The sequence below is a fragment of the Pseudomonas sp. D5(2026) genome, from assembly GCF_057766845.1.
Genome location: NZ_CM173421.1, coordinates 4,836,403 through 5,627,944 on the forward strand (window position 1 = coordinate 4,836,403; position 791,542 = coordinate 5,627,944).

Annotated in this window: 689 protein-coding genes, 2 tRNA genes, 2 other RNA genes, 15 pseudogenes and 2 riboswitches (1 of these 710 cut by a window edge); of the genes and pseudogenes, 305 read left to right on the plus strand and 403 right to left on the minus strand. The window is 61.8% G+C overall.

Annotated features, from left to right (window positions below; genetic code table 11):
• A protein-coding gene (recN, locus tag AC3B5Q_RS22375) for a DNA repair protein RecN (protein WP_021784336.1) crosses the window boundary here: on the plus strand, positions 1 to 166 show its 3' portion. Its footprint begins 1,508 nt before the window's first position; only the last 166 of its 1,674 coding nucleotides appear in the window; the start codon falls outside the window, past its left edge; the stop codon is at positions 164 to 166.
• A 189-nt stretch (positions 167 to 355) separates the two neighbouring features.
• Here the strand turns inward: recN and fur are convergent, their stop codons facing one another.
• Positions 356 to 760 (minus strand): ferric iron uptake transcriptional regulator, encoded by a 405-nt coding sequence (fur, locus tag AC3B5Q_RS22380; protein ID WP_003249922.1) that lies wholly within the window; start codon positions 758 to 760, stop codon positions 356 to 358.
• Between the two features lie 97 nt (positions 761 to 857).
• Between fur and AC3B5Q_RS22385 the strand changes: the two genes are divergently transcribed.
• A complete protein-coding gene (locus AC3B5Q_RS22385; RefSeq protein WP_028697610.1) occupies positions 858 to 1,394 on the plus strand; it encodes an outer membrane protein assembly factor BamE in 537 nt (178 codons plus the stop codon).
• 61 nt (positions 1,395 to 1,455) lie between these two features.
• Here AC3B5Q_RS22385 and AC3B5Q_RS22390 read toward each other — a convergent pair whose 3' ends face one another.
• A complete protein-coding gene (locus AC3B5Q_RS22390) occupies positions 1,456 to 1,890 on the minus strand; it encodes a type II toxin-antitoxin system RatA family toxin (RefSeq protein ID WP_003249916.1) in 435 nt (144 codons plus the stop codon).
• A 163-nt stretch (positions 1,891 to 2,053) separates the two neighbouring features.
• Between AC3B5Q_RS22390 and smpB the strand changes: the two genes are divergently transcribed.
• Positions 2,054 to 2,536 carry an SsrA-binding protein SmpB gene (gene smpB / locus AC3B5Q_RS22395; RefSeq protein WP_014592415.1) on the plus strand — a complete coding sequence of 161 codons (483 nt, stop codon included), beginning with the start codon at positions 2,054 to 2,056 and terminating at the stop codon, positions 2,534 to 2,536.
• Positions 2,537 to 2,811: 275 nt separating this feature from the next.
• Here the strand turns inward: smpB and AC3B5Q_RS22400 are convergent, their stop codons facing one another.
• Complete coding sequence (locus tag AC3B5Q_RS22400) at positions 2,812 to 3,579, minus strand: FCD domain-containing protein (protein ID WP_021784338.1); 768 nt, start codon at positions 3,577 to 3,579, stop codon at positions 2,812 to 2,814.
• A gap of 257 nt (positions 3,580 to 3,836) precedes the next feature.
• Between AC3B5Q_RS22400 and AC3B5Q_RS22405 the strand changes: the two genes are divergently transcribed.
• The 12 genes and pseudogenes from AC3B5Q_RS22405 to AC3B5Q_RS22460 all read left to right on the plus strand — a co-directional run.
• Entirely contained in the window at positions 3,837 to 5,507 is a 1,671-nt protein-coding gene (locus AC3B5Q_RS22405) for a lactate permease LctP family transporter (protein ID WP_053870479.1), read from the plus strand.
• Between the two features lie 62 nt (positions 5,508 to 5,569).
• Complete coding sequence (lldD, locus tag AC3B5Q_RS22410; RefSeq protein WP_021784340.1) at positions 5,570 to 6,715, plus strand: FMN-dependent L-lactate dehydrogenase LldD; 1,146 nt, start codon at positions 5,570 to 5,572, stop codon at positions 6,713 to 6,715.
• Positions 6,716 to 6,790: 75 nt separating this feature from the next.
• Entirely contained in the window at positions 6,791 to 9,601 is a 2,811-nt protein-coding gene (locus AC3B5Q_RS22415) for an FAD-binding and (Fe-S)-binding domain-containing protein (RefSeq protein WP_274102054.1), read from the plus strand.
• Positions 9,602 to 10,057: 456 nt separating this feature from the next.
• Positions 10,058 to 10,348 (plus strand): PA2433 domain-containing protein, encoded by a 291-nt coding sequence (locus AC3B5Q_RS22420; protein ID WP_028697615.1) that lies wholly within the window; start codon positions 10,058 to 10,060, stop codon positions 10,346 to 10,348.
• A gap of 99 nt (positions 10,349 to 10,447) precedes the next feature.
• Positions 10,448 to 10,839, plus strand: a transfer-messenger RNA (tmRNA) gene (gene ssrA, locus AC3B5Q_RS22425).
• A 187-nt stretch (positions 10,840 to 11,026) separates the two neighbouring features.
• On the plus strand, positions 11,027 to 12,283 hold the full coding sequence (locus tag AC3B5Q_RS22430) for an integrase domain-containing protein (protein ID WP_488392741.1): 1,257 nt from the start codon (positions 11,027 to 11,029) through the stop codon (positions 12,281 to 12,283).
• 948 nt (positions 12,284 to 13,231) lie between these two features.
• The gene (locus tag AC3B5Q_RS22435) at positions 13,232 to 14,212 is read left to right on the plus strand and encodes an integrase domain-containing protein (protein WP_488392742.1); all 981 of its coding nucleotides are present in this window, start codon (positions 13,232 to 13,234) and stop codon (positions 14,210 to 14,212) included.
• A complete protein-coding gene (locus AC3B5Q_RS22440; protein ID WP_488392743.1) occupies positions 14,209 to 14,484 on the plus strand; it encodes a hypothetical protein in 276 nt (91 codons plus the stop codon). Before AC3B5Q_RS22435 ends, AC3B5Q_RS22440 begins: the two co-directional genes overlap by 4 nt.
• Positions 14,485 to 14,738: 254 nt before the next feature.
• Entirely contained in the window at positions 14,739 to 17,138 is a 2,400-nt protein-coding gene (locus tag AC3B5Q_RS22445) for a type I restriction-modification system subunit M (RefSeq protein ID WP_488392744.1), read from the plus strand.
• A complete protein-coding gene (locus AC3B5Q_RS22450) occupies positions 17,131 to 18,459 on the plus strand; it encodes a restriction endonuclease subunit S (RefSeq protein ID WP_488392745.1) in 1,329 nt (442 codons plus the stop codon). The genes AC3B5Q_RS22445 and AC3B5Q_RS22450 overlap by 8 nt, the downstream gene beginning before the upstream one ends.
• A 231-nt stretch (positions 18,460 to 18,690) precedes the next feature.
• Complete coding sequence (locus AC3B5Q_RS22455) at positions 18,691 to 21,708, plus strand: type I restriction endonuclease subunit R (RefSeq protein ID WP_207877262.1); 3,018 nt, start codon at positions 18,691 to 18,693, stop codon at positions 21,706 to 21,708.
• Positions 21,709 to 21,946: 238 nt separating this feature from the next.
• Positions 21,947 to 22,066 (plus strand): annotated as a pseudogene (locus tag AC3B5Q_RS22460) (DUF3077 domain-containing protein); the annotation flags it as partial.
• A 316-nt stretch (positions 22,067 to 22,382) separates the two neighbouring features.
• On the opposite strand, the gene AC3B5Q_RS22465 reads toward AC3B5Q_RS22460, so the two are convergent.
• Positions 22,383 to 22,868: a hypothetical protein gene (locus tag AC3B5Q_RS22465; RefSeq protein ID WP_207877259.1), complete on the minus strand. Its 486-nt coding sequence runs from the start codon at positions 22,866 to 22,868 to the stop codon at positions 22,383 to 22,385.
• Between the two features lie 557 nt (positions 22,869 to 23,425).
• Here AC3B5Q_RS22465 and AC3B5Q_RS22470 point away from each other — a divergent pair.
• Positions 23,426 to 24,361, plus strand: coding sequence for a restriction endonuclease (locus tag AC3B5Q_RS22470; protein ID WP_488392746.1), 936 nt, complete (start codon positions 23,426 to 23,428; stop codon positions 24,359 to 24,361).
• A gap of 154 nt (positions 24,362 to 24,515) precedes the next feature.
• On the opposite strand, the gene AC3B5Q_RS22475 is transcribed toward AC3B5Q_RS22470, so the two are convergent.
• The 11 genes from AC3B5Q_RS22475 to AC3B5Q_RS22525 all read right to left on the minus strand — a co-directional run bounded on the left by AC3B5Q_RS22475 (position 24,516) and on the right by AC3B5Q_RS22525 (position 35,153).
• Positions 24,516 to 25,427: a restriction endonuclease gene (locus AC3B5Q_RS22475; protein WP_103443751.1), complete on the minus strand. Its 912-nt coding sequence runs from the start codon at positions 25,425 to 25,427 to the stop codon at positions 24,516 to 24,518.
• A 279-nt stretch (positions 25,428 to 25,706) separates the two neighbouring features.
• Positions 25,707 to 26,450 (minus strand): hypothetical protein, encoded by a 744-nt coding sequence (locus AC3B5Q_RS22480; RefSeq protein ID WP_488392747.1) that lies wholly within the window; start codon positions 26,448 to 26,450, stop codon positions 25,707 to 25,709.
• A 484-nt stretch (positions 26,451 to 26,934) separates the two neighbouring features.
• Complete coding sequence (locus AC3B5Q_RS22485) at positions 26,935 to 27,402, minus strand: hypothetical protein (protein ID WP_084851549.1); 468 nt, start codon at positions 27,400 to 27,402, stop codon at positions 26,935 to 26,937.
• 403 nt (positions 27,403 to 27,805) lie between these two features.
• Entirely contained in the window at positions 27,806 to 28,189 is a 384-nt protein-coding gene (locus AC3B5Q_RS22490; protein ID WP_143514764.1) for a PM1101 family membrane protein, read from the minus strand.
• Positions 28,186 to 28,398, minus strand: a complete 213-nt coding sequence (locus AC3B5Q_RS22495) for a hypothetical protein (RefSeq protein ID WP_103469501.1) — start codon at positions 28,396 to 28,398, stop codon at positions 28,186 to 28,188. The genes AC3B5Q_RS22490 and AC3B5Q_RS22495 overlap by 4 nt, the downstream gene beginning before the upstream one ends.
• A 233-nt stretch (positions 28,399 to 28,631) precedes the next feature.
• Complete coding sequence (locus tag AC3B5Q_RS22500; protein WP_319298606.1) at positions 28,632 to 30,296, minus strand: LeoA/HP0731 family dynamin-like GTPase; 1,665 nt, start codon at positions 30,294 to 30,296, stop codon at positions 28,632 to 28,634.
• Between the two features lie 40 nt (positions 30,297 to 30,336).
• Positions 30,337 to 32,076: a hypothetical protein gene (locus tag AC3B5Q_RS22505; RefSeq protein WP_084851536.1), complete on the minus strand. Its 1,740-nt coding sequence runs from the start codon at positions 32,074 to 32,076 to the stop codon at positions 30,337 to 30,339.
• Between the two features lies 1 nt (position 32,077).
• Positions 32,078 to 32,929: a hypothetical protein gene (locus tag AC3B5Q_RS22510; RefSeq protein ID WP_253249193.1), complete on the minus strand. Its 852-nt coding sequence runs from the start codon at positions 32,927 to 32,929 to the stop codon at positions 32,078 to 32,080.
• Between the two features lie 492 nt (positions 32,930 to 33,421).
• Positions 33,422 to 33,547: a hypothetical protein gene (locus tag AC3B5Q_RS22515; protein ID WP_257205338.1), complete on the minus strand. Its 126-nt coding sequence runs from the start codon at positions 33,545 to 33,547 to the stop codon at positions 33,422 to 33,424.
• Positions 33,548 to 33,834: 287 nt separating this feature from the next.
• A complete protein-coding gene (locus AC3B5Q_RS22520; protein WP_488392748.1) occupies positions 33,835 to 34,884 on the minus strand; it encodes an ADP-ribosylglycohydrolase family protein in 1,050 nt (349 codons plus the stop codon).
• An 8-nt stretch (positions 34,885 to 34,892) separates the two neighbouring features.
• Entirely contained in the window at positions 34,893 to 35,153 is a 261-nt protein-coding gene (locus tag AC3B5Q_RS22525; RefSeq protein ID WP_028697630.1) for a hypothetical protein, read from the minus strand.
• A gap of 119 nt (positions 35,154 to 35,272) precedes the next feature.
• Between AC3B5Q_RS22525 and AC3B5Q_RS22530 the strand changes: the two genes are divergently transcribed.
• Positions 35,273 to 36,148, plus strand: a complete 876-nt coding sequence (locus AC3B5Q_RS22530; RefSeq protein WP_028697631.1) for a BrxR family helix-turn-helix transcriptional regulator — start codon at positions 35,273 to 35,275, stop codon at positions 36,146 to 36,148.
• Between the two features lie 59 nt (positions 36,149 to 36,207).
• Here AC3B5Q_RS22530 and AC3B5Q_RS22535 read toward each other — a convergent pair whose 3' ends face one another.
• The 3 genes from AC3B5Q_RS22535 to AC3B5Q_RS22545 are packed head-to-tail and all read right to left on the minus strand — an operon-like array spanning position 36,208 to position 41,962.
• The gene (locus AC3B5Q_RS22535) at positions 36,208 to 36,867 is read right to left on the minus strand and encodes an ankyrin repeat domain-containing protein (RefSeq protein ID WP_274102070.1); all 660 of its coding nucleotides are present in this window, start codon (positions 36,865 to 36,867) and stop codon (positions 36,208 to 36,210) included.
• Positions 36,868 to 36,887: 20 nt separating this feature from the next.
• Positions 36,888 to 40,289, minus strand: coding sequence for a TM0106 family RecB-like putative nuclease (locus AC3B5Q_RS22540; RefSeq protein WP_488392749.1), 3,402 nt, complete (start codon positions 40,287 to 40,289; stop codon positions 36,888 to 36,890).
• Between the two features lie 23 nt (positions 40,290 to 40,312).
• Entirely contained in the window at positions 40,313 to 41,962 is a 1,650-nt protein-coding gene (locus AC3B5Q_RS22545) for a hypothetical protein (RefSeq protein WP_488392750.1), read from the minus strand.
• A 45-nt stretch (positions 41,963 to 42,007) separates the two neighbouring features.
• Between AC3B5Q_RS22545 and AC3B5Q_RS22550 the strand changes: the two genes are divergently transcribed.
• Positions 42,008 to 42,655, plus strand: coding sequence for a HEPN domain-containing protein (locus AC3B5Q_RS22550; protein ID WP_021784357.1), 648 nt, complete (start codon positions 42,008 to 42,010; stop codon positions 42,653 to 42,655).
• A gap of 237 nt (positions 42,656 to 42,892) precedes the next feature.
• Here the strand turns inward: AC3B5Q_RS22550 and AC3B5Q_RS22555 are convergent, their stop codons facing one another.
• The 4 genes from AC3B5Q_RS22555 to AC3B5Q_RS22570 all read right to left on the minus strand — a co-directional run bounded on the left by AC3B5Q_RS22555 (position 42,893) and on the right by AC3B5Q_RS22570 (position 50,132).
• The gene (locus AC3B5Q_RS22555; protein WP_274102072.1) at positions 42,893 to 45,286 is read right to left on the minus strand and encodes a TonB-dependent siderophore receptor; all 2,394 of its coding nucleotides are present in this window, start codon (positions 45,284 to 45,286) and stop codon (positions 42,893 to 42,895) included.
• Between the two features lie 216 nt (positions 45,287 to 45,502).
• Positions 45,503 to 46,894, minus strand: a complete 1,392-nt coding sequence (locus AC3B5Q_RS22560; RefSeq protein ID WP_103469505.1) for an amino acid permease — start codon at positions 46,892 to 46,894, stop codon at positions 45,503 to 45,505.
• Positions 46,895 to 47,413: 519 nt separating this feature from the next.
• Positions 47,414 to 48,760, minus strand: coding sequence for a glucarate dehydratase (gene gudD, locus AC3B5Q_RS22565; protein WP_488392751.1), 1,347 nt, complete (start codon positions 48,758 to 48,760; stop codon positions 47,414 to 47,416).
• 19 nt (positions 48,761 to 48,779) lie between these two features.
• The gene (locus AC3B5Q_RS22570) at positions 48,780 to 50,132 is read right to left on the minus strand and encodes an MFS transporter (protein ID WP_275966517.1); all 1,353 of its coding nucleotides are present in this window, start codon (positions 50,130 to 50,132) and stop codon (positions 48,780 to 48,782) included.
• A 259-nt stretch (positions 50,133 to 50,391) separates the two neighbouring features.
• Here AC3B5Q_RS22570 and AC3B5Q_RS22575 point away from each other — a divergent pair, with 259 nt between their 5' ends.
• The gene (locus AC3B5Q_RS22575) at positions 50,392 to 51,093 is read left to right on the plus strand and encodes a FadR/GntR family transcriptional regulator (protein WP_053870473.1); all 702 of its coding nucleotides are present in this window, start codon (positions 50,392 to 50,394) and stop codon (positions 51,091 to 51,093) included.
• Positions 51,094 to 51,182: 89 nt separating this feature from the next.
• On the opposite strand, the gene AC3B5Q_RS22580 is transcribed toward AC3B5Q_RS22575, so the two are convergent.
• The 4 genes from AC3B5Q_RS22580 to AC3B5Q_RS22595 form a co-directional block, all read right to left on the minus strand.
• On the minus strand, positions 51,183 to 52,193 hold the full coding sequence (locus tag AC3B5Q_RS22580; RefSeq protein WP_028697637.1) for a zinc-dependent alcohol dehydrogenase family protein: 1,011 nt from the start codon (positions 52,191 to 52,193) through the stop codon (positions 51,183 to 51,185).
• A 164-nt stretch (positions 52,194 to 52,357) separates the two neighbouring features.
• Positions 52,358 to 52,948 carry an HAD family hydrolase gene (locus AC3B5Q_RS22585; RefSeq protein ID WP_021784364.1) on the minus strand — a complete coding sequence of 197 codons (591 nt, stop codon included), beginning with the start codon at positions 52,946 to 52,948 and terminating at the stop codon, positions 52,358 to 52,360.
• Entirely contained in the window at positions 52,945 to 53,814 is an 870-nt protein-coding gene (gene tesB, locus AC3B5Q_RS22590) for an acyl-CoA thioesterase II (protein ID WP_003249851.1), read from the minus strand. The genes AC3B5Q_RS22585 and tesB overlap by 4 nt, the downstream gene beginning before the upstream one ends.
• A gap of 149 nt (positions 53,815 to 53,963) precedes the next feature.
• The gene (locus tag AC3B5Q_RS22595) at positions 53,964 to 54,533 is read right to left on the minus strand and encodes a GNAT family N-acetyltransferase (protein WP_021784365.1); all 570 of its coding nucleotides are present in this window, start codon (positions 54,531 to 54,533) and stop codon (positions 53,964 to 53,966) included.
• A gap of 179 nt (positions 54,534 to 54,712) precedes the next feature.
• On the opposite strand from AC3B5Q_RS22595, the gene pmrG reads away from it, so the two are divergent.
• The 3 genes from pmrG (at position 54,713) to AC3B5Q_RS22610 (ending at position 57,797) form a co-directional block, all read left to right on the plus strand.
• Positions 54,713 to 55,399, plus strand: coding sequence for a lipopolysaccharide core heptose(II)-phosphate phosphatase PmrG (gene pmrG, locus AC3B5Q_RS22600; RefSeq protein WP_021784366.1), 687 nt, complete (start codon positions 54,713 to 54,715; stop codon positions 55,397 to 55,399).
• 93 nt (positions 55,400 to 55,492) lie between these two features.
• Positions 55,493 to 56,407 carry a histone deacetylase family protein gene (locus tag AC3B5Q_RS22605; protein ID WP_021784367.1) on the plus strand — a complete coding sequence of 305 codons (915 nt, stop codon included), beginning with the start codon at positions 55,493 to 55,495 and terminating at the stop codon, positions 56,405 to 56,407.
• A gap of 148 nt (positions 56,408 to 56,555) precedes the next feature.
• Positions 56,556 to 57,797 (plus strand): TIGR03862 family flavoprotein, encoded by a 1,242-nt coding sequence (locus tag AC3B5Q_RS22610; protein WP_319298598.1) that lies wholly within the window; start codon positions 56,556 to 56,558, stop codon positions 57,795 to 57,797.
• Positions 57,798 to 57,830: 33 nt separating this feature from the next.
• Here AC3B5Q_RS22610 and rhlE1 read toward each other — a convergent pair whose 3' ends face one another.
• From rhlE1 to AC3B5Q_RS22635, 5 genes are all read right to left on the minus strand, one after another.
• Complete coding sequence (rhlE1, locus tag AC3B5Q_RS22615) at positions 57,831 to 59,162, minus strand: RNA helicase RhlE1 (protein WP_014592486.1); 1,332 nt, start codon at positions 59,160 to 59,162, stop codon at positions 57,831 to 57,833.
• Between the two features lie 55 nt (positions 59,163 to 59,217).
• A complete protein-coding gene (gene yedA, locus AC3B5Q_RS22620) occupies positions 59,218 to 60,138 on the minus strand; it encodes a drug/metabolite exporter YedA (RefSeq protein WP_084851508.1) in 921 nt (306 codons plus the stop codon).
• 136 nt (positions 60,139 to 60,274) lie between these two features.
• A complete protein-coding gene (locus AC3B5Q_RS22625; protein ID WP_084851506.1) occupies positions 60,275 to 60,886 on the minus strand; it encodes a 3'-5' exonuclease in 612 nt (203 codons plus the stop codon).
• Between the two features lie 10 nt (positions 60,887 to 60,896).
• On the minus strand, positions 60,897 to 61,376 hold the full coding sequence (locus AC3B5Q_RS22630) for a LabA-like NYN domain-containing protein (protein ID WP_004576858.1): 480 nt from the start codon (positions 61,374 to 61,376) through the stop codon (positions 60,897 to 60,899).
• 160 nt (positions 61,377 to 61,536) lie between these two features.
• Entirely contained in the window at positions 61,537 to 62,295 is a 759-nt protein-coding gene (locus AC3B5Q_RS22635) for a DUF2076 domain-containing protein (protein ID WP_274118851.1), read from the minus strand.
• Between the two features lie 167 nt (positions 62,296 to 62,462).
• On the opposite strand from AC3B5Q_RS22635, the gene AC3B5Q_RS22640 reads away from it, so the two are divergent.
• Positions 62,463 to 63,119, plus strand: coding sequence for a YciC family protein (locus AC3B5Q_RS22640; protein WP_021784372.1), 657 nt, complete (start codon positions 62,463 to 62,465; stop codon positions 63,117 to 63,119).
• A gap of 86 nt (positions 63,120 to 63,205) precedes the next feature.
• Positions 63,206 to 63,724: a hypothetical protein gene (locus AC3B5Q_RS22645; RefSeq protein WP_021784373.1), complete on the plus strand. Its 519-nt coding sequence runs from the start codon at positions 63,206 to 63,208 to the stop codon at positions 63,722 to 63,724.
• Positions 63,725 to 63,793: 69 nt separating this feature from the next.
• On the opposite strand, the gene hrpB is transcribed toward AC3B5Q_RS22645, so the two are convergent.
• On the minus strand, positions 63,794 to 66,322 hold the full coding sequence (gene hrpB, locus AC3B5Q_RS22650; protein WP_103443729.1) for an ATP-dependent helicase HrpB: 2,529 nt from the start codon (positions 66,320 to 66,322) through the stop codon (positions 63,794 to 63,796).
• A 115-nt stretch (positions 66,323 to 66,437) separates the two neighbouring features.
• Here hrpB and pmcY point away from each other — a divergent pair, with 115 nt between their 5' ends.
• Both pmcY and AC3B5Q_RS22660 read left to right on the plus strand, forming a co-directional pair.
• Positions 66,438 to 66,857: a periplasmic Zn2+ metallochaperone PmcY gene (gene pmcY / locus AC3B5Q_RS22655; RefSeq protein ID WP_014592516.1), complete on the plus strand. Its 420-nt coding sequence runs from the start codon at positions 66,438 to 66,440 to the stop codon at positions 66,855 to 66,857.
• Positions 66,858 to 66,879: 22 nt separating this feature from the next.
• A complete protein-coding gene (locus AC3B5Q_RS22660; RefSeq protein WP_021784376.1) occupies positions 66,880 to 67,752 on the plus strand; it encodes a cation diffusion facilitator family transporter in 873 nt (290 codons plus the stop codon).
• Between the two features lie 146 nt (positions 67,753 to 67,898).
• On the opposite strand, the gene AC3B5Q_RS22665 is transcribed toward AC3B5Q_RS22660, so the two are convergent.
• Positions 67,899 to 68,699: a DUF6515 family protein gene (locus AC3B5Q_RS22665; RefSeq protein ID WP_021784377.1), complete on the minus strand. Its 801-nt coding sequence runs from the start codon at positions 68,697 to 68,699 to the stop codon at positions 67,899 to 67,901.
• A 394-nt stretch (positions 68,700 to 69,093) separates the two neighbouring features.
• Here AC3B5Q_RS22665 and AC3B5Q_RS22670 point away from each other — a divergent pair, with 394 nt between their 5' ends.
• Complete coding sequence (locus AC3B5Q_RS22670; protein WP_003249795.1) at positions 69,094 to 69,570, plus strand: Lrp/AsnC family transcriptional regulator; 477 nt, start codon at positions 69,094 to 69,096, stop codon at positions 69,568 to 69,570.
• Between the two features lie 54 nt (positions 69,571 to 69,624).
• The gene (locus AC3B5Q_RS22675; RefSeq protein WP_003249787.1) at positions 69,625 to 69,828 is read left to right on the plus strand and encodes a DUF2788 domain-containing protein; all 204 of its coding nucleotides are present in this window, start codon (positions 69,625 to 69,627) and stop codon (positions 69,826 to 69,828) included.
• Between the two features lie 113 nt (positions 69,829 to 69,941).
• Here AC3B5Q_RS22675 and AC3B5Q_RS22680 read toward each other — a convergent pair whose 3' ends face one another.
• From AC3B5Q_RS22680 to AC3B5Q_RS22690, 3 genes are all read right to left on the minus strand, one after another.
• Positions 69,942 to 70,574, minus strand: a complete 633-nt coding sequence (locus tag AC3B5Q_RS22680; RefSeq protein ID WP_014592519.1) for a pseudouridine synthase — start codon at positions 70,572 to 70,574, stop codon at positions 69,942 to 69,944.
• A gap of 6 nt (positions 70,575 to 70,580) precedes the next feature.
• Complete coding sequence (gene amn, locus AC3B5Q_RS22685) at positions 70,581 to 72,044, minus strand: AMP nucleosidase (RefSeq protein WP_021784379.1); 1,464 nt, start codon at positions 72,042 to 72,044, stop codon at positions 70,581 to 70,583.
• 105 nt (positions 72,045 to 72,149) lie between these two features.
• Entirely contained in the window at positions 72,150 to 73,802 is a 1,653-nt protein-coding gene (locus AC3B5Q_RS22690) for an acyl-CoA dehydrogenase family protein (protein ID WP_053870440.1), read from the minus strand.
• Positions 73,803 to 73,877: 75 nt separating this feature from the next.
• On the opposite strand from AC3B5Q_RS22690, the gene AC3B5Q_RS22695 reads away from it, so the two are divergent.
• Positions 73,878 to 74,003, plus strand: a complete 126-nt coding sequence (locus tag AC3B5Q_RS22695) for a diguanylate phosphodiesterase (RefSeq protein WP_193790902.1) — start codon at positions 73,878 to 73,880, stop codon at positions 74,001 to 74,003.
• Between the two features lie 8 nt (positions 74,004 to 74,011).
• Here AC3B5Q_RS22695 and AC3B5Q_RS22700 read toward each other — a convergent pair whose 3' ends face one another.
• Positions 74,012 to 76,000 (minus strand): sensor histidine kinase, encoded by a 1,989-nt coding sequence (locus tag AC3B5Q_RS22700; protein WP_021784381.1) that lies wholly within the window; start codon positions 75,998 to 76,000, stop codon positions 74,012 to 74,014.
• Between the two features lie 265 nt (positions 76,001 to 76,265).
• On the opposite strand from AC3B5Q_RS22700, the gene AC3B5Q_RS22705 reads away from it, so the two are divergent.
• The 4 genes from AC3B5Q_RS22705 to AC3B5Q_RS22720 all read left to right on the plus strand — a co-directional run bounded on the left by AC3B5Q_RS22705 (position 76,266) and on the right by AC3B5Q_RS22720 (position 79,746).
• Positions 76,266 to 77,063: a hydroxymethylpyrimidine/phosphomethylpyrimidine kinase gene (locus AC3B5Q_RS22705; RefSeq protein ID WP_010955404.1), complete on the plus strand. Its 798-nt coding sequence runs from the start codon at positions 76,266 to 76,268 to the stop codon at positions 77,061 to 77,063.
• A gap of 13 nt (positions 77,064 to 77,076) precedes the next feature.
• Positions 77,077 to 77,700, plus strand: coding sequence for a thiamine phosphate synthase (gene thiE / locus AC3B5Q_RS22710; RefSeq protein WP_014592524.1), 624 nt, complete (start codon positions 77,077 to 77,079; stop codon positions 77,698 to 77,700).
• Between the two features lie 16 nt (positions 77,701 to 77,716).
• Entirely contained in the window at positions 77,717 to 79,000 is a 1,284-nt protein-coding gene (gene hemL / locus AC3B5Q_RS22715) for a glutamate-1-semialdehyde 2,1-aminomutase (RefSeq protein WP_012053798.1), read from the plus strand.
• Between the two features lie 200 nt (positions 79,001 to 79,200).
• Positions 79,201 to 79,746: a tetratricopeptide repeat protein gene (locus AC3B5Q_RS22720; RefSeq protein WP_028697849.1), complete on the plus strand. Its 546-nt coding sequence runs from the start codon at positions 79,201 to 79,203 to the stop codon at positions 79,744 to 79,746.
• A 3-nt stretch (positions 79,747 to 79,749) separates the two neighbouring features.
• Here AC3B5Q_RS22720 and AC3B5Q_RS22725 read toward each other — a convergent pair whose 3' ends face one another.
• Entirely contained in the window at positions 79,750 to 80,076 is a 327-nt protein-coding gene (locus tag AC3B5Q_RS22725; RefSeq protein WP_003249769.1) for a DUF1820 family protein, read from the minus strand.
• 232 nt (positions 80,077 to 80,308) lie between these two features.
• On the opposite strand from AC3B5Q_RS22725, the gene AC3B5Q_RS22730 reads away from it, so the two are divergent.
• The 4 genes from AC3B5Q_RS22730 to lnt are packed head-to-tail and all read left to right on the plus strand — an operon-like array spanning position 80,309 to position 84,164.
• A complete protein-coding gene (locus tag AC3B5Q_RS22730) occupies positions 80,309 to 81,307 on the plus strand; it encodes a PhoH family protein (protein ID WP_014592526.1) in 999 nt (332 codons plus the stop codon).
• Positions 81,300 to 81,773, plus strand: coding sequence for an rRNA maturation RNase YbeY (gene ybeY / locus AC3B5Q_RS22735; RefSeq protein WP_021784384.1), 474 nt, complete (start codon positions 81,300 to 81,302; stop codon positions 81,771 to 81,773). Before AC3B5Q_RS22730 ends, ybeY begins: the two co-directional genes overlap by 8 nt.
• A 25-nt stretch (positions 81,774 to 81,798) precedes the next feature.
• Positions 81,799 to 82,638 carry a CorC family transporter gene (locus AC3B5Q_RS22740; protein WP_003249762.1) on the plus strand — a complete coding sequence of 280 codons (840 nt, stop codon included), beginning with the start codon at positions 81,799 to 81,801 and terminating at the stop codon, positions 82,636 to 82,638.
• A gap of 8 nt (positions 82,639 to 82,646) precedes the next feature.
• Positions 82,647 to 84,164, plus strand: coding sequence for an apolipoprotein N-acyltransferase (lnt, locus tag AC3B5Q_RS22745; protein ID WP_021784385.1), 1,518 nt, complete (start codon positions 82,647 to 82,649; stop codon positions 84,162 to 84,164).
• A 146-nt stretch (positions 84,165 to 84,310) separates the two neighbouring features.
• On the opposite strand, the gene AC3B5Q_RS22750 is transcribed toward lnt, so the two are convergent.
• Positions 84,311 to 85,072, minus strand: coding sequence for a YdcF family protein (locus tag AC3B5Q_RS22750; RefSeq protein ID WP_028697851.1), 762 nt, complete (start codon positions 85,070 to 85,072; stop codon positions 84,311 to 84,313).
• A 134-nt stretch (positions 85,073 to 85,206) separates the two neighbouring features.
• Positions 85,207 to 85,521, minus strand: coding sequence for a hypothetical protein (locus tag AC3B5Q_RS22755; RefSeq protein WP_021784387.1), 315 nt, complete (start codon positions 85,519 to 85,521; stop codon positions 85,207 to 85,209).
• A gap of 226 nt (positions 85,522 to 85,747) precedes the next feature.
• On the opposite strand from AC3B5Q_RS22755, the gene leuS reads away from it, so the two are divergent.
• The 5 genes from leuS to AC3B5Q_RS22780 all read left to right on the plus strand — a co-directional run bounded on the left by leuS (position 85,748) and on the right by AC3B5Q_RS22780 (position 91,756).
• The gene (gene leuS, locus AC3B5Q_RS22760; protein ID WP_084850681.1) at positions 85,748 to 88,354 is read left to right on the plus strand and encodes a leucine--tRNA ligase; all 2,607 of its coding nucleotides are present in this window, start codon (positions 85,748 to 85,750) and stop codon (positions 88,352 to 88,354) included.
• Between the two features lie 61 nt (positions 88,355 to 88,415).
• On the plus strand, positions 88,416 to 89,021 hold the full coding sequence (locus AC3B5Q_RS22765; RefSeq protein WP_028697853.1) for an LPS-assembly lipoprotein LptE: 606 nt from the start codon (positions 88,416 to 88,418) through the stop codon (positions 89,019 to 89,021).
• 39 nt (positions 89,022 to 89,060) lie between these two features.
• Positions 89,061 to 90,098 (plus strand): DNA polymerase III subunit delta, encoded by a 1,038-nt coding sequence (gene holA / locus AC3B5Q_RS22770; protein WP_021784390.1) that lies wholly within the window; start codon positions 89,061 to 89,063, stop codon positions 90,096 to 90,098.
• Positions 90,099 to 90,214: 116 nt separating this feature from the next.
• Entirely contained in the window at positions 90,215 to 90,379 is a 165-nt protein-coding gene (gene arfA / locus AC3B5Q_RS22775; RefSeq protein ID WP_003257578.1) for an alternative ribosome rescue factor ArfA, read from the plus strand.
• A gap of 60 nt (positions 90,380 to 90,439) precedes the next feature.
• On the plus strand, positions 90,440 to 91,756 hold the full coding sequence (locus AC3B5Q_RS22780; protein WP_021784391.1) for a lytic murein transglycosylase: 1,317 nt from the start codon (positions 90,440 to 90,442) through the stop codon (positions 91,754 to 91,756).
• A gap of 33 nt (positions 91,757 to 91,789) precedes the next feature.
• On the opposite strand, the gene AC3B5Q_RS22785 is transcribed toward AC3B5Q_RS22780, so the two are convergent.
• From AC3B5Q_RS22785 to AC3B5Q_RS22850, 14 genes are all read right to left on the minus strand, one after another.
• Positions 91,790 to 92,728 carry a S66 peptidase family protein gene (locus AC3B5Q_RS22785; protein WP_488392752.1) on the minus strand — a complete coding sequence of 313 codons (939 nt, stop codon included), beginning with the start codon at positions 92,726 to 92,728 and terminating at the stop codon, positions 91,790 to 91,792.
• 96 nt (positions 92,729 to 92,824) lie between these two features.
• Positions 92,825 to 93,841, minus strand: coding sequence for a lipoyl synthase (lipA, locus tag AC3B5Q_RS22790; RefSeq protein WP_003249742.1), 1,017 nt, complete (start codon positions 93,839 to 93,841; stop codon positions 92,825 to 92,827).
• 2 nt (positions 93,842 to 93,843) lie between these two features.
• Positions 93,844 to 94,491, minus strand: coding sequence for a lipoyl(octanoyl) transferase LipB (gene lipB, locus AC3B5Q_RS22795; RefSeq protein WP_028697854.1), 648 nt, complete (start codon positions 94,489 to 94,491; stop codon positions 93,844 to 93,846).
• A complete protein-coding gene (locus AC3B5Q_RS22800) occupies positions 94,491 to 94,766 on the minus strand; it encodes a DUF493 domain-containing protein (protein WP_003249736.1) in 276 nt (91 codons plus the stop codon). Before AC3B5Q_RS22800 ends, lipB begins: the two co-directional genes overlap by 1 nt.
• 73 nt (positions 94,767 to 94,839) lie before the next feature.
• Positions 94,840 to 96,000 (minus strand): D-alanyl-D-alanine carboxypeptidase family protein, encoded by a 1,161-nt coding sequence (locus tag AC3B5Q_RS22805; RefSeq protein ID WP_021784394.1) that lies wholly within the window; start codon positions 95,998 to 96,000, stop codon positions 94,840 to 94,842.
• A gap of 220 nt (positions 96,001 to 96,220) precedes the next feature.
• Positions 96,221 to 97,222, minus strand: coding sequence for a septal ring lytic transglycosylase RlpA family protein (locus AC3B5Q_RS22810; RefSeq protein WP_021784395.1), 1,002 nt, complete (start codon positions 97,220 to 97,222; stop codon positions 96,221 to 96,223).
• Positions 97,222 to 98,232, minus strand: a complete 1,011-nt coding sequence (gene mltB / locus AC3B5Q_RS22815) for a lytic murein transglycosylase B (RefSeq protein ID WP_021784396.1) — start codon at positions 98,230 to 98,232, stop codon at positions 97,222 to 97,224. The genes AC3B5Q_RS22810 and mltB overlap by 1 nt, the downstream gene beginning before the upstream one ends.
• A gap of 17 nt (positions 98,233 to 98,249) precedes the next feature.
• Complete coding sequence (gene rodA / locus AC3B5Q_RS22820; RefSeq protein ID WP_003249727.1) at positions 98,250 to 99,353, minus strand: rod shape-determining protein RodA; 1,104 nt, start codon at positions 99,351 to 99,353, stop codon at positions 98,250 to 98,252.
• 38 nt (positions 99,354 to 99,391) lie between these two features.
• Positions 99,392 to 101,281, minus strand: coding sequence for a penicillin-binding protein 2 (gene mrdA / locus AC3B5Q_RS22825; RefSeq protein WP_021784397.1), 1,890 nt, complete (start codon positions 101,279 to 101,281; stop codon positions 99,392 to 99,394).
• Between the two features lie 16 nt (positions 101,282 to 101,297).
• A complete protein-coding gene (gene rlmH / locus AC3B5Q_RS22830; RefSeq protein WP_003249722.1) occupies positions 101,298 to 101,765 on the minus strand; it encodes a 23S rRNA (pseudouridine(1915)-N(3))-methyltransferase RlmH in 468 nt (155 codons plus the stop codon).
• Positions 101,766 to 101,775: 10 nt separating this feature from the next.
• The gene (rsfS, locus tag AC3B5Q_RS22835) at positions 101,776 to 102,195 is read right to left on the minus strand and encodes a ribosome silencing factor (RefSeq protein WP_003249719.1); all 420 of its coding nucleotides are present in this window, start codon (positions 102,193 to 102,195) and stop codon (positions 101,776 to 101,778) included.
• A gap of 43 nt (positions 102,196 to 102,238) precedes the next feature.
• On the minus strand, positions 102,239 to 102,931 hold the full coding sequence (nadD, locus tag AC3B5Q_RS22840) for a nicotinate-nucleotide adenylyltransferase (RefSeq protein WP_021784398.1): 693 nt from the start codon (positions 102,929 to 102,931) through the stop codon (positions 102,239 to 102,241).
• The gene (locus tag AC3B5Q_RS22845; RefSeq protein WP_021784399.1) at positions 102,900 to 104,171 is read right to left on the minus strand and encodes a glutamate-5-semialdehyde dehydrogenase; all 1,272 of its coding nucleotides are present in this window, start codon (positions 104,169 to 104,171) and stop codon (positions 102,900 to 102,902) included. The genes nadD and AC3B5Q_RS22845 overlap by 32 nt, the downstream gene beginning before the upstream one ends.
• 268 nt (positions 104,172 to 104,439) lie before the next feature.
• Positions 104,440 to 104,613: a hypothetical protein gene (locus AC3B5Q_RS22850; RefSeq protein ID WP_181005131.1), complete on the minus strand. Its 174-nt coding sequence runs from the start codon at positions 104,611 to 104,613 to the stop codon at positions 104,440 to 104,442.
• Between the two features lie 38 nt (positions 104,614 to 104,651).
• Here AC3B5Q_RS22850 and AC3B5Q_RS22855 point away from each other — a divergent pair, with 38 nt between their 5' ends.
• Together AC3B5Q_RS22855 and AC3B5Q_RS22860 are read left to right on the plus strand one after the other, a co-directional pair.
• Complete coding sequence (locus tag AC3B5Q_RS22855) at positions 104,652 to 105,320, plus strand: DNA-3-methyladenine glycosylase (protein ID WP_028697856.1); 669 nt, start codon at positions 104,652 to 104,654, stop codon at positions 105,318 to 105,320.
• Between the two features lie 2 nt (positions 105,321 to 105,322).
• The gene (locus tag AC3B5Q_RS22860) at positions 105,323 to 106,639 is read left to right on the plus strand and encodes a bifunctional DedA family/phosphatase PAP2 family protein (RefSeq protein ID WP_053870441.1); all 1,317 of its coding nucleotides are present in this window, start codon (positions 105,323 to 105,325) and stop codon (positions 106,637 to 106,639) included.
• Between the two features lie 30 nt (positions 106,640 to 106,669).
• On the opposite strand, the gene AC3B5Q_RS22865 is transcribed toward AC3B5Q_RS22860, so the two are convergent.
• From AC3B5Q_RS22865 to AC3B5Q_RS22875, 3 genes are read right to left on the minus strand one after another with little or no spacing between them, the layout of a single operon-like run.
• Positions 106,670 to 107,260: an LON peptidase substrate-binding domain-containing protein gene (locus AC3B5Q_RS22865; protein WP_021784403.1), complete on the minus strand. Its 591-nt coding sequence runs from the start codon at positions 107,258 to 107,260 to the stop codon at positions 106,670 to 106,672.
• 9 nt (positions 107,261 to 107,269) lie between these two features.
• Positions 107,270 to 107,986: an LrgB family protein gene (locus AC3B5Q_RS22870; protein WP_004576852.1), complete on the minus strand. Its 717-nt coding sequence runs from the start codon at positions 107,984 to 107,986 to the stop codon at positions 107,270 to 107,272.
• Complete coding sequence (locus AC3B5Q_RS22875) at positions 107,983 to 108,345, minus strand: CidA/LrgA family protein (RefSeq protein ID WP_021784404.1); 363 nt, start codon at positions 108,343 to 108,345, stop codon at positions 107,983 to 107,985. The genes AC3B5Q_RS22870 and AC3B5Q_RS22875 overlap by 4 nt, the downstream gene beginning before the upstream one ends.
• A 143-nt stretch (positions 108,346 to 108,488) precedes the next feature.
• On the opposite strand from AC3B5Q_RS22875, the gene AC3B5Q_RS22880 reads away from it, so the two are divergent.
• The 9 genes from AC3B5Q_RS22880 (at position 108,489) to tspR (ending at position 119,574) form a co-directional block, all read left to right on the plus strand.
• Positions 108,489 to 108,944: a MaoC family dehydratase gene (locus AC3B5Q_RS22880; protein WP_021784405.1), complete on the plus strand. Its 456-nt coding sequence runs from the start codon at positions 108,489 to 108,491 to the stop codon at positions 108,942 to 108,944.
• 116 nt (positions 108,945 to 109,060) lie between these two features.
• Positions 109,061 to 109,939, plus strand: coding sequence for a 50S ribosomal protein L11 methyltransferase (gene prmA, locus AC3B5Q_RS22885; protein WP_021784406.1), 879 nt, complete (start codon positions 109,061 to 109,063; stop codon positions 109,937 to 109,939).
• Between the two features lie 42 nt (positions 109,940 to 109,981).
• Positions 109,982 to 111,325 carry a DUF3426 domain-containing protein gene (locus AC3B5Q_RS22890; RefSeq protein ID WP_103469643.1) on the plus strand — a complete coding sequence of 448 codons (1,344 nt, stop codon included), beginning with the start codon at positions 109,982 to 109,984 and terminating at the stop codon, positions 111,323 to 111,325.
• A gap of 207 nt (positions 111,326 to 111,532) precedes the next feature.
• Positions 111,533 to 112,546 (plus strand): tRNA dihydrouridine synthase DusB, encoded by a 1,014-nt coding sequence (gene dusB / locus AC3B5Q_RS22895; protein ID WP_021784408.1) that lies wholly within the window; start codon positions 111,533 to 111,535, stop codon positions 112,544 to 112,546.
• Entirely contained in the window at positions 112,543 to 112,863 is a 321-nt protein-coding gene (gene fis, locus AC3B5Q_RS22900) for a DNA-binding transcriptional regulator Fis (RefSeq protein ID WP_012274390.1), read from the plus strand. The genes dusB and fis overlap by 4 nt, the downstream gene beginning before the upstream one ends.
• A gap of 81 nt (positions 112,864 to 112,944) precedes the next feature.
• Positions 112,945 to 114,552 (plus strand): bifunctional phosphoribosylaminoimidazolecarboxamide formyltransferase/IMP cyclohydrolase, encoded by a 1,608-nt coding sequence (purH, locus tag AC3B5Q_RS22905; RefSeq protein WP_003249687.1) that lies wholly within the window; start codon positions 112,945 to 112,947, stop codon positions 114,550 to 114,552.
• A 146-nt stretch (positions 114,553 to 114,698) separates the two neighbouring features.
• Positions 114,699 to 115,994: a phosphoribosylamine--glycine ligase gene (gene purD, locus AC3B5Q_RS22910; RefSeq protein WP_021784409.1), complete on the plus strand. Its 1,296-nt coding sequence runs from the start codon at positions 114,699 to 114,701 to the stop codon at positions 115,992 to 115,994.
• Between the two features lie 135 nt (positions 115,995 to 116,129).
• Entirely contained in the window at positions 116,130 to 118,901 is a 2,772-nt protein-coding gene (locus AC3B5Q_RS22915) for a hybrid sensor histidine kinase/response regulator (RefSeq protein WP_021784410.1), read from the plus strand.
• 76 nt (positions 118,902 to 118,977) lie between these two features.
• On the plus strand, positions 118,978 to 119,574 hold the full coding sequence (gene tspR, locus AC3B5Q_RS22920) for a type III secretion system genes modulator TspR (protein ID WP_014592545.1): 597 nt from the start codon (positions 118,978 to 118,980) through the stop codon (positions 119,572 to 119,574).
• Between the two features lie 18 nt (positions 119,575 to 119,592).
• Here the strand turns inward: tspR and AC3B5Q_RS22925 are convergent, their stop codons facing one another.
• Genes AC3B5Q_RS22925 through cobG form a run of 7 tightly spaced genes read right to left on the minus strand, consistent with a single transcriptional unit; the run spans position 119,593 to position 126,150 of the window.
• A complete protein-coding gene (locus AC3B5Q_RS22925; protein ID WP_021784411.1) occupies positions 119,593 to 120,249 on the minus strand; it encodes a hypothetical protein in 657 nt (218 codons plus the stop codon).
• On the minus strand, positions 120,242 to 120,931 hold the full coding sequence (locus tag AC3B5Q_RS22930) for a hypothetical protein (RefSeq protein WP_028697863.1): 690 nt from the start codon (positions 120,929 to 120,931) through the stop codon (positions 120,242 to 120,244). The genes AC3B5Q_RS22925 and AC3B5Q_RS22930 overlap by 8 nt, the downstream gene beginning before the upstream one ends.
• A gap of 51 nt (positions 120,932 to 120,982) precedes the next feature.
• Positions 120,983 to 121,738 carry a hypothetical protein gene (locus AC3B5Q_RS22935; protein WP_488392753.1) on the minus strand — a complete coding sequence of 252 codons (756 nt, stop codon included), beginning with the start codon at positions 121,736 to 121,738 and terminating at the stop codon, positions 120,983 to 120,985.
• A gap of 45 nt (positions 121,739 to 121,783) precedes the next feature.
• Positions 121,784 to 123,481, minus strand: coding sequence for a precorrin-3B C(17)-methyltransferase (gene cobJ, locus AC3B5Q_RS22940; protein WP_084850672.1), 1,698 nt, complete (start codon positions 123,479 to 123,481; stop codon positions 121,784 to 121,786).
• Positions 123,469 to 124,200 (minus strand): precorrin-2 C(20)-methyltransferase, encoded by a 732-nt coding sequence (locus AC3B5Q_RS22945; protein ID WP_028697866.1) that lies wholly within the window; start codon positions 124,198 to 124,200, stop codon positions 123,469 to 123,471. The genes cobJ and AC3B5Q_RS22945 overlap by 13 nt, the downstream gene beginning before the upstream one ends.
• Entirely contained in the window at positions 124,200 to 124,826 is a 627-nt protein-coding gene (locus AC3B5Q_RS22950) for a precorrin-8X methylmutase (protein WP_003257545.1), read from the minus strand. Before AC3B5Q_RS22950 ends, AC3B5Q_RS22945 begins: the two co-directional genes overlap by 1 nt.
• A complete protein-coding gene (gene cobG / locus AC3B5Q_RS22955) occupies positions 124,819 to 126,150 on the minus strand; it encodes a precorrin-3B synthase (RefSeq protein WP_028697867.1) in 1,332 nt (443 codons plus the stop codon). Before cobG ends, AC3B5Q_RS22950 begins: the two co-directional genes overlap by 8 nt.
• A gap of 242 nt (positions 126,151 to 126,392) precedes the next feature.
• On the opposite strand from cobG, the gene cbiE reads away from it, so the two are divergent.
• The 17 genes from cbiE to AC3B5Q_RS23040 all read left to right on the plus strand — a co-directional run bounded on the left by cbiE (position 126,393) and on the right by AC3B5Q_RS23040 (position 143,932).
• The gene (gene cbiE, locus AC3B5Q_RS22960) at positions 126,393 to 127,604 is read left to right on the plus strand and encodes a precorrin-6y C5,15-methyltransferase (decarboxylating) subunit CbiE (RefSeq protein WP_275966523.1); all 1,212 of its coding nucleotides are present in this window, start codon (positions 126,393 to 126,395) and stop codon (positions 127,602 to 127,604) included.
• A complete protein-coding gene (locus tag AC3B5Q_RS22965) occupies positions 127,597 to 128,691 on the plus strand; it encodes a cobalt-precorrin-5B (C(1))-methyltransferase (protein WP_021784418.1) in 1,095 nt (364 codons plus the stop codon). Before cbiE ends, AC3B5Q_RS22965 begins: the two co-directional genes overlap by 8 nt.
• Positions 128,688 to 129,407, plus strand: a complete 720-nt coding sequence (locus AC3B5Q_RS22970) for a cobalt-precorrin-6A reductase (RefSeq protein WP_028697869.1) — start codon at positions 128,688 to 128,690, stop codon at positions 129,405 to 129,407. Before AC3B5Q_RS22965 ends, AC3B5Q_RS22970 begins: the two co-directional genes overlap by 4 nt.
• Before the next feature lie 128 nt (positions 129,408 to 129,535).
• Positions 129,536 to 129,973, plus strand: a complete 438-nt coding sequence (locus tag AC3B5Q_RS22975) for an NfeD family protein (RefSeq protein ID WP_021784420.1) — start codon at positions 129,536 to 129,538, stop codon at positions 129,971 to 129,973.
• Positions 129,974 to 129,999: 26 nt separating this feature from the next.
• Positions 130,000 to 130,854 (plus strand): SPFH domain-containing protein, encoded by an 855-nt coding sequence (locus tag AC3B5Q_RS22980; RefSeq protein WP_021784421.1) that lies wholly within the window; start codon positions 130,000 to 130,002, stop codon positions 130,852 to 130,854.
• 121 nt (positions 130,855 to 130,975) lie between these two features.
• On the plus strand, positions 130,976 to 131,365 hold the full coding sequence (locus AC3B5Q_RS22985) for a DUF2946 domain-containing protein (RefSeq protein WP_021784422.1): 390 nt from the start codon (positions 130,976 to 130,978) through the stop codon (positions 131,363 to 131,365).
• Positions 131,366 to 131,412: 47 nt separating this feature from the next.
• A complete protein-coding gene (locus tag AC3B5Q_RS22990; protein ID WP_028697870.1) occupies positions 131,413 to 131,898 on the plus strand; it encodes a copper chaperone PCu(A)C in 486 nt (161 codons plus the stop codon).
• Between the two features lie 22 nt (positions 131,899 to 131,920).
• The gene (locus AC3B5Q_RS22995) at positions 131,921 to 132,352 is read left to right on the plus strand and encodes a DUF2946 domain-containing protein (protein WP_101196734.1); all 432 of its coding nucleotides are present in this window, start codon (positions 131,921 to 131,923) and stop codon (positions 132,350 to 132,352) included.
• Positions 132,353 to 132,418: 66 nt separating this feature from the next.
• A complete protein-coding gene (locus AC3B5Q_RS23000; protein WP_488392754.1) occupies positions 132,419 to 134,485 on the plus strand; it encodes a TonB-dependent copper receptor in 2,067 nt (688 codons plus the stop codon).
• A 55-nt stretch (positions 134,486 to 134,540) separates the two neighbouring features.
• Positions 134,541 to 135,908, plus strand: coding sequence for a PepSY-associated TM helix domain-containing protein (locus AC3B5Q_RS23005; protein ID WP_021784426.1), 1,368 nt, complete (start codon positions 134,541 to 134,543; stop codon positions 135,906 to 135,908).
• Positions 135,909 to 136,129: 221 nt separating this feature from the next.
• Positions 136,130 to 137,536, plus strand: coding sequence for a D-serine/D-alanine/glycine transporter (gene cycA, locus AC3B5Q_RS23010; RefSeq protein ID WP_021784427.1), 1,407 nt, complete (start codon positions 136,130 to 136,132; stop codon positions 137,534 to 137,536).
• Positions 137,537 to 137,723: 187 nt separating this feature from the next.
• Entirely contained in the window at positions 137,724 to 138,989 is a 1,266-nt protein-coding gene (gene urtA, locus AC3B5Q_RS23015) for an urea ABC transporter substrate-binding protein (protein WP_275966526.1), read from the plus strand.
• A gap of 138 nt (positions 138,990 to 139,127) precedes the next feature.
• Positions 139,128 to 140,615: an urea ABC transporter permease subunit UrtB gene (urtB, locus tag AC3B5Q_RS23020; protein WP_028697872.1), complete on the plus strand. Its 1,488-nt coding sequence runs from the start codon at positions 139,128 to 139,130 to the stop codon at positions 140,613 to 140,615.
• Positions 140,615 to 141,694: an urea ABC transporter permease subunit UrtC gene (gene urtC, locus AC3B5Q_RS23025; RefSeq protein WP_021784429.1), complete on the plus strand. Its 1,080-nt coding sequence runs from the start codon at positions 140,615 to 140,617 to the stop codon at positions 141,692 to 141,694. The genes urtB and urtC overlap by 1 nt, the downstream gene beginning before the upstream one ends.
• A complete protein-coding gene (gene urtD / locus AC3B5Q_RS23030) occupies positions 141,691 to 142,548 on the plus strand; it encodes an urea ABC transporter ATP-binding protein UrtD (RefSeq protein ID WP_021784430.1) in 858 nt (285 codons plus the stop codon). The genes urtC and urtD overlap by 4 nt, the downstream gene beginning before the upstream one ends.
• Positions 142,549 to 142,686: 138 nt before the next feature.
• Entirely contained in the window at positions 142,687 to 143,385 is a 699-nt protein-coding gene (gene urtE, locus AC3B5Q_RS23035; RefSeq protein ID WP_003249634.1) for an urea ABC transporter ATP-binding subunit UrtE, read from the plus strand.
• A 31-nt stretch (positions 143,386 to 143,416) separates the two neighbouring features.
• Complete coding sequence (locus AC3B5Q_RS23040; protein WP_028697873.1) at positions 143,417 to 143,932, plus strand: GNAT family N-acetyltransferase; 516 nt, start codon at positions 143,417 to 143,419, stop codon at positions 143,930 to 143,932.
• A 58-nt stretch (positions 143,933 to 143,990) separates the two neighbouring features.
• Here AC3B5Q_RS23040 and AC3B5Q_RS23045 read toward each other — a convergent pair whose 3' ends face one another.
• Together AC3B5Q_RS23045 and cbpA are read right to left on the minus strand one after the other, a co-directional pair.
• Positions 143,991 to 144,296, minus strand: a complete 306-nt coding sequence (locus AC3B5Q_RS23045) for a chaperone modulator CbpM (protein WP_021784432.1) — start codon at positions 144,294 to 144,296, stop codon at positions 143,991 to 143,993.
• 2 nt (positions 144,297 to 144,298) lie between these two features.
• Entirely contained in the window at positions 144,299 to 145,258 is a 960-nt protein-coding gene (gene cbpA / locus AC3B5Q_RS23050; protein WP_019437188.1) for a curved DNA-binding protein, read from the minus strand.
• A 164-nt stretch (positions 145,259 to 145,422) separates the two neighbouring features.
• Between cbpA and AC3B5Q_RS23055 the strand changes: the two genes are divergently transcribed.
• A complete protein-coding gene (locus AC3B5Q_RS23055) occupies positions 145,423 to 146,694 on the plus strand; it encodes an Hsp70 family protein (RefSeq protein WP_021784433.1) in 1,272 nt (423 codons plus the stop codon).
• A 52-nt stretch (positions 146,695 to 146,746) separates the two neighbouring features.
• Here the strand turns inward: AC3B5Q_RS23055 and AC3B5Q_RS23060 are convergent, their stop codons facing one another.
• From AC3B5Q_RS23060 to AC3B5Q_RS23070, 3 genes are all read right to left on the minus strand, one after another.
• Positions 146,747 to 147,754, minus strand: a complete 1,008-nt coding sequence (locus AC3B5Q_RS23060) for an AI-2E family transporter (protein ID WP_021784434.1) — start codon at positions 147,752 to 147,754, stop codon at positions 146,747 to 146,749.
• A 69-nt stretch (positions 147,755 to 147,823) separates the two neighbouring features.
• Positions 147,824 to 148,111 (minus strand): PsiF family protein, encoded by a 288-nt coding sequence (locus tag AC3B5Q_RS23065; RefSeq protein WP_101196730.1) that lies wholly within the window; start codon positions 148,109 to 148,111, stop codon positions 147,824 to 147,826.
• Positions 148,112 to 148,945: 834 nt separating this feature from the next.
• Positions 148,946 to 149,836: an esterase/lipase family protein gene (locus AC3B5Q_RS23070; RefSeq protein ID WP_021784435.1), complete on the minus strand. Its 891-nt coding sequence runs from the start codon at positions 149,834 to 149,836 to the stop codon at positions 148,946 to 148,948.
• A 124-nt stretch (positions 149,837 to 149,960) separates the two neighbouring features.
• Between AC3B5Q_RS23070 and osmE the strand changes: the two genes are divergently transcribed.
• Positions 149,961 to 150,302, plus strand: a complete 342-nt coding sequence (gene osmE / locus AC3B5Q_RS23075) for an osmotically-inducible lipoprotein OsmE (RefSeq protein ID WP_021784436.1) — start codon at positions 149,961 to 149,963, stop codon at positions 150,300 to 150,302.
• A gap of 42 nt (positions 150,303 to 150,344) precedes the next feature.
• A complete protein-coding gene (locus AC3B5Q_RS23080) occupies positions 150,345 to 150,875 on the plus strand; it encodes a ferritin-like domain-containing protein (RefSeq protein WP_020192925.1) in 531 nt (176 codons plus the stop codon).
• Between the two features lie 37 nt (positions 150,876 to 150,912).
• On the opposite strand, the gene AC3B5Q_RS23085 is transcribed toward AC3B5Q_RS23080, so the two are convergent.
• Positions 150,913 to 152,979, minus strand: a complete 2,067-nt coding sequence (locus AC3B5Q_RS23085) for an AsmA family protein (protein ID WP_021784437.1) — start codon at positions 152,977 to 152,979, stop codon at positions 150,913 to 150,915.
• Between the two features lie 340 nt (positions 152,980 to 153,319).
• Here AC3B5Q_RS23085 and AC3B5Q_RS23090 point away from each other — a divergent pair, with 340 nt between their 5' ends.
• The 4 genes from AC3B5Q_RS23090 (at position 153,320) to AC3B5Q_RS23105 (ending at position 156,126) form a co-directional block, all read left to right on the plus strand.
• Complete coding sequence (locus AC3B5Q_RS23090) at positions 153,320 to 153,862, plus strand: phage infection protein (RefSeq protein WP_103463101.1); 543 nt, start codon at positions 153,320 to 153,322, stop codon at positions 153,860 to 153,862.
• Between the two features lie 122 nt (positions 153,863 to 153,984).
• Positions 153,985 to 154,620, plus strand: coding sequence for a TetR family transcriptional regulator (locus AC3B5Q_RS23095; protein WP_021784439.1), 636 nt, complete (start codon positions 153,985 to 153,987; stop codon positions 154,618 to 154,620).
• Positions 154,621 to 154,671: 51 nt separating this feature from the next.
• Positions 154,672 to 155,772, plus strand: a complete 1,101-nt coding sequence (locus AC3B5Q_RS23100) for an AGE family epimerase/isomerase (protein ID WP_028697880.1) — start codon at positions 154,672 to 154,674, stop codon at positions 155,770 to 155,772.
• A 105-nt stretch (positions 155,773 to 155,877) separates the two neighbouring features.
• Positions 155,878 to 156,126: a hypothetical protein gene (locus tag AC3B5Q_RS23105; protein ID WP_021784441.1), complete on the plus strand. Its 249-nt coding sequence runs from the start codon at positions 155,878 to 155,880 to the stop codon at positions 156,124 to 156,126.
• Between the two features lie 49 nt (positions 156,127 to 156,175).
• On the opposite strand, the gene AC3B5Q_RS23110 is transcribed toward AC3B5Q_RS23105, so the two are convergent.
• The 6 genes from AC3B5Q_RS23110 to AC3B5Q_RS23135 all read right to left on the minus strand — a co-directional run bounded on the left by AC3B5Q_RS23110 (position 156,176) and on the right by AC3B5Q_RS23135 (position 162,626).
• Positions 156,176 to 156,940 (minus strand): SDR family oxidoreductase, encoded by a 765-nt coding sequence (locus AC3B5Q_RS23110; RefSeq protein WP_275966529.1) that lies wholly within the window; start codon positions 156,938 to 156,940, stop codon positions 156,176 to 156,178.
• 591 nt (positions 156,941 to 157,531) lie between these two features.
• Positions 157,532 to 158,248, minus strand: coding sequence for an ABC transporter ATP-binding protein (locus AC3B5Q_RS23115; protein WP_021784443.1), 717 nt, complete (start codon positions 158,246 to 158,248; stop codon positions 157,532 to 157,534).
• Positions 158,245 to 159,120, minus strand: coding sequence for an ATP-binding cassette domain-containing protein (locus tag AC3B5Q_RS23120; RefSeq protein ID WP_021784444.1), 876 nt, complete (start codon positions 159,118 to 159,120; stop codon positions 158,245 to 158,247). The genes AC3B5Q_RS23115 and AC3B5Q_RS23120 overlap by 4 nt, the downstream gene beginning before the upstream one ends.
• On the minus strand, positions 159,117 to 160,418 hold the full coding sequence (gene livM / locus AC3B5Q_RS23125) for a high-affinity branched-chain amino acid ABC transporter permease LivM (RefSeq protein WP_021784445.1): 1,302 nt from the start codon (positions 160,416 to 160,418) through the stop codon (positions 159,117 to 159,119). Before livM ends, AC3B5Q_RS23120 begins: the two co-directional genes overlap by 4 nt.
• Before the next feature lie 2 nt (positions 160,419 to 160,420).
• Positions 160,421 to 161,335 (minus strand): ABC transporter permease subunit, encoded by a 915-nt coding sequence (locus AC3B5Q_RS23130; RefSeq protein WP_014592581.1) that lies wholly within the window; start codon positions 161,333 to 161,335, stop codon positions 160,421 to 160,423.
• A 154-nt stretch (positions 161,336 to 161,489) separates the two neighbouring features.
• Positions 161,490 to 162,626, minus strand: coding sequence for a branched-chain amino acid ABC transporter substrate-binding protein (locus tag AC3B5Q_RS23135; RefSeq protein WP_021784446.1), 1,137 nt, complete (start codon positions 162,624 to 162,626; stop codon positions 161,490 to 161,492).
• 512 nt (positions 162,627 to 163,138) lie between these two features.
• On the opposite strand from AC3B5Q_RS23135, the gene pncB reads away from it, so the two are divergent.
• Positions 163,139 to 164,344, plus strand: a complete 1,206-nt coding sequence (pncB, locus tag AC3B5Q_RS23140) for a nicotinate phosphoribosyltransferase (RefSeq protein ID WP_021784447.1) — start codon at positions 163,139 to 163,141, stop codon at positions 164,342 to 164,344.
• Between the two features lie 3 nt (positions 164,345 to 164,347).
• Entirely contained in the window at positions 164,348 to 165,175 is an 828-nt protein-coding gene (gene nadE / locus AC3B5Q_RS23145; protein WP_021784448.1) for an NAD(+) synthase, read from the plus strand.
• 103 nt (positions 165,176 to 165,278) lie between these two features.
• Here the strand turns inward: nadE and azu are convergent, their stop codons facing one another.
• The gene (gene azu, locus AC3B5Q_RS23150) at positions 165,279 to 165,725 is read right to left on the minus strand and encodes an azurin (RefSeq protein ID WP_028697883.1); all 447 of its coding nucleotides are present in this window, start codon (positions 165,723 to 165,725) and stop codon (positions 165,279 to 165,281) included.
• Between the two features lie 348 nt (positions 165,726 to 166,073).
• Between azu and AC3B5Q_RS23155 the strand changes: the two genes are divergently transcribed.
• Positions 166,074 to 166,661, plus strand: a complete 588-nt coding sequence (locus tag AC3B5Q_RS23155; RefSeq protein WP_028697884.1) for a cytokinin riboside 5'-monophosphate phosphoribohydrolase — start codon at positions 166,074 to 166,076, stop codon at positions 166,659 to 166,661.
• A gap of 131 nt (positions 166,662 to 166,792) precedes the next feature.
• Here AC3B5Q_RS23155 and AC3B5Q_RS23160 read toward each other — a convergent pair whose 3' ends face one another.
• Positions 166,793 to 168,121, minus strand: a complete 1,329-nt coding sequence (locus tag AC3B5Q_RS23160) for an IS110-like element ISPpu9 family transposase (RefSeq protein WP_084851606.1) — start codon at positions 168,119 to 168,121, stop codon at positions 166,793 to 166,795.
• Between the two features lie 358 nt (positions 168,122 to 168,479).
• Positions 168,480 to 170,780 carry a YgiQ family radical SAM protein gene (locus tag AC3B5Q_RS23165; RefSeq protein WP_488392755.1) on the minus strand — a complete coding sequence of 767 codons (2,301 nt, stop codon included), beginning with the start codon at positions 170,778 to 170,780 and terminating at the stop codon, positions 168,480 to 168,482.
• Positions 170,781 to 170,972: 192 nt separating this feature from the next.
• Here AC3B5Q_RS23165 and AC3B5Q_RS23170 point away from each other — a divergent pair, with 192 nt between their 5' ends.
• Entirely contained in the window at positions 170,973 to 171,920 is a 948-nt protein-coding gene (locus AC3B5Q_RS23170) for an RHS repeat-associated core domain-containing protein (protein WP_275966530.1), read from the plus strand.
• Between the two features lie 37 nt (positions 171,921 to 171,957).
• Here the strand turns inward: AC3B5Q_RS23170 and dnaB are convergent, their stop codons facing one another.
• The 7 genes from dnaB to rnr form a co-directional block, all read right to left on the minus strand.
• Positions 171,958 to 173,355: a replicative DNA helicase gene (dnaB, locus tag AC3B5Q_RS23175; protein ID WP_021783887.1), complete on the minus strand. Its 1,398-nt coding sequence runs from the start codon at positions 173,353 to 173,355 to the stop codon at positions 171,958 to 171,960.
• Positions 173,356 to 173,468: 113 nt separating this feature from the next.
• Complete coding sequence (gene rplI, locus AC3B5Q_RS23180) at positions 173,469 to 173,915, minus strand: 50S ribosomal protein L9 (protein WP_003249568.1); 447 nt, start codon at positions 173,913 to 173,915, stop codon at positions 173,469 to 173,471.
• A 20-nt stretch (positions 173,916 to 173,935) separates the two neighbouring features.
• The gene (locus AC3B5Q_RS23185) at positions 173,936 to 174,799 is read right to left on the minus strand and encodes a hypothetical protein (RefSeq protein ID WP_021783886.1); all 864 of its coding nucleotides are present in this window, start codon (positions 174,797 to 174,799) and stop codon (positions 173,936 to 173,938) included.
• 33 nt (positions 174,800 to 174,832) lie between these two features.
• Positions 174,833 to 175,063: a 30S ribosomal protein S18 gene (gene rpsR / locus AC3B5Q_RS23190; RefSeq protein WP_003249563.1), complete on the minus strand. Its 231-nt coding sequence runs from the start codon at positions 175,061 to 175,063 to the stop codon at positions 174,833 to 174,835.
• A gap of 28 nt (positions 175,064 to 175,091) precedes the next feature.
• The gene (gene rpsF / locus AC3B5Q_RS23195) at positions 175,092 to 175,517 is read right to left on the minus strand and encodes a 30S ribosomal protein S6 (protein ID WP_021783885.1); all 426 of its coding nucleotides are present in this window, start codon (positions 175,515 to 175,517) and stop codon (positions 175,092 to 175,094) included.
• Positions 175,518 to 175,822: 305 nt separating this feature from the next.
• Entirely contained in the window at positions 175,823 to 176,569 is a 747-nt protein-coding gene (gene rlmB / locus AC3B5Q_RS23200) for a 23S rRNA (guanosine(2251)-2'-O)-methyltransferase RlmB (protein WP_101196348.1), read from the minus strand.
• Positions 176,566 to 179,139: a ribonuclease R gene (rnr, locus tag AC3B5Q_RS23205; RefSeq protein WP_021783884.1), complete on the minus strand. Its 2,574-nt coding sequence runs from the start codon at positions 179,137 to 179,139 to the stop codon at positions 176,566 to 176,568. Before rnr ends, rlmB begins: the two co-directional genes overlap by 4 nt.
• A 272-nt stretch (positions 179,140 to 179,411) precedes the next feature.
• Between rnr and AC3B5Q_RS23210 the strand changes: the two genes are divergently transcribed.
• From AC3B5Q_RS23210 to AC3B5Q_RS23225, 4 genes are all read left to right on the plus strand, one after another.
• Positions 179,412 to 179,498: transfer RNA gene (locus AC3B5Q_RS23210), tRNA-Leu, on the plus strand.
• A gap of 88 nt (positions 179,499 to 179,586) precedes the next feature.
• A tRNA-Leu gene (locus AC3B5Q_RS23215) sits at positions 179,587 to 179,673 on the plus strand.
• Positions 179,674 to 179,911: 238 nt separating this feature from the next.
• Positions 179,912 to 180,925: an extracellular solute-binding protein gene (locus tag AC3B5Q_RS23220; RefSeq protein ID WP_101196349.1), complete on the plus strand. Its 1,014-nt coding sequence runs from the start codon at positions 179,912 to 179,914 to the stop codon at positions 180,923 to 180,925.
• Positions 180,925 to 182,490, plus strand: a complete 1,566-nt coding sequence (locus AC3B5Q_RS23225; protein ID WP_003249548.1) for an ABC transporter permease — start codon at positions 180,925 to 180,927, stop codon at positions 182,488 to 182,490. Before AC3B5Q_RS23220 ends, AC3B5Q_RS23225 begins: the two co-directional genes overlap by 1 nt.
• 63 nt (positions 182,491 to 182,553) lie before the next feature.
• Here the strand turns inward: AC3B5Q_RS23225 and AC3B5Q_RS23230 are convergent, their stop codons facing one another.
• Positions 182,554 to 182,928, minus strand: a complete 375-nt coding sequence (locus AC3B5Q_RS23230) for a hypothetical protein (RefSeq protein ID WP_135192562.1) — start codon at positions 182,926 to 182,928, stop codon at positions 182,554 to 182,556.
• A 19-nt stretch (positions 182,929 to 182,947) separates the two neighbouring features.
• On the opposite strand from AC3B5Q_RS23230, the pseudogene AC3B5Q_RS23235 reads away from it, so the two are divergent.
• A pseudogene (locus tag AC3B5Q_RS23235) lies at positions 182,948 to 183,102 on the plus strand (IS110 family transposase); the annotation flags it as partial.
• Between the two features lie 41 nt (positions 183,103 to 183,143).
• Here AC3B5Q_RS23235 and AC3B5Q_RS23240 read toward each other — a convergent pair.
• The 14 genes and pseudogenes from AC3B5Q_RS23240 to AC3B5Q_RS23305 form a co-directional block, all read right to left on the minus strand.
• Positions 183,144 to 183,518, minus strand: coding sequence for a hypothetical protein (locus tag AC3B5Q_RS23240; protein WP_028698112.1), 375 nt, complete (start codon positions 183,516 to 183,518; stop codon positions 183,144 to 183,146).
• A gap of 133 nt (positions 183,519 to 183,651) precedes the next feature.
• Positions 183,652 to 183,915: pseudogene (locus AC3B5Q_RS23245) on the minus strand (type VI secretion system tube protein Hcp); the annotation flags it as partial.
• Positions 183,916 to 184,601: 686 nt separating this feature from the next.
• On the minus strand, positions 184,602 to 186,536 hold the full coding sequence (locus tag AC3B5Q_RS23250) for a methyl-accepting chemotaxis protein (protein WP_021783880.1): 1,935 nt from the start codon (positions 186,534 to 186,536) through the stop codon (positions 184,602 to 184,604).
• A 339-nt stretch (positions 186,537 to 186,875) separates the two neighbouring features.
• Positions 186,876 to 188,168, minus strand: coding sequence for an adenylosuccinate synthase (locus AC3B5Q_RS23255; protein ID WP_021783879.1), 1,293 nt, complete (start codon positions 188,166 to 188,168; stop codon positions 186,876 to 186,878).
• 56 nt (positions 188,169 to 188,224) lie between these two features.
• Positions 188,225 to 189,412 (minus strand): ATP phosphoribosyltransferase regulatory subunit, encoded by a 1,188-nt coding sequence (locus AC3B5Q_RS23260; protein WP_021783878.1) that lies wholly within the window; start codon positions 189,410 to 189,412, stop codon positions 188,225 to 188,227.
• A gap of 301 nt (positions 189,413 to 189,713) precedes the next feature.
• Positions 189,714 to 190,583: a protease modulator HflC gene (gene hflC / locus AC3B5Q_RS23265; protein WP_014592592.1), complete on the minus strand. Its 870-nt coding sequence runs from the start codon at positions 190,581 to 190,583 to the stop codon at positions 189,714 to 189,716.
• On the minus strand, positions 190,583 to 191,764 hold the full coding sequence (gene hflK, locus AC3B5Q_RS23270; RefSeq protein ID WP_021783877.1) for an FtsH protease activity modulator HflK: 1,182 nt from the start codon (positions 191,762 to 191,764) through the stop codon (positions 190,583 to 190,585). The genes hflC and hflK overlap by 1 nt, the downstream gene beginning before the upstream one ends.
• A gap of 96 nt (positions 191,765 to 191,860) precedes the next feature.
• On the minus strand, positions 191,861 to 193,162 hold the full coding sequence (hflX, locus tag AC3B5Q_RS23275; RefSeq protein WP_012274456.1) for a ribosome rescue GTPase HflX: 1,302 nt from the start codon (positions 193,160 to 193,162) through the stop codon (positions 191,861 to 191,863).
• A gap of 12 nt (positions 193,163 to 193,174) precedes the next feature.
• A complete protein-coding gene (gene hfq, locus AC3B5Q_RS23280; protein WP_003258160.1) occupies positions 193,175 to 193,435 on the minus strand; it encodes an RNA chaperone Hfq in 261 nt (86 codons plus the stop codon).
• A gap of 94 nt (positions 193,436 to 193,529) precedes the next feature.
• Entirely contained in the window at positions 193,530 to 194,501 is a 972-nt protein-coding gene (gene miaA, locus AC3B5Q_RS23285) for a tRNA (adenosine(37)-N6)-dimethylallyltransferase MiaA (RefSeq protein WP_021783876.1), read from the minus strand.
• Between the two features lies 1 nt (position 194,502).
• A complete protein-coding gene (gene mutL, locus AC3B5Q_RS23290) occupies positions 194,503 to 196,401 on the minus strand; it encodes a DNA mismatch repair endonuclease MutL (RefSeq protein WP_021783875.1) in 1,899 nt (632 codons plus the stop codon).
• The gene (locus AC3B5Q_RS23295; RefSeq protein WP_021783874.1) at positions 196,401 to 197,831 is read right to left on the minus strand and encodes an N-acetylmuramoyl-L-alanine amidase; all 1,431 of its coding nucleotides are present in this window, start codon (positions 197,829 to 197,831) and stop codon (positions 196,401 to 196,403) included. The genes mutL and AC3B5Q_RS23295 overlap by 1 nt, the downstream gene beginning before the upstream one ends.
• Positions 197,832 to 197,842: 11 nt before the next feature.
• Complete coding sequence (tsaE, locus tag AC3B5Q_RS23300) at positions 197,843 to 198,316, minus strand: tRNA (adenosine(37)-N6)-threonylcarbamoyltransferase complex ATPase subunit type 1 TsaE (RefSeq protein ID WP_003249523.1); 474 nt, start codon at positions 198,314 to 198,316, stop codon at positions 197,843 to 197,845.
• Positions 198,304 to 199,164, minus strand: coding sequence for an NAD(P)H-hydrate dehydratase (locus tag AC3B5Q_RS23305; protein WP_028698113.1), 861 nt, complete (start codon positions 199,162 to 199,164; stop codon positions 198,304 to 198,306). Before AC3B5Q_RS23305 ends, tsaE begins: the two co-directional genes overlap by 13 nt.
• Before the next feature lie 65 nt (positions 199,165 to 199,229).
• Between AC3B5Q_RS23305 and queG the strand changes: the two genes are divergently transcribed.
• Entirely contained in the window at positions 199,230 to 200,294 is a 1,065-nt protein-coding gene (queG, locus tag AC3B5Q_RS23310) for a tRNA epoxyqueuosine(34) reductase QueG (RefSeq protein WP_084851633.1), read from the plus strand.
• A 140-nt stretch (positions 200,295 to 200,434) separates the two neighbouring features.
• Here the strand turns inward: queG and AC3B5Q_RS23315 are convergent, their stop codons facing one another.
• Together AC3B5Q_RS23315 and orn are read right to left on the minus strand one after the other, a co-directional pair.
• Positions 200,435 to 201,046 carry a trimeric intracellular cation channel family protein gene (locus AC3B5Q_RS23315; protein ID WP_021783871.1) on the minus strand — a complete coding sequence of 204 codons (612 nt, stop codon included), beginning with the start codon at positions 201,044 to 201,046 and terminating at the stop codon, positions 200,435 to 200,437.
• Positions 201,047 to 201,137: 91 nt separating this feature from the next.
• Positions 201,138 to 201,680, minus strand: coding sequence for an oligoribonuclease (gene orn, locus AC3B5Q_RS23320; protein WP_021783870.1), 543 nt, complete (start codon positions 201,678 to 201,680; stop codon positions 201,138 to 201,140).
• Between the two features lie 151 nt (positions 201,681 to 201,831).
• On the opposite strand from orn, the gene rsgA reads away from it, so the two are divergent.
• The gene (gene rsgA / locus AC3B5Q_RS23325) at positions 201,832 to 202,851 is read left to right on the plus strand and encodes a small ribosomal subunit biogenesis GTPase RsgA (RefSeq protein WP_031322455.1); all 1,020 of its coding nucleotides are present in this window, start codon (positions 201,832 to 201,834) and stop codon (positions 202,849 to 202,851) included.
• Between the two features lie 314 nt (positions 202,852 to 203,165).
• On the opposite strand, the gene motB is transcribed toward rsgA, so the two are convergent.
• Both motB and motA read right to left on the minus strand, forming a co-directional pair.
• Positions 203,166 to 204,194: a flagellar motor protein MotB gene (motB, locus tag AC3B5Q_RS23330; protein WP_021783869.1), complete on the minus strand. Its 1,029-nt coding sequence runs from the start codon at positions 204,192 to 204,194 to the stop codon at positions 203,166 to 203,168.
• Positions 204,195 to 204,197: 3 nt separating this feature from the next.
• The gene (gene motA, locus AC3B5Q_RS23335) at positions 204,198 to 205,049 is read right to left on the minus strand and encodes a flagellar motor stator protein MotA (protein ID WP_003249507.1); all 852 of its coding nucleotides are present in this window, start codon (positions 205,047 to 205,049) and stop codon (positions 204,198 to 204,200) included.
• Positions 205,050 to 205,179: 130 nt separating this feature from the next.
• Here motA and AC3B5Q_RS23340 point away from each other — a divergent pair, with 130 nt between their 5' ends.
• The 3 genes from AC3B5Q_RS23340 to asd are packed head-to-tail and all read left to right on the plus strand — an operon-like array spanning position 205,180 to position 208,442.
• Positions 205,180 to 206,715, plus strand: a complete 1,536-nt coding sequence (locus AC3B5Q_RS23340; protein ID WP_021783868.1) for an HDOD domain-containing protein — start codon at positions 205,180 to 205,182, stop codon at positions 206,713 to 206,715.
• Between the two features lie 44 nt (positions 206,716 to 206,759).
• Positions 206,760 to 207,569 carry a rhodanese-like domain-containing protein gene (locus AC3B5Q_RS23345; protein WP_021783867.1) on the plus strand — a complete coding sequence of 270 codons (810 nt, stop codon included), beginning with the start codon at positions 206,760 to 206,762 and terminating at the stop codon, positions 207,567 to 207,569.
• A 9-nt stretch (positions 207,570 to 207,578) separates the two neighbouring features.
• Positions 207,579 to 208,442 (plus strand): archaetidylserine decarboxylase, encoded by an 864-nt coding sequence (gene asd / locus AC3B5Q_RS23350; RefSeq protein ID WP_021783866.1) that lies wholly within the window; start codon positions 207,579 to 207,581, stop codon positions 208,440 to 208,442.
• Positions 208,443 to 208,743: 301 nt separating this feature from the next.
• On the opposite strand, the gene serB is transcribed toward asd, so the two are convergent.
• Positions 208,744 to 209,958: a phosphoserine phosphatase SerB gene (gene serB, locus AC3B5Q_RS23355; protein ID WP_021783865.1), complete on the minus strand. Its 1,215-nt coding sequence runs from the start codon at positions 209,956 to 209,958 to the stop codon at positions 208,744 to 208,746.
• A 134-nt stretch (positions 209,959 to 210,092) separates the two neighbouring features.
• Between serB and AC3B5Q_RS23360 the strand changes: the two genes are divergently transcribed.
• Positions 210,093 to 211,547, plus strand: coding sequence for a hypothetical protein (locus AC3B5Q_RS23360; RefSeq protein ID WP_021783864.1), 1,455 nt, complete (start codon positions 210,093 to 210,095; stop codon positions 211,545 to 211,547).
• Between the two features lie 253 nt (positions 211,548 to 211,800).
• Here AC3B5Q_RS23360 and AC3B5Q_RS23365 read toward each other — a convergent pair whose 3' ends face one another.
• The 9 genes from AC3B5Q_RS23365 to AC3B5Q_RS23405 all read right to left on the minus strand — a co-directional run bounded on the left by AC3B5Q_RS23365 (position 211,801) and on the right by AC3B5Q_RS23405 (position 221,080).
• Positions 211,801 to 212,511 (minus strand): PqiC family protein, encoded by a 711-nt coding sequence (locus tag AC3B5Q_RS23365; RefSeq protein ID WP_233689513.1) that lies wholly within the window; start codon positions 212,509 to 212,511, stop codon positions 211,801 to 211,803.
• Between the two features lie 172 nt (positions 212,512 to 212,683).
• The gene (parC, locus tag AC3B5Q_RS23370; protein ID WP_488392756.1) at positions 212,684 to 214,942 is read right to left on the minus strand and encodes a DNA topoisomerase IV subunit A; all 2,259 of its coding nucleotides are present in this window, start codon (positions 214,940 to 214,942) and stop codon (positions 212,684 to 212,686) included.
• A gap of 13 nt (positions 214,943 to 214,955) precedes the next feature.
• A complete protein-coding gene (locus tag AC3B5Q_RS23375) occupies positions 214,956 to 215,474 on the minus strand; it encodes a retropepsin-like aspartic protease family protein (RefSeq protein WP_021783862.1) in 519 nt (172 codons plus the stop codon).
• On the minus strand, positions 215,471 to 216,457 hold the full coding sequence (locus AC3B5Q_RS23380; RefSeq protein ID WP_101196352.1) for an esterase-like activity of phytase family protein: 987 nt from the start codon (positions 216,455 to 216,457) through the stop codon (positions 215,471 to 215,473). Before AC3B5Q_RS23380 ends, AC3B5Q_RS23375 begins: the two co-directional genes overlap by 4 nt.
• Positions 216,454 to 218,358: a DNA topoisomerase IV subunit B gene (parE, locus tag AC3B5Q_RS23385; RefSeq protein ID WP_003249486.1), complete on the minus strand. Its 1,905-nt coding sequence runs from the start codon at positions 218,356 to 218,358 to the stop codon at positions 216,454 to 216,456. The genes AC3B5Q_RS23380 and parE overlap by 4 nt, the downstream gene beginning before the upstream one ends.
• A 35-nt stretch (positions 218,359 to 218,393) precedes the next feature.
• Positions 218,394 to 219,002: a YqiA/YcfP family alpha/beta fold hydrolase gene (locus AC3B5Q_RS23390; protein WP_021783860.1), complete on the minus strand. Its 609-nt coding sequence runs from the start codon at positions 219,000 to 219,002 to the stop codon at positions 218,394 to 218,396.
• Positions 219,003 to 219,133: 131 nt separating this feature from the next.
• On the minus strand, positions 219,134 to 219,934 hold the full coding sequence (gene cpdA / locus AC3B5Q_RS23395) for a 3',5'-cyclic-AMP phosphodiesterase (RefSeq protein WP_031322453.1): 801 nt from the start codon (positions 219,932 to 219,934) through the stop codon (positions 219,134 to 219,136).
• A gap of 85 nt (positions 219,935 to 220,019) precedes the next feature.
• Positions 220,020 to 220,472 carry a DUF1249 domain-containing protein gene (locus AC3B5Q_RS23400; protein ID WP_003249480.1) on the minus strand — a complete coding sequence of 151 codons (453 nt, stop codon included), beginning with the start codon at positions 220,470 to 220,472 and terminating at the stop codon, positions 220,020 to 220,022.
• A complete protein-coding gene (locus AC3B5Q_RS23405) occupies positions 220,463 to 221,080 on the minus strand; it encodes an NUDIX domain-containing protein (protein WP_021783858.1) in 618 nt (205 codons plus the stop codon). Before AC3B5Q_RS23405 ends, AC3B5Q_RS23400 begins: the two co-directional genes overlap by 10 nt.
• Positions 221,081 to 221,265: 185 nt before the next feature.
• On the opposite strand from AC3B5Q_RS23405, the gene AC3B5Q_RS23410 reads away from it, so the two are divergent.
• On the plus strand, positions 221,266 to 222,012 hold the full coding sequence (locus AC3B5Q_RS23410; protein ID WP_003249476.1) for an RsiV family protein: 747 nt from the start codon (positions 221,266 to 221,268) through the stop codon (positions 222,010 to 222,012).
• Here the strand turns inward: AC3B5Q_RS23410 and cytX are convergent.
• Positions 221,981 to 223,264: a putative hydroxymethylpyrimidine transporter CytX gene (cytX, locus tag AC3B5Q_RS23415; protein WP_021783857.1), complete on the minus strand. Its 1,284-nt coding sequence runs from the start codon at positions 223,262 to 223,264 to the stop codon at positions 221,981 to 221,983. The genes AC3B5Q_RS23410 and cytX overlap by 32 nt on opposite strands.
• A 144-nt stretch (positions 223,265 to 223,408) precedes the next feature.
• Positions 223,409 to 225,289, minus strand: coding sequence for a phosphomethylpyrimidine synthase ThiC (gene thiC, locus AC3B5Q_RS23420; protein ID WP_021783856.1), 1,881 nt, complete (start codon positions 225,287 to 225,289; stop codon positions 223,409 to 223,411).
• A 154-nt stretch (positions 225,290 to 225,443) separates the two neighbouring features.
• Positions 225,444 to 225,550, minus strand: a riboswitch (TPP riboswitch).
• 160 nt (positions 225,551 to 225,710) lie between these two features.
• On the opposite strand from thiC, the gene AC3B5Q_RS23425 reads away from it, so the two are divergent.
• Positions 225,711 to 227,144 (plus strand): TolC family outer membrane protein, encoded by a 1,434-nt coding sequence (locus AC3B5Q_RS23425; RefSeq protein ID WP_021783855.1) that lies wholly within the window; start codon positions 225,711 to 225,713, stop codon positions 227,142 to 227,144.
• Positions 227,145 to 227,274: 130 nt separating this feature from the next.
• Here AC3B5Q_RS23425 and AC3B5Q_RS23430 read toward each other — a convergent pair whose 3' ends face one another.
• The 7 genes from AC3B5Q_RS23430 to AC3B5Q_RS23460 all read right to left on the minus strand — a co-directional run bounded on the left by AC3B5Q_RS23430 (position 227,275) and on the right by AC3B5Q_RS23460 (position 240,708).
• Positions 227,275 to 232,629, minus strand: a complete 5,355-nt coding sequence (locus AC3B5Q_RS23430) for an SPM autocatalytic domain-containing protein (RefSeq protein ID WP_521759108.1) — start codon at positions 232,627 to 232,629, stop codon at positions 227,275 to 227,277.
• 77 nt (positions 232,630 to 232,706) lie between these two features.
• Complete coding sequence (locus AC3B5Q_RS23435) at positions 232,707 to 233,360, minus strand: hypothetical protein (RefSeq protein WP_146048236.1); 654 nt, start codon at positions 233,358 to 233,360, stop codon at positions 232,707 to 232,709.
• Between the two features lie 326 nt (positions 233,361 to 233,686).
• Positions 233,687 to 234,493 (minus strand): hypothetical protein, encoded by an 807-nt coding sequence (locus AC3B5Q_RS23440; RefSeq protein ID WP_392525998.1) that lies wholly within the window; start codon positions 234,491 to 234,493, stop codon positions 233,687 to 233,689.
• A 243-nt stretch (positions 234,494 to 234,736) separates the two neighbouring features.
• Entirely contained in the window at positions 234,737 to 236,155 is a 1,419-nt protein-coding gene (locus tag AC3B5Q_RS23445; protein ID WP_488392757.1) for an HlyD family type I secretion periplasmic adaptor subunit, read from the minus strand.
• On the minus strand, positions 236,152 to 238,296 hold the full coding sequence (locus tag AC3B5Q_RS23450; RefSeq protein ID WP_488392758.1) for a type I secretion system permease/ATPase: 2,145 nt from the start codon (positions 238,294 to 238,296) through the stop codon (positions 236,152 to 236,154). Before AC3B5Q_RS23450 ends, AC3B5Q_RS23445 begins: the two co-directional genes overlap by 4 nt.
• Positions 238,297 to 238,534: 238 nt before the next feature.
• Positions 238,535 to 239,806 (minus strand): lipid IV(A) 3-deoxy-D-manno-octulosonic acid transferase, encoded by a 1,272-nt coding sequence (waaA, locus tag AC3B5Q_RS23455; protein ID WP_021783850.1) that lies wholly within the window; start codon positions 239,804 to 239,806, stop codon positions 238,535 to 238,537.
• Between the two features lie 11 nt (positions 239,807 to 239,817).
• Positions 239,818 to 240,708, minus strand: coding sequence for a LysR family transcriptional regulator (locus AC3B5Q_RS23460; protein WP_021783849.1), 891 nt, complete (start codon positions 240,706 to 240,708; stop codon positions 239,818 to 239,820).
• Between the two features lie 86 nt (positions 240,709 to 240,794).
• Between AC3B5Q_RS23460 and AC3B5Q_RS23465 the strand changes: the two genes are divergently transcribed.
• The 4 genes from AC3B5Q_RS23465 to AC3B5Q_RS23480 all read left to right on the plus strand — a co-directional run bounded on the left by AC3B5Q_RS23465 (position 240,795) and on the right by AC3B5Q_RS23480 (position 244,888).
• Entirely contained in the window at positions 240,795 to 241,127 is a 333-nt protein-coding gene (locus AC3B5Q_RS23465; RefSeq protein WP_004577390.1) for a DMT family transporter, read from the plus strand.
• 749 nt (positions 241,128 to 241,876) lie between these two features.
• Positions 241,877 to 243,052, plus strand: a complete 1,176-nt coding sequence (locus AC3B5Q_RS23470) for an NAD(P)/FAD-dependent oxidoreductase (protein ID WP_021783831.1) — start codon at positions 241,877 to 241,879, stop codon at positions 243,050 to 243,052.
• The gene (locus AC3B5Q_RS23475) at positions 243,049 to 243,861 is read left to right on the plus strand and encodes an aldo/keto reductase (RefSeq protein WP_021783832.1); all 813 of its coding nucleotides are present in this window, start codon (positions 243,049 to 243,051) and stop codon (positions 243,859 to 243,861) included. Before AC3B5Q_RS23470 ends, AC3B5Q_RS23475 begins: the two co-directional genes overlap by 4 nt.
• A gap of 58 nt (positions 243,862 to 243,919) precedes the next feature.
• Entirely contained in the window at positions 243,920 to 244,888 is a 969-nt protein-coding gene (locus AC3B5Q_RS23480; protein ID WP_021783833.1) for a hypothetical protein, read from the plus strand.
• An 81-nt stretch (positions 244,889 to 244,969) separates the two neighbouring features.
• Here AC3B5Q_RS23480 and hldE read toward each other — a convergent pair whose 3' ends face one another.
• The 3 genes from hldE to AC3B5Q_RS23495 form a co-directional block, all read right to left on the minus strand.
• Entirely contained in the window at positions 244,970 to 246,391 is a 1,422-nt protein-coding gene (gene hldE / locus AC3B5Q_RS23485; RefSeq protein WP_021783834.1) for a bifunctional D-glycero-beta-D-manno-heptose-7-phosphate kinase/D-glycero-beta-D-manno-heptose 1-phosphate adenylyltransferase HldE, read from the minus strand.
• A gap of 130 nt (positions 246,392 to 246,521) precedes the next feature.
• Complete coding sequence (msbA, locus tag AC3B5Q_RS23490; RefSeq protein WP_084850259.1) at positions 246,522 to 248,330, minus strand: lipid A export permease/ATP-binding protein MsbA; 1,809 nt, start codon at positions 248,328 to 248,330, stop codon at positions 246,522 to 246,524.
• A 15-nt stretch (positions 248,331 to 248,345) separates the two neighbouring features.
• Positions 248,346 to 249,521 carry an O-antigen ligase family protein gene (locus AC3B5Q_RS23495; protein ID WP_488392759.1) on the minus strand — a complete coding sequence of 392 codons (1,176 nt, stop codon included), beginning with the start codon at positions 249,519 to 249,521 and terminating at the stop codon, positions 248,346 to 248,348.
• 100 nt (positions 249,522 to 249,621) lie between these two features.
• Between AC3B5Q_RS23495 and AC3B5Q_RS23500 the strand changes: the two genes are divergently transcribed.
• Positions 249,622 to 250,227, plus strand: a complete 606-nt coding sequence (locus AC3B5Q_RS23500; RefSeq protein WP_021783837.1) for a hypothetical protein — start codon at positions 249,622 to 249,624, stop codon at positions 250,225 to 250,227.
• Between the two features lie 3 nt (positions 250,228 to 250,230).
• Here the strand turns inward: AC3B5Q_RS23500 and AC3B5Q_RS23505 are convergent, their stop codons facing one another.
• The 9 genes from AC3B5Q_RS23505 to putP form a co-directional block, all read right to left on the minus strand.
• Positions 250,231 to 251,322, minus strand: a complete 1,092-nt coding sequence (locus tag AC3B5Q_RS23505; protein ID WP_103469622.1) for a glycosyltransferase — start codon at positions 251,320 to 251,322, stop codon at positions 250,231 to 250,233.
• A gap of 37 nt (positions 251,323 to 251,359) precedes the next feature.
• Positions 251,360 to 252,133 carry a glycosyltransferase family 2 protein gene (locus AC3B5Q_RS23510; protein WP_021783839.1) on the minus strand — a complete coding sequence of 258 codons (774 nt, stop codon included), beginning with the start codon at positions 252,131 to 252,133 and terminating at the stop codon, positions 251,360 to 251,362.
• 65 nt (positions 252,134 to 252,198) lie between these two features.
• The gene (locus AC3B5Q_RS23515) at positions 252,199 to 253,155 is read right to left on the minus strand and encodes a glycosyltransferase family protein (protein ID WP_021783840.1); all 957 of its coding nucleotides are present in this window, start codon (positions 253,153 to 253,155) and stop codon (positions 252,199 to 252,201) included.
• Between the two features lie 48 nt (positions 253,156 to 253,203).
• The gene (locus AC3B5Q_RS23520; protein WP_028697039.1) at positions 253,204 to 254,607 is read right to left on the minus strand and encodes a PIG-L deacetylase family protein; all 1,404 of its coding nucleotides are present in this window, start codon (positions 254,605 to 254,607) and stop codon (positions 253,204 to 253,206) included.
• Positions 254,604 to 255,500, minus strand: coding sequence for an antimicrobial resistance protein Mig-14 (locus tag AC3B5Q_RS23525; protein ID WP_021783842.1), 897 nt, complete (start codon positions 255,498 to 255,500; stop codon positions 254,604 to 254,606). The genes AC3B5Q_RS23520 and AC3B5Q_RS23525 overlap by 4 nt, the downstream gene beginning before the upstream one ends.
• A complete protein-coding gene (locus tag AC3B5Q_RS23530; protein ID WP_330508600.1) occupies positions 255,500 to 256,630 on the minus strand; it encodes a glycosyltransferase in 1,131 nt (376 codons plus the stop codon). The genes AC3B5Q_RS23525 and AC3B5Q_RS23530 overlap by 1 nt, the downstream gene beginning before the upstream one ends.
• Positions 256,614 to 258,371: a carbamoyltransferase family protein gene (locus tag AC3B5Q_RS23535; RefSeq protein ID WP_003249431.1), complete on the minus strand. Its 1,758-nt coding sequence runs from the start codon at positions 258,369 to 258,371 to the stop codon at positions 256,614 to 256,616. The genes AC3B5Q_RS23530 and AC3B5Q_RS23535 overlap by 17 nt, the downstream gene beginning before the upstream one ends.
• A gap of 187 nt (positions 258,372 to 258,558) precedes the next feature.
• Complete coding sequence (locus tag AC3B5Q_RS23540) at positions 258,559 to 259,395, minus strand: 23S rRNA (adenine(2030)-N(6))-methyltransferase RlmJ (protein ID WP_003249430.1); 837 nt, start codon at positions 259,393 to 259,395, stop codon at positions 258,559 to 258,561.
• Between the two features lie 106 nt (positions 259,396 to 259,501).
• On the minus strand, positions 259,502 to 260,980 hold the full coding sequence (gene putP, locus AC3B5Q_RS23545; RefSeq protein WP_028697041.1) for a sodium/proline symporter PutP: 1,479 nt from the start codon (positions 260,978 to 260,980) through the stop codon (positions 259,502 to 259,504).
• A gap of 27 nt (positions 260,981 to 261,007) precedes the next feature.
• Between putP and AC3B5Q_RS23550 the strand changes: the two genes are divergently transcribed.
• The 9 genes from AC3B5Q_RS23550 to yccS all read left to right on the plus strand — a co-directional run bounded on the left by AC3B5Q_RS23550 (position 261,008) and on the right by yccS (position 277,852).
• Positions 261,008 to 261,304, plus strand: a complete 297-nt coding sequence (locus tag AC3B5Q_RS23550; RefSeq protein ID WP_152546615.1) for a hypothetical protein — start codon at positions 261,008 to 261,010, stop codon at positions 261,302 to 261,304.
• Positions 261,305 to 261,335: 31 nt separating this feature from the next.
• Entirely contained in the window at positions 261,336 to 265,289 is a 3,954-nt protein-coding gene (gene putA / locus AC3B5Q_RS23555) for a trifunctional transcriptional regulator/proline dehydrogenase/L-glutamate gamma-semialdehyde dehydrogenase (RefSeq protein ID WP_021783845.1), read from the plus strand.
• Between the two features lie 1,283 nt (positions 265,290 to 266,572).
• Positions 266,573 to 268,375, plus strand: a complete 1,803-nt coding sequence (locus tag AC3B5Q_RS23560; RefSeq protein ID WP_028697113.1) for an acyl-CoA dehydrogenase — start codon at positions 266,573 to 266,575, stop codon at positions 268,373 to 268,375.
• 31 nt (positions 268,376 to 268,406) lie between these two features.
• Entirely contained in the window at positions 268,407 to 269,849 is a 1,443-nt protein-coding gene (locus AC3B5Q_RS23565; RefSeq protein ID WP_135192901.1) for a TldD/PmbA family protein, read from the plus strand.
• A complete protein-coding gene (locus tag AC3B5Q_RS23570; protein ID WP_103469616.1) occupies positions 269,849 to 271,168 on the plus strand; it encodes a TldD/PmbA family protein in 1,320 nt (439 codons plus the stop codon). The genes AC3B5Q_RS23565 and AC3B5Q_RS23570 overlap by 1 nt, the downstream gene beginning before the upstream one ends.
• Before the next feature lie 107 nt (positions 271,169 to 271,275).
• Positions 271,276 to 272,703, plus strand: coding sequence for a multidrug transporter subunit MdtD (mdtD, locus tag AC3B5Q_RS23575; RefSeq protein WP_021783790.1), 1,428 nt, complete (start codon positions 271,276 to 271,278; stop codon positions 272,701 to 272,703).
• A gap of 112 nt (positions 272,704 to 272,815) precedes the next feature.
• Entirely contained in the window at positions 272,816 to 274,153 is a 1,338-nt protein-coding gene (gene dbpA, locus AC3B5Q_RS23580) for an ATP-dependent RNA helicase DbpA (protein WP_235776642.1), read from the plus strand.
• A gap of 122 nt (positions 274,154 to 274,275) precedes the next feature.
• Entirely contained in the window at positions 274,276 to 275,457 is a 1,182-nt protein-coding gene (locus tag AC3B5Q_RS23585) for a BaiN/RdsA family NAD(P)/FAD-dependent oxidoreductase (RefSeq protein ID WP_021783788.1), read from the plus strand.
• Between the two features lie 211 nt (positions 275,458 to 275,668).
• Positions 275,669 to 277,852: a YccS family putative transporter gene (yccS, locus tag AC3B5Q_RS23590; protein ID WP_053870503.1), complete on the plus strand. Its 2,184-nt coding sequence runs from the start codon at positions 275,669 to 275,671 to the stop codon at positions 277,850 to 277,852.
• A 30-nt stretch (positions 277,853 to 277,882) separates the two neighbouring features.
• Here yccS and AC3B5Q_RS23595 read toward each other — a convergent pair whose 3' ends face one another.
• Complete coding sequence (locus AC3B5Q_RS23595; RefSeq protein ID WP_028698230.1) at positions 277,883 to 278,620, minus strand: substrate-binding periplasmic protein; 738 nt, start codon at positions 278,618 to 278,620, stop codon at positions 277,883 to 277,885.
• Between the two features lie 154 nt (positions 278,621 to 278,774).
• Here AC3B5Q_RS23595 and AC3B5Q_RS23600 point away from each other — a divergent pair, with 154 nt between their 5' ends.
• On the plus strand, positions 278,775 to 279,227 hold the full coding sequence (locus tag AC3B5Q_RS23600) for a GNAT family N-acetyltransferase (RefSeq protein ID WP_392525669.1): 453 nt from the start codon (positions 278,775 to 278,777) through the stop codon (positions 279,225 to 279,227).
• Between the two features lie 33 nt (positions 279,228 to 279,260).
• On the opposite strand, the gene AC3B5Q_RS23605 is transcribed toward AC3B5Q_RS23600, so the two are convergent.
• The 9 genes from AC3B5Q_RS23605 to tkt all read right to left on the minus strand — a co-directional run bounded on the left by AC3B5Q_RS23605 (position 279,261) and on the right by tkt (position 288,658).
• The gene (locus tag AC3B5Q_RS23605) at positions 279,261 to 279,557 is read right to left on the minus strand and encodes a winged helix-turn-helix domain-containing protein (RefSeq protein WP_016395304.1); all 297 of its coding nucleotides are present in this window, start codon (positions 279,555 to 279,557) and stop codon (positions 279,261 to 279,263) included.
• 12 nt (positions 279,558 to 279,569) lie between these two features.
• Positions 279,570 to 280,070: a M48 metallopeptidase family protein gene (locus AC3B5Q_RS23610; RefSeq protein WP_003249394.1), complete on the minus strand. Its 501-nt coding sequence runs from the start codon at positions 280,068 to 280,070 to the stop codon at positions 279,570 to 279,572.
• 39 nt (positions 280,071 to 280,109) lie between these two features.
• Positions 280,110 to 282,236, minus strand: a complete 2,127-nt coding sequence (locus AC3B5Q_RS23615; protein ID WP_021783784.1) for a putative bifunctional diguanylate cyclase/phosphodiesterase — start codon at positions 282,234 to 282,236, stop codon at positions 280,110 to 280,112.
• A gap of 211 nt (positions 282,237 to 282,447) precedes the next feature.
• On the minus strand, positions 282,448 to 283,512 hold the full coding sequence (gene fba, locus AC3B5Q_RS23620; protein ID WP_021783783.1) for a class II fructose-bisphosphate aldolase: 1,065 nt from the start codon (positions 283,510 to 283,512) through the stop codon (positions 282,448 to 282,450).
• Positions 283,513 to 283,612: 100 nt separating this feature from the next.
• Positions 283,613 to 283,942: an MliC family protein gene (locus AC3B5Q_RS23625; RefSeq protein WP_021783782.1), complete on the minus strand. Its 330-nt coding sequence runs from the start codon at positions 283,940 to 283,942 to the stop codon at positions 283,613 to 283,615.
• A 78-nt stretch (positions 283,943 to 284,020) separates the two neighbouring features.
• Entirely contained in the window at positions 284,021 to 284,272 is a 252-nt protein-coding gene (locus AC3B5Q_RS23630) for a hypothetical protein (protein WP_021783781.1), read from the minus strand.
• Positions 284,272 to 285,435 carry a phosphoglycerate kinase gene (locus AC3B5Q_RS23635; protein WP_488392760.1) on the minus strand — a complete coding sequence of 388 codons (1,164 nt, stop codon included), beginning with the start codon at positions 285,433 to 285,435 and terminating at the stop codon, positions 284,272 to 284,274. The genes AC3B5Q_RS23630 and AC3B5Q_RS23635 overlap by 1 nt, the downstream gene beginning before the upstream one ends.
• Positions 285,436 to 285,447: 12 nt before the next feature.
• On the minus strand, positions 285,448 to 286,509 hold the full coding sequence (gene epd, locus AC3B5Q_RS23640; RefSeq protein ID WP_021783779.1) for an erythrose-4-phosphate dehydrogenase: 1,062 nt from the start codon (positions 286,507 to 286,509) through the stop codon (positions 285,448 to 285,450).
• A gap of 151 nt (positions 286,510 to 286,660) precedes the next feature.
• Complete coding sequence (gene tkt, locus AC3B5Q_RS23645) at positions 286,661 to 288,658, minus strand: transketolase (RefSeq protein ID WP_488392761.1); 1,998 nt, start codon at positions 288,656 to 288,658, stop codon at positions 286,661 to 286,663.
• A 251-nt stretch (positions 288,659 to 288,909) separates the two neighbouring features.
• Here tkt and AC3B5Q_RS23650 point away from each other — a divergent pair, with 251 nt between their 5' ends.
• The 4 genes from AC3B5Q_RS23650 to AC3B5Q_RS23665 all read left to right on the plus strand — a co-directional run bounded on the left by AC3B5Q_RS23650 (position 288,910) and on the right by AC3B5Q_RS23665 (position 293,575).
• The gene (locus tag AC3B5Q_RS23650; protein WP_101196358.1) at positions 288,910 to 289,902 is read left to right on the plus strand and encodes an ArsR/SmtB family transcription factor; all 993 of its coding nucleotides are present in this window, start codon (positions 288,910 to 288,912) and stop codon (positions 289,900 to 289,902) included.
• Positions 289,903 to 289,920: 18 nt separating this feature from the next.
• Positions 289,921 to 291,111, plus strand: a complete 1,191-nt coding sequence (metK, locus tag AC3B5Q_RS23655; RefSeq protein WP_003249375.1) for a methionine adenosyltransferase — start codon at positions 289,921 to 289,923, stop codon at positions 291,109 to 291,111.
• Positions 291,112 to 291,349: 238 nt separating this feature from the next.
• On the plus strand, positions 291,350 to 293,050 hold the full coding sequence (gene ligB, locus AC3B5Q_RS23660; RefSeq protein ID WP_488392762.1) for an NAD-dependent DNA ligase LigB: 1,701 nt from the start codon (positions 291,350 to 291,352) through the stop codon (positions 293,048 to 293,050).
• 132 nt (positions 293,051 to 293,182) lie between these two features.
• A complete protein-coding gene (locus AC3B5Q_RS23665) occupies positions 293,183 to 293,575 on the plus strand; it encodes a DUF1090 domain-containing protein (RefSeq protein ID WP_084850245.1) in 393 nt (130 codons plus the stop codon).
• 125 nt (positions 293,576 to 293,700) lie between these two features.
• Here the strand turns inward: AC3B5Q_RS23665 and AC3B5Q_RS23670 are convergent, their stop codons facing one another.
• Positions 293,701 to 294,159: a c-type cytochrome gene (locus tag AC3B5Q_RS23670; RefSeq protein WP_021783774.1), complete on the minus strand. Its 459-nt coding sequence runs from the start codon at positions 294,157 to 294,159 to the stop codon at positions 293,701 to 293,703.
• Positions 294,160 to 294,278: 119 nt separating this feature from the next.
• Here AC3B5Q_RS23670 and mltA point away from each other — a divergent pair, with 119 nt between their 5' ends.
• Positions 294,279 to 295,430: a murein transglycosylase A gene (gene mltA / locus AC3B5Q_RS23675; protein WP_101196361.1), complete on the plus strand. Its 1,152-nt coding sequence runs from the start codon at positions 294,279 to 294,281 to the stop codon at positions 295,428 to 295,430.
• 111 nt (positions 295,431 to 295,541) lie between these two features.
• On the opposite strand, the gene AC3B5Q_RS23680 is transcribed toward mltA, so the two are convergent.
• Positions 295,542 to 295,928 (minus strand): MAPEG family protein, encoded by a 387-nt coding sequence (locus tag AC3B5Q_RS23680; RefSeq protein WP_101196362.1) that lies wholly within the window; start codon positions 295,926 to 295,928, stop codon positions 295,542 to 295,544.
• A 28-nt stretch (positions 295,929 to 295,956) separates the two neighbouring features.
• Positions 295,957 to 296,790 (minus strand): EamA family transporter, encoded by an 834-nt coding sequence (locus AC3B5Q_RS23685; RefSeq protein ID WP_021783771.1) that lies wholly within the window; start codon positions 296,788 to 296,790, stop codon positions 295,957 to 295,959.
• A 282-nt stretch (positions 296,791 to 297,072) separates the two neighbouring features.
• On the opposite strand from AC3B5Q_RS23685, the gene AC3B5Q_RS23690 reads away from it, so the two are divergent.
• Positions 297,073 to 298,308, plus strand: a complete 1,236-nt coding sequence (locus tag AC3B5Q_RS23690) for a cation:proton antiporter (protein ID WP_021783770.1) — start codon at positions 297,073 to 297,075, stop codon at positions 298,306 to 298,308.
• A 111-nt stretch (positions 298,309 to 298,419) separates the two neighbouring features.
• Here the strand turns inward: AC3B5Q_RS23690 and AC3B5Q_RS23695 are convergent, their stop codons facing one another.
• Complete coding sequence (locus AC3B5Q_RS23695) at positions 298,420 to 298,821, minus strand: acyl-CoA thioesterase (protein WP_021783769.1); 402 nt, start codon at positions 298,819 to 298,821, stop codon at positions 298,420 to 298,422.
• Between the two features lie 178 nt (positions 298,822 to 298,999).
• Positions 299,000 to 299,096, plus strand: a riboswitch (S-adenosyl-L-homocysteine riboswitch).
• Positions 299,097 to 299,116: 20 nt separating this feature from the next.
• Here AC3B5Q_RS23695 and ahcY point away from each other — a divergent pair.
• From ahcY to rhlE2, 5 genes are all read left to right on the plus strand, one after another.
• Positions 299,117 to 300,526, plus strand: coding sequence for an adenosylhomocysteinase (gene ahcY / locus AC3B5Q_RS23700; RefSeq protein ID WP_021783768.1), 1,410 nt, complete (start codon positions 299,117 to 299,119; stop codon positions 300,524 to 300,526).
• A gap of 165 nt (positions 300,527 to 300,691) precedes the next feature.
• Positions 300,692 to 301,537, plus strand: a complete 846-nt coding sequence (gene metF / locus AC3B5Q_RS23705; RefSeq protein ID WP_021783767.1) for a methylenetetrahydrofolate reductase [NAD(P)H] — start codon at positions 300,692 to 300,694, stop codon at positions 301,535 to 301,537.
• Positions 301,538 to 301,630: 93 nt separating this feature from the next.
• On the plus strand, positions 301,631 to 302,707 hold the full coding sequence (locus tag AC3B5Q_RS23710) for a hypothetical protein (protein WP_274103390.1): 1,077 nt from the start codon (positions 301,631 to 301,633) through the stop codon (positions 302,705 to 302,707).
• Positions 302,708 to 302,876: 169 nt separating this feature from the next.
• Positions 302,877 to 303,665 carry a substrate-binding periplasmic protein gene (locus AC3B5Q_RS23715; protein ID WP_021783765.1) on the plus strand — a complete coding sequence of 263 codons (789 nt, stop codon included), beginning with the start codon at positions 302,877 to 302,879 and terminating at the stop codon, positions 303,663 to 303,665.
• Positions 303,666 to 303,883: 218 nt separating this feature from the next.
• Positions 303,884 to 305,776, plus strand: a complete 1,893-nt coding sequence (gene rhlE2 / locus AC3B5Q_RS23720; protein WP_101196365.1) for an RNA helicase RhlE2 — start codon at positions 303,884 to 303,886, stop codon at positions 305,774 to 305,776.
• A gap of 140 nt (positions 305,777 to 305,916) precedes the next feature.
• On the opposite strand, the gene AC3B5Q_RS23725 is transcribed toward rhlE2, so the two are convergent.
• The 3 genes and pseudogenes from AC3B5Q_RS23725 to AC3B5Q_RS23735 all read right to left on the minus strand — a co-directional run.
• Positions 305,917 to 306,495, minus strand: coding sequence for a YceI family protein (locus AC3B5Q_RS23725; protein ID WP_003249350.1), 579 nt, complete (start codon positions 306,493 to 306,495; stop codon positions 305,917 to 305,919).
• A 32-nt stretch (positions 306,496 to 306,527) separates the two neighbouring features.
• Positions 306,528 to 307,079 (minus strand): cytochrome b, encoded by a 552-nt coding sequence (locus tag AC3B5Q_RS23730; protein WP_274103393.1) that lies wholly within the window; start codon positions 307,077 to 307,079, stop codon positions 306,528 to 306,530.
• 208 nt (positions 307,080 to 307,287) lie between these two features.
• Positions 307,288 to 308,919 (minus strand): annotated as a pseudogene (locus tag AC3B5Q_RS23735) (flavin monoamine oxidase family protein); the annotation flags it as partial.
• 209 nt (positions 308,920 to 309,128) lie between these two features.
• On the opposite strand from AC3B5Q_RS23735, the gene AC3B5Q_RS23740 reads away from it, so the two are divergent.
• From AC3B5Q_RS23740 to AC3B5Q_RS23750, 3 genes are all read left to right on the plus strand, one after another.
• On the plus strand, positions 309,129 to 309,620 hold the full coding sequence (locus AC3B5Q_RS23740; RefSeq protein ID WP_021783761.1) for a hypothetical protein: 492 nt from the start codon (positions 309,129 to 309,131) through the stop codon (positions 309,618 to 309,620).
• Positions 309,621 to 309,699: 79 nt separating this feature from the next.
• Positions 309,700 to 311,106, plus strand: coding sequence for an adenosylmethionine--8-amino-7-oxononanoate transaminase (locus AC3B5Q_RS23745; protein WP_101196366.1), 1,407 nt, complete (start codon positions 309,700 to 309,702; stop codon positions 311,104 to 311,106).
• A gap of 133 nt (positions 311,107 to 311,239) precedes the next feature.
• On the plus strand, positions 311,240 to 311,959 hold the full coding sequence (locus AC3B5Q_RS23750) for a 16S rRNA (uracil(1498)-N(3))-methyltransferase (protein WP_274103395.1): 720 nt from the start codon (positions 311,240 to 311,242) through the stop codon (positions 311,957 to 311,959).
• Positions 311,960 to 312,102: 143 nt separating this feature from the next.
• Here AC3B5Q_RS23750 and trhA read toward each other — a convergent pair whose 3' ends face one another.
• The 7 genes from trhA to AC3B5Q_RS23785 all read right to left on the minus strand — a co-directional run bounded on the left by trhA (position 312,103) and on the right by AC3B5Q_RS23785 (position 321,715).
• Positions 312,103 to 312,720: a PAQR family membrane homeostasis protein TrhA gene (trhA, locus tag AC3B5Q_RS23755; RefSeq protein WP_021783759.1), complete on the minus strand. Its 618-nt coding sequence runs from the start codon at positions 312,718 to 312,720 to the stop codon at positions 312,103 to 312,105.
• Between the two features lie 138 nt (positions 312,721 to 312,858).
• The gene (locus AC3B5Q_RS23760; protein WP_021783758.1) at positions 312,859 to 313,332 is read right to left on the minus strand and encodes a chemotaxis protein CheW; all 474 of its coding nucleotides are present in this window, start codon (positions 313,330 to 313,332) and stop codon (positions 312,859 to 312,861) included.
• The gene (locus tag AC3B5Q_RS23765; RefSeq protein ID WP_275967161.1) at positions 313,325 to 318,265 is read right to left on the minus strand and encodes a hybrid sensor histidine kinase/response regulator; all 4,941 of its coding nucleotides are present in this window, start codon (positions 318,263 to 318,265) and stop codon (positions 313,325 to 313,327) included. The genes AC3B5Q_RS23760 and AC3B5Q_RS23765 overlap by 8 nt, the downstream gene beginning before the upstream one ends.
• A gap of 12 nt (positions 318,266 to 318,277) precedes the next feature.
• Positions 318,278 to 320,302: a methyl-accepting chemotaxis protein gene (locus AC3B5Q_RS23770; protein ID WP_223271165.1), complete on the minus strand. Its 2,025-nt coding sequence runs from the start codon at positions 320,300 to 320,302 to the stop codon at positions 318,278 to 318,280.
• A 47-nt stretch (positions 320,303 to 320,349) separates the two neighbouring features.
• The gene (locus AC3B5Q_RS23775) at positions 320,350 to 320,904 is read right to left on the minus strand and encodes a chemotaxis protein CheW (protein WP_488392763.1); all 555 of its coding nucleotides are present in this window, start codon (positions 320,902 to 320,904) and stop codon (positions 320,350 to 320,352) included.
• Positions 320,901 to 321,266 (minus strand): twitching motility response regulator PilH, encoded by a 366-nt coding sequence (pilH, locus tag AC3B5Q_RS23780; protein WP_014592657.1) that lies wholly within the window; start codon positions 321,264 to 321,266, stop codon positions 320,901 to 320,903. Before pilH ends, AC3B5Q_RS23775 begins: the two co-directional genes overlap by 4 nt.
• Before the next feature lie 47 nt (positions 321,267 to 321,313).
• A complete protein-coding gene (locus AC3B5Q_RS23785; protein WP_021783754.1) occupies positions 321,314 to 321,715 on the minus strand; it encodes a response regulator in 402 nt (133 codons plus the stop codon).
• A 238-nt stretch (positions 321,716 to 321,953) separates the two neighbouring features.
• Between AC3B5Q_RS23785 and gshB the strand changes: the two genes are divergently transcribed.
• The 14 genes from gshB (at position 321,954) to AC3B5Q_RS23855 (ending at position 336,716) form a co-directional block, all read left to right on the plus strand.
• Positions 321,954 to 322,907, plus strand: coding sequence for a glutathione synthase (gene gshB / locus AC3B5Q_RS23790; protein WP_021783753.1), 954 nt, complete (start codon positions 321,954 to 321,956; stop codon positions 322,905 to 322,907).
• Between the two features lie 91 nt (positions 322,908 to 322,998).
• Positions 322,999 to 323,904 (plus strand): energy transducer TonB, encoded by a 906-nt coding sequence (locus AC3B5Q_RS23795; protein ID WP_021783752.1) that lies wholly within the window; start codon positions 322,999 to 323,001, stop codon positions 323,902 to 323,904.
• Between the two features lie 1,038 nt (positions 323,905 to 324,942).
• The gene (locus AC3B5Q_RS23800; RefSeq protein ID WP_021783751.1) at positions 324,943 to 325,512 is read left to right on the plus strand and encodes a YqgE/AlgH family protein; all 570 of its coding nucleotides are present in this window, start codon (positions 324,943 to 324,945) and stop codon (positions 325,510 to 325,512) included.
• Positions 325,512 to 325,937, plus strand: coding sequence for a Holliday junction resolvase RuvX (gene ruvX, locus AC3B5Q_RS23805; RefSeq protein ID WP_003249316.1), 426 nt, complete (start codon positions 325,512 to 325,514; stop codon positions 325,935 to 325,937). Before AC3B5Q_RS23800 ends, ruvX begins: the two co-directional genes overlap by 1 nt.
• Before the next feature lie 49 nt (positions 325,938 to 325,986).
• Complete coding sequence (gene pyrR, locus AC3B5Q_RS23810) at positions 325,987 to 326,505, plus strand: bifunctional pyr operon transcriptional regulator/uracil phosphoribosyltransferase PyrR (protein ID WP_021783750.1); 519 nt, start codon at positions 325,987 to 325,989, stop codon at positions 326,503 to 326,505.
• A 12-nt stretch (positions 326,506 to 326,517) separates the two neighbouring features.
• Complete coding sequence (locus AC3B5Q_RS23815) at positions 326,518 to 327,522, plus strand: aspartate carbamoyltransferase catalytic subunit (protein WP_021783749.1); 1,005 nt, start codon at positions 326,518 to 326,520, stop codon at positions 327,520 to 327,522.
• A complete protein-coding gene (locus AC3B5Q_RS23820; protein ID WP_021783748.1) occupies positions 327,519 to 328,790 on the plus strand; it encodes a dihydroorotase in 1,272 nt (423 codons plus the stop codon). Before AC3B5Q_RS23815 ends, AC3B5Q_RS23820 begins: the two co-directional genes overlap by 4 nt.
• Before the next feature lie 211 nt (positions 328,791 to 329,001).
• Positions 329,002 to 329,532: an ATP-dependent protease subunit HslV gene (gene hslV / locus AC3B5Q_RS23825; RefSeq protein WP_003249309.1), complete on the plus strand. Its 531-nt coding sequence runs from the start codon at positions 329,002 to 329,004 to the stop codon at positions 329,530 to 329,532.
• Between the two features lie 76 nt (positions 329,533 to 329,608).
• On the plus strand, positions 329,609 to 330,952 hold the full coding sequence (gene hslU / locus AC3B5Q_RS23830) for an ATP-dependent protease ATPase subunit HslU (RefSeq protein ID WP_003249308.1): 1,344 nt from the start codon (positions 329,609 to 329,611) through the stop codon (positions 330,950 to 330,952).
• A gap of 166 nt (positions 330,953 to 331,118) precedes the next feature.
• On the plus strand, positions 331,119 to 331,496 hold the full coding sequence (locus AC3B5Q_RS23835; protein WP_003249306.1) for a gamma-butyrobetaine hydroxylase family protein: 378 nt from the start codon (positions 331,119 to 331,121) through the stop codon (positions 331,494 to 331,496).
• Positions 331,497 to 331,764: 268 nt separating this feature from the next.
• Complete coding sequence (gene phaC / locus AC3B5Q_RS23840; protein ID WP_084850236.1) at positions 331,765 to 333,444, plus strand: class II poly(R)-hydroxyalkanoic acid synthase; 1,680 nt, start codon at positions 331,765 to 331,767, stop codon at positions 333,442 to 333,444.
• Positions 333,445 to 333,506: 62 nt separating this feature from the next.
• Positions 333,507 to 334,358 carry a poly(3-hydroxyalkanoate) depolymerase gene (gene phaZ / locus AC3B5Q_RS23845; protein WP_021783746.1) on the plus strand — a complete coding sequence of 284 codons (852 nt, stop codon included), beginning with the start codon at positions 333,507 to 333,509 and terminating at the stop codon, positions 334,356 to 334,358.
• Positions 334,359 to 334,406: 48 nt separating this feature from the next.
• Complete coding sequence (gene phaC / locus AC3B5Q_RS23850) at positions 334,407 to 336,089, plus strand: class II poly(R)-hydroxyalkanoic acid synthase (RefSeq protein WP_031322405.1); 1,683 nt, start codon at positions 334,407 to 334,409, stop codon at positions 336,087 to 336,089.
• A 12-nt stretch (positions 336,090 to 336,101) separates the two neighbouring features.
• Positions 336,102 to 336,716, plus strand: coding sequence for a TetR/AcrR family transcriptional regulator (locus AC3B5Q_RS23855; RefSeq protein WP_021783744.1), 615 nt, complete (start codon positions 336,102 to 336,104; stop codon positions 336,714 to 336,716).
• Positions 336,717 to 336,874: 158 nt separating this feature from the next.
• Here AC3B5Q_RS23855 and AC3B5Q_RS23860 read toward each other — a convergent pair.
• From AC3B5Q_RS23860 to AC3B5Q_RS23870, 3 genes and pseudogenes are all read right to left on the minus strand, one after another.
• A pseudogene (locus tag AC3B5Q_RS23860) lies at positions 336,875 to 337,199 on the minus strand (hypothetical protein); the annotation flags it as partial.
• 33 nt (positions 337,200 to 337,232) lie between these two features.
• A pseudogene (locus AC3B5Q_RS23865) lies at positions 337,233 to 337,703 on the minus strand (phasin family protein); the annotation flags it as partial.
• Complete coding sequence (locus AC3B5Q_RS23870; RefSeq protein WP_014592667.1) at positions 337,630 to 338,049, minus strand: phasin family protein; 420 nt, start codon at positions 338,047 to 338,049, stop codon at positions 337,630 to 337,632. The gene AC3B5Q_RS23870 and the pseudogene AC3B5Q_RS23865, both read right to left, overlap by 74 nt.
• Positions 338,050 to 338,228: 179 nt before the next feature.
• Between AC3B5Q_RS23870 and AC3B5Q_RS23875 the strand changes: the two genes are divergently transcribed.
• Positions 338,229 to 342,989 carry a hypothetical protein gene (locus AC3B5Q_RS23875; RefSeq protein WP_330508618.1) on the plus strand — a complete coding sequence of 1,587 codons (4,761 nt, stop codon included), beginning with the start codon at positions 338,229 to 338,231 and terminating at the stop codon, positions 342,987 to 342,989.
• Between the two features lie 18 nt (positions 342,990 to 343,007).
• Here AC3B5Q_RS23875 and AC3B5Q_RS23880 read toward each other — a convergent pair whose 3' ends face one another.
• The gene (locus AC3B5Q_RS23880) at positions 343,008 to 343,283 is read right to left on the minus strand and encodes a polyhydroxyalkanoic acid system family protein (protein WP_003249289.1); all 276 of its coding nucleotides are present in this window, start codon (positions 343,281 to 343,283) and stop codon (positions 343,008 to 343,010) included.
• Positions 343,284 to 343,407: 124 nt separating this feature from the next.
• Between AC3B5Q_RS23880 and ubiE the strand changes: the two genes are divergently transcribed.
• The 13 genes and pseudogenes from ubiE to AC3B5Q_RS23945 all read left to right on the plus strand — a co-directional run bounded on the left by ubiE (position 343,408) and on the right by AC3B5Q_RS23945 (position 353,610).
• Complete coding sequence (ubiE, locus tag AC3B5Q_RS23885) at positions 343,408 to 344,178, plus strand: bifunctional demethylmenaquinone methyltransferase/2-methoxy-6-polyprenyl-1,4-benzoquinol methylase UbiE (RefSeq protein WP_009682367.1); 771 nt, start codon at positions 343,408 to 343,410, stop codon at positions 344,176 to 344,178.
• Complete coding sequence (locus AC3B5Q_RS23890; protein WP_021783741.1) at positions 344,178 to 344,801, plus strand: ubiquinone biosynthesis accessory factor UbiJ; 624 nt, start codon at positions 344,178 to 344,180, stop codon at positions 344,799 to 344,801. Before ubiE ends, AC3B5Q_RS23890 begins: the two co-directional genes overlap by 1 nt.
• A complete protein-coding gene (gene ubiB / locus AC3B5Q_RS23895) occupies positions 344,798 to 346,420 on the plus strand; it encodes a ubiquinone biosynthesis regulatory protein kinase UbiB (RefSeq protein ID WP_103443686.1) in 1,623 nt (540 codons plus the stop codon). Before AC3B5Q_RS23890 ends, ubiB begins: the two co-directional genes overlap by 4 nt.
• Positions 346,421 to 346,492: 72 nt before the next feature.
• Entirely contained in the window at positions 346,493 to 346,885 is a 393-nt protein-coding gene (hisI, locus tag AC3B5Q_RS23900) for a phosphoribosyl-AMP cyclohydrolase (RefSeq protein ID WP_021783739.1), read from the plus strand.
• Position 346,886: 1 nt separating this feature from the next.
• Positions 346,887 to 347,222 carry a phosphoribosyl-ATP diphosphatase gene (locus tag AC3B5Q_RS23905; protein ID WP_003249283.1) on the plus strand — a complete coding sequence of 112 codons (336 nt, stop codon included), beginning with the start codon at positions 346,887 to 346,889 and terminating at the stop codon, positions 347,220 to 347,222.
• 81 nt (positions 347,223 to 347,303) lie between these two features.
• The gene (locus AC3B5Q_RS23910) at positions 347,304 to 347,576 is read left to right on the plus strand and encodes a twin-arginine translocase TatA/TatE family subunit (protein ID WP_016489564.1); all 273 of its coding nucleotides are present in this window, start codon (positions 347,304 to 347,306) and stop codon (positions 347,574 to 347,576) included.
• Positions 347,577 to 347,579: 3 nt separating this feature from the next.
• Positions 347,580 to 347,957 carry a Sec-independent protein translocase protein TatB gene (gene tatB / locus AC3B5Q_RS23915; RefSeq protein ID WP_020192064.1) on the plus strand — a complete coding sequence of 126 codons (378 nt, stop codon included), beginning with the start codon at positions 347,580 to 347,582 and terminating at the stop codon, positions 347,955 to 347,957.
• A complete protein-coding gene (tatC, locus tag AC3B5Q_RS23920; RefSeq protein WP_084850230.1) occupies positions 347,954 to 348,742 on the plus strand; it encodes a twin-arginine translocase subunit TatC in 789 nt (262 codons plus the stop codon). Before tatB ends, tatC begins: the two co-directional genes overlap by 4 nt.
• Positions 348,739 to 349,446: a 16S rRNA (uracil(1498)-N(3))-methyltransferase gene (locus tag AC3B5Q_RS23925; RefSeq protein ID WP_021783737.1), complete on the plus strand. Its 708-nt coding sequence runs from the start codon at positions 348,739 to 348,741 to the stop codon at positions 349,444 to 349,446. Before tatC ends, AC3B5Q_RS23925 begins: the two co-directional genes overlap by 4 nt.
• Before the next feature lie 218 nt (positions 349,447 to 349,664).
• Positions 349,665 to 350,609, plus strand: a pseudogene (locus tag AC3B5Q_RS23930) (methyl-accepting chemotaxis protein); the annotation flags it as partial.
• Positions 350,610 to 350,750: 141 nt separating this feature from the next.
• Positions 350,751 to 351,464 (plus strand): methyl-accepting chemotaxis protein, encoded by a 714-nt coding sequence (locus AC3B5Q_RS23935; protein ID WP_373604727.1) that lies wholly within the window; start codon positions 350,751 to 350,753, stop codon positions 351,462 to 351,464.
• A gap of 202 nt (positions 351,465 to 351,666) precedes the next feature.
• Positions 351,667 to 352,707 (plus strand): annotated as a pseudogene (locus AC3B5Q_RS23940) (methyl-accepting chemotaxis protein); the annotation flags it as partial.
• A 198-nt stretch (positions 352,708 to 352,905) separates the two neighbouring features.
• The gene (locus tag AC3B5Q_RS23945; protein WP_373604728.1) at positions 352,906 to 353,610 is read left to right on the plus strand and encodes a methyl-accepting chemotaxis protein; all 705 of its coding nucleotides are present in this window, start codon (positions 352,906 to 352,908) and stop codon (positions 353,608 to 353,610) included.
• Between the two features lie 109 nt (positions 353,611 to 353,719).
• Here AC3B5Q_RS23945 and AC3B5Q_RS23950 read toward each other — a convergent pair whose 3' ends face one another.
• The 14 genes from AC3B5Q_RS23950 to hutC all read right to left on the minus strand — a co-directional run bounded on the left by AC3B5Q_RS23950 (position 353,720) and on the right by hutC (position 371,309).
• On the minus strand, positions 353,720 to 354,454 hold the full coding sequence (locus AC3B5Q_RS23950; RefSeq protein ID WP_003249271.1) for an amino acid ABC transporter ATP-binding protein: 735 nt from the start codon (positions 354,452 to 354,454) through the stop codon (positions 353,720 to 353,722).
• Positions 354,447 to 355,409 (minus strand): amino acid ABC transporter permease, encoded by a 963-nt coding sequence (locus AC3B5Q_RS23955; protein WP_021783734.1) that lies wholly within the window; start codon positions 355,407 to 355,409, stop codon positions 354,447 to 354,449. Before AC3B5Q_RS23955 ends, AC3B5Q_RS23950 begins: the two co-directional genes overlap by 8 nt.
• 79 nt (positions 355,410 to 355,488) lie before the next feature.
• A complete protein-coding gene (locus AC3B5Q_RS23960; protein WP_033730273.1) occupies positions 355,489 to 356,286 on the minus strand; it encodes a transporter substrate-binding domain-containing protein in 798 nt (265 codons plus the stop codon).
• Between the two features lie 296 nt (positions 356,287 to 356,582).
• Positions 356,583 to 359,156: a glucans biosynthesis glucosyltransferase MdoH gene (gene mdoH, locus AC3B5Q_RS23965; protein WP_021783732.1), complete on the minus strand. Its 2,574-nt coding sequence runs from the start codon at positions 359,154 to 359,156 to the stop codon at positions 356,583 to 356,585.
• Positions 359,149 to 360,888: a glucan biosynthesis protein G gene (locus tag AC3B5Q_RS23970; protein ID WP_206539453.1), complete on the minus strand. Its 1,740-nt coding sequence runs from the start codon at positions 360,886 to 360,888 to the stop codon at positions 359,149 to 359,151. Before AC3B5Q_RS23970 ends, mdoH begins: the two co-directional genes overlap by 8 nt.
• Positions 360,889 to 361,151: 263 nt before the next feature.
• Positions 361,152 to 361,589, minus strand: a complete 438-nt coding sequence (gene dtd / locus AC3B5Q_RS23975) for a D-aminoacyl-tRNA deacylase (protein ID WP_021783730.1) — start codon at positions 361,587 to 361,589, stop codon at positions 361,152 to 361,154.
• Positions 361,586 to 362,557 (minus strand): prolyl aminopeptidase, encoded by a 972-nt coding sequence (gene pip, locus AC3B5Q_RS23980; RefSeq protein ID WP_021783729.1) that lies wholly within the window; start codon positions 362,555 to 362,557, stop codon positions 361,586 to 361,588. Before pip ends, dtd begins: the two co-directional genes overlap by 4 nt.
• 168 nt (positions 362,558 to 362,725) lie before the next feature.
• Positions 362,726 to 363,529: an N-formylglutamate deformylase gene (hutG, locus tag AC3B5Q_RS23985; RefSeq protein WP_028697520.1), complete on the minus strand. Its 804-nt coding sequence runs from the start codon at positions 363,527 to 363,529 to the stop codon at positions 362,726 to 362,728.
• Between the two features lie 10 nt (positions 363,530 to 363,539).
• A complete protein-coding gene (gene hutI / locus AC3B5Q_RS23990; protein WP_053870496.1) occupies positions 363,540 to 364,745 on the minus strand; it encodes an imidazolonepropionase in 1,206 nt (401 codons plus the stop codon).
• Between the two features lie 15 nt (positions 364,746 to 364,760).
• Positions 364,761 to 366,164, minus strand: a complete 1,404-nt coding sequence (gene hutT, locus AC3B5Q_RS23995) for an L-histidine transporter HutT (RefSeq protein ID WP_028697521.1) — start codon at positions 366,162 to 366,164, stop codon at positions 364,761 to 364,763.
• 157 nt (positions 366,165 to 366,321) lie between these two features.
• Positions 366,322 to 367,854 carry a histidine ammonia-lyase gene (gene hutH / locus AC3B5Q_RS24000; RefSeq protein ID WP_010955589.1) on the minus strand — a complete coding sequence of 511 codons (1,533 nt, stop codon included), beginning with the start codon at positions 367,852 to 367,854 and terminating at the stop codon, positions 366,322 to 366,324.
• Between the two features lie 107 nt (positions 367,855 to 367,961).
• Positions 367,962 to 369,635, minus strand: coding sequence for a urocanate hydratase (gene hutU / locus AC3B5Q_RS24005; RefSeq protein WP_021783725.1), 1,674 nt, complete (start codon positions 369,633 to 369,635; stop codon positions 367,962 to 367,964).
• Between the two features lie 394 nt (positions 369,636 to 370,029).
• The gene (locus AC3B5Q_RS24010; RefSeq protein ID WP_021783724.1) at positions 370,030 to 370,602 is read right to left on the minus strand and encodes a HutD/Ves family protein; all 573 of its coding nucleotides are present in this window, start codon (positions 370,600 to 370,602) and stop codon (positions 370,030 to 370,032) included.
• Positions 370,599 to 371,309, minus strand: coding sequence for a histidine utilization transcriptional repressor HutC (gene hutC, locus AC3B5Q_RS24015; RefSeq protein ID WP_172402783.1), 711 nt, complete (start codon positions 371,307 to 371,309; stop codon positions 370,599 to 370,601). Before hutC ends, AC3B5Q_RS24010 begins: the two co-directional genes overlap by 4 nt.
• A gap of 144 nt (positions 371,310 to 371,453) precedes the next feature.
• Between hutC and AC3B5Q_RS24020 the strand changes: the two genes are divergently transcribed.
• A complete protein-coding gene (locus AC3B5Q_RS24020; protein WP_392472353.1) occupies positions 371,454 to 372,818 on the plus strand; it encodes a formimidoylglutamate deiminase in 1,365 nt (454 codons plus the stop codon).
• 156 nt (positions 372,819 to 372,974) lie between these two features.
• On the opposite strand, the gene AC3B5Q_RS24025 is transcribed toward AC3B5Q_RS24020, so the two are convergent.
• From AC3B5Q_RS24025 to AC3B5Q_RS24045, 5 genes are all read right to left on the minus strand, one after another.
• The gene (locus tag AC3B5Q_RS24025; protein WP_021783721.1) at positions 372,975 to 373,547 is read right to left on the minus strand and encodes a lipocalin family protein; all 573 of its coding nucleotides are present in this window, start codon (positions 373,545 to 373,547) and stop codon (positions 372,975 to 372,977) included.
• Positions 373,544 to 373,798 (minus strand): outer membrane protein assembly factor BamE domain-containing protein, encoded by a 255-nt coding sequence (gene bamE / locus AC3B5Q_RS24030; RefSeq protein WP_009681214.1) that lies wholly within the window; start codon positions 373,796 to 373,798, stop codon positions 373,544 to 373,546. The genes AC3B5Q_RS24025 and bamE overlap by 4 nt, the downstream gene beginning before the upstream one ends.
• A gap of 227 nt (positions 373,799 to 374,025) precedes the next feature.
• The gene (locus AC3B5Q_RS24035; protein ID WP_021783720.1) at positions 374,026 to 374,622 is read right to left on the minus strand and encodes a DUF924 family protein; all 597 of its coding nucleotides are present in this window, start codon (positions 374,620 to 374,622) and stop codon (positions 374,026 to 374,028) included.
• Positions 374,623 to 374,625: 3 nt separating this feature from the next.
• Positions 374,626 to 375,636 carry a class 1 fructose-bisphosphatase gene (locus AC3B5Q_RS24040; protein ID WP_003249230.1) on the minus strand — a complete coding sequence of 337 codons (1,011 nt, stop codon included), beginning with the start codon at positions 375,634 to 375,636 and terminating at the stop codon, positions 374,626 to 374,628.
• 236 nt (positions 375,637 to 375,872) lie between these two features.
• On the minus strand, positions 375,873 to 378,323 hold the full coding sequence (locus AC3B5Q_RS24045; protein WP_021783719.1) for a glycogen/starch/alpha-glucan phosphorylase: 2,451 nt from the start codon (positions 378,321 to 378,323) through the stop codon (positions 375,873 to 375,875).
• 184 nt (positions 378,324 to 378,507) lie between these two features.
• Here AC3B5Q_RS24045 and AC3B5Q_RS24050 point away from each other — a divergent pair, with 184 nt between their 5' ends.
• On the plus strand, positions 378,508 to 378,912 hold the full coding sequence (locus AC3B5Q_RS24050) for a YkgJ family cysteine cluster protein (RefSeq protein ID WP_049870388.1): 405 nt from the start codon (positions 378,508 to 378,510) through the stop codon (positions 378,910 to 378,912).
• Positions 378,913 to 379,032: 120 nt separating this feature from the next.
• Here AC3B5Q_RS24050 and typA read toward each other — a convergent pair whose 3' ends face one another.
• Together typA and thiI are read right to left on the minus strand one after the other, a co-directional pair.
• On the minus strand, positions 379,033 to 380,853 hold the full coding sequence (gene typA, locus AC3B5Q_RS24055; protein ID WP_021783717.1) for a translational GTPase TypA: 1,821 nt from the start codon (positions 380,851 to 380,853) through the stop codon (positions 379,033 to 379,035).
• A 128-nt stretch (positions 380,854 to 380,981) separates the two neighbouring features.
• Positions 380,982 to 382,436 carry a tRNA uracil 4-sulfurtransferase ThiI gene (gene thiI / locus AC3B5Q_RS24060; RefSeq protein WP_003249221.1) on the minus strand — a complete coding sequence of 485 codons (1,455 nt, stop codon included), beginning with the start codon at positions 382,434 to 382,436 and terminating at the stop codon, positions 380,982 to 380,984.
• Between the two features lie 616 nt (positions 382,437 to 383,052).
• Between thiI and glnA the strand changes: the two genes are divergently transcribed.
• The 3 genes from glnA to ntrC all read left to right on the plus strand — a co-directional run bounded on the left by glnA (position 383,053) and on the right by ntrC (position 387,342).
• A complete protein-coding gene (glnA, locus tag AC3B5Q_RS24065; protein ID WP_021783715.1) occupies positions 383,053 to 384,459 on the plus strand; it encodes a type I glutamate--ammonia ligase in 1,407 nt (468 codons plus the stop codon).
• Positions 384,460 to 384,823: 364 nt separating this feature from the next.
• Entirely contained in the window at positions 384,824 to 385,909 is a 1,086-nt protein-coding gene (gene glnL, locus AC3B5Q_RS24070; protein ID WP_003249215.1) for a nitrogen regulation protein NR(II), read from the plus strand.
• A complete protein-coding gene (gene ntrC / locus AC3B5Q_RS24075) occupies positions 385,906 to 387,342 on the plus strand; it encodes a nitrogen regulation protein NR(I) (RefSeq protein ID WP_021783714.1) in 1,437 nt (478 codons plus the stop codon). Before glnL ends, ntrC begins: the two co-directional genes overlap by 4 nt.
• A 358-nt stretch (positions 387,343 to 387,700) precedes the next feature.
• Here the strand turns inward: ntrC and AC3B5Q_RS24080 are convergent, their stop codons facing one another.
• Positions 387,701 to 388,138: a hypothetical protein gene (locus AC3B5Q_RS24080; RefSeq protein WP_021783713.1), complete on the minus strand. Its 438-nt coding sequence runs from the start codon at positions 388,136 to 388,138 to the stop codon at positions 387,701 to 387,703.
• Between AC3B5Q_RS24080 and trmL the strand changes: the two genes are divergently transcribed.
• A complete protein-coding gene (gene trmL, locus AC3B5Q_RS24085; protein WP_021783712.1) occupies positions 388,137 to 388,598 on the plus strand; it encodes a tRNA (uridine(34)/cytosine(34)/5-carboxymethylaminomethyluridine(34)-2'-O)-methyltransferase TrmL in 462 nt (153 codons plus the stop codon). The two genes, AC3B5Q_RS24080 and trmL, sit on opposite strands and share 2 nt — an antisense overlap.
• Before the next feature lie 155 nt (positions 388,599 to 388,753).
• Here trmL and secB read toward each other — a convergent pair whose 3' ends face one another.
• The 3 genes from secB to AC3B5Q_RS24100 are packed head-to-tail and all read right to left on the minus strand — an operon-like array spanning position 388,754 to position 389,948.
• Positions 388,754 to 389,239, minus strand: coding sequence for a protein-export chaperone SecB (gene secB / locus AC3B5Q_RS24090; protein WP_003249206.1), 486 nt, complete (start codon positions 389,237 to 389,239; stop codon positions 388,754 to 388,756).
• Positions 389,240 to 389,278: 39 nt separating this feature from the next.
• Positions 389,279 to 389,533 carry a glutaredoxin 3 gene (grxC, locus tag AC3B5Q_RS24095; protein ID WP_003249204.1) on the minus strand — a complete coding sequence of 85 codons (255 nt, stop codon included), beginning with the start codon at positions 389,531 to 389,533 and terminating at the stop codon, positions 389,279 to 389,281.
• Between the two features lies 1 nt (position 389,534).
• A complete protein-coding gene (locus AC3B5Q_RS24100; protein ID WP_010955605.1) occupies positions 389,535 to 389,948 on the minus strand; it encodes a rhodanese-like domain-containing protein in 414 nt (137 codons plus the stop codon).
• Positions 389,949 to 390,155: 207 nt separating this feature from the next.
• Here AC3B5Q_RS24100 and gpmI point away from each other — a divergent pair, with 207 nt between their 5' ends.
• The 4 genes from gpmI (at position 390,156) to AC3B5Q_RS24120 (ending at position 395,310) form a co-directional block, all read left to right on the plus strand.
• Positions 390,156 to 391,691 (plus strand): 2,3-bisphosphoglycerate-independent phosphoglycerate mutase, encoded by a 1,536-nt coding sequence (gene gpmI, locus AC3B5Q_RS24105; RefSeq protein ID WP_084850222.1) that lies wholly within the window; start codon positions 390,156 to 390,158, stop codon positions 391,689 to 391,691.
• Between the two features lie 140 nt (positions 391,692 to 391,831).
• Complete coding sequence (locus tag AC3B5Q_RS24110; protein WP_021783710.1) at positions 391,832 to 393,139, plus strand: murein hydrolase activator EnvC family protein; 1,308 nt, start codon at positions 391,832 to 391,834, stop codon at positions 393,137 to 393,139.
• 78 nt (positions 393,140 to 393,217) lie between these two features.
• Positions 393,218 to 394,534, plus strand: a complete 1,317-nt coding sequence (locus AC3B5Q_RS24115) for a S41 family peptidase (RefSeq protein ID WP_021783709.1) — start codon at positions 393,218 to 393,220, stop codon at positions 394,532 to 394,534.
• Positions 394,535 to 394,542: 8 nt separating this feature from the next.
• Complete coding sequence (locus AC3B5Q_RS24120; RefSeq protein ID WP_330508626.1) at positions 394,543 to 395,310, plus strand: divergent polysaccharide deacetylase family protein; 768 nt, start codon at positions 394,543 to 394,545, stop codon at positions 395,308 to 395,310.
• 43 nt (positions 395,311 to 395,353) lie between these two features.
• On the opposite strand, the gene AC3B5Q_RS24125 is transcribed toward AC3B5Q_RS24120, so the two are convergent.
• Together AC3B5Q_RS24125 and AC3B5Q_RS24130 are read right to left on the minus strand one after the other, a co-directional pair.
• A complete protein-coding gene (locus AC3B5Q_RS24125) occupies positions 395,354 to 400,039 on the minus strand; it encodes a dermonecrotic toxin domain-containing protein (protein ID WP_488392764.1) in 4,686 nt (1,561 codons plus the stop codon).
• A 117-nt stretch (positions 400,040 to 400,156) separates the two neighbouring features.
• Complete coding sequence (locus tag AC3B5Q_RS24130; RefSeq protein WP_232786958.1) at positions 400,157 to 402,103, minus strand: BCCT family transporter; 1,947 nt, start codon at positions 402,101 to 402,103, stop codon at positions 400,157 to 400,159.
• Positions 402,104 to 402,635: 532 nt separating this feature from the next.
• On the opposite strand from AC3B5Q_RS24130, the gene betI reads away from it, so the two are divergent.
• The 6 genes from betI to selO all read left to right on the plus strand — a co-directional run bounded on the left by betI (position 402,636) and on the right by selO (position 413,724).
• Positions 402,636 to 403,292, plus strand: coding sequence for a transcriptional regulator BetI (gene betI / locus AC3B5Q_RS24135; protein ID WP_084850219.1), 657 nt, complete (start codon positions 402,636 to 402,638; stop codon positions 403,290 to 403,292).
• A 39-nt stretch (positions 403,293 to 403,331) separates the two neighbouring features.
• Positions 403,332 to 404,804 (plus strand): betaine-aldehyde dehydrogenase, encoded by a 1,473-nt coding sequence (betB, locus tag AC3B5Q_RS24140; RefSeq protein ID WP_021783704.1) that lies wholly within the window; start codon positions 403,332 to 403,334, stop codon positions 404,802 to 404,804.
• A gap of 77 nt (positions 404,805 to 404,881) precedes the next feature.
• On the plus strand, positions 404,882 to 406,579 hold the full coding sequence (gene betA / locus AC3B5Q_RS24145) for a choline dehydrogenase (protein ID WP_488392765.1): 1,698 nt from the start codon (positions 404,882 to 404,884) through the stop codon (positions 406,577 to 406,579).
• A gap of 415 nt (positions 406,580 to 406,994) precedes the next feature.
• A complete protein-coding gene (locus tag AC3B5Q_RS24150; RefSeq protein WP_021783701.1) occupies positions 406,995 to 408,737 on the plus strand; it encodes a potassium/proton antiporter in 1,743 nt (580 codons plus the stop codon).
• A 35-nt stretch (positions 408,738 to 408,772) separates the two neighbouring features.
• Positions 408,773 to 412,081 carry a mechanosensitive channel MscK gene (mscK, locus tag AC3B5Q_RS24155; protein WP_021783700.1) on the plus strand — a complete coding sequence of 1,103 codons (3,309 nt, stop codon included), beginning with the start codon at positions 408,773 to 408,775 and terminating at the stop codon, positions 412,079 to 412,081.
• 182 nt (positions 412,082 to 412,263) lie between these two features.
• A complete protein-coding gene (gene selO, locus AC3B5Q_RS24160) occupies positions 412,264 to 413,724 on the plus strand; it encodes a protein adenylyltransferase SelO (RefSeq protein WP_021783699.1) in 1,461 nt (486 codons plus the stop codon).
• Between the two features lie 352 nt (positions 413,725 to 414,076).
• On the opposite strand, the gene AC3B5Q_RS24165 is transcribed toward selO, so the two are convergent.
• Both AC3B5Q_RS24165 and AC3B5Q_RS24170 read right to left on the minus strand, forming a co-directional pair.
• Positions 414,077 to 414,850 (minus strand): ParA family protein, encoded by a 774-nt coding sequence (locus AC3B5Q_RS24165; protein ID WP_021783698.1) that lies wholly within the window; start codon positions 414,848 to 414,850, stop codon positions 414,077 to 414,079.
• Positions 414,851 to 414,926: 76 nt separating this feature from the next.
• Positions 414,927 to 415,826, minus strand: a complete 900-nt coding sequence (locus tag AC3B5Q_RS24170) for a LysR family transcriptional regulator (protein WP_021783697.1) — start codon at positions 415,824 to 415,826, stop codon at positions 414,927 to 414,929.
• Between the two features lie 165 nt (positions 415,827 to 415,991).
• Here AC3B5Q_RS24170 and AC3B5Q_RS24175 point away from each other — a divergent pair, with 165 nt between their 5' ends.
• Entirely contained in the window at positions 415,992 to 417,179 is a 1,188-nt protein-coding gene (locus AC3B5Q_RS24175) for an MFS transporter (protein WP_223271109.1), read from the plus strand.
• Between the two features lie 20 nt (positions 417,180 to 417,199).
• Here the strand turns inward: AC3B5Q_RS24175 and AC3B5Q_RS24180 are convergent, their stop codons facing one another.
• The 24 genes from AC3B5Q_RS24180 to pilM all read right to left on the minus strand — a co-directional run bounded on the left by AC3B5Q_RS24180 (position 417,200) and on the right by pilM (position 443,648).
• On the minus strand, positions 417,200 to 417,670 hold the full coding sequence (locus AC3B5Q_RS24180) for a type II secretion system protein M (protein ID WP_021783695.1): 471 nt from the start codon (positions 417,668 to 417,670) through the stop codon (positions 417,200 to 417,202).
• Positions 417,667 to 418,779: a type II secretion system protein GspL gene (gspL, locus tag AC3B5Q_RS24185; protein ID WP_021783694.1), complete on the minus strand. Its 1,113-nt coding sequence runs from the start codon at positions 418,777 to 418,779 to the stop codon at positions 417,667 to 417,669. Before gspL ends, AC3B5Q_RS24180 begins: the two co-directional genes overlap by 4 nt.
• Complete coding sequence (locus AC3B5Q_RS24190) at positions 418,772 to 419,629, minus strand: type II secretion system minor pseudopilin (protein WP_021783693.1); 858 nt, start codon at positions 419,627 to 419,629, stop codon at positions 418,772 to 418,774. Before AC3B5Q_RS24190 ends, gspL begins: the two co-directional genes overlap by 8 nt.
• On the minus strand, positions 419,626 to 420,219 hold the full coding sequence (gene gspJ / locus AC3B5Q_RS24195; RefSeq protein WP_021783692.1) for a type II secretion system minor pseudopilin GspJ: 594 nt from the start codon (positions 420,217 to 420,219) through the stop codon (positions 419,626 to 419,628). The genes AC3B5Q_RS24190 and gspJ overlap by 4 nt, the downstream gene beginning before the upstream one ends.
• A complete protein-coding gene (gene gspI, locus AC3B5Q_RS24200; RefSeq protein WP_021783691.1) occupies positions 420,206 to 420,589 on the minus strand; it encodes a type II secretion system minor pseudopilin GspI in 384 nt (127 codons plus the stop codon). The genes gspJ and gspI overlap by 14 nt, the downstream gene beginning before the upstream one ends.
• Entirely contained in the window at positions 420,567 to 421,031 is a 465-nt protein-coding gene (gspH, locus tag AC3B5Q_RS24205) for a type II secretion system minor pseudopilin GspH (protein ID WP_021783690.1), read from the minus strand. Before gspH ends, gspI begins: the two co-directional genes overlap by 23 nt.
• Positions 421,028 to 421,474: a type II secretion system major pseudopilin GspG gene (gene gspG, locus AC3B5Q_RS24210; RefSeq protein WP_021783689.1), complete on the minus strand. Its 447-nt coding sequence runs from the start codon at positions 421,472 to 421,474 to the stop codon at positions 421,028 to 421,030. The genes gspH and gspG overlap by 4 nt, the downstream gene beginning before the upstream one ends.
• Position 421,475: 1 nt before the next feature.
• Positions 421,476 to 422,681, minus strand: a complete 1,206-nt coding sequence (gspF, locus tag AC3B5Q_RS24215) for a type II secretion system inner membrane protein GspF (RefSeq protein WP_103443681.1) — start codon at positions 422,679 to 422,681, stop codon at positions 421,476 to 421,478.
• Between the two features lie 2 nt (positions 422,682 to 422,683).
• Complete coding sequence (gspE, locus tag AC3B5Q_RS24220; protein ID WP_392525390.1) at positions 422,684 to 424,147, minus strand: type II secretion system ATPase GspE; 1,464 nt, start codon at positions 424,145 to 424,147, stop codon at positions 422,684 to 422,686.
• Positions 424,144 to 425,982: a type II secretion system secretin GspD gene (gspD, locus tag AC3B5Q_RS24225; RefSeq protein ID WP_021783686.1), complete on the minus strand. Its 1,839-nt coding sequence runs from the start codon at positions 425,980 to 425,982 to the stop codon at positions 424,144 to 424,146. Before gspD ends, gspE begins: the two co-directional genes overlap by 4 nt.
• The gene (locus AC3B5Q_RS24230) at positions 425,979 to 426,431 is read right to left on the minus strand and encodes a hypothetical protein (protein ID WP_274118722.1); all 453 of its coding nucleotides are present in this window, start codon (positions 426,429 to 426,431) and stop codon (positions 425,979 to 425,981) included. Before AC3B5Q_RS24230 ends, gspD begins: the two co-directional genes overlap by 4 nt.
• Positions 426,432 to 426,477: 46 nt before the next feature.
• The gene (locus AC3B5Q_RS24235) at positions 426,478 to 426,990 is read right to left on the minus strand and encodes a cytochrome b/b6 domain-containing protein (RefSeq protein WP_021783684.1); all 513 of its coding nucleotides are present in this window, start codon (positions 426,988 to 426,990) and stop codon (positions 426,478 to 426,480) included.
• A 56-nt stretch (positions 426,991 to 427,046) separates the two neighbouring features.
• A complete protein-coding gene (gene gbpA, locus AC3B5Q_RS24240) occupies positions 427,047 to 428,516 on the minus strand; it encodes an N-acetylglucosamine-binding protein GbpA (protein ID WP_103443679.1) in 1,470 nt (489 codons plus the stop codon).
• A gap of 106 nt (positions 428,517 to 428,622) precedes the next feature.
• The gene (locus AC3B5Q_RS24245) at positions 428,623 to 428,982 is read right to left on the minus strand and encodes a YgiW/YdeI family stress tolerance OB fold protein (RefSeq protein ID WP_021783682.1); all 360 of its coding nucleotides are present in this window, start codon (positions 428,980 to 428,982) and stop codon (positions 428,623 to 428,625) included.
• 116 nt (positions 428,983 to 429,098) lie between these two features.
• A complete protein-coding gene (gene hemE / locus AC3B5Q_RS24250; protein ID WP_021783681.1) occupies positions 429,099 to 430,163 on the minus strand; it encodes a uroporphyrinogen decarboxylase in 1,065 nt (354 codons plus the stop codon).
• A 194-nt stretch (positions 430,164 to 430,357) separates the two neighbouring features.
• Entirely contained in the window at positions 430,358 to 431,776 is a 1,419-nt protein-coding gene (locus AC3B5Q_RS24255) for a glutamate synthase small subunit GltD family protein (protein WP_003249156.1), read from the minus strand.
• Between the two features lie 123 nt (positions 431,777 to 431,899).
• Positions 431,900 to 436,345 (minus strand): glutamate synthase large subunit, encoded by a 4,446-nt coding sequence (gene gltB, locus AC3B5Q_RS24260; RefSeq protein ID WP_021783680.1) that lies wholly within the window; start codon positions 436,343 to 436,345, stop codon positions 431,900 to 431,902.
• A 373-nt stretch (positions 436,346 to 436,718) separates the two neighbouring features.
• Positions 436,719 to 438,302: an SPOR domain-containing protein gene (locus AC3B5Q_RS24265; protein ID WP_021783679.1), complete on the minus strand. Its 1,584-nt coding sequence runs from the start codon at positions 438,300 to 438,302 to the stop codon at positions 436,719 to 436,721.
• 15 nt (positions 438,303 to 438,317) lie between these two features.
• A complete protein-coding gene (gene aroB / locus AC3B5Q_RS24270; RefSeq protein WP_003249149.1) occupies positions 438,318 to 439,415 on the minus strand; it encodes a 3-dehydroquinate synthase in 1,098 nt (365 codons plus the stop codon).
• 96 nt (positions 439,416 to 439,511) lie between these two features.
• Positions 439,512 to 440,030, minus strand: a complete 519-nt coding sequence (gene aroK, locus AC3B5Q_RS24275; protein WP_010955625.1) for a shikimate kinase AroK — start codon at positions 440,028 to 440,030, stop codon at positions 439,512 to 439,514.
• Between the two features lie 4 nt (positions 440,031 to 440,034).
• Positions 440,035 to 441,297 carry a type IV pilus secretin PilQ gene (locus AC3B5Q_RS24280; protein ID WP_135192480.1) on the minus strand — a complete coding sequence of 421 codons (1,263 nt, stop codon included), beginning with the start codon at positions 441,295 to 441,297 and terminating at the stop codon, positions 440,035 to 440,037.
• On the minus strand, positions 441,221 to 442,222 hold the full coding sequence (locus AC3B5Q_RS24285; RefSeq protein ID WP_275966802.1) for a pilus assembly protein PilP: 1,002 nt from the start codon (positions 442,220 to 442,222) through the stop codon (positions 441,221 to 441,223). Before AC3B5Q_RS24285 ends, AC3B5Q_RS24280 begins: the two co-directional genes overlap by 77 nt.
• A gap of 11 nt (positions 442,223 to 442,233) precedes the next feature.
• Positions 442,234 to 442,770, minus strand: coding sequence for a PilN domain-containing protein (locus AC3B5Q_RS24290; RefSeq protein WP_488392766.1), 537 nt, complete (start codon positions 442,768 to 442,770; stop codon positions 442,234 to 442,236).
• The gene (pilM, locus tag AC3B5Q_RS24295; RefSeq protein ID WP_101196374.1) at positions 442,767 to 443,648 is read right to left on the minus strand and encodes a type IV pilus biogenesis protein PilM; all 882 of its coding nucleotides are present in this window, start codon (positions 443,646 to 443,648) and stop codon (positions 442,767 to 442,769) included. Before pilM ends, AC3B5Q_RS24290 begins: the two co-directional genes overlap by 4 nt.
• A 206-nt stretch (positions 443,649 to 443,854) precedes the next feature.
• Between pilM and AC3B5Q_RS24300 the strand changes: the two genes are divergently transcribed.
• A complete protein-coding gene (locus tag AC3B5Q_RS24300) occupies positions 443,855 to 446,305 on the plus strand; it encodes a penicillin-binding protein 1A (protein WP_373939455.1) in 2,451 nt (816 codons plus the stop codon).
• 182 nt (positions 446,306 to 446,487) lie between these two features.
• On the opposite strand, the gene AC3B5Q_RS24305 is transcribed toward AC3B5Q_RS24300, so the two are convergent.
• The 3 genes from AC3B5Q_RS24305 to rpmE form a co-directional block, all read right to left on the minus strand.
• Complete coding sequence (locus tag AC3B5Q_RS24305) at positions 446,488 to 447,756, minus strand: malic enzyme-like NAD(P)-binding protein (protein WP_003249133.1); 1,269 nt, start codon at positions 447,754 to 447,756, stop codon at positions 446,488 to 446,490.
• A gap of 178 nt (positions 447,757 to 447,934) precedes the next feature.
• The gene (locus tag AC3B5Q_RS24310; RefSeq protein WP_028697533.1) at positions 447,935 to 448,756 is read right to left on the minus strand and encodes a thermonuclease family protein; all 822 of its coding nucleotides are present in this window, start codon (positions 448,754 to 448,756) and stop codon (positions 447,935 to 447,937) included.
• A gap of 2 nt (positions 448,757 to 448,758) precedes the next feature.
• The gene (rpmE, locus tag AC3B5Q_RS24315; RefSeq protein WP_003249127.1) at positions 448,759 to 448,974 is read right to left on the minus strand and encodes a 50S ribosomal protein L31; all 216 of its coding nucleotides are present in this window, start codon (positions 448,972 to 448,974) and stop codon (positions 448,759 to 448,761) included.
• Positions 448,975 to 449,141: 167 nt separating this feature from the next.
• Here rpmE and AC3B5Q_RS24320 point away from each other — a divergent pair, with 167 nt between their 5' ends.
• The 3 genes from AC3B5Q_RS24320 to AC3B5Q_RS24330 all read left to right on the plus strand — a co-directional run bounded on the left by AC3B5Q_RS24320 (position 449,142) and on the right by AC3B5Q_RS24330 (position 453,985).
• Positions 449,142 to 451,361 (plus strand): primosomal protein N', encoded by a 2,220-nt coding sequence (locus tag AC3B5Q_RS24320; RefSeq protein WP_053870425.1) that lies wholly within the window; start codon positions 449,142 to 449,144, stop codon positions 451,359 to 451,361.
• Positions 451,362 to 451,548: 187 nt separating this feature from the next.
• Positions 451,549 to 453,285 (plus strand): arginine--tRNA ligase, encoded by a 1,737-nt coding sequence (argS, locus tag AC3B5Q_RS24325; protein WP_021783671.1) that lies wholly within the window; start codon positions 451,549 to 451,551, stop codon positions 453,283 to 453,285.
• Position 453,286: 1 nt separating this feature from the next.
• Positions 453,287 to 453,985 (plus strand): SPOR domain-containing protein, encoded by a 699-nt coding sequence (locus AC3B5Q_RS24330; protein WP_053870424.1) that lies wholly within the window; start codon positions 453,287 to 453,289, stop codon positions 453,983 to 453,985.
• Between the two features lie 90 nt (positions 453,986 to 454,075).
• Here the strand turns inward: AC3B5Q_RS24330 and AC3B5Q_RS24335 are convergent, their stop codons facing one another.
• A complete protein-coding gene (locus tag AC3B5Q_RS24335) occupies positions 454,076 to 454,495 on the minus strand; it encodes an NINE protein (protein WP_028697535.1) in 420 nt (139 codons plus the stop codon).
• Positions 454,496 to 454,661: 166 nt separating this feature from the next.
• On the opposite strand from AC3B5Q_RS24335, the gene AC3B5Q_RS24340 reads away from it, so the two are divergent.
• Positions 454,662 to 455,288, plus strand: a complete 627-nt coding sequence (locus AC3B5Q_RS24340) for a C40 family peptidase (protein WP_028697536.1) — start codon at positions 454,662 to 454,664, stop codon at positions 455,286 to 455,288.
• A gap of 126 nt (positions 455,289 to 455,414) precedes the next feature.
• Here AC3B5Q_RS24340 and AC3B5Q_RS24345 read toward each other — a convergent pair whose 3' ends face one another.
• Positions 455,415 to 456,413, minus strand: coding sequence for a type IV pilus twitching motility protein PilT (locus AC3B5Q_RS24345; protein WP_028697537.1), 999 nt, complete (start codon positions 456,411 to 456,413; stop codon positions 455,415 to 455,417).
• Between the two features lie 65 nt (positions 456,414 to 456,478).
• On the opposite strand from AC3B5Q_RS24345, the gene AC3B5Q_RS24350 reads away from it, so the two are divergent.
• From AC3B5Q_RS24350 to AC3B5Q_RS24390, 9 genes are all read left to right on the plus strand, one after another.
• Positions 456,479 to 457,165: a YggS family pyridoxal phosphate-dependent enzyme gene (locus AC3B5Q_RS24350; RefSeq protein WP_021783666.1), complete on the plus strand. Its 687-nt coding sequence runs from the start codon at positions 456,479 to 456,481 to the stop codon at positions 457,163 to 457,165.
• 38 nt (positions 457,166 to 457,203) lie between these two features.
• The gene (proC, locus tag AC3B5Q_RS24355) at positions 457,204 to 458,022 is read left to right on the plus strand and encodes a pyrroline-5-carboxylate reductase (RefSeq protein WP_004575483.1); all 819 of its coding nucleotides are present in this window, start codon (positions 457,204 to 457,206) and stop codon (positions 458,020 to 458,022) included.
• A 10-nt stretch (positions 458,023 to 458,032) separates the two neighbouring features.
• The gene (locus AC3B5Q_RS24360) at positions 458,033 to 458,623 is read left to right on the plus strand and encodes a YggT family protein (RefSeq protein WP_012053960.1); all 591 of its coding nucleotides are present in this window, start codon (positions 458,033 to 458,035) and stop codon (positions 458,621 to 458,623) included.
• Between the two features lie 99 nt (positions 458,624 to 458,722).
• The gene (gene metX / locus AC3B5Q_RS24365; protein WP_021783665.1) at positions 458,723 to 459,862 is read left to right on the plus strand and encodes a homoserine O-succinyltransferase MetX; all 1,140 of its coding nucleotides are present in this window, start codon (positions 458,723 to 458,725) and stop codon (positions 459,860 to 459,862) included.
• Between the two features lie 7 nt (positions 459,863 to 459,869).
• The gene (gene metW, locus AC3B5Q_RS24370; protein WP_021783664.1) at positions 459,870 to 460,490 is read left to right on the plus strand and encodes a methionine biosynthesis protein MetW; all 621 of its coding nucleotides are present in this window, start codon (positions 459,870 to 459,872) and stop codon (positions 460,488 to 460,490) included.
• Positions 460,491 to 460,512: 22 nt separating this feature from the next.
• Positions 460,513 to 460,947 carry a DUF4426 domain-containing protein gene (locus AC3B5Q_RS24375; RefSeq protein WP_021783663.1) on the plus strand — a complete coding sequence of 145 codons (435 nt, stop codon included), beginning with the start codon at positions 460,513 to 460,515 and terminating at the stop codon, positions 460,945 to 460,947.
• A complete protein-coding gene (rdgB, locus tag AC3B5Q_RS24380; RefSeq protein ID WP_101196377.1) occupies positions 460,944 to 461,540 on the plus strand; it encodes an RdgB/HAM1 family non-canonical purine NTP pyrophosphatase in 597 nt (198 codons plus the stop codon). Before AC3B5Q_RS24375 ends, rdgB begins: the two co-directional genes overlap by 4 nt.
• Positions 461,537 to 462,712, plus strand: coding sequence for a radical SAM family heme chaperone HemW (gene hemW, locus AC3B5Q_RS24385; protein ID WP_101196378.1), 1,176 nt, complete (start codon positions 461,537 to 461,539; stop codon positions 462,710 to 462,712). Before rdgB ends, hemW begins: the two co-directional genes overlap by 4 nt.
• Positions 462,713 to 462,721: 9 nt before the next feature.
• On the plus strand, positions 462,722 to 463,048 hold the full coding sequence (locus tag AC3B5Q_RS24390; protein ID WP_021783660.1) for a DUF3392 family protein: 327 nt from the start codon (positions 462,722 to 462,724) through the stop codon (positions 463,046 to 463,048).
• A gap of 207 nt (positions 463,049 to 463,255) precedes the next feature.
• Here AC3B5Q_RS24390 and trmB read toward each other — a convergent pair whose 3' ends face one another.
• The 4 genes from trmB to AC3B5Q_RS24410 form a co-directional block, all read right to left on the minus strand.
• Positions 463,256 to 463,978: a tRNA (guanosine(46)-N7)-methyltransferase TrmB gene (trmB, locus tag AC3B5Q_RS24395; RefSeq protein ID WP_019097204.1), complete on the minus strand. Its 723-nt coding sequence runs from the start codon at positions 463,976 to 463,978 to the stop codon at positions 463,256 to 463,258.
• A gap of 9 nt (positions 463,979 to 463,987) precedes the next feature.
• Positions 463,988 to 464,800: a thiazole synthase gene (locus tag AC3B5Q_RS24400; RefSeq protein WP_003249091.1), complete on the minus strand. Its 813-nt coding sequence runs from the start codon at positions 464,798 to 464,800 to the stop codon at positions 463,988 to 463,990.
• 54 nt (positions 464,801 to 464,854) lie between these two features.
• Entirely contained in the window at positions 464,855 to 465,055 is a 201-nt protein-coding gene (thiS, locus tag AC3B5Q_RS24405) for a sulfur carrier protein ThiS (protein WP_003249090.1), read from the minus strand.
• Positions 465,056 to 465,157: 102 nt separating this feature from the next.
• Complete coding sequence (locus AC3B5Q_RS24410; protein ID WP_021783659.1) at positions 465,158 to 465,529, minus strand: DUF423 domain-containing protein; 372 nt, start codon at positions 465,527 to 465,529, stop codon at positions 465,158 to 465,160.
• 29 nt (positions 465,530 to 465,558) lie between these two features.
• On the opposite strand from AC3B5Q_RS24410, the pseudogene mtgA reads away from it, so the two are divergent.
• Positions 465,559 to 466,307, plus strand: a pseudogene (gene mtgA / locus AC3B5Q_RS24415) (monofunctional biosynthetic peptidoglycan transglycosylase).
• A gap of 303 nt (positions 466,308 to 466,610) precedes the next feature.
• On the opposite strand, the gene rpoH reads toward mtgA, so the two are convergent.
• The 4 genes from rpoH to ftsY form a co-directional block, all read right to left on the minus strand.
• On the minus strand, positions 466,611 to 467,465 hold the full coding sequence (gene rpoH / locus AC3B5Q_RS24420; protein WP_003249083.1) for an RNA polymerase sigma factor RpoH: 855 nt from the start codon (positions 467,463 to 467,465) through the stop codon (positions 466,611 to 466,613).
• A 111-nt stretch (positions 467,466 to 467,576) separates the two neighbouring features.
• Positions 467,577 to 468,602 carry a permease-like cell division protein FtsX gene (ftsX, locus tag AC3B5Q_RS24425; protein WP_021783657.1) on the minus strand — a complete coding sequence of 342 codons (1,026 nt, stop codon included), beginning with the start codon at positions 468,600 to 468,602 and terminating at the stop codon, positions 467,577 to 467,579.
• The gene (gene ftsE / locus AC3B5Q_RS24430) at positions 468,599 to 469,270 is read right to left on the minus strand and encodes a cell division ATP-binding protein FtsE (RefSeq protein ID WP_003249079.1); all 672 of its coding nucleotides are present in this window, start codon (positions 469,268 to 469,270) and stop codon (positions 468,599 to 468,601) included. The genes ftsX and ftsE overlap by 4 nt, the downstream gene beginning before the upstream one ends.
• A gap of 2 nt (positions 469,271 to 469,272) precedes the next feature.
• Complete coding sequence (ftsY, locus tag AC3B5Q_RS24435) at positions 469,273 to 470,766, minus strand: signal recognition particle-docking protein FtsY (protein WP_021783656.1); 1,494 nt, start codon at positions 470,764 to 470,766, stop codon at positions 469,273 to 469,275.
• A gap of 231 nt (positions 470,767 to 470,997) precedes the next feature.
• Here ftsY and AC3B5Q_RS24440 point away from each other — a divergent pair, with 231 nt between their 5' ends.
• The 6 genes from AC3B5Q_RS24440 (at position 470,998) to AC3B5Q_RS24465 (ending at position 478,246) form a co-directional block, all read left to right on the plus strand.
• Positions 470,998 to 472,353, plus strand: coding sequence for a M16 family metallopeptidase (locus AC3B5Q_RS24440; RefSeq protein WP_135192994.1), 1,356 nt, complete (start codon positions 470,998 to 471,000; stop codon positions 472,351 to 472,353).
• Entirely contained in the window at positions 472,346 to 473,836 is a 1,491-nt protein-coding gene (locus tag AC3B5Q_RS24445) for a M16 family metallopeptidase (protein ID WP_488392767.1), read from the plus strand. The genes AC3B5Q_RS24440 and AC3B5Q_RS24445 overlap by 8 nt, the downstream gene beginning before the upstream one ends.
• Positions 473,836 to 474,438: a 16S rRNA (guanine(966)-N(2))-methyltransferase RsmD gene (gene rsmD, locus AC3B5Q_RS24450; RefSeq protein WP_021783653.1), complete on the plus strand. Its 603-nt coding sequence runs from the start codon at positions 473,836 to 473,838 to the stop codon at positions 474,436 to 474,438. The genes AC3B5Q_RS24445 and rsmD overlap by 1 nt, the downstream gene beginning before the upstream one ends.
• A 90-nt stretch (positions 474,439 to 474,528) precedes the next feature.
• Positions 474,529 to 475,830, plus strand: a complete 1,302-nt coding sequence (locus AC3B5Q_RS24455; protein ID WP_275966676.1) for a M16 family metallopeptidase — start codon at positions 474,529 to 474,531, stop codon at positions 475,828 to 475,830.
• Complete coding sequence (locus AC3B5Q_RS24460) at positions 475,823 to 477,193, plus strand: M16 family metallopeptidase (protein WP_330508638.1); 1,371 nt, start codon at positions 475,823 to 475,825, stop codon at positions 477,191 to 477,193. The genes AC3B5Q_RS24455 and AC3B5Q_RS24460 overlap by 8 nt, the downstream gene beginning before the upstream one ends.
• 60 nt (positions 477,194 to 477,253) lie before the next feature.
• Positions 477,254 to 478,246, plus strand: coding sequence for a hydrolase (locus tag AC3B5Q_RS24465; RefSeq protein WP_021783650.1), 993 nt, complete (start codon positions 477,254 to 477,256; stop codon positions 478,244 to 478,246).
• A gap of 102 nt (positions 478,247 to 478,348) precedes the next feature.
• Here the strand turns inward: AC3B5Q_RS24465 and AC3B5Q_RS24470 are convergent, their stop codons facing one another.
• Together AC3B5Q_RS24470 and AC3B5Q_RS24475 are read right to left on the minus strand one after the other, a co-directional pair.
• On the minus strand, positions 478,349 to 479,203 hold the full coding sequence (locus tag AC3B5Q_RS24470) for a sulfurtransferase (protein ID WP_021783649.1): 855 nt from the start codon (positions 479,201 to 479,203) through the stop codon (positions 478,349 to 478,351).
• A 35-nt stretch (positions 479,204 to 479,238) separates the two neighbouring features.
• On the minus strand, positions 479,239 to 479,904 hold the full coding sequence (locus tag AC3B5Q_RS24475; protein WP_103443672.1) for a TetR/AcrR family transcriptional regulator: 666 nt from the start codon (positions 479,902 to 479,904) through the stop codon (positions 479,239 to 479,241).
• Positions 479,905 to 480,055: 151 nt separating this feature from the next.
• On the opposite strand from AC3B5Q_RS24475, the gene AC3B5Q_RS24480 reads away from it, so the two are divergent.
• The 5 genes from AC3B5Q_RS24480 to AC3B5Q_RS24500 all read left to right on the plus strand — a co-directional run bounded on the left by AC3B5Q_RS24480 (position 480,056) and on the right by AC3B5Q_RS24500 (position 484,552).
• Entirely contained in the window at positions 480,056 to 481,486 is a 1,431-nt protein-coding gene (locus AC3B5Q_RS24480; RefSeq protein WP_021783647.1) for a coniferyl aldehyde dehydrogenase, read from the plus strand.
• A 10-nt stretch (positions 481,487 to 481,496) separates the two neighbouring features.
• The gene (locus AC3B5Q_RS24485; protein WP_084850198.1) at positions 481,497 to 481,982 is read left to right on the plus strand and encodes a twin-arginine translocation pathway signal protein; all 486 of its coding nucleotides are present in this window, start codon (positions 481,497 to 481,499) and stop codon (positions 481,980 to 481,982) included.
• Positions 481,983 to 482,002: 20 nt separating this feature from the next.
• The gene (locus AC3B5Q_RS24490; RefSeq protein ID WP_101196381.1) at positions 482,003 to 483,601 is read left to right on the plus strand and encodes a GMC family oxidoreductase; all 1,599 of its coding nucleotides are present in this window, start codon (positions 482,003 to 482,005) and stop codon (positions 483,599 to 483,601) included.
• A gap of 112 nt (positions 483,602 to 483,713) precedes the next feature.
• A complete protein-coding gene (gene coaD, locus AC3B5Q_RS24495; protein ID WP_010955660.1) occupies positions 483,714 to 484,199 on the plus strand; it encodes a pantetheine-phosphate adenylyltransferase in 486 nt (161 codons plus the stop codon).
• Positions 484,200 to 484,300: 101 nt separating this feature from the next.
• A complete protein-coding gene (locus AC3B5Q_RS24500; protein WP_003249063.1) occupies positions 484,301 to 484,552 on the plus strand; it encodes a YfhL family 4Fe-4S dicluster ferredoxin in 252 nt (83 codons plus the stop codon).
• 161 nt (positions 484,553 to 484,713) lie between these two features.
• Here AC3B5Q_RS24500 and mutM read toward each other — a convergent pair whose 3' ends face one another.
• Together mutM and AC3B5Q_RS24510 are read right to left on the minus strand one after the other, a co-directional pair.
• Entirely contained in the window at positions 484,714 to 485,526 is an 813-nt protein-coding gene (gene mutM, locus AC3B5Q_RS24505; RefSeq protein ID WP_004575471.1) for a bifunctional DNA-formamidopyrimidine glycosylase/DNA-(apurinic or apyrimidinic site) lyase, read from the minus strand.
• A gap of 3 nt (positions 485,527 to 485,529) precedes the next feature.
• Entirely contained in the window at positions 485,530 to 486,348 is an 819-nt protein-coding gene (locus tag AC3B5Q_RS24510; RefSeq protein ID WP_172402782.1) for an HDOD domain-containing protein, read from the minus strand.
• Positions 486,349 to 486,523: 175 nt separating this feature from the next.
• Between AC3B5Q_RS24510 and AC3B5Q_RS24515 the strand changes: the two genes are divergently transcribed.
• Both AC3B5Q_RS24515 and ilvD read left to right on the plus strand, forming a co-directional pair.
• Positions 486,524 to 487,720 (plus strand): class I SAM-dependent rRNA methyltransferase, encoded by a 1,197-nt coding sequence (locus tag AC3B5Q_RS24515; protein ID WP_004575470.1) that lies wholly within the window; start codon positions 486,524 to 486,526, stop codon positions 487,718 to 487,720.
• Positions 487,721 to 487,990: 270 nt separating this feature from the next.
• Positions 487,991 to 489,832, plus strand: coding sequence for a dihydroxy-acid dehydratase (gene ilvD, locus AC3B5Q_RS24520; RefSeq protein WP_003249056.1), 1,842 nt, complete (start codon positions 487,991 to 487,993; stop codon positions 489,830 to 489,832).
• A 65-nt stretch (positions 489,833 to 489,897) separates the two neighbouring features.
• Here the strand turns inward: ilvD and darG are convergent, their stop codons facing one another.
• From darG to pchP, 4 genes are all read right to left on the minus strand, one after another.
• Complete coding sequence (gene darG, locus AC3B5Q_RS24525; RefSeq protein ID WP_275966674.1) at positions 489,898 to 490,986, minus strand: type II toxin-antitoxin system antitoxin DNA ADP-ribosyl glycohydrolase DarG; 1,089 nt, start codon at positions 490,984 to 490,986, stop codon at positions 489,898 to 489,900.
• On the minus strand, positions 490,986 to 491,627 hold the full coding sequence (gene darT, locus AC3B5Q_RS24530; protein WP_019752695.1) for a type II toxin-antitoxin system toxin DNA ADP-ribosyl transferase DarT: 642 nt from the start codon (positions 491,625 to 491,627) through the stop codon (positions 490,986 to 490,988). Before darT ends, darG begins: the two co-directional genes overlap by 1 nt.
• Complete coding sequence (locus AC3B5Q_RS24535; RefSeq protein ID WP_488392768.1) at positions 491,624 to 492,202, minus strand: DarT ssDNA thymidine ADP-ribosyltransferase family protein; 579 nt, start codon at positions 492,200 to 492,202, stop codon at positions 491,624 to 491,626. The genes darT and AC3B5Q_RS24535 overlap by 4 nt, the downstream gene beginning before the upstream one ends.
• A 97-nt stretch (positions 492,203 to 492,299) precedes the next feature.
• Positions 492,300 to 493,355, minus strand: coding sequence for a phosphorylcholine phosphatase PcpP (gene pchP / locus AC3B5Q_RS24540; RefSeq protein WP_021783642.1), 1,056 nt, complete (start codon positions 493,353 to 493,355; stop codon positions 492,300 to 492,302).
• Positions 493,356 to 493,599: 244 nt separating this feature from the next.
• On the opposite strand from pchP, the gene AC3B5Q_RS24545 reads away from it, so the two are divergent.
• Positions 493,600 to 494,991, plus strand: coding sequence for an L-cystine transporter (locus AC3B5Q_RS24545; protein WP_021783641.1), 1,392 nt, complete (start codon positions 493,600 to 493,602; stop codon positions 494,989 to 494,991).
• A gap of 123 nt (positions 494,992 to 495,114) precedes the next feature.
• On the opposite strand, the gene AC3B5Q_RS24550 is transcribed toward AC3B5Q_RS24545, so the two are convergent.
• Positions 495,115 to 495,630: a dihydrofolate reductase gene (locus tag AC3B5Q_RS24550; protein WP_021783640.1), complete on the minus strand. Its 516-nt coding sequence runs from the start codon at positions 495,628 to 495,630 to the stop codon at positions 495,115 to 495,117.
• A gap of 54 nt (positions 495,631 to 495,684) precedes the next feature.
• Here AC3B5Q_RS24550 and AC3B5Q_RS24555 point away from each other — a divergent pair, with 54 nt between their 5' ends.
• Both AC3B5Q_RS24555 and AC3B5Q_RS24560 read left to right on the plus strand, forming a co-directional pair.
• Positions 495,685 to 497,076, plus strand: a complete 1,392-nt coding sequence (locus AC3B5Q_RS24555; RefSeq protein WP_081004704.1) for a DUF2868 domain-containing protein — start codon at positions 495,685 to 495,687, stop codon at positions 497,074 to 497,076.
• Positions 497,069 to 498,433, plus strand: coding sequence for a GTPase/DUF3482 domain-containing protein (locus AC3B5Q_RS24560; RefSeq protein WP_021783638.1), 1,365 nt, complete (start codon positions 497,069 to 497,071; stop codon positions 498,431 to 498,433). Before AC3B5Q_RS24555 ends, AC3B5Q_RS24560 begins: the two co-directional genes overlap by 8 nt.
• Positions 498,434 to 498,747: 314 nt before the next feature.
• Here AC3B5Q_RS24560 and AC3B5Q_RS24565 read toward each other — a convergent pair whose 3' ends face one another.
• From AC3B5Q_RS24565 to AC3B5Q_RS24585, 5 genes are all read right to left on the minus strand, one after another.
• Complete coding sequence (locus AC3B5Q_RS24565) at positions 498,748 to 499,773, minus strand: putative 2-aminoethylphosphonate ABC transporter substrate-binding protein (protein WP_021783637.1); 1,026 nt, start codon at positions 499,771 to 499,773, stop codon at positions 498,748 to 498,750.
• An 18-nt stretch (positions 499,774 to 499,791) separates the two neighbouring features.
• Entirely contained in the window at positions 499,792 to 501,516 is a 1,725-nt protein-coding gene (locus tag AC3B5Q_RS24570) for a putative 2-aminoethylphosphonate ABC transporter permease subunit (protein ID WP_103443668.1), read from the minus strand.
• Position 501,517: 1 nt separating this feature from the next.
• The gene (locus AC3B5Q_RS24575; protein ID WP_275966671.1) at positions 501,518 to 502,576 is read right to left on the minus strand and encodes a putative 2-aminoethylphosphonate ABC transporter ATP-binding protein; all 1,059 of its coding nucleotides are present in this window, start codon (positions 502,574 to 502,576) and stop codon (positions 501,518 to 501,520) included.
• A gap of 119 nt (positions 502,577 to 502,695) precedes the next feature.
• Positions 502,696 to 503,565: a LysR family transcriptional regulator gene (locus AC3B5Q_RS24580; RefSeq protein ID WP_488392769.1), complete on the minus strand. Its 870-nt coding sequence runs from the start codon at positions 503,563 to 503,565 to the stop codon at positions 502,696 to 502,698.
• Between the two features lie 9 nt (positions 503,566 to 503,574).
• Complete coding sequence (locus AC3B5Q_RS24585) at positions 503,575 to 505,833, minus strand: heavy metal translocating P-type ATPase (protein WP_103443667.1); 2,259 nt, start codon at positions 505,831 to 505,833, stop codon at positions 503,575 to 503,577.
• An 83-nt stretch (positions 505,834 to 505,916) separates the two neighbouring features.
• Here AC3B5Q_RS24585 and cadR point away from each other — a divergent pair, with 83 nt between their 5' ends.
• Entirely contained in the window at positions 505,917 to 506,360 is a 444-nt protein-coding gene (cadR, locus tag AC3B5Q_RS24590) for a cadmium resistance transcriptional regulator CadR (RefSeq protein ID WP_021783632.1), read from the plus strand.
• Positions 506,361 to 506,477: 117 nt separating this feature from the next.
• Here cadR and AC3B5Q_RS24595 read toward each other — a convergent pair whose 3' ends face one another.
• The 3 genes from AC3B5Q_RS24595 to AC3B5Q_RS24605 are packed head-to-tail and all read right to left on the minus strand — an operon-like array spanning position 506,478 to position 509,106.
• Positions 506,478 to 507,449 carry a thymidylate synthase gene (locus tag AC3B5Q_RS24595; protein WP_028697543.1) on the minus strand — a complete coding sequence of 324 codons (972 nt, stop codon included), beginning with the start codon at positions 507,447 to 507,449 and terminating at the stop codon, positions 506,478 to 506,480.
• 51 nt (positions 507,450 to 507,500) lie between these two features.
• Positions 507,501 to 508,307 carry a prolipoprotein diacylglyceryl transferase gene (gene lgt / locus AC3B5Q_RS24600; protein ID WP_010955678.1) on the minus strand — a complete coding sequence of 269 codons (807 nt, stop codon included), beginning with the start codon at positions 508,305 to 508,307 and terminating at the stop codon, positions 507,501 to 507,503.
• A gap of 16 nt (positions 508,308 to 508,323) precedes the next feature.
• The gene (locus tag AC3B5Q_RS24605) at positions 508,324 to 509,106 is read right to left on the minus strand and encodes a sulfite exporter TauE/SafE family protein (RefSeq protein ID WP_021783581.1); all 783 of its coding nucleotides are present in this window, start codon (positions 509,104 to 509,106) and stop codon (positions 508,324 to 508,326) included.
• A 132-nt stretch (positions 509,107 to 509,238) separates the two neighbouring features.
• Here AC3B5Q_RS24605 and AC3B5Q_RS24610 point away from each other — a divergent pair, with 132 nt between their 5' ends.
• Positions 509,239 to 509,985 (plus strand): NRDE family protein, encoded by a 747-nt coding sequence (locus tag AC3B5Q_RS24610; protein WP_021783580.1) that lies wholly within the window; start codon positions 509,239 to 509,241, stop codon positions 509,983 to 509,985.
• Positions 509,986 to 510,126: 141 nt separating this feature from the next.
• On the opposite strand, the gene ptsP is transcribed toward AC3B5Q_RS24610, so the two are convergent.
• Together ptsP and AC3B5Q_RS24620 are read right to left on the minus strand one after the other, a co-directional pair.
• Complete coding sequence (ptsP, locus tag AC3B5Q_RS24615; RefSeq protein ID WP_021783579.1) at positions 510,127 to 512,406, minus strand: phosphoenolpyruvate--protein phosphotransferase; 2,280 nt, start codon at positions 512,404 to 512,406, stop codon at positions 510,127 to 510,129.
• Positions 512,407 to 512,428: 22 nt separating this feature from the next.
• Positions 512,429 to 512,908: an RNA pyrophosphohydrolase gene (locus tag AC3B5Q_RS24620; protein WP_003249017.1), complete on the minus strand. Its 480-nt coding sequence runs from the start codon at positions 512,906 to 512,908 to the stop codon at positions 512,429 to 512,431.
• Between the two features lie 141 nt (positions 512,909 to 513,049).
• On the opposite strand from AC3B5Q_RS24620, the gene AC3B5Q_RS24625 reads away from it, so the two are divergent.
• A complete protein-coding gene (locus AC3B5Q_RS24625) occupies positions 513,050 to 513,706 on the plus strand; it encodes a histidinol-phosphatase (RefSeq protein WP_488392770.1) in 657 nt (218 codons plus the stop codon).
• Positions 513,707 to 513,835: 129 nt separating this feature from the next.
• Here the strand turns inward: AC3B5Q_RS24625 and AC3B5Q_RS24630 are convergent, their stop codons facing one another.
• On the minus strand, positions 513,836 to 514,261 hold the full coding sequence (locus tag AC3B5Q_RS24630; RefSeq protein ID WP_021783577.1) for a DUF2269 domain-containing protein: 426 nt from the start codon (positions 514,259 to 514,261) through the stop codon (positions 513,836 to 513,838).
• Between the two features lie 147 nt (positions 514,262 to 514,408).
• A complete protein-coding gene (ilvA, locus tag AC3B5Q_RS24635) occupies positions 514,409 to 515,923 on the minus strand; it encodes a threonine ammonia-lyase, biosynthetic (RefSeq protein ID WP_003249006.1) in 1,515 nt (504 codons plus the stop codon).
• Positions 515,924 to 516,056: 133 nt separating this feature from the next.
• Between ilvA and rpiA the strand changes: the two genes are divergently transcribed.
• Positions 516,057 to 516,731 (plus strand): ribose-5-phosphate isomerase RpiA, encoded by a 675-nt coding sequence (gene rpiA, locus AC3B5Q_RS24640; RefSeq protein WP_003249004.1) that lies wholly within the window; start codon positions 516,057 to 516,059, stop codon positions 516,729 to 516,731.
• A 103-nt stretch (positions 516,732 to 516,834) separates the two neighbouring features.
• Here the strand turns inward: rpiA and AC3B5Q_RS24645 are convergent, their stop codons facing one another.
• The 4 genes from AC3B5Q_RS24645 to AC3B5Q_RS24660 all read right to left on the minus strand — a co-directional run bounded on the left by AC3B5Q_RS24645 (position 516,835) and on the right by AC3B5Q_RS24660 (position 521,040).
• Complete coding sequence (locus AC3B5Q_RS24645; RefSeq protein WP_021783576.1) at positions 516,835 to 517,737, minus strand: SdiA-regulated domain-containing protein; 903 nt, start codon at positions 517,735 to 517,737, stop codon at positions 516,835 to 516,837.
• 90 nt (positions 517,738 to 517,827) lie between these two features.
• Positions 517,828 to 518,748: an SdiA-regulated domain-containing protein gene (locus tag AC3B5Q_RS24650; RefSeq protein WP_021783575.1), complete on the minus strand. Its 921-nt coding sequence runs from the start codon at positions 518,746 to 518,748 to the stop codon at positions 517,828 to 517,830.
• Positions 518,749 to 518,950: 202 nt separating this feature from the next.
• Positions 518,951 to 519,616, minus strand: a complete 666-nt coding sequence (locus AC3B5Q_RS24655; protein WP_012054022.1) for a fumarylacetoacetate hydrolase family protein — start codon at positions 519,614 to 519,616, stop codon at positions 518,951 to 518,953.
• A 26-nt stretch (positions 519,617 to 519,642) separates the two neighbouring features.
• A complete protein-coding gene (locus AC3B5Q_RS24660; RefSeq protein ID WP_021783574.1) occupies positions 519,643 to 521,040 on the minus strand; it encodes a D-2-hydroxyglutarate dehydrogenase in 1,398 nt (465 codons plus the stop codon).
• A gap of 171 nt (positions 521,041 to 521,211) precedes the next feature.
• Between AC3B5Q_RS24660 and serA the strand changes: the two genes are divergently transcribed.
• Entirely contained in the window at positions 521,212 to 522,441 is a 1,230-nt protein-coding gene (serA, locus tag AC3B5Q_RS24665) for a phosphoglycerate dehydrogenase (protein WP_014592761.1), read from the plus strand.
• A gap of 46 nt (positions 522,442 to 522,487) precedes the next feature.
• On the opposite strand, the gene AC3B5Q_RS24670 is transcribed toward serA, so the two are convergent.
• Positions 522,488 to 522,964 carry a DUF4399 domain-containing protein gene (locus AC3B5Q_RS24670; RefSeq protein ID WP_014592762.1) on the minus strand — a complete coding sequence of 159 codons (477 nt, stop codon included), beginning with the start codon at positions 522,962 to 522,964 and terminating at the stop codon, positions 522,488 to 522,490.
• Positions 522,965 to 523,187: 223 nt separating this feature from the next.
• Between AC3B5Q_RS24670 and AC3B5Q_RS24675 the strand changes: the two genes are divergently transcribed.
• Positions 523,188 to 523,676, plus strand: coding sequence for a transporter substrate-binding domain-containing protein (locus AC3B5Q_RS24675; protein ID WP_021783573.1), 489 nt, complete (start codon positions 523,188 to 523,190; stop codon positions 523,674 to 523,676).
• A 104-nt stretch (positions 523,677 to 523,780) separates the two neighbouring features.
• Here the strand turns inward: AC3B5Q_RS24675 and AC3B5Q_RS24680 are convergent, their stop codons facing one another.
• Positions 523,781 to 524,284, minus strand: coding sequence for a 2-thiouracil desulfurase family protein (locus AC3B5Q_RS24680; RefSeq protein ID WP_021783572.1), 504 nt, complete (start codon positions 524,282 to 524,284; stop codon positions 523,781 to 523,783).
• Positions 524,271 to 524,903, minus strand: coding sequence for a 2OG-Fe(II) oxygenase (locus AC3B5Q_RS24685; RefSeq protein ID WP_028697547.1), 633 nt, complete (start codon positions 524,901 to 524,903; stop codon positions 524,271 to 524,273). Before AC3B5Q_RS24685 ends, AC3B5Q_RS24680 begins: the two co-directional genes overlap by 14 nt.
• Positions 524,904 to 525,016: 113 nt before the next feature.
• Between AC3B5Q_RS24685 and AC3B5Q_RS24690 the strand changes: the two genes are divergently transcribed.
• Positions 525,017 to 525,769, plus strand: coding sequence for a DUF2059 domain-containing protein (locus tag AC3B5Q_RS24690; RefSeq protein WP_021783570.1), 753 nt, complete (start codon positions 525,017 to 525,019; stop codon positions 525,767 to 525,769).
• Here the strand turns inward: AC3B5Q_RS24690 and bipL are convergent, their stop codons facing one another.
• Positions 525,770 to 526,696 carry a phospholipase BipL gene (gene bipL, locus AC3B5Q_RS24695; protein ID WP_021783569.1) on the minus strand — a complete coding sequence of 309 codons (927 nt, stop codon included), beginning with the start codon at positions 526,694 to 526,696 and terminating at the stop codon, positions 525,770 to 525,772. It abuts the gene before it with no gap.
• 142 nt (positions 526,697 to 526,838) lie between these two features.
• Here bipL and AC3B5Q_RS24700 point away from each other — a divergent pair, with 142 nt between their 5' ends.
• Complete coding sequence (locus AC3B5Q_RS24700; protein WP_103469591.1) at positions 526,839 to 527,408, plus strand: DUF6436 domain-containing protein; 570 nt, start codon at positions 526,839 to 526,841, stop codon at positions 527,406 to 527,408.
• Here the strand turns inward: AC3B5Q_RS24700 and AC3B5Q_RS24705 are convergent.
• The gene (locus AC3B5Q_RS24705) at positions 527,387 to 527,953 is read right to left on the minus strand and encodes a sugar O-acetyltransferase (RefSeq protein WP_084850185.1); all 567 of its coding nucleotides are present in this window, start codon (positions 527,951 to 527,953) and stop codon (positions 527,387 to 527,389) included. The two genes, AC3B5Q_RS24700 and AC3B5Q_RS24705, sit on opposite strands and share 22 nt — an antisense overlap.
• 86 nt (positions 527,954 to 528,039) lie before the next feature.
• On the opposite strand from AC3B5Q_RS24705, the gene AC3B5Q_RS24710 reads away from it, so the two are divergent.
• Positions 528,040 to 530,403 carry a penicillin acylase family protein gene (locus AC3B5Q_RS24710; RefSeq protein ID WP_103469590.1) on the plus strand — a complete coding sequence of 788 codons (2,364 nt, stop codon included), beginning with the start codon at positions 528,040 to 528,042 and terminating at the stop codon, positions 530,401 to 530,403.
• A 209-nt stretch (positions 530,404 to 530,612) separates the two neighbouring features.
• Here AC3B5Q_RS24710 and AC3B5Q_RS24715 read toward each other — a convergent pair whose 3' ends face one another.
• The 11 genes from AC3B5Q_RS24715 to AC3B5Q_RS24765 all read right to left on the minus strand — a co-directional run bounded on the left by AC3B5Q_RS24715 (position 530,613) and on the right by AC3B5Q_RS24765 (position 542,721).
• Positions 530,613 to 531,398 carry a MetQ/NlpA family ABC transporter substrate-binding protein gene (locus AC3B5Q_RS24715; RefSeq protein WP_021783565.1) on the minus strand — a complete coding sequence of 262 codons (786 nt, stop codon included), beginning with the start codon at positions 531,396 to 531,398 and terminating at the stop codon, positions 530,613 to 530,615.
• 175 nt (positions 531,399 to 531,573) lie between these two features.
• On the minus strand, positions 531,574 to 532,404 hold the full coding sequence (locus AC3B5Q_RS24720; protein WP_021783564.1) for a sigma 54-interacting transcriptional regulator: 831 nt from the start codon (positions 532,402 to 532,404) through the stop codon (positions 531,574 to 531,576).
• A 64-nt stretch (positions 532,405 to 532,468) separates the two neighbouring features.
• Positions 532,469 to 533,050: an alpha/beta hydrolase gene (locus tag AC3B5Q_RS24725; RefSeq protein ID WP_275966661.1), complete on the minus strand. Its 582-nt coding sequence runs from the start codon at positions 533,048 to 533,050 to the stop codon at positions 532,469 to 532,471.
• 209 nt (positions 533,051 to 533,259) lie between these two features.
• A complete protein-coding gene (locus AC3B5Q_RS24730; RefSeq protein WP_021783562.1) occupies positions 533,260 to 534,249 on the minus strand; it encodes a sulfate/molybdate ABC transporter ATP-binding protein in 990 nt (329 codons plus the stop codon).
• Between the two features lie 3 nt (positions 534,250 to 534,252).
• Positions 534,253 to 535,125: a sulfate ABC transporter permease subunit CysW gene (gene cysW / locus AC3B5Q_RS24735; protein ID WP_028697552.1), complete on the minus strand. Its 873-nt coding sequence runs from the start codon at positions 535,123 to 535,125 to the stop codon at positions 534,253 to 534,255.
• Between the two features lie 11 nt (positions 535,126 to 535,136).
• On the minus strand, positions 535,137 to 535,955 hold the full coding sequence (gene cysT, locus AC3B5Q_RS24740; protein WP_009683704.1) for a sulfate ABC transporter permease subunit CysT: 819 nt from the start codon (positions 535,953 to 535,955) through the stop codon (positions 535,137 to 535,139).
• 72 nt (positions 535,956 to 536,027) lie between these two features.
• On the minus strand, positions 536,028 to 537,035 hold the full coding sequence (locus AC3B5Q_RS24745) for a sulfate ABC transporter substrate-binding protein (protein ID WP_028697553.1): 1,008 nt from the start codon (positions 537,033 to 537,035) through the stop codon (positions 536,028 to 536,030).
• Positions 537,036 to 537,085: 50 nt separating this feature from the next.
• Positions 537,086 to 537,268 (minus strand): sulfur starvation response protein OscA, encoded by a 183-nt coding sequence (gene oscA / locus AC3B5Q_RS24750; RefSeq protein ID WP_021783559.1) that lies wholly within the window; start codon positions 537,266 to 537,268, stop codon positions 537,086 to 537,088.
• A gap of 238 nt (positions 537,269 to 537,506) precedes the next feature.
• On the minus strand, positions 537,507 to 540,572 hold the full coding sequence (locus AC3B5Q_RS24755; protein ID WP_053870421.1) for an efflux RND transporter permease subunit: 3,066 nt from the start codon (positions 540,570 to 540,572) through the stop codon (positions 537,507 to 537,509).
• Entirely contained in the window at positions 540,569 to 541,636 is a 1,068-nt protein-coding gene (locus tag AC3B5Q_RS24760) for an efflux RND transporter periplasmic adaptor subunit (RefSeq protein WP_021783557.1), read from the minus strand. Before AC3B5Q_RS24760 ends, AC3B5Q_RS24755 begins: the two co-directional genes overlap by 4 nt.
• Positions 541,633 to 542,721, minus strand: a complete 1,089-nt coding sequence (locus AC3B5Q_RS24765; protein ID WP_021783556.1) for an efflux RND transporter periplasmic adaptor subunit — start codon at positions 542,719 to 542,721, stop codon at positions 541,633 to 541,635. The genes AC3B5Q_RS24760 and AC3B5Q_RS24765 overlap by 4 nt, the downstream gene beginning before the upstream one ends.
• Before the next feature lie 313 nt (positions 542,722 to 543,034).
• Between AC3B5Q_RS24765 and AC3B5Q_RS24770 the strand changes: the two genes are divergently transcribed.
• Complete coding sequence (locus AC3B5Q_RS24770; protein WP_021783555.1) at positions 543,035 to 543,490, plus strand: REP-associated tyrosine transposase; 456 nt, start codon at positions 543,035 to 543,037, stop codon at positions 543,488 to 543,490.
• Positions 543,491 to 543,599: 109 nt separating this feature from the next.
• Here AC3B5Q_RS24770 and AC3B5Q_RS24775 read toward each other — a convergent pair whose 3' ends face one another.
• From AC3B5Q_RS24775 to AC3B5Q_RS24805, 7 genes are all read right to left on the minus strand, one after another.
• Positions 543,600 to 544,493, minus strand: coding sequence for an ABC transporter permease subunit (locus AC3B5Q_RS24775; protein WP_021783554.1), 894 nt, complete (start codon positions 544,491 to 544,493; stop codon positions 543,600 to 543,602).
• Complete coding sequence (locus AC3B5Q_RS24780) at positions 544,490 to 545,410, minus strand: ABC transporter permease subunit (RefSeq protein WP_021783553.1); 921 nt, start codon at positions 545,408 to 545,410, stop codon at positions 544,490 to 544,492. The genes AC3B5Q_RS24775 and AC3B5Q_RS24780 overlap by 4 nt, the downstream gene beginning before the upstream one ends.
• The gene (gene potA / locus AC3B5Q_RS24785; RefSeq protein ID WP_021783552.1) at positions 545,407 to 546,549 is read right to left on the minus strand and encodes a polyamine ABC transporter ATP-binding protein; all 1,143 of its coding nucleotides are present in this window, start codon (positions 546,547 to 546,549) and stop codon (positions 545,407 to 545,409) included. The genes AC3B5Q_RS24780 and potA overlap by 4 nt, the downstream gene beginning before the upstream one ends.
• A gap of 72 nt (positions 546,550 to 546,621) precedes the next feature.
• Entirely contained in the window at positions 546,622 to 547,716 is a 1,095-nt protein-coding gene (locus AC3B5Q_RS24790) for a polyamine ABC transporter substrate-binding protein (protein WP_021783551.1), read from the minus strand.
• A 156-nt stretch (positions 547,717 to 547,872) separates the two neighbouring features.
• On the minus strand, positions 547,873 to 548,970 hold the full coding sequence (locus tag AC3B5Q_RS24795) for a polyamine ABC transporter substrate-binding protein (RefSeq protein WP_021783550.1): 1,098 nt from the start codon (positions 548,968 to 548,970) through the stop codon (positions 547,873 to 547,875).
• Between the two features lie 168 nt (positions 548,971 to 549,138).
• A complete protein-coding gene (locus AC3B5Q_RS24800; RefSeq protein WP_021783549.1) occupies positions 549,139 to 550,500 on the minus strand; it encodes an aspartate aminotransferase family protein in 1,362 nt (453 codons plus the stop codon).
• 48 nt (positions 550,501 to 550,548) lie between these two features.
• Complete coding sequence (locus AC3B5Q_RS24805) at positions 550,549 to 551,907, minus strand: glutamine synthetase family protein (RefSeq protein ID WP_003253727.1); 1,359 nt, start codon at positions 551,905 to 551,907, stop codon at positions 550,549 to 550,551.
• Positions 551,908 to 552,481: 574 nt separating this feature from the next.
• On the opposite strand from AC3B5Q_RS24805, the gene AC3B5Q_RS24810 reads away from it, so the two are divergent.
• Entirely contained in the window at positions 552,482 to 553,858 is a 1,377-nt protein-coding gene (locus AC3B5Q_RS24810; RefSeq protein ID WP_021783548.1) for a glutamine synthetase family protein, read from the plus strand.
• A gap of 91 nt (positions 553,859 to 553,949) precedes the next feature.
• Here AC3B5Q_RS24810 and argA read toward each other — a convergent pair whose 3' ends face one another.
• Together argA and argE are read right to left on the minus strand one after the other, a co-directional pair.
• Positions 553,950 to 555,248 (minus strand): amino-acid N-acetyltransferase, encoded by a 1,299-nt coding sequence (gene argA / locus AC3B5Q_RS24815; RefSeq protein ID WP_003253723.1) that lies wholly within the window; start codon positions 555,246 to 555,248, stop codon positions 553,950 to 553,952.
• Positions 555,249 to 555,372: 124 nt separating this feature from the next.
• Positions 555,373 to 556,515 carry an acetylornithine deacetylase gene (argE, locus tag AC3B5Q_RS24820; RefSeq protein ID WP_021783547.1) on the minus strand — a complete coding sequence of 381 codons (1,143 nt, stop codon included), beginning with the start codon at positions 556,513 to 556,515 and terminating at the stop codon, positions 555,373 to 555,375.
• A 227-nt stretch (positions 556,516 to 556,742) separates the two neighbouring features.
• On the opposite strand from argE, the gene AC3B5Q_RS24825 reads away from it, so the two are divergent.
• The gene (locus AC3B5Q_RS24825) at positions 556,743 to 558,110 is read left to right on the plus strand and encodes a CYTH domain-containing protein (RefSeq protein WP_021783546.1); all 1,368 of its coding nucleotides are present in this window, start codon (positions 556,743 to 556,745) and stop codon (positions 558,108 to 558,110) included.
• A 95-nt stretch (positions 558,111 to 558,205) separates the two neighbouring features.
• Here the strand turns inward: AC3B5Q_RS24825 and AC3B5Q_RS24830 are convergent, their stop codons facing one another.
• Positions 558,206 to 558,676 carry an Lrp/AsnC family transcriptional regulator gene (locus AC3B5Q_RS24830; protein WP_003253717.1) on the minus strand — a complete coding sequence of 157 codons (471 nt, stop codon included), beginning with the start codon at positions 558,674 to 558,676 and terminating at the stop codon, positions 558,206 to 558,208.
• A gap of 126 nt (positions 558,677 to 558,802) precedes the next feature.
• Here AC3B5Q_RS24830 and AC3B5Q_RS24835 point away from each other — a divergent pair, with 126 nt between their 5' ends.
• The 3 genes from AC3B5Q_RS24835 (at position 558,803) to AC3B5Q_RS24845 (ending at position 561,368) form a co-directional block, all read left to right on the plus strand.
• A complete protein-coding gene (locus AC3B5Q_RS24835) occupies positions 558,803 to 559,108 on the plus strand; it encodes an ACT-like domain-containing protein (RefSeq protein ID WP_021783545.1) in 306 nt (101 codons plus the stop codon).
• A gap of 183 nt (positions 559,109 to 559,291) precedes the next feature.
• Positions 559,292 to 560,965, plus strand: a complete 1,674-nt coding sequence (locus AC3B5Q_RS24840) for a GspE/PulE family protein (RefSeq protein ID WP_101196389.1) — start codon at positions 559,292 to 559,294, stop codon at positions 560,963 to 560,965.
• An 88-nt stretch (positions 560,966 to 561,053) separates the two neighbouring features.
• Positions 561,054 to 561,368 carry a DUF2388 domain-containing protein gene (locus AC3B5Q_RS24845; protein ID WP_028698223.1) on the plus strand — a complete coding sequence of 105 codons (315 nt, stop codon included), beginning with the start codon at positions 561,054 to 561,056 and terminating at the stop codon, positions 561,366 to 561,368.
• Between the two features lie 65 nt (positions 561,369 to 561,433).
• Here AC3B5Q_RS24845 and gcvP read toward each other — a convergent pair whose 3' ends face one another.
• The 10 genes from gcvP to AC3B5Q_RS24895 all read right to left on the minus strand — a co-directional run bounded on the left by gcvP (position 561,434) and on the right by AC3B5Q_RS24895 (position 573,862).
• Positions 561,434 to 564,307, minus strand: coding sequence for an aminomethyl-transferring glycine dehydrogenase (gene gcvP, locus AC3B5Q_RS24850; protein WP_101196390.1), 2,874 nt, complete (start codon positions 564,305 to 564,307; stop codon positions 561,434 to 561,436).
• A gap of 196 nt (positions 564,308 to 564,503) precedes the next feature.
• Positions 564,504 to 564,887, minus strand: coding sequence for a glycine cleavage system protein GcvH (gcvH, locus tag AC3B5Q_RS24855; protein ID WP_003253706.1), 384 nt, complete (start codon positions 564,885 to 564,887; stop codon positions 564,504 to 564,506).
• Positions 564,888 to 564,938: 51 nt separating this feature from the next.
• Entirely contained in the window at positions 564,939 to 566,021 is a 1,083-nt protein-coding gene (gcvT, locus tag AC3B5Q_RS24860) for a glycine cleavage system aminomethyltransferase GcvT (protein WP_101196391.1), read from the minus strand.
• A 127-nt stretch (positions 566,022 to 566,148) separates the two neighbouring features.
• Positions 566,149 to 567,771: an ABC transporter permease gene (locus AC3B5Q_RS24865; protein ID WP_021783540.1), complete on the minus strand. Its 1,623-nt coding sequence runs from the start codon at positions 567,769 to 567,771 to the stop codon at positions 566,149 to 566,151.
• Positions 567,772 to 567,931: 160 nt separating this feature from the next.
• Positions 567,932 to 568,933, minus strand: coding sequence for an extracellular solute-binding protein (locus tag AC3B5Q_RS24870; RefSeq protein WP_012054051.1), 1,002 nt, complete (start codon positions 568,931 to 568,933; stop codon positions 567,932 to 567,934).
• Between the two features lie 116 nt (positions 568,934 to 569,049).
• The gene (locus AC3B5Q_RS24875; RefSeq protein ID WP_181005134.1) at positions 569,050 to 570,267 is read right to left on the minus strand and encodes a 2-octaprenyl-3-methyl-6-methoxy-1,4-benzoquinol hydroxylase; all 1,218 of its coding nucleotides are present in this window, start codon (positions 570,265 to 570,267) and stop codon (positions 569,050 to 569,052) included.
• A 9-nt stretch (positions 570,268 to 570,276) separates the two neighbouring features.
• Positions 570,277 to 570,759 carry a DUF4442 domain-containing protein gene (locus AC3B5Q_RS24880; RefSeq protein WP_021783537.1) on the minus strand — a complete coding sequence of 161 codons (483 nt, stop codon included), beginning with the start codon at positions 570,757 to 570,759 and terminating at the stop codon, positions 570,277 to 570,279.
• Positions 570,756 to 571,955, minus strand: coding sequence for a 2-octaprenyl-6-methoxyphenyl hydroxylase (ubiH, locus tag AC3B5Q_RS24885; protein WP_330508654.1), 1,200 nt, complete (start codon positions 571,953 to 571,955; stop codon positions 570,756 to 570,758). Before ubiH ends, AC3B5Q_RS24880 begins: the two co-directional genes overlap by 4 nt.
• Positions 571,952 to 573,286, minus strand: coding sequence for a Xaa-Pro aminopeptidase (pepP, locus tag AC3B5Q_RS24890; RefSeq protein WP_003253692.1), 1,335 nt, complete (start codon positions 573,284 to 573,286; stop codon positions 571,952 to 571,954). The genes ubiH and pepP overlap by 4 nt, the downstream gene beginning before the upstream one ends.
• Positions 573,287 to 573,307: 21 nt before the next feature.
• Positions 573,308 to 573,862, minus strand: a complete 555-nt coding sequence (locus tag AC3B5Q_RS24895; protein ID WP_021783534.1) for a YecA/YgfB family protein — start codon at positions 573,860 to 573,862, stop codon at positions 573,308 to 573,310.
• Positions 573,863 to 574,043: 181 nt separating this feature from the next.
• Between AC3B5Q_RS24895 and AC3B5Q_RS24900 the strand changes: the two genes are divergently transcribed.
• The 4 genes from AC3B5Q_RS24900 to AC3B5Q_RS24915 all read left to right on the plus strand — a co-directional run bounded on the left by AC3B5Q_RS24900 (position 574,044) and on the right by AC3B5Q_RS24915 (position 575,473).
• Positions 574,044 to 574,226: a TIGR02449 family protein gene (locus AC3B5Q_RS24900; RefSeq protein WP_031322377.1), complete on the plus strand. Its 183-nt coding sequence runs from the start codon at positions 574,044 to 574,046 to the stop codon at positions 574,224 to 574,226.
• On the plus strand, positions 574,223 to 574,543 hold the full coding sequence (locus AC3B5Q_RS24905) for a cell division protein ZapA (protein ID WP_003253687.1): 321 nt from the start codon (positions 574,223 to 574,225) through the stop codon (positions 574,541 to 574,543). Before AC3B5Q_RS24900 ends, AC3B5Q_RS24905 begins: the two co-directional genes overlap by 4 nt.
• A gap of 17 nt (positions 574,544 to 574,560) precedes the next feature.
• Positions 574,561 to 574,740: non-coding RNA, 6S RNA (gene ssrS, locus AC3B5Q_RS24910), on the plus strand.
• A 124-nt stretch (positions 574,741 to 574,864) separates the two neighbouring features.
• Positions 574,865 to 575,473: a 5-formyltetrahydrofolate cyclo-ligase gene (locus AC3B5Q_RS24915; RefSeq protein ID WP_021783532.1), complete on the plus strand. Its 609-nt coding sequence runs from the start codon at positions 574,865 to 574,867 to the stop codon at positions 575,471 to 575,473.
• Between the two features lie 19 nt (positions 575,474 to 575,492).
• Here the strand turns inward: AC3B5Q_RS24915 and AC3B5Q_RS24920 are convergent, their stop codons facing one another.
• Positions 575,493 to 575,645 carry a hypothetical protein gene (locus AC3B5Q_RS24920; protein ID WP_021783531.1) on the minus strand — a complete coding sequence of 51 codons (153 nt, stop codon included), beginning with the start codon at positions 575,643 to 575,645 and terminating at the stop codon, positions 575,493 to 575,495.
• Positions 575,646 to 575,823: 178 nt separating this feature from the next.
• On the opposite strand from AC3B5Q_RS24920, the gene AC3B5Q_RS24925 reads away from it, so the two are divergent.
• From AC3B5Q_RS24925 to AC3B5Q_RS24940, 4 genes are all read left to right on the plus strand, one after another.
• Positions 575,824 to 576,273: an EVE domain-containing protein gene (locus AC3B5Q_RS24925; protein WP_103469582.1), complete on the plus strand. Its 450-nt coding sequence runs from the start codon at positions 575,824 to 575,826 to the stop codon at positions 576,271 to 576,273.
• Positions 576,274 to 576,368: 95 nt separating this feature from the next.
• Positions 576,369 to 577,328, plus strand: coding sequence for an HlyD family secretion protein (locus tag AC3B5Q_RS24930; RefSeq protein WP_488392771.1), 960 nt, complete (start codon positions 576,369 to 576,371; stop codon positions 577,326 to 577,328).
• The gene (rbbA, locus tag AC3B5Q_RS24935; RefSeq protein WP_021783529.1) at positions 577,325 to 580,045 is read left to right on the plus strand and encodes a ribosome-associated ATPase/putative transporter RbbA; all 2,721 of its coding nucleotides are present in this window, start codon (positions 577,325 to 577,327) and stop codon (positions 580,043 to 580,045) included. The genes AC3B5Q_RS24930 and rbbA overlap by 4 nt, the downstream gene beginning before the upstream one ends.
• Before the next feature lies 1 nt (position 580,046).
• Positions 580,047 to 581,159: an ABC transporter permease gene (locus tag AC3B5Q_RS24940; protein ID WP_401100643.1), complete on the plus strand. Its 1,113-nt coding sequence runs from the start codon at positions 580,047 to 580,049 to the stop codon at positions 581,157 to 581,159.
• Between the two features lie 180 nt (positions 581,160 to 581,339).
• Here the strand turns inward: AC3B5Q_RS24940 and AC3B5Q_RS24945 are convergent, their stop codons facing one another.
• Both AC3B5Q_RS24945 and AC3B5Q_RS24950 read right to left on the minus strand, forming a co-directional pair.
• Positions 581,340 to 581,774: a type II toxin-antitoxin system PemK/MazF family toxin gene (locus tag AC3B5Q_RS24945; RefSeq protein WP_060489058.1), complete on the minus strand. Its 435-nt coding sequence runs from the start codon at positions 581,772 to 581,774 to the stop codon at positions 581,340 to 581,342.
• Between the two features lie 163 nt (positions 581,775 to 581,937).
• Positions 581,938 to 582,342, minus strand: a complete 405-nt coding sequence (locus AC3B5Q_RS24950) for a flagellar basal body-associated protein FliL (protein WP_021783527.1) — start codon at positions 582,340 to 582,342, stop codon at positions 581,938 to 581,940.
• A 157-nt stretch (positions 582,343 to 582,499) separates the two neighbouring features.
• On the opposite strand from AC3B5Q_RS24950, the gene AC3B5Q_RS24955 reads away from it, so the two are divergent.
• On the plus strand, positions 582,500 to 583,477 hold the full coding sequence (locus tag AC3B5Q_RS24955) for an NADPH:quinone oxidoreductase family protein (protein ID WP_392525599.1): 978 nt from the start codon (positions 582,500 to 582,502) through the stop codon (positions 583,475 to 583,477).
• 140 nt (positions 583,478 to 583,617) lie between these two features.
• Here AC3B5Q_RS24955 and AC3B5Q_RS24960 read toward each other — a convergent pair whose 3' ends face one another.
• The 5 genes from AC3B5Q_RS24960 to trxA form a co-directional block, all read right to left on the minus strand.
• Positions 583,618 to 584,268, minus strand: a complete 651-nt coding sequence (locus tag AC3B5Q_RS24960) for a gamma-glutamylcyclotransferase (RefSeq protein ID WP_021783525.1) — start codon at positions 584,266 to 584,268, stop codon at positions 583,618 to 583,620.
• Positions 584,269 to 584,514: 246 nt separating this feature from the next.
• Positions 584,515 to 585,483 (minus strand): CDP-6-deoxy-delta-3,4-glucoseen reductase, encoded by a 969-nt coding sequence (locus tag AC3B5Q_RS24965; protein ID WP_021783524.1) that lies wholly within the window; start codon positions 585,481 to 585,483, stop codon positions 584,515 to 584,517.
• On the minus strand, positions 585,483 to 586,949 hold the full coding sequence (gene ubiD / locus AC3B5Q_RS24970) for a 4-hydroxy-3-polyprenylbenzoate decarboxylase (RefSeq protein ID WP_020192776.1): 1,467 nt from the start codon (positions 586,947 to 586,949) through the stop codon (positions 585,483 to 585,485). The genes AC3B5Q_RS24965 and ubiD overlap by 1 nt, the downstream gene beginning before the upstream one ends.
• Before the next feature lie 203 nt (positions 586,950 to 587,152).
• Positions 587,153 to 588,412, minus strand: a complete 1,260-nt coding sequence (rho, locus tag AC3B5Q_RS24975) for a transcription termination factor Rho (RefSeq protein WP_003253661.1) — start codon at positions 588,410 to 588,412, stop codon at positions 587,153 to 587,155.
• 227 nt (positions 588,413 to 588,639) lie between these two features.
• Positions 588,640 to 588,969: a thioredoxin TrxA gene (gene trxA, locus AC3B5Q_RS24980; protein WP_021783523.1), complete on the minus strand. Its 330-nt coding sequence runs from the start codon at positions 588,967 to 588,969 to the stop codon at positions 588,640 to 588,642.
• Positions 588,970 to 589,222: 253 nt separating this feature from the next.
• Here trxA and ppx point away from each other — a divergent pair, with 253 nt between their 5' ends.
• Positions 589,223 to 590,725 (plus strand): exopolyphosphatase, encoded by a 1,503-nt coding sequence (gene ppx / locus AC3B5Q_RS24985; protein ID WP_021783522.1) that lies wholly within the window; start codon positions 589,223 to 589,225, stop codon positions 590,723 to 590,725.
• On the opposite strand, the gene ppk1 is transcribed toward ppx, so the two are convergent.
• Positions 590,712 to 592,955: a polyphosphate kinase 1 gene (ppk1, locus tag AC3B5Q_RS24990; RefSeq protein WP_101196400.1), complete on the minus strand. Its 2,244-nt coding sequence runs from the start codon at positions 592,953 to 592,955 to the stop codon at positions 590,712 to 590,714. The genes ppx and ppk1 overlap by 14 nt on opposite strands.
• 213 nt (positions 592,956 to 593,168) lie before the next feature.
• Here ppk1 and AC3B5Q_RS24995 point away from each other — a divergent pair, with 213 nt between their 5' ends.
• Positions 593,169 to 593,813 carry a DedA family protein gene (locus AC3B5Q_RS24995; RefSeq protein WP_162149597.1) on the plus strand — a complete coding sequence of 215 codons (645 nt, stop codon included), beginning with the start codon at positions 593,169 to 593,171 and terminating at the stop codon, positions 593,811 to 593,813.
• 501 nt (positions 593,814 to 594,314) lie between these two features.
• On the opposite strand, the pseudogene AC3B5Q_RS25000 reads toward AC3B5Q_RS24995, so the two are convergent.
• A pseudogene (locus tag AC3B5Q_RS25000) lies at positions 594,315 to 594,941 on the minus strand (sterol desaturase family protein); the annotation flags it as partial.
• A gap of 112 nt (positions 594,942 to 595,053) precedes the next feature.
• Between AC3B5Q_RS25000 and elbB the strand changes: the two are divergent.
• On the plus strand, positions 595,054 to 595,713 hold the full coding sequence (elbB, locus tag AC3B5Q_RS25005; protein ID WP_021783518.1) for an isoprenoid biosynthesis glyoxalase ElbB: 660 nt from the start codon (positions 595,054 to 595,056) through the stop codon (positions 595,711 to 595,713).
• 201 nt (positions 595,714 to 595,914) lie between these two features.
• Here the strand turns inward: elbB and AC3B5Q_RS25010 are convergent, their stop codons facing one another.
• Positions 595,915 to 596,367: a YaiI/YqxD family protein gene (locus AC3B5Q_RS25010; RefSeq protein WP_003253654.1), complete on the minus strand. Its 453-nt coding sequence runs from the start codon at positions 596,365 to 596,367 to the stop codon at positions 595,915 to 595,917.
• Between the two features lie 166 nt (positions 596,368 to 596,533).
• Here AC3B5Q_RS25010 and AC3B5Q_RS25015 point away from each other — a divergent pair, with 166 nt between their 5' ends.
• On the plus strand, positions 596,534 to 599,389 hold the full coding sequence (locus AC3B5Q_RS25015) for a class I adenylate cyclase (RefSeq protein ID WP_274147824.1): 2,856 nt from the start codon (positions 596,534 to 596,536) through the stop codon (positions 599,387 to 599,389).
• A 62-nt stretch (positions 599,390 to 599,451) separates the two neighbouring features.
• On the opposite strand, the gene rnk is transcribed toward AC3B5Q_RS25015, so the two are convergent.
• The 3 genes from rnk to cyaY form a co-directional block, all read right to left on the minus strand.
• A complete protein-coding gene (gene rnk / locus AC3B5Q_RS25020) occupies positions 599,452 to 599,862 on the minus strand; it encodes a nucleoside diphosphate kinase regulator (protein WP_016712630.1) in 411 nt (136 codons plus the stop codon).
• Between the two features lie 146 nt (positions 599,863 to 600,008).
• Entirely contained in the window at positions 600,009 to 600,233 is a 225-nt protein-coding gene (locus tag AC3B5Q_RS25025) for a DUF1289 domain-containing protein (RefSeq protein ID WP_392520714.1), read from the minus strand.
• A gap of 1 nt (position 600,234) precedes the next feature.
• Positions 600,235 to 600,567, minus strand: a complete 333-nt coding sequence (gene cyaY, locus AC3B5Q_RS25030) for an iron donor protein CyaY (protein WP_004575827.1) — start codon at positions 600,565 to 600,567, stop codon at positions 600,235 to 600,237.
• 239 nt (positions 600,568 to 600,806) lie between these two features.
• Between cyaY and lptM the strand changes: the two genes are divergently transcribed.
• The 6 genes from lptM to AC3B5Q_RS25060 are packed head-to-tail and all read left to right on the plus strand — an operon-like array spanning position 600,807 to position 605,426.
• On the plus strand, positions 600,807 to 601,019 hold the full coding sequence (lptM, locus tag AC3B5Q_RS25035; protein WP_021783515.1) for an LPS translocon maturation chaperone LptM: 213 nt from the start codon (positions 600,807 to 600,809) through the stop codon (positions 601,017 to 601,019).
• A 9-nt stretch (positions 601,020 to 601,028) separates the two neighbouring features.
• Positions 601,029 to 602,276 (plus strand): diaminopimelate decarboxylase, encoded by a 1,248-nt coding sequence (gene lysA / locus AC3B5Q_RS25040; RefSeq protein ID WP_010955746.1) that lies wholly within the window; start codon positions 601,029 to 601,031, stop codon positions 602,274 to 602,276.
• Positions 602,277 to 602,280: 4 nt separating this feature from the next.
• Positions 602,281 to 603,111 carry a diaminopimelate epimerase gene (gene dapF, locus AC3B5Q_RS25045; protein WP_021783513.1) on the plus strand — a complete coding sequence of 277 codons (831 nt, stop codon included), beginning with the start codon at positions 602,281 to 602,283 and terminating at the stop codon, positions 603,109 to 603,111.
• A gap of 13 nt (positions 603,112 to 603,124) precedes the next feature.
• Complete coding sequence (locus tag AC3B5Q_RS25050) at positions 603,125 to 603,835, plus strand: DUF484 family protein (RefSeq protein WP_021783512.1); 711 nt, start codon at positions 603,125 to 603,127, stop codon at positions 603,833 to 603,835.
• Positions 603,835 to 604,734 (plus strand): tyrosine recombinase XerC, encoded by a 900-nt coding sequence (gene xerC / locus AC3B5Q_RS25055; protein ID WP_021783511.1) that lies wholly within the window; start codon positions 603,835 to 603,837, stop codon positions 604,732 to 604,734. Before AC3B5Q_RS25050 ends, xerC begins: the two co-directional genes overlap by 1 nt.
• Positions 604,731 to 605,426, plus strand: a complete 696-nt coding sequence (locus AC3B5Q_RS25060) for an HAD family hydrolase (protein ID WP_021783510.1) — start codon at positions 604,731 to 604,733, stop codon at positions 605,424 to 605,426. The genes xerC and AC3B5Q_RS25060 overlap by 4 nt, the downstream gene beginning before the upstream one ends.
• A 180-nt stretch (positions 605,427 to 605,606) precedes the next feature.
• Here AC3B5Q_RS25060 and sutA read toward each other — a convergent pair whose 3' ends face one another.
• The 3 genes from sutA to glnK all read right to left on the minus strand — a co-directional run bounded on the left by sutA (position 605,607) and on the right by glnK (position 608,082).
• Positions 605,607 to 605,936 carry a dormancy-specific transcriptional regulator SutA gene (sutA, locus tag AC3B5Q_RS25065; protein WP_021783509.1) on the minus strand — a complete coding sequence of 110 codons (330 nt, stop codon included), beginning with the start codon at positions 605,934 to 605,936 and terminating at the stop codon, positions 605,607 to 605,609.
• 429 nt (positions 605,937 to 606,365) lie between these two features.
• Positions 606,366 to 607,697: an ammonium transporter gene (locus AC3B5Q_RS25070; protein WP_330508659.1), complete on the minus strand. Its 1,332-nt coding sequence runs from the start codon at positions 607,695 to 607,697 to the stop codon at positions 606,366 to 606,368.
• A gap of 46 nt (positions 607,698 to 607,743) precedes the next feature.
• Complete coding sequence (gene glnK, locus AC3B5Q_RS25075) at positions 607,744 to 608,082, minus strand: P-II family nitrogen regulator (RefSeq protein ID WP_002555808.1); 339 nt, start codon at positions 608,080 to 608,082, stop codon at positions 607,744 to 607,746.
• A 533-nt stretch (positions 608,083 to 608,615) separates the two neighbouring features.
• On the opposite strand from glnK, the gene AC3B5Q_RS25080 reads away from it, so the two are divergent.
• Together AC3B5Q_RS25080 and AC3B5Q_RS25085 are read left to right on the plus strand one after the other, a co-directional pair.
• Positions 608,616 to 608,882 (plus strand): accessory factor UbiK family protein, encoded by a 267-nt coding sequence (locus AC3B5Q_RS25080; RefSeq protein ID WP_103443659.1) that lies wholly within the window; start codon positions 608,616 to 608,618, stop codon positions 608,880 to 608,882.
• Positions 608,883 to 609,236, plus strand: coding sequence for a gamma-glutamylcyclotransferase family protein (locus AC3B5Q_RS25085; protein ID WP_021783507.1), 354 nt, complete (start codon positions 608,883 to 608,885; stop codon positions 609,234 to 609,236). It abuts the gene before it with no gap.
• On the opposite strand, the gene AC3B5Q_RS25090 is transcribed toward AC3B5Q_RS25085, so the two are convergent.
• On the minus strand, positions 609,190 to 611,265 hold the full coding sequence (locus AC3B5Q_RS25090; protein ID WP_392520713.1) for a DUF4034 domain-containing protein: 2,076 nt from the start codon (positions 611,263 to 611,265) through the stop codon (positions 609,190 to 609,192). The two genes, AC3B5Q_RS25085 and AC3B5Q_RS25090, sit on opposite strands and share 47 nt — an antisense overlap.
• 256 nt (positions 611,266 to 611,521) lie before the next feature.
• Between AC3B5Q_RS25090 and AC3B5Q_RS25095 the strand changes: the two are divergent.
• The 4 genes and pseudogenes from AC3B5Q_RS25095 to AC3B5Q_RS25110 form a co-directional block, all read left to right on the plus strand.
• Positions 611,522 to 611,821, plus strand: a pseudogene (locus AC3B5Q_RS25095) (magnesium chelatase domain-containing protein); the annotation flags it as partial.
• Positions 611,822 to 612,406: 585 nt separating this feature from the next.
• Complete coding sequence (locus tag AC3B5Q_RS25100) at positions 612,407 to 612,895, plus strand: Hcp family type VI secretion system effector (RefSeq protein ID WP_028698276.1); 489 nt, start codon at positions 612,407 to 612,409, stop codon at positions 612,893 to 612,895.
• A 9-nt stretch (positions 612,896 to 612,904) separates the two neighbouring features.
• Positions 612,905 to 613,882, plus strand: a complete 978-nt coding sequence (locus AC3B5Q_RS25105) for a hypothetical protein (protein WP_021784856.1) — start codon at positions 612,905 to 612,907, stop codon at positions 613,880 to 613,882.
• Between the two features lie 1,113 nt (positions 613,883 to 614,995).
• Complete coding sequence (locus AC3B5Q_RS25110) at positions 614,996 to 616,486, plus strand: YifB family Mg chelatase-like AAA ATPase (protein WP_392504529.1); 1,491 nt, start codon at positions 614,996 to 614,998, stop codon at positions 616,484 to 616,486.
• A gap of 32 nt (positions 616,487 to 616,518) precedes the next feature.
• Here the strand turns inward: AC3B5Q_RS25110 and AC3B5Q_RS25115 are convergent, their stop codons facing one another.
• The 3 genes from AC3B5Q_RS25115 to AC3B5Q_RS25125 all read right to left on the minus strand — a co-directional run bounded on the left by AC3B5Q_RS25115 (position 616,519) and on the right by AC3B5Q_RS25125 (position 618,422).
• Positions 616,519 to 616,947 carry a DoxX family protein gene (locus tag AC3B5Q_RS25115; protein WP_021784859.1) on the minus strand — a complete coding sequence of 143 codons (429 nt, stop codon included), beginning with the start codon at positions 616,945 to 616,947 and terminating at the stop codon, positions 616,519 to 616,521.
• A gap of 117 nt (positions 616,948 to 617,064) precedes the next feature.
• Positions 617,065 to 617,433: a response regulator transcription factor gene (locus tag AC3B5Q_RS25120; RefSeq protein WP_031322660.1), complete on the minus strand. Its 369-nt coding sequence runs from the start codon at positions 617,431 to 617,433 to the stop codon at positions 617,065 to 617,067.
• A complete protein-coding gene (locus AC3B5Q_RS25125) occupies positions 617,430 to 618,422 on the minus strand; it encodes a response regulator (RefSeq protein ID WP_488392772.1) in 993 nt (330 codons plus the stop codon). Before AC3B5Q_RS25125 ends, AC3B5Q_RS25120 begins: the two co-directional genes overlap by 4 nt.
• A 238-nt stretch (positions 618,423 to 618,660) precedes the next feature.
• Between AC3B5Q_RS25125 and AC3B5Q_RS25130 the strand changes: the two genes are divergently transcribed.
• Positions 618,661 to 623,709, plus strand: coding sequence for a trifunctional serine/threonine-protein kinase/ATP-binding protein/sensor histidine kinase (locus AC3B5Q_RS25130; RefSeq protein WP_488392773.1), 5,049 nt, complete (start codon positions 618,661 to 618,663; stop codon positions 623,707 to 623,709).
• A 96-nt stretch (positions 623,710 to 623,805) separates the two neighbouring features.
• Here AC3B5Q_RS25130 and ycaC (AC3B5Q_RS25135) read toward each other — a convergent pair whose 3' ends face one another.
• Positions 623,806 to 624,432: an isochorismate family cysteine hydrolase YcaC gene (ycaC, locus tag AC3B5Q_RS25135; RefSeq protein ID WP_003253573.1), complete on the minus strand. Its 627-nt coding sequence runs from the start codon at positions 624,430 to 624,432 to the stop codon at positions 623,806 to 623,808.
• A gap of 72 nt (positions 624,433 to 624,504) precedes the next feature.
• Positions 624,505 to 624,867 (minus strand): helix-turn-helix domain-containing protein, encoded by a 363-nt coding sequence (locus AC3B5Q_RS25140; protein ID WP_012054076.1) that lies wholly within the window; start codon positions 624,865 to 624,867, stop codon positions 624,505 to 624,507.
• A gap of 180 nt (positions 624,868 to 625,047) precedes the next feature.
• Here AC3B5Q_RS25140 and AC3B5Q_RS25145 point away from each other — a divergent pair, with 180 nt between their 5' ends.
• The 3 genes from AC3B5Q_RS25145 to AC3B5Q_RS25155 all read left to right on the plus strand — a co-directional run bounded on the left by AC3B5Q_RS25145 (position 625,048) and on the right by AC3B5Q_RS25155 (position 629,886).
• A complete protein-coding gene (locus tag AC3B5Q_RS25145) occupies positions 625,048 to 626,022 on the plus strand; it encodes a GlxA family transcriptional regulator (RefSeq protein WP_021784863.1) in 975 nt (324 codons plus the stop codon).
• A gap of 154 nt (positions 626,023 to 626,176) precedes the next feature.
• Positions 626,177 to 627,964: a monovalent cation:proton antiporter-2 (CPA2) family protein gene (locus AC3B5Q_RS25150; RefSeq protein ID WP_488392774.1), complete on the plus strand. Its 1,788-nt coding sequence runs from the start codon at positions 626,177 to 626,179 to the stop codon at positions 627,962 to 627,964.
• A 1,628-nt stretch (positions 627,965 to 629,592) separates the two neighbouring features.
• Entirely contained in the window at positions 629,593 to 629,886 is a 294-nt protein-coding gene (locus AC3B5Q_RS25155) for a DUF3077 domain-containing protein (RefSeq protein WP_021785214.1), read from the plus strand.
• A gap of 114 nt (positions 629,887 to 630,000) precedes the next feature.
• On the opposite strand, the gene ycaC (AC3B5Q_RS25160) is transcribed toward AC3B5Q_RS25155, so the two are convergent.
• Complete coding sequence (gene ycaC, locus AC3B5Q_RS25160) at positions 630,001 to 630,630, minus strand: isochorismate family cysteine hydrolase YcaC (RefSeq protein ID WP_021785215.1); 630 nt, start codon at positions 630,628 to 630,630, stop codon at positions 630,001 to 630,003.
• Positions 630,631 to 630,908: 278 nt separating this feature from the next.
• On the opposite strand from ycaC (AC3B5Q_RS25160), the gene AC3B5Q_RS25165 reads away from it, so the two are divergent.
• The 3 genes from AC3B5Q_RS25165 (at position 630,909) to AC3B5Q_RS25175 (ending at position 634,890) form a co-directional block, all read left to right on the plus strand.
• Positions 630,909 to 631,820, plus strand: a complete 912-nt coding sequence (locus AC3B5Q_RS25165; protein ID WP_010955764.1) for a LysR substrate-binding domain-containing protein — start codon at positions 630,909 to 630,911, stop codon at positions 631,818 to 631,820.
• A gap of 207 nt (positions 631,821 to 632,027) precedes the next feature.
• On the plus strand, positions 632,028 to 633,290 hold the full coding sequence (locus AC3B5Q_RS25170; protein WP_275966546.1) for an OprD family porin: 1,263 nt from the start codon (positions 632,028 to 632,030) through the stop codon (positions 633,288 to 633,290).
• A gap of 1 nt (position 633,291) precedes the next feature.
• Positions 633,292 to 634,890 (plus strand): MFS transporter, encoded by a 1,599-nt coding sequence (locus AC3B5Q_RS25175; protein ID WP_031322763.1) that lies wholly within the window; start codon positions 633,292 to 633,294, stop codon positions 634,888 to 634,890.
• 73 nt (positions 634,891 to 634,963) lie between these two features.
• Here the strand turns inward: AC3B5Q_RS25175 and AC3B5Q_RS25180 are convergent, their stop codons facing one another.
• From AC3B5Q_RS25180 to ycaC (AC3B5Q_RS25195), 4 genes are all read right to left on the minus strand, one after another.
• Entirely contained in the window at positions 634,964 to 636,946 is a 1,983-nt protein-coding gene (locus AC3B5Q_RS25180) for an amidohydrolase (RefSeq protein ID WP_021785219.1), read from the minus strand.
• Positions 636,947 to 637,144: 198 nt separating this feature from the next.
• Entirely contained in the window at positions 637,145 to 637,963 is an 819-nt protein-coding gene (locus AC3B5Q_RS25185) for an alpha/beta fold hydrolase (RefSeq protein WP_275966547.1), read from the minus strand.
• A gap of 40 nt (positions 637,964 to 638,003) precedes the next feature.
• Positions 638,004 to 638,312 (minus strand): putative antibiotic biosynthesis monooxygenase, encoded by a 309-nt coding sequence (locus tag AC3B5Q_RS25190; protein ID WP_003253554.1) that lies wholly within the window; start codon positions 638,310 to 638,312, stop codon positions 638,004 to 638,006.
• A gap of 117 nt (positions 638,313 to 638,429) precedes the next feature.
• Positions 638,430 to 639,059 carry an isochorismate family cysteine hydrolase YcaC gene (gene ycaC, locus AC3B5Q_RS25195; protein WP_021785220.1) on the minus strand — a complete coding sequence of 210 codons (630 nt, stop codon included), beginning with the start codon at positions 639,057 to 639,059 and terminating at the stop codon, positions 638,430 to 638,432.
• A gap of 230 nt (positions 639,060 to 639,289) precedes the next feature.
• Between ycaC (AC3B5Q_RS25195) and AC3B5Q_RS25200 the strand changes: the two genes are divergently transcribed.
• The 3 genes from AC3B5Q_RS25200 (at position 639,290) to AC3B5Q_RS25210 (ending at position 643,938) form a co-directional block, all read left to right on the plus strand.
• Positions 639,290 to 640,644, plus strand: a protein-coding gene (locus AC3B5Q_RS25200; RefSeq protein ID WP_488392707.1) for an IS3 family transposase whose coding sequence is annotated in 2 segments (ribosomal slippage) — positions 639,290 to 639,763 and positions 639,766 to 640,644 — 1,353 coding nt in all. Because the reading frame shifts where the segments join, the coding sequence is not laid out codon by codon here.
• A gap of 398 nt (positions 640,645 to 641,042) precedes the next feature.
• Entirely contained in the window at positions 641,043 to 642,371 is a 1,329-nt protein-coding gene (locus AC3B5Q_RS25205) for an IS110-like element ISPpu9 family transposase (protein WP_084851606.1), read from the plus strand.
• A 139-nt stretch (positions 642,372 to 642,510) separates the two neighbouring features.
• Positions 642,511 to 643,938, plus strand: coding sequence for a mechanosensitive ion channel family protein (locus AC3B5Q_RS25210; RefSeq protein WP_021785221.1), 1,428 nt, complete (start codon positions 642,511 to 642,513; stop codon positions 643,936 to 643,938).
• 108 nt (positions 643,939 to 644,046) lie between these two features.
• On the opposite strand, the gene amaA is transcribed toward AC3B5Q_RS25210, so the two are convergent.
• Positions 644,047 to 645,333 (minus strand): L-pipecolate oxidase, encoded by a 1,287-nt coding sequence (amaA, locus tag AC3B5Q_RS25215; RefSeq protein WP_021785222.1) that lies wholly within the window; start codon positions 645,331 to 645,333, stop codon positions 644,047 to 644,049.
• A gap of 156 nt (positions 645,334 to 645,489) precedes the next feature.
• Positions 645,490 to 646,980 (minus strand): L-piperidine-6-carboxylate dehydrogenase, encoded by a 1,491-nt coding sequence (amaB, locus tag AC3B5Q_RS25220; RefSeq protein ID WP_101196331.1) that lies wholly within the window; start codon positions 646,978 to 646,980, stop codon positions 645,490 to 645,492.
• A 135-nt stretch (positions 646,981 to 647,115) separates the two neighbouring features.
• Here amaB and AC3B5Q_RS25225 point away from each other — a divergent pair, with 135 nt between their 5' ends.
• Positions 647,116 to 648,006 (plus strand): LysR family transcriptional regulator, encoded by an 891-nt coding sequence (locus AC3B5Q_RS25225; protein ID WP_101196330.1) that lies wholly within the window; start codon positions 647,116 to 647,118, stop codon positions 648,004 to 648,006.
• Positions 648,007 to 648,108: 102 nt separating this feature from the next.
• The gene (gene hglS, locus AC3B5Q_RS25230) at positions 648,109 to 649,503 is read left to right on the plus strand and encodes a 2-oxoadipate dioxygenase/decarboxylase HglS (RefSeq protein ID WP_021785224.1); all 1,395 of its coding nucleotides are present in this window, start codon (positions 648,109 to 648,111) and stop codon (positions 649,501 to 649,503) included.
• Between the two features lie 258 nt (positions 649,504 to 649,761).
• Here the strand turns inward: hglS and AC3B5Q_RS25235 are convergent, their stop codons facing one another.
• A complete protein-coding gene (locus AC3B5Q_RS25235) occupies positions 649,762 to 650,688 on the minus strand; it encodes a LysR substrate-binding domain-containing protein (protein ID WP_103443643.1) in 927 nt (308 codons plus the stop codon).
• Between the two features lie 155 nt (positions 650,689 to 650,843).
• On the opposite strand from AC3B5Q_RS25235, the gene AC3B5Q_RS25240 reads away from it, so the two are divergent.
• On the plus strand, positions 650,844 to 652,232 hold the full coding sequence (locus AC3B5Q_RS25240; protein WP_488392775.1) for a NorM family multidrug efflux MATE transporter: 1,389 nt from the start codon (positions 650,844 to 650,846) through the stop codon (positions 652,230 to 652,232).
• Positions 652,233 to 652,329: 97 nt separating this feature from the next.
• Here the strand turns inward: AC3B5Q_RS25240 and AC3B5Q_RS25245 are convergent, their stop codons facing one another.
• Complete coding sequence (locus tag AC3B5Q_RS25245) at positions 652,330 to 653,997, minus strand: putative bifunctional diguanylate cyclase/phosphodiesterase (RefSeq protein ID WP_021785227.1); 1,668 nt, start codon at positions 653,995 to 653,997, stop codon at positions 652,330 to 652,332.
• Positions 653,998 to 654,292: 295 nt separating this feature from the next.
• On the opposite strand from AC3B5Q_RS25245, the gene rep reads away from it, so the two are divergent.
• Together rep and AC3B5Q_RS25255 are read left to right on the plus strand one after the other, a co-directional pair.
• Positions 654,293 to 656,302: a DNA helicase Rep gene (gene rep, locus AC3B5Q_RS25250; RefSeq protein WP_021785228.1), complete on the plus strand. Its 2,010-nt coding sequence runs from the start codon at positions 654,293 to 654,295 to the stop codon at positions 656,300 to 656,302.
• Positions 656,303 to 656,413: 111 nt separating this feature from the next.
• Positions 656,414 to 656,986, plus strand: coding sequence for a xanthine phosphoribosyltransferase (locus AC3B5Q_RS25255; RefSeq protein WP_003253535.1), 573 nt, complete (start codon positions 656,414 to 656,416; stop codon positions 656,984 to 656,986).
• A 109-nt stretch (positions 656,987 to 657,095) separates the two neighbouring features.
• Here the strand turns inward: AC3B5Q_RS25255 and AC3B5Q_RS25260 are convergent, their stop codons facing one another.
• The 5 genes from AC3B5Q_RS25260 to dadA form a co-directional block, all read right to left on the minus strand.
• Positions 657,096 to 658,955 (minus strand): acetyl-CoA hydrolase/transferase C-terminal domain-containing protein, encoded by a 1,860-nt coding sequence (locus AC3B5Q_RS25260; RefSeq protein ID WP_103469573.1) that lies wholly within the window; start codon positions 658,953 to 658,955, stop codon positions 657,096 to 657,098.
• A gap of 222 nt (positions 658,956 to 659,177) precedes the next feature.
• The gene (locus tag AC3B5Q_RS25265) at positions 659,178 to 659,582 is read right to left on the minus strand and encodes a c-type cytochrome (protein WP_103469650.1); all 405 of its coding nucleotides are present in this window, start codon (positions 659,580 to 659,582) and stop codon (positions 659,178 to 659,180) included.
• A 154-nt stretch (positions 659,583 to 659,736) separates the two neighbouring features.
• Positions 659,737 to 660,285, minus strand: a complete 549-nt coding sequence (gene relB / locus AC3B5Q_RS25270; RefSeq protein WP_021785230.1) for a type II toxin-antitoxin system RelB family anti-toxin — start codon at positions 660,283 to 660,285, stop codon at positions 659,737 to 659,739.
• 107 nt (positions 660,286 to 660,392) lie between these two features.
• A complete protein-coding gene (alr, locus tag AC3B5Q_RS25275) occupies positions 660,393 to 661,466 on the minus strand; it encodes an alanine racemase (protein WP_488392776.1) in 1,074 nt (357 codons plus the stop codon).
• A gap of 143 nt (positions 661,467 to 661,609) precedes the next feature.
• The gene (gene dadA / locus AC3B5Q_RS25280) at positions 661,610 to 662,914 is read right to left on the minus strand and encodes a D-amino acid dehydrogenase (protein ID WP_010955780.1); all 1,305 of its coding nucleotides are present in this window, start codon (positions 662,912 to 662,914) and stop codon (positions 661,610 to 661,612) included.
• Positions 662,915 to 663,070: 156 nt separating this feature from the next.
• Here dadA and AC3B5Q_RS25285 point away from each other — a divergent pair, with 156 nt between their 5' ends.
• Complete coding sequence (locus tag AC3B5Q_RS25285) at positions 663,071 to 663,559, plus strand: Lrp/AsnC ligand binding domain-containing protein (RefSeq protein WP_003253520.1); 489 nt, start codon at positions 663,071 to 663,073, stop codon at positions 663,557 to 663,559.
• Positions 663,560 to 663,561: 2 nt separating this feature from the next.
• Here the strand turns inward: AC3B5Q_RS25285 and AC3B5Q_RS25290 are convergent, their stop codons facing one another.
• Positions 663,562 to 663,915 carry a YkgJ family cysteine cluster protein gene (locus AC3B5Q_RS25290; protein WP_488392777.1) on the minus strand — a complete coding sequence of 118 codons (354 nt, stop codon included), beginning with the start codon at positions 663,913 to 663,915 and terminating at the stop codon, positions 663,562 to 663,564.
• A 144-nt stretch (positions 663,916 to 664,059) separates the two neighbouring features.
• On the opposite strand from AC3B5Q_RS25290, the gene AC3B5Q_RS25295 reads away from it, so the two are divergent.
• A complete protein-coding gene (locus AC3B5Q_RS25295; RefSeq protein WP_414816185.1) occupies positions 664,060 to 665,352 on the plus strand; it encodes an NAD(P)/FAD-dependent oxidoreductase in 1,293 nt (430 codons plus the stop codon).
• A gap of 200 nt (positions 665,353 to 665,552) precedes the next feature.
• Here AC3B5Q_RS25295 and AC3B5Q_RS25300 read toward each other — a convergent pair whose 3' ends face one another.
• Positions 665,553 to 665,783 carry a DUF1127 domain-containing protein gene (locus tag AC3B5Q_RS25300; RefSeq protein WP_176682871.1) on the minus strand — a complete coding sequence of 77 codons (231 nt, stop codon included), beginning with the start codon at positions 665,781 to 665,783 and terminating at the stop codon, positions 665,553 to 665,555.
• A 178-nt stretch (positions 665,784 to 665,961) separates the two neighbouring features.
• On the opposite strand from AC3B5Q_RS25300, the gene AC3B5Q_RS25305 reads away from it, so the two are divergent.
• Positions 665,962 to 667,392, plus strand: a complete 1,431-nt coding sequence (locus tag AC3B5Q_RS25305) for an aminotransferase-like domain-containing protein (protein ID WP_162149606.1) — start codon at positions 665,962 to 665,964, stop codon at positions 667,390 to 667,392.
• 61 nt (positions 667,393 to 667,453) lie between these two features.
• Positions 667,454 to 669,007, plus strand: a complete 1,554-nt coding sequence (locus tag AC3B5Q_RS25310) for a phospholipase D family protein (protein WP_021785235.1) — start codon at positions 667,454 to 667,456, stop codon at positions 669,005 to 669,007.
• A 37-nt stretch (positions 669,008 to 669,044) separates the two neighbouring features.
• On the opposite strand, the gene AC3B5Q_RS25315 is transcribed toward AC3B5Q_RS25310, so the two are convergent.
• Together AC3B5Q_RS25315 and AC3B5Q_RS25320 are read right to left on the minus strand one after the other, a co-directional pair.
• Positions 669,045 to 670,184: an MFS transporter gene (locus AC3B5Q_RS25315; RefSeq protein ID WP_021785236.1), complete on the minus strand. Its 1,140-nt coding sequence runs from the start codon at positions 670,182 to 670,184 to the stop codon at positions 669,045 to 669,047.
• A 110-nt stretch (positions 670,185 to 670,294) separates the two neighbouring features.
• The gene (locus AC3B5Q_RS25320) at positions 670,295 to 671,788 is read right to left on the minus strand and encodes an aldehyde dehydrogenase (protein ID WP_021785237.1); all 1,494 of its coding nucleotides are present in this window, start codon (positions 671,786 to 671,788) and stop codon (positions 670,295 to 670,297) included.
• A 196-nt stretch (positions 671,789 to 671,984) separates the two neighbouring features.
• Here AC3B5Q_RS25320 and AC3B5Q_RS25325 point away from each other — a divergent pair, with 196 nt between their 5' ends.
• Both AC3B5Q_RS25325 and AC3B5Q_RS25330 read left to right on the plus strand, forming a co-directional pair.
• Complete coding sequence (locus tag AC3B5Q_RS25325) at positions 671,985 to 672,344, plus strand: cupin domain-containing protein (RefSeq protein WP_021785238.1); 360 nt, start codon at positions 671,985 to 671,987, stop codon at positions 672,342 to 672,344.
• A gap of 95 nt (positions 672,345 to 672,439) precedes the next feature.
• Positions 672,440 to 672,643, plus strand: a complete 204-nt coding sequence (locus tag AC3B5Q_RS25330; protein WP_021785239.1) for a hypothetical protein — start codon at positions 672,440 to 672,442, stop codon at positions 672,641 to 672,643.
• Between the two features lie 65 nt (positions 672,644 to 672,708).
• Here the strand turns inward: AC3B5Q_RS25330 and rpmG are convergent, their stop codons facing one another.
• Positions 672,709 to 672,864: a 50S ribosomal protein L33 gene (gene rpmG / locus AC3B5Q_RS25335; protein WP_003253507.1), complete on the minus strand. Its 156-nt coding sequence runs from the start codon at positions 672,862 to 672,864 to the stop codon at positions 672,709 to 672,711.
• Between the two features lie 11 nt (positions 672,865 to 672,875).
• Positions 672,876 to 673,112 carry a 50S ribosomal protein L28 gene (rpmB, locus tag AC3B5Q_RS25340; RefSeq protein ID WP_003253504.1) on the minus strand — a complete coding sequence of 79 codons (237 nt, stop codon included), beginning with the start codon at positions 673,110 to 673,112 and terminating at the stop codon, positions 672,876 to 672,878.
• Positions 673,113 to 673,473: 361 nt separating this feature from the next.
• On the opposite strand from rpmB, the gene AC3B5Q_RS25345 reads away from it, so the two are divergent.
• Positions 673,474 to 675,063 carry an ABC transporter substrate-binding protein gene (locus AC3B5Q_RS25345; RefSeq protein ID WP_367251086.1) on the plus strand — a complete coding sequence of 530 codons (1,590 nt, stop codon included), beginning with the start codon at positions 673,474 to 673,476 and terminating at the stop codon, positions 675,061 to 675,063.
• A gap of 318 nt (positions 675,064 to 675,381) precedes the next feature.
• Here the strand turns inward: AC3B5Q_RS25345 and radC are convergent, their stop codons facing one another.
• The gene (gene radC, locus AC3B5Q_RS25350) at positions 675,382 to 676,062 is read right to left on the minus strand and encodes a RadC family protein (protein WP_021785241.1); all 681 of its coding nucleotides are present in this window, start codon (positions 676,060 to 676,062) and stop codon (positions 675,382 to 675,384) included.
• A gap of 127 nt (positions 676,063 to 676,189) precedes the next feature.
• On the opposite strand from radC, the gene coaBC reads away from it, so the two are divergent.
• The 4 genes and pseudogenes from coaBC (at position 676,190) to argB (ending at position 680,310) form a co-directional block, all read left to right on the plus strand.
• Positions 676,190 to 677,401 carry a bifunctional phosphopantothenoylcysteine decarboxylase/phosphopantothenate--cysteine ligase CoaBC gene (coaBC, locus tag AC3B5Q_RS25355; RefSeq protein ID WP_003253409.1) on the plus strand — a complete coding sequence of 404 codons (1,212 nt, stop codon included), beginning with the start codon at positions 676,190 to 676,192 and terminating at the stop codon, positions 677,399 to 677,401.
• Between the two features lie 5 nt (positions 677,402 to 677,406).
• Positions 677,407 to 677,862 (plus strand): dUTP diphosphatase, encoded by a 456-nt coding sequence (gene dut / locus AC3B5Q_RS25360; protein ID WP_021785242.1) that lies wholly within the window; start codon positions 677,407 to 677,409, stop codon positions 677,860 to 677,862.
• 144 nt (positions 677,863 to 678,006) lie between these two features.
• Positions 678,007 to 679,374, plus strand: a pseudogene (locus AC3B5Q_RS25365) (phosphomannomutase/phosphoglucomutase); the annotation flags it as partial.
• A 30-nt stretch (positions 679,375 to 679,404) separates the two neighbouring features.
• Complete coding sequence (gene argB / locus AC3B5Q_RS25370) at positions 679,405 to 680,310, plus strand: acetylglutamate kinase (protein ID WP_004575216.1); 906 nt, start codon at positions 679,405 to 679,407, stop codon at positions 680,308 to 680,310.
• Between the two features lie 117 nt (positions 680,311 to 680,427).
• Here argB and pyrE read toward each other — a convergent pair whose 3' ends face one another.
• Positions 680,428 to 681,069: an orotate phosphoribosyltransferase gene (gene pyrE, locus AC3B5Q_RS25375; protein WP_021785244.1), complete on the minus strand. Its 642-nt coding sequence runs from the start codon at positions 681,067 to 681,069 to the stop codon at positions 680,428 to 680,430.
• Positions 681,070 to 681,149: 80 nt separating this feature from the next.
• Between pyrE and crc the strand changes: the two genes are divergently transcribed.
• A complete protein-coding gene (gene crc, locus AC3B5Q_RS25380) occupies positions 681,150 to 681,929 on the plus strand; it encodes a catabolite repression control protein Crc (protein WP_003253401.1) in 780 nt (259 codons plus the stop codon).
• Between the two features lie 33 nt (positions 681,930 to 681,962).
• Here the strand turns inward: crc and AC3B5Q_RS25385 are convergent, their stop codons facing one another.
• Together AC3B5Q_RS25385 and rph are read right to left on the minus strand one after the other, a co-directional pair.
• Positions 681,963 to 682,331 (minus strand): DUF4870 domain-containing protein, encoded by a 369-nt coding sequence (locus AC3B5Q_RS25385; RefSeq protein ID WP_021785245.1) that lies wholly within the window; start codon positions 682,329 to 682,331, stop codon positions 681,963 to 681,965.
• Positions 682,332 to 682,354: 23 nt separating this feature from the next.
• Complete coding sequence (rph, locus tag AC3B5Q_RS25390) at positions 682,355 to 683,077, minus strand: ribonuclease PH (RefSeq protein ID WP_021785246.1); 723 nt, start codon at positions 683,075 to 683,077, stop codon at positions 682,355 to 682,357.
• Positions 683,078 to 683,305: 228 nt separating this feature from the next.
• Between rph and AC3B5Q_RS25395 the strand changes: the two genes are divergently transcribed.
• Both AC3B5Q_RS25395 and gmk read left to right on the plus strand, forming a co-directional pair.
• A complete protein-coding gene (locus AC3B5Q_RS25395; protein WP_021785247.1) occupies positions 683,306 to 684,169 on the plus strand; it encodes a YicC/YloC family endoribonuclease in 864 nt (287 codons plus the stop codon).
• Positions 684,170 to 684,182: 13 nt separating this feature from the next.
• The gene (gene gmk / locus AC3B5Q_RS25400; protein ID WP_021785248.1) at positions 684,183 to 684,803 is read left to right on the plus strand and encodes a guanylate kinase; all 621 of its coding nucleotides are present in this window, start codon (positions 684,183 to 684,185) and stop codon (positions 684,801 to 684,803) included.
• 132 nt (positions 684,804 to 684,935) lie between these two features.
• Here gmk and AC3B5Q_RS25405 read toward each other — a convergent pair whose 3' ends face one another.
• The 3 genes from AC3B5Q_RS25405 to AC3B5Q_RS25415 all read right to left on the minus strand — a co-directional run bounded on the left by AC3B5Q_RS25405 (position 684,936) and on the right by AC3B5Q_RS25415 (position 688,751).
• Positions 684,936 to 686,477 (minus strand): APC family permease, encoded by a 1,542-nt coding sequence (locus tag AC3B5Q_RS25405; protein ID WP_021785249.1) that lies wholly within the window; start codon positions 686,475 to 686,477, stop codon positions 684,936 to 684,938.
• Between the two features lie 119 nt (positions 686,478 to 686,596).
• The gene (locus tag AC3B5Q_RS25410) at positions 686,597 to 687,364 is read right to left on the minus strand and encodes a gamma-glutamyl-gamma-aminobutyrate hydrolase family protein (protein WP_488392778.1); all 768 of its coding nucleotides are present in this window, start codon (positions 687,362 to 687,364) and stop codon (positions 686,597 to 686,599) included.
• Positions 687,365 to 687,368: 4 nt separating this feature from the next.
• Positions 687,369 to 688,751: a glutamine synthetase family protein gene (locus tag AC3B5Q_RS25415; protein WP_021785251.1), complete on the minus strand. Its 1,383-nt coding sequence runs from the start codon at positions 688,749 to 688,751 to the stop codon at positions 687,369 to 687,371.
• Positions 688,752 to 688,956: 205 nt separating this feature from the next.
• On the opposite strand from AC3B5Q_RS25415, the gene AC3B5Q_RS25420 reads away from it, so the two are divergent.
• From AC3B5Q_RS25420 to AC3B5Q_RS25440, 5 genes are all read left to right on the plus strand, one after another.
• Entirely contained in the window at positions 688,957 to 689,829 is an 873-nt protein-coding gene (locus AC3B5Q_RS25420) for a LysR family transcriptional regulator (RefSeq protein ID WP_021785252.1), read from the plus strand.
• Between the two features lie 240 nt (positions 689,830 to 690,069).
• The gene (gene rpoZ / locus AC3B5Q_RS25425) at positions 690,070 to 690,333 is read left to right on the plus strand and encodes a DNA-directed RNA polymerase subunit omega (RefSeq protein WP_003253383.1); all 264 of its coding nucleotides are present in this window, start codon (positions 690,070 to 690,072) and stop codon (positions 690,331 to 690,333) included.
• 59 nt (positions 690,334 to 690,392) lie between these two features.
• Positions 690,393 to 692,501 (plus strand): bifunctional GTP diphosphokinase/guanosine-3',5'-bis pyrophosphate 3'-pyrophosphohydrolase, encoded by a 2,109-nt coding sequence (gene spoT, locus AC3B5Q_RS25430; RefSeq protein ID WP_021785253.1) that lies wholly within the window; start codon positions 690,393 to 690,395, stop codon positions 692,499 to 692,501.
• 23 nt (positions 692,502 to 692,524) lie between these two features.
• The gene (ridA, locus tag AC3B5Q_RS25435) at positions 692,525 to 692,905 is read left to right on the plus strand and encodes a deaminase RidA (protein WP_003253379.1); all 381 of its coding nucleotides are present in this window, start codon (positions 692,525 to 692,527) and stop codon (positions 692,903 to 692,905) included.
• 57 nt (positions 692,906 to 692,962) lie between these two features.
• A complete protein-coding gene (locus tag AC3B5Q_RS25440; RefSeq protein ID WP_021785254.1) occupies positions 692,963 to 693,694 on the plus strand; it encodes a hypothetical protein in 732 nt (243 codons plus the stop codon).
• 168 nt (positions 693,695 to 693,862) lie between these two features.
• Here AC3B5Q_RS25440 and AC3B5Q_RS25445 read toward each other — a convergent pair whose 3' ends face one another.
• Positions 693,863 to 694,720 (minus strand): SDR family oxidoreductase, encoded by an 858-nt coding sequence (locus AC3B5Q_RS25445; protein WP_021785255.1) that lies wholly within the window; start codon positions 694,718 to 694,720, stop codon positions 693,863 to 693,865.
• Between the two features lie 191 nt (positions 694,721 to 694,911).
• Between AC3B5Q_RS25445 and exbB the strand changes: the two genes are divergently transcribed.
• The 6 genes from exbB (at position 694,912) to AC3B5Q_RS25475 (ending at position 701,631) form a co-directional block, all read left to right on the plus strand.
• Positions 694,912 to 695,886, plus strand: coding sequence for a tonB-system energizer ExbB (gene exbB, locus AC3B5Q_RS25450; protein WP_021785256.1), 975 nt, complete (start codon positions 694,912 to 694,914; stop codon positions 695,884 to 695,886).
• A gap of 3 nt (positions 695,887 to 695,889) precedes the next feature.
• A complete protein-coding gene (gene exbD / locus AC3B5Q_RS25455; RefSeq protein ID WP_003253367.1) occupies positions 695,890 to 696,318 on the plus strand; it encodes a TonB system transport protein ExbD in 429 nt (142 codons plus the stop codon).
• Complete coding sequence (locus AC3B5Q_RS25460; RefSeq protein ID WP_392520408.1) at positions 696,315 to 697,046, plus strand: energy transducer TonB; 732 nt, start codon at positions 696,315 to 696,317, stop codon at positions 697,044 to 697,046. Before exbD ends, AC3B5Q_RS25460 begins: the two co-directional genes overlap by 4 nt.
• A 94-nt stretch (positions 697,047 to 697,140) precedes the next feature.
• Positions 697,141 to 698,067, plus strand: a complete 927-nt coding sequence (locus AC3B5Q_RS25465; protein ID WP_012274839.1) for a hydrogen peroxide-inducible genes activator — start codon at positions 697,141 to 697,143, stop codon at positions 698,065 to 698,067.
• 3 nt (positions 698,068 to 698,070) lie between these two features.
• Positions 698,071 to 700,149, plus strand: a complete 2,079-nt coding sequence (gene recG, locus AC3B5Q_RS25470; RefSeq protein WP_028697464.1) for an ATP-dependent DNA helicase RecG — start codon at positions 698,071 to 698,073, stop codon at positions 700,147 to 700,149.
• 78 nt (positions 700,150 to 700,227) lie between these two features.
• The gene (locus AC3B5Q_RS25475; RefSeq protein WP_021785259.1) at positions 700,228 to 701,631 is read left to right on the plus strand and encodes an aminoacyl-tRNA deacylase and HDOD domain-containing protein; all 1,404 of its coding nucleotides are present in this window, start codon (positions 700,228 to 700,230) and stop codon (positions 701,629 to 701,631) included.
• Positions 701,632 to 701,795: 164 nt separating this feature from the next.
• Here the strand turns inward: AC3B5Q_RS25475 and AC3B5Q_RS25480 are convergent, their stop codons facing one another.
• From AC3B5Q_RS25480 to AC3B5Q_RS25495, 4 genes are all read right to left on the minus strand, one after another.
• Entirely contained in the window at positions 701,796 to 702,170 is a 375-nt protein-coding gene (locus tag AC3B5Q_RS25480) for an SCP2 sterol-binding domain-containing protein (RefSeq protein WP_021785260.1), read from the minus strand.
• A gap of 147 nt (positions 702,171 to 702,317) precedes the next feature.
• Positions 702,318 to 702,614 carry an HU family DNA-binding protein gene (locus tag AC3B5Q_RS25485; RefSeq protein WP_021785261.1) on the minus strand — a complete coding sequence of 99 codons (297 nt, stop codon included), beginning with the start codon at positions 702,612 to 702,614 and terminating at the stop codon, positions 702,318 to 702,320.
• A gap of 187 nt (positions 702,615 to 702,801) precedes the next feature.
• The gene (locus AC3B5Q_RS25490) at positions 702,802 to 703,950 is read right to left on the minus strand and encodes an NAD(P)/FAD-dependent oxidoreductase (RefSeq protein ID WP_021785262.1); all 1,149 of its coding nucleotides are present in this window, start codon (positions 703,948 to 703,950) and stop codon (positions 702,802 to 702,804) included.
• A 16-nt stretch (positions 703,951 to 703,966) separates the two neighbouring features.
• Positions 703,967 to 704,134 carry a rubredoxin gene (locus tag AC3B5Q_RS25495; protein WP_003253349.1) on the minus strand — a complete coding sequence of 56 codons (168 nt, stop codon included), beginning with the start codon at positions 704,132 to 704,134 and terminating at the stop codon, positions 703,967 to 703,969.
• A 223-nt stretch (positions 704,135 to 704,357) separates the two neighbouring features.
• On the opposite strand from AC3B5Q_RS25495, the gene AC3B5Q_RS25500 reads away from it, so the two are divergent.
• Together AC3B5Q_RS25500 and ubiA are read left to right on the plus strand one after the other, a co-directional pair.
• The gene (locus tag AC3B5Q_RS25500; RefSeq protein WP_021785263.1) at positions 704,358 to 704,915 is read left to right on the plus strand and encodes a chorismate--pyruvate lyase family protein; all 558 of its coding nucleotides are present in this window, start codon (positions 704,358 to 704,360) and stop codon (positions 704,913 to 704,915) included.
• Positions 704,915 to 705,805, plus strand: a complete 891-nt coding sequence (gene ubiA / locus AC3B5Q_RS25505; RefSeq protein ID WP_004575206.1) for a 4-hydroxybenzoate octaprenyltransferase — start codon at positions 704,915 to 704,917, stop codon at positions 705,803 to 705,805. Before AC3B5Q_RS25500 ends, ubiA begins: the two co-directional genes overlap by 1 nt.
• A gap of 120 nt (positions 705,806 to 705,925) precedes the next feature.
• On the opposite strand, the gene AC3B5Q_RS25510 is transcribed toward ubiA, so the two are convergent.
• Positions 705,926 to 706,297, minus strand: coding sequence for a COG4315 family predicted lipoprotein (locus tag AC3B5Q_RS25510; RefSeq protein ID WP_003253343.1), 372 nt, complete (start codon positions 706,295 to 706,297; stop codon positions 705,926 to 705,928).
• Positions 706,298 to 706,470: 173 nt separating this feature from the next.
• Between AC3B5Q_RS25510 and phoB the strand changes: the two genes are divergently transcribed.
• The 3 genes from phoB (at position 706,471) to AC3B5Q_RS25525 (ending at position 710,030) form a co-directional block, all read left to right on the plus strand.
• Positions 706,471 to 707,160 (plus strand): phosphate regulon transcriptional regulator PhoB, encoded by a 690-nt coding sequence (gene phoB / locus AC3B5Q_RS25515; protein ID WP_003253341.1) that lies wholly within the window; start codon positions 706,471 to 706,473, stop codon positions 707,158 to 707,160.
• Positions 707,161 to 707,208: 48 nt separating this feature from the next.
• Positions 707,209 to 708,516 carry a phosphate regulon sensor histidine kinase PhoR gene (phoR, locus tag AC3B5Q_RS25520; RefSeq protein ID WP_021785265.1) on the plus strand — a complete coding sequence of 436 codons (1,308 nt, stop codon included), beginning with the start codon at positions 707,209 to 707,211 and terminating at the stop codon, positions 708,514 to 708,516.
• 173 nt (positions 708,517 to 708,689) lie between these two features.
• Entirely contained in the window at positions 708,690 to 710,030 is a 1,341-nt protein-coding gene (locus AC3B5Q_RS25525) for a hemolysin family protein (protein ID WP_021785266.1), read from the plus strand.
• 12 nt (positions 710,031 to 710,042) lie between these two features.
• On the opposite strand, the gene AC3B5Q_RS25530 is transcribed toward AC3B5Q_RS25525, so the two are convergent.
• The 8 genes from AC3B5Q_RS25530 to AC3B5Q_RS25565 form a co-directional block, all read right to left on the minus strand.
• Entirely contained in the window at positions 710,043 to 710,939 is an 897-nt protein-coding gene (locus AC3B5Q_RS25530; protein ID WP_021785267.1) for a M23 family metallopeptidase, read from the minus strand.
• 146 nt (positions 710,940 to 711,085) lie between these two features.
• Positions 711,086 to 711,976: a response regulator gene (locus tag AC3B5Q_RS25535; protein ID WP_488392779.1), complete on the minus strand. Its 891-nt coding sequence runs from the start codon at positions 711,974 to 711,976 to the stop codon at positions 711,086 to 711,088.
• A 162-nt stretch (positions 711,977 to 712,138) separates the two neighbouring features.
• On the minus strand, positions 712,139 to 712,909 hold the full coding sequence (gene phoU, locus AC3B5Q_RS25540) for a phosphate signaling complex protein PhoU (RefSeq protein ID WP_021785269.1): 771 nt from the start codon (positions 712,907 to 712,909) through the stop codon (positions 712,139 to 712,141).
• 101 nt (positions 712,910 to 713,010) lie between these two features.
• Positions 713,011 to 713,844, minus strand: a complete 834-nt coding sequence (pstB, locus tag AC3B5Q_RS25545) for a phosphate ABC transporter ATP-binding protein PstB (RefSeq protein WP_021785270.1) — start codon at positions 713,842 to 713,844, stop codon at positions 713,011 to 713,013.
• Between the two features lie 72 nt (positions 713,845 to 713,916).
• Complete coding sequence (gene pstA, locus AC3B5Q_RS25550) at positions 713,917 to 715,533, minus strand: phosphate ABC transporter permease PstA (RefSeq protein WP_172402835.1); 1,617 nt, start codon at positions 715,531 to 715,533, stop codon at positions 713,917 to 713,919.
• 71 nt (positions 715,534 to 715,604) lie between these two features.
• Complete coding sequence (locus AC3B5Q_RS25555; protein WP_021785272.1) at positions 715,605 to 717,893, minus strand: ABC transporter permease subunit; 2,289 nt, start codon at positions 717,891 to 717,893, stop codon at positions 715,605 to 715,607.
• Between the two features lie 138 nt (positions 717,894 to 718,031).
• On the minus strand, positions 718,032 to 719,030 hold the full coding sequence (locus AC3B5Q_RS25560) for a phosphate ABC transporter substrate-binding protein PstS (protein WP_021785273.1): 999 nt from the start codon (positions 719,028 to 719,030) through the stop codon (positions 718,032 to 718,034).
• A 235-nt stretch (positions 719,031 to 719,265) separates the two neighbouring features.
• Positions 719,266 to 720,555: an MFS transporter gene (locus AC3B5Q_RS25565; protein ID WP_103469564.1), complete on the minus strand. Its 1,290-nt coding sequence runs from the start codon at positions 720,553 to 720,555 to the stop codon at positions 719,266 to 719,268.
• A 361-nt stretch (positions 720,556 to 720,916) separates the two neighbouring features.
• Here AC3B5Q_RS25565 and AC3B5Q_RS25570 point away from each other — a divergent pair, with 361 nt between their 5' ends.
• On the plus strand, positions 720,917 to 721,315 hold the full coding sequence (locus AC3B5Q_RS25570; RefSeq protein ID WP_003253317.1) for an acyl-CoA thioesterase: 399 nt from the start codon (positions 720,917 to 720,919) through the stop codon (positions 721,313 to 721,315).
• 71 nt (positions 721,316 to 721,386) lie between these two features.
• Positions 721,387 to 722,283: a D-hexose-6-phosphate mutarotase gene (locus tag AC3B5Q_RS25575; RefSeq protein ID WP_021785275.1), complete on the plus strand. Its 897-nt coding sequence runs from the start codon at positions 721,387 to 721,389 to the stop codon at positions 722,281 to 722,283.
• 123 nt (positions 722,284 to 722,406) lie between these two features.
• On the opposite strand, the gene AC3B5Q_RS25580 is transcribed toward AC3B5Q_RS25575, so the two are convergent.
• From AC3B5Q_RS25580 to purE, 4 genes are all read right to left on the minus strand, one after another.
• Positions 722,407 to 722,940, minus strand: coding sequence for a DUF3299 domain-containing protein (locus AC3B5Q_RS25580; protein WP_003253310.1), 534 nt, complete (start codon positions 722,938 to 722,940; stop codon positions 722,407 to 722,409).
• A 48-nt stretch (positions 722,941 to 722,988) separates the two neighbouring features.
• Positions 722,989 to 723,234 carry a GlsB/YeaQ/YmgE family stress response membrane protein gene (locus AC3B5Q_RS25585; protein ID WP_010955824.1) on the minus strand — a complete coding sequence of 82 codons (246 nt, stop codon included), beginning with the start codon at positions 723,232 to 723,234 and terminating at the stop codon, positions 722,989 to 722,991.
• Between the two features lie 108 nt (positions 723,235 to 723,342).
• The gene (locus tag AC3B5Q_RS25590) at positions 723,343 to 724,425 is read right to left on the minus strand and encodes a 5-(carboxyamino)imidazole ribonucleotide synthase (protein ID WP_021785277.1); all 1,083 of its coding nucleotides are present in this window, start codon (positions 724,423 to 724,425) and stop codon (positions 723,343 to 723,345) included.
• Between the two features lie 10 nt (positions 724,426 to 724,435).
• Positions 724,436 to 724,927: a 5-(carboxyamino)imidazole ribonucleotide mutase gene (purE, locus tag AC3B5Q_RS25595; RefSeq protein ID WP_003253304.1), complete on the minus strand. Its 492-nt coding sequence runs from the start codon at positions 724,925 to 724,927 to the stop codon at positions 724,436 to 724,438.
• Between the two features lie 268 nt (positions 724,928 to 725,195).
• Here purE and AC3B5Q_RS25600 point away from each other — a divergent pair, with 268 nt between their 5' ends.
• Positions 725,196 to 725,822, plus strand: coding sequence for a zinc-dependent metalloprotease family protein (locus tag AC3B5Q_RS25600; protein WP_021785278.1), 627 nt, complete (start codon positions 725,196 to 725,198; stop codon positions 725,820 to 725,822).
• Here the strand turns inward: AC3B5Q_RS25600 and AC3B5Q_RS25605 are convergent.
• Positions 725,814 to 726,731, minus strand: a complete 918-nt coding sequence (locus AC3B5Q_RS25605; RefSeq protein WP_162149607.1) for a LysR substrate-binding domain-containing protein — start codon at positions 726,729 to 726,731, stop codon at positions 725,814 to 725,816. The genes AC3B5Q_RS25600 and AC3B5Q_RS25605 overlap by 9 nt on opposite strands.
• Positions 726,732 to 726,913: 182 nt before the next feature.
• On the opposite strand from AC3B5Q_RS25605, the gene aspA reads away from it, so the two are divergent.
• From aspA to AC3B5Q_RS25625, 4 genes are all read left to right on the plus strand, one after another.
• The gene (aspA, locus tag AC3B5Q_RS25610) at positions 726,914 to 728,338 is read left to right on the plus strand and encodes an aspartate ammonia-lyase (RefSeq protein WP_028697462.1); all 1,425 of its coding nucleotides are present in this window, start codon (positions 726,914 to 726,916) and stop codon (positions 728,336 to 728,338) included.
• A 231-nt stretch (positions 728,339 to 728,569) separates the two neighbouring features.
• Positions 728,570 to 729,562, plus strand: a complete 993-nt coding sequence (locus tag AC3B5Q_RS25615) for an AraC family transcriptional regulator (protein WP_021785281.1) — start codon at positions 728,570 to 728,572, stop codon at positions 729,560 to 729,562.
• A 297-nt stretch (positions 729,563 to 729,859) separates the two neighbouring features.
• The gene (locus AC3B5Q_RS25620; protein ID WP_103469563.1) at positions 729,860 to 730,903 is read left to right on the plus strand and encodes a histone deacetylase family protein; all 1,044 of its coding nucleotides are present in this window, start codon (positions 729,860 to 729,862) and stop codon (positions 730,901 to 730,903) included.
• Positions 730,903 to 732,006, plus strand: a complete 1,104-nt coding sequence (locus AC3B5Q_RS25625; RefSeq protein ID WP_275966559.1) for an extracellular solute-binding protein — start codon at positions 730,903 to 730,905, stop codon at positions 732,004 to 732,006. Before AC3B5Q_RS25620 ends, AC3B5Q_RS25625 begins: the two co-directional genes overlap by 1 nt.
• Before the next feature lie 31 nt (positions 732,007 to 732,037).
• Here the strand turns inward: AC3B5Q_RS25625 and pdxR are convergent, their stop codons facing one another.
• Positions 732,038 to 733,567, minus strand: a complete 1,530-nt coding sequence (gene pdxR, locus AC3B5Q_RS25630) for a MocR-like pyridoxine biosynthesis transcription factor PdxR (protein ID WP_021785284.1) — start codon at positions 733,565 to 733,567, stop codon at positions 732,038 to 732,040.
• A gap of 89 nt (positions 733,568 to 733,656) precedes the next feature.
• Here pdxR and AC3B5Q_RS25635 point away from each other — a divergent pair, with 89 nt between their 5' ends.
• From AC3B5Q_RS25635 to AC3B5Q_RS25645, 3 genes are read left to right on the plus strand one after another with little or no spacing between them, the layout of a single operon-like run.
• Positions 733,657 to 734,286 carry an FMN-binding negative transcriptional regulator gene (locus tag AC3B5Q_RS25635; RefSeq protein WP_021785285.1) on the plus strand — a complete coding sequence of 210 codons (630 nt, stop codon included), beginning with the start codon at positions 733,657 to 733,659 and terminating at the stop codon, positions 734,284 to 734,286.
• Positions 734,287 to 734,298: 12 nt separating this feature from the next.
• A complete protein-coding gene (locus AC3B5Q_RS25640; RefSeq protein WP_021785286.1) occupies positions 734,299 to 734,745 on the plus strand; it encodes a GNAT family N-acetyltransferase in 447 nt (148 codons plus the stop codon).
• Positions 734,746 to 734,752: 7 nt separating this feature from the next.
• Positions 734,753 to 735,424, plus strand: coding sequence for a GNAT family N-acetyltransferase (locus tag AC3B5Q_RS25645; protein WP_103469561.1), 672 nt, complete (start codon positions 734,753 to 734,755; stop codon positions 735,422 to 735,424).
• A 160-nt stretch (positions 735,425 to 735,584) separates the two neighbouring features.
• On the opposite strand, the gene oadA is transcribed toward AC3B5Q_RS25645, so the two are convergent.
• Positions 735,585 to 737,393 carry a sodium-extruding oxaloacetate decarboxylase subunit alpha gene (gene oadA / locus AC3B5Q_RS25650; protein WP_021785288.1) on the minus strand — a complete coding sequence of 603 codons (1,809 nt, stop codon included), beginning with the start codon at positions 737,391 to 737,393 and terminating at the stop codon, positions 735,585 to 735,587.
• 11 nt (positions 737,394 to 737,404) lie between these two features.
• Positions 737,405 to 738,820 (minus strand): acetyl-CoA carboxylase biotin carboxylase subunit, encoded by a 1,416-nt coding sequence (locus tag AC3B5Q_RS25655; protein ID WP_003253279.1) that lies wholly within the window; start codon positions 738,818 to 738,820, stop codon positions 737,405 to 737,407.
• 189 nt (positions 738,821 to 739,009) lie between these two features.
• Here AC3B5Q_RS25655 and AC3B5Q_RS25660 point away from each other — a divergent pair, with 189 nt between their 5' ends.
• Entirely contained in the window at positions 739,010 to 739,972 is a 963-nt protein-coding gene (locus tag AC3B5Q_RS25660; RefSeq protein WP_021785289.1) for a LysR family transcriptional regulator, read from the plus strand.
• Here the strand turns inward: AC3B5Q_RS25660 and AC3B5Q_RS25665 are convergent.
• Positions 739,914 to 740,132 carry a PA3496 family putative envelope integrity protein gene (locus AC3B5Q_RS25665; protein WP_061405728.1) on the minus strand — a complete coding sequence of 73 codons (219 nt, stop codon included), beginning with the start codon at positions 740,130 to 740,132 and terminating at the stop codon, positions 739,914 to 739,916. The two genes, AC3B5Q_RS25660 and AC3B5Q_RS25665, sit on opposite strands and share 59 nt — an antisense overlap.
• 195 nt (positions 740,133 to 740,327) lie before the next feature.
• On the minus strand, positions 740,328 to 741,194 hold the full coding sequence (gene hexR, locus AC3B5Q_RS25670; protein WP_003253273.1) for a transcriptional regulator HexR: 867 nt from the start codon (positions 741,192 to 741,194) through the stop codon (positions 740,328 to 740,330).
• Between the two features lie 103 nt (positions 741,195 to 741,297).
• On the opposite strand from hexR, the gene zwf reads away from it, so the two are divergent.
• The 4 genes from zwf to AC3B5Q_RS25690 all read left to right on the plus strand — a co-directional run bounded on the left by zwf (position 741,298) and on the right by AC3B5Q_RS25690 (position 746,648).
• On the plus strand, positions 741,298 to 742,740 hold the full coding sequence (gene zwf / locus AC3B5Q_RS25675; protein ID WP_021785290.1) for a glucose-6-phosphate dehydrogenase: 1,443 nt from the start codon (positions 741,298 to 741,300) through the stop codon (positions 742,738 to 742,740).
• A gap of 214 nt (positions 742,741 to 742,954) precedes the next feature.
• Entirely contained in the window at positions 742,955 to 745,141 is a 2,187-nt protein-coding gene (gene uvrD / locus AC3B5Q_RS25680) for a DNA helicase II (RefSeq protein ID WP_021785291.1), read from the plus strand.
• 131 nt (positions 745,142 to 745,272) lie between these two features.
• A complete protein-coding gene (locus AC3B5Q_RS25685; RefSeq protein ID WP_021785292.1) occupies positions 745,273 to 746,127 on the plus strand; it encodes a Tim44 domain-containing protein in 855 nt (284 codons plus the stop codon).
• Between the two features lie 113 nt (positions 746,128 to 746,240).
• Positions 746,241 to 746,648, plus strand: a complete 408-nt coding sequence (locus tag AC3B5Q_RS25690) for an SMI1/KNR4 family protein (RefSeq protein WP_003253266.1) — start codon at positions 746,241 to 746,243, stop codon at positions 746,646 to 746,648.
• A gap of 154 nt (positions 746,649 to 746,802) precedes the next feature.
• On the opposite strand, the gene AC3B5Q_RS25695 is transcribed toward AC3B5Q_RS25690, so the two are convergent.
• Positions 746,803 to 748,563: a cation:proton antiporter gene (locus AC3B5Q_RS25695; protein WP_021785293.1), complete on the minus strand. Its 1,761-nt coding sequence runs from the start codon at positions 748,561 to 748,563 to the stop codon at positions 746,803 to 746,805.
• A 339-nt stretch (positions 748,564 to 748,902) separates the two neighbouring features.
• On the opposite strand from AC3B5Q_RS25695, the gene AC3B5Q_RS25700 reads away from it, so the two are divergent.
• Complete coding sequence (locus AC3B5Q_RS25700; protein WP_021785294.1) at positions 748,903 to 749,388, plus strand: acyl-CoA thioesterase; 486 nt, start codon at positions 748,903 to 748,905, stop codon at positions 749,386 to 749,388.
• Here the strand turns inward: AC3B5Q_RS25700 and pdxY are convergent.
• Entirely contained in the window at positions 749,385 to 750,257 is an 873-nt protein-coding gene (gene pdxY, locus AC3B5Q_RS25705; protein ID WP_003253261.1) for a pyridoxal kinase PdxY, read from the minus strand. The two genes, AC3B5Q_RS25700 and pdxY, sit on opposite strands and share 4 nt — an antisense overlap.
• Positions 750,258 to 750,377: 120 nt before the next feature.
• Here pdxY and AC3B5Q_RS25710 point away from each other — a divergent pair, with 120 nt between their 5' ends.
• Positions 750,378 to 750,770 (plus strand): DUF3301 domain-containing protein, encoded by a 393-nt coding sequence (locus AC3B5Q_RS25710; RefSeq protein WP_003253259.1) that lies wholly within the window; start codon positions 750,378 to 750,380, stop codon positions 750,768 to 750,770.
• Here AC3B5Q_RS25710 and AC3B5Q_RS25715 read toward each other — a convergent pair whose 3' ends face one another.
• From AC3B5Q_RS25715 to zigA, 3 genes are read right to left on the minus strand one after another with little or no spacing between them, the layout of a single operon-like run.
• Positions 750,771 to 751,742: a CobW family GTP-binding protein gene (locus tag AC3B5Q_RS25715; RefSeq protein ID WP_392520301.1), complete on the minus strand. Its 972-nt coding sequence runs from the start codon at positions 751,740 to 751,742 to the stop codon at positions 750,771 to 750,773. It lies immediately after the preceding gene.
• Between the two features lie 40 nt (positions 751,743 to 751,782).
• On the minus strand, positions 751,783 to 752,409 hold the full coding sequence (locus AC3B5Q_RS25720; RefSeq protein WP_275966565.1) for a DUF1826 domain-containing protein: 627 nt from the start codon (positions 752,407 to 752,409) through the stop codon (positions 751,783 to 751,785).
• On the minus strand, positions 752,406 to 753,614 hold the full coding sequence (gene zigA / locus AC3B5Q_RS25725; RefSeq protein WP_028697460.1) for a zinc metallochaperone GTPase ZigA: 1,209 nt from the start codon (positions 753,612 to 753,614) through the stop codon (positions 752,406 to 752,408). Before zigA ends, AC3B5Q_RS25720 begins: the two co-directional genes overlap by 4 nt.
• A 114-nt stretch (positions 753,615 to 753,728) precedes the next feature.
• Here zigA and AC3B5Q_RS25730 point away from each other — a divergent pair, with 114 nt between their 5' ends.
• Positions 753,729 to 754,109, plus strand: coding sequence for a hypothetical protein (locus AC3B5Q_RS25730; RefSeq protein WP_021785298.1), 381 nt, complete (start codon positions 753,729 to 753,731; stop codon positions 754,107 to 754,109).
• 271 nt (positions 754,110 to 754,380) lie between these two features.
• Here the strand turns inward: AC3B5Q_RS25730 and AC3B5Q_RS25735 are convergent, their stop codons facing one another.
• Positions 754,381 to 754,908 carry a DUF3617 domain-containing protein gene (locus tag AC3B5Q_RS25735; RefSeq protein ID WP_021785299.1) on the minus strand — a complete coding sequence of 176 codons (528 nt, stop codon included), beginning with the start codon at positions 754,906 to 754,908 and terminating at the stop codon, positions 754,381 to 754,383.
• Positions 754,909 to 755,040: 132 nt separating this feature from the next.
• On the opposite strand from AC3B5Q_RS25735, the gene cls reads away from it, so the two are divergent.
• Positions 755,041 to 756,480, plus strand: coding sequence for a cardiolipin synthase (cls, locus tag AC3B5Q_RS25740; RefSeq protein WP_275966566.1), 1,440 nt, complete (start codon positions 755,041 to 755,043; stop codon positions 756,478 to 756,480).
• Positions 756,481 to 756,563: 83 nt separating this feature from the next.
• Here the strand turns inward: cls and cfaB are convergent, their stop codons facing one another.
• Positions 756,564 to 757,748 carry a C17 cyclopropane fatty acid synthase CfaB gene (gene cfaB / locus AC3B5Q_RS25745; protein WP_021785301.1) on the minus strand — a complete coding sequence of 395 codons (1,185 nt, stop codon included), beginning with the start codon at positions 757,746 to 757,748 and terminating at the stop codon, positions 756,564 to 756,566.
• A 208-nt stretch (positions 757,749 to 757,956) separates the two neighbouring features.
• Between cfaB and lpdA the strand changes: the two genes are divergently transcribed.
• The gene (gene lpdA / locus AC3B5Q_RS25750) at positions 757,957 to 759,357 is read left to right on the plus strand and encodes a dihydrolipoyl dehydrogenase (RefSeq protein WP_274102390.1); all 1,401 of its coding nucleotides are present in this window, start codon (positions 757,957 to 757,959) and stop codon (positions 759,355 to 759,357) included.
• 111 nt (positions 759,358 to 759,468) lie between these two features.
• Here lpdA and AC3B5Q_RS25755 read toward each other — a convergent pair.
• The 9 genes and pseudogenes from AC3B5Q_RS25755 to AC3B5Q_RS25795 all read right to left on the minus strand — a co-directional run.
• Positions 759,469 to 759,669, minus strand: a pseudogene (locus AC3B5Q_RS25755) (transketolase family protein); the annotation flags it as partial.
• Positions 759,654 to 759,887: pseudogene (locus tag AC3B5Q_RS25760) on the minus strand (GABA permease); the annotation flags it as partial. The pseudogenes AC3B5Q_RS25755 and AC3B5Q_RS25760, both read right to left, overlap by 16 nt.
• Before the next feature lie 147 nt (positions 759,888 to 760,034).
• On the minus strand, positions 760,035 to 761,192 hold the full coding sequence (locus AC3B5Q_RS25765) for an MFS transporter (RefSeq protein WP_014861159.1): 1,158 nt from the start codon (positions 761,190 to 761,192) through the stop codon (positions 760,035 to 760,037).
• Positions 761,193 to 761,222: 30 nt separating this feature from the next.
• Complete coding sequence (locus AC3B5Q_RS25770; RefSeq protein ID WP_003253236.1) at positions 761,223 to 761,594, minus strand: EutQ-related cupin domain-containing protein; 372 nt, start codon at positions 761,592 to 761,594, stop codon at positions 761,223 to 761,225.
• Entirely contained in the window at positions 761,591 to 762,919 is a 1,329-nt protein-coding gene (locus AC3B5Q_RS25775) for an NAD(P)/FAD-dependent oxidoreductase (RefSeq protein ID WP_003253234.1), read from the minus strand. Before AC3B5Q_RS25775 ends, AC3B5Q_RS25770 begins: the two co-directional genes overlap by 4 nt.
• A 9-nt stretch (positions 762,920 to 762,928) precedes the next feature.
• Complete coding sequence (locus AC3B5Q_RS25780; protein WP_230849516.1) at positions 762,929 to 764,164, minus strand: NAD(P)/FAD-dependent oxidoreductase; 1,236 nt, start codon at positions 764,162 to 764,164, stop codon at positions 762,929 to 762,931.
• Positions 764,153 to 764,314, minus strand: a pseudogene (locus AC3B5Q_RS25785) (rubredoxin); the annotation flags it as partial. The pseudogene AC3B5Q_RS25785 and the gene AC3B5Q_RS25780, both read right to left, overlap by 12 nt.
• Positions 764,315 to 764,326: 12 nt before the next feature.
• Positions 764,327 to 765,772: an aldehyde dehydrogenase family protein gene (locus AC3B5Q_RS25790; RefSeq protein WP_031322770.1), complete on the minus strand. Its 1,446-nt coding sequence runs from the start codon at positions 765,770 to 765,772 to the stop codon at positions 764,327 to 764,329.
• A gap of 10 nt (positions 765,773 to 765,782) precedes the next feature.
• Complete coding sequence (locus AC3B5Q_RS25795) at positions 765,783 to 766,973, minus strand: aromatic ring-hydroxylating oxygenase subunit alpha (protein WP_003253228.1); 1,191 nt, start codon at positions 766,971 to 766,973, stop codon at positions 765,783 to 765,785.
• Positions 766,974 to 767,371: 398 nt separating this feature from the next.
• On the opposite strand from AC3B5Q_RS25795, the gene AC3B5Q_RS25800 reads away from it, so the two are divergent.
• Positions 767,372 to 769,075 (plus strand): BCCT family transporter, encoded by a 1,704-nt coding sequence (locus AC3B5Q_RS25800; RefSeq protein WP_003253226.1) that lies wholly within the window; start codon positions 767,372 to 767,374, stop codon positions 769,073 to 769,075.
• Between the two features lie 66 nt (positions 769,076 to 769,141).
• Here AC3B5Q_RS25800 and AC3B5Q_RS25805 read toward each other — a convergent pair whose 3' ends face one another.
• From AC3B5Q_RS25805 to rpmH, 22 genes are all read right to left on the minus strand, one after another.
• Positions 769,142 to 770,050 carry a LysR substrate-binding domain-containing protein gene (locus AC3B5Q_RS25805; RefSeq protein WP_010955855.1) on the minus strand — a complete coding sequence of 303 codons (909 nt, stop codon included), beginning with the start codon at positions 770,048 to 770,050 and terminating at the stop codon, positions 769,142 to 769,144.
• A 543-nt stretch (positions 770,051 to 770,593) separates the two neighbouring features.
• Positions 770,594 to 772,429, minus strand: a complete 1,836-nt coding sequence (gene glmS, locus AC3B5Q_RS25810; protein WP_103443620.1) for a glutamine--fructose-6-phosphate transaminase (isomerizing) — start codon at positions 772,427 to 772,429, stop codon at positions 770,594 to 770,596.
• 3 nt (positions 772,430 to 772,432) lie between these two features.
• Positions 772,433 to 773,209 carry a DeoR/GlpR family DNA-binding transcription regulator gene (locus AC3B5Q_RS25815; protein WP_003253204.1) on the minus strand — a complete coding sequence of 259 codons (777 nt, stop codon included), beginning with the start codon at positions 773,207 to 773,209 and terminating at the stop codon, positions 772,433 to 772,435.
• 189 nt (positions 773,210 to 773,398) lie between these two features.
• Entirely contained in the window at positions 773,399 to 774,766 is a 1,368-nt protein-coding gene (glmU, locus tag AC3B5Q_RS25820; RefSeq protein WP_103469539.1) for a bifunctional UDP-N-acetylglucosamine diphosphorylase/glucosamine-1-phosphate N-acetyltransferase GlmU, read from the minus strand.
• A gap of 118 nt (positions 774,767 to 774,884) precedes the next feature.
• A complete protein-coding gene (locus AC3B5Q_RS25825; protein ID WP_021785309.1) occupies positions 774,885 to 775,304 on the minus strand; it encodes a F0F1 ATP synthase subunit epsilon in 420 nt (139 codons plus the stop codon).
• A gap of 43 nt (positions 775,305 to 775,347) precedes the next feature.
• The gene (gene atpD / locus AC3B5Q_RS25830) at positions 775,348 to 776,724 is read right to left on the minus strand and encodes a F0F1 ATP synthase subunit beta (protein WP_003253197.1); all 1,377 of its coding nucleotides are present in this window, start codon (positions 776,722 to 776,724) and stop codon (positions 775,348 to 775,350) included.
• Positions 776,725 to 776,751: 27 nt separating this feature from the next.
• Positions 776,752 to 777,612 carry a F0F1 ATP synthase subunit gamma gene (gene atpG, locus AC3B5Q_RS25835; protein ID WP_003253195.1) on the minus strand — a complete coding sequence of 287 codons (861 nt, stop codon included), beginning with the start codon at positions 777,610 to 777,612 and terminating at the stop codon, positions 776,752 to 776,754.
• Positions 777,613 to 777,660: 48 nt separating this feature from the next.
• Positions 777,661 to 779,205, minus strand: a complete 1,545-nt coding sequence (atpA, locus tag AC3B5Q_RS25840) for a F0F1 ATP synthase subunit alpha (RefSeq protein WP_021785310.1) — start codon at positions 779,203 to 779,205, stop codon at positions 777,661 to 777,663.
• 21 nt (positions 779,206 to 779,226) lie between these two features.
• Positions 779,227 to 779,763 carry a F0F1 ATP synthase subunit delta gene (locus AC3B5Q_RS25845; RefSeq protein WP_003253191.1) on the minus strand — a complete coding sequence of 179 codons (537 nt, stop codon included), beginning with the start codon at positions 779,761 to 779,763 and terminating at the stop codon, positions 779,227 to 779,229.
• 12 nt (positions 779,764 to 779,775) lie between these two features.
• Positions 779,776 to 780,246 (minus strand): F0F1 ATP synthase subunit B, encoded by a 471-nt coding sequence (locus AC3B5Q_RS25850; protein WP_010955888.1) that lies wholly within the window; start codon positions 780,244 to 780,246, stop codon positions 779,776 to 779,778.
• A 56-nt stretch (positions 780,247 to 780,302) separates the two neighbouring features.
• The gene (atpE, locus tag AC3B5Q_RS25855) at positions 780,303 to 780,560 is read right to left on the minus strand and encodes a F0F1 ATP synthase subunit C (protein ID WP_003097235.1); all 258 of its coding nucleotides are present in this window, start codon (positions 780,558 to 780,560) and stop codon (positions 780,303 to 780,305) included.
• 144 nt (positions 780,561 to 780,704) lie between these two features.
• Positions 780,705 to 781,574, minus strand: a complete 870-nt coding sequence (atpB, locus tag AC3B5Q_RS25860; protein WP_003253188.1) for a F0F1 ATP synthase subunit A — start codon at positions 781,572 to 781,574, stop codon at positions 780,705 to 780,707.
• 16 nt (positions 781,575 to 781,590) lie between these two features.
• On the minus strand, positions 781,591 to 781,998 hold the full coding sequence (locus AC3B5Q_RS25865; RefSeq protein WP_008092225.1) for a F0F1 ATP synthase subunit I: 408 nt from the start codon (positions 781,996 to 781,998) through the stop codon (positions 781,591 to 781,593).
• 149 nt (positions 781,999 to 782,147) lie between these two features.
• The gene (locus AC3B5Q_RS25870) at positions 782,148 to 783,020 is read right to left on the minus strand and encodes a ParB/RepB/Spo0J family partition protein (RefSeq protein ID WP_003253185.1); all 873 of its coding nucleotides are present in this window, start codon (positions 783,018 to 783,020) and stop codon (positions 782,148 to 782,150) included.
• A gap of 9 nt (positions 783,021 to 783,029) precedes the next feature.
• Positions 783,030 to 783,821: a ParA family protein gene (locus AC3B5Q_RS25875; protein WP_003253182.1), complete on the minus strand. Its 792-nt coding sequence runs from the start codon at positions 783,819 to 783,821 to the stop codon at positions 783,030 to 783,032.
• An 18-nt stretch (positions 783,822 to 783,839) separates the two neighbouring features.
• Positions 783,840 to 784,490, minus strand: a complete 651-nt coding sequence (rsmG, locus tag AC3B5Q_RS25880; protein WP_021785311.1) for a 16S rRNA (guanine(527)-N(7))-methyltransferase RsmG — start codon at positions 784,488 to 784,490, stop codon at positions 783,840 to 783,842.
• Positions 784,487 to 786,379: a tRNA uridine-5-carboxymethylaminomethyl(34) synthesis enzyme MnmG gene (gene mnmG / locus AC3B5Q_RS25885; RefSeq protein ID WP_274119163.1), complete on the minus strand. Its 1,893-nt coding sequence runs from the start codon at positions 786,377 to 786,379 to the stop codon at positions 784,487 to 784,489. The genes rsmG and mnmG overlap by 4 nt, the downstream gene beginning before the upstream one ends.
• A gap of 634 nt (positions 786,380 to 787,013) precedes the next feature.
• Entirely contained in the window at positions 787,014 to 788,384 is a 1,371-nt protein-coding gene (gene mnmE, locus AC3B5Q_RS25890) for a tRNA uridine-5-carboxymethylaminomethyl(34) synthesis GTPase MnmE (protein WP_021785313.1), read from the minus strand.
• Positions 788,385 to 788,471: 87 nt separating this feature from the next.
• Complete coding sequence (gene yidC / locus AC3B5Q_RS25895) at positions 788,472 to 790,154, minus strand: membrane protein insertase YidC (protein ID WP_021785314.1); 1,683 nt, start codon at positions 790,152 to 790,154, stop codon at positions 788,472 to 788,474.
• 2 nt (positions 790,155 to 790,156) lie between these two features.
• Positions 790,157 to 790,402 carry a membrane protein insertion efficiency factor YidD gene (gene yidD / locus AC3B5Q_RS25900; RefSeq protein ID WP_003253169.1) on the minus strand — a complete coding sequence of 82 codons (246 nt, stop codon included), beginning with the start codon at positions 790,400 to 790,402 and terminating at the stop codon, positions 790,157 to 790,159.
• A complete protein-coding gene (gene rnpA, locus AC3B5Q_RS25905) occupies positions 790,395 to 790,799 on the minus strand; it encodes a ribonuclease P protein component (RefSeq protein WP_003253166.1) in 405 nt (134 codons plus the stop codon). The genes yidD and rnpA overlap by 8 nt, the downstream gene beginning before the upstream one ends.
• 13 nt (positions 790,800 to 790,812) lie before the next feature.
• On the minus strand, positions 790,813 to 790,947 hold the full coding sequence (gene rpmH / locus AC3B5Q_RS25910) for a 50S ribosomal protein L34 (protein WP_003253163.1): 135 nt from the start codon (positions 790,945 to 790,947) through the stop codon (positions 790,813 to 790,815).
• Positions 790,948 to 791,542 lie beyond the last annotated feature (595 nt).

A 791,542-nucleotide genomic window follows, 5' to 3' on the forward strand; every position in this document is an offset into this window, starting at 1 on the left:
TTTGTTCGTGCACAAGGTGCGCAACAGCGACACCACCCACACCGCCGTGGCTAGCCTTGGCAAGCGTGAGCGCGTGGAAGAAGTGGCGCGGATGCTCGGCGGCATCGACCTGACCAAGGAGTCCCTGGCCCATGCACGCAAGATGGTGGTGAGCGGCAAGGCCTGACCCCTTCTTTTCCAGGACGATTCGCGGGCACGCCCGCTCCCACAGGGTGATCACAGGATCTGAAACCTGAGGTGTACCTGTGGGAGCGGGCGCGCCCGCGAAGAGGCCGGCACGGACAACAAATCTTTTAGCCCCAGAAAGCACAAAGGCGACCCGAAGGTCGCCTTTGCTATCCATAACGAAAAATCGTTACTTCTTCTTACGCACGTACAGGACCAGATTGTGGTCCACCAGCTCGAAGCCATGCTCGGCCACGATTTCGCGCTGGCGCTTCTCGATCTCGGCATCCATGAATTCGATGACTTCACTGGTATCCACGTTCACCATGTGGTCGTGGTGACCGCCATCGGCCAGTTCGAACACTGCATGACCGCCGTCGAAGTTGTGGCGAACCACCAGACCCGCCGCCTCGAACTGGGTCAGCACGCGATAGACGGTGGCCAGGCCTACGTCCTCGCCAGCCTCCATCAGCGCCTTGTAGACATCCTCTGCACTCATGTGACGCTGCTCGGTAGAGTCGAGCATCTGAAGGATCTTGACTCGAGGCAGGGTCACCTTGAGACCGGCTTTGCGCAATTCGCTATTTTCAACCATGGTCAGCTTTCTCGCCGATGCTGCTTCGCAGCTTCTCTTAATACGGGTATGATCGGGGTTTACGTTGTCCAGCCAAGATAGTGGAAGTCGCCCACCGATGCAAAACACCAAGCTCTTGCTAACCAGCCTCACCCTAGTGGGACTGCTCGCACTCGCCGGTTGCTCGTTTCCCGGGGTTTACAAAATCGACATCCAGCAGGGCAATGTCGTCACGCAAGACATGATAGACCAATTACGCCCGGGAATGACCCGCCGGCAAGTAAGGTTTATCATGGGCAACCCGCTGATTCAGGACACTTTCAACACCAATCGCTGGGATTACCTGTACAGCCTGCAGCCTGGTGGCGGTAAGCGCCAGCAAGAACGCATGAGTGTATTTTTCAACGAAAGCGATCAACTGGTCAGCCTGTCTGGCGACTTCATGCCAGGCGTCAGCCGCGATCAGGAAATCCTCGGTGGCAGCAGCGACACCACCGTCAGCCCGGCCACCGAGCCAGGCCAGACCGAACAACCGGCAGCGCAGCCTGAAGAAAAACCGGCCAAGCCAGGTTCGACCGAAGAGGCAATCCAGCGCGAGATCGACACCATCGAGACCACCCCGGTCCCGACCCCCGCACCGCTGGAAACCCGCTAAGCGGGAAGAGCAGATGCAAAAAAGCCCGGACCTGGTCCGGGCTTTTTTTGCGCCTTATCCGTCAGGCATTCAGTTGCTTGGCACGCTGGCAGAACGCATCGACCAGCGTATTCGCCGCCTGATTGAATAGCGGGCCCAACGTGGCGCGCACAATCGGCCCGGCGTAATCGAAGGACAGGTCCAGGCTGATCTTGCAGGCCTTTTCACCCAGTGGCTTGAACACCCAAACACCATGCAGCTGGGTGAATGGCCCTTCTTCGAGGTTCATCTCGATGGACTGCCCCGGCACCAGCACGTTACGCGTAACGAAGTGCTGACTCATGCCACCCTTGGCCACTTCGAGCTTGGCACGCATGTGTGTATCGCTGGTTTCGATCACCGTCGAGGCCGAGCACCACGGCAAAAACTCAGGGTAGCTGGCCACATCGTTGACCAGATCGTAAAGCGCCTGGGCGGGGTATGGCAGCAGGGCGGAGCGTTGAATATGGGTAGTCATCCAGGCGTCACTTCCAAGGCTGGGTGGCGACGCTTCGCAGCGTGCCGAAAACAGGTTCTGTGCGTATGACAGGGTTTGTATTGTCCGGTATTCATTCCAGTGGCTCAAGCACACCGAAATCCCATAGCGGACGACGCGCGGACTTGCCTATAATGCCGCCCCTATGGCTAAGCAAAAAAAACATCCGACCGGGACCATCGCGCAAAACAAGAAAGCGCGACACGATTACTTCATCGAACACAAGTTCGAGGCCGGGCTGGTCCTGTCCGGCTGGGAAGTAAAAAGCCTGCGAGCCGGCAAGGCGCACCTGACTGACAGCTACGTGCTGCTCAAGGACGGTGAAGCCTGGCTGTTCGGCAGCCACATCACCCCGCTGACCACGGCCAGCACCCACGTCATCGCCGACCCTACACGCACCCGCAAGCTGCTGCTGAACAAGCGCGAGCTAGAGCGCGTGGAAGCGGCCGTGGCGCAAAAAGGCTACACCTGTGTGGCTTTGGCGCTGTACTGGAGCAAGCACCTGATCAAGTGCGAAATCGCACTGGGCAAGGGCAAGAAGGAATTCGACAAGCGCGACACCATGCGCGAACGCGATTCCAACCGCGAGCTGCAGCGGGCTGTGCGGAACAAGGGCAAGGAAGACTAATTGGTCTCTAGCCTGTTCCGGCCTCTTCGCGGGTAAACCCGCTCCCACAGGAAGAGCACCAGATTCAAGCCCGGCGCCTATCCTGTGGGAGCTGCCTCTTCGCGGGCACGCCCGCTCCCACAGGAAGGGCACCGGATTCAAGCCCGGCGCCATCCTGTGGAAGCGGCCTCTTCGCGGGCACGCCCGCTCCCAAAGGAAGGGCACCAGATTCAAGCCCGGCGCCTATCCTGTGGGCGGGCTTGCCCGCGAAGAGGCAGGTACTGCCCATAAAAGTCTCAGCGCCCGCTGCGCCGCTCCGCCCGCGCCACCCGCTGGGCTTCCTCGTGCGCTTCTTCCAGCACCTCCTGCACATACAAAATGTGCCGGCTGGACACCTCCCGCGCATCCTCCGCCCTGCCCTCGACAATCGCCAGGTACAGTTCCCGGTGCTGACTGATCAGCATGTCACGGGTTTCGGTGCGCTGCTGGTACATGCCGCCGATGTTGGTCACCACGTTGCGCTTGAGCAGGTCGAACAACCCCCGGATGGTGTGCAGCAACACCGCGTTATGGCTGGCCTCGGCGATCGCCAGGTGGAAGCGCGCATCAGCCGCGCCCTCCTCCGCACGGGTTACCTCGTCGAACCTGGCATAGCAGTCCTGCAGCGTATCGAAGGCCGCCTTCAAGCGCGCCCGGTCCGGCTCGGTGGCACGCTGGGCAGCGTAGTAGGCACAGGACGCCTCCAGGGTATGGCGAAACTCGAGCAGGTCACGCTGCGCTTCGGCACTGTGCTCGAGCAACTGCAGCAACGGGTCGCTGAAGGTGGACCCCAACGACTCCGCCACAAAATTGCCCCCGCCCTGACGGCTGACCAGCAGCCCCTTGGCCACCAGCTTCTGGATCGCCTCACGCAGTGACGGGCGGGACACACCAAACTGCTCGGCCAGGACGCGCTCGGCCGGCAGCCGCTGCCCCGAGGTCAGCGTGCCTTCCAGAATCATCCCTTCCAGCCGATCGACAATGTCGTCGGACAGGCGCCGCTGGCGTACCTGATCAAAAACCATCACATGCTCTCCACAAACCCCCGGGCAAATGTCAGGGGGTGTCTATTCTCGCCGATCCAGGCCACGCAAACACCCATCAAGCCGCGATTTTCCCAGCACATCAGATGCCCGCTCATCGGTACGCGACCAAAGTTTTGCACAGGACAAATTGACACACCCACGACAGCGCTTTTAACCTAGCGTCCAGACATTGTAAATTGGTCTTACCAATTATCCAATGCCAGTGCCTGACCAACAACAATTAGGGGCCACCCCATATGCAAACCTGGCAACAACTCTATACCCCGCTTGGTAGTCTCGGCCTGTCCGCACTGGCGGCGGTCATCCCTATCGTGTTCTTCTTCCTGGCCCTCGCCGTGTTCCGCCTCAAGGGCCACGTAGCGGGCAGCATCACCCTCGCGCTGTCGATCCTGGTGGCGATCTTCGCCTTCCAGATGCCTGTCGACATGGCCCTCGCCGCCGCGGGTTACGGCTTCCTCTACGGCCTCTGGCCAATTGCCTGGATCATCGTTGCCGCGGTGTTCCTGTACAAACTCACGGTCAAGAGCGGCCAGTTCGAAGTGATCCGCAGCTCGGTGCTGTCGATTACCGACGACCAGCGCCTGCAAGTGCTGTTGATCGGCTTCTGCTTCGGCGCCTTCCTCGAAGGTGCGGCGGGCTTTGGCGCACCGGTGGCCATCACTGCCGCACTGCTGGTGGGCCTGGGCTTCAACCCGCTGTACGCTGCCGGCCTGTGCCTGATCGCCAACACCGCGCCAGTGGCCTTCGGCGCCCTGGGCATCCCGATCATCGTGGCCGGCCAGGTTACCGGTATCGACGCCTTCCACATCGGCGCCATGACCGGCCGCCAGCTGCCGTTGCTGTCGCTGTTCGTGCCGTTCTGGCTGGTGTTCATGATGGACGGCCTGCGTGGTGTGAAGGAAACCTGGCCTGCCGCCCTGGTCGCCGGCCTGAGCTTTGCCGTCACCCAGTACTTCACCTCGAACTTCATCGGCCCGGAACTGCCAGACATCACCTCGGCACTGGCCAGCCTGATCTGCCTCACCCTGTTCCTGAAAGTCTGGCAGCCCAAGCGCGCGTTCAGCGAGGCCAAAGGCAGTGTCGGCGCAGCCGTTGTGCAGCCAAGCGGCAGCCAGCCTAGCCCGTACAGCTTTGGCGAGATCTTCAAGGCCTGGTCACCGTTCCTGATCCTCACCGTGCTGGTCACCATCTGGACCCTGAAGCCGTTCAAGGCGGCTTTCGCTCCGGGCGGCGCGATGTACAACTTCGTGTTCAACTTCGCCATCCCGCACCTCGACCAACTGGTGATCAAGACCGCACCGATCGTTGCCGCGCCAACCGCCATGCCAGCGGTGTTCAAGCTCGACCCGATCTCCGCCACCGGCACCGCGATCTTCCTCTCGGCGCTGATCTCGATGGCGGTGCTGAAGATCAATTTCAAAACTGGTCTTACCACTTTCAAAGAAACCTTCTGGGAACTGCGCTGGCCAATTCTGTCGATCGGCATGGTGTTGGCTTTTGCCTTCGTCACCAACTACTCGGGCATGTCCTCGACCATGGCCCTGGTGTTGGCCGGTACCGGCGCCGCGTTCCCGTTCTTCTCGCCGTTCCTCGGCTGGCTGGGCGTGTTCCTGACCGGCTCGGACACCTCGTCCAACGCCCTGTTCAGCTCGCTGCAGGCCACCACCGCGCACCAGATCGGGGTCAACGACACCCTGCTGGTGGCAGCCAACACCAGCGGCGGCGTAACCGGCAAGATGATCTCGCCGCAATCGATCGCCGTGGCCTGCGCCGCTACCGGCCTGGTCGGCAAGGAATCCGACCTGTTCCGCTTCACCGTCAAGCACAGCCTGTTCTTCGCCACCATCGTCGGCCTGATCACCCTGATCCAGGCTTACTGGCTGACCGGCATGCTGGTTCATCACTAAAGTGAAAGGGGCCGGGCGCCATAGCGCGCCCGGCACTCCCACAAGCAACGCTGCGAGAATCCATGATCATTTCTGCCTCTACCGACTATCGCGCCGCGGCCCAACGCAAGCTGCCCCCCTTCCTGTTCCACTACGCTGACGGCGGCGCCTACGCCGAGCACACCCTGCGCCACAACGTGTCGGACCTGGCCGGCATCGCCCTGCGCCAGCGCGTGCTGAACAACATGTCCGAGCTCAGCCTGGAAACCAAGCTGTTCGACGAAACCCTGAGCATGCCGGTGGCCCTGGCCCCGGTCGGCCTCACCGGCATGTACGCCCGCCGTGGCGAAGTGCAGGCGGCGCGCGCGGCAGCCGCCCATGGCATCCCGTTCACCATGTCTACCGTGTCGGTGTGCCCGATCGAAGAAGTGGCGCCCGCCATCGACCGGCCAATGTGGTTCCAGCTGTATGTGCTCAAGGACCGCGGCTTCATGCGCAATGCCCTGGAGCGCGCCAAGGCCGCTGGCGTCAAGACCCTGGTGTTCACCGTCGACATGCCCGTGCCCGGTGCCCGCTACCGCGACGCCCACTCTGGCATGAGCGGCAAGAACGGCCCGCTGCGCCGCGTGCTGCAAGCCATGACCCACCCCGAGTGGGCATGGGATGTGGGCGTGATGGGCCGCCCGCATGACCTGGGCAACATCTCCAAATACCGTGGCAACCCCACCGGCCTTGCCGACTACATCGGCTGGCTGGGCAACAACTTCGACCCGTCCATTTCCTGGAAAGACCTGGAGTGGATCCGTGAGTTCTGGGACGGCCCGATGATCATCAAGGGCATTCTCGATGCCGATGACGCCCGCGATGCGGTCAAGTTCGGTGCCGACGGTATCGTGGTGTCCAACCACGGCGGCCGCCAGCTCGACGGCGTGCTGTCCAGCGCCCGCGCCCTGCCGGCAATTGCCGACGCGGTCAAAGGCGACCTGAAGATTCTGGCCGACTCGGGCATTCGCAGTGGCCTGGACGTGGTGCGCATGATCGCCCTGGGTGCCGACACCGTCCTGATCGGCCGCGCCTTCCTCTATGCCCTTGCCGTGCATGGCCAGGCCGGCGTGAAAAACCTGCTTGAGCTGTTCGAAAAGGAAATGCGCGTGGCCATGGTGCTGACCGGTGCCAAGTCGATCAGCGAGATCACCCGCGACTCGCTGGTACGCGAACTGGGCGCCTGAACGCCTGCAAGAACCACCGCCTGAATGACCCGGGGCATGTAGCGCACAGACGCCACAGCCCCGCGAGGAGACTGCATGAGCCTGCCCGCCGCGTTCCTGCGTGATGCCGAGCGCCTGATCCCCGCCGAACGCCGCTTCGACGACCCCACCTCCACCCTGGCCTTCGGCACCGACGCCAGCTTCTACCGCTTGATCCCCAAGCTGGTGGTGCGCGTCGAGTCCGAGGACGAAGTGGTTGGCCTGATCAAACTGGCCCAGCGCGAGCGCGTGCCGGTCACCTTCCGCGCTGCCGGTACCAGCCTGTCTGGCCAGGCCATCAGCGACTCGGTGCTGATCGTGCTCGGCGATAACTGGAACGGCCGCGAAATCCGTCGCCAGGGCGAGCAGATTCGCCTGCAACCCGGCGTGATCGGCGCCCAGGCCAACGCCTGGCTGGCCCCCTTCGGGCGCAAGATTGGCCCAGACCCGGCCTCGATCAACGCCTGCAAGATCGGCGGCATCGTCGCCAACAACGCCAGTGGCATGTGCTGCGGCACCGCGCAGAACACCTACCACACCCTGGCGGGCCTGCGCCTGGTGCTGGCTGACGGCACCCGCCTGGACAGCGAAGACCCGGCCAGCGTCGCCGCCTTCGAAAGCAGCCACGCCGAACTGCTGGAAGCTCTGGCCCGCCTGGGCCGCGAAACCCGCGCCAACACCGCGCTGGCCGAACGCATCCGGCACAAATACAGGCTGAAGAACACCACGGGCCTGTCACTGAACGCACTGGTGGACTACGACCAGCCGCTCGACATTTTGCAGCACCTGCTGGTCGGCTCCGAAGGCACCCTGGGCTTCATCAGCGCCGTCACGTACGACACCGTGCCCGACCACCCGCACAAGGCAAGCGCCCTGCTGGTGTTCCCCAGCGTCGAAAGCTGCTGCCGCGCGGTACCCGTGCTCAAGCAGCAGCCGGTTTCTGCCGTGGAACTGCTCGACCGCCGCAGCCTGCGCTCGGTGCAGAACATGCCCGGCATGCCGCTGTGGGTAAAAGGCCTGTCGGACAATGCCTGTGCCCTGCTGATCGAATCCCGCGCCGCCAGCCAAAGCCTGCTGCACGAGCAACTGCAGCAGATCATGGCCTCGATCGCCGACTTCCCCCTGGAACAGCAGGTGGACTTCAGCGAAGACCCGGCCGTGTACAACCAGCTGTGGAAAATCCGCAAGGACACCTTCCCCGCCGTCGGTGCCGTGCGCCAGACCGGCACCACGGTCATCATCGAAGACGTGACCTTCCCCGTCGAGCAACTGGCCGAAGGCGTCAACCGCCTGATCCAGCTGTTCGACAAGCACCACTATGACGAAGCGATCATTTTCGGCCACGCGCTGGAAGGCAACCTGCATTTCGTCTTTACCCAGGGGTTCAACAGCGCCGAAGAAGTCGCCCGTTACCAGGCGTTCATGGACGACGTGGCGCAGCTGGTGGCGGTGGAGTTTGGCGGCTCGCTCAAGGCCGAGCACGGCACCGGGCGCAACATGGCGCCCTTCGTGGAGCTGGAATGGGGGCACGACGCCTACCAGCTGATGTGGAAGCTCAAGCGCCTGCTCGACCCCAACGGCATCCTCAACCCCGACGTGGTGTTGAGCGACGACCCGGATATCCACCTGAAAAACCTCAAGCCGCTGCCTGCTGCCGACGAAATCGTCGACAAGTGCATCGAGTGCGGCTTCTGCGAACCGGTGTGCCCGTCCAAGGGCCTGACCCTCAGCCCACGCCAGCGCATCGTCATGTGGCGTGACATCCAGGCCAAGCAACGCGCCGGCATCGATACCCGCGCACTGATGCAAAGCTACCAGTACCAGGGCATCGACACCTGCGCCGCTACCGGCCTATGCGCCCAGCGCTGCCCGGTCGGCATCAACACCGGCGAGCTGGTGAAGAAACTGCGCAGCCAGGCCGCCGAGCACGCTAAAACCGCCGACTGGCTGGCCGAGCATTTCCACACTGCCCTAAGCGGTGCGCGCCTGACCCTGACCGCCGCCAATACCGCACGCAAGCTGCTTGGCGCCCCGCGCCTGGGCCGCCTGAGCGCCTCGCTGAGCAAAGCCAGCAAAGGCCGCCTGCCCCAATGGACCCCGGCCATGCCGCAACCGCTGCGCCCACTGGCCTTCGGCGCCACCAGCAACGACGCCCGCCCCCGCGTGGTGTACCTGGCTGCCTGCGTCTCCCGGGTAATGGGCCCGGCCTATGCCGACCGCGAGCAAAGCTCGCTGCTGGACAAAACCCGCGCCCTACTGGAAAAGGCCGGTTACCAAGTGGTGTTCCCCGACAACGCCGACAGCCTGTGCTGCGGCCAGCCGTTCGCCTCCAAGGGCTACCCCGAGCAGGCCGAACACAAGCGCCAGGAGCTGATCACCGCCCTGCTGCACGCCAGCCGCGGCGGCCTCGACCCGATCTATTGCGATACCAGCCCCTGCACCCTGCGCCTGGTGCAGGACCTGGGCGACACCCGGCTGGACCTGTACGACCCGGTGCGCTTCATCCGCACTCACTTGCTCGACCGGCTGGAGTTCACCCCCCAGGACGAACCGGTAGCCGTGCACGTAACCTGCAGCACCCAGCACCTGGGCGAAAGCCAGGCCTTGATCGACCTGGCGCGGCGCTGCAGCAAACAGGTGGTGATTCCGGAAGGCATTCATTGCTGCGGGTTTGCCGGTGACAAAGGCTTTACCACCCCCGAGCTGAACGCCCACTCGCTGCGCAGCCTGAAGGACGCCGTGCAGTATTGCAGCGAAGGTATTTCCACCAGCCGCACCTGCGAGATTGGCCTGTCGAGCCACAGTGGTATCGACTATCACGGTTTGGTTTACCTGGTAGACCGCGTCACCCGGCCGCGCAGTATTTAGGGCGGGGGGGGTTCGCCGTGGGGGTCGTTCGCCGTGGGGGGTGTGGCGCCTGGGAGATCGAGCGCCGCCCGCGCGGCGCATCGCGAGCTGCGCTCGCTCCTACGTTTGTTTCGGGCCAGTTATGCCTGTGACAGGCGCGCGCGACCGCCTTGTTTGTACGACGCGATATCGCGCCATGCCTGTGACAGCCGCGCGCGACCGCCTTGTTTGTACGACGCGATATCGCGTCATGCGCCAAGGGGATCGCGCGCAATTCCCCCAGGAATAATTGGCCCGAAACAAACGTAGGAGCGAGCGCAGCTCGCGATGCGCCGCGCGGGCGGCGCTCGATCTCCCAGGCCCCGAACATCCCACGCCGAGCACCTGCCCCCCCCCACACATCCCGATTGAACCCCCGCCAATCCCCCACAGTCCACCTTACAGGCCCACCTTCCAGAGGCCCCAGAGGAGACACCCATGAAAGGTACCGCACTTTCGGCCCTGTTCGCGGCCGCCACCCTGCTGGCTTCGCCGGTGTTCGCCGCCGAAGACCTCTGCACCACCAACCTGCAAAAAATCGACAACAGCATGGCCACCGCCGGCGCCACCTCCGAGGGCCTGGACAAGGCCATCACCGAGCACGTCGACAAAGCCAAGGCCGCCCAGGCCTCGGGCGACACCAAGGAGTGCATCGCCATTACCAGCAAAGTGCTGGAGCGCCTGGAAAAAACCGAGAAAGGCAGCAGTAGCGGCAACGGCGGCGCATAAGCCCCAAAGCGGGCGACTGGACCGGCTGTCGACGTCGCCCGCGCAATGGCGTATACTCCGTCCTACGCGCCGTAAGGTGCGTTAGCCAAGAGCTAGTGCGGGGCCGATTAGGATTCGACGCCGGTAGCGAAACTCTAGGTGCATGCCGAGTTGGTAACAGAACTCGTAAATCCACTGTTGCAACTTCTATAGTTGCCAATGACGAAACCTACGGCGAGGAATCCTACGCTCTCGCAGCGTAAGTGACCTTTGCTTCTGGTAGCTTCGGCTCCAGCAATCACTAGGGGATGCCTGTAAACCCGAAATGATTGTCATACAGAACAGGATCGTCGCGTAGCACGTTGTGGGCGAAGTGACTAAAACTTACACAACTCATCCAAAGCACCCTGCCCGTCGGGCGGCTGCGGATTAAATCAGTAGACACGGCTAAGCATGTAGTACCGACAGCGGAGTACTGGCGGACGGGGGTTCAAATCCCCCCGGCTCCACCAAATGATCAATCAAAGACGTCCACGGACGTCTTTTTTTGTCCCTGCGATCCAGTAAATACGCGGCTTCCAGCGCTTTTGCGGTCTTTTGAGTGTTTTGCAGTTCCAGCCATTCGGGTATTCCAGGCGGTATTCCAGCCCGTCCGGTGCTAATCTTTGGAATACCGAATCAGTGCTTGAGGACAATCTCATGCCTGCTCAAAACCTCCGCCTCTCCGATCGACAGCTCAAGGGAGTCAAACCCGCTTCCAAGGATTACGTCCTCACGGACGGTGACGGTTTGCAGCTCCGCGTACGCAGCAACGGCTCGTTGCTGTGGAATTTCAACTACCGCGAACCGGTGACCAAGAAGCGCATCAACATTGGCTTCGGGACCTATCCCGAACTGTCACTGGCGAATGCACGAAAGATGGCAGTCGATGCGCGCGAGCTACTTGCACAGGGCATCGATCCGAAGGTGCAGCGCAACACGCTGAATGAAGCCAAGCGCGCAGAAACGGAACACACCTTCGAGAACGTGGCCACCGCTTGGTTCGAGCTCAAGAAAGACTCGGTCACCCCAGCCTACGCCGAGGACATCTGGCGGTCGCTCACGCTGCACGTGTTCCCCGATTTGAAGACGACACCACTCACCAAAATCACCGCGCCGATGGTGATCGGACTGCTTCGCCCAATCGAAGCGAAAGGCAGCCTGGAGACGGTCAAGCGTCTTAGCCAGCGGCTAAACGAGATCATGACCTACGGCGTAAACTCCGGCCTGATCTTCGCCAACCCGCTCACCGGCATTCGGGCAGTATTCAAGAAGCCCAAGAAAGAAAACATGGCTGCGCTTCCGCCCGAAGAACTCCCCGAGCTCATGCTGGAGATCGCGAACGCTAGCATCAAACGCACTACCCGCTGCCTGATCGAATGGCAGTTGCACACGATGACTCGCCCCGCCGAGGCGGCGACCACACGCTGGGTAGACATAGACTTTGAAAGGCGTGTCTGGACTATTCCACCGGAGCGGGTGAAGAAGCGCCGCCCACACAGCATCCCGTTGAGTGATCACGCTGTCGCACTGTTGGAGTCGTTGAAGACACACAGCGGACATCGCGAATACGTCTTCCCGGCCGATAGAAATCCACGCACCCATGCCAATAGCCAGACGGCCAACATGGCGTTGAAACGTATGGGGTTCCAGGATCGCTTGGTCAGCCACGGCATGCGCTCGATGGCCAGCACCATCTTGAATGAACATGGCTGGGATCCTGAGCTCATCGAGGTAGCCCTAGCGCATGTCGACAAGGATGAGGTGCGCAGCGCCTACAACCGAGCCGACTACATCGAGCGCCGGCGCCCGATGATGGCCTGGTGGAGTGAGTACATCCAGAAAGCCGCCACCGGCAGCCTGCTCGCCTCTGCGTACGGCCAAGTCAGAGACAAGAACGTGGTGCCGATACGCTAGCGGTATGCAGGCGCAACAACGGCGCCAACTGAGCGTTCAAGATTCAGGGCAAGCAGCCTCGCTTATCCGCTTCTCAGCGCGGGTCCATCCAAACAGGGCTGCAAAGCCGCCCTGTTTGGATGGACCTTACTTAGAAGAGCTAAAAGCAACCACGTTGTCCGGGGGTTGCCACGGAATTCCATCGGTGGACAATCGATCCTCAAATCCCAAGTGGCCCTGAATTTCGAACCTTGACCGGGTTTATCCACAGGCGTAGAACTGATCGTGCAAGCGCTGTCGATGACAGCACCCCAGGTGACCCGACCCTTCAAGGTCACGCCGCTCTCGCGGTGGTTCTCCCCCCAAATGGCGATTCGCGTCCGGCAGCTCGCCCGGTCACCTCCCCGGTGATGGATGCCTACTTCAGATCATGGCCCTAGTGCGCCAGACAACACCTCCTACTTCGCTGCCCTGCAGCAACCTATCCGCTTGGCCGAATCTTGCGCCAACCTGCGCCCGTCTCTTTCTCCTGGAAAGAGACGGGCGCTTCTAGCACTGCTGCAGCCCTCGTCGCACTTGGCTTTGCGGCCACTCCACTCGTGACAATCGGCGTGACAAACGCCGATGTCACCAGCAAAAGCGCTGTAGATGATGGTGCCGCAGACCAGGGAATGGACTGCACCTGACTGACAGTCAGGCATGCCCCGGTCATCGCACCGCTGCGTTCACCCGGCTCAGGATCTCGCGGCACTGGTCTCGTCAGCCAATGCAGCCTCCACCCGCCCACCGGTAACGGTGCTCAGGAGGCCAGATCATGAGATGCCCTTGCTCCCGGTTGTAAGGAGCCGCCAGTCCCGCGTAGTGGACATTCCCCACAGGTCGCAGGGGCCTTGATCCCTGATAACACTCAGCATTCTTGGCGGGATGACGTGGAGCGAGGATCGGAGAACGGTAGATGAGGTGACTGACATGGCATTGGTAGGTAGGCGGGATGGACGCAATTTCGGCTACGGCAGGCAATTAAGCTACGCAGGGCCGCAGGCGCTGAAAGACATGTTCGGCGGTGGCCACTACGGTACGGTCAAGACGCACTGTGATCGATGGCAGGCATTCGTCAAATGGTGCCGTTCCGAACAGGGGCCTGGTATCAATGATGCGCGGCAGATTGATCGAAAGGTGTTGACCGACTACGCGGCGTATCTGCGCGCCATGGTTAGGTGCGGTGATCTCGCCGTCAGCACCGCACAAAACCGGCTATCCAGCGTTAACAGGACCATGGCGGCGCTTCGCGGTGATCAGTACGTGAAGTTGCCAAGTCCGAGCAAGGCGTTGGGTATGCAGCGCACCGGGGTTCGCCAGTCTGTGCCGCTGGGCCAGGACCGCGAACAGGTGAAGCAGATCGTCGATGCGCTTTGCAGCCAAAATCTGCTCCGGGCCGCCGCGATCGTTCTGTTGGCGCGAGCCACCGGCATGCGCTTGCGTGAAGCCATCTTGGCTGACCTGCCACGGCTAAGTCGGGAGGCTGAAGCCTTCGACAAGATCAATATCCAAGACGGCACCAAAGGCGGCCGCGCCGGCGCCTCAGCGCCACGTTGGATCGCAGTGAACGACCATGTTCGATGTGCATTTGAGTTTGCACTACGGGTGTCGCCTGCCGGTAGTCGCAACCTGATTGCGCCACACGAAAGCTACTTTGACGTTCTGCAGAACGTCGTTCGCCCGGCACGGGACACCCTGCATGCACAGAACCTCAAATGCTTCCATGAGCTACGAACGGCGTACGCATGTGAGCGCTACGAGCAGATCACCCAACACCCCGCACCAATCAGCGGCGGCCAATGTTGCCAGGTAGATAGGCACCTAGATCGTGAGGCCAGAAGGCAAATCAGCTACGAGCTGGGGCATGGTCGGATCGATGTGGTCGCGGCCTATATTGGAGGACGGTCATGAGCAAGCCATTCGATATGGAGTTGTTCTTGGCTGGCGTGCTGACCGGGTCCCACACGACGCGACAACGCCATGTGCGACAGGCAATAATCATCCAGGCTGAAATTGCAAAGCGCTGGCAGCGAAAAACGCCTTGGGCTTGGCAGAAAAAGCACGTTGCTTGGTTTCTCGATCATCATCTAGCCGAGCGCAGTAAGGCGACGCAATACTACTACTTGCTGACAGTGCTGCTGCTCACTCGTCGACTAGAAAAATCATGGATTTTTCCCCGTTAGTGCGATTCAACGTGAGTTGGGCGAATGCTCTCTCACGATAGTTGATCACCGAACCGCTTCTCCATGCTATCCAACAACTGGTCACGAGCATCCTCTCCCCCCTAACCTAGCAGGCTGGTTCCCCATCCGCTTGCATCTCCACCGCCAAAAGCCCCTCTGCATTGGTTAAGATGCGCTCCTTAGCTTACACATGGGTGCGGAACAACCGCCCTAGCAGCGCTGCCATTCAGCGCTTTGATTTGGAGTATCTGCAGTTGAACCACGCGGTCCACAACAAACTGGTTTCATTTATCTGGTCGATTGCCGACGACTGCCTGCGCGACGTGTATGTACGCGGAAAATACCGTGACGTCATCCTGCCTATGGTGGTGCTGCGCCGGCTCGATGCCCTGCTGGAGGCGAGCAAGGTCAAGGTAATGGAAGAGCTGGCCTTTCAGCAAAATGAAATGAGCCAGACCGAATTGGACGACAGCGCCCTGCGTGCCGCTTCCGGTTATGTGTTCTACAACACCAGCAAGTGGACGCTAAGCCAACTGCAGAAGACCGCCACCAACAACCAGCAGATCCTCCTGAGCAACGTTGAGGAATACCTCGACGGCTTTAGCGACAACGTCAAAGACATCATCCGGCGCTTCAATCTCAAGTCACAGATGCGCCACATGGCCAGCAAAGATGTGCTGCTTGACGTACTGGAAAAATTCACCTCGCCCACCATCAACCTCACCCCGCACGACAGCGAAGACCCTCAAGGCAACCGCCTGCCAGCCCTGAGCAACTTGGGCATGGGCTATGTGTTCGAGGAGCTGATCCGCAAGTTCAATGAAGAGAACAACGAGGAAGCCGGCGAGCACTTCACCCCGCGCGAAGTGATCGAGCTGATGACCCACCTGGTCTTCGACCCGATCAAGGACCGCCTGCCCACCGTGATGACCATCTACGACCCGGCCTGCGGCAGTGGAGGCATGCTCACCGAGTCGCAGAATTTTATCGAAGAAAAATACCCGGACTCGGCCATCCAGCGCGACATTCACCTTTATGGCAAGGAGATCAACGACGAGACCTATGCCATTTGCAAGTCGGACATGATGATCAAGGGCAACAACCCTGCTCACATCCGCCCTGGCTCCACCCTTTCGGTGGACGAATTTGCCGGTAGCCGCTTCGACTTTATGCTGTCCAACCCGCCCTACGGTAAAAGTTGGGCCAGCGAACAGAAGTTTATCAAAGACGGCGGCGACGTGATCGACCCGCGCTTCAAGGTTAGCCTCGCAGACTATTGGGGAAAGACCGAGTTGCAGGACGCCACCCCGCGCTCCAGCGACGGCCAGTTGCTGTTTCTGATGGAAATGGTCAACAAAATGAAAGTTCCCGGCGACAGCGGCCTCGGCTCGCGAATCGCCTCGGTGCATAACGGCTCCAGCCTGTTTACCGGCGACGCCGGTGGTGGCGAGAGCAATATCCGCCGACATCTGATTGAAAACGATCTGCTTGATGCAATCATCCAGTTGCCCAACAATCTGTTCTACAACACCGGCATCACCACCTATATCTGGCTGCTCTCCAGCAACAAGCCGGCGCAGCGCCGAGGCAAGGTGCAACTGATCGATGCCAGCCTGCTTTACCGCAAACTGCGCAAAAACCTCGGCAACAAAAACTGTGAACTTGCCCCCGAGCATATCGAGCGGATCACCCAAACCTACCTCGACCTGGCCAGCTTCGACCGCCCGGCCGGTGGCGACGGCATTGCCGCGCAGGTGTTTGATAACCGCGACTTCGGCTACCACAAGGTCAGCATCGAACGCCCAGACCGGCGCAAGGCGCAGTTCAGCGCCGAGCGCATAGAAACCCTACGTTTCGATAAGGCTCTGCGCGAACCCATGCAGTGGATTTACCAAGAGTGGGGCGAGGCGGTGTATCAGGACGCTACCTTGACCACCCATGAAAAAGCCATCCTTGCCTGGTGTGAAGAACAAGGCCTGGAGCTCAACGCCAAGCAGCGCAAAAAGCTGCTGAGCCTGGAAACATGGGCCAAGCAGTCCCTGCTGGTCACCGTGGCCAACTACCTGATGCAAGCCATCGGCAGCGAGGAATATGACGACTTCAACCTGTTCGCCAAACAGGTGGACAAGGCGCTTAAACAACTGAGCAAAGAGGCCAGCATCAAGCTCGGTGCCAGTGAGCGCAATCAGGTGCTCAATGCAGTGAGCTGGTACGACGAAAACGCCGCCAAGGTCATCCGCAAGGTGGAGAAATTTGACCGCTCCGAGTTGGCCGCGCTGCTAGAGCGGCTGGACTGCCGCGAGGCCGACCTACCGGACTTCGGCTACTACCCCAGCGACAGGGCCGGCGAATTTATAACCTACGAATCCAATAGTGACCTGCGCGACAGCGAAAGCATCCCCCTGGCCGATTCCATCCACCGCTTCTTCAAGGCCGAAGTGGTGCCCCATGTCGCCGAGGCCTGGATCAATCTGGAGTCGGTGAAGATCGGCTACGAGATCAGCTTCAACAAATACTTCTACAAGCACCAAACTCTGCCCAGCATGCACGAAGTGGCTCGGAAGATAGTGGCGCTGGAGCAGCAGGCGGAAGGGTTGATTGCGGAAATTTTGGGCGTGCCTCTTGACGAGGTTTCTGGAGTCAAAAATGTCTAAATCTCTCAGATCTCTCCCGACCTATGAGAACTATCGCGACTCCGGCGTAGAGTGCTATGGAAGTGTTCCTGCACACTGGAAAACCCTGGCAAACAAGTACATTTTTGATCTTAAAAAAAATCTTGTTGGCAAGAATTCCAGTCGTTATACGCTTCTGTCGCTCACTCTAGGTGGAATTATCAAACGCGACATGGACAATCCAGAAGGAAAGTTTCCTGCAGAGTTTAATACCTACCAAGAGGTCACTCCTGGCGACTTTGTTTTCTGCTTGTTCGATGTCGAGGAAACGCCTAGAACCATTGGCCTTTCCTCGTTGCATGGAATGATAACGGGCGCCTACACGGTGTTCCGGCCACGCAAAAAATTTGACGAAGAATATCTTCAATACCTTTACCTAAGTCTTGACTCAGGAAAGCGACTGAGATTTCTGTACAAAGGCTTGAGAAACACCATCCCGAAGGAAGTATTTCTGGCTTTTAAATCACTCAATCCGCCAATTCAAGAGCAGAAGCTTATTTCTCGATTTTTATCTGTCAAAACTGCACAAATTGATCAGGCGATTCAGACCAAGGAGCGTCAGATCGAACTACTCAAAGAGCGCAAGCAGATACTGATCCAGCATACCGTAACCCGCGGTCTTAATCCGCGTGCCCCCATGCGGAACTCCGATATCGAATGGATTGGCGAAATTCCGTCGCATTGGTCGATAAAGCGAGCCAAGTATATTTTCCGAGAAGTCGATGAGCGATCCCCCGATGGGCAGCAAGAACTTCTCTCAGTTTCTCATCTGACTGGGGTAACGCCTCGCTCAGAAAAGAATGTGACAATGTTTATGTCTGAGGATTATACCGGATCAAAGACCTGCCAAAAAGATGATCTTATATTCAACATCATGTGGGCGTGGATGGGCGCGCTTGGCGTTTCTGATCGGGCTGGCATTGTTAGTTCGGCCTATGGGGTTTACAGGCAACTGAATCACGGCACATTAAATCCGCAGTACCTTGAGATGCTTCTGAAAACCACGACTTATATTGCGCACTACAATAAAGTCTCAACGGGACTACACTCTTCACGCCTGCGCTTTTACAGCCATATGTTTATGTCTATGGAAATTGGTTTCCCAAGCCGTGAGGAACAGGACGCAATAGTGGCGCACCTTGGTCTTGAGTCGGAGAAGCTGAACAAAGCTCTCGATTTACTTGAACAACAAATCACCAAACTCAAAGAATACAAAGTCACCCTGATCAATAGCGCCGTGACCGGCAAGATCAAGGTGCCGGGCGTGTCGGAGCCGGAAACTCAAGATATGGAAGTGGCCTGATGGATGCCCAGCAGCAACTGCTTAGACGAGTATGCCGAACTGTTAGAAATGCAGCAGGCTGTCGCCCAGCTTTGTTAATGGTTTTGCTGTCGAGTGGATCCATGGGTTAGTGGTAAGTCAGGTGGGGTAGCGACGAATGTCTGCCCCCGTTGGCTGGGTAGTTATAGACATTTGCACCCTACGCCGGGCTAGCCTGGCAGAGATAGAAAGAACAGGCATAAGGAAGCCGGCATGGTAAGCAAGACCAACGAACAGGCGCTGGAAGCTGGCATCGAGAAATACCTCACAGGTACTTGCCTAGAAGAGCAGGCGCTGGTCCGTGACAGCGCGGCGCCAGTGCCGGCGGGCCACAACCACGGGTATCGACTGGGCCGAGCTCAGGATTTCAATGCCCACTATGCCGTGGATAGCCATTGCTTGTGGCAGTTTTTTGAGGCCAGCCAAGGCGATGATTTGGATCGTCTCAAGCAGCGCTACGACGACTGGGATCTACGCATCCTCGAACGCTTCGACCGGCTGGCGAAGAAGTACGGTGTGCTTCACCTGCTAAAGCGCGGGCTGGCCATCGACGACGTGCACCTTAACCTGATGTACCCCGCGCCGCTTGCCAGCAGTTCGGAGCGAGTCAAACAGCAGTTTGCGGCGAATATCTTTAGCAGCACCCGCCAAGTGCGTTACTCCATGAGTAATCCACTGGAAGAAATCGACCTGGTGCTGTTTATCAATGGCTTGCCCTTCGCCACGCTGGAGCTGAAGAACCCCTGGACGGGCCAGAACGCCCGTTATCACGGGCAAAAGCAGTACAAGCAGAACCGCGACACGGACCAGCCGTTGCTGCAATTCGGCCGCTGCCTAGTGCACATGACGGTAGACACCGACGAGGTCTACATGACCACCAAGTTGGCCGGTGTCGCGACCTTCTTCCTGCCATTCAACAAGGGCCATAACCACGGGGCTGGCAACCCACCCAACCCCGCCGGGCACAAAAGCTCCTACCTGTGGCAGGAGATTTTCAGCCGCGAAAGTGTGGCCAACATCATCCAACACTTCGTGCGCCTGGACGGCAGCAGCAAGATGCCACTGGCCAAGCGTACGCTGTTTTTCCCGCGCTACCACCAACTGGATGTGGTGCGCCGCCTAGTGGCGCATGCCAGCCAGCATGGCGTGGGTCAGCGCTACCTGATCCAGCACTCGGCCGGCTCAGGCAAATCGAACTCCATCACCTGGGCGGCCTATCAGTTGATAGAAACCTATCCGGCGTCACAGGAGGTGGTCGGCGCGCGCGCTCTAGATGTGCCGCTGTTCGACTCGGTGATTGTGGTTACCGACCGCCGCCTGCTGGACAAGCAATTGCGCGAGAACCTACGCGAGTTCTCCGAGGTGAAAAACATCATCGCTCCAGCGCTGAAGTCCTCCGACCTCCAGCAGGCGTTGGAGCAGGGCAAAAAAATTATCATTACCACCATCCAGAAATTCCCGGTGATCGTGGATGGTATCGACGACATGGCCGGCAAGCGCTTTGCCGTGATCATCGACGAGGCACACAGCTCGCAGGACGGTAGCAGCCATGGCACGATGAACAAGGTGATGGGCGGCGACGAGCAAGACGACACTCAGGAGAAGATTCTCAACGCCATCAAGAACAGCAAGATGCGCGGTAATGCCTCGTACTTCGCCTTCACCGCTACACCGAAGAACAGCACGTTGGAGAAGTTCGGCGAGCGGCAGGCCGATGGCCGCTTTGCGCCCTTCCACCTGTACTCGATGAAACAAGCCATTGAAGAGGGCTTTATACTCGACGTGCTGGCCAACTACACCACATACCGCAGCTATTACGAAATTCAGAAGTCCATTGAGGACAATCCGTTGTTTGACACGCTGAAAGCGCAGAAGAAGCTACGCGCCTATGTCGAACGCGACCAGCAGACCATCGACGTTAAGGCCGAGGTGATGCTGGAGCATTTTATTGAGCAGGTGGTCACGCCGAAAAAGCTCAAAGGCCAGGCCAAGGGCATGGTGATCACTCAGAACATCGAAGCCGCCATCCGTTATCACAAGGCCATCAGCCGCTTGCTGGCGGCGCGCGGCAACCCGTTCAAGGCGCTAATTGCCTTCTCCGGCGAAAAATTGGTTGATGGTATCGAATACACCGAAGCCGGCATCAACGGCTTCGCCGAAGCGGACACTCGTGACAAGTTCGAAACCGACGAGTATCGCTTGCTAGTGGTGGCCAACAAGTACCTGACCGGCTTCGATCAGCCTAAGCTGTGTGCCATGTACGTGGATAAGAAGCTGCAGTACGTGCTCGCGGTGCAAGCGCTCTCGCGCCTCAATCGTGCCGCTCCAAAGTGGGGCAAGAAGACTGAAGACCTGTTCGTTCTGGATTTCTTCAACCAGGTGGAAGACATCAAAGCCTCCTTCGACCCGTTCTACACGGCCACCAGCCTGTCCGGCGCAACGGATATCAATGTGCTGCACGAACTCAAGGACCAGCTGGACGAGGTCGGCGTATACGAGTGGCCGGAGGTGGAGGCATTCGCCACGCAGTATTTCGACAACGTCGATGCTGAAAAGCTGGCGGTGCTGATTGATATCGCCGCTGAGCGTTTCGACGTGGAACTAGAGCTAGAGGATGAGGCCAAGGTCGATTTCAAGATCAAGGCCAAGCAGTTCGTGAAGATCTACGGCCAGATGGCCTCGATCATGCCGTACGAGATTGTGGCCTGGGAAAAGCTGTTCTGGTTCCTTAAGTTCCTGATTCCGAAACTAAAAGTTCAGGACAAAGACGCCGACGAAATCGACGCTCTGCTCAACTCGGTTGACCTGGCGTCCTATGGGCTGGAACGGGTTAAGTTGAACCACAGCATTGGGCTGGATGACGCAGAAACCGAGCTGGACCCAGCAAACCCCAACCCGCGTGGGGTGCATGGCGGTGAACAGGAAAAAGACCCGCTGGACCAAATCATCCAGAGTTTCAACGAGCGTTGGTTCCAGGGCTGGGGGGTTACCACGGAAGAAAAGCGCGTAAAGTTTCTGAGCATTCTAAAAGGCATTCAGGAGCATCCCGACTTTGAGCCCAAGTACCAAAATAGCCAAGACGAAGACCATCGTGCACTGGCGTTTGAGAAGATTTTCGAGGAAGTCATGCTAATACGCCGCCGCCAGGACCTAGAGCTCTACCGCCTGGTAGCAAGTGATGCGGCGCTCAAGTCTTCGCTACAGCAGAGCATGAGGGGCATGCTGGACTGAGACATGTGCAAGCTCGGTGCGATTAAACATGTCCGGTCGATACGGCTAATACTGAGTCACAGGCTTGGGACATTCATCGTGCGCAACGGTACTCCGATACAGGCTCACGGTGATCGACTCTTTGCAAAGTCAACAGAGGCTGGGCCTTCGCAGCGTTTCGACAAGTACATAACCTGTGTGAGCTTTGAACCTGCGGGTGGAGACATCCGTAGGGGACAACGACTCACAGCGGCTATGCAGAGACCTGACCAGCGACCGCTTTATGAAAGACAAAACCAATCTGACCAGGGCTGCGCACTACCTCTGCGCCTTGGGCAAAGCGCTGCTGGATGATGCCGAACTTGGCATTGTGCGCTGAAGGTTTCACCGATCCGCTTCCTGGCCGCTATCACACGTCCTAGGTGGCGCTCATATGATCGAAGTTCGGAAAGTGCTCCTTCAATCGCTATATTGTTGAGCGCCACTTCGATGCTCCAGCCCCACTTGCATACAAAGGCAACACACGCTAGCGCTGGCAAATAAACTTTTTTGTGGCCAGCTCAGAGAAATTCCCAAAGGAATTCGAACACCGGTTCGTCAAACTGATCCTCTGTTTCGCGTCGTAGGCGCTCCATCGACGCCCCCTTCGATAAGTCCTTCCGCCGATGGACTAACCGATTCATTAACTCATAAAGTTATGAGCACTTTACCGGACCACCGGACTTCAAAAACTCTATGAACTCGGAGGAGTAGGTATTGCAGTTTACCCCACGTTCCTGCAAGAAATCCTTTTGCATCCCCAGCATCCAGTCAATGGTAGACTCCCACTTATCATTGCCTTGAGTCAAGTTATACAGCGACTCTGTAATACCAAGAAGAGAATTTTCGCGCCAAAAATCAACACCTGCCGAACCTGCAGTCGACTTACTTTCCATTTCCTCTTTCATTTCATTGAACTTAATAAATAGCTCTACAGCCTTTGCCTCCCTCTCACTATCCAAATTTTCTTGCGCCAGCTTTTGACCCTCGTTAAATTGCCACACACTAAAAGAGAGCGCCAACGCTGCCACAACGGCAGTTGCAACAGACGAAACTATGTTAGCGACTTCCAAAGCTTTCCCCACGAAACCAACTCCTAACCACGTTGAACTGAAATCATATTTTTCCTCTTCATCAAGCAATTAGCCAAAATTACAGCTCTAGGCAACAGAGAGGAAAAATCACGGCGATGCGGTTGACTTACTCTTCTTTCTCACTGCAAGAGGTTCGTCAGCGATCACGCAACATGATTCCAAAAAGCCACCTCCAAGGCAAAGCTTTTGCTCAAGTTACCTGCAGGGCAGGCTTAGGCTTGAAGAGCATGTGATAGCGGCTTCCAATGGTGTTGCCCAAGAAGGGACCAAGAACAGTCGCGACCTGCAAGGCGGAACATCCGGGCTTAAATACAACCGCCTCTCGAAATGGCCTCCTGCGATGGCCAAAACCGCCTCACCTTGGTTAAGCTATCTCCGCTTAGGCACCCGCAGTGCGGGATATGCGCATAGAGTGGACCAGCTGACTCAAAGTATCTTGGCCAAAGCCTTCCGCAGTGAATTGCCCCTCCCCAAGACCCGAACGACGAACCCGCCAGCGCATTACTGGAACCGCAGCAAAACCCAGCGCACTGCCGCGCCCAAGGCAAAGCACAGGCGTCGAACTGCTAGGCCGAGCTAAGCTTTTTATCAGGAAGAAGCAAACCATGCCTGTCCCAACCTACGACCAGTTCATCGAGCCCATCCTGCGTTTTCTCGCTGCCCACCCGGAAGGCGCCATCGCGGGCGAGGCCCATGAAGCAGCTGCCTTGACACTTGGTCTGAGCGAGGCACAGCGGCAGGAGACCATCGCCAGCGGCCAAGCTACTTACAAGAACCGCTCCGGCTGGGCGCATGATCGGCTCAAACGCGCCGGCTATTCCAGCAGCGCAAAGCGTGGCTACTGGCAGCTAACTGACATCGGCCGCGCATTCGCCCAAGCCAACCCTGCCCCGTTGAGCCCAGAGCAGATCGAGCATCTAGCAGTGAACTTCATGAGCGTAAAGCTGAAGACAGCGCCGGATGCCGCCTCGCTGGATGAAGGAAATGACGCTCCAGCGCCTATTACCAAGACTGACCTCGCAACTAGCAGCCCGCAGGAGCGCCTGAATCAAGCCATCCTAGAACTGCGCACCAGCGTCGCGGGCGATCTGCTGGACAGTCTGTTGCAAGCGAGCCCGACGCGCTTCGAGCACATCGTACTCGACGTCCTGCACAGCTTGGGCTACGGAGCGAACCGTCAGGCACTGCAGCAGGTCGGAGGTAGTGGTGACGGCGGAATCGACGGCGTGATCTCGCTCGACGCGCTGGGTCTGGAGAAAGTCTACGTGCAGGCCAAGCGCTGGCAGAACACAGTAGGCCGCCCCGATTTGCAGGCGTTCTATGGCGCCCTGGCAGGACAGAAAGCCAAACGCGGCGTATTCATAACTACCTCTGGCTTCACCGCCCAAGCAGTTGAGTTCGCGCTATCGGTCGAAGGGCTTGTACTGGTCGACGGTAAACGCTTGGTCAATCTGATGTTGGATCACGAGGTCGGAGTCAGCTCGCAGCTTTACAAGGTGCCAAGGCTCGACAGCGACTACTTTGATGAGTCGCTTGGCTGAGCTCAAAAATTACTGTCCATCGGAATCCAGGCCACGCAGCGTTCCAACTGGTATTCCAGGCAAGTTGAAAAAAATTATTCACTAGCCAAAACAGATAGATACCGACTTGTTTCAGATTACCCCGGCGGACTGAACCAGCCACCAGGGTCGTGAGTCACTCTCCAGCAAAGTAATCGCTGTCGAGCTGCTTCACCTCGTACACCTGCTTAACGCTCACGCCCAGGTTGTTCTCGACCATCAACCGCGCGAGCTCGACACCGTCGATCAGTACCACTTTGATATCCAGGCCTAGTGCCGCCTCGCGAGCGCCTGCGGAAAACTCCGACGTAGTGATGAATACGCCCTTGCGTGCCCGCTGCCGAGTCAGCGCGCCGATGAACTTGTCGATTTCGGGACGATGCACCGTATTGGTCCAGCGCTTGGCTTGCAGGTAGATCACATCCAGGCCGAGCTTGTCCTCCTTGATGATGCCGTCGATTCCGTCATCGTTGGTGGACTGGGTTGCCTTGCCCGCCTCCTTGCGCGAGCCGCCATAGCCCATGGCCAACATCAGATCTACCACCAGTTGCTCGAAAAACCCTGGCGTGGCCGCCCTGACCTGCGCCAACAGCTCATCGGCCAGTGACTGCACCAGTGCCTGATGAGCCTCGGCCAATTGCTCATCCGGTGTGGTCTCGGCAGCCTCGACATCAAGCACTCCAAGCACATCAACGGTCTGCGGTTTAGCGGTATGGAAGTCGGCAAACTCCGGAAACTGCTTCAGCCAGGCAACGGTAATGCGCTCCGGACCGTTGGCCAGTGCTTCCCGACCACGGGCAGTGATCTGCACCAAGCCCTTGCTCGGAATAGTCAGCAGACCGGCCTTGTTCAGGTAGGTCCTGGCCCAGCCCACTCGGTTGTTGATCACCGTTTGTTGCCCCGACGGCAGCCGCTCTTTGCGCTCTTCCTCGGTTAACTGGAATACCTCAGCGATGCTTTCGCGCAACACGCTGAGCGGAATTGCTACACCGTCTCGAACCGCCTCCAGCACCGGACGCATGACGCTTTGAAAATCCGGAATCGACATCCTGGTTCCTTCTCCATAATCGCAATTCAGCCCGCTGAAAAAATCATCAGAGCCCGCGCATTGCCTGCTCATCAACGCCGCTCACCCCTGTAGTAAGGCAAGGTGGTATCCGCCTGTTCTACATATGCTGCTAGGTCACTGACGAGTTGCGTCAGCTTATCTGGCCCCCAGACGAAACCACGCTGATAGCTGTCCAATGCCAGCGGCCAATCGCTTGGGCGAAAGACAAAGTACTGCCCCATACAAGCGAACTCGGCTTGGCGTGTAGAAATTCCGTGGTCAATTTCCGTCCCAACGCTTACGCAGCGTCCTGATCAGCGCGTTTCCTCGCAAGGCGCGGCCGTCTGGCCCACAGAGTGCGACAGAACCTTCCGGTAATCCGAAGACGTCTTCGATCCTTGCCCGGATGGTGCTCACTTTTGCATCGGAGCGCGCGGCCCGATAGCGAGCCGCCTTCCGGTTTCCAATAACGACCGTTGAGTCTTCTTCCTGGTCATCCGAAGCCTCCAGGTCCTCGGTATCCCAGGTCTCTTCCGCTTCATCCTCCTCAATCAGCTCGCCATCGTCGTCGGCCTCTTCAGCCTCATCGACCTCAGCGGTCAGGGCAGCAAGCGTCTGGGCATGGGAGTACCATGTGCTGGCATCCTCTTGTTCCCACACTAAGCCATCCTGGACATGGAAGGTGCGCAGGGCTGCGGAAGACGGAACGTAATCACTGAATCGCGACTTCACGGCCGGCAAACGTTCAAAGCCAGCCCCCAAGGCACGCAGCACTTTTTCTGGACCTGCAACCAGCAAAAATTCAGACCAGCACGGCTCGCGGAAGTTGACGCTGACAGTACCGTACATATAGAGAGTCGCCCGCAGTGATGCGTCCTGCTCAGCCAATTGGGTGAGTACCTGCATCACCGTGCGGTAGATGCTGAAACCTGCGTCCTCGATGGACTGCGAATCGACCTCGACGGTGGGTAGGGGCGATTTACTGTTGACGAACGCGAGCTCCGTCACCGATTTCTTGATCATTGCCTTCATTCCTTGAGCGGGACCTTGGGTTGGCGTCACGAGCTGATTTGCCACGATTGCAAACGCTGGGATGAACGCGTGGTGCTGCGAAAGCCATCCCAGACCGAAGCCGCGTGCTTGACAGACCATAATGCCACTATTGAATGGTGAGACTCTACAGTCCTCCGTCGAACCTGGCTTCATGCTTAGTGTCGCCACGCTGAACACAAGCACCAACCTGGATCAACTGCGTGACTACATCAGTCTGCTAGGCAATTTGGTGCCAGTCCTTGTTCGACTCCTGCTGGGACGCCCCGACAACTTTTGTGGGGGGAGCGCTAATCGGTTGCTGTTCAACTGGATGGCTACGACCGGAGCAGAGGTCGTCCTACAAACGACACAACTGGCTGTAGAGGAACGAAGAACCTCAATCCGACAGCAGCCATTAAACCCATCTCAAAGTGTATGAAGTGCGACACTCACGCACCGCACTTCTCTCCCACGTTCAGTCAATAGCAGCCTTCTTCACCACAAACTCACCACCCCATACAAACTTATAAAAAACAAACACCGAAGCTGCATATACAGCACACATAACAGGCGCCTTGAACAGCGCAGTCGGCAGCAAGATGACAAATGCAATCAATATCAGTGCCACGTATAAATTCATCAACGGTGAAAAGTCGCTTCTCATCTTTACTTTGTACACCGCCAATGCAATCCCGGACAGATAAACCGCGAGACAGAATAAGCCAAGACGCGCTGTCGTCAGAAGCGCAAAATGCCCAGTCCCACTGTCATCTTTCAAAGCTGAATACCCAAACAAAAACATGATTGAAGCATAAATCACAAAAGCTCCAAGACCGCCATAGAGGAAATAGGTCTTAAAAAAACCATATTCCCCCCTGCACAGCTTACTGTTGAAAAACGCTTTTGAAAAAAATGCTGCAAGTATAACGACAAGGTACGCCACGGCTGTACTCCTTTACGAATGGTGGCCAAACAATACCACGACCACCGCCTTCGTGGCTTTAGGAAATCATCACAGGCTGCAAGGCCTCATTCCCGGCTACTGACAGGCGGCCAAGGAGGACAGGGATCTAACCGCCTGATTGGGCTGCGCCAACCTGCTCGGCAAGCTGGTTCTGGTTCTGGTTATTGCTCTGCTGACACTGGGTAACTCAGACATATTGTGGGGTGATGCCTGTTATCACGTAATCATTTAGCTCAGTGACCACGCTTGGACCAGGGGTCGCCCTACAGTGAGCGACTGAACTGATCATCGGCAGGCCAAGGATACTTGTCGCAGTATTGCCCCTTCGTTTTTATAAGCACTCCGTGAGCGGCAGCAAAACTCATGAAAGCATCCCAGCCAATTAGCAGCGCTTTAGCGTGACCTTATCTCCCGAGTTATTTGCTATCTTATAATTACCTCTTAGCTTCTTCAGTACGCTAAGACTTCTCACAGAAACCGCCATGGATACAGCGGCAGTAGTTGCCGCAGCCCCTAGAATGCTAAGGGCTGCGCTGGATCCGGCAACAGCCGCTACACCAGCAACTGGTGTAGCGGCACCACCCGTACCAAGCGTAGCAATTACCCCATAAAAGACGATGCCGATAGAGCCAATGGCAACAGCCCATGCAACAGTTCCTGTCGCCTTGATTCGAACAGTTTTTTTGGCAAGATCGCCTTCAATTACGATGGTATCTTCATTGCGACTTACCGCGTCAGCCAGTTCTTTTTCTGTAGTAACACTCATTCCCCACCCTTAGATTTTTTATTACCAGCAATAATCAAGACCACAATGAGAAAGAGAATAATCACGGGCGGAAAAGCCACGCACAAAGCAATACCGCCAATTAATAACGCACCGCCGATTACCAAGCCAATCATTTCCCCCAAAAGCGGAAGCAATAGCTTGAAAACAATCACAGCTACAACAATTGCGGCTATCACGACAATAATCATGTCCGACCTCATGTATAAGCACCGTATTGTGCCAACACCATAAATCCAGCAGTTCCGCAATTTTATCGGCCGCCTCCTGGCATTCTTTAGCGCCAAGACTTCCCTGCGTGCGCACCAACCGACCGTAATAAGTTATTACTCTGCTTGGTTTGATTAATCGCTCGCATACTCTAATACACGCACGGTCCCTGAAACTCGTTAACAAAGGGCGTGTGGCGCCCCTTGCCGTTTGTTCAGACCGTAGCCTGAAGCCGCGCTGGCGACGATGTCAGGGCATTCAACTTGGCTTTCACGGCCTGGAGCTTGGCTTGATTGGTGCTGATAAACGTCGAGCGCTCCTCCACAGTTTCAACGATCTTCTCAAACGCCTTGAGCTGTGGTGCAAAGAAATCCAGTAGCTTTTCGTCGTTGCCGATGATGTCGTAAATATCCTTGAAGGCACTTTTGATCACCTCGGCAATCGAGTCCTTGGCGCTCTTCAATTCCTGTTCCAACTCATGCGCTTTGTAGGCGCTGAGAAGGTCCGAGGTAAGAGTGATGGCTGCGCCTGCAGGGCCTGCCCATTTAGAAATGGCTCCGGCGATTTTAGTCGCCTGCCAGGGCTTGAATTTGATCGCGACACCGGTTACCGCGCTGAGTGCATCGCGGGCCGCGAAGACCGCGCCCTTAATGATGTCTGGACTCAGGTTCGCAATGCCTTTGGCCGCCCCCCCCATCGACTTCAATGCACTATCGCCCATGGCATTGAGAAAACTTTCGCTGGAGTTGAGCTGGCGGCCAATATCCTGAGAGATGCGGCTGGTCACTTTGGACGACTGATCGAATGAACGGTCGATCGCGCCCTTGATCTTCAGGTTCAGCTTGAAGCCTACGCCTTCCTCGGTGTAACCGAGTTCGTCCTCGAGGAATTCACGAATGTTTTCCAGGCCAAGAGGACGGAGCTTGCCCAGTAAGCCTTTTTCAAGGTTCTGAAGTTCCTCGAAGAGTTCGCCAGCCAGTCGTTTGACTTCACGGCGGCCCGTGGCGATGTCCTGACTGATGCGTGCCGATTCCTCGGCATTCTGTTCGGCAAAGGCCTTGAGCTGCCCCAACTGCTCTTCGGCGCGCAGCACATGCTGGCCGACAACATCCCGCACCACATCCAAGCCGGTCTTGGCGATCAGCACCGCCGGCACATTGTGCCGCAGTACTTCTGTGGTCATTGCTTTGAGGTCGTTGATGCGCGAGCGGCTTTCATAGTGCTCCGGCTTGCCAAACCAGAACGGTAGGCCACGCCCATTAGGGTTGGATGCCAGGCAGACAATGTTCAGCCTGGCCATTTCGTCCGAGCTAAGATTGGCCGCACGCTGCAGTTTGCCTTTGAGGTTGTCCTTCTTGATCGTGGCCTGGGCATCGAACAGCACTTGTTCAGTGAGGTCGGTCACTTCGTCCATCTTGTTGATCACGAAAATGGTCGAGGACAGCTTGTTCAAGTCCCGCAGTACCCACTTGACGATGTCGTTGTGGCTTTCCTTGAGCGGGTTGGTGGCGTCCACCACATACAGAATCAGGTGCGCCTCAGAGATGTAGCGCTTGGTCAGGTCTTCGTACATCACCTGCTCACCGTCGACACTCTTTTCCTTGTCGCCGAACAGGCCGGGGGTGTCGACGATTTCGCACTTTTCCGGGAGCCCCTCTGGGGAATAGATGGCCAAGCGGTCGGAGGACTCGTCCATGTCTATGTTCATGTCGGCCATAACCTTGCCCAACCAAGCGGCAATCACGCTGGTCTTGCCGTCGGAAAAAGCACCGAGCAAGGCGATACGCAGGACATCGGATTCGACTGCCTGTACCGCCGAGTCTATTTTCTGCAGCTCGCTCCCGACGTCCGCGCCCATCTCGCCCAACTCGTCGAGCACTGCACGCAGTTGCTCCAACCCCTTGAGCGCGGTCTGCTTCTCAACGTTGAACTGCTTGAATTGTTCCATAAGGCATGCTCTCCAGTTGTTCTTTGGTACGGGTCATTAGCGCTATCTGCTGTTCAATGATCTTCAGAGGGCGCTTAAGCGATTCGTCAAGTTGCTGCACACGAGACAACACGGTCTCATCAATTTGCTTGCGCACGGGGGCGAACAGCGTTTTGCGTTCTTCTTTCAAGGCTTTATGTGCTTCAAAACAGGCTTCATCGATCTTCTCCTGCACTTGCCCCTGCGCCTTGCGAATACGTTTTTCCTTGCCGGTGAAGACGCTCAGCAAACTGACCAGGATGCCCACCAGAGCGCCGGCGGCAGCGCCTATCAGGTTGCCTATCACTGGAAACGCTGTCCCGATACCTGCCCCTGCTAATGCGTAGGAGCCTATGTTGAAGGCCATCCAGCCATAGTCACCCAGCTCGAAGCCAAGGTCCAAGTCAGGTGTCTTGTAATTGATGTTTAGGGCTTCGGTATCATAGAGAAGCTGCTCGAACTCCACCCGTGCAACGTCCTCCAACAGGCGCTGAATGGCCTGCTGTAGGTCTTGGCCCAAGTCGTTGAGGTACAGTTCGAACTGCTCCTGCAGTTTTTCCTTGAGCGAATTCTGCCGAGTTTTAAAGGCACGATTGATCTGGCTGGAAATAGCGTCGTTGTCGCCAAAATGGCGTTCGACGATATAGTCGGCGTCTTCCTTCAAGCTATTGAACAGGTTGTCCCAAAGGTTTCGCCTCCCGTTCATGACCAGCCGTTCAAACCGCTCCAGGGAACCCTTGATCGCTTCGCGGCACTTCTCGAACTCCGGCTTGGATCTGGCGACAAACGCTTCATGGGCGCCGTGCAACGATTGCAAGGTCGAGATGTTCTCAACCAGCAGTTCGTACACCTTGGTCTTGTTGCTCTCGACCATGTCTTCGCGGAACGTCGCAAGTTTGGAATGAAGCACTTTGGCGACTGACTTTATCTGGCTGAATTCGTACATCGCTTTCGACGAGGCGAAGTGCTTCTGATAATTGCGCTGCTGAATGACCAAGTCTCGGCCACGGGCGGGGTCGATTGTCGTACGCCCAGTTTGCGCGTCGCTCGCCAGCGACGAAAACGCCAGCAGGCCCTGCACGCAATGGCCGGGCTGCAAGACCTTGCTGCCCAATACCGAACGCAGCACTTCCTCGGTCTGTTGCAAGGCAACGGTGGCACCGCCGTGCGCTGTCAGCGACTCGCGATCTTCCTCGAACTCGTAGGCATCGGCATTGCCACGCACGTTGACCAAGGGGCAAACCTGAGTACCTAGCCGCAGATAGGAACGAATTTTCTCTGCGGTCGCCTTCTCAGGCTTTTTATTGGTGCCGTTCACATAAAGGACAAGATGAGCCTTGGCCACCGCTTCGCGAACCATGTGCGCGTACTTGCTTTCGTCACCCTCGATACCGGGCACGTCGATCAGCTGAAAGCGTTTGCCCTTGTAGTTCAGGGGGTAGAGCGTATTGCCCTTAGTGAAATCGGCTTCACCAGTGCCTATGATCAGCCCGTCTACCCGACGTGCTTGAGCCTTCTTACGCTCGTGCGCCAACAGTTTGTCGTGCAGTGCCGTGAGTTGCTGATTGAGCAGGGCATCCAGTGCCGGGGAGCGTGCCTCGATGTGTTGGAGGACAGGTGCGTCATCCGGGGCAACAGGCAGGGGGGTTGAGGTTGCCTCATCGAACAGTTCATCGAGTTCATGTCGGGACATTTCAGGCTCCTGCCAACGTCAGCACCGCCGCCACAACTGAGGCGCCGATCAGAACCCCACCAATGCCGAACATGGCCAGGCGGACCTTGAAGCGCGATATCGCATGCGCTTGCGTAATTTCCAGACGCTGTGAGGTTTCCTGCTGTTCCAGTGCCAGGCGAGCGTTGGACTCCTGTTCGGCTAGATCGCGCTTGGCCCTCGCGTCAGCCTCCGCTATCTGCTGACGATGCGCTGCTTCCTGTTGTTGCACCACAATGCGTGCCTCAGCCTCTTGCTGGGCAAGCCGGGTTCTTGCATCGGCTTCGGCTTGGGCAATCGTGTTTCGTTCCTGGGCTTCGCTCTGAACGATTTGCGTCAGCCGGGCTGTGCTTTGGCTGATACTGGCCACTTCACCGGTGTACTCGCTGTACAAGGCGTGCAAGCCTTCGCGGACGTGTTCGAGTTGAGCGGTAAGGGCCTGCGAGAACTGCTCAAGATCGTTGGCATGCTGTTGCAGCAGTGCCTGGCGGGATTCTTCCTTGAACAGGATGCGCAGTGATTCGATGATCGTGCTCTTGCCGGCGTTGGTTTCGCCGAAAAACGCCAAGGTAAATGTGTCCCACTCGGCATGGGTTTTCAACTGCTGAAGTTCGCTGTCAAACCGGCCCCGAATGTCGCGCAGCTTGTCAGTGATATTACCGATTTCGCGCTTACCATCCTTGTGCTCGACATTAAGCGCGAGAATGTCAGCCATGGCGCTGCCAATGCTATCTGAGACATCGGTATAGAGGCGGTTGAGATCTTCAGGGGAGTTCATTGCGCGTCCTTGTAATGAAGTTAGGCCAGGCAGCTTTTTATTGGGCAATAAACGCAACGAGCTGGAAGTCCTGACCGTGCATGAGTGGGATGCTCCAAAGCAGAGCCGAATGGGCTGGTTCTGAAAGCCTCCACCACAGCTCTGCGCTATGGTAAACGCTCGCCGCGCAATGGCATATAGCCACGACACCTGTAGGCCCCATCGATAACGAACCCTCCGGGCGGGAGAATTCCACCAACTGAGCGAAGGCGCCTCAAAAGCGTCTGCGCGCCAGCAACTCCGCCACTGCCCCCTTAAACCACCCCGCAGGACGTATCTCCAGCGCCTTGCTGCCACACCTAGCCCTTGATCCACAGCTTGCGTTTGTCGGCGCTAACGACATAACCCGCAGTGGAACGTGCCGATCAGCTCCAATTGCGGCCAGTACTCACCGAAGAAGGCCCTCGTCATCGCGATAGACTCGTAATCAGGTCGCACCCAGTCGGTGTGCTGCGGTGCCGTCATCCCGACACCCTCGAACGAGTCGTCAATGCCACTACTCGACATGCGTCAAATCGAACTGCCACCTGCCTCCCGCGCCGCTTTCTCACGTTTCATCTCGCTATATTCCCGGTATAACTCATACCCCTTGGTAACAATCACGATAAATCCGACTACGGCAAAGATATTCTTCATGGCTGAATGCTCCTGTTTAATGGTTTTTTCCGCCCACACCCTAAAACCGCCGCGCTCCCAGCAGTTTCGCCACCGCGCGGGCCAACCGCCCCGCAGCACGCACCTTCAACTTCATACCCCCACACTTCGGGCAGTGGTCGACCCATTCACCCGGCGCCAGCGCATCACTGCGAGGCGCCACTGTTTTCGTCCAACCACAATCTTCACATTCAAAAGTGAAGGGCCTAGGTTTGATCGGCATTTTCAAACTCCTTGTTCACTGCACAAACTCATTGTCACCACTACGTTCAACTCCGGGGATAAGCCAGTTCAATCTGCTCATCAAACTCCCCGCCAACCCCGCAATACTCCCGCGGCACGCGCTCGATATCTTCCGCCATCTGAGCCATCACCCGGCGCAATTCCAGGCGCATGAGCCAGCGAGCAGGAATAGCGGCAGCACCATATTGCGCACCAAGCAATTGCCCGGCGACCAGGCCCGTTCTGCTGTCGCCACTGTGATTCACCGCCATGGCCACCCCCTCCTCGAACGACCGTGCCGTCAGCGCACACCACAATCCAATTGCCAGCACCTGCTCAGCGGCCCAACCAGAAGCGAAATCGTCGATGCGCTGGGGTGTAGGTGTGTACCCCTCGTTATAAAAGAACTGCACGCGCTCGATGAGACTGCGCGTTTCTTCCATACCAGGTACGTGCCCATACCTGGCCAGACTCTGAGTCACAGCGTGCTCCAGGCCATCTTGACGATCGACAACCCGCTGGAGAATGTCAGCGAACAGCCCTGCCGCCAGATAACCCGTCGGATGCCCGTGCGTCAGACGCCCGGACTGCGCCGCGTAGTCAAACGCATTGGCAAAGAATGCACAGGGTGCGACCCGCACTAGGGCTCCACAGCCCTTGCTGTTGTTTTCAGCAAGCGCACCTAACCGCCCACTGACCTTCAGTGCGTTCAAGTTCGTTGTGTCGGGGCCTCGACGCGACCATAGCTGCGACTGCTCGATCAACCAACCATCGGTGGCGACTTGTATCGCCGGGGGATAGTCCTGAGTCGTCAGCCAGCGCAGCAGCGCGTGGTGAATAACACTGGGTACATGGCATGCCTGCCCTGAACTCCCAATCACATAGGCCCGTAGCAAGCCCTCAACGGTAAACAGCGTCATCTGCGTAGCGCTGCTGATCGCACCGGTAATGTCATGAGCTGGGATAAAGTCCGTTATCCCTTTCAGCCCGAACCTGGCTTCGATGGCAGGCCACCCAAGCGTAGCAACCGGGGCGCCAAGTGCATCGCCTACAGCGCCGCCCAGCAGGCAGCCTCTGATCCGTTCAAGTCTGTTCATGCCGTTCCTTATCGCTCTTGTGCTGCAATAAGGTTCTGCAACAGCACCAGCTTGCGCTGCAGCTGGGCGATGTGCTCCTGGTCAGCACGCCGTGCCGACCGCAGCTCACGGTTCTCCATCTCCCAGATCCGCGCCCAACGCGCGTTGTGGCGGCATGCCAGCGCTATCTGCCAGAGCTCGCGCAACTTCATGTACTGCAACAGGAGCACCGCCAGGATCACCCCGATCAACACCAACGCCCCTGTCGAAACCACTTCAGACATAGTCATGTCCACTTCCTTTCCTGGCTTCAAATTATTTCGAAGACAGAGACAAGATATGTAGTGATTTACGACAGGTCTAGAATGTAGACTTATACAGGTAAAGTAATCGCGCACATGGAGCGGGTATGAAACGCAAGCAATCCATCGAGCAGGTCCGCTGGGACCTGGCACTTCGCTATCGTTTGATCGAGACCGTTGCCTGGTGGGAAGGCCGGCTGACCACGGGCCACCTGATACAGAGCTTTGGTATCAGTCGCCAGCAGGCCTCCAAGGACATCAATACCTACATCACCGAGCATGCGCCCAAAAACTTGACATATGACAAGCAGCTCAAGGGCTATGTACCGAGCAAGCACTTCAAGCCGTTGTTCATCGACGACAGTGCCAGCGCTTATCTGCACCTGCTTTATCAGAACAATGAACGTGCACCACACATCGACGGGCTGGCATTGGCCTATGCGCACACCCGGGTATTGGAAGTCCCGGATCGCCCGATCCGGCCGGAAGTCCTGCGCCCCTTGCTCAAGGCCTGTCGCGAAGGCCTGCGGCTGGAAACTGAGTACGTGTCGTTTAACACTCCGAACGTAGAGGTGCGCCTGATTGCTCCGCACACGCTGGTCTACACCGGCATGCGCTGGCACGTGAGGGCGTATTGCGAGAAGAACGGCCAGTATCGGGATTTCGTGCTCAGCCGCCTGCGAGGCCAGCCGGATTTGCTCGACCAATCGCCGAACACACGCGAAGAGGATGAAGACTGGAATGTCGAGGTACCGGTCATATTCGAACCTGATGGGCGATTGAACGCGGCGCAGAAGGCGATCATCGAGACCGACTTCGGCATGACGCAGGGGCAACTGGTGGTGCCTAGCCGAAGGGCACTGGTGAAGTATGTGCTGCAGCGTTACCAAATCGACCACCGCAACCTCGCGGTTCTCCCTGAGGCGCAGCAACTGGTAGTGAGCAATCTCAAGGAACTGAAGCCCTGGCTGTTGAATGACTAATCTTTGAAACTCGCGACGAGGGGCTTGGAGCCCCGCGTCGCTGGTCGGTAAATTCTCACTCAGTTGCGCCAGTGGCCGCTCATCGTGGCGAGCATCTGCTGCCAGGTACGTGCCGCCTGCAGATAGTTGTCGATTTCTCCGATAAGAAGCCGCGCCGCAATATCGTGATGCCCCGCCAGAATGGCCACGTTTCGGGCCGTATGCCCTTCGTTGTTCTTCGCATTCAGATCGAGGCAGTACTTGCTGAAGTGCTTGGCAAAGTAGTTCGCCGCCTTGCTATGCCCGTTCGCGGCTAGCCAATGCAGTGGCGTATTACCCGCCGCGTCACGGTCGTTCAGACTACGGCCTTGCTGATAACGCCTGGCAAGCGTTTTTATGATGCCTTGCCTGCCCGGCAAACGGGCAAAGTTGTCCGGGCTCAGGAAGCTGCCAAGGCCTTTCCAGTCCAGCAGCTCCTTGTCCCCTTCTGCACCCAGCGCCTCCAACCGCTCAATCCAGGCAGTTCGGCCAAGCTGGTAGGCGATGTCCAGTGGCGTGCTCTCGGCGCCGTCGCGGTCATTCATCGCCGCAGCCGCAAGGGACCGCAGGTGCGCCAGATCATCGAGCAACACGGCGACATGCCAGCCTCCAATTTCAAGCGCGGGCAGATCGTCGACGCTGAAACGCGAGATTTTCAATGTCTCATCTAGCACGGCAAGCAAGGCAGGTGGATAGCTCATGCCCCAACTCCTCACGACCCTTATTCACACGCAGAGGGCAGGCCTTGCTGTTGTCCGTACCGCGTTGCCATGCACAAGCCATTGACCAGGCTCATGTCCTTTGGTGTCTGGCAGCGAATCGCCGTAAGCCCTGGACTGGCAACGATGCAAGCCAACGACTTGGCGCGGCTGACAGCAACATTCAAACGGTTTTTCGAGTAAAGGAACCCAATGTCTCTGGGCAGGTAGTCTTCATTCGATGTGGTCATCGAGACAATTACAATTTCAGCCTCCTGTCCTTGAAACTTGTCCACAGTACCAACGCGAGCTCCCGCAGGCAGCATTTGTTTCAACAGCTGTACCTGCAAGTTATAAGGCGCCACCACCAAGATATTTTCGAGGGAAATCGCGTGTTTCTCGGCGTTCTTATCCTCGTACCACTGGCGCAGAAAGTACATGTACAACGCCTTGATGTACGCAGCCTCTTCATCGGAGCTCTGGCCGTTGCCGTCATGCTCTACTGGGCAGAACATCAGCCCGCTTGCCGGTATTTCTGGCCGCTGCCCATCAAGGTGCAATACTTGCCGCTCGGTACCCGGCGCGGACGAAAGTTGCCCTTCGTATACAGCATCGGAAATGAACGAACAAACCTGTGGATGCATCCGCCAGGTCTGCGCCAGGAACACACCTCGGTCGGGTCCAATGGCAGGTGTGCCGTCCAGCAGGTAGTCGAGGGCGGAGTCACCGGAGCGGCCCGGATGCACACCTTGCACAGGCTGCGACAACTGCATCTGGTCACCCATCAGCACGATGTTACGTGCCGCCATGCCCATGGTGACCAGGTTCGCCACACTCACCTGGCCTGCTTCATCAATGAATAGATAATCCAACTGTTCGGTGAAGCTCGCATCGGCAAACAACCAGGCAGTGCCGGCAGTCAGGTCGATAGCCGGGCCCCAGTTGTCGAGGAACTCCGTTTTGTCCTCGATAGAGCGGATGCAACGGCCATTGAATTCCGTGCCCTCGCCTTCCGATGATTTTTTCAGTCCCTTGAAGGTAACGCCCTCCACCTGTGCACGCGCCTCGACTGCTGCCAAAACGTTATTGATGGCATAGTGCGAATTGGAGGTTACCCCGATGCGCTTGCCGGCTTTGAGCAAGTCAACAATCACGTGTGAGCCGGTGTAGGTCTTCCCGGCCCCTGGCGGCCCCTGAATGAATAGCACACTGTTCTCGAGGTTACGTACCACCTGCTTGATGCCATCGGTCGTTGCCAAGTGCGGATCAAGCAAAGGCGCACCCGGCTCGATACCTTTCACCCGTGGTGCGCGTCGATGAAGAAAGTCCATCACCGCCTGAAATCGTTGCTCACCGGACAATACGCTGTCGGCATAGCGAAACAACGCCTCGCGCAGCATGCCTGACGGGATCGGCCTGCCGGGGATCATGTCAAAGGCTTCCGGTGGCGCCTTTTTCGCGGTGGCCTTGAATGTCGCGAGGCATGCGTCATTATCCAGGCTGACCAGGTGCACACTGGCCAACGATTCAGGGATGACACCTTTTGAGCCGGAGCGCATCTTGCTTTCCTGAGGCTCGAAACTGTATTCGAACAGGAACGAATTCTTGATCGGTACCGGCGGTGTTTTTGTGCGCTGCAAACCGGCGAGGCTCTCGATATCGTCCAGCAACTCCTCGGTAGTCATGTCCTGGCGGCTGAACAACTGCCACCACACCGGCTTTTCCGCCCTGCGGTAGAAGTCGAGTAGCTGGAAGGTCAATACCCGGACCTGATCCTCGTCGCTCAGGACGCAATCGTCGGACGGCAAGCCCGCAAGCAATCGGTCACGGTATTTTGCCAGCCGAACCTCGATCTCCTTTTGCTCCGCTACGGCTTTCTCGCCTTCGGCTTGCAACACGACAGGAACCCCTGCGCGCAATGGACTAATGCTCGCAAGCCAGTTGCGTAACAGGTACGTAGAGAGCACATCGTCTTCGTTGTAGCGCTCGATCTGCTCAAGCAATGCTGGGTCACCAGTCTCTTTCCAGCGCTCATAGAACACGATGCTCGCACCGGCATTGGTAACGTCGCCGTCACGCTTTGCCATGTAGAAGTGTTCGATGTTCTTGATCGAGTAGCTGGGTTCCGACACGCGGATCGCTTCGCGCACCACCTTGTAAAGATCGATCAGTTTGCCATTGCGCAGCAGCCAATCCACTTGCGCCTCGCGAGTGCCGTGCTGGCTCATCAGGCGCTTGATGGCCGTTTCTTCATAGCTGGCATAGTGGTAGACATGCGCATTCGGGTAACGCTCAAGGTGCGCGATGATCCAGTCGATGAACTGCTCGAATGCAATCTTTTCTTCGTCCCGGCTGTGCGCCCAAAAAGCTTTGAAAGTTTGCTCACCGCCTTCGTCTATATACAGGCCGAAGAGGTACTCCAGGCCGCCCTCCTCCAGAGGATTACCTTCCATATCGAAGAACAGATCACCTTCGACCGCAGGAGGCATGCGGCCAAAGCCACGCCGTTGCCCCATGACCGGCAACAGCTCGTACAGAGGGGTATCGCTGGAGCGCCCCTGAAACTGCAGGCGCGCCTGGTGACGTAGCTTGTTCAGCGACTCCACTTGCAGCTTATGGATACGCAAGTCATCGCCACTGGCTGCCAACTGTTCCAGGGTGGTCACACCGCCAACCTGCAACTTCTTGATTTGCGAGCGGCTGATACCGGCGACTGCCGAAAGATGATCATCCTGCAGGCGTTGTTCAGTACAGCGATCACGCCACCCACAAAAACCACAATGCCCACACGGATCCGGGTAGGTGAGCCATGGCCCCTCAGTGTTCACGAACGCACTGAATCGCTGCAGCACCTGCTCTAGGTAATCCGCGTAGTCAGCAACCCGATAGGCCTGCTCGGTACGCGTAGCATCACCCAGCACGATGTACATGAACTGAGGCTGTACGCCCTGAATCGCAATCAGCATCCGCGAATAAAGCGCAACCTGCACCAGAAACTTGGCCTTTGCACTCTTGGCCAACTTGGTGTCGATCACTTCATAGCTGTGGCCCCCCAACGCCGACGGCCGTGGTACTTTGCGCAGGAAGTCGGCATGCCCGATAAAGGCGCCTTCCTGAAGCGACGCCTGGAATATGATGTCCGCGCCGGCGCGCATGGCCTCAATGGTCAGTTCCACCCGCCGAGAGAAGCTCGGATTGCCCTCAGCGACGTCGACTACCTGGGCATGGCTGCTTTTGAGCTGTTCAAGAAATGCCGCTTCGTGGGCCAGCCCCTTGTCCTGGATCAAGCGGTTCTGCTCACTTGCCGGGGCTTTCTCCATCGGCGCGACCAGGTGCTTCAGGTCCAGCGCCGTCAAATGCTGGCATTCCAGGAAGCCACAGATGTCCGAGGCGGAATACAGCCGAGTCCCGTTTCGAGTTTGCATAGTTGTATTGCCTCCAGCGTGACTCAGGCGTCGAGCGAGCAACCTTGGTAGAACTGCTCGAACAGGGGCGTCGGCAGATGCTGCGCATTGAGCAGGCCGAAGTGCTTACCTACATTGCGCCCTACGGCCATGATTGTTCTTGCGGAGTTCTCGGTGCCGGCATAGCCAGCGCTGACGACGTAGTCGACACGTTCCTTGTCGCTCTCCGCGCGGGCATAGGCATTGCCGGTGATCAATACATCAACCAGGCAGACACTGACGCGCTCGTCCCCCACCGTGAACGGCTCGAGCGTTTCGCCAGACAAGGCTGCCCGCAGTCCGTCCTCACCACCGGCAACAATGCGCTCAAGGGCAGCAAGCGGGCGGCCGAACAAGTCAAACTCGTCAATAGAAAACGGGAAGCAGTAGCTCTGTGCAGTCGCGCGTGAGAGCGTTTTTCCGTTGCGCGGCTCAGCCACCAGCCAGTCAACGAACGCATCTTTATCGTCGGGCGCACCGCTGTGACGGAAGGCCAGGTAGTCACTGAGCACCTGGCCAAAAGGATGACCCGTGGGCACCCAGCCGCTATTGCCAGACTCGCGCAGCGATATATCGCCGTGCTCGCCAACTGCTTGGGCCTCAGGTACTGGCGTCAGGCCAAAGCAGCGAAGGTCATAGCCAAGCATGAAAAGGCTCGCCTCGAATGCATGGCATCGCGCGGGCATTGCCCCTTGGTCGGCAAACCAGCCTGTGCGCCCGAGCAAAGCGCGGACAATCCAACCCAAACGGACCTGCCAGCGCGCCCACTCGGCGTACTCGATCGCCGAGAACTGCGGTGCTGCCAGACAGTTGGCAAACGCTCCTGGGTTGCGGATCTGGTCGCCACGCGCGCCGCCGGACGGGAACCTCAGCAGAGGTTTGCCACGCCCAGCCCACTGCTGGCGAAAGAGCGCATAGAACATGGCAATCGCGGCGCCCACACGGCTGTCATAGATGGGAGAACCGGACAAGTCGAGCAAGGCGTGAATCTTGGTCAGGCCCGAATCGAAACGCTCGACACTGCCAAGGTCATCCAGATCATTGTCGGCATCGAGCGCCATGAGCCCAGCCATCTTCTTCAGGTAGCTCGACAACTCGCCGCTGGTAGCCAGCCGATGCAAGAATGGAATGGCACCCCGCACACCGCCCCAGCGCAGAATCTGCAAACAGGCCTGAAGCGCTTGCTGATCATCACCGGCGCTGACTCCAGCCGACAACCACTCACGCAATTGCCCAAGCGAGCCCTGGGTCTGCCTCCAGGTTTCAGAGTCGACCGCGCTCTGGCGGCTGTCGCGCCAGCTTGCTTTCCAGCGGTAATGCTCAAGGACCTGCTCAATCCCCTGTACATCGACCGTCAAACCACCGGGTACGAACTTGCTGGACTTGAATCGCAGTTTGAAGGTGAGCACCGGCAGGTTGGCTGCCAGCCATTCAATGAACGCCTCGACTTCGGGTTGTGCCAAGAACTCACCACGCTTCATGCCAGCCGCCTTGCGGGTAATGTCGAATGGCCATACCCTAAGCAAAATGACGGGCCGCGTCCACGTTGTCTGTTCATACAGGTAAACAATTGGAGCAGGTTCCAGTGCCTCGACCAGACAGCTTCCAGCGCCAACGGTGAGTCGCTCATTAAACTGTAAAGTTTTCAGACACACATCATCTCTTTACGGACCGTGCGCCCCCTCAAGGATCATCACCTCATGGACCATCAAGCACTCAAGACCCGACACCGCCAGGAACGTGAGGGCCATCACCCCAACCTGACCTTGCGTGTTCATCGAGCACTGAGCTGGCTGAACCGCGCCGAACAGACGGATGATATTGATGGGCGCTTTATCTTTCTGTGGATCGCCTTCAACTCGGCATACGCGACGGACATTGATGAAGAGTTCCGCCTGTCCGAACAAGCCACATTCAAGGCATTCCTCGAAAAACTCTGTGCCTTGGACAAAAGCAACCTGATCGAAAATCTGGTGTGGTCGGAGTTCTCTGGCAGTATTCGCGTCTTGCTTAACAACCCTTATGTGTTTCAGAGTTTCTGGGATTATCAGAACGGCAAGATCAGTGAGCCACTCTGGACCGAACGCTTTGCCAAAGGTCGTAAAACCGCGCAGCAAGCTCTGGCCAACCGCAACACCGCGGCCGTGCTAGGGGTGTTGTTCAACCGGATCTACACCCTACGCAACCAGATCATGCATGGCGGTGCCACTTGGAACAGCAGCGTCAATCGAGATCAACTGCGCGACTGCGCCAGCCTGCTCGGAAAGCTGGTTCCGGTCATCATTCTGCTGATGCTGGATAACCCGGATACATTGTGGGGTGATGCATGTTATCCCGTGGTCGTTTAGCTCAGTGACCGTGCTTGGACTAGGGTCGCCCGGGACGAACCTTGGGAGCTGGCCTTCCCGCAAAAAACGCGACGCGGTGTTTGGCACCGGCTGTGCCGGTGTTCGCGGGCACGCCCGCTCCCACAATGATCACGCAAACTTTCAGACTTTGAGCAAGGCAGTTGCCCCCTCAGGTTGGCAAACCAGTGGGGCTAACTTACTCGCGAACACCGCCGAAGACCGTGCCCCTCACCCGCCTTACCAGCTATAACTCACCTTCGCCGTCACCTCCCGCCCCGGGTTGTAGTAATTCGCCGTCCCCGACCCAACCACATGCTGCTCATCGAACAGGTTGCTCACATTCAGCGCCAAGTCGGTCCCTTTGGCGATCTTGTAGTTCAGCGCCGCATCGAACAACGTGGTCCCATCGCTCTTCTTGGTATTGGCAGCATCCATGTAGTACGCCCCCACATACCGCGCGCCCAGGCCGACGCTCACGTCAGTGCCCGGTATGTCGTAGTAGCTCCACAGCGATGCAGTGTGTTTGGGCGCAGTGGTGAACTCATTGCCCTTCAAGGAAGAGCCGTCATACAGCGATCCGCGCAGCACCTCGGACTCCATGTAGGAGTAAGCACCAATCACGCTGATGTCCTGCGTGACTTGTGCCTTGGCTTCCAGGTCAAGGCCACGCACGCGTGACTCGCCCACCGTCTGCTGCTCGATGATGCCGCTTGGCAACACCACGGCAATGGTGACGTTCTCCTGGGTCAGGTCGTAAACAGCGGCGGAGAAGAGTGCGTCCATGCCCATGGGCGAATACTTGATGCCCACTTCGTATTGCTTGCCGGTCTGCGGGGTAACGCCCACTTGCGGGGGCGAGACGGACTCCACCATGCTCACGTAGGTCGACACTTCATCGTTGACGATATAGGTCAGTGCCGCGCGGTAGGAGGTTTCGGAGAAGTTGTCCTTTTCCGTTTGCTCGCCACCGATGTATTCCTTGCTCGACAGGTCCATCGAGTCGTTACGCACGCCTGCGGTCGCGATGACGCGGTCAAAGAACGACAGGTTCTGCTGCAGGAAAACCGCCTTGGTGGTGGCGTCATTCTTTTTGCGGGTATAGGGCGTGATGCCGCCAGGCACGCCGGTGAATACCGGGTTGGCGATGTCGATGGAGGGCGCCAGGCCGTAGACCGAGCTCTGTTTGGTCGTCGAGTCGAGGTACTCGACGCCCACCAGCGTGCTGCTGTCGATGTGCTCGAACTGGGCATCGTACTGCAGCATCAGGTTGCCATTGAGCTGATCGGCATCGCTGTCGGTGCCGAAAACGTAACGCGGAATGGTGGTGCCAACACGCGAGGCGCTGTCGCTCAGGTAGACGTAGCCAAAGTCATCGGTCAGCTCGCTGTAGCGCAGGTTGCTGCGCAGGGTGAAGCCGTTGTCGAAGTCGTGGGTGATGTTGCCGCTGAGGCTAGTGCGCTCGACATCATGGAAGTTGTAGCCGGGCTCGCCATAGAAGTCGCTGCGGTCGTACTCCTTGTCCAGCGGGTAGCCACCGCTGTTCGGCGAGCTGTTGGTCTTCAGGTAATCCAGCACCACCGTGGCCGAGGTGAAATCGGTTGGCGCCCAGGTCAGGCCGCCCATCACGAAGCGGTTATCGTCCTGAGAGTGGTCGTACTCGCGGTCGCTGTTCTGCATCTTGGCCGTGAAGCGGCCGGCCAAGGTTTGTTCGTCGTTCAGCGCATCGCCTACATCGATCCCGGTTTCGGCATGGTCATAAGAGCCGTAGGTCACGTAGCCTTGGCCAAACTTCTCGAAGCGCGGTTGCTTGGTCACGAAGTTGACCGAGCCACCCGGGTCTGCCGGGCCGAACAGGGTGGAGTTGGCACCCCGCAGAATTTCGATACGCTCGTAGGCGTAAGGGTCTTCGCGCACACCGCGCATCGAGCTGAGGGTCAGGCCGTCTCGATAGGTGGTGGCCTGGAAACCGCGGATCAGGAAGTAGTCGTTGCGGTCGTCCGAACCGTAATAGTCGCTGACCACGCCGGGGGTGTACTGCAGCGCCTCTTCGGTGGTGCTGACGCTGCGCTGCTGCATTTCCTTGTTGGTCACCACAGACACGGACGCGGGCGTGTTGAGGATGCTGGTCGCCACCTTGCCCCCTACCCACAGCTCCTTGGCAACCACCGAGTTGGCGTCATCGTCGGCGCTGGCCTTGACCTTGGCATTGATGATGACAGGTGCCAGGCGGTAGTCCTCGGTCGCGCCCAGTTCCAGCGGGCCGGCAGGTTTAGGCTGCGGTATTACCAGGTAGGCATTCGGGCCCTGCGGCTCAATCTGCAACTCGGTTCCGCGCAGCAGCGACGACAGTGCCGACCGCGTATCCAGCGCGCCCTGCACCCCGTTGGTATTGCGGTTGGCCACGTTCTGCGCATCGAACGAAAGGCTGATGCCCGCCTCGCGCGCAAAGCGGTCCAGTGCCGGCGCCAGCGGGCCCGCGGGAATGCTCCATTGCTTGAGCGGGCTGTTGTGATCAGCGCTCAAAGGCTGTGCAAGCGACGGCAGTGCGTAGGTGCTGACTGCCAGGCCCAACAGTGCAGCATGCAGGGCACGACTCAAGGGGTGGCGCTGTGGAACCGGGGTAAAACTCATTCTCTCGCTCCGTGTCGGGGGTCGGCGGGCTGGCCTGTAATCCGGCCTTCTCTACATGCCGAACGAGAATGAGAAAACACCTCATTTATTTTCAATGAAACGCGCTGCCGGGCGGGTACCTGCCGGCACCTGTTAACCCAAAAGCACGCTCAAACCTAAAAAAACAAAGGGCATCCATCCTCGGGTGCCCTTTGCCTTACAGCCAGGTGAACTGAATCACCCCATCGATCGCGCGCCTACCGGTTGCGCATGGCCCCTCGCCGTCACGATCCCCAGGAAGGAAATCACGATCGCCAGGCCCAATGTCGAGCTCACTTCCGCCCGATGCTCAGGCGTGTACATCATGACCGCCAGCGCCCCGGCAATGAAAATGATCACCGCCCAGGTCAGGTACGGGAACAGCCACATGCGGAACTTCAGTTCGGTGTTCTCGCGCTCCAGACGGCGGCGCATGCGCAGCTGGGAGATGGCGATAACCATGTACACCAACAGGGCGATGGCGCCAGAGCTGGCCAGCAGGAACTCGAACACGCCCTTCGGTGCGAAGTAGTTGAGGACCGCGATGGCCGCACCGATCAAGGTGCTGCCGAACACCGCAGCACGCGGTACACCGACCTTGGAGGTCTTGTTGAGGAAGGCCGGGGCGTCACCGCGCTTGGCCAGCGAGAACATCATCCGCGAAGCGATGTAGATCGACGAGTTCATGCAGCTGGTAACAGCTACCAGTACCACCAGGTCGACCATGAATGCCGCGTTGGGGATGTTCATGATTTCCAGCGCACGCTGGTACGAACCCACCACCGCCAGCTGCGGGTCGTTCCACGGCACCACCGAAATGATCACGAAGATCGACAGGATGTAGAAGGTGCTGATACGCCAGATCACCGAGCGAGTGGCCTTGGCGATGTTGCGCGACGGGTCGCTGGACTCGGACGCGGCGATGGTCACCGCCTCGGTGCCGATGAAGCTGAACATCACGGTGATGAACGCACCCACCACTGCCGACCAGCCTTTCGGCGCAAAGCCGCCGTACTCGGCAACCAAGGTACTCAGGCCGCTGACCTCGCGGTTGGGCAGCCAGCCCATCAGCGCGGCAAAGCCCAGGCCGATGAAGCCCAGAATGGCGGTGACTTTGAGGATGGCGAACCAGAACTCGAACTCGCCGTACTTGGCCACGCTGAACAGGTTGGTACCTGCCAGCAGCAACACCGAAGCCAGGGCGAAGATCCAGCTGTCCACCTGCGGGAACCAGGCGTTCAGCACATGCCCGGCGGCCAATGCTTCGATAGGAATGACCAGTACCCAGAACCACCAGTACAACCAGCCGATGGTATAGCCGGCCCAGCGGCCAATGGCCTGGTCAGCGTAGGTGGAAAACGATCCGGTGTCGGGGTGTGCCACGGCCATTTCGCCGAGCATGCGCATGACCAGTACCACCAAGGTTCCGGCCACGAAATAGGAAATTATGGTTGCTGGCCCGGCTGCCGCGATGGCATGGCCAGAACCTACGAAAAGTCCGGCGCCGATGATGCCGGCGATGGACAGCATCGTTACGTGACGTGGCTTGAAACCTTGTGCAAGGTTGCCATCAGATCCCACGGTGTTCATTGATGTTGTTCTCTTTTTGCTGACACAAGGAAGGACGGGCAGGCGTAGGCGAAAAATATCTCCTTTGAAATCAATAAGTCGACACGTTACTCGCGCTCTTTTGTTGATATTTGGAGCGCTTCACAGAGCAACGTGTCAGTGCAGGGCGGGCTTCATTTAATCCCCGCATGGCTGTAGGGAATTACACGAGAACGCCCCGGAACTGTTCGATCACGACAGGGCATTTCCATCAACGCCAAATGTCGCGAATGGCATATCCGAACGCGCCACAGGCCCAAATGGAGCTTTTGTTTTTCATTTGAATGTGTGTTGTCTGTGCCGGCCCTTTCGCGGGTGAACCCGCTCCTACGATGGTGCGTGGCGACGGTACCGATTGATGAATGCGGTGGGGCGGTGAATGACTGGGGGTATTGGCCGGCAGGTCGGGCCTATTCGCGGGTGAACCCGCTTCTACAAGGGTGCGTAGCGACACCACCGGTTGATGTAGGAGCGGGCTTGCCCGCGAAGAGGCCAGCAGCCTCAACGCACCAGGCAGGGTCGTTTGTTATCGAAGCGCCATCCCGGTATCAGGTACTGCATCGCCACGCCGTCATCCCGTGCCCCCAGCCCCATGTTGCGGTAGCACTCATGGGCCTTGGCCAGCTGGTCTTCATCCAGTTCCACGCCCAAGCCCGGGCGCGCCGGCACCCGCACATGCCCGTCGACAATGCGCAGCGGCTCACGGGTCAGGCGCTGGCCATCCTGCCAGATCCAGTGGGTGTCGATCGCCGTGATTTCACCCGGCGCCGCAGCCGCTACCTGGGTGAACATCGCCAGCGAAATGTCGAAGTGGTTATTGGAGTGAGAACCCCAGGTCAGCCCCCAGTCGTTGCACATCTGCGCCACCCTTACCGAACCCTGCAAGGTCCAGAAGTGCGGATCGGCCAGCGGAATGTCCACCGACTGCAACTGAATGGCATGGCCCATCTGTCGCCAGTCGGTGGCAATCATGTTGGTCGCGGTAGGCAGGCCGGTGGCGCGGCGGAATTCGGCCATCACCTCGCGGCCCGAGTAACCATTCTCGGCGCCGCACGGGTCTTCGGCGTACGCCAGGACATCGTGCTTGTCGCGGCACAGGGCAATGGCCTCCTTTAGCGACCACGCGCCATTGGGGTCGAGCGTGATGCGCGCTTCGGGGAAGCGTTCGGCCAGCGCTGTCACGGCCTCCATCTCTTGTTCACCGCGCAGCACGCCGCCCTTGAGCTTGAAGTCGCTGAAGCCATAGCGCGCCTTGGCGGCCTCGGCCAGCCGCACCACTGCTTCCGGGGTCAGGGCCTTTTCGTGGCGCAGGCGGAACCAGTCGTCATCGCTGTCGGCTTCGTTGCGATAAGCCAGGTCGGTCTGCTGGCGGTCGCCGATGTAGAACAGGTAGCCGAGCATCTTCACCGCATCCCGTTGCTGCCCCTCGCCCAGCAGTGCCGCCATCGGCACGTTCAGGTGCTGGCCGAGCAGGTCGAGCAATGCCGATTCGATGGCCGTTACCGCATGCACGGTGATGCGCAGGTCGAAGGTCTGCAGGCCGCGGCCTGCCGAGTCGCGGTTGGCAAAGGTCTGGCGCATGGCATTGAGCACGCGCTGGTAATGGCCGATCGGCTGGCCGACCACCAGGCTGCGGGCGTCCTCCAGGGTCTGGCGAATGTTCTCGCCGCCGGGCACTTCGCCCAGGCCGGTATTGCCGGCGCTGTCGCGCAGCACCACTACGTTGCGGGTGAAGTACGGGCCATGGGCGCCACTGAGGTTGAGCAGCATGCTGTCGTGGCCGGCCACGGGGACCACGCGCAGGTCGGTGACCACCGGGGTGCTGGTGTGAAGGGTCTGCATATTCATCAGGGTTGTCTCGCAGTCATCAGTGGGTCTGGCCCAGGGCCGAAGGGGCCTTGAGGTCATCGGAAGGGACGCCCTTGGGGCGAATGCGTACGAAGAAGATGGCAATCGCCGCCAGCACCGAGGTCACCGCCAGGCCGTACAGCCCGCCCTGGATCGAGCCAGTCTGCTGCTCCAGCAAGCCGAAGGTGGTGGGGGCAACGAAGCCGCCGAGGTTGCCGACCGAGTTGATCAGGGCAATCACCGCCGCAGCGATGCGGGCGTCCAGGTAGCCCTGGGGGATTGGCCAGAATAGTGACGACGCTGACTTGAAGCCGATCGCGGCGAAGCACACGGCGACGAAGGCAAACACCGGCCCACCCGTAGTGGACATGAACATGCCCGTGGCAGCGACCAGCAGTGCGCCCGCCACCCAGGCCTGCTGGAACTTCCAGCGAGCGGAACCGGCGGCGAAGGCGTACATGGCCAGGATCGAGATCAGCCAAGGGATCGAGTTGAAGAAGCCGACCTGCATGTCACTGAGGTCACCCATACGCTTGATGATGCTAGGCAGCCAGAAGGTCGCGGCATAGATGGTCAGCTGGATACAGAAGTAGATCAGGCAGAACAGCACGATCTGGCGGTCCTTGAGCAGGCTCCAGGCCGACGGCCTGACCACACCGATGGCCTCACGTGCTTGCTGCTCACGGTCGATGGTGGCAACCAGCGCGTCCTGCTCGGCCTTGCTCAGCCACTTGGCGTCCTGCGGCCTGGAGTCGAGCCAGAAGAACACGAAGAAGCACAGTGCTACCGAGGCCATGCCTTCGATGAACAGCATCCACTGCCAGCCATGCAGGCCCAGGCCCTGGATTTGCATCAACGCCCCGGCCAGCGGCCCGGAAATCAGCGAAGCCAGCGCCGAGCCACTGAGGAAGATGGCAATCGCCTTGCCGCGCTCTGCCGCCGGCAGCCAGCGGGTGAAGTAGTAGATCACGCCAGGAAAGAAGCCTGCTTCGGCCACCCCGAGCAGAAACCGCAACACGTAGAACTGGGTTTCGTTCTGCACGAAGGCCATGGCCGTGGCCACCAGCCCCCAGGTGAACATGATACGGGTCAGCCACAGCCGGGCACCGACCTTTTGCAGCAGCATGTTCGAAGGGACTTCGAACAGCGCGTAACCGATGAAGAACAGCCCGGCACCAAAGCCAAAGGCCGCAGCGCTGATGCCCAGGTCGCTTTCCAGGTGCGGGCGGACGAAGCCGATGTTGACGCGGTCGAGGTAGTTGACGATGAACATGATGACGAACAGCGGCAGGACGTGGCGCTTGACCTTGGCCACGGCACTGGCCAACGCGTCGCCTTCATGCCGGGCAGACGGAGCGAGGGTGTCGTTCACTTGCGGATCTCCCACTAATTGTTTTTGTGCGGGTCGGGTTGTCTGACATGGCAGTGGGGAGGAGCTTATGCGCAGCGAGGTTGTACGACAAGATCATTAACGTCGGCAAAATAGCAAAATACAAGCTGTCATAATGCCAATCTGATCCTAACGTGCAAAAACAGCTCAACTACATGCTGATTAGGATGCGCGAAAAATCGGCAAAAAATATTTCTATCGATTAACTTGTCGTACAAGCCAATCAAGAACCGGATCACACATGGAACCCGAACACGCGCGCAAACGCGGCCACAGCCGTGCCCACGACCTGGTTTCCAGCCTGACCCAGCAGATTTTGCTGGGCACCTTCAAACCAGGCGACAAACTGCCTTCGGAAAACACCCTGGTGCGCGAGCACGGTGTCAGCCGCACAGTGGTCCGCGAAGCCTTGTCGAAGCTGCAAGCCTCGGGGTTGGTGGAGCCGCGCCACGGGATCGGTACGTTCGTGATGGAGCGCCAGGCCCAGGCCGGCCTGCGCGTTGCGGCGGAGAGCGCGGCGAATGTGCGCGATCTGCTGGAGCTGCGTATTGGCCTTGAGGGCCAGGCTGCCGCGCTGGCCGCACTGCGTCGTGATGAGGGGCAACTGGCGCGCATGCGCCAGGCGCTGGATGACTATCAGGACCTGGCCGCTGCCGGCGACAGCTGCATCGAAGCCGACCGGCGCTTTCACCTGCTGATTGCCGAGGCCACCGGCAATCTGTACTTCACCGAGATGCTGCAGCAACTGGGTAACGGCCTGATCCCGCGCAACCGCATGGCCCAGGCCGAGCGCGCGGGGGCCAAGCTGGCGCGGCAAGCGTACCTGGCCAACCTGGAGCATGAGGCGATCCTCAATGCCATCCGCCGACAAGACCCGGATGCCGCGCGGGCGGCGGTGTGCCTGCACCTGTCCAACAGCCGCGACCGGCTACTGCCGGACTGACTGTCAGGCAGTGTAAGGCACTCGGGCTTGATGCTACGAATAGAGTGGCGTGCAGGGTGGCCGTCACATCCAGCTACCCTGCCCTCACTTCACCAGGTCAGGCAGATCTTGCCGAAGTGCCGGTTGCTCTCCTGGTAACGGAACGCCTCGACGATCTGTTCCAGCTCGAAATGCTTGTCCACCACCGGCCGCAGGCCGTTGGCATCGATCGCCCGCACCATCGCCTGCTGCTGCGCTCGGCTGCCGACCAGCACCCCTTGCAGCCGAATCTGCCGCACCAGCGCCTGCACCAGCGGCAACTGCCCGGCCACCCCGGTAAGGATGCCGATCAGCGAAACATGCCCGCCAATGCGCGCAGCAATCATCGACTGCTCCAGCGTCGCCGGGCCGCCCACTTCAATCACATGATCGACACCGCGGTTGCCAGTCAGCTCGCGCACCTTCTCACCCCAGGCCGGGGTGCTCTTGTAGTTGATCAGGTGGTCGGCACCCAGGGCCTTCAGGCGCTCCAGCTTGGCATCGCTGGACGAGGTGGCGATCACGGTCGCGCCGGCCAGCTTGGCGAACTGCAGGGCGAAAATCGATACACCGCCGGTACCCTGCACCAGCACCGTGTCGCCCGGTTTGAGGTGATCATCGCTCATCAGCGCGCGCCAGGCGGTAAGGCCGGCGGTGGTCAGGGTGGCAGCCTCGGCATGGCTGAAACCCTGAGGTGCCAGGGTGAAGGCGGTGGCGCGGGCAGTCACCTGCTCACGGGCGTAGCCATCGATGCCGTCGCCGGGCACCCCGGCAAAGCCCTCGACATTGGCCTGGCCATCGAGCCAGTCGGGGAAGAAGGTGCTGACCACATTGTCGCCGACCTGGAACTCAGTGACGCCAGCCCCCACTGCAACCACCTCGCCGGCGCCATCGGCCATGGGGATGCGTCGCTCGCTCGGGCCCCACATGCCGCTGACCACGGCGAAATCGTGGTAGTTGAGGGAACTGGCGTGCAGGCGCACGGTAATCTCGCCGGCCTGGGGGGCCTGGGCCTCGCAGGTGCCGACCTCGACCTTGTCGTAGCCGCCGCCGGGTTGTACGTAGATGGCCTTGCTGCTCATGGGTGGGTCTCCGTATCAGAGCAAAGAATGGGGTTCAGCATAGACAGATCCGGCCCTTTCGCGGGCACGCCCGCTCCCACAGGGGCACCACAGGCCCCGAGACGGGCGCAATACCTGTAGGAGCGGGCATGCCCGCGAAGAGGCCCGCATTGCCAAAACAAGCGTCAGCCCAGCATCACCTTCAACGCCCGGCAATCCGCCGCATGCCAATCCACCAGCTCTGGCCAGGGGTTGTCCGGCAGGTTCACCAGCACCGTGCGTGCCCCCGCAGCCCGCCCACAGTCCAGGTCAAAGCGGTAATCCCCCACCATCACCAGTTCGCTCGGTGTCACGCCCCAGGCGCTGGCAATCTTCAGCAGCCCATCCGGGCTCGGCTTGGGCGCAGCCTCGTCACGCCCGAGAATGTGCTCCACCGGGAAGCAGTCCGCCAGGCCGATGGCCTCCAGCGTTACATGCGCAAGCTCACGTGCATTGCGGGTCAGAATACCCAGCCGGCACCCGCGCTCGGCCAACTCGCGCACCAGTTCCACCGCCCCGGTGGCCGCCGTGGAAGCCGTTGCCAGGTCCCTTTCGTGTTCCAGCAACCAGGCATGCTTGGCCGCCGCTTCTGCCGCCGGCAAGGCCGCCAGGTGGGTGAGGATGTCGTGTTCGGCCGGGATGTCCAGCGCCACCCGAATGGCGGCGAAGTCGTGCACGGCCACGGTCAGGGTGCCGTCCATGTCGAACACCCAGTTGCGCACCTCGCCCAGGCTCATGCCCAGTCCTTGCGATGGCGAATCAGGCCTTCCTGGCTCGACGATGCCACCAGCTGCCCGGCCTGGTTGAAAATGCTGCCGCGGCAGAAACCACGGGAATTGCCGGCCCAGGGACTATCGGTGGCGTACAGCAGCCACTCGTCGGCGCGCAGGTTGCCGTGAAACCACAGCGAATGGTCGAGGCTGGCGATCTGCATGTCGCGCTGCCACACCGATTTGCCATGGGGCAGCAACGCCGTGGTCAGCAGGCCGAAGTCCGAGGCGTAGGCCAGCATGTACTTGTGCAGGGCAGGCACGTCAGGCAGGTTGCCGTCGGCGCGGAACCAGGCGTATTTCACCGGGTCGCCCGGTTTGGGGTTGAACGGGTCGCGCTCGGTGACCGGGCGGATCTCGATCGGCTTGGCGCACAGCACCTTGTCGCGGATGCGCTCGGGCAGCTGGTCGGCCATGGCACGGGCCAGTTCGACCTCGGTAGGCAGGTTTTCCGGGCCGACCACGTCAGGCATCTGCGCCTGGTGCTCGAAGCCTTCCTCGTCGTACTGGAACGACGCGCTGCAGGTGAAGATGGTCTGGCCCTTCTGGATCGCCGTCACCCGCCGTGTACTGAAGCTGCCGCCATCGCGCACGCGGTCTACCGAGTACACCACTGGAAGGCTGGCATCGCCCGGGCGCAGGAAGTAGCCGTGCAACGAATGCACATGGCGCGCGTCCTCGACTGTCTGACTGGCAGCCGACAACGACTGGCCCAGCACCTGCCCACCGTAAAGCTGGCGGAAGCCCAGGTCCTGGCTACGTCCACGGAACAGGTTCTCCTCGATGGATTCGAGGCTCAACAGGTCGACCAGGTCGTCCAACACATGACTCATCGGGGGATCTCCGTAGGAGCGAGCCTAGCTCGCGATGCGCCGCCCGAGCGGCGCTCGATTTCACAGGCGCTGAACGTGTTACGGGCAAGCGCCTTCCAAGTAGGCAAATGATACAGCGTTTGTCATTCGCGCCGGGCATGGCCGTGCATTCAGGCGCGCAGGGTGCGCTCCCAGTGCGCGCGGTCAATGCGGTACAGCACATGCGGGCGCAGTGGGTGGCCAGTGGGCAGGCGGGGGTGCTCGAAACTGCCGTGTGGGTCCTGCTGCATGCCGATGGCTTGCATCACCTTTTGCGACGGCAGGTTGCATTCGCTAGTGAATGACACGACCTCCTCCAGGCGCAACTGGGCAAAAGCACAACGCAGGCAGGTCCACGCCGCTTCGCTGGCAAAGCCAAGGCCCCAGTGGCGACGGGCCAGGCGCCAGCCAATCTCTACGGCGGGGGTGAAATCGGCGTCAAAGCCCACGTGCAGCAAGCCAGTCATGCCGATGAACGCGCCGCTGTCCTTGCGCTCCAGGGCCCACAAACCAAAACCGTATTCATTGAAGTGCCCACGCACCCGGCCGATCAACGCAGCGGCCTCAAGACGCGTCAACGGCGCCGGAAAGTAACGCATTACCTGCGGGTCGGCGCACAGCGCGGCGAACTCGCGCAGGTCGTCGTCATGCCATTGGCGCAGCACCAGCCGTGCGCTTTCCAGTTCAAGAATAGGGGTCATCGGGCCTGCTCCGGTTTTGCCGTGTTGCAGTTTACAGCGTAGGCGCGGGCGCGGGTTTCACCCAGCCGGTAGTAGCCGAATGCAATTTTCACACGCCCTTCACCGGCCCCCGACAGGCCACTTGGCAGGATTCCGCCATCCCTGCCGTGCCAAGCACGGCTATGCCAACGGAGCCACACATGCAATCGAGCAATACCCTGGGGCACTCTGCCATTCACGCCCGGCGCAAGCGACGCCTGACCCGCAAAGCCCTCGGAGCCGCCCTGGGCCTGTGCATGGTCGTGGCGGCGTTGACCACCTGGCTGGCGACGAGGACGCATATCGTGGACCTTGGCAACGAGCAACAACTGAGTGACAGCGGCCTGCTGCAGGACTGGGCCGAAGGTGCGGTGATCGTGATGATCCGCCACGCTGAACGCTGCGATAGCGCCCCCGGCCCTTGCCTGGACGACCCTACGGGTATCACCCTGAGCGGTAGCCAGGCCGCTGCCCGCGTTGGCCAGGGGCTGCACCGGCTGGGCCTGAACAACGCCGACTTGCTCACCAGCCCGAAACTGCGCACCCGGCAAACCGCGCACTTCATCCTCGGCCAGGCGGTGGCCAGCGAAGACTGGCTGGAAAGCTGCGACAGCCAGTTCGCCAACGAAGCGCTTGCACACAAACGCGCGGGCCACAACCTGGTGCTGGTGACTCACAACGGCTGCATCGACCACTTTGCCCGCCAGCAGCACGTTGCCGGCGGCGAACGTCAAAGCAACTATGCCAGCGCCCTTTTCGTATCGGTGGATAGCAATGGCAAGGCCCGCATCCTGGGGCGCCTGAACGAACCGGACTGGCAACGGGTACTGGCCAGCGCCGCAAAGTGATGCGGGCCACAGCAATCCCGTGCAGGCGATTGAGCAGCAAAGCTGGCCCGGCCATGGCAAGATCAGGACCTGGCCCTGATTACGACCTCAACCATGCCGTTGCCGCTGATCTACCACGAAGATTACAGCCCGGAGTTCCCCGCTGAACACCGCTTCCCGATGGACAAGTTCCGACTGCTGCACGACCACCTGGTCGGCAGCGGGCTGACCACCGACCAGGCCCTGCTGCGCCCGGACATCTGCCCCAACGACATCCTCGCCCTGGCCCATGACCGCAGCTACATCGAGCGCTACATGAACGGCGAGCTGTCGCGCGAGGACCAGCGCCGCCTCGGCCTGCCCTGGAGCGAGGCCCTGGCCCGGCGTACCGTGCGCGCCGTCGGCGGCTCACTGCTGACTGCCGAGATGGCGTTGCAGCATGGCATCGCCTGCCACCTCGCCGGTGGCACCCATCACGCCCATTACGACCACCCCGCCGGCTTCTGCATTTTCAACGACCTGGCGGTCATCAGCCGCTACCTGCTGGAAGCAGGCAGGGTACACCGGGTGCTGATCTTCGACTGCGACGTGCACCAGGGTGACGGCACCGCGCGCATCCTGCATGACACGCCCGAGGCCATCACCGTGTCGCTGCACTGCGAACAGAACTTCCCCGCCCGCAAGGCACAAAGCGACTGGGACATCCCTCTGCCCCGAGGCATGGGCGACGCGGCCTACCTGAAAGTGGTGGACGACGCCCTCAACTACCTGCTGCCGCTTTATCAACCCGACCTGGTGTTGTATGACGCCGGTGTCGATGTGCACAAGGACGACGCCCTGGGCTACCTGCAGCTGACTGACGCAGGCGTTGCCGCCCGTGACGAAGCCGTGCTGCGCCATTGCCTGGGCCGCGATATCCCGGTGGTGGGCGTGATCGGCGGTGGCTACAGCAAGGACCGCACAGCCCTGGCCAAACGCCACGGCATCCTTCACCACAGCGCCGCACGTGTCATGGGTTGTTCACAATGACTGTGGAACCGCTTGTGGATAACCTGCGTGAAAGGCGCTGCAGCCCTTTAATGGCAAGGCCTGCGTGACGCTGGCTATTTTTTGACCAGTGCTTCCAAGGGCAGCGCTGCGGTAGAATGCGCCTCTTTTCCACAGCCTGCTGCCCACCATGCCCGATCTGACCCCCGCATCCCCTCCCCCCGCTGTCGTCATCGGTGGCGGCCCCGCCGGCCTGATGGCCGCCGAAGCACTGGCCAAGGCAGGCCTGGCGGTCGAGGTGTTCGATGCCATGCCTTCAGTGGGCCGCAAGTTCCTGCTGGCGGGCGTCGGCGGCATGAACATCACCCATTCCGAGCCTTACCCGGCGTTCGTGGCCCGTTATGCCGAACGCCAGGGCGAAATCGAGGCCCTGCTACGCGACTTCGATGCGGACGCGTTGCGCCAGTGGATTCATGGTTTGGGCATCGAAACCTTCGTCGGCACCTCGGGCCGGGTGTTCCCCACCGACATGAAAGCCGCACCGTTGCTGCGTGCCTGGCTCAAGCGCCTGCGCGACAACGGGGTAGTTATCCACACCCGCCATCGCTGGCTGGGCTGGAACACCGATGGCAGCTTGCGAATTGCTTATCCACAGGGCGAACGGCAGGTGAACGCCTCGGTCGTGGTGCTGGCGCTGGGTGGCGCCAGCTGGGCGCGCCTGGGTTCTGACGGCAGCTGGCAACCGCTGCTGGCAGAGCGGGCTGTGGATATCTCGCCTTTGCAGCCGAGCAACTGCGGTTTTGAAGTAGAGGGCTGGAGCGCGCTGCTCAAGGACAAGTTCGCGGGCGCACCGCTGAAGAACATCGCCCTCAGCGTCCCGGGCAGCGCACCGCGCAAGGGCGAGTTCATCCTCACCGCTCAAGGTGTGGAAGGCAGCCTGGTGTATGCCTGGTCGGCACCGGTACGCGAGGCCATCCACCGTGAAGGCCGCGGGGTGTTGTTGCTGGATCTGCTGCCGGACAAGCCTGTGGACAAGATTGCCCAGGCACTGGCCAAACCACGCGGTTCACGCTCCATGGCCAAGCACCTGCACAGCCAGCTGGGGATTGATGGGGTCAAGGCAGCACTGCTGCGCGAGCTGACGGATCCGGCGACCTTTACCGATGTTGATGCCTTGGCTCGAGCCATCAAGGCATTGCCCATCACCCTGGTACGCACGCGGCCGCTGGATGAAGCGATCAGCAGTGCCGGCGGGGTCCGCTTCGAGGGGCTGGATGAGGGGTTGATGGTCAAGGCCGTGCCGGGGGTATTCTGTGCCGGCGAGATGCTGGACTGGGAGGCGCCGACCGGGGGTTATCTGCTCACGGCGTGCTTTGCCAGCGGCTTGCGCGCCGGGCGGGCAGCGGCGAACTGGCTGATGCGGTCAGCCTGATGGATTGCGGGGCCGCAAAGCGGCCCCAAAACCTCAAGGCTTACGCTTGCGCGGCCCACCATTGAAGCTCGGCACCTTGCGCACAGCCTTCACCGCTGGCTCCGCACTGCCAGCTTCACTGCTGTCCATCCAGCGCCCCAGCCCGCGCTTGGCGCTGTTTTCTTTCGGCTTCTTGGGCTTCTTCGGTTTCTTGATAACCTGCCCGCTGGCATCGGTCATCGGCACCCGGTGCTCGGGGATGAAATCCGGCTCTTCATGACGCGGCAGGGTCTGCCGGGTCAGCACCTCGATAGCCGCCAGCAGTTGCACTTCATCCGCACACACCAGCGAAATCGCCTCGCCCTTGTTGCCCGCCCGCCCGGTACGCCCGATGCGGTGCACGTAGTCTTCGGCAACGATCGGCAGGTCGAGGTTGACGACCAGCGGCAAGTCATCGATATCCAGGCCACGGGCCGCCACATCGGTCGCCACCAGCACTTGCACCTCACGGGCCTTGAAGCTGTCCAGCGCACGCTGCCGGGTCGCCTGTGGGCGATCACCGTGGATGCCGTCGGCATTTACGCCTTCGGCCAGCAAGCGCTCCACCAGTTGATCGACGCCATTGCGGGTCTTGGCAAACACCAGCACCTGCTTCCAGCGCTGCTTGCGCAGCAGGTGGCAGAACAGGTCGGCCTTGCGCTTCTTGTCCACAGGCACCAGCCACTGCTTGACGCTGGCGGCCGTGGCATTACGCGGGCTCACCTCGATACTGAGCGGGTCATTCAGCGCAAGCCCCGCCAGCATGCGAATCTGATCAGAGAAAGTGGCGGAAAACAGCAGCGTCTGGCGCTTGCGCGGCAGTGCCGCATACACCGACTGCAGTTCTTCGGCAAAGCCCAGGTCAAGCATGCGGTCGGCTTCATCCAGCACCAGGGTCTGAACCTGGTTGAACTTCACGGCGTTCTGCCGGAACAGGTCGAGCAAGCGGCCAGGGGTAGCCACCAGCAGGTCGACACCCCGGCGCAGGCGCATCATCTGTGGGTTGATACTGACCCCGCCATACACCGCGTAAGTACTCAGCGGCAGGTTCTCCGCGTATTCGCGCACGTTGTTGTGCACCTGCTCGGCCAGCTCGCGAGTGGGTACCAGCACCAAGGCGCGGATCGAATTGCTGGCCACCTTCTCGCCCTCCAGCGCCAGGCGCTGCAGCACAGGCAGGGCGAAGCCTGCGGTTTTGCCAGTACCGGTCTGGGCTGCGGCCATCAGGTCGCGGCCGGCCAGCACGGCGGGGATGGCTTTGGCCTGCACCGGGGTCGGGGTGGTGTAGTCCAGTTGCTGCAGCGTGCGCAGCAGCGGTTCGATCAGGCCGAGTTTGGCGAAATTCATGGCAATACCGTCAGGGGGTTCAGCGAAGGCGGCAAGTTTACCGCATCGCCCCTGCCTACTTGCAGATTTCACCTTTCAACGGTGGCACAGGTACAGGCGCCTTGCGCCACTGTGGCAGGCCGATCAGCACCACCGCGCCGATGATCACGGCCATTGCCACGCACTCTTCAGCGCCAATCTGCTCACCGGCAAAGACGATACCCAGCAGCACCGCCACCGCCGGGTTGACGTAGGCGTAGCTGGTGGCCGCTGCCGGGCGCACGTGCTTGAGCAGGTACATGTAGGCACTGAACGCCAGGATCGAACCGAAGAACACCAGGTAGGCCAGCGCACCCCAGCCCGCGGCGGTCGGCAGCTGGGTCATGCGTTCGCCCGACAGCACACTGCCCAGCAACAGCACCGCACCACCGACCAGCATTTCCGCTGCGCTGGCCATCGGCCCCTGGGGCAGCGGCAAGGTCTTGCTCCACACCGAGCCGAATGCCCAGGACGCCGCCGCGAAGATGATCAGCGCCGCACCTATCGGGCTTGCCTGCAGGTTGGAGCCCAGGTTCAGCAGGCCGATGCCCACCAGCCCAAGGGCTATCCCCGCCCATTCCAGCTTCGAATTACGGTGCCCGAACAACAGGCCGAACAGCAAGGTGAACAGTGGCACCGTCGCCACCGCCAAAGCCGCCACGCCCGAAGCCACACCGGCATGCTCGGCCACGGTCACCCCGCCGTTGCCACAGCTGAGCAGCAAGAAACCGATCGCCCCTGCCGCCCGCCATTGCGGCCAGGTAGGCGCCGGCACGCCGCGCCAACGCAGAAAACCGTACAGCAGGCCCCCGGCAATCAGGAAGCGCACCCCGGCCATGAGCATCGGAGGCCAGCTCTCGACGCCGATGCGAATGAACAGGTAAGTGGAACCCCAGACCAGATAAAGGGCCAGGAAGGCGCCAATCAGCAACAGCGGGAAACGACGGGAGGCAGGCATGGGGAAAACTCGAAATCCGTTTACGGGTGGCTCAGTTTAACGGCCTGCCTGGGTGAAGGGACGTTACAGAACGGGTGCAAATGAGCGGCACAATTCGGGTGCGTGCGGCGTAGGCGACACCCCAGACGATCACCTGCTAGCCCTGACGATACTTGGCCAGCGCTTCGCGCACCTTCGCAGCTGGGGTTTTCTGCAGCCGGCAAAGCAGATCGTGCGAGAGCTGCTGAACCCCGTGGTCCTGGTGCAACACACCCGCCAGATGCTGCAGCAGGTTGGCGGCCATTTCGGCATCGGCCATGGCCCGGTGCGCGGTGCCCGTGGCAGGCAACCCAGCCCAGCGTGTCAAAGTGCCCAGCTTGTGGTTTGGCGCTGCGGGCAGCAGGCGCCGTGACAGCAACAAGGAACACGCGAAGGGCTGACTGCGGCTGCGGCCAATACGGCCCAGCTCATAGTCCCAGAACTTCTGGTCGAAAGCAGCGTTGTGCGCCAACAATGGGGTGCTCCCAACGAACTCGGCCACCTCGTTCATCACTTTGTCCACCGGCGGCGCACTACGCAGCATGGCGGTGGTGATGCCGGTCAGCCCTGCGACGAAGGCCGGCACCGGCACGCCAGCGTTCATCAGGCTCTGGTAGCGCTCGACAATGCGCCCCCCCTCAAGCATTACCACCGCCACCTCGGTGGCACGGCAGCCGGTAGCGGGGGAAATGCCGGTGGTTTCAAAGTCGATGACAGCGATACGTTCCATGAAAAAGACCTTAGTGTTTAAGCAACAGCGCGCCTTCGATGGGCACGTAGCGGGTGGCAGCACGGATCAGTGACAACGCCGTCAGCCCCGGCACGCCATACACCACCGCTTCGGTGCCATGGCGCTGGATTACCCGTTCCAGCAGCAGGTCGAAGTCACCATCACCGGAGGCCAGCACCACTTGGTCGACCCGGCTGGCCGCGTCGATCACATCCAGGGTAATGCCCACATCCCAGTCGCCTTTGGCCGAGCCATCGCTGCGCTGGATAAACGGTTTGAGGCGCACATCGAAACCGAGGTTGCGCAAGATCTGCTGGAATTGCTGCTGTTTGCTGTCGCCACGGTCGATGGCATAGGCCACGGCCTCGACGATCTGGCCTTCGCGGCTGACGTCGGCCCACAGGGCGGTGTAGTTGAAATGGCAGCCGTGAGCCTGGCGCACGGTGTAGTAGAGGTTCTGCACATCGGCGAACAACGCGATCTTTTTCACCTGGGAACCTTATTTATGGCCTGGAGTGCTGGGGGGCCGTTCCGCAGCCCTTCGCGGGCACGCCCGCTCCCACAGGTATCACGCGTATATCTGTGGGAGCGGGCGTGCCCGCGAAGGGGCGCAAAGCGCCCCCGGAAATGCCAGCAGTATGCCAGACCTGTCAGACGTAAGAATCGTCGTCCGAGAAGAACCCGCCATCATCGCTGCCATAATCACTGTCGGCGTAACTGCCCTGGTCGTTACCCCAGCCACCGTTATCAGCCACTTGCTGCTGCCCGCCCTGATCGTTCCAGCCGCCACTGTCGCTGGCTGGCACCGGCTCTTCCTTGATGACCTCGACCACTTCTTCCGGTTGCGAGTTGTGGTTGAACAGGCTGCTGATACCCTGCGCCAGCAACACACCACCGGCCACGCCGGCAGCGGTCTGCATGGCCCCACCAAGGAAACTGCTGGCCCCGCTGCGCGCAGGCGCGGCGCCATAGCCAGGCTGCGGCGCCTGAGGCTGGGCGAAACCAGGTGCCGACGGCTCGCGCCAGCCACCACCGGACGCTACCGGGGGCGCCGAAGGGCGCTGTGGCTGCACCGCCGGCGCTGCGTTGCGCCCACCCGAACCAAAGATGCTGGACAAGAAACCACCCCCGCCATTGCTCGGCGCACTGCTGGCAGCCTGTGCCGCCTGAGCCTGGGCACGGGCCTGTTGCAGCTCGGCTTGCAGCTGCTTGTTCTGTTCGTCGAGGCGTTTGATCGCGGCCTCCTGCACCAGAATCGCCTGGGCCATGTAGTAAGGCGCTGCCGGTTGCTGACGCACATGCTGCTCGATGCACGCCTGGGCTTGTGCGTCACGCGGCTGGCTCGGGTCTTCGGCTTGCTTGAGGCGGCCGAACAGGCCGTCGATAAGGGTTTGTTCTTCAGTGTTCATGGGGCGACCTCGTGGGGTAGCGGGACAACGGACAGCGTCAAAGATGGGGCGTACAGGCGCGGGATTCAATCACTGTTGCGGTGAAACTTTTTTCAGCAAGTGACAGCCCCAGGCCTGCTTTGGGCTAAAGTTAGGCCCCTGTTTTTACTGCCATGCGATGTTGACTGATGAATCCGCTGAGCGTTCTGCGCGACTCCCTGTACTTCTTCCGCCGTCACCTGCCAAACATCCTCCAGCTGTGCCTGCCGCTGGTGGTGGTGGAAGCCCTGCTCACCCAATTGCTGTACCGGCAGATGGGCGACCAGGCATCACCGGCCTACGGCATGCTGGTCAGCCTGTTGTTCTACCCGCTGTACAGCGCAGCTTTGATCCTGTACCTGGACACACGCAGCAACGGCCAGGAAATCGCCAAGCGCGACCTGTTCGCCCGCGCCCTGCAGCTGTGGCCGCAACTGGCCCTGCTGATCCTGATCAGCTCGCTATTGATCATGGCCGGCCTTGCGCTGTTCATCTTCCCGGGGGTGTGGATCATGATCAACCTGGTGTTCGCCGAGTACCTGCTGGTACTGCGCGGCCGGCCGGTGGTGCAGGCGATGCGCGAAAGCGCAAGCATGACCACCGGGCACTTCATGCGCATCATGATCTGCGTTGTAAGCGTGCTGGCGCCGATCTGGCTGATCGACGGGCTGCTGCTGATGGCCTTCCCCGAGCCATCACCTGGGATGGAACTGGCCATGGACAGCCTCAGCGGCTTCCTGCAACTGTTCAGCACGGTGGTGCTGTATCGCCTGTTCATGTTGCTGGAAGGTGAAGCCGGCACCTGAGGCCAGCGGGGAATGTTTTCGATCTGATGGGCTGCCCAGCCCTGGCGCCAGAGTGCACTTCCTCAACGCCATTCAAGGAGTGCACCATGAACGAAGACATTCAGGCCGGTTACGCCCGCTCATTTCGCGGCCAGCTGTACATGCGCGCCCGCCACCGGGACATCCCGCTGCGACTCAGCCGCAGTACAGACAAGTTCGGCTGGGGCATTACCCCCGAGGATGACTGGTTACAGGCGGGGGGAAGGCAGGACTCGCCGGTGATGGACTTTCATTACCACTCGCGGACCAACGATCGCCTGCACTACCGCATCAGCATGCCTGGGCGCCCGGAAACCAAGAAGCTAGGAGTCAGCCGTAATGGCTATCTGGGCTTTTACTGGCATGCAAACGTTAGCGAATACTGGAAAATCGAGCCGCTGGCGCTGACAGATGAAGGCCTTGTCTGCCATCTGCGCGACCAGCGGGGCTACAGGGTCGGCGCCCTCACGGATACGCCGCACAGGAGTGGGGAGTGGGTAGCCTTGCTCAACGTCGAGGAAGGCGAAGTGATCACTTTCCTATTGAGACAAGCAGATCAAGCTTCACTGGCGGGTGCAATACGATGAATGGCACGACCACTAACACGTCGTGCCCAGCACATGATTTTTTCGGCCTGCCGCACTCGGTGTTGTGCATCAGCTCCCTCTCGGCTTGGCCCGCGCCGTAGCCTCGGCCACCAGAGGGTCGTCCGGCCAGTAGTGCTTCGGATAACGCCCTTTCAGGTCTTTCTTCACCTCGGCATAGGTCGTGCGCCAGAAGTTGGCCAGGTCCTGGGTCACCTGCACCGGCCGACGTGCCGGTGACAGCAGGTGAAGCTTGACCTGCTGCCGGCCATTGGCGATGCGCGGGGTGTCGGCAAGGCCGAACAGTTCTTGCAGACGCACGGCGAGAATCGGCGGGGTTTCGCTGTAATCCAGGCGGATGTTCGAGCCGGATGGCACGGCCAGATGCGCCGGAGCCTGTTCTTCCAGGCGTTGCGGCAGCGGCCAGGGCAACAGGTTGCGCAGCATCGACGGCAAGTCCAGCGCAGCAAAGTGGCTGAGGCGCGATACTTTGCTCAGGTAAGGCTGTAACCAGTCTTCCAGGCTGGCCAGCAGGGCCTCGTCCCTAAGGTCAGGCCATTCACTGTGGCCATCCTTCTCCAGGTCGAGCTGCCGCAGCAGCGCCACACGTGCCTGCCACTGCCGCAGCTCTGGCGTCCAGGTCAGCAGGTTCAAACCTTTGCGCCGGACCAGGCCAAGCAGCGCCCGGGCCCTGGCTTCGTCATCCAGCCTGGGCAGCGGTTCGCGGCTGAGGACCAGTTCGCCCACCTTGACCTGACGTTCGGCGCGCAGCACCTGCTCACGCTCGTCCCAATCCAGGATATCGACTCGCTCAACCTGCTCGGCCAGCACGCCCTCGAGCAACGCGGGATCGAATTCGGCTGCCAGATAGATCCGCTCCTCACGCTGCCCCTGGCGGCTACCCAGGTCAGCGATTACCAGCCATGGGCACTTCATCAAGGCATCGACTTCGGCAAACAGCGCCGCACGGCCGTTGGCGAGCCGATACTCCGCCCCGCCCGCCCGGCGCTGCTGGGCGACCCGGTCAGGGTAGGCCAGCGCCAGCAGGGCGCCCAGCCAACGAGGGTGGTCCGGGTCGGCGACCGGCGCACCGACCTTGCCACGCAACAGGCCACGGTATTGGCGGGCCAGCTGGCGAGCACGCTGCACCCCACCCTGGCCACCACGCACAGCCTTGCTCTCACCGCTGACCAGCGCAAGCCGGCTGTGCAAGTCGGCACCACCGCCACGCTGAATGTCCCGCTCCCCCAGCAGTGCAGCCACATCGCATGCCATCTGTGCCAGGCCCAGGTCCTGGCCACGCAGCAACAAATGCGCGATGCGTGGGTGAGCCGGCAGTTCGGCCATGGCCTGGCCATGTTCGCTGAGGTTGTCGCGGCTGCCCGGCCTGAAGGCACTGAGTCGCGCCAACAGGTCCTGTGCCTGGGCGAACGCTGCAGCAGGCGGCTGGTCCAGCCAGCGCAACTGCTCGGGGGTTACACCCCAGCGCGCCAGTTGCAGGGCCAGCCCGGCCAGATCGGCCTGCAGGATCTCGGCACTGCCATGGGCGGCCAGTTGGTCATGCTGGGCCTCGGACCAAAGGCGGTAGCACACGCCAGGCTCCAGACGGCCGGCACGCCCGGCGCGCTGGGTGGCACTGGCGCGGGAAATGCGCTGAGTATCCAGACGGGTCATGCCGCTGCCGGGGTCAAAGCGCGGCACCCGGGCAAGGCCGGCATCGATCACCACGCGTACGCCATCGATGGTCAGGCTGGTCTCGGCGATGTTGGTGGCCAGCACCACCTTGCGCAGGCCCTTGGCCGGCGGGTCGATAGCGGCGCGCTGGGCATTGAGGTCGAGCTCGCCATGCAACGGGCACAGCAGAATCTCGGGGCGTGCCCCCAGGGCGTCCTGAAGGCTTTGGTGAACCCGGCGGATCTCGGCTTGCCCAGGCAGGAACACCAGCACGCTGCCGGCCTGGTCGGCCAGCGCATGCAGCACGCTGTCCACCACCCGTGGCTCGATGAACTCGCCTGGCTGGAACGGCCGCCCCCAGCGGATATCCACCGGATGCATGCGCCCTTCACTGCTGACCACCGGGGCGTCGTCCAACAGCCGCGACAGGCGCTCACCTTCCAGCGTCGCCGACATCAGCAGAATCTTCAGGGGCGGGTCGTCACGTAGCAGCTCGCGGCCGTTAAGGCTCAGCGCCAGCGCCAGGTCGGCATCCAGGCTGCGCTCGTGAAATTCGTCGAAAATCAGCAGGCCCACACCTTCCAGCGCCGGGTCCGCTTGCAGGCGGCGTGTGAGGATGCCTTCGGTCACCACTTCGATACGGGTTTTCGGCCCGACCTTGCTGTCCAGGCGGATGCGGTAACCCACCGTTTCCCCAACCTGCTCGCCCAGCTCACTGGCCAGCCGTTCGGCTGCTGCCCGCGCTGCCAGGCGCCTTGGCTCGAGCATGAGGATGGTCTGCCCGGCCAGCCACGGTTCGTGCAGCAGCGCCAGCGGCACGCGGGTGGTCTTGCCAGCACCGGGCGGGGCTTCAAGCACCACTTCGTCACGGTTTTCCAGAGCCTGGCGCAGGGCGGGCAAGGCAGCATCAATGGGTAATGAAATCATGGTGGTCCTCGAACAGTGTCGCGAGTATAACGGCGAACCCAGCCTGCTCTATCATGGTCTTAGCATCAGGCGCAGGCGCTTCGCTTGCCCTGCTGATTACTTTTCGGAGATTTACATGCGTATCTCGACCCGCGTCATCGGTGGCGCCCTCATCGCCACCCTGCTGACCCAATTGACGGCCTGCGGCACCATTTTCTACCCGGACCGGCGCGGCCAGATCGGCGGCAAGATTGACCCTGTGGTTGCCGCCATGGATGCGATCGGCATCCTGTTCTATGTGATCCCGGGGCTGATTGCCTTCGGTATCGACTTTGCCACCGGCGCCATCTATTACCCGGGTGGCCGTACTGCTCAGGTTGACCCGGCCAAACTGCAAGAAGCCGTCAGCCCCGATGGCAAGGTCGACAACCTGAAGTTGCAGGCCATTCTGGAAAGCGAACTGGGCCAGCGCCTGCCGCTGAACGACCCAAGGCTGATCCAGCACCGCGGCAGCATCGAACAACTGGCCAGCCTGGGCCTGGTCCCGGCAGCCTGATCCACAAGGACACTGTCCACGGATGATCACTACCCCAGCCGAACACCAGCGCCTGCTGCGCCTGGCCACTCGCGCGTCACTGACGGTCGCCAGCATCCTGGTGCTGAGCAAGGCGCTGGCCTGGTGGCTGAGCGGGTCCGTGAGCCTGCTGGCAGGGTTGACCGACTCGGCACTGGACGCAGTGGCCTCGTTCCTCAACCTGCTGGCGGTACACTACGCCCTGCGTCCGGCCGACGACGATCACCGGTTCGGTCATGGCAAGGCCGAGGCCTTGGCCGGTATGGCTCAGGCGCTGTTCATCGGCGGCAGTGCGGTGCTGATCGGGGTGCAGGCGGTCGAGCGCCTTTACACTCCACAACCGCTAGGTGATACCTCCATCGGCATCGCGGTGATGCTGCTGTCGCTGGTGCTGACCGTCGCCCTGCTGGCACTGCAGCACAAAGTGGTCCGGCTCACCGGCTCTACTGCAGTACGGGCAGATTCCCTGCACTACCGCTCGGACTTGCTGCTCAACGGCAGCATTCTGCTGGCCCTGTTGCTGGCGCGCTTTGGCTGGCCGCAGCTGGATGCGCTGTTCGGCCTGGGCATCGCCTTTTACATCCTCTGGAGCGCGCTGCAAATTGCCCGCGAAAGTACGGCGATCCTGATGGACAAGGCGTTACCCGGCGATGTTGGCGAGGACATGGCCGCGCTGGTGCTGGCCGTTGCAGGCGTGAAAGGCGTGCATGACCTGCGCACGCGCGTCTCGGGCAACCAGTGGTTTGTGCAACTGCACCTGGAGCTGCCGGGGCACCTGCCGCTGCATGAGGCGCATGGCTTGTGCGTGGAGGCCTCGCGGGTGATCCGCCAGCGTTATCCACAGGCAGACGTGATGGTGCACGCCGACCCGGTATGAGGTAACCACCCATGCCCCACCCCTTGTAGGCGCGGGTTCATCGCGAAAGGGCCGGGGCTGCTGGCCAATTTCCACCCGCCGTTTGCCGTTGCCGCCGCTACCGTATTCGCGGGTAAACCCGCTCCTACAGGGGTTCCGTGCAGGGTTCAGTTGATGCTGTAACCCCGGCCACTGAAACAGGCACCCAGCGCCCGCCGATAGTTGTCGAGCACATTGGCCGCCGGTGCGTAAGTCGCCGTCGCCGGGTCGAAGCCCGACTGGCTCACAGCCCAGCGATGACACTGGTAGCGGTCCTGCTCCTGCTGTTCCTGCCCCTGGCCATACATCGGATAGGCCACCACGTCATACCCGCCATTTGCCGGGGCCACCGGCACGGGCGAAGGCACGCCGACCGGCGGGTTGACCACCACATATTCCTGGCTGTCTGCCAGGTACTGGTAATAGGTATCGGCCACCAGAAAGAACAGCGCGCCACCCAACCACACTTCCCGCGCATAAGGCGGCAGGTAATTGACCCGCACGCCGTACGGCGGGGTCACCACGATGTAATTGCCCCCGTGCGGGCGGTACCAGTAACCCCCGGAGTAGAAATAGTCAGCGCCCCGGTAGGGTACTTTCCAGTAGCGGTCAGAAAAATGGTCCACCCTGTGCCCTGGGCGATACTGCGGCCCAGGCCCCCAGCCATTGCCGTGGCCATCCGGACGCCCCTGCCAGTCGCCACCGGGCCGTTGCCCCGGGCCACCGGCTTGCCAGTGGTGATCATCACCGTGGCGGCGGGGAATGTCCTGGTAATACCCCTGGCGCGGCGGCTGGGTCTGGCGCACTTCGTCGCGCGAGTTGAGCGAGCGCCCCGACGGCCCCTCGCCAGGCCCTTCAGCCAGGGCCCCAAGGCTGATGCTCAAACCTAGCAAACCAACACCTGCCAACTGCCAGATGCGCGACGTCATGGTGTTCCTCTCGGTAGAAAAAACTGCAACCACCGCCAGTCTACCGCGCCCATGACACAGGCCAATTAAATTTCCGGCATGAAAAAAGGGAGGCCACAGGGCCTCCCTTCAGGAATTGTCGTCCGTGCTCGGCACTTGTGGCGCCGGCTCACCTCACACCGTCTTCTGGAGGGTGTGTAGCCCGGGGGCCTGCAGATCCTGTTGGATGGCTGGCCGCGACCGCCCGCCTAGGGCGCGTCGCCGTGGACTGATGTCCGGGCAGTGATTCTGGTGATAAAGATACCGGAGGGGTTGCGACAGAGGATTGCGAAGATTGCTCAGATAAATAGCACTTGCGCAATTTTTCACCCTGGATTGATAATTCGCAGCAATCCGAACAGAAAAGGCAAATGCCATGAGCAAACTTGACCGCTACGACCTGAGCATCCTCGCCGAATTGCAGCGCGATGCGCGCATTTCCAACCAGGAACTGGCCGAACGCATCGGCCTGTCGCCATCGCCATGCTCGCGTCGGGTCAAGCAATTGGAAGACGACGGCTACATCTCGCGCCAGGTGGCCCTGCTCGACCGCAAGAAGCTGGGCTTGAGCCTGACCGCCTATGTGTTGATAGGCATGGACCGCCACACCCCTGAGCGCTTTGAAACATTCGAGGCCGCCATCCGTAACCTGCCGCAGGTGCTCGAGTGCAGCCTGGTCACCGGCATGGATGCGGACTATCAGCTGAAAGTGGTGGTGCCGGACATGGACCACTACCAGAAACTGCTTCTAGGCAGCCTGACGCGTATCGAAGGCGTCACCAGCGTGCGTTCGAGCTTCGTGCTCAACCAGGTACTGGCCAGCACCGAGCTGCCATTGACCCACCTGCGTTAAATGCTCACGCCAGCCGGCGTATAATCGGACGCTCAACCCGCCTGGAGAACACCGATGGATCCCGCCGTATTCGAAGAATGGATGATGATTATCCTGGTCACCGTATTGATCGGTTTCATGGGCTTCATCGTCTGGGACCTGGCGAAAAAGTCCAAGGCAGGCAAGTTCGGCACGCTGATCCTGTTCTTCGTGCTGGGCCTGGGGGTGCTGGCCTTCATCATCAAAAGCGTGGTGGTGGGGTTTCTGGAAGGCGTATAAAACATTTCAGGGCCATTCGCGGGCAAGCCCGCTCCCACAGGTTGGGCGCTGCTTTCAAGTACTGCACCGTCCCTGTGGGAGCGGGCGTGCCCGCGAACAGGCCCTGACCTGAACTAGAGCTTGGCAGGGACCTCCCGCCAGCAACCCTGCTCCAGCCCATCCAGCGCCCAGTCACCAATCCGCACGCGCACCAGGCGCAAGGTCGGCAAGCCCACAGCCGCCGTCATCCGCCGCACCTGGCGGTTACGCCCTTCGCGAATCACCAGCTCCAGCCAGCTGGTCGGCACACTTTTGCGAAACCGTACCGGCGGGTTGCGCGGCCACAGCTCGGGTTCTTCCAGGCGCCGCGCCTCGGCCGGCAAGGTCGGCCCATCGTTCAGCTCCACACCATCGCGCAAACGCTGCAACTGCTCGTCACTCGGTTCGCCTTCCACCTGGACCCAGTAGGTCTTGGCCAGCTTGTGCTTCGGGTCGGCAATCCGCGCCTGTAGCCCACCATCGTTGGTCAGCAACAGCAAGCCTTCGCTGTCGCGGTCCAAACGCCCGGCCGGGTATACGCCCGGGATGTCGATGAAGTCCTTGAGCGTCGCGCGCCCTTCACCGTCGCTGAACTGGGTCAGCACATCGAACGGTTTGTTGAACAGGATCAGGCGCGGCTCGGCGGGGGGCGCCTTGGCCTGGCGACGCGGGCCGGCGGCAGGCCGCGCCTGGGGGCGGCGCGGCTTGTTACGGGGTGGCAGTGACATGGATCCTCAGCGGAACGGCGGCTCATCGAAGCTGCGCAGTTTACGCGAGTGCAGCGAGTTGAGCTCGGTGCGCAGCAGGTCGAGGGCGGCAATGCCGATCTTCAGGTGCTGGCTGACCGCCCGGTTGTAGAAGGCGTTGGCCGAACCTGGCAGTTTGATCTCGCTGTGCAGCGGCTTGTCGGACACACACAGCAAGGTGCCGTAAGGCACGCGCAAACGGTAGCCCTGGGCAGCAATGGTGCCGCTTTCCATGTCCACCGCCACGGCACGCGACAGGTTGATCAGCGGGCGTTCCTGGGCCCAGCGCAGCTCCCAGTTGCGGTCGTCGTAGGTCAGCACGGTGCCGGTGCGCAGGCGCTTTTTCAACTGCTCGCCACGCTCGCCAGTGACCTGTGCGGCAGCCTCCTGCAAGGCCATCTGCACTTCGGCCAGGGCCGGGATCGGGATATTCGGCGGCACGACCCGGTCGAGAATGCCGTCACGGCGCATATAGGCGTGTGCCAGCACGTAGTCGCCGATGGTCTGCGACTGCCGCAGGCCGCCGCAGTGGCCGATCATCAGCCAGCAATGCGGTCGCAGCACGGCCAGGTGATCGGTGATGTTCTTGGCGTTGGACGGGCCGACACCAATGTTGACCAAGGTAACGCCATTGCCGTCGGCGGCGATCAGGTGGTAGGCCGGCATCTGGAAGCGGTGCCAGACCACGCTGGCCACCAGAGCCTGGGTTTCGCCATGGTCCATGCCCTTTTCGATCACGACGTTGCCCGGCAGCACCATACGCACGAAGCGCGAGTCGTCACGCAGCTGTTCCAGGCCATGGCTGATGAACTGGTCGACATAGCGGTGGTAGTTGGTCAGCAGGATCCACGGCTGTACATGGCGCCAGTCGCTGCCGGTGTAGTGCACCAGGCGGCGCAGCGAGAAGTCGACCCGCGCGGCATCGAACAACGCCAGTGGCATGATTTCGGCACGGTCCCAGTCGTACAGGCCATCAGCGATGTTGTCGGTGGCCGCCGACAGGTCGGTGCTGGGGAACACCCGCGCCAGCTGCGCAGCGGTAATGCCGCTGCCGGCCAGCTCGTCGCCCTGGTCGACCACATAGGGGTAAGGGATGTTCTGCTCGCTGACGCCGACTTCTACCGTGACGGTGTAGTCATGCATCAGCGGGCGCAGTTGTTCCAGCAGGTAGCCACGGAACGCAGCGGGCTGGGTGACGGTGACGCTGTAGGTGCCGGCAACCTGGACCTTGGCGTAGGCGCGGGTGGTGGCGGCGACTTCGCCATGGCTGTAGTAGGTCAGACGCAGTGCCGGGTAGCGGAACAGGTCGCGCTCATCGGCATCGGGCTCGGTACGGTCCTTCAGGTAACGCTTCAAGGCCTTACTAAGGGCCCCTGTGGCCTGTTCATGCAAGGCCGCCAGACGGTCGACGGCCTGTTCGGGGGTATCAACGACTACAAAAGCGTGGCTCACACTGTGCTTCCTGTCTGGACATGCATGTGATCCATCTTGCCTGCCTTCTTGGTTAAATACACCCCCATTGATCGCTGTTGGGTTGATTCGCGGGCGAGCCCGCTGCTACAGCGGCCAGGCAGGCGTAGCCCTTGTTACCAATGCCATCACATCCACACCTCGCGGCAGCGCCCCATACACCCGGCCACCACCGGCCAAGCGGCTGCCGATAAACGCATCACTGACCTCTGTATTCCCCGCCTCCAGCAGCAGCTTGGCCTGCAACGCCAGGGCAATATCCTCGGTCAGTTGGCGCGCGCGGTACTGCATGTCACCGGTGTCGGCAAACGCCCCCTTGAGGTTGCCGATATGCGCCGCCAGGCGCGGGTCGCCATGCCCGTCACCCAGCTCGGCAAACAGTGCATCGAGCACTCCCGGCTCCTTGGACAAGGCCCGCAGCACATCCAGGCACTGCACGTTGCCCGAGCCCTCCCAGGTAGAGTTGACCGGTGCCTCGCGGTACAGCCGTGGCAGAATGCTGTCTTCCACATAACCCGCGCCACCCAGGCATTCGGCGGCCTCGTTGATCATGGCCGGCGCACGTTTGCAGATCCAGTATTTGCCCACCGCCGTGACCAACCGGGCGAAATGCGCCTGCTGCGGGTCGTCCAGTTGCTCCAGCGCCTGGCCCATGCGCAAGCTCAGGGCAAGCGCAGCCTCGCTTTCCAGGGCCAGGTCGGCCAACACGTTCTGCATCAGGGGTTGCTCATTGAGCACCCGCCCGCCGACCTTGCGATGTGCACAATGGTGGGCTGCCTGCGTCAACGCCTGGCGCATCAGTGCGCTGGAGCCGACCATGCAGTCGAACCGGGTCATGGCGACCATCTCGATGATGGTCGGCACACCGCGCCCCTCTTCGCCAATCATCCACGCCAGCGCACCGCGGAACTCCACCTCGCTGGAGGCGTTGGAGCTGTTGCCCAGCTTGTTCTTCAGGCGCTGGATATAGAACTGATTGCGGTTGTCATCCGGGCGGTGGCGCGGCAGCAGGAAGCAGCTCAGGCCTTTTTCGGTTTGCGCCAAGGTCAGGAAAGCGTCGCACATCGGCGCCGAGCAGAACCACTTGTGGCCAACCAGCTCATAGGCCTGCCCCGGGCCCGGTGCACCGACCGGATAGGCCCGGGTAGTGTTGGCGCGCACATCGGTGCCGCCCTGCTTTTCAGTCATGGCCATGCCCAGGGTGACCCCGGCCTTGTGGCGGTCGCCAATGTTGCGCGGGTCATATTCGCAGGCAAGGACCTTCGGCAGCCAGTATTCAGCCAGCTCAGGCTGCAGGCGCAATGCCGGCACGGCGGCAAACGTCATGGTCAGCGGGCAACCGGTGCCGGCCTCGGCCTGGCTGTGCAGGTAGGTCATCGACGCCCGAGCAACATGGGCACCTGCGCGGGGTTCGGCCCACGGCAAGGAAGGCAGGCCATGTTCGACGGCGGTACGCATCAGCTCATGGTAGGCCGGGTGGAACTCGACCAGGTCGATGCGATGGCCGTAACGGTCGTGGCTGCTGAATTCAGGTTTGTGTGCGTTGGCCAGGAAGCCTGCCCGCATTAGCGGGCCACCGGCCAGGGCACCATAGGCATCGATCCGCGACTCGGCCCAACCTGCACCAAAACGCCGTGACCATTCCTGCAATGGAATGTCGAGGCGGTACAGGTTGGCACCGTCGAGGGATGGCGGCTGGTTGGTGACTTCGTGGGTTTCAGCGTACTGGTGCAGGTTCATTGGAGGGCTCCTGGATCCGGGTAAGCTTGAGAGCCCCAGTGAAGCACTGCTTGCAGGGTAGTCAAAGGGGTATTCATGACTAAACGTGTGGTTGCTGGCGCGCGCGCGTGTAGGAGCGGGTTTACCCGCGAATACGGTGGTGGCGGCAACGGTGAACGGCGGGTGGATATCGGCCAGCAGACCCGGCCCTTTCGCGGGTGAACCCGCTCCTACAGCGAGCGCCGCGCCTGCAGCATGTTCGGGCTCATCTGCGCCTGCGAAATCGCCATGTCCAAACTCAACTCGAAGCGGCTACCCAACCCGCGCGTCGATTCATGTGCCAATCTGGCCCCCAACAACTCCCCCATCTGCCGGCAAATCGACAAGCCAATCCCCAAACCGCCATACCGTCGGGTCATCGAACCATCGACCTGGAAGAACCGCTGGTACAGGATCGACTGCTCCAGATCATCGAAACCGATACCGCTGTCGCTGACGGTAAAGGTCAAGGCCAGATCACCCGGCCCCACCCGGCGACCACGCACCTGGATCATCACCCCGCCCTGATGGGTGAACTTCAAACCGTTGTCCACCAGGCAGCCCAGGCAGCGCGCCAGTTTCTGCCCGTCACCGAGCAATTCGTCCGGCAGGTCGGCCGGAATATCCAGGCTCAGGTACAAGCCTTTGCCCAGAGCCTGCCCGGCATAACCGGCGCGCAAGCCCTGCAACAGGCTGCGCAGACTGAACGGTGCCGACTGCGCCCGCAGGCGGCCGGCCTGCAATTCGGACAGGGTAAGAATGGCGTCGACCATATCCATCATGCCTTGGGCAGACCCCACTGCCGTGTGATGGTACTGAGCCATTTCAACATCCATCGGCAGGGTGTGCATCAGCTCGAGCGAGCCAATCACCCCGTTCATCGGGGTACGCAGCTCATGGGTCACGCTGGCCAGGAACTCGTCCTTCAGGCGATTGCTCCTGGCCAGTTGCAGGTTCAGTTGCTCCAGCGTACGCCCAGTGTCGCGCAAGGTCTGCGCCTGCTGCTCGCGCAGGCTGTTGATGCGGTCGGCCAGCGCCAGCGACAGCAAGGCCACCTCCAGCGCCGAACCCAACTGGCTGGCATACATGGTGATGAACACATTCGGCAGGTAACCCAACACCATCAAGGTGTTGACCAGGCCGCCAAGCAGGAACGCCGTCCAGGCGATGATGAACCAGCGCGCCACTCGAAAGCCGCGCCACCAGGCGTACAAGCCGGCGCTGAAGATGCTTACGGTGAACAGCAGTGCCAGCAGCGTGGCCATGCGCAGAGCAATGCCGTAGGGCATGCTCACCGCCAGCACCATGACCAGCGCACCACCCAGCATCAGCAGTTGCAACAGGCGGTCGAAACCACGGCTGATGCCGCCCAATTGCAGGAAGTGCCGGGCGAACTGGCAACCGAACAGGCCGGCTGCACCAATGAACAATGGCGTGGAGGCATTCGCCCACCAAGGGCTGTCCGGCCAGAAATAGGCTACACCGGCGCCGTTCACCGAGACCTGGTAAAGGCCGAACGAAGCGATGTAAAGGATGTAGTAGAGGTAGCTGACGTCGCGCACGCTCAGGTAGATGAACAGGTTGTATGCCAGCATCACCAGCAACACGCCGTAGATCATCCCCAGCACATACAGGCGTGTTGGCTGCTCTTCCAGGTAGGCTTCAGGGGACCATAGCGCCAGCGGCGCTTGCACCGACCCTTGGCTGTGCAGCCGCAGGTACGCGGTAGTCACCTTGCCAGGGGGCAATTGCAGTTCGAACAAGTAGTTGTTCTGCCGGATCTGCCGGCTGTCGTAGGGCAAGGCATCGCCGGTGCGCTGTGCCAGTCGGTACATGCCGCTGCTGTCAGGCAGATACAGTTCGAGGTGGTCCAGCGGCGGGTAGGCCAGCTCCAGCAGCCATTGCCGCGGGGCTGCACTGGGCGCGGCAACGGGGCGCAGCTCGACCTTGAGCCAGAACACCGAGGTGGAGTAACCGGCGTTCAGCACATCTTCATGATGGGGCTGAAAGTGTTTGGCAAACCCGGGGGCACTGACCTGAGCGATGCTGGCATTGCCATCGGGGTCTTCATAAACCTGCATGGCCTTGCCCAGTGGAAGATGCCGGGTAGCGTCGTCGAAATCGACCGCTCCGGCCAGCACGGGCAGCAAGCCCAGAAGCACAATCAGCAAATAGCGCATACAGCCCCAGCATGGCCTGTCCGGTCGCGTCGCGGTAGCCTCCCATCCGTTTGAGACGACGTGATCCTGCAGAACCCGTTTGTAGAGTTATCCGAGCACTCTAGCATAGCTTCACAACCTGGCAATGGGCCATACAAAAACACAAAGAAAAGGCTCTAAATCAATGCTTTCAATAGAAAAACAAACGACAACCTGACCGATCGATCAGTAAAACTCGTTTGTCGGACGATCCGCCCAAACAGGTTTGGTGGTAAGCTCGCCGACCATGAATACCTACAGCTCCCGCCCCGTTGTCCTCTGTCTCTCCGGCCACGACCCCAGTGGCGGCGCCGGCTTGCAGGCAGATATCGAAGCCCTGATCGCCCAAGGCTGCCACGCTGCACCTGCAGTGACCGCCTTGACCGTGCAGGATACCGTCAACGTTTCCGACTTCCGCGTGCTCGACCGCGAGTGGGTGCTGGCCCAGGCCAACGCCGTGCTGGCCGACTCCACGGTGGCCGCCGTCAAGTTGGGCATGCTCGGCTCGATCGAGATGGTCGACACCGTCGCCGAACTGCTGGCCGCCCACCCCCACCTGCCGCTGGTCTGCGACCCGGTGCTGCGTGCCGGTGGCGGTGGCCGCCTGGGCAAGGACGAAGTGGGCTACGCCCTGCGCGAACGCCTGCTGCCGCTGGCAACCATCGCCACGCCGAACCTGCCGGAAGCACGCATCCTCGCCGAACTGCCCGAAGGCACCGCAGACGAATGTGCCGAGAAACTGTTGCCGTTCTGTAGACACCTGCTGATTACCGGCGGTCACGGCGACGAAGACGAAATCCACAACCGCCTGTACACCCAGGACGGCCAGCACTTCACCTGGACTTGCCAGCGCCTGCCAGGCAGCTACCACGGCTCGGGCTGCACCCTGGCCAGCGCCCTGGCCGGGCGCCTGGCACTCGGCGAGCAGCTGGAAAGCGCCGTGCGCACCGCCCTGGACTACACCTGGCGCACCCTGCGTGACGCCGAGCAACTGGGCAAAGGCCAGTACGTGCCGCGCCGCCTGCCCCTGGACTTCTGCTCCTGATACGAGGCCTTCAATGAAGCTACGCGGTCTGTATGCCATCACCGACAGCCAGCTGCTCGCCGGCCGTTTCCTGTCCCATGTCGAGGCGGCTCTGGAAGGCGGCGTGTGTCTGCTGCAGTACCGCGACAAGAGCGACGATGCAGCGCGCCGCCTGCGTGAAGCGGAAGGGCTGATGAAGCTCTGCGAGCGTTACGGCACCCAGTTGCTGATCAACGACGATGCCGAGCTGGCCGCACGCCTGGGTGTCGGCGTGCACCTGGGCCAGACCGACGGCCCACTGACCCCGGCCCGCGCACTGCTCGGCCGTCAGGCAATCATCGGCTCCACCTGTCACGCCAGCCTCGAACTGGCCACCCAGGCTGCCAGCGAAGGCGCCAGCTACGTGGCCTTTGGCCGCTTTTTCAATTCTGTCACCAAGCCGGGCGCGCCCGCTGCCAATGTCGGCCTGCTTGAGCAGGCCCGCGCCCAGGTGAAACTGCCGATCGCGGTAATCGGCGGCATCACCCTCGACAACGCCGCCCCGCTGGTCGCCCATGGTGCCGACCTGCTGGCGGTGATCCACGGCTTGTTCGGTGCCGACAGCGCGCAGGAAGTCACCCGCCGCGCCCGCGCCTTCAACGCCTTGTTCGCATCCTGATTCGAGAGATACTCCCATGTCCCGTTCCGAAGCCCTGTTCGCCCAAGCCCAGAAGCACATCCCCGGCGGCGTCAACTCGCCAGTCCGCGCTTTCAAGAGCGTTGGCGGCACGCCGCTGTTCTTCAAGCATGCCGAAGGCGCCTATGTCGTTGACGAGGACGACAAACGCTACGTCGACTACGTCGGCTCCTGGGGCCCGATGATCCTCGGCCACGGCCACCCGGACGTGCTGGACTCGGTACGCAAGCAGCTGGAGCACGGCCTGTCCTACGGCGCGCCGACCGCCATGGAAACCGAGATGGCCGACCTGGTCTGCTCGATCGTGCCGTCGATGGAAATGGTGCGCATGGTCAGCTCGGGCACTGAAGCCACCATGAGTGCCATCCGACTGGCCCGTGGCTACACTGGCCGTGATGCCATCATCAAGTTCGAAGGCTGCTACCACGGCCACTCCGACAGCCTGCTGGTAAAAGCCGGCTCCGGCTTGCTGACCCAAGGCGTACCAAGCTCGGCAGGCGTACCAGCGGATTTCGCCAAACACACCCTGACCCTGCCGTTCAACGACATCGCCGCCGTCGAGAAGACCCTGGCCGAAGTTGGCCAGACCGTGGCCTGCATCATCGTGGAGCCCGTGGCCGGCAACATGAACTGCGTACCACCGGCACCGGGCTTCCTCGAGGGCCTGCGTGAGCAATGCGACAAGCATGGCGTGGTGCTGATTTTCGACGAAGTGATGACCGGTTTCCGCGTCTCGCTCGGCGGCGCCCAGGGCCATTACGGCATCACGCCGGACCTGTCGACCTTTGGCAAGATCGTCGGTGGCGGCATGCCGGTCGGCTGCTTCGGCGGCAAGCGTGAAATCATGGGCTGCATCGCCCCGCTCGGCCCGGTCTACCAGGCCGGCACCCTGTCGGGCAATCCGCTGGCCATGGCCGCCGGCCTGACTACCCTCAAGCTGATCAGCCGCCCAGGCTTCCACGCCGAGCTGACCGACTACACCAGCCGCATGCTCGACGGCCTGCAGCAGCGCGCCGATGCCGCTGGTGTGCCATTCGTCACCACCCAGGCCGGTGCCATGTTCGGCCTTTACTTCAGCGGCGCCGACGACATCGTCACCTTCGAAGACGTGATGGCCAGCGATGCCGAGCGCTTCAAGCGCTTCTTCCACCTGATGCTCGACGGTGGCGTGTACCTGGCACCGAGCGCGTTCGAGGCGGGCTTCACCTCCATCGCCCATGGCGACAAGGAGCTGCAGATCACCCTGGATGCTGCTGAAAAAGCCTTTGCTGCATTGAAGTAATTGCCAGCCTGCGCCGGCCTCTGTGGGAGCGGGCTTGCCCCGCGAAGAGGCCGGTACAGGCAATAATTACGCACGCACAATCAGCTGACTTCCCCAACCAAGCAGAAATTCGAGTAAAACTTTGTAAGGTTGGCGCTGCTTATCCCATAATGTGCCACCAGAGACATTGGCCGCAGCTTTGCAGAGGTAAGTCGATCCCCATGAACCGCACCGGCCGCGCCCTGACCCTGGGCTGCCTGTTGCTTCTTCAGCCCCTGCTGGCCCTGGCGGAGGGCGGTAACTCGTTGCTGATTCCGGCGGCGGGCCGCTGCACCTTGAATGTTCAGCCTGAAGACCTGGCAAACGCCCTCAAGGCCTGCGAGCAGACGGCGACTGCGGGGGATGCCCAGGCGCAATTCGAACTGGGCGAGTATTACTACACGCAAACGCCAAAAAACCTGGACAAAGCCCTGGACTGGTTCCAGAAGGCCTCGCTGCAAGGCCATGCCGACGCCCAATACCGCCTGGGTGCCATGTTCTTCCATGGCGAAGGGGTCAAGGCCAACAACGTGCAGGCCTACATCCTGCTGAAGATGGCTGCGGTCAATGGCGCCGAAGATGCGCTGGACATGGCCGACGAAGTGACCGAGCAAATGCCCCGTGACGAACTGGAGCATGCCACCCAGGTGCTCGGCCAGATTTTCCGCAAGTACCTGCTGGAACTGCAGAACGCCGAAGGGCGCACGCCGTTCTCGCCACTTCCCTGAAGGTCACTTTTCCGGCATTGGCATCGGGAACGGCATCACATTGCCGCCACCCTTGGCCTCGCTGATCTTCGCCGTGCCCAGGCGCTCCACCTCATCGATACGCACAATCGAGTGCATTGGCACGAAACTGCGGACCACTCCGTCGAACTGGCTCTTGAGCTTCTCTTCACTCGGGTCCACTACCAGTTGCGAGCGCTCTCCGAACACGAACTCCTCGATCTCCAGAAAACCCCAAAGGTCACTCTGGTAGATCTGCTTGGCGTACATCTCGAAGACCTGGCCCTGGTTCAGGAAGATCACTTTATAGATGGCGGGTTCGCGTTTGCTCATGTTCGGCCAGATAACACATGCGTAAGAAAAGGTGGGCATGATACCTGTTCTGCCGTCTTCGCGGGTGAGCCCGCACCCAAAGGATCTCCACCGGCCTTGCAGGAGCGGGCTCACCCGCGAAGTGGCCAGAACAGCCCGTACATACCGTTGAACGTTTCAGTGCTTTCGCCACTGCCATTCAAGGGTTATTCTTGAGTTCAACTCCATCGCCGTCGAGCGGCTAAAAACGACCTTGAACGCACCCATAGAACCCCATCGTTTCATCCTCGAACCCTTCGAGGCCCACCGTTTCGCCAACTTGTGCGGCCAGTTCGACGAGCACCTGCGCCTGATCGAACAACGCCTGGCCATCGAGATCCGCAACCGCGGCAATCAGTTCGAACTGATCGGCGAACCCAGGACCACCTCTGCTGCCGAACAGCTGCTGCGCCGTCTCTATCGCGAGACCAAGGCCACCGACCTGTCACCGGAAACCGTGCACCTGTACCTGCAGGAGTCGGCTGTCGAAAACATCGACAACCCGGCCGTCAACGAGGTCAGCGTGTCGCTGCGCACGCGCAAGGGCAACATCCGCCCGCGCGGGCTCAACCAGCAGCGCTACGTCAAGGAAATCCTGGCCAACGACATCAATTTCGGCATCGGCCCGGCCGGTACCGGCAAGACCTACCTGGCCGTAGCCTGCGCCGTGGACGCGCTGGAACGCGAACAGGTGCGCCGCATCCTGCTGGTGCGCCCCGCGGTCGAGGCGGGTGAAAAGCTCGGCTTCCTGCCCGGCGACCTGGCACAGAAAATCGACCCGTACCTGCGCCCGCTGTACGACGCCCTGTACGAAATGCTCGGCTTCGAACACGTGGCCAAGCTGATCGAACGCCAGGTGATCGAAATCGCCCCTCTGGCCTACATGCGTGGCCGCACCCTGAACAACAGCTTCATCATCCTCGACGAAAGCCAGAACACCACGCTTGAGCAGATGAAGATGTTCCTGACCCGCATCGGTTTCGGCTCTACCGCGGTGATTACCGGTGACATCACCCAGGTCGACCTGCCCCGTGGCACCAAGTCGGGCCTGGCGCACGTCATCGAGGTGCTGAAGGACGTTCCCGGGATCAGCTTTACCCATTTCCAACCCAAGGATGTGGTTCGTCACCCACTGGTACAGCGTATTGTCGAAGCCTACGACCGCTTCGAAGCCCGCCAGCCCAAGCCCGAGGCGCCCGGCAAAGATGCTTGAACTTGATATCCAACGGGCCACGGATGCTGCCACTCCAGATGATGCCGCCTTTCGCCGCTGGTGCGAATTGGCGCTGCGCCAGCGCAGCGCCGACTCGGAAATGACCATTCGCCTGGTCGACGAAACCGAAGGCCGAGAGCTGAACCACACCTACCGGCACAAGGACTACGCAACCAATGTGTTGTCGTTCCCGGCCGATGTGCCCGATGACCTGCTCGATATCCCGCTGCTGGGCGACCTGGTGATCTGTGTAGCGGTGGTCGAGCGCGAAGCGGCCGAACAAGGCAAATCGCTGGAAGCTCACTGGGCGCACCTGGTCATCCACGGTTGCCTGCACTTGCTCGGCTATGACCACATCGAGGATGAGGAGGCCGAGGAAATGGAAAGCCTGGAACGAGAATTGCTGGCAGAACTGGGTCACCCCGACCCTTATGCCGATGATGAAACCGACCCAATCACACACTGATACACGAAGGATCACGAGAACCGCCATGAGCGAAGATCGATCGAGCAACGGGCAGAAGTCCTGGCTGGGTAAACTGACCCAGGCTTTTGCCCATGAGCCGAAAAACCGCCAGGAGCTGCTTGAGCTGCTGCGCGAAGCCCATCAGAACAAACTGCTGGACAGCGAAGCGCTGACCATCGTCGAAGGCGCCATTCAGGTCGCCGACCTGCAGGTTCGCGACATCATGGTGCCGCGCTCGCAGATGAACAGCATCAAGGCCGGCCAATCGCCCCGCGAGTTCCTGCCGGCGGTGATCGACGCCGCGCACTCGCGTTACCCGGTAATCGGCGAAAGCCACGACGATGTGCTCGGGATCCTGCTCGCCAAAGACTTGCTGCCGTTGATCCTCAAGGAGAACGGTGACAGCTTCAACATCAAGGACTTGCTGCGCCCGGCCACCTTCGTACCCGAGTCCAAGCGCCTGAACGTGTTGCTGCGTGAGTTCCGCGCCAACCACAACCACATGGCCATCGTCATCGACGAATATGGCGGCGTGGCGGGCCTGGTCACCATTGAGGACGTGCTGGAGCAAATCGTCGGCGATATCGAAGACGAGCACGACGTCGAGGAAGACAGCTACATCAAGCCACTGCCCAGCGGTGATTTTCTGGTCAAAGCGCTTACTCCGATCGAGAACTTCAACGAGTTCTTCGACAGCGAGTTCTCCGATGACGAGTTCGACACGGTCGGCGGCCTGGTGATGAGCGCCTTTGGCCACCTGCCCAAGCGCAACGAAACCACCGAGATCGGGTCTTACAAGTTCCGTATTCTCAATGCCGACAGCCGGCGGATACACTTGCTGCGCCTGACTCCGATCACCCGTTAAGGACAAACATGCGTTGGTTCACCCGCCCCGGCTGGCCCGGTAACCTGCTGGCCCTGTCGGCCGGTGCTTCCACCCTCCTGGCCCTGGCGCCGTTCGACTTCTGGCCGTTGGCGGTGTTGTCCATCGCGGTGCTCTACCTTGGCCTGCGCGAGCTCAGCCCGCGCCAGGCCATGTGGCGTGGCTGGTGGTTCGGGTTTGGCCTGTATGGCGCCGGCACCTGGTGGATCTACGTCAGCATGAACACCTACGGCGGCGCCTCGCCGCTGCTGGCAATCGTGTTGTTGTTGGTGTTCTTCGCCGCACTGGCCTGGTTCTTCGCCCTGCCCACCTGGCTGTGGGCGCGCTGGCTACGACGCAACGAAGCACCACTGGCCGACGCCCTGTGTTTCGCCGCCCTCTGGCTCCTGCAAGAGGCCTTCCGCGGCTGGTTCCTGACCGGTTTCCCCTGGCTCTACGCTGGTTATAGCCAACTGGATGGCCCATTGGCCGGCCTTGCACCGCTGGGCGGCGTATGGCTGATTTCCTTCACTCTCGCCCTCACCGCCGCCCTGCTGTGCAACCTGCACCGCCTGCGCACCCGCCCCTCGTTCCTGGCCGTGGCCAGTGTGCTGTTGCTGGCCCCCTGGGTGCTGGGCCTGGCGCTCAAGGGCCATGCCTGGACCATTCCGGCAGGCGAGCCGCTGAAAGTGGCGGCGATCCAGGGCAACGTCGAGCAGGACCTTAAATGGGACCCCGCGCACATCGATGCGCAACTGGCGCTATACCGCGACCTGAGCTTCAGCTCCAGGCCGGTGGACCTGCTGGTGTGGCCGGAAACTGCTGTTCCGGTGCTCAAGGACCAGGCCCAGGGCTACATCGACGTGATGGGCCGCTTCGCCGCCGAGCGGCATTCGGCGCTGATCACGGGGGTGCCGGTGCGTGAAGAAGTGCACCACCAGCGCCGCTACTACAACGGCATCACCGTCACGGGCGAAGGCGATGGTACTTACCTCAAGCAGAAGCTGGTGCCGTTTGGCGAGTATGTACCGCTGCAAGACGTGCTGCGTGGGGCCATCGAGTTCTTCAACCTGCCCATGTCGGACTTCGCCCGCGGCCCGGAAGACCAGCCGCTGCTGCAGGCCAAGGGCTATCAGATTGCACCTTACATCTGCTACGAGGTGGTCTACCCCGAGTTCGCCGCCGGCCTGGCTGCGCGTAGCGACCTGCTGCTGACCATCAGCAACGACACCTGGTTCGGCAAATCCATCGGCCCCTTGCAGCACCTGCAGATGGCGCAGATGCGCGCGCTGGAAGCCGGCCGCTGGATGATCCGCGCCACCAACAACGGCGTGACCGCGCTGATCGACCCCTTTGGCCGCATTACCACGCAGGTTCCACAGTTCCAGCAGGCGGTGCTGTATGGCGAAGTGGTGCCGATGCAGCAGCTGACACCTTACCTGCAATGGCGCTCATGGCCATTGGCGATTGTCTGCACGCTGTTGCTGGGCTGGGCGTTGCTGGCAGGGCGTATTGCAAAAACCGTCTGATTGGCGATACGCGGCCACTGTAGGAGCGGGTTTACCCGCGAATACGGTAGTGGCGGCAACGGTGAACGGCGGGTGGAGATTGGCCGGCAGGGCAGGCCCTTTCGCGGGCAAGCCCGCTCCTACAGGGGATTATGTAAGCCGGTGAATCAGTAAAACACCCGGTACCCCACCAACCCCACCACTTCATTAAGCAGTTGCCCGCTCTGCCACATCGCCCGGCTCTCTGGCAGCAGCCCGCCAAACGGCCGCGCATGATCGCGCCCCAGGAACCCCACCGGCGCCGGCACCACCTCGAACCCCGCCTTTTCAAAACTCCAGCGTGAACGCTGCATGTGCCAGGCCTGGGTCACCAGCACCACCCGACGAATTCCCAAAGGCTGCAGCACCTTGGCCGTCAGCTGGGCATTTTCCCAGGTCGTGCGGCTGGCCTCTTCGCGCCATTTCACCTCGACAGCGAAATCCTCACGCAGGCGATCAGCCATTAGCCTCGCCTCGCTGGGCGGCGTCCCGAAATGCAACCCGCCACTGGTCAGCACTGGCAGGCCCGAGGCCTTGGCCAGACGCGCCGCAAAGCGCATACGCTCCAGCGCCGTGGCCGTGGGCTGGTCTGCGCCGCCCCAGGCCGGATCCCCGCGCTCGCGCCCGGCGCCCAGCACCACAATGGCATCCGCCTGGCTCGCCAGGCGGGCCCAGTCGCTCACGGCCAGCGGCGGCTCACTTTCCAGTACACGGGCGGTTTCCTGCACCACCAGCGGCAGGCTCATCAGCCACAGGCCACCCAATCCTACGGCAAAGCAAAGCGCCGCCAACCGTGGCCGCCGCGTGCGCAGCCACCAGGCCGCAAGCAGCAGCAAGAACAGCAGGCCCGGCGGCATCAGCCATTGTTTGATGAAGAATCGGATCGGCATCGGCCACACCTCCTTGGCAGGTGTGCAGCCTAGAAGGATCGACGCCGGGCAACAAGTGCGTACCGGCGTCGATCGTGAGTTGTGTGATAGTGAAGAACCGGCGCGCGATGGCCTGCACCTGGCGTCCTGAACGGCTAGCGATGCGGCAGCGTCCTGGGTCTCGCCTTGCTGGCGGGGCGTTTCTTGTCCTTGAGCCAGATGATCTTGGCCGACGTCGGCTCCGCTTGTGGGTAACTGCCGACAGCGGCATTGTGGCGCTCCGGGAGGGAGTCCAGGTACGCCTTGATCACTTCAAACTCCGCGTGGCTCAGGCCACGCAACTCAAGCTCAGCTGGCATCTCGTCGCGCAATCGAACCGAGGTCCTGGCCGTTTCCAGTGCCAGGCCAAGCCGGTCGATAAGGCGCTCGTAAAGCTCCGGTCTGATTGCGGGTAGCTGCGTCTCTCCCATCCGTTCACCTCATTGAAGGTAAGAATATCCCCCCCACACCTGAGCTTAGCGTCGCTGCAAAAAGCAGCCGTGTGCCGCGACCAGCGGGCATTCGCAACGAAGGTTTCCCACGATGCTCGGCGCTGCTGTATGCTACGGCGTTCACTCTAAACGACACCGGAGTGCCGGACGCAGCGAGGTTCCGCTGCCTGGAACAAGGTCTCTTCTCTCTCAGCCAAAAGTAGCCATGCACGAACAATACACGCCCCGTGATATCGAAGCCGCCGCCCAGAAGTTCTGGGACGAGCAACAATCGTTCGCTGTGACCGAACAGCCAGGCAAAGACACCTACTATTGCCTATCGATGTTCCCGTACCCGAGCGGCAAGCTACACATGGGCCACGTGCGCAACTACACCATCGGTGACGTGATTGCCCGTTACCAGCGCATGCTGGGCAAGAACGTCCTGCAACCGATGGGCTGGGACGCTTTCGGCATGCCCGCGGAAAACGCGGCGATGAAAAACAACGTCGCCCCGGCCAAGTGGACGTACGAAAACATCGACTACATGAAGACCCAGCTCAAGAGCCTGGGCCTGGCCATCGACTGGGCACGTGAAGTCACCACCTGCAAACCCGATTACTACCGTTGGGAGCAGTGGCTGTTCACCCGCCTGTTCGAGAAAGGCATCATCTACCGCAAGAACGGTACCGTGAACTGGGACCCGGCGGACCAGACCGTTCTGGCCAACGAACAAGTCATCGACGGCCGTGGCTGGCGTTCGGGCGCGCTGATCGAGAAGCGCGAAATCCCGATGTACTACTTCCGCATCACCGATTACGCCGACGAGCTGCTGGAGAGCCTCGACGAGCTGCCGGGCTGGCCTGAGCAGGTCAAGACCATGCAGCGCAACTGGATCGGCAAATCGCGCGGCATGGAAGTACAGTTCCCGTACGACCAGGCCAGCATCGGCCACGAAGGCACCCTCAAGGTCTTCACCACCCGTCCGGACACGCTGATGGGCGCCACCTACGTCGCCGTCGCCGCCGAGCACCCGCTGGCCACCCAGGCCGCGCAGGGCAACCCGGCGCTGCAGGCGTTCATCGATGAGTGCAAGAGCGGCAGCGTTGCCGAAGCCGACATGGCCACCCAGGAGAAGAAGGGCATGGCCACTTCCCTGCTGGTCGAGCACCCGCTCACTGGCGAGAAGCTGCCAGTATGGGTCGCCAACTATGTGCTGATGCACTACGGTGATGGCGCGGTAATGGCCGTGCCGGCCCACGACGAGCGCGACTTCGAATTCGCCCACAAGTACAACCTGCCGGTCAAAGCCGTGGTGCGCACCAGCGCTGGCGACGAAGTCGGCAGCGAGTGGCAGGCCGCCTATGGCGAGCACGGCCAGCTGATCAACTCCGCAGAGTTCGACGGCCTGGACTTTGCTGGCGCCTTCGATGCCATCGAAGCGGCCCTGATCCGCAAGGAACTGGGCAAATCGCGTACCCAGTTCCGCCTGCGCGACTGGGGTATCAGCCGCCAGCGCTACTGGGGCTGCCCGATCCCGATCATCCACTGCCCGTCCTGCGGCGACGTACCGGTGCCGGAAGACCAGCTGCCGGTCACCCTGCCGGAGAACGTGGTGCCGGACGGCGCCGGTTCGCCACTGGCGCGCATGCCTGAATTCTACGAATGCAGCTGCCCGAAATGCGGTGCTGCGGCCAAGCGCGAAACCGACACCATGGACACCTTCGTCGAGTCGTCCTGGTACTTCGCCCGCTATGCCTCGCCAAACTACGACAAAGGCCTGGTCGACCCCAAAGCCGCCAACCACTGGCTGCCGGTAGATCAGTACATCGGTGGTATCGAACACGCGATCCTGCACCTGCTGTACGCGCGTTTCTTCCACAAGCTGATGCGTGACGAAGGCCTGGTCACCTCGAACGAGCCATTCAAGAACCTGCTGACCCAGGGCATGGTGGTCGCAGAGACCTACTACCGCGTTGCCAGCAACGGCGGCAAGGACTGGTTCAACCCGGCCGATGTCGAGATCGAGCGTGATGCCAAAGCCAAGATCATTGGCGCTCGCCTGAAGACCGACGGCCTGCCGGTGGAAATCGGCGGCACCGAGAAAATGTCGAAATCGAAGAACAACGGCGTCGACCCGCAGTCCATGATCGAAGCCTACGGCGCCGACACCTGCCGCCTGTTCATGATGTTCGCCTCGCCGCCCGACATGAGCCTGGAATGGTCCGACTCCGGCGTCGAAGGTGCCAGCCGCTTCCTGCGTCGTGTCTGGCGCCTGGCTCAGGCTCACGTCAGCCAAGGCCTGCCAGGCAAGCTGGATGTTGCCGCCCTGGACGACGCACAAAAAGTCATCCGCCGCGCCATTCACGCTGCCATCAAACAGGCCAGCATCGACGTGGGCCAGTTCCACAAGTTCAATACCGCCATCGCCCAGGTGATGACCGTGATGAACGTACTGGAAAAGGCCCCGCAAGCCACCGAACAGGACCGCGCCCTGCTTCAGGAAGGCCTGGAAGCCGTTACCCTGCTGCTGGCACCGATCACTCCGCACATCTCTCATGAGCTGTGGCAGCAACTGGGCCATGCAGGCTCGGTGATCGATGCCGCCTGGCCAAGCGTCGACGAACAGGCGCTGGTCCAGGACACCATTACTTTGGTGGTTCAGGTCAACGGCAAACTGCGCGGCCAGGTCGAGATGCCTGCCGCTGCCAGCCGCGAAGAAGTCGAAGCCGCTGCCCGCAGCAACGAGAATGTCCTGCGCTTCATCGATGGCCTGACCATCCGCAAGGTCATCGTGGTACCGGGCAAGCTGGTCAACATCGTCGCCAACTGATGAAAACGCCCACCCGCATTGGCTGCGGGTGGGCGGAACAGGCCCCAAAGGGAGCAACAACATGATTAAACGCAATTTGCTGGTAATCGGCCTGGCGGTCATGCTCAGCGCCTGCGGTTTCCAGCTGCGCGGCACCGGCTCCACCGAGCTGAGCGTGAAGGAAATGGACGTCAGCGCGCGCAATGCCTATGGCCCGACCGTGGTCCAGCTGCGTGAAGTACTGGAACGTAGCGGCGTCAACGTGCATGCCGGCGCACCGTATCGCCTGGTGCTGACCAACGAACAGGAGCGCGAGCGCTCGGCTACCTACAGCGGTGGCAACCGTACCGCCGAGTACGAGCTGACTACCAAGCTGGACTACAGCATCCTGGGCCTGAACAACCTGGAGCTGATGAGCGACAAGCTGGAGGTGCGCAAGATCTACCTGCGTGACGGCTCGAACATCACCGGCTCCGAGCAGGAAGCCGACCGCGCACGCGAAGAAATGCGCCGCGACCTGGTCAACGCCATGGTCGTACGCCTGCAAATGCTGTCCCCAGCCCAGCTGGACGAGCTGCAGCGTAAAGCCGACGAGCGCGCCAAAGCCGAAGCTGACGCGCTGGAGGCTGCACGCCGCCAGCAGGCCGAGACGCCTCAGCAATCGCCATTGGAAGTGCCGGGCAACTAAGCCCGTGAGGGGCGCCCTCGGGCGCCCCGCCTGCTCCCCATGAAGCTCGCCCCCGCCCAACTCAACAAGCACCTGCAAGGCGCCCTGGCACCGGTCTACGTGGTCAGCGGCGACGACCCGCTGCTGTGCCAGGAAGCCGCCGACGCCATCCGCAATACCGCGCGTCAGCAAGGCTTCGATGAACGCCAGGTATTCAGTGCCGACGCCAACTTCGACTGGGGCACCCTGCTCCAGGCCGGCGCAAGCCTGTCGCTGTTCGCCCAGCGCCGCCTGCTGGAACTGCGCCTGCCCTCGGGCAAGCCCGGTGACAAGGGTGCCGCTGCACTGATGGAATACTGTGCCAACCCCGCCGAAGACACGCTGTTGCTGATCAGCCTGCCCAAGCTCGACAGCAGTGCGCAGAAGACCAAGTGGGGCAAGGCATTGATCGAAGGCGCCCATTGCCAGTTCATCCAGATCTGGCCGGTGGATGTGCATCAGCTTCCTCAGTGGATCAACCAGCGCCTGCAACAGGCCGGCCTGTCAGCCCAGCGTGATGCCATCGACCTGATTGCCGCGCGCGTTGAAGGCAACCTGCTGGCAGCTGCGCAGGAAATCGAAAAGCTCAAGTTGCTGGCCGAAGGCAGCCAGATCACCGTGGAAACCGTGCAGGCTGCCGTCGCCGACAGCGCCCGCTTCGATGTCTTCGGCCTGGTCGACGCCATTCTCAACGGCGAGGCTGCGCATGCCCTGCGCATGCTCGAAGGCTTGCGCGGTGAAGGTGTGGAGCCGCCCGTCATCCTCTGGGCCTTGGCCCGTGAGCTGCGCCAACTGGCGGGGCTGGCCCAGCAGTTCAGCCAAGGCGTGCCATTGGACAAAGCGTTCAGCCAGGCCCGCCCGCCCATCTGGGACAAACGCCGACCGCTGGTCAGCAAGGCCCTGCAGCGCCTCTCGGCGCAGCGCTGGGCGCAATTGCTGCAGGATGCCCAGCGTATCGATGCGCAGATCAAAGGGCAGGCAGAAGGTTCGCCCTGGATTGGCCTGGCGCGGCTGTCGCTGCTGATGGCCGGCCAGCGCCTGACTCTTCCTCCCGAGTAACCCCCCACCACAGGGCTGCAAGGCCCAGGTTCTCGACCATAAACACAATCAATTGGCTCCCCGGCAGCCCAAGCCCTACAGTGCGCCCCGAAACCCACCCAACCCGGGATACCGCCATGAGCAAAAAGCCGAAAAAGCACGGCCCCAACAAGGCCAAGTCCATCATCGCCCAGCCACTGTTCCGCTGCCGCCAGGAACAACCGAACAAGGGCAAAGGCAGCTACCGCCGCGAAGCCTTCCAATCGAGAGATTGGGAGGCTTCCTACTTTTTGGCTGCATGAAAGCATCGCAAGCGCAGGCATGATATGGTCGTCACCTGACCTGCAACTCTGGATCTGTGCATGCTCTTCCGTATTATCCCCCGCTGGGAAACCCGCCAGCTGATCGCGGCCTCCAGCTTCATCCTGCTCGTGGCCTGTGCGGAAAAGCCCACCGCCGCCGACGCGCTGCCGCTGGCCCCTGCCCAACCCAATCCAGTGGTGACCGTGCCCGGCGCAATGCCCGACGTCAGCACTGAAATCCAGCCTCTGCAAACCTTCGCCCAATGGCAAGCGGGCTTCCGCGAGCAGGCCCTGCAAGCCGGCATTTCGCCGAGCACCTTCGACCGCGCCTTCCTCGGTGTCACCCCTGACCTGGACGTGATCAAGGCAGATCGCAGCCAGCCGGAGTTCACCCGCCCGGTGTGGGAGTACCTCGAAGGCGCCCTGTCGCCCCTGCGCGTGCGCAACGGCAAGAAGCTGCTGGTGCAGAACGCTGAGTTGCTGACTCGCCTCGAGCAACAATATGGCGTGGACCGCCAGGTGCTGGTCGCGGTGTGGGGCATGGAAAGCAACTTCGGCCAGTTCCAGGGCAGCAAGTCGGTGATCCGCTCGCTAGCCACTTTGGCCTATGAGGGCCGCCGCCCACAGTTTGCCCAGGACCAGCTGATTGCCGCGCTGCAGATCATCCAGCATGGTGACATCCAGCCTGAAGCCATGCGGGGCTCGTGGGCCGGCGCCATGGGCCAGACCCAGTTCATCCCGACCACCTACAACACCCATGCCGTGGACTTCGACGGCGATGGCCGACGCGACATCTGGAACAGCACACCAGACGCCCTGGCCTCAACAGCGCACTACCTGCAGAGTTCGGGCTGGAAACGCGGCCAACCGTGGGGCTTCGAGGTACAGGTGCCGGCTGGTTTCGACTTCTGGCAGGCCGATGGCGCACAGCGCAAACCGGTGAGTGAATGGCTGGCGATGGGCGTGAAACTGCCAGCAGGCACTCGCCTGCCGGCAGGTAGCAACCAGCTGTCTGCCGCCCTGCTGCTGCCGGCCGGTGCTCGCGGCCCGGCGTTCCTGGTGCTGGACAACTTCCGCGCCATCCTCAAGTACAACAACTCGTCGTCCTATGCCTTGGCGGTGAGCCTGCTCGGGGATCGCTTCAGCGGCTGGGGCTTCATTGCCGGCAGCTGGCCGAAAGACGATATGCCGCTCAGTCGCAGCGAGCGCATGGAGCTGCAGCACTTGTTGAACAGCCGCGGGCATGATGCGGGTAATGCCGATGGCATTATCGGGGCCAATACCCGCAAGGCGATCCGCAATGCCCAGCAAGGGCTTGGATGGCCGGCGGATGGGTACCCGACCCATAAGCTGCTTGAGAACCTGCGCCAGCAGTAAGCATTTCGGGGCCGCTGCGCGGCCCCGGCAATTTCATGCCCTGAACAGATCCTGCTCCAGCACCAGTGTTTGCTGACCACTGTCGAGCCTCACCCGAGCCCCCAGAGGCAAGCATACATTCGGGTCACAATGCCCGCTGCGCCAGCCCGCCAGCACCGGCACCCCAAGCGGTGCAAACATATCCTCCAGCAACGGCGTCAGCGCCGCTGTGGTAATCCCGGCAAAGTCGCCCACCAGCACGCCTTTGATCCCCTCCAGCTTGCCTGCCAGGCGTAACTGGGTCAGCAGCCGATCCACCCTGTACAGCGGCTCGTTGACGTCCTCGAAGAACAGGATGCAGCCCTGGGTATCCAGCTCGGCAAGCGTTCCGATGGTCGCACCCAGCATCGACAGGTTGCCACCCAGCAGCGGCCCGCAGGCTACCCCCGGTAACACGCTGTCCAATGCGAAACCCTGCGGGTGCACGACCTGCTCGCCTGCCTTCACAAGCCCACCCAGCTGCGCCAGCAACGACGACTCGGTCGGTGGCAACTTGGCCCCCAGCAGGTCGGCATTGAGCATCCCCCCATGGAAGGTCACCAGTCCGGCATGCCGGTAGATCGCCGTATGCAGTGCAGTGATGTCGCTGTAGCCGATCAGCGGCTTGGGGTTGCGCCGGATCAGTTCGAAGTCGAGCTGGTCAAGCAGGCGCATGCTGCCATAGCCCCCACGCATGCACAGAATGGCGTCAATGGCCGGATCGGCAAAGGCTGCGTGCAGGTCCTGCAAACGCTGCTGGTCCGGCCCCGCCAGGTAACCCTGTGCCTGCAGGGCACCCGGGTAAATACAGCAACGGTAGCCGCGGTCAACGAACCACTGGCTGACCTTGTGCGCATCAAGCCGCGCCGCGCCCGCCGGGGCGACAATGGCAAAGCATGCGTTGGCCGGCAGCGCGGCTGGCAGAGTGGGTTGGAAGGTTTTGGCGCAATACATCGCGGCTCCTTGCAGCATGGGACACAAACAAAAATGCCGATGCCGCCCTTGGGCGTGCATCGGCATATGTGGCTCTGCTCTTGGCTAGAGCATAGCTCAGAGCTTGATTTTGGCTTCGTGAGCCTGCTGGTCGGCGTGGTACGAAGAACGCACCAGCGGGCCAGAAGCAACGTTCTTGAAGCCCATCTTGTAACCTTCCTCGGCAAACCAGGCAAAGGTGTCCGGGTGAACGAAACGCTGCACCGGCAAGTGGCTGCGCGACGGCTGCAGGTACTGGCCGAGGGTAAGCATGTCGATGTCATGCTCGCGCATGCGGTGCATCACTTCGATCACTTCCTCGTCGGTTTCACCCAGGCCGAGCATCAGGCCCGACTTGGTCGGTACGTGCGGCACCAACTGCTTGAACTTCTGCAGCAGGTCCAGCGACCAGTCATAGTCCGAACCCGGGCGCGCGGCCTTGTACAGGCGCGGTACGGTCTCGAGGTTGTGGTTGAACACATCCGGCGGCTCTTGCGCGGTGATTTCCAGGGCAACGTCCATACGGCCACGGTAGTCCGGCACCAAGGTCTCCAACTGCACGCCTGGCGACAGCGCGCGGATTTCCCGGATGCAGTCAGCAAAGTGCTGGGCACCACCGTCACGCAGGTCGTCGCGGTCCACCGAGGTGATCACCACGTACTTCAGGCGCAGGTCGGCAATGGCAACCGCCAGGTTTTTCGGCTCGTCCAGATCCAGCGGCTTCGGTCGGCCGTGGCCAACGTCGCAGAACGGGCAACGACGGGTGCAGATGTCACCCATGATCATGAAGGTGGCGGTACCACCCGAGAAGCATTCGCCCAGGTTCGGGCAGGAGGCCTCTTCGCACACGCTGTGCAGTTTGTGCTTGCGCAGCAGTTGCTTGATGCGGTCTACCTCGGGCGACACCGGGATACGCACGCGGATCCAGTCGGGCTTCTTTGGCAGCTCGTCGGTAGGGATGATCTTCACCGGGATGCGCGCGACCTTGTCGGCGCCACGCAGCTTGACCCCAGCTTCCACCTTCTTCGGCGCTGGGCGCGGGGTGGCATCCTGGGTAGGTATCAGGTTCGGCACGGCTTCTTGCACAGTTGTCATATTCAGTCGATTCCGCCCGTGAGGGTCGTCTGCTCAGCGTAGTCGAGGTGCTTGACCAGCTGTCCGCGCAGCCTTGTCCTGACCTCGTCGAGTTCGATCGGGCCTGCCAGATCGCGCAGCTGGGTCATCGCCAGCCCCGCATAGCCGCAGGGGTTGATTCGGCGGAATGGCGCAAGGTCCATGTCCACGTTCAGGGCAAGGCCGTGAAACGAACGGCCGTTGCGAATTCGCAGGCCGAGGGAGGCGATTTTCGCTCCGTCGACATAGACACCCGGGGCATCGGGCTTGGCAGACGCCTGAACAGCATAGCTGGCGAGCAGGTCGATGAGGGCCTGCTCGATACGGCTGACCAGCTCACGCACGCCAAAGCCCAGCCGGCGGACATCCAGCAGCAGGTAGGCCACCAGCTGACCGGGGCCATGGTAGGTGACCTGGCCGCCGCGGTCGGTCTGCACCACCGGGATGTCGCCCGGCACCAGCAGGTGCTCGGCCTTGCCGGCCTGCCCCTGGGTGAAGACCGAAGGGTGCTCGACCAGCCAGATTTCATCCTGGCTGTCCGGGCTACGCTGCTCGGTAAAACGACGCATGGCCTCAAGCACCGGTTCGTAGGGCTGCAGGCCAAGATCGCGAAAACCGAGACAGGCGGGCATCAGAGCACCATTTTCACGATGCCGGTAGCGCGCAGGGCGCTGTTGATATCGTGCAGCTGGTTCTCGCTTTCGGCAACGATGTGCAATTGCACGGTGGTGTACTTGCCTTCCTTGCTCTGGCGCTCGGCCAGGGTAGAAAGGTCGACTTTGGCGTGCTTGCTGAGAATCTCGATGACCGTGTCCTTGAAACCGACAACGGTGTCACCGATGACCTTGATCGGGTAATCGTCGCAAGGGAATTCGATCTTGTGCGACTTGACGTCTGGTTCGCTCATGGCGGAAACGGCCTCGTAAGCCGTGGCAACAACAACACCCCCGCGGTATGCGCGGGGGCATGCAGGTCACGTATCAGTTGAACAACCCGTAGAAGAATAGACGGATGCTATCCCACATACGGCGGAAGAAACCACCTTCCTCGACGCCATCAAGGGCGATCAGGTCGGCGCTGTGAACCACTTTCTCGTCCAGTTTGACTTCCACTTTGCCGATCACGTCACCTTTGGCGATCGGTGCGGTGAGCTGCGGGTTCATGGTCATCGAAGCCTGCAGGCGCTTCAATTGGCCTTTAGGCATAGTCATGGTCAGGTCGTCAGCCAGGCCAGCCTTGACTTGGCTGGTAGCGCCCTTCCAGACCGGTGCCTGGGTCAGCTCGGTGCCCTTCTGATAGAAGGTCTGGGTTTCGAAGAAGCGGAAACCGTAGGTCAGCAGCTTCTGGGTTTCGGCAGCACGCGATTGTTCGCTGTTGGTACCGAAGACCACGGCGATCAGGCGCTGGCCATCGCGAACGGCCGAAGCCACCATGCAGTAGCCGGCTTCGTCGGTGTGACCGGTTTTCAGGCCATCGACGGTCTTGTCACGCCACAGCAGCAGGTTGCGGTTAGGCTGCTTGATGTTGTTCCAGAAGAACTCTTTCTGCGAGTAGATGGCGTAGTGAGCCGGGTCGACGTTGATGATCGCACGGGCCAGGGTCGCCATGTCGTGCGCCGACGAGTAGTGCTCGGGGTTCGGCAGGCCGGTCGGGTTCATGAAGTGGCTGTTGGTCATGCCCAGGTCGGCAGCCGTCTTGTTCATCATGTCGGCGAAGGCGTCTTCGCTGCCGGCGATATGCTCGGCCAAGGCGACCGAGGCGTCGTTACCGGACTGGATGATGATGCCGTGCAGCAGGTCGCTGACCGATACCTGGCTACCAACCTTGATGAACATGCGCGAACCGCCGGTACGCCATGCGTTTTCGCTGACGGTAACCGGGTCACTTTCACCGATCTGGCCGCGGCGGATATCCAGGGTCGCGATGTAGGCGGTCATCAGCTTGGTCAGGCTGGCTGGCGGCAGACGCTCGTCACCGTTGTTCTCGACCAGCACGTTGCCGCTGGACGCGTCCATGAGTACGTAGGACTTGGCGGCCAGTTGTGGTGGCGCCGGCGTCATCTGCTCCGCCGCGAAGGCGGCAGGCGTGATCAGCAGCAGTACAGGCAGGCAAAGTCGTTTGGCAAGGTTGGTGATGTTCATCCGTCTCTCGAAAATCGCTAATGGTCTGAGATGTTCCCTGGGCAAGATCATGCGCCCAGCGCCAGTCAGTCTAGTTTTATGGCCGTTGGCCTGGCCCGCGACAGTGCGGCTTTATGTCGCTGCGGGCAAAAGCTGTCATTGTACATGGCCGAGCCCGGCAATTCATGACAAAACCGACAGTTTGGTGTTGCCGTCTTCGCGGGCGCGCCCGCTCCCACAGTCAGTCTGCTGTGACCAGCTTGGCCTGCCCCAAGTTCGCCAGGCGAATGCTGTCTTGCGCTTGCTGGACCTCGCCCTGGCTGCCGATAGGCCCCAGGCGCACGCGGTGCAGGGTCTGCTGGTTACGCACGATCGAGCTGATGAACACGGGGGCATTGACCATGGTACTGAGCTTGGCGCGCAGCAACTCGGCAGCGTCCGGGTTGGCAAACGCGCCTACCTGCAAGAAACTGCCAGCGTTGCCGCCAGGCACGTTATTGCCACCCACCTGCACCGGTACCACTGGCGCTGCGTGCTGCTGTGGTGGCGGAGTCCATTGCTCGACACGCCCGGTGCTGGCCGGTATTGCCTGGGTCTGCGCCACTTGCGGCTCCTTCAGTACCATCGGCGGCGTTTGGCCACGCTCAGCCCACCACTGCTTCGGGTCGATGCCCTCGACGCGCACGTGCGCGGTGCCGATCTCGGCATAGCCGAGCTTTTTCGCCGCAGCATAGGACAAGTCGATGATACGGTCGGAATAGAACGGACCACGGTCGTTCACCCGAAGAATCACGCTGCGGCCGTTCGCCAGGTTGGTCACCCGCACATAGGCCGGCAGTGGCAGGGTCTTGTGCGCCGCGCTCATGCCATACAGGTCGTACAGCTCACCGTTGGCAGTGTTCTGCCCGTGGAACTTGGTGCCATACCACGACGCCGTACCCTCGGCGCGATAGTTGCGCGAGTCCTGCATCGGGTAGTAGGTCTTGCCAAGCACAGTGTACGGGTTGGCCTTGTAGTTACCGGTGTGCACGGTCGGCGTGGCATCAGGGATCTTGTTCACATCCACGTCCCACCACGGCGCGCCGTCCTTGTGTGCCCGGTTGATGTCCAGGCCGGGCTGGCTACGTACGACGCTGCCGCTGCTTTGCTGGGTCGGGCGATTGGAGGAGCAGCTGGCCAGCACCACGCCGACGGCGAGGCAGGTGAGCAGCTTGAAAGAATTGCCAGAGATGATTGCGCGCATTACTTGACGCCCCGTACTTGAACCAGCTGTTCCGCAAGCTGATGTACCGCCATGGCATACATCACGCTGCGGTTGTAGCGAGTGATCGCGTAGAAGTTTTTCAGGCCCATCCAGTATTCAGGGCCGCTCTCGCCCTCGAGACGGAAGGCGGTAACCGGCAGATCATCGCGCAGGGAATCATGAACCGACCAGCCAAGCGTACGCAACTCCCCGACCGTTTTCACCGGTTCGATGCCGGTGGTCAGGCCTTCGTCGGCGCGCTCACCTTCCACCCTGGCGCGACTGACCACTCCCTCCCCGGCCACCCAACCGTGGCGCTTGAAGTAGCTGGCCACGCTGCCGATGGCATCGTCAGGATTGTTCCAGATATTGATATGGCCGTCCCCGTCGAAGTCCACCGCGTAGTTGCGGAAGCTGCTCGGCATGAACTGCGGCAGGCCCATGGCGCCGGCGTACGAGCCCTTGAGCGTCAAGGGGTCGAGTTGCTCCTCGCGGGCCAGCAGCAGGAACTCACGCAGCTCCTTGCGGAAGAACTCGGCACGTGGCGGGTAGTCGAAGCCCAGCGTCGACAGGGCGTCGATCACCCGGTAGTTGCCGGTATTGCGGCCAAAAAAGGTTTCCACGCCAATGATCGCGACAATGTACTGCGCAGGTACGCCGTAATCCTGCTCGGCCCGCGTCAATACGGCCTCGTGCTGGCGCCAGAAATCCACACCGCGAGCGATACGCGCATCGGTGATGAACATCGGCCGGTAGTCCTTCCACGGTTTGACCCGCTCGGCCGGTCGCGAGATGGCGTCGAGGATCGACTGCTTGCGCTGTACCTCACGAAACACGCCCATCAGTTGCTCCGGCGCAAAACCATAGTCGCGGCTCATTTCGCCAACAAACGCAGCTACCTGCGGCGAGCCTTCGTATTCGCCGGCATGGGCCAACTGTACAGCGCCGAACAGGCCCACCGCACCAATCCAAGGCGCACAACGGGCAGCCCAGTTACGCACTGCTTGCATGAAATTGTTCACCTTATTCAAACCTGCGCGATCCACTTGCGGTGCGTATGGATCGACATCAAAACGCCAAACGCTGACAGCAGCGTCACCAACGATGTTCCGCCATAGCTGATGAAGGGCAGCGGCACGCCCACCACGGGCAGAAGGCCGCTCACCATTCCGATATTGACGAACACGTATACAAAAAAGGTCATGGTCAGGCTGCCCGCAAGCAGCTTGCCGAAGAGGGTCTGCGCCTGGGCCGTGATCACCAGGCCACGGCCGATCAGCAGCAGGTAGACAATCAGCAGCAGGCAGATGCCGACCAGGCCGAACTCCTCGCCGAGCACGGCGATGATGAAGTCGGTGTGGCTTTCCGGCAGAAAGTCCAGATGCGACTGCGTGCCAAGCAACCACCCTTTGCCAAATACCCCGCCCGAGCCGATCGCCGCCTTGGACTGGATGATGTTCCAGCCGGTCCCCAACGGGTCGCTTTCAGGGTCGAGAAAGGTCAATACCCGCTGCTTCTGATAGTCGTGCATGACGAAGAACCACATTGCCACCGCGACGGGTACGGCTGCCGCCAGCACGCTGAGGATCCAGCGCCAGCGCAAGCCGCCCATGAACAGCACGAAGGCACCGGAGGCCAGGATCAGCAGCGCGGTCCCCAGGTCGGGCTGACGCACGATCAGCATGAACGGCACGCCGATCAGCACCAGGCTGATCGCCACATGCTTCAAATGTGGCGGCAGGGTGCGCTTGGACAGGTACCAGGCGATGGTCGCCGGCATGATGATTTTCATGAATTCCGAGGGCTGGAAGCGGATCACGCCGGGGATGTTGATCCAGCGTGTGGCACCCATGGCGTTGTGGCCCATCACGTCCACCACCACCAGCAACAACACCCCGGCCAGGTAGGCCAGCGGCACCCAACGCGCCATGAAGCGCGGCTCCAGCTGGGCAATGACGAACATCGACACCAGGCCGATGCCAAACGAGGTGGCTTGCTTGAGCAGCAGGTCCCAGTTCTTGCCACTGGCCGAATACAGTACGAACAGGCTACCGGCCGCAAGGGTCAGCAGAATGATCAGCAAGGGGCCGTCGATATGGATGCGCTGCAAAAAGCTGGCACGCCGACGCATCACATCCTCGCTGGAGAGCATGCGATCGAAATTGTTCATCACAGGGCCGATTCCTGGGTAACGGTGGCTGGCGCGAACTCGGGTTTGAGCCGGCCATTTTCGTCGAGCAGCCAGGCGTCCATGATCTGGCGTACCACCGGTGCGGCGACACCCGAGCCGGACTCACCGTTCTCGACCATCACCGAGACCACAATTCTCGGGGCTTCGGCTGGGGCAAAAGCGACGAACAGGGCATGGTCGCGGTGGCGCTCCTGGAGTTTGTTGCGGTCGTATTTCTCGCCCTGCTTGATCGCCACCACCTGGGCGGTACCGCTCTTGCCGGCAATGCGGTACTGGGCACCGGCAGCTGCCTTGCGCGCGGTACCGCGGGGGTTGTGCATCACCTGCTCCATGCCATGGGTGACCTTGGCCCAGTCAGACTTGTCACGCAGCACGATGTCTTCCGGCGGGTTGTCGTCTACCGGCGGCAGGCCTTCGATGGTCTTGGCCAGGTGCGGGCGGTTCCACACGCCTTTGTTGGCGATCAGTGCAGTGGCCTGGGCCAGCTGCAGCGGCGTGGCCTGCATGTAACCCTGGCCGATGCCGAGAATCAGGGTTTCGCCGGGGAACCAGGCCTGGCGACGGGTGGCACGCTTCCATTCGCGCGAGGGCATCAACCCGGCAGACTCCTCGAACATATCGAGGGAAACCCGCTGGCCGATGCCGAACTTGTTCATGTAGCTGGACAACCGATCGATGCCCATCTTGTGTGCAAGGTCATAGAAGTAGGTGTCGTTCGAGCGCATGATGGCGGTGTCCAGATCGACCCAGCCATCACCGGAGCGGTTCCAGTTCCGGTATTTGTGGTCGTAGTTGGGCAGCTGGTAGTAGCCCGGGTCGAACACCCTGGTGCTGGCATTGACTACGCCACTGTCCAGGCCGGCAATAGCCACCGCCGGCTTGATGGTCGAACCCGGCGGGTACAGGCCACGCAGCACGCGGTTGAATAACGGCCGATCGATCGAGTCGCGCAATTCGCCATAGGCCTTGAAGCTGATGCCAGTGACGAACAGGTTGGGGTCGAAGCTCGGCTGACTCACCATCGCCAGCACTTCGCCGGTTCGTGGGTCGAGCGCAACCACTGCACCACGCCGGCCGCCCAGGGCGGCTTCGGCGGCCTCCTGCAGCTTGATGTCCAGGCTCAGCACAATGTCCTTGCCCGGCTTCGGGTCGGTGCGCTTGAGCACCCGAAGCACGCGGCCACGGGCGTTGGTCTCGACTTCCTCATAACCCACCTGGCCGTGCAGGGCGTCTTCGTAGAAGCGCTCGATGCCGGTCTTGCCGATATGGTGAGTGCCGCTGTAGTTCACCGGGTCGAGCGTTTTCAGCTCTTTCTCGTTGATCCGCCCAACATAACCCACCGAATGGGCGAAGTGCGCACCCTGCGGGTAATGCCGCACCAGCTGGGCCACCACTTCCACACCCGGCAGGCGGAACTGGTTTACCGCCACACGGGCGATCTGCTCTTCGTTGAGTTCGAACAGGATCGGCACCGGCTCGAATGGCCGGCGGCCCTGGCGCATGCGCTTCTCGAACAGGGCACGATCGTCAGCGTCGAGCTCAAGCACTTCGACGATGGTATCCAGCACTTCCTGCCAGTTACCTGCACGTTCGCGGGTCATCGACAGGCTGAAGCTGGGCCGGTTATCGGCAACGATCACGCCGTTGCGGTCGAAGATCAGCCCGCGAGTCGGCGGGATCGGCTGCACATGCACCCGGTTGTTCTCCGACAGCGTGGAGTGGTAGTCGTACTGGATGATCTGCAGGTAGTACAGCCGCGCGATCAGCACGCAAATAAGCAGCATGATCGCCACTGCGCCGACCACGACGCGCTTGCGCACCAGGCGGGCGTCTTTCTCGTGGTCCTTGAGACGGATCGGCTGCGACATCGGACTGCTTACAGGCTCATTTGTGGTAAGGGTGCCCGGACAACACGGTCCAGGCGCGGTAGATCTGCTCGCCGATGAGTATCCTTACCAACGGGTGCGGCAAAGTCAGCGGCGACAGCGACCAACGTTGCTCGGCGCGTGCGCAAACCTCAGGTGCCAGGCCCTCCGGGCCGCCCACCATCAAATTCACCGTGCGCGCATCCAGGCGCCAGCGGTCCAGCTCGGTGGCCAACTGCTCGGTACTCCAGGGCTTGCCATGGACCTCGAGGGTGACAATGCGTTCCCCAGGCTGCACCTTGCTTAGCATGGCTTCGCCCTCCTGACGGATCAGGCGGGCGACGTCGGCATTCTTGCCACGGGTGTTCAGCGGGATTTCCACCAGCTCAAGCGACAGCTCGGCGGGCAGGCGCTTGGCATATTCATGCCAGCCTTCCTCGACCCACTTCGGCATGCGCGAGCCGACCGCAATCAGGCGCAGACGCACAGCGCTTTCCTCACTCGCGGTCTTTGAGCTTGTCGGAGTACTCGTGAGCATGGTCCGGGCTGTGGTGCTTGCCATCGGCGGCACGGCTTTGCTCGGCACCCTGCCACAGTCGCTCAAGGTCGTAGAACTGGCGGGCAGCGGCGGTCATCATGTGCACGATGACATCGTTCAGGTCCAGCAGCACCCAGTCGCTGTCGCCCTTGCCTTCTTCACCCAGTGGCTGGGCGCCCTTGGCCTTGACCGCTTCACGGACCTTTTCGGCCATCGCGTTGATCTGGCGGTTGGAGGTACCGGTGGCAATGATCATGTAGTCGGTCAGGCTGTGCTTGTCGCGCACGTCGATGACCTGGATGTCCTGGGCCTTGACGTCTTCCAGCGCTGCCTTGGTCACTGCGACCAGTTCTTCGCCGTAAATTTTCTGCTTGGTCATATAAAACTCGTTCAACTCGTTGGATGAGGCGCCAGAGGCACCGTCAGTTGGGCGCACGATACAGTTCGTGCGCCTCGATATAGGCCAGTACGGCGTCCGGCACCAGGAACCTCACCGATCTGCCGCTGGCCAGCAGCTGTCGGATCTGTGTAGCCGACACCGCAAGCGGCGTCTGCCAGACGAACGAAATATTTCCCGCCGGGCCGGACATGGCGGTGGGATCGCTCTCCGAGCGCGCAGCCAACAGGTTGCGCAACTCGTCAGGGGGTTCTACGTCAGCATCCGGACGTTGCAGTACCAGGATGTGACAGTGTTGCAGCAATTCTTCCCAGCGATGCCAGGCGGGCAGGCCACAGAAGGCATCCCAACCCAGCACCAGGAACAGCTGGTCGTCGCCGGACAATTCGGCGCGGATCGATTCCAGCGTATCAATGGTGTACGACGGCTTGTCACGCTCCAGCTCGCGGGCATCGACGCTCAGGCAAGCGACGCCCTGCACCGCTTCACGGACCATGGCCAGGCGATCCTGCGCGGCCACCTGTGGCGTATCGCGGTGCGGCGGCCGGGCATTGGGCAACAGGCGTAGCTCATCCAGCCCCATGAACTCGGCCACTTCCAGCGCGCTGCGCAGGTGGCCGATATGCACGGGGTCGAAGGTACCACCTAGAATGCCGATGCGCCGGACTGCGTGAGCCTTGCTCAACTCAGCAGGACCCTTGGCCGCGCAACTGGCCATCGCCGATCACCACATACTTCTCGCAGGTCAGGCCTTCCAGGCCCACAGGGCCGCGGGCATGTAGCTTGTCGGTGGAAATACCGATTTCCGCACCCAGGCCGTACTCGAAGCCGTCGGCAAAGCAGGTCGGGGTGTTGAGCATGACCGACGCCGAATCGACTTCAGCCATGAACTGGCGGGCTTCACCCTGGTGTTCGGTGATGATCGAGTCGGTGTGGTGCGAGCCATAGTGGTTGATGTGTTCGATGGCCTGGTTCAGGCCGTCGACCACGCGAATCGACAGGATCGCATCGAGGTATTCGGTGTGCCAGTCGCTTTCGGTAGCCGGTTTGACGCTGATGATGGCCTGGGTGCGCTCACAACCGCGCAGTTCCACGCCCTTCTCGACGAAGCGGCGGGCCATTTCTGGCAGGAAGCGCTCAGCCACTTGCTGGTCGACCAGCAGCGTTTCCATGGCCCCGCAGATGCCATAGCGGTAGGTCTTGGCGTTGAAGGCCACATTCCAGGCTTTGTCCAGGTCGGCATGCTGGCTGACATAGATGTGGCAGATGCCGTCCAGGTGCTTGATCACCGGCACGCGGGCATCGCGACTGATACGCTCGATAAGGCCACGGCCACCGCGCGGCACGATGACATCGACGAATTCCGGCATGCTGATCAGCGCGCCCACGGCTTCGCGGTCGGTGGTTTCGACCACCTGCACCACCGCCGCCGGCAGGCCGGCTTCGGCCAGGCCACGCTGAATGCAGGTGGCAATGGCGCGGTTGGAATGGATGGCTTCGGAACCGCCACGCAGGATGGTTGCGTTACCCGACTTGAGGCACAGGCTGGCAGCATCGATGGTCACGTTCGGGCGCGATTCATAGATGATCCCGATCACCCCCAGCGGGGTACGCATCTTGCCTACCTGAATGCCCGATGGGCGGTAGCTCATGTCGCGGATGGCACCGACCGGGTCCGGCAGGCTGGCCACCTGGCGCAAGCCGGTGATCATGCCGTCGATACGCGCCGGGGTCAGCGCCAGACGGTCGAGCAGTGCGGGCTCCAGCCCACTGGCGCGGCCGGCGGCCAGGTCCAGCTCGTTGGCAGCGGTGAGTTCGGCACGGGCGGCGTCCAGCGCGTCGGCGGCAGCCTGCAGGGCGCGGTTCTTCTGCGCGGTGCTGGCACGGCCAATGACCCGGGAAGCCTCACGGGCAGCGCGACCCAAGCGGGTCATATAGTCAAGAACGGACTCAGTCATGGGTTCGGTGTCTTGGCGAAGGGGAAATCGGCTGATTATAACTGCCGCGCAGGTGTACGCCCAGCGGCGGGTGGCGGATGGTAGAAAATGGGTGTTTGCCCTGAAGGTGTTTGGTGCCTGTGAGATCGAGCGCCGCCCGCGCGGCGCATCGCGAGCTACGCTCGCTCCTACGTCTGCTTTCCTGGGAAACTTGCGCGCGGACGCCCTGGTGCATGACTTAATATTACGGCGTACAAACCAGGGCGGTCGCGCGCACCTGTCACAGGCGTTACTGGCCAGAAACAAACGTAGGAGCGAGCGTAGCTCGCGATGCGCCGCGCGGGCGGCGCTCGATTTCACAGAAACCAAACACCTCAAGGCGAACACCCAGCAGCCCCTGCCAATGAAACATATGGATACCAATCAATCGCCCTACAGGTTCAGCCTCGATTAAGTCATTCATTGCTATCATCCCAGCCCTTCCAGCCACGAACCGCCCGCATGCCAGCCCTGCCCGACAGTTTTTTCGACCGCGACGCCCAGACCCTGGCCAAGGCCCTGCTCGGCAAGGTCATTCGCCACCGCCACGGCGACCTGTGGCTGGCCGCGCGAATCATCGAGACCGAGGCCTACTACCTCACCGACAAAGGTAGCCACGCTTCGCTCGGCTACACCGAAAAACGCAAGGCGCTGTTCCTGGAGGGCGGGCACATCTACATGTACTACGCCCGCGGCGGCGATTCGCTCAACTTCAGCGCCCACGGGCCGGGCAACGCGGTGCTGATCAAGTCTGCCTATCCTTGGCAGGACACCCTCTCGGGGCCCGACAGCCTGGCGCAGATGCAACTGAACAACCCCGATGCAAGCGGCAATATCCGCCCGCAAGAGCGCCTGTGCGCCGGCCAGACCCTGCTATGCCGGGCCCTGGGCCTGAAAGTGCCGCATTGGGACGCCCAGCGTTTCGACGCCGAACGTCTGTACGTCGAGGACTGTGGCAATGTCGTGCCCCGGGTGATCCAGGCCGCTCGCCTGGGCATCCCGCACGGGCGCGACGAGCACCTGCCGTACCGCTTCGTCGACGCCGAGTACGCCCGTTTCTGCACACGGAACCCGTTACGTCGCGGCCAAGTCGAAGGCCGTGATTTCTTCATTCTCGAACAAGGAAGCTGAACATGGGCCAATGGCTCGACAGCCTGACCGGCTGGCTCAGCGCCAACCCGCAGTGGCTTGGCCTGGCGATTTTCCTGGTGGCCTGCATCGAATGCCTGGCCATCGCCGGCATTATCGTGCCGGGCACCATACTGCTGTTCGCCGTTGCGGTACTGGCCGGCAACGGCGCGTTCAGCCTGGGCGAAACGCTGCTCCTCGGCTTTCTCGGCGGCCTGCTGGGCGACGCCCTGTCTTACGCAGTGGGCAAGTACTTTCACCAGAACATCCGCCGCCTGCCGCTGCTCCGCCACCATCCAGAATGGATCGGCAGCGCCGAAAGCTACTTCCAGCGTTATGGCATCGCCAGCCTGCTGGTAGGCCGCTTCATCGGCCCGCTGAGGCCGATGCTGCCAATGGTCGCCGGCATGTTCGACATGCCCCTGCCGCGTTTCATCGCTGTCAGCCTGTTGGCGGGTGCCGGCTGGTCGGTAGCCTACCTGCTACCCGGCTGGGCCACCGGCGCCGCCATGCGCCTGCCCCTGCCGGAAGGCTTCTGGCTGGACGCCGGGATCATTGCCGGCGCCCTCGCAGTGCTGATCGGCCTGAGCCTGAATACCAGCCTGCGTGACCAGCGCCACGGCACGCGGCTGGTTGCCGCTCTCAGCTTTATCGCCCTGGCCGGTGTATTCCTTGGCTGGCCCTACTTCCATGAGTTCGACCAAGGCGTGATGACACTGGTCCAGGAGCATCGCAGCCAGGCCATCGACAGCACCGTGGTACTGGTGACACGACTAGGCGATTTCCGCACCCAGTTCTTCCTCGGCGGCCTGCTGACCGGCCTGCTGCTGCTTGCCCGCCAGTGGCGGCACGCATTTTTCGCTGCTGGCGCGTTGATGGGCACTGCGATCGCCAACGGCACACTGAAATGGCTATTTGCCCGGGCCAGACCGGAAGTATTGACCGACCCACTGACCAGCTACAGCATGCCCAGCGGGCACAGCTCGGCATCGTTCGCGTTCTTTCTGGTTATGGCCGTGCTGGCAGGACGTGGGCAGCCACCACGGATGCGCCTGACCTGGGTGATGCTGGGGTGCATTCCGGCGCTGTCGATTGCCCTGTCACGGGTGTACCTGGGGGCGCACTGGCCAACCGACATCCTGGCCGGGGCTCTTCTGGCCTGCTGCGTGTGCGCACTCAGCCTGACATTGGTGCAACGCCAGCAGGCACTGCCGGCTCTGCCACTGCGGGTATGGTGGCTGGTGTTGCCGGCATGCATGGCGTTGCTGGCGTTCTTTGCCATGCATGCGCTGCCTCAGGCTTTGCTGCGATATCAGTATTGATGCTGCCGGCTTCTTCGCAGCACAGGGTCATCAGGCAAACAGTTCACCCTGAATCCGTTCCAGCAGCTTCTGGATTTCCCCCAGTCGCTGCTGGGGCGAATCGAGGGTCAGCAGGTCCAGCTTGTCCTCCTCCATGAACGGCAACAGGTACGCCAGCTGATTGGCCAGCGCCTGACGCCCGTCCACCGGGCGCGGCATGCCCAGCGCTTCGACCATGGGGTGCTCACCCAGGGCCACCAGCAGCGCCAGCAGGTCGTCATCGGCCTCGAGCAACGGGCTGTCTGCCTGCTCCGGCAGCCATTGCACCTGCCCCACCAGCAGCTGGTCCTTCTGCACCTCGGAGCTTTCCAGATTGAAGCGCCGCACGCCCTCGACACGAATACCCAGCAAGCCGTTATCCTGCTGCACGAAGTCGCGGATCATCGCTTCACAGCCGATCGAGGCGACCACCGGCGGCGCCTTGCCGACTTGTTCGCCCTCAAGGATGCACACCACACCAAAACCTTCGCCCTGCTTCATGCAGCGCCCGATCATGTCCAGGTAGCGCGCCTCGAAAATCTGCAAATCGAGAAAGCAGCCAGGAAACAGCACGGTATTGAGCGGAAACAGCGGTAGCGTCATCACAACTCCTCAAGCCACCAGGCTGACCGCCAGCGGCAGGAACACCGCTGTAGCCACCCCCATCAGGCTCATCGCCAGCGCGGCAAAGGCGCCGCATTCGTCACTTTCCTGCAGGGCCACCGAAGTGCCCACTGCATGTGCGGTCACGCCCAGGGACATGCCGCGTGCCTCTGGGCTGTGCACGCCAAAGCGGCTCAGCAACGCCGGGCCGAAGATCGCCCCGATCACCCCGGTAATCAACACGAACACTGCCGCCAGGGCCGCCACGCCGCCAATCTGCTCGGCCACCAGCATGGCGATCGGCGAAGTGACGGACTTCGGCGCCATGGTCATCAGAATCATGTGCTCGGCACCGAACCACCAGCCCAGCACCAGGCAGCAGAGCGTGGCGAACAGGCCTCCGACTACCAGCGTAGTAAATGTAGGCCAGAACAGCTGGCGAATACGCCGCAGGTTGAGATAGAGCGGCACAGCCAGGGCCACGGTGGCGGGCCCCAGGAGAATGTTCATGATTTCGGTGCTTTTGCGGTACTCGCTGTAATCGATACCGCACAGCAGCAACACGCCGATCACCAGCAGCATCGATACCAGTACAGGCTGCAAGAAGATCCAGCGGGTTTTCTCGTAGGCCGCTAGCACTACCTGATAGGCCCCCAGCGTGATGCCGATACCGAACAATGGGTGATGTATGACCGCATCGAGTGCGCCCTGCCAGTCGAGCATCATGGCTGCTCCTCACGCTTGCCCTGGCGCTGGATGAGCTTTTGCATCAGCACACCGACGAACACCAGGGTCATCAGGCAGGAAATCAGCAAGGCCCCGGCAATCGCCCAGAAGTCGGCGGCAATATCCTTGGCATATACCATCACCCCCACTGCAGGCGGTACCAGCAACAGCGGCAGATAGCGCAGCAAACTGCTGGCGGCCTCGTTCAGCGGCGTGCCAACCTCACCGCGGGCCATGAGGAAGCACAGCAACAACAACAGGCCGATGATCGGCCCAGGCAAAAACGGCACAAACAGGTGATTGATCGCCGTCCCCAGCAACTGGAACAACACCAGCCAGGTCAAACCACGCAACAGCATAAGCATCTCCCTCGGGCATGGCCGTCATTATAAGCACGCGCAGGTTCAGACCGATATTCGCCGAAAAGCGGGCAACTTGACTGAAACGGTTAGCCGTGCTGATCTTGTACTTTCGTACCAATTGACAGCCCGGAGAGTCCGCGATGCCCCATGTACCGGTTACAGAGCTTTCGCAGTACGTTGGCAAGGAGCTGGGCCACTCTGAGTGGTTGAAGATCGACCAGCAGCGCATCAACCTGTTCGCCGAGGCGACCGGCGACTTCCAGTTCATCCATGTCGACCCTGAGAAGGCGGCCAAAACCCCGTTTGGCGGCACGATCGCCCATGGTTTCCTGACCTTGTCGCTGATCCCAAAGCTGATCGAGGACATCCTCGTCCTGCCGCAAGGGTTGAAGATGGTGGTGAACTACGGCCTGGACAGCGTGCGCTTCATTCAGCCGGTCAAGGTCGACAGCCGCGTTCGGCTGAAGGTGAAGCTGGGCGAGGTGATGGAGAAAAAACCGGGGCAGTGGCTACTCAAGGCGATTGCCACGCTGGAGATCGAAGGTGAAGAGAAGCCTGCTTATATTGCCGAATCGCTGTCGCTCTGTTTTGTCTGATACCTGCCCGGGGGCTGCTGTGCAGCCCCCGATCCACAAATCCCCCGCACTCGCGTAAACTGCCAGCCTTCGCGCAGCCTAGGGCTGCCCCTGTCGATTTATCAAAGGTGCCCGCCATGCCCTGGCTGCAAGTACGCCTGGCCATCAGCCCGGAACAAGCCGAAACCTATGAAGATGCGCTGCTTGAAGTAGGCGCCGTCTCGGTCACGTTCATGGATGCCGAAGATCAACCGATCTTCGAACCAGACCTCAATACCACCCCGCTGTGGTCGCACACCCACCTGCTGGCGCTGTTCGAGGCCGATGCCGACCCTGAACAGGTGTTCGCCCACCTGCGCCTGTTGACCGGCGCCGAGTTGCCCGAACACCAGGCCGAGGTGATCGAGGACCAGGACTGGGAACGCAGCTGGATGGACAACTTCCAGCCGATGCGCTTCGGCCGCCGCCTATGGATCGTGCCCAGCTGGCACGATGCCCCGGAAAAGGACGCCGTGAATCTGCTGCTCGACCCGGGCCTGGCCTTTGGCACCGGCACCCACCCCACCACGGCCCTGTGCCTGGAATGGCTAGACGGCCAGCAGCTTGAAGGCACACAGGTGCTGGACTTTGGCTGCGGTTCGGGCATCCTGGCCATCGCGGCGTTGCTGCTGGGCGCCCGCGAAGCGGTAGGCACCGACATCGACGTGCAGGCCATCGAGGCTTCGCGCGACAACGCCCAGCGCAACGGCATTGCCGATGAGAAACTGGCGCTGCACTTGCCCGAGCACATGCCGGCAATGCAGGCCGACGTGCTGGTTGCCAACATCCTCGCCGGCCCGCTGGTGTCGCTGGCGCCACAGTTGTCTGGCCTGGTTCGCCCAGGTGGCCTGCTGGCGCTGTCGGGCATCCTCGCCGAGCAAGGTGAAGACGTGGCCGCCGCTTACGCCGCCGACTTTGAACTGGACCCGATCGTCGTGCGCGACGGCTGGGTGCGCATCAGTGGTCGGCGTCGCTAAGCGGGCCTTGAATACTTTTCTGCACAGATCCCGGATCGCCGCATGACCGACAGTTTCGTCACCCAGTGCCCGCATTGCCAGACCAGCTTTCGCGTCACCCACCACCAGTTGAGCGTGGCCCGCGGTGTGGTGCGCTGCGGTCACTGCCTGCAGGTATTCAACGCCGCCAAGCAGTTGCTGGAGCAGAACCGCACCGCTCCCAGCAGCGCACCCGCAGTAACGGCGCCGGCACCTGCAACGCCTGCCGAGCCTGCGCCTGAGCCTGCCATCAGTCCACGCGGTAGCCCCTCTGACCAGGATTGGGCGCTTACCGCCCAAGCGCTGGACGAGCTCGACCTCGACAAGGAACTGGAGCGCCTGGAGCGTCGCGGCCAACCGGCCCCGACACGCCCGGCCAGCCAGGATGACCAGTTGCAGGCACGGCGCGACGAACTTCACCCGGACGAGCACGCAGAAGACCTTTTCGGCACGGCGACCGAAGAGCCCTACCCTGCGCAGGAGCCTGCAGAGCCTGGCCCAGTACTGCTGGAGCCGGCCCCCCAGGATCTGGACCTGGAGCCTGCGCCCGGCGAGCGCACCGAGCCGACCCTGGGCAGCAACCTTGACCTGGACATCGATGGCGAGCCGCCCGAGCACCGAGCGGCCAAACGCGATGACCCGCCTGCATTCAGCGAGCCGCTGCGCGTCAGCGAGGACGAAACCCCGGAAAAAGGCCTGAGCGCCCGCGACGAAGAGCCAGTGGCGCTGGGCCTCACGGCGCATGACGACGAGCCAGTCGAGCCGCTACCCGGAGACCGCCTGGAACCAGGCCTTGCCGGCAAACCCGAGCGCCCCTCGCGCAAGGAGCCGCTGGTCGACGTAGTCGACGATCCGCTGCAACTGGGCTGGGAAAAACCCGCGCCCAATTGGGGCAAGCGCCTGCTGTGGGGCGTGCTGACCCTGCTGGCTGCCGGCCTGCTGGCGTTCCAGTATGTGTGGTTCCACTTCGACGAAATGGCCCGCCAGGACCAGTATCGGCCGATTTTCCAGCAGATCTGCCCAATGGTCGGTTGCCAGGTACCCACCCGCGTCGATATTGCACGAATCAAGAGCAGCAATCTGGTGGTGCGTAGCCACCCGGACTTCAAGGGCGCCCTGATCGTCGACGCGATCATCTACAACCGCGCGCCTTTCGCCCAGCCGTTTCCGTTGCTGGAGCTGCGCTTCGCCGACCTCAATGGCCAACTGATCGCCAGCCGCCGCTTCAAGCCCAGCGAGTACCTGTCGGGCGAACTGGCAGGGCGTGGCGAAATGCCCAGCCAGACGCCGATCCACATTGCCCTGGACATCCTCGACCCAGGGCCGAAGGCGGTGAATTACAGCCTGAGCTTTCGTTCGCCGGAGTAAGCGACAAGCGGCCAGCAGCAAGCCACAAGACAAGACGCCCAAATTGCGGCCGTTTTTTGTCTTGTCGCGTGCTGCTTGAAGCGCAAAGGCATAAGCCGACAACTGTTCAGATTTTATCCAAATCCATCTTTATCCAGTCATCGAGAGCGGGTATCATGCCAACCCTTTTTCGAACTCCAAGATTCGGCCCCACAACAGGGATCACCTATGTCGGCGGTACGCATCGGCCAATACACACTACGTAACAACCTGATCCTCGCGCCCATGGCCGGGGTGACGGATCAGCCTTTCCGTACTCTTTGCCAGCGCATGGGCGCCGGTATGGTGGTGTCGGAGATGGTAAGCAGCGACATGAGCCTGTGGAACAGCCGCAAGTCGAGCCTGCGCCGCATCCATGAAGGTGATCCCGAGCCCCGCTCGGTGCAGATCGCCGGCGGTGATGCGCAGATGATGGCAGCGGCGGCAAAGGCCAACGTCGAGGCAGGTGCCCAGATCATCGATATCAACATGGGCTGCCCGGCAAAAAAAGTCTGCAACAAGGCCGCAGGCTCTGCTTTATTGAGAGATGAAGCCTTGGTCAGCGAGATCCTCCACGCCGTGGTCAGCGCCGTGGACGTACCGGTGACCCTGAAAATCCGCACCGGCTGGGACCGGGCGAACAAGAACGGCCTGAACGTGGCGAAGATCGCTGAACAGGCTGGCATCCAGGCGCTAGCGGTGCATGGCCGCACACGTGCCGACCTGTACACCGGCGAAGCCGAATACGACACCATCGCTGCCATCAAGCAGGCGGTGTCAATCCCGGTTTTTGCCAACGGCGATATCACCTCGCCAGAAAAGGCCCGGGCGGTGCTGGAAACCACCGGGGTCGATGGCCTGTTGATTGGCCGGGCTGCCCAGGGGCGGCCATGGATCTTTCGCGAGATCGAGCATTACCTGCGCACTGGTGAACACCTGCCAGCGCCGCAACTGGACGAAGTGGAACGCATCCTGCTGGAGCACCTGGCCGCGCTGCATGCCTTCTATGGCGATGTGATGGGCGTACGTATCGCCCGCAAGCACGTTGGCTGGTACCTGGCAACACGACCCGGTGGCAAGGAGTTTCGCGCCCGGTTCAACGCTTTGGAAGACACACAAGCGCAGTGCGCCAACGTTCGCGCGTTTTTCAGCGAACGTCGACAGAGCCTTGAGACAGAGGACGGACAAGGGGTGGCCGCATGACGATGATGACCGAGACATTTGTGAGTGGAACAACGCCCGTGAGCGACAACGCCAACCTGAAACAGCACCTCAACACGCCGAGCGAAGAGGGCCAGACCCTTCGCGACAGCGTCGAGAAGGCGCTGCACAACTACTTCGCCCACCTGGAAGGCGCGACCGTGACGGACGTGTACAACCTGGTGCTCTCCGAAGTCGAGGCGCCCCTGCTCGAAAGCGTGATGAACTACGTGAAGGGCAACCAGACCAAGGCCAGCGAGATGCTCGGGCTGAACCGAGGCACCCTGCGCAAGAAGCTCAAGCAGTACGACTTGTTGTAAGCCAGAATCCCACCCAGAAAAGGCGACTCCCTGAACAGAGACGCCTTTTTTGCTGACTCCACCGCGTTATTGGAACCCGAAATGACCGACCAGACTACCCGCCTGCCAGTCCGCCGCGCCCTGATCAGCGTCTCCGACAAGACCGGTATCCTCGAATTCGCCCGTGAGCTGCAGCAGCTCGGTGTCGAGATCCTGTCCACCGGCGGCACCTACAAGCTGCTCAAGGACAACGGCGTAAACGCGGTGGAAGTGGCCGACTACACCGGCTTCGCCGAAATGATGGATGGCCGGGTCAAGACCCTGCACCCGAAGATCCACGGCGGGATCCTCGGCCGTCGTGGTACCGACGACGCCATCATGAACGAGCACGGCATCAAGCCGATCGACCTGGTTGCGGTCAACCTGTACCCCTTCGAAGCCACCATTTCCAAGCCTGGCTGTGACCTGCCGACCGCTATCGAGAACATCGACATCGGCGGCCCGACCATGGTCCGTTCGGCAGCCAAGAACCACAAGGACGTGGCCATCGTGGTCAATGCCAGCGACTACGCCGGCATCGTCGAAGGCCTCAAGGCCGGTGGCCTGACCTATGCCCAGCGCTTCGATCTGATGCTCAAGGCGTTCGAGCACACTGCCGCCTACGACGGCATGATCGCCAACTACATGGGCACCATCGACCAGGCCAAGGACACCCTGAGCACTGAGGCGCGCAGCGAATTCCCGCGCACCTTCAACAGCCAGTTCGTCAAGGCGCAGGAAATGCGCTACGGCGAGAACCCGCACCAGAGCGCGGCGTTCTATGTAGAAGCCAAGAAAGGCGAAGCCAGCATTTCCACCGCTGTCCAGCTGCAAGGCAAGGAACTGTCATTCAACAACGTGGCCGACACTGACGCCGCGCTGGAATGCGTAAAGAGTTTCGTCAAGCCGGCCTGCGTCATCGTCAAGCACGCCAACCCGTGCGGCGTGGCGGTCGTTCCGGAAGACGAGGGCGGCATTCGCAAGGCCTACGACCTGGCCTACGCGACCGACACCGAATCGGCGTTCGGCGGCATCATCGCATTCAACCGTGAACTGGACGGCGAAACCGCCAAGGCCATTGTCGACCGCCAGTTCGTCGAAGTGATCATCGCTCCGAAAATCTCCCAGGCCGCTCGCGACGTGGTGGCTGCCAAGCAGAACGTACGTCTGCTGGAGTGCGGTGAGTGGCCAGCAGAGCGCGCTGCCGGTTGGGACTTCAAGCGCGTCAACGGTGGCCTGCTGGTGCAAAGCCGCGATATCGGCATGATCACCGCCGATGACCTGAAGATCGTCACCAAGCGTGCTCCAACCGAGCAAGAGATCCACGACCTGGTATTCGCCTGGAAAGTGGCCAAGTTCGTCAAGTCCAACGCCATTGTCTATGCCAAGCAGCGCCAGACCATCGGCGTCGGCGCCGGCCAGATGAGCCGCGTCAACTCCGCCCGCATTGCTGCAATCAAGGCCGAGCACGCTGGCCTGCAGGTGCAGGGCGCGGTCATGGCGTCGGATGCATTCTTCCCGTTCCGTGACGGCATCGACAACGCAGCTAAAGTGGGTATCAGCGCCGTGATCCAGCCGGGTGGTTCGATGCGTGATGCTGAAGTCATCGCGGCTGCCGACGAAGCCGGCATCGCGATGGTCTTCACCGGCATGCGCCACTTCCGCCACTAATTACGCGGATCCCGAGGCGAGTCGAAATCCTGTGGGAGCGGGCTTGCCCGCGAATACGATGGTGGGTTCACCGCCGCATTCGCGGGCAAGCCCGCTCCCACAGTGTTCGGCGCAAGCCCCGGGATCACCTGAATCGAGGTTTTGACATGAAAGTTTTGATCATCGGCAGCGGCGGCCGTGAGCACGCCCTGGCCTGGAAAGTCGCCCAGGACCCACGCGTCGAGAAAGTCTTCGTTGCCCCCGGCAACGCCGGTACCGCCATTGAAGCCAAGTGCGAGAACGTCGCCATCGACGTGTGCGCCCTGGACCAATTGGCCGACTTCGCCGAGAAAAACGTCGACCTGACTATTGTCGGCCCGGAAGCACCGCTGGTTATCGGCGTGGTCGACCTGTTCCGCAGCCGTGGCCTGGACTGCTTCGGCCCAACCAAGGGCGCGGCCCAGCTGGAAGGCTCCAAGGCCTTCACCAAGGACTTCCTCGCGCGTCACAAGATCCCGACCGCCGACTACCAGAATTTCACCGAGATCGAGCCCGCGCTGGCCTACCTGCAGGAAAAAGGCGCGCCAATCGTGATCAAGGCCGACGGCCTGGCGGCAGGCAAGGGCGTGATCGTCGCCATGACGCTGGAAGAAGCAGAAGCCGCCGTGCGTGACATGCTGGCAGGTAACGCCTTCGGTGAAGCCGGTTCGCGCGTCGTGATCGAAGAGTTCCTCGACGGCGAGGAAGCCAGCTTCATCGTCATGGTCGACGGCCACAATGTGCTGCCCATGGCCACCAGCCAGGACCACAAGCGCGTCGGCGACCAGGACACCGGCCCGAACACGGGCGGTATGGGCGCCTACTCCCCTGCCCCGGTCGTTACCGCCGACGTGCACCAGCGCGTGATGGACCAGGTGATCTGGCCAACCGTGCGCGGCATGGCCGAGGAAGGTAACGTCTACACCGGCTTCCTCTACGCCGGCCTGATGATCGACAAGGCGGGCAACCCCAAGGTCATCGAGTTCAACTGCCGCTTCGGCGACCCGGAAACCCAGCCGGTCATGCTGCGCCTGGAGTCGAGCCTGGTACTGCTGGTGGAAGCTGCATTCGCCAAGGCCCTGGACAAGGTCGAAGCACAGTGGGACCCGCGCCCGAGCCTGGGCGTGGTCCTGGCAGCAGGCGGTTACCCGGGCGATTACGCCAAGGGCGACGTGATCAACGGCCTGGACGCTGCCGCCAAGATCGAAGGCAAGGTATTCCATGCCGGTACTGCGCTCAAGGATGGCAAGGTAACCACCAACGGCGGGCGTGTGCTGTGTGCCACCGCCATGGGCAGCACCGTTGCCGACGCGCAGCAGCAGGCTTATCGCCTGGCCAAGGAAGTCAGCTGGAACGGCAGCTTCTACCGTTCCGACATTGGCTATCGGGCCATCGCCCGCGAGCGCGGTGAGCACCAGCAGTAAGTACTACCGGTTTGCCGTAGCTGATTCAGCTTGCGGCATCCGGCTCGTCGACAGGGCCCTGCATGGGCCTTGCCTTCGACTTGGCGCGCCGCGCATAGTGGGTACCCGGCACATCGGCCAAGAAGGGATTTCGTAGTGCGTCGGCTTCGGATTGCCTCAGCTCTGATCGTCAGCTTGCTGACCCTGCTCTGCATGTTTCCGGCTGCGGCCGAACATGACGGTGGCTGGACTGTTCTGCTCGACGAACAGGCCAACCTGCAACTGAGCGATGTGCGCTCCGAGCGCTATCGCAACCAGTTCAGCCCACTGCCTCTCGCCGACATTGATGCTGCCCCGGCTGGGCAGGCCCTGTGGTTGCACTATCGTCTGCCTCCAGGTGACCAGGAGCAACTGCTACGGGTATTTGCCCCGGACCTTTCTGGCCTGGACCTCTACGCCCTCGAAGGCGAGCAACTTCTGCGTCAACTGCACCACGGGCGCCAGGCCGGCAATGCCAGCCCGACCCTGCGCGGCAGCGACCACGTATTGCCCCTGCCCAACAGCAGGCAACCGCTGGACATCTACCTGCGCCTGGTCTCAGAGCACCAGCTGCGGCCGGCCATCAGCCTGGAGCCTGCGGCCAAAGCGGCCTCGGACCAACGCCAGCCGCTGCTGTTCGGTATGCTGTTCGGCGGCCTGATCATGCTGATCATGCACAACCTGATCCGCTTCCTCTACACCCGCTCCAGCACCACCCTTATCCTGGCGCTGTACCACGGCCTGATGCTGCTCAGCGGCCTGATCCTGCTGAACCTCAGCGGCCCCTGGTGGCATTTGTGGCACAGTGCGCAAACGCCTGCCGCCTACCTGACACTGGTCCTGGCCGGCCTGTCAGGGCTGTATTTCACCCAACATTTCTTTTCGCCGTGCAATTCGCCACGGCTGAATCGTTTGCTGCAGGGCGAGATGTTGATTGTCGGGCTCAGTGGCCTGGTGCTGCTGTTCGTCGATACCTTGCCACTGAACCTGATGACCTACGCCCTGATGGCGCTGGGCAGCGTGAGCATGCTGCTGGTCAGCAGCTACCACTGGTACAAGGGCTATGCACCCGGGCGCCTGTTCAGCCTGGCCATGGTGGTGTTCAACCTCGGAGGCCTGGTACTGCTGCCAGCCCTGCTGGGCCTGACACGTACCTCGACACCCTGGCTGCTGTGCATCCTGCTGGGCCTGACCGTGGTCAGTGGCCTGCTGCTCAATCTGGCAGTCAGTGAACGGCTGCGGCGTATAAGCGAGGAGCGTTTCAGCGCCAGCCGTGCGCTGGCCGCCAGCGATGCGGAAATCAACGCCAAAGCCGAGTTTCTGGCCAAGATCAGCCACGAAATCCGCACGCCAATGAACGGTGTGCTAGGCATGACTGAACTGCTGCTGGGCACACCGCTGTCGGTGAAGCAGCGTGATTATGTACAGACCATCCACAGCGCCGGCAACGAGCTGCTGACGCTGATCAACGAAATTCTGGACATTTCCAAGCTGGAATCCCGGCAGATCGAGCTGGATGATGTGCAGTTCGACCTTAACGCGCTCATCGAGGATTGCCTTAACATCTTCCGCGCCAAGGCCGAGCAACAGAACATCGAGCTGATCAGCTTCACCCAGCCACAAGTACCGCGGGTCATCAGCGGAGACCCGACGCGCCTGCGCCAGGCCTTGTCGAGCCTGCTGGAAAACGCCCTGAAAAACACCGATCAGGGCGAGATCCTGCTGGTGGTGGCGCTGGATCAACGCGGCGAGGTGCCACGCCTGCGTATCGCCGTGCAGGACAGCGGCGAACCGTTGCCCGCTGCCGACCGTGAAGCCTTGTTGCAGGCCGAGCTGCACAGCCACCACTTCCTTTCCAGCAACAAGCTGGGCGGCCACCTGGGGCTGGTCATCGCCAAACAGTTGATTGGCCTGATGCAGGGTGAGTTCGGCATCAAGAGCAGCACCGGCATGGGCAACACTCTGTGGCTGACCTTACCGCTGGACCCTTCACGCCTGGAACAGCCACCGGCGGACCTCGACAGCCCGCTGCGCGATGCCCGCGTGCTGGTGGTCGACGACAACGATACGTGCCGCAAGGTGCTTGTACAGCAGTGCAGCGCCTGGGGCATGAACGTCAGCGCGGTGCCGTCGGGCAAGGAGGCCCTGGCCCTTTTGCGCACCAAGGCGCACCTGCGCGACTACTTCGACGCGGTCCTGCTGGACCAGAACATGCCCGGCATGACCGGCATGCAGCTGGCCGCCAAGATCAAGGAAGACCCGAGCCTGAACCACGACATTCTGGTGGTGATGCTCACCGGCATCAGCAATGCGCCGAGTAAAGTCATCGCGCGCAACGCCGGGGTCAAGCGAATACTGGCCAAGCCGGTGGCCGGCTACACGTTGAAGACCACCCTGGCCGAAGAGCTGGCCCAGCGAGGCCGGGAACAGGCGATGCCTGCCAGCCTGCCGGGCATCCCTCAGGCGCTTGACCTGCCAGGCGATTTCCGCGTGCTGGTCGCCGAAGACAACAGCATCTCGACCAAGGTGATCCGCAGCATGCTCGGCAAGCTCAACCTCAGGCCCGATACTGCCTGCAATGGCGAAGAGGCCTTGCAGGCAATGAAAACGCAGCATTATGACCTGGTGTTGATGGACTGCGAGATGCCGATACTGGACGGTTTTTCGGCCACCCAGCAGTTGCGGGCCTGGGAAGCTGAAAACCAGCGCCAGCGCACGCCGGTGGTTGCACTGACTGCGCACATACTGGCCGAACACAAGGAACGCGCGCGGCTGGCGGGCATGGACGGGCACATGGCCAAGCCGGTGGAGTTGTCGCAGTTGCGCGAGCTGATTCAATACTGGGCCAATCAACGGGAAGTCAAGGCGGACCCGGCACATACGTCCTGACCGATATCCAATGCTCTTGCAGGAGCGGCCTCGCGACACAAGGCCGCGCCGGCATAAACCCCAAGGAACACTGCTCATGCTCCATGAGTTGTTCAGCGTCTACTTGAAAATGCTCGTGCTCTACAGCCCGTTTTTCGTGCTGTCGTGTTTCATCAGCCTGACCCGTGGCCACTCCAGCAAGGAGCGCAAGCAACTGGCCTGGAAGGTCGCGTTCGCAGCCTTGGTCGCCAGCGTGATGCTGTACCTGTTCGGGCGGGCGATCTTCGGTATTTTCGGCATCACCGCCGATGCCTTCCGCATTGGTGCCGGCAGCGTGCTGTTCATTTCAGCCCTGGGCATGGCCCAGGGCAAGCCGGCGGTACAGGCCGACAACGTGCAGCAGGATGTGACCATCGTACCGCTGACCATTCCGCTGACGGTTGGCCCCGGCACCATCGGTGCGCTGTTGGTGATGGGGGTAAGCCAGCCGCACTGGGATGAAAAACTGCTGGCCATCGTCAGCATTGCCCTGGCCAGCTTTACCGTAGGCCTGGTGCTGTATCTATCGCACGGTATCGAGCGCCTGCTCGGTGACCAGGGTTTGCAAATCGTCAGCCGCCTGATGGGGCTATTCGTCTGTGCCCTGGCAGCACAGATCATCTTTACCGGGATTCGCGGTTACCTGCTGCCCTGAGCTTTCCAAGCCGGGCGCCTACAATTTCAGCTCAAGGATAGCCTTGCCATTTTGCTTGTCGACACTGGCCTGGGCCCGCTTGCGGTAGTCCTCGCGGAACCCCTGCAAGTTGAAGTGGATCACTTCGACACGCATGTCCAGGATTTTTACTTCACTGCTCAACTGCATGAACAGGAAGTCCTTGGAGGTCTTTTTCATCGACATTTCCATGTGGACCAACACCATGTCGATGAAGCCGCTCGACTGCTGAGAGCAAGGCAGCAACTGAAAACGTCCAACAGCTTTCGAGACTGCCCGGGATTCAAACGCGGTCAAGGTCTGGCTGTGATTACGCAGTGCCTGAAGCGACGACTGGGCAGATTGATAATGACCGGCGGAGCCTTTCTGACGAACCTGGGCAAGAGCCTGCTCGGCAAGGCTGGACCTGTCCGGCCCCGGTCGAGTCGCAGTAGGCGCGAGCTTGCCATCAAAGCCCAGAAACGCGAGGTTACGCCAGTAGTTCCTGAACCAGTCCGGCTCCAGGCCTTCGTTATAGTCCCCCCAGGCAACTTGCTGGGCAAACGCATTGGCCAACAGGATATCGTCACGGGCTTCGCGGCTAACACCTGGCAAGAATGACAGCAGGCTGCTGTGTACGAGTTTGCCACTGGCGGCATTTAGATTGAATTCACTCATCGTCGACTCCTGATGATGTCGCAAGTTTTACCTGGCTGCGGTACTGCAATTGCTTGACCTTGATAGAGTCATGCAAGCCTGCACTTATCGAACTGATCACCTTTTCATGGGTGAAATAACTGGCATCGAACTGCTGAGTGGCATGGGCACTTGCAAGATTCAGCGGCTGCCACAGCCAATCCGTCGCCAGGTTCTCTGCTGTGCTAAAGCCCAACTCAGTGCTGAGGACGTCTGAATTGGCCAGTATCAGGCGCAACTCCATACGTACATGGCTCATGCCTTTATCGTCCGGGGACCGAACACATTCCGCCCATAACAACTGTTCTATGCCACCGTCTGGTTGGGCGGAATAGGCGTCGAGGCATTTGGCTACCGACCCCTGCAGGGCGCTGGGCACACCTGCCAAGAGACTGCTCCGCAGTATCTTCCACGGCTCACAGGCCACTGCGGGTGCAGCAGGCACAGCGCTGGAATGCAAGGTCGCGACAGTGCAGCCGAAGTTACCCTGAATTCGCAGATATTCCTTGTGCCACCCAGCGTCCTGAAGGGCGTGCCCCTTGTTAGCGGTCAGGTAGGCTGCCAGTTGAACATCCAACAGTGCTTCTACTCGTGAAGCACTGACGGAGTTGTCGATCAATACCAGGCTGTTGCCGTTCAACCACAAAGTGTAATTGGCGTGCATCAGTATGCCCTCCAGGCCTGTCGACGCCATGTCGACAGGCCAACTTCATAGTCAGAGTTCCAGTGCCAGCAGGACCTGCAGGGCATTGTCGTCAAGTTTGGTTTCTACAATGGCGCGAACTTTGTCGTATTGGCGCTTATCGAAATTCAACACCGCACCACAGGCAAAATTGGAGGTGCCGCTGCTTTCCCACTTGGCCAAAAGATAGTTGGCAGCCTTGTCAGGCTTGGCGTCGGTCTGGATCGCACTGACCAGCATCGCCACCTGACCTTGGCCAGTTTGCTCGCACTTGACCAGGCTCAGCTCGGTTCGGTCATCCTCCACCGACTTGCGATCGAGCAACTCGACGTTTTTGGTACTGGCGGCCAAGGCTGAAACAACCGTTTTGCCAAGATTGTCCAGGGCGGTTGCCACATCGCCAGTGAAAACGCCATATGCTGCCTGCAAGCCCTTGCCTAGCAGGTTGCTGATCTCAAGGTGCATATTGCGTTCAGTAATCTGCTGTACATCGACATTGGTCGGCGCCCAGCCCATCTTGGACATCAGGTAGATGTAGTGCTTGAACCAAAGCTGTGTTTCACGGATGGGGTCATGCTGCCTGTTGGCACCTTGCGTTGCCAGGGCATGACAGGCCTTTGCAGCATCGCGGTTTTGCTCCCCCATTTGGTCGGGGAACACGAACAGATTCTTGTCCGGCAGAACCTGAAGCTGAAGCTTTTCTTTATCGATCGTCATGGGAAGGTCTCCAGGAAGGGTACGGTTGAAGCCAAATGGCTCCAGCCGCAAACCTACCGGTGACCTTTCCATCAATCTGCCACGAAGCAGTTCCTCATCTGCCCGGGCTGCCGCCGCTTACGGCTTTGCGCCATACCAGCGTGGGGTATAGACCCAGAGCCCCCCAGCTGCGCGGTCGAAGGTGCAGGTAGTGGAGGATCCAACCAGCACCATGGTGCGCATGTCGACCATTTCTGGCAGCAGTTCGGCCAGGGTGACTACCTTCAGCGTCTGCCCCGGCCTACCGATGTCACGACCCAGGACTACAGGCGTGTTCCCGTCACGGTGTCGGCGCACTACCTCCAGGGCCACACCGAGCTGGTGCGGCCTGGCCTTGGAGATCGGGTTGTAGAAGGCCAGCACCAGGTCGGCCTGGGCAGCCAAGTCCAGGCGTTTTTCAATGATGGACCAGGGCTTGAGGTTGTCCGACAGCGACATGACACAGAAGTCATGCCCCAGCGGTGCCCCTGCCTGGGCGGCGGTTGCCAGCGAGGCTGAAACCCCCGGCAGGATCTGCAGGTCGACGCGATGCCAGGCGGGGTCACTGGATTCGTGCAGCGCTTCGAGCACCGCAGCAGCCATGGCGAAAACGCCCGGGTCACCCGAAGACACCACCACCACCGAACGGCCTTGAGCCGCCAGTTCGAAGGCATGTCGGGCGCGCTGCATCTCTTCGCGGTTGTCGGTGCAGTGCAGCACCTGGTCGCCGCGGAACGGGCCAGCCATACGCACGTAGGTTTCGTAACCGAGCACATCTTCGGCCTGCGCAAGTTCGGCCTTGACCGCCGGAACCATCAGTTCCGCCGCACCTGGGCCAAGACCGATGACCGCCAGGCGACCGCGGCGGCGGCCGATCTGCGCTACGTCGACCGGGGCAGGCGCCACCGCGACCACGACTTCTCCAAGCGCTATCAACTCACTATCGGGCACCGCCGCAGCGACCATGCTGGCCACATCGCCTGGGCGGGTGGCGAAGCGCAAAGGGACACCCAGAGCCTGCGCAGCTTCGTGCAACGCGCTGTCGGCCATGGTTCGCTCGTCTGCCAGCACGCAGGCTACCGAGGGCTCGGCGATGCCGGCCTGCTGCAGTGCTGCGCGAATGCTGTGCAGATTGCCACCTGCAACGCCCACCACCACCAGGCGCGGGTGGATCAGCAGCTCGTCGCGGTTGGCCGGGCGCGCCTGATGCCCCACATGGATGGTGCGCTGCGCCGCTTCGCTAGCAGGCAACTGCGCCAGTTGCAGCCACGGAGCGTTACCTTCGATACGCACAGACTCACCCGCCAGCAGGTCGGATACAAAGCGTTTGCCTTGCTCGATGTCGGCCAATGCATAGCCCCGCGGCGGATTCAGCAGGCAAGTACCGAAGCGCAGCTCGCCACTGGTGGTAATGGCCGCGGAAACGCCCAGCGCGTCAGCGATTTCACGCGCCATCACGTTCACTCCGCCGAGGCCTCCGAGCAACGGCACTACCGCGCTACCATCCTCGGCCACGGCCAGTACTGGCGGCTCGCTGCCCTTCTCGCTGAGCAGGCTGGCGAGGCTGCGGATGACGATACCCGCGGCGCACAACGCGATGATCGGCGTGTCTTGCTGGTACAACCCGCGCAGGGTATCGCCGAAGGACGCGTACGACTGGTCCGCACCCTCGACACGCCCCTCAAGGCCATGGATCGTGGCCTGTGGATAACAGGCCTGGATACGCTGCGCTGTCGCAAGGCTGCCCGGGCCGAGAATGACGATGGCCGGTGCCTTGTGCATGTTCAGCCCTGCCATTTTTCCCCCGGCACGATAATCAGCGAGAAGTAGGGCGACGACTGCGGGTCGACCTGGTCCAGCGGCACGATCTTCTGGTTGGCCATGGTCGCCCGCTCCACATACAGCGCACGCCGATCCAGCCCCAGTTCGACCAGTACTTCGCGCACCTTGGGGAAGTTGCGCCCAAGTTTCATGATTACCGCTGCATCGGCGTCGGCCAGACGGCGCTTGAGCTCTTCGGCGGGCAACACACCAGACAACACCGACAGGCTCTGGTTGCGGTACACCAGCGGCGCCCCCAGCACCGAAGCGCCACCGAGCATCGAGCAGACACCGGGAATCACTTCTGCCTCGTAGCGCTGCGCCAGGCGGTCATGCAGGTACATGTAGGAGCCATAGAAGAACGGGTCGCCTTCGCAAATCACCGCCACGTCGCGGCCGGCATCCAGGTGCTCGGCCACCTGCACGCTGGCCTCGTCGTAGAAGTCGCTGATCACTTGCTCATAGGACAGCGGCGCCGGCAGCACTTCGGTGGTGACCGGGTAGACCAGCGGCAGCAAGGTCTGCTCGGGCTGCAGGTGCGCCTCGATAATGCCGAAGGCATTGCCACGCTTGCCCTTGGCCACGAAGTAGCCGACCACCGGCGCCTCACGCAACAGGCGCAGGGCCTTGAGGGTAATCAGTTCAGGATCGCCAGGGCCCACGCCCAGGCCAAGCAGCCGTCCGCGCGGGGCCATCATTCCACCTCCGTGGCCAGGGCGTTGACCGCCGCCGCGGCCATCGCGCTGCCGCCCAGGCGGCCTTGCATGATCACGAACGGCACGCCACGGCTGTCGGCGGCGAGCATGGCCTTGGACTCGGCAGCGCCGACGAAACCGACCGGGAAACCGAGGATCAGCGCCGGTTTGGGCGCGCCGGCATCAAGCATTTCCAACAGGTAGAACAGCGCGGTAGGGGCATTGCCGATAACCACCACACTGCCTTCCAGGTGCGGGCGCCACAGTTCCAGGGCTACAGCGGAGCGGGTGTTGCCGGCGTCTTTGGCCAGGCCCGGCACGCTCGGGTCACGCAGGGTGCAGATGACTTTGTTGTCGGCTGGCAGGCGGGCCCGGGTGATGCCTTCGGCCACCATGTGCGCATCGCACAGGATCGGCGCGCCGTTGAGCAGCGCCTCGCGCCCGGCCCGTCCGGCACCTTCGGAGAACTGCAGGCCATCGATGGCGTCGACCATGCCACAGGCGTGGATCACGCGCACGGCGAGCTTTTCAAGGTCTGCGGGGATCCGCTCGAGTCGGGCTTCCTCGCGGATGATCCGGAAGGAGTTGCGATAGATCTCCTGACCATCGCGGATGTAGTCAATCATCAAGGTGCTCCGTCGGCAGGTCGAGCATGGCGCCTGCTTCATTCAAGGTAAGGTCGGTGGCGCGCAGGGCACCGAAACCCGGCTGGCGCGCATCACGCAGGTACAGGTCGTAACGGCCCGGGGAACGGGCCAGCAAGGTGGCCGGGGCAACATGGGCCACAGCACAGGAACGGGGGCAGCCGGACAGGTGCACGCTGGCCGGCACGCCAGGGCCCAGCAGTGCGGCCAGGACAACCGCGTCGGCCTTGGTCTCGGCAAGGGCCTTGGCGCAGCCGCTGGCACCGGTGCAGGCGCTGATACGCGCCAGAGGTTCACGGTCGTGGCACAGCAACCCCAGCGCAGACAGTTCGGCCAGGGCCTGATCGAAGTGTTGTTCTTGCAGGTTGGTCAGCACCAGGCTTTGCCAAGGGCTAAGGCGCATGCTGGCATCGCCCAGTTCACGGGCAATACGTGCGGCACCGCGCAGCATCGCGGGGGTCAGGCGGCCTTGCGGCGGGGCGACGCCAAGGGCAATACCCTGCGCCTGGGGCAGCCTGCCCAACCACGAGGCGCGGTGCTGTTCACGCCGCCATGTGAGCACGGCGGCATCGCGGCGGATGTCCAGACCGAGCCCAGCGACAAAATCAGCTGACGGGTACACCTCAAGCAGCTGGCGCATGCGCGCCTGCGTCGGGGATGCCAGATCGAGGAAGCGCTCCAGCACGGCGCGCACCAGCATCAGGCCCTGTGCCAGCGGCACCGCACCGAGCGCCTGGCCCTCTGCCGGGCAACCTGCCAGGCCAAACGCCAGCCAGGTCTGCTGCTCCAGGTGCAGGGGCGACAGCCACAGGTCATGGGGGTGTTCGAGCATCGCCAGGCGCTCACCTGCATCCAGCTGCACGGCGAACTTGGCCGACAGCTGGTGAAAGCGCGGGGTGCCTTCCAACAGGTCGAGGATCTGCCCGGCCAGCGGCCTGGCGTCCAGCAGCATCGCCGGGTCATGCCCGGCCAGCGGGCTGAGCATCAGGTTGCGCACATCGTCACCGGCCGCCTCGCGTGGGCCCAGGCCGGCAGCGAGCAAGGTGTCGACCAGGGCTCGGTGCTCGTTACCGATGCCGCGAATCTGCAGGTTGCCACGGTTGGTAGCCTCGATCACGCCGCCAGCAAAGCGCTCGGCCGCCGCCGCCACAGCTTCGGCCTGCTCGGCGAGCAGCAGGCCGCCCGGCAGCTTGATGCGGCAGATACCGCCATCACGGGCACTGACAATGCGCCACAACCCCGGGCAGGCCGAGGGGCGAGGCGATATGTGGGGGGTATGAGCCTGCGTCAAAGGGGCATCCGGCAGTCTGTGAAAGTGCGCTTGAGTGTAGAAGGCGCGGTATTATGCCTGCTTTGTCCGGCGGCATGAAAAGCCGGTGGTCGAGCACCTCGGCGATTAAGTAGAAATTCAGGGCCGCGTCGCCTTCTTCGCGGGCTCGCCCGCTCCCACAGGATCACTGCAGGCCGCACATGCTGCACTGTATCTGTAGGAGCGGGCTTGCCCGCGAAGGGGCGCGAAGCGGCCCCAAAAATGGCGGATTGAAATACATGACACCCTGGCTGACGGTAGTAGGCATCGGTGAAGACGGCTTCAGCGGCCTGGGCAAGCAAGCCCGACGCGCCCTGCTGGGCGCTGGGCGGGTCTTCGGCAGCCCGCGCCAGTTGGCCTTGCTGCCACGTTGCGTGACCGCTGAACAACTGGCCTGGCCCAGCCCGTTCTCGCTGGCCCCGGTGTTGAGCCTGCGTGGCGAGCCGGTGTGCGTACTGGCCAGCGGCGACCCCATGCTCTACGGCGTCGGCGCCAGCCTGGCGCGCCAGGTGCCTGCTGCAGAAATGCGCGTTCTGTCGATGCCCTCTTCCTGCGCCCTGGCCGCTGCCCGCCTGGGCTGGCCACTGCAGGAGCTGCAGGTGGTGTCGCTGGTGGCCCGCCCCCTGGCAGCGCTCAATGCCCACTTGCACAGCGGCATGCGCCTGCTGGTGCTGAGCAACGATGGTGACAGCCCGGCGGCAATAGCCGCGCAGTTGCGCGAGCACGGCTTCGGCCCAAGCCGCCTGCAGGTGTTCGAGCACCTGGGGGGCGTGGACGAACGTGCACTGGCCGGCACCGCCCAGGACTGGCCGCACACCGGGATCGCGGCGCTCAACCTGGTAGCCATCGAATGCCTGGCTACACCCGATGCGCCCCGCCTGCACCGGCTGGCCGGGCTGCCAGACATCGCATTCCGGCACGATGGCCAGTTGACCAAGCGTGATGTCCGCGCCATCACCCTGGCGCGCCTGGCACCGCAGCCTGGCGAACTGTTGTGGGATGTGGGCGCGGGCTGCGGCTCGATCGGCATCGAATGGATGCGCGCCCATCCGTCATGCCGTGCCCTGGCCATCGAGGCCGACGAAGGCCGCCAGGGTTTGATCGAGCATAACCGCGATACGTTGGGGGTACCTGGCCTGCAACTGGTTCGCGGCAAGGCGCCAGCGGCGCTGCAAGGCCTGGAGCAACCGGATGCGATCTTCATCGGAGGTGGCGTTACCCGCGAAGGTGTACTGGACCTGTGCTGGGCAAGCCTGCGCCCCGGCGGCCGCCTGGTGGCCAACGCCGTAACCCTGCAAAGCGAACTGGCCCTGGCGCATTTTCGCGAACAGCACGGTGGTGAGCTGACCCGCATCCATGTCGCTCATGCCCAGCCCTTGGGTGCGTTTGACACTTGGCGCCAGGCACTGCCGATCACCCTCCTGGAAGTATTGAAACCCGCCGATGCGTGAAGAAACCCGCGAACAGCCCGCACCTCTGCGCAGCGGCCTTACCACCGGCAGCTGCGCCACCGCCACCAGCCTGGCAGCGGCCAAGCTGCTGCTCACCGGGCAGCGTGACGATGCGGTGGACATCACCCTGCCCAAAGGCAAGGTCGTGCAGATGCGCCTGGAGTTCTGCCGCCTGATCGGCGAGTGCGCCGAAGCCGGCACCCTCAAGGATGCGGGTGACGACCCGGACGTGACCCACGGTGCCCTGCTCTATAGCCAGGTGCGCCTGCTGGCGGAACCTGGCATTGGTTTTGTCGCCGGCAGCGGCGTGGGCACGGTGACCCGGCCGGGGCTGGTGCTGGCTGTGGGTGAACCGGCCATCAACCCGGTACCTCGGCGCATGATCAGTGAACACCTGCAACGCCTGGCCGACGCGTGCGGCTACCTTGGCGGCTTCGAGGTCACGGTCAATGTGCAAGGTGGCGAGCAACTGGCCCTGAAAACCATGAACCCGCGTCTGGGCATCCTCGGCGGGCTGTCGATCCTCGGCACCAGCGGAATCGTCCGGCCGTTCTCCTGCGCGGCCTACATTGCCTCGATCCACCAAGGCATCGACGTGGCCCACACCAACGGCTACACACACATAGCCGCGTGCACCGGCAATGCCAGCGAAGACACCATGCGCCGCGTCTACGGTCTGCCGGAAATCGCCCTGATCGAAATGGGCGATTTCGTCGGTGCGGTGCTCAAGCACCTGCGCAAGGTACCGGTGCCACGCCTGACCCTGTGTGGCGGCTTCGGCAAGATCAGCAAACTGGCCGCCGGGCACATGGACCTGCACAGCCGTCACTCCAGCATCGACTTGCCGCAACTGGCCGGTTGGGCCGCAGACATTGGCGCTGACGAAGCGTTACAGGCCGCCATCATTGCTGCCAACACCAGCCAGCAAGCGCTCGCCCTGGCTCATGCGGCCGGCATTGCCTTGGGTGACGCGGTGTGTGCCCACGCCCTGGCCTTTGCCCGTAGCGTCGTGCCGGCGCAGGTGCAAGTGGAAGTGTTCGCCATCGACCGCCAAGGCGGCATCGTCGGCCAGGCGGGTGTGCAATGACCGCGCGCATCCTGTTGCTGGGGGGGGTCACTGAAGCCCTGGCTATGGCCCGCCGGCTCGGGCCTCAACACGTCTATAGCCTGGCCGGTATCGGCCGCGTGCCACAGGGCTTGCAATGCCAGGTCCGGGTCGGGGGCTATGGCGGTGTCGAGGGCCTGACCCGCTACCTGCGCGAAGCAGGGATCACCCTGCTGATCGACGCCACCCATCCCTATGCCGCGCAAATCAGCCGCAATGCCGCCAGCGCCGCACGCAACGCCGGCATCCCGTGCTGGGCCTTGCGTCGCCCCGCCTGGCAGGCACAAGCAGGCGACGACTGGCGAGAAGTCGAGGACTGGGCAGGGTTGATCGAAGCACTGAAGCCGTTCCGCAGGCCACTGTTCACGCTGGGGCGCGAGCCGCTGCAGCACCTGGACGAGATTCCGCCGGAGCAGTTCTGGACCCTGCGTGCGCTGGAGGCGTGCCCTGGCAACGAGCGCTGCGAAGTGATTGGCGCACGTGGGCCGTTCCATATCGAGGATGAGCGGGCGTTGTTCCAGCGCCGCTACATCGATGTGCTGATCAGCAAGAACAGCGGCAGTGTGGCGACCGAGCCGAAGCTGGAAGTGGCGCGGGAGCTTGGCGTGCCGGTGCTTGTCCTGAAACGTCCGACGCTGCCGGAGGTGGACCGGACATTCGACTCACTGGCGGAGCTGGCAACAGCGCTCGCCCTTTAGGCGCTGCCTTTTCGCTGCCCAAAGGCGCTCCTACAACGATTTCAGACTTTTCTTCCAACTAACCAAGTGGCCTGTTGCAGCCCTGCTGCCTTAAACTCAACGCCCCTCCCTCGGAAGGTTTCACCCATATGGAAATGCAATGGTGGATCTGGCTGGTCTTCGGCATCGCGCTGATCCTGCTTGAACTGGTCCTGCCAACGTTCTTCATACTCTGGTTCGGCATCGGCGCCGTGCTGGTCTCGCTTATCTCGCTCGCCGCACCCAGCCTGCAACTGGACATGCAGGCCCTGCTGTGGGTACTGCTGTCGTCGGCCACCACTGTACTGTGGTTCAAAGTGTTTCGGCGCAAGCAGCCGGATGTGCGCTGGACCGCCGATAGCGTGATCGGCGAAGTGGGCCTGCTGACCGCTGCCGTGTCGGAGTTTCAGAAGGGCCGCGTACGCTTCCAGAAGCCGATCCTCGGCAACGAAGAGTGGACCTGCATCGCCGATAGCCAGATCGCCGTCGGCGAGCGAGTACGCCTGACCGCCATCGAGGGAAACACCGCCCGTGTTATCCGGGCCTGAATCCGCATTAAAAGGAATTTTGCAGCATGACCAGCCTCATCGTCGTCGGCGCCATCGCCCTGTTCGTCCTGATCACCGTGTTCAAGGGGGTGCGCATCGTGCCCCAGGGCGAGGAGTGGATCGTCGAACGCCTGGGCCGCTACAACAACACCCTCAAGCCGGGCCTCAACATCGTCATCCCCTACATGGACGTGGTCGCCTACCGCCTGCCGACCAAGGACATCATCCTCGATGTGCAGCAGCAGGAAATCATCACCAAGGACAACGCGGTAATCGTCGCCAACGCCCTGTGTTTCGCCAAGGTAGTCGACCCGCAGAAAGCCTCGTATGGCGTGCAGGACTTCTCGTTCGCCGTCACCAGCCTGACCATGACCTCGCTGCGCGCCATCGTCGGTGCAATGGACCTCGACGAGGCGCTGTCCAGCCGCGAGCAGATCAAGGCCCGCCTGCGCGATGCAATGTCCGAGCAGACCGAAGACTGGGGCGTGACCGTGCGCTCGGTGGAAATTCAAGACATCAAACCTTCGGAAAACATGCAACTGGCCATGGAACGCCAGGCCGCGGCCGAGCGTGAGCGCAAGGCCGACGTCACCCGTGCCGAAGGGGCCAAGCAGGCAGCAATCCTCGAAGCAGAAGCGCGCCTGCAGGCGGCCAGGCTGGATGCCGAGGCACAGATCAGCCTGGCCGAGGCATCGGCGCGGGCGATTTCGCTGGTGAAGGAAGCGGTGGGCAACGAGACCGTACCGGCCATGTACCTGCTGGGCGAGCGCTATGTGGGCGCGATGGAGAACCTGGCGGGCAGCAGCAATGCCAAGGTGGTGGTGTTACCCGCGGATCTGCAGGAGACCGTGCGTGGCTTGATGGGGCGTGGCAAGGTTTGAGCATGCCAGGGGCGGCTGCGCAGCCCCGATACCCGGCCCCTGCGTCACTTCACCGCACCCCGGCATTTTTACCTATACTCCGCCGTACAATAGCCACCACGATTCCTGACCGGATCTCTCCATGCCCCCACGTCGGCACATTGCCTGGATAGCCTGCCTTGCAGTGCTGTTCAACCTGCTGGCCATGCCGCTGTCCTCTGCTGCGCCCAAGGGCCCGGCCGAGCAGCTGCTGTGGGGGGCTTTCTGTTCCAGCATGGCCAACAAGGCCAACGTCGACGTCCAGGCCTTGGCCAAGATCGACCTCGGCCCGCAAAGTGATGCCAGCGCCGGCATGATGAACTGCTGGTGCTGCTCCGGTGCCGTGCCGCTGCTGGCCCTGCCCAGCTACCCGCCACAGTTGCACAACCCGCCGACACTGCTCGGCGGGCTGCTGCCGCCACCTGCAAAGTACCAGCCTACGCCGCGCCAGCTCTGGCCTGGGCTAAACCCTCGTGCCTCTCCGCTAACCTGAGTTCATCACGCTGTCTGCCTGAACCAGAACGGAAACGGAGATTCACCATGCTCAAGCACGCCCTCGTCATGGCCGCCCTGCTGCTGCCTGGCGCCTTTGCCAACGCCCACGAATACAGCGCGGGTGACCTGCATATTGCCCACCCGTGGTCGCTGCAACTGCCACCCAACGCGCCCAACGTCGCCGCATATTTCGTGGTGCACAACAATGGCCAGGCCGATGACCGCCTGCTCAGCGTGGACAGCCCCATCAGCGATGACGCGCAACTGCACGAGCATGCCATGAGCGCCAGCGGCGCCATGAAGATGCAACAGGTGCCCAGCGTGGTAGTGCCTGCCGGCAAGGACCTGACCTTTGCCCCCGGCGCGTACCACGTGATGCTGATGCAGCCCAAGGACCGTAGCCTGCTCAGCGACGGCAAGCGCTTCCCGTTGACCCTGCACTTCGAAAAGGCCGGCGATATCACCGTCGAAGTGGCCGTGCAGAAGCAGGCGCCAGCGGACCAGTCGCAAGCCCACGAACACGCACACTGACACCTGCTGACAGGCACTCGCCATGAGCCTGCCGCGCAACCGCATCGGCCGTACCACCCGCCCTGAATTCAGGCGCGCCGGTGGCGGATGGCTGAGCCTGTTCGCCATGTGGATGATCTTCATCGGCCCGCTGATTTCCCAGTCGATGCCGATGGACCACCACGCGGGCATGAACATGCCGATGGACATGCCGATGGCGGCTGCCCATCAGCATGGCGGTGACACCCATCACGGCCACGGCGGCGATGGCCAGCTGCATGTGATGTGGGAAAAGTGCGGTTACTGCAGCCTGTTGTTCAATTGCCCGGCCCTGCCCCAGACCCTCAGCCCGCTCAGCGCCGGCAGCATCGTCCCCACCAGCCACCTGCTTGCGCCAACGCACCAGGGCCATGCCCGGCAGGCTGTATTCCCCGGTGCGCGCAGCCGCGCCCCGCCTTCTTCGATCAACGTCTGAAACCACATTTTGCGCACGACGCCAGGAGGCTTCGCGCTAACTCATGACTGATCGACTGGAATCATTATGTCCGGCTGCACCCCTGTTTTTGCCTTGTCCCTGCGTGGGACCATCGCCGCCCTGTGCGGCTCGCTGCTCGCCCCCATGGCCCTTGCCGCCGACCCTGGCCATGAAGGCCATGTGCACGACGCACCCGAGTTGAGCCCGACGGTGATCACCGCCGTGGCCCCGAGTTCGCCGCTGACCGTGGTCACCAACCCGAAAGACCCGCGCCAGCCAGTGCCGGCCAGCGACGGAGCCGACTACCTGAAGACCATCCCCGGCTTCTCGGCAATCCGTGCCGGCGGTACCAACGGCGACCCGGTATTGCGCGGCATGTTCGGCTCGCGTCTGAACATCCTCACCAACGGAGGCCTGATGCTTGGGGCCTGCCCCAATCGCATGGACGCGCCCACGTCCTATATTTCGCCAGAAACCTATGACCGCCTGACCGTGATCAAAGGCCCGCAGAGCGTCATCTGGGGCCCCGGCGGCTCGGCAGGCACCATCCTCTTCGAGCGCGAACCGGAGAAATTCGGCACCCTCGGCAGCCGCGTCAACGCAAGCCTGCTGGCCGGCTCCAACGGCCGCTTCGACAAGGTGCTGGATGCCGCGGCCGGCAACAGTCAGGCCTACGCCCGCTTCGTCGGCAACCAGTCACGTTCGGATGACTACCACGACGGCAACAACGACACCGTGCCGTCGCGCTGGGACAAGTGGAACGGCGATGTCGCTCTCGGTTGGACTCCCGACCAGGACACATTGCTGGAGCTGACTGCCGGCAAGGGTGATGGCGAAGCCCGGTACGCCGGGCGCGGCATGGACGGCTCGCAGTTCAAGCGCGAAAGCCTGGGCCTGCGCTTTGAGAAGTCCAACCTCGGCGAGGTGCTCGACAAGGTCGAGGCGCAGGTCTACTACAACTACGCCGACCATGTGATGGACAACTACAGCCTGCGCACACCGTCGGGCACCGGCAAGATGGCCGGCCCAATGGCCGCTGCCGTCGACCGCCGCACCATGGGCGCGCGTATCAAAGCCACATGGCGATGGGCTGATGTGCAACTGATCAGCGGCATCGATGCGCAGACCAACGAACACCGCGAACGCCATGCCATGGGTATCGACACCTACAAGAACAAACCTTGGGACAAGGACGCCGACTTCCATAACTACGGTGCGTTCGGCGAGCTGACCTGGTACGCCACGGGCACAGATCGGCTGATCACCGGCGCCCGCCTGGACCGCGCCTCGGCCAAGGATTTCCGCGATGACAGCGCCACCAACGGCAACACCCGTGCCGACACCCTGCCCAGCGGCTTCCTGCGCTACGAGCACGACCTGGCGGTGCTGCCCGCCACCACCTACATCGGCCTCGGCCATGCTCAACGGTTCCCTGACTACTGGGAGCTGTTCTCCCCGGACCAGGGCCCTGCCGGCTCGGCCAACGCCTTCGACAGCATCAAGCCAGAAAAAACCACCCAGCTCGACTTCGGCATCCAGTACCGCACTGAACGCCTGGAGGCCTGGGCTTCGGGCTATGTCGGGCAGATTCGCGACTACATCCTGTTCGACTATCGCACTGGCATGATGGGCATGAGCACCTCGCAGGCGCAGAACATCGACGCCCGCATCATGGGTGGCGAACTGGGCGCCGCCTACCAGCTGACTGAAAACTGGAAGGCCGACGCCACGCTTGCCTACGCTTGGGGCAAGAACAGCAGCGATGGCAAAGCGCTACCTCAAATGCCTCCCCTGGAAAGCCGCATGGGCCTGAGGTACAGCCGCGATGTGTGGAGCGTCGGCGCACTGTGGCGGCTGGTGGCGGCGCAAAACCGCATTGCCGAAAACCAAGGGAACGTCGTTGGCAAGGACTACGACAAGAGCGCCGGCTTCGGCGTGTTCTCCCTGAACGGCGCCTACAAGGTGAACAACAACCTCAAGCTCAGCGCAGGGGTCGACAACCTGTTCGACAAAACCTACGCCGAGCACTTGAACCTGGCCGGGAACGCCGGGTTTGGCTACCCGGCTACAGATCCACAGCCGGTCAACGAGCCAGGCAGGACCTTCTGGACCAAGGTCGACTTCAGCTTCTGACAACAACGGGCGCAGCTTCGGTTGCGCCCCTCAGCTGGTCAAAAAGGAGGTTCCCATGAGAGGAACACGCGTCTCATTCTATAACCTGGCCTGGCGTTGGCATTTCTATGCAGGGCTGTTCGTGGCCCCGTTCATGATCCTGCTGGCAATCACCGGCATCATCTACCTGTTCAAGCCCCAGCTCGACCCGCTGCTGTACCGCGATCTGATGGTGGTCGAGGCCGGCCACCACCGCCAGGGCGCAGACATGATGCTGGCTGAAGTGCGCCAGGCCTACCCCAAGGGCCACATCAGCCAATACCTGCCGCCACTGAATGCAGAGCGTAGTGCGCAGTTCGTGGTGCAGGACGGCGGGCGTGAACTGAACGTGTTCGTCGACCCATACAGCGGCAAGGTCCTCGGTGAGCAGGACGGCAAGCAGAACCTGCAGGCCGTCGCCCGCGCCCTGCACGGCGAACTGATGGTCGGCACGGTCGGCGACCGGCTGGTGGAACTGGCTGCGGGCTGGGGCATCGTGCTGGTGGTATCGGGCCTGTACCTGTGGTGGCCGCGCGGGCGCAATGGCGCCGGCGTGCTTTGGCCGCGGCTGTCGGCACGCGGCCGACTGCTGTGGCGTGACCTGCACGCGGTAACCGGCTTTTGGGGTTCGGCCTTGCTGTTGTTGATGCTGCTCAGCGGCATGACCTGGACCGGCCTGTGGGGCAAGCAGTACGCTGATTTGTGGAACCGCTTCCCGGCAGCCATGTGGAACGACGTGCCCAAGTCGGACCAGCAGGCGCGTGAACTGAACAGCGCGCACCGTCAGACTGTGCCCTGGGCCATGGAAAACACGCCGATGCCGCAGTCCGGTGCACACGCTGAGCATGCCGGGCACCACATGATGTCGGACATGCCCGCAGCGCCCCTGGTGAGCTTGCAGCAAGTCGAAGACATTGCCACCTCGCGTCAGGTCGAGCCGGGCTACAGCATTACTCTGCCCACCACTGCCGGCGGCGTGTTCACCATTGCCGTGTTCGCCGATGACCCGCGCAACGACGCCACCCTGCATGTCGACCAATACACCGGCAAGGTTCTGGCCGATGTGCGCTGGCACGACTACAGCCCGGTTGCCCGCGCCACCGAGCTGGGCGTGATGCTGCACGAAGGCAAGATGTTCGGGCCGCTGAACCAGATCATCATCCTGCTGGTGTGCCTGATGATCCTGCTGGGTTCGGTGAGCGGGCTGGTGATGTGGTGGAAGCGCCGGCCGGACGGCGGCCTGGGCGTACCGCCTTTGCGTCATGACCTGCCACGCTGGAAGGCGGCGGTGGCAGTGATGCTGGTGCTGGGGGTGATGTTCCCGCTGGTAGGGGTGTCGATGGTGGTGATGTGGGGGGTGGATAGTTTGGTGGTGAGGCGCCGCAGGGTCTTGGCCAGCGCTTGAGCCTTGTGTTGCCTGTGCTGGCCTCTTCGCGGGTAAACCCGCTCCTACAGGGGACCGCGTTGCCTTTGTAGGGGCGGGTTTACCCGCGAAGAGGCCGGTACAGGCCAAATGCTGAGCTGCAAATGGAGAGTCGATCTGTCGCGCCCCGAACTGGAACGCGCGTGTTAGCCTAGCCGGCTACCTCTGACAAGAAGACTGGCCTTTACAAGGGAATGCAGCCTATGACGCAAACCTCACCCATAGCGACAGATGAACCGCACCTGCAACGCAACCTGACCAACCGCCACATCCAGCTGATCGCCATCGGCGGCGCGATCGGTACCGGCCTGTTCATGGGCTCGGGCAAAACCATCAGCCTGGCTGGGCCATCCATCATCTTCGTCTACATGATTATCGGCTTCATGCTGTTCTTCGTCATGCGCGCCATGGGCGAACTGCTGCTGTCGAACCTGAACTACAAATCGTTCATCGACTTCTCCGCGGACCTGCTCGGCCCTTGGGCCGGCTACTTTACCGGCTGGACCTACTGGTTCTGCTGGGTGGTCACCGGCATTGCCGATGTGGTCGCGATCGCCGCCTACACGCAGTTCTGGTTCCCCGACCTGCCGCAGTGGATTCCAGCGCTGACCTGCGTAGGGTTGCTGCTGTCGCTGAACCTGGTAACCGTAAAAATGTTCGGCGAACTGGAGTTCTGGTTTGCCCTGGTCAAGATCGTGGCCATCCTTGGCCTGGTTGCCACCGGCCTGTACATGGTCATCACCGGCTTCACCTCGCCCAGCGGGCGCACCGCCCAACTGGCCAACCTGTGGAATGATGGCGGCATGTTCCCCCATGGCCTGATGGGTTTCTTCGCCGGTTTCCAGATCGCCGTGTTCGCCTTCGTCGGCATCGAGCTGGTGGGTACCACCGCCGCCGAAGCGAAGAACCCGGAACGCACCCTGCCGCGGGCGATCAACTCGATCCCGATCCGTATCATCGTGTTTTATGTGCTGGCGCTGATCGCGATCATGGCCGTAACCCCGTGGCGCGACGTGGTGCCAGGCAAGAGCCCGTTCGTTGAGTTGTTCGTGCTGGCAGGCCTGCCAGCGGCGGCGAGCATCATCAACTTCGTGGTGCTGACCTCAGCGGCCTCGTCGGCCAACAGCGGCGTATTCTCCACCAGCCGCATGCTCTACGGCCTGTCGCAGGAAGGTGACGCGCCCAAGGCCTTCGAAAAACTGTCGAGCCGTTCGGTGCCGGCCAACGGCCTGTACTTCTCGTGCACCTGCCTGTTGCTCGGTGCGGTGCTGATCTACCTGGTGCCGAACGTGGTCGAGGCGTTCACCCTGGTCACCACCGTCTCGGCGGTGCTGTTCATGTTCGTGTGGACGCTGATCCTGCTGTCGTACCTGAAGTACCGCAAAAACCGCGCGGCGCTGCATCAGGCCTCGAACTACAAGATGCCGGGCGGGCGCTTCATGTGCTACGTGTGCCTGTCGTTCTTTGCGTTCATCCTGGTGCTGCTGAGCCTGGAGGCGGATACGCGTTCAGCGCTGGTGGTAACGCCGATCTGGTTTGTATTGCTGGCGGTGACCTATCAGGGTGTGCGCAGCAAGCGTCATCCGCGCACGGCAGTGCGTAACGGCTGATGGCCTCTGGGGCTGCTCTGCAGCCCCAATCCTGTGCACACAAATCCATCAGGCACCAACCTGGATCCAACCAACGCCCCAACACCTCGCACAACCCCTCTATCCCGCACCTTTCTCCACTAGGCACACCCCTTGCAACGCCCTCCCCGCTTGCCCAACACCATAAAAAACTCAGCGGAGAGAGCACATGAAGCGTCGCAGTCTGATCAAGGCCCTTACCCTCAGCGCATCGATTGCGGCGATGGGCCTGAGCTGGAGTATCCAGGCCGCCGAGACCATCAAGGTCGGTATCCTGCATTCGCTTTCCGGGACCATGGCCATTTCCGAGACATCGCTCAAGGACATGGCGCTGATGACCATCGAGCAGATCAACGCCAAGGGTGGCGTGAACGGCAAGATGCTGGAACCGGTGGTGGTCGACCCGGCTTCCAACTGGCCGCTGTTCACTGAAAAGAGCCGCCAACTGCTGACCCAGGACAAAGTGGCCGTGGTGTTCGGCTGCTGGACCTCCGTGTCGCGCAAGTCCGTTCTGCCGGTATTCGAAGAACTCAACGGCCTGCTGTTCTACCCGGTGCAGTACGAGGGCGAAGAAATGTCGCCGAACGTGTTCTACACGGGCGCCGCCCCGAACCAGCAGGCCATCCCGGCCGTGGAATATCTGATGAGCGAGGACGGCGGCAGCGCCAAGCGCTTCTTCCTGTTGGGCACCGACTACGTCTACCCGCGCACCACCAACAAGATCCTGCGCGCATTCCTGCACAGCAAAGGCGTGGCCGACAAGGACATCGAAGAGGTGTACACGCCGTTCGGCCACGCTGATTACCAGACCATTGTCGCCAGCATCAAAAAGTTCTCCGCCGGCGGCAAGACCGCTGTCATTTCCACAGTCAATGGTGACTCCAACGTGCCGTTCTACAAGGAACTGGCCAACCAGGGACTGAAGGCCACCGACGTGCCGGTGGTGGCCTTCTCGGTGGGCGAGGAGGAACTGCGCGGCATCGACACCAAACCGCTGGTGGGCCACTTGGCGGCATGGAACTACTTCGAATCGGTGGATAACCCGGTCAACCAGAAATTTGTCGCCGACTGGAAGGCCTACGCCAAGGCCAAGGGCCTGCCGGGTGCCGACAAGGCCGTGACCAACGACCCCATGGAAGCCACCTACGTAGGCATCCACATGTGGGCGCAAGCGGTGGAAAAAGCCAAGTCCACCGACGTCGACAAGGTGCGTGAAGCGCTTGCCGGGCAGAGCTTCGAGGCACCGTCGGGCTTCACCCTAACCATGGACAAGACCAACCACCACCTGCACAAGCCGGTGATGATCGGCGAGATTCAGGATGACGGGCAGTTCAGCGTAGTGTGGGAAACCGAGCAGCCACTGCGGGCGCAGCCATGGAGCCCGTTCATTCCGGGCAATGACAAGCGGCCAGATTACGCCGTGAAAGGTAACTGAGTGCTTGGGGCTGCTTTGCAGCCCATTCGCGGGCTTGCCCGCTCCCACAGGATCCCCACTGCCCTCTGGACCGGTGAAATCCCTGTAGGAGCGGGTTCACCCGCGAAGAATCCAACACCGATTTCCAGGATTGCCCGCATGCTCAGACTCCTGCTCACACTTCTCCTGCTAATGCCCTTGGCAACCCACGCCAGCGAGGGTGAATTCTTTCTCACCGCCAAGCCCGCCGAGCAGGCCCGCCTGCTCGAAGGCTGGGCGGCGCAACCCGATGCCGCGCGCCTGCCGCTACTGGAAAACCTGCGCCAGGGCCGCATCGCCACCGATGACACGCGCAAGGTACGCCTGAACAACCGCCTGCGCGGCCTGATCAACAACGCCCTGGCTAGCCATCAGTTGCTCAGCGACAACAGCGACACCCGCCTGGCCGCCGCACAACAACTGCAAAAAACCGCAAAACCCGCGCAAATGGCCTTCCTTGACCGGCGCTTCGCCAGCGAGCCGGACGCCGCCGTGCAGGCCGCCCTCGGCCTGGCACTGGCCAACCTGCAACTGGGCGCCAGCGAGCCTGCGGTACGCCTGGCCGCCGTGCGCCTGCTGGGTGAAACCGGCGACCCGCTGGCCCGCACCCGCCTCGAAGCCCTGCTGCAGCCCGATGCGGAACGCGACCCGGGCGTGCGTACAGCCGCCGAAACGAGCCTGGCCCAGGTCAAACGCAAACTGCTGGTAGGCGAACTGCTCGGCCAGGCCTTCAGCGGCCTGTCGCTGGGTTCGGTCCTGCTGCTGGCAGCGCTGGGCCTTGCGATCACCTTCGGCCTGCTCGGGGTGATCAACATGGCCCATGGCGAAATGTTGATGCTCGGCGCCTACAGCACCTACATGGTCCAGGTACTGCTGCAGCGTTTCGCCCCAGGCGCCATCGAGTTCTACCCGCTGATTGCACTGCCGGTGGCGTTTGCTGTCAGTGCCGGGGTAGGCATGGCGCTGGAGCGCACGGTGATCCGCCACCTGTACGGCCGCCCACTGGAAACCCTGCTGGCCACCTGGGGCATCAGCCTGATCCTGATCCAGGCCATCCGCCTGCTTTTCGGTGCGCAGAACGTCGAGGTGAGCAACCCGGCCTGGCTGTCCGGTGGCATCCAGCTGCTGCCCAACCTGGTGCTGCCGTACAACCGCCTGGTCATCATCGGCTTCGCCCTGGCCGTGGTGCTGCTCACCTGGCTGCTGCTCAACCGTACCCGGCTGGGCCTGAACGTGCGCGCAGTCACCCAGAACCGCAACATGGCCGCCTGCTGCGGCGTGTCCACCGGGCGCGTCGACATGCTCGCCTTTGGCCTTGGCTCGGGTATCGCCGGGCTCGGTGGCGTGGCCTTGAGCCAGGTGGGCAATGTCGGCCCGGACCTGGGCCAGAGCTACATCATCGACTCGTTCCTGGTGGTGGTGCTCGGCGGCGTCGGGCAGTTGGCCGGTAGCCTCTGGGCCGCGTTCGGCCTGGGCATCGCCAACAAGCTGCTGGAGCCGCAGATCGGTGCCGTGCTCGGCAAGATCCTCATCCTTGCGTTGATTATTCTGTTCATCCAGAAACGCCCGCAAGGCCTGTTCGCCCTCAAGGGACGGGTAATCGACTGATGAACCAGCCACTGCTTGTCACTGCTACGCAAAAGGCCGGCCCGCGCCTGACCCTTGCCATCGGTGCCGTCGTCGTCCTGCTGCTGGTGGCCTTGCCACTGTGCTCACTGCTGCCGGCAGACCACGCCCTGCAGGTGTCGGCCTACACCCTGACCCTGGTCGGCAAGATTCTCTGCTACGCCATCGTCGCCCTGGCCCTGGACCTGGTCTGGGGCTATGCCGGGCTGCTGTCGCTGGGCCATGGCCTGTTCTTCGCCTTGGGCGGCTATGCCATGGGCATGTACCTGATGCGGCAGGCAGCCGGCGACGGCCTGCCCGGGTTCATGGCCTTTCTGTCGTGGACCGAGCTGCCTTGGTACTGGGCCGGTACCCAGCATTTCGCCTGGGCCCTGTGCCTGGTGGTGCTGGCGCCCGGGCTGCTGGCGCTGGTGTTCGGCTGGTTCGCCTTCCGCTCGCGGATCAAGGGCGTGTACTTCTCGATCATGACCCAGGCCCTGACCTTTGCCGGCATGCTGCTGTTCTTCCGCAACGAAACCGGCTTCGGCGGTAACAACGGCTTCACCAGCTTCCGCACCATCCTCGGCTTCGACATTGCGGCCCAAGGCACCCGCGCGGTGTTGTTCCTGCTGACCGTGGCCCTGCTGCTGGCCAGCCTGTACCTGTGCTGGCGCCTGACCCGCAGCAAGTTCGGCCGCCTGCTCACCGCCGTGCGTGACGCTGAAAACCGCATGATGTTCTGTGGCTACGACCCGCGCGGCTTCAAGCTGCTGGTATGGGTACTGAGCGCCGTGCTGTGCGGCCTGGCCGGTGCGCTGTACGTGCCGCAGGTGGGCATCATCAACCCCAGCGAGATGTCGCCGACCAACTCGATCGAAGCCGCCGTCTGGGTAGCCTTGGGCGGGCGCGGCACGCTGATCGGCCCACTGCTCGGTGCCGGTCTGGTCAATGGCATGAAAAGCTGGTTCACCGTGGCCTTCCCCGAGTTCTGGCTGTTCTTCCTCGGCGCGTTGTTCATCCTCGTCACCCTGTACCTGCCCAAGGGCGTGGTCGGCCTGTTGAAGAAAAGGAGCCAGCCATGAGAGGCGTGCCCCCAGTCCACCCGGAATTCATGCTGGAACCGGTATTCGACAACCTCGGTGCCGGGCGCGATGCGATTGGCCTGGGCCACAGCCGCAAGGCCGGCCTCGACACCCGCCACGGTACGGTGCTGAGCCTGGAAGACATCAGCGTCAGCTTCGATGGTTTCAAGGCGCTCAACACGCTGAACCTGTACATCGGGGTGGGCGAGCTGCGCTGCATCATCGGCCCCAACGGCGCCGGCAAGACCACGATGATGGACGTAATCACCGGCAAGACTCGTCCCGACAGCGGCACGGCTTACTTCGGCGATACCCTCGACCTGACCCGCATGAGCGAATACCAGATCGCCCAGGCCGGCATTGGCCGCAAGTTCCAGAAGCCCACAGTGTTCGAGGCGCTGACCGTATTCGAGAACCTGGAACTGGCGCTGAAGACCGACAAGTCGGTATGGGCCAGCCTGGCGGCGCGCCTTAGCGGTGACCAGCGCCAGCGCATCGAGGAAGTGCTGGCCACCTTGCGCCTGCTGCCGCTGGCCCAGCGCCAGGCCGGCTTGCTGTCGCACGGGCAGAAGCAATTTCTGGAGATCGGCATGCTGCTGGTGCAGGAGCCGCAACTGCTGCTGCTGGATGAACCGGTAGCCGGCATGACCGATGCCGAGACCGAGTTTACCGCTGAGCTGTTCAAGGGCCTGGCCGGCAAGCATTCGCTGATGGTGGTGGAGCATGACATGGGCTTTGTCGGCAGCATTGCCGACCATGTGACCGTGCTGCACCAGGGGAGCGTGCTGGCGGAAGGCTCGCTGGAGCAGGTGCAGGCGGATGAGCGGGTGGTCGAGGTGTATCTGGGCCGTTGACCGGATTTGAATTTTTGGCGCCTGTGCCGGCCTCTTCGCGGGCAAGCCCGCTCCTACAACGGGAACCGCCCCATGGCATTACGCCTCCTGTAGCGAAAAGGCGGGCACAGGCACAGCATCCCTTTCAGGAACTCTCACATGCTCAAGATCGACACCCTGCACCAGTACTACGGCGGCAGCCACATCCTGCGTGGCCTGTCCTTCGAAGCCAAGGTCGGCGAAGTGACCTGCCTGCTGGGCCGTAACGGTGTGGGCAAGACCACCTTGCTGCGCTGCCTGATGGGCCTGGTGCCCGCCCGCGACGGCAGCATCGAATGGGAAGGCAAGCCGATCACCGCGTTCAAACCACAGCAACGGGTGCAGGCCGGCATCGCCTACGTGCCCCAGGGCCGCGAAATCTTCCCGCGCCTCACCGTCGAGGAAAACCTGCTGATGGGCCTGTCGCGCTTCCCCGCCCGCGAAGCCCGCGAGGTACCGGCCTTCATCTACGAACTGTTCCCTGTGCTGGAGCAGATGAAGCAGCGCCGTGGTGGCGACCTCTCTGGCGGCCAGCAGCAACAGCTGGCCATCGGCCGCGCCCTGGCCAGCCGCCCGCGCCTGCTGATTCTCGACGAGCCGACCGAAGGCATCCAGCCGTCGGTGATCAAGGAGATTGGAGCGGTCATCCGCCGCCTGGCCGAGCGTGGCGACATGGCAATTTTGCTGGTGGAGCAGTTCTACGACTTCGCCGAAGCACTGGCTGACCAGTACCTGGTCATGGCCCGCGGCGAAATCATCCAGCGCGGTCGCGGCGAAAACATGCAAGCCGAAGGTGTACGCGGGCTGGTAACCATTTAATCTGCGAGCAACGACCTTGCGAGACGCTGTCATGAGCTACGAAATCCGCGATGCCCTGCCCATCGATGTGCCAGGCATACTCGACATCTACAACGACGCGGTGCTCAACACCACGGCGATCTGGAACGAAAACCCGGTAGACCTCGGCAACCGCCAGGCCTGGTTTGAAGCGCGGGCGCAGCAGGGCTACCCGATTTTGGTAGCAACAGATGAGACGGGCGTACTGGGGTATGCCTCGTTCGGCGACTGGCGGCCGTTCGAGGGCTTTCGCCTGACCGTTGAGCACTCGGTGTACGTCCGCAGTGACCAGCGTGGCAAAGGGCTCGGGCCGGTGTTGATGGCGGCACTGGTCGAGCGCGCGCGCGGGTGTGGCAAGCATGTGATGGTGGCAGCGATCGAGCGTGGCAATGCAGCGTCGGTGCGCCTGCATGAGCGACTGGGCTTCGTGGTGACCGGACAGATGCCGCAGGTGGGGGTGAAGTTTGGCCGCTGGCTGGATCTGACCTTCATGCAGCTGGTGCTGAACCCGGGCGCCGAACCGGCCTGAAATGCGGTCCATTGTGGGAGCGGCCTTGTGTCGCCCCCACAGATGTCGGCAAGGGAGCCTACATCTGGATAAACCGGCCCAGCCGCTGCTTCAGCATGCTGTTCTCACTGCGCAACTGCTGCACTTCCTGCAACAGTTCCAGCGCCAGCGCCACCCCTTCCCACTCCAGTTCCAGCTCCTGGTGCAGCTTCACCGCTCGTTTGGCCACCAGCGGCGCCTGATCGTCAAACAGCCAGTCCTCCGGCGTTCGCCCGGAAGGTTCGACAATGCCGTGCTCGACAATTTCGATCACGCATTCAGCCGTGACATCGGCTTCCTGACACAGGGTACGCATGTCCAGTTGAACGATCAGGGTGCTGCTCATGATCACTTACTCCATTGTGTCCTCGGGTTGAACGCAGCTTTCTCGGAAAGCTTGGTCCAGAGTTCGCGGGCAGATTCGTCCGACGCGGGTGGCATCACCACTTTGAGCTGCGCATAAAGGTTGCCGCGCTCTCCCTGCTTGTTCGCCAGGCCCTTGCCCGGTACACGCAGGCGCTGGCCGCTCTGGCTGTCAGGGCGGATGGTCAGGTTGATCTTGCCATCCAGGGTCGGAACCGCCACCTTGGCGCCCAGGGCCGCCTCCCACGGTGCCAACGGCACAGTGATGATCAGGTCATGACCTTCGACATCGAACAGCGGGTGGGGTGCCATGCGGATGGTCAGGAACAGGTCACCGTTGGCCCCACCACCGCTGCCCGGCGCGCCCTGGCCCTTGAGGCGGATGCGCTCGCCGTCGGTCACCCCGGCCGGAATCCTCACGTTCAAGGTCTTGGTGGTGAAGCCGGTGCGCTGGCCCATGGCATTGGTTTGCGGCACCTGGAAGCTGATCTGCTTGGACTCCTTGCTCAGGGTCTCTTCAAGGAATACTGCCAGTTCAAGCTCCACGTCCTGCCCCCGCCTGCCGGCACTGCGTTGCTGCTGCCGGGCGCCACCGAAGGGATTGCCACCAGCACTGCGCCCACCGAAGATCGAGCTGAAGAAGTCGGAGAAGTCGCCGCCTTCGAAGCCGCCGCCACCGCCACGATTTTCCCAACCCGGTGGTGCCTGGAACGGCCGGCCATGCTGGCCGCCGTACTTGCGAATTTCGTCGAACTCGGCACGTTTCTGCGCGTCGCCCAGCACCTCATAGGCCTCGTTGGCCTCCTTGAATTTTTCTTCGGCGTCGCGCTCCTTGCTGACATCGGGGTGATACTTGCGCGCCAGTTTGCGGTAAGCGGCCTTGATCGCCTTGTCGTCCGCAGTGGGCTCTACGCCGAGTATCTTGTAATAGTCTTTGAAGTCCATTTATGGATCACCAATGTGAATGTGCATGTTGCAACTGAAGATAGGGGTCAAGCATAGCCTTTCAAGACCGACTTGGGTTTGTCTCAAGGCAGACGACTGGTCTTGATTCTGTAGCCAACTGGCATACACTGCGCGGCCGTTTTGCCTCCGGAAGCCCATTTCCCATGTCTGACGTATCCCCGGCCCGCGCCCTGGGCATCGACTTTGGCACCTCCAACTCCACGGTCGGCTGGCACCGGCCTGGCGTCGAGTCGCTGATTGCCCTGGAAGACGGCAAGATCACCTTGCCCTCGGTGGTGTTCTTCAATATCGAAGAGCGGCGCCCGGTGTATGGCCGCCTGGCGCTGCACGAGTACCTGGAAGGCTACGAAGGCCGCCTGATGCGCTCGCTGAAAAGCCTGCTGGGCTCGAAGCTGATCAAGCACGACACCAGCGTGCTGGGCAGCGCCTTGCCGTTCAAGGACCTGCTGGGCATGTTCATCGGCGAGCTCAAGAAGCGCGCTGAAGCAGCCGCTGGCCGTGAATTCGACCAGGTGGTGCTGGGCCGCCCGGTGTTCTTCGTCGACGAAGACCCGGCTGCCGACCAGGAGGCCGAAGACACCTTGGCCGAGGTGGCGCGCAAAATCGGCTTCAAGGACGTGTCGTTCCAGTACGAGCCGATTGCCGCGGCCTTCGACTATGAGTCGAGCATCAGCCGCGAAGAGCTGGTGCTGATCGTCGACATCGGCGGTGGTACCTCGGACTTCACCCTGATCCGCCTGTCGCCCGAGCGCCACCTGGTCGCCGAGCGCCAAAGTGACATCCTCGCCACCGGCGGTGTGCACATTGGCGGTACCGACTTCGACAAGCAACTGAGCCTTCAGGGCGTGATGCCGTTGTTTGGCTACGGCAGCCGCATGAAGAGCGGTGCGCTGATGCCGACCAGCTACCACCTCAACCTGGCCACCTGGCACACCATCAACGCCTTGTACTCGCAGAAATCGCAGTTGGCGCTGGGCAGCATGCGCTATGACATCGAGGACAGCTTCGGCATCGATCGCCTGTTCAAATTGATCGAGCAACGCGCCGGGCACTGGCTGGCGATGGAAGTGGAAGCCAGCAAGATCGAACTGACCGAGCGCGACAGCCGCCACATCGACCTGCGCCGCGTCGAGCCCGAACTGACTGCGGAACTGACCCGCGCACTGTTCGAAGAGGCGATCGAAGGCCTGCTGGAGCGCGTGCGCGGCAGCGTCACCGAACTGCTGGCCAAGGCCGGGGTAAGCGAAGGCCAGGTCGATACGGTGTTCTTCACGGGTGGCTCCAGCGGCATTCCAGCGCTGCGCAACAGTGTTTCGGCGATGCTGCCGAATGCGCGGCATGTAGAAGGCAACATCTTTGGCAGCATTGGTAGCGGGCTGGCTATCGAGGCGCGCAAGCGTTACGGCGCTGCCTGATTTGTTTGTTTAGCCTGTACCAGCGAACACGCCGGTACAGGCCAATACATGATCAAACCAGCTCCGCCCGCTTCAGCTCACTCTTCAGATAGGCATAGTAGATGGGCCCCGCCACGACACCGGGTAGCCCGAACGCCGCCTCGAATACCAGCATCGCCAGCAGCAATTCCCATGCCTTGGCACTGATCTGCCCACCCACGATCCGCGCGTTGAGGAAGTACTCGACCTTGTGGATAACGACCAGGTAACCCAGCGCAGCCGCCGCCACCCAGATCGACAGCGACAGGCCGACGATGGTGATCAAGGTATTGGACATCAGGTTGCCGATCACCGGCAGCAGGCCCAGCAGGAAGGTCAGCACGATCAGCGTCTTGGTCAACGGCAGGTGCACGTCGAACAGTGGCATCACCACGGCCAAGAAAATGCCGGTGAAGATCGTGTTGAGCATCGAGATCTTGATCTGCGCGAACACGATGTTGCGAAACGCCTTCACCAGCAGGCTAAGACGCTCGAACAGCGCCGCCGCCAGGGGCTTGCGCCGGGAAATATCGGGAATGCGCTGCAAAGCGATGATAGCGCCGAGGATCATGCCAATCAGCATCGTCACGAACATGTGCGCCATGCCCTTGCCCACCAGCTGCAAATCGCTCAGGTGGCTCTTGATCCAGTCGCCGATGGCCACCTTGAACTCTGCGGCACTGGCAGGCAGGTAGCCTTCGATGAAGGGGGGCAACTGGCTGCGGGCTCGCTCGACCAAGGACATGAACTTGTCCAGCGAAGCACCGGGGTTTTCCGCCTCGTGCAACAGGAAGCTGAATGCACCGGCAATCAGCAGTGTCAGGGTGCTGACCACCAAAGTGCCGAGCAGCGCCACGGCCAGCCAACGCGCGCGTTGACCAGCAAGCAGCGGCTGCAGGCGCGGGGTCAGCATGTTGACCAGTTCGAACACCAGCAAACCGGCCAGCAGGCTGGGCAGCAACTTCAGGGGCAAAGTCAGCAGCAACCCGGCCATGACGATGATCAGGCTGGCCAGGGTGATCTGACGGGGAGTAAAGGTCATACAGCCTCGACGGCAGACAGCGGGAATGCCGCAGTCTGCCAGCCTTGGCGGCGCAGGCATAGGCGCAGGTCATTTCTTCTTCAGGCAATCGCTCATGAAGGCCTTGCGCTCGTCCCCCTTCAGGGCTTTGGTGGTAGCGTCAGCATTGCAGGTCTTCATTTTCTCTTGCTGGGTTTGTGGCGCATCCTTTTTCAGGCAGGTGCTCATGAACGCTTTGCGTTCATCGCCCTTGAGGGCCTTGGCGGTGGCGTCGGCGTTGCAGGTTTTCATTTTCTCCTGCTGCGCGGTATTGGCAGCGAAACCTTGGGCACTGAACAACACCGCCAGCGCCAGTAACGGGATTTGCAGCACTTTCATGGAGTGGTCTCCTTGGCTCCGCGCCCGATGCACGGGGGTCGAGCTGAGTGTAGCCAAGAATGTTCAACGCCCCCCCGCGCCTGGCGAGGTGCGGGCAAGAGATGCCTGACGTGAGTTCTGAGGTGGTGCATAGAGCGAGCGCCGCCCGCGCGGCGCATCGCGAGCTGCGCTCGCTCCTACGTTTGTTTCGGGCCAATTATTCCTGGGGGGAGTTGCGCGCGCCCGCCTTTGCGCATGCCGCGATATCGCGTCGTACAAACAAGGCGGTCGCGCGCGCCTGTCACAGGCATAACTGGCCCGAAACAAACGTAGGAGCGAGCGCAGCTCGCGATGCGCCGCGCGGGCGGCGCTCGGTCTCCCAGGCGACGCACCTCTACCGCCATACCCTCAAGGCCACACCGGCTGGCATGACGTTGCGCAATGGCCGGGTGTGTTTGCCGTGGGTTTTAGGGGGGGGCAGAAATCGAGCGCCGCCCGCGCGGCGCATCGCGAGCTGCGCTCGCTCCTACGTTTGTTTCGGGCCAGTAACGCCTGTGGCAGACGCGCGCGACCGCCTTGTTTGTACGGCGCGATATCGAGCCATGCGCCAAGGCGTTCGCGCGCAAATCCCCCAGAAATAACTGGCCCGAAACAAACGTAGGAGCGAGCGCAGCTCGCGATGCGCCGCGCGGGCGGCGCTCGACCTTACAGGTGCATCTGCTGTAACGGCGAACGCCTCCAAAAACTGCTTTTCGAGACCTGCTAAATGAATTACCTATTCCCCTTACCGCCATCCTCTCCTGGGCCGGAAGCACCGTGCTCACCAAGATGTCGGTTAGCGCCAAGGCGCTTGAGCTAAAGCCCCGCCGCCTTGAGCCGGGCGGCATGTTCGGTGAACAGCCGCACCGGCTCGGCGCCTTTGCCCACGGCACCGAGTGACTGGTTGACGATGTCCAGGTGATCGAGCGGGTAATCGTCGCCGATCACTTGCCCCAGGTGCGAACTGAAACGCCCGACCATGCCGTCGCAATGGCCCTTTTCCTTGATAAAGCTGCGTGCGAAGAGGCGGCAGAAGCGGCTGCTGCCGTCGAAGCGGTTGCGCCCCTGATCTGTCAGGCCCGGTTGCAGGGTGCCGGACCAGGAGTAATAGCGTACGCCATTGACCTCATAAGCCCCTTCCCCACCCCAGGTTTGCGGCAGGCCCTGTGGATAAGCCTGGTTGAACAGTGCCACCCCGGCGCTGGTCAGCGACTGGTGCGAGGCGTGCACATCTACCGGCAGCGGCTCACGACGCCAGCCGGTTTCCAGCCACACCAGCAGCACGGCAAACCCATGCAGCACAGCCTTGAGGATGCGCCCCTGGGGTGAATTGCCCGGTGCCGTGCGTTCCAGGTGGTCGGCCAGCTCAGAACCATGGTTGGGCCCCGCCACCGACGTGACCGATGCCACCCGCCCCGGCCGTTTGGCCGCTGCGTAACGCGCGCTCAGGGCGCCCTGGCTGTGGCCGATGAGGTTGACCTTGTCGACGCCAGTACGTTGGCAGATGTCGTCAATGATCGCCAGCAACTGCTCGCCACGTACCTCGCTGGAATGCAGCGGCGAAACCTGCACCGGAAACACCTGCGCCCCGCCCTTGCGCAGGGCCGGCACAATACCGAACCAGTAGGGGTAGAGCACCATCCGGACAAACCCGAGCATGCCCGGCACCAGCACCAGCGGGTATCGCGTGGCCAAATCCTGCTGCATTGACGCAGCCCCTTTTGCGTGGATGACAGGCCAACACTACAGCGGCCATCATGACCATCGCAATCGAACTCCCGGCGCGCGTTGTGGTTCAAAACCACACAGACCCTTTGCAAGGAGCGGGAAAATGTACAAGCAGACCCTGGCAATCCTTCTGGCAAGCGCCACCCTGACCGCCTGCGGCAGCCGCCCGGAAAACCCGGTGGATTACGTCACCTACCGCGACGAGCCGCTGGTCAAGCAGGTGGAGAACGGTATGACCATGCAGAAGGTCATCGCCATTGGCGGCAGCCCGTCGAACGTGATCGACCTGCCGCACGGGGGCACCTGCAACAACTACATCCTCAACCGTGATGGCAATCAGCAGCCCTACTACGTGCGCTTCGATGCCACCGGCCATGTCGATGCCAAAGGCTTCAAGACCTGCAAACAACGCCAAGAGGACAGCGACGCCCTGCATGGCGCGTAAGCCTGCGCTCCAACCTGACCCTGACCCCTGCTGGAGATAACCATGAGCAATGTTGAATTGACCGATGTGAAAACCCTGCGCGAGCGTGCACGCCAGCATGTGGAGCAAGGCGCAGTGACCGAGGGTTACCACGCCGACCGTGAGCAGATCCTGCGCCTGCTTAATGAATCGCTGGCCACCGAGCTGGTCTGTGTGCTGCGCTACAAACGCCACTACTTCATGGCCAGCGGCATAAAAGCGAGTGTGGCTGCCGAGGAATTTCTGGAACATGCCAACCAGGAAGCCGAACATGCCGACAAGTTGGCCGAGCGCATTGTGCAACTTGGCGGAGAGCCGGACTTCAACCCCGACAACCTGACCAAGAACTCGCATGCCCAGTACGTGGCCGGCAATTCGCTGAAAGAGATGGTGCTGGAAGACTTGGTGGCAGAGCGGATCGCCATAGACAGCTACCGGGAAATCATTCAGTACATCGGGGATAAGGACCCGACTACCCGTCGCATATTCGAAGACATCCTGGCGCAGGAAGAAGAGCACGCGGACGATATGTCCGACCTGCTGCAAGGCCTTTGATTTCCGACACCCTTCTGGGGCCGCTTTGCGGCCCCTGCTATTTCTGCGCCTTTACCGTTGCCGGCGCCTTGCCTGCCTTCATCTGCTGCAACAACGGTGTGCACTGGTTCGGGTCATCCCCGCTGCTGGGCGCAATCAGCGCCAGCAACCCCGCCGCCGGCCCGGCAACAACACCCAGCGCAACCATCCCTGCGCCGCGCAACGCCAGCGGCAGTGCCTGCACACCGGCGCTCGGTTTGACAAACGGTCCGCGCACATACAGCGGTGAACGTAGCGAGAACAACCGCAGCCCTTTCGATTCCGGGGTGATGTTCAAATCCAGTTGCTCGGAAGCGAAATTTGCCGTGCCGTTGATGTAGATGATCGCGTTCTCGGTATCGAAGATGAACAGTCGCGTAGTCGCCAGTCCATCCTTGATGCCAACATCAGCAGCCGCACAGTTGATCTTCACGTCCTCATCACCAAACAACTTGCCGACCACATAGTTGCCCACATTCAACCCGGCAATTTCCATCAAGCTGCGGCTGATGGCGCCATCGTTGATCAGCATGCGCAGGTCGCCATTGGCTGTACCCAGCAAGGCGGCTACCGAGTTGCCACGGCCGCTGATGTCGGCGTCACCATTGAGCTCACCAAAACTGGTCTGCATAGGCGCAAAGGTGGGGAACAGCTGCTTGAGCTTGAAGCCCCGCGCAGTCAACTTCGCACGCCCCTGCAAGGGCACGCTGCGCCCGTCCAGGCGGATGTTGGAGGCCAGACTGCCGCCAGCCACGCCAAAGCGCAGGGGCTCCAGACGCAACAGGCCGTCTTCGAGAACCACATGGGCCGACAGGTCATTGAACGGCAGCTGCGCGCTGTGCACGATGCGCTTGCCAGCAAAAGTGACGTCAGCGTCCATCGTGCGCCAGCGCTCGGTGCGAAACGCCTCCACTGGCAGCACCTTACCTGCAGGCTGCTTGCTGGCACCGCCGCGGGCCTTCTGTTCGGCATTGGAGTCGGCGCCGATCAGCGGCGCCAGGTCCTTGAACAGCAACTGGTTCGATACCAGGTTACCGGACAGTCTGGGCCGTGGCTGACTGGCAACGAAGGCCAGGTCCCCGTGGATATCGCTGTCGCCGATCTTGCCGTTGAAGCCCTGGTAATTGAACGTCGCCCCTGCCGCCGCATGCAGGTTGGCGCTGAGGCGACCGTCGGTGGAATAGGCCGGGGTGTCAGGCAAGGTGACCCCGGTCAAGGGGTAGAGGTTACCCAGGCTGGCACCCGACAAACGCAGGCGCAGGTCGAGGGCGCCAAGATTACGCGGGTCGGTGAGGGTGCCGGCGAGGACCACATGGGTGTCGGCGATGCGCACGTCGGCCTGCAGCGGGAACGGCTGGCTGGCGTCCTGCAGGGCCAGCAGGCCACCGATCTTGCCGGTGCCGGACACTGGCTGGCCTTTATAGCGGCCCTGGGCCTTGAGGCCGAAGGCATAGTCCTGCGCACCACCGACCTTCTCGGCACTGGCCTTGCCGACAATCTCACTGAACGGGATTGGTTTGCCAAGCGGGTCGATCTGCAGCTTCATGCTGGTTTTCAGGGTCTGGTCGTCGAAGCTGACGTTGCCCTGATCGAAGCCGATGGCGCCGATGTCCAGCTGCCATTTGGAAGGTTCAGCGTTTTCATCCTTGGGGCCGAAGTCGAAGACCCAGTTGGCACGGCCATCGGCCAGGCGAGTGAGGCTGGCAGTGGGCTTGGTGAGGTTGATGCGGGGTATGCTGATCTGCTGGAACACCAGCGGCAGCGGCGCCAGGCGAAACTCCACGCGCTCAAGGCCGACCATCTTCGGCTCCTTGAGCCACTCGGGGTTGCCCAGCGTCAGGTCTTCGGCAATGAAGTGCGGCCAAGGCACCCAGGCACGCCAACCGCCCTCTTCGGGTTCGGTACGCCAGTGCACGGCGAGGTTGCCGTTGATCGCGAAGGGCCGATGCAAGGCTTCGGAGACCTTCTCGTTGAGCAATGGCTTGACGCGGTTCCAGTCGAAGGTGGCAATCACTACCACCAGGATCGCCAGCACGGTGAGCAGGCTGGCGAGGGTCCAGACGAGGATTCTGGCGGGACGCGTCATTGCGTAATTCTCCTTGCGGCATGACAGAAAACAGGCGCAGCGATGGCCTCAATAACTCCGACTGATGAAAACCCGCGAGGTTTTATCGATGGCGCCATGATAGCGAAGTTTTTCCTGGCCTTTTGCTCAGGAATCTGTCGCGCCACGGCGCACATGTTACCTACCATCAACAGGGTCAGGGGATTGTCATTACGCCTGCAAGGCTTGGAATAGAGGCCTTTCCAACCTCTATCAATATGGTCGATTGTTACCATTACCCATATGAACTTCTCTCTGGCGTTACGCGGCGTAGCATTGGCTCCGTACCCACTTTCCAGCCCCCGAGAGGAGCACCGAAATCATGAAACGCCATCTGCTGACCCTGACCCTGTCCCTTCTGGCCGCCAACGCTTTCGCCCTGCCAGCGTCCGAGCAACACCTGACGTCCGAAGCGCGCTCCAGCGCTGCCGAAATTGCCCAGCCGCTGAAAGCCGTAGCTGAAGGTGGTTCTGATCGCCTGATCGAACGCACTGGCCGTGTCGCCGAAGGTGGCTCGGATCGCCTGATCGAACAAGCTGGCCGTGTCGCTGAAGGTGGCTCGGATCGCCTGATCGAACAAAGTGGCCGTGTTGCTGAAGGTGGCTCGGATCGCCTGATCGAACAAGCTGGCCGTGTCGCCGAAGGTGGCTCGGATCGCCTGATCGAACAAAGTGGCCGAGTTGCTGAAGGTGGCTCGGATCGCCTGATCGAACAAGCTGGCCGTGTCGCTGAAGGTGGCTCGGACCGCCTGATCGAACAAAGTGGCCGAGTTGCTGAAGGTGGCTCGGATCGCCTGATCGAACAAGCTGGCCGTGTCGCTGAGGGTGGCTCGGATCGCCTGGTTGAACTCAGCCGTGTGAGCTGATCGCCATGGCCGAAAAGAACAACTTATGTCAAAACGCTTGCTCCCCTCCAGGCCCGGTCCATTGACCGGGCTTTGTTTTTTTATCTAGAGTGCCCAGCCTGACCGTTACAGAAGCCCGCACCATGCTGCCGCGCGCCGAACAGAAGCTACAGACCCGCCAGGCCCTGCTCGATGCCGCCTGCCTGCTCATGGAGAGTGGCCGTGGTTTCGGCAGTATCAGCCTGCGCGAGGTGGCGAAAACAGCCGGCATCGTGCCGACCGGCTTCTACCGGCATTTCTCCGACATGGACGCCCTGGGCCTGGCCCTTGTCGCCGAAATCGACACCACCTTCCGCCAGACCATCCGCCTGGTGCGCCAGAACGAGTTCGAACTGGGCGGCATCACCGACGCTTCGGTGCGCATCTTTCTCGATGTGGTAGCCGCCCACCACGCGCAGTTCCTGTTCCTGGCCCGCGAGCAGTACGGCGGTTCACAGGCCGTGCGCCAGGCCATTGCCCGCCTGCGCCAGGATATCAGCGACGACCTTGCCACCGACCTTGCGCGGATGAAGCGATGGCAACACCTGGACAGCGCTGCGCTGGCGGTGATGGCCGACCTGGTGGTCAAGACCGTATTCGCCACCCTGCCCGAGCTTATCGACAACCCGGAAGCGGGTTATCCACAGGTCCTGACGCCGCAGGAAAAGATCACCCAGCAATTGCGCTTCATCTTTGTCGGGGCACGGCATTGGCAGGGACTCGGCAACCCAGGCTACTGAAACCCCACTTCTGCTACCATGGCGCCCTGCCCGACAGCGACGAGCGCCTAAATGTCCGACCCCCGCCCCACCCTGCCCGAACTGGCCCGCTTCAACCAGCACTTCGCCGAACGTATCGTGCCGCTGTGGCAAGGCCCGGGCTGGAACGCCGACATGGCCCTGCCCTACGAAGCGCTGGACGCCCAGCACCATCCGTTGCCGGTGCAGCGCTACCGCGCCATGGCATGTGCGCGCCAGCTTTACCTGTTCAGCAGCCGTATCGGGCAGCCGGGAGCCGCCGAGCGTGCCGCAGCCCTGTTTCGCTCGCTGCAAAAGCACTTCCACGACGCCGAGCACGGTGGCTGGTTCTACAGCATCGACGCCCACGGCAAGCCGCTGGACCGGCGCAAGGACCTGTATACCCACGCCTTCATCGTGTTCGCCTGCGCGCACTACTGGGGCAAAGTGCGCGAAAGCCTGGTGGAGTCCAGTTTGAATGCCGCGCTGGACATCATCGACCAGCAGTTTGCCCGTGACGATGGCCTGTACGAAGCCTGCCTGGGCGAAGACTGGGCCGACCTCGGCACTGGCCCGCTGCAAAACCCACAGATGCACCTGGCCGAAGCGTTCCTGCAGGTACTGGCTGTGCGTGGCGACGAACATGTCCGCCAGTCACTGCTGCAATTGTGTCAGGCGCTGGAGACGCATTTCATTGACCCGGTCCATGGCCTGATGCTGGAAAAGCCACGCGGGGCTGTGGATAACTGGTTCGAGCCGGGGCACCAGTTCGAGTGGTTCTATCTGTTGCATACCTCCCCGCTGCTGCGTGAGACGCCGCTGCATGCCTCAATTGACCGGGCTTTCGGCTTTGCCGAGCAATGCGGGGTGAAGGATGCGGCGGTACTGGCCATGCTGAAGGCGGATGGCCGGGTGCTTGATGCCTCCCAGCGTATCTGGGCGCAGGCCGAGTACCTGCGGGCGCTTACATTGCGTGAAGGTAGCGAAGCAAAGCTAGCTGGGCAGTTAGGCGCGCTTTCAGCGCGGTTCCTGCGTGACGCGGGCTGGTATGAGTGCCGAGGTGGTGACGGCGCGGTGAGCAGGGATGACATGCCGTCGACCACGCCTTATCACTTGGCTACCTGCCTGGAAGGACTGAATCAGGCGAACACCTGACTGTCCATACAACGAACCTGTCAGGGGTGAGCGCTTCCCTCTGCCGGAAGCATCTCCCCACGCCTATGTTGGTGCTCCTTTCTCGAACGTTCAGGAGTTACCAAAATGGAAGCAGAAGCCTTCAAGGCATTTGTCGAAGAGCAGATCAACCGAGCGGCACAGAAGATTATCGATCACGGCCACCGCTATGACGAGCACTCTCATGGCAAACTCAGCTACCTGCTAAGCCTGCGCCGTGTCATCAACTGCGAAGCAACGGCTGAGGACATGGGCCGCCATGACGCCATCAACGATGTCCTTCAAGCGTTAGGCATCATCCCTGAAGACAGAACCGGCTTTAGCTTTATCAACTGAGCGATGCGGTTGTTTCGCGAACCGGGTCTTTCCGGTTCGCGGCTTGTGCCTAGCCTTTTGATCGGTCGATCGAAAACCCTGCCCAATCCTGGCTCACCGGCATCAGTTCCAGGCTGTTGATGTTGATGTGCGCCGGCTGGTTGAGGATCCAGAAGATGGTCTCGGCAATATCCTGTGGCTGGATCGGCTCCGCACCCGCGTAGGTAGCATCGTACTTGGCCTGGTCACCCCCGAAACGCACCAGCGAGAACTCGCTCTCGCACAGGCCCGGCTCGATGTTGCTCACACGCACGCCGGTACCGCGCAGGTCGCAACGCAGGCTCAGCGAGAACTGGCCGACGAAGGCCTTGGTGCCGCCATACACGTTGCTGCCCGGGTACGGATAGTTGCCCGCCACCGACCCGACGTTCAGGATCGACGCGCCGCGGCCATGGGCGATGAGCCGTGGCAGCAGCAGGCGAGTGGTGTACATCAGGCCCTTGATGTTGGTGTCGACCATGGTTTCCCAGTCGTCCAGGCTGCAGTTCTGTGCAGCATCCACACCCAGCGCCAGGCCGGCGTTGTTGACCAGACCGCGAATCTTTTCAAAGCCGGCCGGCAGATTGGCAATAGCCTGCTCCATGGCCTTGCGGTCACGCACGTCCAGCACCAGGCCATGCACTTCGGTCGTGGCCGACAGTTCAGCGCACAAGGCATCCAGGCGCTCTTTGCGGCGCCCAGTGAGTACCAGCTTCCAGCCGGCTTCGGCGAAGCGGCGGGCGGTGGCCTCGCCGAAACCGGAAGTCGCGCCAGTGATGAATACGGTGGACGTCATGCTCTGTTCCTCGCGGTAGGTTCATGCCAGCTTTGCAGCATGCCCGCGCACAGCGCTGGCAGCAAGCCGCTCAGGGGCTGTTCATTTTTTGTTCATATTCGTCAAACCCTTGCGACAGAGGGCTCGCCGCCAGGTATGCGCATGTTATCCACAGGGCTTTCCCCACGGATTGGGGGCAACTTGTCCACTGCACGGAACCCTTTCAGCTGGTTGCGGTCGGTGGATATCTTTTAGGTGATGGCGCAAGGCTTTCAAACATGCCGCCTGCAACGGTCTGTCCAACGTTTTCTCACAGACTTATCCACAGGATTTTCGCTGCGTTTGAAGTGCACGCAGGGGTTGTGAAAATCAGAGAAAATCATCCACAAAGGGGATATGAACAAAAAATGATCATATGCCTACAGGGCTTGATTATAAAGGCCTAGAGCGATATGCCACCATGTTTTCCACAGGCGGCTCCACATTATCCGTGGAAAAGATGTGGCCTGTGGAAACAATGGCTTGCGGGGGAATATTGGCGTGCGCCGAGAGAAGGGAACGACAAGTTTTCCACATTGGGAAGGGGGCTGCATTGCAGCCCCTGCATACAACTCAGTGCCCACCCAGATAAGCGTTACGCACTTCCTCATTGACCAACAGTTCCTGCCCGGTCCCGGTCATGCGAATCTGCCCGTTGACCATCACATAGGCCCGGTCCGACAGTTTCAGCGCATGATTGGCGTTCTGCTCCACCAGGAAGATGGTCATCCCGGTCTTGGCCAGCTCTCGCAGGGTCGAGAAGATCTGCTTGACCACGATCGGCGCCAGCCCCAGCGAGGGCTCGTCCAGCAACAGCAACTTCGGCCGGCTCATCAGCGCCCGGGCAATCGCCAGCATTTGCTGCTCGCCACCGGACATGGTCATGGCCCGCTGGTTACGCCGCTCCTTCAACCGCGGGAACAGCTCGTACATGCGCTGCATGTCTTCGTCGGCATGCTTGTCGCCGATGGGGATGGTTCCCATCATCAGGTTTTCCTCGACGGACATGTCGGGAAACACCCGACGCCCTTCCGGCGACTGGGCAATGCCGTTGGAGGCGATGTAGTGCGAGGATTTGCGGGTGATGTCAGTGCCGCGATACACGATATGCCCGGATGCCGCCCGCGGCTGGCCGAAAATCGACATCAGCAGGGTCGACTTGCCGGCACCGTTGGCACCGATCAGGCTTACCGTCTCGCCCTCGTTGATGTGCATCGAGACCTTCTTCAGCGCCTGGATCGGCCCATAGAACACGTCCAGGTCCTTCAGCTCGAGAATGGGTGCACTCATACCAGTTCCTCTTCGTCTGCACCCAGGTAGGCGGCAATCACCGTCGGGTTGTGGCGGATGTCCTGCGGTGCACCTTCGGCAATCACGTTGCCGTGGTCCAGCACCACGATATGGTCGGAAATGCTCATGACCATGCCCATGTCGTGCTCGATCAGCACCACCGTGATGTCGTGCTCGTCACGCAGCACACGGATCATGCGGCTGAGTGCTTCGGTTTCCTGCGGGTTCAGGCCCGCCGCCGGTTCGTCCAGGCAGATGATCTTCGGCCGCGTGCACATGGCCCGGGCAATTTCCAGACGCCGCTGCTGGCCGTACGAAAGCTCGCCGGCCAGGCGGTTGGCGCAATCGACCAGATCGACCACTTCCAGCCAGTAGAAGGCGTGGTCCAGTGCATCGCTTTCGGCCTTGCGGTAGGCCTTGGTGTTGAGCACCCCGGCCAGCAAGTTGCGGTTGACCCACATGTGCTGGGCCACCAGCAGGTTCTCCACCACCGACATTTCCTTGAACAGGCGAATGTTCTGGAAGGTGCGCGCCAGGCCGGCGCGATTGACCAGGTGGGTACCGCCGAACATCTTGTAGTAGATACGGCTGGCAAAGCGCGCAGGCGACACGAAGTCGGCGGCCTGGAAGCGTTCGCCGAGCAGTTGGATGACGTTGGTGTGGCTGCCGCGCACGTTCAGCTCGATGCGTCCGCCACTGGCCTTGTAAAAGCCGGTCAGGCAGTTGAACACCGTGGTCTTGCCGGCGCCGTTGGGGCCGATCAGGGCAAAGATCTGGTTGCGCCGGACCTTCAGGCTGACGTCGCTGAGCGCCTTGATGCCACCGAACTGCATCATCAGGTTGTCGACCGAGAGAATGATATCGTCGCTCATGGCGCCACTCCTTTACGCGGGGTCACACCGGCACGGCTGATGCGGATCAGCCCACGCGGTCGCCAGATCATCATCAGCACCATCAGCACGCCGAACAACAGCACCCGATACTCGGAGAAGCTACGCAGCAGTTCCGGCGCCACGGTCAGCACGAACGCGGCGATGACCACGCCCACGGTCGAGCCCATGCCGCCCAGCACGACAATGGCGAGGATCAGCGCCGACTCGAAGAATGTGAATGACGATGGGTTGACGAAGCCCTGGTAGGTGGCGAAGAACACCCCCGCCAAACCGGCAGTCGAGGCACCCAGGGTAAAGGCCGACAGCTTGACCAACACGTGGTTCAGGCCCATCGAACGACAGGCGATCTCGTCTTCACGCAGCGCTTCCCAGGCCCGGCCGACCGGCATGCGGGTCAGGCGATGCTTGATGTACAGCACAGCCAGCACGACCATGAAAAGCACCGCGTAGATGAACACGAACTTGAGGCTGGCGTTGTACTCGAAGCCGAAGAACTCGTGGATCGGCACCCCGCCATCCTTGGCCCGACGGCCGAACTCCAGGCCGAAAAAGGTGGGTGAAGGCGCCGGCATGCCATTGGGGCCACCGGTGAACGATAGCCAGTTGTTCAGCACTAGACGGATGATCTCGCCAAAGCCCAGCGTCACGATCGCCAGGTAGTCACCGTGCATGCGCAACACCGGGAAGCCGAGGATGCAACCCGCCAGCGCCGCAGCAATGGCCGCCAACGGCAGCACGCTCCAGAAACCCAGCCCCAGGTATTGATAACCGAGCGCCAGGCCGTAGGCACCGATGGCATAGAACGCCACGTACCCCAGGTCGAGCAGGCCGGCCAGGCCGACCACGATGTTCAGGCCAAGGCCCAGCAGTACGTAGATCAGGCCGAGGATGACCACGGTCAGCAGGTACTTGTTGGCGAAAATCGGGAAAACGATGGCAATAACGATCAGCGCAGGAATGATGTAGCGCAGGCGCGACTTGTAGTCCGGGGCGGTCACATGCACGCCCGAGCCGCCGCTGTCGAAGCCCAGGAGCATGCGTTGCCCGGGGGCAGTCTGCAGGAACAGGCTGAGCAGGAAGCGCCCAACCATCACACCGCCGACCAGCCAGGCTACGCGGCGCGGCTCGGCATTGAAGGTGTAGCCGTCGAGTACTACGCCAACGACCGGGCCGAACACGATGAGTGCAAGCAGGCCTGCGACAATGGTCTCCAGCAGGCTGCGTTTAAGGTCGAAACCCTTGGTTTCACTAACAGAGGCAGTTTTGGCAACGGACATGTTCACACCTTAGCCACGAGCGGGCGACCCAGCAGACCTTGTGGGCGGAAGATAAGGATCATCACCAGCAGTGAGAAGCTGAACACATCCTTGTAGTCGGAGTTGATCAGGCCTGAGAACAGCGACTCGGAAATACCCAGGATGATCCCGCCGAGCATGGCACCCGGCAGCGAGCCGATACCACCGAGCACTGCGGCAGTGAACGCCTTGATACCGATGATGAAGCCGGCGTAGAAGTCGAAGGTGCCGTAGTTCATGGTGATAAGCACGCCAGCCAGGGCGGCCATCACTGCACCGATGACGAACACGTAGGAGATCACCCGGTCGGTGTTGATGCCCAGGATCGAGGCCATCTTGCGGTCTTGCTGGGTGGCACGGCACATGCGGCCGAGTTTGGTGTACTTGATCACGTAGGTCAGCAGGCCCATGCCGACGAAGGCCGCCACCAGGATGAAGATCTTGGTATATGTCAGTTGCACGAAGCCGGTGCCGACTTCGACACGCATGGCGCCTTCCAGCAGGGTTGGCACGCCTTGCTGGCGGGCGCCCTGGCTGATCTGCGCGTAGTTTTGCAGGATCAGCGAAATGCCGATGGCGCTGATCAGCGGTGCCAGGCGGGTGGAGTTACGCAGCGGTTTGTAAGCGATGCGTTCGATGGTGAAGCCATACACGCCGGTGACGACGATGGTGAACAACAGGGTGCCCAGCATCAGCAGGGGGAACGATTCGACACCGAAGTAAGCCAGCAATGCCAGGCTGATCGCCGCGAGGTAAGCGGAGATCATGTACACCTCGCCGTGCGCGAAGTTGATCATGCCGATAATGCCATAGACCATTGTGTAGCCGATGGCGATCAGGCCATAGACCGACCCGAGGGTCAGGCCGTTGACCAGTTGCTGCAGGAAAATACCATCCATAACGCAATCTCACCTGATTGAGATTGCACGAGCGCCGACCACGGCGCGGGCCACCTGTGCGGGGCCCTTGCCGCGCAGAACTGTGCAGATCTACGAATAAAGACAGGTACCGCGGGGCTTGGGCCCGAGCAACAGCCCGGGCCGAGGGCCATTGTTATTTTTGTTTTTCCAGCTGGTGGTATTTACCGTTCTTGTCCCACTGGTAGACCACGTAGTCGGAGACGGTCAGGTCGCCCTTGCTGTCCCACTTCTTCTCGCCCATGACGGTCTGCACCGGGTTGGCCTTGAGCCACTTGGCAGCGTCTTCGCCCTTGTTCGACTTCGCGCCATTGAACGCGGCAGCCAGCGCCTGCAGCGAAGCGTAGGCGTACAGGGTGTAGCCCTCAGGTTCGGTGCCGGCCTTGCGGAACTCCTCCACCACCGCCTTGCTGTCTGGCAGCAGGCGCGGGTCGGCACCGAAGGTCATGTAAACGCCATCCACGTACTGCGCGCCACCGGCGGTGGACACCAGTTCGTCGGTGACAATGCCATCATCGGACATGAACTTGACGTCTTTCAGGCCCTGCTCGCGCAGCTGGCGAACCAGCGGGCCGGCTTCCGGGTGCAGGCCGCCGAAGTAGACCACGTCGGCACCGGTAGAGCGGATCTTGGTGACTACAGCGCTGAAGTCTTTCTCGCCACGGGTCAGGCCTTCGTACAGCACAGGCTTCACGCCACGTTTCTCCAGCTGCGCCTTGGTCGCGTCAGCCAGGCCCTGGCCGTAGGTGTCCTTGTCGTGCAACACCGCGACCTTCTTGCCCTTGAGCACGTCGACGATGTAGTCGCCTGCGACGATACCCTGCTGGTCGTCACGGCCGCACATGCGGAACATGGCGCTCAGGCCGCGCTCAGTGACCGCTGGGTTGGTGGAGCCTGGGGTGATGGCAATCACGCCCGCCTCGTCATATACCTCGGACGCCGGGATCGTGTTGGAGGAACAGAAGTGGCCCACCACGCCGATCACCTTGTCCTGATCGACCAGGCGGTTGGCCACGGACACGGCTTGCTTCGGTTCACAGGCGTCATCGCCTTTGACCAGGACGATTTTCTCGCCATTCACGCCACCGGCGGCGTTGATCTTGTCGGCCGCTGCCTGCGCACCTTTCATGTACTGCTCGCCAAACGCTGCGTTTGCCCCGGTCATGGGGCCCGCTACGCCGATCTTGACGTCGGCCTGGACATACGAAGAAACACCCAGTGCCGTAGCTACGGCCAGAGCCAGGAAACCTTTCTTGTAAAACGTCTGCGACATGAGGTGGTGCTCCTAGAGTTTTTTTGGTTGGCACTACAACTTCTCAGCCCGGTACTCCGAGCAAGGGCCGTGCCATAGGTTTTGTGTTCCGGGAAAACACACTGTGAAGGGTGCCTGCAGGCGACGGGCGGCCTTTTCTTTATTGAGCGTGCAACCGTCTGCCACGCGGCAGGCGCCACCACACGTACAGACAAGGAGCAACCATCGAGTGCCATCATTGCAACCCTTGCAAGTGTTTACGTGCAACCGCCCTGTAACAGCCAACGTCACCGAAGTGCACACCACTGGTGCGCGAGTGCTACAGGCGGCACCGTTTCAAGGCTAGCCGGTGCACGGAAAAACACCTCTGTTTTGGCCGTTCCGGCCTCTTCGCGGGCAAGCCCGCTCTTACAGCAGGAGCAAGTCCCCGCACCGTGTAGGAGCGGGCTTGCCCGCGAAGAGGCCGGAACAGCCACACAAGGGGTAAAAGGCTGGCACAATGTCCCCCAATCGCCGCTTCCGGAGCCCCCTTGATGAGCGAAAGCGCATTCGCCGAGCGCATCGTGCACAACCTGCTCGACACCGACTTCTACAAACTCACCATGATGCAGGGAGTGCTGCACAACTACCCGGACGCCGACGTCGAATGGGAATTCCGCTGCCGCAACGGTGAGGACCTGCGCCCCTACCTCGGCGAAATTCGCAATCAGCTCGAACGGCTTGGCGACCTCACCCTGGACGATGGCCAGCTGGCCTTCCTCGAACGCATCAGCTTCCTCAAACCCGACTTTTTACGTTTTTTGCGACTGTTCCGCTTCAACCTGCGTTACGTGCACGTCGGCATTGAAAACGACCAGCTGTTCCTGCGCCTGAAAGGTCCATGGCTGCATGTGATCCTGTTCGAAGTGCCGCTGCTGGCCATCATCAGCGAAGTACGCAATCGCAATCTGCACCCGCACATGCGCCTGGCCGAGGCGCGGGACCAGTTGTACCGCAAGTTCGACTGGCTGCGCGCGCATGCCAGCGACGACGAGCTGGCCGAACTGCAGGTGGCCGATTTCGGCACCCGCCGGCGTTTTTCCAGCCGCGTGCAGGCGGAAGTGGTACGGGTGCTGCGCGACGACTTCCCCGGCCGCTTTGTCGGTACCAGCAACGTCGACCTGGCATGGAAACTGGATATCAAGCCGCTGGGCACCATGGCCCACGAGTGGATCATGGCCCACCAGCAGCTCGGCCCACGGCTTATCGACAGCCAGATTGCCGCGCTGGACTGCTGGGTACGCGAGTACCGTGGTCTGCTCGGCATCGCCCTGACCGACTGCATCACCATGGATGCCTTCCTCGGCGATTTCGACCTGTACTTTGCCAAGCTGTTCGACGGCCTGCGCCATGATTCAGGCGAGCCGGTAGCCTGGGCGGAAAAGGCCATTGCCCATTACCAGAAGCTGGGTATCGACCCGATGACCAAGACCCTGGTGTTTTCAGACGGCCTCAACCTGACCCGCTCGCTGGAAATTTTCCGCGCCCTGCGCGGCCGCATCAACGTCAGCTTTGGCATCGGCACCAACCTGACCTGCGACATCCCAGGTGTGGCGCCAATGAGCATCGTGCTTAAAATGACCGACTGCAACGGCGCACCGGTGGCCAAGATCTCTGACGAAGCCGCCAAGACCCAGTGCCGCGACGAGAACTTCGTCGCCTACATGCGTCACGTATTCAAAGTCCCCAGCAAGGAGTAACCCATGCAAGCGGTTCAGCAAGAGATTGCCCAGGCGCTGAAGGTACAGCCGCCGTTCGTCGACGCGGCAGCGCTCGAGGCCGAAGTCGCCCGGCGCGTGGCGTTCATCAAGAACTGCCTGGCCAACGCGCGACTCAAGACCTTGGTGCTGGGCATCAGCGGTGGCGTCGACTCACTGACTGCCGCCCTGCTCGCCCAACGCGCCATCAACGAGCTGCGCGCCGAGACCGGCGACAAGGCATACACCTTCATTGCCGTGCGCCTGCCGTACCAGGTACAGCATGACGAGCATGACGCCCAGGCATGCCTTGACGTGATCAAGGCTGATGAAGTTCACACTGTGGATATCGCCCCGGCAGTGCGTGCATTAGCGGCCGAAGTGGTGGAGTTGAAGAACGGCTCGCCGACGCTGGTGGACTTCGTGGTTGGCAACGTCAAGGCGCGCACCCGGATGGTCGCCCAGTACACCATCGCGGGCGCCCGCGCAGGTCTGGTGATCGGAACCGACCATGCCGCCGAGGCAGTGATGGGCTTCTTTACCAAGTTTGGTGATGGTGCCTGCGACCTGGCGCCGCTGAGTGGGCTGGTGAAGAATCAGGTGCGGGCGATTGCGCGCAGCTTCGGTGCGCCGGAGTCACTGGTGGAGAAGGTGCCAACGGCCGACCTGGAAGACCTGGAGCCGGGCAAGCCGGACGAAGCATCACATGGTGTGACCTACCAGCAGATCGATGCCTTCCTGCACGGGCAGCCGGTTGACCAGGCAGCGTTCGACATCATCGTCGCCACCTACCGCAAGACCCAGCACAAGCGCGAACTGCCGTTCGCCCCATAAAAGCTTCGCGGGCGCACCCGCAGGTTAATCCCTGTCCTTGAAAACAGTGATCAACTTGTGGGACGTGCCCGCGAATAGGCCCGAGAGGCCTACACAGCCGCCTTCACTTGACGACGACCGTGCCCTTCATCATGGAGATGTGGCCTGGGAAAGAGCAGAAGAAGCCGTAGTCCGTGCCAGCAACCAGCTTGGCCACGTCAAAGGTCACCGAGTCTTTTTCGCCCGCGCCAATGATCTTGGTGTGAGCAATGACACGCTCATCGCCCTCTTTCAAGTAAGCCTTTTCGATACCGGCGCTCAAACCGTCAGTAGCGATTGCCTGCATGTCTGCGGCCTTGCTGATTACTACGTTGTGCCCCATGACATTTTTCGGCAGGTTGCCCGAATGTTCCAGGTTCACGGTGAATTGCTTGCAGCTCTTGTCGATGACGATTTCCTTGGTATTGAAGGACATCTGATCGGTGGAGTCGACAGTGACCGAGCATTCGGCTGCGAAGACAGAGGCGCTGGCGAGGGTCAGCAGGGATACCGCTACAGCTTTCGCAAACATCATGAATCTCCTTGGCAGGGTTTTATCAATTGCGAGACTGCCTGAAACCGTTCAGCCCCTTGCTGATATGGGTCAAGGGGGTGTCAAGGGGTCAGCCAGTAGAATTGTTCAATAGATTGTATACAACCAATTTAAGGGCACATCATGCCCTTTTATTGGACGATGGGACAACCTCTCATTTAGGAGCAATACCAAATGCCCATCTCCAATTTCCTCAATAGCCTGCTCGCTGCCTACGCCCACGGGGCTACAGGTGCAATCTGCGAATTCTCCCGGCCAGAATGAACCGGCCTTGGAAGTGACGGGCTTGCGCCGTACCCTGTGCACCTGAGTGACAGGAGATGAGCAATGCCCGTACGTTCCGTTTGTGTGTTCTGCGGCGCCAGCATCGGCGCCAACCCTGCCTACCGTGAAGCAGCCGTCGCGCTAGGCCAGGCCATTGCCCACCGCGGTTTGACCCTGGTGTACGGCGGTGGCGCGGTCGGCTTGATGGGCGTGGTTGCCGACGCAGCCATGGCAGCCGGTGGCGAAGTGGTGGGGATCATCCCGCAGAGCCTGCTGGACGCTGAGGTCGGCCACAAAGGCCTGACCCGTCTGGAAGTGGTGGATGGCATGCATGCGCGCAAGGCCCGCATGGCCGAGCTGAGCGATGCCTTTATTGCCTTGCCGGGTGGGCTGGGTACGCTGGAGGAACTGTTCGAAGTGTGGACCTGGGGGCAGCTGGGCTATCACGCCAAGCCGCTCGGCCTACTGGATGTGAACGGTTTCTACGACAAGTTGGGCGGGTTCCTCGACCATATCGTCGAAGAAGGCTTCGTGCGCCCGCAACACCGGGCGATGTTGCTGCTGGGACAGCAGCCAGACGAGCTGCTGGACGGGATGGACCGCTTTATCGCGCCGGTGGCGCCGAAGTGGGTCGACAAGCAGCCTGACTGACCCAGATGGATGGGCCGAACACTGACCCTGTGGGAGCGGGTTCACTCGCGAATCGATAGTGGATCTACCGACGCATTCGCGGGTGAACCCGCTCTCATCAAACAAAATACAACCCACTGTTTTCTAAGCACTCAAGCGGCCACCAGCTGATACCCCAGTTTCCGGGCTTTGCGGAGCAAAGCCCGGACCTGCCGGTCCTGGCTTCTGGTTTCGAACTCCTCAAGACCTTTTTCAACATAAGCCTGCTTCTTGGTTAAAAGGTTGTACACCAGACGTGCCAACTGATGCGCAGTGGCCTTGATGGCGCAGCTGGTATCCATTCGAGTCAGTCTGGCTCGGTGCGATGCACCAATGAAACCCTTGTCGTTACGGGCATTGGATGCAGCCTGCTTGAGTGCTTGAGCTGCTCGATTGACTATTTTTGGCCCACCACTTGCCAGTCGATGACCGCCGGAGATTCGAGTAGGGGGAGCCAGTCCCAACCAAGAGCAGAAGTGCTGTGAGGACGGGAAGCGTGATAGATCTGTACCGATCTCCCCTGCCAGCACTAATGCAGTGTCCACCCCAATGGTTGGAATTGCGGTTAGGTCCACGCCAAGAACTTTCCACAATGTCTGATGCAGTTCAGTCTGTTGGGCACCGTTTCGGTGCGGGCTCCGTAAAGGCTTATTGGATGGCTCTGGCTTGTTTTGCAGCACCGGCAACTGCTCTAACGCGGCTTTTATGGCGTCGTCACAATCAGCAATTTGCTGCTCCAGGAAGTCATAGGCAGCCAATTCCTGAGTTAGCGCATGCAAATGCTCGCGTCGCCAATTGCCATGAAGACTCCGAGCGACAGCCTCCTTGCCTGCCTTGATGCGGCGGTCGGTCAGTTCAGCCAGTTGCACTGGGTCCCGTTCACCTGCGCAGATGGCTCGCAAAATCTTCATGCCAGTTACGCCGGAAATATCACTGATGACATTGGCCAGCTGGATGTTCATTTGGCTCATGGCCTTTTGCATCCGGTTCAGCGTCTGCGCCTGGTCTTTCACTTTGGAAGCACGCTGCCTGACCAATGACCGGACGCAGCAGGTCAGATCATCGGGGCGGAATGCGCCTCTGAGCAGTCCATGAGTCATCAGCTGCCAAATCCACTGGCAATCCAGCACATCTGATTTACGGCCCGTGATTTGCCGAGTTGCTCTGGCATTGACGAGATAAACCTCAAAACCGCGCTCGCTGAGAATCTCGTAAATTGGAATCCAATAAACCCCCGTGGATTCCATGGCAACGACCTTGATCCCCAGGCTTTCAAGCCAGTTAGCCATCTTGAGCAGGTCGTCAGTAAAGGACGTGAACGACTGGACGGGATTTTCGTGCCGGGGATCGACCGCCACGAAATGCTCTCGACCACCGACATCGATCGCTGCGCAATCGGGATGGACGACGGTAAAGCGTTGCTTGGAAGGCTTGCGCGCCATGATGAATCCTCGCAGGATAAAGGGCGCGCGGGGCACACGGTGGCGAAAGGGTTCACTCTCTCATACGTGGTCACAGCTGAATCAGCTGATGCCTACAGGGACTTCACGCCGATACCGTGCGGATCACTCTCCCACGCGGGTGTGCGGACACACACCAGTGCTGGCTACGATCTCTGTCCCGCGCACACGAACCCTAACAAAGCAAAAGGCGGCTGGCCCTACCGGGCCAACCGCCTTTTCTTTTTCAAAATGTCAGCGTCGCTGCGGATCTAAAGCCGTACACCTCATGTTTGCTGCGCGACAGCGCAGCCCGGAAGGGCTGGGTGATCTCCCACAGGGCTCTATGTAGCCTTCAAGATCAGCGGGGAATGACAGGCTGACGCGGCTTCTTGTTGCCCTTGCCGCCCTTGCTCGCCTCTTTGCGCTCCTTGGCCGCCTGCTGGTTACGCGCGAACGCTTCGGCCTTGGCCTTCTCGCGCTTGTCCCACGGTTTGCTGCCATCGCTGCCACGCGGCGGCAGGCCGGTGTGCTGGGTGAGGGTCTTCTGGTCCTTGCCCACCTTGTGGCTCCCGGCCGGGGTCGAGTTCTTGCGGCGCGCACTCTGGTAGCTGTCGGTCTGCGGCTGGTGCGCCGGAATCAGCTGGTGCTTGCCCGGCCCGATCAGGTCGGCGCGGCCCATCCGCTGTAGCGCTTCACGTAGCATTGGCCAGCCCTTCGGGTCGTGATAGCGCAAGAACGCCTTGTGCAGACGGCGTTGCTCGTCGCTCTTGACGATCTCCACCCCTTCGCTCTTGTAGGTCACCTTGCGCAGCGGGTTCTTGCCCGAGTGATACATGGCCGTGGCCGAGGCCATTGGCGACGGGTAGAACGCCTGCACCTGATCGGCACGGAAGCCATTGCCCTTCAGCCACAGGGCCAGGTTCATCATATCTTCGTCGGTGGTGCCCGGGTGCGCAGCAATGAAGTACGGAATCAGGTACTGCTCCTTGCCCGCTTCTTTCGAGAACTTCTCGAACATGCGCTTGAAGCGGTCATAGGTGCCGATACCCGGCTTCATCATCTTGTCCAGCGGGCCACGCTCGGTGTGCTCCGGGGCAATCTTCAGGTAGCCGCCAACGTGATGGGTGACCAGTTCCTTGACGTACTCCGGCGATTCCACCGCCAGGTCGTAGCGCAGGCCGGAAGCAATCAGGATCTTTTTCACACCCGGCAAGGCACGGGCCTTGCGGTACAGCTCGATCAGCGAGCTGTGGTCGGTATTGAGGTTTTCGCAGATACCCGGGAACACGCACGACGGCTTGCGGCAGTGCTTTTCGATTTCGGGGCTTTTGCAGGCGATGCGGTACATGTTGGCAGTCGGCCCGCCAAGGTCCGAGACCACGCCGGTGAAGCCCGGCACCTTGTCACGCATCTCTTCGATTTCGTGCAGGATCGACTCGTGCGAGCGGTTCTGGATGATGCGGCCTTCGTGTTCGGTGATCGAGCAGAAGGTACAGCCACCGAAGCAGCCACGCATGATGTTCACCGAGAAACGGATCATCTCGTAGGCCGGGATGCGCTCCTTGCCATAGGCCGGGTGCGGCACACGGGCGTAAGGCATGCCGAACACGTAGTCCATTTCTTCGGTGCTCATGGGGATGGGTGGCGGGTTGAACCACACATCCACTTCGCCGTGCTTCTGCACCAACGCGCGGGCGTTGCCCGGGTTGGTCTCCAGGTGTAGCACGCGGTTGGCATGAGCATAGAGCACCGGGTCGTTACGCACCTTTTCGAACGATGGCAGGCGGATCACCGACTTTTCCCGGGTCACGGCCGGGCTGTCGAGAATCTGCACCACCTTGGCTTCGTTCGGGTCTTCCTGGTCGCCCTTGGCCTGCTCGATGGCGCAGGCCTGGGTGTCCTGGGTATTCACGTACGGGTTGATGATCTTGTCGACGCGCCCCGGGCGGTCGATACGGGTGGAGTCGATCTCGTACCAGCCCTGCGGGGTATCGCGGCGCACGAAGGCGGTGCCGCGCACGTCGGTGATGGTCTCGATCTTCTCACCGCTTGACAGGCGCTGGGCCACCTCGACCACCGCACGCTCGGCGTTGCCGAACAGCAGGATGTCGGCGCTGGCGTCGATCAGGATCGAATGACGAACCTTGTCCTGCCAGTAGTCGTAGTGGGCGATGCGGCGCAGCGAAGCCTCGATGCCGCCGAGCACGATCGGCACATGCTTGTAGGCTTCCTTGCAGCGCTGGCTGTACACCAGGCTGGCACGGTCCGGACGGCTGCCGGCCAGGCCACCCGGGGTGTAGGCGTCGTCGGAACGGATCTTCTTGTCCGCGGTGTAGCGGTTGATCATCGAGTCCATGTTGCCGGCGGCCACACCGAAGAACAGGTTTGGCTCGCCGAGTTTCATGAAGTCGTCTTTCGACTGCCAGTTCGGCTGGGCAATGATGCCCACACGGAAGCCCTGGGCTTCCAGCAGACGGCCAATGATGGCCATGCCGAACGACGGATGGTCGACGTAGGCATCACCGGTCACGATGATGATGTCGCAGGAATCCCAGCCGAGCAGATCCATCTCCTCCCTGCTCATTGGCAGGAAAGGTGCTGGTCCGAAGCATTCGGCCCAGTACTTGGGATAGTCGTAGAGAGGTTTGGCTGCTTGCATGTCAGTGACCGGTTCTGGTGTGCAGGGAAATCGCGGGCGCGAAATATAGCACAAATTTTGACCAAATCCGACTGCAATGGTCAGCTGATCTGCGGAACAGGTCGGCGCATCGCCTGTCATTTCTGTTAGTTACCGACACCTGCGGAACGCGACTAGCATGTGCCGGAAGTCAAACAGACAAGGTTGGCGGAAATGAAGATGTTCTACAACGTTAATCGCCCGAGCATGCTGCTCGATGAGCATAGCAGCGTCCATCTCATCACCGCGGGCGCTGAGCGCCTGGCCACCCGCCAGGGGAGCACCCACTGCTTGATCGGCAATGACATGGCTGACTCACCAGTGCTCATATCAGGTCCGCAGGGCACCAAGGCGCCGGTTTTCAGTGCCTACGGCACACCACTTGATCGTGGGGAAGTGCTGGGGTTCAAGGGTGAGTTATACGATCCGAGCACCGGTTACTATCTGCTGGGAAACGGTTACCGCGCATACACCCCCGCACTCATGCGCTTCAACCGCTCCGACCACGACAGCCCGTTCGCGCGAGGCGGGCTCAACGCCTATGTGTTCGTTCTTGGCGACCCTGTCAACCGCAGCGACCCGACGGGACACTTCTTCGAATTCATCATATCCAGGCTGTCAAAGCTGTTCACCTCCAAGATCTATCGTGGAAAGATCGTGGCAGAGTTCGATGGAATCGTCGCATTCAACGGCCCGACGCGAGCCGATGGGAGCTCGACCCTGTACATCAGCGCCCATGGCGCCCCAGGCTACATCAGTGGCGACAAGAGGATCCTCTACGATGGCCTGCGCCTCCACAAAACCCTTACCGCACACGGCGTTCCGATGCGCGGGAGGCAGACCCATCTGCTGGCCTGCGACTCGGCGGCCCCCAACCCACGCACTGGAAGATCCGTTGCGACTGACCTCGCTAGCATGACCGAAGCCCAGTCCTCCGGTTACTCCGAGACCCTTTCGATCGACACCAGCCGGCAAGGGAGCGAGTTCGTCGTGCGAAAGTACATGGTGGTACCGATGCACGGCATGACATCGAAAAAAACCAGAGCAGGTTATATTCGAAACCCGCACAAGCTTGGCAACGATGATCACGGCAAGCACGCGCACCGAATCACCATTGTCTGAAGCGGCCAACCTAAGCCGCGAAGCCACCCAATGTTGCCTACTCGTCGTCGTCGAAGTTGTACATGCCCGGCGCAAGGTTCTCGAACCGGGTGTACTTGCCGATAAACGCCAAACGCACGAAGCCGATGGGGCCGTTACGCTGTTTGCCGATGATGATTTCCGCCACGCCCTTGTGCTCGGTCTCGGGGTGGTACACCTCGTCGCGGTATACGAACATGATCACGTCGGCGTCCTGCTCGATTGCACCGGATTCACGCAAGTCGGAGTTCACCGGGCGTTTGTTCGGGCGCTGCTCCAGCGAGCGGTTCAGCTGCGAAAGGGCAATAACCGGGCAGTTGAATTCCTTGGCCAGGGCCTTCAGCGAGCGGGAAATCTCGGAAATTTCGTTGGTACGGTTGTCACCGGCCGACCCCGGAATCTGCATCAGCTGCAGGTAGTCGACCATGATCATGGCGATCTCGCCATGCTCACGGGCCAGGCGACGGGTGCGAGCGCGCATTTCCGAGGGGCTGATTCCCGCCGTATCGTCGATGAACAATTTGCGGTCGTTGAGCAGGTTCACTGCCGAGGTCAGGCGCGGCCAGTCGTCGTCGTCCAGCTGGCCGGAACGGACCTTGGTCTGGTCGATACGCCCCAGGGACGAGAGCATACGCATGATCAGCGACTCACCTGGCATCTCCAGGGAGAACACCAGCACCGCCTTGTCGGTACGCAGTACGGCGTTTTCCACCAGGTTCATGGCGAAGGTGGTCTTACCCATCGACGGACGACCCGCGACGATGATCAGGTCGGCTGCCTGCAGGCCGCTGGTCTTCTCGTCCAGGTCAGTGTAACCGGTGGAGATACCGGTGATGTCGCTGTCGGAGTTGAACAGCGTATCGATGCGGTCGATGGCCATGGTCAACAGTTCGTTGACACCCACCGGGCCGCCGGTTTTTGGCCGGGCCTCGGCGATCTGGAAGATCTGCCGCTCGGCGTCGTCGAGGATTTCTTCGGCGTTGCGCCCTTGCGGATTAAAGGCGTTGTCGGCGATGTCGGTACTGATGCTGATCAGTTGGCGCAACGTGGCCCGCTCGCGAATGATCGCGGCGTATGCCTTGATGTTGGCTACCGAGGGAGTGTTCTTGGCCAGCTCGGCCAGGTAGGCCAAGCCGCCGACTTGCGAGGACAGGCCTTCCTTGTCCAGTTGCTCGTGCAGGGTAACCACGTCAAATGGCTGGTTGGCATCGGCCAACTTGTGCACGGCACGGAAAATCAGGCGGTGGTCATGCCGGTAGAAATCGCCATCCGACACTTGGTCCAGCACCCGCTCCCAGGCGTTGTTGTCCAGCATCAGGCCACCGAGTACGGCCTGTTCGGCCTCGATGGAATGCGGCGGCACCTTCAGGGCTGCGGTTTGCAGGTCTAGCTGTTCGGAAGTGGTGATCTCGTTCATGGCCACGAAAGAATTCTGGAGGACGAAAAAGACAAAGGGCACGGCCTGTCGAAAACAGGACCGTGCCCGATGTTAACCGCCTGACTCGCAAGGAGCCAGCCAGTTAGCGCAGCTTAGGCAGCTACGACGACCACGCGTACGGTGGCTTCAACGTCGCTGTGCAGGTGCACGGCTACGTCGTATTCGCCAACCTGACGGATGGTGCCGTTCGGCAGACGAACTTCAGCTTTGGCCACTTCAACGCCGGAGGCGGTCAGGGCGTCAGCGATGTCGTGGGTGCCGATCGAACCGAACAGCTTGCCTTCGTCGCCAGCGGTGGCAGTGATGGTCACTTCCAGCTCGGCCAGTTGGGCAGCGCGGCTTTCAGCCGAAGCTTTCTTGTCAGCGGCTGCTTTTTCCAGCTCGGCACGACGCTCTTCGAACGCAGCCAGGTTGGCGGCGTTGGCAACGGTGGCCTTGCCGAATGGCAGCAGGAAGTTACGGCCGTAACCAGCCTTAACTTTTACTTTGTCGCCCAGGTTGCCCAGGTTAGCGACTTTTTCCAGCAGGATCAGTTCCATTTGGTAAAACCTCTTAACTTTTAACCTTCACCGTTCGCGGAGTCTTTCCCCGGAGGGGACTTGCGACCGCGAAAATCAATCAGGCTGTCGACAATGGCCAAAACCATCAGCAACGGATAAATCAGCTGCATGATCAGCGGCAGCGTCACGTACATCCCCACCAGCCAGAAACCGGCCAGTCGGCCCTGTGCCACCAGCCCGTGCATCAAGGCGATGCCGGCCAGCACCAATACCAGGCTCGAGGCAGATGCCAGGATGATGAACTGCGGCCCGATAAACGGAGCCACCACCATCACTGCCACCAAGGCCGCCGTGGCCTGTTTCGGCAACTTCAGTTCGCGAAACTCGCGACCGAAGCCTCCAGGGTTGTACAACGCTGCCTGCCAATAGCGCGCCAGCACCAAGGCCAGCACACTGAACAATTGCACCGTCACTGCTGTAGAAGCGACCAGCACAGGGCGGATCAGCTCGTCGGAGAGTACCGGTTGCCCCTCGATTTTCGGCATGGCTTCGGCAAACGCCTTGGCCAGCACATCGAAGGTTTGCGCCAGCGCCAGATCGAGCACGAGGCTGAAAGCCACGGCGAACACGGCACTGGCGAGCAACACCCGGCTCCAGGGATACTCGGCACGCAACATGGCGGCCAGGGCAATGGCACCCGCAATCACCAGAAAGGTGATGGGATCGCCCATGACCCACACGGCCAGCCCGGCCAGCAGGCCGCCGGCGATGACCGTTGTAGCATCCTTGAACCCACGCCGCAGCAGCACAAGGCTGCAGGCAGCGGCACTCAACCAGAACAGCAGCGGCAGTACCGCGCTGATGACCACCACGAGGGTGGCCTGCACACGACCGCGCATGATGAAACTTGCTAACGCTCGCATGCTAACCCCTTACTGCTTGTCGACGACCCGGTCTCAGCGGCCGTGGCTGTCGGTGTAGGGCAGCAGGGCCAGGAAGCGGGCACGCTTGATAGCGGTAGCCAGCTGACGCTGATAACGAGCTTTGGTACCGGTGATACGGCTTGGAACGATCTTGCCGGTTTCGGATACGTAAGCTTTCAGGGTGTTGAGATCTTTGAAGTCGATCTCTTTCACGTCTTCAGCAGTGAAGCGGCAGAATTTACGACGACGGAAGAAACGTGCCATTTAATAGGCTCCTCTAAAGGTCCGTGGATTACTCGTCAGCGTTATCGCTGGAGTCGCTGTCATTGCTGTCATCGCCTTCGGCGGATTCAGCATGCTCAGGACGCTCACGACGCTCACGGCGCTCGCTGCGGTTTTCTTCAGCCTTCAGCATCTCGGACTGGCCGGTAACGGCTTCGTCGCGACGGATGACCAGGTTACGGATAACGGCATCGTTGTAGCGGAAGTTGTCTTCCAGCTCGGCCAGGGCCTTGCCGGTGCACTCAACGTTCAGCATCACGTAGTGAGCCTTGTGAACATTGTTGATTGCGTAGGCCAGTTGACGACGGCCCCAGTCTTCCAGGCGGTGGATCTTGCCACCATCTTCTTCGATCAGCTTGGTGTAACGCTCAACCATGCCGCCGACTTGCTCGCTCTGGTCCGGGTGAACCAGGAAGATGATTTCGTAATGACGCATGAATGCTCCTTACGGGTTAGTAGTCTGCCAGCGAATCTGGTCAGACAAGGAGTGAATGACACTGTATGTCTTGCACGGAGGGGAGGCACATGAGCGCCTGCCAGCTCGGCAAGGGGCGCAATTGTAGAGAAGGCGTGCCGCACACGCAAGGCAATTGGCGAATATTTGAACAGCCTGAGATATTCAGAATGTGTCAGCCCCTATTCGCGGGCACGCCCGCTCCCACAGGCTCACTGCTGCCTCTGGCATTGCAGATTACCTGTGGGAGCGGGCGCGCCCGCGAATAGGCCGATACAGGCTGAAGATCAGCGCTTTGCCTGACGCTGACGGATGGCTTCGAACAGGCAAACCCCGGTCGCTACCGACACGTTAAGGCTGCTGACGCTACCCGCCATCGGTAACTTCACCAGAAAGTCGCAATGCTCGCGGGTGAGCCGGCGCATGCCCTTGCCTTCCGCGCCCATGATCATCACCAGTGGCCCGGTGAGGTCCTGCTGGTAGATCTCCTGCTCGGCCTCGCCAGCGGTACCCACGACCCAAAGGCCACGCTGCTGCAACTTCTCAAGCGTACGCGCCAGGTTGGTCACAGCCACCAGCGGAATGACTTCTGCCGCGCCACAAGCCACCTTTCGAACAACCGGCGTCAGCGTTGCCGACTTGTCCTTGGGCACGATCACTGCCGTGGCACCGGCCGCATCCGCGGTACGCAGGCAGGCGCCGAGGTTGTGCGGGTCGGTCACGCCGTCCAGCACCAGGATCAGCGGCGGCGTCTCTGTGCGCTCAAGCAGCTCTTCGAGCATCAGCTCGCCCCACACCTGGCTCGGGCTGACCTCGGCTACAACGCCCTGGTGCACACCTTCGACCCAGGCATCCATCTCACGGCGCTCGGCCTGGCCGACCGGCACGCGGTTTTCCGCGGCCAGCGCCAGCAAGGTCTCGAGGCGTGGCTCGCTGCGCCCTTCCGACAGCCAGATCTGCTTGACCCGCTTTGGATGGTGCTGCAGCAATGCCTGCACGGCGTGTACGCCGTAGATCTTTTCCAGCTGACTCATGAATTGCTCTTGCTTTTGCGTGGCGCGCCGGACTTCGACGGGCCTTTACGGTGCTTGGTCGGCTTACCGGACGGCTTGCCACCTTTCTCGGATTTGCTGCCGGCACTGCTGCGCGCGTCGGTCATCAGCGCTTTCTTCATCTCGCGGCTTTTACGCACTTCAGCGTTACGCTGCACAGCATCCTTGGGGAAGTACGCTTCGGACGCTTCGCTTTTGCGGCTGCGCGGCTTGGGCGTGGCTTTCGCTTCGGTTGCCGGCTGTTGCTCGGTTTTTTCGGCAGCCGGCGCGGCACCCCGCTGCTTGCGGCCGATCGGTGCGGCAAGGGTCTTTTCCGACACTTCGAAGTCAATCTTGCGCTCATCCAGGTCAACACGCATGACCTTCACTTCGATGGTGTCGCCCAAGCGGAAGCTGCGACCGGTACGCTCGCCGGCCAGGCGATGGTGTACCGGGTCGAAGTGGTAGTAGTCACCCGGCAACGCACTGACGTGCACCAGGCCCTCTACATAGATATCGGTCAGCTCGACGAACAGGCCGAAACCGGTCACCGCGGTGATCACGCCCGGGAAGGTCTCGCCCACGCGATCCTTCATGAACTCGCACTTGAGCCAGTTGACCACGTCACGGGTGGCTTCGTCAGCCCGACGCTCGGTCATCGAGCACTGCTCGCCGAGTTGCTCCAGGGTGTTTTCGTCGTACGGGTAGATACGCGCCTTGGGGATGCTCATGGCACCGGCACGCTTGACGTGCGGGGTATCAACCTTGGAGCGGATGATGCTGCGGATGGCGCGGTGCACCAGCAGGTCAGGGTACCGGCGAATCGGCGAGGTGAAGTGGGTGTACGCCTCGTAGTTCAGGCCGAAGTGGCCGTTGTTCTCGGTGCTGTACACGGCCTGGCTCAGCGAGCGCAGCATCACCGTCTGGATCAGGTGGAAGTCCGGGCGGCCGGCGATGCTCGCCAGCAGGGCCTGGTAATCCTTCGGCGACGGGTCCTTGCCCTTGTGCAGGCTCAGGCCCAACTCACCCAGGAAGGCACGCAGTTTTTCCAGGCGCTCCGGTGGAGGGCCGTCGTGCACGCGGTACAACGCCGGTACACCGTGCTTCTGCAGGAACTCGGCAGTGGCCACGTTGGCCGCCAGCATGCATTCCTCGATCAGCTTGTGGGCATCGTTACGCACTGTCGGGCGAATTTCAGCGATCTTGCGCTGATCACCGAAAATGATGCGGGTTTCCTGGGTTTCGAAGTCGATGGCACCACGCGTGTGACGCGCTTCCACCAGCACCTTGTACAGGTTGTACAGGTTTTTCAGGTCGGGCACGACCTCCTTGTACTCCTCGCGCAGCGCCTTGCCCTCACGGGTGCGGGCATGCTCGAGCATGCTGCTGACCTTGTTGTAGGTCAGGCGGGCGTGGGAGTGGATCACGCCTTCGTAGAACTGATAGTCGACCATCTGGCCGGCTTTGTTCATGGTCATTTCACAGACCATGGCCAACCGGTCGACGTGCGGGTTCAGCGAGCACAGGCCGTTGGACAGCTCTTCGGGGAGCATCGGCACCACGCGCTCGGGGAAGTACACCGAGTTGCCGCGCTGCTGGGCTTCGACATCCAGGGCAGAGCCCAGACGCACGTAGCTGGAAACGTCAGCGATGGCCACGTACAGGCGCCAGCCACCGGAGAACAGACGCAGCTTGCCCAGCGGTTCGCAATAAACGGCATCGTCGAAGTCGCGGGCGTCTTCACCGTCGATGGTGACGAACGGCAGATGGCGCAGGTCGACACGCTTCTCTTTGTCCTTCTCCTCGACTTCGGAGCGGAACTTGCGTGCTTCCTTGACCACATCATTGGGCCACACGTGCGGAATGTCGTAGCTGCGCAGGGCAACGTCGATTTCCATGCCCGGCGCCATGTAGTTGCCGATGACCTCGACCACATCGCCTTGCGGCTGGAAGCGCGGCGTTGGCCAGTGGGTGATCTTGATCTCGACGAACTGGCCGATCTTGGCACCGCCGTTACGCCCGGCGGTCACCAGCACTTCCTGCTGGATCTTCGGGTTGTCCGGGGTTACGTAACCGATGCCGCCTTCTTCGAAATAGCGGCCGACCACGCTTTCGTGGGCACGAGAGATGACTTCGACCAGCACGCCCTCACGGCGGCCACGACGGTCGACACCGGAGACGCGGGCCAGGCCGCGGTCACCATCAAACACCAGTCGCATCTGCGACGGGCTGAGGAACAGGTCTTCGCTGCCGTCATCGGGAATAAGGAAGCCGAAGCCATCGCGGTGGCCGGAGACGCGACCACAGATCAGGTCCAGCTTGTCTACCGGGGCATAAGTGCCGCGCCGGGTATAGATAAGCTGGCCATCGCGCTCCATGGCACGCAGGCGGCGGCGCAGGGCTTCGATCTGGTCTTCTTCATACAGACCGAACTCTTTTGCCAGCTCCTCGCGGGCAGCAGGTTCGCCTCGGTCGGCGAGACGCTGCAGGATCAGCTCACGGCTGGGAATGGGGTTGTCGTATTTTTCCGCTTCGCGAGCGGCCTCGGGATCGAGGGATTGCCAATCGGCCATCAGAAGGGGTTCACCTTGGGGTATATAGATATGAATTCTGGCATAGGCGTATTGAAACCGGAAATGTCTGCCTTGGACAGCCCCCGCTGCAGTGCATAAACAGCAGAAATAGGCTTGTGGAATCAACGGGTTGAATTTTTTGAATTTTTTTTCGGCTGGGGGCTTTACAGCCTTGGGGAGCGTCCGTATAGTGCGCACCACAACGACGGACAACCCCGAAGTTGTAGTAGAGATGAACGACGCTGTAAAGCATCAAGTAACCTCGAATGTGTGCCCAGGTGGCGGAATTGGTAGACGCGCTGGTTTCAGGTATCAGTGACCGCAAGGTCGTGGAAGTTCGAGTCTTCTCCTGGGCACCAAATATTTTCAAGTAACAGATGACCAAGGATCTGTTACTACTGTGTGAAAGCGAACGATAGTCGCCTTCTGCAGATGATGTAAAGCTTTGCCCAGGTGGCGGAATTGGTAGACGCGCTGGTTTCAGGTATCAGTGACCGCAAGGTCGTGGAAGTTCGAGTCTTCTCCTGGGCACCATACAAAAACCCACTAGCTTGCTAGTGGGTTTTTTCTTGCCTGCGATTTTTTGTGCCCCCCTCCTCGATACGCGCACGTTGTAAGAGCGGGCTCACCCGCGAATCCCCCCCTACAGGCAACACACCCCAACCCCTTGCACCATGGTCTGACCATGAATTTCTCGTCACCCGGCCACTTGAGAAAGAATTTCGTTTACCATTGTTTCCAAATATGTAGCCGTAAGCGAGGAAGTACCCGCATGACGATCCGCCCGCAACCGCTGATGCGTACCTTGGCCGCCGCACTGCTGAGCCTGGTCATCGGCGCTCCGGCCGCCATGGCAGACGCACCGGTCACGCTGACCATGTACAACGGTCAGCACAAGGAAATCGGCGAAGCCATTGCCAAGGCCTATGAGGCCAAGACCGGCATCCACATCGACATCCGCAAAGGCAGCAGCAATCAGCTTGCCAGCCAGATCATCGAGGAAGGCGACCGCTCGCCGGCCGACATCATCTACACAGAAGAGTCCCCGCCCCTGAACAACCTGGGTGAGCTGGGCCTGCTGGCCAAGATTGACGACGCCACGTTGAACATGATGCCCAAGGAGTACGTTGGCGCCAACGGCACCTGGATGGGTATCACCGCCCGTACGCGCATCGTGGTGTACAACCCGAAGAAAGTCGACGAGAAAGACCTGCCGACCACAGTGATGGACTTCGCCAACCCTGAGTGGGAAGGCCGCGTCGGCTACGTCCCCACCAGCGGTGCGTTCCAGGAGCAGGCCGTGGCCATTCTGAAGATGCACGGGCGTGAAGCCACCGAAGAATGGTTGACCGGCCTGAAAGCCTTCGGCAAGACCTACACCAACAACATGGTTGCCCTCAAAGCCGTAGAAAAGGGTGAAGTGGCTGCGGTACTGGTGAACAACTACTACTGGTACGCGCTTGAACGCGAACGCGGCAAGCTGGACACCAAGCTCTATTACCTGGCCGACGGCGATGCTGGCAACCTGGTTACTATCTCCGGCGCAGGCGTGGTCAAGGCCAGCAAACACCCGAAAGAAGCCCAGGCCCTGCTCAACTGGATGGCCAGCGAGGAAGGCCAGCGCGTGATTACCCAGACCACCGCCGAGTACCCGCTGCACAAGGGCATGGTTTCTGACCGCGGCCTGAAGCCGTTCGACGAACTGCGCCCGCCGAAGATCTCGCCAGCTGACCTGGGCAATGCCGAGGAAGCCATCGAACTTGAGCGTGAGGTCGGCCTGCTCTGATGACTGCCGCCCTGTCCGAACCGGTGCCGGTACGCTTCGTACCGCGCCGCAAGCGCCCTTCCATCTGGGTAGTGCTGCCTGTGCTGTTCCTAGTGGCAATGAGCTTGCTGCCACTGGCTTATGTCGCCATCAAAGCCTGGGAAGCCGGCTGGCGCGAAGCTTTGCACCTGCTGTGGCGGCCCTTTGTCTGGGGGCTGATGCGCAACACCCTGATGCTGATGGTCGGGGTGACGCTGACCTGCATGGTGGTCGGCCTGGCACTGGCCTGGCTGCTGGAGCGCAGCAACCTGGCCGGCCGCCGGTTGTGGGGCGTGGTGCTGTGCCTGCCATTCGCCGTGCCGTCGTTCGTCAGCAGCTTCACCTGGGTGTCGCTAAGTTCGGACTTTGAAGGCCTGGGCGGCGCGATCATGGTCATGGCCCTGTCCAAGTACCCGCTGGTGTTCCTGCCCGTTGCCGCAACCCTGCGCAACCTTGACACCTCGCTGGAGGAGTCGGCACGCACCTTGGGTTGCAGCCGCTGGGGCGTGTTCAGCAAAGTCACCCTGCCGCTGCTGTGGCCGTCGATGCTCGGCGGTGCGCTACTGATTGCCCTGCATATGCTGGTGGAGTTTGGCGCGCTGTCGATCCTCGGCCTGCAAACCTTTACCACGGCGATCTACCAGCAGTTCGAACTGGAGTTCAGCAATGCCAACGCGGCCATGCTGTCTGCCGTGCTGTTGGCGATGTGCCTGGCAATGCTGTGGCTGGAACTGCGGGTGCGCGGCAAAGCCCGCCATGTACGTATTGGCCAGGGCGTAGCGCGGCGTGCGCAACCGGTGCGGCTGCGCGGCTGGGCGGTGCTGGCGCAACTGTTCTGCGTGGGCCTGGCGGTGCTGGGCAGCGGCATTCCGCTGGCGATGCTCGGTTACTGGCTGAGCGTAGGTTCGTCGGCGGCATTTCCGGTGGCGGCCATCTCGAAGGCGTTGTTCACCTCGCTGTCGGTGTCGCTGGGCGGTGCTGGCTTCTGTGTGCTGCTGGCTCTGCCTATCAGCTTTTTAGTGGTGCGCTACAAAGGCCGCCTGGCGATCTGGGCCGAGCGCCTGCCCTATCTGCTGCACGCCCTGCCCGGCTTGGTGATTGCCCTGACCCTGGTGTTTTTCGCCCTGCACTACGTGCCGGCGCTGTACCAGACCACGGCGCTGCTGCTGCTGGCCTACGCGCTGCTGTTCCTGCCGCTGGCCCAGTCGCCGGTGCGCACCGCGCTTAACAAGGCTTCGCCGACGCTGGAAGAAGCCGCACGCACCCTGGGCGCCAGCAGCTTTGCCGCGTTCTGCCGGGTGACCTTGCCGATCATCTTCCCGGCCATGGCAGCGGCCTTTGCACTGGTGTTCCTGGATGCCATGAAGGAGCTGACGGCTACCCTGCTGCTCAGCCCGACCGGCATGACCACCCTGGCCACCGAAGTGTGGGCGCATACGGCCAATGTCGAGTTCGCGGCGGCGGCGCCGTATGCGGCGCTGCTGATCGTGGTGTCGGGGTTGCCGGTTTACTTGCTGACTACGCGGATGTATTTGAACAAGGCTTGAAAGCTTGCCCAGGCCGCCATGTGGCCTGGGCACAAGCCTGAGTGCCTAGACTTCATCACAAGTTCACTTTAAAACTCCCACTAGCCAGTTGAAAGCAAAGAACAAGGTCGTAGATACTACAAGCCCCACCCAAGAGGGCAACAAAACTCTTTCCATAGACCTTGGGAAACTCTCGAGATCTGAAATATCTGCCACACCTTTTCGAACAAACAACCCTGGAATCATGAGCATATTTGCCGCCAGGCAAGTACGCATTAATTTTCCAGCAAGGCCAGCCGCTGAAAAGTTCCCCCTATTATCCTGAATATACTTGCATTTCGCTAAAGCTTTTTCGATAGCTTCTATAGATCGACAAGCAAAGTAAATCATCACACACACGCTGATTGACATACAAGCGAGCAGGATAGATGCGATTATCGTCATTGCTTCGGTACTCACTTCCGCACTCTCATAAATCACTGCGCATCAGTTGGTACGTCTGGTGTACAGCCTGTTAACCAAGAAGCAGGCTTATGTTGAACAAGGTCTTGAAGAGTTCGGAACCGAGACCGGCAGGTCAGGGCTTTGCTTCGCAAAGCCCGAAAACTGGGGTATCAGTTGGTGACTGCTTGAGTGCTTAGAAAACAATGGGTTGCATTCTGTTTGACCAGAGCTTACCTCAAGTACTCTATCCAAACAAAAAAAAGAACAATCAATGCAATCAGCAAAATTTGTACAGTCCACAAGCGCACTAACAGCCTTTGCAGGTCGGCGGAAACCTTAGCAATATCATTGCGATCTAATAGGCCCTTTCGAACGCTAAAATATTTCATAGACAGCATTGCAGAAATTGATCCTAGCCGCATGACTTTCCCAAGTAGCCCAGCATGAGAATATATTTCTCTGTTCACAGCCACCATTCGGCTATTTGACAAGATTGATTCGATACGATCCAGATATCGATACGCAACGAATACCCACACACCAAACATCAAAAACGGCGAGATAATTACAAACACACCAAGCACTGCCAGGTGCAAGTTACTCATCGCACTGCCTCATACAAAATCTCCCCTACGCTTTCTCCCAATACCTCACCAAACTCACCGCCAGCAATACCTCCAGCCGCTCCCCCCAATACCGCACATGCGAAAGTTGCCGTTCCACCGGTGGGAATACCTACAGCGACAGCTTCACTTCCTTCAGGTGCTGCCCGGCACAGCGCGCCTCCAGCAGCTTGTAGCTGGCACTGTCCAGATACCTAGTGAAGGTGACGTTGGTGAGTGTGGTGCGGCCTGATGATGCGCCGCCCGCGGAGCTTGCGGTGGCAGAGATGCTCTGGTTGGCACCGAACTTGTAGCCGATGATTTCGACCCAGTTGGCGTACTGCTCGTCCAGTGCTTCGCCAGTGATCTCTGCGATTTGAATATAAGCATCGAAGGCCAAGCTTACCTCTCCTTGGTAATGATTGGACTGATAACGACGGTGTCCGGACATCGCTGCCGTGAGGTTGTTCCCGAAGGCGAATGGCGGATTGGCGCTGCGTGCCTTCAGATGCGACTGACCCTAGCGCCCTAGGCCCGATGCCGGAATCATACGCGTCCGGCCAGGGCCAATTTGAGAAATTGCCTACAAATTTGATGATGAATGCCGGGTGATCACGTCAAAAATGTTTCAAGTCGAGATTGGCCAACATCCGGCACACAATCGGCCGATAGCCAGTTCAGACAGGGATCGCATCAGGGCTGACAGGTGTTTGCCACAAGATATGCAGCGCGTGTGGGATCGAGCGCCGCCCGCGCGGCGCGCATCGCGAGCTGGCGCTCGCTCCTACGTTTGTTTCGGGCCAGTCACGCCTGTGATAGGCGCGCGCGACCGCCTTGTTTGTACGACGCAATATCGCGCCATGCGCCAAGGCGTTCGCGCGCAAATCCCATAGGAATAATTGGCACGAAACAAACGTAGGAGCGAGCGCCAGCTCGCGATGCGCGCCGCGCAGGCGGCGCTCGATCTCACACGCGATGAAGATGCTGTGACGAACACCTGCCAACCCTGACGGCCACCGCGCCGCTCCAAAACCTGCGCAATACCTGTGGGAACCGGCTCGCCGGCGACAGGGCCAGCCCAGGCAATCAAGCCCTGAATTGACCCAGGCTCGCCCGCAGTTGCGCGGCCAACTCATCCAGCACCTTGCTGCTGGCCGTAGTCTGCATCACCACCTCAGCCGAACGCTCAGCCTGAGCATGGATAGTCTCCACTCGCCCACGCACCGCCTGCGCGCCATTCGCCTGCTGCTCGGCCGCTCGGGTCGCCAGGCCAATGGCCGCATGCACCTGCTCCACCGCCGCCTGCACTGACTGCTGCCGACGCTCGTTGTCACGCAGCACCAGCAAGCCTTCGCTAGCCTTGAGCCCAGCCTGGCTGATGGTGGCCACAGCTTCCTTGGCGCCCTTCTGCAGCGCTGCGATGTGCGCCTGGATATCGCCCGTAGAGCTTTGCGTCTTGCTCGCCAGCGCGCGCACCTCGTCGGCCACCACGGCAAAGCCGCGCCCGGTTTCGCCAGCACGGGCCGCCTCGATGGCGGCATTCAAGGCCAACAGGTTGGTCTGCTCGGCGATGCCGTGGATCACCGTCAGCACCACTTCAATCTGCTCGCTCTGCTTGGCCAGGCGCTCGATCACCTGGGAGCCGGCATCCACCTGCCCAGCCAGGTTCTCGATCAACCCGGCAAGCTGGGTCGAGGTGCGGCTGTTTTCATCGGTCGCCTGGCGGATATCCACCACTTGCTGCAACGCCGCCTGCATCGCATGACTTTCGGCTTGTGCTTCATCAGCCATGCTCGACAGGTCGCGCAGGCTCGCCGCTACTTCGTCGCGCTGCAACGCGGCGGCAGCATCTGCGCCGGCGTTGCGCTGGGCCATCGCACCAATCTCCACACCCGTGCGCTGCGCCACCTCGCCGGCTTCGCGCACAATCGGCTGCAACTTGTCGACAAAGCGGTTCACTGCCGAGGCCATGTCGCCGATTTCATCGCGGCTGTCGAGCGGCACGCGCTTGGTCAAGTCACCTTCGCCGGCCGCCAGGTCATCAAGAGCGGCAATCAACAGGCGCAGCTTGCTCAGTACCCGGCGGCCTAACACCAGAGCCACCACTACCAACACCCCGAGGCCGACCAGCACCAGGCCCAGACCGATACGCCAGCGCAGCTCTGCAGCGGCATCGCGCACGGTTTGCGCGGTATTGGCCTGCATGGCGGCAGCACTGCCCTGCGCCTTCTCAAGGCGCTCACGCAGGGTCTTGCCGCTATCGGCAGCAGCACCGACCAGGCTGTCGCCAACCAACTGCTCTCCGCTAGCGATCAGCGCCGCGAAGCGCTGGTCCAGCGCCTTTAGCTCATGGTCGATGCCGGCAGTGGAAACCCCCATTACCACCTTACCGATTTCCGTGCCATTGGGGCTGATCGAGGCTTCGACGAAGTACACCGCCGGGTCACGCCGGGCAGCATCAATCACCTTGTCCAGCGCACGCTCGCCCTGGCCTTTTTCCATCAAGGCCTGGTTGATCGGGTTTTGCCGGTTGAGGTAGCGAGTCAGGTGCTGACCCTGTGCGTCGTCGTACACCACGAACAACACGTTCGGATTGCGCTGCGCGCGTCGGGCAAAGTCCGAAAGTACAGGCACGTCGTTGTCCCAGATCGCCCGCGGCGCAACCGAAGCCAGCAGCTCGGCCATGTCGTTGGCGGAATCCTTGAGGTTCTTTTCCAGGGTACTGCGAAGTTGCTGCTGTTCGCTTTGCAGGCGCTCCGACAACCCTGCGCTCAGGCGCTGGCGGGTGCTGCTGGACAGGCCGTCGAGCCCAGAGCGCACATCTTGCCCGGCTTGCTCCAGTTCGCTTGCGAGTTGGCGGCTGTCATTACCCAGTCGCTCGCCAAGGTCAGCCTCCAAAGCGGTGACTGTGCTTCGGGTAAGCGCAACGGCAACCAGCACCTGCACCAAAAGAGCGATACCAAGGGCAACAAACACAGGCCGCAAGAGGCGGCTTCGTAACAGTGAGAGGATGGCAGACACGGTGTAACCCTCGTGTTTTCTGGCGCCACTATTTTGATGGCATCTACAGAAACTTCTTACAGCAAGGGTTGTGCCGTAGGCAGCAGGGAAATGCGCCAAGGTCTAGCAATGGGGTTTCGTGTGCCGGCCCTTTCGCGGGTAAACCCGCTCCTACAACGGCCTGCGCCCAACCTCCGTTGCGTGCCCACACCCAATCAGTGTAGGAGCGGGTTTACCCGCGAATACGGTAGCGGCGGCAACGGTGGATTGCCGATGGATTGGCCAGCCCCGGCATACCCACAAATGAAAACGCCGCAGCCCTTTTCAGGGCCACGGCGTCAGATCAGCCTGGAGGGCAGATCAGGCGAACGGATGACGCAGCACGATGGTCTCGTTGCGGTCCGGGCCGGTCGAAATGATGTCGATCGGCGCGCCAACCAGCTCTTCGATACGCTTGATGTAGTCACGCGCAGCTTGCGGCAGCTCTTCCAGGGTTTTCACACCCAGAGTGGACTCGCTCCAGCCTGGCATCTCTTCGTACACCGGCTCCAGGCCGATGTAGCTGTCGGCATCGGAAGGCGCGTCGATGACGGCACCGTTCTCGTTCTTGTAGCCAACACAGATGTTGATGGTTTCCAGGCCGTCCAGTACGTCCAGCTTGGTCAGGCAGATGCCCGAGATGCTGTTGACGTCGATGGCGCGACGCAGGATGACGGCGTCGAACCAGCCGCAACGACGGGCACGGCCGGTGGTGGAACCGAACTCGTGACCACGCTTGGCCAGGGTAGCGCCGGTCTCGTCGAACAGTTCGGTCGGGAACGGACCGGAACCCACGCGAGTGGTGTAGGCCTTGGTGATACCCAGGATGTAGTCCAGGTACATCGGGCCAACGCCGGAACCGGTGGAAATACCGCCAGCAGTGGTGTTGGAGCTGGTGACGTACGGGTAGGTGCCGTGGTCGATGTCCAGCAGCGAGCCCTGGGCGCCTTCGAACATGATGTCCTTGCCGGCGCGACGCAGGTTGTGCAGCTCGGCGGTGACGTCGAGCATCATCGGCTTGAGCTGATCGGCGTAAGCCATGCACTCGTCCAGCGTCTGCTGGAAGTCGATCGCCGGCTCTTTGTAGTAGTTCACCAGCTGGAAGTTGTGGTAATCCAGCAGCTCACCCAGCTTGGCAGCGAAACGCTCGCGGTGGAACAGGTCGCCCACGCGCAGGCCGCGACGTGCCACCTTGTCTTCGTAGGCTGGGCCAATACCACGGCCAGTGGTGCCGATCTTGGCTTCGCCACGGGCTTTTTCGCGGGCCTGGTCCAGGGCCACATGGTACGACAGGATCAGCGGCGCAGCCGGGGAAATGCGCAGACGCTCACGCACCGGCACGCCTTTCTCTTCCAGCTTGGTGATTTCGCGCATCAGTGCGTCCGGGGCAACGACCACGCCGTTACCGATCAGGCACTGTACGCCTTCACGCAGGATGCCGGACGGAATCAGGTGCAGAACGGTTTTTTCACCGTTGATCACCAGGGTGTGACCCGCATTGTGGCCACCTTGGTAGCGCACTACGGCGGCAGCATGTTCGGTCAGCAGATCGACGATCTTGCCTTTGCCCTCATCACCCCACTGGGTGCCCAGGACGACGACATTCTTACCCATTACATTGGTCCTCATTCACGCAAACTTGGTTGCCGGCCTGTTGCCGACGCAGAAACTCACTGGGCCAGCGGCAGAACCTGCCAGCGCCCGTCTTGCTGAATCAATTGACGATCACAATCCGCCTCGAGAGCAGCACTCAACGGCTGGCCAGGCAGAGCCTGAACCACACGCTGGCCCTCGCTGCGCAACTGGCAGACTTGCTGCCAGAGGGCCGCGTCGCCACTGTCCGGCATCCAGATGCCGCCAGTTGGCAATACGACCTCCGCTCGCCCCAGTGTGACCAGGGTCTTCAAATCCGTGGAGAAACCAGTGGCCGGGCGCGCCCGGCCAAAATCAGCGCCAATATCGTCGTAGCGCCCGCCTTGGGCGATCGATTGGCCTTCGCCCGGCACGAACACGGCGAACACCACGCCGGTGTGATAGTGGTAGCCACGCAGCTCACCGAGGTCGAAGTACAGCGGCAGGTCCGGGTAGCGCGACGCCAGGCGATCAGCGATCGCCAGCAGGTCGTCCAGCGCCGCCAGTACGCTGGCCGGGGCGCGACCCAGGCGCACGCGGGCTTCAGTCAGTACTTCACGACCACCGCACAGCTCGACCAGGGCGCGCAGCATGCTGCCCAAGTCTTTCGGCAGGTCGGCGGTCAGTGCCTGCACTTCATCGACAGCCTTGCGCTGCATGGCGTCGAACAGCTGCTGTTCGACCGCGCCAGACAGGCCGGCGGCACGGGCCAGGCCGCGGTAAATACCGACATGGCCCAGGTCCATGTGCACATCCGGCACATCGGTCAGCTGCAGCGTGGCGAGCATCAGGCTGATGACCTCGACATCACTGGTAGGGCTGGCATCACCGTACAGCTCGGCACCCAGCTGGATCGGGCTGCGCGAGGTGGACAGGGCACGCGGCTGGGCGTGCAGCACGCTACCGGCATAGCACAGGCGGCTCGGGCCTTCACGGCGCAGTGTGTGCGCATCGATACGCGCCACCTGCGGGGTGAAGTCGGCGCGGAAGCCCATCAGGCGGCCGGACTGCGGGTCCACTACCTTGAAGGTGCGCTGATCCAGGTCCTGGCCGGCGCCGGTAAGCAGCGACTCCAGGTACTCGATATGCGGGGTGACGACCAGTTCGTAGCCCCAACTCTGGAACAGGTCCAACACCTGGCGGCGCGCGATCTCGATGCGCGCAGCCTCAGGTGGCAGTACTTCCTCGATGCCATCTGGCAGCAGCCAGCGGTCTACCGTTGCCATTACGCCATTTCCCCTCTGGTCCGGGCGGCTTGCCAGCAGGCAAGCCGTCAGAAAAGCCGGTATCGCGCACAGCAGCGGGCAGCACTGATCCCAGCGCAGCCACCGTACCCGACACCCTCAAATTGCCTTGCGAGCTGACCAAACTGTCGACTGGCGCTGTGCCAATCAACCTTGCAGACGCAAAAAAGCCGGGAAATTTCCCGGCTGCCTCATCATACACCCCTTTTCATTCAGGATGCACCCCGCCTGGTGCATTAGCTGCCAGGCGGGACGCCGCTGCATGAAAATCAGGGCCTGAGCATCAAGGCCTGCTCTTGTCCAGGTAACGGAAGAACTCGTTCTTCGGGTCCAGGACCATCACGTCGCTCTTGCTCGAGAAGCTCTCGCGGTATGCCTGCAGGCTACGGTGGAACGCATAGAAATCAGCGTCCTGGCTGTAGGCCTTGGCATAGATAGCGGCCGCCTGGGCGTCGCCATCACCACGGGTTTCTTCTGCTTCGCGATAAGCCTCGGCCAGCAGCACACGGCGCTGACGGTCGGCATCGGCACGGATACCTTCAGCCAGCTCGTTACCCTTGGCACGGTGCTCGCGGGCTTCACGCTCACGCTCGGTGCTCATACGGTCGAACACGCTGCGGTTGACTTCCTTCGGCAGGTCGATGGCCTTGACGCGCACGTCGACCACCTCAATGCCCAGCTCCTTGCTCGCCATGCGGTTCAGCGATGCAGTGATGTCAGCCATCAGCGCGTCACGTTCACCGGAAACCACTTCGTGCAGGGTACGTTTACCGAACTGGTCGCGCAGGCCACTTTCCAGACGGCGCGACAGACGCTCGTCGGCGATCTGCTTCATGCCGGACGTGGCGGTGTAGAAGCGTTCAGCGTCCTTGACGCGCCACTTGGCGTAGGCGTCGACCATCACCGCTTTCTTTTCCAGGGTCAGGAACCGCTGGGTAGGAGCATCGAGGGTCATCAGTCGGGCGTCGAACCTGCGCACCTGGTTCACGTACGGAATCTTCACGTGCAGGCCTGGCTGAACATCCGCCTCGACCACCTTACCGAAGCGCAGCAGTACCGCTCGCTCGGTCTGGGACACGATGTAGAAGCTGTTCCAGGCCACGATAGCCAGGACCACAGCGGCGATCAGGGCGATCAGCGATCTATTGCTCATCAGCGGCTCTCCCTAGTACGCAGCGGCTGCTGTTGCTGTTGCATGTCCTGCGCGGCACGGGCGGCCGCATCGTTGGTCGATGGCGACACGCTGGTGGTTGGCACGGACGGCCTGCGGCTGCCTTCGACCATCTTGTCCAGCGGCAGGTAGAGCAGGTTGCTCTGCCCGTCCTTGGTTGCCACCATGACCTTGCTCGAGTTGCTGTAGACCTCTTGCATGGTCTCCAGATACAGACGCTCACGGGTTACGTCAGGTGCCTTGCGGTACTCGACAAGCAGCTTGGTGAAGCGGTCTGCCTCACCCTTGGCGCGAGCGATGACTTCGTCGCGGTAACCATTGGCGTCCTCGATGATGCGCTGGGCCTGACCACGGGCTTCCGGCACCACGCCATTGGCATAGGACTCGGCCTGGTTGCGGGCACGCTGCTCGTCTTCGCGGGCTCGGATCACGTCGTCGAAGGCTTCCTGCACTTCACGCGGAGCTGCCGCGCTTTGTACGTTGACCTGGGTAACGGTGATACCGGTACGGTAGTTGTCGAGGAAGCGCTGCAGGCGTTCGCGGATATCCACGGCCATCTGCTCACGACCCTCGGTCAACACCTGGTCCATCGAAGTGGAGCCAACCACGTGGCGCAGAGCACTCTCGGTCGCGTGCTGCAAGCTCACCTCAGGCTGGTCGACATTGAGCACGAAGTCCTGCAGGTTGCTGATCTTGTACTGGACGGTCAGCGGCACCTCGACGATGTTCTCGTCTTCGGTCAGCATCTGGCCCTGCTTGGTGTAGGCACGCTCACGCGTGACGTTTTCCATGTACTTGCGATCAATCGGCGGGAAGTAGATGTTCAGGCCGGGACCGACCGTCTCATAGTACTTGCCGAAGCGCAGCACAACCGCCTGCTCCTGCTCGTCGACCACATACACGGCGTTGTACAGCCAGATTGCAGCCAGCACCGCCAGGCCGATGCCCAGCAGGCCCAGGCCACCGCCCTTGCCGACATTGCGGTCACCGCCGCCACGTTTCTTGCTGCCGCCGAACATGCCATTCAGGCTGTCCTGCAGTTTGCGGAAGGCCTCGTCCAGATCCGGTGGACCTTTCTTGTCACCACCGCCGCCACCGCCACCACGGCGGCCGCCCCAGGGATCCTGATTGTTCGAGTTGCCACCCGGCTCGTTCCAAGCCATAGCGCTCTCCATCTGATAAAGCAAAGACGCGCCCACGGCGCGCCGTCCAATGCTACAGAATGCCTGTCACTGCTGCCCGGCGACCTCGACGAGCATTTATTGCAAAGTGTGTTGCTCGACAAACACTTGCGGCTCCATGCCTTCGCGGCTGACCAGGCGATTCAGTTCGACCATGGGCAGTCGCACGCTCAGCAGGCTGCGCCCCTCTTCATCATGCTCTTCACTCTGCACGGCACCCAGGGCAAAGAATTGCGCGCGCAAGCGGGCAAAACGCTGCTCCAGACACAGGGTACCGACAAACAGATCATCCCCCAGCAACTCGGCAACCGCCTGGCCAACCAGCTCCAGACCACGCCCATCGCGTGCCGATACCCAGACCCGTTCCGGCTTGCCATCGGCATTGCGCTGGATCTGTGGCTCGACATCTTCGAGCAAGTCGAGTTTGTTGTACACCTCGAGGATCGGCAACCCCTCGGCACCAATCTCGCCCAACACCGCCAGCACCTGCTCGATCTGCTCCATGCGCTCTGGCTCATGGGCGTCGATCACATGCAGCAACAGGTCGGAGTTGCTCGACTCTTCGAGCGTAGCCCGAAATGCCTCGACCAGCTTGTGCGGCAGGTGACGAATGAAGCCTACGGTGTCGGCCAGCACAATCGGCCCCAGGTCGTTGAGCTCGAGCCGGCGCAGGGTCGGGTCGAGTGTGGCGAACAGCTGGTCCGCGGCATACACCTCGGACTCGGTCAGGGCGTTGAACAGCGTGGACTTGCCGGCATTGGTATAACCCACCAGCGACACCGATGGGATATCCGCGCGCTTGCGCCCGCGCCGCGCCTGCTCGCGCTGACTGCGCACTTTCTCCAGGCGTGACTTGATCTGGCGTATACGCACCCGCAACAGGCGGCGGTCGGTTTCCAGCTGGGTTTCACCCGGACCGCGCAGGCCGATACCACCTTTTTGTCGCTCAAGGTGAGTCCAGCCGCGCACCAGCCGCGTGCTCATATGCTCCAGCTGGGCCAGTTCGACCTGCAGCTTGCCTTCATGGGTACGCGCCCGTTGGGCGAAGATATCGAGGATCAGCCCGGTTCGGTCCAGCACACGACACTCGAACACACGTTCGAGGTTGCGCTCCTGACTGGGCGTGAGGGTGTGATTGAAAATCACCAGATCTACCTGTTCGGCATGGACCAGGTCGTGTAACTCTTCGACCTTGCCACTGCCAATCAGGTATTTGGCGGAAGGCTGATGCCTTGTCACCGTGACCAGCGAGACGATGTCGGCCCCGGCCGACAATGCCAACTCCTGAAACTCCTGCGGGTCTTCTCGCGCCTCAGGGTTCTGACCTTCCAAGTGAACGAGCAATGCCCGCTCACCACCGCCGTGGCGCTCAAAGAACAATGCAGGCTCCTATCAGGCGTTGCCTGGCTCGCTGTCGCCGTGCTCGCTGTCGGACGGGCTTGGCAGGCGGACCGGACGGGCCGGAACTACGGTCGAGATGGCGTGCTTGTAGACCATCTGGCTGACGGTGTTCTTCAGCAATACCACGAACTGGTCGAACGATTCGATCGAGCCCTGCAGTTTGATACCGTTGACCAGGTAAATGGATACCGGGACCTTTTCTTTTCTCAAGGTGTTCAAGTAAGGGTCTTGTAGCGAATGCCCTTTTGACATATGCCGCACTCCTGTAAGGATAAATAATAGAAATTCAATAAAATCGATAAATTAGGCCGCCCCTTCGCAAGAATAGACGGCAATCAGCAGGGACTCAGCTCAATATGGAGATGGCCCCAAGGTATTTCAAGGTGCGGGACAGATTGTCGCAGGCCAGGCTGTCAAGCCAGTGCACTTCAGGCCAGCCACGCAACCAGGTGAACTGCCGCTTGGCCAGCTGCCGGGTAGCAATGATACCGCGTTCACGCATCTCATTCTCAGTCAGCTTGCCATCCAGGTAATCCCAGACTTGCCGATAACCCACTGCCCGTATAGACGGCAGCCCGGCGTGCAAGTCACTTCTGGCTCGCAGCGATCGGACCTCGTCAACGAAGCCCTGTTCCAGCATCTGCGAAAATCGTAACGCAATTCGCTGATGCAAAATGTGACGATCTGTAGGAGCAATCGCCAAACTGGCGACAGTATAGGGCAATTGTCCGCCAGCGCCTGCGTCTGCGCCGCGACTTTCCGCGAATTGACGCCGGCGATGAACTGTCATGCTCTCACCGCTCACCCGGTACACCTCCAACGCCCGGATCAGCCGCTGCGGGTCATTGGGGTGAATACGTGCCGCTGACTCTGGGTCAACCTCGGCCAACTGGCGGTGCAGCTCGGCCAGGCCCAGGGCTTCAGCCTGTGCCTCCAGCTCGGCGCGCACCGCCGCATCGGCCGCTGGCATGTCGGCCAAGCCATCGATCAACGCCTTGTAATAGAGCATGGTGCCACCGACCAGCAGCGGGATCTTGCCGCGCGCGGTGATCTCGGCCATGGCCTCCAGGGCGTCGGTACGGAACTGCGCGGCCGAATAGCTCTCGGCCGGGTCGCGAATGTCGATCAGCCGGTGCGGGTGGGCGGCGAGGATTTCTTTCGACGGTTTGGCCGAACCGATATCCATGCCACGGTAGACAAGTGCCGAATCGACGCTGATCAGTTCACACGGCAGCACTGTGGTCAGTTCGATGGCAAGGTCGGTCTTGCCGGCCGCCGTCGGGCCCATCAGGAATATTGCAGGGGGCTTGCCGCTCATTTCATCGACCGCGCAGGAAAAGTTTGTCCAGATCGTCCAGGCCCATCTGGGTCCAGGTAGGACGGCCATGGTTGCACTGGCCGCTGCGCTCGGTGTTTTCCATATCGCGCAGCAGGGCGTTCATCTCGGGAATTGCCAGGCGCCGGTTGGCGCGCACGGCACCGTGGCAGGCCATGGTACCGAGCAGTTCGTTGAGGTGCGCCTGAATGCGATCACTGGTGCCGTACTCCATAAGGTCGGCAAGCACGTCCTGCACCAGGCGATTGGCTTCGGCTTGCTTGAGCAAGGCCGGGATCTGGCGAATCGCCAAGGTCTCGGGGCCCAGGCGCTGCAATTCGAAGCCCAGGCGCTGGAACCACTGGGCATGCTCTTCGGCACAGTCGGCTTCACGCTGGCTAAGGGCAAGGGTTTCCGGCACCAGTAGCGGCTGGCCGCTCAGACCCTCGCTGGCCATGGCTACCTTGAGGCGCTCGTACATTATCCGCTCGTGGGCGGCGTGCATGTCCACCAGCACCAGGCCAACAGCATTTTCGGCCAGGATGTAGATGCCCTTGAGCTGCGCCAGTGCGTAGCCTAGCGGGGGAATGTCGCCCTGGCTTTCGGGCAGGGCCGTCGCAGGCGCTGCACCGGTTTCCAGTGGCTTGTAGAACTCGCGATACACCGCCTGTGCCTCTGCGGCCGGCAGCGGCTGTGAGGGACGTGGGGTGTATTGATATTGGTAACCGGCGCCACTGCCACCATTGGAAAACGACTGCTGTGGGGCTCGAGGCTGTTCAAGCACCGGCGAGGCCAGGCGCATTTCACCCTGGGGCCCGAACTCACCGGCCTGCTGGCCAGTGGGGCGAACCAGCTCAGGCACCGCCGCAGGTGCGGCCAGCTGGTCTTCCGGGCGCACGTCGGCCAAGGCACGGTGCAAGGTGCCATACAGGAAGTCGTGCACCGAGCGCCCTTCACGGAATCGCACTTCATGCTTGGTAGGATGCACGTTCACATCGACGCCGTTGGGCTCCAGCTCCAGGAACAGCACGAACGTGGGGTGGCGGCCGTTGAACAGCACGTCCCGGTAAGCCTGACGCACAGCATGGGCGACCAGTTTGTCGCGCACTGCCCGGCCATTGACGAAGAAGTACTGCAGGTCAGCCTGGCTGCGCGAGAACGTCGGCAAACCGACCCAGCCCCAAAGGCGCAGGCCGTTGCGCTCCACGTCGATCGGCAGCGCCTGCTCCATGAAGCCAGGGCCACAGATGGCACCCACCCTCCGCGCACGGGCGACTTCGTCGTGGGCCTCGTGCAGGCTAAGGATGCTCTTGCCGTTGTGGCGCAGGTGGAAGGCGACATCGAAACGGGCCAGCGCCAGCCGGCGGATCACTTCCTGCAAGTGATCGAATTCGGTTTTCTCGGCCTTGAGGAACTTGCGTCGGGCCGGGGTATTGAAGAACAAATCGCGCACTTCCACCGAAGTACCGACCGGGTGCGCCGCCGGCTGCACCCGCGGCGTCATGTCGCGACCTTCGGTTTCTACTTGCCAGGCCTCGCTGGCACTGGCGGTACGCGAGGTCAGGGTCAGGCGCGCCACCGAACTGATCGAGGCCAAAGCCTCGCCACGGAAACCCAGGCTCAATACCCCTTCAAGGTCTTCCAGCTCGCGGATCTTGCTGGTGGCGTGGCGGGCCAGGGCCAGCGGCAGGTCGTCGGCAGAAATGCCGCTGCCATCGTCCCGCACCTTCAGCAGTTTGACGCCGCCCTGCTCTACTTCCACATCGATGCGCCGGGCACCGGAGTCCAGGCTGTTTTCCAGCAGCTCCTTGGCTACAGATGCCGGGCGCTCCACAACCTCGCCGGCAGCAATCTGGTTGGCCAGCCGCGGGCTGAGCAGCTGAATTCGCGAACCGCCACTCATTATTGCGCGGCCAAGGTTGTGGCGGGCACGTCGAGGCGCTGACCAACCTTCAGCTCATCGGTCTTCAGCTTGTTGGTGCTGCGCAGGCTGGCCACACTGACCTGGTAACGCACGGCGAGCATCGCCAGGGTTTCGCCAGGGCGCACGGTGTGTTCACGCGGACCGGCGGCAATCTTGCCGGTGTCACGCAGCCAGGCGATATAGGTGCCAGGTGGCGGGTTCTGCTGGAAGTACTGGTGCACCCCGGTGCGGATCGACCTGGCCAGAGCCTGCTGGTGGCTGGATGAGGCCAGCTTGGCGGCTTCGTTGTTGTTCGAGATGAACCCGGTTTCAACGAGGATCGACGGGATGTCTGGCGACTTAAGCACCATGAAACCGGCCTGTTCAACGCGCTGCTTGTGCAACGAGGTGACGCGCCCCATGTTGCCCAATACCTTTTGCCCCACGTTGAGGCTGGAACTGAGCGTAGCTGTCATCGACAGATCAAGCAGCACACCAGCGAGCATGCGGTCCTTGTCGTCGAGGCTGACATTACCCGCACCACCGATCAAGTCGGAGCGGTTTTCCGTGTCGGCCAGCCAGCGCGCAGTCTCGGAGGTGGCGCCACGATCGGACAGGGCGAACACCGAGGCGCCAAAGGCTGCGCGCGACGGGGCCGCATCGGCGTGAATCGAAATGAACAGGTCGGCGCCTTTCTTGCGGGCGATTTCCGTACGCTTGCGCAGCGGGATGAAGTAATCGCCGGTGCGGGTCAGCTCAGCACGGAAACCTTTTTCGCTGTTGATCTGACGCTGCAGTTCTTTGGCGATTTGCAACACGATGTCTTTCTCGTGTTGGCCACGCGAGCCGGAAGCGCCAGGGTCTTCGCCGCCATGCCCGGCATCGATAGCAACCACGATGTCACGCTTGCCACTGGGTACCGGGGGCAGCTTGATCGCCGGCTGGGCCGGCGTCACTGGCACCGCCGGCGTGGTCGCAGGCGTTTGCACAGGTGCCCGTGCAGGCGGTGGCGCGCTGGCCGCGATAGCGTCAGCTTCCTGGTCATACAGATCGACCACCAAGCGGTTGCCGTACTGTGCATTGGGCGCCAAGGTGAAGCTTTTCGGGGTTACCGACTTTTTCAGGTCGATCACAACCCGAAGGTCGGTTGGCGTACGCTGGGCCGAACGCACATTGCTTATCGGCGTGTTGGAGGTAGCCACATTCAGTGGCGCGGCCAGTGTTGCGCCATTGATGTCGATGACCAGACGATCGGGTGCGCTCAGGGTGAAGACACTGTGCTGCACGGGGCCAGACAGGTCGAAAACCAGCCGCGTGTTGTCCGGTGCGCGCCACAGGCGCATGCTCTTGACTTGAGTGACGGCCAGAGCGTCAACGGTCACCGTTGTCAGCAGCAGCCCAACGATGGCGACCAGTGCGCGTATGCGCATACCTACCCCACTTACTGTTTATAGTGTTCGGCCAGTGCCACGCACCAGGCCTCGCCGCGAGCCCCCTGCGGCGAAAGGTTCAGCGAGCGTCCACTCGCTTGGGGGCTTATGGTAATGGTCAGGTCAGGCTTTGGCAAAACGCCCGCACCCTTTTGTGGCCATTCGAACAGGCACAGCGGGTCGCCTTCGAAATAGTCACGAATGCCCATGAACTCAAGCTCCTCCGGGTCGACCAGGCGATACAGGTCGAAGTGAAAGGCTCGGACCTCGCCGATTTCATAGGGTTCGACCACGGTGAATGTCGGGCTTTTCACAGCACCAGTATGGCCCAGACCGCGGATCAGGCCACGCGACAGGGTAGTTTTACCCGCACCCAGGTCGCCTTCAAGGAAAATCACGCCGCGACCACCGGTCACCTCGGCCAGTGCTGCACCGAATTTGACCGTGGCCTCTTCATCGGCCAGAAACAGATTTAAGCCAGACACGCAGAATGCTCCTCCAACAACTCACGAATGACCGGCGCCAGATCACTGGCCGCCAGGCCTCTACCTTTTATCCCAAGGCGCTCGCCGGCACAGGCGTGCAACCACACCCCCAGACAACCCGCGCCCCAGGCATCCAGGCCTTGGGCCACCAGTGCCGCCAACACGCCAGTCAGCACATCGCCCAGACCGGCGCCGGCCATCGCCGGGTGCCCGCGCTCGCACACAGCCAGTTGGCCGCTTGGGGCTGCCACCAGTGTGCCGGCACCTTTGAGTACACAGACGCTGTTATAACGGCGCGCCAGCTTGCGCGCGGCGCCAGGGCGGTCGGCCTGCACCGCCTCGGTGGAAATACCCAGCAGCCGCGCCGCCTCCCCCGGGTGCGGGGTAAGGATGCTGCCACTGGGCAGGGCCAGCGGGGTGCGCGCCAGCAAATTCAAGGCATCGGCATCCCACACTTGCGGCCGCTGGGCGTTGGCCACCGCCGACAACAGGCTGCAGCCCCACGCCGCCTGCCCCAGGCCGGGCCCGACCACCAGTACCGAGGCGCGCTCCAGCACGCCCATCAGCTGGTTGGCCGAACGGACACCCAGGCACATGACTTCGGGCAGGCGCGCCAGGCTGGCCGACACGTGCTCGGGCCGGGTTGCCACGCTGACCAGCCCGGCGCCGCAACGCAGGGCGGCTTCGGCGCTGAGCAATACAGCGCCACCGGTACCAAGGTCGCCACCGACCACCAGTACATGGCCAAAGTCGCCTTTGTGGGCATGCGCATGCCGTGCCGGCAGGCGGGCAACCGTCACGCTGCTGAGCAATTGAGGGGCATTACTGGGGTGTTTGGTCTGTGGCATGGGGTCAAAGGCTCCAATGTCTGGCAGAATTATACGCACCTGAGCCCGTATTGCCTTGCCCATCCATGTCCGCCTCCACACCTGACCTCGCCCAATTGGCCCAATCGATCAAGATGTGGGGCCAGGAACTCGGTTTTGCCCATGTTGGCATCGCCGGGGTTGACCTTGGCGAACACGAACACCACCTGCAGCGTTGGCTCGACGCCGGCTATCAGGGTGAGATGGAATACCTGGGCGCCCACGGCAGCAAAAGGTCACACCCCGACCAACTGATCCCCGGCACCGTACGCGTGGTCTCGCTACGTATGGACTACCTGCCCGGCGACACGCAGATGGCGCAGCGTCTGGCCCAGCCGGAAAAGGCCTACGTGTCGCGCTACGCGCTTGGCCGGGACTACCACAAGCTGGTGCGTAAGCGCGTGCAGTTCCTCGCCGACCGCATCCAGGAAGCTGTCGGCCCGTTCGGCTACCGCGCGTTTGTAGACAGCGCCCCGGTACTGGAAAAAGCCCTGGCCGAACAGGCCGGGCTGGGCTGGATCGGCAAGAACACGCTGCTGCTCAACCGCAAGGCGGGTAGCTATTTCTTTCTTGCCGAACTGTTCGTCGACCTGCCGCTACCGGTGGACGAAGCCACCACCAGCGAACACTGCGGGCGTTGCCAGGCCTGTCTGGACATCTGCCCGACACAGGCGTTTGTCGGGCCTTACGTGCTGGATGCGCGACGCTGCATCTCGTACCTGACCATCGAGCTGAGGGGCGCGATCCCTGTCGAGTTACGCGCAAAGATGGGCAACCGGGTGTTCGGTTGCGACGACTGTCAGATCGTCTGCCCGTGGAACCGCTTTGCCAAGCACAGCCAGGAGCAGGATTTCCAGCCACGGCATGGGCTGGAAAATACGGACCTGGCGGCGATGTTCCTGTGGGACGAACGCACCTTCCTGCGCAAGACCGAGGGCGGGCCTTTGCGGCGGGCGGGGTACGAGCGTTTTTTGCGCAACCTGGCGGTAGGGTTGGGCAATGCGCCGTCGACGATTCCGGTGATCGAGGCGCTGAAGGCCAGGCGTGACGATGAATCGGAATTGGTGCGCGAGCATGTGGAGTGGGCGCTGGCCCGACACGGAGCTCAATAGCGACCAGCCTCAGAGCATGCGCCATCCTTGTGGGAGCGGGCGCGCCCGCGAAGCAGGCAACACAGGTAATGGCACCGGCTTCGCCGGTGTTCGCGGGCACGCCCGCTCCCACAAGGGCCATGTTGCGCTTGTAAATTGCGTCACTGCTGGTCGTTGTAGTGGAACTTGGGCATTTCCCAGTGGAAGCGGATTGCCAACAGGCGCACCAGGAAGCCGCCAAACAGTGTGAGCAACATCGCCTGTTCTGCCGGCACCTTGAAATACACGCAACCCAGATAAAACCAGGCTGCCGCAAACGACACGCTGGCATACAGCTCTCGGCGGAACACCAGCGGGATGTCGTTGCAGAAGATATCCCGCAGGATCCCGCCAAACACACCGGTGATCACCCCGCTGATCGACGCCACCAGCATGCCCTGCCCCATCTCCAGCGCCGTCATGCAGCCAATCAGGGTAAATGCCACCAGCCCCAGGGCATCGAGTACCAGGAACAGCGAGCGAAGGCGGCGCATCATTGGCGCAATGAAAATGGTCAGCAGCGCCGCAAGGCTGGTCAGCACCAGGTACTCAGGGTGCTTCACCCAGGTCAGCGGGTAGTGCCCGAGCAGCACATCACGCACCGAGCCGCCCCCAAGCGCAGTAACGCAGGCGATCAGCACCACGCCAAACCAGTCCATGCCGCGACGCCCGGCAGACAGCGCGCCAGTCATGGCTTCGGCGGTAATGGCGATAAGGTAGAGCATCAGCAACATGGTGCGGGTCCGTGCAGGAAAGGCGCGCAGTCTAACCAGTTGCCCAAGGCACCAAAAGGGGGCGCAGATACAATATCTGCGCCGTTTTGAATCACAACTTGATGAAGTGCTCGCGATAGTGACGCAATTCGGCGATCGATTCGCGGATATCGTCAAGCGCCAGGTGGGTATTGCCCTTCTTGAAGCTGTCACGCACGTTCGGCGCCCAGCGCGCGGCCAGTTCCTTCAGCGTAGAGACATCCAGGTTGCGGTAGTGGAAGTAGTTTTCCAGATTGCGCATGTGACGGTAGAGGAAACGACGATCCTGGCAAATGCTGTTGCCGCAGATCGGCGACTTGCCTTTAGGCACCCACTGCTCAAGGAAGGCGATGGTCTGTGCCTCGGCTTCGGCCATGCTGATCTTGCTCTCGCGCACGCGCTGGGTCAGCCCCGAAGCACCATGGGTACGGGTATTCCACTCGTCCATGCGCGCCAGCACTTCGTCACTGTGGTGGATGGCGATCACCGGCCCTTCGGCCAAGGTGTTCAGCTCGCTGTCAGTGACGATGGTGGCCATTTCGATGATGACATCGCTGTCCGGATCCAGGCCGGTCATTTCCAGGTCGATCCAGATCAGGTTCTGTGGGTTTTGCATGCAGGGGCTCCTCATATAGGCGATCATATTAGCCTAGTGGCCAAGGCACGCCCATTCACGGCATAAAGCTGGGCGGAATAGTCCAGCGGCTGGCGTGCTAAACTGCGTGCCGTTTTCAATGCCCACGCCGGGCCTCTCTTACGGTACCTTCATGGCCAAACGCCAGCTCAATCGCCGCCAAAACTGGCGGATCGAAAAAATCCAGGGTGAGCGCGCCGCTCGCGCGGCCAAACGCGAGCAGCATGCACTGCAGGAACTGGAGGGTGGCGACCTGGGGCCGGAGCAACTTGGCCTGGTGATCGCACACTTCGGCGTACAGGTAGAAGTGGAAGCCCAGGACGGCGACACCGCGGGCCAGGTGTTCCGCTGTCACTTGCGTGCCAACCTGCCAGCACTGGTCACCGGCGACCGCGTGGTATGGCGTGCGGGCAACCAGGGCATTGGCGTGATCGTGGCACAGATGCCACGCAGCACCGAATTGTGCCGGCCGAACAACCATGGCCAGCTCAAGCCCGTGGCTGCCAACGTCGACCTGATCGTGATCGTGTTCGCCCCGGCGCCGGAACCACACCCGAACCTGATCGACCGCTATCTGGTAGCGGCCGAGCACGCCGGCCTGCGTCCGCTGCTGCTGCTGAACAAGGCCGACCTGATCAACGACGAGAACGGCCCCGGCCTGCATGCGCTGCTGGAGGTCTACCGCGAGCTGGGTTACCCGCTGCTGGAAGTATCGGCACATCAGGGCGACGGCATGCAGCGCCTGCAGCAGCTCCTTGACGGCCACATCAGTGTGTTCGTCGGCCAGTCAGGGGTAGGCAAGTCGTCGCTGGTCAACAGCCTGCTGCCGGACGCCGGCACCCGTGTCGGAGACCTGTCGGAATGGTCTGGCCAGGGTACTCACACCACCACCACGGCGCGGCTGTACCACTTCCCCAACGGCGGCGACCTGATCGACTCGCCGGGCATTCGCGAGTTCGGCCTTGGCCATGTCAGCCGCGACGACGTGGAAGATGGCTTCATCGAGTTTCGCGACTTGTTCGGCACCTGCCGCTTCCGCGACTGCAAGCATGACCGCGAACCGGGCTGCGCGCTGCTCAAGGCACTGGAAGAGGGGCGCATCAAGCCGCAGCGCATGAACAGCTATCGCTCGATCATCGCCAGCCTGACTTGAAACAGCTACGCTCGCCGTGGCATTTGCGCTGCCGGTGAGATCGAGCGCCGCCCGCGCGGCGCATCGCGAGCTGCGCTCGCTCCTACGTTTGTTTCGGGCCAGTAACGCCAGTGCAGGCGCGCGCGACCGCCTGCTCGTACCACGCGATATCGAGACATGCGCCCAGGCATTCGCGCACAAATCCCACAGGAATGATTGGCCCGAAACAAACAAGGAGCGAGCGCAGCTCGCGATGCGCCGCGCGGGCGGCGCTCGATCTCACCGGCGCTTCAACCTTTCCGCCAACCCCCTGTCAGCCCTGATGCCGCCAGGACCTACTGCTCCTTGGCGTCATCCATCTTAAGCGTACCCTCTTCGAAGATGTTCAGCTTCTGGCGCAGTTCACGCGGCTGCATCGGCGCCTGTTCGCTCTGCGCAGCCGGTGCCGAAGCCCCTGGCGCCGCGTCACCGGCTGGCGGTGCAGCGGGCTCGGCGGCCGGAGCTTGTGGCGTACCCTGCTCACCCTCGATATTGCGCTGGGCTTTCTTGGTCAGCACGATGATGTCGATGCGCCGATTGACCGGGTTGAACGGGTCCTTGCGGTCGAACAGCGATGACGAGGCGTAACCCACCACCCGCGCCACCTGGCTGTCTGGGTAACCACCCGCCACCAGAGCACGACGTGCGGCGTTGGCGCGGTTGGCCGACAGCTCCCAGTTACCGTACTCACCGGTGCCAGCATACGGCTTGGCATCGGTGTGGCCGCTGATGCTGATCTTGTTAGGCACCGCCTTGATGGTATCGGCCATGGCCAGCAGGATATCTTCGAAGTATGGCTGCAGGCGCGCGCTACCAATATCGAACATCGGCCGGTTCTCGGCATCCATGATCTGGATGCGCAGGCCGTCCTGGGTGATCTCGAACAGGATCTGGTCCTTGAACTTCTGCAACTGTGGATTCTCTTCCACCTTGTTCTGCAGTTCCTGCAGCAACAGCTCCAGACGCTCACGCTCCACCTGCTCGGCCATGGTCTCGACCTGGTCCTTGCTTAGCTGTGTGGTGGACTCCTGCGTCGGTTCGGCCTTCACTTCCGGGTTGATGGTCTTCTCCGGCGCCAGCTCAGGCGAACCGCCCAGGTCGATGACGTAGGGCGTGCCGCTTTCCGAGAAACCGATCGGGTCCTTGAAGTAGCCGGCAATGGCGATCTTCTGCTCTGGCGTGGCCGTGGACAACAGCCACAGCACCAGGAAGAACGCCATCATCGCCGTGGCGAAGTCGGCAAAGGCGATTTTCCAGGCGCCACCATGGTGGCCGCCGCCAAAGCGCTTTACGCGCTTGACGATGATGGGCTGATTGTTCTCCATGACTCAGCGACCGCGAACCGCTTGTTCCAGTTCGGCGAAGCTTGGGCGATGCTTGGGATACAGCACCTTGCGCCCGAACTCGACTGCAAGCGAAGGTGGCATGCCCGAGGCGGAGGCGACCAGCGAGGCCTTGATTGATTCGTAGAGGTTCAGCTCTTCCTTGGCATCGTGTTCCAGGCACTTGGCCAAAGGACCGAAGAAACCGTAAGCCGCCAGAATACCGAAGAAGGTACCCACCAGCGCCGCACCTACGTGCATGCCGATGGCGGCCTGGTCGCCATCGCCCAGCGAGGCCATGGTCACCACGATACCCAGTACCGCCGCAACGATACCGAAGCCGGGCATACCGTCGGCAATGCCGGTCACCGCATGGGACGGGTGCTCCAGCTCTTCTTTCATGCTCAGCAGTTCCATGTCGAACAGGCCCTCGAGCTCGTGCGGGGCCATGTTGCCGGTGGACATGATGCGCAGGTAGTCACAGACGAACGCAGTCATGCGCTCATCGGCCAGTACCGTCGGGTACTTGGCGAAGATCGGGCTGGCAGCGGCGTCCTCGATGTCGGCCTCGATGGCCATCATGCCTTCGCGACGGCTCTTGTTGAGGATTTCGTAAACAAGGCCCAACACCTCCAGGTAGAAGGCATGGCTGAAGCGCGAGCCGAACATCTTCATCGACTTCTTGATGACATGCATGGTCATGTGGCCAGGGTTGGCCTGCAGGAATGCACCAAAGGCCGCACCGCCGATGATCAGTACTTCGAACGGCTGGATAAGGGCTGCGATCTTGCCGTGGGAGAGTACGTAGCCGCCGAGCACGCTCGCGAATACGACGATGATGCCGATAATTTTAGCCATAGGTTCAAAGCACTTGCTGTCGTGGTCAGGGGAAGAGACGGGAGCTTTAAAACTCTTCTTCTACTTATCGGCAGAACTGCGCCAGACTATAGCCACTCAATGCGAAAAGCCAGTTCGGACTGATGTCAAAATGCCAATTGAAACCAAGGTGCCCACTCAGGCCCCGCGTACGCTAGAGGCCTGGGTAAAGCTGCTCGAGAGTGTTCGCATCCCCGTGCCGAAGCACAGTTACGACCGGGTCATGGCTGCCATCCACGATAGCCGCCGCTCGCTGCGCGATATCGCCGAACTGATGCAAGATAGCCCGGCGCTGGTGCTGTCAGTGATGCGCGAAGCCAATCACCCCACCAATGCCAGCCTCGCCGAGCCCGCCGAGAGCCTGGAAGTCGCCCTCAACCGCCTGGGCCTGGAGCGCAGCGAGCAGCTTCTCAAACGCTTGCCGACACTGCCCGTGGAGGAGATTCCGCCGGTACTGTGCCAGTTCCAGATGATCAGCCAGCATGCGGCACAGCAGGCCAGCGGCCTGTTCGCCAGCCGCCTGGCACGGCTGTGGCAAGAGATTCACTGGGGCAGCCTGCTGTTCCTGTCGCCACTCTGGCCACTGGCACTGGCCTACCCCAAGCTGCTCGACGCCTGGGAACTGCGGGTTATCCACAAAGGTGAAGACGCCGCCCACGTCGAGGAAGAACTGTTTGGCGTGCGCATCATGGCGCTGTGCCAGACCATAGCCGAGTATTGGCGCCTGCCCCAGTGGGTCACCCAGGGTTATCGCCTGCTGCTGGAAGAGCGCGAGCAACTGGCCAAGGTGCTGAACATTGCCCGCGACGAAGACCTGCTCAGCCAACAGCACCGCCTGGACGCCGAGCCCGGCTTGCGACGCTGGTTCAACCAGCCGGCCAATACCGTGCTGCTGGCCAACAACCTGGCCCTGGCGGCACAGGTCGGCTGGGATAACCCGCACCTGCTGCGCTGGCAACTGCTGACCGCGCTGTACCTGCAAACCTCGCTGGAAGACGTGCAGCAGCAAGTGCACCAGCAGGCGGCCGCCAGTGCCCGCCGCCATGCCCGACATGCCCTGTTCCACCCGGCCGAGGCTTTGATCTGGCCATGGCACCAACGCCGGCCTCACCCGGATATGCTGGCCCCACCCCCGCCCAGCAACGACGATCTGGCACGCTGGCGCACGCTGTGCCAGCACCTGCTGGCCCAACCCAGCCCGTTCACCAACGCCGTGCACCTGGCCACCCAGGCACAAGAGGCCCTGCTGGCCTGCGGCATGCAACGCATCATGCTGCTTAGCCTGGACAAGGCCAGTGACTGCCTGCGCGTGCAGCAAATTGCCGGCCTGCCCAAGGAGGCCGGGGCTTTGGCCCTGCAGGTATCGCAGAACAAGCTGCTGCAAAAGCTGCTGAGTCAGGCCGGACAACTGCGCATCACACCGGAAAACCACAGCCAGTTCTCGGCGCTGCTGCCCGCCCCGCTGCGCGCTTTGTTTCGCAGCGAGCATGTTCTACTTCGCTCGCTGGCTGCAAACGACCAGGTGCTGATGCTGCTGGTGGCCGACCAGGGCTGCCGGCCGATGGCCGATATCAGCGTGCAAGCCTTCGGCAAGACCGCGCAATGCATCGAGCGGGCCTTGTCGGTGTTTACCAACCGCAAGGGTTGAGCCTTGCGCTACAATCGCCTCTCTTTCCACACTGGAGACCGTGGATGACCGACTTTTCCGGCCTGCCCTTGGTGATCGAAGCTGCAGACCTGCTGCCACGCCTGGATTCGCCGCAACTGATCCTGGTCGACCTGAGCAGCGCCAACCGCTATGTCAGCGGGCATATTCCCGGCGCGCACTTTGTCGAAGGCAAGCGCACCCAGCTCGGCCAGCCCCCGGCGCCCGGCCTGCTACCGGCCCTGGGCGAGCTGGAGAAACTGTTCAGCGAACTCGGCCACCGCGCCGATGCCGTGTATGTGGTGTACGACGATGAAGGCGGTGGCTGGGCCGGGCGCTTCATCTGGCTGCTCGATGTCATCGGCCACAAGCGCTACCACTACCTCAATGGCGGTATCCAGGCCTGGCCGGCAGACAAGCTGTCCACCGACGTGCCTGCCAGTGGCAACGCCCCGGTCCGTCTGCACATCGACAGCGCACCCACCGCCACCCGCGAGTACCTGCAAAGCCGTCTGGGCGCCGATGACCTGGTCATCTGGGATGCGCGCGGCCCGCAGGAATTCAGCGGCGAAAAAGTGCTGGCAGCCAAAGGCGGCCACATCCCCGGCGCGATCAACTTCGAGTGGACCGCCGGCATGGATTTCAACGACCACCTGCGCATCCGTCAGGACATCGCTGAAGTCCTGGAGAAGCTGGGCATCACCCCCGACAAGGAAGTGATCACCCACTGCCAGACCCACCGCCGCTCCGGTTTCACTTACCTGGTGGCCAAGTCCCTCGGCTACCCACGCGTCAAGGCCTACGCCGGCTCGTGGGGCGAATGGGGCAACCACCCGGACACGCCTGTAGAAGTCTAAGGAACCCCCATGAAATCCCGTCTGTTCATCATCAGCCAGTACCTGCTGCCGCACCACCTGCTGTCGCGGCTGGCCGGCTGCATCGCCGAGTGCCGCGTGCGCTGGTTCAAGAACGCCTTCACCGCATGGTTCGCCAAGCGCTACCAGGTGAACATGAGCGAGGCTCTGGTCGAAGACCTGAGCGCTTACGAGCACTTCAATGCGTTCTTCACCCGCGCCCTGAAGCCAGGCGCCCGCCCACTGGACGAAACCCCAGGCGCCATCCTGTGCCCGGCCGACGGCGCGGTCAGCCAGCTCGGCCCGATCGAGCACGGCCGTATCTTCCAGGCCAAAGGCCACGGATTCAGTGCGCAGGAGCTGCTGGGCGGTGATCCGGCCATGGCCGCACCGTTCATGGGCGGCGAGTTTGCCACCATCTACCTGTCGCCCAAGGACTACCACCGCGTGCACATGCCGCTGGCCGGCACCCTGCGCGAAATGGTCTACGTGCCGGGCCGTCTGTTCTCGGTCAACCAGACCACCGCAGAAAATGTCCCCGAGCTGTTCGCCCGCAACGAGCGCGTGGTCTGCCTGTTCGATACAGAGCGTGGACCAATGGCCGTGGTACTGGTCGGCGCTATGATCGTCGCCTCGATCGAAACGGTATGGGCTGGGCTGGTCACGCCGCCCAAGCGTGAGCTGAAGACCTTCCGTTACGACGAAGCCAGCCGCGCCCCGATCCACCTGGAGAAAGGTGCCGAACTGGGCCGCTTCAAGCTGGGTTCGACCGCCATCGTGCTGTTCGGGCCGGAGCAGGTGAAATGGGCTGAGAGCCTGGGTGCTGGCTCCGCAGTGCGCATGGGGCAACAGTTGGCGGCGCCTTTGCAGGCTTGATTACGGTTTTTGCATTGGGGTGCATGTCGGGGTTTATTTTGCGCCTGTAAGATCGAGCGCCGCCCGCGCGGCGCATCGCGAGCTACGCTCGCTCCTACGTTTGTTTCGGGCCAATCAGTCCTGAGAGATTTGCGCGCGAACGTTATGGCGCACGACGCGATATCGTGTTGCGCGAACCAGGCGGTCGCGCGCGCCTGTCACAGGCGTCACTGGCCCGAAACAAACGTAGGAGCGAGCGTAGCTCGCGATGCGCCGCGCGGGCGGCGCTCGATTTCACAGGCACAGAAGATTCGACGACAACCTAGCCACGGGCGTCGCGGTCACGCAGGCCCAGCAGATACAGCACCCCATCCAGCCCCAAGGTGGAAATCGCCTGCTTGGCCGACTGGCGCACCAGCGGCTTGGCACGGAACGCCACACCCAACCCGGCCAGCGACAGCATCGGCAGGTCATTGGCGCCATCACCTACGGCGATGGTCTGCTCCAGTTGCAAGCCTTCTTCACTGGCCAGCTTCTTCAACAATTCAGCCTTGCGCTGGGCATCGACAATCGGCTCAACAGCCAAGCCGGTCACCTTGCCATCGACCACTTCAAGCTCATTGGCGAACACATAGTCGATACCCAGGCGCGCCTGCACCTGACGGGCAAAGTAGGTAAAGCCACCGGACAGAATCGCGGTCTTGTATCCCAGGCGCTTGAGCTCAGCAAACAGGTTCTCGGCACCCTCGGTCAGGCGTAGCGATGCCCCGATCTCGTCCAGCACCCCCACGTCCAGGCCCTTGAGCAAAGCCATGCGCTCTTTGAAGCTGGCGCGGAAGTCCAGCTCACCGCGCATGGCGCGCTCGGTGATCGCCGCGACCTGCTCCCCTACCCCCGCCGCCTTGGCCAGCTCGTCGATGACTTCGGCCTCGATCAGCGTGGAGTCCATGTCGAACACCGCCAGCCGGCGGTTGCGGCGGAACAGATCGTCCTTCTGGAAGGCGATGTCGACGCTCAGTTCTTCAGCCAGGGCAAAGAAGTCCGCACGCAGGGCCTGGGCATCGCTCGGCACTCCGCGCACGGAGATCTCGACGGCTGCCTTGCCCTTGTCGAATTCGGCATCCAGTGCCACCCGGGCCGAGAGGCGCTCCATGCGCTCGATGGTCAGGCCGTACTGGCTGATCACCGCACTCACCCGCTGCAGCTGCTCGGGAGTGATCTTGCGGCTGAGCAGGGTAACGATGTGGCGCGCTTCGCCATGCCCATCGGCCCAGTGCTGGTAGTCCGCCTCGGAAATCGGCGTGTAACGGGCCTGCAGGTTCAGTTCGTGGGCTTTTGCCTGCACGCCTTGCAGCAGTGCGGTAGCCACTTCGTTGTCCGGGATGTCGACCAGGATGCCAAACGACAAGGTGCCGTGCATGACCGCCAGGCCGATGTCGAGGATACTCACACCGCCCTGCAGCAGGACGCCGGTGATAGCCGCAGTGAGACCGGGACGGTCCTCACCGGTGATGTTGATCAGGACGATTTCGCGCACAACCTGGCTCCGACTTCGATGAAAAATGCGCATTCTACCGATTTTCCATGACCATCGGGCGCCAACGATACTTTGCCGACAAAACCCGGCTCGCTATACTCCCCCCACTTTCATGCCATTAAGAGCCGAGCTCTGTGAACCGGCCCACGCCAGTCAAACCAGACAATTTCTTCCTGATGATCTATCGCGCCTTGAGTCAACGTCGCGTGCCGCTGGCACTGCGCATCGCCTGCACCAACATTTTCCTGGTGGCGCTGGCGCTGGTGATCTACGCCTGCGTGATGGGCCTGCAGTTCAAGCAGGCCATGCATGAGCAGGCCGATGCCCTGGGCCAAAGCCTGACCACCCAGACCGCCACATCGGCAACCGAGCTGCTGGTGTCCAACGACATCCTCAGCCTCAACGTGCTACTGGGCAACCTGGTGAAAAACCCGCTGGTGGCCCATGCGGCAATCTTCAGCGTCGATAACCGCATCCTCGCCGAAGCCGGCCAGCGCCCGCGCAACAGCCTGCTGGGTGAGGCCGAAGGCCTGTACCAGACCAAGATCACGTTCCAGGACGTGACGGCCGGGCAACTGCGCATCAGCCTGGACATGAGCCAGTTCCAGCAGCCGATGCTGATCAGCCTGCAGAGCATGGGCATTCTGGCCGCCATCCTGCTGGCCCTGGCCTTGGCCCTCAGCTTGCGTCAGGGCCGCTTTATCACCCTGCCACTGCTGCAGTTGCGGGTATGGCTGCGCGACCCGCAGCCGTATACCCCGGCGACCGACCGCCAGGACGAGATCGGCGACATCGCCCGCCAGCTGCATGCACGCCTGGCCCCGCCTCCGCCACCAGAGCCGGAGCCCGAGGAAGATGACGAGCCGTTCGACGACCTGCACGCAGCTGCCCCGGCACCCAAAGCCGTACCGCGCGCCAAGGTTGCCCTGGAAGACGAAGATGACGACGCAGCCTTCGCCGGCCTGCTGGACGATGACACTACAGCCAAAGCCCACGCAGAGGTCGAGTCCGACGAGCCCCAGTACAGCGCCGTACTTGCCGTGCAGCTGGGCTCGCAGGAGCAACTGCGCCGCCTGCCACGTACACGCCTGGACGAGCTGACCAAGCGCTACCGCGATTGCCTGGAGCACGCGGCCTCGCTCTACGACGGTGAAACCCACACGCTGAACGACGGCAGCACCCTGGTGCTGTTCCACAGCCGCGAGTGTGGCGAGGACTACCTGACCAACGCCATTTGCTGTGGCGAACTATTGCGTGCCCTGGGCCACGCCCTGCAGATCGAGGTGGCTGATAGCGGCATCACCCTGCAACTGCAGCTAGGCCTGGTATTGGGCAACGACCTGCATGGGCTGGAGCTGGTTGACCTGCTGATTGCCGAGAAAGTCCAGGATGCCCTGGCGCTGTCGCAGCACAGCCGCAACCTGTTGCTGGTAGAACGACAGATCAACGATGACGCCCTGATTCGCCAGCGTGCGCGTATTCGCCCGATCGCCAGCCCCGAAGGCGCGTGCTGTGTGGAGCGGCTCATGGAGCCCTACCCGTCAATGCTGGAAAGGCAACTGGCGCGCATGCATGAGCACCGTGCCTGACAGGTATACGCGACATCTACAGCGTATGTCTTAAGTCAGGCTGGTTGCTTTGACTGGCGCAAAATCCAACCGTTAGCGCTCCCCCCGTAGGAGCGGGTTCACCCTCGAACACCGGCGCAACCGGTGCCATGCAACGCGTCGCCTGCTTCGCGGGTAAACCCGCTCCCACAAAGACCGCGCCGAGCTTCAGACGGAACAGCAGATACAAAAAAGCCCGCAGCGAATGCGGGCTTTTTTGTATCTGCCAGTTTGATCAGAACCGATAAACTTCCATATCGGTGCGAATCGGCGAGGCCATCGGGATTTTGGGTTTCTCTGGCCCCTTCTTCACCTGCGTCGGTGCAGCGGGTTTTTTCGGTGCTTCTTCGGCAATCGCCGGCTGGTTGGCCAGCGGCTTCACCGCTGTGCTCAGCTGTTCGGCCAGCTTTTGCAGCAGTTGGCCCTGAGCCTGCACCTGCGACGACTCACTGCCCTCGTGCTGCTGCTCGAGGTGAATGATACGGTTGTCACGCACATGGCCACGACGGTCCAGCAGACGCCACTGGGCATCCAGAATGGCCGGCTGGTTCTTGCCCGAGTCCAGGCGTGTGATCGACAACAGCACTTGCACGTCCGGGCTGAAGCCTGCAGTCGCCGGGGCCAGCACTACGCGCTGGCTGTCCAGACGCCAGGCCAGTTGACGCACCAGCAGCTGGTCGATATCCGATGAAAGGCTGCCAGCCCAGCGACCGTCGGTCGCCGCGCTCAGGCTGCCATCAGCTTGACGCTGCAGGAACGTCTCACGCTGAAGATAATCGGCCACCGATACCGGGCCGAGTACAACGGCCATGCCCGCGCTCTGCGAAGGCTGGCCAGGATCACCACTGTCGAGCTGATACAGGGCAACCGGCTGATGCATGGTGCACCCGCCAAGGCCCAGCAGGCCAGTCATCAACAGCGCAAATGGAAGGCGCAGAAATTTCATCATCCCATCCAGGCGGCTGCCACAAGGCACACCGCAGTGATACATGTATATTCAAACGGGCACACGGCCACGCCGGCACCGCAAGGGGCATATCATCCGCGAAATAACCGTCCGACTCCAGCATTTCTGCCCGAAACGGCGTTGAAATTGCCGTTCCAGACATTACAACCGGTTATGCCGGCACTTCCACCTGCAACCCATCGACGCGCTGGAACCCACGTGGCAGCTTGCTACCGCGCCGTCCGCGCTCGCCCTTGTAGTGCTCCAGGTCGTCCGCCTTCAAAGACAGGGTACGCTTGCCGGCCTGCAATACAAGGGTCGCGCCTTCGGGAATCACGGCTAGATCGGTAACAAATTCTTCACGGCTGGCCACCCGGTCACCCGGCACGCCAATGATCTTGTTGCCCTTGCCTTTACCCAGCTGTGGCAAGTCGCTGACCTTGAACACCAGCAGGCGGCCTTCAGTGGTCACCGCCGCCAACCAGTCCTGCTCGCGATCGGCCACTGGGCGCGGGGTCATGACCTTGGCCCCGTTGGGCAAGCTGAGCAAGCCTTTGCCGGCCTTGTTCTTGGCCTGCAGGTCCTCACCCTTGACCACAAAGCCGTAACCGGCATCCGAAGCCACCACGTACAGCGCATCGTCGTCAGGCAACAACACACATTCGAAAGTCGCCCCCGGTGGCGGCGTCAGACGGCCAGTCAGCGGCTCACCCTGGCCACGCGCCGATGGCAGGCTGTGGGCGGCCAGCGAGTAGCTGCGCCCGGTGGAATCGATAAGCACGGCAAACTGGTTGGAACGCCCGGCCGCGGCAGCCTTGAAGCCGTCGCCGGCCTTGTAGGAAAGGCCAGTGGCCTCGATATCGTGGCCCTTGGCGCAGCGCACCCAGCCTTTCTCCGAAAGCACCACGGTGACGGGCTCGGTCGGCATCAGCTCGTTTTCCGACAGCGCTTTGGCTTCGGCACGCGCTACGATCGGCGAACGACGATCATCGCCATAGGTTTCGGCATCCTTGATCAGCTCGCTGCGCACCAGCTTGCGCAGCTTGGCCTCGCTCCCCAGCAGGGCCTGCAGCTTGGCTTGCTCCTTCAGCAACTCATCCTGCTCACCGCGGATCTTCATCTCTTCCAGGCGCGCCAACTGCCGCAGGCGGGTCTCGAGGATGTAGTCGGCCTGGATCTCGGTCAGCTCGAAACGCTCAATCAGGGCCTGCTTGGGGTATTCCTCGGTACGGATGATGTGGATCACTTCATCCAGGTTGAGGAACGCGGTGAGTAAACCGTCCAACAGGTGCAGACGCTTTTCGACCTTGTCCAGACGGTGCTGCAGGCGGCGACGAACGGTGTTGGTGCGGAATTGCAGCCACTCTACCAATATGGTTCGCAGGTTTTTCAACTGCGGACGGCCGTCCAGGCCGATGATGTTCACGTTGACCCGGTAGGTGCTTTCCAGGTCAGTGGTAGCGAACAGGTGCTGCATCAGCTCGTCGACATCCACGCGGTTGGAACGCGGGATGATGACGATACGGCACGGGTTCTCGTGGTCCGACTCGTCGCGCAGGTCGGCGACCATCGGCAGCTTCTTGGCCTGCATCTGCGCGGCAATCTGCTCCAGCACTTTGGCCCCGGAGACCTGGTGCGGCAGCGCAGTGACGACGATGTCACCATCTTCGACACGGTATACGGCGCGCATGCGGATCGAGCCGCGGCCGCTTTCGTACATTTTGAGAATTTCTGCCCGCGGCGTGACGATCTCTGCCTCGGTCGGGTAATCCGGCCCCTGGATATGCTCGCACAACTGCTCGATGGTTGCCTTGGGCTCATCGAGCAGTCGCACACAGGCACTGGCCACCTCTCGCAGGTTGTGCGGCGGCACATCGGTGGCCATGCCCACCGCGATACCGGTGGTACCGTTGAGTAGGATATTGGGCAGGCGCGCAGGCAGCACGGCCGGCTCCTGCAACGTGCCGTCGAAGTTCGGTACCCAGTCCACGGTGCCCTGGCCGACTTCGCTGAGCAGCACTTCAGCGTAGCGCGACAGCCGCGCCTCGGTATAGCGCATGGCGGCGAACGACTTCGGATCATCCGGCGCACCCCAGTTACCCTGGCCATCGACCAAGGTGTAGCGGTAGCTGAACGGCTGCGCCATCAGCACCATGGCCTCGTAGCAGGCCGAGTCGCCATGGGGATGGAACTTGCCGAGCACGTCACCGACGGTACGCGCCGACTTCTTGTGCTTGGCATCGGCGTCGAGCCCCAACTCGCTCATGGCGTAGACGATGCGTCGCTGCACCGGCTTCAGGCCGTCGCCGATGTGCGGCAGTGCGCGGTCCATGATCACGTACATGGAATAGTTGAGGTAGGCCTGTTCGGTGAAGTCAGCCAGCGAGCGGCGTTCGACGCCGTCCAGGCTGAGTTCCAGTGAGTCGCTCATGCGGGCCTCGTCATTATTTCAGGTTCTGGCGCAGCAGCATGGTGCCACCGCGCTGGGTAAATTCAAGTTGTTGCAGGGCACTCATGCCCAGCAGTACGGTGGGCCCGTCCAGGCCCGGCACCACGATGGCGCGTACGTTCTGCAGGCGGATATCGCCCAGTTGCAGGCTGGCCAGGCGCGTGCGGTAGCCTTCGGTGCGGCCGTTGGCGGTGCTCAGTAGCACCGGGCTACCGCGCTCCAGGCTCAGTTCATGAGCCAACGCCTCGGGGATCGCCACGTCGGTGGCGCCGGTGTCGAGCATGAAATGCACCACCTGGCCGTTGATGGCACCATCCACCACGAAGTGGCCCTGGCCATTACTCAGCAGGCGCACTTCGATAAAGCCTGCACCATGCTCGGATTGCACCTGGCTATTGGGGTTACGCTGGCTGTCTTCCCACTGGCCGAAAAAGCGCGTGGCAAGAAACAGCGCCGCCGCCCAGGCGACGATCATCAGCACCCTGCCCGCGCGCTTGCCCGGCGCCTGGCTCATGGTTTGGCGCTCCAGCCGCCTTGCGGGGCGTCGAAGCGCCAGACGACCGGGCGGGTTTCGCCATCGGCGCGGGCGCTGTTGTTGTTGTCCAGGCCAATCCAGGCACCCTTGGCATCGATCACCAGTGCTTCGGCAAGGCCAAACGGCTGCGCGTAGCGCCGTGACTCGACCAGCGCATCAGCAGCGAACGACCAGCAACGCTCGACCTTGCCACTGTCGGCATCACGCCGGCACACCCGGTAAGCGTTACGTTCAAGGGTAAACAGCTTGCCCTCGAACCAGGCCAGGTCAGCGAAGTCGCGCGACAGCGCACTGGCATTGGGCATTTGCTCCGGTTGCATCTCGACCCCGGCCTCGCTCAGCAGCACGCAACTGCGCCCGCAGGTCCATACCGATTGCCGGCGCTCAATGGCCACCAGGCCACGGCGCTCACGCTCGGCGGCCAGCCACAGGCGGTCACCCGCCGGGTTGATCGCCACGCCTTCGAACAGGGCATTGAAGTTCAGCAGCATGCCGCTTGCCCGGGCCTGGCGCACCATGGCCGAGTCTATCCTCAACCAGTCCGGCTCACCTTCCAGCGGCAATTGCAGTACCGCGGCATGCGCCTCGCTGACCAGATAGAGGTTACCCGCCTGATCACAGGTGATGCCTTCGAAATCCAGCTCGCCACCGCGAATGAACGATGCCGCCCAGTTGCGTGACTTCAACCCCCATGGCAGGCCGCTTTCCGGGACAGTTGGCGGGGTGAAGGTGAGCGGCTGCGCGCGCCAGGTGGGGTTCTGCTGATCGAAGCGGTAGATGCGGTCGTCGTCACGGTCGGACACACCCCACAGCCCGCCCCGGCATTCCACCAGACCAGACAGGTTGCCACCGCGCATACCGTCGATCGGGTGCTCGGCTTGCATCTTCAGCTCTGGCCAGTTGCCCGCCAGGCAAGGCAGGGCAACCAGCGCCAGGCAAACGGCAAATACTTGCCGAATCAAACCATGACCTCGGCCAGGTTGCCCTTGGTTTCCAGCCAGCTCTTGCGGTCGCCGGCGCGCTTCTTGGCCAGCAGCTTGTCCATCAGCTCGCAGGTGGCCTCTACGTCGTCCAGGGTCAACTGCACCAGCCGTCGGGTGTTCGGGTCCATGGTGGTTTCGCGCAACTGCGGCGGGTTCATCTCGCCCAGGCCCTTGAAGCGTGTTACCTGCGGCTTGCCGCGCTTCTTCTCGGCCACCAGGCGGTCGAGGATGCCGTCACGCTCGGCTTCGTCGAGGGCGTAGTAGATTTCCTTGCCCAGGTCGATGCGGTACAGGGGCGGCATGGCCACGTAAACATGCCCAGCCTCGACCAGTGCCCGGAAGTGTTGAACAAACAGCGCACACAGCAGTGTGGCGATGTGCAGGCCGTCGGAGTCAGCGTCGGCGAGGATGCAGATCTTGCCATAGCGCAGTTGCGCAAGATCGGTTGCACCCGGATCGACGCCGATGGCCACGGCAATGTTGTGCACTTCCTGGCTGGCCAGGACTTCGCCACCGTCCACTTCCCAGGTGTTGAGGATCTTGCCGCGCAGCGGCAGGATGGCCTGGAATTCCTTGTCCCGCGCCTGCTTGGCCGAACCACCGGCCGAGTCACCCTCGACCAGGAACAACTCGGCACGCATCGGGTCCTGGCCCGCACAATCGGCCAGCTTGCCGGGCAATGCCGGGCCTTGGGTGATGCGCTTGCGCTCGACCTTCTTGCTGGCTTTGAGGCGGCGCCCGGCGTTGCTGATGGCCAGTTCTGCCAGTTGCATGCCCAGCTCGGGGTGGGCGTTGAGCCACAGGCTGAAAGCGTCCTTGACCACACCGGAGACAAATGCGGCCGCCTCGCGTGATGACAGGCGCTCTTTGGTCTGCCCGGAGAACTGCGGGTCCTGCATCTTCATCGACAGTACGAAGGTGATGCGCTCCCAAACGTCTTCCGGCGCCAGCTTCACCCCGCGCGGCAGCAAGTTGCGGAACTCGCAGAACTCACGCATGGCATCCAGCAAGCCTTGGCGCAAGCCGTTGACGTGGGTGCCGCCCTGGGCGGTGGGGATCAGGTTGACGTAGCTTTCCTGAATGCTGTCGCCGCCTTCGGGCAGCCACAGCAAAGCCCAGTCAACCGCTTCCTTGTTGCCCGCCAGGCTGCCACAGAACGGCTCGTCGGGCAGGCGCTGGAATTCGTTGACCGAGTCGACCAGATAAGAGCGCAGACCATCTTCGTAGTGCCATTCGACCTTTTCGCCGCTGGCCTTGTCCTCGAAGCTGACCAGCAGCCCTGGGCACAGTACCGCCTTGGCCTTGAGCACGTGCTTGAGGCGGCTGATGGAGAACTTGGGCGAGTCGAAGTACTTCGGGTCGGGGCTGAAGTACACGCTGGTGCCGGTGTTGCGCTTGCCGACCGAGCCGACCACTTCCAGCTCGCTGGCCTTGAAGCCATCGGCAAAGGTCATCTGGTATTCGTTGCCGTCACGTTTGACGCGTACGCGCACCTGGGTCGACAGGGCGTTGACCACCGAGATACCCACCCCGTGCAGGCCACCGGAAAACTGATAGTTCTTGTTGGAGAACTTGCCGCCGGCGTGCAGCTTGGTGAGGATCAGCTCGACCCCGGACACGCCCTCTTCCGGATGGATGTCCACCGGCATGCCGCGGCCGTCGTCGCTGACTTCCAGCGAATGATCGGCATGCAGGATGACCTGCACCGAACGCGCGTGGCCGGCCAGTGCTTCGTCGACACTGTTGTCGATGACTTCCTGGGCCAGGTGGTTGGGGCGGCTGGTGTCGGTGTACATGCCCGGCCGCTTGCGGACCGGATCAAGGCCCGAGAGGACTTCGATGGCGTCTGCGTTATAGGCGCTAGCGCTGGGATTGGCCATAGGGTCTCGTCGTCAGTCTGGTGAATGCAAAAAAGTCAAAATACAGAAAAATCGAGCGCCGCATACTGCCCACGGGCAATGCCGGCGAAGGCCAGCAGTGCCGGCATGCGCTCGGCGAAGCCCTGGAAGCTGTGGTCGCCACCGGCCTGGATACGCAGTGCACAAGCACGGTAATAGCGCTCGGCGTGTCGGTAGTCCAGGGTTTCATCGGCGGTCTGCAGCCACACTTGATAGCGGTCGGCATCGGCCGGGGCCGCGACTTCCAGTTCGGCCAGGGCCTGCACATGATCGTGGGTCAGCTCCCAGGTTTCACCACTGTAATGATTGCGCTGGGTGCCCAGGTAACCGTCGAAATGCTTGTGTGGGGTTACCGCCGGGTTGACCAGAAGGGCCTTGAGGCCATGGCGCTCGGCCAGATGGGTGGCATAGTAGCCGCCGAGCGAACTGCCCACCAGCAGTGGCGCACCCAGTTCGGCGATGGCCGCTTCGAGCTGGGCCATGGCTTGCCGTGGGTGGTGGTGCAGGGCCGGCACTCGCAACTGGTCGGCCAGGCCGAGCTGCTGCATGACTGCCTCCAGCTGACGCGCCTTGGTCGAAAGCGGTGAGCTGTTGAAGCCATGGATATAGAGGATGGAACCCGACATGCTGCCCCCGGAATCTGTGGCTTCGCGCCTGATAATGCGGGCGCAGGGACGCGCAGTGTAGCGCGTTCGCCGGGTTTTGACGCAGTGCCACGGATTTCGCAATAATTTTCCGGCAGGCTGACGTGGCCTGCTCAATACCCTGGGCTGTCGAAGTCGAGCTGCACCTCGAAATCCACCGCCCGCTCCACCCCGGTCTCCAGCCGCCCATCGGCATGCAGGCGCAACCAGCGGTACCCCGGATGCTCTTCGCTCACCTGGAAGCCCTCGCTGCGCGCCGCGAACTGAATACAGGTCGACGGTGTGGCCAGCAGGCGCCGCCCCTCTCGGACCTCATCCCATTCCTGGTGCACATGCCCCCATAGCAAAGCCCGTACCTGTGGATATCCCTCAACGATATCGAACAGCGCCTGGGCATTGCGCAAGCCGATCGGCGCGATCCAGGCGCAGCCGATGTCCACTGGCTGATGGTGGAAGCACACCAGGCAATGCCGCTCACCAGCCTCTTTCAAGGCGGCTTCCAGCACGGCCAGCTGGTCATCTTGCAGAAACCCGTGGGTAGCACCGTGCACGGCGGTGTTGAGCATGACCACCCGCCATGCGCCAATATCGGTCACCGCCTGCACCAGCTCCGGCGCCACCTGCGCCATCACCTGAGCCTCGTCATGGTTGCCCGGCAACCAGCGGGTGGGTACGGCAAACGGTGCGGTCAGCTCACGAAACGCTTCATAGGATGCCACGCTGGCATCCTGGGACAGGTCGCCCGTGCACAGCAGCAAGTCGACAAGTGGCTGCTCGCGTCGCACCTGGGCCACCACGTGGCGCAGGCTGTCGCGGGTATTGAGGCCCAGCATGCTGCCAGCCGGGTCGGCGAACAGGTGGGCATCGGTCAGTTGCACCACGTGCACAGGACGGGATTGGTCTGGCGGCAACAACGGCCATCTCCTCGAATGGATTCAGCGGGAATTATGGCTGGGCGACGGTGACGAGCAAACACCCGCAACCGACTCACGTCACAATTCAGCGAACACTTGCCAATTCGTGGCCGCAGGCCAGGCAGTGACTGAGCCACTCACCCAGGAACAGGTTGAGCTGGGCCTTTTCGTCCGGCTGGTGCATGGCGTCGTTTGGATACGGATAGATGCTGCGCAGGCGCCGGGTGTGTTCGGCACTGACCACTTCGGCCATGCGCGCATCGTGATACACCTGCACTTCCAGGTGCGGGACTGGCAACCACGGCAGACTGTGTTCCTGGCGCACATGCAGGGTGGTGGTGTACGGGCAGGCCAGCACCACGTCGAGCACCAGCACGCCGAGCATCTGATCACCCTGGGTCATGCCGATGCGGCGCGAGCTTTGGGTGGTGCGCATGTCGGGCAGCAAGCGCATCAGCCGGGCGTAGTTGGCCTCGCAGGCTGCCTGCAGCCCGACCAGGTCGACTCGATAGCGCTCGCGCAGCAGGTTCACTTCCACATACCTCTTACTTCGTCACGGTTCAGCGCAAGCCATTGCAGGCCAATAATGGTTGCCGCGTTGCAGATGCGCCCGTCGCGCACCGCCTGCAGGGCATCCTCGAACGACCACACGCGTACGCGAATGTCTTCGCCCTCCTCTTCCAGGCCATGCAGCCCTCCCGCGCCCTCGCTGCTGCAACGGCCGAGGAACAGGTGAACGTATTCGTCACTGCCACCTGGCGACGGGAAGTAGCGGGTCATCGGCCACAGGGCGCTGAACGTCAGGCCTGCTTCTTCTTCGGCCTCGCGATGGGCGACTTCCTCGGGCTGCTCGTCTTTGTCGATCAGCCCGGCAACCATCTCGATCAGCCAAGGGTTGGCGACCTTGTCCAGTGCGCCCACGCGGAACTGTTCGATCAGCACCACTTCATCGCGCGCAGGGTCGTAAGGCAGCACGCATACCGCATCGTGGCGCACAAACAGCTCGCGACTGATCTCGCGCCCCATGCCACCGGCAAATAGCTCGTGACGCAGGCGTAACTTGTCGAGCTTGTAAAAGCCCTGGAAGCAATTGGCCCGCTCGATGATTTCGAAGCCCTTGGGCACAGCGTTCAACGCGTCTGACATGGAAATCCTCATTACCTCGAATACTGCTTCGCGCCATCCTACTCCGCACGCCTGTTGGTTTCATCCCTTTCCAGCAACCGCTGGCGCACTCGGGACAGCAGCCCTTCACTCTGTTAGCTTAGTGGCGAACTGAAGGCCGCGCAGACGGTCAAAGGCCGACTTTTCCCTGTTCTGCAAGGATCATCATGACACTTGTCAAACTGACTTCCGTGGCCGTGCTGGCACTCGCTCTGGGCGCCTGCCAGAGCCTGTTCACGCCCAACTACCGGGCCCCGCTCGAGGTCAAGCGCGACGCCTGGGAGCATGTCAAACCCGGCTGCAGCGAGAGCGACTGCCCGCTGGTGAACATCGACATGATCCACTTCCCAGCCCTGCCCAAGCTCGACGGCATCGTCGAAAAACGCCTGCTGCAACTGACCGAAGACAATCAGCATGGCACCGCACCAGCCACCCTGCAGGCCTACGAACAGCAATATCTGGCCAGTGCCGACAAACGTAACAGCAGCTACTTGCAAGCCAAGGTACGCGAACAGCATGACGGGTTGGTGATCATCGAGTTGTCCAGCTACCTGGACAGCGGTGGCGCCCACGGCATGCCCGGGCGCGGCTTCATCAACTATTCACGCAAGCTGGACAAGGTGCTGACCCTGCAGGACATGCTGGTGCCCGGCCAGGAAGACACCTTCTGGAAAACCGTCGAAGAATCGCACCGCGCCTGGCTGATGAGCGTGGGCATGGACAAGGATGCCGAGTTCGTCAAGACCTGGCCATTCAAGAAATCGCCGCACGTCGCTCTGACGTACGGCGCGGTAGTGGTCAAGTACGAGGTCTATGCCATCGCGCCCTACTCCATGGGCCACGTGGAACTGAAGATCCCCTACCCGCGCCTGAATGGCGTACTCAAGCCTGAACTGTTTCCCGGCCGCGGCTGAGGCTCAGTAACCCATGCAGCACACCTGCCAGCAGCAATGCTGGCAGGGTCGCGCCCAGTTCCGGCGCCTTGGCGGCAATCAGGTGATAGGCCACCGCCCCGGCAAACCAGGCCACCAACGCCTGCCAGTGCAAGCCATTGACCTGCGCTGGCAGACGGCGTCGACGGACCACGTAGTGGTCCATCAGCACCACGCCGAACAGCGGCGCGAACACCGAACCGATCAGCAACAGGAAGTTTTCGTACTGTGCCAGTGGCGCCAACAGGGCGATCAGGGTGCACAACACGCCGATGGCCAACGCCAGGTGCTCGACCTTCAGCGGTATAAGCACACCGGTGGAAACCGCCGCCGAGTGGATGTCGGCGAAGGCCTTTTCCGACTCGTCCAGCAGAATTAGCAGCAGCGGGATCCCCATACCGGCGCCCGCCAGGGCCAGCAACAGCGCATTGACTTCGCCACTGGCGGCGAACGCCAGCGTGTAGGCCACGCCCAGGCTCATCAGCCAGGTGTTGCCAATGAAGTAGCCAACGACCGTGCCGCCGAACACATGCTTGCCATTGCGGGCAAAGCGCGAGTAGTCAGCGATCAGCGGCAGCCAGGACAGCGGCATGGCGATGACGATATCGAAGCCAACCGCCAGCGACATCGAACCATCCCCGGCACGGTTCCACAGTTCGGCCAGGTCGGCCTTGGCGAACAGGTTCCAGGTCAGCCACAGGCAAGCGCCCAGCAACAACCAGATACCCCAGGCGCGCAACACCTTGCGCACGAAGGCCAGTGGCCCGCTGACGGCCAACAGGGTGGCCAGGGCACCAAAACACAGGGTCCAGAGCATGGGGCTGTTCCAGGCACTCTCCTCACCGAACGCCCGCGCCCCCAGCAAGCTGGCGGCATCGCGCATGACGATGATCTCGAAGGCGCCCCAACCCACCAGTTGCAGCAAGTTGAGCAGCGCCGGCAAGCGCGCGCCATGGCTGCCCAGGCTAAGTTTCAGGGTGCCCATGGCAGACAGGCCGGTGTCGCTGCCGATAACCCCGGCGGCGCCCAGCAACAGCACACCGACACCGGTGCCCAGGGCGATGGCCAGCACTGCGCCAGCAAGGCCCAGGCCTGGCGCCAGCATGGCACCGACCTGCAGCACCATCAGGCCGATGCCGAGGGAAAACCACAATGAAAACAGGTCGCGAGCACCGAAGATGCGCTGCTGGATGGGGATTGGATGGTCGGGAGAGAACTGGCTGGGTGATGTCATTGTCATGTCCGCAGGAATGATGGTGAGTGGCATGCACCACCCTGTGGGAGCGGGCTTGCCCGCGAACACCGGCAAAGCCGGTGCCATGCACCGCAGTGCTTGCTTCGCGGGCAAGCCCGCTCCCACAGGGTAAGGTGCTGCGGTTTAGACTTTGTGGTACAGCTGGCTGCCTTCCTGGCGGAACCGCTCGGCCTGCTCACGCATGCCTTGCTCGACCGTCACATCCACGGCCTCGATCTTGGCAGCGTACTCACGCACTTCCTGGGTGATCTTCATCGAGCAGAACTTCGGCCCGCACATCGAGCAGAAGTGCGCGACCTTGGCCGATTCCTTCGGCAGAGTCTCGTCATGGAAAGCACGGGCGGTGTCCGGGTCGAGGCCCAGGTTGAACTGGTCTTCCCAACGGAACTCGAAACGCGCCTTGGACAAGGCGTTGTCGCGGATCTGTGCACCCGGGTGGCCCTTGGCAAGGTCGGCGGCATGCGCGGCGATCTTGTAGGTGATGATGCCGGTCTTGACGTCGTCCTTGTTCGGCAGGCCCAGGTGCTCCTTCGGCGTTACGTAGCAGAGCATGGCGCAACCGAACCAGCCGATCATCGCCGCACCAATGCCCGAGGTGATGTGGTCGTAACCCGGCGCGATATCGGTGGTCAGTGGGCCGAGGGTGTAGAACGGCGCCTCGTCGCAGCACTCCAGCTGCTTGTCCATGTTCTCTTTGATCAATTGCATCGGCACGTGGCCGGGGCCTTCGATCATGCATTGCACGTCGTGCTTCCAGGCAATCTTGGTCAGCTCGCCGAGGGTTTCCAGCTCACCGAATTGCGCCGCGTCGTTGGCGTCGGCAATCGAGCCAGGGCGCAGGCCGTCGCCCAGCGAGAAGCTGACGTCGTAGGCCTTCATGATTTCGCAGATTTCGTCGAAGTGGGTGTACAGGAAGTTTTCCTTGTGGTGCGCCAGGCACCACTTGGCCATGATCGAGCCACCACGGCTGACGATGCCGGTGACGCGCTTGGCGGTCAGGGGCACATAGCGCAGCAGCACACCGGCGTGAATGGTGAAGTAGTCCACGCCCTGTTCGGCCTGCTCGATCAGGGTGTCGCGGAACAGTTCCCAGGTCAGGTCCTCTGCCACACCGTTGACCTTTTCCAGGGCCTGGTAGATCGGCACGGTACCGATCGGTACCGGCGAGTTGCGAATGATCCACTCGCGGGTTTCGTGGATGTGCTTGCCGGTGGACAAGTCCATGACCGTGTCCGAGCCCCAGCGGATGCCCCAGGTCAGCTTGGCCACCTCTTCCTCGATCGAGGAACCCAGGGCGCTGTTGCCGATGTTGCCGTTGATCTTCACCAGGAAGTTACGGCCGATGATCATCGGCTCTACTTCCGGGTGGTTGATGTTGGCCGGAATGATCGCGCGGCCACGGGCGATTTCCTGGCGGACGAATTCAGGGGTGATTTCTTTCGGGATGTTGGCACCGAAGCTGTGGCCGGCATGTTGCTCATTCAGCAGGCCGGCGGCGCGGGCCTCCTGTAACTTCATGTTTTCGCGGATGGCCACGTATTCCATCTCGGCGGTGATGATGCCCTGACGGGCATAGTGCATCTGCGAGACGTTGGCGCCGGCCTTGGCCCGGCGCGGGTTGCGCACATGGGCGAAACGCAGCTTGGCCAGCTCTGCATCGTTCAGGCGCTGCTGACCGAAGTCGGAGCTCAGGCCTTCCAGGCGCTCGGTGTCACCGCGGGCTTCGATCCAAGCCGAACGCACATCGGCCAGGCCTTTGCGCACGTCGATGATCACATCGGGGTCGGTGTACGGGCCAGAAGTGTCATACACCAGCACCGGGGCGTTGGCCTCGCCGCCGAAATCGGTCGGGGTGTCATCCAGGCTGATTTCACGCATGGGGACGCGGATGTCCGGGCGCGAGCCTTCGACATACACCTTGCGCGAACGCGGGAACGGTTGTACGGACTGCTGATCGACTTGTGCCGATTCGCTGAGGTTGATCGTTTTTTCTTGTTTGGTCATCACAGGCTCTCCTGACGGCTTCCTAGCAGTGGAATGTCGGGGTGAACCTGAAACGCGCGGACGCACCCTCTTTGGGTGCAGTGCCGGATATGGGGGTGCATGAAGCTGTATGCAGCTGTGACAATCCCGGACCTGGCACAAGAGGCTCCCCGGGAAGGTGAGCAATCTTGTTCCCTACGCAGGCGCTAACCTGATCAGGTTCAACGGGATCCGCACCTCTGCGATCTCAGCCTTTGCTTCAAGGCACCCCGACAAGAACATGCGCAGTCTAGACTGGAGTGGTCAGCAAAGCCAAGCAGGTAAATGCGCGGATGATGAAAGGCACACCGAGCGATTGTTGCCGGGTGCGCATGGCACTACACTGGCCCATCGCTCGATACTCAACAGTTCAGTAATTAAATTTCGTACAAGGATTGCCTCTATGCTGCGCAAACTCTCACTGGCGATAGCCGTGTCTTGTGCGTCCAACGGAGTGGTCTGGGCAGCGGACGTGCCCTCGACAGTCAAGACCGATCTGGTCAGCGTCTACCAGGAGGCAGTGGACAACAACGCCGACCTGGCTGCCGCACGCGCCGATTACGGGGCGCGCCGCGAAGTGGTGCCGCAGGCCCGCGCCGGGTTGCTGCCAAACCTGTCGGCCGGTGCCGAGATGATGAACACCCGCACCAAGCTGGACGAGCCGTCCATGACGTCCAATCGCAGCGGCAACTCCTGGAGCGCGACCTTGGCTCAGCCGATCTTCCGCGCTGATCGCTGGTTCCAGTTGCAAGCCGCCGAAGCCGTCAACGAACAGGCAGCACTGGAGCTGTCGGCGACCGAGCAAAACCTGATCCTGCAAACCGCGCAAAACTACTTCGCCGTCCTCCGCGCCCAGGACAACCTGGCCGCCACCAAGGCAGAGGAAGCGGCCTTCAAGCGCCAGCTGGATCAGTCCAACGAGCGTTTCGACGTGGGCCTTTCGGACAAGACCGACGTGCTGCAATCCCAAGCCAGTTATGACACTGCACGCGCTAACCGGATCATCGCCGAACGCCAGGTGCAGGATGCCTTCGAGGCCCTGGTGACCCTGACCAACCGTGAGTACACCTCTATCCAGGGCGTAGTACATAGCCTGCCGGTACAAGTGCCAACGCCCAACGATGCCAAAGCCTGGGTCGAAACCGCCGGGCGCCAGAACCTCAACCTGCTGGCCACCAACTACGCGGTTTCTGCCGCAGAAGAGACCCTGCGTCAGCGCAAGGCCGGGCATGCCCCGACCCTGGACGCCGTGGCCAAGTACCAGAAGGGTGACAACGACAGCCTTGGCTTTACCAACCCATCGCAACTGGGGGTGCGCTACAGCGGCGACGTCGAGCAGACCAGCGTTGGCCTGCAACTGAATATCCCGATCTACAGCGGCGGCCTGACCAGCTCGCAGGTACGCGAGGCTTACCAGCGCCTGAGCCAGAGCGAGCAACAGCGTGAAAGCCTGCGCCGCCAGGTCGTGGAAAACACCCGCAACCTGCACCGCGCAGTGAACACCGATGTGGAACAGGTACAGGCGCGCAAGCAGTCGATCATTTCCAACCAGAGCGCGCTGGAAGCCACCGAAATCGGCTACCAGGTCGGTACCCGCAACATCGTCGACGTGCTTGATGCCCAGCGCCAGCTGTATACCTCGGTGCGCGACTACAACAATAGCCGTTACGACTACATTCTCGACAACCTGAGCCTGAAGCAGGCAGCCGGCACCCTGAGCCCGCAAGACCTGCAGGACCTGAAGCGCTACCTGAAACCTGACTACAACCCGGACAAGGACTTCCTGCCACCGGACCTGGCGGCAGCAGCGGCCAAGAACTTCGAGCGCAGGCCTTGAGATAGGGGCTGGACTCTTCGCGGGCTTGCCCGCTCCCACACGGTGCCAGGCCTGAAGGCATGATGCACCTGTGGGAGCTGGCTCGCTGGCGATAGGCCTCCAAAATCACTCCAGCCCTGAACGACAACGTCTAGGCGGCTACGGCAATCGTCGAGTTGATGCGTTGAACCGACATATCACCAATTAGCGCAGGCCCCGCAGGTTCAGGGGCGAACGCAGCCATTGCATCAACAAGATTCCCCAGGTTCGGTAGCGAGTGCTCGACAGCAAACAGCGACGCCCCTGCGGAAAGGGCTGAAACCTCTGGCACGGCAACCGCTTCAGATGTGACCATTGCCGGCTGCGCAAAGATAAAGTCCTCCGCTGTCACCTGCGCAACTCCGAGCGCATCCAGGTACAGCATCTTCACAATACCTTCCTGCCCCGGCACTGCCTGAGTATCAACGGCTACACCGTGGATCTGCGCAAAGTCATTGAGTTTGAAGCGCTGGACTTTGCTGACGTGCAGATCCTCGAAGCGACTGATGCCTACCTGGGTCAGGTCAATCTTGTCGATACCGTGTCGGAACCCCCGAAGGGTGTTCTTGTAATCGCTCACACCTTCTTGTTTTGTCACCAGAAACACGCTGGGCGCAACCGTCGGCGGGGAATATATCGTGCCTGCCAACGAAGCCACCAACTGCCCGGATGCGTCACTGGCAAGCGACACGCCACCTGCACCACCGGTAAGCAGAACATTTGCGCTGACAGGCGGGGTCGTCTGCTCTTCAGGGCTGCCCTCGAAATAACCTGGTGCAGCGGTGAAAGCGTCAAGGAAACGGAAGTTCGCTGACCGCAGTTCAGCAATCGTAGTGTCCGCAATCGTCAGCTTCTGCCCACTGCCAAGGTCGAGCACAGTCGAATTGCCGTCCTGTTGCATCTGCAAGTCAGCAAACCCTGAACCACCAAAGCCGACCAGGTCGATCACCTCACGCGAAGTCTCGAACTGCTTGAGTACATCGTTACCGCTTGCACGCCTGTGGATGACAAAGCGGTCGGTACCCTCACCCCCCTTGAGGAGATTGTACCCACGGCCACCATCCAGTAATGCCCCGGCGGGCCCGGCAATCAAGGTATCGTCGCCATCACCACTGATAAGGTTTTGCACCGAGCCAGGGGTTATGGTGAGCGCCGCACCGGCAATACTGGCGCTGCCGCTGGCCAGATCCACCGAGATACTGCGACTTACTGCAGCCGCGTTCAACGTATTGCGCCCGCCAGCGGTGCCGCTGATGGCATCGTCAAGCTTCGCGCGCCCTGGGTTTTCTGCCACCAGGTTCGCGTAGTCGTCGGTGAAGTAATAGACATCATCGGTGGTGCCGGGGCTGCCGACGAGGCGCAGCGTCCAGCGATCAAGCGTTAACGGTAAGCCAGCAACAGCATTACGCACCTCGAGTTTCCACTCCCCAGCCGAGCGCTCTGCGCGATGATGGGTCGACATGAACCCATATTTGAACGCCCCTGAACGCGAATCGCCCAGATCGTCATCACCAGAGCCCGGCGCCTTGCCTGTGCGATCGAGCAGTACGCTGCGCGTGCCGCCAGGCGACACCAGCGTGAGCGTCATGTCGCCAAGGCGGCCGACCATCGAGTGGACATCGACCTCCACATGCTCCACCAGCAAATTAGCCGGCAGGGTCAAAGACAAAGTCGCAACCTGTCCCGCCGCAACCTGTTGAGCCACTGGTGCACTGCTGGCTGTCAGCAGCCGCTCATTGGCCTTGGTCGCCCGGCTCCCCCAGGACTCGGCAAGGCGCACCGCGGCGCGGGCGTCGATCATGCCAAAGCCATAGTCGTGGCTGGCGTGCATGCCACCGCCATTCCAATTGCGCCCTGCGTTGTAAGCCCATTGGGTTGATGCGTCATCCACTTTGCGCGCAGACAGTGCGAGGATCTGCTGAACATCCCGGTAACCCAACCCCGGGTTGGCCTGCAACATCAACGCCACCACGCCTGAGACGATCGGCGCGGCGAAACTGGTGCCCTGAGTCGTGCTGTAGGCGCTGCCGACCGACGCACCGCGCTCCGCTTCAAGGCTGACGCCACTGGATAAAACATGGCTCCCCGGTGCAGCGACCAGCAAGCTGGAACCTGGATTGGAAAAGGGTGCCGTGGCAGCTTGCAGTACCGAGAGGTCTGCCTTTGCATTGATGGCCGCCACTTCAATGGCGTGGCGGTTGTTGTTGGTCAGCGAGCCCTGTGCATTACCGCCTTTATGGCGCTGGTTGCCACCAGAGGCGACGACGATGGTGCCTAGCCCGCCACGGCCGTTGGTGGCGGCAAGCGTAGTGCTGAATGCCAGCGCCAGAGCAGTATCGACTTTTCCTTCTGGAACATTTGTGAGTCCGAAGTCCGTTTTGAAACCCCAACTGTTGTTGGCTATGTCGTAGTTGACCATTTGCCCCAGATTGGTCAGGTCATCGCCTTTGTTGGCCAGGTAGTGCCCGCCGATCTTCGCCTCATATGCGATGCCGATCCCTCCTTGATCATTGCGCGCGCCAACCATGACCCCAGCCACTTGAGTGGCGTGATTGGACGCCAGAGCGGGCAGCGTGCCATTAGTGCGTTGAGTTTGTAGCCAGATAGGATCGATATTCGGCTTGAGATCGGGGTGCCCGATGTCGAAGATTTCCGGTGCCACGGCAAACTCCCCACCCGGCTCGAACTGCCCTATCCTCACCCCCTTGCCCGTGAAGTCACGCCATACCGGCGCGACATTGATCTCGTCCAGGTACCACTGCCGCCCCGACAGCGGGTCAGCGGGGGATTGTTCATGGCGCAACGTTACCGTTGCCCGCAAGGGTGCTGATGCAGCACTGCCCACTTCGGTCACACTCATGGACGCATTGCCGGCAGCATCGACCAAGTCGTAGCGGAAACTGACATCACCGTCATGGCCTGGCAACGGCGTGACCTCCACATCACCCTGCTCATTCAGCCGCACTGTTGCACCCTTGCCAGCGCTGACTGAGGCGATGCGCAATGGCCCGCTGCTGCCAAGTGGCTGGTCATTGCCCAGCAGCGCCGTTGCAGGGACTATCAGCGCCGTGTCAGTGGTGGCGAATGTAGCCAGTTGCTCAGGCGAGAGCCTGTCGCCGATTGGCATGGCGCCCCCGCCGAGAAGATCGATGGCAGCAATGTCGGCGAAGCTGAGTTTCTGGATGTTGCTCAAGCTCAGACGGCCATCTCGTCCCGCCACGGTGTCGGTGATCAGGTGGCCCGATTCGGTACGTGTGATCAGGTACTCGTCGTGAGCACCATGCAAACTGACCAAGTTGGTGCCCGCGCCTCCGTCGATCGTGGCATCGCCGCGTCCGGCCTCGATCACGTCATCGGCAGCACCGCCCGTAATCTGATCAGCGCCACCACCGGCGTAAATGATACTTCCGCCCGCCGAGGCCCGGATGCGATCCCCCTTGGGGCCCGCATAGATCACCGACTTGCCGGTACCACCAATGATGTCGTTACGGCCCGTACCGCCAACCAGCACATCGTTGCCGCCACCGCCAATCAGCAAGCTGTCGCCCGAGCCGCCCTTTATGAAAACTCCGCGTTGACCGCCGCTGGCGATGATGTCCTTACCCCGCCCGCCTTGCGCAATTGTCAGCCCGGCCTTGGCCATGTTCAGCCCAACGCCATGCTCCCCCACGATCAGTGCCGTGTCGCGCCCACCATTGCCCTGCATGTTCGCCCAATCGTCGCTGGCACTGATCACGAATACATCGTCGCCCGCCCCGCCGTGATAGGTGTTGCTGCCACCGCCACCAACCAGCCAACTGCCCCCTGGGGCCGCGGTCAAGACATCATCGCCCGCGCTGCCGTACAGCGTCTGTACGCCGAGCGCTGCGGCGTCCAGCGTGCTGCCTTGAGCACTCTGGCTGATGTAGGCCCTTCGGGAAGTGGGCCCGCTTGACGAAGTCAGTAGAGTGCCACCCTCCTGGGCCTCGATCCGATTACCGACGGTATCGGCGAGAAACCTCACCGCCAGTACTTCCCGGTCCTCACCATTAACAGTGAAAGCGCCTCGGGAAATGACCTCGTTACCCTGACGCACCTCTCCTACCGGCTCGACCTGGCCGAGCCTGATCTGGCTAATGCCATGCTCCTGCAATGCCCTCAGCTCACCGGCATCGGCACGCCCGTCATGGTTGCCATCGACCCACACCTTCAATTGCGCCCAGATGGCGTCTTCAACGTTGATGACGCCATCGGCGTTGGCGTCGACACTTGCCAGGGCGGCGAAGCCATCCTTGAACGGTGTTTCACCAGAGCTGCCGTCGCTGCCTGCCTTGCCGCCGTAGTATTCGGAGAACAGCTGGCTGACGTTGCTCACCTGGCCGGTACCGTTGTCATGCACCAGCATGCCGGTCAGCCGGTCTGCCCAGCCGGTGCGGCGCAGTGAACCACTGTTATCGATATCGAACAGTACGCCTTCCTCGATACCCGTCAGACCAACGCCCTTGCCGCTGAGGTCGAGCAAGAGCGGGTCGACAAACGTGTTCACCGTGGTCATTGCTGCCAACCCGTTGAGTACCACGGCATTGCGCAGGCTGAAATCCGGTTGTTCATTGCCATCACGATAGAACTGAGCCAGATGCTGATTGGGTCGCACGTTGGGGTCGATCTGCAGCTCGCCAGGGCGAACACCACCGGTGGCCAAACTGCCCAACTGAGCGGAGGTGAAGTCGGTGTTGTCGAGGGTGCTGTCGGTGAATGCGATACTGTGGGTCAGGCGACGATCGACGTAGCCGTTGGAGACGTCATTGCGGATATCGTCCTGGCCTTGGAGGTCGCGGCGGGATTCGGTTGTGGGGGTGATTTCGATGTTCAAGGATGGATCTATAGCCCCAGGGTTCTCGGAATCTACGAGCTCGGAGATCACACTGGCCAAGCCATTTCCCGCAACTTCTCCTATTGAATAAAGAAACGATGCAATGGCGGTCGGCGAATCAATACGAGATTTCCAGTACTTGGCCATGCCACGCATATCATCCGGTGCCACTACAGTGCTATAAGCCATTCTACTATCAGTCTGAATGGACAACAAAAACTCACTACCCGGGCTTCCCGCCGCATCCAGTACCTTTTTCCAATATGACTCACGATGCTCCGGATGGGTTAACTCAAACACAGAATTCAAAGTCCAGGCATCTTTCGACCTACCCAAGCTTTTAAATACGTCACTATGGAAATCCCAAACCTCCATATGATTTGGATCACCATCTAACGCACCATCCATCACCCTGCGCTCTTGAAGCTCCAAATAAGCTCTCCCCATTTCCAATCTTACTTCTTCAACATCTGCCTCACTCATGGGGCGCCCGGCATCCGCCTCAGTTCGTTTCATGAAATTTATAGCAGCCAACCCTGCTATGGAGTTCCCTTTAGCAACGCCATTGGCAAGTACGGAATATCGATCCCCCTTCATAGCCATGTAGTCATACATATCACCAACACCTTTGGACTCAAAAATGCTACGTGCAGCCGCTATATCCTCTTTGGTCAACCCCGACATTTGCCACCTCATCTTCTGCTATTGATTAAAAAATCGACCACTGAGCGCCTCACTTCCAACCACCGCATTAACTTATCAGGGCGCATTATCACCTTGACGAGTACGTCTCCAAACACTACAAATGTCATTCTGCACGAATAGTAATTCGGCACTTTCGGGCGCCAGCTGCAATACCCCACAGCAGCCAAGTCATCGAGCTCACCCTGCCAATAGATAAGCTTCTTGTGATTTTCAAAAATCGTGTCACGCGCCTCTACACGATAGAGGCTGCTTGACTCATCGTACTCAGCAAGCGTTATTGTTTCTGCTGGGCTTTTCCGCAAAAGAAACTCGAGTTGACGCCGTAAATCCCCCTCTCTTGCAGTTATCGGGGCCACTGCGACCAACAGCCCCTCATGCTCCAAGCCCTGCCGGAACACTAAACTGTCATCCGCCGGCTCGAGCTCTGGCCAGGTCATTGACAAAAATACAGATACCAGGTTTGCGTCACAGCCTTTTTTGTTATAAATAAAGCCAGGATCAAAAGAGCTTTTTCCCTCATATTCTGGCCAAAATGGAAAGTACAACCTAGAGAACTTGTACACTTCCCCTGAAATTCTGCCGCACACGAAAGGATCAAACTTTACCCCCCCTGGCTTCCAAGGTTCGCTTTTCCAAGCCACAACTATTATCACCAGCACGGGAGTCAACAAGAGTACAGCGGAGCAAAGCCTCAAAAAACTCCAAACCCATAGGAAAAACAAACATGGTATTTTTCTCATAATGACTTAGCGCTCCTTCAAGCTTTCTCGGACATGCAACCAAAAGAGGGCAGAATCTAACTTTGATCATTTCCCTTCTCCTTGCCTTACACCTCGCCTTGCAATTCTTCAATTCTATTAAACACACACCTCAACTCACCCCGCAAAAAATCAACACTCACAAGAGCCTGCCCTCTTATCACGCTAAGCCTGACGCGCCTCTTCCACATCGGACATTTCCATCCTGATCATTTATCGACCCGATACCTCGCAGCATTCATGAAAAACTCACCCACTGCCAAAGCAATGTTATGCCACTCCCCAAACCTCTCCCATAAAAACTCCACATTAACAATTGCATCCCCGCCGGGTATCAAAAACTTCAAATAGCAACGCGAGTAATTGGCCTTGGGTTCCACCCAGTTGCAATAACCGATGTATTGCATGCGTCCCTTGGCCTCCAGCCAGAAAAAGCCCTTGCGCCGATTAGGAAATTCACTATCAACACCCTCGAGAAAATTTAGTCCGAGATCTTCGTTCAGCTTGCTAGCCTTAACTAGAGCCGCGGGTGTTTCACGAAGATAATGCTGGAGCTTTTTTCTCAACCCTGCTTCCCCATGCAGCCAAGGCCCAATTGCGACCGATATCCCATCAAAGCGAAAAGACGTCGCCTCACCGTAAGAGACGGGCTGCATCTCCGGCCAACTCATTGCCATATAGAGTGACGCCAAGTTTGCACCACAGCCTTTTTTTATATTTATAAATACCGGCTCCCAAGAACTCTTGCCCTCATCCTCAGGCCAATAGATCACATACCTCCTAGGGAGCTCATAAACAACACCCGAGACCTTTCCACACACCATTGGATTAGGGGTCGTCAGCTTCTTCGGCGCCCAAGTCGGGGCAATAACAATGGAGACCAACAACCACACCACACTTAGCAACAACAACAATTTGCTAGAACCCCACAGCACCAAACCAAATCTTCTACACAGCGCAATTAGCTTTCCGAACAGCACCTTCACAAAGAGAAAGATATACCTGAAACTAATCATCACCCCTCCCTAGAGCCAGACTGCCCATATCAGGCACTAAGCAAACTGCGCTTCAGACAACGCATAAACTTTTCCAAAATTTCTTTCGCACAACACGGAAGTGCTGCTCCCAGCCCCAAACGCATCTGAACCACCGAGACCGACAGCACAGCAACTCGCCATGCCAGCCAATATTATTGCACTACAGATCCGCAGTAAGCTCCAAGCCGCCCTATATACAATGCACGCATTTTTATATTTCATTTATCGCTCCTTCAGACTTTCCTTTGCATGCCGCTGCAGGGGACTCAAGAAGAAACTGATAACCCTGCGCCTATCCACAATCACTTCTGCACGCACAGCCATGCCCGCCGTCAACGGCAAGTCGTTATCCCCTACGCGCAAAGCTTCCTTGGCCAACTTGATTCGAGCGCTATACAAAAGACCGTGCCTATCATCCTCAATGGCATCATCGGAAATACTCTCCACCACCCCCGGTACAACGCCATACCTGGTAAAGGTGAATGTCTCGATCTTCACTTCCACGTGCTGCCCCGGAAAAACAAAGCCGATATCTTTGTTCTCGACTTTCACTTCCACTTCCACCGGCTCGCCCGTCGGCACAATGACCATCAGTGTCTGCGCGGGTGTAACCACCCCGCCCTGTGTATGGATCGCCAACTGCTGGACGGTGCCGTCAACGGGGGATGTCAGTACCTTGAGGCGATGCCGCTGCTCGGCCTTGTTCAACTCCTGCTCAAGGGTTGCAATGCGCCGTTGCGCCTCACCGTGAAGATCGAGCATGGCTCTGCGCAGTTGGGCAATGGCACCGCTGCGGCGGTGCTGAGCAGCAAGCCGTGCAGCGTTCAGTTCGTCGATGCGCGAGCGCTGGAGTGCCAGTTCGCGTTCCTGCTCCAGGCGGGCCTGCTCCTTTTCCAGGTAGGTGTGCTTGGCCACGGCCGATTCGCTGAACAACAGCTTGTAATCCGCCGTCAGTTGGCGGGTGATCACCAACAGTTGCCGGAGCGCGTCAGCCCGGCCCTGGGCGGAACGGATTTCGGCAGCGCGTTGACCGATTTCGGCATCGGCCTGTTCCAGCGTGGCCTGCAACTCCAGGTATTGCCCCTCCAGCCAGCGCTGCGCGCCTGCCTGCTGCGCGGCCGTGGCCTGCGGTATCAATGGTGCCAGGGAGGCAGGTGCCACATCGCTGTCCAGCGCACTCAGCAGTGTGCTGGCGCGGGCCTGGTCGATCTGTGCAGCCAGCAGTTCGCTGCCCAGGCGCTTGATGTCAGCCTCGGTCAACTGCCCTTCCAGCTCGACCAGCACATCGCCTTTGCGCACCGGCTGGCCATCGACGACGTGGATCGACTGCACCACCGCGACCTCGCTGGCCTGTATCAACTTGCTCCTGCCACTGGGCACGATCTTGCCTTCGGCACTGGCGATGACATCGATCTCACCGATGCAAGCCCAGGCGAGCGCCAGCCCGATGAACATCAGCAGGCTCCACTGCAGGTAGCGCGGCAAGGGATGCACTGGCGTTTCCTGCAAGGACAGTGCCGCAGGTAAAAAGGCCAGTTCGTCGGGCTCACGTACGGGGCCGTCCATGCTCCGGCGCTTTCGCCATGCCGTTATCCACGCATCCCGGTAGCGCTCGGCAAGGTCCTTGAACGCCACACTCATACGGCGGCCCCGAGCTGCAGTTGATGCAGGTAGGCATAGGTGCCCTGTGGATAACCCAGCAGCTCATCATGAGTCCCTTGCTCGATGATCTGCCCACGCTCCATGACCACGATGCGGTCGGCATGGCGTACTGCCGAGAGCCGATGGGCAATGATGATGACCGTGCGCTGCGCGCAAATCCGCGCCATGTTTTGCTGGATGATCCGTTCGGACTCATAGTCCAGTGCACTGGTGGCTTCGTCGAAAATGAGGATGCGTGGGTTGCCGAACAGCGCTCGGGCGATGGCTATGCGCTGTCGCTGCCCACCCGACAGGCTGGCGCCGTGCTCACCAATCAGGGTTTCGTAGCCATCCGGTAATTCGAGGATGAACTCGTGAGCACCCGCCAGCGTCGCTGCGGCGATCACTTCTTCAAGCGGTGCCGCTGGGTTGCCGAGGGCAATGTTCTCGCGCACGGTGCGCCGGAAAAGCACGTTGTCCTGCAACACCACACCGATCTGCCGACGCAGTGACGCCACATCGGCTACCGCCAGGTCAGCACCGTCGAGCAGTACCCGCCCCCGCTCGGGTGAGTACAGCCGCTGAATCAAGCGTGTCAGCGTGCTCTTGCCTGACCCCGAGCGACCTACAATGCCTATCACTTCTCCGGCGGCGATCTTCAGGCTGACGTCGCGCACGACTTCGCCCCCGTCCGGCCGATAGCGAAAACACACACGATCGAGCTCGATCTGCCCGACAAGTGTGGGCAGCACCGTGCCCTTGCCTTGGTTGACCTCGGTACGGGTGTTGAGAATGTCACCCAGGCGTTGAATCGATACCCCTGTCTGCTGGAAGCTGGTCCAGAGTTGGGCCAGGCGGATGATGGGCTGCGACACGCGCCCTGCGAGCATGTTGAAGGCGATCAGCTCGCCCACCGTGAGTGCGCCTTCGATGACCAGCCGGGCCCCCAGCCACAAGGTGGCTACCGTGACCAGCTTGCCGATCAGGCCGACGCTTTCATTGGCGAGACTTGAAAGGTTCTGGGTCTTGAAACTGGCAGATACATAAGCGGCCAACTGATCATTCCAGCGCCGGGTCACCTGAGGTTCCACGGCCATCGACTTCAGTGTGTCGATGCCGTTGACCGCCTCGACCAGAAAGGCCTGGTTCTCGGCGCCGCGCTGGAAGCTTTGATCAATCAACGCCCGCAGTAGCGGAGTAACGACCAGGGATACGAGAAAATAGAAAGGCAGCGAGCCAACGACGACCAGCGTCAACCATCCGCTATAGAGGAACATGACAGCGATGAAGACCACCGAGAACAGCACATCCAGCACTAGCGTGATGCTGTTGTTGGTCAGGAAACTTCTGATGTTCTCCAGTTCTCGCACTCGGGCAACCGAGTCACCGACTCGCCTGGCGTGAAAATAGGCGGTGGGAAGATCGATCAAATGCCTGAACAGTTTTGCACCCAGTTCGACATCGATTCTTGACGCTGTATGAGCTGCCACATAGGTACGCAACCCACTCAGCAATGTTTCAAACAGAACGACGACCAATAAACCCAAGGCGATAACATCCAGCGTGGTCAAACCGCGATGCACCAGGACTTTGTCCATTACCACCTGAAAGAACAAAGGCGTCAGCAAAGCCAGTATCTGAATGACCAGGGAAACCACGAGCACTTCGCCAAATAGCCGCCTGTACTTCACCAGGGCAGGAATGAACCAGGTAAAGTCGAAGCGTGACAGCCCGAGGGGCAACTGGGCATCGGAGCGAACCAGAATGAGTTCTCCCGACCAGCGCACCACCAGTTCCGCGAAGGTCAGCGCTTGCGGCGCGCGGGAATGGGGGTCCTGCACCAGAACCTTCTCGCCCTCCACGCGCGCGATGATGAAGTATTCACCACGCGTATCCACTGCAATAGCGGGCAAGGGCGTCTGCTGCAGCCGGGCCGGATCGACGCTGCGGTGTCTGGCCTTGAGGCCAAGTTGCTGAAATGCCCGAAGTAGTGTGCAGGTAGAGAAACGCTCACCCGCTGCTGCATGATCGTGCTGCAACTGCTCGGCAGAGACGGCAACACCATGGTAACGCGCCAGCGTGATAAGACACACCAGCCCACTTTCAATAGTGTTGGCATTGCCATCAGATAAATCAGCCATCACGCCACCTCTTATGAAAACCGGACATGAGGCGATACTAGCCCGAAGCAATAGGACAAACGTCCTACAAGCTTCCGACACAAGCGTGTGACACTTCTGACTTTTAAAGTCTATTCGTAGGAAGTTTCCTAACGGCGAGAAATCCAGTGTAGGAAGTTATAACTTACGCCGTAGGAATAAATAACCAGAATCAGACATACCCACTCTAGACCGGGTCTTTGAGTGGATATGTCGATTATCAGCGGATCAAGGCCCCCAGACCCTCGAGCAATCGCTGCAAAGCCCCCTGATTGGCCCGCATCACCGCCCTGCCCGCCTCGCCCATGCGCTGGGCGTCCTGCGGCAGTTCCACCAGACGGCGCACCGCGCCGGCCAGCCCGTCAGCATCATCCACCTGCTGCAACGCACCCGCCTCGCGCAGCATCGCGCTGATTTCGAGGAAGTTGAACACATGCGGCCCCATGAGCACCGGCAAGGCCAGCGCCGCAGGCTCCAACGGATTGTGCCCACCGGTCGGCACCAGGCTGCCACCGACGAAGGCAATGTCGGCCAGGGCATACAGAAACAGCAGTTCGCCCATGGTGTCGCCCAGCAATACCCGCGTTTGCGCATCGACCAGCGTGCCGGCAGAGCGGCGCACGGTGGGGAACTGCTCGCTGCACAGCGCATGCACTGCATTGAAGCGCTCGGGATGGCGCGGTACCAGGATCAGCAAGGCATCGCCATGCACCTGCAACAACTGCCGATGCGCCTGCAGGATCAAGGCATCTTCACCTTCGTGGGTGCTGGCGGCGATCCACACAGGACGCTGGCCGCCCCCCCACTGTTCACGCAATGCCTTGGCGCGCGGCAGCAGCTGTTCGTCGATCTTCAGGTCGAACTTGATCGAACCGGTGACTTGCACGCGCTCAGGGCGTGCACCCAGGTCACGGAAGCGCTGGGCCTCGGTTTCGGTTTGCACGGCAATCAGGCTCATCTCGGCCAGCATCGGCCGGGTAAGCCTGGCAAAGCGCCCATAGCCACGGGCCGAGCGCTCGGACAAGCGCGCATTGGCCAGCGCCACCGGAATGCCGCGCCTGGCACACTGGTGAATGTGGTTGGGCCAAAGCTCGGTTTCCATGATGATGCCCAGCTTAGGCTGCACATGATCGAGAAAACGCCCCGCCGCCCAAGGCAGGTCGTAGGGCAGGTAGCAATGCTGCACGCGCGGTTCGTCGGCGAACATGGCGCGGATGCGTTCAGAGCCGGTAGGGGTCATGCAGGTCAGTGTGATCGGCAGCTCCGGATAAGCCTTGAGCAAGGCACGCACCATGGGTGCGGCCGCAATGCTCTCGCCCACCGATACCGCATGCACCCAGATGCCACCCTGGCGCATGGCCGGCAGCTTGAAAGCAAAACGCTCGCCGATACGCTGGCCATAGGCCGGCGCCTTGCGCGCGCGCAGGTACAGGCGCAGCGCAACCAGCGGCAGGCCCAGGTGAAACAACAAGGTATAGAGAGTTCTGTTCATGGCGGCGAATTCTACCCGATCGCGCGAAGGTGCACTGCAAAGCGCTCGGCCAGCCACTGCGCGGCCGGGCCCAGAGGCTCATCACGGCGCCAGGCCAGCTCCGCCACCAAAGCCGGCGGCCGCCAATCGCTGTCCAGTTCGACCATGTGCGCCTGGTAGGTCGGGTACTGCACCACATGCCGGGGTAACCAGGCCCAGCCCAGGCCGCGCATCAGTAGTTCGGCCATGGCGTAGAAGCTGTCGGCACGCCATACCTGCGGGCTGATCGCCTCGCCGCCAGGGTAACCGCTTTGTTGTGGCGTGATCAGCAACTGCCGGTGGCGGGCCAATTGTTGGCGGGTGACCCGGCCTTCGCCTGCCAGCGGGTGGCCGGCCGCGCACACCGTGACCATCTCCACGCTGCCCAAGGCACGGCGTTCCAAGGAAGCCGGGATGCTTTCGTGGAGGAAGAACAGGCCCAGATCGGCGCGCCGCTCCACCAGCTTGCGCGCCACATCGCCCTGGGCTCCACTGGCCAATTGCACCTCTAGGAACGGGTAGCGGCTAGCCAGTTCGTCAAGGCTGTCGATCACCGGCTGATATGGCATGGCTTCGTCCTGCGCGACCCGCAGCAAGGCCTCCTGCCCACGCATCAGGGCCAGGGCGCGGCCATCCAGGCGTTCGCACTGGCGTAACAATTCGCGGGCGTCTTCCAGCAAGGCGCTGCCATTTTCAGTCAGTTTCGGTTGCCGGCCGCTGCTGCGCTCGAACAGGGTGACCCCTAGGTCTGTTTCGAGCAGCGCGATGGCGCTGCTGATCGCCGACTGGGCTTTGTGCTGCTCACGTGCCACCGCGGAGAACGAGCGCAGTTCTGCAACGCGCAGAAAGGTACGCAATTGTTCAAGGTTCCACTGCTCGGCCATCAACCTATCTCCCAAATTGATAGGTAATGACTTTACCCCATCCAGGCAACGTCTAGAATGCCCGCTCAGTAACGGAGGATCCCGCCATGAATGCCTATACCTACCTCGCCATTGCCATCTGCGCCGAAGTCATCGCCACCGCCTCGATGAAGGCGGTGAAAGGCCTGAGCACGCCGTTGCCACTGCTGCTGATGGTGGTTGGCTATGGCATTGCGTTCTGGATGCTGACGCTGGTGGTACGCAGCATTCCGGTGGGGATTGCCTACGCCATCTGGTCGGGCCTGGGGATTGTGCTGATCAGTGTGGCGGCGCTGGTGATCTATGGGCAGAAGCTGGATATGCCGGCGATGCTTGGCATGGCCATGATCGTGGGTGGCGTGGTGGTGATTCAGCTGTTTTCGAAGACGGCTGGGCATTGATGTTTGCCCTGCGTCTGGCTGGAGGTCGTGCCAGGGCTGCCTGGTGCTTGACTTGATTTTTGGGGTGTCGGGTAGATCGAGCGCCGCCCGCGCGGCGCATCGCGAGCTGCGCTCGCTCCTACGTCTGTTTCGGGCCAGTAACGCCCGTGACAGGCGCGCGCGGCCGTTTTGTTTGTTCGGCGCAATATCGCGACATGCCCCAAAGCGCCCGCGCGCAAATCCCCCAGAAATAATTGGCCCGAAACAAACGTAGGAGCGAGCGCAGCTCGCGATGCGCCGCGCGGGCGGCGCTCGGTCTCCAAGACGACGCACCTCTAACGCCATACCCTTAAAGCCATGGCGCATGGCACGCCACACCGCATGGCATGAGGTTGCGCAATGGCCGGGCATGTTTGCCGTGGATGTTATGCCGTTGCTGAAATCGAGCGCCGCCCGCGCGGCGCATCGCGAGCTGCGCTCGCTCCTACGTCTGTTTCGGGCCAGTAACGCCCGTGACAGGCGCGCGCGGCCGTTTTGTTTGTTCGGCGCAATATCGCGACATGCCCCAAAGCGCCCGCGCGCAAATCCCCCAGAAATAATTGGCCCGAAACAAACGTAGGAGCGAGCGCAGCTCGCGATGCGCCGCGCGGGCGGCGCTCGATCTAACAAGCGCGAAAAACCTCAAGGCGAGCCTCTGTTAGCCCTCACACGATCCCCCGTGTGCCTGACCCTGTATACTTGCCAGCTGTCCCAGTCTTCGAGGTATCGCCATGCCATCTGCCATTTCCACTGACGTGCTGATCGTCGGCGCCGGGGTCGCAGGCCTTTGGCTCAATGCCCGCCTGCGCCGCCTGGGCTACTCGACAGTGCTGGTGGAGCGCGCCAGCCTTGGCGGCGAGCAGACCATCAAGTCGCAGGGCATCATCCACGGCGGCACCAAATACGCCCTGCACGGCGCCCTGACCGGCGCCTCGGAAGCCATCGCCGACATGCCGCGCCGCTGGCGCGAGGCCTTGGCCGGCAACGGCGAACTCGACCTCGGGCGTACCCGCCTGCTCTCCGATGCCCACTACCTGTGGTCGCCGGGCACCTTGGCCGGCAACCTCACAAGCTTCTTCGCCAGCAAGGCCGTGCGCGGCCGGGTCGACCAGGTCAAGGGTGACCAGTTGCCACCGGCACTGCAGGACCGCGCGTTCAAGGGCAAGGTGTATCGCCTGGCGGAACTGGTGATCGATGTCCCGAGCCTGCTGGCCAATCTGGCCGAGCTGGCCGGCGAGTCCTTGCTGGCAGGTGAACGCATCGAACCCATGCGTGAAGGTGATGCGTTGGTTGGCCTGCGCGTGGACGACCGGGAAATCCGTGCCCAGCGCATCGTATTGAGCGCCGGAGCCGGCACCGAAGGCTTGCTGCAGGCGCTGGGCCTGGATCAGCCGGCCATGCAAACCCGCCCGCTGCACATGGTCATGGCCAAGGGCCCGAACCTCAAACCTTTGTACGCCCACTGCCTCGGCGGCGGGCCCAAGCCTCGGGTGACGGTGACCACCCATCCGGCAGCCGATGGCCAGTGGGTCTGGTACCTCGGTGGGGACCTGGCCGAAGCCGATGGCGTGGCGCGCGAGCCTGCAGCGCAGATTGCTGCAGCGCAGAAGGAAATCGCCAGCCTGCTGCCATGGGTCGACCAGAGCCTGGTGCGCTGGGCCACACTGCGCGTCGACCGCGCTGAGCCGGCACAATCCGGCCTAGTACGCCCGGACAACGCCTTCCTTGCCGACCAGCAGCGCCTGCTGGTCGGCTGGCCGACCAAGCTGGCACTGGCACCGGACTTCAGCGACCGGGTGATCAGCCACCTGGAGCGCGACGGCATTCGTCCACAAGCACAGGCCGACCTGACCGACCTGCCACGCCCTCCGCTGGGCGTACCGGCCTGGGAGCAACTGCTGCCATGAGCCTGCCAACCCTGCACAAATTCCATCGCCCGCTGGGCAGCACCGGCCTCAAGGTCTCGCCACTGGGCCTCGGCACGGTCAAGCTGGGTCGCGATCAGGGCGTGAAGTACCCCACGGGCTTCACTATCCCCGGCGATGAAGACGCCCGCCTGTTACTGGCTCAGGCCCGCGAGCTTGGCATCAACCTGATCGACACCGCCCCGGCCTATGGCCACAGCGAAGAACGCCTGGGCCCGCTGCTGCGCGGCCAACGTGATGAATGGGTAATCGTCAGCAAGGTCGGTGAAGAGTTCGAGGAAGGCCTGTCGCATTTCGATTTCAGCGCCGCCCACACTCGCCGCTCGGTGGAGCGCAGCCTGCGCCGGCTCGAAACCGACCGCATCGAACTGGTGCTGGTGCATTCCGATGGCAACGACCTGGCCATTCTAGAACAGCAGGAGGTCTACCAGACCTTGGCCGAACTCAAGCAGGAGGGCAAGATCCTCGGTTTCGGGCTGTCCGGCAAGACCGTCGCCGGCGGCCTGAAAGCGCTGGAGCAAGGCGACTGCGCCATGGTCACCTACAACCTCAACGAACAGGCAGAACGCCCGGTGCTGGACTACGCTGCCGAACACGGCAAGGCCATCCTGGTAAAGAAGGCCTTGGCGAGCGGGCACATCTGCCTGGCCCCGGGCGTCGACCCGGTGCAGGCCAGCTTCGAGCTGCTGTTCGCCCACCCGGGCGTCAGCAGTGCTATTGTCGGCACCATCAACCCGTTGCACCTGGCCCACAATGTGGCCACCGTCGCCCGCATCCTGGGCCAGCATTGAGTTACCTCAGGCCTACGACTCAGGGCCTGGAGACTGACCCGACGCAAGGAGGAGCCTCGTGGCGCGAACGTTGATCCGCAAGAACCCGAGCAACTTCAAGACACTGCCACTGCATGTCGAGGCCACGCCCGAAGGCTTGATCTACCAAAGCATCGGCATGCCGCTGAACTTTGCCCAGACCCAGCAACGGCGCAAGGCCATCCAGTTACCCGACGCGCAACATTTCGTGGTCGAACTGGCCAATCTGGGCGTGTCAGTGCGCCTCACGCTGCATTGGCAGAACCGCGATTACTGGGTACTGGTGCGTCAGCGCCGACAAGACCGTGGCGATGTGGTGCTGAAACTGATTTCCGGTTATGTGCCGGCGCAGGAGCTGAACCTGCCGCTGCACACCGCTGTACAGGAAGTGGCCGAGGAGTGCCTGCTGGAAACCCCGGAAGGTTGGCTGGGCGGGCGCTTCAACGACACCTGGCTGCCCGTACCCTACGCCGCCGCCCTGCACTACCGCGAAACACCCCACTTCGTGCTGGCGCCACAGTCCGGTGCCGCACGCCCGGTGCATTGCGGCAAGCTGATGCTACTGGAGCGCCCACGGGCCTATGTGCACCTGCCCACCGCTTCGCTACAGCTGATCTATGACATGCGCCTGCAAGTGCCCCGGGACGCCAAGAAACTCAGCTTGTTCCACGTTGACGAACGGCTGGAGGGCGACCAGTTGGTGGCGCGGCTCAACCGCAAACGGCCCGACCTGTACCTGATGCCATTGAAGGACGGCCAGCCACTGGCAGAGCTGTATACGCTGAAAAAGGATGAACTGGTGCCAGCGAGTACGCGTGGGTTGTACCTGGCAGAGAGTTTTGCCCGGCAGGAAGGCTGGGTGGTGGCAGATGAACGGATACGCTGGAAGGATTGGGTGAAGCAGCAGGGTTTGGTGGAACGCACGCCTGAACGGGCGTCGCACTTGCAACGGTTTGGCGACAAGGCACGAGCGCTGCTGGAGCGGGCGCGAACTTCGCTGCACAAGTGACATCCCGGGAGCTTTCACCTTCTTGCAGGCGCGGGTAAACCCGCCCCTGCAGAGGGCCGCCACAGCGACCCCAAGGCCAGATCAGTTCTTGCGAATTTTCTCGACAATCGCCGTGGTCGAGCTGTTCTCGACCAGCCCCAGCACCTTCACGGTGCCGCCATAGCCCTTGACGATATCAGCGCCCACCACCTGGTCGATGCCATAGTCGCCACCCTTCACCAGCACATCCGGCTTGACCTGGCTCAGCAGGTTTTCCGGGGTGCCTTCCGGGAAACTGATCACCCAGTCCACTGCGCCCAGACCGGCCAGTACGGCCATACGCCGGTCAACACTGTTGATCGGCCGGCCCGGCCCCTTCAGGCGGCTTACCGAGGCATCGTCATTTACCGCAACGATCAGGCGATCACCCTGAGCCCGCGCCTGCTCCAGGTAGGTGACATGCCCGGCATGCAGGATGTCGAAGCAGCCATTGGTAAAGACAATCTTCTCGTTGTGCGCCCGCGCGTCATCGATGGCCAGCAGCAATTGCTCCAGGCCCAGCACGCCGCGCTCGGAGCCTTCCTCACGCTGGATGGCCCGGCGCAGTTCAGGGGCGCTGATGGCAGCCGTACCCAGCTTGCCGACCACGATGCCCGCCGCCAGATTGGCCAGGGCCACCGCATGGGGCAGGTCCTCACCTGCGGCAATGGCCGCGGCAAGGGTGGAGATGACGGTATCGCCGGCACCGGTCACATCGAACACTTCGCGTGCCCGTGCTGGCAGGTGCAACGCCGGCTGACCAACGCGCAGCAGGGTCATGCCATGCTCACCGCGGGTGACCAGCAAGGCACCCAGGTCCAGGTCCTGCAGCAGCTGCAAGCCCTTGGCGACCAGTTCGGCTTCATCGACGCAACGGCCGACAATGGTCTCGAATTCGCTGAGGTTCGGGGTAATCAGGCTGGCGCCACGGTAGATGGAAAAGTCCTTGCCCTTGGGGTCGGCCAGCACCGGAATACGCTTGGCGCGCGCCGCCTGGATCAGGTCTTGGTGATTCTTCAATGCACCTTTGCCGTAGTCGGACAGCACCAGCACCTTGACGCCTTCGAGCAGGCCATCGACCTCCGCGCCCAGCGACAGCGGGTCGGTGGCGAACGGCTCTTCGAAATCGATACGCAGCAGCTGCTGGTGACGGCTCATGACCCGCAGCTTGACGATAGTCGGCTGATGCGCGATGCGCTGGAATACCGAACGGACACCGGCAGCCTGCAGACTGTTGGCCAGGCTGTCGGCAGCTTCATCCTGGCCGGTAACACCGATCAGCGAAGCCGGCGCGCCCAGCGCAGCAATGTTCAAGGCAACGTTGGCCGCACCGCCGGGGCGATCCTCGATCTGATCGACCTTGACCACCGGGACTGGCGCTTCGGGCGAAATACGCGAAGTACCGCCATGCCAGTAGCGGTCGAGCATGACATCGCCGACCACCAGTACCGGGGCTTGATCGAAACGCGGCATGGACAACTTCATGGGCAACCCATATGGAAATAATGAACAGGGGCAGGATATTAGCACAGGGTAGTCAATGGCTTTATGGCCAGATCATCCCTGGAAAATTCCCGTGACAATCGGGGCCATGACGGCCCCGATCAAGGAGGGTTCAGGTGATATCGGCCTTGGCCGGCTCATCCAGCCCCATGGCATGCAGGCGGGCATAATGGCCATTAGCCGCAAGCAGCTCGGCGTGCGTACCGCGCTCGACCAGGCGGCCCTGGTCCATGACCAGGATCTGGTCGGCCTTCTCGATGGTCGACAGGCGATGAGCAATCACCAGCGTGGTGCGGCCCTGCATCACGTGGTCCAGAGCGGCCTGGATATGCCGCTCGGACTCGGTATCCAACGCCGAAGTGGCTTCGTCGAGGATCAGCAACGGCGCGTTTTTAAGCAGCGCACGGGCAATAGCCAGGCGCTGGCGCTGTCCACCAGAAAGCAGTACACCGTTCTCACCCACTTCAGTATCGAAGCCCTTTGGCAGCCGGTCGACGAATTCCTTGGCATAGGCATCGGCCGCGGCGGCCTCAATGTCTGCGCGCGGCGCGCCAGCCAGATCACCATAGGCGATGTTGTTGGCCACGGTGTCGTTGAAAAGGGTGACATGCTGGGTGACTTGCGAAACATGGCGGCGCAGGTTGCGCAGGCGATAGTTCTCGATCTCCACACCATCGAGCAGGATCTGCCCCTTGTCGTGGTGATAGAAACGCGGGATCAGGGCCGCCAGGGTAGACTTGCCACTGCCGGAGCGGCCGACCAGGGCGATCATCTGCCCGGGCTCGGCTACAAAACTGATGTCGCTCAGCACTTCACGCTCGGTACCCGGGTAAGTGAAGCTCAGGTTACGCACTTCCAGGCGCCCTTCCACGCGTTCCTTCTCGACAGTACCGGTGTCCACTTCGGGTGCTTCGTCCAGTTGCTCGAAGATGCTCTCGGCACCTGCCAGGCCCTTCTGGATGGTCGAGCTGACTTCCGACAACTGGCGAATAGGCTTGGGCAGCAGGCCGGCAGCGGTGATATAGGCCACCAGGTCACCGGCAGTAGAATCCCCGCGCAGGAACAGTACCAGGAACATCAGCGCAGCCATGGCGCTGTAGATCACCAGCTGAAGCATCGGTGTGTACAGCGCGCCGGTCTTGGTCATGCGCAGTTGCTTGTCGGTGTTGCTCTGGCTGGCCTGGTCGAATCGCCGCTCCTCATAGGCCTCGCCACCGAAGCTACGGACCACGCGGTACCCCTGGATGGTTTCCGAGGCAACGTGGGTGACGTCGCCCATGGCTACCTGGATCTTCTTGCTCTGCTTGCGGAATTTCTTGCTGGCGATGCTGACCATAACCGCGATCACCGGCAAGATGGCGACCATCACCAAGGTCAGGTGCCAGTTCATCCAGAGCAGATAGGCAAACAGGAACACCACGGTCAGGCCTTCGCGGATCACCACCTTGATGGCGTCGGTAGCAGCGCCGGTGACCATGGTCACATTGAAGGTAATGCGCGAAATCAGGTGCCCGGAGTTGTGGTTGTCGAAGTAGCGGTTGGGCAACACCAGCAGCTTGTTGAACAAAGCCACTCGCAGGTCATGCACCAGGCTCAGAGAGACCTTCGCCAGGAAGTAGTTGCCGAGGAACGAGCCAAGGCCCTGCCACGCAGCGATCAGGATGATCAGCAGCGGCACCGCCTGCAGCAATTGCAGGTCACGCAGGTAGGGTACGTTGGGGAACAATACCGCTTCGGGGTTGCTCAGCCCATCGACGAAGTACTTGAGAATGCCGGCCAGCATTGGCTGGGTCGAGGCAAAGATCACGAAACCGACAATGCTCAGCAGGAAAATGCCGACATAGGGTTTCACATAGCTCAACAGCCGGAAGTAGATCTTCAGGCTGGAGGTGTGCTCCGCTGGTCGCGGTGTTTCGGCCATTATCGAGCTCGCTGTTCAGGTTGAACCGGCAATTTTACCACAGGCGTCATTTTCGGCACGCCCCCATGGCAGCAACATGGCAAGGCCCACCGGCAGCCAGCTGATGAACCATTCGGCACGTGGCGTACCGGTGAGGCTGGCGGCATCGAACTGCATGGCCAGGGTCGAGTATACCCAGAACCCCAGCAGGACCTTGCCGAACAGGGTGCCGCGGGCGCGCACGATTTCGCCCAGCGTAAGCAGCCATACCATTACCCACAGCAACATGCCGGGCAAGCCCATTTCAACGGCAACATGGGTGAACATGTTGTGGGAATGATCAAAGTGCCTGCCGACGGCGCTCACTTCGTAATGAGCCCCCAGGCCAAGACCAGTCCAAGGGTGCGCGGCAATCATCTCGACCACAGCATGGAAAATTTCCGGCCGATAGGATGAACCCCGGCGGGCGATAAGGTCGTACACGGCCAAAAAGGCCAGGCCGGTGGCAAGCAATGCCAGAACAGAAAACACCCGGCTGTGGCGGTCACGGAACCACAGCGGCGCCATTACCACGGTAATCACCAGTGCCAGAATCGCGCCACGGCTCTGGCTGAAAATGGCGAAGGCACCCAGGCAAGCCAGTGCCGCCAGCCACAACAACTGCAAGCCACAGTGCCGAGGTGGCTCGTAGAGCATCAAGAGCAAGGCCGAACCAATGACATAAGCCCCCAGGATGGGGTGGGATATCTCGCCAATACCCGCCAGCCTGACCAGCAAAGGCTTATGCTGCACCCCATAGAACTTGAGGATGGAGACCAACGCAGCGAGGGCCAGCAACGCGCTGCCAAGCAGCAATAGCTGACGAATGCGGGCCTGGCCAAGCTGGGCCAACAGCGGAAACGCCAGCAGGAACACCAGGATGTAGAGCAAGCGCTTGAGCTCGCGCCCGGGCTCCTCGGCGGGCGACCAGGCCAGGCTCAGACCGCTCCAGGCCAGCAGCAGCAGCACACTCCCCCACAGCGCCGGTTGCCGCCCCCAGGCTTGCACCAGCACACCTCGGGCCGACCAGGCCAATACCAGCGTTGGCAGCCACAAGAACAACACCAGACCTTGCTGATAAACCTTGTTGCTGGGTGCCAGGGCAATCGCCGCCAGGAACCAGACCAGACCCAATCCTAACCAGGCTCGTGCCCAGTTTTTTTGATACAACATCCTTTCCCCCGATGAATCAAAAACACCATCCATGGTGCTACAACATTATTTTCGGCATTATTGCCGGTCATTTTGCTCGCCAGACGACAAGGCCCTATTCATGCAATGCTCCCGGCTCACCCAGGTCGACTTCGATCAGCTGACACTTGGCGCACAGGTGCTTGAGGCAGACAGCCATGGCGCCAAAGTCTACCTGCTCACAGATGGAAATTTCCTCAAGGTTTTTCGTAGGAAGCGGCTGATTTCATCTGCACTGCTACGCCCTTACTCGCAGCGCTTCGTCGATAACGCCGCGCGCCTGACGCAACTGGGCATCCCCACCCTCGAAGTGATCAGCCAGCACAAACTCGACCTGCCGGGCCGCACTGCGGTGCTGTATCGCCCGCTACCTGGGCGGACACTGCTGCAGATGTCGCGCGACGACGGATTCAGCTGGGACATTTACCTGCCACGCCTGATCGAACTGATCCGCCAGTTGCACCGCAGCGGCGTTTACTTCCGTTCGCTGCACCTGGGCAATGTGGTGGTCACCCCCGACCAGCGTCTGGGCTTGATCGACGTGGCCGACATGCGTTTTCTACGCCCGCCGCTGTCGGCTCGCATGATTCGACGCAATGTGCAGCACATGGTGCGCTATATCGAGCGGGAGAACCTGGGCGACCGGTTCCCCCTTGCCGCCTTCGAGGCAGCCTTGCTGACACGCTGAGCGTCAACTGCGCAACAGGCTCTGCGAGCCGCTGCAGAATGCCTGCCAGGCCTGCTCCGGCGCCAGTGCCTGGCGCTGCTTCGCGGCGATCGTCGATGCACTGAGCACCGCACAGCGCTCGATCGCCTCAGCCCAGGCGCTTTCGTCGGCAACCGGCAGGTAGCCACCCGTATCGTGCAACTGCTCGCGGAACACCTGCAGGTCGCTGCACACCACCGGTACATCGGCCATCACCGCTTCTTGCACCACCAGCCCCAGGCCTTCGGAACGCGAAGGCACCAATAGCCAGTCGAATGCCCGATACAGCTGCTGCAGGTCTTCGCGGTGACCGCGCAGATGAACGCGCCCAGCCAGGCCCAGCGCGTTGATACGCTGCTGCAACATGGCATGCTGCGGCCCCTCGCCAATGATCGCCAGTTGCAGGTCCGGCTGCCGTGCACTGGCCCTGGCGAATGCTTCGATCAGCATCTCGAAACCTTTACTCTCTACCAACCGCCCTACCGCACCCAACATCACTCCGGCGCCGTGGGGCAACCGCAGCGCCTGCCTGGCCTGATCACGGCTCAGCAAAGGCTCGACGAATGCACGCGGGTCAAGCGCCATGCGCAGTGTCTGCACCGGCCTACCCAGATCACACTCCAGCGACTCGGCCAACGTCCGTGATACCGCCGCAATACTCAGCCGCTCGGACGGAAACATCTGCAACAAGCGGATATCGCTGGCATTCAGACGCGTCGTGCCATGGAACAGTACCTTGGCACGTACGTGGGGAATACGCTGCAACAACGGCAGCACCAACCGAGCGACGCCAATACCATCGAGCAGCACGATTTCTGCCCCGGCCTCGGCCAGTGCCTTGCGCAACCGCATGCGCAGCCATGGGCGCAGCAAGCGCCACAAGTGCCGCCCTTTGAGCGCACGTGAGGGCATATGCCATTCCCGGGTCGAACCGAGCCCACAGCAGAGCCCGCTCCCCAGCAGCAGCCAATTACTGATCCGGGCGTCGGCACCCGCGTTCGACAAGACCTGCCGATGCACCCTGTGAATCGACATGTAGGGCGTTCCACCCGCCCACATCATATTGACGATGTTCATGGGTCCTCTCCCGCTCAAGTCAGGTGGGACAGTGACTTCATTGAACAAAAAAGGTGATTCCCATGCCGATCAAGGCCCCCGCAACCAGCGCCAACGCCAGCTTCATCCGATCACGCTGACGACGCTTGGCCTTACGCTCCACTTCAATGGGCAAGGTCACGTGATTGCCGAATCCAGTGTGCAATACTGCATCACCCTCCAAGGTGACCGCCGTCAGATTTAACTCAGCGTAGCGACGGGAAAGCGCCTTTTCTCCAGCATAGGCGGCAAACGGCGCACAGCGCTGGTAATCGCTCAATCGGCGCAGCCCAGGGTTGAGCGAGAACGCCTGCCACTCGGCCTTGTCGGACAGCAGCGGATAACACGGCACCCCGGCGATCACCTGACGATCGCCCAAGTGGATGTACGGGCTGTGGATGGCCAGATCGTGGGCATGGCTGCGCAACCACACCTGCAGCAGGTGGGGACTGACATCTAGGATGGCCCGCGAGTCTTCGACAAAGCCTTGGCGGTAGAATTGCCAGTCGTCTTCGCAGTGAAAAATGTAAGGCGTCTTCACGTGGCTGTAGGCCAGGTCGATAGACGGCAACTGACCAAGTTTGGGCCGGTTGACGAACACCTTGCAGTGCGGCTTCCAGTGCTCCGGCACAGCGGCATGCACAGCATCGTCGCCAGAGTCTTCGGTGATGAATACCTCGCGAATGGGCGCGGTGTTGTAGCGATCGAAACTCTCAAGGGTGTCTTTGAGCAGATCGAACCGCCCACAACTGGTCACGACGAGCGTGACGTCACTCTCATTTGAAAAGCGCACCGGATTCCCTCCGCATTACGACTATCGGCCTTCAACGACCCGCTCCTGGGCGCGAAAGCTCTTGTTTAGATGCCCAGCTTCAGGCGCAGCCGCTGCCATGCAGACAATGGCGGGTGGGGCCTGAGCGCCGGGCGCATGTGGTCGACGATGCTACGTCCAACTGCGCCGAAACTAAAACGGGAAACCGCAAGTTGGCGGCCATTTTCTGCAATCTGCCGTGCCAGCTCGGGGTTCTCGCGCAAGTGACGAAGCTTTTCCTGAAGGGTCGGGATGTTGTCATAGAACACCACGTTGTGCATGTCTTGCAGGCCCAGCGCACAGTTCTCTTCCTCGCCCTGGTCGTACGCCAGCAACACACATCCACAGGCCATGGCTTCGAAGTTCTTGATCATGTATTCGCCCATGCCGACATCGGCACTGACGAAGAAACGAATACGGTTGAGCGTGTTGCAGTAGTCCTCGCCCGACTTGGTACGGGTTACCAGCAGGTTCTCGACCTGCCCCAACTCGTCCAGCAGTGCCTTGCGGCCGCTATAGGCCACGCTGTTGACGCTGCCGACAAAGGCCAGCTCGATGTCACGCTCGCGCCCTTGGTCGGCCAGCAACTGCTCGTCATAGCCCTTGGGCACGAACACCGCGTCAAAACCTTCCTGGCGCAGGCGCTCGCTGACCATATAGCCGGAGCTGATCACCCGCGCCCATGGCAACTGGCGGTAATGAGCGCTGAACTTGCCGGTGTACTTGCACGGGATGTAGTTCTGGTAGGCGTCGTGCTCGAGAATCACCAGGTTCGGCACCGTGCGGATAAAGGCCACCTGACGGATCTCCTGCTTGAAACGCAGGAAGAACACGATGCGGTCATAGCGCTCGACTTGCACCTCTCGCTTGAAGTAGCGGCGCAGGTTGCGCTGATCCTGGCTGGTCAGCCAGCGCAGGTCGCACTCGCAGTTGGCCGCGACGCCATCGTACAGGCGGTCAAGAATGGCCCGCTGTTCCTTCTGTACCAGAAATAGGACTTTCATTGCTTTCCTTGGGCGCTCTGCGCCTTCGCGGTCAACCATGGGGCGTGCTTACAGCTCACGCCGCCAGAACAGTTCGTGTCGGCGCACGGCCTTGCGGAAGAATTCGTTCTCCCCGTAAGGCGATGGCTGTCGCCCGGCAAGCCAGCGTTGCAGCACGCGGCGCAGGCGGCGCTTGAACGGTGCCGGGGGCTGCAGGTCGTGCATCATGCCCAGGGCCATGGCCTTGTCGCGCTGGGTCGCGCAATCCAGCACCAGGCTGCAGGGTGCCCAGGCCTGGGCGGCGCTCAATTGCGGCGGCAAGGCCACGCCATCGCCACTGTTGCCCATCGGCCAGCGGTCGTTATCGTGCAGGTGGTTGGCGTAGCACAGCAAGGTTTGTGGCTGCCAGGCCATACCGTGCAAGGCTTCCAGCACCGCCGCCTGAGCGCAGATATGGTCCGGGTGGGGGTCTAGCTGCGGGTGCGGCATCACCAGCACCTCTGGCCTGGCCAGTTCCAGCAAGGCTCGCAGGTCGGCCAGCAGGTTGTGCCAGGTGGGTGCGCCATCACGGTCGCCCGGTAACGGGAACGGGTTGAACTGGCGGAACACGCGGATATCAGCCAGGTCTGCCTCACGTGAGGCGGCCGGCTGATCGGGTGCGGCCTGCATGGCAGGCAGCTGCAGGCAGAAGTAACCCAGCTGTATGCAACGCGACTCCGGCACACCGGCCCAACGCGGCACGGCAATGCTGTCCCAGGCACGCAGGCGACCTTTCAGGCGCGCGGCCTCGGCCTTTGCCAGGCCCATCTGCTGATAGTGCTCGGCCTCTATCTCACCGGCGGTCAGGGTCACCACCCAGCTTTCGTCGGCCTGGCTGTACAAACCATACGCGGCCAACTCGGCGTCGTCGGCATGTGGCGCGATCACCATCACCCGGCGACGCTGCAGCTCGATTGAAGGGGTTATCCACAGGCGCAACTGACCCTGCAACTTGCAATGCCGGCCGCGCAGGCGCAACGTGCCGGCCTGCAATGGCGCAGCAAGCCCCGTCAGGTTGAGAAAACGCACGCCATCGACGCCACGCTCGAAGGCTTGCCGATCGGCCTGCTCGCCAGCCAGTAACTCAACCCGAGGGTCGAGAAAGCGCCCCAACCAGCTGCTTTTTAGCCGCAGTTCAAGCACCAGGGTTTCGTCGCCTTGCAGCATGCACTCAGCCTTGAGCCAGCCATCGTGCAGGCTGGCAGGAACCTGCTGCACCTGATCGCCGAAGTCGTAGGCATAGTCCTCACCCGGCGCATAGAACAGGTGGTCGGCAAACCAGGCCTCATGGGCAGCCCAGAGCAGCGGGAACAACAGCAGCGGCAGCCACCACCAGCTGAAAACACCGAGGGCGACCAGCGCAACCAGGCCCGCCAGCAGCCCCAGGCGTTTGTTGCGCCGGTGGCGCTTGAGCAACTGCTGCTTGCGGCTCACGCTTGATACACCGGCACAGGGTTGCACCAGCGGTCCTTGTACTCACGGTCAGCACGGCCGAACGAGAACCGCAGCGGCTTGTTGCGCGTCCGGGCATCTTCCCAGGCGGCCTGGGTATTGAGGAAGCTCAGCACGCTGCCTGGGCTGAAGGCCTTGGTTTCAGGGTCGACGCCGCCATTGATGTACTCGACGCTGATCCACTCCGGCGCTTCGACGCGGTACACCAACTGGATGGCAATCGGCTTACCGTCCAGCAGCAACACCGAGCCGATCAGCAGCTCACGCAGGCGCTCCAGCACATCGGCCATACGCTCGGCACCGGTGGCAGGGAAGCCCCAGCGGCGCAGGAACAGGTCGCAGTACATGCTGGCGATTTCCTGAGCACTGAAGTCGCTGATCGGACGTACCACACCACCCGCCTCTTCAAGCAGGCGAAGTTCACGGCGCTGGTTGTAGCGGAACTTCTTCGACAGGTCTTCAGGCGCCCGGGCCATGGCCAACTGCTCCTTCTGCGCCTTGAGGCCGTTGAAGCGGCCCAGGTTCAGTTCGGACAGGTAACGCACGGTATGGCGCAACGGCGCAGCGGCATCAGGCGCCGCCGGCAGGATGATCTCGGCGTTGCCGAGGTCGAACAGGGCTTTCTTGCCAGCACGCTTCAGCACGTCCTTGGACAGCGCCAGGTGACGCCCCCAGACCGGGATCGCGGCTTTCAGCTCGCCAGCCTGGTGCCAGCCCAGGTAACGCACCGGGATTTGTGCCAGGTCCGCCAGTTGCTCGACCACCAGCGGATGGGTGGCGACACTGCCGCCAAAGCGCGCCCACGCCTGGCCATAAGCCTTGGCATCGATAGCTTGCCAACCGCGTTCGCGGAAGGCCTGGATACGATTGAGCATCAGGCCTGCCCCACCAACGCGCGCACCTGCGGGAGTTGCCAGAAGGCCTCGCGCACCGCCTGATCAGAGAAACGCTCACGCAGGCGCTGCAGCATGTGCCTGGCGCAGACCTGGCGCTGTTCAGCATCCAGTACGGCCATGTGCTTCAGGCCCTGGGCCAGCTGCGCGGCGTCGCCCAGCGGGAACAGAACGCCAACGCCCTCGACCACTTCGCGGGCACCACCACAGGCCGTGGCCAGCACCGGCACACCGGCAACCATCGCTTCAAGCAGGACCATGCCGAACGGCTCGTGATCCGAACTCAAAGCGAACACGTCGAACGCCTGAAAGTAACGGCGCGCATCCGGTACCTGGCCAAGAAAGTCGACTTGCCCGGCAATGCCAAGCTCGGCGGCCAACGCCATGAGCTTGGCCTCCAGACGCCCCTTGCCGAGGATTGCCAGGCGGGCACCAGCCGGCAGCCCCGGCAGTGCCTGGGCAAAACCGCGCAACAGGGTGGCCTGGTCCTTGTCCGGGTGCAGGCGCCCAACATTGCCGACGATCCACGCCTGAGCATCCAGGCCCAAGGCCTGGCGTGCGTCAGCGCGCGGCACCAGGGCTGCTTGCAGGGCGTCGATGTCGATGCGGTTGTACAGGGTCTGAATGCGCTCGGCCGGCCACTGAGGCAAGCAACGCCGCATATCGTCACGTACCGCGTCCGAAACACCCAGCAGGCTCAGACGCTTGCTGAACAGGTTCGCGAACAGGCGGCGGCCTTTGCGCTGGTAGTCGCCAAAGGCATGGTGCACACCAATCACTGGCAGGCCGGTGCCCAGCAGGGCAACGTAGATCGGCTTGAAGCGATGGGCGATGCAGAAAGCGAAATTGCGTTCGGCCGCAATGCGCCGCAATGCGCGGATGGCGCCGAGTTTCAGACCACGCACGTCCTTGGAACTGAACTCAAGGAACAGCACCTCCTCCGACGCACAGCCAGCCGCTACCTGCGCGTCGGCGGCGCCGGTGAGGAACACCGTAGTCACCTGGTACCCACGCCCCTGAAACAGGCTGGCGTACTGACGGGCACAGTCCAGGAACGGCCCGTCATAGCCATGGCAGAACTGCAGGATGCGCGGTTCAGAGCGGCTGGTCATACGGGGCCGCGCCGTCCTTCACAACCAAAATGTCTTCCATGATCAGGTACTGCAAGTCCGAGCCGAAGAACATGTTCAACGCATCGGTCGGTGAGCAGATCATCGGTTCACCACGACGGTTCAGCGAGGTGTTCAGCGACACGCCGTTGCCAGTCAGGTCTTCCAGCGCCTTCATCATGTCGTAGTAGCGCGGGTTGTACTCGCGCTTGAGCACCTGGGCACGCGAAGTGCCGTCCTCATGCACCACTTCCGGCACGCGGGTCTTCCACTCTTCAGCGACTTCGAAGGTGAAGGTCATGAACGGCGCGGGATGGTCGACCTTGATCATCTGCGGGGCGACAGTGTCGAGCATCGACGGGCAGAAAGGTCTCCAGCGTTCGCGGAACTTGATCTGGTGGTTGATGCGGTCAGCCACGCCTTCCACGCTCGGGCAGCCGATGATCGATCGGCCACCGAGGGCACGCGGCCCGAACTCCATGCGGCCCTGGAACCAGGCTACCGGGTTGCCGTCGACCATGATCTGGGCGATCTGCTGCGGCATGTTCTCGAGTTTGCGCCACTTTGGCTGGTTCGGGTGACGGGCGCAGGCAGCGATCACGTCTTCGTTGGAGTACGACGGGCCGAGGTAGACGTGCTCCATCTTCTCGACCGGAACGCCACGGGCGTGCGAAACATAGGCTGCGGCGCCAACGGCAGTCCCGGCGTCGCCGGAGGCTGGCTGGACGAACAACTCTTTCACGTCCGGACGGGCGATGATTTTCTGGTTGAGCTTGACGTTCAGCGCACAGCCGCCAGCGAAGGCCAGCTTGCCGGTTTCACGCAGGGTGTCGCCCAAGTAATGGTCGATCATCTGCAGCGCCAGTTTCTCGAACAGCGCCTGCATGCTGGCGGCGTAATGGATGTACGGCTCGTCGGCGATGTCGCCTTCGCGCTTGGGGCCCAGCCATTCGATCAGCTTCGGCGAGAAGTAGAAGCCTTTGCCCTTCTCTTTATAGCGGCGCAGGCCGATAACGTTGGCGTACTCGGTGTTGATGACCAGCTCGCCGTTCTCGAAGCTGGCCAGACGCGAGAAGTCATACTTGCTTGCGTCGCCATACGGCGCCATGCCCATGACCTTGAACTCGCCATCGAGCATTTCGAAGCCCAGGAACTCGGTGATGGCACCGTACAGGCCACCCAGCGAGTCAGGATCGAAGAATTCCTTGATCTTGTGGATCTTGCCGTTTTCACCGTAGCCAAAGAAGGTAGTGGCGTACTCGCCCTTGCCGTCGATGCCCAGGATTGCGGTTTTTTCCTTGAAGCCCGAGCAGTGATAAGCACTGGAAGCGTGGGCCAGGTGATGCTCGACGGGCTCGATCTTGACCTTTTTCGGGTCAAAGCCCAGTTGCTCCAGGCACCAGACGATCTTCTTGCGATAACGCTTGTAGCGACGGTTGCCCATCAGGATGGCATCGAGTGCACGATCCGGGGCGTACCAATAGCGCTTGGCATAGTGCCACCGCGCCTTGCCGAACAGGCTGATCGGGGCGAACGGGATGGCTACCACGTCGACGTCGGACGGCTTGATGCCTGCCTGTTCCAGGCAGAACTTCGCCGACTCGTAGGGCATGCGGTTCTTCGCATGCTTGTCACGCACGAAGCGCTCTTCTTCGGCGGCGGCAATCAGCTTGCCGTCAATGTACAGGGCCGCGGAAGGGTCATGGCTAAGGGCGCCGGACAGGCCAAGAATCGTCAATGCCAAGGGATTAGCCTCTTCATTCGGTAGAAATGCGCCAACGGCCTCTTGGGCGGATGGCGGCTAAAGGGCGGGATTATAACGCAAACATTGGAGGCACACCGCCCCCTTGTGGGAGCGGGTTCACCCGCGAAGCCGTCACGCGGTGGATGGCACCGGCGTTGCCGGTGTTCGCGGGCAAACCCGCTCAGGTTTACTCGGCGATCAGCCAGTCCATGCGGTAACTACCGGCGGTTTGTGCCAGCTCTTTGGCCAGCCATGGCAGCAGCTCCTTAAGCTCATCCTCCAGCCCCCACGGCGGGTTGGCGATGGCCAGGCCAGAGCCGTTCAGCCCCTGAGGGCTGTCCTGGTGATGCACATACAGCTCAACCCGCAACAGTTTCGGCGCACCAGTGCTGGTCAGGTCCTGGTAATAGCGGGTCAGCGAACGCTGGTCCTTGATCGGGTACCAGATGGCCACAACCGTCTGGCGCATGCGGCCAATCGCCTCTTTCATGGCAGTGGTGCAGCGCTTGAGCTCATCGGCCTGCTCGAACGGCGGGTCGATCAGCATGATCGCGCGCTTTTCCTGCACCGGCAGCAAGGCCCGCGGCACATGCCAGCCTTCACCCAGGTGCACGGTCACGCGCGGGTCTTTTTTCATGTTTTCTTTGAGGAGCGGCCCGTCTTCAGGGTGTTTCTCGTTGAGCAGGGCGCGGTCCTGCTGGCGCATCAGACGACGTGCCAGTTCCGGCGAACCCGGGTAGTAGCGCAGCTCGCCATCGGCATTCAGGCGCTTGATGATGCGCAGGTAGTCGTCGGCCATGGCCGGCAGGTCATCGCGATTCCACAGGCGGGCTACGCCTTCCAGGTACTCGCCGGTGCGGCTTGCCTGGTCACCCTGCAGGTCGTACAGGCCGAGCCCTGCGTGGGTATCGATATAGGCGAAAGGCTGCTCTTTACGCGACATCAGGGCGATGAGGCGGGTCAACACAATGTGTTTGAGGACGTCGGCGTGGTTGCCGGCGTGGAAGGCGTGACGATAGTTCATGGCAACTCCTGCGAAGGCGGCAAGTTTACCTTGCCTTGCAGGCGGAGTCAGGCCTGGCTGCTGATTGGCGGCACCCGCAAAGCAGGCGCCGCCAATTCAACGGGTGTTACTTGTCGGCGTGATACGCCGCGTCAGCCGCTTCGAAGCGTTTGACCATCGCCTGCGAAGGGCTACCCAGCTTGCTCACCAGAACAATGGCGATGCTGGCGAACAGGAAGCCCGGGATGATTTCGTACAACCCGAGGGTGTCGAAGTTCTTCCACAGGATCACCGTCAGCGCACCCACCACGATACCGGCCAGCGCGCCGTTACGGGTCATGCCTTTCCACAGCACCGAAATCAGCACCACCGGACCGAAGGCAGCACCAAAGCCGGCCCAGGCATAGGCCACCAGGCCCAGCACGCGGTTTTCCGGATTGGCAGCCATGGTGATGGCAATCAGGGCCACGGCCAGTACCATCAGACGGCCGACCCACACCAGCTCGATCTGCGAAGCATTCTTGCGCAGGAAGGCTTTGTAGAAGTCTTCGGTCAAGGCACTGGAGCACACCAGCAGCTGGCAGCTCAGGGTACTCATGACCGCGGCCAGGATGGCCGACAGCAGGACACCTGCGATCCATGGGTTGAACAGGATCTTGGCCAGTTCGATGAACACACGCTCGTGGTTCTCGCTTACCGGGCCTGCCAGTTCAGGATGGGCCGAGAAGTAGGCGATACCGAAGAAGCCTACGGCGCAGGTACCCGCCAGGCACAGGATCATCCAGGTCATGGAAATGCGGCGCGCCTTGGCGATCGACTTCACCGAATCAGCGGCCATGAAGCGCGCCAGGATATGCGGCTGGCCGAAGTAACCCAGGCCCCAGCCCATCAGCGAGATGATACCGATGAAGGTGGCACCCTTGAGCATGTCGAAGTTCGCCGGGTTCACCGCCTCGATAGCGGCGAAGGTCTGGTCGAAGCCACCGGTGGCGATCAGCACGAACACCGGGGTGAGGATGAGCGCGAAGATCATCAGCGTGGCCTGCACGGTGTCGGTCCAGCTCACAGCCAGGAAACCACCGATGAATGTGTAGGCGATGGTCGCCGCTGCACCAGCCCACAGCGCGGTTTCGTACGACATGCCGAAGGTGCTCTCGAACAGACGGGCACCGGCAACGATGCCGGAAGCGCAGTAGATGGTGAAGAAGACCAGGATGACGATGGCGGAGATGATACGCAGCAGGCCGCTATTGTCTTCGAAACGGCTGGAGAAATAGTCCGGCAGGGTCAGCGCGTCACCGTTGTGCTCGGTCTGCACGCGCAGCCGGCCAGCCACGAACAGCCAGTTCAGGTAGGCACCAACCGTCAGGCCGATGGCGATCCAGACCTCGGACAGGCCCGCGAAGTAGATGGCACCGGGCAGGCCCATCAGCAGCCAGCCACTCATGTCGGAGGCACCGGCAGACAGCGCGGTAACCACGCTACCCAGGCTGCGACCGCCCAGAATGTAATCGGAAAGGTTTTTGGTGGCGCGATAGGCGGCGAAGCCGATCAGCACCATTGCTGCGATGTAGATCACGAAGGTGATCGTTAGTGGATTGCCCATGCGTGTGCCCTGGCGTTTGTTTTTATCATGCACAACCGCAGCGATGGCGGTTGCACCCAGGCGGCGAATGCTATGCAACAACGCAAAGAAGGTGCAACCATTTTTCTTTTGCAAGTTGCACCTGCCAGTGCATTTTCCGACAAAGCCCATTTTTTGCTCCTTTCGGGAGTAAAAAACCGGTTTTTCAGAATAAATCACACCAAAAACGCCCCTTTTCAGGGGGCGGGAATGGCTATCGGACGAGTTGCACCTTCTACACAAAAAATTCAGGTTGCACCTAGTTGCACCCGAATTGTCCTACAGCTACTCTTGATGCCAGCTTAGGCCACAACCGTGGCAATAACGAGGATAAGAAATGGCGACTACCACCCTTGGGGTCAAACTCGACGACCCGACCCGTGAGCGACTCAAAGCAGCTGCGCAGTCCATTGACCGCACACCTCACTGGTTGATCAAGCAAGCGATCTTCAATTACCTGGAGAAGCTCGAGGGTGGCGCAACCCTGACCGAACTCAACGGTCATGCCAGCAACCCGGCCGACGATGCCGGTGAAATCCAGGCCGACCACAGCCACCAGTGCTTCCTCGAATTTGCCGAGAGCATCTTGCCGCAGTCGGTACTGCGCTCGGCAATCACCGCTGCCTACCGCCGCCCCGAGCAGGAAGTGGTGCCAATGCTGCTGGAGCAGGCGCGCCTGAGCGCGCCGCTGGCCGAAGCCACTAACAAGCTGGCCGCAAGCATTGCTGAAAAACTGCGCAATCAGAAAAGCGCCGGCGGCCGTGCCGGTGTCGTCCAGGGCCTGCTGCAGGAGTTCTCGCTGTCGTCTCAGGAAGGCGTGGCGCTGATGTGCCTGGCCGAAGCCCTGCTGCGTATCCCCGACAAAGGCACCCGCGATGCGCTGATCCGCGACAAGATCAGTACCGGCAACTGGCAGCCACACCTGGGCAACAGCCCGTCGCTGTTCGTCAACGCCGCCACCTGGGGGCTGCTGCTGACCGGCAAGCTGGTCAGCACCCACAACGAAACCGGCCTCACCTCCTCGCTCACTCGCATTATCGGCAAGAGCGGCGAGCCGATGATCCGCAAGGGCGTCGACATGGCCATGCGCCTGATGGGTGAGCAGTTCGTCACCGGCGAGACCATTGCCGAAGCACTGGCCAACGCCAGCCGCTTCGAGTCCAAAGGCTTCCGCTACTCCTACGACATGCTCGGCGAAGCAGCACTGACCGAGCACGACGCGCAGAAATACCTGGCGTCCTACGAGCAGGCCATCCACTCGATCGGCAAGGCCTCGCATGGCCGCGGCATCTACGAAGGCCCAGGCATCTCGATCAAGCTGTCGGCACTGCACCCGCGCTACAGCCGTGCCCAGTACGAGCGCGTGATGGAAGAGCTGTACCCGCGCCTGCTGTCGCTGACGCTGCTGGCCAAGCAGTACGACATCGGCCTGAACATCGACGCCGAAGAAGCCGACCGCCTGGAGCTTTCGCTCGATCTGCTCGAGCGCCTGTGCTTCGAGCCATCCCTGGCTGGCTGGAACGGCATCGGTTTCGTTATCCAGGCCTACCAGAAGCGCTGCCCGTACGTGATCGACTACGTCATCGATCTGGCCAAGCGCAGCCGCCACCGCCTGATGATCCGCCTGGTAAAAGGCGCCTACTGGGACAGCGAGATCAAGCGTGCTCAGGTCGAAGGCCTGGAAGGCTACCCGGTCTATACCCGCAAGGTGTACACCGACGTGTCCTACGTGGCCTGCGCCCGCAAGCTGCTGGCCGTGCCAGAAGCCATCTACCCGCAGTTCGCCACCCACAACGCCCACACCCTGTCGGCCATCTACCACATTGCCGGGCAGAACTATTACCCGGGCCAGTACGAGTTCCAGTGCCTGCACGGCATGGGCGAACCGCTGTACGAGCAAGTGGTTGGCAAGATTGCCGATGGCAAGCTGAACCGCCCGTGCCGCGTGTACGCGCCGGTCGGCACCCATGAAACGCTGCTGGCCTACCTGGTGCGCCGCCTGCTGGAAAACGGCGCCAACACCTCGTTCGTCAACCGCATCGCCGACCACTCGATTTCCATCCAGGAACTGGTCGCCGACCCGGTGGCCAGCATCGAGCGCATGGGTACCCAGGAAGGCAGTATCGGTCTGCCGCACCCGCGTATCCCGCTGCCACGCGATCTGTATGGCACTGAACGGGCCAACTCGGCCGGCATCGACATGGCCAACGAACACCGTCTGGCATCGCTGTCCTGCGCCATGTTGGCCACCGCTCACAACGACTGGAAGGCTGCCCCGCTGCTGGCCTGCGCCGCCAGCGAGAGCGCTGCGGCACCGGTACTGAACCCGGCGGACCACCGCGACGTGGTTGGCCACGTGCAAGAAGCCACCGTTGCCGACGTGGACCACGCCATCCAGTGCGCACTGAACGCCGCGCCGATCTGGCAGGCCACCCCGCCAGCCGAGCGTGCTGCCATTCTGGAACGCACCGCCGACCTGATGGAGGCCGAAATCCAGCCGCTGATGGGCCTACTCATCCGCGAGGCCGGCAAGACCTTTGCCAACGCCATCGCCGAAGTGCGTGAAGCAGTGGACTTCCTGCGCTACTACGCGGTGCAGGCACGTAACGACTTCAGCAACGACGCCCACCGCCCGCTGGGCCCGGTGGTGTGCATCAGCCCCTGGAACTTCCCGCTGGCGATCTTCACCGGCCAGGTGGCCGCAGCCCTGGCTGCCGGCAACCCGGTACTGGCCAAGCCTGCCGAGCAAACCCCGCTGATCGCCGCCCAGGCCGTGCGCCTGATGTTGGAAGCTGGCATCCCCGAAGGCGTGCTGCAACTGCTGCCAGGCCGCGGTGAAACCGTCGGTGCCGGCCTGGTAGGAGACGAACGCGTCAAAGGCGTGATGTTCACCGGTTCCACCGAAGTGGCCCGCCTGCTCCAGCGCAACGTCGCTGGCCGCCTGGACAACCAGGGCCGCCCGATCCCGCTGATCGCCGAAACCGGCGGCCAGAACGCGATGATCGTCGACTCCTCGGCACTGACCGAACAGGTCGTGATCGACGTGGTGTCCTCGGCCTTCGACAGTGCCGGCCAGCGTTGCTCGGCCCTGCGTGTGCTGTGCTTGCAGGAAGACTCCGCCGACCGCGTAATCGAAATGCTCAAGGGCGCCATGGCTGAAAGCCGCCTGGGCTGCCCGGACCGCCTGGCCGTGGACATCGGCCCGGTGATCGACGCCGAAGCCAAGGCCGGCATCGAGAAGCACATTCAGGGCATGCGCGAGAAAGGCCGCTCGGTCTACCAAGTGGCCATTGCCGATGCTGCCGAGATCAAGCGTGGCACCTTCGTCATGCCGACCCTGATCGAACTGGAAAGCTTCGACGAACTGAAGCGTGAAATCTTCGGTCCCGTACTGCACGTGGTGCGCTACAACCGCCGCAACCTGGACCAATTGATCGAGCAGATCAACAACTCCGGCTACGGCCTGACCCTGGGCGTGCACACCCGCATCGACGAGACCATTGCCAAAGTGGTGGAAACCGCCAATGCCGGCAACATGTACGTCAATCGCAACATTGTGGGTGCCGTGGTGGGCGTGCAGCCGTTCGGTGGTGAAGGCCTGTCTGGCACCGGCCCGAAAGCCGGCGGCCCGCTGTACCTGTACCGCCTGCTGTCGACCCGTCCGGCCGACGCCATTGGCCACCACTTCCAGCAGCAGGACGGCGAAGGCAAGCCGGACCGCACCCTGCACGAACAGCTGGTCAAGCCACTGCACGGCCTGAAGGCTTGGGCCGAGAGCAACCAGCTGGCCGACCTGGTCGCGCTGTGCAGCCAGTTCGCCAGCCAGTCGCAGAGCGGCATCGCCCGCCTGCTGCCCGGCCCGACCGGCGAGCGCAACAGCTACACCATCTTGCCGCGTGAGCACGTGCTGTGCCTGGCCGACAACGAAACCGACCTGCTGGCGCAGCTGGCCGCAGTACTGGCCGTTGGCAGCTCGGCGGTATGGGTTGACGGTGAACCGGGCAAAGCCCTGCGCGCCCGCCTGCCGCGTGAGCTGCAGGCCAAGGTGAAGCTGGTCGCGGACTGGAACAAGGATGAAGTGGCGTTCGACGCCGTGATCCACCATGGCGACTCGGACCAGTTGCGCGGCGTATGCCAGCAGGTGGCCAAACGTGCCGGGGCGATCGTTGGGGTGCACGGGCTGTCCAGCGGTGATCACCAGATTGCGCTGGAGCGTTTGGTGATCGAGCGGGCGGTGAGCGTGAACACTGCGGCGGCGGGTGGTAACGCCAGCCTGATGACCATTGGCTGAAGCTGAGGGTTGCTGAAAAAGGGGAGCTTCGGCTCTCCTTTTTTATGGGCGTTTGTCTTGAGATTGGGTTTGGGGGGCTGGGGCTCGCCACAACATTTTCTGCGCCTGCAAGACCGAGCGCCTCTGCCGCCATACCCTCAAAGCCACACCGCATGGCGCGCCACGCCGCACGGCATGAGGTTGCGCAATGGCCGGGCATGTTTGCCGTGGATGTTATGCCGTTGCTGAAATCGAGCGCCGCCCGCGCGGCGCATCGCGAGCTGTGCTCGCTCCTACGTTTGTTTCGGGCCAGTAACGCCCGTGACAGGCGCGCGCGACCGTTTTGTTTGTTCGGCGCAATATCGCGACATGCCCCAAAGCGCCCGCGCGCAAATCCCCCAGAAATAATTGGCCCGAAACAAACGTAGGAGCGAGCGCAGCTCGCGATGCGCCGCGCGGGCGGCGCTCGGTCTCCAAGACGACGCACCTCTGCCGCCATACCCTCAAAGCCACACCGCATGGCACGCCACGCCGCATGGCATGAGGTTGCGCAATGGCCGGGCATGTTTGCCGTGGATGTTATGCCGTTGCTGAAATCGAGCGCCGCCCGCGCGGCGCATCGCGAGCTGCGCTCGCTCCTACGTCTGTTTCGGGCCAGTAACGCCCGTGACAGGCGCGCGCGACCGTTTTGTTTGTTCGGCGCAATATCGCGACATGCCCCAAAGCGCCCGCGCGCAAATCCCCCAGAAATAATTGGCCCGAAACAAACGTAGGAGCGAGCGCAGCTCGCGATGCGCCGCGCGGGCGGCGCTCGGTCTCCCAGACGACGCACCTCTAACGCCATACCCTTAAAGCCATGGCGCATGGCACGCCACACCGCATGGCATGAGGTTGCGCAATGGCCGGGCATGTTTGCCGTGGATGTTATGCCGTTGCTGAAATCGAGCGCCGCCCGCGCGGCGCATCGCGAGCTGCGCTCGCTCCTACATCTGTTTCGGGCCAGTAACGCCCGTGACAGGCGCGCGCGACCGTTTTGTTTGTTCGGCGCAATATCGCGACATGCCCCAAAGCGCCCGCGCGCAAATCCCCCAGAAATAACCGACCCGAAACAAACGTAGGAGCGAGCGCAGCTCGCGATGCGCCGCGCGGGCGGCGCTCGGTCTCCCAGACGACGCACCTCTAACGCCATCCCCTTAAAGCCATGGCGCTCGCCCTTTCTAAAACAATATCACTCACACCTATTAACCTGTCCCCTCCCGCACCAGGCCCCTACACTCGCAGCATCCCGCCTCAGGACCGCCACCATGCCCGAGACCTTGCTCAGCCCCCGCAACCTCGCCTTCGAGCTCTACGAAGTCCTCGACGCCGAAGCCCTGACCCAACGCCCGCGCTTCGCCGAACACAGCCGTGAAACCTTCGATGCGGCACTGACCACCGCGCGTACCGTCGCCGAGAAGTATTTCGCCCCGCACAACCGCAAGGCCGACGAAAACGAACCACGCTATGTGGATGGCCGCGCCGAACTGATTCCCGAAGTAAAACCCGCCGTCGACGCCTTCCTCGAAGCCGGCTTCCTCAACGCCAACCGGGACTTCGAGGTTGGTGGCATGCAGCTGCCCAGCCTGGTCTCGCAAGCCTGCTTCGCCCACTTCCAGGCCACCAACGCGGGCACCACAGCCTACCCATTCCTGACCATGGGCGCGGCCAACCTGATCGAGAGCTTCGGCTCCGATGAACAGAAGCGCCTGTTCCTGCAACCGATGATCGAGGGCCGCTACTTCGGCACCATGGCGCTGACCGAACCCCACGCCGGCTCTTCGCTGGCCGACATCCGCACCCGTGCTGAACCAGCAGACGACGGCAGCTACCGACTCAAAGGCAACAAGATCTTCATTTCCGGCGGCGACCACGAACTGTCGGAAAACATCGTGCACATGGTGCTGGCCAAGCTTCCGGACGCCCCGCCCGGGGTTAAGGGCATCTCGCTGTTCATCGTGCCCAAGTACCACGTAAACCCGGACGGCAGCCGTGGCCCGCGCAACGATGTGCTGCTGGCCGGGCTGTTCCACAAAATGGGCTGGCGCGGCACCACCTCCACAGCCCTGAACTTCGGCGACAATGGCCAGTGCGTCGGGTACCTGGTCGGCCAGCCGCACCAAGGCCTGGCCTGCATGTTCCAGATGATGAACGAAGCACGTATCGGCGTTGGCATGGGGGCGGTCATGCTCGGTTACGCCGGCTACCTGTATTCGCTGGAGTACGCCCGCCAGCGACCGCAAGGCCGGCTGCCGGACAGCAAAGACCCGCTCAGCCCGGCAGTACCGATCATTGCGCACACCGATGTGAAACGAATGCTGCTGGCACAAAAGGCTTATGTAGAAGGCGCCTTCGACCTGGGCCTGTACGCAGCGCGCCTGTTCGACGATACCCAGACCGCCGACGACGAAACGTCGCGCAACCAAGCGCAGGCGCTGCTCGACCTGCTGACCCCGATCGTCAAATCCTGGCCTTCGACGTTCTGCCTCAAGGCCAATGAACTGGCGATCCAGGTTCTCGGCGGCCACGGCTACACCCGCGAATACCCGGTCGAGCAGTACTACCGCGACAACCGCCTGAATCCGATCCACGAAGGTACCGAAGGTATTCAGTCGCTCGATTTGCTCGGCCGCAAGCTGGCGCAGAACAATGGTGCCGGCCTCAAGCAACTGATCCGCCTGATCGCCACCACCGGCGAGCGCGCCAGCCATCACCCCAACCTGGACCTGCTGCGCCAGCCGCTGGAGCAGTTGGTCAACCGCCTGCAAGGCGTAACCCTGGCCCTGCTCGGCGATCTGGCCCAAGGCAAAGTCGCTGGTGCCTTGGCCAACTCTGCCTTGTACCTCAAGGCCTTCGGCCACTGCGTGATCGGCTGGCGCTGGCTTGAGCAGGCGGTTCACGCCGAGCTTGGCCTGCTCAAGGCAAGCGCTGCTGATCGCGACTTCTACCTCGGCAAGCTGCAAGCCGCACGTTATTTCCTGACCTGGGAAGTACCGGGCTGCCATAATGAGCTGGCATTGCTCGAGGCACACGACGATACCTGCCTCGCCATGCAAGACGGGTGGTTCTAGGGGGAGCCACCGTGTACACGGAGGCATCCGCATGTTCGATTCCAGCGCCCTGCTGCGCCAGCGCTTTGCCGCGCTGCGCAGTACGGCCGAGTTGTTTTCCCTGCGCCATGTAAAACAGTCGCACCAGGCGCTTTCAGTTCGCCGCAACGTCGCCGAACCACCCTTCTTCAGCCAGGATGAGGGCGCCATGCTCACCGTGCGGGTCAATGGCGTGGAGGCCTACGCTGCCACCGCCGACCTGTCCCAGGCTGGCCTGCAGCGCGCCCTTGAGCAAGCCGAGGCGCTGGCGCGGCAGATCGCCCGGCACAGCCTGCTGGACCTGCGCGAACAAGCGGTGACCAGCGCACGCCACGACCATGTCTCGCCCAACTTCGACCAACCCGTACCCAGCCTCGCCGACTGCCTTGGCCTGCTCGCCGATGAATCGGCCAGCGTGCCCAGGGACAGCCGCCTTGTGGACTGGCAGGCCAGCCTGGGGCTGAGCCTGGTCGAGCAAACCTACCTCAACTCGGCCGGCGCCGAGCTGCGCCACGCCCAGCGCTTCCTGTTCCCGGGCCTTGGCGTAACTGCCAGCGATGGCCAGGACAGCCAGAGCCGCAGCCTGGGCCGCGACAACTTCGGCCAACAGGGTGGTTTCGAGATCATCGAGCGCTGTGGCCTGGTCGGCGCGGCCAGCCGGGTGGCCGACGAAGCGCTGCAACTGTTGCTGGCACCGAACACCCCCAGCGGCCCGCGTGACCTGCTGTTGATGCCGGACCAGATGATGCTGCAGATTCACGAATCCATCGGCCACCCGCTGGAGATGGACCGCATTCTCGGCGACGAGCGCAACTACGCAGGCACCAGCTTCGTCAAAGCCAGCGACTTCGGCCACCTGCAGTACGGTTCCAGCCTGCTGAACGTGACCTTCGACCCGACCATTGGCGAAGAGCTGGCCAGCTACAGTCATGACGACGACGGCACCCCGGCCAGCAAAGCATTCCTGATACGCGACGGCCTGCTGCTGCGCCCGCTGGGTGGCGCGCTGTCTCAGTTCCGCTCTGGCCTGGACGGCGTGGCCAACAGCCGTGCCTGCGGCTGGAACCGCGCGCCGATCGACCGCATGGCCAACCTCAACATCGAGCCTGGTGAGCAAAGCCTGCCGCAACTGATCCAGGGCATCGAGCACGGCATCCTGATGCGTACCAACCGTTCCTGGTCCATCGACGATGCGCGCAACAAGTTCCAGTTCGGCTGCGAATGGGGCCAGTTGATTGAAAATGGCGAGCTCAAGGGCATCGTCAAGAACCCCAACTACCGCGGCATCTCCGCGCAGTTCTGGCGCAACCTGTCGGCGGTTGGCGACCACAGTACCTTCCAGGTGCTGGGCACGCCCAACTGTGGCAAGGGCGAACCCAATCAGGTGGTGCGGGTCGGCCATGCCTCGCCGGCCTGTGTATTCCGCCAGATCGATGTATTCGGAGGAGACGCCTGATGAAGCACGCTTTCGAAAACCTGGTCGGGGATGTGCACGCCGCCCTTCAGGCAGGCGAGCAGTTCACCCTCGGTTACAGTGCCGAGCAATCGCAGTTCGTGCGTTTCAACCATGCCAAGGTGCGCCAGGCCGGCGAAGTCAGCCAGGCCAGCGCGCAGCTGCGGCTGGTGCGCGATGGGCGCCAGGCGGAACAGCAGGTGACCTTGAGTGGCGACGCACAACTGGATCGCCAGCGCCTGAACGTTGCGCTCGAGCAGTTGCGTCAGACCTTGCCGCTGCTGGCCCTCGACCCTTACCTGCGCCTGGACGAAAATGCCTGGCACAGCCATAGCGTGCAGGAACACCCCCTGCCCGCACTGAACGAAGTACTGGATCTGCTCGAGCGTGAAGCAGGCGACCTGGACTTGGTCGGCATCTATGCCGCCGGCCCGGTCTGCCGGGGCTTCGCCAGCTCGTTCGGCGCCTTCGGCTGGCACCAGGCCAACAGTTTCAACGTCGACTGGAGTCTGTTCCACGCTAATGGCCAGGCGGTGAAGGCCAACTATGCCGGCCAGGCCTGGAGTGCCGACGACTTCACCGCACGCCTGCGCCAAGCACGAGAGCAGTTGGGCTTCCTCGGTCGCCCGGCAGTTACCCTCAAGCCCGGCACCTACCGCGCCTACCTTGCACCTGCGGCCATGGACGAAGTCGCCGGCATGCTGTGCTGGGGCGGTTTTTCCGCGCAAGCCCTGGCCACTGGCAACAGCGCTCTGCAGCGCCTGTACAACGGCGATGCACGGCTTAGCCCGCTGGTGAGTTTTACCGAGCAGGTAAGTGGCTCACTTAGCCCGGCATTTTCCGATGAAGGTGCGCCGCGTCTGGATGTGCCGCTGATCCAGCAAGGCGAGGCCCGGCAGCAGTTGATCAGTGCGCGCAGTGCGGCCGAGTTCGAGCTGCAGGCCAATGGCGCCGACGGCTATGAGTCGCCCTGTGCGCTCAGCCTGGCGCCGGGCAATCTGGCCAGTGCGCAGATCCTTGAGCGGCTGGGCACCGGCCTGTACATCAGCAACCTGTGGTACCTGAACTACTCGGACCTGCCAGCGGCGCGCATGACCGGGCTGACCCGCTTCGCCACCTTCTGGGTAGAAGACGGGCAGATCCAGGGGCCGGTGAGTACCATGCGCTTCGATGACAGCCTGTACAGCTTGCTGGGCAGCCAGCTTGAGGACCTGACCCAGGAGCGCGAGATGATCCTGTCCACCAGTACTTACGGGCAGCGCAGTACTGGGTCGAGTCATTTGCCCGGGGCGCTGGTCAAAGGCCTGACCCTGACATTGTAATAGGCATTGATGGCCCTATCGCGGGCAAGCCCGCTCCTACAGGGGGCGCCAAACCCTTGCAGAAGCGGGTACCCGCGAAGAGGCTGGCACTGACAAACGAGGAAGTCATGCCCGAACGCACCCCGCTGGACCCCGTCACCGCCCGCTGGATCCCTTGGGTGGTGGCCATCGCTTTTTTCATGCAGTCCCTGGACGGCACCATCCTCAACACTGCGCTGCCAGCCATGGCCCGCTCGTTGGCCGAAGACCCATTGCGCATGCAGGGTGTGATCATTGCCTACATGCTCACCGTGGCCCTGCTGATCCCTGCCTCCGGCTGGATCGCCGACCGTTTCGGCACCAAGCGCATCTTCTTCAGCGCCATCTTGCTGTTCAGCTTTGGTTCGCTGCTGTGCGCCGTAGCCAACAGCCTTGGCTTCCTGATCTTCGCCCGCGTCGTGCAGGGCCTGGGCGGTGCACTGATGCTGCCGGTCGGGCGGCTGGTGGTGCTGCGCGCCTACCCCCGCAGCGAGCTGGTGCGGATCATGAGTTTCATCACCATCCCCGGTCTGCTCGGGCCATTGCTGGGTCCAACGGTCGGTGGCTGGCTGGTGGAAATCCTCAGCTGGCACTGGATCTTTCTGCTCAACCTGCCAGTCGGCCTGCTTGGCTGCATTGCCGTGTGGAAGTTCATCCCGGACTTGCGCGGCGCCGAGCGCACCACCTTCGACGGCCCTGGTTTCCTGCTGTTTGGCGCAGCGATGGTACTGATCACCATTGCAATGGAAGGCCTGGGCGAGCTGCACCTGCCGCACTTGCGGGTAATGTTGCTGCTGTTCGCCGGCATGGCCTGCCTGGCCGCGTACTGGCTGCGAGCCGGGCGCGACCCGGAGCCGCTGTTCTCGCCCAGCCTGTTCCGCGTGCGCACCTTCGCCATCGGCATCCTCGGCAACCTGTTCGCCCGCTTGGGCAGCGGCGCTCTGCCCTTCCTGGTGCCGTTGCTGCTGCAGGTCGCGCTGGGCTACTCGCCCGCCCAGGCAGGCATGAGCATGATCCCGCTGGCGGTGGCGGCCATGCTGGCCAAGTCCATTGCCCGACCGCTGATCGAACGGTTCGGATATCGCATCATTCTGACCGGTAATACCTTGCTGCTGGGCATCCTGCTGGCAAGCCTGGGCCTGGTGGACGAGCAGACGCCCTATTGGCTGCTGTTGGTGCAACTTGGCCTTCTGGGTGCCGTGAACTCCATGCAGTTCACGGCGATGAACACAGTGACGCTCATCGATCTCGACGATGCCAGCGCCAGCAGCGGTAACAGCCTGCTGTCGGTGGTCGCGCAACTTTCGCTGAGCCTGGGCGTGGCCTGCGCCGGCGCACTGTTGGGTGGCTTTACTGCGGCAGGCAGCGCCGAGGGCGTGGAAACCACCCTGGGCGCGTTCCAGCTGACCTTCGTCACCATCGGTGTAATGGCCATGCTGGCGGCGGCGATCTTCCTGCAACTGGCGCCGACGGACGGAAGGCGTGCCCGTCGTCCGGAACAACACATGGAGTCGTAGGGCGAATGGCCACGAGGCTGGTAGACTGTGCGGCATTTTTCGCTTCGCAACGCAGGCCCGCCTCGTGACCACCGAATCCACCGCCTTTGCTACCTTGCCGCTGTCCACTGCCATGCTGGCCAACCTGGACGCCCTCGGCTATGCCTCGATGACGCCTATCCAGGCCCAGAGCCTGCCTGTCATCCTCAAAGGCCAGGACCTGATCGCCCAGGCCAAGACCGGTAGCGGCAAGACCGCCGCCTTCGGCATCGGCCTGCTCAACCCGATCAACCCGCGCTACTTCGGCTGCCAGGCGTTGGTGCTCTGCCCTACCCGCGAGCTCGCCGACCAGGTGGCCAAGGAGCTGCGCCGCCTGGCCCGCGCCGAGGACAACATCAAGATCCTGACCCTGTGCGGCGGTGTTTCGCTTGGCCCACAGATCGCGTCGCTGGAGCACGGCGCACACATCATCGTCGGCACTCCAGGGCGCATCCAGCAGCACCTGGACAAAGGCACCCTTGTACTGGACGGGTTGAACACCCTGGTACTGGACGAAGCCGACCGCATGCTCGACATGGGCTTCTTCGACGCCATCGCCAGCATCATCGGCAAGACCCCGTCGCGCCGTCAGACCCTGCTGTTCTCTGCCACCTACCCGGCCGGCATCAAGCAACTGGCCGCCGACTTCATGCGCAACCCGCAGCAGGTCAAGGTCGAGAGCCTGCACGCCGACAACCAGATCGAGCAGCGTTTCATCGAGATTGACCCGCAACAACGTCTGGAAGCCGTCACCCGCGTGCTCGGCCACTACCGCCCGCAGTCGTGCGTAGCGTTCTGCTTCACCAAGCAGCAATGCGAGGACGTGGTTGCCCACCTGACCGCCAAGGGCATCGTCGCCCAGGCCCTGCACGGCGACCTGGAGCAGCGCGACCGTGACCAGGTGCTGACCATGTTCGCCAACCGCAGCAGCTCGGTGCTGGTGGCTACCGACGTGGCCGCCCGCGGTCTGGACATCGATGGCCTGGACATGGTCATCAACGTGGAACTGGCACGTGATGCGGAAATCCACGTGCACCGCGTGGGCCGCACCGGCCGCGCCGGCGAGAAAGGCATTGCGGTCAGCCTGGTGGCTCCGGCCGAAGGCCACCGCGCCCAGGCCATCGAAGCGCTGCAGAAGAGCCCGCTGCGCTGGGACCAGCTGGACAGCCTGAAAAACAAGGGCGGCGAGCCCCTGCTGCCAGTGATGACCACGCTGTGCATTGCCGCTGGCCGCAAGGACAAGCTGCGCCCTGGCGACATCCTGGGGGCCTTGACCGGTGATGCCGGCATCCCGGGCAAGCAGGTGGGCAAGATTGCCATCTTCGACTTTCAGGCGTTTGTGGCCGTGGAGCGGGCGCTGGCCAAGCAGGCCATGCAGCGGCTGAACAGCGGCAAGATCAAGGGCCGCGCCCTGAAAGTCCGCATTATCTAAATGCCAGGCAAATCCCCTGTAGAAGCGGTTTTACCCACGAATGCGGCAGTGAATGCACCATCGCATTCGCGGGTGAACCCGCTCCCACAGGGTTCAGCATTTCAACTCTGAAGGTTCATACAGTGCACTCCACCGACGTGATCATCCTTGGCGCCGGCGCCGCCGGCCTGATGTGCGCCCAGCTCAGTGCCCGTCGCGGCCGCCGGGTGCTGCTGCTCGACCACGCCAACAAGCCAGGCAAGAAGATCCTCATGTCCGGCGGCGGGCGCTGCAACTTCACCAACATGTACACCGAGCCGGCCAACTTCCTTTCGCACAACGCACACTTCTGCAAGTCGGCGCTGGCTCGCTACACCCAATGGGACTTCATCGAACTGGTCTGCAAGCACGGCGTGGCCTACCACGAGAAGAAACTCGGGCAACTGTTCTGCGACAACAAGGCCAGCGACATCCTCGACATGCTGCTGGCCGAGTGTGACGAGGCCGGCGCCGAGATCCGCATGCACACCAGCATCGAACAGATCGAGAAGACCGAAAGCGGCTATATGTTGCAGACCAGCAGCGGCCAGTTCGCCTGCCAGTCGCTGGTCATCGCCACCGGCGGCCTGTCGATCCCGACCCTGGGCGCCACCGGTTTCGGCTACCAGGTGGCCCGCCAGTTCGGCCACACCCTGCTGCCAACCCGCGCCGGGCTGGTGCCATTCACCATCACCGAGCCCCAACTCAAGGCGATGTGCACCGAATTGTCTGGCACCTCGCTGGACTGCACCGCCAGTTGCAATGGCACCAGTTTCCGCGAAAACCTGCTGTTCACGCACCGCGGCCTGAGCGGTCCGGCGATCTTGCAGATCTCGTCATTCTGGGAAGCCGGTGACACGGTCGAGATCAACCTGTTGCCCGACCGCGATGCGCTGACCTGGCTGCAACAGATGCAGGCCGAGCGCGCCAACGCCGAACTGAAGACCGTGCTGGGCGAGGTCTTCACTCGCAAGCTGGCCAACCTGCTGGCCGAGCAGTGGTTCGAGTCCAGACCGATGAAGCAGTACACCCCGGCAGAACTGGCACAAATCGCCGAAAAGCTGGCGAACTGGCAAGTTGTGCCGGCCGGCACCGAAGGCTACCGCACCGCCGAAGTGACCCTGGGCGGCGTGGATACCCGCGAGGTGTCGTCCAAGACCATGGAATCGCTGAAAAGCCCCGGTTTGTACTTCATCGGTGAAGTGCTGGATGTCACCGGCCACCTGGGCGGTTTCAACTTCCAGTGGGCCTGGGCATCAGCGAACGCCGCAGCGCAGTTCGTGTAGGGTAGAATCCTTTCAGCAGCACGGAACGCTTCTTGCTGGCCCGTGTTTGGAGCCGTTATTGGGGCCGCTTCGCGTCCCTTCGCGGGCACGCCCGTTCCCACAGGGTTCTTTGTAGAACGTGTGGGAGCGGGCGTGCCCGCGAAGGGGCGCGAAGCGGCCCCAATAACCGGCCCTGAAAGGTATTCTTCTGATCACCGCCTGGCAGGCCATCATGTCATCGAGCTCGTTCCGTCAGTCACTGCGTCGCCTGTGGGGCCAAGACAAGTTCAGCTACAGCATCCGGGTCACCATTGCCCTCACCGGCAGTCTGGCCCTGTGCTGGTACCAGAACGAGATGGCCCTGCTGATTCCACTGTTCCTCGGCATCATCGCCAGCGCCCTGGCCGAAACCGACGACAGCTGGCAGGGCCGCCTCAGCGCCCTGGCCGTTACCCTGGTTTGTTTCGCCATCGCTGCACTGGCGGTCGAGTTGCTGTTCCCTTACCCCTGGATCTTCGTCATTGCCCTGGCCCTGGCCGCCTTTGGCCTGACCATGCTCGGAGCGCTGGGCGAGCGCTACGGCGCCATCGCTTCGGCCACCTTGATCACTGCGGTCTACACCATGATCGGCGTGGACCAGCGCGGCGGCCAGGTCACCGACTTCTGGCACGAACCGCTGCTGCTGGTGGCAGGTGCGGCCTGGTACGGGCTGTTGTCGGTGCTGTGGCAGGCGCTGTTTTCCAACCAGCCGGTACAACAGAGCCTGGCCAAACTGTTCTTCGAGCTGGGCAGCTACCTCAAGCTCAAGGCCAGCCTGTTCGAACCGGTCCGCACGCTCGACGTCGAGGCCCGGCGCCTGGAACTGGCCCAGCAGAACGGCAAGGTGGTGGCAGCGCTGAACGCCGCCAAGGAAATCATCCTGCACCGGGTGGGCAACAGCCAACCAAACTCGAAGGTAAGCCGCTACCTCAAGCTGTACTTCCTGGCCCAGGACATCCACGAGCGTGTCAGTGCCTCGCACTACCCCTACAACGCTCTGACCGAGGCGTTTTTCCACAGTGACGTCATGTTCCGCTGCCAGCGCCTGCTGCGTAAGCAAGGCTCATCGTGCCAGGAGCTGGCCCGCTCGATCCGCCTGCGCCAACCGTTCGTGCTGGCCAGCGGTTATCCTGAAGCCCTCGAGGACCTCAACGCTTCGCTCGAACACCTGCGCATTCAGAGCAACCCGGCCTGGCGCAGCCTGCTGCGCTCGCTGCGGGCGCTGGCTGCCAACCTGGCAACGCTGGACCGCCTGCTCAGTGCCGCCAGCAACCCGGACAGCCTGGCCGATGCCAGCGACAGCAGCCTGCTCGACCGCTCGCCACGCTCGCTGAAGGACGTATGGACGCGCCTGCGCACCCAGCTCACACCGACCTCGCTGTTATTCCGGCATGCCTTGCGCCTGCCGCTGGCGCTGTCGATCGGCTATGGCATGGTGCACCTGATTCACCCGACCCAGGGCTACTGGATCATCCTCACCACGCTGTTCGTGTGCCAGCCCAACTACGGGGCCACCCGGCGCAAGCTGGTGCAGCGAATCTTCGGCACTGCCGTTGGCCTGACAGTGGGCTGGGCCTTGTTCGATCTGTTCCCTAACCCGGTCATCCAGTCGTTGTTCGCCGTGGTTGCCGGGGTGGTGTTCTTCGTCAACCGCACGACCCGCTACACCCTGGCCACTGCCGCGATCACCCTGATGGTGCTGTTCTGCTTCAACCAGATCGGCGATGGCTACGGCCTGTTCCTGCCACGCCTGTTCGATACTCTGGTGGGCAGCCTGATTGCCATCCTCGCGGTATTCCTGTTCCTGCCTGACTGGCAGGGCCGACGGCTGAACAAGGCGCTGGCCAATACCCTGGCCTGCGCCAGCGTCTACCTGCGCCAGATCATGCAGCAGTATGCCCACGGCAAGCGCGACGACCTGGCCTATCGCCTGGCCCGGCGCAATGCCCACAACGCTGACGCGGCGCTGTCCACCACCTTGGCCAACATGCTGATGGAGCCGGGGCATTTCCGTAAGGAAGCCGACGTTGGCTTTCGCTTCCTGGTGCTGTCGCACACCCTGCTCAGCTACCTCTCGGGGTTAGGCGCGCACCGCGACACGGCGTTGCCGGCGGAGGTACAGGAGCAGTTGATCGAAGGCGCCGGGCAAAGCCTGGCCAACAGCCTGGACGAGATTGCCAACGGCCTGGCTGCACGGCTGCCGGTGGCGATTCACAGTGATACCGAAGAGGCGCTGGCCAATGCCCTGGAGCAGATGCCGGAAGATCTGGATGAGCATCAGCGGTTGGTGCAGACGCAGTTGGCATTGATATGCCGCCAGCTAGGGCCATTGCGGACCCTGGCGGCACACCTGATCAAAGAAGGTGCCCCGGCCTGATAGTTTTATTGCCTGTGCTGGCCGCTGCGCTCAAAAACCATACTGACGCAGCAGCCGGGCATAGCTGCCATCCGCCTTCATCGCCGCAATCGCCTGCTCAAAGCGCTGTACGATCCGCCTATGCTCCGGGTGCTTCAGGCTGACCAGAATATGCAGGGTGTTCTCCCCTAGCGGCGGCTCCACCAGCATCACTCCATCACGTACTTCCTGCGGCTCACGTTGCAGGTTGTAGCGGGCCACGTACTCGTCTTCCACCGCCAGGCTTACCCGCCCCGCCGCCAACATGCGTACCGCAGAAGAAAAGTTGCGCACCGGCACCTTGTGCAGACGGGGATCCCCGTCGAATTCCGGTGAATAGGCGTAATCGCGCACTACAGCAATGCTGTAGGGATAAAGGTCAGACTGCTGCTTGTAGCTAAACGTCTCGCCCTTGCGTTGCAGCAGCCGAATTCGATTACTGAGGTAGGCGTTGGAGAATTGCCCGATATTGGCGCGCGAATCGTTGTACCAGGCATTGATCAGCACGTCGTAGCGCCCTTCACCTACCCCCAGCAACGCACGCGCCCACGGCACCTCTTCATAGCCGCTGGCGTAGCCGGCACGGGCTAGCGCCGTAGTAACGATGGAGGTCGCAAGGCCGCCGCCCGGCATCTTGGCATCGGTGAACGGTGGCCAGTTGTCAGCCACCAGCCGTAGCTTGTCGCGACCCAGGGCGGGTGTTGCCAGCATCGTTGCCAGCAATCCCAGAACACAAAGCAGTGGCCGCATGCTCACGTCCTTTCGCATATGGAGGGCAACACTGGCAGTGAGATTACACAAAGCTGTTACCGAGGGCAGCGGCCAATAGTGTCATTTAGCCTCTATTTTGGCCGAAGCACATGCAGCATGCGATGATCCAGCCCCATCCAAGGAGTTCGTGCCAATGTCAATCGACTGGCTCTGCAAGCACCACACCGCCCTCGGCAAGGAGCAGCTCTATGCCATTTTGCAATTACGCACTGAGGTATTCGTGATGGAGCAGCGCCACGCCTATCAGGAAGTCGATGGTCAGGACCTGACCGGCGATACCTTGCACCTTATGGCCTGGCAGGAAGACAAGCTGGTGGCCTACCTGCGCCTACTGGATCCGCAATCACAAGGAGGGGATGTGGTGATCGGACGCGTGGTGACATCACCGCAAGCGCGAGGTTTGAAGCTCGAGGAAAGCTTGCTGCTCAAAGGGCTGGAGGCGGCGGAGCACTGTTGGCCGGGAGTGCCGGTGTATCTGTCGGCTCAGGCGCATTTGCAGGATTTTTATGCCCGCCATGGGTTTGCGGTGGTGAGCGGGAAGTCTCTGGTGGACGGCATCGCGACTATCGGAATGCGAAAGGGTTGAGGCCGCCCCCACGGACCGCGCCAGCTTTTCAAATCAGGGGTAGCCCAGCACTTCGCGGATCTGCCGCAAGTGTTGGATGATCCACTGCTTGTCGATCGCCCCCCAGTCATGAATGCGGTAATGCCCGGCATGGTTGCGTGCGCCTTCCTGCTGTTCGAACTCGCAGACGATGTCCAGGTCGGCCAGCGCGGCGATAGTGTCCTGGGCTGTGCGACGGGGCATGCCGGTGGCCTCCATCAGGGCGGGCACGCTGGTCGCGGTCTGGCTGTCGATCAGCCAGGCCACGTACAGGCGGCGGTAGAAGCTGCTCTTGGTCTTGCTTACTTCCATGCTGCATGTTCCTTAGAGGTTGCCCGGCAGCTCCCGGTAGGTCAGGTAGACGCGCAGGTCGAATTCCAGTTGGTGATAGTCCGGCTCCATGTGCTGGCAGAGCTGGTAGAACGCCTTGTTGTGATCTCGCTCGCGCAGATGCGCCAACTCGTGCACCACGATCATGCGCAAGAACTGTGGCGCGGCCTCCTTGAACAGCGAGGCAATGCGGATTTCCTTCTTCGCCTTGAGCTTGCCGCCCTGCACCCGCGATACCGCCGTGTTCAAGCCCAGGGCCCGATGCGTCAGGTCGAGGCGGCTGTCGAACAGCACCTTGTCCAGGTTTGGCGCACTTCGCAGGTACTGTTGGCGTAGATCCTGGGCATAGCCATACAGCGCCTTGTCGCTTTGCACGTCATGGCGGTCAGGGTAACGGCGCTGCAGGTATTCACCCAGGCGGTCGCTGTCGATCATCTGCCGCACCTGCGCCTGCAGGTGCGGGGGATAGGCTTGCAAGTAACGTAATACGGTCATGGCGCTGTATTCGGCGTAACGAATGCCGATTCTAGCCAATCACGGCCCTGGCCAGGAGAAAATTGCCGGGAAGCCGCTAGCGTCAGCAGCAGTCATCGGATAAGCCACCAGGAAGCCCTGAACGTATTCGCAGCCATTGGCCTTGAGCCAGGCTGCCTGTGCCGGGGTCTCCACGCCCTCGGCGATCACCGTGATACGGTAGTCGGCACACAGGCCGATCACGCTGCGAACCAAAGCAGCATCTACCGCCGAATCGGGCAGCCGTGCCACCAGATGACGGTCGAGTTTGAGGGTATCGATAGGCAGATCGCGCAGCATGCGCAACGAACAGTCCCCCGCACCGAAGTCATCCAGAGCCACCCTCACGCCCAGGTCACGCAAGCGGTGTATCTGCTTGACGGCCGCATCGATGTTATACATAAGCGAGGTTTCCGCCACTTCCACTTCCAACTGCGTCGGGACAAGCTGGTAAAGCTGGATGACCCGTTGCAGCTCTTCGACCAACCCAGGCATGACGAACTGAGCGCGGCTCAGGCTGATGCCGAGCACAAGGTCCGCCGGAAACCGGTCATACCAGGCCTGCCGCTGTGCGGCCCCCTGGCGGTAGATCCAGCTGGCCAGGCGGTTGATCAGGCGCGCTTCTTCCAGCAATGGGATGAACAGCCCCGGCGGTACATCGCCAACGCTGGGGTGCTGCCAGCGCAGCAAGGCCTCGAAACCACGCAGGCGACCATCGTGGAAAGCTACCTGTGGCTGGTACACCAAGGTAAAGTCCTGCTGCTCGATGGCCATACGCACGCTGTCCTCGAGCATCAGCCGCGAGCGCGCCCGTCCATTGAGTTCCTGGTCGTAGAAGCGGTATTGCTGACGCCCAGCCTGCTTGGCTGCGTACATCGCTGTATCGGCCGAACGCAGCAGGCCTTCGACATTGGCGCCGCAGTCAGGGTAGGTGGCAATACCGATGCTGACCCCAAGGCACACATCGAGCCCGTCTACCTCATGGCTGATGGAGACACGCTCGAGCAACCGTTCGGCATAACGCCCGGCCTGCTCCGGGTAGGGCAAGCTGTCGAACAGTGCAGTGAACTCGTCGCCGCCCATGCGCGCCAGCAAGGCCTCGCTGCCCAGGCAGTCCTTGAGCTGCTCGGCCACCCAGCGTAACACCCGGTCGCCAGCGTCGTGGCCGAGCGAGTCGTTGATGCGCTTGAAGCCATCCAGGTCCATGTACATCAGCGCCTGCGCCTTGCCCGAGCGCTCGTTGCGCAACAGAGCACCTTCAGCAGCCTGGTAGAAACCACGGCGGTTGAGCAGGCCGGTGAGCGGGTCAGTAATGGCCTGATATTCCAGTTGCTGGTGCAAGTCATGCACCACCGACATATCCAGCACGGTCACCACCATGGCCTGCTGGTCGGCCGGCAACGGCGCACAGGACAGCGCCACTGGCACAGCTTCCCCCCCATGGATACGCAGTTGGGCATCGTGTACGCGGAAGATCCGTCGCCCTTGGTAGGCCTTGTAGAAGTCCGAATCGCGCCACAGGCTGGCACTGCCCAACTGCACAACGTCGAGCAACTGGGTGCCCTGCAGTTGTTGCACCGGTGCCGCCAGCAAACGGGAAATGGCCGGATTGGCAAAACTGATGATGCCATGGGCATCAACCACCAGAATGCCTTCGGCGGCATTTTCCAGGATGGACGCATTGAATGCCCTGGCCGCCTCCAGCTCGCGACTCAGTTGCTGCAGCATGCGCCGGTTGCGCTGCTGGTCGAGCAAAGCCTGGACCTTGGGCTTGAGAATTTGCGGGTCGAACGGTTTGAACATGTAGTCCACGGCGCCGCTGGCATAGCCTTTGAGCACGGCCGCTTCGGACTGTTCGTTGGCGGTGAGGAAAATGATCGGAGTCAGTCGGGTACGCTGATTGCCGCGCATCAGCCGGGCGACTTCAAAGCCGTCCATTTCCGGCATCTGTACATCCATCAACACCAGGTCGACTTCGTACTCAAGCAACGCGCTCAAGGCTTCAATCCCAGAGCTAGCCGTCAATACTTGCCAATCCTGCCGGGCCAACAAGGCCCGCATGCTGATGAGGTTCTCGGGGTAGTCGTCTACTACCAGAAGAACTGAGCTGCCATCCAGTGGCTGTTGTTGAAGGTAAGCGCCATCCATGCTGCTTCTCTGTTATGTGACCGACTTCAAAATACGGTTGGATCCATTAGTACTCTAGACCTGAGGCTGCAACACGCAATGCAATCAGAACGCTATCAGTGGCTAAACTGTACGTTAGCCGACTAACGGTCGATCCGCCGACATTACGTGCAGGCTTTCATCGCCCATAAAAAACCCGCATCGCTGCGGGTTTTTCAGTGTTACCTGTCGATCAGTTGACCTTGGCGGCCAGCTCACCTTTCAGATAGCGCTGGTACATACCTTCCAGAGAGACCGGCTTGATCTTCGAGGCATTGCCAGCGGTGCCGAAAGCTTCGTAACGGGCGATGCACACGTCGCGCATGGCCTTGATGGTTTCACCGAAGAACTTGCGCGGGTCGAACTCGCTCGGGTTCTGCGCCATCAGACGGCGCATGGCACCGGTAGACGCCAGACGCAGGTCGGTATCGATGTTGACCTTGCGCACACCATGCTTGATGCCTTCAACGATTTCTTCGACCGGTACACCGTAGGTTTCTTTGATGTCGCCGCCGTACTGGTTGATGATCGCCAGCCACTCTTGCGGTACCGAGGACGAACCGTGCATCACCAGGTGGGTGTTGGGAATGCGCTTGTGGATTTCCTTGATGCGATCGATGGCCAGCACGTCACCGGTTGGTGGCTTGGTGAACTTGTAGGCACCGTGGCTGGTACCGATGGCGATCGCCAGGGCGTCGACCTGGGTCTTCTTGACGAAGTCGGCGGCTTCTTCCGGGTCGGTCAGCATCTGGCTGTGATCCAGCACGCCTTCGGCGCCGATCCCGTCCTCTTCACCGGCCATGCCGGTTTCCAGCGAACCCAGGCAGCCCAGCTCGCCTTCAACCGAAACGCCGCAGGCGTGAGCCATGGCAACGGTCTGCTGGGTAACGCGGACGTTGTATTCGTAGTCGGTCGGGGTCTTGCCGTCTTCACCCAGCGAGCCGTCCATCATCACCGAGCTGAAGCCCAGCTGGATCGAGCGCTGGCAGACGTCAGGGCTGGTACCGTGGTCCTGGTGCATGCACACCGGAATGTGCGGGAACTCTTCGATGGCAGCCAGGATCAGGTGGCGCAGAAACGGGGCACCGGCGTATTTGCGGGCACCGGCCGAGGCCTGGACGATCACCGGAGAGTCGGTCTTGTCGGCCGCTTCCATGATGGCGCGCATCTGCTCGAGGTTGTTGACGTTGAAAGCTGGAACGCCGTAGCCGAACTCGGCGGCGTGGTCCAGCATCTGGCGCATGCTAATGAGTGCCATTGTGTATCTCTCTCCCGACAAGCGTCGTTTGTTTCGTGCAAGCCTGCCGCAGGGGCGGTTGCTGTTCAAGTAGTGTGGGCCACCCTCGCGGCCCGGCCAGTCACGGTGCCTTGCAACCCCGCCCAATCAGATCGTTGGTTGCCACCCAGTACACCAGGCCTTCTTCGCCCTTGGTGTGGAAGGCCAGCATGCCATCGCTGTAAAGCGCACCCGAAGCACCCGGTTCAGCCTTGAGCCGATAGACCTGATCACCGCCGCCAAGGCGTACATCAACCTGGTCGCGTTGGGCATCGGCAAAGCGCCAAAGCACCTCAACCTGAGTGTCGCAGACCCAACGGGTCCAGTTGTCTGCCGGGGCGGGTTGCGCCGGCTGCAGCAGTGAGCATCCTGCCAGTGTCGCCAAGGCCGACACGGCCAAAAGCGCTTTCATTCAGTTTCCTCGATTTGAGGCTGCTGTGCAGCCCTTCTTCAAGACCACAAATCAACCTTCAGGTTGCCTATTACCCGATCAAGGGCAACCCGGCGCCTTGCGCTGGTGGTCTTCGTCGTACTTTTCCAGGCCTTCCGGGCCCACGCGCTTGCTGATGACCGGCACAGTCTCGGCCTGCCATTCGGACTGGTAGCAACCGCCCTTGTGCGATCGCGCCGGGTCGGCATCCGAGGCCGGGCTGCCAGCACAAGCGCTCAGCAGACCGGCCAGCATCATCACAGGCAATTGCTTGACCACCAGGCCACTCCCTTTGCCAAGCGCCGACGTCATCAGGCTTTGGCCCGCTCTTCCAGGATTGCGACAGCTGGCAGGACCTTGCCCTCGACGAACTCGAGGAAGGCGCCACCACCGGTAGAAATGTAGGAGATTTCCTTGCTGACGCCATATTTGTCGATGGCTGCCAGGGTGTCACCGCCACCGGCGATGGAGAACGCGGCGCTTTCAGCGATGGCCTTGGCCAGTACCTTGGTGCCGTTGCCGAACTGATCGAATTCGAATACGCCCACCGGACCGTTCCACAGAATGGTTTTCGACGACTTCAGCAGCTCGGCGAAGTTGGCCGCGGTTTGCGGGCCGATATCCAGGATCATGTCGTCGGCAGCTACGTCGGCAATGGCTTTGACGGTAGCTTCGGCGCTCTCGGCGAACTCTTTGGCAACCACCACGTCGACTGGCAGCGGTACGCTGACCTTGGCGGCAATGGCCTTGGCGGTGTCGACCAGGTCAGGCTCGTACAGCGACTTGCCGACCGGGTGGCCAGCAGCGGCCAGGAAGGTGTTGGCAATACCGCCGCCAACGATCAACTGGTCGCAAACACTGCTCAGGTTGTTCAGCACGTCCAGCTTGGTGGATACCTTGGAGCCGGCAACGATTGCCGCCATTGGCTTGGCCGGGGCCTTCAGGGCCTTGCCCAGGGCATCCAGTTCGGCTGCCAGCAGCGGGCCGGCAGCGGCAACCTTGGCGAACTTGGCGACGCCATGGGTCGAACCTTCGGCGCGGTGTGCGGTGCCGAAAGCGTCCATGACGAATACGTCGCACAGCGCAGCGTATTTCTGCGCCAGCTCGTCGGCGTTCTTTTTCTCGCCCTTGTTGAAGCGCACGTTCTCGAACAGCACCAGATCACCGGCCTGTACCGCGACACCGTCCAGGTAGTCGGCAACCAGCGGCACGTCACGACCCAGGGCCTTGCTCAGGTAATCGGCGACCGGCTTGAGGCTGTTCTCGGCAGAAAATTCGCCTTCGGTCGGGCGGCCCAGGTGTGAGCAGACCATTACCGCTGCGCCCTTCTCCAGGGCCAGCTTGATGGTCGGCAGCGCTGCCAGGATACGTGCGTCGCTGGCTACCACACCGTCCTTCACAGGCACGTTGAGGTCTTCGCGGATCAGTACGCGCTTACCTTGCAGATCGAGGTCGGTCATCTTCAACACGGTCATGAATGCAGTCCTTCAGGGCTGTTTGTTGCGGGTTGGGTGAACGACGTGCAAAAAGTGTTCGGCAACGTCGAGCATACGGTTGGCAAAACCCCATTCGTTGTCGAACCAGGCCAGCAGGTTTACCAGGCGGGGGCCGGAAACACGAGTCTGGCTGGCATCGACGATCGCAGAATGCGGGTCGTGGTTGAAATCACAGCTGGCGTGCGGCAACTCGGTGTAGGCCAGCAAGCCTTTAAGCGGGCCGTCCAGCGCGGCCTCGCGCAGCACTCGGTTGACTTCGGCCGCAGTGGTGTCGCGGGCGGTCTGCAGAGTGATGTCCAGGCACGAGACGTTGACGGTCGGTACACGTACCGCTTTGGCCTGGATTCGCCCGGCAAGTTCCGGAAGCAGGCGCTCGATGCCACGCGCCAGGCCAGTGGACACGGGAATCACCGACTGGAAGGCCGAACGCGTGCGGCGCAGGTCTTCGTGGTGATAGGCATCGATCACCGGCTGGTCGTTCATCGCCGAGTGGATGGTGGTGATCTGCACATATTCGATGCCGAACGCCTGGTCCAGCACACGCAGCAGCGGCACACCGCAATTGGTGGTGCACGAAGCGTTGGACACCAGGCGCTCGCTGCCGGTAAGGCAGGCCTGGTTGATGCCGTAGACCACCGTGGCGTCAACGTCGGCCTCACTGGCCATGGGCTGCGAGAACAGCACCCTTGGCGCACCGGCGTCGAGAAAACGCTGGCCATCGGCACGGGTGTTATAGGCACCGGAACACTCCAGCACCAGGTCGATGCCCAACGCAGCCCAGTCAATGCCTTCGGGGGTGGCACTGCGCATAACCTTCACGCAGTCGCCATTGATATGCAGACAGTCGCCGTCGACCTTGACCTCGCCGGGAAAACGCCCGTGGGTGGAGTCGAAGCGTGTCAGGTATTCCAGGCTGGCCTGATCGGCCAGATCGTTCAGCGCGACGATCTCGAAACCGGCCTTTGCCCCCCGCTCGAACAGCGCGCGCAGGACACAGCGGCCGATACGGCCATAACCGTTGAGTGCAACTTTGTAGGGACGCAGGTGGGGCATTCGGGGCTCACGAGACAGTTCGTTTGTCGTCAGCCTGCGGAATTTGCGGTGTGGCATTCGCGGGCAAGCCCGCTCCCACAGGGTTTCATGCAACCTCTGTGGGAGCGGGCTTGCCCGCGAATGAAGGCGACACCGCCCGCAGATCTTTAAATCAGTCTTCCAGCAGCTCTTCGGCTGTACCGAGGATGTTCTCCAGGGTGAAACCGAACTCTTCGAACAGTGCCGAAGCCGGCGCCGACTCACCGTAAGTGGTCATGCCGATGATACGACCTTCCAGGCCAACGTACTTGTACCAGAAGTCGGCGTGGGCAGCTTCGATGGCGATGCGCGCACCGACTTCCAGCGGCAGCACGGACTGCTTGTAGGCAGCGTCCTGGGCATCGAACACGCTGGTGCACGGCATGGAAACCACACGCACCTTGCGGCCTTGCTCGGTCAGCTTGTCGAAGGCCTGAACAGCCAGGCCCACTTCGGAACCGGTGGCGATCAGGATCAGCTCCGGCTCGCCGGTGCAGTCCTTGAGCACATAGCCACCACGGCTGATGTCGGCGATCTGCTGGGCATTACGCGCCTGGTGCTGCAGGTTCTGACGCGAGAAGATAAGCGCCGAAGGGCCATCCTTGCGCTCCAGGGCGTTTTTCCAGGACACGGCGGATTCCACTGCGTCGGCCGGGCGCCAGGTGTCCAGGTTCGGCGTGCTGCGCAGGCTGGTCAGCTGCTCGATTGGCTGGTGAGTCGGGCCGTCTTCGCCCAGACCGATGGAGTCGTGGGTGTACACGTGAATCACGCGCTGCTTCATCAGGGCCGACATGCGCACGGCGTTGCGGGCGTATTCCATGAACATCAGGAAGGTCGCGCCGTAAGGCACCAGGCCACCGTGCAGGGCAACGCCGTTCATGATGGCGGTCATGCCGAACTCGCGCACGCCGTAGAACACGTAGTTGCCGCTGGCATCATTGGCTTCGACGCCCTTGCAACCTTTCCACAGGGTCAGGTTGGAGCCGGCCAGGTCCGCCGAACCACCGAGGAACTCCGGCAGCAGCGGGCCAAAGGCGTTCAGGGCGTTCTGGCTGGCCTTGCGGCTGGCGATGGTTTCGCCTTTGGCAGCCACTTCGTTGATGTAGGCCTGGGCCTTCTCGCTGAAGTCGGCCGGCAGCTCGCCGCTGTCACGGCGCTTGAACTCGGCAGCCAGCTCCGGGTAGGCCTTGGCGTAGGCGTCGAAACGCTGGTTCCACTCGGCTTCGGCCTTGGCGCCAGCGGCCTTGGCATCCCACTCGGCATAAATGTCGGCAGGGATTTCGAACGGGCCGTAGTTCCAGTTCAGTTCTTTACGGGCCAAGGCGATTTCGTCGTTGCCCAGCGGTGCACCGTGGCAATCTTCCTTGCCCTGCTTGTTCGGCGAGCCGAAACCAATGATGGTCTTGCAGCAGATCAGGGTCGGGCGATCGCTCTTGCGGGCGGTCTCGATGGCCATCTTGATTTCTTCGGCATCGTGGCCGTCGACGTTGCGGATCACCTGCCAGTTGTAGGCTTCGAAGCGCGCCGGGGTGTTGTCGGTGAACCAGCCGTGCACTTCGCCGTCGATGGAGATGCCATTGTCATCGTAGAAGGCGATCAGCTTGTTCAGGCCCAGAGTGCCTGCCAGCGAGGCGACTTCATGGGAGATGCCTTCCATCATGCAGCCATCGCCGAGGAACACATAGGTGTTGTGGTCGACGATGGTGTGGCCGTCACGGTTGAACTGGGCAGCCAGCACTTTTTCGGCCAGGGCGAAGCCCACGGCGTTGGCGATCCCTTGGCCGAGCGGGCCGGTGGTGGTTTCCACGCCTGGGGTGTAGCCGTATTCCGGGTGGCCCGGGGTGCGGCTGTGCAGTTGGCGGAAGCCTTTGATGTCATCGATGGTGACGTCGTAACCGGTCAGGTGCAGCAGCGAGTAGATCAGCATCGAACCGTGGCCGTTGGACAGCACGAAGCGGTCACGGTCGGCGAAGCTCGGGTTGCTCGGGTTGTGCTTCAGGTAGTCGCGCCAAAGCACTTCGGCGATATCCGCCATGCCCATGGGGGCACCTGGGTGGCCGCTGTTGGCCTTTTGCACGGCATCCATGCTGAGGGCACGAATGGCGTTGGCACGTTCACGACGGCTGGGCATCGCTGATCTCCTAGGGGGCTTGAAGAGGTGGTGTCACGAAAAAGGCGGCCATTTTCGCCCACTGGGGGCGCTTGGGGCAAACATTTAAGCGCCAAGCGCAAGCTTTAAGCTGCAAGTGAAGAAGCAGAGCACGGTTCGGACCGCTCCAAAGCCTGTTGCTTGAAGCTTTCGGCCTGCAGCTCATCGCCAATATCAAAACTTTTTGATATTGGCCTTGCTCGGGCATCAATGCCTGTCTAGACTGCCGCCCCATGAATCTCCGTGCGCAATCGATCCCCGAGCAACGCGAAACATTGGCCGCCCTGTGCAAAGCCAGTGGCGATGCGTTGCGCCTGAACGTATTGCGCGCCCTGGCCAACGACTCGTTCGGCGTGCTGGAACTGGCGCAGATCTTCGACATCGGCCAGTCGGGCATGAGCCACCACCTTAAGGTGCTGGCGCAGGCCGACCTCGTGGCAACCCGCCGCGAAGGCAACGCCATCTTCTACCGCCGTGCCCTGCCCGATGGCCTGCGCCTGGGTGGCCGGCTGCATGCTGCGCTGCTCGAAGAAGTCGACGACCTGGCCCTGCCGTCCGATGTGCAGGCGCGCATCGCCCAGGTGCAACTGCGCCGGGCAGCCACCAGCCAGGACTTCTTCCTGCGTGTGGAAGAGAAGTTCCGTGCCCAGCAAGACCTGATCGCCGGCCTTCCGCAGTACCGCGAAAGCCTGCTGGCGCTGCTCGACAAACTGCATTTCGACCCGGCTGCCAGTGCGCTGGAAGTCGGGCCTGGCGACGGTGGTTTCCTGCCCGACCTGGCCCGGCGCTTCGCCCAGGTCACCGCCCTGGACAACAGCCCTACCATGCTCGAGCTTGCGCGGCAGGTGTGCCAACGCGAAGGGCTCGACAACGTGAACCTGCAGTTGGCCGATGCACTGGGTGCAACGGATGTGGCCGCCGACTGCGTTGTGCTGAACATGGTGCTGCACCATTTCAGCGACCCGGCCCTGGCTTTGCGCCAGCTGGCCAAACGGGTAAAGGCAGGCGGCAGCCTGCTGGTCACCGAACTGTGCAGCCATGACCAGGGGTGGGCGCGCGAAGCCTGCGGCGACCTCTGGCTGGGCTTCGAACAGGACGACCTGGCGCGCTGGGCCAACGATGCCGGGCTGGCCCATGCGGACAGCCTGTACGTGGGCCTGCGTAACGGTTTCCAGATCCAGGTCCGCCATTTCCAGCGGACGGCTGGCGACATACACCATCGGTAAATTTCAGGAACCTTCGAGATGAGCGAATACTCCCTTTTCACCTCCGAGTCCGTGTCCGAAGGGCATCCGGACAAGATCGCCGACCAGATTTCGGACGCTGTCCTTGATGCCATCATCGCCCAGGACAAATACGCCCGCGTAGCCTGCGAAACCCTGGTCAAGACCGGTGTCGCCATCATCGCCGGCGAAGTCACTACGTCGGCCTGGGTCGACCTGGAAGACCTGGTGCGCAAAGTCATCATCGACATCGGCTACAACAGTTCCGACGTTGGCTTCGACGGCGCCACCTGCGCCGTGATGAACATCATCGGCAAACAGTCGGTAGACATCGCCCAGGGCGTGGACCGCTCCAAGCCGGAAGACCAGGGCGCCGGTGACCAGGGCCTGATGTTCGGCTATGCCAGCAACGAAACCGAAGTCCTGATGCCTGCACCGATCTGCTTCTCGCACCGTCTGGTAGAACGCCAGGCCGAGGCGCGCAAGTCCGGCCTACTGCCATGGCTGCGCCCGGATGCCAAGTCGCAGGTCACCTGCCGCTACGAGAACGGCAAAGTGGTCGGTATCGACGCCGTGGTGCTGTCGACCCAGCACAACCCGGAGGTTTCGCAGAAAGACCTGCAAGAAGCCGTGATGGAGCTGATCGTCAAGCACACCCTGCCAGCCGAACTGCTGCACAAAGGCACCCAGTACCACATCAACCCGACCGGCAACTTCATCATCGGTGGCCCGGTGGGTGACTGCGGCCTGACCGGCCGCAAGATCATCGTCGACTCCTACGGCGGCATGGCCCGCCACGGTGGTGGCGCGTTCTCCGGCAAGGACCCGTCCAAGGTCGACCGTTCCGCCGCCTACGCCGGCCGCTACGTGGCCAAGAACATCGTCGCCGCCGGCCTGGCCGAGCGTTGCGAGATCCAGGTGTCGTACGCCATTGGCGTGGCTCAGCCAACGTCCATCTCGATCAACACCTTCGGCACCGGCAAGGTCTCCGACGACAAGATCATCCAGCTGGTGCGCGAGTGCTTCGACCTGCGTCCGTACGCCATCACCACCATGCTCGACCTGCTGCACCCGATGTATCAGGAAACCGCTGCCTACGGCCACTTCGGCCGCACCCCGCAGCAGAAGACTGTCGGCGACGACACCTTCACCACCTTCACCTGGGAGCGCACCGACCGCGCCCAGTCGCTGCGTGACGCTGCCGGCCTGTAAATTTTCCTGCAGCGCTGGACGAAAGCCCCTGCCGAGTGACCGGCAGGGGCTTTTTTGTACCTGTCACGGCATTTTCATCGCCTGTGAGATCGACCGCCGCCCACGCGGCGCTGATTTCTCGCCCTAGCCCGGGGTTGAAGACGAGCACCTGCGAAATATCACCTGACAACTGCACACACCAACCGCCCCGTTACCCGCCTACGCTAAGCGCTTCCACGCCATGCAAGGATGCCAGGCCATGCAGTATCTGCTGTTATTCGCACTGCTATTTGCGCTGAACGCCCCACCGACCAGGGCTGCCTCATGCCCACACTGGACCCCGCAACAGGCCAAGGCCGAAGTTGCGCAACTGCGCGCCACGCTTGCCCGATGGGACGAGCACTATCATCGCCAAGGCATAGCCCTGGTGGCCGACGAACTGTACGACCAGAGCCGCGAGCGCCTGAATCACCTGCAGCAGTGCTTCGCAGTTGGCACCAGCCCCTCGCCCCTGGCCAGTGCTCGCGGCCCGGTCCCCCACCCCGTGCCGCATACCGGCGTCGACAAGCTGGCAGACCGCCAGGCCGTGGCGCGATGGATGGCCGGCAAGGCCGGCGTGTGGGTACAGCCCAAGGTCGACGGTGTTGCAGTTTCCCTCACTTACCAGCAGGGCCGATTGGTACAGCTGACCAGCCGGGGGGACGGTGTACATGGCCATGACTGGAGCCGACACATTGCACAACTCGGCGCTGTCACTCGGCAGTTGCCTGAGGCGGTCGACCTGCACTTGCAAGGTGAACTGTATCTGCGCCTGGACGAACATGTGCAAGCCAAGACAGGCAGCGCCAACGCCCGGGGTACCGTGGCAGGGCTGCTCGCACGCAAGCAACTGACCGGTACGCAAGGCAACGCTATCGGCCTGTTCGTGTGGGGCTGGCCGCACGGCCCCGAGCAACAGGCCGATCGCCTCACCCAGCTGGCACAACTGGGGTTCCCGGACAGCCAGCGCTACAGCATCGCCATCGACACGCTGGAGGACGCAGCACACTGGCGTGAACACTGGTACCGCTCTGCTCTGCCCTTCGCCACCGACGGGGTGATCCTGCGCCAGGGCCACCGGCCGCCGGCCGAGCGCTGGCAGGCCAAGGCACCTTACTGGATCGCGGCCTGGAAGTACCCTTATGCACAAGCCTTGGCTGAAGTACGCGAGGTGCGCTTTCGGGTCGGCCGCACTGGCAGGGTCACGCCCGTTCTGCAAGTGCAACCCGTTACCCTCGATGACCGGCGCATTACCCAAGTCAGCCTTGGGTCACTGGCGCGCTGGCAAAGCTTGGATATTCGGCCCGGCGATCAGGTGGCCATCAGCCTCGCCGGGCTGACCATTCCGCGGCTCGATCACGTCGTGCACCGCACTGTAGAGCGCCAACCGATAACCGCGCCAGCACCCGACCAGCATCACGCCCACAGCTGCTGGCAGGCCAGCGAGGGCTGTGATGAGCAGTTCATTGCCCGCCTCACCTGGCTTGGCGGCAAACAGGGCCTGGCCTTGCCGCGCACCGGGCCCGGCACATGGCGTCGGCTGGTCGAAGCGGGCCTGGTAACGTCCATGACCGATTGGCTGCAGCTCGATGCCGAGCGCCTGCAGCAGGCCCCCGGAATCAGCAGACTCACTGCAACACAGTTGCTGGGCAGTTTCGACCAAGCCCGCTCACGCCCGTTCGATCAGTGGTTGCGCGCCCTTGGCGTGCCCATTGGCAAGCATTTGCCACTGACTGGCAACTGGCAAGAGCTGGCTTCACGCAGTGCCGGGCAATGGCAAACTGTGCCCGGCATCGGCGCAAAACGCTCGCGCCAACTTGTGGAGTTCTTCACCGCCGCTGAGGTGCAAGCCATTGCCGCACAGCTGGCAGAAACCGGCATAGAAGGGTTCCTGCCCCCACCCCAGCGCATTGAGCAATGATTTTTTACCAAATAATGCGTAGGAAAAACCTGAGACTCAGGCAGAAAACTTCACCAAGGGTTTCTAAATGGGCAAAACCAAGGCAGGATTTCCACCAACTTTTGCTGCCCCGCCCCGTTCAAGAGGCTTTTCATGAAACGTATTTCGACTCTTTTCCTGCTCGCAACACTGGGTCTGGCTGCGGGCAGCGTGCAAGCTGCCCAGCCGGACCCGGGCCTGACCGGTTGCGCTGCCAAGCGTAGCGCTATCGAGAACCAGCTGAAAATTGCCCGTGACCACGGCAACAGCGACCAGGTTGCAGGGCTGGAAGAAGCCCTGCGCGGTGTGGACAACTGCACCGACGCCAGCCTGCGCAAAGAGCGTGAGCAGAAGGTGCTCGATGCGCGTCATGAAGTGGCGCAGCGGGAAAAGGACTTGAAGAAGGCCGAGAAAAAAGGCGACGCCGAGAAGATCAACAAGCGCAAGGACAAGCTGGCCGAGTCGCGTAAAGAGCTGCAGGAAGCAGTCGACGACCTCGACCGCTAAACAGACGCGGTGATTGTAGGAGCGGGCTTGCCCGCGAAGAGTGCGACGCGGGGCATGGCACCGGCTTCGCCAATGTTCGCGGGCAAGCCCGCTCCTACAAGGCCCAATGTGGCCTGCACAGCCATTCAATGATTACGAAATTCGCTATGACAGGCCTTGCACGCAGCCTCGACCTTGTCCATCGGTGCCTTCAGTTGCGCAGCATCCAGTGGCTGATTGCGGGTGACATCAACCAGTTCGCCGGTGACGCCTTCAAGCTGCCGGGCCAGGTCATGGAACCGCGCCTGGCGCTCCCACACTTCGGCGCGGGCGGCACTGTCACCACCATCGCGCACCTGTGGAAAATGCTGCCACGGCTGATGCGACAGGCTGTCCAACTTCAGCGCACCGTCAGCAAACTTAACCCCGTCAAACGGCAACCGGCCACGCAGCATGCCGCCCAGGTCTTCGCTGGTCTTGAGCATGTCCTTGAAGATCACCTTGCGTTTGCCCAGCGGCGAGTTCGGGTCAACCCGGTCACAACCAGTCAAAGCCCCTCCCAGGGCAAGTGCTGCCAGCAGAACAACGGTCAATCGCTTCAACATCACGCTCACTTCGGCCTACGCAAATGGGCGGCCAGTATCGCTGCCCCTGGGCCAAACACCAATAGCCACATAAAAGACAGGGGCGAACCTTCATGTTCGCTCATGACAGGAATGCACACATGAAATCTGCCCTGCGCCACCTGGCCTGGACACTGCCGGTACTAGCCTTGCTGGCCGGCTGCAACGGCGGCGAGAGCGCCAAGCCCGAGCCGCACGCTGTCGCCACCTATGCCCCGGCCACTTGGAAAGACTTGCCGGCCGTCAGCGATGAAGACCTGCTGGCCGGCTTTTATGCCTGGCGCAACGGCTGCGAAAAGCTCAAGCGCGACCCGGTGTGGGCCGCCACCTGCGAAGCGGCCGGTAGCGCCACAGCCAGCGCCGCCCAAGTGCGTACCTTCCTTGAGCAGAACCTGCAGGTGTACGGCCTGCGCTCTGCAGAGAACAATGCCAACGGCCTGATTACCGGCTACTACGAGCCGGTCTACCCGGGCAGCCTGAGCCCCTCGGCAACCAACCATGTGGCGGTTTACGGCATCCCTGATGACATGATCGTGGTCGACCTGGCCAGTGTGTACCCCGAACTGAAGGGCAAACGCCTGCGCGGCCGTCTTGACGGTCGAGTGCTCAAGCCCTACGACACGGCCGAAGTCATCAACCGTAACGGCGTCAAGGCACCGGTGCTGGCCTGGCTGACCGATCCGATGGACCTGCAATTCCTGCAGATCCAGGGTTCCGGCCGGGTGCAACTGGAAGACGGCCGTCAACTGCGCCTGGGCTACGCCGACCAGAACGGCCACCCCTACCGGCCGATCGGCCGCTGGTTGGTGGAACAGGGCCAACTGAAAAAAGAAGACGTGAGCATGGGCGCCATTCATGCCTGGGCCCAGGCCAACCCGCAGCGCGTACCAGAACTGCTGGCGAGCAACCCCAGCTACGTATTCTTCAGCACCCGCCCGGACAGCAACGAAGGCCCGCGCGGCTCGCTGAACGTGCCGCTTACCGCCGGCTACAGCGTGGCCATCGACCGCAAGGTGATTCCGCTGGGCAGCCTGTTGTGGCTTTCCACTACGCGCCCGGACGGCTCGCCAGTGGTGCGCCCGGTGGGTGCGCAGGACACTGGTGGGGCGATTGCGGGTGAAGTGCGTGCCGACCTGTTCTGGGGCACCGGGCCGGAAGCCGGCGAGCTGGCGGGGAACATGAAGCAGCAGGGGCAGATCTGGATGCTCTGGCCTAAAGGCCAGCCGCTACCTGAGGTACCTAAGGTACCTTGATCGGCGGTGGATTCTTCGCGGGCTTGCCCGCTCCCACAGGTACACCACAGCCCTTGAATACTGTGGTGTACCTGTGGGAGCGGGCAAGCCCGCGAAGAAGGCCACTCGGTTTCAGATGGAAACCACGAAGAACGACACGATCAACGCCAAGCCGGCAAACCACATCAACGATCGCAGGGCAGCCCAGTCGGCCAGGTAGCAGATGATGTAAAGCAAGCGGCTGGTGATATACATCACCCCCAGTACGTCCTGGGTCACCTGCTCTGCATTGCCGACGATATCCGCCACAAGCACCGCCGCAGCAAATGCCGGAAACGCTTCGTAGCCATTCTGCTGCGCAGCATGGGCACGCCTTGGCAGGCCCGACAAGGTATCGAGGAAGGCTCGCGGATCGTGATTGTCCTTGAGGCCGAAGCGGCCACTGCTCGCCTTGGCGACCAAGGCACAAAGCGGGTTCAACAGCAACGCAATCAGGATGCACCACAGGGCAACAGTCATGGACAGGACTCCTTGTTCAGTCTTCAGGTCAAAGCTTCATTACCAGCATGCCGGCCAACACCAGCCCGCAAGCTAGGAGTCTCGGCCCGCCAAAAGGTTCTTTGAGGTAGCGCATACCCAGCAGCACCACCAGGATCACGCTCAACTCCCGCAGTGCCGCCGCCTCGGCCACTGACCCCAGGTGCATGGCCCACAGCACCAGGGCATAGCTGAACAATACGCAGAACCCTACTGCCAACCCAAGGCGCCACTGGGTTCGCCAGAACAGAACGAATGGCACCCGCCGCGCTACGCCCGCCAACAACGGAAATTGCCAGGCGCTGAGCAGGGTCAGCCACACCAGGTAATCCCACGGCTTGCCCCACAGGCGCACGGCCTGGCCGTCGAACCAGGTGTAGCAACCAATGCACAGGCCAATCAAGGCAACCACCGGCAACATCGACCAAGGCAGCCGGTCACCACCCCCGCCCTGCCACAACAGGCAGGCCATGCCACAGGGGATCAACAGGATTCCGATGATCTGCTGCTGGCTCAGCGATTCTCCGGCAAAGGCCAGGGTCAGCCCCAGCACCACCAGCGGTGACAGCCCGCGCATCAGAGGATAGACCAGCCCCAGGTCGCCCACGCGGTAGGCCTGGATCAGCAGATAGCGGTACAACTGCTCAGCCAGTGCCGAGGCTACCAGCCAGGGCCAGACTTCAGCAGGCGGAACATCCACGAAGGGCACCGCCAGCACCGCGAAGGCCAGCGCTACCGTGTCCATGCTGGCAATTACCAGCAAGCGCTCGCCGCTGAATTTGATCAAGGTATTCCAGGTTGCATGCAGCAGGGCGGCAACCAGCACCAGAGATGTTGCCAACACGCCTTCTTGTCCTTATGGCTTTTCATGGCTGTGAATATATAGCGTTCAGGGGGGCTTTGTGGGAGCGGGCATGCCCGCGAAGAATGCAACTCGGTGTATGGCACCGGCTTTGCCGGTGTTCGCGGGCTCGCCCGCTCCCACAGGGTAACCAGTGCAGACTGTCACAGGAACGATTTGGACTAATTCGGTCAAACCCCGTGTCCCGAACCCCGTGCCAGGTCATCAAAGAACTGCCCGAGCCGTTCGGGTTGAGACTTGGAAGCCACTGTTACAGGATTCGGGATGCTTGAATTAGTTGCCGCGTTTATCTGCCTCACCACACTTCTGACCTATGTGAACTACCGTTTCATCGGCTTGCCCCCCGCTATCGGCGTGATGGTCACGGCGCTGCTGTTTTCCTTGTTGCTGCAGGGGCTGAGCCTTGTCGGCTTCCCTGGCCTGGAAGAACGCGTCGAAGGGCTGATGAACCAGATCGATTTCAACGACCTGCTCATGCACTGGATGCTGGCGTTCCTGCTGTTTGCCGGCGCCCTGCACGTCAACCTCAGTGATCTGCGCAGCTATCGCTGGCCCATTGGCCTGCTGGCTACCTTGGGCGTGCTGATCGCCACCGTGGTCATCGGCTACCTGTCGCATTGGGTGTTTGCCCTGTTCGGCTGGGAGGTGCCACTGATCTACTGCCTGTTGTTCGGTGCATTGATCTCACCGACCGACCCGATTGCCGTGCTCGGTGCGCTGCGTACTGCCAATGCGCCCAAACCGCTTAAAACCACCATCGTTGGCGAGTCACTATTCAACGACGGCACGGCAGTCGTGGTATTCACCGTGTTGCTGGGCATCATCCGGCTGGGTGAAACACCGAGCATGACCGACACGGCAATCCTGTTTGCCCGCGAGGCCATTGGCGGTGTGGTGTTCGGTGGCCTGATCGGCTATGCCACCTACCGCATGATCAAGAGCGTCGAGCAGTACCAGGTGGAAGTCATGCTGACCTTGGCACTGGTAATCGGTGGCTCGGCGATGTGCTACGAGCTGCATGTGTCGGCGCCGATCGCCATGGTGGTGGCCGGTCTGATCATCGGCAACCTGGGGCGCAACCTGGCGATGAATGACATGACACGCCGTTACATGGACGGTTTTTGGGAGCTGATCGATGACATGCTCAATGCCCTGCTGTTCGCATTGATCGGTCTGGAGCTGTTGCTGCTGCCGTTCAACTGGATGCACCTGGCGGCCGGCGGCGTGCTGGCGCTGGCAGTGCTGCTGTCGCGCCTGCTGACGGTGGCCCCGGCGATCGTGTTGCTGCGGCGCTGGCGTCCGGTGCCCAAAGGCACGGTGCGGGTACTGACCTGGGGAGGCCTGCGTGGCGGGGTGTCGGTGGCACTTGCGCTGTCGCTACCGCTGGGCGAGGAACGGGACCTGCTGCTATCGATCACCTACATCGTGGTGTTGTCGTCGATTCTGGTGCAGGGGTTGAGCATTGGCCGGGTGGTGCGCAAGGTCAGCGCCCAGCCTTGAGAATGCCGGGGCCGCTTTGCGGCCCATTCGCGGGTAAACCCGCTCCTACAGGATCGCGTACCCCTGTAGGAGCGGGTTTACCCGCGAAGGGCCGGCAATGGCAACCAGGGTCTATTCGACTGCCGAATCCGGGAACTGGTCCTGCACATACTTGATCTCGGTGCGCCCATGGGCCGCCGGCTGGCCGTCTTCACCCAGGTTGACGAACACCATCTTGTCGACAGTCAGAATGCTCTTGCGGGTGATCTTGTTACGCACTTCGCACTTGAGGGTGATCGAGGTGCGGCCGAACGCGGTAGCGGTGATGCCCAGCTCGATAATATCGCCCTGACGCGAAGCACTGACGAAGTTGATTTCCGACATGTACTTGGTCACCACACGCTGGTTGCCCAGCTGGACGATGGCGTAGATCGCCGCCTCTTCATCGATCCAGCGCAACAGGCTGCCACCGAACAGGGTGCCATTGGGGTTGAGGTCTTCGGGTTTAACCCACTTGCGGGTGTGAAAGTTCATCTGTACTCCTGACCTGCTTGGCTAACGTGTAGCAATGATGGCAGAGCGGCTGCCTTCGCTCCATTGAACATCGACTATCGTCGCGATTAATCGACGGAAAACCTTGGGCAAGCCGGCGGGGGCAGCTATAATCTGCGCCGTTTTACATGGTTGCCCACAGCGGTGCCATGCCCGCCACCTGTCCGAGGGGCGCTGCAGCAGGCTAGGCCTGTCAGGCTCGGATGGGGCGTTGCTCGCTCCTGCGAGCGCTTAACGCACAACGGCGCCCATTCGCACATTACGAATGGAGGCTCTCATGAGCGCTGCAAACATGCCTGCTGGTTTTACCGATTACAAAGTCGCCGACATCTCCCTGGCCGCCTGGGGCCGTCGCGAAACCATCATTGCCGAATCGGAAATGCCTGCGCTGATGGGCCTGCGTCGCAAGTACCTGGCCGAACAACCGCTCAAGGGTGCGAAGATCCTGGGCTGCATCCACATGACCATCCAGACCGCCGTGCTGATCGAAACCCTGGTTGCCCTGGGTGCCGAAGTGCGCTGGTCGTCCTGCAACATCTTCTCGACTCAAGACCAGGCCGCTGCCTCGATCGCCGCCGCCGGTATCCCGGTGTTCGCCTGGAAAGGCGAAACCGAAGAAGAGTACGAGTGGTGCCTGGAGCAGACCATCCTGAAAGATGGCCAGCCATGGGACGCCAACATGATCCTCGACGACGGTGGTGACCTGACCGAACTGCTGCACAAGAAGTACCCGCAGGTACTGGACCGTGTGCACGGCGTAACCGAAGAGACCACCACTGGCGTCCACCGTCTGCTGGACATGCTGGCCAAGGGCGAGCTGAAAGTCCCGGCGATCAACGTCAATGACTCGGTCACCAAGAGCAAGAACGACAACAAGTACGGCTGCCGTCACAGCCTGAACGACGCCATCAAGCGTGGTACCGACCACCTGCTGTCGGGCAAGCAGGCCCTGGTGATCGGCTACGGTGACGTGGGCAAGGGCTCGGCCCAGTCCCTGCGTCAGGAAGGCATGATCGTCAAGGTCTCCGAAATTGACCCGATCTGCGCCATGCAGGCCTGCATGGACGGCTTCGAGCTGGTCTCGCCGTTCATCGACGGTATCAACGACGGCACCGAAGCCAGCATCGACAAGGCTCTGCTGGGCAAGATCGACCTGATCGTGACCACCACCGGTAACGTCAACGTCTGCGACGCCAACATGCTCAAGGCCCTGAAAAAGCGTGCCGTGGTCTGCAACATCGGCCACTTCGACAACGAGATCGACACCGCCTTCATGCGTAAGAACTGGGCCTGGGAAGAGGTCAAGCCGCAGGTTCACAAGATCCACCGTACCGGCGCTGGCAGCTTCGACCCGCAGAACGACGACTACCTGATCCTGCTGGCCGAAGGCCGCCTGGTCAACCTGGGCAACGCCACTGGCCACCCAAGCCGCATCATGGACGGTTCGTTCGCCAACCAGGTTCTGGCACAGATCTTCCTGTTCGAGCAGAAGTTCGCTGACCTGCCGGCAGAAAAGAAAGCCGAGCGCCTGACCGTTGAAGTGCTGCCGAAGAAACTCGACGAAGAAGTGGCCCTGGAAATGGTCCGCGGCTTCGGCGGCGTGGTCACCCAGCTGACCAAGCAGCAAGCCGACTACATCGGCGTGACCGTCGAAGGCCCGTTCAAGCCGCACGCCTACCGCTACTAAGCGGCAAGCCTTGAGCTGCACGCTGCAAGATGAGGCAGACAGTGCCATTGCCGCTTGCAGCTCAAGCACCAACGATGTTGAACGATGCCAAGCCAGGTCGGCCATCACCGATCTGGCTTTTACTTGCAGTTTGCCGCTTGAAGCTTGCTGCTTGAGGAACGCCTGATGTCACAAGAACGCCGTTACAGTTTCGAGTTCTTCCCGACCAAGACCGACGCCGGTCACGAAAAGCTGATGGGCGTCGCCCGCCAGCTGGCCACCTATAACCCAGACTTCTTCTCCTGCACCTACGGTGCCGGTGGTTCGACCCGCGACCGCACGCTCAATACCGTGCTGCAGCTGGAAAGCGAAGTGAAAATCCCTGCCGCGCCGCACCTGTCGTGCGTGGGCGACACCAAGGCAGAATTGCGCGCCCTGCTGGCCGAGTACAAGGCCGCCGGTATCAAACGCATCGTCGCTCTGCGTGGCGACCTGCCGTCGGGCATGGGCATGGCCAGTGGTGAACTGCGCTATGCCAGTGACCTGGTCGAGTTCATCCGCCAGGAAACCGCTGATCACTTCTATCTGGAAGTGGCTGCCTACCCGGAAATGCACCCGCAGGCGCGCAACTTCGAGGCCGATCTGGCCAACTTTGTGCACAAGGTCAAGGCCGGTGCCGACAGCGCCATTACCCAGTACTTCTTCAACGCCGACAGCTACTTCTACTTCGTCGAGCGGGCACAGAAGCTGGGTGTGGACATTCCGGTGGTGCCGGGCATCATGCCAATCACCAACTACAGCAAGCTGGCCCGCTTCTCCGATGCCTGTGGCGCCGAGATCCCGCGCTGGATCCGCAAGCAACTGGAAGCCTATGCCGACGACACCGCCAGCATCCAGGCCTTCGGCGAAGAAGTGATTACCCGCATGTGCGAACAGCTGTTGCAAGGCGGCGCGCCGGGCCTGCACTTCTATACCTTGAACCAGGCTGAACCGAGCCTGGCGATCTGGAACAACCTTAAGCTGCCGCGCTGAAATCTTTTGGCAAAGTCTGTTTAAGAAATGAATAAGGCTTTGGTCATAGACTAAAGCCTTATTCATTTTCGGGTTAAACAGGTCTCGCCTGCCATGCAGCACCACCAACCTTCGCGCCCACAGCTTGTATACCTGGCTTTTGGCCCGGCAACCTACCATCAGGAAGCCTGCTTCAGCATCGTCAGCGCCCTCGCCCAGTTGGGCAGCGCAGCCGGCGAGGCGATGGACATCCAGGTCTACACGGACACTGCACAGCCCTACGCCAAGCTGCCCGTTACCGTACACCTGCTGGACGAGGCCACGCGCCAGGCATGGAACGCCCCGCACGGTTATCACTTTCGCAGCAAGCATGTGCTGTTGCGCCAGGTACTGCAGGAACACCCACTGGCAGTGCTGATCGATACAGACACCTTTTTCCGCACTTCGCCGCTGAATCTGTTCGCCCGTGTGGCGCCCAATCGCCTGCTGTGCAACGCCATCGGTGCGCGCTACGGCGCTGACCAGAAGTGCCTCTTGTACAAGAACCTGCTGGCCATTCTCGAGTCCAGGGGGCTGGCAGACTGTCAGATGCCGCTCGTCAATTCCGGCGTTATAGGCCTCACTGCCGAGGACTGCGGCACCCTCGACCGCTCCATCGCCATGATGGATGAGTTCTACCCCTTGGCTCGCGAGGCCTATACCCTTGAGGAGTTCTGCCTGGCCGTGGCGGCCTACCGCAACCTGGAGCTGGCCGAGTGTACCGATGTCATCCATCACTACTGGAGCCGCAAGGCGCAGTTCCGCGCCAAGATCCAGGCCTGGCTGCGCAAGCACGACCATGACCCACTCAGCCCCTCGGCCTTGGCCGATGTTGCGCAGGTCAACGACCAACTGCCGCGGCCACCAACCCTGCACCGCCTGGGTTACAAGGCGCTGAGCCTGACCCTGCCCAGCCACGAGCGCCAGTTCGCCCGCGAGTTGTTGTATGGCTGCTATCCCTACCCCAATGAGTTCGACCGCGCCTGCGCGTCCGCCTGGTGGGACAAGGCCCTGGAAAACCTCAACGACCGCCATGGCCACATGGAGCCCGAGCGGCTGCGTCAGTGCCTGCGCCATCCGGGGTTGCGGTTATCGCTGGGCGAGCGGCGCAAGGATATCGAGGCGCATCTGCTGCGAACCACTCAAGCCTGATGTGCCCGCAAAATTCATTGTCTTGCGCGGTTTTGTGGGAGCGGGCGTGCCCGCGAAGGGAGCGACCCGATAGTTGGCACCGGCTTTGCCGGTGTTCACGGGCACGCCCGCTCCCACATCGATCGTACATGCCTTTACCGTACACCGGCCGAGCGCGTAATCTCCGGCCATGCCACATATCGCCCGTCTGTTCTGGATCCTGCTGCTCGCCAGCCTGAGCCCGTTGGCTCTGGGCGAGCGACTGCGCCTGGTGACTGATGACTGGGCGCCCTACGTGTATCAGCATGAAGGCCAGCCACGCGGTATCGACTACGAGGTCACCACTCAGGTGTTCAAGCGCCTGGGGGTCGAGGTCGAGTTGCAGTTCCTGCCGTGGAAACGCTGTCTGGCAATGATCAAGCAAGGCTTGGCCGACGGCATCCTCGACATCTTCCAGATCGAGTCGCGCCAGCCTTACCTGGTCTATGCGCCCGAGCCCTTGTCGGAGGTCGAATTCGTCCTGTTCCAGGCTCAAGCACGCCGCCATGCCGTCACCCAGCTGAAAGACCTTTCCGGCCTTACCGTCGGCACATCGCCAGGCTATACCTATGGCGCCGCGTTCAGCGAGGCCTCTTACTTCAAGCGCGAAGCCGCACCTACCCTCGAAGCCAACTTTGGCAAGCTGATGCTGGGCCGTATCGACCTGGCGATCACCGACCGCAGGGTTGGGCACCACCTGCTTAACCAACTTGGCCTGCAGCGGCAAGTCGAGGAGTTGCCGCTGGTAATAAGCCATCAAACACAGTACCTGGGGTTAGTGCGCAAACCTGGCCGGGAAGCACTGGCACTGGCCTTTGCCGAAGAGCTGCAGCGGTTCAAGCAGGAGCCGGCCTATGCAGCGATCAGCAGCCGCTACACAAGCGACACCGGAAACATTCTCAACGCCGTTGAGCAGCAGGAAAGCAGCACAGCGCGATAGCTCTGTTATACTCGGGCCTTCCCGCCCGGCTCACGCCCGGACGCTCGGCCTCGCAACAGGCATCCCGATCGGCACCGACGCCTCTTCGCGTCCAGCCTCCGTTTCCCGGATGTGCAGTGAAAGCCCAGCTGGACCGGACGCGATCGCATCTCACCGATGCCCGTCGCGCCAGGCAGAACATCCCAACGGGCCCAGCCCACACGAGAACAGGATCGCCCATGTCCTTTGCTTCCCTCGGTCTCTCCGAGGCTCTTGTCCGCGCTATCGAGGCTGCGGGCTACACCCAGCCGACCCCCGTGCAACAGCGGGCAATTCCCGCCGTGTTGCAAGGCCGCGACCTGATGGTTGCCGCACAGACAGGGACGGGTAAAACCGGCGGCTTCGCCCTGCCGATTCTCGAGCGCCTGTTCCCGGCCGGCCATCCCGACAAATCGCAACGCCACGGCCCGCGCCAGCCTCGCGTTCTGGTCCTGACACCGACCCGCGAACTGGCAGCCCAGGTGCATGACAGTTTCAAGGTCTATGCCCGTGACCTGCCACTGGTCAGCGCCTGCATCTTTGGCGGCGTTGGCATGAACCCGCAGATTCAGGCCATTGCCAAAGGCGTTGATGTGCTGGTCGCCTGCCCAGGCCGCCTGCTCGACCTCGCCGGCCAAGGCAAGGTCGACCTGGCCCACGTGGAAATCCTGGTACTGGATGAAGCCGATCGCATGCTCGACATGGGCTTCATCCACGACGTCAAGAAGGTCCTCGCCCGCCTGCCGGCCAAGCGCCAGAACCTGCTCTTCTCGGCCACCTTCTCCAAGGACATCACCGACCTCGCCGACAAGCTCCTGCACAACCCGGAGCGCATTGAGGTCACCCCGCCGAACACCACCGTCGAGCGTATCGAGCAGCGGGTGTATCGCCTGCCAGCCAGCCACAAGCGTGCCCTGCTGGCGCACTTGATCACCCTGGGCGCCTGGGAACAGGTGCTGGTGTTCACCCGAACCAAGCATGGCGCCAACCGCCTGGCCGAGTACCTGGAAAAGCAAGGCCTGACCGCCGCCGCGATCCACGGCAACAAAAGCCAGAACGCCCGCACCAAGGCTTTGGCCGACTTCAAGGCCAACAGCGTGCGCGTACTGGTCGCCACCGACATTGCTGCCCGTGGCCTGGACATCGACCAGTTACCCCACGTTGTCAACTTCGAGCTGCCGAATGTCGAGGAAGACTACGTCCACCGCATTGGCCGTACCGGCCGTGCCGGTCGTTCGGGCGAAGCAATTTCCCTGGTCGCGCCAGATGAAGAGAAGCTGCTCAAGAGCATCGAACGGGTGACCAAGCAGCGCATCGCGGATGGCGACCTGATGGGCTTCGACGCCAGCCAGGTAGAAGCCGAGAAGCCCGAAGCACGCGAGCGCCCGCAGAACAACGGTCGCGGTGGCCGCAACCAGCAAGCCCGTGGCGAAGGTGGTAAAGACACCAACGGCGGCCGCAAGGACAAAGGCAAGGATAAAGGCAAAGCCAGGCAGCAAGCTGCGGCCAAGCCGGAAGACAAGGAAAGGAGCGGCGACAAGCAGCAGCAACCGCGCAAGCCGCGTGACAAGAAGCCACGCCAGCAGCAGGCCAGCAATAGCAGCGTGCCGAAGCCGCCGGCAGACCGCGACCCGGAAGAATTCCTGGACGACGAACTCGACAACTTCGGTAACCGCGCCGACTATGTCAGCCCGTACCAGGGCAAGAACCAGAGCCGCAACCGTCGCCCAGGTGGTGCTGGCCAAGGTCAGGGGCAAGGGAATGGCCAACGCAGCAACGCTGGCGGCCAGGGCCAAGCCCGCAATGGCGGCCAGCCACGCAGTGGTGGCGGTGCCGGCGGAGAAAAACGCCCGCCCCGCGCCAACAACGGTGGCGGTAGCCGTCGTGATGGCGGCGGTGGCCGTGGTCGCCCTGCGCGTGACGATGCTGCCCGGCAAGAGCCGGCCGTGCGCAACCCGCGTCAGCCGGAAAAACAGCCTGTGATCATTCGCAAGGAGTCCAAGCTGGACCGCTTCCCGACGCCTGAACAACTGGATGACCTGCCAAGCCGCCCACGCGGCGAGCGCCCGGCGCTGCTGACCCGCAAGGGCTGATAGAAATACCGAGGGGGCTGCTTCGCAGCCCTATCACGACATAAGGCCGCTCCTGTAGAGGATTTCTTGATCTCTGCAGGAGCGGCCTTATGTCGTGATAGGGCCGCAAAGCGGCCCCCTCGGTCTTCAGCTGGCAGAAATTACTTCTGCTTCACACCTTCAACACTGATATCCAGGTCCAGGGTCTGCGACGTAGCACCCGGGCCTTTGATGCCAAAATCGTTCAGGTTCAGCGTGGTGGTGGCATTGAAGCCAGCGCGCTCACCACCCCATGGGTCCTTGCCTTCACCGTTGAAGGTAGCCTTGAATGTCACCGGTTTGGTGACACCGTGCATGGTCAGGTCGCCAGTCACGTCAGCAGTCTTGTCGCCAGTCGACTTGACGCTGGTGGAGACGAACTTGGCGTCCGGGTACTTCTTCACATCGAGGAAGTCGGCGCTGGCGATGTGCTTGTCACGCTCGGCGTGGTTCGACCACAGGCTGGCGGTTTTCAAGTCGACGCTAATCTTGCTGGCTTCAGGCTTGGCGCTGTCCCAGCTGAAGTTGCCGTCGAAATCCTTGAAGGTACCGTGGATGAAGCTGTAGCCCAGGTGGCTGATTTTCCAGTCAACGAACGCGTGCTGGCCTTCCTTGTCGATCTTGTACTCGGCAGCCATGGCCTGGCCAGCAGAGAGCAGAGCGGTACCGAGCGCCAGAGCGGCAAAAGTCTTTTTCAACATCCTGTTCCTTCCTGTGTAATTGAGGTTGAGAGTCAAGCTTTGCGGCCCAGCATGCGAGTCAGGGTCGCGTCACGGTCGATGAAATGGTGCTTGAGCGCGGCAAGGGCATGCAGCACGGCAAAAATCACCAGCCCCCAAGCCAGCCACAAATGAACCACACCCGCCACATCTGCCTGGTCGGGCAGGTCGCTGATCAATGCCGGCACTTCGAACAGGCCAAACACCGGAATGCCGACGCCGTCGGCAGTGGAAATCAGGTAACCGGCAACCATCACTGCAAACAGCCCAAAGTACAGGACAAGATGGCCCATCTTGGCCGCCAGGCGCGTGAGCGCACCATGACTGACCGGAGCCGGTGGTGGCGGGCTGATGAAACGCCATAGCATCCGCAGCAGCATCACCGCCAGCAGCACCAGGCCGATGCTCTTGTGCAGGTCCGGGCCGGCCTTGCGCCAAGGGCTGTAGTAATCGAGGCCGACCATCCACAGGCCCAGGCCGAACAAGCCGAAGACTGCCAGTGCCACGCCCCAGTGCAGGATGATGCTGACCACGCCGTAGCGAGAAGGTGAATTGCGCAGTTGCATGTTGCGTGTTTCCCCGTGAAAGCTGTGCACAGACTAACGCGAAACTTATCGAAGAAAAGCGGAAAAAATTGCTTCGGATTATCGAGTAATCCGATATTTATTCTGTTGGCTCACCATTAAGAAAACATTAACGATAGTCGGAGAGTGAGAGTTACAGTGCCGGCCCTCAGGCTGCCAACAGGCCGGCACTGTCGATCAATCAGCCAGCCTTGGCCTTGGTATTGGATGCAGCCTTCACCTCGGGCGTGTCTGCTCCACCAAACAAGCGCTTGAAGAAGCCAGGCTTGTCCTGCTTGGCTTCCTCGGACGGCTTCGGCTCAGCTTTGACCGGCGCCTTGTCAGCCTTGTCGCCCTTGTCGGACGAACCGCCGAACATATTGGAGAAGAACCCTCCTTTGCTCTCCTTGGCGGCCGCCGCACCTGCCGTCGCAGCAACCGGCGCAACCTTGGCCGGGTCGAACGACTTGCCGGCCAACAGGTCCTGAACCTGGCCGGCCGCACGCTGGCCACTGCGCAAGGCGCCTTCCAAGGTGCCGGGGTACAGGGCATCAGTGTGCTCACCGGCAAAGGTAATGCGTTGCACCGGGCGTTCCCAAAGGCGCCAGTATTTGCTGATCTGCCCCGGGCCGTAGGCCAGGTAGGCACCACCAGTGCCCACATCAGCACTGTATCGCTTGACCTCGTAACCGGTGAAAGCACCACGGGCCTGTGGGTAGAACGCATGCAGACGGATCAGCACCTGGTCGACCATCTGCTTGTCACCAAAGGCCTGCAGCAGGCGAGCGTTGTCGCCGGACAGGTTGATCACCACGTTGGCACCACCCTTGAGCGCCGGCTCGACCCATAGCATGCCGAGGCCGGCGTTACTGAAGATTTCGCCCGACATGCGTGCACGGCTTTCCCATACGGGTTTCTTGAACTTGAGCATGATCTGGTCGCGCCAACCGTAGTTGGTGCCCTTGAGCGCCGCCAGATGTTGGCTGTCCAGGCCAGGGGTCATCTGGATCCTGGCCAGCGCGCGCAAAGGCACGGCCATGACCAGATAATCTGCCTTGTAACCGACGCTGCCGACTTTTACCGTGACCCCATCCTTGTCCTGGACAATGGCGGTAACCGGCGATCTGGTCTTGATGGTTTTCAGCTGCTTGACGAAAGCCTGGGCCAGCACCGGGCTGCCACCGGGCAGCCGCGCGGCGCGCAGGTCGCGGTCGCTGACGCCGCGGTACACGCGGTTCTGCTGGGCGAAGTACAGCAGCGACAGGCGCGACGGCTCATCGTAACGGGTGCGGATCTGCTGATTGATCAACTGACGTGCGGTGGCCGGCAGTTGCAGCTTGTTCAGCCAGGTAGAGACGTTGATCTGGTCCAGGGCGAACAGCGTGCTGGTTGCCTGCGGGTTCAGCGGGTCATCAATCGAGCGGGCCAGGTCATCGAGGGTTTTCTCGTAACGCTTGAGCGCCTCGGCAGTGGCCGGTTGCTTGGTGGCCAGGTCGCTGGCACTGAAGTACTCACCGTCGATCAGGTAACCGGGGGTACGCACAAACTCCGGCGCCGGCAGTGTTTCAAGCTTGAAACGGTTGAGGTACTGGTTAAGCACCGGCTGTGCCTTGGCGTTGCCGATCCACTCGCTGGTGGCCAGGCCCGAACGCCCACCCATGCCCGCCTTGGCCTCCAGCAGGGTCACCTGCCAACCTTTGTTCTGCAGCTCGTAGGCTGCAGTCAGGCCTGCCAGGCCCCCCCCCACGACAATTGCCGTGGGCGTCTTGTCTTTTGCCAGCGCAGCGCCGCTGGACACACCAATCAATACCAACGCGCACAGACGCACCCAAGCAGCAGCCATGTCGGCGGACTCCGAGTCAGGGGTTACAGAAACGGGGAGAGGCAGGAATGCCCCAAGAAGATGCGTTAAGAATACGTCAGGTCCGACCACCCTGCCAGCGCAGTGACATCAAGTCCTTTTGGCAACTGACATTTTTGCCAGTAGCCATGTCACAGGGTGGTAGGCGAAGCTGGCGAAGATGGCCAAACGCCCGCCAGGGGGGGGTGCGCATGATCTTCGAGGAGCGTTTCAACCAAGTGGAGCGGCAGCTTCTGTTACACAGGCAGACACTTCGCACAGCCTCAGGCCTGAGCTTCCACTCCAGCAGCACGTCCTGGATCGGCTTTCACGAAGCCTTCAAGGGCGAGGACGGTACCGAGCTGGTGATTGGTGAACACAGCGAAATTTCGATTGCGTTCGCTCAAGAGGTCGACTCCCTGCGGCTGGAATACTACGTAGTCAGCGACTTTCTAGGCGAAGACCTGCACATGTTGTTCGATGCCGAGAACATCGACTATGACCTGGTTGCGCCATCCCCTCGCATTTTCTACTGGCTCACCCTCGAAGGTAGCGGCTTCCGGGACTCTCGCCCGGGCCCGATAGCTACACACCCCTACTACCAGGTGATTGACGGCCCCTTTCGGCGCCTGACCATCTCCACCTCGCACGCGGGCACCGTGCATATCCGCAAGCTGGAATGGACCGGCACCCACCGCCATTGAACGGCAGCGGTTGTCCTGCCCTGCGGCATTGCTTAGGCTTACGCGGTCGAATCACGCCGCAAAGCCAGGAGAAGTGCCCATGGGCCTCAATGATCAGTGGATGCAACGCGACCTCAAGGTCCTGTGGCACCCCTGTACCCAGATGAAAGACCACGAGCAGCTGCCGCTGATTCCTATCAAGCGCGGCGAAGGCGTGTGGCTGGAAGACTTCGAGGGCAAACGCTACCTGGATGCGGTGAGCAGCTGGTGGGTCAACGTGTTCGGCCATGCCAACCCGCACATCAACCAACGCATCAAGGATCAGGTCGACCAGCTCGAACACGTGATCCTGGCCGGCTTCAGTCATCAGCCCGTGATCGAGCTGTCCGAGCGCCTGGTCGCCATGACCCCGGCCGGTCTCGACCGGGTGTTCTATGCCGACAATGGCTCGTCATGCATCGAAGTAGCGCTGAAGATGAGCTTCCACTACTGGCAGAACATCGGCAAACCGGACAAGAAGCGCTTCGTCACCCTGACCAACAGCTACCACGGCGAAACCATTGCCGCCATGTCGGTGGGTGATGTGCCGCTGTTCACCGAAACCTACAAGGCGTTGCTGCTCGACACTCTCAAGGTGCCCAGCCCTGACTGCTACCTGCGCCCCGAGGGCATGAGCTGGGAGGAGCACTCGCGCAACATGTTCCAGGCCATGGAGCAGACCCTGGCCGAACACCACACCTCGATCAGCGCCGTGATCGTCGAGCCGCTGATACAGGGTGCCGGTGGCATGCGCATGTACCACCCGGTGTACCTCAAGCTGTTGCGCGAGGCCTGCGACCGCTACGACGTGCACCTGATCCACGACGAGATCGCCGTGGGTTTTGGCCGCACCGGCACGATGTTCGCCTGCGAGCAAGCCGGCATCCGCCCAGATTTCCTGTGCCTGTCCAAGGCCCTGACCGGTGGCTACCTGCCGCTGGCCGCCTGCCTGACCACCGACAAGGTGTACCAGGCGTTCTACGACGATTACCCGACACTGCGCGCATTCCTGCACTCGCACAGCTACACCGGCAACCCGCTGGCTTGCGCTGCGGCGCTGGCGACCCTGGATATCTTCGAACAGGACAATGTGATCGAGGCCAACAAGGCCCTGGCCACGCGCATGGCCACAGCCACTGCACATTTGGCCGACCATGCTCATGTTGCCGAAATTCGCCAGACCGGCATGGCCCTGGCCATCGAAATGGTTCAGGACAAGGCAGGCAAGGTTGCCTATCCCTGGCAGCAGCGGCGTGGCCTGAAGGTGTTCGAGCACGCCCTGACCCGCGGCGCCCTGCTGCGACCGCTGGGCAGCGTGGTGTACTTCCTGCCGCCGTATGTGATCACCCCCGAGCAGATCGACTTCCTCGCTGAGGTCGCCAGCGAAGGCATCGACATCGCCACCCGCGACAGCATCAGTGTCGCAGTGCCGGCCAACTTCCACCCCGACTTCCGCGACCCGGGCTAGGCCCGCAAGCCCGCCGCCGAGCCCCCCGTAGGAGCGGGTTTACCCGCGAATGCGTCGGTAATCCCACCATCGCATTCGCGGGTAAACCCGCTCCTACAAGGGTCACATGATCCCCTTCCGTTCGAGCTGAACCATGAGACTGTCCCGCTTCTTCATCGACGCCCCCCTGAGCCTTGGCGAGCACGACCTGCCCGAGGCCCAGGCCCACTACATTGGCCGCGTGCTGCGCATGGCTCCCGGCGACGCCGTGCAGCTGTTCGATGGCAGCGGCCAGGAATTCCGTGGTCAGTTGCTTGAGGTGGGCAAGAAAACTGTCCGCGTCAGCCTTGACCAGGCCTTTGCCGGCCAGGCCGATTCACCGCTGCATGTGCACCTGGGCCAGGGCCTTTCCCGTGGCGAGCGCATGGACTGGGCGATCCAGAAGGCCACCGAGCTTGGTGCCAACGAAATCACCCCGATCGTCAGCGAGCGCTGCGAAGTGCGCCTGAAAGACGAACGCGCCGACAAGCGCCTGGCCCACTGGCGCCAAGTGGCGATCAGCGCCTGTGAACAATGCGGGCGTTCTACCTTGCCCGTCATCCATCCACCCGTGACCCTGGCCGAATGGTTGAGCAGCACCAAGGCTGACCTGAAGCTGGTCCTGCACCCGGTGGCCGAGCCGCTCACCAGCCATGAAAAGCCCGCCACCCTGGCCTTCGTGATCGGCCCCGAAGGCGGCCTTAGCGAAGCCGAGGTCGAGCAGGCCAAAACTGCCGGCTTCCACGCAGCACGCCTTGGCCCGCGCGTGCTGCGCACCGAGACCGCGCCGGTGGTGGCGCTGTCGGTGGCACAGCAGTTGTGGGGCGATTTTTAACCAGGGTCTACATGAAAAGCCTTGAGACGAAGGTCAGGCAAGGCGAAAACAGCCGAGGAAGCGGAGTTTACGGGTTGTAAATGAGCATTCCGAGGCTGTTTTCAACGCAGCATCACCGAGTATCAAGGCTTTTCATGCAGGGCCTAGCGTACGTAGAGCGACACCGCCACGAAGTGCATCAGGCTGCCAGCGATCACGAACAGGTGCCAGATGCCATGCCAGTGACGGAAGCGGCTGTCGAAGGCGAAGAAGATGATGCCGACGGTGTAGAACACGCCGCCGGCAGCCAGCCAGGCGAAGCCGGCAGTGCCCAGCGAATTCAGCAGTGGTTTGACGGCCACCAGCACGATCCAGCCCATTACCGCATAGATGATGATCGAAAGGATCCGCGCCTCGGAGCGCGGCTTGATCTCTTGCAACATGCCGATGATCGCCAGCCCCCAGACCACGCCGAACAGGCTCCATCCCCAAGGGCCGCGCAGGCTGACCAGGCAAAACGGCGTGTAGCTGCCGGCAATCAGCAGATAGATCGACAGATGGTCGAGCTTGCGCATGATCACTTTCGCCCGCCCACGGGTGCTGTGGTACAGGGTGGAAATGCTGTACAGCAACAGCAGCGTGCCGCCGTAGATGGAGAAACTGACGATCTTCCACGGGTCGCCTTGCATGCCCGCGACCACGATCAGCCAGATGGCACCAATAGCAGCGAGGACGGCACCGACCAAGTGGGTCCAGGCGTTGAAGCGTTCACCGTAATACATGCAAACACAGACCTCCTGAGGTGGGCTGGGTTCCTGAAGTGATGCTGATGATCCCTTCGCGGGTAAACCCGCTCCTACAACGGAGCGCAGCCATTGTAGGAGCGGGTTTACCCGCGAAGAGGCCCTGTGCCTCACATCCTACTCAAGATCAGGTTGCAGATCCGCGTCACGCACCAGCCTTTCCAATGCGACCAGGTCCGGCACCCGCGCCACCTGCTCACCCACCTGCACCGCCGCTAGCTCCAGCCTGCCCAGCGCCACATCCACATAGTTCAGCTGGCTGTCGAGCTTGCACGAGCGCGGAATGCCCTGCAGCAACAGCGCCAGGTACCGCAAACCGGTATCGCCCAAGGCATTGAGCACCACCACGCGAGCCCGCTCCCCGCACGGCGTCTCACCACCGCACGCGGCCTCGAAACCGATCAGCGGCAGGCGTTGCTGACGCCAATCGATCCACCCCAGGTGCCAGGCGGGGTCGCCATGCTGGCACACCAGGTTACGTTGCCCGCTCAGCTCGGCCACCGCCACGTTGGGCAACACCAGCGTGCGGTCCCCCAACGGCAGCAACAGCCCGGTCAGGCTGCTGCGCTGGCCGGAAATCAGTTCAAGCATGGGCCTGGCTCCAATGTGCGATGCTCTGCAACAGCAGCGATTCCTGGTACGGCTTGCCCAGGTATTCGTTGACGCCGATGGCCATGGCGCGGTCCCGGTGCTTCTGCCCGGTGCGCGAGGTGATCATGATGATCGGCAAGTCTTTGAGCCGCGCGTCACGGCGGATACGTGTGGCCACCTCGAAGCCGTCCATGCGCGGCATCTCGATATCCAGCAACAACACGTCGGGTCGGTGCTCTTCCAGCAGGGCCATGGCATCGACGCCATCCTTGGCCGTGAGCACGCTCATGCCGTGGCGCTCCAGCAGGCGGCTGGTGACTTTGCGTACGGTTACCGAATCGTCCACCACCATCACCAGCAAGGGACGGCGCGGTGCCGGGCCAAGCAACTGGCGTTGGCTGCCGCCACCGGGCAGGCGGGCCAGCCGTCGCTGCTGGCCGCGCAGTTGGCCCAGCAGGTCAAGAATCAGTACCACCCGGCCATCGCCTAGCAATGTCGCCCCCGATAGCCCGGCAACCGCAGCAAACTGCGGCCCCAGGCTTTTCACCACGATCTCGCGGCTGGGCGACAGGCTGTCGGCCTGAATGGCGAACGACTGCTCCTTGGAATGCACCAGCAGCACCGGCAACGGTACGCTCTGCCCCAGCAGCGCCGGGCGCGGCAGGCCTTGCAGCAACTCGCCCAGGTAGCGCAGCTCGTATTCGTGACCGGCATACACATAGCGGGGCGAGTCCAGCTGGTAGCACGCCGCAAGCTCGGCAGGTGGCACGCGGACGATGCCCTCAATGGTATTGAGCGGAATGGCGTATTGCTCTTCGCCCAGGTGCACCATCAGCGCACGGTTGATCGACACGGTGAACGGCAGGCGGATCAGGAAGCGCGCCCCCTTGCCCTGCGCCGACTCGATACTCATCGAGCCACCCAGTTGCTTGACCTCCTCGTGCACCACATCCATGCCCAGCCCGCGCCCGGAAATCTGGGTGATCTTTTCGGCGGTGGAAAAGCCTGGCCGCAGGATGAACTGCAGGATCTCGTGGTCACTCAACTGTGCCTGCGGGTCCAGCAGGCCGCGCTTGACGGCCTTGTGCCGCACCGCTTCCAGTGGCACGCCGGCACCATCATCCGTCATTTCGATGACGATATCGGCGCCCTCATGCAGCAAATTCAGGTGAATGGTGCCCTGCTCCGGCTTGCCGGCGGCCAGGCGCATTGCGCGGCTTTCCAGCCCGTGGTCAACGGCGTTGCGCAGCATATGCTCCAGCGGCGCCACCATACGTTCCAGTACGCTGCGGTCCAGTTCACCCTCGGCATTGCCAACCACCAACTCCACCTGCTTGCCCAGCTCGCTGGCCACCTGACGCACCACGCGCTGCAAGCGCGGCACCAGGCGTTCGAACGGCACCATCAGGGTGGCGGTCAGGCCCTCCTGCAACTGGCTGTTCACCCGCGCCTGCTGTTGCAGCAGGCTGTACGCCTCCTGAGCACGCTGAGCCAGGGTTTCCTTCAGATCGAGCAGGTCCGAGGCAGACTCGAAGAGGGCCCGTGACAGCTGCTGCAGCTGGGAGTGGCGGTCCATTTCCAGAGGGTCGAAGTCGTCATAGGCATCGCCTTCGAACTGCTGCCGGCTGGAGATTCGCCCCTGGGTCTCCACATCCAGACGCAGCAACTGATCACGCATGCGCTCAAGTGTGGTTTCCATCTCGTTGAGGGCGAACTGCGCGTCGTTGACCTGCTGCTCGATGCGCCCACGAATGATCGAGTGCTCGCCGGCCAGGTTACCCAGGTCGTCGAGCAGCTCGGCGTCGACCTTGACCATGTCACCTGGTGCCCGCTCTGGCGCTGCTGCCGGTGCTTCGGCGGTTGCAGCTTCTGGCGGCCCCTGGCCCGCGGCACTGTCGGTCAGTGCCGCACTGCTGAAGTTGCGAATGTAGTCGATCAGCGCTGTAGCGGCATGCAGCGGCTGCCCCAGGCGCACAGCGTCAAGCATATGCGCCAGACGGTCGTGGCAGTTCTGCAGCAGGGCGAACAGTGGCGCGCTTGGCGGCAATCTGCCGGCAGCCAACAGCTCGTAGAGAAACTCCAGTTCGTGGGCCAGGTCACCGATCGGGGTAATTTCGACCATACGCGCCACACCCTTGAGGGTATGCAGGTCGCGCATCAGGTTGTCCACCTCTACGCTGCTGCGCGGGTCGGCCTGCCAGCGTGCCAAGGCCGCCGCGGCGCTTTCGACAATGTCCGAGCTTTCTTCCAGAAACACTTCCAGCAGCTCTTCGCCGGGGCTTTCCGGTTTCTCGGCAAGCGGCTCGGCCACCTCCGGTTGCAACGGCGGGTGCGGCAACCCCAAGGTGTCGGACAGGTCCATGTCCGGGTGCAGTGGTGTGACCGTATCGATGCCCACCAGGCCGGTGGCATCCGGCGCCAGGGCCTGGTCCAGCAAGTTGCGCAGGCTGTCGACCAGCTCCGGGCGCGGCGGAATATCCTGCCCGGCGGCCACTTCGTCGAGCATGTCCAGCAGGGTCTCCTGGGCCCGCTGCGCCTGGCTGAAGAAGCGGGCATCGGCAGGCAGGCTGCCCTCCTCCACAGCGCCATACAGGTCCAGCAACGCCTCGCACACCTCATCCATCTGCCACAGGTCGGCCAGATGCGCGGCGTGCCCCAGGGTGGTCATCTGGTCGAGCAGATTATCCAGTGCGTCACGCTGGGCAGGCTGTTGCTGCCAACGCGACAACAACGTCTCTGCATCGAGCAGAATGTCCATGGCCTGCGCCAGGAAGCTGGCGACCAACTGCGGATCATGCTTGCGCCGGCCGGCATGGTGCGGGTCTTCATGCAGGCTGGCCAGGCGGCCGTCCACTGCCTGGCCGACCTGTTCGATCAGTTCCGCAGCGCCGGGGATGGCGGCCAGCGGTGTGCTATCGAGTTGCGCCAAACCCAGATGGAACAACGAGCGCGCAGCCTCCAGCCACTCCATCTCGGCCATTTGCAGTGGCAGTTGATGCCCCTTGTACTCACGGGCCAGACGGTCGAAGGCAGTGGCCAGTTCTGCGACCGGCATCACCCCGGCCATGGCGGCACTGCCTTTGAGCGTGTGCAAGGCACGCTGCAAGTCATCGCTGACCGGCGTGTCGTGGCCGCCGGCGCTTTGCAGATAAACCTCAAGATTGGCCAGATGACCCTGCGCCTCGGTGCGAAAAATGCCCAGCAACTGCGGATCGAGGCCATCGACACCGGCAGCCGCCGGGGCATCGTTTTCGGCCAAGCTGTGCAAGTGCCCGGCCAATTGCTCGATTTCAGTCAGTTGCGGCAGCTGGCCGGCAGCAAAGTCGGCCATCAGGTCAGGCAAGTGAACGAACACCTGCTGCAGCGCTACAACCCCTTCCGGGCTGAGTACGCTGCGGCCCTCCAGCACCCGGTTCAGCAGGTGCTCGGCGCCCCAGGCCAGTTCAGCCACCGCCTCTGCATGCACCATGCGGCCACTGCCTTTGAGCGTGTGCAGCGCGCGACGCAGTTCGCCCAGCGCTTCGCGCTGCTGGTTGTCGGCACGCCAGCGCAGCCAATGGCGCTCGATTTCCGGCAGCAGCTCGCCCGCTTCTTCAAGGAACACTTCGCGAAGCTCGTCATCGATACCATCGCCACTGCCGTCCTGGTCTGGGCTGGCCCCGACCACCGCGCACTGCACACCCAGCGCCGCCAGGCTGGCCCGTGCCATCTCGATAAAGGGCTGGCCATCGGCCAGCGGGTCGGCCGCCCGCCATTGCAGGTAGCATTCGGCAGCGCTCAGTGCCTCGGCCAAGTGCGTCAGCTCATCAATCGGCGGCTCTTCTTCCAGGTGCTGCAGCCAACGCTGCACATAGCTTGCGCAGCCGACAAACAGCTCGGCCACGGCCGGCAGCATCAACATGGCCAGTGCCCCGCGGATCTGCTGCAACAGCCCCGGCAAGGGCTGCAGGCGTTGCCGGGGCCAGTCGGACTCCAGGTAATCGCCGATCAGATCCTTGGCCTGCTGCAGCACGTTCAGCGATTCATTCAGCACCAGCTGGCGTATCTCGGCCAGGTCCGAGCCCGGCAGGCTGCCTTGGCCGTTTTCCTCCAAAGGGCCGACCATGCCGTTCAGGGAGGCCTCCACGTACAGCAAAGCCCCCGCCACATCCATCAACACCGCGTCGTCCACCGCCCGCTCGCCCTGAGCCAATGCCTGCAATGCCAGCACCTGGTCGATGATAACGCGCCGCGGTTGCTGAAAGCCCAGTACCGCCAGGGTGTCAGCCACGTGGCGCAACGGTGCCAGTAGCGCATCGAGCTGCTCGAGATGCTGACGGTCACCGCGCCCGTACTGGTCCAGGCGCTCCTTGATGCGCATCAAGTCATCGCACAGTGCAGTTACCACCGAACGCAGCGCATCGCGCCCCGACCCGGCCTGCAACTGGTCACGCCAGTTGCCCAGCGACAGGTCGAGGTTGGCAAGGTCATCGTCACCTGCAAAGCGTTGGGCGGCACCGGTCATCAGGCTGGCCTGGGCCAGCGGTTCCTCGCCACGGCAGGCACGCAGCTGGTTGAGCAACGGCAGCATCACCAGCGGCAGGTCGTGGCGGGCACCGCGTAACCGCTCAAGATACGAGGGCAACTGCTCCAGGCCGCGGAACAACGCCCCCAGGCAATCACCCCGGGGGCTGACCTGGCCGTCGGCCAACGCCTTGGCGAACAGCTCCAGCTCCTCGGCCAGGCGCGTGGCGCCGCGCAGTTCGAGCATGCGCAGGCAGCCGTGCACCTGATGCAGGTTGTCGACCACGAAAGCCATCATCGAAAGGTCGTCCGTCTCGCCAGCAAAGCGCTCCAGCGCCTGCCGTGCCTGACCCAGGCAATCGAGAATGGCGGCCTTGGTCCAGGCCAGCGCCACTGTTTCGTGACGCTCGGGGCTTACTGCAGACGCCATGGTCACTATTCCTCAACGCGGCTCGGTAGGTGGCGGCAGGGTGAATCCGGACACCGAACGGCGCATCTCGCTCGCCATGCGGGCCAAGTGGCGGATGCTGTCGGCGGTGGCGCCGGAGCCGGCGGAGGTTTGCGCGGTGATCTGCTGAATCACTGCCATGGTGTGGGAGATCTGCCCGGCGGACGAGGTCTGCAACTGGGCAGCGTCGGAGATGCTGTGGATAAGGTCGGCGAGGTTCTGCGACACCCCTTCGATCTCGGCCAGCGCCACCCCGGCATCCTGGGCCAGGCGTGCGCCACGCACCACTTCGGCGGTGGTTTGCTCCATGGAGATCACCGCTTCGTTGGTATCGGCCTGAATGGTACGCACCAGCGCCTCGATCTGGCGGGTGGCAGACGATGAGCGCTCAGCCAGGCGCTGCACCTCGTCGGCAACCACGGCAAACCCACGGCCGGCTTCCCCGGCCAACGAAGCCTGGATGGCAGCGTTCAGGGCAAGAATGTTGGTCTGATCGGCAATGTCGTCGATCAGGCTGACGATGTCGCCGATTTCCTGAGAGGATTCGCCAAGGCGCTTGATCCGTTTGGCGGTGTCCTGGATCTGCTCGCGAATGTTGTCCATGCCGTTGATGGTGTTGTGCACCACCTCATTGCCTTTGTTGGCGATGGCCACCGAACGCTCGGCCACTTTGGCCGATTCGTAAGCATGCGCCGAAACCCGGTCAATCGACTCAACCATGTCACCCACCGCCTCGGACGCCTCGCTGATCTGTGCGGCCTGGTGCTCGGAGGCCTTGGCTAGTTGCCGCGCGGTGTTCTGCGTGTCCTGCACGGCGGCCGCGACCTGCACTGCACTGTGGTTGATGGTGGCGACCAGATCGCGCAACTGGTCCACGGAATAGTTGATCGAGTCGGCAATGGCGCCGGTGAAGTCTTCAGTCACCGATACGGTCACCGTCAGGTCGCCATCTGCCAGCTCTTCGATTTCGTCGAGCAGGCGCATGATGGCCTGCTGGTTACGTTCGTTCTTTTCTGCGGTCTCGCGCAGTTGGCGGTTGGTGGTACGCACCATGACCAGGCCGATAAGGATGATCGACGCCAGCGCCAGCAGGCCCAAGACATAGCCGCCAACGGTGTCGAGGGTGCGACCGCCGGCCAGGTTCTCGAAACCGTTCGCCAGGTGTGAAGCTTCGTCGAGCAAGGTTTGCGACAGGCTGAAGATGTTGCCCGCAGCCTCACGCACACGGAACAGTTCGGGCGAGGTTTCGAGAATTTCGTCCACCGAACCGGCAACGAACTGGAACAACTCGGCGATTTCGGCCAGCCGTGCGCGGGCGTCGGCGTCTTCTACACGGGTTACCTGGATCGTCGCATTGCCATTGAGCATGCCCTCCAGCACCTGGCCAAAGCGCCCGGCGTCACGGCCGAAGGCATCGGCCGCCTGGGCGGCGCTGTCGTCACCGGCCAGGACGGTGTTGACCGAGCCAAGAATACGTTCGGCCAGCAACAGTTGGCGCTGAGCCACTGCAACCTGACTGGCCGGGGCACCGCTCTGCAGCAGGATCTCGACCACTTTTTCATATTCCACCTGCAACTGCGGCACGGTCTCGGCCAGGGTCGCTGCCACCTGATGCAGCGACAGCACGGTCTGCTCGCTGGCCAGGATGATGTCGGTGTTCTTGCGCAGGTTTTCCCAGTCGCGGCGTACCGATTCCATCTCGTCACGCACCGAAGGCGGCGCAGGCGGCAGGCCAGTGGACTTGTCCCCTTGGCGCAGGTAGCCCCAGCGCTGCTCGAAATCATTGCGCGCATCCGACAGCAGCTTGAAGGCCAAGGCCTTGCCGGTGGCCGCCTCGGTGGCGTTCTTGGCGATACGCTGCGACAGCACGCGCAGCTCGCCGGCATGGCCGATGTACTGCTTGTCGTAGTTGGATTGGGTATTGAGGTAAGCAAAGTTTGCGAATAGCAAGATGATCGAGAGGATCAGTATCAGGAACAGCACGGTGATCTGCGCGATGCTGCGGGTACGTGGGCTCACGGTGGTGGCAGTGACGGGGGTGGCAGGCTTGTTCACGTTCGCAGGTCCTATAACGCCACATCGAGAAAGCCCGGCGCCTGGGCCAGGGCAAAGGGGCTGAAGATCGCCCAGTTACGGTCACGCGGAAAATACCCCTGCACAAAGCGTGCAGCGGCAGCGATCATAGGCTGCGGCGGCGACAGCTGCAGGCTGTCGAGGGCAAAGTGCTGAAGGCCCAGCACCTCGTCGACCAGCAAGCCGACGAACAGGTCGTCGTGATCCAGCACCAGCACTCGCCGCTGCTTGCCCGGTGCGGCGTGGCCCAGGCCGAAGAAGCAGCTCAAGTCCATTACCGGCAACAGCCGGCCACGCAGGTTGGCTACCCCACATACCCATGGCTGCACACCGGGGACACGGCTACTACGTGGTTCGCGCAGCACCTCGGCCACTTCGCCCATGGGCGCGACGAACCACTGCCCGGCAATGCTAAAGCCAATGCCGCTCCACTGCTGCACGCGGTTGTCCTGCAGCGGCTGATCGGCGACCAGCAGGCGGCAGCGCCGGTCGATGTCCAGCAACAACTCAAAGGCGGTCAGCGACGCGCCTTGCGGGCGGGTGGTCAAGCCCCCAGCACTTCTTTGAGCTTGGCGATCAGCGCTTCCTCTTCCACCGGTTTGGTCAGGAAGTCACGGGCACCCTGGCGCGTGGCCCAGATACGGTCGGTTTCCTGGTCCTTGGTGGTTACCACGATCACTGGAATAGCGCTGGTTTCCGGGTCCTTGCTGAGCTGGCGGGTGGCCTGGAAGCCGTTCATGCCAGGCATGACGATGTCCATCAGCACCGCGTCGGGCTTGTCCTGCCGGGCCAGAGCCACGCCGTCGGCACCGTTGCTGGCCTTGAGCACCTGGTAGCCGTGCTTTTCCAGCCATTCGGTCAATCTGTACATCTCTGTCGGCGAGTCGTCGACAATCAGAACTCGGGCCATGCTGTTTCCCCATCAGGAAAGTAGGACCGCGCCATGGCGGGGCTCGGTCAGGGTACGTGTTGTTGAGGTGCGGCAAACCCGGGCACATGGGCGCGGATCGCGTCGAGCAGTTCTTCCTTGCTGAACGGCTTGGTCAGGAACTGATCGGAACCGACCACCCGGCCGCGGGCCTTGTCGAACAGGCCATCGCGCGACGACAGCAGGATAACCGGGGTATCCTTGAAGGCACTGTTGTGCTTGATTACCGCGCAGGTCTGGTAGCCGTCCAGGCGTGGCATCAGCACATCGACGAAAATGATGCTGGGCTGATGGTCGACGATCTTGGCCAGGGCATCGAAGCCATCGCTGGCAGTGATCACCTCGCAACCCGCTTCACCGAGCAGCATCTGCGCGGTGCGGCGGATCGTGCGGGAATCGTCGATCACCATCACCTTCAGGGGTTGTTCCATAGATGCCTACCAGTAGGATTGAAGCCGCAAGTTGCAAGCGGCAAGCTGCAAGAAAGCAGCTCGGCGCATGGATGCTCTTTTCTTGAGGCTTGTAGCTCAAGGCTTGCAGCTGCATTTTTAGCATACTCCGGGTGGCCATTCCATCTGCCGCGCCCCTTGACCGGCGGCGTTCGCGGCGCCACCCTGAGCCACTTTTCTTTCGATCCACCGCGGCCACCTGCCGCCAAGAGGACCCCCCATGAGCGTTCGCCTCGGCATTGTCATGGACCCCATCGCGTCCATCTCCTACAAGAAGGACAGCTCGCTGGCCATGCTGCTGGCCGCCCAGGCACGCGGCTGGAGCCTGTTCTACATGGAACAGCAAGACCTGTATCAGGGCGAAGGCAAGGCCCGCGCCCGCATGCGCCCGCTGAACGTGTTTGCCGACCCGGCACGCTGGTTCGAACTGGGCGAGGAGCAGGACAGCCCGCTGGCCGAGCTGGACGTGATCCTGATGCGCAAGGACCCGCCCTTCGACATGGAGTTTGTCTATAGCACTTACCTGCTGGAGCAAGCCGAGGCCGAAGGCGTACTGGTGGTAAACCGCCCGCAAAGCCTGCGCGACTGCAACGAAAAAATGTTCGCCACGCTGTTCCCGCAATGCACCACCCCAACCTTGGTCAGCCGCCGCCCGGACATCATTCGCGAATTCGCTGCCACGCATCCAGACGTGATCCTCAAGCCACTGGATGGCATGGGCGGTACGTCGATCTTCCGTCACCGGGCGGGCGACCCCAACCTGTCGGTGATCCTGGAAACCCTGACCGCGCTGGGCACCCAGCAAATCATGGCCCAGGCCTACCTGCCGGCAATCAAGGACGGCGACAAGCGCATCCTGATGATCGACGGCGAGCCAGTGGACTATTGCCTGGCACGTATTCCGGCCAGCGGCGAAACCCGTGGCAACCTGGCCGCTGGCGGGCGTGGCGAAGCCCGCCCACTGACCGAGCGCGACCGCTGGATCGCCGCCCAGGTCGGCCCGACGCTGCGCGAGAAGGGCCTGCTGTTCGTTGGCCTGGACGTGATCGGCGACTACCTCACCGAAATCAACGTCACCAGCCCCACCTGTATTCGCGAAATCGATGCCGCCTACAACACCGATATCGGTGGCAAGCTGATGGATGCCATTGATCGCAAGCTCAAGGCACGCTGACAGCCAACGCGAAGTAAAGCCGTAGAGTGGGGTATGATGCCGGTCCTATTCGACTGAGCTGCTGCCCCGCCCTGCGGTTGCTGGATACCTGATGACGCTGCCCGCTGACGTCCCTGCCGACCTGCTGCCTCCCCGTGTTCGCCCTGCGGACCGGCTCGGCTTCACCCTGTTCCTGGCTGCGCTGGTGCACCTGGCGCTGATACTCGGCGTGGGTTTCACCGTGGTCAAGCCTGCCGAAATCCGCCACACCATGGACATCACCCTGGCCACCTTCAAGAGCGAGAAGCCGCCCGAGAAGGCTGACTTCCAGGCCCAGGACAACCAGCAAGGCAGCGGCACCCTGGACAAGAAAGCGGTGCCCAAGACCACCGAACTGGCGCCTTTCCAGGACAGCAAGATCAACAAGATCACCCCACCGCCTGCGGCCAGGCCCGAGGTGGTTCCACCCCCTACCCCGAAAAAGTCGGCGGTGGTGACTACGGCGCCCAAGCCGCACAAGGTCGAACCCAAACCCAAGGAAAGCAAAGCACAGCCCAAGCCAGCCGCACCGGCACCGGACTTCGACAGCTCGCAGCTGTCCAGCCAGATCGCCAGCCTGGAGGCGGAGCTGTCCAACGAGCAGCAGATGTACGCCAAGCGCCCGCGCATCCATCGCCTGAACGCCGCGTCGACCATGCGCGACAAGGGCGCCTGGTACAAGGAAGAGTGGCGCAAGAAGGTCGAGCGCGTGGGCAACCTGAACTATCCCGACGAAGCGCGCCGGCAGCAGATCTACGGCAACTTGCGCATGATGGTGTCGATCAACCGCGATGGCTCGCTGTACGAGGTGCTGGTGCTGGAATCATCCGGGCAGCCAGTGCTGGACCAGGCTGCGCAGCGCATCGTGCGGCTGGCGGCGCCATTTGCACCGTTTACCGGGGATCTGGCCGAGTTTGACCGGCTGGAGATCATCCGCACCTGGCGCTTCGCCCGTGGGGACCGTTTGTCCAGTAACTGAGGCATCGCGAGCTATGCTCGCTCCTACGTTTGTTTCGGGCCAATTATTTCTGGGGGGATTTGCGCGCGGGCGCTTTGGGGCATGTCGCGATATTGTGTCGTACAAACAAGGCGGTCGCGCGCGCCTGTCACAGGCGTTACTGGCCAGAAACAAACGTAGGAGCGAGCGCAGCTCGCGATGCGCCGCGCGGGCGGCGCTCGATTTCTGCCACCCCATAAAACCCACGGCAAACACACCCGGCCATTGCGCAACGTCATGCCAGGCGGTGTGGCCTTGAGGGTATGGCGGTAGAGATGCGTCGCCTGGGAGATCGAGCGCCGCCTGTATGGCGGTAGAGGTGCGTCGCCTGGAAGATCGAGCGCCGCCCGCGCGGCGCATCGCGAGCTACGCTCGCTCCTACGTTTGTTTCGGGCCAATTATTTCTGGGGGATTTGCGCGCGTACGCCTTGGCGCATGGCGCGATATTGCGTCGTACAAACAAGGCGGTCGCGCGCGCCTGTCACAGGCGTTACTGGCCAGAAACAAACGTAGGAGCGAGCGCAGCTCGCGATGCGCCGCGCGGGCGGCGCTCGATTTCTGCCACCCCCTGAAACCCACGGCAAACACACCCGGCCATTGCGCAACGTCATGCCAGGCGGTGTGGCCTTGAGGGTATGGCGGTAGAGGTGCGTCGCCTGGGAGATCGAGCGCCGCCTGTATGGCGGTAGAGGTGCGTCGCCTGGGAGACCGAGCGCCGCCCGCGCGGCGCATCGCGAGCTGCGCTCGCTCCTACGTTTGTTTCGGGCCAGTCATTCCTGTGGGATTTGCGCGCGAACGCCTTGGCGCATGACGCGATATCGTGTGGTACGGACCAGGCGGCCGCGCGCGCCCGTCACTGGCGTTACTGGCCCGAAACAAACGTAGGAGCGAGCATAGCTCGCGATGCGCCGCGCGGGCGGCGCTCAATCTCGAAGACACCAAAAACCTCACGACAACCGCCAACCAGACGACACAAATCCGCACCTTGTCAGTCTCGCCACCTGGCGCCACACTATCCCCATGAAAACCCTCGCACCCAGCTACCTCAAGCACCAGTTCCTGATCGCCATGCCACACATGGCCGATCCGAACTTCGCCCAGACCCTCACGTACATCGTCGAGCACAATGAGCATGGCGCCATGGGCCTGGTGGTCAACCGACCACAGGAACTGAGCCTGGCCGACATCCTCGAGCAACTGCGCCCGGACGAAACGCCGCCGGCCAGCACCTTGCAGGTGCCGATCTACCAGGGTGGCCCGGTACAAACCGACCGCGGCTTCGTGTTGCACAGCAGCGAGTGCAGTTTCCAGGCCAGCGTGGCGCTGGAGGGGCTGTCGCTGACCACGTCACAGGACATATTGCTGGCTATCGCCGCCGGGGTGGGCCCGAAGCAGAGCCTGATCACCTTGGGCTATGCCGGTTGGGAAGCGGGCCAACTGGAAGCGGAGCTGGCAGACAACGCCTGGCTGAACTGCCCGTTCGACCCGGATATTGTCTTCGGCATGGCCAGCGACCTGCGCCTGGAGGCTGCGGCCGCCAGCCTGGGGATCAACCTGCACCTGCTGACCAGCCAGGCGGGCCACGCCTGATGGCTGAGCTACGCCTGCTGCTGGGCTTCGACTATGGCAGCAAACAGATCGGCGTGGCCGTCGGCCAGGTGATTACCGGCCAGGCCCGCGAACTGTGCACCCTGAAGGCGCAGAACGGCGTACCGGACTGGGCCCAGGTGGAAAAGCTGATTGCCGAATGGAAGCCAGATGCCATTGTGGTCGGCCTACCGCTGAACATGGACGGCACCCCCAGCGAAATGAGCGCCCGCGCCGAAAAGTTCGCCCGCCGCCTGAACGGCCGCTTCAACCTGCCCGTGCACACGCACGACGAGCGCCTGACCACCTTCGAGGCCAAAGGCGAGCGCATGGCCCGTGGCGGCCAGCGTGGCAGCTACCGCGACAACCCGGTCGATGCCATTGCCGCTGCCTTGTTGCTGCAAGGCTGGCTGGAGGCCAATACCTGATCATCTTTGCCGCCGGGCCCACCCGGCGCACCCTTCCGAGGAGCCCGCAATGAGCCTACCCAATCCCGCCGAGCTGATCCGGCAGATGGCTGTCGACCTTCGTGCCCACCTGGCGCGCCGGGCAATCACCGAGCCCCGTTACATCGGTATCCGCACCGGCGGAGTCTGGGTTGCCCAGGCCCTGCAGGAAGCCATGGGCGACACCAGCCCCATGGGCACCCTGGACGTGTCGTTCTACCGCGACGACTTCAGCCAGAACGGCCTGCACCCGCAAGTGCGCCCGTCCGAGTTGCCGTTCGAAGTCGAAGGCCAGCACCTGGTGCTGGTGGATGACGTGCTGATGAGCGGTCGTACCATCCGCGCGGCGCTCAACGAACTGTTCGATTACGGCCGCCCGGCCAGCGTTACCCTGGTCTGCCTGCTGGACCTGGATGCCGGCGAACTGCCGATTCGCCCGAACGTGCTCGGCGCCACCCTGTCGCTGGGCGCCCATGAACGGGTAAAATTGACCGGACCCGCACCGCTCGCCCTCGAGCGCCAGGACCTCGCCTCCGCTTCCGCCCTTTAAGAGTCCCCCGCGATGACGCCAATCGACGCCAAGCGCCCGCTGCAGCTCAATGATCAGGGCCAGCTGCGCCACTTCCTCTCGCTTGACGGTTTGCCCCGCGAACTGCTCACCGAGATCCTCGACACCGCCGACTCCTTCCTGGAAGTCGGCGCCCGAGCTGTGAAAAAAGTCCCGTTGCTGCGCGGCAAGACTGTGTGCAACGTGTTCTTCGAGAACTCGACCCGTACCCGTACCACCTTCGAACTGGCAGCCCAGCGCCTGTCGGCCGACGTGATCAGCCTGAATGTGTCGACCTCCTCGACCAGCAAGGGCGAGACCCTGTTCGATACCCTGCGCAACCTCGAAGCCATGGCCGCCGACATGTTCGTCGTACGCCACTCCGACTCCGGCGCCGCGCACTTCATCGCCGAGCACGTGTGCCCGGAGGTTGCCGTGATCAACGGCGGCGACGGCCGTCACGCGCACCCGACCCAGGGCATGCTCGACATGCTCACCATCCGCCGCCACAAAGGCAGCTTCGAAAACCTGTCCGTGGCTATCGTCGGCGACATCCTGCACTCGCGTGTGGCCCGTTCCGACATGCTCGCGCTGAAAGCGCTGGGTTGCCCGGACATCCGCGTGATCGGGCCGAAAACCCTGATCCCCATTGGTATCGAGCAGTACGGCGTGAAGGTCTACACCGACCTCGCCGAAGGCCTGAAAGACGTCGACGTGGTGATCATGCTGCGCCTGCAGCGTGAGCGCATGGCCGGTGGCCTGCTGCCCAGCGAAGGCGAGTTCTACCGCCTGTTCGGCCTGACGACTGCACGCCTGGCCGCAGCCAAGCCCGATGCAATCGTCATGCACCCGGGCCCGATCAACCGTGGCGTGGAAATCGAGTCGGCGGTTGCCGATGGCAAGCATTCGGTGATCCTCAACCAGGTCACCTACGGCATCGCCGTGCGCATGGCCGTGCTGTCCATGGCCATGAGCGGGCAGAACGCGCAACGTCAATTCGACCAGGAGAACGCCCAGTGACCATCAGTATTCTCGGCGCCCGGGTCATCGACCCCAACAGCGGCCTGGACCAGGTCACCGACCTGCACCTGGACGGCGGCCGCATTGCCGCCATCGGTGCCGCACCGGCCGGTTTCAGCGCCAGCCGCACGATCCAGGCTGATGGCCTGGTCGCAGCACCCGGCCTGGTCGACCTGGGCGTGTCCCTGCGCGAGCCGGGTTATAGCCGCAAAGGCAACATCGCCAGTGAAACCCGCGCTGCCGTGGCTGGGGGCGTCACCAGCCTGTGCTGCCCGCCGCAGACCAAGCCGGTGCTGGACACCTCGGCGGTAGCCGAACTTATCCTTGACCGTGCCCGCGAAGCCGCCAACAGCAAGGTCTACCCGGTCGGCGCCCTGACCAAGGGCCTGGAAGGCGAGCAACTGGCAGAACTGGTGGCCCTGCGTGACACCGGTTGCGTAGCATTTGGCAACGGCCTGAAGGAAATCCCCAACAACCGTACCCTGGCCCGCGCCCTGGAGTATGCCGCCACCTTCGACCTGACGGTGGTGTTCCACTCCCAGGACCGCGATCTGGCCCAGGGCGGCCTGGCCCACGAGGGTGCCATGGCCAGCTTCCTCGGCCTGCCGGGCATCCCGGAAAGCGCCGAAACCGTGGCCCTGGCGCGCAACCTGCTGCTGGTGGAACAGAGCGGCGTGCGTGCGCACTTCAGCCAGATCACCAGCGCCCGTGGCGCGCGGCTGATCGCCCAGGCCCAGGCCTTGGGCCTGCCTGTGACCGCCGATGTAGCGCTGTACCAGCTGATCCTCACGGACGAGTCGCTGCGCGATTTCTCCAGCCTGTACCACGTGCAGCCGCCGCTGCGCACCGCTGCCGACCGTGACGGGTTGCGCGAGGCGGTGAAGTCGGGGGTGATCCAGGCCATCTCCAGCCACCACCAGCCGCACGAGCGCGACGCCAAGCTGGCCCCGTTCGGCGCCACCGAGCCAGGTATCAGCAGCGTCGAGTTGCTGCTGCCACTGGCCATGACCCTGGTGCAAGACGGCCTGCTCGACCTGCCGACCTTGCTGGCCCGTCTGAGCAGCGGCCCGGCTGCCGCCCTGCGCCTGCCGGCCGGGGAGCTGAAAGTAGGCGGCCCGGCCGACCTGGTGCTGTTCGACCCGCAAGCCTCCACCGTTGCCGGCGAACAATGGTTCTCCCGTGGCGAGAACTGCCCGTTCATCGGCCACTGCCTGCCGGGGGCGGTGCGTTATACCTTGGTCGACGGGCACGTCTGCCACGAGGCCTGAGTAACATGCTTCGCGGGCACGCCCGCTCCCACAGGATCACCACAATTCCAAGGCATGTGGTAACCCTGTGGGAGCGGGCATGCCCGCGAATGCCTTCACATAGTCCCCCCGCCAAGCGCGACCATTCATCCCCCCCGGTTGAAATCCTTCCCCCCACCCCCATATGAGTCTGCATCAGGCACTTTCGCCCCGCTGCGTGGAGACTCTCCCCTTGACCACAATCGTTTCTGTCCGCCGTAACGGCAAAGTCGTCATGGGCGGCGACGGCCAGGTATCCCTTGGCAACACCGTGATGAAAGGCAACGCCAAGAAGGTGCGCCGCCTGTACCACGGCCAGGTCATCGCGGGCTTCGCCGGCGCTACCGCCGACGCTTTCACCCTGTTCGAGCGCTTTGAAGGTCAGCTGGAAAAACACCAGGGCCACCTGGTACGCGCCGCCGTCGAGCTGGCCAAGGAATGGCGTACCGACCGCTCCCTGAGCCGCCTGGAAGCCATGCTCGCCGTGGCCAACAAGGATGCATCCCTGATCATCACCGGCAACGGTGACGTGGTCGAACCCGAAGACGGCCTGATCGCCATGGGTTCCGGCGGCGCCTATGCCCAGGCCGCAGCCCGTGCCCTGCTGAACAAGACCGACCTCTCGGCCCGCGAAATCGCCGAGACCGCCCTGAACATCGCCGGCGACATCTGCGTGTTCACCAACCACAACCTGACCATCGAGGAGCAGGACCTGGCCGACTGATTCAGCTGTTCTGGCGCCCCTTCCCGGCGAAGGGGCTTTTCCACGCTGACTCATCTGCCCAAGGACCGTATTGATCATGTCCATGACCCCCCGCGAGATCGTCCACGAACTCAACCGCCACATCATCGGCCAGGACGACGCCAAGCGCGCCGTGGCCATTGCCCTGCGCAACCGCTGGCGGCGCATGCAGCTCCCTGCCGAGCTGCGTGCCGAAGTAACCCCCAAGAACATCCTGATGATCGGCCCTACCGGCGTCGGCAAGACCGAAATCGCCCGCCGTCTGGCCAAGCTGGCCAACGCGCCGTTCCTCAAGGTCGAAGCCACCAAGTTCACCGAAGTGGGCTACGTGGGCCGCGACGTCGAGTCGATCATCCGTGACCTGGCCGATGCCGCGCTGAAGATGCTGCGCGAGCAGGAAATCATCCGCGTGCGCCACCGCGCCGAAGACGCCGCCGAAGACCGCATCCTCGACGCCCTGCTGCCCCAGGCGCGCGTCACCAGCTTCAGCGAAGAAGCCGCACAGACCAGCAGCGACTCCAACACTCGCCAGCTGTTCCGCAAACGCCTGCGCGAAGGCCAACTGGACGACAAGGAAATCGAGATCGAAGTGGCCGATGCCGTCGGTGTCGAAATTGCTGCGCCGCCCGGCATGGAAGAAATGACCAACCAGCTGCAGAGCCTGTTTGCCAATATGGGCAAGGGCAAGCGCAAAGCGCGCAAGCTGAAGGTAAAAGAAGCGCTGAAGATGGTTCGCGATGAAGAAGCGAGCCGCCTGGTCAACGAGGAAGAGCTCAAGGCCAAGGCCCTGGAAGCGGTCGAACAGCACGGCATCGTGTTTATCGACGAGATCGACAAGGTTGCCAAGCGTGGCAACGTTGGCGGTGCCGACGTATCCCGCGAAGGCGTACAGCGCGACCTGCTGCCGCTGATCGAAGGCTGCACCGTCAACACCAAGCTGGGCATGGTCAAGACCGACCACATTCTGTTCATTGCCTCGGGTGCATTCCACCTGAGCAAGCCGAGCGACCTGGTGCCCGAGCTGCAAGGCCGCCTGCCGATCCGTGTTGAACTGAAGGCACTGACCCCGGAAGACTTCGAGCGCATCCTGCAAGAGCCGCACGCGTCGCTGACCGAGCAGTACCAGGCATTGCTGAAGACCGAAGGCCTGAACATCGAGTTCCTCGCCGACGGCATCAAGCGCCTGGCCGAGATTGCCTACCAGGTCAACGAGAAAACCGAAAACATCGGTGCCCGCCGCCTGCACACTCTGCTCGAGCGCTTGCTCGAAGAGGTGTCGTTCAGTGCGGGCGACCTGGCCAGCACCCATGACGAAGCGCCGATCCAGATCGATGCGGCGTATGTGAACAGCCACCTCGGTGAGCTGGCGCAGAACGAAGACCTGTCGCGTTACATCCTGTAAGACCAGTTTCGACAGCTTCGCGGGCAAGCCCGCTCCTGCACATGTCACCACATCCCTTGGGCCTGTGGTGATCCGTGCAGGAGCGGGCTTGCCTGCGAAGAGGCCCTTGAATCCCTTTCCCATAAGCTGGAAGCTGTGCTTCATCAGCTCCCGAGAGATTCTGCCCATGGCCCGCCTGCCTACCGCCATCAACCTGCACAAAGCCTCCAAAACCCTCAGCCTCACCTACGCGCCCGGCGAGGTCTACCACCTGCCCGCCGAATTCCTGCGCGTGCACTCTCCCTCCGCCGAGGTCCAGGGCCACGGCAACCCCATCCTGCAGTTCGGCAAGATCAATGTCGGCCTCAGTGGCCTGGAACCTGCCGGCCAATATGCACTGAAACTGACCTTCGACGACGGTCATGACAGCGGCTTGTTCACCTGGGAATACCTTGAGCAACTGTGCCTGCGCCAGGAACAACTGTGGGCGGAATACCTCGACGAGTTGCACAAGGCCGGCAAATCCCGCGACCCAGCCGAATCTGTGGTCAAGCTCATGCTCTAGCGCAAGGCCTGCGGGGTTTAGAGCGCATTTTCTAAATTCATCTGTTTGAATGGGTTGCAGACAGCCCAGTGAAGGGCTGTCTTGCGCATTACACGAAAGTCGGGTAACCAATGGGTGTGGCAAGTTCCCTGCATCACTTTGCAGGTCGTCAGCACCCACGCAGCACCGCTGTTCCTTATCACTGGTCACCCGAGTAGCAGTACCGGGCTCAGGGCTGTGCACCCACCACAGCAACCGGTACTCGTCTCAGGACAACGGAGCGTCGTAGATGAGTAACAAGAACAACGATGAGCTGCAGCGGCAGGCCTCGGAAAACACCCTGGGGCTGAACCCGGTCATCGGCATCCGCCGCAAGGACCTGTTGAGCTCGGCACGCACCGTGCTGCGCCAGGCCGTGCGCCAACCGCTGCACAGCGCCAAACATGTGGCTCACTTTGGCCTGGAGCTGAAGAACGTGCTGCTGGGCAAATCCAGCCTGGCCCCGGAAAGCGACGACCGTCGCTTCAATGACCCGGCCTGGAGCAACAACCCGCTGTACCGCCGCTACCTGCAAACCTATCTGGCCTGGCGCAAGGAGCTGCAGGACTGGGTCAGCAGCAGCGACCTGTCCCCCCAGGACATCAGCCGCGGCCAGTTCGTCATCAACCTGATGACCGAGGCCATGGCGCCGACCAATACCCTGTCCAACCCGGCTGCGGTCAAACGCTTCTTCGAAACCGGCGGCAAGAGCCTGCTCGATGGCCTGTCCAACCTGGCCAAGGACATGGTCAATAACGGCGGCATGCCTAGCCAGGTGAACATGGATGCCTTCGAAGTGGGCAAGAACCTGGGCACCAGCGAAGGCGCGGTGGTGTACCGCAACGATGTGCTGGAGCTGATCCAGTACAGCCCCATCACCGAGCAGGTGCACGCCCGCCCGCTGCTGGTGGTGCCACCGCAGATCAACAAGTTCTATGTGTTCGACCTCAGCCCGGAAAAGAGCCTGGCGCGCTTCTGCCTGCGCTCGCAGCAGCAGACCTTCATCATCAGCTGGCGCAACCCGACCAAGGCCCAGCGCGAGTGGGGCCTGTCCACCTACATCGATGCGCTGAAAGAAGCCGTCGACGCGGTGCTGGCGATTACCGGCAGCAAAGACTTGAACATGCTTGGCGCCTGCTCCGGCGGCATCACCTGTACCGCACTGGTGGGCCACTATGCCGCCATTGGTGAGAACAAGGTCAACGCCCTGACCCTGCTGGTCAGCGTGCTGGACACCACCATGGACAACCAGGTCGCATTGTTTGTCGACGAGCAGACCTTGGAGGCAGCCAAGCGCCACTCCTATCAGGCGGGCGTGCTGGAAGGCAGCGAAATGGCCAAGGTGTTCGCCTGGATGCGCCCCAACGACCTGATCTGGAATTACTGGGTAAACAACTACCTGCTCGGCAATGAGCCCCCCGTATTCGACATCCTGTTCTGGAACAACGACACCACGCGCCTGCCGGCCGCCTTCCACGGCGACCTGATCGAAATGTTCAAGACCAACCCGCTGACCCGCCCCGACGCCCTGGAAGTGTGCGGCACCGCGATCGACCTGAAACAGGTCAAATGTGACATCTACAGCCTCGCCGGCACCAACGACCACATCACCCCATGGCCGTCATGCTACCGCTCGGCACATCTGTTCGGCGGCAAGATCGAATTCGTACTGTCCAACAGCGGGCATATCCAGAGCATCCTCAACCCGCCGGGTAACCCGAAGGCACGCTTCATGACCGGTGCCGACCGCCCGGGCGACCCGGTGGCCTGGCAGGAAAACGCCATCAAGCATGCAGACTCCTGGTGGTTGCACTGGCAGAGTTGGCTGGGCGAGCGTGCCGGCGCGCTGAAAAAGGCACCGACCCGCCTGGGCAACCGTGCGTATGCCGCCGGTGAAGCCTCCCCAGGCACCTACGTTCACGAGCGTTGAGTTACAGCGCCGTGGCGGCCTGCAAGGCGCCACGGTGTTTACTTCACCCAAGAGTCACGTGCATGCCGCAACCCTATATTTTCAGGACCGTCGAGCTGGACAACCAGTCCATCCGTACCGCTGTTCGCCCCGGCAAGCCGCACCTGACGCCGTTGCTGATCTTCAACGGCATCGGCGCCAACCTCGAGCTGGTGTTTCCGTTCATCGAAGCACTTGATCCGGACCTGGAAGTCATCGCCTTCGATGTGCCCGGGGTCGGCGGCTCGTCCACACCGCGCCACCCGTATCGCTTCCCTGGGCTGGCCAAGCTGACCGCGCGGATGCTCGACTACCTCGACTACGGCCAGGTCAACGTAATCGGCGTGTCCTGGGGCGGCGCCCTGGCCCAGCAGTTCGCTCACGATTACCCCGAGCGCTGCAAGAAGCTGGTGCTGGCCGCAACCGCTGCCGGCGCGGTCATGGTGCCAGGAAAGCCCAAGGTGCTGTGGATGATGGCCAGCCCCCGGCGTTACGTGCAGCCGTCGCATGTCATCCGCATTGCACCGATGATCTATGGCGGCGGCTTCCGACGTGACCCAGACCTGGCCATGCACCATGCCGCCAAAGTGCGCTCCGGCGGCAAACTGGGCTACTACTGGCAGCTGTTCGCCGGGCTCGGCTGGACCAGCATCCACTGGCTGCACAAGATCCAGCAGCCCACCCTGGTACTGGCCGGCGACGACGACCCGCTGATCCCGCTGATCAACATGCGCCTGCTAGCCTGGCGGATTCCCAATGCCCAGCTACACATTATCGACGACGGCCATCTGTTCCTGATCACCCGGGCAGAAGCCGTCGCCCCGATCATCATGAAGTTCCTGCAGGAAGAACGTCAGCGTGCGGTCATGCATCCCCGTCCGGCCTCGGGGGGGTGAAACAGCTGCGGCCTGACAGGGAAATGGATTAGACGAGGGAGTGTTGCCATGAAAGACAAACCGGCCAAAGGATCGACAACGCTCCCCGCCACCCGCATGAACGTGCAGAACGCCATCCTCGGCCTTCGCGGCCGCGACCTGCTTTCCACGCTACGCAACGTCGGCCGCCACGGCCTGCGCCACCCGCTGCATGCCGCGCACCATCTGCTGGCGCTTGGCGGGCAGTTGGGGCGGGTAATGCTGGGGGACACGCCCTACCAGCCGAACCCGCGTGACGCACGCTTCAGTGACCCGACCTGGAGCCAGAACCCGTTCTACCGCCGCGGCCTGCAGGCCTATCTGGCCTGGCAGAAGCAGACACGCCAGTGGATCGATGAAAGCCACTTGAACGACGATGATCGAGCCCGCGCCCATTTTCTGTTCAACCTGATCAACGATGCGCTGGCGCCCAGCAACTCACTGCTCAATCCGCTGGCGGTCAAGGAGCTGTTCAACACCGGCGGCCAGAGCCTGGTGCGCGGCGTGGCCCACCTGCTCGACGACCTGCGTCACAACGATGGGCTGCCGCGTCAGGTGGACGAGCGCGCCTTTGAAGTGGGCGTTAACCTGGCCGCAACCCCTGGCGCAGTGGTATTTCGCAATGAGCTGCTGGAGCTGATCCAGTACTCGCCGATGAGCGAAAAGCAGCACGCACGCCCACTGCTGGTCGTGCCGCCTCAGATCAACAAGTTCTACATCTTCGACCTCAGCGCTACCAACAGCTTTGTCCAGTACATGCTCAAAAGCGGCTTGCAGGTGTTCATGGTCAGTTGGCGCAACCCCGACCCACGCCACCGTGAATGGGGCCTTTCCAGCTACGTGCAAGCCCTGGAGGAAGCGCTCAACGCCTGCCGCAGTATCAGCGGCAACCGCGACCCCAACCTGATGGGCGCCTGTGCCGGCGGCCTGACCATGGCCGCACTGCAAGGCCACCTGCAAGCCAAGAAGCAGTTGCGCCGGGTGCGCAGTGCCACGTATCTGGTCAGCTTGCTGGACAGCAAGTTCGAAAGCCCGGCTAGCCTGTTCGCCGATGAGCAAACCATCGAAGCGGCCAAGCGACGCTCTTATCAGCGTGGCGTGCTGGACGGTGGCGAAGTGGCGCGGATCTTTGCCTGGATGCGGCCCAACGACCTGATCTGGAACTACTGGGTCAACAACTACCTGCTCGGCAAGACACCGCCGGCTTTCGACATCCTGTACTGGAATGCCGACAGCACGCGCCTGCCCGCCGCGCTGCATGGCGACCTGCTGGAGTTTTTCAAGCTCAACCCCTTGACCTACGCGTCCGGGCTGGAAGTATGCGGTACGCCGATCGACCTGCAGCAGGTCAATATCGACAGCTTTACCGTGGCCGGCAGCAACGACCACATCACGCCATGGGACGCGGTGTACCGCTCGGCCTTGCTGCTGGGTGGCGAGCGGCGCTTCGTGCTGGCCAACAGCGGGCATATCCAAAGCATCATCAACCCGCCAGGCAACCCCAAGGCCTACTACCTGGCCAACCCCAAGCTGAGCAACGACCCGCGCGCCTGGTTCCACGATGCCAAGCGCAGCGAAGGCAGCTGGTGGCCGTTGTGGCTGGAGTGGATCACCGCCCGCTCCGGCCTGCTCAAGGCGCCGCGCACTGAACTGGGCAACGCCACTTACCCACCGCTAGGCCCCGCGCCAGGTACCTACGTGCTGACCCGATGAGCTGCTGACTGGATGAAAACCCGCGATCGTATCCTTGAATGCGCCCTGCAGTTGTTCAACCAGCAGGGCGAACCCAACGTATCCACCCTGGAAATTGCCAACGAACTCGGCATCAGCCCAGGCAACCTGTACTACCACTTCCATGGCAAGGAGCCGGTGGTACTGGGCTTGTTCGAGCGTTTTGAAGAAGCGTTGATGCCGCTGCTGGACCCGCCGCTGGAGGTGCGTCTGGACGCAGAGGATTACTGGCTGTTTCTGCACTTGATCGTCGAGCGCATGGCTCAGTACCGCTTCCTGTTCCAGGACTTGTCCAACCTGACCGGGCGCCTGCCCAAGCTCGCCCGAGGCATGCGCAGCCTGATCAATGCGATCAAACGCACGCTGGCGGCGCTGTTGGCCAGCCTCAAGAGCCAGGGGCTGGTAGAGAGTGATACCCAGGCGCTGGGTCAACTGGTGGAGCAGATCACCCTGACGCTGATGTTCTCGCTGGATTATCAGCGTGTGCTGGGGCGCGAGGGGGATGTGGGGATCGTGGTTTACCAGGTGATGATGCTGGTGGCGCCGCATCTGCAGGCCCAGGCACGGGCGGCGGCGGAGCAACTGGCAGTGAAGTACCTGGAGGGGTAGGCCTACTGGAGATGGAGTGTTGCAGCCGACGCATTCGCGGGTAAACCCGCTCCTACAAGGTTTGGCGCATCTTGTGGGAGCGGGTTTACCCGCGAAGAAGGCGACGCGGTATTAGATCAGGGTACCGGTGCCGGTAGGTGCCGATGGCGTGCTGCTGGCCGGGGTGGCGGCAGGTGCCGGTGCCGGTGCAGCGGTTGCGGCAGGAGCAGCGCTCGCCGCTGGGGCGGCTGGCTTGGCGGCTGCCGGTTTAGCCGGCGCCTTCTTCACCGCAGGTTTCTTGGCCGCTGCCGGCTTCGCCGCAGGCTTGGCTGCTGCGGGCTTGGCTGCAGGTTTTTCCGCTGCGGTTTTGGCTGCAGGTTTGGCCGCTGCGGTTTTGCCAGCAGGTTTGGCCGCCGCCGTTTTCGCCGCAGGCTTGGCTGCTGCTTTGGCCAGTGGCTTGGCCGCAGCCTTGCTCGCAGCCGGCTTGGTTGCTGCAGTGCGCGACGAAATCGGCGTAACCGAAGCACCGGTCAGCTTCTCGATCTGCTTGGTCAGGCTGTCCACCTGCTGGTGCAGTGCCTTGATCTCGTTGCGGCTCGGCACACCAAGGCGCGAGATGGCGCTGTTAAGGCGCTTGTCGAAGGCTTCTTCAAGTTCGCTCCACTTGCCCAGCGCACGGTCCTTCACGCCCGAAACCCGCGAAGTGGTCGAAGACTTGGCAGTCTCGGCAACATCTTCAGCCGTCTTTTTCGCCTGTTTCTCGGCCTTCTCGCCATCCTTTACCAGCGAGTCGAACAGCTTCGGGCCGTCCTGGTCGATCTTCGAATAGATACCCAGCCCAGCCAGCCAGATCTTGCGGGAGTATTTCTCGATCCCGCCGACCCAGGAGCTGCCTTCTTTTTCGGTGTTCTTCTTGCCAGCCATCCTGCTCTCCTTATGGTTTGTGCGCGACACGCTCAAGCAGCTCATGCAACTGTTCAAGCTTGATCGACAACGCCTCAACGTCATGTTTAGACGGAATACCCAGGCGATTCAAGGCGCGACCGACCCGTGCGTCGAAAGCTTTTTCGATCTTGTCGAGTTGAATTTCTACCTTGCCGCGTACGCGGCTCACTTCTTCACCGACTTCGTCAAGCTGGTGGTTGGCGGCATCGAGTTCTTTGTCGATGCGCTTTTTGCCGCGAGTCTCGACACCTTCACCCGCCCTGACCAGCTCCTTGAAGTAGTCAGAGCCTTCCTGACCAACGCGGGCATAGGCGCCGATACCGGCCAGCCAGATCTTGCGCGCATAGCCGCGCACCTCGCCAAGCGTGCCCAGGGCTTCGTCTTTTTTCTTCACAATCACTTTGGCCATGCTGTGTACCTCATGCTCATGAGTGGTGGAAAACCGCCCACGGAGGCTGGGCTTGAACATAAGGTAGGGAAGAAAATTAGAAACCTCACCCTAAGGTCTTCGTTGTCGCATCTATATACCGCAAGCCCCTTCGCCCATAGCGCTAGCGTCGCAAGCTTCACCTAACGGACATCGACGCCATGACTGTTGTAGCAAACCCACCCAGGCTGACGTTCAAGCAAAGCGTGGCAGCCTGTTTCTCCAAACGACCCAGCCTGCGGGACGTTTTATCAAAGGACGCATTCCAGACTTTCAGCGACCGGTATCCATGGTTGCACCGCAACCATCCTCATATCACATCGCTCGACCCTTTCGTCATCCTGCATGCACCGGCCAGCACAGATGATCTGCCACGTCAGAGCGGGCTGCTGGACGAGCTTCTCCGGCATTTCCTGACCAAGGAACGTGTGCAACTGGGCGCCTCAGACAAGCTGAGCATCAGCCCTCCCCATGTGTTTAAAATTCAGGAGCAAGGCCAGGACAACATTCGCCAACCCGAAATCATGCCGGACCTGACGAAGCTCAGCGATGACTTCGATACCGTGCTTGGTGCGTTGATACCGGCCTTCCAGCAAGCCCAGATCGGCTTCTGGAACGGGCTCGACGAAGACAGCCAAGTCTCGCGCATGCTCTGGCTTGAGCACACCATCAAGGCTGCATTGCTCGAGAACCTCCCTCGCCAAGGCCTTGAAGATGATGAAAAAGCAGCAATGTACGCCCTGCTCGACGGGGTATACGACAGCCTGGCTGTCGAGGCGATACAAGTCACGCTCGGAACGGATGGCGGGGCACACACCGTTACCCTACCGGATCTGTTGCTCATCACCACAAGCGGCACCCGCAGCCTGGTTCTGCAATGCAAGCCCTGCGGTTCGGTTCATCGCCATGTCGACCTGCCCAGCTTTGCCACCGCGCTGCAACGGCAGCTAGCGCAACGTTATCGCTTCGAAACGTTGTCCTGGGCACACACGCCAGTAATCGGACGCCCTTTCGCCTTCCAGGTCAGGCAACTGCTGAACGATATCCTGGACGACATCGGCCGCCTGCGTATTGGCGGCCTGACAACCGTCGACGAACTGGAGCGACAACTGCGCCAGGTGAGCGACCCGTCAGCTTACTTCCTCAACCTGCCATCGCAGGAGCAAGCTGCACCCTCCGTCAGCCCGCCGCGATGGCTGCTCAATGCCAGCGCTGAGGACCGCTACGCCTACCACACTGCACTGCTCGATCTGGCGGCGAGCCAAGGTCGGTCGAAGGGCTGCACATCCCTGGGCGATGTCGAGGATATCCGTGATTACGCCGCTCGCCGCTTGCGTGAGACCCTGCAGACCAGCTACCCAGACAAGGCGGTACACGACCCGAACAAGGTGCACATCCGCATTTCCCAGGCCATCATCGGCGCCGCTACACAAGGGCAGTCACTGTTCTTGTACTCGGTGCCCCTGACCGACTTGGCAGTTTCACGCCTGCGGCTGGAGGCTGGCGAGGTGATGAGCGGGATGAACTTCGAGGACGGCTCGCCTGTGACCGACTGGCTGAGCATCGACCAGATCAGGGGCCTGATTCATCAGGTCGACATCGGCGGTCACTACCCCTCCTACCTGAAGGACCAAGTCAACACCCAGCCGCGCAGGGCCGAGCGAATCCGCCAGCATGCCAGGGAATGGCGTTACGCCCTTCGGTTCAGCACGCTGAAGGCCAAGATCGAGCGACAGCTTGGCGAAGCGGCAAGCCAGGCAATGCTCAGGTTCTGCCAGGGCATGGACAATGGCGTGGACCTTCTGCGCATCGCCCCCCTGGCGTTCCTTTGCGCGCCTGGCGCTTCGGCAAGCGATGTGGCGCACGGGATGTTCATCATCGAAATACCGGCAAGCGGCAGCTGGGTCTTGTACCGCCCATTCTATGCCGACAGGGCGTTGCAGGAATTTCCGAACCTCGAATTGCTGATGGACGCAATCCGCAGCAGGGGCGAACTGCAAGAGAGCGTACTGGCCTGGCTTGAGGATGACGCGCGTCCGACTTACCAGAACGACGGGTTCAAGCACCCGCACCTGCACCCGAACATGACCAAGCTGACGCACCTGCTCAATGTGCCGGTCGAGCTGCTGGACCACCTTTTGCAACGCCTCAGACGCCCGGTCCAGGCCTCGTTCCAGGCCTGGACGGAAGATCTGGACACTCATCTGTTCAACGCCCGTATCGAGACCATGTTATTGGCCTCAGCCAGCAACAGCGTCTCCAATGCCCAGGAAGTGCGGGCTTTGGTGAAGGAGGCTGCGTGGGCGATCTTCAATACCGTCACCCAACTTTGGCATGGCCCGATGACCACCCTGGTGTGGCTGGTGGTGGCGCTGTCGGCAGTCAAGGAAGACGTCGAGGCGCTGATCAAGCGCAGCGGTGACGACAAGATCGTCGCAGCCATAGACCTGGTCACCAACCTGGCCTTGCTCCTTGCCCACCGCCCTGCAACGCCACCTGCCAACAGCGAAGAGCCCGCCAGGCTACGTTTTTCAGGCCCTGCGCCGAAGGAAGAGACCCCGCCCCCAGCGCTCGAGCAGCCACAGGAGAAACCGTGGCAGCCCCCCGTCGAGGCGCCACGGCCCACGCTCGTGCGTGTAGATGGCTGGCATGACGGGCAGCGCCTGAGCAACCTGTCGGTACAGGAGCGCCAGTCACTGGCCCAACTGCAAGCCTCGCAGCCACTCGAAGGGCACGCGCCACTGACAAGGGGCCGTTTGCGTGGGTTGTACAATATTGCCGGCCGTTACTACGCCAAGTTGGGCGATGGCGCCTATGAGGTCATCGAGACGTGGAACGGCATGCAGATCATCGGCCCCGAGCCGAGCAGCAGCGAGTGGGTGTCCCAATGGAATGGCGCCCCGGACGGCTACCATATCGTTGGCCGTGAACGCCAAAAAGGCCCCTGGCTGACGCGCTGGAATGGCCAATGGACCGTGAATCTGAACCTCTCTGGCGGCATGCCAAGGAACAGGCAATCCATCAACGCTGAAAACCGCCAGCGGTTCGACACCTTGAGTACAACCGCCACGGCGAACCAACAAGCGCTGAACCAGATGGCGCCACTTATGGAACGCAGCCAAGTGCAACTGCAGGCTTATGACGACCTCGCGCTGGAGTACAGCCTGGCTGTCGATGCTCTGCCTGCACAGGAGCGCGCTTCACCGCCGCCAGCATTGCAACTTCAGAGGCAGGCACTCAAAGCCCAGCGCCTGCGCCACTTGCCAGAGATCAGGGCATCCGCGCTCTACCTGGAACGGCAGAGCACGCTGTTGCATGGGAACATCGAAGTGTTCAAGGAGATGGCCGAACCACGGTTCAGCAAATTCGACACCCGAGCCCCGAGCCGACGCCGATACGGCAATTGGTACGGCGCAGCCATCGAAAACGACATGCTGCTGTGCCGACGCTTGCTGGAGCAGGTCGACCACCAGGCACTGAGCGCACAGGCCACCGGGCTGCCCCGCGTTCCAGAGACTGCCGAGCAGATACAGCAATACCTCGACTATCGCGAGCGGGTACGCGATTCCTGCCAAGCCAGCCGCCGCCTGCTTGTCGTCAGCCAGCGGCTGGACCGGATCCTGGCGGAAACACTGCAGGACCCCAAGATCGATTTTGCCAATAAAGCCACGAAACTCGCTCAGACCATCCGACGCAGAACGTATTCGACATTGGTCATTCGGGCCCAGCTGCTCAGTGACCTGGCCTACCTCGCCGTGGACAAGAGCCGCCTCTCTGCGGACACGGCCGAGGATTTGCTTGCGATGCGCGCGCCGCTCAGCGGCATCGAATTCAGCAGCACGGTATGGAGCCACGACGGGCTGGCAGCCACCGAAGAGACGGCCCAGGTCAAAGCCGAACTGCTTGAGGATATCCTTCAGAAATACCGTACCGTGCTGGACCGCGCCCAATACATGAAAACGCTGGACTCGCCTGCGCTGGTCGCTGACGTACTGGACGAATACATACGCGAACTGTCCACGATTGCCCAGATCACAGAGCAGCAACTGAGCGCGACCTTGACCAACCTCGACAGCGGCATCAGCCCCCCCTCGCCAACGCCATATCATCGGCCCGCGACGATCAAACGCCGGGTCATCCGTGTTGACCGAGGTCGACCGCTACTGGTGGAAATAGACCAAATGGGCAACCGTGCTATCCAGCGCAGTGCATTCAACCAGGAGCCTGCGGGCAGCTTCACGCAACGCGACGGGGTGTGGCATGCCGTGCCTGAGCAAGCGCGGCCGGCCCAGCATGACCGCGCACAGCTGCGCCAGCGAGCAAACCGCCTGCTGGCAGAGGTGGATGGAAAAATCGCCTTCGCCGCTCACTATGCCGATGAGCCCAACAGCCTGAGCGACTTTCTGGAATGGCCGGCAGGTGACATGCGCGAAGTGCAGCAGCAACTGACCGAGCTTAACAATCCACTGGATTACGGCTTGGTCGAACTCCTTCGGGCAGCGGTAGACCGCGTCCATCACGAAAAACTTCGGCTACTCACCGACGCGTATCTGAACACCCGACATCCCGACGGCAAGGCCCTTCGCTTCCTGGCTGAGCAGAACCGGATTCGGATCAGGCAAACCGTGATTCGCCGACAGTTACGTCACGTCAATGATTACCTCGACGTCTACGAGGTTCGCGATGTACAAGCGCCACAGCGGTTACTGTGGGAGGCGCATTTTCATTATCCCAGTCTCGAAGCGAGGGGGCATGACTTCGTCAAGGGCCACCTCAAATTCTGGGATGCAGGCGTAAGGGGCCGAAAGGCCATGCTCGAGCAGGCCGCAGACGCACGCGAGCGCATCGCGATCTACCGCGGCGATCTGCGCCTGGAGCAGGTGATTGGCATCATTCCTTTCCCGGCGGACGCGCCACAGTAGCCAGACAGCGGCGCCGGCTCAGGCCAGGGCCTTGTCCAGCGCCCGCTCGATCTCGCCTTTGATGGTGCCGCTCATCATCGACAGCATCATGCCCAGCTTCAATTCGACGCGGATGCTGTCGTCGCCAATGTGCACACTGCCATTGGCGCCACTGCGCGCAACGTCCACACGGTCACCGTTCCAGGTGGCCTTGAGGTCGTACTCGCGGCTGAGCTTGTCGACCAGCGCTTCGGCCTTGGCGCGGGCGGCATCACGGCCGAGGGAGTGTTTGCGTTCGACGCTGATCTGGGTCATGCGGACGTTCCTGAAGATGTAGACATAATGCGCATTATGCCCGCCCCTGCCCGCTGGCACACCCCGCCAAGACAAATCCGCCCGTTCGCCCTAGAATGGCGGTAATTTTTTCCGGTGAAGCGATATGAACGACCAGCGCAAAGGCGACCACGCCGAACCCACCACCCATTTCGGCTATCAGGACGTGCCTGAAAGCCAGAAGGCGAAGAAAGTCGCCGAAGTGTTCCACTCGGTGGCAGCCAAGTACGACCTGATGAACGACGTGCTTTCCGGCGGCATGCACCGCCTGTGGAAGCGCTTTACCATCGAGCTGTCAGGCGTGCGCAGCGGCAACCGCGTGCTGGACATCGCCGGCGGTACCGGTGACCTGGCGGCCAAGTTCTCGCGTCTTGTCGGGCCGACCGGGCAGGTGGTGCTGGCCGACATCAACGATTCGATGCTCAAGGTAGGCCGTGACCGCCTGCTTGACCGCGGCGTGGCCGGCAATATCGAGTTCGTCCAGGCCGATGCTGAAAAGCTGCCGTTCCCGGACAACCACTTCGACTGCGTGACCATTGCTTTCGGCCTGCGCAACGTCACCCACAAGGACGCCGCCATCCGTTCGATGCTGCGCGTGCTCAAGCCCGGTGGCCGTCTGTTGATCCTGGAGTTCTCCAAGCCGACCAACAAGCTGATGTCCAAGGCCTACGACGCCTACTCGTTCGCTTTCATGCCGCTGGCTGGCAAGCTGATCACCAATGACTCCGAGAGCTACCGTTACCTCGCCGAGTCGATCCGCATGCACCCTGACCAGGAAACCCTGAAGAGCATGATGGTCGAGGCCGGTTTCGACCGCGTCACCTATCACAACATGACCAGCGGCATCGTTGCCGTGCACCGGGGAATCAAACCCTGATGTTGCTGGCCGGGCTGCTCGCCAGCGTCGAACATGGCCTGAACCGCGTCCTGCGCATGGACAGCACGGCCCTGCCGCGGCTGGCCGCGCTGGAAGGCAAAGTCATCGAAATCGACTGCCGCCAACCGGCCCTGCAGCTGTTCATCTTGCCCGACGAAGAAGGCCTGATGCTCGCCGCTCACTGGCAGGGTGAGGTCGACTGCAGCCTGCGCGCCCCCGCCGGTAGCCTGGCGCAACTGGCCCTGGCCAAGGACAAGACCGCCGTGCTGCACAGCCCGCAAGTCGAGCTGCACGGCGACAGCGCCGTACTGCTTGACCTGTTCGGCGTGCTGCAGGACCTGGAACTGGACTGGGAGCACGAGTTGCAACGCTGGCTTGGCCCGGTCGCCACAGCAATGCTGGCCGGCCATATCCGCCTGCGCGCTCGCTGGACTCGCCAAGGTCTGGCACGTTTCAGCCAGAACCTGTCCGAATACCTGGCCGAGGAATCCCGCACCCTGGTCGGCAAGCGCGAGGCCGAAGCCGCCTTCAGCGAACTCGATGCCTTGAAACTTGATACAGAACGCCTCGAAGCGCGCCTCAGGCGCCTGTCCCGATCCCTTGATACCAGCGATAACGCATGAAGCTGCTCGCCGTCCGACGTCTTTTTCGCATCCAGCGTGTGGTGATCCGCTACCGCCTCGATGACCTGCTGTTCGACCAACCCTTGCTGCCCTGGTGGCTGGCCAGTCTGCGCCTGTTGATGCCGTGGCGCTGGCTGCCACGCAAGCCCACCGAGCTTAGCCGTGGCGCGCGCCTGCGCCTGGCGCTGCAGGACCTGGGGCCGATCTTCATCAAGTTCGGCCAGTTGCTGTCCACCCGCCGCGACCTGCTGCCCCCGGACATCGCCGACGAACTGATGCGGTTGCAGGACCGTGTGCCCCCCTTCGACCCGAAAAAAGCCGTGGCCTTGATCGAGGAACAGCTCGGTGCGAAGGTCGGCGAGGTGTTCAGCCGCTTCGACGTCGAGCCACTGGCCTCGGCCTCGGTGGCCCAGGTGCACGCCGCACGCCTGAAAACCGGCGAAGAGGTGGTGGTCAAGGTGGTGCGTCCGGGCCTGAAACCGGTCATCGCCCAAGACCTGGCCTGGCTGTTCCTGATCGCCAAGGCCGCCGAACGCGCCTCGGCGGATGCCCGTCGCCTGCACCCGGTGGAAATCGTCGGCGACTACGAAAAAACCATCTACGACGAGCTCGACCTGCTGCGCGAGGCTGCCAACGCCAGCCAGCTGCGGCGCAACTTCGAAGGCTCCGAGCTGATGTACGTGCCCCAGGTGTACTGGGACCTGTGCCGCCCCAAGGTGTTGGTGATGGAACGCATCTACGGCGTACCGGTGACCGACATGACCACCCTGGCCGACCAGCGCACCGACATGAAGCTGCTGGCCGAGCGCGGCGTGGAAGTGTTCTTCACCCAGGTGTTCCGCGACAGCTTCTTCCATGCCGACATGCACCCCGGCAACATCTTCGTCAGCACGGTCAAGCCGTGGAGCCCGCAGTACATTGCCATCGACTGCGGCATCGTCGGCAGCCTCACCGCCGAGGACCAGGACTACCTGGCGCGCAACCTGTTTGCCTTCTTCAAGCGTGACTACCGCCGCGTCGCCCAGTTGCACATCGACTCGGGCTGGGTGCCGGCAAACACCAAGGTGAACGAGTTCGAAGCCGCGATTCGCACGGTGTGCGAGCCGATCTTCGAAAAACCGTTAAAAGATATTTCCTTCGGCCAGGTGCTGATGCGCCTGTTCCAGACCGCACGGCGCTTCAACATGGAAGTGCAGCCACAGCTGGTATTGCTGCAGAAAACCCTGCTCAACATCGAAGGCCTGGGCCGTCAGCTGTACCCCGACCTGGACCTGTGGAGCACCGCCAAGCCGTACCTCGAACGCTGGATGCGCGACCGCTATAGCCCCAAGGCCGTATTCGGCAACCTGCACAGCCAGGTAGAGCAATTGCCGCACCTGGCCGGCATGACCCGCGACCTGCTCGAACGCCTGTCGCAGCCTCACCTGCACGATCCACAATTGCCGGAGCGGCGCCGCCAGGGCGACCGCTGGGCGCTGCGCCTGCTGGGCGCCGGCCTGCTTGGCGGTGGCGCAGTCTTGGCCGCAGGCGCTGCCGAAACCGCCAGCCTGGCCGCGCCGGCCGCCTGGCCCGCCTGGCTGATGCTGGCTGCGGGCCTTTACCTGATCGTGCGCCAATAGCCAGCCGCGCCTGTGGCTGGCACACTAGCGCAAAGGGCCTGGCACAGGAGCGGGCCCGCTTTGGAGTCGACGATGAAAGACTGGCTGGACGAGATCAAGTGGAACAGCGATGGCCTGGTACCGGCAATCGCTCAGGACCACAAGACCGGACGTGTGCTGATGATGGCCTGGATGAACCGTGAATCGCTGGCCCTGACCGCCGCCGAGCAGCGTGCCATCTACTGGTCGCGCTCGCGTGGCAAGCTGTGGCGTAAAGGCGAGGAGTCCGGGCACGTGCAAAAACTGCATGAGCTGCGCCTGGACTGCGACGCCGACGTGATCATCCTGATGGTCGAGCAACTGGGCCATATCGCCTGCCATACCGGTCGTGAAAGCTGCTTCTACCGCGTCTATGAAGACGGCCAGTGGAAAATCGTCGACCCGGTCCTGAAGGACCCGGATGCCATCTACAACGCAGGACACTGACATGAGCGACACCCTCAACCGCCTGGCCGAAGTGCTTGAAGAACGCAAGCAAGCGGCGCCTGACAGCTCCTACGTGGCCAGCCTGTACCACAAGGGCCTGAACAAGATCCTTGAAAAGCTCGGCGAAGAGTCGGTCGAAACGATCATTGCTGCCAAGGATGCCCAAATCAGCAAGGATTACAGCGATGTCATCTACGAAACCGCCGACCTGTGGTTTCATAGCCTGGTGATGCTCAGTGCGCTGGGCCAGCATCCACAAGCCGTGCTGGATGAACTGGAACGCCGCTTCGGCTTGTCCGGGCATGATGAGAAGGCCGCACGCCAGCCATCTGCCTGACGTTTTATTGGGGGCGCCCGCTCCCACAGGCACCGGGTTGCCGGATCGATATGCTGTACACACAATTTTCAGGAGTACGAAATGGGTATCTTTGACTGGAAACACTGGATCGTCCTGCTGGTGGTCGTGGTTCTGGTGTTCGGCACCAAGAAACTGAAGAACTTCGGCAGCGACCTGGGCGAATCGATCAAGGGCTTCCGCAAGGCCATGAACGAAGAAGAGACCAAACCGGCCGAGCAGACTCCGCCGCCTGCCCAACCGGTGCCACCGGTGCAAAACACCGCGCAGCCGCAACAAGGCCACACCATCGAGGGCCAGGCCCAACCGGTCCAAGAGCCGCAGCGGAAAGACTGATCCATGTTCGGCATGAGTTTCAGCGAGCTGCTGCTCGTCGGCCTGGTCGCCCTGCTGGTGCTCGGCCCCGAGCGCCTGCCGGGTGCCGCGCGCACGGCAGGCCTGTGGATCGGGCGGCTCAAGCGCAGCTTCAACAGCATCAAGATGGAAGTGGAGCGCGAAATTGGCGCCGACGATATCCGCCGCCAGCTGCATAACGAGCACATCCTGCAGATGGAAGAGGAAGCCAAGCGCATCCTCAACCCCATGACGCCACCCGCGCAGCCGCCGGTCACCACGGCCAGCGTGCAGCCACCTGCCGGGCTCGAAGCCAGGCCGGTCGAAGCACCTGCAGCCCCGGCCGCACCGTCTGAACCGCCTCAACCGCCGCGAGCCCCATGAGCGAGAATCCGGAACACGACCAGCCGATGCCGCTGGTTTCACACCTGACCGAACTGCGCACCCGCCTGCTGCGCTGCGTTGCCGTCATTTTCCTGATCTTTGCCGGGCTGTTCTCCTTCGCCCAGCAGATCTACACACTGGTTTCCGCGCCACTGCGCGAGCACTTGCCGGCCAATGCAACGATGATCGCCACCGATGTGGCCTCGCCGTTCCTCACGCCGTTCAAGCTGACCATGATCGTCTCGCTGTTCCTGGCCATCCCGTTCATCCTCCAGCAGATCTGGGGCTTTATCGCCCCCGGGCTGTACCGTCACGAGAAGCGCATTGCCATTCCGCTGCTCGTATCGAGCATCCTGCTGTTCTACGCCGGCATGGCCTTTGCCTATTTCCTTGTGTTCCCGCTGATGTTCAAGTTCTTCGCCGCTGCCACCCCGGCAGGCGTAGCGATGATGACCGACATCGCAAGCTACCTCGACTTCGTGATGACGCTGTTCTTCGCCTTTGGCGTGGCCTTCGAAATCCCGGTGGCAGTGGTGCTGCTGGTGTGGATCGGCGTGGTCGACGTGAAGTACCTGAAAAAGGCCCGCCCCTATGTGATCATCGGCTGCTTCGTGGTCGGCATGGTCCTCACCCCACCGGACATCTTCTCCCAGACCCTGCTGGCCGTGCCCATGTGGCTGCTGTTCGAGATCGGTGTGCTGTGCGGCAGCCTGATCCGCAAGCGCAGCGCCCACGACGAAACCGCCGACGACCATAACGACCAGCCACCTGCGACCCAACCGTGAACCTGTTGCTTCTTGAAGAGGCCGACTTCGTTTCGGCCAACCGCGTCGTTCTTGCTGATCGGCGCTTCACCCATATGCAGGAAATCCACCGCGTGGCGGTGGGCGACAACCTGCGCGTGGGCCGTATCAATGGCCTGATGGGCAAGGCCACGGTGCTGCGCCTGGAAAAACACGAAGCCGAGCTGGCAGTGGCCTTCGACCAGCAGCCACCGGCCAAGCTGCCACTGACCCTGGTGCTGGCGGTGCCTCGGCCCAAGATGCTGCGACGGCTGTTCCAGACCGTGGCCACACTGGGTGTACCGCGGCTGATCCTGCTGAACAGCTACAAGGTCGAGAAAAGCTTCTGGCAAACGCCCTTCCTGCAGCCCGACACCATTCGCGAGAACCTGATCCTGGGCCTGGAACAAGCGCGCGACACCGTGCTGCCCGAGGTCATCATCGAAAAGCGCTTCAAGCCTTTTGTCGAAGACCGCCTGCCCACCATCGCCGCCGGCACCCTGGGCCTGGTTGGCCACCCCGGCCCTTACCCAGCCTGTCCGCGCGCCGTAGAACAAGCCGTTACCCTGGCCATCGGCCCCGAGGGCGGCTGGATCCCCTACGAAATCGACCTGCTGGGCAAGGCAGGCCTGGCGCCGGTGCAGCTGGGTGATCGCATCTTGCGGGTGGAGACTGCCGTCACTGCGCTACTTTCGCGCATTTTCTGACACAAACACCCCTTTTTTGCCCATCAAGTTTCCCTCTCCCGGGCCGATGGCCTTGGCAACAAAACAATTATTTGTGCTGCCAAGCCGCCGGGGAGTCGAACATGTATCAATGGTTAGCCCAATCGCTGGGCAATGTGAGCGTCAATCGCAAACTGGGGCTGGGTTTCGGCCTGGTGCTACTGTTGACCTTGGCTATTACCCTGGTCGGCTGGCACGGCATGGACAGCATCATCGACCGTGGCGACAAACTGGGAAACATTTCTGTCGTCCAGCAATACACCCAGGAGCTGCGCATCGCCCGCCAGCTCTACGATCGCCGCCGCGACGACGCTTCGCTGGCAGAGCTGGAAAAAGCCCTGGGCAACCTCGACCGCCAAGTGCAACTGATGCTTGGCCAGATCGAACAGCCTGCCGACCGCCAGCGCCTTGAACAGCAGCGCGAGGCAGTGCGCATCTACCAGCAGGCATTCAACGAGCTGAAGCAGGCCGAACAACGCCGCGAAGCAAGCCGTGATGTACTGGGTAGCAGCGCCGATAAAGTCGTTGAATTGATTGGCCGAGTACAACGTAGCCTGCTGCAAGGTGCAGACATCAATCAGTACCAGCACGCGGTGGACGTCAGCGCATTGCTGCAACAAGCGCGTTTCCAGGTGCGTGGCTACACCTACAGCGGCAATGCCGATTTCCAGCAAACGGCACTGAAGGCCATCGACCAGGCCTTGGCCGAGCTGCGCGCACTGCCGGCCAAAGTGCCAGCCGAACATGCTGCCAACCTGGATGATGCCGCCACGGCCATGGGCGGCTACCGCGATGCCGTGACCCAGTTCGGTGATGCCCTGCGTGCCAGTGAACAAGCGCTGCAAAGCATGGCTGAACAAGGCACGGTACTGCTGCAGGCCAGCCAGACGATGACCACCTCGCAAACCGAGGTGCGCAATGCTGCTGCCGCGCAGGCCAAAACACTGCTCACAGTCGCCACCGTGCTGGCACTGGCCCTTGGCCTGCTGGCCGCCTGGGCCATTACCCGGCAGATCATCATCCCTCTGCGCCAGACCCTGCACGCCGCAGAACGCGTGGCCAGCGGAGACCTGACCCAAAGCCTGCAGGTGCAACGCCGCGACGAACTGGGCCAATTGCAAGCCAGCATGCATCGCATGACCCAAGGCTTGCGTGAACTGATCGGCGGCATTGGCGACGGCGTCACGCAGATTGCCAGCGCTGCCGAGGAGCTGTCGGCGGTGACAGAACAGACCAGCGCCGGGGTCAACAACCAGAAGGTCGAAACCGACCAGGTGGCGACGGCCATGAACCAGATGACAGCCACCGTGCACGATGTGGCACGCAATGCCGAACAGGCTTCGGAAGCCGCCCTGATGGCCGACCAGCAGGCCCGCGAGGGCGATCGCGTGGTGGGCGAGGCGGTGGCACAGATCGAGCGTCTGGCAAGCGAAGTGGTCAACTCCAGCGAAGCGATGAACCTGCTCAAGACCGAAAGCGACAAGATCGGCAGCGTACTCGACGTGATCAAATCGGTGGCCCAGCAAACCAACCTGTTAGCCCTCAACGCGGCAATCGAAGCGGCCCGCGCCGGTGAGGCCGGGCGTGGCTTTGCCGTGGTTGCCGACGAAGTGCGTAGCTTGGCCCAACGCACACAGCAGTCGACCGAAGAGATCGAAGAGTTGATTGCCGGCCTGCAAAGCGGCACCCAACGGGTGGCCAGCGTGATGGACAACAGCCGCCAACTGACCGACAGCAGCGTCGAGCTGACCCGCCGCGCCGGCAGCTCGTTGGAAACCATCACCCGCACGGTGTCGTCGATTCAGGCGATGAACCAGCAGATTGCCACGGCGGCCGAGGAGCAGACGGCGGTGGCCGAGGAGATCAACCGCAGCGTGATGAATGTGCGTGATATTTCCGACCAGACCTCGGCGGCGAGTGAGGAGACCGCCAGCTCCAGCGTGGAACTGGCGCGGTTGGGTACCCACTTGCAAGGGTTGGTTGGGCGGTTCAGGCTCTGATCTGAACTAGCGGTCGCCCGGTCGGGCCTCTTCGCGGTTTTACCCGCGAGGAGGCGGCACCGGACGAACTGTTTCCTACTTCTAGCGGCGAAATTTCCTACCTGATTATCAGGTCAAGTCCTACAACTCCGCTGCCGATGGGCAGAGATGTGATGCCAGCCATGCGCCTGCATCCTTTCTCTCACTCGCTCGGAGATTCCCCATGCTTGGCTCCCTCAACCGCAAGCTCGGCAACATCAGTGTCGCCGCCAAGCTGGCCCTCGGCTTCGCCGTGGTCCTGCTGCTCACCCTGGCCACCACCATCAGCGGCTGGCGTGCCCTGGATGGTGCCATCGTGCGCTCACAGCAACTCAGTGAAATAGGCCTGATCAACGACCTGACAAAAGACCTGCGCGCGGAACGCATCACCTACCGCGTGCTCAACGACGATGCCAGCAGAGCGCGCATCAGCAACATCCTCGACCAGCTCAATAGCATGCTGACCACCCTGCAGCAACGCAGCAACGTCGATGAGTCACGGCAGTTGCTGACAGAAAAAATGGCATTGTTACAGAGCCTGCGCGACAACTTCAGCGAACTGCAGCGCAGCGTCGCCAGCCGTGTAGCCCTGCGCGAAGCCCTGCAGTCGCAGGAGCAAGCACTCAGCGTGGCGATTGACGAACTGCAGACCCAGGCCTTGCTGAAAATGCCTGACGACAGTCAGCAAAGTGGTGTGCTGGGCCTGATGGACACCCTCAGCCGGCATGTCGAAGGTGCCAACCAGCAAAGCCTGGTTCCAGCCTACACCTTCGTCCCGGTCGAGGATTTTGCCAAAGTCGGTGATAACGCCCTGGACGCCGCCGACAGTAGCCTTGCGCAACTGCTTGAAGGCCTTGCACCGTTGGGCTTGCCACGTGCCATCAGTGAGCAACCCGGTGTCGAGCTGAGCAAGTACCGCACCAGCCTGGATCAGTACCGCCGCGCCGCCGTACGTGTCGAGCAGTTGCAGAACAACATGGAAAACATGGGCAACGAGCTGCGAACGGTTAGCCTCGAACTGGGCAAACGCAAGGTCGAACAACGCGACAGTGAGGCCCTGGCCGCTCGGTCGCTGCTGACCAGTGTGGCACTGCTGGCAATGGTGGTAGGGGCGCTGGCCGCCTGGCTGATCACCTTGCAGATCACCCAGCCACTGCGCCAGACGTTGGCCGTGGCCGCCCGCATCGCCAAGGGTGACCTGAGCCAGGTCGACACCGTGCAACGTCGCGACGAAATGGGCCAGTTGCAAACCAGCATGCGCGAGATGACCTTGAGCCTGCGCGAGCTGATCGGTGGCATTGATCAGGGTGTCGGCCAGCTGTCACAGGCCGCCACGCAGTTGGCGGCCAGTAGCGAAGACACCAAGTTGCGCATCAATCAGCAGCGCGAGGAAACCGACCAGGTGGCCACTGCCATGAACCAGATGAGCGCCACCGTGCAGGAAGTGGCACAGAACGCCGAGCAAGCCTCACTGGCCGCGACCAACGCTGACCAGCAGGCACAGGTGGGTGATCAGGTAGTCGCCGAAGCCATCGGCCGTATCGAACAACTGGCCGGGCAGATGGACCATTGCCTGGCGGCCATGCAGCACCTGGCAGGCGAGAGCCAGCGGATTGGCAGCATCCTGGATGTGATCAAGTCGGTCTCCGAACAGACCAACCTGCTGGCGCTGAACGCGGCGATCGAAGCGGCACGGGCCGGTGAAGCCGGGCGTGGCTTTGCCGTGGTGGCCGATGAGGTGCGCGGCCTGGCCCAGCGCACTTCGACGGCGACCGAGGAGATTGGCCAACTGATCGACAGCCTGCACAACGGTACCGACGAAGTGACCCGCTTGCTGGACAGCAGCAAAAGCCTGACCGAACAGAGCGTGGAACTGAGCCGCAGGGCCGGGCACGCGCTGAGCCAGATCACCGACACGGTGTCGAGTATTCAGGGTATGAACCAGCAGATCGCCACCGCCAGTGAAGAGCAGAGCGTGGTGGCCGAGCAGATCAACCGAAGCGTGATCAATGTGCGGGATGTTTCGGATCAGACCAGTGCGGCCAGTGAGCAGACGGCAGCCTCGAGTGGAGAGCTGGAGCATCTGGGGCAGCAATTGCGGGGGATGGTGGGGAGGTTCAGCATCTGATATCACGTCGCCCTCTTCGCAGGCAAGCCCGCGCCCACAGGTACAGCACCCCCTTCAAGGCAGTGGTGGACATGCAGGGCCGAGCTTGCCCGCGAAGAACCCGGCGCGGTTACAGCACCTGGCGCAGGAATGCCTGCGCACGCGGGTCTTTCGGCGCAGCGAAGAACGCCGCTGGGGCCGAATCTTCCAGCAGTTTGCCGTGATCGAAGAACAGCACGCGGTCGGCCACTTCACGGGCAAAGCCCATTTCGTGGGTGACGCAAACCATGGTCATGCCTTCCTGGGCCAGGGTCTTCATCACGTCCAGCACCTCACCGACCATTTCCGGGTCGAGCGCTGAGGTCGGCTCGTCGAACAGCATCACTTTCGGGTCCATGGCCAGGGCCCGGGCAATCGCTACCCGCTGCTGCTGACCGCCGGAAAGCCGGGACGGGAATTCGTTGGCCTTCTGCGCAATACCGACCTTTTCCAGCAACGCCCGGGCCTTGGCCTCGCGGTCAGCCTTGTTGCGCTTGCGCACCACCTTCTGCGCCAGGCACAGGTTTTCCAGCACGGTCATGTGCGGAAACAGGTTGAAATGCTGAAACACCATGCCGACTTCGCGGCGATAGGCATTGATGTCGGTCTTGGGGTCGGCCAGTTGCAGGCCATCGATGGCCACATGGCCTTGGTCGAAATGCTCCAGGCCGTTGAGGCAGCGCAGGAACGTCGACTTGCCCGACCCCGATGGCCCGAGCACCACCACCACTTCGCCCTTGGCGACCTGAGTGGTGACGTTATCCACAGCCCTTACCACCTGACCACGGGTGTCGAAGACTTTCAGCAGGTCACGGACTTCAATCACTTTGCGCAAGCCTCCGCTCGAGCCGGCTGGCAATGTGCGACAGCGGCAGGTTGATCAGCAGGTACAGGCCTGCCACGCAGAACCAGATCTCGAAGGTTGAGAACGAGGTGGTGATGGCCTCACGGCCACTCTTGGTCAGTTCGGTGATGGCGATCACCGACACCAGCGAGGTGTCCTTGACCAGGCTGATGAACTGGCCGGCCAGGGGCGGCAGCACGCGCTTGAACGCCTGCGGCAGAATCACATGGCGCATCGACTGGCCAGCGTTCAGGCCCAGCGACCGGGCAGCCTCGTTCTGGCCCTTGGCGATCGACTGCACGCCAGCACGGACGATTTCAGCCACGTAAGCACCGGTGAACAATGCCAGTGCCGCCACCCCGGCAAACTCGCGGGACAGGTTGAGCACGGTGCCGATGAAGAAGTAGAAGATGAAGATCTGTACCAGCAGCGGCGTACCGCGCACCAGTTCGACATAGACGGTCGACAGGTCGCGCAGGGTCGGGTTGTTGGACAACCGGCACAATCCGGCGAACAGGCCGATCACCAGGCCCAACGCCCCGGACACCACCGAGATCCACAAAGTGGTCCACAGGCCCCAGGCCAGCGGGCCAGCGGCCCAGTGACGGGTTACGCCAATCTGGTCGCCTTCGGCAACATCGTCGCCGCGGCTCAGTTGCAGGCTGTCCTTGGCCACATCGAGCACTTGCTCGGCACCACTTTCGTCCTTCAGCGTGACGCGGGCGTTGTCACCGGAGATGACGATTTCCTGCACAGTGCCGTAGCCGGCAGCGCGTTGTACGTCCTCGGCCTTGTAGGCGAAGTACTGCGGTACGCGGTTCCAGCGCCACTCGTAGGAAATCATCGAGGTGGCCATGTAAAGGCTGAGCGCCAGGCCCACCAGGACCAGGGCGGTCAACCCATGCCATGGCCACTGGGCTTTCTTGTGTTTGATCACGTGGGGTACTTCCGTAAATGCGAACGCGCAGGGTTTGCCTGCGCGTCGGGGTCATAAAGCCGGGCTTGTGGCCTGGGCCTTATTCCATTTCCTTCAGCCAGTCCTTGTTCTTGAACCACTTGTCGTGAATACGATCGTAGGTCCCGTCGTGCTTGATCTGGTGCAGGAAGTTGTTGATGAAGTTGATGCTGTCGTAGTCGCCTTTCTTCAGGCCGAAGGCCAGCGGCTCGTAGGTGAAGGGCTCGTCGAGGAACAGCAGCTTGCCGGCGCCGGCTTTATCTACCGCCACCACGTTGTACGGCGCGTCATAGACAAAGGCGTCAGCCTTGCCGTTGACCACGTCCATGACCGCTTCCTGTTCGTTGTCGTAGCCGTGGTACTTGGCTTTGCTGATCAGCTTCCTGGCGACCATTTCACCCGTGGTGCCCAACTTGGAAGTGAGGCGGTACTTCTCGTTGTTCAGGTCTTTGTACGACTTGATCTCGCCAGCCAGTTCCTTGCGGATCAGCAGGGTCTGACCAACCACGATGAAGGGTTCGCTGAAGTTCAGACGCAGGTTGCGCTCCTGGGTCAGGGTCATGCCGCTGCCGATCATGTCGAACTTGTCGGTCAGCAGGGCCGGGATGATGCCGTCATAGGCGGTGGACACAGCCTCGAACTTGACGCCCATGGACTTGGCCATGGCCTTGAGGATATCGACTTCGAAGCCGATGATTTCGCCACGTTTGTTGGTCATCTGGAACGGCATGTAAGTCGGGTCCATGCCCACCCGCAGGGTGCCGCGCTTGACCGCGTCATCGATGGCGCCCGCCTGGGCCGCAGTCACGGCGACCAGGGCGGTCACACCGACCAGCAGTCGCGAAAGGTATTTCTTGATCATCACCAAGTCCCCTAGCAATAAAAGTAGCGAATCTTATTGTGTTGGCACGGCCGTGCTGGCCGAAGCGTCGTATCGGAGAGGGATGCTAACGCATGGCGGCCCGAGGACCTAGAGCCGCGGGGGGACTTTGTTGGCCAAAATGGGGGGCTAGGGCAAAAAGCTTCGCGGGTGAACCCGCTCCTACAAGGGAATGTGTATCCCTGGTAGGAGCGGGTTCACCCGCGAAGAGGACCTGTCAGTTACCCTGTAGGATCGGGTCCATCGGGGCGCCGAACCGCCGCGAACAGGCCCGATCAGGCGCCGACGAGTGTCGGTTGGCCTGCGTTTTCCGGGTGCAACGGCAACAGCGGCGAATGCGGGTCATTGTTGATCGACGCACGCCACACATCGATCCATGCCGCGTTGTGCTCGGCCCACACCTGCTCGTGCAGGCGGCTCAGTGCCACCGGATCGCTGAGCAGGGCCAGGCGCGTATTGAGGTCCAGGCCTTTCGGCCCGACTTCAATCGCCTTGGCAACGCGCTCTGCACGCAACGCTTCAATCGGTGCCGCCTGGCCATGGCGGGCAGTGGCCATGGCGCAGGCCAGGGCATTCTGCCGCGGGTCGACCACGGCCCGCACGAAGCCATCATGCAAGGCATGCCAGCGGTTTTCGTGAGTGTACTGGTCGGTCGCCAGCAGCTCTTGTGGGGTGGCGTATTCCTCGGGGATGAGGAACAGCTTCTCGTCCTTGGCCGCCAGGCCCAGGCGGGTGCGGCTGGAAATGACCGATACCGGGATCGACAGCACCAGCGAACCGACGATAGGCGCCAGCCACCACAGGAAGCTCGGGTTCAACCACGCCACCAGTGCGGCCCAGGCAATGCCCAGCAGCGTCTGCGGGCCATGCCGGCGCACGGCTTCGCCCCACGGCGTGGAGTCGTCGTCGCGCTGCGGCGAGTTCCAGGTCGCAGCCCAGCCGAGGAACGCGGCCAGCACGAAGCGGGTGTGGAAGATCATGCGTACCGGTGCCAGCAACATGGAGAACAGCATCTCCATCAGCATCGACAAAGTAACCTTGACTCGCCCACCAAACTCGACGGCGCCCTTGGCCCAGATCAGGATGACGCTAAGCAGCTTGGGCAGGAACAACAGCACGATGGTGGTGGAGAACAGCGCTACGGCCTTCTCCGGGTGCCATTGCGGCCACAGCGGGTAAAGCTGGTATGGCTCGATGAAATACTGCGGCTCCATCAGCGTGTTGGTCGCCAGCAACGCGGTCGACAGCACCAGGAACAGGAACCACAGCGGCGCCGACAGGTAAGACATCACCCCGGTGAGGAACACCGCACGGTGAACCGGGTGCATGCCTTTGACCAGGAACAGGCGGAAGTTCATCAGGTTGCCGTGACACCAGCGGCGGTCGCGCTTGAGCTCGTCGAGCAGGTTTGGCGGCAGTTCTTCGTAGCTGCCCGGCAAGTCGTAGGCAATCCACACGCCCCAGCCGGCACGGCGCATCAGCGCAGCTTCGACGAAGTCGTGGGAAAGGATGGCACCGGCGAATGCGCCCTTGCCCGGCAACGGCGCCAGGGCGCAGTGCTCGATGAACGGCTTCATGCGGATGATCGCGTTGTGGCCCCAGTAGTGCGACTCACCCAACTGCCAGAAGTGCAGACCGGCAGTGAACAGTGGGCCGTACACGCGGGTAGCGAACTGCTGCATGCGTGCGTACAGGGTGTCCATGCCCGAGGCTCTCGGCCCGGTCTGGATGATGCCGGCGTCCGGGTTGGCTTCCATCAGGCGCACCAGGCTGCTCAGGCACTCGCCGCTCATGACACTGTCGGCGTCGAGTACAACCATGTACTTGTACTCGCCACCCCAGCGACGGCAGAAGTCGTCGAGGTTGCCGCTCTTGCGCTTCACCCGGCGACGACGGCGGCGGTAGAAGATGCGGCCAAAGCCTTTGGTTTCGCGGCACACATCCAGCCAGGCCTGTTGCTCGGCCACGGCAATGTCGGTGTCGTTGGTGTCGCTGAGCACAAAGAAGTCGAAACGGTCGAGGTTGCCGCTGGCGGCCACCGACTCGAACGTTGCGCGCAGGCCGGCGAACACCCGCGGCACGTCTTCGTTGCAGATCGGCATCACCAGCGCGGTGCGCGCCTCGGGCGCGATTGGCTCGTTGCCTGCGCTGCTGCCCGAAATCTTGTATTTGTCGCGCCCGGTGAGCAGCTCGAGGAAGCCCATCAGTGCGGTCCAGAAGCCCGCCGACACCCAGCAGAACAGGATGCCGAAGAGAATCAGGATGGATGTCTGCAAGGCATACGGCCACACCTGCACCACCGTGTCCCACAGCGACTGGCTGAGGATTTCGTCGAGGTCAACGAACGACCAGCCCTGGTACGGCAGGATACCCTTCATGTACCAGCCAGCAACGATGGTCTGGCCAATCATCAGGGTCAGCAGGATATAGCGGCGGATCGAACCGACCGTGCGCCAGCGTGCCGGTGGCAGTTCGCGCTTGGGCGGCTGCGGGGCATTGGTACGACCGGTCATGCGCCGCCACATGCGGATCAGCACGTTGGTGCGCCACGGTTCGGGCACAACCTTGGTGCGCTTGATCGGCGGGGCGATCTTCAGGCACAGGCGGCCGCTGCCATCGACGCCGAGCATTTCGGCGTCTTCCAGCTCGGCGGCGCTGCCCACGGTCAGGCGCGGGCCCACCGAGGCCTGCACGGCCTCGGCAGAGCTGGCGGCCGGGTTGGCCGCCAAGCGTTGGTGCAGCTCACTGAACGAGGTGCAACTGGCAAGTTCAGCCCGCTGCTGGTCGCTCAGTGGTAGGTGGGCCAGGTACTCGCCAAGCGATTCCGGCCTTGCGCTTGAGTTACTCATCGGCAGGCAACTGATAGGTCCAGGTCTCGGTCAGCACCTTCTCGGTGGTGGCCGGGGCCCCGTTGGTGGGTGCCGCATCGGCGGCAGGTTGTTCGGCCTTGGCAGATGGCTCAGCCTTGACGGCTTTCTCGGCCTTGGCATGCTTGGCTGCGGCCTTGTCCTGCTTGGCGTCCTGGGCAGGCTTGGCGGCTTCGACCGGCACGTCACGCACCAGTGCGGCGCGCATTTCGGTCGATTTGTTGGCTTCCTTTACCTTCAGGCGCAGGGTCAGGCGCCAGCCCTTGGTCTCAGGGTTATAGCGCAGATTGTTCTCGACCACCTCGGCGTTGTCGCCCACGCTGATCTGGCTACGCACCGCGGTGTCTTCCGGCAGGGCAGCCAGGGCCGGGCCGGCGAAGTCGACCAGAAACGCCACGCTGCCGTCTGGCTGGCGGATCAGGTTGGATTGCTTGACGTCACCGGTGGAACGCAGGGTCTGCTTGACCCAGCCCAGGTCAGGGGCCTGGAACTGCGGCTCGTCAATGGTCCAATGCATGCGGTAGGCGTACTCGATCGGCTTGCCGGGCTCCGGCAGCTTCTCCGGGCTCCAGAAAGCCACGATGTTGTCGTTGGTCTCGTCGGCGGTCGGGATTTCGACCAGGTCGACGCTACCCTTGCCCCAGTCACCCTTCGGCTCGATCCAGGCGCTTGGGCGCTTCTGGTAGTTGTCGTCGAGGTCTTCGTAGTCACTGAAGGCGCGCTGGCGCTGCATCAGGCCGAAACCACGCGGGTTCTCGACGCTGAAGTTACTCACGGCCAGGTGCTTCGGGTTGTTCAGCGGGCGCCACAGCCACTCGCCATTGCCGGCGTGAATCGACAGGCCTTCGGAGTCATGCAGGGCCGGGCGGTAGTTGAGCACCTTGGACGGCTGATTGGGGCCGAACAGGTACATGCTGGTCAGCGGAGCAATGCCCAAGCGGCTGACATGCTCACGCAGGAACACGCGGGACTGCACGTCGACCACGGTGTCGTTGCCCGGACGCAGGATCAGCTTGTAGGCGCCGGTGGAGCGCGGCGAATCCAGCAGCGCATAGATCACCAGGTGCTTGTCGGCTGGCTTGGGTTTTTCAACCCAGAACTCGGTGAAGCGCGGGAACTCTTCGCCCGAGGGCAGTGCGGTGTCGATGGCCAGGCCACGGGCAGACAGGCCGTACACATGGCCCTTGCCGACTACACGGAAATAGCTGGCGCCAAGCAGGGTCATGATCTCATCCTGCTTGTCGGCCTTGTTGATCGGGTACAGCACGCGGAAACCGGCGTAACCGAGGTTTTTGGTGGTTTCCGGGTCGTGCGGCACGTCACCGAACTCGAAGCGGTCCGGGTCGTACTTGATTTCCTGGACCTTGGTGGCAGTGACCTCGTTGATTTTCACCGGGGTGTCGAAGTGCATGCCCTGATGATAGAACGACAGTTTGAACGGGGTCTTGTCCTTGGCCCACTCGGCCTTTTCCTGCAGGAAACGGATTTTCTGGTAGTCCGCAAACTTCATGTCGCGGAACACGGCCGGCAGGTTGCTTTTGGGTGCGTCGTACTTCTGGCCGGCCAGATCCTTTGCCTTGGCTGCAACATCGTCAAGATTGAATGCCCACAGCTGGCCCGCGCTCATCAGGCCAACCAGAGCCACACTGGCCATCAGCGCCTTGCGTAGCCGAACGCCGGGGATTCTTGATGCTTTTTGGGGACTAACAATCACGAGCAACCCTCGCCGAAAACAGATCATGAAACCAACGGCCAGCGACAAATGCCGGGTTGGCGAGCACTGTTCGGACCCCGTGAGGGCGTAATGATTCCCCAAACGGATCCAGACAATGCTCGAGTCAGAGTGAAACGGACCTGCGAACGCAGGTCCATGCAGCGCGCGATTATCCAGCAGGTTGCGTGACAACGCATCAGGCTGGAGCAACTATTTATCGTATAAAACCCCTTGTTTTCCTGTGAACAAAGGGGTTTTTGACCTCATATTTGTAACATAAATGTTACGGGGCCATCATTGACCAGGTGCACCTGCATATCCGCCCCGAAGCGGCCGCTGGCCACGTCGGCGTGCTGAGCCTTTGCCTGCTGCAAAAGATAGTCGAACAACTCGGCGCCGAGGGCCGGTGGCGCCGCTGTCGAGAAGCTCGGACGCATGCCGTTGCGGGTATCGGCGGCCAAGGTGAACTGTGACACCAGCAACAGGCCACCCCCGACATCCTTGAGCGACAGGTTCATCTTGCCCTGATCGTCGCTGAACACACGGTAGTTCAGCAGCTTGTGCAACAGCTTATCGGCCTGTTCGCGGGAATCGTCAGGCTCGACCGCCACCAGCACCAGCAACCCCTGGTCGATGGCACCGACCACCTCCCCCGCCACTTCAACCCGCGCACCGCGCACGCGCTGCAACAGGCCCTTCATGCTTCTTCCAAGGGCAGGTCGAGCAGGCGTCGGGCCATCTGGTCGGCGGCACGCACCAGGGCATCGGTGATGCCAGGCTCGGAAGCCGCGTGACCGGCGTCACGGATCACTTTCAGCTCACTGTTCGGCCAGGCCTGGTGCAACGCCCAGGCGTTGTCCAGTGGGCAGATCACATCGTAGCGCCCATGCACGATCACCGCCGGCAGGTGGGCGATCTTGGGCAGATCACGGATCAGCTGGTCCGGTTCGAGGAAGGCGTTGTTCATGAAGTAGTGGCATTCGATGCGAGCGATCGACAGCGCCCGCTGCGGTTCGGAAAAGCGGTCGACCACCAGCGGATTGGGGCGCAGGGTGGCGGTACGGCCTTCCCAGGTGGACCACGCCTTGGCGGCGTGCATCTGGGCGATCTGGTCGTTACCGGTCAGGCGCTTGTGGAAGGCCTTGACCAGATCGCCGCGTTCCTCCGGTGGTATCGGTGCGATGTAGTCCTGCCAGTAGTCGGGGAACAGGCGGCTGGCGCCTTCCTGGTAGAACCACTCGATTTCCTGCGGCCGGCACAGGAAGATGCCGCGCAGGATCAGGCCGTGCACGCGTTCTGGGTGAGCCTGAGCGTAGGCCAGGGCCAGGGTCGAGCCCCAAGAGCCACCAAACAGCACCCACTTGTCTATGCCAAGGTGTTCGCGAATGCGCTCCAGGTCTTCGACCAGGTGCCACGTGGTGTTGTTCTCCAGGCTCGCATGGGGCGTGGAGCGGCCACAGCCGCGCTGGTCGAAGGTGATGATGCGGTACAGGTTGGGGTCAAAGTAGCAGCGGCTCTGGGCGTCGCAGCCAGCGCCAGGGCCTCCGTGGATAAACACCACGGGCAGACCTTCCGGCGAGCCGCTTTCGTCGACATAAAGCACATGCGGCGCTTCCACGGCCAGATCGTGCCTGGCGTAGGGTTTGATCTGCGGGTAGAGGGTCTGCATTGCGCACTCCGTGTGAGGATTATTCGGCCGTGGGCCATCATAAACCTGAATTGCGCTTTCAGCACCGTCCTTGCTGACGCGTTCGAACGGCGCGAATGGCCATTGCGCAGATTTCCGACAATGGCCTCCCACGGCGCCTGGCGACGCCGATAGCGTCGCCGCCTCCACTCAACGCTTGTAACGCTCGTCGCCCCACGCCAGCAGCGCTTGCAGCAGCTGCCTCAATACCGCTTGTGTCGGTTGCGCCAGATCTTCCCGGTAGGCAAATGGCTCGATTTCCTCCATATACGTGCCTTGCGCCAGCTCCAGTTGCACAGCATGGATATGGTTGGCCGGGTCGCCATAATGCCGGGTGATGTACCCGCCTTTGAACCGACCGTTGAGCACATGGCTGTAACCTTGCATCCCGGCGCACACACCCTGCAGCCGCTCAGCCAGTGCCGGATCGCAACTGGCGCCGTTGAAAGTACCCAGGTTGAAGTCCGGTAACCTGCCGTCGAACAGGTGCGGGATCAGCGAACGGATCGAATGGGCATCCCACAGCAGCGCATAACCGAACTGCTCTCGCAAGCGGTCCAGCTCGCGACGAATGGTAGCGTGATAGGGGCGCCAGATCTGCTCCAGATAGCGTTTACGTTCTTCGCCAGACGGTGCCAGCCCATCCTTGAACAGGGGTTCGCCACCGAACAGCGTCGCCGGGTACAAGCCCGTGGTGGCGCCGGCGTACAGTGGCTTGTCGTCGTCCGGCCGGTTCAGGTCGATGACGAAGCGTGAATACTCTGCAGCCACCACGCTGGCGCCCATGTCACGGGCAAAGTCGTACAACTGCGGGATGTGCCAGTCGGTGTCCGGCAAGCTTTGCGCCTGGTCGACCAGGCCGTCGCGCACGGCGTCGCTCAGGCGCAGGCCAGCGTGCGGCATGCTGATCAGCAGCGGCAGGCGACCTTGGTGAAAACTCAGTACCTTGTCCATCGGGCCTCGCTCAGTTGGAGATTTCATGGCCCATGCGCACTACGCGCTTGGGCAGGTCGCCACCCAGCCAGTAGGCCAGGTCGGCGGGGCGTTCGATCTGCCAGGCGACGAAGTCGGCCACCTTGCCCACTTGCAGCGAGCCGTGGCTGTCACCCAGGCCCAGCGCCGTGGCAGCGTGGACCGTAACGCCGGCCAGGGCTTCTTCCGGCGTCATGCGGAAGCAGGTGCAGCCCATGTTCAGCATCAACCGTAGCGACAACCCTGGCGAGGTGCCGGGGTTGAGGTCGCTGGCCAGGGCAATCTTCACCCCGTGCCGGCGCAATGCATCCATTGGCGGCAGCTGGGTTTCACGCAGGAAGTAGAAGGCACCCGGCAGCAGCACGGCGACTGTGCCGGCGTTTGCCATGGCCATGGCGTCTTCCTCTGTCATGAACTCCAGGTGGTCAGCCGACAGAGCCTGGTAACGCGCGGCCAGGCTTGAGCCGTGCAACGATGACAGCTGTTCGGCATGCAGCTTGACCGGCAGGCCCAGTTCGCGTGCCTTGATGAACAGTCGCTCGACCTGGGCCGGCGAGAACGCGAGGTGTTCGCAGAAGGCGTCCACCGCATCTACCAGGCCTTCGGCGGCCAGGGCCGGCAACATTTCATCACAGATGTGCGCGATGTAGTCATCGGCCCGGGCTGCGTACTCCGGGGGCAAAGCGTGCGCTGCCAGGCACGTGGCACGCACCGTCAGCGGCAGCTCGTCAGCCAGGCGCCGGGCCACTCGCAGCATCTTGCGCTCGTTGGCCAGGTCCAGGCCGTAGCCGGACTTGACCTCGATGGTGGTCACGCCATCGCGCATCAGTGCCTGAACGCGCTGGCGAGCACTGGCGAACAACTCGTCTTCGCTGGCCGCACGGGTAGCCCGCACAGTGCTGGCGATACCGCCACCCTGTGCGGCGATTTCGGCATAGCTCACGCCCTGCAGGCGCTGCTCGAACTCGCCGCTGCGGTTGCCGCCGAACACCGCATGGGTGTGGCAGTCGATCAGCCCAGGGGTGACCCAGGCACCACCCAGGTCAACCGTGCGATCAGCTTCGACTGGCGCCAGCTCGGCGCGTGGGCCTATCCACTCGATCAGCCCGGCGCTGGTGACGATCGCCGCATCCTCGATGGCCGAGTAGCGGCCGTCGGCCATGGTTGCAACATGGCAATGCTGCCAGAGGGTTCTCATGCACAATCTCCTTTGCTAGCGGTGCAGCTCGGCCGGCTCCGCTACCGGCTGGCCCCGCCCTGCACGCGGCTTGCACCACAGCAGGTAGGACGCCACCAGGAACACCACCCAGATCACGCCGACGATCAATGCCGCCTGGGTGTCCGGGAAGTAGCCGAGCACGCCAAAGATGAACACCATGAACGCAATGGCCATGGCCGGGCCGTATGGCCAGAACGGTACCGGAAACTTGAGCTGGGCCACTTGCTCGCGGCTCATGCTGCGGCGCATGGCTACCTGGGTGAGCAGGATCATCAGCCACACCCACACCGTGGCGAAGGTGGCGATCGAGGCAATCAGCAGGAACACATTTTCCGGGATCAGGTAGTTGAGCAATACGCCGATCAGCAGCGCAGCCCCCATCACCACGACGGTCATCCACGGTACGCCATGTTTCGACAACTTACTGAAACCGCGCGGGGCGTGGCCTTGCTGGGCCAGGCCATACATCATGCGGCCAGCGCCAAAGATGTCGCTGTTGATGGCAGAGATGGCAGCGGAAATCACCACGACGTTCAGCACAGCAGCGGCAGAGCCAATGCCCAGGTTGCTGAAGATCTGCACGAACGGGCTGCCCTGGCTACCGATCTGCGGCCATGGGTACAGGCACATCAGCACGAACAGGGTGAGCACGTAGAACAGCAGGATCCGTATTGGCACCGCGTTGATCGCTTTGGGAATGACGCGCTGCGGGTCTTTTGCCTCGCCGGCAGTGACGCCGATGATCTCGATACCGCCGAAGGCGAACATCACCACGGCAAACGACGCGATCAAGCCACCCACGCCGTTAGGCATGAAGCCGCCATGGTCGAACAGGTTGCTCATGCCCACGGCATGCCCGGTACCCACCTGGCTGAAACCGAAGGCCATGATGCCGAGGCCGGCCAGGATCATCGCCACGATGGCGCCGACCTTGAGCAGCGACAGCCAGAATTCCATTTCGCCGAATACCTTGACGTTGCACAGGTTGAGGCCGCCGATCAGGAAAACGATGCCCAACACCCAGATCCAGCGGGCTACCTCCGGGAACCAGAAGCCCATGTAGATACCGAACGCGGTGACGTCGGCGATGGCGACGATGACCATCTCGAAAGCGTAGGTCCAGCCGAGGATGAAACCGGCCATTGGGCCGAGGTAGGTCGTGGCGTAGTGGCCGAAGGAGCCGGCCACCGGGTTGTGCACGGCCATTTCGCCAAGGGCGCGCATGACCATGAACACTGCAGCGCCGCCAATCAGGTAGGCCAGCAGCACGGCCGGGCCTGCCATCTGGATGGCCGAGGCAGAGCCGTAGAAAAGGCCGGTGCCGATGGCGGAGCCAAGGGCCATGAAACGGATGTGGCGGGCACTTAGCCCGCGCTTGAGACCTTGAGCTTGTTGCATGTCACGTCCTTGAATTGTTTTTGTGGTCGTGAGATTGAGGGGCTGCTGCGCAGCCCATTCGCGGACAAGCCCGCTCCTACATGGATAGCGTTGCATATCGCAATTTGTGCAGGAGCGGGCTTGCCCGCGAAGGGCCGCCAAGCGGCCCCAAGGGGCATTACAGGCTTGGCAGCACACCCGCCGGCAGCAAGCCGGTCAGACTACCCTTGGCCAACAGGTCCACGGCCTTTTCGATATCCGGCGCGAAGAAACGGTCACGGTCGTAGTGCGGCACCTCGCTGCGCAGCGCCTGGCGCGCCTGCTCCAGCTTGGCCGAAGTCTTAAGGCCTTTGCGCAGGTCCAGGCCCTGGCAAGCGCCCAGCCATTCGATGGCCAGCACGCCACGGGTGTTTTCGGCCATTTCCCACAGGCGCTTGCCGGCCGCCGGGGCCATCGACACGTGGTCTTCCTGGTTGGCCGAAGTTGGCAGGCTGTCGACGCTGTGCGGGTGCGACAGGGCTTTGTTTTCGCTGGCAAGGGCGGCAGCGGTGACCTGGGCGATCATGAAGCCGGAGTTGACCCCGCCGTTTTCCACCAGGAACGGCGGCAGCTGGGACATGTGTTTGTCCATCATCAGCGAGATGCGGCGCTCGCTGAGCGAGCCGATTTCAGCGATGGCCAGGGCCAGGTTGTCGGCGGCCATGGCCACCGGCTCGGCGTGGAAATTGCCGCCGGAGATCACATCACCTTCGGCAGCGAACACCAGCGGGTTGTCCGACACGGCGTTGGCTTCGATGCCCAGTACCTCGGCGGCCTGGCGCAGCTGGGTCAGGCAGGCACCCATGACCTGCGGCTGGCAGCGCAGCGAGTACGGGTCCTGGACCTTGTCGCAGTTCTTGTGCGACAGCGACACTTCACTGGAGTCGCCCAGCAGGTCGCGGAAGCAGGCCGCGGTGTCAATCTGGCCACGCTGGCCACGCACTTCGTGGACACGCGCATCGAACGGCGAACGCGAACCCAGCGCAGCTTCGACGCTCAGGCCGCCGCAGGCGATGGCAGCGGCATACAGGTCTTCGGCCTGGAACAGGCCACGCAAGGCATAGGCGGTGGAAGCCTGAGTCCCATTGAGCAGGGCCAGGCCTTCTTTGGCGGCCAGGGTCAGCGGTTCGAGGCCGGCAATCGCCAGGGCTTCGGTGGCCGGCAGCCACTGGCCCTTGTAGCGAGCCTTGCCTTCGCCCAGCAGCACCAGCGACATATGCGCCAGCGGCGCAAGGTCACCGGAGGCACCTACCGAACCTTTCAGCGGGATGTGCGGGTAGACTTCGGCGTTGACCAAGGCAATCAGCGCGTCGATGACTTTGCGGCGGATGCCGGAGAAGCCACGGCTGAGGCTGTTGATCTTCAGCACCATGATCAACCGCACCAGGTCGTCATCCAGCGGCGCGCCGATACCGGCGGCGTGGGACAGCACCAGCGAACGCTGCAGGTTTTCCAGGTCATGGCTGGCGATGCGGGTCGAGGCCAGCAGGCCGAAACCGGTGTTGATGCCATAGGCAGTGCGGTCTTCGGCAATGATCTGTTCGACGCAGGCGACGCTGGCGTCGATGGCCGGCGCGGCGCTGGCATCCAGTTGCAGGCGCACGGGCGCGGCGTGAATCGCACGCAGCTGGGCCAGGGTCAGGGTGCCAGGCTTGAGGGTGAGTTCGGTCACTTTGCTACTCCAATCGCGTAGAGCCGCAGGCCCGTATCCAGGTGCCTGCGCACTCCTTCTTGTTGTTCAGTATCACCCCTTGTGGGGTGCGGTCCAAAGCGAGGCGATCAGCCAGTGATCATCGGCAGGTCCAGGCCCTGCTCCTTGGCGCAGTCGATGGCGATGTCGTAACCGGCATCGGCGTGGCGCATGACGCCTGTCCCTGGGTCATTGGTCAGTACTCGGGCGATGCGCTCGGCGGCCTCATCGGTACCGTCGCAGACGATGACCATGCCCGAGTGCTGCGAGAAGCCCATGCCCACGCCACCGCCATGGTGCAGCGACACCCAGGTGGCGCCGCCTGCGGTGTTCAGCAGGGCGTTGAGCAGCGGCCAGTCGGAAACAGCATCCGAACCATCACGCATGGCCTCGGTTTCGCGGTTCGGGCTGGATACCGAGCCGGAATCGAGGTGGTCACGGCCGATCACCACCGGTGCCGACAGCTCGCCGCTGCGGACCATTTCATTGAAGGCCAGGCCCAGCTTGGCGCGAAGGCCCAGACCCACCCAGCAGATACGTGCCGGCAGGCCCTGGAAGCTGATGCGCTCGCGGGCCATGTCCAGCCAGCGGTGCAGGTGGGCGTCGTCAGGGATCAGTTCCTTGACCTTGGCGTCGGTCTTGTAGATGTCCTCGGCGTCACCGGACAGCGCCGCCCAGCGGAACGGGCCAACCCCGCGGCAGAACAGTGGGCGGATATAGGCCGGGACGAAGCCTGGGAAGTCGAAGGCATTGGCAACGCCCTCTTCCTTGGCCATCTGGCGGATGTTGTTGCCGTAGTCGAAGGTCGGGATACCCTGCTTCTGGAAGTCCAGCATGGCCTGCACGTGCACGGCCATCGACTGTTTGGCGGCCTTGACCACTGCTGCCGGTTCGGTCTGCGCACGGTCGCGGTACTGCTCCCAGGTCCAGCCGGCAGGCAGGTAGCCGTTGAGTGGGTCGTGGGCGCTGGTCTGGTCGGTGACCATGTCCGGGCGCACGCCACGTTTGACCAGTTCTGGGAGGATTTCGGCGGCGTTGCCGTGCAGGGCGATGGAGATGGCCTTGCCTTCGGCGGTGTACCTGGCGATGCGTGCCAGGGCGTCGTCGAGGTCAGTGGCCTGCTCGTCGACGTAGCGGGTTTCCAGGCGGAAGTCGATGCGGCTCTGCTGGCATTCGATGTTCAGCGAGCAAGCCCCGGCCAGGGTCGCGGCCAGTGGCTGCGCGCCGCCCATGCCGCCCAAGCCAGCGGTGAGCACCCACTTGCCTTTCAGGCTGCCGCCGTAGTGCTGGCGCCCGGCTTCGACGAAGGTTTCATAGGTGCCCTGGACGATGCCCTGGCTGCCGATGTAGATCCAGCTGCCGGCGGTCATCTGGCCATACATGGCCAGGCCCTTGGCGTCCAGTTCGTTGAAGTGTTCCCAGTTAGCCCAGTGTGGCACCAGGTTGGAGTTGGCGATCAGCACGCGCGGTGCATTGCTGTGGGTCTTGAACACACCGACCGGCTTGCCCGACTGCACCAGCAGGGTTTCGTCGTCTTCCAGGCGGGTCAGGGTTTCGACGATCTTGTCGTAGCAGGCCCAGTTGCGCGCAGCGCGGCCGATACCGCCATATACCACCAGCTCTTTCGGGTTTTCCGCGACCTGTGGATCGAGGTTGTTCATCAGCATGCGCAGTGGCGCTTCGGTCAGCCAGCTTTTGGCGGTCAGCTTGTTGCCACGTGGGGCACGGATTTCAACGTCACGGTATTTGTTGTTGTCGGTCACGGGAAAGGTCCTCTGCGGTCGTCCGCGGGCGGGTATGTCGTGGTCAATATACAAACACACCTTTACTTGTATGTACAAGCATGGACAACCAAAATAATCGGACCTGTGCGCTCCTGGCTTGATTTTTGTGGCGGTGTCTAGAACGAGCGCCGCCCGCGCGGCGCATCGCGAGCTGCGCTCGCTCCTACGTTTGTTTCTGGCCAATTCGTCCTGTGGGATTTGCGCGCGAACGCTTTAGCGCATGGCTTGATGTCGCGTCTTGCAAACAAGGCGATCGCGCGCGTTGGCACAGGCGTTACTGGCCAGAAACAAACGTAGGAGCGAGCGCAGCTCGCGATGCGCCGCGCGGGCGGCGCTCGATCTCACAGGCGACAAAAACCTACAGGCGAACCCCTCAGCGCCCCACCAGCTCAATCAGGCAGAACCGCCCTTGAACATCCAGCCCCAGCAACTGGTCATTGCCTTCCAGCCGCAAGCAGTCATACAACCCCAACCGCTGTGTCTCGTGTCCGACGATAGTTACTTCGACCAGGCTGCTGGCAGCAAACAACAACACCGTCGACGCCGAGCTGTACACCCGGCTGGTGCCATCCAGCCACTGCAACCGCGCCCGATATCGCTGCGGCGAATAGATCAGGTTGAAATCGCGGATCGGCCCGCCCAGCAACTTGCAGCTGACCTGGTTCTCGCCGCTGAAGGCAAACGCATCGAACGCCAACAATGGCCGGCTGGCCTGGCCGTCGACCAGCAGCCGCATGCCGTCGCCCTGCAGCACGGTGATGATCCGTTGGTAACCGACGAAGGTTGAAAAGCCGCCCGACTCCTCGATATCGGCAATCGACAGACGCCAGCCAAAACCGTCCAGGCCCTCGCCGCTGTCGCGGGTGATCTCTTCGGTGAAACCGCCACCGTTCTTCCACGGCATGCGCGGGTAATCGTGCGCACGCATCAACAGCAGCTGACTCATTTACTGAAACGTCCTTCCAGGCGATGACGGGAACCGGGGTGGATCAGCCGTGCAGCGGTCACCGGCTGGCGACCGGACCAGGTGCGACGACGAATCAGCAGGCAAGGCTCGCCCGGCTCGATCTGCAACAGGCGGCATTCTTCCGGCTCGGCCAGGATCGCCTCGACCACGTGCTCGCCTTCGGTCAACGGCGCCACCTGGGACAGGTAGGCGTAGGGCGTCTGCCGGGTGAAATCCTGCTTGAGGTAGTCGGGGGCAATGGCCGCGTTAACGTAGCGGTCCTCGATCTGCACCGGTACGCCGTTCTCGAAATGCACGATCAGCGAGTGGAACACCCGCTGGCCTTCGCGCATGTCCAGGGCCAACGCCCGTTCGGAGCCAGCCGCTTCCTCGGCAAGTGTGATCACCTGGCAGCTATGCTGGTGGCCACGGGCGGCGATTTCGTCAGCGATGTTGTTGACCTCGAACAGCGCCGAACGGCCCTTGGGCTCGGCCACGAAGGTGCCGACCCCCTGCATGCGCACCAGCAGGCCTTCGGCGGTGAGTTCACGCAGGGCGCGGTTGATGGTCATGCGGCTGAAGCCCAACTCGTTGACCAGCTCGCTCTCGGAGGGTACCCGATGATGCGGCGGCCAGCTGCCGTTGTCGATCTGCTGGATGATCATCTGTTTGACCCGGGCGTAGAGCGGCGCCGGGCCCTCGCCCATCTGGGCAACCAGCGCGGAGACAGGAGGTGTCGGCACGGCGATGGATCCTTGTGCAAATGAAATGAGCGGTAGCTTGCCGCAGTTTACCCGGCAGGCAAACGCCTGTATATGTATATACAAGTTAACAATAACAGGATTCCACCGATGTCTGCCTACTTCGCCGAACGCGCCCTGCTACCTGCGGGCTGGGCCAGCCATGTGCGTATCGAGGTCGCCAGCGATGGCCATGTGGCCAGCATCGAGCCAGGCGCTTCGGCCGAAGGCGCCGAGCGCCTTGCCGGCCCTGTGCTGCCCGGCATGCCCAACCTGCACTCACATGCCTTCCAGCGCGCCATGGCAGGCCTGGCGGAAGTTGCCGGCAACCCCAACGACAGTTTCTGGACCTGGCGCGAGCTGATGTATCGCCTGGTCGGGCAGATCAGCCCCCAGCAGCTTCAGGTCATCGCTCGCCAGTTGTACATCGAGATGCTCAAGGCCGGCTACACCTCTGTGGCCGAATTCCATTACGTACACCACGACCAGGCCGGCAAGCCCTACGCCGACCCGGTCGAACTGTCGCTCCGCATCAGCGCGGCTGCGGCCGATAGCGGCATTGGCCTGACCTTGCTGCCGGTGCTGTACAGCCATGCAGGCTTTGGCGGCCAGGCGCCGAACGACGGGCAGCGGCGCTTCATAAACTCCACTGAACAGTACCTGCAGTTGCAAGCGCAACTCGCCCCGCTGCTGGCCGCGCAACCCGCGCAGCACCTGGGCCTGTGCTTCCACTCGCTAAGGGCGGTAACACCTGGGCAGATCGCCGAAGTGCTGGCGGCCAGCGACAGGCAGTGCCCGGTGCATATCCACATCGCCGAACAACAGAAGGAAGTTGACGACTGCCTGGCCTGGAGCGGCCTGCGCCCGCTGCAGTGGCTGTACAAGCACGTGGACGTGGACCGCCGCTGGTGCCTGGTACACGCTACCCATGCCGAACCGGACGAAGTAACTGCCATGGCCCGCAGCGGCGCGGTGGCCGGGTTGTGCCTGACCACCGAAGCCAACCTGGGCGACGGGATTTTCCCGGCAGTGGATTTCCTGGCACAGGGCGGGCGCATGGGTATTGGCTCGGACAGCCATGTGTCGTTAAGCGTGGTGGAGGAACTGCGTTGGCTGGAATATGGTCAGCGCCTGCGGGATCAACGGCGCAACCGCCTGTATCGCGGCGACCAGCCGATGGTCGGGCGCACGCTGTATGACGCGGCGCTGGGCGGTGGTGCGCAGGCGCTGGGGCAGGCGGTCGGTGAGCTGGCGGTGGGCAAGCGCGCGGACTGGCTGGTGCTCGATGGACAGGACCCGTACATCGCCATGGCGGAGGGTGACGCCATTCTCAACCGCTGGCTGTTTGCCGGTGGCGATCGCCAGGTGCGCGATGTGATGGTGAATGGGCAGTGGGTGGTACGCCAGGGGCGGCATGCGCAAGAAGAAGAAAGCGGGCGGGCGTTTACCGAAGTGTTGCGCGAGCTTTTGGGCTGAGTGTACCGGGGCTGCGTTGCAGCCCTTCGCGGGCAAGCCCGCTCCCACAGGTTGGACTGCCCCCCCAAAAAACGTCTTGTGGGCAGTCCAGGGCTCAGCGCAGAACCTGTGAGAGCGGGCTTGCCCGCGAAGGGTTGCAACGCAACCCCGAAAAACTCAGTGCATTTTTACTATTTGCTGATCGGACGCCCGCCAGATCAAGCGGCTGGTGTCATACCCCTGCTGCCGCGCCCTGGACAGCAGGTTCTCGCGCTCCCAGGCAGGCAGCGTCGGCGTACGCGACAATATCCACAGGTATTTGCGGTCCGGGCTGCCGACGATGGCCGTACGGTAGTGCTCGTCCACATAAAGAATCCAGTACTCACCCCGCGCCACGCCTGGCACCAGCTTGGTGAACCAGTTATCGAACTCGATCCACAGCTTGTCGGTGTGCCCTGGCTCCTGGATATTCGCATGCCCTTCGGCGCGTAGCCATTCATCACCCATGGTGCGGCAGCGGTTGAGCACGCCATAACTGCCATCAGGCTTGAGGTTGTAGTGGGCCTCGGACTGCTCGCAGCCTTCCTGATAGCGCATGGGCAGGCGCGCCAGCTCGTACCATTTGCCCTGGTAGCGCTTGAGGTCGACATGGCCGGCGGTTTTCGGTGCCAGCGGGTCGTGCGAGGAACCTGCACAACCGCCCAGCAGCAACGCCAGGCATACCCCCATCAGCAGGTACGCACGCCTCATTTGAGACCCTGCCCGGAATACATCAGCACCTTGTCAGCTGCGTACTGCACGCTGATGAAGCTCTTCTCGTCCCCCCAGGTGCAGCTGCTCATGCCCAACGCGCCAGAGCACTCGGTCGGCGTGCCGAGCAACTGCTCGACCTCGGCCTTGCTCATACCGGCCTTGATCTTGGAATAGTTTTCCTGGTTGATCTTGCTGCAGGCAGTCAGCACGACGCACAGCGACAACAGGGCGAGGGAACGCAACGACATGAAGGGACACTCCTGAAAGATGATACAGGCGAGTGGCCTGCAGTGACCTTCGACGTGAAAATCCCTCCCAGGTTCCCTGCCCCACCCCCTTTGCCCCTACACCATTGGTCGGATGGCCACTACTGTGCGATTAATCACAAAGCATTAGTCATGCGCACAATAAAAAAGGCCGCCCCTGTTGGAGCGGCCTTGCGTCGCGATGGCCTGCACAGCAGGCCCCTTGGGCGTCAGAAGCGAGACCCAGGCTCCAGCAAAAAGTCCATCTCTTCGCTGGTGCTCGGCCGCTCCAGCACCAGGTTGCGGTGCGGGAAACGCCCGAACCGGGCGATTACCCGCTGGTGCTGCTCGGCATAGTCGAGGAAACCTTCGAACAGCCGGCGGTTGGCCTCAGGCTGTTCATCCAGCAGCATTTGATAGCGTTCCACGCACAGGTTCTGCCAGTCCAGCACCTCGGCATGCTCCAGCACCAGCAGCACAAACACCCGCTGGATCGGCAGCAGCTGGTAGTCCCAGCCCTTCTGCAGGCCCTGCATGGCCACTACCTGGGCACGCCGATCGCCCTCGAAGGCGCGCGGCGTGTCGCGGTAGATCATGCGTGGCAGCTGGTCGAGCAAAATCAGCAGACCCAGCCAGCCCTGCGGGCTTTGCTGCCACTCGTCGAGCCCACCCGCCAGGGCGTGCTCGACCAGGTCGCCAAACAGCGCATGGGCGTCGGCATCGTAATGCTTGCCGAACCACAGCGTGCTCTTCTCGTCAGCCACGGCCTGGGCACTGGTGCCCCAACCGAACCACCACTCCAGCAACGGCTGCCAAGGTGCGAGCATGACTTACTCCTTGTGGTAGGCGGTGACGCGCTCGACCTCTTCCTTCGAGCCGAGGATCACCGACACGCGCTGGTGCAGGCTTTCTGGCTTGATGTCGAGGATGCGATCGTAACCGTTGGTGGAAGCGCCGCCGGCCTGTTCGATGATGAACGACATCGGGTTGGCTTCGTACATCAGGCGCAGCTTGCCCGGCTTGCTTGGTTCGCGGGCGTCACGTGGGTACATGAACAGGCCGCCACGGGTCAGGATGCGGTGCACGTCGGCCACCATCGAGGCGATCCAGCGCATGTTGTAGTTCTTCTTCAGCGGGCCGGTCTCACCTGCCAGCAGTTCGCCCACGTACCGCTGTACCGGTGCTTCCCAGTGGCGCTGGTTGGACATGTTGATGGCGAACTCGGCGGTAGTTTCCGGTACGCGGATGTTTTCGTGAGTCAGCACGAAGCTGCCCAGTTCACGGTCCAGAGTGAAGCCCTTGACGCCGTTGCCCAAGGTCAGGATCAGCATGGTCTGTGGGCCGTAGATGGCATAGCCGGCAGCAACCTGCTCGGTACCTGGCTGCAGGAACGCTTCTTCGTTGAGGCTTTCGTTCTGGCTCAGGTACTGGTTAGGGCAACGCAGAACCGAGAAGATGGTACCGACCGAGACGTTGACGTCGATATTCGACGAACCGTCCAGCGGGTCGAAGACCAGCAGGTAGGCGCCTTTCGGGTACTTGCCCGGGATCTGGTATGCGTTGTCCATTTCTTCGGAAGCCATGCCAGCCAGGTGACCGCCCCACTCGTTGGCTTCCAGCAGGATATCGTTGGAAATCACGTCAAGTTTCTTCTGGACCTCGCCCTGCACGTTTTCAGTGCCCATGCTGCCCAGCACACCACCGAGGGCGCCTTTGGATACGTGATGGCTGATTTCCTTGCACGCACGCGCTACCACTTCGATCAGGAAGCGCAGATCGGCAGGGGTATTGTTGCTGCGGGTCTGCTCAATCAGATAGCGACTCAGGGTAACGCGGGACATGTATGGCTCCGAACGGATTGGGGGATGAAAACCCCCGCAGTTTACAGGGAGAGTGGCGGGCTAGCGAGTGATGAGACTCGCCACGGCTCTCAGACGGCACAATAGGTCGGTAGTTCAGCGCGCGCCAGGCCGGTGGTCTGGTTGTGGGGCCATTCGCGGGCGCGCCCTCCCCCACAGGTTGATGAGGCCCCTGCAGGAGCGGGTTTACCCGCGAACAAGCCAGCATGGGCGCTGCATCAATCCAGCGCCTTCCAGATCTCGGTCGCATACTCACGGATAGTCCGATCCGACGAGAACCAGCCCATCCGCGCAGTATTGAGCACCGCCTTGCGCCACCACTCCTGCGGCGTATGCCACAGTTCCTCGACCTGCCGCTGGGCATCCCAGTAGGCATCGAAATCGGCGCACACCAGGAAGCGGTCGTAGGCGATCAGGCCGTCGATCAACCCGGTGTAACGAGAGGGGTCATCTGGCGAGAACACACCACTGCGAATAGCCTGCAACACATCGCTCAAGCGGTTGGAAGCGGCTATGGCAGCGCTGGCACCAAAGTCACCGGCACGCTTGCGCGTTTCAACCTGCTGCGCGGTCAGGCCAAAGATGAACATGTTGTCGGCCCCCACCTGTTCGCACATCTCCACATTGGCGCCATCCAGGGTGCCAATGGTCAGCGCACCATTGAGGCCGAACTTCATGTTGCTGGTACCGGACGCTTCGTAACCCGCGGTGGATATCTGCTCGGAAAGGTCCGCCGCCGGGATGATGCTCTCGGCCAGGCTGACGTTGTAGTTGGGCAGGAACACCACCTTCAGCAGGCCGCGCACCGTCGGGTCGTTGTTCACCACCCGGGCGATGTCGTTGGCCAGCTTGATGATCAGTTTGGCCTGGTGGTAACTGGCCGCAGCCTTGCCAGCGAAGATCTTCACCCGTGGCACCCAGTTGGTGCCAGGGTCATTGCGTATGGCCTGGTACAGTGCAACGGTGTGCAGCAGGTTGAGCAACTGGCGCTTGTATTCGTGAATGCGTTTGACCTGAACGTCGAATAGCGCCTCGGGGTTGACCGTGACGCCGATGCGATCCTGAATGATGCTGGCCAGGGCACGCTTGCTGTGCAGCCGCTGGGCAGCGAACTGCTTGCGAAAACCGGCTTTGTCGGCGAACGGCACCAGGCCCGCCAGCCGCGCCTGCGGGTCGTCCTTGAGTTCCGGCCCAAGCGCCTCGACCAGCATCTCGGTCAGCTGCGGGTTGGACTGGTATAACCAGCGGCGGAAGGTAATGCCATTGGTCTTGTTGTTGATGCGTTGCGGGTAGAGCTTGTGCAGCTCGGAGAATACCGTGCTCTTCATCAATTTGCTGTGCAGCGCCGACACGCCGTTGACGCTGTGCGAGCCAAGAAACGCCAGGTTGCCCATGCGCACCCGTCGGCCGTTGTCTTCCTCGATCAGCGAAACCGCGCGCAGCACGTCGAAGTCGTGCAGGCCTTTGGCGCGCAGGCTGTCAATGTGGTAGGCGTTGATCAGGTAGATGATCTGCATGTGCCGCGGCAACATGCGCTCCATCAGCGCTACCGGCCAGGTTTCCAGGGCTTCTGGCAACAGGGTGTGGTTGGTATAGGCGAGCGTACCGACGGTCAGCTCCCAGGCCTTTTCCCAAGGCACTTCGTGCTGGTCCACCAGCAACCGCATCAGCTCCGCCACCGCAATCGAAGGGTGGGTGTCGTTTAGCTGGATGGCCGCTGCATCAGGCAGGTTGAGCAGGTCCTTGTGCATGTTCAGGTGACGCCGCAGCAAGTCCTGCAGCGAAGCCGAGACGAAAAAGTACTCCTGGCGAAGGCGCAGTTCCTGACCGGCCTCGGTACTGTCGGCTGGGTAAAGCACACGCGAAATGCTCTCGGCACGCGCCACTTCAGCCACCGCCCCCAAGTGGTCACCGGCGTTGAAGCGCTCCAGGTGCAACTCTTCCAGCGCACGCGCACGCCACAGACGCAGGGTGTTGACGCTGGATCCGCGCCAGCCGACTACCGGCGTGTCGTAGGCCACCGCCCGCACCGTCTCGCCAGGCCACCATACCTGGCGCTGGGCACCGCTTGCATCGTGGACCGTTTCGACGCTGCCGCCAAAGCTGATCGGGTAGATCACCTCGGCGCGCTCGAATTCCCAGGGGTTGCCGAAATCCAGCCAGTTTTCGGTCTGTTCCTGCTGCCAGCCATCGACCACGGCCTGACGGAACAGCCCGTGCTCATAGCGGATGCCGTAACCATGGGCAGCGATACCCAGGGTAGACATGCTCTCCATGAAGCACGCTGCCAGACGGCCAAGGCCGCCATTGCCCAGCGCGGCGTCCGGTTCGAGCAGGCGAATGCGCTCAAGGTCCACATCCAGCCCCTCCAGAGCATCGCGCGCGATGTCCAGCAGGCCCAGGTTGCTCAGGCTGTCGTACAGCAAGCGGCCGATGAGAAACTCCAGGGAAAGGTAGTAGACCCGCTTCTGGCTGCGTCGATAAGCCTGCCGGGTGTGATCCATCCAGTGATCGACCATGTGATCGCGTGCAGCCAGGGCAATCGCTTCGAACCAGTCATGGTCGAAGGCATGCTCGGGGTCCTTGCCGACCGCGTAGGTCAGCTTGTTCAGTACAGCGGCACGAAAATCCGCGACTTCGGCGTCACGTGCTTTGGGTTCCTGGGACATGCGGCATCCTCGGGCAAGTTGACGAAAGCGGAGGGAGAGTGATGAGACTAGACCCTTCGACAGGGAGCGACAGTTACGGTTCGCAGTTTTCATGCCCACTCTGCGATTCCGGCAAAAGGTTGTTCATAAATTGAACAATTCCGGTATCATCGCGCGCCCCAAGACCGTGATCCACCCTATAAAGATGAAAACGACCCTGATCGCCGCCGCCGAAGTCGACCGCCTGGAGACTTGGCAGCGCTACGCCAGCCACATGTGCCACGGCTGCCATTCGACCTGCTGCACCCTGCCGGTAGAGGTGAAGATCAAGGATCTGATCCGTATCGGCGTGGTCGACGAGTTCGAAAAAGACGAACCACCCAAGAACGTGGCCAAACGTCTGCAAAAAGAAGGCATCATCGAGCGCTTCAACCAGAAGTCGGGGATCTTCACCCTGACCCGGATGAGCAACGACGACTGCATGTACCTGGATCGTAAAAGCCGCCTGTGCACCATTTATGACAAGCGTCCGGATACCTGCCGCAACCATCCCAAGGTCGGGCCGCGGCCGGGGTATTGCGCCTACAAGCCCAAGGTGGTTGGGCGCTGACCGTCAGCCGGTTCTGGCCTCTTCGCGGGCTTGCCCGCGAAAGGACCAACACAAATCCTGCAGACAAAAAAACGCCCCCGGCCTTTCGACCGGGGGCGTTTTTATTCAGCCTGAGCTAACTCAGTTCTTGGCTTTCTTGGCTGCGCGGGTACGCTCGCCTTCGTCCAGGATCTTCTTGCGCAGACGGATCGACTTAGGAGTCACTTCGCACAGCTCGTCGTCCTGGATGAATTCCAGGGCCTGCTCGAGGGTGTGGCGAACTGGCGGTACCAGGGCGATGACTTCGTCTTTGCCCGAAGCACGCATGTTGTCGAGCTTCTTGCCTTTGGTCGGGTTCACGCCCAGGTCGTTGTCACGGCTGTTCAGGCCGATGATCTGACCGTTGTAGATCTCCTGGCCGTGTTCAACGAACAGCTTGCCGCGAGCCTGCAGGGTTTCCAGCGAGTAGGTCAGTGCCTTGCCGGTCTCGACCGAAACCAGTACGCCGTTGAGGCGGCCGGACATCTGGCCCGACTTCATGGTGTCGTAGCGATCGAAGATCGAGGTCAGGATGCCTGCACCGTTGGTCAGGGTCAGGAACTGGTTACGGAAACCGATCAGACCACGGGCTGGAATGTTGTACTCCAGACGAACGCGGCCCTTGCCATCCGGAACCATGTTGGTCAGGTCGCCTTTACGCAGCCCCATCTCTTCCATGACCTTGCCCTGGGATTCTTCAGGGATGTCGATGGTGACGTTCTCGAACGGCTCCTGCTTCACGCCGTCGACTTCGCGGATGATCACTTCAGGACGGCCCACGGCCATTTCGAAGCCTTCACGACGCATGGTTTCGATCAGCACCGACAGGTGCAGCTCACCACGGCCCGAAACCTTGAACTTGTCAGGGGAATCGGTTTCCTGAACGCGCAGGGCAACGTTGTACAGCAGCTCCTTGTCCAGACGGTCCTTGATGTTACGGCTGGTGACGAACTTGCCTTCTTTACCGCAGAACGGCGAGTCGTTGACCTGGAAGGTCATCGAAACAGTCGGCTCGTCAACAGTCAGCGGCTTCATCGCTTCTACCGCATCCGGGGCGCACAGGGTGTCGGAGATGAACAGCTCATCGAAACCGCTGATGCAGACGATATCGCCAGCCTGGGCTTCTTCGACGTCAACGCGGTGCAGACCGTGGTGACCCATCAGCTTCAGGATACGGCCGTTACGCTTCTTGCCGTTGGTGTCGATGGCGACAACCGGGGTGTTCGGCTTGACGCGACCACGGGCGATGCGGCCAACACCGATAACGCCGAGGAAGCTGTTGTAGTCCAGTGCGGAGATCTGCATCTGGAACGGGCCTTCGCGGTCAACAGACGGTGCTGGTACGTTGTCGATGATCGACTGGTACAGCGCGGTCATGTCTTCGCCCATGGCGGTGTGGTCCAGGCCGGCAATGCCGTTCAGGGCCGAGGCGTAGACCACTTTGAAGTCCAGCTGTTCGTCGGTGGCACCGAGGTTGTCGAACAGATCGAAGATCTGGTCCAGAACCCAGTCAGGACGCGCGCCTGGGCGGTCAACCTTGTTGATCACGACGATTGGCTTCAGGCCGGCTTCGAAGGCCTTCTTGGTCACGAAGCGGGTTTGCGGCATCGGGCCGTCCTGGGCGTCGACCAGCAGCAGCACGGAGTCGACCATCGACATTACACGCTCAACCTCGCCACCGAAGTCGGCGTGGCCGGGGGTGTCAACGATGTTGATGTGGTAGCCGTTCCAGTTGATGGCGGTGTTTTTCGCCAGAATGGTAATACCGCGCTCTTTTTCCTGGTCGTTGGAGTCCATGACGCGCTCGTCGTTGAGCTCGTTACGCTCCAGAGTGCCGGACTGACGCAGGAGTTTGTCGACCAGAGTGGTTTTACCATGGTCAACGTGGGCGATGATGGCGATGTTACGCAGATTTTCGATCACAAGTGTATCTCGATCAGAGGATTCGGTTGCCGCCCAGTGTAGGCGGCCAATATGTACTGTTTAAGGCTCAGCGGGCCCGGCGGTCGGGAGGGCGATGGCGAATACTGCCGCCATACAGCCCCGGCATCTTATGTCGGACGATAAACACGCACATTGGCATGTCCCTCACTGAGCAGGTGGTGTGCGTGCAAACGGCTCATCACACCCTTGTCGCAATACAGCAAGTACTGGCGCGTAGGGTCCAGATGCTTGAACTTGCTGTTGATGGCGTAGAACGGCATGGCCTGGACCTCGATACCTTCCAGCACCAGAGGTTCGTCTTCCTGGGCATCGGGGTGGCGAATGTCGATGACGATCTGGCCAGGCAGCGCCTCGGCCACTTCCTCGATTTCAATGTCCTTGCCCAGCTCATCGATCACATGATCGATGGAAATGAACTTGGCGCGCTCAAGAGCGCGCTCCAGTACGGCCATGTCGAACTGTTTTTCTTCGTGCTCCATGCGGTGACGCTTGGCATGGGTGGTCGGGTTTACCGAGATCACGCCGCAGTATTCCGGCATGTGCTTGGCAAAGTCCGCGGTACCGATTTCGGTGGCCTGGTCGATGATGTCCTGCTTGTGGCTGGCCAGCAGCGGGCGCAGCACCAGCTTGTCGGTGGCCGAGTCGATGATCGACAGGTTCGGCAAGGTCTGGCTGGACACCTGGGAAATCGCTTCGCCTGTCACCAGCGCGTCGATCTGCAGGCGGTCGGCCATATGGGCGGCGCCTCGCAGCATCATGCGCTTGAGTGTCACGCCCATGTAGCTGTTGTCGACCTTGTTGAGGATTTCGCCAACCACTTCTTCGAACGGCACGCTGATGAACAGTACACGCTGGCTGCTGCCGTACTTCTTCCACAGGTAGTGGGCCACTTCCATCACGCCCAGCTCGTGGGCACGGCCGCCGAGGTTGAAGAAGCAGAAGTGGGTCATCAGGCCGCGGCGCATCATCTGGTAGGCCGCAACGGTGGAGTCGAAACCACCGGACATCAGCACCAGGGTCTGCTCCAAGGCGCCCAGCGGATAACCGCCGATGCCGTTGTGCTGGTTGTGGATCACGTACAGGCGCTGGTCGCGGATTTCGATGCGCACCAGCACTTCAGGCTTTTTCAGCTCGATCCCGGCGGCGCCACACTGCTGGCGCAGTTGGCTGCCGACATAACGGTCGACATCCATCGAGGTGAAGTCATGGTGGCCACCGCGCTTGCAGCGCACGGCGAAGTGCTTGCCGGCCAGCAGGTGGCCGAAGTGGTGCTTGCACTTGGCGACGATGTCGTCGAAGTCCCCCAGCGGGTATTCCTCAACCTGCAGGAAGTGGGTGATACCCGGCGTGCAGGTGAGGCGTTCGATCATCTCGCGCTGGACTTTTTCGTCTTCGACGCGGGTAACCACTTCGAGATTGTCCCAGACACCATCTACCGCGAGCTCAGGGTCGAGATCCTTGAGCACGTTGCGGATGTTCTTGCCAAGCTGGCGGATGAAGCGCTTGCGCACCGGCCGGCTTTTGATGGTGATTTCTGGGAAGACTTTGACGATAAGTTTCATTGGTTAACAGCGCGCGCAGGGCCTGCCGAAAATGAGGGGCGCGAATTATATCGGAAATTGCTCAGGATTTGACCAACTTTTGATCAGAAGCTTTGAGATAAATGTCAGAGCCGGATTTTTTGGTGCCCGTGAGACCGAGCGCCGCCCGCGCGGCGCATCGCGAGCTGCGCTCGCTCCTACGTCTGTTTCGGGCCAGTTACGCCTGCGACAGGCGCGCGCGACCGCCTTGTTTGTACGACGCGATATCGCGCCATGCGCCAAGGCGTTCGCGCGCAAATCCCCCAGAAATAATTGGCCCGAAACAGATGTAGGAGCGAGCTTGCTCGCGATGCGCCGCGCGGGCGGCGCTCGGTCTCACGGGCACCACAAAAACCAAGGCGTGCACCCTAATGGTGCGCCACCTCCAAAATTCGCATCTTAAGAGTGCACTTTCTCAGCCTACCCCAACGCCAAATGCCCGCAAACGCCCCCTTTTATCCCAACCTCGCCATTTTCGGGCACTGGCATGCAATTTGCTCCCTTGTGAGGCAGGTAAGCTTGGCCGACTATCCGCGCCCGGCAACACCCTTTTTCCAGGGCAGCGGCCCACCGCGCTCTAGACCATCCGGAGGACAACATGTCGAAGTCGGTTCAACTCATCAAAGATCATGACGTCAAGTGGATTGATCTGCGTTTCACGGACACCAAAGGCACTCAGCACCACGTGACCATGCCGTCGCGTGATGCGCTGGACGAAGACTTCTTCGAAGTCGGCAAGATGTTCGACGGTTCCTCCATCGCTGGCTGGAAAGGCATCGAAGCCTCCGACATGATCCTGATGCCGGTTGACGAAACCGCCGTTCTGGATCCGTTCACCGAAGAGCCAACCCTGATCATTACCTGCGACATCGTCGACCCGTCGAGCATGCAGGGCTACGATCGCGACCCACGTGCAATCGCCAAGCGCGCCGAAGAGTACCTGAAGAGCACCGGCATCGGTGACACCGTATTCGCCGGCCCAGAGCCTGAGTTCTTCATCTTCGACGAAGTGAAGTTCCAGTCGGACATCTCCGGCTCGATGTTCAAGATCTTCTCCGAGCAGGGCTCGTGGATGACCGGCGCTGACGTGGAAGGCGGCAACAAAGGCCACCGTCCAGGCGTGAAAGGCGGCTACTTCCCGGTTCCGCCGTTCGACCACGACCACGAAATCCGTACTGCCATGTGCAACGCTCTGGAAGAAATGGGCCAGACCGTTGAAGTTCACCACCACGAAGTGGCGACTGCCGGCCAGAACGAAATCGGCGTCAAGTTCAACACCCTGGTGAAGAAGGCTGACGAAGTACAGGCGCTGAAATACGTCGTGCACAACGTTGCCGACGCTTACGGCCGTACCGCCACCTTCATGCCGAAGCCACTGTACGGCGACAACGGCTCGGGCATGCACGTGCACATGTCGATCTGGAAAGACGGCAAGAACACCTTCTCGGGTGAAGGCTATGCCGGCCTGTCCGACACCGCTCTGTACTTCATCGGCGGTATCATCAAGCACGGTAAGGCCCTGAACGGCTTCACCAACCCGTCGACCAACTCCTACAAGCGTCTGGTTCCAGGCTTCGAAGCCCCGGTAATGCTGGCCTACTCGGCTCGCAACCGTTCCGCCTCGATCCGTATTCCTTACGTTGGCAGCCCGAAAGCCCGCCGTATCGAAGCACGCTTCCCGGACCCATCGGCCAACCCGTACCTGGCCTTCGCGGCCCTGCTGATGGCTGGCCTGGACGGCATCCAGAACAAGATCCACCCAGGCGACGCGGCCGACAAGAACCTGTACGACCTGCCGCCAGAAGAAGCCAAGAACATCCCGCAAGTGTGCGGCAGCCTGAAAGAAGCTCTGGAAGAGCTGGATAAAGGCCGTGCGTTCCTGACCAAGGGCGGCGTGTTCTCCGACGACTTCATCGATGCCTTCATCGAGCTGAAGAGCGAAGAAGAAATCAAGGTCCGCACCTTCGTACACCCGCTGGAATACGAGCTGTACTACAGCTGCTGATCTGATTGGCGCCTCGCGCCGATGACATATCACAACGGCCTCCTCCGGGAGGCCGTTTTCGTTTCTGCGCACCAAGCAGAAGCACTGCAACCCCGCCTGTCACGCTATGCTCTATCTTGGTGCACCAATTCATACCATGCCCTCATTTGCTCCCCAATCTGGTTCAAATTAAACGTTTCATCAAGACTTTATGGTCCGAATTTGCGCAGATTCAGGCCTTTATCGGCAAATCCCGCTTCTTTTCGGAGCTTTGGTTTGTTTCTTGCATTTTCTTTTCCAGAGTCTCGCATCAGTGGATCCACCCCGCGTCCGGCCCTGGCCAAAGCAGTGCCAGGCAAGCGCCAAAAGAGGTCAACGACGCCTTATGACCATCAGCGATGCACAGCACCGTCTGCTTCTGGACAACCTGACCACCGCCACGTTGCTGCTCAACGCCGAGCTGCGCCTGGAGTACATGAACCCGGCCGCAGAAATGCTGCTGGCCGTCAGTGGCCAGCGCAGCCATGGGCAATTCATCAGCGAGCTGTTCACCGAATCGACCGAAGCGCTCAGCTCGCTGCGCCAGGCGGTCGAGCAGGCGCACCCGTTCACCAAGCGTGAAGCGCAGCTCACATCGCTGACCGGGCAGACCATCACCGTCGACTACGCGGTAACGCCGATACTGCATCAAGGCCAGACCCTGCTGTTGCTCGAAGTGCATCCGCGGGACCGGCTGCTGCGCATCACCAAGGAAGAGGCCCAACTGAGCAAGCAGGAAACCACCAAGATGCTGGTGCGCGGCCTGGCCCACGAAATCAAGAACCCCCTTGGCGGCATCCGCGGAGCGGCCCAGCTACTGGCCCGCGAACTGCCCGAGGAAGGGCTGCGCGACTACACCAATGTGATCATCGAAGAGGCCGACCGCTTGCGTAACCTGGTCGACCGCATGCTCGGCTCGAACAAGCTGCCGTCGCTGGCCATGACCAATATTCACGAAGTGCTGGAGCGGGTGTGCAGCCTGGTCGATGCCGAAAGCCAGGGGTGCATCACTTTGGTGCGCGATTACGACCCAAGCCTTCCGGACGTGTTGATCGACCGAGAACAGATGATTCAGGCCGTACTCAACATCGTGCGCAACGCCATGCAGGCGATCAGCTCGCAGAATGAACTGCGCCTGGGTCGCATCACCTTGCGCAGCCGCGCCCTGCGCCAGTTCACCATCGGCCACGTTCGTCACCGCCTGGTAGCGCGGGTAGAGATCATCGACAACGGCCCGGGCATCCCGCCAGAACTGCAGGACACCCTCTTCTATCCCATGGTCAGTGGCCGCCCGGACGGTACCGGGCTTGGCCTGGCCATTACCCAGAACATCATCAGCCAGCACCAGGGCCTGATCGAGTGTGAAAGCCACGCAGGCCATACCGCCTTCTCGATTTACCTGCCTCTGGAACAAGGAGCCACCGCCTCATGAGCCGAAGTGAAACCGTATGGATCGTCGACGATGATCGCTCCATCCGCTGGGTCCTGGAAAAAGCCCTGCAACAGGAAGGCATGACCACCCAGAGCTTCGACAGCGCAGACGGTGTCATGGGGCGCCTGGCACGCCAGCAACCCGACGTGATCATTTCCGATATTCGCATGCCTGGCACCAGCGGCCTCGACCTGCTGGCGCAGATCCGCGAGCAGCACCCACGCCTGCCGGTCATCATCATGACCGCCCACTCCGACCTGGACAGCGCCGTGGCTTCCTACCAGGGCGGTGCCTTCGAGTACCTGCCCAAGCCATTCGACGTCGACGAAGCGGTATCGCTGGTCAAGCGCGCCAACCAGCACGCCCAGGAGCAGCAAGGCCTGGATGTGCCACAGAACCTGGCGCGCACCCCGGAAATCATTGGTGAAGCCCCGGCGATGCAGGAGGTGTTCCGCGCCATCGGACGCCTCAGCCACTCCAACATCACCGTGCTGATCAACGGCGAGTCCGGCACCGGCAAAGAACTGGTGGCCCACGCCCTGCACCGGCACAGCCCGCGCGCAGCATCGCCGTTCATTGCCCTGAACATGGCCGCCATCCCCAAGGATTTGATGGAGTCGGAGCTGTTCGGCCATGAGAAAGGTGCCTTCACAGGTGCTGCCAACTTGCGTCGCGGCCGTTTCGAGCAGGCCGATGGCGGCACGCTGTTCCTCGATGAAATCGGGGACATGCCTGCCGACACCCAGACCCGCCTGCTGCGTGTACTGGCCGATGGCGAGTTCTACCGCGTGGGCGGCCACGTGCCGGTCAAGGTCGACGTGCGCATCATCGCCGCCACCCACCAGAACCTGGAGTCACTGGTGCAGGCCGGCAAGTTCCGTGAGGACTTGTTCCACCGGCTGAACGTGATCCGCATCCATATTCCGCGCCTGGCCGACCGCCGCGAAGATATCCCCGCCCTCGCCCGCCACTTCCTTGCCCGGGCCGCCCAGGAGCTGGCAGTCGAGCCGAAGATCCTCAAGCCGGAGACTGAAGAGTTCATCCGCAACCTGCCATGGCCGGGCAACGTGCGGCAGATGGAGAACACTTGCCGCTGGATTACCGTGATGGCCTCCAGCCGTGAAGTGCTGATCGGCGACCTGCCGCCAGAACTGCTGAACCTGCCACAAGACGCCGCGCCGGTAACCAACTGGGAGCAGGCCCTGCGCCAGTGGGCCGACCAGGCGTTAACGCGCGGCCAGACCAACCTGCTGGACAGCGCAGTGCCGAGCTTTGAACGCATCATGATCGAGACGGCACTCAAGCATACCGCCGGACGCCGGCGGGATGCCGCGCTGTTGCTGGGCTGGGGGCGTAACACTCTGACGCGCAAGATCAAGGAATTGGGGATGAATGTGGCGGGAGGGGATGATGAGGAAGGTGATGACCACTGAGCTCCGGGTTAATCCGTAGACCTCTGGGGCCGCTTTGCGGCCCCAGTCATTTCAGCCCCCCGATGCACCGATCCTGTGCCCGATGCACCTCACGAAGGCACAAATCCCCTCAAAAGCCGGCCAATTCGTCCTCAAAGCCCAGTATTCACGGGCTTTGCAAAACTGGCACGCCCCCTGCAATAAGCAATACATCTCCAATTTCGGGGGCCCTGGTACAGGCAGGCCGGGTGAACCCCTCTTTTATACGCAGCACCGCCCGTTTTGGGGACCTCGGTACAGGCAGGCCGGGACATCCCCCCTTTATACGCAGTACCCCTTTCGGGGACCCTGGTACAGGCAGGCCGGGATATCCCCTCTTTTATTCGTGCAGTTTCACTTGCACCCGCCAGCGCCCAGCGTCCTCTGCACCGGCCCATTCGCCGTGCAGGGGGCGCGCGGCCACCACCGTCAGCAACAAACCTTCCTTGCTGTGCTGTATCCGCCAGCTCACCGGCTTGCCCAGCAGGCTAAGCTGCCCTTGCTGAGCCTTGCCCTGGGCCTGGAACAGCAACGCCACCGTCCCTTCCACGTTCTCGCCATGCAGCTTGGGCTCTTCGTTGAACCAAAGCTCCAGGCCATCCTGCATCACCTGCACCTGCTGCAGCTCGCGCTCGTCAGGCGTAGTCAGGCGACCGATCATCAGCCCCACCATCAAGCCGACGATCGCCAACGACAGCATCACCCGTGGGAAGGCCTTCGAACGCACGTCCGGTTCAGGGGTAGAATGCCCGTCATCTTCACGCTTGGAGCCGTGCATGTTTCACGTCATCCTTTTTCAACCAGAAATTCCGCCGAATACCGGCAACATCATTCGTCTATGCGCCAACAGTGGCTGCGCCCTGCACCTGATCGAACCCATCAGCTTCGAACTGGATGACAAGCGCCTGCGCCGCGCAGGGCTGGACTACCACGAGTATGCCACGCTCAAGCGCCACGAGAGCCTGGCCAGATGCCTGGAAAGCCTTGGCAACCCAAGGCTGTTCGCCTTTACCACCAAGGGCTCGCACCCGTTCCACGAAGTGGCCTTCCAGCCGGGCGACGCCTTCCTGTTCGGGCCAGAGAGCCGCGGGTTGCCGGCCGAGGTGCTGGACAGCCTGCCGGCCGAGCATCGCCTGCGCCTGCCGATGCGGCCGGGGTGCCGTAGCCTGAACCTGTCCAATACCGTGGCGGTGACGGTGTATGAGGCGTGGCGGCAGAACGGGTTTGCCGGGAGCTGATGTTTTGCCCGTACGGGCCTCTTCGCGGGTAAACCCGCTCCTACACAAGCCGAGGAAACGGCGCGATCCCCTGTAGGAGCGGGTTTACCCGCGAAGAGGCCCGCACAGGCAACAAAAAAGCGCCCCGAGAGGCGCTTTCTGGATACAGGCAGTTATTACTGCACAGTCGGCGCTTCACCCGCTTCCTGCATACGCTGCATTTCTTGCGCGTACAGGGCGTCGAAGTTGACCGGCGACAGCATCAGCGCCGGGAACGAACCGCGGGTCACCAGGCTATCCAGGGCCTCACGGGCATAAGGGAACAGGATGTTCGGGCAGAACGCACCCAGGGTGTGGCTCATCGAAGGCGCATCGAGGTTGGCGATCAGGAAGATACCGGCCTGCTGCACTTCAGCAATGAAAGCCACTTCGTCACCGTTCTTGACGGTAACCGACAGGGTCAGCACGACCTCATGGAAGTCGCCTTCCAGGGATTTCTGCTTGGTGTTCAGGTCCAGGGCAACGCTTGGCTCCCAGGTCTGACGGAAGATCTGCGGGCTTTTCGGGGCCTCGAACGACAGGTCGCGCACATAGATGCGTTGCAGGGAGAACTGCGGGCTGTTGTCTTCTGCAGCAGCGCCGTTGGTCTGTTGGTCAGTCATGTCAGATCCTTATCCTAATGTTTTTGAATGCAGTGCAAATCAGGCCGCCAGCAGCGCGTCGAGCTTGCCGGCGCGCTCCAGGGCATAGAGGTCATCGCATCCACCGACATGGGTGCTGCCGATCCAGATCTGCGGCACCGACGTACGGCCGGCTTTCTGACTCATCTCGGCGCGAACCTGCGGCTTGCCGTCGACCTTGATTTCCTCGAAGGCCACGCCTTTGCTCTCGAGCAGGTACTTGGCGCGCATGCAGTAGGGGCAGTAGTCGCTGGAATAGACGATGACAGGCTTCATATCACTTCACCAGGGGCAGGTTATCGGCTTTCCAGCTGGAAACGCCACCGCTCAGTTTGGCGGCGTTGTAACCAGCTTTGAGTAGCTCGCGGCAAATAGTGCCGGACTGCTGGCCCATCGCGTCGACGACAATCAGGGTCTTCTCTTTATGTTTGCCCAACTCGGTCATGCGGTTGGCCAGTTTGTCCTGCGGGATGTTCACCGCACCGACGATATGACCAGCGGAGTATTCCTTGGCCGGGCGAATGTCGATCACCAGGGCCTTCTCGGCATTGACCAGGGCTGTCAGTTGGCCATTAGTCAGGCTCTGGCCACCACGACGAATTTCATTGATGAGCAACAGGACCAGCAGAATGAGGAAGATCGCAACCAGGATGTAGTGATCTGTCGCGAATTGAATCAGGTGAGCAACCATCAGCGGTGTTCCAGGCGATTGAAAATGCCGGCCAGTATACACAGCCCCTTGGTGCCACCAAAGCCCGGCGGGCCGGCCACAAAACCACCTTCATGTTGCTAGCACAGGTGCGCCGGTCGGTGGAATGGGACGAATATTCGCCGCGGGTGGCGTATTTGCCCTAAAATGCGTGTCTTTATCATCTTTGAACAACCGTGAGTTTGATTGATGACGAGCACGCCCAAACCTCTGGTCCTGATTATCCTGGATGGCTTCGGCCATAGCGATATCCCCGAACACAACGCCATCTTTGCCGCCAATAAACCGGTCTATGACCGCCTGTGCGCCACCCAGCCGCATGGCCTCATTTCCGGCTCGGGCATGGATGTCGGCCTGCCGGACGGGCAGATGGGCAACTCCGAAGTCGGTCATATGAACCTCGGCGCAGGTCGCGTCGTCTATCAGGACTTCACCCGGGTGACCAAGGCCATCCGCGACGGCGAGTTCTTTGAAAACCCGGTGCTGACCGGTGCTGTAGACAAGGCAGCCAGTGCTGGCAAGGCCGTACACATCCTCGGCCTGCTGTCCGATGGTGGCGTACACAGCCACCAGGACCACTTGGTGGCCATGGCCGAACTGGCCGCGCAGCGTGGTGCCGAAAAGATCTACCTGCACGCCTTCCTCGACGGCCGCGACACCCCGCCACGCAGCGCGCAGTCGTCCATCGAACTGCTCGACGCCACCTTCGCCAAACTGGGCAAGGGCCGCATCGCCAGCCTGATCGGCCGCTACTACGCCATGGACCGCGATAACCGCTGGGACCGCGTCAGCGCCGCCTACAACCTGATCGTCGACAGCGCTGCCGAGTACACCGCTGACACGGCTCTGGCAGGCCTGGAAGCCGCTTATGCCCGTGACGAGAGCGACGAATTCGTAAAAGCCACGCGCATTGGCGAAGCAGTCAAGGTCGAAGATGGCGATGCCGTGATCTTCATGAACTTCCGCGCCGACCGTGCTCGCGAACTGTCGCGTGCATTTGTAGAGCCAGACTTCACGGAATTCGCCCGTGCGCGCCTGCCAAAGATGGCGGCGTACATCGGCCTGACCCAGTATTCGGCGAAGATTCCGGCACCGGCGGCCTTTGCGCCGTCCAGCCTGAACAACGTGCTGGGCGAATACCTGGCGAAAAACGGCAAGACCCAACTGCGCATCGCCGAAACCGAGAAATACGCCCACGTCACCTTCTTCTTCTCTGGTGGCCGCGAAGAGCCGTTCGAAGGCGAAGAGCGCATCCTGATCCCGTCGCCGAAGGTCGCCACCTATGACCTGCAACCGGAAATGAGCGCACCGGAAGTGACCGATCGCATCGTCGAAGCCATCGAACAGCAGCGCTTCGACGTCATCGTGGTCAACTACGCCAACGGCGACATGGTCGGCCACACCGGCGTGTTCGAAGCCGCGGTGAAGGCCGTCGAAGCACTGGATACCTGTGTAGGGCGCATTGTCGACGCGCTGGACAAGGTGGGCGGCGAAGCACTGATCACCGCTGACCACGGCAACGTCGAACAAATGGAAGACGAGTGCACCGGCCAGGCGCACACCGCACACACTACCGAGCCGGTACCGTTCATCTATGTGGGCAAGCGCAACGTGAAAGTGCGTGAGGGCGGCGTGCTGGCCGACGTGGCGCCTACCATGCTGAAGCTGCTGGGGCTGGAAAAGCCGGTGGAAATGACCGGCACCTCGATTCTGGTCGACGCCTGAATGTCGAAAGGGGCTGCGTTGCAGCCCCAATTGCACATGAATTCCAGACAAACGCCCCCCTGCATCCGCAGCGAGGCGTTTTTTTTGCCTGCCCACGCGGGCATACTAGGCCAGTCTCCATCCTTGGTACGCCAAACCCCATGCTTCGCGCCCTGATCCTCCTAGCCCTGTCTTGCCTGCTCAGCCCGGCCTTCGCCGATGAGCGCGCGCAGACCCAGCAGCAACTGGATGCCACCCGCCAGGACATTGCCGAGCTCAAGAAGACGCTGAGCAAGCTCCAGGAAGAAAAGGCCGGTGTGCAAAAGGACCTCAAAACCACCGAAACCGACATCGGTAACCTCGAAAAGCAGGTGGAGGCCCTGCAGCAAGAACTAAAAAAGACTGAAGGCGAGCTGGAGCGCCTTGATACCGAGAAAAAAAAACTCCAGAGCGCCCGCGTTGAACAACAACGACTGATCGCCATTCAGGCCCGCTCGGCCTACCAGAACAACGGTCGCGAGGAATACCTCAAGCTGCTGCTCAACCAGCAGAACCCCGAGAAGTTCGCCCGCACCCTCACCTATTACGACTACCTGAGCAAGGCGCGCCTGGAGCAATTGCGCACCTTCAACGAGACCTTGCGCCAACTGGCCAACGTCGAACAGGAAATTTCCAGCCAGCAACAACAGCTGCTGGCCCAGCGCGCCGACCTCGACAGCCGCCGTCAAGAGCTGGAAACCGAGCGCGCCAAGCGCCAGCAGGTACTGGCCAAGCTCAACAGCGATGTAAAGGACCGCGGTCAAAAGTTGCAAGCGCGCGAACAGGACCAGGCCGACCTGGCCAAGGTCCTGAAAACCATCGAGGAAACACTCGCCCGCCAGGCCCGTGAAGCTGAAGAAGCGCGCAAGAAGGCCCTGCTGGCGCAGCAGGAAGCGGAAAAGCGCCGCAAGCAGGAAGCGCTGGCCGCTGCGGCTGCCCGCGACCAGGCCCGTGAGCCAGCGGAGCCGCCGAAAAAGGCCCGCACCACCCTCGGGCCGATGGTTTCCAGCGATGGCGCGAACTACGGCGGCGCATTTTCTGCTGCGCGAGGCAAACTTCCATGGCCAGTCAATGGTCGACTGCTGGCACGCTTCGGTGATGCCCGCGGCAGCGACGCCCGCGCCAAGTGGGACGGGGTGATGATCAGCGCCACACCGGGCACTCAGGTACGTGCCGTGCACGGCGGGCGTGTGGTATTCGCGGACTGGTTGCGCGGCGCCGGGCTTCTGGTCATTCTCGACCATGGCAACGGTTACCTGAGCCTGTACGGCCACAACCAGAGCCTGCTCAAGAATGCCGGTGATATCGTCAAGGCCGGTGAGGCCATTTCCACCGTTGGCAACAGCGGTGGCCAGGAAGCGGCAGGCTTGTACTTCGCTATCCGCCAGCAGGGCCGCCCTACCGACCCTTCGCAGTGGTGCCGAGGCTAGTCAAATTTCTACGGCGCAGCTTGAGTGCTGCACCGATGCTCCCCAAGGAGCACCTACAGGATCAGGAGTTCGTTCGACATGCTGCACTCGCCTCGTCTCACCCAGCTGGCCCTGTCCATCGCCCTGGCGGTCGGCGCGCCCCTGGCCACCGCCGCAGAGCCGGCCAAGGTCGCCGCAGTGCCAGCCACCGAGGTGACCGCCAAGGCGCCACTGCCGCTGGAAGAACTGCGCACCTTCGCCGAGGTCCTGGACCGTATCAAGGCCGCCTACGTCGAACCGGTAGACGACAAGACCCTGCTGGAGAACGCCATCAAGGGCATGCTAAGTAACCTTGACCCGCACTCGGCCTACCTTGGCCCCGAGGACTTCCAGGAGCTGCAGGAAAGCACCAGCGGCGAGTTCGGCGGGCTGGGCATTGAAGTAGGCCAGGAAGACGGCTTCATCAAGGTGGTCTCGCCAATCGACGACACCCCTGCCTCGCGGGCCGGCGTGCAAGCTGGTGACCTGATCGTCAAGATCAATGGCGCCCCGACCCGCGGCCAGACCATGACCGAGGCGGTCGACAAGATGCGCGGCAAGGTCGGCGAGAAAATCACCCTGACCTTGGTGCGCGACGGCGGCACCCCGTTTGACGTGACCTTGAGCCGCGCAGTCATTCAGGTCAAGAGCGTGAAGAGCCAGCTACTGGAGAACGATTACGGCTACATCCGTATCACCCAGTTCCAGGTCAAGACCGGTGACGAAGTGGGCAAGGCCCTGGCCAAGCTGCGCAAGGACAACGGCAAGAAGCTGCGCGGGGTAGTGCTGGACCTGCGCAACAACCCGGGCGGCGTGCTGCAGTCGGCAGTGGAAGTAGCCGACCACTTCCTGACCAAAGGCCTGATCGTCTACACCAAGGGCCGCATCGCCAACTCCGAGCTGCGATTCTCGGCCGACCCGGCCGATGCCAGCGAAGGCGTGCCGCTGGTGGTACTGATCAACGGTGGCAGTGCATCGGCATCGGAGATTGTCGCCGGCGCCCTGCAGGACCAGAAGCGCGCCGTGCTGATGGGCACCGACAGTTTCGGCAAAGGCTCGGTGCAGACCGTGCTGCCACTGGCCAACGACCGCGCCCTGAAGCTCACCACTGCGCTGTACTACACCCCCAACGGCCGTTCGATCCAGGCCCAGGGCATCGTCCCGGACATCGAAGTGCGCCAGGCCAAGCTCACCGCCGAGGCCGACACCGAAAGCTTCAAGGAGGCCGACCTGCAGGGCCACCTGGGCAACGGCAACGGCGGCGCCGACCGCCCGACCGGCAGCAGCAAGCGCAAGGAACGCCCGCAGGATGACGACTTCCAGTTGAGCCAGGCTCTGAGCCTGCTCAAAGGCCTGAACATCACCAAGGGCGACTGATCTACCCTATGCGTTATCTGCTGTGTCTGTTGTTTTGCCTGATGGCCGGAATCGCGCAAGCGGCGCCGGCCAACAACGCCTACATGAGCATCATCATCGACGATCTGGGCCAGAGCCCCGAGCGTGACGGCCGAACCCTGGCGCTGCCCGGGCCGGTAACCATGGCGATCATGCCCGACACCCCCCATGCCACCGACTTCGCACGCCAGGCGCACAAGGCCGGCAAGACGGTGATCCTGCACATGCCCATGGACCCGGCCACCGGGCCCTATGCCTGGCACCCGGGCATCGCCATCGAAGAACTGGCGCGGCGCCTGGACGCAGCATTGGTCAAGGTGCCCTACGCCGCCGGCATCAACAACCACATGGGCAGCCGCATGACCGCACAGCGTGAACCCATGGCGTGGTTGATGGGCGAACTGCAGCGGCGCCAACTGTTCTTCGTCGACAGCCGCACCAGCGCCGCCACGGTCGCCGCGGCCGAGGCTCAAGCACACGATGTGGCGCATGTGTCGCGGGATGTATTTCTGGATGACGTGCGCACACCGGAAGCCATCGACGCTCAGCTGCAACAGGGTATTGCGCTGGCCCGCAAGCAAGGCTCGGCCGTGTTGATCGGCCACCCCTACCCGCAAACGCTAGCGGTGCTGGAAAGGCAGATTCCACGGCTCAAGCAATTGGGTATCGAACTGATCACGCTGCAACAGATGATCGCCACACGGGGCAACCAGGCCATGCCTGCACACGGTAAGCATGGCCGTTACAGCAATCGCTAGCGTTGCCGATCACGGGTTACCACTGGGCTGAAAGTGCAACTGTTCAGAGGTTGAACGGGATCACATCCTTGGCCTGCGCATAGGTCAGGTTACCTCGATAGATGCTCAGTACCTGCCCCTCGCTCGCGGCCATCATTTGTTCGCGATACCCCATCTTGCGCTGGCTCCACAGCTTCAGATGGCCTTTGCCAAACGCCGTGGGCGCCGCCTGCGAGTCGGCAAAGTGGAAATGCGCGGCCCACAAGGGTCTACCCTTGGCCTCGCCGGGAGCCCGCAACAGGCTGATCCGGTACTCGTCCAGATAGCCATCGGAGACCACCTGCCGAGGCCCGACATATTCCACGGCGAGCAACCCCTGCTGATGGAGAAAATTCAGCCCTCTGGAACCTGGGTAGCGCGTCTTGCTGTAAAGCGCTACCAAACAGTCGCGGCGGGCCTGGCGCAACTGAATCAACGCATCGTCCATGCCTGCCAGCAGCGCGTGCTCTGCGTCGGCATCGCTGAGCTGTTCCCGCAGCTCGGCCACTTCGTTGATCTGGCCGTCCAGCATCGACATCAGGCCCATGTCGTCAGCATCCTTGGCAACCAGGGCTCTGGCTTGAGCGATGACATTTTCGTTCTGTGCCAGCATGGCCTCGGCCAGTTCCCGGTTGTTCCTTTCGGAGTCCGGCGTAGAATTCCGCGACTGCGGTTCCGGTTCTCCCGCGGCTACCTCTTCAACCCAGGTGTTTCCCTGCTTCTGGAAGCGATGCAGCGCGCTCTTGTTGAAAGCCGCTACAACTTGCAGCACAGCCTGCCCGTCGACTACCGATTCGCTGCCAATGACTATCTGACCAGCCCGTGTGTGGGCCACCTGCAGGCTCTTTCGTGAATAGACCGCACGACGTGTGCCTCGGACCTGCCCGTCCGCCTGCTCGCGCATGGCCTCGACCAACGCCTCACCGGCTATGCTTTTCAGCTCCACCATCTGTTGCTTGTAGGCCTCAAGGCGCTGGACATCGATGAGCTTGCTACCGAGTGTCTTGATCCGTTCGGCGTTGAGAATCGCCGCGAGGTATTCGTCCCACGCACTTTGCAGCACCTCGATTCGTTCGGCGACAGGCAAATCACAGAACATCAGCAGATGATGCGTTTGTGCGGCCACCCGCAGACGCTGACTGGCGAGCGCATGGCGGAAGATCATGTAGTGCTGGGTAGGCGTGCCTTTATGCCACTGCAGGGCCAGCTCGACCAGGCCCATGGCCTGGAAAAACCGGATGTTGATCGTGGTCGTCTTGCGGCTGGCGATAATGCTCGAAACGGTCAGCGTGGTATTGACGTAAGGCACTTGCATGTCGATATCGGTGATGGCCAACAGGCGATCCAGCTGGCTGGAGACATTGATGATCCTGGGCTGCTCTTCAAGCAACTTCTCCAACATCGTCCGGAACCTGGCATACAACTCGGCCTGTTTCTCTGGCGGTGCCTCATTGAGCGCATTGGTGAGTTGGTCGTATTCCCTGAACCCACCCAAGGCCAGGAGCTCATCAATGAAGAACATGCCAAAGCTGATCAGGTTCTTGCGGACCTGGCCCAAGAGTATCCGTTGATCTCTCACGCTGCCGCCCTGCGTCGAAGCGCTCGCCTTGTCGAGCACGTAGATAATGTTGCGTTCAGCCTCGAGATACCCCTGGAATAGACTGTCGTTCAACGCCAGGCGCCGGGTGCGCAGCGCATTCGTCTGCTCGTGCAACTGCTGGAGTTTGCGCTTGAACAACTCGGTAGCCTGCTCGAATTGCGCACGTTCGCCCGGGTCGGTTGGTGGCGCCTTTTGCAACCGATCCTCGACTTTCTTTACCGGATCACGCAAACCGACAACCTGCTCGCTCAACGCGTTGAAATCCTTCGTGGCAGCCTCCGCGGCCAAGAGAAGCCGCTCTATCTCGGACTGAGCCTTGGCGATCGGTCCGCTAAGCTTCTTGCGCAGTCGCTCGCGGGCCAACTCGCCGGAGCGATCATTGCCACCGTGCAATCGCGAATTATTGAGGTGCCAGACATTGCCGTCGCGCATCAGGTATGGCCCAACCGTGCCGTCCGGACCGATGATGCGAAACGCTGCGTTATCAAGGCTGACTCGGTAGACATCACCGTCCAGAGACACATAGAAATCATCCCCAATCCGCACCAGGCCAGCAGCCACGCCCTGCGTCTGCGGTTCACGCCCCGCCAGCGAAACGCTGGTCGCCAACGCCCGCATTTGACCGCGCTGGGCACTCGACAGGCCGTTGAGCCCCCCAGCCCCACGCCAGGAAAAGTCGAGGTGGGTGTTAGCCATCGCCTGCAGCCTGTCGACCGAGGTACTGGGCTCCCGCGTTGCTGTGGAAAGGCTCGCCAACTCGGTCCCGTTGCCTGGAGGTGGCCCCTGGAGCAGCGATGGCGGCAGGTCGCCAGAGACGGGCGGCGCTGCCAGTTTCGGCGTCTGCAGGTGTATCAGTGCCAGCAAGGTGTTGTTCAGCACATCGACCATCGCCTGGATGCGCTCGTCGAAATGCGAACTGGCCAGGCCATGCACATCGTTGATCAAGCTGCGCATGCCGATGTAGAGCCAGGCAACCGAGGTGAGCGGCCCCGGTAACACCGGAAACACAACATTCAGCAGCTCCCAGGAAAATGCCGTGACCAGCCGCCAGCGCACCTCGCTGTTGCTCATGGCGCTGCGATCCGCCAGCTCCAGCAACATCCGGCCCTTGGCTTCGAACATCTGCCGATCCACGTCCTGCGCCCAGAACTGCAGCGCCAACTGAACAGGCTGCGGTTTCGCCGGGAGGGTGTAAGGGTCGAGCAGCCATTGGGGCAGGTGCGGCTCCCGGAAGCCGCCATTGTCGTAGACCGCGCGCTGAGCTTGCTCGATCCACAGCAGCACGCTGTCCTGCAACGCCCCCGGGCGGCTGATCGCATCCAACAGCGCCTGAGCGCTGTCGAACTGAATCAGCGCCTTGTCGGTGTACAGCGGGCAATACAACAGATGAGCCCCCAGCTCGATGAGTTCGATCACGTAGAAACCATGCGCCACGTCGACCCTCTCTGATGTCGGCGAGCGTTTGAACGCAAGCGGTGCAATCCGCACAGCCGCTGCACCTTCCTGGCCACTACGGCAGAATTCTGCCAGGGCGCCGTAGGCGAACTTGTCGAGCCGCTTGACTGCCCGCGCCCGCGCAGCATCGAACATCAGGGTGATACGCCAGCGTATGGCAAATGCCGAGATGTGTTCGGCCCGGCTCGCCGAGCGATCGAGCATCGACTGTACATGACGTGGATAACTGCCGCCGATGTCGACTCGCTGCACCAGCTCACGGACGTAATCAATAGTCATCCACTTCATGATCAGCTGGTTTTCCCGGTGCGCGATATGTGTCACCACCCCTCCTGCGGTGGCATCCAGGCGGCCGATCGCCAGTTGCGTCAAGGTCAGCTTCTTTTCACCGGTCTTCTGGCCGAAGCCCAGCCCGTGACCGTCACTGACAAAGGTCTCGACAGTGAGGATAAGGTCGTCAGGGAAGTAATTGGCGTCTACCGGGTGGTCATGCAGCATCTCCTCGCGCAGGCGCGTCGCCGCATAGGTGTGCAAGTCCGGCAGACCGTCCTGAATGCCCTGGGCTGGGCTGTGCTGTTGCAGTAGCGACAAGTCGAGCATGGCTTGCAGATAGGCGGTCTGGCTATCCGTATCGGCTCGCGACAGGCCCTTGGGAAGCGCCAGGCCCAACCCACCGGCGCCATAGTCACTGAACTCGGCAAAAAAGGACGCGGGGTCGCAGGCCACATGGCAGTAATGCTCCAGTTGGTCGACGCTGTCGATCGCGCTCCAGCGCAGGCGGGCAACGCGCTCGAGCAAGATTTCCAGCAACAAGGCGCTGTACAGGGCGAAAGCGTCGCCCTCCACAGTCAGGCCTTGCCAGCTCAACTCATCAAACCGGTAACGTCCAGCCATCTGCATTTGCAACGCCGTGACGAACGCGGCCTGGGGGTCGTAACTGCGGACCAGACCTTCGGGAGAACACCAGAGTGTCAGTTCGCGAACTTCACTGGAGGCGGTAATCAGCAAACCGGGCAACAGCTCATGGAAAGTGTCTTCGCCCTCACGTAACGCAACCCGCACCAGCTGCACATCGAGCCCGGTACGGTTACCCATCATCAGGTCACGCAGCAGCTTGCGTTGTTCGTCGTCCAGCGCTTCGTCTTTCAGGCCATCGAGCAGGTTGGCGCGCAACAACTGCTGCAACCACAGGTCGCGGTCGATCGTGGCGTCGCCGTTCCAATAGTCGATCTGCGCTCGCTGGAAGTGCCAAAGCAGCACCGGCAGCAACGCGTTGAGGCCATCGGTCAGGCGCGCGGGCTCGATCAAATCGCCCTCGGCAGTTTCAAGGCTCGACTCGATGGCGAAAAAGCGCCGGGGCGGGTTCAGGCTAAGGCGGTAGTCACCCGCTGGGGTGAGGTCCAGTGGTTTAGCCTCAAGCAGGGCCTGCAGCACCACATCCACCAGCGGCTGAGGGTGCCAGACACCATCCGGCTGCAGGGACATCAGGTACAGCGGTGCAGCCGAGGCCATTTCAGGGCGATGCACGCCAACCAGAGGATAGTGCTCCAGGATCACCTTCATGACCTGTTCGCCTACAACCTGGCGGAGCGTGGGACGGCTGGCGAACTGGGTGGCGACTGCGTGTTTGAGGTTGTGCGCGTGAGTGGCGGGCATGACCAGGACTCGTTATGGAATGAACCACAAAGCGTCCTGGAGATGTTATCGAACGAGGTGCTACATATTGCTGCTGGCAGGCCGCGGCACCTGGCAGTGCGGCGGCCTGCCGGGCATTCAGCTATAAACGCGGCCAAGCACCTGGCGATGGCTCTCGAACTGATCGAGCACATCACGCACGATCTGGTCTGGGACAAAGCCCATCAGGTCGTATTCCTGACTGCCGTCATGCAGGTAGACCTCGGCGCGGTAGAAGCGCTGGCGCAGTTCAGGCTCACCCTCGACCGGCGCCTCGCTCGGCGCGGCCATATAGCCATCAAGGCTCACTTCGTAGACGAACGGGTTGCCTTCTTCCATCATCACCCGCAAGCCCATCAGGTTGCGCGACTGGCCGACACGGGTTTCCACCTCGAAGCCCAACGTCTGCAGCTGCGCTGCGGCTTCTTTCAACGCCGGGCTGACCTGCTTGTCCATGAAGCGCTGCACCACGGCCTGGGTGGGCTGCAGTTCCAGCTGGGTCAGGCGCTCGCTAAAGCCGCGACGGCCACGGGCGGCCAGTTCAGCGCGCTCCTGCTCGATCACCACGTCCTGCTTCATGGCCTTGTACAGGCCGAACATGAACAGCACCAGCACCACCGAGAACGGCAGGCCCGCCAGCACGACCATGGTCTGCATGGCCTCGAAGTTACCGGCGAACAGCAGGCCGATGGTCACCAGAGTGATAACCACGGACCAGAACACCACCATCCAGTGCGGGGCGTCTTCGTCGACCTTGCCGCCTTTGCACGACAGGTTGGCCATCATCACCGCGCCGGAGTCGGCCGGGGTGAGGAACAGCACGAAACCGACGAACACTGCCACACCAATGACGATCTTGGCTGCCGGGAAGTATTCCAGCAGCTGGTAGATCGACATCGACGGCTGTTCCAGCGCAGTCTTGCCTAGCTCCACAGCGCCCTGGTTGATCACCAGGTCCAATGCGGTATTGCCGAAGATCGACAGCCAGGCCAGGGTGAAGCCCAGCGGAATCAGCAGCACGCCCATTACCAACTGGCGCACGGTACGACCCTTGGAGATACGCGCAATGAACATGCCGACGAACGGGCCCCAGGAGATCCACCAGGCCCAGTAGAACACGGTCCACAGGCCCAACCAGCGCTCGGACTTGCCGGCTTCGCCTTCATACACATACAGGTCGAAGGTTTTCAGCACGATGCCGTTGAGGTAGTCGCCGACGTTCTGCACGAGACCATTGAGCAGGTGCAGGGTTTCGCCGCCCAGCAATACGAAAATCAGCAGCCCGCTGAACAGCACGATGTTCAGGTTGGACAGGCGACGAATGCCGTTCTCCACACCCGAGACCGCAGCCACGGTGGCCACACCGGCCATGACCAGAATCACCACCAGCAGGTTGGTCTTGCTGTGGTCCATGCCGAACAGGTATTCCAGGCCCGAGGATACCTGCATCGAGCCGATACCCAGGTTGGTCACCAGGCCAAGCAGGGTGACGAACATGCCGAAGATGTCGACGGCATTGCCGGCAGCACCCTTGACCCAACGCTCGCCCACCAGCGGGTACAGCGCCGAGCGCAGTGCCAGCGGCTGGTTGTGGCGGTAAGCGAAGTAACCCACGGCCAGGCCGACCAGGGCATAGATCGCCCAGCCGTGCAGGCCCCAGTGCAGGAAGGTCAGCTGCAAGCCCTGGCGCGCGGCCTCAAGGCTGGCCGGTGTGCCTTCCGGTGGGTTGAAATAGTGGTCCAACGGCTCGGAGGCGCCGAAGTACAGCAGCGAAATACCGATACCGGACGAGAACAGCATGCCGGCCCAGGCGCCATAGCTGAAGTCCGGCTGGTCGTCCTTGCCACCCAGCTTGAGGCTGCCGTAGTCGGAGAAAGCCAGGTAGACGACGAACAGCAGGTATCCGCAAATGACCAGCATGTAGTACCAGCCGAAGGTGCGCGTCAGCCACTTCTGGGCCACGCCCAGCACCTGGCCGGCGGTTTCGGGTGCAGCGATCAGCAAGGCAGTCAGAACAAGGATCATCAGCGCAGAGGTGAAGAACACCACGCGGTTGACCCGTACCCTCTCGGCGGGGGGCTTGATAAGTGAGGCAGAACTCATTGCACGAATGCTCCGGGCAGTGCGGCTGTGGAGGCTAATCAGTCTTTCCCGAGCAATTGGTGGAATATCCCCACTGCATCAGGTGTTATAAATGAACCCTGGAAACCGTGATCCCGAATCGATACGTTGCCAAAAACAGACAGGTGGCCCGCTGAAAATGCCACGCCTCAACGCAGGTGCGCGCATTCGTCACAGGTCACCCCGCCCGCTCCAAGGGCCTGTCGCAGGACCAATGGCCGTACGGCAGAATCTGCATTTCGCATCGCTCACGCCCGTCAACGCCTTGTTTTCCGGGGGTTACACGATTTCCTGGGGTGTCAATCCGTGCCTTCTCGACCGCCTGAAAAACTGTCAATGGCACAAATTGTCGCAGAGCTTATTCTTTATTGATTGAACGTTCAATCAAAACAAAATAGACTGGCCTTCGCCGAGTCAGCCGCCTGTCGTCTGCTCGCAGGCCTGAGGAGATAGCAAGATGCCCAAGGTCGGTATGCAACCCATCCGGCGCCAGCAGTTGATCGAAGCCACATTGCAGGCAGTCGATCAGGTCGGACTGGGGGACGCCAGCATTGCGCTGATTGCCCGTTTGGCCGGTGTGTCGAACGGCATCATCAGTCACTACTTTCGGGACAAGAACGGCCTGATCGCAGCGACGATGGGTTACATCATGAGCATGCTCAACGAAGGCGTCAGAGCACGTCGCCAGGCCCTGAAAGACGACAGCCCGCGCGCTCACCTGAAAGTGATCATCGAGGGCAACTTCGATGCCAGCCAGGTAAACGGCCCGGCAATGAAAACCTGGTTGGCCTTCTGGGCTTCCAGCATGCACCAGCCCGATTTGCACAGGTTGCAGCGGATCAACGACCACCGCTTGTATTCCAACCTGTGCTGCCAGTTCCGCCGCGCCCTGCCGCTCTACCATGCGCGCAAGGCAGCCCGCGGCCTGGCAGCCCTGATCGACGGTTTGTGGCTGCGTGGCGCCCTGTCGGGTGATGCATTCGACACCGACCAGGCGGTACGGATTGCTTACGAATACATGGAACTACAACTGGCCAAGCAGCACACCCTGGGCACAAACGACCAGGCTGCTGACCATGCGCGCAGGGCCCTTGCCAACCCGGCAGGAGCATGACGCGCGAGCCAAACCACACACTGCACTTGCGAGGACACTATGGCCCGTTTCGGAACGCAAAAACTCTACATTGATGGCGCTTACGTCGACGCTGGCAGCGATGCCACTTTCGAAGCCATCAACCCGGCCACTGGCGAAGTCCTCGCCCACGTACAGCGTGCTACCGAGGCAGACGTCGAGAAGGCCGTTGAAAGCGCCGAGCGTGGCCAGAAGATCTGGGCCGCGATGACCGCCATGCAGCGTTCGCGCATCCTGCGCCGCGCCGTCGACATCCTGCGCGAGCGCAACGATGAGCTGGCCATGCTGGAAACCCTGGACACCGGCAAGTCGTACTCCGAAACCCGCTACGTCGACATCGTCACCGGCGCCGACGTGCTGGAATACTACGCAGGCCTGGTGCCGGCCATCGAGGGCGAGCAGATCCCGCTGCGTGAATCGTCCTTCGTCTACACCCGCCGCGAGCCGCTGGGCGTGACCGTGGGTATCGGTGCCTGGAACTACCCGATCCAGATCGCCCTGTGGAAATCTGCCCCGGCCCTGGCCGCTGGCAACGCGATGATCTTCAAACCGTCGGAAGTCACCTCGCTGACCACCCTGAAACTGGCTGAGATCTACACCGAAGCCGGCCTGCCAAACGGCGTGTTCAACGTTCTGACCGGTAGCGGCCGCGAAGTCGGCACCTGGCTGACCGAGCACCCGCGCATCGAAAAAGTGTCCTTCACCGGCGGCACCACCACCGGCAAGAAAGTCATGGCCAGCGCCTCCAGCTCTTCGCTGAAGGAAGTGACCATGGAGCTGGGCGGCAAGTCGCCACTGATCATCTGTGCCGACGCCGATCTGGACAAGGCTGCTGACATCGCCATGATGGCCAACTTCTACAGCTCGGGCCAGGTGTGCACCAATGGCACCCGTGTGTTCATCCCGGCTGAAATGAAGGCGGCCTTCGAAGCCAAGATCGCCGAGCGCGTTGCCCGCATCCGCGTTGGCAACCCGGAAGACGAAAACACCAACTTCGGCCCGCTGGTCAGCTTCCAGCACATGGAAAGCGTGCTGGGCTACATCGCCAAAGGCAAGGAAGAAGGTGCCCGCGTCCTGTGCGGCGGCGAGCGTCTGACTGCCGGTGACTTCGCCAAAGGTGCCTTCGTTGCCCCAACCGTGTTCACCGACTGCACCGACGACATGACCATCGTCAAGGAAGAGATCTTCGGCCCGGTGATGAGCATCCTCACCTACGAAACCGAAGAAGAAGTGATCCGCCGTGCCAACGACACCGACTACGGCCTGGCCGCTGGCGTCTGCACCAACGACATCACCCGCGCCCACCGCATCATCCACAAGCTCGAAGCCGGTATCTGCTGGATCAACGCCTGGGGTGAATCGCCGGCCGAAATGCCGGTAGGTGGCTACAAGCAGTCGGGCGTCGGCCGTGAAAACGGCGTCAGCTCGCTGGCTCAATACACTCGCATCAAGTCGGTCCAGGTCGAGCTGGGCGGCTACAACTCGGTTTTCTGAACCCTGTCTAGCCACGCCCTTGCCACCGCGCACGGGCGTACCCGCTCCCCGATCACCGCCAACACGAGGGTACTTTCATGTCCCAAGAATTCGATTACATCATCGTCGGTGCCGGCTCGGCCGGTAACACCCTGGCGACCCGCCTGACCGAAGACGCCGGCGTCACCGTATTGCTGCTGGAAGCCGGTGGCCCCGACTACCGCTTCGACTTCCGCACCCAGATGCCAGCCGCCCTGGCCTTCCCGCTGCAAGGCCGCCGCTACAACTGGGCCTACGAGACCGACCCGGAACCTTACATGGACGGCCGCCGTATGGAATGTGGCCGTGGCAAGGGCCTGGGTGGCTCGTCGCTGATCAACGGCATGTGCTACATCCGCGGCAACGCCATGGACTTCGACGGCTGGGCAGAACTGCCAGGCCTGGAAGACTGGACCTACCTCGACTGCCTGCCGTACTTCCGCAAAGCCGAAACCCGTGATATCGGACCTAACGACTACCACGGTGGTGACGGCCCGGTCAGTGTCGCCACGCCAAAGGCTGGCAACAACCCGCTGTTCCACGCCATGGTTGAAGCGGGTGTGCAAGCCGGTTACCCGCGTACCGAAGACCTCAACGGCTACCAACAGGAAGGCTTCGGCCCGATGGACCGTTCGGTGACCAAGAACGGCCGCCGCTCCAGCACCGCCCGTGGCTACCTGGACCAAGCCAAGAAACGCCCGAACCTGACCATCGTCACCCACGCCCTGACCGACCGCGTGCTGTTCGACGGCAAGCGCGCCGTAGGCGTAACCTACCTGGTCGGCGACAGCGAAGAACGCGTTGAAGCCCGCGCCCGCAAGGAAGTGATCGTCAGCTCTGGCGCCATCGCTTCGCCGCAGCTGCTGCAGCGCTCCGGCGTGGGCCCGCGCGCCCTGCTGGAAAGCCTCGACATCCCGGTTGTGCACGACCTTCCGGGCGTTGGTGAAAACCTTCAGGACCACCTGGAGCTGTACCTGCAGTACGCCTGCACCCAGCCGGTATCGCTGTACCCATCGCTGCTGTGGTGGAACCAGCCGGCCATCGGTGCCGAGTGGTTGTTCAATGGCACCGGCATCGGCGCCAGCAACCAGTTCGAGGCCGGTGGTTTCATTCGTACCCGCCCTGAGTTCAAGTGGCCGAACATCCAGTACCACTTCCTGCCGGTTGCGATTAACTACAACGGCTCCAATGGCGTGAAGGAACATGGCTTCCAGGCGCACATGGGTTCCATGCGCTCGCCTGCTCGCGGCCGCATCCAGGCCAAGTCGAAAGACCCACGCAAACACCCGAGCATCCTGTTCAACTACATGTCCACCGAGCAGGACTGGCAGGAATTCCGTGACGGCATCCGCCTGACCCGTGAAATCATGGCCCAGCCGGCCCTGGACCCGTACCGTGGCCGCGAAATCAGCCCGGGCGCCGACGTGCAAACCGACGAGCAGCTGGACAAGTTCATCCGCGAGCACGCCGAAACCGCCTTCCACCCATCCTGCTCGTGCAAGATGGGCACCGACGACATGGCCGTGGTCGATGGTGAAGGCCGCGTGCATGGCATGCAGGGCCTGCGCGTGGTCGATGCGTCGATCATGCCGCTGATCATCACCGGTAACCTCAATGCCACCACGATCATGATTGCCGAGAAGATTTCGGACAAGATCCGTGGTCGCAAGCCACTGCCGCGCAGCACCGCCAAGTACTACGTGGCAGGGGATGCACCAGTGAAAGGCAAGCCGATGCGTGAAGTGAAGCAGGGCTGAGACCTTGATCAGGGGCCGCACAGCGGCCCCTTTCACGTTTGCTCAGGCGGGCAGCGTGAGAAAGCATTCCTGCCACTGATCTGCCTGACCAGCCGCTCTCGCCCCGCTGTCGCGGTGGCCTGGTAGCGAAGCACATGGCCCGCCGCCTGGTGCGCCAACAAATAGTGCAAATCAGGAAATTTCCCGAGCAGGCACTGAGCCATCTAGGCGCGGTAAATGGTTTTCCTGCCATTCATGTTACTCGGCTGCCTGACAGTGGACGAACCATTGCAGCCACAAGCTGCAACGACGATGCGGTATCGCTTTACAGCCTGCGTCGGCCTCAGGTTAGAATCGATTGGCACGCGACCTGCTAGCTTTTGCTGAAAAATGCGCTACCAAGTCCCTCCCCCTCGCTGTCTCGGAGTACCTGCCTTTGGATGCAAGCACCATCAATAGCCTGTTCCTGATCGGCGCATTACTGGTGGGTGCAAGTATCCTGGTCAGCTCGCTGTCGTCGCGCCTGGGTATCCCTATTCTGGTCATCATCCTCGCCGTCGGCATGCTCGCCGGTGTCGATGGTGGCGGTATCATCTTCAACAATTACCCAACTGCTTACCTGGTGGGCAACCTGGCACTGGCCGTCATCCTGCTTGATGGTGGCCTGCGCACGCGGGTAGCAAGCTTTCGCGTAGCGCTTTGGCCGGCGCTGTCGCTGGCCACGGTCGGGGTAATGATCACCACCGCCCTCACCGGCCTGGTCGCCGCCTGGCTGTTCCAGCTCAGCCTGATCCAGGGCCTGCTGATCGGCGCCATCGTCGGCTCCACCGACGCCGCTGCAGTGTTCTCGCTGCTCGGCGGCAAAGGCCTGAACGAGCGGGTTTCTGCTACCCTCGAGATCGAGTCGGGCAGCAACGACCCAATGGCGGTGTTTCTCACGGTCACCTTGATCGACATGATCGCCAGCGGCGAGACCGGCCTGCATTGGAGCCTGCTGGGCCACGTGCTGCGTGAGTTCGGTATCGGCGCGCTGGTGGGCCTGGGCGGCGGCTGGCTGATGCTGCAACTGGTCAATCGCATCAATCTGGCCGGCGGCCTGTACCCCATTCTGGTAGTGGCCGGCGGCCTCGTGGTGTTTTCGCTGACCAACGCCCTGCATGGTAGCGGCTTCCTCGCCGTATACCTGTGCGGCCTGGTGCTGGGCAACAGGCCGATCCGTAGCCGCCATGGCATCCTGCATATGCTCGACGGCATGGCCTGGCTGGCCCAGATCGGCATGTTCCTGGTGCTGGGGTTGCTGGTCACGCCGCACGACCTGCTGCCCATCGCCCTGCCAGCACTGGGCCTGGCGCTGTGGATGATCCTGGTGGCACGGCCACTGTCGGTGGTTGCTGCCCTGCTGCCGTTCAAGGCTTTCCACGGCCGTGAAAAGGGCTTCATTTCGTGGGTCGGCCTGCGCGGTGCGGTACCGATCATTCTGGCGGTGTTCCCGCTGATGGCGGGCCTGCCAGACGCCCAACTGTTCTTCAACCTGGCCTTCTTCATCGTGCTGGTATCGCTGCTGGTGCAAGGCACCAGCCTGCCGTGGATGGCCAAGCTGTTGAAAGTGACGGTACCGCCAGACCCGGCGCCGATCTCCCGTTCCGCCCTTGAGGTGCACATCACCAGCGAGTGGGAAATGTTCGTCTACCGTCTGGGCGCAGAAAAATGGTGCATCGGTGCTGCCCTGCGCGAACTGAAAATGCCCGAAGGCACGCGGATTGCCGCGCTGTTCCGTGGCGAGCAACTGCTGCACCCGTCGGGCAGCACCGTGCTGGAGGTTGGCGACATGCTCTGCGTGATCGGCCACGAGCACAACCTGCCTGCCTTGGGCAAACTGTTCAGCCAGGCGCCGCAACGTGGCCTGGACCTGCGTTTCTTCGGTGACTTCGTGCTCGAAGGCGATGCCGAACTGGGTGCCGTGGCGGCGCTGTACGGCCTGAAACTCGATGGCCTCGACGCGAAAATGCCGCTGGCGCAGTTCATCCGACAGAAGGTCGGAGGCGCTCCAGTAGTAGGGGACCAGGTCGAATGGCATGGCACGATCTGGACCGTGGCAACCATGGACGGGAACAAGATCCAGAAAGTAGGCGTCAGATTCCCCGAAGGAACGCGACCCGGACCAGGATTGTTCCTCTAAACTTCGTTTCAGCCGGATCCACAAGTAGCCTGCCTATGTCCCTGCGCGTGTACCTTCGCACAGCCCTGCTCGGGTTGTGCCTGTCCCTTTCTTTTGCGGCTACTGCGGCAGAAGCCCCGACCACCGCCAGCATCCAGAACAGCCTCGACAAGATCGCCGAGCGCAAGCTGCCCGAGGCGGACCAGAAGGCGCTGCAGCAGGTGCTCGAACAAACGTTGAGCCTGCTTGCTGCCAAGGAAGATAGCGAGAAGAAGCTTGCTGCACTGAAGCAGCAGTTGAGCAGTGCCCCCAAAGAGACCAGTGACAGCCAGAAGGAGTTGGCCAGGCTCAAGGAAACCAAGGCACAACCGGTGGCCCAGCGCTACGCCAACCTCACCGTGCCACAGCTTGAACAGATGCTCAGCGAACGCAACACGCAGCAGGGCGAACTGCAAAAGGCGCTGTCTGAAGCCAACAGCCTGATCATCAACTCGCAAACTCGCCCCGAACGCGCCCAGGCCGAGATCAGTAGCAGCCAGACTCGCACCCAGCAGATCAACAACATCCTCAAAACCGGCAAGGACGGCGGCAAATCCATCAATGCCGACCAACGCAACCAGCTCAACGCCGAGCTGGCCTCGCTCAACGCGTTGACCCTGCTGCGCCGCCAGGAACTGGCCGGCAACAGCGTGCTGCAAGACCTCGGCAATGCGCGTCACGACTTGCTGGTCGAGCGTGCTGCGCGCCTGGAGCAGGAAATCCAGGACCTGCAGACGCTGATCAACGACAAACGCCTGGCCCAGTCCCAGGAAGCCGTCACCCAGCAGTCGATCGAGGCTCAGAAGGCCGGCGGCAGCAGCCTGCTGGCCACTGAAAGCGCGGTCAACCTCAAGCTTTCCGACTACCTGCTCAAGAGCACCGATCGCCTTAACGAATTGACCCAGCAGAACCTGCGCACCAAGCAGCAGCTCGACAGCCTGACCCAGGCCGACCAGGCGCTCGACGAGCAGATCAACGTGCTCAAGGGAAGCCTGCTGCTGTCGAAGATCCTCTATAAGCAGAAACAGACCTTGCCGCACCTGAAGGTCGACCGCGACCTGGCCGACCAGATCGCGGACACCCGCCTGTACCAGTTCGAAGTCAACCAGCAACGCGAGCAGATGAGCAGCCCGGTCACCTATGTCGACAAGCTGCTGGCGGCGCAACCCCAGGAAGATGTGACCCCGCAGCTGCGCAAAGCCCTGCTGGATGTAGCCATCACCCGCAGCGACCTGTTGGAGCGGCTGAACCGCGAGCTGTCGGCGCTGCTCAACGAATCGATCACCCTGCAACTCAACCAGAAGCAACTGCTGGGCACCGCGCAGAGCCTGCGTACCACCCTCGACGAGCAAATGTTCTGGATCCCCAGCAACAAGCCGCTGGACTGGGACTGGCTGCAATACGTGCCAGCGCGCCTGGCCGACCAGGTCGCCAACCTGCCGTGGGGCTCCAGCCTGAAAGAGCTGGCCGATGGCCTGAGCCAGCGCCCGTTGCTGTTCCTGCCGCTGCTACTGGTGATCGGCGCGCTGTTGTGGCGGCGCAAATACCTTTACCAACGGTTAGGCAAAGTGCACCAGGATATCGGCCACTTCCGCCGTGACAGCCAATGGCACACGCCCCAGGCAATTCTCATCAACATTCTGCTGGCGATGCCGGTCAGCCTTGGCCTGGCGCTGTGCAGCTACGCCCTGCAGATCGACGCCCGCGGGCAGAATGCCAACCTGGGTGCCGCACTCTGGCAGCTGGCCCAGGCCTGGCTGGTGTTCTACACCGCCTATCGTATCCTCGCACCCGGTGGCGTGGCGGAAGTCCACTTCCGCTGGCACAAACCGCAGGTCGAGTTCCTGCGCGGCTGGGTTCGCCGCCTGGGCACCGTGGTGCTGGCACTGGTCGGCGTCGTTGCGGTGGCCGAGCACCAGCCTTCGGCACTGGCAGACGACGTATTGGGCATCGGCGTGGTGCTGACCTGCTACGCGCTGATGGCCTGGCTGCTCAGCCGTCTGCTGCTCAGCAGCCCGGCACACCGTGACACCTCGCTGTTTCGCAGGGCCGTGGGCGTAGCATTCACCGCCCTGCCCGTCGCCCTGTTTGTCGCCGTGTGCTTCGGCTACTACTACACAGCACTGAAGCTCACCGACCGTCTGATCTATACCCTGTACCTGCTGCTGTTCTGGCTGGTGATCGAAGCCGCCTTCGTGCGCGGCCTGTCGGTAGCTGCACGACGCCTGGCCTACCAGCGTGCGTTGAGCAAGCGTGCGGCGGCCAAGGAAGGGCTGGATGGCGAAGTCATCACCGAAGAGCCAACGCTGGATATCGAACAGGTCAACCAGCAGTCGCTGCGCCTGATCCGCCTGGCCCTGCTCGGCGGCTTCATCGCCGGCCTGTACTGGGTATGGGCCGACCTGATTTCGGTGTTCGCCTACCTCAACAATTTCGTCCTCTACGAATACACCAGCGGCACCGGCGCCGCCGCCAGCATGGTACCGATCAGCCTCGGCGACCTGCTCGGCGCACTGGTGATCGTCGGCATCACCTTCGCCCTGGCCGGCAACTTGCCAGGCCTGCTGGAAGTACTGGTGCTGTCACGCCTGAACCTCGCCCAGGGCAGTGCCTACGCCACTACTACGTTGCTGTCGTACACCATCGTCGGTATCGGCATCGTCAGTACCCTGTCGACCCTGGGGGTGAGCTGGGACAAGCTGCAATGGCTGGTGGCCGCGCTGTCAGTAGGGCTGGGCTTCGGCATGCAGGAAATCTTCGCCAACTTCATCTCCGGCATCATGATCCTGTTCGAGCGCCCGGTACGGATTGGCGACACCATCACCATCGGCAACCTGTCGGGTACAGTAAGCAAGATCCGCATCCGTGCCACCACCATTACCGACTTCGACCGCAAGGACATCATCGTCCCCAACAAGACCTTCATCACTGGCCAACTGATCAACTGGTCGCTGACCGATACGGTCACCCGGGTGACGCTGAAGCTGGGCATCGACTATGGCTCAGACCTCGACCTGGTGCGCGACCTGCTGCTCAAGGGCGCGCATGAGAACCCCCGCGTGCTCAAGGATCCGGAACCGATCGTGTACTTCCTCAACTTCGGCGAAAGCTCGCTGGACCACGAACTGCGCATGCACGTGCGTGACCTGGGCGACCGCAACCCGACGCTGGACGAGATCAACCGGTACATCAACCGCGAGTTCAAAGCCCACAACATCAAGATCTCGGTGCGCCAGGTAGAGGTATTCTTGATGGACGCGAAGGGTAGCAAGCAGCAATTGATTCCGATGGAACAGCCGAAATCGGATGGCACTGCTTCGGCCTGAATGGGCTCGAATACTTTATTGTGTGCAAAATGGCTGCGAGGGCTTCGCCCTCGTTCGCGGGTGAACCCGCTCCTACACAGCGATAGCACTGCTTTCAGCTCTGCATATTCTTTGTAGGAGCGGGTTCACCCGCGAAGGGCCGCCAAGCGGCCCGATTGGCACCGAACCCAAGGAGCAGTCCCGTGAAAGCCCTCGACCAACTCACCTTCGACAACCGCTTCGCCCGCCTGGGCGATGCGTTCTCCACCCAGGTGCTGCCCGAGCCCATTGCAGACCCGCGCCTGGTGGTAGCGAGCGAGTCGGCCATGGCTTTGCTTGACCTCGACCCCGCCCAGGCCGAACTGCCGGTGTTCGCCGAGCTGTTCAGCGGCCACAAACTGTGGGAAGAGGCCGACCCTCGGGCGATGGTTTATTCCGGCCACCAGTTCGGCTCGTACAACCCACGACTGGGCGACGGCCGTGGCCTGCTGCTGGCCGAAGTGCTCAACGACGCTGGCGAACACTGGGACCTGCACCTCAAGGGCGCCGGCCAGACACCCTACTCCCGCATGGGTGACGGCCGCGCCGTGCTGCGCTCGTCGATTCGCGAGTTTCTCGCCTCCGAAGCCCTGCACGCCTTGGGCATCGCTACCAGCCGGGCACTTTGCGTAATCGGTTCCAGCACCCCGGTGTGGCGTGAAACCCGTGAAAGTGCGGCCATGCTGACGCGTCTGGCGCAGAGCCATGTGCGTTTCGGCCATTTCGAGTACTTCTACTACACCAAGCAGCCCGAGCAGCAGCGCGTGTTGATCGACCACGTGCTGGAACAGCACTATCCCGAATGCCGTGACGCCGAGCAGCCCTACCTGGCCATGTTCCGCACCATCGTCGAGCGCAATGCCGAACTGATCGCCCGCTGGCAAGCGTATGGCTTCTGCCACGGCGTGATGAACACCGACAACATGTCGATCCTGGGCATCACCTTCGACTTCGGCCCGTACGCGTTTCTGGACGACTTCGATGCCAACTTCATCTGCAACCACTCCGACGACCGTGGCCGCTACAGCTACGCCAACCAGGTGCCCATCGCCCACTGGAACCTCAGCGCGCTGGCCCAGGCACTGACCACCGTGATCGAAGTTGAGCCACTGAAGGAAGCGTTGGGCCTGTTCCTGCCGCTGTACCAGGCCCATTACCTGGACCTGATGCGCCGGCGCCTGGGGCTGACCACGGCCGAAGATGACGACATGGCGCTGGTCGAGCGCCTGCTGCAGTGTATGCAACGCGGTGGCGTGGACTACAGCCTGTTCTTCCGCAAATTGGGTGAGCAGCCGGTGGCCGAGGCACTGAAGGTAGTGCGCGATGACTTTATCGACCTGGCCGGTTTCGATGCCTGGGGCGCAGACTACCTGGCCCGTTGTGGGCGTGAACCCGGTAATGCCGAAGGCCGCCGTGAGCGGATGCATGCGGTGAATCCGCTGTACGTGCTGCGCAACTACCTGGCGCAGAACGCCATCGAAGCGGCCGAGGCGGGGGACTACAGTGAAGTTCGACGGCTGCACCAAGCACTGACCAGGCCTTTCGAGGAACAGCCCGGGATGCAAGCCTACGCCGAGCGACCGCCGGAGTGGGGCAAGCACCTGGAAATCAGTTGCTCTTCCTGAGTAACGCCTCTTCTACAAGGAATTAGGGAGTACGCGTGATTGGGTTGGGGTGGCCAAGCGTAGGCCTTGAGGGGGGGGGCGCCTGTGAGATCGAGCGCCGCCCGCGCGGCGCATCGCGAGCTGTGCTCGCTCCTACGTTTGTTTCGGGCCAATCAGTCCTGAGGGATTTGCGCGCGAACGTTATGGCGCACGACGCGATATCGTGTTGCGCGAACAAGGCGGTCGCGCGCGTCTGTCACAGGCATGACTGGCCCGAAACAAACGTAGGAGCGAGCACAGCTCGCGATGCGCCGCGCGGGCGGCGCTCGATCTCATAAGCGATGAAAATCCCCCGCCAACCGCTCCGGCCTATTCAACCGTTCTCTTCAAGCAGCGAATGCAACTCGACAAACTGCAGAGTCAGCTTGTGCCGCGGTTCCAGGTGAATCAGCGGCAGGCTGGCGTGGTGCGATTCGCGCATTTTCACCGAACTGCCCAAGTACACCGGCAGCACCGGCAACCCTTCGGCCAGCAGCTCGTCGAGCATCTGCTGTGGCAGGCTGGCACGTGACTGGAACTGGTTGACCACGATGCCTTCAACCATCAGGTCTTCGTTGTGGTCTTCCTTGAGGTCTTCAATCTCGGCCAACAGGCCATACAAGGCCTGTCGCGAGAAGCTGTCGCAGTCGAAGGGGATCAGCACGCGATCGGCAGCGATCAGCGCAGAAACCGCATAGAAGTTCAGCGCCGGCGGGGTATCGATGTAGATACGCTCGTAATCCTCGTCCAACTCGTCGAGCAACTTGCGCAGCTTGTTGATCTTGTGTTTTGCCTCCAGCTTTGGTTGCAGGTCGGCCAGCTCGGCAGTGGCGGTGACCACATGCAGGTTGTCGAACGGGGTTTCATAGATATCGACCTTGTTCTTCTTGCTGAACGGCCCACTGGAGAGGCTTTGCTTGAAGAAGTCGGCAATACCCATGGGGATGTCCTCGCCGGTCAGGCCGGTGAGGTATTGGGTCGAGTTCGCCTGGGCATCCAGGTCGATCAACAAGGTCCGGTAACCTTCATTGGCACTTACCGCCGCCAAGTTGCAGGCAATGCTCGACTTGCCCACGCCACCTTTCTGATTGAACACCACGCGCCGCATGATTGACCTCCGTGTATCAACGAATGCCCGAGTATGTGGCGGCTGTGGGGCAATGACCAGCGCCATTTGGCCGGCATCACGCCTGACCGACCACCTGCCCCGTCAACAACTCGGCGAATGCCTTGGCCATCACCGAATGACCGCGCTCGCGCTGCACCAGCCACACCGCCGTCATCGCCTCTTCATCGAGCAAGGTACGGTACACCACCCCTTCTATGCGCATGCGCTGGAACGACGCCGGCAGCACCGACACCCCTAGCCCCGCCGAGACCAGGCCGATGATGGTCATCGCTTCACCTGCCTCTTGTGCAAAATGGGGGCTGAAACCTGCATGCCGCGCCAGGCTCAGCAATTGTGCATGCAAGCCGCTGCCATAACTGCGCGGGAAGAACACGAAGGGCTCATGGGCCAACGCCGCCATGTAGACGCCTTGTTCGGTGCCCTCAGCCAGTGGATGCGAGGCATTGATCACTGCCACCAACGGTTCTCGGAACAACTCGGTGGCCACCAACCCCTCCGGCAGCGGCATCGGCCGCATCAACCCCACCTCGATGGACTCGTCGAATACCCCTTCGGCCACGTCACGGCTGCTCAATTCCTTGAGGTTCAGGTGCACCGCCGGAAAGCGCTGACGGAAGGCATGAATGGCCTTGGGGATTTTGGAGGTGAACGGGGCCGAGGAGGTGAAGCCGATTTTCATCTCACCCAGCTCGCCCAACTGCGCACGCCGGGCTACATCCGCAGCCTTCTCCACCTGCGCCAATACCTGGCGCGCTTCCTCGAGGAACAATCGACCGGCCTCGCTCAGTTCGACACGACGATTGGTCCGGTCGAACAACCGGGCCCCCAACTCCTGCTCAAGGGCCTGGATCTGCTGACTCAAGGGCGGCTGGGAAATACCCAGCTGCTGGGCGGCGCGGCCAAAGTGCAGCTCTTCGGCCACAGCAATGAAGTAACGCAGATGACGCAGTTCCATGATCCGCTCCAAACAAGTCGCCAAACATCTCAAATAGGTCGAACAATATATTGGACCTAATCGTTAGCCAGCTATATGCTTTTTTCATTGCGCCAGAGGTACCCGTCCGTGAAAACTGCAGTAGCCCCCCTCCTCCTTGAGCCAAAGCCTGCCATCCTGACCGAAATGTGGATCGAAAAAGGCACACCCGCCTTCATGAAAACCGTGCTGGCCTTGTTCAGCGGCGGTTTCGCCACCTTCGCCTTGCTGTACTGCGTACAGCCGATGATGCCTCTGCTATCCAGGGAGTTTGCCATCAACGCGGCGCAGAGCAGCCTGGTGCTGTCGGTGTCCACCGCCATGCTGGCGTTCGGCCTGCTGATCACCGGCCCCATTTCTGACCGCATCGGACGCAAGCCCGTGATGGTGTTCGCGCTGGTCTGCGCCGCCCTGTCCACCTTGGCCAGCGCAGTGATGCCCAGCTGGGAGCTGGTACTGGCCACCCGCGCCTTGGTCGGCCTGTCGCTGAGCGGCCTGGCGGCAGTGGCGATGACCTACCTGAGCGAAGAGATCCACCCGCAACACATTGGCCTGGCCATGGGCCTGTACATCGGCGGCAACGCGATTGGCGGCATGAGCGGGCGGCTCATCACTGGCGTACTGATCGACTTCGTCAGCTGGCACACGGCGATGCTGACCATTGGCGGCCTGGCCCTGGTGGCCGCACTGGTGTTCTGGAAGGTGCTGCCGGAGTCACGCAATTTCCGCGCACAGACGATGAACCCACGCAGCCTGCTGGACGGTTTTGTCGTGCACTTCAAGGACGCCGGCCTGCCCTGGCTGTTCCTTGAAGCCTTCCTGCTGATGGGCGCCTTCGTCACCCTGTTCAACTACATCGGCTACCGCCTGCTGGCCGAGCCCTATCACATGAACCAGGCGCTGGTCGGCTTGCTGTCGGTGGTTTACCTGTCGGGCATCTACAGTTCGGCACAGGTCGGCGCCTTGGCGGACAAGCTGGGCCGGCGCAAGGTATTCTGGGCCAGCATCGTGGTAATGGCGGTTGGCTTGCTGATGACACTGGCCAGTCCCCTGGTGATGGTGATCGTGGGCATGCTGGTGTTCACCTTCGGCTTCTTTGGTGCGCACTCGGTGGCCAGCAGCTGGATCGGCCGCCGGGCACTGAAGGCAAAGGGGCAGGCGTCGTCACTGTACCTGTTCTGCTACTACGCCGGCTCCAGCGTGGCCGGTACGGCGGGCGGGGTGTTCTGGCACCAGTGGGGCTGGAACGGGATAGGGCTGTTCATTGGCAGCTTGCTGGCGGTGGCATTGCTGGTGGCGTTGCACCTGAGCCGCCTGCCGGCCAAAGCAACCTGAACGCACAAGCAATACGGACTTCAGCCTTCAGCCAGCGCCATAGCCAACTGCACCTGCAACTGTTCATCCACAGCCTGCAACTGCAGGCGCTGAACCTGTCCACCGTCCCGTTCCAGGGCATGCAACCAACTCAGCACAGCAGCTGGCGGGCCTTGCAGGCTGACCTCCAGCTGCCCCTCCCTGGCCTCCAGGCCCGCAACATGCAGGCCGGCAAGCCGTGCACGCTCGCTCAAACTGGCAGGCGTGAGCGGCTCGGAAGTGCCAGCCGACTGAGGTTGGCGTTGGGTAACACGCTTCAACAGCGCAGCCAACGCTTGTTCTTGCACAAGGTGAGCCTCAGCATTACGCAAACGGATCTGGCTCGGTAACCAGGCCAGCTGCCAGACAATCAACAGGCCCACAGCCCAAAGTGCCAGCGTCAAAATCGTTCGCCTGGCAGCCGGTATCTGCTGCCACTGCTGCGCCAGCGCCTTTTTGTTCAAGCGTTTCATTCAGCCTCCAGCCAGGAGATGGTTGCCCGTACACCTTCGCCGACCTGCCGTGCGTGCCCCATCCTCACCCCTGGGGCACGCTGGCGAAGGCGTTCCAGATCATCGAAACCTTGGGCGACGACGTCGATGGTCCAACCCTCTGAGGTCTTGGCCTCGGCGTGCTCGATCGTAACGTTGCCAACACCCGCCAACGGGTCTGCAAGCATCGCCAACCGCTCGACAGCCGTCGGTGGTCCAGGCCGTTGCTCCAGAGCCTGGACCTGAGCGGCCAGGTCAGCGCCGGGCACCTGCCCGGGAGCCCAGCGCGCGAACATCTGCACGTTTTCGGCATGCTGCAGTAAAGCTTGCTGCTGCAGCCAGTCGGCACGCAGGTAACCAGCCAGACATACCAGCAGCAGCGCTGCCAGCATGCCACCGCCCAAGGCTTGCCAGGGCGGGCTGCTACGCTGTCGACGCATCGTGCCCTGGCGCAGGTCCACCGCAGTGCCGCCCCCGTCCACCAGCCTGCCAACAGCACTGGCGACATGCTTGTCGCTCAAAGCCTCGCCAGGCGAACCCGGCTCGGCCAGCCAGAGCCGGGGAGCCAAGCGGCGCGACAACACATGAGCCTGCCGTTCACTGACAGCCAGGCGCGTACCGTCCGCCCCACCCAACAGCCAGCGACCCTCGAACCATAGCGCGCAAGCCTCCTCAGTGCCCAACAGGTCGGCGTCTACATGCACCGCAACCGGGTCGATGCCCTGTGCCTGCAACATCGACATGAGGTGTCGATACTCCTCCAGCGCGACTGTCACAACTTGCCGGTAACCACCTGCGTCTGGGGGACCGAATGCCAAATGCAAGGTTTCCAGTGCCTCAGCAAGCTGCTCCTCGGCAGCGTAAGCCAGCGACTCGCGCGTCGGCCGCCTGCCCGGCACCGGGTCCAGCTTGCAGCATCCGGCCATCTCCATCGGCAACACCAGTACCACGGCAGCACCCGCCAACCAAGTAGGTAGCGCCCCGAGGGTGGTTCGGCATTGTTCGCCTTGCGCCGTGTACAGCAGCGCCGGCCACTGCAGCCCCGCGGCAGGCATGCCTTGGGCCAGTAAAAACAGGTAATGCCTACTCATCTGGCCTTTGCTCCGGTTGTGCAGAATATGAACGTCGCATGACGCGCACTTGGTGCGTGTCCAAATCGATTTCCAGGTCGCTGTAGAGGTACATCCGCCTGCCTGCCAGTTCTGCCTGAACCTCCAGGCGGTACCATCGGCTCGTCACGGATAAACCATGACTGTCGACGCCCAGGCCGTCCAACGAGGGGAGTGCCAGAAAACGTTGCACGGTGGGAATGCCATGCTCGGGGCGCTCGCCTACCAACTGCCGCGCAACAGACAGCTCCACACCTTCAAGGGCCGCCAGCAACCGTGCCGAAGCCGTATTGATGTTCAGCCCTGCTGTGCGCGGCAGGGCTGTCACCCAAGGCTGCAACCGCGCCACGGCTTGAGCATCCATGCCTGGTAGCGCACGCAGCTGGGAAGGGTCGAGCATGGGCTGCCCCAGCAGCGGATCGAGCGCTGGAGGTTCGATCTTCAATGACCGGCAAAGGCGTTTCCAGCGCTTGAGCAAGACTGGATTGGGTGTCCCGTTCACCGTCAGGGCAGCGAGGTTGAACCGGCCTGAAAGGTCTTCCAGGCGATAGCGGAGCTGGCCTTCACCAAGACTCAGCTGACGGCTGCGCGCCCAGGGCTGGCCGAGATGGGTCACCTGAAGCACAGTGGCAACCTGCTGCTTCAAATGCCCCAGCGCATGACGCTCCCCGGCCAGCGCCAGTTTCAGCAACTGCGATGCGTCAATCTGCTGGCCCACACTGCCCAGCATTCCCTGATGGCTGCGCAACATCCCGGCCACCAGGAACGACAACAGCGCCATGGCCAGTAGCACGGTAACCAGCGCCAGGCCACGCTGCTGCGCGCTTTTCACAGAGTGCCCCCGGCCAGCGGCAGCACGCGGCGTATCGCCTGCAATCGTTTGGTCGACAACATCACCTCAAGTGCCTGCGGTGGTTGCCGGGTGTGGGCCGATGGCCACTCGGGTTGCCAGCCCACACCGGCTGCATGCATGCGCCAACGCAACTCGACAACCCCCTCCAACAGGCGCTGAGGCTGGCCCTGGCCATTTTCCAGCCCGCGGCGTTGGCGCCACAGCACACCTTCCGCCAACCAATACTCCACGACTCTCAGATCGCTGCGTGGTAACGGCTGGCTGTCACGCTCCGCTCCCAGTACCCAGCTCACCCGATGCTTTTCCAGCGTCACGCCATGACCGCTGCCCTTTGCCTTGCCCGCATGCCAATAACCCTGCAAGGCATCTCGCTGCATTACGCTCATCGCCCGGCCAAGGGCTCGCAGTTCAGCGGCCTGGGGCTGACGTACCGTATCCGTCTGTAACACTGCTGCCACCAACTGGCTCGTCCCTTGAGCCAGCAGGGCAAATACGGCAATGGCCAGCAACAGCTCCAGCAGGGTGAAGCCCCGCTGGCGGCCCGCTGTTTTGCTTTCATGGCAGAGCATTGCCACCCTCCAGCCAGCCCGTGGCCTGGTGGAGCACTGTGCGATCTGCAGCCAGCCCTACAGTGATGGATACTTCGATCAATCCCACATCGACCAGGTGATGCATCGACTCCCGCACGAACCAGGTGCGCTGGCCAAAAACGACTGTCTCGGCGCGCTGCCCTGCAACGGGCAGTGGGTTAAGGCCAAGCTCGGTCAAACGGTTATCAGCGATCCAACTTGCGAACAACCGGTCATGGGCACCCTGCGTTTGCACCAACACGTGCTGGCTGGCGGCAGTCACGGCCGCAGCCAATACGGCAAAGATCGCCAACGCCACCAGCACTTCCAGCAACGTGAATCCGCGTTCAGAGGTGAAGGTGGGGGTCATTCAGGCCATCGCTCGATACATGGGCAAGCCGCACACCTGCCTCAAGGAAATACAACAGGAACGGGGTGTACTCATCGTTGCTGGCAAACGTGAGTTGTGCTGTTTCGCCGTGCCTCGAAAGCCCTGCCGGCAACCCGTCGATCTCCAGCCGCAGGCTCAGGCTCAAACTACGGCGCTGCCCCGTCGGCATCCAGGTTTGCCCCGTACGCAACATCAACTGGTAGCCGTCAGTGTCGATGCGAATACCCAGGGTCTGCCCCTCGAGCACTGCTCGCTGCCTGGCCTGTTGAACCACCTGCAGGAACAGCCCGGCCTCCTGGCGTGCGGTCCGTTGCGGATCGTGCCCGACCATCAAACCGCTCATGCCCATGACGATACCTGCCAGTACCAGTACCAACAGCAATTCAAGGAGGGTAAAACCCTGGGAGCGGCGCCGGATCATTCGTCCCAGTTACCGATGTCTGTATCCAAGCCTTCACCACCCGCTTGGCCATCGGCACCTAACGAGTACAGGTCATAGCCCTGGCCCGAGCGCACTCCGGGGCTTGCGTACCGGTAAGGCGCCCCCCAAGGGTCTGACGCAGCGCGCTTGAGGTAGCCCTGGGCGTTCCACTGACGCGGCAGAGGCGCCACGCTTGGGCGCCGAACCAGCGCTTCGAGGCCTTGAGCCGTGGTCGGATAACGCCCGTTATCCAGCCGGTAGATCTCCAGTGCAGTGGAAATGGACTGAATATCGGTGCGCGCCGCCGTGACCTTGGCATGGTCCGGGCGGCTCATGACATTGGGCAGCACCAATGCTCCGAGTACACCAAGGATGATGACTACGACCATGATTTCGATAAGGGTGAAGCCACGTTGCGAGTGACGTGCAGAGCCATTGAGCATGTCAGTTGACCAGTTGGTTGAGGTTGAGAATAGGCAGCAGAATGGCCAGGACGATGAACAGCACGATGCCCCCCATCACCAGCAGCATCAGGGGCTCGCACAGGCTGACCAGTAACGAGATACGACCTGCCAGGTGCTTTTCCTGAAGGTCGGCAGCGCGCTCGAGCATGCTGTCCAGCTCCCCTGCTCGCTCACCACTGGCAATCATGTGCAGCATGAGCGCAGGCAGGGTTTTACTGCGCGCCAGACTGCTGGCCAGCGTTGCACCTTCGGCTACTTCGCGCACGGCAGTCAGCAAGCGTTCCCGTAGCACCAGATTGCCGACTACCCCGGCGCCAATGCTCATTGCTTCCACCAGCACGACACCACTACGGCCAAGAATTGCCAGGGTACTGACGAAGCGGGCGGCTTCACGTGTGCGAACGAATTCGGCATAGCCGGGCAACTGCAACGCCAGGGCATGCCATTGCCGTTTGCGTGCGGGGTGGTGAAGTGCCAGGGCAATCGATGCGATCAACGCAGCCAGCGCCAGCACTGCGATCACCCCATAGCGCCCGGCCGCGTCACTGAGCGCGATCAATACCCGTGTCGCCAGCGGAAGTTGGGCGTGGTCACGACTGAATGCCTGAACAACGTCCGGTACTACATAACCGAGCAGAAAACCCACCACCAACAGCGATACCACCATCAGGATCGCGGGATAGGCCATCGCCAGCTGTACCCTCTGGCGTAACGCCTGCTGATGTTCGCCATGCTCGGCCAACCGTTCAAGCACGGCAGCCAGGTACCCGGAGCGCTCTGCAGCAGCTATGGTTGCGCGGTAGACAACCGGGAATGCCAATGGGTAGTGCGCCAGTGCATCTGCAAACGTATTGCCTTCCACTACCCGCTCAGCGACCCCGAGCAACACCTGCCGGACCTGCCGTTGACCGTTCTGGGCAGCCACCGCCTGTAGCGCCTCGGTCAGCGGCACGCCCGCCTGCAAAAGGGTCGACAGTTGACGCGTCAACAGGCACCGCCGGGCAAGCGTCAATCGCCTGCGCACGGGCACGATGGAAAATGAAGACTGCCTGGCCGCTTTGACCTTGAGCACGAACAGGCCCTGATCACGCAGCTGCTGCCGGGCCTGTTGCGCACTACTGGCCTCTACGCAGCCGCGCTGACGAACGCCGCTATTGTTCCGTGCGATGAAGCTGAAAACCGCCATGCTCAGTCCTGGCCAGTCACGCGCAAAAGTTCTGCGGCGCTGGTCTGTCCCATACAGACCCTTTGCACGCCATGCTGAAACAGGCTGGCTGAGTCGCCACGGACTATTTCGCGCATGGTCGCTTGTGACGCCCGGGCGTGAATCGCCTGGGCCAACTGTTCATCGACGACAACCATTTCGTGTAACGCCAGGCGGCCGCTGTAGCCCTGCTGACACTGTTCACACCCCACCGCCTGATAGACATGCGTCGGCAGCTCCTTGGGGTAGCCCAGGGCACTGGCCATGGCATCATCGACCATACAGGCAGCCTTGCAGTGCGGGCACAGCACCCGCACCAGCCGCTGAGCCATGACGCCGGCAAGGGAAGTAGCAAGCAGGCAGGTATCAACGCCCATGTCCGCCAGCCGCGTGATGGCCCCCAAAGCGCTGTTGGTATGCAAGGTCGAGAGCACCAGATGCCCGGTCAGGGATGCCTGCACGGCAATATCGGCAGTTTCACGGTCACGAATTTCGCCCACCATCACAACGTCCGGATCTTGGCGAAGTATCGCCCGAAGACCTCGGGCGAAGGTCATGTCCACCTTGGTGTTGACCTGGGTCTGGCCTATGCCGGGCAGGTGATATTCGATCGGATCCTCGACAGTAAGAATGTTGCGGGACTCCCGGTTAAGCACCGAAAGCGCCGTATAAAGCGTTGTGGTCTTGCCGGACCCGGTTGGTCCTGTCACCAGGAAGATGCCATTTGGCCTGTCCAGCATGGCGAGGAAGGCCTTGCTCACCGAAGCCTCCATTTGCATGTGCTGGATATCCAGGCGCACTGCCTGCTTGTCCAGCAACCGCAGCACAACGCGCTCGCCGTGAGCAGCGGGCAACGTCGACACCCGCACATCCACCTCATGGCCTGCCAGGCGCAAGCTGATGCGGCCATCCTGGGGCACACGCTTCTCGGCGATATCCAGACGCGCCATGACCTTGATACGCGACACCAGCAGCGCCGCCAGCGCCCGTGGCGGCGACAGGACCTCACGCATGACGCCATCGATACGCATGCGTACCCGCAACTGTTGTTCGAAGGTTTCCAAGTGGATATCCGAGGCGCGCGACCTGACTGCTTCGCTGAGCAAGGCATTGAGCAAGCGGATAATCGGCGCGTCCCCTTGCTGGTCGAGCAGGTCGCATGACTGCGGCAAGGCTTGCGCCAGGCGTGGTAAGTCAATCTGCTCATCCAGCCCCTGGATGACGGTATGGGCAGCGTCCTGAGTACCGCCATAGCAAGCGGCAAGGCGCTCGGCAAAATGCCCTTCATCGACCAGACGCAGCGGCCAGTGACTGCCTGTCACGCGCAACACCTCAGAAAGCACCTGCAGCGAGGCGCTGTCGCGCATCAAAACGGCCGGTTCTGCCGCCTGCCGGTCCAGCAGAATGCCGTGGCGCCGGGCAAAGCCGAATGAGAGTTCAGGGTTCAAGAGCCAGGCTCCCGGGTAGGGACAGGCCGGGTTTCGAACAACTCGCGGGCCTCCCGAGGCATACGCTGCGGATCGGCTGAGTGCACATCACGGTAAGCGCGGCGCCCCGAATCGATCAGTTCAGCCTGGGTACGTAAAAGGGTAGGCCGCAGGAAAACCATCAGGTTGGTCTTCTCCTGAATGTCCCGACTCCAGCGGAAAAGCCCGCCTATCAGCGGTATGCGGCTCAACAGTGGCACTCCTCGCTGCTCGGTACGCACGCTGTCCTTGATCAACCCTCCGATCACGATGATCTCGCCATCGGCGGCAAGGATGGTGCTTTTGAGCGTTCGCTTGCTGGTGATCAGGTCGCCTTCGACGGTGCTGGGGGCGAGTTCGGAGCTTTCCTGCTCGACCTCCAGGCGTAGGCTCCGGCCCTCATTGATATGCGGGCGAACCTTGAGGCTGATACCGATATCCTTGCGTTCCACGGTTGTAAACGGGTTGTCCGCGCCGCTGCCGGAAGTGGTATAGGAGCCGGTCTTGAACGGTACATTCTGGCCCACCAGAATCTGCGCTTCCTGGTTGTCCAGCGTAAGCAGGCTGGGCGTGGAAAGCAGGTTGCTTCGGCTGTTGCTGGCCAGAGCCGACACCAGCAGGCCAAACCTGTCCGACCCAATGGCCAGCGCTGCGCCGCTGGGCAACAGTTTGTCCGCGTCGAACAGATCAGCGAAAGCAGCCCCGCTGTCGGGGAAGGTCACGCCGCCTTTCAGGCTGCCGGTATCGACGCCCCACTGCAGGCCCAGAGCTTCGTTGATATCCCCGCTGACTTCGACAATGGCTGCATGTATCAGCACCTGCGCGCGGGGCTGGTCCAACTGCTCGATCATTTGCGCCACATTGTCGAGCATGCGTGGCTCCCCCAACAGCAGCAGCGCATTCTGACTGGCATCGGCCTTGACCATTACCCCAGCCGCCAACGCCGGGGCCGGGCTCTCGCTATAGGCCTTGCCATCCAGTTGCTTACCTACATCGTTCAGTACCTCGGCCAACTGCTCGGCATTGCCATGCTGAAGGCGCACCACCCGCCAGTTTTGCGAAGAGGCCGGTGCCGCCACATCCAGGTCACGGGCCAGCTGCGCCATACGTTGCCGGGACTTTTCCGGGCCGAGAACAAGCAGGCGATTACCGCGCACATCTGCAAGTACCCGTACACCGCTATCGGGGCCACCGGCCGATGCTTCGACGACAGGCAATACTTCAGCAGCCTGTGCCGTACGCAATGTCACCAGCTCATAGTCATGTCGCTGACCGCTGTCCAGTTGTGCCACCAAGGCTTGCAAGCGGTCCAGGTTCGCAGCCGAGTCGGTAACCACCAAGGCATTGGCAGAACTGGACGGGCCAATGTAGCCATTGCTCGATACCAGCGGCCGCAGCAAGCCCGCCAGATCGGCGGCAATGCTGCCCGACAGGCTGAACACCCGCGTGGTGAAGGCAGCAGGGATCGCGTCGGCTTGCTGGTTCGCCCAGACCTTGGCTTCGCTGGCTGGAAGCACCAGCAAGCGGTCGCCATCGTTCACCGCTGCAAAACCCTGCGCATTCAATACCGAATAAAACAGCCGGCGAACGCCCTCGCGATCATGCGGCTCATTCGATAGCACGGTGATACGCCCCTGCACGCGAGGGTCGAGCACGATCGTCTGATCCAGAATTGCCCCGACTTCCCGTACGACATCGCGCACATCGGCATCGCTCATCGCCAACTGCCAGGTTGCAGTATCTGCCAATGCCAACGTGCCGGCCACAGACAGGCAAGTGCCGACCAAGGCAACCTGCAAATAGCGTTGTAAAGTCATTGCACCTCCCGCAACAAGCGGGGTGGATCTGCTGGAGCAGGGCCAGCCACAGCCGCGCTGCCAGAGGTAAGGAAGACACTGGGGCGGCTGCCGGACATCGCCACGCTTTGTTCGACGCTGCCGTCCCAGAGCGTGATGCTGCGCACCTCGATACGGCGCACAACGCTCCCGTCCGGCAACCGGTCGCCGACCCGATAGAGGGCGTCACCGTCCCGGCTGCCCACAAGCGCACGCGCTTCGCCACGGCTGGGAATGAAGCATGCTTTGAGCACCAGATCAGCTCGGCCAGCAGGTTGCCCGTCAGGCGAGCTGAGACCGAAGGCCAGGACCAGTGATGCCGTGGAGAGCGGCTTTTCCAAAGGTGCGCTGTGGGCGAAACCTTCGGGCACTTCAGGTTCAAATGACCATGGCCGTACCGTTTCGCGGATGCCCAGCGCCACCATCGTCATCACAGGTATCGCCGCCCAGGCCCAATGCCCCAACCGTTTCATCGACTCAAGGCAACATCCGCCGAATGATGCGTCGACCCGAAAGTTCGTGCATTACCACCGCTACGACATGCAGCAACATGGCGCCAGCAAGCAACGTACTTGCTGCAACGTGCAACTTGCGCCAGGCATCCAGCCATGAAGGGTCAACAAGCAAGGGCGCTATGGCAAACCAGCCGAACACCTCGATCGGTCGGTCCATCATCAGCACACCGGACAGCAGAACCAATGCCGTGAGCCAGTACAGCCCTTCATGGACGAAATGAGCTACCCGGCGCCCGGCGACACTCTGGTGTACCGCGCCTGGCCTGGCCATGCACACGCGAAGCAGCCAACGCATGAGAAAAACCGGGATAAAAAGCGTGGTCAGCCCAACATTCACGAAGCCGATGAAGTCAGCGCTGGAGGGTTGGACCTCAACCAGGGAAACATAGAAACCACTCGCCAGCGCCCAACCGATAATCAGGGCAGAGATCCAGTGCAACACAACCTGTTGCCAAGCATATTTATCTTGCGACATCGAAAAGTCCCGAGCCTGACCCGGCAGCCCAACTCAGGCTGCCAGGCCAGATCTCCTTAGCGTTTGATCCAGGCGTCTTGCCAGTTGCTGCCCACACCTGGCTCATACTGACTGGCACTTTCCGAATAGATCTTGCACCAGCCTTCATACGGGAATGGCTTGCACTCGAACACCTCGCCAGTTTTCGGTTGCAGGACGCGAGTTCCTGCCTTGTAACTGGCAAGCGATTGCGGGAATTCGAAGTCGTAGCCTTCACCCCCGGCCGTCTTCAACTGAACCTTGCGCTCCTCCTGAAGCAATATGCGCCCGGTTTTATTGACACCGACAACCTTGAGCAGGTGCTCGCCTTCGACACTGGCTACCGGCAGAGAAATCGGGCTGGTGGTGGCATCCACTTGCTGACGGACGAAGCCGACCTGCTGGTTGGCTGAATCGTACAGCCGCGCACTCACCTGCAAGTTACGGTTGGTCATCACCGTGAAGTCCAGCGCCGCCTTTCCATCAGTCAGGGTATATTCCGACTTGAGATCATGCAGGTGCAGATAGCTGTCATCCGAAGGCACGCCTTCGAAGTCCAACTGATAGCTGCTGATACCTGTCTCAGGCTTTGCATAGATATTGTTGGCGCCCTGTACCGGCGTGATATTGCCTTCTTGATCGGGTTGACCTGCCTGTACCAGCGACTGGCTTTCATTGATACGCGTGGCGAGCTTGTACGACCAGTTGGGTGCAAGGCCTTCTTCAGCGTTCTCGATGGTAATACTCACGCTGTAAGGCGCGCTCTCTGAACCCGCCACGAACGCACGGGCCTTCACCTTGTCGCCAATCTGCAAGTCCCGATGTGGATTGATGGCGCCTACTTGTGGCCATTGCGGAACAGGGCCGCCATCAGTTTGGATATCCACATCCATCACGTTGTAAAACGCGGCGGCCGTATCATCGACAGTCCAGACACCCATGATGACATGGTGCCCCGACCTGTCTGCCGGCAAGGTGCACTGATGCTTGACCGGCGATGGCCCGACGGTGGGTTGACCTTCGCCGCGCGCCGGCTTGCCGTGGCCATCTACCTTGCAGAAAGGCGTCAACTCGAACGCATCGCGCGCCAAGGGTGAATTGGGATTCCAACCGGCCTTGGTGATGAAGTATTCCCAACCGGTTGTCTTGTGCCCTTCGGTGTAATGCCACTCGAAGGTAATGTCGCGCTGCTTGATAGTGGTCAGGTGCCAACGATTGGCAGACTGTTCGTCAAGCGGAGCAAAGTCACCTCGCTCTCCACCACTGGCGAGTTTGCCGTCGACAGGGCCACGTGCAGGGAATCCTTTAACGGTTTCTCCGACTGACTGGGGCTCGTACGTCGCTGCCCCGCACTCGGTATTTTGCCCCAAGCGACAGGCGTAGGCGCGCGAAGGCGGCTCGCTGGTATAACCATGGGCATAGGCCAATTGTCCCTGTATACCCGCACCGGCCATTGCTACCCACACACTGGTAGCCAACAGCCTTCGCACATTCTTTGTTGTACTCATGATGCCCCCCGGCGTAATGGACTTGCACCAGCAAGCCCGACTGAGTGGCCCAGTCTATTTACGCGCCAGGGATCAATATGTAGGAATTAGCTCGTTACACGCGCTGCTATCGCCCAACCGGGGTGAGGAGTTCGACAACATCTACATCGACCTCCCTGCTCATCAGGTGCTTCTCCACCTCACCAGTCAGTTTGACCTTGGTTTTTTCGTTGAACGGTGTCTGCGGGAGATCTTCATCGTCAATTTCGACGGTTATGGTGCCCGTGTCATCCTTGAACTCGTACTTGTCGTCGTTATTGATCTTTTTGGTCACGAACCCCTGCAGCACCACCGGAGTATCATCGGCGGCATCATTGGCAGCAGCCACGGTGGAAACTGGCTGGGCACCAGGGCCCGTATAGCTGCCAGCAAGGGCAGCGGTACTGAACAGCGGGACGAGGATCAGTGCGAGATAATGGGTTTTCATGAGGATCGGGTCCTGTTTCGGTTTCGATGGGACCAGATTAACGACGATCGCTGAATTAAAACTTAATGCACAAAAAACCCGGCATCGAAGCCGGGTTTACTGAGCAGTGCATCAAGTCACTGGTGGTACTGCGCCGACAGCTCGTGCACAGCATTGATGAACACACCGGCATGCTCCGGATCGACTTCCGGGGTAATACCATGACCAAGGTTGAACACATGGCCAGTGCCGTGGCCATAACTGGCCAGGATGCGCGCCACTTCCTTGCGAATGGCTTCAGGCTTGGCGTACAGCACGGTCGGGTCCATGTTGCCTTGCAGCGCCACCTTGTCACCCACACGGCGACGGGCGTCGCCGATCTCGCAGGTCCAGTCCAGGCCCAGCGCGTCGGCGCCGGCTTCGGCAATGCTTTCCAGCCACAAGCCGCCGTTCTTGGTGAACAGGATCACCGGCACCTTACGCCCTTCGTGCTCGCGGATCAGGCCGCTGACGATCTTGCGCATGTAGGCCAGTGAGAACTCCTGGTAGGCCGCCGCCGACAGGTTGCCGCCCCAGGTGTCGAAGATCTGCACGGCCTGGGCGCCGGCCAGGATCTGGCCGTTAAGGTAGCTGGTGACCGACTGGGCCAGCTTGTCCAGCAGCATGTGCAGGGCTTGCGGGTTGTCGTAGGCCATGGCCTTGGTCTTGCGGAAGTCTTTCGACGAGCCGCCTTCGACCATGTAGGTGGCCAGGGTCCACGGGCTGCCGGAGAAGCCGATCAGCGGCACACGACCATTGAGCTCACGGCGAATGGTGCTGACCGCGTCCATCACGTAGCCAAGGTCTTTCTGTGGGTCCGGGACTGGCAGCGCTTCGATGTCGGCCGGAGTGCTGATGACCTTCTTGAAACGCGGGCCTTCACCGGTTTCGAAGTACAGGCCCAGGCCCATGGCATCGGGAATGGTGAGGATGTCCGAGAACAGGATCGCCGCGTCCAGCGGGTAGCGGTCCAGCGGCTGCAGGGTGACCTCGCAGGCGAACTGCGGGTTCATGCACAGGCTCATGAAGTCACCGGCCTTGGCGCGGCTGGCGCGGTACTCCGGCAGGTAGCGGCCGGCCTGGCGCATCATCCACACCGGGGTGACGTCTACAGGTTGCTTGAGCAGTGCACGCAGGAAACGATCGTTCTTCAGGGCAGTCATGTCGGCATCCGGAAAAATAGTGCGGGCATTTTCTCAGACACCAGCGCAAAAGGCACGGCCATGGCCATGTGTTTTGTCTATTGGATGCCACAGATCAAGCGTTTTTGTATACAAAAGCTTCGCGGGCATGCCCGCTCCCACAGGTTCTGCGCTCAAACCTGCGGGAGCGAGCATGCCCGCGAATAGGTCGCCAATCAGACTTCGAGGTAGTCGAGGATACCCTCGGCGGCCGTACGCCCTTCGAAGATCGCAGTCACCACCAGGTCCGAACCACGCACCATGTCGCCACCGGCGAACACTTTCGGGTTGCTGGTCTGATGCTTGAACTTACCCTTTTCCGGGGCAACCACACGGCCCTGGCTGTCCAGCTGAATGCCATGCTGCTCAAACCACGGCGCCGGGCTCGGGCGGAAGCCGAAGGCGATCACCACGGCATCTGCCGGCAGGATCTCTTCGGAGCCCGGGATGGGCTCAGGGCTGCGGCGGCCACGGGCATCAGGCTCGCCCAGGCGGGTCTCGACCACTTTGACGCCTTCGACCTTGTCCTCACCCACAATGGCAATGGGCTGGCGGTTGTAGAGGAACTTCACGCCCTCTTCCTTGGCGTTCTTCACCTCTTTGCGCGAACCCGGCATGTTGGCTTCGTCACGACGATAAGCACAGGTCACCGCCTTGGCACCCTGACGGATCGAGGTACGGTTGCAGTCCATCGCGGTGTCACCACCGCCCAGCACCACCACTTTCTTACCCTGCATGTCGACGAAGTCTTCCGGCGACTTCTCGAAGCCCAGGTTGCGGTTGACGTTGGCGATCAGGAAGTCCAGTGCGTCATGCACGCCCGGCAGGTCCTCGCCCGGGAAGCCGCCCTTCATGTAGGTGTAGGTACCCATGCCCATGAACACTGCATCGTACTCGGCGAGCAGCTGTTCCATGGTCACGTCCTTGCCCACCTCGGTGTTCAGGCGGAACTCGATACCCATGCCGGTGAAGACTTCGCGGCGGTTGCTGAGCACGGTCTTTTCCAGCTTGAACTCGGGGATGCCAAAGGTCAGCAGGCCGCCGATTTCCGGGTTCTTGTCGAACACCACCGGGGTTACCCCAGCGCGCACCAGGACGTCGGCGCAGCCCAGGCCCGCCGGGCCGGCGCCGATGATGGCGACGCGTTTACCGGTTGGCTTGACCTTGGACATGTCCGGGCGCCAGCCCATGGCGAAGGCGGTGTCGGTGATGTACTTCTCCACCGAGCCGATGGTCACCGCGCCAAAGCCGTCGTTCAAGGTGCAGGCACCCTCGCACAGGCGGTCTTGCGGGCAAACACGGCCGCATACTTCGGGCAGGGTGTTGGTCTGGTGCGACAGTTCCGCCGCGGCCAGGATGTTGCCTTCGGAGACCAGCTTCAACCAGTTGGGGATGAAGTTGTGTACCGGGCACTTCCACTCGCAATACGGGTTACCGCAGCCCAGGCAGCGGTGCGCCTGCTCTACGGACTGCTGCGGCTTGAACGGTTCGTAGATTTCCACGAACTCCTTCTTGCGCTGGCGCAGCAGCTTTTTTTTCGGGTCCTTTCGGCCCACTTCGATGAACTGGAAGTCATTGTTCAGACGTTCAGCCATTTTTCAAAACCTCTTTACAGCAGCTGCAAGCTACAAGCTGCAAGCCGCAAGACGATCACTTAAGCCGGGCAAACCTCGTACTGCCATTACTTGCAGCTTGAGGCTTGCCACTTGCAGCTGTTTTTACTGCGGGTTGGCACGGGTGCTGGACAACAGCTGCTTCAGGTTGGCTGCCTTCGGCTTGACCAGCCAGAAGCGCCGCACGTAGTCGTCCAGGTTCTCCGAGAGCTCACGCCCCCACTCACTGCCGGTCTCATCCACATACTCGGCAAGGACACGCGCCAGGTGGCTACGGTAGGCCTCCATCGCTTCGCCACTGATACGCTGGATTTCCACCAGCTCGTGGTTGAGCTTGTCGACGAAGCTATTGTCCATGTCGAGCACGTAGGCAAAGCCGCCAGTCATGCCAGAACCGAAGTTGTAACCGGTCTTGCCCAGAACGCAGACAAAGCCGCCGGTCATGTATTCACAGCAGTGATCGCCAGTGCCCTCGACAACAGCATGGGCGCCGGAGTTACGTACAGCGAAGCGCTCGCCCGCAGTACCTGCGGCAAACAGCTTGCCGCCAGTGGCACCGTACAGGCAGGTGTTGCCAACGATGGCGCTGTGCTGGGTTTCGAACGGGCTGCCGGCTGGCGGCACGATGGTGACCTTGCCACCGGTCATGCCTTTGCCGACGTAATCGTTGGCGTCGCCTTCCAGGTGCAGGTTCAGGCCACCAGCGTTCCACACGCCAAAGCTCTGGCCCGCAGTCCCCTTGAAGCGGAAGGTGATCGGCGCCGCAGCCATGCCTTGGTTGCCGTGCAGGCGGGCGATTTCGCCCGACACACGCGCACCGATGGAGCGGTCGCAGTTGCAGATGTCGAGGCTGAACTCGCCACCCGCCTGGTCGCGGATGGCCGGCATGGCCATATCAACCATCTTCTCGGCCAGCTCGCCCAGGTCGAACGGCGGGTTCTTGTCGACTTCGCAGAACTGCGGTTTGTCCGCCGGAATGTGCGAGCTGCCCAGCAGCGGCGACAGGTCCAGGTACTGCTGGCGCTCGGTGTCACCTGGCAGCACATCGAGCAGGTCGGTACGGCCGATAAGTTCACCAAGGCTGCGCACGCCCAGCTTGGCCAACCACTCGCGGGTTTCTTCGGCGACGAAGGTGAAGAAGTTGATCACCATGTCGACGGTGCCGATGTAGTGGTCCTTGCGCAGCTTGTCGTTCTGGGTGGCCACGCCGGTGGCGCAGTTGTTCAGGTGGCAGATGCGCAGGTACTTGCAGCCCAGGGCAATCATTGGCGCGGTACCAAAGCCGAAGCTTTCGGCACCGAGGATGGCCGCCTTGATCACGTCCAGGCCGGTTTTCAGGCCGCCGTCGGTCTGCACCCGCACCTTGCCGCGCAGGTCGTTGCCGCGCAGGGTCTGGTGAGTTTCCGCCAGGCCCAGCTCCCAAGGGGCGCCGGCGTATTTGATCGAGGTCAGCGGCGAAGCACCGGTACCACCGTCGTAACCGGAGATGGTGATCAGGTCGGCATAGGCCTTGGCCACACCAGCGGCGATGGTGCCCACGCCCGCTTCGGCTACCAGCTTGACCGATACCAGCGCCTGCGGGTTGACCTGTTTGAGGTCGTAGATCAGCTGCGCCAGATCTTCGATCGAGTAGATGTCGTGGTGTGGAGGTGGCGAGATCAGGGTCACGCCCGGCACCGCATAACGCAGCTTGGCGATCAGGCCGTTGACCTTTCCGCCCGGCAACTGGCCGCCCTCACCGGGCTTGGCGCCCTGGGCAACCTTGATCTGCAACACTTCGGCGTTGACCAGGTACTCCGGAGTCACACCAAAACGGCCGGTGGCCACCTGCTTGATCTTCGAGCTCTTGATGGTGCCATAGCGCGACGGGTCTTCGCCGCCTTCACCAGAGTTGGAGCGCGCGCCCAGGCGGTTCATGGCCTCAGCCAGCGCTTCGTGAGCTTCCGGCGACAGTGCACCCAGCGAGATACCCGCCGAGTCGAAGCGCTTGAGAATCGCCTCCAGCGGCTCGATCTGCTCAAGCGCCAGCGGCTGGTCGGCCACCTTCACTTTGAGCAAGTCACGGATCATCGACACCGGGCGCTGGTCCACCAGCGTGGTGTATTCCTTGAACTTGGCGTAGTCGCCCTGCTGCACGGCGGCTTGCAGGGTGTTGACCACGTCCGGGTTGTAGGCGTGGTATTCGCCACCGTGGACGAACTTCAGCAGGCCGCCTTGCTGGATCGGCTTGCGCGCGCTCCAGGCTTCGGCCGCCAGCAGCTTCTGGTCGTTTTCCAGGTCTTCGAAGCGCGCACCCTTGATGCGGCTGGACACGCCCTTGAAGCTCAGGCCTACCACTTCCTCGGCCAGGCCGATGGCCTCGAACAGCTGTGCACCGCGGTACGAAGCGATGGTGGAGATCCCCATCTTCGACAGGATCTTCAGCAGGCCCTTGGAGATACCCTTGCGGTAGTACTTGAACACTTCATCCAGGTCGCCCAGCACTTCGCCGGTACGAATCAGGTCAGCCAGTACTTCATACGCCAGGTACGGGTAAACGGCCGAGGCACCGAAGCCCAGCAGCACGGCGAAGTGATGCGGATCACGGGCGGTAGCGGTTTCCACCAGAATGTTGCTGTCGCAACGCAGGCCCTTTTCGGTCAGGCGGTGGTGCACTGCACCCACGGCCAGCGAAGCGTGCACCGGCAGCTTGCCCGGGGCGATATAACGGTCGCTCAGCACCAGCTGGGTCTTGCCCCCACGCACAGCTTCTTCGGCCTGGTCAGCAATGTTGCGGATGGCTGCTTCCAGGCCGACGCTTTGCTCATAGTTGAGGTCGATCAGCTGGCGGTCAAAGCCTTCGCGCTCCAGGTTCATCAACGAACGCCACTTGGCAGGCGAGATGACCGGCGAGCTGAGAATCACCCGCGAAGCGTGCTCCGGGGACTCCTGGAAGATGTTGCGCTCGGCACCCAGGCAGATCTCCAGCGACATCACGATCGCTTCGCGCAGCGGGTCGATCGGCGGGTTGGTCACCTGAGCGAACTGCTGGCGGAAGAAGTCGTATGGCGAACGCACGCGCTGCGACAGCACGGCCATCGGCGTGTCGTCACCCATCGAACCAACGGCTTCCTGGCCCTGCTCACCCAACGGGCGCAGCACCTGGTCACGCTCTTCGAAGGTAACCTGGAACATCTTCATGTATTGCTTGAGCTGGTCAGCGTCGTAGCTGGCCACGCCCTGGTCGTCGGTCAGTGTCGCCTGGATACGCGTAGCGTGCTGACGCAACCAGCGCTTGTATGGGTGCCGCGACTTCAGGCGGTTGTCGATGGCGTCGGTGTCGAGAATCTGGCCGGTTTCGGTGTCCACGGCAAGGATCTGGCCCGGGCCGACACGGCCCTTGGCCAGCACTTCCTCAGGCTGATAGCCCCATACGCCGATTTCCGAGGCGATGGTGATGTAGCCATTGGTGGTGGTCACCCAGCGCGCCGGGCGCAGACCGTTACGGTCGAGCAGGCACACCGCGTGGCGGCCTTCGGTCATGACGATACCGGCCGGGCCATCCCACGGCTCCATGTGCATGGAGTTGTATTCGTAGAAGGCGCGCAGGTCGGCGTCCATGGTCTCGACGTTCTGCCATGCCGGCGGTACCAGCATGCGCACGCCGCGGAACAGGTCGATGCCACCGGTGACCATCAGTTCCAGCATGTTGTCCATGCTCGACGAGTCGGAACCGACGCGGTTGACCAGCGGGCCGAGCTCTTCGAGGTCGGGGATCTGGTCGTTGGCGAACTTGGTGCGACGAGCCACGGCCCAGTTGCGGTTGCCGGTGATGGTGTTGATCTCGCCGTTGTGGGCGAGGAAGCGGAACGGCTGCGCCAGCGGCCATTTCGGCAGGGTGTTGGTGGAGAAGCGCTGGTGGAACACGCAGATCGCGGTTTGCAGGCGCTCGTCACCCAGGTCTGGGTAAAACGCCGCGAGATCGCGCGGCATCATCAGGCCTTTGTAGATGATGGTCTTGTGCGAGAAGCTGCAGATGTAGTGGTCGGCGTCGTGGGCGTTGGCCACCGACGAACGACGACGGGCGCTGAACAGCTTGATGGCGAACTCCTGGTCGCTCAGGCCTTCACCGCCAATGAACACCTGCTCGATCTGCGGCAGGCGCTCCAGGGCCAGGCGGCCGAGGACGCTGGTGTCGATCGGCACCTTGCGCCAGCCGACCAGTTTCAGGCCGGCGGCGAGGATCTCGCGGTCCATGTTGGCGCGGGCAGCTTCGGCTTTGACCGGGTCCTGGTTGAAGAACACCATGCCGACGGCGTACTGCTTGGGCAGCTCGACAGCGAAGTGCTCCTGGGCCACGGCTCGCAGGAATTGATCAGGCTTCTGCATGAGCAGACCGCAACCGTCACCGGTCTTGCCGTCGGCATTGATGCCGCCGCGGTGGGTCATGCACGTCAACGCCTGCATGGCAGTTTGCAGAAGGTGGTGGCTCGGCACGCCCGTCATATGGGCGATCAGGCCAAAACCACAGTTGTCCTTGAATTCTTCGGGATGGTACAGACCTGTTTTCATAGACACATTCTCACCAGGTTCACCTCTCAACGGAGGTAAATCTCTTTTTTAACAACCACTTACCATCCACGCCGATCAAACGCCAGCTTTTTTGCGGTGGTCATGGAAAACCATTGTTGCACAGCGACAGCGATGCCCACAAATTTTCATGTCTCGGCATTGAAAATTTATGTCGCAATTTTGAATGTTTTTGCGCCATGCGCCGTGATAGCGGCTTGACTCGAGTCTGAAGCGTTTCAGCCATGACTGCAACTAGGGGCTTGTGGCCGGCAGTCCGGGACAGAAAAGCCTGCCGCGCTCGGGCGCAGCAGGCTAGTCGAAAGCTAGAATTCGCTTAGCTACTGGGCGGCGGGGTGATGCCGCCCGGAAGGTATCAGCGGGCCGCAGCCAGCTCTTGTTGGACGCTGGCGACGGTACGTGGCCAAGGTTTACCAGCCTGGACCTTCGCTGGCAAGTTCTTGATTGCTGCAACCGCTGCGTCGCGGTTGGCGAAACTGCCGTAAGTCACGACGTACAGGGGTTTGCCCTGCAGGTTTTTCTTGAAGTAGCGATAGTCGCCACCCTGGGCCTTGACGTAAGCCTGGGCCGACGCTTCGGAGCTGGTTCCGAGGATCTGCACCACATAATTGCCCGGCTTCTGTCCAGCATACCAGCCACCGTTGCCAGCGCTGGCGGCGGCAGGCTTTTCGGCAGCTTTGGCGGCCGGTTTGGCCACGGCGACCTGGGTCGGCGCTGGCTTGGCAGGCGCAACCGGCTTGGCGGGCTGGGTTGCAACAGGCTTCGACGCAGGCGCAACCGACTGTACTGGCTGGGCAGGCGCAGGCGCCGGGCCAGCCGGCACACCTTGTGGCGGGGCGATGGTGGTTACGGTCGGTGGCGGGTTGCCAGGCTGCAGCGCGGTGTCGCCAGCCGGGCTTCCCTCTTCACCGTCGCCCATGCCTGCGGCTTGGGCCAGCGGTTCGCGCATCACCGGCTGCGACTGGCCAACCAGTGGCAGCGGCATTGGCTGGGAGGAGCCGGAAAACTCGATGGCAGCGCCCTGCTTACCGTCACCCAGCGGCAACTGGGCTTGGGCGGCCGGCGCTTCGGCGGGGGCCTTGTCGCCTTTCTTGGGCATCAATACCGCGGCCGCAACGGCAACCACGACCACAGCGGACAGCGCGAGCACATGTTTTTTAGGCATCTTGAACCCCATGGTTGGTCGCTTGGCCGTCGAGCGGCTGGCGATCATCGCTTCGATCAAAGTGTCACGGGCGACCTGGTTGATGTTGCCAGGCCAGCCGTCGGAGTTTTCATGGATATCGGCGATCTGTTCACGGCTGAACACCTCGATGCCCCGGCCAGCCCCTTCCAGGCGCTGCTCCAGGTACTCGCGGGTTTCTTCTTCACTGTAGGGCGCAAGCTCGATGATGTGGAAACGCTCTTCCTCGACATTGAGCTCGTCCAGCCCGGCAATCAGCGATGGCTCACCGAACAGAAACACGTGCGGACGCCCCTCAGGTACCCCCGCCGCCAATTCCAGCAACGCTTGGAGTGCCGACTCGTCGAGTTGTTCCGCATCGTCCACCAGCAAATACACTTCCTGCCCGGTCAGTGCCAGCTGCACCACCTTCGACAGGATCGCCTGTACCTCGGGCTGGGCCACACCCAGCTCCTGCGCGACCTGCGCGAGCATACTGGAGGCATCGCTGGCGCTGCGGGCCGACACCACCACACTTTGCACAGCCTGCTTGTTGGTGCTGGCCACCAGGGCCTGGCGCAACAGCGACTTGCCGCTGCCCAATGGGCCACTGACCACCAGCATCAACTGGCTATAGCGCGCCAGGTGGTGCAGTTGGCCAAGCACAGGCTTGCGCTGGGCCGGGAAGAACTTGAAGCCAGGTACGCGGGGCGCGAATGGATCATGGCTCAACTGGTAATGGTCGAGAAAGGCCTCATCGGCATGCAAACTTGTCATTGCGCTGTCACAACCTCAAAGCTGGGCCACGATCGCGCGGTAATCCGCCGACAGCGTGGCCTGAAGAATCTCTTTCGAATAGTCGTCGGTCACCACGGCCTCGCCCATCTGGCGCAGTAGCACCAGACGCAAACGACCGTCGAGCACCTTCTTGTCGACCGCCATGTGCTCCATGAAATGCGCCGGGGTCATTTCCTGTGGTGGCACCACCGGCAAACCTGCGTCCTGCAACAGGCGGATCCCACGATCGCGCTCAGCCTGGTCGATCCAGCCAAGGCGCATGGACATTTCCAGGGCCATCACGGTGCCCGCCGCCACGGCTTCGCCGTGCAGCCACACGCCATAGCCCATGTGGGTTTCGATAGCATGCCCGAAGGTATGCCCCAGGTTCAGCGTGGCCCGTACGCCAGACTCGCGCTCGTCGGCGCCCACCACCGCGGCCTTGGCCGCGCAAGAGCGGCGGATGGCCTCGGTCAGGGCTGCCGAATCGAGGGCACGCAGTGCCTGCATATTGTCTTCGAGCCAGGCGAGGAACGGCTTGTCGCAAATCAGGCCGTACTTGATCACTTCGGCCAGGCCTGCAGACAACTCGCGCGCTGGCAGGGTCTTGAGGCTGGTGGTATCGATCAGCACCGCATTGGGCTGATAGAAGGCACCGACCATGTTCTTGCCCAGCGGATGATTGATGCCGGTCTTGCCACCCACGGAAGAGTCGACCTGGGACAACAGGGTCGTTGGCACCTGGATAAAGTCGACGCCGCGCTGGTAGCAAGCGGCAGCGAAGCCAGCCATGTCACCAATCACGCCACCGCCCAGAGCGACCACCGTAGTACGACGATCATGGCGGGCTGTCAGCAGGCCATCGAAGATCAGCTGCAGTGTTTCCCAGTTCTTGTGGGCTTCACCATCGGGCAACACCACTGGCAGTACCGAATAGGCACCGAGGGCCTTGCTCAGGCGTTCGAGATACAGCGGCGCGACGGTCTCGTTGGAAACGATGGCAACCTGCCGACCCGCGATGTGCGGTGCCAGCAGCTCGGGCTGGTCCAGCAGGCCTTCGCCAATGTAGATCGGGTAGCTACGCTCGCCCAGGTCGACCTTTAGTGTCTGCATGTATCCCCACAATGTACTTGGGCGCGGCGCCATCCGGCGACCTGCGCGGTAACGTTGAGCCTCGCCTCGGCGCTGGTGGCCGAGAATAGTCCCGGGTTAACGGGGCGGCAACTGCTGCAAGCGCTCGAGAATATCGATCACCACCATGCGTGGTGGCCGCTCGTCGGTTTCAACCACCAGGTCGGCGATCTCGCGGTAGAGCGGGTCGCGGGTTTCCAGCAAGGTGCGCAAGGTCGCCTCGGGGTTGGCCGTGCGCAGCAGCGGGCGGTTGCGGTCGCGCGCGGTGCGGCCGACTTGCTGTTCGACCGAAGCATGCAGGTAGATCACCCGGCCACCCTGATGCAGCGCCTGGCGGTTGGCTTCGCGCATTACCGCGCCACCGCCGGTGGCCAGGACCACACCGTCGAGCGCGCACAGCTCGGCGATCATCGCTTGCTCGCGATCACGGAAACCCGGCTCGCCTTCCTTGTCGAATATCCACGGGATGTTTGCGCCGCATCGCAGTTCGATTTCCTTGTCGGAATCCTTGAACAGCAGGCGCAGCTCTTTGGCCAACAGGCGTCCGATGGTGCTTTTACCAGCGCCCATGGGCCCCACAAGTATCAAATTTCGCACAGAATCAACGACTCACAGCAATCGCCTGGTCACTCATGATACGCGGAGTCAGGAAGACCAGCAGCTCGGATTTTTTCTCTTGTAATGCATCGCGTCGAAACAGCCGCCCAACATACGGCAGATCGCCGAAAAATGGCACCTTGTCGACCACATTGTTTTGCGAAGTCGAGTAGACGCCACCGATCACGATCGTTTCGCCGTCCGCCACTCGCACCTTGGCATTGACCTCGTTCTTGCGTATCGGCGGTACGTTGTTCAAGGCATTGACGTAATCCGGCTCGTCCTTGGTCACCCTGACGGTCATGATCACCTTGTTGTCCGGGGTGATCTGTGGCGTTACTTCCAGCGACAGCGAGGCTTCGCGAAACGATACCGAGGTAGCGCCGCTTTGGCTCGTTTCCTGGTAAGGCACCTCGGTACCCTTGAGGATCCTCGCCGTTTCCTTGTCAGCCGTGACCACCTTGGGCTGCGAAATGATCTCGCCGTTGCCGCTTTTCTCCATGGCACTGAGCTCCAGGTCCAGCAATACGTCACCGCGCAACAAACCAAGGCCGATACTGCTGCCGGCACGCTCCAAGCCGAGGTCGACGAACAGTTCCTTGCCGGGCCGCAACTTCTCGCCGTACAGCGGCCCGCCCCAGCGCACCCCCAGGCTTTTCTCATAATCGACGTTGGCCTCGACGATACGCGCCTCGATCGCTACCTGGCGCACCGGCACATCCAGCTGCGCCACCAGCTGGCGCAACTCGGCCAGGCGTTCAGCGGGCAGATACACCACCAGCGTATTGGTGCGCTCATCGACACTCAGGCTACCCGTGGGGATGCCGTCACCCTCCAGACTTGCCTGCAGCAACTGCGCCAAATCGGCGGCCTTGGCGTGGTGAATGGGCAGCAGCTCCCGACGCAATGGCTGCAGGTGCGCATCCAGCAACTGACTCACCCGGGCATCTGCTGATTGCGCGGCAAACTCGGCTGCAGGCGCCACCAACAGCACATTACCCTCCTGGCGCCGGGACAGGCCCTTGCTGCGCAGCACCAGGTCAAGCGCCTGATCCCACGGCACGTCCTGCAAACGCAAAGTGACACTGCCTTGTACTGCATCGCTGGCGACCAGGTTGACGCCGGCGTAGTCAGCCAGCACCTGCAGCACCGCACGCACCTCTACATCCTGAAAGTTCAGCGACAGGGGTTCACCCTGGTAAGGCGTCGCCGAAGCCAGCGGGATCGACAGCAGGGTTGCCAGCAGGTATTTCATCCACGTTTTCATTCGGGTCCGAGGCCTCCTTGCCCAGGCGCTTGGCGAGGGTGATGAACGCCGTGCGCTCGTGCCATACCCCCGCCATGAAAAGCCGCTCACGCACTTCGACCTGACGTTGGTCTATATGCTTCACTACCCCCTGATCGCGCCCTACCCGGTCCCCCGGGCGCACACGATAGAGCTTGCCTGCCGTCATCAGCAGCGCCTCGCGTGCCGTCCCGCGCGCTAGGCTGCCGACCATTTCCAGCTGCGCCAACGGCACGCCGACCAAGCCGGCACTGGCCACTCGCGCCATAGCAGGGGCAAACGGGTCCACCTCAGGCGCAGCCATTGCGGCTCTTGCCGGCAGGTGCGCCAGCATTGCGGGTGCCTTCATGGGCGTAGCCGCATGATAGGCATCAACCCGCAACCGCAGGCGCAACAGCCCAGGCTGGCGATCAACGGTTGCCAGGCTCATGTCACCGCTGCGCAGAATCCGCGCCTGCCCTAACCATTCGTCCAGCCACAGCCGCAAGGCCGGGTAACGCCCTACCACTTGTACCTCCAGGGGTACCTTGCTGAATCCGGCCTGTTGCTCGCCCTCACTTACATCCAGGCGCTCGACAAGCAACCCATGCGCATGCCCCGACACTGCCAGGCGCTCAAGCAGGTCGCTCATGCTTTCCCCGGCTGCCAGATACCAGTGCGCTTCTTGCAACCGTTGCTCGGCAAGCACCACTAAAGCCTTCAGCCGCTCCAGTTCTGCCAACTGCGATGCACTGGCTGCCTGCAGCTGGCTCAGCTCGACATGCCTGGCCTCCTCCCGCGCCTGCTGCTGTAACAGTGGGGGCAGGCGTATCGCGCAGCCGAGGCCGAACAGCACAATAGCTACGAGCACTGGCGCCAGCCGTCGGAAGCGGCCTGAGCGCTCGACCACCGCCAGCCAAGCGACCATTTGTGCTGTACTCACGACCAAAACGCCGCAACGCGAGCGGTCAGCAAAAACTCATCGCCGTCCGGCAGGCTCTTGATGTGCTTGAGTTCCAGATCGAGCAAAGCGTTCGAGCGGTTCAAGTCGCGCATGAACTGCGCAACCACAGCACCAGACGCAGCCACCCCTGTCATCTGCAAGCGGTCACTATCAAGGCTCAGGTCTAGTAGCTGCACACCTTCAGGCAGCGCCCCTTCAAGGTCGGCGAACACACCGGCCAATACATCCTGATGGGCGCGCAGGCCTTCCAAAGCCACCGCACGGGCAAGTAACGCTTCATGCTGTGCACGTACCTCGGCCAGCGGTTGCACCTGCTCACTCAGTACATCAAGGGTCGCTTGGCGCTGGGTATTGGCCAACACCTGCTGCTGCCCGCGCTGGCGGGCCAGCTGATCAACCAGCATCACGGCGCACAAAGCCAACAGTGCGCCAGCAACCAGCTGGCCTCGAAAGCGCCGCAGCGCCGCCTGACGCTGCCTTTCGCGCCAGGGCAGAAGGTTCAGCCGCATCATGGACGCAACCCTCCCAAGGCCAAGGCGCAGGCCAGGAGCATCGACCCATCAACATGTTCAAGCCCTGCCAGACCAGGCAGGTACGTGCACGGCACATTCAGCCGGCTGCCAAGGCCCTGCAGCCAGTCCGGACTGACCGATGAGCTGCTGACAACCCACAACCGCGCAGGCAGGCCCTGCCCGGCAAGCCAAGCCTGCAGGCGCTCTGGCCATTGCCCGTGCATGTCCGGGCCAGCCGTTTGCAGCTCACAGCGCTGGTAGGCCCTGCCGGGCTGCCAGTCATGAAGGGTTACGCTGCGGGCTTCGACACGCAGCAGTGCTGCTCCCTCAAGGCCGCCCTGTGGCAACATGCGGCACAAGGCAATGTTGTCGACCTCGACGGCTTCCAACTGCAAGCCCGCCTCCTCGACGACGGCTTCGAGTGACGCCAGCGCACTCTGCCGACAGGCGGCAACCATCACCTCGGAGCAACCTGGCTGGGCATGGGAAGCGCCCATGACCTGAAAATCCAGGGCCAGATCTTCCAGCGGGAACGGAAACAGCCGCTCTGCATCGGCAAGCAACTGCGCCTCCAACTGTGCCCCGCCCTGCTGCACAGGCAGATGGCACAACTTGCAAATAACCTGACTGGCCGGCAGCGCCAGTGCTACCCGACGTTGCCTGAGGCCGCTGCGCCGGTATGCTCGCTGCAGCGCAGCCGCCACCACGTCAGGTTCCGCAGCCCAGTCATCGGCCAGCGGCGCCTGAAACAGCTCTTGTGCCGACCCCATCACACGGCAGCGCCGATTGCGCTGTTGCAGTTGCATTATCCGAACGGCGTCGGGCGTAATTTCCACCCCCACGAGTGAACCGGCATCCTTGCCGAAGCGTCCAAGCATCGCGACTCCTTTGCTGTTTGGTGCAGCTGCCAAACGCAACTGCCTGTCGCAACCCCGCGGCAACACTGGGCCGGGGCTACTCATCAAGTCGACGGGTAGCCTGGCCGGTCACCCGGAGAGGCGAAAAATGCTTATAATGCCCAGCGTTTTTTGGTCCACCGGACCTGCGTGCAATCCACTCCCAACCTGGACACCGAAAAGCCTTGATACGTCTGCTGAAGTTCTTCTGGTGGTCTTCCGTCGCAGTCATCTGCGCGCTCGTACTCGGTGTGAGCGGTGCGTTTCTGTATCTTAGCCCCAGCCTGCCCTCGGTCGAGTCCCTCAGAAGCATCCAGTTGCAGATCCCCCTCAGGGTGTACAGCAGCGATGGCAAGCTGATTGCCGAATTCGGCGAAATGCGCCGCTCGCCGATCCGCTTCGCGGATATTCCCCCACAATTCATTCAGGCGCTGCTGTCAGCCGAGGACGACAATTTCCTCAACCATTACGGTGTCGACCCCAGCAGCCTGATGCGCGCCGCGACCCAGCTGGTGAAAACCGGCCATATCCAGACCGGCGGCAGCACCATCACCATGCAGGTGGCGAAGAACTTCTTCCTCACCAGCGAGCGCAGCTTCTCACGCAAGACCAACGAAATCCTGCTGGCCCTGCAGATCGAGCGTGAGCTGACCAAGGACGAAATCCTTGAGCTGTACGTGAACAAGATCTACCTGGGCAACCGCGCCTACGGTATCGATGCAGCTGCACAGGTGTACTACGGCAAGTCCATTCGTGACGTGAGCCTGGCGCAGATGGCGATGATCGCCGGCCTGCCCAAGGCACCGTCACGCTTCAACCCGCTGGCCAACCCGGTGCGCGCCAAAGAGCGTCGCGACTGGATCCTCGGACGCATGTACAAGCTGGGCAAGATCGACGAGGCCAGCTACCAGGCCGCCCTGGCCGAGCCGCTCAATGCCAGCTACCACGTGCCGACGCCTGAGGTGAATGCCCCGTACATCGCCGAAATGGCCCGCGCGGAAATGGTCGGCCGCTACGGCAGCGACGCCTACACCGAAGGCTTCCGCGTCACGACCACCGTGCCTAGTGACATGCAGGAAATGGCCAACAAGGCCGTCCTCAAAGGGCTCTCCGACTACGATGAGCGCCACGGCTACCGTGGCCCTGAAGCACGTTTCCCGGGCCGCACCCAGGCAGCCTGGCTGAAGGAGCTGGGCAAGCAACGCACCCTTGGCGGCCTGGAGCCAGCCATTGTCACCCAGGTGGAACAAACCGGCCTCAAGGTGCTGACCCGCGACGGCCAAGAGGCGCAGGTTGCCTGGGACACCATGAAATGGGCGCGTCCGTTCATCAACAACAACGCCCAGGGCCGCACACCGCAATCGCCGGCCGATGTGGCCCAGGTCGGTGACCTGGTACGCCTGCAACGCCTTGAAGATGGCACGTTGAAGTTCAGCCAGGTGCCCGCTGCGCAAAGCGCCCTGGTCACCCTCGACCCGAACAACGGTGCCATCCGCGCCCTGGTTGGCGGTTTCTCGTTCGAGCAGAGCAACTACAACCGCGCCGTGCAGGCCAAGCGCCAACCGGGCTCAAGCTTCAAGCCATTCGTCTACAGCGCCGCGCTGGACAGCGGCTACACCGCTTCCAGCCTCGTCAACGATGCGCCGATCGTGTTCGTTGACGAGTCGGTGGATAAAGTGTGGCGACCGAAGAACGACAACAACACCTTCCTCGGCCCTATCCGCATGCGTGAGGCGCTGTACAAGTCGCGCAACCTGGTGTCGATCCGCCTGCTGCAAGCCATGGGCGTGGATCGCACCATCGACTACATCACCAAGTTCGGCTTCAACAAACAGGACCTGCCGCGCAACCTGTCGCTGGCCTTGGGCACCGCCACCCTGACCCCGATGGAGATCGCCACCGGCTGGAGCACCTTTGCCAACGGTGGCTACAAGATCACCCCGTACCTGATCGACCGCATCGAAAGCCGCAGCGGCGAGACACTGTTCACCGCCAACCCGCCCCGCGTACCACAAGGTGCCGAGGACCAGGCGGGCCTGGCCGCCCCCGAGCAGCCAATCAGCACTGCCGCCATGCCAGGCGAGGCACCTTCTGCTGTCAACCAGGTGGCCGCAGCACCGCAAACGCCAGCAGTGGCCGAACGGATCATCGACGGGCGTACCACCTACATCCTCACCAGCATGCTGCAGGATGTGATCAAGCGCGGCACCGGCCGCCGGGCCCTGGCCTTGGGCCGTACCGACCTGGCGGGCAAGACGGGGACCACAAACGAATCCAAGGACGCCTGGTTCTCCGGTTACAACGCCGATTACGTGACTACCGTTTGGGTCGGCTTCGACCAGCCGGAAACCCTCGGCCGCCGCGAATATGGCGGGACTGCGGCCCTGCCGATCTGGATGAACTTCATGGGCGCGGCGCTCAAGGACAAGCCTGCGCACGCCCCGGCAGAGCCGGAAGGCATTCTCAGCTTGCGCGTCGACCCGATCAGCGGTCGCGCAGCATCGCCGAGCACACCGAATGCCTACTTCGAGCTGTTCAAAGCCGAAGACTCGCCGCCGTCGGTGGATGAACTGGGCAATGGCGTGGCACCGGGCAGCCCGCTGCCAGCCGATGAAGCGACGCCGATGGATCTGTTCTAAGGCAGGGCGCCTGACTCAGGTTTTGCGTGGGCGCGTGAATCGAGCGCCGCGCGGGCGGCGCTCGATTTGATAGGCGCCACAAGTGCCCTGACGAACACCCTGCAGCCCTGACACATTCCCAAGCCCCAACAAAAAGCCCCGGCTCATGCGAGCCGGGGCTTTTTTAATGTCGCTTGCTGCAATCAGCCGTTGAACACTTCATCCACGCTGGTCAGCGGGTAGTGCTTCGGATAAGGCAGGGTAGCCACGCCAGATTCGATGGCAGCCTTGGCCACAGCATCGGAAACGACGGTGATCAAGCGTGCATCCAGCGGCTTCGGAATGATGTACTCACGGCCGAACTCCAGGCCTTCAACGCCATAGGCTTCGCAAACTTCCTTCGGCACTGGCAGCTTGGCCAGGTCTTTCAGGGCGATAGCGGCAGCGATCTTCATCTCTTCGTTGATACGCTTGGCGCGAACGTCCAGAGCACCACGGAAGATGAACGGGAAGCCCAGCACGTTGTTGACCTGGTTCGGGTAGTCGGAACGACCGGTCGCCATGATCACGTCGTTGCGAGTGGCATGCGCCAGCTCTGGGGAGATTTCCGGGTCCGGGTTCGAGCAGGCGAACACGATCGGGTTGGCAGCCATCGACTTCAGGCCTTCCGGGCTCAGCAGGTTCGGGCCGGACAGGCCTACGAACACGTCGGCACCGTCAAGGGCGTCGGCCAGGGTGCGCTTGTCGGTCGCGTGGGCGAACTGCGCCTTGTACTGGTTCAGGTCGTCACGGCCAGCGTGGATCACGCCACTACGGTCGATCATGAAGATGTTCTCGACCTTCGCACCCATGCTTACCAGCAGCTTCATGCAGGAGATGGCAGCAGCGCCGGCGCCCAGGCAGACGATCTTGGCGTCTTCCAGTTTCTTGCCGGCGATTTCCAAGGCGTTGATCATGCCAGCGGCAGTCACGATGGCAGTACCGTGCTGGTCATCGTGGAACACTGGAATATCGCACTGTTCGATCAGGGTACGTTCGATTTCAAAGCACTCAGGTGCCTTGATGTCTTCAAGGTTGATACCGCCGAAGGTGATCGAAATGCGGCGAACGGTGTCGATGAACGCTTGTGGGCTTTCCGACTCGACTTCGATGTCGAACACATCGATACCGGCGAAACGCTTGAACAGAACACCCTTGCCTTCCATGACCGGCTTGGAAGCCAGTGGGCCGAGGTCACCCAGACCGAGGATGGCAGTGCCATCGGAAATCACCGCAACCAGGTTGCCTTTGCCGGTGTATTTGTAAGCCAGCTCTGGATCACGGCCAATTTCGCGCACCGGCTCTGCAACACCTGGGCTGTAGGCCAGGGCGAGGTCACGGGCGGTGGCAGTGGGCTTGGAGAGTTCAACGCTCAGTTTCCCCGGACGAGGTTGAGCGTGATATTCGAGAGCGGCGGTTTTCAGGTCTGACATGGTGGGCATTCCGCTATTTACTGTTCTGACGGACCGCCGAGGATACGCAAAGAGCCGGGGAGCCACAAGACTGGCCGGTCACTTGTGTCAAGGCCTTTAGCCTACGACTTTACGCTACAACCCACGGGGGCATACGACCTACAGTGTGTACAATCCACTATCGAAATGTCTACATCTTTTAGCCTGAAATGCGCGCCAGCATGCTCGGATCGGTCAATGGCAACACCCAGCGTCGCTGCCCGGGCTTGAGGCCTCCCCTGCGGGAACGATCCAGCACCCAGCCGCGCGCTTCGACCTGGTGTCCCTTGAGGTTATCGAAGAAGCTGGCGGGGAAGTTGCGCTGCAGACGAGCGGGAACCTGCAGCACCATGGTATTGCCCAGGGTCAGCCAGACCCCGCCACGATTATGCTCAATGCCTCCGATACGACCACGTACAACAGCGAAACCTGACCGCCTGACATCGCCTGCAGGCACCACGGGTGAACGCCGCCACAGGCCAACACCAGCCTGGCGCGCCGCTTGTTCGGCAAGCTGCTGGCAGCCGCTGAAGCGCACATTAGGGGCAATTGCCACGCGATAGCCCAAGCCCTCGCTAAGCAATTGTGCTTCCAGATTGTCGCCATTGCGGCTGTAGATGTGCGCCAGTGTGCGACCGTACTTGTCTTTGCCTTCAACACCAGGCACCAGCCCGACGCGATGGTCACTGGCCTTTATCAAGGCCTGCAATCGCCGCCTGGCAGCTTCGGCATAGGGCTCACTGGTACGCCCCTTGCGGCCTATTTCCGGGGCATTGATACCGATCAGCCGCACACTGCGGCCATCGACCAGACGCAAGGTGTCGCCATCGACCACCTGTCGTACCGCTACCCATTGGGGCTTGTCCGGCAGTGGGCAGAACGCCAGGACCGGGAAATGCCAGATAACGCCCACAAAAAAGGCGCCCACAAGGGGCGCCTTCTTCAGCAACAATGCGAAACCCGAAGGATTCGCCATGCGCATGATTACTTCTTGGCACCGAACATGCCGAAGCGATCGGCGAACTTCTGTACGCGACCACCGGTGTCCAGAACTTTCTGCTTACCGGTGTAGAACGGGTGGCACAGGTTGCAAACGTCGATCGACAGGACATTGCCCAGGGTCGAACGAGTTTCGAACTTGTTACCGCAGCTGCAGGTGACTGCAACTACTTCGTAGTTCGGGTGGATACCTTCTTTCATGGTCACTTCCTCGAGCTGCGTGCCGCCACCCAACACCAATTGTTGAATACCGCACGTAATTAGGCGGCGAATAATACCAGAGCACACCGTCAGCGCAAGATGTCGCTTGCACCGACCGTCGTCTGCTAGGCTCGCCAGTCCTTGTAACGCCCTCCGAGACTTTCCGCGTGTCCGACGTCATCCTGCGCCTTGCCCTGCCCTCTCCGCTGCGGCGCCTGTTCGACTACAAGGCGCCGGCGAGCATGGCGCGCCAGACCTTGACCCCTGGCATGCGCATCCGCGTGCCCTTTGGCCGCCGCGAAATGATCGGCGTGCTGATAGAGGTGTGCACGCAGAGCGAAGTGCCCGCCGACAAACTGAAGCCGGCCAGCGCCCTGCTCGACCCGGTGTCCCCCATCCCCGCGTCGCTGTTCAAGTTGTGCCTGTGGACCGCCCAGTACTACCAGCACAGCCTGGGCGATACTCTGAGCTGGGCGCTGCCCACGCTACTGCGCCAGGGCGAAGCCGCCGAAATGCGCCAGGAACGCTTCTGGCATATAGCCCCTGGCGCCCGCCTGGAAGACCCGCGCATTGCCCGCGCGCCGCGCCAGCGCGACGCCCTCAAGACCCTGGCCCAGCACCCGCACGGCGTGGCCCACAGCCTGCTGGCCAAACTCAACCTGAACAAGGACAGCCTCGACCTGCTGCTGGCCAAGGATCTGGTGCAGGTCGAGACGCGCCGCCACTTGCCGGCACAACGCCATGAGCACTGGCTGGCACAGCCGGAACTGCCACTCAACGAAGAACAACGCGATGCCTTCGACGCCGTGTGCGAGGGCTTTGGCGGCTTCGGCGCGTTCTTGCTGGCCGGCGTCACCGGCAGTGGCAAGACCGAGGTCTACCTGCAACTGATCCGCGAAACCCTGGAAGCCGGCAAGCAGGCGCTGGTGCTGATCCCGGAGATCAACCTCGGCCCGCAAACCCTGGCGCGCTTCGAGCAACGCTTCAACGCGCGTATTGCCCTGCTGCACTCGGCAGTGAACGACCGCGAACGTCTGGATGCCTGGCTGGCGGCACGGGACGGCGAGGCCGATATAATCATCGGCACCCGCTCGGCATTGTTCACGCCGATGAAAAACCCCGGCCTGATCATCATCGACGAAGAGCACGACGGCTCCTATAAACAGCAGGAAGGCCTGCGTTACCACGCCCGCGACCTGGCGCTGGTACGCGCTCACCAGGAGAACGTCCCGATCCTGCTCGGCTCCGCCACACCGTCGCTGGAAACCCTGCATAACGCCTTGACCGGCCGCTACCGCCTGCTGCGCATGAACCAGCGCGCCGGGGGGGCACGCCCGCCGCGCATGCTGCGCCTGGATGTGAAGAGCCTGCCGCTGGACAGCGGTATCAGCGGCCCGCTGCAGCAGGCTATTCGGCAGACGCTGGAAGCCGGCCAACAAGTGCTGGTGTTCCTCAACCGCCGGGGCTTTGCTCCAACCTTGCTGTGCCACGATTGCGGCTGGCTGTCCGAATGCCCACGCTGCGATGCGCGCATGACCGTGCACCAGCGCTCCGGCGTGCTGCGCTGCCACCACTGTGGCTATGACGAACGCCTGCCGCACCAATGCCCGCAATGCAACCACGTCGACCTGCGCCCGGTCGGTGCCGGTACCGAGCGCGCCGAAGAGCGCCTGAAGGTGCTGTTCCCGGATTACCCGATCCTGCGCGTGGACCGTGACAGCACGGCGCGCAAGGACGCCATGCACAACCTGTTCAGCACCATCCAGCGCGGCCAGCCGAGCATCCTCGTCGGCACCCAGATGCTCGCCAAGGGCCACCACTTCCCGCGGGTGACGCTGGTGGCCATCCTCGATGCCGATGGCGGGCTGTTTTCCGGCGACTTCCGCGCCAGCGAGCGCATGGCACAACTTATCGTCCAGGTGGCCGGGCGGGCCGGGCGGGCCGAAGAACCCGGCAAGGTCATCATCCAGACCCACCTGGCCGACCACCCACTGCTGGTACAGCTAACCGAGCAAGGCTACTTCGCTTTCGCCGAACAGGCCCTGGACGAACGCCGGGCCGCCGGGCTGCCGCCCTACTCGCACCTGGTCTTGCTGCGTGCCGAAGCACACAAGCCGGGGCAGGCCGAAGGTTTCCTCGACGAAGCCTGTGCCGCCGCCGAGCGCCTGGTGGCCGAACAACGCCTGCCGGGCATCGAACTGCTGGGCCCGGTACCGGCACCCATGGAGCGTCGCGCCGGACGATTCCGCGCGCAACTGTTGATACAGGCCAATACCCGGGCGCCGTTGCATCGACTGATCAGCGCCTGGTTGCTAGTGTTGGAACAGATGCCAAGCGGGCGCCAGGTGCGCTGGTCGCTGGATGTCGACCCGGTAGACCTGTATTGAGCTGCAAGCTGCGAGTGACCAGCGACAAGCAAGCGCCGGGCGGGGGCGATGCCGCTTTTTCTTGCGGCTGGTGGCCCCCCGCTTGCCGCCCAAAGGTTGGCAACCTGCTCCCGGCAACGGATAATGCCCAGTTTTTCCACCTGCGCATCCAGGCGCTCACCGCGCTTGCGGTCGAAAAGAGATCCCCATGAAAGACACCATTCGCCAGCTGATCCAGCAAGCCCTCACCCAACTCGTCACCGACGGTGTGCTGCCTGAAGGGCTGTCGCCGGCGATCCAGGTGGAAAACGCCCGGGACAAGACCCACGGCGACTTCGCCAGCAACATCGCCATGATGCTGGCCAAGCCGGCCGGCATGAAGCCGCGCGACCTCGCCGAAAAACTGATCAACGCCCTGCCGGCCAGCGCCGACATCAGCAAGGTCGAGATTGCAGGCCCTGGCTTCCTCAACTTCTTCCAGAACACCGACGCCCTGGCCAGCCGCCTGGATGCCGCCCTGGCCGACGCCCACCTGGGTGCACGCAAAGCCGGCCCGGCGCAAAAGGTGGTGATCGACATGTCGGCACCTAACCTGGCCAAGGAAATGCACGTCGGCCACCTGCGCTCGACCATCATCGGCGACAGCGTTGCGCGCGTGCTGGAGTTCCTGGGCGACAACGTCATCCGCCAGAACCACGTCGGCGACTGGGGTACCCAGTTCGGCATGCTGATGGCCTACCTGCAGGAAAACCCGATCACCAGCGACGAGCTGTCGGACCTGGAAAACTTCTACCGTGCGGCGAAGAAACGCTTCGATGAATCGGAAGAGTTCGCCACTCGCGCCCGCGGCCTGGTGGTCAAGCTGCAAGCTGGTGACCCCGAGTGCCTGGCTTTGTGGACTCGCTTCAAGGACATCTCGCTGTCGCACTGCCAGAAGACCTACGAGCTGCTCAACGTCAAACTGACCATGGCCGACGTGATGGGCGAAAGCGCCTACAACGACGACTTGGCCAACGTGGTGGCCGACCTCAAGGCCAAGGGCCTGCTGGTCGAAGACCAAGGCGCCCAGTGTGTGTTCCTCGACGAGTTCAAGAACAGCGAAGGCGACCCCCTGCCGGTGATCGTGCAGAAGGCCGACGGAGGCTACCTGTACGCGACCACCGACCTGGCTGCCGTGCGTTACCGCAGCAACGTATTGAAAGCTGACCGCGCACTGTACTTCGTCGACCAGCGCCAGGCCCTGCACTTCAACCAGGTGTTCGAAGTGGCCCGCCGCGCTGGCTTCGTCAGCCACCCGATGCAAATGGAGCACATGGGCTTCGGCACCATGAACGGCGCCGACGGCCGCCCGTTCAAGACTCGTGACGGCGGCACCGTGAAGCTGATCGACCTGCTCACCGAGGCCAAGGAGCGCGCCTACGCGCTGGTCAAGGAAAAGAACCCGAGCCTGGCCGACGACGAACTGCGCCACATCGGCGAGGTGGTGGGCATTGGCGCGGTGAAATACGCAGACCTGTCCAAGCACCGCACCAGCGACTACAGCTTCAACTTCGAGCTGATGCTCAACTTCGAAGGCAACACCGCGCCTTACCTGCTGTACGCTTACACCCGCGTAGCCGGCGTGTTCCGCAAGCTGGGCAAAGGGTTTGACGAAGTCGACGGCAAAATCGTGCTGCAAGCTGCCCACGAGCAAGATTTGGCCGCGCGCCTGGCGCAGTTTGGCGAAATTCTCAACAACGTCGCCGAAAAAGGCACGCCGCATGTGCTGTGCAGCTACCTGTACGACTTGGCCGGCCTGTTCTCCAGCTTCTACGAGAACTGCCCGATCCTCGCTGCCGAAACCCCTTCGCAGCAGCAGAGCCGGCTGCGCCTGGCCGCCCTGACCGGCCGCACCCTCAAACAAGGTCTGGAACTGCTCGGCCTGGAAACCCTGGAGCGCATGTAAGTTGGCTGCCAAGAAAAAACCTGCCCCGAAACGCGGCGCCAGCCGCCAGACGGCACCGGCCAAACAGCCGATCCCCGGCTGGGTATGGCTGGCGGTCGGCCTGACCGTAGGCGCGTTCATCGTGTTCCTGATGAAGCTCGAACCCGGTGGCGACGACATCAAACGCACCAAACCCGAGCAGCAGAAGCCGGCGAAAACGGCCGAAGCCGGCAAGCCAGCGCAAGCTACCCCGCAACAGCCGGTGAAGCCGAAGTACGACTTCTACACGCTGCTGCCGGAGTCTGAGGTGATCGTGCCGCCGGAAGCCGTACCGGAGAAAACGCCACCAGTGCCGGCCCAGCCGGTAGCTCCGGTAACACCAGCAGAAGCGGCGAAAATCGACACGGCGAGGGCCCAGGCAGCACTGCTCGGCCAAACCCCGCCACCGCCACCACCTGTGATCAAGCCGGCTGCGACCACGCAGTACTTCCTTCAGGCAGGCTCGTTCCGCAAGCAGGCCGATGCCGACAAGGTACGGGCACAGATCATCCTGCTGGGCCAGTCGGTGAAGGTGGAGTCGGGTACGGTCAAGGAGGAAACCTGGTACCGCGTGCTGGTCGGGCCGTTCAGCAACCGCGAGCAATTGACCGGGGCACAGAAGCAGCTGGCTGGGGCCGGTTTCAGCAACCTGTTGCTGCAACAGCGGCAGACCCGCCAGTAACAAAGAAGGCCTTGCCGCAGCGGTGCGACAAGGCCTTTTTTATATAGGCAGCATTACCCGTGAGTGGGCTGTAAAACAGCCACGGCACCGTCAGCCCCGCCCCGCATTCCTCTCGGACACCTGGGTGTTCAACGTCCAGAAGTCATACAGCACCCCCACCAGGAACAACCCACCGGTAAAGAAGTAGATGATCGCGGTGATCCACTTGCCCTGATACAGCCGGTGCAGGCCAAACACCCCGAGGAAGGTCAGCAGAATCCAGGCGATGTTGTAGTCGATACGCCCGGACTGAAACCTCAGGTCGGCTTCACGGTCCATGGACGGGATCAGGAACAGGTCGATCAACCAACCAATGCCCAGCAAGCCCAAGGTGAAGAACCAGATGGTCCCGGTAATCGGCTTGCCGTAATAGAAGCGATGGGACCCGGTGAAGCCGAAAATCCACAGCAGGTAGCCAATGGTTTTGCTGTGGGTGTCGTGAAAGGGCACCCCCTGTTGATAACTGTTCATTCATAGCCCCCGTGGGTTATCCGAAAATTTTCTAAGAAAAAATGTGACTTTCTCGTCGCAAGCCGACATACGGCACCTGGACAATCGACCAACGGATCAATGATTGATCAAAAAGCTGTTATAAAGTTGCGCGCCCAACACATAACTATTCATAAGAGCTTCATCTATGCCGCCTTTGATCAAGACATGGCTGACCCTCTGCCTATTATTGCCCCTGGCCGCCCACGCCACCAATCGTGAGCAACGTCTTCCCAATGGTTTTACCGGCTACACGACCAACGCGTCGGTGAAACACGCACCCGCCAAGCAGACCGCGCTGCGCGCCCGCCCAAGCAACGCCGTCAGCAGCCGCGGTGCCAATGTCGCCGCCATGTCGCCGAAGCAAAGCAGCGACGTGCTCAGCCGTGCGGTCAATGTGCTCGGTACCCCTTATGTTTGGGGCGGCAGCAGCCCGAAAAAAGGCTTTGACTGCAGCGGGCTGGTCAAATACGCCTTCAACGACGTCGCTGACGTCAACCTGCCGCGCACCTCCAATGCCATGGCCCAGGGCCACGGGGTGAAGGTGGCCAAGGGTGATCTGAAGCCCGGCGACCTGATCTTCTTCAACATCAAGAGCCGTCGGGTCAATCACGTAGCCATCTACCTGGGTAACGACCGCTTCATCCACGCGCCACGCCGTGGCAAGCGGGTGAGTATCGACACCTTGAGCAAGCCTTACTGGCAGAAGCACTACGTGGTGGCAAAGCGGGTACTGCCGAAGGAGCAGCAACAGCTGAACCTGGCCAAGCGTTAATCTGATCGGCGCTATCCGGTACCGGCCCCTTCGCGGGCACGCCCGCTCCCACAGGTACCGCGTCGCTCTCGCGGGCAGCGCCATACCTGTGGGAGCGGGCGCGCCCGCGAAAGGGCCTTTCAGGTACTACAAGCCTTTGATCAACCCTCGCTCCCTCAGCCTCCGCAACGCCCCCTCCATCGTCCGCATCCCCTCAGCCGCCCCGCCCTGCATCACCGAAGACAACTGCGCCAACCGCCCCTCCCGAACCAGGTTACGCACCGCCGGCGTCGCCACCAGCACTTCCCGCGCAGCCACCCGCCCACCTTCCACACGCTTGACCAGCAACTGCGCGACCACCAGGCGCAGCGACTCGGCCAGCATCGCCCGCACCAACGGCTTTTCCTCGGCAGTAAAAACCTCCACCAACCTGTCGATGCAGCTGGTCGCCGAACGCGCATGCACGGTTGCCAGCACCAGGTGCCCGGTTTCGGCCGCGCGCAGGGCCAGGCGAATGGTTTCCAGGTCGCGCAACTCGCCGATCATGATCACGTCCGGGTCCTGGCGCAGTGCACTGCGTAGCCCCTGAGCAAAGCCGCGACTATGGCGCCCCATCTCACGCTGGTTGACCAGGCTGCGCTGGCTGTCATGGATGACCTCGACAGGGTCCTCCAGGGTAATGATGTGCAGTGCCCGCTCGCGGTTCAACTGGTCGAGCAGCGTTGCCAGGGTGCTGGACTTGCCACTGCCTGTCGGCCCGACGACGAGGATCAAGCCATCACTGCATTGCGCGACAGCTTGAAACACATCCGCAAGGTCCAGCTCGCTCACTGTGGCAATGCGCCCCGGAATCAGCCGAAAGGTCACCGCCGGGCCCTTCAACTGGCGAAACAGGTTCAACCGAAAGCGCCCAAGCGCCGGCAACTCCAGCGCAAGGTCCAGTTCATCGCCTTGGGCCCACTGCTGGCACTGGTGGTCATCCAGCACGCTCGCCATGCCCTCGATCAAGGCATCCGCGCTCAAGGGCGGCAAGCCCATACGCTGCAACTCGCCATCCAGGCGCAGCATTGGAATCTGGCCCGTCGCCAGGTGCAGGTCCGAAGCCCCCGCATCCACAGCTCGGGCCAACAGGTCGGTCACATCCATGAGACTCCCCAAAGGCCTTCAAGCAGGTAGAATGCCGCAGACCCTACAGCTGCCGGCATTGATCCATGTCCACCCTAGCAGACAACCTTTCCGCGATTTCCGCCCGTATCGCCAGTGCTGCCCAGGCAGTCGGGCGTGATCCGGCCAGCGTCCAGTTGCTGGCCGTGAGCAAGACCAAGCCCGCCAGCGCTATCCGCGAGATCCATGCCGCCGGTGTGCGCGACTTCGGGGAAAATTACCTACAGGAAGCACTGACAAAGCAGCAGGCCCTCAGCGACTTGCCCTTGATCTGGCACTTCATCGGCCCCATTCAGTCGAACAAGACCAAAGCGATCGCCGAGCACTTCGACTGGGTACATTCCGTGGACCGCCTGAAAATTGCCCAACGCCTGTCGGAACAGCGCCCTGCCGGGTTGGCGCCGCTGAACATCTGCCTGCAGGTAAACGTCAGCGGCGAAGACAGTAAATCCGGCTGCACCCCGGCCGACCTACCCGCGTTGGCCAAAGCCGTAGCCGCACTGCCCAACCTGCGCCTGCGCGGGCTGATGGCAATCCCGGAACCCACCGAAGACCGCGACACCCAGGAGGCCGCCTTCGCCAGCCTGCGCAAGTTGCAGGAAGACCTGGGGCTTGGCCTGGACACCCTGTCGATGGGCATGAGCCACGACCTGGAAGCGGCCATCGCCCAGGGCGCGACGTGGGTACGGATTGGCACGGCCCTGTTCGGAGCCCGCGACTACGGCAACACCTGATTCCATGCTTCACTCACTCTTTTCCACAAGGACCTGACATGAGCAAGACACGTATTGCCTTTATCGGCGCCGGCAACATGGCCGCCAGCCTGATCGGTGGTCTGCGTGCCCAGGGCCTGGACGCCTCGCAGATCCGCGCCAGCGACCCGGGCGCCGAGACCCGCAGTCGCATCCAGGCCGAGCACGGCATTGAAGCCTTCGAGGACAACGCCCAGGCCATCGATGGCGCTGACGTCATCGTGCTGGCGGTCAAGCCACAAGTCATGAAAACCGTCTGTCAGGCACTGCAACCCAACCTGCAGGATGGCCAGCTGATCGTTTCCATCGCCGCCGGCATCACATGCGCCAGCCTGCAAAGCTGGGTGGGCGCTCGCCCGGTAGTGCGCTGCATGCCCAACACCCCGGCTTTGCTGCGCCAAGGCGTGAGCGGCCTGTACGCCACCGCTGAAGTGTCCGGCGAACAGCGTCAGCAGGCCGAACAACTGCTGTCGGCCGTGGGCACCGCCCTGTGGCTGGAGCAGGAACAGCAACTGGACGCCGTGACTGCTGTGTCTGGTAGTGGCCCGGCGTACTTCTTCCTGCTGATCGAGGCCATGACCGCGGCCGGCGAAAAACTCGGCCTGCCACGCGAAACCGCCTCCCAACTGACCTTGCAGACGGCCCTGGGCGCCGCGCGCATGGCGGTTGCTAGCGATGTCGATGCCGCCGAACTGCGCCGCCGCGTCACCTCGCCCGCCGGCACCACGGAAGCGGCGATCAAGTCGTTCCAGGCTAGCGGCTTCGAAGCCATCGTCGAGCAGGCGCTGCAGGCTGCAGCCACGCGCTCCGCCGAGCTGGCCGAACAACTGGGCAAATAAGGAGCTTTAGATGAATGCACTGTCAGGCGCCGCGATTTTCGTGGTGCAAACCCTGGTAAGCCTTTACCTGGTAATCGTCCTGCTGCGCTTCGTACTGCAGTTGGTCAAGGCCAACTTCTACAACCCGCTGTGCCAGTTCGCAGTTCGTGCCACCCAACCGCTGCTCAAGCCGATCCGCCGGATCATCCCTAGCGTTGGCGGGCTGGATACCTCGTCGCTACTGCTGGCGGTGGTCATCCAGGCTCTGCTGATGGGCTTCGTGCTGATGGTCACCTACGGTACTTTCGGCGACGTCCTGCACCTGCTGATGTGGGCAATCATCGGCATCACCTCGCTGTTCCTGAAGATTTTCTGGGTGGCGATGATCGTCATGGTGATCGTTTCCTGGGTTGCACCCAACAGTCACAACCCGGCGGCCGAACTGGCCTACCAGATCAGCGAGCCAGTGCTGGCGCCGTTCCGCCGGCTGGTGCCAAATCTGGGCGGCATGGACATTTCGCCGATCTTCGCCTTCCTGGCGATCCAGGTGATCCAGTCGTTTGTCATGCCCCCTCTGGCCGCCTACGCCGGCATGCCTCAAGAGCTGTGGCGAATGATCTGAGGCTCGCCAGCCCCAGCTTGCCCCCAGTCGCAAGCCTTTGCTTGCCGCTGGGGGTAGCGCTCTTTAGACTTACGCCTCCGTCAAGCGTGAGCAGGGTCGATGTCAACTGTCTTTCCCGAAGATTCCGTCGGTCTGGTAGTACCGCAAACAGCCCGGTTCGATGAACCGCTGGCACTGGCCTGTGGCCGTTCACTGGCCAGTTACGAACTGGTCTACGAGACCTATGGCACCCTGAACGCCAGCGCGAGCAATGCCGTGCTGATCTGCCATGCCCTGTCCGGCCATCACCATGCCGCTGGTTACCATGCCGCCACCGACCGCAAGCCGGGCTGGTGGGATAGCTGCATCGGCCCCGGCAAGCCAATCGATACCAACCGCTTCTTCGTAGTCAGCCTGAACAACCTCGGTGGCTGCAACGGCAGCACTGGCCCCAGCAGCGTCAACCCTGCCACCGGCAAACCGTATGGCGCCGATTTCCCTGTACTGACCGTAGAGGACTGGGTACACAGCCAGGTGCGCCTGGGCGAGCGCTTGGGCATCCAGCAGTGGGCCGCTGTCGTGGGCGGCAGCCTTGGCGGCATGCAGGCACTGCAATGGACCATCAGCTACCCCGAGCGTGTGCGCCATTGCGTCGACATTGCCTCGGCACCCAAGCTGTCGGCGCAGAACATCGCCTTCAACGAGGTGGCGCGCCAAGCCATTCTCACTGACCCTGAGTTCCATGGCGGTTCGTTCCAGGACCAGGGCGTGATCCCCAAGCGCGGCCTGATGCTGGCACGCATGGTCGGGCACATTACCTACCTGTCCGACGACTCGATGGGTGAAAAATTCGGCCGTGAGCTGAAAAGCGACAAGCTCAACTACGATTTCCACAGCGTCGAGTTTCAGGTCGAAAGCTACCTGCGCTATCAGGGCGAAGAGTTTTCCGGCCGTTTCGACGCCAACACCTACCTGCTGATGACCAAGGCACTGGACTATTTCGACCCGGCCGCCAAGCAGGGGGGTGACCTGGCAGCCACCCTGGCCCACGTCACGGCGGACTACTGCATCATGTCGTTCACCACCGACTGGCGCTTCTCTCCGGCCCGTTCGCGCGAGATCGTCGACGCACTGATGGCTGCGCGCAAGAACGTCTGTTACCTGGAGATCGATTCGCCCTACGGGCACGATGCCTTCCTGATCCCCACACCTCGCTACATGCAGGGTTTCTCGAACTACATGAACCGCATTGCCATCTGAGGACAGCATGAGAGCCGATCTGGAAATCATCCACGACTGGATCCCCGCCGGCAGCCGGGTACTCGACCTGGGCTGCGGTAGCGGCGAACTGCTGGCCTCGCTGCGTGACCGCAAACAGGTCACCGGCTATGGCCTGGAAATCGACGCCGACAACATCGCCGCCTGCGTGGCCAAGGGCGTCAACGTCATCGAACAAGACCTGGACAAAGGCCTGGGCAACTTCGCCAGCAACAGTTTCGACGTGGTGATCATGACCCAGGCCCTGCAGGCCGTGGAGTACCCCGACCGCATCCTCGACGAAATGCTGCGCGTGGGCCGTCAGTGCATCATCACCTTCCCCAACTTCGGCCACTGGCGCTGCCGCTGGTACCTGGCGACCAAAGGCCGCATGCCGGTATCGGACTTCATGCCGTATACCTGGTACAACACGCCGAACATCCACTTCTGCACCTTCGCCGACTTCGAAGAACTTGTGCACGAACGCCGAGCCAAGGTACTCGACCGCCTGGCGGTCGACCACTTGCACCGCAATGGGTGGGGTGGGCGGCTATGGCCTAATCTTCTAGGTGAGATCGGCATCTACCGCGTCAGCAGCCCGGGCCTGCAAGAGCAGCCGCTCGCGGTCTGACGCCCACCGGAGGAATCGCCCCATGCGCCGCCTAGCCCTGTTCCTGATCAGCCTGTGCCTGGCCCTGCCAGTATTGGCTGCCGATGCCGCACGCCCCGAGCGCAAGGAGGTATTTGGCGACGTGACGGTGCACTACAGCGCATTCACGTCGAGCATGCTCACTCCCGAGGTGGCAGCGGCCACCGGCCTGGTTCGCAGCAAGAACCAGGGCGTGCTCAACATTACCGTACTCAAGGCCAGCAAACCGGCCACAGCGGTGGTCAGCGGCACGATCAAGGACCTGACCGGGCGCAGCAGCCCGCTGTCGTTCAAGCAGATTACCGAACAGGGTGCGGTGTACTACATCGCCCAGTTCAAGATCGACCAGCCAGAAACCGTCACCTTCGACCTGAACATCGAAACCGGCGGCATCAGCAACTCTCTCCGCTTCAACCAGGAAGTGTTCCCAGGCGAATGATGAATTTCCAGCAACTCGTATTGGCCAGCCACAACGCCGGCAAACTCAAGGAACTCCAGGCCATGCTCGGCCAATCCGTGCAACTGCGCTCGATTGGTGAGTTCAGCCAGGTAGAGCCGGAAGAAACCGGCCTGTCGTTCGTCGAGAACGCCATCCTCAAGGCGCGCAACGCCGCCCGCATTTCCGGCCTGCCGGCCCTGGCCGATGACTCCGGTCTGGCGGTGGATTTCCTCGGCGGCGCGCCGGGCATCTACTCGGCACGTTATGCCGATGGCCAGGGTGACGCGGCAAACAACGCCAAGCTGCTCGAAGCCTTGAAAGACGTGCCTGAAGGTGAGCGCAGTGCACAGTTCGTCTGCGTTCTGGCACTGGTGCGTCACGCCGACGACCCATTGCCGATCCTGTGCGAAGGCCTGTGGCAAGGGCGCATCCTGTTCGAGGCCAGCGGTGAGCAGGGCTTTGGCTACGACCCGCTGTTCTGGGTACCGGAGCGCAACTGCTCCAGCGCCGACCTGGCCCCGGCAGACAAGAACCAGCTCAGCCACCGCGCCCGTGCCATGGCCCTGCTGCGCCAACGTCTGGGCCTGGCATGATCGAAATGCTGTCGCCCCCCGGCGCGGCGGGCTTTACCAGCCTGCCGCCGCTGGCGCTGTACATCCACATCCCGTGGTGCGTACGCAAATGCCCTTATTGCGACTTCAACTCCCACGCTGCCGGGCCTGAGCTACCGGAAGATGCCTATGTCACAGCCCTGCTCGACGACCTCGACCAGGAGCTGTCTGCCGTACAAGGCCGCCCGCTCAGCTCGATCTTCTTCGGTGGCGGTACGCCAAGCCTGTTCAGTGCCAAGGCCCTCGGCCGGCTGCTGCGCGGCGTAGAGCAACGTATTACGTTCGCGCCAGACATCGAGATTACCCTGGAAGCCAACCCGGGCACCTTCGAGCAGGACAAGTTCAAGGCCTACCGGCAGACCGGCATCAACCGCCTGTCGATCGGTGTGCAGAGCTTCCAGCCAGCCAAGCTGGAAGCACTAGGGCGCATCCACAATGGCGACGAAGCGGTTCGGGCCGCTGGCATGGCGCGCGCGGCCGGTTTCGACAATTTCAACATGGACCTGATGCACGGCCTGCCCGACCAGTCGCAGGACGACGCGCTGGCTGACCTGCGCCAGGCCATCGACCTGGGCCCGACACACCTGTCGTGGTATCAGCTGACCGTGGAACCGAACACGGTGTTCTGGAACCAGCCGCCAGAGCTACCCGAAGACGATATCCTCTGGGATATTCAGGAAGCCGGCCAAGCGCTGATGGCCGCGCACGGCTACCGCCAGTACGAGGTATCAGCCTACGCCCAGGCAGACCGCGCCGCCCGGCACAACCTCAATTACTGGCGCTTCGGCGACTTCATCGGTATCGGCGCCGGCGCCCACGGCAAGCTCACCTTTGCCGACGGGCGCATCCTGCGTACCTGGAAGACCCGCCTGCCCAAGGATTACCTGAACCTGGCCAAGCCGTTCAAGGCCGGCGAGAAGCTGCTGCCAGTCGATGAACTGCCGTTCGAGTTCCTGATGAACGCCCTGCGCCTGACCGATGGCGTGGAAGCCGAACTGTTCACCCAACGCACCGGCTTGCCACTGGCGCAGCTGCATGAGGCACGCCGTGCCGCCGAACAAAAGGGCCTTTTGCAGGTCGAACCGGATCGACTGGTAGCCACGCCGAGGGGCCAGTTGTTCCTCAATGACCTGCTGCAGTATTTCTTGACCTAAGGATGACCCATGGATCTGGTACTTGATCTGCTCGCGACGATTTCCCGCTGGAGCCGCAGCAACCTGTCGGAGATTTCACTGGCCTTGGTAGGCTGCCTGCTGGTGCTGTTCGGCACCGATGTCAAAGCCTGGGCAGAGCAACGCCTGGGGGGCTTGGCCGGCGCCCTGCGCGTGCCGTTCATGGCGCTGATGGTAATGATCGGCAGCGGTGCCGCGCTGATCTATGCCACGCCGTGGGTGGTGAAGGGGCTGAGCCAGTTCAACAACTATGCGCTGGCGCCTGTGTTGCTGGTGGTGCTGGTATTGATTGGCGTGGTGGCGGATCGCCGAGGCTGAGCCAATGGCCCCGGGCCCTTGTAGGAGCGGGTTCACCCGCGAAAGGGCCGGCCGTGCTGGCCAATCTCCACCCGCCGTTCACCGTTGCCGCCACTACCGTATTCGCGGGTAAACCCGCTCCTACAAAGAAAAAACCGCCCTTCTCAAGGCGGTTTTTTCGCCTGCATTCCTGCAAGCATCGGCACATCGAGAAGCCGTATCAGCCGCTCAATCCACCTTCTCGAACTTCAAGTCCCACACCCCATGGCCCAGCCGCTCACCGCGGCGTTCGAACTTGGTGATCGGGCGCTCTTCGGGGCGCGGCACATAAGTGCCGTCTGCCGCACGGTTGCGATAGCCAGGAGCTGCGCTCATCACTTCCAGCATGTACTCGGCATACGGCTCCCAATCGGTGGCCATGTGGAACACACCACCAGGCTTGAGCTTGCGACGTACCAGCTCGGCGAACTCCAGCTGGACGATGCGGCGCTTGTGGTGACGCGCCTTGTGCCAAGGGTCTGGGAAGAACAGCATCAACCGATCGAGGCTGTTATCCGCCACGCAACGGTTCAGCACCTCGATGGCATCGCAGTCATACACCCGCAGGTTTTTCAGCCCCTGGGTCAGCACGCCATTGAGCAGCGCGCCAACACCCGGGCGGTGCACTTCCACACCGATGAAGTCCTGCTCAGGTGCGGCAGCCGCCATTTCCAGCAGGGAATGGCCCATGCCGAAGCCAATCTCCAAGGTGCGCGGGGCCGAACGGCCGAACACCTGGTCGTAGTCAACCGGGCTGTCAGCCAGTGGCAGGATGTACAGCGGGCCGCCTTGGTCCAGGCCGCGTTGCTGGCCTTCGGTCATGCGCCCGGCACGCATCACGAAGCTCTTGATGCGGCGGTGTGGGCGGGCGTCGCCGTCGGGGGTGATCGGCGTATCGTGCGATTCAGTCATCAGTTGCTCTTACTTGATCAGACCATCCAGCGGCGAAGAGGCGCTGGCATAGAGTTTCTTCGGCATACGACCGGCCAGATAGGCCATGCGACCCGCAACAATGGCGTGTTTCATGGCCTCGGCCATCAGCACCGGCTGCTGGGCATGGGCAATGGCCGAGTTCATCAGCACTGCCTCACAGCCCATTTCCATGGCGATGGTGGCGTCGGATGCGGTACCCACGCCAGCATCGACCAGCACCGGCACCTTGGATTCTTCCAGGATGATCTGCAGGTTGTAGGGGTTGCAAATACCCAGGCCGGTGCCAATCAGGCCTGCCAGCGGCATGACCGCGATGCAACCGACTTCGGCCAGCTGACGGGCGATGATCGGGTCGTCGCTGGTGTAGACCATTACATCGAAACCTTCCTTGACCAGCACTTCGGCAGCCTTGAGGGTTTCGATCACGTTAGGGAACAGGGTTTTCTGGTCGGCCAGCACTTCCAGCTTCACCAGCGTGCGGGACTCGTGCGATTTACGCCCATCGAGCAGTTCGCGGGCCAGACGGCAAGTGCGTACCGCTTCCACCGCATCAAAGCAGCCTGCAGTGTTCGGCAGGATGGTGTACTTGTCGGGCGACAGTACATCGAGCAGGTTCGGCTCGCCCGCGTTCTGGCCAAGGTTGGTGCGGCGCACAGCGACAGTGACGATTTCGGCACCCGAGGCCTCGGTGGCCAGGCGGGTTTCTTCCATGTCACGGTACTTGCCGGTACCGACCAGCAGGCGCGACTGGAAAGTACGCCCGGCCAGGGTGAAGGGCTTGTCGCTACGAACGTTGCTCATCGTTGTTCCTCGGGAAAAGGTTGCAGGGCTTGCTTGTGAACCGCCGGGCTGCTGTCAGCCGCCACCGATGGCGTGGACCACTTCGACCTGGTCGCCGTCATTCAGCAGCGTGCTGTCGTGCTGGCTGCGCGGCACGATATCCAGATTCAGTTCCACTGCAACACGGCGCCCGGTCAGTTCCAGGCGCGCCAGCAGGGCTGCAACGCTTTCGCCGGCAGGCAGTTCGTAAGGTTCACCGTTCAATTTAATGCGCATGCGCACGGCCACCATTGTTCTTTGGGGCCAGCATTCTAGCGCCGAACCGCCCTGCAACCCAAGGGCGGTGCGCGCCATTAGTCGTGATTGTGGACCACTCGGTCAGCCCAGCCGCCAGGCTGCCAGGCCCAGGCACAACCAGCCGCCGAGGAAGCACAAGCCACCAATCGGGGTGATGATGCCAAGCTTGCCGATGCCGCTGAGGGTCAGCAGGTACAGGCTGCCGGAGAACAGCACGATGCCCAACGCAAACAGGCCGCCGGCCCATCCCACCAGGCGCCCGGGCAGGTGCGCCGAGAGCACCGCAACGCCGAAGATCGCCAAGGCATGGACCAGTTGGTAAGTCACGCCGGTATGGAAGATCGCCAGGTAGTCAGCCGTCAGCCGGTTTTTCAGGCCATGAGCGGCAAAGGCGCCCAGGGCGACCCCGGTAAAGCCAAAAAAGGCGGCAAGCATCAGGAAGCTGCGAAGCATGGGACGACTCCTTGTATCGGGTCTGTATAATGGCCCCTTCCACCCTTAGGGCCAAGCCATCGACATGCTGTCAACGCTTATCCGTCGCCTTTCCCGTGCCCTGCTCTGGTTCGTTGCCTGCAGCATCGTACTGGTGCTGGTGTTCCGCTGGGTCCCACCGCCCGGCACGGCGCTGATGGTCGAGCGCAAGGTACAGTCTTGGGTGAGTGGTGAACCGATCGACCTGCAGCGCGACTGGGAGCCATGGGAGAACATCTCCGATCAGCTCAAGGTCGCAGTCATTGCTGGCGAGGACCAGAAGTTCGCCAGCCACTGGGGCTTCGACATCCCGGCCATTCAGGCGGCGCTGGCCCACAACGAGCGCGGCGGCAACATTCGCGGCGCCAGCACCCTGACCCAACAAGTGGCCAAGAACCTGTTTCTGTGGTCAGGCCGCAGCTGGTTTCGCAAGGGGTTGGAGGCCTGGTTCACCGCGCTGATTGAGTTGTTCTGGTCGAAGGAACGGATTCTCGAGGTCTATTTGAACAGCGCCGAGTGGGGCAAGGGCGTGTTTGGCGCCCAGGCGGCGGCGCGTTATCACTTCGGTGTCGACGCCAGCCGGCTCAGCCGCCAGCAGGCGGCGCAGCTGGCTGCGGTGCTGCCTAGTCCGATCAAGTGGAGCGCCAGCCGGCCGAGTGCGTATGTGGCCAGCCGGGCCAGCTGGATTCGCCGGCAGATGAGCCAGTTGGGCGGGCCCAGCTACCTGATGCAGCTCGACACGTCGCGCAACAAGCTTTGAGTTTTGCGGTGATGCGCAAATCGAGCTGCGCTCGCTCCTACGTTTGTTTCGGGCCAATCATTCCTATGGGATCTGCGCGCGGTCGCCTTGGCGCATGCCCCCATTCGCGTTGAACAAACAAGGCGGTCGCGCGCGCCTGTCACAGGCGTTACCGGCCTGAAACAAACGTAGGAGCGAGCGCAGCTCGCGATGCGCCGCGCGGGCGGCGCTCGACCTCACAGGCGCCACACCCCTCACGCCGAGCACAAAAAAAGCCGCTCACCCCATCAGGGCCAGCGGCTTTTCTTTACAACCAAGACTCGATCAGGCAGCGATCAACGCCTTGACCTTGTTCATCGCATTCTTCTCCAGCTGGCGAATACGCTCAGCCGATACGCTGTACTTGTCTGCCAGTTCGTGCAACGTGGCCTTCTCTTCCGCCAGCCAACGCTGATAGAGAATATCGCGGCTACGCTCGTCCAAACCTTGCAGCGCTTCGTGCAGGTTGCTGGTGGAGTTGTCACTCCAGTCGGCATCCTCCAGCTGCACCGCCGGATCGTAACGGTGGTCTTCCAGGTAATGCGCAGGCGACTGGAATGCGCTGTCGTCGTCCGCTTCCGCTGCCGGGTCGAAGGCCATGTCCTGGCCGCTGAGGCGGCTTTCCATCTCGCGCACTTCGCGCGGCTCGACGCCAAGGCTTTCCGCCACGCGATGCACTTCGTCGTTGTTCAGCCACGCCAGGCGTTTCTTCTGGCTACGCAGGTTGAAGAACAGTTTGCGCTGAGCCTTGGTGGTAGCCACCTTCACGATACGCCAGTTGCGCAGAATGAACTCGTGGATCTCAGCCTTGATCCAGTGCACCGCGAACGACACCAGGCGCACGCCCATTTCCGGGTTGAAGCGTTTGACGGCTTTCATCAGGCCGACGTTGCCTTCCTGGATCAGGTCAGCCTGAGCCAACCCGTAGCCGGCATAGCTACGGGCGATATGTACAACGAAACGCAGGTGGGCCATCACCATCTGACGAGCGGCCTCGACATCCTGCTCATAATAGAGACGCTCGCCCAGATCACGCTCCTGCTCGACCGTCAGCAGCGGAATGCTGTTGACCGTGTGCACATAGGCTTCCAGGTTTGCACCGGGTACCAGGGCATAGGCAGGTTGCAACGATGTGGTCATTCAAGAACCTCCGACTTACAAAACTCGCACCTTGTGGGCGCTGCCAACATTGACCTGGAACGACGGTACAAGTTCCGCAGTGAAGAAAATGTCAATGCTGACACGTAAAAACTATCGCGGCGCCAGCTCGTTCAAGTGGCGGGCGACTGCAATCCATGCACCGATATACCCCAACAACACTGCTCCGATCAAGAGCGACAGACCATCGGAAGCCGGAACGCCGCCCAGGGCGAAGTCACTGCCATACAGCCCGGAAAGCCCTACCACCGCCTCGTTCAGCCAGTTCAGGCCAAACGCCAGGATGCCCCACGCCAGCAGGCCTGCGCCCAGGCCATACAGGGCGCCCATGTACAGGAAAGGCCGGCGCACGTAGGCGTCGGTGCCGCCGACCAGCTTGATCACTTCGATCTCGATACGACGGTTTTCAATGTGTAGACGAATTGTGTTACCGATTACTAACAGCAGGGCAGAAATCAGCATCACGGCCAGACCGAAGACGAAGCGGTCACCCAACTTGAGGATGGCTGCCAGCCGCTCGACCCAAACCAGGTCCAGTTGCGCCACGTCCACCCGCGGCAGCTCCGACAGGCGCTGACGCAAGGCTTCCAGGGCTGGCTTGTCGACCTCGGTCGGAGTTACAACCACCACACCCGGCAGTGGGTTGTCTGGCAGTTCGCGCAGGGCCTCGCCCAGCCCGGACTGCTGCTGGAACTCCTCCAGCGCCTGCTCGCGGCTGACATACTGGGCGTCCGCCACGCCAGGCATGCCCTTGATCTCGTCGCGCAGCGCTTCGCCATCACGGCTGCCAGCATCAAGCTTGAGGTACAGCGAAATCTGCGCAGCGCGCTGCCACGAACCGCCAAGCTGCTCGACGTTCTTCAGCAACAAGGACAGGCCCATCGGCATGCTCAGCGCCACTGCCATCACCAGGCAGGTGAAGAAACTGCCAATCGGTTGCTTGCCCAGGCGGCGCAGGCTGTCGGCCAGGCTGGCACGGTGGCTTTCCAGCCAGGCATGCAGCAGGGTGCGGAAGTCCGGGCCATCATCGTCTTCCCCGCGTTTTTTCTTCGCAGGTTGCGGATCGGCCGGTTTCGGTGCGACCCGCTCGGAAACCTTCGGAGTACGTGTAGTGTTCATTGCCCGGCCTCCCCATCGCCGATCAAGCGGCCGCGTTGCAACGTCAGCATGCGGTGGCGCATGCGCGCGATCAGTGCCAGGTCGTGGCTGGCGATCAATACCGTCGTGCCCAGGCGGTTGATGTCCTCGAACACGCCCATGATCTCTGCAGCCAGACGCGGGTCGAGGTTACCGGTGGGCTCGTCGGCCAGCAGCAGAGCCGGCTGGTGAACGATGGCTCGGGCGATACCGACCCGCTGCTGCTGCCCGGTGGACAGGTCGGCCGGGAACAGCTCGCCTTTGTCGGACAGCGACACACGCTCCAGGGCCGAGTCCACGCGCTTGGCGATCTCGACCTTGGACAGGCCGAGAATCTGCAGCGGCAAGGCAATGTTGTTGAACACGGTGCGGTCGAACAACAGCTGGTGGTTCTGGAACACCACGCCGATTTGCCGGCGCAGGAACGGGATTTGCGCATTGCTGATCTGGCCCAGGTCCTGCCCTGCCAGCATCAGCTTGCCGCTGGTCGGGCGCTCCATGGCCAGCAACAGGCGCAGCAGGGTGCTCTTGCCAGCGCCCGAGTGGCCGGTGACGAACAGGAATTCGCCCCGGCGCGCCCGGAAACTCAGCTCATGCAAACCCACATGACCATTGGGATAGCGCTTGGCAACCTGCTCGAATCGGATCATGGTCAATCTCGCTCGGCGAACAGAGCCTTGACGAACGGCTCGGCTTCGAAGGTACGCAGGTCGTCGATGCCTTCACCGACGCCGATGAAACGGATCGGGATGTTGAACTGCTTGGCCAGGGCGAAGATCACCCCGCCCTTGGCAGTGCCGTCCAGCTTGGTCAGGGCCAGGCCGGTCAGCTCGACGCTCTGGTTGAAGTACTTGGCCTGACTGATGGCGTTCTGGCCGGTGCCGGCATCAAGCACCAGCAACACCTCGTGCGGTGCCTCAACGTCGAGCTTGCCGATAACCCGGCGGACCTTCTTCAGCTCTTCCATCAGGTTATCTTTGGTGTGCAGGCGGCCGGCAGTGTCGGCGATCAGCACGTCAACGCCACGGGCCTTGGCGGCCTGCACGGCATCGAAGATTACCGAGGCAGAGTCGGCGCCCGTGTGCTGGGCTATCACCGGAATCTGGTTACGCTCGCCCCACACCTGCAACTGCTCGACCGCCGCTGCACGGAAGGTATCACCGGCAGCCAGCATTACCTTCTTGCCTTCCAGTTGCAGCTTCTTCGCCAGCTTGCCGATGGTGGTGGTCTTGCCGGCGCCGTTCACGCCAACCACAAGGATCACATAGGGTTTGTTCTGGGCTTGTACGTTCAGCGGCTGCTCGACCGGGCGCAGCAGCGCAGCCAGTTCTTCCTGCAACGATTTGTACAGGGCATCGGCATCGGCCAACTGCTTGCGCGCGACCTTCTGGGTCAGGTTCTGGACAATGGCCGAGGTAGCCTCCACACCCACGTCGGCTGTCAGCAGGCGCGTTTCGATTTCGTCGAGCAGGTCGTCATCGATGACCTTCTTGCCGAGGAACAGGCTGGCCATGCCCTCGCCGATGCTGGCACTGGTCTTGGACAGGCCTTGCTTGAGGCGCGCGAAGAAGCCGGGCTTGGCCTGTTCGGCGGGAGCCGCAACAGGGGCCGCGGGAACTGGTACCGCGCGTTCCGGGATGGCGGGCGGCGCTTTCGGCTCCAGGTCCGGCACCAGGGCGACGGGCTCTTCGGCAACCGGCAGCACCAGGTTGCTGACCGGCGCTGCGGCCTCGACAGGGGCAGACTCGACAGGGGCCGCCTGCAAGGGCATGGACGCGACCGGCTGCGGTGCAGGCGCCACCAGCGGCCGGGACGCGACCGGCTCGGGCTCAGGGGCCTGCAACGGCTGGGACGCAACCGGTTCAGGGACGGGGGCCTCGACTACCGGGGGCCGGGCGGGTGCGGCGACCGGCTGCGGCTCAGCCAGCTGTGGAGCCGCAGGGGCCTGAACGGGTTCGGGGGCCTGTGGCACTTCGGCGGTTGAGCCCTCGACCGGCGCGGCTGCAGACTGCTCGGCAGCGGGGGGTTCATTCGCGGGCACGCCCGCTCCCGCAGGTGGCTGCGGCTTCTTGCGAAACCAGCTGAACAGGCCTTTCTTCTCACCAGCCTCGGCCGGCGCTTTTTTGTCGTCGTTGGAACCAAACATGGAAGACGGCTATCTCAGGGTAGCGATGGGCCAGCGAGGGCCAATCAGGAATTCTCTCTACGCAGAACAGACTATCTTGAAGCCGGCTGGTTCATGCGCAACGTTTTGTCTTAGTGTCCTGTGGGCCAGAACGGCGACAGGCATGGTCGCCAGGCAACCGGATCAGTATCCTAGCACCTCCTGGCCCGCCGACGCTAAACCCAGCGGGCCGCCGAACAGGTTAAACACCGTATGAATGCTCTAGCCCGCCGCGCCGCTGGCCTGTTGCTCGGCACGCTCTGCATGCCGCTCGCGGCATTTGCCGCCGATGTGCAACCCACCCACGAATTCATCCTCGACAATGGCCTTAAGGTCGTGGTCCGCGAAGACCATCGCGCCCCGGTGGTGGTCTCGCAGATCTGGTACAAGGTCGGCTCGAGCTACGAGACCCCGGGCCAGACCGGGTTGTCCCATGCACTGGAACACATGATGTTCAAGGGCAGCGCCAAGGTCGGCCCCGGCGAGGCTTCGCGCATTCTGCGTGACCTCGGCGCCGATGAAAACGCCTTCACCAGCGACGACTACACCGCCTATTACCAAGTGCTGGCCCGCGACCGCCTGCCGGTAGCCCTGGAACTGGAGGCCGACCGCCTTGCCAGCCTGCGCCTGCCTGCCGACGAGTTCAGCCGCGAAATCGAGGTCATCAAGGAAGAACGCCGCCTGCGCACCGACGACCAGCCCAATGCCAAGGCATTCGAGCTGTTCCGCGCCATGGCCTACCCGGCCAGCGGCTACCACACGCCGACCATTGGCTGGATGGCAGACCTGGAGCGCATGAAGGTCGAGGAGCTTCGCCATTGGTACGAGTCCTGGTACGCCCCCAACAACGCCACCCTGGTGGTGGTCGGTGATGTCACCGCCGACGAGGTCAAGGGCCTGGCGCAGAAGTATTTCGGCAACATTCCCAAACGCGCCGTACCCCCAGCCAAGCTGCCCTTGGAGCTGGCCGAACCAGGTTGGCGCCAGTTGACCCTGCACGTACGAACCCAGCTGCCAAGCCTGATCTACGGTTTCAACGTGCCCGGCCTGCCCACCGCCAAGGACCCACGTACGGTGCATGCACTGCGCCTGATCTCGGCACTGCTCGACGGCGGCTACAGCGCCCGCATGCCGGCACGCCTGGAGCGTGGCCAGGAACTGGTCGCCGGCGCTTCGTCCAGCTACAACGCTTTCACCCGCGGCGACAGCCTGTTCCTGATCTCGGCGACGCCGAATGTGCAGAAGCAGAAAACCCTCGCCGACGTCGAGAAAGGCATCTGGCAGTTGCTTGACGAACTCAAGAGCACGCCACCCAGCGCCGAAGAGCTGGAGCGCGTACGCGCCCAGGTCATCGCCGGCCTGGTCTACGACCGCGACTCCATCAGCAGCCAGGCCACCACCATCGGCCAGCTGGAGACCGTCGGCCTGTCCTGGAAGCTGATCGACAGCGAACTGGACGAGCTCAAGCGCGTCACCCCGCAGGACATCCAGAACGCCGCGCGCACCTACTTCACCCGCGAACGCCTGAGCGTTGCCCATGTACTGCCTGAGGAGTCCGCTCATGAGTGATCGCCGCGCACCACGCCCAACCCTGCTGGCCACGGGCATTCGTGCCCTGGCGCTGGCGGCTGTGCTGGCCGCTCCGGCCATGGCCGATAACGCTGCCAAGGCCGACAGCAGCGCAGCCCGCCCGGCCAACACCTTGCAATCGCTGGCCGAACTGAATGGCAAGGCACCCAGCCGGCGTCAGTTGAACATCCAGCACTGGAACACCGCCGAGGGTGCCCGGGTGCTGTTCGTCGAGGCCCGCGAACTGCCCATGTTCGACCTGCGTGTCACCTTCGCCGCCGGCAGCAGCCAGGATGGCGGCACGCCAGGCCTGGCCGCTCTGACCAACGCCATGCTCAACGAGGGCGTGGCCGGCAAGGACGTCACCGCCATCGCCGAGGGCTTCGAAGGCCTGGGTGCAGACTTTGGCAACGGTTCCTACCGCGATATGGCCGTGGCATCACTGCGCAGCCTCAGTGCCAAGGACAAGCGCGAACCGGCCCTCAAGCTGTTTACAGAGGTGGCGGGCAAGCCGACATTCCCCGAAGATGCCCTCAAGCGCATCAAGAACCAGATGCTGGCAGGCTTCGAATATGAGAAGCAGAACCCGGGCAAGATCGCCGGCAAGGCCCTTTTCGGCAACCTCTATGGCGACCACCCCTACGCCCACCCAAGCGACGGCACCGCAGAGAGCATCGCGGGCATAAGCCTGGCACAACTACGCGCGTTCCACGCAAAGGCCTATACCGGCGGCAATGCGGTAATCGCCCTGGTCGGCGACCTCAGCCGTGCAGAAGCCGAAGCCATCGCCGCCCAGGTATCTGCCGGCCTGCCCAGGGGCCCGGCGCTGGCCGCACCGGCCCAACCCACGGACGCCAAGGCCGGCCTGACCCACATCGACTTCCCGTCCAAGCAGACCCACCTGATGCTGGCCGAACTGGGGATCGACCGGCAGGATCCGGACTGGCCAGCCCTGTCGCTGGGCAACCAGATCCTTGGCGGTGGTTCCTTCGGTACCCGGCTGATGAGCGAGGTGCGGGAGAAGCGCGGGCTGACCTACGGCGTTTACTCGGCATTCAGCCCGATGCAGGTGCGCGGCCCATTCATGATCAACCTGCAAACCCGTGCCGAGCTCAGCGAGGGCACGCTCAAGCTGGTGCAAGACATTCTCGCCGACTACCTGAAGACGGGCCCGACCCAACAGGAGCTGGACGATGCCAAGCGTGAGCTGGCCGGCAGCTTCCCGCTGTCCAATGCCAGTAATGCCAGCATCGTCGGCCAACTGGGCGCGATCGGCTTCTACAACTTGCCGCTGACCTGGCTGGAGGACTTCATGCAACAGTCCCAGGCCCTCACCGTCGAACAGGTCAAGGCAGCCATGAACAAACACCTGTCAGCCGATAAACTGGTGATCGTCACCGTTGGCCCGAAAGTGCCACAAAAACCGCTGCCAGCACCCACTGACAAGCCCTCCGAGCAACCGCTCGGGATACCGGAGCACTAATGCCAAGATCCACCCCTCCCGCCCGCCCGCAAGCGGGCAAAAGCAAGGGCCAGGGCCACCTGCGCATCATCGCCGGCGAGTGGCGCAGCCGCCGCCTGGCGGTGCCGGAAGGCGAAGGCCTGCGGCCAACGCCTGATCGCGTGCGGGAAACCGTATTCAACTGGCTGGCCCCCTACATCGAGGGTGCCCGCGTGCTGGACGCCTTTACCGGCAGTGGCGCTCTGGTGCTCGAAGCCCTGTCCCGTGGGGCCGAGGACGCCGTGGCGCTGGATAGCAACCCTGCGGCCATCGCCAACCTGAAGAACAACCTCGAAATCCTGCGCTGTCCCCGCGGGCAAATTCTGCAGACCGACGCCCTGCGCTACCTGCACGGCCCGGCCAAGCAGCAGTTCGATGTCGTGTTCCTCGACCCGCCGTTCCACCAGGACCTGCTGGCCAACACCTGCAACTTGCTGGAGCAGAATCAGTGGCTGGGCGAGCAGGCATGGGTCTACACCGAAAGCGAAGCGGCACCCTCGACCTTGCAGTTGCCAGGCAACTGGCGCCTGCACCGCGAGAAGAAGACCGGCCAGGTGCACTACGCACTCTGGCAGCGGGGCTGATTACCCGCGGGTTGGATGTACTTAGTTACCGCATCCCACCTGCGCCATGGTTGAAGCTGCACCTTCATTTCCTGAAGGAGCAGTTCAACCATGGCCGAACACCCCTCCCCGCCGCTAATGGCGAGCTCGAAAGGTTCTTTTACCCTCGCCAACGGCCTGCACGTCTGCCTGCGTGAAGACCACCGTGCGCCACTGGTCAGCGTGCAGCTGTGGTACCACGTAGGCTCCAGCTACGAACCTGAAGGCCACACCGGCCTGTCCCATGCCTTGGAGCATCTACTGTTCGAGGGCAGCAGCAAACTGGCGCCTGGCCAGTACTCAACGCTCATGACCCGCTTGGGCGGCGACCCGAATGCATTCACCTATTCGGATGCCACGGTATTTCCGCTCACCCTGCCAACCCGCCACCTGGAAATTGCCCTGGAGGCCATGGCTGATGTCATGGCCAGTGCCACCCTCGGCGATACGCCCTTTGCTCGGGAACTGGCAGTGGTCATGGCTGAGCGGCGCGAGGCAGTGGACAACAATCCTTGGGCATTGGCGCTGGAGCATCACGACCTGCTGGCTTACGGCAATAGTGGCCATGGCACGCCTGTCATTGGCCACATGTCAGATCTGGAGAGCCTCACTCCAGCCGCAGCGCGTACCTGGTACAAGACCTGGTATCACCCCAACAATGCCACCCTCGCTGTGGCCGGCGACATCAGCCTGCTACAACTGCAGACCTTGGTGACGCGCCACTTTGCGGCGATTCCCGCCCATCGCTTGCCGATGCAGCCCTTACCCACAGGGCCCTCCTCCCAGGGCCGGCGCTTTCAGACGCTGCGCCTGCCAGGCTTGCACAACGGCGCGATCATAAGCTTCAAACTACCCAGCCAGCGTACCGCGCAGTCTGCCAGGCAGGCCTACGCGCTACGTCTGCTTCCCGATCTGCTTGCCAACGGCTACAGCAGCATCCTCCAGCGCAGGCTGCTGCTGGACGAACCAATCCTGCAATACATGAAAGCGACCTATGAACCCTGGCAGCGCGGTGACAGCCTGCTGACCCTTTACGCGTTCTGCAGCCCACACCTAACCCCGGAGACCGCGGCCGAGCGGCTGATGCAGGAGATCGAAGCGTTTCGCCAGTCAGCGCCAGCCAAGGAACACCTGCAACGTGCCAAGGCTCGTCTGCTGGCCAGGCTGATTTTCGAACGGGACGACATTGCCGAGCAGGCCCAAACCATGGGTAAACAGGCCGCCTGTGGCTTGCCGGTTATTTCGCTCGAGGAAGAACAACAGGCCATTGAGACCGTGACAGCCGAGCAGGTAGGCCTGGCTGCCTATGAATTCCTCACCGATTCCCGTGCAGCCTTCACGTTCACGCACCACAAGGAAAGCGCTCATGACTGACTCAACGACCCTGCAACAGCCTGCCGGGGCCAACAACCTCTACGGCGGGCTGCTCTCTGCCCAGGGACTTGACCTGGACCAGTTCGAAACCATCCATACACAGGTTCAAGCGTGGAAGACGACTGCGGGCACGGACGTCAAATTCGTTGAAGCACGGGAACTGCCAATCGTTGACGTGATACTACGGTTCAAGGCCGGCAGCACGCAGGACACTCTGTACCCTGGCCTGGCAGCCTTGACGCTCTCCATGCTCGATGAGGGTAGCCAGGCCTACACGGCTGCCCAGCAGGCTGAACACCTGGAGCGCCTGGGCGCGGTCATGGAAAAACAAGTACGTCTGGAACATGCGACGCTGCGCCTGCGCAGCCTTAGCCCTCCTTCTTTGCTCGACCCGGCCTTGGCGCTGCTCACCGACCTCGTGGCCCACCCTGTCTTCCACCCAATGGCCCTGACCAAGATCAAGCGCCAGTTGCTGCAAAACCACGCATCGCGCGAGCGGCTACCCATCCTCAGAGCACGTAGCGAAGTCTTCCGCCACCTGTTCAACGGGCATCCTTACGGCAACCCTCTGGGCAGCACCGCTCAAGGTATCGAGGCCATTACCCCTGAGGACTTGCGGGCATTCCACCAACGCGCCTACAGCGCCAGCAACCTTGAGATGGTCGTGGTAGGCGACCTTTCCCTTGCACAAGCCCAAGCCATCTCACAACAGATCAGCCAGGCCCTGCCGCAAGGCTGGTCGGCCACTGAACTACCGGCGGCCCCGGCGGCCCCCAGCGCGACGATAGCCGTCGAACAGGCTGGTGCCAGCAGTGCGGTCCTGCTGGCACTGCCCATGAACGTACCCGCCAACGATCCGGAATTTCTGGCCCTGACCTTGGCAAGTGCTGTTCTGGGAGAGGGCCTCGAGTCGCGCTTGATGGTGGAGTTGCGCCAACGACGCGGCCTGACCTACGGCGTGTACACGCATGTATTGCCATTGAGTGCAGGCGGCCTGTTCACCGTGGAATGGGAGGTTGCGCCCCAGCATGTGCAGGGCACGCAGGCACTGGTAGAAACCCTGCTGCAGGCGTTCATCGACGAGGGGCCCACCCAGCGGGAGCTGCAACTGGCACGCAAACAGCTGGAAGGGCAGTTGCTGCGAGGGATCGCGCAGAACAGGCAACTCGCAACACTGCTGACGGAAGTAACCCATCAGCGACAAACTGCCGATCATCTCGACACGTACAGCGCCCGTATTGCCGAGCTTACCCCGGCAGATGTCCGAGCCGTCATGCAGCGCCGGCTGGCCCTGAGCCGCAAGGTGCTTGTCAGTGTCGGACCAGGCGTTCAGCAACAGCCGCTGCCAGCCCCCGACCAATAGCGCAGGTACTGTGGCGCTGTTTCATGGCAAGCTAGCAAGGCACATCATGAGCCACCCAGCATGCCCAGCCACAACGCCACATTCCGTCCAGCCATCGGCCTATCCAATCCCCACCTGCAGACCCTGTGGGGGCCACTCTGGCGCAAGCTGCCTGAGCTGCAGCGTGACCGAGAGCGGCTGTGGCTGGCCGACGGCGACTTCATCGACCTGGACTGGCACGGTCCGCACCAACCCCATGCACCACTGGTACTGGTGCTGCATGGGCTGACCGGCTCGTCTCACTCGCCTTACGTGAAAGGCTTGCAGCAGGCGCTGCAAAGCCGCGGCTGGGCCAGCGTGGCAGTGAACTGGCGTGGTTGCTCAGGCGAGCCCAACCTGTTGCCGCGCAGCTACCACTCCGGCGCCAGCGAAGACCTGGCGGAAATTGTCAGCCATCTTCGCGCCCAGCGCCCGCTGGCACCGCTGTACGCAGTGGGTTATTCGCTGGGTGGCAATGTACTGTTGAAGTACCTGGGTGAGAGCGGCGTCGCCAGCCAACTGGAGGCAGCAGTTGCAGTATCGGTACCCTTTCGCCTGGACCACTGTGCCGACCGCATCGGCCAGGGCTTCTCCAAGGTGTATCAAGCGCATTTCATGCGCGAGATGCTGGCATATGTTCAGCTCAAACAGCGGCACTTCCACGCCCGGGGCCAGCACGAGCAGCTGGCGACACTGGAACGTCTGGGCCAACTCACCAACTTGCGCACATTCTGGGACTTCGACGGAAAAGTCACTGCACCGCTCAATGGCTTTCGCGATGCACACGACTACTATCGCCGCTCATCCAGCCACTTCTTCCTTGGCCAGAACCGCACGCCAACGCTGATCATCCATTCCAGCGATGACCCGTTCGTGTCCAGTCACAGCCTGCCGACGGCCCGTGAACTGTCACCACAGACCCGCTTCGAACTGCATGGCCGCGGTGGGCATGTGGGCTTTGTCGATGGCAGCCTGCGAAATCCGGGGTACTACCTGGAACGACGGATTCCGCAGTGGCTGGTGGACGGTAGCTAGCCCGCGAATTGGTAAAGGCTGCGCGCCCCCTGTGGGAGCGGGCATGCACGCGAACACCGGCATTGCCGGTGCCACCCACCGCGGGGGTTCAACCCGGTCTGCTTACTCGTCGGTGGCCACAGCATGCTGCGGGTTGTTGATCCACTCGCTCCACGACCCCGCATACAGCTTGCCCAGCGGGTATCCCGCCAGCGCCAGCGCAAACAGGTTATGGCAAGCGGTTACCCCAGACCCGCAATAAGACACCAACTGCTCCGGCGCCCGTCCACCCAGTTTTTCGGCAAAACGCTGCTTTAGCTGATCCGCCGGCAGAAAACACCCGTCAGCCCCTAGGTTGTCGGTAAACGCCGCACACTGGGCACCGGGAATATGCCCCGCCACCGGGTCGATCGGCTCTACTTCACCGCGAAAACGCGGCAAGGCACGCGCATCGATCAAGGTCAGGTCTGCACTACCAAGGCGCTTGCCCAGATGGTCGGCATCAATCAGCAGCTTCGCGTCCGGCTCACCACTGAAAGTGCCCTCACGTTTGGGCGGCGGGTCCAGGCTCAACGGCAGGTGCGCCGCGTGCCAGGCCTTCAGGCCACCGTCGAGAATCGCCACACCGCTGCGCTTGCCCAGCCAGACCAGCAGCCACCAGGCCCGGGCGGCAAAGGCGCCGGGGCCGTCGTCGTACAGCACCACCTCGCTGTCGTTGCTCAGGCCCCACTCTCGCAGGCGCTCGACCAGCCGCTGCGGATCGGGCAATGGGTGGCGCCCGGTGCGCCCCTTGCTCACCGGCCCGCTGAGGTCGCGGTCCAAGTCGGCAAAATGCGCCCCGGCAATATGCCCCTGGGCATAGCTGCGCTGGCCATAGTCCACATCCTCGAGGGCAAAACGGCAGTCGAGAATCACCAACCCGGGCGAGTCCAGTCGCTCGGCCAACTGCTGCGGGGTGATCAATTGCGCAAGGGGCATGACAATCTCCTGATCAATGGCACGAGGGCCCTGGGTTAGCGCTCCAGGGCCTGGTTGAACGGTACATGGAATTCTTCGCACAGCGCGTCCACGGCAGTGCGGGCATTGTCGGTGACGAAGCCGAGCTCCAGCACCAACACCTGATAGACGCCGCGCTTGAAGGCTTCTTCACCCAAGTGCGCGGAATGTTCACGCGTGGTGCTGAGAAAACGTACCCATGACGTCAGCACGATCCAGGCGTTGATGGTCAGCGACTCGATCTGCGCCGGCACCATGGCCAGAATGCCCGCCTCGACGAAGCCGCGGTAGATCGCCTGGCCCTGGCGCAGGCAGCGCTCGGAAAAACGCCGGTAACGGGCGGCCAGTTCGGCATCGCTGTCCAGCAGATGTTCCAGGTCACGGTGCAGGAAGCGGTAGTTCCACATCGCCGCCAGCAAGGCCTTGAGGTAGAAGCGCTTGTCTTCCACGGTTGCCGCACGACCCTGCGGCGGGCGCAGAAAGCTGTCCACCAGTTCTTCGTACTGGCTGAACAACAAGGCAATGATCGCTTGCTTGTTGGGGAAGTGGTAATACAGGTTGCCAGGCGAGATTTCCATGTGCGCGGCAATGTGGTTGGTACTGACGCTGCGTTCGCCCTGCTGGTTGAACAGCTCCAGGCTGTTCTGCACGATGCGCTCTCGGGTCTTCATGCGCGGGGCCATGCTCAGCTCCCAGTCTGCGGGCCTTCATCAAAGGTTTATCTTACGGCGTATTACAGGTGGAATGCACCGTGGAACAGCATGTAAAAATTCGCACCATGGTACAAATTAGAGTATAGGCTCTAGGCAACCCCTGCCCGGACTCGACACCGCCATGAACTCGCCCAGTGCCTTGCCCTCTGTGCAATTCGACCTCGACCTCGCGACGACGTTCGCGGCCCAGCGTTTGGCCTTTGCCGGTAACCCGCTGCCACCAGCGGCACAGCGGCGCCAGTGGTTGAAAAGCCTGCGTGAAGCCTTGCTGGGCAACCAGGCAGAACTGATCAATGCCATCAGCCAAGATTTTGCCGGGCGCAGCGCCGACGAGACCTTGCTGGCCGAACTGCTACCGTCGGTGCAGGGCCTGCGCCACGCCGAAAAGCACTTGCAACGCTGGATGCGCAGCAGCCGACGCCGCGTCGGCCTGGCGTTCCAGCCGGCAAGCGCACAGGTGCGCTATCAACCCCTGGGCGTGGTCGGCATCATCGTGCCGTGGAACTACCCGCTGTTCCTCGCCATCGGCCCGTTGACCTGCGCCCTGGCCGCCGGCAACCGGGTCATGCTCAAGCTTAGCGAGGCCACGCCCGCGACTGGCCTGGCCCTACAGCAACTGCTCGAGCGTGTGTTCCCCACAGACCTGGTCAGCGTTGTGCTCGGTGAAGTCGAGGTGGGCCAGGCCTTTGCCCGCCTGCCCTTCGACCACCTGCTGTTCACCGGTGCCACCAGCGTGGGCCGCCAGGTGATGCAGGCTGCCGCGCACAACCTGACCCCGGTCACCCTGGAGTTGGGTGGCAAGTCTCCCGCTATTGTTTCTGACGATGTGCCGCTGGACAGCGCTGCCGAGCGCATCGCCTTCGGCAAGACCCTCAACGCCGGCCAGACCTGCGTTGCCCCCGACTACGTACTGGTGCCGCGCGAACGGCTGCCCGCCTTCAGCGACGCCTACCAGCGCGCCGTGCACCGACTGTACCCGCGCATAGCCGACAACCCCGACTACACCGCCATCATCAACCCGCGCCAGTTGCAGCGCTTGCAGCACCTGCTGGACGATGCCCGGGCCAAAGGCGCGCAAGTACTCGACTTGTACCCAGGCGAGGCTCCTCAAGGCCGGCGCCTGCCGCCACACTTGCTGCTGGATGTGAACGACAGCATGCAGGTGATGCAGGACGAAATCTTCGGCCCGCTATTGCCGCTAGTGCCTTATGACGGCATCGACCAGGCCTTGGCCTACATCAACCAGCGCCCACGCCCACTGGCGCTGTACTTCTTTGGCTATGACCGCCGCACCCAGGAGCATGTGCTGCGTCACACCCACTCCGGTGGTGTGTGCCTGAACGACACCTTGCTGCATGTTGCCCAGGACGATCTACCCTTCGGCGGCATCGGTCCTTCAGGCATGGGTCACTACCATGGTCATGACGGCTTCCTCACTTTCAGCAAGGCCAAGGCGGTACTTGCCAAGCAACGCTTCAACGCCGCACGGCTGATTTACCCGCCTTATGGCAAAGCCTTGCAGCGCCTGGTCTACAAACTGTTCATCCGCTGAGGATCGCACCATGCACCGCCGCGAACTGCTGCGTTTCAGCCTCGGCGCCAGTGCTTTTCTGGCGGGCGCCAGCCTGGTGGGGTGCAGCGCGCAAACAGCCGCGACCGGCTATCAGGTACTCCGCGACGACGACCTGCCACTGCTGCGAGCGCTGATCCCGGTGGTGCTGGCCGGCACGCAGGCCACCGAGACGCCGGTAATGCGCAGCCTCGACAACAAGCTGGCGGCGTTGTCGCCGGAAATGCTCAAGCTCACCCGGCAATTGTTCGACGTGCTCAGCCTGCCACTGACTCGCGGCCCGCTGACCGGCGTCTGGGTCAGCTGGGGCCAGGCTGGCGCCACGCAGGTCACGGCGTTCCTGCAGCGTTGGCAGGACAGCTCGCTGAACCTGCTACGCATGGGGCACGCCTCGTTGCTGCAACTACTGCAAATGGCCTGGTACGAATGCCCCGAATCCTGGGCAGACTGCGGTTACCCGGGCCCACCGAAAATCTGAAAACAACAAGAGCATCGCCAATGCCTGTCCCCGACCCGTTTCGCCAAGGCCTCGAACGCGGCTGGATCACCTACGACGCCTCGCGCCTGGAGCACGACCTGTCTCTGGAGGCCGACATTGTCGTGATCGGCAGTGGTGCCGGCGGCGCCACCAGTGCCCAGATGCTCGGCGCTGCCGGTTTCAAGGTACTGCTGATTGAAGAAGGCCCACTGAAGACCAGCAGCGACTTTCACCTGCTGGAGAATGAAGCTTACGCCAGCCTTTACCAGGAAGGCCTGGGGCGCATGAGCAAGGATGGCGCCATTACCATCCTGCAGGGCCGTGCCGTGGGTGGCACCACGCTGGTGAACTGGACCTCGAGCTTTCGTACCCCGCCGCAAACCCTGGCGCAGTGGGCCTCGGTCCACGGTGTGAACGGTTTGAGCGAGGATGAACTGCGCCCCTGGTTCGAACGCATGGAGCAGGAGCTGGGCATCAGCCCCTGGGCCTTGCCGCCGAATGCCAACAACGATGTGCTGCGCCGGGGCTGCGAACAGCTGGGCTACCGCTGGGGGGTGATCCCGCGCAACGTGCGCGGCTGCTGGAACCTGGGCTACTGCGGCATGGGTTGCCCGGTGAATGCCAAACAATCGATGCTGGTGACCCGTATACCTGCCACCCTCGAGCAAGGCGGCGAGCTGCTGTACCTGGCGCGGGCCGAGCGCTTCACCCACAACGGCGAACGCATTCAGAGCCTGACATGCCGGGCCCTGGACGCCCGAGGCATACACCCAACCGGCAGGCAGATCAGCGTGCGGGCACGCCATTACCTCCTGGCCGGTGGCGGTATCAACAGCCCGGCCCTGCTGCTGCGCTCTGCCGCGCCCGACCCGCATGGCCGCCTCGGCAAGCGGACCTTCCTGCACCTTGTCAACTTCAGTGCGGCACGCTTCAGCGAGCGTATCGACCCTTACTATGGCGCCCCGCAGTCGATCTACAGCGACCACTTCCAGTGGCAAGGCGGCGCAGACGGTCCGGTTGGCTACAAGCTGGAAGTACCGCCGCTGCACCCGGCCCTGGCCAGCACCCTGCTGGGTGGGCACGGCCACGAGAATGCCCAGCGCATGGCCGAGCTGCCCCATACCCATGTGATGCTGGCGCTGCTACGCGATGGTTTTCACCCCGAAAGCCAGGGTGGGACCGTGGAACTGCGCGGCGATGGTTCACCCGTGCTCGATTACCCGGTCACCGACTACCTGCGTGACGGCTTGCGACGAGCCTACCGCAGCATGGCGCAAGTACAGTTCGCCGCTGGCGCCACCCAGGTGACCCCAGTGCACAGCGACGCCAGCGCCGCATCAGGCCTGGAACAGACCCTGACCATGATCGACAAACTGCGCCTGGAGCCCTTCCGCACACGCTTGGGCAGCGCCCATGTGATGGGCGGCTGCGCACTCGGCGAAGACCCGCGCCAGGCGGTGTGCGACAGCCTGGGACGCCATCACCAGCTGGAAAACCTGTCGATTCACGACGGTTCGCTGTTCCCCACCAGCATCGGCGCCAACCCGCAACTGTCGGTGTATGCCATCAGCGCCAGGCTCAGTGAAGCACTGGCCACCCGCCTGGCACACAGCGCATGACAACGAATATGGCCCCTGTCTATAGTGCCATCAGTCGGCCGCATGACTTGGCCGGGGCGCCGTCGCTGCGCTACCATCCGACTCCCCAACGCACTCCAGCCAGGATGACGCGATGAACCGAGTGTTGTACCCGGGTACTTTCGACCCCATTACCAAAGGCCATGGCGATCTGGTCGAGCGCGCTTCGCGGCTATTCGACCACGTGATCATCGCGGTGGCGGCCAGCCCCAAGAAAAACCCCTTGTTCCCGCTGGAACAACGGGTTGAGCTCGCCCGTGAGGTCACCAAGCACCTGCCCAATGTCGAAGTCATCGGCTTCTCTTCCCTGTTGGCGCATTTCGCCAAGGAACAGGGCGCCAACGTCTTCCTGCGTGGCCTGCGTGCAGTGTCCGACTTCGAGTACGAGTTCCAGCTGGCGAACATGAACCGGCAACTGGCCCCCGATGTCGAGAGCCTGTTCCTGACGCCGTCGGAGCGTTATTCGTTCATTTCCTCGACCTTGGTCCGGGAGATTGCGGCGCTGGGCGGTGATATCAGCAAGTTCGTCCACCCGGTGGTGGCCGACGCGCTGACTGAACGCTTCAAGAAGCAAGCCTGACGCCTGATTGTCGCGCCCGCGTGCACTGCGGGCGCGAATGCGGCACAATTGTGCCCATTGCGTTGAACATGCCCGGGCTATGAGCCCCGGCCGGAGCCCCCATGTCCCTGATCATCACCGACGATTGCATCAATTGCGACGTCTGCGAACCCGAGTGCCCGAACGAGGCTATCTCCCAAGGCGAAGAGATCTACGTGATCGACCCTAACCTGTGCACCCAGTGCGTAGGCCATTACGACGAGCCGCAGTGCCAACAGGTCTGCCCGGTCGACTGCATCCCGCTGGATGAAGCGCACCCGGAAACCGAAGAACAGCTGATGGCCAAGTATCGCCGGATCACTGGCAAGGGCTGATCACTGCACTTCGCTGCACGCTCCCTGTGGGCACGGGCATGCCCGCGAACACCGGCGCAGCCGGTGCCATTCATCGCGTCGCCTGCTTCGCGGGCTTGCCCGCTCCCACAGGGACCGCGCCAACGTTCAGGTTTTGCTTCAACAGGTTTGCAGCGAACGTTTCATCGCTGGCAGCGCGGGCAGTACACGCTCGCCCTCTGCCCCAGCTTCACTTCGCGCAACTCAGTGCCGCATACTTTGCACGGCTGCCCGCCACGCCCGTACACAAACAGTTCCTGCTGGAAGTACCCCGGCTGCCCGTCGCCACCGATGAAGTCACGCAGGGTGGTACCACCCTGCTCGATCGCCGCCGCCAGCACCCGCTTGATCTCGGTCGCCAGCTTCAGGTAGCGCGCCCGGGAAATCCCGCCCGCCTCCCGGCGTGGGTCGATACCGGCAGCAAACAGCGCCTCGGTGGCGTAAATGTTGCCCACTCCCACCACCACCGCGTTGTCCATGATGAACGGCTTGACCGCCATCGACCGTCCGCGGGACAGCTGGAACAGCCGTTCACCATCGAACAGGTCCGTCAGCGGCTCAGGCCCCAGGCGCAGCAGTAACTCATGGTTCAGAGGGTCCAGGCTCCACAGCATGGCACCAAAGCGGCGTGGGTCGGTGTAGCGCAGCATCAGCCCGGACTCCAGTTCGATGTCGACATGCTCATGCTTGGCCGCCGGCAAGCCCAGCTCGACCAGCCGCAGGTTGCCCGACATGCCCAAGTGGCTGATCAGCGTCCCCACTTCGGCATTGATCAACAGGTACTTGGCGCGTCGCTCCACGCTGACGATGCGCTGCCCTGACAGACGCACATCGAGGTCTTCCGGAATCGGCCAGCGCAGGCGCCGGTCGCGTACCACCACACGGCTGACGCGCTGGCCTTCCAGGTGTGGCGCAATACCGCGCCGGGTGGTTTCTACTTCTGGCAATTCCGGCATGTGTCAGTGTCCGCCCAACTCGCGAATGTTCTGCTTGAGGTTTTCGAAATCGTATTCCGACAAGCCAATGTAATCGAGCACCAAAGGGCCGACCGCATTCCATTCGTGGTCCACCGACTGGTTGCCCAGCACCCGGTAGGACGCGCAGATGTGCTCGGCCATCTTCAGCACCGCCAGCAGGTTTTTCAGCTGGCTCTGGGTATTGCGCGAAGTATCGTCGCGGAACACGCCCAAGGCATTGTGGTGGTTGGCGATGGCCGCACTGAGGTGCTCAGGCAAGCGCCAGGATTTGGCTGTGAAGTAGCCGACCACTGAATGGTTGGTGTTGAACGTGCGGTTTTCGGTATCGACCACGCGTGTTTCTTCGTCGGCCTTGGCGTATGCCTCTTCCAGCACTTCCATGTAAGTGGGGAAGCGCTTGAGCATCAACGGCACGCCGCAGTCATGGAAGAGGCCAAGGGTATAGGCCTCGTCCGCCGCCTGAATGCCGGTACGCTTGGCCAGCGTCAGGCAGGTCATCGCCACGTCCTGGGCGGTATCCCAGAAGCGGTTGAGGGTAACGATGGTCTCGTCGCTCATCTCACCCTTGATCGACTGGGCGTTGATCAGGTTGATGATCGAACGGCTACCCAGCAGGTTCACCGCACGCTGGATCGAACCGATCTTGTTGGACAAGCCAAAGTGCGGAGAGTTGACCAGCTTGAGCAAGGCGCCAGAGAGGCCCGGGTCCTGGGAAATCAGCTTGGCGATGGTTTCCAGGTCCGGGTCAGGCATGTACTGCTCGAACTGCAGATCGACCATGATCTGCGGTTGAGGCGGGATGGTGATGCCTTGCAAGGCTTGCTGGATCTGTTCGGCGCTGAGTTCTTGGGACATACGTGCACACTCGTTTAGGACGCGGCATTTTAACCCTCTAAGCGCCCCCGGTTACCACTCCTCTAAAGGCGAAAGCACCGCAGACACGCTATAATCCCGCTCTTTTTCCCGGAGCGACGTCATGTCCCTGCCCAGCCTTCGCCTCAAAGCCAATGCCGACCGCCGCCTGCGCGCCGGCCACCTGTGGGTCTACAGCAACGAAGTCGATGTCAGCGCGACCCCTTTGCAAGGCTTCCAGGCGGGTCAGCAGGCCATTCTCGAGGCAGCCAACGGCAAGCCGCTGGGCATCGTCGCACTGAGCCCGAACAACCTGATCTGCGCCCGCCTGCTGTCACGCGACATCAAGCTGCCGCTGGACAAGTCGCTGCTGGTACACCGCCTGAACGTCGCCCTGTCGCTGCGCGAGCGCCTGTTCGACCAGCCGTGCTACCGCCTGGTCTACGGTGACTCCGACCTGCTCCCAGGCCTGGTGGTCGACCGCTTCTTCGATATCCTCGTGGTGCAGCTGGCCTCGGCCACCATGGAAGCGCACAAGGATGACGTGATCGCCGCGCTGGTGCAGGTGCTCAAGCCCAGCGGCATCCTGTTCAAGAACGATTCCGCCGCGCGCGACGCCGAAGGCCTGCAGCGCTATGTCGAAACCGTCTACGGCGAAGTGCCGGACTGGGTGCCGCTGGAAGAGAACGGCGTCAAGTTCGAGGCCCCGGTGCGCGAAGGCCAGAAGACGGGCTGGTTCTACGACCACCGCATGAACCGCGCCCGCCTGGCGCCGTACGTGAAGGGCAAGCGTGTACTCGACCTGTTCAGCTACATCGGCGGCTGGGGCGTGCAGGCCGGTGCCTTTGGCGCCAGCGAAGTGTTCTGTGTCGATGCCTCGGGCTTTGCCCTGGACGGCGTGGAGCGTAACGCTGCACTGAACGGCATCAGCGAGAAGCTGACCTGCATCGAAGGCGACGTGTTCGAAGCCCTGCGCGAGCTCAAGGCAGCCGAAGAACGCTTCGACGTGATCATTGCCGACCCACCCGCCTTCATCAAGCGCAAAAAAGACCTGAAAAACGGCGAAGCGGCCTACCGCCGCCTGAACGAACAGGCCATGCGCATGTTGAACAAAGACGGCATCCTCGTCAGCGCCTCGTGCTCGATGCACCTGCCCGAGGACGACCTGAACAACATCCTCCTGACCAGCGCCCGTCACCTGGACCGCAACATGCAGTTGCTCGAGCGTGGCGGCCAGGGCCCGGATCACCCGGTACACCCGGCCATTGCCGAAACCCGCTACATCAAAAGCATCACCTGCCGGTTACTGCCGAACAGCTGAAATCTGCCAAAAAGGGCCGCCCAGCGGCCCTTTCCTGCCGCAATCCCCCCGCCAACCATCCACATCTGCATTCCCTCACCGCGCCAGCGGTGTAGAATCGGCCTATTCATCGCCAGTCATCCCCGGCGGGTTTATGAGCTCTGGTCAAGCACGCGGCGATCCCGCGCCGTCTTGGCCCCATCCGTGCCAGTGGCAACCGGCCTGCGGCGCAAAGGACAAGAGAAGCTCACTCCCCTATTTGTGACCTGATTAAGCCGCCAGGAGTGTTTCATGCCTGATTATCGTTCCAAGACTTCCACCCAAGGCCGCAACATGGCCGGCGCCCGCGCCCTGTGGCGCGCCACCGGGATGAAGGACGAAGACTTCAAGAAACCGATCATTGCCATCGCCAACTCGTTCACCCAGTTCGTCCCGGGCCATGTGCACCTGAAGGACCTGGGCCAGCTGGTGGCCCGCGAAATCGAACGCGCCGGTGGCGTGGCCAAGGAATTCAACACCATCGCGGTCGATGACGGCATCGCCATGGGCCACGACGGCATGCTGTACTCGCTGCCAAGCCGCGAAATCATTGCCGACGCCGTGGAATACATGGTCAATGCGCACTGCGCTGACGCCATCGTCTGCATCTCCAACTGCGACAAGATCACCCCCGGCATGCTGATGGCCGCCCTGCGCCTGAACATCCCGGTGATCTTCGTTTCCGGCGGCCCGATGGAAGCCGGCAAGACCAAGCTGGCCAGCCACGGCCTGGACCTGGTCGATGCCATGGTCATCGCGGCCGACTCCACGGCTTCCGACGAGAAAGTCGCCGAATACGAGCGCAGCGCCTGCCCGACCTGCGGTTCGTGCTCCGGCATGTTCACCGCCAACTCGATGAACTGCCTGACTGAAGCCCTGGGCCTGGCCCTGCCGGGCAACGGTTCGACCCTGGCCACCCACTCCGACCGCGAGCAGCTGTTCCTCACGGCCGGCCGCACCATCGTCGAACTGTGCAAACGCTACTACGGCGAGAATGACGAGTCGGTCCTGCCACGCAGCATCGCCAACTTCAAAGCGTTCGAAAACGCCATGATGCTGGACATCGCCATGGGAGGTTCGACCAACACCATCCTGCACCTGCTGGCAGCAGCACAGGAAGGCGAAGTGGCGTTCGACCTGCGCGACATCGACCGCCTGTCACGCAAAGTGCCGCAGCTGTGCAAAGTGGCGCCGAACATCCAGAAGTACCATATGGAAGACGTCCACCGCGCCGGTGGCATCTTCAGCATCCTCGGTTCGCTGGCCCGTGGCGGCCTGCTGCACACCGACCTGCCGACCGTGCACAGCCGCAGCATGGAAGAAGCCATCGCCAAATGGGACATCACCCAGACCGATGACGAAGCCGTGCACACCTTCTTCAAGGCCGGCCCTGCCGGTATCCCGACCCAGACCGCATTCAGTCAGTCGACCCGTTGGGAAACCCTCGACGACGACCGTGAAAACGGCTGTATCCGCAGCTTCGAACACGCCTACTCGCAAGAGGGCGGCCTGGCCGTGCTGTACGGCAACATCGCGCTGGATGGCTGCGTGGTCAAAACCGCCGGTGTCGACGAATCGATCCACGTGTTCGAGGGCACCGCGAAGATCTTCGAAAGCCAGGACAGCGCCGTGCGCGGCATCCTCGCCGACGAGGTGAAAGCCGGCGACATCGTGATCATCCGCTACGAAGGCCCGAAAGGCGGCCCGGGCATGCAAGAGATGCTGTACCCGACCTCGTACCTCAAATCCAAAGGCCTGGGCAAGGCCTGCGCCCTGCTTACCGACGGCCGCTTCTCAGGCGGTACTTCGGGTCTGTCGATCGGCCACGCCTCGCCAGAGGCCGCGGCAGGTGGCGCCATCGGCCTGGTGCGCGACGGCGACAAGGTACTGATCGACATCCCTAACCGTTCTATCAACCTGCTGGTCAGCGATGAAGAGCTGGCGGAACGCCGCGTCGAGCAGGACAAGAAGGGCTGGAAGCCAGCTGAGGTCCGTCCACGCAAGGTGACTACCGCGCTCAAGGCCTATGCCCTGCTGGCCACCAGTGCCGACAAAGGCGCTGTGCGTAACAAGGCGATGCTGGAAGGCCTCTGAGGTGCTTTTGGCGTGAAATAAGAACCGGCGCCCTGGGCGCCGGTTTTTTGATTGTTCATTGACGGTCAGTGAAGCGAGGTGGCTGGGTCGGATCGAAACATTGACAGCTTTTGAAGAGCGATTCCAAGTGCCTCGTCATCGAACAGTTTGCTTTTTCGAGCAGCGGCACCTACCCCTCCTGACCAACTTTTCAGGTGTTCGCGAACTGCAGGGACTGTCGGCTCAACACCATCTTCATGCAATAACCAATCAACGGTGGCCAGCAGCTCCATACCAAACGGAGACTCGAAACCATCAATCAACTCGGCAGTGAACTCCAACGCCGGCAAATAGGCCTTGGCTTCACTGTTCAGATACGCCTGTAAAAATGACTTGCGCCCCTCATCAAACCAGATAACGTCCAGAGGGCCTGCATCGCTGATCCGCTTTCGGCAGTGTAAATAGCTGCCATCCAGATTATCTAGCAGGTGCTCAAGCCGGTTGGCGTAAGGACCATACTTATGAGCGACAAACTTCAATTCCAATGGGTTGATGCCTGGCGTGAACCGCTCGATTGATCGCTCCAGAAACCAGGCAAGCTTCTGGACTTCGAGCAAGCTGCACTCCATCCCCAGCACCCAATAGCGGCGCACAAGCTCTGCAATCAGGGCTCGAGCCGGGGTCAAAACCTCAACTCCACTGCGCTTGGAAACGTTTTGGTAATTTGCCGTAGGCTCGAAAACGAAAACATCCGCATCCAGATCACCCAGAACGCTCTGAATCTGCTCTCGTACCGCAGCCCAAGGCAACCCGCCATTACCAGCGCCAAGTGGAGGGATAGCAATCGATGCCACCTGGTTATTGATAATGAAGTTGCGCAAATCATGAAGGCCCTCAACGATCCAGCCGATTTGCGAAGGTGAGCGCCAATGCCGCTTGGTTGGAAAATTCACAATCCAGCGTGGACCGTCCAGCTCACGCACTTCAGTAACAAACATCTTCCCGGTAACCACCTCTTTCGCTTTGCAGGCAGCAGCATACTGGCGATAGTTTTCGACAAAACGCTCCTTGAACATCAGCGCGATGCCTTTCCCCATCACCCCTACGGTGTTAACTGTGTTAACCAGCGCTTCGGCCTTGGCCTCCAGCAGGTTACCTTGCATAAAGCGGATCATTAGAAGTACCACCCAGGACGAGCATACACAGGGAGATTCAATCGACGTTGCTGAACCTCCTTGTCGACACGCCCCTTCAAAGCTTCGTTGTAGCAGACAATTCCCAGAAGGGCAGCAACTGGGACATGTCCATGGATAAGGGCCTCAGCCTGATAACGCTCCATTTTCCGAGGGTCATCAGGGTCACGTTTGAAATCCCTGCGTTGCAAAATCTCCCAATCGATTTTGTCCAGCTGCGTGAGGTCACTGTAGTAGCCGGCCCAATGCGGGTAGGCATGGGCATCCGTGAACACAAACTGCAAACCCAGCGACTGCGCATGGTACAGGCTGGAGACAAGAATCACGATCTCTTCATTCCGCCGCTGAGGAACCCCCCACCCCGAATGAATATTCTTCATCATCACGGAGAACGGGGTGAAGTAGAACGGTACATAATCTGCCAGCGTCCCATTGGGTTCCAGAGGCACACGGCGTTGCGCTCGCTTGCTGATCAGCTCTGGATTGCCAATTCCAACGTAGGTGCTGGAAAGCTTCCCAGAGGAGACAGCGTGCAGCCCATGATCCAGAACCCACGACAGGTTATCGCGGTGAACAATTCGCCAGATGAGTGCCTTGGATGGGTTGAGACTGGAATAAATCATCTAGGTGGGAACATGTTTGGATTCGAGTCGATCCACAGATTGCCCATCCCCGCTCCTCTTGCTTCCCGCGCTACGGATTGCTGGATTTCAGGTGATGGCGTATAGATTTTTGAAAACTGGGCCGCCAGTACTGGGCCCGGGGCTAAGCACTCAGCCATGCAAATGTGCTTGCACAAGGGATCACGATACTCTCGTCGCTCCATCATGTCCCAGTCAATCGCTCCAAACCCTGCTTCATAATCCAGTAGCTCGAACGTGCCACCGGCCAACGGATGCCTTGGTATCACCCGCCAGTTGGACTGACGAGCGTGGCTTCTGGCCACGGCAATTAACACAAAACGCTCACCCGGTTGATCCTGATGCACTCTGCCATCGAAGGGGTTTTTCGCAAACCAATGAAATGGCACAAACTGTTCCATCCCCTCATCCCGCCGGCCTTCGATAATTTCAGGATCAGCGATATCGGTAAAACCGGCCTGCAAGTGGGCTCTGGGAAGCAAGCCCCTTTGCATGATGGAAGGGACATTTTCAATACTTGTCAGGTGGTAGATGAACTGCTGATCTCGAATAGCCACTGGCAAGCTCCGGCAGAAATGACATCCATGTGCCATCAACCATAGTCATTGGATCCACACCTGCCAGGGCGCAGCCGGCTCAAATCAAACCTAACCCCTATTGAATCTGCTCCGGCGTGACGATCACCCAGTTCTTGTCTGCCGTCACCGGCAACCCTTCCTTGGCCTGCGCTGCCGCATTTTTGGCAATCATCCCGTTGAGCTGGTCCATGTACTTGGCCTTGCGGTTTATCCACAGGTGGATACCGCCTTTGCCCACATCCACACCGTGGAACTGCATGTAGCCATCGCTGGTCGGCGTGTCGCCGCCCACCAGCACCGGTTTCTTCCATTCATCGATGTAGGTAAGGATCGCCGCCTGCTTGCCCGCCATCCAGGTGGCTGGGGTCCACAGGTAGGGGGTCAGCTCCAGGCCCTCGTTAGCCTTGGCATCGTAGTGCCCGGCGCTGATCTGCTTGCGCGCAGTGGTCAGCTGGCCGCTGGCGCGGTCCTTGAGCAACAGGCTCACGCCAATCACGTTCTGGGGCTTCACGTTGTATCCATACTTGGGGTCCGAGGCGACCATGCGCACCAGCTCTTCGGAGGCCGCCGAAACCACATAGACCTCGATGCCATTCTCCATCAGCTTGTTGTACAGCTCGGCCTGGCCCTTGAAGACCTTGGGCGGCTGAACCTCGATGGCCTTGACCTGGTCGCCTTCGTAATAGGTGCTGGGGATCGGCTTGGTCGAAGCCATCAGCTCATCCACCTGCGCCTTCAGCTGCTTGAGGGTAAAGCCAGAGAACACCTGGGCTACCCACGGGTAGCAGACCATGTCATCAATTTCACACAGCCGGTAGTAGTAACTGAACAGGCTTTCCTTGTGCTCGGCAGTGTCCTTGAACGGCATCAGCTTCAGCGATGGGTCGAGCTTGTCGCGGCTTAGCAGGCCCTTGTTTTCCATGAACGGAAGCAAGGCTTCTTCCAGGTCATAGCGGTAACTGGTGTTGTCCATGTCGAACACCGCATAGTTACCCTTGTTGGCATTGGCGGCGATCATGCTGTCGAGCTGCTTGGCTGCGTCGGCAGGCCAGTGTTTGAGCTCGGTGGCGAAGGTTTCGATACTGAACAGCAGGGACAGGCCGATGGCGGCGGCTTTCACAGCGACTTTCATGTACGAATCTCCTGAAATGACCCAGAAACGCTAGTGCAACAATCCCCACTGCAAACCCTCGATAACGACCCCCAGGCAACTGTAAACGCCTTGTTCATTGCAATTTGCGACACCTCGTTATTCCATAAACGACTATGCCAATTCCATTTGGGTATAAATTCGTTTGTTTTCAGGCTGTTAGCATTTCCGTTCGCAATCGCTCACAGAGGCGATGCCATTTCTGCCTTTTTCTGCTGGAGCTTCAATGAACCTGCCGCTGTCACTCAACCTGCTGGCGTTCCTGGCCCTGTTGCTGGGCCTGGCACAAACCCGCCGCACAGACTGGAGCCTGGCCAAGAAGGTACTGCTTGGCCTGGTGCTGGGCGTGGTCTTCGGCCTTGTGCTGCACACGATCTACGGCGCTGGCCACCCCGTGCTCAAGGCAACCATTGCCTGGCTCGACCTGGTCGGCAACGGCTATGTCGGCCTGTTGCAGATGATCGTCATGCCGCTGATCTTCGCCTCGATCCTCAGTGCCGTGGCGCGCTTGCACAATGCCTCTTCACTGGGCCGCATCAGCGTGCTGAGCATCGGCACCCTGTTGGCGACCACCGCCATTGCAGCTCTGATCGGCATTGTGTTGACCAACCTGTTCGGCCTCAGCGCCGAGGGCCTGGTGGCCGGTGCCCAGGAAAGCGCACGCATGCAGGTTATCCACAGTGACTACGCGGGCAAGGTCGCCGACCTCAACATCCCGCAACTGTTGCTGTCGTTCATCCCCAGCAACCCGGTAGGCGACCTGGCTCGGGCCAAGCCGACCTCGATCATCAGCGTGGTGATCTTTGCCGTGTTCCTCGGCCTGGCCGCGCTGCAGTTGATCAAGGACGACGCAGAGAAGGGCGAGCGCGCCCTGTCGGCCATCGACACCCTGCAGGCCTGGGTGATGCGCCTGGTGCGGGTAGTGATGAAGCTGACCCCCTATGGCGTGCTGGCGTTGATGACCAAAGTCGTGGCCAGCTCCAACACAGAGGACATCCTCAAGCTGGGCAGCTTCGTGGTGGTGTCGTACCTGGGCCTGGGGTTGATGTTCGTGGTGCATGGCATCATCCTCGCCGCCACCGGCGTAAGCCCGCTGCGCTTCTTCCGCAAGGTGTGGCCGGTGCTGACCTTTGCCTTCACCAGCCGCTCCAGCGCCGCCAGCATTCCACTGAACATCGAAGCACAAACCCGCCGTCTGGGCGTGCCGCAATCGATCGCCAGCTTCAGCGCATCGTTCGGCACCACCATTGGCCAGAACGGCTGTGCCGGGCTCTACCCGGCCATGCTGGCGGTGATGGTTGCGCCAGCGGTAGGCATCGACACCTTCGACCCACTGTGGATTGCCACCCTGGTGGCCATCGTCACGCTGAGTTCGGCAGGGGTTGCCGGCGTGGGCGGCGGTGCTACCTTCGCCGCGCTGATCGTGCTGCCAGCCATGGGCTTGCCGGTGGAGTTGGTGGCGCTGCTGATTTCGGTGGAGCCGCTGATCGACATGGGCCGTACGGCGTTGAACGTGAACGGTTCGATGACGGCGGGCGTTGTCACCAGCCAGCTGCTGAAAGAGACAGACAAGGAAGTGCTGGCCGGAGATGAACATGCCGAGCTGAGCCACACCTGACAGATCGCCGGGGCGCTTTGCGCCCCTTTCGCGGCAAGACCGCTTGAGTCTTGTTCAAAATCTGAACACCCTGTGGTCCCCCGTAGGAGCGGGTTCACCAGCGAAGCAGCCCCCCCGACAATCTCAACCCTTGTCCCAAACCTCGAAGTGATACGCCGGCTTGCCTTCCTCAGCCTGTGCCTCGCTAGAAGTCAGCCTCCACTGCCCTTCATCAAACGCCGGGAACCACGCATCCCCCTCTGGCGCCAACTCAACCCGCGTCAGGTACATACGGTTTACCAGCCCCTTCTCCAGCGCCTGCCCATACAGCTGCGCCCCACCTATCAGCATCAGCTCTCCGACGCCCTGCTCGCGCGCCCACTGCTCGGCCCGCACCAACGCCTCTTCAAGCGAGGCGAACACCTCGGCACCCGCCAGTTGAAGCTCCGGCTGGCGGCTGACCACGATGTTCAGCCGCCCAGGCAACGGCCGCCCCAGCGAATCCCAGGTCTTGCGCCCCATGATGATCGGCTTGCCCAGGGTGGTGGCCTTGAAGTACTTGAAGTCCCCCGGCAAATGCCAGGGCATGGAGTTGTCGATGCCGATCACGCGGTTCTCGGCATACGCCGCGATCAGGCTGAGGGGGAGTGATGTATTCATGCCAGCGAGGATAGCACCGGGCGTGTGGGTTATGCTTCTGCCTTGACCTGTGCAATGGAAGACCTTGTGACTGCACCCACGCCACTGGACAAGCGCTGGCTCACCGAAGCGGTACGCCTGCGCGAAGAACATGCCGGCCCGCTGGAAGACCAGGAAGCCAACCGCCACGCCCGCCAGCTAGGTGGCGACCTGGCCACGCGCATCGAAACACGTGCGCTGTTCCTCGCCGAGCGCGATGGCATGACCGGCGCCCTGCGCCATTGGAAGCAGGGCGCGCGCCTGGCGCTGCTGGCCTTGCTGCTGATGGCCGTGCTCAGCGGCGCAGGCCTGGGGCTGGCCGCCCTCGGTGACGGGCAGCGCCCGGTGAATGTGTTCTGGGCGCTGGGCAGCCTGCTCGGGCTGAACCTGCTGATGCTGCTGGGCTGGGCCATGGGTTTTGCCCTGAGCGGCGAGCATGGCGCAGGGCTGGGCCGCTTGTGGCTGTGGCTAAGCGAACGCTTTGCCCGCGATGCCCAGGCCGCGCACCTGGCGCCAGCGCTGCTGGTGCTGCTGCAACGTCAACGCCTCAACCGGTGGCTGCTCGGCCTGTTGGTACATGGCCTTTGGCTGTTGGCGATGCTTACCGCACTGGGCATGCTGCTGGCCTTGCTGGCGACCCGGCGCTATGGCTTTGTCTGGGAAACCACCTTGCTCGCCGCCGACCCGTTCATTCACCTGACCCAAGCGCTGGGCGCCCTGCCCTCGTTGCTAGGCTTCGCCGTGCCCGACGAAGCCATGATCCGCGCCAGCGGCGACAGCCTGCCGGCCCTGGACATGGCACGCCAGGCCTGGGCCAGCTGGCTGCTCGGCGTGGTGCTGGTATACGGCCTGCTGCCCCGCCTGCTGCTGGCCGGGCTATGCCTGTGGCGCTGGCGCCAGGGCCGTGAACGCCTGACGCTGGACCTGGGCCTGCCTGGCTACGCGCAACTGCGCGAGGCACTGATGCCGCGCAGCGAGCGTATCGGCGTGCAGGACGCCGCACCGGAAGCCTTGCCACAATTTGCCGCCGGGCAGCTGGAAAGCGGCAGCAGCGGTGCCCTGCTGGTGGGCCTGGAGCTGGATGACCAGCGCCCCTGGCCACCCGCCCTGCCCAAAAGCGTGACCGATGCCGGCGTGCTCGACAGCCGCGAATCACGCAACCGGCTGCTGGAACAGCTCAGCCGCTTCCCACCGGCACGCCTGGCCATCGCCTGCGACCCACGCCGCTCGCCCGACCGAGGCAGTTTGGCGCTGCTCGCCGAACTGGCGCGCAATGCCGGCGCCACCCGTATCTGGCTGCTGCAGGCCGCACCGGGCCAGCCCCTCGATGCCGAGCGCCTGGGCGATTGGCACGAGGCCCTTGACCGCCTTGGCCTGCAACATGCCGACACCTCACCGCTGACCTGGCTGGAGCATGGCCATGACTGAGCCACTGAAACTGGCCGTGGTCGGCCATACCAATGTTGGCAAAACCTCGCTACTGCGCACCCTGACCCGCGACGTCGGTTTTGGCGAAGTGTCCCACCGCCCCAGCACCACCCGCCATGTGGAAGGTGCGCGACTGTCTGTGGACGGTGAACCCTTGCTGGAGCTGTACGACACGCCCGGCCTGGAAGATGCCATCGCGCTGCTCGACTACCTTGAACGTCTGGAACGCCCGGGCGAGCGCCTGGACGGCCCGGCCCGCCTGGAGCGTTTTCTGCAGGGCAGCGAAGCGCGCCAACGTTTCGAGCAGGAGGCCAAGGTATTGCGCCAACTGCTGGCCAGTAATGCCGGCCTGTATGTGATCGATGCGCGCGAGCCGGTGCTGGCCAAGTACCGAGACGAACTGGAAGTACTGGCCAACTGCGGCAAGCCGTTGCTGCCGGTGCTCAACTTCGTCGCCAGCAGCCAGCACCGCGAACCGGAATGGCGTGAAGCCCTTGCCCGGCTTGGGCTTCACGCATTGGTGCGGTTCGACAGCGTGGCCCCGCCAGAGGATGGCGAACGCCGTTTGTACGAAAGCCTGGCGCTGCTGCTGGAAAGCGCCCGCCCGGCACTGCAACGGCTGATCGACGACCAGCAGGCGCAGCGCCTGGCACGCCGGCACAGCGGCAAGCGCCTGATCGCCGAACTGCTGCTCGACTGCGCTGCATGCCGGCGCAGTGTCGAGGCCGAACCGGCGGCAGAAGCCCGGGCCATCGAGGCGCTGCGCCAGGACATACGCCAACGTGAACAGCGTTGCGTCGAGGCCTTGCTCAAGCTGTATGCCTTCCGCCGCGAGGATGCCCATGCCAGCGACCTGCCGTTGCTGGATGGCCGCTGGGGCGATGATTTGTTCAATCCAGAGACGTTGAAACTGCTGGGCGTGCGCTTGGGAAGCGGTGTGGCGGCGGGGGCTGCGGCCGGTGCCGGGGTCGATTTGCTGGTTGGTGGCCTTACCCTCGGCGCAGCGGCGCTGGCCGGGGCGATTGCCGGCGGCGCGCTGCAGACGGCGCGCAACTATGGGTCACGGTTGATGGGCAAGCTCAAGGGCAAGCGCGAGCTGACCGTGGACGATACGGTATTGCGTTTGCTGGCCTTGCGTCAGCAGCAGTTGATGGTGGCGCTGGATAACCGCGGGCATGCGGCACAGGACAGCATTCGTCTGGTGGAGCTGGATGAAAAGGCCTGGCGTGAGGGCAAGTTGCCGGAGGCGTTGGTCAAAGCGCGGGCGCACCCGCAGTGGTCCACCCTCAATCCAGGGGCAAAGCTGAATCAGGCTGAGCGGCAGGAGCAGCTCGAAGCGCTGGTTTCGCAGATTTGAGGGGCTGCGAGGGGTATGCCTTGAAGGATGTGGTGCCTGTGAGATCGAGCGCCGCCCGCGCGGCGCATCGCGAGCTGCGCTCGCTCCTACGTTTGTTTCGGGCCAGTTATGCCTGTGACAGGCGCGCGCGACCGCCTTGTTTGTACGACGCGATATCGCGGCATGCACCAAGGGGGGACGCGCGCAAATCCCGCAGGAATGATTGGCCCGAAACAAACGTAGGAGCGAGCGCAGCTCGCGATGCGCCGCGCGGGCGGCGCTCGATCTCACAGGCGACAAAAACCTCAAGCCGGGCCCCCACCAGCCCTCACCAATCACTGCGCTGCCACCTTCTCCGACTTACCGTCATAGCGCTTGCGCCATTCGGCCAGAATCTGGTCACGGTTTTTCGAAGCCCAGACAAAGTCGTTCTTGATCAACCGCTGCTCATAATCTGCCGGCAGTTCGGTCTGCGGCTTGGCAATGCCCGGCGCGGCCAGTACGGCGAAGTTTTCCTTGTACAGTTCCATGGCCGCCGGGCTGGCCGAGAAGTCGGCCAGGCGCTTGGCCGCATCCGCCTTGGGCGAGCCTTTGATCACCGCGGTTGCCTCGATCTCCCAGCCCAAACCCTCCTTCGGCAGCACGATGTCCAACGGCGCACCTTGGCGCTTGAGCTGCACGGCCGGGTATTCGAACGAAATACCGATCGGGAACTCGCCCGCCGCCGCCAACTTGCATGGTTTGGAGCCGGAATGGACGTACTGGCCGATGTTCTGGTGCAGCGCGTCCATATAGGCCCAGCCCTGCGGCTCGCCAAAGGTTTGCAACCAGGCACTGACATCCAGGAAGCCGGTGCCGGACGAGGCCGGGTTGGGCATGACAATCTTGCCTTTGTACTCAGGCTTGGTCAGGTCCTGCCAGCTCACCGGTTTGCTCAGGCCCTGTTTCTCGGCCTCGATGGTATTGAAGCAAATGGTGGCGGCCCACACGTCCATGCCAACCCAGGCTGGCGGGTTGGCGGCGTCGCGATAATTACCGGAGATCTTGCCCAGGTCCTTGGGCGCATAGGCTTCAAGCATGCCGCTCTGGTCGAGGATGGCCAGGCTCGACGCCGCCAGACCCCACACAGCGTCGGCTTGCGGGCGGTCTTTCTCGGCCAGCAGCTTGGCGGTGATGATACCGGTGGAATCACGCACCCACTTGATCTCGATATCCGGGTTGGCCTTTTCGAAGGCCTGCTTGTAGGTTTTCAGCTGTTCGGCTTCCAACGCGGTGTAGACCGTCAGCTGGGTATCGGCGGCCGACGCCTGCAGGCTGAACACGGCGGAAACGGCAGCGGCAAGGGCAAGGTGCTTGTGCATGGGTAGGTTCCTTGGAAGTCAGACGGTCGCGGCGCGTTGGCGCCAGGCTTGGGAGCGGCGCAGCAGGCCGCGCGAGGCTGCAGCCAGCAACAGTGAAGCGCCGGCACTGGTCAGCAGGATGAGAGTGGACATGGCGGCGGCACCGCCAACGTTGCCGGCGTCGTCCATGTTCAGCACGGCAACTGCAGCCAGGAGGGTGTCGGGGCTGTACAGGAAAATCGCTGCCGACACGGTGGTCATCGCCGATACGAACAGGTAGCGGATGATATCCAGCAGCGCCGGCAGGCAGATCGGCACGGTCACACGCAGGAAGTGCCTGTACAGCGGCGCTTTCAGCGACAGCGCGGCGGCCTCGAACTCGCCGTCGAGCTGGCGCAGGGCGGTGGTCGCGGTCATCTGCGCGGTGGTCAGGTAATGGGCAATGGTGCACACCACCAGCAACCCCATGCCGCCGTACAACACATGCAGCGGGTTGCCGTTCAGGTTGAAGAAGAATACATAGCCCAGGCCCAGTACCAGGCCCGGCACGGCCATGGGGATGAAGCTGAGCAGGCGCAGCGCATGGTTGAGCAGGCGTTGGCCCTGGGTCTTCTCCATCAGGTAGGCACCGGTGAAGATCACGATGCTGCCAATCAGCGCGGTGCCAATGGCCATGGTCACGCTATTGCGGTAGGCCAGCCAGCCGCCACCGGCAGTGTCTTCGAACATGTAGTGGCGCAGCGACAACGACAGATTGTAGGGCCAGAAAGTGACCAGCGAGGAGTACACCGCCATACCGATTACCACCAGCAACGCCGCGCACACCAGCAGCACAATGGTCAGGAAGCAGGCATCGCGGCTGCGTGATGGCTTGGGTTCGAATACCTGCGCTCGGCCGCCCATGACCTCGCCCTGGCGCCTACGCAGCCAGGCGTCGACGGTAAAACTGAACAGGGCCGGCAACAGCAGCACCATGCCGATCAGCGCTCCACGACCGAACTGTTGCTGGCCCACCACCGCCTTGTAGGCTTCCAGCGCCAGCACTTGATAGTCGCCCCCCACCACGACCGGTACACCGAAGTCTGTGATAGTTAGCGTGAATACCAGGCAAAACGCCGCGAATACCGCCTGGCGCGAGGCCGGCCAGGTGATGCTGGTGAACGCCCGCCACGAGCCTGCCCCCATGCTGGAGGCCGCATCGAACAGGCGAGCATCAGCCAGTGACAGTGCCGACAGCAGAATCATCAGCGCATGCGGGAAGGTGTAGATAGCCTCGCCCAGCACGATACCCCAGAAGCCGTAGATATTGTCGCTGAGCAACCCGCGCAGCAGGCCCTGATTGCCAAACAGGTAGACCAGGGCAATGGCCGGCAGCATCGACGGTGCCAGCAATGGCAGCAGCGAAATCCCCCGCCACAGGCCCTTGGCCGGGATTAACGTGCGTTGGAGGGCAAAGGCGAACAAATAGGCCAGCGGTACCACAATGGCCGCGACGGTGAAGGCCACCGACAGACTGTTGCCAAGTAGCCAGTGGAAGCTGGGGCTGGCGAACAGTTCACGGGCCGCCAGCAAGCCACCACCCTGGCCCGCTTCCCCGCTGAAGCCACGCCAGAAGATCGCCAGCAAAGGCATCAGCACGGCCAGCACCAACAGAATCAGCAGCAGGCTCTTGCCGCCGATGACGAACAACCGGTCACCCAGGGCGATGCCAGCACGCGGCGTGGCTTTGGCCTGGCTCAACGGCAGGGACATTGGCGCGGCCATCTCAGGCAAACACCTGTAGGCTCTGCGGCGGCAACGCCACCCAGATGTCCTGCGAGCCCAGGCGCGGCATGGCCTCGGGGGCCAGCTCGGCCAGCAGGGCATGGCCTGGCAGAGCCTTGAGTTCAAAGCTCATGCGGCAGCGGTTACCGAGGAAGGTGATTTCACGGACCATGGCCGGGAACAGGTTTTCTTCGTGCACCACCGGGTTGACCGTGATCGCTTCCGGGCGGCAGAACAGCCGGCCACTGCTGGCCTGGGATGATCCCGGCGCCAGGCGCATGTTCATGTCGCCGACCTGAGCATGGTTGTCGCTGCTGCGCTGGAACGGCAGCCAGTTGCCCTGGCCGACGAACTCGGCAACGAACGGCGTGGCCGGATGGTCGTAGATTTCCTGCGGGGTGGCGTACTGCTCGACCTGACCGTTGTTCATCACCGCAATGCGGTCGGCCATCAACATGGCCTCGTCCTGGTTGTGGGTAACCATCAACGTGGTGATGCCCAGTTGGCGCTGCAACTGACGCAGTTCGGTGCACAAGTGCTCACGCACCCGGGCGTCCAGCGCCGACATCGGCTCATCGAGCAGCAGCAGCGATGGCGACGGTGCCAGCGCGCGGGCCAGGGCCACACGTTGCTGTTGGCCACCGGAGAGCTGGCCTGGGTACTTCTTCTCGCTGCCCGACAGGCCTACCAGTTCGAGCATTTCGGCCACCCGCTGGCGGGCCTGCTCCCGAGCACTGCCCGACAGGCCATAGGCGATATTGGCTTCGACGGTAAGGTTGGGAAACAGCGCGTAGGACTGGAACAGGATGCCGTAGTCCCGCGCCTGGGGAGACAGATCGGAGATATCGCGTTCGCCGATGTACAGCGTACCGCGGTCCTGGCGTTCCAGGCCGGCAATGCAACGCAGCAGCGTGGTCTTGCCACAGCCGGATGGGCCGAGCAGGCACACCAGCTCGCCCGCGGCGATGTCCAGCGAGACATCGTTGAGCGCCGTGAAGGCTCCGAAGCGCTTGTGGATAGTGCACACTTTTATCTGTGCGCCGGGGGTGGTGTGGTTCATGGCAGGGCCTCATCGAAGAGATGGGGCCATGCTAGGCAGGCTGTGCGAAGGTTCTGTGGCTTTAAGGCAAAAGCCGGTGATAGTGGTATAGGCAGATTTAGTAGTGGACCGCGAAGAATCTAGAACTGCGAACCGGCCACTTCCTGCGCCACCCCCAGGAATGCCGCCGGCAACCTCGCCTGGCGCCGTTCCTTCAGGCAATACAGGTACTCATGCATCACCGGCGCATTCTCCAGCGCCAGCACCCGGAGTTCAGGGTTGTGCGGCACCTCATGGCGGGCAATCACGCTGATGCCGATATTGCGTAGCACCGCTTCGCGGATCGACTCGCGGCTGCCCATTTCCATCATGGCGCTGGCCTTGACCCCAGCCTCCTGCATCATCTGCTCGGTCAGCTTGCGTGTGGTCGAGCCCTTCTCGCGCATCAGCAGGCAATGCCCCGACACCACCTCGATCGACACCGTCTGGCGATGGGCCAGCGGGTGGTTACGGTGCACCGCCACCACCAAAGGGTCAGTGCCCAATATCCGCCGCACCAACCGTGCGTCCTCCACCCATTGCGACGACGCGGCAATATCCACCCGGTAATCCTCAAGCATTTCCAGTACCTGCTGCGAATTGCCGATCTCCACCGCTACCTCAACCTGCGGCAGGCGTTCGCGATAGACCTTGACCAGGTCGAGAATGTAGTAAGGCGCAGTGGCAGCGATGCGCAAGCTGCCCTGGGCCTGGCCACTGTTGCGCAGCTCGAACTCGATGTCGGCTTCCTGCTGCAGCAGCGCCTTGACCATCGGCAGCAGGCGTAGGCCTTCCTCGCTCAATACCAGGCGCCGCCCGCCGCGGTAGAACAGCTCCACAGCGTACTGGCCTTCCAGGCTGCGGATCTGGGTGGTCACCGTGGGCTGGCTGAGGCCAAGCTTCTTCGCCGCCTGGGTGATGCTGCCCAGACGGGCCACCATGTAGAAGGCCTTCAGCTCGGCACTCAGCATGCACGTCCTCTATTTACGCAAAAGGCGCAAGCCGTTGAACACCACCAGCAAGCTCACGCCCATATCAGCGAACACCGCCATCCACATCGTGGCCATGCCGGCAAAGGTAATCGCCAAAAATATCGCCTTGATGCCCAATGCCAGAACGATGTTCTGCATAAGGATCGCCGCACTTTGGCGCGACAGCCTGACGAAGGCCGGGATTTTCCGCAAGTCATCGTCCATAAGCGCCACATCGGCAGTCTCGATCGCCGTGTCGGTGCCGGCAGCAGCCATGGCAAAGCCTATTTCGGCGCGAGCCAGCGCCGGGGCGTCGTTGATGCCGTCACCGACCATGCCCACCCGATGGCCTTGGTCGTACAAGGCCTCAATGGTTTTCAGCTTGTCGGCCGGCAACAGGTTGCCCTCGGCGCGGTCGATCCCAACCACGGCGGCAATGGCCTGCGCAGTATGGGGATTGTCACCGGTCAGCATGACAGTCTTGATACCCAGTTGATGCAATTCGGCGATCGCCTGACGGCTGCTGTCCTTGACCGTGTCGGCCACGGCGAACAGTGCCAGTGGCCCGGAGCGGTCGAGCAGCAGGACCACTGTCTTGCCCTGGCGCTCCAGCGCATCCAGTTGGGCCTCCAGCGCTGGCGAACACAGCCCCAGTTCCTCGACCAGACGATGATTGCCCAGGTGGTAGACCTCACCGGCGATCACGCCACGCACGCCACGCCCGGCCAGGGCGGCGAAGTCACTGACCTCGCTCAAGGCCAGGCCTTGCTGCTTGCCGAACTCGGCAATGGCGCGGGACACCGGGTGGTCCGAACGCTCGCCCAGGCTGGCCGCCAAGGCCTGTGCACGGTCTTCGAACAGCGGCACCAGCACCTTGGCGTCGGTCTGCACCGGCTTGCCATGGGTAATGGTGCCGGTCTTGTCCAGGGCCAGGAAATCAAGGTGGCGGCCACCCTCCAGGTACACGCCACCCTTGATCAGGATGCCTTTGCGCGCAGCGGCGGCCAGGCCACTGACGATGGTCACCGGGGTCGAGATCACCAGCGCGCACGGGCAGGCCACCACCAGCAGCACCAAGGCGCGGTAAACCCAGTCGAACCAGGCGCCAGCCATGAACAGCGGTGGTATCAGCGCCACGGCCAAGGCGATGGCGAACACCACCGGGGTGTAGATGCGCGAAAAACGGTCGACAAAGCGCTGGGTAGGCGCCCGCGCGCCTTGTGCTTCCTCCACCGCCTTGATGATCCGCGCCAGGGTCGACTGCCCGGCAGCGGCGGTGACGCGAAACTCCAGCGCCCCCGCCTGGTTGATGGTGCCCGCGAACAGTTTGTCGCCCACCCCCTTCTCCACAGGCAGGCTTTCGCCGGTAATCGGTGCCTGATCGACGCTGGATTGCCCACTGGTCACTTCACCGTCCAGGCCGATGCGCTCACCCGGGCGCACCCGCACCAGTGCGCCGATGTCTACCTCACGCACTTCCAGCTCGCGCCACTGGCCATCGGCCTGCTGCACCGTAGCCATGTCCGGGGTCAGTTGCATCAAGCCGCCGATGGCATTACGCGCACGGTCCAGCGAGCGCGCTTCGATCAGTTCGGCAACGGTGAACAGCACCATCACCATAGCCGCTTCCGGCCACTGGCCAATCAATACGGCCCCCGTCACGGCGATACTCATCAGTGCATTGATGTTGAGGTTACGGTTTTTCAGGGCAATCCAGCCCTTCTTGTAAGTACCCAGGCCGCAACCGAGGATCGCTGCCAGTGCCAGGCCCGCCACCACCCATTCCGGGGCGAGTGCAGCAAAGTGCACGATTTCGGCGGCGATTGCGGCAACGCCCGACAATGCCAGTGGCCACCAGCGGGCCTTGGCCGGTTGTGGCACGCTGGCGCTGCCATCGTCTTGGGCGGCAATCGGCTCGGCCTTCATGCCCAGGCTGTCGATAGCCCGCTCGATATCGGCGGTGCCATCCAGGGTGTGGCGCACGCCAAGCACGCGGTTGATCAGGTTGAATTCCAGCTGTTCGATACCGGCCAGCTTGCTCAGCTTGTCCTGGATCAGGGTCTGCTCGGTGGGGCAGTCCATCGCATCAATGCGGAAACGGCTGAGTTGCGCCTGGGCGCTGGCCGTTTCGCTCAGTTGCACCAGCGGCGGTGCGGCTTTGGCGCCGCAGCAGCTGTGGCCGTGGGCAGCATGGCCATGGTCGTCATCGCCATGAGCGTGATCGTGATCGTGCGGATGCTTGTGTTCGTGGCTGACAGGCTGGTTCATGGGGTCATCCTTAAATTGAGCCTGTTGCCAAGTGAACACCCTGTAGCCACTATAGGGTCAAGCCACTTGCTGGAGATTTCGTGATGAAGATCGGAGAACTGGCCAAAGCCACCGACTGCGCGGTGGAAACCATCCGCTACTACGAGCGTGAAAACCTGCTGCCGGAGCCAGCGCGCAGCGACGGCAACTACCGGCTATACACCCAGGCCCATGTGGAGCGGCTGACCTTTATCCGCAACTGCCGCACGCTGGACATGACCCTGGACGAAATTCGCAGCCTGCTACGCCTGCGCGACAGCCCCGACGACGCGTGCGGCAGCGTCAATGCGCTGATCGACGAGCATATCGAGCATGTTCAGGCGCGGATCGATGGCTTGGTGGCATTGCAAGAGCAGTTGGTGGAGCTGCGGCGGCGCTGCAATGCGCAGGGGAGTGAGTGCGCGATCTTGCAGCAACTGGAGACGAACGGGGCGGTATCGGTGCCGGATACCGAACATTCGCATGTGGGGCGCAGTCACGGGCATTGAGCCAAACTCTTCGCGGGTGAACCCGCTCCCACAGGGACCGCGCACGACTTAGGCCTGTGCAGTACCCTGTGGAGCGGGTTCACCCGCGAAGAAGCCAGTTCAAACAATGGAGATCTATCAGACCGCCATCGGCGCTGTCATCGGCGCGTGGTGTTCATAACCTTCCAGCCAGAAATCACTCGGCTCGATCTTCTCCAGCCACTCCGGCTCATACTTGCCAGTTTCGGCAAATGCCGGCACACGGTCGCTGATGACCAGCTTCGGCGCCTCCAGCGGCTCGCGCTGGAGCTGCTCGTTGAGCATGTCCAGATGGTTTTCATACACATGGGCATCGCCGATGAAGTAGGTGAACCAGCGCGGTGTATAGCCGGTCAGGCGGCCGAACAACGACAGCAGCGCCGCACCTTCGGTGAGGTTGAACGGTGTGCCCAGCCCCAGGTCGTTGGAGCGGATGTAGAGGGTCAGGGAAATTTCCCTGGTCTCGACATTCGGGTGGAACTGGTACAGCAGGTGACACGGTGGCAGTGCCATTTCGTCCAGTTGCGCGCAGTTCCAGCCATGGAACAGGATGCGGCGGCTACCCGGGTCGTTGGCGATGGTGTCCAGGCACTGGCGCACCTGATCGATCGCCTTGTACAGGATGACGAACGCGACGCCGTCCTCTTCGTCCTGGGCAATGCGGCGGAAACCGGCTTGCTCGGCCATTTCGATGGCCGCCGGGTTGCTCAGCGGGATGCGCTTGTAGCCCGGCCACTGGCGCCATTGCACACCATAGATCTCGCCCAGGTCGTCATGGCCTTGGCGGAACGGGTTGGCCAGCCACTGGGCGTTTTCGTTGGCATTCTGGTCCCAGACCTTGCAGCCCAGCTCGCGGAACTCACCGGCGTTCTTCACGCCACGCAGGAAACCGACCATTTCACCAATCGCCGACTTGAACGCCAGCTTGCGCGTGGTAATGGCCGGAAAGCCCTTCTGCAGGTCGAAACGCAGCATCGCGCCCGGCAGGCTGATGGTGCGGATGCCGGTGCGGTTTCCTTGCAACGTGCCGTTGTCGATGACGTCGCGGACCAGGTCCAGATACTGTTTCATGGCTTACCTGTAGCAAAAACGGCAGGGGGATCGCCCCTGCCGTGGGATTAATCAGGCGGGTTTCGCCGTGGGCTTGCGATTATAAGCCCACCAGATCAAGACGAGGCCACCGACTATCATCGGAATGCACAGCAACTGGCCTTGAGTGAGCCAACCGAACGCGATGTAACCGAGTTGTGCATCCGGCACCCGGACAAACTCCACGGCAAAGCGGAAGATGCCGTAGCACAGCGAGAACATTCCCGACACCGCCATGGTCGGCCGTGGCTTGCGCGAGAACAGCCACAGGATGACGAACAGCGCCACGCCCTCAAGGGCGAACTGGTAGAGCTGCGACGGGTGGCGTGGCAACTGGGCCGGGTCGCTGAACGGCGGGAAGATCATCGCCCATGGCACGTCGGTGGGTTTGCCCCACAGCTCGGCGTTGATGAAGTTGCCGATACGCCCGGCGCCCAGGCCAATCGGCACCAGCGGGGCGACGAAGTCCATCAGCTCGAAGAACGACTTGTTGTTGCGCTTGCCGAACCACAAGGCCGCCAGCATCACGCCGATGAAGCCGCCGTGGAACGACATACCGCCCTTCCACACTTCGAAGATCAGCGTCGGGTTGGCCAGGTAGGCGTGCAGGTCGTAGAACAGCACATAGCCCAGGCGCCCGCCGACAATCACCCCCATCGACAGCCAGAACACCAGGTCGGACAGCTTCTCGCGGTTCCAGGTGGGGTCGAAGCGGTTCAGCCGGCGTGAGGCCAGCAGCCAGGCACCGCCGATGCCGATCAGGTACATCAGGCCGTACCAATGGATTTTCAGCGGCCCGATGGCCAAGGCCACGGGGTCTATCTGCGGGTAAGGCAGCATGGAACTTCCTCTCGATTCAAATCAAAAAGCTGAGGCCGACACAGAACAGCAGGGCTGCGAACAGGCGTTTCAACAAACGGGGCGACAGCTTGTGCGCCAGGCGCGCGCCGAAGCGGGCAAAAAACATGCTGGTCACGGCAATGCCGACAAGCGCCGGCAGGTACACGTAACCCAGGCTGTTAGGCGGCAGATGCTCCTCGTGCCACCCCAGCAGCATGAAGCTCAGGGCACTAGCCACAGCAATCGGTAGGCCACAGGCCGAGGACGTGGCCACTGCCTGCTGCATGGGCAGGCTGCGCCAGGTGAGGAACGGCACCGTCAGCGAACCACCGCCAATGCCGAATATGGCCGAAGCCCAGCCGATTACGCCGCCTGCGCCGATCAATGCGGGCTTGCCGGGGACGCCACGGCTGGCCTTGGGTTTGAGGTCCAGCGCCATCTGCGCGGCGATGACCAGGGCGAACACGCCAATGATCTTTTGCAGCAGCGGGCCCTGGATAAGCGAGGCGGTCTTGGCGCCGACACCCGCCCCGAGCAGGATGCCAAGGGTCATCCAGGCGAAGATTGACCATTGCACGGCACCCTTGCGGTGGTGCTCCAGCACGGCGTTGATAGAAGTGAAGACGATGGTGGCCAGCGACGTGCCGACTGCCAGGTGGGTCAGCACCGAAGCGTCGAAACCCTGCAGGGTAAAGCTGAACACCAGCACCGGCACGATGATGATGCCGCCGCCCACGCCGAACAGCCCGGCCAGCACACCGGCACAGGCGCCCAACAACAGATAGAGCACGAATTCCATTCGGCTTCCCCTAGAAAATCAATCCGGCATGGTAACGGAAGCCGGGCTCGGGGCTCTAGTGAACTCTGTGTCAGGATGGATCCGCACTGCTCCTGTGGGTACAGTGACAAAAAAAACACGGAGGCCCACCCCATGTGCCTGATCGTATTTGCCTGGCGGCCGGGGCACGCCCTGCCGCTGATCGTGGCGGCCAACCGCGACGAATTCTATGCCCGCCCCACTCAGCCCTTGGCGGCCTGGGAGGATGCACCTGGGGTGCATGCCGGGCGCGACCTGGAGGCAGGCGGTACCTGGCTGGGCGTAGGCCCACAGCAGCGCTTTGCCGCGCTGACCAACATCCGCGACCCGGGCCAGGCGCCGGGGCCTCGCTCGCGGGGTGAGCTGGTGGCGGCGTTTCTGCAAGGGGAGCTGGGGGTCGAGGCTTACCTGGACCAGGTAACCAGCCGTAGTGGGCAGTACTCGGGGTTCAACCTGCTGGTGGGTGACGGGCAGCAACTGGGTTATCTGCATGCCCGTGAGGCCACGCCGCGCCTGCTGAAGGCTGGGGTTTACGGGCTTTCGAACGCCGGGTTGGATACACCGTGGCCGAAACTGGTGAAGGCACGTGACGGGCTGCAGCGCCTGCTGGACACACCGGAGCCGCACAGGCTGCTGGCATTACTTGCGGATAACGAGCCCGCGGCTGATGGTGATCTACCCGAGACAGGCGTGGGGTTGGCAACTGAGAAGTTGCTGTCGAGCGTGTTCATCGCCAGCCAAAATTACGGGACCCGGGCGAGTACAGTGCTGATTGTGGATAAAAAGGGGCAAAGGCGGCTGGTTGAGCGCAGTTTCGGGCCTTTTGGCGGGCATTTGGGTGAAATAGAGTTGCTGGCCTGAGCATTTGATGTTGTCTGTTCGGGCCTCTTCGCGGGTAAACCCGCTCCTACAACGGCCTGTGCCAGGCCACCGATGTGTGCCCCCCGCTCCGCGCGTAGGAGCGGGTTTAACCGCGAAGAGCCCGAACAGGCAAACGCTCAGTCAGAGGGTCTTGTTGGCTTCAGGCCCAATCATCCGCGCCAGCCCAAGGTTCTTCAAGGCCAGTTGCAGCGAGCTGTGGATAACCTGCGGGTTGTCATGGCTCAAGGCCTCGGCCAGCAGTTCCTTGGCCTTGCCCATATTGATCTGGCGAAGCATCCACTTGACCTTCGGCAGGTTGGTGGCGTTCATCGACAGGCTGTCAAAGCCCATGGCCATCAACAGGACTGACGCTGCCGGGTCACCGGCCATCTCACCGCAGATGCTCACCGGCTTGCCTTCGCCATGGGCGTCACGCACCACCGTGTTCAGCGCCTGCAGCACCGCCGGGTGCAGGTAGTCGTACAGGTCGGCAACCCGCGGGTTGTTGCGGTCCACCGCCAGCAGGTACTGGGTCAGGTCGTTGGAGCCGACCGACAGGAAGTCCACCTGCCGCGCCAGTTCCTTGGTCTGGTACACCGCCGCTGGAATTTCCACCATCACACCCACGGGCGGCATCGGTACATCGGTACCTTCATCACGCACTTCACCCCAGGCGCGGTGGATCAGGTGCAGCGCCTCTTCCAGCTCGTGAATGCCGGAAATCATCGGCAGCAGGATACGCAGGTTGTTCAGGCCCTCGCTGGCCTTGAGCATGGCGCGGGTCTGTACCAGGAAGATTTCCGGGTGGTCGAGGGTGACGCGGATGCCGCGCCAGCCGAGGAACGGGTTTTCTTCCTTGATCGGGAAGTACGACAGCGCCTTGTCACCACCGATGTCGAGGGTTCGCATGGTCACCGGCAGCGGGTGAAAGGCCGCCAGCTGCTCACGGTAGATGGCCAGCTGCTCTTTCTCACTGGGGAAGCGCTGGTTGATCATGAACGGCACTTCAGTGCGGTACAGGCCTACCCCTTCGGCGCCGCGCTGCTGGGCACGAGCCACGTCAGCGAGCAGGCCGGTGTTGACCCACAGGGGCATGCGGTGGCCGTCGGGGGTGATGCACGGAAGTTCGCGCAGTGCATCCAGCCCTTGGGCAAGCTGGCGCTCCTCCTCGACCACTTCGCTGTACTGCTTGCGCAGCACTTCGCTGGGGTTGGTGAACACTTCGCCCTTGTAGCCGTCGACGATCAGTTCAATACCGTCGACTTTGGAGTACGGCAGGTCGACCAGGCCCATCACCGTGGGGATGCCCATGGCCCGCGCGAGGATGGCGACGTGGGAGTTGCCCGAGCCGAGTACCGAGACCAGGCCGACCAGCTTGCCTTCCGGCACTTCACCGAGCATGGCCGGTGTCAGTTCCTCACTGACCAGGATGGTGTTGTCGGCATACACCAGCGACTGCGAACGTGCTTCCTGCAGATACGCCAGCAGGCGCCGCCCCAGGTCCTTGACGTCGGAGGCACGCTCACGCAGGTAGTCATCGTCCATCAGTTCGAAGCGGTTGACGTGCTCACCAACCACCTGGCGCAGGGCGCCCTGGGCCCATTGGCCGGTCTTGATGACCTCGGTCACCTCTCCGCCCAAGGCTGCGTCTTCAAGCATCATCAGATACACATCGAACAGCGCGCGCTCTTCCGGGCGCAGCTGGGTGGCGAGCTTGGCCGACAGCTTGCGCATGTCGTCGCGCACACCTTCCAGAGCGTTCTGGAACAGCCTGAGTTCGGCGTCGATATCATCGACGGTCTTGTCCGGGACCACTTCCAGATCGGCCGGCGGCAACATTACCACCGCACGCCCCACGGCGGCGCCAGGCGACCCCGGCACACCCACGAAGCGCGCCTCCTGGATACCTTTGCCCTGACGGCCCAGGCCACGGATCGAGCCGGTAGCCTCGGCGTGGGCGATAACCCCGGCAAGCTGGGCGCTCATGGTGACCAGGAAGGCTTCTTCGCCCTCGTCGAACTGGCGGCGCTCCTTTTGCTGGATGACCAGTACACCGACCACACGGCGGTGGTGGATGATCGGCGCACCCAGGAAGGAGGCGAATTTCTCTTCGCCGGTTTCGGCAAAGTAGCGGTAACGCGGGTGGTCGGCAGCGTTTTCCAGGTTCAGCGGCTCTTCCCGGGTACCGACCAGGCCAACCAAGCCTTCGTTGGGGGCCATGCTGACCTTGCCGATGGAGCGCTTGTTCAGGCCTTCGGTAGCCATCAGCACGAAGCGGTTGGTTTCCGGGTCGAGCAGGTAGACCGAGCAGACCTGGCTGCCCATGGCTTCCTTGACGCGCAAGACAATGATCCCCAACGCCGACTTGAGATCTTTGGCGGAGTTTACTTCCTGGACGATCTTGCGCAGCGTATTGAGCATGGCTCGGGGTCGAACTCCGTCGTCAGTCGCGCGTCAACAGACGCGGTGCTAGCTCTTTCAGGGCGCGTCGGTACACCTCGCGCTTGAATGTCACAACCTGGCCCAGCGGATACCAATAGCTCACCCAGCGCCAGCCGTCGAATTCCGGCTTGCCGGTCAGGTCCATTCGCACCCGTTGTTCATTGCTGACCAGGCGCAGCAGGAACCATTTCTGCTTCTGGCCGATGCACAGCGGCTGGCTGTGAGTACGTACCAACCGCTGTGGTAAACGATAACGCAACCAGCCACGGGTGCAGGCAAGAATTTCTACATCATCGCGTTCAAGGCCAACTTCTTCGTTCAGCTCGCGGTACAGGGCATCTTCCGGCGTCTCGTCAGGGTTGATACCACCCTGGGGGAATTGCCAGGCATCCTGGTTGATCCGTCGAGCCCATAGCACCTGCCCGGCATCATTCGTGAGAATGATCCCGACATTGGGGCGAAAACCATCCGGGTCGATCACGGCAGCAACCTCGCAAACGCATGTCAACGCATTGTTCCACAAAGCTTGCGAGCGCAGCAACGCGCCCGCCAAGCTTATGTGCAGCTGCGTGAAAACTCCGTATTCTGCGGGCCTACCCTGTGGCTGATGCGAGTGACCGCGATGCGCCTGGCTTTATTCGACCTGGACAATACCCTCCTCGGTGGCGACAGCGACCATGCCTGGGGTGACTATCTTTGCGAGCGCACCATTCTCGACCCGGTCGCCTACAAGCAACGCAACGACAGCTTCTACCAGGACTACCTCGATGGCACCCTGGACCTGCAGGCCTACCTGGCCTTTTCCATGGAAATCCTGGCGGCAACACCCATGCCCCAGCTCGACGAATGGCACCGCGACTTCATGCGCGACTGCATCGAGCCCATCATCCTGCCCAGGGCCCTGGCCTTGCTGCAGCAGCACCGCGAGGCGGGCGACCAACTGGTGATCATCACCGCTACCAACCGCTTCGTTACCGCACCGATCGCCCGGCGCCTGGGGGTGCGGGTGTTGCTGGCAACCGAATGCGAGGTGCGCGACGGCCGCTATACCGGGCGTAGTACCGATATACCGTGTTTTCGTGAAGGCAAAGTGACGCGGCTGGAGCGCTGGATGCTGGAGAACGGCTTTGATCTCGAGGACAGCTACTTCTATAGCGACTCGATGAATGACCTGCCGTTGTTGCAGCGGGTGACACATGCAGTGGCAGTGGACCCGGCCCCGGACCTGCGGGTCGAGGCGGATAAGCGCGGGTGGCCGGTGATCTCGCTGCGGGATTGAGGTTTCGCGTGCCGGCCTTTTCGCGGGCACGCCCGCTCCCACAGGAATCACCACAGGCCTTGAGGGCTGCGCTGTACCTGTAGGAGCGGGTTCACCCGCGAAGAGGCCGGCACAAACAGCACAAGGCTGTCAGACCGGCTTGGCCCCCATCAGCCCGGCAATGGACAGGAAGCAAACCCCACTGAATACAGCCAGCGCCAGAGTAAACCGCAACCCCACCACCTCGGCCTTGCGCAGCCGGTTCAGCCGCACCAGCAGCCACCACACGGCAAACGCGCCGAATGTATAGATGACACTGGATGCCAACACCCAGGTCTGCCCCAGTGGCCAGCCCACCAGGTGTACCAGCCACCAGCCGGTGAACGGCATGCTCACCAGGCACAGGCCCATCACCAGCCAGACGAACACCAACGGCCGGCGCAGCAGCTTGGCGTAGGCTTCGGCATCGCCCTGGCGGCGGGCGCGCCAGGTCCAGATCGCCAGGCCCAGGGCGCCCAGAAACAGCAGCGCGGTGGCAACGATGTGCAAGGTCTTGAGCGTGGTCAGGTGTTCCATGTCTCGGTCGTCCTTAAACTGGCATTTTGCGGTAGCTTCTTCGCGGGCTTACCCGCTCCTGCCAAGGTATCTCAGGCCTTGAGGCCTGCGCAGTACCTGTGGGAGCGGGCAAGCCCGCGAAAGGGCCATCAGCCCTAGCTTAGCCGCTCAGCCCAGGAACAGTTTGTAGGCCGGGTTTTCGGTCTCGTCCCAGTACGGGTAACCGATCTTGGCCAGCGCTGCCGGCACCAGGTGACGTTCGTCCTCCGGCACCTGCAGCCCAGCCACCACGCGCCCGTCAGCCGCGCCATGGTTGCGGTAGTGGAACATCGAGATGTTCCAGCGCCCGCCCAGCTTGTTGAGGAAGTTGAACAGCGCCCCTGGCCGTTCGGGGAATTCGAAGCGCAGCACCATTTCGTCACTGGCACCGGCCGAGTGGCCGCCGACCATATGACGAATATGCAGCTTGGCCAGTTCGTTGTCGGTCAGATCGGTAACCGGGAAACCCTGTTCGGTCAGTTGCTGCACCAGCGCCGCGCGGGGGTCGTTTTCCGGGTGGGTCTGCACCCCAACGAAGATATGCGCTTCGTCAGAGGTGTGCTTGCGGTAGTTGAACTCGGTGATCTGACGCTTGCCGATAGCCTCGCAGAAGGCCTTGAAGCTACCCGGGCGCTCAGGGATGGTCACGGCGATGATCGCCTCGCGCTTCTCACCCAGCTCGGCACGCTCGGCCACATGGCGCAGGCGATCGAAGTTGACGTTGGCACCGGAGTCGATGGCCACCAGGGTCTGGCCGCTGACGCCGTAAAGCTCGACGTACTTCTTGATGCCCGCCACACCCAGCGCGCCGGCAGGCTCGGTGATCGAGCGGGTATCGTCGTAGATATCCTTGATTGCCGCGCATATTTCATCGGTACTGACGGTAACGACTTCGTCCACATGGTGGCGGCAGATATCGAAGGTGTGCTGGCCAATCTGCGCCACCGCCACGCCGTCGGCGAATAGCCCAACCTGCGGCAACACCACGCGCTCACCGGCGGCCATGGCTGCCTGCAGGCAGTTGGAATCGTCCGGCTCGACGCCGATTACCTTGATTTCCGGGCGCAGGTACTTCACATAGGCGGCAATGCCGGCGATCAGGCCGCCACCGCCCACCGGGACGAAGATCGCGTCTAGCTGGCCAGGGTGCTGGCGCAGGATTTCCATGGCGACGGTGCCCTGCCCGGCGATGGTGTGCGGATCGTCGTAAGGGTGAACGTAGACGAAGCCCTTTTCATCGACCAGTTTCAGCGAATAGGCCAGCGCCTCAGGGAACGAGTCGCCATGCAACACAACCTTGCCACCGCGCGAGCGCACGCCTTCGACCTTGATTTCCGGGGTGGTCTTGGGCATCACGATGGTGGCCTTGATGCCCATTTCGCGCGCGGCCAGGGCCAGGCCTTGGGCGTGGTTGCCGGCAGAGGCGGTCACCACGCCACGGGCCAGTTCTTCCGGGCTCAGCTGGGCCAGCTTGTTATACGCGCCGCGGATCTTGAACGAGAACACTGGCTGCAGGTCTTCGCGCTTGAGCAAAATCTGGTTGCCCAGGCGCTTGCTCAGCTGCCCGGCGCTCTGCAACGGGGTTTCGACGGCAACGTCATAGACGCGCGAGGTGAGGATCTTCTTGACGTACTGTTCGAGCATCGGGAAAGCATCACTGGGCCGCGGGACGAGGGCTGGGAGTCTACCCTAGCGCTACGTCGGGCGACCACAGCAAAGCCGTGCGAGCCGTTATACTAGGTGACTTTGAAACCGCCCTGCCCCTTCCGGAGCCCGCATGACCCAGGACCAACTCAAACAGGCCGTCGCCCAGGCCGCTGTCGACTTCATTCTGCCCAAGCTGGATGAAAAGAGCGTCGTAGGCGTCGGTACCGGTTCGACCGCCAACTTCTTCATCGATGCCCTGGCTCAGCACAAGACCGCTTTCGACGGTGCAGTCGCCAGCTCCGAAGCCACTGCCCAGCGCCTGAAAGGCCATGGCATCCCGGTCTACGAACTGAACAGCGTCAGCGAGCTTGAGTTCTACGTGGACGGCGCCGATGAGAGCGACGCACACCTGCACCTGATCAAGGGCGGCGGCGCAGCCCTTACCCGCGAAAAGATCGTCGCAGCCGTGGCCAAGACCTTCATCTGCATCGCCGACGGCAGCAAGCTGGTGCCGGTACTGGGGGCCTTCCCCCTGCCGGTCGAAGTGATCCCCATGGCCCGCAGCCACGTGGCACGTCAGCTGGTGAAGCTGGGTGGCGACCCGGTTTACCGTGAAGGCGTGGTCACCGACAACGGCAACGTGATCCTGGATGTGTACAACCTGCAGATCACCAACCCGGTGGAGCTGGAAGCGCAGATCAACGCCATCGTCGGCGTGGTGACCAATGGTCTGTTCGCGGCGCGACCAGCGGATCTGCTGTTGCTGGGCACCGCTGAGGGCGTGAAGAGCCTGAAGGCCGAGTAACGTTCTTCGCGGGCAAGCCCGCTCCCACAGGTACCCCACAAGCCTGGAACCGTGGCGATCCCTGTAGGAGCGGGTTTACCCGCGAATAGGCCCTGACAGGCGATCAGTCAGCCGGCTGCTTGAACACATAGAACAGGTTCGGCTCACTGACCAGGTAAATGGTCCCCGCTTCATCCATCGCAATACCCTCTGCCTGCGGCACCGTCGCCTGCAACCCCTGGAAGCCCTTGCGCAACGACAAGGTACTCAGCGGCTGGCCCTGTACATCCAGCTCCAGCACCAGCCGCGACTCGTCCGACAGCGCCAGCAGATGCCCACTGCGCTCATCGAACTGCAAACTCGAAAGGTCCCTCACAAATAGCCGTGAATCGCGCTTGCGGTCCTGCACCACATGCACGGCGTAGGGCTTTTCCGGGTTGTCATGCGGGAAGCCATGCACCTCATAGATCAGCATCGGGTCACGCTCCTTCGCCACGAACAGGCGCTTGCCCGCCGAATCGTAGGCCAGGCCCTCGAAGCCCTTGTTGCCATTGAGGCCAATGCCCAAGGTCAGTTGCTCGGCATCACCGGCATCGAGAAACAGCGTGTCGTCTTCCAGTCGTACGCGAATCAGCCGCTGCTGACGCTCGTCGGTAATCACATAGCTGTTTGGCCCAACGTACTCCACCGCCTCCGGGTCGCCGAAGCCAGTCAGCGGCACACGTCGCAGGATACGGCCGTCCAGCGACAGCTCGATCAGCTCCGAACGTGCATTGGTGACTGTGAAGAGGGTTTTGCGGTCAGGGTCGTAGGTCAGCGCCGAAATGTCATCATCCAGCCCTTCGATCGGTTGCGCCTCCAGCACCACCCGGTAGCGATCCAGGCCAATGCTGCGCTCCACAGGCTGCCACCATGTCTTCAGATTGAACCAGCCACGCTCGAACAGGCGAAACTCCTGCCCAGCCCAGCCAAGCAGGAGCAGACCAACGGCAGCCAGAACAAGGAGCAGGCGAACAAAACGACGCATAGGGACAGACTCGACACAAGGATGGCGAATCTAATCATGAATGGCTGAAGCAAAGCTTAATGCCAGCGTCAGGCAAATCTGATGATGTTGTCAGTTCTTCTTGAAACGATAGAAAAGCGCCGGCTCGCTGACCATGTAAAGGTTGCCCTTGTCGTCCATGGCCACCCCTTCAGCCCGCGGAATGGTGTCTTCAAGCCCGTTGAAGCCGCCCAGCAGCGTCATGAAGCTGACTTGCTGGCCCTGCTCGTCCAGCTCCAGCAGCATGTTGGAGTCGGCCGAAAGCACCAGCAAGTGGCCAGTACGCGGGTCGACACCCAGCGCAGACAGGTTGCGCAAGTCGAGTTCATCGCTCGGCAACGACTGTTTGTCACCCTGGAGCGGGCTGCGGCCATCGGTACTCCAGGTGTACAGCTTGGGCGGGCGCTCCTCGCCAATGATCAGGCGCTGGCGCAGCGGGTCCCAGGCGACGGCCTCAAAGCCCTTGTTGCTTTTGACCGACGGGCCCAGGTCGTAGCTCGGGAAGTCGTCGTGATTCAGTGCCGTGGTCTGCGCGTCCACCTTGACCACGGTCAGATCGTGCAGGCGCTCGTCAGTGATGGCCAGGTTGCCGTCTTCCAGCACCGCGACACCTTCGGGGTTGTTCCAGCCGTTGAGCGGGATCTTGCGCAGTACATCGCCCTCCAGGCTCAGCTCGACCAGGATCGGGTTCTTGCCCATGACCGCAAACAGGGTGCGGGTTTGCGGGTTGAAGGCCACATCCGAGGCTTCATCATCGTCCATGCCCGGCAGCGGTTTGGCGTCGATGTCCACCTGGTAATCCGGCAACCAAACGCTCTCGCTACGCTCGGCGGTGCTTTCGAAGCTTTCTTTTACCCACAGTGCACCGCGGTCATCCCAGTGCATGGCCACCGCCACGCCATAGCCGATCACCGCCGCCACGGCCAGGCCGAAGGGCCAGCGCAGGTAGAAGCGACGCTTGGGGGTTACCGGGGCGCTGGAGGAGGATGGCATGCAGTGATCCTGGGAAAATGGGCGTAGGTGCGCGCATTATCCAGATTGGGTGTGAAAAATCGGTAAACAGTGCCGGCCCATTCGCGGGCATGCCCGCTCCCAAGGTGCTGCAATCCCTGTAGGAGCGGGTTTACCCGCGAAGAACGCGACGCGTTCCCTGTAGGAGCGGGTTTACCCGCGAAAAAGGCGACGCGGTTTCGAGTTAAAGCACCCGGCTTTCGAAGCGGCTCACACCCGGCAGTTCCAGCACCAGCTCGTCACCGACATTGAACGGCCCAACACCCGCCGGGGTACCGGTGAGGATTACATCCCCCGCTTGTAGTGAGAAATGCGCTGCCATGTACTGAATCATCGGCACGATCGGGTTAAGCATCATCGCGCTGTTACCCTCCTGGCGCACTTCGCCATTCACGGTCAGGCGCACCGGGATGTCTGTCACGTCCTCGAAGCTGGCGGCCGAGACGAACGGTGGCAGCACGCAAGCGCCGTCAAAGCACTTGGCCAGCTCCCAAGGCAGGCCCTTTTCCTTCAGCTTGGCCTGCACGTCGCGCAGGGTCAGGTCCAGCGCCGGCGCGTAACCGGAAATGGCGTCCAGCACCTCTTCCTCGCTCGGATGGGTCGACAGCGGCTTGCCCAGCAATACGGCGATTTCAACCTCATAGTGCACCGACCCACGCTCGGCCGGGATCTTGAAGCCACCTTCGGCCGGCACCACGCAGCTGCCTGGCTTGATGAACAGCAGCGGCTCGGTGGGGATCGGGTTGTCCAGTTCCTTGGCATGCTCGGCATAGTTACGGCCGATGCACACCACCTTGCCCAGGGGGAAGTGAATGCGCGTGCCGTCTACGTACTGGTGCTGGTAACTCATGGCCGACTCCTTCTGGATACTGCTTTTTATTCAGGTGCGAAGATCTTACCCGGATTCATGATGCCGTTAGGGTCGAACACGGCCTTTATTGCCTTCATGCAGGCGATTTCTTGGGGGGAGCGGCTGTAGCCCAGGTAGTCACGCTTGGTCATGCCTACGCCATGCTCCGCAGAAATCGACCCGTTGTAACGCTCGACAATCTCGAACACCCACTTGTTGACCTTGGCACACGAAGCGAAGAAGTCGTCCTTGCTCATATGTTCAGGCTTGAGGATGTTCAGGTGCAGGTTGCCGTCACCAATATGGCCGTACCACACCACCTCATAGTCCGGATAATGTTCTGAGACGATGGCGTCGATATCGCGCAGGAACGCAGGCACTTTCGAGACAGTGACAGAAATGTCGTTCTTGTACGGTGTCCAGTGCGAGATGGTTTCCGACAGGTACTCGCGCAGCTTCCACAGGTTTTTCAGCTGGGTTTCGCTCTGGCTCATCACCCCATCCAGCACCCAACCCTGCTCGACGCAATGCTCGAAGGTAGCCAATGCTTCGTTGGCAACGTCTTCAGTGCTGGCCTCGAACTCCAGCAGCGCATAGAACGGGCAATCAGTCGCGAACGGCGCAGGTACATCGCCGCGCGCAAGGATCTTGGCCAGCCCCTTGTCGGAGAAAAACTCGAAAGCGGTCAGGTCCAGCTTGCCCTGGAAAGCGTGCAGCACCGGCATGATCGAGTCGAAGTCCGGTGTGCCCAGCACCATGGCGGTGAGATTGCGCGGTGCGCGGTCCAGGCGCATGGTGGCCTCGACCACGAAGCCCAGCGTACCCTCGGCACCAATGAACAGCTGCCGCAGGTCGTAACCGGTGGCGTTCTTGATCAGGTCCCTGTTCAGTTCCAGCAACTCGCCCTTGCCGGTGACCACTTTCAGCCCGGCCACCCAGTTGCGGGTCATGCCGTAGCGGATCACCTTGATTCCGCCGGCATTGGTGCCGATATTGCCGCCAATCTGGCTGGAGCCGCTGGAAGCGAAGTCCACCGGGTAATACAGGCCTTGCTCTTCGGCGAAGGTTTGCAACTGGCGGGTGATGACCCCTGGCTGGCAAACCACAGTGCGGTCGAAGGCATTGAAGCCAAGGATCTGGTTCATGTAGTCGAAGGCGACCACAACCTCGCCATTGGCTGCCACCGCACCAGCAGAAAGCCCGGTACGCCCGCCAGAGGGCACCAGCGCCACCTGGTGCGCATTGGCCCAGTGCACAATGGCTTGCACCTGTTCTACCGTTTTGGGAAAGACGATGGCGCTGGGCGCGGGCGGGTAATGCTTGGTCCAGTCCTTGCCATACGCTTCGAGGGAAACCGGGTCAGTCAGGACCTTGCCCGGGTCGACAAGGGTCATCAGTTCTTCAATAACAGCGGGGCGGGTCATCGCTGGAACTCTCGACTTATTCATGGTCACCCTGAGCACTCTTCAACTGTCGGGATAAGCTCAGATTGTGTCGCGTATGCTAGCATAGCCCTCCCGCTGTTCATGCTAAGGCTGCCCTCGCGCCTGGCATCACCCCTCGCCATTTTATCTCCGGGATACAGGTTTACGCAGATGAGCAAGACTTCTCTCGACAAGAGCAAGATCCGGTTCCTTCTTCTTGAAGGTGTGCACCAGAACGCGGTCGATACCCTCAAGGCCGCCGGCTACACCAACATCGAATACCTCACTGGTTCGTTGCCGGAAGCCGAGCTGAAGGAAAAGATCGCCGATGCCCACTTCATCGGCATCCGTTCGCGCACCCAGCTCACCGAAGAGATCTTCGACTGCGCCAAGAAACTGGTCGCTGTCGGCTGCTTCTGCATCGGTACCAACCAGGTTGACCTGGAAGCTGCCCGCGAGCGCGGTATCGCCGTGTTCAACGCGCCATACTCCAACACCCGCTCGGTCGCCGAGCTGGTTCTGGCCGAAGCCATCCTGCTGCTGCGCGGCATCCCTGAGAAAAACGCCTCCTGCCACCGTGGCGGCTGGATCAAGAGCGCTGCCAACTCGTTCGAAATCCGCGGCAAGAAACTGGGCATCGTCGGCTACGGCTCGATTGGTACCCAGCTTTCGGTACTGGCTGAGAACATGGGCATGCAGGTGTACTTCTTCGACCCGCTGACCAAGCTGCCACTGGGTAACGCCGTGCAGGTCACCAGCCTGAACGAGCTGCTGGGCCTGGCCGACATCGTCTCGCTGCACGTGCCTGAGTTGCCATCCACCCAGTGGATGATCGGCGAGAAGGAAATCCGCTCGATGAAGAAGGGTGCGATCCTGATCAACGCCGCCCGTGGCACCGTTGTCGAACTGGACCACCTGGCCGCGGCCATCAAGGACAAGCACCTGATCGGCGCCGCCATCGACGTGTTCCCGGTCGAGCCACGCTCCAACGACGAAGAGTTCGAGAGCCCGCTGCGCGGCCTCGACAACGTGATCCTGACGCCGCACATTGGTGGTTCCACCGCCGAAGCCCAGGCCAACATCGGCCTGGAAGTGGCAGAGAAACTGGTCAAGTACAGCGACAACGGTACTTCGGTGTCTTCGGTCAACTTCCCGGAAGTGGCCCTGCCAGCGCATCCAGGCAAACACCGTCTGCTGCACATTCACGAAAACATCCCCGGCGTGCTCAGCGAGATCAACAAGGTCTTCGCCGAGAACGGTATCAACATCTCCGGTCAGTTCCTGCAGACCAACGAGAAAGTCGGTTACGTGGTAATCGACGTTGACGCCGAATACTCGGACCTTGCGCAAGAGAAACTGCAACAGGTCAAGGGCACCATCCGTTCCCGCGTCCTGTTCTAAGTCTCGGTGCAGCATGAAAAAGGGAGGCCCTGAAGGCCTCCCTTTTTTATTTCACTTCAACCGTGATCTTCTTCGACTCGACGCTAGGCTTGAACGGCACATGATACTGGTCACCCAGAATCAGTTGCAGGGTGTGCTTGCCCGGGGTCAGGGTAATGCTGGTTTCGGTCTGTGCCTTGCCAAAGTGCAGCACTTGCGGCCCCGCCGGCAGTGCGACGCCGGCCTCTGGCATCAGGCTGGTTGGCAGTGGCATGTCAGCCACCGGCTCTTTGTCGACATCCACCAGCAAATGGTGGTGCCCGGTGTGCGGAGTTTGGTCACCCGCAGGCTTGAGGCCCATACCCTCGATACCGAACTTGACGGTGAAGGTCTTGTCGACCGTGGCACCATCGGCGGGGGAAACGATGAAGACCTTTGCCTCCTTGGGCGGCTCCTGGCTCTTCAGGGCGTCTGCGGCACTGGCGAACACCGACGCTCCCATCAGCAGACCGGCAACGGCAGCACGCGAAAATAGGCTGTTCATTCACTTCTCCTGTGATTCACTTATTGACCGCAGCCTGTAATCCAAAAGCGGCGGTAGTTCACCTTAGTTGAAATAATCGCCAAGGTGTTCACATTGCCTGACAGAAATATTTCCGTCAGGGTTAAACAATGCCAAGGCTTGAAGGTCATAGGCTGCGCTCGATCACGGCGAGGAAGAAAGCCGTGGCGATCGTTTTCAATCTGCTAAAAGAAAAGGGGCATACATGCGTTCGACCATAGGGGTACTGCTGGCAGTACTGATCAGTCCATTGGCTCAGGCGGAGCTGATCGACGAAATCGCCGACCGGGGCGAACTGCGCATTGCCGTACAGGCCGACAACTCGCCGTACGCTTTTAAACAAGATGACCACCTGACAGGTTTCGACATCGAATTTGGCCAGGCCCTGGCCAAGGAACTGGACTTGCGCGCCGAGTTCGTCGAAGCTCCAGCTGCCGAAGTGCTGGCGGGTGTCGAGAGTGGCAAGTACGACATCGCACTCACCCCGTCGAGTGAGTCGCTCACAGGCGGCGGCCCACTCGATGTGAGCCGGCCGATTGGCGAGAAGAAACTGGTGATCCCGTTCCAGAAGGACAACCCAGCTTTTGAAAGCGCCGTAAACAATGCGTTGCAGCGCTTGAAAGACAGTGGCCGGACTGCCGAACTTGAGCAGAAGTGGTTCAAGGGTGTGCAGGAGACTGCAGCCGGGCAGTAAGGTCTTCTTTGCAACCTGTACCGGTCTCTTCGCGGGTAAGCCCGCCTTGGATACAGTGCGATCCCTGTAGGAGCGGGTTCACCCGCGAAAGGGCCAGCACAGGTTCAAACAGATATATCACCCAAAGCACGCTGCGCCTGGTCCAGTTCCAGCTCGCTGAACACCTGCACCCCCGCCCGCCGCAGCAACGCCGTGGTTACCCCTTCTCCGGCCACCTTCACACCACTGAAGGTGCCATCATAGGTCAACCGGTTGCCACACGAAGGACTGCCAGACTTCAGCACCGCTACGCGAATGCCATGCCGGTTCACCAGTTCCAGCGCCAACTGCGCACCGGCCAGAAACTCGGCACTGACATTTTCCCCCGTCACCGTCAGCACCTGCGTGTTGCCATCCAGCACTGCGCTGCCCTGCCCTCCCGGTATCTCCGCTGGCGGCCGCGGTGTCGGCAAGCCGCCGGCTACCTCTGGGCACAACGGCACCACGCGCCCTTCGGCCTGCCACTGCTGCAACAAATCGGGATGACCGCTTGCCCGGCCGTCATAGCGTACTGGCTGCCCCAACAGGCAGGCGCTCACCAGCACCTTGGGCATATCAGAACGGGTCATTGCCACGCCGCCTGAACCAGCCGGTCAACGACAGCCGCTCGCGCCCGGCCGGCAATACTTCGTGAGGCACTTCGCCCGACAGGAATACCACCAGGCAAGCGGCCACTGGCTCGACATCGTGCTCGACACCGTTGGCCAGGAACATGCGCAACTGGCCACCGTCATGCGGCTGCCAGCCTTCATTGAGGTAAAGCACCGCCGAGACCATGCGCCGGTCATCGTCGCGGAAGCGGTCCAGGTGCCGGCGATAGAACGCCCCCGGTGGGTACAGGGCAAAGTGGCATTCGAAGTCTTCCAGGCCCAGGAACAGGCCTTGGTTGATCGCCAGGCGCAGCTGGTCCATGGCCGCCAGGTACTGGTCGCAGGCCTCGGCCTGCCCCGGGTCAATCCACTGGATCTGGTCACCGCGAATGGCTTCGCGCACCTCCTGGGTAGCACCGCGCCCAACCCCTGCGGGGTTAAGTTCGCCTTCGGCATCACGGCGCCGGCACTCGGCTGCCAGCGCGCGTACCAGGTCGGCAGGCAGAAAGTGCGCCTGCTGGGACCAGCCATGGGTGGCCAGATCGTCGACGACGGCCGCAAGCATCGGGTATTCAGGGGAGATGTGCATGGCGCGCATCATATCCATTCGCCCTGTCGCCGCACAGCGCCACTTGGCCGAGAAACACGCGGATATCTCGACAAACCGGCGCCGGGCCAAGGACAATAGGCCCCTGCCGACAGGAGTCCTGAATGCGCCGTCTGTTTTCCCTGATTCTGCTGATGATCTGTACCATGCCTGTCTGGGCAGACAACCTGGATCAACTGTACAAGGCTGCCGGCTGGCCCGACCAGCGCGCCCACTTCAACGATGCCCTGACCGCCGCCCAGGAGCGCTACCGCAACAGTTTGCCTCCTGCCGTGTACCAGGCGCTGGTCAACAACAGCAACCAGCGCTTCCAGGCCCAGGCAGTGGACCGTCGCGCCCAGGCCAAGCTGCGTGCCACCCTGGCCAACCCGGCACCGGCCCTGGCCTTCTTCCAGTCGCCGTTGGGGCGCAAAGTGGTGGCGGCCGAGCTCAAGGCCACACGCAAGGACGAACTGGCCAAGAACGCCAAAGGCCTGCCCAAGATCCAGGCAAGCGACGATCGTCTGCTGGTCATCGGCCACTTGGCCCAAGCCCTGCCTGCGCGTGAAGCAGGCGCTGAAGTCAGCCTTGCCATCGCCGGTGTCGCAGCCGACAGCCTCAGCTCGATGATCCCCGGCCTGTTCGGCGGCGGCCAGGCCCAGAGCCTGCTGGATGGCCAGCGCCAGCGGCTGATGGGGCAAATTGGCGAAGACCTGAACAACACCCTGCTGTACGTCTACCGCGACCTGTCCGATGCCGAGCTGGAAGCGTTCGCCACCTTTGCCGAGTCGCCCGAGGGCAAGGCTTACTACCAGGCGGCCCTGGCCGCTGTGCGCGCCGGCCTGGCGGTTGGCCAGAGCGCCAACGACCTCAAGTGATCAGCCCAGGCGCTGGTTGATGAAGTCGAAGTAGCGCTGACGGATGCCCGGCAACTCGTTGGCCAGGTGGTGACGGGCCTCAGGCAGCATCAGTATCTGCGGCTCGGCAAACTTGGCCTTGAGCACTTCGAGGTTATGGGGCCAGTCCACCGTACCATCCGCCTCCCCCTGCACGATCAATGGCCGCCGCGCACTGCGCGGCGCAGCCTCGATGCGTTTGACCCAGGCGATCAGTGCGCCTACCCAGGCCGTTGGCAGGCGACGCGGTTGCAGCGGGTCGGCCTCCAGGAACGGCAGGAAGGCCGGGTCGTTGGTGTTCTCACTGAAGCGCCGTTCGATGCCATTGACGAAGTGGCGCAGCACGCAATAACTGAACTTCGACCAGCGCCATGAACATGGCCGCACCAGCGGGGCCAGCAGGATGATCTGGCCATCGACGGGGCTGCGCGCGCCCTGGTGCAGCAGATGGTCCACGGCAATCGCCCCTCCCGTACTCTGCCCACAAAGGTGCCACGGGTGCGGCAGTTGCAGCGTGTGCGCCTGTTCGAACAAGGCCTCCAGCACTTGCTGGTACACCGCGAAGTCATTGATGCTGGCCCGCTCGCCGCTGGACAGGCCGTGGCCGGGCAGGTCACAGCTGATCACGGCGAAACCCTGCTTGAGTGCCCACTCGATCACATGTCGGTACAGGCCCATGTGGTCGTAATAGCCGTGCAGCAGGAACAGCGTCGCGCTTGGCTGCTCGGGTAGCCAGGCCTGCCCGACCAGGTCGAACCCCGCCGCCTGGAAGCCGCCCAGCCAGCTGTGTGCCGGCAGGTCCAGGCCATAGAAGCGCTGGTAGTCCTGCGCTTGTGCCGACAGCGGCTGGCGAGCAGTCAACGGCGCCAGGCTGGAGCGCAGGCGGTCAGGGTGAAAGGCAGGGGGCATCGGGGTACATCCACATCGAGCAAGTATTGATCTGGAATCTTCAGCTCTGGCCGGCGCCATGGCAAGCTTGCTCACCTCGAACAACCAGCATCGATCCAATTGCGGGAGCGGCCTTGTGTCGCGAAAGGGCCACCGACTCTTCATGAATAGCCGAATCATCAAACCGCTGTGCACGGCAACCGCCTTGTTGCTCGGCGCCGTAATCCTCTGGCAGGCCTACAGCGCCTTTCAGGCTCGCTACCTGCGCCCGTTCGGCAACCAGGCCACGCTGTTCGACGGCAGCCAATTACAGCTACCTGCCGAGCTGGCCGGTGTTGGCCCTATCCGCGTGGTGCATTTCTGGGACCCGGCCTGCCCATGCAACGTCGGCAACCAGCAGCACCTGGGCGACCTTGTCAGCCAGTTCGCAGGCCACGACGTTACCTTCCATGTGCTGCAAAAGCCCGGCAGCCACGGCCAGCTACCGGCCAATATCGGCAGCTTGCACCCCATCACCCACCTGCCCGGCAGCGAGCAGCTGCCTGCCTCTCCTGCCGTGGCCATCTGGGACCGGCAAGGCCGCCTGGCTTACTTTGGCCCGTACAGCGAAGGCGCCGTGTGCAACGCCAGCAACAGCTTCATCGAGCCAATCCTCAAGGCTTTGCTCGACGGCCGTCAGGTCAGCGCCTCCAATACCCTGGCGGTGGGCTGCTACTGCCCTTGGTCGGGCTGACGGACCCTCGCCGGGTTACCCACCACCGTCGCGCCCGCAGGCACATCCCGGGTCACCACACTGCCGGCGCCGACGATGGCGTTATCACCGATGCTCACCCCTGGCAGGATGATCGCCGCACCGCCGATCCACACGTTGTCGCCGATGGTCACCGGCCGCCCACTCTCCAGCCCGCTGCGCCGCACTTCAGGATCGAGCGGATGGTCGGCGGTGTAGATCTGCACGTTGGGGCCGATCTGGCAGTCGTCGCCGATACGCACCGGCACCACGTCGAGGATCACGCAGTTGAAGTTCATGAAGGTATTGCGGCCAACGCTGATGTTGTAGCCATAGTCGCAATAGAACGGCGGGCGAATCACCGCGCCTTCGCCAACCTGGCCAAAGTGTTCCACAAGCAGCCCGTGGCGTGCGTCGTTGAGCAGTTCGACACTGTTGTTGTAGCGATGCATCCAGTGCTTGTTGGCGATCTGCTCGGCCTGCAGTTCAGGGCAGCCAGCGTGGTAGAGCTGACCGGTGAGCATTTTGTGTTTTTCGCTGAGGGACATGGAAACTCCTTCCTGGGGCTATGCTCTGTTCGCGAATCCGCCGATGATCGGACCACATTTTCCGTTTGAATGCACAAGGAGTCTGAATGAAGCGCAGCCTGACCCTGCTGGCGGTGGTAGTCACCGTGGCCGCTGGCGCCGGTTACTGGTACGTGCAGGGCAAGCTGCCGCAGCGCGAGGGCGAGGTCGCCGTTGCCGGTCTGCAAGCCCCGGTCAGCGTGCGCTACGACGCCCGCGGTGTGCCACACCTGCAGGCACAGAGCGAGCCGGACCTTTACCGTGCACTGGGCTACGTGCATGCCCAGGACCGGCTGTTCCAGATGGAGATCCTGCGCCGCCTGGCCCGGGGCGAACTGGCTGAAGTGCTCGGCGACAAGCTGCTGCCCACCGATACCCTGTTCCGCAGCCTGCGCATACGCGAGCAAGCCGCGCTGATGGCCAAGCGGCAGGATCCGCAGGCGCCGGCATGGCAGGCCCTGCAAGCCTACCTCGATGGGGTCAACAGTTGGCAGGCCAGCCACCCCAAACCCACGGAATTCGACCTGCTCGGCATCCCCCCGCGCCCGTTCACCGCCGAGGACACGCTGAGCATCGCCGGCTACCTGGCCTACAGTTTTGCCGCCGCGTTCCGCACCGAGCCTGCTCTGACCTACATCCGCGACCAGCTTGGGCCTGACTACCTGAAAATATTCGATCTTGGCTGGCAACCCGAGGGCGCGCTGGGCACGCCACTGGCCGCCGCCGACTGGCAAAGCCTGGAAGCACTTGCGCGCTTAAGCCATGAGGCGCTGGGCGACGCCGGCATCCCGCAGTTCGAAGGCAGCAACGCCTGGGCGGTCGCGGGTAGCCGCACCCGCAGTGGCAAGCCGTTGCTGGCTGGCGACCCGCACATCAGCTTTGCCGTACCTGCAGTGTGGTACGAGGCCGAGCTGTCAGCGCCCGGCTTCAACCTCTACGGCTATTTCCAGGCACTCAACCCGTTCGCCCTGCTCGGCCACAACCGTGACTTTGGCTGGAGCCTGACCATGTTCCAGAACGATGACGTTGACCTGGTCGCCGAAAAGACCAACCCCGCCAACGCCGATCAGGTGATGGTCGATGGCCAGTGGCACACACTGGAAACGACCGAACAGAAGATTGCCGTCAAAGGCGAGCAGCCGGTCACCATCAGCCTGCGCCGCTCGCCCCACGGTCCGATCGTCAACAACGTGCTGGGTAATACCTCCGGCACCACGCCAATCGCCATGTGGTGGGCATTTCTGGAAACTGAAAACCCGATCCTCGACGGCTTCTACCAGCTCAACCGCGCCGACACCCTGGGCAAGATGCGCGAGGCCGCCGCCAAGGTTCACGCGCCCGGGCTCAATTTTGTCTGGGCCAATGCCCGTGGCGATATCGGTTGGTGGGCAGCGGCAAAGCTGCCAATCCGCCCCGACGGCGTCGACCCGGCGTTCATCCTCGACGGGGCCAGCGCGCAGGCCAACAAGCTCGGTTTCTACCCCTTCAGCATCAACCCGCAGCAGGAGAACCCGGCCCGTGGCTATATCGTTTCGGCCAACTACCAGCCACCGGCGGCGGTGCCGATACCGGGTTACTACAACCTGCCCGACCGTGGCCGCCAGCTTGATCGTCACCTGGCCAACCCAGAGGTGAAATGGGATACCCAAAACAGCCAGGCATTGCAGCTGGACACCGCCAGTGACTATGGCCCGCGTACCCTTGCCCCGCTTCTGGCAACCCTGCGTGCAGTGGCCGAAGGTGACGAAGAGAAAGAGCTGGTCGAGCAACTGGCAGCTTGGGCTGGGGACTACCCGCTCGATTCGACCAGCGCCACGCTGTTCAACCAGTTCCTCTATGAACTGGCATTCGCGGCCCTGCATGACGAGCTGGGCGATACCTGGTTCCCGGTGCTGATCAGCACCCGCGTGATCGACGCCGCCTTGCCACGCCTGGCAGCGCAAGCCGATTCACCCTGGTGGAACACCCGTGGCGGCAGCCAGCGTACCGACCGTACCGCCGTCGTGCGCATGGCCTGGCAGAAAAGCCTGAAGCATCTGCGTGACACACTGGGCCGCGATCCGGCCAGCTGGCAATGGGGCAAGGCCCATACCCTGACCCACAACCATCCGCTTGGGGTGAAAAAACCGCTGAACCTGCTGTTCAACGTTGGGCCATTCGCCGCACCCGGTACCCATGAAGTGCCGAACAACCTCTCGGCGAAGATCAGCTCTGCGCCATGGCCGGTGACCTATGGGCCGTCGACGCGGCGGCTGGTCGACTTTGCCGATGCCGGGCAGGCGCTGACCATCAACCCGGTCGGGCAGAGTGGCGTGCCGTTCGACCGACATTACGCGGACCAGGCCGAAGGGTATGTGCAGGGGCAGTATCAGAAGGCACAGATGGGGATAATACCGGCGCAGAGTACCTTGCGATTGGTGCCAGGGCCGTAAGGGGCTGCCTTGCTCAAAACCCAAAAGTTTGCGCGAGCACTGTGGGGATTTAGCCGCGAACACCGGCGCAGCCGGTGCCATGCACCGCGTTGGATTCTTCGCGGGTAAACCCGCTCCCACAGGGATCGCGCCAGCTTTCAGAGATCCCAGCAATGAAAACGCCGACACAAAGGTGTCGGCGTCGGGTCATGCAAGGTGAAGCAAGCGCATCAGAACGCCGGCAGCACCGCACCTTGGTACTTCTTGGCAATGAATGCCTTGACTTCCGGACTGGTCAGGGCCTTGGCCAGTTTCTGGATGGCCTCACTGTCCTTGTTGTCCGGGCGGGCCACCAGGAAGTTCACGTAGGGCGAATCGGAGCCTTCGATCACCAGTGCATCTTTAGCCGGGTTCAGGCCAGCTTCCAGGGCGTAGTTGGTGTTGATCATGTCCAGGTCGACCTGGTCCAGCACACGGGGCAGCATCGCCGACTCAAGCTCGCGGAACTTCAGCTTCTTCGGGTTCTCGGCGATGTCCTTGGGGGTGGCCAGGGCATTCTTCGGGTCTTTCAGGGTAATCAGGCCGGCCTTCTGCAGCAGCAGCAAGGCGCGGCCGCTGTTGCTGCCCTCGTTGGGGATGGCAACGGTTGCGCCTTCTTTCAGCTCGCTCAGGGCCTTGACCTTCTTCGAGTAGCCACCGAAGGGCTCTACGTGTACACCCACCACGGTTTCCAGGTGGGTGCCCTTGCCTTCGTTGAAGTTCTGCAGGTACGGCAGAGTCTGGAAGTAGTTGGCATCCAGACGCTTCTGGTCCACCTGCACGTTCGGCTGTACGTAATCGGTGAAGACCTTGATCTGAAGGTCCACGCCTTCTTTTGCCAGGGTCGGCTTGATCAGTTCAAGAATTTCGGCGTGCGGTACCGGGGTAGCGGCAACCACCAGTTTCTCGGCAGCAGCGGCCAGGCCGGAGAACGACAGGGCAGCAGCCAGGGCAGTGGTCAGCAGGGTCTTCTTCATGGTGGTCCTTGTTCTGAATCTGGGCCATCGACGATGGCAAATCGGGTGCCCAACCGGTTCACCAGTGGGCTTGAGGCGGACGATACCCAAATTTTTTATTCCGCAACAATATCTTTTACTTAGCTGCTTATTCCAAAAACACAATGCCATCAGCCTCTTTACCCATGAGCGATGTCTAACGCGCGGGGTCAGGCAGTTCGAGATCCTCTGGCAGGATCTCTTCGCCGTCATTGACCAGCAAGGCAAAGTGGATGACGTTCTCCAGTTCGCGGGTATTGCCCGGCCAGAAATGCGCCTCCAGCACCCGCTGCGCCGCCTCGCTCACCAAGGGCAGTGGCCGTTGCAGGCGCACGCTATAGATGCCCACGAAGTACTCGGCCAGCGGCAGGATATCGCCCGGCCGCTCGCGCAGCGGCGGCAGTTCCAGCGCGCCCTCGCGCAGATACTGGTACAGGCGTTCGTTGAAGCGCCCTGCACGTACCACACGGGCCAGGTCGATGCTGGTGGCGGCGACCAGACGCACGTCAACCGGCTGTGGCTGCTGCGCACCCACCCGAGTGACCTCGCGGTTTTCCAGGGCCGCCAGCAGCTTGTCCTGGATGGCCAGCGGCAAGTCGGCAATCTCGTCCAGGTACAAGGTGCCGCCGCTGGCCGAACCGAACCAGCCGGCGCGGCTGCTGGCCGTACCGCCATGGGTGCCAGCGCTATAGCCAAACAGCTCGGCATCGGCATAGGTGGGGCTGATGGCCGCGCAGTTGACCGACACGAACAACCCTCCACGGTCGCTGGCACGGTGGATCTGCCGAGCCAGCAGCTCCTTGCCGGTGCCGGTCTCGCCTCGGATCAGCACCGGCAAAGGTTGTGGCGCCAGGCGCTCAAGGTCCTCGCGCAACTGCTGCGAGCGCGGGTCGATGAACACCAGCGCCTTGGCACGAATGCTCAGCGGGCTCTTGTCCAGCTCGGGGAAGGTCAGCAGCGGCTGGCCGAAGGGGTTGTGAAACGTCATGACGAACTCCCGCCCCAGGCCCGTGATGGCCAGGCGTCAGGCAAAGGGTGAACAGTAAGGTCGATCAGGCGCGGCGCAGTGCGTGCTGCTCGATCCGGCTCTGCAAGCGATACAGGTAGGCGAAGCCTTGTTCCCAGCGCTCATGACCGGACTTGACGTTGATGTGCCCCGCGTTGCTCAGCAAACCTGCTTCGGCGTTCCATGCCTGGGCCAGGTACAGCGCCCTCGGCACGCTCACGGCCGGGTCGTTGTCCGAGCTGACGACCTGGCTGGGGAACGGCAGCACCTCGGTAGGGATCGGCGCAAAGTTGCGCAGCACTGACGCGCAAGTGGGCCGTTCGACATCTGCCGGCGCCACCAGCAGTGCACCACGCACCTGCCGCAGCAAGGCCGGGCTTGCCTGCGCTGCCCAATGGGCGACAGTGATGCAACCAAGGCTGTGGGCAATCAGGATCACTGGCGAGCGCTCGGCGGCAATCGCCTGCTCCAGCGCGTGCACCCAGTCCTGCCGCTGCGGGGTGAGCCAGTCGTCCTGTTCGACCCGGGCACTGTTGGGCAGGGTGCGCTGCCAGTGACTTTGCCAATGGTTGTCTGGCGACCCTCGCCAGCCCGGCACAATCAGGTAGCGAATCGAGTCATTGCGCATGGGGACGCCTCCAGTAAGTTTGCGTGCTTGGAGACAAGTATAGGGTGGGCGATATATTCGTAAAGGAATAAGAAGATATTTATTAATTCTTTAATGGCATAAATAACAGGCGGCGGTCGCTCTCTCGTAAGGGCTGCATACCCGCCCCGTCCACCTTTCACGTAAGAAAAACCCGGGACCATGCCCGGGTTCTCTTAACCTTATGCGACTCAGATATCCGCTACCTTCTGCCAGACCTTCGGCCGGAAGAACAACGTTTCCCCCCGCGCCAGCCCGGTCAGGCTGTCATGGTCTTTCACCACCTCGGCCTCGATCAGCTCGCTCTGCCCTTCCACCTTCAAGGTCACCCGCGTGGTCGCGCCCAACGGCCGAATGTCGCGCACCTCGGCCGCGTGGTGCCCTTCGGTCTCATGCCGCGACAGCGATACCTCGTGCGGGCGGAACAACACGTGGTGGCCCTCGCTCAGGGCAAGGCGGTTGGAGTCCCCCAGGAAGTGGTAGACGAAATCGTTGGCCGGCTGATCGTACACCTCGCCCGGCGAGCCGATCTGCTCGATCACGCCCTTGTTCATCACCACGATGCGGTCGGCTACTTCCATGGCTTCTTCCTGGTCGTGGGTCACGAAAACCGACGTCAGGTTTATATCCTCGTGCAGCCGCGCCAGCCAGCGACGCAACTCCTTGCGCACCTTGGCATCCAGCGCACCGAATGGCTCGTCCAGCAGCAGCACCTTCGGCTCCACCGCCAGGGCCCGGGCCAGGGCGATACGCTGACGCTGGCCACCGGAAAGCTGCTCAGGGTAGCGATCGGACAGCCAGTCCAGTTGCACCATGTTCAGCAACTCATGCACCTTCTCGGCAATCTTGCTCTCGCTCGGGCGCTCGCCCTTGGGCTTCATGCGCAGGCCGAAGGCAACGTTGTCGAACACGCTCATGTGGCGGAACAGCGCGTAGTGCTGGAACACGAACCCGACGTTACGGTCACGCACGTCATGGCCGGAAACGTCCTCGCCATGGAACACGATGTTGCCCTGGTCCGGGGTTTCCAGGCCGGCAATGATGCGCAGCAGGGTGGTCTTGCCACAGCCGGACGGGCCGAGCAAGGCCACCAGCTCGCCGCTGTTGATGTCCAGGTTGATAGTGTTCAGGGCCTGGAAGCTGTTGAAGCGCTTGCTGACGTTACGAACTTCGATCGACATGAATCATTCCTCCGCGGCGCTGTGGCGCAGGCGGTTAATACGGTTCTCGCTCCACTGCTTGAGCAGCAGGATGAAGAGCGCCAGGACCAGCAACAGGCTGGCCACGCTGAAGGCCGCGACGTGGTTGTACTCGTTGTAGAGAATCTCCACATGCAGCGGCAAGGTGTTGGTCACGCCACGGATGTGGCCCGACACCACCGACACCGCGCCGAACTCGCCCATGGCCCTCGCGGTACACAGCACCACGCCGTAAATCAGGCCCCATTTGATGTTCGGCAGTGTGACGTGCCAGAACATCTGCCAGCCGTTGGCACCGAGCAGCCGTGCAGCCTCCTCCTCTTGCGTGCCCTGCTCCTGCATCAGCGGGATCAGCTCACGGGCCACGAACGGTACGGTAACGAAAATGGTCGCCAGGACAATGCCAGGCAGGGCGAACACGATCTGGATATCGTGGTCCTGCAGCCACGGACCGAACAGGCCTTGCGCGCCAAACATCAGCACGTAGACCAAGCCGGCGATCACGGGCGACACCGAGAACGGCAGGTCGATCAGGGTGACCAGGATGCTCTTGCCACGGAAGGTGTACTTGCTCACGCACCATGCAGCGCTTACGCCAAATACCAGGTTCAGCGGCACCGAGATAGCCACAGCGAGCAGGGTCAACTTCAGCGCCGACAACGCATCGGGTTCGAAAATCGCCTCGAAGAAGGTGCCAAAACCGTTCTTCAGCGCCTGGGATACCACGATCACCAGCGGCAGCAGCAGGAACAGGGTGAACACCAGCCAGCCAAGGCCGATCAGGGTACGCCGCGCTGTGGCACTGCCACGGCGGGCGGCGTTGGCTGCGGCACTTGCACTCAGGGATGGACTGGACATGCCGGCCTCCTTCAAGGGGTTTCGATGCGGCGCTGCAGCAGGTTGATCAGCAGCAGCAGGATGAAGGAAACCACCAGCATCAGCACGCCGATGGCGGTCGCGCCGGTATAGTCGTACTGGTCGAGTTTGACCATGATCAACAGCGGCAGGATCTCGGTCTTCATCGGCATGTTGCCGGCAATGAAGATCACCGAACCATACTCGCCTACGCCACGGGCGAAGGCCAGGGCGAAGCCGGTGAGCCATGCCGGCAGCAGGGCCGGCGCCAGGATGTGGCGGAACACCTGCAATGGCTTGGCCCCCAGGCAGGCTGCAGCCTCTTCCACTTCACGCGGGATGTCGGCCAGTACCGGCTGCACCGTGCGCACCACGAACGGCAGGGTCACGAAGGTCAGTGCCAGAGTGATGCCCAGCGGGGTGTAGGCGATCTTGAAGCCCAGGTCGGTGGCGAACTGGCCGACCCAGCCCTGCGGCGCGTACAGGGCAGTCAGGGCGATACCGGCAACGGCGGTGGGCAAGGCGAACGGCAGGTCGATCATGGCATCGATGACCTTGCGCCCGGGGAAGGTGTAGCGCACCAGCACCCAGGCCAGCAGGGTACCGATCACACCGTTGATGATGGCGGCGAACAGGGCGGTGCCGAAACTCAGCTTGAGCGCGGCGATCACCCGCGGCGCACTGATGATGTTCCAGAACTGCTCGAAGGTCAGCTGCGAGGCATGGATGAACATGGCCGCCAGCGGTATCAGCACGATCAGGCTGAGGTACACCAAGGTGTAGCCCAGCGTCAGCCCGAAGCCGGGTATGACGGGGGAGATGCGACGTGACATAAATATCCCTGGTTGAACGCACTTGGCCCGGAGAGTTTCCGGGCAAGTGCAGGCTTCTGAATCTTGGGGCCCTTACTGTGCCTGATAGATCTGGTCGAACACACCGCCATCATTGAAGAATTTCGGTTGTGCAGCCTTCCACCCACCAAAGTCCTTGTCGATGGTCACCAGGTCCAGTTTCGGGAACTGCTTGCCGAACTCCGCAGCGACTTTCTCGTCACGCGGGCGGTAGAAGTTCTCGGCGGCAATCTTCTGCCCGGCCGGGCTGTACAGGTGCTTGAGGTATTCGGTGGCAATCTCGGTATTGCCCTTCTTCTCGGCGTTCTTGTCGACCACGGCCACTGGCGGCTCGGCCAGGATCGACAGCGACGGCACGACAATGTCGAACTTGTCGGCACCACCGTCTTCCTTCAGGGCCAGGAAGGCCTCGTTTTCCCAGGCCAGCAACACGTCGCCCTGGCCGTTGTTGACGAAGGTGATGGTCGAACCACGGGCGCCGGTATCCAGCACCGGGACGTGCTTGAACAGCTCCTGCACATACGCCTTGGCCTTCTCTTCGCTACCGCCGGCCTTCAGGCCGTAGGCCCACGCCGCGAGGAAGTTCCAGCGGGCACCGCCAGAGGTTTTCGGGTTCGGGGTGATGACCGACACATCCTTCTTGATCAGGTCGCCCCAGTCCTTGATGCCTTTCGGGTTGCCCTTGCGCACCAGGAACACGATGGTCGAGGTGTACGGGGTGCTGGCGTCAGGCAGGCGGGTCTGCCAGTCCTCGGGCAGGGTCTTGCCAAGCTTGGCCACTTCGTCGATGTCACCGGCCAGGGCCAGGGTCACCACGTCAGCGCGCAGACCGTCGATCACCGCACGGGCCTGCTTGCCCGACCCCCCATGGGATTGCTGGATTTTCACCTTGTCGCCCGGGTGTGCCTGTTGCCAGTGCTTGATGAACTCGGCGTTGTACTGCTGGTAAAGCTCACGGGTCGGGTCGTAGGACACGTTGAGCAGTTCGTAGTCCTTGGCGATGGCGGAACCGGCAAAAACAGCACTGGCCAGGGCGGCGAGCGCATAACGGCGGATGGACATGGTGAAGCTCCCGATTGGCATTTTTCTAGTTTTGGATGTTGTGGCGCCGATCAGCCGGGCTTGTTGCCGGGCTGTTGCAGGCGGAACTTCTCCTTGCGCTCGATCTGTACGACCTGAGCGTTGTGCACGGTGATCTCCACCGCACCGAAACGCAGGTCGCGCAAGGCGCTCTGGATTTCACGCAAGAGGGTGGCTTCGTCCTGGCCGTCGATGCTACGCAGAGATGCACTCATGCTCGTTCTCCTTGGAGTGAGGGCGCCGGGCAGAGGTTTGAAGAGGATTTGCGCCTGGCTTGAGGGCAATAGTAGTGAGGCGCGGTTATTCTTAAAAATACTGTTTAAGCATTTTTATATAACCAAAATCAGATCACGATTTTGCAGGCGACAAAATACCTCTGTGGAAGCGGGCGTGCCCGCGAATGCGGCAGTGAATCCACCATCGCATTCGCGGGCACGCCCGCTCCCACAGGGTTCAGCGCTGGGTTTTGGTACTGTTTTCAGGCTCGCGAATCTTGTACCAGGCCACGTACAGCGCCGGCAGGAACAGCAGCGTCAGCAAGGTGGCCACGATGATCCCGCCAATCATGGCGTAGGCCATGGGGCCCCAGAACACCTCGCGGGCAATCGGGATCATGCCCAGGCTCGCCGCCGCCGCCGTCAGCAGGATCGGCCGGCGCCGGTGGTTGGTGGCCTCTACAACCGCATCCCACGGCGACAGGCCATGGGCTTCGAACTCGTCTATCTGGGTCACCAGAATCACTGAGTTACGAATAATGATGCCAGCCAGCGCAAGGATGCCGAGGATCGCCACGAAGCCCATCGGCGTCCCCGTGGGCACCAACGCCAGCACTACACCAATCAGGCCCAGCGGCGCCACGCTGACCACCAGAAACAGCTTCTGCACGCTGTGCAACTGGATCATCAGGAAGGTCGCCATGAGGAACAGCATCAGTGGGATGACCTTGGCGATCGGCCCCTGGGCCTTGCTGCTTTCTTCAACCGTACCACCCGTGGCCACTTCGTAACCGACCGGCAGCTTGCTGGCGAACTCGTCAATTTTTGGCTTCAGCTGGGCCACCAGGTCAGTGGGCTGAATGTCGCCATTGACCGAGGCCTTGATGGTAATGGTCGGCTTGCGGTCGCGGCGCCATACCAGCGGCTGTTCCAGTTCGTAGCGCACGGTGGCGAACGAAAGCAGCGGGATCGACGTGCCGTTAGGGGTAAGAATTTGCAGGTTCTGCAGGGTATCAGGCGAGCCACGCTCGCTGTCTTCGGCGCGGGCGACCACATCGACCAGGTAGATGTTGTCGTTGACCTGGGTGATCTGCACGCCACTGACGATGCTGTTCATCACATTGGCAACATCTTCGGACGACAGGCCCAGCTGGCGTGCCTTGTCCTGGGCAATTTCCACGCGCAGCACCTTACCCGGCTCGTTCCAGTCGTAGATCATCTCGCCGATGTGCTCGTTCTGGTCGAGCAAGGTGGCCAGCTCGATGGCGTGTTTGCGTACCTGGTCAATGTCGGCACCGCTGACCCGGTACTGGATCGGCCGGCCCACTGGCGGGCCCATCTCCAGCGATTGCACGTTGGTGCCGACGCCGACGAATTCTTCATGCAGGATCTTCTGCAGGCGGTCCATCATGGCCTGACGCTCTTCGAAGCCCTTGCTGACAATCACCAGCTGCGCGTAGTACGGGTTCTGCAACTGCTGGTCGAGGGGCAGGTAGAAGCGGATCGCGCCTTGGCCAATGTAGGTGCTCCAGTGCACCAGGTCCGGGTCGTCCTTGATCCGCGCCTCGAAGCGGTCGACTACCTTGCGCGTCTCCTCGATCGAAGCGTTCTGCGGCAGGTTGAGGTCGACGAGAATTTCCGGGCGGTCCGAGGACGGGAAGAACTGGTTCTGCACAAAACGCATGCAGAAGATCGACAGGGCGAACAGCACCACGGTGCCGATGATGGTCAACCAGCGGTTGCGCATGCACCACAGCAACCCGCCTTCAAATGCCCGCCCGACCCGGCCAGGCTCAGCTTCGTGGGCCTTGATCTTGTCGCTTTTGAGAATATGCACCCCAAGCACCGGCGCGAAGAAAACCGCCACCACCCACGACACGATCAGGGCCACGGCGATCACCGCGAACAGGGTGAACGTGTATTCACCCGCAGAGCTGGCGTTGAGGCCGATAGGCACGAACCCGGCCACGGTCACCAAGGTGCCGGTAAGCATGGGGAAGGCTGTGGAGGTGTAGGCGAACGTCGCCGCCTGCTCCTTGCTTTCGCCCATTTCCAGCCGCGTGACCATCACCTCCACAGTAATCATCGCATCGTCCACCAGCAGGCCAAGCGCAATGATCAGCGCCCCCAGCGAAATCCGCTGCATGGTGATGCCGCTGTACTCCATGAACACGAACACCATGGCCAGCACCAGCGGGATCGAGCAGGCCACCACCAGCCCGGCGCGCACGCCAAGACTGACAAAGCTCACAGCCAGCACGATCACCACCGCCTCGAACAGCGCGCTGGTGAAACCGCCGACCGCCTGCTTGACCACCACGGCCTGGTCAGAAACGGTGTGTACCCCGACACCCACCGGCAGGTCCTGGACCACCTGGTCCATGCGCTTTTTCAACGCTGCACCGAACACCTGGATGTTGCCGCCGGCCTTCATGCCGATGGCGAGGCCAATGGCTGTCTGGCCGTTGTAACGGAACATTGGCGAAGGCGGGTCGACGTAGCCGCGCTCGATGTCGGCGATATCAGCCAGGCGGAAGAAGCGGTCGTTGATCCTCAAGTTGACGGATTGCAGGTCTTTTTCCGAGGCAAACTGCCCGGACGTACGCACCGAGATGCGCTCCGGGCCGGCCTCGATCATGCCGGCCGGCGTCACCGCATTCTGTGCTTGAAGTGCCTGCATCACCTGGCGCTGATCAATGCCCAGGGCTGCCAGCTTGCGGGTGGAGAAGTTCAGGTACAGCACTTCGTCCTGGGTGCCGACCAGCTCGATCTTGCCGATGTTGGGTACATCGCGGACCTCGGCCCGCGCCTGTTCCACGTAGTCCCGCAGTTGGCGCAGGGTCAGGCCGTCAGCGGTAAAGGCATAGATCGAGCCGAATACATCACCGAATTCGTCGTTGAAGCCCGGCCCCTGAATACCAGCGGGAAATTCGCCACGAATATCCTGGATCTTCTTGCGCACCTGATACCAGATATCCGGAATGTCCTTGGCCTTGGTGGTGTCGCGAAGGTACACGTAGACCGTGGACTCGCCGGGGCGGGTGTAGCTTTTGGTGTAGTCGAGCGAGTCGAGTTCCTCGAGCTTCTTCTCGATGCGGTCAGTAACCTGGTACAGGGTTTCGTCCTGGGTCGCACCGGGCCAGCGGGTCTGGATGACCATGGTCTTGATAGTGAACGACGGGTCTTCCTCTCGGCCCAGGTTGAAGTAGGAAAAAATCCCCATCAACAGGCTAACGAACATCAGGTACCAGACGAACGATTGATGCTTGAGTGCCCAGTCGGACAGGTTGAAGCTTCCTTTCATTGCGCATCCTCGTCGAAGGTGACCTTCTGGCCAGGCTTGAGGCTGTTGACGCCGGCTGTGACCACGCGTTCACCAGGCTGCACGCCGGAGCTCAGTACGATGCTGTCAGCGGTGCGGTCGATCAGCGCTACGTCACGGGTGGCCACGGTCTTGTGCTGCGTATCGATCACCCATACCTGGGTCTTGCCGTCACGCTCAAGCAAGGCACTCAGGGGCAGTTCGCTGCGCGGGGACACTTCCGAGCTAAGGGTCACACTGATGGAGGTGCCGAGGTGGAAGGCCGCCGGTGTGCTGGCCAGGGTCAGGCGAGCACGGCGGGTACGGGTGGTGGCATCAGCCTGAGGCTCCAGTTCGCGCAGGCTCGCTGTGGTGTTGATGGTCGGGTCCAGTTGCGAGGCAACAGTGAAGGTCAGGTCTTTGCTCAACTGCTCGGCCAGATCGATCGGCAGGTCGATGACCGCTTCCTTCACGTCCGGCCGGGCCAGGGTCACCACGGCTTGACCAGCGGTTACAGTTTGCCCGGCTTCGGCCTGCCACGCGGTAATCACGGCAGCGTGATCGGAACGCAGGGTGCTGTAGTCGAGCTGATCACGGGCCTGGCTGACGGCGGAGCGGGCCTGTTCCAACGCTGCGCTGGTGGTTTTCAGGTTGGTCTGGGCGATATCCAGCTGTGCCTGGGCACCAACCCCACGGTCATACAACTGCTGCTGGCGACGGGCATCGGCCTGGGCGTTGATCCACTGTGCCTGCACCTTGGCCAGATCGCCTTCGGCAGCGCGCAACTGGTTCTGCTGGTCGGTCGGGTCCAGGGTGGCCAAGGTGTCGCCCGGTTTCACCCGCGCCCCGACGTCCAGCCAGCGCCGGGCAATGCGCCCGGAAACCCGGAAGCCCAAGGTGCTTTCGAAGCGCGCCTGGATACTGCCGGCGAAACGGCCCAGCTGCGACTGCACCTGAGGTTCGACCTTGACCGACAGCACTGGCCGAATCGGCTCTGGTGCCTCTTCTTCACTACTACAACCCGCCAGCAGCACACCGGCCGAGAGCATCAGCAACAGACGCTTCATAGCTCACCCCCTGGGCTCTTGGCGTCGACCTTCTGTACCTGCATGCCGGGGTGCAGCAACTGGCCGCCGTTGACCACTACGGTCTCGCCGCCTTTCAGGCCGCTGGCGACCACAATCTTGCCGGTGAGGTAGCGGCGGATTTCGACTTTGCGCAGTTCCACCTTGTCGCCCTCGCCCACCACCCACACGGCAGGCTCATGCAGGGCCTTGGTCAGCGCCGACCATGGCAACTCGACGCTGGGCCGGCCCTGGGCATTGGTAGTGGCAGTAACCGGTGCCCCCAACTGCATCTCGGGCGGCACGTCCTTGAGCCCCACCTTGACCTGCACGGTGCCGCTTTGCGCGGACACGGTGGGGGTGATTTCGCGCACGAAGCCACGGGCCTGGACCTTGGGATCGTCCAGCAGGCTCACGACTACCCCGGCATCGCTGGGCGGCGCCACCAGCAGCGACTCGTAGACGTTGAACACCGCATCGCGGTCGCCATCGACGGCCAGGCTGAAGATCGGCATGGTCGCCTGCACCACTTGGCCAACCTCGGCCTGGCGCTCGGTGATTACCCCGGCGGCCTCGGAGACCAGTGCGGTGTAGCTGAGTTGCTCGTTGGCATTGGCCAGTTGCGCCTGGGCGGCCTTGAGTGCGCTCTGGTTGCTGCGCAGCGCGGCTTCAGCAGCATCGTATTCGCTCTGGCTGGTGTAGCCCTTGGGCAGCAGTTTCTGCTGGCGCACGAAGGCCGCGCTGGTCTGGGTGACCCGCGCCTGCGCGGCGAACACTTCGGCCTTGGCCGAGTCGACATTGTTCTGCAAGTCTTTCGGGTCCAGCCGTGCCAGCACCTGGTTGGCCTTGACGTGATCGCCCACGTCGACGCTACGCGAAATGATCTTGCCGCCAACGCGGAATGACAAATCTGTCTGCACCCGCGCCTGTACGTCGCCGGTCAGGGTGACCCTGGCAGCGAAATCGGTGGGTTGTACCTGCTGCACACCCACCCGAGGCAGTGTCTCGGGGACCTCTTCCTTGCTACAGCCGGTGAGCATGTACAACAACCCCAGACAGACGACCGACAGCGGACGCATCAACGCCATGCTGGCTCCTTGCTTGCGCACAAATGATTTGTGGGATGCGACTGTGAGCGTAGTTCAGGGTTCGATAAACATCACTGGCGGGGATCATTCCAGCATTTTCACAGCCGGTGCGGGCCTCTTCGCGGGTGAACCCGCTCCCACAGAGATCGTGCCTATGCTGAATTCTGTGCAGTACCTGTGGGAGCGGGTTCACCCGCGAATGGGCCGGTACAGGTACATATAACCTCTGCCATATCCAGAAACCATCCACTTCATTGCGCCGGCATCACAGTTACTACCTTTGGGAGGTCATCTGTTTGCAAGGAAGAACCTGATGCCCAGAGCTCAATCCCACCTGCTTCGTCGTGGTCGCTATTCAGAGCTCGGCAGACTCTATCTGCTGACCACCATTACCCATCAGCGCAAGCCGCTATTCGATGAATTCCACCATGCCCGCTTGGTCATTCATCAATTGCGGCAATCCGATCACGACCAAGCCTGCCGTTCACTGGCCTGGGTGTTGATGCCCGACCATCTGCATTGGCTGATCGAATTGAAAGGAGCAACGCTGGATACCTTGATGCGCAGGTTCAAGTCCAGGTCCAGTCTCGCGTTACATCAGGCGGGGGTTGAGCATCATCCGGTATGGCAGCCTGGATATCAGGACCGGGCACTGAGAAGGGAGGAAAGCATAGTGCATGTCGCCAGATACATAGTTGCCAACCCGTTGCGGGCCGGCTTGGCAAGAAGTGTCAGGGACTATCCACACTGGGATGCAGTCTGGCTTTGAATGTGTGCTGGGGGAATTCGCGGGTAAACCCGCTCCCACAGCGACCGCGCACATTTTAAAGGTTGTGCACTACGACTGTGGGAGCGGGCGTGCCCGCGAAAGGGCCGGCTCAGGCCGATGCAGCCACCTGCGCCGAGCGCTTGACCTGCGGCTGCGAAGCGTTGGCCGCAGCACCCTCTTCGATCGCCTGCTGAATCGCCTTGCGACGACGCTCTTCGGCCTGGCGGCTGAAGTACCAGACGAAGAAGGTCACCAGCGATACCGACAGCAATATCAGGCTGGCCACGGCGTTGATCTCCGGTTTCACGCCCAGGCGCACCGCCGAGAACACTTCCATCGGCAAGGTGGTCGAGCCAGGCCCGGAGACGAAGCTGGCCAGTACCAGATCGTCCAGCGACAGGGCGAACGACATCATGCCGCCCGCCGCAAGCGACGGTGCGATCATCGGGATGGTGATCAGGAAGAACACCTTCCACGGCTTGGCACCCAGGTCCATCGCCGCTTCCTCGATCGACAGGTCCAGCTCACGCAGGCGAGCCGACACCACCACCGCGACGTACGCCGCACAGAACGTAGTGTGGGCAATCCAGATGGTGACGACACCACGTTCCTGGGGCCAGCCGATCGACTGCGCCATGGCCACGAACAGCAGCAACAGCGACAGACCGGTGATCACTTCGGGCATTACCAGCGGCGCAGTGACCAGGCCACCGAACAGCGTGCGGCCCTTGAAGCGGGTGACGCGGGTCAGCACGAAGGCTGCCAGGGTACCCAGCGCCACCGCTGCCACCGCCGTGTAGCAGGCGATTTCCAGCGAGCGCATCACCGAACCCATCAGCTGGGTGTTGTCGAGCAGGCCGACGTACCACTTGATCGACCAGCCCCCCCACACCGTCACCAGCTTGGAGGCGTTGAACGAGTAGATCACCAGGATCAGCATCGGCAGGTAGATGAACAGCAAGCCGAGCACCAGCATCAGCTTGGAGAAACTGAAGCGTTTCATGCGCGGCCCTCCATCTCTTTGGCCTGACTACGGTTGAACAGCAGGATCGGCACGATCAGGATCGCCAGCATTACCACCGCCAGGGCGGATGCTACCGGCCAGTCACGGTTGTTGAAGAACTCCTGCCACAGCACTTTACCGATCATCAGGGTTTCCGGGCCGCCCAGCAGTTCCGGGATCACGAACTCGCCCACCACCGGAATGAACACCAGCATGCAGCCGGCGATGATGCCGTTTTTCGACAGCGGTACCGTGATCTTCCAGAAGCTGTTGAAGGTGCTCGAACCCAGGTCGGATGCAGCTTCGAGCAGGCTCGGATCATGCTTCACAAGGTTGGCGAACAGCGGCAGGATCATGAACGGCAGGTACGAATAGACCACGCCGATGTACACCGCCAGGTTGGTGTTGAGGATCTGCAACGGCTGGTCGATCAACCCGGTCCACAGCAGGAAACCGTTGAGCAGGCCATTGTTGCTGAGGATACCCATCCAGGCATAGACGCGGATCAGGATCGCGGTCCAGGTTGGCATCATGATCAGCAACAGCAGGACCGTCTGGGTCTCCTTCTTGGCGTTGGCGATGGCGTAGGCCATCGGGAAGCCGATCAGCAGGCACAGCAGGGTGCTGAAGAACGCCATCTTCAACGAACCCAGATAGGCCGCGAGATACAGATCATCCTCGGTCAACAGCCCGTAGTTGGCCAGGTTGAGGACCAGCTGGATCTTGTCTTCGACGTAGGTGTAGATCTCGGTATAAGGCGGAATTGCCACATCAGCTTCGGCAAAACTGATCTTCAGGACGATGAAGAACGGCAGCATGAAGAACAGGAACAGCCAGATGAACGGCACGCCGATCACCAGATGCCGCCCCTCCGGGACCAGACGCTGGAAGGCTCGCTTGAGCTTGCGCAGTTTCATGACCGCAGTACCACGCCGCTGTCGTCTTCCCACCACACGTACACTTCATCGCCCCAGGTAGGACGAGCACCCTGGCGCTCGGCGTTGGCGACGAACGACTGGACGACCTTGCCGCTCGGCAGCTCCACATAGAACACCGAGTGGCCACCCAGGTAGGCGATATCGTGCACCTTGCCGCGCGACCAGTTGTGCTCGAACTCGGGCTGCTTGGTGGTTACCAGCAGTTTCTCCGGGCGCAGGGCGTAGGTGATGTGCTTGTCTTCAACCGAAGTGGTGATGCCGTGGCCCACGTAGATCTTGCGCTCCAGCTCCGGGCTGGCAATGATCGCGTAGCCTTCGGCGTCATCGACCACGTCACCTTCGAACAGGTTGACGTTACCGATGAACTCGCACACCAGGCGGCTGGTAGGTGTCTCGTAGATGTCCACTGGCGAGCCGATCTGGGCGATCCAGCCCAGGTGCATGATGGCGATGCGCTGGGCCATGGTCATGGCCTCTTCCTGGTCGTGGGTCACCATCACGCAGGTCACACCCACGCGCTCGATGATCTCGACCAGCTCCAGCTGCATCTGCGAACGCAGTTTCTTGTCCAGTGCACCCATCGGCTCGTCGAGCAGCAGCAGCTTGGGGCGCTTGGCCAGCGAGCGGGCCAACGCCACACGCTGACGCTGGCCGCCCGACAACTGGTGCGGCTTGCGCTTGGCGTACTGGGTCATGTGCACCAGCTTGAGCATCTCGGCCACGCGCGCATCAATCTCGGCCTTGGGCAGCTTGTCCTGCTGCAGGCCGAAGGCGATGTTCTGCGCCACGGTCATGTGCGGGAACAACGCGTAGGACTGGAACATCATGTTGATCGGCCGCTCGTAGGGCGGCATATCGGTGATGTCGACGCCATCGAGGAAGATCCGCCCTTCGCTAGGGCGCTCGAAGCCGGCCAGCATGCGCAGCAAGGTAGACTTGCCGGAACCGGAGCCACCCAGCAAGGCGAAGATCTCACCCTTGCGAATTTCCAGGGACACATCGTCCACGGCTACCGTTTCGTCGAACTTTTTCGTGACCCGGTCGATCTTGACCAGCACCTGCTTGGGTTGCTGGTCACCCTCGAGGGCTTTTTTATAGGCACCGGAGGCAACTGCCATGAGTGAAACTCCCAACAAGATTTTTGTGCCCGCGCGGCCAGACCTGCAAAGGCCGCCGCGGGTCTGGATTTTTTACTTGCCCGACTTGACCTTGGTCCAGCTACGGGTCATCAGCCGTTGCACCTTGGGTGGCAACTCTGAGTTCACGAACATCTTGTTCAGCACTTCCTGCGGTGGGTAAACCGCAGCGTCAGTCCTCACGGCCTGGTCCATCAGGTCGCCAGCCTTGGGGTTCGGGTTGGCGTAACCGACGTAATCACTGACCTGGGCGATAACCTCAGGTTTCAGCAAATAGTTGATGAAGGCATGCGCCTCTTTGACGTTCTTGGCGTCCTTGGGGATCGCCAGCACGTCGAACCAGAGGTTGCCGCCTTCCTTGGGAATGGCGTAGGCCAGGTTCACGCCCTTCTTCGCTTCTTCAGCGCGAGCCTTGGCCTGGAACACATCACCCGAGAAACCTGCCGCGACGCAGATATCGCCGTTGGCCAGGTCGCTGATGTACTTGGACGAGTGGAAGTAGGTCACGTACGGGCGCACCGCCAGCAGCTTCTGCTCGGCCTTGGCGTAATCCTTGGGGTCGGTGCTGTTCGGGTTGAGGCCCATGTAGTTGAGCACCGCTGGCAGCATTTCGTCCGCCGAGTCGAGGAAGGCCACACCGCACTTGGAGAGCTTCTTCATGTTTTCGGGCTCGAACAGCACGGCCCAGGAGTCGATGGTATCCACGCCCAGCGCAGCCTTGACCTTGTCGACGTTGTAACCGATGCCGTTGGTGCCCCACAGATAAGGCACCGCGTACTGGTTACCCGGGTCGTTCTTTTCCAGGCGCTTCATCAGCGCCGGGTCGAGGTTGGAATAATTGGGCAGCAGGTTCTTGTCGAGCTTCTGGAACGCGCCCGCCTTGATCTGCTTGCCGAGGAAATGGTTGGACGGCACCACCACGTCATAACCGGTGTTACCGGCCAGCAGCTTGCCTTCCAGGGTTTCATTGGAGTCGAACACGTCTTGCACAGGCTTGATGCCCGTGGCGCTCTCGAAGTCCGCGAGTGTGTTAGGGCCGATGTAGTCGGACCAGTTATAGAAGTGCACCGTCGGCGCCGCTTGGACGCTGCATGCCAGCGTCAGGCCCGCGCCAGCCATCAAGGCCTTGCGGAATACAGAAATAGACAAGTGGGGGTCCTCACAATCAGTGCCTGGGTAGCGACAATGCTGCCGCACACGCAAAACCGGCGCGCAACTTAACTTCGCAGCTTCGATGCCGCAATCATCAATTACCTTTCAATGGCTCTGGGCCAGGAAACCCGGCCCAGAGCTGTCGCATCAGGCTTACTTGCCCGACTTGATCTTCGTCCAGCTGCGGGTGATCACTCGCTGCACAGAAGCGTCAGGCGCAGCGATCGCGTACAACTTCTTCTTCACTTCGGCAGGCGGGTAGATGCTCGGGTCGCTGGTGATGTCTTTGTCCACAAACTGGGTGGCAGCAGCGTTCCCGTTCGGGAAGCGCACGGCATTGGTGATTTCAGCCATGATTTCCGGCTGCATCAGGAAATTCATGAACTGGTAGGCAGCGTCTTTATGCTCGGCATCTTTCGGGATGGCGACCATGTCGTAGAAGGTACCGGCACCTTCCTTCGGAATGACGTAGTCCACTTTTACCTTGTCGCCCGCTTCATGGGCACGGGCCTTGGACTGCTCCAGGTCACCCGAGTAACCGACGGCTACACAGATGTTGCCGTTGGCCATGTCGCCAATGTACTTGGACGAGTGGAAGTAGGTGATCGAAGGACGGATCTTGAGGAACAGGTCTTCGGCGGCTTTCAGGTCTTCTTTCTTGGTGCTGTCGGTCGGTTTGCCGAGGTAGTGCAGCGCAGCCGGGAGCATTTCGGTCGGGGCGTCGAGGAAGCTCACGCCGCAGCTCTTGAGCTTGGCGATGTTCTCAGGCTTGAACACCACGTCCCACGAATCGATCTTGTCCACACCCAGCGCAGCCTTGACCTTCTCCGGGTTGTAGCCGATGCCGATCGAGCCCCACATATAAGGGAAGGCATGCTTGTTGCCCTTGTCGCTGGCATCGCCAACGGCCTTGAGCAGGTCGGGGTCAAGGTTCTTCCAGTTCGGTAGTTTCGAACGGTCCAGCTCCTCGTACACACCCGCCTTGATCTGCTTGGCCAGGAAGTTGTTCGACGGCACGACGATGTCATAGCCCGACTTGCCTGCCAGCAGCTTGGCTTCCAGGGTTTCGTTGCTGTCGAAGACGTCGTACTTGACCTTGATACCCGTCTGCTTCTCGAACTTGGCGATGGTGTCCGGAGCGATGTAGTCCGACCAGTTATAGACGTTCAACACTTTGTCTTCAGCCTGAACAGCGGAGGCCATGGCGCCCATCAGGGCGGCGGCCAGCAACGTTTTGCCCATTTTATTCATGCGTAATGCTCCAGAATTTTTATTTAGCAACTGTCCAGCAGCCAGAACCCACGGTGCAGAGCGCGCGGCGACTGAAACAGCCGCTAGTCTGGCAAGTTACAAGGCCCTGTATCAAGGAAAGCAGGGCCATGTAACGGCTTAATGTCACAACGCTAGCCTAGCAAACGCTTATCGAATCGCCTCAAGGGTAAGATCCAGGCACTTGCGTGCCTTTTCCACCAGTTCGTCGATCTCCGCATGGCTGATTACCAGCGGCGGCGCGATGATCATTGTGTCACCCACCGCACGCATGATCAGGCCGTTCTCAAAGCAGAAGGTGCGACAGATCATGCCCACGCCTTTGCCTTCGTAACGGCTGCGGGTAGCCTTGTCCTTGACCAGCTCGATCGCACCCAGCATGCCCAGGCCGCGCACTTCACCCACCAGAGGATGGTCCTGCAGCTCGCGCAAACGCTTTTGCAAATACGGTGCCGTATCCGTGCGCGCCTTCTCGACAATTTTCTCGTCACGCAGGATGCGCAGGTTTTCCAGGCCCACCGCGGCCGCCACCGGGTGGCCGGAGTAGGTGAAACCGTGATTGAAGTCGCCGCCTTCGCTGATCACCTTGGCCACGGTGTCACGCACGATCACACCGCCCATGGGGATGTAACCAGAGGTCAGGCCTTTCGCGATGGTCATCAGGTCGGGCTTGAGGTCGTAGTAGTCAGAGCCGAACCACTCGCCGGTACGGCCGAAGCCGCAGATCACCTCGTCGGCGACGAACAGGATGTCGTACTTGGCAAGGATCTCCTTCACCTTGGGCCAGTAGGTTTCCGGCGGGATGATCACGCCACCTGCGCCCTGGATCGGCTCGGCGATGAAGGCAGCGACGTTGTCTTCGCCGACTTCGAGGATCTTCTTCTCCAGCTGCTCGGCAGCCCAGACACCGAATTCGTCAGGGGTCATGTCGCCGCCCTCGCCGAACCAGTAAGGCTGAGGGATGTGAACGATACCCGGGATCGGCAAGCCACCCTGCTCGTGCATGCCGCTCATGCCACCCAGGCAAGCACCGGCGAAGGTGGAACCGTGGTAACCGTTGATACGGCCGATGATGGTCTGCTTGTGCGGTTTGCCCTTAAGCGCCCAGTAGTGACGCACCATGCGCAGCACAGTGTCGTTGCCTTCGGAGCCGGAGCCGGTGAAGAACACATGGGTCATACCTTTCGGCGCCACTTCGGTGATCGCTTTGGCCAGCTCGAGCGCCGGCGGGTGAGCGGTCTGGAAGAACAGGTTGTAGTACGGCAGCTCGCGCATCTGTTTTTCTGCCGCCTGCACCAGCTCTTCACGGCCGTAGCCGACCGCCACGCACCATAGACCGGCCATGCCGTCGAGGATCTTGTGCCCCTCGCTATCCCACAAATGCACACCCTGGGCCTTGGTGATGATGCGCGGCCCCTTCTCCTTCAGTTGCTTGTAGTCACTGAAGGGTGCGAGGTGATGCTCCCCGCTCAGGGTTTGCCATTCACGGGTTTGCGGGTTGTTGACGCTCATGTGCTTCTCCGTTATTGGACCGCCGCGCTCCTGCGGCACCAGGGTTGATCAGACAGCGAACAGCAGGAACTCACGCTCCCAGGAACTGATGACGCGCTTGAAGTTTTCGTGCTCGGCGCGCTTGGTGGCGACATATCCGGTAATGAATTTCTTGCCCAGGTACTGCACCAGCGCACGGCTGTTTTCCATGCGTTCCAGGGCGTCTTCGATGGTCAGGGGCAGGCGCAGGTTGCGGCGTTCGTAACCACGGCCCTGCACTGGCGCGCTGGCCTCGATACCTTCGACCATGCCGATGTAGCCACACAGCAGGCTGGCGGCGATGGCCAGGTAAGGGTTGGCGTCGGCGCCCGGCAGGCGGTTTTCGACGCGCCGGCTTTGCGGGCCGGCATCCGGTACGCGCAGGCCGACGGTGCGGTTTTCTTCGCCCCACTCCACGTTCACCGGCGCCGAGGTGTCGGGCAGGAAGCGGCGGAACGAGTTGACGTTGGGCGCGAACAGCGGCAGCGCCTCGGGGATGAACTTCTGCAGGCCGCCGATGTGGTTGAGGAACAGCTCGCTCATGCTGCCGTCTTCATTGCTGAAGATGTTCTTGCCGGTCGCCACGTCGACCACGCTCTGGTGAAGATGCATGGCACTGCCCGGCTCGCCGGTCATCGGTTTGGCCATGAAGGTGGCGGCCACGTTGTGCTTGAGCGCCGCCTCGCGCATGGTGCGCTTGAACACCAGGATCTGGTCGGCCAGGTGCAGGGCGTCGCCGTGACGGAAGTTGATTTCCATCTGCGCCGTGCCGTCTTCGTGGATCAGCGTGTCGAGGTCCAGTTGCTGCAGCTCGCACCAGTCGTAGACATCTTCGAACAGCGGGTCGAATTCGTTGGCAGCTTCGATCGAGAACGACTGACGGCCGGTTTCCGGGCGACCTGAACGGCCGACCGGGGGCTGCAACGGAAAGTCCGGGTCCTCGCTGCGCTTGGTCAGGTAGAACTCCATCTCGGGGGCGACGATCGGCTGCCAGCCCTTGTCGGCGTAGAGCTTGAGCACTTTTTTCAGCACGTTGCGCGGCGACAGTTCGACCGGGTTGCCCTTCTTGTCGTAGGTGTCGTGGATGACCTGTGCGGTCGGTTCGATAGCCCACGGCACGAGGAACACGGCGTTCTCGTCAGGGCGGCAGATCATGTCGATGTCTGCCGGGTCGAGCAGTTCGTAATAGATGTCGTCGTCGACGTAGTCACCGGTCACGGTCTGCAGCAGCACGCTCTCGGGCAGCCGCATGCCTTTTTCGGCGATGAATTTGTTGGTTGGCGAAATCTTGCCGCGCGTGATGCCGGTCAGGTCGCTGATCATGCATTCGACTTCGGTAATCTTGTGCTCTTTCAACCAATCGGTGAGCTGGTCGAGGTTGTTACTCATAAATACCTCAGGAGGTAAGGTGGTCCACGACTTGATTCTGGATGGAGTAGATTGCTAAAGCAAAAACCCACGCGCAGAGCCACAGTGGATACACTGAAATCAGCTGTGTCCGTAATGAGTTCAAAAGGCAGGAAGACGAAGCGAAGGGCGGCAAGCCGCTGCGAGGACCGGTCCGGGAACGCGAAACGTCAATTATTGCGGCCAGGGCGACCACGCCATTGACGAAGCTTGCAAAAATGACGGAAGTGCCTGTTGGCACTGCGCAGGCAGTGCTTTCAGGTCGCGGCAAGCGGACCATGTGACCCTCGTATTATTGTGTTCTGGGTTGAGACCGAGCTTAGCCTTGTTCATTTTTTTACACAACACCTCCGTAAAAAATAAAACACGGCGCACCGGAGATAGCCCTTTACGCAGGAAATAGCGGATAATGGTTTGCCCCGATATGCAGCAAATCTGCCGTAGATGTGCCATTTCAGGGCATCATGGGGTTGGCTTGACATCAGTATGGCTTTTCGATTGACTGGTCTTGCAAGCCCCCCTTGATTGATATTTTTAACAACAAAGGTGTTGCATCATGTCGGTACCCCCGCGTGCCGTTCAGCTTAACGAAGCGAACGCGTTCCTTAAGGAACATCCTGAGGTTCTCTACGTTGACCTTCTGATTGCAGATATGAATGGTGTGGTGCGTGGCAAGCGCATTGAGCGCACCAGCCTCCACAAGGTTTACGAGAAAGGCATCAACCTGCCGGCCTCCCTCTTCGCCCTGGACATCAACGGTTCCACCGTCGAAAGCACCGGGCTGGGCCTGGACATCGGCGATGCTGACCGCATCTGCTATCCAATCCCCGACACGCTCTGTAACGAGCCGTGGCAAAAGCGCCCCACCGCCCAGCTGCTGATGACCATGCACGAACTGGAAGGCGAGCCGTTCTTCGCCGACCCGCGCGAAGTGCTGCGTCAGGTGGTGACCAAGTTCGACGAACTGGGCCTGACTATCTGCGCCGCATTCGAACTGGAGTTCTACCTGATCGACCAGGAGAACGTGAACGGCCGCCCGCAGCCACCACGCTCGCCAATTTCGGGCAAGCGCCCGCAGTCGACCCAGGTGTACCTGATCGACGACCTCGACGAATATGCCGACTGCCTGCAGGACATCCTTGAAGGCGCGAAAGAACAAGGCATCCCGGCCGATGCCATCGTCAAGGAAAGCGCCCCGGCGCAGTTCGAAGTCAACCTGCACCACGTGGCCGACCCGCTCAAGGCCTGCGACTACGCGGTACTGCTCAAGCGGTTGATCAAGAACATCGCCTACGACCATGAAATGGACACCACCTTCATGGCCAAGCCCTACCCGGGCCAGGCAGGCAACGGCCTGCACGTGCACATTTCCGTGCTGGACAAAGATGGCAACAACATCTTCACCAGCGAGGATCCCGAGCAGAACGCCGCGCTACGTCACGCTGTCGGCGGTGTGCTCGAGACCCTGCCCGCGTCCATGGCATTCCTTTGCCCGAACGTCAACTCGTACCGCCGCTTTGGCGCGCAGTTCTACGTGCCGAACGCGCCAAGCTGGGGCCTGGACAACCGCACCGTGGCGCTGCGCGTGCCAACGGGTTCTGCGGACGCCGTGCGCATCGAGCACCGCGTAGCCGGTGCCGACGCCAACCCGTACCTGATGATGGCTGCGGTGCTGGCGGGCGTACACCATGGCCTGACCAACAAGGTCGAGCCGGGCGAGCCGATCGAAGGCAACTCGTACGAGCAGCTGGAGCAAAGCCTGCCGAACAACCTGCGCGATGCCCTGCGCGAGCTGGACGACAGCGAGATCCTGAACAAGTACATCGATCCGAAGTACATCGACATCTTTGTCGCGTGCAAGGAAAGCGAGCTGGAAGAGTTCGAGCACTCGATCTCCGACCTCGAGTACAACTGGTACCTGCATACCGTGTAAACAAAAACGCCGCCCCTCAAGGGCGGCGTTTTTTGTTTGAGACCGGTGTCGCCTGCTTCGCGGGCGAGCCCGCGAAGAGGGCGGTCCACGCTTACAGGGGCTTCTCGAAAATCTTCGAATTGCGCTGGTAGTTGTACAGCGAAGCCCGCGCCGCCGGCAGCCGCTCCACGCCACTCGGCGCAAAGCCGCGCTCGCGGAACCAGTGCGCCGTGCGCGTAGTCAGCACGAACAAAGTACTCAAGCCCATCTGCCGTGCCCGGCTCTCGATCCGTTCCAGCAGCTCGTCCCCACGCCCGCCATGGCGGTACTCCGGGTTCACCGCCAGGCAAGCCAGCTCGCCGGCCTCGGAATCGGCAATCGGGTACAGCGCCGCACAGGCGATGATCATGCCCTCGCGCTCGACCACGCTGAACTGCTCGATCTCTCGCTCCAGCACTTCGCGCGAACGGCGCACCAGGATGCCCTGCTCTTCCAGCGGGCTGATCAACTCCAGCAAGCCACCCACATCCTCGATAGTTGCCTCGCGCACCACTTCGAACTGTTCCTGCGACACCAGCGTACCGCCACCGCCACGGGTGAACAGCTCGGTGAGCAGCGCGCCGTCCTCGGCATAGCTGACGATATGGCTGCGCGCCACGCCGCCTTTGCAGGCCTCGGCCGCAGCATCCAGCAGTTCGCCCTGGTAGTCGCTGCCAAGACGCTGCAGATGCGGGGCAACCTGCTGCGGGCGCAGTTCGCGCACCAGCCTACCGTCAGCGTCCAACAAGCCCGGCTCGGCGCCGAACAGCAACAATTTGTCGGCACCCAGTTCGATGGCCGCGCGGGTAGCCACGTCTTCGCAGGCCAGGTTGAAGATTTCCCCGGTAGGCGAGTAGCCCAAGGGCGACAACAGCACGATGGAGCGCTCGTCGAGCAGGCGGCTGATGCCCTTGCGGTCGACCCGGCGCACTTCGCCAGTGTGGTGGTAGTCCACGCCTTCGAGCACGCCGATCGGCCGCGCAGTGACCAGGTTGCCGGAGGCCACGCGCAGGCGCGAGCCCTGCATGGGCGAAGCGGCAATGTCCATCGACAGCCGCGCTTCAATGGCCAGGCGCAGGGCGCCGACGGCATCGATCACGCAGTCCAGGGTGGCCGCATCAGTAATACGCATGCCCCGGTGGTAGTGCGGGGTCAGCCCGCGATCAGCCAGCCGGCTTTCGATCTGCGGGCGCGAGCCATGCACCAGCACCAGGCGCACGCCCAGGCTGTGCAGCAGCACCAGGTCGTGGACGATGTTGCCGAAATTAGGGTGTTCCACCCCATCGCCAGGGAGCATGACCACGAAGGTGCAGTCGCGATGGGCATTGATATAGGGGGATGCATGACGCAGCCAGTTGACGTAATCGGGCATGACAGAGCCTGTGGATAAGTGGACGGAGAACGGCGATGCAGGGGGCGTTCAGGATCATCGTCGGAACAGGCTTGCGGTCACGCGCGGTCTCCTCTAGGCAGGAACGAATCAGTTCGATTGACGTTTAGTGCAGGCAATAGTGCCGGATCAGGTCACGCAATAGACGCACGGTAGGCTCGATTCGTGACATTTCAAGGTATTCGCCGGGCTGGTGGGCACAGGCAATGTCGCCAGGGCCCAGCACAATGGTCTGGCAGCCCAGTTGCTGAAGATAAGGTGCTTCGGTGCCGAACGCCACCGCTTCAGCGCGATGGCCGGTCAGGCGCTCCGCGACCTGTACCAGTTCGACATCGGCAGCCTGCTCGAACGGCGGCACCTCCGGGAACAGCGGCGCATAGTCGATGCGCACCTCATGGCGCTCTGCAACCGGCAGCAATTTTTCGCGAATGGCCGCGCGCAGTTGCTCCACGTCCATGCCAGGCAGTGGCCGCAGGTCGAACTCCAGGGCGCACTGGCCGCAGATACGGTTGGGGTTGTCGCCGCCGTGGATGCAGCCGAAGTTCATGGTCGGGGTCGGCACGGTGAATTGCGGGTTGCTATAGGTTTGTTGCCACTGCTGGCGCAGGCCCATCAGCTCACCCATGACCGCATGCATGGCCTCCATGGCGCTGCGCCCCAGGCTTGGGTCCGACGAATGGCCGCTGCGACCGAGGATGTCGATGCGGTCCATGAGGATGCCCTTGTGCATGCGGATCGGCCGCAGCCCGGTAGGCTCACCGATGATCGCTGCACGGCCCAGAGGCTGGCCGGCCTCGGCCAGGGCACGGGCGCCGGACATGGAGCTTTCTTCGTCGCAGGTGGCAAGGATCAGCAGCGGCTCCTTGAAGTCGTGCTCCAGCAGCGGGATGACCGCTTCGATGACCAGGGCGAAGAAGCCCTTCATGTCGCAGCTGCCCAGGCCGACCCAGCGGCCATCGGTCTCGGTAAGCTTCAACGGGTCGCTGGCCCACAGCTGTTCGTCATAGGGCACGGTATCGCTGTGCCCGGCCAGCACCAGCCCTCCCGGGCCGGTGCCACGGCTGGCCAGCAGGTTGAACTTGCCGGGGCTGACCTGCTGGATATCGCACTTGAAACCCAGGTCGCCGAGCCAACCGGCCAGCAGGTCGATAACCTGGCGGTTGGACTGGTCCAGCGCAGGTTGGGTACAGCTGACCGAAGGCGCGGCGATCAAGGCGGCAAACTGGTCTTTCAGCGTCGGCAACGGCATGCGCGTACTCCTCGGAAACGTTGCCCATCATAACAATGCCTATCGTTCGCAGGGCAACCCCATGGGCTTCTTCGCGGGCTCGCCCTCCTACAGGGTTTCGCTGCCCTCAAGGGCTACGCGTTATCTGTGGGAGCGGGCAAGCCCGCGAAGAAGCCACCACGATCCAACAGTCGACAGCCGACTGCTGTAAACTCCTTGCCAACCACGCCCCCTCTTTCGAGTCTGTGATGCACAAAGAAACCGAACTGAAGCTCCGCGCCAGCCGCGAGACCCTTGCCGCCCTGCGCGAGCACCCTCTGCTGAAAAAGCGCAACAAGTCCGGCTGGCAGACCCGTGAACTGCTCAACCAGTACTTCGACACCCCCGAGCGTGAACTGTCCGCCGCCCGTGTCGCCCTGCGCCTGCGCCGCGATGGCGACGCGATCATTCAAACCCTCAAGTGCCGCGGCCAGAGCGTGGCCGGCCTGTCCGAGCGCAACGAGTACGAATGGAACCTGGACAAGGTCAAGCTCGACCTGAAGAAGCTGGACGCCACCTGCTGGCCCGAGCAACTGGCCAACCTGGACAAGAAAACCATCAAGCCACTGTTCACCACCGATTTCAGCCGTGAATACGCTGAAATCGCCTGGGGCCGTGGCAAGAGCAAGGTGGTGATAGAGGCCGCGCTGGACCAAGGCTTCGTGATCGCCGGCAAGCGCAAGGAAGAGATCTGCGAGCTGGAGCTGGAACTGCGCGAAGGTGAGCCGCAAGCCCTGCTGGAACTGGCCGCAGAACTGGCCGCCAGCCTGCCACTGATGCCGTGCGACATCAGCAAGGCTGAGCGCGGTTACCGCCTGCTGGAACCGGACAGCTACGAGCTGGACCTGCCGCACACCGCGTTGGAAGCCGAAATGGCCTTGGACGACGCCTATGCCGCCCTCGCCTGGCAGCTGCTGGCCAGCAGCCAGCGCCTGGCCGAGCAGTACCGCCACAACGGCCACTGGCGCCTGTTGCAGGACTGGGTCGAGTGCCTGAGCGAGCTGCGCGCACTCACTGCCAGCCTGGGCCAGGCAGCACCGCGCGCTACCACCCGCGACCTGCGCACCAGCCTTGATGCCTTGCTTGAAGACTGGCGCCCGCTGGTGCAGGCCGGCAACGATGACGAAGACATCCGTCGCGCCGCACCCGAGCAGTTTGCCGAAGAACTGGAAGACGTACGCTGGGGCCAGTTCTCGCTGGAAACCTCACGCTGGCTGACGGCCCGTACCTGGACCGCAGAGCGCAAGGGCCGCGGCGAACGCCAGGGCAAAGCGCAACTGGCCAGCTGGCTGGGGCATCTGCTGGGCGAGGAAGGCCGCGCGTTGAAGCTGCCGCTGTACACCCAGCGCCCGGAAGACCTGGCCGAGCAGTTGCCACGTATCGAGCAGCTTCTGGCCTGGCTGCACCACGCCCGCCAGGTGCTGGAAGCGCCGCAGATGGACCGCCTGTACGGCGACCTGAAAAAGCTGCACGAACTGGCCGAGCAGCCCATCAGCGATGAAGTGCTGGAAGCGCGTATCGAACAGGCTCGGGCTGTGGACCAGAGCCGCGGCTGGAAGCACCTGCTCAAGGCGTGATACCGCGCCGCCTGCTTCGCGGGTAAACCCGCTCCTACATACGATCCGCGCCAGGCGTGGGGCCAGTATAGGAGCGGGTTTACCCACGAATGGCCTCAACGCGATAGCGGCAGGCTAGTGGTGGATTTGATCTCGGAAAGCGCCACAATCGAATTCACCTCCTGAATCCCCGGCACGTTCGACAGTTTTTCGAAGAAGAACCGCTCGTAGGCCTCGATGTCCGACGTGACGATACGCAGCAGAAAGTCCACAGCCCCCATCAGCACATAACACTCCAGCACCTCAGGGAACCCGCGGATCGCCTCGGTGAACTCGGTGAAGTTGGAGCGCCCGTGGGCGTTCAGTTTCACTTCGGCGAAAATCTGCGTGTTCAGGCCGACCTTCTTGCGGTCCAGCAAGGTCACCTGCCCACGAATCACCCCCTCTTCCTTCAAGCGCTGAATGCGCCGCCAGCACGGCGATTGCGACAGCCCGACGCGCTCGGCGATCTGTGCACTGGACAGCGAAGCGTCCTCCTGCAGCAGTTCGAGGATGCGACGGTCGTAGGCGTCCAGCTCGCTGTGCATTGTTTATTCTCCAAATCAGATTTTTTTGAATAAAAGAATTCACTAATAAGACGAAACCACCCAATCATAGCGAAAAAATACCGCCACCAACGTGCAAGAATTTCTCCCTCATTTGCGGAGACCAGCATGAACGCACAGCCCCGTACCGACGCCTGGGCCGCCACCAACGCCCACAGCACCGTGCACTATCGCCTGCAGGCCGAGGCCGAGCCCGATAGCCTGTGCCGGGTGCTCAACCTGTTTGCCTTGCAGTTCCTGACCCCGCATAGCGTGCAGGTCAGCCAGCAGGATGACTGGCTGGATATCGAGGTCGGTATCGGCGGGTTGAGCTGGCACCGGGCCGAGGTAATTGCACAAAAACTGCGTAACTTGGTGTGTGTAGGTGAGGTGAGCCTGACCAATGTCCAGCGGGTGGCGTTGGCAGTGGTCTGAACCCTCTCTGCTGGACCTGTACCGCATAGCACTCAAGGCCCGCGCGATCCCTGTAGCAGCGGGTTCACCCGCGAAGCCCTCCGGTACAGACGCAGCAAAATCCCGAAACCTTTCACCTCCAATAGTCTCCCGCCGCCGGGCTAGCCTTGATCAGCACTACACGATCAGGCACGGACGCCAACCATGCACACCCCCGACAACCCGGCACTCGACCTCAAGCGCGTGCTTCAGGCCCTGCTCGCTGATCAGCACCTGCACGCCAGCGATACCCTGCAAGTACTCGAACACGCCGCCACCCACCCCGCTAGCCACCCGCTGGAACACATCGCCGCCTGCAGCCTGGAAAGCCGCCAGCGCCCCGGCCAGCCCCTGGACCTGGAGCACCTTTGCCAGTGGCTGGCCGACAAGGTCGGACAACCCTACCTGCGCATCGACCCCATGCAACTCGACCTGCCCCAGGTCACCGGCCTGATCTCCCCTGCCTTCGCCCAGCGCCACGGCATCCTCATCGTCGCGGCCGATGCCTCCAGCGTCACCGTCGCCAGCGCCCAGCCTTTCCAGGATGACTGGCAAGCCGACCTGGCCCGCAGCCTCGGCCGGTCGATCCGTCGCGTACTGGCCAGCCCGCAGCAGATCCGTCAGTCGGCGCAGTCGTTCCACCGCCTGGCCCAGTCGGTAAAAGGCGCGCAATACCAGCAGTCGGCCAGCCTGGGGGAACTTGAGCAATTGCTGGAGCTGGGCAAACGCCAGGCCGAGGCCAGCGCAGACGACGCACATATCGTGCATATCGTCGACTGGCTGTTGCAGTACGCCATTGAGCAACGCGCCAGCGATATCCACCTGGAACCACGCCGCGAACAGGGCCAATTGCGCTACCGCATCGACGGCCTGCTGCACACCGTCTATGCCTTCCCCGCCGGGGTCACCCTGGCCCTCGTCAGCCGCCTTAAACACCTGGGCCGCATGGACGTTGCAGAGAAGCGCCGGCCGCAGGACGGCCGGCTGCAAAGCCGCCTGCCCGGTGGTGGCGAGGTGGAGCTGCGGCTTTCGACCCTGCCCACCCCGTTTGGCGAGAAACTGGTGCTGCGCCTGTTCGACCCGCAACAGTTGCAAGAAGGCTTCGAACGCCTTGGCTTGCACGGCCAGCAACTGGCCCAATGGCAGAGCCTGCTACGTCAACGCCAAGGCATCATCCTGGTCACCGGCCCCACCGGCTCCGGCAAGACCAGCACGCTGTACACCAGCCTCAAACTGCTGGCCACACCACAGGTCAACCTGTGCACCATCGAAGACCCGATCGAGCGTCTGGAACCAGCCTTCAACCAGCTGCAGGTGCAGCCCGCGCTGGACCTGGGGTTTGCCAACGCGGTCAGGGCCATGCTGCGCCAAGACCCCGACATCATCATGATCGGCGAAATCCGCGACCGCGAAACCGCCCTGGTAGCGGTGCAGGCAGCGCTGACCGGGCACCTGGTGCTGTCGACCCTGCATACCAACGATGCCTGCGCAGCCATCACCCGCTTGCAAGAGCTGGGTGTGGCCGACTACCTGATCAAGGCGACGCTTATCGGGGTGATGGCCCAGCGCCTGGTGCGAACCGTCTGCACCGACTGCCAGGCAGGTTCATCACCCGCCTGCCGAGCTTGCCGCGGTACCGGCTTTCAGGGGCGCACGGGATTATTCGAACTGCTCGAGCCCAGCGACGCCTTGCGCGCATTGATCGGCCCGCATGCCGACCTGACCCGTTTGCGGCGCCAGGCGCTGGCCGATGGCCTGATTGACCTGCGCCGTTGCGGCGAGGCCAAAGTAGCCGCTGGGCAGACCCGTGCCGAGGAAGTGCTGCGCGTCTGCAACTGACGAAAAGTCCTTTGTATTCAAGGAACTTGCCTTGCCCGAAAAGATCCAAGCGCGCATCTTCAACCATCACCCTTCGAGGTGTTTCAACATGCGTCTCAAAACCGCCATTGCCGCGGCTACCTTGCTTTCGCTGCCTCTTGGCTCGGCCATGGCCGATACCTTCTGGCGTAACGTGATGACGTCCGGTGCTACCACGGCGTCGAGCTACCTGACCTCGCGGGATCACAAGCTGGTAGTGGCCGCGCAGGATGACGCCAGCAGCTTCGTCGCCAGCGAAGGCGAGATCCGCGGGCCGTTCCTGGAAGCGGCCATGCGCGAGGCACGGGCAGAGAACCCAGGGATGCAGGCATCCGACATGGAACTGGCCAATGCCATCCTGGCCAAGAATGCGGTAGCCGAGTAACTGCGTCGCCTGCTTCGCGGGTAAACCCGCTCCTACAGGTACCCGCGAAGCATCCAACACCAACCTCAGCGATAAGCCTCCACCGGCACACACGCACAGAACAGGTTCCTGTCCCCATATACGTTGTCTACCCGGTTCACCGCCGGCCAGTACTTGTGCTGGCGCACGTGAGCACTGGGGGCCACCGCCTGCTCCAGGCTATACGGCCTGTCCCATACCCCCAGCACATCAGCCAAGGTATGCGGTGCATGCTTCAGCGGGTTGTTCTCCGCTGGCCAGTTGCCCTGCTGTACTTCGTCAATTTCCGCGCGAATCGCCAACATCGCTTCGACAAACCGATCCAGCTCAGCCTTCGATTCACTCTCGGTCGGCTCCACCATCAGCGTGCCCGGCACTGGGAAGGACATGGTCGGTGCGTGGAAGCCATAGTCCATCAGGCGCTTGGCCACGTCCTCTTCGCTGATGCCTGTCAGTGCCTTCAACGGCCGTAGGTCAAGGATGCACTCATGCGCCACACGCTGGTTGCGTCCGCGGTAGAGCACCGGGAACGCCGCGCCCAACTGGCTGGCGAGATAGTTGGCCGAGAGGATAGCCACCTCGCTGGCGTCGGCCAGCTGCGGGCCCATCATGGCGATGTACATCCAGCTTATCGGCAAGATGCTTGCACTGCCCCAAGGGGCGGCGCTGACCGCGCTATTGTTCGGGTCCAACCCAGGCACCGGCACTACCGGGTGGCTGGCGACGAACGGCTTGAGGTGCGCGCGGATACCGATCGGCCCCATGCCTGGACCGCCGCCACCGTGGGGAATGCAGAACGTCTTGTGCAGGTTCATGTGTGAAACATCGGCCCCAATGTCTGCGGGGCGCGCCAGGCCCACCTGGGCATTGAGGTTGGCACCGTCCATGTAAACCTGGCCGCCGTGATGGTGCACCACCTCGCAGATTTCGCGTATCCCCTCTTCGTACACACCGTGGGTCGAGGGGTAGGTGATCATCAGGCACGACAGACGCTCACCGGCCGCGTGTGCCTTGGCCTTGAGGTCAGCCAGGTCGACGTTGCCATCGTTGTCGCAATCGACGATCACCACTTCCATGCCGGCCATCTGTGCCGACGCCGGGTTGGTGCCGTGGGCCGACGACGGGATCAGGCACAACGTGCGCATCGGCTGATGGCGGCTGCGGTGATAGCGCGTGATGGCCATCAGGCCGGCGTATTCACCCTGAGCACCGGAGTTAGGCTGCATGCAGATCGCATCGAAGCCGGTGATCGCGCACAGCCAGCTTTCCAGTTCGTCGATCATCGCCTTGTAGCCTGCTGCCTGGGCCGCCGGGGCGAACGGATGCAGCTGGGCAAAACCGGGCCAGGTGATGGGGATCATCTCACTGGTGGCGTTGAGTTTCATGGTGCACGAGCCCAACGGGATCATCGACTGGTTAAGCGCCAGGTCCTTGTTCTCTAGCTGCTTGAGATAGCGCAGCATCTCTGTTTCGCTGTGATGCAGGTTGAACACGGGGTGGGCGAGGAATGGCGTGCGTCGCACCAGGCTGGCAGGGATACCTTCAGGCAGGGCCAGCTGGTCGAGGGCGGTGATTTCCAGGCCATGATCCACCCCCAGGAAGATGTCGAGCAGGCGCAGCACCGTCTGTTCGTTGCAGGTTTCATCCAGGCTCACCCCCAGGTGCCCGCGACCGAGAATACGCAAATTGATGTGCGCGGCCTCGGCGCTTTCAATGATGGCCGCCTGGGCACCGCCAACATCCAGGGTAAGGGTGTCGAAGAAGTGTTGATTGAGGCGTTTGATGCCTTTGGCCTCGAGGCCGGCAGCCAGGATGAAGGTCAGCCGGTGCACACGCTGAGCGATACGCTGCAGGCCTTCCGGGCCATGGTAAACCGCGTAGAAGCCAGCAATGTTGGCCAGCAGCACCTGGGCCGTGCAGATGTTGGAGTTGGCCTTTTCGCGGCGAATATGCTGCTCGCGGGTCTGCAGGGCCATACGTAGTGCGGTGTTGCCACGGGCATCGCGTGACACGCCGATGATGCGTCCCGGCATAGCCCGCTTGTAGTCATCGCGACAGGCGAAGTAGGCCGCGTGAGGCCCGCCGTAACCCATCGGCACACCAAAGCGCTGGGTCGAGCCCAGCACTACATCGGCGCCCAGTTCTCCGGGCGGCGCCAACACTACCAGGCTGAGCAAGTCCGCGGCCACGCAGGCCAAGGCCTGCTGGCTGTGCACCTGGTCGATCAGCGGGCGCAAGTCGCGCACTTCACCGTGGGTGTCGGGGTACTGCAGCAAAGCACCGAACACCGAGTGTTTGGCAAGGTTATCCACAGAGTCGACGATCAGCTCGAAGCCGAAGCCCTCGGCGCGGGTCTTGAGTACCGAAAGGGTCTGCGGATGGCAGTGCTCGTCGGCGAAGAAGGCGTTGCTCTTGTTGCGTGCCACCCGCTTGGCCAGGGCCATGGCTTCGGCGGCAGCGGTGGCTTCATCGAGCAGCGAGGCATTGGCCAGAGCCAGGCCAGTAAGGTCGATGACCATTTGCTGGAAGTTCAGCAGCGCCTCCAGCCGGCCTTGGGCAATTTCGGGTTGGTAGGGCGTGTAGGCGGTGTACCAGCCAGGGTTCTCCAGCACGTTGCGCAGGATGACTGTGGGGGTGATGGTGCCGTGGTAGCCCATGCCGATGAGGCTGGTCCAGACCTGGTTCTGTTCGGCGTAGCCGGCGAGCTTGGCCAGGGCGGCTTGCTCGTCCAGTGCCGCAGGCAGGTCGAGGGGGCGATTGAGGCGGATGTCTGGCGGAACGGTTTGCTCGATCAGTTCGTTGCGGCTGTTGATACCCAGCGCGTTGAGCATGGCCTGCTGCTCTGTGGCATCGGGGCCCAGGTGGCGGCGCAAAAATGGGTTGAGCTCTTGCAGTTGATGCAGGGATGGCGACTGGGACATGACGACGCTCTCTTCCTAGACCAGGCCTCATGGAGACTTACAAGTCTAGGAAGGGATTGCCGATTGTGCGGGGAAACTTGTTTGCAGGCCCGGCCTCTTCGCGGCTAAAGCCGCTCCCACAGGGGCTGTACCCGTCTCGAATGCAGCGCTGTACCTGTGTAGGAGCGGCTTTAGCCGCGAAGCAAGCGACGCGGTCTTACTCGCCAATCAGCGCCTGGTAGCCAGCCGCATCCAGCAACTTGTCCAGCTCGGCCGGGTTGCTTGGCTTCAATTTGAAGATCCACGAACCGTAAGGCTCTTCGTTGAGCAGTTCCGGGCTATCGGCCAGCTCTTCGTTGACCGCAATCACTTCGCCACCGACCGGGGCGTAGATGTCCGAAGCGGCCTTGACCGACTCCACCACACCCGCAGCGTCGCCAGCGCCAAACACTTTGCCGACTTCAGCCAGCTCGACGAACACCACATCACCCAAGGCTTGCTGGGCGTGATCGCTGATACCCACGGTCACGCTACCGTCGGCTTCCAGGCGAGCCCACTCATGGCTTTCGGCAAAACGCAGGTCGGCGGGGATATTGCTCATGTCTTGAATTCCTCGATTGGCTCAGCGGTAGGCCCGCCGGTTATAAATTGTTCAGATCAGGATCTTGCCGTGGCGCACGAAGGTCGGTTTGACCACCCGCACCGGGTACCACTTGCCGCGAATTTCCACCTCGGCCCGATCACCGGTAGCCATTGGCACGCGCGCCAACGCAATGGACTTGCTCAGCGTAGGCGAGAAACTACCACTGGTGATCTCCCCTTCGCCAATACCGGCTACACGTACTACCTGATGGGCGCGCAGTACACCGCGCTCTTCCAGCACCAGACCCACCAGTTTTTCTTGCACGCCGTGCTCGATTTCCGCAAGCAGGCCGGCACGGCCGATGAAGTCGCGCTCGGCCGGTTCCCAGGCGATACTCCAGCCCAGGTTGGAGGTGAGCGGGGTGTGGTTTTCGTCGATGTCCTGGCCGTACAGGTTCATGCCAGCTTCCAGGCGCAGGGTATCGCGGGCGCCCAGGCCGCTTGGGGCGATACCGGCGCCGACCAGGTCGTTGAAGAAGGCCACTGCCTGCTCGCCCGGGAAGATGATCTCCAGGCCGTCCTCACCGGTATAGCCGGTGCGGGCAATGAACCAGTCGCCGTCGGCAACGCCTTCAAACGGGCGCAGTTCGCGAATGAGAGCTGCGCGCCCGGCGCTGAGCAGGGCCGCGACCTTTTCGCGGGCATGCGGCCCCTGGATGGCAAGGATGGCCAGATCAGGCCGGGCCTGAAAGCCCACGGAAAAACCGGCACGCTGCAATTGCAGCCAATCGAGCACCTTGGCACGGGTGGCGGCATTGGTGACCAGGCGATAGCCAGTTTCCGTGCGGTAGACGATCAGATCATCGATCACCCCGCCCTGTTCGTGCAGCAGTGGGCTATACAACGCCTTGCCGGTATCGTCGAGGCGGGCCACATCGTTGGCCAGCAAGCGCTGCAGCCAAACGGTGGCATCAATGCCGTCGACATCGATCACGGTCATATGGGAGACATCAAAGACGCCGCAATCGCTGCGCACCTGGTGGTGCTCCTCGACCTGCGAGCCATAGTGCAGGGGCATGTCCCAGCCACCGAAATCGACCGTCTTGGCGCCTAGCGCCAGGTGCAGGTCATACAAAAGCGTGCGCTGTCCCATGGGTTTCTCCTTCCGGGCGTGGCGAAGCGGCGGCGGTCGATGACGTTGGGTCGTCAGCTTTTCTTGTTACTCACACCCGCCGCGCGAATGCCGCGCATTGTAGCCGCAAGGTCGCAAGCTGACATCCTCAGTGACTGTGACCGGGTCGACGTGCCGAACGGCGAATCAGGCCGATGACCGGCAGCAGCCCCACCAAGACCAAGGTCAGTGCCGGCAGCGAGGCTCGGGCCCACTCGCCCTCGCTGGTCATCTCGAACACCCGCACGGCGAGGGTGTCCCAGCCGAACGGTCGCATCAGCAAGGTGGCGGGCATTTCCTTGAGCACATCGACGAACACCAGCAGCGCGGCACTAAGGGCACCGGGTACCAGCAGCGGCAGATACACCTTGAAAAACAATCTAGCGCCGCCTACACCCAGGCTGCGCGAGGCTTCGGGGAGTGACGGGCGGATACGCTCCAGGCTGCTCTCCAGCGGCCCGTAGGCCACCGCGATGAAGCGCACCAGGTAGGCCAGCAGCAACGCCGAGAGGCTGCCTAGCAGCAGCGGCTTGCCGGCGCCGCCCATCCAGCTGGACAGCGGAATGACCAAGTGGTTGTCGAGGTAACTGAAAGCCAGCATGATCGACACCGCCAACACCGAACCGGGCAGGGCATACCCCAGATTGGCCAGGCCAACCCCGGCGCGGATACCGCCCGTCGGTGCCTGGCGCCGGGCAAAGGCCAGCAGCAACGCCACGCCTACCGTGACCAGCGCCGCCATGCTGCCCAGGTACAGGGTGTGCAGCACCAGGCCGACATAACGCTCATCCAGGTCATGCCGGCCGCGTTGCCAGAACCACGCCAGCAACTGCAGCAGCGGGATGACGAAAGCGCAGGCGAACACCAGCAGGCACCAGCCACTGGCCAGCAGCGCCTTGAGACCACGCAGTTGATAAAGCGCCTGCACGCGTGGTCGCTCGTTGCCGCTGCGGCTGGCACCACGGGCGCGGCGCTCGCCGTACAGCACCAGCATCACCGCCAGCAACAGCAAGCTGGCCAACTGGGCCGCACTGGACAAGCTGAAGAAGCCGTACCAGGTCTTGTAGATAGCCGTGGTGAAGGTGTCGAAGTTGAATACGGCCACTGCACCGAAGTCGGCCAGGGTTTCCATCAGCGCCAGGGCGATACCGGCACCGATCGCCGGCCGCGCCATGGGCAGGGCCACCCGCCAGAACGCCTGCAGGGGTGACAACCCAAGGACCCGCGCCGCCTCCATCAGCCCCTTGCCCTGAGCCAGGAAGGCCGTGCGTGCCAACAAGTAGACATAGGGATAGAACACCAGCACCAGAACGGTGATTACCCCTGCGGTAGAACGCACCCGGGGCAGGCGCATTGGCCCGAACACCTCACGCAGGGCGCTTTGCACCGGACCGGCAAAGTCCAGCAGGCCGACGAAGACAAACGCCAGCACGTAGGCCGGGATGGCGAACGGTAACATCAGCGCCCAGTCCAGCCAGCGTCGACCAGGGAAGTCGCAAAGGCTGGTGAGCCAGGCCAGGCTGACGCCCAGCACGGTGACACCAATGCCCACACCCACCACCAGGGTCAGGGTATTGCCAAGCAGGCGGCCCATCTGGGTGTCGAGCAGGTGGGACCAGATCTGCAGGTCGATGGATTGCCAGGACAACAGCAGCACACTCAGGGGCAGCAGCACCAAGGCGGCAATCAGGGAGACCGGGAGGTACCAGCGGCGTTGAGGGGTGTGGGGCAAGGCTGAAATCTCGAGTGCGATTGCGACCGCTGCGCGGTCGTTCGCGGGTAAACCCGCTCCTACAGGGACTGCGCAACCTTCAAAGGCAGTGCAGATCCTGTAGGAGCGGGCTTGCCCGCGAAGAGGCCCTTACAGGCCCCGGAAGGATAAGGCCTGGCGCTTAGTTGTAGCCAGCACGATCCATCAAGCGGATGGCTTCAGCCTGGCGCTTGCCGGCAATTTCCACCGGAATGCTGTCGGCCTTGAAGCTGCCCCACGCCGCCACTTCCTCCGATGGTTTCACCTTCGGGTTGGCCGGGAATTCCTGGTTGATGTCAGCAAACAGCTTCTGAGCTTCTTCGCCGGTCATCCATTCAACCAGTTTCTTCGCGGCTTCCGGGTGTGGCGCGTGCTTGGTCAGGCCGATACCCGAGAGGTTCACGTGAACGCCACGGTCACCCTGGTTGGGCCAGAAGATCTTCACCGGCAGGTTCGGGTTCTGCTTGTGCAGACGGCCGTAGTAGTAGGTGTTGACCACGCCCACATCACACTGCCCGGCCTCGATGGCCTGGATCACCGCATTGTCGTCGGAGAACACATCGGTGGACAGGTTGTTGACCCAACCTTTGACGATTTGCTCGGTCTTGGCCTCACCGTGGGTTTCAATCAGGGTGGCAGTCAGCGACTGGTTGTACACCTTCTTTGCCGTGCGCAGGCACAGACGGCCTTCCCACTGTTTGTCAGCCAGGGCTTCGTAGGTGCTCAATTCTTCGGGTTTGACCCGCTCTGTGGAGTAGATGATGGTGCGGGCGCGCAGGCTCAGGCCGGTCCAGTCGTGCGACGAGGCGCGGTACTGCGACGGGATGTTCTGGTCGATGACGTCGGACTCAATCGGCTGCAGGATGCCCATCTGCTCGGCCTGCCACAGGTTGCCTGCATCGACGGTCAGCAGCAGGTCGGCCACGCCGTTGTCGCCCTCGGCCTTGATGCGCTGCATCAGCGGGGCTTCCTTGTCGGTAATGAACTTGATCTTGACGCCGGTCTTGGCGGTATAGGCATCGAACACCGGCTTGATCAGCTCGTCGATGCGCGAGGAGTACACCACAACTTCGTCCGCTGCCTGGGCAGTGCCGCCGAACAGGGTCAGGGCCAAGGCGGCCAGTAGGGGCTTGCGTGGCAACATGAAAAGCACTCCTCGGATCGTATGAGAGGTGCGAATGGTAGTGAATCCCATTTTCCGGCTCATCTACCTATCCGTTACCGGATGTTGCAAAAGGCTGCTACGCAACCCCGGCACTCTCAAGCCTTGGCCAGATCCGGCAGGTCACCACTCAAACCCATCGCCTGGCGCACAAACAGCGCCTTGGCCTCCGGCATCTGCTCCACCAGCTTCAACCCGCTGTTGCGCAACCAGCGCAACGGCAGCGGATCGGCCTGGAACAACCTCTCGAAGCCCTCCATCGCCGCCATCAACGCCAGGTTGTGCGGCATACGCCGTCGCTCGTAACGGCTCAGCACCTTCACATCCGCCAACCGCTCGCCACGCTCGCAAGCATTGACCAGTACCTCGGCCAGCACCGCAGCGTCGAGGAAGCCGAGGTTCACACCCTGCCCAGCCAGCGGGTGGATGGTGTGCGCGGCATCGCCGATCAACGCCAGGCCTTCACCCACATAGCGCTTGGCGTGGCGTTGGCGCAGCGGCACGCATACCCTTGGGTCGGCCTGCAACACTTGGCCCAGACGGCCCTCGAAGGCACGTTCCAAAGCCTGCCGGAAGGCAGCTTCATCCAGCGCCATCAGTTGCTCGGCTTGCTCCGGGGTGGTCGACCAGACGATCGAGCACCAGTCCTGCTGGCCATCGCGGGTCAACGGCAGGAAAGCCAGCGGACCTTCGTCAGTGAAGCGCTGCCAGGCCGTGGCCTGGTGCCCGGCGCTGCAACGCACGCTGGTGACAATGGCATGATGCAGGTAGTCCCATTCGCGGGTTTCGCAGCCGGCCAGACGCCGCACCGCCGAATTGGCACCGTCGGCAGCAATCACCAATGGCGCACGCAGTTGCCGGCCATCCGCCAGGGTCAGTAGCCACTCATCGCCAGAGCGGCGTAACTGCTCCAGCCGCGCATTGGCCAGCAGGCCGATGTCGCTGCCATGCAGGCGCTCCAGCAGGCCGTCCTGCACCACGCGGTTCTCGACGATATGGCCAAGCACCTGGGCATGCACACTGGCCGCCGAGAAGTGAATCTGACCGGTGCCGCTGCCATCCCACACATGCATGTCGGAGTACGGCGTGGCGCGCCGCTGGGCAATGCCGTCCCAAGCGCCAAGGCGCTCGAGGATGCGCTGGCTGGCCGCCGACAGCGCGCTGACACGCGGCTCGAACGGGGCCTGGGCATCGAAGGGTACGACCGTCAGCGGGCCACCATCGAGCAACAGGATTTGCAGGCCACTGTGGCGCAACGCCAGGGCCAGGGCGCTGCCGACCATACCGGCACCGACAATCAACAGATCTGCGCGCATTTCCATGCCTTACGCCAGCCTCGCTTGCGGCTTGAGCCGCACATATAGGGTTTTATCGACCCGCGCCACCAACTCGCCGGCGCCATCGCGGATATCGACCTGCAAACGCGGCAGGCATTTCTTGCCGGTGGCTGCCTGCTGGCGGATTTCGTCCAGCAGTGCGTCACCGACGTGAAGCTCGGCATAGACCGGGCCTTTGCCCGGCGAGATGAAGTCGATGCTGGCGGCCTTGTCCCAGACGATGTAGTCACGCCCCAACTGCTCGATCAGCAGCAGCATGTAGAACGGGTCGACCATGGCATACAGGCTGCCACCGAACTGGGTGCCGACGTAATTGCGGTTCCAGCGGGTCAGCTTCATCGCCACCTTGACGCTACGCAGGTCCGGGCTGATGTGCTGCACACGGATACCGGCACCCAGGTACGGTGGGTAGAGGTTCAGCAGCCAGCGCAGCATGCGCGCCCGGCGCGCCAGTTTACGCGGGTTGCTCATGCCTGGCCCCGCGGATCAGGACGGGTGCCCAGGCCCATGGCCTGGCGGGCGAACCAGCTTTTTGCCGGTGGCAACAGGTCGAGCCCGAGCAGGCCCAGGTTGCGCCCGGCAGTCAGCAACGGCTGATTGCTGCCGAACAGGCGGGTGACCTGGTCGGAGAAGCCGATGGTCATCGCCTGGTCCAGGCGCTGGCGCTGGTGATAGGCCTGCAGCGTGGTCAGGTCGCCAGGCTGCTGTGGACCTGCCAGCAGCGCTTCGGCCAGGGATTGCACGTCACGCAGCGACAGATTGAAACCCTGACCCGCGATGGGGTGCAGGCTGTGTGCTGCGTTGCCCAGCACCACCAGGTGCGGCCGCACCTGCTCCTGGGCCTCGATCAAGGACAGCGGGTAGAGGTGCCGTGCGCCCACCTGGCGCAGCGCGCCCAGGCGGTAGCCGAACACGCCCTGCAGTTCGCGCAGGAAGCTGCGCTCGTCGATGTCGGCCAGGCGCCGCGCATCCATGCCCTGACGGGTCCATACCAGTGCGCAGCGGTTTTCCGGCAACGGCAGCAAGGCCATGGGGCCCTCTTCGGTGAAGCGCTCGAAAGCCTGGCCGCCATGGGCCTCACCCGGGGTAATGTTGGCGATCAACGCGCTCTGCTGGTACGGCGTGTGGCGCACATGGATACCCAACTGCTCGCGCAAGCCGGAGCGGCCTCCATCGGCCAGTACCGCCAGGTCACATTCCAGTTGGGTATCGTCGTTCAGCCGCAGGCGGTAACCGCGTTCGGTGGCCTGCATCGAGGTGACTTCCGCCGGGCAGCGCCAGCTGACCACCTCGCTGTCCAGCCCTTGCCACAGGCACTGCCCGAGCCAGGCGTTTTCCACCACGTAACCCAGCGCCGGTACGCCCTCTTCCAGGGCATCCAGGCGGGTGGCGCCAAAGCGACCACGGTCGGAAACGTGAATCTGCCGGATAGGCTCGGCGCGGCGGCCGATGGCCTGCCACAGGCCCAGTTGTTGATAAATCAGCTGGGTACCGAATGACAACGCCGACGAGCGTGCATCGTAACTGGGCTGGTAGCTGTCGCCGGGGGCGAACGGCTCGATCAGCAGGATCTTCCAGCCGCGCGCCTTGGCGCCGGCCTGCAGGGCCAAAGCCAGGCTTGCGCCAACCAGGCCGCCGCCAATGATCGCCAGGTTCACCCGGCTCATGCCACGGCCTTGCGGGCAGCCTGCATCAGCGCCTCGATCTCGGCGACCGTACGCGGCACGCCCGAAGTCAGGATTTCACAACCTTGCCTGGTCACTACCACGTCGTCCTCGATCCTTACCCCAATACCGCGCCACTTTTTGGCCACGGCCTGATTGTCGGCGCCAATGTAGATACCCGGCTCCACGGTCAGCGCCATGCCGGGTTCCAGTACCCGCCACTCGCCGCCCACCTTGTACTCGCCCACGTCGTGCACATCCATGCCCAGCCAGTGCCCGGCGCGGTGCATGTAGAAGGCGCGATAGGCTTCGCTGTCGATCAGCGCCTGCACATCACCTTCGAGCAAGCCCAGCTCCACCAGGCCTGCAGTGATGACCCGCACGGTCGCCTCATGGGCGTGGTTCCAGTGCTTGCCGGGGGCTATTTCGGCAAACGCCGCCGCCTGTGCCTTGAGCACCAGCTCGTAGATGGCCTTCTGCTCGGGCGAAAACCGCCCACTGACCGGGAAGGTGCGGGTGATGTCGCTGGCATAGCAGTCGATTTCGCAGCCGGCGTCGATCAGCACCAGGTCGCCATCCTTGAGCGGCGCATCGTTTTGTTGATAGTGCAGGATGCAGCCATTGCGCCCGGCCGCAACGATCGAGCCGTAGGCCGGCATCTTCGCCCCGCCCTTGCGGAATTCGTAGTCCAGCTCGGCTTCCAGGCTGTACTCGTGCAGCCCGGCGCGGCAGGCCTGCATGGCCCGCACATGGGCCCGCGCAGAAATGTCCGCGGCAGCACGCATCACCTTCACTTCCGCCGCCGATTTATACAGGCGCATATCGTGCAGCAGATGATCCAGCGCAACGAACTCGTTCGGTGGCTGGGCGCCCAGGCGTGCCTTGGAGCGGATCACATTGATCCAGTCCATCAGCCGGCGGTCGAACTCCGGGTTGCTGCCCATGGCGCTGTAGACCCGCTCGCGGCCTTCGATCAGGCCAGGCAGGATCTCGTCGATATCCGTGATGGGGAAGGCATCGTCAGCGCCGAAATCGCGCACTGCCCCTTCCTGGCCCGCCCGCAGGCCGTCCCACAGCTCGCGCTCGGGGTTGCGTTCACGGCAGAACAGCACGTACTCGCCATGCTCGCGCCCCGGAATCAAAGCAATCACCGCCTCGGGCTCCGGGAAGCCGCTGAGGTACTGGAAGTCGCTGTCCTGGCGGTACACGTGCTCGACGTCGCGGTTGCGGATGGCAACTGCGGCGGCGGGCAGAATGGCGATGCTGTTGGGGACCATCTGCGCCATCAGCGCCTTGCGCCGACGGGCATACTCGGCCTTGGGAATGTGGCTCATGGGCAGACTACCCCTGGTTGATCAGTGCAGCGAGGGCTTGGGCGCGGGTGCGGCCGGCTTGGCCAGTTCGGAGAACAGCAGCAGGGGCGCCACGCGCAGGTATTCCATGACTTCCATGTAGTCGCTCTCGCCGTCTTCGGACTCTTCGAGCGCTTCCTGGACCTGCGAAATGGCTACCAGGTCCTGCAGCACTTCCTTGGCCTCGTCGGACAAGTCCTTACCGCCAGCGTTCAGGCCGAAACCGGTCACGAAGCCTTGGCACCACTGGCCCAGCGCGGTGGCGCGGTCGCTCAGTGCAGCATCATCGGTAGGCAGCAGCAGGACGATCGCCATGTCGTCGCTGGTCAGCTCGCCCTTGACCATTTCCTGCAAACCGACCAAGGCATTGCGGACCCTGTCACCAGGCTCGGTTTCCAGCAGTTGGGCGGCATCGGCCAACCAGGCATCGGCATCGAAGCCGGCCCCGGCGCAGCTGCGGCCAATCAGCAGGCCGTGCAGTTCGGCCGGGGTGACGGGATGACCATTGCTCGAGAGCAGCATGGCGAAGGCGTTGTAGGGCGATTGAGTATTGGGCATGGGCAGCTAGGCGCCAGACGGCGCAATGTCTAGAATGAAGACCTTGTATCCTAGCATCGGCAGGCGCGCCAAGACTATCGGCACTGGCCGTTGCCGCCCAGGGAGAGGCATCATCGCCAGGGGACTCAACGACGGAGCGAATCGAGTGCAACCCACGCAAGAGAACGACCTGCAGGCACTGATGAGCCGATTCGAGTTGCTGATCGAACGCATCGAGCAACTAAAACGGCAAAATGCACTCCTAGTAGCTCAGGAAAAATCCTGGCGCGAAGAGCGCGCCCACCTCATCGAAAAGAACGAGATCGCCAAGCGCAAAGTCGAGTCGATGATTTTACGCCTCAAGGCTCTGGAGCAAGACTCATGAGTTCAAGCAATAGCGTCACTGTGCAGATCCTCGACAAGGAATACTCGATCATCTGCCCGCCGGAAGAGCGCAACAACCTGGTCAGCGCTGCGCGCTACCTGGACGGCAAAATGCGCGAAATCCGCAGCAGCGGCAAGGTGATCGGTGCCGACCGCATCGCGGTCATGGCAGCGTTGAACATTACCCACGAAATGCTGCACCGCCAGGAAGACCGCAATGATGCGCCGGTCAGCGGCACAAACCGCGAACAGGTGCGCGACCTGCTGGATCGGGTAGATAAGGCTTTGTCCGACGACACGGATACCAAAATCGGCTGAGATTGGTATACTGGCGCCACTCCCTGGGGGATGCGCCAGTCGGTTATGTCCCTGAGCCGATACGCACAACCACGGGGGTTGCACGCTGGGGCCGGTGTGCATGTCCGCCCGACGGAAAGCCTTAACGCCCCCTGCAATCTCCACCTTGAACTTTCGGGTTCAAGGGCTACACCGATAGCGGTCTTATCGGGGAGCCTGAATTCTCTTGCCCGCCCTCCCCGGCGGGCAATTCGTTTTGGCCGACTTTATTCAAGCTTTGTACGAATAGTCACCGCGCAGGCACTTTTCGTATAAGGCAGCACATCTGGGACCGCCTGTGCCATGACCGAAACCGTGCCGCTCACCCGCCCCCAGCTACGTCGCCTGCTTCGCAATGCCCGCCGCGCCCTGACCCCTGCCCAGCAACGCCAGGCTACGCTCGGCCTGTACCGCCAGTTGGCGCAACACCCCTTGTTCCGCCGCGCCCGCCACATCGCCCTGTACCTGCCCAACGACGGTGAAATCGACCCTCGCCTACTGCTACGCGAAGCACAGCGTCGCGGCAAGCGCACCTATCTGCCGGTGCTGCACGCCTGGCCGCGCACGCGCATGGTGTTCCAGCGTTTTGAGCAGGGTGAGAAGCTCAAGCCCAATCGCTTCCGTATTCCAGAGCCGATAATCGATCGCAAACGCCAACGGCCAATCTGGGCGCTGGATCTGATTCTGCTACCGCTGGTCGGGTTTGACGAAGTGGGCGGCCGCCTGGGTATGGGCGGTGGCTTCTATGATCGCAGCCTGGCCTACCAGGCGCGTCGGCAAACCTGGAAAAAACCGTTGCTGCTGGGGCTGGCGCATGAATGCCAGAAGGTCGAGCGGCTGGCGCAGGCCAGTTGGGACGTACCACTGCAAGGCACGGTCTCGGACCGTGGCTGGTACCTGGCGCCACGTTGAGCGGCGCCAGCGGGGGATATCAACGTTGTGGCTGGCTGGCGTCAACCGGCATCTGATAGGCGCTGTCCAGCTTGCGCTCCCAGAACCCCTGCGCATAACCGGTAGTGACCACACCCAGGCCAAAAATGAACACCAGGATCCACAGTAGATCCGGCTTTTTACGTTGATTCATCGAAGATTGCCCCCCAGGCAAACTGTTCTGTACTCGGCGATATTCTGGGTACCGCCGGTGCACGCGCTTTAAACGGTGCGCATTTTCCGACAACATGCGTCCGCACGCAAACCTTGACGCCAACCGGCTGTCGGTTTCGTGCAACAGGTTATTTCAAACCTTTTCAGGAGCAGCATTCATGGCCTACTGGCTGATGAAATCCGAGCCCGACGAGCTCTCCATCGAAGCCCTCGCACGCTTGGGTGAAGCGCGCTGGGACGGCGTGCGCAACTATCAGGCGCGTAATTTTCTGCGGGCAATGAGCGTGGGTGACGAATTTTTCTTCTACCACTCCAGCTGCCCGCAACCCGGCATCGCCGGCATTGCCAGAATCACCCGCGCGGCCTACCCGGACCCTACCGCGCTGGACCCGGAAAGCCATTATCACGATGCCAAGGCCACGACCGACAAGAACCCCTGGAGCGCAGTGGATGTGGCCCACGTACAAACCTTCCCAAGGGTGCTGGAACTGGGGTGGCTGAAACAGCAGGCCGGGCTGGTCGAGTTGCCGCTGGTGCAAAAAGGCAGCCGCCTGTCGGTCATGCCGGTAACGCCCGAGCAATGGGCGGTGATTGTCGCGTTGCGCTGAATGCGCAGCTAAGGTCAAGGGCTTGACCAATATCAACACGCCATACATGGCCGTCAGGCATGATGGACTGTGCATGACCGCAAGGATGCAGATCGATGAACCGATACGCCCCTAGAATCTTCGCCACTGCACTGATCGCACTGCTCGTTGCAGCCGGCGGGCTGGGGTACTGGAAGTCGCTCCACGACCAGTTGCCCGAAGGCCTGAGCATGGGCAACGGCCGCCTTGAAGCCACCGAAGTGCAGATCGCCAGCAAGATCCCAGGTCGCCTGGCCGAAGTACTGGTCGATGAAGGCGACAACGTTACCCGTGGTCAGCTACTGGCACGCATCGACACCCGTACCATGGAAGCCCAGCGCAGCCAGGCCGAAGCCGAAGTGCTGCGCGCCCGGGAAAACTACGCCGCCGCCCAGGCCAGCGTGCAACTGCGCCAGAGTGAACTGCTATTGGCCAGCCAGGAGCTCAAGCGCGTGCGCGAAATTTTCCAGCGCAAGTACGCCAGCCAGCAGTTGCTCGACCAACAGCAGGCGCGCTTTGACACAGCCAACGCAGCAGTGGTCGCTGCCCGCGCCCAACTGGCAGCGATCAAGGCTGCAATCGGCGCCGCCGAGGCGCAAGTGGCACAGCTTACCAGCGAAATCGACGACAGCAGCCTGCGTGCGCCCATCAACGGCATCATCCAGCTGCGCCTGGCCGAACCCGGTGAAGTGCTGGGTGCCGGCGGCCGCGTCCTGATGCTGATCGACCCCAGCGACCAGTACATGAACCTGTACCTGCCTGCGTCCACCAGCGGCCGACTGACCGTAGGCGATCAGGCGCGCATCGTGCTCGACGCCCTGCCCGAGCGCGTGCTGCCGGCCAAAGTGGCCTTTGTCGCAGCCAAGGCCCAGTTCACCCCCAAACAGGTGGAAACCCGCGACGAACGGCAAAAGCTGGTGTTCCGGGTCAAACTGCGCCTGAGCGACCCGGGCGCCGTGCCGCAAGCCAAGCCAGGCATGCCAGGCGCCGGCTATGTCCGCACGGCTGAAGTGGACTGGCCGGCCAACCTGCAATGAACGCCCCGGCACTGCTGGCCGAAGGCATCAGCCACCGTTACGGCGACCTCATAGCCCTGCACCCGCTAGGTTTCAGCCTGCCTGTGGGCACCCGCTGCGCGCTGATCGGCCCCGATGGGGCCGGTAAATCGACCCTGCTGGGGTTGATCGCCGGCGTAAAACGCCTGCAGCAGGGAGAGCTGCAGGTGCTGGGCGGCTCGATCCGCCAACGCCGCCATCGCACCGCGCTATACCCCAAAGTAGCGTTCATGCCGCAGGGGCTGGGCAACAACCTGTACCCGGAACTGTCGATCAGCGAGAACATCCGCTTTTTCGCCACCCTGTTCGGGCTGGGCCGCCGCGAGTGTGAGCAGCGCATGGCCAATCTGTTGCAGGCCACCGACCTGCAGCGCTTTGCCCAGCGCCCGGCCGGCAAGCTGTCGGGTGGCATGAAGCAGAAGCTGGGCCTTTGCTGCGCGCTGATCCACGAGCCAGACCTGCTGATCCTGGACGAGCCGACCACCGGCGTCGACCCACTGTCGCGGCGGCGCTTCTGGGAGCTGGTTGAGCAGGTTCGCGCACAACGCCCGCAACTGACCCTGCTGGTGGCTACCGCCTACATGGAAGAAGCCGAACAGTTCGAGCATTGCCTGATGCTCGATGGCGGCCACTTGCTGGCCGCTGGCCCTAGCCACGAACTGGCTGCAGTAACCCCCAGCGGCAAGCTGGATGACGCCTTTACCCACTACCAGGGCGCGGGCAAGGCGCAGCATCAACCACTGGCAATCCCGCCGCGCCAAGCCACGGACGGCCCGGTCGCCATCGAGGCGCACGACCTGACCCTACGCTTTGGCGACTTCACAGCGGTGAACAAGGTCAGTTTCGCCATTGGCCGAGGGGAGATCTTTGGCTTCCTGGGCTCCAACGGTTGCGGCAAGACCACCACCATGAAGGTGCTCACCGGCCTGATGCCGGCCAGCGAGGGCAGCGCTAGCCTGCTGGGTCGCCCGGTGGACGCCAGCGACCTGGCCACACGCAAGCGGGTCGGCTTCATGTCGCAGAGTTTCTCTCTGTATGGCGAGCTCAGCACCCGGCAGAACCTGGCCCTGCATGCCCGCCTGTTCGACTTGCCCAAAGCCGAGAGCGCCCAGCGCATCGATGAGCTGATCGAGCGCTTCGACCTCGCCGCTATCGCAGACCAACCGTCTGGCGCCCTGCCCCTTGGTTTGCGCCAGCGTCTGTCGCTGGCAGTGGCGGTTCTGCATCGCCCGGAAGTCTTGATCCTCGACGAACCGACCTCCGGTGTCGACCCGGCCGCCCGCGACGACTTCTGGCGCCTGCTGGTAGAACTGTCGCGCGAGCAGGGCGTGACCATTTTCCTCTCCACCCACTTCATGAACGAAGCCCAGCGCTGCGATCGTATTTCGCTGATGCACGCTGGGCGGGTGCTGGCCTGCGACACACCCGATGCCCTGCAGCATCAGTACCAGGGCGCCACGCTGGAGGACGCGTTCGTTCGCTGCCTGGAGCAGGCCCAGGAGCTGGCGCCAGCCGCCACCGACAGCAGCGTGCTGGAACAGGCGTCCACCCCCACCCTGCCGCTACGCCAGGGTTTCAGCCTGCGCCGCCTGCTGGCAGTGGCCGGCCGTGAGGGCAAGGAGCTGCTGCGCGACAAGGTGCGCCTGGCCTTTGCCTTACTGGGTGCACTGTTCATGATGGTGATCTTCGGCTACGGCATTTCACTGGATGTGGAAAACCTCGCCTTCGCCGTGCACGATCAGGACCAGAGCCCGCAAAGTCGCGCCTACCTCGAAGCCTTCCGTGGCTCACGCTACTTCGCTGAACAAGCGCCAATCCGCGACAGCAGAGAGCTGCACCAACGCCTGCAACGCTCGGAAATCAAACTGGCACTGGAGATTCCGCCCGGCTTTGGCCGCGACCTGTATGCAGGGCGCCAGCCGGTGGTGGCCGCCTGGCTCGACGGTGGCATGCCGTTCCGCGCAGAAACCAGCCGCAACTACGTGGAAGCCGTGCACCAGGCCAACCTGGAGCAACTGGCACAGGCCAGCCCACAACCGCAGCCACGCCAGGACCCGGTGCGCCTGGAAACGCGTTTCCGCTACAACCAGGATGTGGTCAGCGTGAACGCCATCGGCCCTGGCGTAATGGCGCTGATATTGGCCTTCATTCCGGCCATGCTCACTGCGCTGGGGATCGTGCGCGAGAAGGAGCTCGGCTCCATCACCAACTTCTACGCCACACCCCTCACCCGCCTGGAGTTCCTGCTTGGCAAGCAGATGCCCTACCTGGCTGTGAGCCTGGTCAACCTGGCGCTGTTGGTGGCGATGAACCGCTGGCTGTTCGCCGTACCGCTCAAGGGCAGCGTACTGGCCCTGGCGTGTGGCGGCATGGCCTACCTGCTGGCAACCACCAGCCTGGGCCTGCTGATCTCGGCATTCACCCGCACCCAGATCGCCGCCATTCTCGGCACGATGATCATTACCAGCCTGCCGACCATCCAGTTTTCCGGGCTGATCGTGCCACGTTCGTCGCTAGACGGCGCGGCAGCGGTGATGGGCCAGTTGTTCCCGGCAGGCTACTTCCTCGACATCGCAGTCGGCACCTTCACCAAAGCGTTAGGCCTGCGTGAGTTGTGGCCGCAGTGCCTGATCCTGCTCAGTTTCTTTGCCGCATTCACTGGCCTGAGCCTGGCAATGCTGAAGAAACAGGAGGCCTGACATGTCGCGCCTGAACCACACCCTGCGCCTGGGCCTGAAAGAACTGACCAGCCTGCGCCATGACAGCGTACTGCTGCTGTTCCTGCTTTATGCCTTCAGCGTGGCGATCTACATGCCGGCAGCCGGCTCGGTGATCGGCGTACACAACGCCAGCGTGGCGGTGGTGGATGAAGACCATAGCCTGCTCTCGCGCAAGCTCAGCGAATCCCTGCAACCCCCCGAGTTCCAGCCAGCCGTGCCGCTGCCCCCTCAGCGCCTGGACCAGGCCATGGACAGCGGCCAGTACACCTTCGTCATCAACGTACCGGTGAACTTCCAGAGCGACCTGCTGGCCGGGCGCTCGCCGGAGCTGCAGATCAACGTCGACGCCACGGCCATGAGCCAAGCATTCATGGGCGCCGGCTACATCGGCCGCATCTTCGAGCGCGAGCTGCTCGACTACAGCCAGCGTGGCAACGTGCAAAGCCCGGTGCTAATCAACCCCAAGGCGCTGTTCAACCCCAACCTGGAAGGGGGCTGGTTTCTGGCAGTGATCCAGATCGTCAACAACATCACCATCCTGGCGATCATCCTCACCGGCACCGCGCTGCTGCGCGAGCGTGAGCACGGCACCCTCGACCACCTGCTGGTGCTGCCGTTGACCGCGCTGGAGATCATGCTGGCCAAGATCGGCAGCAACGCGCTGGTGGTGGTGATCTGCACCTGGATTTCGTTGGTGGTAGTCGTCAAAGGTGCACTGGGCGTGCCGCTTTCTGGCTCGATGGGGCTGTTCCTGGCCGTGACCGCGCTGTACCTGTTCGCCAGCACTGCGCTGGGTATTTTCCTCGCCACCCTGGCGCGCTCGACGCCGCAGTTCGGCTTGCTGGCGATCCCGGTGATCATCCCGATGCTGTTGCTGTCCGGTGGCAGCACACCACTGGACAGCATGCCGCAGTGGCTGCAGTGGGTGATGCAGGGGTCACCCTCAACGCACTTTGTCAGCCTGAGTGCCGCAATCCTGTTCCGGGATGCCGGGTGGGCGGTGGTATGGCCGGATATCCTGGCGCTGACGCTGATCGGCCTGGTGTTCTTCAGCGTGGCCCTCGCGCGGTTCCGCCGTACCCTGGCGTCTTGAAGGCATGCGCGAGCGTCCGCCGAAAGTTGGAAAACTGGCACAAAGACAAAGGGCGCCTTTCGGCGCCCTACTCACAGACAGGTCGACTTGTCATCGCCATATACCTGCCCGGCTCTGTAATTGCTGGTTGAACCAGGATCCTCAGAGTCTTACAAGCCCCTTGCGGGAACAGGCTGATTATCACGCATCGAGCGTAACATTGACAACAGACCGCTCTGTTGCTGGATGTGTGAAACCCAGCGTAAAGCCAACTGCAGCCCTCACGGCGGCGAAATGCTCTGGCCGCATTGTAAAGGTCATGTATTCCCGACCACTTCCTTGCCGCGATTTGACCCGACATCTGTCCAATCTGGAGGTAGCCACCGTGTAGATCATGTCGCACTTGGCCCAGCATGTCAGGGCCGAACCAGGCAGATAACTCGGCAGCACAACGTGATGCCCTGCCATGTGATCCGGTGCAGTGGTACTCAAAGGGACTATCGTCACTAACTGGCGATTTTGACTGTGCTTGCGAAGAACGACCACGGGACGCACCTTGATCATTTCAGGCACTTGAAAGCCTGAAAAGTCGCACATCAGTACAGTCGCCTCTTTCGGCTGGTACTTCAAAGCCATTGCCAACACTCTCGAGCAACTGAAGACAGGGCACAATCTAGCTTGGCCATGGCCCCAAAAACTGAAAACTGGCGGGCTTACAGGAAAGACAGAAGGGTCCTACACACGGGGTAAGCCTGAATTCAATCCGACTTATCAGTGATGGACCTCACACTGTTTCAGGTCACTGCACAATCAGGTTGTTGAACAGCAGGTCCTCAACGATCGGCTTGCCCTCTTCCGCCTCCAGCACCTGCTGCACCTGTTTCAGCGCCTCTTGGCGAAGATGCTCCTTGGCCTCGACGTTGCTCATGCTGTCCACCGTCTGCTGGGTGAACAATGCCACCAGCTGGTTACGGATCAGCGGTTCGTGGTGTTTCACCGTCTTGGCCGCTTCGTCACCCGTCACGCGCAGGGCCACGTCAGCCTTGTACACGCGCAGCCGCGGGCTGCCGTCGAGCGCATAGTTGCCAACAAAGGGCGGGCTCAGACTGATGTAGGCGACCTTGGGCGCCCCTTCCTTGGCTTCTTCGGCCATGGCCGCAGCCGGCAGCAGCAGCGCCAGCACCATCAAGATCCACGCTTTCACGAATTCGCTCCTCAATACAATTGGCGCCAGCTTACCCAGCACACCGCTCAAACCCAAGCCCGGGCTTATGCCGCCCCATCAGGGCGGGCCATGCTCGTTGACCTACCAAGCGGCCCTCCTACACTTATCGGCCACTACCCGCAAAGGAATAGCCCCGATGAAAGCTGTGTTGTGCAAAACCCTGGGTCCAGCGCGCAACCTGGTGCTGGAAGAGGTGGCCAGCCCACTGCCGAAGAAAAACGAGATCCTGCTGGACGTGCACGCTGCCGGGGTCAACTTCCCCGACACCCTGATCATCGAAGGCAAGTACCAGTTCCAGCCACCGCTGCCGTTCTCTCCCGGTGGAGAGGCAGCGGGCGTGGTGGCCGCCATCGGTGAAAAGGCCGGTGCGTTCAAGGTAGGCGACCGGGTCATGGCGCTCACCGGCTGGGGTGCGTTCGCCGAGCAAGTGGCGGTGCCGTTCTATAACGTTCTGCCGATCCCGGCGAGCATGGACTTCACCACCGCTGCGGCCTTCGGCATGACCTACGGCACCTCGATGCACGCCCTGCGCCAGCGTGGCCAGTTGCAGGCAGGCGAGACGCTGCTGGTACTGGGCGCTTCCGGTGGAGTCGGCCTGGCGGCGGTGGAGATCGGCAAGGCCATGGGCGCGCGGGTGATCGCGGCGGCCAGCAGTGCCGAGAAACTGGCCGTGGCCAAGGCTGCCGGGGCGGATGAACTGATCGATTACAGCCAGGCCAACCTGCGCGAAGAAATCAAACGTCTGACCGGCGGCCAAGGCGTGGACGTGATCTACGACCCGGTCGGAGGCGAGCTGTTCGAACAAGCGGTGCGCGGGTTGGCATGGAATGGCAGGCTGCTGGTGGTGGGTTTTGCCAGCGGCAGCATTCCACAGCTGGCGGCCAACCTGGTGCTGCTCAAGGGCGCGGCGGTACTGGGCGTGTTCTGGGGGGCATTTGCCCAGCGCCAGCCGGAGGACAATGCCGCCAACTTCCGCCAGCTGTTTGCCTGGCATGCCGAGGGCAAGTTGAAGCCGCTGGTGTCGCAGACTTATCCACTGGCACAAGCCGGGGCTGCTATCGAGAAGCTGGGGCAACGGCAGGCTGTGGGTAAGTTGGTGGTGCTGGCCAGGTAAGGCAGTACCGCGAATACGGTGGTGACGGCAACGGTTAACGGCGGGTGGAATTGGCCGGCAGGCCCGGCCCCTTCGCGGGTAAACCCGCTCCTACAGGCGACCGCGCAGGGTTTACCCGCGAAGAGGCCGGAGCTGGTTGTTCACACTTCGCGCAGATTATGGCAACGCCTGAATCGCGCTTCCAGATTGCGATCGGGCATCTGGTGACTGCGCAGTGCATTCAAGGTCTGCTCGACATAGTCGCGCGTGGTGCCATAACGCCCCTTGGCACTGGCCAGGATCTGGCTGAGCAAAGTATCCGGCAAGTTGCCGGCATAGCACGGCAAATGCCGCTCCAGCACAAAGCCCAAGGCCTGCACCTTGCTACCATCGCCCAGGCGACAGTGGAGCCAGTGCGGCCGGTAGGCCGGATACGGCATCTCGCGCTGCCACAGGGCCATCAGTGAGTCGTCTAGATTGCGCTCATCCAGCCGGTAGGCAAAACCGCTGCAGGAACCACCTCGGTCCAGGCCAAACACCAGGCCGGGGGTTTCCGGGGTGCCGCGATGTTCATGCGACCACAGGTACAAGCCACGGTGATAACCATGTACCCGCGCGCGCTGACGCTCCACCGAATTGCATTCCGGGCGCCAGATCAACGAGCCATAGGCAAACAGCCACACCGGCCCGCCCTGATGCCTGGACATGGTTGTCTTCATGGAGCTGAACAACTGTTCGCGAGTATGTTGCTGACCGAAATCGAGTGCTGGAGGGTATGAAACTTCCCAAGACATACTTTCAAGAGCCGACATAAGCTGCCGCCATTATTCCTGTGAACTACGGAGGTAGCGAGATTCGATTACGCTGCGGCCCGAGGCCGCTTTACCAAGGGCGCTTGCAGTAACCATAGGCCAGAATTACAGGAATACTCAAGCCCTTGAGCACGCGTTTCATGCACGGCTCCGACGACTGGAAAGTACTGTTTCAGCAACGGTGAAAGTTATTGGCCAAGGCGGTAATAATTACCGCCTTATACCCATACTTTCAAACTTCGGTTATTAACCGCGCGGCGCGTAGGCGAACACATCGGCACGCATGCGGTGCGCATCCATACCAGCTTCGACCAGGGCGTCGAGTGTGGCGTAGATCATGTTCGGTGAGCCACTGGCATACACATGCACGCTATTGAGGTCGGCAATGTCTTCGCATACCGCTTCATGCAGCATGCCGCAGCGGCCTTCCCAGCCGCACAGGTCGCTGACCACTTGATGCAGGAACAGGTTGGGCAGGCGCAGCCATTCGTCCCAGTGCTCGATCTGGTAGAAGTCCTCAGGCCGGCGCACTCCCCAGTACAGGTGCACCGGGTGCTTGAAGCCCTGGGCCCGGCAGTGCTCAACCAGGCTGTGCATCTGGCCCATGCCGGTGCCGGCGGCAATCAGCACCAGCGGCCCGTCTGGCAGCTCGGCCAGGTGGGTGTCGCCAAACGGCATTTCGATGCGCGCCAGGCCATCTCGCCTGAGCTGGTCGATCAGTTGCACCGCACTGGGTTCACGCGCCAGCACATGCAGCTCCAGCTCGCGCCCGGCATGTGGCGCGGACGCCAGCGAGAAGGCCGCCTGCTTGCCGCCCTCACGTTCGATCATAAGGTACTGCCCTGCGTGGTAGCGCAGTGGCTTGCCGGCAGGCGCACGCAGGCGCACCCGCCAGACGTCGCCACCGACGTCGACGCACTCACTGACGCTGCACGCCAGCTTGCGCACTGGCAGCTCGCCCAAGGCAAGCACACCGTCCCAGAGCAACACGCAGTCCTCCAGCGGTTCGGCAATGCAGGTGAACAACTCGCCATGGTCGCGGACTTCGCCATCCTGGCGAACCCGTCCTTCAACCAACAACGCGGCGCAAACATGGCAATTGCCATTGCGGCAGCTGTTTGGGCAGTCATAGCCCAGCCGCCGTGCTCCATCCAGGATCCGTTCCCCGGGTTCAAGCGCCAGCACCGCCCCGGACGGCTGCAACGTTACCTGCATCAATCTATTCCCAACTGATCCCACAGCTCATCGATACGGCGGGTGACGGCCTCATCCTTGACGATGACCCGGCCCCATTCGCGTGTAGTCTCGCCCGGCCACTTGTGAGTAGCATCCAGGCCCATCTTCGAACCCAGCCCCGACACCGGAGACGCAAAGTCCAGGTAGTCGATCGGGGTGTTGTCAATCATTACCGTATCACGCTTGGGGTCCATACGCGTGGTAATGGCCCAGATCACATCGTTCCAGTCACGAGCGTTGATATCGTCATCGGTGACAATAACGAACTTGGTGTACATGAACTGTCGCAGGAACGACCACACACCCAGCATTACGCGCTTGGCGTGGCCTGGGTACTGCTTCTTCATGGTCACCACCGCCATGCGGTACGAGCAGCCTTCCGGCGGCAGGTAGAAGTCGGTGATTTCCGGGAACTGCTTCTGCAGGATCGGCACGAACACTTCGTTCAGCGCCACGCCGAGAATGGCCGGCTCATCTGGCGGCCTGCCGGTGTAGGTGCTGTGGTAGATCGGTTTTTGCCGGTGGGTGATGCGCTCGACGGTGAACACCGGGAAACTGTCCACTTCGTTGTAGTAGCCCGTGTGATCGCCGTAAGGGCCTTCCGGGGCCATTTCGCCCGGGTGGATCACCCCTTCCAGAATGATCTCGGCGGTTGCCGGTACCTGCAGGTTGCTGCCGCGGCACTTGACCAGCTCGGTGCGATTGCCTCGTAGCAGGCCGGCGAAGGCGTACTCGGAGAGGGTGTCCGGTACCGGGGTCACGGCGCCGAGAATGGTCGCAGGGTCAGCGCCCAGCGCCACGGCGACCGGAAACGGCTGGCCGGGGTTCTTCTCGCACCACTCTCGGTAGTCGAGGGCGCCGCCACGGTGGCTGAGCCAGCGCATGATCACCTTGTTGCGGCCGATCACCTGCTGGCGGTAGATGCCCAGGTTCTGGCGGTCCTTGTTCGGGCCACGGGTAACGGTGAGGCCCCAGGTAATCAGCGGCGCCACGTCGCCAGGCCAGCAGTGCTGAATCGGCAGGGCGCCGAGGTCGACATCATCCCCCTCGACCACCACTTCCTGGCACACCGCGTCCTTGACCACTTTTGGCGCCATCGACACGACCTTCTTGAAGATCGGCAGCTTCGACCAGGCGTCCTTCAGGCCCTTGGGCGGCTCGGGCTCTTTGAGGAAGGCCAGCAGCTTGCCGATTTCCCGCAATTCGCTGACCGACTCGGCGCCCATGCCCATGGCCACCCGCTCCGGGGTACCGAACAGGTTGCCCAGCACGGGAATGTCGAAGCCGGTGGGTTTTTCGAACAGCAATGCCGGGCCCTTGGCGCGCAGGGTGCGGTCGCAGACCTCGGTCATTTCCAGGACGGGGGAGATCGGTACCTGGATGCGCTTGAGTTCGCCGCGCTGTTCCAGGCCACGGATGAAGTCGCGCAAGTCGCGATACTGCATGCAGGAGCCTCGTGTTGGCCGTATCGGTCGGGGTGCAGAGTGTAGCGCCGTTCGAGGCCTGTTTGGGGGCAAAAATGCACTGGGGCCGCCTTGCGCCCCTTCGCGGGCACGCCCGCCCCCACAAGGATTGTATTTAACCTGTGGGAGCGGGCGTGCCCGCGAAGAGCCGCAAGGCGGCCCCAATTACTGCCTGATCGGGAAGCTTACTTGCGCTTCATCGACAGGAAGAACTCATCGTTGGTCTTGGTCTGCTTGAGCTTGTCGACCAGGAACTCGATGGCGGCGATTTCGTCCATCGGGTGCAGCAGCTTGCGCAGAATCCACATACGCTGCAGTTCGTCGTCAGCGGTCAGCAACTCTTCGCGGCGGGTGCCGGAACGGTTGATGTTGATGGCCGGGAACACACGTTTCTCGGCGATGCGGCGGTCCAGCGGCAGCTCCATGTTGCCGGTGCCCTTGAACTCTTCGTAGATCACTTCGTCCATCTTCGAGCCGGTTTCAACCAGCGCAGTGGCGATAATGGTCAGCGAGCCGCCCTCCTCGATGTTCCGCGCAGCACCGAAGAAGCGCTTGGGCTTCTCGAGGGCGTGAGCGTCGACACCACCGGTCAGCACCTTGCCGGAGCTCGGGATCACGGTGTTGTAGGCACGTGCCAGTCGAGTGATCGAGTCCAGCAAGATAACCACGTCTTTCTTGTGCTCGACCAGGCGCTTGGCCTTCTCGATCACCATTTCGGCAACCTGCACGTGGCGGGTTGGTGGCTCGTCGAAGGTGGAAGCGACCACTTCGCCACGCACGGTGCGCTGCATTTCGGTCACTTCTTCCGGGCGCTCGTCGATCAGCAGGACGATCAGGTGGCACTCGGGGTTGTTGCGGGTGATGTTGGCCGCAATGTTCTGCAGCATGATCGTCTTACCGGCTTTCGGCGGGGCAACGATCAGGCCGCGCTGGCCTTTGCCGATCGGGGCGCACAGGTCGATGACGCGACCGGTCAAGTCCTCGGTGGAGCCGTTACCGGCCTCCATCTTCAGGCGCTTGTTCGGGAACAGCGGCGTCAGGTTTTCGAACAGGATCTTGTTCTTCGCGTTTTCCGGGCGGTCGAAGTTGATGGTATCGACCTTCAGCAGGGCGAAGTAACGCTCCCCTTCCTTCGGTGGGCGGATCTTGCCGACGATGGTGTCGCCGGTACGCAGGTTGAAACGGCGGATCTGGCTGGGCGATACATAGATATCGTCTGGGCCGGCCAGGTAGGACGCATCAGCCGAACGCAGGAAACCGAAACCATCCTGGAGAATCTCCAGCACGCCGTCACCCGAGATCTCTTCGCCGCTTTTCGCATGCTTCTTCAGCAGGGCGAAAATCACGTCCTGTTTGCGCGAACGGGCCATGTTTTCGATGCCCATCTGTTCGGCCATTTCCAAAAGATCGGTAATCGGCTTTTGCTTGAGTTCAGTCAGGTTCATAAGGGGAATGACGTAATCATGTAAGAAGGGAGAATTAAGCTTCTGGCTTAATGAGGCCGCGCCGCTGGATGGCGACAGGATCGCGTACTGATTCGAATTAGGGATGCTTCGGCGACGGCATGTAGAGGGCACTGGAAAAGCAGTGCGAGGCCGAATGTAACACTTGCTTTTTTCTGCGTCTAGTGCTCAGGAAAAGAAAAGCCCCGCATTTGCGGGGCCTTCTGACATCACAGGTGGGCGTCGAGGAATGCGGCCAGCTGCGATTTGGACAGCGCACCAACCTTGGTGGCTTCGACGTTGCCGTTCTTGAACAGCATCAGCGTCGGGATACCACGCACACCGTGCTTGGCCGGGGTTTCCTGGTTCTCGTCGATGTTCAGCTTGGCGACGGTCAGTTTGCCCGCGTAGGTGGAAGCGATGTCGTCCAGAACCGGAGCGATCATCTTGCATGGACCGCACCATTCAGCCCAGTAGTCGACCAGTACCGCGCCTTCGGCCTTCAGGACATCGGCTTCGAAGGAGGCGTCGGTGACATGTTTGATCAGATCGCTGCTCATGGATATCTCCAGGGTCGTAAGCAAAAAACGTGGCCCATGATAGCCGCACCCACGCCGGACAGGAAGCCACGGACGATTGAGTGTAACTATAGTTGCGCAAGACGCCGCGAATCGAAACTGTCATATGACCGTCATAGAATCGAATGGCACATTGCCTTGCATCAAGGCCAGCACAACGGCGGAGTGCCACGCGTTGGCGATAGCCTGCTATCGTGGCACGATTGCCAGGTTAACGACCGAGAACAACCAGATCATGCCGCATACCATCGCGAAGAACCTGTCCCTGATCGCCGCCATCGACCTTGGCTCCAACAGTTTTCACATGGTCGTGGCCAAGGCCCACCATACCGAAATCCGCATCCTTGAGCGGCTCGGCGAGAAGGTTCAGCTGGCCGCCGGCATCAACGAAGAACGCATGCTCAGTGAAGAAGCAATGGAAAGAGGCCTGGATTGCCTCAAGCGCTTTTCCCAGCTGATCAACGGCATGCCGGCAGGCTCCGTGCGTATCGTCGGTACCAACGCCTTGCGCGAAGCGCGCAACCGTAACGAATTCATCCAGCGCGCCGAAGCCATCCTCGGCCACCCGGTGGAGGTCATCTCCGGCCGTGAAGAGGCGCGCCTGATCTACCTGGGCGTGTCGCACACCCTGGCCGACACCCCCGGCAAGCGCCTGGTCGCCGACATCGGCGGCGGCAGCACCGAGTTCATCATTGGCCAGCGCTTCGAGCCGCTGCTGCGCGAAAGCCTGCAGATGGGTTGCGTCAGCTTTACCCAGCGCTACTTCCGCGACGGCAAGATCACCCCGGCCCGCTATGCCCAGGCCTACACCGCCGCGCGCCTGGAACTGATGAGCATCGAAAATGCCCTGCACCGCCTGACCTGGGATGAGGCGATCGGCTCATCCGGCACCATTCGCGCCATCGGCGCCGCCATCAAGGCCGGCGGCCTGGGCAATGGCGAGGTCAACGCCGAAGGCCTGGCCTGGGTCAAACGCAAGCTGTTCAAGCTGGGCGAGGTCGACAAGATCGACTTCGACGGCGTCAAGCCAGACCGCCGCACCATCTTCCCGGCTGGCCTGGCAATTCTCGAAGCGATCTTCGATGCCCTTGAACTGAACCGCATGGACCATTGCGACGGCGCCCTGCGCGAAGGCGTGCTGTTCGATCTGCTCGGCCGCCACCATCACGAAGACGTGCGCGAACGCACCCTGAACTCGCTGATGGAGCGCTATCACGTGGACCAGGGCCAGGCTGCGCGCGTCGAGCGCAAGGCGTTGCACGCATTCGACCAGGTGGCCGACGCCTGGGATCTGAAAGAAGGAAACTGGCGGGATCTACTGGGCTGGGCCGCGAAAGTGCACGAAATCGGGCTGGACATCGCCCATTATCACTACCACAAGCACGGTGCCTATCTGATCGAGCACTCGGACCTGTCGGGCTTTTCCCGGGAAGATCAGCAGATGATGGCCCTGCTGGTGCGCGGCCACCGCCGCAACATCCCCAAGGACCGTTACGCCGAACTGGGCGATGAAGGGGTCAAGCTGCTGCGCCTGTGCGTGCTACTGCGCTTTGCCATCCTGTTCCACCACATCCGCGGCACCCAGCAAATGCCAAAGGTAGAACTGCACGGCGGGGACAACAGCCTGGATGTAGCTTTCCCTGAAGGTTGGCTGGAGCAGAATCAGCTGACCCAGGCCGACTTCGCCAACGAGGCGGAGTGGCTGGCCCGGGTCGGCTTCGTCCTCAGCGTACGTTGAGGACCGGGTTGCTCAGGCGCTCCAGCAGGGTCGCCTGAACGCTGCGCGGGTTCTGGTTGCCGGTCGGGGTACTGCGCACGTAGCGCCCGTCTGGCTGCAAGGTCCAGGCGTGGGTATTGTCGGTCAGGTAGCCTTCCAGCTCCTTCTTCACCCGCAGCAACAGTTTCTTGCCTTCCACCGGGAAGCAGGTCTCGACACGCTTGTCGAGGTTGCGCTCCATCCAGTCGGCGCTGGACAGGTAGATCTGCTCTTCGCCGCCATTGAGGAAGTAGAACACCCGCGTGTGCTCGAGGAAGCGGCCAATGATCGAGCGCACCTGGATGTTGTGCGAAACCCCCGGAATGCCCGGGCGTAGGCAACACATGCCACGCACCACCAAGTCGATTTTCACGCCCGACTGGCTGGCCTTGTACAGCGCCTTGATGACTTTGGCGTCGGTCAGCGAGTTGAACTTGGCGATGATGTGCGCCGGCTTGCCTTCGAGGGCAAACTGGGTTTCCCGCGCGATCATGTCGAGCATGCCCTTTTTCAGGGTGAACGGCGCATGCAGCAGCTTCTTCATGCGCAAGGTCTTGCCCATGCCGATCAACTGGCTGAACAACTTGCCGACGTCCTCGGTGAGCGCATCGTCAGAGGTCAGCAGGCTGTAGTCGGTGTATAGGCGGGCGTTGCCGGCGTGGTAGTTACCGGTACCCAGATGCGCATAACGCACGATCTCGCCCTGCTCGCGGCGCAGAATCAGCATCATCTTGGCGTGAGTCTTGAACCCGACCACACCGTAGATCACTACCGCACCGGCCGCTTGCAGGCGGCTGGCCATCTGCAGGTTGGACTCTTCGTCAAAGCGGGCACGCAACTCGATCACCGCAGTGACCTCCTTGCCGTTACGCGCTGCGTCCACCAGGGCGTCGACGATTTCCGAGTTAGCCCCCGAGCGGTACAGGGTCTGGCGCACGGCGAGCACGTGCGGGTCCTTGGCGGCCTGGCGCAGCAGGTCGACCACTGGCGTGAAGGACTCGAACGGGTGCATCAGCAGGATGTCCTGCTTGCTGATCACACTGAATATGTTGTCGGCGTTCGCCAGCAGCTTGGGGATCGCCGGGGTGAACGGTGTGTATTGCAGCTCCGGATGGCTGTCCAGGCCGGTGATGCTGAACAGGCGGGTGAGGTTGACCGGGCCATTGACCTGGTACAGCTCGCTTTCGCTGAGGCTGAACTGCTTCAACAGGTAGTCCGACAGGTGTTTCGGGCAGGTATCGGCCACTTCCAGGCGCACGGCGTCACCATAGCGGCGCGAGAACAGCTCACCGCGCAGCGCGCGAGCCAGGTCGTCGACCTCTTCAGAGTCCAGCGCCAGGTCGGCGTTACGCGTCAGACGGAACTGGTAGCAGCCCTTCACCTTCATGCCCTGGAACAGATCGTCGGCGTGCGCGTGGATCATCGACGACAGGAACACGTAGTTCGCGCCCGGGCCGCCCACCTCTTCCGGCACGCGAATAACCCGCGGCAGCAGGCGTGGTGCCGGAATGATCGCCAGACCCGAGTCGCGACCAAAGGCGTCCACCCCCTCGAGCTCGACTATGAAGTTGAGGCTCTTGTTCACCAGCAGCGGGAACGGGTGAGTCGGGTCGAGGCCAATCGGGGTAATGATCGGGGCAATTTCGTCGCGGAAGTACCGGCGCACCCAGGTTTTGAGCTTGGGTGTCCAGTAACGGCGGCGGATAAAGCGAATCTGATGCTTTTCCAGCTCAGGCAGCAGCACGTCGTTGAGGATCGCGTACTGACGCTCTACCTCGATGTGCACCAGTTCGCTGATGCGCGCCAGCGCCTGGTGGGGCTGCAGGCCATCGGCTCCGGCCTGTTCACGGGCGAAGTTGATCTGTTTCTTCAGACCGGCGACGCGAATCTCGAAGAACTCGTCGAGGTTACTGGAGAAGATCAACAGGAACTTGAGGCGTTCCAGCAGCGGGTAGCTCTCGTCCAGTGCCTGCTCCAGCACCCGAATATTGAACTGCAGTTGCGAGAGTTCGCGATGAATGTACAGGCTGCTGTCGTCCAGGCCAGGGACGGTGATTGCAGGGGACGGCGCGGGCGCCGGAGCCACAGGCTCGACCACCTGCTCCGCTACAGGCTCGGCCGCCGGAGGCAGGTCTGGCGGGGTTTGCACCATCTCTTCTGGGAGCTCCTGAGCATCCTTGATCGCGACAGGGCTTAGCACTTCATTATTCATCTGGCGTTCCTGAGGACGTTAACGCCCTATCATCTATTGAGCGGCAAGATAAGCGCCCATTATGACGCCCGTGTTACACACATGGGCAAGCCGTGGCAAGTGGCCTCTGGCATTGTCTGCGCTGAAATTGTTCACGTCGAGACACATTTGGACACTTTCACGAACGCGCGCGAAGGGGTAGGCTGCGCGTTCATTTCGCCAGCACCTCAGAAAATGCTTCAACAATTCCTGCAGGATTTCGGCTACTTCGCCCTTTTTCTAGGCACCTTCTTTGAAGGCGAGACCATTCTGGTGCTTGCGGGTTTCCTTGCGTTCCGCGGTTACATGGATATCAATCTGGTGTGCCTGGTGGCCTTCTTCGGCAGCTACGCGGGCGACCAGTTGTGGTACTTCATGGGCCGACGCCACGGGCGCAGGATCCTGGCGCGCAAGCCGCGCTGGCAGGCAATGGGTGACCGCGCGCTGGACCACATCCGCCGCCATCCTGATATATGGGTGCTGAGCTTCCGCTTTGTCTATGGTTTGCGCACGGTCATGCCGGTGGCCATAGGCCTGTCGGGTTACCCGCCACGCCGCTACCTGCTGCTGAACGGGATTGGCGCGGGCATCTGGGCAGTGGCCCTGGGCGCCGCTGCCTACCACTTCGGCGCCATCCTCGAAGGCTTGCTGGGCAACGTCAAGCGTTACGAGCTATGGGTGCTTGGCGGTTTGGTGGCGCTGGGCGGCCTGCTTTGGCTGCGCCGGCGCTTCCGCGCGTTGCGCGCGGAGCGCAGGGCGGCGAGCCAGCCCCAACCCCCAGAGGCTGAGCAGGCTGTAAACCACGAGCAGAAGCCAGGCCAGCGGCACGACCACCGCTAAGCCCAAGGCGCCGGCCAGGTACAATGCCGGCGCATTCAGAAACAGCCGCACCACCTCCAGGCGTGCAGACCAGGGCCGGTTCTCCAGCAACGCGCCCAGCACGAACAAACCAAACGCCATCAGTGACCAACCGAGCACCAGCGCGGCGACCGGCACGTGCTCGGCCACGTCCATCAAGTAGCTGCCCAAGGCCACGTAGACCACGAACTGCGCGGCCACGTAGGCTTGCTGCGCGCGCCCCAGGGCAATCTCGAACTTGCGAAATAGCGCCAGGTCCTGTTTGGCCTGTGGGTAGCGTGCGGCCACATCGGCCGGACGCCAGCCGGTAGGCATGAACCAGATGCGCAGCTTGTCCCACAGGCTGGTGGTGCGCCGGGCGTCGTGCCAGAGCTGGGCATAGAACTGCAGGTTTGCCCATAGCGGGTTCCAGCTGGCCAGCGGCGTGGTCACCCCGAACACCACCGGCTCAGCCGGGTCCTCCTCCTTGAAAGTGCCGAACAGACGGTCCCAGAGAATGAACACACCGCCGTAATTGCGATCCAAGTAAGCAGGGTTTTGCGCATGGTGGACGCGATGATTGGATGGCGTGATCAACACCCACTCCAGCCAGCCAAGTTTGGGGATATGCCGGGTATGCACCCAGAACTGATACAGCAGGTTGAGCGAGGCCACGGTGATGAACACCAGTGGCGGCACGCCCAGCAGCGCCAGCGGCAGGTAGAACAGCCACGAGAAGATGAACCCGCTACTGGTCTGGCGCAGCGCCGTGGTGAGGTTGTACTCCTCGCTCTGGTGATGCACCGAGTGCGCAGCCCACAGCACGTTGCGCTCATGCCCCAGGCGGTGCAGCCAGTAGTAACAGAAGTCGTACAGGACAAAGGCCAGCAACCAGACCCACCCTGCCTCTGCCGGCAATCGCAGCAGCGCCAGGTGCTCGAAGGCCAGGGCATAGGTGACCAGCCCTACGCCTTTGGTCAGCAGCCCGGTACTGGTCGACAGTGCGCCGGTACTCAGGCTGTTGATCGAGTCGGCCAGGGTGAAATTGCGCTGGCCACGCACGCGATCGGCGACCAGCTCGACGGCTATCAGCACAAAAAAGAACGGTACGGCCAGCAGTATCAGGTCCATGGGCGCGACCTCAGGCGTTATCCACCAAGATTAGGCCGCACCCGCAGGAATCCCTATGGCGACATCTGCCAAACTAGAGGACATTTAGCGCCTCGACACTGGAGTAATGAGCATGACAAAAAAAGTAGCGGTGATTCTTTCCGGCTGTGGCGTGTATGACGGCGCCGAAATCCACGAAAGCGTGATCACGCTGCTGCGCCTCGACCAGCGCGGTGCGCAGGTGCAGTGCTTCGCGCCGAACATCGCACAAATGCATGTAATCAACCATCTGACCGGCGAAGAAATGCCCGAATCGCGCAATGTGCTGGTGGAGTCGGCGCGCATCGCCCGCGGCGAGGTCAAGGATATCCGTGAGGCCAAGGCCGAAGACTTCGATGCGCTGATCGTGCCGGGCGGTTTCGGGGCAGCGAAAAACCTGTCCGACTTTGCCGTGGAAGGCGCCAACTGCAGCGTGAACCCAGACGTGCTGGCCTTGGCCGAAGCCTTTGCCGACGCCTGCAAACCCGTTGGCCTGATCTGCATCTCGCCGGCGCTGGCGGCGAAGATCTACGGGCCGGGCGTGGTCTGCACCATCGGGAGCGATGCCGGCACTGCGGCGGCTGTCGAAAAGATGGGCGGCACCCATGAAGAATGCGATGTACACGACATTGTCGAAGACACCCAGCGCAAGCTCGTGACTACCCCGGCGTACATGGAGGCCAAGTCGATCAGCGAGGCGGCGGGCGGGATCTACAAGCTGGTGGACAGAGTGCTGGAGCTGACGCACGAGTAAGTGACTGCGTTCGCTTCTTCGCGGGCATGCCCGCTCCCACAGGTCCAGCGCAGGCTTCAAGATCACTCGGTACCTGTGGGGGCAACTTATGAAAAGCCTGCGCGATCGCCTGTAGGAGCGGGTTTACCCGCGAACACCGGCAAAGCCGGTGCCACCCACCGCCCCACGCTGGGCTGTCGCCGACAGGAACCGTGTCAGCGCTCAGCTTTTCGAGAGCCGGGCAATGATCCGGTCCAGTGCATTGGCAAACGCCTGTTTCTCGCGTTCGCCATAGGCCGCCTGCCCGCCCCCCACCTGGCCCTGCTCACGCAGCTCGGTGAACAGGTTGCGCGCCGCCAGGCGGTCGCCCATGTTGCGCTCGTCGAACTCACGCCCACGCGGGTCCAGTGCGGCTACGCCCTTTTTCACCAGGCGGTCGGCCAGCGGCACGTCACTGCATATCACCAGCTCGCCAGGCACGGCGTGCTCCACAATGTAATCGTCGGCCGCATCCATGCCGCTGGGCACCACGATCAGGCGCACGATCGCGAACGCCGGCTTGGCCACAGCCTGCCCCGCCACCATCACCACCTCGAACTTGCGCTTGAGGGCGAACTTGACGATCAGATCCTTGGCCGCCTTGGGGCAGGCGTCGGCATCGATCCATACACGCATTGGACACTCTCTACATGAACTCAATGCGCCCATCATGCCTGAAGCGCAGCGAAAGCTGGAGCAGGCAGGCGCTGGAAAAATGGCGCCAGAATTTCAATTGCCGCTTATCCGACCCCGCCACTCAGGCTAAACTCGCCACAGTTTCAATGGCCTGCCCGAGCGCGCAATGAACCACCCTCACGAAATACGCCCTGACCTGGACGAAGGCATCGACCGCAAGGTCCTGGCGACATTGCGTGCACGCTTCCTGCATCTCAACCAGGGCCGACTGCAGCGGGCAAAGGAGGGCCTGTCAACACGCCAGCAACAGGTACTGTCGCTGCTGCCGCTGCTGTTTCATGTGAACCACCCGCTATTGCCGGGTTACGTCTCCGGCAGCACCCCCGCGGGCGTATCGGCTTACGAGCCAAGCGCCGAGCTGGTGGCAGATGCCCAACGGCTTGCCCGCTCGTTCACCTACAAGGCCCAGCATGGCAACCCGCCACGCCCGATCCACGGCCTGTTCCTGATGGGCAGCCTGGGTTCGCTGGCGCAGGCTGAGCAAAGCGACATGGACCTGTGGGTGTGCCATGCACCCGGCTTGCCCGAGCAGCTGCTGGGTGAGCTGCGCCGTAAGTGCCAGCTGCTGGAGGTCTGGGCGGCAAGCCTGGGGGCCGAAGCACACTTTTTCCTGATCGATACACAGGGCTTCGCCCAGGGTCAGCGCGATGGCCAGCTCGGCTCCGACGACTGTGGCACCACCCAGCACTACCTGCTGCTGGATGAGTTCTACCGCACCACCCTGTGGCTGGCCGGGCGCACGCCGCTGTGGTGGCTGGTACCGGTGTACGAGGAGCACAACTATTACAGCTACACCCAGACTTTGCTGTCCAAGCGCTTCATCCGCAGCCAGGACGCCCTTGACCTCGGCAACCTGGCGCACATTCCGCCCGGCGAGTTCGTCGGCGCTGGCCTGTGGCAATTGTTCAAAGGCATCGACTCGCCCTACAAATCGCTGCTCAAACTGCTGTTGACCGAAGCCTACGCCGGCGAACACCCTGCGGTGCGCTGCCTGAGCCTGGACTACAAGCAGGCAGTGTTTGCCAACCAGCTCGACCTCGACGAGCTGGACCCCTACGTGATGGTCTACCGGCGCATCGAACGTTACCTGCTGCAACGCGGCGAACCCGCGCGCCTGGAGCTGGTAAGGCGCAGCCTGTACCTGAAGGTGAACAAGAAGCTCAGCGACCAAGGCCGCAGCCAAGGCTGGCAACGCCGGCTGCTGCAGCGCCTGGCCGACGAGTGGGGCTGGGACCAGCGCCAGCTGGCCCTGCTGGACAGCCGCAGCCAATGGAAAGTGCAGCAGGTTGCCGTCGAGCGCCGCGAACTGGTGGCCGAGCTTAACCTCAGTTATCGCTTCCTCAGCCAGTTCGCCCGCACCCAGAACGCCAGCAGCCGCGCCGACCAGCGCGACCTCAATGTGCTGGGCCGGCGCCTGTACGCCGCCTTCGAGCGCCGCGCCGGCAAGGTCGAAGTGATCAACCCCGGCATCGCCCCTGACCTCGCCGAAGGCACCCTTACGCTGGTTCAGGCCCCCAACCGCAAGGAGCCGGGCAGCTACCACTGGGAGCTGTACAGCGGCAACCTGAGCACCCATGAGGTGCAGCACTTCAGCCCGATCAAACGCTGCCGCGAGCTACTCGAACTGCTGACCTGGGCCCATCGCAACGGCGTGATCGACAGCAGCACCCGCATGGCGCTGCATCCAGGGGCCAGCGACCTCGGGGAATTCGAGCTGTTCAACCTGCTGGGCTGTCTGCGGCAAAGTATTCCCCTGCCCTTGCCGACCGTCAGCGAAGTGCGCCTGTTGCAGCCCAGCGTTGCCGATGAGGTGTTGTTGCTGGTCAACGTCGGCGTCGACCCGCTGCGTCACCACCGCGACCTTAACGTTTTGATGACCACAGAGCGCACCGACGCGTTGAGCTACGCTGGCGTGCGCGAAAACCTGGTGCTGACCCTGGACCAGGTCACCGTCAACAGCTGGAACGAGGTGCTGGTCCAGCGCTATGACGGCGAACACGCGCTGGTGCGCTGCCTGCGCGACTTCCTCAACAGCCCGGCGCAGCGCGGCCACCGGCCACGGGTGCGAGTACGCTGCTTCTGCCAAAGCCGCGCCCAGCCTATCGGCCAACGCGTAGAAGAAATTTTCGACACTGCGCAGCTGCTGCGGGATCAAGGGCTACACCACCGCTACCTGCTGCAAGTGGCCCACCACACCCATGTGCTGGAGCTGTTGCCCGAGCATGTCAGCCTGACGACCCTGGCCGAGCATGAAGCGCTACTGGCCTACCTGGGCGAAGAGCGCGGCACCTACAGCCCGCTGTATCTGGATGCCAATGCGCTGCAGGACCACGACCTGCGCCTGGTGCTGGAGCAAGGCCGCCCAGCCTGCATTCAGGTGTTCTACCGCCTGCAGGCCGGCTGGGCCGACGTGTATGTGCTGGATGAATACAACGCATTGTGGCAACAACGCCTACCGCTGCATGACGAAGCGCATCTGCTGTTGCCACTGCAACGTTTTCTGCGCTCGGTGGTGATGCGCCGCGATGCCCGCCTGCCCCTCGATAGCCTGCGACCCGCCTCGCTGGATATCCACTACGCGCAGCTGTTGCCCACTGGCCCAGGCAAGGCACGCAACATCGAGCCGCGCCTGGCCCCGGCCGAGGGCAGCGACCAGCCTTACTATGAGGTACAGGCGATTATCCAGGCGGGTGTAGCGGGCGTGGCGCATGTGACGCTGTACTGCGACCAGCAGGAGTTTTCCGAGCTGGAACATGGTGAGCAGCTGTATGCGGTAGTGGCCCGACAGATCATCGGGCAGCGGCGCGGCGCAGAGCAGTACCGGTGCTATATCACCGACCTGGATTTGTCCGAGCTGCTGGATGACCGGCTGGGGGCAACGCAGGTATACCTGAGCTACAAGCGGGTACTGGAGCAGGCTTTGAATGAGGGGCTGCAGCAGGTTTTGGCGCAGGCCGTGTGAATTCGCAGCCCAAGGCGGCTAGCCCTCTGCCGCAAATGGGCCGCGAAGCGGCCCTCTGGCCCTTACAGGTCGAAATCACCCGCCGCTTCCGGCTGGTACTCCACTTCCAGCAACTTCAGCTTGAGGGTCTTGCCCCCCGGTGCCGGCCAGTCGATCTGTTCGCCTACCGACAGCCCCAGCAAGGCGCAGCCAATCGGCGCCAGGATCGAGACCTTGCCTTCCGGCCCGGCATCCTTGGGATACACCAGTGTCAGGTGGTAGTCCTTGCCGCTGGCTTCCTCACGGCAGTGCACCCGCGAGTTCATGGTCACCACGCCCGCCGGCACTTCCTCGTGACCAACCACCTGCTCGGCGCGGTCCAGCTCGTCCTGCAGGGCGAGCACACCCGGCGTACTCTCGTCGAGGCTGTCGATCAGACGCTCCAGACGTTGTACGTCCAATCGGGTGAGGATTAGGGAAGGCTTGGTGCTCATGATCCAGTCAGACTCCTTTGAACAGGCAGTTTTCAATGCGCAAATAAAGCAAAACCCCGCCCAAGGGCGGGGTTTGAGAAGGCTTTGGCGTCACCGACGCAGAACCCGACACTACCACAGCCGGGCAAATACTCAAGCCCCTGCGTTCAGTGTGCCTTAGCCTGCTCGCGCAAGACCTGGGCCTCGCGGCAGATCTCCCGGCGCCGTTCGTCATCGGCCGAGCGCCATTCGCGGATGTGCTCGACATGCCGATGGCAACCGGTGCACACCCGCTGTTCGTCCAGCCGGCATACGCTGATGCACGGTGACGGCACTGCCGGGCTGACGTTGCTGTAAAGCGGCTTGGGCGGCCGGACCTGGGCGTTACTCATGTCAGATTTCGTCGAAGTCCAGCTTCTCGCCGGCCCGCTCCCAGACGATACGCTCAAGCATTTCACCCAGTAACTCTTCGCTCTTTTCGCACACCCACTTGCCGCTGTCTTCGTCGTAATCGAAGTGGAAACCACCGGAGCGGTCGGCAAGCCACAACTGGCGCAGTGGCTCCTGACGGCTGAAGATCAGCTGGGCGCCGCCCTCGAACTTGACGGTCAGGACACCAGCGGAGTTCTCCATGTCCAGGTCCAGACCGCTCTCGTCGAACAGATCTTCCAGGGCCTGTTGGGTCGCGTCGACCAGGTCATGGAAACGCGCTTCACTCAAACTCATTGCAGGAACCTCGAAATTGGCTGCGTTACAGGCAAGCCGGGCAAGATACGGGCGCTCGCCGCCGAATGCAAAGGTTTAGCCGTTGCCTTCACCGGCCTCTTCGCGGGCAAGCCCGCTCCTACAGGGGGCTGCGCAGAGGCTAAGCATAGCCCGCCCGGCGGACCGGTCCTTGCATAGGCAAGCCGCCGGTCGCTCGGTATACTCGGGCGCAATACTGCATTTTTCTAAGGATTTCACCCATGAAGCGCCTGATTTCCTCCTTCGCGGCGCTGGTCGCTGTTGCCTGCCTCGTTTCGGCCTGTGGCCAGAAAGGCCCGCTGTATCTGCCTGAAGATGGCGATAACGGCAAAGCGCACAAGTCGCACCAGCACCAGCCAAAAGCCAAGCCGGCCCCGGAACAAGAACAGCAGCCCGAGCTGCAGTCCGAGCCCGAGCAGTCGCCAGCGCAGTAAGGAAACCAGATGAACGCTTTCAACTACCGCGACGGTGAGCTGTTCGCGGAAGGCGTGGCCCTGTCGGCCATTGCTGAACGTTACGGCACCCCCACCTACGTGTACTCGCGCGCCCACATCGAGGCCCAGTACCGTAGCTACGCAGACGCCCTGCAAGGCACCGAGCACCTGGTGTGCTTCGCGGTCAAGGCCAACTCCAACCTTGGCGTGCTGAACGTGCTGGCGCGCCTGGGCGCAGGCTTCGACATCGTCTCCGGTGGTGAACTGGAGCGTGTGCTGGCCGCTGGCGGGCGTGCCGACCGCGTGGTGTTCTCCGGCGTTGGCAAAACCCGTGAAGACATGCGCCGCGCCCTGGAAGTTGGCGTGCACTGCTTCAACGTCGAATCCACTGACGAGCTGGAGCGCCTGCAAGTAGTCGCCGCCGAAATGGGCAAGGTTGCCCCGGTGTCGCTGCGGGTCAACCCGGACGTCGATGCCGGTACTCACCCGTACATCTCCACCGGCCTTAAAGAAAACAAGTTCGGCATCGCCATTGCCGATGCCGAGGCCATCTACGTGCGCGCCGCTCAGCTACCGAACCTGGAAGTGGTCGGTGTCGACTGCCACATCGGCTCGCAGCTGACCACCGTCGAGCCATTCCTCGACGCCCTCGACCGCCTGCTGGTGCTGGTCGACCGCCTGGCCGAGTGCGGCATACACCTGCGCCACCTGGACCTGGGTGGCGGTGTCGGCGTGCGCTACCGCGACGAACAGCCGCCACGGGTGGCCGACTACATCAAGGCCATCCGCGAGCGCGTGGGTGAACGCGACCTGGCCCTGGTGTTCGAGCCAGGCCGCTACATCGTCGCCAACGCTGGCGTGCTGCTGACCCGCGTGGAATACCTCAAGCACACCGAACACAAGGACTTCGCCATCATCGATGCAGCGATGAACGACCTGATCCGCCCGGCCCTTTACCAGGCCTGGATGGGTGTCAGTGCGGTCAAGCCACGTGCAGGCGAAGGCCGTGCCTACGACCTGGTCGGCCCTATCTGCGAGACTGGCGACTTCCTCGGCAAGGACCGCGTACTCAACCTGGCCGAAGGTGACCTGCTGGCCGTAGAGTCCGCGGGCGCCTATGGTTTTGTCATGAGTTCCAACTACAACACCCGCGGCCGTTGCGCTGAAATCCTGGTCGACGGCGACCAGGCGTTCGAAGTACGCCGCCGCGAGACCGTCGCCGAACTGTATGCTGGCGAAAGCCTGCTACCGGAGTAAGCCCATGCTGCTGCGTTTTACCAAGATGCATGGGCTGGGCAACGACTTCATGGTCCTGGACCTGGTCAGCCAGCACGCGCACATCCAGCCCAAGCACGCCAAGCAATGGGGTGACCGCCATACCGGTGTCGGCTTCGACCAGTTGCTGATCGTCGAGGCGCCGAACAACCCGGAAGTGGACTTCCGCTACCGCATCTTCAACGCCGACGGCTCCGAGGTCGAGCAATGCGGCAACGGTGCTCGCTGCTTTGCCCGCTTCGTGCTGGACAAGCGCCTGACCGCGAAAAAGCGCATCCGCGTGGAAACCAAGAGCGGCATCATCGTGCTGGACGTGCAGAACGACGGCCAGGTGAGTGTCGACATGGGCCCGCCGCGCTTCATCCCTGCCGAAATTCCCTTTGTCGCCGACGCACAAGCGCCAAGCTACCCGCTGGAAGTTGACGGCCAGTTGTACTCGATAGCCGCCGTATCCATGGGTAACCCGCACGCCGTGCTGCGTGTCGACGACGTGCAGACTGCCCCCGTGCACGAGCTGGGCCCGAAGATCGAAAACCACCCACGTTTCCCTCAGCGGGTGAATGCCGGCTTCATTCAAGTCATCGACCGCCACCGCGCCAACCTGCGCGTGTGGGAACGCGGCGCCGGCGAAACCCAGGCTTGCGGCACCGGCGCCTGCGCCGCGGCCGTGGCGGCGATCAGCCAGGGCTGGATGGACTCCCCGGTGTCCCTCGACCTGCCCGGTGGCCGCCTGCACATCGAATGGGCCGGCCCCGGCAAGCCCGTGATGATGACCGGCCCGGCCGTACGCGTCTACGAAGGACAGGTTCGTCTCTAAACGAGTAACCGCCATGACCGATCAGCCTAAGATTGTACCCAAGCAGTCCGCCGAGCTCGATGCCGAAGCGGTGGTCGCCTACCTGCGCGCCCACCCTACCTTCTTCGCCGAGCACGACGAGCTGCTGATCGAACAGCACATCCCGCACCAGCGAGGTGACAGCGTGTCGCTGGTGGAGCGCCAGCTCAAGCTGCTACGTGACCGCAACATCGAAATGCGCCATCGCCTGTCGCAACTGATGGACGTGGCCCGCGACAACGACCGGCTGTTCGACAAGACCCGCCGGCTGATCCTTGACCTGCTCGATGCCGGCAGCCTGGAAGAAGTGGTAATGGCGGTCGAAGACAGCCTGCGCCAGGAATTCCAGGTGCCCTTCGTCAGCCTGATCCTGTTCGGCGATAACGTCGCGCCGGTCGGGCGCTGGGTCAGCAATGCCGAGGCGCAGCAAGCCATCGGTGCCCTGCTGGGCGGTGGCAAGACCGTCAGTGGCAACCTGCGCGAGCACGAGCTGGCTTTCCTGTTCGGTGAAGAGCAGCGCCAGGAAGTGGGCTCCAGCGCCGTGGCAGCTCTTGAGTACCAAGGGCTGCACGGGGTGCTGGCCATCGGCAGCCGCGACCCGCAACACTACAAGAGCAGCGTCGGCACCCTTTTCCTCGGCTATATCGCCGAGGTGCTCGGCCGCGTTGTGCCACGCGTTACCCAGACCCTGCGCCCGGTACGCTGATGAAACGCCAGCTGGAGGCTTATTGCGCACACCTGCGCAACGAGCGCCAGGTGTCGGAGCACACCTCGCAGGGCTACCGTCGCGACCTGGAAAAAGTCATCGCCTACTGCGAAGAGCACGGCATTGCCGACTGGCAGGCGCTGCAAATCCAGCAGCTGCGCCAGCTGGTCGCTCGCTTGCACCACCATGGCCAGTCCCCGCGCAGCCTGGCACGCCTATTGTCGGCAGTACGCGGCCTATACCGCTATCTCAACCGCGAAGGCCTGTGCCAGCACGACCCGGCCACCGGCCTGAGCGCGCCCAAAGGTGAGCGTCGGCTGCCCAAAGTACTGGATACCGACCGCGCACTGCAGTTGCTCGATGGGGGTGTGGACGACGACTTCATCGCCCGGCGTGACCAGGCGATCCTCGAGCTGTTCTATTCCTCGGGCCTGCGCCTATCCGAGCTGACCAACCTCGATCTTGATCACCTCGACCTCGCCGCCGGCCTGGTGCAGGTACTGGGCAAGGGTGGAAAGGCCCGCGTGCTGCCGGTGGGTCGCAAGGCTCGCGAGGCGTTGCAGGCCTGGTACCGTTTGCGCGGCATCGGCAACCCGCGCGACCGTGCAGTGTTCATTACCCGCCAGGGCAATCGCATCAGCCCCCGGGCCGTTCGGCTGCGAGTAAAGGCCGCCGGTGAGCGTGAGCTGGGCCAACACCTGCACCCGCACATGCTTCGCCATTCTTTCGCCAGCCATGTGCTGGAATCGTCTCAGGACCTGCGCGCGGTGCAAGAGATGCTCGGCCATGCCGACATCAGCACGACGCAAATCTACACCCACCTGGACTTCCAGCACCTGGCCGCGGTGTACGACAGCGCCCACCCTCGGGCCAAACGCAGCAAAGGCACAGACTCATGAGCATCAAGCTGATCACCTTCGACCTCGACGACACCCTGTGGGACACCGCACCGGTGATTGCCACCGCGGAAGTCGTGCTGCGCGACTGGCTCGAGGCCAACGCACCAACCCTCGGCAGCGTGCCGGTGGAACACCTGTTCGCCATCCGCGAGCGCCTGGTGCAAGCAGAGCCCGGCCTCAAGCACCGCATCAGCGCCCTGCGCAGGCGTGTGCTGTTCCATGCCCTGGAAGAGGTCGGCTACAGCGAGCAGCACGCGCAGGCGTTGGCCAACGAAGGCTTCGAAGTGTTCCTGCATGCCCGCCACCAGGTGGAGATCTTCCCAGAGGTGCAACCGGTGCTTGAGATCTTGCGCCATCAATACATCCTGGGCGTGGTCACCAACGGCAATGCCGACGTCAGCCGGCTGGGGCTGGCCGATTACTTCCGCTTTGCCCTGTGCGCCGAGGACCTGGGCATTGGCAAGCCAGACCCGGCGCCGTTCCTCGAAGCGCTACGCCGTGGTGAGGTGGACGCGGGTGCGGCGGTGCACATCGGCGATCACCCTGGCGATGACATTGCCGGTGCCCAGCGCGCCGGTTTGCGCGCGGTGTGGTTCAACCCGCAGGGCAAGGCCTGGGCTGGCGAACAGGCGCCGGATGCCGAGATCCAGCGCCTGTCGCAGCTGCCTGACGTGCTCGCGCGCTGGCGCTGACGGGGCCGCTTTGCGGCCTCTTCGCGGGCACGCCCGCTCCCACAGGGACCGCGCAGGTCCTGAACCCTGTGGTGAACCTGTGGGAGCGGGCATGCCCGCGAAGAGGCCGGCACAGGCAACACAAAACCCACAGGCATAAAAAAGCCCGCAGCGACGGCGGGCTTTTTTGCGATCAGCCACTCAGATAGGGCGGCTGCCGTACTTGTTGTCTGGCTTCTTGGGCGGGTCGGCGACCACGTTGGCCTCGACTTCCTGCACCTTGCCACCGCGAGAAAGGAATTCTTCCATCGCCTTGGCCAGTGCATCACGCTCTTTCTGCTTGGCTTCCATGCTCGGCATCTCGTCTACCGAGACTGCTGCCTTGGATTTGCCCTTGGCAACGGGTGCCGGGCTGCTGTCGTCATCGCCAGCGTCTTCCACGCCGTCATCAGCCGCCGCCTCGAGGCCCTCATCACCCTCGTCTTCGTCGCCTACTTCGAGGTCATCATTTTCCAGATCGTCGTCGCTCATGTTCTACCTCATGACTTGCGAAAAGCAGGTTGGTTATAGACCAGTGCAGCCGTAGACCGGCAGCCACCAGTGAAAATTCAACTGGCCGTGGGTTAGGCCACTGCCCTTGGGTCGGCACTCCTGATGGGAGGCGGTACCCAGCAGGCCCTGCTCCTGGCAGGACCTGACAAATCCATTAGCCCCTGCTGGCCACACGCTATTGGCAAGCCTAGCAAAGGCTGGCGAAGTGTGTGGACTACTCGTCAAACACCCTTCGGCGCGCATTCTAGCGCGCCCGTGGAAAAAGCAAAGCACCATAAACGCCCTGTGACTTGTAAGTTTTTTACCTACGTCACGAACGTGTCGAATAAACCGTTTGCCGTGCGGGAAATGCTGAAAAACTGGCAAAAAAATGCCCGGCAAGCCGGGCAAGTTTTTACCGCGTCGCAGTTACAGGTTGTAGCCGCGTTCGTTGTGCTGAGCCAGGTCGAGGCCGACCGACTCTTCTTCTTCGTTGACCCGCAGGCCCATCACCACATCCAGCACCTTGAGGATCACGTAGGTGACGATGGCGGTGTAGACCACAGTGAAAATCACACCCTTGGCCTGGATCCAGACTTGCATGCCGATGTCGGTGACGGTACCGAAGCCACCCAGTGCCGGGGCTGCAAACACACCCGTGAGGATGGCACCGATGATGCCGCCAACACCGTGCACGCCGAAGGCATCCAGCGAATCGTCATAGCCGAGTTTGCGCTTGAGGGTGGTAGCGCAGAAGTAGCAGATCACACCCGAAACCAGGCCGATCACCAGCGCGCCAATCGGCCCGACAGTGCCCGCAGCCGGGGTGATGGCGACCAGGCCAGCCACCACGCCCGAAGCGATGCCCAGCGCACTTGGCTTACCGTGACCGATCCACTCGGCGAACATCCAGCCCAGTGCGGCGGCGGCGGTAGCGATCTGGGTGACCAGCATGGCCATGCCGGCTGTGCCGTTGGCGGCAGCAGCAGAGCCTGCGTTGAAGCCGAACCAGCCGATCCACAGCATCGCCGCGCCCATCAGGGTATAGCCGAGGTTGTGCGGGGCCATCGGGGTGGTCGGGTAGCCTTTGCGCTTGCCCAGTACCAGGCAGCAGACCAAGCCTGCGATACCGGCGTTGATGTGCACCACGGTGCCGCCAGCGAAGTCCAGTACGCCCCAGTCCCACATCAGGGCACCGTCACCGCTCCATACCATGTGGGCGATCGGCGCATACACCAGGGTGAACCAGATACCCATGAATACCAGCATCGCCGAGAACTTCATGCGCTCGGCAAAGGCGCCGACGATCAATGCCGGGGTGATGATGGCGAACGTCATCTGGAAGGTGATGAACACCGCTTCAGGGAACAGCGCGGTGGCCGAGGTCAGGCTGTCAGGCGTGACGCCGCTGAGGAAGGCCTTGGAGAAGCCGCCAACGAAGGAGTTGAAGTTGAGCACGCCCTTTTCCATACCGCCGGTATCGAAGGCCATGCTGTAGCCGTAGACGACCCAGAGAATGCTCATCAGGCCGGTAATTGCAAAGCATTGCATCATCACCGACAGCACGTTCTTGGAACGCACCATGCCGCCATAGAACAGGGCCAGGCCCGGAATGGTCATGAACAGCACCAGCGCCGTTGCGGTCAGCATCCAGGCGGTGTCGCCGGAGTTCAGCGCTGGGGCAGCTTCCTCTGCCAGGGCAAGCCCGGGCATTACGAGGGACAATAGGGCTCCTAGCCCTGCGATCTTACGCAGAGTCATGTTGTTTTCTCCTGGGGCGTTGGGTTTGGTGAGGCTTTGTTGCTGCTTAAATCGCGTCGGTATCGGTTTCGCCGGTACGGATGCGGATTGCCTGCTCCAGATTCACCACGAAAATCTTGCCGTCACCGATCTTGCCGGTGTTGGCTGCCTTGGTGATGGCTTCGATTACCCGATCAAGGTCCTTGTCATCGATGGCGACATCGATCTTCACCTTGGGCAGGAAATCGACCACATATTCAGCACCGCGATACAGCTCGGTGTGGCCCTTCTGCCGACCGAAGCCTTTGACTTCAGTGACGGTGATGCCCTGCACGCCGATTTCCGACAGCGACTCGCGCACGTCGTCCAGCTTGAACGGCTTGATGATGGCTGTGACTAGCTTCATGAAACTCTCTCCCGATTTGGTGGACTTGCCCCAGGAAAACAAACCCGTCTCAAGTCTAAGCGCAGCGGTTGGCTTTGTAACGCGTCGTCGGCATCCGGCTCCGCGTGCGCACTGCCTGGTCACAAGGAACTGCTTCAGTGCATGGCTCGTACAGGTCATTGCAGAAACCTTGCCAGTTCCGACAAAGCGCCGAAAAACAGAGCGTTATGTGATTTGGTCGGGATTGGCCAGTCGCCAGCATGGGAAACATGCACAATTTCGGTGCGCAGCAACGGGGCAAGTTGCGCGAAAAATGTGCAACGGATTAGAAACCGCAGATCATTCTTTGGGAGCAACTGTCTTGCTCAATTTCTAAAAGTTGGCGCGATTCCTGTGGGAGCGGGCTTGCCCGCGAACACGGGCGAAGCCCGTGCCATCCACCGCGGTGTCTTCTTCGCGGGTAAACCCGCTCCTACGAAGGCCAATGTGCACTCAGGCGCCAGGTTTGTGCGTGCTACACTGGCGGCCATTTCTCCGTTTCAGTGGACAGCCCCATGCTCGCGCCCAAAGCCCTTCTCGATGCCCTGAGCGACCAGGCCTCGCGCCTGTTCAGCAGCGATGCCGCCCAGCCCCGTGCGGAACTGGAAAGCCAGTTCAAAGTGTTGATGCAAGGCGCCTTCAGCAAGCTGGACCTGGTCAGCCGTGACGAATTCGACAGCCAGATGGTCGTACTGGCGCGTACCCGCGCACGCCTCGAGGTATTGGAAAAACAGGTAGCCGAACTGGAAGCCCGGCTGAACCCAACCTCACAGGATGAGTGAATGCAGCCCTCAAGCGCATACCCGGTACTGTTGTTTTCCTACGGAACCTTGCAGGATAAAGCCGTGCAACTGGCCAACTTTGGCCGTGAGCTGAACGGCCAGGCCGACCGTATGCCGGGCTACCGCCTGGACTGGGTCGAGATCACCGACCCTGGCGTACTGGCGACCAGCGGCAAGTCCCATCATCCCATCGTTTCCCCCAGCGGCCAGGCCAACGACAGCGTGGCCGGCATGGTCTTCCAGATCAGCGAAGACGAACTGGCAGCGGCGGACCGCTATGAAGTTGCCGACTACAAGCGCGTTGCCGTCACCCTTGCATCGGGCCTGACAGCCTGGGTCTATGTACGTGCCTGAGACGGTTCGATGCAGGCTGAACCCGCAACGACCCGGTGTGGGGGAAGGCCTGTTTCGGTGGTAGCTCACTTGCATGCAGTGTGCCGCGGAACAACGCCGCCCCGCACTGAGTAAACAGCGTCTTCACCCGGTTGTGCGAATTGAGGACCTCGGCCTGGATATCACCAATGGCCGTATCCCGTGGCTGCAAGCTGACCGCTCGGTTGACCCATTCGATGGCGGCAAAGCGGCTTTGCTTGCGGGTGCCACGCCCCTGCATCCAGGCCAGCCCCAGTTCGGCGCAGGCACGCCCGGCAAGCCACGGGTCCGGGTGCTCGACCAGGCTCAGCAGGTAAGCAACCGCCTCGGTCCGCTCCTGCACTTCACCAAACCGGCGTAACAGAATCCCCAGATGCAAACGCGCACGCGCGTTGATCTGCGGGTTGCCCAGCGCGTCGACAAGCAGTCGCCTGACCGCCAGCATGGCACTGCGCTCGTTCAAATCCTCATCGCCATCCATGCGCAGGCAGGCGAGGTTGTACTTGGCCTGCCTGCTGCCCGCCTCCACCGCACGCTGCAGCCAATACCCGGCTGCCTCGTCATCCAGGTAATGCGCCGGGGTGTTGGCCAGGCCGCCACGGTGCAGTTCATACAAGGCTAAGGCAGCACCCGGCAGGTTCAGTTCGGCGCAGCGTTCATACAGGTAGCAGGCCACTTCATGGCGGTTGGCTGCCCACAGCAACCGTGCCACTTCAAGCACTTCGAACCCCGGTGCCTGACCCGCGCACTGGCGATTCACCGCCCGTTGCAACCATAGCCTTGCCTGCTCGGCCGAGCGTGGCAGCGCCCACAGCCCGAAACGGTGCCCGGCCGCGCGCAATGCACAGGCAGCAGCATGTGAACGGCCGTCACACAGGCGCTCAATGGCGCCCTGTAACAGTTGCTTCTCATCTGCCATACCATCACGCAGTATCAGCTCGACCAAACAGCGAAAAGGCACGCCCATGGCGCGGATGGCGCCGAGATCGGCATTGCACGCCAAGCTCGCGGCAAAGTCGCGCATAGCGCCAGCATGGTCTCCCGATACCCTGCTGCGCAGCGCCCCCCGCCATGCCAGAACAACGGTACGCTCTCTGGGCCTTAACGGGCGCTCTGACCAGTCTTCGACCACCTGCTGCCAGTCGGTGACGGTCTGCAACGGGGCAGCGTGTGGCAGCATCAGGCGGCCTTCGACGGCCATCCAGCGCAGCGCACTACGCAAGCGCTCGTCCCAGGTTGCGCATAAGGGGCCACTGATCAACAGCTCGAACGCATCGAGGCTGCCGCCCCAGTGGGGCAGCAGGTACACAGCAAGGGCCTGGATCGCTTCGAAGCAACCGGGGCGGGCAATCAGCGCATGGCGCAGCCAGTAATGGCGAGGATCTTCGTGTTCATGATCGACCCGCTTGCCCAGGTAGAGCGGCAGCGCCTGTGGCAGCTCGGCCAAGGCCAACAACCCATGCCTCACCAGCAACGGCGCTGCAGCTTCCTGCACCTCTACATCGGCATGTGCACTGGGCCTGAAGCGTGCAGGCTCCCCCTGAAACAGTTGGAGCAACCAACCTGGCTCATGGAACTGCGCACTGATGCGCAGCATGCCAATGGCCGCTGCCACGGGGCGCGCAGCACGGTCCATTGCACGCAACAGGTGCGCGGTGGCGGATTCACAAATTTGCGCAACAGCCAGCAAGCGTGCAGCGTTGCGTGGGCCATCAACCTGCACCTGGCAGGCGCGGTGGAAGCAGTGCATGCCCATTACCACTTGTGGGTGGTAAGCCCTGGGGCAGGCGTCAATCCAGGCTCTGAGCACTTGGCTCAGCGCCCTGTCACTCTTGTTTTCCTGATCGAGCAGCATGTGCCCTTCAATGGCCGCCAGGTAGGCCGGGAACTCGCCGGGCGGGGCTTGGCGCCACTGAGCCTCGAGCCTGTCGAAAAAGCGGTTGAGCTCAATGAATGCACTGGCCTGCACCAGTTCGCGAATTACCTTGTGCGTGCGGGTGAGCGTTTGCACGGAGCAATACCTCAAATCCATTTGAAAGAAGAAGCAGTGCCATCCCATGGCAACTGCGGTTGCCCAACAACACTAAGTCATACCTGACGACTGCGCAAAGCCAATTGGATCCATTTTTGCCGAAACCCATGAAAACGCAGGGAGAACCCCTGCCCTGAAAAACCACGACGCACACTTGTTGCGCCTGCCGTGGCAGCACTGGCTATTCTTTGCCCAGCCGCAGGAAGCGGCATTTTCCAGCAACAACGGAGTGTTCATGTCCCTAGCCCTCGTCCACAGCCGCGCCCAGGTAGGCGTGCAGGCACCGGCGGTCAGCGTCGAAACCCACCTGGCCAACGGCCTGCCTCATCTCACCCTGGTCGGCCTGCCGGAAACCACGGTCAAGGAAAGCAAGGACCGGGTGCGCAGCGCCATCGTCAACTCCGGGCTGAAGTACCCGCAGCGGCGCATTACCCAGAACCTAGCTGCCGACGGCCTAGTGCCGATTGCCACCTTGGCCGATTTGGAATGCCTTGGCGAACCTGCGCTGTCGGGGAAATTGCGCCCGGTGCGGGGCGGCGGCGGCAGCAGGTTTTCGAAATAGCTGCAGAAAATTCGGACGAGATACGACTAGTTAGAACGCTGCAACATCCACATCAAACTGAATACCACCTTGACCATTTTAAAAATGGTAATCAGGCAAAAAGCTAGCAGCCTATAGCCTGCTCCACCAAATCCTCCACAGAGCTAACCGCTGAGCATGAGATTGCCAAAGGTAGATTCTCATCTAGCAAACGCTCCGATACTTTTCAATGAATAGAAAATCTTCAATAAGCCAAAAATTTAGACCTTCGAACAATGGATATCGATTTGATATCCATACCCAATAGGGTCCTGCTCCACGCAGCGCCGAACTGCCATCCAAGAACTTTTCAAGAAACATCTTCTAATGTGATCGAGCGGGATTTATCGGCAAATTTGTAGGCAATTTCGCAAACTTAATCTCGCCTGCTTGCGGCAGCGATTCGGTGTGACTATTTTACACCAGTCCCATCGGCACAAGCAGTCCAATCCGCCGTGCTTGAGGAACAAGCCTTAAACGACGCTGTCCGAGCAACGTCATTGTCATTTTCAGACCAATTGTTACCAGGGAGTGGAACACATGGCTTTCGATGCCTATATCCAAATCGCGGAAATCACTGGCGAAGCGCTGGACCAGCAATACGCCAACTGGATCGAAATCGTCGGCTATAAATTCGGTGCCAGCCAAAGCACCTCAGCCACCGCAAGCTCTGCGGGTGGTGCATCTTCAGGGCGCACCACCCTCACCAATTTCACCTTCACCAAATACCTGGACAGTGCCAGCTGCAAGCTTCTTGAAGCCAGTTGTGCCGGCCAGCACCTAAAGGAAGTGAAGCTGGTGGTATGCCGTGCTGGTACCGACAAGCTCAAGTACTACGAAGTCGTTCTCGAAGAAGTGATCATCGCCGACTACGCCCAGAGCGCCAGTTCCGGCGTCCCGATGGAAGTCGTACAGCTAAACTACGGGCGGATCAAAACCACCTACACGCGGCAGAAGCGCCTCGACGGCAGCGCGGGCGGCAACGTCACGGGCGGTTGGGACCGTATCAACAACAAGAAGTATGCGTGAGGTGCGACCATGTCCGAGGCACGCAGCTTCATTAATTCGCACACGCAGTCATATGATTCGCTGAAGGCCGATACGCCCATGACGGCCAATCAGCGCGGCAAGTTTGATGTGTTGAATGCGCATATCGTCAATAGTGTGGTGGTAGGTGGTGAACTGGTTATTGTAGGTGATCCAACCACGCCCTCCTGTACAAGTCATGAAGCATTTTTAATGTCTCAGGCAGAAGGGATTCATCATCTACTCGAGGTCAATGGTGCTGGGGTGGATGATTTTTTATTGGATAACTACGAAATGTTGAATAGTTTTCTTGCTCATGCGTCGATGGGGGCAGGCGCAGTAAGTGACGGCTGGAGCAGGCATCTCGATGCAATCAAGGAAACACTCGGGCAGGTTGAGCAGCTTCATCGAGATTACTTGGGGGGCGGCACGATCAAAGCGCGTGATGAATTTTATGCCAAGCGGATGGTTTTGTTCATTAGGTTGGAGGAGCAGCTGGATAGGCTAGCGGCATACGGTTCGGGCTTGCGTAAAAAGGGGAAAGCAAAGAGAACGCTAGGGATTTCCACGAAGAGTTATCTGCACTCTGGTGAAATTGTTGGGTATGCGGAAAAGATCGCTGGAGTTTCCAAGGCTGCTAATCTCATAAAGAAGGGCACTTATATCGGTATCGGGCTAGATGTGGCTGCAACAGGATTGAGTATCCATCAAGCGTGCACCCTTGGGCGAGAAGATGAGTGTGTGCAAGCCAGGTATGTCGAAGGGGGCGCCTTGATAGGCAGCATTGGCGGCAGCGCCGCAGGGGGAGCCGTTGGAGGTGCTATAGCTACAGTGGTTTGTACTGCGGTGTTGGGTATTCCTACTGGAGGTAGTGGTGCGTTAGCTTGTGCTGTATTGGGTGGGACTTTAGGTGGCAAGATTGGTGGGGACAAGGGTGGACAAGGCGGGGAATATTTTGGTGACATACTTTATCGCAGTGTAAATCCATGACAATCACTATTGCGGAACTCGTTGTATTGGGTAGTTTTGTTTTGGCGACACTATCGCTCTTGGTGTTAGTGTATTTATCGTATCGTTACCTAGAGCTTATAGAAACAATGCTTTCCAACTCTAGCTTTGTGATGGGGAATAAAAATCTGTATTCGCGGGCGGGCTTGATTGGGCGTGTCATGCGGATCTGCACGGTGTCGATATTGCTGACTATGCCAAAGGTATTCGTGTATAGAGGGCTGGTTGATTCAAGGGAGGTAGATAGGTTCCCGATGGCGATGCGGTGTCTATTGGTTGTGTTGTGGAATCTTATGCTAGCCTCGTTTTTAATCTTTGTCTGCATGAGTGGATAATAATTAGGTAGCTGCGAAAGTTAGGTTCACTGGTCGGGTCGACAGTGCGCAAAATTAGAAACAGGGCGGCTATGAGGGAATCTAAACTGCGACATTTTATTTGGAACCTATAGAACAGTATCCGTGGGACGCAGCGAACATGCTGGAAACGAAACTATGCCTTTTCACGGTTTATTTGCGTCATTTCACCATACCCCCTTTCGGCTAAGGGGCCATACGAAGACTTGCAAAACATCTATAAGATAGTTTGCAGTTAAGTGTCTCGGTGTGGCTCTATACAGAAAATGGCCGAGTTTTAATCATCAGACTCACGCACGAGTTCCATAGCAGAAGCTAGCTTGCGACTGATGGAACTGTGCTCCGGTACCGAAACGCATTAACCAGATAAGCGCGGTGTTCGGTGCGGCCAAGCCGTAATGAGCTCATTCGTTCGTCAACCTCCGGCGCTAACACGATGAAATGGCCGGGGCACAACGGCGTATATCATCAAGCAGATCATGTTCCAGATTTCCTTTCTCAACCGCTACAGGTGTGCCGAACACCGCAAGCTCCGGCGCAAGGCAATTTGCCCATAAAACTAAGCCATAGCTGGTACCTGCGCGAAACCTATTGGATCAATTTTTGCCGAAGCCCATGAAAACGCAGGGAAAACCCCTGCCCTGAAAAACCACGATGCACACTTGTTGCGCCTGCCGTGGCAGCACTGGCTATTCTTTGCCCAGCCGCAGGAAGCGGCATTACCAGCAACAACGGAGTGTTCATGTCCCTAGCCCTCGTCCACAGCCGCGCCCAGGTAGGCGTGCAGGCACCGGCGGTCAGCGTCGAAACCCACCTGACCAACGGCCTGCCTCATCTCACCCTGGTCGGCCTGCCGGAAACCACAGTCAAGGAAAGCAAGGACCGGGTGCGCAGCGCCATCGTCAACTCCGGGCTGAAGTACCCGCAGCGGCGCATTACCCAGAACCTCGCCCCCGCCGACCTGCCCAAGGATGGCGGCCGATATGACCTGGCCATTGCCCTGGGCATCCTTGCCGCCGACGGCCAGGTGCCGATTGCCACCCTGGCCGATATGGAATGCCTGGGCGAACTGGCGCTGTCGGGGAAATTGCGGCCGGTGCAGGGCGTGCTGCCTGCGGCACTGGCGGCACGCGAGGCAGGCCGGGCGCTGGTGGTACCACGGGAAAATGCCGAGGAAGCCAGCCTGGCCGGCGGGTTGGTGGTATATGCGGTGGGCCACCTGCTGGAGTTGGTCGCCCACCTGAACGGCCAGGTGCCGCTGCCGCCCTACGCAGCCAACGGCCTGATCCTGCAGCAACGCCCCTACCCGGACCTGAGCGAAGTGCAGGGCCAACTGGCAGCCAAGCGTGCCTTGCTGCTGGCTGCGGCCGGGGCGCACAACCTGCTGTTCACCGGGCCGCCCGGCACCGGCAAAACCTTGCTCGCCAGCCGCCTGCCCGGGCTGCTGCCACCGCTGGACGAGCACGAAGCGCTGGAAGTGGCGGCAATCCAGTCAGTCAGCGGGAAAGCGCCGCTGAACAGCTGGCCACAGCGGCCCTTTCGCCACCCCCATCACTCTGCGTCCGGCCCGGCGCTGGTCGGTGGCGGTAGCCGACCGCAACCAGGTGAAATCACGCTCGCCCATCACGGCGTGTTGTTTCTCGACGAACTTCCGGAGTTCGAGCGGCGTGTACTGGAAGTGCTTCGCGAGCCACTGGAGTCAGGCGAAATCGTGATTGCCCGTGCCCGTGACAAGGTGCGTTTTCCTGCGCGCTTCCAGCTGGTGGCGGCGATGAACCCCTGCCCTTGCGGCTACCTGGGCGACCCCACTGGCCGCTGCCGCTGCAGCACCGAGCAGATCGCGCGCTATCGCAACAAACTGTCCGGGCCACTGCTGGACCGCATCGACCTGCACCTGACCGTGGCTCGCGAAAGCACTACGTTGAACAACCAGTCTTGCGGTGAAACCAGTGCCGATGTCGCCGTCAGGGTGGCTGAAGCGCGGGAGCTGCAGCACAGCCGACAAGGGTGTGCAAATGCATTTCTAGACCTTGAAGGTTTAAGGCACCACTGTGGGTTGGTAGCGGCGGACCAAGTCTGGCTGGAAGGGGCCTGCGAGCGGCTGACCTTGTCGCTACGGGCGGCGCACCGGTTGTTGAAGGTGGCGCGGACGTTGGCGGACCTGGAGGGATGCGAGACGATTGGCCGGACGCACCTGGCCGAGGCCCTGCAGTACCGGCCAGGGAGCAGTTAGATTGCCGGGCTGCTTTGCAGTCCCGAAACCGGTCAGGTAACCCTGTTCCGCCAGATGCATCCGGCAACTGAGTAAACCCCAGGCCCTGTCAAGGCCAAGCCGCCATAAAGCGCCACCAGTAACCAGGCAAACTGGCCCTGCTCCAGTGTCCAGTCCGGGTGCACCACCACCAGCGCCACCAGCAACACCGCCAGCACGGGCAGGCAAGCCAGACGTGCAGCGATCCCCAGTAGCAGCAGCAGTGGGCAAACCACCTCGGCAAACACAGCCAAGGCCAAGGTCAGTGTCGCGCCCAGGCCGAAGGGGTCTTCGATGCGCTGCAATTCCTCGCTCCAGTCCAACAGCTTGGGCAGGCCGTGAATGAACAGCAACAGCAAGGCAGCCGTTACCCGCATGAACAGCAGGCCGATGGCGGTCAGGGTTGGGGGATGGGGGTCGAGAAAGGGTTTCAAGCGTGGCATGGCAAGGGGGCTCGCTAATCGATCAACCTGCGGAGCATTGCGCATTTATCCAGAGATTGATTGCGCAGGTGTGCTGTGAGGGGTCTTAAAGCGTAAGGCCTCTTCGCGGGCTTAACCTCACTGACCGCCGGCCAAAGCCTCTTCAACCACCTTCAGCAGCACCTCTTCAGAAAACGGCTTGCCCAGGCAGGCCAGTGCCCCAAGGCCCATCGCTGCCCGTACCGAGCCATCGTCCCAATGTGCCGACATGCAGATCACCGGCAAGCGCCACCCCCGCTGTGCCAGCTCACGCTGTACCTCCAGCCCGCTCATCCCCGGCATCTTCAGGTCAAGCAACACACAGCCCGCCTCGCCCGCCAGTGGCGAGGCCAGGAAGGCGTCCGCGGCGGAAAACGACAAGGTCTCGAACCCCGCCGAGCGCAGCAGGTTGGCCAGGCTTTTGCGCACCGAGGCATCGTCGTCGACGATGCACACCACTCTGCTCATGCGCTGCCCAGGCTCTCAGACCGCGCGCCGAGAAGGTTGTGCATGGCCGCAAGCTCCAGCAACGAGCGGGACTGCATCTTGTTCATGATGCTCTTCTTGTGCACCTTGGTCGTCACCTCACTGGTGCCGATCTGCCTGGCAATCTGCTTGTGCGACAAGCCGCCTACCACCAGCGAGAAGACCTGGCGCTCACGCTGAGTCAGGCGCTGGTACTTTTCCTCGACCTGCCGCGCATGGAGCCACTTGCGGCCTTCGGCCACGGCACGGGCGCGCACTGTCTGCAACAAGGTCAGCAACTGGTCTTCATCGAACGGCTTGGTCAGGAACTCCACCGCTCCGGCGCGCATGGCCTGGACTGTCATCGGGATGGTGCCGAAGCCGGTCATGAACACGATCGGCCAGGGCAGCGCCAGCCGGCACAGCGCATCCTGTACCTCCAGGCCGCTTGTACCCGGCAAGTGCATGTCCAGCAGCAGGCAGGCACAGGGGGTTTCCAGGCGGGCCTCGAACAGGGCCTCGGCGCTGGCAAACAAGTGATGCGGGATGTCCTGCGAGCGCAACAGCCGGCCCAAAGCGGTGCGCACCGACGGGTCGTCATCCACAACCAGCACCGGCACGTTCACGCGCTCATCGAGCGGCTCGACAGCCTCGGCCATGGTGTGCAGCAACGACCCACCCAGTGCCTGACCCGGCACCTCGAGGCTGATCTGCGCGGCCAGACGGTAGCCCCGGCGCGGCACGGTCTGGATCAGGCCGCGGTCGCCAAAGGCCTTGCGCAGCAAGGACACCTGCACCTGCAAGTTATTGTCCTCAACCACCGTACCAGCCCACACCTGACTGAACAGCTCGTCCTTGCCGACCACGCGGCCCCTGGCCCTGATCAGCGTGGCCAGCACTTCGAAAGCACGCCCCCCCAACAGGATCGGCTTGCCGTCGACATAGACTTCGCGCCGCTCCAGCGACACCAGGGCATTGCCTATTCGGATCATGGCTTCCTCGCGCGGGCACGGGCGTTTTCGCTGCATGGGCAGCCTAAGCCAGCATGCGCATTCAGACAATTATCCCGAGGGATAGGTTGGCCTGAGGACTATACAAAAGCCCGCCGGCCCTCAGGGGACGATAACGGACAACAGCGTGCCCGTTCCTGCCAAGCAGGCTGTATCCCGCATTCATGCTGGGCCCGCTGCGTATACTCGCGCCTCAGGATGTCGCTAGCGGGGGTGCTTTATGCTCGATGAACGCCTTGCCCACAGGCCCATCGATTACGATCAGTCAATCGACGAAGGCTGGCTGAACCAGTGCGAGATCAGCGCGCTGGGCCAGGAAGGTGAACTCAGCTATTTCCGCCTGCGCGACCCAGCCACAAATCAGGCTTGGATTGCCGTGCGCGCCCCGCTCGAGGCCCCTACCGCCTGTCAGCGCCTGGAACGTGACTACCGCCTGCAACTGGACCCGCAATGGGCTGTGATCCCCTCTGCGTTCGTGCGCTCGGCTGAAGGCCCATTGCTGGTGTACCCGGCCGTGCGCTCAGTCGCCGACCTGATCGCGGAAGGCCCTGCGGCGCTGGAGCCGTTTCTCGACATCGCGGTGAACGCCTCCCTCGCGTTGGCGCAAGCGCACGAAGCCAATGTGCTGCACGGTACACTGCAGCCCGGGCATGTGTGCCTGGGCGCCCACCAGCGGGTGCGACTGGGCTTCTTTCGCGCCGACCCGGCAGAGCGGATCAGCGAACAGGGCACCCCGCTCGGCAATTGGGCCTACCTGGCACCGGAACAGGTTTGCCCGCACGGTAGCACCAGCGACCGACGCAGTGACATCTATGCCCTGGGCGCGATCCTCTACCAGTTATTGCTGGGCGAGCTGCCACTGGCCGGGCGTGACACCCAGCACTGGCGACAGCTGCATGCGGGTGTGAAGCCGCGTGCGGCCTGCGAAGTGGACAGCAACGTGCCGCCACCCCTCAGCCTCATCCTGGCAAAGGCCTTGGCCAAAGAGCCGGACGCCCGCTACCAGAGCGCGCGCGCCCTTGCAGTGGACTTGGCTCACTGCCAGCGGCAGTGGGCCGCCCACAAAATCCTGGCACCCTTCACGCCAGGTTGCGCCGACCCGGTAGCGCCTGGCCGCGCACGCCTGTACGGCCGCGGCGCCGAGCAAAAGGCCATTACCCTGCTGCTCAGGGCCTTGCATCGCCATAGCAAACCACAAGCCCTGGTCATCAACGGCGCTGCTGGCATGGGCAAGTCGAGCCTTGTCGAAGCAGCGCTCAAGGTCAACGCTGAAGGTTACTGGGCCGTCGGCAAGTGCAACAGCCAAGCCCAAGCTGTGCCCTACACGCCCTGGATCGAAGTACTCGGCGCCCTGACCACCCAGTTGCTGGCCAAGAACAGTCAGGACCTCGACACCCTGCGCCGCGAAATCCTGCGCCGCATCAAAGGTCATGGCCGCCTGCTCGGCAAGCTGGCCCCGGACCTGCAACTGATTCTCGGCCCACTGCCCCAATTACCCGCCAAGCCCACGCGCCTTGCGCTGCAGAAGGAACTGCACGCGATCATTGAATTCCTGCAGGTTTTCACCCGGCCTGGCCAACCGCTGGTGCTGTTCTTTGACGACCTGCAATGGGCCGACGACGCCACCCGACAACTGTTGGCCCAACTGCTGGCTGAAGCGCCGGCCAACCTGCTGCTGATTTTTACCCGGTGCAATGATACGCCCACCACCAGCGCACCGCTGGCCATACCTGCAACGGTGCGCAGCACCACGCTGAACCTGCGGCCGCTGGCCGTTGGAGCGGTGGCCGAGCTGATTGGCGAGCGCTACCACGTTGCCCCCGAGGAGGCATTTCAGCTAGCCGAACTGGTGCACGACAAAACGGCGGGCAACCCGTTTTTCATCAACCAGATCCTCAGGGCCATGGTCGAGGACCAGCTGTTCATCTTCGACACCCAGGCCATGCGCTGGTCGTGGTGCCTGCAGGCTGTGGCCCGGCACTGCTATTCCGACAATGTGGCCGACCTGATGGTCCACCGCCTGGGGCGCCTGCCAGCACCGCAACGCGACCTTGTGCGGGTCGTCAGCGCGGCGGGCAGCCACTGCGATGAGCGCCTGCTTCGCCAGCTGCTCGCCCAGCCGCCAGGCGAACCGTTGAAAACCTTGATTGGCGCCGGCTTCGTGCAACCGGGCCAGAACGGCTTGGGCTTTACTCATGACCGGGTGATGGAGGCCGCTTATGCACTAACGCCCGAGCACGAGCGCGCCTCGCTGCATGCACGCATCGCCCTGGCCATGCGCCAGGCTTGGCCAGACTACATGCAGGAGGGGCTGTTCGAGCTCGCCAGCCAGCTGCAACGTGCCGCCCCCTGCGGGTTTACAGCGGATGACTGCGAAGCGTTCCTGCAGCTTTTACGCGAGGCCGCATCACGCGCACGCGACGCCGGCGCCTTCGAGCAGGCCGCAGGCTACCTGCACACCGCCGAGCAGTTGCTGCACCACGGCGCCACGCTTGAAAGCCGCGTCACGCATGGCTTTGCCATCGCCTGCATGGCGACGGAGTGCGACATGCAACTGTCACGAACGATCGCGGCCGAGGCACGCCTCACTGAATGCAGACAGCGTGCCCGCTCGGCGTTGGAGCAGGCGCGAGCGTGCCGGCTGCAGGCACTGCTGTATACCTTGCGCGGTGACTATCAGGCAGCCATCGACAGCGCCCTGAGCGGCCTGGACTTACTGGGTATAAGCCCGGTGCGGGGCGTCGACTGGCAACAGGTCGAGGCCAGTCACGCCCATGTACAGGCGTTGGTCGAACAGAAAGGTCGGCATTGCCTGGAGTCGCTACCGCGCACCGAATCGGAGGAAGTGACGGTTGCCATCAGCCTGCTGGCCACCCTGTCATCATCGTTCTTCGTGAAGGATGACATCTGCTTCCTGCACCTGGCCAAGCTGATGGAAATGTCGCTGCTGCACGGCGTTGCCCCAGGTAGCACCTACGGCATGGCCTGGTACGGGGTGATGATTGCCGAACGTTTCGGCGCTTACCATGATGGCCATGCCTGTTGCCTGGCCGCGCTCAAGCTGATCGAGCGACACGGTTTCGAAGCTGATTTGACCAGTGCGCTGCTGGCCATGGACCAGGTCAGCGCCTGGACCTCACCCATGGAATTCGCCCGACGTACCACGTTGGATGCCATCGACTCGGCGCGCCTGAGCGGCGACCTGGCGATGAGCTGCTACGCCTGCAACCATCTGGTATCAGATTCGCTGTTCATGGGCCGCTACCTGCCGGACGTGGTCGAGGAAGTGGCGCAAGGCCTGGCCACTGTGCGTCACCACGGCTACCGCGATGTCGAGCAGATCCTGCAGGCCCAGCAAGCGTTCGTCGCCAACCTGAGTGGCCTGACCTGCCCGGCCCCGGCCGCCCCCTCCAGGTCGCCCACCACGCGGTTCTTCCAACACCTGTTCGCCGCCATGTGCGCCTTTTACATGGGCAATATCCCGAAGGCCATGCGCGACCTGGCATTGGCCGGTGACAACAGCTGGGCGGCACCGGCGCACATCAACCTGGCCGACTATCATCTGTTCCGCGGCCTGGCCTTGGGCAGCCCCGAAGCCCACGGCAGCCTTGCCGACAAGCTGCGCGAGCTACAGGCCCTGCGCGAGCGCTTCAGCCGCTGGGCCGGCTTCAACCCGGCCACCTTCCGCAGCAAGCAGTTGCTGATCGAAGGCGTCATCGCCAAGCTCGAAGGCGACGGCCTGGGCGCGATCCGCTGCTTCGACCAGGCGCAAATTGCCGCCACCGCTGCCGGTTTCATCCACGAGCAGGCACTGGCCCATGAACAGCTGGCCGAGGTGTGCATCCCCAACGGCCTGATCTCCGGCGCCAACCTGCACCTGCGCATCGCTCGCGACTGCTTCCATATCTGGGGCGCGACCGGCAAGGTGCACCAGCTTGAGACATTGCATCCGTTTCTACGCACCCAACCGATTCAGGAGACCTATCGCGCCACCCACCAGGCCAAGCTGGACCTCGAAGCCGGCATAGAAGCTGCGCGGGCACTGTCCGAGGAAGTGCTGCTCGAAGGCCTGATCGAAACCCTGATGGGCCATCTGACCCAGCACTCCGGTGCCGATCGCGGCGTGTTGCTGATTGTAAGCGGCGCCGAATTCCAGATGGCTGCCCTGGCCCACATCGACGACGCCGGGCTGCACGTGAGCATGGACAACTGCCAGAAGTTCATGACCCAGGCACCGCTGTCAGTCATCAACGCCACCATGCGCACCCGCAAACCGCTGGTGCTCAACGATGCCCTTGATGAGTGCCCTGAGGCCTTCCGCCAACAACTGCAGGCACGCAACGCCCGCTCGGTGCTGTGCCTGCCGCTGGTGATCCAGGGCGTGCTGATCGGCCTGGTGTACCTGGAAAACCGTCTTGTGCCGAACCTGTTCGGCAGTCAGCGCCTGGCCATGCTGGAGATCCTCGCCTCTCAGGCGGCGGTGTCGCTACAAACGGCCAAGTTCTACACGCGCCTGGCCGAGGAGAACCAGATCCGCGCACAGATGGAGGCTGAGTTGCGCCGCTCGCGTGCGGAACTGGCGCGCAGTGCGCACTTGCAGGCGATGAATGAGCTGTCAGCGTCCATCGCTCACGAGATCAGCCAGCCGCTCCTGGGCATCGCCTCCAATGCCGCGGCCAGCCTGCGCTGGCTGAAACGCGCCAAACCCGACCTGGAAGAAGCGATTGCCGGCCTGGAAGATATCCGCAACGACAGCGAACGGGCCGGCAACATCGTGCGGGCGCTACGGTCCTTGGCCAAGCAGTCGCCGATGCAACTCAAGGCAGTGAAGCTGGACGAATTGATCCGCGAGGTGGTGCGCCTGACCTCGGCCGATGCCGCCAAGGGCAAGGTGAATGTGCAGACGCAGCTACAGGCCGGGGTCTGCGTGACAGCCGACCCGGTGCAGTTGCAGCAGCTGGTGTTCAACCTGATTACCAATGCTCTGGAAGCATTGGCTGGGTATCGCAGTGACGGGGTGCTGAAGATTGGATCGGCGGTGGTCAAGGATGGGGTGGAAATCTGCGTGGACGACAACGGACCGGGGATCGTAGCGGACGAGCGGGAGCGTGTATTCGATGCGTTTCATACCACCAAGACCGGTGGCATGGGGATGGGCTTGGCGATCTGCAGTTCGGTGGCTCAGGCCCACGGCGGGCAGTTGCAGGCGCTGGTGTCGCAGTTGGGTGGATGCCGGATTCGCTTCTTTCTGCCTGTGAGTCACTCATAACCTGTGCCGGCCTCTTCGCGGGTAAACCCGCTCCTACAGTCGGCGCAGCCATGGTAGGGGCGGGTTTACCCGCGAAGAGGCCGATACAGGTTTACATCATCGCGAGGCGAGCGCTGCGTAGCTGTTCATCAGGTTGCGGTAGTTGGGAATACGCTGCGACAGCAGGTTGCCCAGCCCTTCGATATCGTTGCGCCAGTCGCGGTGCAGTTCGCAGGCCACCGAGAACCAGTTCATCATCTGCGCACCCGCCTGGGTCATGCGCACCCAAGCCGCTTGCTGCACGGTTTCGTTGAAGGTACCCGAGGCATCGGTCACCACGAACACTTCAAAGCCTTCCGCCAGCGCCGACAGGGTCGGGAAAGCCACGCACACATCGGTCACCACACCAGCGATGATCAGTTGCTTGCGGCCCGTGGCCTTGATTGCCTTGACGAAATCTTCGTTGTCCCAGGCGTTGATCTGGCCCGGACGGGCAATGTACGGCGCATCTGGAAACATTTCTTTCAGCTCGGGCACCAACGGGCCATTCGGGCCTTGCTCGAAGCTGGTGGTGAGGATGGTCGGCAGGCCAAAGAACTTGGCCAGGTCGCCCAAAGCCAGCACGTTGTTCTTGAATTCGTTGGGCGAAAAATCCTGCACCAGCGAGATCAGGCCAGTCTGGTGGTCGACCAGCAGCACCACGGCGTCGTCTTTGTTCAGGCGCTTGTAATCGGGTTGGCTCATGGGGGTGACTCCTTGGGTTGGGATAACGGGCCGGCACTGTCCGCAGGGGTTATACCGGTGGATAGCTTCGGCTTAAGAAAGTACCTGCGCCTGCCGCCAGGCCTTGGGTGGCTGGCCGACCAGGCGGCTGAACGCGCGGGTGAAATGGGCCTGGTCACAAAAGCCGCATTCCAGGCTCACATGGGTGATAGGTGCCTCAGTGGCGAGCAAGCGCTTGGCCTTTTCCATGCGCGCCAGCAGGCGCCAGGCTTGCGGCGAAAGGCCGGTGTTGACTTTGAAAGCGCGGGAAAAATGGCTGCGGGTAAGGTTGCATACCGCGGCGATCTCAATGATCGACAACGGGCTGTGCAACATCAGCTCCTTGGCCCGGCGCAGCCGCGCGGGCGTGAGTGCGCCGGGGGTTTGCAGCGGCGCTTCGGGCGTCCCAGGGTACATGGCGACTCTCCTGTTCAATGCAGAAAGTCTCGCCCCCGGCACATGACGAAGTCCTGAGCCAAACCTGAATTATTGTTAATTGTGCGCTGCTGGCCCTGAGCGTTTTGCCGATACCTTAAGATGCGTTTCGTATTCAGCTTTTGGCCGCTACCAGCGGCCGGCATTCAAGGCGAAAGAGGTATGCAGGAAAAACCCGCCCACCGCACCGTGGCCATGGTGCTGTTCAACGATGTGCTACTGCTGGATGTCACCGGCCCCATGGATGCATTCGCCATCGCCAACCGATTCTTGCCAGCAGAACGGCAATATCGGCTGCTGACCTTGGCCGAGGGACAAGCGGTGGTACGCGGCTCATGCGGCCTTAAGGTAGTGGCAGACCGGCGCCTGGAAGACTTGCCGGAAGCCGTCGACCTGTTGCTGGTGCCCGGCGGCCCAGGAGCCTATGCCGTCGCATTGCCAGGGATCGAGCGCTGGCTACCCAAGGCCGTGCGCCAGGCCAAACGCTTCGGTGCCATCTGCACCGGAGTGTTCCTGCTGGGGCGGGCCGGGTTACTCAATGGCTATCGCTGCACCACCCACTGGAATTACGTGGAGCGCCTGGCACAAGCGTTTCCCGAGGCCAAGGTGGAGACCGAGCAGATTTATGTGATGGACCGCTGCCTGATCACCTCGGGCGGTATCACTGCAGGGATCGACCTGGCACTGGCGGTGGTTGCCGAGGACCATGGCAAGGCGCTGGCCCTGGAAGTGGCCAAGGTGCTGCTGGTTGCCCGTCATCGTCAGGGCGGGCAGACACCTTACGGGCCGTTGCTGGCTGCGGTACCACGCGACGACTCGCCGATTGCCCGGGTGCAGGCCTATATAGTCGACCACATCGAGCAGGCGTTCACCGTGCAGAAAATGGCCGAACTGGTGGCCATGAGCGGGCGTAACTTTGCCCGGACGTTTCTGCGGGAGGTGGGAATGACGCCGCTGCAGTACCTGCAGAATGCGCGCATCGACCGCGCGCGCAAGCTGCTCGAAGGCAGCGACCTGCCGTTAAAGGTTGTGGCGGCGCAGTGCGGGTTTGGCAGCGACCGGCATTTGCGCAAGGTGTTCTGTGAGCGGATAGGCATGACGCCGGCGCAGTATCGCACGCAGTTTGGTGGGGGTTGAGCGCGGGCCACTCACACAACTGACCACAGCCACCGTCTCTTTTTTCAGGACAATGTTTCTTCCCGACATCAGATTGTCTAATGCCACCCCAGCCTCCAGAATCGTCGGCCAACCTGTAATAACGCTGCCCCGGCAGCTCATGGAGTACGAGCCAATGCCACACGAAGGCAGCCTTCTGCAAACTGCGGTGATCTTCCTGCTTGCCGCCGTCCTCGCCGTCCCCCTGGCCAAGCGCTTGCAACTGGGTGCCATGCTCGGCTACCTGCTCGCCGGTGTGGTCATCGGCCCGCAAGCACTTGGCCTGGTCCACGACACAGAAAGGGTGGCGCACATTTCCGAACTGGGCGTGGTCTTGCTGCTGTTCATCATCGGCCTGGAGCTGTCGCCCAAACGCTTGTGGCTGATGCGCAAGTCGGTGTTTGGTGTCGGCACTGCCCAAGTGTTGCTGACCGGCGCGGTTATCGGCGCCATCGCCCTGTTCGGCTTCAGCCAGACGCTGCCCGCGGCCATCGTGCTCGGTCTGGGCCTGGCGCTTTCGTCCACCGCCCTTGGCCTGCAGAGCCTGGCCGAGAACAAACAACTCAATGCCCCGCACGGCCGTCTGGCGTTCGCCATCCTGTTGTTCCAGGACATCGCCGCGATCCCGCTGATCGCCTTGGTACCACTGCTGGCCGCCACTGGCCCGGACACCAGCAGTGGCGACAGCCTGGAGAATGGCCTGAAGGTATTCGCCAGCATCGCCGTGGTCATCATCGGCGGCCGCTACCTGTTGCGCCCGGTGTTCCGCACCGTGGCTCGCACCGGCCTGCCGGAAGTGTCCACTGCCACTGCCCTGCTGGTGGTGATCGGCACCGCCTGGCTGATGGAACAAGCCGGTATTTCCATGGCCCTGGGCGCCTTCCTCGCCGGCCTGCTGCTGGCAGACTCGGAATACCGCCACGAGCTGGAATCACAGATCGAACCCTTCAAGGGCCTGCTGCTGGGGCTGTTCTTCATCAGCGTCGGGATGGGTGCAAACCTGCACCTGCTGCTGGAGATGCCGCTGGTGGTGCTGGGCCTGACCCTGTTGCTGGTGGCCGTGAAGCTGGTGCTGCTGGTCGGCACCGGTCGCCTGGCCGCCGGCCTGAGCGGCGCCAGCGCGCTGCAACTGGGCATGGTGCTGGCCGCCGGCGGCGAGTTTGCCTTTGTGGTGTTCAAGCTGGGCAAGGACCAGGGTCTGTTCGATACCCAGACCTACGACCTGCTGCTGATGACCATTACCCTGTCGATGGCCATCACCCCACTGCTCATGATTGGCTGCGCCCGTGCCCTCAAACGCGCGCAGCCAGTGCGTGAAGTGCCCGACCATTACAAGGCCATCGACGCCGGCACGCCGCGGGTGGTAATCGCCGGCATGGGCCGCATGGGCCAGATCGTCGCGCGTATCCTGCGGGCACAGAAGATACCGTTCGTTGCCCTGGAGACCTCGGTGGATGCCATCGAGATGACCCGTATGTTCGAACAGGTGCCGGTGTTCTACGGTAACCCGCTGCGCCCCGAAGTACTGCATGCGGCCAAGGTGGGTGAGGCGGAGTACTTCATCATCACCATCGATGACCCGGAGGCCGCCATTCGTAGCGCTGAACGGGTGAAACGCCTGTACCCGCACCTGAAAGTGCTGGCCCGCGCGCGTAACCGCCAGCACGTACATAAACTGGCGGATGTGGGCGCCGAGCCGATTCGCGAGACATACCACTCCAGCCTGGAAATGGCCCGCCGGGCACTGGTGGGGTTGGGCCTGAGCGATGAACAGGCGGCGGACCGCATTGCACGGTTTACCCAGCATGACGAAGAGGTGCTGGAGGCCCAGGGGCAGGTACGTGATGACCGGGCCAAGGTGATGCAGACGGGCAAGGAGGCGCGGGTGGAGCTGGAACGGTTGTTTGAATCGGATGCGGGTTGAGGCCTTTTGGCGCATGCCTTGAGGGTTGTAGTGCCTGTGAGATCGAGGTGAGCGCTAAGGGGACGTGCGCGTCTGCCCCAGGAATAATTGGCCCGAAACAAATGTAGGAGCGAGCATGCCTTGAGGGTTGTAGTGCCTGTGAGATCGAGCGCCGCCCGCGCGGCGCATCGCGAGCTCGCTCCTACATCTGTTTCGGGCCAGTATCGCCTGTGCCTGCGCGCGCGACCGCCCTGTTTGTCCCCCACGATATCGAGGTGAGCGCCAAGGGGACGCGCGCGTCTGCCCCAGGAATAATTGGCCCGAAACAAATGTAGGAGCGAGCATGCCTTGAGGGTTGTAGTGCCTGTGAGATCGAGCGCCGCCCGCGCGGCGCATCGCGAGCAAGCTCGCTCCTACATCTGTTTCGGGCCAGTATCGCCTGTGCCTGCGCGCGCGACCGCCCTGTTTGTCCCCCACGATATCGAGGTGAGCGCCAAGGGGACGTGCGCGTCTGCCCCAGGAATAATTGGCCCGAAACAAATGTAGGAGCGAGCATGCCTTGAGGGTTGTAGTGCCTGTGAGATCGAGCGCCGCCCGCGCGGCGCATCGCGAGCAAGCTCGCTCCTACATCTGTTTCGGGCCAGTATTGCCTGTGCCTGCGCGCGCGACCGCCCTGTTTGTCCCCCACGATATCGAGGTGAGCGCCAAGGGGACGCGCGCGTCTGCCCCAGGAATAATTGGCCCGAAACAAATGTAGGAGCGAGCTTGCCTTGAGGGTTGTAGTGCCTGTGAGATCGAGCGCCGCCCGCGCGGCGCATCGCGAGCAAGCTCGCTCCTACATTTGTTTCGGGCCAGTATTGCCTGTGCCTGCGCGCGCGACCGCCCTCTTTGTCCCCCACGATATCGAGGTGAGCGCCAAGGGGACGTGCGCGTCTGCCCCAGGAATAATTGGCCCGAAACAAATGTAGGGGCGAGCATGCCTTGAGGGTTGTAGTGCCTGTGAGATCGAGCGCCGCCCGCGCGGCGCATCGCGAGCAAGCTCGCTCCTACATCTGTTTCGGGCCAGTATCGCCTGTGCCTGCGCGCGCGACCGCCCTGTTTGTCCCCCACGATATCGAGGGGAGCGCCAAGGGGACGTGCGCGTCTGCCCCAGGAATAATTGGCCCGAAACAAATGTAGGAGCGAGCTTGCTCGCGATGCGCCGCGCGGGCGGCGCTCGATCTCATGGGCGCCAAAAAACTATCGCCAGGCACCTGGAAGCCATCCTGCAATTTCCTGACGATCACCTCGCCGCCATTACGCGAACTCACAAAAACCATCACAAATCGCCTAATTATCAGCTGGGTCCTACTTCCCCGCGAACCATTTCCTACGTTCACGCCAATCCCAAGGAATTATCCTACACACCGTGTCGACGCCCGTCTGATTGTCCAGGGAAGGCCTGCTCTCTAGGCTAACCGGGTCGCTGTCGGTTCAGCGATCGGGTGTGGAAACCCGGATGTGATGAAGGGCTGCCGTTATGGCAGTTGTGCGCGTGAGGCCGTTTGGCCTACCGGCTTGCCTTCTCCCCGGTTTTCCACCCCGCGCACAACTGCCGCCTTCTGCGTGGAAACGGGTGGTTGCAGTTCAATCCTGGAGAAGGAATTGCCATGAAAAGAATCGTCCCCGATCCACCCCTCCCCAACACCACCCAACGCTCTTTCAGCCGCTGCGATGCCGGCCATCGCCCATTGTTCACCGTAAACCCAGGCGTTTCCGCCCACGATGCCCTGGTGCATGTCGCCCAATACCTGCGCGGTGCCTACGACTGTGGCTACAAAGCCTTGGAACATCTGGATGACACAGGCAAGAGCCTGTTCTGGAGCAACCTGAACGCACTCGAAATGGCAGAAGGTTTGGTTGAGGCGTTGCTGGATGGGATTGAGTCACAGCCCATGAATTGAGTCGCCTGTACCGGCCCTTTCGCGGGCATGCCCGCGAAAAGGCCGGTACAGCAAACAAAAAAGGCCGGCTCCCTATAGAGAGAGCCGGCCTTTGTGCGCGTTGCTGATGGTTGATTACTTACCCGCAGTCAGCGCGTTATAGCTGGTCATCAGGTTGCGATAATCCGGAATGTGGTTGGAGCATAGTGCAGCCAGCCCTTCGACATCGTTGCGCCAGTCGCGGTGCAGCTCGCAGGCCACGCCGAACCAGGTCATCAGTTGGGCACCCGCCTGGCTCATGCGGTCATGCGCGGCATCACGGGTCATTTCATTGAAGGTGCCGGAAGCATCGGTCACCACGAACACGTCAAAGTCTTCCTCCAAGGCCGACAGCGCCGGGAACGCCACGCAAACCTCGGTCACAACACCTGCAATGATCAGCTGCTTCTTGCCGGTCGCCTTCACCGCCTTGACGAAATCCTCGTTGTCCCAGGCGTTGATCTGGCCAGGGCGGGCAATGTACGGCGCATCCGGGAACAGGGCTTTCAGTTCCGGCACCAATGGGCCGTTGGGGCCTTGCTCGAAGCTGGTGGTGAGGATGGTCGGCAGGTTGAAGAACTTGGCCAGGTCAGCCAGCGCCAGCACGTTGTTCTTGAACTTGTCCGGCTCGATATCGCGCACCAGGGACAGCAGGCCAGCCTGGTGGTCGACCAGCAGTACGGCAGCGTCGTCTTTGTTCAGGCGGTTGTAGGTGAATTTGCTCATGGTCTGTGCTCCTAAGGGTTATGAATTTTTCAGCAATCCGGGGTGTTTCGCGTTGATGGGCACAGATTAAAATCATCACCTTTGCGGCGGTAGTTAGCAGAATCTGGCTTTAGCGTTCTGATTTAGGAACGATGGATTTGTAAGGGCTGTGCTGGCCTCTTCGCGGCTAAAGCCGCTCCTACAGGGACCGCGCAGGCCTCGGGCCTGTGGTGTCCTGTAAGAGCGGCTTTAGCCGCGAAGAGGCCGGCAAAGGCAACCAAATACCCGGAGACCGATCATTGGAAGACCTCAACTCCCTCTACTACTTCACCCAGGTCGTCGAACATGGCGGCTTCGCCCCGGCCGGCCGGGCGCTGGACATGCCCAAGTCAAAGCTCAGCCGGCGAATCGCCGACCTTGAAGACCGTCTGGGCGTGCGGCTGCTGAACCGCACCAGCCGGCACTGCTCGCTGACCGAGATCGGCCAGGCCTACTACAACCGTTGCCTGGCCATGCGCGTGGAGGCCGAGGGCGCGGCGGAAATAATCGAGCGCAACCGCAGCGAACCGCGCGGCCTGGTGCGCATCAGCTGCCCGACCACCCTGCTCAACTCCTGGGTCGGGCCGATGCTGACCCGCTACATGCTCAAGTACCCGCAGGTGGAGCTGTTCATCGAAAGTACCAACCGCCGTGTCGACCTGCTGCATGAGGGCTTCGACATCGCCCTGCGGGTGCGCTTTCCGCCGCTGGAGAACACTGACATGGTGATGAAGGTGCTGAGCAACAGCACCCAGTGCCTGGTCGGTCAACCTCAATACCTGGCGCAACTGCCCAAAGGCTTTGACCCGCAGCTGCTGGGCACACTACCCAGCGTGCATTGGGGCAGTGCCCAGCGCGAGTACCAGTGGGAACTGTTCCAGGGTGAGGACAACAGCCGCAGCATCGTCATCCCGCATACACCACGCATGGTGACTGATGACCTGTTTGCCTTGCGCCACTTCGTGGTAGCCGGAGTGGGGATCGCCCACTTGCCGCGGGTGGCGGTGCGTGAGGACCTGGCGGCAGGACGCCTGGTTGAGCTGATTCCGGACTGGCACCCGCGTTGCGGTATCGTGCATGCGATCTTCCCATCGCGACGTGGGTTGCTGCCTTCGGTGCGAGCGCTGATCGATCATCTGGCTGAGGAGTTCGCCATCAGCGACATGGCTTGAGTGCCTGACTGGCTGAGCCGGCCTCTTCGCGGGCATGCCCGCTCCCACAGGTATTGCACAAGGCTCGGGGCCGGTGGTGGCCCTGTAGGAGCGGCTTTAGCCGCGAAAGGGCCGGTACAGGCAATGCAAATCCCCACCCAGCACACCCTTACAAGACCTTGGGTCTACTCTTCTTCCACACTCCCGGATCATCCCCCGGAGCCCCTCATGATCCGCGCCACCCACGGACCAGGCCGCGCCCTGCTCGCCACCCTCGCCCTCTGGCCGGCGCTGAGCCACGCCGAAGCGCCCGGCTGGTCGCTGCTCAGCCGCAACTATTTCCTGCACAGTGACTTCCGCTCGCCCTCCGGCAGCGGCCAGAACTACCGCCAGGAATGGGCCCAAGGCTTCATCGGCGAGGTCCGTTCCGGCTTCACCGAGGGCACTGTCGGCGTCGGCATCGATGCCCATGGCTTTCTTGGCCTCAAGCTCGACGGCGGCCGCGGCCATAGCGGCACCGGCCTGCTGCCACGCGACAGCGATGGCCGCGCCGCGTCCGAGTACTCCAGCGCCGGTGCCGCGCTCAAACTGCACCTGGGCAACACCCGGCTGCGCTATGGCGAGATGATGGTGGAAACCCCGGTGTTCGACACCGGTGACAAACGCCTGCACCCGGAATACGCCACCGGCTGGCTGGTGGAAAACACCGACCTGCCCGACTGGCGCCTGCAGGCCGGGCGTTTCACTGCCTTCAACAACCAGGACAACAGTTCCACCCACGACGACTTCAGCGGCTACGGCGCCAGCACCCACAACCGGGCCATCAGCCTGGCCGGTGCCACCTTCGCGCCCAACGGGCCGTTCGGCGCCGCACTGTATGCCGGGCAGCTGGAAAACACCTGGCGCCAGGCCTACCTCAACCTGAACCTGGCCAAGGGCAACTGGCGCCTGGACGGCAACCTGTACAAAACCCGCGACACCGGTAACGCCAGCGCAGGGGCGATCGACACCCTCGCCTACAGCCTGCTGGCCAGGTACAGCTTCGGCGCCCAGGCGCTGAGCCTAGCCTACCAGAAGGTCGAGGGCGACACCCCGTTCGACTTCGTCGGCGGCGACTCCATCTACTTGGCCAACGCGATCAAGTACGCCGACTTCAACGGCCCGGGCGAGCACTCGTGGCAACTGCGCTACGACCTGGACTTCGCCACCCTTGGCGTACCTGGCCTGAGCCTGATGGGCCGCTATGTCAGCGGCCGCGGCATCGACGGCAGCCATGCGCCTGCGGGCGGCGCCTATGTGAACCAGTACGGTGACGGCGGCAAGCACTGGGAGCGCGACATCGACCTGAAATACGTGGTGCAGTCGGGGGCTGCCAAGGACCTGAGCCTGTCGTTCTCCCACGTCAGCCACCGCGCCAACCAGGCCCAGGCGGGCGGTGATATCGACCGCATCTACCTGATCATCGAATACCCACTCAAAGGCAGCTTCTGACATGAGTACATCCCCTTCAGGTGCCTGGAGCCCGTTGCGTAACACCACCTTCCGCATGCTGTGGATCGCCACCATCGCCTCCAACATCGGCACCTGGATGCACGAGGTGGGCGCCGGCTGGCTGATGACCACGCTGTCGGCCAGCCCGCTGCACGTGGCGTTGATCCAGGTAGCCGGCTCGTTGCCGATGTTCTTCCTGGCCCTGCCGGCGGGCGCAGCGGCGGACATCGTCGACAAACGCCGCTACCTGTTGCTGGTGCAACTGTGGATGTCTTGTGTAGCGGTTGTGCTGGCGGCCCTGACGTTGCTCGGGATGATGAACGTCACCTTGCTGCTGGTGCTGACCCTGGCACTGGGCATTGGTACAGCGCTGATGATGCCAGCGTGGAGCGCACTGACACCAGAACTGGTGGGCAAGGAGGACCTGGCCAACGCGGTGGCGCTTTCCAGTGTCGGCATCAACGTGTCACGGGCCATCGGCCCGGCACTGGCGGGGGTGGTGGTGAGCATGGTCGGCCCGTGGCTGACCTTCGCCCTGAATGCCATCTCGTTCGCGGGGGTGATCCTGGTGCTGTTCCTGTGGAAGCGCGAGGTGAAGGAACCACTGCTGCCGGCCGAACGCTTCGTTGGCGCCATGCGCACCGGGTTGCGCTTTGCCCGCAGCGCCAAGCCTTTGCAGGCCGTGATGCTACGCGCGTTGGCGTTCTTTTTCTGCGCCAGCGCCGGTACTTCGCTGCTGCCGCTGATCGTGCGTGGCGAGATGCGCGGCACCGCAGCGGACTTCGGCCTGCTGCTGGCGGCCATCGGTATTGGCGCAGTGGCGGGTGCCACCTTGCTGCCGCGCCTGCGTGAACGCATCAGCCGTGACCGCCTGGTGTTTCTGGCCAGCCTGCTGTATGCCCTGTTCCTGCTGGCCCTGGCGCTGGTGCGCAACTTCTATGTGCTGCTGCCAGCGATGCTGCTCAGCGGCGCGGCGTGGATCGCGGTGCTGTCCAACCTGCAGGTGGCTGCACAGACTTCGGTGCCCGCCTGGGTACGGGCGCGGGCTTTGTCGGTATACATTCTGATCTTCTTCGGCGCCATGGCCTGTGGCGGCCTGCTGTGGGGCACGCTGGCCAGCCATGCAACGATCACCTTCAGCCTGCTGCTGGCCGCAGGCGGCCTGGCGCTGGGTACCTTGCTGACCTGCAAGGTGGCGCTGCCGGAAACCGAGGCAGAAGAGCTGACGCCGTCGCTGCATTGGCCGGTGCCGGTATTGAGCGATGACATGGACAAGGAAGTCGGACCGGTGATGGTCACCGTCGAGTACCACATCGCCCCCACCAAGGCCGAGGCCTTCCAGCAGGCGGCGCGGGAGCTGGAAGCGATGCGCAAGCGCAATGGCGCATTGTCGTGGGGGTTGATGCGGGACAGTGCTGATCCGGCGTTGTGGCTGGAGTTTTTCTTCGAGGAATCGTGGCTGGAGCATCTGCGGCATCACCACCGGGTGACCCGTGGTGAGCTGAAGATCGAGGCGCGGGTCAGGATGCTGCAGACCGATGGGATTGAAGTGCGAATTCGGCATTTGTTGGCTGGCGGGGAGCATAAGGCTCACCATTGATGCTGGCCTTGGCGGCCCTTGAGGCACAAGAAAAGGGCCAGATATTGGCCCCCGTTCTTCACATCAGCTCAGCTTAGAACGCGAAGCACGAACAGCCTAACGCTCCCCAGAAACCTTGGAAGTCATTTACCGGTACGCTCGAATGCCGCGCCTTTTCATGGCTGTGTGCATGCACACCGCAAGGCCCGCTGCACTGGTGCACAGCCGCTGCCAACGATGGCGTACCGACACGCCAGTGCCCAGGTACCTTGGTCACCGGCGACCACTCCGGCAGCACCGGCACCTGCGGCGGGCCTAGCTTGTCGAACTCGCCAGCACCATACACCACCTTGCCATCAACGATGGTCAGCACCGACTCGATGCCCTTGATCGCTTCTTCATCGACACTGAAGAAGTCCAGCGACAATGCTGCCAGGTCAGCCAGCTGGCCCACCTTGATCTGGCCTTTCTTGCCTTGCTCGCTGGAAAACCAGGCGCTGCCCTGGGTGAACAGTTGCAGCGCGGTGTCACGGCTCAAGCCTTCCGGGTACAGCTCCATGCCACCGACCGTCTTGCCGCTGACCAGCCAGTACAGTGAGGTCCATGGGTTGTAGCTAGACACCCGAGTGGCATCGGTACCCGCGCCCACCGGCACGCCCATTTCGAGCATGCGCTTGATCGGCGGGGTCTGCTCGGCGGCCTTGGCGCCGTAGCGGTCGACGAAGTATTCACCCTGGAAGGCCATGCGGTCCTGGATGGCAATACCACCGCCCAGCGCACGCACGCGCTCGATGTTCTGCGGGGTGATGGTTTCGGCGTGATCGAAGAACCACGGCAGGCCATTGAACGGGATGTCGCGGTTGACCTTCTCGAACACGTCGAGCATGCGCGTGATCGATTCGTTGTAGGTGGCGTGCAGGCGGAACGGCCAGCGCTGCTCGACCAGGTGGCGCACCACCGGCTCCAGCTCTTCTTCCATGGTCTGCGGCAGGTCCGGGCGCGGCTCGAGGAAGTCCTCGAAGTCGGCGGCGGAGAACACCAGCATCTCACCGGCGCCGTTGTGGCGCAGGAAGTCGGTGCCACTGTGCAGCTTGACGCTGGCCGTCCACTTCTTGAAGTCGTCCAGCTCTTCCTTGGGCTTCTGGGTGAACAGGTTGTAGGCGATGCGCACGGTCAGCTGGTTATTGTCGGCCAGTTCCTGGATAACCGAGTAGTCATCGGGGAAGTTCTGGTAGCCGCCACCGGCGTCGATGGCGCTGGTCAGGCCCAGGCGGTTGAGCTCACGCATGAACTGGCGAGTGGAGTTGACCTGATACTCCAGCGGCAGCTTAGGCCCCTTGGCCAGCGTGGCGTAGAGAATCATCGCGTTCGGGCGGGCGATCAGCATGCCGGTCGGGTTGCCGAACTTGTCGCGCTGGATCTCGCCACCCGGCGGGTTCGGCGTGTCCTTGGTGTATCCGACAGCCTTGAGCGCAGCGCGGTTGAGCAGCGCGCGGTCGTACAGGTGCAGCAGGAACACCGGAGTGTCAGGGGCGGCCTGGTTGATTTCCTCAAGGGTGGGCATGCGCTTTTCGGCGAACTGGAATTCATTCCAGCCACCGACCACGCGCACCCATTGCGGGGTAGGCGTGCGCGCCGCCTGGTCCTTGAGCATACGCAGGGCATCGGCCACCGACGGCACCCCTTCCCAGCGCAGCTCGAGGTTGTAGTTCAGACCGCCCCGGATCAGGTGCAGGTGCGAGTCATTGAGGCCGGGGATCACCGTGCGCTGCTTGAGGTCGATGATCTGCGAGGCGGCACCCTTGTGGGCCATGGCCTCGGCGTCGCTGCCCACGGCGATGAAGCGGCCGTCCTTGATGGCGACAGCAGTCGCGGTGGGCTTTTCGCGGTCAACGGTGTGCAGTTTGCCGTTGAACAGAATCAGGTCGGCGGTCATGGAACCTCCTTGCGTGGATGCGTGAGCGAAACCGGCTTGGCCGGTAAAAGGCAATGCGGACCAGAGCGCGCCGGCAGCACCGAGCACAGTGCTGGTGGCGAGGAACTGGCGACGGGTCTTGTCGTTGCGATCCTGGGACATAGGCTTCTCCGACTAGGGCCGGCAGGGGGACTGCGAAGCATGCCGGTTGATGCAAGGCCTGTGCTTGGATGGATGTGCGGTGGGTTGAAGAAGGTTAGTCCTGGTCAAGCTTTTTGCTGCCTGGGCCGGCCTCTTCGCGGGTAAACCCGCTCCTACAACGTCTGTAGGAGCGGGTTTACCCGCGAATGTTTTCCACAATTACCGCTGAAGGAACGCCAGCAAGTCCTCATTCAGCTGCTGCGCATGGGTCACTGCAAAACCGTGCGGCGCCCCGGCATACACCTTCAGCTCGGCGCCGCGAATCAGCTCCGCCGCCTGCTTGCCAGTGGTCTCGAACGGCACGATCTGGTCGTCATCGCCATGGATCACCAACGTCGGCACATCGACCTTGGCCATGTCGGGACGGAAATCGGTCTCCGAGAATGCCGTCACACAGTCCAGGGTGCCTTTGATTGACGCCATCAGCGCAATGTTCAGGGTCTGCGTCTGCACACCCTGGGACACCTGCTGCCCATGGTTCAGGCCGTAGAACGGCGTAGCGAAATCGGCGATGAACTGCGCGCGGTCGGCACGCAGGCCGGCCTGGATGCCCTCGAACACCGACAGGTCGACACCGTCAGGGTTGTCCTCACGCTTGCCGAACACTGGCGTCACCGCGCCCAGCAACACCAGCCCGGCCACCCGCTCGCTGCCGTGGCGGGCGATGTAGCGGCTGACATCACCGCCCCCCATCGAGAAGCCCACCAGGGTGACGTCGCGCAGGTCGAGGTGCTCGATCAGCTGGGCAATGTCATCGGCGAAGGTGTCGTAGTCGTAACCGTTCCACGGCTGGCTCGAGCGGCCGAAACCCCGGCGGTCGAGCGCGATGGCGCGGTAACCGCGGCTGGCCAGGAACTCCATCTGGGAATCCCACATGTCGGCGTCCAGCGGCCAGCCGTGGCTGAACAGCACAGGCTTGCCGCTGCCCCAGTCCTTGAAATAGATCGAAGTGCCATCGCGGGTAACGAACGTACTCATAACGGTATCTCCTTGAAAGTTTCCAGGTGAAGGCGTCGGCTCAGCCGCGCAGCCAGTTGGCGCAGCGGCGGGTTACCCAAGGCATGATGTAGAACACCACGGGCAGGATGACGAACAGGTTGACGATCAGGTTGCCGGTGATGACGCCGCCCAGCTGCGGGAAGCGTGCAAACAGCGGCGCCAGCAGTTGCGGGATGACCATGGTCATCGGGCAGATCACCAGGTAGGTCAGCAGTGCCTGCTTCCAACGCGGCGGTTGCGCTGCCGGGGTGCCCGGCGAGCTATCAAGCACCTTGTGTTGCAGGCATACGGTCACCACTTCGCGGTTGTCATGGAGTGCGGTGTTCATCGGCGTTCCTTGGGATGAGCTTGCCCGCATTCACTGTGCAACGGCGAACGGGCGGAGGATTGGATGGGTGTGCTGCCCTGCGCGGGCACCGACTCACGGCGCCCGGGGCGGGTCGGCTTACTTGCCGGCGTTGAAAGCGTTGTAGCTGGTCATCAGGTTGCGGTAGTCCGGGATGTGGTTGGAGCACAGCGCGGCCAGGCCTTCGATGTCGTTGCGCCAGTCGCGGTGCAGCTCACAGGCCACGCCGAACCAAGTCATCAGCTGGGCACCCGCCTGGCTCATGCGGTCGTGGGCAGCGTCGCGGGTCATGGCGTTGAAGGTGCCGGAGGCATCAGTGACCACGAACACGTCGAACTCTTCTTCCAGGGCCGACAGGGCCGGGAAAGCTACACAGACCTCAGTCACCACACCGGCAATGATCAGCTGCTTCTTGCCAGTGGCTTTCACGGCCTTGACGAAGTCTTCGTTGTCCCAGGCGTTGATCTGGCCAGGGCGGGCAATGTACGGAGCGTCCGGGAACAGGGCTTTCAGCTCCGGTACCAGTGGGCCGTTGGGGCCTTGCTCGAAGCTGGTGGTAAGAATGGTCGGCAGGTTGAAGAACTTGGCCAGGTCGGCCAGGGCCAGCACGTTGTTCTTGAACGCATCCGGCTCGATGTCGCGCACCAGGGACAGCAGGCCAGCCTGGTGATCGACCAGCAGTACGGCGGCGTCGTCTTTGTTCAGGCGGTTGTATTTGAAGTGGGTCATGGGGGTAGCTCCTAAGGGTTTTGATGTTCAGTAAGTTGGTGTTTCGCGTTGATGGAAGAAGATTAAAACCATCACCTTTGGAGCGGTAGATAGCAGTTTTTGGCTTTAGCGTTCTGTTTTGGGAACGATAGATTGGCGTTGGTTTTGCTGGCCTTTTCGCGGGCTCCCCCGCTCCCACAGGGTGGACTGCCCCCAAGAAGTTGGACACCAATCCAACCCTTGGGGGATCTATGGGTAAGTACACCGAGCAATTCAAGCTCACAGCGATCACAGCCTACCTGGATGGCAGCAACGGTTTCCGAAAGGTGGCTCAACACTTAGGTATCGATTTCAGCCTGCTTCGACGCTGGGTGGCCAGTTATCAGGCCAATAATGGCATTGGTCCAGGCTCGCATGGGCGGCGCTATACCAGTGATTTCAAACAGCAGGTGCTTAGCTATATGCACGAGCATCGGCTTTCGCTGCGCCAGACCGCTGCCCACTTTGGTCTTGGGCAGTCCTCTCAGATAGGCATTTGGCAGCGGCAGTACTACAGTGGCAGTCCTGCACCCTCTACTGCCATCAAGCCAAGAAAGCCAATCGACGTGCCGAAGAAGATCAAGCCTGCCAAACCCACCGATACCAATGATGATCAGAAGTCTCGAGATCAGCTGATGGCTGAACTTGAGTACCTGCGCATGGAGAATGCTGTCCTAAAGGAGCTCAAGGCTCTGCGCGAGGAAAAGGAACGAACACGCGGGAAAAAGCCCTGATCGTTTCCAAACTCAAGCGCAGGTTTCCTTTGCCTGACCTCCTTCAGTTGGTCGAGCTGGCGCGCAGCACCTTCTACTACCAGCTAAAAGCTCAGCAGAAGCCAGATCGGCATGCTGAGCTCAAGGCATTGGTGCATCGCGTCTACCACGAGCAGAAAGGGCTTTATGGTTATCGCCGTATCGCACTCGTAATCAGGAAGGAAAAGCGGGTGAACAAGAAGGTCATTGAACGGCTGATGGCTGAGCAGGGATTGAAATCAGTAGTGCGCCCCAAGAAATACCGCTCCTATCGAGGTACCGTCGGTAAAGTGGCAGCGAATGTGCTGGAGCGAAATTTTGTTGCTCAACGCCCAAACCAGAAGTGGGTGACCGACGTAACCGAGTTCAAAGTAGCTCAACAGAAGCTTTACCTGTCGCCCGTGATGGATTTGTACAACGGCGAAATCGTGGCCTACGAAATGGCCAGCCGCCCATGCTATAGCCTGGTTGGGAACATGCTTGGCAAAGCGCTCGATTGCCTGGGAGAGAAACCGAAGCTCGTGCTGCATTCGGATCAGGGATGGCATTACCAGCAGGCGCAATACCGCCGTAAGCTAAGCGAATGCGGGGTAAAGCAGAGCATGTCTCGAAAAGGCAATTGCCTGGACAATGCGGCCATGGAAAGCTTCTTCGGCACGCTCAAATCTGAGTTTTTCTACCTGAAGCGTTTCGAGAGCATTGATGAGCTGAGAGCGGGTCTGGATGAGTACATTCACTACTACAACCATGATCGCATCAAGCTGAGGCTCAATGGCCTGAGCCCTGTGGAGTACAGGGCTCAGGCTGCAGCTTAAAACTGTCCAACTTTTGGGGGGCAGTCCAGGGACCGCACAAGATTCAAAACCAGCGCTTTACCTGTGGGAGATCACCCAGCCCTTCCGGGCTGCGCTGTCGCGCAGCAAACATGAGGTGTACGGCTTTAGATCCGCAGCGACGCTGACATTTTGAAAAAGAAAAGGCGGTTGGCCCGGTAGGGCCAGCCGCCTTTTGCTTTGTTAGGGTTCGTGTGCGCGGGACAGAGATCGTAGCCAGCACTGGTGTGTGTCCGCACACCCGCGTGGGAGAGTGATCCGCACGGTATCGGCGTGAAGTCCCTGTAGGCATCAGCTGATTCAGCTGTGACCACGTATGAGAGAGTGAACCCTTTCGCCACCGTGTGCCCCGCGCGCCCTTTATCCTGCGAGGATTCATCATGGCGCGCAAGCCTTCCAAGCAACGCTTTACCGTCGTCCATCCCGATTGCGCAGCGATCGATGTCGGTGGTCGAGAGCATTTCGTGGCGGTCGATCCCCGGCACGAAAATCCCGTCCAGTCGTTCACGTCCTTTACTGACGACCTGCTCAAGATGGCTAACTGGCTTGAAAGCCTGGGGATCAAGGTCGTTGCCATGGAATCCACGGGGGTTTATTGGATTCCAATTTACGAGATTCTCAGCGAGCGCGGTTTTGAGGTTTATCTCGTCAATGCCAGAGCAACTCGGCAAATCACGGGCCGTAAATCAGATGTGCTGGATTGCCAGTGGATTTGGCAGCTGATGACTCATGGACTGCTCAGAGGCGCATTCCGCCCCGATGATCTGACCTGCTGCGTCCGGTCATTGGTCAGGCAGCGTGCTTCCAAAGTGAAAGACCAGGCGCAGACGCTGAACCGGATGCAAAAGGCCATGAGCCAAATGAACATCCAGCTGGCCAATGTCATCAGTGATATTTCCGGCGTAACTGGCATGAAGATTTTGCGAGCCATCTGCGCAGGTGAACGGGACCCAGTGCAACTGGCTGAACTGACCGACCGCCGCATCAAGGCAGGCAAGGAGGCTGTCGCTCGGAGTCTTCATGGCAATTGGCGACGCGAGCATTTGCATGCGCTAACTCAGGAATTGGCTGCCTATGACTTCCTGGAGCAGCAAATTGCTGATTGTGACGACGCCATAAAAGCCGCGTTAGAGCAGTTGCCGGTGCTGCAAAACAAGCCAGAGCCATCCAATAAGCCTTTACGGAGCCCGCACCGAAACGGTGCCCAACAGACTGAACTGCATCAGACATTGTGGAAAGTTCTTGGCGTGGACCTAACCGCAATTCCAACCATTGGGGTGGACACTGCATTAGTGCTGGCAGGGGAGATCGGTACAGATCTATCACGCTTCCCGTCCTCACAGCACTTCTGCTCTTGGTTGGGACTGGCTCCCCCTACTCGAATCTCCGGCGGTCATCGACTGGCAAGTGGTGGGCCAAAAATAGTCAATCGAGCAGCTCAAGCACTCAAGCAGGCTGCATCCAATGCCCGTAACGACAAGGGTTTCATTGGTGCATCGCACCGAGCCAGACTGACTCGAATGGATACCAGCTGCGCCATCAAGGCCACTGCGCATCAGTTGGCACGTCTGGTGTACAACCTTTTAACCAAGAAGCAGGCTTATGTTGAAAAAGGTCTTGAGGAGTTCGAAACCAGAAGCCAGGACCGGCAGGTCCGGGCTTTGCTCCGCAAAGCCCGGAAACTGGGGTATCAGCTGGTGGCCGCTTGAGTGCTTAGAAAACAGTGGGTTGTATTTTGTTTGATGAGAGCGGGCAAGCCCGCGAAGGGGCCAGCACAGGCTTGCATTGCCTGCCCGGCAAACCTGCTCTATTACTACCCACAGCCCTCCCCTCACCCCCGAGACCACCATGCTGGCCTTCATCCAGTCGACCCCGTTGTTGCTCGGTTGCGCCCTGATCCTGCTCGACCTCGTGCTTTGGCAACTGATCCCTATTCAGCGTCATGCCTGGCGCATCAGCGCGCGCCTGGTGATCTTCCTGCTGTTCAGCGCGGTGCTGATGGCCGCCGGCATGAGCCCGCTGCAACCACCGCCGTGGCCCGACGATCTCTCGCGCAACCTGATGGCCACGGTATTGGCCATCGGCTGGTGGCTGTTCGGTGCGCGCACGGTGACCGTGGTGTTCGGCCTGTTGCTGGTGGCCCGTGGCAGCCATGGCGGGCGCTTGCTGCAGGATGTGCTGGGGGCGTTGATCTTCCTCGCCGCCGTGGTCGCGGCCGCAGGCTACGTGCTGCAACTGCCGGTGAAGGGCCTGCTGGCCACCTCCGGGGTAATGGCCATCGTCATCGGCCTGGCGCTGCAGAGCACACTGGCTGACGTCTTCAGCGGCATCGTGCTGAACACCACGCGGCCCTATCAGATTGGCGACTCAATCTCCATCGACGGCACCGAAGGCAAGGTCCTGGACATCGACTGGCGCGCCACGCGCCTGCTGACCGGTACCGGCAGCCTGGCGGTGATCCCCAACTCGGTGGCGGCCAAGGCGCGGCTGCTCAACCACAGTCGCCCGGCCGATGTGCACGGGGTATCGATCAGCGTGGTGGTCCCGGCCAAGGTACGGCCCAAGCGCGTGTTCGATGCGCTGGAAAAAGCCTTGCAGGGCGTCAGTGCCATCCTTGCGACCCCGAAGCCGAAGGTGACGGTAAAGGCCTCGACTCTGGAATCGGTGGAGTACGAGGCTAGCGGCTTCGTGGCCGATGCGGGCACCAAGGGCGATGCACGTAACCAGTTGTTCGACTTGGCACACCGGCATCTGGAGGCCAGCGGAGTGATGTGGAACGTCGACCTGGCGGTGCCGCCGCGCAGCCGCCAGCGCGAGGTACTGAATGAGGTTCGAGTGTTCCGCTCGCTAAGTGATGAAGAGCGCGATGCGTTGAGCCAGCGCATGACTGCAGTCGAGTACCTGGCGGACCAGGTGATCCTGGGGGTGGGCGAGCATTCCGATCATCTGCTGGTGATTGCCAGCGGTGTGGTATCGGCCTCGGTGCGCGACGGAGACAAGCGGCTGGAGGCCGGGCGCATGGGGCCGGGGGAGGTGCTTGGGATCGAGGGGATCATCGACGACGAAGACTCGCTGGCCGAATTCCGCACGCTGACCAGTTGCGTGCTGTACCGAATCGACAAGGAACAGGTGAAGAGCTGTTTGCAGCAGCGTGGCGAAGTGCAGACGGCGTTGAGCAAGTTGCAGCGGTTCCGGCGGCAGAGCCGGGAGTCGTTGTTGCTGCAAAAGCCGGCCCTGATCAAGAAAGGTGGCTTCCTCAGCTGGCTGCACAAGTGAGACTGTGCTGGCCTCTTCGCGGGTAAACCCGCTCCTACAGGTTCACCACAGCCCTCTCAGGCGGTGAACAATTTGTAGGAGCGGGTTTACCCGCGAAGAGGCCAGTACTTACAACACAACCCTCAGGCACTGCCCCGCGTGGTACAGCGAGAACCCGGACTCGTAGAACGCCGTGCGCAGCGAAGGCGCGCTCACACCGCTCATCGGCGAAAACGGAATCGGCAGGCTGTCAGCCTCGCCCTTGAGCAGGAACTCGGCAAACGCCCGGCCAATCACGGTGCCGGTGGTATTACCGCGCCCGTTGTACCCGGTTACCGCCACCAGCCCCGGCGCCGGCTCGAACAGCCGCATCAGGTGGTCGGGGGTGAAGTCGATGCAGCCAGTCCAGTGCATTTCCCACTCGACTTTGCCCAGCTCGGGGTAATAGTGGCTCTGGATGCGGTCGGCCCAGCTGCGCACGAACCAGGCTGGCTTGTTGTCTACCCGGCCCAGGCTGCCGAGCAGCAGTCGGCCCTGATCGTCGCGGCGGATGCTGCTGAGCACGGTGCGGGTGTCCCACGAACCTTGGCCGTGTGGCAGCACCTTGTCGGCTGCAATACCCTGCAGCGGTTTGGAGGCTACCTGATAGTAGTAACCACGGAAGAACTGCTTCTGCAGGTTGCTCCAGTCGCCTTCGGTGTAGGCGCCGGTGGAAATGACCACCTTTTCGGCGCGCACAGCGCCACGCGCAGTCTTCACCTGCCAGCCATCCCCCTCACGCTCCAGGCCTTCGACCGAAGACTGCTGGAAAATCTTGCCGCCCAGGCGCGCCACGGCAGCCGCCAGGCCCTGGGTGTAGCCCATGGGGTTGATGGTGCCAGCACGGCGATCAAGCAGCGCAGCGGAAATCTTGTCGGTACCGCAGTATTCCTGGCACTGGGCGCCGGTCAGCAGCTCGACGTCGGCACCTCGGCGGCGCCATTGTTCGTGACGCGCTTCGAGGTCGGCGATGCCGGTGGCGTTGTGCGCCATGTGCAGCGTGCCTTTGTGCTGGGCCTGGCAATCGATGCCGAGGCGCTCGATCATGGCGAATACTTCAGCCGGGGCTTCGCCAAGCACCTTGTTCAGGCGGCTGCCCTGCTTATGGCCAAGGGTGGCCTCGACGTCGTCGGGGCGGATCCAGGTGCCGGCGTTGACCAGGCCGACGTTGCGCCCGGAGCCACCGTGGCCGATCTTCCAGGCCTCCAGCACGATCACCGACTTGCCCTGTTCGAGCAGGTGGATGGCCGCCGACAGGCCGGTAATACCGCCGCCGATCACGCAGATATCGGCCTTGTGCTCACCGGCCAGGGCCTGGGCGGCGACGGTCGGTTTGCTGACGTGTTCCCACAAGCATTGTTGACGCAGTTCGGACATGGCCGGCTCCAGCAATTTGTTCTTGTTGGGGCCGCAGGGCGGCCCATTCGCGGGTAAACCCGCTCCTACAAGGATCGGTGTCGCTTGGACGAACCCTGTAGGAGCGGGTCTACCCGCGAACCGGGGGCCAGGCCCCCGGCCATGCAGCTCAATACATCAGTCGAACACGATACCCTGCGCCAGCGGCAGCTCACGCGAGTAGTTCACGGTGTTGGTCTGGCGACGCATGTAGCCTTTCCAGGCATCCGAGCCCGACTCACGGCCACCGCCCGTTTCCTTCTCGCCACCAAATGCACCGCCGATCTCGGCGCCGCTGGTGCCGATGTTGACGTTGGCGATGCCGCAGTCGCTGCCCGAGGCGCTCTGGAAGCGCTCGGCTTCACGGATGTCGGTGGTGAAGATGCAGGACGACAGGCCTTGTGGCACTTCGTTGTTCAGGCGCAGCGCCTCTTCGAAGTCGTCATAGGCCAGCACGTACAGGATCGGGGCGAAGGTTTCGTGGCGCACCACGTCACTTTGCGCCGGCATTTCAGCAATGGCGGGTGAAACGTAGTAGGCGTTCGGGTACTGGTCGGCCAGCTGACGCTCGCCACCAAAGACCTGGCCACCTTCGTCGCGGGCCTTGGCCAGTGCACCTTGCATGGCGTCGAACGACTGCTTGTCGATCAGCGGGCCTACCAGGTTGTCTTTACGTGGGTCGCCGATGCGCACTTTGCCGTAGGCAGCTTTGACGCGGGCAACCACTTCGTCCTTGATAGAGCGGTGCACGATCAGGCGACGCAGGGTGGTGCAACGCTGGCCGGCAGTGCCAACAGCCGAGAACAGGATGCCACGCACGGCCAGGTCCAGGTCGGCGCTCGGGGCCAGGATCATGGCGTTGTTGCCACCCAGCTCCAGGATGCTGCGGCCGAAGCGGGCAGCAACGCGTGGGCCGACTTCGCGACCCATGCGGGTGCTGCCGGTAGCGCTGACCAGCGGTACGCGCGGGTCATCAACCATGGCTTCGCCAGCTTCACGGCCGCCGATCACCAGTTGTGCCAAGCCAGCCGGGGCTTCGCCGAAGGCTTTCAGGGCTTTTTCGAACAGCGCCTGGCAGGCCAGGGCAGTCAGCGGAGTCTTCTCGGACGGTTTCCATACCACCGAGTTGCCGGCCACCAGGGCCAGGGCGGTGTTCCAGGCCCACACGGCAACCGGGAAGTTGAAGGCGCTGATCACACCGACCACGCCCAGCGGGTGCCAGGTTTCACGCATGTGGTGGCCCGGGCGCTCGGAAGCGATGGTCAGGCCGTACAGCTGGCGCGACAGGCCAACCGCGAAGTCACAGATGTCGATCATTTCCTGCACTTCGCCCAGGCCTTCCTGGGTAATCTTGCCGGCTTCGATCGAAACCAGCTCGCCGAGGTCGGCCTTGTGCTCACGCAGCACTTCGCCGAACAGGCGCACCAGTTCGCCACGGCGCGGAGCCGGCACACTGCGCCAGGCTTCGAAGGCGCTTTGGGCCTGATCGATACGGGCGATGGTCTCGGCCTTGCCGAGCAGTTTCACCGAGGCGATCTGGCTGCCGTCGATCGGCGTGTGAACAGGGTAGTCGCCCTGGGTGTAAGCCTCGGCGGCAACGCCAAGGCGCTCGAGCAATCCAGCAACCATTTGTGCATCTCCTACATCGGTGATGGGGTGGAAAAATGATGTGGATCAGTATTAATCCGATCACATAGGTACAACAAACGACCTTTATTCCGCATATCATTCCGTCAGGTAATGATTTGAGCCGCAGAGACCGCTATGTCAAAACGCCTGGTACCCTCCATGACCGCCCTGCAGTGCTTTGAAGCTGCAGCCCGCCATCTGAGTTTTACCCGTGCTGCCGAAGAACTGCACCTGACCCAGAGCGCGGTCAGCAAGCAGGTGGCACAGCTGGAGGACATGCTGCGCCACCACCTGTTCCTGCGCATCCGCCGGCGCTTGCAGCTGACGCCGGCCGGCAGCCTGTACCTGGCCGAGGTCAACAAGATCCTCACCCAGGTGGACATGTCCAGCCGCTACGTACTCACCTACGGCGAGCAGACCGAGATATTGAAGGTAGCCACTCAACCGAGTTTTGGCGTGCGCTGGTTGATCCCGCACCTGAAGGGTTTTGGCAAACGGCACAGCAATATCCACTTGGACATTCGCAACGAGATGGAGCCGTTCGCCCTGCTGCAAGGCTCGGCTGACGTGGTGTTCTTCTATGGCCAGGGCACCTGGCCGGGAGCCACGTGCGTGGAGTTGTTCCGTGAAGAGGTGGTGCCGGTGTGTGCGCCAGAGCTGCTGGCCGGACGCAGGCTGGCCGGTGCCGAGGAGCTGGCCGAACTGGTGCTGCTGCAAAGCACCTCGCGGCCGGAGGCCTGGCATGAGTGGTTCCTGGAGCAAGGCCTGCAAAGCGTCAGCGCCTACCACGGGCCGCGCTTCGATACGTTCTATATGGCGTTGAGCGCGGCGCAGGCCGGGTGCGGGGTGGCGCTGGTGCCGCGCTACCTGGCTGCGAAGGAGCTGGCCGACGGTAGCCTGGTGGTGCCGTGGAACCACGCGATGCGCAGTGCAGGGGCGCATTACCTGGCGTATGCCGAGCATGCGGCGGAAGTGCCCAAGGTGCGGGCGCTGGTGGAGTGGATCCACGAACAGCTACAGGCTTGAGGTCGATCAAAAAAGGAATGACACACTCACTTTTTTTCGCTTGTGAGCAAAGTGCATTCCCAGCTTTCATGTAAGCGTCCGAACCCAACCAGGAAGCTAGCGATGCCAGCCCACGATTTCGTCAGCCCAGACAGCATCCGCGCGCAGTTCTCTGCCGCCATGTCGCTCATGTACAAACAGGAAGTGCCGCTGTACGGCACGCTGCTGGAGCTGGTGAGCGAAATCAACCAGCAGGTAATGGCCCAGCAACCCGAAGTGGCCGAGGCCCTGCGCTGGACCGGCGAAATAGAGCGCCTGGACCAGGAACGCCACGGCGCCATCCGCGTCGGCACCGCCGAAGAACTGGCCACCATCGCCCGCCTGTTCGCGGTCATGGGCATGCAGCCGGTCGGCTACTATGACCTCAGCTCCGCTGGCGTACCGGTGCATTCCACCGCCTTCCGCGCGGTGCACGAGCAATCGCTGCATGTCAGCCCGTTCCGTGTGTTCACCTCGCTGCTGCGCCTGGAGCTGATCGACAACCCGCAGTTGCGCGAGCTGGCACAGGGCATCCTGGCCAAGCGCCAGATCTTCACCGCCCGCGCCCTCGAACTGATCGCCCAGTGTGAGCGCGAGGGTGGTCTTGACGCCGCGGATGCAGAGACGTTCGTGCAGGAGGCGCTGCACACCTTCCGCTGGCACCAGGATGCTACCGTCACGGCCGAGCAATACCAGCAGCTGCACGACCAACACCGCCTGATCGCCGATGTGGTGGCCTTCAAGGGCCCGCACATCAACCACCTGACCCCGCGCACCCTGGATATCGATGCAATCCAGCTCGGCATGCCGGCCAAGGGCATCCCGCCGAAGGCCGTGGTTGAAGGCCCGCCCACCCGCCGCCACCCGATCCTGCTGCGCCAGACCAGCTTCAAGGCCCTGCAGGAAACGGTCGCCTTCATCGACCAGCAAGGCAGCAAAGGCAGCCACACCGCACGCTTTGGCGAAATCGAGCAACGCGGCGCGGCGCTGACGCCGAAAGGTCGCCAGCTCTACGACAAGTTGCTCGACGCTACCCGCGCTGCGCTGGGTGGCGCTCCGGCCGAAGCCAATGCCGAGCGTTACATGGCGCTGCTGCAGGCAAACTTTGCCGAGTTCCCGGATGACCTGGCGCAGATGCGCGAACAAGGTCTTGCATATTTCCGCTACTTCGCCACTGAGAAAGGCTTGGCCGCACGCGACCAGAAAGGCCGCCCGACCACCCTGCAAGGGCTGATCGACGCGGGCCATGTGCATTTCGAGGCGCTGGTGTACGAGGACTTCCTGCCGGTGAGTGCGGCGGGGATCTTCCAGTCCAACCTGGGCGACGATGCGCAGGCCGAATACGGCAGCAACGCCAACCGCGAAGCGTTCGAAGCCGCGCTGGGGTTGCAGGTACAGGATGAGCTGGCGCTGTATGCGCAAAGCGAGCGCCGGTCGCTGGAGGCCTGTGCACAGGCGTTGAACCTGGGCTCGATATAAAACTGTACCGGCCTCTTCGCGGGCAAGCCCGCTCCCACAGGTACCGTGTCGGGCCAAGGCATACGATAGACCTGTCGGAGCGGCCTCTTCGCGGGCTTGCCCGCTCCCCACAGGTACCGTGTCGGGCCAAGGCATACGATAGACCTGTGGGAGCGGCCTCTTCGCGGGCTTGCCCGCTCCCACAGGTACCGTGTCAGGTCAAGACATACGATAGACCTGTGGGAGCGGGCGAGCCCGCGAAGAGGCCGGTGCAGATGATCAAAGACGCGGCAGGATTTCCACATCCGGCAAATCCATCGCCGCCACCTCGTCTTCCAGAAACGCACTCAATCGCCGCAAACGCTCGCCACCCGGGCGTGTACGCGGCCACACCAGGTAGTAATCCATGCCGCTGGGCACCGCTATCGGCCATGGCAGGCTCAAGCGTTTCTGCGCCACATCTTCGGCCACCATCAGCAAATCGCCCATGGATATTCCGTAGCCACGCGCCGCAGCAATCATGCCCAGCTCCAGGGTGTCGAACACCTGGCCACCCTTGAGCGACACCTTGTCGCCAAGCCCCATACGCTCCAGCCATTCCCGCCAGTCACGCTTGTCCACCGTGGGGTGTAGCAGTTCGACAGAGGCCAGCCTACACACATCCCAGGGCTCCTCGTCGAGCAGGTCCGGCGCACCGACCGGGATCAGTAACTCAGGGAACAGCTTGCGTACCTCCCACTCCGCCGGGAACACCCCGTCACTGAGCAAAACCGCGCAATCGAACGGCTCCTGGTTGAAGTCCACATGGTCGACATCCATCCAGGCACTGGTCAGTTGCACCTCATTGCCCGGCTGCAGGTGGCGAAAGCGGCTAAGGCACGCCAGCAACCAGCGCATGGTCAAGGTCGAGGGGGCTTTCATACGCAGTATGTCGTCTTCACCACACAAGGTTTCGCAGGCCCGCTCAAACGCCGCAAAGCCCTCGCGCACGCCCGGCAGCAGTACCCGCCCCGCTTCGGTAAGTTGCAGGCTGCGGCCACTGCGCACGAACAGGCGGCAGGCAAAATGCTCTTCCAACGTACGGATATGCCGGCTGATGGCGCTTTGGGTGATAGAAAGCTCTTCGCCCGCACGGGTGAAGGAGCTTAGCCGCGCGGCAGCTTCGAATGCGCGCAGGGCATACAGCGGTGGTAGCTGGCGTGGCATGAGGCTCCTGCAATATGGGCGTGTGAAGCAAATCAGCGAGAAACCTATATACATGAGTTCAACTCATGCCAACTATCGTTTTTATCCTTTTGTGCAAAGTTGACCGAAGCCTCAGAATCGCCGTTCGTTGATCACCCAGAATGAAGGACTGCCCCATGCACGTCGCGCCCACCACAGAACTCAAGGCTTTGCTGCGCCTGGCCGGGCCGCTGATTGCCTCGCAGTTGGCGCACATGCTGATGGTGCTGACCGACACCCTGATGATGGCCCGCATCAGCCCTCAGGCTTTGGCAGGTGGTGGCCTGGGGGCAGCCAGCTATTCGTTCGTATCGATCTTCTGCCTGGGCGTGATCGCCGCAGTCGGCACCCTGGTAGCGATTCGCAAGGGCGCCAACGACATCGAAGGCGCCACGCGCCTGGCGCAGAACGGCCTGTGGCTGGCCTGGGGCCTGGCGTTGTTCGCCGCGCTGGTGCTGTGGAACCTTGAACCGGTGCTGCTGCTGTTCGGGCAAAAGCCCGAGAACGTGGCGTCGGCTGCGCAATTCCTTACCCTGCTGCCGCTGGCCCTGCCCGGCTATCTGACCTTCATGGCCTTGCGTGGCTTCACCAGCGCGCTGGGCCGCTCGACCCCGGTGATGGTCATCAGCCTGGTAGGCACGGTGCTCAACTACCTGTTCAACGTGGCGCTGATCGAAGGCATGTTCGGCCTGCCCAAGCTTGGGCTGATGGGTATCGGACTGGTCACTGCTGTGGTGTCGATGGGCATGGCCATCGCGCTGGCGTTGTACATCCGCTGGCACCCGGCCTATGCCGCCTACCCGCTGCGCAAGGGCCTGTCACGCCCATCACTGGCGGCCCTGCGTGAACTGTGGCGGCTGGGCCTGCCGATTGGCGGTACCTACATGGTGGAAGTGGGCCTGTTCGCCTTTGCCGCGCTGTGCATGGGCGTACTGGGCAGCACCGAGCTGGCGGCGCACCAGATTGCCCTGCAGATCGTGTCCACGGCGTTCATGGTGCCGACCGGGTTGTCGTACGCAGTAACCATGCGCGTAGGCCTGTACTACGGCGCTGGCAACCTGCTGGCGGCACGCAGCGCCGGGCGGGTGGGCATCGGGTTCGGGGCAATGATCATGTTTGCCTTCGCCGCCCTGTTCCTGCTGCTGCCCGAAGCGCTGGTGGGGCTGTTTATCGACCGTAATGACCCGGCCTTTGCCGCGATCTTCCAGGTGGCCGTGCAGTTGTTGATGGTGGCGGCGTGGTTCGAACTGTTCGACGGCATGCAGACGATTGCCATGGGCTCGATCCGTGGGCTGAAAGATGCCAAGACCACCTTCCTGATCGGGCTGGTGTGCTATTGGCTGGTGGGGGCGCCTAGCGCCTGGTTGTTCACCTTTACCCTGGGCAGTGGTGCAGTAGGGATCTGGTGGGGGCTGGCGCTTGGGCTGGCGTGCGCGGCGGTGGCGCTGACCTTTGGCTTTGAATGGCGGATGAAGCGGTTGCTGGGGAAGGCGGGGGCTGCCGGAAAGGCGATGGCTTCGGCCTGACTTGCGGGCCTCTTCGCGGGTAAACCCGCTCCTACAGGATTGCGCAGGCTCAAAACTGCGCGGACCCTGTGGGAGCGGGCGTGCCCGCGAAAGGGCCCTAAAGGACAGCCTCCAACTGGCGGCCGGGCGCCTGCAGCAAATACGCCATCAATTCCTCTATCGGTAGCGGTTTGCTGACCAGGAAACCTTGCACCTGGTCGCAGCCAAACCCGCGCAACAACGCCAGCTGCTCTTCACTCTCCACCCCCTCGGCCACTACCTCAAGGCTGAGGTTGTGTGCCAGGTTGATCATGGCGTGCACCAGCTTGCGGTTCTCTTCACGCATTTCCATTTCCGCAACAAAGCTGCGGTCCACCTTGAGCAAGGCGATCGGCAAGCTGTTGAGGTGCACGAACGAAGAAAACCCGGTGCCGAAATCATCGAGCGAGAAGCGCACGCCCAGGCGACCCAGCGCGTCCATGGTCTGGCGCACCACCTCGTTGCGGCGCATCACCGCCGTCTCGGTCAGCTCGAACTCAAGCCAGCGGGCATCCACACCGTGCTCAAGGATCAGGCGACTCAAGGTGGCCAGTAGCTGGCTGTCCTGAAACTGACGGAAGCTCAGGTTGACCGCCATGTGCAGCGGTTCCAGACCGCGCTCGCACAGTGCCTGCATGTCACGCAGGGCACGGGAAATAACCCAGTAGCCCAAGGGCACGATCAGGCCGCTCTGCTCGGCCAGTGGCACGAACTCGCTGGGCGGCAGCAGCCCGCGCTCGGCATGGCGCCAGCGCACCAGCGCCTCCAGGCCAACAATGCGCCCGTCGGCCAGGTTAAGGCGGGGCTGATAATGCAGCTCCAGCTCGTCGCGGCGCAGGGCGCGGCGCAATTCGCCTTCCAGGTCGGCAAGGCTGCGGGCGTTGCGGTTGATGCGTTCGTTGAACACATGGAAGGTGCAGCCCTGGCTGCTCTTGGCCTGACGCATGGCGATATGCGCGTGCCACATCAGCGGATCGGCGCCGCTCTGTGCGCGAGCATGGGCCAGGCCCAGGCTGCAGCCCAGCAACAGGCTTTCGCCGTCGATCCAGTAAGGTTCGGCCAAGGCCTCGACGATGCGTTCGGCCATCCATTCGGCGCGGTTGGCATCTCGGCGGGTATCGATCAGCAGGGCGAACTCGTCGCTGCCCAGGCGCGCCAACTGGTCGCCCGCTTCCAGCTGATGCTTCAGCCGTGCCACCACCTGCAGGATCAACCGGTCACCGCACTGGTGGCCGAGGGCGTCGTTGACGTGGCGGAAGTTGTCCAGGTCCAGGTGGCCAAGCGCAACACCACGGCCGTCGTTTTCGGCCAGGCGCGCATTGAGCAAAGCCTGGAAGCCCTGGCGGTTGGCGATGCCGGTCAGCGGGTCCTGCTCGGCCAGGCGCTGCAAGGTGGCGACCAGCACACCGCGCTCTCGCACATGGCGCAGTGAGCGGCGCAGGTTATCGGCGTTGAGCTGGTCGCGTACCAGCCAGTCGCTGACAGCGCTGGGCGCCGCCTCAGGCTCGTGGTCAAGCAGCAGGATGGTCGGCAGCTCGCAACGCCCGGGGGCGGGCTGCAAGCCTGGCGTTGCCAGCACGACGGCCTGGCGATCATGACTGAACAGGCTGTCGACCGCCTCCCAGTTTGGCGCAGTCAGTAGCACGGCGCTGCCACCCAGTGCAGGCATGCAGGCGTGCAACAAGGCGGCCCATTCCGGCTCATCGGCCAACAGCAGCAAACGCAGAGGTTCGACAGGCGTGGACAAGCGGGCTCCTTAGGGCTTCACGGTGCAACGAGACTGGCGGGTATGCCACTGTATTCAATGAAAATGATTTTCAATTTTATACATGTTTTTCGGGTGTAGCATCCCGACGTATTTTGTCGTGCATCCTGCGCGAAACAGCACAAACCGGCAAATATGATTTTTTCAGCTACTAGCATTAGTGGCACTAATAGTGAGACGGACATAAAGTCTGACTCAGACGTCAGACGGTCGCGCCACAACGGCCCCATGCCTGTTAGAATGCGCGGCTATTTTCTGGCGACCCCCGGTTTCTAGCATGTCCCGACTCAATCCCCGGCAGCAGGAAGCCCGTGACTATGTCGGCGGCCCTCTTTTGGTGCTCGCCGGTGCAGGTTCGGGCAAGACCAGCGTGATCACGCGCAAGATTGCCCACCTCATCCAGAACTGCGGCATCCGCGCCCAGTACATCGTGGCGATGACCTTTACCAACAAGGCCGCGCGCGAGATGAAGGAGCGGGTTGCCACCTTGCTGCGCCCGGGGGAAGGCCGTGGCCTGACCGTGTGTACGTTCCACAACCTTGGCCTGAACATCATCCGCAAGGAACACGAGCGCCTGGGCTACAAGCCGGGTTTCTCGATCTTCGACGAGTCTGACATCAAAGCGCTGCTGTCGGACATCATGCAGAAGGAATACTCCGGCGACGACGGCATCGACGAGATCAAGAACATGATCGGTGCCTGGAAGAACGACCTTATCCTGCCACCAGAGGCCCTGGAAAAAGCGCGCAACCCACGCGAGCAGACCGCAGCCATCGTCTACACCCACTATCAGCGCACGCTCAAGGCGTTCAACGCGGTGGACTTCGACGACCTGATCCTGCTGCCGGTCAAACTGTTCCAGGAGCACCCCGAGGTGCTGGAGCGCTGGCAAAACCGTGTGCGCTACCTGCTGGTAGACGAATATCAGGACACCAACGCCAGCCAGTACCTGCTGGTGAAGATGCTGATCGGCATGCGCAACCAGTTCACCGTGGTAGGCGACGACGACCAGTCGATCTACGCCTGGCGTGGTGCACGCCCTGAGAACCTGATGCTGCTCAAGGAGGACTACCCCTCCCTGAAGATCGTCATGCTCGAGCAGAACTACCGCTCCACCAGCCGCATCCTGCGCTGTGCCAACGTGTTGATCGCCAACAACCCGCATGCGTTCGAGAAACAGCTGTGGAGCGAAATGGGCGTGGGCGACGAGATCCGCGTGATCCGCTGCAAGAACGAGGAAGCCGAGGCCGAACGCGTGGCCATGGAAATCCTCACCTTGCACCTGCGCACCAACCGCCCGTACAGCGACTTCGCCATCCTCTACCGCGGCAACTACCAGGCCAAGCTGATCGAACTGAAGCTGCAGCACCACCAGGTACCGTATCGTCTGTCGGGTGGTAACAGTTTCTTTGGCCGCCAGGAGGTCAAGGACCTGATGGCCTACCTGCGCCTGCTGGTGAACCCGGACGATGACAACGCCTACCTGCGTGTGATCAACGTACCGCGCCGGGAAATCGGCTCCACCACCCTGGAAAAGCTCGGTAATTACGCCACTGAGCGCGGTATATCGATGTACGCCGCCAGCGAGGAGCTGGGCCTGGGCGAGCATCTGGACGCCCGCTACACCGAGCGCTTGCAGCGCTTCAAGCATTGGCTGGATGGGGTACGCCACAAGGTCGCCCTGGAAGATCCTATTGCCGCGCTGCACGAGATGATCCGCGACATCGACTACGAGAACTGGATCCGCCAGCAGACCGCCAGCGACAAGGCCGCAGAGTTCCGCATCAGCAACGTGTGGTTCCTGGTGGAAGCGCTGAAAAACACCCTCGAGAAGGACGAAGAGGGTGACATGACCATCGAAGACGCCATCGGCAAACTGGTGCTGCGCGACATGCTCGAGCGCCAGCAGGAAGAAGAAGAGAACGCCGAAGGTGTGCAGATGATGACCCTGCATGCCTCCAAGGGCCTGGAGTTCCCGTACGTGTTCATCATGGGCATGGAAGAGGAAATCCTCCCGCACCGCTCCAGCATCGAGGCCGACACCATCGAAGAGGAACGCCGCCTGGCCTACGTGGGCATCACCCGCGCGCGCCAGACCCTGGCCTTCACCTTCGCCGCCAAGCGCAAGCAGTACGGTGAAATCATCGACTGCACGCCCAGCCGGTTCCTCGACGAACTGCCTCCGGACGACCTGGCCTGGGAGGGCCTGGACGATGCGCCGGTCGAGGTGAAGGCCGCACGCGGCAACAACGCCTTGGCCGATATCCGGGCAATGCTCAAACGCTGATCAACCATTACTCTTTAACTTTGCCGCTGTTAGCGGCCACGGTGGTCTGTATGGCCGATTTGAGCTCACAAATCGGCCATACAGACCACTATCTACATCGAGGAAATCACAGTGGAAGCACTGCATCAGAAGATTCGCGAAGAAGGCATCGTGCTTTCCGATCAGGTTCTCAAAGTCGACGCGTTTCTCAACCACCAGATCGATCCGGCGCTGATGCAGCTGATCGGTGACGAGTTTGCCCGCCTGTTCGCCGATGCCGGCGTGACCAAGATCGTCACCATCGAAGCCTCGGGCATTGCCCCAGCGGTAATGACCGGTCTGAAACTGGGTGTGCCGGTCATCTTCGCTCGCAAGCACCAGTCGCTGACCCTGACCGAAAACCTGCTGACCGCCTCGGTGTATTCCTTCACCAAGCAGACCGAGAACACTGTGGCCATTTCGCCGCGCCACCTCAACAGCAGCGACCGCGTGCTGGTGATCGACGACTTCCTGGCCAACGGCAAGGCCTCGCAGGCGCTGATCTCGATCATCAAGCAGGCTGGCGCCACCGTGGCGGGCCTGGGCATTGTGATCGAGAAGTCGTTCCAGGGCGGCCGTGCCGAGCTGGACAGCCAGGGCTACCGCGTTGAATCGCTGGCCCGGGTGAAGTCGCTGGAAGGTGGTGTAGTCAGCTTCATCGAGTAAACGCGACACCTGCTTCGCGGGCACGCCCGCTCCCACAGGTGCAGCACAGGTCTCGAACGCTGTGCCGTACCTGTGGGAGCGGGCATGCCCGCGAATGGCCGCAACCCTTTTATCTGGTTGCCGCCAGCCCCGCCAACAACAAGCGCTGGTAAAGTTCTTCTTTAAGCCCCTGCGGCTGCCCCAACTGCATCCGCTCCAGGTGGCTTTCATACCCCTCCGGCCCCGGTGCATCCAACGCTGCCTTGCCCAGCTCCAGCACCTCGCTCAGCTTGAACTTGCTCTTCAACCAGTTCAGCGCCCGCAACAGATCCCGCTCCTCGGCCGTAAAGTCCGTGCCCATTGGATACTCCGGGAACAGCCGCGCATGCCGCGTCCGGATCGTTTCCAGCCGCTGCGGCGTATTGTCGGTGAAGCGAGCGTCCAGCTGAAAGCCCTTGGCCAGCTTGCCGGCCTCTTTTGCCTGCTCGATGAGCCCCTGCTGGAACCGCGAATCGCTCACTGCCAGCAACCGCGCAATCACCTCGCTGTCGGTCTGCCCACGCAAGTCAGCGATACCGTACTCGGTCACCACGATATCGCGCAGGTGCCGGGGGATGGTGCAGTGGCCATAGGTCCAGAACAGGTTTGAGGTCACCTCCCCGCCTGACTCGCGCCAGCTGCGCAAAAGCAGAATCGAACGTGCACCTTCCAGCGCATGGCCCTGGGCGACAAAGTTGTACTGCCCGCCCACGCCGCTGAGCACACGGCCGTCTTCAAGTTGATCAGCCACCCCGGCGCCGAGCAAGGTCATGGCAAACGCAGTGTTGATAAACCGCGCATCACGGCGTTGGCGGCGCTTGAGTTCCTCCTGCCCATATAGCTCGTTGATGAAGCTGATGCGGGTCATGGCAAAATGTGCGCGCTGCTCCAGCGGCATCTCGCGCAAGCGCTGATAGAACGCTTGCGGGCCGAGGAAAAAGCCGCCATGCAGTATTGCGCCCTGCTCGTCCGCCGGGCGTCGTAGCAACCCTGCTTCGGCCAGCACCAGCAGGCCATTGACGAACATCTCGCTGCAGCCGTACAGGCCTTGGGCAAACGTCCCTAGCCCCCCTTCGCGTTCGATCAGCGCATGCCAGGGGCCAACATCCAGCTCATCAAGCACGGCTCGGTAGCCTGCGTTGTCACCTTGGCGAGCCAGCAACGCGGCGGCAACTGCATCACCCATGGCCCCGATGCCGATCTGCAGGGTGCCGCCATCGCGCACCAACGTGCTGGCGTGCAAGCCAATGCAGTGGTCCTGGATGCCGACCGGCATGTTCGGCGTAGAGAACAGCCGTCGCTGCTCCGCTTCATCAATCAGCAGGTCGAATGCCTCCATGCTCAGTTCCGAATCGCCTGGCATATAGGGCAGTTCGGCATGCACCTGGCCCAGCATGAGGATGGTTTCGCCAGCCGCGCGCCGCTTGGCAATCATCGGCAGCAGGTCGAGGGTGATGTCTGGGTTGCAGGCCAGGCTCAGGTGCACGGGCTTTTCAGGGGTGGCGGCGACCAACTGGGCGATCAGGTTCAGGCCCTTGGCGTTGATATCGCGTGCGGCGTGGCTGTAGTTGCTGCTGACGTAGTCCTGCTGCGCCGATTCGCTGTGCAGCAGGCTACCGGGCTGCATGAAGAACTGTTCGACACGGATGTTGGGCGGCAGGCTGTCGTTGCGCAGGTCTGCGAGGTAGCTGAGCTCTTCGTAGTCCGCGAACACTCGCTCGACGAAGGGTTCGAGAAAGCGCCGCTGCAGGCCATCGCCCAGTGGCGGGCGGCCGAGGGAAAGTGCGGTATAGATGGTCAGGCGCCGTTCGGGCAGCTCGCGTACGCGGGCGTAAAGCGCGTTGACGAAGGCGTTGGGTTTCCCCAGACCCAAAGGCAGGCCCATATGGATATGGGTTGGCAGCCGGGACAAGACCTGCTCGACAGCCTGGTCGATGGAGCAGAGGTGCATCTGGGCCTCCTGAAACATCCACGGGTTCAGGGGTTGGACATAGGGCTGAAGTAATTGGTTGCCTGTACCGGCCCTTTCGCGGGCAAGCCCGCTCCCACAGGATTAACACAACCTTCAGGTCCTGCGGAGTACCTTTGGGAGCGGGCGTGCCCGCGAAGAGGCCGAGACAACAAAAAACAAAGCCCGCCATTAACGGCGGGCCTCATGCAATTCAGCTGTAAATCACAGCCCGGACATTTTCTTGATCGCCCCTTTCAGGTCTTCATCCGTACAGTCTGCACAGGTGCCCTTTGGCGGCATGGCGTTGATGCCGGTAATGGCCTTGGCCAGGATGCCATCCAGGCCGCCCTGGTGGTCGGCGCGTTCTTTCCACGCGGCGGTGTCACCAATTTTAGGCGCGCCGAGCAACCCGCTGCCATGGCAGGCATTGCAGTGCTTGGCGATGATTTCATCCGGCGTCTTGGCTCCCCCGCCACCCGCTGCAGCGGCCACTTCCATGCCTTTGCACTCTTGGCCCTGGACGCACACCTGGCCAACCGGTTCCAGGCGTTTGGCGATGTCGTCATTGGTCGCAGCGGTTGCGCTCATTGCCCAGAGGGCGAATACGGCTGCTGGTACGGCCAGCATCTTCTTGATTTGATTCACGCGAACACCCTCATGGTGGCTAATCACGCTCGCGGCCACGGATCGGCGAGCGTTGAAAAGTATAGCGGGAACCCAGAGGCCGTGAAACGACCCCACACAGGAAAGGGGTATTGCCGACTCAATGCACTGCGCTGGATCAAAAGTTTGAAGGCGTCGCCGCACTGATCAGCCGCGCCGGCTGGTCGAACGGGTTGCGAAAGCGGTGCGGGCGGGTGCTTTCGAAGTAGTAGCTGTCGCCCTCTTCGAGAACGAAAATCTCGTTGCCGACCACCAGTTCCAGGCGGCCTTCAAGCAGGATACCGGTCTCCTCGCCGTCGTGGGTAAGCATCTCGGCACCGGTGTCCGCGCCTGGCGGGTACACCTCGGTCAGAAAAGCGATTGCGCGGTTGGGGTGCGACTTACCAACCAGCTTCATGGTTACCGCTCCATCCGAGATATCGATCAGCTCGTGGGCCTTGTAGACGATCTGAGTGGGGCTTTCGGGCTCCAGCTCGACCGAAAAGAATTCGACCATGGACATGGGAATGCCGCTCAGCACTTTGCGCAGCGAGCTGATAGAGGGGCTTACGCTGTTCTTCTCGATCATCGAGATGGTGCTGTTGGTCACGCCAGCACGCTTGGCGAGTTCGCGCTGCGACAGGCCCTTGAGCTTGCGGATGGCTTGCAGTCGTTCGCCGACGTCCAAAGCTGGAGCCTCCTGGAACAGTGGGAAGGGGGTGGATGTGAACGATATCATGGCAATGCCGTTCAGTATTTACAACACACCGCCCCCAACCTGTCCGCTTCAGCGTGTCATTCGCCGATGTAGTCCCGTGGTACTCGCTTCAGGTTGCAGAAGATCTGGTACGGAATGGTGCCCGCATGCGCGGCCACCTCACTGGCCAGCACCTGCTTGCCCCATAGTTCTACCGGGCTGCCGACAGCGGCTTCCGGTACGTCGGTGAGGTCGATGCTGAGCATGTCCATCGACACCCGGCCGATCAGCTGAGTGCGCTTGCCGGCGACCAGCACCGGAGTGCCGTTGGGCGCCTGGCGCGGGTAGCCATCGGCATAGCCCATGGCTACCACACCCACGCGAGTCGGCCGAGGGCTGACGAACTTGGCACCATAGCCCACCGGCTCGCCGGCAGGTAGCTCACGCACGCTGATCACCCGCGATTGCAGGGTCATCATCGGTTGCAGGCGTGCGGCCTCGGCCTGCGCCACTTCGAACGGCGTGGCGCCGTACAGCATCAGGCCTGGGCGCACCCAGTCGCTGGGCGCTTGCGGCCAGCCCAGCACGCCGGGTGAGTTACGCAGGCTGCATTCGGCGGCCAGGCCCTGTCGGGCAGCTTCGAACACGGCGATCTGCTGGGAGGTGGCGTCAGCGTCCAGTTCGTCGGCGCGAGCGAAGTGGCTCATCAACACGATGCGCGAAACCTTGCCACTGGCCAACAGTCGCTGGTAGGCGTCGTGGTAGTCCTTGGGGTGCAGGCCAACGCGGTGCATGCCACTGTCCAGCTTCAGCCAGACGGTGAGCGGCTTGTGCAGCGGGGTTTTCTCGATGGCTTCCAGCTGCCACAGCGAGTGCACCACGCACCACAGGTCGTGCTCGGCGATCAGCGCCAGTTCGCTGGCTTCGAAAAAACCTTCCAGCAGCAGCACCGGGGCTTTGATACCGGCAGCGCGCAGCTCCAGCGCCTCTTCGATGCAGGCCACGGCAAAGCCGTCGGCTTCGGCCTCCAGGGCCAGGGCGCAGCGCACGGCGCCGTGGCCATAGGCGTCGGCCTTGATCACGGCGAGGGCTTTGGCACCCGTCAGTTCACGGGCCAGACGGTAGTTATGGCGCAGGGCCTGGAGGTCGATCAGGGCGCGGGCGGGACGCATGGCGGCTGCCTTATGGTGTTCGGGTTGAAATCGGTGGTGGATTCTTCGCGGGCTTGCCCGCTCCCACAAGTACTGCACAGCTTTCAAAAGCTGTGGTGTTCCTGTGGGAGCGGGCAAGCCCGCGAATGGGCCGGCACAGGCTGTTACTGCTGGTGAGCCGGCGCGCTTTGCCCGTGCTTGGCCACTTCCCGGCTATTGCCATAACGGGAAATATCCAGGCCTTCGGCACTGATCTGCGGCTTCTTGCGCGCAATCAGGTCGGCCAGCAAGCGACCGGAACCGCACGCCATGGTCCAGCCCAAGGTACCGTGACCGGTGTTCAGGAACAGGTTGCGGAACGCCGTGGCACCCACGATCGGCGTACCGTCCGGGGTCGCCGGGCGCAAGCCGGTCCAGAAGCTGGCCTGGCTCAGGTCACCGCCGCGAGGATAAAGGTCGTTGACGATCATCTCCAGCGTTTCGCGCCGGCGCGGGTTCAGCGACAGGTCAAAACCGGCGATTTCAGCCATGCCCCCAACGCGGATGCGGTTGTCGAAACGGGTGATGGCAACCTTGTAAGTCTCGTCGAGAATGGTCGAAGTCGGAGCCATGTCGCTGTTGGTGATCGGCACGGTCAGCGAATAGCCTTTCAGCGGGTACACCGGGGCCTTGATGCCCAGTGGCTTGAGCATCTGTGGCGAGTAGCTGCCCAGCGCCAGCACATAGCGGTCTGCCGTCTCCAGCTTGCCGTCGATCCATACGCCATTGATGCGGTCACCGGCGAAGTCCAGGCGCTGGATATCCTGGCCGAAGCGGAACTCCACGCCCAGCTTCAACGCCATGTCGGCGAGCTTGGTGGTAAACAGCTGGCAGTCGCCAGTCTGGTCGTTCGGCAGGCGCAGGGCGCCGGCCAGGATATCTTTCACGCCGGCCAGGGCGGGTTCGACGCGGGCAATGCCGTCACGATCGAGCAGCTCGTAGGGCACACCGGACTGTTCGAGTACGGCAATGTCCTTGGCCGCAGCATCGACCTGGGCCTGGGTGCGGAACAGCTGGGTGGTGCCCAGGCTGCGGTTTTCGTAGTTGATGCCGGTTTCGGCGCGCAGCTCGTCGAGGCAGTCACGGCTGTACTCGGACAGGCGCACCATGCGCTCCTTGTTCACCGCGTAACGGCTGGCGGTGCAGTTGCGCAGCATCTGTGCCATCCACAGGTACTGGTCGACGTCGCCCGTGAGCTTGATGGCCAAGGGGGCGTGACGCTCCAGCAGCCATTTGATGGCTTTGAGCGGTACACCTGGGGCAGCCCAGGGCGAGGCATAGCCGGGCGAGATCTGGCCGGCGTTGGCAAAGCTGGTTTCCATGGCCACCGCCGGCTGGCGGTCGACCACCGTGACTTCGAAACCTTGCCGGGCCAGGTAGTAGGCACTGGCGGTTCCGATTACACCGCTACCAAGTACCAGAACTCGCATCGTTTTATCCCTCACACGCGGCGCGCCGCACACTTTTATTGAAATGGCATGAATGAGCGCAGTATAGGAATTTGAGACCAGTGCAATTCACTATATAAAAGCCTATTATTGGCGAGAATTCTCGGCAAAAACGCCTTTCACGGAGGGGCATCCCCTATGAGAACCCAGCACCAGACCAAGCGTGAACTGGACAAGATCGACCGTAACATCCTGCGTATCCTGCAGAATGACGGGCGTATTTCCTTCACCGAACTGGGCGAGAAAGTTGGGCTGTCCACCACCCCTTGCACCGAGCGGGTTCGCCGCCTGGAGCGCGAGGGCATCATCATGGGCTACAACGCCCGCCTGAACCCGCAGCACCTCAAGGGCAGCCTGCTGGTGTTCGTGGAAATCAGCCTGGACTACAAGTCGGGCGACACCTTCGAGGAGTTCCGCCGCGCGGTCTTGAAGCTGCCCCACGTGCTGGAATGCCACCTGGTGTCGGGCGACTTCGACTATCTGGTAAAAGCGCGTATTTCGGAAATGGCTTCGTACCGCAAGCTGCTCGGGGACATCCTGCTGAAACTGCCGCACGTGCGCGAATCGAAGAGCTACATCGTGATGGAAGAGGTGAAGGAAAGCCTCTGCCTGCCGATCCCGGACTGAGGCTAGACCAGCACCTGGCGGGTGGTGGCAATGAATTGGTGGACCAACTGTTCAGCGGCAGGGTCGATCATCGGTTCAGGGCCACGACCACGCGGGCAGGCCATGCGCGGGGTGGTACCGAACAGCCGGCATATCATCGGCCGCTCTTCATACACCGTGCAGCCGTTGGGGCCCAGGTGCACGCAGTCCAGGCGCTCCAGAGCAGCGTCCTGCTCCGCCTGTAACTTGCGCGGCAGGCGGGCCATTTCCTCCGCCGAGGTGGTGACCGGGCCGCAGCAGTCATGGCAGCCGGGCTCGCACTCGAATGAAGGGATGAGTTCGCGCAGGAAGTGGATCTTGTGGCGGTTACAGGACATGACGGGATACAAGCTGACAAAAGTGATTGGATTATAGGCTTATTCGCGGCTCCACCCGCGAACGAGGATGCAGCCCTCGCTGGTTGCCCGGCCGCGATGGCAAAGCTTATCCTCGTCCCCCCTCCAATTTTCAGGGCCGCCCCGATGATCCACAGCGCGCAGCACGCCGCCTCCTATTACGCCGCCAGCAGCGCGCCACACCCTGACCACGCCTTCCTGCAAGGCGAACACAACGCCGACGTGTGCATCATCGGCGGCGGTTACTCGGGCCTGAACACCGCCATCGAGCTGGCCGAGCGTGGTTTCTCGGTCATCCTGCTGGAAGCGCGCAAACTTGGCTGGGGCGCCAGTGGGCGCAATGGCGGGCAACTGATCCGTGGGGTCGGCCATGGCCTGGAGCAGTTTCTCCCGGTCATCGGCGAGGAAGGCGTGCGCACCCTGAAGCTGATGGGCCTGGAGGCCGTACAGATCGTGCGCGAGCGGGTGGAAAAGCATGCCATCGCCTGCGACCTGGCCTGGGGCTACTGCGACCTGGCCAACAAACCCGCCGAGCTGCTGGGCTTTGCCGAAGACGCAGAGGAACTGCGCAGCCTGGGCTATGAGCATGAGCTGCGGCTGGTCGGCAAGGACGATATCCACAGCGTGGTCGGTGCCGACTGCTATGTGGGGGGGCTGGTCGACATGGGCTCCGGGCATCTGCATCCGCTCAATCTGGCATTGGGTGAAGCCGCCGCAGCCGCCCGCCTGGGCGTGAAGTTGTTCGAGCAATCCGAAGTCACCCGCATCGACTACGGCACTGAAGTGCAGGTGCATACAGCCCAAGGCCGGGTACGCGCAAAGACCCTGGTACTGTGCTGCAACGCCTACCACAACGACCTCAACCGCGAACTGGGCGGCAAGGTGCTGCCGGCCGGTAGCTACATCATTGCCACCGAGCCGCTGGGCGAAGAACGCGCACGCGCATTGCTGCCGCAGAACATGGCGGTGTGTGACCAGCGCGTGGCGCTGGACTACTACCGCCTGTCCGCCGACCACCGCCTGCTGTTTGGCGGTGCCTGCCACTATTCAGGCCGCGACCCGAAGGACATCGCCGCCTACATGCAGCCGAAGATGCTCAAGGTGTTCCCGCAGCTTGCCGACGTACGCATCGACTACCAGTGGGGCGGCATGATCGGCATTGGTGCCAACCGCCTGCCACAGGTTGGCCGCCTGGCCAGCCAGCCGAACGTGTATTACGCCCAGGCCTACTCTGGCCATGGGCTCAACGCCACCCACCTGGCCGCGCGCCTGCTGGGTGAAGCCATCAGTGGCCAGGAAAGCGGGCGCTTCGACCTTTTCAACAAGGTGCCTCACATCACCTTCCCTGGCGGCAAGCACCTGCGCTCGCCACTGTTGGCATTGGGGATGCTGTGGCATCGTCTGAAAGAGCTGGCCTGAAAGTCCCCATCCTTGTGGCAGCAACTGTCTTGCTTAAAATCTAAAAGCTGACTAGCCCCCTGTGGGAGCGGGCGTGCCCGCGAACACGGGCGAAGCCCGTGCCATCCTCCGCGACGCCTGCTTCGCGGGCATGCCCGCTCCCACAGGGTCGGTGCAAGTTTCAAGTCTGGGGCACAACAGGCCCTCCAGCGACCACCCTGTCAGTCCTTCCAGAAGGCTTTCCGCCCTTCGATCCGGGCCTGCTCCCAGCTCAGCCCGACATCGCGCAGCTCGTCATCGGTCAGCTGCAGCAACGCCCTGCGGGTATGCCAGCGATGCAGCATCAGCCCCCAACGCCCCAAACCCTCCGGCGCGTTGAACACCTTGGCCTGCTGCCCGGCTTCCAGCTCCTTGGCCAACAGTTGCAAGCGCACATCGCTCATGCCACCCATCACCGCATCCTCCCGTTCAGTTGTTACCGTGGAGAAAGCATGCGCGTCGGCACCATCAGCAATACAGATCCAATACAGCCTTATTATTCCCATACAGAATTGGCCGACGGCCGACTGAATGCTGTATTTTCGGGCCAACTGTACCGGTCGCTATGCCAATGCAGCGCAGGAGTATGCCGTGACCCTCTACCTGAATCTCGCCGAAATACTCGGCGCCCGCATCGAGCAGGGCCTCTATCGCCCCGGCCAGCGCCTGCCGTCTGTGCGCGCACTGAGTGAGGAGCACGGGGTCAGCCTGAGCACCGTGCAGCAGGCCTATCGCATGCTCGAAGACAGCGGCATGGTCTCGCCACGGCCCAAGTCCGGCTACTTTGTCAGCGACCACCGTCACCTGCCGGCCCTGCCTGCGGTCAGCCGCCCGGCCCAGCGCCCGGTGGACATCTCGCAGTGGGAACAGGTACTGGAACTGGTGCGCAGCACACCGCGCCAGGATGTGGTGCAACTCGGCCGCGGCATGCCCGACATCGACAGCCCTACCCTGAAGCCGCTGCTGCGCAGCCTCGCCCAGTTGAGCCGGCGCCAGGACATGCCTGGCCTGTACTACGACAACATCCACGGCCACCTGGCCCTGCGCGAACAGGTGGCCCGGCTGATGCTCGACTCCGGCTGCCGACTGGGGCCGGCCGACCTGGTGATCACAACCGGCTGCCATGAGGCGCTGTCTTGCAGCATCCGCGCGGTCTGCGAGCCAGGCGACATCGTCGCGGTCGACTCGCCCAGCTTCCACGGCGCCATGCAAACCCTCAAGGGCTTGGGCATGAAAGCGCTGGAAATCCCCACCGACCCGGTCACCGGCATCAGCCTGGAAGCGCTTGAGCTGGCCCTGGAGCAGTGGCCGATCAAACTCATCCAGATCACCCCAAGCTGCAACAACCCGCTGGGCTACATCATGCCCGAGGCACGCAAGAAGGCCCTGCTGAGCCTGGCCCAACGCTATGACGTGGCGATACTGGAAGATGATGTGTACGGCGACCTGGCGTATACCTACCCCCGCCCACGCACCCTCAAATCGTTCGACGACGATGGCCGCGTGCTGCTCTGTAGTTCGTTCTCCAAAACCCTCGCACCCGGCCTGCGGATCGGCTGGGTGGCGCCCGGGCGCTATCTGGAACGAGTACTGCACATGAAGTACATCAGCACCGGGAGTACGGCCAGCCAGCCTCAGCTGGCCATCGCTGACTTCATCGCCGGAGGGTACTACCAGCCCCATGTGCGGCGCATGCGCAGCCAGTACCAGCGTGGCCGCGACCTGATGAGCGACTGGGTGACCCGCTATTTCCCGGCGGGCACCCGGGTCAGCCGGCCCCAGGGGGGCTTCATGCTGTGGGTGGAGCTACCCGAACATCTCGATACGCTTCGGCTGAACCGCGCTTTACTGGAACAGGGCGTGCAGGTTGCCGTGGGCAGCATCTTTTCGGCCTCGGGCAAGTTCCGCCACTGCCTGCGCATGAACTTCGCCGCCAGGCCAACGCCGCAAATCGAAGCCTCCGTACGCAAGGTAGGTGAAGCCGCCCTTCGTCTACTGGATGAAGAAAGCGCCGACGCGTAACTTTGCGCCGCCCGTCACGGTCAAACCCCTAAAGCCCTTGCTGCACAGGACGGTCCTACCCTTGAGACTCCAGCGAGCCTTGCCTCTGCTGCTGGTGCTGTTGCTCGGCCTTGCCGGCTGCACAAGCATCAGTGCGCCCCGCGAAACCAGTCAGGCGCTGCCTGCCAACGACTCGGCCTTTGGCCGCTCGGTATTGCGCCAGGCCGCGCCCTATGGCGGCCGCTCGGGCTTCCGCCTGCTGCCCAACAGCAACGAGGCATTTCGCGCCCGCGCCGAACTGATCCGCAACGCTCAGGCGAGTATCGACCTGCAGTACTACATCGTCCACGATGGCCTCAGCACCCGCGCCCTAGTGCATGAGTTGCTGCGCGCTGCCGACCGTGGCGTGCGCGTGCGCATCCTGCTCGACGACACCACCAGCGACGGCCTGGACACCATCATGGGCACCCTCGATGCCCACCCGAACATCCAGATCCGCGTGTTCAACCCGCTGCATCTGGGGCGCAGTACCGGCGTTACGCGCGCCCTGGGCCGGCTGTTCAACTTGTCGCGCCAGCACCGGCGCATGCACAACAAGCTGTTCCTGGTGGACAACAGCATGGCCATCGTCGGCGGGCGCAACCTCGGCGACGAGTATTTCGATGCCGAGCCCAACCTCAACTTCACCGACATCGACCTGCTGGGCGTGGGCCCGGTGGCCGAGCAGCTGGGGCACAGCTTCGACCAGTACTGGAACAGTGCCCTCAGCCGGCCGATCACCGACTTCCTCTGGCAGGCCCCGGATGCCAACGACCTGCGTGCCAGCCGCCATCGCCTGGAAGTGTCGTTGGCCGAAGCCAGAACCCAGCGCAAGGCCCTGTACGACCGCTTGATGGCCTACCAGTCGCAGCCGCGCCTGGCCGTGTGGCGCAACGAGCTGATCTGGGCTCACGCCCAGGCGCTATGGGATGCACCCAGCAAGGTGTTGGCCGAAGACGAACCGGACCCGCAATTACTGCTGAGCCAGCAACTGGCACCGGACCTGGCTAACGTGCACCATGAGTTGGTCCTGGCATCGGCCTACTTTGTGCCGCGCGAACCGGGGCTGCTTTACCTGACCGGCCGCGCCGACGCTGGCGTTTCGGTGAAGCTGCTGACCAACTCGCTGGAAGCCACCGACGTGCCGGCGGTGCATGGCGGCTATGCACCCTATCGTCGTGCCTTGCTTGAGCACGGGGTGCAACTTTACGAGCTTCGCCGCCAGCCAGGCGACCCCAGCGCAGGGCGATTGAGTTTCCGTGGCAGCTCGGATTCGAGCCTGCACACCAAGGCGATCGTGCTCGATCGGCGCAAGACCTTCATCGGCTCATTCAACTTCGACCCGCGCTCAGTGTTGTGGAACACCGAGGTTGGGGTACTGGTGGACAGCCCGGAGCTGGCCGAATACACCCGCGAGCTGGCCCAGCAGGGTATGGCGCCCGCGCTGAGCTATCAGGTGAAACTGATAGGTAACAAACTGGTGTGGGCGACCGAGGACAATGGCCAACGGCACATGCTGACGTCTGAGCCGGGTGGGATCTGGCGGCGGCTCAATGCCTGGATCAGCAAGGCGGTTGGCTTGGAGAAGATGCTGTAGCTGAGATTGCCGAGGGGCCTTGGAGCCCCAAAAACCATCAGGCAGAAACCGGCTCAAAGGCTCCGCGCCGTCGGGTCAATACCACCAACCCCGCAGCCCCGGCCGCCATCAGGAACAGCAACGCATGCCCGCTGATCCACTGGCTCCCCGCACCCGCCAACAACGGCCCGAGCAAACAGCCAATACCCCACAGCTGTGCTACGTGGGCATTGGCCCGCACCAGCTCATCATCGCGGTAGCGCTCACCGATCAGCACCAGCGACAAGGTGAACAAGCCGCCGGCACTGGCGCCGAACAACACCCACAGTGGCCAGATAACCGGTGTGTGCAACAGCAGCGGGATCGCCAGGCTGGACACCAGCAGCGTCACCGCACAGCCAGTGAACAGGGTGCGTCGCGACATATGGTCGGCCAGCGCGCCGATGGGCAACTGCAGCACCGCATCACCCACCACCACGGTACTTACCATGAACAAGGCGATTTCGGTGGTGAAGCCCTGCTGCAGGCAGTACACCGGCAGCAAAGTGAGGATCATCGCCTCGAACGAGGCGAACAGGGCAATGGCCCAGGCAATTACCGGCAAGCGTCGGCAGAAGCCGAACAGGTCGCCAAAGGTGACACTGCAGGCCTCTGTGCTCGGTGCTCCACCACGCCCCAGCAGAACCAGCGGCGCGGCCAGCAGCAGGCCGGTCGCTGCCCAGAAGCCGAAGTCGTCATCAGAGCCGAGGAAGCCCAGCACCAACGGCCCGGCCAGTTGGCTCAGGGCGTAGCTGCTGCCATACAGCGCCACCAACCGGCCACGCCACTGTTCGACCACCAGTTGGTTGATCCAGCTTTCGCCGAGGATGAACACCACGGTCAGGGACATGCCAATCATCAGCCGCAGCAGCAGCCACAACGGGTAACTCGGCAGCAGCGCGAGCAGGCCAATCGACAGTGCCCCACCCCACAGGCACAGGCGCATCGCCGAAGGCACGCCAACCCAGCCTGCCAGGCGGCTGGCCAGGCTGGCCCCTGCCAGCACACCCAACGCCGGCATTGCCGCCATCACGCCGATAGCGAAGCTGCCGTAGCCCCAGGCCTCCAGGCGCAGGGACACCAGCGGCATGCTCACGCCGAGCGCCAGCCCGACACTGAGCACCGATGCCAGTACGGCGAAGTAGGTACCCCAACGCATTGCAGCCTCCCAGCCAATGTTTCTAGAGGCCCATTCGCGGGCAAGCCCGCTCCCGCAACGGTCGCGAAGACCTGCCGGAGCGGGCTTGCCCGCGAAAAGGACCTACTGGATTACAGCTTGATCCAGGTCGCCTTCAGCTCAGTGTATTTCTCCAGCGCGTGCAGCGACTTGTCACGGCCGTTACCCGACTGTTTGAAACCACCGAACGGCGCGGTCATGTCGCCACCATCGTACTGGTTGACCCAGACGCTGCCAGCACGCACGGCACGGGCGGTCTTGTGGGCTTTGGAAATATCCGAAGTCCAGATACCCGCCGCCAGGCCATACGGCGTGTCGTTGGCAATGGCGACGGCCTCTTCGGCGGTGTCGAAGGCAATCACCGACAGCACCGGGCCGAAGATTTCTTCCTGAGCAATGCGCATGGCGTTGGTCACGCCGTCGAAGATGGTCGGCTCAACGTAGGTGCCGCCGGTCTCTTCCAGGGTGCGCTTGCCGCCGGCCAGCAGCTTGGCACCATCCTTGTGGCCAGCCTCGATGTAAGACAGCACGGTGTTCATCTGCTGAGTATCGACCAGAGCCCCGACAGTGGTCTGTGGATCCAGCGGGTTGCCTGGTTTCCAGCCTTTCAGGGCTTCTACCACCATCGGCAGGAACTTGTCCTTGATCGAACGCTCGACCAGCAGGCGGGAGCCTGCGGTGCACACTTCGCCCTGGTTGAAGGCGATGGCGCTGGCAGCAGCCTCGGCGGCAGCCTGCAGGTCCGGGGCGTCGGCAAAGACGATGTTCGGGCTCTTGCCGCCGGCTTCCAGCCAGATGCGCTTCATGTTCGACTCGCCCGCATAAACCATCAGCTGCTTGGCGATCTTGGTCGAACCGGTGAACACCAGGGTATCGACGTCCATGTGCAGGGCCAGCGCCTTGCCCACGGTGTGGCCGTAGCCTGGCAGCACGTTCAGCACGCCAGCCGGGATGCCAGCTTCGATCGCCAGCTGGGCGATGCGGATGGCGGTCAGCGGCGATTTTTCGGACGGCTTGAGCACGACCGAGTTACCGGTGGCCAGCGCCGGGCCGAGCTTCCAGCAGGCCATCAGCAGCGGGAAGTTCCACGGTACGATGGCACCGACCACACCCACTGCTTCGCGGGTAACCAGGCCAAGCTGGTCGTGCGGGGTCGGGGCGACTTCGTCGTAGACCTTGTCGATGGCTTCGGCTGTCCAGTGGATGGCATTGGCCGCGCCCGGGATATCGATACTGGAGGAGTCACCGATCGGCTTGCCCATATCCAGCGTTTCCAGCAGTGCCAGCTCTTCGACGTTCTTGCGCAGCAGGTCGGCAAAGCGGATCAGCTTGGCCTTGCGCTTGGCGGGGGCCAGCTGCGACCACACACCGGAGTTGAAGGTGGCACGGGCATTTTCCACAGCGCGGTTGGCATCGGCCAGGTCGCAGCTGGCAACCTTGGCCAGGAAGCGTCCGTCGACCGGGCTCAGGCACTCGAAGGTTTCACCGGATGCGGCATCGGTGTATTCGCCGTTGATGAAGGCACGGCCTTCGATCTTCAGTTGCTGGGCACGTTGTTCCCAGTCCGCACGGGTCAGGGTGGTCATACGAAACTCCTCCTCTTGTTTAGGTGCAACGCCGCACTGAGGACTCACAGGCGTTGTCAGAATTCTGGCCGTGCGCCGAGCGCACACTGGCAAGCGATACCCTAAACCAGCCGGTGTAAACTATCAATATATTTGACACGGGAGGCTCAAAAGCCTACTGATGTTCATTTTATTAAACAACAACAGGAGCCGAACCATGAGTATTGACAGCATCATCGACTTCGCGCAGGTCATCACCGAAGCCGAACGCTACCGCCCGGCAGCAGAGAAAATTCTCAAGGGCGAGCCGGACCAGGCGGTCTACAACCATTATTCCAGCCCGTGCGGGCAGTTTGCCGCCGGCGTATGGGAAGGTGAGGTGGGCCAATGGGTGGTGAATTACACCGAGCACGAATACTGCGAGATCATCCATGGAGTTTCGGTGCTACGCGACCAGGACGGCGGGTCGAAGACCTTGCGTGCCGGCGATCGGTTTGTCATCCCCGCCGGCTTCAAGGGCACCTGGGAAGTGCTGGAGCCGTGCCGCAAGATCTATGTGATGTTCGAGCAGAAGTAACCGCAGAAGTATCTATGTAGCGCAGGCAGTCCGCAGGCATGCGTGAGGATGGCCCTGCCCATGTCGGGCCATCCAACTTCATCAGGAAGAACACCATGACCAACGAAGAAGTGCTTCGAACCCTTGCCCACCTGGTCGGCACCCCTTACGCGCCAGCGCTCAAAGACACCATCCGCACCCTCACCGGCCGCCCCCGGGTAGTTGGCCCCAACGAGATGTCCACCCGCGAGTACGACGTCGAGCGCATCCAGATCAGGGCCGGCGCCGACCTACTGATCCAGGGCTTCGACTTCAACTGACCCCGCAGCAGACATAAAAAAACCCGCCTCCTTTCGGATGCGGGTTTTTTCAGGTTGCCGATCAATTACTTGATCTTGGCTTCCTTGTACACCACGTGCTTGCGAACAACCGGATCATATTTCTTGATCTCGATTTTGTCCGGGGTGGTGCGCTTGTTCTTGTCGGTGGTGTAGAAGTGGCCGGTACCGGCACTCGAAACCAGACGGATCAATTCACGCATGATGCTCTCCCTTAAACCTTGGCGCCAGCTTTACGGATGTCAACCAGAACGGCGTCGATGCCGCGCTTGTCGATGATACGCATGCCTTTGGCGGAAACGCGCAGACGCACGAAACGCTTCTCGGATTCAACCCAGAAACGGTGGTGCTGCAGGTTCGGCAGGAAACGACGACGGGTTTTGTTGTTTGCGTGGGAAATGTTGTTCCCGGTTACTGGACCCTTACCAGTAACTTGACAGACTCTCGACATGACTCAGCCCTCTAAAACCACATGCCCAACCCGGCATGGGTTGGCCGCTTAATCTCTCAGTCTTTGGCGCCTGGGCGCCGTGATTCTGGAGGTCTTATCGACCGGATCCGCTTATGCGACAGGCCGAGCCCCTAGAAAAGAGCGCTGCTTTATACCAGAAAGACTTGGCTGCAACAACAGTAGATGCACATTGCCGCACTCCAGAACGCGCCGGGCCAGCATAGCGGCAGGCCCCGCCAGTCGTCGACCGCTCGTCGCAAGATTTGCAAAAAAGGGTGTGGTCATTTGCCGGCGGGCGCACTAGGGTAGGCTTTTTCCAGACTGCACTGGCAGATGGGCCACTGACAGCCAAGGAGCCACCATGCGTGCCGCCGCACTTTCCTTATTGTTCACCTCCCTGTTCGCCGCCGGCGTTGCCCAGGCCGCTCCGCTGAGTGTTTGCAGCGAGGCCAGCCCCGAAGGCTTCGACGTGGTGCAGTACAATTCGCTCACCACCACCAACGCCACCGCCGACGTGCTGATGAACCGCCTGGTGGAGTTCGACGCGGCGCAAGGCAAGGTGGTGCCCAGCCTGGCGACCAGCTGGACGGTGTCGGACGACGGCCTGGTGTATGACTTCACCCTGCGCGATGACGTGAAGTTTCACAGCACCGCCTATTTCAAGCCAAGCCGCAAGCTGAATGCCGACGATGTGCTGTTCAGCTTCCAGCGCATGCTCTACCCGGCCCATGCCTGGCACAAGACTGCGCCGGGCGGCTACCCGCACGCCCAGTCGCTGCAGCTGGGCAGCCTGATCAAGGCGATCGATGCACCGGCGCCGAACACCGTGCGCTTCACCCTCAGCCACCCGGACGCCACCTTCCTGGCCACCCTGAGCATGGGCTTCGCCTCGATCTACTCCGCCGAATACGCCGACAAACTGCTGAAGGCCGGCACGCCGGAGAAGCTGAACAGCCAACCGATCGGTACCGGGCCGTTCGTGTTCCAGCGTTTCCAGAAAGACGCCGTGGTGCGCTACCGCGCCAACCCGGACTACTTCGCCGGCAAGCCGGCGGTCGACCCGCTGATCTTCGCCATCACCACCGATGCCAACGTTCGCCTGCAGAAGCTCAAGCGTGGCGAGTGCCAGGTTGCCTTGTCGCCCAAGCCGCTGGACATTGCCGAAGCGGGCAAGGACGGCAATCTCAAGGTGGCCGCTACACCGGCATTCATGACTGCCTTCGTCGCCATCAACAGCCAGCACCCACCCCTGAACAAGCCGGAAGTGCGCCAGGCCATCAACCTGGCCTTCGACAAGCAGGCCTACCTCAAGGCCGTGTTCGAAGACTCTGCAGTGGCGGCCAACGGCCCCTACCCGCCCAACACCTGGAGCTACGCCAAGGACCTGCCCGGCTACCCGCTGGACCTGAAGAAAGCCAAAGCCCTGCTGGCCAAGGCCGGCCTGGCAGAAGGCTTCAGCACCACCATCTGGACTCGCCCATCGGGCAGCCTGCTCAACCCCAACCCCAGCCTTGGCGCGCAGATGCTGCAAGCCGACCTGGCGAAGATTGGTATCAAGGCTGAAATCCGCGTGATCGAATGGGGCGAGCTTATCCGCCGCGCCAAGGCCGGCGAGCATGACTTGCTGTTCATGGGCTGGGCAGGTGACAACGGCGATCCGGACAACTTCCTCAGCCCGCAGTTTTCCTGTGCGGCGGTCGAGTCAGGGACCAACTTCGCACGCTTCTGCGACAGCCGCCTCGACCAGCTGATCAGCGCCGGGCGCACCACCAACGACCAGAGCGTGCGCAGCCGGCTGTACCAGCAGGCGCAGACACTGATCCAGCAGCAGGCGCTGTGGGTGCCACTGGCGCACCCGACGGCGGCGACCTTGCTGCGCCAAGGCGTCGAGGGGTACCAGGTGAGCCCGTTCGGGCGGCTGGATTTCAGCAAGGTGACAGTGAGCAAGTAAGTTCTGGGGTGCCCGCCTTGAGGTTTGTGGCGCCTGGGAGATCGAGCGCCGCCCGCGCGGCGCATCGCGAGCGAAGCTCGCTCCTACATCTGTTTCGGGCCAGTAACGCCTGCGCCAGCGTGCGCGACCGCCTTGTTTGTCCGGCACGATATCGAGGTGGACACCAAGGCGCCGCGCGCCTCTCTACCAGGAATAACTGGCCCGAAACAGATGTAGGAGCGAGCTTCGCTCGCGATGCGCCGCGCGGGCGGCGCTCGATCTCCCAGGCACCACAAACCTCAAGACAGGCGCCTGCTACCCCTGACCCCATTGACCTACCTACGCCACAATCCACCCATGCTCGACCATCGACAACGGCTCCCCATCACCAATGATGATGTGATCCAGCACCCGCACATCGATCAACGCCAGCCCCCGCTTCAACGACAGGGTCAAATGCACATCGTCCTGACTCGGTTCACTGATCCCTGAAGGGTGGTTGTGGCACAGGATCAATGCCGCAGCGTTGTGCACCAACGCCCGCCGCACCACCTCTCTCGGATAGACACTCGCCCGATCTATCGTGCCCCTGAACAGGATCTCAAATGCCAGTGGCCGGTGCTTGGTATCGAGAAACAGACACCCGAACACCTCGCTGGCCTCATGCCTGAGCATGGCTTTCAAGTAGCGTCGCACCGCTGCCGGGCTGTCCATGGCAGACTCCCGCTCAATCGACGTTGCAAGGTGCCTGCGGCCAATCTCAAGCAGTGCCTGCAGTTGGCTGTACCTCACCGGGCCCAACCCAAGCTCGCCGACGAAGGCCTCGCGGTCGGCCTCCAGCAACCGGCGCAAGCTTCCGAACTTCACCAACAAGCCTCGCGAAAGCTCCACGACATTACGCCCACGTACGCCTGAGCCGAGAAAAACGGCCAGCAGCTCCGCATCTGTCAGGCTCCCTGCCCCACGCTGCAACAACTTCTCCCTCGGCCGTTCTTCCGCCGGCCACTCCCTGATATTCATCCCGCCCCTCTGCCTTTGCTGCGGCCCTTTTCGGCCGTGTGTTAATCTATTTCGCCTCGTACATGCGACGTTCCGCCGCAGGCATTTCAAACGTCGTCGCCCGCTCTCACTGGAAAAAGGCAAGCCTATGCAGCGGCTGTATCGCAAGCGCATCGTTCTCGGCGTGGGTGGCGGCATTGCCGCCTACAAAAGCGCCGAGCTGATTCGCCGTCTCCTGGAGCACGGCGCGCAGGTGCGCGTCGTCATGACCCGCGGTGGTGCCGAATTCATCACCCCGCTGACCCTGCAGGCGCTGTCGGGCCACCCGGTTCACATGGACCTGCTCGACCCGGCCGCCGAAGCAGCCATGGGCCATATCGAACTGGCCAAGTGGGCGGACCTGGTGCTGATCGCGCCAGCCACCGCCGACCTCATGGCACGCATGGCCCAGGGCATGGCAGACGACCTGCTGACCACGCTGGTGCTGGCCACTGACGCCACCGTCGCGGTGGCACCGGCGATGAACCAGGCCATGTGGCGTGACCCGGCCACCCAGGCCAACCTCGAGCTGCTTAAAAGCCGTGGCATTCAGGTGTTCGGCCCGGCATCCGGCAGCCAGGCCTGTGGCGACGTCGGCCTGGGGCGCATGCTCGAAGCCACCGACCTGGCCTGGTGCGCAGCGGAAAGCTTCAAGCGCCAGGCACTGACCGGCAAGCACGTGCTGATCACCGCCGGGCCGACCCAGGAAAACATCGACCCGGTGCGCTACATCACCAATCATAGCTCCGGCAAGATGGGCTTCGCCCTGGCCGAAGCGGCCGCCGAAGCAGGGGCTCGGGTGACCCTCGTCACGGGCCCCGTGCACTTGCCAACCCCTGACCGGGTCAGCCGTATCGACGTCGTCAGCGCGCGGGACATGCTCGCGGCCTGTGAAGCGGCCATGCCGTGCGACCTGTTCATTGCCTCGGCAGCAGTTGCGGACTACCGCCCCGAAGTGGTTGCCACACAAAAACTGAAGAAAGATCCTACGACCGGCGACGGCATGCTGCTGCAGATGGTGCGTAATCCCGATATCCTTGCCACCATTGCTGGCCGCGCCGACCGCCCGTTCAGCGTCGGCTTTGCCGCCGAAACCGAGCACCTGCTCGATTACGCCACGCGCAAGCTCAAGGACAAGAACCTCGACCTGATCGTCGCCAATGATGTGGCCAACCCCAGCATCGGCTTCAACAGCGAAGAAAACGCCTTGACCGTGATCGACCGCCAGCAGCACCAGACTCTCTTCGCGCAGACCAGCAAGGGCAAGATCGCCCGGCAACTGGTCGCCTTCATCGCCGAACGGCTCAACCAGGTTCAATAAGTTACATGCACGCTCTTCAAGCCAAGATCCTCGACCCACGCCTGGGCAGCGAATTCCCGCTACCCGCGTACGCCACCCCCGGCTCCGCCGGCCTCGACCTGCGCGCCCTGCTCAAGGAAGACACCATCCTCGAACCGGGCCAGACCATTCTGATTCCTACCGGCCTGTCGATTTACATCGGCGACCCGGGCCTGGCGGCAGTCATCCTGCCGCGCTCGGGCCTGGGCCATAAGCACGGCATCGTGCTGGGCAACCTGGTCGGCCTGATCGATTCGGACTACCAGGGCGAGCTGATGGTGTCGTGCTGGAACCGCGGCAACACGCCGTTCACCATCGCGGTTGGCGAGCGCATCGCCCAGCTGGTGCTGGTACCGGTGGTACAGGCTCACTTCGACATCGTCGAAGCGTTCGACGAAAGCCAGCGTGGCGCTGGCGGCTTCGGTCACTCCGGCAGCCACTGAGCCGGCAAATGACCGTTCGGGCCAAGGATGGCGAACTCTCTGGCGAAACCACCGTCCAAGCGTTCAGTTTGCGCCTGCCCAGAAAGCCTTTGACTAATGGAGTTTCCAGAGATGAACGACATGGCCCACCTGGTCCCCGCCGCATTGCCCGACAGCATTTTCCGCGCTTATGACATACGCGGCGTGGTCGGCAAGACCCTTCACGCCGAAACCGCCTACTGGATCGGCCGCGCCATCGGCGCGCAAAGCCTGGCCCAGGGCGAACCGCAGGTTTCGGTAGGGCGCGATGGCCGCCTGTCAGGCCCGATGCTGGTGGAACAGCTGATCAAAGGCCTGGTCGATGCGGGCTGCCATGTCAGCGACGTCGGCCTGGTGCCCACCCCGGCGCTGTACTACGCCGCCAACGTGCTGGCCGGCAAGTCTGGTGTGATGCTGACCGGCAGCCATAACCCGTCGGACTACAACGGCTTCAAGATCGTCATCGCCGGTGACACCCTGGCCAACGAACAGATCCAGGCCCTGCTGACCCGCCTGAAAACCAACGACCTGACGCTGGCCCAGGGCCGCGTGGAAAAGGTCGAGATCCTCGACCGCTACTTCCAGCAGATCGTCGGCGACGTGAAGCTGGCGAAAAAGCTCAAGGTGGTGGTGGACTGCGGCAACGGCGCCGCCGGTGTGATTGCACCGCAATTGATCGAAGCCCTGGGCTGCGAGGTGATCCCGCTGTTCTGCGAGGTCGACGGCAACTTCCCCAACCACCACCCGGACCCGGGCAAGCCAGAGAACCTCGAAGACCTGATCGCCAAGGTCAAGAAAACCGGTGCCGATATCGGCCTGGCCTTCGACGGTGACGGCGACCGCGTCGGCGTGGTAACCAACACCGGCAGCATCGTCTACCCCGACCGCCTGCTGATGCTGTTTGCCCAGGATGTGCTGTCGCGCAACCCGGGCGCCGAGATCATCTTCGACGTCAAATGCACCCGCCGTCTGACTCCGCTGATCGAACAGCACGGTGGCCGCGCCTTGATGTGGAAAACCGGCCATTCGCTGATCAAGAAAAAGATGAAGCAGACCGGTTCGCTGCTGGCAGGCGAGATGAGCGGTCACATCTTCATCAAGGAACGCTGGTACGGTTTTGACGACGGCATCTACAGCGCAGCGCGCCTGCTGGAGATCCTCAGCAAGACCGAGCAGAGCGCCGAAAACCTGTTTGCCGCCTTCCCGAACGATATTTCCACGCCGGAAATCAATATTGATGTGACCGACGAGGGTAAATTCAGCATCATTGATGCACTGCAACGCGATGCCGACTGGGGCGAAGCCAACCTGACCACCATCGACGGTGTGCGGGTCGACTACGCCCACGGCTGGGGCCTGGTTCGTGCATCCAACACCACGCCGGTGCTGGTGCTGCGTTTCGAGGCCGACAGCGACGCCGAGTTACAACGTATCAAGGATGTTTTCCGCACCCAGTTGCTGCGGGTAGAGCCTGAGCTGCAACTGCCGTTCTGACCGACTATCTGTTCCTTACAGGAGCCCTGCATGACCCTCGATCGCGATGCCGCTTCCCATGTAGCCGAGGTTTTGTCCGAAGCACTGCCTTACATTCGCCGCTTTGTCGGCAAGACCCTGGTGATCAAGTACGGCGGCAACGCGATGGAGAGCGAGGAGCTCAAGACGGGCTTCGCCCGTGACATCGTGCTGATGAAGGCTGTGGGCATCAACCCGGTGGTGGTCCACGGCGGTGGCCCGCAGATCGGTGACCTGCTCAAGCGCCTGTCGATCGAAAGCCACTTCATCGACGGCATGCGCGTCACCGATTCGGCGACAATGGACGTTGTCGAGATGGTGCTGGGCGGCCAGGTCAACAAAGACATCGTCAACCTGATCAACCGCCACGGCGGCAGCGCCATCGGCCTGACCGGCAAGGACGCGGAGCTGATTCGCGCCCGCAAGCTGACTGTCAGCCGCCAGACGCCCGAGATGACCACTCCGGAAATTATCGACATCGGCCACGTGGGCGAAGTGGTGAGCGTGAACACCGACCTGCTGAACATGCTGGTGAAGGGCGATTTCATTCCAGTGATCGCGCCGATCGGCGTGGGCGCCAATGGTGAGTCGTACAACATCAACGCCGACCTGGTGGCAGGCAAGGTGGCCGAGGCGTTGAAAGCCGAGAAGCTGATGCTGCTGACCAACATCGCCGGCCTGATGGACAAGCAGGGCCAGGTGCTGACTGGCCTGACCACCGAGCAGGTCAACGAACTGATCGCTGACGGCACCATCTATGGCGGCATGCTGCCGAAGATCAAGTGCGCGCTGGATGCGGTGCAGGGCGGCGTGAACAGCTCGCACATCATCGATGGCCGCGTGCCGAATGCGGTGCTGCTGGAGATTTTCACCGACAGCGGCGTGGGCACCCTGATTACCAACCGCAAGCCACGCTGAGTGATTGGCTAGCCTGCACCGGCCTCTTCGCGGGTTCACCCGCGAAAGGGCCGGAACAGGTGACACAAAAAAGGCGACCTTCATGTGAAGGTCGCCTTTTTCATTTCCAGGCCAGGATCAAATCCCGTACTGCGCCCGATAGGCCTCTACAGCCGGCAGATGCTGTTTCAGCTCTGGGTCATCAGCCAGGAACTCCAGCACCTGGGTCAGCGAAACGATGCTGACCACCGGGATACCGAAGTCGCGTTCCACTTCCTGGATCGCCGACAGTTCGCCATTGCCACGCTCTTCACGGTTCAGCGCGATCAGTACACCGGCGGCCTTGGCCTGCTGGGCGTTAATGATCTGCATGACCTCGCGAATGGCGGTACCGGCAGTAATCACGTCGTCGATGATCAGCACGTCACCGGCCAGCGGCGCGCCGACCAGGCTGCCACCTTCGCCATGGTCCTTGGCTTCCTTGCGGTTGAAGCACCATGGCACGTCGAGCTGATGCTGATCGGCAAGGGCTACGGCGGTAGTCGCCGCCAAAGGGATACCCTTGTAGGCCGGGCCGAACAGCACATCGAACGGGATCTTGCTGTCGACGATGGCGGCGGCGTAGCAACGCCCCAGCTCAGCCAGTGCGGAGCCGGTGTTGAACAAGCCGGCATTGAAGAAATACGGGCTGGTACGCCCCGATTTCAGGGTGAATTCACCGAAACGCAGTACCCCGCGATCGATGGCAAAACGGATAAAGTCGCGCTGATACGGCTGCATGAATAGTCCCGGACACCACGGATTTAGCTAAATGGGTTGAGCTCGGGTATCATACACGCACGAGATTTATGGGGCCATTTATGCGGATCATCAGTGTGAACGTAAATGGCATTCAGGCTGCGGCCGAGCGTGGTTTGCTCAGCTGGCTGCAAGCCCAGAATGCCGACGTCATCTGCCTTCAGGATACCCGCGCCTCGGCCTTTGAACTCGACGACCCAGCTTTCCAGCTCGATGGCTATTTCCTTTATGCCTGCGACGCGGAGGTGCCTGCCCAAGGTGGTGTGGCCCTTTACTCGCGCATGCAGCCCAAGGCAGTCATCACCGGCCTGGGCTTCGAGACAGCCGACCGCTACGGGCGTTACCTGCAAGCAGATTTCGACAAAGTCAGTATTGCCAGCCTGCTGCTGCCTTCGGGCATGAACGGCGACGAAGACTTGAACCAGAAGTTCAAGTTGATGGACGACTTCGCCAAGTACCTGGACAAGCAGCGTCGCAAGCGTCGCGAATACATCTATTGCGGCTCGTTCTACGTGGCGCAGCAGAAGCTCGACATCAAGAACTGGCGTGACAGCCAGCAGTCGCCGGGCTTCCTGGCGCCAGAACGCGCCTGGATGGATGCAATCACTGGCGAGATGGGGTATGTCGATGCCTTGCGCGAAGTCAGCCGTGAAGGTGACCAGTACAGCTGGTGGCCGGACAACGAGCAGGCCGAGATGCTCAACCTGGGGTATCGGTTCGACTACCAGATCCTCACTCCAGGCCTGCGCCGCTTCGTGCGCAACGCCCGCCTGCCGCGTCAGCCACGCTTCTCCCAGCATGCGCCGCTGATCGTCGACTATGACTGGACGCTGACCATCTAAAAGACCATTGGGGCTGCATTGCGGCCCCAATGGTTATTTGATCGGCCGCCAGATCATCGGGTAGCGATAAGGCTTGCCCTCATTCGCCCGCACCGCCGCGATGATGATCAGGATCATCACGGCCACTGCGAGCATGGCAAACAGCACCAGCCCGATGACCACGAACATCAGCAGGAAGCAGATGAGCCCTGCAATGGTCACGCTGATCTGAAAGTTCAGCGCCTCTTTGCCCTGGGCGTCGATAAAAGGGTCTTGCTCGCGCTTGAGGTGCCATAGCACCAGCGGGCCCAGCAGGTGGCCAAGCGGCACTACCAGGCCCAGAAGCGCGGAGAGGTGGCAGAGCATCGCCCATTGCCGCACTTCGGCATTGGGCGGGGGGACCGACAGGTTCGAATCGCTCATGCCCCGCACCTCCTGGGCTGGCTTCAGTCAGCCAGTGCCGCCTGCTGCAGCTCGAAGATCTCGTCCATGCCCTTCTGCGCCAGAGCGAGCATGGCGTTGAAATCTTCCGGCTGGAACGGTGCGCCTTCGGCAGTACCCTGCACTTCGATGAAGCCACCGGCGCTGGTCATGACCACATTCAGGTCGGTTTCGGCTGCGGAGTCTTCCAGGTAGTCGAGGTCCAGCACCGCTTCGCCCTGGTACATGCCGACAGATACGGCTGCGATCATGTGCTTGAGCGGGTTGCCGCCCTTGAGGCCGCCGCGCTTCTTGATCACTGCCAAAGCGTCGCACAAGGCGACCATGGCGCCGGTAATGGACGCGGTGCGGGTACCGCCATCGGCCTGGATCACGTCGCAATCGACGTAAAGGGTGATATCACCGAGCTTGCTCATGTCCAGCGCGGCGCGCAGCGAACGGCCGATCAGGCGCTGGATTTCCAGGGTGCGGCCACCCTGCTTGCCACGGCTGGCTTCACGCTGGTTACGTTCGCCGGTTGAGCGCGGCAGCATGCCGTACTCGGCGGTCAGCCAGCCTTGGCCCTGGCCTTTGAGGAAGCGCGGTACACCGTTTTCAACGCTGACCGTGCAGATGACTTTGGTGTCACCGAACTCGACCAGTACCGACCCTTCGGCGTGCTTGGTGTAGTTGCGGGTGATGCGGATCGAGCGGAGCTGATCGGCAACGCGACCACTTGGACGTTTCATCTGGGATACCTGTACTGGGACTTTGAATCTGCCGAGCATTATAGAGCCCGTAGCCCAGGGAAGACATGCCTATTGTCGCGCCCGGCACAGCCCGTCGCCTTTTCCTACCCCAGTAGCCACCCGTCGGTAACATAGGTGGATTGGGCGCCACGGCGACACTGCGCTACAATCCTGCGCCTTGCAGCCGAGAGGCTCCCACCGTTCATTCATCTACGCGAGGTACTCCCCATGGTGCACAGCATGACCGCTTTTGCTCGTGTCGAGCGCGCCGGCAGCCAAGGCACCCTGGTATGGGAGCTGCGCTCGGTCAACCACCGTTACCTGGAGCCGCACCTGCGCCTGCCCGAGGCCCTGCGCGACCTCGAAGGCGGCGTACGTGAAGGCCTGCGCCAGGGCCTGTCACGCGGCAAGGTGGAATGCACCTTGCGCCTCAACGAAGACAGCAACGGCAAACCGCTGAAGGTGGACCATGAGCGCGCCGCGCAACTGGTTGCCGCCGCCGAGGAAGTGGCCGGCCTGATCAAGCAGCCGGCCCCCTTGAACCCGCTTGAAGTGCTGTCATGGCCAGGCGTACTGGTGGCCGACACCAGCGACCCACAGGCACTGAATGCCGAAGCCATGGCGCTGTTCGACGAAGCCCTGGCCGAACTCAAGGCCGGGCGCCAGCGCGAAGGCCTGGAACTGGCCCGGCTGATCAACGAACGCCTGGACAACATGGCCAGCGAAGTCTCTACCCTGCGCGCCCTGGTGCCGCAGATGCTGGCGGCGCAGCGGCAGAAGATTCTCGACCGCTTCGGCGACATGCAAGCCGAGCTCGACCCGCAGCGCCTGGAGCAGGAGATGGTCCTGCTGGCCCAGAAAAGCGACGTGGCAGAGGAGCTCGACCGCCTCAGCACCCACGTCACCGAAGTACGCCGGGTGCTCAAGGGTGGCGGTGCCGCTGGCCGGCGCCTGGACTTCCTGATGCAGGAACTCAACCGCGAGGCCAACACTCTCGGCTCCAAGGCCTTCGACCCACGCAGCACGCAAGCGGCGGTCAACCTGAAGGTATTGATCGAACAGATGCGTGAACAAGTACAGAACATCGAGTAAGGCCACCCCGACCATGAACCACAGCAGCGGCACCCTCTACATCGTTTCGGCCCCTTCGGGCGCCGGCAAGACCAGCCTGGTCACCGCCCTGACCAAGGACGACCAGCAGATCCGCGTCTCGGTCTCGCACACTACCCGCGCCATGCGCCCGGGCGAGCAGCACGGGGTGAACTATCACTTCGTCGTCCACGAGGAATTCAAGGCGCTGATCGCGCAAGGTGACTTTCTGGAGCATGCCGAAGTGTTCGGCAACTTCTACGGTACTTCGCGCAGCGCGCTGCAGCAGACCCTGGACCAGGGCTACGACCTGATCCTGGAAATCGACTGGCAAGGTGCCCAGCAAGTGCGCAGGCTGATGCCGCAGGCGCTGTCGGTGTTCATCCTGCCTCCAAGCCAGGAGGCGCTTCGCCAGCGCCTGGACGGACGCGGGCAGGACAGCGAAGAGATCATCGCCGGGCGCATGAAGGAAGCGGTCAGCGAGATGGTGCACTACGACGAGTATGACTACGTGATCATCAATGATGATTTCGACGCGGCGCTGGCAGACTTGAAAGCGGTGTTCCGCTCGAATCGGCTGCTGTTGAAGAAGCAGCAGCAGCGTCATGCGGCGCTGCTGAAGCAAATGATCGGCTAAAGATCGATGGGGGCTGCATTGCAGCCCTTCGCGGACACGCCCGCTCCCACGGGTAAATCACTGCCTTGAGGCTTGTGCCGTACCTGTGGGAGCGGGCATGCCCGCGAAGGGCCGCAAAGCGGCCCCAATGATTTATTCCTGCAGAGGCAAGGTAGCCTGCTGCCGCAGGGTAGCCCCGAGGAAGTACGCCGGCGCACGCATGCGCGACAGGATCATCAGCCCGACACCAAGCACCGAGATGATCGCGGCAATCACGAACACCAGCCCCACCCCACCCACATGCGAGCCGCTGCCGAAGTCCGGCGAGGCGCTGTCGATGGCGGTACGCACGAAGATCACCGACAAGATCACCCCGCCCACCAGCGGGCACAGGCCGCGCATGATGAAGTGGCGCAGGCTGTCGAACAGGCTGTCGCGGAAATACCAGACGCAGGCAAACGCGGTCAGCGAATAATAGAAGCAGATCATCATGCCCAGCGCAGTGATGGTGTCTGCCAGTACGTTCTCGCTCAGCGTACGCATTGTCACGTAGAACAGGCCTGCGGCCACGCCAGCACAGATGGTGGCATAGCGTGGCGTTTGCGAGCGTGGACATACGCTGGCGAACTTCTGCGGTACCGCACCGTAATAACCCATGGCCAACAGGGTGCGCGCCGGCGCCACGAAGGTGGACTGCAGCGACGCCGCCGTACTGGCCAGCACGGCGATGGACATCAGAATCGCCAGCGGCCCCATGACCGGGCCGGCCAGGTGAGCAAAAACGTTCTCCTGGATGCGCGGGTTGTTCAGGCCAAGACCCGTCTCGCTGATACCGGCGAACTGCAGGGTCGCGATGGCGGTGAACAGGTACAGGCCGAGAATCAACATCACGGTCCAGGTAGCGGCCTTGCCCGGCACCTCTTCGCTGCCCACCGATTCTTCACTGACGGTCAGGCAAGTGTCCCAGCCCCAGAAGATGAAGATCGACAATGACAGGCCAGCGGCAAAGGCCGAAAACGACTCGACACCGAAGGGGTTGAACCAGGCGAAATCGAACGCCAGCGGTGGCGGCGCGGTGGTGCCGCCGAACGCGGCGAAAGCAAAGCCGACCAACACCAGCAACTGCAGGGCCACCAAGCCGTACTGCACAGTCATTGTAGTGGCGATACCCCGACAGCAGATCCACACTGCCAAGCCAATGAACACGCAACAGGTAATGATGTTGATCAACAGGTTGTCGGCCAACGCCGCCAGTTCGTGCTTGCCGGTGATCTGCCCAAGGAACAGGTAGAAGAAGTCCACCGCCACCCCTGCCAGGTTCGACAGCACGATCGTGGTGGCAACCACCAGTCCCCAGCCGCCGATCCAGCCGATCATGGGGCCGAATGCACGCGCCGACCAGGTAAACGAAGTACCGCTGTCAGGCTCCGCCGAGTTCAGCTCGCGATAGCCCAGCGCCACCAGCAGCATCGGCAGGAAGCCCACGATGAACACGGCAGGCAAGTGGGCACCCACCTCTCGCACGGTAGGGCCAAGGGCGCCGGTCAGGGTATAGACCGGGGCGATGGTGGAAATGCCCAGCACCACGCTGGCCAGCAGGCCCAAGCGGCCCTTGGCCAGGCCTTTGCTGCGCTGAGTGCTGCCCGCGTCGGCCGCCACATCGGGTGGGCGACCGGCTTCTGTGTAATTGCTCATGAGTATTTGCCGTAGATTTTGGAATTGTTTTCACAAGCCTTGAGTACAAGGCTCGCTTTCACTCATTGAAAGCTTGCTATCGGGGACGAGTCATCCGAGACCTTCGGCTGACGTCAGAATCATTCCTGCCGTGAGCCCTCCCGTACTGCGTAGGCAATGCAGGCCTCGCGAAACGCCTGAAACAGACGCAGCGAGACCGGGTTTTCGTCGAAGCGCCATTCCGGGTGCCACTGCACGCCGAGCACAAAGCCCGGCGCCGCCGGCATGGACACCGCCTCGATCAGGCCATCCGGGGCCCGCGCCTCAACGCGCAGGCCAGGGGCCAGACGGTCGATGCCCTGACTGTGCAGCGAATTGACCTCGAACTGCGCCGCCAGGCCCAGGCGCTCGAACAACCCGCCAGGCTCGATACTGACCGAGTGACGAGGGCTGTATTGCACCGCCAGGGGGGCGTCCTCAGGTTCGCGGTGGTCAAGGTAGCCAGGCAGTTCCTGCACACGCTGGTGCAGGCTGCCGCCAAGGGCTACGTTCAGTTCCTGGTAGCCACGGCAGATGCAGAATACGGGCACACCGGCGGCAATGGCTGCCTGCAACAGCGGCAGGGTCAGGCGATCACGCGCCAGATCATGCCGGGTACCCGCCACACTGGGGGCGCCATTGTAATGATGCGGCTCGATATTTGAAGGCGAGCCGGTAAAAACAATGCCATGCAGGCGAGCCAACAGCGCTTGGGTGTCGCTGCCGCCATCACGGGCCGGCAAGATCAGCGGCAAGCCGGCAAAGCCGGCCGCCTCGACATATTTGTCGCCGACCGTGTGCGATGAGTTCTTCCCTACCTGCTGGCGGCAGGCGCTGACACCGATCAAGGGGACCGCATTTGCGCTCATGGGCTTACACCGTGTGCAGGTACCAGTTGTACTCGAGGTCGGAAATCGACACTTCGAACTCGGCCAGTTCGCTTTCCTTGCAGGCCACGAAGATATCGATGTAGTCCGGGCTGATGTATTGGTTGAGGACTTCGCTGTCATCCAGCGCGCGAAGGGCATCGCGCAGGTTGTTCGGCAGGCTTTGCTCCAGCTGTTCGTAGGAGTTGCCTTCGATCGGCGCCTCAGGCTCGACCTTGTTGGTCAGGCCGTGGTGAACCCCGGCAAGAATCGCTGCGAGCATCAGGTACGGGTTGGCATCGGCGCCTGCTACACGGTGTTCAAGGCGCACATTGTCGCTGCTGTCGGTGGGCACGCGTACGGCCACGGTGCGGTTGTCCAGGCCCCAGCTCGGCGCATTGGGCACGTAGAACTGCGCGCCGAAGCGGCGATAGGAGTTGATGTTGGGGCAAAGGAAGGCCATCGACGCCGGCATGGTTTCCAGCACGCCACCGATGGCGTGGCGCAGCGTATCGCTTTGCAGAGGATCGTCACTGGCGAAGATGTTCTTGCCGGTTTTCTTGTCCAGCAATGAAATGTGCACATGCAGGCCGTTGCCTGCCTGGCCCGGGTAGGGCTTGGCCATGAAGGTGGTGTCCATTTCATGGTCGTAGGCGATGTTCTTGATCAGGCGCTTGAGCAGGATCGCATAGTCGCAGGCCTTCAGCGGATCAGCCACGTGGTGCAAGTTGACCTCGAACTGCGCCGGTGCGCTTTCCTTGACGATGGCGTCGGCGGGCAGGCCCTGTTCCTTGGCCGCTTCGAGCATGTCCTGCAAGCAGTCGGCGTACTCGTCGAGGTCGTCGATCAGGTACACCTGGGTTGAATGCGGGCGCTTGCCGGAGATCGGCGAGCGCGGCGGCTGCGGGCGGCCGTTGAGGTTGTCCTGGTCGATCAGGTAGAACTCCAGTTCGAACGCGGCGCAAATATCCAGGCCCAGGTCGTCGAACTTGCTCACCACCTGGCGCAACACTTCACGCGGGTCGGCGAAGAACGGCTGGCCATCCAGTTCGTGCATGGTCATCAGCAGCTGGGCGGTGGGGCGCTTCTGCCACGGCTCGTCCGACAAGGTGCCGGGGATCGGGAAACAGATACGGTCGGCGTCGCCGATGTCCAGGCCAAGGCCGGTGCTTTCGACAGTGGAACCGTTGATATCAAGGGCGAACAGCGATGCGGGCAGGTTGATGCCCTTCTCGTACACCTTGTGCAGGCTGGCCCGCTCGATGCGCTTGCCACGTACCACGCCATTCATGTCGGAGATCAGCAGGTCTACGTACTGCGTGTCCGGATGGGCCTGGAGGAAGTCATTCATCTCGCTGGAAGAACTGGCGCACGGGGTTACCGACGTCATGGTGTACATCCTTTGATGTGCTGCGGCGATGTGGGGATACGGCTGGCGCCTCACGGGCGACGATGGTTGCAGCTGTTGTTGTTTTCACTTTCCCATCGTGGGGACTGGTTACCCGACCGGGCGCATTGATTCCGGGGGGCCGTTTCACTATAAAATGGCCCAGACGCAACAGACATTGGCAATTTGGCAAGCAGAGCGTGCATCAATGCAATATCAGATTACCCACGCCGACCTCTCTCTGGTCCTGGCACTGGAACGTGGCCGCTCGCTGGCCAAAGCCGCCGAACTGCTCAAAGTCGACGTTTCGACCGTGTTCCGCTCGATCCGCCGATTGGAGTCGGCGCTGGGCACCGCCTTGTTCGTCAAGAGCCGAAAGGGCTATCTGCCGACTGACACCGCCCAGGCCTTGGCCGAACAGGCCGAACGTGCCGAGCAGGCGCTCGAAGCGGCGCGCATTGCCATGACCAGTGGCGAGCAAGTGGTCAGCGGCACGGTGCGCCTGACCTGCACCGAGGCGGTGATGCACAGCCTGTTGCTGCCGGCGCTGGCCGAGTTCATGCCCAACTACCCGGCCTTGTCGCTGGAGATGGGCACCTCCAACACCTTCGCCAACCTTAGCCGGCGCGACGCCGATATTGCCCTGCGCCTGACCAACACGCCACCGGAGCACCTGGTGGGCCGCAACCTGGGCTCCACCTCCTATGTAGTCTGCGGCCACCCACAGTGGCGCGAGCGCCTGAGCGAGTCGCCTGCCAGCGTGCCGTGGATCGCACCTGACGACTCGATGCAGGACCACCCTACGGTGGTCTGGCGCAACCAACAATACCCGGGCCTGAGCCCGCGCTACCAGTGCAGCAGCATGTCGACCATCGCCCAACTGGTCACGGCCGGCCTGGGCGTGGCAGCTCTGCCGGATTACATGGTGCATGCGCTGCCCGGGGTGGATGCACTGAGCGGCCCCCTGGCCGGCTGCGACACCCAGTTGTGGCTGCTGACCCGGCCGGATTGCCGGGCGTTGCGCTCGGTGCAGACCCTGTTCGAAGAGCTGACCCCGCGGTTGCGTGACGCGATGCTCTGAGGTTATCGTCAAGCTCATGCACTGAGGGTGTCTGTTCCGGCTCTTTCGCGGGTAAACCCGCCGCTACAAGCTACGCGGTCCCTGTAGGAGCGGGTTCACCCGCGAAGAAGGCATCGCAGGGTTTGCAGGTACCGCCCGGCAAAACAGCGCTTCCCTATTGGCTGGTGAATTTTTATACTATCGAGTCCGCCTGCCCACTAATGGGCTGCACGCCCACCGCAATTGCTACTGAGGAAGACCATGGCCCGCGTAACTGTTGAAGACTGCCTGGAACACGTGGATAACCGCTTTGAGCTGGTCATGCTCTCGACCAAGCGCGCTCGCCAGCTGGCGACCGGCGGCAAAGAGCCACGCGTTGCGTGGGAAAACGACAAGCCAACCGTTGTTGCCCTGCGTGAAATTGCTGAAGGCATCGTCACCAACGAGTTCATCGCTGCTGAAGAGATCGTCACCGAGGATCCGGTGTTCGCCGCGTTCGAGGACGAGAACAACGAGGCTGTCTGATTGATGCCAGGTCGACGTCGTACGGCGCAAGGCCCTCTTCCTCGGCAGGAGGTGAACCCATGCCGGGTATAGAAGCCTTGGCCGAACGGCTTTCGACCTATCTTGGCCCCGAACAGGTCAACCTGGTCCGGCGTGCCTATTTCTACGCCGAACAGGCCCACGATGGGCAACGCCGCCGCAGCGGCGAGCCCTACGTGACCCACCCGCTGGCCGTGGCCAGCATCCTCGCCGACATGCACATGGACCATCAGAGCCTGATGGCGGCCATGCTGCACGATGTGATCGAAGACACCGGCATCGCCAAGGAAGCCCTCAGCCAGCAGTTTGGCGAGACCGTGGCCGAACTGGTCGATGGGGTCAGCAAGCTGACCCAGATGAACTTCGAGACCAAGGCCGAGGCGCAGGCGGAAAACTTCCAGAAGATGGCCATGGCCATGGCCCGCGACATTCGCGTGATCCTGGTCAAGCTGGCCGACCGTCTGCACAACATGCGCACCCTGGAAGTGCTGTCTGGCGAAAAACGCCGGCGCATCGCCAAGGAAACCCTCGAGATCTACGCCCCCATCGCCAACCGCCTGGGGATGCACAATGTGCGCGTGGAGTTCGAAGACCTTGGTTTCAAGGCCATGCACCCGATGCGCTCGTCGCTGATTCACCGTGCAGTGAAGAGCGCACGCGGCAATCGCAAAGAAATCGTCGCCAAGATCGAACACTCGCTGGCCAACTGCCTGGCCGCCGACGGCATCGAGGGCGAGGTCAGCGGTCGGCAGAAACACCTCTATGGCATATACAAGAAGATGCGCGGCAAGCGCCGTGCCTTCAACGAGATCATGGACGTGTATGCCTTCCGCATCATCGTCGACAAGGTGGACACCTGCTACCGCGTGCTCGGCGCCGTGCACAACCTCTACAAGCCGCTGCCCGGGCGCTTCAAGGATTACATCGCGATCCCCAAGGCCAACGGCTACCAGTCGCTGCACACAACCCTGTTCGGCATGCACGGCGTGCCCATCGAAATCCAGATCCGCACCCGCGAAATGGAAGAGATGGCCAACAACGGCATCGCCGCGCACTGGCTGTACAAGTCCAACGACGACGAGCAGCCCAAGGGCAGCCACGCACGTGCCCGCCAGTGGGTCAAGGGTATCCTCGAACTGCAGCAACGTGCCGGCAACTCCCTGGAATTCATCGAGAGCGTGAAGATCGACCTGTTCCCGGACGAGGTCTACGTGTTCACGCCCAAAGGCCGGATCATGGAGTTGCCAAAAGGCTCCACGGCCGTCGATTTCGCCTACGCGGTGCACACCGACGTTGGCAACAGTTGCATCGCGTGCCGCATCAACCGCCGCCTGGCGCCGCTGTCCGAACCGCTACAAAGCGGCTCGACCGTGGAAATCGTCAGCGCCCCGGGCGCTCGGCCAAACCCGGCCTGGCTCAACTTTGTGGTCTCCGGCAAGGCACGCACGAATATCCGCCACGCGCTCAAGCAACAGCGCCGCTCGGAGTCCATCAGCCTGGGCGAGCGCCTGCTGAACAAGGTACTCACCGGCTTCGACAGCAGCCTGGAGAAAATCCCCCAGGAACGCATCCAGTCCATTCTCGCCGAGTACCGCCTGGAGCTGATAGAAGACCTGCTCGAAGACATCGGCCTGGGCAACCGCATGGCCTACGTGGTCGCGCGCCGCCTGCTGTCGGCCGAAGGCGAACAGCTGCCGGCGCCAGAAGGCCCGCTGGCGATCCGCGGTACCGAAGGCCTGGTGCTGAGTTACGCCAAGTGCTGCACGCCGATCCCGGGTGACCCGATTGTCGGCCACCTGTCGGCCGGCAAGGGCATGGTCGTGCACCTGGAGAACTGCCGCAACATCAGTGAAATCCGCCACAACCCCGAAAAGTGTGTGCAGCTCTCCTGGGCCAAGGACATCACTGGCGAGTTCAATGTCGAACTGCGTGTCGAACTGGAACACCAGCGCGGGCTGATCGCCCTGCTGGCCAGCAGCGTCAACGCCGCCGACGGCAACATCGAAAAGATCAGCATGGACGAACGCGACGGCCGTATCAGCGTGGTCCAACTGGTGGTCAGCGTGCACGACCGCGTGCACCTGGCGCGTGTGATCAAGAAGCTGCGTACCCTGACCGGTGTGGTCCGCATCACCCGCATGCGTACGTAGTCCGCCAACCGCAAGGAGTCATCATGAGCAAAACCGTCATCAACAGCGACAAGGCCCCTGCCGCCATCGGCACCTACTCGCAGGCGATCAAGGCCGGCAACACCGTGTACATGTCGGGCCAGATCCCTCTGGACCCGAAGACCATGGAACTGGTCGAAGGCTTCGAGGCCCAGACCGTGCAGGTGTTCGAGAACCTCAAGGCTGTGGCTGAAGCCGCTGGCGGTTCGTTCAAGGACATTGTGAAACTGAACATCTTCCTCACCGACCTGAGCCACTTCGCCAAGGTCAACGAGGTGATGGGCCGCTACTTCGAACAGCCCTACCCAGCCCGCGCCGCCATCGGCGTTGCCGCGCTGCCAAAAGGCTCTCAGGTCGAAATGGACGCCATCCTGGTCATCGAATGATGCCCTGGTGACGGGCCCCTGCCCGTCACCCTTCTTACTCCGCAAGGTTACCCCGTCATGCGTCAAGCACTGCCCTTCGCGCTGGCAGCCCTGCTACTGGGCGGCTGCACCAGCCACAAACCCGAAGACTTCAACGGCATCTGGATCAACCAGGAAGCCATCACTGCGGCGGTCAAAGCCGGCAGCCTGCGCCAGGCCCTGAATGAGCATGGCCCAGTGTTCGAGTGGAAGCTCGATGTGGCCAATCAGCAAGCCAGCTATAGCAATGGTTTCGAGGCCGCTGACGGCCAGCTGAGCGCCAATGACAAGCAATGGCAGGCCCGTTTCCATGGCGGCCAGACCGAGCAGCTTTCGCTCGATGGCGACGAGCTGCTGGCCGTCGACCAAAGTGGCGCCAAGCAAACCTTCGTGCGCGCCAAGGTGCCGGCGACAGCCAATGCACCACTGGGCAGCAGCTTCGAGAAGGCGCTGTACCAGGCCTACCTGGGTGGTAACTGGAAGATCGTCGAAGGCCAGGGCAAAGGTGCCAGCGTGCGCTTCAGCGACACCGGCAACGTCACCGGCCTACCCGGGCCGGACCGCTTCGCCCTGTGCCTGGCGGGTGATTGTGCGACCATGGGTGGCAGCAATGACAGCCTGTGGCTGGAGCGCAACCAGCGCGGTGCACCGTTCATCATCAAGCGCGATGGCGACAAGCTGGAGATTTTCCAGGCAGTGAACCGTGCGCAGCCGGATGAAATGCCGGAACTGGCACCGGGCAAGCGTCAGTGGGCGCTGGAGCGCAGCTGAGATGATGCGCGGTCCCTGTAGGAGCGGGTTTACCCGCGAAGAAGACACCGCGGTGGATGGTACGGGCTTCGCCCGTGTTCGCGGGCAAGCCCGCTCCCACAGGGTCGCGCCAGCTTTTAGAAATTGAGCAAGACAGTTACTCCCACAAGGGAACGCGCCACCTGCCAGCTAGGCTTTTCCTGCCAGAATCGCGGCGTAGCCTTCCCTGTAGCTCGGATATACAGGCGCCCAGCCCAGCGCCCGCGCCCGGGCATTGCTACAGCGCTTGCTGCCAGTACGCCGCACCCGCTGCTCATCGGACCATTCGGTAACCCCCATATACGCCCGTAGCCAGGCCACCACATCGGCCAGCGGCGCGGGGTCGTCATCAACGCCAATGTAGCAGTCGTCCAGCACCTTGCCATCAGCATCGGCCTGCAGCAGAAACGCCAGCAGGCTGGCGGCATCTTCGGCATGAATGCGGTTGCCATACAGCGGCGGCTCCTCGGCTACGCGGTAACCCTGACGCACCTGGCTCAGCAACCATTCGCGCCCTGGGCCATAGATACCGGTCAGGCGGACCACGCTCGCCGGGATGCCGCTGGCCAGTGCCAACCGCTCAGCCTCCAGCATCACTCGCCCGGAATAGCCCTCAGGCTCGGTGGCAGCGCCCTCCTCTACCCACTCGCCATCCTTCTGCGCATACACGCTGCTGCTGGAGACGAACAACAGGCGACGCGGGCGCTGACCACGCTCGGCCAACCAGGCCAATACATGGCGCAAGCCATCAACATAGGCTGCTTGGTAACCCGCCTCATCGTGCTGGCTGGCCGCCACGCAGTACACCAGGTAATCCAGCGCGCCCTGTGGCCAGGCCAGCGGCATCGACGGTTCGGCCAAGTCTGCGGCAACCGGCTGAACCCCAGCGGGCAGCTGATCGACAGAACGGCGCAGGCCGCTCACCTTCCACCCTTTAGCCAACATCTGCCTGGCCAGACGCCCACCCACATCACCACAACCCACCACCATCACGGAAAGGTCTGACATCTCTAAACTCCCCTAGACCAATTGATCAGCCTGGCCACGCTACACGATGGGCGGCTAGACCATAGGCGAAAAAAGCTACAATATTACTTTTGTTAACAAGAATTACTTGCAATAATGGCCGCCAAATTGTTCTCGGCCTGCATCGAGGCCTTGGAGAACGCTCACTTTTTTCTTCATCAGGTCCGGCCAGCATGACACGTACTCAACCTTCCGCTTCGCCAACCCCGTCGCGCGCCTGGCGCGCCATCGCCGCGCTGACACTCAGCCTGGTGCTGGCCCCGGTGGCCATGGCCGATGAGCCAACCACCAACGCCGCCACGCCTGCTGCTGCAACTGCCCCGGCCACACCCGCTGCTGCCCCGGTCGACGCGCCTGCGCCTGGTGCCACTGCCACCACCCCGGCAGATACACCGGCCGCAGCAGACCCGAGCGTTCAAGCCCTGGTCGAAGACACCTCGCTGGGCATGGCCCATGACCTGTCCCCATGGGGCATGTACAAGAACGCCGACATCGTGGTGAAGATCGTCATGATCGGCCTGGCCATCGCCTCCATCATCACCTGGACCATCTGGATTGCCAAAGGCTTCGAGCTGATGGGCGCCAAGCGCCGCCTGCGTGGTGAAATCGCCCAGCTGAAGAAGTCCACCACACTGAAAGAAGCCAGCGAAGTCTCCAACAAGGAAGGCACCCTGGCCCATACCCTGGTCCACGATGCCCTCGAAGAGATGCGCCTTTCGGCTAACGCTCGCGAAAAAGAAGGCATCAAGGAGCGCGTCAGCTTCCGTCTGGAGCGCCTGGTACATGCCAGCGGCCGCACCATGAGCAGCGGCACCGGCGTCCTCGCAACCATCGGTTCCACCGCGCCGTTCGTCGGCCTGTTCGGTACCGTATGGGGCATCATGAACAGCTTCATCGGCATCGCCAAGACCCAGACCACCAACCTGGCCGTCGTTGCCCCAGGTATCGCCGAAGCGCTGCTGGCCACTGCTCTGGGCCTGGTCGCGGCAATCCCGGCCGTGGTCATCTACAACGTCTTCGCCCGCTCCATTGCCGGTTACAAGGCGCAGGTGTCCGATGCCTCCGCCCAGGTACTGCTGCTGGTCAGCCGTGATCTGGACCACCAGGGCAGCGAGCGCGCCGCCCCGCACATGGTGAAAGTGGGGTAAGCCATGGGCCTGCATCTCAACGAAGGTGGCGACGACCTCGCCGAAAACCACGAAATCAACGTTACGCCGTTCATCGACGTGATGCTGGTGCTGCTGATCATCTTCATGGTCGCCGCTCCCTTGGCCACGGTCGACATCAAAGTCGACCTGCCGGCCTCAACCGCCAAACCGGCACCAAGGCCAGAGAAACCGGTGTTCGTCAGCGTCAAGGCCGACCAGAAGCTGTATGTCGGAGACGACCAGGTGGCTGCACCCGACCAGCTTGGCCCGATGCTCGACGCCAAGACCAAGGGTGACAAGGAAACCACCATCTTCTTCCAGGCTGACAAAGGCGTGGATTACGGCGACCTGATGGAAGTGATGAACAACATGCGCGCGGCCGGCTACCTGAAAGTCGGTCTTGTAGGTCTCGAGACGGCAGCCAAGAAATGATGAAAACGCGCTCTAACATGGCGCGCTACGGTGGCAGCCTGGCGATCGTGCTGGGCGTGCACGTGGTCGCCGTGCTGCTGACGCTCAACTGGTCGGTGCCCCAGGCCATCGAGCTGCCCCCGGCAGCGATGATGGTCGAACTGGCACCGTTGCCGGAGCCTGCGCCACCACCACCCCCAAAGGCAGCTCCGCAGCCACCGGCCCCGGTCGAGGAACCACCGTTGCCGAAGCTGGCAGAAGCGCCCAAGCCCAAGATCGCCATCCCCAAGCCGCCCAAGCCGAAGGCCAAGCCCCAGCCGCCCAAGCCCGAGAAAAAGCCTGAGCCGCCGAAGGAAGCGCCACCCACCGAGCAAACGGTGGACGCACCGCCCAGCAACACGCCACCGCAGAAGTCCGCGGCACCGGCTCCGAGCATTGCGTCCTACAGCAAAGCCCTGCCAACCTGGCAGAGCGATCTGCTGCGCCACCTGGCCAAGTACAAGCGCTACCCGGAAGACGCGCGCCGTCGCGGCCTGCAAGGCATGAACCGCCTGCGCTTCGTGGTCGACGCCGAAGGCAAGGTCGTGTCGTACTCCATGGCCGGTGGTTCAGGCAGTGCCTCACTCGATCGGGCGACCCTGGAAATGATCCGTCGGGCCGGCAAGGTACCCAAGCCGCCACCCGAGTTGCTGAACAATGGCACGATTGAAGTCGTGGCACCGTTCGTCTACTCACTGGACCGCCGCTGAGACTTTTGCTTCTGTCACAATTCGGCAAGTCTGATAACGTGCGTCTATCGATTGCAGCCGCTATGCTGGGCCCGCAACTTCATGGACGCACGTTATGACCCTCACCGAATTACGCTACATCGTCACACTCGCCCAGGAACAGCACTTCGGCCATGCCGCCGAGCGCTGTCACGTGAGCCAACCAACCCTGTCGGTCGGTGTGAAGAAGCTCGAGGACGAGCTTGGCGTTCTGATCTTCGAGCGCAGCAAAAGCGCAGTACGTCTGACCCCGGTCGGCGAAAGCATCGTCGCCCAAGCGCAGAAGGTACTGGAGCAGGCCCAAGGCATTCGTGAACTGGCCCAGGCCGGCAAGAATCAGCTGACCGCCCCGCTCAAGGTCGGCGCCATCTACACCGTCGGCCCCTATCTGTTCCCGCACCTGATCCCGCAGCTGCACCGCGTGGCGCCGCAAATGCCGCTGTACATCGAAGAAAATTTCACCCACGTACTGCGCGAAAAGCTGCGCAACGGCGAACTGGACGCGGTGATCATCGCCCTGCCGTTCAACGAAGCCGACGTGCTGACGCTACCGCTCTACGACGAACCGTTCTGCGCCCTGATGCCTGCCGACCACCCATGGACGGCGAAGAAGACCATCGACACTGCCATGCTCAACGACAAGAGCCTGTTGCTGCTCGGTGAGGGCCACTGCTTCCGCGACCAGGTACTGGAAGCCTGCCCTACCCTGAACAAGGGGGGTGAAGGCTCAAGGCACACCACGGTCGAGTCCAGCTCGCTGGAAACCATCCGTCACATGGTGGCTTCGGGCCTTGGCGTATCGATCCTGCCGCTGTCGGCCGTGCACAGCCATCACTACGCCCCCGGCGTCATCGAAGTGCGCCCGCTGACGGCACCGGCACCATTCCGCACGGTAGCCATCGCCTGGCGCGCCAGTTTCCCGCGGCCAAAGGCCATCGAGATCCTCGCCGATTCGATCCGCCTGTGCTCGGTCGCCAAAAACCCTGCGGAACAACCGGCCTGAGTCATGAGTGAGCTGTCGAAGGTCCCGGTCACAGTACTGAAAGGTGTGGGCGAGGCAATGGCGGAGAAACTCGCCAAGGTCGGCCTGGAAAACCTGCAGGACGTGTTGTTCCACCTGCCCCTGCGCTACCAGGACCGCACGCGCGTGGTGCCAATCGGCCAGCTGCGTCCGGGCCAGGATGCGGTTATCGAGGGTGTGGTCAGTGGTACCGATGTGACCATGGGCAAGCGCCGCAGCCTGGTGGTGCGCCTGGGCGACGGCAGCGGTGTACTGACATTGCGCTTCTACCACTTCAGCAACGCGCAGAAGGAGGGCCTGAAGCGGGGCACCCACCTGCGCTGCTATGGAGAAGCCCGCCCCGGCGCTTCCGGCCTGGAAATCTACCACCCGGAGTACCGCGCGCTGAACGGCAGCGAGCCGCCGCCACCGGTGGAACAGACACTGACGCCGATCTATCCGTCCACCGAAGGTCTTACCCAGCAACGCCTGCGCCTGTTGTGCCAGCAGAGCCTTGCCCTGCTTGGCCCGCGCAGCCTGCCCGACTGGCTGCCTGACGAACTTGCCCGGGACTACCAGCTGGCACCCTTGGACGAAGCCATACGCTACCTGCACAACCCGCCGGCCGACGCCGACCTCGACGAGCTCGCCGAAGGCCAGCACTGGGCCCAGCACCGCCTGGCCTTCGAAGAGTTGCTGACCCACCAGCTGTCGCAGCAACGCCTGCGCGAAAGCCTGCGCAGCCTGCGTGCGCCGGTACTGCCCAAGGCCACCCACCTTCAGGCGCAGTACCTGGCCAACCTGGGTTTCCAGCCGACCGGCGCGCAGCAGCGGGTAGCCAACGAAATTGCCTATGACCTTAGCCAGCACGAACCGATGATGCGCCTGGTGCAGGGCGACGTGGGTGCCGGCAAGACCGTGGTCGCTGCACTGGCCGCGTTGCAGGCGCTGGAGGCTGGCTATCAGGTGGCATTGATGGCCCCCACCGAGATCCTCGCCGAGCAGCACTACATTACCTTCAGGCGCTGGCTGGAACCGCTGGGCATCGAAGTCGCCTGGCTAGCCGGCAAACTCAAGGGCAAGGCCCGGGCCGCTTCCCTGGAGCAGATCGCCAACGGTGCACCCATGGTGGTCGGCACCCACGCGCTGTTCCAGGAGGAGGTGAGGTTCAAGCACCTGGCCCTTGCGATCATCGACGAACAGCACCGGTTTGGCGTGCAGCAACGCCTGGCCCTGCGCAAGAAGGGCGTGGCCGGCGAGTTGTGCCCGCACCAGCTGATCATGACCGCCACCCCGATTCCGCGCACCCTGGCCATGAGCGCCTACGCCGACCTGGACACTTCGGTGCTCGACGAATTGCCGCCAGGGCGCACGCCGGTGAACACCGTGCTGGTGGCCGACAGCCGCCGCTTCGAAGTGGTCGAGCGGGTACGCGCCGCCTGCGCCGAGGGGCGCCAGGCCTACTGGGTATGCACGCTGATCGAAGAGTCCGAAGAACTCACCTGCCAGGCCGCCGAAAGCACTTACGAGGAGCTTGGCAGCGCGCTTGGCGAGCTGAGGGTAGGGTTGATCCACGGGCGCATGAAGCCGGCGGAAAAAGCCGAGATCATGGCCGAGTTCAAGGCTGGCAACCTGCAGCTTCTGGTCGCCACCACGGTCATCGAGGTGGGTGTGGACGTGCCCAACGCCAGCCTGATGATCATCGAGAACCCCGAGCGCCTGGGCCTTGCACAGTTGCACCAGCTGCGTGGCCGGGTTGGTCGGGGCAGCGCCGTGAGCCATTGCGTGCTGCTGTACCACCCGCCGCTGTCGCAGATAGGCCGCGAGCGCTTGGGGATCATGCGCGAGACCAACGACGGCTTCATCATTGCCGAAAAAGACCTTGAACTGCGTGGCCCGGGCGAGATGCTCGGCACCCGCCAGACCGGTCTGCTGCAGTTCAAGGTCGCCGACCTGATGCGCGACGCGGACCTGCTGCCGGCCGTGCGCGACGCGGCTCAGGCCCTGGTATCACGCTGGCCGGAACACGTCAGCCCGCTGCTGGACCGCTGGCTGCGCCATGGCCAACAATATGGCCAAGTGTGACGCCAGTCCCAGAATGGATCCAGATTTGCTCGCAGGCTGGTTATACTTCGCGTTTAAAAGAATCAGTGGATACGGACCATGACTGAAGTTGCCCTGGACACCGCAACCCCACACGCCCCCTCCGTCATCAGGCTGCTGCTCGACAAACTTGGCGTGCCCTTCCGTCAGGTGGTCGAACACCCGCACCTGCCTGCGGCTTCGCGGGTGCAGGCTGTCCTTCTCGACGACGAGGTCGGCGCCCTCATGGTGCTGTTCCCGCAGAGCCACCTGCTGGACCTCAACCGCCTGGCCGAGCTGACCGGGCGCAAGCTGACCGCCGTGTCGGTACCGCGACTGAAGCAGATGCTCGACAAGCACCACCTCAAGGCGCTGCCGGGCATCCCGGCGCTGACCAGTTCGCCATGTCAGTACGAAAAGGCCCTGCTCGACACCGAAACTGTCTTTATCCAGTCCGGCGAAGCCGGCCTGTTGCTGGAAATCGAACGCGCACACTTCAAGCGCATGCTGGCCAAGGCCAGCGCCAGCAGCTTCGGCCAGCAAGTCGAAGCGATCAGCCCCAACCTCGACCGCCCCGATGACGACACCCGGGAAATCACCAATGCCGTCCAGGCCTTCACCGCCCGACGCATTCAGAAGCGCCTGGAAGAAACCATCGAAATTCCTCCGCTCGCCGACACCGCGCAGAAGATCATCAAGCTGCGGGTAGATCCCAACGCCAGCATCGACGATATCACCGGCGTGGTCGAAACCGACCCGGCGCTGGCGGCACAGGTGGTGAGCTGGGCCGCATCGCCCTACTATGGTTCGCCGGGCAAGATTCGCTCGGTGGAAGACGCCATCGTGCGTGTGCTGGGTTTCGACCTGGTGATCAACCTGGCCCTGGGCCTGGCGCTGGGCAAGACCTTGAGCCTGCCAAAAGACCACCCACAGCAGGCCACGCCCTACTGGCAACAGTCGATCTACACCGCCGCGATCATCGAAGGCCTGACCCGCGCCATGCCTCGCGCAGAACGCCCCGAGGCCGGGCTGACCTACCTGGCCGGGCTACTGCACAACTTCGGCTATCTGCTGCTGGCGCATGTGTTCCCGCCTCACTTCTCGCTGATTTGCCGCCACCTTGAGGTCAACCCGCATCTGAACCATACCTACGTGGAACAACACCTGCTGGGCATCAGCCGCGAACAGATCGGTACCTGGCTGATGAAGCTGTGGGACATGCCGGAAGAGCTGTCGACTGCCTTGCGCTTTCAGCACGACCCGGCCTACGAAGGCGAATATTTCGCATTCCCCAACCTGGTGTGCCTGGCCACCCGTCTGCTGCGCTCGCGAGGCATAGGCTCAGGGCCGCAGGAAGAGATTCCTGACGAGCTGCTGGAACGCCTGAGCATTACCCGGGACAAGGCTGAGGATGTGGTGAACAAGGTGCTCGAAGCCGAGAACCTGTTGCGTGAGCTGGCTTCGCAGTTCCACGCACCGCATTAAGCATTAACGCATACCCTGTGGGAGCAACTGTCTTGCTCAACTTCTAAAAGCTGGCGCAATCCCTGTGGGAGCGGGCTTGCCCGCGAACACCGGCGAAGCCGGTGCCATGCACCGCGTCGCTTGTTTCGCGGGCACGCCCGCTCCCACAGCATCCCCGTCGGGTTTCAACCTTTCTTCTTCGGTTTCAGGTATTTCATCAACCCCTGAAACCACATCACCAACGCCGGGTTGCCCTTGATCTGGATGTGCTTGTCCTGAATCCCTTGCATGAACGCCAGCTGCTTGTTACCCGCCTGCATGGTGGCGAAGCCGTAGGCAGCGTCCTTGAAGGCAATGGCGAACGCCGGCTGGGGGTGCGCGCCGCCCTTGCTGCTGATGCGCTCGTTCTCGACGATGAAGTGCCGGGCGACCTTGCCGTCCAGGGTTTGCATCTGGAATACCAGGTTCTTGCCTTTGAGCTGCTGCTGGAAAGCGGGGTTATTACGGCTGGCCCTGGCCATCAACAGCCCCATGGCCCAGAGAAGAAAGCGGAACTTCATCAACGCGCCTCGAACGAAAAGTGACTAAGGCGCGCAGTCTATCCTTTTCCAGAACTATTTATGCAAGTTAGAAGCATCTTGCCTGCAGAAAGCACAACGGGCGCCCCGGGGCGCCCGCTTGGCTGAAACTGGGTTGCCAGGGAGCGATTACTTGCCCTTCTTGGCAGGTTTGGCTTCATTAACTTCATCGCGCAGGTTCTTGCCTGGCTTGAAGGCCACGGTGTTGCTGGCTTTGATCTTGACCGGCTCCCCAGTCTGCGGGTTCTTGCCGGTACGCGCGCCGCGATGACGTTTTTCGAAGGTGCCGAAACCGACCAGGGTCACGGTGTCCTTGTCCAGGGCACCGGTGATGCTGTCGAGAATCGCGTTCAAAACCTGATTGGCCTTTTCCTTGGTCAGGTCAGCCTTGTCGGCGATGACGGCGGCGAGTTCTGGTTTGCGCATAGTGAAGCCTCTTTGACGGAATTCTTGTTGTTATGCCGTGCTGCCTCTGGGAGCAGCGCTCAAGGCACCGCAGGCTCTAATCTGCGGCAGACGGGAGTGAGAATGGCACGAGCTCAGGGGCCGCGCCAGTATCTGGGCGGCCATTGTGCAGGCAACAACAGGATAAATCCGACAGAACGCGCGCTATTTACGCCATAACCGCTGGCAACTGACGATTCAGCGCCAGCTTCTCCATCACCGCCGCTCCGGTGAGGGCGTAGCCCAGCAGCTTGCCGTCGGCATCTAGGCAGAGCACCTTGAGGTCACTGCCCTGCCCCTCTACCTGCCAGATGCCTTCGCAGCCCTGTGGCGCCGGCGAGACAACCAGCGGACAGGCCGGGGTTTTCACGGTGATCGGCATCGGCCCGTAGGAAACGGCCGTCGGCTTGCCCGCCAGGGTTTGCGCCAGCGCCCGGGCACAGCTCATCAGCGGCATCACATACAGCAGGTTGATGCCATCGACTTCGGCACAGTCGCCAAGGGCGAAGATGTTGGCGTGTGAGGTACGTAGCTCGCGGTCTACGCTTACGCCACGATTGGTCTGCAGGCCGGCCGCGGCAGCCAGGTCGGTACGTGGGCGAAGGCCGATGGCCGAAACCACCAAGTCGCAGACGATCACGCGGCCATCCGACAGGTGTGCCTCCAGGCCTTGGGTCACCTGCTGCAGGCGGGTCAGCACCGGCCCCAAGTGGAAGCGCACACCCAGGCTCTCCAGCCCACCCTGCACTGCCGCCGCAGCGGCCGGGTGCAGCAGGGTCGGCATGACCTGTTCGCACGGAGCCACAACGTCGACCTCGAAGCCGCCCAGGCTCATGTCGTTTGCAAATTCGCAGCCGATCAGACCGGCACCGAGGATCAGCACACGCTGCTTGCCAGCGGCGGCCGCACGGAAGCGCGCGTAGTCTTCCAGGTCGTTGATCGGGAACACCAGATGGCCGCCATCACCCTCGATCGGCACCTGCACGGTCTGCGCCCCCCAGGCCAGCACCAGGTCGCGGTACTCCACGGCCTCTTCGCCGATCCACAGCCGCTTGTGCCCCGGGTCGATGCCGCTGATGCGGGTATGGGTGCGGATCTCGGCATTAAGTTGCTCGGCCATAGCGCCCGGCTCAGCCATGCACAGGCCGTCGGCGTCCTTCTGCTTGGCAAAGCCCATGGAAAGCATCGGCTTGGAGTAGGAACGACCATCGTCGGCGGTGATCAGCAACAGCGGCGTCTGCGCATCGAGCTTGCGAAATTCACGGGCCAGGTTGTAGCCCGCAAGGCCGGTACCGATGATTACCACAGGGGACGTCATGTCGTGCTTTCCTCGATTAACCGATGGAGATCATTTCAAAGTCGCTTTTGCCGACGCCACAGTCGGGGCACAGCCAGTCTTCAGGCACATCCTCCCAACGGGTGCCGGGGGCGATGCCGTCGTCGGGCCAGCCCTCGGCTTCGTCGTAGATCAGGCCACAGACAATACATTGCCACTTTTTCATCAGGTCTATTTCCTCGGTTCAGGCTGGGGCTTGTGCTGCTGATGGCCACTTCGCGGGCAAGCCCGCTGCTGCAGCGACCGCGAAGGGCCTGGCGGTCTTGCCCGCGAACGGGGCCAGCACGCAATGCGTGGGGGCTTTGTAGCGGCCCTGCCGGCAGTATGCAAGCAGTTGGGGCAATCATGCTAAGCTCGCCGCCTCTCTGGCAGTAACAAAGCATACCGACGTGTCGTACGAATCCCCGCAAGCAGCCGCTGTCGCGTGGCTGCCGTATTCACAACTGGCGACCGACATCGACCAGCCCACCCTAGACTGGCTGTTCGACGAGGGCTCGCTGACCCGCCGCCTGACCCGTCTGTCCATTGATCACTTTTCCGTCACCCCGCTGTTCGAGGGCTGGCAGCCGCTGCGCGATGACGAATGCCAAGCGCTGGGCATCGCTGCCGGTTCCGAAGGCTGGGTGCGCGAAGTGTACCTGCGCGGCCATGGCCAACCTTGGGTATTCGCCCGCAGCGTGGCCAGCCGCAGCGCCCTGGAACGTGGTGGTCTGGACCTGGAAAGCTTGGGCAGCCGCTCGCTGGGCGAGTTGCTGTTCTGCGACCAGGCGTTCATCCGTCATCCACTTGAAGTGTGCAGTTACCCACAGGCCTGGCTGCCGTCCGAAGCAGCACATGCGGCGCTTTGGGGCCGCCGCTCGCGCTTCGAGCGCAACGGCCTGGACCTACTGGTGGCAGAAGTGTTCCTGCCGGCATTGTGGCAAGCGGCCAAGGAGGAAAACCGCTGATGTACCTGCAACTGCTCAAGTCGCTCAACCGCCTGCACCCACGGGCCTGGGACTTCGTCCAGCTCAGCCGCATGGACCGACCGATAGGCATCTACCTGCTGTTGTGGCCGACCCTGTCGGCAGTGTGGATTGCCGGCAACGGGTCACCAACCCTGGCCAATGTGCTCATTTTCGGCCTTGGTGTGGTGCTGATGCGCGCGGCCGGCTGCTGCATCAACGACTTTGCCGACCGCAAGGTGGACGGGCACGTCAAGCGTACCGCCGATCGGCCCTTGGCCAGTGGCCGAGTGCGGCCACGCGAGGCGCTGACACTGTTCGCGATTCTGGTCGGGGTGAGTTTCCTGCTGGTGCTGTGCACCAACAGCCGCACCGTCTGGCTGTCGTTCGGGGCGGTGGCCTTGGCGTTCTGCTACCCGTTCATGAAGCGCTACACCTACTACCCGCAGGTGGTGCTGGGGGCGGCGTATTCGTGGGGCATTCCCATGGCTTTCACAGCCGCTGGCGGTGAATTGCCGGCCGGCGCCTGGCTGCTGTATATCGCCAACCTGCTGTGGACGGTGGGTTATGACACCTATTACGCCATGGTCGACCGCGATGACGACCTGAAAATTGGTGTGAAATCCACTGCGATCCTGTTCGGCGACGCTGATCGCAGCATCATCCTGACCCTGCAGTTGCTGTCGCTGGGCTGCCTGTTGCTGGCCGGTAGCCGCTTCGACCTGGGTGGCTGGTTCCACCTTGGGTTGCTGGGTGCGGCGGCGTGCTTTGCCTGGGAATACTGGTCAACACGCAAGCTGGACCGGGAATCGTGCTTCAAGGCGTTTCTGCACAACCACTGGGCGGGGATGCTGGTGTTTATCGGGGTGGTGCTGGATTACGCGTTGCGGTGAGTAGTTTGGGGCTGCTGCGCAGCCCATCGCGACACAAGGCCGCACACATTGATCAGCGTACGTCGAACCATGTGGGAGCGGCCTTGTGTCGCGATGGGCCGCACAGCGGCCCCGGCTGTCTCAAGGCTTGGCAACGTGCCAGACGTCTTTCATGCCGTCACCGGTCATGTCACCGGCCTTCTTGTCCTTGATGAAGGTATACAGCGGCTTGCCGTCGTAAGCCCACTGCATCGACCCGTCGTCACGCTCTACATGGGTCCATTTATCCTTCGGTGCTTCGTCTTCTTTCTTGACCATCAACGGTGGCCAGTTCTTGGCGCACTCGCCATTGCACATCGACTTGCCACCCGCATCCTTGTCAAAGGTGTACAGGGTCATGCCGGCATCATCGACCCACTTGCCATCCTTCTCCATGGCATGGTGGGCCAACGCCACCCCCGGGAGCGCCAACGCAGTGAAAAGGGCCATCCAGCTCAGCGTATGTCGTGTCATTGGATTCACCATTGTTTCGGGGGGAAATGGGTTCGGGTTGCCATTAAAGCGGCCCTCTGTAGCCTAGTTCAGTCATGGAATGTCGCCAGAACGGCCAACACCCTGTCACACAGCTGCAATAATTCCGTTATCTAATGCGGGCCAAGACACCGAATCCAGGAGAGGTTTTGAGCATGGTAGGCAGGAACATTCTGATCGTCGACGACGAAGCGCCCATTCGCGAGATGATCGCCGTTGCCCTGGAAATGGCCGGCTATGACTGCCTGGAAGCGGAAAACTCGCAACAGGCCCATGCGATCATCGTCGACCGCAAACCGGACCTGATCCTGCTCGACTGGATGCTGCCGGGCACCTCCGGCATCGAGCTGGCCCGCCGCCTGAAGCGCGACGAGTTGACCGGTGATATCCCGATCATCATGCTCACCGCCAAGGGTGAAGAGGACAACAAGATCCAGGGCCTGGAAGTGGGCGCCGACGACTACATCACCAAGCCGTTCTCGCCGCGTGAACTGGTAGCGCGATTGAAAGCCGTGCTGCGCCGCACTGGCCCGAGCGACAGCGAGGCGCCGATCGAGGTCGGTGGCCTGCTGCTCGATCCGATCAGCCACCGCGTGACCATCGACGGCAAGCCGGCCGAGATGGGCCCTACCGAATACCGCCTGCTGCAGTTTTTCATGACCCACCAGGAACGCGCCTATACCCGAGGCCAACTGCTGGACCAGGTGTGGGGCGGCAACGTCTATGTCGAGGAACGTACCGTCGACGTGCACATCCGTCGCTTGCGCAAGGCACTGGGTGAGGCTTACGAGAATCTGGTACAAACCGTCCGGGGCACTGGCTACCGCTTCTCGACCAAGAGCTGATCGAGTTCCAGAGCGCCAAGCTGCACGTCGTTGTACAAGGACCGTCAATTGAACCAGAACTGGCACGCAACCCTGATTCGCCATCTGCTGTTGCTGATTACCATCTGCCTGATCGGCGGGCTGGTAAGCGGCTACTACGGCTGGAGCCTGGCCATTGGCCTGGCGCTCTATCTGGGCTGGACCCTCAAGCAACTGCTGCGCTTGCACGACTGGCTGCGCAATCACCAACCCGACGAAGCACCGCCCGATGGCTACGGCCTGTGGGGCGAGGTATTCGATAGCATCTACCACCTGCAACGCCGCGACCAGCGCGTGCGGGGCCGCCTACAGGCAGTGATCGACCGGGTGCAGGAGTCCACCGCCGCACTGCGTGACGCGGTAATCATGCTCGACAGCGACGGCAACCTGGAATGGTGGAACCGCGCCGCCGAGACCCTGCTGGGCTTCAAGACACCACAGGACGGTGGCCAGCAGGTGACCAATCTGGTGCGCCACCCGCTCTTCAAAGAGTACTTCGAGGCGGAAAACTACCTCGAACCGCTGGAAATCCCTTCGCCGATCAATGACCGCATGCGCGTGCAGTTGCACATCACCCGCTACGGCAACAATGAACACCTGATGCTGGTGCGCGATGTCACCCGCATCCACCAGCTGGAACAGATGCGCAAGGACTTCGTCGCCAACGTGTCCCACGAGCTGCGCACACCACTGACGGTAATCACCGGCTACCTGGAAACCCTGCTGGACAACGTCGAAGACGTGAACCCGCGGTGGAGCCGCGCCCTGCAGCAGATGAGCCAGCAAGGCTCGCGCATGCAAACCCTGCTCAACGATTTATTGCTACTGGCCAAACTGGAAGCCACCGATTACCCATCGGACAACCAGCCGGTGGCAGTCGATGCCCTGCTCGCCGCCATCAAGAACGACGCCCAGGCCCTGTCCGGGCCGCGCAACCAGCACATCAGCCTGGAAGCTGCGCCCGGCGTGAAGCTGAAGGGCAGCGAGTCGGAACTGCGCAGTGCCTTTTCCAATCTGGTGTTCAATGCAGTCAAGTACACCCAGGACGAAGGCAACATCCGCATCCGCTGGTGGGTCGATGCCCAGGGCGCTCATCTGTCGGTGCAGGACTCGGGGGTGGGCATCGATGCCAAGCACTTGCCACGCCTGACCGAGCGTTTCTACCGGGTAGACTCCAGCCGTGCATCGAATACCGGCGGGACCGGGTTGGGGCTCGCAATCGTCAAGCATGTGCTGATGCGCCACCGCGGCAAGCTGGAAATCAGCAGTGTACCGGGGCATGGCAGCACCTTTACCTGTCACTTTGCGCCAGCACAATTGGCCAACGAAAAGGCTTGAGATTGGCGCTGATGCGCAGCCCTTCGCGGGCCCGCCCGCTCCCGCAGGGACCGCAATAAATCCGCTGCCCTTTGCTTTTGCGGCCCCAGCCGCTACATTGGATTCCCCGTGCCAGCAAAAGCTGGCACTTTTTTTCTCTCTATCTCAAAGACGGACCCCGTAAAAACTCCATCATGGACCCTTCCTCTGGTATCAGCCTCACCTCGTTATTCGCCGATTTCGGCATGATCATCTTTGCCTTCCTGCTGGTGCTGCTCAACGGCTTCTTCGTTGCTGCGGAGTTCGCCATGGTCAAGCTGCGCGCCACACGCGTGGAGGCCATCGCCGAAAAGCACGGCTGGCGCGGCAACATCCTGCGCAAGGTTCACAACCAGCTCGACGCCTACCTGTCAGCCTGCCAGTTGGGTATCACCCTTGCCTCGCTGGGCCTGGGCTGGGTGGGTGAGCCCGCCTTCGCCCACCTGCTGGAGCCATTGCTGGCCTATTTCGGCGTGGACAGCGCCGAGCTGGTCAAGGGGATCTCGTTCTTCGTCGCCTTCTTCGTCATCTCGTACCTGCACATCGTGGTCGGCGAGCTGGCACCCAAGTCCTGGGCCATCCGCAAGCCAGAGCTGCTGTCGCTGTGGACTGCGGTACCGCTCTACCTGTTCTACTGGGCAATGTACCCGGCCATCTACCTGCTCAATGCCAGTGCCAACACCATCCTGCGCATTGCCGGCCAGGGCGAGCCTGGCCCGCACCACGAACACCACTACAGCCGCGAAGAGCTCAAGCTGATCCTGCACTCCAGCCGTGGTCAGGACCCAAGCGACCAAGGCATGCGCGTGCTGGCCTCGGCCGTGGAAATGGGCGAGCTGGAAGTGGTCGACTGGGCCAACTCGCGCGAGGACATGATCAGCATCGACGCCCATGCGCCTCTGAAGCAGATCCTGGCTCTGGTGCGCCGCCACAAGTTCAGCCGCTACCCGGTATACGACGCCGAGCGCGAAGAATTCACCGGCCTGCTGCACATCAAGGACCTGCTGCTGGAGCTGGCTGAGCTGGAGCACTTGCCAGAGACCATCGACCTGGAGGACCTTGCCCGGCCACTCGAACGCGTGTCGCGGCACATGCCCTTGGCCCAGCTGCTGGAGCAGTTCCGTAAGGGCGGGGCGCACTTCGTGCTGGTAGAAGAGGCCGATGGCAAGGTGATCGGCTACCTGACCATGGAAGACGTGCTGGAAGTGCTGGTGGGCGACATCCAGGACGAGCACCGCAAGACCGAGCGAGGCATTCTCGCCTACCAGCCGGGCAAGCTGCTGGTGCGCGGGGACACCCCGCTGTTCAAGGTCGAGCGCCTGCTGGGTATCGACCTTGACCACATCGAGGCGGAAACCCTGGCCGGGCTGATCTACGAGACGCTCAAGCGCGTCCCTGAAGAAGAGGAAGTGCTGGAGGTCGAAGGGCTGCGCATCATCATCAAGAAGATGAAAGGGCCCAAGATCGTACTGGCCAAGGTGCTGAAGCTGGATTGATGGTCCAATCGGTCAGGGGTTGCCGGCAGTGAAATCCGGCATCCCGCTGATCGGCCTGGCGAAGCGGTAAGGTATCGATTCCAGCGCCAACCCCACATTGCGCTGCACCACAAAATGCAGGTGCGGCCCAGTGCTGTTGCCGGTATTGCCCGACTTGGCCAGCATCTGGCCCTGCCGTACCCTTTGCCCCTCCGCCACCACCACCGAACCGCGCATCAGGTGAAGGTATACGCCCATGGTGCCATCCGGGTGCAAAATCCTGACAAAGTTGCCCGAGGGGTTTGGGCCGCGCCCGCTCTGGCTGTTCTCCGTCTTCACCACCACCCCTTCCCGCGCGGCGATGATGGTGGTGCCTTCGGGCATGGCGACATCCATGGCGTAGCGCCCTTTGGGTCCAAAATGACTGACGCGGCCATTGGGGCCCTGAGTGACGCGGAACGGCCCGCCAATCCACGGGAACGCATAGCGGAAGCCCTGGGGCCGCTTACCCGGGTCACCCATGGCCTGCAGCAGGGTCGAACGGTAGTTCAGCAGCAGCCCGGGCCGCCCCCTGAGCACACTGAGCATCTGCGTGCTGCGCGGCGGCAGCAGCCGACGCACAATACGCGGGGCATCGCCGCCTTGTGCGTTGACCAGGTTGTCCAGCCGCAACTCTACCTCTACCGGCACGTGCAGCTCGTTACGTGCGGAAAAGCTCACACCACCGTCGAAGGTTTTCGCATTCAGCCGCACTTGGCCTTCGAGCGTTTCGACCATGGGCTCGCGCAGCACCAAGGGCTTGGCGCCGGGGCCAGGCCGGTCAGAATAGGAGATGACACCGGAATCGTCGGTGATCTTGTAGAGCGTCACGCCCTGGCTCGACGCTGAGGCCATGAGTAATGCACAGAACAGCAGCAGGCGGGCGGGCATGATAGTGGCTTTTTGACAGTTATGATCTGTCGAAGCCTAGCAGCGGGTTTTACGGTCTGTATTGCAGTTGGTCGGATGGGGCGAGGCAGGCTTTTGGCAGGAGCAGCCTTGTGCTGCGCCTGCCAAAAGCATGGCGCGGGGCCGGGTCAGGCACCAGGGGTGAAGTGCTTCTGCGCAGTGCCGCGGGCGATCAACCGAGAAAGGTAGTCGAGCTTCTGGGCATCCTGGTCGACAAACTTGAACGTCAACTGTAACCAGTCACTGTCAGGTTTTGGCTCCAACGCCGCGACAGCATGCAGGTAGCCGTTCAGGCGAGCGACTTCGGCACTTTCGCCCTGCTCCAAGTCCAGCACCGCACCTTCCAGCACCTGTGGCAGCGCTTCGCTGCGGCGTACCACCAGCAGTGCCTCTTTCAGGCTCAACGCCTTGATCACGCATGGCTGCGTGCCGCTGGCCAGGCGCAACTGGCCCTGGCCACGGCCGCTTGGCGCGGGGGCAGCCGGTGCGGGAGCCGCGACCAAAGGCTTGGCCGACGCTGGCGCTGGCGCCGCAACCTTGACCGCTTCCGGCTTACCCGCAGTCAACGCGTTCAACGAATCGTTGGCAAACGCCGAGTTGGCTCGCGCCGGGCCGATGGCCATCAGGCTGTCGAGCTTGCCGATCTTGGTCAGGGCTTTCTTAACCTTGGTCAGCAGTTGCTCGTTGGTGAACGGCTTGCCTACAAAATCGGAAACGCCCGCCTGGATCGCCTGAATGACGTTTTCCTTGTCGCCACGGCTGGTCACCATGATGAACTGCAGTTTCTTCAGTGCAGGCTGCTGACGGCACCAGGTCAGCAGTTCCAAGCCAGACATTTCCGGCATCTCCCAGTCGCACAGGACCAGGTCGAACGCTTCCTTACCGAGCATGACCATGGCCTTGCGACCGTTGACCGCGTCTTCGATGGCCATACCCGGGAAGGCATTGCGCAGACACTTGCGGACCAGGTCACGGATAAACGGGGCGTCATCCACGACCAGCACATTCACTTTACTCATCGATACTCCTTATGAATCCCGTCTAGCCTACTGCCAATGATGGCCACTTGCTACAACCTGGTCACGCCGGGACTTCTTCACATCGTTCGCGGGTGCCTGCCGGCTCTCGACCGCAAACGAAAACGCCCGGCCAAGGCCGGGCGTCGATGCTCGGGAGCAACCTTACTTATCGTCAGATTCGCCCGGAACATTAGCCTTTTCACCGTTGGCGACTGCAGTGCCCTGCACCTCTGCCGTCATGCGCTTGAGCCCCATGTGGCGCACATCGGTGCCGCGCACCAGGTAGATCACCAGTTCGGAGATGTTGCGCGCATGGTCGCCAATACGCTCCAGCGAGCGCAGCACCCAGATCACGCTCAGCACCCGCGAGATAGAGCGCGGGTCTTCCATCATGTAGGTCACCAGCTCACGCAGCGCGGTCTTGTACTCGCGGTCGATGGTCTTGTCGTACTGGGCCACCGACAGCGCCAGGTCGGCGTCGAAGCGGGCAAAGGCGTCCAGCGCATCACGGACCATGTTGCGCACCTGGTCGCCAATGTGGCGCACCTCGACATAACCTCGCGGCGACTCGCCCTCTTCGCACAGCTGGATGGCGCGGCGGGCGATCTTGGTCGACTCGTCACCGATGCGTTCCAGGTCGATCACCGACTTGGAAATGCTGATGATCAGGCGCAGGTCGGAGGCCGCCGGCTGTCGGCGAGCGAGGATGCGCAAGCACTCCTCGTCGATGTTGCGCTCCATCTGGTTGATCTGCTCATCGACCTCGCGCACCTGCTGGGCCAGACCTGAGTCGGCTTCGATCAGCGCGGTAACCGCGTCGTTGACCTGCTTTTCCACCAGCCCGCCCATGGCCAGCAGGTGGCTACGCACCTCTTCGAGCTCGGCGTTGAACTGCTGGGAAATGTGATGGGTAAGGCTATCTTTGTTGATCATCTTTTTGTCCTTTGGTAGCGCGGCCCTGTAGGAGCGGGTTCACCCGCGAACACCGGCAACGCCGGTGCCAGACACCGAGGTGCCTGTTTCGCGAGCGGCGCTTAGCCGTAGCGACCGGTGATGTAGTCTTCGGTCTGCTTCTTCGCCGGGTTGGTGAACAGGGTATCGGTATCCCCGAATTCGACCAGCTTGCCCATGTACATGAACGCGGTGTAGTCCGAAACACGCGCCGCCTGCTGCATGTTGTGGGTCACGATGACGATGGTGTACTTGGATTTCAATTCGTAGATCAGTTCTTCGACCTTCAAGGTCGAGATCGGGTCCAGCGCCGAGCACGGTTCGTCAAGCAGCAGCACCTCTGGTTCCACGGCAATGGTGCGGGCGATGACAAGGCGCTGCTGCTGGCCACCGGACAGGCCCAGCGCCGACTCGTGCAGGCGGTCCTTGACTTCGTCCCACAAGGCCGCGCCCTTCAATGCCCACTCGACTGCTTCATCAAGCACGCGCTTCTTGTTGATGCCCTGGATGCGCAGGCCGTAGACCACGTTCTCGTAGATGGTCTTGGGGAACGGGTTCGGCTTCTGGAACACCATGCCCACGCGCCGGCGCAGTTCGGCAACGTCTTCGCCCTTGCGGTAGATGTTGTTGCCATACAGGTTGATGGCTCCTTCCACACGGCAACCGTCAACCAGGTCGTTCATCCGGTTGAAGGTACGCAGCAGGGTCGACTTGCCGCAGCCGGACGGGCCGATGAAGGCGGTCACACGCTGCTTTGGGATGTTCATCTGTACGTCGAACAGCGCTTGCTTGTCGCCATAGAACAGGCTCAGGCCCGGCACTTCGATGGCCACGGTTTCTTCAGCCAGGCGCAGGCTCTGCTTGTTGCGGCCCAAGGCAGACATGTCGATGCCATGGGTGTGGGAATCTTGCTGCATGGTCAACTCCATACGCTATCAATTCGTTTCAAAGGGCCGCCCGGCTTACGGGCGGCGCGCTTGCAATCAGGGTCAGCTGTCCAGCGCCTTGTACTTCTCGCGCAGGTGGTTGCGGATCCACACGGCAGAGAGGTTGAGAGTCGCGATCACCAGCACCAGCAGCAACGCAGTGGCATATACCAGCGGCCGCGCGGCTTCGACGTTCGGGCTCTGGAAGCCGACGTCATAGATGTGGAAGCCCAGGTGCATGATCTTCTGGTCCAGGTGCAGGTACGGGTAGTTACCATCCACGGGCAGCGACGGCGCCAGCTTTACCACACCCACCAGCATCAGCGGCGCCACTTCGCCGGCGGCACGGGCCACGGCGAGGATCATGCCGGTCATCATGGCCGGGCTGGCCATGGGCAGGACAATTTTCCACAGGGTCTCGGCCTTGGTTGCGCCCAGCGCCAGCGAGCCTTCACGCACGGTGCGCGGGATACGCGCCAGGCCTTCTTCGGTGGCCACGATAACCACCGGCACCGCCAGCAATGCCAGGGTCAGCGATGCCCACAGCAGGCCCGGAGTACCCAGCGTCGGCGCCGGCAGTGCTTCCGGGAAGAACAGGCGGTCGATCGAGCCACCCAGTACGTAGACAAAGAAACCCAGACCGAACACACCGTAGACGATCGCAGGAACACCGGCCAGGTTGTTCACCGCAATGCGGATAAGCCGGGTGACCGGGCCCTGCCTGGCGTACTCACGCAGGTACACAGCAGCCAGCACGCCGAACGGGGTGACGATCACGGCCATGATCAGGGTCATCATCACGGTACCGAATATGGCCGGGAAGATACCGCCTTCAGTGTTGGCTTCACGCGGGTCTTCGCTGAGGAACTCCCACACTTTGGTGAAGTAGCTACCCAGCTTGGTGAAGCCCGACATCGCGTTCGGCCGGATGGCATGCACCACTTTGCTCAGGTTGATCTCCACTTCTCGGCCGTTGGCATCGCGGGCCACCAGGCTGTCACGGGCAAAGGCCTGGTGCAGGCCGGTCAGGCGGTCTTCAATGGCCTTGTAGCGGCTATTCAGTTCGGCACGGTCGGCGTCCATATCGGCCTGTGCAGCGGCGTCCAGCTTGCCGTCCAGCTCCAGCTTGCGCGCCTGCAAGCGCAGGCGCTCGAGGCCATGGTTGATGGCACCGATGTCCTTCTTCTCGAGGCTTTGCAGCTCGTTGTTGAGTTGGTTGGCGCGCTTGAGACGGGCCTGCAGTTCGTTCCAGGCGGCAGGCCCCTCGGCGACTACGCGGCCTTCTTCCTTGACGCTGACCAGGTAGCCGTAAAAATTGCCCCACTCGCGGCGCTCCAGGGCCATCAGATCGGCCGGGTGCTGTTCATCGACCAGCCAGTCGCCGACCACCCAGGTGAAGTCGCTACCATTGAGGTCGCGGTTACCCACCTTGATAAGCTCCCGGGTCATGAACTCCGGGCCTTGGTCAGGCACCGGCAGGCCAGCCCCCTTCAGACGAGCCCGGGGTACTTCCTCCTTCTGCACCACTTCGCCAATGACGACGTGATCGGCCTGGCCCGGCACCTTGTAGGTGGCCTGGACAAGATCGGCCGGCCAGAAGTGGCCCAGGCCGCGCACGGCGATCACCGCCAGCAGGCCGACGGTCATGATCACGGCCATGGCCACCGCGCCGCCGCTCATCCAGACGCCTGGGGCGCCGCTCTTGAACCAGCCTTTGAGGGAATCCTTTTTCACGGATCGCTACCTTTCTATCAAAGCGACGAGTATTTCTTGCGCAGACGCTGGCGAATCAGCTCGGCCAAGGTGTTCATGACGAAGGTGAACATCAGCAGCACCAAAGCAGCGAGGAACAGCACGCGATAGTGGCTGCCACCGACTTCCGACTCCGGCATTTCCACGGCCACGTTGGCGGCCAGGGTGCGCATGCCCTCGAACAGGTTCATCTCCATCACCGGTGTGTTGCCGGTGGCCATCAGCACGATCATGGTCTCGCCGACTGCACGGCCCAAGCCGATCATCAGCGCTGAGAAGATGCCCGGGCTGGCGGTGAGGATCACCACACGGGTCAGGGTCTGCCAAGGCGTCGCGCCCAAGGCCAGCGAGCCCAGGGTCAGACTGCGCGGCACACTGAACACGGCGTCTTCAGCAATCGAGTAGATGTTCGGAATGACCGCGAAGCCCATGGCAATACCGACCACCAGGGCGTTGCGCTGGTCGTAGGTGATACCTAAGTCGTTGGTGATCCACAGGCGCATGTCACCGCCGAAGAACCAGCTTTCCAGGTGCGGGCTCATGGTCAGGGCGAACCAGCCGGTAAACAGGATGACCGGAATCAGGATCGCCGCTTCCCAACCATCCGGCACGCGCAGGCGGATCGACTCCGGCAGCCGGCTCCAGACAAAGCCGGCCAGCAGGATACCGATCGGCATCAGCAGGAACAGGCTGAACACACCGGGCAAGTGGCCTTCCAGGTACGGGGCCAAAAACAGGCCGGCGAAGAAGCCAAGGATCACCGTCGGCATCGCTTCCATCAGCTCGATCACCGGCTTGACCTTGCGGCGCATGCGCGGGGCCATGAAGTAGGCGGTATAGATGGCTGCAGCAATGGCCAGCGGGGCGGCCAGGATCATGGCGTAGAACGCGGCCTTCAAGGTACCGAAGGTCAGCGGCGACAGGCTCAGTTTGGGCTCGAAGTCAGTGTTCGAAGCGGTCGATTGCCAGACGTATTTCGGCTCGTCATAGTTCTCGTACCACACCTTGCCCCACAGCGCGCTGAACGAAACCTCCGGGTGCGGGTTGCGCAGGCTCAACGGCAACAACTTGCCGCCTTCTTCGATAATGATTCGGTTGGCGCGTGGCGACAGGGCCAGGGTGCCAGGGCCTTCGGCAGCCTGCTCAACCAGCAGGGTTCGGTGTGCAGTGCTGTGGAACACGCCCAGTTTGCCTTCGGCGTCCAAGGCGATGAAGCCTTTGCGGCGCTCTTCGGCGTCGATCTGCACGATCGGTGCCTTGCCCATCTGGAAGGTACGGATCTGCTTGAAGCGCGATTCTCCATCCGGGTCACGGGCCATGAACCATTGGGCCAGCCCGCCCTTGGAGTCACCGATGATCAGCGAAATGCCACCAACCAGCTGGGCGGTGGCGGTAATTTCGGTGTCGGCGCTTTCAGACAGCTTATAACGGCCATTGAGGCTCTTGTCGCGCAGGCTGAACACATCGGCCGTGGCGCGACCGTTGATCACGTACAGCCAGTGCTGGCGTGGGTCGATGAAGATATTCTTCACCGTTTCGGTCATTTGCGGCAGTTCGATGCGGTTCTGCTCGGTGGTGACCTCTTCGGTCATCATGTTTTCCGTGCGGGTCAGCTCGACCACCTGCAGCTGAGCACCGGTAGAGCCGGCCAGCAGCAGAGTGTCACCATTGACGTTGACGCTGACGTGGTCCAGCGCACGCCCCTGCTCGTCGAGCACGAACGATTGCTCGCCGTACGGATAGTCGATGCCAGGGGTGATGGTTTTCTTGTTGTCCGGGTAGGTGATCTTGTAGGTGTGGTGGAACACCAGGGCCTGACCATTGGACAAGCCCAGAACCACCAGCGCGCTGCCCGGCTGGTCAGTACTGATGGAAGTAACCTGGGTGTCCGCCGGCACTGCCAGATCGACACGCTTGAGTTCGTTACCGGTCTTGGTATCGAAGAACAATGCCTGGCCCTTGTCCGAAACACGCATCCCCACCTGATTCTGCTCTTCAAGCGCGATCATCAGTGGCTTACCGGCATCCTGCTGCAGCCATGTCGGCTCCAGGGCTTTCTTGCTGGTCAGCTCGGCACCCTGGAACAGTGGCAACACCACATAGGCCAGGTAGAAGAAGATCAACGTGATTGCCGCCAATACGGCAAGCCCGCCTACCAGTACATACCAGCGGGTCAGGCGGTCCTTGAGCGCGCGCATGCGACGCTTGCGTTGCAACTCGGGCGTATTGAAATCAATGCGCACGGGCTGGGAGTTTTGGGTCATGTTGGAATTGGCCAGATCATTCATGCGCACACCCTAGCGGTCCCGTGTGACAAAAACATTACAAAGTGGTGACGCGCGAAAGCCCGCCGCACAGGGAACCTGGCTTCGGACTGGAAATTCGTGGAAGAGGCCGGGCTGTGGCACCGGCCTCTTCTTAATTACTTACTTCTTTGCAACGTTACCGGCGTGCGACAGGCCCAGGTCAGCCAGGGTCTTGTCGACGACTTTGGCTGGCAGCGGGATGTAACCATCCTTCACCACCACCTGCTGGCCCGCTTGCGACAGCACCAGCTTGACGAACTCGGCTTCCAGCGGGGCCAGAGGCTTGTTCGGCGCCTTGTTGACATAAACGTAAAGGAAGCGCGACAGCGGGTAGGTGCCGTTCAGGGCGTTGGCTTCATTGTCTTCAATAAATTCACCGCCGTCTTTCTTGGCCAGGGCTACGGTCCTGACGCTGGCGGTCTTGTAACCGATGCCCGAGTAGCCGATGCCGTTCAGCGAGGAGCTGATCGACTGAACGACCGAAGCCGAGCCAGGCTGTTCGTTGACGTTAGGCTTGAAGTCGCCTTTGCACAGCGCTTCTTCCTTGAAGTAGCCGTAGGTGCCCGATACCGAGTTGCGGCCGAACAACTGAATTGGCTTGTTGGCCAGGTCGCCGGTCACACCGACGTCGCCCCAGGTCTTGATCTCGGCCTTGCCACCGCACAGGCGAGTGGAGGAGAAGATGGCGTCAACCTGAGCCATGGTCAGGCCCTTGATCGGGTTGTCCTTGTGCACGAACACGGCCAGGGCGTCGACGGCGACCGGGATGGCGGTCGGCTTGTAGCCGTACTTCTGCTCGAAGGCTTGCAGCTCGACATCCTTCATCTTGCGGCTCATCGGGCCGAGGTTGGCGGTGCCTTCGGTCAGCGCGGGTGGCGCGGTAGAGGAGCCGGCAGCCTGGATCTGGATGTTTACGTTCGGATATTCCTTCTTGTAGGCCTCGGCCCACAGAGTCATGAGGTTCGCGAGGGTGTCGGAACCGACGCTGGAGAGGTTGCCCGAAACACCGGTGGTCTTGGTGTAGGTCGGGATCGCAGGATCGACAGCGGCTACCGCGTTGGCGGTTGCAACGCCAGCGGCGGCAAAGGTAAGGGCCGCCATCAAACGCTTCAGTTTCATGCCTTGCTCCTAGCAGGAATATTGGGGTGTTGGATGGAACGGGCCCAAGTATCGGCAGGCCGCATGAATACGATATGACTTCATTGTGACAATTGGATGAAAGGCCATCACTGAAAACAGGCCCGGCCTCTTCGCGGCTAAAGCCCCCCCACAGGTTCGGTGTCGGCCTTTAGGCCTGTGCAACCCCCTGTAGGATCGGCTTTAGCCGCGAAGAGGCCAGTAGCCGTAGCGCAGATCAGCGCTTGTTGGCGAGCAGGTACAGGCCCACGGCCAGACCGACGGCGCAAAGGCCTGCCACGTAGTAGGCAGGCGCCATCGGGCTCACCTTCAGCAATGCGGTCACCACCATCGGCGTCAGCCCGCCAAAGATGGCGTAGGCCACGTTGTACGAGAACGACAACCCGCTGAAACGCACCACCGCCGGGAACGCCTTGACCATGACATAAGGCACTGCGCCAATCACGCCCACGCACAGGCCGGTGACGGCATACAGTGGGAACAGCAAATCGGGGCGGGTCGGCAGGCTGTGGTAGAAGGTCCAGGAGCTGGCCAGCAGCAGCAGGCTACCGATCACGAACACCCGGCCCGCACCAAAGCGGTCAGCCAGGCTGCCGGCACCAATACAGCCGAAGCTGAGCAACACGATGGCCAGGCTGTTGGCCTTGAGCGAGTCGGTCGGGCTGATGTGGTAGAAGCTCTGCAGCAGCGCCGGGGTCATCAGGATGACCACCACGATGCCGGCTGAAAGCATCCAGGTCAGCAACATCGACAGGATGATCGGGCCACGGTGGTCGCGCAGCACAGCGCGCAGCGGCAGCTCCTCGGCCAGTGCCTTGCGTTGCTGCATTTCGGCGAACACCGGGGTTTCGTGCAGCCAACGGCGCAGGTACACCGAGAACAGGCCGAACACACCGCCAAGCAGGAACGGAATACGCCAGGCGTAGTCAGCCACTTCTTCCGCGCTGTACACGCTGTTGATCAGGGTCGCTACCAGCGAGCCCAGCAGGATGCCGGCAGTCAGGCCAGCGGTCAGGGTGCCGCAGGCATAGCCGGTGTTGCGAGCCGGCACGTGCTCGGAGACGAACACCCATGCACCCGGTACTTCACCGCCGATTGCCGCGCCCTGGATGACGCGCATCAACAACAGCAGGATCGGTGCCCACATGCCGATCTGCGCATACGTCGGCAGCAACCCCATGATCAGGGTCGGCAGGGCCATCATGAATATGCTCAAGGTGAACATCTTCTTGCGACCAAGCAAGTCACCGAAATGGGCCATGATGATGCCGCCCAGCGGCCGCGCCAGGTAACCGGCGGCGAAGATGCCGAACGTTTGCATCAGCCGCAGCCACTCGGGCATGTCGGCCGGGAAGAACAACTTGCCCACCACCGTGGCGAAGAACACGAAAATGATGAAATCGTAGAACTCCAGCGCACCGCCCAAGGCGGACAGTGAGAGGGTCTTGTAGTCGCTGCGGGTCAGCGGCCGCGAGGGCTGCTCGATACTGCTGGGCACGGAGGTCATCGCTCGTTGTTCTCTTTGTAGGGCATGCAGGCCGCTTGGCGCGCGGCTTCTGGATTGGAGACAGGCGAAGATAGCAAATTGCCGAGCTACGCCGAAAGCGATACAAAATCCACGCAGATATTCATGAATGCGCGGTCGTCGCTGGCCGTTATGCCCTATATACTGGCAGATCGTAGGATTAGGTTGCTCCTAACGTGGGATGTTGTGCGAAAACGCCGGTCACTATTGTCAGGCGGTTTCGCAGAGTTTCCCTACGGCCGCCCAGTGAAACGAAATCGGCGTAGTATGTTTCAAGCTGAATCGTTTACCCGGCCTTTGCGCCACACCAACGAAAAGCGTCACGGGTCAGAGGCCCCATCGCATGATTGAGCTCGAACAAGAAGATCCAATCCCGCAAGGCGACCTGGCCTTGCAAATCACCGCATTGCCGCGAGAAACCAACGGGTTTGGCGATATTTTTGGCGGTTGGCTGGTTGCCCAAATGGACCTGGCAGGCACGGCCATGGCCAGCCGTGTCGCCGGCGGCCGCGTAGCCACCGTAGCCATCGACCGCATGGCCTTCCTGGTACCCGTCGCGGTAGGCGCACAGCTGTCTTTCTATACCCAGACCCTGGAAATCGGCCGCAGCTCGATCCAGATGATGGTCGAAGTGTGGAGCGACGACCCGCTGTCCAGCGAATGGCGCAAGGTCACCGAAGCGGTATTCGTCTTCGTCGCCATCGACGGCAGTGGCCGTACCCGCTCCGTGCCTCGTCGCTGAGCCTCGCTGGCGGTAAACTCATTGCATGTGCCCGGGTCCAAGGCCCACTGGCAATCAATGGGACGAACGCAATGGCTACCTTTCAGGTCGTAACCGAGCAACATGGCGAACTCAACTGTTGGCGTATCAGCAGTGACCGCGCCGAACTCCTGATCGCCCAGCAGGGCGCACAGGTCCTCAGCTACCAGCAGGTAGGCGAACCGCCGCTGCTGTGGCTGAGCGACCAGGCCATCTTCCGCCAGGGCAAGTCGGTACGCGCCGGGGTACCAGTGTGCTGGCCATGGTTTGGCAACCTGCAGCGCAACCCTCAGGCCGTCCAGGCCATGTACCAGGGAACACCGGCGCCTGCCCACGGGCTTGCGCGCACGCGTGACTGGCAATTGCTGGGTATCGAGGAAGTGGGCGAAACCCTGCGGATCGAGTTCGAACTGCCTGAAGCGCAGGGCGACCTGCCGGGTTGGCCTCATGATGTCGAGCTGAAACTGGTGGTGGAGATGGGCACAGAGCTAAAACTGAGCCTGACCAGCCGCAACATGGGCAATACCCCCGTGACCATCAGCCAGGCCCTGCATAGCTACTTCGCGGTCAGCGATGTGCGCCAGGCGCGGGTCGAGGGTGTCGACGGGCTGGGTTATATCGAGACCCTGGCGGGCTGGGAACAGCGCCAGCAGCTGGGGGCACTGACGTTTGCCGGGGAGACGGACCGGATCTACCTGAACACCCCGCAGACCCTCAGCATCGTCGACACGCATTGGAGTCGGCGGATTACCTTGACCAGCAGCGGCTCGCGCTCAGCGGTGATCTGGAACCCGTGGACCGAGCGGGCCAAGGAGCTGGCGGACATGGCTGACGATGGATGGCAGCGGATGTTGTGCATCGAGACAGCCAATGTGTGGGATGACCTGGTGGAGTTGAAGCCTGGGGCGAGTCATTCGCTGAGCGTCCAGATCGGTTGTGAAAATATCTGAGCCCAACACTTTTGTTGCCGGCCTCTTCGCGGGCTTGCCCGCTCCCACAGGTAACCCACAATTTTCGAGGCTTGTGGAGAACCTGTGGGAGCGGGCAAGCCCGCGAAGAGGCCGGGCCAATTATCAAAGGTCTGCGTCTTCTACCACCCTCACCTTCCCCGCATCCAGCGCATAGGCCGCGTCGGCCAGGTCATTGCTGACCTTTTCCACCTTCAGCTTGCCGCTGACCCACAGCGGGGTGTAGATGTCATCGATCTTCAGGCCTTTCGGGTAGCGCACCAGTACCAACTGGTTGGGCGGCGGTGGCGGCACATGGATGCACGCACCCGGGTACGGCACCAGGAAGAACAACGTGCTGTTGCCCTTGGCGTCACTCTCCAGCGGCACAGGGTAGCCACCTAGGCGGATGTCCTTGCCATTCATGGCCGCAACGGTCTTGGTCGAATACATCACCGCAGGCAGGCCCTTGCTCTGCTTGAGGCCACCCTTGGCGGTAAAAGTGCCCATGGCTTCCGGTGAGTTGTGGTCGATTTCAGGCATTTGTTCCAGCGCCTTCTGGTCCGACCTGGGCATCAGCTCCAGCCAGTCGGTTTCGGGCAGTTCGGCATGGGCCAGCGTACTGGCCAACAGCAAGGGGACAAGGAAAAAGGCACGCATGAAAATGCTCGGCAACTCGAATGAATTGCCGAGCATTCTAACCAGTAATCAGCGTTTCTTGATGAATCCGTAGATCACCAGCAGGACCACGGCACCGACCAGCGCACCAAAGAAGCCCGCCGCCTGCCCAGCCTGGTATATACCCAGCGCCTGGCCGCCATAGGTAGCCAACAAGGAGCCGGCAATACCCAGCAGGATGGTCATGATCCAGCCCATGCTGTCATCGCCCGGCTTGATGAAGCGGGCCAGCAGGCCGACGATGAGGCCGATGAAGATGGTTCCAATGATACCCATGGCAATCCCTCTGCAGTGAAGTTGGAACAAGCCAAAGCCTAGACGGGCTTCGGCTTGCTGCCATATTCAGAGGGCGTGCCGCTTGCAGAAGTTCGATTCGATGCCCGATCAGTTGCTGATCAGCGCCTCTACTTCGGCAATCTTGCGCTCGAGGGTGGCCATGTCAGCGCAGCGCAGGGTGGCGTGTCCAACTTTGCGGCCAACCTTGAAGGCTTTGCCGTAGTGGTGCAGGTGGCAGTCCCCGATGGCGAGAACCTTGTCCACGGCCGGCACTTCACCGATGAAGTTGAGCATCGCGCTCTCGCCCACCTTGGCGGTCGAGCCCAGTGGCAGGCCGGCAACGGCACGCAGATGGTTCTCGAACTGGCTGCACTCGGCACCTTCGATGGTCCAGTGCCCGGAGTTGTGCACACGCGGGGCTATTTCGTTGGCCTTCAAGCCACCATCTACTTCGAAGAACTCGAAGGCCATCACGCCAACGTAATCCAGCTTCTGCAACACGCGGCCGACGTAATCTTCGGCCAGCGCCTGCAGCGGGTGTGCCTGACTGGCCACCGACAGGCGCAGGATGCCGCTCTCGTGGGTGTTGTGCACCAGCGGGTAGAAGCGGGTTTCGCCATCGCGGCCACGCACGGCCACCAGTGATACTTCGCCAGTGAACGGCACGAAGCCTTCCAGCAGGCATGGCACGCTGCCCAGCTCGGCGAAGGTACCCACCACGTCTTCTGGCGTGCGCAGCACCTTCTGGCCCTTGCCGTCGTAACCCAGGGTGCGGGTTTTCAGTACGGCCGGCAGGCCGATGCTGGCCACTGCGGCGTCCAGATCTGCCTGCGAGAGGATGTCGGCGAAGGCCGGAGTGGGGATGCCCAGGTCGCGGAACATGCTCTTTTCGAACAGGCGGTCACGGGCGATGCGCAGCGATTCGGCGCTGGGGTACACCGGCACGAACTGCGAAAGGAAGGCGACGGTCTCGGCCGGGACGCTTTCGAACTCGAAGGTGACCAGGTCGACTTCGTCGGCCAGCTGACGCAGGTGGTCCTGGTCGCCGTAGTCGGCACGCAGGTGCTCGCCCAGGGGCGCAGCGCAGGCGTCCGGTGCCGGGTCGAGGAAGGCGAAGTTCATGCCCAGCGGGGTACCCGCCAAGGCCAGCATGCGGCCCAGCTGGCCGCCACCGATTACACCGATCTTCATGGGTTGAGCCTCAAGCCTGGCGCGGGTCTGGGTTGTCCAGCACGGTGTCGGTCTGTTCCGTGCGGAACTGCTTCAACGCCGCGTGGTACTGCGGGTACTTGGCGCCCAGAATGCTGGCCGACAACAGGGCAGCGTTGACTGCACCGGCACGGCCGATGGCCAGGGTGGCAACCGGCACACCGGCAGGCATCTGCACGATCGACAGCAGCGAATCGACGCCCGACAGCATCGACGACTGAACCGGCACGCCCAGCACCGGCAGGTGGGTCTTGGCGGCGCACATGCCTGGCAGGTGGGCTGCGCCACCGGCACCGGCGATGATCACCTCGATGCCACGGCCCTCAGCCTCCTCGGCATACTGGAACAGCAGATCCGGGGTGCGGTGGGCGGAAACCACCTTCACTTCGTAGGGAATGCCGAGTTTTTCCAGCATATCGGCGGTGTGGCTAAGGGTGGACCAATCGGACTTGGAGCCCATGATCACGCCAACCAGTGCACTCATCGTCGAGCCTCTCCTGCAAGCGCCTTCTGGCGCGCTAAAAGCAACAAGCCACGCAGGTGGGCCGGCGTGGCTTGTCATACGGATTCTGAATCGACCAGTCGGCCGAAGGCGCGGGATTGTAACGTATTTAAAGGCTGGCCGCCCACCCCTACAAGCACATGCCGGATCAAAGGGCAAGCTGTCTCGTGGGACAACTTTTTCCTGCTGCCTCGGGGTCGACGAGTGCTGCACGCTCGCAGCCCTTCCTCGAGCACTTTGGTACGTCTACATGAAAACTCCATGCTTCTTCGCACTTTCGTTTGGTCTGGCACTCAGCGTGCAATTGCCTAGTGCTTCGGCAGCCCAAGCGCTCACCGTCACCGTCTATGTGCACGACGACCTGGCCGATATGCACGACGGGCAATTGAACGAAGACTTCTTCCAGCATTGGCTGAACGAAATGCGCAGTTTCAGCCAACATCCCGTCGAAGTGATATTTCAACGCAATATAAAACACATAACCGATATTGCTTATGCAGGAATGCCGTCCGAAAAGCTCCTGGATGCTTTCAGCCGGCAGGTGTATGCACAAAAGCGACACCGACTCTACTCCCTCATGGATAAACATCTCCTGCTCACCCGCAACAGCTACGATCACAGCGGCCTGAACTACAACGCCGGCTTGGCCTATTTAAAGCAGAAAACAGCCATTGCCTCTGTGGCCGCATACGGTGCTGCAGCTCATGAAATTGGCCATCTTCTAGGCGCCACCCATGAAGACGCCGAACTGAAGTTCAATGGTTGGGTGTGTGAAACGTACACGCACCCCCGTGTACCGGCACGGTCCAACTGCTACCGCTACAGCGACAGGAATCGTGCAAATATCACTGATTACCTGAAGGAGAATTCAAAGTGACGCTTCACCTTGTGCTGCAGACGACTCCAGCTTGCGCCATAGCAAGCGGACGTTAGCCTTACGCACCAGCGCGCAGCGGTACAGGCGGATTTCCAGCGGCACATGCCATTGGCTACCGCCGCAGATCGCCAGCTCACCGCGTTCGAGCTCGCCACGCATGGACAGGCGCGGCACCCAGGCGATGCCCATCCCTTCCAGGGCCATGCTCTTGAGGCTGTCGGCCATGGCGGTTTCATAGACGGTGGTATACCGCAGGTTGCGCTGGCGCAGCAGTAAGTTGACCGAGCGGCCAAGGAATGCGCCGGCGGTATAGGCCAACAATGGCACGCTGCCCTCGCCTTCCAGGTCGAACAACGGCTTGCCATCGGCACCCACGGCGCACACCGGCAGCATTTCAGTGTTGCCCATGTGCAGCGATGGGAAGATCTCGGCATCCATCTGCAAGGCCGCGTCCGGGTCGTAGAACGCCAGCATCAGGTCGCAGCCGCCTTCGCGCAGTGCATGTACGGCATCTCCGACGTTGGTCGCAACCAGGCGGGTGGCGATGTTCAAACCGTCGTTGCGCAACTGGGCCACCCAACGGGGGAAGAAGCCCGACGCCAAGGAGTGCGCCGCAGCGACTTGCACCACTTCGCCCTGCCCGCCTTCAAGATGATGCAAATGACGGAGAATTTCGCTCAACTGGTCGACAACGGTACGCGCTGTGACGAGAAATAGCTGCCCGGCCTCGGTCAGCTCGATGGGTGTGCGAGAGCGGTTAACCAGTTGCAGGCCCAACGCCGCCTCAAGGCTGCGAATGCGCCGGCTGAAGGCCGGTTGGGTAACGAAACGCCGCTCTGCCGCCTGGGAAAAACTGCGGGTAGCGGCCAGAGCGCTGAAGTCTTCCAGCCATTTGCTTTCAAGGTTCACAAAGCACATCTCCCGGCGTGCACCAAAATGGAACACGCTCGAATATCAATTGGCGTCACATGAAACACTATGCCGTTTGTGCATAGGTTAGCGTGCAATAGCATTGGCCGCAAAAACACCTTCAGGCCTAGGATTGGCGCCATTCCGGCAGGTGCCGGGTCAAAATCGAGATGATATACATCATGTCCTCTGCTGCATCGTTCCGCGTCGAAAAAGACTTGTTGGGTACCCTTGAAGTTCCTGCAGATGCCTACTACGGCATCCAGACCCTGCGCGCTGCCAACAACTTCCACCTCTCCGGTGTTCCGCTGTCGCACTACCCGAAGCTGGTCGTGGCCCTGGCCATGGTCAAGCAGGCCGCTGCCGACGCCAACCGTGAGCTGGGTCACCTGAGCGATGCCAAGCACGCTGCCATTTCTGCAGCCTGCGCCCGCCTGATCAAAGGCGATTACCACGACCAGTTCGTAGTTGACATGATCCAAGGCGGCGCTGGTACTTCTACCAACATGAACGCCAACGAAGTCATTGCCAACGTTGCGCTGGAGGCCATGGGCCACCAGAAGGGTGAGTACCAGTACCTGCACCCGAACAACGACGTGAACATGGCGCAGTCGACCAACGACGCCTACCCGACCGCAATCCGCCTGGGCCTGTTGCTGGGTCACGACGCGCTGCTGGCCAGCCTTGATAGCCTGATCCAGGCCTTTGCTGCCAAGGGTAAAGAATTCGACCACGTACTGAAGATGGGCCGTACCCAGCTGCAGGACGCCGTACCAATGACCCTGGGCCAGGAATTCCGCGCCTTCGCCACCACCATGAACGAAGACCTGCAGCGCCTGCGCTCGCTGGCTCCGGAACTGCTGACCGAAATCAACCTGGGTGGTACCGCCATCGGTACTGGCATCAACGCCGACCCTGGCTACCAGGCCTTGGCCGTACAGCGCCTGGCTACCATCAGCGGCCATCCGCTGGTACCGGCTGCCGACCTGATCGAAGCCACCTCCGACATGGGCGCTTTCGTGCTGTTCTCCGGCATGCTCAAGCGCACAGCGGTCAAGCTGTCGAAGATCTGCAACGACCTGCGCCTGCTGTCCAGCGGCCCGCGTACCGGCATCAACGAGATCAACCTGCCGGCGCGTCAGCCAGGCAGCTCGATCATGCCAGGCAAGGTCAACCCGGTTATTCCAGAGGCTGTAAACCAGGTGGCCTTCGCCATCATGGGCAACGACCTGGCCCTGACCGTCGCCGCCGAAGGTGGCCAACTGCAGCTGAACGTGATGGAGCCGCTGATCGCCTACAAGATCTTCGACTCGATCCGCCTGCTGCAACGCGCCATGGACATGCTGCGCGAGCACTGCATCGTCGGCATCACCGCCAACGAACAGCGCTGCCGCGAACTGGTCGAGCACTCGATCGGCCTGGTTACCGCACTGAACCCGTACATCGGCTACGAAAACGCCACCCGTATCGCCCGCGTTGCCCTGGAAAGTGGCCGCGGCGTACTGGAACTGGTGCGCGAAGAGAAGCTGCTGGACGACGCGATGCTCGACGACATCCTGCGTCCGGAAAACATGATCGCTCCACGTCTGGTTCCGCTGAAGGCGTAATCAGGCCGCTGTAAACAGTCTCACCAGGTCGAGGGACTAGACACCTCTCAACCTTTCCAAGGCCCGAGCGCTTGCTTCGGGCCTTTTTTTTGCCTGAAGGTTTTGGGGGCCGCTTTTGCGGGCCTTCGCGACACCAGACCGCGCCTGCAGAGTATGTGGTTTACCTGCAGCCCCGGATATCGGCACACAACTTGCTCCATAATGCGTCCCAGCCCCACGGGATTACCCAGCATGCTGCACAGCCACCTGACCACCCTCAACGCAGTTTCGCTGATTCTCAACGTCTTCCAGGCAGACGGTTGCGAGGCTTCAGCGCTGCTGGCCGGCAGCGGCATTGGCCCGGCAGACCTGGGGCATGCCGATGCGCGCATCACCACACAGCAGGAGTTGCAGGTTTGCGCCAATGCGGTGGCCCGACGCGAGGACATTGGCCTGGAGCTGGGCCAGCGCATGCATGTGTCGTGCTACGGCATGCTCGGTTACGCGCTGCTCTCCAGTGCCACTTTGGGTGACGCCTTACGCCTGGCGCTGCAATATCCGGCACTGCTGGGAACAGTCTTCAAGCTGCGCTTGCTCGACGACGGCCAACGTGTCTGGTTCAGCGCCAGCGATTACCAGGACAGCCCGGCGCTGAGCGCTTTCAACGCCGAGTTCTGCCTGGTGTCGCTGAAAGTCATCTGCGACGACCTGCTTGGCCGTCCGTTGCCGCTGCTTGGCGCACGCTTTGAACACCCTCGCCCTGGTTACCACGCGCTCTATGCCGGAGCGTTTCCATGCCCGATCGGTTTCGCCGCCGAGGACAATGCCTTTGCCTTCGAACGGCGATGGCTAGATATGCCGCTGCCGCTGGCCGACCCGATTACTCACAAAGCCATGAGCGAGCGCTGCCGGCGCCTGAACCTTGAATTCACCGGTCGCCAGGCATGGCTGGGACGGATTCGCCAGCTGCTGGCGCAGCAACTGGACGCAGCCCCTGGGCTGGAAGGGCTTGCGCGGCAGATGAACTGCTCGTCGCGCACCCTGCGTCGGCATTTGCAGGCGCTGGGCTGCAGTTATCAACAACTGCTGGACGAACTGAGGTTCGAGCGGGCCAAGCAGTTGCTGGCCGATGAACAGATGCCGATCTACCGGATTGCGGAGACTTTGGGGTTCAGTGAGACGGCCAGTTTTCGGCATGCCTTCCAGCGCTGGAGTGGCGTGGCGCCCAGCCATTTTCGTGGTTGACCTGTTCTGGCCTCTTCGCGGGTAAACCCGCGCCTACAGGGGCGTCACAACCCCTGACGCCTTGGTGGCCATTGTAGGAGCGGGTTCACCCGCGAAAGGGCCGGACCTGCCGGCCAATGCCCAAAGGCCGTTCACCGTTGCCGCCGCTGCCTTACCCGCGACGGGGCTGGGATAGGTCACCGCCCATCTGGCCATAGACCTTGGCCACATCGATCCCCTTTTGGCCGTTTGCGTCGTTCTCCCCTGCTGATCAGCCCGTAACAATGGACCCACGCCAGTCCCCACCGGAGAACAACAATGCTGACGATCTATTCCGATGACCACCGCCTGCACCACGGCCGCTGCGAGCTGATCGATGGCAAGCTGATGCCCTGTTTCGAAATGCCTTCGCGCGCCGACCATGTGCTCGACCAGGTGAAAAAACGCGACCTCGGCGATATCCAGGGCCCCACCGATTTCGGCCGTGCGCCGTTGCTGCGCATCCACAGCGCCGACTACCTGAATTTCTTCGAAGGCGCCTGGGCCCGCTGGGCTGCACTGGGCCACGAGGGTGACCTGCTGCCCTTCACCTGGCCGGCCCGCACACTGCGCCAGGTCAAACCGACCGGCCTGCATGGCGAACTGGGTTACTACAGCTTCGATGCCGGCGCCCCCATCACCGCGGGTACCTGGCAGGCGGCCTATAGTGCTGCGCAAGTTGCCCTGACCGCACAGGCAGCGATTGAGCAAGGCGCCCATGCGGCGTTCGCCCTGTGCCGTCCGCCAGGACACCACGCTGCCGGTGAAGTGATGGGCGGCTACTGCTACCTGAATAACGCCGCCATCGCCGCCCAGGCCTTCCTCGACCAAGGCCGAAGCAAGGTCGCCATCCTTGACGTCGACTACCACCACGGCAACGGCACCCAAGACATCTTCTACAGCCGCGACGACGTGTTCTTCGCTTCGATCCACGGCGACCCGCAGGACGAATTCCCGTTCTTCCTAGGCTATGCCGATGAAACCGGCGAAGGCGCAGGCGAGGGCTACAACATCAACTACCCCTTGCCGGCCGGTAGCGACTGGGCCGCCTGGAGCGCAGCCCTGGAAGATGCCTGCAAGCGCATCGCCAGCTATGACGCCGACGTGCTGGTCATCTCCCTGGGTGTGGACACCTTCAAGGACGACCCCATCTCGCAATTCAAGCTGGACAGCCCGGACTATCTGGAAATGGGCAAGCGCATCGGTCAACTCGGCAAGCCGACCCTGTTCGTGATGGAAGGCGGCTACGCTGTGGAAGAAATCGGCATCAACGCGGTCAATGTGCTGGAAGGCTTCCAGCGCGCCCAGCCAGGAGCCCGATAATGGTCCGACTCAAACGTCTGCTCGCCCCGCTCATCGCTGCCACCCTGTTCGCGGGCGCGCTACACGCACAAGCCGAGCAGCGTACCCTGCGTGTATACAACTGGTTCGATTACATCACCCCGCAGACCTTGACTGCGTTCCAGAAGGACAGTGGCGTCAAGCTGGTGTACGACATCTTCGACACCAACGAGGCGCTGGAGGCCAAGCTGCTAACCGGCAACTCCGGTTATGACGTGGTAGTGCCGTCCAACGTGTTCCTCGCCAAACAGATCGAAGCCGGGGTGTTCCAGCCGCTGGATCGCAGCAAGCTGCCAAACTGGAAACACCTGGACCCGGCGCTGATGAAGCTGATCGAAGCCAATGACCCGGGCAACAAGTTTGCCGTGCCGTATATGTACGGCACCGTGCTGATCGGCTTCAACCCGGCCAAGGTCAAGGCTGCACTCGGCGACAACGCGCCGGTGGACAGCTGGGACCTGATTTTCAAGGAAGAGAACATCGCCAAGCTCAAGCAGTGCGGCGTGGCCCTGCTCGACTCGCCGTCGGAGATTCTACCGGTGGCCCTGCAGTACCTGGGCTTGCCGCCGAACAGCGACAAACCGGCCGACTACAAGAAGGCCGAGGCGCTGATGCTGAAGATTCGTCCGCATATCACGTACTTCCACTCCTCGAAGTACATGGCAGATATCGCCAATGGCGACATCTGCGTGGCGGTGGGCTACAGCGGCAGCTTCTCGCAGGCTGCCAACCGCGCCCGCGAGGCGAACAACGGCGTGGTGGTGGACATGCGCCTGCCCAAGGAAGGCGCGCCAATCTGGTTCGACATGCTGGCGATTCCAAAGGGCGCAGCCAACCCGGAGGATGCGCATACCTTCATCAACTACCTGCTGCGGCCAGAGGTCATTGCGCCGATCAGCGACTTCGTCGGGTATCCGAACCCGAACAAGGATGCGACCGACAAGGTGAATCCGACGATTCGCAACAACCCCAACCTGTATCCGACAGCAGAGGCGATGGCCAAGCTGTATACCCTCAAGCCTTTGACACGAAATGCCGAACGGGCCAGGACCCGCGCCTGGACGCGGATAAAGTCCGGTACCTGATATTGAACCGGGGGCTGCTTTGCAGCCCCCTTCATTTTCTCCAGACTTTGCGTAGTTTCATCAAGGCCTCGGCTATCTCGCCCTCCGGCACCGCAGCAAAGCCCAACACCAGGCCTGCCCGTTTATCCACAGGCGCCTCGCTGTCCGCCAACCAGAAATTGCTCAGTGGCGTCACCTCCACCCCCACCGCCTCGGCCTTGGCCACCAGCTCCTGTTCCCGAGCAAAGTTATCCACATCGACCTTCACATGCAGCCCAGCCGCCACTTCCAGCATTGCGCCCAACCCCGGAATATCCACAGGCCAACCGGCCATGAGCACATCGCGCCGCTTCAACGCCGCCTTGCGCATGCGGCGGATATGCCGCTGAAAATGCCCTCGCGCCATGAACTCGGCCATCACGCACTGGCTGCTGACCTCCGAATGCCGTACCGCCAACGCTTTGCCCTGGCTGAACGCCTGCACCAGACTTGGTGGTAGCACCAGGTAGCCCAGACGCAACGCCGGGAAGGCTATCTTGCCGAAAGTACCGACATACAGCACCCGCCCGTGCCGGTCGAGCGCCGCCAGCGGGGCCAGCGGGGCACCGCTGTAGCGATACTCGCCGTCGTAGTCGTCCTCGATGATCCAGCCGCCACTGCGTTCAGCCCAGGCCAGCAATGCCAGGCGACGTGCAAGGCTCATGGTCACCCCGGTCGGGTATTGGTGCGCAGGCGTGACATAGGTCAGCCGACAATCCGTCAACTGTTCGAGCCGGTCGCAGTCCAGCCCGTCTTCATCCACAGGTACGCCAACCACCCGCCCCCCCGCGAGCGTGAAGGCATGCGCGGCCGCCCGATAGCCTGGGTTTTCCACAGCCACACCGTCGCCCGATTGCAGCAGCAACTGTGCACAAAGGCTGATGGCCTGCTGCGCACCGCTTGTGATCACAATTTGTTCAGCTGTGCAGTTCAGCCCCCGCGAGCGGCGTAAGTAGGCCGCAATCAGATCGCGCAAAGCCGGTTCACCTGCCGGGTCACCATAGCCCAGTTGCGCAGGGGACGGGTTGCGCCAGAAACCCGCCTGTAGCTTGGCCCATACGTCAAACGGGAACAGGTCGAATGCCGGAATGCCGACTCGAAATGCACGCGGCGCGCCACTTCTGGGAGGTGGTAAATGGTTGCTTTTCAGGCGCTGCAGAGGCTCACGGAAAAGTCTCTCGCTGGATAAATCCTCAGTATTTTCTTCAGGAAATGTGGATAAACCTGTTGATAAGCATAGGGATAACCCTGTGGATACTTCTGTGGACAGTTTGGGCAGTAGGCTAACGTAAGTGCCATCGCCGACCCGACTTTCGATGAAGCCCTCGGCATACAGCTGATCATAGGCGCGCACCACGCTGTTGCGTGAAAGCGCCAACATGGCAGCCAGGTCGCGCGTGGCCGGCAGCCGCGTACCACTGCTCAGACGCCCATCCAGTACCCGTGCTCGCAACGCCTGATACAGCTGCTGGCTAAGCCCGCGGCGGCGATCAAGGGCGATCCCGGCAGGGTCGAAAGGCAGTATGAGGGGGGACTCACTCATGGTATTGGACCTATCAAAACAGGCATAAATGGCTCTTACATAGAACCAATAGCCTGCCTAGGATGGAGCCATTCGACAAGGATCCCGCCATGTACACCAGTAAGCCCCACCAGGAACACGACCTCACCCGCCTGCACCAGCACATGCTAGACACCCGCCTGGCCGTTCTGATCAGCCAAGGCGAGCAGGGCCTTCTGGCCACACACCTGCCGGTGCTGGTCGATACCGCCGAGGGCGTTTACGGCACTGTGTATGCTCACCTGGCCCGGGCCAACCGCCAATGGCAAGACCTGCAGCAAGGCGCAGAAGCGCTGCTGGTATTCCCCGGCGCCGATGCTTATGTCAGCCCCAGCTATTACCCAAGCAAGGCCGATAACCCCAAGGTGGTGCCGACCTGGAACTACCTGGCGGTGCACGCTTATGGCCCGGCCGAAGTCATCCATGAGGCCGAGCCGCTACTGGCTATCGTAAGCCGCCTGACCGACCGCCACGAACAGGGTCGCAGCGAACCATGGAAAGTCACCGATGCACCTGCCGACTACATCGAGGGCATGCTGCGTGCCATCGTCGGCATCCGCCTGCCCATTGCGCGCCTTCAAGGTGCACGCAAGCTCAGCCAGAACCGCTCCGGGCAAGACGTCGCTGGCGTGCGCGAAGGCCTGACCGCCAGCCCCGATCAACTGGACAAACAACTCGCGGCGCACATGCGCCAAGCCTGAAGGAATAGCCCCATGACCAGCGTTACTCTGCGCCCTGTCACTGCCCAGGATCACGCCGCCTGGCACACCCTGTGGCAGGCCTACTTGCACTTCTACGAGACCAAACTGGCCGATGCCATCAGCCTGAGCACCTGGCAACGCTTGCTCGACCCCAACGAGCCAACCCATTCGGCACTGGCCTGGGTCGACGGCAAGGCGGTGGGGATGGTCAACTTCATCTACCATCGTTCCAACTGGAGCATCGAGAATTCCTGCTACCTGCAGGACCTGTATGTGGACAGCACGCAACGTGGCCTGGGCATTGGTCGACAGCTGATCGAGTACGTCTACACCACTGCCAAGGCCGACAACTGCATCAAGGTGCACTGGCTGACCCACGAAACCAACGCCACTGCCATCAGCCTGTACCAGCAGGTTGCAGAGCGCTCGGGTTTCATCCAATTCCGCAAAGGCTTGTAGGTCGAACATGACAGACGCATTGAACTGGAAACCCGCCGCCACCCCCAAGGCCGAACCAATTGAAGGCCGCTTCATCCGCCTGGAGAAGCTCGATGCAGAGCGCCATGGCGAAGACCTCTGGGAGGTGCTGCAGGGGCCGGCCTCCGATCCGGTGCTGTGGGACTACTTGCCCTACGGCCCGTTCGCCGAACGTGCCGCCTTTGACCGCTGGCTGGAAGGCAATGCTGCTGGCCGCGACCCGCTTTTCTATACTGTCATCGACCGCGCCAGTGGCCAGGCCCAAGGCATTCTCAGCCTGATGTCGATCGTGCCTGACCACGGCCGAATAGAGATCGGGCACATCGCCTTCGGCGCCGCCATGCAGCGCACGCCCAAGGGTACCGAGGCGGTGTATCTGCTGGGGAAGCTGGGCTTCGAGCTGGGTAATCGACGACTGGAGTGGAAGTGCAATAACGCCAATGCCCGCTCCAAACGCGCGGCAGAACGATTCGGCTTCGTCTACGAAGGGGTGTTCCGCAAGCACCTGGTGGTCAAGGACCATAACCGCGATACGGCTTGGTACTCGATTACCGATGATGAATGGCCGGCGGTAGCTGCCGGGTTTGAGCGATGGCTGAGCGAGGAGAACCAGCAGCCGGGTGGCCAGGTGGATAGCCTTGAGGTGTGCCGCAAAGGTTGAACGGTGTGCTGAATCAGCTGGCCTTTTCGCGGATGAACCCGCTCCTGCGGGGGATGCGCGTCATGAGGTGGACTACCCGCGAAGAGGCTAGTGAATCCGGCACAAAAAAAGGGGAGCAACCGCTCCCCAGAGGTTAACCACTTGTAGATGAGGGCTTAAATCAGCCTTCGATCTCGATCAGGATCTCACCCGGCGTCACGCGATCACCCTTGGCCACATGGATGGCCACGATCTTGCCGGCGATGGCTGCCTGCACTTCGGTTTCCATCTTCATGGCTTCGGTGATCAAGACCGCCTGGCCGGCCTTGACCATGTCACCTTCCTTGACCAGCACATCAACGATGTTCCCTGGCATGGTGGTGCTTACGTGGCCAGGGTCAGTAGCTTGTTTGCGCTTGCTACCGCCACCGCTGACGAACTCGTTGAGCGGCTCGAATACCACTTCTTCCGGCATGCCGTCGATCGACAGGTAGAAGTGACGCTTGCCTTCGGCCTTAACGCCCACACCGGTGATGTCGACGCGGTAGGTTTCGCCGTGAACGTCGATGACGAACTCGGTCGGCACGCCTTCACCACCTGGGGCAGCCACGGCACCGGCTTCCGGAATCGGCAGCAGAACTTCAGGCGTCAGCGTGCCAGCTTCGCGTTCTTCGAGGAACTTGCGGCCAATGTCCGGGAACATGGCGAAGGTCAGCACGTCCTCTTCGCAACGGGCCAGGGCACCGATGTCGCTACGCAACTTGGCCATTTCCGGCTTCAGCAGGTCAGCCGGGCGCACATCGATCACTTCTTCGCTGCCGATAGCCTGGCGACGCAGTTGTTCGTTGACCACACCCGGGGCCTTGCCATAACCACCTTGCAGGTACAGCTTCACCTCATTGGTGATGGTCTTGTAGCGCTCACCCGCCAGCACGTTGAAGAAGGCCTGGGTGCCGACGATCTGCGAGGTCGGGGTGACCAGCGGCGGGAAGCCGAGGTCTTCACGAACACGCGGGATCTCGGCCAGCACTTCGTTCATGCGGTTAAGGGCGCCCTGCTCCTTGAGCTGGTTGGCCAGGTTGGAAATCATGCCGCCCGGTACCTGGTTGACCTGCACGCGGGTGTCCACCGTTGTGAACTCGCTTTCGAACTGGTGATACTTCTTGCGCACGCCATAGAAGTACAACCCGATTTCCTGCAGAAGCTCCAGGTCCAGGCCGGTGTCGAATTCGCTGCCCTTGAGTGCAGCAACCATCGACTCGGTACCCGGGTGGCTGGTGCCCCAAGCGAAGCTGGAGATGGCGGTGTCGATGTGGTCGGCGCCATTTTCCACGGCCTTGAGCTGGCACATGGCAGCCAGACCGGCGGTATCGTGGGAGTGGATGAACACCGGCAGCGACTGTTCAGCCTTCAGCGCCTTGACCAACTCGCCAGTGGCGAACGGGGTCAGCAGGCCAGCCATGTCCTTGATCGCCACCGAGTCGCAACCCATGGCTTCCATCTGCTTGGCCTGCTTCACGAAGGCTTCGATGGTGTGTACCGGGCTGGTGGTGTAAGCGATGGTGCCCTGGGCGTGCTTGCCGGCGGCCTTGACCGCTTCGATTGCCACGCGCAGGTTACGCACGTCGTTCATGGCGTCGAAAATGCGGAACACATCAATGCCGTTAACCGCAGCCTTGGCGACGAAGGCCTTGACCACGTCGTCGCTGTAGTGGCGGTAGCCCAACAGGTTCTGACCGCGAAGCAGCATTTGCAGGCGGGTGTTGGGCAGCGCTGCACGCAGCTTGCGCAGGCGCTCCCACGGGTCTTCCTTGAGGAAGCGCACGCAGGCGTCGAAGGTGGCACCACCCCAGACTTCCAGCGACCAGTAGCCAACCTTGTCGAGCTTGTCGCAGATCGGCAGCATGTCTTCGGTACGCATGCGGGTGGCCAGCAGGGACTGGTGAGCGTCGCGCAGGATCGTGTCGGTTACGTGAATTTTCTTGGACATTATGGGGTTCCTCACAGGCCTGCGTGGGCGGCGATGGCGGCAGCGATGGCCAGGGCCAGCTCTTCGGGTTTGCGCTTGATCGAGTAGTTGGTCAATTCAGGGTGGCTTTCGACGAAGCTGGTATTGAACTGGCCGCTACGGAATTCCGGATTGCGCAGGATTTCCTGGTAGTACGCGGCGGTGGTCTTCACCCCTTGCACGCGCATGTCGTCCAGGGCCCGCAGGCCGCGGTCCATGGCTTCTTCCCAGGTCAACGCCCACACCACCAGTTTCAGGCACATGGAGTCGTAGAACGGCGGAATGGTATAGCCGGTGTAGATCGCCGTGTCGGTACGCACGCCTGGGCCGCCGGGGGCATAGTAACGGGTGATCTTGCCGAAGCTGGGCAGGAAGTTGTTTTTCGGGTCTTCAGCATTGATACGGAACTGCAAAGCGTAGCCACGGTGCTGAATATCTTCCTGCTTGACCGACAGTGGCAGCCCCGAGGCAATGCGGATCTGCTCGCGAACGATGTCGATCCCGGTGATTTCCTCGGTAATGGTGTGTTCCACCTGCACCCGGGTGTTCATTTCCATGAAGTACACTTCGCCATCGGCGAGCAGGAACTCCACAGTACCGGCGTTCTCGTAATTCACCGCTTTGGCCGCACGCACCGCCAGGTCGCCGATGTAGGCTCGCTGCTCGGGAGTGAGCTGTGGGCTCGGGGCAATTTCGATGAGCTTCTGGTTACGGCGCTGGATAGAGCAGTCGCGCTCGAACAGGTGCACTACGTTGCCGAAGCTGTCACCGAGAATTTGCGCCTCGATGTGCTTTGGGTTGACGATGCACTTCTCCAGGAACACTTCGGCCGAACCAAAGGCCTTGGTCGCCTCGGAAATTACCCGCGGGAAGTTCTGTTCCAGTTCTTCACGGCTATTGCAGCGGCGAATACCGCGGCCGCCACCACCGGAGGTGGCCTTGAGCATCACCGGATAACCGATGCGGTCACCTTCGCTCAGGGCTTCATGAATATCGGCAACGTTGCCTTCGGTGCCCGGGGTTACCGGCACACCGGCGGCAATCATGGTGCGGCGCGCTTCGGTCTTGTCGCCCATACGGCGGATCACGTCGGCGGCCGGGCCAATGAACTTGATCCCGCGCTCGGCGCAAATCTCTGCCAGTTCGGCGTTTTCCGAAAGGAAACCATAGCCCGGGTGCAGGGCATCACAGCCGGTTTCCACAGCCAGGTTCACCAGCTTGCGCGGGTTCAGGTAACCGGCCAGCGGCTCGGCACCGATGCTGTGGGCTTCGTCAGCGCGCTTGACGTGCAAGGCATGCCGGTCGGCGTCGGAAAAGATCGCTACCGAGCGAATGCCCATCTCGGCGCAAGCACGCACGATCCGAACTGCGATTTCACCTCGGTTGGCGATCAGGATTTTTTTTATCACTGGAGTCTTCCCAAAGCCGTAGGAACAGTCGAGCCGGTTCTACCGGTCGGCGCGTGACCAGACGTTGCTGGCCAGTCGCGTATTCACCCTAGCGCTGTAGGTCGATAAACAAAAATCAATATTTGTTAGAGGCTGTATTAGTAAAAGCTTATAGTTGGGTAACAGGGTGTTGCCGAAGAGCCGATTAAAATGCGTAAGTCCTTGATGCGTATGACATTGCGTCAACTCCAGATCTTCAATGAGGTGTGCGATTTGCGCTCGTACAGCCGTGCTGCGGAGGAGATGGCGCTGACGCAACCCGCCGTTAGTCTACAGATTCGCCAGCTCGAAGAGCTGATCGGCCAGCCACTGTTCGAGTACGTGGGCAAGAAGCTATACCTGACCGAGGCGGCCGAGGCCCTTCAGCGCGCCAGCCACGATATCTTCGGGCGCCTGGAAAGCCTGGACATGCAGCTGTCGGACATGCAGGGCTCATTGCAGGGTCAGTTGAAACTGGCGATCGAGTCCAGTGCCAAGTACTTCGTGCCACACCTGTTCGCCGCCTTCAAGCAGCGTCACCCGGAGGTCAACCTGACCTTGACGGTAGTCAACCGCGCCCAAGCCATCCGCCGCCTTTCCGATAACCGCGACGACCTGATCATCATGTCGATGGTGCCGCAAGACATGGGCCTGGAGTTTCTGCCGTTCCTCAACAACCCGATCGTTGCGGTTGCCCCGCCGAACCACCCGCTGTGCAAGCTGGAGCAGTTGCGCATGCAGGACCTGGAGCCTCATACCCTGTTAGTCCGCGAGCAGGGTTCGGGAACACGCAAGGCGTGCGAAGAGTACTTCAAGGACAAGCGCGTGCATTTCGCCCAGACGCTTGAGGTAGCCTCGGCCGATGCCCAGCGCGAATGCGTGATCGCCGGCTTGGGGATCGCCCTGCTGACCCGTCACGCAGTCAACCTGGAACTGGCCACCGGTGTGCTGAAGGAATTACCGGTCGAGGAACTGCCGCTGTACCGTAGCTGGTGCGTGGTGCAGGCCAAGGCCAAGCGGCAGTCGCCGGTGGCCTTGGCGTTCCTGGCATTCATCCGCGGCGAACGTGCATTGATCAGCGCGCTTGTTGAACGTTTTTCGGGGAAGTTGCCGCCGATGACTGCCATACCGTGAGTGCTTGCAGCTCAGGGTAGTCCGCCAGGTCGCGGAGCAGTTGACGTTGGTCGCAATAGCTTTCGATCGCGCGGCGGTATTCCATGCGGCGCTGATCCTTTTCCTGCTGCTTGCGAGCCTTGGCGTTGGGTTGGTACGTACCGTCGAAGTCACGAGCCATTGCCTGTCTCCCAGATAGGATGCGGGAGTTTCAGACTGGCCTTGATGGTTTACCGTTTTGCGGTGGAATGGTGACAGAATCGTGAATTTTCACGGCCTGTACCGGCCTCTTTCCACAGGAATTGCACCGATTTATAGAGGCGCACAGTACCTGTGGAAGCGGGCAAGCCCGCGAAGAGGCCAGTACAGGTTGAATTCAGTCGTCTGTAGCCTTGATCGACTTGGGCGACAGACGCAGGCTGCGCAAGCTGCGCTTCACGCTCTTCAGGTGGTTGACCAGACTAGGCCCGCGCGCCATGGCAACGCCCATGGCCAGCACGTCGATCACCACCAGGTGGGCAATACGCGAGGTCAGAGGGGTATAGATCTCGGTGTCTTCATGCACGTCGATCGCCAGGTTGACCGTCGACAGCTCGGCCAGCGGCGTCTGGCTGGGGCACAGGGTAATCAGGTTGGCGCCGCTCTCACGCACCAGGTTGGCGGTGATCAGCAGGTCCTTGGAACGGCCCGACTGGGAAATACACACCGCCACATCACCCGGTTTCAGGGTAACCGCCGACATCGCTTGCATGTGCGGGTCGGAATACGCTGCCGCGCTGAGCAGCAGGCGGAAGAATTTGTGCTGGGCATCGGCTGCAACCGCACCGGACGCGCCAAAGCCATAGAACTCTACCCGCTGCGCCTGGGCCATGGCGCTCACTGCTTGTTGCAGCGCCTGCGGATCAAGGTGCTCGCGCACTTCCATCAGGGTGTGCAGGGTGGTGTCGAAGATCTTCAGACTGTAGTCGGCGACCGAGTCATCTTCGTGGATGGCGAACTGACCGAAACTGGCCCCTGCAGCCAGGCTTTGTGCCAGCTTCAGCTTCAGGTCCTGGAAACCCGAGCAGCCAATGGCCCGGCAGAAACGCACGATGGTCGGCTCACTGATACCCACGCTGTGCGCCAAGTCGGCCATGGAGCTGTGCATGACGGCAGCCGGGTCGAGCAGCACGTGGTCGGCCACTTTCAGTTCCGATTTGCGCAGCAGGTGGCGCGATTGGGCGATATGTTGCAACAGATTCACAGGCTGGACTCGGTTATGATCGGCTTGCCGGGTTGTAGCTTTCTTGTAGTTATACTACATGGACGCCAACCCGCCCAGTTAAACGAACGTGGAGAGTGGCGGTTTGACTATTCCTTGCGACATTCTGGTCTTCGGCGGCACCGGTGATCTGGCCCTGCACAAATTGCTTCCGGCGCTCTACCACCTGTTTCGCGAGGCCCGTCTGAACCCTGCCGTGCGGGTCATCGCACTGGCCAGACGCAACCTGCCACGCCTCGACTACCTGAAACTTGCCGAACGCCATTGTCGCGCGCAGATTGCCCGCAGCGACTTCGACGAGGAGGTGTGGCAGCGGTTTTCTGCACGGGTCGACTACTTCCCGATGGATGCTTCACAAAGCGCCGACTTCGGCCGCCTGGCACGCTACCTGGGCGAACCCGGTGGGCTGACGCGCATCTTCTACCTGGCCACCGCTCCCAACCTGTTCGTGCCGATTGCCAACCACCTGCGCATTGCCGGACTGGCCGACACCGAAGCGCGCATCGTGCTGGAAAAACCGATCGGCCATTCGCTGGAATCCGCCACTGCCATCAATGAAGCGATTGGCACGGTGTTCGAAGAAAGCCAGGTGTTCCGCATCGACCACTACCTGGGCAAGGAAACCGTGCAGAACCTGATGGCCCTGCGTTTTGCCAATGCCCTGCTGGAGCCGGTGTGGCGCAACAACCAGGTCGACCATGTCCAGATCAGCGTTTGCGAGACGCTGGGCGTAGAAAACCGCGGTGCCTACTACGATCGCGCCGGGGCTATTCGCGACATGCTGCAGAACCACCTTCTGCAACTGCTGTGCCTGGTGGCCATGGAGCCACCTGCGCAGTTCGAGGCCGAAGCGGTACGCGACGAAAAGGTGAAAATTCTGCGCGCCCTCAAGCCGATCACTGGCCAGGATGTGCAGGACAAGACAGTACGCGGCCAATATGGCGCCGGGCGTATCGGCGGCCAGGAAGTGCCGGCCTACTACTTTGAAAAGGATGTCGACAACGACAGCGATACCGAGACTTTCGTGGCCATCGAGGCGCACATCGACAACTGGCGCTGGGCGGGCGTGCCCTTCTATCTGCGCACCGGCAAACGCATGGCGCGGCGCGCTTCGCAGATCGTCATCCAGTTCAAGCCAGTGCCTCACGAACTGTTCAGTGGCGGCCAGGTAAACCAGCTACTGATACAGCTGCAACCGGACGAACGCATCAGCCTGCGCATGATGACCAAGAGCCCAGGCAAGGGCATGCGCCTGGAGCCCGTGGAGCTGGACCTTAATCTGGCCCAGGTGTTCAGCCAGACTCGCCGCTGGGAAGCCTACGAGCGTTTGCTGCTGGATGTGCTAGAAGGTGATTCGACACTGTTCATGCGCCGCGATGAAGTGGAAGCAGCCTGGGCCTGGGTAGATCCAATCATCAAGGGCTGTGAAGAGCACTTCCAGGCGCCCCGCCCCTACCCGGCTGGCAGTTCTGGGCCCGAGCAAGCCAACAGCCTGCTCGCCAGGCATGGCAGGCACTGGCATGGCTGAATTACCTGCGCGTTGACGCTACCTTCAATCTGAAACAGGCGCAGATAAAGTTCAAAGGGGCGAAGTCCTTTGCCTTGAAGGCCATTGACTGACCATGCGTCAGCCAGCTTGCGCAGGCCGTAGCTGACCCCGGACCGATGAGCGGGATGCAGCCAGGTGAATATTCATACAGTAGATATTTGCCCCTTACCCGGCATCGCCCTAGAATGGCCCGATGCGCACAGACGACCTCTCTCTCCTGCTGAACTCCCTCAACGATGCCCAACGCCAGGCCGTAGCGGCCACGCTTGGGCGTCAACTGGTGCTTGCCGGTGCCGGTTCCGGTAAAACCCGCGTGCTTGTACACCGTATCGCCTGGCTGATCCAGGTCGAGCAGGCATCGCCGCACTCGATCCTGTCGGTGACGTTCACCAACAAGGCCGCAGCAGAAATGCGCCAGCGGATCGAACAACTGCTGGGCATCAACCCGGCAGGCATGTGGGTCGGCACCTTCCACGGCCTGGCCCATCGTCTGTTGCGGGCCCACTGGCAGGAAGCACGGCTGGTGCAGAATTTCCAGATCCTCGACAGCGACGACCAGCAGCGTCTGATCAAGCGGGTGATGCGCGAGTTGGGCCTGGACGAGCAGAAGTGGCCGGCACGCCAGGCCCAGTGGTTCATCAACGGGCAGAAAGACGAAGGCCTGCGCCCGCAGCATATCCAGGCGGGGGGCGACCTGTTCCTGGCGACCATGCGCGAGGTCTACACCGCCTACGAGCAGGCTTGCGAGCGCGCCGGGGTCATCGATTTCTCCGAGCTGCTGCTTCGCGCCCTGGACCTGTGGCGTGACCACCCGGGCCTGCTGGAGCACTATCAGCGACGCTTCCGCCACGTGCTGGTGGACGAGTTCCAGGATACCAACGCCGTGCAGTACGCCTGGTTGCGCCTGCTGGCACGCGGCGGCGACAGCCTGATGGCGGTAGGCGATGACGACCAGTCGATCTACGGCTGGCGCGGCGCCAAGATCGAAAACATTCACCAGTACACCGCCGACTTCCCCGACGCCGAAATGATCCGCCTGGAGCAGAACTACCGCTCCACCGGCGGCATCCTCAAGGCGGCCAACGCGCTGATCGCCAATAACAGCGGGCGCCTGGGCAAGGAACTGTGGACCGACATGGGCGAAGGCGAACCACTGACCCTGTACGCGGCCTACAACGAGCACGATGAAGCGCGCTATGTAGTGGAAACCATCGAGAGCCTGGTCAAGCAGGGCAATGCGCGCAACGAGATCGCCATCCTGTACCGCTCCAACGCCCAGTCGCGAGTGCTGGAAGAAGCTCTGCTGCGTGAGCGTATCCCCTACCGCATCTATGGCGGCCAGCGCTTCTTCGAGCGCGCCGAAATCAAGAATGCCATGGCGTACCTGCGCCTGATCGAAGGGCGTGGCAACGATGCCGCTCTGGAGCGGGTGATCAACGTGCCGCCGCGCGGTATTGGCGAAAAAACTGTCGAAGCCATCCGCGAGCACGCCCGCCACAGCCAGCTGTCCATGTGGGAAGCCATGTGCCAGCTGCTCGCTGCCAAGGCCCTGAAGGGTCGCGCCGCCAGTGCCCTGGGGGCCTTTATCGAGCTGATCGAGGGGCTGGCCGCCAAGGTCGTGGACATGCCGCTGCATACCATGACCCAGACCGCCATAGAACAGTCCGGCCTGATCACCTATCACCAGGAAGAAAAAGGTGAAAAGGGCCAGGCACGGGTAGAAAACCTTGAGGAACTGGTCAGTGCCGCACGCAACTTCGAGTCCACCGACGAAGACGCCGACCTGTCCCCGCTCTCGGCCTTCCTTGGCCACGCCTCACTCGAAGCTGGCGATACTCAGGCTGACGAGCATGAAGACAGCATCCAGCTGATGACCCTGCACAGCGCCAAAGGCCTTGAGTTCCCCTATGTGTTCCTGGTGGGCATGGAAGAAGGCTTGTTCCCGCACAAGATGAGCCTGGAAGAACCCGGCCGCCTGGAAGAGGAACGACGCCTGGCCTATGTAGGCATCACCCGCGCCATGCGCCAGCTGGTCATGACCTACGCCGAAACACGCCGCCTTTATGGCAGCGAGACGTATAACAAGGTGTCGCGTTTCGTGCGTGAAATTCCGGCCGGCCTGGTTCAGGAAGTGCGCCTGTCCAACAGTGTCAGCCGCCCGTTCGGCGGGGCTAAGACGGCCACCAACAGCAACCTGTTCGCCAATGCCAGCATTCCGCAGACCGCGTTCAACCTTGGCCAGCGTGTGCAGCATGCAGTATTCGGCGAAGGCGTGATCCTCAACTTCGAGGGTTCTGGCGCTCAGGCGCGGGTGCAGGTGAACTTTGCCGAAGGTAGCAAATGGCTGATGCTGGGGTATGCCAAGCTCGAGGCTGTCTAAAGCCCACAAGGGTCGGGCCTGCCAACTTTGTAACATCAGGCAAAAGCTCGAAACACTATGTCGCTGGTCATGTGCCTGGGAACCTGTGCACCATGACGCGCGTGCAATCCACAACAGGGGATATCCCACTTATGCAACGTTTTCTTAGCATCGCACTGGCGCTCTGCGTCGGCCTGACGCTGAGCCTGGACGCCAGCGCCAAGCGTTTCGGCGGCGGCAAGAGCTCGGGCTCCGCGCCTATCCACCAGACCCGCCAGGCTACGCCAACCACGCCTGCAGCCGCGCCGACCGCACCTGGCCGTGCACCGGCTGCCGCAAGCGGTGCTTCGCGCTGGTTGGGCCCACTGGCCGGCCTCGCCGCCGGTGGCCTGCTGGCTTCCATGTTCATGGGCGACGGTTTCGAAGGCTTCCAGATCATGGACTTCCTGATCGTGGCGCTCATCGCCTTCCTCGTGTTCCGCTTCATCGCCGCGCGCCGCCGCCAGCAGCAGCCACAAATGGCCATGCCGGGCCATGCGCCGATGCAGCGTGAGGCTCACGCTCAGCCTGCGCAACCGTCGATTTTCGGTGGTTCGGCCGCACCTGCTGCCGCAGCAGCCCCGGTGATCAACGCGCCGGCCTGGTTCAACGAGCAGAGCTTCCTGGCTGCAGCCCGTAGCCATTTCCAGTCGCTGCAGCAGCACTGGGATGCCAACGAAATGGACAAGATCAGCGAGTTCGTTACCCCGCAAATGCTCGAGTTCCTCAAGCGTGAGCGTGCTGAACTGGGTGATGGCTTCCAGTCTACCTACATCGATAACCTGGAAGTGCAGCTGGACGGTGTCGATGATCGCGCCGACCGCACCGACGCTACCCTGACCTTCCGTGGCGTGTCGAAGAATTCGCGCTTCGACCAGGGCGAAGTGTTCAGCGAAAGCTGGCACATGGTTCGCGCCCAAGGCGAGAACCAGCCTTGGCTGGTAGCCGGTATCCGTCAAAACGGCTAATCGCTGCGTGCTAAACAGAGAACCCCGGGCTTGCCCGGGGTTTTTGCTTTTGCCAAAGTGGGCTACTAGGGTATAAGGCGCAGCGTTGTCATCTAGGTTAGAGGAAGTGAACCGTGGAAGAAGTGATCGAACAACTCCGTGAAGCGAATGAGCCGGTACCGGTGCCCTTGGAGCTTCCCGACGAAGACCAACTGGTAGAGATCGAAGAGCAGCTGTTCATCAATATTCCATTCGTGTTCAAAGAGTTTCTGCTGACCGTAAGTGATGTGGTTTACGGCTCCCTTGAGCCTGTTACCGTCACTGATCCGCAGTCGCACACCTACCTGCCAGATGTGGCATCCAATGCCTGGGATGCCGGCGTACCGCGTGACCTGATTCCGCTGTGCCAGGACGGCGACAATTACTATTGCGTCGAAGAAGACGGCACCGTGGTGCTGTGGGATGCCGAAGAGGAAATTGTCGGCGAAGACAGCTGGGAATCGGTGTGGCACTGGGCGCGAGATGTTTGGCTGGAGAGCTGATCGCTAGAGCCTATAGAGAAGCTCGCGATCTGAGGCAGGAAAAATGACGTCTTAGCGCGTCAAGGTCGTTAAATCGCCAGGCTTTCCACGCCTGGCGACATCGCTATAGCCCATCTTCTCGGCGAACGGGAGATCTTGCCTCGGGCGCAACCCCTCAGTGCGAGTTTTCGCGACTGTTCTCCAGCGTCTCCAACAACGCGATCTGCATGCGCGTGTGCACGCGGATGAACCAGCGCCACAACAACGCCACCACCACCGCAGCCACCACGGCAATCACCAGCAGCAATTCGCTGGTGGGCAGAATGCTGGCGGACAATGCCGACAGCAGCAGGAAAATCACCAGCAGCGACAACAGCGGGATCACTTCGGCGATCACACGGCGCACGCGCTGGGTATGTCGCCCGGCCATTTCCGGCTTCACGCCCATCTCTGCCAGTAGCATCGAGAGTGCCTTTAGCTTGCGGTACGCGGCGATCAGGAAAGGCAGTGACAGCAGCAATGCAGCCCCCCAAATGATGGCCTTCTGCTGGCTTACATCGCTGACCCACTCACTGAGCCAATTGCCGATACGCCCTGCAAAGTAGCCGCCACTGAAGAAGATGGCGATCACCAGCGCCAGGTTCACCCCAACCTGCAACAGGATGCGCCGGATCATCGCCGCCAGCATGGCACTCTCGCCCTGCGGCTGGATGTTGCGCAACCACTCACCATACAACGACAGCACGCGCGCGAGGCGGGCGGGCACCACATTGCCCAGTTTCTGCGACAACGGGTCAGCCGCGCGGATCAGGTAGGGTGTCAGCAACGTAGTGATTGCCGATACTGCCACCGCCACCGGGTAAAGGAAGTCGCTGGTCACCTGCAGGGTCATGCCCAGCGCGGCAATGATGAAGGAGAACTCGCCGATCTGCGAAAGCCCCATGCCAACACGCAGTGACGTGCGCCCATCATTGCCAGCAATGAACGCCCCCATGCCACAAGACAGCATCTTGCCCAGTACTACCGCCAACGTAATGACCACGATCGGCCAGGCATAGTCGAGGAGCACCTGAGGGTCAATCATCAGACCAATGGCGACGAAGAAGATGGCGCTGAAAAGGTCGCGTACAGGCTCGATCAAGCGTTCAATTTTCAATAGCTGCCGTGATTCGGCCATGATCGCGCCAATCAGGAAAGCGCCTAGCACCATGCTGTATTCCAGCTTCACTACCAGCAGGCAGAAGCCGAAACACAGGCCCAGAACGGTGATCAGCAACATTTCGTTGCTTTCGAACCTGGCGACGTAGGCCAATAACCGCGGCACCAGCAAAATACCGATGACCAGGGCGACGATCATGAACAGCGACAGTTTGCCGACAGTGGAGAACACCTCACCCGAGCTGACCGTGCCGCTGACCGCGATACCTGACAGCAGGGCAATGATACCGATGCCAAGAATGTCCTCGACGATCAACACGCCAAAAATCAGCTGGGCAAAGCGCTCGTTCTTCATCTTCAAGTCGTTGAGCGCCTTGACGATGATGGTGGTGGAGGAAATGGCCAGGATGGCGCCCAGGAACAGTGAATCCATGGTGCTCCAGCCAAACCAGCGGCCAATCTCGAAGCCGATCCAGATCATCAGGACGATTTCCAGGAACGCTGCGATGAACGCCGTGGCGCCAACCTTGAACAACTTGCGCAGGCTGAACTCGAGCCCCAGACAGAACATGAGGAATATCACGCCCAGTTCAGCGAGGATCTTGATGGTTTCTTCGTCATGAATAAGGCCGAATGGGGGAGTATGTGGGCCAATGATGAAGCCGGCGACAATGTAGCCCAGCACCACCGGCTGCTTCAGGCGGTGAAAAAGAATGGTGACGACGCCAGCGATCAGCATGATGACTGCCAGGTCCTGGATGAAGCTGATGGCATGCATGGCGTGATACTCCTTATCTCGTCTTTTTATGGATGCCTGGTCAGACCGCTCCTGCCGAGGCAACCCTGAGCGAGCAGCAAGTACATACTGTATTGAATGCAGCGACGCCCATGTTGCATGGGCGCACTCAGGTTAACATCGCACTCCGCCGCTAAAAGTCGGTGCAATATGCAGAAACAGATCGGCTGGAAAAGCGCTCGTGATGGCATGATCAGCGTGACGACAGCGCGCCAGCCAACGTCCCGTATCAGCAAGGCAAGTTCAAAGAGGGGAACAGAAGTGTCAGCAGATAACGCCCTCCATTCGCCCGATTCAGCGCAACCTCACCGTGAGCACACTATGGAACCTGGAAACGCCCAGCTGAGCATGACCGTCCTGATGACCCCGGACATGGCCAACTTTTCTGGCAACGTACATGGCGGCACCCTGCTCAAGTACCTCGACGAAGTGGCTTATGCATGCGCCAGCCGTTATGCCGGCAGCTATGTGGTGACCCTGTCGGTCGACCAGGTGATCTTCCGTGAACCCGTACATGTGGGTGAACTGGTGACCTTCCTGGCGTCAGTCAACTACACCGGCAACACTTCGATGGAAGTTGGCATCAAAGTTGTGACCGAGAACATTCGCGAGCGCTCGGTGCGCCATTCCAACAGCTGCTTCTTCACCATGGTCGCGGTCGATGACAACCGCCGCCCGGTGCCGGTGCCGCCGCGCCAGCCGTACAGCAGCGAAGAAAAACGCCGCTTCCTGCAGGGCCAGCAGCGCCGGCAGATCCGCCAGGAACTGGAAAAGCGCTACCAGGACCTGAAAACCGACGCCATTTAAAGCGCCAGCAACTGCGCCTCGAAGCGCACCCGTGGGTGCGCAATGCGGTCCTGGGCCCGTACCAGCTGCAATTCGTAGCTGGCGCAGGCCTGGGTTTCCAGCAGCACTTCATGCACTGCCGCAGCGGTGAACTCGAATGCCTGCACCCAGCTGTCGCCAAGCAGCACGCGGGCCAGGAACAGGCCTGAGGTCAGGTCACCCACCCCAACCGGCTGACGCGGGAACGCCAGCAGCGGGCGGCGCAGGTGCCAGCTGTGCTCGGCGGTCACCAGCAACATTTCGAACTGCTCTTCGGCCCGCCCGGGGTACGCCAGGTGCTTGACCAGTACAACCTGCGGCCCACGCTGCAGCAGGCTACGCGCCATGTTCACGCAATCCTCCAGCGACTGGGCGCGGCGCCCACAGAAGCTGTCCAGCTCCAGCTGGTTGGGGCACAGGATGTCCGCCGTGGCTGCCGCCTCGTCAAGCAGGAACTCACTGACTTCCGGCGGCACGATGCAGCCTTTTTCCGGGTGCCCCATGACCGGGTCGCACAGGTACAAGGCTTTTGGGTTTACCGCCTTGATCCGCTCGACGCCGGCCAGGATCGCTCGCCCTTGTTCGGCGCTGCCCAAATAGCCGGAAAGCACTGCATCGCAGTGGCCCAGCTCACCGATGTTGGAAATGCCTTCCACCAACGCAGGAATTTGCGCTGGCGCAAGCACTTCACCCGCCCACTGGCCATACTGTGTGTGATTGGAGAACTGCACGGTATTGAGTGGCCAGGCATTGACCCCGATACGCTGCATGGGGAATACCGCGGCGCTGTTGCCGGCGTGGCCGAACACCACGTGGGACTGAATGGCGAGCAGGTGCGGGGTACGTTTCATGCGGGAGGTTTCCAAAGCTGTTTCAAGGATTGTGCGCAGCGCAGTATGAACTCGATTGCTACCTGTACGACAGGCCAGGAACGCAGTTAAGCTGGATCTACCTGTTTGGAGCATATGCAAATGTTGACCCTGGAGAACCTCTTCGTCCTGATGCTGGTAGCCACGGCAGGCGCTTGGTTGTGGCACAACCATGGGTTGCGTGAAAAGGCCCTGGAACGGGTCAAACAGCATTGCGCCAAACTCGACCTGGAGTTGCTTGACGATGCCGTAGCGCTCAAACGCATCGCCTTTGTCCGGGATGCCAATGGCCGAAAGCGCCTGGCACGCGTCTATGCCTTCGAGTTCACCGTCACGGGTGAGCAACGTCACCCCGGCACCGCGACCCAGTTCGGCGCCCACAGTGTGCAGATCGAACTGGCGCCCTACCCGTTCGAAATCAAGACCCCACCACGCGCCGACAACGTCATAGAGATGCAGCAATGGCGCCAGGAACACAACCGCTGGCGCAACTGATCAACTGACGCGACATTCATTCAACCCGGCTTGCAACGCGGGTTGCGGTTGCGGCTGATCGAAAATCAGCTCGATACGGCTGTCCCTGCGCCAGTCGCTGGGCTGCCAAGCGGGCATATCCCCATTCAGCCCATTGAATGACCACCAGCCTTCCATGCTGTGGATAACGCCCTTCGCCCGTCGCCATGGCCATGCACATAAGAAAGCCTTTAGCCGCTGTGGATAAAACTGTTGGCCAGGGTGCCATCGCCAGCCAATACTCCAACCGCCCTCCCCTTGCTGGACAAGGCAAATCGGCTGACTGGGGTCAGCCCACAGTGCTGCTGGGGCGATTGCAGGATTGTCGACAATCCTGCTTTTCAAAAACGGGCTGTCAACAATCTGTGGAGGCACCGTCGGGAGGCCGGCCAAAGGCAGCTGCCCTTGCACGGTCCACATGATCCTCTTTTCTTTAAATTTATTACTTATCAACAATTTATGTATTTCATCCACAGCCTCTGACTTATTAAAAACCACGCTTTCAGAGGCGTTGAAAGCCTGCTGTTGAGCCTCTGGAAGCGGCTCGTTTCGAGCCATGGCTTGGGCATCCACAACCATCAGAAGTGGTTGAATTGTCAGCACTCCAACCCAAGGCGCCTGTTGCAACTGAGCCTGCAGCTGCAACGGATGGCCCAGGCCGGAAGGTTCGATAAACAGCCGGTCAGGCCGGGATTTGCGCAGTAAACGGCCGAGGCCGACCTGAAACGGCATACCGTTGACGCAGCACAGGCATCCGCCCGCCACCTCGCCGATGGCGATGCCGTCTTCGTCACGGCTGAGCAAGGCTGCATCCAGGCCGACCAGGCCGAACTCGTTGATCAATACCGCCCAGCGCTCGTTTGCAGGGCGCTGGGCCAGCAAGTTACGGATCAAAGTGGTCTTACCAGCACCCAGCGGGCCAGCAATTACATGGGTGGGAATGTTCTGCAACATGGCGTGGCTTCAGGCGGCGGTGATGCCTCACTATGCGCTGTCAGGCCAGCCAGTCAAGGCTGAGCAGCAAACGCCCCTGCTGTGCCGAAGGCGACCGATGAACCAGGCCTGCCCCTTCATTACCCCGCCATTTTTCGCCTTTAAGTATCGCCACCTCGCCGGCTTGCAGGTGCTGGATGTTATCCACAGATGGCTGAGCTGTGTGTAACTCACTACGACAGCTATCCTGCTCTTGCAACCACTCGCTACCTGGGCCGACGTAAGTGGTGAGCAGGCGCAATGGCACGTTATCCACATGGAAACGCGGGCACATCGGAGCGTTCAGAACGCGCAAGCGCAAACCGATCCGTCGGGCGCCAACCAGACAGGTATAAGCCGCCACCAACCAGGTCACATCAGCAACGAAAGCTTCATATCCATGCAAATCCGCCGCTTCACGCAGCAGATCTGGCAATACCGGCTTCTGCTCCTCGTCCACATCGATCACCCGCTGATCAGCCAAGGGCTGGCCAAGGCTGATCACCAATGCTGCAAAGTCCTCCAACTGTGGAGGCAAGCGCCGCCGCCATACGGCCAGATTCACGCCATCCTGCAGCACTCCGGCCAGCACCTGGGGCGTCTCGCCAAACACCTGAAAGATATCCACAGGCCGGTGCGCCAGGTTCATGCTGCCGCCTCCTCATGCCATGGGCCAAATGGATCAGGTAGGCGCAACCAGCCCATGTGGCCCAAGTCCATTTCTTGATCCGTCAACAGGCATGCATCGAGGGCTGTGGATAATTTTTCGAAGTCGATATTCTGCCCGATAAACACCAACTCCTGGCGGCAGTCACCAGTCTCAGCGGTCCAGTGTTTCAAGATCGCGGTCGTGTTATCCACATCCTGTGGCCACTGCTCGCGTGGCACGAAGCGCCACCAGCGGCCAGCCAGACCCTGTCGCATCATGCCGCCCGCTTGCGACCAGCTGCCAGCTTCCTGATATTTGCTGGCCAACCAGAAAAAGCCTTTGGAACGCAGCAGCCGTCCGTTGCTCCAGTCCGTGTGGATAAAGTCGTAAAAGCGCTGTGGATGAAGCGGCCGTCGAGCCTGCCAGGTCATGGCCGCGATACCGTACTCTTCGGTTTCTGGCACATGCTCACCGCGCAGCTCCTGCAACCAGCCTGGTGCTTGGGCCGCCTGATCGAAGTCGAACAGCCCGGTGTCGAGGATACGTGCCAGCGGCACTTGGCCCATGACCATGGGTACGATCTGCGCCCGGGCATTGAGGCTGCGCAAAATGGCGATGAGTTCGTCGCGCTCATGTTGGCTGATCAGGTCGATCTTGCTCAGCAGCAGCACATCTGCGAACTCGACCTGCTCGATCAGCAAATCACTGATCGACCGCTCGTCTTCTTCGCCCAACGTTTCACCGCGGCTGGCCAGGCTGTCTGCTGCCTGATAGTCGCGCAGGAAGTTCAAGCCATCGACCACGGTGACCATGGTGTCCAGCCGCGCCATATCAGACAGGCTACGGCCTTGTTCGTCGCGGAAAGTGAAGGTCTCGGCCACTGGCAATGGCTCAGAGATACCGGTGGACTCGATCAGCAAATAATCGAAACGCCCTTCTTCGGCCAGCCGCGCAACCTCCTCAAGCAGGTCTTCGCGCAACGTGCAGCAAATGCAGCCGTTGCTCATCTCGACCAGTTTCTCTTCAGCGCGGTTGAGGCTGACATTGCGCTGCACCTCGCTGGCATCGATGTTGATTTCACTCATATCGTTGACGATAACCGCGACCCGAAGGTTGTCGCGGTTGCGCAGCACATGGTTGAGCAGCGTGCTCTTGCCGGCGCCGAGAAAGCCGGACAGCACGGTGACGGGGAGACGATTGGACATGGCGAACCTCTTCAGGCAGACGCATTCGAAACGATGCATTGCATAATGTTATAAGATAACAATACACTTTCGCCAAGTGGTTCTCGACGGACGAGTGCTCACAGGGGATGAAAAATGAATCTGCCACGCGTCATGGCATTGTTGTTGCTCACCATGCCCGCCTCGCTGTTGGCCATGCCGCAAGGCAGTAAATTGGCCCTCTGTACGCGAAGCGCGACGCTACTCGCCTGCCAGGACGGCAAAGGCAACTACTACAGCGTGCGCACCGAAGGCAGCACCTTCTACCTTCGCGGCTACGACTTCACCAGCCGCCGACTGTGGGCACAAACCAACAGCCGCTATGGCACGTTGACTTTTTTTACCGGCTTGGCCAGTGATGGTGAGACCTGGGTGGGTTACAGCCGTCGCGTAGGCTGGACCACCTTGAACCGCGTATCCAGTTCCAGCGGGGAGCGCTTCAAGGTGCATTGCAGCTTGATCGAGGGTTGCCGTTGACGCCTTCTTTTGTTTGGAAGGCTTTTCCTCTGCTGCCTATTTGCACGTCAGCTTCGAGCGCTTGCTGAAAACGCCGGCCTTGATCAGCTCTCCGTCAGGCCGAAAAGCTAAGCCGCAACCACATCGAGGCAAGGACCGAAAATGAAATGTTCCACGTGGAACTATTCGTTTCCCGACCGACTCCTGGAACTACCCAGGCTCGGCTGCTCGAACGACAGCAGAGGCCTGCATGCCCACGACGGGGTTGCCACCAGCCATTGGTAATGGAACTTCAGCTGCGCGGTTTGACCGCCCCGCAGTCATTGCCTAACCACACCGCACGCGTGTTCATGCTGCCTTGCTGCTGCACACCCGAAGCGTTGAACGTGCCACTGACCTGGGTGGTGAATTCCCGATCACTGAGGAATGTAGCCTGACCACTTCCCTGCGCCTTCGGGCAGCTGAACTGGAACTTCCAAACGTTACCGGTACGGTCGGTAATCTTCTGCGTGCAGCCCGATTGCGGGTCTTGCAGAGGAATGTCATTCGTTGCCACCTGTTCTGGTGTCAGGCACGAACGCACACCCTTGCCACCTACACTGACCCCTTGTTTGGCCAACACCCCTTCCATCATTGCGCGCTGCTCGGGCGGCAGGTTTTTCAACTGGCCGAGCATGAATTCCATGTCGGGTAGCGGTTTGCCATCGACCTGCATGTTGCTGGTGGTCAGCTCCCACAAACCCGGTTGCAGCATCTGGGCTTGCACCAGCGGACTGCTCATGCCTAGGGCCAACGCCAACAGTGGCAGACGAATCTTCATGGATGAACGCTCCTGGAAAAAAGCCGGTCAAACGGGCCGGACTGAGCCTTAGACGCCAAATCCACCTGCAGGTTGCAGGCGGACCGGGAACGTGTTCTGTTACCTCAAGTGTACTCGGCAAGCAGGATGCATATGGATTACCACAGCCCCTACTTCTTTGGTTACCTACTCGGCCTGATCCACCTGCTGGGTATGGTCGCCGCACTGCATGCGCTATTCACGGTGCGGACAGCTCAGGGGGCCATTGCGTGGGCGATGCCCTTGCTCTTCATACCCTACCTCACCTTGATCCCCTACCTGATTTTCGGAGCCCGATCGTTCTATGCCTACATCAAGGCACGGCGCCAGGCCAACCAGGAAATGCACGTGGCCATGGCCAACCTCAACTGGCGGCCCTGGGTTGAAGAAGCCCTTACCGCCCGCGAGTCCGAAAGCTACACAGCCTTGCGCGCCATGCCCAAGCTGGGTCGCATGCCATGCCTGGCAAATAACCAGGTAAAACTGCTGATCAATGGCAAGGCCACCTTCGATGCCATCTTCGCAGCCATCGAAAAAGCACGCGATGTGGTACTGGTGCAGTTCTTCATCATTCATGACGACAATCTCGGCAAGGCACTGCAGCAACTCTTGCTACGCAAAGCCGCCGAAGGCGTGCAGGTGTTCGTGCTGTACGACCGTGTCGGTAGCCACGCCCTGCCGGCCAGCTTCAGCCAGGTGCTGCGTGACGGTGGTGTGCAGATCCATGCATTCGCCACCCGTCGCGGCTGGTTCAACCGCTTTCAGGTGAACTTCCGCAACCATCGCAAGATTGTGGTGGTGGATGGCTTGCTCGGCTTCATCGGCGGTCACAATGTGGGAGACGAGTATCTGGGTGAACATCCACAGCTTTCCCCCTGGCGTGACACCCACGTACAGATCAGCGGGCCGGTACTGGCCTGCTTGCAAGAATCTTTTGCCGAGGACTGGTACTGGGCCACGCGCCAGCTACCGCCGCTGATCCTGCCCGATACGTACCCGGATAACGGCGTACTGTGTCAGGCCTTGGCCAGCGGCCCGGCAGACCCACAAGAAACCTGCTCGCTGTTCTTCCTTGAAGCGATTCATTCGGCCACCCGCAGGGTGTGGATCACCAGCCCCTACTTCATCCCTGACGAGGCCGTGTTCGCCGCCTTGCGGCTGGCGGTGCTACGGGGAGTCGATGTGCGGGTGCTGATCCCGTCACGGCCTGACCACCGCATCGTCTACGCCGCCTCCAGCCTGTTTGCCTTCGAAGCGGTGCGCGCGGGGGTACGTATGTTCCGTTACCAACCCGGGTTTCTGCATCAGAAGGTGGTACTGGTGGATGACGACATCAGCGCCATTGGGAGCGCCAACCTGGACAACCGCTCGTTCCGCCTGAACTTCGAGATTACCCTGCTGACAGTCGATCGCGGCTTCGCCGACCAGGTCGAGCACATGCTCCAAGAAGACTTCGAACAAGCGCGGGAAATTACTGCAGAAGACACCCAGGACACCCATCGACTACAGCAATTGGGGATGCGGATTGCGCGACTGATATCGCCGATTCTTTAGGGTGAGCACACCCGTTGAAAGCGGCCTTTTCGCGAAAAAGGCCGCTCCTGCAAAGCCATATCAGGGCTGTGACGCTTACGATTTCAGCGGTACAAGTCTTCCCGCGTCCAAGGCAGGTCATGATGCCCGTCGGCGTATGGCTTCACTGCCAATATCTGGTGCAGGTTGATCCAGCCCTTCTGAAAGGCGTAGGCACACCCGGCCAAGTACAAACGCCAGATCCGCAGAGTCTTCTCAGGCACCAGCGCTGCTGCCTTGTGCAACTGGTTCTCCAGGTTCTCGCTCCAGTGGTGCAAGGTTTTAGCGTAGTGCAGGCGCAGGCTCTCCACGTCCACTACCTCCAGCCCGGCTTCACAGATACTGGCGCTGATCATCGACAGGTGCGGCAGTTCGCCGTGGGGGAATACATAGCGATCGATGAACTCACCCGCCCCGCGCCCGACCGGTCGGCCATCGACGTGCTTGGCAGTGATGCCGTGGTTCATCACCAGTCCCCCTTCCCTCACCGCCCCGAACAGCTTCTGGCAGTACAGCGCCAGGTTGGCATGCCCGACATGCTCGAACATACCCACGCTGACAACCTTGTCGAAGCGACCATCCTGGGGCAGATCGCGGTAGTCGAGAATCTGCAGGTCGACCTTGTCAGCAAGCCCTTCCGCTTGCACACGCTTGCGGCCTAACTTCAATTGCTCCTTGCTCAGGGTAATGCCGAACACCTTGGCGCCATACTCACGGGCAGCGAACCGCGCCAGCCCACCCCAGCCACAGCCGACATCGAGCAGGTAGTCACCAGCATCCAGACGAAGCTTGCGGCACAGGTGGTCGAACTTGTCCTGCTGCGCCTGGTCGAGCGTATTGTCCGGCTCGCGGAAGTAGGCGCAAGAATAGGCCATGTCCTGGTCCAGCCAAAGCTGGTAGAAGGCGTTGGACACGTCATAGTGGTAAGAGATCGCTTTGGCGTCGGTGCTCTTGTCATGAGACAAACGTTGCGGTGGCGTTTCATCCTCATCCGCCAGCAGCGCTTCACTCAGCTCGTCGCACACGCGGATGGCCTCACCGATATCGCCTTCAAGCTCCAGCTTGCCTTCGACGAATGCAGTGCCCAGCTGGTCCATGCTTGGGTGGGTCAACTGGCTGATCAGCTGCGGTTCCTTGACCAGAATGGTGACCTGAGGACTAGGCCCAAGATCAAAATGGTTGCCGTCCCACAGCTTCAGCCTCAGCGGCAGATGCAAGCTCTGCAATGCAGGTGGAAGTTGAGCAAGCATGAAACACCCCTCCTGTCCGTAATTGGCCACGACGCCTAATATTTCGAACGTCATCGGATCAGAGTAGTTCATCTGTAGGATGTTTCCTCTAAGCAAGACCATGGTCTAGAACCAACTGATCTTATCCACACAGCAGATTGTATACAATTTCCGCATCTCAGCTTAACCTTGTGCCCCTCTCGCGCTTCTACATCCTGGAGTTGAACCCATGAAAGTCTATGACGTGGTGATCATCGGCGGTGGCCCTGGCGGCTACAACGCAGCCATCCGTGCTGGCCAGTTGGGCCTGAGCGTTGCCTGCGTGGAAGGCCGCTCGACCTTAGGCGGTACCTGCCTGAACGTCGGCTGCATGCCATCCAAGGCACTGCTGCATGCTTCGGAACTTTACGAAGCGGCCAGCGGTGACGAGTTCGCCCACCTCGGTATCGAAGTCAAGCCTACCCTCAACCTCGCCCAGATGATGAAACAGAAGGATGAGAGCGTGGCAGGCCTGACCAAGGGCATCGAATACCTGTTTCGCAAGAACAAGGTCGAGTGGATCAAAGGCTGGGGCCGCCTGGATGGCATCGGCAAGGTCGTGGTCAAGGCCGAAGACGGCAGCGAAACAGCGTTGCAGGCCAAGGACATCGTCATTGCCACCGGCTCTGAGCCCACCCCTCTGCCAGGTGTGACCGTCGACAACCAGCGCATCATTGACTCGACCGGCGCGCTGTCGCTGCCGCAAGTGCCCAAGCACCTGGTCGTCATCGGTGCTGGCGTGATCGGTCTTGAGCTGGGTTCAGTCTGGCGCCGCCTGGGTAGCCAGGTCACCGTCATCGAATACCTGGACCGCATTTGCCCAGGCACTGACACGGAAACCGCCAAGGCCCTGCAGAAGGCTCTAGCCAAGCAAGGCATGGTGTTCAAGCTGGGCAGTAAAGTGACTCAGGCTACCGCAGGTGCAGATGGCGTCAGCCTGACGCTGGAGCCTGCCGCCGGGGGTACCGCAGAATCGCTGCAAGCCGATTACGTGTTGGTGGCTATCGGCCGCCGCCCTTATACCAAAGGGCTGAACCTGGAAAGCGTAGGCCTGGAAGCCGACAAGCGCGGCATGCTCGGCAATGAGCACCACCGTACCTCAGTACCAGGTGTCTGGGTAATTGGCGACGTCACTTCCGGCCCGATGCTGGCGCACAAGGCCGAAGACGAAGCGGTGGCCTGTATCGAACGCATCGCCGGCAAGCCCCACGAGGTCAACTACAACCTCATCCCTGGCGTGATCTATACCCGCCCAGAGATGGCCACCGTGGGCAAGACTGAAGAGCAGCTCAAGGCCGAAGGGCGTGCCTACAAGGTTGGCAAGTTCCCCTTCACCGCCAACAGCCGTGCCAAGATCAACCACGAGACCGAAGGATTCGCCAAGGTCATCGCCGATGCCGAAACCGATGAAGTACTGGGTGTGCACCTGGTGGGCCCAAGCGTCAGCGAGATGATTGGTGAGTTCTGCGTGGCTATGGAGTTCTCGGCCTCGGCAGAAGATATCGCCCTCACCTGCCACCCGCACCCGACACGCTCCGAGGCCCTGCGCCAGGCGGCGATGAATGTGGATGGCATGGCCATGCAAATCTGACGAGTCTCATTCGCTGCCTCAGGCCATGCCCTTGCCTTCGGCATTCGCTTGGCGGGCATACAGGGATAGAGCCGCCTTTAATTCCGGCCGGCTCTATCTTCAGGTATCAAGTCACAGCCAAGCCTTGATCTGCGCGCTCACTGCGTCGGTGGAGATACCGTAGCGGTCATGCCGCGTCGGCAAGGCGCCGGCATCGAGGAAGGCATCGGGCAAGGCGATCTGGCGGAATGTCGGCGTTACCCCGTTGCGCAGCAGCAGTCCCGCCACCGCTTCGCCCAGGCCGCCGATGATCGAATGGTTTTCGGCGGTGACACTGCCATCTCGCCAAGCATTCGCATTACCAGCACCATCAGAGCGCCAGCAAGCGCATAGGCAATGATTGCTGCCGGACCTGCCGCAGCGATCGCTTGTTCGGACCCTACGAACAAAGCCGCGCCGATCACACCGGCAATCGACAACATGGTCACATGTCGAGGCTTGAATCCCTGAGCCAACTGATCGCTGGCTTTCCCAGACGTCGTCATAGTCATTATGGTCCCTGCTTTTGCTCTTGTTATGGGTAGGGTGCAGTGCCAGGGGCACTTCACCGCTTAACCATAGAGAGCGAAAACAGGGCTCAATTGACTGGTTCGGACATCAAATGGAGTGAGGCGGACATATCCCTGGGCTCCGACGTTTCATGACAACCTTGCCAATGACACATCAACGCCGGATTTATTCCTTATAAAGCAAACAACCATAGCCGTTACACCAATGCCGAACAGATACAGTGCTTGTGGACCGGCATGCTCCATCATCGCCCCTGCAACCAGCGGGCCGATGGTCGCGCCGATACCAAAGGTCATCAGCAGCACTCCGGCCAGCGATACACGCAGTTCCGGCTCTAGGTTGTCATTGGCATGGGCAACGCCCAGCGGATACAAACAGAACTGCAAGAAGCCGATGGCAGCCCCGGCCAACATGATCCACAGCTGCCCTGATGCCAGCCCGAAGGCCAGCGGCAAATAGGCTATGCACAGCAATGCAGCGGTAGCGCGGATCAAGGTGATGCGGGAAATATGATCCGACAGTTTACCCAGCGGTAGTTGTGCTAGAAGCCCGGCGGCAATGCTGACAGCCATGAACTGCCCGACCTGCGCCGGACTAAAGCCCAGTTGCGCAGCAAAGATCGGCGTCAGCCCATACAGGCAACCGTTCAGCAATCCCGAGGCAAGAATCGTGAACAACGATTGAGGAAGTCTACGCAGGTACAGCAAGGGTTTGATCCGGGCCTGGTTGATGTTGCTCGGCTGGGTACCGTTGTGCAGAGCCACGGGGATCAAACCAATGGCAAAAGCCATGGCCACGCCCGTCAACGCCAAGGTGTGCAGCCCATCTCCCAGACTGAGCATCAATTGCCCTAGCATCATGCCGACATAGCTGGCCACCATGTACAGCGACATGGCGCCGCCTCGCCGGCTGACCGGTGCGCAGTCGTTGAGCCAGCTCTCGATGACCATCAATTGGCCCATCATTGCAGCACCAACGACAAATCGCAGGGCAAGCCACAGCAGTAAGCCATCACTGAGCTGGTGCGAGAGCACCGCAGTGACAATCACCCCGGCGCTCACCACAAAGGCCCGAGCATGGCCGACCAGGCCAATCAGCCAATAACCGGAGCGGGCTCCCAACACCATGCCCAGCGCGTTGGCGGCCATAAGCGCACCACCCCATACCTGCGCCACACCGGAAGCATTCAGGCGCAGGGCCAGGTAGGTCATCAGCAGGCTGGAACCCAGCTGCATCAACAAGGCAGCGACATAAATCGTGCCGAACCGTTTGGATAATGCGAACAATTGGATTCCCCAGACCAGGGTGGTCGGTAGTCAGGCAAGGCCGTGGCGCTGTTTCCAATCACCCGGGTACACCACATAACCGAACAGCGCGTGGCCTGCGTACACCAGCTCCGTGCCTTCGGGAATCCACAGCACCTGACCTGGCGACACGCGGTACACCTCGCCGTTGGCCTGGAGTTCAAAACAGCCCTCAATGACAAAAATCACTTCGTCATAGAGCACCGTCCAGGCCACTTCAGCACCTTCCCAGCGGGCAAAGCCGATACCCAGGTTGGGCGACACCTCATTACTGACAGCACGCGCTACCGAGGCGCCGCCAGGCGGCCCGCCCCGGTGGACAAAGTCCAGGTTCCGGTGGTCGACCAGACGCACCGGGCCTTTTCCGCTGAGTGTGCGGGTCATACTTCGCTCCTACTGTTGAACGCGGCCCAGCGGATCCGGGCCCGCACCCCCATACCCAAGAACGGCTCAGGCGGGTTACGGGAGGGCAGGCCAGTCACTGCGCGGATGTCACTCAATTGCTGGGAGTCCGCCCCCACCGCCATGTCTGCCAGGAGCGTTCCGGAAATGGTGCCCCAGGCCGCGCCCACGCCGTTGTCGCAGGCGGTGGCGTAAACACCCTGATCGAGTTGGCCGAAATAGTTGGTAAAGTTTCGTGAGATCGCATAGACCCCACCCCAGGTATGGGTAAACGGCACTTGGGCCAGTTGCGGATAGCGCGCCTCGAAGGCCTTGCGATGGTCATCGCGAATCTTGTTGCGGGTAGCATCGGTTACGCTGCGACCGTAGCGAGGGACATGCTTGTAGGTATTGCGGATGATCAGGCGCCGGTCCTGGGTCATTCGTACGGTGGTACCGGCGTGGTCGGCAGGGGTGAGGCCCCAGTCGGCCTGGGCACCAACCGTCGCCATCTCGACGTCGCTCAGTGGGCGCGTCCAACTGGCGAAGGTCATCACCGGCAGGAGTCGGTTGCGCAAGTAGCCGAACTCCTGGGTGAAGATGCTCGTGCCCAGCAATACCTGCGGGCTCCGGATCAGCCCGTTGTCGCCCCGCACCAGCCACGTGCCGCAGGGGTCTTTCTGGAGTGTGCGGATTGGCGACTCTTCAAGCACTTCGACGTTGCCGGGAAGCGAATTACCCAGGCCACGTACCAGGGCAGCAGGCTGCATCAGGTAGCAACCGGGGGTGTAGATGGCGCGGCTGTAGTAGCGGCTACCGAGTACACCGGCTAGTTCGTCACGCCCAACCACGCGATAGGGCTCACCTAGGTCGGCCATCAGTTTTTCAAAGTGATCCAGATAACCCTGGCCACGTTCTCCCACCGCGCCCTGGTATTTTCCCGCATGGGACCACTGGCATTCGATGCCGTGACGGCCGATCAATGTTTGCAGTTGATCGATGGCTGAGCGGTTTAGGCCCAAGAGCCGTTGTTTATGCTGAGGATCGGGATGTTCGAGGGCGAATTTGTGCGGCAGGTCGATGACGAAACCCGAGTTGCGCCCGGAGGCGCCGTAGGCGATTCGCTGGGCATCTACCAAAACAATGCGCGACTGCGGCAGGTGCTCGGCCAGGCGCCGTGCGGCGGCAAGCCCAGCAAAGCCAGCACCTATCACCACATAATCGGCGTTATGTTCGCCACTTAGGCGCTTGCTCGGCGCCTGTTCAGGCAGCGCGGCATACCAGCCGCAATTGCGGTCATCATGAGGCAGATTGACGATACTGTTCATGGTTCAGCCTCAGGCCACATTTTGTTGGGTGTCCTGGCAGTTTTGCAGCCAGGTATTTCGTTGCATTTGTGCCTGACGGCCGAGCAGCACGAACCCGCGCAGGGCACCTGCGTGGTCATGAAACGCAGCGCTCAATCCATCGCTGGTCGCATCGCAGCGCCATTGGCCCTCGCAACCACCGGGAGGTGTCAGCAGGCACAGAGGGACGACCGGGGTTTTCACCGTCACGGGCGCCAATGGGTAGTGGGCGGCGGTCGGTTGGCCCAGCAAGGTCTTGGCGAGGGCACGAATGCCTTCGTTGATCGGCGCGAGGTAAGGCAGCAACTGGCCGTTGATCTCGACGCAATCGCCCAAGGCATAGATGCCCGGTTGTGAGGTCTGTAGTTGTGCGTCGACCTTGATCCCGCGGCCACAGTCCAGGCCGGCTTCCAGCGCCAGCTCAAGGTTGGGGCGCAAGCCCACTGCACTGAGCACCAGGTCTGCACCGACGACCTGACCGTCGGCAAGGGTCAGTCGGTAGCCTTCGCCGTCCGGCTCGATGCACTGCAAGGTGGTGCGCAGGCTCCATTGCACCCCCAACCCCGATAGCGCTTGCTGCAAGTGCTGGCCTGCCGCCTCGGGCAGCAGGCGTTCCATGGGCCAGGCACCCAGGCCGATTACCCGAACCTGATAGCCATTGCTCGCAAGGTCGTTGGCAAACTCGCAGCCGATCAAACCGTCGCCCAGAATGGCCACTCTGCGCACGCCATCAAGGCGTTGGCGGAACGCCTGGTAATCCTGCAGGTTGTTGACACTGAGCAGTGCCTCGGCGCGGCCCTCGATAGGCAACCGCACGGGAGAAGCACCACTGGCTAGCACCAGTTGGCCGTAGTCCATTTCGCCGAGGCTGGTGTACAAGCGCTGCGCCTGAGCATCGATGCGTTCGACTTTGCAGCCGGTATAGATACGAATGCCAAGCCTCTGTTCGATCGCCAGCGGCGTTTCGGTGGCCAGGGCTGCGGCGGTGCGCCCCTGAGCCAGGGCGATGGATAGCGCGGGCTTGGAATAAAGATGGCCCGACTCCTGGGTCAGTACGCGAATCTCCAACTGCGGGGCGGCCTTGCGCAGGGCCTGTGCCAGGCCGTAGCCGGCATGGCCGCTACCGATGATGACCACCGGTTGGGCGGGACGAGCGGCAACCAGTGGTTGCGCCTGGATAACCGGCGCGGTAGCCACTGCTGCGATCGGGGTGCTGAGTTCGATCATTTCAAAGTCGGCTTTGCCGACCTTGCACTCAGGGCATAGCCAGTCTTCGGGCACGTCCTCCCAGCGGGTACCGGGGGCAATGCCGTCGTCGGGCCAACCTTTGGCTTCGTCGTAGATCAGACCACAGATGATGCAGAGCCAGGTTTTCATTATGCTGCCTCCTCACTCGCCCTTGATACGCACGGCCAGGTTCTTGGTCCTGACGTAGCTGTAGAGCGCCTCCTGGCCTTTTTCCCGTCCGAAGCCCGAGAGCCCGACGCCGCCGAACGGCGTTTCGATGCCACCGGCATACCATTCGTTGACGAACACCTGGCCGGTGCACAGTCGCCGGGCACAGCGCAGGGCGCGATTGAGGTCCTGGGTGAATACGCCGGCCACCAGACCGAACACGGTGCCGTTGGCAATGGCGAGGGCCTCCTCTTCGCTGTCGAAGGGAATTACTGCCAGCACAGGGCCGAAGACTTCAGTCTGGGCTATCTCCATCTGCGCAGTCACATCGCGCAATACGGTTGGCGCCATGTAATGCCCGCTCAGGCCGCTGATGGCCTCGCCGCCGGTTGCGACCACCGCGCCTTGCTGCTGGGCACGTCGGCACAAGGCCTCGATGCCTTCGAGCTGAGCAGCAGAAATCACGGGTGTGTGGTCAGGGTTGTCCTGGCCCAGGCCCACGGTCAGCCCCTCGGCCATCGCTACCACGTCAGCTACAACCTCGTCGTAGATAGAGCGATGTACCAGCAAGCGCGACATGGCAGAGCACACCTGGCCGGCATTGAAGAAGATGCCGCTTTTAACGCTGCTGATCAGTTGCTCACGATCGGCATCCGGGAACACTAGGGCCGCCGACTTCCCGCCCAGCTCCATGACGCTGGGAATCGCGTGTTCGGCGGCACTGCGCAGAATGCTCTGGCCGGTGCCGACGGAACCTGTGAAGACGATCTGGTCGACATCGCGATGGCCGGCCAGGTAGGCACCCACTTCACGACCACGGCCGCAGATCAGATTGACGGCCCCCTGTGGCAGGCCGGCACGCTCGATGGCCTTCATCAGCACGCACAGGCCAAGTGGCGACAGTTCCGGCGACTTGATCACTACCGCGTTGCCGGCCGCCAAGGCAGGGGCCAGGGAGCGGGCGCAGATGGATACCGGGAAATTCCACGGCACGATCTGCAGCGACACGCCCAAGGGGTCGTAGACGGTGAAATCTATGTAGCCGTCGCCCAGCGGAATCGACTTCCCTTCGATCTTGTCGGCCATGCCGGCGTAGTATTCGAAGTAGCGCGCGGCCTCGATGAATTCGTCACGGGCATCACGCAGGCTCTTGCCGTTTTCCTGGCAAAGCACCCACGCCCCTTCGTCGGTGATCGCACGAATCTGCGCGGCAACCTCAAGCAACCAGGTCACCCGCTGCGCAGGACGCACACGGTTCAGAGCGTTGCTGTCAGCACAGCGCCGAGCCGCCTGCAGGGCGCATTCGGCGTCGGCCACACTGGCTTGGGCGATGGTCGCCACAAGGTCCGTGGTGCCAGGGTTGTGGATGCTCAGGTGCTGCTCACTGTCGGTCCACTGGCCGTCGATGAAGTTCAGCCAGTGCGGAGCTATCGGATGCATGATGATCACCTCAGGCGCGTTGAGCACAGTCAAGCAATTGGCGGGCAGCCCACTTGTGGAAGTAGTGAGTCGGCAGATCCATTTCCGGCGAGAACGCACCGCCGCTGTAACCAGGCGAGGAGCGGCCCTTCTGCATGCCTTCGACCGAGGCGATGTCTTCGGCGAACACTACGCGCCAGGATTCCATTACCGCTTTGCGCGAGGCGTCGTAACGGCTGTCGAGCGCTTCGTCACCCACGTAGAACAGGCGCAGGTGCTCGATGGTTTTACCCGGCGCCACAGGCTCGAGCATCATGGCGAACGCATGGTCGGCCTGGATGCCCAGCAGCACATTGGGGAAGAACGCCACGTACTCAGCAGTGCGCAGGCGGTCCTGTGGCCAGGATGGGAAGATCGGCAAATGGGTACCGGCAACGGCCGAGAGGTTGTAGGCGTGGCTGCCTTGGCCAGCGAATTCCTCGAACATGATGTTGTAGTGGTCTTCCAGGCGCGAGTAGCTGTTCAGGCTCGGGTGCACCCACGGCAGGTGATAGGCCTCACAGTAGTTCTCGACTGCTAGCTTCCAGTTGCAGTTGACCTCGATGCTCATGGCACCACCGTTCGCTTCACGACGCAGCAGACTCATGCCGTCATTGCCCAGGAACTGAGTCCAGCGTTCGGTCAACGGCTGCAGTTGCTCTTCAAGCGCCGGTGCCTCGCCAGACAGGTTGATGAACACCATGTCCATCCAGATCGTGGTGCGCAGCGCCTTCAGGCCGTGTTTCTCGCATGCGAAACGTTCGTCTTTGTGCTGGTTGATCCCGCCAATGTGCGGAGTGCCTTTGAGACCTCCGTTCAGGTCGTAAGTCCAGGAGTGGTAGGGGCAGCGGATCACACCCTGCACTTCACCCGCCTGTTGAACCAGTTTCACGCCGCGGTGGCTGCAGACGTTGTGAAACACCTGCACCAGGCCTTCACGGTTGCGCATCATCAGCAGCGGCAGGCCCATGAAATCGACCGGCTTGACGTAGCTGTTGGTCGGCAAGTCGCTGGCAAAACCTATACACGCCCAGTTACGCCCCAGCACTTCGTCGCGCTCGAGTTCGAAATAGCGCTGGTCGGTGTAGAACTCGTTGGTCAGGCCATGAGCTTCATGGATAGGCGCCAGAACGGTTTCCAAGACGTGGACGGGAATAAGGCGGGAGTCAGTCGATACGGTCATTTTTTGTTTTCTCTTGTTAGATGCACGGCAGGCAATGCCTTGATGCCTGGTGCCAGTTTCAGCAAGAGAAGAAGGGCGCGACAAACGATTTATTTCAACGCTATTTATCAGTTTTTATCATTAATGATTTATTCGTCGATGACGGTAGTGGTAGATAATCGTTGATGAACTGCCAGGCTCTGGAATTTTCAGATTAATGACTTTTGGTAATCAATTAATGACTAGAAATGGTTTGTCGAAGAGCGGGTAATTCTCCCATTTTGATAGGGCCCGAGAGAGCGTACCGCGCCTTGGGCCTGCGGGAAGACCGCCGCCAGGGATCCGGCACCTGCCTGTGGCAGCGGCTCTACCCAAACCGTGACATCAAACCCTTGAACAAAAACAATAGGGGATAACCAATGCGTGCCGAATCTGGCCTGCTCAAAGGCCTCAATCCCACCGTGACGATCTGGTCGTTACTGGCCGTAGTAGCCTTTGTGCTGTTTTGCGCCCTGTTTGCCGAACATGCAGCAGCGGTTTTTCAACGTGCATCCGACTTCATCCTGCAGAATTTCAAATGGTTCTACCTGATTTCCGTCACGGGTGTGCTGGGGCTACTGATCTATCTGATGTGCAGCAAGTTTGGGTCTATGAAGCTTGGGCGAGACGACGACAAACCCGAGTTCAGCTTCGGCTCCTGGATCGCCATGTTGTTCAGTGGCGGCATGGGCATCGGACTGATCTTCTGGTCGGTTGCCGAACCCATGTGGCATTACGCGGGCAACCCGTTCGCCACCGGCCTCACCGACGAAGCCGCCACCACAGCTATGCGAATTACCCTATTCCACTGGGGCCTGCATCCCTGGGCTATTTTTACCATCGTTGGCCTGGGCCTTGCCTACTTTGCCTATCGCAAGGGCTTGCCGCTGAGCATGCGCTCGATCCTTTACCCGCTGATTGGTGAGCGCATCTATGGGCCCATCGGACATGTGGTGGACATCCTTGCCGTGGTGATTACCGCGTTCGGTGTATCCCAGTCGCTGGGCCTGGGCGTGGTGCAAATGAACACCGGGCTGAGCCAGGTGTTTGACCTGCCCATCAGCCTGGGGGTGCAGATCACCCTGATCGTGCTCATTACCCTGGTTACTACCGTATCGGTGATGGCCGGCGTGTCGCGTGGCATGAAGCGCCTTTCGGAATGGAATATGCTGTTGTCGGTGGTGCTGGTGGTGTTGATCCTGCTGCTGGGGCCAACCCGCTACATCATCAACCTGATGTTGGAGAGCACCGGCGACTACGCCAGCCATGTAGTGGGTCTGAGCTTTTGGAGCGATACCCAGAAGGACAGCGGCTGGCAGAACTGGTGGACGGCGTTCTACTGGCCGTGGTGGATGACCTGGGGCCCGTTTGTCGGTCTGTTCATTGCGCGAATTTCCAAAGGCCGCAGCATCCGTGAACTGATCGCCGGCGCGCTGTTGGTACCCACCCTGGTGACGATCATCTGGATGTCGGTGTTCGGTGGTACCGCGCTCAAGGCTGAGCAGCTCGATCGTCAGCAGCACGCAGAACTGGTTGCCAGTGGTGAGCTGCAGGGCGACAAGGCCAAGTTCGAAGGTGGCACGGTATTGCTGGCGACCAAGCAGGAAACCACCGCTGCCATGTTCACCCTGCTGCACAAGATCGACGCCGGTACGTTGGGCAAGGTGCTGAGCGTGCTGGTCTGTATCCTGCTGGCGACGTACTTCATCACCTCGGCCGACTCCGGCACCCAGGTGCTGTGTACGTTGAACTCCATGGGCAGCGCCAACCCGCCGCAGAGTATCCGCCTGCTCTGGTGCATCCTGGAAGGTGCTATAGCCATGGCTCTGCTGATGGCGGGGGGGCTCAAGGCGATCCAGATGGCGAGCATTGCGGCGGGATTGCCGATTGCGGGGTTCATCCTGCTGATTAGTTACACCCTGATGCGCAGCTTGCGCCAGGAGATGGCTGACGGCCTGCTTGATACGCCGCCGGGTGGGCGCCTTCCTATACCTGGGATTCACCCGCAAGGCATCACGCCGGTGGCTGGGCCCTTGGCCTGCGAGGGGCTTGATATGGGGCTGACAGCGAAGAAAGCCAGCTAACCTAAAGCCACCCTGGAAGACACAAGACCGACAGCCATCAGCTGTCGGTCTTGTGTTTTGGGCAGGCTATTTCTGCACCGAAGGCAGGGCCATCAACCAGTCCCGGAACAGCCGCACGCTTTCACGAGGACCACGCTCGGTGGACGACTCCAGCAGGCAGAACTTGGCGTCGGTCTGGAGTACCACATCGTTGGGCTTGACCAGCGCACCGGTGCTCAACGCATCGTCCACCAGGTTGCCCCAGGCCAGGGCCACGCCCTGGCCACTGATCGCCGACTGGATCAGCATACCGTAGCTGTTGATATTGACGCGATGCTTGGGGGTCATGGGCTCGTATCCCAGGCGCTTGAACCATTCGGGCCAACCTACCCAGTCGCGCTGGGAGTCTTCAAGCCAGAGCCAGGTACACGACGACAACCCTTCGATGCTGCTCAGTTGCGGATGCCTGGCCAGATAGGCCGGGCTGCACACCAGGAAGATTTCTTCCGAGAACAGCGGCGTGACAGCCATGTCCTTGGGCGGTGGGTTGCAGTAGTAAAGCGCCAGGTCGCTGTCGAGCCTGGCGTAATCCTTCACATGATCGTGGGCGATGATCCGCAGGTCGATGTTTTCATGGGCACTCTGGAATTCCGACACCTTGGGCAGTAACCACAGCGACGCCATGGCGGTACTGGTGGCAACGGTGACTTGTTGGTTGCCTTGCCACTGGCGTATATCGCCGGTGGCGCGGGCCAGGTGAAGCATGCATTCACGCACCGTTTCGTAATACTGCGCGCCGGTGGGGGTCAGGGACATGCTACGGGTGGTACGGGTGAATAGTGCCTTGCCCAGGTAGTCCTCAAGAAGGCGAACCTGACGGCTAATTGCACCCTGGGTAACATTCAATTCCTTGGCGGCAAGGGTAAAGCTCAAGTGGCGTGCCGCAGACTCAAACGCATGAAGACTGTTGAGCGGCGGAAGAGGCTGGATTTTCACAGGCAGGGGTTCCACTCATTTTTATTATCATCCGCTCACTGGAGTGGCGGTTTCCTCCCTAACGCATTCAGGGCAGAACGAAGCAACCGGTTCACTATACTGCACATTTGCAGAAAGATATTCGTTCCCTGAATAGGCAATATCCCAATCACTTTTAATGACATTGAACGCGGCGTGCATTGTGTGACAGTGAACAAGCCGATGAAGCCATAGCACCCTGGTCACCCGAGTTCAGCAGCGAGCATGCGGAACTCGGAGCTCTTGATCACATGGCTTGGGGCCAGGATTTCGAAGGTTGCTGCCTTGGGATCAGCCCAGGAGAGCAGCAAATTCCTTCTCATGTAATGACAGAAAAGGTTCATCAGTCTGAATTGGAAGGGGCATAGGCGAACGCCAGACCAAGGGGGAGACGGGACGCGAGGGAGACGGTTGAAACCGTCCGATGAAGGGAAACGAGCGCTTCCCCTCTACCGGCGACAGTTTTAATTGTTCGACGACTGTTTTAATTCAACGAAACCAAGTTGATCAACACCTGACTACCCATTACTCGACAGTCACCGACTTGGCCAGATTACGAGGCTGGTCAACGTCGGTCCCCTTGAGCACGGCCACGTAATAAGACAGCAATTGCAGCGGAATGGTGTACAGGATTGGCGCCAGGGCATCGGCAATGTGCGGCACCTTGATCACGTGGGTGCCTTCGCCATTGGTCATGCCAGCGTGCTCGTCGGCGAACACTACCAGCTCGCCACCACGGGCACGCACTTCCTGCAGGTTGGACTTCAGCTTCTCCAGCAGTTCGTTGTTCGGTGCAACGGTAACCACCGGCATGTCGTTGTCCACCAGAGCCAGCGGGCCGTGCTTCAACTCGCCTGCTGGGTAAGCTTCGGCGTGGATGTAGGAGATTTCTTTAAGCTTGAGAGCACCTTCCATCGCCACCGGGTACTGCGCGCCGCGGCCGAGGAACAGGGTATGGTGCTTGTCGGCGAACAGCTCGGCAATTTTCTCGACAGTGGCATCCATGGCCAGGGCTTCGCCCAGGCGGGTTGGCAGTCGACGCAGCTCTTCAACCAGCTCAGCTTCGACACCGGCTTCCAGCGTACCGCGCACCTGACCAAGGGCCAGGGTCAGCAGCATCAGCGAAACCAGCTGGGTGGTGAACGCTTTGGTCGAAGCCACGCCAATTTCAGGGCCGGCCAAGGTCAGCAGGGTCAAGTCCGACTCGCGTACCAGCGAGCTGATACCCACGTTGCAGATCGCCAGGCTGCCCAGGAAACCCAACTCCTTGGCGTTGCGCAGTGCGGCCAAGGTATCGGCGGTTTCGCCGGACTGCGAGATGGAGACGAACAGAGTATCCGGCTGCACCACCACCTTGCGGTAACGGAACTCGCTGGCCACTTCTACCTGGCAAGGGATGCCGGCCAGGCTTTCCAGCCAGTAACGCGCAACCATACCGGCGTGGTAGCTGGTGCCACAGGCAACGATCTGCACGTTGCGCACCTTGGCAAACAGGTCGGCAGCTTGCGGGCCAAAGGCCTGGACCAGCACGTTGTCCTTGCCCAGGCGGCCTTCAAGCGTGCGCTGAACAACGCTTGGCTGCTCGTGAATTTCCTTGAGCATGAAGTGGCGGTAAGCGCCCTTGTCAGCAGCCTCGGCACCTTCGTGATACTGCACGGTTTCGCGCTGGACCTTGTTGCCCTGCTGGTCCCAGATAGAGACCTGATCACGGCGGATTTCAGCGATGTCGCCTTCTTCCAGGTACATGAAGCGGTCAGTAACCTGACGCAGCGCCAGCTGGTCGGACGCCAGGAAGTTCTCGCCAAGGCCCAGGCCGATTACCAGCGGGCTGCCACTGCGTGCGGCGACCAGGCGGTCCGGCTGCTTGGCACTGATCAGCGCCAGGCCGTAAGCACCATGCAGGCGCTTCACCGCCGCCTTCAGGGCGTCGGTCAGGTCTGGAATGCTCTTCAAGGTGTGGTGGATCAGGTGGACGATGACTTCGGTATCGGTCTGCGAAGTGAAGACATAGCCCAGCCCCTTCAGCTCTTCGCGCAGCTCTTCGTGGTTTTCGATGATGCCGTTGTGCACCACGGCCACGTCATTGCCCGAGAAGTGCGGGTGGGCGTTGCCTTCAGTCGGCGCGCCGTGGGTAGCCCAACGGGTGTGGGCAATACCCAACTGGCCTGCCAACGGCTCATCAGCAACAGCAACCTCCAGCTCGCTGACCTTGCCGATGCGGCGGCGGCGCTGCAGTTCACCGGTCTGGGTGAGTACAGCCAAACCGGCGCTGTCGTAACCGCGGTATTCAAGACGCTTGAGGCCTTCGATCAGGATGGCTGTGATATTACGCTCGGCGACAGCACCAACGATTCCACACATGTTTTATTGCTCCTGGCTGATCGCGGCGCAGATCAGGTTGATGCCGCGGGCTTGAATTTGTTCGCGCGCTGCTGCTGGCAGGCGTTCATCTGTAATAAGGGTGTGTACGCTGCCCCAGGGCAGCTCGAGGTTAGGGATCTTGCGCCCCACCTTGTCCGACTCGACCATCACGATCACTTCACGGGCAACTTCGGCCATGACCCGGCTCAGCCCAAGCAGTTCGTTGAAGGTAGTGGTACCCCGGCCGAGGTCGATGCCGTCGGCACCGATGAATAATTGGTCGAAATCGTAGGAGCGCAGTACCTGCTCCGCGACCTGGCCCTGGAACGATTCAGAATGCGGGTCCCAGGTGCCACCGGTCATCAGCAGCACCGGCTCGTGTTCGAGGTCGCAGATTGCACGGGCCACATTGAGCGAATTGGTCATCACCACCAGGCCTGGCTGGCGCCCCAGCTCGGGGATCATTGCCGCCGTGGTACTGCCGCTGTCGATGATAATGCGCGCATGTTCACGGATTCGCCCTACGGCGGCACGCGCAATGGCCTTTTTATAAGAAGAGACGGGTTGTGCCGGTTCACCGAGCAACTCTTGCGGCACCGGCACCGCACCACCGTAGCGGCGTAACAACAAGCCGTTGGTTTCCAAGGCGGCAAGGTCTTTGCGAATAGTCACTTCCGAGGTGGCGAAACGCTTGGCCAACGCGTCCACACTTACCTCGCCCTGCTCGCTGAGCAAAGCCAGAATATTGTGTCGCCGTTGTGGTGTGTTTCGTTTCGACATGTGCGTTTAAGTTTCGATTCGAAAGTTAATGGTTGCAATCAAAACCTAAGACGAGCGATCCGTCAAGCTGTCGTTGACCTGTGGATAGTTTGCCTCTGCTTTGACGCGGTCCTTTATGCGCGGCAGCGCCAATAAAAAAGCCGACTTATTCACATAAGTCGGCTTTCGATCGAAACGGCTGTGAATAACTCAGCTCTTCTTGATCTTCTCAGGGCGCTTCCAGCCCGAAATGTTGCGCTGGCGTGCACGAGCTACAGCCAGGTCACCGGCTTCTACAACCTGGGTGATGGTCGAGCCGGCTGCGGTGGTCGCGCCGGCTTTGATTTCCACAGGCGCCACCAGCGAGTTGTTCGAACCGATGAACACGTCTTCACCCATCACGGTCTTGAACTTGTTGGCGCCATCGTAGTTGCAGGTGATGGTGCCGGCGCCGATATTGGTGCGCGCACCGATTTCGGCATCACCCAGGTAGGTCAGGTGACCAGCCTTGGCCCCTTCACCCAGGTGGGCGTTTTTCAGTTCAACGAAGTTACCCACATGGGCCTTGGCGTCCAGTACGCTGCCCGGGCGCAGGCGAGCAAACGGGCCTGCATCGCTGCCTTCTCCCATCACGGCGCCTTCGAGGTGGCTATTGGCCTTGACCACCGCGCCTTTGCGCAGGGTCGTGTTCTTGATCACGCAGTTAGGGCCGATCTGCACATCGTCTTCGATGACCACCTTGCCTTCGAGAATCACGTTGATGTCGATCAGCACGTCACGACCAACGCTTACTTCACCACGAACATCGAAGCGTGCCGGGTCACGCAGGGTAACCCCCTGAGCCATCAGACGGCGGCCTTCACGCAACTGGTAGTGACGCTCCAGCTCGGACAGCTGGCGGCGGTCGTTGGCGCCCTGCACTTCCATAGGGTCGTGCGGCTGTTCAGTTGCCACCACCAAGCCATCGGCCACTGCCATGGCAATTACATCGGTCAGGTAATACTCGCCCTGAGCGTTGTTGTTCGACAGGCGGCCCATCCAGTCGGCAAGGCGCGCGGCTGGCAGTGCCAGAATTCCGGTGTTGCCTTCCTTGATCGCTTTTTGCGCGTCGTTGGCGTCCTTGTGCTCAACGATGGCAGTTACCTTGCCCTGCACGTCACGCACGATCCGGCCATAGCCGGTCGGATCATCGAGGGTGACGGTAAGCAGTCCCAGTTGCTGATCGTTGGCCTTCGCCAACAGACGCTGCAGGGTCTCCACTTCGATCAACGGCACGTCGCCGTATAACACCAGCACAGTGTCAGCGGTCAGCGCCGGCAGTGCCTGCGCAACAGCATGACCGGTACCCAGCTGTTTATCCTGCATCACGAAATTCAGGTCGTCAGCGGCCAGGCGCTCGCGAACCAGTTCGGCACCATGGCCAATGACCACATGAATACCTTGCGGCTGAAGTTGGCGCGCGCTGTGGATAACATGGCCGAGCATGGAATTGCCAGCTACCGGGTGCAACACTTTGGGCAGCGCCGAGCGCATGCGGGTGCCTTGGCCGGCGGCGAGAATAACGATATCGAGTGACATTACTGGCTACCAATCCTGGGCGGTCAGTGAAAGACCGTGGGGAGAAAACAGAAAAAGAAAAAGGGTAGCCGAGGCTACCCTTTTACTCAATCGCACAGCAGTTATCAGCCTTGGCCGATTACTTGCCTCTGCGCATTTGCTGGACGGTACGCAGCTGAGCTGCGGCCTCGGCCAGACGTGCGGCGGCGGCACTGTAGTCGAAGTCCGCGCCTTTCAGATTCAGGGCGTTCTCGGCGGCCTTGAGGGCCTCCTGAGCCTGAGCTTCATCCAGGTCTGTAGCACGTTGCACGGTATCGGCAAGCACCTTGACCATGTTCGGCTGAACCTCGAGGAAACCACCAGAGATGTAGAACACCTCTTGTGCGCCACCCTGCTTGGTCAGCGTGATCGGACCAGGCTTGAGATTGGTGATCAGCGGCGCATGGCCTGGAGCGATACCAAGATCACCCAGGTTACCGTGCGCAACCACCATCTCGACCAGGCCGGAGAAGATCTCTCCTTCCGCGCTGACGATATCGCAATGGACTGTCATAGCCATCTGCTTGCCTCAACCTGATAGCGCCCCTTGCGGGGCGCAGGAATTACAGTTTCTTGGCTTTCTCGATCGCTTCGTCGATGCTGCCGACCATGTAGAACGCTTGTTCTGGCAGGTGGTCGTAGTCACCTTTGAGGATGCCGCTGAAGCCAGCGATGGTGTCTTTCAGGGAAACGTACTTGCCTGGCGAACCGGTGAAGACTTCTGCCACGAAGAACGGCTGCGACAGGAAGCGCTGGATCTTACGAGCGCGGGCTACCAGTTGCTTGTCGGCTTCGGACAGTTCGTCCATACCCAGGATCGCAATGATGTCCTTCAGCTCTTTGTAGCGCTGCAGAACATACTGAACGCCACGAGCGGTCTCGTAGTGCTCGTTGCCGATCACGTTCGGGTCCAGCTGGCGCGAAGTCGAGTCCAGTGGGTCGACCGCTGGGTAGATACCCAGGGAGGCGATGTCACGAGACAGAACGACGGTGGCGTCCAAGTGGGCGAAGGTGGTCGCTGGCGACGGGTCGGTCAAGTCGTCCGCAGGTACATATACGGCCTGTACCGAGGTGATCGAACCTTCCTTGGTGGAGGTGATGCGCTCTTGCAGAACGCCCATCTCTTCAGCCAGGGTCGGCTGGTAACCTACTGCCGAAGGCATACGGCCCAGCAGTGCGGATACTTCGGTACCGGCCAGGGTGTAACGATAGATGTTGTCGACGAACAGCAGAACGTCGTTACCTTCGTCACGGAACTTCTCAGCCATGGTCAGGCCGGTCAGCGCTACACGCAGACGGTTTCCTGGTGGCTCGTTCATCTGACCGTAGACCAGCGCTACCTTGTCGAGAACGTTGGAGTCCTTCATCTCGTGGTAGAAGTCGTTACCCTCACGAGTACGCTCACCCACACCAGCGAACACGGAGTAACCGCTGTGTTCCATGGCGATGTTACGGATCAGTTCCATCATGTTTACGGTCTTGCCGACACCGGCACCACCGAACAGACCAACCTTACCACCCTTGGCGAACGGGCAAACCAGGTCGATAACCTTGATGCCGGTTTCCAGCAGGTCGTTGCCGCCTGCCTGGTCAGCGAACGAAGGCGCTGGCTGGTGGATACCGCGACGCTCTTCTTCGCCGATCGGGCCGGCTTCGTCGATCGGGTTGCCCAGTACGTCCATGATACGGCCCAGGGTGGCCTTACCAACTGGAACGGAAATGGCAGCGCCGGTGTCGACGACATCCAGACCGCGCTTCAGGCCTTCGGTCGAGCCCATCGCAATGGTACGAACCACGCCGTCGCCCAGCTGCTGCTGAACTTCCAGGGTGGTTTCCGCGCCTTGTACTTTAAGCGCGTTGTATACACTCGGCACGACGTCGCGTGGGAATTCCACGTCGATGACGGCGCCGATGATTTGAACGATACGTCCGCTACTCATAGCTGGATCCTCTGAATATGTGAACCGTTAAACCGCGGCAGCGCCGCCGACGATTTCCGAGATCTCCTGGGTGATCGCAGCCTGACGCGCCTTGTTGTAGATCAACTGAAGCTCTTTGATCAAATCACCGGCGTTGTCTGTGGCGTTCTTCATGGCGATCATCCGGGCCGCTTGTTCAGCAGCGTTGTTCTCGACCACCGCCTGGTATACCTGCGACTCCACGTAACGCACCATCAAGCCGTCCAGCAGCTCTTTTGCGTCGGGTTCGTACAGGTAGTCCCAGTGATGCTTGAGATCCTGATCCGGGGTTGCCACCAACGGTACCAATTGCTCGACCGTCGGCTTCTGGGTCATGGTATTGATGAACTTGTTCGAAACCACCGAGAGGCGATCGATACGGCCGTCCAGGTAGGCGTCCAGCATCACTTTGACGGAGCCGATCAGATCGTTGATCGATGGCTCTTCGCCCAAATGGCTGATCGCTGCTACGACGTTGCCGCCAAAGATGCGGAAGAAAGTCGCACCCTTGCTGCCGATCACGCACAGGTCGATTTCCACGCCCTGTTCGCGGTTTGCGCTCATGTCCTTGACCAGGGCCTTGAACAGGTTGGTGTTCAAGCCACCGCACAGACCACGGTCACTGCTCACCACGATATAACCGGCGCGCTTTACAGGGCGCTCGATCATGAACGGGTGGCGGTATTCCGGGTTGGCGTTGGCCAGATGACCGATCACCTGGCGGATACGTTCCGCGTAAGGACGGCTAGCAGCCATGCGCATTTGTGCCTTGCGCATCTTGCTGACCGCCACTTTCTCCATGGCGCTGGTAATTTTTTGCGTGCTTTTGATGCTCGCAATCTTACTGCGAATCTCTTTTGCGCCTGCCATGTATCACCTATCAGGTTAGCAAGCGGGGGCCTAAGCCCCCGCTGCGGCTTACCAGGTCTGGGTGGCCTTGAACTTCTCGATACCGGCTTTCAGGCCTGCGTCGATTTCGTCGTTGAAGTCACCCTTCACGTTGATCTTCGCCATCAGTTCAGCGTGATCACGGTTGAAGAAGGCGATCAGTGCTTGCTCGAAGCTGCCGATCTTGGAGACCTCTACGTCGGTCAGGAAGCCACGCTCAGCGGCGTACAGCGACAGAGCCATGTCCGCAATGGACATCGGCGCGTACTGCTTCTGCTTCATCAGCTCGGTAACGCGCTGACCATGCTCCAGCTGCTTGCGGGTCGCTTCGTCCAGATCGGACGCGAACTGGGCGAATGCAGCCAGTTCACGGTACTGAGCCAGAGCGGTACGAATACCACCGGACAGCTTCTTGATGATCTTGGTCTGAGCGGCACCACCTACACGGGATACCGAAACACCGGCGTTCACTGCAGGGCGGATGCCCGAGTTGAACATGGCCGATTCCAGGAAGATCTGACCGTCGGTGATGGAAATCACGTTGGTCGGAACGAACGCAGAAACGTCGCCAGCCTGGGTTTCGATGATCGGCAGAGCGGTCAGGGAACCGGTTTTGCCAGTGACAGCACCGTTGGTGAACTTCTCGACGTACTCTTCCGAAACGCGCGATGCACGCTCCAGCAGACGGGAGTGGAGATAGAACACGTCGCCTGGGTATGCTTCGCGTCCTGGTGGACGGCGCAGCAGCAGGGAGATCTGACGGTAGGCAACGGCCTGCTTGGACAGGTCATCGTAAACGATCAGTGCGTCTTCACCGCGGTCGCGGAAGAACTCGCCCATGGTGCAACCGGCGTATGGCGCCAGGAATTGCAGTGCGGCGGATTCCGAAGCACTGGCAACAACCACGATGGTGTTGGCCAGGGCGCCGTTTTCTTCCAGCTTGCGAACGATGTTGGCAACGGTGGAACGCTTCTGACCTACAGCAACATAAACACAGAAAATACCGGAGTCTTTCTGGTTGATGATGGCGTCGATGGCCATGGCGGTCTTGCCGATCTGACGGTCGCCAATGATCAGCTCACGCTGGCCACGGCCGACAGGGATCATGGCGTCGACGGATTTGTAACCAGTCTGTACAGGCTGGTCTACCGACTTACGCCAGATCACGCCTGGAGCAACTTTCTCGACTGCGTCGGTCTCGGTGTTGCCCAGAGGACCTTTGCCATCGATAGGGTTGCCCAGTGCGTCGACGACGCGACCCAGCAGTTCCTTACCAACCGGAACTTCCAGGATGCGGCCGGTGCACTTGGCGCTCATGCCTTCGGCGAGGGTGTCATATGCACCCAGGATCACTGCACCTACGGAGTCTTGCTCCAGGTTCAGGGCCATGCCGTAGACGCCACCAGGGAACTCGATCATTTCGCCGTACATGACGTCGGCCAGACCGTGGATCCGCACGATACCGTCGGATACCGAAACAACGGTACCTTCGTTACGGGCTTGGGAGCTCACATCGAGGTTATCGATGCGGCCCTTGATGATTTCACTAATTTCGGAAGGATTGAGTTGCTGCATTGCTCTGCTGCCCCTTCAAACTCAAGATTTCAATGCTTCGGCCAGTTTCGCGATTTTGCCGCGAACAGAGCCATCGATTACCAGGTCACCGGCGCGGATGACGACGCCGCCAATCAGGCTGGCATCCTCCGACGCGTGCAGGCGCACTTCCTGGCCTAACCGTGCACTGAGAACCTTGGCGAGTTTGTCTTGCTGTTCTTGGTTCAACGCGAAGGCACTGGTGACTTCCACGTCCACGGATTTCTCTTGCTCGGCCTTGTACAGGTCGAACAGGGCGGCAATCTCCGGCAGAAGCAGGAGACGGTCGTTTTCCGCGGCAACATGAATGAAATTCTGTGCCTGTGCATTGAACTTGTCACCGCACACGTCAATGAACGTGGCGGCCTTTTCTGCGCTCGTCAGTCGCGGGGCCTTGAGCAGGCGCTGCATGGTGTCGTCTTGCGACACCGCAGCAGCCAGGCCGAGCATGGCTGACCAATTGGCCAGTTGCTGATGGGCCTGGGCATGCTCAAAGGCAGCCTTAGCGTAAGGTCGGGCCAACGTGGTCAGTTCTGCCATGATCGCCCTCGCTTAAATTTCAGCGGCCAGTTTGTTAACCAGCTCCGCATGCGCGTTTTGATCGATTGTGGCGCCAAGGATCTTTTCAGCACCACCAACGGCCAGAGCACCCACTTGGGCACGCAGGGCGTCTTTAGCGCTGTTCAGTTCCTGTTCGATCTCGGCCAGAGCCTGAGCCTTCACACGGTCAGCTTCGACACGAGCCTGTTCACGGGCTTCGTCGACAAGCTGAGCAGCGCGTTTCTTGCTTTGCTCGATGATTTCGGCTGCCTGTGCTTTAGCTTCACGCAGTTGCTGACCCGCTTTCTCTTGGGCCAGCTCCAGGTCGCGAGCTGCGCGGTTGGCAGCGTCCAAGCCGTCGGCAATCTTCTTTTGGCGCTCTTGCAGGGCAGTGATGACCGGAGGCCATACATACTTCATGCAGAAGAGTACAAAAATCAGGAAAGCAACGGATTGGCCAATCAGGGTTGCATTAATGTTCACGCCAACACCTCGCTCGGTCTTAATTCATACAGCCATCAACTCGTGGTGACGAGTGATTAGCCGGCGATCTGACCAACGAACGGATTCGCGAAGGTGAAGAACAGAGCGATACCAACACCGATCATGGTTACGGCGTCGAGCAGACCGGCAACGATGAACATTTTGACCTGCAGCATCGGAACCATTTCTGGCTGACGAGCAGCGCCTTCCAGGAACTTGCCACCCAGCAGGCCGAAACCAATGGCGGTACCCAGAGCACCCAGGCCGATCAGCAGAGCAACAGCGATAGCGGTCAGACCAACTACAGTTTCCATCTTTCCTCCCGACTTTTACGTCGTATTGGTTAGGTTTTTAGTTTGAAGCGGTAAAACAAATCGTTTGGTACAGCATGCCCTTGCGGACTTTTTAAGCCCTCCCCCCGTACAGGCAGGGAAGGCTATCAGACACGCCAGGCGGTCTTAATGGTTATCTTCGTGAGCCATCGACAGGTAGACGATGGTCAGCATCATGAAGATGAAAGCTTGCAGGGTGATGATCAGGATGTGGAACACAGCCCACGCCCATTGCAGCACCACACCCAGGCCGCTGAGCCACAGCAGGCCGGAGCCGAACATTACAGCGATCAGGATGAACACCAGCTCGCCAGCATACATGTTGCCGAACAGACGCAGTGCCAACGAGATCGGCTTGGCGATCAGGGTGACGAATTCCAGCAGGAAGTTGACAGGAATCAGCAGGATCTGCACGAAGATATTCTTGCTGCCAAACGGGTGCAGGGTCAGCTCACCGATGAAGCCGCCCAGCCCCTTGACCTTGATGCTGTAGAAGATGATCAGGGCGAAGACGCAGAAGGCCATTGCCAGGGTCGCGTTCGGGTCGGTGGTCGACACGGCGCGGAACGGAATGTGCGGGTCACCGGAAATCAGGATGGCCAGCTGAGGAATCCAGTCGACCGGTACCAGGTCGACGGCGTTCATCAGGAATACCCAGACGAAAATGGTCAGCGCCAGCGGTGCGATTACCGGGCTACGGCCGTGGAAGGAATCCTTCACGCTGCCATTGACGAAGTCGACCATCACTTCAACGAAGTTCTGCAGACCGCCAGGTTGGCCGGAAGTCGCCTTCTTGGCCGCCATGCGGAAGATCAACAGGAAGATCAGACCCAGCGCGACGGACCAACCCAGGGTGTCCAGGTGGAACGCCCAGAAGCCCATTGCCTTGGCTTCTGCAGCCGAATGGGCGAAGCCCCAGCTGCCGTCTGGTAGTTGACCGTAGGTCAGGTTCTGCAAGTGGTGCTGGATATAGCCCGAAGCGGTTTCTGCTGCCATGGTTGCCTCAAACGCCCTAAGGTCTCGAAAGTCTTTTATTCATCAGCAGGGGCGCGAACCAGCTGACCAAAAGGGTCAACACGAAGACGCCGAATACTGCTAGCGGCGCCAGTGGCTTCACTCCTGCAAAGGTCAGTGCAAAAAGCACTGCCGTCAAAATCATCTTGCCTGCCTCGCCCGCGTAAAACGACTTGACGATAGCTTGTGCCGCCCGAGCCCCGCTGAAGCGAAAAGCCTTCCAGGCGAAATACACATTGGGCAGCCAGGCAATCAAACCTCCGCAAAGGCCTGAATATCCACTGACCGCCCCTTTCCACTGCCACAACACCAAGGTTGCCAGCAGCAGTACGACAAATTGAGCCAGCAGTACCGGAAAAACCGCCCAGCGATGGAAAGGCAGGCGGTTTGGCGTGCGTATTTCCATCACAACTGCTCCTCGGAAGTCGACCAACAAGTCAGCTATGACTTGGCATAATTTGTGCCGACAAAATGCGCGCAGAGTATAGGGGTGGATTAACCCCTATTCAACTCTTCGGTAGTGATTTCCGACTTCGCGCTACAAAAGGAATTGTTTCAGCGGATGTGAGCGAGCACGCCTTGCAACTCGTCAAGCGAGTTGTAACGAATAACCAACTGGCCTTTGCCCTTGTTGCCATGACGAATCTGTACGGCCGAGCCCAGGCGCTCTGCGAGCCGCTGTTCAAGCCGTGCGATATCCGGATCAGGTTTGCTCGGTTCGACCGGATCAGGCTTGTCGCTGAGCCACTGACGAACCAGTGCCTCGGTTTGGCGCACGGTGAGGCCACGTGCGACAACATGACGCGCCCCCTCCTCCTGACGATTTTCATCCAGGCCGAGCAATGCACGGGCGTGCCCCATCTCCAGGTCACCGTGGGCGAGCATGGTCTTGATCGCATCGGGCAGGGTAATGAGGCGCAGCAGGTTGGCCACGGTCACCCGCGACTTGCCCACAGCGTCAGCCACCTGCTGCTGGGTGAGCTCGAATTCCTGTTGCAGGCGCTGCAGGGCCATGGCCTCTTCCAGTGGGTTGAGGTCTTCGCGCTGGATGTTCTCGATCAATGCCATGGCGATGGCGGCTTCGTCGGGCACTTCGCGGACCATGGCCGGGATCGTGTCCAGGCCGGCCTGCTGGGTGGCGCGCCAACGGCGCTCACCGGCGATGATCTCGTATCGGTTGTCGCCAATCGGGCGTACCACGATCGGTTGCATCACACCATGGTTGCGAATCGAGTGCGCAAGCTCTTCCAGCGCCTCCGGGTCCATGTCACGGCGAGGTTGATACTTGCCACGCTGGACCAGCTCGACCGGCAGGTGTTGCAGTTCTTTCTGGTCGATCTTCACAGCCTGCTCTTCGAGCGCGCTGACGGAAGGACCACTGAGCAGTGCATCCAACCCACGTCCGAGACCCCGTTTCTTGACGGCCATACGGATTCCTTAAGTTGTTTGTGCAGTGCGTGATGGACGGCGTTGACGGCGTACCAGTTCCCCAGCCAGGGCCAGGTAAGCCAGCGCGCCCCGCGATTGCTTGTCGTAAGCAAGGGCTGGCATGCCGAAGCTGGGGGCCTCGGCCAAGCGAATGTTGCGCGGAATGACCGTGTCGTAAAGCTGAGGGCCAAAGTGCTCCTTCAACTGCGCCGAAACATCGTTGTTCAGGCTCAGGCGCGGATCGTACATGGTCCGCAGCAGGCCCTCGATCTTCAACTCCGGATTCAACCGGGCGGCGATGCGCTTGATGTTATCCACAAGGTCGCTGAGACCTTCCAGTGCGTAATACTCGCACTGCATGGGGATAATTACGCCATCGGAAGCGACCAGCGCATTGAGCGTGAGCATCGACAGCGATGGTGGGCAGTCGATGAGGATGTAGTCGTAGTTATCGCGGATAGGCGCCAGCGCGTTGCGCAGACGGCTCTCCTTGACCTGCATTTCCAGCAGCACCACCTCAGCGGCGGTCAGATCACGGTTGGCGGGCAGCAACTGGAAGCCTCCGTGCTCGGAGTAGTGCATAGCCTGGGCCAAGTCGCACTCCCCGATCAGCAGGTCGTAGACCGAGTGCTCGAGCTCGTGCTTGTCCACACCGCTGCCCATGGTGGCGTTGCCCTGCGGATCGAGGTCGATCAGCAGGACACGACGCTTGGTCGCAGCCAGCGAGGCGGCGAGATTGATACAGGTGGTTGTCTTGCCCACACCACCTTTCTGGTTCGCGATTGCGAATACCTTAGCCATTGTTGCGAGTGTTCCCAGTCATGCCTTGCGGCGCAGTATCAGCAGATGGCGCTGGCCCTGGCAACCCGGAACGGTCAGGGCCTGTTCGCTTTCCACTGTGAAGTCTGCGGGCAATGCTACCAGTTCATCGGCAGGATGCAGCCCCTTCATTGCAAGCCATTGCGTCCCGGTGTCGCCCAAGTGGCGGGTCCAGTTGGTGAAGTTCTCCATGCTGCTGAAGGCGCGGGAGATGATTCCGTCGAACGGTTGTGCCGGCTGGAAGGCCTCGACCCGGCTGTGGATAACCGTGAGGTTGTCCAGCCTGAGTTCCATTTTCACCTGTGTCAGGAAACGGGTTTTCTTGCCATTGGCGTCCAGCACGGTGACGCGCTTGTGTGGATGCAGGATAGCCAGCGGGATGCCGGGCATGCCACCGCCGCTGCCAACATCCAGCCAGTTTTCACGGTCGTTGTGGATAAAAGACATGACGCTAAGGCTGTCGAGCAAATGACGCGAAACCATCTCGTCCGGGTCGCGCACAGCAGTCAGGTTGTAGGCTTTGTTCCATTTGATCAACAGAGCCAGGTAGCCAAGCAGCTTCTCGTGCTGCTCGGCAGTCAGCTCGACACCAAGCTGGCGCGCACCTGTGGACAACTCTTCAGCGTGTTGAGGGGTGACCAGGGAACTCAAGCGCTTTGCTCCAATTCGCGGCCAGCGCCGCGTTTTTTCAAGTGAATCAACAACAGGGAAATCGCCGCCGGGGTCACACCCGGGATACGCGAAGCCTGACCCAGCGTCTCCGGACGGGTCTGGCTCAGCTTGCCCTGTATCTCCTTGGACAGGCCGGAAATCGTCGTGTAGTCGATATCCACAGGCAGGCGTGTGTCTTCGCTGGCGCGCAGTCGGGCAATTTCATCCTGCTGGCGGTCGATGTAGCCGGCGTACTTGGTGCGGATCTCGACCTGCTCGGCAACCTGTGAATCGATTACGTCACCGCCAGTCGCTTCGATCAGGCCGGCGTAGTCGATTTCGGGGCGCGCCAGCAGGTTGAGCAAGCTGTACTCGTGGCTCAGCGGAGTGCCGAACTTATCCACAATGGCCTGGCCTTGCTCGGTATTCGGCCGAACCCAGGTCGATTTCAGGCGCTGTTCCTCACGCTCGATACCGTCGCGCTTGGCGCAGAACGCGGCCCAGCGCTGGTCATCGATCAGGCCCAGTTCACGGCCCTTTTCGGTCAGGCGAAGGTCGGCGTTGTCTTCGCGCAGGATCAGGCGGTACTCGGCGCGCGAAGTGAACATGCGGTACGGCTCCTGAGTACCCAAAGTGATCAGGTCGTCGACCAGCACACCGATGTACGCTTCATCGCGGCGCGGGCACCAGCTGTCGCGACCTTGCGCACGCAGTGCAGCGTTGGTCCCGGCCAACAGACCTTGGGCACCGGCTTCTTCGTAACCGGTGGTGCCGTTGATCTGCCCGGCGAAGAACAGGCCGCCGATGACTTTGGTCTCGAGGCTGTACTTGAGGTCACGGGGATCGAAGTAGTCGTATTCGATGGCATAGCCCGGGCGCACGATGTGGGCGTTTTCCATGCCGCGGATCGAACGGACCAGCTCCAGTTGCACGTCGAACGGCAACGAAGTGGAAATACCGTTGGGATACAACTCATGGGTGTTCAAGCCTTCCGGCTCGATGAACACCTGGTGGCTTTCCTTGTCGGCGAAGCGGTGGATCTTGTCTTCGATCGAAGGACAGTAGCGCGGACCGACACCTTCGATCACGCCCGAGTACATCGGTGAACGGTCGAGGTTTGAGGCAATGATCTCGTGGGTGCGCGCATTGGTGTGGGTAATCCAGCAGCTCACCTGACGCGGGTGCATTTCGGCATTGCCCATGAACGACATCACCGGGATCGGCGTATCGCCTGGCTGTTCGGTCATTACCGAGAAATCCACAGAGCGGCCGTCGATGCGTGGCGGGGTACCGGTTTTCAGGCGGCCGACGCGCAGCGGAAGTTCACGCATGCGGTGGGCCAGGGCAATCGAAGGTGGATCACCGGCGCGACCACCGGAATGGTTTTGCAGACCAATGTGGATAAGGCCGCCGAGGAAGGTACCGGTAGTCAGTACCACCGATTCGGCAAAGAAACGCAGGCCCATCTGGGTCACCACGCCTTTGACCTGGTCCTGCTCGACGATCAGGTCGTCGCAGGACTGCTGGAATATCCACAGGTTTGGCTGGTTTTCCAGGATTTCACGCACCACTGCCTTGTAGATGGCGCGGTCGGCTTGTGCACGGGTGGCACGTACGGCCGGGCCCTTGCGGTTGTTCAGAACGCGGAACTGGATGCCGCTCTTGTCGGTGGCCAGCGCCATGGCGCCGCCGAGCGCATCGATCTCTTTGACCAGATGGCTTTTGCCAATACCGCCGATGGCGGGGTTGCAGCTCATGTGACCGAGGGTTTCCACGTTATGGGTCAGCAGCAGGGTTTTTACACCCATGCGTGCAGACGCAAGCGCAGCCTCGGTACCGGCATGGCCGCCGCCGATGACGATCACGTCAAAACGGGAAGGGAAATCCACCACGCACCTCGTGCCTGTTTTTGCGAATAGAGAAGGTAAGCGGACAAGTATAGGGACTTCACCCCCAGTAAAGAAACCGTCTGAGCAAATTTTGACCAGTCTGTGGATGAGTGGCAGACAACAGAAATCAAAGATGAAGAATTTAAAAAGCTTTGTTTTTATGTTTATTCTTATGCACAGCCTTTTCTGTGGATAAGGTCTTGAACCCCACGATTTCCGTAATGTAGAGAGAAATTAAACCCTGTGGCTGGAGTGCCATGAGGGCTATGGATAACGTCTTTTAGCCTGTGGATTAAATAGCTATTTACCCACAAGGGGGTTTTTCCTCAGAAAAAAAGGCTGCTTATCAACTGAGCTGAAGGCGAGTTTTCCACAGGGCTCCTGAGCACAGTTTTCACGCTGGGTAAGAAAAATTCATCGCGCAGGCGACCAGCCATGGTCAATGTGGGAGCGAGCGAGCCCGTGAAAAGGCCGGTACATTCGCAGAGAATCAGTGCTTGCAAGGGCCTGTTCGGGGGCCCACCCGCTCCCACAGGTGCTTGGGTCATCGGCCTGCACTCATCTTCTGCAATGAATTTCAGGCAAAAAAAAGCCGCTCCCTAAGGAGCGGCGCTTGACCTTGCCTGGCTGTGGATTACTTGCCGATGCAGAAGCTGGAGAAAATCCGCCCAAGCAGGTCATCCGAGCTGAATGCTCCTGTGATTTCCCCCAGCGCATGCTGTGCCTGACGCAAGTCCTCAGCCAGAAGCTCTCCTGCACCCGCCAAGGTCAATTGTGCATGGCCGTGTTCCAGGTGCTCGCTAGCCTGGCGCAAGGCATCCAGATGGCGCCGGCGGGCGCTGAAGCCACTCTCTGCAGTCTGTTCGTAACCCATACAGCCCTTCAGATGGTCGCGTAGCAGTTGCAGCCCTGTGTCGTCGCCCTTGGCGCTTAGGGTGATCGTCACGTGGCCGTCATCGCACTGCTCCAGCGCCACCTGCTCCCCACTCAGGTCAGCCTTGTTGCGTATCAGAGTGACCTTTGCCGGGTCGGGTCGCTGGTCAAGAAACTCGGGCCACAAAGCGAACGGGTCGCTGGCCTCGGGCGCAGTGGAGTCGACCACCAGCAGAACACGGTCTGCCTCGCCAATGGCCTTCAGGGCGCGTTCCACACCGATCTTTTCCACATGGTCATCGGTATCGCGCAAACCGGCAGTATCGACAACGTGCAGCGGCATGCCGTCGATGTGGATATGTTCGCGCAAGATATCCCGCGTGGTGCCGGCGATGTCCGTGACGATGGCTGCTTCCCGTCCGGCCAGCTGGTTCAGCAAACTTGATTTACCGGCATTCGGCCGACCGGCAATGACTACCGTCATGCCGTCGCGCAGCAAGGCGCCCTGCCCGGCCTCGCGCTGCACAGTGGATAACTCGCTGCGCACAGCATCAAGCATCGACAGCACGTGGCCATCGGCAAGGAAGTCGATCTCTTCCTCAGGAAAATCGATCGCCGCCTCGACGTAAATACGCAGGGCAATCAACGCCTCGGTAAGGCTGTGCACACGCTTGGAGAATTCCCCTTGCAGCGAGCGCAAGGCGTTTCGCGCTGCCTGGCTGGAACTGGCCTCGATCAGATCGGCGATGGCTTCGGCCTGAGCCAGGTCGAGCTTGTCGTTGAGGAAGGCGCGCTCGCTGAATTCGCCCGGACGGGCCAGACGACAGCCGACTTGTACACAGCGCTGCAGCAGCATGTCCAGAACCACCGGGCCACCGTGCCCCTGCAGTTCCAGCACGTCCTCGCCAGTGAATGAATTAGGCCCGGGAAAGAACAGCGCAATCCCTTCGTCCAGCACCAGCCCCTCATCGTCGCGGAACGGGCCGTAATGGGCATGCCGCGGGGTCAGGGTGCGGCCGGTGATCAATTGGCCGGCCTTGGCAGCCAGAGGACCGGACAACCTGACAATACCCACACCACCACGGCCCTGAGCCGTGGCGATGGCGGCGATGGTTTCACGCACAATGTTCATGCTCGAAAGCCTCTACGACAAAACGACAGATAGCAAAAACGCCCCACTAGGGGGCGTTTTTTATTCACAGGCTAGCGTATTAGCCCGTCAAGCAGCAGCTTTTTTGGTAGCTGCTTCGATACGGCGAGTGATGTACCACTGCTGCGAAATCGACAGGCAGTTGTTCACAACCCAGTACAGCACCAGACCGGCAGGGAACCACAGGAAGAAGAAGGTGAAGATGATCGGCATCATTTTCATCACCTTGGCCTGCATCGGATCCGGCGGTGTAGGGTTCAGGCGCTGCTGGATGAACATGGTGGCGCCCATGATGATCGGCAGGATAAAGAACGGATCCTTGATCGACAGGTCGGTAATCCACAGGATCCATGGGGCCTGGCGCATTTCCACGCTTTCCAGCAATACCCAGTACAGGGCCAGGAATACCGGCATCTGCACCAGGATCGGCAGGCAGCCGCCCAGTGGGTTGATCTTCTCTTTCTTGTAAAGCTCCATCATCGCCTGGGACATCTTCTGGCGATCGTCACCGAAGCGTTCCTTGAGTGCGGCGAGCTTAGGTGCAACGGCACGCATACGCGCCATGGAGCGGTAGCTGGCAGCCGACAGCGGGAAGAACAGGCCTTTGATCAACATGGTCAGCACGATGATCGACCAGCCCCAGTTACCCAGCAGGCTGTGGATATGTTGCAGCAGCCAGAAGATCGGCTGGGCGATAAACCACAGGAAGCCATAGTCGACGGTCAATTCCAGGCCTGGGGACAACTCTTTCAGCTTGGACTGGATCTTCGGACCGGCGTACAGCATGGCGCTGGTTTCGACCTTGCCGCCAGCCGGTACGCTGATAACCGGGCCGGTGTAACCGATGATGTAGTTGCCCTGGCTATCCTTGCGGGTCTGGACAACGTTGTTGTCCGACTTGGCTGGAATCCAGGCGGTCACGAAGTAGTGCTGCAGCCAGGCAACCCAGCCGCCGGACACATTTTCTTTCAAACTACCTTTGTCCATGTCCTTCATCGAGACCTTTTTGTAAGGCTCGGAAGCTGTCCACAGGGCGGCACCCAGGTAGGTAGCGGTACCGGTGGCAGTGCTGGAGGACGGATCGCCGCTGGCATCACGCTTGAGCTGGGCAAACATGTTGCCGCTCCACGCCTGGCTGCTCTGGTTGTCGATCAGATAGCTGACATTCAGGTCGTACTCACCACGCTTGAAGCTGAAACGCTTGATGTAGTTGACGCCGTTGTCACTGAACTTCAGGTCTACCACCAGTTGTTCCTGGCCGTCGGCCAGCTGGTAGCTTTTCTGTTCGGCGGCATACAGGGGACGGCCGCTGGCGCGGGCATCCGGACCGTCGGTGCCGGTCAGACCGCTTTGTGCCAGGTAAACACGCTCACCACCGTTGTCGAACAACTGGAATGGAATGTTCGGGTGGTCTTGACGGCGCGGGTACTTCGGCAGGTTCAGCTGAACGATGTCACCACCGACCGGATCGATAGCCAGTTCCAGAACGTCGGTCTTGACTCGGATCAGGTCCTTGCTGAGTGCGACCGGTGCCAGTTCGGCAGGGCTCGATTCGGCGTTGGCGCTCGGTACATCGGCGCTGGCACCGTTGTTACCGGCCGGCACGCCATCGGGCAAGCCCGGAGCAACAGTGCTGGCAGCAGTATTCTGAGTCGGCAGGGCAGCCTGGCCGTAGTCATCGTTCCACTTCAGGACCATGACGTAGGACACGACTGCCAGCGCGGCGATCAGGATCGTGCGTTTAATATCCATGATTACTCGGCTATCGAAGAAGTTCGGGAGGAAGGAGCGGGTGGAACGGGGTCGAAACCGCCGTCATTCCACGGATGACAACGCCCCAGGCGACGAACGGCCAGCCACCCACCACGCCAGATGCCATGGTTTTCGATGGCTTCATACGCGTAACAGGAGCAACTGGGGAAAAACCGACAGTGATTGGCCATCAGAGGACTAATGGCATAACGGTAAAACTGGATCGGAACGAGTGCCAGTTTACGCATCTTGGCTGTCTACCCCTGCGGAATTGGCGGTTACTGCTGGTGTCGGCCGGCTGCGCGCCAGGCGTTTCCAGAGCTTGCCAAAGTGTTGGTGCAATTCCGGGTTTTCTATCTCACCCAATCCCTTGCGCGCGACGATCACGATGTCCAGGCCGGCAAGCAATTGCTGGTTCAGACGAAAGGAATCGCGCATCAAGCGCTTGAGGCGGTTGCGTTGAACGGCGAGCTTGACACTCTTCTTGCCGATTACCAAGCCAAGGCGTGGGTGATCGAGGCCGTTCTCGCGAGCAAGGATCAGCAGGTTTTTCCCTGGAACCTTGCCGGTTGGGGAGTCGAAGACCGCTTTGAAATGCCGGGGTGTAAGCAGTCGCTTTTCCCGACTGAAGTCCTGACTCACCACCTGTGCCGAAAAATCAAATGGCCAGACGCTTACGGCCTTTGGCACGACGACGCGACAGAACAGCACGGCCGTTCTTGGTAGCCATACGGGCACGGAAACCGTGGGTGCGGGCGCGCTTGATGGTGCTTGGTTGGAAAGTACGTTTCATGGCGTGTTACCTGGTTTGTCGACGACGGGCCGGGATGGCCCCCTTTTTAAGAGACCGGCGATTCTAGAGAAAGCAAGCCCATAGGTCAATTTCCAACCAGTCATTCCATATAGAGCTTGTGATGGACGGTGCCTCCTGGATCGTGCCAAAGGGGTGCTTGATCGGACACCCGCATCGGGGACAACATGAAAAAAAAGAAGAGACATATAAAAAGCTTTTCTGAAGAACTTATAAATCTTAGGTGGATAACCTTCTGTGGATAACCATCCTTAGGCCATGAAATACGTGCTGTACAGAGTTTTACAACTTTGTTCTGAACCGGTGCTGCGGCTGTTCCCATCGTGAGAGAAAGCTGTGGATGAAAAGGCATGTTATCCACAGGTGAGTTATCAACAGGCTTGTGCCTGGGGTTGTGCATAGACCTCAGGCATGGTTACCCACAGACCTTATTCACAGAGCTGGAGCGCCGTTTTGGTCGATAAATGGCTGTTTTGTCATGGTTCCTAACGTGTCCACATGTGGATAAGTGAACGCTCGACCGGTACAATGGCGGTTTGTTTTTGCCTCATCCGGCTTTCAAACTCAGGGGATATCC

Coding starts and splice junctions, on each gene's coding strand:
- fur (WP_003249922.1), bottom strand. CDS start 760: ATGGTTGAAAATAGCGAATTGCGCAAAGCCGGTCTCAAGGTGACCCTG.
- AC3B5Q_RS22385 (WP_028697610.1), top strand. CDS start 858: ATGCAAAACACCAAGCTCTTGCTAACCAGCCTCACCCTAGTGGGACTG.
- AC3B5Q_RS22390 (WP_003249916.1), bottom strand. CDS start 1,890: ATGACTACCCATATTCAACGCTCCGCCCTGCTGCCATACCCCGCCCAG.
- smpB (WP_014592415.1), top strand. CDS start 2,054: ATGGCTAAGCAAAAAAAACATCCGACCGGGACCATCGCGCAAAACAAG.
- AC3B5Q_RS22400 (WP_021784338.1), bottom strand. CDS start 3,579: ATGGTTTTTGATCAGGTACGCCAGCGGCGCCTGTCCGACGACATTGTC.
- AC3B5Q_RS22405 (WP_053870479.1), top strand. CDS start 3,837: ATGCAAACCTGGCAACAACTCTATACCCCGCTTGGTAGTCTCGGCCTG.
- lldD (WP_021784340.1), top strand. CDS start 5,570: ATGATCATTTCTGCCTCTACCGACTATCGCGCCGCGGCCCAACGCAAG.
- AC3B5Q_RS22415 (WP_274102054.1), top strand. CDS start 6,791: ATGAGCCTGCCCGCCGCGTTCCTGCGTGATGCCGAGCGCCTGATCCCC.
- AC3B5Q_RS22420 (WP_028697615.1), top strand. CDS start 10,058: ATGAAAGGTACCGCACTTTCGGCCCTGTTCGCGGCCGCCACCCTGCTG.
- AC3B5Q_RS22430 (WP_488392741.1), top strand. CDS start 11,027: ATGCCTGCTCAAAACCTCCGCCTCTCCGATCGACAGCTCAAGGGAGTC.
- AC3B5Q_RS22435 (WP_488392742.1), top strand. CDS start 13,232: ATGGCATTGGTAGGTAGGCGGGATGGACGCAATTTCGGCTACGGCAGG.
- AC3B5Q_RS22440 (WP_488392743.1), top strand. CDS start 14,209: ATGAGCAAGCCATTCGATATGGAGTTGTTCTTGGCTGGCGTGCTGACC.
- AC3B5Q_RS22450 (WP_488392745.1), top strand. CDS start 17,131: ATGTCTAAATCTCTCAGATCTCTCCCGACCTATGAGAACTATCGCGAC.
- AC3B5Q_RS22455 (WP_207877262.1), top strand. CDS start 18,691: ATGGTAAGCAAGACCAACGAACAGGCGCTGGAAGCTGGCATCGAGAAA.
- AC3B5Q_RS22470 (WP_488392746.1), top strand. CDS start 23,426: ATGCCTGTCCCAACCTACGACCAGTTCATCGAGCCCATCCTGCGTTTT.
- AC3B5Q_RS22475 (WP_103443751.1), bottom strand. CDS start 25,427: ATGTCGATTCCGGATTTTCAAAGCGTCATGCGTCCGGTGCTGGAGGCG.
- AC3B5Q_RS22480 (WP_488392747.1), bottom strand. CDS start 26,450: ATGATCAAGAAATCGGTGACGGAGCTCGCGTTCGTCAACAGTAAATCG.
- AC3B5Q_RS22490 (WP_143514764.1), bottom strand. CDS start 28,189: ATGAGTGTTACTACAGAAAAAGAACTGGCTGACGCGGTAAGTCGCAAT.
- AC3B5Q_RS22495 (WP_103469501.1), bottom strand. CDS start 28,398: ATGATTATTGTCGTGATAGCCGCAATTGTTGTAGCTGTGATTGTTTTC.
- AC3B5Q_RS22505 (WP_084851536.1), bottom strand. CDS start 32,076: ATGTCCCGACATGAACTCGATGAACTGTTCGATGAGGCAACCTCAACC.
- AC3B5Q_RS22515 (WP_257205338.1), bottom strand. CDS start 33,547: ATGAAGAATATCTTTGCCGTAGTCGGATTTATCGTGATTGTTACCAAG.
- AC3B5Q_RS22520 (WP_488392748.1), bottom strand. CDS start 34,884: ATGAACAGACTTGAACGGATCAGAGGCTGCCTGCTGGGCGGCGCTGTA.
- AC3B5Q_RS22525 (WP_028697630.1), bottom strand. CDS start 35,153: ATGACTATGTCTGAAGTGGTTTCGACAGGGGCGTTGGTGTTGATCGGG.
- AC3B5Q_RS22530 (WP_028697631.1), top strand. CDS start 35,273: ATGAAACGCAAGCAATCCATCGAGCAGGTCCGCTGGGACCTGGCACTT.
- AC3B5Q_RS22535 (WP_274102070.1), bottom strand. CDS start 36,867: ATGAGCTATCCACCTGCCTTGCTTGCCGTGCTAGATGAGACATTGAAA.
- AC3B5Q_RS22540 (WP_488392749.1), bottom strand. CDS start 40,289: ATGCAAACTCGAAACGGGACTCGGCTGTATTCCGCCTCGGACATCTGT.
- AC3B5Q_RS22550 (WP_021784357.1), top strand. CDS start 42,008: ATGGACCATCAAGCACTCAAGACCCGACACCGCCAGGAACGTGAGGGC.
- AC3B5Q_RS22555 (WP_274102072.1), bottom strand. CDS start 45,286: ATGAGTTTTACCCCGGTTCCACAGCGCCACCCCTTGAGTCGTGCCCTG.
- AC3B5Q_RS22560 (WP_103469505.1), bottom strand. CDS start 46,894: ATGAACACCGTGGGATCTGATGGCAACCTTGCACAAGGTTTCAAGCCA.
- gudD (WP_488392751.1), bottom strand. CDS start 48,760: ATGAATATGCAGACCCTTCACACCAGCACCCCGGTGGTCACCGACCTG.
- AC3B5Q_RS22575 (WP_053870473.1), top strand. CDS start 50,392: ATGGAACCCGAACACGCGCGCAAACGCGGCCACAGCCGTGCCCACGAC.
- AC3B5Q_RS22580 (WP_028697637.1), bottom strand. CDS start 52,193: ATGAGCAGCAAGGCCATCTACGTACAACCCGGCGGCGGCTACGACAAG.
- AC3B5Q_RS22585 (WP_021784364.1), bottom strand. CDS start 52,948: ATGAGCCTGGGCGAGGTGCGCAACTGGGTGTTCGACATGGACGGCACC.
- tesB (WP_003249851.1), bottom strand. CDS start 53,814: ATGAGTCATGTGTTGGACGACCTGGTCGACCTGTTGAGCCTCGAATCC.
- AC3B5Q_RS22595 (WP_021784365.1), bottom strand. CDS start 54,533: ATGACCCCTATTCTTGAACTGGAAAGCGCACGGCTGGTGCTGCGCCAA.
- pmrG (WP_021784366.1), top strand. CDS start 54,713: ATGCAATCGAGCAATACCCTGGGGCACTCTGCCATTCACGCCCGGCGC.
- AC3B5Q_RS22605 (WP_021784367.1), top strand. CDS start 55,493: ATGCCGTTGCCGCTGATCTACCACGAAGATTACAGCCCGGAGTTCCCC.
- AC3B5Q_RS22610 (WP_319298598.1), top strand. CDS start 56,556: ATGCCCGATCTGACCCCCGCATCCCCTCCCCCCGCTGTCGTCATCGGT.
- rhlE1 (WP_014592486.1), bottom strand. CDS start 59,162: ATGAATTTCGCCAAACTCGGCCTGATCGAACCGCTGCTGCGCACGCTG.
- yedA (WP_084851508.1), bottom strand. CDS start 60,138: ATGCCTGCCTCCCGTCGTTTCCCGCTGTTGCTGATTGGCGCCTTCCTG.
- AC3B5Q_RS22625 (WP_084851506.1), bottom strand. CDS start 60,886: ATGGAACGTATCGCTGTCATCGACTTTGAAACCACCGGCATTTCCCCC.
- AC3B5Q_RS22635 (WP_274118851.1), bottom strand. CDS start 62,295: ATGAACACTGAAGAACAAACCCTTATCGACGGCCTGTTCGGCCGCCTC.
- AC3B5Q_RS22640 (WP_021784372.1), top strand. CDS start 62,463: ATGAATCCGCTGAGCGTTCTGCGCGACTCCCTGTACTTCTTCCGCCGT.
- AC3B5Q_RS22645 (WP_021784373.1), top strand. CDS start 63,206: ATGAACGAAGACATTCAGGCCGGTTACGCCCGCTCATTTCGCGGCCAG.
- hrpB (WP_103443729.1), bottom strand. CDS start 66,322: ATGATTTCATTACCCATTGATGCTGCCTTGCCCGCCCTGCGCCAGGCT.
- pmcY (WP_014592516.1), top strand. CDS start 66,438: ATGCGTATCTCGACCCGCGTCATCGGTGGCGCCCTCATCGCCACCCTG.
- AC3B5Q_RS22660 (WP_021784376.1), top strand. CDS start 66,880: ATGATCACTACCCCAGCCGAACACCAGCGCCTGCTGCGCCTGGCCACT.
- AC3B5Q_RS22665 (WP_021784377.1), bottom strand. CDS start 68,699: ATGACGTCGCGCATCTGGCAGTTGGCAGGTGTTGGTTTGCTAGGTTTG.
- AC3B5Q_RS22670 (WP_003249795.1), top strand. CDS start 69,094: ATGAGCAAACTTGACCGCTACGACCTGAGCATCCTCGCCGAATTGCAG.
- AC3B5Q_RS22675 (WP_003249787.1), top strand. CDS start 69,625: ATGGATCCCGCCGTATTCGAAGAATGGATGATGATTATCCTGGTCACC.
- AC3B5Q_RS22680 (WP_014592519.1), bottom strand. CDS start 70,574: ATGTCACTGCCACCCCGTAACAAGCCGCGCCGCCCCCAGGCGCGGCCT.
- AC3B5Q_RS22690 (WP_053870440.1), bottom strand. CDS start 73,802: ATGAACCTGCACCAGTACGCTGAAACCCACGAAGTCACCAACCAGCCG.
- AC3B5Q_RS22695 (WP_193790902.1), top strand. CDS start 73,878: ATGACTAAACGTGTGGTTGCTGGCGCGCGCGCGTGTAGGAGCGGGTTT.
- AC3B5Q_RS22700 (WP_021784381.1), bottom strand. CDS start 76,000: ATGCGCTATTTGCTGATTGTGCTTCTGGGCTTGCTGCCCGTGCTGGCC.
- AC3B5Q_RS22705 (WP_010955404.1), top strand. CDS start 76,266: ATGAATACCTACAGCTCCCGCCCCGTTGTCCTCTGTCTCTCCGGCCAC.
- thiE (WP_014592524.1), top strand. CDS start 77,077: ATGAAGCTACGCGGTCTGTATGCCATCACCGACAGCCAGCTGCTCGCC.
- hemL (WP_012053798.1), top strand. CDS start 77,717: ATGTCCCGTTCCGAAGCCCTGTTCGCCCAAGCCCAGAAGCACATCCCC.
- AC3B5Q_RS22720 (WP_028697849.1), top strand. CDS start 79,201: ATGAACCGCACCGGCCGCGCCCTGACCCTGGGCTGCCTGTTGCTTCTT.
- AC3B5Q_RS22725 (WP_003249769.1), bottom strand. CDS start 80,076: ATGAGCAAACGCGAACCCGCCATCTATAAAGTGATCTTCCTGAACCAG.
- ybeY (WP_021784384.1), top strand. CDS start 81,300: ATGCTTGAACTTGATATCCAACGGGCCACGGATGCTGCCACTCCAGAT.
- AC3B5Q_RS22740 (WP_003249762.1), top strand. CDS start 81,799: ATGAGCGAAGATCGATCGAGCAACGGGCAGAAGTCCTGGCTGGGTAAA.
- lnt (WP_021784385.1), top strand. CDS start 82,647: ATGCGTTGGTTCACCCGCCCCGGCTGGCCCGGTAACCTGCTGGCCCTG.
- AC3B5Q_RS22750 (WP_028697851.1), bottom strand. CDS start 85,072: ATGCCGATCCGATTCTTCATCAAACAATGGCTGATGCCGCCGGGCCTG.
- AC3B5Q_RS22755 (WP_021784387.1), bottom strand. CDS start 85,521: ATGGGAGAGACGCAGCTACCCGCAATCAGACCGGAGCTTTACGAGCGC.
- leuS (WP_084850681.1), top strand. CDS start 85,748: ATGCACGAACAATACACGCCCCGTGATATCGAAGCCGCCGCCCAGAAG.
- AC3B5Q_RS22765 (WP_028697853.1), top strand. CDS start 88,416: ATGATTAAACGCAATTTGCTGGTAATCGGCCTGGCGGTCATGCTCAGC.
- holA (WP_021784390.1), top strand. CDS start 89,061: ATGAAGCTCGCCCCCGCCCAACTCAACAAGCACCTGCAAGGCGCCCTG.
- arfA (WP_003257578.1), top strand. CDS start 90,215: ATGAGCAAAAAGCCGAAAAAGCACGGCCCCAACAAGGCCAAGTCCATC.
- AC3B5Q_RS22780 (WP_021784391.1), top strand. CDS start 90,440: ATGCTCTTCCGTATTATCCCCCGCTGGGAAACCCGCCAGCTGATCGCG.
- AC3B5Q_RS22785 (WP_488392752.1), bottom strand. CDS start 92,728: ATGTATTGCGCCAAAACCTTCCAACCCACTCTGCCAGCCGCGCTGCCG.
- lipA (WP_003249742.1), bottom strand. CDS start 93,841: ATGACAACTGTGCAAGAAGCCGTGCCGAACCTGATACCTACCCAGGAT.
- lipB (WP_028697854.1), bottom strand. CDS start 94,491: ATGCCCGCCTGTCTCGGTTTTCGCGATCTTGGCCTGCAGCCCTACGAA.
- AC3B5Q_RS22800 (WP_003249736.1), bottom strand. CDS start 94,766: ATGAGCGAACCAGACGTCAAGTCGCACAAGATCGAATTCCCTTGCGAC.
- AC3B5Q_RS22805 (WP_021784394.1), bottom strand. CDS start 96,000: ATGAACATCACCAACCTTGCCAAACGACTTTGCCTGCCTGTACTGCTG.
- AC3B5Q_RS22810 (WP_021784395.1), bottom strand. CDS start 97,222: ATGCGCGCAATCATCTCTGGCAATTCTTTCAAGCTGCTCACCTGCCTC.
- mltB (WP_021784396.1), bottom strand. CDS start 98,232: ATGCAAGCAGTGCGTAACTGGGCTGCCCGTTGTGCGCCTTGGATTGGT.
- rodA (WP_003249727.1), bottom strand. CDS start 99,353: ATGCGTCGGCGTGCCAGCTTTTTGCAGCGCATCCATATCGACGGCCCC.
- mrdA (WP_021784397.1), bottom strand. CDS start 101,281: ATGTCGCAGCCGATCCGTCTCAAGGACCACGAGAAAGACGCCCGCCTG.
- rsfS (WP_003249719.1), bottom strand. CDS start 102,195: ATGACCAAGCAGAAAATTTACGGCGAAGAACTGGTCGCAGTGACCAAG.
- nadD (WP_021784398.1), bottom strand. CDS start 102,931: ATGGCCAGTTGCGCGGCCAAGGGTCCTGCTGAGTTGAGCAAGGCTCAC.
- AC3B5Q_RS22845 (WP_021784399.1), bottom strand. CDS start 104,171: ATGACTGAGTCCGTTCTTGACTATATGACCCGCTTGGGTCGCGCTGCC.
- AC3B5Q_RS22850 (WP_181005131.1), bottom strand. CDS start 104,613: ATGAATGACTTAATCGAGGCTGAACCTGTAGGGCGATTGATTGGTATC.
- AC3B5Q_RS22855 (WP_028697856.1), top strand. CDS start 104,652: ATGCCAGCCCTGCCCGACAGTTTTTTCGACCGCGACGCCCAGACCCTG.
- AC3B5Q_RS22860 (WP_053870441.1), top strand. CDS start 105,323: ATGGGCCAATGGCTCGACAGCCTGACCGGCTGGCTCAGCGCCAACCCG.
- AC3B5Q_RS22865 (WP_021784403.1), bottom strand. CDS start 107,260: ATGACGCTACCGCTGTTTCCGCTCAATACCGTGCTGTTTCCTGGCTGC.
- AC3B5Q_RS22870 (WP_004576852.1), bottom strand. CDS start 107,986: ATGATGCTCGACTGGCAGGGCGCACTCGATGCGGTCATACATCACCCA.
- AC3B5Q_RS22875 (WP_021784404.1), bottom strand. CDS start 108,345: ATGCTGTTGCGTGGTTTGACCTGGCTGGTGTTGTTCCAGTTGCTGGGG.
- AC3B5Q_RS22880 (WP_021784405.1), top strand. CDS start 108,489: ATGCCCCATGTACCGGTTACAGAGCTTTCGCAGTACGTTGGCAAGGAG.
- prmA (WP_021784406.1), top strand. CDS start 109,061: ATGCCCTGGCTGCAAGTACGCCTGGCCATCAGCCCGGAACAAGCCGAA.
- AC3B5Q_RS22890 (WP_103469643.1), top strand. CDS start 109,982: ATGACCGACAGTTTCGTCACCCAGTGCCCGCATTGCCAGACCAGCTTT.
- dusB (WP_021784408.1), top strand. CDS start 111,533: ATGTCGGCGGTACGCATCGGCCAATACACACTACGTAACAACCTGATC.
- fis (WP_012274390.1), top strand. CDS start 112,543: ATGACGATGATGACCGAGACATTTGTGAGTGGAACAACGCCCGTGAGC.
- purH (WP_003249687.1), top strand. CDS start 112,945: ATGACCGACCAGACTACCCGCCTGCCAGTCCGCCGCGCCCTGATCAGC.
- purD (WP_021784409.1), top strand. CDS start 114,699: ATGAAAGTTTTGATCATCGGCAGCGGCGGCCGTGAGCACGCCCTGGCC.
- tspR (WP_014592545.1), top strand. CDS start 118,978: ATGCTCCATGAGTTGTTCAGCGTCTACTTGAAAATGCTCGTGCTCTAC.
- AC3B5Q_RS22925 (WP_021784411.1), bottom strand. CDS start 120,249: ATGAGTGAATTCAATCTAAATGCCGCCAGTGGCAAACTCGTACACAGC.
- AC3B5Q_RS22930 (WP_028697863.1), bottom strand. CDS start 120,931: ATGCACGCCAATTACACTTTGTGGTTGAACGGCAACAGCCTGGTATTG.
- AC3B5Q_RS22935 (WP_488392753.1), bottom strand. CDS start 121,738: ATGGAAAGGTCACCGGTAGGTTTGCGGCTGGAGCCATTTGGCTTCAAC.
- cobJ (WP_084850672.1), bottom strand. CDS start 123,481: ATGGCAGGGCTGAACATGCACAAGGCACCGGCCATCGTCATTCTCGGC.
- AC3B5Q_RS22945 (WP_028697866.1), bottom strand. CDS start 124,200: ATGGCCCCGCGCGGACGGCTGCTTGGCCTGGGCGTGGGCCCTGGCGAT.
- AC3B5Q_RS22950 (WP_003257545.1), bottom strand. CDS start 124,826: ATGATTGACTACATCCGCGATGGTCAGGAGATCTATCGCAACTCCTTC.
- cbiE (WP_275966523.1), top strand. CDS start 126,393: ATGACACCCTGGCTGACGGTAGTAGGCATCGGTGAAGACGGCTTCAGC.
- AC3B5Q_RS22965 (WP_021784418.1), top strand. CDS start 127,597: ATGCGTGAAGAAACCCGCGAACAGCCCGCACCTCTGCGCAGCGGCCTT.
- AC3B5Q_RS22970 (WP_028697869.1), top strand. CDS start 128,688: ATGACCGCGCGCATCCTGTTGCTGGGGGGGGTCACTGAAGCCCTGGCT.
- AC3B5Q_RS22975 (WP_021784420.1), top strand. CDS start 129,536: ATGGAAATGCAATGGTGGATCTGGCTGGTCTTCGGCATCGCGCTGATC.
- AC3B5Q_RS22980 (WP_021784421.1), top strand. CDS start 130,000: ATGACCAGCCTCATCGTCGTCGGCGCCATCGCCCTGTTCGTCCTGATC.
- AC3B5Q_RS22985 (WP_021784422.1), top strand. CDS start 130,976: ATGCCCCCACGTCGGCACATTGCCTGGATAGCCTGCCTTGCAGTGCTG.
- AC3B5Q_RS22990 (WP_028697870.1), top strand. CDS start 131,413: ATGCTCAAGCACGCCCTCGTCATGGCCGCCCTGCTGCTGCCTGGCGCC.
- AC3B5Q_RS22995 (WP_101196734.1), top strand. CDS start 131,921: ATGAGCCTGCCGCGCAACCGCATCGGCCGTACCACCCGCCCTGAATTC.
- AC3B5Q_RS23000 (WP_488392754.1), top strand. CDS start 132,419: ATGTCCGGCTGCACCCCTGTTTTTGCCTTGTCCCTGCGTGGGACCATC.
- AC3B5Q_RS23005 (WP_021784426.1), top strand. CDS start 134,541: ATGAGAGGAACACGCGTCTCATTCTATAACCTGGCCTGGCGTTGGCAT.
- cycA (WP_021784427.1), top strand. CDS start 136,130: ATGACGCAAACCTCACCCATAGCGACAGATGAACCGCACCTGCAACGC.
- urtA (WP_275966526.1), top strand. CDS start 137,724: ATGAAGCGTCGCAGTCTGATCAAGGCCCTTACCCTCAGCGCATCGATT.
- urtB (WP_028697872.1), top strand. CDS start 139,128: ATGCTCAGACTCCTGCTCACACTTCTCCTGCTAATGCCCTTGGCAACC.
- urtC (WP_021784429.1), top strand. CDS start 140,615: ATGAACCAGCCACTGCTTGTCACTGCTACGCAAAAGGCCGGCCCGCGC.
- urtD (WP_021784430.1), top strand. CDS start 141,691: ATGAGAGGCGTGCCCCCAGTCCACCCGGAATTCATGCTGGAACCGGTA.
- urtE (WP_003249634.1), top strand. CDS start 142,687: ATGCTCAAGATCGACACCCTGCACCAGTACTACGGCGGCAGCCACATC.
- AC3B5Q_RS23040 (WP_028697873.1), top strand. CDS start 143,417: ATGAGCTACGAAATCCGCGATGCCCTGCCCATCGATGTGCCAGGCATA.
- AC3B5Q_RS23045 (WP_021784432.1), bottom strand. CDS start 144,296: ATGAGCAGCACCCTGATCGTTCAACTGGACATGCGTACCCTGTGTCAG.
- cbpA (WP_019437188.1), bottom strand. CDS start 145,258: ATGGACTTCAAAGACTATTACAAGATACTCGGCGTAGAGCCCACTGCG.
- AC3B5Q_RS23055 (WP_021784433.1), top strand. CDS start 145,423: ATGTCTGACGTATCCCCGGCCCGCGCCCTGGGCATCGACTTTGGCACC.
- AC3B5Q_RS23060 (WP_021784434.1), bottom strand. CDS start 147,754: ATGACCTTTACTCCCCGTCAGATCACCCTGGCCAGCCTGATCATCGTC.
- AC3B5Q_RS23065 (WP_101196730.1), bottom strand. CDS start 148,111: ATGAAAGTGCTGCAAATCCCGTTACTGGCGCTGGCGGTGTTGTTCAGT.
- AC3B5Q_RS23070 (WP_021784435.1), bottom strand. CDS start 149,836: ATGCAGCAGGATTTGGCCACGCGATACCCGCTGGTGCTGGTGCCGGGC.
- osmE (WP_021784436.1), top strand. CDS start 149,961: ATGTACAAGCAGACCCTGGCAATCCTTCTGGCAAGCGCCACCCTGACC.
- AC3B5Q_RS23080 (WP_020192925.1), top strand. CDS start 150,345: ATGAGCAATGTTGAATTGACCGATGTGAAAACCCTGCGCGAGCGTGCA.
- AC3B5Q_RS23085 (WP_021784437.1), bottom strand. CDS start 152,979: ATGACGCGTCCCGCCAGAATCCTCGTCTGGACCCTCGCCAGCCTGCTC.
- AC3B5Q_RS23090 (WP_103463101.1), top strand. CDS start 153,320: ATGAAACGCCATCTGCTGACCCTGACCCTGTCCCTTCTGGCCGCCAAC.
- AC3B5Q_RS23095 (WP_021784439.1), top strand. CDS start 153,985: ATGCTGCCGCGCGCCGAACAGAAGCTACAGACCCGCCAGGCCCTGCTC.
- AC3B5Q_RS23100 (WP_028697880.1), top strand. CDS start 154,672: ATGTCCGACCCCCGCCCCACCCTGCCCGAACTGGCCCGCTTCAACCAG.
- AC3B5Q_RS23105 (WP_021784441.1), top strand. CDS start 155,878: ATGGAAGCAGAAGCCTTCAAGGCATTTGTCGAAGAGCAGATCAACCGA.
- AC3B5Q_RS23110 (WP_275966529.1), bottom strand. CDS start 156,940: ATGACGTCCACCGTATTCATCACTGGCGCGACTTCCGGTTTCGGCGAG.
- AC3B5Q_RS23115 (WP_021784443.1), bottom strand. CDS start 158,248: ATGAGTGCACCCATTCTCGAGCTGAAGGACCTGGACGTGTTCTATGGG.
- AC3B5Q_RS23120 (WP_021784444.1), bottom strand. CDS start 159,120: ATGAGCGACGATATCATTCTCTCGGTCGACAACCTGATGATGCAGTTC.
- livM (WP_021784445.1), bottom strand. CDS start 160,418: ATGTCCGTTGCCAAAACTGCCTCTGTTAGTGAAACCAAGGGTTTCGAC.
- AC3B5Q_RS23130 (WP_014592581.1), bottom strand. CDS start 161,335: ATGGATGGTATTTTCCTGCAGCAACTGGTCAACGGCCTGACCCTCGGG.
- AC3B5Q_RS23135 (WP_021784446.1), bottom strand. CDS start 162,626: ATGTCGCAGACGTTTTACAAGAAAGGTTTCCTGGCTCTGGCCGTAGCT.
- pncB (WP_021784447.1), top strand. CDS start 163,139: ATGAGCGAAAGCGCATTCGCCGAGCGCATCGTGCACAACCTGCTCGAC.
- nadE (WP_021784448.1), top strand. CDS start 164,348: ATGCAAGCGGTTCAGCAAGAGATTGCCCAGGCGCTGAAGGTACAGCCG.
- azu (WP_028697883.1), bottom strand. CDS start 165,725: ATGTTTGCGAAAGCTGTAGCGGTATCCCTGCTGACCCTCGCCAGCGCC.
- AC3B5Q_RS23155 (WP_028697884.1), top strand. CDS start 166,074: ATGCCCGTACGTTCCGTTTGTGTGTTCTGCGGCGCCAGCATCGGCGCC.
- AC3B5Q_RS23160 (WP_084851606.1), bottom strand. CDS start 168,121: ATGGCGCGCAAGCCTTCCAAGCAACGCTTTACCGTCGTCCATCCCGAT.
- AC3B5Q_RS23165 (WP_488392755.1), bottom strand. CDS start 170,780: ATGCAAGCAGCCAAACCTCTCTACGACTATCCCAAGTACTGGGCCGAA.
- AC3B5Q_RS23170 (WP_275966530.1), top strand. CDS start 170,973: ATGAAGATGTTCTACAACGTTAATCGCCCGAGCATGCTGCTCGATGAG.
- dnaB (WP_021783887.1), bottom strand. CDS start 173,355: ATGAACGAGATCACCACTTCCGAACAGCTAGACCTGCAAACCGCAGCC.
- rplI (WP_003249568.1), bottom strand. CDS start 173,915: ATGGAACTGATCCTGCTGGAAAAAGTCGCTAACCTGGGCAACCTGGGC.
- AC3B5Q_RS23185 (WP_021783886.1), bottom strand. CDS start 174,799: ATGCGAGCGTTAGCAAGTTTCATCATGCGCGGTCGTGTGCAGGCCACC.
- rpsR (WP_003249563.1), bottom strand. CDS start 175,063: ATGGCACGTTTCTTCCGTCGTCGTAAATTCTGCCGCTTCACTGCTGAA.
- rpsF (WP_021783885.1), bottom strand. CDS start 175,517: ATGCGTCATTACGAAATCATCTTCCTGGTTCACCCGGACCAGAGCGAG.
- rlmB (WP_101196348.1), bottom strand. CDS start 176,569: ATGAGTCAGCTGGAAAAGATCTACGGCGTACACGCCGTGCAGGCATTG.
- rnr (WP_021783884.1), bottom strand. CDS start 179,139: ATGGCCGATTGGCAATCCCTCGATCCCGAGGCCGCTCGCGAAGCGGAA.
- AC3B5Q_RS23220 (WP_101196349.1), top strand. CDS start 179,912: ATGACGATCCGCCCGCAACCGCTGATGCGTACCTTGGCCGCCGCACTG.
- AC3B5Q_RS23225 (WP_003249548.1), top strand. CDS start 180,925: ATGACTGCCGCCCTGTCCGAACCGGTGCCGGTACGCTTCGTACCGCGC.
- AC3B5Q_RS23240 (WP_028698112.1), bottom strand. CDS start 183,518: ATGAGTAACTTGCACCTGGCAGTGCTTGGTGTGTTTGTAATTATCTCG.
- AC3B5Q_RS23255 (WP_021783879.1), bottom strand. CDS start 188,168: ATGGGTAAGAATGTCGTCGTCCTGGGCACCCAGTGGGGTGATGAGGGC.
- AC3B5Q_RS23260 (WP_021783878.1), bottom strand. CDS start 189,412: ATGGCAACGGTAGACCGCTGGCTGCTGCCAGATGGCATCGAGGAAGTA.
- hflC (WP_014592592.1), bottom strand. CDS start 190,583: ATGAGCAATAGATCGCTGATCGCCCTGATCGCCGCTGTGGTCCTGGCT.
- hflK (WP_021783877.1), bottom strand. CDS start 191,764: ATGGCTTGGAACGAGCCGGGTGGCAACTCGAACAATCAGGATCCCTGG.
- hfq (WP_003258160.1), bottom strand. CDS start 193,435: ATGTCAAAAGGGCATTCGCTACAAGACCCTTACTTGAACACCTTGAGA.
- miaA (WP_021783876.1), bottom strand. CDS start 194,501: ATGAGCGGCAAGCCCCCTGCAATATTCCTGATGGGCCCGACGGCGGCC.
- mutL (WP_021783875.1), bottom strand. CDS start 196,401: ATGAGTGGCGGTTCGCGAATTCAGCTGCTCAGCCCGCGGCTGGCCAAC.
- AC3B5Q_RS23295 (WP_021783874.1), bottom strand. CDS start 197,831: ATGCGCATACGCGCACTGGTCGCCATCGTTGGGCTGCTGCTGACAACG.
- AC3B5Q_RS23305 (WP_028698113.1), bottom strand. CDS start 199,164: ATGCCACAGACCAAACACCCCAGTAATGCCCCTCAATTGCTCAGCAGC.
- queG (WP_084851633.1), top strand. CDS start 199,230: ATGTCCGCCTCCACACCTGACCTCGCCCAATTGGCCCAATCGATCAAG.
- AC3B5Q_RS23315 (WP_021783871.1), bottom strand. CDS start 201,046: ATGTTGCTGATGCTCTACCTTATCGCCATTACCGCCGAAGCCATGACT.
- orn (WP_021783870.1), bottom strand. CDS start 201,680: ATGCAAAACCCACAGAACCTGATCTGGATCGACCTGGAAATGACCGGC.
- rsgA (WP_031322455.1), top strand. CDS start 201,832: ATGGCCAAACGCCAGCTCAATCGCCGCCAAAACTGGCGGATCGAAAAA.
- motB (WP_021783869.1), bottom strand. CDS start 204,194: ATGGAGAACAATCAGCCCATCATCGTCAAGCGCGTAAAGCGCTTTGGC.
- motA (WP_003249507.1), bottom strand. CDS start 205,049: ATGGCTAAAATTATCGGCATCATCGTCGTATTCGCGAGCGTGCTCGGC.
- AC3B5Q_RS23340 (WP_021783868.1), top strand. CDS start 205,180: ATGCCAATTGAAACCAAGGTGCCCACTCAGGCCCCGCGTACGCTAGAG.
- AC3B5Q_RS23345 (WP_021783867.1), top strand. CDS start 206,760: ATGACCGACTTTTCCGGCCTGCCCTTGGTGATCGAAGCTGCAGACCTG.
- asd (WP_021783866.1), top strand. CDS start 207,579: ATGAAATCCCGTCTGTTCATCATCAGCCAGTACCTGCTGCCGCACCAC.
- AC3B5Q_RS23365 (WP_233689513.1), bottom strand. CDS start 212,511: ATGAAATTTCTGCGCCTTCCATTTGCGCTGTTGATGACTGGCCTGCTG.
- parC (WP_488392756.1), bottom strand. CDS start 214,942: ATGAGCGACTCACTGGAACTCAGCCTGGACGGCGTCGAACGCCGCTCG.
- AC3B5Q_RS23375 (WP_021783862.1), bottom strand. CDS start 215,474: ATGAGCCAGGCGCCGGGCAAGCGCGCGGGCAGGGTGCTGATGATCGTC.
- parE (WP_003249486.1), bottom strand. CDS start 218,358: ATGGCCAATCCCAGCGCTAGCGCCTATAACGCAGACGCCATCGAAGTC.
- AC3B5Q_RS23390 (WP_021783860.1), bottom strand. CDS start 219,002: ATGTCGGGTTCCATCCTCTATATCCATGGCTTCAACAGCTCACCGCTT.
- AC3B5Q_RS23405 (WP_021783858.1), bottom strand. CDS start 221,080: ATGTCAGACGCGTTGAACGCTGTGCCCAAGGGCTTCGAAATCATCGAG.
- AC3B5Q_RS23410 (WP_003249476.1), top strand. CDS start 221,266: ATGACACTTGTCAAACTGACTTCCGTGGCCGTGCTGGCACTCGCTCTG.
- cytX (WP_021783857.1), bottom strand. CDS start 223,264: ATGACATCACCCAGCCAGTTCTCTCCCGACCATCCAATCCCCATCCAG.
- thiC (WP_021783856.1), bottom strand. CDS start 225,289: ATGACCAAACAAGAAAAAACGATCAACCTCAGCGAATCGGCACAAGTC.
- AC3B5Q_RS23425 (WP_021783855.1), top strand. CDS start 225,711: ATGCTGCGCAAACTCTCACTGGCGATAGCCGTGTCTTGTGCGTCCAAC.
- AC3B5Q_RS23430 (WP_521759108.1), bottom strand. CDS start 232,629: ATGTATGACTACATGGCTATGAAGGGGGATCGATATTCCGTACTTGCC.
- AC3B5Q_RS23440 (WP_392525998.1), bottom strand. CDS start 234,493: ATGATTAGTTTCAGGTATATCTTTCTCTTTGTGAAGGTGCTGTTCGGA.
- AC3B5Q_RS23445 (WP_488392757.1), bottom strand. CDS start 236,155: ATGAGTGTGGCGTTCAAGGACCTTGCCGAGCGCTACCGGGATGCGTGG.
- AC3B5Q_RS23450 (WP_488392758.1), bottom strand. CDS start 238,296: ATGGCTGATTTATCTGATGGCAATGCCAACACTATTGAAAGTGGGCTG.
- waaA (WP_021783850.1), bottom strand. CDS start 239,806: ATGAACAGAACTCTCTATACCTTGTTGTTTCACCTGGGCCTGCCGCTG.
- AC3B5Q_RS23460 (WP_021783849.1), bottom strand. CDS start 240,708: ATGGCCGAGCAGTGGAACCTTGAACAATTGCGTACCTTTCTGCGCGTT.
- AC3B5Q_RS23465 (WP_004577390.1), top strand. CDS start 240,795: ATGAATGCCTATACCTACCTCGCCATTGCCATCTGCGCCGAAGTCATC.
- AC3B5Q_RS23470 (WP_021783831.1), top strand. CDS start 241,877: ATGCCATCTGCCATTTCCACTGACGTGCTGATCGTCGGCGCCGGGGTC.
- AC3B5Q_RS23475 (WP_021783832.1), top strand. CDS start 243,049: ATGAGCCTGCCAACCCTGCACAAATTCCATCGCCCGCTGGGCAGCACC.
- hldE (WP_021783834.1), bottom strand. CDS start 246,391: ATGAAGTTGTCCATGCCGCGTTTCGATCAAGCCCCGGTACTGGTGGTC.
- msbA (WP_084850259.1), bottom strand. CDS start 248,330: ATGGCCGAAACACCGCGACCAGCGGAGCACACCTCCAGCCTGAAGATC.
- AC3B5Q_RS23495 (WP_488392759.1), bottom strand. CDS start 249,521: ATGTTGTATCAAAAAAACTGGGCACGAGCCTGGTTAGGATTGGGTCTG.
- AC3B5Q_RS23500 (WP_021783837.1), top strand. CDS start 249,622: ATGCAATGCTCCCGGCTCACCCAGGTCGACTTCGATCAGCTGACACTT.
- AC3B5Q_RS23505 (WP_103469622.1), bottom strand. CDS start 251,322: ATGAACATCGTCAATATGATGTGGGCGGGTGGAACGCCCTACATGTCG.
- AC3B5Q_RS23515 (WP_021783840.1), bottom strand. CDS start 253,155: ATGAAAGTCCTATTTCTGGTACAGAAGGAACAGCGGGCCATTCTTGAC.
- AC3B5Q_RS23525 (WP_021783842.1), bottom strand. CDS start 255,500: ATGCTCAATCGTATCCAGGCCTTCCGCGAACGCGGTTGGCAAGCTATC.
- AC3B5Q_RS23530 (WP_330508600.1), bottom strand. CDS start 256,630: ATGACCAGCCGCTCTGAACCGCGCATCCTGCAGTTCTGCCATGGCTAT.
- AC3B5Q_RS23540 (WP_003249430.1), bottom strand. CDS start 259,395: ATGAACTATCGTCACGCCTTCCACGCCGGCAACCACGCCGACGTCCTC.
- putP (WP_028697041.1), bottom strand. CDS start 260,980: ATGGGCAATCCACTAACGATCACCTTCGTGATCTACATCGCAGCAATG.
- AC3B5Q_RS23550 (WP_152546615.1), top strand. CDS start 261,008: ATGCACAACCGCAGCGATGGCGGTTGCACCCAGGCGGCGAATGCTATG.
- putA (WP_021783845.1), top strand. CDS start 261,336: ATGGCGACTACCACCCTTGGGGTCAAACTCGACGACCCGACCCGTGAG.
- AC3B5Q_RS23560 (WP_028697113.1), top strand. CDS start 266,573: ATGCCCGAGACCTTGCTCAGCCCCCGCAACCTCGCCTTCGAGCTCTAC.
- AC3B5Q_RS23565 (WP_135192901.1), top strand. CDS start 268,407: ATGTTCGATTCCAGCGCCCTGCTGCGCCAGCGCTTTGCCGCGCTGCGC.
- AC3B5Q_RS23570 (WP_103469616.1), top strand. CDS start 269,849: ATGAAGCACGCTTTCGAAAACCTGGTCGGGGATGTGCACGCCGCCCTT.
- mdtD (WP_021783790.1), top strand. CDS start 271,276: ATGCCCGAACGCACCCCGCTGGACCCCGTCACCGCCCGCTGGATCCCT.
- dbpA (WP_235776642.1), top strand. CDS start 272,816: ATGCTGGCCAACCTGGACGCCCTCGGCTATGCCTCGATGACGCCTATC.
- yccS (WP_053870503.1), top strand. CDS start 275,669: ATGTCATCGAGCTCGTTCCGTCAGTCACTGCGTCGCCTGTGGGGCCAA.
- AC3B5Q_RS23595 (WP_028698230.1), bottom strand. CDS start 278,620: ATGCGGCCACTGCTTTGTGTTCTGGGATTGCTGGCAACGATGCTGGCA.
- AC3B5Q_RS23600 (WP_392525669.1), top strand. CDS start 278,775: ATGTCAATCGACTGGCTCTGCAAGCACCACACCGCCCTCGGCAAGGAG.
- AC3B5Q_RS23605 (WP_016395304.1), bottom strand. CDS start 279,557: ATGGAAGTAAGCAAGACCAAGAGCAGCTTCTACCGCCGCCTGTACGTG.
- AC3B5Q_RS23610 (WP_003249394.1), bottom strand. CDS start 280,070: ATGACCGTATTACGTTACTTGCAAGCCTATCCCCCGCACCTGCAGGCG.
- AC3B5Q_RS23615 (WP_021783784.1), bottom strand. CDS start 282,236: ATGGATGGCGCTTACCTTCAACAACAGCCACTGGATGGCAGCTCAGTT.
- fba (WP_021783783.1), bottom strand. CDS start 283,512: ATGGCACTCATTAGCATGCGCCAGATGCTGGACCACGCCGCCGAGTTC.
- AC3B5Q_RS23625 (WP_021783782.1), bottom strand. CDS start 283,942: ATGAAAGCGCTTTTGGCCGTGTCGGCCTTGGCGACACTGGCAGGATGC.
- AC3B5Q_RS23630 (WP_021783781.1), bottom strand. CDS start 284,272: ATGACGTCGGCGCTTGGCAAAGGGAGTGGCCTGGTGGTCAAGCAATTG.
- AC3B5Q_RS23635 (WP_488392760.1), bottom strand. CDS start 285,435: ATGACCGTGTTGAAGATGACCGACCTCGATCTGCAAGGTAAGCGCGTA.
- epd (WP_021783779.1), bottom strand. CDS start 286,509: ATGCCCCACCTGCGTCCCTACAAAGTTGCACTCAACGGTTATGGCCGT.
- tkt (WP_488392761.1), bottom strand. CDS start 288,658: ATGCCCAGCCGTCGTGAACGTGCCAACGCCATTCGTGCCCTCAGCATG.
- AC3B5Q_RS23650 (WP_101196358.1), top strand. CDS start 288,910: ATGAATCTCCGTGCGCAATCGATCCCCGAGCAACGCGAAACATTGGCC.
- metK (WP_003249375.1), top strand. CDS start 289,921: ATGAGCGAATACTCCCTTTTCACCTCCGAGTCCGTGTCCGAAGGGCAT.
- ligB (WP_488392762.1), top strand. CDS start 291,350: ATGCAGTATCTGCTGTTATTCGCACTGCTATTTGCGCTGAACGCCCCA.
- AC3B5Q_RS23665 (WP_084850245.1), top strand. CDS start 293,183: ATGAAACGTATTTCGACTCTTTTCCTGCTCGCAACACTGGGTCTGGCT.
- AC3B5Q_RS23670 (WP_021783774.1), bottom strand. CDS start 294,159: ATGTTGAAGCGATTGACCGTTGTTCTGCTGGCAGCACTTGCCCTGGGA.
- mltA (WP_101196361.1), top strand. CDS start 294,279: ATGAAATCTGCCCTGCGCCACCTGGCCTGGACACTGCCGGTACTAGCC.
- AC3B5Q_RS23680 (WP_101196362.1), bottom strand. CDS start 295,928: ATGACTGTTGCCCTGTGGTGCATCCTGATTGCGTTGCTGTTGAACCCG.
- AC3B5Q_RS23690 (WP_021783770.1), top strand. CDS start 297,073: ATGCTTGAATTAGTTGCCGCGTTTATCTGCCTCACCACACTTCTGACC.
- AC3B5Q_RS23695 (WP_021783769.1), bottom strand. CDS start 298,821: ATGAACTTTCACACCCGCAAGTGGGTTAAACCCGAAGACCTCAACCCC.
- ahcY (WP_021783768.1), top strand. CDS start 299,117: ATGAGCGCTGCAAACATGCCTGCTGGTTTTACCGATTACAAAGTCGCC.
- metF (WP_021783767.1), top strand. CDS start 300,692: ATGTCACAAGAACGCCGTTACAGTTTCGAGTTCTTCCCGACCAAGACC.
- AC3B5Q_RS23710 (WP_274103390.1), top strand. CDS start 301,631: ATGCAGCACCACCAACCTTCGCGCCCACAGCTTGTATACCTGGCTTTT.
- AC3B5Q_RS23715 (WP_021783765.1), top strand. CDS start 302,877: ATGCCACATATCGCCCGTCTGTTCTGGATCCTGCTGCTCGCCAGCCTG.
- rhlE2 (WP_101196365.1), top strand. CDS start 303,884: ATGTCCTTTGCTTCCCTCGGTCTCTCCGAGGCTCTTGTCCGCGCTATC.
- AC3B5Q_RS23725 (WP_003249350.1), bottom strand. CDS start 306,495: ATGTTGAAAAAGACTTTTGCCGCTCTGGCGCTCGGTACCGCTCTGCTC.
- AC3B5Q_RS23730 (WP_274103393.1), bottom strand. CDS start 307,079: ATGCAACTGCGCAATTCACCTTCTCGCTACGGCGTGGTCAGCATCATC.
- AC3B5Q_RS23740 (WP_021783761.1), top strand. CDS start 309,129: ATGATCTTCGAGGAGCGTTTCAACCAAGTGGAGCGGCAGCTTCTGTTA.
- AC3B5Q_RS23745 (WP_101196366.1), top strand. CDS start 309,700: ATGGGCCTCAATGATCAGTGGATGCAACGCGACCTCAAGGTCCTGTGG.
- AC3B5Q_RS23750 (WP_274103395.1), top strand. CDS start 311,240: ATGAGACTGTCCCGCTTCTTCATCGACGCCCCCCTGAGCCTTGGCGAG.
- trhA (WP_021783759.1), bottom strand. CDS start 312,720: ATGTATTACGGTGAACGCTTCAACGCCTGGACCCACTTGGTCGGTGCC.
- AC3B5Q_RS23760 (WP_021783758.1), bottom strand. CDS start 313,332: ATGCTTGAACTGATTTCCGGCCAGCGCAGCAGCCTGACCGGGCTGTTG.
- AC3B5Q_RS23765 (WP_275967161.1), bottom strand. CDS start 318,265: ATGGCGTCTGCAGTAAGCCCCGAGCGTCACGAAACAGTGGCGCTGGCC.
- pilH (WP_014592657.1), bottom strand. CDS start 321,266: ATGGCCCGAGTTCTGATTGTCGACGACTCGCCGACAGAGATGTACAGA.
- AC3B5Q_RS23785 (WP_021783754.1), bottom strand. CDS start 321,715: ATGGAACAACCCCTGAAGGTGATGGTGATCGACGATTCCCGCACGATC.
- gshB (WP_021783753.1), top strand. CDS start 321,954: ATGAGCGTTCGCCTCGGCATTGTCATGGACCCCATCGCGTCCATCTCC.
- AC3B5Q_RS23795 (WP_021783752.1), top strand. CDS start 322,999: ATGACGCTGCCCGCTGACGTCCCTGCCGACCTGCTGCCTCCCCGTGTT.
- AC3B5Q_RS23800 (WP_021783751.1), top strand. CDS start 324,943: ATGAAAACCCTCGCACCCAGCTACCTCAAGCACCAGTTCCTGATCGCC.
- ruvX (WP_003249316.1), top strand. CDS start 325,512: ATGGCTGAGCTACGCCTGCTGCTGGGCTTCGACTATGGCAGCAAACAG.
- pyrR (WP_021783750.1), top strand. CDS start 325,987: ATGAGCCTACCCAATCCCGCCGAGCTGATCCGGCAGATGGCTGTCGAC.
- AC3B5Q_RS23815 (WP_021783749.1), top strand. CDS start 326,518: ATGACGCCAATCGACGCCAAGCGCCCGCTGCAGCTCAATGATCAGGGC.
- hslU (WP_003249308.1), top strand. CDS start 329,609: ATGTCCATGACCCCCCGCGAGATCGTCCACGAACTCAACCGCCACATC.
- AC3B5Q_RS23835 (WP_003249306.1), top strand. CDS start 331,119: ATGGCCCGCCTGCCTACCGCCATCAACCTGCACAAAGCCTCCAAAACC.
- phaC (WP_084850236.1), top strand. CDS start 331,765: ATGAGTAACAAGAACAACGATGAGCTGCAGCGGCAGGCCTCGGAAAAC.
- phaZ (WP_021783746.1), top strand. CDS start 333,507: ATGCCGCAACCCTATATTTTCAGGACCGTCGAGCTGGACAACCAGTCC.
- phaC (WP_031322405.1), top strand. CDS start 334,407: ATGAAAGACAAACCGGCCAAAGGATCGACAACGCTCCCCGCCACCCGC.
- AC3B5Q_RS23855 (WP_021783744.1), top strand. CDS start 336,102: ATGAAAACCCGCGATCGTATCCTTGAATGCGCCCTGCAGTTGTTCAAC.
- AC3B5Q_RS23870 (WP_014592667.1), bottom strand. CDS start 338,049: ATGGCCAAAGTGATTGTGAAGAAAAAAGACGAAGCCCTGGGCACGCTT.
- AC3B5Q_RS23875 (WP_330508618.1), top strand. CDS start 338,229: ATGACTGTTGTAGCAAACCCACCCAGGCTGACGTTCAAGCAAAGCGTG.
- AC3B5Q_RS23880 (WP_003249289.1), bottom strand. CDS start 343,283: ATGACCCAGATCAGCGTCGAACGCAAACACTCCCTCGGCCGTGATGCC.
- ubiE (WP_009682367.1), top strand. CDS start 343,408: ATGAACGACCAGCGCAAAGGCGACCACGCCGAACCCACCACCCATTTC.
- AC3B5Q_RS23890 (WP_021783741.1), top strand. CDS start 344,178: ATGTTGCTGGCCGGGCTGCTCGCCAGCGTCGAACATGGCCTGAACCGC.
- ubiB (WP_103443686.1), top strand. CDS start 344,798: ATGAAGCTGCTCGCCGTCCGACGTCTTTTTCGCATCCAGCGTGTGGTG.
- hisI (WP_021783739.1), top strand. CDS start 346,493: ATGAAAGACTGGCTGGACGAGATCAAGTGGAACAGCGATGGCCTGGTA.
- AC3B5Q_RS23905 (WP_003249283.1), top strand. CDS start 346,887: ATGAGCGACACCCTCAACCGCCTGGCCGAAGTGCTTGAAGAACGCAAG.
- AC3B5Q_RS23910 (WP_016489564.1), top strand. CDS start 347,304: ATGGGTATCTTTGACTGGAAACACTGGATCGTCCTGCTGGTGGTCGTG.
- tatB (WP_020192064.1), top strand. CDS start 347,580: ATGTTCGGCATGAGTTTCAGCGAGCTGCTGCTCGTCGGCCTGGTCGCC.
- tatC (WP_084850230.1), top strand. CDS start 347,954: ATGAGCGAGAATCCGGAACACGACCAGCCGATGCCGCTGGTTTCACAC.
- AC3B5Q_RS23935 (WP_373604727.1), top strand. CDS start 350,751: ATGAACCAGATGACAGCCACCGTGCACGATGTGGCACGCAATGCCGAA.
- AC3B5Q_RS23945 (WP_373604728.1), top strand. CDS start 352,906: ATGAGCGCCACCGTGCAGGAAGTGGCACAGAACGCCGAGCAAGCCTCA.
- mdoH (WP_021783732.1), bottom strand. CDS start 359,156: ATGAGTAACTCAAGCGCAAGGCCGGAATCGCTTGGCGAGTACCTGGCC.
- dtd (WP_021783730.1), bottom strand. CDS start 361,589: ATGAAGGGCCTGTTGCAGCGCGTGCGCGGTGCGCGGGTTGAAGTGGCG.
- pip (WP_021783729.1), bottom strand. CDS start 362,557: ATGCAGACCCTCTACCCGCAGATCAAACCCTACGCCAGGCACGATCTG.
- hutG (WP_028697520.1), bottom strand. CDS start 363,529: ATGGACAAGGTACTGAGTTTTCACCAAGGTCGCCTGCCGCTGCTGATC.
- hutI (WP_053870496.1), bottom strand. CDS start 364,745: ATGAGAACCCTCTGGCAGCATTGCCATGTTGCAACCATGGCCGACGGC.
- hutT (WP_028697521.1), bottom strand. CDS start 366,164: ATGCAACAAGCTCAAGGTCTCAAGCGCGGGCTAAGTGCCCGCCACATC.
- AC3B5Q_RS24010 (WP_021783724.1), bottom strand. CDS start 370,602: ATGAGTCAGCTGCTGTTGATGCGTGCGCACGATTACCCGCGCATGCCG.
- hutC (WP_172402783.1), bottom strand. CDS start 371,309: ATGGGCGAGGGCCCGGCGCCGCTCTACGCCCGGGTCAAACAGATGATC.
- AC3B5Q_RS24020 (WP_392472353.1), top strand. CDS start 371,454: ATGTCTGCCTACTTCGCCGAACGCGCCCTGCTACCTGCGGGCTGGGCC.
- AC3B5Q_RS24025 (WP_021783721.1), bottom strand. CDS start 373,547: ATGAGGCGTGCGTACCTGCTGATGGGGGTATGCCTGGCGTTGCTGCTG.
- bamE (WP_009681214.1), bottom strand. CDS start 373,798: ATGTCGTTGCGTTCCCTCGCCCTGTTGTCGCTGTGCGTCGTGCTGACT.
- AC3B5Q_RS24035 (WP_021783720.1), bottom strand. CDS start 374,622: ATGCTCGCACCTTGGCAGCCGTTGCTGGAGTGGTGGTTCGGTTGGGGC.
- AC3B5Q_RS24040 (WP_003249230.1), bottom strand. CDS start 375,636: ATGTCCCGCGTTACCCTGAGTCGCTATCTGATTGAGCAGACCCGCAGC.
- AC3B5Q_RS24045 (WP_021783719.1), bottom strand. CDS start 378,323: ATGTCCCAGGAACCCAAAGCACGTGACGCCGAAGTCGCGGATTTTCGT.
- AC3B5Q_RS24050 (WP_049870388.1), top strand. CDS start 378,508: ATGAAAACGACCCTGATCGCCGCCGCCGAAGTCGACCGCCTGGAGACT.
- thiI (WP_003249221.1), bottom strand. CDS start 382,436: ATGAAACTTATCGTCAAAGTCTTCCCAGAAATCACCATCAAAAGCCGG.
- glnA (WP_021783715.1), top strand. CDS start 383,053: ATGTCGAAGTCGGTTCAACTCATCAAAGATCATGACGTCAAGTGGATT.
- glnL (WP_003249215.1), top strand. CDS start 384,824: ATGACCATCAGCGATGCACAGCACCGTCTGCTTCTGGACAACCTGACC.
- ntrC (WP_021783714.1), top strand. CDS start 385,906: ATGAGCCGAAGTGAAACCGTATGGATCGTCGACGATGATCGCTCCATC.
- trmL (WP_021783712.1), top strand. CDS start 388,137: ATGTTTCACGTCATCCTTTTTCAACCAGAAATTCCGCCGAATACCGGC.
- AC3B5Q_RS24080 (WP_021783713.1), bottom strand. CDS start 388,138: ATGCACGGCTCCAAGCGTGAAGATGACGGGCATTCTACCCCTGAACCG.
- secB (WP_003249206.1), bottom strand. CDS start 389,239: ATGACTGACCAACAGACCAACGGCGCTGCTGCAGAAGACAACAGCCCG.
- grxC (WP_003249204.1), bottom strand. CDS start 389,533: ATGAAGCCTGTCATCGTCTATTCCAGCGACTACTGCCCCTACTGCATG.
- AC3B5Q_RS24100 (WP_010955605.1), bottom strand. CDS start 389,948: ATGGTTGCTCACCTGATTCAATTCGCGACAGATCACTACATCCTGGTT.
- gpmI (WP_084850222.1), top strand. CDS start 390,156: ATGACGAGCACGCCCAAACCTCTGGTCCTGATTATCCTGGATGGCTTC.
- AC3B5Q_RS24110 (WP_021783710.1), top strand. CDS start 391,832: ATGCTTCGCGCCCTGATCCTCCTAGCCCTGTCTTGCCTGCTCAGCCCG.
- AC3B5Q_RS24115 (WP_021783709.1), top strand. CDS start 393,218: ATGCTGCACTCGCCTCGTCTCACCCAGCTGGCCCTGTCCATCGCCCTG.
- AC3B5Q_RS24120 (WP_330508626.1), top strand. CDS start 394,543: ATGCGTTATCTGCTGTGTCTGTTGTTTTGCCTGATGGCCGGAATCGCG.
- AC3B5Q_RS24125 (WP_488392764.1), bottom strand. CDS start 400,039: ATGCCCGCCACTCACGCGCACAACCTCAAACACGCAGTCGCCACCCAG.
- betI (WP_084850219.1), top strand. CDS start 402,636: ATGCCCAAGGTCGGTATGCAACCCATCCGGCGCCAGCAGTTGATCGAA.
- betB (WP_021783704.1), top strand. CDS start 403,332: ATGGCCCGTTTCGGAACGCAAAAACTCTACATTGATGGCGCTTACGTC.
- betA (WP_488392765.1), top strand. CDS start 404,882: ATGTCCCAAGAATTCGATTACATCATCGTCGGTGCCGGCTCGGCCGGT.
- mscK (WP_021783700.1), top strand. CDS start 408,773: ATGTCCCTGCGCGTGTACCTTCGCACAGCCCTGCTCGGGTTGTGCCTG.
- AC3B5Q_RS24165 (WP_021783698.1), bottom strand. CDS start 414,850: ATGCGGCGCGTGGTGTTCAATCAGAAAGGTGGCGTGGGCAAGTCGAGC.
- AC3B5Q_RS24170 (WP_021783697.1), bottom strand. CDS start 415,826: ATGGAACTGCGTCATCTGCGTTACTTCATTGCTGTGGCCGAAGAGCTG.
- AC3B5Q_RS24175 (WP_223271109.1), top strand. CDS start 415,992: ATGTGGATCGAAAAAGGCACACCCGCCTTCATGAAAACCGTGCTGGCC.
- AC3B5Q_RS24180 (WP_021783695.1), bottom strand. CDS start 417,670: ATGAAACGCTTGAACAAAAAGGCGCTGGCGCAGCAGTGGCAGCAGATA.
- gspL (WP_021783694.1), bottom strand. CDS start 418,779: ATGAGTAGGCATTACCTGTTTTTACTGGCCCAAGGCATGCCTGCCGCG.
- gspJ (WP_021783692.1), bottom strand. CDS start 420,219: ATGCTCTGCCATGAAAGCAAAACAGCGGGCCGCCAGCGGGGCTTCACC.
- gspI (WP_021783691.1), bottom strand. CDS start 420,589: ATGACCCCCACCTTCACCTCTGAACGCGGATTCACGTTGCTGGAAGTG.
- gspH (WP_021783690.1), bottom strand. CDS start 421,031: ATGATCCGGCGCCGCTCCCAGGGTTTTACCCTCCTTGAATTGCTGTTG.
- gspG (WP_021783689.1), bottom strand. CDS start 421,474: ATGCTCAATGGCTCTGCACGTCACTCGCAACGTGGCTTCACCCTTATC.
- gspF (WP_103443681.1), bottom strand. CDS start 422,681: ATGGCGGTTTTCAGCTTCATCGCACGGAACAATAGCGGCGTTCGTCAG.
- gspD (WP_021783686.1), bottom strand. CDS start 425,982: ATGACTTTACAACGCTATTTGCAGGTTGCCTTGGTCGGCACTTGCCTG.
- AC3B5Q_RS24230 (WP_274118722.1), bottom strand. CDS start 426,431: ATGACGATGGTGGCGCTGGGCATCCGCGAAACGGTACGGCCATGGTCA.
- AC3B5Q_RS24235 (WP_021783684.1), bottom strand. CDS start 426,990: ATGTCGCAAGATAAATATGCTTGGCAACAGGTTGTGTTGCACTGGATC.
- gbpA (WP_103443679.1), bottom strand. CDS start 428,516: ATGAGTACAACAAAGAATGTGCGAAGGCTGTTGGCTACCAGTGTGTGG.
- AC3B5Q_RS24245 (WP_021783682.1), bottom strand. CDS start 428,982: ATGAAAACCCATTATCTCGCACTGATCCTCGTCCCGCTGTTCAGTACC.
- hemE (WP_021783681.1), bottom strand. CDS start 430,163: ATGACTGCCCTGAAGAACGATCGTTTCCTGCGTGCACTGCTCAAGCAA.
- AC3B5Q_RS24255 (WP_003249156.1), bottom strand. CDS start 431,776: ATGGCTGAACGTCTGAACAATGACTTCCAGTTCATCGAAGTGGGCCGA.
- gltB (WP_021783680.1), bottom strand. CDS start 436,345: ATGAAAACAGGTCTGTACCATCCCGAAGAATTCAAGGACAACTGTGGT.
- AC3B5Q_RS24265 (WP_021783679.1), bottom strand. CDS start 438,302: ATGACAAGTTTGCATGCCGATGAGGCCTTTCTCGACCATTACCAGTTG.
- aroB (WP_003249149.1), bottom strand. CDS start 439,415: ATGCAGACACTAAAGGTCGACCTGGGCGAGCGTAGCTACCCGATCTAC.
- AC3B5Q_RS24280 (WP_135192480.1), bottom strand. CDS start 441,297: ATGAAAACGTGGATGAAATACCTGCTGGCAACCCTGCTGTCGATCCCG.
- AC3B5Q_RS24285 (WP_275966802.1), bottom strand. CDS start 442,222: ATGGTCGCTTGGCTGGCGGTGGTCGAGCGCTCAGGCCGCTTCCGACGG.
- AC3B5Q_RS24290 (WP_488392766.1), bottom strand. CDS start 442,770: ATGATGCGGCTGAACCTTCTGCCCTGGCGCGAAAGGCAGCGTCAGGCG.
- pilM (WP_101196374.1), bottom strand. CDS start 443,648: ATGCTTGGACGCTTCGGCAAGGATGCCGGTTCACTCGTGGGGGTGGAA.
- AC3B5Q_RS24305 (WP_003249133.1), bottom strand. CDS start 447,756: ATGTCAGACCTGAAAACCGCCGCTCTCGAATATCACGCTCAACCTCGT.
- AC3B5Q_RS24310 (WP_028697533.1), bottom strand. CDS start 448,756: ATGCGCATGGCGAATCCTTCGGGTTTCGCATTGTTGCTGAAGAAGGCG.
- rpmE (WP_003249127.1), bottom strand. CDS start 448,974: ATGAAAGAAGGTATCCACCCGAACTACGAAGTAGTTGCAGTCACCTGC.
- argS (WP_021783671.1), top strand. CDS start 451,549: ATGAAAGACACCATTCGCCAGCTGATCCAGCAAGCCCTCACCCAACTC.
- AC3B5Q_RS24335 (WP_028697535.1), bottom strand. CDS start 454,495: ATGAACAGTTATCAACAGGGGGTGCCCTTTCACGACACCCACAGCAAA.
- AC3B5Q_RS24340 (WP_028697536.1), top strand. CDS start 454,662: ATGCCGCCTTTGATCAAGACATGGCTGACCCTCTGCCTATTATTGCCC.
- AC3B5Q_RS24345 (WP_028697537.1), bottom strand. CDS start 456,413: ATGGATGTGACCGACCTGTTGGCCCGAGCTGTGGATGCGGGGGCTTCG.
- AC3B5Q_RS24350 (WP_021783666.1), top strand. CDS start 456,479: ATGTCCACCCTAGCAGACAACCTTTCCGCGATTTCCGCCCGTATCGCC.
- proC (WP_004575483.1), top strand. CDS start 457,204: ATGAGCAAGACACGTATTGCCTTTATCGGCGCCGGCAACATGGCCGCC.
- AC3B5Q_RS24360 (WP_012053960.1), top strand. CDS start 458,033: ATGAATGCACTGTCAGGCGCCGCGATTTTCGTGGTGCAAACCCTGGTA.
- metX (WP_021783665.1), top strand. CDS start 458,723: ATGTCAACTGTCTTTCCCGAAGATTCCGTCGGTCTGGTAGTACCGCAA.
- metW (WP_021783664.1), top strand. CDS start 459,870: ATGAGAGCCGATCTGGAAATCATCCACGACTGGATCCCCGCCGGCAGC.
- AC3B5Q_RS24375 (WP_021783663.1), top strand. CDS start 460,513: ATGCGCCGCCTAGCCCTGTTCCTGATCAGCCTGTGCCTGGCCCTGCCA.
- rdgB (WP_101196377.1), top strand. CDS start 460,944: ATGATGAATTTCCAGCAACTCGTATTGGCCAGCCACAACGCCGGCAAA.
- hemW (WP_101196378.1), top strand. CDS start 461,537: ATGATCGAAATGCTGTCGCCCCCCGGCGCGGCGGGCTTTACCAGCCTG.
- AC3B5Q_RS24390 (WP_021783660.1), top strand. CDS start 462,722: ATGGATCTGGTACTTGATCTGCTCGCGACGATTTCCCGCTGGAGCCGC.
- trmB (WP_019097204.1), bottom strand. CDS start 463,978: ATGACTGAATCGCACGATACGCCGATCACCCCCGACGGCGACGCCCGC.
- AC3B5Q_RS24400 (WP_003249091.1), bottom strand. CDS start 464,800: ATGAGCAACGTTCGTAGCGACAAGCCCTTCACCCTGGCCGGGCGTACT.
- thiS (WP_003249090.1), bottom strand. CDS start 465,055: ATGCGCATTAAATTGAACGGTGAACCTTACGAACTGCCTGCCGGCGAA.
- AC3B5Q_RS24410 (WP_021783659.1), bottom strand. CDS start 465,529: ATGCTTCGCAGCTTCCTGATGCTTGCCGCCTTTTTTGGCTTTACCGGG.
- rpoH (WP_003249083.1), bottom strand. CDS start 467,465: ATGACCACATCGTTGCAACCTGCCTATGCCCTGGTACCCGGTGCAAAC.
- ftsX (WP_021783657.1), bottom strand. CDS start 468,602: ATGAACACTACACGTACTCCGAAGGTTTCCGAGCGGGTCGCACCGAAA.
- ftsE (WP_003249079.1), bottom strand. CDS start 469,270: ATGATCCGATTCGAGCAGGTTGCCAAGCGCTATCCCAATGGTCATGTG.
- ftsY (WP_021783656.1), bottom strand. CDS start 470,766: ATGTTTGGTTCCAACGACGACAAAAAAGCGCCGGCCGAGGCTGGTGAG.
- AC3B5Q_RS24440 (WP_135192994.1), top strand. CDS start 470,998: ATGAATGCTCTAGCCCGCCGCGCCGCTGGCCTGTTGCTCGGCACGCTC.
- AC3B5Q_RS24445 (WP_488392767.1), top strand. CDS start 472,346: ATGAGTGATCGCCGCGCACCACGCCCAACCCTGCTGGCCACGGGCATT.
- rsmD (WP_021783653.1), top strand. CDS start 473,836: ATGCCAAGATCCACCCCTCCCGCCCGCCCGCAAGCGGGCAAAAGCAAG.
- AC3B5Q_RS24455 (WP_275966676.1), top strand. CDS start 474,529: ATGGCCGAACACCCCTCCCCGCCGCTAATGGCGAGCTCGAAAGGTTCT.
- AC3B5Q_RS24460 (WP_330508638.1), top strand. CDS start 475,823: ATGACTGACTCAACGACCCTGCAACAGCCTGCCGGGGCCAACAACCTC.
- AC3B5Q_RS24465 (WP_021783650.1), top strand. CDS start 477,254: ATGCCCAGCCACAACGCCACATTCCGTCCAGCCATCGGCCTATCCAAT.
- AC3B5Q_RS24470 (WP_021783649.1), bottom strand. CDS start 479,203: ATGCCCCTTGCGCAATTGATCACCCCGCAGCAGTTGGCCGAGCGACTG.
- AC3B5Q_RS24475 (WP_103443672.1), bottom strand. CDS start 479,904: ATGGCCCCGCGCATGAAGACCCGAGAGCGCATCGTGCAGAACAGCCTG.
- AC3B5Q_RS24480 (WP_021783647.1), top strand. CDS start 480,056: ATGAACTCGCCCAGTGCCTTGCCCTCTGTGCAATTCGACCTCGACCTC.
- AC3B5Q_RS24485 (WP_084850198.1), top strand. CDS start 481,497: ATGCACCGCCGCGAACTGCTGCGTTTCAGCCTCGGCGCCAGTGCTTTT.
- AC3B5Q_RS24490 (WP_101196381.1), top strand. CDS start 482,003: ATGCCTGTCCCCGACCCGTTTCGCCAAGGCCTCGAACGCGGCTGGATC.
- coaD (WP_010955660.1), top strand. CDS start 483,714: ATGAACCGAGTGTTGTACCCGGGTACTTTCGACCCCATTACCAAAGGC.
- AC3B5Q_RS24500 (WP_003249063.1), top strand. CDS start 484,301: ATGTCCCTGATCATCACCGACGATTGCATCAATTGCGACGTCTGCGAA.
- mutM (WP_004575471.1), bottom strand. CDS start 485,526: ATGCCGGAATTGCCAGAAGTAGAAACCACCCGGCGCGGTATTGCGCCA.
- AC3B5Q_RS24515 (WP_004575470.1), top strand. CDS start 486,524: ATGTCCCTGCCCAGCCTTCGCCTCAAAGCCAATGCCGACCGCCGCCTG.
- ilvD (WP_003249056.1), top strand. CDS start 487,991: ATGCCTGATTATCGTTCCAAGACTTCCACCCAAGGCCGCAACATGGCC.
- darG (WP_275966674.1), bottom strand. CDS start 490,986: ATGATCCGCTTTATGCAAGGTAACCTGCTGGAGGCCAAGGCCGAAGCG.
- darT (WP_019752695.1), bottom strand. CDS start 491,627: ATGATTTATTCCAGTCTCAACCCATCCAAGGCACTCATCTGGCGAATT.
- pchP (WP_021783642.1), bottom strand. CDS start 493,355: ATGAAAGTCGCTGTGAAAGCCGCCGCCATCGGCCTGTCCCTGCTGTTC.
- AC3B5Q_RS24545 (WP_021783641.1), top strand. CDS start 493,600: ATGAACCTGCCGCTGTCACTCAACCTGCTGGCGTTCCTGGCCCTGTTG.
- AC3B5Q_RS24550 (WP_021783640.1), bottom strand. CDS start 495,630: ATGAATACATCACTCCCCCTCAGCCTGATCGCGGCGTATGCCGAGAAC.
- AC3B5Q_RS24555 (WP_081004704.1), top strand. CDS start 495,685: ATGGAAGACCTTGTGACTGCACCCACGCCACTGGACAAGCGCTGGCTC.
- AC3B5Q_RS24560 (WP_021783638.1), top strand. CDS start 497,069: ATGACTGAGCCACTGAAACTGGCCGTGGTCGGCCATACCAATGTTGGC.
- AC3B5Q_RS24565 (WP_021783637.1), bottom strand. CDS start 499,773: ATGCACAAGCACCTTGCCCTTGCCGCTGCCGTTTCCGCCGTGTTCAGC.
- AC3B5Q_RS24570 (WP_103443668.1), bottom strand. CDS start 501,516: ATGGCCGCGCCAATGTCCCTGCCGTTGAGCCAGGCCAAAGCCACGCCG.
- AC3B5Q_RS24575 (WP_275966671.1), bottom strand. CDS start 502,576: ATGAACCACACCACCCCCGGCGCACAGATAAAAGTGTGCACTATCCAC.
- AC3B5Q_RS24580 (WP_488392769.1), bottom strand. CDS start 503,565: ATGCTGAGTGCCGAGCTGAAGGCCTTCTACATGGTGGCCCGTCTGGGC.
- AC3B5Q_RS24585 (WP_103443667.1), bottom strand. CDS start 505,833: ATGAACCAGCCTGTCAGCCACGAACACAAGCATCCGCACGATCACGAT.
- cadR (WP_021783632.1), top strand. CDS start 505,917: ATGAAGATCGGAGAACTGGCCAAAGCCACCGACTGCGCGGTGGAAACC.
- AC3B5Q_RS24595 (WP_028697543.1), bottom strand. CDS start 507,449: ATGAAACAGTATCTGGACCTGGTCCGCGACGTCATCGACAACGGCACG.
- lgt (WP_010955678.1), bottom strand. CDS start 508,307: ATGCTGCCTTACCCGCAGATAGACCCCGTGGCCTTGGCCATCGGGCCG.
- AC3B5Q_RS24605 (WP_021783581.1), bottom strand. CDS start 509,106: ATGGAATTCGTGCTCTATCTGTTGTTGGGCGCCTGTGCCGGTGTGCTG.
- AC3B5Q_RS24610 (WP_021783580.1), top strand. CDS start 509,239: ATGTGCCTGATCGTATTTGCCTGGCGGCCGGGGCACGCCCTGCCGCTG.
- ptsP (WP_021783579.1), bottom strand. CDS start 512,406: ATGCTCAATACGCTGCGCAAGATCGTCCAGGAAGTAAACTCCGCCAAA.
- AC3B5Q_RS24625 (WP_488392770.1), top strand. CDS start 513,050: ATGCGCCTGGCTTTATTCGACCTGGACAATACCCTCCTCGGTGGCGAC.
- AC3B5Q_RS24630 (WP_021783577.1), bottom strand. CDS start 514,261: ATGGAACACCTGACCACGCTCAAGACCTTGCACATCGTTGCCACCGCG.
- ilvA (WP_003249006.1), bottom strand. CDS start 515,923: ATGCTCGAACAGTACGTCAAGAAGATCCTCACCTCGCGCGTCTATGAC.
- rpiA (WP_003249004.1), top strand. CDS start 516,057: ATGACCCAGGACCAACTCAAACAGGCCGTCGCCCAGGCCGCTGTCGAC.
- AC3B5Q_RS24645 (WP_021783576.1), bottom strand. CDS start 517,737: ATGCGTCGTTTTGTTCGCCTGCTCCTTGTTCTGGCTGCCGTTGGTCTG.
- AC3B5Q_RS24650 (WP_021783575.1), bottom strand. CDS start 518,748: ATGCCATCCTCCTCCAGCGCCCCGGTAACCCCCAAGCGTCGCTTCTAC.
- AC3B5Q_RS24655 (WP_012054022.1), bottom strand. CDS start 519,616: ATGAGTTACCAGCACCAGTACGTAGACGGCACGCGCATTCACTTCCCC.
- AC3B5Q_RS24660 (WP_021783574.1), bottom strand. CDS start 521,040: ATGACCCGCCCCGCTGTTATTGAAGAACTGATGACCCTTGTCGACCCG.
- serA (WP_014592761.1), top strand. CDS start 521,212: ATGAGCAAGACTTCTCTCGACAAGAGCAAGATCCGGTTCCTTCTTCTT.
- AC3B5Q_RS24670 (WP_014592762.1), bottom strand. CDS start 522,964: ATGAACAGCCTATTTTCGCGTGCTGCCGTTGCCGGTCTGCTGATGGGA.
- AC3B5Q_RS24675 (WP_021783573.1), top strand. CDS start 523,188: ATGCGTTCGACCATAGGGGTACTGCTGGCAGTACTGATCAGTCCATTG.
- AC3B5Q_RS24680 (WP_021783572.1), bottom strand. CDS start 524,284: ATGACCCGTTCTGATATGCCCAAGGTGCTGGTGAGCGCCTGCCTGTTG.
- AC3B5Q_RS24685 (WP_028697547.1), bottom strand. CDS start 524,903: ATGCGCGCCATGCACATCTCCCCTGAATACCCGATGCTTGCGGCCGTC.
- AC3B5Q_RS24690 (WP_021783570.1), top strand. CDS start 525,017: ATGCGCCGTCTGTTTTCCCTGATTCTGCTGATGATCTGTACCATGCCT.
- bipL (WP_021783569.1), bottom strand. CDS start 526,696: ATGCCCCCTGCCTTTCACCCTGACCGCCTGCGCTCCAGCCTGGCGCCG.
- AC3B5Q_RS24700 (WP_103469591.1), top strand. CDS start 526,839: ATGAATAGCCGAATCATCAAACCGCTGTGCACGGCAACCGCCTTGTTG.
- AC3B5Q_RS24705 (WP_084850185.1), bottom strand. CDS start 527,953: ATGTCCCTCAGCGAAAAACACAAAATGCTCACCGGTCAGCTCTACCAC.
- AC3B5Q_RS24710 (WP_103469590.1), top strand. CDS start 528,040: ATGAAGCGCAGCCTGACCCTGCTGGCGGTGGTAGTCACCGTGGCCGCT.
- AC3B5Q_RS24715 (WP_021783565.1), bottom strand. CDS start 531,398: ATGAAGAAGACCCTGCTGACCACTGCCCTGGCTGCTGCCCTGTCGTTC.
- AC3B5Q_RS24720 (WP_021783564.1), bottom strand. CDS start 532,404: ATGACGTTTCACAACCCCTTCGGCCAGCCGCTGCTGACCTTCCCCGAG.
- AC3B5Q_RS24725 (WP_275966661.1), bottom strand. CDS start 533,050: ATGCGCAATGACTCGATTCGCTACCTGATTGTGCCGGGCTGGCGAGGG.
- AC3B5Q_RS24730 (WP_021783562.1), bottom strand. CDS start 534,249: ATGTCGATCGAAGTTCGTAACGTCAGCAAGCGCTTCAACAGCTTCCAG.
- cysW (WP_028697552.1), bottom strand. CDS start 535,125: ATGTCCAGTCCATCCCTGAGTGCAAGTGCCGCAGCCAACGCCGCCCGC.
- cysT (WP_009683704.1), bottom strand. CDS start 535,955: ATGTCACGTCGCATCTCCCCCGTCATACCCGGCTTCGGGCTGACGCTG.
- AC3B5Q_RS24745 (WP_028697553.1), bottom strand. CDS start 537,035: ATGTCCATCCGCCGTTATGCGCTCGCCGCCCTGGCCAGTGCTGTTTTT.
- oscA (WP_021783559.1), bottom strand. CDS start 537,268: ATGAGTGCATCTCTGCGTAGCATCGACGGCCAGGACGAAGCCACCCTC.
- AC3B5Q_RS24755 (WP_053870421.1), bottom strand. CDS start 540,572: ATGAAAGGAAGCTTCAACCTGTCCGACTGGGCACTCAAGCATCAATCG.
- AC3B5Q_RS24760 (WP_021783557.1), bottom strand. CDS start 541,636: ATGAAGCGTCTGTTGCTGATGCTCTCGGCCGGTGTGCTGCTGGCGGGT.
- AC3B5Q_RS24765 (WP_021783556.1), bottom strand. CDS start 542,721: ATGGCGTTGATGCGTCCGCTGTCGGTCGTCTGTCTGGGGTTGTTGTAC.
- AC3B5Q_RS24770 (WP_021783555.1), top strand. CDS start 543,035: ATGCCCAGAGCTCAATCCCACCTGCTTCGTCGTGGTCGCTATTCAGAG.
- AC3B5Q_RS24775 (WP_021783554.1), bottom strand. CDS start 544,493: ATGAAACGCTTCAGTTTCTCCAAGCTGATGCTGGTGCTCGGCTTGCTG.
- AC3B5Q_RS24780 (WP_021783553.1), bottom strand. CDS start 545,410: ATGAAACTGCGCAAGCTCAAGCGAGCCTTCCAGCGTCTGGTCCCGGAG.
- potA (WP_021783552.1), bottom strand. CDS start 546,549: ATGGCAGTTGCCTCCGGTGCCTATAAAAAAGCCCTCGAGGGTGACCAG.
- AC3B5Q_RS24795 (WP_021783550.1), bottom strand. CDS start 548,970: ATGAATAAAATGGGCAAAACGTTGCTGGCCGCCGCCCTGATGGGCGCC.
- AC3B5Q_RS24800 (WP_021783549.1), bottom strand. CDS start 550,500: ATGAGCGTCAACAACCCGCAAACCCGTGAATGGCAAACCCTGAGCGGG.
- AC3B5Q_RS24805 (WP_003253727.1), bottom strand. CDS start 551,907: ATGAGTAACAACCTCGACCAGCTCACCGATTGGTTGAAAGAGCACAAG.
- AC3B5Q_RS24810 (WP_021783548.1), top strand. CDS start 552,482: ATGTCGGTACCCCCGCGTGCCGTTCAGCTTAACGAAGCGAACGCGTTC.
- argA (WP_003253723.1), bottom strand. CDS start 555,248: ATGCCCGATTACGTCAACTGGCTGCGTCATGCATCCCCCTATATCAAT.
- argE (WP_021783547.1), bottom strand. CDS start 556,515: ATGCCGTTGCCGACGCTGAAAGACCAGTTTGCCGCCTTGATCGCCGCG.
- AC3B5Q_RS24825 (WP_021783546.1), top strand. CDS start 556,743: ATGCACAAAGAAACCGAACTGAAGCTCCGCGCCAGCCGCGAGACCCTT.
- AC3B5Q_RS24830 (WP_003253717.1), bottom strand. CDS start 558,676: ATGCACAGCGAGCTGGACGCCTACGACCGTCGCATCCTCGAACTGCTG.
- AC3B5Q_RS24835 (WP_021783545.1), top strand. CDS start 558,803: ATGAACGCACAGCCCCGTACCGACGCCTGGGCCGCCACCAACGCCCAC.
- AC3B5Q_RS24840 (WP_101196389.1), top strand. CDS start 559,292: ATGCACACCCCCGACAACCCGGCACTCGACCTCAAGCGCGTGCTTCAG.
- AC3B5Q_RS24845 (WP_028698223.1), top strand. CDS start 561,054: ATGCGTCTCAAAACCGCCATTGCCGCGGCTACCTTGCTTTCGCTGCCT.
- gcvP (WP_101196390.1), bottom strand. CDS start 564,307: ATGTCCCAGTCGCCATCCCTGCATCAACTGCAAGAGCTCAACCCATTT.
- gcvH (WP_003253706.1), bottom strand. CDS start 564,887: ATGAGCAATATCCCCGCCGACCTGCGTTTTGCCGAAAGCCATGAGTGG.
- gcvT (WP_101196391.1), bottom strand. CDS start 566,021: ATGGGACAGCGCACGCTTTTGTATGACCTGCACCTGGCGCTAGGCGCC.
- AC3B5Q_RS24870 (WP_012054051.1), bottom strand. CDS start 568,933: ATGTTGCCACGCAAGCCCCTACTGGCCGCCTTGGCCCTGACCCTGTTC.
- AC3B5Q_RS24875 (WP_181005134.1), bottom strand. CDS start 570,267: ATGCGCGCAGATCTGTTGATTGTCGGTGCCGGTATGGTCGGCAGCGCC.
- AC3B5Q_RS24880 (WP_021783537.1), bottom strand. CDS start 570,759: ATGAGCAACCCGCGTAAACTGGCGCGCCGGGCGCGCATGCTGCGCTGG.
- ubiH (WP_330508654.1), bottom strand. CDS start 571,955: ATGAGCCGGGTGAACCTGGCGATCATTGGCGGCGGCCTGGTTGGCGCA.
- pepP (WP_003253692.1), bottom strand. CDS start 573,286: ATGAGCCACATTCCCAAGGCCGAGTATGCCCGTCGGCGCAAGGCGCTG.
- AC3B5Q_RS24895 (WP_021783534.1), bottom strand. CDS start 573,862: ATGCCCAATACTCAATCGCCCTACAACGCCTTCGCCATGCTGCTCTCG.
- AC3B5Q_RS24900 (WP_031322377.1), top strand. CDS start 574,044: ATGAGCCGATTCGAGTTGCTGATCGAACGCATCGAGCAACTAAAACGG.
- AC3B5Q_RS24905 (WP_003253687.1), top strand. CDS start 574,223: ATGAGTTCAAGCAATAGCGTCACTGTGCAGATCCTCGACAAGGAATAC.
- AC3B5Q_RS24915 (WP_021783532.1), top strand. CDS start 574,865: ATGACCGAAACCGTGCCGCTCACCCGCCCCCAGCTACGTCGCCTGCTT.
- AC3B5Q_RS24920 (WP_021783531.1), bottom strand. CDS start 575,645: ATGAATCAACGTAAAAAGCCGGATCTACTGTGGATCCTGGTGTTCATT.
- AC3B5Q_RS24925 (WP_103469582.1), top strand. CDS start 575,824: ATGGCCTACTGGCTGATGAAATCCGAGCCCGACGAGCTCTCCATCGAA.
- AC3B5Q_RS24930 (WP_488392771.1), top strand. CDS start 576,369: ATGAACCGATACGCCCCTAGAATCTTCGCCACTGCACTGATCGCACTG.
- rbbA (WP_021783529.1), top strand. CDS start 577,325: ATGAACGCCCCGGCACTGCTGGCCGAAGGCATCAGCCACCGTTACGGC.
- AC3B5Q_RS24940 (WP_401100643.1), top strand. CDS start 580,047: ATGTCGCGCCTGAACCACACCCTGCGCCTGGGCCTGAAAGAACTGACC.
- AC3B5Q_RS24945 (WP_060489058.1), bottom strand. CDS start 581,774: ATGGCTTTGAAGTACCAGCCGAAAGAGGCGACTGTACTGATGTGCGAC.
- AC3B5Q_RS24955 (WP_392525599.1), top strand. CDS start 582,500: ATGAAAGCTGTGTTGTGCAAAACCCTGGGTCCAGCGCGCAACCTGGTG.
- AC3B5Q_RS24960 (WP_021783525.1), bottom strand. CDS start 584,268: ATGTCGGCTCTTGAAAGTATGTCTTGGGAAGTTTCATACCCTCCAGCA.
- AC3B5Q_RS24965 (WP_021783524.1), bottom strand. CDS start 585,483: ATGCAGGTAACGTTGCAGCCGTCCGGGGCGGTGCTGGCGCTTGAACCC.
- ubiD (WP_020192776.1), bottom strand. CDS start 586,949: ATGCAGTATCGCGACTTGCGCGACTTCATCCGTGGCCTGGAACAGCGC.
- rho (WP_003253661.1), bottom strand. CDS start 588,412: ATGAACCTGACTGAACTCAAGCAAAAGCCGATTACCGATCTTTTGGAA.
- trxA (WP_021783523.1), bottom strand. CDS start 588,969: ATGAGCAGCGATCTGATCAAACATGTCACCGACGCCTCCTTCGAAGCC.
- ppx (WP_021783522.1), top strand. CDS start 589,223: ATGCCGCATACCATCGCGAAGAACCTGTCCCTGATCGCCGCCATCGAC.
- ppk1 (WP_101196400.1), bottom strand. CDS start 592,955: ATGAATAATGAAGTGCTAAGCCCTGTCGCGATCAAGGATGCTCAGGAG.
- AC3B5Q_RS24995 (WP_162149597.1), top strand. CDS start 593,169: ATGCTTCAACAATTCCTGCAGGATTTCGGCTACTTCGCCCTTTTTCTA.
- elbB (WP_021783518.1), top strand. CDS start 595,054: ATGACAAAAAAAGTAGCGGTGATTCTTTCCGGCTGTGGCGTGTATGAC.
- AC3B5Q_RS25010 (WP_003253654.1), bottom strand. CDS start 596,367: ATGCGTGTATGGATCGATGCCGACGCCTGCCCCAAGGCGGCCAAGGAT.
- AC3B5Q_RS25015 (WP_274147824.1), top strand. CDS start 596,534: ATGAACCACCCTCACGAAATACGCCCTGACCTGGACGAAGGCATCGAC.
- rnk (WP_016712630.1), bottom strand. CDS start 599,862: ATGAGCACCAAGCCTTCCCTAATCCTCACCCGATTGGACGTACAACGT.
- AC3B5Q_RS25025 (WP_392520714.1), bottom strand. CDS start 600,233: ATGAGTAACGCCCAGGTCCGGCCGCCCAAGCCGCTTTACAGCAACGTC.
- cyaY (WP_004575827.1), bottom strand. CDS start 600,567: ATGAGTTTGAGTGAAGCGCGTTTCCATGACCTGGTCGACGCGACCCAA.
- lptM (WP_021783515.1), top strand. CDS start 600,807: ATGAAGCGCCTGATTTCCTCCTTCGCGGCGCTGGTCGCTGTTGCCTGC.
- lysA (WP_010955746.1), top strand. CDS start 601,029: ATGAACGCTTTCAACTACCGCGACGGTGAGCTGTTCGCGGAAGGCGTG.
- dapF (WP_021783513.1), top strand. CDS start 602,281: ATGCTGCTGCGTTTTACCAAGATGCATGGGCTGGGCAACGACTTCATG.
- AC3B5Q_RS25050 (WP_021783512.1), top strand. CDS start 603,125: ATGACCGATCAGCCTAAGATTGTACCCAAGCAGTCCGCCGAGCTCGAT.
- xerC (WP_021783511.1), top strand. CDS start 603,835: ATGAAACGCCAGCTGGAGGCTTATTGCGCACACCTGCGCAACGAGCGC.
- AC3B5Q_RS25060 (WP_021783510.1), top strand. CDS start 604,731: ATGAGCATCAAGCTGATCACCTTCGACCTCGACGACACCCTGTGGGAC.
- sutA (WP_021783509.1), bottom strand. CDS start 605,936: ATGAGCGACGACGATCTGGAAAATGATGACCTCGAAGTAGGCGACGAA.
- AC3B5Q_RS25070 (WP_330508659.1), bottom strand. CDS start 607,697: ATGACTCTGCGTAAGATCGCAGGGCTAGGAGCCCTATTGTCCCTCGTA.
- glnK (WP_002555808.1), bottom strand. CDS start 608,082: ATGAAGCTAGTCACAGCCATCATCAAGCCGTTCAAGCTGGACGACGTG.
- AC3B5Q_RS25080 (WP_103443659.1), top strand. CDS start 608,616: ATGCTCGCGCCCAAAGCCCTTCTCGATGCCCTGAGCGACCAGGCCTCG.
- AC3B5Q_RS25085 (WP_021783507.1), top strand. CDS start 608,883: ATGCAGCCCTCAAGCGCATACCCGGTACTGTTGTTTTCCTACGGAACC.
- AC3B5Q_RS25100 (WP_028698276.1), top strand. CDS start 612,407: ATGGCTTTCGATGCCTATATCCAAATCGCGGAAATCACTGGCGAAGCG.
- AC3B5Q_RS25105 (WP_021784856.1), top strand. CDS start 612,905: ATGTCCGAGGCACGCAGCTTCATTAATTCGCACACGCAGTCATATGAT.
- AC3B5Q_RS25110 (WP_392504529.1), top strand. CDS start 614,996: ATGTCCCTAGCCCTCGTCCACAGCCGCGCCCAGGTAGGCGTGCAGGCA.
- AC3B5Q_RS25115 (WP_021784859.1), bottom strand. CDS start 616,947: ATGCCACGCTTGAAACCCTTTCTCGACCCCCATCCCCCAACCCTGACC.
- AC3B5Q_RS25120 (WP_031322660.1), bottom strand. CDS start 617,433: ATGAGCAGAGTGGTGTGCATCGTCGACGACGATGCCTCGGTGCGCAAA.
- AC3B5Q_RS25125 (WP_488392772.1), bottom strand. CDS start 618,422: ATGATCCGAATAGGCAATGCCCTGGTGTCGCTGGAGCGGCGCGAAGTC.
- AC3B5Q_RS25130 (WP_488392773.1), top strand. CDS start 618,661: ATGCTCGATGAACGCCTTGCCCACAGGCCCATCGATTACGATCAGTCA.
- ycaC (WP_003253573.1), bottom strand. CDS start 624,432: ATGAGCCAACCCGATTACAAGCGCCTGAACAAAGACGACGCCGTGGTG.
- AC3B5Q_RS25140 (WP_012054076.1), bottom strand. CDS start 624,867: ATGTACCCTGGGACGCCCGAAGCGCCGCTGCAAACCCCCGGCGCACTC.
- AC3B5Q_RS25145 (WP_021784863.1), top strand. CDS start 625,048: ATGCAGGAAAAACCCGCCCACCGCACCGTGGCCATGGTGCTGTTCAAC.
- AC3B5Q_RS25150 (WP_488392774.1), top strand. CDS start 626,177: ATGCCACACGAAGGCAGCCTTCTGCAAACTGCGGTGATCTTCCTGCTT.
- AC3B5Q_RS25155 (WP_021785214.1), top strand. CDS start 629,593: ATGAAAAGAATCGTCCCCGATCCACCCCTCCCCAACACCACCCAACGC.
- ycaC (WP_021785215.1), bottom strand. CDS start 630,630: ATGAGCAAATTCACCTACAACCGCCTGAACAAAGACGACGCTGCCGTA.
- AC3B5Q_RS25170 (WP_275966546.1), top strand. CDS start 632,028: ATGATCCGCGCCACCCACGGACCAGGCCGCGCCCTGCTCGCCACCCTC.
- AC3B5Q_RS25175 (WP_031322763.1), top strand. CDS start 633,292: ATGAGTACATCCCCTTCAGGTGCCTGGAGCCCGTTGCGTAACACCACC.
- AC3B5Q_RS25180 (WP_021785219.1), bottom strand. CDS start 636,946: ATGTCCCAGGATCGCAACGACAAGACCCGTCGCCAGTTCCTCGCCACC.
- AC3B5Q_RS25185 (WP_275966547.1), bottom strand. CDS start 637,963: ATGAGTACGTTCGTTACCCGCGATGGCACTTCGATCTATTTCAAGGAC.
- AC3B5Q_RS25190 (WP_003253554.1), bottom strand. CDS start 638,312: ATGAACACCGCACTCCATGACAACCGCGAAGTGGTGACCGTATGCCTG.
- ycaC (WP_021785220.1), bottom strand. CDS start 639,059: ATGACCCACTTCAAATACAACCGCCTGAACAAAGACGACGCCGCCGTA.
- AC3B5Q_RS25205 (WP_084851606.1), top strand. CDS start 641,043: ATGGCGCGCAAGCCTTCCAAGCAACGCTTTACCGTCGTCCATCCCGAT.
- AC3B5Q_RS25210 (WP_021785221.1), top strand. CDS start 642,511: ATGCTGGCCTTCATCCAGTCGACCCCGTTGTTGCTCGGTTGCGCCCTG.
- amaA (WP_021785222.1), bottom strand. CDS start 645,333: ATGTCCGAACTGCGTCAACAATGCTTGTGGGAACACGTCAGCAAACCG.
- amaB (WP_101196331.1), bottom strand. CDS start 646,980: ATGGTTGCTGGATTGCTCGAGCGCCTTGGCGTTGCCGCCGAGGCTTAC.
- AC3B5Q_RS25225 (WP_101196330.1), top strand. CDS start 647,116: ATGTCAAAACGCCTGGTACCCTCCATGACCGCCCTGCAGTGCTTTGAA.
- hglS (WP_021785224.1), top strand. CDS start 648,109: ATGCCAGCCCACGATTTCGTCAGCCCAGACAGCATCCGCGCGCAGTTC.
- AC3B5Q_RS25235 (WP_103443643.1), bottom strand. CDS start 650,688: ATGCCACGCCAGCTACCACCGCTGTATGCCCTGCGCGCATTCGAAGCT.
- AC3B5Q_RS25240 (WP_488392775.1), top strand. CDS start 650,844: ATGCACGTCGCGCCCACCACAGAACTCAAGGCTTTGCTGCGCCTGGCC.
- rep (WP_021785228.1), top strand. CDS start 654,293: ATGTCCCGACTCAATCCCCGGCAGCAGGAAGCCCGTGACTATGTCGGC.
- AC3B5Q_RS25260 (WP_103469573.1), bottom strand. CDS start 658,955: ATGCACCTCTGCTCCATCGACCAGGCTGTCGAGCAGGTCTTGTCCCGG.
- AC3B5Q_RS25265 (WP_103469650.1), bottom strand. CDS start 659,582: ATGCTGGCCGTACCAGCAGCCGTATTCGCCCTCTGGGCAATGAGCGCA.
- alr (WP_488392776.1), bottom strand. CDS start 661,466: ATGCGTCCCGCCCGCGCCCTGATCGACCTCCAGGCCCTGCGCCATAAC.
- dadA (WP_010955780.1), bottom strand. CDS start 662,914: ATGCGAGTTCTGGTACTTGGTAGCGGTGTAATCGGAACCGCCAGTGCC.
- AC3B5Q_RS25285 (WP_003253520.1), top strand. CDS start 663,071: ATGAGAACCCAGCACCAGACCAAGCGTGAACTGGACAAGATCGACCGT.
- AC3B5Q_RS25290 (WP_488392777.1), bottom strand. CDS start 663,915: ATGTCCTGTAACCGCCACAAGATCCACTTCCTGCGCGAACTCATCCCT.
- AC3B5Q_RS25295 (WP_414816185.1), top strand. CDS start 664,060: ATGATCCACAGCGCGCAGCACGCCGCCTCCTATTACGCCGCCAGCAGC.
- AC3B5Q_RS25300 (WP_176682871.1), bottom strand. CDS start 665,783: ATGGGTGGCATGAGCGATGTGCGCTTGCAACTGTTGGCCAAGGAGCTG.
- AC3B5Q_RS25315 (WP_021785236.1), bottom strand. CDS start 670,184: ATGCGTTGGGGTACCTACTTCGCCGTACTGGCATCGGTGCTCAGTGTC.
- AC3B5Q_RS25320 (WP_021785237.1), bottom strand. CDS start 671,788: ATGACCACCCTGACCCGTGCGGACTGGGAACAACGTGCCCAGCAACTG.
- AC3B5Q_RS25325 (WP_021785238.1), top strand. CDS start 671,985: ATGAGTATTGACAGCATCATCGACTTCGCGCAGGTCATCACCGAAGCC.
- AC3B5Q_RS25330 (WP_021785239.1), top strand. CDS start 672,440: ATGACCAACGAAGAAGTGCTTCGAACCCTTGCCCACCTGGTCGGCACC.
- rpmG (WP_003253507.1), bottom strand. CDS start 672,864: ATGCGTGAATTGATCCGTCTGGTTTCGAGTGCCGGTACCGGCCACTTC.
- rpmB (WP_003253504.1), bottom strand. CDS start 673,112: ATGTCGAGAGTCTGTCAAGTTACTGGTAAGGGTCCAGTAACCGGGAAC.
- AC3B5Q_RS25345 (WP_367251086.1), top strand. CDS start 673,474: ATGCGTGCCGCCGCACTTTCCTTATTGTTCACCTCCCTGTTCGCCGCC.
- radC (WP_021785241.1), bottom strand. CDS start 676,062: ATGAATATCAGGGAGTGGCCGGCGGAAGAACGGCCGAGGGAGAAGTTG.
- coaBC (WP_003253409.1), top strand. CDS start 676,190: ATGCAGCGGCTGTATCGCAAGCGCATCGTTCTCGGCGTGGGTGGCGGC.
- dut (WP_021785242.1), top strand. CDS start 677,407: ATGCACGCTCTTCAAGCCAAGATCCTCGACCCACGCCTGGGCAGCGAA.
- argB (WP_004575216.1), top strand. CDS start 679,405: ATGACCCTCGATCGCGATGCCGCTTCCCATGTAGCCGAGGTTTTGTCC.
- pyrE (WP_021785244.1), bottom strand. CDS start 681,069: ATGCAGCCGTATCAGCGCGACTTTATCCGTTTTGCCATCGATCGCGGG.
- crc (WP_003253401.1), top strand. CDS start 681,150: ATGCGGATCATCAGTGTGAACGTAAATGGCATTCAGGCTGCGGCCGAG.
- AC3B5Q_RS25385 (WP_021785245.1), bottom strand. CDS start 682,331: ATGAGCGATTCGAACCTGTCGGTCCCCCCGCCCAATGCCGAAGTGCGG.
- rph (WP_021785246.1), bottom strand. CDS start 683,077: ATGAAACGTCCAAGTGGTCGCGTTGCCGATCAGCTCCGCTCGATCCGC.
- AC3B5Q_RS25395 (WP_021785247.1), top strand. CDS start 683,306: ATGGTGCACAGCATGACCGCTTTTGCTCGTGTCGAGCGCGCCGGCAGC.
- gmk (WP_021785248.1), top strand. CDS start 684,183: ATGAACCACAGCAGCGGCACCCTCTACATCGTTTCGGCCCCTTCGGGC.
- AC3B5Q_RS25405 (WP_021785249.1), bottom strand. CDS start 686,477: ATGAGCAATTACACAGAAGCCGGTCGCCCACCCGATGTGGCGGCCGAC.
- AC3B5Q_RS25410 (WP_488392778.1), bottom strand. CDS start 687,364: ATGAGCGCAAATGCGGTCCCCTTGATCGGTGTCAGCGCCTGCCGCCAG.
- AC3B5Q_RS25415 (WP_021785251.1), bottom strand. CDS start 688,751: ATGACGTCGGTAACCCCGTGCGCCAGTTCTTCCAGCGAGATGAATGAC.
- AC3B5Q_RS25420 (WP_021785252.1), top strand. CDS start 688,957: ATGCAATATCAGATTACCCACGCCGACCTCTCTCTGGTCCTGGCACTG.
- rpoZ (WP_003253383.1), top strand. CDS start 690,070: ATGGCCCGCGTAACTGTTGAAGACTGCCTGGAACACGTGGATAACCGC.
- spoT (WP_021785253.1), top strand. CDS start 690,393: ATGCCGGGTATAGAAGCCTTGGCCGAACGGCTTTCGACCTATCTTGGC.
- ridA (WP_003253379.1), top strand. CDS start 692,525: ATGAGCAAAACCGTCATCAACAGCGACAAGGCCCCTGCCGCCATCGGC.
- AC3B5Q_RS25440 (WP_021785254.1), top strand. CDS start 692,963: ATGCGTCAAGCACTGCCCTTCGCGCTGGCAGCCCTGCTACTGGGCGGC.
- AC3B5Q_RS25445 (WP_021785255.1), bottom strand. CDS start 694,720: ATGTCAGACCTTTCCGTGATGGTGGTGGGTTGTGGTGATGTGGGTGGG.
- exbB (WP_021785256.1), top strand. CDS start 694,912: ATGACACGTACTCAACCTTCCGCTTCGCCAACCCCGTCGCGCGCCTGG.
- exbD (WP_003253367.1), top strand. CDS start 695,890: ATGGGCCTGCATCTCAACGAAGGTGGCGACGACCTCGCCGAAAACCAC.
- AC3B5Q_RS25460 (WP_392520408.1), top strand. CDS start 696,315: ATGATGAAAACGCGCTCTAACATGGCGCGCTACGGTGGCAGCCTGGCG.
- AC3B5Q_RS25465 (WP_012274839.1), top strand. CDS start 697,141: ATGACCCTCACCGAATTACGCTACATCGTCACACTCGCCCAGGAACAG.
- recG (WP_028697464.1), top strand. CDS start 698,071: ATGAGTGAGCTGTCGAAGGTCCCGGTCACAGTACTGAAAGGTGTGGGC.
- AC3B5Q_RS25475 (WP_021785259.1), top strand. CDS start 700,228: ATGACTGAAGTTGCCCTGGACACCGCAACCCCACACGCCCCCTCCGTC.
- AC3B5Q_RS25480 (WP_021785260.1), bottom strand. CDS start 702,170: ATGAAGTTCCGCTTTCTTCTCTGGGCCATGGGGCTGTTGATGGCCAGG.
- AC3B5Q_RS25485 (WP_021785261.1), bottom strand. CDS start 702,614: ATGCGCAAACCAGAACTCGCCGCCGTCATCGCCGACAAGGCTGACCTG.
- AC3B5Q_RS25490 (WP_021785262.1), bottom strand. CDS start 703,950: ATGACGTCCCCTGTGGTAATCATCGGTACCGGCCTTGCGGGCTACAAC.
- AC3B5Q_RS25495 (WP_003253349.1), bottom strand. CDS start 704,134: ATGAAAAAGTGGCAATGTATTGTCTGTGGCCTGATCTACGACGAAGCC.
- ubiA (WP_004575206.1), top strand. CDS start 704,915: ATGTACCTGCAACTGCTCAAGTCGCTCAACCGCCTGCACCCACGGGCC.
- AC3B5Q_RS25510 (WP_003253343.1), bottom strand. CDS start 706,297: ATGACACGACATACGCTGAGCTGGATGGCCCTTTTCACTGCGTTGGCG.
- phoB (WP_003253341.1), top strand. CDS start 706,471: ATGGTAGGCAGGAACATTCTGATCGTCGACGACGAAGCGCCCATTCGC.
- AC3B5Q_RS25525 (WP_021785266.1), top strand. CDS start 708,690: ATGGACCCTTCCTCTGGTATCAGCCTCACCTCGTTATTCGCCGATTTC.
- AC3B5Q_RS25530 (WP_021785267.1), bottom strand. CDS start 710,939: ATGCCCGCCCGCCTGCTGCTGTTCTGTGCATTACTCATGGCCTCAGCG.
- AC3B5Q_RS25535 (WP_488392779.1), bottom strand. CDS start 711,976: ATGAGTAAAGTGAATGTGCTGGTCGTGGATGACGCCCCGTTTATCCGT.
- phoU (WP_021785269.1), bottom strand. CDS start 712,909: ATGATCAACAAAGATAGCCTTACCCATCACATTTCCCAGCAGTTCAAC.
- pstB (WP_021785270.1), bottom strand. CDS start 713,844: ATGCAGCAAGATTCCCACACCCATGGCATCGACATGTCTGCCTTGGGC.
- pstA (WP_172402835.1), bottom strand. CDS start 715,533: ATGAGCGGCGGCGCGGTGGCCATGGCCGTGATCATGACCGTCGGCCTG.
- AC3B5Q_RS25555 (WP_021785272.1), bottom strand. CDS start 717,893: ATGAATGATCTGGCCAATTCCAACATGACCCAAAACTCCCAGCCCGTG.
- AC3B5Q_RS25560 (WP_021785273.1), bottom strand. CDS start 719,030: ATGAAACTGAAGCGTTTGATGGCGGCCCTTACCTTTGCCGCCGCTGGC.
- AC3B5Q_RS25565 (WP_103469564.1), bottom strand. CDS start 720,555: ATGACCTCCGTGCCCAGCAGTATCGAGCAGCCCTCGCGGCCGCTGACC.
- AC3B5Q_RS25570 (WP_003253317.1), top strand. CDS start 720,917: ATGATTGAGCTCGAACAAGAAGATCCAATCCCGCAAGGCGACCTGGCC.
- AC3B5Q_RS25575 (WP_021785275.1), top strand. CDS start 721,387: ATGGCTACCTTTCAGGTCGTAACCGAGCAACATGGCGAACTCAACTGT.
- AC3B5Q_RS25580 (WP_003253310.1), bottom strand. CDS start 722,940: ATGCGTGCCTTTTTCCTTGTCCCCTTGCTGTTGGCCAGTACGCTGGCC.
- AC3B5Q_RS25585 (WP_010955824.1), bottom strand. CDS start 723,234: ATGGGTATCATTGGAACCATCTTCATCGGCCTCATCGTCGGCCTGCTG.
- AC3B5Q_RS25590 (WP_021785277.1), bottom strand. CDS start 724,425: ATGAAGATCGGTGTAATCGGTGGCGGCCAGCTGGGCCGCATGCTGGCC.
- purE (WP_003253304.1), bottom strand. CDS start 724,927: ATGAGTGCACTGGTTGGCGTGATCATGGGCTCCAAGTCCGATTGGTCC.
- AC3B5Q_RS25600 (WP_021785278.1), top strand. CDS start 725,196: ATGAAAACTCCATGCTTCTTCGCACTTTCGTTTGGTCTGGCACTCAGC.
- aspA (WP_028697462.1), top strand. CDS start 726,914: ATGTCCTCTGCTGCATCGTTCCGCGTCGAAAAAGACTTGTTGGGTACC.
- AC3B5Q_RS25615 (WP_021785281.1), top strand. CDS start 728,570: ATGCTGCACAGCCACCTGACCACCCTCAACGCAGTTTCGCTGATTCTC.
- AC3B5Q_RS25620 (WP_103469563.1), top strand. CDS start 729,860: ATGCTGACGATCTATTCCGATGACCACCGCCTGCACCACGGCCGCTGC.
- AC3B5Q_RS25625 (WP_275966559.1), top strand. CDS start 730,903: ATGGTCCGACTCAAACGTCTGCTCGCCCCGCTCATCGCTGCCACCCTG.
- pdxR (WP_021785284.1), bottom strand. CDS start 733,567: ATGAGTGAGTCCCCCCTCATACTGCCTTTCGACCCTGCCGGGATCGCC.
- AC3B5Q_RS25635 (WP_021785285.1), top strand. CDS start 733,657: ATGTACACCAGTAAGCCCCACCAGGAACACGACCTCACCCGCCTGCAC.
- AC3B5Q_RS25640 (WP_021785286.1), top strand. CDS start 734,299: ATGACCAGCGTTACTCTGCGCCCTGTCACTGCCCAGGATCACGCCGCC.
- AC3B5Q_RS25645 (WP_103469561.1), top strand. CDS start 734,753: ATGACAGACGCATTGAACTGGAAACCCGCCGCCACCCCCAAGGCCGAA.
- oadA (WP_021785288.1), bottom strand. CDS start 737,393: ATGTCCAAGAAAATTCACGTAACCGACACGATCCTGCGCGACGCTCAC.
- AC3B5Q_RS25660 (WP_021785289.1), top strand. CDS start 739,010: ATGCGTAAGTCCTTGATGCGTATGACATTGCGTCAACTCCAGATCTTC.
- AC3B5Q_RS25665 (WP_061405728.1), bottom strand. CDS start 740,132: ATGGCTCGTGACTTCGACGGTACGTACCAACCCAACGCCAAGGCTCGC.
- uvrD (WP_021785291.1), top strand. CDS start 742,955: ATGCGCACAGACGACCTCTCTCTCCTGCTGAACTCCCTCAACGATGCC.
- AC3B5Q_RS25685 (WP_021785292.1), top strand. CDS start 745,273: ATGCAACGTTTTCTTAGCATCGCACTGGCGCTCTGCGTCGGCCTGACG.
- AC3B5Q_RS25695 (WP_021785293.1), bottom strand. CDS start 748,563: ATGCATGCCATCAGCTTCATCCAGGACCTGGCAGTCATCATGCTGATC.
- AC3B5Q_RS25700 (WP_021785294.1), top strand. CDS start 748,903: ATGGAACCTGGAAACGCCCAGCTGAGCATGACCGTCCTGATGACCCCG.
- pdxY (WP_003253261.1), bottom strand. CDS start 750,257: ATGAAACGTACCCCGCACCTGCTCGCCATTCAGTCCCACGTGGTGTTC.
- AC3B5Q_RS25710 (WP_003253259.1), top strand. CDS start 750,378: ATGTTGACCCTGGAGAACCTCTTCGTCCTGATGCTGGTAGCCACGGCA.
- AC3B5Q_RS25715 (WP_392520301.1), bottom strand. CDS start 751,742: ATGTTGCAGAACATTCCCACCCATGTAATTGCTGGCCCGCTGGGTGCT.
- AC3B5Q_RS25720 (WP_275966565.1), bottom strand. CDS start 752,409: ATGAACCTGGCGCACCGGCCTGTGGATATCTTTCAGGTGTTTGGCGAG.
- zigA (WP_028697460.1), bottom strand. CDS start 753,614: ATGTCCAATCGTCTCCCCGTCACCGTGCTGTCCGGCTTTCTCGGCGCC.
- AC3B5Q_RS25730 (WP_021785298.1), top strand. CDS start 753,729: ATGAATCTGCCACGCGTCATGGCATTGTTGTTGCTCACCATGCCCGCC.
- AC3B5Q_RS25735 (WP_021785299.1), bottom strand. CDS start 754,908: ATGAAGATTCGTCTGCCACTGTTGGCGTTGGCCCTAGGCATGAGCAGT.
- cls (WP_275966566.1), top strand. CDS start 755,041: ATGGATTACCACAGCCCCTACTTCTTTGGTTACCTACTCGGCCTGATC.
- cfaB (WP_021785301.1), bottom strand. CDS start 757,748: ATGCTTGCTCAACTTCCACCTGCATTGCAGAGCTTGCATCTGCCGCTG.
- lpdA (WP_274102390.1), top strand. CDS start 757,957: ATGAAAGTCTATGACGTGGTGATCATCGGCGGTGGCCCTGGCGGCTAC.
- AC3B5Q_RS25770 (WP_003253236.1), bottom strand. CDS start 761,594: ATGACCCGCACACTCAGCGGAAAAGGCCCGGTGCGTCTGGTCGACCAC.
- AC3B5Q_RS25775 (WP_003253234.1), bottom strand. CDS start 762,919: ATGAACAGTATCGTCAATCTGCCTCATGATGACCGCAATTGCGGCTGG.
- AC3B5Q_RS25780 (WP_230849516.1), bottom strand. CDS start 764,164: ATGATCGAACTCAGCACCCCGATCGCAGCAGTGGCTACCGCGCCGGTT.
- AC3B5Q_RS25790 (WP_031322770.1), bottom strand. CDS start 765,772: ATGCATCCGATAGCTCCGCACTGGCTGAACTTCATCGACGGCCAGTGG.
- AC3B5Q_RS25795 (WP_003253228.1), bottom strand. CDS start 766,973: ATGACCGTATCGACTGACTCCCGCCTTATTCCCGTCCACGTCTTGGAA.
- AC3B5Q_RS25800 (WP_003253226.1), top strand. CDS start 767,372: ATGCGTGCCGAATCTGGCCTGCTCAAAGGCCTCAATCCCACCGTGACG.
- glmS (WP_103443620.1), bottom strand. CDS start 772,429: ATGTGTGGAATCGTTGGTGCTGTCGCCGAGCGTAATATCACAGCCATC.
- AC3B5Q_RS25815 (WP_003253204.1), bottom strand. CDS start 773,209: ATGTCGAAACGAAACACACCACAACGGCGACACAATATTCTGGCTTTG.
- glmU (WP_103469539.1), bottom strand. CDS start 774,766: ATGTCACTCGATATCGTTATTCTCGCCGCCGGCCAAGGCACCCGCATG.
- AC3B5Q_RS25825 (WP_021785309.1), bottom strand. CDS start 775,304: ATGGCTATGACAGTCCATTGCGATATCGTCAGCGCGGAAGGAGAGATC.
- atpD (WP_003253197.1), bottom strand. CDS start 776,724: ATGAGTAGCGGACGTATCGTTCAAATCATCGGCGCCGTCATCGACGTG.
- atpG (WP_003253195.1), bottom strand. CDS start 777,612: ATGGCAGGCGCAAAAGAGATTCGCAGTAAGATTGCGAGCATCAAAAGC.
- atpA (WP_021785310.1), bottom strand. CDS start 779,205: ATGCAGCAACTCAATCCTTCCGAAATTAGTGAAATCATCAAGGGCCGC.
- AC3B5Q_RS25845 (WP_003253191.1), bottom strand. CDS start 779,763: ATGGCAGAACTGACCACGTTGGCCCGACCTTACGCTAAGGCTGCCTTT.
- atpE (WP_003097235.1), bottom strand. CDS start 780,560: ATGGAAACTGTAGTTGGTCTGACCGCTATCGCTGTTGCTCTGCTGATC.
- atpB (WP_003253188.1), bottom strand. CDS start 781,574: ATGGCAGCAGAAACCGCTTCGGGCTATATCCAGCACCACTTGCAGAAC.
- AC3B5Q_RS25865 (WP_008092225.1), bottom strand. CDS start 781,998: ATGGAAATACGCACGCCAAACCGCCTGCCTTTCCATCGCTGGGCGGTT.
- AC3B5Q_RS25870 (WP_003253185.1), bottom strand. CDS start 783,020: ATGGCCGTCAAGAAACGGGGTCTCGGACGTGGGTTGGATGCACTGCTC.
- AC3B5Q_RS25875 (WP_003253182.1), bottom strand. CDS start 783,821: ATGGCTAAGGTATTCGCAATCGCGAACCAGAAAGGTGGTGTGGGCAAG.
- mnmE (WP_021785313.1), bottom strand. CDS start 788,384: ATGAACATTGTGCGTGAAACCATCGCCGCCATCGCCACGGCTCAGGGC.
- yidC (WP_021785314.1), bottom strand. CDS start 790,154: ATGGATATTAAACGCACGATCCTGATCGCCGCGCTGGCAGTCGTGTCC.
- yidD (WP_003253169.1), bottom strand. CDS start 790,402: ATGCGTAAACTGGCACTCGTTCCGATCCAGTTTTACCGTTATGCCATT.
- rpmH (WP_003253163.1), bottom strand. CDS start 790,947: ATGAAACGTACTTTCCAACCAAGCACCATCAAGCGCGCCCGCACCCAC.